Origin of the sequence: Nonomuraea sp. NPDC049750 (assembly GCF_040659625.1) — a bacterium.
Lineage (GTDB): Bacteria > Actinomycetota > Actinomycetes > Streptosporangiales > Streptosporangiaceae > Nonomuraea.
The window spans coordinates 1-748545 of sequence record NZ_JBFANB010000003.1 but is presented as its reverse complement, the minus strand read 5'-3'; the positions used below and the strand labels follow the sequence as shown (position 1 = coordinate 748545).

The 748545-nt window shown below is 69.8% G+C and carries 627 protein-coding genes, 1 tRNA gene, 5 pseudogenes and 1 riboswitch; of the genes and pseudogenes, 309 read left to right on the top strand and 324 right to left on the bottom strand.

Features of this window, described 5'->3' with window-relative positions:
• Window positions 1-1282, bottom strand: a 1282-nt coding sequence (locus AB0J16_RS11950) for a nitrate- and nitrite sensing domain-containing protein (RefSeq protein WP_358537547.1), incomplete at its 3' end; no start/stop codon positions are given.
• A 559-nt stretch (window positions 1283-1841) separates the two neighbouring features.
• Between AB0J16_RS11950 and AB0J16_RS11945 the strand changes: the two genes are divergently transcribed.
• From AB0J16_RS11945 to AB0J16_RS11925, 5 genes are read left to right on the top strand one after another with little or no spacing between them, the layout of a single operon-like run.
• On the top strand, window positions 1842-2831 hold the full coding sequence (locus tag AB0J16_RS11945) for an ABC transporter substrate-binding protein (protein ID WP_358537545.1): 990 nt from the start codon (window positions 1842-1844) through the stop codon (window positions 2829-2831).
• On the top strand, window positions 2828-3637 hold the full coding sequence (locus AB0J16_RS11940; protein ID WP_358537543.1) for an ABC transporter permease subunit: 810 nt from the start codon (window positions 2828-2830) through the stop codon (window positions 3635-3637). The genes AB0J16_RS11945 and AB0J16_RS11940 overlap by 4 nt, the downstream gene beginning before the upstream one ends.
• Window positions 3634-4410 carry an ABC transporter permease gene (locus AB0J16_RS11935; protein WP_357942928.1) on the top strand — a complete coding sequence of 259 codons (777 nt, stop codon included), beginning with the start codon at window positions 3634-3636 and terminating at the stop codon, window positions 4408-4410. Before AB0J16_RS11940 ends, AB0J16_RS11935 begins: the two co-directional genes overlap by 4 nt.
• 9 nt (window positions 4411-4419) lie before the next feature.
• Entirely contained in the window at window positions 4420-5877 is a 1458-nt protein-coding gene (locus tag AB0J16_RS11930) for a dihydroorotase family protein (protein ID WP_358537540.1), read from the top strand.
• 11 nt (window positions 5878-5888) lie between these two features.
• The gene (locus AB0J16_RS11925) at window positions 5889-6656 is read left to right on the top strand and encodes an ABC transporter ATP-binding protein (protein ID WP_357942924.1); all 768 of its coding nucleotides are present in this window, start codon (window positions 5889-5891) and stop codon (window positions 6654-6656) included.
• Window positions 6657-6792: 136 nt separating this feature from the next.
• On the opposite strand, the gene AB0J16_RS11920 is transcribed toward AB0J16_RS11925, so the two are convergent.
• The 6 genes from AB0J16_RS11920 to AB0J16_RS11895 form a co-directional block, all read right to left on the bottom strand.
• A complete protein-coding gene (locus tag AB0J16_RS11920; protein ID WP_357646440.1) occupies window positions 6793-7371 on the bottom strand; it encodes an ATP/GTP-binding protein in 579 nt (192 codons plus the stop codon).
• A complete protein-coding gene (locus AB0J16_RS11915) occupies window positions 7352-7753 on the bottom strand; it encodes a DUF742 domain-containing protein (RefSeq protein ID WP_225290601.1) in 402 nt (133 codons plus the stop codon). The genes AB0J16_RS11920 and AB0J16_RS11915 overlap by 20 nt, the downstream gene beginning before the upstream one ends.
• Before the next feature lie 26 nt (window positions 7754-7779).
• Window positions 7780-8193 (bottom strand): roadblock/LC7 domain-containing protein, encoded by a 414-nt coding sequence (locus AB0J16_RS11910; protein ID WP_214641718.1) that lies wholly within the window; start codon window positions 8191-8193, stop codon window positions 7780-7782.
• Window positions 8194-8198: 5 nt separating this feature from the next.
• Window positions 8199-11495 carry a nitrate- and nitrite sensing domain-containing protein gene (locus AB0J16_RS11905; RefSeq protein ID WP_358537537.1) on the bottom strand — a complete coding sequence of 1099 codons (3297 nt, stop codon included), beginning with the start codon at window positions 11493-11495 and terminating at the stop codon, window positions 8199-8201.
• A 173-nt stretch (window positions 11496-11668) separates the two neighbouring features.
• The gene (locus AB0J16_RS11900) at window positions 11669-13066 is read right to left on the bottom strand and encodes an aminobutyraldehyde dehydrogenase (protein WP_358537535.1); all 1398 of its coding nucleotides are present in this window, start codon (window positions 13064-13066) and stop codon (window positions 11669-11671) included.
• A complete protein-coding gene (locus tag AB0J16_RS11895) occupies window positions 13059-14342 on the bottom strand; it encodes a glycosyltransferase (protein WP_358537534.1) in 1284 nt (427 codons plus the stop codon). Before AB0J16_RS11895 ends, AB0J16_RS11900 begins: the two co-directional genes overlap by 8 nt.
• A 119-nt stretch (window positions 14343-14461) precedes the next feature.
• On the opposite strand from AB0J16_RS11895, the gene AB0J16_RS11890 reads away from it, so the two are divergent.
• Window positions 14462-15067, top strand: a complete 606-nt coding sequence (locus AB0J16_RS11890) for a helix-turn-helix domain-containing protein (RefSeq protein ID WP_358427410.1) — start codon at window positions 14462-14464, stop codon at window positions 15065-15067.
• Between the two features lie 20 nt (window positions 15068-15087).
• On the opposite strand, the gene AB0J16_RS11885 is transcribed toward AB0J16_RS11890, so the two are convergent.
• From AB0J16_RS11885 to AB0J16_RS11870, 4 genes are read right to left on the bottom strand one after another with little or no spacing between them, the layout of a single operon-like run.
• The gene (locus AB0J16_RS11885; protein WP_358537532.1) at window positions 15088-16149 is read right to left on the bottom strand and encodes an ABC transporter ATP-binding protein; all 1062 of its coding nucleotides are present in this window, start codon (window positions 16147-16149) and stop codon (window positions 15088-15090) included.
• On the bottom strand, window positions 16136-16915 hold the full coding sequence (locus tag AB0J16_RS11880; protein WP_358537529.1) for an ABC transporter permease: 780 nt from the start codon (window positions 16913-16915) through the stop codon (window positions 16136-16138). The genes AB0J16_RS11885 and AB0J16_RS11880 overlap by 14 nt, the downstream gene beginning before the upstream one ends.
• The gene (locus AB0J16_RS11875) at window positions 16908-17747 is read right to left on the bottom strand and encodes an ABC transporter permease (RefSeq protein ID WP_357942911.1); all 840 of its coding nucleotides are present in this window, start codon (window positions 17745-17747) and stop codon (window positions 16908-16910) included. Before AB0J16_RS11875 ends, AB0J16_RS11880 begins: the two co-directional genes overlap by 8 nt.
• A 32-nt stretch (window positions 17748-17779) precedes the next feature.
• A complete protein-coding gene (locus tag AB0J16_RS11870) occupies window positions 17780-18898 on the bottom strand; it encodes a spermidine/putrescine ABC transporter substrate-binding protein (protein ID WP_358537526.1) in 1119 nt (372 codons plus the stop codon).
• 169 nt (window positions 18899-19067) lie between these two features.
• Here AB0J16_RS11870 and AB0J16_RS11865 point away from each other — a divergent pair, with 169 nt between their 5' ends.
• Together AB0J16_RS11865 and AB0J16_RS11860 are read left to right on the top strand one after the other, a co-directional pair.
• Complete coding sequence (locus AB0J16_RS11865) at window positions 19068-20213, top strand: hypothetical protein (protein ID WP_358537523.1); 1146 nt, start codon at window positions 19068-19070, stop codon at window positions 20211-20213.
• 40 nt (window positions 20214-20253) lie between these two features.
• On the top strand, window positions 20254-21246 hold the full coding sequence (locus AB0J16_RS11860) for an SIS domain-containing protein (RefSeq protein WP_358537520.1): 993 nt from the start codon (window positions 20254-20256) through the stop codon (window positions 21244-21246).
• A gap of 57 nt (window positions 21247-21303) precedes the next feature.
• Here AB0J16_RS11860 and AB0J16_RS11855 read toward each other — a convergent pair whose 3' ends face one another.
• From AB0J16_RS11855 to AB0J16_RS11840, 4 genes are all read right to left on the bottom strand, one after another.
• Window positions 21304-21882, bottom strand: a complete 579-nt coding sequence (locus tag AB0J16_RS11855; protein WP_358537518.1) for an ATP/GTP-binding protein — start codon at window positions 21880-21882, stop codon at window positions 21304-21306.
• Window positions 21863-22177 carry a DUF742 domain-containing protein gene (locus AB0J16_RS11850; protein ID WP_358537562.1) on the bottom strand — a complete coding sequence of 105 codons (315 nt, stop codon included), beginning with the start codon at window positions 22175-22177 and terminating at the stop codon, window positions 21863-21865. The genes AB0J16_RS11855 and AB0J16_RS11850 overlap by 20 nt, the downstream gene beginning before the upstream one ends.
• Before the next feature lie 67 nt (window positions 22178-22244).
• A complete protein-coding gene (locus AB0J16_RS11845) occupies window positions 22245-22667 on the bottom strand; it encodes a roadblock/LC7 domain-containing protein (RefSeq protein WP_225290600.1) in 423 nt (140 codons plus the stop codon).
• A 2-nt stretch (window positions 22668-22669) separates the two neighbouring features.
• On the bottom strand, window positions 22670-25153 hold the full coding sequence (locus AB0J16_RS11840) for a nitrate- and nitrite sensing domain-containing protein (RefSeq protein WP_358537515.1): 2484 nt from the start codon (window positions 25151-25153) through the stop codon (window positions 22670-22672).
• 347 nt (window positions 25154-25500) lie between these two features.
• Between AB0J16_RS11840 and AB0J16_RS11835 the strand changes: the two genes are divergently transcribed.
• From AB0J16_RS11835 to AB0J16_RS11815, 5 genes and pseudogenes are all read left to right on the top strand, one after another.
• Window positions 25501-26562: a glycine betaine/L-proline ABC transporter ATP-binding protein gene (locus AB0J16_RS11835; protein WP_358537512.1), complete on the top strand. Its 1062-nt coding sequence runs from the start codon at window positions 25501-25503 to the stop codon at window positions 26560-26562.
• Entirely contained in the window at window positions 26559-28472 is a 1914-nt protein-coding gene (locus AB0J16_RS11830) for an ABC transporter permease subunit (RefSeq protein ID WP_358537509.1), read from the top strand. The genes AB0J16_RS11835 and AB0J16_RS11830 overlap by 4 nt, the downstream gene beginning before the upstream one ends.
• A complete protein-coding gene (locus AB0J16_RS11825; protein ID WP_358537506.1) occupies window positions 28469-29437 on the top strand; it encodes an ABC transporter substrate-binding protein in 969 nt (322 codons plus the stop codon). The genes AB0J16_RS11830 and AB0J16_RS11825 overlap by 4 nt, the downstream gene beginning before the upstream one ends.
• 56 nt (window positions 29438-29493) lie before the next feature.
• Entirely contained in the window at window positions 29494-30447 is a 954-nt protein-coding gene (locus tag AB0J16_RS11820; protein ID WP_358537503.1) for an ABC transporter substrate-binding protein, read from the top strand.
• Window positions 30444-30557, top strand: a pseudogene (locus tag AB0J16_RS11815) (NAD(P)-binding protein); the annotation flags it as partial. The gene AB0J16_RS11820 and the pseudogene AB0J16_RS11815, both read left to right, overlap by 4 nt.
• A gap of 17 nt (window positions 30558-30574) precedes the next feature.
• On the opposite strand, the gene AB0J16_RS11810 reads toward AB0J16_RS11815, so the two are convergent.
• Window positions 30575-31411 carry an ABC transporter permease gene (locus AB0J16_RS11810; RefSeq protein ID WP_358537500.1) on the bottom strand — a complete coding sequence of 279 codons (837 nt, stop codon included), beginning with the start codon at window positions 31409-31411 and terminating at the stop codon, window positions 30575-30577.
• 87 nt (window positions 31412-31498) lie between these two features.
• Window positions 31499-32422: an ATP-binding cassette domain-containing protein gene (locus AB0J16_RS11805; protein ID WP_358537497.1), complete on the bottom strand. Its 924-nt coding sequence runs from the start codon at window positions 32420-32422 to the stop codon at window positions 31499-31501.
• 79 nt (window positions 32423-32501) lie between these two features.
• Here AB0J16_RS11805 and AB0J16_RS11800 point away from each other — a divergent pair, with 79 nt between their 5' ends.
• On the top strand, window positions 32502-33302 hold the full coding sequence (locus AB0J16_RS11800) for a TetR/AcrR family transcriptional regulator (RefSeq protein WP_358537494.1): 801 nt from the start codon (window positions 32502-32504) through the stop codon (window positions 33300-33302).
• Window positions 33303-33437: 135 nt separating this feature from the next.
• Here AB0J16_RS11800 and AB0J16_RS11795 read toward each other — a convergent pair whose 3' ends face one another.
• Entirely contained in the window at window positions 33438-33902 is a 465-nt protein-coding gene (locus tag AB0J16_RS11795; RefSeq protein ID WP_358537491.1) for an ATP-binding protein, read from the bottom strand.
• A 194-nt stretch (window positions 33903-34096) separates the two neighbouring features.
• Between AB0J16_RS11795 and AB0J16_RS11790 the strand changes: the two genes are divergently transcribed.
• Entirely contained in the window at window positions 34097-34951 is an 855-nt protein-coding gene (locus AB0J16_RS11790) for a helix-turn-helix transcriptional regulator (RefSeq protein ID WP_358537488.1), read from the top strand.
• Between the two features lie 23 nt (window positions 34952-34974).
• Complete coding sequence (locus tag AB0J16_RS11785) at window positions 34975-35172, top strand: DUF397 domain-containing protein (protein WP_358537485.1); 198 nt, start codon at window positions 34975-34977, stop codon at window positions 35170-35172.
• Window positions 35173-35195: 23 nt separating this feature from the next.
• Here the strand turns inward: AB0J16_RS11785 and AB0J16_RS11780 are convergent, their stop codons facing one another.
• From AB0J16_RS11780 to AB0J16_RS11745, 8 genes are all read right to left on the bottom strand, one after another.
• Window positions 35196-35987, bottom strand: coding sequence for a hypothetical protein (locus AB0J16_RS11780; protein WP_358537482.1), 792 nt, complete (start codon window positions 35985-35987; stop codon window positions 35196-35198).
• Window positions 35988-35995: 8 nt separating this feature from the next.
• Window positions 35996-36574 carry an ATP/GTP-binding protein gene (locus AB0J16_RS11775; RefSeq protein WP_358537479.1) on the bottom strand — a complete coding sequence of 193 codons (579 nt, stop codon included), beginning with the start codon at window positions 36572-36574 and terminating at the stop codon, window positions 35996-35998.
• Window positions 36555-36917: a DUF742 domain-containing protein gene (locus AB0J16_RS11770; protein ID WP_357942881.1), complete on the bottom strand. Its 363-nt coding sequence runs from the start codon at window positions 36915-36917 to the stop codon at window positions 36555-36557. Before AB0J16_RS11770 ends, AB0J16_RS11775 begins: the two co-directional genes overlap by 20 nt.
• A gap of 26 nt (window positions 36918-36943) precedes the next feature.
• Complete coding sequence (locus AB0J16_RS11765; RefSeq protein WP_214641598.1) at window positions 36944-37366, bottom strand: roadblock/LC7 domain-containing protein; 423 nt, start codon at window positions 37364-37366, stop codon at window positions 36944-36946.
• Between the two features lie 25 nt (window positions 37367-37391).
• Window positions 37392-40304 carry a nitrate- and nitrite sensing domain-containing protein gene (locus AB0J16_RS11760; protein WP_358537476.1) on the bottom strand — a complete coding sequence of 971 codons (2913 nt, stop codon included), beginning with the start codon at window positions 40302-40304 and terminating at the stop codon, window positions 37392-37394.
• Window positions 40305-40435: 131 nt separating this feature from the next.
• Window positions 40436-42661 carry a [protein-PII] uridylyltransferase gene (locus tag AB0J16_RS11755; protein ID WP_358537473.1) on the bottom strand — a complete coding sequence of 742 codons (2226 nt, stop codon included), beginning with the start codon at window positions 42659-42661 and terminating at the stop codon, window positions 40436-40438.
• Window positions 42658-42996, bottom strand: coding sequence for a P-II family nitrogen regulator (locus AB0J16_RS11750; protein ID WP_184756141.1), 339 nt, complete (start codon window positions 42994-42996; stop codon window positions 42658-42660). The genes AB0J16_RS11755 and AB0J16_RS11750 overlap by 4 nt, the downstream gene beginning before the upstream one ends.
• Window positions 42993-44303, bottom strand: coding sequence for an ammonium transporter (locus AB0J16_RS11745; protein WP_358537470.1), 1311 nt, complete (start codon window positions 44301-44303; stop codon window positions 42993-42995). The genes AB0J16_RS11750 and AB0J16_RS11745 overlap by 4 nt, the downstream gene beginning before the upstream one ends.
• Window positions 44304-44492: 189 nt before the next feature.
• Between AB0J16_RS11745 and AB0J16_RS11740 the strand changes: the two genes are divergently transcribed.
• Window positions 44493-45407, top strand: a complete 915-nt coding sequence (locus AB0J16_RS11740) for an iron-siderophore ABC transporter substrate-binding protein (protein ID WP_358537467.1) — start codon at window positions 44493-44495, stop codon at window positions 45405-45407.
• A gap of 51 nt (window positions 45408-45458) precedes the next feature.
• Here AB0J16_RS11740 and AB0J16_RS11735 read toward each other — a convergent pair whose 3' ends face one another.
• Window positions 45459-46256, bottom strand: a complete 798-nt coding sequence (locus AB0J16_RS11735) for an alpha/beta hydrolase (RefSeq protein ID WP_358537464.1) — start codon at window positions 46254-46256, stop codon at window positions 45459-45461.
• 113 nt (window positions 46257-46369) lie between these two features.
• On the opposite strand from AB0J16_RS11735, the gene AB0J16_RS11730 reads away from it, so the two are divergent.
• Window positions 46370-46939, top strand: coding sequence for a TetR/AcrR family transcriptional regulator (locus AB0J16_RS11730; protein WP_358537461.1), 570 nt, complete (start codon window positions 46370-46372; stop codon window positions 46937-46939).
• Between the two features lie 187 nt (window positions 46940-47126).
• On the opposite strand, the gene AB0J16_RS11725 is transcribed toward AB0J16_RS11730, so the two are convergent.
• The 4 genes from AB0J16_RS11725 to AB0J16_RS11710 form a co-directional block, all read right to left on the bottom strand.
• A complete protein-coding gene (locus tag AB0J16_RS11725; RefSeq protein WP_358537458.1) occupies window positions 47127-48068 on the bottom strand; it encodes a sigma-70 family RNA polymerase sigma factor in 942 nt (313 codons plus the stop codon).
• A 105-nt stretch (window positions 48069-48173) separates the two neighbouring features.
• Window positions 48174-49337, bottom strand: a complete 1164-nt coding sequence (gene hutI, locus AB0J16_RS11720; protein ID WP_358537455.1) for an imidazolonepropionase — start codon at window positions 49335-49337, stop codon at window positions 48174-48176.
• Window positions 49334-50680, bottom strand: coding sequence for a formimidoylglutamate deiminase (locus AB0J16_RS11715; RefSeq protein ID WP_358537452.1), 1347 nt, complete (start codon window positions 50678-50680; stop codon window positions 49334-49336). Before AB0J16_RS11715 ends, hutI begins: the two co-directional genes overlap by 4 nt.
• 132 nt (window positions 50681-50812) lie before the next feature.
• Window positions 50813-51499 carry an SDR family oxidoreductase gene (locus AB0J16_RS11710; RefSeq protein WP_358537449.1) on the bottom strand — a complete coding sequence of 229 codons (687 nt, stop codon included), beginning with the start codon at window positions 51497-51499 and terminating at the stop codon, window positions 50813-50815.
• A gap of 53 nt (window positions 51500-51552) precedes the next feature.
• On the opposite strand from AB0J16_RS11710, the gene AB0J16_RS11705 reads away from it, so the two are divergent.
• The 3 genes from AB0J16_RS11705 to AB0J16_RS11695 are packed head-to-tail and all read left to right on the top strand — an operon-like array spanning window position 51553 to window position 53793.
• On the top strand, window positions 51553-52086 hold the full coding sequence (locus AB0J16_RS11705; protein ID WP_358537446.1) for a PadR family transcriptional regulator: 534 nt from the start codon (window positions 51553-51555) through the stop codon (window positions 52084-52086).
• A 10-nt stretch (window positions 52087-52096) separates the two neighbouring features.
• Window positions 52097-53050: an ATP-binding cassette domain-containing protein gene (locus AB0J16_RS11700; RefSeq protein WP_358537443.1), complete on the top strand. Its 954-nt coding sequence runs from the start codon at window positions 52097-52099 to the stop codon at window positions 53048-53050.
• Entirely contained in the window at window positions 53047-53793 is a 747-nt protein-coding gene (locus AB0J16_RS11695) for an ABC transporter permease (RefSeq protein WP_358537440.1), read from the top strand. The genes AB0J16_RS11700 and AB0J16_RS11695 overlap by 4 nt, the downstream gene beginning before the upstream one ends.
• 30 nt (window positions 53794-53823) lie before the next feature.
• Here AB0J16_RS11695 and AB0J16_RS11690 read toward each other — a convergent pair whose 3' ends face one another.
• Window positions 53824-54117, bottom strand: a complete 294-nt coding sequence (locus tag AB0J16_RS11690) for a hypothetical protein (protein WP_358537437.1) — start codon at window positions 54115-54117, stop codon at window positions 53824-53826.
• A 239-nt stretch (window positions 54118-54356) separates the two neighbouring features.
• A complete protein-coding gene (locus AB0J16_RS11685) occupies window positions 54357-54842 on the bottom strand; it encodes a helix-turn-helix domain-containing protein (protein ID WP_358537434.1) in 486 nt (161 codons plus the stop codon).
• Between the two features lie 328 nt (window positions 54843-55170).
• Here AB0J16_RS11685 and AB0J16_RS11680 point away from each other — a divergent pair.
• Window positions 55171-55752: pseudogene (locus AB0J16_RS11680) on the top strand (transposase family protein); the annotation flags it as partial.
• Between the two features lie 22 nt (window positions 55753-55774).
• Here AB0J16_RS11680 and AB0J16_RS11675 read toward each other — a convergent pair.
• Entirely contained in the window at window positions 55775-57418 is a 1644-nt protein-coding gene (locus tag AB0J16_RS11675; protein ID WP_358537431.1) for an IS1182 family transposase, read from the bottom strand.
• Window positions 57419-57615: 197 nt separating this feature from the next.
• On the opposite strand from AB0J16_RS11675, the pseudogene AB0J16_RS11670 reads away from it, so the two are divergent.
• Window positions 57616-57792: pseudogene (locus tag AB0J16_RS11670) on the top strand (transposase family protein); the annotation flags it as partial.
• Window positions 57793-58297: 505 nt separating this feature from the next.
• Here AB0J16_RS11670 and AB0J16_RS11665 read toward each other — a convergent pair.
• Entirely contained in the window at window positions 58298-58759 is a 462-nt protein-coding gene (locus AB0J16_RS11665; protein WP_358537428.1) for a hypothetical protein, read from the bottom strand.
• Window positions 58760-59288: 529 nt separating this feature from the next.
• On the opposite strand from AB0J16_RS11665, the gene AB0J16_RS11660 reads away from it, so the two are divergent.
• Window positions 59289-59831 (top strand): winged helix-turn-helix domain-containing protein, encoded by a 543-nt coding sequence (locus tag AB0J16_RS11660; protein WP_358537425.1) that lies wholly within the window; start codon window positions 59289-59291, stop codon window positions 59829-59831.
• Window positions 59832-59945: 114 nt separating this feature from the next.
• Window positions 59946-60251 carry a transposase gene (locus tag AB0J16_RS11655; protein WP_358537422.1) on the top strand — a complete coding sequence of 102 codons (306 nt, stop codon included), beginning with the start codon at window positions 59946-59948 and terminating at the stop codon, window positions 60249-60251.
• Here the strand turns inward: AB0J16_RS11655 and AB0J16_RS11650 are convergent.
• Complete coding sequence (locus AB0J16_RS11650) at window positions 60200-61429, bottom strand: transcriptional regulator (protein ID WP_358537419.1); 1230 nt, start codon at window positions 61427-61429, stop codon at window positions 60200-60202. The two genes, AB0J16_RS11655 and AB0J16_RS11650, sit on opposite strands and share 52 nt — an antisense overlap.
• Window positions 61430-61676: 247 nt before the next feature.
• Here AB0J16_RS11650 and AB0J16_RS11645 point away from each other — a divergent pair, with 247 nt between their 5' ends.
• Both AB0J16_RS11645 and AB0J16_RS11640 read left to right on the top strand, forming a co-directional pair.
• Window positions 61677-62006 carry a hypothetical protein gene (locus AB0J16_RS11645; protein ID WP_358537416.1) on the top strand — a complete coding sequence of 110 codons (330 nt, stop codon included), beginning with the start codon at window positions 61677-61679 and terminating at the stop codon, window positions 62004-62006.
• 20 nt (window positions 62007-62026) lie between these two features.
• Window positions 62027-62245: a hypothetical protein gene (locus AB0J16_RS11640; RefSeq protein WP_358537413.1), complete on the top strand. Its 219-nt coding sequence runs from the start codon at window positions 62027-62029 to the stop codon at window positions 62243-62245.
• A 119-nt stretch (window positions 62246-62364) separates the two neighbouring features.
• Here AB0J16_RS11640 and AB0J16_RS11635 read toward each other — a convergent pair whose 3' ends face one another.
• Both AB0J16_RS11635 and AB0J16_RS11630 read right to left on the bottom strand, forming a co-directional pair.
• Window positions 62365-63198, bottom strand: coding sequence for a MurR/RpiR family transcriptional regulator (locus AB0J16_RS11635; protein WP_358537410.1), 834 nt, complete (start codon window positions 63196-63198; stop codon window positions 62365-62367).
• Between the two features lie 400 nt (window positions 63199-63598).
• On the bottom strand, window positions 63599-65314 hold the full coding sequence (locus AB0J16_RS11630) for an ABC transporter ATP-binding protein (RefSeq protein ID WP_358537407.1): 1716 nt from the start codon (window positions 65312-65314) through the stop codon (window positions 63599-63601).
• A gap of 219 nt (window positions 65315-65533) precedes the next feature.
• On the opposite strand from AB0J16_RS11630, the gene AB0J16_RS11625 reads away from it, so the two are divergent.
• The 3 genes from AB0J16_RS11625 to AB0J16_RS11615 all read left to right on the top strand — a co-directional run bounded on the left by AB0J16_RS11625 (window position 65534) and on the right by AB0J16_RS11615 (window position 69781).
• Window positions 65534-66910, top strand: coding sequence for a DUF4331 domain-containing protein (locus AB0J16_RS11625; protein ID WP_358537404.1), 1377 nt, complete (start codon window positions 65534-65536; stop codon window positions 66908-66910).
• Between the two features lie 163 nt (window positions 66911-67073).
• Complete coding sequence (locus tag AB0J16_RS11620) at window positions 67074-68279, top strand: tetratricopeptide repeat protein (RefSeq protein WP_358537401.1); 1206 nt, start codon at window positions 67074-67076, stop codon at window positions 68277-68279.
• Window positions 68276-69781 (top strand): High-affinity nickel-transporter, encoded by a 1506-nt coding sequence (locus AB0J16_RS11615; RefSeq protein ID WP_358537398.1) that lies wholly within the window; start codon window positions 68276-68278, stop codon window positions 69779-69781. The genes AB0J16_RS11620 and AB0J16_RS11615 overlap by 4 nt, the downstream gene beginning before the upstream one ends.
• Window positions 69782-69870: 89 nt before the next feature.
• On the opposite strand, the gene AB0J16_RS11610 is transcribed toward AB0J16_RS11615, so the two are convergent.
• Together AB0J16_RS11610 and AB0J16_RS11605 are read right to left on the bottom strand one after the other, a co-directional pair.
• On the bottom strand, window positions 69871-70431 hold the full coding sequence (locus AB0J16_RS11610; RefSeq protein ID WP_358537395.1) for a GNAT family N-acetyltransferase: 561 nt from the start codon (window positions 70429-70431) through the stop codon (window positions 69871-69873).
• Entirely contained in the window at window positions 70409-71821 is a 1413-nt protein-coding gene (locus tag AB0J16_RS11605; protein WP_358537392.1) for a helix-turn-helix transcriptional regulator, read from the bottom strand. The genes AB0J16_RS11610 and AB0J16_RS11605 overlap by 23 nt, the downstream gene beginning before the upstream one ends.
• Window positions 71822-71994: 173 nt before the next feature.
• Between AB0J16_RS11605 and AB0J16_RS11600 the strand changes: the two genes are divergently transcribed.
• The 6 genes from AB0J16_RS11600 to AB0J16_RS11575 all read left to right on the top strand — a co-directional run bounded on the left by AB0J16_RS11600 (window position 71995) and on the right by AB0J16_RS11575 (window position 78559).
• Window positions 71995-72591: a hypothetical protein gene (locus AB0J16_RS11600; protein ID WP_358537389.1), complete on the top strand. Its 597-nt coding sequence runs from the start codon at window positions 71995-71997 to the stop codon at window positions 72589-72591.
• A gap of 521 nt (window positions 72592-73112) precedes the next feature.
• Window positions 73113-73514 (top strand): hypothetical protein, encoded by a 402-nt coding sequence (locus AB0J16_RS11595; RefSeq protein WP_358537386.1) that lies wholly within the window; start codon window positions 73113-73115, stop codon window positions 73512-73514.
• Window positions 73498-74736 (top strand): methyltransferase, FxLD system, encoded by a 1239-nt coding sequence (fxlM, locus tag AB0J16_RS11590; protein WP_358537383.1) that lies wholly within the window; start codon window positions 73498-73500, stop codon window positions 74734-74736. The genes AB0J16_RS11595 and fxlM overlap by 17 nt, the downstream gene beginning before the upstream one ends.
• 30 nt (window positions 74737-74766) lie before the next feature.
• The gene (fxlA, locus tag AB0J16_RS11585; protein WP_358537380.1) at window positions 74767-74901 is read left to right on the top strand and encodes an FxLD family lanthipeptide; all 135 of its coding nucleotides are present in this window, start codon (window positions 74767-74769) and stop codon (window positions 74899-74901) included.
• A gap of 68 nt (window positions 74902-74969) precedes the next feature.
• Window positions 74970-77828: a lantibiotic dehydratase gene (locus AB0J16_RS11580; protein WP_358537377.1), complete on the top strand. Its 2859-nt coding sequence runs from the start codon at window positions 74970-74972 to the stop codon at window positions 77826-77828.
• Window positions 77825-78559, top strand: coding sequence for a thiopeptide-type bacteriocin biosynthesis protein (locus AB0J16_RS11575; RefSeq protein ID WP_358537374.1), 735 nt, complete (start codon window positions 77825-77827; stop codon window positions 78557-78559). Before AB0J16_RS11580 ends, AB0J16_RS11575 begins: the two co-directional genes overlap by 4 nt.
• A gap of 144 nt (window positions 78560-78703) precedes the next feature.
• Here the strand turns inward: AB0J16_RS11575 and AB0J16_RS11570 are convergent, their stop codons facing one another.
• On the bottom strand, window positions 78704-79453 hold the full coding sequence (locus AB0J16_RS11570) for a TetR/AcrR family transcriptional regulator (RefSeq protein ID WP_358537371.1): 750 nt from the start codon (window positions 79451-79453) through the stop codon (window positions 78704-78706).
• Between the two features lie 120 nt (window positions 79454-79573).
• On the opposite strand from AB0J16_RS11570, the gene AB0J16_RS11565 reads away from it, so the two are divergent.
• Together AB0J16_RS11565 and AB0J16_RS11560 are read left to right on the top strand one after the other, a co-directional pair.
• The gene (locus tag AB0J16_RS11565; RefSeq protein WP_358537368.1) at window positions 79574-79810 is read left to right on the top strand and encodes an NAD(P)-binding protein; all 237 of its coding nucleotides are present in this window, start codon (window positions 79574-79576) and stop codon (window positions 79808-79810) included.
• Between the two features lie 113 nt (window positions 79811-79923).
• Window positions 79924-80775 carry an FAD-dependent monooxygenase gene (locus AB0J16_RS11560; protein WP_358537365.1) on the top strand — a complete coding sequence of 284 codons (852 nt, stop codon included), beginning with the start codon at window positions 79924-79926 and terminating at the stop codon, window positions 80773-80775.
• Here the strand turns inward: AB0J16_RS11560 and AB0J16_RS11555 are convergent.
• A complete protein-coding gene (locus tag AB0J16_RS11555) occupies window positions 80772-81527 on the bottom strand; it encodes a hypothetical protein (protein WP_358537362.1) in 756 nt (251 codons plus the stop codon). The genes AB0J16_RS11560 and AB0J16_RS11555 overlap by 4 nt on opposite strands.
• Before the next feature lie 64 nt (window positions 81528-81591).
• Window positions 81592-82296: an FCD domain-containing protein gene (locus AB0J16_RS11550; protein WP_357943110.1), complete on the bottom strand. Its 705-nt coding sequence runs from the start codon at window positions 82294-82296 to the stop codon at window positions 81592-81594.
• 108 nt (window positions 82297-82404) lie between these two features.
• Here AB0J16_RS11550 and AB0J16_RS11545 point away from each other — a divergent pair, with 108 nt between their 5' ends.
• The 9 genes from AB0J16_RS11545 to AB0J16_RS11505 all read left to right on the top strand — a co-directional run bounded on the left by AB0J16_RS11545 (window position 82405) and on the right by AB0J16_RS11505 (window position 91402).
• A complete protein-coding gene (locus tag AB0J16_RS11545; RefSeq protein ID WP_358537360.1) occupies window positions 82405-83781 on the top strand; it encodes a glutamine synthetase family protein in 1377 nt (458 codons plus the stop codon).
• Between the two features lie 5 nt (window positions 83782-83786).
• Window positions 83787-85130 (top strand): aldehyde dehydrogenase family protein, encoded by a 1344-nt coding sequence (locus AB0J16_RS11540; RefSeq protein WP_358537358.1) that lies wholly within the window; start codon window positions 83787-83789, stop codon window positions 85128-85130.
• A 5-nt stretch (window positions 85131-85135) separates the two neighbouring features.
• Window positions 85136-85900 carry a 3-oxoacyl-ACP reductase gene (locus AB0J16_RS11535; RefSeq protein WP_358537355.1) on the top strand — a complete coding sequence of 255 codons (765 nt, stop codon included), beginning with the start codon at window positions 85136-85138 and terminating at the stop codon, window positions 85898-85900.
• Window positions 85901-85960: 60 nt separating this feature from the next.
• On the top strand, window positions 85961-86650 hold the full coding sequence (locus tag AB0J16_RS11530; protein ID WP_358537353.1) for a gamma-glutamyl-gamma-aminobutyrate hydrolase family protein: 690 nt from the start codon (window positions 85961-85963) through the stop codon (window positions 86648-86650).
• 92 nt (window positions 86651-86742) lie between these two features.
• A riboswitch (glycine riboswitch) is annotated at window positions 86743-86840 on the top strand.
• 130 nt (window positions 86841-86970) lie between these two features.
• Entirely contained in the window at window positions 86971-88071 is a 1101-nt protein-coding gene (gene gcvT, locus AB0J16_RS11525; protein ID WP_358537351.1) for a glycine cleavage system aminomethyltransferase GcvT, read from the top strand.
• On the top strand, window positions 88068-88457 hold the full coding sequence (gene gcvH, locus AB0J16_RS11520) for a glycine cleavage system protein GcvH (RefSeq protein WP_358537349.1): 390 nt from the start codon (window positions 88068-88070) through the stop codon (window positions 88455-88457). The genes gcvT and gcvH overlap by 4 nt, the downstream gene beginning before the upstream one ends.
• A 52-nt stretch (window positions 88458-88509) precedes the next feature.
• Complete coding sequence (locus tag AB0J16_RS11515) at window positions 88510-89886, top strand: L-serine ammonia-lyase (protein WP_358537347.1); 1377 nt, start codon at window positions 88510-88512, stop codon at window positions 89884-89886.
• Window positions 89887-89982: 96 nt separating this feature from the next.
• A complete protein-coding gene (locus tag AB0J16_RS11510) occupies window positions 89983-90855 on the top strand; it encodes an SDR family NAD(P)-dependent oxidoreductase (protein WP_358537345.1) in 873 nt (290 codons plus the stop codon).
• 10 nt (window positions 90856-90865) lie between these two features.
• On the top strand, window positions 90866-91402 hold the full coding sequence (locus AB0J16_RS11505; RefSeq protein WP_358537343.1) for a MerR family transcriptional regulator: 537 nt from the start codon (window positions 90866-90868) through the stop codon (window positions 91400-91402).
• Here AB0J16_RS11505 and AB0J16_RS11500 read toward each other — a convergent pair.
• Together AB0J16_RS11500 and AB0J16_RS11495 are read right to left on the bottom strand one after the other, a co-directional pair.
• Window positions 91388-91906 carry a hypothetical protein gene (locus AB0J16_RS11500; RefSeq protein ID WP_358537341.1) on the bottom strand — a complete coding sequence of 173 codons (519 nt, stop codon included), beginning with the start codon at window positions 91904-91906 and terminating at the stop codon, window positions 91388-91390. The two genes, AB0J16_RS11505 and AB0J16_RS11500, sit on opposite strands and share 15 nt — an antisense overlap.
• Before the next feature lie 58 nt (window positions 91907-91964).
• Complete coding sequence (locus AB0J16_RS11495; protein ID WP_358537338.1) at window positions 91965-92564, bottom strand: DUF6286 domain-containing protein; 600 nt, start codon at window positions 92562-92564, stop codon at window positions 91965-91967.
• Between the two features lie 134 nt (window positions 92565-92698).
• Here AB0J16_RS11495 and AB0J16_RS11490 point away from each other — a divergent pair, with 134 nt between their 5' ends.
• Window positions 92699-93892, top strand: coding sequence for an amino acid deaminase/aldolase (locus AB0J16_RS11490; protein WP_358537335.1), 1194 nt, complete (start codon window positions 92699-92701; stop codon window positions 93890-93892).
• A 208-nt stretch (window positions 93893-94100) separates the two neighbouring features.
• Here the strand turns inward: AB0J16_RS11490 and AB0J16_RS11485 are convergent, their stop codons facing one another.
• On the bottom strand, window positions 94101-94433 hold the full coding sequence (locus AB0J16_RS11485; protein ID WP_357942799.1) for a DUF3618 domain-containing protein: 333 nt from the start codon (window positions 94431-94433) through the stop codon (window positions 94101-94103).
• A 143-nt stretch (window positions 94434-94576) separates the two neighbouring features.
• Between AB0J16_RS11485 and bcp the strand changes: the two genes are divergently transcribed.
• Together bcp and AB0J16_RS11475 are read left to right on the top strand one after the other, a co-directional pair.
• A complete protein-coding gene (bcp, locus tag AB0J16_RS11480; RefSeq protein WP_358537333.1) occupies window positions 94577-95050 on the top strand; it encodes a thioredoxin-dependent thiol peroxidase in 474 nt (157 codons plus the stop codon).
• A gap of 90 nt (window positions 95051-95140) precedes the next feature.
• Window positions 95141-95223, top strand: a tRNA-Leu gene (locus AB0J16_RS11475).
• 21 nt (window positions 95224-95244) lie between these two features.
• Here the strand turns inward: AB0J16_RS11475 and AB0J16_RS11470 are convergent.
• Entirely contained in the window at window positions 95245-99060 is a 3816-nt protein-coding gene (locus AB0J16_RS11470; RefSeq protein ID WP_358537331.1) for a S8 family serine peptidase, read from the bottom strand.
• Between the two features lie 154 nt (window positions 99061-99214).
• Between AB0J16_RS11470 and AB0J16_RS11465 the strand changes: the two genes are divergently transcribed.
• Window positions 99215-100237 carry a helix-turn-helix domain-containing protein gene (locus tag AB0J16_RS11465; protein WP_358537329.1) on the top strand — a complete coding sequence of 341 codons (1023 nt, stop codon included), beginning with the start codon at window positions 99215-99217 and terminating at the stop codon, window positions 100235-100237.
• On the opposite strand, the gene AB0J16_RS11460 is transcribed toward AB0J16_RS11465, so the two are convergent.
• A complete protein-coding gene (locus AB0J16_RS11460; protein ID WP_358537326.1) occupies window positions 100234-100377 on the bottom strand; it encodes a hypothetical protein in 144 nt (47 codons plus the stop codon). The two genes, AB0J16_RS11465 and AB0J16_RS11460, sit on opposite strands and share 4 nt — an antisense overlap.
• 146 nt (window positions 100378-100523) lie before the next feature.
• Here AB0J16_RS11460 and AB0J16_RS11455 point away from each other — a divergent pair, with 146 nt between their 5' ends.
• The 4 genes from AB0J16_RS11455 to AB0J16_RS11440 all read left to right on the top strand — a co-directional run bounded on the left by AB0J16_RS11455 (window position 100524) and on the right by AB0J16_RS11440 (window position 105707).
• Window positions 100524-101705, top strand: coding sequence for a sensor histidine kinase (locus AB0J16_RS11455; protein ID WP_358537324.1), 1182 nt, complete (start codon window positions 100524-100526; stop codon window positions 101703-101705).
• Window positions 101705-102355, top strand: coding sequence for a response regulator transcription factor (locus AB0J16_RS11450; protein WP_358537321.1), 651 nt, complete (start codon window positions 101705-101707; stop codon window positions 102353-102355). The genes AB0J16_RS11455 and AB0J16_RS11450 overlap by 1 nt, the downstream gene beginning before the upstream one ends.
• 105 nt (window positions 102356-102460) lie before the next feature.
• Window positions 102461-103213: an ABC transporter ATP-binding protein gene (locus AB0J16_RS11445; RefSeq protein WP_358537319.1), complete on the top strand. Its 753-nt coding sequence runs from the start codon at window positions 102461-102463 to the stop codon at window positions 103211-103213.
• A 1-nt stretch (window position 103214) separates the two neighbouring features.
• Window positions 103215-105707 carry an FtsX-like permease family protein gene (locus AB0J16_RS11440; RefSeq protein ID WP_358537317.1) on the top strand — a complete coding sequence of 831 codons (2493 nt, stop codon included), beginning with the start codon at window positions 103215-103217 and terminating at the stop codon, window positions 105705-105707.
• A 184-nt stretch (window positions 105708-105891) separates the two neighbouring features.
• Here AB0J16_RS11440 and AB0J16_RS11435 read toward each other — a convergent pair whose 3' ends face one another.
• From AB0J16_RS11435 to rph, 5 genes are all read right to left on the bottom strand, one after another.
• Complete coding sequence (locus AB0J16_RS11435; protein WP_357942781.1) at window positions 105892-106161, bottom strand: hypothetical protein; 270 nt, start codon at window positions 106159-106161, stop codon at window positions 105892-105894.
• On the bottom strand, window positions 106158-106685 hold the full coding sequence (locus AB0J16_RS11430) for a toxin glutamine deamidase domain-containing protein (protein WP_358537314.1): 528 nt from the start codon (window positions 106683-106685) through the stop codon (window positions 106158-106160). The genes AB0J16_RS11435 and AB0J16_RS11430 overlap by 4 nt, the downstream gene beginning before the upstream one ends.
• Before the next feature lie 1376 nt (window positions 106686-108061).
• A complete protein-coding gene (locus tag AB0J16_RS11425; protein WP_358537312.1) occupies window positions 108062-109807 on the bottom strand; it encodes a molybdopterin-dependent oxidoreductase in 1746 nt (581 codons plus the stop codon).
• 103 nt (window positions 109808-109910) lie between these two features.
• The gene (gene rdgB, locus AB0J16_RS11420; RefSeq protein ID WP_358537310.1) at window positions 109911-110501 is read right to left on the bottom strand and encodes an RdgB/HAM1 family non-canonical purine NTP pyrophosphatase; all 591 of its coding nucleotides are present in this window, start codon (window positions 110499-110501) and stop codon (window positions 109911-109913) included.
• Window positions 110498-111217 (bottom strand): ribonuclease PH, encoded by a 720-nt coding sequence (rph, locus tag AB0J16_RS11415; protein ID WP_225290424.1) that lies wholly within the window; start codon window positions 111215-111217, stop codon window positions 110498-110500. Before rph ends, rdgB begins: the two co-directional genes overlap by 4 nt.
• Before the next feature lie 53 nt (window positions 111218-111270).
• Here rph and AB0J16_RS11410 point away from each other — a divergent pair, with 53 nt between their 5' ends.
• A complete protein-coding gene (locus tag AB0J16_RS11410) occupies window positions 111271-112524 on the top strand; it encodes an MFS transporter (protein WP_358537307.1) in 1254 nt (417 codons plus the stop codon).
• 7 nt (window positions 112525-112531) lie between these two features.
• On the opposite strand, the gene AB0J16_RS11405 is transcribed toward AB0J16_RS11410, so the two are convergent.
• The 3 genes from AB0J16_RS11405 to AB0J16_RS11395 are packed head-to-tail and all read right to left on the bottom strand — an operon-like array spanning window position 112532 to window position 114957.
• Window positions 112532-113284 carry an MBL fold metallo-hydrolase gene (locus AB0J16_RS11405; protein WP_358537304.1) on the bottom strand — a complete coding sequence of 251 codons (753 nt, stop codon included), beginning with the start codon at window positions 113282-113284 and terminating at the stop codon, window positions 112532-112534.
• Window positions 113281-114105: a glutamate racemase gene (gene murI, locus AB0J16_RS11400; protein ID WP_225290421.1), complete on the bottom strand. Its 825-nt coding sequence runs from the start codon at window positions 114103-114105 to the stop codon at window positions 113281-113283. The genes AB0J16_RS11405 and murI overlap by 4 nt, the downstream gene beginning before the upstream one ends.
• 60 nt (window positions 114106-114165) lie before the next feature.
• The gene (locus AB0J16_RS11395; RefSeq protein WP_358537302.1) at window positions 114166-114957 is read right to left on the bottom strand and encodes a thioesterase family protein; all 792 of its coding nucleotides are present in this window, start codon (window positions 114955-114957) and stop codon (window positions 114166-114168) included.
• Window positions 114958-115082: 125 nt separating this feature from the next.
• Between AB0J16_RS11395 and AB0J16_RS11390 the strand changes: the two genes are divergently transcribed.
• Together AB0J16_RS11390 and AB0J16_RS11385 are read left to right on the top strand one after the other, a co-directional pair.
• Window positions 115083-115406 carry a hypothetical protein gene (locus AB0J16_RS11390; RefSeq protein ID WP_358537300.1) on the top strand — a complete coding sequence of 108 codons (324 nt, stop codon included), beginning with the start codon at window positions 115083-115085 and terminating at the stop codon, window positions 115404-115406.
• A 167-nt stretch (window positions 115407-115573) separates the two neighbouring features.
• Entirely contained in the window at window positions 115574-117403 is a 1830-nt protein-coding gene (locus AB0J16_RS11385) for a DUF3352 domain-containing protein (RefSeq protein ID WP_358537298.1), read from the top strand.
• Between the two features lie 71 nt (window positions 117404-117474).
• Here the strand turns inward: AB0J16_RS11385 and AB0J16_RS11380 are convergent, their stop codons facing one another.
• The 5 genes from AB0J16_RS11380 to clpS all read right to left on the bottom strand — a co-directional run bounded on the left by AB0J16_RS11380 (window position 117475) and on the right by clpS (window position 120092).
• A complete protein-coding gene (locus AB0J16_RS11380; RefSeq protein WP_358537296.1) occupies window positions 117475-118422 on the bottom strand; it encodes a cysteine synthase in 948 nt (315 codons plus the stop codon).
• A gap of 1 nt (window position 118423) precedes the next feature.
• Complete coding sequence (locus tag AB0J16_RS11375) at window positions 118424-118696, bottom strand: MoaD/ThiS family protein (protein WP_225290416.1); 273 nt, start codon at window positions 118694-118696, stop codon at window positions 118424-118426.
• Window positions 118697-118836: 140 nt separating this feature from the next.
• Window positions 118837-119238, bottom strand: a complete 402-nt coding sequence (locus AB0J16_RS11370; protein ID WP_358537294.1) for a M67 family metallopeptidase — start codon at window positions 119236-119238, stop codon at window positions 118837-118839.
• Window positions 119239-119248: 10 nt separating this feature from the next.
• A complete protein-coding gene (locus AB0J16_RS11365) occupies window positions 119249-119779 on the bottom strand; it encodes a DUF2017 domain-containing protein (RefSeq protein WP_358537292.1) in 531 nt (176 codons plus the stop codon).
• 10 nt (window positions 119780-119789) lie between these two features.
• Window positions 119790-120092, bottom strand: a complete 303-nt coding sequence (clpS, locus tag AB0J16_RS11360) for an ATP-dependent Clp protease adapter ClpS (protein ID WP_219526749.1) — start codon at window positions 120090-120092, stop codon at window positions 119790-119792.
• A gap of 37 nt (window positions 120093-120129) precedes the next feature.
• On the opposite strand from clpS, the gene AB0J16_RS11355 reads away from it, so the two are divergent.
• The 3 genes from AB0J16_RS11355 to AB0J16_RS11345 all read left to right on the top strand — a co-directional run bounded on the left by AB0J16_RS11355 (window position 120130) and on the right by AB0J16_RS11345 (window position 123011).
• Window positions 120130-121413: a nicotinate phosphoribosyltransferase gene (locus AB0J16_RS11355; protein ID WP_358537290.1), complete on the top strand. Its 1284-nt coding sequence runs from the start codon at window positions 120130-120132 to the stop codon at window positions 121411-121413.
• Window positions 121414-121428: 15 nt separating this feature from the next.
• Entirely contained in the window at window positions 121429-122013 is a 585-nt protein-coding gene (locus AB0J16_RS11350) for an isochorismatase family protein (RefSeq protein WP_358537288.1), read from the top strand.
• Window positions 122014-122327: 314 nt separating this feature from the next.
• On the top strand, window positions 122328-123011 hold the full coding sequence (locus tag AB0J16_RS11345) for a hypothetical protein (protein ID WP_358537286.1): 684 nt from the start codon (window positions 122328-122330) through the stop codon (window positions 123009-123011).
• On the opposite strand, the gene AB0J16_RS11340 is transcribed toward AB0J16_RS11345, so the two are convergent.
• The 7 genes from AB0J16_RS11340 to AB0J16_RS11310 all read right to left on the bottom strand — a co-directional run bounded on the left by AB0J16_RS11340 (window position 123001) and on the right by AB0J16_RS11310 (window position 131761).
• Complete coding sequence (locus tag AB0J16_RS11340; protein ID WP_358537283.1) at window positions 123001-123378, bottom strand: anti-sigma factor antagonist; 378 nt, start codon at window positions 123376-123378, stop codon at window positions 123001-123003. The genes AB0J16_RS11345 and AB0J16_RS11340 overlap by 11 nt on opposite strands.
• Before the next feature lie 264 nt (window positions 123379-123642).
• Window positions 123643-125391 carry a DEAD/DEAH box helicase gene (locus AB0J16_RS11335; RefSeq protein WP_357942745.1) on the bottom strand — a complete coding sequence of 583 codons (1749 nt, stop codon included), beginning with the start codon at window positions 125389-125391 and terminating at the stop codon, window positions 123643-123645.
• A 133-nt stretch (window positions 125392-125524) separates the two neighbouring features.
• Window positions 125525-126190: a hypothetical protein gene (locus AB0J16_RS11330; protein WP_358537281.1), complete on the bottom strand. Its 666-nt coding sequence runs from the start codon at window positions 126188-126190 to the stop codon at window positions 125525-125527.
• Window positions 126191-127010: 820 nt separating this feature from the next.
• On the bottom strand, window positions 127011-128645 hold the full coding sequence (locus AB0J16_RS11325; protein WP_358537279.1) for an MFS transporter: 1635 nt from the start codon (window positions 128643-128645) through the stop codon (window positions 127011-127013).
• 76 nt (window positions 128646-128721) lie between these two features.
• Complete coding sequence (locus AB0J16_RS11320) at window positions 128722-129702, bottom strand: zinc metalloprotease (RefSeq protein ID WP_358537277.1); 981 nt, start codon at window positions 129700-129702, stop codon at window positions 128722-128724.
• Window positions 129703-129779: 77 nt separating this feature from the next.
• A complete protein-coding gene (locus AB0J16_RS11315) occupies window positions 129780-130031 on the bottom strand; it encodes a DUF3039 domain-containing protein (RefSeq protein WP_358537274.1) in 252 nt (83 codons plus the stop codon).
• Window positions 130032-130150: 119 nt separating this feature from the next.
• Entirely contained in the window at window positions 130151-131761 is a 1611-nt protein-coding gene (locus AB0J16_RS11310) for an MFS transporter (RefSeq protein ID WP_358537272.1), read from the bottom strand.
• A gap of 153 nt (window positions 131762-131914) precedes the next feature.
• On the opposite strand from AB0J16_RS11310, the gene AB0J16_RS11305 reads away from it, so the two are divergent.
• The gene (locus AB0J16_RS11305) at window positions 131915-132526 is read left to right on the top strand and encodes a TetR family transcriptional regulator (RefSeq protein WP_358537270.1); all 612 of its coding nucleotides are present in this window, start codon (window positions 131915-131917) and stop codon (window positions 132524-132526) included.
• Here the strand turns inward: AB0J16_RS11305 and AB0J16_RS11300 are convergent, their stop codons facing one another.
• Entirely contained in the window at window positions 132527-133105 is a 579-nt protein-coding gene (locus AB0J16_RS11300) for a YqgE/AlgH family protein (protein ID WP_225290402.1), read from the bottom strand.
• Between the two features lie 121 nt (window positions 133106-133226).
• Here AB0J16_RS11300 and AB0J16_RS11295 point away from each other — a divergent pair, with 121 nt between their 5' ends.
• Entirely contained in the window at window positions 133227-133754 is a 528-nt protein-coding gene (locus AB0J16_RS11295) for a hypothetical protein (RefSeq protein ID WP_358537268.1), read from the top strand.
• A 142-nt stretch (window positions 133755-133896) separates the two neighbouring features.
• Here the strand turns inward: AB0J16_RS11295 and AB0J16_RS11290 are convergent, their stop codons facing one another.
• From AB0J16_RS11290 to AB0J16_RS11280, 3 genes are all read right to left on the bottom strand, one after another.
• The gene (locus tag AB0J16_RS11290; RefSeq protein WP_358537266.1) at window positions 133897-134463 is read right to left on the bottom strand and encodes a hypothetical protein; all 567 of its coding nucleotides are present in this window, start codon (window positions 134461-134463) and stop codon (window positions 133897-133899) included.
• A gap of 181 nt (window positions 134464-134644) precedes the next feature.
• Window positions 134645-135100, bottom strand: coding sequence for a transcriptional regulator (locus tag AB0J16_RS11285; protein ID WP_358537264.1), 456 nt, complete (start codon window positions 135098-135100; stop codon window positions 134645-134647).
• A 225-nt stretch (window positions 135101-135325) separates the two neighbouring features.
• Complete coding sequence (locus AB0J16_RS11280) at window positions 135326-135937, bottom strand: TetR/AcrR family transcriptional regulator (protein WP_358537262.1); 612 nt, start codon at window positions 135935-135937, stop codon at window positions 135326-135328.
• Between the two features lie 66 nt (window positions 135938-136003).
• On the opposite strand from AB0J16_RS11280, the gene AB0J16_RS11275 reads away from it, so the two are divergent.
• Entirely contained in the window at window positions 136004-137410 is a 1407-nt protein-coding gene (locus AB0J16_RS11275; RefSeq protein ID WP_358537260.1) for an MFS transporter, read from the top strand.
• A 333-nt stretch (window positions 137411-137743) separates the two neighbouring features.
• Here the strand turns inward: AB0J16_RS11275 and AB0J16_RS11270 are convergent, their stop codons facing one another.
• From AB0J16_RS11270 to AB0J16_RS11255, 4 genes are read right to left on the bottom strand one after another with little or no spacing between them, the layout of a single operon-like run.
• Complete coding sequence (locus AB0J16_RS11270; RefSeq protein WP_357942727.1) at window positions 137744-139153, bottom strand: NAD-dependent malic enzyme; 1410 nt, start codon at window positions 139151-139153, stop codon at window positions 137744-137746.
• A gap of 56 nt (window positions 139154-139209) precedes the next feature.
• Window positions 139210-139839: a cytidylate kinase-like family protein gene (locus AB0J16_RS11265; RefSeq protein WP_358537258.1), complete on the bottom strand. Its 630-nt coding sequence runs from the start codon at window positions 139837-139839 to the stop codon at window positions 139210-139212.
• 9 nt (window positions 139840-139848) lie between these two features.
• Window positions 139849-140787 (bottom strand): tetratricopeptide repeat protein, encoded by a 939-nt coding sequence (locus AB0J16_RS11260; RefSeq protein ID WP_358537255.1) that lies wholly within the window; start codon window positions 140785-140787, stop codon window positions 139849-139851.
• Window positions 140771-141322 carry a MarR family transcriptional regulator gene (locus AB0J16_RS11255; RefSeq protein WP_358537253.1) on the bottom strand — a complete coding sequence of 184 codons (552 nt, stop codon included), beginning with the start codon at window positions 141320-141322 and terminating at the stop codon, window positions 140771-140773. Before AB0J16_RS11255 ends, AB0J16_RS11260 begins: the two co-directional genes overlap by 17 nt.
• Before the next feature lie 232 nt (window positions 141323-141554).
• Between AB0J16_RS11255 and AB0J16_RS11250 the strand changes: the two genes are divergently transcribed.
• The 3 genes from AB0J16_RS11250 (at window position 141555) to AB0J16_RS11240 (ending at window position 143919) form a co-directional block, all read left to right on the top strand.
• Entirely contained in the window at window positions 141555-142916 is a 1362-nt protein-coding gene (locus AB0J16_RS11250) for a hypothetical protein (RefSeq protein ID WP_358537251.1), read from the top strand.
• Between the two features lie 27 nt (window positions 142917-142943).
• The gene (locus tag AB0J16_RS11245) at window positions 142944-143615 is read left to right on the top strand and encodes a DUF4230 domain-containing protein (protein ID WP_358537249.1); all 672 of its coding nucleotides are present in this window, start codon (window positions 142944-142946) and stop codon (window positions 143613-143615) included.
• Window positions 143616-143766: 151 nt separating this feature from the next.
• Entirely contained in the window at window positions 143767-143919 is a 153-nt protein-coding gene (locus tag AB0J16_RS11240) for a hypothetical protein (RefSeq protein WP_357646632.1), read from the top strand.
• A gap of 108 nt (window positions 143920-144027) precedes the next feature.
• Here the strand turns inward: AB0J16_RS11240 and AB0J16_RS11235 are convergent, their stop codons facing one another.
• The gene (locus AB0J16_RS11235) at window positions 144028-145212 is read right to left on the bottom strand and encodes an acetyl-CoA C-acetyltransferase (protein WP_358537246.1); all 1185 of its coding nucleotides are present in this window, start codon (window positions 145210-145212) and stop codon (window positions 144028-144030) included.
• Window positions 145213-145296: 84 nt separating this feature from the next.
• Between AB0J16_RS11235 and mce the strand changes: the two genes are divergently transcribed.
• The 3 genes from mce to AB0J16_RS11220 all read left to right on the top strand — a co-directional run bounded on the left by mce (window position 145297) and on the right by AB0J16_RS11220 (window position 148422).
• On the top strand, window positions 145297-145746 hold the full coding sequence (mce, locus tag AB0J16_RS11230; protein ID WP_358537244.1) for a methylmalonyl-CoA epimerase: 450 nt from the start codon (window positions 145297-145299) through the stop codon (window positions 145744-145746).
• A 166-nt stretch (window positions 145747-145912) separates the two neighbouring features.
• Window positions 145913-147205, top strand: a complete 1293-nt coding sequence (locus AB0J16_RS11225) for a DivIVA domain-containing protein (protein WP_358537241.1) — start codon at window positions 145913-145915, stop codon at window positions 147203-147205.
• A gap of 131 nt (window positions 147206-147336) precedes the next feature.
• Window positions 147337-148422: an AI-2E family transporter gene (locus tag AB0J16_RS11220; RefSeq protein WP_358537239.1), complete on the top strand. Its 1086-nt coding sequence runs from the start codon at window positions 147337-147339 to the stop codon at window positions 148420-148422.
• A gap of 217 nt (window positions 148423-148639) precedes the next feature.
• Here the strand turns inward: AB0J16_RS11220 and AB0J16_RS11215 are convergent, their stop codons facing one another.
• The 6 genes from AB0J16_RS11215 to AB0J16_RS11190 form a co-directional block, all read right to left on the bottom strand.
• A complete protein-coding gene (locus AB0J16_RS11215; protein ID WP_358537237.1) occupies window positions 148640-149431 on the bottom strand; it encodes an alpha/beta fold hydrolase in 792 nt (263 codons plus the stop codon).
• A 213-nt stretch (window positions 149432-149644) separates the two neighbouring features.
• Entirely contained in the window at window positions 149645-150406 is a 762-nt protein-coding gene (locus AB0J16_RS11210; RefSeq protein WP_358537234.1) for an SDR family NAD(P)-dependent oxidoreductase, read from the bottom strand.
• A gap of 114 nt (window positions 150407-150520) precedes the next feature.
• Entirely contained in the window at window positions 150521-156658 is a 6138-nt protein-coding gene (locus tag AB0J16_RS11205) for an RHS repeat-associated core domain-containing protein (RefSeq protein ID WP_358537231.1), read from the bottom strand.
• A gap of 165 nt (window positions 156659-156823) precedes the next feature.
• Window positions 156824-159931 (bottom strand): LamG-like jellyroll fold domain-containing protein, encoded by a 3108-nt coding sequence (locus tag AB0J16_RS11200; RefSeq protein ID WP_358537229.1) that lies wholly within the window; start codon window positions 159929-159931, stop codon window positions 156824-156826.
• A 369-nt stretch (window positions 159932-160300) separates the two neighbouring features.
• Window positions 160301-161005, bottom strand: coding sequence for an alpha/beta fold hydrolase (locus AB0J16_RS11195; RefSeq protein ID WP_358537226.1), 705 nt, complete (start codon window positions 161003-161005; stop codon window positions 160301-160303).
• A gap of 64 nt (window positions 161006-161069) precedes the next feature.
• Window positions 161070-161360 carry an ATP/GTP-binding protein gene (locus tag AB0J16_RS11190; protein WP_358537223.1) on the bottom strand — a complete coding sequence of 97 codons (291 nt, stop codon included), beginning with the start codon at window positions 161358-161360 and terminating at the stop codon, window positions 161070-161072.
• A 170-nt stretch (window positions 161361-161530) separates the two neighbouring features.
• On the opposite strand from AB0J16_RS11190, the gene nucS reads away from it, so the two are divergent.
• From nucS to AB0J16_RS11165, 5 genes are all read left to right on the top strand, one after another.
• Window positions 161531-162193: an endonuclease NucS gene (gene nucS / locus AB0J16_RS11185; RefSeq protein ID WP_358537218.1), complete on the top strand. Its 663-nt coding sequence runs from the start codon at window positions 161531-161533 to the stop codon at window positions 162191-162193.
• A gap of 74 nt (window positions 162194-162267) precedes the next feature.
• Window positions 162268-163572: a carotenoid oxygenase family protein gene (locus AB0J16_RS11180; RefSeq protein ID WP_358537216.1), complete on the top strand. Its 1305-nt coding sequence runs from the start codon at window positions 162268-162270 to the stop codon at window positions 163570-163572.
• Between the two features lie 3 nt (window positions 163573-163575).
• On the top strand, window positions 163576-164136 hold the full coding sequence (locus tag AB0J16_RS11175) for a GNAT family N-acetyltransferase (protein ID WP_358537213.1): 561 nt from the start codon (window positions 163576-163578) through the stop codon (window positions 164134-164136).
• 37 nt (window positions 164137-164173) lie between these two features.
• Window positions 164174-165646, top strand: a complete 1473-nt coding sequence (locus AB0J16_RS11170; RefSeq protein WP_358537210.1) for an aldehyde dehydrogenase family protein — start codon at window positions 164174-164176, stop codon at window positions 165644-165646.
• Window positions 165647-165709: 63 nt separating this feature from the next.
• The gene (locus AB0J16_RS11165) at window positions 165710-166333 is read left to right on the top strand and encodes a TetR/AcrR family transcriptional regulator (protein WP_358537207.1); all 624 of its coding nucleotides are present in this window, start codon (window positions 165710-165712) and stop codon (window positions 166331-166333) included.
• A gap of 201 nt (window positions 166334-166534) precedes the next feature.
• On the opposite strand, the gene AB0J16_RS11160 is transcribed toward AB0J16_RS11165, so the two are convergent.
• From AB0J16_RS11160 to AB0J16_RS11145, 4 genes are all read right to left on the bottom strand, one after another.
• Window positions 166535-166852 carry an STAS domain-containing protein gene (locus AB0J16_RS11160; RefSeq protein WP_358537204.1) on the bottom strand — a complete coding sequence of 106 codons (318 nt, stop codon included), beginning with the start codon at window positions 166850-166852 and terminating at the stop codon, window positions 166535-166537.
• 89 nt (window positions 166853-166941) lie between these two features.
• Window positions 166942-168111, bottom strand: coding sequence for a histidine kinase (locus tag AB0J16_RS11155; RefSeq protein ID WP_358537202.1), 1170 nt, complete (start codon window positions 168109-168111; stop codon window positions 166942-166944).
• 35 nt (window positions 168112-168146) lie between these two features.
• Complete coding sequence (locus AB0J16_RS11150) at window positions 168147-169256, bottom strand: ABC transporter permease (RefSeq protein WP_358537199.1); 1110 nt, start codon at window positions 169254-169256, stop codon at window positions 168147-168149.
• Window positions 169253-170149: an ATP-binding cassette domain-containing protein gene (locus AB0J16_RS11145; RefSeq protein ID WP_357942680.1), complete on the bottom strand. Its 897-nt coding sequence runs from the start codon at window positions 170147-170149 to the stop codon at window positions 169253-169255. Before AB0J16_RS11145 ends, AB0J16_RS11150 begins: the two co-directional genes overlap by 4 nt.
• A 127-nt stretch (window positions 170150-170276) precedes the next feature.
• Between AB0J16_RS11145 and AB0J16_RS11140 the strand changes: the two genes are divergently transcribed.
• Window positions 170277-170867: a cob(I)yrinic acid a,c-diamide adenosyltransferase gene (locus AB0J16_RS11140; protein WP_358537196.1), complete on the top strand. Its 591-nt coding sequence runs from the start codon at window positions 170277-170279 to the stop codon at window positions 170865-170867.
• Between the two features lie 15 nt (window positions 170868-170882).
• Here the strand turns inward: AB0J16_RS11140 and AB0J16_RS11135 are convergent, their stop codons facing one another.
• The 19 genes from AB0J16_RS11135 to rpmE all read right to left on the bottom strand — a co-directional run bounded on the left by AB0J16_RS11135 (window position 170883) and on the right by rpmE (window position 188419).
• On the bottom strand, window positions 170883-171263 hold the full coding sequence (locus AB0J16_RS11135) for a DUF2550 domain-containing protein (protein ID WP_357942676.1): 381 nt from the start codon (window positions 171261-171263) through the stop codon (window positions 170883-170885).
• A gap of 63 nt (window positions 171264-171326) precedes the next feature.
• Window positions 171327-171728, bottom strand: coding sequence for a F0F1 ATP synthase subunit epsilon (locus tag AB0J16_RS11130; protein WP_225290371.1), 402 nt, complete (start codon window positions 171726-171728; stop codon window positions 171327-171329).
• A gap of 61 nt (window positions 171729-171789) precedes the next feature.
• Window positions 171790-173235: a F0F1 ATP synthase subunit beta gene (gene atpD / locus AB0J16_RS11125; protein ID WP_357942674.1), complete on the bottom strand. Its 1446-nt coding sequence runs from the start codon at window positions 173233-173235 to the stop codon at window positions 171790-171792.
• A gap of 1 nt (window position 173236) precedes the next feature.
• On the bottom strand, window positions 173237-174139 hold the full coding sequence (locus AB0J16_RS11120) for a F0F1 ATP synthase subunit gamma (RefSeq protein ID WP_358537194.1): 903 nt from the start codon (window positions 174137-174139) through the stop codon (window positions 173237-173239).
• 3 nt (window positions 174140-174142) lie between these two features.
• Window positions 174143-175792: a F0F1 ATP synthase subunit alpha gene (gene atpA, locus AB0J16_RS11115; RefSeq protein WP_358427038.1), complete on the bottom strand. Its 1650-nt coding sequence runs from the start codon at window positions 175790-175792 to the stop codon at window positions 174143-174145.
• Between the two features lie 24 nt (window positions 175793-175816).
• Window positions 175817-176638 (bottom strand): F0F1 ATP synthase subunit delta, encoded by an 822-nt coding sequence (locus AB0J16_RS11110; protein ID WP_358537191.1) that lies wholly within the window; start codon window positions 176636-176638, stop codon window positions 175817-175819.
• Window positions 176635-177186 carry a F0F1 ATP synthase subunit B gene (locus tag AB0J16_RS11105; protein ID WP_358537189.1) on the bottom strand — a complete coding sequence of 184 codons (552 nt, stop codon included), beginning with the start codon at window positions 177184-177186 and terminating at the stop codon, window positions 176635-176637. The genes AB0J16_RS11110 and AB0J16_RS11105 overlap by 4 nt, the downstream gene beginning before the upstream one ends.
• Window positions 177187-177220: 34 nt before the next feature.
• Complete coding sequence (atpE, locus tag AB0J16_RS11100) at window positions 177221-177451, bottom strand: ATP synthase F0 subunit C (RefSeq protein WP_225290366.1); 231 nt, start codon at window positions 177449-177451, stop codon at window positions 177221-177223.
• Between the two features lie 73 nt (window positions 177452-177524).
• Window positions 177525-178316 carry a F0F1 ATP synthase subunit A gene (atpB, locus tag AB0J16_RS11095; protein WP_358537187.1) on the bottom strand — a complete coding sequence of 264 codons (792 nt, stop codon included), beginning with the start codon at window positions 178314-178316 and terminating at the stop codon, window positions 177525-177527.
• Between the two features lie 67 nt (window positions 178317-178383).
• Window positions 178384-178599 carry an AtpZ/AtpI family protein gene (locus AB0J16_RS11090; protein ID WP_214641702.1) on the bottom strand — a complete coding sequence of 72 codons (216 nt, stop codon included), beginning with the start codon at window positions 178597-178599 and terminating at the stop codon, window positions 178384-178386.
• Between the two features lie 65 nt (window positions 178600-178664).
• Entirely contained in the window at window positions 178665-179087 is a 423-nt protein-coding gene (locus tag AB0J16_RS11085; protein WP_358537185.1) for a hypothetical protein, read from the bottom strand.
• Between the two features lie 131 nt (window positions 179088-179218).
• Complete coding sequence (locus AB0J16_RS11080) at window positions 179219-180508, bottom strand: MraY family glycosyltransferase (RefSeq protein WP_358537182.1); 1290 nt, start codon at window positions 180506-180508, stop codon at window positions 179219-179221.
• A gap of 70 nt (window positions 180509-180578) precedes the next feature.
• Window positions 180579-181844, bottom strand: coding sequence for a serine hydroxymethyltransferase (gene glyA, locus AB0J16_RS11075; protein WP_358537179.1), 1266 nt, complete (start codon window positions 181842-181844; stop codon window positions 180579-180581).
• A 676-nt stretch (window positions 181845-182520) separates the two neighbouring features.
• Window positions 182521-182898: a hypothetical protein gene (locus tag AB0J16_RS11070; RefSeq protein WP_225290361.1), complete on the bottom strand. Its 378-nt coding sequence runs from the start codon at window positions 182896-182898 to the stop codon at window positions 182521-182523.
• Window positions 182898-184961: a hypothetical protein gene (locus AB0J16_RS11065; protein WP_358537176.1), complete on the bottom strand. Its 2064-nt coding sequence runs from the start codon at window positions 184959-184961 to the stop codon at window positions 182898-182900. Before AB0J16_RS11065 ends, AB0J16_RS11070 begins: the two co-directional genes overlap by 1 nt.
• 465 nt (window positions 184962-185426) lie before the next feature.
• The gene (locus AB0J16_RS11060) at window positions 185427-186074 is read right to left on the bottom strand and encodes an L-threonylcarbamoyladenylate synthase (protein WP_358537174.1); all 648 of its coding nucleotides are present in this window, start codon (window positions 186072-186074) and stop codon (window positions 185427-185429) included.
• A 133-nt stretch (window positions 186075-186207) separates the two neighbouring features.
• Entirely contained in the window at window positions 186208-187062 is an 855-nt protein-coding gene (prmC, locus tag AB0J16_RS11055) for a peptide chain release factor N(5)-glutamine methyltransferase (protein WP_357942650.1), read from the bottom strand.
• On the bottom strand, window positions 187059-188111 hold the full coding sequence (prfA, locus tag AB0J16_RS11050) for a peptide chain release factor 1 (RefSeq protein ID WP_358537171.1): 1053 nt from the start codon (window positions 188109-188111) through the stop codon (window positions 187059-187061). Before prfA ends, prmC begins: the two co-directional genes overlap by 4 nt.
• A gap of 89 nt (window positions 188112-188200) precedes the next feature.
• On the bottom strand, window positions 188201-188419 hold the full coding sequence (rpmE, locus tag AB0J16_RS11045) for a 50S ribosomal protein L31 (RefSeq protein WP_225290356.1): 219 nt from the start codon (window positions 188417-188419) through the stop codon (window positions 188201-188203).
• A 277-nt stretch (window positions 188420-188696) separates the two neighbouring features.
• On the opposite strand from rpmE, the gene AB0J16_RS11040 reads away from it, so the two are divergent.
• A complete protein-coding gene (locus tag AB0J16_RS11040; protein WP_358537168.1) occupies window positions 188697-189671 on the top strand; it encodes a hypothetical protein in 975 nt (324 codons plus the stop codon).
• Here the strand turns inward: AB0J16_RS11040 and AB0J16_RS11035 are convergent, their stop codons facing one another.
• The 5 genes from AB0J16_RS11035 to thrC form a co-directional block, all read right to left on the bottom strand.
• A complete protein-coding gene (locus tag AB0J16_RS11035; protein WP_358537165.1) occupies window positions 189672-190307 on the bottom strand; it encodes a response regulator transcription factor in 636 nt (211 codons plus the stop codon).
• 9 nt (window positions 190308-190316) lie between these two features.
• The gene (locus AB0J16_RS11030) at window positions 190317-191528 is read right to left on the bottom strand and encodes a sensor domain-containing protein (RefSeq protein ID WP_358537163.1); all 1212 of its coding nucleotides are present in this window, start codon (window positions 191526-191528) and stop codon (window positions 190317-190319) included.
• 651 nt (window positions 191529-192179) lie between these two features.
• Window positions 192180-194294 (bottom strand): transcription termination factor Rho, encoded by a 2115-nt coding sequence (rho, locus tag AB0J16_RS11025; protein ID WP_358537161.1) that lies wholly within the window; start codon window positions 194292-194294, stop codon window positions 192180-192182.
• A 456-nt stretch (window positions 194295-194750) separates the two neighbouring features.
• Entirely contained in the window at window positions 194751-195722 is a 972-nt protein-coding gene (locus tag AB0J16_RS11020; RefSeq protein WP_358537159.1) for a homoserine kinase, read from the bottom strand.
• Window positions 195723-195898: 176 nt separating this feature from the next.
• Window positions 195899-196957 carry a threonine synthase gene (gene thrC, locus AB0J16_RS11015; RefSeq protein ID WP_358537157.1) on the bottom strand — a complete coding sequence of 353 codons (1059 nt, stop codon included), beginning with the start codon at window positions 196955-196957 and terminating at the stop codon, window positions 195899-195901.
• Window positions 196958-197115: 158 nt separating this feature from the next.
• On the opposite strand from thrC, the gene AB0J16_RS11010 reads away from it, so the two are divergent.
• On the top strand, window positions 197116-198630 hold the full coding sequence (locus AB0J16_RS11010; RefSeq protein ID WP_358537154.1) for a glycosyltransferase: 1515 nt from the start codon (window positions 197116-197118) through the stop codon (window positions 198628-198630).
• 55 nt (window positions 198631-198685) lie between these two features.
• Here AB0J16_RS11010 and AB0J16_RS11005 read toward each other — a convergent pair whose 3' ends face one another.
• Together AB0J16_RS11005 and AB0J16_RS11000 are read right to left on the bottom strand one after the other, a co-directional pair.
• A complete protein-coding gene (locus AB0J16_RS11005) occupies window positions 198686-200335 on the bottom strand; it encodes a glycosyltransferase (protein WP_358537152.1) in 1650 nt (549 codons plus the stop codon).
• Entirely contained in the window at window positions 200332-201441 is a 1110-nt protein-coding gene (locus AB0J16_RS11000) for a glycosyltransferase (protein WP_358537149.1), read from the bottom strand. The genes AB0J16_RS11005 and AB0J16_RS11000 overlap by 4 nt, the downstream gene beginning before the upstream one ends.
• A 236-nt stretch (window positions 201442-201677) precedes the next feature.
• Between AB0J16_RS11000 and AB0J16_RS10995 the strand changes: the two genes are divergently transcribed.
• From AB0J16_RS10995 to AB0J16_RS10975, 5 genes are all read left to right on the top strand, one after another.
• On the top strand, window positions 201678-202115 hold the full coding sequence (locus tag AB0J16_RS10995) for a hypothetical protein (RefSeq protein ID WP_358537146.1): 438 nt from the start codon (window positions 201678-201680) through the stop codon (window positions 202113-202115).
• Window positions 202112-203608, top strand: a complete 1497-nt coding sequence (locus AB0J16_RS10990) for a glycosyltransferase family 2 protein (RefSeq protein ID WP_358537144.1) — start codon at window positions 202112-202114, stop codon at window positions 203606-203608. The genes AB0J16_RS10995 and AB0J16_RS10990 overlap by 4 nt, the downstream gene beginning before the upstream one ends.
• The gene (locus AB0J16_RS10985; RefSeq protein ID WP_358537142.1) at window positions 203605-205563 is read left to right on the top strand and encodes a glycosyltransferase; all 1959 of its coding nucleotides are present in this window, start codon (window positions 203605-203607) and stop codon (window positions 205561-205563) included. Before AB0J16_RS10990 ends, AB0J16_RS10985 begins: the two co-directional genes overlap by 4 nt.
• The gene (locus AB0J16_RS10980) at window positions 205560-207230 is read left to right on the top strand and encodes a glycosyltransferase (protein WP_358537140.1); all 1671 of its coding nucleotides are present in this window, start codon (window positions 205560-205562) and stop codon (window positions 207228-207230) included. The genes AB0J16_RS10985 and AB0J16_RS10980 overlap by 4 nt, the downstream gene beginning before the upstream one ends.
• A gap of 222 nt (window positions 207231-207452) precedes the next feature.
• A complete protein-coding gene (locus AB0J16_RS10975) occupies window positions 207453-207668 on the top strand; it encodes a hypothetical protein (RefSeq protein WP_358537137.1) in 216 nt (71 codons plus the stop codon).
• Between the two features lie 209 nt (window positions 207669-207877).
• On the opposite strand, the gene AB0J16_RS10970 is transcribed toward AB0J16_RS10975, so the two are convergent.
• Entirely contained in the window at window positions 207878-208273 is a 396-nt protein-coding gene (locus tag AB0J16_RS10970; RefSeq protein ID WP_358537134.1) for a RidA family protein, read from the bottom strand.
• Window positions 208274-208399: 126 nt separating this feature from the next.
• On the opposite strand from AB0J16_RS10970, the gene AB0J16_RS10965 reads away from it, so the two are divergent.
• Together AB0J16_RS10965 and AB0J16_RS10960 are read left to right on the top strand one after the other, a co-directional pair.
• Entirely contained in the window at window positions 208400-209374 is a 975-nt protein-coding gene (locus AB0J16_RS10965) for a WYL domain-containing protein (RefSeq protein WP_358537130.1), read from the top strand.
• Window positions 209375-209474: 100 nt separating this feature from the next.
• Entirely contained in the window at window positions 209475-211724 is a 2250-nt protein-coding gene (locus AB0J16_RS10960) for a hypothetical protein (RefSeq protein WP_358537127.1), read from the top strand.
• 147 nt (window positions 211725-211871) lie between these two features.
• Here AB0J16_RS10960 and AB0J16_RS10955 read toward each other — a convergent pair whose 3' ends face one another.
• Window positions 211872-212309, bottom strand: a complete 438-nt coding sequence (locus AB0J16_RS10955) for a nitroreductase family deazaflavin-dependent oxidoreductase (protein WP_358537124.1) — start codon at window positions 212307-212309, stop codon at window positions 211872-211874.
• A gap of 80 nt (window positions 212310-212389) precedes the next feature.
• On the opposite strand from AB0J16_RS10955, the gene AB0J16_RS10950 reads away from it, so the two are divergent.
• Window positions 212390-215758, top strand: coding sequence for a WD40 repeat domain-containing serine/threonine protein kinase (locus AB0J16_RS10950; protein ID WP_358537122.1), 3369 nt, complete (start codon window positions 212390-212392; stop codon window positions 215756-215758).
• Here AB0J16_RS10950 and AB0J16_RS10945 read toward each other — a convergent pair.
• Window positions 215755-215967, bottom strand: a complete 213-nt coding sequence (locus tag AB0J16_RS10945) for a DUF397 domain-containing protein (RefSeq protein ID WP_357942597.1) — start codon at window positions 215965-215967, stop codon at window positions 215755-215757. The two genes, AB0J16_RS10950 and AB0J16_RS10945, sit on opposite strands and share 4 nt — an antisense overlap.
• Window positions 215958-216779 carry a helix-turn-helix transcriptional regulator gene (locus AB0J16_RS10940; RefSeq protein WP_358537119.1) on the bottom strand — a complete coding sequence of 274 codons (822 nt, stop codon included), beginning with the start codon at window positions 216777-216779 and terminating at the stop codon, window positions 215958-215960. The genes AB0J16_RS10945 and AB0J16_RS10940 overlap by 10 nt, the downstream gene beginning before the upstream one ends.
• A 233-nt stretch (window positions 216780-217012) precedes the next feature.
• Here AB0J16_RS10940 and AB0J16_RS10935 point away from each other — a divergent pair, with 233 nt between their 5' ends.
• Window positions 217013-217429: an ATP-binding protein gene (locus AB0J16_RS10935; protein WP_358537117.1), complete on the top strand. Its 417-nt coding sequence runs from the start codon at window positions 217013-217015 to the stop codon at window positions 217427-217429.
• A 105-nt stretch (window positions 217430-217534) separates the two neighbouring features.
• Entirely contained in the window at window positions 217535-218347 is an 813-nt protein-coding gene (locus AB0J16_RS10930; protein ID WP_358537114.1) for a CPBP family intramembrane glutamic endopeptidase, read from the top strand.
• On the opposite strand, the gene AB0J16_RS10925 is transcribed toward AB0J16_RS10930, so the two are convergent.
• The 4 genes from AB0J16_RS10925 to AB0J16_RS10910 form a co-directional block, all read right to left on the bottom strand.
• The gene (locus AB0J16_RS10925) at window positions 218295-219053 is read right to left on the bottom strand and encodes a response regulator transcription factor (RefSeq protein ID WP_358537112.1); all 759 of its coding nucleotides are present in this window, start codon (window positions 219051-219053) and stop codon (window positions 218295-218297) included. The two genes, AB0J16_RS10930 and AB0J16_RS10925, sit on opposite strands and share 53 nt — an antisense overlap.
• Entirely contained in the window at window positions 219053-220381 is a 1329-nt protein-coding gene (locus AB0J16_RS10920; protein WP_358537110.1) for a histidine kinase, read from the bottom strand. Before AB0J16_RS10920 ends, AB0J16_RS10925 begins: the two co-directional genes overlap by 1 nt.
• 102 nt (window positions 220382-220483) lie before the next feature.
• Window positions 220484-221005, bottom strand: coding sequence for a hypothetical protein (locus AB0J16_RS10915; RefSeq protein ID WP_358537107.1), 522 nt, complete (start codon window positions 221003-221005; stop codon window positions 220484-220486).
• 191 nt (window positions 221006-221196) lie between these two features.
• Window positions 221197-222147, bottom strand: coding sequence for an NADP-dependent oxidoreductase (locus tag AB0J16_RS10910; RefSeq protein WP_358537105.1), 951 nt, complete (start codon window positions 222145-222147; stop codon window positions 221197-221199).
• A 48-nt stretch (window positions 222148-222195) separates the two neighbouring features.
• On the opposite strand from AB0J16_RS10910, the gene AB0J16_RS10905 reads away from it, so the two are divergent.
• Together AB0J16_RS10905 and AB0J16_RS10900 are read left to right on the top strand one after the other, a co-directional pair.
• Window positions 222196-222816 carry a helix-turn-helix domain-containing protein gene (locus AB0J16_RS10905; RefSeq protein WP_358537102.1) on the top strand — a complete coding sequence of 207 codons (621 nt, stop codon included), beginning with the start codon at window positions 222196-222198 and terminating at the stop codon, window positions 222814-222816.
• A 99-nt stretch (window positions 222817-222915) separates the two neighbouring features.
• A complete protein-coding gene (locus AB0J16_RS10900) occupies window positions 222916-223275 on the top strand; it encodes a nuclear transport factor 2 family protein (RefSeq protein WP_358537099.1) in 360 nt (119 codons plus the stop codon).
• Window positions 223276-223323: 48 nt separating this feature from the next.
• Here the strand turns inward: AB0J16_RS10900 and AB0J16_RS10895 are convergent, their stop codons facing one another.
• The gene (locus tag AB0J16_RS10895) at window positions 223324-223617 is read right to left on the bottom strand and encodes a MarR family transcriptional regulator (protein WP_358537559.1); all 294 of its coding nucleotides are present in this window, start codon (window positions 223615-223617) and stop codon (window positions 223324-223326) included.
• Between the two features lie 67 nt (window positions 223618-223684).
• Window positions 223685-224257, bottom strand: a complete 573-nt coding sequence (locus AB0J16_RS10890) for a helix-turn-helix domain-containing protein (RefSeq protein ID WP_358537097.1) — start codon at window positions 224255-224257, stop codon at window positions 223685-223687.
• Between the two features lie 103 nt (window positions 224258-224360).
• On the opposite strand from AB0J16_RS10890, the gene AB0J16_RS10885 reads away from it, so the two are divergent.
• Window positions 224361-225296, top strand: a complete 936-nt coding sequence (locus tag AB0J16_RS10885; RefSeq protein WP_358537094.1) for an SDR family oxidoreductase — start codon at window positions 224361-224363, stop codon at window positions 225294-225296.
• Window positions 225297-225385: 89 nt separating this feature from the next.
• Here AB0J16_RS10885 and AB0J16_RS10880 read toward each other — a convergent pair whose 3' ends face one another.
• From AB0J16_RS10880 to AB0J16_RS10850, 7 genes are all read right to left on the bottom strand, one after another.
• Window positions 225386-226159: a TIGR03084 family metal-binding protein gene (locus tag AB0J16_RS10880; RefSeq protein ID WP_358537091.1), complete on the bottom strand. Its 774-nt coding sequence runs from the start codon at window positions 226157-226159 to the stop codon at window positions 225386-225388.
• A gap of 257 nt (window positions 226160-226416) precedes the next feature.
• Window positions 226417-227019, bottom strand: coding sequence for a hypothetical protein (locus AB0J16_RS10875; protein WP_358537088.1), 603 nt, complete (start codon window positions 227017-227019; stop codon window positions 226417-226419).
• A gap of 170 nt (window positions 227020-227189) precedes the next feature.
• Window positions 227190-227651 carry a hypothetical protein gene (locus tag AB0J16_RS10870; RefSeq protein WP_358537086.1) on the bottom strand — a complete coding sequence of 154 codons (462 nt, stop codon included), beginning with the start codon at window positions 227649-227651 and terminating at the stop codon, window positions 227190-227192.
• Window positions 227652-227899: 248 nt separating this feature from the next.
• Window positions 227900-229189, bottom strand: a complete 1290-nt coding sequence (locus AB0J16_RS10865) for a homoserine dehydrogenase (RefSeq protein ID WP_358537083.1) — start codon at window positions 229187-229189, stop codon at window positions 227900-227902.
• Window positions 229186-230568 carry a diaminopimelate decarboxylase gene (lysA, locus tag AB0J16_RS10860; RefSeq protein WP_358537081.1) on the bottom strand — a complete coding sequence of 461 codons (1383 nt, stop codon included), beginning with the start codon at window positions 230566-230568 and terminating at the stop codon, window positions 229186-229188. The genes AB0J16_RS10865 and lysA overlap by 4 nt, the downstream gene beginning before the upstream one ends.
• Window positions 230569-230689: 121 nt before the next feature.
• The gene (locus tag AB0J16_RS10855) at window positions 230690-231292 is read right to left on the bottom strand and encodes an anticodon-binding protein (protein ID WP_358537079.1); all 603 of its coding nucleotides are present in this window, start codon (window positions 231290-231292) and stop codon (window positions 230690-230692) included.
• A 16-nt stretch (window positions 231293-231308) separates the two neighbouring features.
• Complete coding sequence (locus AB0J16_RS10850) at window positions 231309-233156, bottom strand: hypothetical protein (protein WP_358537076.1); 1848 nt, start codon at window positions 233154-233156, stop codon at window positions 231309-231311.
• Between the two features lie 70 nt (window positions 233157-233226).
• Between AB0J16_RS10850 and AB0J16_RS10845 the strand changes: the two genes are divergently transcribed.
• Window positions 233227-234861 carry an asparagine synthetase B family protein gene (locus AB0J16_RS10845; RefSeq protein WP_358537074.1) on the top strand — a complete coding sequence of 545 codons (1635 nt, stop codon included), beginning with the start codon at window positions 233227-233229 and terminating at the stop codon, window positions 234859-234861.
• Window positions 234862-235122: 261 nt separating this feature from the next.
• A complete protein-coding gene (gene treS, locus AB0J16_RS10840) occupies window positions 235123-236838 on the top strand; it encodes a maltose alpha-D-glucosyltransferase (RefSeq protein WP_358537071.1) in 1716 nt (571 codons plus the stop codon).
• On the opposite strand, the gene AB0J16_RS10835 is transcribed toward treS, so the two are convergent.
• The 3 genes from AB0J16_RS10835 to AB0J16_RS10825 are packed head-to-tail and all read right to left on the bottom strand — an operon-like array spanning window position 236830 to window position 240350.
• On the bottom strand, window positions 236830-239097 hold the full coding sequence (locus AB0J16_RS10835; RefSeq protein WP_358537069.1) for an FtsX-like permease family protein: 2268 nt from the start codon (window positions 239095-239097) through the stop codon (window positions 236830-236832). The two genes, treS and AB0J16_RS10835, sit on opposite strands and share 9 nt — an antisense overlap.
• A gap of 24 nt (window positions 239098-239121) precedes the next feature.
• Window positions 239122-239847, bottom strand: a complete 726-nt coding sequence (locus AB0J16_RS10830) for an ABC transporter ATP-binding protein (RefSeq protein ID WP_358537066.1) — start codon at window positions 239845-239847, stop codon at window positions 239122-239124.
• The gene (locus AB0J16_RS10825; RefSeq protein ID WP_358177959.1) at window positions 239844-240350 is read right to left on the bottom strand and encodes a PadR family transcriptional regulator; all 507 of its coding nucleotides are present in this window, start codon (window positions 240348-240350) and stop codon (window positions 239844-239846) included. Before AB0J16_RS10825 ends, AB0J16_RS10830 begins: the two co-directional genes overlap by 4 nt.
• A 128-nt stretch (window positions 240351-240478) precedes the next feature.
• On the opposite strand from AB0J16_RS10825, the gene AB0J16_RS10820 reads away from it, so the two are divergent.
• The 8 genes from AB0J16_RS10820 (at window position 240479) to AB0J16_RS10785 (ending at window position 248301) form a co-directional block, all read left to right on the top strand.
• Entirely contained in the window at window positions 240479-241726 is a 1248-nt protein-coding gene (locus AB0J16_RS10820) for an ABC transporter substrate-binding protein (protein ID WP_358537064.1), read from the top strand.
• Between the two features lie 7 nt (window positions 241727-241733).
• Window positions 241734-243059, top strand: a complete 1326-nt coding sequence (locus AB0J16_RS10815) for an ABC transporter substrate-binding protein (protein ID WP_358537062.1) — start codon at window positions 241734-241736, stop codon at window positions 243057-243059.
• An 11-nt stretch (window positions 243060-243070) separates the two neighbouring features.
• Window positions 243071-244450 carry an ABC transporter permease subunit gene (locus AB0J16_RS10810; RefSeq protein WP_358537060.1) on the top strand — a complete coding sequence of 460 codons (1380 nt, stop codon included), beginning with the start codon at window positions 243071-243073 and terminating at the stop codon, window positions 244448-244450.
• Window positions 244447-245346, top strand: a complete 900-nt coding sequence (locus AB0J16_RS10805; protein WP_358537057.1) for a carbohydrate ABC transporter permease — start codon at window positions 244447-244449, stop codon at window positions 245344-245346. The genes AB0J16_RS10810 and AB0J16_RS10805 overlap by 4 nt, the downstream gene beginning before the upstream one ends.
• Window positions 245347-245447: 101 nt before the next feature.
• A complete protein-coding gene (locus AB0J16_RS10800; RefSeq protein WP_358537055.1) occupies window positions 245448-246836 on the top strand; it encodes a M1 family metallopeptidase in 1389 nt (462 codons plus the stop codon).
• A 69-nt stretch (window positions 246837-246905) separates the two neighbouring features.
• Complete coding sequence (locus AB0J16_RS10795; RefSeq protein ID WP_225290308.1) at window positions 246906-247583, top strand: uracil-DNA glycosylase; 678 nt, start codon at window positions 246906-246908, stop codon at window positions 247581-247583.
• Between the two features lie 10 nt (window positions 247584-247593).
• Window positions 247594-247917, top strand: a complete 324-nt coding sequence (locus AB0J16_RS10790) for a hypothetical protein (protein ID WP_357646772.1) — start codon at window positions 247594-247596, stop codon at window positions 247915-247917.
• Window positions 247918-248010: 93 nt separating this feature from the next.
• Window positions 248011-248301: an MTH1187 family thiamine-binding protein gene (locus AB0J16_RS10785; protein WP_358537053.1), complete on the top strand. Its 291-nt coding sequence runs from the start codon at window positions 248011-248013 to the stop codon at window positions 248299-248301.
• Between the two features lie 35 nt (window positions 248302-248336).
• Here the strand turns inward: AB0J16_RS10785 and AB0J16_RS10780 are convergent, their stop codons facing one another.
• Complete coding sequence (locus AB0J16_RS10780) at window positions 248337-249023, bottom strand: helix-turn-helix domain-containing protein (protein ID WP_358537050.1); 687 nt, start codon at window positions 249021-249023, stop codon at window positions 248337-248339.
• A gap of 187 nt (window positions 249024-249210) precedes the next feature.
• Between AB0J16_RS10780 and AB0J16_RS10775 the strand changes: the two genes are divergently transcribed.
• From AB0J16_RS10775 to AB0J16_RS10765, 3 genes are all read left to right on the top strand, one after another.
• Window positions 249211-250392, top strand: coding sequence for a cytochrome P450 (locus tag AB0J16_RS10775; RefSeq protein WP_358537048.1), 1182 nt, complete (start codon window positions 249211-249213; stop codon window positions 250390-250392).
• Window positions 250393-250395: 3 nt separating this feature from the next.
• Window positions 250396-251217: an oxidoreductase gene (locus AB0J16_RS10770; protein ID WP_358537045.1), complete on the top strand. Its 822-nt coding sequence runs from the start codon at window positions 250396-250398 to the stop codon at window positions 251215-251217.
• Window positions 251218-251617: 400 nt separating this feature from the next.
• Complete coding sequence (locus tag AB0J16_RS10765; RefSeq protein ID WP_358537043.1) at window positions 251618-253213, top strand: FAD-dependent monooxygenase; 1596 nt, start codon at window positions 251618-251620, stop codon at window positions 253211-253213.
• A gap of 15 nt (window positions 253214-253228) precedes the next feature.
• Here the strand turns inward: AB0J16_RS10765 and AB0J16_RS10760 are convergent, their stop codons facing one another.
• From AB0J16_RS10760 to AB0J16_RS10750, 3 genes are all read right to left on the bottom strand, one after another.
• Window positions 253229-254050 carry an ABC transporter permease gene (locus AB0J16_RS10760; protein WP_358537040.1) on the bottom strand — a complete coding sequence of 274 codons (822 nt, stop codon included), beginning with the start codon at window positions 254048-254050 and terminating at the stop codon, window positions 253229-253231.
• A gap of 202 nt (window positions 254051-254252) precedes the next feature.
• Complete coding sequence (locus tag AB0J16_RS10755; protein ID WP_358537037.1) at window positions 254253-255182, bottom strand: ABC transporter ATP-binding protein; 930 nt, start codon at window positions 255180-255182, stop codon at window positions 254253-254255.
• Entirely contained in the window at window positions 255182-255979 is a 798-nt protein-coding gene (locus AB0J16_RS10750; protein WP_358537034.1) for an ABC transporter permease, read from the bottom strand. Before AB0J16_RS10750 ends, AB0J16_RS10755 begins: the two co-directional genes overlap by 1 nt.
• A gap of 62 nt (window positions 255980-256041) precedes the next feature.
• Here AB0J16_RS10750 and AB0J16_RS10745 point away from each other — a divergent pair, with 62 nt between their 5' ends.
• Window positions 256042-257208 carry a winged helix-turn-helix transcriptional regulator gene (locus AB0J16_RS10745; protein WP_358537031.1) on the top strand — a complete coding sequence of 389 codons (1167 nt, stop codon included), beginning with the start codon at window positions 256042-256044 and terminating at the stop codon, window positions 257206-257208.
• Window positions 257209-257432: 224 nt separating this feature from the next.
• On the opposite strand, the gene AB0J16_RS10740 is transcribed toward AB0J16_RS10745, so the two are convergent.
• The 5 genes from AB0J16_RS10740 to glgX form a co-directional block, all read right to left on the bottom strand.
• A complete protein-coding gene (locus tag AB0J16_RS10740; RefSeq protein WP_358537029.1) occupies window positions 257433-258383 on the bottom strand; it encodes a hypothetical protein in 951 nt (316 codons plus the stop codon).
• Window positions 258384-258630: 247 nt separating this feature from the next.
• Window positions 258631-259956 carry a hypothetical protein gene (locus AB0J16_RS10735; protein WP_358537026.1) on the bottom strand — a complete coding sequence of 442 codons (1326 nt, stop codon included), beginning with the start codon at window positions 259954-259956 and terminating at the stop codon, window positions 258631-258633.
• A gap of 189 nt (window positions 259957-260145) precedes the next feature.
• Window positions 260146-261885, bottom strand: coding sequence for a malto-oligosyltrehalose trehalohydrolase (gene treZ / locus AB0J16_RS10730; protein ID WP_358537023.1), 1740 nt, complete (start codon window positions 261883-261885; stop codon window positions 260146-260148).
• A 1-nt stretch (window position 261886) separates the two neighbouring features.
• On the bottom strand, window positions 261887-264109 hold the full coding sequence (gene treY, locus AB0J16_RS10725) for a malto-oligosyltrehalose synthase (RefSeq protein WP_358537021.1): 2223 nt from the start codon (window positions 264107-264109) through the stop codon (window positions 261887-261889).
• The gene (gene glgX / locus AB0J16_RS10720; protein ID WP_358537019.1) at window positions 264102-266195 is read right to left on the bottom strand and encodes a glycogen debranching protein GlgX; all 2094 of its coding nucleotides are present in this window, start codon (window positions 266193-266195) and stop codon (window positions 264102-264104) included. The genes treY and glgX overlap by 8 nt, the downstream gene beginning before the upstream one ends.
• A 224-nt stretch (window positions 266196-266419) precedes the next feature.
• On the opposite strand from glgX, the gene mscL reads away from it, so the two are divergent.
• On the top strand, window positions 266420-266839 hold the full coding sequence (gene mscL, locus AB0J16_RS10715) for a large conductance mechanosensitive channel protein MscL (RefSeq protein WP_358537017.1): 420 nt from the start codon (window positions 266420-266422) through the stop codon (window positions 266837-266839).
• A gap of 80 nt (window positions 266840-266919) precedes the next feature.
• Window positions 266920-267495 (top strand): hypothetical protein, encoded by a 576-nt coding sequence (locus tag AB0J16_RS10710; protein ID WP_358537015.1) that lies wholly within the window; start codon window positions 266920-266922, stop codon window positions 267493-267495.
• 13 nt (window positions 267496-267508) lie between these two features.
• Here AB0J16_RS10710 and AB0J16_RS10705 read toward each other — a convergent pair whose 3' ends face one another.
• Entirely contained in the window at window positions 267509-268420 is a 912-nt protein-coding gene (locus tag AB0J16_RS10705; protein ID WP_358537012.1) for a threonine/serine dehydratase, read from the bottom strand.
• 88 nt (window positions 268421-268508) lie between these two features.
• Between AB0J16_RS10705 and pip the strand changes: the two genes are divergently transcribed.
• Entirely contained in the window at window positions 268509-269480 is a 972-nt protein-coding gene (gene pip, locus AB0J16_RS10700) for a prolyl aminopeptidase (RefSeq protein WP_358537010.1), read from the top strand.
• Here pip and AB0J16_RS10695 read toward each other — a convergent pair.
• Window positions 269425-269982 carry a phosphatase PAP2 family protein gene (locus AB0J16_RS10695; RefSeq protein ID WP_358537008.1) on the bottom strand — a complete coding sequence of 186 codons (558 nt, stop codon included), beginning with the start codon at window positions 269980-269982 and terminating at the stop codon, window positions 269425-269427. The genes pip and AB0J16_RS10695 overlap by 56 nt on opposite strands.
• Before the next feature lie 162 nt (window positions 269983-270144).
• On the opposite strand from AB0J16_RS10695, the gene AB0J16_RS10690 reads away from it, so the two are divergent.
• Window positions 270145-270939 (top strand): universal stress protein, encoded by a 795-nt coding sequence (locus tag AB0J16_RS10690; protein WP_358537006.1) that lies wholly within the window; start codon window positions 270145-270147, stop codon window positions 270937-270939.
• Here AB0J16_RS10690 and AB0J16_RS10685 read toward each other — a convergent pair.
• Window positions 270911-272041, bottom strand: coding sequence for a glycosyltransferase (locus AB0J16_RS10685; RefSeq protein WP_358537004.1), 1131 nt, complete (start codon window positions 272039-272041; stop codon window positions 270911-270913). The two genes, AB0J16_RS10690 and AB0J16_RS10685, sit on opposite strands and share 29 nt — an antisense overlap.
• Window positions 272038-273009 (bottom strand): glucosyl-3-phosphoglycerate synthase, encoded by a 972-nt coding sequence (locus tag AB0J16_RS10680; RefSeq protein WP_358537002.1) that lies wholly within the window; start codon window positions 273007-273009, stop codon window positions 272038-272040. The genes AB0J16_RS10685 and AB0J16_RS10680 overlap by 4 nt, the downstream gene beginning before the upstream one ends.
• Window positions 273010-273114: 105 nt before the next feature.
• Between AB0J16_RS10680 and AB0J16_RS10675 the strand changes: the two genes are divergently transcribed.
• Complete coding sequence (locus AB0J16_RS10675; protein WP_358537000.1) at window positions 273115-274068, top strand: Gfo/Idh/MocA family oxidoreductase; 954 nt, start codon at window positions 273115-273117, stop codon at window positions 274066-274068.
• Window positions 274061-275164 (top strand): zinc-binding alcohol dehydrogenase, encoded by a 1104-nt coding sequence (locus AB0J16_RS10670; RefSeq protein WP_358536998.1) that lies wholly within the window; start codon window positions 274061-274063, stop codon window positions 275162-275164. The genes AB0J16_RS10675 and AB0J16_RS10670 overlap by 8 nt, the downstream gene beginning before the upstream one ends.
• Window positions 275165-276348: 1184 nt before the next feature.
• On the opposite strand, the gene AB0J16_RS10665 is transcribed toward AB0J16_RS10670, so the two are convergent.
• Both AB0J16_RS10665 and AB0J16_RS10660 read right to left on the bottom strand, forming a co-directional pair.
• On the bottom strand, window positions 276349-277134 hold the full coding sequence (locus AB0J16_RS10665) for a sugar phosphate isomerase/epimerase family protein (protein ID WP_358177923.1): 786 nt from the start codon (window positions 277132-277134) through the stop codon (window positions 276349-276351).
• On the bottom strand, window positions 277131-278138 hold the full coding sequence (locus AB0J16_RS10660) for a zinc-binding alcohol dehydrogenase (protein WP_358536996.1): 1008 nt from the start codon (window positions 278136-278138) through the stop codon (window positions 277131-277133). Before AB0J16_RS10660 ends, AB0J16_RS10665 begins: the two co-directional genes overlap by 4 nt.
• Window positions 278139-278535: 397 nt before the next feature.
• Here AB0J16_RS10660 and AB0J16_RS10655 point away from each other — a divergent pair, with 397 nt between their 5' ends.
• From AB0J16_RS10655 to AB0J16_RS10640, 4 genes are read left to right on the top strand one after another with little or no spacing between them, the layout of a single operon-like run.
• A complete protein-coding gene (locus AB0J16_RS10655; RefSeq protein ID WP_358536994.1) occupies window positions 278536-279897 on the top strand; it encodes an extracellular solute-binding protein in 1362 nt (453 codons plus the stop codon).
• Window positions 279894-280808, top strand: a complete 915-nt coding sequence (locus AB0J16_RS10650; protein WP_358536992.1) for a sugar ABC transporter permease — start codon at window positions 279894-279896, stop codon at window positions 280806-280808. The genes AB0J16_RS10655 and AB0J16_RS10650 overlap by 4 nt, the downstream gene beginning before the upstream one ends.
• Window positions 280808-281653: a carbohydrate ABC transporter permease gene (locus AB0J16_RS10645; RefSeq protein WP_358536990.1), complete on the top strand. Its 846-nt coding sequence runs from the start codon at window positions 280808-280810 to the stop codon at window positions 281651-281653. The genes AB0J16_RS10650 and AB0J16_RS10645 overlap by 1 nt, the downstream gene beginning before the upstream one ends.
• 3 nt (window positions 281654-281656) lie before the next feature.
• Complete coding sequence (locus AB0J16_RS10640) at window positions 281657-282817, top strand: ROK family transcriptional regulator (RefSeq protein ID WP_358536988.1); 1161 nt, start codon at window positions 281657-281659, stop codon at window positions 282815-282817.
• A gap of 160 nt (window positions 282818-282977) precedes the next feature.
• On the opposite strand, the gene AB0J16_RS10635 is transcribed toward AB0J16_RS10640, so the two are convergent.
• Window positions 282978-283706, bottom strand: a complete 729-nt coding sequence (locus AB0J16_RS10635; RefSeq protein ID WP_358537557.1) for a helical backbone metal receptor — start codon at window positions 283704-283706, stop codon at window positions 282978-282980.
• Between the two features lie 165 nt (window positions 283707-283871).
• On the opposite strand from AB0J16_RS10635, the gene AB0J16_RS10630 reads away from it, so the two are divergent.
• The gene (locus AB0J16_RS10630; RefSeq protein WP_357942462.1) at window positions 283872-284675 is read left to right on the top strand and encodes an SAM-dependent methyltransferase; all 804 of its coding nucleotides are present in this window, start codon (window positions 283872-283874) and stop codon (window positions 284673-284675) included.
• 102 nt (window positions 284676-284777) lie between these two features.
• On the opposite strand, the gene tpx is transcribed toward AB0J16_RS10630, so the two are convergent.
• A complete protein-coding gene (gene tpx, locus AB0J16_RS10625) occupies window positions 284778-285278 on the bottom strand; it encodes a thiol peroxidase (RefSeq protein ID WP_358536986.1) in 501 nt (166 codons plus the stop codon).
• A gap of 137 nt (window positions 285279-285415) precedes the next feature.
• Here tpx and AB0J16_RS10620 point away from each other — a divergent pair, with 137 nt between their 5' ends.
• Window positions 285416-285727, top strand: coding sequence for a hypothetical protein (locus tag AB0J16_RS10620; RefSeq protein WP_358536983.1), 312 nt, complete (start codon window positions 285416-285418; stop codon window positions 285725-285727).
• Window positions 285728-285782: 55 nt separating this feature from the next.
• On the opposite strand, the gene icmF is transcribed toward AB0J16_RS10620, so the two are convergent.
• The 3 genes from icmF to AB0J16_RS10605 all read right to left on the bottom strand — a co-directional run bounded on the left by icmF (window position 285783) and on the right by AB0J16_RS10605 (window position 291058).
• Window positions 285783-289079 (bottom strand): fused isobutyryl-CoA mutase/GTPase IcmF, encoded by a 3297-nt coding sequence (gene icmF, locus AB0J16_RS10615; RefSeq protein ID WP_358536980.1) that lies wholly within the window; start codon window positions 289077-289079, stop codon window positions 285783-285785.
• A 141-nt stretch (window positions 289080-289220) separates the two neighbouring features.
• On the bottom strand, window positions 289221-290096 hold the full coding sequence (locus AB0J16_RS10610; protein ID WP_358536978.1) for a CHAP domain-containing protein: 876 nt from the start codon (window positions 290094-290096) through the stop codon (window positions 289221-289223).
• Between the two features lie 191 nt (window positions 290097-290287).
• Entirely contained in the window at window positions 290288-291058 is a 771-nt protein-coding gene (locus tag AB0J16_RS10605; RefSeq protein ID WP_225290266.1) for a protein phosphatase 2C domain-containing protein, read from the bottom strand.
• Between the two features lie 76 nt (window positions 291059-291134).
• Between AB0J16_RS10605 and AB0J16_RS10600 the strand changes: the two genes are divergently transcribed.
• The 5 genes and pseudogenes from AB0J16_RS10600 to AB0J16_RS10580 all read left to right on the top strand — a co-directional run bounded on the left by AB0J16_RS10600 (window position 291135) and on the right by AB0J16_RS10580 (window position 298610).
• Window positions 291135-292883 (top strand): N-6 DNA methylase, encoded by a 1749-nt coding sequence (locus AB0J16_RS10600; RefSeq protein ID WP_358536976.1) that lies wholly within the window; start codon window positions 291135-291137, stop codon window positions 292881-292883.
• A 43-nt stretch (window positions 292884-292926) separates the two neighbouring features.
• Complete coding sequence (locus AB0J16_RS10595; RefSeq protein ID WP_358536974.1) at window positions 292927-293817, top strand: serine/threonine-protein kinase; 891 nt, start codon at window positions 292927-292929, stop codon at window positions 293815-293817.
• 87 nt (window positions 293818-293904) lie between these two features.
• Window positions 293905-296760 carry a BTAD domain-containing putative transcriptional regulator gene (locus AB0J16_RS10590; RefSeq protein ID WP_358536972.1) on the top strand — a complete coding sequence of 952 codons (2856 nt, stop codon included), beginning with the start codon at window positions 293905-293907 and terminating at the stop codon, window positions 296758-296760.
• Between the two features lie 328 nt (window positions 296761-297088).
• Window positions 297089-297427, top strand: a pseudogene (gene tnpA, locus AB0J16_RS10585) (IS200/IS605 family transposase); the annotation flags it as partial.
• Between the two features lie 187 nt (window positions 297428-297614).
• The gene (locus AB0J16_RS10580) at window positions 297615-298610 is read left to right on the top strand and encodes a LacI family DNA-binding transcriptional regulator (protein WP_358536970.1); all 996 of its coding nucleotides are present in this window, start codon (window positions 297615-297617) and stop codon (window positions 298608-298610) included.
• A gap of 238 nt (window positions 298611-298848) precedes the next feature.
• Here AB0J16_RS10580 and AB0J16_RS10575 read toward each other — a convergent pair whose 3' ends face one another.
• From AB0J16_RS10575 to AB0J16_RS10565, 3 genes are all read right to left on the bottom strand, one after another.
• A complete protein-coding gene (locus tag AB0J16_RS10575) occupies window positions 298849-299334 on the bottom strand; it encodes a MerR family transcriptional regulator (protein WP_358536968.1) in 486 nt (161 codons plus the stop codon).
• A gap of 80 nt (window positions 299335-299414) precedes the next feature.
• On the bottom strand, window positions 299415-299768 hold the full coding sequence (locus AB0J16_RS10570; RefSeq protein WP_358536966.1) for a hypothetical protein: 354 nt from the start codon (window positions 299766-299768) through the stop codon (window positions 299415-299417).
• Between the two features lie 47 nt (window positions 299769-299815).
• Entirely contained in the window at window positions 299816-300415 is a 600-nt protein-coding gene (locus tag AB0J16_RS10565) for a dihydrofolate reductase family protein (protein ID WP_358536964.1), read from the bottom strand.
• 166 nt (window positions 300416-300581) lie between these two features.
• On the opposite strand from AB0J16_RS10565, the gene sigJ reads away from it, so the two are divergent.
• Entirely contained in the window at window positions 300582-301475 is an 894-nt protein-coding gene (sigJ, locus tag AB0J16_RS10560) for an RNA polymerase sigma factor SigJ (RefSeq protein ID WP_358536962.1), read from the top strand.
• A complete protein-coding gene (locus tag AB0J16_RS10555) occupies window positions 301472-302290 on the top strand; it encodes an NAD(P)H-binding protein (protein ID WP_358536959.1) in 819 nt (272 codons plus the stop codon). The genes sigJ and AB0J16_RS10555 overlap by 4 nt, the downstream gene beginning before the upstream one ends.
• Before the next feature lie 6 nt (window positions 302291-302296).
• On the opposite strand, the gene AB0J16_RS10550 is transcribed toward AB0J16_RS10555, so the two are convergent.
• The 3 genes from AB0J16_RS10550 to AB0J16_RS10540 all read right to left on the bottom strand — a co-directional run bounded on the left by AB0J16_RS10550 (window position 302297) and on the right by AB0J16_RS10540 (window position 305742).
• Window positions 302297-303058, bottom strand: coding sequence for a hypothetical protein (locus AB0J16_RS10550; protein WP_358536957.1), 762 nt, complete (start codon window positions 303056-303058; stop codon window positions 302297-302299).
• Window positions 303059-303534: 476 nt separating this feature from the next.
• Window positions 303535-304728 carry a right-handed parallel beta-helix repeat-containing protein gene (locus AB0J16_RS10545; protein ID WP_358536954.1) on the bottom strand — a complete coding sequence of 398 codons (1194 nt, stop codon included), beginning with the start codon at window positions 304726-304728 and terminating at the stop codon, window positions 303535-303537.
• 255 nt (window positions 304729-304983) lie between these two features.
• Window positions 304984-305742: an alpha/beta hydrolase gene (locus AB0J16_RS10540; RefSeq protein ID WP_358536952.1), complete on the bottom strand. Its 759-nt coding sequence runs from the start codon at window positions 305740-305742 to the stop codon at window positions 304984-304986.
• Between the two features lie 59 nt (window positions 305743-305801).
• On the opposite strand from AB0J16_RS10540, the gene AB0J16_RS10535 reads away from it, so the two are divergent.
• Window positions 305802-306326 (top strand): PadR family transcriptional regulator, encoded by a 525-nt coding sequence (locus tag AB0J16_RS10535; RefSeq protein ID WP_358536950.1) that lies wholly within the window; start codon window positions 305802-305804, stop codon window positions 306324-306326.
• Window positions 306327-306595: 269 nt separating this feature from the next.
• Here AB0J16_RS10535 and AB0J16_RS10530 read toward each other — a convergent pair whose 3' ends face one another.
• Window positions 306596-306961 (bottom strand): hypothetical protein, encoded by a 366-nt coding sequence (locus AB0J16_RS10530; protein WP_358536948.1) that lies wholly within the window; start codon window positions 306959-306961, stop codon window positions 306596-306598.
• Window positions 306962-307172: 211 nt separating this feature from the next.
• Here AB0J16_RS10530 and AB0J16_RS10525 point away from each other — a divergent pair, with 211 nt between their 5' ends.
• Window positions 307173-309185 carry a hypothetical protein gene (locus AB0J16_RS10525; protein ID WP_358536946.1) on the top strand — a complete coding sequence of 671 codons (2013 nt, stop codon included), beginning with the start codon at window positions 307173-307175 and terminating at the stop codon, window positions 309183-309185.
• Between the two features lie 31 nt (window positions 309186-309216).
• Here AB0J16_RS10525 and AB0J16_RS10520 read toward each other — a convergent pair whose 3' ends face one another.
• The 7 genes from AB0J16_RS10520 to AB0J16_RS10490 all read right to left on the bottom strand — a co-directional run bounded on the left by AB0J16_RS10520 (window position 309217) and on the right by AB0J16_RS10490 (window position 315918).
• On the bottom strand, window positions 309217-309600 hold the full coding sequence (locus AB0J16_RS10520) for a hypothetical protein (RefSeq protein WP_358536944.1): 384 nt from the start codon (window positions 309598-309600) through the stop codon (window positions 309217-309219).
• Window positions 309601-309648: 48 nt separating this feature from the next.
• The gene (locus AB0J16_RS10515; protein ID WP_358536942.1) at window positions 309649-310176 is read right to left on the bottom strand and encodes a carboxymuconolactone decarboxylase family protein; all 528 of its coding nucleotides are present in this window, start codon (window positions 310174-310176) and stop codon (window positions 309649-309651) included.
• A complete protein-coding gene (locus AB0J16_RS10510; RefSeq protein ID WP_358536940.1) occupies window positions 310173-311687 on the bottom strand; it encodes a glycoside hydrolase family 13 protein in 1515 nt (504 codons plus the stop codon). The genes AB0J16_RS10515 and AB0J16_RS10510 overlap by 4 nt, the downstream gene beginning before the upstream one ends.
• 3 nt (window positions 311688-311690) lie before the next feature.
• A complete protein-coding gene (locus AB0J16_RS10505; protein ID WP_358536938.1) occupies window positions 311691-312620 on the bottom strand; it encodes a carbohydrate ABC transporter permease in 930 nt (309 codons plus the stop codon).
• A complete protein-coding gene (locus AB0J16_RS10500) occupies window positions 312617-313483 on the bottom strand; it encodes a sugar ABC transporter permease (RefSeq protein WP_357646875.1) in 867 nt (288 codons plus the stop codon). Before AB0J16_RS10500 ends, AB0J16_RS10505 begins: the two co-directional genes overlap by 4 nt.
• 5 nt (window positions 313484-313488) lie before the next feature.
• Complete coding sequence (locus AB0J16_RS10495) at window positions 313489-314838, bottom strand: extracellular solute-binding protein (protein ID WP_358536936.1); 1350 nt, start codon at window positions 314836-314838, stop codon at window positions 313489-313491.
• Between the two features lie 93 nt (window positions 314839-314931).
• Complete coding sequence (locus AB0J16_RS10490) at window positions 314932-315918, bottom strand: LacI family DNA-binding transcriptional regulator (RefSeq protein WP_358536934.1); 987 nt, start codon at window positions 315916-315918, stop codon at window positions 314932-314934.
• A 237-nt stretch (window positions 315919-316155) separates the two neighbouring features.
• Between AB0J16_RS10490 and AB0J16_RS10485 the strand changes: the two genes are divergently transcribed.
• Complete coding sequence (locus AB0J16_RS10485) at window positions 316156-319419, top strand: discoidin domain-containing protein (RefSeq protein ID WP_358536932.1); 3264 nt, start codon at window positions 316156-316158, stop codon at window positions 319417-319419.
• A gap of 161 nt (window positions 319420-319580) precedes the next feature.
• On the opposite strand, the gene AB0J16_RS10480 is transcribed toward AB0J16_RS10485, so the two are convergent.
• Window positions 319581-320453 carry a sugar kinase gene (locus AB0J16_RS10480; RefSeq protein WP_358536929.1) on the bottom strand — a complete coding sequence of 291 codons (873 nt, stop codon included), beginning with the start codon at window positions 320451-320453 and terminating at the stop codon, window positions 319581-319583.
• Between the two features lie 324 nt (window positions 320454-320777).
• On the opposite strand from AB0J16_RS10480, the gene AB0J16_RS10475 reads away from it, so the two are divergent.
• Together AB0J16_RS10475 and AB0J16_RS10470 are read left to right on the top strand one after the other, a co-directional pair.
• Window positions 320778-321383 carry a hypothetical protein gene (locus tag AB0J16_RS10475; protein ID WP_358536927.1) on the top strand — a complete coding sequence of 202 codons (606 nt, stop codon included), beginning with the start codon at window positions 320778-320780 and terminating at the stop codon, window positions 321381-321383.
• A gap of 153 nt (window positions 321384-321536) precedes the next feature.
• Complete coding sequence (locus tag AB0J16_RS10470; RefSeq protein ID WP_358536925.1) at window positions 321537-322244, top strand: maleylpyruvate isomerase family mycothiol-dependent enzyme; 708 nt, start codon at window positions 321537-321539, stop codon at window positions 322242-322244.
• 18 nt (window positions 322245-322262) lie between these two features.
• On the opposite strand, the gene AB0J16_RS10465 is transcribed toward AB0J16_RS10470, so the two are convergent.
• From AB0J16_RS10465 to AB0J16_RS10455, 3 genes are all read right to left on the bottom strand, one after another.
• Complete coding sequence (locus AB0J16_RS10465; protein ID WP_358536923.1) at window positions 322263-322496, bottom strand: DUF3040 domain-containing protein; 234 nt, start codon at window positions 322494-322496, stop codon at window positions 322263-322265.
• 85 nt (window positions 322497-322581) lie between these two features.
• Window positions 322582-322827: a type B 50S ribosomal protein L31 gene (locus tag AB0J16_RS10460; protein ID WP_219526926.1), complete on the bottom strand. Its 246-nt coding sequence runs from the start codon at window positions 322825-322827 to the stop codon at window positions 322582-322584.
• 28 nt (window positions 322828-322855) lie between these two features.
• Entirely contained in the window at window positions 322856-323617 is a 762-nt protein-coding gene (locus AB0J16_RS10455; protein ID WP_358536920.1) for an SDR family NAD(P)-dependent oxidoreductase, read from the bottom strand.
• Window positions 323618-323680: 63 nt separating this feature from the next.
• Here AB0J16_RS10455 and AB0J16_RS10450 point away from each other — a divergent pair, with 63 nt between their 5' ends.
• From AB0J16_RS10450 to AB0J16_RS10440, 3 genes are all read left to right on the top strand, one after another.
• On the top strand, window positions 323681-324853 hold the full coding sequence (locus tag AB0J16_RS10450; protein ID WP_358536918.1) for an MFS transporter: 1173 nt from the start codon (window positions 323681-323683) through the stop codon (window positions 324851-324853).
• Between the two features lie 4 nt (window positions 324854-324857).
• Window positions 324858-326666: a DNA helicase RecQ gene (gene recQ / locus AB0J16_RS10445; protein ID WP_358536915.1), complete on the top strand. Its 1809-nt coding sequence runs from the start codon at window positions 324858-324860 to the stop codon at window positions 326664-326666.
• Window positions 326667-326790: 124 nt separating this feature from the next.
• The gene (locus tag AB0J16_RS10440) at window positions 326791-326997 is read left to right on the top strand and encodes a hypothetical protein (protein WP_358536913.1); all 207 of its coding nucleotides are present in this window, start codon (window positions 326791-326793) and stop codon (window positions 326995-326997) included.
• 8 nt (window positions 326998-327005) lie between these two features.
• Here the strand turns inward: AB0J16_RS10440 and AB0J16_RS10435 are convergent, their stop codons facing one another.
• Together AB0J16_RS10435 and AB0J16_RS10430 are read right to left on the bottom strand one after the other, a co-directional pair.
• A complete protein-coding gene (locus AB0J16_RS10435) occupies window positions 327006-327602 on the bottom strand; it encodes a helix-turn-helix domain-containing protein (protein ID WP_357942381.1) in 597 nt (198 codons plus the stop codon).
• A 36-nt stretch (window positions 327603-327638) separates the two neighbouring features.
• Window positions 327639-328403: a maleylpyruvate isomerase N-terminal domain-containing protein gene (locus AB0J16_RS10430; RefSeq protein WP_358536911.1), complete on the bottom strand. Its 765-nt coding sequence runs from the start codon at window positions 328401-328403 to the stop codon at window positions 327639-327641.
• Between the two features lie 224 nt (window positions 328404-328627).
• Here AB0J16_RS10430 and AB0J16_RS10425 point away from each other — a divergent pair, with 224 nt between their 5' ends.
• The 5 genes from AB0J16_RS10425 to AB0J16_RS10405 all read left to right on the top strand — a co-directional run bounded on the left by AB0J16_RS10425 (window position 328628) and on the right by AB0J16_RS10405 (window position 332363).
• Entirely contained in the window at window positions 328628-330256 is a 1629-nt protein-coding gene (locus AB0J16_RS10425; protein ID WP_358536909.1) for a CocE/NonD family hydrolase, read from the top strand.
• A 69-nt stretch (window positions 330257-330325) separates the two neighbouring features.
• Window positions 330326-330472 carry a hypothetical protein gene (locus AB0J16_RS10420; RefSeq protein WP_358536907.1) on the top strand — a complete coding sequence of 49 codons (147 nt, stop codon included), beginning with the start codon at window positions 330326-330328 and terminating at the stop codon, window positions 330470-330472.
• A 250-nt stretch (window positions 330473-330722) separates the two neighbouring features.
• Window positions 330723-331205 (top strand): hypothetical protein, encoded by a 483-nt coding sequence (locus AB0J16_RS10415; RefSeq protein ID WP_358536905.1) that lies wholly within the window; start codon window positions 330723-330725, stop codon window positions 331203-331205.
• A 126-nt stretch (window positions 331206-331331) separates the two neighbouring features.
• On the top strand, window positions 331332-331661 hold the full coding sequence (locus AB0J16_RS10410) for a hypothetical protein (RefSeq protein ID WP_358536903.1): 330 nt from the start codon (window positions 331332-331334) through the stop codon (window positions 331659-331661).
• Between the two features lie 195 nt (window positions 331662-331856).
• Window positions 331857-332363, top strand: a complete 507-nt coding sequence (locus AB0J16_RS10405; protein WP_358536901.1) for a hypothetical protein — start codon at window positions 331857-331859, stop codon at window positions 332361-332363.
• Between the two features lie 30 nt (window positions 332364-332393).
• Here the strand turns inward: AB0J16_RS10405 and AB0J16_RS10400 are convergent, their stop codons facing one another.
• On the bottom strand, window positions 332394-333203 hold the full coding sequence (locus tag AB0J16_RS10400; RefSeq protein WP_358536898.1) for a lysophospholipase: 810 nt from the start codon (window positions 333201-333203) through the stop codon (window positions 332394-332396).
• A 75-nt stretch (window positions 333204-333278) separates the two neighbouring features.
• On the opposite strand from AB0J16_RS10400, the gene AB0J16_RS10395 reads away from it, so the two are divergent.
• Together AB0J16_RS10395 and AB0J16_RS10390 are read left to right on the top strand one after the other, a co-directional pair.
• The gene (locus tag AB0J16_RS10395) at window positions 333279-334415 is read left to right on the top strand and encodes an NAD-dependent epimerase/dehydratase family protein (protein WP_358536896.1); all 1137 of its coding nucleotides are present in this window, start codon (window positions 333279-333281) and stop codon (window positions 334413-334415) included.
• Window positions 334402-335106, top strand: coding sequence for a PIG-L family deacetylase (locus tag AB0J16_RS10390; RefSeq protein ID WP_358536893.1), 705 nt, complete (start codon window positions 334402-334404; stop codon window positions 335104-335106). Before AB0J16_RS10395 ends, AB0J16_RS10390 begins: the two co-directional genes overlap by 14 nt.
• On the opposite strand, the gene AB0J16_RS10385 is transcribed toward AB0J16_RS10390, so the two are convergent.
• Entirely contained in the window at window positions 335089-336318 is a 1230-nt protein-coding gene (locus AB0J16_RS10385; protein WP_358536891.1) for a transposase, read from the bottom strand. The two genes, AB0J16_RS10390 and AB0J16_RS10385, sit on opposite strands and share 18 nt — an antisense overlap.
• Window positions 336319-336455: 137 nt before the next feature.
• Here AB0J16_RS10385 and AB0J16_RS10380 point away from each other — a divergent pair, with 137 nt between their 5' ends.
• From AB0J16_RS10380 to AB0J16_RS10370, 3 genes are all read left to right on the top strand, one after another.
• On the top strand, window positions 336456-337388 hold the full coding sequence (locus AB0J16_RS10380) for a methionyl-tRNA formyltransferase (RefSeq protein ID WP_358536889.1): 933 nt from the start codon (window positions 336456-336458) through the stop codon (window positions 337386-337388).
• Window positions 337389-337426: 38 nt separating this feature from the next.
• On the top strand, window positions 337427-339334 hold the full coding sequence (locus AB0J16_RS10375) for an NAD-dependent epimerase/dehydratase family protein (protein ID WP_358536887.1): 1908 nt from the start codon (window positions 337427-337429) through the stop codon (window positions 339332-339334).
• A gap of 208 nt (window positions 339335-339542) precedes the next feature.
• Window positions 339543-339950: an ester cyclase gene (locus AB0J16_RS10370; RefSeq protein WP_358536884.1), complete on the top strand. Its 408-nt coding sequence runs from the start codon at window positions 339543-339545 to the stop codon at window positions 339948-339950.
• 8 nt (window positions 339951-339958) lie between these two features.
• On the opposite strand, the gene AB0J16_RS10365 is transcribed toward AB0J16_RS10370, so the two are convergent.
• From AB0J16_RS10365 to AB0J16_RS10355, 3 genes are read right to left on the bottom strand one after another with little or no spacing between them, the layout of a single operon-like run.
• Complete coding sequence (locus AB0J16_RS10365; protein ID WP_358536882.1) at window positions 339959-341839, bottom strand: N,N-dimethylformamidase beta subunit family domain-containing protein; 1881 nt, start codon at window positions 341837-341839, stop codon at window positions 339959-339961.
• A complete protein-coding gene (locus AB0J16_RS10360) occupies window positions 341836-343080 on the bottom strand; it encodes a condensation domain-containing protein (RefSeq protein ID WP_358536881.1) in 1245 nt (414 codons plus the stop codon). The genes AB0J16_RS10365 and AB0J16_RS10360 overlap by 4 nt, the downstream gene beginning before the upstream one ends.
• Window positions 343073-343312, bottom strand: a complete 240-nt coding sequence (locus AB0J16_RS10355) for an acyl carrier protein (RefSeq protein WP_358536879.1) — start codon at window positions 343310-343312, stop codon at window positions 343073-343075. Before AB0J16_RS10355 ends, AB0J16_RS10360 begins: the two co-directional genes overlap by 8 nt.
• A gap of 145 nt (window positions 343313-343457) precedes the next feature.
• Between AB0J16_RS10355 and AB0J16_RS10350 the strand changes: the two genes are divergently transcribed.
• Genes AB0J16_RS10350 through AB0J16_RS10335 form a run of 4 tightly spaced genes read left to right on the top strand, consistent with a single transcriptional unit; the run spans window position 343458 to window position 358214 of the window.
• A complete protein-coding gene (locus AB0J16_RS10350) occupies window positions 343458-344885 on the top strand; it encodes an AMP-binding protein (RefSeq protein WP_358536878.1) in 1428 nt (475 codons plus the stop codon).
• A gap of 2 nt (window positions 344886-344887) precedes the next feature.
• Window positions 344888-346372 carry a condensation domain-containing protein gene (locus AB0J16_RS10345; RefSeq protein WP_358536876.1) on the top strand — a complete coding sequence of 495 codons (1485 nt, stop codon included), beginning with the start codon at window positions 344888-344890 and terminating at the stop codon, window positions 346370-346372.
• A complete protein-coding gene (locus AB0J16_RS10340) occupies window positions 346369-352722 on the top strand; it encodes an amino acid adenylation domain-containing protein (RefSeq protein ID WP_358536874.1) in 6354 nt (2117 codons plus the stop codon). Before AB0J16_RS10345 ends, AB0J16_RS10340 begins: the two co-directional genes overlap by 4 nt.
• The gene (locus tag AB0J16_RS10335) at window positions 352719-358214 is read left to right on the top strand and encodes an amino acid adenylation domain-containing protein (protein ID WP_358536872.1); all 5496 of its coding nucleotides are present in this window, start codon (window positions 352719-352721) and stop codon (window positions 358212-358214) included. Before AB0J16_RS10340 ends, AB0J16_RS10335 begins: the two co-directional genes overlap by 4 nt.
• On the opposite strand, the gene AB0J16_RS10330 is transcribed toward AB0J16_RS10335, so the two are convergent.
• The 4 genes from AB0J16_RS10330 to AB0J16_RS10315 form a co-directional block, all read right to left on the bottom strand.
• Window positions 358188-359330 (bottom strand): 2-oxo acid dehydrogenase subunit E2, encoded by a 1143-nt coding sequence (locus tag AB0J16_RS10330; RefSeq protein WP_358536870.1) that lies wholly within the window; start codon window positions 359328-359330, stop codon window positions 358188-358190. The genes AB0J16_RS10335 and AB0J16_RS10330 overlap by 27 nt on opposite strands.
• Window positions 359323-360303, bottom strand: coding sequence for a transketolase C-terminal domain-containing protein (locus tag AB0J16_RS10325; RefSeq protein ID WP_358536868.1), 981 nt, complete (start codon window positions 360301-360303; stop codon window positions 359323-359325). Before AB0J16_RS10325 ends, AB0J16_RS10330 begins: the two co-directional genes overlap by 8 nt.
• Entirely contained in the window at window positions 360300-361223 is a 924-nt protein-coding gene (locus tag AB0J16_RS10320) for a thiamine pyrophosphate-dependent dehydrogenase E1 component subunit alpha (RefSeq protein WP_358536866.1), read from the bottom strand. The genes AB0J16_RS10325 and AB0J16_RS10320 overlap by 4 nt, the downstream gene beginning before the upstream one ends.
• 170 nt (window positions 361224-361393) lie before the next feature.
• On the bottom strand, window positions 361394-362563 hold the full coding sequence (locus tag AB0J16_RS10315; RefSeq protein ID WP_358536864.1) for an FAD-dependent monooxygenase: 1170 nt from the start codon (window positions 362561-362563) through the stop codon (window positions 361394-361396).
• Window positions 362564-362631: 68 nt separating this feature from the next.
• Here AB0J16_RS10315 and AB0J16_RS10310 point away from each other — a divergent pair, with 68 nt between their 5' ends.
• A complete protein-coding gene (locus tag AB0J16_RS10310) occupies window positions 362632-363195 on the top strand; it encodes a TetR/AcrR family transcriptional regulator (RefSeq protein ID WP_358536862.1) in 564 nt (187 codons plus the stop codon).
• Between the two features lie 11 nt (window positions 363196-363206).
• Here the strand turns inward: AB0J16_RS10310 and AB0J16_RS10305 are convergent, their stop codons facing one another.
• Complete coding sequence (locus tag AB0J16_RS10305) at window positions 363207-363608, bottom strand: hypothetical protein (RefSeq protein ID WP_358536859.1); 402 nt, start codon at window positions 363606-363608, stop codon at window positions 363207-363209.
• A 106-nt stretch (window positions 363609-363714) separates the two neighbouring features.
• Here AB0J16_RS10305 and AB0J16_RS10300 point away from each other — a divergent pair, with 106 nt between their 5' ends.
• Genes AB0J16_RS10300 through AB0J16_RS10285 form a run of 4 tightly spaced genes read left to right on the top strand, consistent with a single transcriptional unit; the run spans window position 363715 to window position 366351 of the window.
• Window positions 363715-364188 carry a methylated-DNA--[protein]-cysteine S-methyltransferase gene (locus AB0J16_RS10300; RefSeq protein ID WP_358536857.1) on the top strand — a complete coding sequence of 158 codons (474 nt, stop codon included), beginning with the start codon at window positions 363715-363717 and terminating at the stop codon, window positions 364186-364188.
• 2 nt (window positions 364189-364190) lie between these two features.
• A complete protein-coding gene (locus AB0J16_RS10295; protein WP_358536855.1) occupies window positions 364191-364889 on the top strand; it encodes a 2OG-Fe(II) oxygenase in 699 nt (232 codons plus the stop codon).
• A complete protein-coding gene (locus AB0J16_RS10290; protein WP_358536852.1) occupies window positions 364886-365716 on the top strand; it encodes a hypothetical protein in 831 nt (276 codons plus the stop codon). The genes AB0J16_RS10295 and AB0J16_RS10290 overlap by 4 nt, the downstream gene beginning before the upstream one ends.
• A complete protein-coding gene (locus tag AB0J16_RS10285) occupies window positions 365713-366351 on the top strand; it encodes an alpha-ketoglutarate-dependent dioxygenase AlkB (protein WP_358536850.1) in 639 nt (212 codons plus the stop codon). The genes AB0J16_RS10290 and AB0J16_RS10285 overlap by 4 nt, the downstream gene beginning before the upstream one ends.
• 33 nt (window positions 366352-366384) lie before the next feature.
• Here the strand turns inward: AB0J16_RS10285 and AB0J16_RS10280 are convergent, their stop codons facing one another.
• A complete protein-coding gene (locus AB0J16_RS10280) occupies window positions 366385-366855 on the bottom strand; it encodes a hypothetical protein (protein ID WP_358536848.1) in 471 nt (156 codons plus the stop codon).
• Window positions 366856-367085: 230 nt separating this feature from the next.
• Here AB0J16_RS10280 and AB0J16_RS10275 point away from each other — a divergent pair, with 230 nt between their 5' ends.
• Window positions 367086-368546 carry an Ig-like domain-containing protein gene (locus tag AB0J16_RS10275; RefSeq protein ID WP_358536846.1) on the top strand — a complete coding sequence of 487 codons (1461 nt, stop codon included), beginning with the start codon at window positions 367086-367088 and terminating at the stop codon, window positions 368544-368546.
• A gap of 332 nt (window positions 368547-368878) precedes the next feature.
• On the top strand, window positions 368879-369997 hold the full coding sequence (locus AB0J16_RS10270) for a methyltransferase domain-containing protein (protein ID WP_358536843.1): 1119 nt from the start codon (window positions 368879-368881) through the stop codon (window positions 369995-369997).
• Here AB0J16_RS10270 and AB0J16_RS10265 read toward each other — a convergent pair.
• From AB0J16_RS10265 to AB0J16_RS10250, 4 genes are all read right to left on the bottom strand, one after another.
• Entirely contained in the window at window positions 369949-370893 is a 945-nt protein-coding gene (locus AB0J16_RS10265) for a LysR family transcriptional regulator (protein ID WP_358536841.1), read from the bottom strand. The genes AB0J16_RS10270 and AB0J16_RS10265 overlap by 49 nt on opposite strands.
• 58 nt (window positions 370894-370951) lie before the next feature.
• On the bottom strand, window positions 370952-371854 hold the full coding sequence (locus AB0J16_RS10260; RefSeq protein ID WP_358536838.1) for a CAP domain-containing protein: 903 nt from the start codon (window positions 371852-371854) through the stop codon (window positions 370952-370954).
• A gap of 131 nt (window positions 371855-371985) precedes the next feature.
• Complete coding sequence (locus tag AB0J16_RS10255; RefSeq protein WP_358536835.1) at window positions 371986-372783, bottom strand: M56 family metallopeptidase; 798 nt, start codon at window positions 372781-372783, stop codon at window positions 371986-371988.
• Window positions 372780-373166: a BlaI/MecI/CopY family transcriptional regulator gene (locus AB0J16_RS10250; protein ID WP_358536832.1), complete on the bottom strand. Its 387-nt coding sequence runs from the start codon at window positions 373164-373166 to the stop codon at window positions 372780-372782. Before AB0J16_RS10250 ends, AB0J16_RS10255 begins: the two co-directional genes overlap by 4 nt.
• A 68-nt stretch (window positions 373167-373234) precedes the next feature.
• Here AB0J16_RS10250 and AB0J16_RS10245 point away from each other — a divergent pair, with 68 nt between their 5' ends.
• The 6 genes from AB0J16_RS10245 to AB0J16_RS10220 all read left to right on the top strand — a co-directional run bounded on the left by AB0J16_RS10245 (window position 373235) and on the right by AB0J16_RS10220 (window position 378587).
• The gene (locus AB0J16_RS10245; protein WP_358536829.1) at window positions 373235-374098 is read left to right on the top strand and encodes a methyltransferase domain-containing protein; all 864 of its coding nucleotides are present in this window, start codon (window positions 373235-373237) and stop codon (window positions 374096-374098) included.
• 35 nt (window positions 374099-374133) lie between these two features.
• Window positions 374134-374763, top strand: coding sequence for a methyltransferase domain-containing protein (locus tag AB0J16_RS10240; RefSeq protein WP_358536826.1), 630 nt, complete (start codon window positions 374134-374136; stop codon window positions 374761-374763).
• Between the two features lie 250 nt (window positions 374764-375013).
• Window positions 375014-375850 (top strand): transporter substrate-binding domain-containing protein, encoded by an 837-nt coding sequence (locus AB0J16_RS10235; protein WP_358536824.1) that lies wholly within the window; start codon window positions 375014-375016, stop codon window positions 375848-375850.
• Between the two features lie 15 nt (window positions 375851-375865).
• Window positions 375866-376513: an amino acid ABC transporter permease gene (locus AB0J16_RS10230; RefSeq protein ID WP_358536821.1), complete on the top strand. Its 648-nt coding sequence runs from the start codon at window positions 375866-375868 to the stop codon at window positions 376511-376513.
• Between the two features lie 14 nt (window positions 376514-376527).
• Window positions 376528-377322 (top strand): amino acid ABC transporter ATP-binding protein, encoded by a 795-nt coding sequence (locus AB0J16_RS10225; RefSeq protein ID WP_358537554.1) that lies wholly within the window; start codon window positions 376528-376530, stop codon window positions 377320-377322.
• A gap of 122 nt (window positions 377323-377444) precedes the next feature.
• Window positions 377445-378587, top strand: a complete 1143-nt coding sequence (locus tag AB0J16_RS10220; RefSeq protein WP_358536818.1) for a HoxN/HupN/NixA family nickel/cobalt transporter — start codon at window positions 377445-377447, stop codon at window positions 378585-378587.
• Here AB0J16_RS10220 and AB0J16_RS10215 read toward each other — a convergent pair.
• Together AB0J16_RS10215 and AB0J16_RS10210 are read right to left on the bottom strand one after the other, a co-directional pair.
• Window positions 378549-379961: a hypothetical protein gene (locus AB0J16_RS10215; RefSeq protein WP_358536816.1), complete on the bottom strand. Its 1413-nt coding sequence runs from the start codon at window positions 379959-379961 to the stop codon at window positions 378549-378551. The two genes, AB0J16_RS10220 and AB0J16_RS10215, sit on opposite strands and share 39 nt — an antisense overlap.
• A gap of 54 nt (window positions 379962-380015) precedes the next feature.
• Window positions 380016-380705: a helix-turn-helix transcriptional regulator gene (locus AB0J16_RS10210; RefSeq protein WP_358536814.1), complete on the bottom strand. Its 690-nt coding sequence runs from the start codon at window positions 380703-380705 to the stop codon at window positions 380016-380018.
• 254 nt (window positions 380706-380959) lie between these two features.
• Between AB0J16_RS10210 and AB0J16_RS10205 the strand changes: the two genes are divergently transcribed.
• Entirely contained in the window at window positions 380960-381082 is a 123-nt protein-coding gene (locus tag AB0J16_RS10205) for a hypothetical protein (protein ID WP_358536811.1), read from the top strand.
• 155 nt (window positions 381083-381237) lie between these two features.
• On the opposite strand, the gene AB0J16_RS10200 is transcribed toward AB0J16_RS10205, so the two are convergent.
• A complete protein-coding gene (locus AB0J16_RS10200) occupies window positions 381238-381378 on the bottom strand; it encodes a hypothetical protein (RefSeq protein ID WP_358536809.1) in 141 nt (46 codons plus the stop codon).
• 254 nt (window positions 381379-381632) lie between these two features.
• On the opposite strand from AB0J16_RS10200, the gene AB0J16_RS10195 reads away from it, so the two are divergent.
• On the top strand, window positions 381633-382010 hold the full coding sequence (locus AB0J16_RS10195; protein ID WP_358536807.1) for a hypothetical protein: 378 nt from the start codon (window positions 381633-381635) through the stop codon (window positions 382008-382010).
• A 76-nt stretch (window positions 382011-382086) separates the two neighbouring features.
• Here AB0J16_RS10195 and AB0J16_RS10190 read toward each other — a convergent pair whose 3' ends face one another.
• On the bottom strand, window positions 382087-382287 hold the full coding sequence (locus tag AB0J16_RS10190; protein ID WP_358536805.1) for a heavy metal-associated domain-containing protein: 201 nt from the start codon (window positions 382285-382287) through the stop codon (window positions 382087-382089).
• 77 nt (window positions 382288-382364) lie between these two features.
• Between AB0J16_RS10190 and AB0J16_RS10185 the strand changes: the two genes are divergently transcribed.
• The 11 genes from AB0J16_RS10185 (at window position 382365) to AB0J16_RS10135 (ending at window position 396072) form a co-directional block, all read left to right on the top strand.
• The gene (locus AB0J16_RS10185; protein WP_358536803.1) at window positions 382365-383537 is read left to right on the top strand and encodes an FAD-dependent oxidoreductase; all 1173 of its coding nucleotides are present in this window, start codon (window positions 382365-382367) and stop codon (window positions 383535-383537) included.
• Between the two features lie 42 nt (window positions 383538-383579).
• Window positions 383580-384452: a F510_1955 family glycosylhydrolase gene (locus tag AB0J16_RS10180; RefSeq protein WP_358536801.1), complete on the top strand. Its 873-nt coding sequence runs from the start codon at window positions 383580-383582 to the stop codon at window positions 384450-384452.
• Between the two features lie 195 nt (window positions 384453-384647).
• Window positions 384648-386021, top strand: coding sequence for an MFS transporter (locus AB0J16_RS10175; protein ID WP_358536798.1), 1374 nt, complete (start codon window positions 384648-384650; stop codon window positions 386019-386021).
• Between the two features lie 147 nt (window positions 386022-386168).
• Window positions 386169-387887 (top strand): VanW family protein, encoded by a 1719-nt coding sequence (locus AB0J16_RS10170; protein ID WP_358536796.1) that lies wholly within the window; start codon window positions 386169-386171, stop codon window positions 387885-387887.
• A 32-nt stretch (window positions 387888-387919) separates the two neighbouring features.
• Window positions 387920-388279 carry a hypothetical protein gene (locus tag AB0J16_RS10165; RefSeq protein WP_358536793.1) on the top strand — a complete coding sequence of 120 codons (360 nt, stop codon included), beginning with the start codon at window positions 387920-387922 and terminating at the stop codon, window positions 388277-388279.
• 60 nt (window positions 388280-388339) lie between these two features.
• The gene (locus tag AB0J16_RS10160) at window positions 388340-389857 is read left to right on the top strand and encodes a multicopper oxidase family protein (protein WP_358536792.1); all 1518 of its coding nucleotides are present in this window, start codon (window positions 388340-388342) and stop codon (window positions 389855-389857) included.
• A gap of 320 nt (window positions 389858-390177) precedes the next feature.
• Complete coding sequence (locus AB0J16_RS10155; protein WP_358536789.1) at window positions 390178-391755, top strand: ABC transporter substrate-binding protein; 1578 nt, start codon at window positions 390178-390180, stop codon at window positions 391753-391755.
• Entirely contained in the window at window positions 391752-392711 is a 960-nt protein-coding gene (locus AB0J16_RS10150) for an ABC transporter permease (protein ID WP_358536786.1), read from the top strand. Before AB0J16_RS10155 ends, AB0J16_RS10150 begins: the two co-directional genes overlap by 4 nt.
• Window positions 392708-393559 carry an ABC transporter permease gene (locus AB0J16_RS10145; RefSeq protein ID WP_358536783.1) on the top strand — a complete coding sequence of 284 codons (852 nt, stop codon included), beginning with the start codon at window positions 392708-392710 and terminating at the stop codon, window positions 393557-393559. The genes AB0J16_RS10150 and AB0J16_RS10145 overlap by 4 nt, the downstream gene beginning before the upstream one ends.
• Entirely contained in the window at window positions 393556-395283 is a 1728-nt protein-coding gene (locus tag AB0J16_RS10140) for an ABC transporter ATP-binding protein (RefSeq protein ID WP_358536781.1), read from the top strand. Before AB0J16_RS10145 ends, AB0J16_RS10140 begins: the two co-directional genes overlap by 4 nt.
• A 33-nt stretch (window positions 395284-395316) precedes the next feature.
• On the top strand, window positions 395317-396072 hold the full coding sequence (locus tag AB0J16_RS10135) for a (2Fe-2S)-binding protein (RefSeq protein WP_358536778.1): 756 nt from the start codon (window positions 395317-395319) through the stop codon (window positions 396070-396072).
• 6 nt (window positions 396073-396078) lie between these two features.
• Here AB0J16_RS10135 and AB0J16_RS10130 read toward each other — a convergent pair whose 3' ends face one another.
• The gene (locus AB0J16_RS10130) at window positions 396079-397185 is read right to left on the bottom strand and encodes a serine hydrolase domain-containing protein (RefSeq protein ID WP_358536776.1); all 1107 of its coding nucleotides are present in this window, start codon (window positions 397183-397185) and stop codon (window positions 396079-396081) included.
• A gap of 166 nt (window positions 397186-397351) precedes the next feature.
• Window positions 397352-398044, bottom strand: coding sequence for a helix-turn-helix domain-containing protein (locus tag AB0J16_RS10125; protein ID WP_358536773.1), 693 nt, complete (start codon window positions 398042-398044; stop codon window positions 397352-397354).
• Between the two features lie 623 nt (window positions 398045-398667).
• Between AB0J16_RS10125 and AB0J16_RS10120 the strand changes: the two genes are divergently transcribed.
• The 3 genes from AB0J16_RS10120 (at window position 398668) to AB0J16_RS10110 (ending at window position 403113) form a co-directional block, all read left to right on the top strand.
• The gene (locus AB0J16_RS10120) at window positions 398668-400704 is read left to right on the top strand and encodes a transposase (protein WP_358536770.1); all 2037 of its coding nucleotides are present in this window, start codon (window positions 398668-398670) and stop codon (window positions 400702-400704) included.
• Window positions 400705-400805: 101 nt separating this feature from the next.
• Window positions 400806-401840, top strand: coding sequence for an alpha/beta hydrolase-fold protein (locus tag AB0J16_RS10115; protein WP_358536768.1), 1035 nt, complete (start codon window positions 400806-400808; stop codon window positions 401838-401840).
• A 91-nt stretch (window positions 401841-401931) separates the two neighbouring features.
• Window positions 401932-403113, top strand: coding sequence for a histidine kinase (locus AB0J16_RS10110; protein ID WP_358536765.1), 1182 nt, complete (start codon window positions 401932-401934; stop codon window positions 403111-403113).
• 111 nt (window positions 403114-403224) lie between these two features.
• Here AB0J16_RS10110 and AB0J16_RS10105 read toward each other — a convergent pair whose 3' ends face one another.
• Window positions 403225-406530 carry a BTAD domain-containing putative transcriptional regulator gene (locus AB0J16_RS10105; RefSeq protein ID WP_358536763.1) on the bottom strand — a complete coding sequence of 1102 codons (3306 nt, stop codon included), beginning with the start codon at window positions 406528-406530 and terminating at the stop codon, window positions 403225-403227.
• Window positions 406531-406589: 59 nt separating this feature from the next.
• Between AB0J16_RS10105 and AB0J16_RS10100 the strand changes: the two genes are divergently transcribed.
• On the top strand, window positions 406590-408107 hold the full coding sequence (locus tag AB0J16_RS10100; RefSeq protein ID WP_358536760.1) for an MFS transporter: 1518 nt from the start codon (window positions 406590-406592) through the stop codon (window positions 408105-408107).
• Window positions 408108-408112: 5 nt separating this feature from the next.
• Here AB0J16_RS10100 and AB0J16_RS10095 read toward each other — a convergent pair whose 3' ends face one another.
• The 3 genes from AB0J16_RS10095 to AB0J16_RS10085 all read right to left on the bottom strand — a co-directional run bounded on the left by AB0J16_RS10095 (window position 408113) and on the right by AB0J16_RS10085 (window position 412908).
• Window positions 408113-409339 carry a DUF6596 domain-containing protein gene (locus tag AB0J16_RS10095; protein WP_358536757.1) on the bottom strand — a complete coding sequence of 409 codons (1227 nt, stop codon included), beginning with the start codon at window positions 409337-409339 and terminating at the stop codon, window positions 408113-408115.
• Between the two features lie 43 nt (window positions 409340-409382).
• Entirely contained in the window at window positions 409383-409754 is a 372-nt protein-coding gene (locus AB0J16_RS10090) for a YciI family protein (RefSeq protein ID WP_358536755.1), read from the bottom strand.
• A 265-nt stretch (window positions 409755-410019) separates the two neighbouring features.
• Window positions 410020-412908 carry an AAA family ATPase gene (locus tag AB0J16_RS10085; protein WP_358536753.1) on the bottom strand — a complete coding sequence of 963 codons (2889 nt, stop codon included), beginning with the start codon at window positions 412906-412908 and terminating at the stop codon, window positions 410020-410022.
• Between the two features lie 109 nt (window positions 412909-413017).
• On the opposite strand from AB0J16_RS10085, the gene AB0J16_RS10080 reads away from it, so the two are divergent.
• On the top strand, window positions 413018-413482 hold the full coding sequence (locus AB0J16_RS10080; protein WP_358536751.1) for an SAM-dependent methyltransferase: 465 nt from the start codon (window positions 413018-413020) through the stop codon (window positions 413480-413482).
• A 14-nt stretch (window positions 413483-413496) separates the two neighbouring features.
• A complete protein-coding gene (locus AB0J16_RS10075; RefSeq protein WP_358536749.1) occupies window positions 413497-414666 on the top strand; it encodes an FAD-dependent monooxygenase in 1170 nt (389 codons plus the stop codon).
• 2 nt (window positions 414667-414668) lie between these two features.
• Here AB0J16_RS10075 and AB0J16_RS10070 read toward each other — a convergent pair whose 3' ends face one another.
• Window positions 414669-415091, bottom strand: coding sequence for a hypothetical protein (locus AB0J16_RS10070; protein ID WP_358536747.1), 423 nt, complete (start codon window positions 415089-415091; stop codon window positions 414669-414671).
• A gap of 75 nt (window positions 415092-415166) precedes the next feature.
• Here AB0J16_RS10070 and AB0J16_RS10065 point away from each other — a divergent pair, with 75 nt between their 5' ends.
• Entirely contained in the window at window positions 415167-415784 is a 618-nt protein-coding gene (locus tag AB0J16_RS10065) for a TetR/AcrR family transcriptional regulator (protein ID WP_358536744.1), read from the top strand.
• 19 nt (window positions 415785-415803) lie between these two features.
• Here the strand turns inward: AB0J16_RS10065 and AB0J16_RS10060 are convergent, their stop codons facing one another.
• Both AB0J16_RS10060 and AB0J16_RS10055 read right to left on the bottom strand, forming a co-directional pair.
• A complete protein-coding gene (locus tag AB0J16_RS10060) occupies window positions 415804-416169 on the bottom strand; it encodes a nucleotide pyrophosphohydrolase (RefSeq protein ID WP_358537552.1) in 366 nt (121 codons plus the stop codon).
• 70 nt (window positions 416170-416239) lie between these two features.
• Window positions 416240-417142: an alpha/beta hydrolase gene (locus tag AB0J16_RS10055; protein ID WP_358536742.1), complete on the bottom strand. Its 903-nt coding sequence runs from the start codon at window positions 417140-417142 to the stop codon at window positions 416240-416242.
• A 72-nt stretch (window positions 417143-417214) separates the two neighbouring features.
• Here AB0J16_RS10055 and AB0J16_RS10050 point away from each other — a divergent pair, with 72 nt between their 5' ends.
• Window positions 417215-417775, top strand: coding sequence for a helix-turn-helix domain-containing protein (locus tag AB0J16_RS10050; RefSeq protein WP_358536740.1), 561 nt, complete (start codon window positions 417215-417217; stop codon window positions 417773-417775).
• A gap of 8 nt (window positions 417776-417783) precedes the next feature.
• Here the strand turns inward: AB0J16_RS10050 and AB0J16_RS10045 are convergent, their stop codons facing one another.
• The 6 genes from AB0J16_RS10045 to AB0J16_RS10020 all read right to left on the bottom strand — a co-directional run bounded on the left by AB0J16_RS10045 (window position 417784) and on the right by AB0J16_RS10020 (window position 423169).
• On the bottom strand, window positions 417784-418389 hold the full coding sequence (locus AB0J16_RS10045; protein ID WP_358536738.1) for a response regulator transcription factor: 606 nt from the start codon (window positions 418387-418389) through the stop codon (window positions 417784-417786).
• Window positions 418386-419564: a histidine kinase gene (locus AB0J16_RS10040; protein ID WP_358536735.1), complete on the bottom strand. Its 1179-nt coding sequence runs from the start codon at window positions 419562-419564 to the stop codon at window positions 418386-418388. Before AB0J16_RS10040 ends, AB0J16_RS10045 begins: the two co-directional genes overlap by 4 nt.
• Window positions 419561-420700: a hypothetical protein gene (locus AB0J16_RS10035; RefSeq protein ID WP_358536732.1), complete on the bottom strand. Its 1140-nt coding sequence runs from the start codon at window positions 420698-420700 to the stop codon at window positions 419561-419563. The genes AB0J16_RS10040 and AB0J16_RS10035 overlap by 4 nt, the downstream gene beginning before the upstream one ends.
• A 13-nt stretch (window positions 420701-420713) precedes the next feature.
• A complete protein-coding gene (locus tag AB0J16_RS10030; RefSeq protein ID WP_358536730.1) occupies window positions 420714-421223 on the bottom strand; it encodes an SRPBCC domain-containing protein in 510 nt (169 codons plus the stop codon).
• Window positions 421224-421349: 126 nt separating this feature from the next.
• Complete coding sequence (locus tag AB0J16_RS10025; protein ID WP_357942226.1) at window positions 421350-421994, bottom strand: response regulator transcription factor; 645 nt, start codon at window positions 421992-421994, stop codon at window positions 421350-421352.
• Window positions 421991-423169: a histidine kinase gene (locus AB0J16_RS10020; protein ID WP_358536728.1), complete on the bottom strand. Its 1179-nt coding sequence runs from the start codon at window positions 423167-423169 to the stop codon at window positions 421991-421993. The genes AB0J16_RS10025 and AB0J16_RS10020 overlap by 4 nt, the downstream gene beginning before the upstream one ends.
• Window positions 423170-423302: 133 nt before the next feature.
• Between AB0J16_RS10020 and AB0J16_RS10015 the strand changes: the two genes are divergently transcribed.
• Entirely contained in the window at window positions 423303-424427 is a 1125-nt protein-coding gene (locus AB0J16_RS10015) for a dienelactone hydrolase family protein (RefSeq protein WP_358536725.1), read from the top strand.
• A gap of 39 nt (window positions 424428-424466) precedes the next feature.
• Here the strand turns inward: AB0J16_RS10015 and AB0J16_RS10010 are convergent, their stop codons facing one another.
• Window positions 424467-425768 carry a glutamate-1-semialdehyde 2,1-aminomutase gene (locus AB0J16_RS10010; RefSeq protein ID WP_358536723.1) on the bottom strand — a complete coding sequence of 434 codons (1302 nt, stop codon included), beginning with the start codon at window positions 425766-425768 and terminating at the stop codon, window positions 424467-424469.
• A gap of 163 nt (window positions 425769-425931) precedes the next feature.
• Here AB0J16_RS10010 and AB0J16_RS10005 point away from each other — a divergent pair, with 163 nt between their 5' ends.
• Genes AB0J16_RS10005 through AB0J16_RS09985 form a run of 5 tightly spaced genes read left to right on the top strand, consistent with a single transcriptional unit; the run spans window position 425932 to window position 430706 of the window.
• Window positions 425932-426735: a fumarylacetoacetate hydrolase family protein gene (locus AB0J16_RS10005; RefSeq protein ID WP_358536721.1), complete on the top strand. Its 804-nt coding sequence runs from the start codon at window positions 425932-425934 to the stop codon at window positions 426733-426735.
• Window positions 426736-426744: 9 nt separating this feature from the next.
• Window positions 426745-427821, top strand: a complete 1077-nt coding sequence (locus AB0J16_RS10000) for an AraC family transcriptional regulator (RefSeq protein WP_358536717.1) — start codon at window positions 426745-426747, stop codon at window positions 427819-427821.
• A gap of 19 nt (window positions 427822-427840) precedes the next feature.
• Complete coding sequence (locus tag AB0J16_RS09995; RefSeq protein ID WP_358536714.1) at window positions 427841-428740, top strand: BadF/BadG/BcrA/BcrD ATPase family protein; 900 nt, start codon at window positions 427841-427843, stop codon at window positions 428738-428740.
• A complete protein-coding gene (locus tag AB0J16_RS09990; protein WP_358536712.1) occupies window positions 428737-429969 on the top strand; it encodes a hypothetical protein in 1233 nt (410 codons plus the stop codon). The genes AB0J16_RS09995 and AB0J16_RS09990 overlap by 4 nt, the downstream gene beginning before the upstream one ends.
• The gene (locus tag AB0J16_RS09985; RefSeq protein WP_358536710.1) at window positions 429966-430706 is read left to right on the top strand and encodes an SIS domain-containing protein; all 741 of its coding nucleotides are present in this window, start codon (window positions 429966-429968) and stop codon (window positions 430704-430706) included. Before AB0J16_RS09990 ends, AB0J16_RS09985 begins: the two co-directional genes overlap by 4 nt.
• A 47-nt stretch (window positions 430707-430753) precedes the next feature.
• Here the strand turns inward: AB0J16_RS09985 and AB0J16_RS09980 are convergent, their stop codons facing one another.
• From AB0J16_RS09980 to AB0J16_RS09955, 6 genes are all read right to left on the bottom strand, one after another.
• Window positions 430754-432100 carry a transcriptional regulator gene (locus AB0J16_RS09980; protein WP_358536708.1) on the bottom strand — a complete coding sequence of 449 codons (1347 nt, stop codon included), beginning with the start codon at window positions 432098-432100 and terminating at the stop codon, window positions 430754-430756.
• A complete protein-coding gene (locus tag AB0J16_RS09975; protein ID WP_358536706.1) occupies window positions 432079-432885 on the bottom strand; it encodes an amidohydrolase family protein in 807 nt (268 codons plus the stop codon). The genes AB0J16_RS09980 and AB0J16_RS09975 overlap by 22 nt, the downstream gene beginning before the upstream one ends.
• 68 nt (window positions 432886-432953) lie before the next feature.
• Window positions 432954-433691 carry an amidohydrolase family protein gene (locus AB0J16_RS09970; protein WP_358536704.1) on the bottom strand — a complete coding sequence of 246 codons (738 nt, stop codon included), beginning with the start codon at window positions 433689-433691 and terminating at the stop codon, window positions 432954-432956.
• Complete coding sequence (locus AB0J16_RS09965) at window positions 433675-435357, bottom strand: heparinase II/III family protein (RefSeq protein ID WP_358536702.1); 1683 nt, start codon at window positions 435355-435357, stop codon at window positions 433675-433677. Before AB0J16_RS09965 ends, AB0J16_RS09970 begins: the two co-directional genes overlap by 17 nt.
• Window positions 435357-436355, bottom strand: a complete 999-nt coding sequence (locus tag AB0J16_RS09960) for a Gfo/Idh/MocA family oxidoreductase (RefSeq protein ID WP_358536700.1) — start codon at window positions 436353-436355, stop codon at window positions 435357-435359. Before AB0J16_RS09960 ends, AB0J16_RS09965 begins: the two co-directional genes overlap by 1 nt.
• Window positions 436339-437628 (bottom strand): sugar ABC transporter substrate-binding protein, encoded by a 1290-nt coding sequence (locus AB0J16_RS09955; protein WP_358536698.1) that lies wholly within the window; start codon window positions 437626-437628, stop codon window positions 436339-436341. The genes AB0J16_RS09960 and AB0J16_RS09955 overlap by 17 nt, the downstream gene beginning before the upstream one ends.
• A 193-nt stretch (window positions 437629-437821) precedes the next feature.
• Here AB0J16_RS09955 and AB0J16_RS09950 point away from each other — a divergent pair, with 193 nt between their 5' ends.
• The 10 genes from AB0J16_RS09950 (at window position 437822) to AB0J16_RS09905 (ending at window position 449968) form a co-directional block, all read left to right on the top strand.
• Window positions 437822-438709, top strand: a complete 888-nt coding sequence (locus tag AB0J16_RS09950; RefSeq protein ID WP_358536696.1) for a sugar ABC transporter permease — start codon at window positions 437822-437824, stop codon at window positions 438707-438709.
• Complete coding sequence (locus tag AB0J16_RS09945; protein ID WP_358536694.1) at window positions 438706-439539, top strand: carbohydrate ABC transporter permease; 834 nt, start codon at window positions 438706-438708, stop codon at window positions 439537-439539. Before AB0J16_RS09950 ends, AB0J16_RS09945 begins: the two co-directional genes overlap by 4 nt.
• Window positions 439540-439573: 34 nt before the next feature.
• Complete coding sequence (locus AB0J16_RS09940) at window positions 439574-441112, top strand: hypothetical protein (RefSeq protein ID WP_358536692.1); 1539 nt, start codon at window positions 439574-439576, stop codon at window positions 441110-441112.
• Between the two features lie 336 nt (window positions 441113-441448).
• The gene (locus tag AB0J16_RS09935) at window positions 441449-441892 is read left to right on the top strand and encodes a MarR family transcriptional regulator (protein ID WP_358177505.1); all 444 of its coding nucleotides are present in this window, start codon (window positions 441449-441451) and stop codon (window positions 441890-441892) included.
• 13 nt (window positions 441893-441905) lie between these two features.
• Window positions 441906-442703 (top strand): aminotransferase class IV, encoded by a 798-nt coding sequence (locus AB0J16_RS09930; protein WP_358536689.1) that lies wholly within the window; start codon window positions 441906-441908, stop codon window positions 442701-442703.
• Between the two features lie 32 nt (window positions 442704-442735).
• Window positions 442736-443542, top strand: a complete 807-nt coding sequence (locus tag AB0J16_RS09925) for an alpha/beta hydrolase (RefSeq protein ID WP_358536687.1) — start codon at window positions 442736-442738, stop codon at window positions 443540-443542.
• 120 nt (window positions 443543-443662) lie between these two features.
• Window positions 443663-444085 carry a YbaB/EbfC family nucleoid-associated protein gene (locus tag AB0J16_RS09920; RefSeq protein ID WP_358536685.1) on the top strand — a complete coding sequence of 141 codons (423 nt, stop codon included), beginning with the start codon at window positions 443663-443665 and terminating at the stop codon, window positions 444083-444085.
• A gap of 137 nt (window positions 444086-444222) precedes the next feature.
• Window positions 444223-446352 carry a hypothetical protein gene (locus tag AB0J16_RS09915; protein ID WP_358536683.1) on the top strand — a complete coding sequence of 710 codons (2130 nt, stop codon included), beginning with the start codon at window positions 444223-444225 and terminating at the stop codon, window positions 446350-446352.
• Window positions 446349-447470 (top strand): DUF58 domain-containing protein, encoded by a 1122-nt coding sequence (locus AB0J16_RS09910; RefSeq protein WP_358536681.1) that lies wholly within the window; start codon window positions 446349-446351, stop codon window positions 447468-447470. Before AB0J16_RS09915 ends, AB0J16_RS09910 begins: the two co-directional genes overlap by 4 nt.
• A 68-nt stretch (window positions 447471-447538) precedes the next feature.
• On the top strand, window positions 447539-449968 hold the full coding sequence (locus tag AB0J16_RS09905) for a transglutaminaseTgpA domain-containing protein (protein ID WP_358536679.1): 2430 nt from the start codon (window positions 447539-447541) through the stop codon (window positions 449966-449968).
• A 316-nt stretch (window positions 449969-450284) separates the two neighbouring features.
• Here AB0J16_RS09905 and AB0J16_RS09900 read toward each other — a convergent pair whose 3' ends face one another.
• A complete protein-coding gene (locus tag AB0J16_RS09900; RefSeq protein ID WP_358536677.1) occupies window positions 450285-451376 on the bottom strand; it encodes a hypothetical protein in 1092 nt (363 codons plus the stop codon).
• 232 nt (window positions 451377-451608) lie between these two features.
• Between AB0J16_RS09900 and AB0J16_RS09895 the strand changes: the two genes are divergently transcribed.
• On the top strand, window positions 451609-452274 hold the full coding sequence (locus tag AB0J16_RS09895) for a response regulator transcription factor (RefSeq protein ID WP_358536675.1): 666 nt from the start codon (window positions 451609-451611) through the stop codon (window positions 452272-452274).
• Window positions 452275-452282: 8 nt separating this feature from the next.
• The gene (locus tag AB0J16_RS09890; protein ID WP_358536673.1) at window positions 452283-453386 is read left to right on the top strand and encodes a HAMP domain-containing sensor histidine kinase; all 1104 of its coding nucleotides are present in this window, start codon (window positions 452283-452285) and stop codon (window positions 453384-453386) included.
• A gap of 128 nt (window positions 453387-453514) precedes the next feature.
• Here the strand turns inward: AB0J16_RS09890 and AB0J16_RS09885 are convergent, their stop codons facing one another.
• Complete coding sequence (locus AB0J16_RS09885; protein ID WP_358536671.1) at window positions 453515-454228, bottom strand: TetR/AcrR family transcriptional regulator; 714 nt, start codon at window positions 454226-454228, stop codon at window positions 453515-453517.
• Here AB0J16_RS09885 and AB0J16_RS09880 point away from each other — a divergent pair.
• Window positions 454227-455783: a carboxylesterase family protein gene (locus AB0J16_RS09880; RefSeq protein ID WP_358536668.1), complete on the top strand. Its 1557-nt coding sequence runs from the start codon at window positions 454227-454229 to the stop codon at window positions 455781-455783. The genes AB0J16_RS09885 and AB0J16_RS09880 overlap by 2 nt on opposite strands.
• A gap of 317 nt (window positions 455784-456100) precedes the next feature.
• On the opposite strand, the gene AB0J16_RS09875 is transcribed toward AB0J16_RS09880, so the two are convergent.
• Complete coding sequence (locus AB0J16_RS09875; protein ID WP_358536665.1) at window positions 456101-456685, bottom strand: TetR/AcrR family transcriptional regulator; 585 nt, start codon at window positions 456683-456685, stop codon at window positions 456101-456103.
• A 101-nt stretch (window positions 456686-456786) separates the two neighbouring features.
• On the opposite strand from AB0J16_RS09875, the gene AB0J16_RS09870 reads away from it, so the two are divergent.
• From AB0J16_RS09870 to AB0J16_RS09860, 3 genes are all read left to right on the top strand, one after another.
• On the top strand, window positions 456787-457836 hold the full coding sequence (locus AB0J16_RS09870) for an aldo/keto reductase (RefSeq protein WP_358536662.1): 1050 nt from the start codon (window positions 456787-456789) through the stop codon (window positions 457834-457836).
• Window positions 457837-458095: 259 nt separating this feature from the next.
• The gene (gene ilvA, locus AB0J16_RS09865) at window positions 458096-459349 is read left to right on the top strand and encodes a threonine ammonia-lyase IlvA (RefSeq protein WP_358536659.1); all 1254 of its coding nucleotides are present in this window, start codon (window positions 458096-458098) and stop codon (window positions 459347-459349) included.
• A 124-nt stretch (window positions 459350-459473) separates the two neighbouring features.
• The gene (locus AB0J16_RS09860) at window positions 459474-460415 is read left to right on the top strand and encodes a DUF5996 family protein (RefSeq protein ID WP_358536656.1); all 942 of its coding nucleotides are present in this window, start codon (window positions 459474-459476) and stop codon (window positions 460413-460415) included.
• A gap of 193 nt (window positions 460416-460608) precedes the next feature.
• Here AB0J16_RS09860 and AB0J16_RS09855 read toward each other — a convergent pair whose 3' ends face one another.
• The gene (locus tag AB0J16_RS09855; protein ID WP_358536653.1) at window positions 460609-466002 is read right to left on the bottom strand and encodes a VWD domain-containing protein; all 5394 of its coding nucleotides are present in this window, start codon (window positions 466000-466002) and stop codon (window positions 460609-460611) included.
• A gap of 319 nt (window positions 466003-466321) precedes the next feature.
• Between AB0J16_RS09855 and AB0J16_RS09850 the strand changes: the two genes are divergently transcribed.
• Window positions 466322-467224 (top strand): hypothetical protein, encoded by a 903-nt coding sequence (locus AB0J16_RS09850; protein ID WP_358536650.1) that lies wholly within the window; start codon window positions 466322-466324, stop codon window positions 467222-467224.
• Between the two features lie 105 nt (window positions 467225-467329).
• Here AB0J16_RS09850 and AB0J16_RS09845 read toward each other — a convergent pair whose 3' ends face one another.
• From AB0J16_RS09845 to AB0J16_RS09835, 3 genes are all read right to left on the bottom strand, one after another.
• The gene (locus tag AB0J16_RS09845; protein WP_358536648.1) at window positions 467330-469087 is read right to left on the bottom strand and encodes a protein kinase; all 1758 of its coding nucleotides are present in this window, start codon (window positions 469085-469087) and stop codon (window positions 467330-467332) included.
• 124 nt (window positions 469088-469211) lie between these two features.
• Window positions 469212-470423, bottom strand: a complete 1212-nt coding sequence (locus AB0J16_RS09840; RefSeq protein ID WP_358536645.1) for a hypothetical protein — start codon at window positions 470421-470423, stop codon at window positions 469212-469214.
• Window positions 470420-471070 carry a hypothetical protein gene (locus AB0J16_RS09835; protein WP_358536642.1) on the bottom strand — a complete coding sequence of 217 codons (651 nt, stop codon included), beginning with the start codon at window positions 471068-471070 and terminating at the stop codon, window positions 470420-470422. The genes AB0J16_RS09840 and AB0J16_RS09835 overlap by 4 nt, the downstream gene beginning before the upstream one ends.
• Before the next feature lie 135 nt (window positions 471071-471205).
• On the opposite strand from AB0J16_RS09835, the gene mycP reads away from it, so the two are divergent.
• The 10 genes and pseudogenes from mycP to AB0J16_RS09785 all read left to right on the top strand — a co-directional run bounded on the left by mycP (window position 471206) and on the right by AB0J16_RS09785 (window position 477293).
• Window positions 471206-472342 (top strand): type VII secretion-associated serine protease mycosin, encoded by a 1137-nt coding sequence (mycP, locus tag AB0J16_RS09830; protein WP_358536638.1) that lies wholly within the window; start codon window positions 471206-471208, stop codon window positions 472340-472342.
• Between the two features lie 96 nt (window positions 472343-472438).
• On the top strand, window positions 472439-472765 hold the full coding sequence (locus tag AB0J16_RS09825) for a WXG100 family type VII secretion target (protein ID WP_357647091.1): 327 nt from the start codon (window positions 472439-472441) through the stop codon (window positions 472763-472765).
• 28 nt (window positions 472766-472793) lie between these two features.
• On the top strand, window positions 472794-473093 hold the full coding sequence (locus tag AB0J16_RS09820) for a WXG100 family type VII secretion target (RefSeq protein WP_357647093.1): 300 nt from the start codon (window positions 472794-472796) through the stop codon (window positions 473091-473093).
• Between the two features lie 8 nt (window positions 473094-473101).
• Complete coding sequence (locus AB0J16_RS09815; protein ID WP_358536634.1) at window positions 473102-473482, top strand: hypothetical protein; 381 nt, start codon at window positions 473102-473104, stop codon at window positions 473480-473482.
• An 8-nt stretch (window positions 473483-473490) separates the two neighbouring features.
• Complete coding sequence (locus AB0J16_RS09810; protein WP_358536632.1) at window positions 473491-474816, top strand: hypothetical protein; 1326 nt, start codon at window positions 473491-473493, stop codon at window positions 474814-474816.
• Between the two features lie 3 nt (window positions 474817-474819).
• Entirely contained in the window at window positions 474820-475146 is a 327-nt protein-coding gene (locus AB0J16_RS09805) for a hypothetical protein (RefSeq protein WP_225290145.1), read from the top strand.
• 94 nt (window positions 475147-475240) lie between these two features.
• Window positions 475241-475999 carry a hypothetical protein gene (locus AB0J16_RS09800; RefSeq protein WP_358536629.1) on the top strand — a complete coding sequence of 253 codons (759 nt, stop codon included), beginning with the start codon at window positions 475241-475243 and terminating at the stop codon, window positions 475997-475999.
• The gene (locus tag AB0J16_RS09795; protein WP_358536627.1) at window positions 475999-476430 is read left to right on the top strand and encodes a hypothetical protein; all 432 of its coding nucleotides are present in this window, start codon (window positions 475999-476001) and stop codon (window positions 476428-476430) included. Before AB0J16_RS09800 ends, AB0J16_RS09795 begins: the two co-directional genes overlap by 1 nt.
• Before the next feature lie 74 nt (window positions 476431-476504).
• Window positions 476505-476920: pseudogene (locus AB0J16_RS09790) on the top strand (RNA polymerase subunit sigma-70); the annotation flags it as partial.
• 175 nt (window positions 476921-477095) lie between these two features.
• Window positions 477096-477293: a hypothetical protein gene (locus AB0J16_RS09785; RefSeq protein WP_358537566.1), complete on the top strand. Its 198-nt coding sequence runs from the start codon at window positions 477096-477098 to the stop codon at window positions 477291-477293.
• 214 nt (window positions 477294-477507) lie between these two features.
• Here AB0J16_RS09785 and AB0J16_RS09780 read toward each other — a convergent pair whose 3' ends face one another.
• On the bottom strand, window positions 477508-478173 hold the full coding sequence (locus AB0J16_RS09780; protein WP_358536625.1) for a helix-turn-helix domain-containing protein: 666 nt from the start codon (window positions 478171-478173) through the stop codon (window positions 477508-477510).
• A gap of 141 nt (window positions 478174-478314) precedes the next feature.
• Between AB0J16_RS09780 and AB0J16_RS09775 the strand changes: the two genes are divergently transcribed.
• The 7 genes from AB0J16_RS09775 to AB0J16_RS09745 all read left to right on the top strand — a co-directional run bounded on the left by AB0J16_RS09775 (window position 478315) and on the right by AB0J16_RS09745 (window position 482405).
• Window positions 478315-479151, top strand: a complete 837-nt coding sequence (locus AB0J16_RS09775) for a maleylpyruvate isomerase N-terminal domain-containing protein (RefSeq protein ID WP_358536622.1) — start codon at window positions 478315-478317, stop codon at window positions 479149-479151.
• A gap of 130 nt (window positions 479152-479281) precedes the next feature.
• Entirely contained in the window at window positions 479282-479698 is a 417-nt protein-coding gene (locus AB0J16_RS09770; RefSeq protein WP_358536619.1) for an ArsR family transcriptional regulator, read from the top strand.
• Window positions 479699-479778: 80 nt separating this feature from the next.
• Window positions 479779-480378, top strand: a complete 600-nt coding sequence (locus AB0J16_RS09765) for a helix-turn-helix domain-containing protein (RefSeq protein WP_358536616.1) — start codon at window positions 479779-479781, stop codon at window positions 480376-480378.
• On the top strand, window positions 480378-480941 hold the full coding sequence (locus AB0J16_RS09760) for a carboxymuconolactone decarboxylase family protein (protein WP_358536613.1): 564 nt from the start codon (window positions 480378-480380) through the stop codon (window positions 480939-480941). Before AB0J16_RS09765 ends, AB0J16_RS09760 begins: the two co-directional genes overlap by 1 nt.
• 9 nt (window positions 480942-480950) lie before the next feature.
• On the top strand, window positions 480951-481517 hold the full coding sequence (locus AB0J16_RS09755) for an SDR family NAD(P)-dependent oxidoreductase (RefSeq protein WP_358536610.1): 567 nt from the start codon (window positions 480951-480953) through the stop codon (window positions 481515-481517).
• A 166-nt stretch (window positions 481518-481683) separates the two neighbouring features.
• The gene (locus tag AB0J16_RS09750) at window positions 481684-482142 is read left to right on the top strand and encodes an SRPBCC domain-containing protein (RefSeq protein WP_358536607.1); all 459 of its coding nucleotides are present in this window, start codon (window positions 481684-481686) and stop codon (window positions 482140-482142) included.
• Window positions 482143-482174: 32 nt separating this feature from the next.
• Window positions 482175-482405: a hypothetical protein gene (locus AB0J16_RS09745; protein ID WP_358536604.1), complete on the top strand. Its 231-nt coding sequence runs from the start codon at window positions 482175-482177 to the stop codon at window positions 482403-482405.
• Between the two features lie 912 nt (window positions 482406-483317).
• On the opposite strand, the gene AB0J16_RS09740 is transcribed toward AB0J16_RS09745, so the two are convergent.
• The 3 genes from AB0J16_RS09740 to eccCa form a co-directional block, all read right to left on the bottom strand.
• Window positions 483318-484760, bottom strand: coding sequence for a serine hydrolase domain-containing protein (locus tag AB0J16_RS09740; RefSeq protein ID WP_358536601.1), 1443 nt, complete (start codon window positions 484758-484760; stop codon window positions 483318-483320).
• Window positions 484761-484867: 107 nt separating this feature from the next.
• Window positions 484868-485008 (bottom strand): hypothetical protein, encoded by a 141-nt coding sequence (locus AB0J16_RS09735; protein WP_358536598.1) that lies wholly within the window; start codon window positions 485006-485008, stop codon window positions 484868-484870.
• 95 nt (window positions 485009-485103) lie between these two features.
• Window positions 485104-489102 (bottom strand): type VII secretion protein EccCa, encoded by a 3999-nt coding sequence (gene eccCa / locus AB0J16_RS09730; protein ID WP_358536595.1) that lies wholly within the window; start codon window positions 489100-489102, stop codon window positions 485104-485106.
• Between the two features lie 135 nt (window positions 489103-489237).
• On the opposite strand from eccCa, the gene eccD reads away from it, so the two are divergent.
• The gene (gene eccD / locus AB0J16_RS09725; RefSeq protein WP_358536593.1) at window positions 489238-490629 is read left to right on the top strand and encodes a type VII secretion integral membrane protein EccD; all 1392 of its coding nucleotides are present in this window, start codon (window positions 489238-489240) and stop codon (window positions 490627-490629) included.
• Window positions 490630-490720: 91 nt separating this feature from the next.
• Here the strand turns inward: eccD and AB0J16_RS09720 are convergent, their stop codons facing one another.
• Complete coding sequence (locus AB0J16_RS09720; RefSeq protein ID WP_358536590.1) at window positions 490721-491413, bottom strand: RNA ligase family protein; 693 nt, start codon at window positions 491411-491413, stop codon at window positions 490721-490723.
• A gap of 237 nt (window positions 491414-491650) precedes the next feature.
• Here AB0J16_RS09720 and AB0J16_RS09715 point away from each other — a divergent pair, with 237 nt between their 5' ends.
• Window positions 491651-493480 carry an ABC transporter ATP-binding protein gene (locus AB0J16_RS09715; protein ID WP_358536588.1) on the top strand — a complete coding sequence of 610 codons (1830 nt, stop codon included), beginning with the start codon at window positions 491651-491653 and terminating at the stop codon, window positions 493478-493480.
• Here AB0J16_RS09715 and pta read toward each other — a convergent pair.
• From pta to AB0J16_RS09690, 5 genes are all read right to left on the bottom strand, one after another.
• Entirely contained in the window at window positions 493442-495523 is a 2082-nt protein-coding gene (gene pta, locus AB0J16_RS09710) for a phosphate acetyltransferase (RefSeq protein ID WP_358536585.1), read from the bottom strand. The two genes, AB0J16_RS09715 and pta, sit on opposite strands and share 39 nt — an antisense overlap.
• Before the next feature lie 88 nt (window positions 495524-495611).
• The gene (locus AB0J16_RS09705; RefSeq protein WP_358536582.1) at window positions 495612-495824 is read right to left on the bottom strand and encodes a helix-turn-helix transcriptional regulator; all 213 of its coding nucleotides are present in this window, start codon (window positions 495822-495824) and stop codon (window positions 495612-495614) included.
• Window positions 495824-496423 carry a DUF2975 domain-containing protein gene (locus tag AB0J16_RS09700; RefSeq protein ID WP_358536579.1) on the bottom strand — a complete coding sequence of 200 codons (600 nt, stop codon included), beginning with the start codon at window positions 496421-496423 and terminating at the stop codon, window positions 495824-495826. The genes AB0J16_RS09705 and AB0J16_RS09700 overlap by 1 nt, the downstream gene beginning before the upstream one ends.
• 829 nt (window positions 496424-497252) lie before the next feature.
• Window positions 497253-497468, bottom strand: a complete 216-nt coding sequence (locus AB0J16_RS09695) for a DUF397 domain-containing protein (protein ID WP_358536576.1) — start codon at window positions 497466-497468, stop codon at window positions 497253-497255.
• The gene (locus tag AB0J16_RS09690) at window positions 497453-498292 is read right to left on the bottom strand and encodes a helix-turn-helix transcriptional regulator (protein WP_358536573.1); all 840 of its coding nucleotides are present in this window, start codon (window positions 498290-498292) and stop codon (window positions 497453-497455) included. The genes AB0J16_RS09695 and AB0J16_RS09690 overlap by 16 nt, the downstream gene beginning before the upstream one ends.
• Before the next feature lie 198 nt (window positions 498293-498490).
• Between AB0J16_RS09690 and AB0J16_RS09685 the strand changes: the two genes are divergently transcribed.
• Complete coding sequence (locus AB0J16_RS09685) at window positions 498491-498943, top strand: ATP-binding protein (protein ID WP_358536570.1); 453 nt, start codon at window positions 498491-498493, stop codon at window positions 498941-498943.
• Between the two features lie 104 nt (window positions 498944-499047).
• Here AB0J16_RS09685 and AB0J16_RS09680 read toward each other — a convergent pair whose 3' ends face one another.
• The gene (locus AB0J16_RS09680; RefSeq protein ID WP_358536568.1) at window positions 499048-501033 is read right to left on the bottom strand and encodes a leucine-rich repeat domain-containing protein; all 1986 of its coding nucleotides are present in this window, start codon (window positions 501031-501033) and stop codon (window positions 499048-499050) included.
• A gap of 618 nt (window positions 501034-501651) precedes the next feature.
• On the opposite strand from AB0J16_RS09680, the gene eccB reads away from it, so the two are divergent.
• Window positions 501652-503049 carry a type VII secretion protein EccB gene (eccB, locus tag AB0J16_RS09675; RefSeq protein WP_358536565.1) on the top strand — a complete coding sequence of 466 codons (1398 nt, stop codon included), beginning with the start codon at window positions 501652-501654 and terminating at the stop codon, window positions 503047-503049.
• Here the strand turns inward: eccB and AB0J16_RS09670 are convergent.
• From AB0J16_RS09670 to AB0J16_RS09645, 6 genes are all read right to left on the bottom strand, one after another.
• On the bottom strand, window positions 503043-504152 hold the full coding sequence (locus tag AB0J16_RS09670; RefSeq protein WP_358536563.1) for a transglycosylase SLT domain-containing protein: 1110 nt from the start codon (window positions 504150-504152) through the stop codon (window positions 503043-503045). The two genes, eccB and AB0J16_RS09670, sit on opposite strands and share 7 nt — an antisense overlap.
• Complete coding sequence (locus AB0J16_RS09665; RefSeq protein WP_358536560.1) at window positions 504149-504439, bottom strand: hypothetical protein; 291 nt, start codon at window positions 504437-504439, stop codon at window positions 504149-504151. The genes AB0J16_RS09670 and AB0J16_RS09665 overlap by 4 nt, the downstream gene beginning before the upstream one ends.
• Before the next feature lie 77 nt (window positions 504440-504516).
• The gene (locus tag AB0J16_RS09660) at window positions 504517-505515 is read right to left on the bottom strand and encodes a winged helix-turn-helix domain-containing protein (RefSeq protein ID WP_358536558.1); all 999 of its coding nucleotides are present in this window, start codon (window positions 505513-505515) and stop codon (window positions 504517-504519) included.
• Between the two features lie 280 nt (window positions 505516-505795).
• Entirely contained in the window at window positions 505796-507256 is a 1461-nt protein-coding gene (locus tag AB0J16_RS09655) for a lanthionine synthetase LanC family protein (protein WP_358536556.1), read from the bottom strand.
• 63 nt (window positions 507257-507319) lie between these two features.
• Window positions 507320-507799: a DUF1707 domain-containing protein gene (locus AB0J16_RS09650; protein WP_358536554.1), complete on the bottom strand. Its 480-nt coding sequence runs from the start codon at window positions 507797-507799 to the stop codon at window positions 507320-507322.
• Window positions 507796-508512 carry a phosphotransferase gene (locus AB0J16_RS09645; protein WP_358536552.1) on the bottom strand — a complete coding sequence of 239 codons (717 nt, stop codon included), beginning with the start codon at window positions 508510-508512 and terminating at the stop codon, window positions 507796-507798. Before AB0J16_RS09645 ends, AB0J16_RS09650 begins: the two co-directional genes overlap by 4 nt.
• Window positions 508513-508807: 295 nt before the next feature.
• Here AB0J16_RS09645 and AB0J16_RS09640 point away from each other — a divergent pair, with 295 nt between their 5' ends.
• The 5 genes from AB0J16_RS09640 (at window position 508808) to AB0J16_RS09620 (ending at window position 520236) form a co-directional block, all read left to right on the top strand.
• Window positions 508808-509644: an ABC transporter ATP-binding protein gene (locus tag AB0J16_RS09640; RefSeq protein WP_358536550.1), complete on the top strand. Its 837-nt coding sequence runs from the start codon at window positions 508808-508810 to the stop codon at window positions 509642-509644.
• Window positions 509634-510455, top strand: a complete 822-nt coding sequence (locus tag AB0J16_RS09635; RefSeq protein WP_357942111.1) for an ABC transporter permease — start codon at window positions 509634-509636, stop codon at window positions 510453-510455. Before AB0J16_RS09640 ends, AB0J16_RS09635 begins: the two co-directional genes overlap by 11 nt.
• An 84-nt stretch (window positions 510456-510539) precedes the next feature.
• A complete protein-coding gene (locus AB0J16_RS09630) occupies window positions 510540-515252 on the top strand; it encodes an SDR family NAD(P)-dependent oxidoreductase (protein ID WP_358536548.1) in 4713 nt (1570 codons plus the stop codon).
• Window positions 515249-519079, top strand: a complete 3831-nt coding sequence (locus tag AB0J16_RS09625) for an SDR family NAD(P)-dependent oxidoreductase (RefSeq protein ID WP_358536545.1) — start codon at window positions 515249-515251, stop codon at window positions 519077-519079. Before AB0J16_RS09630 ends, AB0J16_RS09625 begins: the two co-directional genes overlap by 4 nt.
• Window positions 519076-520236, top strand: coding sequence for an acyl-CoA dehydrogenase family protein (locus AB0J16_RS09620; RefSeq protein ID WP_358536542.1), 1161 nt, complete (start codon window positions 519076-519078; stop codon window positions 520234-520236). The genes AB0J16_RS09625 and AB0J16_RS09620 overlap by 4 nt, the downstream gene beginning before the upstream one ends.
• Here AB0J16_RS09620 and AB0J16_RS09615 read toward each other — a convergent pair.
• From AB0J16_RS09615 to AB0J16_RS09565, 11 genes are read right to left on the bottom strand one after another with little or no spacing between them, the layout of a single operon-like run.
• Window positions 520231-520878, bottom strand: coding sequence for a 4'-phosphopantetheinyl transferase superfamily protein (locus tag AB0J16_RS09615; protein WP_358536540.1), 648 nt, complete (start codon window positions 520876-520878; stop codon window positions 520231-520233). The two genes, AB0J16_RS09620 and AB0J16_RS09615, sit on opposite strands and share 6 nt — an antisense overlap.
• Window positions 520875-521660 carry an alpha/beta fold hydrolase gene (locus tag AB0J16_RS09610; protein WP_358536537.1) on the bottom strand — a complete coding sequence of 262 codons (786 nt, stop codon included), beginning with the start codon at window positions 521658-521660 and terminating at the stop codon, window positions 520875-520877. The genes AB0J16_RS09615 and AB0J16_RS09610 overlap by 4 nt, the downstream gene beginning before the upstream one ends.
• Window positions 521661-521666: 6 nt before the next feature.
• Entirely contained in the window at window positions 521667-522725 is a 1059-nt protein-coding gene (locus tag AB0J16_RS09605) for an HAD-IIIC family phosphatase (protein WP_358536535.1), read from the bottom strand.
• A complete protein-coding gene (locus tag AB0J16_RS09600; protein ID WP_358536533.1) occupies window positions 522722-523879 on the bottom strand; it encodes an acyl-CoA dehydrogenase family protein in 1158 nt (385 codons plus the stop codon). Before AB0J16_RS09600 ends, AB0J16_RS09605 begins: the two co-directional genes overlap by 4 nt.
• Window positions 523876-524127, bottom strand: coding sequence for an acyl carrier protein (locus tag AB0J16_RS09595; protein ID WP_358536531.1), 252 nt, complete (start codon window positions 524125-524127; stop codon window positions 523876-523878). The genes AB0J16_RS09600 and AB0J16_RS09595 overlap by 4 nt, the downstream gene beginning before the upstream one ends.
• Window positions 524128-524152: 25 nt before the next feature.
• A complete protein-coding gene (locus tag AB0J16_RS09590; RefSeq protein ID WP_358536529.1) occupies window positions 524153-524998 on the bottom strand; it encodes a 3-hydroxyacyl-CoA dehydrogenase NAD-binding domain-containing protein in 846 nt (281 codons plus the stop codon).
• Window positions 524999-525026: 28 nt separating this feature from the next.
• The gene (locus AB0J16_RS09585) at window positions 525027-534791 is read right to left on the bottom strand and encodes an SDR family NAD(P)-dependent oxidoreductase (protein WP_358536527.1); all 9765 of its coding nucleotides are present in this window, start codon (window positions 534789-534791) and stop codon (window positions 525027-525029) included.
• Window positions 534792-534832: 41 nt separating this feature from the next.
• Window positions 534833-539779, bottom strand: a complete 4947-nt coding sequence (locus AB0J16_RS09580; RefSeq protein WP_358536525.1) for an SDR family NAD(P)-dependent oxidoreductase — start codon at window positions 539777-539779, stop codon at window positions 534833-534835.
• A 32-nt stretch (window positions 539780-539811) separates the two neighbouring features.
• Window positions 539812-545346 carry an SDR family NAD(P)-dependent oxidoreductase gene (locus AB0J16_RS09575; protein WP_358536524.1) on the bottom strand — a complete coding sequence of 1845 codons (5535 nt, stop codon included), beginning with the start codon at window positions 545344-545346 and terminating at the stop codon, window positions 539812-539814.
• A gap of 27 nt (window positions 545347-545373) precedes the next feature.
• Window positions 545374-550908 (bottom strand): type I polyketide synthase, encoded by a 5535-nt coding sequence (locus AB0J16_RS09570; RefSeq protein ID WP_358536523.1) that lies wholly within the window; start codon window positions 550906-550908, stop codon window positions 545374-545376.
• The gene (locus AB0J16_RS09565; RefSeq protein WP_358536522.1) at window positions 550898-559534 is read right to left on the bottom strand and encodes an SDR family NAD(P)-dependent oxidoreductase; all 8637 of its coding nucleotides are present in this window, start codon (window positions 559532-559534) and stop codon (window positions 550898-550900) included. The genes AB0J16_RS09570 and AB0J16_RS09565 overlap by 11 nt, the downstream gene beginning before the upstream one ends.
• A gap of 444 nt (window positions 559535-559978) precedes the next feature.
• Between AB0J16_RS09565 and AB0J16_RS09560 the strand changes: the two genes are divergently transcribed.
• Window positions 559979-561352 carry a condensation domain-containing protein gene (locus tag AB0J16_RS09560; RefSeq protein ID WP_358536520.1) on the top strand — a complete coding sequence of 458 codons (1374 nt, stop codon included), beginning with the start codon at window positions 559979-559981 and terminating at the stop codon, window positions 561350-561352.
• Window positions 561353-561470: 118 nt separating this feature from the next.
• Here the strand turns inward: AB0J16_RS09560 and AB0J16_RS09555 are convergent, their stop codons facing one another.
• From AB0J16_RS09555 to AB0J16_RS09545, 3 genes are read right to left on the bottom strand one after another with little or no spacing between them, the layout of a single operon-like run.
• Window positions 561471-562694, bottom strand: a complete 1224-nt coding sequence (locus AB0J16_RS09555; RefSeq protein ID WP_358536518.1) for a pyridoxal-dependent decarboxylase, exosortase A system-associated — start codon at window positions 562692-562694, stop codon at window positions 561471-561473.
• The gene (locus tag AB0J16_RS09550) at window positions 562691-564280 is read right to left on the bottom strand and encodes an acyl-CoA ligase (AMP-forming), exosortase A system-associated (RefSeq protein WP_358536517.1); all 1590 of its coding nucleotides are present in this window, start codon (window positions 564278-564280) and stop codon (window positions 562691-562693) included. The genes AB0J16_RS09555 and AB0J16_RS09550 overlap by 4 nt, the downstream gene beginning before the upstream one ends.
• A 9-nt stretch (window positions 564281-564289) precedes the next feature.
• Window positions 564290-564529 carry a phosphopantetheine-binding protein gene (locus tag AB0J16_RS09545; protein WP_358536514.1) on the bottom strand — a complete coding sequence of 80 codons (240 nt, stop codon included), beginning with the start codon at window positions 564527-564529 and terminating at the stop codon, window positions 564290-564292.
• Window positions 564530-564802: 273 nt separating this feature from the next.
• On the opposite strand from AB0J16_RS09545, the gene AB0J16_RS09540 reads away from it, so the two are divergent.
• Genes AB0J16_RS09540 through AB0J16_RS09530 form a run of 3 tightly spaced genes read left to right on the top strand, consistent with a single transcriptional unit; the run spans window position 564803 to window position 568633 of the window.
• Window positions 564803-566533: a condensation domain-containing protein gene (locus tag AB0J16_RS09540; protein ID WP_358536513.1), complete on the top strand. Its 1731-nt coding sequence runs from the start codon at window positions 564803-564805 to the stop codon at window positions 566531-566533.
• A gap of 21 nt (window positions 566534-566554) precedes the next feature.
• Complete coding sequence (locus AB0J16_RS09535; RefSeq protein ID WP_358536510.1) at window positions 566555-567439, top strand: LPD16 domain-containing protein; 885 nt, start codon at window positions 566555-566557, stop codon at window positions 567437-567439.
• A gap of 39 nt (window positions 567440-567478) precedes the next feature.
• Window positions 567479-568633 (top strand): cysteine desulfurase family protein, encoded by a 1155-nt coding sequence (locus AB0J16_RS09530; protein WP_358536506.1) that lies wholly within the window; start codon window positions 567479-567481, stop codon window positions 568631-568633.
• Window positions 568634-568686: 53 nt separating this feature from the next.
• On the opposite strand, the gene AB0J16_RS09525 is transcribed toward AB0J16_RS09530, so the two are convergent.
• From AB0J16_RS09525 to AB0J16_RS09435, 19 genes are all read right to left on the bottom strand, one after another.
• Window positions 568687-569682, bottom strand: a complete 996-nt coding sequence (locus AB0J16_RS09525; RefSeq protein ID WP_358536504.1) for a hypothetical protein — start codon at window positions 569680-569682, stop codon at window positions 568687-568689.
• Between the two features lie 85 nt (window positions 569683-569767).
• Window positions 569768-570916: an ABC transporter permease gene (locus AB0J16_RS09520; protein ID WP_358536502.1), complete on the bottom strand. Its 1149-nt coding sequence runs from the start codon at window positions 570914-570916 to the stop codon at window positions 569768-569770.
• A complete protein-coding gene (locus AB0J16_RS09515; RefSeq protein WP_358536500.1) occupies window positions 570913-572091 on the bottom strand; it encodes an ABC transporter permease in 1179 nt (392 codons plus the stop codon). Before AB0J16_RS09515 ends, AB0J16_RS09520 begins: the two co-directional genes overlap by 4 nt.
• A gap of 2 nt (window positions 572092-572093) precedes the next feature.
• Entirely contained in the window at window positions 572094-573032 is a 939-nt protein-coding gene (locus tag AB0J16_RS09510; protein WP_358536498.1) for an ABC transporter ATP-binding protein, read from the bottom strand.
• The gene (locus AB0J16_RS09505) at window positions 573029-574024 is read right to left on the bottom strand and encodes a right-handed parallel beta-helix repeat-containing protein (protein ID WP_358536496.1); all 996 of its coding nucleotides are present in this window, start codon (window positions 574022-574024) and stop codon (window positions 573029-573031) included. The genes AB0J16_RS09510 and AB0J16_RS09505 overlap by 4 nt, the downstream gene beginning before the upstream one ends.
• Window positions 574012-574569: a hypothetical protein gene (locus tag AB0J16_RS09500; protein WP_358536493.1), complete on the bottom strand. Its 558-nt coding sequence runs from the start codon at window positions 574567-574569 to the stop codon at window positions 574012-574014. The genes AB0J16_RS09505 and AB0J16_RS09500 overlap by 13 nt, the downstream gene beginning before the upstream one ends.
• Window positions 574566-575354, bottom strand: coding sequence for an alpha/beta hydrolase (locus tag AB0J16_RS09495; RefSeq protein ID WP_358536491.1), 789 nt, complete (start codon window positions 575352-575354; stop codon window positions 574566-574568). Before AB0J16_RS09495 ends, AB0J16_RS09500 begins: the two co-directional genes overlap by 4 nt.
• An 11-nt stretch (window positions 575355-575365) precedes the next feature.
• The gene (locus AB0J16_RS09490; RefSeq protein ID WP_358536489.1) at window positions 575366-576226 is read right to left on the bottom strand and encodes a nuclear transport factor 2 family protein; all 861 of its coding nucleotides are present in this window, start codon (window positions 576224-576226) and stop codon (window positions 575366-575368) included.
• Window position 576227: 1 nt separating this feature from the next.
• Window positions 576228-576653: a phosphopantetheinyl transferase gene (locus AB0J16_RS09485; RefSeq protein ID WP_358536487.1), complete on the bottom strand. Its 426-nt coding sequence runs from the start codon at window positions 576651-576653 to the stop codon at window positions 576228-576230.
• Window positions 576650-577555 carry an ACP S-malonyltransferase gene (locus AB0J16_RS09480; protein ID WP_358536484.1) on the bottom strand — a complete coding sequence of 302 codons (906 nt, stop codon included), beginning with the start codon at window positions 577553-577555 and terminating at the stop codon, window positions 576650-576652. Before AB0J16_RS09480 ends, AB0J16_RS09485 begins: the two co-directional genes overlap by 4 nt.
• A 19-nt stretch (window positions 577556-577574) precedes the next feature.
• Window positions 577575-578441 (bottom strand): alpha/beta fold hydrolase, encoded by an 867-nt coding sequence (locus AB0J16_RS09475; RefSeq protein ID WP_358536481.1) that lies wholly within the window; start codon window positions 578439-578441, stop codon window positions 577575-577577.
• The gene (locus tag AB0J16_RS09470) at window positions 578438-579679 is read right to left on the bottom strand and encodes an FAD-dependent oxidoreductase (protein WP_358536479.1); all 1242 of its coding nucleotides are present in this window, start codon (window positions 579677-579679) and stop codon (window positions 578438-578440) included. The genes AB0J16_RS09475 and AB0J16_RS09470 overlap by 4 nt, the downstream gene beginning before the upstream one ends.
• The gene (locus tag AB0J16_RS09465; protein WP_358536476.1) at window positions 579676-580425 is read right to left on the bottom strand and encodes a nitroreductase family protein; all 750 of its coding nucleotides are present in this window, start codon (window positions 580423-580425) and stop codon (window positions 579676-579678) included. The genes AB0J16_RS09470 and AB0J16_RS09465 overlap by 4 nt, the downstream gene beginning before the upstream one ends.
• Window positions 580422-582734, bottom strand: a complete 2313-nt coding sequence (locus AB0J16_RS09460) for a beta-ketoacyl-[acyl-carrier-protein] synthase family protein (protein WP_358536473.1) — start codon at window positions 582732-582734, stop codon at window positions 580422-580424. The genes AB0J16_RS09465 and AB0J16_RS09460 overlap by 4 nt, the downstream gene beginning before the upstream one ends.
• Window positions 582735-582759: 25 nt before the next feature.
• Entirely contained in the window at window positions 582760-583824 is a 1065-nt protein-coding gene (locus AB0J16_RS09455) for a glycine cleavage T C-terminal barrel domain-containing protein (RefSeq protein WP_358536470.1), read from the bottom strand.
• A 3-nt stretch (window positions 583825-583827) separates the two neighbouring features.
• Window positions 583828-584424 carry a 3-hydroxyacyl-ACP dehydratase FabZ gene (gene fabZ, locus AB0J16_RS09450; RefSeq protein WP_358536467.1) on the bottom strand — a complete coding sequence of 199 codons (597 nt, stop codon included), beginning with the start codon at window positions 584422-584424 and terminating at the stop codon, window positions 583828-583830.
• Entirely contained in the window at window positions 584421-584711 is a 291-nt protein-coding gene (locus AB0J16_RS09445) for a phosphopantetheine-binding protein (protein ID WP_225290089.1), read from the bottom strand. The genes fabZ and AB0J16_RS09445 overlap by 4 nt, the downstream gene beginning before the upstream one ends.
• 157 nt (window positions 584712-584868) lie before the next feature.
• Entirely contained in the window at window positions 584869-585648 is a 780-nt protein-coding gene (locus AB0J16_RS09440) for a 3-oxoacyl-ACP reductase family protein (protein ID WP_357647233.1), read from the bottom strand.
• Window positions 585649-585705: 57 nt separating this feature from the next.
• Window positions 585706-585840: a hypothetical protein gene (locus AB0J16_RS09435; RefSeq protein WP_358537564.1), complete on the bottom strand. Its 135-nt coding sequence runs from the start codon at window positions 585838-585840 to the stop codon at window positions 585706-585708.
• Between AB0J16_RS09435 and AB0J16_RS09430 the strand changes: the two genes are divergently transcribed.
• Window positions 585787-587475, top strand: a complete 1689-nt coding sequence (locus AB0J16_RS09430; RefSeq protein ID WP_358537549.1) for an FAD-dependent monooxygenase — start codon at window positions 585787-585789, stop codon at window positions 587473-587475. The genes AB0J16_RS09435 and AB0J16_RS09430 overlap by 54 nt on opposite strands.
• On the opposite strand, the gene AB0J16_RS09425 is transcribed toward AB0J16_RS09430, so the two are convergent.
• The 3 genes from AB0J16_RS09425 to AB0J16_RS09415 form a co-directional block, all read right to left on the bottom strand.
• Window positions 587391-588902 (bottom strand): BTAD domain-containing putative transcriptional regulator, encoded by a 1512-nt coding sequence (locus AB0J16_RS09425; RefSeq protein ID WP_358536464.1) that lies wholly within the window; start codon window positions 588900-588902, stop codon window positions 587391-587393. The genes AB0J16_RS09430 and AB0J16_RS09425 overlap by 85 nt on opposite strands.
• Before the next feature lie 389 nt (window positions 588903-589291).
• Window positions 589292-589978 (bottom strand): 4'-phosphopantetheinyl transferase superfamily protein, encoded by a 687-nt coding sequence (locus AB0J16_RS09420; protein WP_358536462.1) that lies wholly within the window; start codon window positions 589976-589978, stop codon window positions 589292-589294.
• A gap of 2 nt (window positions 589979-589980) precedes the next feature.
• Complete coding sequence (locus tag AB0J16_RS09415; RefSeq protein WP_357942026.1) at window positions 589981-590829, bottom strand: metallophosphoesterase; 849 nt, start codon at window positions 590827-590829, stop codon at window positions 589981-589983.
• Window positions 590830-591164: 335 nt separating this feature from the next.
• On the opposite strand from AB0J16_RS09415, the gene AB0J16_RS09410 reads away from it, so the two are divergent.
• Complete coding sequence (locus AB0J16_RS09410) at window positions 591165-592130, top strand: aldo/keto reductase (protein WP_358536459.1); 966 nt, start codon at window positions 591165-591167, stop codon at window positions 592128-592130.
• 73 nt (window positions 592131-592203) lie between these two features.
• Here the strand turns inward: AB0J16_RS09410 and AB0J16_RS09405 are convergent, their stop codons facing one another.
• From AB0J16_RS09405 to AB0J16_RS09395, 3 genes are all read right to left on the bottom strand, one after another.
• Window positions 592204-592872: a response regulator transcription factor gene (locus tag AB0J16_RS09405; protein ID WP_358536456.1), complete on the bottom strand. Its 669-nt coding sequence runs from the start codon at window positions 592870-592872 to the stop codon at window positions 592204-592206.
• Window positions 592853-593575, bottom strand: coding sequence for a sensor histidine kinase (locus tag AB0J16_RS09400; protein ID WP_358536453.1), 723 nt, complete (start codon window positions 593573-593575; stop codon window positions 592853-592855). The genes AB0J16_RS09405 and AB0J16_RS09400 overlap by 20 nt, the downstream gene beginning before the upstream one ends.
• A gap of 450 nt (window positions 593576-594025) precedes the next feature.
• A complete protein-coding gene (locus AB0J16_RS09395) occupies window positions 594026-594955 on the bottom strand; it encodes a UbiA family prenyltransferase (protein ID WP_358536451.1) in 930 nt (309 codons plus the stop codon).
• A gap of 228 nt (window positions 594956-595183) precedes the next feature.
• Between AB0J16_RS09395 and AB0J16_RS09390 the strand changes: the two genes are divergently transcribed.
• From AB0J16_RS09390 to AB0J16_RS09380, 3 genes are read left to right on the top strand one after another with little or no spacing between them, the layout of a single operon-like run.
• Complete coding sequence (locus tag AB0J16_RS09390) at window positions 595184-595954, top strand: AfsR/SARP family transcriptional regulator (RefSeq protein ID WP_358536449.1); 771 nt, start codon at window positions 595184-595186, stop codon at window positions 595952-595954.
• Window positions 595955-595956: 2 nt separating this feature from the next.
• Complete coding sequence (locus AB0J16_RS09385) at window positions 595957-597780, top strand: 2-isopropylmalate synthase (protein WP_358536447.1); 1824 nt, start codon at window positions 595957-595959, stop codon at window positions 597778-597780.
• 48 nt (window positions 597781-597828) lie between these two features.
• Window positions 597829-600681 (top strand): AAA family ATPase, encoded by a 2853-nt coding sequence (locus tag AB0J16_RS09380; protein WP_358536444.1) that lies wholly within the window; start codon window positions 597829-597831, stop codon window positions 600679-600681.
• 55 nt (window positions 600682-600736) lie between these two features.
• Here AB0J16_RS09380 and AB0J16_RS09375 read toward each other — a convergent pair whose 3' ends face one another.
• Window positions 600737-602158 carry a carboxyl transferase domain-containing protein gene (locus AB0J16_RS09375; protein ID WP_358536441.1) on the bottom strand — a complete coding sequence of 474 codons (1422 nt, stop codon included), beginning with the start codon at window positions 602156-602158 and terminating at the stop codon, window positions 600737-600739.
• Window positions 602159-602390: 232 nt separating this feature from the next.
• On the opposite strand from AB0J16_RS09375, the gene AB0J16_RS09370 reads away from it, so the two are divergent.
• The 6 genes from AB0J16_RS09370 (at window position 602391) to AB0J16_RS09345 (ending at window position 611188) form a co-directional block, all read left to right on the top strand.
• Window positions 602391-605612, top strand: a complete 3222-nt coding sequence (locus AB0J16_RS09370; RefSeq protein WP_358536438.1) for a GH92 family glycosyl hydrolase — start codon at window positions 602391-602393, stop codon at window positions 605610-605612.
• Between the two features lie 127 nt (window positions 605613-605739).
• On the top strand, window positions 605740-606612 hold the full coding sequence (gene efeU, locus AB0J16_RS09365; RefSeq protein ID WP_358536435.1) for an iron uptake transporter permease EfeU: 873 nt from the start codon (window positions 605740-605742) through the stop codon (window positions 606610-606612).
• Entirely contained in the window at window positions 606605-607744 is a 1140-nt protein-coding gene (gene efeO / locus AB0J16_RS09360; protein WP_358536432.1) for an iron uptake system protein EfeO, read from the top strand. Before efeU ends, efeO begins: the two co-directional genes overlap by 8 nt.
• Window positions 607745-607757: 13 nt before the next feature.
• A complete protein-coding gene (gene efeB, locus AB0J16_RS09355) occupies window positions 607758-609011 on the top strand; it encodes an iron uptake transporter deferrochelatase/peroxidase subunit (protein WP_358536429.1) in 1254 nt (417 codons plus the stop codon).
• A 189-nt stretch (window positions 609012-609200) separates the two neighbouring features.
• On the top strand, window positions 609201-609755 hold the full coding sequence (locus tag AB0J16_RS09350; protein WP_358536427.1) for a LemA family protein: 555 nt from the start codon (window positions 609201-609203) through the stop codon (window positions 609753-609755).
• Complete coding sequence (locus tag AB0J16_RS09345) at window positions 609755-611188, top strand: hypothetical protein (protein WP_358536425.1); 1434 nt, start codon at window positions 609755-609757, stop codon at window positions 611186-611188. Before AB0J16_RS09350 ends, AB0J16_RS09345 begins: the two co-directional genes overlap by 1 nt.
• A gap of 117 nt (window positions 611189-611305) precedes the next feature.
• On the opposite strand, the gene AB0J16_RS09340 is transcribed toward AB0J16_RS09345, so the two are convergent.
• Complete coding sequence (locus AB0J16_RS09340; protein ID WP_358536423.1) at window positions 611306-611944, bottom strand: CGNR zinc finger domain-containing protein; 639 nt, start codon at window positions 611942-611944, stop codon at window positions 611306-611308.
• A 29-nt stretch (window positions 611945-611973) separates the two neighbouring features.
• Here AB0J16_RS09340 and AB0J16_RS09335 point away from each other — a divergent pair, with 29 nt between their 5' ends.
• The 11 genes from AB0J16_RS09335 to AB0J16_RS09285 all read left to right on the top strand — a co-directional run bounded on the left by AB0J16_RS09335 (window position 611974) and on the right by AB0J16_RS09285 (window position 626465).
• Window positions 611974-612873, top strand: a complete 900-nt coding sequence (locus AB0J16_RS09335) for an arginase family protein (protein ID WP_358536421.1) — start codon at window positions 611974-611976, stop codon at window positions 612871-612873.
• A gap of 123 nt (window positions 612874-612996) precedes the next feature.
• Window positions 612997-613740, top strand: coding sequence for a sugar phosphate isomerase/epimerase (locus AB0J16_RS09330; protein WP_358536419.1), 744 nt, complete (start codon window positions 612997-612999; stop codon window positions 613738-613740).
• On the top strand, window positions 613737-614840 hold the full coding sequence (locus tag AB0J16_RS09325; RefSeq protein WP_358536417.1) for a Gfo/Idh/MocA family oxidoreductase: 1104 nt from the start codon (window positions 613737-613739) through the stop codon (window positions 614838-614840). Before AB0J16_RS09330 ends, AB0J16_RS09325 begins: the two co-directional genes overlap by 4 nt.
• A gap of 147 nt (window positions 614841-614987) precedes the next feature.
• Window positions 614988-615998: an ABC transporter substrate-binding protein gene (locus AB0J16_RS09320; protein WP_358536415.1), complete on the top strand. Its 1011-nt coding sequence runs from the start codon at window positions 614988-614990 to the stop codon at window positions 615996-615998.
• A 224-nt stretch (window positions 615999-616222) separates the two neighbouring features.
• Window positions 616223-617122: a cutinase family protein gene (locus AB0J16_RS09315; protein ID WP_358536413.1), complete on the top strand. Its 900-nt coding sequence runs from the start codon at window positions 616223-616225 to the stop codon at window positions 617120-617122.
• Window positions 617119-617607 (top strand): hypothetical protein, encoded by a 489-nt coding sequence (locus AB0J16_RS09310; protein ID WP_358536411.1) that lies wholly within the window; start codon window positions 617119-617121, stop codon window positions 617605-617607. Before AB0J16_RS09315 ends, AB0J16_RS09310 begins: the two co-directional genes overlap by 4 nt.
• Window positions 617604-619181, top strand: a complete 1578-nt coding sequence (locus AB0J16_RS09305) for a hypothetical protein (RefSeq protein ID WP_358536408.1) — start codon at window positions 617604-617606, stop codon at window positions 619179-619181. The genes AB0J16_RS09310 and AB0J16_RS09305 overlap by 4 nt, the downstream gene beginning before the upstream one ends.
• Complete coding sequence (locus AB0J16_RS09300; protein ID WP_358536405.1) at window positions 619174-620124, top strand: polyprenyl synthetase family protein; 951 nt, start codon at window positions 619174-619176, stop codon at window positions 620122-620124. The genes AB0J16_RS09305 and AB0J16_RS09300 overlap by 8 nt, the downstream gene beginning before the upstream one ends.
• On the top strand, window positions 620118-622148 hold the full coding sequence (locus tag AB0J16_RS09295) for a lycopene cyclase family protein (protein WP_358536402.1): 2031 nt from the start codon (window positions 620118-620120) through the stop codon (window positions 622146-622148). The genes AB0J16_RS09300 and AB0J16_RS09295 overlap by 7 nt, the downstream gene beginning before the upstream one ends.
• Complete coding sequence (locus AB0J16_RS09290; RefSeq protein ID WP_358536399.1) at window positions 622126-623640, top strand: M4 family metallopeptidase; 1515 nt, start codon at window positions 622126-622128, stop codon at window positions 623638-623640. The genes AB0J16_RS09295 and AB0J16_RS09290 overlap by 23 nt, the downstream gene beginning before the upstream one ends.
• Window positions 623641-623726: 86 nt before the next feature.
• The gene (locus AB0J16_RS09285) at window positions 623727-626465 is read left to right on the top strand and encodes a BTAD domain-containing putative transcriptional regulator (RefSeq protein WP_358536396.1); all 2739 of its coding nucleotides are present in this window, start codon (window positions 623727-623729) and stop codon (window positions 626463-626465) included.
• Between the two features lie 63 nt (window positions 626466-626528).
• Here the strand turns inward: AB0J16_RS09285 and AB0J16_RS09280 are convergent, their stop codons facing one another.
• Entirely contained in the window at window positions 626529-627329 is an 801-nt protein-coding gene (locus tag AB0J16_RS09280; protein WP_358536393.1) for a transporter substrate-binding domain-containing protein, read from the bottom strand.
• Window positions 627326-628654, bottom strand: coding sequence for a hypothetical protein (locus tag AB0J16_RS09275; RefSeq protein WP_358536390.1), 1329 nt, complete (start codon window positions 628652-628654; stop codon window positions 627326-627328). Before AB0J16_RS09275 ends, AB0J16_RS09280 begins: the two co-directional genes overlap by 4 nt.
• A gap of 213 nt (window positions 628655-628867) precedes the next feature.
• Here AB0J16_RS09275 and AB0J16_RS09270 point away from each other — a divergent pair, with 213 nt between their 5' ends.
• On the top strand, window positions 628868-630058 hold the full coding sequence (locus AB0J16_RS09270; RefSeq protein WP_358536387.1) for an FAD-binding oxidoreductase: 1191 nt from the start codon (window positions 628868-628870) through the stop codon (window positions 630056-630058).
• Window positions 630059-630311: 253 nt separating this feature from the next.
• A complete protein-coding gene (locus tag AB0J16_RS09265; RefSeq protein ID WP_358536384.1) occupies window positions 630312-631445 on the top strand; it encodes a hypothetical protein in 1134 nt (377 codons plus the stop codon).
• 47 nt (window positions 631446-631492) lie between these two features.
• Here AB0J16_RS09265 and AB0J16_RS09260 read toward each other — a convergent pair whose 3' ends face one another.
• From AB0J16_RS09260 to AB0J16_RS09240, 5 genes are all read right to left on the bottom strand, one after another.
• Window positions 631493-633142 (bottom strand): DUF4434 domain-containing protein, encoded by a 1650-nt coding sequence (locus AB0J16_RS09260; RefSeq protein ID WP_358536381.1) that lies wholly within the window; start codon window positions 633140-633142, stop codon window positions 631493-631495.
• 135 nt (window positions 633143-633277) lie between these two features.
• Window positions 633278-635860, bottom strand: coding sequence for a glycoside hydrolase family 78 protein (locus tag AB0J16_RS09255; protein ID WP_358536378.1), 2583 nt, complete (start codon window positions 635858-635860; stop codon window positions 633278-633280).
• A 16-nt stretch (window positions 635861-635876) separates the two neighbouring features.
• Window positions 635877-636704 carry a carbohydrate ABC transporter permease gene (locus AB0J16_RS09250; RefSeq protein WP_357941970.1) on the bottom strand — a complete coding sequence of 276 codons (828 nt, stop codon included), beginning with the start codon at window positions 636702-636704 and terminating at the stop codon, window positions 635877-635879.
• Window positions 636701-637651 (bottom strand): sugar ABC transporter permease, encoded by a 951-nt coding sequence (locus AB0J16_RS09245; protein WP_358536375.1) that lies wholly within the window; start codon window positions 637649-637651, stop codon window positions 636701-636703. Before AB0J16_RS09245 ends, AB0J16_RS09250 begins: the two co-directional genes overlap by 4 nt.
• Window positions 637648-638955: an extracellular solute-binding protein gene (locus tag AB0J16_RS09240; RefSeq protein WP_358536372.1), complete on the bottom strand. Its 1308-nt coding sequence runs from the start codon at window positions 638953-638955 to the stop codon at window positions 637648-637650. Before AB0J16_RS09240 ends, AB0J16_RS09245 begins: the two co-directional genes overlap by 4 nt.
• A 265-nt stretch (window positions 638956-639220) precedes the next feature.
• On the opposite strand from AB0J16_RS09240, the gene AB0J16_RS09235 reads away from it, so the two are divergent.
• Window positions 639221-640111 carry an NAD(P)-dependent oxidoreductase gene (locus AB0J16_RS09235; protein WP_358536369.1) on the top strand — a complete coding sequence of 297 codons (891 nt, stop codon included), beginning with the start codon at window positions 639221-639223 and terminating at the stop codon, window positions 640109-640111.
• A gap of 75 nt (window positions 640112-640186) precedes the next feature.
• On the opposite strand, the gene AB0J16_RS09230 is transcribed toward AB0J16_RS09235, so the two are convergent.
• Genes AB0J16_RS09230 through AB0J16_RS09220 form a run of 3 tightly spaced genes read right to left on the bottom strand, consistent with a single transcriptional unit; the run spans window position 640187 to window position 642531 of the window.
• On the bottom strand, window positions 640187-640516 hold the full coding sequence (locus AB0J16_RS09230) for a TetR/AcrR family transcriptional regulator C-terminal ligand-binding domain-containing protein (protein ID WP_358536366.1): 330 nt from the start codon (window positions 640514-640516) through the stop codon (window positions 640187-640189).
• A gap of 15 nt (window positions 640517-640531) precedes the next feature.
• Entirely contained in the window at window positions 640532-642124 is a 1593-nt protein-coding gene (locus AB0J16_RS09225) for a multicopper oxidase family protein (RefSeq protein ID WP_358536364.1), read from the bottom strand.
• Window positions 642121-642531 (bottom strand): hypothetical protein, encoded by a 411-nt coding sequence (locus AB0J16_RS09220; RefSeq protein ID WP_358536362.1) that lies wholly within the window; start codon window positions 642529-642531, stop codon window positions 642121-642123. Before AB0J16_RS09220 ends, AB0J16_RS09225 begins: the two co-directional genes overlap by 4 nt.
• Window positions 642532-642601: 70 nt before the next feature.
• Between AB0J16_RS09220 and AB0J16_RS09215 the strand changes: the two genes are divergently transcribed.
• Window positions 642602-643042, top strand: coding sequence for a MarR family transcriptional regulator (locus tag AB0J16_RS09215; RefSeq protein ID WP_358536359.1), 441 nt, complete (start codon window positions 642602-642604; stop codon window positions 643040-643042).
• 212 nt (window positions 643043-643254) lie between these two features.
• Here the strand turns inward: AB0J16_RS09215 and AB0J16_RS09210 are convergent, their stop codons facing one another.
• On the bottom strand, window positions 643255-645222 hold the full coding sequence (locus tag AB0J16_RS09210; RefSeq protein ID WP_358536356.1) for a family 10 glycosylhydrolase: 1968 nt from the start codon (window positions 645220-645222) through the stop codon (window positions 643255-643257).
• A 190-nt stretch (window positions 645223-645412) separates the two neighbouring features.
• On the opposite strand from AB0J16_RS09210, the gene AB0J16_RS09205 reads away from it, so the two are divergent.
• From AB0J16_RS09205 to AB0J16_RS09165, 9 genes are all read left to right on the top strand, one after another.
• Window positions 645413-646921 (top strand): N-acetylmuramoyl-L-alanine amidase, encoded by a 1509-nt coding sequence (locus tag AB0J16_RS09205; protein ID WP_358536353.1) that lies wholly within the window; start codon window positions 645413-645415, stop codon window positions 646919-646921.
• 216 nt (window positions 646922-647137) lie between these two features.
• On the top strand, window positions 647138-648229 hold the full coding sequence (locus tag AB0J16_RS09200; protein WP_358536350.1) for an ABC transporter ATP-binding protein: 1092 nt from the start codon (window positions 647138-647140) through the stop codon (window positions 648227-648229).
• Window positions 648222-649376 (top strand): ABC transporter ATP-binding protein, encoded by a 1155-nt coding sequence (locus AB0J16_RS09195; protein WP_358536348.1) that lies wholly within the window; start codon window positions 648222-648224, stop codon window positions 649374-649376. Before AB0J16_RS09200 ends, AB0J16_RS09195 begins: the two co-directional genes overlap by 8 nt.
• A complete protein-coding gene (locus AB0J16_RS09190; RefSeq protein WP_357941954.1) occupies window positions 649373-650332 on the top strand; it encodes a sugar ABC transporter permease in 960 nt (319 codons plus the stop codon). The genes AB0J16_RS09195 and AB0J16_RS09190 overlap by 4 nt, the downstream gene beginning before the upstream one ends.
• 95 nt (window positions 650333-650427) lie before the next feature.
• Window positions 650428-651180, top strand: a complete 753-nt coding sequence (locus AB0J16_RS09185) for a carbohydrate ABC transporter permease (protein ID WP_357647321.1) — start codon at window positions 650428-650430, stop codon at window positions 651178-651180.
• Between the two features lie 11 nt (window positions 651181-651191).
• Window positions 651192-651455, top strand: a complete 264-nt coding sequence (locus AB0J16_RS09180; RefSeq protein WP_358316370.1) for a DUF2160 family membrane protein — start codon at window positions 651192-651194, stop codon at window positions 651453-651455.
• A 19-nt stretch (window positions 651456-651474) separates the two neighbouring features.
• On the top strand, window positions 651475-653238 hold the full coding sequence (locus tag AB0J16_RS09175; RefSeq protein ID WP_358536345.1) for an ABC transporter substrate-binding protein: 1764 nt from the start codon (window positions 651475-651477) through the stop codon (window positions 653236-653238).
• Window positions 653239-653328: 90 nt separating this feature from the next.
• Window positions 653329-655443, top strand: a complete 2115-nt coding sequence (locus tag AB0J16_RS09170) for an ATP-dependent RecD-like DNA helicase (protein ID WP_358536343.1) — start codon at window positions 653329-653331, stop codon at window positions 655441-655443.
• 86 nt (window positions 655444-655529) lie between these two features.
• Window positions 655530-656753, top strand: a complete 1224-nt coding sequence (locus tag AB0J16_RS09165; RefSeq protein ID WP_358536340.1) for an acyl-CoA dehydrogenase family protein — start codon at window positions 655530-655532, stop codon at window positions 656751-656753.
• A 125-nt stretch (window positions 656754-656878) separates the two neighbouring features.
• Here AB0J16_RS09165 and AB0J16_RS09160 read toward each other — a convergent pair whose 3' ends face one another.
• Both AB0J16_RS09160 and AB0J16_RS09155 read right to left on the bottom strand, forming a co-directional pair.
• On the bottom strand, window positions 656879-657754 hold the full coding sequence (locus AB0J16_RS09160; protein ID WP_358536338.1) for a hypothetical protein: 876 nt from the start codon (window positions 657752-657754) through the stop codon (window positions 656879-656881).
• Complete coding sequence (locus AB0J16_RS09155) at window positions 657751-658329, bottom strand: RNA polymerase sigma factor (RefSeq protein WP_358536335.1); 579 nt, start codon at window positions 658327-658329, stop codon at window positions 657751-657753. Before AB0J16_RS09155 ends, AB0J16_RS09160 begins: the two co-directional genes overlap by 4 nt.
• A gap of 185 nt (window positions 658330-658514) precedes the next feature.
• Between AB0J16_RS09155 and AB0J16_RS09150 the strand changes: the two genes are divergently transcribed.
• A complete protein-coding gene (locus tag AB0J16_RS09150) occupies window positions 658515-661706 on the top strand; it encodes a S8 family serine peptidase (protein WP_358536332.1) in 3192 nt (1063 codons plus the stop codon).
• Window positions 661707-661868: 162 nt separating this feature from the next.
• Here the strand turns inward: AB0J16_RS09150 and AB0J16_RS09145 are convergent, their stop codons facing one another.
• On the bottom strand, window positions 661869-662294 hold the full coding sequence (locus tag AB0J16_RS09145) for a hypothetical protein (protein ID WP_358536329.1): 426 nt from the start codon (window positions 662292-662294) through the stop codon (window positions 661869-661871).
• A 320-nt stretch (window positions 662295-662614) separates the two neighbouring features.
• The gene (locus tag AB0J16_RS09140; RefSeq protein WP_358536326.1) at window positions 662615-663310 is read right to left on the bottom strand and encodes an HAD family hydrolase; all 696 of its coding nucleotides are present in this window, start codon (window positions 663308-663310) and stop codon (window positions 662615-662617) included.
• A gap of 128 nt (window positions 663311-663438) precedes the next feature.
• On the opposite strand from AB0J16_RS09140, the gene AB0J16_RS09135 reads away from it, so the two are divergent.
• The 5 genes from AB0J16_RS09135 (at window position 663439) to AB0J16_RS09115 (ending at window position 666679) form a co-directional block, all read left to right on the top strand.
• On the top strand, window positions 663439-664647 hold the full coding sequence (locus AB0J16_RS09135; RefSeq protein ID WP_358536323.1) for a helix-turn-helix transcriptional regulator: 1209 nt from the start codon (window positions 663439-663441) through the stop codon (window positions 664645-664647).
• A 351-nt stretch (window positions 664648-664998) separates the two neighbouring features.
• Complete coding sequence (locus AB0J16_RS09130; protein WP_358536320.1) at window positions 664999-665184, top strand: hypothetical protein; 186 nt, start codon at window positions 664999-665001, stop codon at window positions 665182-665184.
• A gap of 112 nt (window positions 665185-665296) precedes the next feature.
• Window positions 665297-665458, top strand: coding sequence for a hypothetical protein (locus tag AB0J16_RS09125; RefSeq protein WP_358536317.1), 162 nt, complete (start codon window positions 665297-665299; stop codon window positions 665456-665458).
• Window positions 665459-666008: 550 nt separating this feature from the next.
• On the top strand, window positions 666009-666461 hold the full coding sequence (locus AB0J16_RS09120) for a hypothetical protein (protein WP_358536314.1): 453 nt from the start codon (window positions 666009-666011) through the stop codon (window positions 666459-666461).
• A 92-nt stretch (window positions 666462-666553) separates the two neighbouring features.
• On the top strand, window positions 666554-666679 hold the full coding sequence (locus tag AB0J16_RS09115) for a hypothetical protein (RefSeq protein ID WP_358536311.1): 126 nt from the start codon (window positions 666554-666556) through the stop codon (window positions 666677-666679).
• 245 nt (window positions 666680-666924) lie between these two features.
• Here the strand turns inward: AB0J16_RS09115 and AB0J16_RS09110 are convergent, their stop codons facing one another.
• The gene (locus AB0J16_RS09110) at window positions 666925-667668 is read right to left on the bottom strand and encodes a helix-turn-helix domain-containing protein (protein WP_358536308.1); all 744 of its coding nucleotides are present in this window, start codon (window positions 667666-667668) and stop codon (window positions 666925-666927) included.
• A gap of 119 nt (window positions 667669-667787) precedes the next feature.
• Here AB0J16_RS09110 and AB0J16_RS09105 point away from each other — a divergent pair, with 119 nt between their 5' ends.
• Together AB0J16_RS09105 and AB0J16_RS09100 are read left to right on the top strand one after the other, a co-directional pair.
• On the top strand, window positions 667788-668309 hold the full coding sequence (locus tag AB0J16_RS09105; RefSeq protein WP_358536305.1) for a DUF2231 domain-containing protein: 522 nt from the start codon (window positions 667788-667790) through the stop codon (window positions 668307-668309).
• Window positions 668310-668366: 57 nt separating this feature from the next.
• A complete protein-coding gene (locus AB0J16_RS09100) occupies window positions 668367-668792 on the top strand; it encodes a hypothetical protein (RefSeq protein ID WP_358536302.1) in 426 nt (141 codons plus the stop codon).
• Window positions 668793-668927: 135 nt separating this feature from the next.
• Here AB0J16_RS09100 and AB0J16_RS09095 read toward each other — a convergent pair whose 3' ends face one another.
• On the bottom strand, window positions 668928-670478 hold the full coding sequence (locus AB0J16_RS09095; protein ID WP_358536299.1) for a carboxylesterase family protein: 1551 nt from the start codon (window positions 670476-670478) through the stop codon (window positions 668928-668930).
• Window positions 670479-670883: 405 nt separating this feature from the next.
• On the opposite strand from AB0J16_RS09095, the gene AB0J16_RS09090 reads away from it, so the two are divergent.
• On the top strand, window positions 670884-671330 hold the full coding sequence (locus tag AB0J16_RS09090; RefSeq protein ID WP_225290036.1) for a DUF2690 domain-containing protein: 447 nt from the start codon (window positions 670884-670886) through the stop codon (window positions 671328-671330).
• Between the two features lie 491 nt (window positions 671331-671821).
• Here the strand turns inward: AB0J16_RS09090 and AB0J16_RS09085 are convergent, their stop codons facing one another.
• Window positions 671822-672121, bottom strand: a complete 300-nt coding sequence (locus tag AB0J16_RS09085; protein WP_358536296.1) for a hypothetical protein — start codon at window positions 672119-672121, stop codon at window positions 671822-671824.
• 319 nt (window positions 672122-672440) lie between these two features.
• Complete coding sequence (locus tag AB0J16_RS09080; RefSeq protein WP_358536294.1) at window positions 672441-672905, bottom strand: hypothetical protein; 465 nt, start codon at window positions 672903-672905, stop codon at window positions 672441-672443.
• A 332-nt stretch (window positions 672906-673237) separates the two neighbouring features.
• Between AB0J16_RS09080 and AB0J16_RS09075 the strand changes: the two genes are divergently transcribed.
• Window positions 673238-674506: a helix-turn-helix transcriptional regulator gene (locus tag AB0J16_RS09075; protein ID WP_358536291.1), complete on the top strand. Its 1269-nt coding sequence runs from the start codon at window positions 673238-673240 to the stop codon at window positions 674504-674506.
• The gene (locus AB0J16_RS09070; protein WP_358536289.1) at window positions 674503-675036 is read left to right on the top strand and encodes an NUDIX hydrolase; all 534 of its coding nucleotides are present in this window, start codon (window positions 674503-674505) and stop codon (window positions 675034-675036) included. Before AB0J16_RS09075 ends, AB0J16_RS09070 begins: the two co-directional genes overlap by 4 nt.
• A 292-nt stretch (window positions 675037-675328) precedes the next feature.
• Here AB0J16_RS09070 and AB0J16_RS09065 read toward each other — a convergent pair whose 3' ends face one another.
• The 5 genes from AB0J16_RS09065 to AB0J16_RS09045 are packed head-to-tail and all read right to left on the bottom strand — an operon-like array spanning window position 675329 to window position 679962.
• Window positions 675329-676594 (bottom strand): ABC transporter substrate-binding protein, encoded by a 1266-nt coding sequence (locus AB0J16_RS09065; protein WP_358536287.1) that lies wholly within the window; start codon window positions 676592-676594, stop codon window positions 675329-675331.
• A gap of 5 nt (window positions 676595-676599) precedes the next feature.
• Window positions 676600-677610 carry a branched-chain amino acid ABC transporter permease gene (locus AB0J16_RS09060; RefSeq protein ID WP_358536284.1) on the bottom strand — a complete coding sequence of 337 codons (1011 nt, stop codon included), beginning with the start codon at window positions 677608-677610 and terminating at the stop codon, window positions 676600-676602.
• Window positions 677607-678488, bottom strand: a complete 882-nt coding sequence (locus AB0J16_RS09055; RefSeq protein ID WP_358536282.1) for a branched-chain amino acid ABC transporter permease — start codon at window positions 678486-678488, stop codon at window positions 677607-677609. The genes AB0J16_RS09060 and AB0J16_RS09055 overlap by 4 nt, the downstream gene beginning before the upstream one ends.
• A 2-nt stretch (window positions 678489-678490) precedes the next feature.
• Window positions 678491-679207: an ABC transporter ATP-binding protein gene (locus AB0J16_RS09050; protein WP_358536280.1), complete on the bottom strand. Its 717-nt coding sequence runs from the start codon at window positions 679205-679207 to the stop codon at window positions 678491-678493.
• Window positions 679204-679962, bottom strand: coding sequence for an ABC transporter ATP-binding protein (locus AB0J16_RS09045; protein ID WP_358536278.1), 759 nt, complete (start codon window positions 679960-679962; stop codon window positions 679204-679206). Before AB0J16_RS09045 ends, AB0J16_RS09050 begins: the two co-directional genes overlap by 4 nt.
• Window positions 679963-680145: 183 nt before the next feature.
• On the opposite strand from AB0J16_RS09045, the gene AB0J16_RS09040 reads away from it, so the two are divergent.
• From AB0J16_RS09040 to AB0J16_RS09025, 4 genes are read left to right on the top strand one after another with little or no spacing between them, the layout of a single operon-like run.
• Window positions 680146-681546: a helix-turn-helix domain-containing protein gene (locus AB0J16_RS09040; protein ID WP_358536276.1), complete on the top strand. Its 1401-nt coding sequence runs from the start codon at window positions 680146-680148 to the stop codon at window positions 681544-681546.
• Window positions 681533-683014 (top strand): long-chain fatty acid--CoA ligase, encoded by a 1482-nt coding sequence (locus tag AB0J16_RS09035; protein WP_358536274.1) that lies wholly within the window; start codon window positions 681533-681535, stop codon window positions 683012-683014. Before AB0J16_RS09040 ends, AB0J16_RS09035 begins: the two co-directional genes overlap by 14 nt.
• A gap of 47 nt (window positions 683015-683061) precedes the next feature.
• Window positions 683062-683841, top strand: coding sequence for an SDR family oxidoreductase (locus AB0J16_RS09030; RefSeq protein ID WP_358536272.1), 780 nt, complete (start codon window positions 683062-683064; stop codon window positions 683839-683841).
• Window positions 683838-684677 carry a hypothetical protein gene (locus tag AB0J16_RS09025; RefSeq protein WP_358536270.1) on the top strand — a complete coding sequence of 280 codons (840 nt, stop codon included), beginning with the start codon at window positions 683838-683840 and terminating at the stop codon, window positions 684675-684677. The genes AB0J16_RS09030 and AB0J16_RS09025 overlap by 4 nt, the downstream gene beginning before the upstream one ends.
• An 87-nt stretch (window positions 684678-684764) precedes the next feature.
• Here AB0J16_RS09025 and AB0J16_RS09020 read toward each other — a convergent pair whose 3' ends face one another.
• Window positions 684765-686903, bottom strand: coding sequence for an alpha/beta hydrolase-fold protein (locus AB0J16_RS09020; protein ID WP_358536268.1), 2139 nt, complete (start codon window positions 686901-686903; stop codon window positions 684765-684767).
• A 187-nt stretch (window positions 686904-687090) separates the two neighbouring features.
• Here AB0J16_RS09020 and AB0J16_RS09015 point away from each other — a divergent pair, with 187 nt between their 5' ends.
• The 3 genes from AB0J16_RS09015 to AB0J16_RS09005 all read left to right on the top strand — a co-directional run bounded on the left by AB0J16_RS09015 (window position 687091) and on the right by AB0J16_RS09005 (window position 694701).
• Window positions 687091-687903 carry an SAM-dependent methyltransferase gene (locus AB0J16_RS09015; protein WP_357941886.1) on the top strand — a complete coding sequence of 271 codons (813 nt, stop codon included), beginning with the start codon at window positions 687091-687093 and terminating at the stop codon, window positions 687901-687903.
• Between the two features lie 123 nt (window positions 687904-688026).
• The gene (locus AB0J16_RS09010; RefSeq protein WP_358536266.1) at window positions 688027-692289 is read left to right on the top strand and encodes a HAMP domain-containing protein; all 4263 of its coding nucleotides are present in this window, start codon (window positions 688027-688029) and stop codon (window positions 692287-692289) included.
• A gap of 45 nt (window positions 692290-692334) precedes the next feature.
• Window positions 692335-694701 (top strand): SpoIIE family protein phosphatase, encoded by a 2367-nt coding sequence (locus AB0J16_RS09005; protein ID WP_358536264.1) that lies wholly within the window; start codon window positions 692335-692337, stop codon window positions 694699-694701.
• A 78-nt stretch (window positions 694702-694779) separates the two neighbouring features.
• Here the strand turns inward: AB0J16_RS09005 and AB0J16_RS09000 are convergent, their stop codons facing one another.
• Together AB0J16_RS09000 and AB0J16_RS08995 are read right to left on the bottom strand one after the other, a co-directional pair.
• Window positions 694780-695571, bottom strand: a complete 792-nt coding sequence (locus tag AB0J16_RS09000) for a SigB/SigF/SigG family RNA polymerase sigma factor (protein WP_358536262.1) — start codon at window positions 695569-695571, stop codon at window positions 694780-694782.
• Window positions 695572-695749: 178 nt separating this feature from the next.
• Window positions 695750-696526 carry a phosphotransferase gene (locus AB0J16_RS08995; RefSeq protein ID WP_358536260.1) on the bottom strand — a complete coding sequence of 259 codons (777 nt, stop codon included), beginning with the start codon at window positions 696524-696526 and terminating at the stop codon, window positions 695750-695752.
• 128 nt (window positions 696527-696654) lie between these two features.
• Between AB0J16_RS08995 and AB0J16_RS08990 the strand changes: the two genes are divergently transcribed.
• Window positions 696655-697395, top strand: a complete 741-nt coding sequence (locus AB0J16_RS08990; protein ID WP_358536258.1) for an NAD(P)H-binding protein — start codon at window positions 696655-696657, stop codon at window positions 697393-697395.
• Here the strand turns inward: AB0J16_RS08990 and AB0J16_RS08985 are convergent.
• Window positions 697392-698312, bottom strand: coding sequence for a hypothetical protein (locus AB0J16_RS08985; RefSeq protein WP_358536256.1), 921 nt, complete (start codon window positions 698310-698312; stop codon window positions 697392-697394). The genes AB0J16_RS08990 and AB0J16_RS08985 overlap by 4 nt on opposite strands.
• A 39-nt stretch (window positions 698313-698351) precedes the next feature.
• Window positions 698352-699047 (bottom strand): SDR family NAD(P)-dependent oxidoreductase, encoded by a 696-nt coding sequence (locus tag AB0J16_RS08980; protein WP_358536254.1) that lies wholly within the window; start codon window positions 699045-699047, stop codon window positions 698352-698354.
• Window positions 699048-699148: 101 nt separating this feature from the next.
• Between AB0J16_RS08980 and AB0J16_RS08975 the strand changes: the two genes are divergently transcribed.
• A complete protein-coding gene (locus tag AB0J16_RS08975; RefSeq protein ID WP_358536252.1) occupies window positions 699149-699991 on the top strand; it encodes a helix-turn-helix transcriptional regulator in 843 nt (280 codons plus the stop codon).
• 25 nt (window positions 699992-700016) lie between these two features.
• On the opposite strand, the gene AB0J16_RS08970 is transcribed toward AB0J16_RS08975, so the two are convergent.
• Together AB0J16_RS08970 and AB0J16_RS08965 are read right to left on the bottom strand one after the other, a co-directional pair.
• On the bottom strand, window positions 700017-700226 hold the full coding sequence (locus tag AB0J16_RS08970) for a DUF397 domain-containing protein (protein ID WP_358536250.1): 210 nt from the start codon (window positions 700224-700226) through the stop codon (window positions 700017-700019).
• Window positions 700216-700788, bottom strand: a complete 573-nt coding sequence (locus AB0J16_RS08965) for a DUF5753 domain-containing protein (protein ID WP_358536248.1) — start codon at window positions 700786-700788, stop codon at window positions 700216-700218. Before AB0J16_RS08965 ends, AB0J16_RS08970 begins: the two co-directional genes overlap by 11 nt.
• 1073 nt (window positions 700789-701861) lie before the next feature.
• Between AB0J16_RS08965 and AB0J16_RS08960 the strand changes: the two genes are divergently transcribed.
• From AB0J16_RS08960 to AB0J16_RS08930, 7 genes are all read left to right on the top strand, one after another.
• Entirely contained in the window at window positions 701862-702620 is a 759-nt protein-coding gene (locus AB0J16_RS08960) for an SDR family oxidoreductase (protein WP_358536246.1), read from the top strand.
• A 16-nt stretch (window positions 702621-702636) separates the two neighbouring features.
• Window positions 702637-703053: a MerR family transcriptional regulator gene (locus AB0J16_RS08955; RefSeq protein WP_358536243.1), complete on the top strand. Its 417-nt coding sequence runs from the start codon at window positions 702637-702639 to the stop codon at window positions 703051-703053.
• A 329-nt stretch (window positions 703054-703382) separates the two neighbouring features.
• On the top strand, window positions 703383-704396 hold the full coding sequence (locus AB0J16_RS08950) for a LacI family DNA-binding transcriptional regulator (protein ID WP_358536241.1): 1014 nt from the start codon (window positions 703383-703385) through the stop codon (window positions 704394-704396).
• Between the two features lie 165 nt (window positions 704397-704561).
• Window positions 704562-706685 carry a glycoside hydrolase family 36 protein gene (locus AB0J16_RS08945; protein WP_358536239.1) on the top strand — a complete coding sequence of 708 codons (2124 nt, stop codon included), beginning with the start codon at window positions 704562-704564 and terminating at the stop codon, window positions 706683-706685.
• A 50-nt stretch (window positions 706686-706735) separates the two neighbouring features.
• Window positions 706736-708061 (top strand): extracellular solute-binding protein, encoded by a 1326-nt coding sequence (locus AB0J16_RS08940; protein WP_358536237.1) that lies wholly within the window; start codon window positions 706736-706738, stop codon window positions 708059-708061.
• A 63-nt stretch (window positions 708062-708124) separates the two neighbouring features.
• A complete protein-coding gene (locus AB0J16_RS08935; protein ID WP_358536235.1) occupies window positions 708125-709030 on the top strand; it encodes a sugar ABC transporter permease in 906 nt (301 codons plus the stop codon).
• Entirely contained in the window at window positions 709027-709863 is an 837-nt protein-coding gene (locus AB0J16_RS08930; protein ID WP_358536233.1) for a carbohydrate ABC transporter permease, read from the top strand. The genes AB0J16_RS08935 and AB0J16_RS08930 overlap by 4 nt, the downstream gene beginning before the upstream one ends.
• A gap of 77 nt (window positions 709864-709940) precedes the next feature.
• On the opposite strand, the gene AB0J16_RS08925 is transcribed toward AB0J16_RS08930, so the two are convergent.
• On the bottom strand, window positions 709941-711188 hold the full coding sequence (locus AB0J16_RS08925) for a hypothetical protein (RefSeq protein ID WP_358536231.1): 1248 nt from the start codon (window positions 711186-711188) through the stop codon (window positions 709941-709943).
• Window positions 711189-711310: 122 nt separating this feature from the next.
• On the opposite strand from AB0J16_RS08925, the gene AB0J16_RS08920 reads away from it, so the two are divergent.
• Both AB0J16_RS08920 and AB0J16_RS08915 read left to right on the top strand, forming a co-directional pair.
• A complete protein-coding gene (locus AB0J16_RS08920) occupies window positions 711311-711805 on the top strand; it encodes a DUF1772 domain-containing protein (RefSeq protein WP_358536229.1) in 495 nt (164 codons plus the stop codon).
• A 78-nt stretch (window positions 711806-711883) separates the two neighbouring features.
• Window positions 711884-712825, top strand: a complete 942-nt coding sequence (locus AB0J16_RS08915) for a hypothetical protein (protein ID WP_358536227.1) — start codon at window positions 711884-711886, stop codon at window positions 712823-712825.
• A gap of 41 nt (window positions 712826-712866) precedes the next feature.
• Here the strand turns inward: AB0J16_RS08915 and AB0J16_RS08910 are convergent, their stop codons facing one another.
• Window positions 712867-714207, bottom strand: coding sequence for a 6-phospho-beta-glucosidase (locus tag AB0J16_RS08910; protein ID WP_358536225.1), 1341 nt, complete (start codon window positions 714205-714207; stop codon window positions 712867-712869).
• 46 nt (window positions 714208-714253) lie between these two features.
• Window positions 714254-715012, bottom strand: a complete 759-nt coding sequence (locus tag AB0J16_RS08905; protein WP_358536223.1) for a DeoR/GlpR family DNA-binding transcription regulator — start codon at window positions 715010-715012, stop codon at window positions 714254-714256.
• Between the two features lie 131 nt (window positions 715013-715143).
• On the opposite strand from AB0J16_RS08905, the gene AB0J16_RS08900 reads away from it, so the two are divergent.
• From AB0J16_RS08900 to AB0J16_RS08880, 5 genes are read left to right on the top strand one after another with little or no spacing between them, the layout of a single operon-like run.
• Complete coding sequence (locus tag AB0J16_RS08900; RefSeq protein WP_358536221.1) at window positions 715144-716397, top strand: PfkB family carbohydrate kinase; 1254 nt, start codon at window positions 715144-715146, stop codon at window positions 716395-716397.
• A 4-nt stretch (window positions 716398-716401) separates the two neighbouring features.
• The gene (locus tag AB0J16_RS08895) at window positions 716402-717772 is read left to right on the top strand and encodes an extracellular solute-binding protein (RefSeq protein WP_358536219.1); all 1371 of its coding nucleotides are present in this window, start codon (window positions 716402-716404) and stop codon (window positions 717770-717772) included.
• Window positions 717769-718653 (top strand): sugar ABC transporter permease, encoded by an 885-nt coding sequence (locus AB0J16_RS08890; RefSeq protein WP_358536217.1) that lies wholly within the window; start codon window positions 717769-717771, stop codon window positions 718651-718653. The genes AB0J16_RS08895 and AB0J16_RS08890 overlap by 4 nt, the downstream gene beginning before the upstream one ends.
• Window positions 718650-719477 carry a carbohydrate ABC transporter permease gene (locus AB0J16_RS08885; protein WP_357941824.1) on the top strand — a complete coding sequence of 276 codons (828 nt, stop codon included), beginning with the start codon at window positions 718650-718652 and terminating at the stop codon, window positions 719475-719477. Before AB0J16_RS08890 ends, AB0J16_RS08885 begins: the two co-directional genes overlap by 4 nt.
• A 16-nt stretch (window positions 719478-719493) precedes the next feature.
• Window positions 719494-722175 carry a sugar-binding protein gene (locus AB0J16_RS08880; protein ID WP_358536215.1) on the top strand — a complete coding sequence of 894 codons (2682 nt, stop codon included), beginning with the start codon at window positions 719494-719496 and terminating at the stop codon, window positions 722173-722175.
• 72 nt (window positions 722176-722247) lie between these two features.
• Here the strand turns inward: AB0J16_RS08880 and AB0J16_RS08875 are convergent, their stop codons facing one another.
• Complete coding sequence (locus AB0J16_RS08875) at window positions 722248-723051, bottom strand: hypothetical protein (RefSeq protein ID WP_358536213.1); 804 nt, start codon at window positions 723049-723051, stop codon at window positions 722248-722250.
• Between the two features lie 176 nt (window positions 723052-723227).
• On the opposite strand from AB0J16_RS08875, the gene AB0J16_RS08870 reads away from it, so the two are divergent.
• A complete protein-coding gene (locus tag AB0J16_RS08870) occupies window positions 723228-723806 on the top strand; it encodes a hypothetical protein (protein WP_358536211.1) in 579 nt (192 codons plus the stop codon).
• Between the two features lie 217 nt (window positions 723807-724023).
• Here the strand turns inward: AB0J16_RS08870 and AB0J16_RS08865 are convergent, their stop codons facing one another.
• Complete coding sequence (locus AB0J16_RS08865; RefSeq protein WP_358536209.1) at window positions 724024-724926, bottom strand: slipin family protein; 903 nt, start codon at window positions 724924-724926, stop codon at window positions 724024-724026.
• 536 nt (window positions 724927-725462) lie between these two features.
• On the opposite strand from AB0J16_RS08865, the gene AB0J16_RS08860 reads away from it, so the two are divergent.
• Entirely contained in the window at window positions 725463-725801 is a 339-nt protein-coding gene (locus AB0J16_RS08860) for a histidine kinase dimerization/phosphoacceptor domain-containing protein (RefSeq protein ID WP_358536207.1), read from the top strand.
• A gap of 340 nt (window positions 725802-726141) precedes the next feature.
• The gene (locus tag AB0J16_RS08855) at window positions 726142-726618 is read left to right on the top strand and encodes a pyridoxamine 5'-phosphate oxidase family protein (protein WP_358536205.1); all 477 of its coding nucleotides are present in this window, start codon (window positions 726142-726144) and stop codon (window positions 726616-726618) included.
• Window positions 726619-727108: 490 nt separating this feature from the next.
• Here AB0J16_RS08855 and AB0J16_RS08850 read toward each other — a convergent pair whose 3' ends face one another.
• Window positions 727109-727666 (bottom strand): hypothetical protein, encoded by a 558-nt coding sequence (locus tag AB0J16_RS08850; RefSeq protein WP_358536203.1) that lies wholly within the window; start codon window positions 727664-727666, stop codon window positions 727109-727111.
• 318 nt (window positions 727667-727984) lie between these two features.
• Between AB0J16_RS08850 and AB0J16_RS08845 the strand changes: the two genes are divergently transcribed.
• The gene (locus AB0J16_RS08845) at window positions 727985-730855 is read left to right on the top strand and encodes a BTAD domain-containing putative transcriptional regulator (RefSeq protein ID WP_358536201.1); all 2871 of its coding nucleotides are present in this window, start codon (window positions 727985-727987) and stop codon (window positions 730853-730855) included.
• Here AB0J16_RS08845 and AB0J16_RS08840 read toward each other — a convergent pair.
• Window positions 730844-733123: a hypothetical protein gene (locus AB0J16_RS08840; RefSeq protein ID WP_358536199.1), complete on the bottom strand. Its 2280-nt coding sequence runs from the start codon at window positions 733121-733123 to the stop codon at window positions 730844-730846. The genes AB0J16_RS08845 and AB0J16_RS08840 overlap by 12 nt on opposite strands.
• 289 nt (window positions 733124-733412) lie before the next feature.
• Between AB0J16_RS08840 and AB0J16_RS08835 the strand changes: the two genes are divergently transcribed.
• Entirely contained in the window at window positions 733413-734210 is a 798-nt protein-coding gene (locus AB0J16_RS08835) for a hypothetical protein (RefSeq protein WP_358536197.1), read from the top strand.
• A gap of 50 nt (window positions 734211-734260) precedes the next feature.
• On the opposite strand, the gene AB0J16_RS08830 is transcribed toward AB0J16_RS08835, so the two are convergent.
• The 3 genes from AB0J16_RS08830 to AB0J16_RS08820 form a co-directional block, all read right to left on the bottom strand.
• Complete coding sequence (locus AB0J16_RS08830) at window positions 734261-735874, bottom strand: AbfB domain-containing protein (RefSeq protein WP_358536195.1); 1614 nt, start codon at window positions 735872-735874, stop codon at window positions 734261-734263.
• A 70-nt stretch (window positions 735875-735944) separates the two neighbouring features.
• Window positions 735945-737753, bottom strand: coding sequence for a sigma-70 family RNA polymerase sigma factor (locus tag AB0J16_RS08825; RefSeq protein WP_358536193.1), 1809 nt, complete (start codon window positions 737751-737753; stop codon window positions 735945-735947).
• Window positions 737754-737906: 153 nt separating this feature from the next.
• Window positions 737907-738905, bottom strand: coding sequence for a hypothetical protein (locus tag AB0J16_RS08820; RefSeq protein ID WP_358536191.1), 999 nt, complete (start codon window positions 738903-738905; stop codon window positions 737907-737909).
• A gap of 736 nt (window positions 738906-739641) precedes the next feature.
• On the opposite strand from AB0J16_RS08820, the gene AB0J16_RS08815 reads away from it, so the two are divergent.
• Entirely contained in the window at window positions 739642-742983 is a 3342-nt protein-coding gene (locus tag AB0J16_RS08815; protein WP_358536189.1) for a S8 family serine peptidase, read from the top strand.
• 144 nt (window positions 742984-743127) lie between these two features.
• Here the strand turns inward: AB0J16_RS08815 and AB0J16_RS08810 are convergent, their stop codons facing one another.
• From AB0J16_RS08810 to AB0J16_RS08795, 4 genes are all read right to left on the bottom strand, one after another.
• On the bottom strand, window positions 743128-744063 hold the full coding sequence (locus AB0J16_RS08810) for a methyltransferase (RefSeq protein ID WP_358536187.1): 936 nt from the start codon (window positions 744061-744063) through the stop codon (window positions 743128-743130).
• Between the two features lie 96 nt (window positions 744064-744159).
• Entirely contained in the window at window positions 744160-744939 is a 780-nt protein-coding gene (locus AB0J16_RS08805) for an ABC transporter permease (RefSeq protein WP_358536185.1), read from the bottom strand.
• Complete coding sequence (locus AB0J16_RS08800) at window positions 744936-745709, bottom strand: ABC transporter permease subunit (RefSeq protein WP_358536183.1); 774 nt, start codon at window positions 745707-745709, stop codon at window positions 744936-744938. Before AB0J16_RS08800 ends, AB0J16_RS08805 begins: the two co-directional genes overlap by 4 nt.
• A complete protein-coding gene (locus AB0J16_RS08795; protein ID WP_358536181.1) occupies window positions 745709-746692 on the bottom strand; it encodes an ABC transporter substrate-binding protein in 984 nt (327 codons plus the stop codon). Before AB0J16_RS08795 ends, AB0J16_RS08800 begins: the two co-directional genes overlap by 1 nt.
• A 505-nt stretch (window positions 746693-747197) precedes the next feature.
• On the opposite strand from AB0J16_RS08795, the gene AB0J16_RS08790 reads away from it, so the two are divergent.
• The coding region (locus AB0J16_RS08790; RefSeq protein ID WP_358536179.1) for a nitrate- and nitrite sensing domain-containing protein at window positions 747198-748545 on the top strand (1348 nt) is incomplete at its 3' end.

The window sequence follows — 748545 nt, the reverse complement described above, 5'->3', positions numbered from 1 at the left end:
GCTCGCCCTGCTCCAGCCCGTCGATGAGGGTGATCTGCCGCTCGACCAGCGTCTGGCTTCGGCGAGACAGGTTGACGAACATCGCGTTGACGTTGCTACGGAGTCGGGACTCCTCGCCCGCCAGCCGTACCGCTTCCCGGTGTACCTCGTCGAACGCCCGCGCGACTTCACCGATCTCGTCCTGGGACATGACGCCGATCGGCTCGACCTCCATCGGGCCGCTCGCCTCGGACTCGCGCAGCTGCTGGACCGTCTCCGGCAGGCGGCGGCTGGCGATGAACAGCGCCTCCCTGCGCAGCCGGCGCAGCGGGCCGCTGAGCGAGCGCGCCATGAACGAGGTGATCACCAGCACCAGGATCAACAGGATGGCGATCGCGATCGCGATGATCATCGCACCCTGCTGCTCCTGGCCCTGCAGGGTGCGGCTGCGCAGCAGGATCGAGTCGGAGACCTGCTGTTCGATCTTGCGCATGCCGTCGATGGCCTTGCCCACGGCCTTGAGCCATTCATCGCCGTCGCGCTGGAGGCCGACCTCAGGGTCGACCAGCTGCGCCCCCGAGTCCTGCAGGAACAGGGCGCGGGCCTGGATCAGCTCGGACTTGTCGACGGCCGAACCACTGACGACGTCGTCGTACGCCTGGCGGATGTTCAGCGGCACCTGGGCCCTGAACGTCGCCAGCTCGCTGTTGCGCTGGGCGCGCGCGGCGATGAAGGAGTCGAGCTCGTCCTTGCTGAATCGCCTGGCGGCCAGCGCGGCCACCAGGAGCGCGCGCTGGGTGGAGAGGAACTGCTTGGCCCTGGACAGAGCGGCGAAGCCGGAGACGCTGTCGGCGAGCTCCTTGTCAGCGGCACCCAGGTCGATGTTGTCGTTGAGCCCGATGAAGTCGGAGATGCTCCGGTCATACAGCTCGATGACGGAGCCGACGTTCAGTTGCGAGTCCACCGCGGTCTTGCGTGACTGGTCGAGCTCGATCAGACGGTTCTTGATGCGGATGGCCTGCGCGCGCTGGGGGCTGTCAGAAGCGGCGAGCGCGTCGACCGGGCCACGTACGCTGTCGCGAAGCTTGTTGACCGTGCTGTATTGGGCGTCGACGTCGGCCTTGCCGCTGCTCCTGCGCCCGAGGGCGACGAAGCTGGCGGTGAGGTCGCGTTCGAGCTCGACCTCGTGGGCGAGCGCGGTCAGCTGGCTCGCCAGAACGGCGACCTCGTTGACCTTCTCGTACTCGGTGGCGCTGCTGATCGAGGTGGCTACGCGGAAGCCGCCCAGAACCAGGGCCGCCAAGGTGGGAATGACAACCAGAACGAGCAGCTTCGAGCGCACGCGCCAGTTGCGCAGCGCGAGGCCGCCCGTCTTCTTCGCACGCCCGGCCCGTGCTTTGGGCTTTGACTTGGCGTGAAGTGCCGCAGGAGCGGGCGCTTCAGCAGTTAAGCCGGGATCCCCACCTGCTGGGGGGAATGCGTTCCTCACTGGCCTCCGCAACCTCTCCTCTGATGGTCTGGTGCAAGAGGATCACGTCATGCATTGTGTTTGCCGTGTGACGCCGACGCACCCATGGGGCGAGAGCTTATTTGAGCACAACAACAGGAGATCGGCCAATACCGCAAAGGTCGCAGTCAACCCATCTCTTCGCAGAACATGCCAAACCCGGACAAATGCCACATCCTCCTGGTGGATGCCGGGCTGCCACCTCCTTGATTCGGACAATCATCCCAAACGTACATTGTGATCATCATTTCCGTATATATATTGGTAATTTCCAGAATCGGGGGACCATGCGCAAGAGTTAGCTGCGCTAGGGTGCGACCGTCGTCGATCACCCCCCGTTCGAAGGAGACGCGACATGAGGTTCGGTGCACTAGGGCGCACCGCCCTGATTGGACTTGTGGCCACCCTTGTCATTACGGGGTGTTCCAGCTCAGATAGCAAGACCGGAGGCGCCTCGAATGCCAACGGTCTTGAGAAGACAGAACTCCTGATCGGCGAGTACCCCGGGGCGGACGCCGCCCCGCTGTTCATCGCGATCGAGCGCGGCTTCTTCAAGGAGCAGGGCCTCAATGTCAAGACGGAGGCCATCCAGGCTCCGCAGGCCGTACTGCCCAAGCTCGCCAACGGCAGCATGGACGTGGTGCTGGGCAGCTACGCCACCATCTTGTCCATCCAGTCCCAGGGGCTGGAGAAGTTCAAGTACATCGCGGACTCCTACCAGGGAGCTGCGGGGGCCTTCGGCGTGATGGTGTCGAAGAACTCGCCCATCAAGAGCGTCGGTGACCTCAAGGGCAAGAAGATCGGCGTCAACGCGCTCGTCGGCCTGGGTGTTCTCACCATGAACCCCCACCTCAAGATCGCCGGACTCGACCCCACCAAGGACGTCAAGTACGTCGTCGTGCCGAGCACCGACTGGCTCAAGTCGCTGAAGAGCGGTGCCGTGGACGCCGTCTGGATGACCGACCCGTACGTCAGCCAGGCCAAGAACCAAGACGGCGCGACGATGCTGCTCGACACGATGTCCGGCCCCACGGACAGCCTGCCGATCACGGGCTGGGCGGCCACGGAGAAGTGGATCGGCAAGAACCCCAAGACGATGGCCGCCTTCCAGCGGGCGATGGCGAAGGCGCAGAACGTCGCCGCCACCGACCGCAGCGCCGTGACGAAGATCCTGCCGACCTTCACCCAGATCCCGGCCGCGACCGCTGCCACGATCAACCTGGGCAACTACCCGACCTCACTGAACGCCCAGCGCATTCAGCGGGTGGCTGACCTGATGGCCGAGTACGGCTTCATCAAGAACAAGATCGACGTCTCCTCGATGATCGTTACGTCGCAGGGATGACCGCTGCCACAACACTGACGCGGGGCGGGCGTACCACGCTCGCCCGCGCCAGGGTCGGAAAGCTCATCCGCCACGCCATCGGCGTGGCGGTTTTTCTGCTTGTCTGGGAGCTCGCCAGCAGGACCGGCCTGGTCGAATGGCTGCCCCCGGCCTCTACCTGCCTGGCCAGAGTGGTCGGCCTGGCGTTCGACCCCGAATATCTCGCCGACCTGAGCTCCACGATGCTCGCCGCCGTCATCGGCCTGCCGCTGGCCATCCTGCTGGCCGTCCCCGTAGGGCTGCTTCTTGGGACCGTTCCCGTCGTGGAGGAGATGACCCGGGCGATCGTCGAGTTCCTGCGTCCCATCCCCTCGGTGGCGCTGATCCCGCTGGCGTTGTTCCTGTTCCAGCCCGACATCAACGCCAAGGTCGCGCTCATCGTCTACGCCGCGTCCTGGCCGATCCTCATCAACACGCTCTACGGCGTGCGCGACGTCGACCCGCTGGCCGCGGAGACGCTGCGCTCCTTCAGCTTCGGCTCCGCGGCCGTCGTCTGGCGGGTGTCGCTGCCGAGCGCCGCGCCGTTCATCTTCACCGGCATCCGGCTGGCCGCCTCGATCACGCTCATCCTGGCCATCAGCGTGGAGTACGTCGTCGGCGGCGCCGGCGGGATCGGCGCCTTCCTCATCCAGGCGAGCACCGCCCTGGACGATTCGGCGATGGTCGACGTGATCGCCGTGCTGGTGTGGTCGGGCGCCATCGGACTGGTCGTCAACACCCTGCTGCTGCGTGCCGAGCGGCGGCTGTTCAAGTGGCGGAACGCATGATCAAAACCCTGGTCAAACGGCTCTGGCTGGTGCCGGTGGCCCTCGTCGCGTGGGAGCTGATCACCAGGGCGGTGGACGACCCCTTCATGCCCCGCCCCACGGTCATCGTGGCGCGCATGTACGAGATGTGGTTCTCCGGGCCCCTCATCCTCACCGACGAGGCGGTGGACAACTTCGTCCCCAGCATCATCAGGCTGGTCGGCTCGTGGAGCGTGGCCGTGGCCCTCGGGATAGCACTCGGTGTCGCGATCGGCAGGACCGCCTGGCTGTCCGACTACATCGACCCGCTGGTGGAGTTCGCCCGGGCCGTGCCGCCACCTGTGATGTTCCCCGTGTTCCTGGTGCTCTTCACCATGGGCACGCAGGTCCAGGTGGCGACGATCGTCTTCGGCGTCATCTGGCCGATCCTGCTGAATTCAATCGATGGCGCGCGTAACGTGGATCGTCTCCAGATTGAGACCGCAACCGTCTTCGGCGTCCCAGCGAGCCTGCGCCTGGTCCGGATCATCCTGCCCGCCGCCTCACCGAAGATCTTCGCTGGTCTGCGGCTGAGCGTCTCGCTGGCGCTGATCCTCATGATCGTCTCCGAGCTCAAAGGCGCCACCGACGGCATCGGTTACCTGCTGGCCAGCGCGAGCGACCGCTCCGACATGCCGGCCCTCTGGGGAGGAGTGGTCGTGCTCGGAGTGCTCGGTTACGTACTCAACACCCTGTTCCTCATGGTCGAACGCCGGATGCTCACGTGGCACCGTGGCGCTCGCCGTACCGCGTAGGAGGCGGATGTGACTGACCTGTTGCTGAAGAACGTGCGTATTGTTACGCACGACCGAGACGAACCGGTCGTCGCGGACATCGCCGTGACCGGCGGGCGCATCGAGCAGGTGGGGGCCGGCCTGTCCGCCGAGGGCGTCGAGGAGGTGCTCGACGGCGACGGGAAGCTGGCCTTCCCGGGCGTCGTGGACGCCCACCAGCATTGGGGCATCTACAACCCGCTGCCCGAGGACACCGCCTCGGAGAGCATGGCCAGCGCCCAGGGCGGCGTCACCACGGCGCTCACCTACATGCGGACCGGCCAGTACTACCTCAACAGAGGCGGTTCGTACGCGGAGTTCTTCCCCGAGGTGCGCAGGCAGGCCGAGGGACAGGCCTACATCGACTACGGCTTCCACCTCGCGCCCATGTCGAGCACGCACATCGGCGAGCTGCCCGACCTGGTGGAGAAGTTCGGGGTCTCGTCGTTCAAGATCTTCATGTTCTACGGCGGCCACGGGCTGCACGGGCGCTCGGCCGACCAGAGCAAGTTCCTGATGCTGCCCGAGGGCGAGCGCTACGACTACGGGCACTTCGAGTTCGTGATGCGTGGCGTGCAGGAGGCCCGCGAACGCTTCCCGCACCTGGCCGACGAGATCTCACTGTCGCTACATTGTGAGACCGCCGAGATCATGACCGCCTACACCAAGCTGGTGGAGGAGGCCGGCGACCTCAGCGGCCTGGCCGCCTACAGCGCCTCCCGGCCGCCGCACTCCGAGGGGCTGGCGGTCTTCATCGCCTCCTATCTCGCCCACGAGACCGGCCTGGCCAACATCAACCTGCTCCACCTGTCCTCGCGCAAGGCACTCGACGCGGCCGTGCGGATGGCCAAGACCTTCCCGCACATCGACTTCCGCCGCGAGGTCACGATCGGGCATCTTCTCGCCGACATCGAGACGGCCAACGGGATCGGCGCCAAGGTGAACCCGCCCATCAGGCCGCGCGAGGATGTCGAGGCGCTGTGGGAGTACGTGCTCGACGGCACCGTCGACTGGGTGGTCAGCGACCACGCCTGCTGCCGGGAGGAGCTCAAGTTCGGCGCTCAGGCCGACGACGTGTTCCTGGCCAAGGCCGGGTTCGGCGGCGCCGAATACCTGCTGCCCGGCCTGATCACCGAGGGCCGCCGCCGCGGCCTGTCCTACGGGCGCATCGCCGCCCTCACCTCCTGGAACCCCGCCCGCAGGTACGGCCTGCGGAGCAAGGGCACCATCGCGCCCGGCTTCGACGCCGACTTCTGCCTGGTCGACACCGGCAGCACGTGGACCGTCCGGGCCGCCGAGTCGGAGTCGACGCAGGAGTACACCCCATTCGAGGGCTTCGAGCTGAGCGCGAAGGTCACCGACACGTTCGTCAGAGGCAACCACGTCCTCGACGCGGGCAAGATCGTGGGTCGTCCGATGGGCCAGTACATCTCCCGGCCGCTGGGCTGAAAGGAAACCCCTTGCTTGAGATAGACAACCTCACGCACGTCTACGGCGAGGGCCCGACACGGCACCACGCCATCGACGGCCTGAACCTGAGCGTCGCCGAGGGCGAGCTGCTGTGCATCGTCGGGCCCTCCGGGTGCGGCAAGTCGACGCTCCTGCGCTCCATCGCGGGCCTGATCAAGCCCACGGGCGGCGCCATCAAGGTCCAGGGCGAGCTGGTCCGCCAGACGCCCGCCAACCTGGCCGTCGTCTTCCAGGACTACAGCCGGTCACTGTTCCCGTGGATGTCGGTGGCCGACAACGTCGCGCTGCCGCTGCGTCGCAAGGACATGACCAAGCAGCAGCGCCGCGAGGCGGCGCACGAGGCGCTGGAGTCGGTGGGGCTGGCGGAGGCCGGTCGCAAGTATCCGTTCCAGCTGTCGGGCGGCATGCAGCAGCGGGTGTCGATCGCCCGCGCGCTGGCCTACCGGCCGGCGCTGATGCTCATGGACGAGCCGTTCGGCTCGGTCGACGCGCAGACGCGTGAGGACCTCGAAGACCTCGTGCTGAAGGTACGCGGGCACCACCAGATGACGATCGTGCTCATCACGCACGACATCGACGAGAGCGTGTACGTGGGTGACCGGGTCGTCGTGCTGTCCAAGGCGCCCGCGCACGTCGTGGGCGACCTGAAGGTGGAGCTGCCCAGTCCCCGTGACCAGATCAGCTCCCGCGAGCACCCGGACTTCGTCCACCTGCGTGCCGAGGTGGGGCGTCTGGTGCGCGGCGTGGCCTCCGTCTGAGCGCGTCTCTGTACGCCCTCAGACCGAGCGCGTCTCTGTAAGACGCGTCCGTCTGAGGGCGCACCCATAACTGGAACACAGGCCGAACCACCAGTGCCGCCGGGCGTCCAGCCCGGCGGCACTGGTGCAGAGGAAGTCAGGCCGGAGTGTGGGAGTGGCGGGTCAGGGCGTGTTCGACCAGCGTGATCAGCGTGCCCTTCACCGAGTCCCTGACTCGGGCGTCCAGGCGGACGATCGGGGTGTGCGGGTTGAGTGACAACGCCTCCCGGATCTCCTCCTGCTGGTGCTGGAAGTTGCCGTCCCAGCCGTTGATGCCGATGACGAAGGGGAGTTTGGCCTCTTCGAAGTAGTCGATCGCGGGGAAGCTGTCAGCCAGCCGCCGCGTGTCCACCAGCACCACCGCGCCGATCGCACCACGCACCAGGTCATCCCACATGAACCAGAACCGGTGCTGTCCGGGCGTACCGAACAGATAGAGGATCAGGTCACGGTCGAGCGAGACCCGGCCGAAGTCCATCGCCACGGTCGTGGTCGTCTTGTTGGGCGTGAGAGAGACGTCGTCGACACCCGCCGACGCGTCCGTCATCACCGCCTCCGTGGTGAGCGGCAGAATCTCCGAGACCGCACCCACGAACGTCGTCTTGCCCACGCCGAAGCCGCCGGCCACGACGATCTTCGTCGAGGTTAGGCCGGGGCTAGAGCCTGCGAAGTCCACTGAGCACCCTTTCGAGCAAGTTGAGGTCCGGCTTTCCCGCGTCCAGCGCAGGCTGGTGCACGCGGATCAGGCCCTCCGACGCCATGTCGGCGATCAGCACCCGGACCACCCCAAGAGGCTGCCGTAAAAGGGCGGAGATCTCGGCAACCGACCTGACGTTCCGGGTTAGCTGAATGATCGCCTGATACTCCGGACTTAATAGTGAAATGTCTTTATATTCCGAGGTCACGGAGGACACGAGGGCCTCCATGGCGAACTTCATCCGTGGGGCCGTGCGGCCCCCTGTCACGGCATATGGCCGGACAAGGGAGCTCGGCTTCTGCGGACGCGGCGCCGACGGATGCGGCGGAGTGCTATCACCAGCCCAACCCTGACCTGACATCATGTTCTTCTCCTGTCACCGTCCCACTAACGCGGGCGGGACGCCTGCAGCTCGGCGCGCACGGCCGGGGTGAGCACCTGGCCCGCCCGCTCCACGAGCAGCGTCATCTGGTACGCGACCAGGCCCATGTCACAATCGGGCGCGGCGAGCACAGCGAGGCAGGAGCCATCGCTGATGGACATGATCATCAGGAGTCCGCGCTGCATCTCGATGACGGTCTGGGTGACCATACCGCCTTCGAACACACGAGCCGCGCCCTGCGTCAGGCTGATCACACCCGAGGCGACCGCGGCCAGCTGGTCGGCCCGGTCCTTGGGAAAACCCTCGGAGAAAGCCAGCGGCAAGCCGTCGGACGACACCACCACGGTGTGCGCGACTCCAGGCACGTTATTGACGAAATCGGTGATCAGCCAGCTGATGCCACGCGCTCCCTGGCTCAGTTCTCTCATTGCTCCTCCTCATTGTCTTCTCCGCGGGTGAACGCGCGGCCTTGCCGTACCCCCTGCTGGAAGCTGGACAGCCGGCTCCGCAATCGATCGGGAGAGATCTGTGGCGCCGGTGACGTCGCCTGCGGCTCGGCCAGGCTGGCCGTACCGGGAACCAGGTTGGCCTTCGGCACGCGCCGCGGCAGGCCAGAGGCCGTCGTGCCGCCCATCGCCGGCTCGGCGGCGGCCTGCGCGGCCTGCCAGCCGGTGTCGGCGGGCGAGGACCACGTCGAGCCCGCGCCGGACTGGCCCGGCACGCGTTGCGGCAGCGAGGGCTTGTCCGACGTCCCGGCGGAGGCGGCAGACGCGGCGACCGGCGGAGGCGCGGCGGGCGCGGGAGGCACGGGTAGCTGAGCGTAAGGCTGGGCATAGGGCTGCGCGGCGGGCTGCTGCGGGAGCTGGCCGATCGGCGGCACGGCCGGTATGCCCCCGATCTGCGTCTCCTCCTGCGCGGAGATCTCGGAGTACTGCTCCGGCTCCGGCTTGATCGGCTCGGGCTCCGGCTCCGGCCTGCGGAACCAGTCGGAGCCGACCGAGGAGAAGATCGGCAGGAAGTCGTCGCTCTGCTCCAGCGGCGAGTTGTTGCGCACCGCCGGGAGCGGGCCGGTCAAGTCCTTGGAGGAGTACTCGCCGGGACCGAAGGGGTTGAAGGCGCCGCGGCCGTTGTGCGTGAAGGGCTCGACGGGCGGGATCGGCGAGTCGGCGAACGACGGCCAGCGCTGCTCCTCGAACCCGTACGCCGGCCGCGGCTCGGCGTCGAACGGCTTGGGCAGCTCGACGAACGGCGACCTGGGCGGCAGCTCCTCGGCCGAGCCGAAGGACGGCCAGCGCGTCTCCTCCGAGGACGAAGGCGGGGGCGGCTCCGTGGCGAAGGACGGCCAGCGCGGCTCGTCCTGCGCCGGAGGCGGCGGCTCGGTGGCGAAGGAGGGCCAGCGCTGCTCGTCCTGCCGCGGCGCCTCCTCGGCAAAGGAGGGCCAGCGCTGCTCGCCCGGGGCGGCGGCCGCGGGCGGCTCCTCGGCGAACGACGGCCAGCGCTGCTCGTCGGGCTGCTGCCTCGGCGGCTGCTCCTCGCCGAACGGCGGCCAGTTGCCGCCACCGCCCGGCACGGGCAGCGTGCCCGGCCACTGCGTGTCGACCGGCGCGTCGTCGCGGATGTCGGGGGTGTCGATAGTGCCCTGGGGCGCGGCGTAGACGCCCGAGCCGTTCGTCGAGGACGGCTCCAGCTGGCTCGGGTCGAAGTTGGTGAAGGCTTCGTACTGGCCGCGCTGCTGGGGCACCCCGCCGGTGGCACCGCCACCGAGGAGCATGTCGGGCAGCATGACGAGCGCGGCCAGGCCGCCCGCGTCCCGCATCCCGAGCTGGACCCTGATGCCGTGGCGCAGCGCCAGGCGGCCGACCACGAACAGGCCCATGCGGCGCGAGACGGCCACGTCGACCACCGGCGGGTTGGCCAGCCGCCAGTTGGCCTCGGCCAGCTCGTCGGCCGACATGCCGATGCCCAGGTCGGTGATCGTCACCTGGACGCCGCCCTCGATGGGCGAGCTGGTGACCTGGACCTTGCTCTCGCGCGGGGAGAAGGAGATGGCGTTCTCGATCAGCTCGGCGAGCAGGTGCACGGCGTCGGTGACGGCCGGGCCGGCGACCTCGATGCCGGACGGGATCTGGATCTGGACCCGTTCGTAGTTCTCGACCTCGGACAGCGAGGCGCGGGCGATGTCGACCAGCGGCACCGGCTCGCTCCACTTGCGGGCGGCCTCCTGGCCGGCGAGGACCAGGAGGTTCTCGCTGTTGCGGCGCATGCGGGTGGCGAGGTGGTCCAGCCGGAACAGGTTCGCCAGCCGGTTCTCGTCCTCCTCACCCTGCTCCAGGCCCTCGATGAGCTGCAGCTGCCGCTCGACGAGCGTCTGGCTGCGCCGGGAGAGGTTGACGAACATCGAGTTGACGTTGGCGCGCAGCTTGGCCTCGTCACCGGCCAGCCTGATCGCCTCGCGGTGGACCTCGTCGAAGGCCCGGGCCACTTCCCCGATCTCGTCGCGGGTGTTGACGCCGACGGAGGGTACGTCGGGCACCTCGGCGCTGTCCCCGGACTCGCGCAGCAGGCGGACGGTCTCGGGCAGCCGGGTGGTGGCCACCTGGAGCGCCTCGGCGCGCAGCCGGCGCAGCGGGCGGACCAGCGAACCGGCCACCCGGGTGGTGATCACCAGGACGAGGAGCAGCAGGACCAGGATGGTCGCGCCGGAGATGATGGCGTTGCGCTGCTCGGTGTCGCTCAGGTCCCGGGTGGTGGCCACGATCCTGGTGGTCAGGCCGTCCTCGACCTTGCGCATGGCGTTGGCGGACAGCGAGGTGCTCTCGTACCAGAGCTGGAGGTCACGGCGAGTCGTGATGTCCAGGTCCCTGATGGTCTTGAACTCGCGCAGCTGGGCCAGGGCCCGCTGGCGCATCGCGTCCGCGCGGTCGATCTGCGGGCCGCGCACGCCCTTCTTGTACGCCAGGAGGTCCGCACGGGTGGCTTCCTGCTCGAAGGCGGTCAGCTGCAGTTGCTGACTGTTCCAGGAACCGAGGAAGTCGGACAGGTCGTCATAGTCCAGCCGCCGCTCGATCAGCGCCACGACGAGGATGCCCTGCTGGCGCAGCACCTGTTCCCTGGTCTGGTCGAGGGCGGCCAGCGCGGCCACGTCGCCCTGGAGGGCGTCGTCGCTGATGCCGTCGCCCAGGTCGTTCTGGAGGCGCTCGAGGACCTCGATCAGGGAGGAATAGGTGCGGATGGCGGCTCGGGGCGGCACGCTCGCCTCACCCGCGATCGACCTGCGCAGGCCATCGAGTCCGGTCAGCCACCGGCGGATCTCCACGACCTCCTGCTGGACGCGGGTGGTGTGGGTGGCGTCGATGGACGTGGTGGCGGCGAGCACGCGCTGCTTGGCCGCGTCGGACGCCTCGCGCTGGGTCTTGAGCTGGCTCAGGCGGATGGGACGCCGGCGGTCGGCCATGTACCACGCGGTGAGCGTGCGTTCCTTGGCGAGCTCGTGCGACAGCGCGGAGGCGCGCTGGACCAGCTCGGCGACCTGGGTCAGCCGGCGGTACTCGGCGCTGGTGCCGATGGCGTTCGCGAGCTGGACGCCGGCGAGGAGCACACCCACGATCGTGGGGATGAGGATCAGCGCCACCAGCCTGGAGCGCACGCGCCAGTTCGCCAGCCGGAACCGTCCGCCTGTGTACTCCCCGGACCTGGTGTGCCTGGGGTTATCCGTCCTCACTGACTCTCGCAACCTCTCGCCGTTACGTGCTCGAAAATCTGACACGCTTGGGGCGCATGGGATTTCTGCGGGCTGGGTAATTGGAACACAACCCGTACCAGACGGCCAACCGTACATATCCCATCAAATACGACCAAACGTGCCCACAAGGTCGCATTTCGCCGCGCGCGTTTTCAGGCGGGCCGAAAGGAGTCTCGCTCCACCGGCGCCGCGTGCTTGACCATCAGGTGACGGGTCACCGAATACTCCTGCACCGCCTCCTGGCTCATGTCCTTGCCGAAACCACTGCCCTTGACCCCGCCGTGCGGGGCCTCGCTGGCTATCGGCAGGTGGTCGTTGATCCAGGTCACACCCACATCGAGGCGGTGCGAGACCCGCATCGCCCTGGCAACGTCTCGTGACCACACGGACGAGGCCAGACCGTAACGCGTGTCGTTGGCCAGCGTGACCGCCTCGTCCTCGGTGTCGAACGGCAGGACCACGAGGACGGGACCGAATAGCTCTCCCTGGACGATATCGCTGTTCTGTGACACTTCGTTAACAAGTGTCGGAAGGTAGTAGAAGCCGGGTCCGTCGACCGGCGCGCCGCCGTGCACGACGCGCCCGCCGGAGCCGGCGACGAAGCCGTGCACCCGGTCGCGGTGGGCCGCCGAGATCAGCGGGCCGACGTCGGTGGCGGGGTCCCACGGGTCGCCCACGGTGATGCCGGCGAGCGTCTGCCTGATGGCCTCCACCGCGTCGTCGTAGACCGGCCGGGCCACGTAGACGCGGGTGGCGGCGGTGCAGTCCTGGCCGGTGTTGTAGGTGGCGCCCATGGCCACGCCGCGGGCCGTCTCCTCCAGGTCGGCGTCCTCGAAGACCAGCGCGGGCGCCTTGCCGCCGAGCTCCAGGTGCACCCGCTTGAGCGTCTTGGCGGCGCCGCTCATGACGGCTCGGCCGGTCTCCGTCGAGCCGGTGACGCTGACCATGTCCACGCCCGGATCGGTGACCAGCGCCTCCCCCACCTCGGCGTCGCCGGTGACCACCCGTACCAGGCCGGCCGGCGCGCCCGCCTGGGCGAACAGCTCGGCCAGGCGCAGCGTGGCGCGGGGCGTCTGCGGGGCGGGCTTGATGACCACCGCGTTGCCCGCGGCGACGGCCGGGCCGAGCTTCCACACGGCCATCACGAACGGGAAGTTCCACGGCGCGATCGAGCCCACCACGCCGACCGGGCGGCGCAGCATGACCGAGGTGTAGCCGCGGCTGAACACCCCGGCGCCCGACCCTTCGAGCGAGCGCGCGGCACCGGCGAAGAAGCGCAGGTTGTCGGCCGCGAACGGCAGCTCGCCGTCCCTGAAGACGGCCGCGGGCTTGCCCGTCTCCTCGACCTCCAGCCGGGTCAGCTCCTCGGCGTCGGCCTCGACCAGGTCGGCCAGCCGCAGCAGCACCCGGGCCCGCTCGGCCGGGGTGGCCTGCGCCCACTCCTCGAAGGCGGCGCGCGCCGCCCCCACGGCCCGCGTCACGTCCTCGACGGGGGTGTCGGGGATCTTGTCGAAGACGAGCCCCGTCGCGGGGTTGATCAGCTCACGCATCGGACGGCTGCCCCAGCTCCTCGATGAGGTCGGCGGCCTTGCGCAGCCCGTCGAGGCCGCGGATCCGCTCACCCTCGGCGGCCAGCCGGGCGCGCAGCTGCTCGTCGCCGAGCAGGCGGTCGAGGGCGCCCGTCAGCTCCTCGTCGGTGAAGGCGTAGGTCGACAGCCGGACGCCGTAGCCGAGCTCGTCCACGCGCTGGGCGTTGTCGTACTGGTCCCAGAACAGCGGCAGCAGGATCATCGGCTTGCCGAAGTGCAACGCCTCGGTGGTGGTGTTGTTGCCGCCGTGCGTGATGACCAGGTCGCAGAGCGGGATGATCTTCGTCTGCGGCAGGAACTCGGCGCCCCACATGTTGTCGGCCAGCTTGATCTCCTCGTGCAGCGGGCCCTTGGAGACGATGAACTGGTGCGGGGTGGTGGCCAGCACGTCGATCACCCGCTGCATCAGCTCCACGTCGGAGGAGCCGAGCGAGCCGAGCGAGAAGTAGACCAGCGCGTCGCCGGTGCGCTGGAAGGGCAACTGGAAGTCCTCCTCGGTCTCGCGTACCGAGGAGTCGAGGCGGTGCCAGGTGGGGCCGAGCGGGCGGGCGTCGGTGTAGTCGAGGAGCTCCGGGAACACGTAGAGGTTCAGGTCGCCCTCGTGGATGAAGTCGAGGTCGGGCAGCGGCTCGGTGCCCTGCTCGACGCACCACTCGTTGAAGGCGTTCCAGATCTCGCGGTGCGTACGGTCGTACTCGGCGCGGAAGGCGTCCCACTCCGTGCGGTGGTCGGCGGGCAGACCCGAGAACACCGGAGCGACGTCGTCGCCACGCACCTCCAGCGGGTTGCAGGACACGATGCGGACGAACTTCTTGCCGGTCGTGAGCAGCGCGGGGAAGGTGATGACGTTGTCCTCGACGATGACGTCCGGCTGGACCCGTTCGATGATCGCCTTGAGCTGCGGCTCGCAGTACTTGGCGCCCTCGATGAGGGAGTCCCAGATGGGCTTGGTCACCGTTTCGAGCTGCTCCAGCGTGCTCTTGCGGTATTCCGGGGCGGTCTCGCGGATGAAGTCCTTCCAGAACTGCCCCGCGTCCTGCTCCTCGTCGCCCTCGGCCGGCGGCGCCAGGTCGACGAGGTCCTCCTCGAAGCCGAGCGCTTCGAGCTTGCCCTTCCACGAGGCCTCGGCGGCGAAGACGACGCGGTGACCGCGGCGACGGAGAATGTCGCCGATGCCGATGCTGTTGTTCGTGGGCCCGTAGGCGCTTTCCGGCATGAACAGGATGGTGAGGGACATCACGCGCTCCGAGGTGGCATCAATTTGAAGGGGAATTCAAATACTCATCTAGCGGGCCGGTCAACTTCAAGGCACTATGGTCACGGCTTCCTGAACGGCAGACGAACAAGGCGGTGAGTGTGACCCAGCGAAAGAGCCGCAGCGACCGGCGCATCGACCTGATCGAGGCGGCCCGGCGGGCCATCATCCGTCACGGCATCGACCGCGTCCAGCTCTCGCACGTGGCCGAGGAGGCGGGGCTTACCTCGGGCGCCGTGCTGTATCACTATCCCGACCTCAGCGAGCTGCTGGTCGAGGCGCAGCACGCCGGGATGGAGCGGTTCTACGAGCAGCGGATGCGTCAGCTCTCGGCGCTCACCGACCCGGCGGAGAAGCTGGTCATGACGATCAGGTCGGGGCTGCCGACCGGCCCGCTCGACCCCGACGTCCGGCTGCTCAACGAGCTGGGCGGGGCGGCGGGGCGCAGCCGGGTCTACGGGGTGCTGCTCACGTCCCTCTATGACCGGCAGGTGTCGATGTACCAGTCGATCCTGGACACGGGGGCCGCGCTGGGCGTCTTCACGCTGAGCTCCGACTCGCTGACGATCTCGCGCAACCTGGTGGCCCTGGAGGACGCCTACGGCTATCGGATCACCGCCCGGCACCCGGTGATAGGCCCGCAGGAGGCGGCCGAGCTGATCCTGTCCTACGCGCGCACGGCGACGGGCCACGGCCTCGCTCACTGAGCCGTTCCCTGGCCCGCCGCTCACTGAGTCGTTCCCTGGTCCGCCGGGATGATGACGGCGTCGTCGTGCCGCCAGTGCAGCTTGACCTTGGCGCCCTGCTCCACGGCGCTGGCGCCCTGCACGGCCACCAGGACCGGCTTGACGCGGCCGGGCAGGTCGACCGAGACGTGGGAGACGCCGCCGTAGAAGCTGACGTCGAGCACGGTCCCCTTGAGGCCGTGCGCGGCCGTCTCCTCGCGCAGCTCGATCTTCTCGGGGCGGACGCCCAGGAGCGCCTTGGCTCCGGTCTCCAGCTCCTCCAGCGGGGTGCCGGGCAGCAGGCCGAAGTCCTCGGTCCGCAGGGCCTCGGCGCCGCCGGCCGTACCCTCGAACAGGTTGTTGGCGCCGACGAAGTCGGCCACGAAGGGGGTGCGGGGCCGCTCGTAGAGCTCGACGGGCTGGTCCACCTGGCGCACGCCGCCGCGCTCGAAGACCGCGATGCGGTCGGCGAGCGACATGGCCTCCTCCTGGTCGTGGGTGACGACCACGAAGGTGATGCCGACCTCGTGCTGCAGCCGCTTGAGCTCCAGCTGCATGTCGGCGCGGACCTTCTTGTCCAGCGCGGAGAGCGGCTCGTCGAGCAGGAGCAGACGCGGGCGCTTGACGATGGAGCGGGCGAGCGCGACGCGCTGGCGCTGACCGCCGGACAGCTGGGCGGGCTTGCGGCCGCCGAGGTCCGACAGGCCGACGGTCTCCAGCACCTCGCCGACGCGCTGCTTGATCTCCTGGCGCGGCAGCTTCTCGCGCTCCAGGCCGTAGGCTACGTTCTTGGCCACGGTCATGTGCGGGAACAGCGCGTACGACTGGAACATCAGGCTGATCGGCCGCCGGTTCGGCTGCTTGCCGAGCAGGTCCTCGCCGTCCAGCGTCACCGTGCCGCCGTCGGGCGTCTCGAATCCGGCCAGGATGCGCAGCAGCGTGGTCTTGCCACAGCCGGAGGGACCCAGCAGGGCGAAGAACTCACCCTGGCGGATCTCCAGGGAGACCCCGTCGAGCGCGGTGACGTCACCGAACCGCCGGGTGATCCCGTCAATCTTCAGCACGTGATTCCCCGATCTTGGTCATCCGCTGGCCCACGATCACCGCGGTGAAGCTCACCAGGAGCAGGATCGCGGCCAGCGCGTTGATCTTCGGGGTCACCCCGAAACGGATCATCGAATAGATGACGATCGGCAGCGTCTGCTCGTTGTTGCCGATCGTGAAGAAGGCGATGACGAACTCGTCCAGCGACAGCGTGAAGGCCAGCAGCGCGCCCGCGATGATGCCGGGCGTGAGCTGCGGCAGCGTCACCTTCATGAACGTGACGACCGGACCCGCCCCGAGGTCGCGCGAGGCCTCCTCCAGTGAGGTGTCGGTGTTCGACAGCCTCGTACGCACCACCGCGGCGACGAACGCCATCGAGAAGACGCCGTGCGCGAGGATCACCGAGTAGAGCCCCAGGGTGAGCTGGATCATCCCGTAGAAGACCAGCAGCCCGATGGCCAGCACCAGGTCGGGAAGGACGGCCGGCATCAGGGCGAGCGCGTCGAGCGTCTTCGACCGGGTGTACCTGGCCAGGCCGACGGCCAGCAGCGTGCCGAGCACGGTCGCCACGACGGTCGAGCCCGCGGCCACGATGAGCGTGTTGACCACGCCGTCCCTGATGCGCTCGTCCTGGGCCAGCTCGCCGTACCACTTGAGGCTGAAGCCCTCGTAGGTGTAGGCCGACCTGCCGGAGTTGAACGACATCACGACGAGCACGACGATCGGCGCGTACAGGAAGACGTACGTCGCCCAGAACGGGACGTGCAGCCACTTCGACCTACGCACGACGGGCCACCCAGGACTGCGCGATCAGCAGCACCACCAGGACCGCCACGAGGGCCAGCGTCAGCGCGGAGCCGAAGGGCCAGTCGCGCGCCTGCAGGAACTCGGTGCGGATCAGGTTGCCCACCATGACCGACTTGCCGCCGCCGAGCATCTCGGGGATGACGAAGTTGCCGAAGCTGGGCACGAACACGAACAGGCACCCGGTCAGCACGCCCGGCACCGTCAGCGGCAGCGTCACCTTGCGGAAGGTGCTGAACGCCGAGGCGCCCAGGTTCGCCGACGCCTCGCGCAACTGCGGGTCGAGCCGTTCGATCGCCGCGTAGAGCGGCAGCACCATCAGTGGCAGGTAGGAGTAGAGCAGCCCGAGGACAATGGCGCCCTGGTTGTAGAGCAGCTCGTACGGCCCCAGGCCGAGCGCCTTCAACCCCGAGTTCAGCAGGCCGGGACCGTTGAGCAGGATGATCCAGGCGTAGACGCGGATGATGAAGTTCGTCCAGAACGGCAGCACGACGGCGACCAGCGCGACCGTCTTCCACTTGCGCGGCAACTGCGCGATCAAGTACGCCGTCGGGTAGCCGAGCAGCAACGCGAGCAGCGTCGTGAGCCCCGCGATCTTCAGGGAGGCGCCCACCACGCTGAGGTAGAGCGGGTCGATCAGGCGGCTGAAGTTCTCGCCGGTGACCTCGTAGACGACACCGCCGAACCGGCCGCGCTGGAAGAGCGTGTAACTCAGCACCAGCACGAGCGGCACCAGCAGGAGCACGACCAGGTACGTCAGGCCGGGTGACAGGAAAACGAACGCACCCAGCCGGCGTCCTCTCGAAGGGGACACCGGCCGGGATTCAGCTTCTGACTTCACTGCTACTACGACTGCGCCTTGATCTCGGTCGCCAGGCGCGTGTACTTCACCGACGCCTGGCCCAGGTCGATGAGCGACTCACCATTGAGCAGCTCGGCCGGCTTGATGTCCAGCAGCGAGCCCTTGGCGATCTCCACCTTGTCCATGGCGGCCTTGTTGGGCACCTTGTAGTTGATGTTGACAGCGGCCCAGCTGTGGATCTCGGGGTCGAGGATGTAGTTGATCAGGGCGTGCGCCGCCTCCTTGTTCTTGGAGGACTTCATGATCACCATGGTGTCCACCCAGAGGTCGCTGCCCTCCTTCGGCACCGCGAACTTGATGTTCTGCTTCGCGTCCGTGGTCGGGCACCAGCCGTCCCACGCCTCGACCATGACCGCCTCGCCGGACTTGAGCTTGTCGCCGAAGGTCGTGTCGTCGTAGCCGAGCAGGTGCGGCTTGGCCGCGACGAGGAGGTCCTTCGCCTTGGCGATCTCGGCGTCCTTGTCGGTGTTGACCGAGTAGCCGAGCGCCTTGAGGGCGGGCAGGGCCAGCCAGCGCTCGGTGGTCATCATGGTGACCTTCTTGTCGGCCCACGACGGGGGCTGCAGGAGGTCCTTCCAGCTCGTCGGCGGCGTCTTCACCAGGTCGCTGCGGTAGCAGATGCCGGTCGTGCCCCAGGTGTAGGGCACCGAGTACTTGTTGCCCTTGTCGTAGGACAGCTGGGTCGCCTCGGGGTAGAGGTTCGACAGGTTCGGGATCAGCTCGGGGTGGATCGGCTCCAGCAGGCCCTGCTCGTTGAGCGCCTGGGCGTACTGTCCGGACACGAACGCCACGTCGATGCCGCTGTCGCCACCGGCGGTCAGCTTGGTCATCGCGGTCTCGTTGGTGTCGTGGATCGCGATCTTCAGCGGGAACTTGAGCTTGTCCTTGACCTTCTGCGGCAGCTCCTTGGGCGTGTACCCGTCCCAGACCGTCACGTTGACCGACTGCTTCGACAGGTCGGCGTTCGGGTTGAGCTGGTCGGCGGTCGCCGCCGGCGCCGCGCCTGCGTTGGTCGACTCACCGCCGCACGCCGCGGCGGCGAGCGCGAGGCCGGCCACCGCTATGGCGGCCGGAAGACGACGGGTGAACCGGGTACGGAACACGGCCGCTACTCCTTCAGGGTTCCGGTGGATGAGGGGTCGCGCGACCAACCGGGCACGGCAGACCAGACGAGGAGTGTTGCAGCAGAAATCAACATGAGCAAGACTTTTGCGGACACTGTTACCTGGATGTTTGGTATTCCTGTTGAACATGGATTCAATTTGGAGGCGGTTGCTCTCTCTCGGTGAGAAGCCCCTCACATCACGGGACCGCGGCGTCTCGGCCGCGCTCGTGACGGCGCTGGGGGGAGGGGACGACGTGCCGCCGCCGTTCGCGGTCCGCCGCTTCTCCGCGCTGCCCAGCCTCTCGTACGAGGCTGGGGATCTCGACACTGGGGTGCCGGTCGAACGGGATTTCGGCGCACATGTCGACCAGACGAACTACTCCGTGGTCGTGGCCGATCGAGTGGTCGTCAAGTGGCTGACGCCGCCGGCGGCGCTGCCGCATCCCGCTCCCGATCTGCTCGCGCACCTGGCCGGGGCCGGGTTCCGGGACACGGCTCCGCCGTACGCCGCTCTGACCCGGGTGGACGAGACGGGCGAGAGGCTACTCGCGCTGGTCACGGGCTACCTGCCGGAGGCCAGGGACGGTTGGGAGTGGTGCGCCGACGAGGCCGCTGCCGGCCGCACCGCCTTCGCGGAAGCCCTCGGCCGCCTGGCCGCCGACCTCCACCTGGCGCTCTCCACTTTCCCACCCCCTTCCATCGTCGCCACTCCCCCAGCCGTTACACCCATTTCCGGTCTGCCGGTTTCCCGTCTGGCGGAAAGGGCCGAGCGAGCGCTGACCGAGGCCCTCGCCCTGACGGACGGCGCGGACGGCGCGTGGCTGGCCGGCCGGGCCGATGCCCTCAGAGCCGAGCTGGCCCCGCTGACCAGGCCGATCACCACGCCGCTGATCCGCATTCACGGCGATCTGCACGTCGGCCAGATCCTGCGATGGCGCGACGGTTACGCCGTGATCGACTTCGACGGCAACCCCACCGTCATGGAGGCCGCGCCGTACCAGCCGGCGGCCAGGGACCTCGCCCAGCTCGCCACGAGCCTGGAGCACGTCGCCCAGGTGGCGATCGAGCGCCGTGGCACCCCGCCGGACCAGGCGCTCGGCTGGGCCGGCGAAGCCCGCGAGCGCCTGCTGGCCGCCTACCGGAACCGCTTGGCCGAGTGCGGGCGGCCGGATCTCCTGGACGAGTCGCTGCTGCGCCCGTTCGAGATCGAGCAGGAATGCCGGGAGCTGGTCTACGCCGCCCGCCACCTGCCCCGCTGGCGCTACGCCCCGATGGGCGTGCTGCGCGCCCGCTATCCCGACAAGACCCCGTGAACCCCGAGCCCTGCCAGGCAGACACTTCTGAGGAGACCCCGTGAATTCCGAGCTCTACCTGGCCGATCTGGAGGCCAAGCCCGCGGCTCTCGCCACCCTCGCGGACGCGCTGGCGGCGGGCGGCCTGTACGAGGGGCTGCCCACCGGTGTCCGGCGGGTGCTGTTCCTCGGCATGGGCAGCTCCCGCTATGCCGCCGGAGTGGCCGCGCTCCGCCTGCGCGCGGCGGGCATCGATGCCTACGCCGACTACGCCTCGGCCGCCGCGTCCTACCCGGCGGGGCCGGAGACGCTCGTGGTGCCCATCTCGGCGACGGGCACCAGCCGCGAGACGCTCGACGCGGTGGCCCGCTACGCGGGCGGCCCGTCGTTCATGGCGGCGCTCACCAACCATCCTGACTCGGCTCTCGCGAAGGCGGCCGACCTGGTCGTGCCCATGCACGCGGGCGAGGAGCGGGGCGGGGTGTCCTGCCGGACGTTCCAGCACACGCTCGCTCTCCTGCTCGCGCTGGAGGCCCATCTCACGGGCGACGGGCGCGACCTGGCCGACCTCGTACGACGCAGCGCCGAGGCGTCGGCCGACCTCCTCGACCGCAGGGAGGAGTGGCTGCCCCTGACACTGGAGCTGCTGGACGGCCCGGACGGCGTCTACACCATCGCGCCCGTGGAGCGCCTGTCGTCGGCGGAGCAGTCGGCGCTGATGTTCCGCGAGGGTCCGCGCCGACCGGCCGACGCCTGCGAGACGGGCGACTGGGCCCACGTGGACGTCTACCTCACCAAGACCCTCGACTACCGCGCGCTGCTCTTCCGCGGCTCCGGCTACGAGGACCAGGCCATGGACTGGGTGCGGCAGCGCGGCTCGACGGTCGTCACGGTCGGTGGGGACCTCATCGGCGGCGATCTGCTCGGCGGGGATCTCAAGGACGCCACGGCCGCCATCCGCTACGCGCACGACGGCGACGCGGACGTGGCACTGCTCACGGAGACGCTGGTGGCGGAGCTGGTCGCCGCCGACTGGTGGTCGGCCGTGTCCTGAAAGGTGGGCGGCGTCCTCAAAGATAGGCGGCGTCCTGAAAGAGCGTCCTGAAAGCCGTCAGCGGGCGCCGGACGCGGCGCGGGCGTTCAGCGCGTGCTCGACCAGCGCGATGAGTGTGTTCTTGACCGGCTCGCGGGCCCGCGCGTCGGTGCGCACGATCGGGATGTGCGGGGAGAGCGTGAGCGCCTCCCTGACCTCGCTCTCCACATGCGGGAACTGCCCGTCCCACCCGTTGAGCCCGACGACGAACGGCAACCCGGCGTTCTCGAAGTAGTCGATCGCGGGGAAGCTGTCGGCCAGCCGCCGGGAGTCCACCAGGACCACGGCCCCGATCGCCCCCCGCACCAGGTCGTCCCACATGAACCAGAACCGGTGCTGTCCCGGCGTACCGAACAGGTAGAGGATCAGATCACGGTCGAGCGACACACGCCCGAAGTCCATGGCCACGGTGGTGGTCGTCTTGCCCGGCGTGTGCGCGAGGTCGTCGATGCCCGCCGAGGCGTCCGTCATCACCGCCTCCGTGGTCAGCGGCATGATCTCCGACACCGCGCCGACGAAGGTGGTCTTGCCCACGCCGAACCCACCCGCGACGACGATCTTCGTCGAGGTGAGCCCGCTAGAGCCTGCGAAGTCCACTGAGTACCCTTTCGAGCAGGCCCGTGTCCGGGATTCCTGCCTCGAGCTGTGGCTGGTAGACGCGTACCAGCCCTTCCGACTCCATGTCGGCGATCAGCACCCGCGCCACTCCGAGCGGGATCCGCAGCATAGCCGACACCTCGGCCACCGAGCGGACCTGACGGCACAGCTCGCTGATCGCCCGGTACTCCCGGGTGTAGGCCATACCGAGCCGCATCGAGGTCGACGAGGAGACCAGCGCCTCCATCGCCAGGCCACCGCGTGGGGCGGTCCGGCCGCCCGTGACGGCGTACATCCGGACCAACGAGCTGCGCTCGGGCTCCGGTCCGCGGTCGTCCCACGCTGCCAACAGTCCGCTCCCATCACCAGGTTCGCGCGGCCGAGAGTTCCGCGCGGACGGCGGGCGTGAGCACTTGCCCCGCGCGCTCGACCAGAATCGTCATCTGGTAGGCCACCAGGCCCATGTCGCAATCGGGTGCGGCCAGCACCGCCAGGCACGAACCGTCACTGATGGCCATGGCCAGAAGCAGCCCGCGGTCCATCTCGATGAGGGTCTGGGTGACTCCGCCGCCTTCGAAGACGCGCGCGGCGCCCTGGGTGAGGCTGATCAGCCCCGCCGCGATGGCCGCGAGCTGGTCGGCGCGGTCTTGGGGGAATCCCCGGGAGATGGCCACCGGAAGCCCGTCGGCGGAGACCACCACCGTGTGGGCGACGCCGGGCACCTGCTCCACGAAACCGCTGACCAGCCAGTTCAGATCCCTGGCCGCCTGGCTCAGGTTCTTCATCATCATTCCTCCTCTAATTCTTCGCGGCCCTTGCGCACGCCCTGCTGGTAGCTGGCGAGCCTGCTGCGCAACCGGTCGGGCGAGACCGGCGGCGCCTGCACGGGCGTCGGCGGGGGCGTGGCGGAGCCGGGCACGAGGTTGGCCTTCGGCGTCCGCTTGGGCAGTCCGGATGTGGTCGTCCCGCTCTGCGCGGGTTCGCCGATCGCTCCCGCCGCCTGCCATCCGGTGTCGGCCGGCGAGGTCCAGGCGGGGTCGCGCTGGTCCGGCGTCGGCGTCGCCTTGGTGAACCAGCTCGACTCGAAAGAGGAGTAGAACTCGTTGTCGGCCTGCGGCGGTGGGGAGGAGGCCAGATCGGGCATCGGCACCTCCACCGAATGCGTGTGCTGTGAGCTGAACCACGACGCCGAATCGAGCGGCTGGTCGAACGCGGGGTCGTACGACGGGTGGCCGAGGCCGGGCATCGCCGGTGTGGCCTGCATCGGCACCTGGACGAACGGCGGCGGCTCCGGAGTCGCCGCCGGCCCGGGGACCGCGGTGAGCAGCATCTCAGGGATCAGCACCATGGCGGTCAGGCCGCCGGTGTCCTGGGGACGCAGCTGCACCCTGATGCTGTGCCGCAGCGCGAGCCGGCCGACCACGAACAGGCCCATCCGCCGGGAGACCGAGACGTCGACCACCGGCGGGTTGGCCAGCCGCCAGTTGGCCTGGGCCAGCTCCTCCGGCCCCATGCCGATGCCGTGGTCGGTGACCGAGACCATCAGCCCGCCGCCGTCGATGTGGCTGCTGGAGATGATGACCTTGGTGTCGCGCGGGGAGAACGAGACCGCGTTCTCGACCAGCTCGGCGAGCAGATGCACGACGTCACTGACCGCCTGGCCGGCGATGGCGGCCGCCGACTGCACCTGGACGCTGACCCGGTCGTAGCTCTCGACCTCGCCGAGCGACGCGCGTACGACGTCCATCAGCTCGACGGCCTCGCTCCACTTGCGCGCCGCCTCCTGGCCGGCCAGAACCAGCAGGTTCTCGCTGTTGCGGCGCATGCGGGTGGCCAGGTGGTCGAGCAGGAACAGGTCGCCGAGCCGGGTGTCGTCGCGCTCGCCGCGCTCCAGCCGCTCGATCAGCGTGAGCTGCCGCTCGACGAGGGTCTGGCTGCGCCGCGACAGGTTGACGAACATCGCGTTGACGTTCGAGCGCAGCCGCGCCTCGTCGCCGGCCAGTCGTACGGCCTCGCGGTGCACCTCGTCGAAGGCCCGCGCGACCTCCCCCACCTCGTCCTTGGAGAAGATGCCGATCGGCGGCACCTCGGCGTTGAGCGCGCCGTCGCGCGACTCGCGCAGGTGCTGGACGAACTCCGGCAGCCGCCGGCCGGCGATCTCCAGCGCCTCGCCGCGCAGCCGGCGCAGCGGGCGGACCAGCGATCTGGCCACCCCTGTGGTGATCAGCAGGACGGCGATGAGCAGCGCGAGCACGGCGCCCGCGATGATGAGGGCACGCTGGCGCTCGGCCGCGCCCAACGCCTCGCTGCGGGTCAGGATGCCAGCCGCCTGGCGCTGCTCGACCTTGCGGAAGGCGTCGACGACGACGTTGCCCGCGTCGTACCACTCTTTGGCGTCGTCTCCGCGGCTGGCCTGGTCGAGCCCTCTCAGCGGCAGCCCGGCCGTGGCCCGGATCAGCACCAGTTCGCGCAGGAACAGCATGCGGTCGGCGGGCCTGCCGTTGACGGTCTCGTCGAAGAAGCGGCGCTCCTCAGCGGTGGCCTCGTCGCCGAAGCTCTTGCGCTCGTTGCGCTCGCGCGACAGCTCGCCGAGGAAGCGCTTGAGCTGTTCCTGGTCGAGACTCCCCTCGACCAGGCCGGTGGTGACCAGCGCCTGCTGGAGCGAGACGCTCTCCTTGGCCTGGGCCAGCGAGTCGAGCATGCGGGTCTGCCGGAACAGCTCGTCGTCCTGGCTGCCCTTGATCAGCTCGTTGTGCACCGACAGCAGCTCATTGATCACCGTGGTGTAGAGCTCGACGCAGGCACCGGGCAGCAGCTCGGCTTCGAGTGCCTGCTCGCGCAGGCCGGCCAGGTCGTTCAGGCGGCTCAGCATGTTCTCGATCTGGTCGGCGGTACGGCCGGTGACGTCGCCCACCAACTGCTCGGCGCTGGCCCGTACCTCCTTGGTGGACTCGTCCACCTGGTCCATCTGGTTGCGCACGGCGGCCAGCCCCGTCACGGGCCGGCCCCTGGCGATGAACCACGAGGTCCTGGCGCGCTCACCGGCGACCAGGTGGGTGAGCGCGCCGACCTGCTGGGACAGCTGCGCCAGCCGGTTGGTACGGGTGTAGTCACCGGCGGCGCCTATCGAGGCGAACACCTGGAAGCCGCCGAGCAGGACGGCGGCGGCGGTCGGGATGACGATGAGGGCGACCAGCCGCGCTCGGACACGCCAGTTGCGCAGACGCCAGTTTGCCTCGTCCGCCTGCCGTTCACCCAACTGAGTACTCACCGAACGCAACCTCTCGCCCGAATCGGCGTATATGAAGGGCGCCTGAGGCCCCTGGGGAAAATCAGCAAGTGCCGGTAATTGGAACACATACCTACCAGCTCGGCCAAGCGAACATAAGGCCACAAAAGTTGAGTTGTGTGGCACATGGGACGAGAACCTGGAGCCCCATTTATGCTGACCATTGGCCGAGAAATATTCCAATAACCGAACAAGTGTCCGCTTGTGGGCGTTTGTACCGTTCCATGGCTATAACACCGGAGAGGCGCAGATGTCTCCTAAAGGTCACAGCGTTGAGATTTGCGTTATCCAAGACATAGGTTGAGCCCCGGCAAAGCGAGGAGGCGAGTGTGGCGGTTTCTCCCGACAGTGCGGCCATCGAAGTCGAGGGGCTGTGGAAGATCTTCGGCCCAAAGGCGGAAAGGGTCCTGGAGTGCGATGACAGGTATCTCGAACCCGCCGTACTGAGAGAGAAGACAGGTTGCACCGCCGCGGTCAGAGATGTCAGTTTCGAGGTACGGCCTGGCGAGGTCTTCGTCGTCATGGGCCTTTCAGGAAGCGGTAAATCCACCCTGGTCCGCTGCCTCACCAGGCTCATCGAGCCGAGCGCGGGCGAGGTCAGGATCGACGGCGAGGACATCGGCCGCGCCGCCCCCGCCCGCTTACGCGAGATCCGCCGCCACCGGGTCAGCATGGTGTTCCAGCACTTCGGCCTGCTCCCCCACCGGCGGGTGATCGACAACGTCGCCTACGGCCTGGAGGTCCAGGGCATCGCCAAGGCCGCCCGGCACGAACGGGCCGGGGAGATCCTCTCCCTCGTCGGCCTCGACGGGCACGCCGACGCCTACCCCGACCAGCTCTCCGGCGGCATGCAGCAGCGGGTCGGCCTGGCCCGCGCGCTCGCCGTCGACCCTCGGGTGATGCTCTTCGACGAGCCGTTCAGCGCGTTGGACCCGCTGATCCGCCGTGACATGCAGGCCGAGGTGATCCGCCTGCACCGCGAGGTCGGCAAGACGATGGTGTTCATCACCCACGACCTGTCCGAGGCGCTCAAGCTGGGCGAACGCATCGCGATCATGCGGGCCGGGGCGATCGTGCAGCTCGGCACGCCGGAGGAGCTGGTGGGTGCGCCGGCCGACGACTACGTGGCCGACTTCGTCCGCGACATCCCCCGGAGCCACGTGCTCACGCTGCGCTGGATCTGCCGCCCGCCCGAGCCCGGCGAGCCCCTCGACGGCCCGGTCCTGCCCGCGCACACGGTCATCAAGGACGCGATCGGCGCCATGTCGTCCTCCTCCCGGCCCATCCGGGTCGTCGACGGTGACGAGCTGGCCGGAGTCGTGGACCGGGTGGACATGCTCACCTTCCTCGCGGGGCAGGACGCGGCGAACGCCGTACAGGCGAGCGCATGAGCACCACGGCCGTCACGACTCCCTCCAGGCTGCGTGTGCCCAGGTGGGCGCTGCCGGCGGGGATCGCGGTGCTGTTCGCCGTCGCCTACCTCCTCTTCCGCGGCACGGGAACGCTCCCGCACGACAAGTCGGCGCCGCAGTTCCTGGCGCTCACCGACCTGCGCGAGTGGATCGACGACCACCGCAACTCCAACCCGCTGTTCCTGTACTTCCTGAACTACATCCGGATCTTCGTCGGCTCGGTCTACACGGCCTTCCAAGCTGGGCTGTACGCGCTCGGCTGGCCCGGACTCATCGGTGTGATGGGCGCGCTGGCCTGGCTCGCGGGCGGCTGGCGGATCGCGCTGCCGGCGGTCGCCGGAGTCGGCTCGTTCGGTGTGCTCGGGCTCTGGCAGTCGAGCGTCGACACGCTGGCCCTGGTCGCGGCCTCGGTGCTGCTGTCGCTGGCGATCGGGATCCCGCTGGGCATCTGGGCGGGGCTCTCGCCACGGGTGCGCCGGGCGATCACTCCGGTCCTGGACGTCATGCAGATCATGCCGACGTTCGCCTATCTGGCGCCGCTGGTACTGTTCTTCCACATCGGCGCGCCCGCCGGCGCCATCGCGACGATGATCTACTCGATCCCGCCGGCCATCCGCATCACCGCGCTGGCCATCGAGCAGGTCTCCCCCACTGCCGTCGAGGCGTCGTCTTCGCTGGGCGCCACGGGCCGCCAGACGCTGTTCAAGGTCTACCTGCCGCTGGCCAGGTCCACGATGGCCCTGGCGGTCAACCAGACCATCATGATGGCACTGTCGATGGTCGTCATCGCCAACCTCATCTCGGCGCCGGGCCTGGGCGGCGACATCATCCGCGGCCTGTCACGCGCCCAGGTCGGCATCATGCTCCCGGCCGGCATCGCGATCGTCGTCATGGCGGTGGTGCTGGACCGCATGCTGGTCGCGCTCGCCAGAAAAGACCCACACCGCCGAATCGGCCGAGTCCAGCTGATCATTGCCGCCGCGCTGGCCGCCGCAGGGCTGGCGCTGACGCCGCTGCTGCCCGCCGAGTGGCCCGAGGACTGGACGGTCAACTTCGTCGTCCAGGTCAACGACGCGGTGCACTGGGCCGAGACCAGCTGGTACGGCGTCACGACGTTCGTCAAGGACGTCACCACCGATCTCCTGCTCAACCCGCTGGAGGGCCTGCTCACCTCGGCGCCGTGGTGGCTGATCGCCGCCGCCGCGCTGCTGCTGGCCTGGCGGGTGAGCGGCGTACGACCGGCGCTCACGGCGCTCGGCTGCCTGCTGGCGATCGCGCTGCTCGGCATCTGGGAGCACGCCATGCAGACGCTCACCACCGTCGCGGTCGCGGTGCTCGTCACCCTGGTCATCGGCCTGCTGCTGGGTGTGGCGGCCGCACGGTCGTCCCGCTACTCAGCTGTGCAGCGCCCGATACTCGACGCCGCGCAAACCATGCCGGCCTTCGTCTACCTGCTGCCCGCGCTCGCCCTGTTCGAGACGACCAGGTTCACCGCGATCTTCGCCTCGGTCATCTACGCGGTGCCCCCGGTCGTCCGCCTGGTCGAGGACGGCATCAGGGCGGTGCCCGCGACCGTGGTGGAGGCGGCCACGGCCGCCGGGTCCACCTCGGGCCAGCTCCTGTGGAAGGTGCAGCTGCCGATGGCCCGCCGGGCGATCCTGCTGGCCGCCAACCAGGGCATCGTGATGACGCTGGCCATGGTCGTCGTGGGCGGCCTGGTCGGGGCCGGCGCCCTCGGCTACGACGTGGTCGTGGGCTTCTCCCAGCGGACCGACTTCGGGATGGGCTTCGTCGCCGGCATCGCGACGGTCCTGCTCGGGGTCATGCTCGACCGCATCACGCAGGGTGCCGACAGGCGCCCTTCCCCCCAAAGAAGGAAAACCACATGAAGATTCGCCTGCTCGCAGGCCTTCTCGCGCTCGGGCTCGCGGCTGCGGGATGCGGCGGCGCCAAGGTCGAAGAGCCGTCCAGCTCCGCCGCGCCCAAGGCCCAGGGCAGCGCTTCGAGCGCCGGGACCGTCAAGATAGCGATCAACCCGTGGGTGGGCTACGAGGCCAGCGCCAACGTGGTGGCGTACCTGCTGAAGAACGAGCTCCACTACGACGTCCAGCTCCCGGAGATCAAGGAGCAGCTCGCCTGGGAGGGCTTCGAGACCGGCGACGTGGACGTCATCATCGAGAACTGGGGTCACCCGGACCTGGCGAAGAAGTTCATCGAGGAGAAGAAGGTCGCCATGTCGGCCGGTTCGACCGGCAACAAGGGCGTCATCGGCTGGTACGTGCCCAAGTGGATGGCCGACAAGTACCCGGACATCACCGACTGGAAGAACCTGAACAAGTACGCCAGTCTGTTCAAGACGTCGGAGTCCGGCGGCAAGGGCCAGCTTCTTGACGGCGACCCCAGCTATGTCACCAATGACGAGGCCCTGGTCAAGAACCTCAAACTGGACTTCAAGGTGGTCACGGGCGGCAGCGAGGCGGCCCTGCTCAAGTCGGCGACCCAGGCGCAGGAGCAGAAGAAGGCGCTGCTGTTCTACTTCTGGACGCCGCATTGGCTGTTCGACAAGGTCGATCTCGTCCGGGTCAACCTGCCCGCCTACACCCAGGGCTGCGACAGCGATGCCAAGAAGGTCGCCTGCGACTACGCGGAGCTGGACCTCGACAAGATCGTGAGCAAGAAGTTCGCCGACACCGGCGGCAAGGCCTACGACCTGGTCAAGACCTTCAGCTGGACCAACGAGGACCAGAACGCCGTCGCCAACGACATGACCAACGCGGGCATGACCGGCGAGCAGGCCGCCAAGAAGTGGGTCGAGGCCAACACCGCCAAGTGGCAGGCGTGGATCCCCAAGTAACCGTCTTAACCCCTCTTGACCGCGGCCCCGGGCGGGCCGCGGTCGTGGAGCCTCTCATGCCTCACATGCTTCACCTGCGTACCAAGACGATCGCCGGGCCGCTGGTGGCGGCCCTGTTGCTGACGGCCTGTTCCAGCGGGGCGCCGTCGCCCGCCGCCGCGGCGAAGGGCACGGTGCGCATCGACGTGCACGGCTGGGTGGGCTACGAGGCCCAGGCCGCCGTACTGGCCTACCTGCTCGAACACGAGCTGGGATACAAGGTCCAGAAGCGCAAGATGAAAGAGGAGGACTCCTGGAAGGGCTTCGAGACCGGCCAGGTCGACGTGATCGTCGAGAATTGGGGGCACAGCGATCTTAAGAAGGAGTACATCGAGGACAAGAAGGTCGCGCTCTCCGCTGGTCTCACCGGAAACAAAGGTGTGATCGGATGGTACGTCCCCGAGTGGATGGTCAAGAAATATCCGGACATCACGAACTGGCGGAGCTTGAACAAGTATTCGAGCCTATTTCGGACCGCTAAATCCGGAAATTTCGGTCAGGTGCTCGACGGCGATCAGTCGTTCGTCACCAATGACGAGGCGCTCGTGAAGAACCTCGGCCTCGATTACCGGGTCGTCTACTCCGGCAGCGAGGACGCTCTGATCAAGGCGGCACAGGTGGCGACCAAGAATCGTACGCCGGTGCTGATGTATTTCTACGAACCCCAGTGGCTGTTCACCAAGGTCAAACTCGTCAAGATCAACCTGCCCGCCTACTCCATAGGCTGCGACGCCGCCGCCACCAAGGTCGCCTGCGACTATCCGCCGTACCTGCTCGACAAGATCGTGAGCAAGAAGTTCGCCGAGACCGGCGGCCCGGCGTACGAGCTGGTCCGCAACTTCACCTGGAGCAACGACAACCAGAACGCGGTCGCCAGTGACATGATCAACGGCAAGATGAGCGCCGACGAGGCCGCCAAGAAGTGGGTCGACGAGAACAAGATCGTGTGGAAGGACTGGATCCCCCGTTGAGGTTCGACTACGTCATCGTGGGCAGCGGGTCGGCGGGGTGCGCTCTGGCCAACCGGCTCAGCGCCGATCCCTCTGCGTCGGTGCTGGTGCTGGAGAAAACACCCAGGGAACCATGGTGGCTACCGCGCTACCGGTCCAGGCGCTGGTAGAGGCGGACCGACAGGACGAAGAAGACGGCGGTGATCGCCAGCGGCCAGACGATCGCCATCGTCACCGCGTGCTGGGCGATCCACGACTCGCCGCCCCAGCCGGGATTGCCGAACAGTTCCCTGGCCGCCGCGACGGTCGACGACAGCGGGTTCCACTCGGAGACGGCGCCCAGCCAGCCCGGCATGGTGGCCGGGGCGACGAAGGCGTTCGAGAGGAACCCGATCGGAAACTCCAACGTCTGGATGACCGTCACCGCCCCCGGGTCCTTGGTCACCAGACCGAGGTACATCCCCACCCACAGCAGGGCGAAGCGCAGCAGCAGGAGCAGTCCCACGGCCCCGAGCGCCCCGCCGAGACTCGCCGGGCGCCACCCCACCGCGAAGCCGCAGGCCAGCAGGCCCGCCAGGACCAGCACCGAGTTGAGCAGGTCGGCGAGGGCCCGGCCGATGAGGACGGCCGAGGGGGCCATCGGCATGGACCGGAACCGGTCGGTCACGCCACGGGAGAGGTCCGTGGTGATCGCGACCATGGTGGCACCGAGTCCGAACAGCATGGTCATGCCGTACATGCCGGGCATGAGGAAGGCGAAGTAGTCGGCTCCCTCGGGCACGTCCACCGCGCCGCCGAACAGATAGCCGAACGCGAGGGTGATCACCACGGGAAACGCGACCCCGAACACGATCGTCATGGGCTGGGCGATCCAGTGGATCAGGTCACGCCGCGCGACCGCCCACCCGTCGGCCAGCGCCCAGCGCAGCCGGGTGAGCGGCCCGTCCACAGCGGTCGCGGTCAGGTCGGAAGCTACTGCGGTCATGTCGGAGCTCCTAAGGTCGGTTGAGGTCCGAGGAGTTCACTCGGCGATGCGGTCCGTGGGTTCAGGCGGTGGTGGGTCCGTCAGGTTTCAGGCGGCGGTGAGGCTCAGGAAGACCTCGTCGAGGGTCGGCCTGCGCAGCGCGACGTCCTCGGCCTCGATGCCCGCGGCCGAGAACGCCGTCAGGACCGCCGTGAGCGCCTGAACCCGCTCGCTCACCGGTGCGCTCACGTGACGGGTGTCCTCGTCGATCTCGGCGGGCCCGGCGGCCACCCGGCCGACGATCCCGGCGGCCTCGGCCAGCCGCGCCGCGTCCCTGACGACCACGTCGAGCCGGTCGCCGCCGAGCTCGGACTTGAGCTCGCCCGGCGTGCCCTCGGCGACGACCCTTCCGGTGTCGATGACCGAGACGCGGTCCGCGAGCTGGTCGGCCTCCTCCAGGTATTGGGTGGTGAGCAGCACCGTGGTGCCGGTGGCGACGAGGGCGCGCACCGCCTTCCACACCTCGCCGCGGCTGCGCGGGTCGAGCCCCGTGGTGGGCTCGTCGAGGAAGAGCACGGGCGGGGAGAGGATCATGCCGGCCGCCAGATCGAGCCGGCGCCGCATGCCGCCCGAGTATTCCTTGACGGGACCCGGATGCTCCAGGCCGAACGCGTCCAGCAGTTCGGTGGCCCGCCTCCTGGCCGCGCCGGCGTCCAGGTGGTAGAGGCGGCCGAACAGCTCCAGGTTCTGTCCGCCGGTCAGCACCTCGTCCACCGCCGCGTGCTGGCCGACGAGGCCGATGCTCTGCCGTACCAGCCGGGGGCGGGCCGCCACGTCGAACCCGGCCACCTCCGCGCGGCCGCCGTCCGGGCGCAGGAGCGTGGTGAGGATCCTGACGGCCGTGGTCTTGCCCGCGCCGTTCGGGCCGAGCAGCCCGCAGACCGTGCCCTCGGCCACCTCCAGGTCGAAGCCGTCAAGGGCCGTCTTCTTGCCGTACGCCTTGCGCAGGCCCTGTGCGAGCACCGCCGCCATAACGCCTCCTTGAATTCCGTACGCCGTACCGTACAACATACGATTCAATCCCGGCAACCGTACGGTGTACCGTACGAAGGTGACCATCGAGTACTCCGGCAAGGGCGACCCGGCACGCAGCCTGGCCCTGCTCTGGCGCACCAGCGAGCGGACCAGCCGCAAGGGCAAGCCCGACCTGAGCGTCGACCGGATCGTCCGCGCCGCCATCGAAGTGGCCGACGCCGAGGGCCTCCAGGCTCTGTCGATGCGCCGCGTCGCCGAGCGGCTGGGCGTCGGCACGATGTCGCTGTACACGTACGTGCCGGGCAAACCGGAACTGCTCGACGTCATGCTCGACACCGTGTACGGCGAGACGGGGTACGGCCAGACTGGGTACGGCCAGACGGCCGGGCCGGAGGAATCGCCCGGCGACTGGCGGGCCAGGCTGACGCTCATCGCTAAGGAGAACTGGGCGCTCTACCAGCGCCACCCCTGGCTCTTGCAGGTGGCGACGAACCGCCCGGTGCTGGGACCGAACACCACGGCCAAATACGACTACGAGCTGCGCGCCGTCGACGGCATCGGGCTGACGGACGTGGAGATGGACTCGGTGATCACCCTGGTGACCGGGTTCGTGCACGGCACGGCCCGAGGAGCGGTGGAGGCCGCGCAGGCGGAGAGCCAGACCGGGCTGACGGACGAGCAGTGGTGGGCGGCGCACGCCCCGTTCCTCAGCCGAATCACTGACGCGTCGCGCTGGCCCACGGCCTCCCGCGTCGGACAGGCCGCGGCGGAGGCCCTGGGCGGCGCGTACAGCGCTGAGCATGCCTTCGAGTTCGGCCTCGAACGCGTCCTGGACGGCATCGACGCCCTGATCACCCGCCGGGCCGAATCGACCTGACGAGGTCAAGCCACCGCCTCAACCGGCACCCCGGCGCCGGTCTCCCAGACTCGCCGTCCGCATACCGGGGCGCAGGCGGAGGCGCCGCGCAATGCGGGGGATGCGGATCGGGATCGAACACCCAACTCACCGGCATCACCTGCCACCTCCGCGTACGGCTCCGCTTATCACGCACTCCCCGGCACAGACAGGCGTCTCCGGACCCGTGGACACCTCTGCCCAAGTCGCGCGCCGCCCCCCGCCCAGCACACGCACGCCCCACGTGGCCGAGTACTGATCGACCAGCAACAGCCCCCGTCCCGTGCAGCCATCGTCGTCGACCACGCGCGGCCGAGGAACAGCGCCCGCCCCGTCATCGGTGACCTCGGCCCGAGCCGTGGCGACTCCAACGGCGATGACCTCGATGGCGACCATGCCGCCACACAGCCCAGAAGCGGTGTGCAGCACAGCGTTGGCCACCAGCTCACTCACCACCAGCCGAACGTCGTCCACGTCCAGATGCCCGGCCGCCGTCAGCATCCCGCCGACGCAATGGCGAGCCACCGCCACCGAATGCGCTACCCCGGGCAACACGACCTCGCCCAAAAACCGCTCGTTCACTGCACCACCTCTCTCACCCGCGCGGCCTCATCCATGCCGTACGCGACAGGGGCCGTCACGACTACGCACTCCCACTGTCATCAATCAGCTACGGTGCGTAGCAGTGGTTTACGTTTTGGAAGTTACCTCAGCACAGCTTCCGTTGGTAGCTTCCAATGGAAGTTTCCTTTGGTAGTTTCCAAAAAGGAGCGTGGATGGCAGTAGAGACAAGCCCTACGGTGCGCAGACGCCGGCTTGCGTCTGAGCTACGACGGCTGCGGACTGAGCGCGACCTTGCCATGCAAACGGTGGCGGACCGGATGGAGATGACAGCCGCGTCACTCAGCCGCATCGAAACAGGACGCCGAGGGATCAAACCGCGCGACCTTCGAGCTCTTCTTGGCCTCTATGAGGTCCCTGAGGCGGACCAGGAAGCGCTCCTCGATCTTGCCCGGGAGGCCCGGCAAAAAGGGTGGTGGCAGCAGTACGGCAATGTCCTGAGCACCGAGTACGCGACGCTGATCGGATTGGAGGCTGAGGCGAGCACCATCCGCAACTACGAGCAGGCCCTCGTTCCCGGTCTGTTGCAGACGGAGGCCTACACGCGAGCGGTCACGACCGTCTTCCGTCCTGCCGACTCCCCCGAGGAGATAGACCGACTCGTTTCAGTCCGGCTCAAGCGTCAAGAACGACTGGATGACAGCGCGTTCGAGCTGTCCGTGATCCTGGGTGAAGCCGTGCTCCGGCAGAGCATCGGAACGCCGGCGATCATGGCTGAACAGTTGAGCCGCCTGGCTGAGGCCAGCCGAAAACCCAACGTCATGGTGCAGGTCCTTCCCTTTCGAGCAGGAGCGCACCCAGCGCTGACCGGCTCGTTCAGCCTCGTAGGCTTCCCTGCTTCCAGCGACATGGACGTCGTCTACCTGGAGAACATGACCAGCGCCGTCTACCTGGAAGAAGCTCCTGGAGTGCGGAGCTATGGGTCAGTGTTCGACTACCTGCGAGCTGCGGCCCTGAGCCCGAACGACTCAGCGACTATGCTGATGGAAGCATCGGAAGCTCTCACATGAAACGGTTACGAAGGGGGAGCGGGATGCGTGATGCGGACGGATGGCTGAAGAGTTCGTACAGCGGCGGCAACGGCAACTGCGTGGAAGTGCGTAAGCATCGCTCGATGATCGCGGTGCGCGACTCCAAAGATCCGGACGGCCCCCAACTGCACTTCACCCTTTCCGAGTGGGAGGCCTTCCGGCGTGGCCTCGCAGATGGCGAGTTCGACTCGCTTGGCTGACAGTCCCCGCTTCGCCGGTTCCGCTAGTGGTCGGCCGCTTCCTTGACGGTGGGTGCGGGGCGGCGATCAGGCAGGCCCGCGGTGGCGAGCGCGCTGCCGAGTTGCCGCTCCGTAGGCGGCACGGTCCAGGTCAGGCCGGGGCCGCCGTTGGCGATCGCGCTGGTCAGCACGCTGCGGAGCACCACCTCGTCGGGTGCCCCCGGCTGCCGGGCCCGCGACTCGTCGTACTGGTCACGGATTCGGGCCAGGTCGAGCAGCAGCGTGGTGCCAGGCCGCCCGTCGTCACCCGGTGCGGCGACGCCCTGCGCATCCAGGCCATCCCCACCCGGCACGGCGACCCCCAGCACGCCCAAGGCACCCCCACCAGGTACGGCAACCTCGGAGTGGACGATCGCGCGCACCCTGGCGGCGAAGCCGTCGCCATCCGTCCAGCCTGGGCGCACGTGCAGCACCCCTGGCTCCTCGGTGGCCAGGAAGCCGGCCAGCAGCGCGCCGACCGTGGTCTGCGGGTCGTGCATGGCCTCCTGCCCCCGGGCGGCGAAGCGGCCGGCGAGCAGGTCGAGTGAGATGAGCCGCGGCGGCTCGAACACCGTCAGGACGCCGCACTCCCCGCCGATGTCCACCGTGTTCCCCGCGTCGGCGTAGGCCCTCAGACCCTCCAGCAGCGCGGTCGCGGCTTCTTCGTCCAGCCGCGCCTCCCACCCCGCCCTGTGCCCCGCCTCGGGCACGCCGGATGATCCCGGTACAAAGACACGGCGGGCCCACCAGACGGCCACGCCGAGCACCACCGCGGCGGCGGCGAGCGCGATCCACATGATGCCCGCTAGGAGACGGGCGCCGCACGCAGGCGAACGACGTGCTCGACGAGGGAGATCAGCGTCCCCTTCACCGACTCGCGGTGCCGCGCGTCCGTACGCACGATCGGCACGTTCGACGACAGCGCCAGCGCCTCGCGCACCTCTTCCTCCGAGTGCGGGAACTGGCCCTCCCAGCCGTTTACGCCGACCACGAACGGCAGTTTGGCCTCTTCGAAGTAGTCGATCGCCGGGAAGCTGTCGGCCAGGCGCCGCGTGTCGAGCAGCACCACGGCGCCGATCGCGCCGCGCACGAGGTCGTCCCACATGAACCAGAACCGGTGCTGTCCGGGCGTGCCGAACAGGTAGAGGATCAGGTCACGGTCCAACGACACGCGCCCGAAGTCCATGGCGACGGTCGTCGTCTGCTTGTTGGGCGTCATGCCGAGGTCGTCGATGCCCGCGGACGCGTCGGTCATCACCGCTTCCGTGGTGAGCGGCAGGATCTCGGACACCGCCCCCACGAACGTCGTCTTGCCGACGCCGAACCCGCCCGCGACGACGATCTTCGTCGACGTCAGGCCGGGGCTAGAGCCTGCGTAGTCCACTGAGCACCCTTTCGAGCATATTGAGGTCTGGCTGTCCCTCGCTGAGACGTGGCTGGTGCAGGCGGACAAGTCCTTCGTCGGACATGTCCGCCACGAGCACTCGAGCCACGCCCAGCGGGACGCGGAGCAGGGCCGAGATCTCGGCGACCGACCGGAACGAGCGGCAGAGCTGCATGATGGCCTCCTGCTCGGGAGTGAGCATGGACATCTCGTCATCCGGTATGGACATCGACGAGATCAGCGTCTCCATCGCCAGGTGGTAGCGCGGCTCTGACCGGCCGCCGGTCACCGCGTACGGACGGAACAGGGGCTCATCGTCCCCGGTTCCGTCAATGCCGTACACGGCCCTCCCCCATCAGTTCCATTGCATCACCGCGTCCTGGCCGCCTGAAGCTCCGCGCGCAGGGCCGGCGTCAGCGCCTGGCCCGCCCTGTCGACGAGCAGCGTCATCTGGTACGCCACCAGTCCCATGTCGCAATCGATCCCCGCCAACACGGTGAGGACCGAGCCGTCGCTGATCGCCATCACGACGAGCAGCCCGCGCTGCATCTCGACGACGGTCTGCGACACGGAGCCGCCCTCGAACACCCGGGACGCGCCCACGGTCAGGCTCAGCAGGCCCGCGGACACCGCGGCGAGCTGGTCGGCGCGGTCCGGCGGGAAGCCCTCGGAGCTGGCCAGGCAGAGGCCGTCGGCCGAGACGACGACGGCATGCGCGACTCCGGGCGTGTTCCGCACGAAGTCGGTGATCAGCCAGTCGAACCTGTGGGCCTCATGGCTAAGGGTGGTCACTCGCCCTCCCCGGCAGGACGCTCCATCACTGTTGTTCCTCCTGTCCACGTACTTCCGCACGACCCCGGCGTACTCCCTGCTGGAAGCTCGCCAACCTGCTGCGCGACCGCTCGGCGGAGACTGGTGGCATCGGGACCTGCCGCTGCGACTGCTGCGGTTGGCCGGCCGTACCAGGAACCAGGTTCGCCTTCGGAGTGCGCTTGGGTAGCCCCGAGGACGTGGTGCCCCCAAGGCTGGGATCGCTCGCGGCGGCCGCCGCCTGCCAACCGGCGTCAGCGGGGTTTCGCCACGAATCCTCCACAGAGAGTATGGCTTGTGTGGGGGTCGACTCATCCCGGCTCGGTGAATCCGGTGCCCGCTCTTCCGTCGGCCGGCGGAACCAGGCGGATTCCACGGCGGCGAAGATCGGCAGGAACTCCTCCTGACCGGGCTCCATGGGCGAGACGTCCACCGATGGCGGGACGTCCTGCCTACGCGGCTCACCGGTGCTGTAGGGCGTCTGGAACGCGCCATCAGAGCCGGGACCGGGATAGGAGGGGAAGGCACCAGTACGTTCCTGGCTGGGGTACGACGGGGGCTGAGCCGGATACTGCGGCCCGGACGCCGGCGGCTGCACCGGATACGCGCGGCCCGGCGAGCGCCCCCCCTGGTCCGGAGTGGGATACGACGGCGGCTGGCTCGGGCTGGGGTACGACGGCGACTGGCTCGGGTACGACGGGTAGCCGCCCGTGTCGAAGGATGGCCGGTGCGCCCCGCCGTCCGTGTCGGCCGTGAAGGGGGGACGCGATGCCCCGGAGCCGGTGTCGAAGGAGTCGAAGCTGGCGAACGACCGGAACGTGCCGTTGGGCGCGGGGACCCCGTTGGACGGCGTGGCCGCAGGCGCGCCGTTCGCGGGCATGCCGTTCGCGGGCGTGGCGGCGCCGAACGCGGGCCGCTGGGGCAGCGACGGCCGGGAGCCGTCGGGGATCAGCGACGGCGGCAGCAGCACCATGGCGATCAGCCCGGTGCCTTCGCCCTTGCGCAGCTGGACCCGGATGCCGTGGCGCAGCGCCAGCCGGCCGACCACGAACAGGCCCATGCGCCGCGACACCGACACGTCCACGACCGGCGGCTCGGCCAGGCGGCGGTTGGCCTCGGCGAGCTCGTCGTCGGTCATGCTGATGCCGACGTCGTTCACCGACAGCAGCGCGCCGCCGCCTTCGATGAGGCTGCTCGACACCACGACGTTGGAGTTGTTCGGGGAGAACTGGATGGCGTTCTCGACCAGCTCGGCCACCAGGTGGACGAGGTCGTTGGCCGCGCTGCCGAGCACCGAGGTGGCTCGGTGCACCTTGACCTGGACGCGCTCGTAGCCCTCGACCTCCGACAGCGCCGCGCGGACCACGTCGACCAGCTTGGCCGGCTGGCTGCGTCGGCGGGTGGCCTCGTGCCCGGCCAGGACCAGGAGGTTCTCCGAGTTGCGCCGCATGCGGGTGGCCAGGTGGTCGAGCTTGAACAGGTCGGCCAGGCGGGCGCCGTCCTGCTCGCCCTTCTCCAGGCCGTCGATCAGTGAGATCTGCCGCTCGACCAGCGTCTGGGTGCGGCGCGAGAGGTTGACGAACATCGAGCTGATGTTGCTGCGGAGGTCGGCCTCCTCGCCCGCCAGCCGTACGGCCTGGCGGTGCACCTGGTCGAAGGCTCTGGCCACGTCGCCGATCTCGTCGTCGCCCTCGATCTCGATCGGGCGGACGTCGGCGGGGGCGTCACCGGTGACGCGGAGCTTGCGCACCACGTCGGGCAGCCGGAACCCGGCGATCTCCAGGGCCTCGGTGCGCAGGCGGCGCAGCGGCGTGACCATCGAGCGGGCGATCGCGACGGTGAACAGCAGGACGAGCAGCAGCAGCGCGACGATGAGCACACCGGCGATGATCGCGTTGCGGGTCTCGGAGTCGCGTAGCTCCTGGCTGCGCAGCGCCACCTTCTGGCTCAGGTCGCCCTCGATCGAGTGCAGGATGTCGATGGAGGTGGCGTTGTCGTCGAACCACTGGTCCGGCGCCGGCTTCTTGCGGTCGGTCTGGGCGAGCAGGTCGTCCCTGATCCTGACGCCGGGCGCCTTTCCTGCGGCGAGCGTGATGGCGCGGGCCTTGGTCAGCTCGGTGTTGTAGTACTCGGGCGCCGTCAGCGCCTTCGACAGCGCGAGGCCGACGACCGGTCCGGCCTCCTGGCCGACGGAGGCGATCTCCGCGCGCTGCCTGGCGTTGGAGGCGATGAACCGCTCGACCTCCTTGGCGTCCACGCTCGCGGAGTTGTAGTAGCCCTTGAGCAACTGGACGCGCTGCTTGGACACCTCCTCCTTCGCGCGCGCCAGCGCGCTCAGCGCGCGGAACTGGCCGATGATCTGCGAGTCGTCGCTGAGCAGGCTCAGCTCGTCGTGCAGCTTGAGCAGCGTGTCGAGCAGCGAGTCGTAGCGGGTGGTGTCCTTCTGGCCCTCGCTGCGGGTCCTGTTCAGGACGTTGAAGTCGTAGCGGGCCCGCTTGACCGCGTTGAGCACGCGGTCGCCGTAGGACTCGTCCATGACCGCCATGTCGGCCTGCACGGTCTTGACCAGCGCGTCGACCTTCGCCTTGCGCTCTTTGTACGGCTCGGTGAGCTTCTTGCGCACCCTGCTGGAGGCGGCCAGCCAGCCGCCGGTGTCACGCTCCAGCCCGAGCGCCTGTACCAGGTCACGGATGTGACCGGCCTGCTCCGCGGCGAGCGCCGTGCGGTCGTAGTCGCCGATGCTCTGAACCGAGCCCACCACGCGCGCTCCCCCGAGCACGACTCCCGCCATGGTGGGAACCAGGACCAGCGCGGTAAGGCGCCATCGCACGCGCCAGTTACGCAGCCCCAGCCGGGGCAGCAGCCGCTTTCCGCGGGCCTGCCTGGCGGTTTGGCCGCCTTCGGAGTTCCCCGTAGTCACTACTTCCGCTACCCCTCAATCATCCCGTTCCGTCGGCGGGTTGAGCCCGTCCACTAGGTAAAGCACCCGACTTTCCCGGCAAAACGGGCACGTCGCTGCAAAACATACCCGTAACTCGTGTGTGCTGTTGGTTATCGAAGTGCCGCAAGCACCTGATCGCGGACCAAGGTCCGCTGGGCGCCGTCGCTGAGGGGCCGTCCGGCACGATCGACCACGTAGAAGACGTCCACCGCCTCCGCGCCGAGAGTCTCCACGCGAGCGGCCCTCACGTCAAGACCACATTCGCCGAAAGCCCGTCCAATGCGCCACAGGAGTCCCGGTCTGTCATGGGCCCTGACTTCAACGACGGTAGCGGTCGCCGAGGCATCGTCTACCAAGGTGACACGGGGTGGAGCGACAGGAACACGAGGGGGTCTCATAGACCTCGTACGGCGAGCAAGACGCTGCTCGATGTCAAGGCGCCCAGCAAGGACCAGACGGAGATCGGCCTCCAGTGTGGCGGGGTCCGGCGGGGTGCCGTATTCGGGGATGACGGAGAACTCGATCACCGCGGTGGAGCCGGCGGCGGCGGACGAGGCGGAGCGGACGATCAAGCGATGCGCGGCCAGCACACCGGCGGCGCTCCACAGAAGCCCGGCCCGGTCGGGGGCGACGACAGTGACGGCTCCCCCATGGACGCGGATGGCGGCGCCGCCGTGCCGGGCCAGCGCGGCCTGCTCGGCCGACAGGCTGGGCGCCTTGGGCGGCGGCGCGCCGGACAGCACGGAGCGGACGCGACGCACGAGGTCGGCGACGAGCCCGGCCTTCCAGGCGTTCCAGGCGGCCGGGCCGGTGGCGTGCCCGTCGGAGACGGCCAGCGCGGCGAGCAGGTCCAGCACCTCGCGCGAGCCGACCGTGCCGGCGACCTTCTCGATCGTGACGGGGTCGTCGAGGTCCCTGCGGGTCGCGGTCTCGGGCAGCAGCAGATGGTGGCGTACGACGGTGGCCAGCGTCTCGACGTCGGCGGCGGGCAGGCCGATGCGGGTCCCGATGTCGCGGACCACGACCTCGCCGGTCACCGAGTGGTCACCGGGCCAGCCCTTGCCGATGTCGTGCAGCAGCGCCGAGATCAGCAGCAGGTCGGGGCGGGATACCTCGCGGGTGTGGCTGGCGGCGTTGGCGGCGGCCTCGATCAGGTGCCGGTCGACGGTGAAACGGTGGATCGGGTTGCGCTGCGGGCGGTGCCGTACGCGCTCCCAGTCAGGAAGCAGCCTGACCAGAATGCCCGCTTGGTCAAGCTCCTCCCAGACCGGAACGGCGGCGCGGCCCGCGCCCAGGATGGACACCAGCGCGTCACGGGCCTCCTCGGGCCACGGCACGGGCATGGGGGGCGACTGAGCGGCCAGTACGGACATGGTGGCGGGGGCGAGCGGCAGCCCCGAGTCTGCCGCCGCGGCGGCGGCGCGCAGCACCAGGACCGGGTCCTTGCGCGGGTCGACGCCACGCGCGAGGACCACTTCACCACCGTGCTCGACCACGCCGTCGGCCAGCGGTCGGCGGCCCCGTGGAGCCGGTCCCGACACCAGCCTGTCAACCGTGCGCCAGGTGGCGTCGAAGGCGTGGGAGATCGTCCGGCCCGCCTCGGCGAGCCTGCGCATCAGGGCTTCGGCGTCGAGCAGCCCGAGCAGCCCGGCGACGGCTTCCTGCTCCTGGAGCACCAGTCTGTCGGCGCCCCGCGCGGTGACAGTGTGCAGGGCGTGGCGTACGTCGAGGATGAACTCATAAGCCTCACGCGCCCGGGGACCGGGCGCGGAGGCGACCCAGGCCGCTGCCACGGCCTGCATGGCTTGGACGTCGCGAAGGCCGCCGCGGCCGTCCTTGAGGTCGGGTTCGAGAAGGAAGGCCAGCTCGCCGCTGACCTGTGCGCGCCGGTCCGCCGCCTCACGCAGCTCGCCGAGCCGGCGGCGGGAGTCGGCGCGCCATTCGGCGAGCACGGACTCCCTGGCCTTCTTCGTCAGCTCGGGATCGCCCGCTATGTGCCTGGCCTGGATGAGGCCCAGCACGGCCTTGAGATCGTCGCGGGCGACCGCCACGGCCTCGTCCACGGTTCGCACCGAGTGGTCGAGGCCGACGGCGGAGTCCCAGATCGGATACCACACGCGGTCGGCGATCCGCGCCACGTCGTCCCTGCCGTTGTGCAGGAGGACGAGGTCGAGGTCGCTGCCAGGGGCCAGCTCGCCGCGCCCCAGGCTCCCTACGGCGACCAGTGCGACGTGCTCGCCGTCACTCGCCGTACGGAAGAGGTCTTTGAGCCAGCGGTCAGTGTCCGCGGCCCGCTCCTTGCGGGCCGCGGCGTAGGTACGAGCCTCACCCCTCACAGGGCCTCTGGACCCCGCTCTCCGGTGCGGACCCGGATCACCGTGTCGACCGGGACGGACCACACCTTGCCGTCACCGATCTTGCCTGTCTGGGCCGCCTTGACGATGACGTCGATCACGTCCTCGGCGTCTTCCTCTTCGGTCAGCACCTCTAGGCGCACCTTGGGGACCAGGTCCACCTGGTATTCGGCGCCGCGGTAGACCTCGGTGTGGCCGCGCTGGCGGCCGTAGCCGCTGGCCTCGCTGACCGTCATGCCCTTGACGCCGAACTGTTCGAGGGCGGCCTTCACGTCGTCCAGCTTGAACGGTTTGATGACGGCGGTGATGAGCCTCATGCTTCCACCTTCTTGGTTACCGGGGCCAGAGGGCCGTTCGGGGAGCTCACGCCCGAGGCGTGGACCGTGCCGAGGTCGTATCCCGTCTCGGCGTGGGTGGTGACGTCGATGCCGGTGACCTCGTCCTCGACCGGGATGCGGAAGCCCATCGTCTTGTCGATGATCTTACCGACGACCCAGGTCACGATGAAGGAGTAACCGCCGACCGCGATCGGGCCGAGCACCTGGAGACCGAGCTGGGTGAAGCCGCCGCCGTAGAAGAGGCCCTTGTTCTGCTGGTCCAGGAAGGGGTACACGGCCAAGAAGCCGAGCGAGACGGCGCCGATCACGCCGCCGACCAGGTGCACGCCGACCACGTCGAGCGAGTCGTCGAAGTTGAAGCGGTACTTCAGGCCGACCGCGTAGGCGCACACCGCACCGGCGATCAGGCCGAGCAGCATCGCGGCCCAGGGGTCGATGAACCCACAGGCGGGGGTGATGGCGACCAGACCGGCGACCGCGCCGGAGGCGACACCGAGGCTGGTGGCGTGGCCGTCACGCAGCTTCTCCACCACGATCCAGGCGCCGGCCGCGACGGCGGTGGCGATCTGGGTGTTCATGAACGCCAGGCCGGCCGTGCCGTCGACCGCCAGCTCGGAGCCCGCGTTGAAACCGAACCAGCCGAACCACAGGAGGCCCACACCGAGCAGCACCAGTGTCAGGTTGTGCGGCCGCATCGGCTCCTTGCGCCAGCCCTTGCGCTTGCCCAGCACCAGGGCCAGCGCCAGCGCCGCGGCACCGGCGTTGATGTGGACGACCGTGCCTCCGGCGAAGTCCTCGATGCCCAGGGCGTTCAGCCAGCCGGTGCCCCACACCCAGTGAGCGATGGGGAAGTAGACGATGCTCGCCCAGATGAAGCTGAACAGCACCCACGCGCCGAACTTGGCCCGGTCGGCGATGGCGCCGCTGATGAGGGCGACGGTGATGATGGCGAACGTCAGCTGGAAGGCCGAGAAGACCAGGCTGGGCATGCCGGTGCCGTCGGTCTTGGTAGCCGTCTCGACCAGGCTCTGCAGCCCGAGGGCGTCGAACCCACCGACGAAGTTGTTCAGCCACGACATGCTGTTGTCGGTGAACGCCAGCGAGTGCCCGTAGAGCACCCAGGCGATGGTGACGGTGATGATGCTGACGAACGACATCATCATCATGTTCAGGACACTCTTGGCCCTGGTCATGCCCCCGTAGAAAAACGCGAGCCCTGGTGTCATGAGCAGCACCAGCGCGGTGGCCGCTAGCATCCAGGCCGTCGTGCCGCTGTCGATCTTCACGACGCGACCCTCCTTACATGTGACGTGTGGCCACAGCGTGTTCGCCCGGCGTTTCGTGGCTCGACCGGGTGTGTTTCACATTCGTGAATCTCGTCCCACTGGTGTTTCGTCCATGTTTCGGACAGCGCGTGCCGAATATTCGGGCATAGACTTAGGCTTGCCTAACCTAATCGATCAAGGGATCCCCCAATGCGTCTGGCGTTCCTGCTGCCCCTTCTCGCGCTCGCCGCCTGCGGCACCTCCACCACTGCCCAGCAGGCGGGGCCGACCAGGACGGTCACCCACGCCATGGGCCAGACGAAGGTGCCGCTGGAGCCGAAGCGGGTCGTGGTGCTCGACACCGACAAGCTCGACACGATGGTCTCGCTGGGCCTGGCCCCCGTGGGCGCGGCCCAGGCCACCGAGAGCCAGGCGTGGCCGAAGTACCTCGGCTCGGCGCTGACGGCGACCAAGGCGGTCGGCACCCTCCAGCAGCCGAACATCGAGGCCATCATGGCGCTCAAGCCGGACCTCATCCTCGGCACCAAGTTCCGGCAGGCGGCCTTCTACGACAAGCTCAGCAAGATCGCCCCGACCGTGTTCACGGAGAAGGTCGGCGTCACCTGGAAGCAGAACTTCCTGCTCGACGCCGAAGCCCTGGGCAAGAAGGACCAGGCGACCGGGCTGCTGTCGGCCTACGAGACGCGGGCCAAGCAGGTCGGCGCCAAGTACGCGAAGCTGAAGGTGAGCATCGTCCGCTTCATGCCGACGGAGATCCGGATGTACGGCCCCGAGTCCTTCAGCGGCATCGTCGTCGGCGACGCCGGCATCCCCCGCCCGGAGACGCAGATGCTGGCCACACAGCAGGACAAGCGCTTCGGCAAGCTGAGCCAGGAGAACATCGCCCAGGCCGACGCCGACGCCGTCTTCTACACCGCCTACGGCCAGGCGGCGGCCAAGAGCCAGGCGTCGGTGACCGGCGGCCCGCTCTGGAAGAACCTCGGGGCGGTCAAGTCGGGCAACGCCCACAACGTGGACGACGAGGTCTGGATGCTCGGCATCGGCGTCACGGCCGCCGGCGGGATCCTCGACGACCTGGACAAGTACCTGGCCCCGCTCGCCTGATCAACCCGCTCGCCTGATCAGCTCGCTCGCCTGATCAGCTCGCTCGCCTGATCAGCCCCAGAACCGGCGCAGGTGCGGCACCAGCTCGCCGGCCCGCTCGTCGGGGAAGAACAGCCGCCCGCCCTCGATCTCCACGATCTCCTTGACGCCCGGGATCGTGTCGCGCAGCCAGCGGGCCCAGCTCACGTCGAAGAAGACGTCGCCGGTCCCCCAGACCACCAGTGTCGGCACGGCCAGCACGGTGAGCAGCGGCTCGATCGCGACCATGTCCTTGGCGTCGATCGAGGTCAGCAGCCGTTCGAAGGCGCGCGGGCCGTCGGGCTTGTCGAGGATCGGCCGCAGGTAGTGGTCGACCAGGTCCGCCGGATCGTCGATGCGCTCGTAGCCGTCGCCGAACGCCGTCTGGGCCAGCAGCTCCGGCTGGTCCAGCAGCGCGGCGGTCAGCGGCGCGAGCTCGCCCCGGGCGGCCAGGTCGACCGTGGGCTGGAACGACTCCGGCGGCGTGTTGGTGTGGACGTCGCAGTTGGTGAGCGTGAGTGAGCGCAGCCGCTCCGGGTGGCGTACGGCGAAGACCTGCGCCACCGCGCCGCCCGTGTCGTTGGCGACCAGGTCGACCTGGTCCAGCCCGAGCTCGGCGCAGAGCTCCTCCACCGCCTCGGCCATCGCGGGGATCGACAGGTCGTCGCGCGGCGCGCTGCCACCGTGCAGGGGCAGGTCGATCGCCACGCACCGGCGCTCGTCGCGCAGCTCGGCGATGACGTTGCGCCACAGGTACGAGCTGGTGGCGACGCCGTGCACGAACAGGGCGACCGGCCCGTCGCCGACGTCCACGTAGCTGATGTCGTTCATGGTCTTGTCTCCCCATGCCTGGATTACAAACCGACTGTCGGTCTACGAAATTACAGACCGACTGTCGGTTTGTCCATGGCCGGTCGGCGGAGGTCCGCTCCTACAGTGGTTCCATGAACCTCAAGGCGGAACGCGGCGCGGCCACCCGCGACCAGCTCCTCGCGATCGCCACGCGGCTCTTCTCCGAGCACGGCTACGAGGGCACCTCGATCGAGGCGGTCCTCCAGGAGTCGGGGCTGAGCCGAGGCGCCCTCTACCACCACTACGCGGGCAAGGACGCGCTGTTCGAGGCGGTGCTGGAGGCGACGGAGGCGGGGATCGGCGTCAAGATTGTCGAGGCGGTCGCGGGCATCACCGACCCCGCCGAGGCGCTGCGGGCCGGCGTTCTGGCCTGGATCAGGCTCGCGGGCGATCCGGTGATCCAGCGCATCGTGCTGATCGACGCGCCGTCGGTGCTGGGGTGGGAGCGGTGGCGGGCGATGGAGGAGCGCTACTCCTTCGGCATGCTGAAGGCCGCGCTACGCGCCACGGACGCCATCCCCGCTGACTTCCTGGACCTGCACGCCCACATGCTGCTGGCCGCGATCAACGAGAGCGTCCTGCTGGTCGCCAGAGGCGGCGCCCGCGAAACGGCTGAGGCGGCGGTAGAGGAGTTCCTCCGGCGTATCCTGCGCAGCCCCTGAGGAGGGCTCGGGCGACCAGGGGCTCGATCCACAAGCCGGGGTCAGGGGTTCGGCCCACGGACGGGGCCAAGAATGCGCACGTCACGGCGCCCAGCCCGCTCCACCGGAGGAGCGTGCCCCTGGACAGACGGCAACCGAGCACGGTGGGTGGGGCCCACCGTGCCCTGCCGTAAAAGAAGCTGGTTGGTTACGCCGCCGCAGTGGCCATCTTGCGCAGCCGGGCCAGCGCGTCGCGCTCGATGCGGCGGGCACGGTCGCGACCGATGCCGTAGCGTTCGCCCACCTCGGTCAGGGTGTGCTCGCGACCGTCCACCAGCCCGTAGCGCCAGCGCAGCATGTCGCGGGTGTCGCCCTCAAGGTCGGTGAGCCACTGGTCGAGCCGCTCGCGCTCCAGGATGTCGATCGCCTGCTGCTCCGGATCGGCCCAGGTCTCGTCGGCGATCATGTCGCCCAGCTCGGTCTCGTCCTCGTCGCCCACACCGAGCTGCAGCGACACCGGGTCGGACGCCCAGCGGCGCAGCTCCCGGACCCGCTCGATCGGCAGCTCCAGGATCCCGGCGAGGTCCTCGTCGGTCGGCTCGACGTCGAACTCCGCCAGCATGTCCCGGCGCACCCGCATCAGCCTGGTCATCTGCTCACCCGCGTGGGTGGGCAGTCGCACCGGCCGCGCCTGCTCGTGGATGGCCCGGCCCACGGACTGCCTGATCCACCACGTGGCGTATGTCGAGAACTTGTAGCCCCGCTTGTAGTCGAACTTCTCCACCGCCCGGACCAGCCCCAGGTTCCCCTCCTGGACCAGGTCGATCAGCGGCATCCCGCGGCCCGAGTATTTGCGGGCCACCGCCACCACCAGGCGAAGGTTCGCCTGGATGAACTCGTCTTTCGCCCGCTGGCCGGAGACCGCGACGCGCTCCAGCTCCTCATCGGCCGCGTCACCGATGCGCGGCTCCGCACCCCCGCTGTCGAGCAGCTGCTCGGCGAAGAGGCCCGCCTCGATGCGCTTGGCGAGCTCCACCTCTTCCTCCGCCGTGAGCAGCGGGACCCGCCCGATCTCCGCCAGGTAGGTCCCCAGCAGATCGCGATCAGCGACGTGCTGCTCCTGCGTGCGACTCCCCGTAGGCCTTGCCATCCCCAGGCACCTCGTTCCGCAGCTACGTTCTTATCCGGCCAACGTCCGGCCAGATGCAAAGATTCCCTAAAGGGCTACGACCAGGGGACGGTTCTGGATGTCCTCCTAAAGGAGGAGACCACCGAGAAACACCTGGTGAACGAGGGGAACACCCGGCCGATAGGCGAGATGGACGTAGGAAGGAGCGTCGAGCACGACGAGGTCCGCGCGGGCTCCCGGTAGCAACCAGCCTACGTCCGTACGCCGCAGCGCGCGGGCCCCGCCACGGGTCGCGGCCCTGATCGCCTCCAGCGGCGTCATGCCCATCTCCCGTACGGCCAGCGCCACGCAGAACGCCATCGACGAGGTGTAGGAGGAGCCGGGATTGCAGTCGGTGGCCAGCGCGACGACCGCCCCCGCGTCGAGCAGCCTCCTGGCGTCGGGGTAGGGCGAGCGGGTGGAGAACTCGGCGCCGGGCAGCAGCGTCGCCACGGTGCCAGGGGCGTCCTTCGGGGCGCAGGCGGCCAGCGCGTCGACGTCGGCGGAGCTCAGGTGGGTGCAGTGGTCGGCCGAGGCGGCGCCCAGCTCGCAGGCGATCCGCACGCCCGGCCCCTCGCCGAGCTGGTTGGCGTGCACTCTGGCCTGCAGCCCCGCCTTGATCCCGGCCTCCAGCACCGCTCTGGTCTGGTCGCCGTCGAAGGCGCCACTCTCGCAGAAGGCGTCCACCCACTTGGCGTACGGCGCGCACGCCCGCAGCATCTCGCCGGTGACCAGCCGCACGTAGTCGTCGGCCCCGATGCCCGAGGGCACCACGTGCGCCCCGAGGTAGGTGGTCTCGTCGGTCAGCCCGGTGGCGATCTCCAGTGAGCGCCGTTCGTCCTCGACGGTCAGCCCGTAACCGCTCTTGATCTCCACGGTCGTGGTGCCCTGCGCCCGCATTTCGGCGACCAGGGTGGCGGCCCTCGTCGCCAGCTCCGCGTCGGAGGCGGCGCGCGTGGCGGCGACCGTGGTCCTGATGCCACCACCGGTGTAGGGCACGCCGGACATGCGCGCCTGGAACTCGTGCGTCCGGTCACCGGCGAACACCAGGTGCGCGTGACTGTCCACGAACCCCGGGATGACGGCCCGGCCCCCGGCGTCCACCCGTTCGTCGGCGTCCGGCGCCCGCTCCGCCGGGCCCACCCAGGCGACCAGGCCGTCCTCGGCGACCAGCGCCGCGTCCTCGATCTCCTCCCGCTCCGGATCCCCGGTGTAGAGCAGCTTGATCCCGTCGAACAGCACAGAGGTCATCGAACCCATCCAATCGCCTCGGTCAGCATGGCGCCCACGTCGCCCAGCGTGTGCCGCCCGTCCGACACGACGCGCCGGCCACCTGAGATCACCGAGTGCACGTCGGCCGCCGTCGCCGCGAACACCACCGCCTCCACCCCGCCCGCGCCCGCCGTACGAACCGAGTCGAGGCGTACGGAGACCAGGTCCGCCCAGGCGCCCGGCACCAGCAGCCCGGCGTCGGGGAAGCCCAGCGAGGTGTGGCCCGCGGCCGTGGCGGCGGTCAGGAGCTCCTCGGCGCGCCAGTGGCCGCGCTCGCCGGTGGCCAGCCGCTCGTCCAGCTCGACCGCCCTGGCCTCCTCGAACAGGTCGACGACGGCATGGCTGTCGGAGCCGAGCGTGATGGGCGCGCCCCGGTCGAACAGCGTCCTGGCGGGCCCGATGCCGTCGGCCAGGTCGCGTTCGGTGGTGGGGCACATGCAGATGTGCGTGCCCGACTGGGCGAGCAGTTCGATGTCGACGTCGCTCAGGTGGGTGGCGTGGACGGCGGTGGAGCGCGGTCCGAGCACGCCCCGCTCGTGCAGCACCTGCACCGGGCTGGCCGCGTACATCTCCACGCACGCGGCGTTCTCGGCCCGCTGCTCGGAGACGTGCGCGTGCAGCGGCGCCGCGTGGTGGCGGGAGAACTCGGCGACCACCGGCATCTGCTCCGCCGGCACGGCCCGCACCGAGTGGACGGCCGCGCCGATCTCCACGTCGGGCTGCCCCTTGTAGGCGGCGGCCAGCTGGTCGGCCCGGCTGGCCCACCGGTCGGCGTCCCCGTCCCCGAAGCGCACCTGCGCCCCCACCAGTCCCGTGCCGCCACCGGCCGCCGCGCCCGTGCCGATGCCGCCCGTCAGGTAGCAGGTGTCGAGCAGCGCGATGCGCAGGCCCGCGTCCCGGGCGGCCTGGATGAGCGCGTGACCCATCGCGTTCGGGTCGTCGTACGGCCGGCCGGCCGGCGCGTGGTGCAGGTAGTGAAACTCGCCCACGCAGGTGACCCCCGCCAGCGCCATCTCCGCGTAGGCGGCCCTGGCCAGCGCGAGGTAGCGGTCCGGGTCGAGCGCCGCGGCCACCTCGTACATCCGCTCGCGCCACGTCCAGAAGTCGCCCGCGCCCGCCTGCGTGATGCCGCGCAGCGCCCGGTGGAAGGCGTGGGAGTGGGCGTTGGCCAGGCCGGGCATCGTCAGGCCCGCCAGGCGTTCGGCGCCGTCAGGGTCGCCCTGAGTCACGTCGGCGATCCGGGTTCCGTCGACCCTGATGAGCACGCTTTCGTGGACGCCGTCGGGCAGCCAGGCGTGCTCGCACCAGTAGGTCACCGACACAGGTCCTCCAGAACGTTCGCGAGAGCGACGACCCCCCGCCTCGCAGTCTGCCTGCTCGGCATGCTCGTCCGGGGAGTGGGACACGCCGGTGGAACCGCGCGGGGGCGAGGACGCAGTGGTGAATGGATCTATTCAGTTGACCGGGCCCGCGCTGGGCCGCAGCGTGAGCTCGGTCAGGTGCGCGTCAGGCCCGGCGTTGACGGCGGCCAGCACCGCGCGGGCCACGGACTCGGGCTTGAGGTATTTGTCGGGCTGGTAATCGCCGCCCTCTTGCTCACGGACGCCGCGCTGCATGTCGGTGTCCACCCGGCCCGGGTAAATGGTGGTCACCCTGAGCTCGGCCTCCTCCTGGCGCAGCGCGTCGGCGAAGGCCCGCAGCGCGAACTTGCTCGCCGCGTAGGCGCCCCAGCCGGGGTTCGCCCGGAGCCCGGCGCCGGAGTTGACGCAGATCACGTGACCGCCGGCCCCTCTGAGCGCGGGCAGCAGCAGCCGGGTGAGCTCGGCGACGGCGATCACGTTGAGCTCCATCGTCCTGCGCCACACGTCGGTCTTCAGTTCCGCGACCTTGCCGAGCAGGCCGATGCCGGCGCTGTGCACCAGCAGGTCGAGCCGCTCGACGCCCGCCACGTCGGCCTCGGTGACCTCGGTCAGCTCGACCGGCCACGCTCTGGCGTCGGGCAGTTCGGCCGCCAGGGCGGCCAGCGCGTCATGGTCGCGGCCGCCGAGGATGACGTGGTGCGTGGGCCCCAGTGCCCTGGCAATCGCTTCGCCGACACCACGGGAGGCGCCGGTGACCAGCGCGATCGGTCGTTCAGTCATGCGGCTCAGTTTATGACCTTGACAGGGGTTCAAATTTGACTACAAACTTGTATATGTCTTCTTCAACCCGTGTGCTCATCCTCGGTTGCCTCCTCGACAAGCCGCTCAACGGATATCAGGTCCGCCGGCATCTGGAGGTGATGGGCGCGGAGCACTGGGCCAACGTGGCGTTCGGCTCGATCTATCACGGGCTGAGCAAGATGGCCGAAGAGGGCCTGCTTGAGGTGATCGAGAGCGGCAAGGGCGGCAAGACGGTCTACGAGATCACCGAGGCGGGCCGCAGGGAGTTCCACCGCCAGCTGCTCGAGACCTGGTACGACGTCAGGCCGATCATCGATCCCTTCCAGGTGGCGCTCACGTTCATGGACCGCCTGTCCAAGCAGGAGATCCTCGACGCGCTCGGCGGCAGGATCCGGCAGCTCAGGATGTCGATCGAGACGATGGAGAGCATCTACGGCGTCAAGCAGCGCTACGGCGCTCCCCGGCATGTCGACGAGAACCTTCGCCTGACCGTCGCCATGCTCACCGCACACCTCGACTGGGCGGAGAAGGCGGTCATCAGCGTCGAGAACGACGAACTACCGTAAGGAGCCGCAAATGATCATTGATGCGCATGGCTTACGCAAGACATTCACCACCAGAGGCAGGAAGGGCACCCAGACCGTGGAAGCGGTCCGTGGTGTCGACCTCCAAGTGGGCAAGGGCGAGATCTTCGGGGTCCTCGGCCCGAACGGCGCCGGCAAGACGACCACGATCAGAATGCTCGCCACGCTGATCACGCCCGACGCCGGCACGGCCACCGTCGCCGGGCACGACCTGCTCAAGGCCCCCGGCGCCGTCCGGCGCAACCTGGGCTACGTCAGCCAGGCCGGTGGGGTGGAAGAGAGCACCACGCCACGGGCGCAGATCATCATGGCCGCGAAGATCCACAGTGTGCCCGACCCGGCCGGGGCCACGGCCGACGTGCTCGCCAGGTTCGACCTGACGGAGATCGCCGACCGGCCCGGCCGTACGCTCTCCGGCGGCCAGAAGCGGCGGGTGGCCATCGCGCTCGGGCTGGTGCACAGCCCGCCGCTGCTCTTCCTCGACGAGCCCACCACCGGGCTCGACCCCCAGAACCGGGCGAACCTCTGGGACCGCATCAGGCAGCTGCGCGAGCTCGGCACCAGCGTGCTGCTCAGCACCCACTACCTCGACGAGGCCGACGCGCTGTGCGACCGGCTGGTGATCGTCGACCATGGCCTGGTGGTGGCCGAGGGCACACCGGGCGAGCTCAAACGCGAGGTCGCCGACGACGTCGTCACGCTCAGGCTGGACGAGCCGGACCGGGCCGCCGAGACGCTCAAGCCGTACGCCCGCGAGACGCGCGTCGACGACGACGTGCTGCGTGTGTACGTCGACGACGGCGAGCACACCCTGCCCACACTGCTGCGGGCGCTGCAGGAGCAGCGCCTCGCCCTGTCCTCGATCGCGCTCGACCGCGCCACCCTCGACGACGTCTTCCTGGCCAAGACCGGCCGATCCCTGCGCGACACCGGAGCCGCCGCATGATCCGCCACACGCTGCTTTTTCTGGCGTACGAGCTGCGCAACACGTTCAGGAACCCGATCTGGCCGCTGTTCGGCATCGTCCAGCCGGTGGTGTACCTGCTGCTGTTCGGCCCGCTGGTGGCGGGTGCCGCCGGACAGCCCATCTCCGCGCAGCTCACGAGCTTCGCGCCGGGCATGCTGGTGATCACCGCGCTGTTCGGCGCGATCGGCGTCGGCTACGGCATGATCTACGAGCTGCGCAGCGGCGTCCTGGAGCGCATCGCGGTCAGCCCCGCCTGGCGCCCGTCGATCGTGCTCGGCCGCACACTCCGCGACGGGGTCGTGCTCATGCTCCAGTCGGTCGTGGTGATCGTGATCGCGCTGGTCATGGGCATGCACGCCAGCCTGCCCGGACTCGCCATCATGGTGCTGCTCATCGCGGTGACCGGCCTGTTCTCCTCCGGCATCGCGTACGGTCTGGCGCTGTCGCTGCGGGACGAGAACGGCATGGCGCAGATCATGCAGTTCTTCGCCCTGCCCGTCATGCTGCTGTCGGGGGCCTTGCTGCCGATGACGCTGGCGCCGGAGTGGATGCGGAAGGTGGCCGTGTTCAATCCGATGTACCACCCGGTGGTGGCGGGACGGGCGCTGTTCGCGGGGAATCTGACCGACGTGTCGATCCCGATCGCGTTCGCGGTCATGCTGGCGCTGGCCGCGCTGACCGTGACCTGGTCGGTGCGATCGCTACGCCGGATCGCCGGTTAGCCCCGGTCCTACCATTAAGGCCGGAACCGGTCAGGGGAGATCGCCGGTGATGAACGTGCCGGTCTCGTCGGTCATCCGCTCGTACTCCTCCAGCCGGGCCTGGGTACGCAGCGGCGCGGCGTCGGCCATGGCATCGATCAGGGCCATGGCCAGCGTGAGCGGCGCCGCGTGGGAGTCGAACACCAGCCGATCCCCCACCGGCGCGTCGAGCACTACCTCAGCGGGGAAGTCGGCTTTGTCGCAGATGGCGGCGATCCGTAGCCCCTGCTTCTCGGCGTACTCCAGGGCGTGCATGACCTCGGCCGGATAGCGCGGCAGCACCACGGCGAGCAGCCATTCGGCTGCGGCCGTGGTAGATGAGCAGCTTGTACAGCAGATGCGGACGCTGCCCGGGCCGGTAGCAGACCACACCGGCGATGTTGACCCGACCAGCCCTCCTGTCACGCACGGTCATCACCGGGCGGGCGCCCCGCGGCGTCCACGTTCGTCCTTTGGGCGGCCTCAGCCCCTGACCTGCCTCGTCCTCGAAGCAGATGTAGGTGCCCAGGTCCGCCGCGGTGGCTTTACCACCGACCACACCTCCTGCCGCCTGGCGTCGTTGGCCCCCTCATCGCGCTCCAGAGCGCGCTGCACCGGCACCTGCACCTGCACGACCAGCCGTGCCGCCGCCGCAGCTTGCCGACCCCCTCGATGGTGTACCCGACGTGGAACAGCTTGCCGATCAGCGTCTTGATCCAGGCCAGCGTCCAGCGCTGGTCATCGCCGAACCCGTGCTCCAGCGGTCCCCGGCCCAGCTCGCTCTCCAGCCGCGCCCACTGCGCCGACGCCAGCTTCTCTCGTGACACCGGCCCCTTGGACCGCAGCGCCTCGATCCCGCCATCCCGCCATGCCTTGCGCCACCTGTCCACCGTCCGCTCGTGCACCCGCAGGTCACGGGCGATGTCCTTGGCGGACTGCCCAGTCTCTAACCACCCGGCCGCCTCCAGCCGCAACCGTCCCCGCCTCTCCTGCTCGGCGGGTGTGTACCCGCCCCTCTGCCCATACCGCATGCCTCGGTCGTACATCCGATTCAGCGGATCGTCACGGCCTCAGCCTGTGCATGCGTTGGTTTGGTGCACTATGGAGTGCATTGTGATTATGTGCCGCGCTCCGTCGGCTCTATCGCCGCATCAGCCCGCTGACCGCTCTCCCCAATCGAGGCGTCACTCAGCGCACTCAGTCGTCTCGACTTCTGTCCCAGTGAGCCGTTTTCATCCCCTGGCAGCGGCGTGGCGGTCACAGCATGATCCCGAGGTCGGTGTTCCCCTGACCGCATAGCGAAACCCCTGGTAGACGGGTTGATCACCACAATCCATCCGTCACAACCAGGGGCCTCGGATGCTTTTCTACCGTGCTGCGGTCGATTTGTCGCTCTCAACCCTGAACTACGTCGCGGGCCTGATCCGCCGGCACCGCAAGGTAATCGGGTCGGCTTGGCGGCTGCTCGACCCGGGACAGCAAGCCCTGCTGGTACTGGTCTATCTGCGCAAAGGCGAGACGTTCGCCGAGTTGGGAGCAGGTTTCGGGGTGTCGACGGTGACCGCCTGGCGGTATGTGGAAGAGACGGTCATGCTGCTGTCAGCCCGCTCGCCCAAGCTCGCGCAGGCACTGCGCAAGGCCAAGCGGGACGGGCTGCACTACCTGGTGCTTGATGGGACGCTGATCCACACCGACCGGGTCAAAGCAGACCGCCCGTACTTCTCCGGAAAGCATCGCGTGCACGGAATGAACGTCCAGGTCATCGCCTCGCCGGACGGGACGATCCTGTGGACCTCGGGCGCGCTGCCGGGCAAGGCCCATGACCTGAGCGCCGCCCGGCTCTGGGGCATCCTGCGCGCGCTGGAGCAGGCCGGAATCGTCACCCTGGCCGACAAGGCGTACCAGGGCGCCGAGGGCCCGCTCGTCACTCCGTACAAGGGCGACCCTGCTGGCTAACTTGGGTTCAGACGGCGAGGGTCTGATCGAGGCGGGCGAGGTGGCTGGTACGAGTGCTGTCGAGAGGGTGGTCGTTCCACCAGGCATCGAGCCGGGTGAGATTGAGAGCAGTAGCTGAGATGACGTGTTCGAGGTGGACTTTGCGGAGTCCGCGGTAGCGGGCTCGGCGGATGCCGGTGATGGCGATGGCTTGCCGGATAGTGCCTTCTACTCCGGCGCGGATCTTGTACTTGCGCTGCCAGTCTTGGCTGCTCTGCTGGGTGCGGGCGGCGTCGAGGGCTTGTTGCTGGGCTTGTGTGTGGCGCAGGGTGATCTGGCGTCGGCCGCTGTTACTGCTGGTGCATTCGGTCCTGGCGGGGCAGGGCGTGCAGGTCTTCGCCGAGAATCTGACCACGATGGTGTCCAGGCCGCGCTGGATGGTCGGAGTCCAGGAGATGCTGGTCTGTCCTTGGGGGCAGGTGGCCTGCTTCGCGGTCCAGTCGATGGTGAACGCGGCCCGGCCGTATCCGGTAGCGGCGCGGGCCTGGGGCGAGGAGTCGAACCGCACCGGTGCGACCAGGGCCAGCCCGTAAAGATCACGGGCTGAGACGATCAGCTCGGCTGTGGCGTATCCGGAATCGACATAGTGCTCGGCCGGAAGCAAATCCCGCCGCTGGAGTCCTTGATGGATCGAGGCGGTCATGGCCATGTCCGCGACGGTCGCGTCGGTCGTCGCCACGTTCGTGATCAGGTTCGGCGGCGAGCTCGCGTCGCCGTCCTCGTCGTTCCTGCTGGTGGCGCAGGTTTCGCTGATGTGGACCTTGTAGCCGTTCCAGAACACGTCGGCTTTGGCCGACCAGCGGGTGTCTGGATCGTAGGGCGAGGCCAGCCGGTGTCTGCCGGGCGGCAGCCCCGCTCCGCCGTCGCGCAGGGGCCGCCGCCGTTCGACCACCTCCCGCCCGCGGGCATCAACGGTCCGGACGAAGTTCTGGATCAACATCACGCGTAACGCCTGCACCGCGGGCAGTTCCCGCAGCCAGGCAGGGGAGAACGGCGCGTAGAGGGCCGCGCAGAGCGCGTACCCGTCAGCGCCGTAGGCCCGGGCGAGTTGCTCCTGCGCGGTCTCGGAGGCCGGCAGCCGCCAGGAGTCGACTCGTGCTCGATACCGATCCGCCCAGCCCGGCACCTCCAGCACCTCTTCCACCCAGCCGGGCGCGGCTGCGGCGAGAGCTTCCAAGGCGGCCCGCACGCATTCGCCGGCCAGCTCCACCCGGTTCAGGTCTCGCACCGCCGAGATCACATGCGTGGCATCGGTGCGCTGTTTCCCGCCCGCTTTCACCAGTCCCTTGGCCTGCAGCGTCTCCAGCAGCAGGTTCAGGACCCGCTCTTCGAGCCCATGGGCGATCACCCGGGACCGGAACTCACTCAGCACACTCGCGTCGAACCCCGGATCGTCCAGCTCCAGCCCCAGCGCGTACTTCCACGACAGATCCGTCCGGACCGCTTCAGCGGCCCGCCGATCGGTCAGGTTCTCCACCCGCTGCAACACCGTGATCAACGCCAGGCGGCCCGGAGACCAGCCCGGCCGCCCCTCCGTCCCGAACGCGGCCACGAACTGCTCATCGGCGAACAACTCGCCCAGCTCATCCCGCACCCGAACCGGTAACGGCATCTCCCGCCGCCCCCGATACATCGCTCGGATCGCCTCAGCCACCAACGGCGACGGCTCCGGCCACGGACATGGCTGCACAGACACCGAAACACCCCAAACGCAGCCGGGATGAGGGAATGACGGCCGCCCTTCATGATCCACCTGACCCAGCAGATCACGAACCACACCATACGCGCCGCGAGTTAGCCAGCAGGGTCAAGGGCAAGAACAAGCCCGAGTCCCAGAAACGGGCCAACCGTTCCCACGCCCGCCTTCGCGGACCCGGCGAACGCGCAAACGCCCAGCTCAAAAGCTGGCGCATCCTGCGAAAGCTACGCTGCAGCCCCAGCAAGACCGGCCACCTGTGCAAGGCCATCGCCGTCCTTCAAAACCACCGCATCACACACGCCGCGCGAGGATGGAAAAGAGTCAGTGATCATTCATCTCGAGGAGAGACTTGCGCTATCTTTCCTTCGGGCGTTGCCTATCCTCTGCCCTCTCCTCGAGGCCGCCGTCAGCGAGCCCCTCGAAGCTCCTTTCGAGATGCTCGCTATGGTCGCCATGTTCGTGAGGCCGGACGGCACGCATGATGGGGTTGCCGTCTTCGTCCAGAAGGAGCTGACCATCCCTGCCCATCACGGGAGCTTGATCCGGACTGGGGGTAAAACCCCCTGGCTTCGAGTGTTCAGATGGCCTACGTTTCTCCGGCATAACCCCTCCTTGAAGGTACGGAAGTTACCTTCCGTTCGCAAATGGGTCGTACGTTGCAGGAGTGCATCGAGAGTTCGCCAAACTTCCTTCCTCCGATGTTACCAACCGCAAAGTACCTATAAACATGAAGCTCCATGCTAGGCCGGGATGGAGTCCGCAGCCTAGCATGGGCTGGAGATGCTTATAGCGTTAGCGCAGGGTAACCCTCTCCTCGAGTTGCCCTGATTCATCCGTCCGCAGCTCACGCTGAACGTTTGCTGTATTCATGTCGCTCGATGGGCGCAGGTCAACGAGAACGGGATTTCCTTGTGCGTCCATGAGTGGTTTTCCGTCGAGTCCCGCTTTTTGGACCTTAGCTGGCATCTTGCTGAAGTCGGGCAGCGAAGGTGGAGCCGCGGCCTTCGGAGACGAGGGAGCCAGGGCGGTCGTCGGATAGTAATGGTTGTCGTCGCTCATGTAGTCGCCCCCGTACCAGGAACTGTTCTTCACCTCGAAGAAGCCTTGCGAGAGATAGTAATTATCGCCGCAAGGGGGATCGGCATACTGCTTGGAGAACGTGATTCGTGTTACGCTGGCGGTGTTGTATATCCATCCGAACGTGTCGCAGAGGTAGAAGGTCGAACCCGAGCCCGACCATACCCACATGTTCATCGAGACTCGGATGTTGCCTGAGGGTCGGATCCATGGGGTTCCGCACTGCACCCAGGTGCCGCCAGTGAACGTGCGAGTCTCCGAATAGGTTGTTGTATCGATCCAGCCTCCGGGTGCGCTGCTGCTGTGGTCCATCGAGATCCTGCCTTTAGTGCAGAGGTCGGTGGACTTGTAGAGGGTTCCGTACGTCCGGATTGCATGCGCGAGTGCTGGCCCTTCAGTCGCCACGAGCCCAACGAATATGGCGAGTGCAACCAATAAGAAGCGTCTAATGCCGCTCCACATAAAGTGCCTCCTGTCGTTTTGGGAACTGTCGTCCCTGGTGGTACAGCCGATGATCGCAATGACATCCCGCTTAGATCGCGATATCAATAGCCGCTGTTGATCCAGCGCAATCAGGAAAGATTGATGTTTAAATTCTCCGTATTGATGTGTCTACATTTTGTCCACATCCCGGAGAGCTACACAGAATGAATTCGTAGAGTCATAGAGTTGTGACTACCTGCTGTTTCTGGTGTATGCCGGAGCCATGAGGTACGAGCAGAGGGGCGGGCACACCCCCGCCGAGCAGGAACGACGTGAGCGGTTACGGCTCCGGACGGCCGAGCGGTTCGCCGAGGGGGAGTCCACCCGGGACATCGCGCGGGAGTTACGGATCAGTGAGCGGTCGGTCGGTCGCTGGCGCGCGGCCTGGCAGCGGGGCGGCATCCAGGCGCTGCCGTCGCAGGGGCCCGTCTCGCGGGAGAAGCTGAGCACCGTACAGTGGGCGCGGGTGGAAGCCGAACTGGGCCGTGGGCCATTGGCGCACGGGTTCGCCAATGACCAGCGCTGGACGCTGGCCCGGATCAAGACGCTGATCGGCAAGCTGTTCCACGTCGGGTACACCATCGAGGGGGTCGGCAAGCTGCTGCACCGGCACGGCTGGTCGGTGCAGGTGCCGGTAAAATGCGCGCTGGAGCGCGACGAAGAGGCGATCACCGCCTGGAAAGAGCAGGTGTGGCTGGCCATAAAGCCACCGCGGCGGACCTGGGCACCTACATCTGCTTCGAGGACGAGGCCGGTCAGGGGCTGAGGCCGCCCAAAGGACGAACCTGGACACCACACGGCGCCCGCCCGAGGGTGACTGTCCGAGGTAAACACACCGCGATCTGATCATCTCCACCCACATGCAGCTCGGCGCCCGCTCGTGTGGTGCTGGGACAATCTGAACATCCACCTGGCCACGGAACTGACCGAGTTCGCCCAGGCCAACGCCGACTGGGTGCGCATCTATCAGTTCCCCACCTACACCCCCGAACTGAACCCGGCAGAAGGAATCTGGCCCCTGCTCCGCCGGGCCATGGCCAACTTCGTCGTCGCCGACCTACACGGACTCGTCCGGATCAACAAACGCAAACTCAAGAAGATCCAATACCAGCCTCACCTACTCGACGGCTATGATCAGAACCCCGATGCATCCAATACTCGGCGCACTTCGGGAACGTATCGGTAGGACTCCAAACGCGCACGGACAACGTGCCCCCGCTGTGCCGTTCGATCGCTGGCGATATCGGCGGACAGCTCGAACATGCGCGCCGCTGCTCGTGCGGCTTCCTCCGGTTCGTTCGCGTCGGCGAGCCACGAAAGGTAGAGCGCGAGTTCCCGGGTATGCGTCGAGTCATAACGAGCGAGCACGTCGGTAAGAAGGGGAACGGCGCGAAGTGGGCGGTGTAGTTCCGTGTAGCAACGTGCTTCCATCACTTGCAATTCGCCGGGATCGACCCAATACAGATATCCCGCTTCGTCTTCCCCGCCATGTTGAGCAAGAGCCGTTTCAGCTTCGCCGAGTGCTCGCATGGTCGGCTGTGTTTCGTCGGCGCGAGCGTGCGCCCATGCGATCCGATCCCAAGCGAGCGCCCGGGCTCGCGCCGGTGCATACGGTCCGGCAGCATCCAAAGCCGCGCGGGCAAACGCGATCCCTTCTTGAACGTCTACCGTGTTAGAGACCTGATAAGCAAGCGAACCGATCAGATTGGATTCAAGGGTTCCGTCACCGGCCTCATGTGCCGCACTGATCCCGAGCCGGTATGTGCGGGCCGCTTGTTCGTGCTGTCCGGCGTCGCTGGCCACCCATCCGGCGATCTGAGCGAACTCGCCGATAGTCGAGAGCAAGCGACGGCCAACATCCTGCGCATAAGTACTCGTTCGGTAGACCCGTATCGCTGCGTCGAGTTCACGGAATGCGGGCTGTATCAGATCACCACCGGCGAGAACGTCGTCAGCCAGCCGCAAGCCGTGAACCCGTGCGCCGAGGTCTTCGACATTGCCGATTCCAAGACGCGATCCCGTGCGGTTGTCATTGGGACGAAGCGGTTCGGGCTCGCGCAATAGATCCCTGAGGACGTCCCCAGGGGGTCGCCCGTTTTGAACGGGTCCGTCGCCGTACAACTCAGCTTCGCTCATGTTGAGCACGCGACAGTACAGAAGACGGTACGGGTCTCGGGGTTGGTGCTTGCCGGATTCGTAGTCGCGAATCCTGCGGATAACTGACGCACGTTCTGGGAGAGTCGCACGAATATGCTTATCGGCGGCCTTCTCCAGTTCGCTGGCCATATCGTTCTGGGACCACCAACGCTTACGCCGTTCGTTGCGCAAGCGTTCAGCCCATGCCGGACGCTGCTTGGAAGCCACGTACGTACCTCTCAGTCGGCGCGGTCTGCTTCTGCCCTCCAGTGTCCTCTAGGCGCAGCATGTGTGCACGGCTTCCGAACGGTGGACTGAGTTCGCAAGGGCGAACGCGCCGAGATAGCGGGAGCCGCAAAGCGGGGGACACGCCGTACGGCTCCCTTGATCAGGAAGTGAGGTCCTGATCCATGACCAAGATTAGAACCATTCGGGCGGATCTGATCATATCTCCTAATAGTAGGAAAGTGGCCTGATGTCCCCTCAGCGTGCGGACTCGGACAAGGTGGCCGTTGAGATCAACGGCAACATGATCTATGTCCCGAAGAACATCGCGAACGTCTACCTCATCGAAGTCCATACCGACGACCAAGCACCGAAGGCCGTCACGGGCGCCATCCTGACGACCGATCTCATGTTCGCGTGGACTTGGTTGATCGAAGGTCTCGCCGATGGCGGTTGGGGCAAAGTCGTCGCATTCGATGTTCTGATCAAGAGCAATCCTCGCTGGTCTCATGATCTTGGCAGGATCGACGGCCCGACGAAACATCCGAATCAACTGAAATTCACGTCGGCAGAACCCTGAACAGAGCAATGGTGGTTCCAGTGGCTCTGACATGGACTGAGTACGACTCGCGCGGGATGGCCAGCCGAATGAAGCAATTCTTCGTGCGCGGCAATGTCGAATACGAATTATGCGCCGAAGGCGGGCAGTATGTCATTAAACGAACTGAGCGCAAGAACGGTCATGTCGTCGTGATGGAAACAGCGCGCGGCTATCGCCGCGATACCGAAGACGTGTGGAAATCGATCGCTTCCGGGTAGCGATCCGGTCGCCCGCACGAGAGAGCCACCGTTCCAAGAAGGGAAACGGCGGCTCTCTTCGGTATGTCCGTGGCGGTCGCTGTGTCGGCGTGGCTCGCGTGCTCGCGCCGGATCGCCGGTCAGGCCGGATCGGACGGATCCGCAGTGACGAACGTGCCGGTCTCGTCAGCCATCCGCTCGTATTCCTCCAGCCGGGCCTGGGTACGCAGCGGCGCCGCGTCGGCCATGGCCTCGACCAGGGCCATGGCCAGCGTGAGCGGCGCCGCGTGGGAGTCGAACACCAGCCGGTCCCCCACCGGCGCGTCGAGCACCACCTCGGCGGGGAAGTCGGCTTTGTCGCAGATGGCGGCGATCCGCAGCCCCTGCTTCTCGGCGTACTCCAGGGCGTGCATGACCTCGGCCGGATAGCGCGGCAGCACCACGGCGAGCAGCCATTCGGCGCCCGCCCGCCGCGCGGCGTGCAGCCCCTCGATCAGCTCGGAGCCGCCGTGGGTCAGCAGCCGCACTTCCGGATGGATCCGCCGCGCGTAGTAGGCGAAGGTGGTGGCCAGCCCGCAGGAGACCCGCAGCCCCAGCACCGGCAGCGGCTCGGTGGCGGCCAGCGACTCCCCCAGCTCCTTCAGGGGCAGGCCCGCCAGCCGCTCCCTGACGGCGGCCAGGTTACGGATCTCATTGTCGATGGCGCCATGGAGCAGGCTCTCCTCCGGCGGCCCGCCCAGCACCAGCGGACGCAGCGCCTGCCGCAGCTCCGGATAGCCGGCGAAGCCGAGCACCATGGCGAACCTCGTCACGGACGGCTGACTCACCCCTGACCGCTCGGCCAGCTCGACACTGGACAGGAAGATCGCCTCGTCGAGATGCTCGGACAGGTAGTGGGCGATCCGCCGCTGCACCGGAGAGAGCCGCCGCCCGTCGAGAAGCCCGGCCAGACCACTGTGGTATCCACCTGTCACAGCAGCTCCAACACCATCTGTCCGACTTCTCATCCCTCCCGCGCCAGACGGATCCACCTGGTCGGCGGCTCGTTGTCGGGGAACAGCCCCAGAATGGCCCGGTTTGTCGTGCCTCGTGGGCGTGGCTCCTGCGACCTTCTGAATGAACGTATTCACCCAGGTCGCTCGCAAATTACTAGCCAGGTTTTCCGCATGTCACTCCCGAACGACCTTCACTCCCTCCCCCACCGCACTTCGGCTGGGGTCTCTCGGGGGAGGGGGAGGGCGTCGGCGGGGGTCTCTCAGGGGCGGGAGCTGTCGGCGGACGTCCCTCAGGGGAGGCCGCCGGCCGGAGACGCCCGGGAGAGGGGCCGCCGGCGGAGGTCCTTCAGGGGAGGAAGTCGGGAGTTGGGGCGTGGTGCTAGCTCACCAGGAACTGGGTCGCGGCCAGTTCGCGGTAGAGGTCGTCCTGGCCCACCAGTTCGTCGTGGGTGCCGACCGCGCGTACCCCGCCCGCCTCCATAACCACGATGCGGTCCGCGTTGGTCACCGTGGACAGGCGGTGCGCGATGACGAGGACGGTCGTCTCGGCGGCCACCTCGGCGATGACCTCGCGCAGCCGCAGCTCGTTGACCGCGTCGAGCTGCGAGGTGGCCTCGTCGAGCAGGAGCAGCCTGGGCTTGCGCAGCAGCGCCCTGGCGATCGCCACCCGCTGCCGCTCGCCGCCCGACAGCAGCACGCCCCGATGTCCGACGGCCGTGTCGAGCCCCTCCGGCAGCCTGGCGACCAGGTCGTCCAGGCGGGTGCGGGTGATCGCGCGCCGCAGCTCCTCCTCGGTGGCGTTCTGGGCGGCGAAGAGCAGGTTCTCCTTGAGGGTGCCCGCCAGCACGGGCGCGTCCTGCTCGACATAGCCCAGCGTGGCCCGCAGCTCGGCGAGCGGCCAGTCGCGGATGTCCCGGCCGTCGACCGTGATCAATCCGTCCTGGTGCTCGTAGAACCGCTCCAGCAGGGCGAACACCGTCGACTTGCCCGCGCCCGACGGCCCGACGAGCGCGGTCAGCCCGCCCGGCGGCACCTCGAAGCTGACCCCGTCGTGCACGATCGGCCGGTCGTCCCCGTACCGGAACACCACGTCGTCGAACCGCACGCCCGCCGGCCGCGCGGCGAGGAGGGCCGCCGGAACCGTGGCGCCGACGGGCTCGGCGGGCAGGTCCTCGATCTCCTTGATCCGCTTCATCGCCGCCAGGCCCTGCTGCAGCTGCACCATACCCTCGACGATCTGCCCGATGGGCGCGACCAGGTAGAACAGGTACAGCAGGAACGCGATCAGCGACGAGACCTCCAGCACGCCCGAGGCGACCCGCGCCCCGCCGACGGCCAGCACACACAGGAAGGCGATCTGCACCGTCATCCAGGTCGCCACCCCGGCCAGCGAGGTCCATCCGGCCACCTGCAGCCCCCGGTCGCGAGCGCGCGTGGCGGCGCCGCCGACGACCGCGATCTCGCGCTCCTCCGCGCCGCTGGCCTTGACCGTCCGGTACGCCTGCAGCGCCCGGTCGAGCACGGCGCCCATCTCGCCGACGGCCTCCTGGGCCTGCTTCTGCGCCCGCTGGATCCTGGGCATCACCAGCCCGGTCAGCCCGCCGATCACCACCACCACGAGCAGCGTGACCAGCAGCAGCACGCCATCCATGGTCGCCATCATGATGATCGCGCCGGCCAGCATGAACACCGCGCCGATCGAGTTCACGACCCCGTTGGTCAGTACGGCCCGCAACAGCGTCGTGTCACCGGTCACCCGCGACAGCAGATCGCCGGGCTTGAGCCGGTCCACGTCGGCGACCTTCAGCCGGAACATCCGGTCGATGAGCCGGCGCCGCGCGCCCAGCACGATGCCCTCGCCGGTGCGCTCCATCAGGTACGTGCCCAGCGCCGACACCACCGCTCCGACCAGTACCGCCACGGTCAGCCCGACCAACGGCCCGGCCATCGACCGATCCTGCCCGAAGGCGTCCACCACGTACTTGGCCAGCAACGGCATCGCCAGGCCGGCCGCCGAGCCGACCAGGCCGAGTAACCCCCCGAGTACCAGGATCTTCCTGTGCGGGCGCATGTAGGCGAGCAGCTCTCTGATCACCGTTTCTCCTCTCGCGATATATCCCGAAAACCCAACGAACGGCGGATCGCGATCCGCACCCGTCAACCTAAATTGACGACCAAAGTATGTCAACCTTCGTTGACGTCTCATTCTCGAGGAGGAGAAGACACATCCGTTCGCGGAGTTGCGACGAATACGCCGTCGAGGAACCCGGCCGGAACCTCTCGATCTCGATCAGCACTCTCGAAAGGACCGAACATGGAGCTCCGGATCAACCGGCGCGCTCTAGTCGGACTGGGCGTCGCGGCGGCGTTGACCGCCTCCTCGTTCGCCCTGCTCCGTACCGACTCCGGCGACGCTTCCTCGCACCGCGAGGCGCCGATGATCGCGGGCGACCCGCGTAACGACAACACCGACGTGTACGCGTTCGTCAGCCCCGACAAGGCCGACACCGTGACCCTGCTGGCCAACTGGATCCCGTTCCAGGAGCCCCAGGGCGGCCCGAACTTCTACACGTTCGACACCAAGTCCCGCTACAACATCAAGATCGACAACGACGGCGACGCCAAGCCCGACATCGTCTACCAGTGGACCTTCCGCGATGAGGACCGGCGCGGCAACGCCACGTTCCTGTACAACAACGGGCCCGTCACCTCGCTCCACGACGAGAACCTGCTCTTCCGCCAGCACTACACGCTCAAGCGGATCACCGAGGACGGCAGCAGGACGCTCGTCTCGGACGGCATCGTCGCGCCGAGCAACGTCGGCCCCGCCTCGATGCCCGACTACGGCACGCTGCGCGCCCAGTCCCTCAAGAGCCTCCCGAACGGCGGCAAGGCCTACGCCGGCCAGTCCGACGAGGCGTTCTTCCTGGACCTGCGCGTCTTCGACCTGCTCTACGGCGGCAACCTGTCCGAGGTCGGCCAGGACACCACCAAGGGCTACAACGTGAGCACCCTGGCCGTCCAGGTGCCCGCCCACGACCTGGCGCTCCGGGGCGACACCCGGCGCAACCCGGTGGTCGGCATCTGGTCCACCACGGACAAGTGGCGCCCGAACGGCTACGTCCAGGTCTCGCGCCTGGGCAACCCGCTGGTCAACGAGGTCGTGATGCCGGCCGGTCTGAAGGACGCGTTCAACTCGCTGCCCCCGGTCAAGGACGCCGGCATCCCCGAGGTGGTCAAGCGCGTCACCGACCCCGAGGTGGCCAAGCTGCTGGAGGGCATCTACGGCATCAAGGCGCCGGCGACCCCGCGCGGCGACCTGGTCGAGATCTTCCTGACCGGCATCGCCAAGGGCAACGGGCCGATCAAGGCCGACCTGAACTCGCAGACCCTCAACAAGGACGCCGGCAAGCTGCGGCCCGCCGAGATGCTGCGGCTCAACATGGCGGTCCCGCCGTCCAAGGACCCCAACCGGCTCGGCGTGCTGGCCGGTGACCTGGCGGGCTTTCCGAACGGCCGCCGCCTGTCCGACGACGTGGTGGACATCTCGCTGCAGGCCGTGGCGGGCGCCGCGCTGTCCGGCAAGCTCGTCCCTGGCCTGACGGACAAGGTCGACAAGAACGACAAGCCCATCCTGGACTCGTTCCCGTACATCCCGCTGCCCAGCAACGTGGCTGTGAACCAGCGGTGAGCCCCGACCGGTCGGCCTCCTCTCCGGGCCGGCCGGTCCCCCCCGCGGCGGGCCCGTCTCCCAAACTCCCGCCGCGCCCCCGGCCGGCCGGCCTTGTCCCCCGTCAGGGCCGGCCGGCCCTCGACCCGTCCGCGCCGACCCCTTCCGATCTTCGGAGCCTTGGATGCGATCCCTCGCCCTTGCCGGTGGCCTCGTCGTGGCCGGCGCGCTGGCCGTCACGGCCTACGCCGTCTACGCCCCGCCGGCGACCTCTACTGGAACCACGCAGGCCGTGACCTTCACGGAGACGCTGCAGGCCCGTCTGAAGCGCCTGCCCGGCGACTACCGCGGCTGGGCCCAGCTCGGCCTGGAGTACGTCGACCAGGCCAGGGTCACCGGCGACCCGTCGTACTACACCAAGGCTCAAGGGGCCCTGGCCACCGCCGCCCGGCTGAACCCGGCCGATGACGCGGTCCTGACCGGCCAGGCGGCGCTCGCCGCCGGCCGCCACGAGTTCTCCGACGCGGTACGGCTGGCGCGGCGGGCCATCGGCGCCAACCCCTACAGCGCGGCGGCGCACGGGGTGCTGGCCGACGCGAAGACGCAGCTCGGCGACCTGAGCGGGGCCTCGAAGGCCGTGGACGCGATGATGGGGCTGCGTCCGGGCGTGGCGTCGTTCGCCCGCGCCTCCTACGCGGCCGAGCTGCGCGGCGACCGGACGGGGGCGCGCAAGTTCCTGGAGTACGCCCAGAACGACGCCTACGCCCCGGCGGACGTCGCCTACACCCGCTACTACCTGGGCGAACTGGCCCTGCACTCGGGCGACCTGGCCGCGGCCGGCGCCTGGTACGCCAAGGCGCTCCAGGCATACCCCGCCTACACCCCCGCGCTCGCCGGACAGGCCAGGGTCGCGGCGCTCGGCGGGCGGACGGCCGAGGCGCTCGATCTCTACCGGCGGGTGGTCGAGCGGCTGCCGCTGTCGCAGTACCTGATCGAGCAGGGCGAGACCCGGATCAAGGCGGGGCTGAAACCGGACTGGACCCTGCTGGAGGCCCAGCGGAAGCTGCTGCGGGCCGCCGGGGTGCGGGACGACCTCACCTGGGCCGAGTTCGAGGCCGATCACGGCGACCCGGCGCTGGCCGTACGGCATGCCAGGGCCGAGTACGCGCGCAATCCCAACCTCGTCGCCGCCGACGCCCTCGGCTGGGCCCTGTTCAAGGCGGGCAAGCCGCGCGAGGCCCTGCCGTACGCGAAGAAGGCCACCTCGACCGGCTGGCGCAACCCGCTGCTCGGCTACCACCGCGCCCAGATCGAGCGCGCACTCGGCAAGCCCGCGCGCGTGCCCCCGGGCTTCGATCCGTCCCTGCCCGCACTGGCGAGGTTCTCATGAGGGTGCTCCGGCTCGGCCTGCTGTCCGCCGTCGCGGGCCTGGTGTTGTCGACGTGCGCCTCGGTGCTGTTCGTGGCCGCGGCGCGGGCGGAGACGGTGGCCCGGCATCCGCTCGGGAACTTCACCGTCAACCACTACAACGGACTGCGCCTGCGGCCCGACCGGGTGGAGAACGAGGCGGTCGTGGACGCGGCGGAACTGCCGACGCTCCAGGCGAAACCAGGCGTGGACGGCTCGTACGCGGCCAGGACCTGCGCCACGCTGGCCGCCGCCCAGCGGCTCACCGTCGGGGGTACGGCGGTGCCGTGGCGGGTGTCGCGTTCGGCGTTCGCCTACGCGCCGGGGCAGGGCGGTCTGCAGACCAGCCGCCTGACCTGCGGGCTGGTCGCCGAGATCCGGGTGTCGGGCGCGGTGTCGTTCACCGACGCGTTCGAGCAGGAACGGATCGGCTGGCGCGAGATCACCGCCGTCGGCGACGGGGTACGGCTGACCCGGTCGTCCGTGCCGTCGGTCAGCGTGAGTGACGAGCTGCGCAAGTACCCGCAGGACCTGCTGACCAACCCGCTCGACCAGCGCACGGCCGCCGTCACCGTCGGCGGCGCCGCCTCCGCCCTGTCCGGCGACGGCTCCCCCGGCTCCGGCGGCACGACTTCCCGGCTCGGCACGATCAGCGTCGGTGGACCGGTCGGGGACGCGCTGGCGGCGCTGGACCGGACGTTCACCGGCCTGATCGGCGCCGACTCGCTCACGGTGCCGCTCGGGCTGCTGGCCGTGGCCCTGGCGATGCTCCTCGGGGCCGGGCACGCGCTGATCCCCGGACACGGCAAGACGATCATGGCCGCGTACCTGGCCGGGCGGCGCGGACGGCCGCGTGACGCCCTGGTCGTGGGGGCCACGGTGACGGCCACGCACACGGTCGGGGTGCTGGTGGTGGGCCTGCTGCTGAGCGCGTTCACGGCGCTGGCCGGGGAGGCGGTGCTGGGGTGGCTGGGGGTGGCCAGCGGCGTGCTGATCGCCATCATCGGCCTGCGCCTGCTCCTGTCCACCCGCCGCGCCACCGGACACGGGCACGGCCACGGACATGGCCACGGTCACGGTCACGGCCATGGGCACGGCCATGGGCACGGCCACGGGCATGCGGACGAACACGAGCACGGCCACGGGCATGGGCACGAGGGCTCGACGCGGGCCGGGCTGCTGGGGATGGGGGTGGCGGGCGGGCTGGTGCCGAGCCCGTCGGCGCTCATCGTGCTGCTGGGGGCGATCGCGCTGGGTCGTACCTGGTTCGGGGTGGCGCTGGTCACCGCGTACGGCATCGGCATGGCCGCGACACTCACCGTGACGGGCCTGCTGCTGGTCAAGCTCGTCGACCGCCTCGAACGCCGCGCCTCACGGGGACGGGGCCTCGCCGCCCGGCTGTCCACCCTGGCACCGCTGGGCACGGCCGGCATGGTGATGCTGCTGGGCGCGGGCCTGGCCCTCCGCTCGGCCATCGCGCTCTAAATCCTGGCCGACCTCCGGACCAAGATCCTTGACGGCACCTATCCGGCGGGCGAACGGGAACCACGTTCCTCAGCCGCGCGGCGGTCGTCTCACTCCAAGCGCAAATTTCTTACCATGACCGCAAACACCGGTGCTCCCGGCAACGGGTTCCGTTTCTCGCCTACCTTGTACCATCCCCATTTGCGGTACGCAGCTACGGCAGGCGTAGCCGCTGGCAGCACGGTCAAAGTGGCCCGTTTTTCCGGTCTGCTAGTCAGCAGCATGTCATGGATGGTTTCGGCCACATGCTGGCGTCGCCACGGCGCGCGTACCAACAGCTCGACCAACGCCCAGGTACGGCCGGGGCATTCGGCGGTGATCTCCTCGGGGAGCGGAGCCACCAGGTTGCGCCACCACGGCGTTGTCGGCTGCAGCGTCACACCGAAACCAAAAGCGACGAGGTGGCCGTCCTCTCTTGCCGTGATGAGCCGGTATCCCTCTTGCTGACGCTGCACTTCAAAGCGTTCCCGGAATAGCTGGGCGTGCTCCGGCCCCCACGCATACGGCGGCCCGGCGTAGACCTCGCTGTACAGCTCGGTGAGTTCGTCTAGTTGCTGGGCGGCCCGTTCGCTGCTGAGCGACTGGTAATTAATGGCGAGCAACGAGTTCACACTCCCTCGCCGGGGCGGCCCGCCGCAGGTAATCCCGCAACTGCTCGTGGAACGTGGCGACCTCGGAGCAATCGGGGTAGCGGCCCACCAGTGCGCCATCCAAGCGGATGAACCAATCCACCACCAGTGTTGAGCGTGCTTGCTGGGCCATCTGCAAGGAGGTGTGAGCTACGATCGCGGCCTCCACCGGCTCACGCTGAGCCAACCGAACCTTCGCCAGCCGGACTTCATCGAAGATGCGACTGCGCGTGTATCCCTCATCCCGGCTGGCGCGCGCACTCAGGGTGTGGCTTTCGGCCCGCGTCGCGTACTGCTGCCAACGTGCCGGCTGCGTGCTTCGCAGCGCCAACTCGGTGAAAGCGTTGGCCGCCAGACAATCCACCTCTGCCTGATTCATGTAATGGACCCAGTCCGGGCGGGTGTCAGCTTGCGCTTCTTGCCAGATTTCAACACAGGCATCGGCGCTGCGCGCGGCGTTCCCGGCTTCTCGTTCTCCCAGTTGGGCATAAGCACGGGCTTCCAACCCCAGCAGTTCGGCGCGTACCAGATCATTCGCACCGTGCGGCAGGCTGCATAGCGCGGTGCGTGTCAAGCTCAAACTGTCGCTAAATTTACCCAGCGCGGTAGACAGTTGCGTCATATCGCCGGTGATCTTTGCGCCCAGTGCCGGCGCAGCCGCTTCACGGCAGGCGTGCAGTGCCAGCAAGTAATAGCGCTGGGCCATGCCGTGGAGCCCTTGATCGTAGGCCATCCATCCGGCCAACTGTGCCAGCTCGGCAGCCACATGGAACAGCCGCCGCGTAACCTCAGGGGAGTTGTGCTCGTTCAGGCTTTCAGTGACAGCGTTCAACTGCCCGACAACGGCCTTCCGGCGCAAACCACCGGCGCCGGAGGCATCCCATCGCCGAAACAGCACTACCGCCTGTTCCAGCTCTGCTAGCGCCTCCGGGCGCGCCTCACTGCTGACAGGTATGACCGGCAAGCCGGCTACCCACTGGCGTATAGGTTGCAGCAAAGCGGAGCCGGCCAGTACCGCCAGTTGCGCGACCACCTGTCGCCGAGACGCGATGTCGTAGCCTGTAAAACTCTCCATGATCTCTACGGTGTGCTGATTTGTGAGTGAGAAATCCAGCGGCACCGACGAGTGCAAGATGTAGTCGCCTGACTTGCCCGGCAGCGTAACGATGTCGGCCAGCAGTTCCTCCAGCTCAGCCGCTGTGACCTTGAGCAGGGCGGCGATCTTGGGATGCAACCATGGCTGCGGTTCCGTCTCGGCCCGCTCCCAGCGACTGGCAGTGGAACGTTCGACACCCAGCGCGTCGGCCAACGCCTCCTGCGTCAACCCAATGGCCTTGCGCCTCTGGATGAACCGAACCCGCTTCAGTGCCACGCGCTGAGCTCCCTCCGCCACCACCAAGCGTAAAGCGCCAGCCATTCAAGTGCCCTGCTCATCGGGCATGGTGCTTCATTTCTGCCACCTCTGATGCCGCGAAACCGCTCTGGAGCTACCTCGGGCGGCTTGGTTTGCTGCTTAAGCGCGGGATGAACGGAAGGAGACGGGCCATGAGCAACGGCAACGGCAGCGGCACCCCACGGCACCGCCATGGCTCCCCACCGCCCGGAGACATCCCACGGCAGGACACGGTGTACGACGCACTCCACGGTGACATGGACAACGATCGCCACCTTTCTGTGGATACATCAGATCCCGACGAGAAGAACGACACGTCCACAACCGACTGCGAAGTCAGCACAGAACTACCCGAGGCCCCCATGACCGATGACCGCACCTCACCGCCACCCGGAGTGGATCCGAACACGCCCAGCACGGTAGTCCAGCAGCACGTCGAGGACTTCCAGCACCGCGCCAGCGAGGTGCTGAGCGACGAGAATGCCCACCTCCTGGCCGCGCAGTTGCAGGAGTCGTGGGACGGCCGCTGGCAGGTGATGTGGGAGCCGTGGGGCCGCAAGTTCAGGGCGTTCCCGGCCTACGACATGGACGTCAACGCTCCAGTCGACGGCAGAAGCCTCCGCGAACTGTGGCGCAACGTCCTCAATGTCGATCCGGAACTGCTGCTGGCCGTAGCCGAGGCCATCCCGGCGCATCCTCCCACGGTCGTCCACATTCCCCCCGGCTTCTTTCAGGAGATGGCCGGGTGAGCAAGCGAGACGTGGCCCAGCACGCTGCCCACCGAAAGGTCCGGCAGCAACTCCCCACGTCCCGGCGCGACCGGCCGGAGGGGCGAACCCCTCCACGGTCGTGCACTCCGGCGCGGGCCGACCATCCGAACTCTCCATTTCCTCGGACCCGCGCCGACTCGTCTCGCGGCCCACGTACGGGGACAAGCCCGGCTGTGGGCCGCGAGATCCACCTCTCGGTCGTCCTCTTCCCCACTGCGCGAGCCTGGCCGCTTCGCCGTGGTTGGGCGACCGGGCCGGGGAAGGCGGACACCTGGATGTGCATTCGTCCGTCTTCCCCTGGCCGCCAGGGGGCGTACAACGCCCCGGCTCCTCACGCGAAGGTCATGTCATGGACGCCGGTATCGCACTCGCCTTCCTCATCCACAACATCTGGCAGGAGGGCCAGCGACCGCCGCTCGCCAGCGACGACGCTTACAACCCTCCCATTACCGCTCTCCCCACGGCATCAGGCAGTCAGACCCGCGTGGAGAGAGCAGACGATGACCAGAGCCCGACAACCGCAGCACGAGCAAAATGAACCCGCGTTCAGGTGGGAGCCGTACAGGACGGTCGGCAGCCAGCTACGCGTCTCACACACCTCATGCTGCGGCCGGTGGGAGTGGGCGTCCGAGGGCGGCCAGTTCTTCGTGCTGCGCCGCACCGGCGACCGCTACGAGGAGACCGGCCGCGGCCTCTACCGCCAGGCCCTCGACATCTACATCGCTCTCGCCGAAGCGCACCACGCCGAGCATCTGCGCCGTGGGGAGACGCCGGAGCCCGACACCTTCCTGAAGGACGGGGACGGCGTGGCTGAGCCCGGAGGATCCCGCCAGCGGCCACGATCGACCAGTTGCCCAGCACCACCGAGAAGAGGGGATCCAACCTGTGACCACCGACAATGACGTCCAAGACGTCACAGCGCTACGCACCGCCATGATCGAGAAGATCGCCCTTCGCCACCAGGCGCTGGGCTTGGTGCTGCCGGCTGAGGTCGAGCGGGCGCTGCGGACGGTGCCTCGTAATCTGTTCACGGGCGACGTCGATCTGCAAGCCGCCTACGAGGACACCGCGGTCGTCACCAAGCGCAACGAGCGCGGCGCCTCCATGAGCTCGGTGTCGGCGCCCTGGCTGCAGGCGGTGATGCTGGGCCAGGCAAAGCTCAAGCCCGGCGACCGGGTTCTGGAAGTGGGATCCGGCGGCTACAACGCGGCCTTGATCCGAGAGGTCGTCGGGCCGACGGGTTCGGTGACCACGATCGACATCGACCCTGAGGTCACCGACCGCGCCCAGCGGTTCCTGGCGGATGCCGGGTACGGCGACGTGGAGGTGATCTGCGCGGACGCCGAGTTCGAGATCGAGCCAGGCCGCACGTTCGACGCGATCATCGTCACGGTCGGCTCGTGGGACGTTCCCCCGGCCTGGCCCTCGCAGCTCGCCAAGGGCGGCAGACTGGTCGTCCCGCTGCGCACCTGGGGCTTGACCAGGTCCTGGGTCCTGGAACATCAGGACGGCGCCCTGGTGAGCCGTGATCGTCAGGTGTGCGGCTTCGTCTCGATGCAGGGCGCGGGAGCCCACAAGGGCACCGCGACCCCGCTGCTCGACGCTGACAGAGATCACACGGTCGGGCTGTGGCGGGATGAAAAAGACACCATTGACGCGGCGGCGCTATCTGGAGTGCTGAACCTGCCGCGCGCGGAGGTGTGGACCGGCATCACGGTGGGTGCCCGGATCCGGTACAGCGACCAGGACCTATGGCTCGCCACGACCCTGCCCGGCTTCAGCTTGATCACCGCGTCACAGAAAGCGATCGACCACGGCATTGTGGCGCTGCCATGGCAGTACGGCACACCGGCGCTCGTGGACGGCCCCAACCTGGCCTACCGCCCCAAGCCCCGCCCCATCGACGGCGACGTCTTTGAATTCGGCGCGTTCGCGCACGGCCCGCAAGCCGAGCAGTCCGCGCGGCGGTTGGCCGACCAGATCGCCGCGTGGAACCTGGCCAGTCGGCCGGAACCCCGCCTGTCGGTCCACCCGGCAGACACACCGAACGGCGAACTACCAGACGGGCACGTCCTGGACAAGGAACACGCCCGTCTCGTGATCTCCTGGCCGACGGCCAGGTAGCCCCACCCTCCGATCGAAAGGATCCGGTACATGGAGCCGCACGAGTTCACCCTCGACGTCCGCTTCTTGAAGACCGCACCCGCGTCCATAGGACTCGACTCCGACGACTGCACCAGCGACGGCTGCGGCGAGACCCCCGGCAGCGCCGGCATCGCCAACGGCTAACCCCTCCCCGTGTTCCCGGCCACTCCGCATGGCCGGGAACACCCCCTCGAGAACGGAGGAACGGCCAGATGCATCGCTTCCGAGCCGTGGACGCCGCCGTCGTTCGCGTCGCCGCCTACCCGAAAGACTTGGCTCTGCCGCCATGGCCCGACCTCACCGGGAACGATGCTCGCGACGCTGCCGGCTGGATCTGCGAGGTCTGGCCGATGCCAGGGGTAGGCGACGCCGTCACAATCGCCAGCCCTGATCTGGCTCACGTCCTCACCGCGATGTGCGCGAACCCGAACGCCTTCCGGCCGCGTCAGATCCATCGCGCGGCCGAGGCGCTGATGCGTTATCTCCTGCGGTGGACGAGCCGGGCCACACCGTTCGGCCTGTTCGCCGGAATCGCCCCTGTCACCCTGGCTTCCGCTACCTCGGTCGCGTTCGGTGACCGGCATACCGCCGTACTGCGGCCGGATTCCCTGTGGCTCGCCGAGACGATCAGCGCGCTGGAAGACGATCCAGCTTTGCTGCGAGTTCTGCCGGTCCAGGCGAACAACCTGGGGTTCGCGCGCGGCGCGGACTGGGTGCTGCCCTACCAGCCCAGCGCTGAGGGGACGGTGTCGGAGGTGTCCGTGCGCTACACCGCGGCGGTCCGCATGGCCCTGGAGGAGGCGGCCACTCCGGTCGTCTTCGGCGATCTGCTGGCGAAGCTGGCCGCCGAGTCTCCGCAGGCACCGGTCACGGTCATCGAGGGCATGCTCACCGAACTGGTGCGGTTGCGGATCCTGCTCACCAGCGTGCGACCGCCGATGACCGTCACCGACCCCGTCGCTCACATCACTGCCCAACTGCAAGGCCCGGCCGCCACTTCTGCTGACCTTGATCCGGGCTCCCGGCTGGCTGTCGGTCTGCGGCTGGACTGCTCGATCAGCCTGCCTCCCCCGGTGATCGAGGAGGTCGAGGCGGCCGCCGCGATCCTGGTTCGGCTGGCCCCCAGACAGCCCGCGTGGCAGGGGTACCACACCGCGTTCGTCGACCGTTATGGTCCGGGGGCCCTGGTGGGCATCCGGGAACTTCTGGACCCTGATCGCGGGCTCGGCTATCCCGACGGGTTCCGCGGCTCGCTCACCACCCACGACCCCGCGCCGACCCGCAGAGACGCCGCGCTGGCGGCCCTTGCACACAAGGCTGCCCTGAGCGGGTACGCCGAGCTGGTCTTTACCGATGACATGGTGGCCGAGCTGGAGAAGACGGGCGGCGGGGCAGCGCCGGGCGTCCCGCACACCGAGGTGCGGGTCGCCGTCAGCGCCCCGACTCCCGCCGCGTTGGACGCCGGGAACTTCACCCTCATGGTGGTGTGCGCGTCGCGGCACGCCGGCACCTCGGTGGGCCGGTTTCTGCACCTTCTGCCCGCCGCGGACCGGGAGCGGATCATCGGCGCCTACCGTCGCCTCCCGACCAGCACGGACGGCGCGATGGCCGTGCAGTTGTCGGTCCCTCCGCTACGTGCCCGCACGGACGGCCTGGCCCGCACTCCGGATGTGCTGCCGGTGCTGTCGCTGGGAGAACATCGCCACCTGCGCGACTCGGCGGTTGATCTCGACGACTTGGCGGTCACTGCCGACGCCCGCCGCCTGATCCTGATGTCGCTCACACGCGGCCGCGCCGTGGAGCCGTTGATGTTGAACGCGACCAACCTGCACCACAGCGCCCACCCCCTGGCCCGGTTCTTGTGCGAAGTCAGCACCGCGACCTCGACACCCTGCACCACCTTCAGGTGGGGTCGTATCGCCGACCGGTTCGCCTTCCTTCCACGCGTCCGGTACGGCCGGACGGTCCTCAGCCCGGCTCGGTGGAACCTCGCCGCCCCTGACCTGCCCGCAGCGGCCGCCACCACCGGGGAATGGGCCGAGCGCTTCCAGGAGCACCGGCACTCACGCCATATCCCGGACGTGGTGCGGTTGGGCGACGATGACGTCCTGATCCGCCTGGACCTGACCGAGGGCGCACACCTGGCGCTGCTACGCCACCACCTGGACCGCACCGGCGAAGCCCGGCTGATTGAGGACGTGAGCGACGACGCCTGGCTCGGCGGGCGCCCCCACGAAATCGTCGTCCCCCTCGCCTCCACCACTCCGCCCCACCCCTGGCCGCGACCATTGCGGCGCGAGCGAACCCATCATGGTCCCGGCCACCTGCCCGGAGACTCACCGTGGCTGTACGTGAAACTGTTCGGCCACCCCGGACGACAAGCCGAACTCCTCACGACCCATCTGCCGGGGCTGCTCGCCGATTGGGAGCATGGGCCCTGCGATAACTGGTGGTTCATCCGCTACAACACTCCTGCACCGCACCTGCGGATCCGGCTGCCCCTGCATGATGGCGACCGGTATGGGCCCGCCACTCGGTCGTTCGGACAGTGGGCACGCACCGTGCACCGTGCCGGATTGCTGCGCGATCTCTGCCTGGACACCTACCGGCCGGAAATCGGCCGGTTCGGCACCGGCCCAGCCCTGGCCGCCGCCGAAGGCGTGTTCGCCGCCGACTCCGCGGTCGCGGTCGCGCAGCTACGCGCCACGGCTAACCCTCAGGCTGCGACCGCACTGATCGAACGGAGGCGTACAGCGCTGGCCACCTACCGGGCGCTTCTCGAACGACGCCTCCGCACCCTGGAGAACACATGCCTACTCAACACTCGATCCCCTCACGCCCACCCGTACCACCCAGCAAGATGGCCGATGCCGTGCTCGCGGTACTGTCCGGCACCCCTGCCGAGGTGGCCGCAGCCGCTATCAGCGCCCGCACGGAGACTCTCACCGACGCAGTCGATGCCTACCAGGCCGCCGGATACCAGGCGTTGGAAGCCCGCACGGCTGATCATGGCTGGTACAGCATCCGCGTCCAGTTCGCCGATTGGGAGAGCGCCGAGCAGGCTGCCATGACGCACCTCAGCCCACGCCTGGATCGCCTGTGCGAGCGCAAGCTGATCAGCGGATGGTGGTTCATCCGCAAGCATCCATGCTGGCGGCTCCGGCTACGCCCGCTCGATGGCCTCGTCCCCGATGTGAAGGCCGCCGTCAACGCCGTGCTGAACGACCTGACCGGGTCCGGGGTGCTCACCCGCTGGTGGCCGACCATCTACGAGCCGGAGACCGCCTCGTTCGGCGGGCCGGTCGGAACCGAGATCGCCCACGCCCTGTTCAGCACCGACAGCCGCCACATCCTCGCCTACCTGCGGCAGCCCCCGCCGGACGTCGGCCGTAAAGAAGTGTCGATGCTGCTGTGTGCCACCCTGCTGAGCGCGGCCGGACTGGATCGGTTCGAGCGCGGAGACACCTGGAACCGCATCGCGGAACTGCGCCCCCTTCCCACCGACGCTCCCTCCGCCTGTCTGGAGGACCTGGCCGAGCGGATCCGCCCCCTCGTCGCCTCCCCCACCGGCTCGATCGCCCTGGATGGGCCGTGCGCCTTCGCCGCGCCCTGGGCAGCCGTCTTTCGCGATGCCGGGCAGTCCCTCGGTGAAGCCGCGTCCGCCGGCCATCTGGACCGGGGTGTCCGGCACGTCCTCACCCACCTCGTGATCTTCCATTGGAATCGTCTTGGCTTGTCCGCCACCACGCAAGGCATCCTCAGTCGTGCCGCATGCGAAGCCCTCCTCCCTTCAGGGAAGTGATCATGCTCTTCGTCGGGCTTGAACGTAGCTGCCGCCCTGTCGCCGGAGCACTCTGCTTGCAGAGGGATGGCACCCGGCGGGACGCTCCGACAGGCTTCAGCACCACTTGGAGTGCCGTTTTTTCCTCCGCCCGGCCATCGCGCTCTAGCCCGGCCCGGGGCCGCCGCGCTGCAGGATGAGTGTGTCCACGCCGTCCAGGATCCGGGCGAGGCCGAAGGAGTAGTCGAAGCGCCGATCCGGCTCGGCGGTGTCCTCCGGATAGTCGAAGGCGCCCGCGTCGACCGCCGTACGCAGGGCCGGAAAGCGCCGCGCGTCGACGAGGTCGCCGAGCAGCGCGCTGTAGGCGGCGATCGACTCCCCCGAGGCGGCGGGGCCGAGATGCGCGCTCATCCGCGCGGTGGTGAGCATGTAGTTGGCGATCAGCAGGACCACGCCCGCCTTGTCGCTTTCGGGGAGCCCGGTGTCGCGCAGCGCATTCAGGGCGCGATCGGTCCACGTCAGCTGGTTGGGGGTGATCGGCGGTCCGGTGACGGGCAGATCCACGATCCAGGTGTGGGCGCGCAGCATCACCCACTGCGCCGCGCACCAGCGCTCCAGGCCACGCCGCCAGTCGTCGCAGGGCTCGTCGAGCTCGGCGGGCACGGCCGCGACCGTGTCCAGCATCAGCAGCAGCAGCTCATTCTTGCTCTTGACGTGCCGGTAGAGCGACATCGTGGTGAAGCCCAGCCGCTCGGCGACCCTGGCCATCGACACGGCGTCAAGGCCGCCGGCGTCGGCCAGCTCGACCGCCGCGCGGGCGATGCGCGGCGGGCTGAGCCCCTGCCTGGGCTCAGGCGCCGGCTCGTCGAGTCTTCCCCAGAGCAGGTCGAGCCCCGGCGGCAGCTTGTCGTTCATGGTCCTCACCTTCGCCCATCGCCCTCGCCTTTCGCGACGTCCGTCCGGCGCCGACGCCGACGCCGACGAGCTGGGCCGCACGCTTGCGCTCCCGCCAAGTGTATGTCATACACTCGGTGTATGACATACACAGCACTGATCATCGGTGGTGGGATAGCGGGCTCGTTATGCGCGGTCGCCCTGCGCAAGGTGGGGATCACGCCGGTCGTCTATGAGGCGTACGACCGGACCGCCGACCACACGGGCGCCTTCCTGACGCTCGCGGTGAACGCGCTCGACGCCTTGCGCGCCCTCGACGTCGACCTCGGCGACATCGGCTTCGACACGCCGCGCATCGTGTTCACCAACGGCTCCTGAAGGCGGCTCGGCGAGCTGCCGTACGGCACCACCCTGCTGGACGGCATGGTGACCGGACCGTCAAGCGGGCCGACCTCTACCGCGCCTTCCGCGACCGGGCCGTCGGATCCGGCGTGCGCGTCGAGTACGGCAAGCGGCTCGTCGACGCCGAGAGCACCGGCGACGGGGTGCTGGCGAGGTTCGCCGACGGCACCTCGGTCCGCGGCGACCTGCTCATCGGCGCGGACGGCCTGCGGTCACGTACCCGCGAGATCATCGACCCGCACGCGCCGGACGCGCGCTACGGCGGGCTGCTCAACACGGGCGGCTACGCCCGCGGCGTCTCCACCGGCTGCGAGCCGGGCACCATGAACGCGATCTTCGGCAAGCGCTGCTTCTTCACCCATACGACGCATCCGAGCGGCGAGGTGTGGTGGGCGGCGAATCCGGCCCAGGCCGCCGAGCCCGACCCCGCCGAACTGGCCGCGATCACCCCCGAACAGTGGCGGTCCCGGCTGATCGGCCTGTTCCGGCACGATCGCGGGCCCGCCGCGGACATCATCGCGGCGACCGGCGAGATCTTCGCGGGCTGGAGCACCTACGACGTGCCGACCGTGCCGAAGTGGCACAACGATCGGATGATCATCATCGGTGACGCGGCCCATGCGACCGCCCCCTCGATCGGGCAGGGCGCGGCCATGGCCATCGAGGACACCGTCGTGCTGGCCAAGTGCCTGCGGGACAGCCCGGACATCGCCACCGCGTTCGCCGCCTACCAGCGGCTACGGCGCGAGCGCGTGGAACGCGTCGTCGCGCAGGGCAATCGGACCGGCGGCTGGAAGACACTCGGTCCCGTCGCCCGGGTGCCGCGTGACCTGATCATGAGCCTGGCCATGAGACGCATGGCCCGCACCGGCGACAACCCGAGCCGGTGGATCTACGAGCACCACATCGACTGGGACGAACCCGTCTACAGCGCGGGCTAGATCTGCCGGCGTCCGCGCCGGGTGGAGGGCAGGTCGTGGCGCCCCGAGACGAACTCCTGGACCGCGATCTTGGCCCTGATCACCGGCCGGCGCCACCGTTCCTCCCGGTGCGCGGCCGTGGCCAGCTTCCGCGGGCGCCGCTTCTGGTAGAACAGGTGGGCCCATGGAGACCCGGGTCTGGCCAGCCGCACCGCGCCCACCAGCAGCAGTACGGGCACGAACAGGCCCACTATCCCGGTCCAGATCTTGCCCTTCAACAGGGTGGTCACGGCGAGCACCATGTTCGCCACGAGCAGCGCGCCTGGATTGACCGGGGTCCCGTAGTCGAACGACAGCGGCCGGAGCCCGGTGAGCAGCAGCCCCGTCATCGCGACCGCGATGAACACCGCGTCGACCGAGGTGCGGCCCTCTTCCTCCCAGTACACGTCGTGCAGGTGCAGGATCAGCGCGAACTCGTCCAGCACCAGCGCCGACCCGATCCCGAAGACGGCGGCCGCCGCGGCGTAGGCCACCTGCGACGCCGAGGACACGATCAGCCCGCTGACCCCGCCGACCAGCATGAGCACGACCCCGAACACCACGTGGTGGATGTGCATCTCGCCCACGTTGACGTTGCGGAACCAGCCGACCTTCGCCCTGATCAGCCGCACGTTGACGCGGGTGGCCACGAAGGCCCCGATGAGCGCGACGAAGAAACAGAACAGCGGCAGCCGTCCCGTGTCGACAATGCTCAGCTCGAACCAGTTCCCCATGACCTTGAAAACGATGCTACGAGGCCAATCGTCATCCCTTGACCATTTGGACCGGGAAACGAACTCAAGACAGGAACGCGCGCAGCAGCGCCGCCGTGCCCTCCAGGTGCTCCGCCACTGCTCGGCGGGCCCCTTCCGGGTCGCCCGCCAGGATGGCCGCCACGATCGCCTCGTGCTGGCGGGCGGAGTGGTCGAGGTTCACCTGGAGCATCGGGATGGCGTTGAGAAGGTCGCTGACCCGCAGGCGCGCGTCGGCGCAGGCGGTGGCCAGCAGGGCGGAGCCGGTCAGCTCGGCGATCGAGAGGTGGAAGGCCGTGTCCAGCCGCCGGTAGTCCCCGATGCCCGCCTTGTTGAGCGCCGCGAGCCGGCCGCGCAGGAGGGAGCGCTGGTCGTCGGTCAGCGTGGCCGCCGCCAGCACCGCCGCCGCACCGCATTCGACCGCCATGCGGAAGGTCAGCGCGTCGGTGAGGTCGGCCGTGCCCATGTCGGCCACGACCCTGCGCAGGTCGCCGCTCTCCGGCGGAGGCGGGGCGTAGGTGACGAACGCGCCGCCGTAGCGGCCGCGCCGTACGTCGAGGTAACCCGCGTCCTGGAGCGCCCGGATCGCCTCGCGCAGCGTCACCCGGCTGATGCCGAGCTGAACGGCCAGCTCACGCTCCGGGGGCAGTTTCCGGCCCGGCGCGACCACGCCGAGCTTGATCGCCTGGAGCAGCCGTTCTACCGTCTCCTCGAAGGCGTTTCCTGCCCTGACCGGCCGTAACACCGTCATCAACCGCGCCGAGTCGTCCAACGTGTCCTCAGGTCTTGACAAGCGATCCCTATATGCACATCAATGGTCTAAGAGTAGCCCAATTAGCGGGAAAGCGAGCGAACTTCTGTGAGCGAGCGAGGTCTTCCACAGCCCGGACCACTGTCCGTCGACGAGTTGCGTGACGAGGTGGCCGCCGGGCGGGTCGACACCGTGCTGCTCGCGCTCGCCGACATGCAGGGCAGGTTGCAGGGCAAGCGCCTGTCGGCGCGCTACTTCCTGAACGAGGTGCTGGGGCACGGCTCGGAGGGCTGCAACTACCTGCTCGCCGTGGACGTGGACATGAACACGGTCGACGGCTACGCGATGTCGTCCTGGGAGCGCGGCTACGGCGATTTCGTGATGAAGCCCGATATTTCCACGTTGCGGTGGGTGCCGTGGCAGGAGGGCACCGTCATGCTCATGGCGGACCTGACCTGGGAGAGCGGCGACGACGTGACCGCCTCGCCGCGGCAGATCCTGCGCGCGCAGCTCGCCCGCCTCGCCGACCGCGGCCTGGCCGCCTTCGTGGGCACCGAGCTGGAGTTCATCGTGTACGAGGACAGCTACGAGGACGCGTGGAAGCGCGCGTACCGCGACATGTCCCCCGCGAACCTCTACAACGTCGACTACTCCCTCCTCGGTACGGCCCGCATCGAACCCCTCCTTCGCCGGATAAGACGGGACATGGAGGGAGCTGGGCTGTACGTCGAGTCCGCCAAGGGCGAGTGCAACCTGGGCCAGCACGAGATCGCCTTCCGCTACGACGAGGCGCTGAAGACCTGCGACAACCATTCCATCTACAAGAACGGCGCCAAGGAGATCGCGGCTCAGGAGGGCAAGTCGATCACCTTCATGGCCAAGCCGAACCAGCGCGAGGGCAACTCCTGCCACATCCACATCTCGTTGCGCAGCGTGGACGGCGACCCGGTAATGGCGGGCGACGGCCCCCACGGGCTGTCCGAGCTCGGTGCCCGCTTCATCGCCGGGCAGCTGGCTCACATGCGCGAGCTCACGCTCTTCTACGCCCCGAACATCAACTCCTACAAACGCTACGTCCCCGGCAGTTTCGCCCCCACGGCCGTCAAGTGGGGCGTGGACAACCGCACCTGCTCGCTCAGGCTCGTCGGCCACGGGGAGTCGCTGCGCATCGAGAACCGGGTGCCGGGCGGCGACGTGAACCCCTACCTCGCGGTGTCGGCGCTGATCGCGGCCGGGCTGCGCGGCATCGACGAGGAGTTGCCGCTGGAGGACGCGTTCGGGGGCAATGCCTACGACTCCGGCGCCGAGACCGTGCCCCACACCTTGCGGGACGCGCTGGCGCTGTTCGAGGGGTCGAAGCTGGCGCGTGAGACGTTCGGCGACGACGTGGTGGCGCACTATGCGAACAACGCCCGGATCGAGCTGGCCGCCTTCGACGCGGCTGTCACGGACTGGGAGCTGTTCCGGGGTTTCGAGCGGATGTGAGCACGATGCAGATCATCAATCCGGCGACGGAGGAGATCCTCGCCGACGTGGAACTGGCCGACGCGGCCGAGGTCGACCGGGCCGTGGAGCGTGCCAGGCGGGCCTATCAGAGCTGGCGCGACGTGGCGCCCGGCGACCGGGCGCGGCTGCTGCGCCGCTTCGCCGACCTGGTGGACGAGCACCGGGACGAGCTGGCCCTGCTGGAGCTCACGAACTCCGGCCACCCGATCGGCAACGCCCGCTGGGAGGCGGGCGCGGTACGCGACGTGCTGCACTTCTACGCCGCCGCCCCCGAGCGCAACCACGGCAAGCAGATCCCGGTGCCCGGCGGCGTGGACATCACCTTCCAGGAGCCGCTGGGCGTGGTGGGCGTGATCGTGCCCTGGAACTTCCCGATGCTCATCATGAGCTGGGGCGTCGCCCCGGCCCTGGCCGCGGGCAACACGGTGATCGTCAAGCCCGCCGAATGGACCCCACTGACCGCGCTGAGGCTGGCCGAGCTGGCCCTCGCCGCGGGCCTCCCCGAGGGGGTGCTCCAGGTGCTGCCTGGGGCAGGGGAGGTCGCGGGGGCCCGCCTGGTCGAGCATCCGCGGGTGGCCAAGATCGTGTTCACCGGCTCGACCGAGGTGGGCAAGGAGATCGCCGCCAAGGCGGCAACCCAGGTAAAGCGGATAACCCTCGAACTAGGCGGCAAATCCGCAAATATCGTGTTTGCGGACTCTGATCTGGAAAAAGCGGCGAAAACGGCGCCGTATGCCGTCTTCGATAACTCCGGCCAGGACTGCTGCGCCCGATCCAGGATCCTGGTGCAGGCGGAGATCTACGACGCGTTCCTGGAGCTGCTGCTGCCGGCCGTACAGAACATCAGAGTCGGCGACCCGCTCGACGAGAGCACCGAGATGGGCCCGCTGATCAGCGCCGAACATCTGGAGCGGGTGCGCGGCTTCATCGACGGCCCGCCGTACCTGCAGGGCGACTGCCCGCAGGGCAAGGGGTTCTGGTTCCCGCCGACGGTCCTGACGCCGGCGCTCACCGATCGGGCGTTCACCGAGGAGATCTTCGGGCCCGTGGTGTCGGTGGTGCCGTTCGCGGACGAGGCGGAGGCGGTGCGGATCGCCAACGACACGCCGTACGGCCTGAGCGGCTCCATCTGGACCCGCGACGTCGGCCGGGCGCTGCGCGTCGCGCGGGCCGTGGAGGCGGGTGCGCTGTCGGTGAACTCGCACTCCTCGGTCCGCCACTGGACGCCGTTCGGCGGCTTCAAGGAGTCCGGCCTCGGCCGGGAGCTGGGCCCGGACGCCCTCATGGCGTTCACCGAGACCAAGAACGTCTTCATCTCAACGGAGTGACACACATGCAGCGTTTGCACAACCGCGTCGCCGTGATCACCGGCGCGGGCGGCGGCATCGGCCTGGCCACCGCGCGGCGGTTCGCCGAAGAGGGTGCCAAGGTGGTCTGCGCCGACGTCGACGAGGAGGCGGGCACCAAGGCCGCCGCCGAGGTGGGCGGGCTCTTCGTCAAGGTCGATGTGACCAGCGAGGACGACGTCGTCCGGATGTTCCGGACGGCGTTCGACACCTATGGCTCCGTCGACATCGCCTTCAACAACGCGGGCATCTCGCCGCCCGAGGACGACTCGATCCTGGAGACCGGCATCGAGGCGTGGCGGCGGGTGCAGGAGGTGAACCTGACGAGCGTCTACCTGTGCTGCAAGCACGCGATCCCGTATATGCGACGGCAGGGCAAGGGCTCGATCATCAACACCGCGTCGTTCGTGGCGGTGATGGGGTCGGCGACGTCGCAGATCTCCTACACGGCCTCGAAGGGCGGGGTGCTCGCGATGTCGCGCGAGCTCGGCGTCCAGTTCGCGCGTGAGGGGATCCGGGTGAACGCGCTGTGCCCGGGGCCGGTCAACACGCCGCTGCTGAAGGAGCTGTTCGCGAAGGACCCCGAGCGGGCCGCTCGGCGCCTGGTGCACGTGCCGGTGGGGCGCTTCGCCGAGGCGTCGGAGATCGCGGCGGCGGTGGCGTTCCTGGCCAGCGACGACGCCTCTTTCATCACGGGCTCGGAGTTCCTCGTCGACGGCGGCATCTCGGGCGCCTACGTCACGCCTCTTTAGGAGCACGTCACGCCTCTTTAGGAAGGGACCTTAAGGAAGGGACCTTAAGGAAGGGAAGTTGTGGAACGACCCGTCATCGGGATCACGTCCTATGTCGAGCCTGCCCGCTACACCGTGTGGGAGCTGCCCGTCGCCCTGCTGCCGTACATGTACGTGGAGCAGGTGGTCCGGGCCGGCGGGCAGCCGGTGATCCTGCCGCCCGCCGGGTCGCCCGCCCGACTGGTGGCGCGGTTGGACGGGTTGATCCTGGCCGGTGGTGGTGACGTCTCGCCCGAGCGGTACGGCCAGGAGCCGCACGACCAGACCGGCTACATCCGGAAATTTCGGGACACGGCGGAGTTCGCGGTGATCGAGGCGGCTCTTGAGGCCGACCTGCCCTATCTCGGGATCTGCCGGGGTATGCAGGTGCTCAACGTCGTGCTCGGCGGGACCCTGCACCAGCATCTGCCCGATGTGGTGGGACACACCGGGCACTCCCCCGCACCCGGCGAGTTCGGCCACCTGCCCGTCCGGCCCGTGGCGGGGACTCTCGTCGGCAAGGCGCTCGGCGCCGAGCCGGCGACCGTGCCGCACTACCACCACCAGGCCATCGACCGGCTCGCCCCCAGCCTGACCGTGTCCGCCGTGGCGGACGACGGCACGATCGAGGCGGTGGAGCTGGACTACAGGACGTTCGCCATGGCCGTGCAGTGGCATCCGGAGGCGGCGAAGGACTGCGCGCTGTTCGAGGCGCTCGTCGCCGCCTGCTGAACCGCCCCCGGTACAGCCCTTTTGGCCCCAAGCGGCCGGATCCGCACGCGACAACTCCCCCATAACAGCACTAGGCTTGCGGACATCACCGTCGAAACCGTGCGGGAGAGCGTCCTGGCATCCGGCCAGGTCCCCTGAAGGAGCAAGCCCTCCCCGCGAACCTCTCAAGGCAAAGGACCGCACGGACGAGGTGTCCTCTGGAAAGCAGGCCTGGCGGCCTCGCCGAAGGTGAAAGTCCGGCAAATTACGGGCGAAGCTCTCAGGCACCCATGACAGAGGGGGAGGATGTCTGGCATCCGATCCTGCCCTGAGGTGCGCATATGTCACGTCCTACACCGCTCCGAGACGTCCACGAGAGCCTCGGCGCGACATTGACCGATTTCGCCGGGTGGCTGATGCCGCTCCGCTACGGCAGCGAGTCCGCCGAGCACAACGCGGTGCGCCAGGCGGCCGGGCTGTTCGATCTCTCCCACATGGGCGAGATCTTCGTGACCGGGCCTCAGGCGGGCCAGGCGCTCGACTACGCGCTGGTGGGACACCTGTCGGCGCTCGCGCCCGGCCGGGCCCGCTACACCATGATCGTGAACGAGCATGGCGGGGTGCTGGACGACCTGATCGTCTACCGGCTCGGGGACGAGGAGTTCGGCGATGAAGAGTTCATGGTGGTGGCTAACGCCTCCAACTATGAAAAAGTCGGGGAAGAGCTGAAAAATCGCGCCAAGTCGTACAACGCGGTGGTCGAGGATCGCTCGGAGCAGTACGCGCTGATCGCCGTGCAGGGGCCGCGCGCGCAGGAGATCCTCGCCACGCTCACCGACGCCGACCTCGCCGGGCTGAAGTACTACGCGGGCCTGCCCGGTCTGGTCGACGGGCGGCAGGCGCTCATCGCGCGTACCGGCTACACGGGTGAGGACGGGTTCGAGCTGTTCGTGGCCAACCAGGACGCCGTGCCGCTCTGGCACGCGCTGACCGAGGCCGGCCGGCCGTACGGGCTGCGAGCGGCGGGTCTGTCCAGCCGTGACACGCTCAGGCTCGAAGCGGGCATGCCGCTGTACGGCAACGAGCTCGGCGTCGAGCTGACCCCGTTCGACGCGGGGCTGGGCAGAGTGGTGAAATTCGACAAGCCGGGCGACTTCGTCGGCAGGTCGGCGCTGGAGGCGGTCAAGGACACGCCGCCGCGGCGCCGGCTCGTCGGACTGGTCGCTCGGGGTCGCCGGGTGCCGCGCCACGGATACCCGGTGACCAAGGACGGCGCCGTCGTCGGCGAGGTCACCAGCGGGGCACCCTCCCAGACCCTGGGTAAGCCCATCGCCATGGCCTACGTCGACAATGGGGCCGACGCAGGTCTGGCCGTGGACATCCGGGGCAGCCATGAACCTATGGACCTCATTGAGCTGCCCTTTTACAGGAGGAACAAGTGAGCAACATCCCAGACGAGCTGAGCTACACCAAGGAGCACGAGTGGGTGGCCGGGCTCGACGACGGCATCACCGTGACCATCGGCATCACGGCCTACGCGGCCGAGGCGCTGGGTGATGTCGTCTTCGTGCAGCTTCCTGAGGTCGGCTCGACCGTCGAGGCGGGCGACTCCATCGGTGAGGTCGAGTCGACCAAGTCGGTGAGCGAGATCTACACCCCCGTCGGCGGCGAGATCGTCGAGGTCAACCAGGCCGTCGTGGACGATCCGTCGCTGGCCAACAGCGACTCCTACGGCGATGGCTGGATGTTCCGCGTGCGCGTGGAAGGCGACCCCGAGGACCTGCTCACCGCCGAGGAGTATTCGGCGCTCACCTCAGGCGAGTCCTGACCCACCCGCCGGGGTCCTGACGGGCCCCGGCCCTTCTGAAGGGCGCCCATCAATGGCGATCAGCGTCTTCGACCTGTTCAAGATCGGCATCGGCCCGTCGAGCTCGCACACCGGCGGTCCCATGGCCGCCGCGCACCGGTTCGCCCGCGGTCTGCACGACGACGACCTGCTCGCGCGTACGGCCCGCGTCGAGGCGATCCTGTACGGCTCGCTCGGCCTGACCGGCAAGGGCCACGGCAGTGACAAGGCCGTCCTGCTGGGGCTGTCGGGCGAGAAGCCCGAGCTGGTCGACGTGGACTCCATCGACGCGCGCCTGGCCGCGATGCGCGAGTCCGGCACGGTCCGGCTCTACGGCACGCGCGAGATCCCCTTCGTCGTGGGCGAGGACCTCGTCTTCGAGCGCAAGATCTCCCTGCCCGAGCACCCGAACGGCATGCGCTTCACCGCCTTCTCCGAATCGGGCGAGAAGCTGCGGGAGAAGGTCTACTTCTCGGTCGGCGGCGGCTTCGTGGTGGACGAGCAGGCCACCGGCGCCGATCGCATCAAGCCCGACGACACCGTTCTGCCCTACCCCTTCACGACCGGGGATGAGCTGCTCAAGCACTGCTCCAACACGGGCCTGTCCATCTCCGCGCTGATGCTGGAGAACGAGCAGGCGTTCGGCCGCTCCGCCGCCGAGATCCGCGCGCAGATCCTGCACCTGTGGCAGGTCATGTGCGAGTGCGTCGAACGCGGCATCGCCAAGGAGGGCGTGCTGCCGGGCGGCCTCAAGGTCAAGCGCCGCGCGAACCGCCTGCACCGCCGCCTGCAGACCGAGTCGCCGAAGACCGACCCGCTGCACGCCATGGACTGGGTGTCGCTGTTCGCGCTGGCGGTCAACGAGGAGAACGCCGCGGGCGGCCGCATCGTCACCGCCCCCACGAACGGCGCCGCGGGCATCATCCCCGCCGTCCTGACCTATTACTCCCGCTTCATCCCGCACGCCGACGACGACGGCATCGTCCGCTTCTTCCTCACCGCGGCGGCCATCGGCGTCCTGTTCAAGGAGAACGCCTCGATCTCGGGCGCCGAGGTCGGCTGCCAGGGCGAGGTCGGCTCGGCCTGCTCCATGGCCGCCGCGGGCCTCACGGAGGTCCTGGGCGGCACGCCCGAGCAGGTGGAGAACGCGGCGGAGATCGGCATCGAACACAACCTGGGCCTGACCTGCGACCCGGTCGGCGGCCTGGTCCAGATCCCGTGCATCGAGCGCAACGCGGTGGCCTCCATCAAGGCCATCGCCGCGGCCCGCATCGCCCTGCGCGGCGACGGCCAGCACTTCGTCGCCCTGGACCGGGCCATCAAGACGATGCGTGACACGGGACGGGACATGCTGGACAAGTACAAGGAGACCTCGCGCGGCGGCCTCGCGGTCAACGTCATCGAGTGCTGACCCGGGCGCGCTCTGGTTCGAGCGCGCTCGCGTTCGCGTGCTCGCGTTAAAAGCGGGTTTGCGTTCGAGTGCGCTCAAAGCCATAGCGTCGCCGACATGACGACACAGACACAGACACAGACCTGGATCATCACCGGCGCGTCCCGCGGACTCGGGCGCGCACTCGCGGAGGCGGCGCTCGCGGCGGGCGACCACGTGGTGGCGGCGGTACGCCGGCCCGAGAGCGTGGCCGACCTGAAGGCCGCGTACCCGGACGCCTGCCTGATCGCCACGTTCGACGTCCGGGACACCACCGCCGCCGCGGACCTCGTACAGAAGACCCTCGACCACTTCGGGCAGCTCGACGTGCTCGTCAACAACGCGGGCCGGGGCATGGTCGGCGCGGTCGAGGAGATCGGCGACGCGCAGTTGCGTGAGCTGATGGACTTGCACCTGTTCGGCCCGGCCGCACTCGTCCGCGCGGCGCTGCCCGCGATGCACGCGCGGGGCACCGGCACGATCGTGCAGATGAGCAGCCAGGGTGGGCGGATGTCCTTCCCCGGCGTGTCGGCGTACTCCGCGTCGAAGTTCGCCCTCGAAGGCTGGTCCGAGGCCCTGGCCGGGGAGGTCGCGCCGCTCGGGATCCGCGTGATGATCGTCGAGCCCAGCCGGTTCAGGACCGACTTCCACGCCAACGACGTGCTGGAGTTCGTCAAGGAGTCCGAGACCTACCGTGAGCTGCTCGCCAACGTCCGGGCGGACATGGCCGGGGCCGACGGCCTCCAGGAGGGCGACCCGGCGCGGGCGGCCGAGATCATCGTGTCCCTCGCGCACAGTGACGAGGTGCCGCTGCGGCTGCCGCTCGGGCGCGAGGCGGTCGAGCGCATCTCGGGCGCGTACCGGCGCGGCCTGGACGAGGTCGAGCGGTGGGCCGAGACCTCGCGCAGCGCCGACTTCGAGGGTGTCCCAGTCGCGGTACGCCCGATTTAAGCTGGTTGTCATGGCCACCGACGAACTGATGACCAGGGCGCTCGACACGCTCGGGGACGACGGCCCGCTGTCGGTCGAGGCGATCCACCGCCTCACCGACCTGGCCGACGTACCCGAGTCGATGACGATCGCCGAGCTCGCCGACCTGCTCGACATCTCGCCCCACACGCTGCGCTACTACGAGCGGGCCGGGCTGGTCGAGGTGGCCCGCGACGGCAACGGTCATCGCGTCTACGACGCCCAGGCGGTGCGGCGCCTGGTGTTCCTCACCCGGATGCGGCTGTCCGGCATGCCGATGCGCGACCTGCAGCACTACATCTCGCTCGTCGACGCCGGGCAGCACACCACACCCGAGCGGCTCGACCTGCTGATCGAGCATCGCGACACCATCCGCCGCCGGATCCGTGAGCTGACCCTCTCCCTCACGGCCGTCGAGTACAAGATCACCACATATGGGGGCTCGACCGGACCGGACGTTCAGACCTTCGACACCGACCGCGCCGCGGTGCCGTACGAGCCGCCGCGCCGGGCACTACCGGCGGACTGAGGGACACCGTCGGACGTGGACCCGGACCACGGTGCCGACCTCGTCATCGCGGACCTCTCGGCGGATCCGGCTGACGATCTCCCGGTCCAGTTTGTGGACCACCGCGCCGACGTCGGCCGAGGCGGGGCAGCAGAGCGAGATGCGCAGGCGGGCGGCGTCCCCGACCACGCGGGCGCTGACCCCGGTGAGACCCTCCACGTCCTTCAGGCCGATGCAGAGCATGGCCGTGCCCGTGCCGCTGCGGGTGCCGCGGCGGCCCCACCCGAGGCAGAGCAGCAGCCAGCGGAACGTCACCAACGCCAGCACCAGCATGACCAGCGCCACCAGCCACAAGGCCCAGGTCTGGTCGGCGATGGTCTGGGCGGTCTGGTCCGGCAGCACCTTGGCGCGCGGTGACAGGCCCGGCAGCTTGTCCTTGCCGCGCAGCCAGGCGTAGCCGCCCAGGAGCAGCAGCAGCCCGCCGACCACGGCCAGGCCGATCCGGTTGCCCGCGTACTGCCGCATCACAGCCCCCTCCGGTTGCCCACGTACCGCCGCCTCCGGTTGCCTACGTACGGCCGCATCACAGCCCTCTCCGGCGCAGCCGTACGACGACCTCGCCCGCGGCCAGGGTGCCCACGCCCGCCAACCGGTCACCGACCGCGGTGCCGACCTGTTTGAGCATCGAACCGGAGCTCTCCGGGCCGGTGATGACCACGACCTCGATCGTGCGCCTGCGCAGCCGTACCCGCGCTCGTTGCACGCCGTCGACTTCCTGGGCGACGGCCCGCAGCGTACGGCGGAGGCCGGCCCGGGTGATGCCGATGACGATCAGCGGGTCGGACGTCTCGACCGGCACGAGCCTGCACCGGCCGGGTACGGCGGCCAGCAGCAACATCACGACCCCCACGGCCATGGTCACCACGGCGGGCAGGGACAACTGCGCCCAGGCGCGATGGGCCGCGAGGTCGAGGAGGTCGGACACCGGCAGCCAGCCGAGCGGCCGGCCCAGCAGGGCGGAGACCACCTCGGCGGCGCCGAGCCACAGCCCGGCGGTCAGCGTGAGTGCCACGACGGTCCCGGCGGGCGTACGCGCCGGTCTGAGCACCCGGCCCGACCTGCGCAGCGGGCTCTCCTGCGCGACGATCCCGGCGCCGGACAGTATCTGCTGGAGGGTGGTCACAACGCCAGAGGTACACGGACCGGGCATGGCCCGGACCCTGCCCTCGCCGCCGGTTTGCAGGATCATTACGAGGGCCGCAATTAAGATGAACTGCCCTCATATTCATTCGCCCGATATGTCGTTAAGCTGCCTTTATGAACGATCTCCGCCGCTATGACAGCGCTACCAGGGCGCTCGAACCGCCGTTGGCGATCCTCGATCTCGCGGCCATGCGCGCCAACGCGGCCGATCTCGTACGGCGCGCGGCCGGCAAGCCGATCCGGGTGGCGAGCAAGTCGATCCGCTGCCGCTCGGTCATGGAACGCATCCTGGCCATGGACGGTTTCCACGGCATCATGGCCTTCACGCTGCCCGAGGCGCTCTGGCTGGTCGAGCGGGGGTTCACCGACGTACTCGTGGCCTACCCGACGGCGGACAGGCAGGCGCTCGCGACGCTGGCCGGGGACGCGCGGGCGGCCGGTGAGATCACGCTGACCATCGACGCCGCCGAGCATCTCGACTATGTCGACGACGCGGTGGCGGCGGTCCGTTCGCGGTCGGAGATCCGGTTATCGATGGACCTCGACGCGGGATATGTCGCTCTGGGCGGCAGGTTCCGGGCGGGGACCCTGCGCTCCACGATCCGCGAACCCGAGCAGGCCGCCGACCTGGCCGCCGAGATCGCCAAGCGGCCCGGCTTCCGTCTGGCGGGTCTGATGGCGTACGAGGGGCAGATCGCGGGGGTCGGCGATGATCAGCCGGGCAACGCCGCGTATGTCCGGGCCATCCGGATCATGCAGAGCCTGTCGGCCCGCGAGCTGGTCCTGCGCCGCGGCCGCCTCGTGAACGCCGTCCGGCAGGTCTGCGACCTGGAGTTCGTCAACGGCGGCGGCACCGGCTCCATCGAGCGGACCGTGCGGGAGAAGGCGATCACCGAGGTGGCGGCGGGCTCCGGGTTCTTCCATCCGCGGCTCTTCGACTTCTACCGCGCCTTCACCGGCCGGCCGGCCGCGCTGTTCGCGCTCCCGGTCGTGCGGCGGCCGGGGCCGGACGCGGTGACGGTGCTCGGGGGCGGCTATCTGGCCTCCGGGCGGCCGGGGACGAGTCTGCTGCCGCAGCCGTACCTGCCCGCTGGGCTTCGTTACACGCGGGACGAGGGCGCGGGTGAGGTGCAGACGCCGCTGCTCGGTCTGGCGGCCCGGGATCTGCGGGTGGGCGATCGGGTCTGGTTCAGGCACGCCAAGGCGGGCGAGATGTGCGAGCGCTTCAGCGAGCTGCACCTCGTCGACGGCGACACCGTCGTGGAGGCCGCGCCGACGTACCGGGGGGAGGGGCGGACGTTCCTCTGACGCCGGCTCTGGATCCCGGGGAGGTTCGTCACACGACCGTCTCGGCTCCTGTGACGGTCCGTCGTGGCTGGCGTCCCTTGGGCGGGATACCCCCTCCGGGGGAGGGAATGAAGACGGTCCGTCGTGGCTGGCGTCCCTTTGGCGAGATACCCCCTCTGGGGGAGCGGAAGAGGAAGGTCCGTCGTGCCCGGGGCCCCAGGAGGCCGCGTTAGAAGCGGCGGCGACGGCGGCGCCAGAGGGTGATGGCGGCGCCGACCACCAGCACGACCCCCACGCCGATCAGCACCGGCGCCAGGCTGGGCCGCTCCTCGGCCCACAGCTGGTCGGGGTCGTCGGCGTACTCGACGGGGCGCTGCGTCACCCCGAGCGCGTCGCCGACCGAGGTCACCAGATTGCTCGCCCGCGTCTTCACGTCGGCCACCGTGCGCTCGGCGACCCGCTTGGGGCTCACCCGGTCGGCGATGGCGTCGACCGTGTCCGCCAACTCCGCGCGCGTCCGCGCGATCCGCCGCTCCAGCTCGTCGGGATCGGTGTCAGCCATGGCTCTCCTTTCGGCCGCGCTCCGTGCGAGCTCCGCCCGGTGATCGATGAAGCGCTCTTCGCTGATCAGTCTGTCAGGTCGGCGACCCGCCCGGCACTCCGGGCAGGCCGGTAGGTTTTGCACGACGAACTCTGGAGGGCCCCATGACCGAAACCAAGCTCGCGCCCGGCGACGCCGCGCCCGAGTTCACCCTTCCCGCCGCCGACGGCGAGACCGTCTCCCTCGAGACCTACCGCGGCCGGCGGGTGATCCTCTATTTCTACCCCGCCGCGATGACGCCGGGCTGCACCAAGCAGGCGTGCGACTTCCGCGACAACCTCGGCCAGCTGACCGCCGAGGGTTTCGTGGTGCTCGGCGTGTCGAAGGACAAGCCGGCCAAGCTGGTCAAGTTCGCCGAGCGTGACTCGCTCACCTTCCCGCTCCTGTCGGACCCGGAGCTTGACGTGCACAAGGCGTACGGGGCTTACGGCACCAAGAAGCTGTACGGCAAGGAGGTCGTCGGTGTGATCCGCTCGACCTTCGTCATCGACGCCGACGGCAAGATCGAGCAAGCTCTCTACAACGTGAAGGCGACCGGCCACGTGGCGAGCCTGAAGAAGAAGCTCGGCCTGGCTTGAAAGGCCAGGGGCCCGTCCGGTCATGCGACGGGCCCCCAGCGCACTGCCGGGACGCTAAACTCGGCTCAGGCCCGCTCTGGCAGGGGCTGCGCGGGCGTGGCGAAATGGCATACGCGGCAGGTTTAGGTCCTGTTGGTGGCGACACTGTGGGGGTTCGAGTCCCCCCGCCCGCACCTCGGCTACCCACATCTGGGCTACCTCAGCGCGTACGCCCTGATCACCTCCTGTGACAGGCTCGCCCCGCGCGTGTCGGTGGCCTTGAGGCGCAACGAGACGAGTGCGGCGGACCGTGGCCGGTCCAGTGTGGCCTCGTAGGCGCCGTTCCCCTTCGAGATGAGCCGCCGGACCGCGCGCCACGAGGCGCCGTCGTCGTACGACACCTCCAGCGACACGTCCTTGATCGGGGCGGCCGCCGAGCCGTCCTGGTGGCGCAGGGTCAGGCCGAGCCGCGGCGAGGTGGCCTGGTTCTTCAGGTCCGTCGCCACGTCATAGTCGGCGAGCAGCAGCGGGATCGTCGTGCCCGACCCGGCGTCATGCTGCGACGGGAACGTCCAGGCCGTCTTCGTCCTGGTCGACAGCCGGGCCCAGGTGGCGCGGTTCTCGACGTCGTACTCCATCCGATACGTGGCGGCGGCGGCCGGCAGGAGCAGTATGCCCTGGGGGCGCCGTTCGGTCTGCGCCAGCAGCGTCTCCCCCTGGTACAGCCGCCAGCCGGTCTTCATGCCGGTCTCGAAGTTGTCGGTCTGGGCGACGCCGGTGTTCCGCCCCGCGTCGATGAGCCCCCACATGTCGACCTGGAGCAGGTCGCCCTCCCTGCGCAGCGGCCGGACCTTACCCGGGCCGGGCAGCAGCGGCTGCTTGAACCAGGTGCGGCCGATCCGCTCCCCGGCCCGGAAGGGCGCGTCGTCGGGGCCCGCGACACCGATGTGGGCCTGGTCGTGCTCCCACGTGTAGTTGTAGGGCCGCTCCGGCGTCTCCATGCTGCTGCTCCAGCGCACCCCGGGACCGGCGGTGAGGTAGTCGACCCGGTCGCGCGGCGTACGGGGGACGGGCCGGCCGGTGTCCCAGGAGGTGGTCTCCCACGGCTGCCAGCCGAAGCGGTTCTCCGAGAGCGTCACGTCGTCGGCGAGCTGGCTGAAGAAGTCCGAGTCCACCCGGGCCAGGGACTTCGTCCGCAGGGTGTGGTCGGGCCGGTCCCTGATCCTGCCCTCCTCGCTGAGGTACAGGTCGTACACGTACGGACTGGCCACGACGCCCTTGGCCAGGACCGGCACCGGCAGCCTGCGCAGCCGTCCGGCCAGCCGGGCGCCCTCCTTGCCGGTGAGCGCGACGGTCGGGACCTTCAGCTTCACCCCGCTCTCGGACACCGGCAGGTCTCCGTACACCGCGACCATCCGGGCCCCGGCCGCCGCGGCGGCGTTGGACTGGGCGGCGACCGTCAGGTCGGCCGTGCGGCGGATCAGCGCGAGCCGGCCGCGCAGGTCGCGGCCCTTGAGGTCCGCGGGCGTAGCGGTCCCGGCGTCCACGGCCGGGAGCAGCGCGGAGCCGTCGAGGCGCGGGAAGTCGGCCGACACGTCGCTGAACCAGACGGGGTCGACGTAGTCGGGGTTCAGCTCCAGCCCGGCGGTACGCAGGGTGATGGCGGGCGCCTCCAGGTGCCAGCGGGTGGCGACGGCGAACCGGCCCTTGGTGACGCGCTTCGTGGGCTGCAGGTAGTACGTCTCGTCGGCGCTCTCGTCCTGGAGGATCGTCTCGGTGAGCGGCGAGCCCTTGGCGGGCGCGCGGGTCCAGATGAGCTTGGTCGCGGTGCCCCTGTTCCGCTTGGTCACGTGGTCGGGCGTGTCGACCCGCATCTCGACCGCCTTGCGGGCGTCGAGCACGACCTTGGTGTCACCGGTGACCTTCAGCTCGGGCTCGCCGGTGAAGCTCAGGTTGAGCACGGTGCCTCGGTCCCCGTAGGCCATGCTGTCGACCGACGGGCGCAGGGTTTTGATGACACCGAGCACGGAATAGGTGCCGGGCGGCACCAGCACGCACGAGTCACCCGGGTCGCTCTCGCACCGGCGCACCGGGTCCCCTGGCATCTCGCGGCCGTCGCGGGTCCCGTCGTCCACGTTCAGCGCGGCGGCGTACGCCTGGGCGGGGCGGCCGTCCCTGGCGATCCCGCTCACCCGCAGCCGGACCCGCTTGACCTCGACGTTGCCGGTCAGCGAGGTACGGATCGGCGGCCCTTGGCGCGGCGTCGCGACGAGCTCCGCGCGCTGCCGACCCGCCTGCGCCTTGGCCGGGTCGAGGGTGAGCCGGACCGTGGCCTGCGCCCCGCCGGGCAGGGTCAGCCCGGCGGGCGAGACGCTGAACGGGCCGCCGGTGGCCAGGCCGAGGGTGACCGGGGTCTTGCCGGGATTGCGGTAGGTGACCTCGCGGGTCACCGGCTGTCCGGAGGACACTTCGGACAGACCGAAGTCGACCGAGCCCTCGGCGGTCAGCACCGGCTCCCCGAGCGCCGTGGCCACGTCCACCCGGCCGGTGCCCCGCTTGTCCACCGGGGTGTCGGGCATGGGCTTGGCCGTACCCATGAGCAGGGACTTCAGCTCCCCGGCCGAGATGCCGGGGCGTGACTGCCGCAGGAGCGCGGCGGCCCCGGCGACGTGCGGGGTGGCCATGGAGGTGCCGGACAGGCGGGTGTAGTACTCGTCCACCGGCTCGCCGAGCGAGGTGCCCTTCGCCCGCGCCGCGACGATGCCGACGCCCGGAGCGGTGATGTCGGGCTTGACCGCGCGTTCCAGCCCGACGGGTCCGAAGCTGGAGAACTCGGCCAGCCGGTCCTGGCCGTCGACCGCGCCCACGGTCAGCGCGGCGGGGGCGTCTCCGGGGCTCCCGACGCAGGCTTCGCAGCCCCTGTTGCCCGCCGCCACCACGAACAGCGTTCCGTAGCCCGCGTACAGGGCGCCCAAGGCGTCGGTGAGCGGCCCGCCGGGGCTGGGGTCGCCCAGGCTCATGTTCACGATGTCGGCGTGCTTCTCCCCCGCCGCCCATTCCATCCCGTCGATGATCCACGAGCTGAGCCCCTCGCCATTGGCGTCCAGGACCCGGCCGTTGAGCAGCTTGACGCCGGGCGCGACACCCTTGCGCGAGCCGCCGGAGGCCGCGCCGCTGCCCGCGATGATGTCGGCGACGTGCGTACCGTGCCCGAACTCGTCGGTGGCGCTGCCGCTGTCGGTGAAGTCACGCTCGTCGGCGACCTTCCCCGCCAGGTCCGGGTGCCCGGTGTCGACGCCGGTGTCCAGGACCGCGACCGTCGTGCCCGCGCCGTCGTAGCCCGCCGACCACGCGGCCGGCGCGCCGATCTGCGGCACGCTGCGGTCCAGCGCCGGCTCCACCTTGCGGTCCAGCCAGATCTTGGTGACGCCATCGAGCGGGCTCTTCGTACGGCCCGCCGCCAGCGCGGACAGCTGGCCACCGAAGCCCCGCGCCGCGCTCTTGGCCAGCCGGACGCCCGAACCGCCGATGCTCTCCAGCGTGCGGACCGCCTTCAGCGCGGGGACGGCCGGCATCGCGCTCTGTTTCCCGTACGTGACGATGAGGGAGATGGCGTCCGACCGCTCGTCGGTGTAGCCCTGCGCGGCGAGGGCGGTCACGTTGAAGAGCTCGGGGTCGAGGCGGCCGGGGACCAGCCCCTCCACGTCGCTGGGCAGCACGGTGAGCTGCCCACCGTCCTCGGTGATCCGGAAACCGGCCGGCGGCCCGTCCCCGCGCGGGGCGGCCGTGACGCTCGCCTTCTGGCGGCCGTCGGCGGCGACGGCGACGTGCACCTGGTCGCCGGTGATCAGCGTGATGTCGTAGCCGTGCTTGGCGGGGTCCGGCGCGAGAGCCGGAGCACCGTTGGCCGGAGCGCGGTCGGCCCGCGCGAGGGCTGAAGCGTCGTCGGCCCGCGCGCCCGTACCGGTGATCGTGGTGACCGCGGCCACCGCCAGGGAGGCGGCCACCGCTGTCCAACGCCTGGGCCTCATCGGCCACCTCCAGAAGGCGAGAAAAGTGCCGACCCAATTCCTAGTGATCTGGGGGCGTTCCGGTCCATAGGACTCGTCTGGCGAGATCCCGACTTGTCGTAAACCCGCCTGGGCTACGCTCGCGTTCGAGACGACAGGACAGCGGGGGGCCGGCATGGCGCAACGGCGGTTACTGGAGGGCCTCGGCGTCAGCGTCACCGAGGAGACGGCCTACCGTGCGCTGCTCCGCCACGGGCCCGCGACGCTGAGCCAGCTGGCCACCGAGACCGGCGCGTCCAACGCCGCCATCCGCCGGATGCTGCCCCGGCTGGAGGACCTCGGGCTGATCTCCCGGGTGGCCGGCCGGCCCCTGCGGCTGATCGCCACGCCGCCGAACATCGCCATCGACGTGCTGGTGGCCCGCCGCCAGGAGGAGATCACGCACAGCCGGGCCGCCGCGGCGCTGCTCGCCACCGAGGTGGCCGACCGCACCGGACCGCATCCGGAGGAGGTGCTGGAGGTGGTGACCGGCCGTTACGCCGTCGCCCGCCGCTACCTCCAGCTCGAACGCAGCGTCACGGCCGAGATGCTCGTGCTGGTGCGCCCGCCGTACGCGGTCGACATCTTAGACGATCAGGAGAACCAGCAGCGCGCCGCCCACCAGGGCCCGGTCGTCCGCGGCATCTACGGGCCGCTGGCGTTCGAGGAGCCCGGCATGCTGGAGCACACGCGGCAGGCCATCGCCGACGGCGAGCAGGCCCGGCTGGGGCAGGTGCCCGTCAAGCTGGCCATCGCCGACGGCCGCACGGCCATGCTGCCGCTGGTGTCCGACGAGGACCGGGCGGTGGAGAGCGCGCTGGTCGTCCACCCGTCGGCGTTGCTCGACGCGCTCGTCGGGCTGTTCGAGGTGCTGTGGCAGGCGGCCGTGCCACTGCGGCTGTCAGCGGACCCGGCCGCGCACATCGAGCGGGACGTATGGCCGCAGCCGGGCGACACCGAGGTGCTCGCCCTGCTGGCGGTGGGGATGAAGGACGACGCGATCGCGCGGCAGCTCGGTCTCAGCCCGCGTACGGTGCAGCGGCGGGTGCAGGAGCTGTGCGAGCGGCTGGGGGCCCGTACGCGGTTTCACGCCGGGTTCCTGGCCGCGCAGCACGATCTGCTGGTCCTGGACCGCGGGCCTGGTCTGCGGGCGCCTTAACCGGTCTTGGTGGGCATCGGCGTGGGCTTCAGCCGGAAGAAGTCGCGGAAGCCGTCAGAGCGCGGAGGGTCTCCAGGGGTCGGGTCGCGTGGCGCTTCCTCTTCGCCACGCGACCCGGCGTCACGATCATGATCCGCCATCACGATCTCCCTTTACTCGCCCCTCAGGGCGCTCCCAACGACAAGAGTGCCCTACGTCCCGTAAGGCTGGTGTAAGACCTGAGTCGTACCCAAACCTCCCCCTACAGGCTGACAAACCCACGCCGAAGCCTCCGTATCGTAATGATGTGTTCGGCAAGGTAATGGGATGGTCGGGACGCCACGGCAGGCTCATGGACGCCCTCCGGGTGGCGCCGCTGGCGGTGTTCTGCCTGTTCATGGCCGTGCCGTACGGGAAGAACGGCCCGTTCGACAACGGCAACCTGTACATCGGGGTGGCCGGTTACCTCGGGCTCTGCGCGGTGCTGATCGTCCCGCTGCTGTGGCGGCGTGACTGGCCGCTGACCGTCTTCGCGATCCTCTCACTGGCCTGTTTCGGGCAGTGGTTGGCCAAGATCGATCCGATGCCGGCCAACATCGCGGTGCTGGTGGCGCTCTACTCGGTGGCCTTCCGGTGCGGGTTCCGCTGGGCGATCGCCGCGGGCGCGGTGGCCGAGGTCGGCGTGCTGCTGGTCATGGTGCACTGGCAGGCGCCGACGTTCAGCCTCTTCTTCAGCGGCTCGATCCTCGTCGTGACGGTCTGGCTGACCGGCCTGTACGCCAAGACCCGCAGCCGCTATCTGGAGAGCCTGGAGGAGCGGGCGGAACGGGCCGAGCGCGAGCGCGACCAGCAGGCCCGGATGGCGGCCGCGGCCGAGCGCACCAGGATCGCCAGGGAGTTGCACGACGTGGTGGCTCACAACGTCAGCGTGATGGTGGTCCAGGCCGACGGCGCCGGGTACGCCATCGACAGCGACCCCGACCAGGCGCGGCAGGCCGTACACGCCATCTCCAAGACCGGGCGCGAGGCGCTCGCCGAGATGCGCAGGCTGGTCGGCGTGCTGCGGGAGGACGGGTCCGACGGGACGGACTACACGCCGCAGCCGGGCCTCGCGCAGCTGGAGGAGCTGGTGCGCGGCGCGGGCGTGCCCGCGCGGCTGCGGGTCGGCGGGCCGCCGGGCGAGCTGCCCGAGGGGCAGCAGCTCGCGGTCTACCGCATCGTGCAGGAGGCGCTGACGAACGCGCTCAAGCACGGCGGCCCCGGCGTCCGCGCGCTGGTCGAGCTGCGGTACGCCGGGCGCGAGCTGGTCGTGCGGGTGACCGACGACGGCAGGGGCGCGGCGGCACCACGCAGCCCCGACGGGCACGGGCTGGTGGGGATGCGCGAGCGGGTCGGCATGTACGGCGGCGAGGTGGCGGCCGGGCCGAGATCGGGTGGCGGGTTCGAGGTGCTGGCCAGGCTGCCGGTGCCGGGCACGAGGGCGGCCTGATGATCCGGGTGATGCTGGTCGACGACCAGGAGTTGCTGCGCGCCGGGTTCAGGATGGTGCTGGGCGCTCAGCCGGACATCGAGGTGGTCGCCGAGGCCGGTGACGGGGTACGGGCGCTGGAGGTGCTGCGCGAGGTCGAGGTGGACGTGGTGCTCATGGACGTACGCATGCCGAGGATGGACGGCGTGGAGGCCACCCGGCGCATCGACGGCCCCAAGGTGCTCATCCTGACCACCTTCGACCTCGACGAGTACGCCTTCGCGGCGGTCAAGGCGGGCGCCTCGGGTTTCCTGCTCAAGGACGTGCCGCCGGCCGACCTGCTGACCGCGATCAGGTCGGTGCACGCGGGCGACGCCGTGGTGGCGCCGAGCACGCTCAAGCGGATGCTCACCAAGTTCGCCGCGCAGTTGCCGACGCAGGAGCTCGCGGCCGCGTCGGAGCTGACGCCACGCGAGCGCGAGGTGCTGCTCATGGTGGCCCGCGGCCTGTCCAACCTGGAGATCGCCACCGAGCTGGAGGTGGCGGAGGCCACGGTGAAGACGCACCTGGGCCGGGTGCTGGCCAAGCTGGGGCTGCGGGACCGGGCCCAGGTGGTGGTCTACGCGTACGAGGCGGGCCTGGTGGTCCCGTCACGTCAGCCGAAAGGCTGACCCGGGTCATCTCAGGACCTACACGAAACCCCTCCTCGGGGCCCATATTTCCTGCATTTTCCGCTTCTAGGTTGGTCACGTTCCCGCAGACGACAAGGAGTGAACGTGACCCTCACCGATACCCGCCGACAAGCCCCCGCGGCGGTGGTGGCCAAGGCGCTGACCAAGGTGTACGGCCAAGGCGACGCGCGGGTCCACGCCCTCCGCGGCGTGGACGTCGCCTTCGCGACGGGCGCGTTCACCGCGATCATGGGCCCGTCCGGTTCCGGCAAGTCCACGCTGATGCACTGCCTGGCCGGGCTCGACACCGCGACCTCCGGCACCGTGCACATCGGCGACGTGGAGCTCACCGGGCTCAACGACAAACAGCTCACCCTGCTGCGCCGCGAGCGGATCGGCTTCATCTTCCAGGCGTTCAACCTGCTGCCGACGCTGACCGCCGAGCAGAACATCCGCCTGCCCCTGGAGATCTCCGCCCGCCAGGCGGACCGGCTGCTCTTCGACCGCGTCATCGAGACGGTCGGGCTGCGGGACCGGCTCGCCCACAAGCCGACCGAGCTGTCCGGCGGCCAGCAACAGCGCGTCGCCGTGGCCAGGGCGCTGATCAGCAAGCCACAGGTGATCTTCGCCGACGAGCCGACGGGCAACCTCGACTCGCGTAGCGGCGCCGAGGTGCTGTCGTTCCTGCGCACGTCCGTACGCGAGCTCGGCCAGACCATCGTCATGGTCACGCACGACCCGGTGGCCGCGGCGTACGCCGACCGCGTGGTGTTCCTGCGCGACGGCGAGCTGGTCAGCGAGATCAGCGCGCCCTCACCGCAGTCGGTGCTCGACACGCTGATGAAGCTGGAGGCCTGAGTTGCTGAGGACGACGCTGGCCGGGCTGCGCGCGCACAAACTGCGGCTGCTGCTCACCTCGCTGGCGATCACGCTGGGCGTCGGCTTCATCGCGGGTACGTTCGTGCTGACCGACACCATGAAAGCCGGCCTGTCGCAGCAGGCCACGGCCGAGGCGGACAAGGTCGGCCTGGCCGTACTGCCCGAGGACCGCGAGGCGGTGCTACCGGAACGCCTGCTCGACCAGGTGCGCGGCCTGCCCGGCGTGCTGGAGGCGCAAGGGCTGATCCGCGGCAGCGCGCCGTTGCTGGGCAAGGACGGCAAGGTAGTCGGGAACGCGCCGACCACGGCCGTCTCGATCGTGTCCGGCCGGCTCGACCGCACCACCATGATCAGCGGCACCGGCCCCGGATCCGACGACCAGGTGGCGGTGCTCGACCAGAACACCGCCAAGGCCCAGGGCCTCAAGCTCGGCGACACGATCACCGTGCTCGACTCCCGGCACCGCGAGCAGCGGTTCAGGCTGGTCGGCATCATGGACACCGGCCTGGACCAGGAGCTGGCCTACACCGGCGCGATCGGCTTCACCCCGGCCACGGCTCAGCGGATGACCGGCGCCAAGGGCTTCGCCGAGATCGACATCGCGGGCGACGGCGCGGGGCTCAAGCAGGCGGTCGCCGCCGCCGCCGGAGCGGGAGCGAAGGTCAGGACGGGCGCGGAGCTCGCCAAGAGCCTGGCGGCCGCGTCCGGCATCCAGATGGAGTCGCTGACCACCGGTCTGCTGCTGTTCGGCCTGGTGGCCATGCTGGTGGCCGCGCTGGTCATCTACAACACCTTCAACATCCTCGTCGCGCAGCGGGCCAGGGAGATGGCGCTGCTGCGCTGCATCGGCGCCACGCGCGGGCAGGTGTTCGGCTCGATCATCCTGGAGTCCACCGCTGTCGGCCTCCTGTCGTCCGCGCTCGGCCTGCTCGCGGGCTACGGCCTGGGCGCGGCCACGCTGGCCGTACTCGGCGCGCTCGACGCCCCGCTGCCCACGAACGCGGCCATCGCGCTGACGCCGGTCGCGATGCTCAGCGGGCTGGGCCTCGGCCTGCTGGTCACCGTGGGGGCGGCGCTGCTGCCCGCGCGGGCCGCCACCCGGGTCGCGCCGATCGCGGCGCTGCGCACGCAGGTGGAGGAGCAGACGTTCCGTACCGGCGTCGTACGCGTGCTCCTCGCCACGCTCTTCCTCGTCGCCGGGCTCGGCACGGCCGGCTACGGGGCGCTGGTGATGGAGCCGGGCCAGATGGTGCCGCTCTTCGTCGTCATGGGCGGTGGCGCGCTGACCTTCCTGGCGGTACTGGTCCTGGGACCAGTTCTGGTCAAGCCGCTGAGCGCGCTGATCGGCTGGATCCCGGCCAGGCTGTTCGGCGTACCGGGACGGCTGGCCGTGGACAACTCCGGACGCAACCCCCGCCGGGCCGCCACCACGACCGTGGCGCTGACGATCGGCGTGACGCTCATGACGCTGATCTCGGTGGTCACGGCCTCGACGCGGGTGACGATGACGGCCAAGCTCGACAACCAGTTCCCCGTCGACTACCTGGTGGCCACTCAGGAGCGCGAGGCCGCCGTCCCCCGGTCGGTGGCCGACTCGTTGCGGCGCAGTCCGGAGCTGTCCTCGGTCGTACAGATCCGCGCGGCCAAGGCCAAGATCTCCGGCTCCGGTGATTCGGTACAGGTCGGCACGTTCAACGGACCCTTCAAGCCGGAGGTACGGTCCGGTTCGATGGACCGGCTGGAGCCGGGGCAGGTCGCGGTGACCGCCCCCGCGGCCGGCCAGTTCGGGCTGCGGGTCGGCGGCACGGTCGCGGTGCGGACCGCCAAGGCCGGGACCGTCACGTTGCGGGTGGTCGCCGTTCTCGCGGGCGATGCGTCCCTGCCGATGTTCACCGTGGCCGAGCGGCCCTTCGACGAGTACTTCGGTCAGATACCCGACACGCGGTTGATGGTGAACATCAAGGACGGCGTACCCACCGCACAGGCCCGCAAGGCGGTGGACGCGGCGACGGCGGCTTACCCGATGGTCCAGGTGACGAGCGCGACGGAGGTGCGCGGGCAGTTCGACGACACGCTGGACATGTTGCTGATGATCATCACCGGGCTGCTGGGCCTGGCGATCCTGATCTCGCTGCTCGGCATCGCCAACACGCTGTCGCTGTCGGTACATGAACGGACCAGGGAGTCGGCGCTGCTGCGGGCCCTCGGGCTGACCAGGCCTCAGCTGCGGCGGATGCTCTCGGTGGAGGCGCTGGTGCTCGGGCTCATCGGGGCGGTGGTCGGGGTGGTGCTCGGCGGCGTGTTCGGGTGGGCGGCGATGCGGGCGATGATCGACGGCGCCTGGTTCGTGCTGCCGGTGGGACAGATCGTGCTGTTCGTGGTGCTGTCGGGGCTGGCCGGGGTGCTGGCCGCGGTACTGCCTGCGCGGCGGGCGGCTCGGGCGTCGATCGTGGGCTCACTAGCAACCGGATAAACCCCGACAAATCACGATAAAGACGACAATTTCCGGAAAGAGACTATGCGGGGCGGCGAGCCGCATCCCTCGCCGTCCCGCACCCCGGCCCCGGCGGATACCAGAAGCCGAGCCTCCCGACCCCGGGGACAATGCCCCACAACACGCGGACCCCGCTCACCTGGCCAATGAGAGATACGGCCGGTCAGCGAGGAGTGCGGCCGGGCCACAGCTCGGCGACCGTTTCCGGATCGAGGAGCGGCCGGGTGACCACCTCGCCGGACACCTTGTCGATCACGATGCAGCCCCCGCCGACCGTACTGGGCAGGGTCGCCGGGTCATCGAGCTCAGGCTCTCGCACCCAAGCGACGTAACCCTCATTGAACCCATGAATCCCCACCGAGACGGAGTCGTCCGCCCGCCGCACCCCGTTGAAGTACTCCTCCGCCAACGCCCTGGCCTGGTCGAGGTTCATCGTGGTTGCCCCTGCCTGTCGACGATCACGCAGAACACCCCGGTCACGGTCGTATAGGGCGGTTCGACGGCCATGTGGCCCCGCTGGGCATCGATCCAGATCACCTCGCCGCCCGAGTTGACGGCGTTCCACGCATGAGACCCGCCACCGGGCCAGCGCACCACGATCACGGCCGCCGCACCGTGCCCCGCTTCCAGCAGCCGCCGCGCCACCATCGGATAGGCGTGCCGCCCCTGTCCCAGGTACTGGAACCGCTGCCCCACCCACCGCTCGATCCGCGCAGTGCCCCCGAGCTCACCGGTGACCTGCGGCCGCCCGATCCGGTCGTACTCCGCCACCCTCGGCGCCGCCGCAGCGGGCTCGCCGTGCCAGGTGGACAGTACGGCCAGCGCACAGTCGGCGGCATTGGACGCACGAAACGGGTCATCGGCCGGACCGCCACCGTTGATCAGCCTGACCCACGTGCCGCGTGGATCGGGAAACCGCGTACCGAGCGGAATCGCCTGCGCCAGATCGTGCTCCACCTGCGCATCGGGCTTCGCCAGCCCCCCAGGCACACCGTAGGGCCGGTAACCGACCAACCTCGGCGGCCGATGCGACCGCTCGAACCAGTCCCGCTCAGCGACCGTCTGCCGCCCAGTTGTCCCGGCCCCATTCCCCTGCCACCCAGAACCTCCGGCCCCAACCTCCTGCCGACCAGGACCACTGGCCCCGGCCCCGCCTTCCCGCAGGGCGGCCGACCCGACCCCACCTCCCTGCGGCCCAAGCACCGCAGTGCCCGAGATCGTCGAAGCGCTGTCGGGTGAGAGCCCCAGAATGGCCGCCGCCGACCCCCCGAACATCCCCATCCCACCCGTCAGCCCAGCGCCCGGCCCACCCGCACCGACGCTGACCCCGCCACCGCTGACCCCGGCGCCGGTAACCCCTGCGCCCTCCACGAACGCCGAGCCACCCGCTGAGTCCGGCCCACTCCCGGAGTCCAAGCCGCCCCCGGAAACCGAGCCGCTCGCGGGCCCGGGGGCCACAGCTGATTCCCCCACTTGCGCCATGCCACCCGGCACACCATTCGACGCCGAGTGCCGGGGTGTGGCAGGCGCGCCGTGTCGCCCGACCGACGAAGCCCCCGGCGAGGCCCCCGACCGTACGGACGCAGAACTGGCCGAGGATGTGCTTGGGTGAGCACCCGATGGCGCGGCAGGCGGAGCACCAGACGGGTCGGCCCACGGCGCGACCGACTCCCCAGCCTGCGGAGTGGCCCCCCGCTCAACCGGCCTCCCAGCTCCAGCTGACCCGCCCGCCACGGGCGACGTCGCAGCTGCGGCCGACCTGCCCACCACAGCCGACATCCCACCTACGGTCGACCCGCCGACCACGGCCGATCGTTCCGGCGGGGCCGGCCATCGCGCGGCTGACCGCCCGGTCGACGGACTCGATAGCGCGGTCAGTGAGGCGCCCCACGGAGTCCCCGGCCACTCGGGTGGCGAGTCGGGCGATGAGTGGGCGGGAGAGGGTGAGGCGGGCGATACACGACCGGAAGACGACGAGCTGGGCGACAGGCTGCCCGAAGGCGAGGGCGAGCTGGGCGATACGTGGGCGGAAGATGGCGATGGGTGGGCGGAAGAGGGCGGGGCCGGGGTCGAGAGGGGGGAGGCGAGTAGGTCCGAGTCGGCGGCGCGCTCATAGTCGCGCCACCTGACCCCGTCACCCACCACAGGGTCGTAATGTCCCTCGGGAAGGACCCACCGCACGCTGGACTTGCGGTCGCGGAACACGTCCTGCCTCCTGTCATGGCTCGACGACCGATCGTAGGGCGACGAGCCATCCCGAGGAGGGGAAGTCGGCAAGTTTTGGCGGTCCCTGCTAGCCCCCGTACCTGCGCAAACAGGGAGAAGGGCCGCGCTCAGGCGACGTTGACCTGGATGGAGTGCCAGCCGCTCGCGCCGTCAGGCGCCGGCGGCGCCTGCTGCTCGGTCTGGGTACGGCCGGCCGCGTCCGTGGCCCGGACCTCGATCGTGTGCTTGCCGGCGGTGAGATCCCAGTCGAGCGACCACTGACGCCACGTGTCGGGGCCCGGCACCTGGGCCAGCTTCGCCTGCCGCCACTCGCCCCGGTCGACGCGTACCTCCACCGCGTCGATCCCGGTGTGCTGGGCCCAGGCCACCCCCGCGATCGTGGTACGGCCCGCCGTCACCGACGCGCCCGGCTTGGGCAGGTCGATGCGGGACTCCGTCTTGATGGGCCCCTTGGCGGACCAGCCGCGCGGCGTCCAGTACGCCTCGTCCCTGTCGAACCGGGTCACCTTGATGTCCACCACCCACTTGGTCGCCGAGACGTACCCGTAGAGGCCGGGCACCACCTGGCGTACCGGGAAGCCGTGCTCGACGGGCAGGGCTTCGCCGTTCATCGCGATGGCGAACAGCGCGTCGCGCCCGTCCATCACCACGTCGACCGGGGTTCCGGCGGTGAAGCCGTCGTCGGAGGTGGACAGCAGCATGTCGGCGCCGGACTGGAGGCCCGCATCGCGCAGCAGGTCGGCCATCCGGGCGCCGAGCCAGCGGGCATTGCCGATGTACTCGCCGCCGACCTCGTTGGAGACGCAGGTCAGCGTGACGTACGACTCGGTGAGAGGGCGCTTCAGCAGGTCGGCGTACGTGATCTCGACCGGCCGGTCCACCATCCCGTGGATGCGCAGCGTCCACTGCCGGGGATCGACGTGCGGCACGATGAGCGCGGTATCGACCCTATAGAAGTCCTGATTTTTCGTGACGAACGGGGAGAGGCCGCGTATACCGAAATCTGTGCCCTGGGGCAGCGGTTTGGCCGCCACCCTGGGCCTGGGCAGTGCGACCGCCACCCGGGCGGTCTCCGCCGTCTGCCGCCCGCCGAGCACCCGCCCGGCCAGCGTGGCGGCTCCCGCGACCACCACACCTCCCGCGACGCCGCCGAGCAGCCGCCGCCGGTCGAACGAGTACGGCTCCGACCCGGTCCGCATCACGGCAGGCCGCTCAGCCTCATCACCGGGCGCCCCAGGAGAAGGGTGCTCATCGGTGAAGGATTCGCCGCCGCCGCCAGGTTCAACATCCGAAGCCGACGAAGCCGTCCTCGCGCCCGAAGCCGACCGAGCCGCCGCCCTGACGCCCGAACCACCCGAAGCGCCCGAAGCGGACGAGCCCGAGACCGTCGCCCCCGCGCCCTCGTACGACTCCCGCACACCCCGCGCCAACAGCCACGTGAGCGCCCAAGCCCCGACACCGACCCCCACCACGGTCGGCACCACGTCGAGCGCTCCCGCGCCCGGCCTGGTCACCACCGCCGCGATGCCCACGACGCCGAACACCCCGAGCCCCACCAGCCCGTACGCCACCCGGTGCCGCGCCAGCACCCCGATGAGCGCCGCCACCACCGCGAGCACCACCAGCACACCCGCGATGAGCACGGTCTTGTCGTTGGAGCCGAAGTTGCTGATGGCGAACTCTTTGAGCCACGCGGGCGTGTTGTCCACGACCACGTTGCCCACGGCCACCACGGGAAAGGCCGCGGGCTTCAGCACCCCGGCGACGAGCTGCGCGACGCCGAGCGCCACGGCCCCGGCCACCACTCCCGCCAGCGCACCGGCCCAGGCCGGCATCACATCGTTCTTCTGCACAATTCTGACGCTACGCCTCTGGCGGCCGGTGGTTCTTACACGATGGTTACGTCAGCTCGCATAGTCAGCTCGCACAGTCAGCTCGCACAGTCAGCTCGCACAGTCAGCTCGCGATGAGGTCGCGCACGATCGGGGCGAGGGTGCGGAAGGCGCGGCCCCGGTGGCTGATGGCGTCCTTCTCGTCGGCGGACAGCTCGGCCGCGGTGCGGGTCTCGCCCTCGGGCACCAGGATCGGGTCGTAGCCGAACCCGTTGGTGCCGCGGGGGGTTGTGACCAGGTGGCCTGGCAGCGTGCCCTCCACCACGCGCCACTCCCCCGACGGCAGCGCCAGCGCGGCCGCGCACGCGAAGTGGGCGGCCAGCTTGTCTGCGGGCACGTCGGAGATCTGCGCCAGCAGCAGGTCGAGGTTGGCCTTGTCGTCGCCGTGGCGCCCGGACCAGCGGGCCGAGAACACCCCGGGCATGCCGTTGAGCACGTCGACGCAGAGGCCGGAGTCGTCGGCCACCGCGGGCAGCCCCGAGCCCTGAGCCACGGCGTGTGCCTTGAGCAGGGCGTTTTCCTCGAAGGTGACGCCGGTCTCGGCCACCTCACCGATCGAGGGGAACTCCTCGAGCCCCACGATGTCGAACCCCGACAGGATCCGGCGCAGCTCAGCGATCTTGCCCGCGTTGCGGGTGGCCAGGACGATCTTCATGCTCCCAGCGCCTCCTGCTGGATCAGGGTGAGCTCCTCGCAGCCGGTGACGGCCAGGTCGAGGAGCTGGTTGAGCGCGGCGCGGTCGAACGGCGCGCCCTCGGCGGTGCCCTGCACCTCGACGAAGCTGCCGGCGCCGGTCATCACCACGTTCATGTCGGTCTCGGCCGCCACGTCCTCGGTGTAGCAGAGGTCGAGCATCGGGACCGAGCCGACCACGCCGACCGAGACGGCGGCCACGGAGTCGACCAGCGGCTCGCCGGGGCACATCCGGCGCTCGCGCATCCACGCGACAGCGTCGGCCAGCGCCACGTAGGCGCCAGTGATCGCGGCGGTCCTGGTGCCGCCGTCGGCCTGCAGGACGTCGCAGTCGAGCAGGACGGAGTTCTCACCCAAAGCCTTGTAGTCGACGCAGGCCCGCAGCGAGCGGCCGATCAGCCGGGAGATCTCGTGCGTGCGCCCGCCGATCTTCCCGCGGACCGACTCGCGATCGTTGCGGGTGTTGGTGGCGCGCGGCAGCATCGCGTACTCAGCCGTGACCCAGCCCTGGCCGCTCCCCCGGCGCCAGCGCGGCACACTGTCCTGGACCGATGCGGCGCACAGGACCCGGGTGCCACCGAACTCCACCAGCACCGAACCTTCGGCATGGGTAATCCATTGCCTGGTAATGGTGATGGGGCGGAGCTGATCGGGGTTTCGGCCATCCTGTCGCGACATGCAGATCACCCTATCTCCGCGCCGCAACGCTCTTGACCGAATGTGTCCGACACATGGATCCTTACGCAATGACAACGGGGGTGTTGCGAAACCCTGACTTTCTTCGGTTCCTCAGTTCGCACGTGGCCAACGAGCTCGGAGCCAACATTTCCCGCGTGGCGCTCCCTTTGGTCGCCGTGCTGGCTCTACACGCCGGACCCCTTGAGGTCGGCGTGCTCTCGGCGTTGCAGACGGCGGCGTTCCTCGCGATCGGCCTGCCCGCGGGGGTCTGGGTCGACCGATTGCGCAGGCGCCGTGTGATGGTGACCTCCGACCTGGTCAGGTGCCTGCTGCTGGCGAGCATCCCGGTCAGCGACGCGCTCGGGTTGCTGTCGGTCGGCATGCTGTACGTGGTCGCGCTGCTGGCCGGCACCGCCCAGGTCTTCAACGACGTCGCCGACCAGACCTACCTGCCGGAGCTGGTGAGCAGAGACCGTCTGAGCGACGGCAACTCCAAGCTGGAGTTCGTCCGGTCGAGCGGCTCGCTCGCCGGTCCCAGCCTGGGCGGCGCGCTCGTACAGCTGATCGGCGCCTCGCGCACGATGCTGGCCACGGCTCTGGCCGCGTTGGGGTCCCTGGTCTTCCTGAGCGCCATCAAGACGCCCGACCAGGCGCCGGTCGCCGAGGAACGACCGCGGATGCGCCAGGGCATCGCCGAGGGGCTCGGGTTCGTCCGGCGCGACCGGCTGTTACGGGCGATCGTCGTCACGACCGCGGCGACGAACCTGAGTCTCAGCGGCGTGGTCAGCCTGTCCGTGCTGTTCCTGGCCGACGTGGTCCGGCTGCCGCCCGGCCTGATCGGCGTCATGCTCATGTCGGGCGCGGTCGGCGGGCTGCTCGGCGGTCTCACCGGGAGCCGGTTGTTCAGCAGGTACGGCACGGCGAGGATGACCTGGCTGGCCATCGCCGTCACCTCGCCCTTCGGCCTGCTGCTGCCCATGACGCAGGCCGACTGGCGGGTCGCCTTCTTCGCGATCGCCTCGATCGCGCTCTCATGGGGCGCGATCATCTACAACGTCGGCCAGCTCACCTACCGGCAGACCGTCACACCGGAGCGCATGCTGGGGCGGGTCAACGCGACGGTCAGGTTCATCGTCTGGGGCACGATGCCGCTGGGCGCGCTGCTCGGCGGCATCGTGGCTCAGCACATCGGGGTGCGAGAGGCCCTCTGGGTGTTCATGGGCGCGCGGCTGCTGTCGTTCCTGCCGCTGATGTTCTCGCCGCTGCCGCGGCTGCGGGACTTCTCGCAGATTCAGGCCAAGTCGTGAGACAGGCTCAGGCCAGGTCGTAGACGGCCCCGCTGCGGGCCAGGTCGATCGGGCCGCTGTAGCCACCCCGGCAGGCGTCGTCCAGGATCCGCTGCTGGTCGTTCCAGGGTACGAGGTGGGTGAGCACCAGCCGGCCCACCCCGGCCTTGGCGGCGTGCTCGGCGGCCTGGCGGCCCGACAGGTGCAGGTCGGTGGGCAGCTCCGGCTGGTCGAGGAACGACGACTCGCACAGCATCAGGTCGACGCCGGCGGACAGCTTCACCACTTCGGCGGACTCGCCGGTGTCGCCCGAGTAGGCCAGGCTCCGGCCCCCGTGCGTGACGCGGAAGCCGTACGCCTCGACCGGGTGGTTGACCTGACCGGCGATCACCGTGAACGGCCCGACCTCGAACGGGCCCGGTGCGAGCGGTACGAAGTCGAAGGCCGTCTCCATGCCCGGCTCCTCCGGCATGCCGTAGGCGGCGGCCAGGCGGCGCGGCGCGTCGGCGGGCGCGTGGACGGGCACCTTGGGGTACGGCGCGGCCGGCCCGTAGGTCCGGGCCACGTGGTAGGCGCACATGTCGAGGCAGTGGTCGGCGTGCAGGTGGCTCAGGCAGATGGCGTCCACGTCGTAGAGCCCGATATGGCGTTGCAGCACCCCCAGGGACCCGTTGCCGAAGTCGAGGAGCAGCCTGAACCCCTCGGCCTCGACGAGGTAGCAGGACGAGGGGCTGTCGGGGCCGGGAAAGCTCCCCGAACAGCCGATGATGGTCACCTTCATGTGGGCCTCCCGTTAGAGGTAGTACCCCCCACTGGTGTGACTTCGACCGCATCGATCTCCGGGCCGAGGAAACGTCGCCCGAGCCGGGCGAAGAGCAAGGAGTCGCCTGTGGCGCGGAAGCGATGCCGGGGGGTGGCCTCGCTTCCTGCCGCCATGTCACGGTCGTGCAGGATGCGGTAGACGTCCTTGGCCGTCTCGTCGGCGCTGGAGACGAGCGTCACCCCGTCACCGGCGACATAGGAGATCGCGCCGGTGAGCAGCGGGTAGTGGGTGCAGCCGAGGATCAGCGTGTCGCACCCGGCCGCCCTGATGGGGGCCAGGTAGTCGCGCACGACCTCGATGAGCTCCTCGCTCGCCGTCTCTCCGCGTTCGACGTACTCCACCAGGCGTGGGGCGGCCACGCCGGTGAGCTGTACGTCGGGAGCCGCAGTGAAGGCGTCGTGATAGGCCATGGACTCGATGGTCGCCCTGGTGGCGATCACACCGACCCTGCCGGTGCGGGTGGCGCGCACCGCGCGCCGGGTGGCGGGCTGGATCACCTCGACGACCGGCACGTCGTAACGCTCGCGCGCGTCGCGCAGCACGGCGGCACTGGCGCTGTTGCACGCGATCACGAGCATCTTGACGTCGTTCTCGACGAGGTGGTCCATCACCTCCAGCGCGTAGGCCCGTACCTCGGCCAGGCGTTTGGGCCCGTAGGGCTGGCGGGCCGTGTCGGCCACATAGGTGATGGATTCATGGGGCAGCTGGTCGATGATCGCCCTGGCGACCGTCAGCCCGCCAACCCCGCTGTCGAAGATCCCAATGCTCGCGTCCGGCACCTTTAGAGGGTAGGCGACCTGCGACATTCTCACTGCGTAAGAATGCTCACAGTCAGCGCGTCAGCCGCGGCCCACCCGCGCGAGCTGACGGCACTGGGCGACCAGCCTGCCCTCGGAGTCCCACGCCTCGACCTCTTCGTCGAACCAGCCGTCCGAAATGAGGCGGCCGCTGCCGATCAGCGTGAGCCAGCCGGGGGCGGGCAGCGCCCGCAGGTGCCAGGTGAGGTCCACGGTGGGCGCCCAGCCCCGCGCTCCGGCCGAGAACACCACGGGCGGCAGCGCGTCCACGGCCAGCGCGAGCACGTAGGGGTCGGGGTCCTGGGGCTCGGCCATCCTGAAGTACGCCCTGGACTCGGGCCGGCCGCTGGGCTCGCCGGTCAGCCAGCCGATCGTGGGCGGGTCGAAGAGCATCTCCATCCGGGCGTTGAGCGTCATGTTGGACTCGGGCTTAGGCTCGGGCAGTTTGGTGCATTCTTCCGGCCGCGGCATGACATAGATGGATTTATCGGCGTAAGTGGGCTCGACGTCGTGCAGCGTGGCCGTGGTGATCAGGCTCTCGATCTGCGCCACCCCGTCCTGGATGAGCGTCGCCCGGGTGAAGGCCGCCGTCCTGCCCGCCTTGAGCTGCTCGATCCGGACCCGGGCGGGGCCGGGCACGGGCGCCTTGAGGAACTGGGCGGACGTGCTCGCCGGGTGCTCGAATGGCGACGCGTCCACGACCGCGCGCAGGATCACCGCCAGCAGGTAGCCGCCGTTGAGCGGGCCACCGATCACATAGCCGGGGTCGAGGCAGACGTCGTAGGTGGTCTCGTCGACCCGGATCGCCTGCGTGGCCTCGTCGAACTTGGTCATCGGTGCCGCCCTCGAATCAATCCGGAACTATATTCTAGTAGCCACACAGTCTATTGCAGACCCAGAGCATTGGGCCATCAGCGTGCCTACCTGCGAAAACGCCCTCTCGCTGAGACAGTTCGATCATGGGAAGCGTTACCGAACTCATCGGGCAGTCGGTCTGGGACCCCAACGGGGTGTGGGTCGGCCACGTCGTCGACATCCGCGTGATCAAGCACAGGGGCGAGCTGCAACAGAGCGCCACCGTCTACGGCCTGGTGGTTTCGGCCCACCGCAGGCCCCTGCTCTGCCTGACGCGCGACTTGCACGGCCGCTGGGGCTGGTTCTCCCGGGCGCTGGCGCGGGTGCTTTATGTGGGATCCACTTTTGTGCCCTGGCCGAGCGTCACCGATCACGACGGCGGAGAGGTGCACATCAGCACTTCTCGAAAGGAACTCTCACGCGTCTAAGTACATTGCAAGCGTCCGTCTAGCAACATCAGCTACCGTCTCTGTGGTCATAAGTCCACATTGTGAGTTGAGTGATGTCTGCTAATAATCCCCCGAGTGGCCAGGATCCGAATCGGACGACGGCATACCGCTGGAACCAGGAGCAGCAGCCCGAGAACCCACCGACAATGCCATTGTCATCACAGGGCCAGCCGTATCCTCCGCAGCAGTCCTACCAGCAGCCCCAGTACGGCCAGCAAGCCCCGACAGGGCAGCAGCCGTCCTATGAGCAGCAGGCGTCTTACGGGCAGCAGGGCCCCCAGTATGGGCAGCAGCCTTCATACGGCCAGCAGCCATATGGCCAGCAACAGCCCCAATATGGGCAGCAGCCGCCTTCGTACGGTCAGCAGTCCCCCCAATACGGCCAGCAGGCCCCGACAGGACAGCAGCCGTCCTACGGGCAGCAGCAGTCTCCGCAGTACGGGCAGCAGAGCCTTGGGCAACAGGCGTTTGGCCAGCAGGAACAGTACGGCCAGGCCGGTTGGCAGCAGCAGGGCCCCGAGGGCTTCGGCCCCGCCGAGCCCGCCAAGAAGAGCCGCAAGGGCTGGATCATCGCCATCGCCTCGGCGCTGGCCGTGGTCCTGCTCGGCGGCGGCGCGGTCTGGGCGGTCGGCGCGATCGGCGGCGGCGGTACGCAGCCGCACGAGGTGCTGCCGGCCAGCTCGATCGCCTATGTACGACTCGACCTGGACCCGGCGGCCAACCAGAAGGTGGCGCTGTTCCAGATCGCCAGGAAGTTCACCGTCACCAAGGACACCTTCAAAGGTGACGACCCGCGCCAGGCGCTCTTCGACCTGACGCAGGACAGCGGTTTCTCCAAGGTCGACTTCGCCAAGGACGTCGACCCCTGGCTGGGCAGCAGGATCGGCCTGGCCATCGTCCCGTCGGGCGGCAAGGAGCCCGACTACGCCGTGGCCGTCCAGGTCAAGGACGAGGCGCAGGCCAAGGCGGGCATCACCAAGCTGATGGGCAAGGAGAAGTTCGGCCTGGCCTTCCGTGACGACTACGCGCTGGTGACCTCCAGCCAGTCGCTGGCCGACAAGTACGCGGCCGAGACCACCAGCCTCGCCGACAACGCCGAGTTCAACGACGACGTGAACGCGCTCGGTGAGCAGGGCGTGCTGTCGTACTGGGCGCACCTCGGCAAGGTCGGCGAGCTGGCGCTGACCGACAAGTCGAGCGAGCAGGCCAAGGCGCTCGAGCAGGTCAAGAACGCCAGGTTCGCCGGGGCGCTCCGCTTCGACAGCTCCTACGCCGAGCTGGCCGGTATCGTCAGCGGCGCCGAGGGCATGATCGACGGCGACCTGGAGCCCACCAAGCTGTCGACGCTCCCCGCTTCCACCGCGGGCGCGCTGTCCTACTCGGGCCTCGACCAGATCATCACCAAGAAGTGGGCCGAGATCGAGCAGTCCATAGCGGCGTCGCCGGCGGGGGCGCAGTTCAAGCAGTTCGTCGACCAGGCCAAGCAGACCTACGGCCTGCAGCTGCCCGACGACCTGGCCACGATCCTCGGCAAGAACCTGACCCTCGCGGTCGACGCCGAGGGCCTGGACAGCGACAAGATCAAGGGCGGCCTCCGCATCGCGACGGACCCGGCCAAGGCGCAGGCCGTCTACGACAAGATCCAGAAGGCCATGACGTCCAGCGGCCAGCCCGCTCCCCAGCTCGCCAAGGTCGCGGGTGACGGCACGTTCACCGTGGCGACCACCGACGAGTACGCCAAGGCACTGGGCGGGGAGGGCACGCTCGGCGAGAGCGAGACCTTCAAGACCGCGATCCCGGAGGGCGACGATGCCACCTTCGCCCTGTTCGTGGACCTCGACAAGGTCGAGAAGTACTACCTGCCGAGCATGGAGGGCGACGACAAGGCCAACGCCCAGGTCCTGAAGGCGGTCGGTATGAGCGGCAAGCAGACCGCCACCGAGGCCACCTTCTCGCTGCGGGTCCTGTTCAACTAGCACGAACACGAGTGGCCGCCCCCTACCCGGGGGGCGGCCACTGTCATGCGGTCACTGTCAGGCGGTCGCGGTCAGGCCCAGAGCTGGCCTTCGAGGCGGTGCTCGGCCTCGTCCAGGGTGCCTTCGTAGGCGCCCGTGGACAGGTACTTCCAGCCTCCGTCGGCGACCACGAAGACGACGTCGGCGCTCTCCCCCGCCTTCACCGCCTTGGCGGCCACGCCCAGAGCGGCGTGCAGCGCCGCCCCCGTGGACACCCCGGCGAAGATCCCCTCCGCGGCGAGCAGTTCGCGGGTACGGCGCAGCGCGTCGGCCGAGCCCACCGAGAACCGCGTGGTGAGCACGGACTCGTCGTAGAGCTCCGGGATGAACCCTTCGTCCACGTTCCGCAGCCCGTAGACCAGCTCGCCGTAACGCGGCTCGGCGGCCACGATCCGCACGCCGGGCACGCGCTCGCGCAGGAAGCGCCCCACCCCCATGAGCGTCCCCGTCGTACCGAGCCCGGCGACGAAGTGGGTCACAGTGGGCAGGTCCTCAAGGATCTCGGGTCCGGTCGACTCGTAGTGGGAGCGCCAGTTGGCCGGATTGCCGTACTGGTAGAGCATCACCCAGTCTGGATGCTCGGCCGCGAGCTCCTTGGCCACTCGCACGGCCTCGTTGGAGCCCCCCGCCGCGGCGGACGAGATGATCTCCGCCCCCCACATGCGCAGCAGCTGGCGGCGCTCCTCGGAGGTGTTCTCCGGCATGACGCAGATCAGCTTGTAGCCCTTGAGCTTGGCCGACATCGCCAGGGAGATGCCGGTGTTGCCGCTGGTGGGCTCCAGGATCGTGCAGCCGGGTGTGAGCAGCCCGTCCTTCTCGGCCTGCTCGACCATCCAGAGCGCGGGCCGATCCTTGATCGACCCGGTCGGGTTGCGGTCTTCGAGCTTGGCCCAGATGCGTACCTCGGCCGACGGCGAGAGCCGGGGAAGGCCGACGAGCGGCGTGCGACCGACCGAGTCGATCAACGATTCGAAGCGCATGTCACCCGCCGGCGACAGCGGGCAGCACGGTCACCGTGTCGCCGTCGGACACGGGCGTGCCGAGGCCGCCGAGGAAGCGCACGTCCTCGTCGTTGAGGTAGACGTTGACGAAGCGGCGCAGGTTGCCCTGGTCGACCAGGCGGTCCTTGATCCCGGGGTGCAGGGACTCAAGGTTGCTGATCAGCTCGTCGAGGGTGGCGCCCTCGGCGTCGACGGCTTTGGCGCCGGCGGTGTACGTACGAAGGATGGTCGGAATGCGAACCTCGATGGCCATCGCGGTCAGTCTCCTCGGGTCAGGTCGTCGTCCCATCGGCAGCAACGCCGACGGCTGAACACGGATTCCTGATCAGCGACAGTCGTAGACGACGACAGCCGGGGTATGCGCGAAGAGGTAGCTCTGCACCGGCCGGACCATCATGGTACGAACCTTACCTCTTCCTCTGTTATCGCCCCATCGAGGATCCGGTACGAGCGGAACTCCGTCTCGTCCTCGTCCCTCGTCGAGACCAGAACATAGTGGGCGTCCGGCTCTGAGGCGTAGGTCACGTCGGTGCGCGAGGGGTAGGCCTCGGTCGCCGTGTGGGAGTGGTAGATCACGACGGGCTCCTCGTCGCGGTCGTCCATCTCGCGCCAGACGCGCAGCTGCTCCAGCGAGTCGAAGCGGTAGAAGGTGGGCGAGCGCTCGGCGTTCTCCATCGGGACGAACCGCTCGGGCACCCCGCCCCGTCCCGCGATCACGCCGCACGCCTCGTCCGGGTGGTCGGCCCGCGCGTGGGCAACGATCTTGTCCACGAGTTCCTGCGAGATCGTCAGCATGTCGGGGAAATTACCAGAGGGCCCGGACCAGGGTGTCCTGCAGGTAGGTCAGCCAGTCGTAGGTGACGTAGGCCGGGTAGCGGGGGTCGTCCTCGGACATCGTGGCGATCTCGTCGTGGATCTCCTCGGTCACCTCGAGCTTGGTGCCGAGCGCCAGTCGCACGTCGTTGAGCGAGCGCAGCCACGCCTGGGCCTGCTCGGGCGTCAGCTCGCTGCGGCCCGGCCGGGCGCTGTCGAGCATGGTCTGCGCGTCGGCGCGCTTGCCGTCGCGCAGCGTCGCCTCGGTGTAGCGGCGGAACTCCGCCGCCTCCTTCTCGTCCTGGTAGGCCGAGGGAAACAGCCGGGCGAGCACCGGATCGGACGGCACCGTCCCGGCCCCGATGCCGATCCCGAGCGCCCGCTCCAGCGGGTCGTCGCCCGTCTCGCCCGGCGCCACCAGGCCGAGCACCTGGGTGACCAGCGAGCGCAGGATCGACACCTCCGCCGCCTCGAACTCCGCGATGACGCCGCCGCCGTCCCGCGTCGAGAACCCCGAGTTCACGTGTGCCGCCTCACTTGACCGAATCCGGCTGAACCGTCGCCCACAGCCCGTAGGAGTGGAGGATCTGCACGTCGCGCTCCATCTCCTCCCGGGTGCCGCTGGACACGACGGCTTTGCCTTTCTTGTGCACGTCCATCATGAGTTTTTCGGCCTTCTCCTTGGAGTAGCCGAACACCGTCTGGAAGACGTACGTCACGTAGGACATGAGGTTGACCGGGTCGTTCCAGACGATCGTCACCCATGGCAGGTCGGGCCGGACGTCCGTTGACGGACGCTCGACGGCCATTGGAGCAGTGCTACCCACATCCCCCATCCTGCCCTACCCCGGCCGTAGTCTTCGAGTCGTGGCAATGACCATGAGCACTGCGTTGCTCACAGATCACTATGAACTGACGATGCTTCAGGCGGCACTGCGGAGCGGCGCCGCCCACCGGCGGGCGGTTTTCGAGGTGTTCGCCCGGCATCTACCGGGCGGACGGCGCTACGGGGTTGTCGCCGGGACGGGACGTGTCCTGGACGAGCTGGAGAACTTCCGTTTCGGTGACGAAGAGCTGACCTATCTGCGGGAGAACGAGGTGGTCGACGAGGCGACCCTCGATTTCCTCGCCGGCTACCGGTTCTCCGGAGACGTCTACGGTTACCGCGAGGGCGACGTCTACTTCCCCGCCTCCCCGATCATGGTGGTGGAAGGAACGTTCGCGGAGGCCGTACTCCTGGAGACTTTGACCCTTTCCATCCTCAATCATGACTGCGCCATCGCCTCCGCCGCCTCCCGGATGACGAACGCGGCGGGCAAGCGCCCGATCATCGAGATGGGCTCGCGCCGTACGCACGAGTGGGCCGCCGTGGCCGCCGCCCGCGCCGCCTACATCGCCGGGTTCGCCTCCACCTCCAACCTGATGGCCGGGCGGGTCTACGGCGTCCCGACGGCCGGTACGGCGGCGCACGCGTTCACGCTGCTGCACGACTCCGAGCGGGACGCGTTCGAGGCCCAGATCGCCTCCCTCGGCCCGGAGACCACGCTGCTGGTCGACACCTACGAGGTGGCCGACGCGGTCCGCACGGCGATCGAGCTGGCCGGCGCCAAGCTGGGCGCGGTGCGGATCGACTCGGGCGACCTGGCGGCGGCCGCGCAGGAGGTGCGCGAGCAGCTCGACGCTCTCGGCGCCTTCAACACGCGCATCGTGGTCACCTCCGACCTGGACGAGTACGCCATCGCCGCCCTGGCCGCCGCCCCCGTCGACGGCTACGGCGTGGGCACCTCGCTGGTGACGGGCTCGGGCGTGCCCACCGCCGCGCTGGTCTACAAGCTGGTGGCGCGCGAGACCGCGGCGGGCGTCATGGAGCCGGTCGCCAAGCGGTCGGTCGGCAAGCCGTCGCGTGGGGGGCGCAAGGAGTCCTACCGCCTGTTCGACGAGAGCGGGCACGCCGACACCGAGCTGATCACCACGTCGGGGCCGGCGCCGGAGGGCGGTGTGCGGCTGCTGCACCAGCTCGTACGAGACGGCGAGGTCATCGGCAGGGAGCCGTTGACCGCGGCCCGCGAGCGACACGCCGAGACGATCGCGCACCTGCCCCAGGAGGCGCTGCACCTTGGCAGGGGGTATGCGGCGATCGCTACGGAGTTCGCCTGACGTAGGGTGCTTCGTATGGGGACCGCGCTGATCATCGTGGACGTGCAGAACGACTTCTGCGAGGGCGGGAGTCTGCCCGTGGCGGGCGGTTCCGAGGTGGCCGCCGCGATCACCCGCTACGTGGACGACCACGGCTACAACCACGTGGTGGCCACCCGCGACTACCACGTGGACCCGGGCGACCACTTCTCCGACGCCCCCGACTACGTGACGACCTGGCCCGCGCACTGCGTCGCGGGCACGCCTGGGGCGGACTTCCACCCGGCGTTCGACGTCTCGGCGGTGGAGGAGGTCTTCTCCAAGGGCGCCCACGCCGCCGCGTACAGCGGGTTCGAGGGCACCTCCGGTGACGACGTGTCGCTGGCCGCCTGGCTGGACGAGCACGGGGTGAGCGAGGTGGACGTGGTGGGGATCGCCACGGACCACTGCGTCCGCGCCACGGCGCTCCACGCGGTCCAGCACGGTCTGGCCGTACGCGTGCTGCTCGACCTCACGGCCGGGGTGGCACGGGAGACCACGGACCGCGCGCTGGCGGAACTGAGGGCCGCGGGCGCCGTCCTGCAGGGCACACCGTCCGTGGGCACACCGTCCGTGGGCTGACCTTCCTCCGCACGCTGACTTTCTTTCGCGCGGCGACTTTCTCTCGCGCGCCGTCCGTGTGCCGCCCATCGCAGGCCGCCCGATGCATCGGGCTTTCGCACGCCGCCCGATGCACGGCCTTTCCACGCCGCGTGGGCAGACCGTCAGCGCCCGCGTTCGAGGCCTTTCCCACGCCGCCCGCGCTCGCGAAGCATCGGCCACGAAGAGTACGCGATGCGCGACGCTGCGGTCATGTGATATCCAGAAGGCGAACGCTCTCCGCGCCCACCCCGCCACGGAGAGCGATATGACTTCTTCCTGGTGTGAGGTTCCCCATGCTCACCTTTTCCCTCGGCCTCGCCTGGCTGCTGCTCGCCCCGCTCAGCCTCTGGGTGCTCGTCCGCGGGCGCAACGGAGCCAGGGTCGGGGCGGTGATGACGCTGGCACTGCTGGAGGTGGCCACGGTCGCGATGACCGCCGAGGAGCAGGAGGCCGCGGTCGTCGCCCATGAGGCGCCGCCGAGCGTGTTCTCGATGGCGTGCGCGGCGCGTACGCCGATGCCGCAGACGGCCCGGCTGAGCGGCGCGCGCGACGATCTCACGCTGTCCTGGCCCGCCGCGCCCGACGAGTGCGCGACGGCACAGGTCACGCTCCGCCCCAAGGGACGCGGGCTGCGCGTCTGGATCCGCGAAGGGCCGACGGTGGGCGAGGGCAAGGGGGCGCGTACGGTGCCCGTACACGTCGTCGGGGGCGCCGCCTCGCTGCGAGTGCCACTCGACCCGCCCGCCCCCGCGCGGCTCAGCCCGGTCGACGGCCACACCGGCCACCGCATCCCAGCCGCGACCGACGACCGTCCTGGCACCCCGGCCGCAACCGACGACCGCCCTGATGCGCCAGCCGGGACCGATGAACGTCCTGGCACCTCAGCCGGGACCGATGAACGTCCTGGGACCCCAGCCGTGACCGACGGACGCCCCGGCGGCCCAGCCGCGACCGACAGACGACGTCCTATGAGATGACGGAGCCCTGCCGCAGCGCCTCGTCCAGATCGGCGTAGACCTCGAACGCGTGCCGCAGCCCCGTGATGAACAGCACCCGCCCCATGACCCCTTGAACCCCGCCCAGCAGCAACCGGGTCCCCCTGGCCTCGCACCGCTGCAGCACCTCGACCAGCTCGCTCATCCCCAGGGAGTCGCAGAAGGTGATCTCCCGCAGGTCCATGATCAGGACGGGCATCGCCGGGTGCGCCCAGACGCGCTCCATGTGCTCCCGGAAGAGGGGCACCGCGGAGGCGTCGAGATCGCCGTTCAGCCGGGTGACGATGGCGTTTCCCGAGAGGCCGGAAGTGACGACGAACGTCGATTTACCCGTGGCCCCAGCTGACATGGAAGAAATCCTTCTGTTCATCCCAAGGCAGCCATCGTGGGTCGTAGCCGATGCGGCTGGGCGTCCACCGAAAGGCCACCGCGGTGTGACCAACCGCGTTACTGACCTCTGGATCGGCACCCGGCACGGCCATGAGCAGGCTCTTCGCTGCCGTGTCCTAACCGTGACACTATTCGGGGCCCATGGCCACCGGATCGCGAAGATCCCTATCACGCCGTCTTGGGGTCGCCCGGCGAGGAGGGAACCCCTCGCCGGGCGGTTGCCCTAGCGTCGCTGGGTGGCCCACTGGCGGATCTTGGCGATCCGCTCCTGGATCTCGGCGGCGGTGGCCTGGGCGATGGGCGGCCCGCCGCACGCCCGGCGCAGGTCCGAGTGGATGACGCCGTGGGGTTGGCCGGTGCGGTGGTTCCAGGCGCCCACGAGGCCGTTGAGCTCCCGTCGGAGCTCGGCGATCTGCTCGTGCGGCGCCAGCGCGGGCGGTGCGCTCTCGGCCTTCTTGGCCTTGGCCGCCTGCTGGTCCGACTGCCGCTTGCGCAGCAGCGTGGCCACCTGGTCGGGCTCCAGCAGGCCGGGCAGGCCGAGGAAGTCCTCCTCCTCCGCCGAGCCGACCTCCGCCCCGGTGCCGAACTCGCCGCCGTCGTAGAGCACCCGGTCGAACGTCGCCGAGGTCTCCATCATCTCGAACGGCAGCTCGTCACCCAGGACGTCTGGATTGTCCTTTTTCCTGTTGGCCTGTTCGAGCAGGCTGTCGTCGAGCCCGTCCTCCGGCGGACGGCGGTTGAGCACGTGGTCGCGCTCCAGCTCCATCTCGTTGGCCAGGCCCATGAGGGTCGGCACCGAGGGCAGGAACACCGAGGCCATCTCACCGCGCTTGCGGGCCCGCACGAAGCGCCCGACCGCCTGGGCGAAGAACAGCGGCGTGGAGGTCGAAGTGGCGTAGACCCCGACGCACAGCCGCGGGATGTCGACGCCTTCGGACACCATCCGGACCGCCACCAGCCAGCGATCATTGGACGCGGCGAACTGCTTGATCTTGTTCGACGCCCCCGGATCGTCGGAGAGCACGACGGTGGCGCCCTCGCCGGAGATGTTGCGCAGGTGGCGGGCGTAGGCGCGGGCCGCCTCGTGGTCGGTCGCGATGACCAGGCCACCGGCGTCGGGGACGCCGCGCCGCACCTCCGTCAGCCGCCGGTCGGCCGCCTCCATGACCTGGCGGATCCAGTCGCCCTTGGGGTCGAGCGCGGCGCGCCAGGCCTGGGAGAGCTGGTCCTTGGTGAGCGGCGTGCCCAGCGTGGCGGCGAGCTCGTCGCCCGCGCGGGTGCGCCACTTCATCTCCCCGGAGTAGGCCAGGAAGATGACCGGCCGGACGACCCCGTCATCGAGGGCCGGGCCGTAGCCGTAGGAGAAGTCGGAGACGCTGCGCTTGAGCCCCTCGGTGTCCTCCTCGTAGCCGACGAACGGGATCGGGTTGTCGTCGGACCTGAACGGCGTGCCGGTCAGCTGGAGCCTGCGGGTGGCCGGCTCGAACGCCTCACGGATGCCGTCGCCCCACGACTTGGCGTCGCCCGCGTGGTGGATCTCGTCGAAGATGATGAGCGTCTTGCGGGCCTCCGTGCGCGCCCTGTGGAGGGCCGGGTGCATGGCGACCTGCGCGTAGGTCACGGCCACGCCGGTGTAGTCGCGGGAGGTGGCCCCCTGGCTGTTCTTGAACTCGGGGTCGATGCCGATGCCGACCTTGCTGGCGGCGTCGGCCCACTGGCGCTTGAGGTGCTCGGTGGGAGTGACGATGGTGATCGCCCGGATCACCCCATTGGCGAGCAGCTCGCTGGCGATGCGCAGGGCGTAGGTCGTCTTGCCCGCGCCCGGCGTCGCCACGGTGAGGAAGTCACGCGGCTCGCGCCTGAAATACAGGTCGAACGCCTCCTGCTGCCAGGCACGCAACTTGGGGGCGGTGCCCCATGCGGCGCGGTCGGGGTAGGAAGGCGAAAGGTGGGATGCGGCGAAGGTGCTCACCGCATCACCTCTGGGGTTCGTGTGCTTCGCTGTCTCACAGTGACCCAAGAGTAATCGGGCCCACCGACAAGACGTGCCGTGCACCGGGGATCCTGGCCAAGCTCATCCTTGCGTGCTAAGGGGCGTACGGGGCTTATCGCACGCTCGACATCACCGCGTCGAGCGCCTGCCTTCTGGTGGTTTCTTCGGGTTGGAGCAGGCCAACGAGCAGCACTGCCTTGCCGTCCCGGGTGAGGAGTGTGACACGTAGGTAGGCGGGTGTGTTCGCCACATCCTGGTATTGCGCTCGTAGCGCACGCGTGTGCCCTTGCGGGAGAACTTTGTCCTCCACGATGTCGACCTTGTCGCCTTTGAGCAGCAGCCTGGAGTACAGCTCCGCCGCGTCCTTTGTGGCCTTCGTCACGTCGGCCGTGGGATCGGGGACCGGCTTGGCCATGATGAGCGCGCCACCGCTCCTGGCGGCCGAAGTGAATCCGGTCACAGGCGGCACCCCGGCCTCCTGCCACCCCGCCGGCAGCGTGATCGTCACCCCCGCCCGGGAGTCGCTCAACCGCGCCGTCGCGGGCGCTGGGACGACCAGCCGCAGCACGACCATGACCAGCGCCGCGATCAGCCCGGTGGCCAGGAGCAGGGTGAGCACCGCCCCGGTAGGCCGCCGCCACCGGCGCCCCCGTACCCGCCCCGACAGGCCGGGATCGGCGGGCACCCCGTAGTGGCGGGCGGACGGGGGCAGGGACTCCCAGGGCACCTGCGGATCGCCGTCGTCCCGCTCGAGCCCCCGCCCGGCGGTCCGCCGCAACCGCGGATTCCACAGATCCTCCGGCTCGTCCCCCTCCTCGCCCTCGGGATCGCCCCTCCCGTGCCACGAATACCCCCCACCGACCTCGTCATCGTCACTTGCAGACCCCCGCCGCACCCACCCGAGCCCCCCGGACAAGGGACCTCGCCGCGCGGCCCCGCCATCGCGCCCGGGGCCCCGCCGTGAGGAACCGTCATCGTCTAGGGGGTCCCGCCGTGAAGCCTGTCCCTCGCGCAGGGGGTTCCGCGGCGCGGCCCCGCCATCGCGCTGGGGGTCGTGCGCGGCACTGTCCTCGCGCACGGGATCCCGCTGTGAGGACTCATCACCGCGCAGGGGGTCCCGCCGTGAGGGCCCGCCATCGCGTACGGGCTCCCGCCGCCCGACCCGCGGGTACGGATCCGCGCCCCTGCGCCCCGGACCCGGCGCCTCCTCGCGCCGCTGAGACGCCGTGCCGGACGACCGCTGGGCCTCCGTGCCGGTCGACCGTTGAGGCGCGGGGGCAGGTGGCCGCAGGGGTGCCGTGTCGGACAACCACCGTGACGCCGTGCCAGATGGCCGCTGGGGCTCAGGGTCAGACGGCTGCTGGGGCTGAGGGTCGGATGAGTGTTGGGGCTGGGGCTCGGACGACTGCTGGGGCTCGGCGTCGTCGGGTGGAGGTGCGGGAGGTGTGCGGCGGTGCCTGGCTCCCGAGCTCGGCGGCCAAACGCGGTGATCGTCCTCCATGACACCTCCTGCCCGCTGTCCTATCACTCCTGCCCGCGCGGGTCCGGCGTTCCGTGATCGCTGTGACAGGAGGGACAAGAATCACCCTTGAACCGGGTCAGTCGGAACGAGTGCGAGAGGCGAGAAGGGTCGCCGCGAGGGATATGGCCGACATGAGACAGCAGATGACCACGAAGCCCCGCGCGATCATTCCCGGGCTGTGCCCGATGACGTTGATCAACGCGCCCCCGAGCCCCACCGCCAGCGCGGACCCCAGCATGTCCGTCACCGAGAGCGCGGCGGAGTTGGCCCCCTGCTCGTTGACCGGCGACTGCTTGAGCGCCGTGACGCTGACCGTGGTCATTCCTATGCCCATGCCGAACCCCGCCACGATCCACGCCGGCACCGCGACCCAGCCGGTGACCCCGGGCAGGACCGACAGCAGCCCGAGCAGTACACCCGTCATGACGCAGGCGGCTCCCATTCGGATCCGCCTGTGCGGCTCGACAGTGCGCCTGCTCTGCAGGTAGGACCCGGTCGACCAGCCAAGGGCCCCGGTCGTGAGCGCGATGCCCGCAGCCGTGGGGCCGAACGATTTGACCTGCTGGAGGGCCAGGGGAATGAAGGAGTTCACGCCGAAGAAGGCGGCCGAGAACAGGCCGCGCATCATGATCGTGGTCGGCAGCCCCCGGCTGAAGCGCAGCGCGCCCGGCGGCAGCAGCTTGGCCAGGCCGTACCCGAGGCAGACCAGCCCGACCAGGACCGCGACGGCGCTCGGCACCGGCGAGACATGAAGCTTGTCCACGCCGTACAGCAGCACACCCGCCCCACCAGCTGACGCGGTGGCGGCCACGGTCATCGCGAATGGCCTGGAACGCGCCCCTTCCACCGACCCACCACCCGCACCAGACGAGCCAGATGAGCCGGGCAAGCTCGATGACCCGGACGGCCCCGACGAGCCGGACAAGTCGGCCGAGCCCGCGTCCCCAGAGGTGCGGGACACGCCCGCATGCCCGGAGGTGTGGGACACGCCCGCGTCGCCGGAGGCGCGGGACACGGCCGATTCCTCGGAGGTGTGGGACACGGCCGCTCGCCCGGATGTGTGTGGCTCGTCCGCGTCCCCGGAGGCCCGGGGCCCGTCCGGCTCGTGGGCGGGCTTGTTCAGGGCGGGAACCAGCATGACCAGAGCGGGCACGACGAGCGGGATGATCCCGAAGAACACCCACCGCCACCCCAACGTGTCCGCCACGAACCCGGCCACGGCCGGTCCGACCATGGCGGGCACCACCCACGCCGCCGACAGCCCCGCGAACACCTTGGGCCGCACGTCGGCCGGATAGACCCGGGCGATCATCACGTACACGGCGACGATCGTGCATCCGGCGCCCAGCCCCTGCACGGCCCGCGCGGCCAGGAACAACACCTTGGTCGACGCCGCGCCCGCCAGCCCCATCCCGACCACGAACAGCACCACCCCGACCAGGAACGGAATCGTGTACCCCCGCCGGTCCGACCAGAGCCCGGACACCACGTTCGCGAACAGGCTGGCGATGAGGAAGGCCGAGAAACTCAGGCCGTAGAGGTCGAGCGCGTCGAGTTGCTGGGAGATGACCGGCATGACCACGCCCACCGACATGCCCTCGAAGGCGATCAGCGTGATCACCAGCAGGATGCCGATGGTGGCCGTCCGATAGGCCGAACCGAAGATGCGAGGTTGATCGTACGGAGTGTCGAGTGCCTTCGGTGCTGTCACCCAAACATCCTAGTTGTGCCGCTATTTCAGGACGACGCACCAGTCAGCGCGACGCACATGTCAACGCGACGCCCCGTCAGAGGGCGGACAGTGAGCCGCGGCCCCGGTAGACGGCCCACATCTGGTGCATGCGTTTCGCCTGCTCAGCCGTGAACTCCCACATGCACCGGTCATGCGCGTAGTCCATGTAGTTGTGGATGGGGTCCAGACCCCGCTCCGCGCAGGTCTCCTTGGAGTCGGGGCAGCCTTCCGTGGGCCTGGCCTCGGGTGGGGTGTCGGTGATGCCGTCGCCCGGGTACGCGCAGCCGTTCTCGAAGGTGTGGAAGAGGCCGAGCCAGTGGCCGATCTCGTGTACGCCGGTGTAGCCGCGGTTGTAGTTGACCAGCGTGCCGCCGGGCAGGCTGCGCCAGTCGATGACGACGCCGTCGAGAGTAGGGCTGTCCTTGTACCAGTAGGGGTAGGTGGAGAAGCCGAGGACGAGGTCGCCCAGCTGGCCGATGTAGAGGTTCAGGGTCTCGGGGCCGCCCCGGCGCAGGGCGGACTTCATGGCGCGCTCGTTGCCGATCGGGTCGATGAACCAGGAGGCGTCCTCCTTGACCGAGATGCCGTCGAGGCGAAAGCGCACGCCGGTGGCGGCGCCGCCCAGCGCGCCGCTGTAGGCGGAGTTGAGCGCGTCGATCTGCGCCCTGACGTCCGCGTTGGAGGCCCGCCTGGCGCCGTCGGTGAGTACGTGTACCCAGGTAGGAACGATGACCTCGTCCGGGACCGTCACCCCGGCGAGCCGCTGGGCGAGCTCGTCCAGCACCTGCTCGACGTCCCGTGGCCGGGGCTGCCGCGGCCCCAAGGACCGCGGATCGTCCCCCAGCCCCCAACCCGGCCTGGGCGACCCACCCTCACGGGCCACGGCGCCATCGTGGGCAGCGCGCAGACCCACCTCGCGCGGCGAGTCCGCGGCGGCGCAGTCAGGTGCGGGGGCCCCGGAGGCGGGACGGAGCGGCGGTGTGAGCCCGGCCGCGAGCAGGCATGCCAACGAGACGGCGGTCGCGCGCCGGGCCATGCAATCCCCCGTTACGGTATGAGTAGGTCCGTATGCAGACCGTAGCCCTACCGTGGGTGATCACACGTGATCAACACTCACTCGTTGTCGTCGTCGCCGCCCGACGGCAGCCCCTCGTAGATCTCCTTGCACTCGGGGCACACCGGATATTTCTTGGGGTCGCGGCTGGGCACCCAGATCTTGCCGCACAGGGCCCGGATCGGCGTGCCGGTTACCATACTCTCGGTGATCTTGTGCTTGTCCGCGTAGTGCGCGAACCGCTCATGATCGCCGTCGCCATGCGACGTCCGCGGGGTGGTCTCCTGCTCAGGGAGGATCTTCGTGCTCACGCCACCGAGTCTATGCCCGCCTCCGAGCGCGTCTTCCCGGTCGAGATCGTTCAGCCCACCCCTTGGACACGCGTACGGCCCCCGCCATCAGGCGAGGGCCGTACAGATGAAAAGAAGGGTCAGCCCATGTGCACCGGCGCGCCCTCGGTCTTGCGGCCGCTCTTGACGAACAGCGCCAGAACCGCGGTGAGGACCGCGACGCAGGTGCTGACCAGGAAGGCCAGGTGCATGCCGTCCATGAACGCGTTGTGCACGGCCCCGCCCACCAACTGTTGGAGCTGCTGCGGGGTGCCGGCCGGGAGCCCGCCGAACGCGGCGGCCTTCTCCAGCAGCGGCAGCTGTTCCGCCGGGATCCCCTTGGCCGCCGGGCCGAGGTAGCCGGGCAGCTTGCTGGAGATCTCGGAGGCCATGACGGCGCCCAGGATCGCGGTGCCGAGCGCGCCGCCGACCTGCATGGCCGACTGCTGCAGACCGCCCGCGACACCGCTGAGCTGGATCGGGGCGTTGCCCACGATGATCTCGGTGGCGCCGACGAATACCGGCGAGAGGCCGAACGCCAGCAGCACGAACGGAATGCCGCTCTCGATGAACGAGGCGTCGATGCTCAGCTGCGACATGAGGAACATCGCGGCCGCGGTGATCAGCAGGCCGGTGGCCATCGTGATCTTCGGACCGACCCTGCCGATCATCATGCCGGCGAGCGGCGAGGCCACGATCATGCCGGCGCTCATCGGCAGCATGCGCAGGCCCGCGTCCAGCGGGCTCAGACCGTGAACGCCCTGGAAGAAGAAGCCGAGGAAGAACATCGCGCCGAACATCGCGAACGCCACCATCATCATCAGCACGGTGCCGATGGAGATGGACGGGTTCTTGAACAGCGACAACGGGACCAGCGGCTGCTTGGCCTTGCTCTGCCAGAAGACGAAGGCGGCGATGAGCACCACGAACCCGGCGATGAAGGTGAGCGTCGTGCTGTCGCCCCAGCCCCACTCGGGAGCCTTGATGATCGTCCAGACGAGCGAGAACATCGCGCCCGACAGCAGCACCACGCCGAGCCAGTCGATCCTGGCCAGCGACGGGATGCGGTTCTCCTTGATGAGGAAGATGCCCAGGATCAGCGCGATGATCCCCACCGGCGCGTTGATGAAGAAGACGGACTGCCAGCTGACGTTCTCGACCAGGACGCCGCCCACGATCGGGCCGGCCGCGCTGGACAGGCCGATGATGGCGCCCCAGGCGCCCATGGCCGCGTTCAGCTTCTCACCGGGGAAGGCACCGCGCAGCAGAGCCAGGGCGGCGGGCTGAAGCAGGGCGCCGAACAGGCCCTGCAGCACGCGCAGGCCGATCAGCGCGCCGATCGGCGACACGCCCGGGACGATGTCCGCCAGCTCCTGGCTGAGGCCGATACCGATCGAGGACAGCGCGAACCCGGCGACACCGATCAGGAAGACCCGCTTGTGTCCGAACAGGTCCCCGAGCTTGCCCGCCGTGATCAGGAACACCGCCAGCGCCAGCAGGTAACCGCTGGTCACCCACTGCAGATCGGACAGCGACGCGCCCAGATCGTGCTGGATGGACGGGTTGGCGATGCCGACCACGGTGCCGTCGAGCATCACCATGATGACGCCCAGGCAGACCGCCAGAAGCACCAGCCATGGGTTGCCGCCCCCGGTCCCCGTCTCCCTGGGGCCGGGCGACGACGGCGCGTCGACCGTCCTCGCGTGAGCCATGAAGTCCCCCTCAATGCCGCCCCATAACGGGGCATAAGTCACTTAAGCCTCAGGTAATCTATGGCAGTCCATGACAGATGACAAACGAGTTTTATTTGTCGGACTATGACTTATGGCACACTATGCCAGGAAGGTATCTAGGGAGTGACGCAAGTGGGTCTAAGGGAACGCAAGAAGGAGAAGACGCGCCTGGCAATCCTCGACGCCGCGCTCGACCTGTTCCTCGAACAAGGGTACGACTCGACCACCGTGGACCAGATAGCGGGGTCGGTCGAGATCTCCCCGCGGACGTTCTTCCGCTACTTCACCAGCAAGGACCATCTCGTGCTGTGGTACCACGACCAGGGCGAGGAGATCATGCAGGAGACTCTGCGGAGCCGCCCGGCCGATGAGCCCCCGTTCACCTCGATGATCCACGCGGTGCGCGCGGTCGCGCACGACATGGATGACTCAACACCCGAGGACACGGCGAGATTCCTGAAGTTGCGGCGGCTTCTTGACGAGAATCCGCGCCTGGTCGGCCTGTCCGTCGCCAGAGGCTCGGAGACGGAGCGGCGCCTGGCCGTCGAGATCGCGGCCCGCAGGGGCGTCGACGTTACGACCGATCAGCGTTCGCACCTTATCGTCGCGTTCGCGATGTCGATCCTCCGGGTCGGGTTCGAGTGCCCGCAGGCCGACTTGACGGACGTGCGGATCATCGTGGACCGCATGGAGGAGACCCTCGAACTCGCCCAGAACGCCTTCCGCCCCGGCTGGGACGTCTAGCTAGTTCAGTGTCGGGTCGTCCGGGCAGGTTGCCACGAAGGCCAGTTCGCCCGGCTGACGCCGGAGGACGTTGCGCCACAGGGAGCCGGGGTCGGTGTGGAAGGTGTCGCCTACCTCCGAGTCGACGACGTACCAGGCTCCTTCGGCGATCTCGCTCGCCAGCTGCCCGGACGTCCAGCCGGCGTAACCGGCGAAGATCCGCATCTGCGCGATCTCGCCCTGCAGGATCTCGGGCGGCGCGTCCAGGTCGACGGTGCCCAGGCGGGAGACGGCGGGCGTGCCCGCGTGCAGCCTGCGCCAGCCCAGCGGCTCCTCGCCGCTCGGCACCGCGGCCAGCGCCAGCGCGCTGTCGGTCTGCACCGGACCACCCTCGAACAGCACAGGTGGCCCGGTCACCAGCGGGTCCCACACCGGCAGCACCTGCGTCACCGAGATGTCGCTCGGCCTGTTCAGCACTACGCCGAGAGTGCCGCCGTCGAGGTCGTGTTCGAGGATCAGCACGACGCTACGACGGAAGTTGGGGTCGTCGAGAAGCGGCGTCGCCACCAGTAAACCGCCGACGTAGATCGCTTCCGCCATACCTCCATCATGAAGGGTCAACCCCACATCTCGCTCCCCCACCACCTGCATGTTACTTCCTGTAGTCATACGGGCACTATAGGTACCAAAGATCGCTATCCTGCGGGCTCGGGAGGAGCTAATGCGCATCGCGGACCGTCGCACGCTCGCCCTCCTGCCGCTCGGCGCGTGGCTGCTCCTCCCCGCGACGGTGGGGGCCTGGGCGAGATCGTCCGATCCCGGCGACCGTTTCACGATGTCCGCCGGGCGGACCGACTGCGGGAGCGGGCAGGCGCTGGTCACCTTGCGCAACCAGAGCCGCCAGCCGGCCCGCTTCGACCTCAAGGCCGACTCGGCCAGTGTCGCCACCGGATCCATCCCCGCCCGCGAGTCGGTGACCCGGAACGTCCACGTCCGCCGGGGCCACAGCATGAAGATCGAGGCGTTCTCGGTCACCGCCGACCACCCCGACACGCTGATCGACTCGACGCGGGTACGCAACACCTGCTCCGGACGCCAGGGTCGCCACCTCCCCCGCACGAGCCGCCACCTCCCCCGCACCGGCCCGCCGACCGACCTGCTCGCCAAACTGGCCACCGCGGGTGGACTGCTCCTCACCGGCGCGGCCTTCTGGTGGTACAGCTCCATCTGGCCACGCGGGTCCTTCTGATCCCGCACGACCCAAGCCCGCACGACCCAAGCCCGCAGAACCCAAGCCCGCAGAACCCAAGCCCGCAGAACCCAAGCCCGCAGAACCCGAGCCCGTACGACCCGTTCCCGTACGACCTAGTGGAAATCGGAAATCAAGCAGTTCAACCCAGGTCGCGATCGCGGAGGCGGATCAGGGCGGTGGCGGTGAGCAGCGCGGTCAGCGAGAGGATCAACGTCAGGGGCGCCACGGTGTACGGCTCGCCCGACACCGTGTTCGGCGTGTAGTGGAAGGGCTCGACGCGGCTCCAGCCCCACAGCCCGATCAGCGGTCCCCCCAGATCACCCACCACGATCACCACGGCCCAGACCCTCCACGACAGCGCCACCGACGCCCGCGGCAGCACCCCCACGGCGAAGGCGGCGAACGCCCCCACGAGCCAGGCGGCCGGCACGTGTTCGAGCGCGGCGAGCAGCATCCGGCCCACCGCCGGGTCGACCATGACCAGCGAATAGATCAGCCCCGTGACGAATCCGCCGAGCGCCAGCGTGCCGAGCGCTGCCACGGCTAGGTGCGCCGCCGCCCAGCGCAGCCGGCTCACCGCGGTCGACAGCAGGGCCTCGGCGTGGCCGGAGGCCTCCTCGTGGTGCAGCCGGAGCGTGGCGAGCACCGGGTAGAGCGCGACCGTGTACGCCAGCAGGAGCACGATGATCCACAGGTACGCGTCCACCGGATCCCCCGACGGGCCCCGTACCGCTTCAAGAAGACGTCGAGGACCCAGCCGGGCTGGTCGGCGAGGCGGGGCGCGACGCCGCTGAGGCCGGCGAAGAGCGTGGCCGCGGCCGCCAGCCCATGGCCCACGCGAGACGGCGGCGTGGCCCGCGTGGGGCCCGCCGCGTCCGCGCAGGGTTTTAGCCGGAGGCCTGGTCGAGCACCTTGGCGAGGTCGGCGATGGCGGTCCTGGCCGACTCGATGCGCCTGGTCTGCGCCTCGTCGGTCCAGCCGAGCCGCAGCCCTTCGGCGGCCACCTCGTCGAACGCGGTGAACGCGGCGAGCTTCCGCCGGATGACCTTGGACCAGGCGTCGTCCTCGATCTGGTAGTAGACGGTCCGCTCCCCTGGCCTGCGGAACCTGCGGATGAGTTTGATGGACGTCAGGAGCTGCATGTTCGTCGTGAGCGACGCGCGGCTCGCGCCGATGGCGTCGGCGATCTCGCCCGCGGTCTGCGCCGGCGGATCGCACGCCATGAGCCAGCCCAGGACGCGGCCGGTGATCGGGGCGAGGCCCCATTCCGCGGAGACGAACCCGGCCACCCGCTCGACCCATTCGAGCACCTGCTCGCGGTCGGGGCCGTCCTGCGTACTCATGCGGTCATCCTAACGTTCACCTTTTTGCCAGTTATTTCAGACTAGACTGAAACAACTGGCAACGGCAAGCCGGTGTTTACCTGTCGCATGATTTCTGGTCCTGGGCGCCACCGGCAGGACCGGGCGGCGCGTCGTCGGAGGCCGGGATGGAATGGACGATCCTGCAGCCGGGCGCCTTCCACAGCTCGCGCCTGATCCCGTACGGCGACGCGACCGGCAAGGCCGTCACCCGATGAAGGCCCCGTTGCGGGCCGCGACAAGAGCGCGCGTCGCCGCCCGCTCGGCCGTCGCCTTGTCCACCGGCTCCTTGGTGACCAGCAGGCGATAGTAGAGAGGGGCCGAGATCGCCCTGATGACCTCGTGGCCGTCGGTACCCTCCGGGAGTTCGCCGCGCTGGATCGCCAGGTCGATCGATTTGCCCCACTCCGCGATCCGGCGCTCGTAGAAGGTGCTCAGGGCGGCCGCCGCCTCCTTGTCGCAGGTGGCCGCCGCGATGACGGCCTGCAGCGTGGCGCCCAGGCGTTCGTCCGTGATGGCGGTCAGGACGCTCAGGGCGTTGGCGCGCAGGTCCTCCTCGATCGTGCCGGTGTCCGCGTGCGCGGCGGACTGGTCGGCCAGCTCCGTCATGAGGTCGGCCACCAAGCCCGCCGTACCGGCCCAGCGGCGGTAGACCGTGGTCTTCCCGACGCCTGCCCGGGCGGCCACCGCGTCCATGCTGAGGCCGTGGAAGCCGTGGAGCACCAGCTCATCCTGGGTGGCTTCCAGGACCGCCGCCCGGACCCGGGCCGTGCGGCCACCGGGACGCACCGTTCCAGCCAAACGGGAATCCTGTTCCATTAAGGCTCCTTAGCGTGCTAGCGTCATCCCATCTTAACGGAACTAGAGACCCATTAGGGGGATGACATGTCCGTGGCCTTGCAAGCCGTCCGGATGACGGGGCGGCAGCGGCTGGTCCTGGTGCTGTTGCTCGGCTCCCAGTTCATGCTCGCCGTCGACTTCTCCATCCTGAACGTCGCCCTGCCGGTGATCGGCGCCGGACTCGGGTTCGAGCTGGCCGACCTGCAGTGGGTGGCGACCGCGTTCGCGCTCGCGGCGGCCGGGTTCACGTTGCTGTTCGGCCGGATCGCGGACCTGTTCGGGCGACGCCGGTTGTTCCTGGGCGGGATGGCGCTGCTCGGGCTCTCCTCGCTGGCCGGCGGGCTGGTCACCTCACACGGCATGCTCCTGGTCGCCAGGGTGGCCCAGGGGCTGGCCACCGCCGCCGTCACCCCGGCCGCCCTGGCGCTGCTGACCACCTCGTTCCCCGAGGGGCCGCTGCGGGCGCGGGCGCTGGGGCTGAACGGGGCGCTCATGTCGGCCGGTTTCACCTCCGGCGCGATCCTGGGCGGGCTGCTGACCGACCTGCTGAGCTGGCGGTGGGCGTTCTTCGTGAACGTCCCGGTCGCGCTCGCCGTCCTGGCCGCCGCCCCGGCCCTGCCCGCCGAGAGCCGCCCCGCGGACCGGCCCAAGATGGACCTGCCGGGCGCGGTGACGGTGACCACGGGCCTGCTGGCCCTGGTGTACGGGCTCACCCGCGCGGGCGAACACGGCTTCGCCGACCCGGCCGGGATCGGCGGGCTGCTGGCTGGGGCGGGGCTGCTGGTCGCCTTCTGGTTCGTCGAACGGCGGGCGCAGGCACCGCTGGTGCCGGTGACGATCCTGGCCAGGGCCAGCGTGAAGTGGGGCAACCTCGCGGGGTTGGTCGCGTTCGCCACGGAGACCTCACTGGTCTTCCTCATGACCCTCTACCTGCAGAAGGTCCTCGGCTACTCGCCCCTGGCCACGGGACTGGCGTTCGGGGTGCTCGGGCTCGGCACGGTTCTCGGCGGGCTCGCGGCCCCGCGCGTGCTGTCCCGCCTCGGCAACCGCAGGACACTGGCGACCGGCTTCGCGGTGCAGGCCGCGGCGACGGCGGCGTTGGCCCTGCTCGGCCCGGAGGCAGGCTGGATCTGGCTGCTCCTGGTGGCCACCTTCGTCGGCGGCGTCGGCAACATGCTGGCGATCGTCGCCTTCATGGTGACCGCCACCTCTGGCCTGCCCGCCTCCGAACAGGGCCTGGCGACGGGCCTGGCCACCATGACGCAGCAGATCGGCATCACGATGGGCATCCCGATCATGAGCGCGATAGCGACGGCCGCCATGGGCACGATCCTGCAAGGAGTAACGACCGCGGTCCTGATCAACGCGGCCCTGGTCCTGGCCATGGCAGCCCACACCGCACTCAGAAGGGAAGACCCCCGGGCGGCCGCGCCCTCGATCGACGCTTCATGACCGCCCCTCGCCACACAAGAACGCAGCCAGCCGACCGCTGAACGTCTCCGACGAGGCGGGCGCCCAGCACCAGTTACCGACCCTGCGGGCGATAGCCACGGCCGACGCCCACCCGAGCCCTTCGGGCCGACGCCCACCCGCGCCCCCGGTCGGACTACCGCATCATCCCGCCGGTCACGAAAGAGTCGCCACCGGCCCAGAAGGCGCCGTAACGGCGCCCCGCCACCCACCGGTCAGCGGCCGTCTTCCTGGAGGCCCTCAAGCACGGTCGGCGGGTGGCGGTGGGAGCGGCTGTGCCGTAAAAAGAGGCGATTGTCTGCTTCTAAAAAGCAATCAGGCTTCTGTAAAGCCTCTCGCACGGCCCCCCGCCGAGTCGCGGACGGCGGCGGCCACGGCCGTCGCCACGTCCGGGTGGAACACGCTGGGCACGATGTAGTTGGGCCCGAGCTCCTCCGGAGACACCACGGCCGCCAGCGCGTGCGCCGCCGCCAGCAGCATCTCCTGGCTCACCTCGGTCGCCTGGGCGTCGAGCAGGCCGCGGAACACGCCCGGGAACGCCAGCACGTTGTTGATCTGGTTGGGATAGTCGGAGCGGCCGGTCGCCACCACGGCCGCGTGCTCGCGGGCGTCGTCGGGCGACACCTCGGGCTCCGGGTTGGCCAGGGCGAACACCACCGCGCCGTCGGCCATCGTGGCGATGTCGTCGCCGGTCAGGATGCCCGGCGCGGACACCCCGATGAACACGTCGGCGCCCTTGACCGCCCCGCGCAGGTCGCCCGAGTAGCCCTCGGCGTTGGTGTGGTCGGCGATCCAGTGGAGCGACTCGTCGAGGTCGTCGCGGCCCTTGTGCACGGCGCCGAGGTAGTCGCAGACGATGACGTTGCGCGCGCCCGCCGCGAGCAGCAGGCGCAGCACCGCGTTGCCCGCCGCGCCCGCGCCCGCCATGGCGATCTTGACACCCTCGATGGGCTTGCCCACCACGCGCAGCGCGTTGGTGAGCGCGGCCAGCACGCAGATGGCGGTGCCGTGCTGGTCGTCGTGGAAGACCGGGATGTCGAGCAGTTCGCGCAGCCGCCGCTCGACCTCGAAGCAGCGCGGCGCGCCGATGTCCTCGAGGTTGATGCCGCCGAAGCCCGGCGCGATGACCTGGACCGTACGGACGATCTCGTCGACATCCTGCGTGTCGAGGCAGATCGGCCAGGCGTCGATGCCGGCGAAACGTTTGAACAGGGCCGCCTTGCCCTCCATGACCGGCAGCGCCGCCTCCGGGCCGATGTTGCCCAGGCCGAGCACGGCGGAGCCGTCGGTGACGACGGCGACCGTGTTGCGCTTGATGGTCAGGCGCCGCGCGTCCTCCTTGTTGCGTGCGATGGCCATCGACACGCGCGCCACACCGGGGGTGTAGGCCATGGACAGCTCGTCGCGGTTGCGCAGCGGGACCTTCGACACCATCTCGATCTTGCCGCCGAGGTGCATGAGGAAGGTGCGGTCGGAGACCTTGTGGATGACCACGCCGTCGACGGATTCGAGCTGGTCGACGATCTCCTGCGCGTGGTCGGTGTCCCTGGCCGCGCAGGTGACGTCGATGCGCAGCTTCTCGTGACCCGCGTTGGTGACGTCGAGCGCGGTGACCACACCACCCGCCGACTCCACGGCGTGGGTGAGCTGGCTGACGGCCTTGCCGCCTGCGGGCACCTCAAGCCGCACGGTGATCGAGTACGAGACACTAGGGACGGTCGCCACGTCAATTGCTCCTTCGGGACTGACCAAGAAGTTATCCCATGGTAGGGCGGGTTCGGTCAGTCGAGTGCCTCGGCCGCCGTCGCGATCAAATCTACGCAGGTCGCTACAGGAATGCTCGTACTATCGATAACCAGGTGATACAGGGACGAATCAGACGGATCCGCCCGGTAGAAGTGGCGCACGTACGCCGTGCGCGCGCGGTCGTTGTCCTCGACGATCTTGCGCGCCTCGCGCTCGCTGAGCCCGCCCAGCGTGGCGGTCTGCCGCACCCGGCGTTTGAGCGGAGCGTCGAGCCTGACGTGCAGCGCGCCGGGATGGTCGGCCAGCACCAGGGCCCCCGCCCTGCCCAGGAAGACACCGCCCCGGTCCCGCGCAGTGTCCACGAGCAGGCGTTCGGTACGGCGGACGAACTCCTCCTGAGCGATCGGCATCGCGCCGGGGACGTACATGTCGACGCCGCCGAAGGTGACCGTCGGCAGCCGCATCGCGCCGGAGAGCAGCCGGCCGAGGCCGTGTTCGGCCCGGTCGTCGTGGGCCAGCGCCTCCTCCAGCGTGCAGCCGAGCTCCTCGGCGACGGCGCTGGGAATGGCCCGGTCGACGAAGGGCACACCCAGGCGTTCGGCCACGGCCGGACCTATGTGGCTACCGGCCGTGCCATATGTCGCCGAGATCGTGACGACCCGCATATGTCCAGGTTAGAACAACGCGCTGGACAAAGCTCTACGTGCCTTGGCCAAAGAAGGGTCTTCGGCGGGTAGCGCGTCGAACAGGCCGAGCAGGTGGCGCCGGGCCTTGTCCCGGTCGTCGCCCGAGGTGCGCTTGACCACGCCGATGATCCGGTCGAACGCCTCGTCGATCGCGCCCGACAGCATCTCCAGGTCGGCGGCGAGCAGCTGGGCGTCGATGTCGGCCGGGTCCTGCAGGCGACGCTGCACGTCGGCCGGGTCGACGTCGGCGGTCCGCTTGATCAGGCCGACCCCCGCCAGCCCCATCTTCGCGTCCTCGTTGCCCGGCGAACGGGCCAGCAGCCGCTGGTAGGCCGCCTCGGCGGCGTCGAGGTCGCCCTTGTCGACGGCCTCCTCGGCGGCCAGCACGTCGGGGTCGGCGGGCGGGCCGGTCGGCTCGTCCTGCTGCTCTCCCACGTCTGCCGGGCGGGCGTCGGGGTTGGCCTGGTAGAACTGCTCGACGGCGCCCATCAGCTCGTCGAGCCAGCGGCGCACCTCCTGCTCGGGCAGCACCTGCTGGAAGCCGGTGACGGCCTGCCCCTGGAAGATGGCCAGCACGGTCGGCACCGCCTGCACCCGCAGCGCCTGCGCGATCTGCGGGCTGCCATCGACGTTGACCTTGGCCAGGATCGCCCGGCCGCCCATGTCGCCGACCACTTTCTCCAGCACCGGACTGAGCTGGGCGCTGCCGGGAGCACGTGGCGACCACAGGTCGAGGACGACCGGCACGCTCATCGAGCGGTCGATGACCTCGGTAGTGAACGTCTCCTCGGTCACGTCGATGATCGAACCCGGCGCGGCCGCCTGGGGACCCCCGGCCTCCCGCCGGGACTGTGCCTCGAGTGCCTGCTTACGCGCGCCCAGATCAACGGCTCCGTAGAGCGACCCAGGCCTAGAGAAGTCCGCCATGCTCCTCATCTTGCCGCATGGACGCGGCGGAGAAGTCACCCGCCGCCACCCTCAGCGTGCGCAACCGGTCAAAGAGCTGCCGCAGCTCGTCCTCGCCGTACATGGTCAGACCGAAGTCCGCCGCCATCAGATCGGCCGTGGCCCGTTGCACGACATCACGTCCGGCGTCGGTGATCTCGGCGAGCACCCCGCGGCCGTCCTGCGGATTGGGCATCCGGCAGACGAATCCCGACTTCTCCAGCCGGTCGATGGTGTTGGTCACACTCGTCGGATGCACCATGAGCCGCTCGCCGATCTTCCACAGCGGAAGGGCGCCGGCCTTGCTGAAGGTCAGCAGCACCAGGGCCTCGTACCTGGCGAAGGTCAGCCCGTACGGCTTGAGGAGCGAGTCGAGTTGCGACAGCAGGATCTGGTGGGCTCTCATGATCGAGGTGACGGCGGCCATGGCGGAGGAGGCCCCGAAGTGAGCGCGCCAGGTCTCCGCGGCGCGGTCGATGGGATCGAACGGCAGATTGAGCGGCTTGGGCTGCGACACAGCGCTACCGTAGCGCGCCGCTCGTCCTGATTAGTATGGTTACGGAGAGCGATCGGACTCACGGCTTGACCAAGAATCCGGACGTCAATCATCACGCTCCGTTATGGTTCTCGCATCGATGGTGACGCGGAAGCCAAGTTCACTCGCCGTGGGGACCGGCCCGAACTGAATCGCTTCCGCCGCGCCGACACGGGGCACGGGGGGTGCTTGGTGATCTTCAATGGAAAAACGGGTGCGTGAGCACGCGGGCGTTACACGTGAGGAGTTGAAGCAGAGCGCGGCCGTCACGGTTGCCGTGCTCCTTGCGCTCGGCTTGATCGCGGCGTGGAGCGTCCTGATTCCTGGTGTAGACGCGTGGGAAAATATCGTGGCCGCGGTCATCGGTTCGCTCCGGCTGACCGGGCCCGTGGCCGCCGCCTTCGCCGCGTGGGTGGCGATGCGCAAGCGCAGGGCGCTGCGCGGCCGCTCACTGACGACCTGGCGGGCGCTGAAGGCCCCGCTGGCGATCGTCGTGGTGGTGCTGGGCTCGTTCAGCGCGACCGTGCTGGTGCTGGCCATCAAGACGGTGCTCACCGAGCAGTCGGGGCGGCTGAGCCTGGCCGGGCTCGGCGTGGGCATGGCCGGGCTGGCCCTCTACTCGGTGATCGGGTGGATCACGGGCTGGCTGCTGCCCAGGGCCTACACGCCGCCACTGGCCGGGCTGGCCTGCTACGGGCTGTTCACCTGGCTGGCCGGCGGCCGGGGCTGGGCCGACAAGCTGGCGCCCGGCACGGGCGAGCCGTACGACCTGTTCCAGGGGCTCGGCGGCACGGCGTTCCTCGACCAGACGGTCTGGCTGCTGGGCATCACGGCGGCGCTGCTGCTCGGCTGGGCGGCGGTGGTGACCAGGCAGGCCCTGGTGCTGGCGTGCGCCCTGCTGGCCGTGCTCGCCGCGGGCACGGGGGTGGCCCGGCTGCTGGGCGCGACCAAGCCCGCCGCCGCCCAGGGGATCGCCTACAGCTGCCAGGACTGGCCGATCACGGTCTGCCTGCATCCGGGCATGCGCGCGGGCCTGACCGAGCTGGGCGCGGCCTTCACCAAGATCGCCTCGCGGCTGGCGGGCACGCCCGCCGGGTTCACCCGGGTCGAACAACGGCCGCTGGAAGAGCCACTGCAGCCGTCCGCCGGGCTCGCGCAGATCCACGTGCCCGACCTGTCGGCGGGCTTCGCCGACGAGGCCGTGTACGAGTACGTCGAGTCGCTGGCCGCCAAGTGCCCCGACACGCCCGCCGGCGGCTACCGCGAGATCGTGGTGGCCTGGCTGCGCGGTGAGCCGCTGCCGGGCGGGCCACTGCCGGAGCACCAGTACGCGGCGGCCTGGTTCTCCGGGCTGAGCGAGCATCAGCGGCGTGAGTGGCTGCGCATGTTCTTCAGCGACTTCCAGGCGTGCAAGCTGTCGAGTACGCACTTCGGCGGCGGCCCGGCGGGTGCCGCGGCGGCTCCGGTGGCGGCCTCGACGGGCTCGCCACAGGTCTATCCGGTCTATCCGAATCCCAGCGACGAAGAGCGCTCTGCCGACTGGGGATCGGAGATGTCACCTAAAAGCTGGCAATGATGATCGATCGTCGGGTAGTCAACCGGCATGACGACTTCCCAAACGGCGCCCCCTGCGGTTACCCCGCAGCGGCGCCGCCGGTGGCGATATCTGGCCGGGTTCCTGGTCGTGGTGGTTCTGCTCGTGGTCGGCGGCCGCCTGGCCTGGTCCTGGCTCAATCCGTTCGGCGAGCAGACCATCGACCGCAGCCAGCCGGTGCTCCTGCAGTCCATCAAGGACCTGAGCCGGTTCGAGGCGGCGACCGGCAACTTCCAGGTCGTGGTCGACCTGGAGAAGGACGCCCGCTTCCTGCCCGACGCCATCAAGGGCAGCCGGACGCTGTTCGTGGGAGCGGGCAACGTGGACGCCTATGTCGACTTCTCCGGCATGGCGGCCAACGGCGTGACGGTCTCCAAGGACCGTAAGGAGGCCACGATCCGCCTGCCCCGCGCGCAACTGGAGAAGCCGAACCTCGACAACCGGCGTTCCTACGTCTTCGCGCAGCAGCGCGGGCTGCTGGACCGCGTACAGGGCTTCCTGTCGTCGTCTCCGAATGACCAGCGGGAGCTGTACGTCCTGGCCGAGACCAAGATCGCCGAAGCCGCGGCGTCCAGCGACCTGCGGGCCCGCGCCGACACCAACACCAAGGCCATGCTCGAAGGGATGCTCAAGTCGCTCGGGTTCGCCAAGGTGACGGTGAAGTTCGCCGACCAGCCCTAAGTGCCTTAGGTCCTCCGACCGGCGCCCTAGGTATCTCCTCATGTCGGCCTACGACCACAGATAGGGCATCCGCCCGATGTGGCGGCAGGGGCCTTAGGAGCAACCTAGAAAGTGCCAGGGAAGAGGACCGAAAGAAACCGGGAGCATTCGGATGAACGCCGAACTCGAATACGTCGTCATGAAGAACCACGCGGACGAGCTGCGCGAGGCCGCGGCCGAGCACCGCCGGGTACGCGAGGCACTGAAGGGACAGAAGGCCGAGCGTCGTCACCGCTCGGTGTTCGCCAAGTTCCTCTCCTCATGACCACCGCCAAAAAGCCCGGCCGCAACCTCCCTCGCGGCCGGGCCTACCTACCTCCGTAGGCCGAAGGGGTGAGAGCCGAGCTCTCACCCCTTCCGTCTGTGCATAGAGTTACGCGGGTACGCGGATGATGAGCGCGTCGCCCTGACCGCCACCGCCGCACAGCCCGGCCGCGCCCAGGCCGCCACCCCGGCGCTTGAGCTCATGGGCCAGCGTGAGCACGATGCGCGCGCCCGAGGCGCCGATCGGGTGGCCGAGCGCGATGCCGCCGCCGTTGACGTTGACCCGGTCGAGGGACACGCCCAGCTCCTTGGCCGACTGGAGCACCACGCTGGCGAACGCCTCGTTGATCTCCACCAGGTCGAGGTCGCCGACGCTCAGGCCCTGCTTGGCCAGGGCCTGCTTGATGGCGTTGGCGGGCTGCGACTGCAGCGAGGTGTCGGGCCCCGCGACGTTGCCGTGCCTGCCGATCTCCGCCAGCCAGGGCAGCCCCAGCTCCTCGGCCTTGGCCTTGGACATCACGACCACGGCGCAGGCGCCGTCGGAGATCTGCGAGGCCGAACCGGCGGTGATCGTGCCGTCGGCGGCGAACGCCGGCCGCAGCCCGGCCAGCGTGTCCACGGTGGTGTCGCCGCGGATGCCCTCGTCCTCCTTGACGACCACCGGCTCGCCGCGCCGCTGCGGAAGCTCCACCGGCACGATCTCGTCCTCGAAGACGCCGTTCTTGGTGGCCGCGGCGGCCAGCTGGTGGGAGCGGGCGGAGAGCGCGTCCTGCTCCTCGCGGCCGATGCCGAGGCGGGCGTTGTAGCGCTCGGTGGACTCGCCCATCGCGCACTGGTCGAACGCGCAGAACAGCCCGTCATGCGCCATCGAGTCGAGCACTTCGGCGCCGCCGTACTTGACGCCCTTGCGCATGCCCGGCAGCAGGTGCGGCGCGTTCGTCATGGACTCCATGCCGCCCGCCACCACGATGTCGAACTCGCCCGCGCGGATGAGCTGGTCGGCCAGGGCGATGGCGTCGAGCCCCGACAGGCAGACCTTGTTGATGGTGAGCGAAGGGACGGTCATGGGGATGCCCGCTTTGACCGCGGCCTGGCGGGAGGGGATCTGCCCGGCGCCCGCCTGGAGCACCTGGCCCATGATCACATATTCGACGTCCTCCGGCGACACGCCGGCGCGCTCCAGGGCGGCCTTGATGGCGATGCCCCCGAGCTCCACGGCGGGCAGCCCGGACAGAGCGCCCAGCAGTCTGCCGATCGGCGTACGAGCTCCGGCTACGATGACGGACCCAGACATGGCGACGGCCTCCTGTGCACGTGAGGGGTTCTTTGACACCATACCCACGAGTAGGTGCACGCTCGCTATGGAGGCAGGCCACACATGTTCATGCGGATCGACCACATCGGTATCGCCTGTCACGACCTTGACGCCAAGATCGCGCTATTCTCGGACACGTTCGAGCTGACCGTCGTGGCGCGCGAGGTGAATGAGGAGCAGGGGGTCCGGGAGGCCATGCTCCACATCGCCGACGGCGAGGGCGGGAGCTCCTACATTCAGTTGCTGGAGCCGTTGGCCCCCGACACGCCGGTGGGAAAGTTCCTGGCGAGACGGGGCGAGGGGGTGCATCACGTGGCGTTCGGCGTGCCGGACGTGGCCGAGGCGATGGATCGGTTGGCGGGCAAGGGTGTGCGGCTGCTCGATGAGCGCCCGCGACACGGCTCGATGGGGTCGGAGATCGCGTTTGTGCACCCCAAGGACGTGGGAGGAATGCTCACTGAGCTCGTACAGGCCACCGAGTCCCCAGCAAACCCCAAAACCGCTCGTATGTAACTAGTCACGCAGATAGTCGGACGGGGCTTCTCAGGCGGCACTGGCGGAGTACGCTGGCTTTCCACCGGACAAGGCGCCTGCCGCGAGGCACAGGCTCCTGGCTCGGCTGTCCCGAACCCCCCGTCCGGCCCGTGTAGCCGTCTCGACAACCCAGGATCGAGCCTCCATGCAGTCCGACATCGACGCCCAGCTCAACAATTTCTTCGAGGATGCCCCAGCACGCGAGTTCGACGTCGTGCTGCGTGGTTATGACCGCCACCAGGTCCACGATCATCTGAAGCAGCTCGACGGCGAGCTTCGCCAGTCCCGCGAGCAGGTGACGTCCCTGCAGCGCGATCTATCCGACTCCCAGCGCCAGTTGCAGGAGCAGGAGCGTCCGACCTACTCGGGTCTCGGCGCCCGCATCGAGCAGCTGCTGCGCCTGGCCGAAGAGCAGGCCACCGAGCTCGTCCAGGCCGCGCGGTCCGAGGCCAACGAGATCAAGGCCGCCGCCAAGGTCGAGGCCGCCGACGTACGGGCCGCCGCCGAGGCCGAGGCCGCCGACAAGCGGGCGCAGGCGACGCGTGAGAGCGACGAGATGCGCACCAGCGCCGAGCGCGACGCGGAGGAGACCCGCTCGACCGCTCGCCGCCTGGCCGACGAGCTGACCAACACCACCGAGCGCGAGGTCGCCAAGCTGCGGGCCACCGCCGACCACGAGGTGGCGGAGAAGCGCGCCGACGCCGAGCGCGAGATCGCCAAGCTGCGCACGACGACCGAGCGCGAAGTGGCGCAGCTGCGGGCCTCGACCAAGCGCGAGCGCGACGAGGTGCTGACCACCGCGAAGCGGCAGGCCGACGAGATGCGGGCGCAGGCTCAGCGGGTGCTGGAGGAGTCCGAGGCCAAGCGGGCGCAGGACGAGGCGGAGTTCGAGATCCAGCTCGCGTCGCGGCGTGAGGAGGCCGAGCGCCAGGAGGCCGAGCGCCACGCCACCGCGCAGGCCAACACGCAGAAGCTGGTCGCCGAGGCCGAGCAGCGCGCGGCCACGGCCGAGTCGCGGGCCACGAAGGCCACCCAGCAGGCCGACCAGACCAGGCGCGAGGCCGACCTGCACGCCAAGCAGCTGGTCGCCAACGCCCGCAAGAGCTCCGAGACGATCGTCGCCGAGGCCAAGTCCAGCGCCGACACGATAGTGACCGAGGCGAAGAACGACGCCGAGCGCACGCGCACCGCGATGCAGCGCCAGGTCGACGAGCTCACCCGCCAGCGCGACAGCATCACCAGCCACCTGGCGCAGCTGCGTCAGCTGCTCGGTGGCGCCGCTCTGCCGGGCATGGAGCCCGAGCCCGCCGTCACGGCGGCTCCGCCGAAGCCGGCGATCGCGGCAGCGGCCCCCGCACCGGCCGGCGACAAGCCCGCACCGGCCCCCGCCAAGGCGGAGTCCAAGGGCGAGGACGACGCGGAGTGGTGGCAGGAGTAGCCGTCACATATCCGACTACACGGGGGTGGGCTGACGGCTGAAGAGAGCCTGGTGACCTTGGGGTCGCTAGGCTCTCTTTGTTATTCCGAACGGCATGTGTCGTGGTTTGTCGCAATTCCCAGGAGACCCCCGTGTCAGCAGAAGCCGAATCCCCTGCCGTGGCGGACGTCGCCAAGGCGCCGTCGTACGCGCTGCCGCTGTCCCGGGGACCGTTCACGTTCGGGCTGATCGGCGGGCTGGGCGTGCTGACCGCGATCGCGATCGCGCAGATGGTCGTCAGCTCGTTGAGCGTGATCGTCCTGATCGTGGTGGCGATGTTCCTGGCGGTCGGGCTGAACCCGGCCGTGGAGGCGTTGCAACGGCGCGGGCTGGCCAGGCGGGGGGCGATCTCGATCGTGTTCGCCGGGGTGATCGTGGCGTTCGCGCTGTTCGGGCTGGCCGTGGTGCCGCCGGTGAGCAAGCAGCTGGCCGAGTTCATCGCGGCCGTGCCCGGCTACGTGACCGAGCTCAGCAACCATCCGACGCTCCGGCAGCTCGACGCCGACTACCAGATCCTGCCGAAGCTGGCCACGTTCGTCACCAGCGAGCTGGGACCCTCGCTGGCCAGCGGGGTCGTGGGGGCTGGGCTGGTGGTGCTGGACGGCGTGTTCACCACCGTGACGCTGCTGGTGCTCATGCTCTACTTCCTCGGCTCCCTGCACACCATCAAGTCGTACATGCTCAAGCTGGTCCCGGCCTCCCGGCGGGAGCGGACCGGTGAGATCACCGAGCAGATTCTCGACGGCATCGGCGGCTATGTCGCCGGCAACGTCCTCATCTCGGTCATCGCGGGCGTGCTGACCTGGATCTTCCTGTCGATCGTGGGCGTGAAGTACGCGCTGGCGCTGGCGCTGGTGGTCGCGCTCACGGACCTGATCCCCCTCGTCGGCGCCACCATCGGAGCGGTGCTGGTGACGGGGGTCGGGCTGCTCCAGTCGCTGCCCGTGGGGATCGCGTGCGCGGTGTTCTTCGTGATCTACCAGCAGGTCGAGAACTACCTGATCTACCCGCGCGTCATGAAGCGCTCCGTGGACGTGGCGCCGGCGGTCACGGTGATCGCCGCGCTGTTCGGCGGCGCGCTGCTCGGCATCGTGGGCGCGCTGGTGGCCATCCCGGTCGCGGCCGCCATCGCGCTGATCATCCGCGAGTTCGTCCTCCCCCGCCAAGCCCGCGCCTGACCGCCTGTCGGCCCGCTGCGGGCCGACAGGCACGGCACGAGCCGACGGACGCGGCACGAAGCCCGACGGATGCGGCACAGAGCCGCCAGACGCCGCACGAGCCGTCAGACGCGGTGCGGGCCGTCAGACGCGGTGCGGGCCGTCAGACGCGGTGCGGGTCGTCAGACGCGGTGCGGGCCGTCAGACGCGGTGCGGGTCGTCAGACGCGGTGCGGCCGTCAGCGAGGTCGGGTGGCGCCGCCGAGTTCGGTGTCGAGGAACTTCGCCACGGCCGCGTTGAACGCCTCCGGCTGCTCGACCGCCGTCAGGTGCCCGGCCTTCGGGATGATCTCCAGCCGCCCGTCGGGTACGGCCCGCGCCATCGCCTCCGCGTCGGCCACGGTCGCCAGCTCGTCCTCCTCCCCCACCACGACCAGCAGCGGCACCTTGAGCGCGGCCAGCGTGTCGAAGGAGTCGGGCCGCCGGGCCATGGCCCGCTGCGCCCACGCCACCGCACCGGGTGGAGCCGACTGCACGAGCCCCTTGACCCGGCCGAACACCATGGCGCGGCGCTCCTTGGTGGTCGGCCCGATGAGCGCGGGCAGCACCTCGGACACCAGCACCGCGCTGCCGTCGGCCAGGACCGCCTGGGCGATACGCTCCCTGTTCGCACGCGCGGGCTCGGGATCCGGGCTCGCCTTCGTGTCGGCGAGTATCACGCCCAGCACCCGGTCGGGATGGCGACGGCAGAACGCCATCGTCACGTAGCCGCCCATGGACAGGCCGCCGATGACCGCCCGGTCGATTCCCTCCGCGTCGAGCAACCTGGCGACGTCGTCGGCCATGACCTCGACCGACGGCTCTTCCTCCCCCAGGCGCGACCCCCCGAAGCCGCGCAGGTCAGGCGTGATCACACGACATGACCTGGCCAATCCTTCGCGCTGTGCCAGCCACATGGCCGACGAGAGCGGAAAGGCGTGAAGCAGTACGACCGGGAGTCCCGTACCGGCTGATCTCGTGTAAAGCTGCACGGACGATACGGTAGACCTCTTCGCCTCGACAATCACTGCACGGCTTATGCCGATATTCGCCGCTGTGCTGACCGCTTTCTGTAACACCAGTCTTTTTTACGGCCGGCAGTGGCCGGCCCCACCCGCCATACGCGGCCGGACCCCCTCCAGGGAAACGCTCCTCCGGTTCCCCGGCTGAGCGCCGTGACGTGCGCGTTCTTGACCATCCCTGCCCTATCCGATGGCCGTGGCGCCCCCATCGATGAACAGCACCTGACCCGTCATATAGGCAGCAGCCGGACTGGCCAGAAAAACCGCCGGGTGCGCCATTTCCTGCACCGTCCCCCAACGACGCATCGGGACACTGGACACCGTCGCCTCGTTCGCCGCCGCGTCTTCCCACAGGTTCCGGTTCAGCCCCGTGGCCGTCCACCCCGGGCACAGGGCGTTGACCCGCACCCCGGCCCGCGCCCATTCCACGGCCAGAGTCTTGGTCAGCGCCACGACGCCCGCCTTCGCCGCCGCATAGGAGGCGAGGAACGGCGCGCCCAGCGCCGCCACCGACGCCACGTTGATGACCGAGCCGGTGCCCCTGCCCAGCAGGTGAGGCGCCACCGCGTGACAGACCGCCATGGCCGAGTCGAGGTTGAGCCGGATGATCTTGTCCCAGCCGGACAGGCGCAGATCCTTGAACTCGACCAGGAAATTCGACCCGCCCGCGTTGTTGACGACGATGTCGAGGTGGCCGAGCCCGTCGATCGCTCCCGCCACGGCGTCCACGGCCGCGTCGCGGTCGGTGAGGTCGGCGGGCAGGACGACGGCGCGCCGGCCCAGCGCCTCGACCTCCTTGGCGACCTCGGCCAGGGCGTCGGCCGAGCGGGACACGAGCGCCACGTCGGCCCCCGCCTCGGCGTAGGCCAGCGCGATGGCCCGCCCGATCCCCTTCGACGCCCCGGTGACCAGGGCTTGCTTACCGGTGAGATCGAACGCGCCCATGGGAGCCTCCTCGCCTCGGAACCGAACAAGATTCTAGGGGCCAAGGGTCCGGGAACGCCACCGGCGCGGGGCTGCGAGAGCCCCGCGCCGGTCCATCATCGGCTGGCCAGGGTGCTAACCCAAGCCACCCAGGATGGTGTCGATCGTGTCGATGACGTTGTCCACGATCTTCTGGCTTCGGGCGCCCAGCTCGGCGATCGCGCCGGACCTCCTGGTCAACTCGATCTCCTCATTCCTCCAGAGCTGCTTCTCTCCCTGCCCGGCGCCGGCGCGCTGCGGGAGGTTCGTCGGCGGCCGACCTTCGGGGTACATCCTGCCGTTGCCGTAAACGGTGTAGGACTGGGTCGGCTGCGTGGTGCCGTCGTTGCGATAGACCTGGCTCGGTCTTGGCTGTGCCGGCTGCCGGCTCGCCCTGGGCGGCGACTGCCGCTGTACCGCCCGTTGGCTGGTCGGCCGGTGCGCCGGACGCTGCCGTGCCTGCTGGATCCCGCGCGGGAGCCGGCCGGCCCGGTGGTTTCGCGCCCTGGCCGCCGCCGCGGCCCGCCTCTTCGCCGCCGCTTCCGCGGCCTCCCTTCTGGCCTGCCGTTTCGCCGCCGCCGCGGCCCGTCGTCTCGCCGCCGCGGCAGCGGCCTTCTTGGCCTTCTCGGCCGCCTTCTTCCTTGCCGCCGCCAACGCCTTCTTCTTGGCCGCCGCCGCGGCCTTCTTCTTGGCCAGCTCCAGGGCCTTCTTCCTGGCCAGTGCCGCCGCCCTGCGTTTGGCCGCCGCGATGGCCGCGCGTCTGGCCGCCGCCCGTGCCGCCGCGAGTGCCGCCCGCCTGGCCGCCGCCTGGGCCAGCTTCCTGGCGATGATCCGGGCCGCGATCCTGGCCGCGATGCCGACGGCGATCCAGAACAGCTGCCCGTCGGGGTCGCTCATGGTGACGGGGCTGTTGTTGGCGTAGGCGTAGGCGTTGAGCTGCTGCGGGTCCTCCTCATCGATGATGGGGTCGACCGACAGGAAGCGGCCGTTCTTGGCGTCGTACTCGCGGGCGCCGAGGTGGACCAGCCCGGTCGTCGGGTCGTTGCCGCCGCCGACGAATCCGCGCTGTCCGGGCCACCAGGGTGGCGGCGACCCCCGGTCCTCGCCGAACGGCGTCATCCTCCTGATGGCCAGCTCACCGGTCCCGGCGTTGACCGCGGCCTGTCCGGTGCCCTGGTGGTCGTTGGCCAGGAAGTAGACCTGGTTGTCCGGTGTGCGGACCGCGATGGGCTGGTCGTTGATGGTGTAGTAGCGGGTCTGCTCGACCGCGTCCTTGGCGAAGTCGAAGCGCAGCTCCATGTCGTCGACGTACAGGGTGGCGTCGGTCGTGGTCTTGCGGAGCAGCCGCTCGCCGTCCGCGTCGTACACGAACGAGGTCGTCTTGCCCGCCTCCGTCACCGACTCCAGGTTGCCCTCGGCGTCCCAGACCAGGGATTGGTCGGAGTTGCCGACCTTGCGCCTGGTGGTGTTGCCCGCCTCGTCATAGGCGAACACGTCCGCCCCGACGCTCTGGAGCGCGTGCGGCTGCTTGCCGCCCGCCGCCGGGTAGGCGGAGGTGCGGACGGATTCGGCCGCGCCGCCCCAGGCGTGCTTGGTCTCCTTGGTCCGGTTGCCGGTGGCGTCGTAGGTGTAGCTGGTCGCGTAGGGGGCCACACCGCCGATCTTGTCCGACTGCGGAGTGCCGCTGGCGCAGTCGTCGGTGGCCGTCCACGCCGAGGTCATGCGGCGCAGATGGTCGTACTTGAAGCACTGCGTGTCCTGACCGCCCGCCCGCTCGGCGATCTTGGTGACGTTGCCCACGGCGTCGTAGGTGTAGTTGAGGTCGAGGTCGGTGGCGGCCGCGCTCTCCCTGTCCAGCCGCATCCTGGTCAGCCTGCGGGTGGCCTCGTCGTGGGTGTAGGTGAGCCAGGTCTTCTTCCCGCCGGTGCCCAGCTCGTACTGCAGGGTCTCGCCCAGCTTGGAGTAGCGGGTCGCGGTCACGTACGACGACAGGCCGGTGACCTTGGTCGGCTGGCTGAGCTCGTCGTAGGAGTAGACGACCGACTCCTCCGCCAGGCCGCCCGCTGCCGGGAAGCTGACGGACTGGACCTGGTCGTCGAGCGTGTAGCGGGTGTTGAGCTGGTACGAACCGGCCAGCTTGCCCTCCCGCTCGGGGACGGTGACGGTCTGGCGCAGCGAGCGGTAGCTCGTGTCGATGGCGTTGATCTCCGCCTTGTACGCCTGCCCGCCCGCGTAGCGGATGCTGGCGTTCAGGTGGCCCTTGGCCAGCGCGTCGTACTTCCACTCGGCCAGCAGCGGACCGGTCGCGGAGCCGTCACGCAGCTCCTTCTTACGGCCCAGCTCGTCGTAGCCGTACCAGAGGGTCTTGCCACGGGCGTCGGTCGTGGTGACCAGCTCGTCGGCGTCGTTGTAGGTCATCGAGGTGACGCCCTTGTCGGGGTCCTCGGTCTTGATCTCCCGTCCGCGCAGGTCGTAGTGGTGGCGCCACACGTTGCCCGCGGGGTCGGTCACGGTGGACAGCTGTCCCCCGGGGTCGTAGGTGTACTTGGTGGACTCGTACTCGCCGGTCGGGGTCGCGCCCTTGTACTGGCGCAGCTCGATGAGGCGGTCGTCGGCGTCGCCGATGCGGGTCGTCGCGGTGCCACCGGGCGGCGGCGTCACGTGGATCCGGTCGCCCTCCTGCGTGGCGCTGACCCGGTACTTCTCCACGCCCTTCGCCTTGAGGACCTGGGCGTTGACGTCGCCGGCCCCGTCGAAGGACGACACCACCTGGGTCGGCACGTCGGCGTCGGCCACCGCGAGCAGATCGGTGGACGGCGTTCCGGTGGCGAAGTAGCCGGTGTTGGACTTGGCCGCCTCGCCGAGCGAGTTGTAGACGGTGTCGGTGATCGTGCGCCCGTCACGCAGCGCGGGGTCCTGCGTCTGGTCGTCGCGGGGCGCGGGCTCCTGGGTCTGGCGCTCGCGCATCAGACCGTCGTACAGCTCGTGGCTGGTGGTGTAGCCGCCGTCCGCGCGCAGGGTCTTCGTGGTGACGACGCTGGGGCCGTCGTTGCGCATCAGGTAGGAGTACTCGGTGTTCGGCGTCTGCCCGGCCGACTTGCTCCGGTCGGGCTGCCAGACCTTGACCAGGCGGCCGAGCGCGTCGTGCTCCATGTCGACGCGCCGGTTGTTCGCGTCGATCTCGGCGACGGGCTCGCCCCAGGCCGGTTCGAGCAGGGTGCGGTCGACGTGGCCGAGCTGGTTGGTCTCCGTGATCTCCGTCGCGGGCGCGCCCGCGGTCGGGGTGTAGGTGGTCACGGACTTGGTGCCGACCGCGTCGGTCTCGCTGGTCTCGCGGCCGTAGGTGTCGTAGGTGTGGGTGCTGTCGGTGGTCGTCGTGCCGTCCCCGGTGGCGAGCTGGACGGCGGTCACGTCGCCCTTGCTCGGCGCCTGGCCGTACGCCTTGCCGTCGTACTGGACCCGCTGGTCGGAGATCACGTCACCGGCGGCCAGCGCGGACACTCCGGTGCCGCAGCCGGCGGCGACCTTCTGGATCCTGCTGGTGTAGTCGAGCATCCAGGCCGTGTCGTTGCGGGCGTAGGTGTAGCGGGTGCACTGGTCGTCGTCGGCGCTGGCCAGGTCCCCCTTCTCCTCCACCTGGGTCAGCAGGCCCTTGGCGTCGTACGCGCGCTCCTCGCCGGTACGCCGCCACTTGCCGCCGCTCAACGCGGTGCGGGTGACCATCGACTTGGGCTCGACCGCGTACGCGGTCTTGGTGACGCCGCCCTGCGTGGACTCGGCGGTCTTGAGTGACCACGGCTCCTCGGCGGTCGCGGTCAGGATGGCCCCGCCGTCGCCGTCGTAGAGGATCTCCTCCCGCTCGAACCCGGACAGCTGGTCGAGGTCGTCCAGCTTGCCGCCCTCGGTGTCCACGACCTGCGCGCTGCGCTTGGAGCCGTCGGCCTGACGGTCGCCGTCCATGCCGCGGAAGTACCTGAACTCCGTGAGCGTGCGCTTGGTGTCCTGGCCGTCGCCCTCCCGCACCCGTACCCGGCCGAACCCGCGCCAGTCCGACCAGGTGCGGTGCTCGGGCTTGACGAGGATGTTCTCGGCGTAGCGCCAGGCGCCGCCGTCCAGATACTCGTAGTCGGTGACCACGTTCGGCGAGCCCGCGACCCGGTCGGCCTCCACCGTCTGCGTCACCACGTACTTGTGGAACCAGTCGGTGACCTCGGCCTCGTTCGGCGGGGCCCAGCGCTGCGGGAAGCAGCGCCTGTTGTTCTTGTCGGCGGCCGGCAGGTCGCCCGGCTTGCAGTCGGCCGGGGCGTAGTTGACGCGCAGCTCGCCGCCGCTCTCGTTGTTCACGCCCTGGACGCGCCACTTGACCAGCGGGGCGCGGCCCTCGTTGGCGTCCACCCTGTTGGGCAGCTGGACACCGGTAAAGGTGATCTTCGGCAGCGTGATCGTGCCGCCCACGTGGCCGCTCTGCTGGATCGAGGCCAGCCACAGCGACGGGCTGAGGCCGTCACCGGTGGCGGGGAACTGGTGCGTCAGCGTCCAGGAGTCCACCGGACAGTACTGCGCGCCGCCGCACTTGGCGGTGTCGGTGTTGACCACCTGGGTGGTGACCTTGGACAGCCGCTTGCGCGTGAAGAACGTCGGCGACAGGCGGTCGGTGCACTTCACACCGGAGTCGCAGATCTGGTCGAAGGGGACATCCGGCCAGCTGCTCGCGGTCTCCTTCTTGAGCTGGTCGGCGGCGCAGGTGATCGTCCCGCTGGGCAGGCAGCGCTCGGCCACGTCGAAGACCACGCGGGCCGCGGGCGCCTTGGTGAACAGCTCGTTCTGCAGGTAGCCGTAGTCGATGCGGGTGAGGTAGCCGCTGCGCGCGTACAGGGTGCCCAGCTCGGGCTTCATGTTGCGGCCGTAGTAGTTGTTCTCCAGGGCGTACCAGTAGGTGGTGGCGTTGCCGTGGGTGTCCACCGCGTAGTCCAGGTTCCACCGGTAGGCCTGCTGGCACCAGGCGTTGGCGGGCGTGCTGTTGTAGCAGGGCTCGCCGCTGTTGTTGCCGAACACCGGCACGGTCTGGACCGACTTCGTCTCCGGCTTGCCGGTGGCCCAGCCGGGCAGGCGGTTCAGGCCGAAGGTGAACTGGGTGCCGTCGGCGGTCGTGACGCGCCAGTACTCACCGTTGTTGTCGCCGTTCACGGCTCCGGTGAGGTATTCGATCCGGGTGCCGTCGTCGCGCTTGGGGCGCCACAGCTTGGTGGTGGCGTCCTTGACCAGCTCGACGGCCGAGTTCCCGAGGGAGAGCGTCGCGTTGTCCTGGTCCCAGCACAGGTCGCCGGTCTTCTTGCCGTCGATCATGCAGGACTTGTAGCGGCGTTCGACGTAGCCGCTGGGGTTCAGCTCGAAGCCCTCACCGGCCCAGGAGGGCTGGTTGTTGGTGGAGGCGGTACGGCCGTCCACGCTCTGGGAGGAGTAGTCGATCGACAGGTCCGGCTCATCACCGCCCAGCGCGGGGGGCGCGCGCAGCTCGTAACCCCAGCTGAAGTCACCCGACTGGGCGCCGACGCTCCACTGTGCCGAAGGGGCGAGTGAGGTGGCCGCGTGATCGCCGGACGAGCCCGAAGGGGCCGCCGTCAGCGCGTACATCGCCGGCATGTCCACGTCGGCGGTCAGCGTGCCCGCCTTGGTGTCGTTGTCGCCCGGCACCGGCTGCGGCTGCGGACAGCCGGTCGCGGTGGCGGTCAGTACGCACTCGTCCAGCCGTACGAGCCGCAGCCGGGCGCCGTAGTCGCCGCCGGAGGCGTAGCGGAAGCCCGAGTAGTCGATCGCCAGGCGGGTCTTCCCGCTCTTGGCCGCCAGTCCCTGACCCGGTGAGACCCGCAGGGCCAGGCCGAGCAGGCCGGCCCGCTGGGTCTGGGCGGGGTCCAGCAGCTCGACCCGGGCGGGGGTGGGAGAGGCCGCCGCCTTGGCGGTTTTCGTGCCCGCCTTCGGGGCGGCCAGGCGGATCGGGAAGGTGTCGGCGCCGAGCGTTCTGGCCTGCGCGTCGCCGGTCGTGGTCAGCTCGACCGTCTGCGCCTTCGGCCAGGTCGTGCCTGGTGGCGCCTTCCACGCCTGTTTCTGCGCCGGATCGGCCTGCGGCGGCAGCACCGGGACCTTCTTCCCGGTTACCGGCGTCTCTTTCTGCACGTTCGGCGCGGAACGGGTCGCGGCCTGGGCGGGCATCCCCGACACCAGTGTCGAGACCATGACCACGGTCAGTGTGGCCGCCAGCCGGCGGGGCCACGACGACCGTTTCGCGGGTGTCTGTAAACGATTCCAGTAGGCTTCCGGCAGGTCTAACTCGCTCGGTTGATCCATTTCGACCTCTCCCGGTCTATGGGGGGTTACTGGGCGGCTAGGTCTATGGGGGGATTACTGGGCGGCTAGTTGGGAGATTTGCTCGGCGTTGAGGACACCGTCATAGGTGCGGACGTCGTCCACGGTCCCCGGCCAGTAGCCGGCGAAGACGCCCGCGGTCTTGGCCCGGCCGAGCTGCAGCGGGCCGGTGGCGTTCCACGCGCTTACGTGGTCGGTGATGGTGCTGGTCGACAGGCGGCCGTTGACGTAGACGCGCAGCTCGCCCTGGAGCGGGTCATAGACCCCGGCCACATGGGTCCACTCCATCGGCGCGGGTACGGCGTCGGAGCGCGTGCGCACCAGCGCGGCGGTGTCGGTGTCGGCGGCGGCCATGCCGAGCACCCACCGCCCCTGCTCCTTGTCGAAGCCGAGCTGGAAACCGCTGGCCCGGGTACCGGACTGGGAGACAGCGGCGGCGTCACGAGTCGGCAGGTAGTCGAGCTGCGTCCAGACCGCGACGGTGAACCCGGCCTTGGTGTTGACGGCGGGCGCGCCGGCCTGCGCGTGGCCGTTGACCCCGTCGAGCGCCAGGCCGCCGTCCAGCCAGCCCTCACCCCAGGTCGCGGCGCCCGCCAGTGTCGCGGCCGTGCCCTTGCCGGAGGAGTCGGCGGCGGTGGTGCCGGACTCCTCGTCCAGCTTCCAGTGCCCGACCAGCGTCGCGGCGCTGTTCACCAGGTCGGCGACCTCGTCGGCGAACATCGCCCGCCCATAGACGCGGACCTCGTCGAGGTCGCCGGGCCAGAATTCGGCCGCCGCCCCGTTGACCGTCCCCCTGCCGATGGCCAGCGCCCCGGTCGCGTCCCACGGCTGGGTGAACGGGACCGTCGACTCCAGCCGTCCGTTGACGTACAGGGACAGCTCCCTGGCCGCCGCGTCGTAGACGCCGGTGAGGTGGGTCCACTCGCCGAGCCTCGGCGCCGCCGCCGACAGCGCGCGCACGCTCTGCGCCCCATCCGCGTCCGCGACGGTACGGCTCAGCGCCCAGCGGTCGTCGGCCTTGGAGTACTGCAGCGCGAAGCCGCCGGCCCGCGTACCGCCCTGGCTGACCGCTGTCGCGGTGGCGTTCGCGCTGGTCAGCCGGGCCCAGGTGGTGACGGTGAAGTTGCCCTGGGTGGACACGGCGGGGCCGTTGGTCTGCGCCTGGCCGCTCACTCCGTCCAGCCGCAGGCCCAGCCCGGTCCTGCCGGTCGTCCAGGTGGCCTGGCCGGACAGGGTGGCGTGGTGGGCGCTCGTACGGTCGGCGGCCACGGTGCCTTGGCCCTCGTCGAGTGCCCAGTGGCCGTCGGGGCCGGTGCCCGCGTTGACGTTGAACAGGTAGGTGCGGATCGGGCCCTGCTGTCCGGCGCGGTCCTTGCTGCGTACCGACAGCACGTTGGGGCCGTCGTGCCGTGGGGTCAGCTGGATCGTCGCCGTGCCGTCCGTCTGGCCGGCCGCGACCTCCGTCTTCGGCGTGGTGTCGAGCCCGTAGACGTAGGTGGCGACGTCGGAGACGCCGTTGGAGGTGAAGGTGAAGGAGCCGGCCCGGCCGACGCCGTCGTTCCAGCCGCCCTCGGGATACTGCGACGACGTCACGCCCGGCTCCTTGCCGGGGGCGGAGGCGTCGACCGTGGCCTCGCACCAGGGGCCCCAGGCGCTGTTGGCCTTGCCGTCCTCAGCGCGGACCCGCCAACGGATCACCGAACCGTCGGCGTAGGCGCCCGCGGGAATCTGCGCGTAGAAGGCGCTGCCCGTGCTCTGCAGCCCGGTGACGTACTCGCTGACCTTCACACCGGCCTCGGTCCACCACTCGAACCGGCCCTTGACCGAGTTGTCGACGTCACGCAGCTTGGCCCACAGCTTCGGCGTCGTGCCGCCGATGACCGGCCGCGCGTCGCCGGAGACGCAGGCGCCTCCCGGGTCCGACCACATGTCGGCCGCGACGGGCGCGGACGGCAGCGAGTTGTACTCGATCACCAGGCTGGGGTTGTTCTTGAACTTCTTCCAGCCGTAGTTGTCGCCCTCGTCCGTCGCCCTGAGCCCGATGGTGATGTTGGGCCAGCTCTTCGCGGCGGCATCCACGACCTGGCTGGTGACATTGAACTCCACGCCGCCGGGCAGGCAGGACGATCCCCAGCCCTTAGCCACGTTCTGGGTGTCGAGGAGCTTGACCCACGTCGGCTGCTTGTTCCAGGTGGTGGCCTTGCTGATGGAGTTGGTGGACCAGGCTTCGACCGGCCGCTTGGTGCACGAGTAGGACCACGTCTCGTACGTCCGCAGCGTCCCCTTGATGATCTGCTTGCCGTGGATGGTCGAGCCGGTGTTCATCTGGAAGAACGACCTGTTGGTCTGCCCGGGGACGTGTCCCGCCCTGGCGACGTCGTTGGCGTTCAGGAAGTTGGAGGTGGGGTTGTTGCTCCAGACGGAGGTCCACGCGCCCCGGGCCGCCGAGAAGAACGGGTCGAGGTAGACGGGATAGCGGGTCGCCGGGTCCTCGATCATGCCGCGGTGCGGCTTGAGCAGCAGCTTCTTGCCCACGAGCCGCAGACCCATCACCTCGTGCCGGGCGTCGGCGGGTGATCCTTCCCCGGCGGCCAGTGTGCGCGCGGCCGAGGATCCGGAGGAGTCCCACATCATCGGCGGCGAGGCGGTGAAGATCGTGCCGCCGTTCGCGTCGTTGGCTTCGAGGTTGCCGCCTTCGGTGGACTTCATCGACAGGCCGGTGGTCGAGATCGGGAAGCTCAGCTCGGTCAGGGCCTTGTTCTCGGCCGCCGCCCGCGACTTGACCACCAGGAGATGCGAGAAGCCGTCGACGTCCGCCTTCACCTGGAGGTCCACGCCCGGCAGCACTTCGGCGTAGGTCGCGGTGTCACCGCTCAGCGTCGGCTTGGGCAGTTGCCCCGGCCAGTTGAGTTCCATCGCCTTGCCGCCGCGGGCCATCCGGGCGAGCGGCGCGCCGCCCCCGCCGGAGAACCGGAGATCCACCGAGGTGGCGACCGGGGCGATCGTCCCGTCCGGCTGAAACCGGAGTGCCGCGTCCGCGGCCACCCAGCCGCCCGCCTTGCGGACGCGTACCGGCCGCGCGTACTGCTCCAGGAGGAGGGTGCCGCCCGGCTGGGCGAAGACCTGGCGCGTCTCGGTGCGCATCGCCGCCACCTCGACCGGCCGGCCGTCCCGGCGGGCCAGGGCGAGAGCGGACCTCTCCCCAGGGGTTCCGTTCGTGCTCTGTTCTCGAAGGGTAGTGTCCGTGCTCTTGTGTCGCGCACTGGCGACGGCGTCCAGATGATCAAGGGGCCCTGCCACTACCGCCCCTGCCAACATCACCACGACCAGCCCACGAACTACGCGCATTCACCCTCGCCGCTGCTGAGCAAGAGACGCCACGCAGGTCAGGCCCGCCCGGCGTCTCCTCGATCTTCAATTGACGATCGGATTGTCACCCGGCACAGACGATTCGTCTAGATCTTTCGGCGGATTTCATCAAGAACTGCACGATGTCCGAAAATAATCGCCAACTCAGGCGTCGACGGGCAGCGGGGCCGCGGCCGGGTTCACCCGGCTGACGATCTGATCCAGCACGATGCGTACGTACGGCTCGCCCACCCACAGGTGCTTGGCCCCGTCGACCCCGATGACCTCGGCCTGCGGCACCCGCGCGAAGCGCCGCCTGGCCTCCTCGGGCCGCAGGTAGTCGTCGAACTCCGGCACCAGCGCCACCAGCGGCCGGCCGAATTCGGTCCACGCGTCCAGGTCCTCGTCCGTGGCCCGGTGCAGCGGCGGCGACAGGAGTATGGCGCCCTCCACGAGCGGGTCGCGGGCCCATTTCAGCGTCAGCTCGGTGCCGAACGACCAGCCGACCGCCCACACGTGCGGCAGGTCGTGGTATTCGGCGTACTCCAGCGCCGCCGCCACGTCGAACCGCTCCCCCTCCCCTCCGTCGAAGGTGCCGGAGGAGGTGCCGCGCTCGGAGGAGGTGCCGCGCGTGTTGAAGCGGAGCACGGCCAGGTCGGCCAGGGCGGGCAGGCGGTTGGCCGCCTTCTTGAAGACATGGCTGTCCATGAATCCGCCATGGGTGGGCAGCGGGTGGAAGGTGACCAGTGTCGCCACGGGGGGCCGGTCGAGGGGCAGGGCCAGCTCCCCGACCAGGGTCTGGCCGTCGGCCGTGTGCAACTCGATCGGCTCTCGCCGGGCGGGCAGCACCGTCGCCGCGCGAATCTCCAAGGTCGGTCCCTTCAGTGTGATCTTGCCCCTGGGGGCGGGGGCTGGGGGCGGGAGGTTGGGCCGCTCAGTAGCGGCTGCGGCCGGGGCCGCGATCCAGTCGCTTTCGCCAGCATGCCGGATGCCAGTGGCGGCGCTCGTCGTCGCCCCCGCTCCAGCTCGGCCAGGCCACCAGGTGCGGCTGTCCGCCGCGGATCTCCTGGTCGCAGCCGGGGCAACGGTAGTCCTTGGTCGAGGAGGAGCCGGTGAGCATGCGTACTTTCCAGTCGCCGTCCGGCCATTCCTCCACCCGCTCCATGCCTCCGGGCAGGCCGAGCGGGCGAGCAGACTCCCTGCGGCGGGCGCGGCGCGGGCTCATGGCTCCGCCCGTACGAATGGCTCCGCCCGTACGAATGGCTCCGCCCGTACAAATGGCTCCGCCCGTACGGACATCTCGCCGGCCCCCGCACCCCTTGGGCCGGGGGCGACCACTCCCACCATCGCGAACGCCATGCGTCCAGTTTTCCAGAGCCGGTAGGGTTGGCCGTCATGCGGCTGGTCATCGCGCGATGCAGCGTGGATTACATCGGACGGCTCACGGCTCACCTGCCGATGGCGCCGAGGCTCATTCTCATCAAGGCGGACGGCAGCGTGTCCATCCACGCCGACGACCGGGCTTTCAAGCCGCTCAACTGGATGAACCCGCCGTGCAAGCTCAAGGAGGACGGCCAGACCTGGACCGTCACCCACGGCAAGTCCGGCGAGAAGCTGGTCCTGACGATGGACGAGGTCCTCCACGACTCCAGTCACGAGCTCGGCGTCGACCCCGGTCTGATCAAGGACGGCGTCGAGGCGCACCTGCAGGAGTTGCTCGCCGAGCACATCACGACGCTGGGCGCCGGCTACACGCTGGTCCGCCGCGAGTACATGACGGCGATCGGCCCGGTCGACATCCTGTGCCGCGACGCGGTCGGCGCGACGGTGGCGGTCGAGATCAAGCGCCGCGGCGAGATCGACGGTGTCGAGCAGCTGACCCGCTATCTGGAGCTGCTCAACCGCGACCCGCTGCTGACCCCGGTCCGCGGCGTCTTCGCCGCCCAGGAGATCAAGCCCCAGGCCCGCGTGCTGGCCACCGACCGGGGCATTCACTGCGTCACACTCGACTACGACGCGCTGCGCGGGATCGAACCGGAGAACCCCACGCTCTTCTGATCTCAGCGACGTTCCTGTGTTGACATGTCATGACTAGACATTCTAGTTTTGACCTATCAAGATTGGAGCGTGATATGACGACGCCCTTCTACCTGAGCGGCAACCTCGCCCCCGTCTCCGCCGAGACCGAAGCCCACGACCTCCCCGTCTCCGGCGCCCTGCCCGCCGAGTTGACCGGGCGATATTTCCGTAACGGACCCAATCCAAAGCCGGGCTTCGACCCCGGCCACTGGTTCGGCGGAGCGGGGATGCTGCACGGCGTACGGATCGACCGGGGCCGGGCGGAGTGGTACCGAAACCGGTGGGTCCGCACCAAGAAGTTCACCGACGACGCGCCCTTCATCGGCGAGCGCGGCGTCGACCTGGCCGCTGTCACGGCCAACACCTCCGTGATCCGGCACGCCGACCGGATCTTCGCGCTCGTCGAGAACGGCCTGCCGTACGAGATGACGCCGGAACTGGCCACAGTCGGCCCGTGCGACTTCGGCGGGCGGCTGACCACGGCCATGACCGCGCATCCCAAGGAGGACCCGGCCACCGGCGAGCTGCACTTCTTCGGCTACGGCTACGCCCCGCCGTACGTCACCTACCACCGCCTGTCGGCGGGCGGCGAGCTGGTGGAGAGCCGGGAGATCGAGGTGCCGAAGTCGACGATGATGCACGACTTCGCCGTCACCGAGCACTACCTGGTCTGGCTGGACCTGCCCTTCGTGTTCGAGGCCGGGCGCGCGGGCGGCATGCCGTACGCCTGGGAGGACGGATACGGCGCGCGGATCGGCGTGACGCCCAGACAGGGCGGCCCGACCCAGTGGTTCGAGGTCGACCCGTGCTATGTCTTCCACGTCGGCAACGCGTGGGAGGACGCGGACGGCCGGATCGTGCTCAACGGCGCCCGCTACTCGCGGGAGTCCTTCACCCGGGTCTGGGCGCGCATCGGCAACACCGGCGACCCGGCCAGACACGCGGCCACGATCAGCGCCGCGACACTGCACCAGTGGACGCTCGACCCGGCGTCCGGCCTGGTCAAGGAGGAGGCGCGGGACGACCGGGGCATCGAGTTCCCCACGTTCGACGACTCCCTGCTCGGCCGCGCGAGCCGCTACCTCTACACGGTGAGCCGCGACTCCATCGTCAAGTACGACCATCGGACCGGCACGACCCAGGTCAGGGTGACCGGCGACGACACGGGCGAGGCGGTGTTCGTGGCAGCCGAGGGAGCACGGGCCGAGGACGAGGGCTGGCTGCTGTCGGTGGTCACCACGGGCGGCAGCTCCGAGCTGCTGGTCCTCGACGCGAGCGACCTGTCGGACGTGGCGTCGATCCGGCTGCCGCAGCGCGTTCCGGCCGGCTTCCACGGGACGTGGCTGGCGGAGGGCTGAGCCATGGACCTCGCACTCGTCGCGGACCCGGCCGTCACCGAACTGGCCGGCGAGGTGCTGGCCAGGGCCTTCCACGATGACCCGGTGGTCAGGTGGCTGCTGCCGGACGATCCGGGCACGGCGCTGATGTTCACCACGCTCGCCCGCTACAGCCACGCGATCACCGAGGCCGCCTACGACGCCGAGGGCGCGATGGCGGGGGCCGCGCTCTGGGATCCGCCGGGTCACCAGCCGGACGAGGCCGGCCTGCCCGGCTTCGTCGAGGCCATGGGCGAGCGGGTGTCGTACGGCATGGTGCTGGAGGAGGCGTTCGCCGCGCACCGGCCCGCCGAGCCGCACTGGTACCTGGCGCAGATCGGCACGCTGCCCGAAGTGCGGGGCCGCGGCGTGGGCGGGGCGCTGCTGCGAACCGGTCTGGCCCGATGCGCCGGGCTGCCCGTCTACCTGGAGTGCAGCAAGGAGTCCAACGTGTCGCTCTACGAGAAGTACGGATTCCACGTCACCGAAGAGTTCCGGCTCCCCGACGGGCCGCCCGTGTGGGGCATGTGGCGGGCGGCGTCCTGAGCTGGTAAGTGACGGCTTACCGGTCTAGGGTGACGCCATGACCACGCTGACGTTCGACTCACTGAACCCGGCGACCGGCGAGGTCGTCGGAAGTCACCCCAAGCAGTCCGCCGATGGCGTCCGCGATGCCATCGGCCGGGCCGAGCAGGCCGCGACCTGGTGGGCCGGGCTGGCCCCCGCCGAGCGCAGGCGCCGCCTGCTCGACTACAAGGCCGTGCTCACCCAGCACCTCAAGGAGCTGGCCGGGCTCGTGCACGAGGAGACGGGCAAGCCGGTCGGCGACGCCACGCTGGAGATCGTGCTGGCGATCACGCACCTCGACTGGGCGGCCCGCAACGCGGCCAAGGTCCTGGGGCGGCGCCGCGTCTCGACCGGGATGATCGGCCTCAACCTGGCCGCCACGCTCGAATACCTGCCGTTGGGCGTGGTCGGCGTGATCGGGCCGTGGAACTACCCGGTCTTCACGCCGATGGGCTCGATCGCGTACGCGCTCGCGGCCGGCAACGCGGTCGTCTTCAAGCCCAGCGAGCTCACCCCCGGCGTCGGCGTACGTCTGGCGGAGCTGTTCGCCGAGTCGGTGCCGGAGCAGCCGGTGTTCCAGACCGTGACCGGGCTCGGGGAGACGGGCGCGCTGCTGGCGAAGGACCCGCGGGTCAAGAAGGTGGCCTTCACCGGCTCGACCGCCACGGCCAAGCGGGTCATGGCGGCCTGCGCCGAGAACCTGACGCCGATCGTGGCCGAGTGCGGCGGCAAGGACGCGTTCATCGTCGACGCCGACGCCGACCTGAAGGCCGCCGCCGACGCCTGCCTGTGGGGGGCGATGTCCAACGCCGGGCAGACGTGTGTAGGTGTCGAGCGGGTGTACGTCGTGGACGCGGTCTATGAAACTTTCATGCGCGAGCTGTCGGGCCGGGTCGCCACGGTCAGAGCCGGCGCGGACTACGGGCCGATCACCATGCCGGGCCAGCTGGACATCATCCGGCGCCACATCGACGACGCCACCAAGTCCGGAAAAGTCGTGACCGGCGGCCCCGAGTCGGTGCGGGCGCCGTACGTCGACCCGGTGATCGTCGAGGACGTGCCGGAGGACTCCCCCGCGGTGCGCGAGGAGACGTTCGGCCCGACGATCACCGTGCGGCGCACCCGCGACGCGCGGGAGGCGCTGGAGCTGGCCAACGCCTCCGCATATGGGCTGGCCGGCACGGTCTTCTCCGGAAACGCGCGTCGGGCGACGGAGCTGGCCCGGCTGATGCGCACCGGGATGACGGCCGTCAACTCGGTCATCTCGTTCGCCGGAGTGCCCGCGCTGCCGTTCGGCGGAATCGGCGATTCGGGCTTCGGGCGCATCCACGGGGCCGACGGGTTGCGGGAGTTCGCCAGGCCCAAAGCGATCAGCCGCCAACGTTTCGCGATGCCCGGCATGAACCTGACTTCGTTCAGCAGAGCCCCCGCTGAGCTTGAGCGGCTGATCAGGCTTGTCACGTTCTTGCACGGCCGACGTAAGAGATAAAGTATATGCTCTTTCCCAAAACGGATCATCCGTCCATAATTGTGTGCTCTGGGGGCCACGATCATGTTGGACGGGTGGAATGTGAACCGGTCTTACCGGGGAATGTCGGCTGAGCAAAGGCTGGCGGACAGACGCGAGCGGCTGATGACAGCCGCCTACACGCTATACGCGAAGCCAGGTTTCGTGGCTACGACCATCGAAAGGCTGTGCTCGGAGGCCCGGATCTCGAACCGCGCCTTCTACGAATGTTTCGGCGGCCGTGAGGAACTTCTTCAGGCGCTGCACGAGCGGTGCGCGGAGGAAACCCTCGCAGTTGTGGCCAAGGCGTTACAAGAGGCGCCTGCGACCCTGGACGACAGGATGCAGGCCGGGATTCGCGCGTATATCGAGTTCTCCACGGCCGACTGGCGTCGCGCCCGCATCATGCACCTTGAGGTACGCAGGTCGGGCGACATTCTGACCGCTTCCCGGCAGCGGGCCGTCGACTCCTTCGCCCGGCTTGTCGAGGAGGCGGCGGCGGAATTCCCCCTGGCCGCCGAACCGAATCGGCGCCTGGTGGCGCTCGGGGTTATTGGAGCGCTACAAGAGCTGCTCATCGAATGGCTGCTGTCGGAGGAGCCGCCGTCCATCGACGAACTGGTCGGTGTGGCCGTACACATCTTCGGCAGATCCCTCCGTTCGCGGTGAGGCGCTGATTACGGTTCGTGTTTATCTGGCGATCTGGTAAGGAGATAATCACCAAGCTAAAGGGTGATATCTGAGTTCCAGAAACTACTACCGCGTGTGGGAGTATGGCCGGGGAAAAGAGGGCGAGCAGCGGCTGATCGCTGCTCGCCCCTATATATCGCGACATCCCGGCGCACCCCCGAGCACCCGCCGGGCGCCGCTTCAGGCCACCGCGACTGCCTGAACCTCTACCCGCAGGACCCGATTCAGCCGGGTCACCGCCAAGACCCGCATGATCCGCGGTGGCACCCCCCGAAGAACGAGGTGGCGTTGCACGCTGAGCGCGCGCCGATGCGTGCCCACGAGCACCCCGAGACCGGTGGCGTCGATCATCTCCAGCTTGGAGAGGTCGAGGATCAGGTCGCCCTCGCCGGAGTCGACCGCGTCGTGCAGACGTTCCCGCACCCCCGCCGACGTGCCCGCGTCGAGCCGCGCTCCGATCCGCACCACCTGGGCCTTGGGATTGCCCCGGACGCGCATGCCACCTCCTCAGTCACGCCGCACACCTCACGCGGCGTATTCATACCCTTCCGCAGGGCGTCCGCCGAGGTGAACCCGGCACCGTCCCCCTACCCACGCAGCGGAAGTGACACAACCGCCCGCAGAAGGAACTCCCCATCGCCTGTGGGACGGGCCGTCACCTTGCCGCCGATGTCCGCCAGCCGCTCCCCCATGCCCGTCAGGCCGCTGCCCAGGTCGGACACCTGATGGCGGACCACCCCGTCGTTGCGCACGCTCAGCTCCGCCTCCTCCTCGGTGAAGCGGAGCGTGATCTCGCAGAACGAGGCCGTGCTGTGCTTGAGCACGTTCGTCGCCGCCTCGCGGACCGCGTAGGCGAACACGGGCGCCACGCCGCCGGGCGGCTCGCGGTAGGGCAATCGCAGCTCGCAGCGGACGCCGGCCGCTTCGAGTACGCCTTTCACGCTATTCAGCTCAGCGCTCAGGTCAAGTTCGCGGTAGCCGCGCACCGCCTGGCGCAGCTCCCGCAGCGCCGTCCTGGTCAGTGTGTTCACCGCCACCATCTCCGCCTTCGCGGCGACGGCGTCGGCGCCCGACAGCCGCACGGCCAGCTCGGTCTTGACCGCGATGGCCGAGAGCTGGTGCCCCACGAGATCGTGCAGGTCCCTGGCGAAGCGCAGCCGCTCCTCCGCGACCGCCAGCCGGGTGTGCGCTTCCCTGCCCTCGTGGGCCTGTACGGCGAGCGTGTAGATCCACGCCCAGAACCGGTTGGACGGCGGCAACAGGGCGCACATGACCGCGTAGATGAGGCCCAGGAAGAAGACCGCCCCATTGTCGTAGGGAACGGCGATCGACAGGAGGGGCTGTCCCATGAGGAGGGAGAGGATGCCCAGCCCGGTGCCGACCACGGCCGTACCCGCCGCCAGTCCCACGGCCGCCCACGCGCGGATGCCGATCAGCGCCACCGACACCCAGGCCAGCAGCCCGAAGCCCCATCCGAACGGGTCGGCGCCCCCCAACGCCGCGGCGAGGACGGCGAGAGCACCGGCCGCCGCCACCTCTCTCATGAGGTAGCGGCGCTCCAGGGCGGCGCGGGTGATGCGCAGGAAGAGCCAGGTGAAAACGATCAAGGCGATCGTCGCGGGCACGATACGCAGCAAGGAAACCGTGCCGGTGGCGAGGCCACCGATGGTCGCCAGGGTGATGCCGATCCACGTCATCACGATCATGGAGTTCAGCACGCACAGGGAGATGCGCCGCGCTCGCTTGATCGCATCCATCTATTTCGCGCCCATCTATTTCAGGCTATTTCGCGCTATTTCGCGCGCAGCACGTCGCCGAGCTTGACCCTGGCCCCGGTCCGCAGCACCGCCCGCTCGTACACCTTCGCGCCGAAGGACAGCACGCCCACCACGGCGAGCACCATCAGCACCGTGGACAGCCCGATCTCCCAGAGCGGCACGTCGGCCGCGGCCATCCGCACCGGCATGACCATCGAGGAGAACGGCGGGACGAGCGAGGCGACCTTGGCCAGCGTCCCGGTGGGGTCGGAGGTGACATAGAAGGCCCCGAAATAGGTCACCATGATCAGCATGGTCAGGGGCGACATCACGTTGCTCACCTCCTCCTGCCGGGAGACCAGCGAACTCAGCGCGGCCGCGAGTGTGGCGAAGAAGGCGTAGCCGAGCACGAACCAGAGCAGCACTCCCGCCACGATCCCCGGCAGGCCGGGCGGGAAGTCCACCGCGATGCCTGAGGCGAGCGAGGCCGACACACCGACCACCAGGATCGTGACGAGGTTGATCAGGCCGAGCACGCCCAGGCCGATGATCTTGCCGGCGAGCAGCTGCCACGGCCGGACCGAGCTGAGCAGGATCTCCACGATCCGGCTGCCCTTCTCCTCCACCACTCCCATGGCGACCATCATGACCTGTCCGATGATCAGCATGAAGAGCACGAGGACGAGGACCACGGCGATCCCGGTCCTGGCGGCCTGGTAGCGGGTGTCGGCACCCACGGACACCATCTGGAGCGGCGGGATCGACACGCCCGCGGCGCCCAGCTTGAGCTCCCGGTTGGTGCTCTGCAGCAGCACGCCGAGCTCGGACTCGATCTCGCCGTCGGTGAGCACCTTGGCGTTGTTCACCAGCGCCGCGTCCACGTCGCCGTCGAGCACCGCCTTCCTGGCCGCCGCCTCGTCGGGGAACGCGCGCCACTCGAACTCCGCCTCCGGCAGGGCCGCCTTGAGCGGCAGTTGCTGGGAGTTCACGGTGCCGATCTTGTACGAGTCGGGGCGGTCGAAGACCTTCGGCGCGAACGCCACCGCGCCCACCAGCGCGGCGGTGATGAGCAGTCCGATGACGAAGGCTTTCGTCCGGATATGGGTGGTGATCTCGCGCCTCGCCACCAGCATCACGCTGTTCACGCCACGGCCTCCTTGAAGATCTCGGTCAGGGTCGGCTGCTCGGCGCCGAAGTGCTCGACCTGCCCGGCCTTCATGGCGCGGCGCAGGATCTCCTGGCCGTCGCCGTCGGTGGTGAGCAGCACGTGCCGGTCGCCGGTGACGGTGACGGTGCCCGGCAGGCCGTCGGCCCACCCGGGCGCCGGGTCGCGGACCACGACGCGGAGCGTACGGCTCTCCGCCGCCCGCAGATCGCCGACCGTGCCGCTGGCCACCATCCGGCCCGCCGACACGATGCCGACCGAGTCGCACAGCCGCTCCACCAGCTCCAGCTGATGGCTGGAGAAGATGACCGGTACGCCCCCGCGACACCGCTCCTGCAACACCGTGGCCAGCGCGTCCACCGCGATCGGGTCGAGCCCGGAGAACGGCTCGTCGAGCACCAGCACCTCGGGATCGTGCACCAGCGCCACCGCGAGCTGCACGCGCTGCTGGTTGCCCAGCGACAGCGCCTCGACCGCGTCACCCCGCCGCTCGGTCAGGCCCAGCCGCTCCAGCAGGTCGCCGGCCGCCGTCCTGGCCGCCGCGGCGTCCATGCCGTGCAGCCGGCCGAAGTACTCGACCTGCTCGGCGACCCGCATCTTCTGGTACAGCCCCCGCTCCTCGGGCATGTAGCCGAACCGCCGCCGGTCGTTGTACTCCAGCGGCCGGCCCTGCCAGCCGACCGAGCCTTCGTCGGGCTGCAGCACACCCATGACGATCCGCATGGTGGTCGTCTTGCCGGCACCGTTCGCGCCGACGAACCCGAACATCTCGCCCGCCCGTACGGCGAAGCTGATCCCGTCGAGGGCCACCTTGCCCTCCGGCGCGTCCGGCCCACCGGCGAAGCGCTTACGCAGCTCGCTGATCTCGAGCATCAGATCCTCTCCTTCGTCATGCAAGCAATCGTCTCGGGTGGCGACCCACGCTGGTAGTCGTGGAAATCACCGACGCCGTATGCGCCCCGCGTCCGTTCCGGGTGACTTTTGTCATTACGCTGACCTCATGACGCGTGCCGACAAGGACAAGCCGGTCGTCCTCTCCCGGATCTACACCCGCACCGGAGACGACGGCACGACCACCCTGAGCGACATGAGCCGCACCGCCAAGACCGACCTCCGCCTGGCGGCCTACGCGGACGTGGAGGAGGCGAACGCCCATCTGGGCCTGGCCATGTCGCACGGCACGCTGTCGATGGAGCTGACGGCGGTGCTGATCCGCGTCCAGAACGAGCTCTTCGACGTGGGCGCCGACCTGGCGACGCCGGTCACGGACAATCCGGAGTTCCCGCCTCTGAGGGTCGAGCAGTCCTACATCGACTGGCTGGAGGCGCGGTGCGATGAGTTCAACGAGCAGCTCAAGCCGCTGCGCAGCTTCATCCTCCCCGGCGGCGACCCGTCGATAGCCGGGCTGCACGTGGCGAGGGTCACAGTCCGGCGCGCGGAACGTACGACGTGGGCGGCGCTGGAAGCGCACGAGGACATGAACCCGCTGACGGCCAAATACCTCAACCGCCTGTCAGACCTGCTGTTCATCCTGTGCAGGGTCGCCCACGCGGGCGACGAGATCCTCTGGAAGCCAGGCGGCACCCGCTAGCCCGGTGCCGGGGATCTAGGCGACGTCCAGATAAGCGCTCGGCGGCGCCGATTCGAGCCAGGCCAGAAACCCGGTCAGCGCGTCCGCACTCATCGCCAGCGAGATGTCCCGCGTGGTGCCAGAGCAGTCCACCGCGAAGAACCCGCTGTCCAGCTCCCGCCGCGAGGAAACGACGAGGCCCCGCCTCGCGATAGCGTGGCGGGGCCTGAGTCGCAGACCTATGAGCGGGATCCAATGGAGCTCCCCGTCGGCGTAGCGGGCCACCCCGCGCTGCCAGCCGTGGTCTCCCACGCGCAGGCGGCAGGGCACACTCCCCCGGGAGCGCGCCACCAGGAGCCCGCGCAACACCACCAGGACGGCGACCAGCAGCACACAGATGAGAACCGTCGCTACCAAGCCGCCCCCTTGCATCAAACCCGCATCAAAAACTAGACCTCAAGGATCTAGACCTCAAAGGATCTAGACCTCTTCGCCGGCCGCACGCAGCCGGGCCTTGGCACGCTTGGCCTCGACGGCCGCGTCGGCGTCCGCCTGGTCGGCCTCGATCGAGGCCTGCGCCCGTTCGAGAGCGTCACGGGCCGCCGCGATGTCGACCTCCGAGCCGAGCTCGGCGACCTCGGCGAGCACGGACACCTCGTCGTCGGCCACGGAGATGAATCCGCCGTGGACCGCCGCGACCAGGTCGCCCTTGCCCTCCCGCTTCACGCGCAGCACGCCGCCCTCGACGAGGACGCCGAGCACAGGTGCGTGTTGCGGCATAATACCGATCTCGCCGTCCACGGTCTTGGCAATCACCATGTCGGCCTCGCCCGACCAGATCTCACGCTCGGGCGAGACAACGCCTACTCGTAGCTTCGCCACGTAGGCTCCTTTCCGGACAGGAGTGGGGGTACGGCTCGCGCCATACCCCCACCGCGGGCGATCAGCGCTCGAGTTCCTTGGCCTTGGCGATGGCCTGGTCGATGCCGCCCACCATGAAGAACGCCTGCTCGGGCAGGTGGTCGTACTCGCCCGCGCACAGGCCCTTGAAGGAGCGGATGGTCTCCTCCAGCGGCACGTTCTCGCCGGGCTGGCCGGTGAACGCCTCGGCGGCGTACATCGGGTGCGACAGGAACCGCTCGATACGGCGGGCCCGCTGGACGGTGACCTTGTCCTCTTCCGACAGTTCGTCGATACCGAGGATGGCGATGATGTCCTGGAGCTCGCGGTACTTCTGCAGGATCCGCTTGGTCTCCTGGGCCACCGCGTAGTGCTCCTCGCCCACGATCTGCGGGTCGAGGATGCGGGAGTTGGAGTCGAGCGGGTCCACCGCGGGGTAGATGCCCTTCTCCGAGATCGGCCGGGAGAGCACGGTCTGCGCGTCGAGGTGGGCGAACGCGTTGTGCGGGGCCGGGTCGGTGATGTCGTCGGCGGGCACGTAGATCGCCTGCATGGAGGTGATCGAGTGACCACGCGTCGAGGTGATGCGCTCCTGGAGCACACCCATCTCGTCGGCCAGCGTGGGCTGGTAACCCACGGCCGACGGCATACGGCCGAGGAGCGTGGACACCTCGGAGCCGGCCTGCGTGAAGCGGAAGATGTTGTCGATGAAGAGCAGCACGTCCTGCTTCTGCACGTCGCGGAAGTACTCCGCCATCGTCAGCGCCGACAGGGCGACCCGCAGACGGGTGCCCGGCGGCTCGTCCATCTGACCGAAGACGAGCGCGGTGTCCTTGAGGACGTCCGCCTCCTCCATCTCCAGCCAGAGGTCGTTGCCCTCACGGGTGCGCTCGCCGACGCCGGCGAACACCGAGGTGCCACCGAAGTTGCGGGCGACCCTGCGGATCATCTCCTGGATGAGGACGGTCTTGCCCACACCCGCGCCGCCGAACAGGCCGATCTTGCCACCCTGTACGTACGGCGTGAGCAGGTCGATGACCTTGATGCCCGTGACGAGCAGCTCGGTGCGCGACTCGAGCTGGTCGAACGGCGGCGACGGCCGGTGGATGCCCCACTTCTCGTTGATCTTGAGAGAAGCGGTCGGCACGTCCAGCGACTCGCCGAGCGTGTTCCACACGTGACCCTTGACGACGTCGCCGACGGGCACCGAGATCGGCAGGCCGGTGTCCGTGACGGCCGCACCCCGGACCACACCGTCGGTGGGCTGCATGGAGATGGCCCGGACGATGTTGTCACCGAGGTGCTGGGCGACCTCGAGGGTCAGCAGCTTGGTGTCCTCACCGAGGGTTACGTCGATGGTCAGCGCATTGTAGATGTCGGGCATCGCCTCGACGGGGAACTCCACGTCGACGACGGGCCCTGTGACCCGAGCCACGCGGCCGACACCGGCCGCGGGGGTCTCAACGGTCTCAACAGCCTCTGCAGTCATTTCACTCTTTCCCCGCTGCGGCGTCAGCGAGCGCGTTGGCGCCACCGACGATCTCGCTGATTTCCTGGGTGATCTCCGCCTGACGAGCCTGGTTCATCTGCATGGTGAACACGCGGATCAGCTCGTTGGCGTTGTCCGTGGCGGACTTCATCGCGCGGCGACGCGCGGCCTCCTCTGAAGCCGCCGACTCCAGCAGCGCCGTGAAGATGCGGGACTCCACGTAACGCGGCAGCAGCGACTCGAGTACGTCGGCCGCGGTGGGCTCGAACTCGAAGTAGGGCGGGATCGCGTCGCTCTCGCTCGCCTCGGTCTCCTCGACCTCCAGCGGCAGGATGCGCTTGACCACGACGTTCTGCGTGAGCATCGAGACGAACTCGGTCGAGACGATGTGGATCTCGTCGATCCCGTTCTCGTCCTTGAACGACTCGATCAGCAGCTCGGCGATCTCCTTGGCGTCACTGTAGGCGGGCTTCCTGGAGAAGCCGACCCACTGCCCGCCCATCGTCCGGTTGCGGAAGGAGTGCCAGGTGACACCCTTACGGCCGGTGACGAACGGGATGACCTCCAGGCCGCGGCTCTTCAGCAGTCCGCGCAGGGCCTCGGCCTCGCGCAGGACGTTGGCGTTGAAGCCGCCGCAGAACCCGCTGTCGCTGGTGACGACGAGCACGCCCGCCTTGGTGGGATTGTCCTTCGCCACGGTCAGCGGATGGTCGACGCTCGCCGCGTTGCTGACGACGCCGGTGACGGCGCGAGTGATCTCACGCTCGTACGGCAGCGCCGCCTGCATCCGCATCTGCGCCTTCACGATCCGCGAAGAGGCGATGAGCTCCTGAGCGCGGGTGATCTTGGCGGTCGACTTGACCGACTTGATCCGCCGCCGCAGCAGCCTTAGCTGGGCACCCATGGGCTACTTCTTCTCCGCCGAGCGGACGACCTTGCGAATCTTCTCCTGGCCGACCTCGCCCTCTTCGAGCGGTGCGACCGGCTCGTCCTTGACCAGGAGCTCGCCGGAGAAGGTGGTGAAGGACTTCTTGAACTCCGTGATGGCGTCCTTGAGGACGGTCACCGTGTCGTCCAGCAGATCGTTGGTCTCACGGATGCTGTCGAAGACACCCTTGTGCTTGCTCTGCAGGTAGTCCAGGAACTCCGACTCGAAGCGGCGGATGTCCTCGACCGGCACCTCGTCGAGCTCACCGGTGGTGCCCGCCCAGACCGACACGACCTCGCGCTCGACCGAGAACGGCGAGTATTGCGCCTGCTTGAGCAGCTCGGTCAGACGCTGACCGCGCTCCAGCTGAGCCTTGGACGCCGCGTCGAGGTCGGACGCGAAGGCCGCGAAGGCCTCCAGGTCGCGATACTGCGACAGCGACAGACGCAGCGTGCCCGCGACCTTCCGCATCGCCTTGATCTGCGCCGAGCCACCGACTCGCGAGACCGAGATACCGACGTTGATGGCGGGGCGGATACCGGCGTTGAAGTAGTCGGTCTCCAGGAAGCACTGCCCGTCGGTGATGGAGATGACGTTGGTCGGGATGAACGCCGAGACGTCGTTACCCTTCGTCTCGATGATCGGCAGACCGGTCATCGACCCCGCGCCCATGTCGTTGGAGAGCTTGGCGCAGCGCTCCAGCAGGCGGGAGTGCAAGTAGAAGACGTCGCCCGGGAAGGCCTCACGGCCCGGCGGACGGCGCAGCAGCAGCGAGACCGCGCGGTAGGCGTCGGCCTGCTTGGTCAGGTCGTCGAAGACAATGAGAACGTGCTTGCCCTGGTACATCCAGTGCTGCCCGATGGCGGAACCGGTGTAGGGCGAAATGTACTTGTAGCCCGCGGGGTCGGACGCCGGGGCGGCGACGATCGTGGTGTACTCGAGCGCGCCCGCCTCCTCGAGGCGAGCCCGCACCTGGGCGATCGTCGAGCCCTTCTGGCCGACCGCGACGTAGACGCAGCGCACCTGCTTGTCCGGGTCACCGGACGCCCAGTTGTCGCGCTGGTTGATGATGGTGTCCACGGCGATCGCGGTCTTGCCGGTGCCACGGTCACCGATGATCAGCTGACGCTGGCCACGGCCGATCGGCGTCATGGCGTCGATCGCCTTGATGCCGGTCTGCAGCGGCTGCTTCACCGGCTGCCGCTGGACGACCGACGGGGCCTGGAGTTCGAGGGCGCGCAGGCCCTCGGACTCGATGGCGCCCTTGCCGTCGAGCGGGTTGCCGAGGGGGTCGACCACGCGGCCGAGGAAGCCATCGCCGACGGGCACGGACAGGACCTCGCCCGTCCGGCGGACCGTCTGGCCCTCCTCGATGCTGCTGAAGTCGCCCAGGACCACGACACCGATCTCGCGGGTGTCGAGGTTGAGTGCCAGGCCGCGCGTGCCGTCCTCGAACTCGAGCAGCTCGTTCGCCATCGCCGAGGGAAGGCCGGAGACATGGGCGATGCCGTCGCCACAGTCGACGACGGTCCCGATCTCCTCGCGCGCGGCGCCTTCCGGTTCGTACGCCTGGACGAAGCGCTCAAGCGCGTCCCGGATCTCGTCCGGCCGGATCGTAAGCTCCGCCATCTCTTCTCTGTCTCCTCTATCGCCCTAGCCGGCCAACCGGCGGCGGACTTCTTCGATTCGTCCCACAATGGTGGTGTCGATGATCTCGTCGCCGATGCGGACCGAGAAACCACCCAGCACTCGGGGATCCACTTCGACGTTGACGTGCACGTCGCGACCGTAGGAGGTGCGCAGCCACGCCGTGAGGCGCTGCTTCTGCTCCCCGGTCAGCTCGACCGCGGTGCGCACCGTCGCGACGAGGCGCTGGCGCTGCTGCGCCACCAGCCGGCTGAACTCCTCCAGGCCTGCCTCCAGGCTACGCCCACGAGGATGCACGACCACCTGCGTGATCAGGCGCAGGGTGGTGGGGGCGACCCGGCCGCCGAGCAGGTCCTGCAGCAGCTGCCGCTTGCCCTCTTCGGGAGCGGCAGCGTCGGTGAGGGCCAGGCGGAGCTCGAGGTTGGCGGCGACGATCCGGCCGAAGCGGAAGAGCTCGTCCTCCACGTCGTCCAGCTTGCCCTGCGCCTCAGCCTCCGCGGCCGCGGCGACGACGCCGAGCCGTTCGAGCACGTCGGCCAGGTCTCCGGCGCGCGACCACTTGACCTCGACCGCGGCCTCGGCCGTGGCGAGCGCGGCCGCGCTGACCTTGCCATCGAGCAGATTCCGGATGACCTGCGCCTTCTGAGCGCCGGGCCGGGCCGGGTCCGACAGGGCCCGGCGCAGTCCGTGCTCACGGTCCAGCAGGTCCGCGATCGCGTTGAGGTCCTCGGCCAACTGGCCCAGGTCCGCCGAGCCCGCCACAGCGTTGAACCGCTCCTCGACCACGGCGAGCGAGTCCTTGCTGAGGCCCCTCATCTGGTCGCTCACCGCACCGCCTGCGCGTCCGAGCGCTCCAGCTCGTCGAGGAAGCGGTCGATGACGCGGCTCTGCCGGGCCTCGTCCTCCAGGGACTCACCGACGATGCGGCCGGCCAGGTCGGTCGACAGACGGCCGATCTCGGTACGGAGCTGGGCGAACGCCGCCTGCCGGTCCGCCTCGATCTGGGCGTGCGCCGCCTCGACGAGACGGCGGGCCTCGGCCTGCGCCTCCTCGCGGAGCTCCGCCCGGATCTCCGCTGCCTGCTCGCGGGCCTCCTCACGGAGACGAGCCGCTTCCTGCCTGGCCTCGGCCAGCTGTTCGCGGTACTGCTTCTGCAGGTTCAGGGCTTCGGCCTGAGCGTCTTCCGCTCTCTTTATGCCGCCTTCGATAGCTTCGGTCCGCTCGGCCAGCGTCTTCTGGATACGCGGGACAAGGAGCCTACCGACTACGAAAAGGACGACGAGGAACGAGAAGATACCGACGACGAGCTCGAATGTGTGCGGGATGAGAGGATTGGAGCCCTCCTCCGCGGCGAGGATCGTAGCTGCCATAGTCATGGATGCAGCCTTTCGTCAGGGATTCTTCTGGTCGTCAGATGTTCTGGAAGATGAACGGCGCGACCAGACCGAGCAGGGCGAGGGCCTCGGTGAGGACGAAGCCGAGGAGCATGTTCTGGCGGATCAGGCCGTAGGCCTCGGGCTGACGCGCGATGGCCTGCACGCCCTGACCGAAGATGATGCCGACGCCGATGCCGGGGCCGATGGCGGCGAGACCGTAACCGATGGCGGTGACGTTGCCGGAGACCTCAGCGAGAACGCTCATTGCTGTATTCCTTTACTGGACGGCCGGTGAAGCGTGTCTCCACCGGTCATGGATATTCCGGTATGGATGGTTCTCAGTGCTCTGCGTGAAGTGCTCCGCCGATGTACATCGACGCCAGCATGGCGAACAGGAACGCCTGCAGGAACTGGATGAAGATCTCGAAGCCGGTGAAGATGATGGTCATGATGACACCGATGACGCCGACGGGGGCGCCCAGCGGGGTCAGCTTCTCGAACAGGAACCAGAAGCCCACCATGCTGAAGAACGCGAGGAGCATGTGGCCGGCGAACATGTTCGCGAACAGTCGGACCGCGTGCGTGAACGGCGCGATGATCATGTTCGACAGGAACTCGATCGGCGACAGCAGCACGTAGATCGGCTTGGGCAGTCCCGGCGGGAACATCATGTTCTTGAAGTAGCCGATCGCACCCTGGTGCTTGACGCCCAGGTAGACCTTCAGCACGTAGATCGAGATCGCGAGCACGGCCGGGAAGGCGATGTGCGAGGCCACGGGGAACTGCAGCAGCGGGATGACGCCCATGATGTTCCACAGGAAGACCATGAAGAACAGCGTCAGCAGCAGGCCCATCCACCGGTCGGCGTCCTTGCCCAGGAAGGGCCGGGCGACCTGGTCGCGGACGAACATGTAGCCGTATTCGGCAACATTCTGGACGCCCCGTGGCACCACCTTCGGGTTGGCGAAGGCCGCCCAGCAGAAGCCGATCACGACGATCGAGCTGAGGATCGCGAGAAGAACCGGCTTGGTGAACCAGTCCACCCCGGGAATGATGGGGGCGAAAGTGAACAGTTCATCAGGCGACGGCGCCTTGAACTGATCGTCGGCGAGGACCGTCAGCGCACTCACGCGGCGTTCCCTTCAACGTCGTAGCGGATCACAAGGGTTTCCTCAGCGAAGTGGTCGCGCCGTGCGGCTAGCGACCGTACTTGCGGTAGACCAGGTACACGGACAGCACGATCCCCAGGACGACGCCTATAGGGAAGAACGCGGACGTGTCGAGCCAACGGTCCAGCAACCAGCCGCCGCCGCCGTAGATCGCCATCCCGGCGAGCAGGTAGCTGGGGATCGACCATGCGGCGTTGGCGAAGTCCTGACCGTCGTCTTCCGGTCGGCGTTCCTGTTCGCTCATCGCGGGGCCGACGATAGCAGGCAAGTAGAGGACTAGTCATATCGGACCCCATCCCTTTACCAGCCTCATGGGCCACCGTTCCCCGGGACCTTGGCTTCGGGGTCGACATAAAGCATTTTTGTCTTCATGAACGCCCGGACCTCGAAGGCCGTCCAGACGAGCGTGCATACCACGACGGACCAGGCGAAAGCCTTGTTGTTCCACGCCGTGGTGTCACCGAAGGCCGCCAGCATCGCCATGATGGCGATGACTTTGATGAGATAGCTCACCATGGCGACGATGGCCATGATTTGCGGGGACACTCGGGCCGCGTAGGAGACGGCCACCACGCTGATGCTGAAGAAGACACCGACGAGCGCCGCGCCGATGGCCGCGCCCAGCGCTCCCTTCGCTCCCGCCAGGAGCAGGGCCACGACCACGGCGACCACCCCAACCGCGAGGGTGGGGATCGCGGCACTCTTGAGTACGCGCACGTCGTTGGCCTGCATCGGTGCTCCAGTAAGCATGTTATCAAGCGAGCGTTTGCTACCCCCAAAGCCGGTGCATTGGGGGCCCCTGCTCGTGAAAGATATCACAAGCTCACTGAAGACCGCTTTTACCTGCCGTTTCTAGTTCGCGATCATGAACGGCCTGGAACGGCAGGAATGACCGGTTTCGCCGCGGCGTTCGCGCGCTCCTGCGACGGGCCGGGCGGCGGGCCGACAGGGGGCGGGACCTGCCGCCTGACCTCGGCTTCCGGCACGATCGGCGGCATGGGGCCGGTGGGCGGGCCGTCGTCGTCGGACCTGCCGCGGGAGTGGAGGCCGCCCCTGCCCCGCCAGCGCGGCGCGGCCATCAGGACCAGCACGCCGAGCGCGAGCAGGATGACCACCGGGAACAGCAGGACGGGCACGCCGATCGTGGACAGCGCGACGATGCCGAACGCGAACAGGAACGTCCACGCGTACATGATCAGCACGGTGCGGCGGTGGGAGTGGCCGATGTCGAGCAGGCGATGGTGCAGGTGACCGCGGTCGGGCGCGAACGGCGACATGCCGTGCGAGGTGCGCCGCACGACGGCGGTGACCAGGTCGATGAGCGGGAGCACCAGCACCGCGGCGGGCACGAGCAGCGGCAGCAGCACCGGCACCTTGTTCATGCCCTCGATGATCGACGGGTCGACCGGCGTCACGGTGACGATCGAGGAGGCGAGCACGAGCCCGATGAGCATCGCCCCGGTGTCGCCCATGAAGATCTTCGCGGGGTGGAAGTTGTGCGGCAGGAATCCCAGGCAGCAGCCGATGAGGATGGCGGCGATGGCCGCCGTGGTGGCGATGCGGTCGCCGCTGATGCTCTGTTTGAGGAAGATCGAGTAGGCCCAGGTGGCCATGCCCGCGATGCAGACGATGCCCGCCGCCAGGCCGTCGAGCCCGTCGACGAAGTTGACCGCGTTGATCGCCACCACCACGACCATGATCGTGATGACGGTGCTCAGCGTGTAGTCGAGGCTGGTGGAGCCGCCCCAGTCCTTGGGCAGCGGGATGTAGGTGAGCCGCAGGCCGAACCAGACGAGCACGCCGGCGGCCGCGATCTGGCCGGCCAGCTTGATGAAGGCGTCCATGCCCCACCAGTCGTCGAGGAACCCCGTCAACGTGATGAGGCCGCCCGAGATGATCAACGCCATCACCGGGTTGCCTTCGGCCTCGCTCAGCACCTTGCCGGTGTTGGTCAGCTCGCTGGCCACCAGCAGCCCGACGACCAGCCCGCCGTACATGGCCAGACCGCCCAGTCTCGGCGTCGGCGTGGTGTGCACGTCGCGTTCGCGGACCTCGGGCATGGCGCCGATGCGGATGGCGAAGCGGCGCACCAGCGGGACGAGCAGATACGTCACCGCTGCCGCAATGAGCGCCATGAACAGGTATTCGCGCACGGACCTAGTTTCCTGGATGCTCCGACCGGCTGTGACCGGAAATCGACACACACCAGCTTAATTTTGGCTCTTAATATTGGCTGTCATATGGCTGGAAGGCCCCCAGCAGGGCCGCGACCCGCCCCTTGACCTCGGCAGCAGCGCCCGGATGGCGTACCGCCTGCACGAGCAGGGCCCCCACTTCCTTCAACTCCTGGGGCCCCATCCCCTGAGTGGTGAGACACGGCGTGCCGACACGTATCCCGGAGGTCACGGCCGGAGGCTCCGGATCGTAGGGGATGACGTTCCGGTTGAGCGTGATCCCCGCCGCGGCGCACCGCCGCTCGGCCTCGGCGCCCGACACGCCCAGTTCGCGCAGGTCGATGAGCATCAGATGCGTCTCCGTACCGCCTGACACCGGCCGCATCCCCTCTGCCGCCAGAGAGTCGCACAGCGCTTGGGCGTTGGCGACCACCTGTTTGGCGTACTCGCCGAACTCGGGCCGCAGCGCCTCGCCGAACGCCACCGCCTTGGCCGCCACGGCGTGCATGAGGGGACCGCTCTGGATGAACGGGTACACCGCCCGGTCGATCCGCGCGGCGAGCTCCGCCGTACAGAGGATGCCACCCCCGCGCGGTCCGCGCAGCGCCTTGTGCGTGGTGTAGGTGACCACGTCCGCGTACGGGACGGCGGACGGAATGGCGCCACCGGCCATCAGCCCGATCGGATGCGCCACGTCGGCGAGCAGCCAGGCGCCCACCTCGTCCGCGATGCCACGGAAGACGGCGAAGTCGATCAGCCGGGCGTAGGAGGTGGCGCCGCAGACGATCACCTTCGGCTGGTGCCGCAGCGCCAGGTCCCGTACTTCGTCGTAGTCGATGAGTTCGGTGTCCCGTCGCACCCCGTATGACACGACGTCGAACCATCTTCCCGAGAAGTTCACCTTCGAGCCATGGGTGAGATGACCGCCGTGCAGCAGATCCATGGCCAGCATGGTGTCGCCGGGCTGCAGCAGGGCCGCGTACGCCGCGAGATTGGCGGAAGCGCCCGAGTGGGGCTGCACGTTGGCGTGCTCGGCCCCGAACAACCTCAAGGCCCGCTCGATCGCCAGCCGCTCCGCCCGGTCGACGACCTCGCAGCCGCCGTAGTAGCGATGGCCCGGGTAACCTTCGGCGTACTTGTTGGTGAGGGTGGATCCGAGGGCGGCCAGGACCGCCGGGGAAGCGAGATTCTCGCTCGCGATCAGCTGGAGACCGCCGCGGACCCGTTCCAGCTCGTCGAGCAGCACCTGAGCCAGCTCGGGGTCCTGCCGCTGGAGCCGTCCGAAGTCGGGACCGTAGTAGGGCACTACACCCATCCTCCCACTGTACGGCCATTTGTCCGGTTTTCCCATGCCCCGCCGCCGCTCCGGCAGTCCGGCGGGCGTCAGTGCGCCGCTCCACGAACGTGCGCCGGACATCCGTCCTTCCTCTGCCCGACGGGGACCCAACCACGACGGACCGCCATCTTCCACTCCCCCGACGGAGAACCCGCCCGAAGGGACCCCAGCCAGTACGATCGTCTCCCCCACTCCTCGCAGGGGGCATCCCGGCCTCAACCACGACAGGCCGCCTTCCCCCGCTCCCCCGACAGGGGGGCGCCCGAAGAGACCCCAACCACCACGGGCTGCCTCCTCCTGCCAACAGGGCCCGCGTGAAGGGATCCCGAGCCACCACGGACCATCTCCTCTGCTCGCCGCGGGGGCCGCTCGAAGCGACCCCAACCACCACGGACCGCCTTCCCCTACTCCCCGCAGGGGATATCCCTCCAAAAGACCCCAGCCAGGTCAGACCGTCACTGAGATTGAGACGGACGGGTGACAAAACACCGGGGGACCATTGGGGCCACCGCCCCCGAGGAGGCGACCAGCCGAGCAGCCGGTGTGGCGGCCAGTCGAGTGAATGGGCCCAGCAGCGGCCCAGCCGGGCGGTCAGTCGGGCGGTCAGTCGGGCGGTCACTCGGACGGTCAGGTAGGCGGTCAGTGGATCGGGCTGTCAGGAGAACGCGTGAGGGGCACCGATCGCGCTAGGCACCCAGCGAGGCGTGTCGGCGGCCTCCTCGCTGATCGACGTCAGCACAGCCTGGCGGTAGAGGGCGAGCCTGGAGCGCCACGCGCCGATGTCCTCGACGTAGCGGGTGCCGACGGGGGCATCCCACGTCTGCGGGCTCTTGGCAAGCTGGTACGCCTTGTCAAGGGCCGTTGTGAGGCTCTCTAGCAGGGGTAGGACGGTCTGCCAGGCGGTGACCAGGCGCTGGTACTCGGGATTGAACTCCCAGGCCCTTGGGTGGGCTTCCAGGGGGTTTCCGTTGCCGTTGACGGGTGGGTTCTCGCCCGGCTGGCGGGGTTGAGGGGCGGGCGGGTCCAGGTACATCACACGCTCCTCTCGTGGGTCCCCGGCTCAATCGTGCCGGGCGGCCCATCTGGCTGAACATCTCTGAGCGCCCACTCGCCCCTGCCGTACTCGTCCTGCGGCACCTGCACGCTTGGCATGTCCATGGGCTGAACGTCACGGGCGTGTTCGACCAGGGTCCTGAGCGCGTCGGTGTCCAGCGGCTTCACGTCGATGGAGACGACGTCGCCGGCCCACTTCCCGGTATCTGCCCCTTGCGCCGCGTTGACGGTCGTAGCGGTGGCCTCGCGGGTGGAGCTGTCGGCGGGCGGGGGCGTCGCGCTGTCGGTGGCAGGCGGCGGGGTGGAGCCACCCTGATCCGCCGACGGCTCGGTAGGAGGCACCACGACCGGTTCGCCGACAGTGGGCATCGAGACATCCGTGGCCCGCTGCCCCGAGGGGTTGGTCGGTGTCGTGTCACCTGCTCTGTTGTCGGGCACCTGCTGGCCTGGCGGGTTGGTCGGTGTTGTGTGACCGGCCCTGTGGTCCGGCACCTGCTGACCCGGCGGGTTGGTCGGTGTTGTGTCCCCCGCCCTCTGATCGGGCACCTGCTGACCCGGTGGATCCGTCGGTGTGACCACCGACCCGTCGCCAGTCGAGCGCGTTCCAGTGTCCGTTCCCTGGCACTCGCCGGTGTCGGTCGTGGCCGCGGGTGCGTCCGCCGTCGCGGTGGAGCCTGTGGTCGCCGTGGAGTCTGTGGTCGGGGCCGTAGGGGTGGAGTCGGCCGTCTGGGCCGTGGCGGCCGTGTCCGCTGTCGAGCCCGATATGTTGTCTATGGACGGCGTGCCGGTTGCGGAGGCTATATCCCCAGTTGATGGGGTGTGGTGGCCCGTGGATGAGGCTGTGCTGCCGGGGTCGATCGTCCCCGGCTGGCCGTCGGGGCTGATGTGCCTGGGTGCCCACTCGCCCGTGCCGTACTCGCCCGCCGGGACCTCCACTCTCGGCATCTCGGCCGGCTGGATGTCGCGCGCATGGTCCACCACCGTCGACACCGCGCCGGGGTCCAACGGCTTGGCGTCGATAGACACTACGTCGCTGCCGTCGTTGGCCCAGGCGTTGACGTCCGTGCCGTTCGTGGACGCGTCGCCGGAGACCGAGGGCATCTCGGCGGGCTGCACCTTCTCGATGTCGTCGAGCAGCGCCCGCAGCTCTTCGGCCGTGGGCGGATCAATGGGCACCTGGAGCACCTTGACACCGTCGACCACGATGACCCGCGGTTTGTGCGGGTCGGAGTCGTCGGGATGGTCCTTGGCCGGGGTGTCGATGATCCCGCTGTCGGAGTCGGCACCGCGATCTCGCCTACTGGCGATGTCGTCGTCCTTGGGATCGTCACCGGTGTCGGGCGTGATGTTGTCGACATCCGGTTTGTCGTCACCCGTCTTGGCGTCCGGCTTGTCCTCACCGGTCTTGGCATCCGGTTTGTCGTCATCGCAAGCCTTAGCATCAGGCTTGTCCTCGCCCGTCTTGGCATCCGGCTTATCGCCCGTCTTCGCATCGGGCTTGTCATCCGTCTTCGCGTCAGGCTTATCGCCCGTCTTCGCGTCAGGCTTGTCATCCGTCTTCGCGTCAGGCTTATCGCCCGTCTTCGCGTCAGGCTTATCGTCCGCCTTGGCATCAGGCTTATCGCCCGTCTTCGCATCGGGCTTGTCCTCGCCGGTTTTGGCGTCCGGCTTGTCAGCAGGGGTGCCGTCGTCCGCTCGCGGGTTCTCGTACTTGGACCGCTCATCGCCTCGGTCCTTCTTGGGCTCGTCGCCGTCCTTGGCGTCGCTGCCCACCGTCGGCGCGGCCTCCTTGGCCTGATCCCCCACCCGCGGGTGATCGGCCTTCTTCTCCAGCAGCCCAAGCCGGGCCGTCACGTCGCGGACCATCACCTCGGCGGCGTCGGCCACCTGGACTGGGCGATGGGTGGTCTGGGTGGCCAGACCCGCCCCGCTCATGACCTGCCCGACACGGCCCTCGACCGACCGCATCTGCGTGACCGCGTGCTTAACCTCGGCCAGCAGATCACGGACCAGCTTGGGATCCATGCCGTCGAACTTGCCCATGGGTCACTCCCGGACGTCTCGCCGCTCCGGACTTCACCGTAAGGGCCTGCTGGCATCACCGCAGCCGGGATAATCAGACGGTATACGTCAGGCGTCCGTCCAAGCCGTACACGCCGGCTGTACGAACGAATGCATCAACCGACCGGACGAGCAGACCAGACAAGCCGGATAGGCCCAACCGGACAGACCGGGCGACGCGGGCATGCAGGCGAGCCAGCCGGGCGGACCGGACAGGGCTGGGCTGGGCTGCCGGATAAAACAGGCGGACTGACATTCTGACGGGCCGCGCGGCCAGACCGACCAGGCAGACAGTCGGTACCGACCAAGCCGATGAGCCGGACCGACCAGGCAGACAGTCCGTACCGACCAGGCCGATGAGCCGGACCGACCAGGCGGACCGACCAGGCGGACCGACCAGGCGGACAGACGGGCCGCGTGAACGGACCAGGCCGCCAGGCCCCGCGGTCAGTCGTCCGTGGCGACGTAGCCGATGATGCCCCGTAGCTTCTCCACCGGGATCGCCCCCCGCCTGAGCATCCGCGGCACCGCCGTGGTCAGGTCCAGGATCGTGGAGGGTGTGTTGTCCGTGGTCTTGCCGCCGTCCAGGTAGACCGCGACCGACTCACCCAGCTGCTCCTCGGCCTCCGCCGCCGTCATGGCCGCCGGGGCGCCCGAGCGGTTGGCGCTGGAGACGGCCATCGGGCCGGTCTCCTTCAGCAGGTCGAGCGCGACCGGGTGGAGCGGCATGCGCAGCGCGACCGTGCCCTTGGTCTCGCCCAGGTCCCAGGACAGCGCCCGGTTGGCCTTGCAGACGAGCGTGAGCGGGCCGGGCCAGAAGGCGTCGATGAGGTCCTGACCGTACGGTCCCAGGTCGTCGACCAGGGCGTTGGCCGCCCTGACGGTGCCGACGAGGACCGGTGGCGGCATGTCGCGGCCGCGGCCCTTGGCCTCGAGCAGGGCGGTGATCGCCGCGGGGGTGAAGGCGTCGGCGCCTATCCCGTAGACCGTGTCGGTCGGCAGCACCACCAACTCGCCGCGGCGTACGGCGGAGGCGGCCTCCGTCAGGCCCTCGGCCCGCTGCTCCATGTTCGTGCAGTCAAAGCGTCTTCCCACGGTCTTATCGCCTCGCTCCGCTCGGCGGGGAGCGGCGCTCTCGAGGCTCCCCCCTCCTCATTCGGTCACTTCGCGATTCGGTCACTTCGCGACCTCTCGCCGTCAGGAGAAGGCCGCGCCGCTCGCGTGCATCCTAGTCCTGGCCAAGTCTGGCCGTGACGAAGCGGTCCCTGCGGGTCAGATCCTGCCGCAGTCGTACGTCCCGCCAGCCGTTGTCCTCAGGGAACGTCAGGTAGACGGCCCTGCCCTGCTCGTCGGCATGTTCGACGGAGACCCAGCCACCAGGCCGCAGCAGGCGGCGCGCGGTACGTTCGACGGCGCGTACCTCGCCCAGACCGTCGTCCCCGGTGCCGTAGAGGGCCCGCGAGGGGTCGTAGTCGCGCACCTCGGGGTCACGCGGAATCGCGCCAGGAGGGATGTAGGGCGGGTTGGAGATGACCAGGTCGACCTTGCCGTTGAGCTCGGGCAGGGCTTCGGCCAGGTCGTCCGGATGCAGGTGGGTGCGGCCCTGGCCGTGTTCGGAGATGTTGCGCTTGGCCCAGCCGTACGCGCCGGGGTCGACCTCGACCGCGTGCACCTCGGAGAGCGCGACCTCCTGGGCGATCGACAGCGCGATCGCGCCCGAGCCGGTGCCGAGGTCGACGACCAGGGGCGCGGCGACGTCCATCGCGCGCAGCGTCTCGATGGCCCAGCCCGCCATGACCTCGGTCTCGGGCCGGGGTACGAACACGCCGGGCCCGACCGCGAGCTCCAGGTAGCGGAAATAGGCGTGGCCGGTGATGTGCTGCAGCGGCTCGCGGGCCTCGCGTCTGGCGACGCCCTCCCAGAAGAGCGCGTCGAAGTCGGCGTCCTTGACCGTGTGCAGCTCGCTCCTGCGCACGGCGTGGACGAAGGCCGCGATCTCCTCCGCGTCCGTACGCGGTGAGGGCACACCTGCCTCGGCCAGCCGTGCGGTGGCGAGGGCGATTTCGTCCAGCAGAAATGTCATGAGTGTTGTGCGAGCTTCTCCGCCATTTCGGCGTCGATGAGGGCCTGGGTGACGGCGGTGAGCTCGCCGTCGAGAACTTGGTCGAGGTTATACGCCTTGAAGCCGACTCGGTGGTCGGAGATGCGGTTTTCCGGGAAGTTGTACGTGCGAACCCGCTCGGAACGGTCGACCGTGCGCACCTGCGACTTGCGTTCGGCCTGCGCGGCGGCCTCCGCCTGCTCCTGGGCGATGGCCAGCAGCCGGGCGCGCAGGATGCGCAGCGCCGACTCCTTGTTCTGGAGCTGGCTCTTCTCGTTCTGGCAGGAGACCACGGTGCCCGTGGGCAGGTGGGTGATCCGAACCGCCGAGTCGGTGGTGTTGACGCTCTGGCCGCCGGGGCCGCTGGAGCGGTAGACGTCGATGCGCAGCTCGTTGGGGTCGATCTGGACCTCGACGTCCTCGGCCTCGGGGTAGATGAGCACGCCCGCGGCGCTGGTGTGGATGCGGCCCTGCGACTCGGTGACGGGCACCCGCTGCACACGGTGTACGCCGCCCTCGAACTTGAGCCTGGACCACACGCCCTCGTCGCCCTTGGCCTTGATCGCGACCGTGACGTCCTTGTAGCCGCCCAGGTCGGAGTGCTGGGTGTCGATGATCTCGGTCTTCCAGCCGAGCCGCTCCGCGTAACGCAGATACATCCGGAGCAGGTCGCCGGCGAACAGCGCGGACTCCTCGCCGCCCTCACCCGCCTTGATCTCCATGATGATGTCTTTGTCATCGTTGGGGTCACGCGGGATGAGCAGGTGCTTGAGCCGCTCTTCGAGGCGCGGGATGCGCTCCTCGATCTCGGCCGCCTCCGCGGCGAAGCCCTCGTCCTCGCCCGCCAGCTCCTTGGCCGCGACCAGGTCGTCGCGGGCCGACGCCAGCTCCCGGTAGGTGCCCACGATCGGGGTCAGCTGCCGGTAACGCCTGCCGAGAGTGCGGGCCTTGTTCTGGTCGGCGTGCACGGCGGGATCGGCGAGCTGCAGCTCCAGCTCGGAATACTCCTTGAGCAACTCGTCGAGATTCACCGTGCGTCCTTCGTCTGGGGTGTAACGGTCTCTTCACCAAGAACGCCGACCCGGCGCACGTGAGTGCGTCCGGGTCGGCGTCGGTGAAGCTAGTTGCCCGAGGACTTCTTGCCGAAGCGCTTCTCGAAGCGCGCGACCCGGCCGCCGGTGTCGAGGATCTTCTGCTTGCCCGTGTAGAACGGGTGGCAGGCCGAGCACACGTCGGCGTGGATGACGCCGTTCTTGGCGGTGCTGCGGGTGGTGAACGTGTTGCCACAGGTGCAGGAGACCTGGGTCACGTTGTAGGCGGGGTGGATGTCGGGCTTCATTGCTGTCCTTTCGAGGTGCGGTCGCCGGGTCGCCAGATGTCGCGATCAAACGCGGGCGGGAGCCGGAACCGCTGCGGGTCAGCTACCAGTGTGCCAGATGCTGTAACCGTCCCAGGCCACCGGGCATTCCCGGAACCTTATAGCGGACTCACTGTCGTCACATTAGGCTCCCGCGCACAAACCATTACTTTTTTCCCATAAGGACTGCGATCAGATGAAGAAGGGGCTGCGGTCGCTACTCGCGACCGCTACGGGGGCCGCGCTTCTCCTCGGATGCGTGAACCTCTCGGCCGCGCGAGCGGCCAGTGCTGGAAGCGACTTCAACGGGGCTGCCACGTCGGACGCGTTCATCCCGGTCGACCGGGACATCGAAGTCAGCGTCACTCTCAGACTGAAGGACCCGGCGACCGTCACGGCGGCCGTCACCGGCAGCATCACTCCGCCCGGCAAGTCGGGACGGGACGTGGACTTCGACTTCCGGCCGTCTCCGACGAGCAAGGCCACTGAGACGACGATCACCGGCAGGTTCGGCATCGGCAAGGACGACCCCGCCGGCGACTGGAAGCTGAACGTCAGTGTCCCGCGTGCCTCGGGCACCGGAAACAATGCCTTCGTCCTCAATGTCGCTGGCAAACAGGGCATCACCAGCGGCGGCGTCACGCCCAACCCGGTGCGCCTGATCAAGGGCAAGGACGTCAAGGTCTCGGTGAAGGCTTCGGTGACCGACGCGGAGTCGGTCTCCGCCAAGCTCATCAGTGAGGAGTCAAACGAGTCCTACGACCTGGGCGACCTGGAGCGCGGCTCCGACGGCTATTACCGCGGCAGCACGTTCTTCAGCGACGACACGCCTCCGGGCGACTGGACGCTGGAGGTGTACGCCAACCGCGGCGGCCAGTCGCTCAAGGGCGTCAGCTCCTTCACCGTCGTCGCCCCGGTGGGCGGCGCCTCGAAGAAGGCCAAGGTCAGGATCACGATCAAGGCCCCGGCCAAGGTACGGAAGGGTGCCTCCGTCACGGTCTCCGGCAAGGTCTATCGCGGCTCCAAGGGGTATCCGAACAAGAAGCTGGAGGTCTACTTCAAGACCAAGGGCACCAAGACGTACAAGCTCCTGCGCTTCGTGAAGACGAACTCGACCGGCAAGTACGCCAAATCCTTCGCCATGAAGAAGGACGGCTACTTCCGCGTCAAGGCGCCCGGCACGAGCAGGACCCGCAGCGCGCTGTCGCCGCAGGAGTTCGTGGACGTCAGGTAGTCAACGGCCCAGATAGGTGAGTACGGCGAGCACTCGCCGATGGTCCTCGGGCGCCGGCCCGAGGGCCAGCTTGGCGAAGATCCCGGAGATGTGCTTCTCCACGGCCCCTTCGGTGACGACCAGCCGGGCGGCGATGGCCGTGTTGGAGCGGCCCTCGGCCATCAGCGCCAGCACCTCGCGCTCGCGCCGGGAGAGCGTGTCCAGCGGGGCGCCACGCCGCTGCCTGCTGAGGAGCTGCATCACCACCTCGGGGTCGATGACCGTGCCGCCCGCCGCCACCTGCCGCACGGCCTCCAGGAACTCGGCCACGTCGGCCACCCGCTCCTTCAGCAGGTAGCCGACGGCCGGGCCGATGAGCTCGCCCGCATAGCGTTCCTCGACGTATTGCGACAGCACCAGGATCGGGAAGTCCGGTCTGGCCGCCCGCACCTTCAGCGCGGCGCGCAGGCCCTCGTCGGTGTGGCTCGGCGGCATCCGGACGTCGACGATCGCCAGGTCGGGCGCGTGCTCCTTGACCGCGGTGATCAGGGACGACCCATCGGAGACCGCCGCGACGGTCTCGATGCCTCCGTCGGCGAGCAGCCGGGCCAGCCCCTCGCGGAGCAGTACGGAATCCTCGGCGATGACCACGCGCATGTGCAATGCCTACCACTCGCAGGGCAACTCCGCGCGCACGAGGGTGGGACCGCCGACGGGGCTGTGCAGGATGAGCACCCCGTCTATGGTGGCCGCCCGGTCGGCTAACCCCGCCAGGCCGCCGCCCGCGCTGACCAGGGCGCCGCCGATGCCGTTGTCCCACACGTCGACGATCACCTGCCGGTTTTCCTTGGCCACCCGTACGGACGCCTCGGTGGCGGCCGAGTGTTTGGCCATGTTGGCCAGGGCCTCGGCCACGATGAAGTAGGCGATGCTCTCCACGGCCGGGGGCGGCCGCTCGTCGGCCGTGCCGAGCTCGACCGCCACGTCCACGTGCACCGGCGCCCGCGCGGCCAGCCCGGACAGCGCCGCGTCGAGCCCCCGATCGCTCAGGATGGCCGGATGGATGCCCCTGGCCAGGTCGCGTAGCTCGGCTATCGCGGCCTTCGTGCCACTGTGCGCCTGGGCGATCAGCAGCCTGGCCTCTTCGGGGGCGTGGTCGAGCTTGGCCTGCGCCCGTCCGAGGTCCACCGCTACGGACAACAGCCGTTGCTGGGCGCCGTCGTGCAGGTCGCGTTCGATCCTGCGGCGCTCCGCCTCGGCCGCGTCGATGCCCCTGGCCCTGCTGGCCCGCAGTCGCTCCTCCTCGCTCCCGCTGAGCAACACCACGGCCAGCGTGCCGTGCAGCCAGGCCATCCCGCGTACGGCATAGGCGGTCACTGCCAGCATGCAGAAGCCCAAGATCGTACCGAGCACCGCCCCCGGCCAGCTGTCGAGGGCCAGGGCGTCGTTGAATCGCAGCACCTCACCCTGCGCGTGCCAGAAGGGCGCGGTGATCAGCGTGAGGGTCCCCACCCATGACAGAGCGGACACCACGAACTCCACCAGGCTCAGCGGAAACAGCAGTAACAGATAGCCGAGGTCCTTCCAGGTGGCCGGATCCTTGAACAACCACCCCACGTGGGCGCCGATCCCCCGCTCGGGCCGGGCGCGGTAGGGATCGGCGATCCGTACGCCCAGCGCGGCCCACAGCACCCGGCGCTCCAGCATCGCCGCTCCGCGCCACGTGAACATGGTCAGCAGCACCAGCGGGATGCCCACCCACAGGACCACCAGCATGAGGGAGAACGGCACCGCCACGGCCAGCACGGCGAACCAGCCGACCCCGAAGGCCAGACTGACCAGCATGTAGGGCACGGCCCGCCACGTGGCCGGATCCACCACAACGCCAATGGGCCCCCGGGGCCCCAACGGCACGCGCTCCCTCAACGGCACAGCAACCATGCCATCAAGGGTGCCCGTCCAACGGGCCGCTGAGAATGTGGCGGACTTCCGTCCTCAGGTGGGGTTATCCCCAGTGGCCGATCTCACCGCCTCGTCACAACAGGCTGCCCCCTGCTGCGGATCGGCGGCTGTGCCCGTGCGATGGCTCCCCGGGTGCCCCGTCACACGACCGCCTCGATCCCTGTGACGGTCCATGGGTGGCTGGGGTCCTTCGCAGGGATATCCCCTCCGGGGGGGAAGAAAGAAGGCGGTCCGTCGTGGCTGGGGTCCCTAACGAGGGATGCCCCTCAGGGGGAGGGAGCGAAGACGACCCGTCGCGGCCGGGGCCCCTAACCAGAGACACCCCTCCGGTCCGGGAGAGGAGAAGAACGACCCGTCATCGCCGGAACCCCTACGAAGGGACATCCGCCTCCGGCCGAGCAGACGAAGACGGCCCGTCCTCGCAGGCCGCCCCTGGTGGAGGCAGCGGCCGTGTCCCCAGAGGCCCCCAGACCCCCCTGAGGCCCGTGACGCATGCCGTACCAAAGAAAGAAGGCCGTACAAAGAGAAAGGGGCGGCAGAGAGAACTCTGCCGCCCTTTCACCAGCGTCAGTCGCGGTCGTTGCTCACCGTGGTCTTCTGGACCTGCAGGAGGAACTCGGCGTTGGACTTGGTCTCCTTCATCTTCTCCAGGAGCAGCTCCAGCGCCTGCTGCATGTCGAGCGCGTGGAGCACCCGGCGCAGCTTCCAGACGATCTGGAGCTCGTCCTTGGCCATGAGGATCTCTTCCTTACGGGTGCTGGACGCGTCGACGTCCACCGCGGGGAAGATGCGCTTGTCGGCCAGGGAGCGGCTGAGCTTGAGCTCCATGTTGCCGGTGCCCTTGAACTCCTCGAAGATGACCTCGTCCATCTTGGACCCGGTCTCGACCAGGGCCGTGGCGAGGATCGTCAGCGAGCCGCCGTTCTCGATGTTGCGGGCGGCGCCGAAGAAGCGCTTGGGCGGGTAGAGCGCGGTCGAGTCGACACCACCCGACAGGATGCGCCCGCTCGCGGGAGCCGCGAGGTTGTAGGCGCGCCCGAGGCGGGTGATCGAGTCGAGCAGCACGACCACGTCGTGGCCCAGCTCCACCAGGCGCTTGGCCCGCTCGATGGCGAGCTCGGCGACCGTGGTGTGGTCCTCGGCGGGACGGTCGAAGGTCGAGTGGATGACCTCGCCCTTGACCGACCGCTGCATGTCGGTGACCTCTTCAGGCCGCTCGTCCACCAGCACGACCATCAGGTGGCACTCGGTGTTGTTGCGGGTGATCGCGTTGGCGATCGCCTGGAGGACCATCGTCTTACCGGCCTTGGGCGGCGAGACGATGAGGCCGCGCTGGCCCTTGCCGATCGGCGAGACGAGGTCGATGATCCGCGTGGTGAGGATGTTCGGCTCGGTCTCGAGGCGCAGGCGGTCCTGCGGGTAGAGCGGCGTGAGCTTGTTGAAGTCGGGCCGGTTGCGGGCCTGCTCCGGGTCCATGCCGTTGACGGTGTCGAGGCGGACCAGGGCGTTGAACTTCTCGCGGCGCTCGCCGTCGCGCGGCTGCCGGACGGCGCCGGTGATGACGTCGCCCTTGCGCAGGCCGTTGCGGCGGATCTGGGCGAGCGAGACGTAGACGTCGTTGCTGCCGGGCAGGTAGCCGCTCGTCCTGACGAACGCGTAGTTGTCGAGGATGTCGAGGATGCCGGCGATCGGGATGAGCACGTCGTCGTCGCCGATCACGGGCTCGTTGCTCTCGAAGCGCTCACGGCCACGGCCGCGGTTGCGCTCCCTGAACCGGCCCCGCCTGCCACGACCGCCGCGGTCGTCGTCGTCGCCGGCACCGCGCGGATCGTTGCGCGAGTCGCCCCGCTGATCGTTGCGGGAGTCGCCGCGCTGGTCACCGCGCTGGTCGTTGCCGCCACGCGGGTCGGCGCCGCGGCCGCCGTCGGCGACGCGCTCACGCTGGTCCACGCGACCGCCGTCACGACCGCCGTCACGGCCACCATCACGACCGCTGTCACGGTTGTCACGGCCATCGCGGCTGTCACGAACATCACGGCTGTCGCGGCTGTCGCGAACATCACGGCCGTCGCGGCTGTCGCGACCGTCACGAACATCGCGGCCGCCCTCACCGCGGTCGTTGCCGGAACGGTCGCTGCCGCCACGGTCACCACGCTCACGGCGCTCGCCTCTGGTGCGCCGCTCACGGCGGCTCTCACCACGGTCGCCACGCGGGTCGAGCTGGGTGTCGGCGGGCTGTGCCTGCTCCACGACCGGCTCGGCCGGGGCGGCGGCGGCCACGGGCTCGGGGGCCGCGGCCACCGGCTCGGGAGCCTGCGCGACGGGCTCTTCAACGGTCTTGGGGCGGGAACGTTCCCGGCGTGCCCTGGTGGGCCGCTCCGCGGCGGGCGCCGCGTCGGCGGCGGCCGGGGCCTCGGCTACAGCAGCGGGCGCGCCTTCTCCGGTGCCGCCACCCTGCTTCTCCTGGATGGCCGCGATGAGCTGGCTCTTCCGCATGCGCCCGGTGCCGCTGATGCCCAGCTCAGCGGCCATTTTCTGCAGCTCGGGCAGCACCTTGGCGGACAGGCCGGTGCCGGAGCGACGCGCACGGGGCTTGGCCGCGGCGCGGGTGGGGGTGTCGCCGGACGCGGGCTGCGCAGGTGAGCCTGGTGCGTCGGAGAGGAGTTCGGTGGTGTCGCTCAACTAAAGGTCCTTCCCAGGGGTCGGGCGCCGGTTTTGTTCTGCCGGGCGTCCCGGAGGTGCTTGCGATCCGGCGGGACAGACCGGGTCGGGGTGCACGTTGCGATCTTCGGCCGCCGCTGGGGACGACCGCCACTCTTGGGGAGAGGCACGTCCAAGCGGCCACAGGACAGTGACGCGTGGATGACACCCCTCAGATTGCTGTCGCCAGCCAGATGTCGAGGTGATTCGAACGCGCAGACCCCCGTCGTCGCCGCCTCACGTTGGGCCAACCGGGTGTGGGCCAACCGGAGGCAACGGATTCCGGGGAGACAGCCGCGCCGCACACGCCTCGCGACGTGCAGCATTATGCAGCGATGTGTGGCTGACAAGCACGCACCCACCAAGGGGGCATCTGGTGCGGCTATCAGCCTAACATCACCAGCGCACACGGCTATTCCCTGAAGGTCTAAAGAGGCATCAGCGTGTCTCGGGGAACTGAACGTTCGCACCAACCGGGTCGACGTCCATAAGCTGGATGTGCCAGTCATTACCCACTTCTGGCGCGATCAAATCCTGCGAATCCGATGTCGAAAACGCAAGAACTGTGGGACCTGCTCCCGAAACGACCGCAGGCACGCCCACTGCACGGAGACGTTCTACCAGATCCGCACTGGCCCGCATCGCAGGCGCACGGTATTTCTGGTGAAGTCGGTCTTCGGTGGCGGCGAGCAGCAGCCCGCGCTCCGGCCGCTGAGTCAGCGCCGCGATCAGCAGCGCAGACCTGCCGGCGTTGAAAGAGGCGTCCTTGTGGGGCACGTCCTTCGGCAACAACCCCCGTGCGGTCTCCGTGGCCAGACGCGTCGCCGGAACGAACACGACAGGCCGGATGCGCACATCCGGGAGCAGTTTCACCATACGCGGTGATCCGGAGTGGTCGGTCCACGCAATCGTCAAGCCTCCGGCCAGGCATGGCGCGACATTGTCCGGATGCCCTTCCATCTCGGTGGCCAGGGCGAACACCTCGTCGTCGGAAAGGCCGTATCCGTCGGGGAATCCGGCCGCGCGCGGCCCCCCGTCGCCGGTTTCCGCACGCGTGGATTCGCCGGGCCGGGCCAGCGCTCGGGCGGCCAGGATGCCCGCGCAGATCGCGGCCGAGGACGAACCCAGGCCGCGGGCGTGCGGGATGCGGTTGAGGCAGTGCAGCCGGATGCCCTCTGGCTGGGCGGCCCCCATGCGGTCGAACGTCCTGCGCATGGCCTTGACGACCAGGTGTCCTTCGCCGAGGTCGAGCTCGCCTTCGCCCTGTCCTTCGATGGTGACGTGGACGCCCCGCTCGCCGGTCAGCGTGGCCCGGACCTCGTCGTACAGGCCCAAGGCCAGGCCCAGGGTGTCGAAGCCGGGGCCCAGGTTCGCCGACGTGGCAGGCACACGGATGTCAACGGTGCTCATTCGCCTGATCTTTCCCCCGCCGCCTTCAGCGGCGACGGGCCTGTTTTCCGTACGGCAAAGCATCCGTGCGGCAAAGCTTCCCGTACGGCAACGCTTCTGTATGGCAAAGCATCCGTATGGCAAGTAGAGCGCGGGCCACGGCATGCGCCCCGCACGCAGTACGAGCCCCGGCGCTTCTAGCCCAGGTTGAGGGCGGCCGCGGCGGCGTGGACGTCGATGGGGATGGTGACCGGAGCCGGCGCGCCGGCGATCGCCCAGTCAGGGTCCTTGAGGCCGTTGCCCGTGACCGTGCAGACGATGCGCTGCCCGGGCTCGATGAGCCCGCGCGCGTGCGCCTGAAGGAGACCGGCGACGCTGGCCGCCGAGGCGAGCTCGACGAAGACGCCCTCCTCCTGGGCCAGCAGTTTGTACGCGGCCGCGATCTGCCGGTCCGTGACCGACTCGATGGCGCCCCCGGACTCGTCGCGCGCCGCCGTGGCAAGCTGCCAGGAGGCGGGATTTCCGATGCGGATGGCCGTGGCGATCGTGTGCGGATGGGCGACGGGCCCGCCGTTGACGATGGGAGCCGCGCCGCTGGCCTGGAAGCCGAACATGCGCGGCGCCTTGGTGGCGATCCCGTCGGCGGCGTATTCGCGGTAGCCCATCCAGTAGGCCGAGATGTTGCCCGCGTTGCCCACCGGGATGCAGTGGATGTCGGGCGCGTCGCCGAGCGTGTCGACGATCTCGAAGGCGGCCGTCTTCTGGCCCTGCAGCCGGAACGGGTTGACCGAGTTGACCAGCGCGATCGGATAGCTGGACGACAGCTTGCGGGTCATCTCCAGGCAGTCGTCGAACGAGCCCTCGACCTGGAGCAGCGTGGCCCCGTGGACGAGCGCCTGGGCCAGCTTGCCCATCGCGATCTTGCCGCGTGGCACCAGCACGGCGCAGGTGAGCCCGGCGCGTACGGCGTAGGCGGCGGCCGAGGCCGAGGTGTTGCCGGTGGAGGCGCAGATGACCGCCTTGGCCCCCTCTTCGACGGCCTTGCTGATGGCCATCGTCATGCCACGGTCTTTGAAGCTGCCCGTCGGGTTGGCGCCCTCCACCTTGAGGTAGACGTCACACCCGGTCAGCGCGGAGACGCGGTGCGCGGGCACCAGCGGCGTGCCGCCCTCCAGCAGCGTGATGACGGGCGTCTTCGTGGTGACCGGAAGGCGCTCTCGGTACTCCTCGATGAGGCCACGCCACGACCTGCTCATATTGACTCCCTACCTGCGGTCTTGGGCACCGAGTGTACGGGGTCCCGGCGGTGTTCACGGAGTCGAGTCCCGGGCCGCCGAGCCTCAGCCGCAACAACCCATATTTCAGGAAATTCTCAGCATCTCCCGGTAAGGTCCCCGGCAGGGGGGTCACCACCATGAACGCGCGTCCTGCCATGACGCAGAACGACTATTCTCCGCTGTCGCCGCCAGAGCTCGGCACCTGGTCACCGGCCCTGTCCGTGAGCGTGGTGATACCCGCGCACGGCGGGCCCCATCTGGAGCTGACGCTGGCCGCGCTGGCCGCTCAGACGTACCCGGACCACCTCATGGAGGTCCTGGTCGTGGACGACGGCAGCGAGCCACCGATCCGGCTGCCGGAGATCCGGCCGGTCAACACCCGGATCGTCCCGGTGAAGACCGGCTGGGGCATCTCGAACGCCGTCAACACCGGCGCCAAGGCCGCCGACGGCGAGATCATCCAGCGCCTCGACGCCGACATGGTGGCCTGCCGCGAGCACATCGAGGCCCTGGCCCGCTGGCACCACGTGACCGACTATCTGGTCACGATCGGGATGAAGCGCTTCATCGAGGTGCCGACGATCACCGCCGAGCAGGTCTTCCGGGCGGGACACCTGGGAGACGTGTTCGACCTGGCGTCGGGCGTGTCGAGCTCCACCGAGGCGACGATCGCCAAGACCGACGGGCTCCGCAAGAGCCGCAATCCCTACCACGTGTGCACGGGACCGACCTTCGCCCTTCCCCGTGAGGTCTTCCACGCCGTGGGCGGTCTCGATCCGAACGTCGTACGCGGTGAGGACACCGAGTTCGCCTACCGGCTGGCCATGCACGGCGTCGTGTTCATCCCGGACATGGAAGCGCAGGCCGTACACCTCGGGCTGCCCGCTCAGCACCGTGACAGGGATCGCGCCGTGCGGGCCGTCGAGCCGTACCTGGCGCACCGGGTTCCGCTCCGCCGCGACCTGCGCAAGGATCAGGGCCGCCGCTGGCTCGTGCCGTACGTGGAGATCGTCCTGGACGTCACGGACACCTCGGAAGCGGTGGTCCGGCAGGCGGTGGCGGCGGCGCTCGACGGCAAGCTTCAGGACGTCGTGGTGACGCTGGTGGGCCCGTGGGCGCGACTGCACGACGGGCGGCGGGCCGTGCTCAGCGACCCGCTCTTCGAGATGCGGCTGATGCGCGACCTGTTCGCCCACGACGAGCGGATCCGGCTGATCGACGAGGCGGCCCCGACACCGGCGCCCGCGCCGTTCCGCTACCGGGGCCCGATCGACGTGCCGCTGCACAAGGCGACGCTGGAACGGATGATCGAGACGGTGCAGAAGGACCTGACGGGCGTGCTCGTCGTGGACCTGCCCGACGGCCGCGCGGCCCGCCTCGAACGCACTTCGGCCCTGGGCCGCGCCCTGCTGCTCGCCGCGCCGGGTGACGATCTCGACGAGATCATCCAGACCACGCACGGCGTACGGCACGAGGACCCGGACCGCTACTGGCCCCCGGCCCCGCAGCCGAAACCCACAGCCGAGAAGACCACGGCTCCGAAGACGGCGCCACAGAAGCCCGCCGCGCCGCTACCGCCGATCGTCACGGTTCCCGCCACCGAGGAACGGACCCTCCTGGGCCGCCTCAAGTCCGCGCTCCGGCCCAGCTGAGCACGCGGCCTCTCGCCCCAAGCCCGGCCAGCCGCGCTGCCTCTCCCCGAGGACGCTAGCCGCGCAGCCGCTTGCCCAGGGCGCGCTTGACCGTGGTGGCCAGCAGGACTTTCATGCTCTGCTGAGCGCGGTTGGCGGCGGCCAACTGGCGCCGCAGCGTGCTGACGTCGCGCCGCAGCTCCACCGCGCTCTTGCGCCAGCGCCCCGCCTCGTCGCGCCACTTGGTCACCTGCGCGCGCAGCCGTTCGGCCTCCTTGGTCAGCCGCGCCACGTCGGCCTCCGCCTTGAGCCTGGCCCGGTAGGCGCTGCGGCGGCCGAGCAGCTCCGCCGCCTCCTCGGCGAACCCGTACGTCTCGCCCTCCACCCAAGCGACGCCCGCCACGTCGTCCACCGCGTCGTCGAGCTCCTCCTCAGGGCGCAGGACGATCCGCGCACGGGCGAAGGAGGAGGCTCGCTCCAGCCGGGCGGCCACGACGCCGTCCTTGGACTCGTGGAGCAGGACGTTCACCAGTCCCAGCCCTTCGCCGCGGGCCAGGTCGAGCAGCCTGGCCAGGCTGTCCTCCCCCGGCACCCAGCCGGCGGGCAGCCGCAGCACGTACGGCACGCCCGGGTCGACCTCGCCGGAGACCGCGAGCCGTACCCGGCCCTCGTGCAGGTAGTGGCCGTGGACCAGCACCAGGTCGAGGTCGGGGTCCTTCAGCGGGGCCCGGCGCTCGCGCCCGAGGGAGTCCCAGGGACCGACCACGACGACGGACAGGTCCAGCATGGTGCCCGCGAGCAGGGCGTCGACCGTGGCGCGGACCTGCTCGTAGCCGGCGGTGCCGTCGACGACGATCGCGACGTACGGGACCTTCCACTGGCGGGAGGGGTGCGAGCGGAGCCACCGGTAGGCGGGGATGCGGTCGGCGACGAACGCGTAGCTCACCCGGTCGATGGGCCGCTGGTCGCGCATGCGCATGGTCGGCCCGAGATGGTAGGCGCGGGCCTTGGGCTCCGGTACGAACACCGCCCCGGCCTGGTAGAGCCGGTAGCCCATCTCCGTGTCCTGGCCGAGGATCAGCTCGTCGTCCATCGTCCCGGCGGCGGCGACCAGCCGGGCGTTGACCGAGGTCGCACCGCCGACGTGCAGGCTGAACGGGCGCTGGGTGTTGTCGGTGAGGCCGTTCGTCCGCTCGATGAGGTCGACGATCCAGGCGTGCGGCTCGGCCGGCTCGAAGGCCTTCTCCAGGTCGTCGGGCAGCTCGGCGGGAAGCGGCGCGTCGGTGAACCTGATGTAGCTGGTCACGGCCAGATAGGGCGCGGCATGGTGCCAGCGCATGTGCGCCTCGATCGAGCCGGGAGTGAGCACGACGTCGGAGTCGAGCCAGTGGATCACGTCGCCGGTGGCCTCGGCGAGCCCGGCGTTGCGCGCGCCGGCCCGGCCCGGGTCGTGGCAGACGATCAGCCGGGTGCCTTCGGGGCGTTCGGCCGGCAGCCGCAGGGGCGGGGAACTGCCGTTGTCGACGACGATGACCTCGATCAGCCCGGCGGGGTAGGTCTGCCGGGCGAGCCCGGCCAGGGCCAGGTCGAGCTTGTCCTGGCCGCCGTACGCGGGCACGACCACGCTGACCCGCAGCGTCGGCGTGTAGCTCTCCGGCGGTTCGAGCATCCGGTAGTCGTTGCCGCGAACCCTCGTGCCGCTTCCAGGAGCAGGTTCGGCCCTCATGCCGCTTCCAGGAGCAGGCTCGGGCGGAAGCCGCGCCACTGGTTCGTGGCGACCTTCAGGAAGTGGGCGAGCGGGAGTTGCCAGGTGTGCTGGTCGCTCAGCGTGCGCCGGAGCATGTAGCCGAGGCCGTGGGTGCGGTAGATGCTGGCCCCGGCCGCCTGGGCGGCCTTGAGGAAGTCTCTGTCCACCGCCCGCGGCTGAGCCGGAAATCCCCCCAGGTCCTGAAATATCGTTCTTGAGGCGAGAATCGTGCCGCCGGCCACATGATCGCTGGAGACCTCGCTCGGATAAGCGGCGCCGCTGGCGAACGTGGTGCGTCTGATCGTGGCGTGCAACGGTTCCAGGTAAAAGAATTCGGCCGTCGTGCCCACGATGTCGGCCCCCGAATAGGACGCCGCCATGATCAGGTCGGCGAGGTGGTCGGGACCGTACCAATCGTCGTCGTCCCACTTGGCCACGTAGTCACCGGCCGCCAGGGCCGCGGCCTCGTTCAGCACCTCGCCGAACTGCGTCGTGGCCGGGGCCTCGACCCAGCTCACGGGCAGGGGGCAGCTCTCGACCGCCTGCCGCACCTGCTCGAAGGGGACGCCGTGCAGGCCCAGCAGTACCTCGATGTCGGTGTCGCGCTGCCGGGCCATCTGCGCGAGCGCCCCGGCGACCAGCGCCGGGCGCCTGGTGGACATGACCACGCTGATCCGCGGCGTACGCGAGGGCGGCAGGCGGTGGGTCAGGCGGCGCAGCCGGACGCTGTGCTCCTCGCGGCGTAAGTCGGCCAGTGACCTGGGGCCGGTCCCGGTGTGAGCGAGCCAGTCGCGGTCCGTGAGCAGCGCCGCCAGCTCCGGGGGGACCCACGCGGGGGCGTCGTCGGCGGTCAGCGGCACGCCCGCCGCCGCCAGCCGGACCAGCCCGGCGAGTGGCACCTCGTGATCGGGCCACTCGATCTCCAGGCCGCGCAGCGGGCGCAGGGACGGCACGTCGGGCTCATGGCCGTCGACGGCCCATCCGGTGAAGGCCCCGGGCAGCTCGGCGGGGCGGCCCTCACTCCAATGCAGGCGGGCGAGCCCCTTCTCCGGGGTACGCGCGAAGCCGCAGGGGGTGACGGACATGGTGCTCCTCGACCGACGGGGACTCAGTCGGCGCCTACCTTACGCCGGTCTGACACCATCTGAGATGTTGAGTTCACCCTAGGGGTTGATGCCGGTGCAGACGGCGATCTGGCTGAACTAGCAGGATCCTCCCAGTTTTTGTCCAGGAAGCTATGGCACGGTAGTGGCGAATGTTTATTAAGGTGTCAATATCCCATTGCCACCAGATACGTCATGACTACGAAAGGTATGCGCGGATGTTCTCGCCCCGCCGCCTGGCAGCGACCGCCGCAATCCTCGGAGTTCTGGGTGTCGCCGTGCTCGTGCTGCTCGTCCTCACCGATCTGCTCACGCTCGGCGCCGCCGCCGCTTCGGGGGCGTTCGCCGTCACGCTGGCCGGGCTCGCCGTGCTCGTGCTGACCGTACGACGCCTCGACGGCAAGGCCCAGCGCATCGACCTGCGAGCCAAGAAGCACGAGGCCGAGCTGGCCAAGACCGCCACCGCGCTCAAGCGCATCGAGGGGCGGCTGGACCGCCTGACCGAGGCCATCGAGCAGTCGGCGACGCGGCGCGAGGAGGACCTCGGCGCGATCCTGGCCTCGCTGGGCGAGGACCGGGTCAACGCCATGACGCGGGCGCGAGAGGTGGAGGAGCTGCGCGAGGAAGTCCGCGCGCTGGCCAAGGATCCGGTATGACGCGGATCAGGCACAACGACTGGGGCACGCTGGATCCGCCGGCCATCGGCGCCTGGCAGCCCGCGCTGACCGTCTCCGTGGTGATCCCCGCCTACAACTGCGCCACGGCACTCGCCCGGACCGTGGCCGCGCTGGCGGAGCAGACCTATCCGGCCCGATTGGTGGAGGTCGTCGTCGCCGACGACGGCAGCGAGCCGCCCATCGACCTGCCCGGCGTCCGGGTCGTCCGGGTGAGCGAGGGCTGGGGGCGCGGCGCCGCCAGGGAGACCGGCCGGCTGGCCGCCACCGGCGACGTGATCCACTGGCTCGACGCGGACATGGTCCTGGCTCCTGACCACCTGGAAGCGCACATGCGCTGGCACCACCTCATCGACCACGCCGTCGTGATCGGCGACACCCGGTTCGTGGCGGCGCTGGGCGAGGAGGGCACCCGGACCGAGTACACCCGCGCCACCCTGGAGTCCACCAGGATGCTCAAGGACGCGGGTTCGAGCGCGTACCTGCTGCACACCGGCGCCTCCTCCTCCGTCCGCGCCGACCTGCTGCGCCACGCGGGCGGCGTCGACCGGACCCTGAACATGGCCGAGGACACCGAGCTGGGCTACCGGCTGGCGCAGGCCGGGGCGGTGTTCATCCCCGACGAGCAGGCGCGCGCCTGGCATGTCGGGCAGTCCACCGTGATGCGCCGCGAGAAGGACGTACACCGGCACAACTGGTCGTTCCTCGGCGATCTGATCCCCGATCTGCGCTGGCTGCGCGGCCATCCGCGACGCCGCTGGCTCGTGCCGTACATCCAGGTCGTCGTGGCGGCGACCGGCTACGAGGAGACGCGCGCGGGCGTGGACTCCGCGCTGGCGGGCACGATCGCCGACACAGCCGTTGCGATCGTCGGCCCCTGGGACAAGCTGACGGACGAGCGCCGCGACAGCCTCGACGACCCACTGCTCGACCTGCGCCTCATCCACAACCTCTACCGGAACGAGCCGCGCGTCACGTTCGTGACGGCCGCCCCCGACTCGGCCGCGCCCTCCCCCTTCCTGCTCACGCTCCCGTCCGGCTGGGTGCTGGGCGCCGACACGCTGTCCCGGCTCGTACGGCTGGCGGAACAGGACACCCTGGGACTCGTCTGCGCCGCGCTCGCCGAGGCCGAGACCGGGGTCGTGACCGCCAGGCTGGAGCGCACCGCGGCCTTCTCCCGCGCGGCCCTGTTCCATGGGGGGACCGACGACCTGGTGGACGAGATGTTCGGGTCGGTCTGGGTGAGCGGGGCCGAGTACGGCTTCGCCACGGAGGACCAGGCCGAGCCGCTGGCCGGAGACCCCGCCAAGTGGCGGGCGCTGGCCGGCAAGCGGCAGAACGAGGTGAAGGAGCTGCGCGCCGAGATCGACCGGCTGGCGGCCGAGGTGGACCGGCTGTCGGCCGACCCCGCCCCCGACACCGCCGCCACCGGACCGCTGACCTCGCTCATCAGGCACCTGCGGAGCGCCGGATGATCCGCGAGCTGCTGGCCGAGATGCCCAAGGCGCGCATCTTCCTGGCCGGGGTCGAGCACGACGTCACCGCCGTGGACCTGGACCGGGACCTGCTGGAGCCGTCGGTGGACACGGAACGGGTGCACGAGGTGCTCATGCTCGCCCGTACCCCCGCCGACCTGCGCCGGGCCGCCACGCTGCACAAGCTGCTGCCGGAGGCCCGGCGGGTGGTCGTGGCCGTACTCGACACGCCTGCCTCCCATCCGGCCCCCGTGCCCACCCCGACGCCCGCGCACCGCTGGCGCTCGCTCACGGATCTGCGGGTCTACCAGCCGAAGGACCGGGTGTGGGTGGTGGACGCGCGGTTCTCGGCGCCCACACCCGCCGGCCGTACGGTGACGGCGACGGCTCGGGCGTTCGCCGGGCACCGGCTCGACGTCATCACGGCGCCCGCGGCGGCGATCGCGGGCGTCGGCGCGGCCGCCTGGCGTCCCGGGGACCCGAACGCGACGCCCGCCGAGGTGACCGGGCCGGTGCCGGAACGGGTCGGCGCCCCGGGCAGCGACGTCGTGCTCCGCACGGTCGACGCTTCCGAAACACTCGCCACACTCGCGGCTGCCGGAACAGCTTCTGGAACGGCTTCCGGATCAGCGTCCGGATCCGAGGTGGGCGCGGACGACACGGCCGTGGCCGACTGGTCCGGGTCGCAGACGCCGATCGAGCGGCCGACCGCACGGTCCGCGAGCTGGGAGCGGCTCGGCCGTCCCGGCGGCGCCGGACTGTCCCTGGCCGACCCCGACGTGCTCGGCCAGCCGTCCATGATCCCCCCGGTCGACGAACGGCTGGTGAACCCGCAGGGCTTCGTCACCACCCCGTCCCGCGGCCTGGCCTCCCTGGTGGAGCGCGACGGCCGCTGGTCGGTCGTGCTCGACGGGAAGATGGTGACGGCGTTCGCCGAGTCGGGCGGCGTCACGGACGCCGACGTGGGCAGGCTCAGGCAGCTGCGCGGCGTGGAGATCGACTGGCACCACGCCCACAGCGGCCCTCTCGCCGCCGTCCGCGTGCTGACGGGCCTGGCCGCGGCCGGCGTGCCACTGATCGCGGACACGGTGCCGCGCTGGGCGGGCGCACTCGGCGACGAGCTCGCCCGGCTGCTGATGTCCGATCCCGACCTCTCCGACGAGCTCCGCCGCGAGGAGCACAGCATCCGGCTCCGCCGCGAGGCGCTGCGCACCCACGGCGTCGCGGCCCGCTGGGAGCAGCTCGGCGCCCCCGCCCCCGCTCCCCCGCTGACCTCGGTACTGCTGGCCACCCGGCGCACCGACATGGTCGGCTTCGCGCTCGACCAGGTCGCCCGGCAGCGCGACGCCCAGCTCGAAGTGATCCTCGCCCTGCACGGCGTGCCCCAGGGCCATCCGGACGTGGCCGCCGCCATCGCCGCCTTCGACGGCCCGCTGACCGTCCTGGAGGCCGACCACCAGGCGGTGTTCGGCCAGGTGCTCAACGACGCGGCCGCGCGGGCCTCGGGCTCGTTCCTGCTGAAGATGGACGACGACGACTGGTACGGCCCCGACTTCCTGGCCGACCTGCTGCTCGCGCACTCCTACTCGGGAGCCCAGGTGGTGGGCACCGTGCCGGAATTCGTCTACCTGTCGTCGATCGACGTCACCGTGCACCGCAAGCAGATCACCGAGCAGATCACCAGCTTCGTCGCGGGCGGCACGATCCTGGTGGAGCGCTCGGCGTTCCAGGCGGTGGGCGGTTTCCGGCCGCTGCGCCGCTCGGTCGACACCCAGTTCCAGGAGGCGCTGCAGGCGGCCGGCGGGCAGATCTACCGTACGCACGGGCTCGGCTACATCCTGCGCCGCGGCCCCGCCGCCAACCACACCTGGCAGGAGCCGATCGGCACGTTCCTGCAGCGCAACAGGAACCAGTGGCGCGGCTTCCACCCCAGCCTTCTCATGGAACTACCGTGACTCCTCGTATCCGCCGCAACGACTACGGGGTGCTCACCCCGCCCCTCCTCGGCCAGTGGACACCCGAGCTGACGGTCACCGTCGTCATCCCGGCCCACGACCGCCAGGAGACCCTCGACCTCACCCTGGCCGCGCTGTCGGCGCAGAGCTATCCGGCCGAGCTCATGGACGTCATCGTCGTGGACGACGGCAGCGCGGTGCCGGTGCGCCTACCGGACCTCGTCCCGGCGCGTACCCGCCTCATCACCAGCCCGCCCGGCGGCTGGGGCCGGGCCTGGGCCGTCCAGACCGGCGTCGACGCCGCCACCGGCGAGATCGTCTTCGTGCTGGACGCCGACATGGTGCCCCATCGCCACCACGTCGAGGCCCAGCTGCGCTGGCACCACCTGGCCCCGTACCTGGTCGTGCTGGGCTGGATCGACTTCACCGCCGGCGACGTGCTGCCCACCCCCGGCGAGGTGCGCCAGGCGCTGGAGGACGGGCACGAGGACAAGCTGTTCCCCCTCTCCCCGCACCGCCATGACTGGGCCGAGAAGATCATTCTCGACCACGACGGCCTGCGCACCGCCCCGAACTCCCTGGCCACCCGCATCCACGTCGGCGCCACCGCCTCCTACCCCGCCGCGCTGCTGCGCTCGATCGGCGGGCTGGACACCTCCCTGGTGCTGGCGGAGGACACGGAACTCGGCTACCGGCTCACGCAGGCGGGCGCCGTGTACGTACCGGACCCGGACTCGCGCGTGTGGCACATCGGGCTGCCGACGGCCATGCGTGATTTCCTGTCGTTGAAGCGGTACAACGACCCTTACGTGGCGGACCGCGTACCGTACCGGCGCTATCTACGCACGGACCCGGGCCGGCAGTGGCTCGTCCCGTACGTGGACGCGGTCGTCCCCGCGGCGGGCTACGAGGACGTCCGCGCGACGGTCGACGCCCTGCTGGCCGGCTCGCTGCCGGACGTCGCGATCACCATCACCGGCCCCTGGTCCGCGCTGGGCGACGGCCGCCGTTCCCCGCTCCGCGACCCCGACCTGGACCTCCGCCTCATCCACGCCACTTTCGAACACGACCCCCGGGTACGGCTGGCCTCGGACCCTTCTGGCGTCGTGTCACCGTTCCGCCTCCTCATGCCGCCCGGCTGGGTCCCGGCTCGCGACGCCCTTGAGCGCCTGGTCGGCCACCTGGAAGAGCACGACGGCGGCGCCCTGTGCGTCGCCCTCGACGAAACCGACCAGGGCGTCACCGTGGCCAGACTCGAACGCACCGCCGCCCTCTCCCGCGCCGCCCTGGTGGCCCGCCCCGGCGAACACCTGGACACCGTCCTGGACGAGGTCTTCGGCCTGGAATGGGTGGACGGCGACACCTGGGGCTTCACCCGCCGCCCCCCGATCTACCCACCCCGCCGCCGCCCCGTCCCCGAACTGGACCGCGTCACGGCCCAGTACGAGAAGGAACTCACCCGCCTGCGCAAGCGCACCACCCTCATGCAGGCCGAACTCGCTCAACTCCGCAGGGAGGCGGGCAAGGGCCGCAGGGACGCGGAACGGTGGCGCGAGAAGGCCGAGTCGTGGCGCCGCGAGGCGGTCCGCCTGTCCCGCGTCCAGGACCGCACGGTACTCAAACGCGCCGTCAAGCGAGTCCGCAACCTGGCCTTTCCCGACAGCTAACCCCCTAACTGCATGGCCTTCTCTAATGGGGGGCGCTTCGCGCCTTTGGAGCTCAGACTGTGTCTATTGGGGCTGCGCCCCAAACCCCATCGAGGGGCTGCCGCCCCTCGAGCTCCCCGCCCCCTGGGCCGGATCGGATGGACGGCGAAATAACCGAAGTCCGAGGCCTGACAAGCTACGTTGAGGAGCACACGCGAGTTGTCGACCATGAAAGGAGCGGCCATGAGCGTGGTCCTGTTGCCAGGCGACGTCTTGCGCGTTCCTACCGTCGACACACTGCCCGACGGGGCCAAAGTGCACGGCACTCGCGATCTGCAGCCGGGCGACCCAGGCTACGAGATGTGGCTGCCGTGGGCGGAACCCGAAGAGGAGCAGCGGGGAGAAGACCCCGACGACGCGGCGATTCTCGCGCGTTGGCGCGACGCGGCCAGCGCCTAACCAGCCACGTGCAGGCTTGCTAGCGCAGCGGCTCTGCTCACAACATCGAGTTCGGCCTGTTGGTTACCACTTCGTGCCAGCTACGCGTATGCCTAGGCGTAGGCGATGCCTCATCGCCCGCCGCACTCTCCGGCTAGGGCCGATGCCGGTTCCCACCTGCCTGCTACCCGTGCCGCCTCCGGCAGCCTGCCGGAGGCGGCGAGGTCGCATCACGCGACGGCGGTCCCCTCAAGTTCGATCATCAGACTGGGGATCGCCAGCCGTGTCACCCCGAGCATCGTGGTGGACGGTGCCACCCCGGCGGCGCCCAACCGTGACGCCAGCACGCCATAGTGCTGGAAAAGCAGATCGACGTCGGTGGTGTAGACGTTGAGCCGGACGAGGTTCGCGAGCGACATGCCGGCCTCGCCGAGCACGGCCTCCAGGTTGTCGAGGGTCAGCGCCAACTGCGCCGCCATGTCACCGTCATGCTGGGGCTTGCCGTCATCGCTCATCGCAGTCTGCCCGGAGCAGTAGAGGGTCCGGGTGTGCCCGGAGACGATCTCCCCCTGGTTGTAGCCCATCTCCACCGACCACGCCCACGGGTTGACGGCTGTTCGCTCCATTGCCATATCAGCTCCATTCGATTCGTCGAGATCATGTGCGTCGATCGGCTCGGTAGCCGCTCGCGCTCGATGAGCCTCCCAACAAATCACGACATCCTGTGTCGTGTATTTCGCTAAAGTTCTTGTATGCGCGCCGACCGGTTGGTCTCGCTGGTGCTGCTGCTGCGCCAGCACGGTCGGCTGTCCGCGGCCGCGCTTGCCCGCGAGCTGGAGGTATCCACCCGTACTGTGCTGCGCGACATTGAGGCGCTGTCCGCGGCCGGTGTCCCGGTCTACGCCGAACGCGGCCGGCACGGCGGTTTCGCGTTGTTGCCCGGCTTCCGTACCGAGCTCACCGGTCTGAACCCTGATGAGGCCCTTGCCCTGCTGGTCGCCGGATCGCGGCGCGGCGCGCAGGCGTTCGGCCTCGGCTCGGCGCTCGCTTCGGCGATGCTCAAGGTGGTGGACGCGCTGCCCGAAAGCTACCGGGACACCGCGGCCGGCGCGGCCGAGCGCTTGCTCATCGACCCGGAGACCGACCTGCTCTCGCGTCGGCTGGTCGCTGAGGAGGTGCCTGACGCCATAGCGGCCGAGGTCCTGCGCGCGGTGTTCGCCGGACACAAGCTGCGGATCCACTACGCGGCCATGGACCAGAGCCCGGAGTGGCGCACGGTGGACCCGATCGGCCTGGTGACCATACGCGACCGGGGCTATTTGCTGGCCACGAGGTCTGGCGCGGACCGTACGTACCGGCTGTCCCGGATCTTGGCCGCCGAGGAACTCGCCGAACCCGCACAGCGACCCGACCGGGTCGACCTGGACCGGGCCTGGCAGGAACGCAGCACCCGGTTTCGGGCCGGCGGCGACCAAGTCACCGTGCTGGTACGGATGAAACCGGCGCGGCGGGAGGAGTTGCTGGGCACCGCGCTGGCCGTCCGTGCCGAAGAGGCCGACCCAGATGGCTGGCTGCGGCTGGAAGTGACCTTCCAAGACGCGAGACACGCCGAATGGGCGCTGTGGCAGCTCAGCACGAGCGCGGAAGCCCTGGCCCCACAGTGGTTGCGCACCTCCCTGCGCAACCGGGCCACCGCGATCGCCACCCGCTACGAAGTCTCCTCCTGAGAGCTGTCGCCTTCCGCGGGCCCGATCACTCGGCCTGAGACAGGCGTACACCCCGGGCTCCGCCCATGCCCGCCGGGGTCGTGCTCAATAGGCTGATCACATGCTTGATGAGGCAACCTTATTCCGGGCCTGTGCGACCGGTCAGGTCCTTCGGGCGCAGGACGGCGAGGAGTTCGTCGTCCAGGGCCGTCTGCTGCGTGAGCTGTGCCGGCGGGGCAGCGCGGACATCGACCCGCGCGGGTTGGCCATCGAGGGGGCGAGGATCGCCGGCGACCTCGACCTGAGCGGCATGCAGGTGCCCTATCCCCTGCGCTTCGTGAACTGCGTGTTCGACCGTCCGCTCGCCCTGGACGGCGCCGAGTTGCACCTGCTGGTGCTGGACGGCTGCGCGGTGCCCGGCATTCTCGCTAACGGGCTGTGCGTACGCCGTGACCTGGATCTGTCCAGGTCACGGATCAGCGGCGGCCTGTGGACCTCGGCCAGTACCTCCTGCAGCGCGGCGGTGTGGCTGTGCGAGTCGGAGATCGGCGGTCGCCTGATCTGCTTGGACACCGTCATAGACGCCGACATGCGGGCCGTACAGGCCGACCGGATGCGGGTCGGCGGGACGATCCGGTTGTTGCACGGCTTCGAGGCGCGCGGCGGGATGCGGCTCCTCGGCGTCGAGCTGGCGGGCTCGCTGGACCTGACCGGCGCCCGGCTGACCCGGCCGGACCGCGGCCTGGCCCTGGATCTGGGCGACGCCCAGATAGGCGGCAGCGTCTTCCTCATCGACGACCAGACGGGCCGCCGTCCCCTGATCGACGGCCGCCTCACCATGAGCAACGCCAGGGTCGCCGGGAAGTTCCTCATCCGCAACGCCGACTTCGAACCCAGCGAAACGGTCACAGGTGCGGGCTACTCCAACCAGCGCGACGGCGGGACCTCGATCAGCGCGCCGGGCCTTTTCGTGGGCGGAGATCTCAGCGTCGAAGGCGAATGCCGGTTCGGCGGCGGCGTGGATCTGTCCATGGGGTCCTTCAGCACCATCCAGATCCGCAAGGGGTGCGAGTTCGCCGTCGCCGGCGGGCGCGCCGTCGACCTGACGAACGCCGAGCTGCGGTCAAGTCTCGTCTTCGAAGAGGGAGTGGCGGTCCAGGGCATGCTGAAGCTGTCTGGGGCCCACATCAAGGGATCCCTCATCCTCCGGGGAACCCGGTGGAGTGGGCCAGAGAACGGCTCGCTCATCTCAGCGGGGGGCGTGGTCGTCGACAGTGCGGTGGACCTGCGGGACGTGGAGACCACGGGTGGCAGGCTGCTGTTCCGCTCGGCGGCGGTCGGCGGCATCGTGGACGCCCACCGCGCGCGGCTGCACAACCCCGAGGGGGAGGCGCTCTCGCTCCAGCGGGTGGTGGTCAGAGGGTCGATACAGCTCACCGGCGGGTTCACCGCCGACGGCCGCGTGTCGCTGAACCGGTGCGTCGTGGAAGGGCGGCTCGACTGCGCCGACGGCACCTTCACCGAAGGGATCGAGGCGGTGTCGGCCACGGTCCGCGGCGGCATTCACCTGCGTTGGAGGGACGTCCCAAAGTCGATGGACCTGACGGGCGCGGTCACTACTGTGCTCGCCGACGACCCGGCCAGGTGGCCGCGGCATTCGGCGATCGCCGGATTCGTGTACGACCGGTTCGACGGCCCCTGGGACTGGCGGACGCGTCGCGACTGGCTGCGCGCCATGGTCCCGTTCGACGCGGGACCGTACGAGCAGGCGGCCAGGGTGTTCCGCCAGCACGGCCATCCCGCCGAGGCCGAGCGCCTGCTCATCGAGCAGCGCAAGCAGGCCAGGAAGGAGCAGCCACCAGGTGGCCGCTCACCACGCCGCCGGCTCCGCGACCTGCGGGATCTTCTGTATGGGGTCACCGTCGGCTACGGCTACCGTCCGGGCCGTACCTTGTGGTTGCTGGGCGCCCTGCTCGCCCTGGTCGGCGTCATGATGCTGACTCCCGCGGTCCAGCAGACGCTGCGCGCCACAGACCCCCGTGGCAATGTGTACGCGGTCGACGGCCGCCTGGTCACCGTGAGCGGGACGTCGGCGGCGACGGCGACGGACGGCACCGCGACGCCGGCCCGGCTCGCCGCACGGCCCGGACCGTGCGGCGACGGGCAGGTACGCTGCTTCGATCCCGTGTTCTACACGGTGGACACCGTCATCCCGCTCCTCACACTGGGCCAGCGCGCCACCTGGTACCCCGAGACGCGCAGCTCAGCCGGCGCCCTCACCTTTACGCTCCTGAACCTGGCCAGCATGCTGGGCTGGCTCCTGTCGACCGTCGTCGTCCTGTCCTTCGCCCGACTTGCCCGACCGGCGTAGCTCCCCGACGCGCCGGCCACCTGGAACGGCCCCTTTCATGGAGCCAAGCCGCGCCGGTGGTGGCTACGCTGGAGGTACACGAAGTTGGTTACGGCCAACTGGGCGGCCCCGCAAGGGGCCGCATTTTTATCCGACGCCTCAAGTCACCTATCTACGCTCCAGGATCACCAAGGGGATCTCTCGCTCGGCTTTCCCCTGATAGGTGTCGTAGAGCGGGAACACCGACGCCATGATCCGCCACAACGACGACCTTTCGGCACCGGTGACAGTGCGGGCTCGGGCGGGGAACACATCCGCGAGCACCTGCACCGTCACCTCGGGGTCGGCGACCAGGTTGAGATACCACGCCGGATGGCTGTCCGACCCGCCATTGGACGCCGCCAGCAGGTAACGGTCACCGTCCCGGCCGTAGATCAAGGCCGTGCGGCGCAGTTTGCCGGACTTCCGGCCGCGCGTGCTGAGCAGCAGCGTCGGCCATTCCTGGTACATGTGGCCGTCCCGGCCGTCCGTCTCCACGTATCGGCGGATGTGGTCGGCCACCCAGCCGGTCGGGCTGTCGAGCACTTCTTCGCTGTTTTCCGTCATAGCGGACAGGCTTCTCCCTGAACTGGGGTTTAAGTCAAGCCCCCCGCAACCATCTGGTCGGACCGGTAGTCCAACCGGGCATGGGAAGCACGTTGCTCGACGGGGATCCGCAGCGCCTCGGCGACTATTGGCTGGCCGCGCGGATCGGGGCGGGCGGGCAGGGCGTCGTCTACGAGGCTTACGATCCGGCGGGGGCCAGGGTCGCGGTCAAGGTGCTTCACGGTGACCCGGCCAACCAGGCTGCGCTGCGTGGTCGCATGGCCAAGGAGGCGGTCGCGACGCAGCGGGTGGCCTCGTTCTGTACGGCCAAGGTGCTCGGAGTCCATCTCGACGGGTCCAGGCCGTACATCGTCAGCGAGTACGTCGAAGGCCCGAGCCTGCGGAAGGCCGGGCGGGTGTTCCGGGGCGACGACCTGCACCGGCTGGCCACGGCGATCGCCACCGCGCTGACCGCCATCCATGACGCAGGCGTCGTACACCGTGACCTCAAACCCGACAACGTGCTGCTCGGCCCCGACGGGCCCCGGGTGATCGACTTCGGGGTGGCCCGCACGCTGGAGATGTCGCTCACCGCCTCGGGAGTGGTGGCGGGCACGCCCAATTACATGGCGCCGGAGGTGTTCTCGGGACAGCGGGCGGGGACGGCCGCAGACGTGTTCGCCTGGGGCGCGGTCATCCTGTACGCCGCCACCGGCGAGGACCCGTTCACCGCGGAGGCCCTGGGCGCGGTCATGCACCGCGTACTCTCCCACGAACCCGACCTGGACGCGCTGCCCGACTCGCTGCGCCACCTGGTACGCGCGGCGCTGGCCAAGGAACCGGCCGGCCGTCCCACCGCGCGCGAACTGCTGCTCGGCCTGGTCAACGGCGACGGCAACCTCGACACCTCGCGGCTGCTCGCCTTGGGCGCCGGCGACGGCCGGCGGGTTGGGATCACCGCCGACGGCGAGCAGGTCGGGGCCGCCGCCGACGACCCCGCGCTCGGCGTCATCGCCGAGGACGCCTACACCGCGCTCTCCCCCGCCGACAAGGAGCTGGTCCCCGAGCTGTTCCTGCGGCTGGTCACGGTGACGGCCAAGGATGAGCTGGCGCTGCGCGAACTACGCAGGTCCGAGCTCCCCGACGACATCGAGCGGGTGCTGGACGCGTTCACGTACCTGGTCTCGAAAGGGGATCCGGTACGGCTGCTGCGTCCGGCCCTCCCCCTGGCCTGGCCCCGGCTGCGCACCTGGATCGCCACGAACCGGGACGGTCTGGCCATGCACCGCCAGATCTGGACGGCCGCCGAACGCTGGCAGGAGCATGGACGCCGGGACGCCGACCTGTTCCACGGCAGCTCGCTGGACGACGCGTTGCGCTGGGCCGCGGCCGAGCGCCGGAACATCACCCTCACTCCCGGTGAACGGGACTTCCTCGCGGCGGCCGCCGCGCTCACCAGACGCCGGTCCCGCAGAACCAGGTTCTTGTCCATCTGCCTGGCCGTGCTCCTGGCACTGGCCCTGGTGGCGGGCGGTCTGGCCGTACGGCAGAGCGTCCTGCTCGCCGAGCAGCGCGACACGGCCGAGTCCGCGCGGCTGGCCGGAGTGGCCGACACCGTGAGAGGCGCGAACCCTGTGCTGGGCATGCTGCTCAGCGCCACGGCCGCGCGCCTGTCCCCCACGGCCGAGGCCCGGTCGAGCCTGTTCGCCTCGGTCGCCGACCAGGGCCGCGCCGCCTTTCGCGACCCGGACACCGGCCCCGACGTGGTCCGCGCCCTCAGCGCCGACGGCCGGTCGCTGATCAGCGTCAGCCCCGACGAGGTCAGGGTGTGGGATGTGTCATCCGGCAGGCGGACAGGCGGCTTCAGCGGGCTCGGCATGGCCAGTGCGCCCCTGCGCAAGGCCGCGGTCAGCGAGGACGGGCGACTGCTGGCCGTCGGCGACAGCAAGAGCGTCAGGCTCTGGGACCTGGCCAGCGGCAAGCCCATGGGCCTGCACGAGCCCGCCTCCGATATGGGCGACCTGGAGCTCAGCTTCAGCGGCGGCCTCCTCATCATCGACTGGGGGCAGGGGAAGACCGTCTACAACCCGCGTACCGGAAAGACGACCATGCTGCCCGCGCTCGCCAGGGCCGCGATCCACCCGGGCGGCGACTACGCCGTGGCCGGAAGCCAGCGCTGGGCGCTCCCGTCCGGCAAGGAACAGCCCGGATTTCCCGGCATCTGCTCCGACTGTCTCCCCTTCTCGGCGTTCAGCCGCGACGGACGGCTGCTCGCCGTCGGCGGCAACACCGGCCTGACCGTCTTTGACACCCGTACCCGCAAGGAGATCACCGCGATCACGGACTGGGACAGCATGGCGGTGCCGGTGTTCAGCCCGGACGGCAAGGTGCTCGCGGGGATCGGCTCGACGATCAGGCTCTATCATCTGAACGCCGACGAGCCGCTGATGCTCGAACGCGCCATAGTGGACCCGGTGTCCGCGGTCGCCTTCGGTCCGACCGGGCTGCGCTACCTGAGCGAGGACACGGTCGTCACGCTCCAGCCGTACTTCGCCGGGAAAGAGGCCCTGGACGAGATGCAGTTCAGCGTCGATGGCAAGCTCCTCGCCACCCACACGCTGGACTCCACCAAGATCACGCTGAACGGTAGGGACTTCGAGGCAGGGGCGTTCCAGAGCTACGACGCCGACCTCTCCTTCAGCCGGGACGGCGGACGGCTGGCGATCAAACGCAGCGACGACGTCACCGTCTGGGACACCGCCACCCGGCGCGAACTGGCGAAGGTCCCGACGCCCGCCGGTTCGGACGGTGCGGTGCCGGCTCCGGCCGGGCTCTGGACAGCCGACGAGAAGACCTTCACGCTCTGGCAGGTCCCCGGCGGCCGGCGCCTCAAGCAGGTGGCCAGGCCACGCCTGCTCGGCTGGACGGTCGCCGCCGACGGGCGTCTCATCGGCCTGGACGCGAGCCTGCTGCGCCTGGTCGACCTGGAGTCCGGGCGGGCGTTCGGACCGAGGCTCCTGTTCTCCGGCACGGCGGAGGAGGTCTGGTTCAGCGCCGATCTGAAGCTGGTCGCGGCGAACTTCGCCGGCAAGGTAGGCATCTGGGACACGAGCACGGGCGCGCAGGTCGGCGACTGGTTGCGGGTAGGCCAGGCGGCGTGGACCGCCGCGTTCTCCCCCGACGACCAACTGTTCGCATTCGCCTCCCAGCAGAAGTCGCTGACCGTCTGGGACGTACGGCTGGGCCGACGGACCGGGCCCGAGATCCAGCTTCCGGACGACGCACGATCGATCGCCTTCTCCGCCGACTCCGCCGAACTTGTGGCCATGGGCAGGGCGGGCCGTCTGACCAGGCTTCCAGTGGCGATCGAACCCTTGATGAAGGCGGTGTGCGCACGGGCCGGAAGATCATTGACCGAGGCCGAATGGACCCACTACCTGCCCGACCAGCCGTTTAGAAAGGTCTGCTAAAAGTCGAATTCGCCGTTTCGCCAGCCCTTGCCGAAGGCGGCCCAGACTGAACCACTGACCACCCACGGCTCCAGGTCGGGACGCTCGGTGTCCCGCATCGCGACCCGCCCACCGCTCAACGGAGCGACCTCGATGCAGTTTCCGCCGTTGTCACCGGAGAATGAGGATTTCCGCCAGGCCGCAGTCCTCAGTTCTTCGTTCAGCTCCATGCTGTCACCAGTCTCTCTTTGATCACCTTGAGCGACACATGCTGCGGAAGCGCCTCCGCGCATATCGCGTCGTATCTAACACTCAGCGCGGCGACCTCGTCTGGAGCGTCCCGCACTTGGCCTTGTCCAGCCGACTCAAGATAGGCAGCCTCCGGCATTCCGTTGACTTTCGCCAGCATGAACCCACCGAGGAGGCCAGTGGTGGACAGGGCGGAGTAGGGAAGCACTTGAATGGTGATTCGCGTGCTTTCAGCCAATACGATGAGATGTTCGAACTGGAGGCGAGTCACCGTCTCGCCTCCAACTGGACGGTACAGGATTCCTTCATCCAGAACAGCCCAAAACATAGGCGGCTTCGAGCGCGCGAGGATGGCTTGCCGCTCCATTCGAGCCGCTAGCGCCTCTTCTACCTGCTCGGGGGTTGTACCTGGCTTGCCGGTGAAAATGGCGCGCGCGTAATCGGTGGTCTGAAGCAGCCCTGGGACGATGAGCGGCTCCCATGTCCGCAAGGTCGTGGCGCCCTGCTCGATCTCCAGCCACGGGCGGAACCATTTGGGGCTTCGCTCCCGGCTTATGCTCGGCCAGCGGGCGAGAAGTTCGCCGGACAGGCCCAGCGCCTCCTCGCAACGCTCGGTGAAGTCCTTGCTCGGGTTTCTGGCGGCCCGCTCGACGCTACCGACGAGGCTCGGACTGAAACCGACCCTGTTCGCGAGTTGATCGATGGTCAGCCCTTTGTCGATACGGAATTTCCGCAGCTCGTATCCGAACCAAGCCAGCGGCCCAGCGTCCGGGTCGAATTCACCAACGCTCACCAAGCACCTCCGCTGTTCTGTCGCCACGAAACCACACAGGACGACACACACAACTTGTGCCCAATCTGTGCGGTGATTGTCCCGCCGATCACTCACTTAACGTAGCCGTTCGCTGGCACCGTGAGAGGTGACTTTCGAGAGACATCCGCGTGAATTGAGGCTGGCTCATACGCCAGAAAAGCGATCTTGTGTGCAGGCAGCAAACGTAGCAACAGGACAAACTCGGGGATTTCATGCTCATGCGAACAGAGGCGGTAACCCTCATCGGAGCGACCAGGCTACGCCGTGGCGACAAGGCTCCGAAGCAGGCCCGGGCGGCCATGACGTGCTGGCTCACGACCGGCCATGCCGTGCTGCTTGACGCGCAACAGGTCGTCAGCGAGCTGGTCACGAACGCCTGCACTCACGTGGAGGGCGGCGCGCACCGCGAATGGGTCACGGTAATCGCCAGTCGCGGCCCCGGCTTTCTTCGCATCGAGGTCACCGACCCGGGCGCGTTCGCGTCCGAACCGCACATTCCCCAATACGCCTCTCCGGAGATCGAGTCGGGGCGCGGCATTCACATTGTGCGGGAACTGTCCGACGGGAACTGGGGGACGTTCGTCAATTCAGCGGGCCATCGCGTGGTGTGGGCCGACCTGAGGTGCTAGTCCCGTGAGGGGAGGCTGGGCCGAAATTCGGACCGTGGGTGGATGGCGGCGGTGGCGCGTTCTTGAACACTTGGCCGGGCCAACTCCCCGAAGGAAGGTCTGTCCGTGTTCGAACGGCTCTCCGATCGCGCTTCGTCGATCGTTTTCATCGTCCTCGCGCTCACGATCTCGCTGGGCACCGCCAACATCGCCGATGGGCTCGTCCTCGCCTTGTCGCCCCTGCTCGTCGTGCTGGCGATGCTGCTCGTCGTCACGCGAGAGGGATACTCCAGAGACGGATGGCGCCGGCTCGGCATGGGGCGGCTCGGCCTGCGTACCTGGCCGCTCACAGTCGCCACCACCGCCGGCGTCTGCCTGCTCGCCACCGCGGGCGCCGTCGCGCTCGGCTTCGGCCGATTCACCGCGCCGCACGGCGAGTGGCCGCAGTCGGTGATCGCCGTGTCCATCACCGGGCCGATCCTGGCGTTCGCCGAAGAGATCGGATGGCGGGGCTACCTGCAGCCACGGCTCGCGTACCTGGGCGAGCGCTCAGCGATGTTCGTCGTCGGGCTTGTCTGGATCGCCTGGCATCTGCCGTACATCCTGTTCACGCCGTACTACCACACCGACGGGAACCGCGGCCTGGTGCTCTTGCTGTTCAGTGGCTCGGTGATCGCGTTCTCGTTCCTCTTCGGGTACCTGCGCGTCATGTCCGGCAGCCTGTGGCCGGTGGTGCTGGCGCACTTCGCGCACAACGCCACCTTTGCCCTGTTGCTGGAGCATGTGGTCTCGACTGAGCAACCCGTGGTGGTCCGCGAATACCTGGCCGGTGACACCGGGCTGTTCGTACTCGTCGGCACAGCGGCCTGCGCCCTCGCCATCGGGATCAGTCGGTCCGCCGCGAGTCGCCGGTCAGCCCATGCGTCTGCGCGAGGATGACCGCCTGCACACGATCGCGTAGTTCGAGCTTGCGCAGTACGGAGCCGAGATGCGTCTTGACGGTCGACTCCGCCAGTCGCAGCCGCGCGGCGATCTCCGCGTTGGTGAGTCCCAAGCCGACCGAGGCGAGGATCTCGCGTTCGCGGGAGGTGAGCCGCCCCAGCCTGGACGCGGTGACGGGCGGGCGCTCGGCGGACGCGGCGGCGGGCAGGCGCTCGGCGGGCGCGGTGGCGGGCGGATGCTCGGCGGACGCGGTCGCCGGTGGCGCGAGGACGAACGAGTCGATCAAGCGACGTACGAGCCTCGGCGCGACCGGCGCCTCCCCGGCGGCGGCCGCCCGGATCGCCGTCAATAGTTCCGCCGCCCCCGCGTCCTTGAGCAGGAAGCCGGCCGCGCCAGCTCGAAGAGCCGCGACGAGCAGCTCGTCGTCGTCGAAGGTCGTCAGCATGACGACGCGTGGCGGGTCGGGCCTGGCCAGCAGCCGCCGGGTGGTTTCCACGCCGTCGATGCCCGGCATGCGAATGTCCATCAAGACGACGTCCGCGCGGTGCTCGGGCCGCCGCAGGGCGTCGAGGGCCGTCTGCCCGTCGGCGGCCGATCCGACGACCCGCAGATCCGGGGTGGCGTCGAGGATCATCGCGAACCCGGTACGTACCAGCTCCTGATCGTCCACCAGGAAGACGCGGATGAGACGATCGGGACTCATCACGCGCCTTCCGCGCGACCCGCGGGCGACAGAACGGCTACGGGGATCGCGGCATCGACCGCGAATCCGCCGTCACGGCGTGGGCCAGCCTCCAGCACTCCACCCAGGGCGCGCAACCGCTCCCGCATCCCGTCGAGGCCATAGCCGGAACGTTCGGAAGCGTGGCCCGCGATCGTCTCGGCAGGTTCGGAAACGTGGCCCGCGATCGTGTCGGGAGGTTCGGAAACGTGGCCCGCGATCGTGTCGGCACGACGGGCACCGACACCCACACCGTCGTCCTCGACTCGAACCATGATCCCTTCCTGTGTCCTCGCGACGATCACGTGCGCTGTGGCCTGCGGGCCGGCGTGCTTCAACACGTTCGTCAGAGACTCCCGAACGACCCGGAGTATGGCAAACCGTATCGCGGTGGGCACATCGTCGAACACGGCCGGCTCGGCGTCGACGTCCACCGCGAGGCCCGCCGCCCGTACCGAGTCCACGAGCTGCCACAACTCGGCCCCACTCAGCTCGCCCGCCCCGTCGCCGTCACCGTCGCCGTCGAGGTCCGGGTCGGCGTCGCGGAGTACCTCGATGACGCCACGCACCTCGGTGAGGGCCGACCGCGCGGTACGCCCGATCGTCGCGAAGACCCTTCCCGCGTCCGCGCGGTCCCAGGGCCGTGCGTGCTCGGCGGCGTACTCGGCGCCGTCAGCCTGCACGATCACGACGGTGAGGGAGTGGGCAAGGATGTCGTGAATCTCCCGTGCCGCGACAACACGTTTCCGCTGCGCGACGTACCGCTCCCGCTGCAACCGGCTCTCCTCAAGTCGGGCACTGGCCTCACGCAGCGCGCGCATGTTGGCCTGACGACCGCGGACAAGGTTGCCGATGACCCAGATCAGTACAAACAGGATCCCCAGGAACACAGCGTTCTTGAGCACGTTCGTCAGGTATTCAGGCGGGACGCTCCACCGGAAGCCGGCGAGCACGCTGCCCACGAGCGCGGCGCCGAGGGCGAGCAGGCGGATCGGCAGGGACGCGACGTGCGCGGCGACGGTATAGACGACGATCGCCTGCGCGACGTTGGTCGGCAACGGAATCGGCACCACCGCGAGCTGAACGGCGAAGGCCGTGGCCGACCCGGCGAGGACCGCGGTCGGGAAGCGCCGCCGTACGGCGAGAGGGAGGATGGCCGCAGTGCCGACGAGAAAGGCGGGCAGCCCCGCAAGAGCACTCGACAGGCCGAGAACCAGCCACATCAAGCCGGCCAGTGTCAGATCCAGCATCCTGGGGTGCTCGCGGGACCATTGGTCGATGCGGGCGGCGAGGAAAGTCCGCTGTTTCAAGGGTCCCTCGACCTTCCGTGACCGTTCAGCCGAAACGGAGTCCCAGGATAGAGCGGACGTTCCTCTCCAATTGCCCGGCGAACGACGCGGGGGCTACGGGGGCTAGTACCTGACGCAGTCCTGCGTGGCCAGAACCAGGCTCATGTCGGCCACCTTGTTGTGCGACACATAGAACATGTAGAACGCCTTCTTGTTGCCCGGCACGGTGGCGGTCGGATACCCACCCGGGCCACGGCGCAGACCGGGGTATGCGGCCTTCAGCTGCGCGTTGCTGGAGCCGAGTCCGATGCCCTGCGGTGTCTTCAGGCCCGGCGGTGCGACGATCATGGAGACACCGCGCTTCTTGGAGACGTACACCCCCACTCGGTACTCGCCGTACGGGTTCTCCTTGAGGTCCCAACCCGTGCATCGGGCGGAGTCGCCGACCGCTTTGCGGACGATCCGCTTGGTCCTCATAGCTTCCTTGGCGTTCATACCAAGCTTCAGATTGCCGTACCCGTACGGCCCCAGTGTCGCCTTCCGCGCGGCGAGCGCCGGGGATGCGACGCCGGCCGTCACGACGCCTCCCGCCAGCGCCACCACCAGCATTGAACGGCCGATCCGCCGGGCGATCGTCTGCTTCACCAGGTTCCTCCTTGATCTTTGACTTGATCACCTTAGTGATAGTTCGGATCGGTTGTTGACTATTTGCCGGATTACGAGCAGGCGCACCGCCGCCGCCGTGGGGCTGGGTCTCGGCCCATTGAGCAGCAGCATCGGGCCCGTGACCGGTTGTCGTGAACGGCCACGGGGGCCGATCAGTTCACCAGCACGATTCAGTTCACCAGCACGATCTTTCCGCGCGCGTGGCGGCTTTCGCTCAGTTCGTGCGCGGCCGCGGCCTCGGCGAGCGGGAACGCCGCCGCGACCGGCACCCGCAGCCGGCCCTCGCCGGCAAGCCTGACCGCGATCGCGAGGCCATGCACCGCCTGCGGGTCGGCGGGGGCTCCCACGGCCGTACCTGTCTCCTCGGCCGGCGCTCCGTGCGACATGTGCACGCCGTGGGCCGCTGCGGCGAAGTCGGCGATCGTCACCACGCGCGCCGTGTCGCCGGCGATGGCGATGAGGTCTGGCAGCGCCCCTCCAGCGCAGTCGAACACCGCGTCCACCCCGGCCGGTGCCAGCGCGCGGACCCGTTCGACGAGCCCCGCCCCGTACGTCGTCGGCTCCGCGCCGAGAGAACGCAGGAAGTCGTGGTTGTGCTCGCTCGCCGTACCGATGACAGTGGCGCCGCGGGCGACCGCGAGCTGGACGGCGACGGTCCCCACCGCACCGGCCGCGCCCTGTACGAGCACGGTGTGCCCGGCATCGACCGCGAGCCGGTCGAGCACCCGGGTGGCCGTCTCGACGCTGCCCGCGGCGCCGCCCGCTTCCTCCCAGCTCCACGCGGCCGGTTTGGGCGCCCAGGCGGCCAGGACCGCGAAGTCGGCATTGACGCCGCGCGCGAGCGTGTCGGCCATGCCGAACACCTCGTCGCCGACGCTCACGCCCGTGACGCCGTCGCCGACCTCGTCGACCACGCCCGCGGCGTCGAATCCGGTCCGATACGGGAACGTCGTGGGCACCATGTCACGCAGCGCCCCGGAGCGGATGTACGTCTCCCCGGGCGAGACACCGGAGGCCCGTACGGCGATGCGGATCTCGCCCGGTCCGGCGTGCGGCGCCGCCACCTCGGCGACGTGCACAACGCTGGGCGGGCCGTACTCAGTGAATTGAATCGCTCTCATGCGCCGAACGTAACGGAGCACCCCCTCCGTTTAGCTAAAGTGAGAGCGATGACGGCCCAAGTGATAACCCATCTCCGCTCGGACGCCCGCGACAACCGCGAGCGCATCCTCGCGGTCGCTCGCGCGGCCTTCGCCACCGAGGGCCTCGACGTGCCGATCCGGGAGATCGCCCGGCGCGCCGAGGTCGGTGTCGCGACCGTCTACCGGCACTTCCAGACCAAGGAAGCGCTGATGGCCGAAGCTTTCGCCGAGCAGATGGCTTCTTGCTCGGCGATCGTGGAGGAGGGCATGGCGGCGGGCGACCCGTGGCGCGGGTTCTGTCTGGTGATCGAGAGGCTCATGGAGGTGCACGCCCTCGACCGAGGCTTCGCCCGCGCATTCACCTCGCGACTCCCCCAATCGGGCGACTTCGCCGCGGAGCACGCTCGCACGCTGCGCCGACTGCTCGAACTGGTGCGGCGCGCGAAGGAAGCAGGCCCTTTGCGGAAGGATTTCGTGCTGGAGGACATCAGCCTGGCGCTGATGGCGAACGACGGCATCCGCGCCGAGTCACCCGAGATGAGAGTGGCGGCGTCGCGCCGCTTCGCGGCCCTGATGATCCAGTCGTTCCAGGCCAACCCGGTCCCGACGCCGCTTCCGCCGCCCGTCCGGCTGCCCCTGTCCAGGTGAGAGTACCTGCCGAGAGATGTCAGGTATGGCTGGCAGCCTGAGCCGTGCAGTCCCCCACCACCACTCTGGCAGCAGGGCACAACTGGAGGAGCAGGCAAGATGAGCGAGATCGAAAAGACGCTGCTGGAAATCGAGCAGCGAATGCTGAACGCTGACGCGGCTTACGACGAGAAGTTCTTCGCGGAGTATTGTGCCGACGACTTCATAGCCATGGGCAGTTATGGCGTTGTATCCAGGCAGCAGGTGCTCCAGATGTACACCCAAGGCAGCGGAAATCCGGACCGGCACAGCCAGGCAAACGACGCCACCGTCAAGTTGCTCGGCGACTCCGGCGCCATTGTCGCCTACACACTGACCAGCACCACAGGCGAAGAGACGACCTCGTGGCACGCGACGACCGCATATCGCCACACCCCCGAAGGCTGGCGGGTCGTCCTCATCCACCAGACACCCATGTAATCGATGGCGGGCGCACGCGAAGAATAGCCATCCGCCGCAGAACAGTGGTCAGATCGGCTTCGCGCTTCGGGCCGACCGGTGGGGGCAGGGCCTCGGCGCCGCAGTGGTAGCGCTCCTGCAGCGGCTGGCCTTCGACGAGCTCGGCCTGTGGTGTTCGCGGCCCTTGGTGGTGATCTCCAGGCGGATGGATCTGCGGTCGGCCGGATCGGTGCGCCGTCGTAGCAGGCCCTCGTCTTCCAGGCCGTCCACCAGGGACGTGATCGACCTGCCCGTGACGCCGAGCCGGTCTTTGAGGTCGCCCATCCGCGGCGTGCCCGCTTCGTTGACGGCCAGCATCAGCAGAACCCGGGACGTGGACCAGCCGCGTTGCTGGTAGGGCTGCCCGGCGAACCGCCGCAGCGCATAGGGTCTAGGTGACCCCCGCGCCCGCGGTCAGTGCCTTCAGCTCGTCGAATGATTCTCGGATGAGTTGCGGGAAGTCCGGCTGGTCGGTGGCGAGCCAGCGGACGAACGCGATCTTGAAGACCGCGACCCCCGCCTCGGCGGCCAGGCTCGCGGCGATGTCCGCGACGCCGCGCAGGCGCAAGGCGTCGGCGAGCGCCGAGGCGAACGACTCCAGTTTGATCAGCTCACGCTCTCGAAGCTCCGCGTTCGCGGCGATGATGGCTTGGCGCTGCCGGGAATGTTCGCGGCGCTCCTGAAGCTGAGCGGCGGCGGCCTCAAAGGCCGCGGCGACCGCGGCGATCGGCGCCGTGGAATCAGGGGCATCTGCGACGGAGCTCACGAGGAGCTCTTGCAGCTCGCCCCCGCCCCAGAACAGCACCTCGCGCTTGTCGGCGAAGTGCCGGAAGAACGTTCGCTCCGTGAGCCCCGCCCGGCTGGCGATCTCGGCCACCGTGGTCTGTTCGTACCCGCGTTCGCCGTAGAGCTCCATTGCCGCTTGCACCAGCCGGCCGCGCGCGTTCGGCTCCCATCGCCCCATGCCCCGATCGTACCGTGATGACAGCGACTGACATTACTTGCTACTGTGATGACAGCAACTGACATCAGTCGGCCGCTCGGCCGACTTATCCGGAGGTTTTCTCATGCGTGTTTTCGTCACCGGCGCGTCCGGCTGGATCGGCTCCGCCGTCGTTCCCGAGCTCATCGGCGCGGGCCATCAGGTCACCGGGCTGGCCCGCTCGGACGCCTCGGCTGCCGCCCTCGCCGAGGCTGGGGCGCAAGTGCACCGCGGCACACTCGATGATCTCGACGGCCTGCGGAGTGCGGCCGACGCGTCGGACGGCGTGATCCACCTCGCGTTCAAGCACGACCTCGCCTTCTCTGGAAACTTCCAGAGCGCTGTCGAGGCGGACCGTCGCGCCGTCGAGGCGATGGGCGAGGCACTCGCGGGTTCTGATCGACCGTTCGTCCTCGCCTCCGGGCTGATCGGGCTGGCACCGGGGCGGATGGCGACCGAGCAGGACGGTCGTGGTCCCGCAGCGGATACGGCGCAGCCGGGCAGCGGTCCGCATGCTCGTCAGGCCACCGCGCGACTGACGCTCGCCCTCGCTTCCCGCGGCGTCCGCTCATCGGTCCTGCGGCTCCCCCCGACGGTGCACGGCGAAGGAGACTACGGCTTCATGGCGGCCATAGTCGGCATCGCCCGCGACAAGGGCGTCTCCGGCTACATCGGCGATGGGGCCAACCGCTGGCCCGCCGTGCACCGGCTCGACGCCGCCCACCTGTTCCGGCTGGCGCTGGAGCAGGCCCCGGCGGGATCGGCGCTGCACCCTATCGCCGACGAGGGTGTGCCGATCCGCGCCATCGCCGAAGTGATCGGCCGACATCTCGGTATCCCGGTGGGCGCCGTCTCACCGGAGAGCGCGGGCGAGCACTTCAGCTGGCTGGCCGGTTTCCTCTCGGCCGACAGCCCGGCCTCGAGCACGCTGACCCGCGAGCTACTGGGGTGGCAGCCGACCCAGCCCGGGCTCATCGACGACCTCGACAAGGGGCACTACTTCCGCAGTTCATCCGCTTGATCAGCTGCGGCACTCTCTAGACGAGCCTGGTAACGGACGCGCTCAGGGCAAAGATCCGCCTGCGTTCAAGAGGGCGGGCCCGAGCCTCTTCAGAGGAAGACGCGAGCGATCTCAAGCCACTTCTGCGCGTCCTCGCCGACTGCCGTGAGGTCAGTCTGGGCTCGGGACCTGCGCTGGGTGACTCGAAGGCAGAAGTCGAGGGCGCTGCCCTGAACCCGTTGTTCGGCATCTTCTGGGCCCCATACCCAGGTTTGGCCGTCGGGAGCGGCCAACTCGACACGGAACGGCTCTGCCGGAGTGGGCAATTGGGCGGCATAGAACGACAGCTCTCGCCCTATCACTCCCAACGAGGCCACATGCTGGAGCCGACCCGTGGGGCGGCGCGAGACACCCAGCGCGTCGAAAACGTCCTGCCCGTGAGCCCACGTTTCCATCAGCCGAAGCGGCACCATGAGCGCCGTGGTCAACTGCGAGCCGTACCACGGGAACCCACGGCCCAGTGGCACGTCACGTAGCGCCGCCCCCACCTCGGTTCGACCCGCGCGCCATTGTTCCAGAAGTACCGATCGCGGCTTGGCCGCTCCCGCGGCGGCGTCGAGGTCAGCGTATTGGCTGCCCGCGGCTTCCGCCTGCTTCAGCACAGTGTCGAACGCCTCCGGGGTCCGGATGGCGATGAGAACATTCGCATCGGCTGAAGCGAGGTGAGCGATCTGGTGGGCGATCGTCCACCCCGCTGCCGGCGTCGGCTTCGACCAGTCGGCCTCCGCTGATACCAGGGCGTCAAGTTCATCCCCTTCAGCCACCAAGTCGGGCAGAGCCCGGTCGAGCTCTACACCGGACAGGTCAAGGCCATAGTTCAACATCGGTGTCACCTCCACACACTGACGGATAAAGTTGATCTAGGGTGGTCAAGCTACCTGAGGTTGATCTCGGCAAGCCGAACTCGATCCCGGCCCCTGACCGGTTGGGAGCCGTGGACGCCCGGCCACGAGACCAGGCGCAGCCAGGCCGCTCCGGCACGGGCTGTCCGGCAACCGCCGGACAGCGCCCAGTGGCGGGCAGTACGGCCGTGAACCTCACGACCGGCCTGCGCGCCTGCGTCGCGGGCCAGGTCGAGTGGTCACATGATGCGCTTCGCCTTGTCCGCCGTCTTGCGGAACTGCGTGCCGTCCCACTTGTAGGTTTGGCTGACCATCAGGTCTGGACAGCACCTGGGGGCCTGGTCGCTGAGCGCCTTGCCGTGCAGCTGCACACGCCCGCCCTGGATCGCGACCTTCAGGGATTTGAAGTAGCGGTTCTTGCCGAGTTTCCCCAGCAGGCGCGGAGTCGAGGGCTTGGAGGCTGCGTCGTAGACAAAGGCGATCAAGGGATTGCTCGACGTCGAGCTCGGGCACGACGACACGACGACGGTCTCACGCTTGCCGTCACGGGTAAGGTCGCCGACGGCCGCTACGCGGGCGTGCACGACGTACCAGGCGGCACGCGGCCTCGGTTTGGGGCAGTTCAGAGCCGGCTCCACAACGGACGCCCAGTCGACCCGGTCGGCCGCATTCGCCGCGATGGCGGTGGCGGTGGCCGGTGCCGCCCCACTGTCCACGGTGGCTGCGTTGGCGATACCCCCGCCGAGGACGACCGTCAGGCAGGCGGCCAGGGAGGCGGCACTGGTCCAGGCTCCGTATCGGCGGGCTCTCGGGCGGCTCGTGCGCTCGGTAAGTGAGGTCATAGTCAGTCCGACGCGGGAAACCTCGGAGATGTTGTGGGCTATTTGTTCCTGCCGTGAGACAAATACCGGTCCCATCGTGATGCTCGAACCTCATCGGCCCTGCTTGGGGCGGGGGTCTGCGGGCTGAGCCGGGCTCGATGTCACGTCCCGGTCATCTCCGCGCTTTGGGCTCACGGTGTGAATACCTCGCCGTGCTCCTCATCGGGCAGAGGCCGACCCGTCTGTGCGGCCAAAGCCGGATCGGCCAGGATTCGGGCAGTCGCCCGCCATTCAGCCGTAATTCGATGCAACGTGGCATGCACGTCGAGATCGACGACGTCGCGAGTGGCGTCGACGATGTCACGGACGAATTCCTGACGCTCGCCAACCGAAAGATGGCGAGCCCGCGGGAAGACGACCGGCAGGGCACGTTCGACCGCCCGCGCCCCCTCATCGCTCGCGATCAGTGCGGCCAGCAGGCGAGACACGACGTCGGCCGTCTCCTCCCGCTCCCGATCATGCCGCGCCGTAGTGATGTACAGGTCTTCGCCGTCGCGGCGCTTGACATGCAATCGATGCACTCGGTCGAGCGTGTCTGCCACTCGTTTGGAGTGCTTCGAGAGGTCGGAGAAAGACACGGTCGGAGTAGCCATACCGCGACGCTACTTCGGAACAATTCCGAGGTCATGGGAACGCCCGGCTGATCAAGGCGGTCCAGATATCTGCCGGACGCGCTCAGGCCGAAGGTCCGCCTGCGTTCAGGAGGGCGAAGCCCTCCTGTGGAGGGACGCCCGAGCGCAGCGAGGACCGTGCCTTTGTGGGGGGTGGGGGGCGCCGAGCCCCCCACACAACACAGCCCGACCCTCAGAGCGCGAAGCGCTCCAAGGGAGGACCATGCTTGTCAGAGGTCGCCCTCGACCCGCATCACGCTGGCAATCGCCCGCACGATGTCGAGGTCGCGCAACCCCTCCATCGTGGCCGACAGCGCCGCGTCCGTTGCCCGGTGGGTCACGATGACGAGTTGGGCGTCGTCCCCGTGGCCCTCCTGGCGTACCGTCTGGATCGATACGTCGTGCTTGGCGAACAGGTCCGCCACCCGGGCCAGCACGCCCGGCTTGTCCGCCACGTCCAGCGCCACGTGGCACCGCGTGACGGTCTCTCCCATGGGGTGCACGGGTAGGTCGGCGTACGTCGACTCCGAGGGGCCGCGCGTGCCCGCCAGGCGGTTGCGGGCCACCGCCACCAGGTCGCCGAGCACGGCCGAGGCCGTCGGCGCGCCGCCCGCGCCCTTACCGTAGAACATGAGCTGGCCCGCCGACGCCGCCTCCACGAAGACCGCGTTGTACGCCTCGCGTACGCCGGCCAGCGGGTGCGTCCGGGGGATCATGGCCGGGTGTACGCGGACCCCGACCGAGCGGCCGTCGTCGGAGCGGGCGCAGATGGCCAGCAGCTTGATGACGTAGCCCATGGCCTTGGCCGAGGCCACGTCGGTGGCGGTGATCTCGGTGATGCCCTCGCGGTGCACCTCTTCCGCCGTCACCCGGCTGTGGAAGGCCAGGCCGGCCAGGATCGCGGCCTTGGCGGCGGCGTCGAAGCCCTCGATGTCGGCCGTGGGGTCGGCTTCGGCGTAGCCGAGCGTCTGGGCCTCCTCCAGGGCGTCGGTGAACGAGGCGCCCGTGGAGTCCATCTTGTCGAGGATGTAGTTGGTGGTGCCGTTGACGATGCCGAGGACCTGTTTGACGTGGTCGCCGGCGAGTGATTCGCGCAGCGGGCGCAGCAGCGGGATGGCTCCGGCCACGCTGGCCTCGAAGTAGAGGTCGCCGCCGCCCGTGCGGGCGGCCTCGTGCAGGGTCGCGCCGTCCTCGGCGAGCAGGGCCTTGTTGGCGGTGACGACCGACTTGCCGCTGGACAGGGCGGACACGATCAGCGAGCGGGCGGGCTCGATGCCGCCGATGACCTCGATCACGATGTCGACGTCATCGCGGGTGACCAGCGACTCGGCGTCGGTGGTCAGGAGTTCGGGGGCCACCTCGACGTCGCGCTTGCGGCCCAGCCGGCGTACGGCCACACCGGCCAGCTCCAACGGCGCCCCGATGCGGGCGGCCAGGTCGTCGCCCTGCTCGTGGATCAGCCGGATGACCTGCGAGCCCACCACCCCGCAGCCCAGCAGGGCCACTTTCAGCGGTTTCACAACTGCCCCCTCAACAGGTCGTCCTCGGTCTCGCCCCGCACGATGACACGTGCCTCGCCGTCGGTGACGGACACCACGGCGGGCTTGGGCAGATAGTTGTAGTTGCTGGCCAGCGACCGGCAGTAGGCACCGGTGGCCGCCACGGCGATCAGGTCGCCCGGCGCGAGGTCGGCGGGCAGGAAGCAGTCGCGCACGATGATGTCACCGCTCTCGCAGTGCTTGCCGACCAGGCGGCTGAGCATCGGCTCGGCGGAGCTCTCGCGGCTGGCCAGCACGGCGGTGTATTCGGCCCCGTAGAGGGCGGTGCGCACGTTGTCGCTCATGCCGCCGTCGACGCTGACGTACGTGCGCAGCCCCTCGACGTCCTTGACCGTCCCGACCTCGTAGAGGGTGATCCCGCCGGGCCCGATGATGGTGCGGCCGGGCTCCACGGTCAGCCTCGGCACCGGCAGCCCGGCGTCGGTGCAGACCTTGGTGACGATCTCGCGCAGGCCGTCGGCGATCTCCTTGATGTCGGGGGCCTCGTCACCCTCGACGTAGGCGATGCCGTAGCCGCCGCCCAGGTCGAGCTCGGGCAGCACCACGTCGTGCTCGTCCTTGATCTGCACGAGCAGCGTGGCCAGGCGGCGCGCCGCCACCTCGAACCCGGCCGTGTCGACGATCTGCGAGCCGATGTGCGAGTGGAGCCCGACGAGCTCCAGCGAGGGCAGCGCGAGAATGCGGCGTACGGCCTCGGCGGCGGCCCCGGTGTTGAGCGACAGGCCGAACTTCTGGTCGTCGTGCGCGGTCGCGATGAACTCGTGCGTGTGCGCCTCGACCCCGGTCGTCACCCGGATCATGACCTTGGGCCGCGTGCCGTGCCTCTCGGCGAGGAACCCGAGCCGGGCTATCTCCTCGTAGGAGTCGACGACGATGTGCCCGACGCCCGCCTCCAGCGCCCTGGACAGCTCGGCGGCCGACTTGTTGTTGCCGTGCAGCGTGATGCGCGCGGCCGGGAAGCCCACGCTGAGCGCCACCGCCAGCTCGCCGCCGCTGGCCACGTCGAGGCCGAGGCCCTCGTCCTTGAGCCAGCGGACGATCTCCTTGCACAGGAACGCCTTGCCGGCGTAGTGGACCTCGGAGCCTGCGAAGGCCGTGGCGTAGTCGCGCATGCGCGAGCGCACGTCGTCCTCGTCGAACACGTAGAGAGGCGTGCCGTGGTCGCGGGCCAGATCGCGGACGTCCACGCCGCCGATCGTGAGCGCGCCATCGGTCCGGCTCGACGTTCGCGGCCAGATCGAGGGATTGATCCGGTTGAGGTCGGCGGGCGCCAGCGGTGGGCGCTCGTGGGGCAGCATCTCTGCGTGCCGGTCCCCGGCGGGATGGACGAATCGACTCACCCGAACGAGGCTATCGGAACCGTCGAACCGCCCGGACCCGCTGCCCACGTATCGAGACGCGATCAAGCTCCAGGAGGGATATTTTTACGATTTTTCGCCCTTTGGCCGGATATTTTGCCAATCACAGACGCTCCGGGCCCGGCAACACCTTGAGCACCGCCCGCGCCAGCCGGACGCGCGCCGTGTGCACCGGTGCGGGTGGATCGTCTCCCATGGGTACGGCGGGGGCCAGCTCATGGGCGTCGTGGTACGCCGTCGCCAGCCGTACCAGGTAAGGCTCCCACCCCGGAGACCTGCTCAGCCGCCGCCCCGGCAGCTCGGCCAGCACGCGGAGCACGGCGCGGTCTCGCGGGTCGGCCAGCAGCTCTGGGCGGAAGGGCCCGGCCGGGACGCCCAGGTCGCGCGCCCACCGCTGGACGGCGGCCGCCCGCGCGTGGGCGTAACGGACGACGAAGCCCGGGTTCGCCCATGTGCGGGGGAAGTCCGGCCAGAGGTCCTCTGGTACGTCGAGCGGCTCCACGGAGTCCACCAGCGTCCCCGGTACGTCCACGACGATCCGCAGAAAGCCGTTGTCCAGGACCTCGCCGGAGACGCGCGCCGCCAGGGAGGCAGGGGGTACGCCGCGACGGAGGGCGGCGGCCGAGATGTAGACCGCCTCCCGCTCCCACGTCCCCTCCGGCACCGGAGGCTCCCCCAGCACCGCGGCAAGCTGCTCCGGCGTCACGGGGCGGCCCTGGACGCTAGATGAGCGCGTGTGGCTCGGCGGAGCCGTACTCGACCAGTTGGGCGGCCCCCAGCAGCCACCGGTCCTCCTCGCGTACCCGCACATAGCCGAACCGGTCGGCCGAGAACACCTTGATCCCGTCCGCCCGGCACTGCCGCATCAGCACCTCGTCCCACCCGTCCGTGAGGTCGGCGAAGCCGAGCTCACGCAGGGTGTTGCGGCGGGCCAGGAGCGTGGCGCCGGCGATCTCCGGCAGGTAGGAGTATTCGGCGTCCGGCTGCTTGAGCAGGGTCGCCTGCGGTTTGCGGAGGTGGGCGTAGAAGGCGGCCTTGCCAACAATGTCGGCCGTGCTGAACAGGAACGCCCTGCGCAGGTCGGTCAGATAGTGGGCCCCGTAGACGTCGCGCGGGTCCATGACCGCGACCAGGTCGGCCTCGCACAGGTCGAGACCGTGGTTGAGCATGGCGCCCGTGCTGGCGGCCGGGTCGAGGTCGCGGAAGACCACGTCGACGCCCGTCAGGACCTCGCGGACGCGCTGCTCGGCCCCGCGCCAGGCGAACACCACCACCTGGGTGACCCCCGACTGCCTGGCCACCTGGGCCAGCGCGTGCTCCAGCAGCGCCGAGTCGGGCACCGGCAGCAGCACCGAGACGTTGAGCGTGGCGCGTACGGCGGGCAGGCCGATGGCCTCCAGCAGTTCGTCGGTCCGCTCGGACATCGTGCCAGTGGCGTGGGCGCGGCGCAGGGCCGCGTGCGCGCGGCGCGCGTCGGGCTCGGTGCCGATCGAGGTGTTGCAGGCCGCGAGCTCGGCCAGCACCCACTGCGGGGTGCCGGGCGGGCAGTCGACGGAGGCGGGCCAGCGGTAGGAGGTCAGCACGTCGGGGTAGGTCAGGTGCTCGGGAAGCAGCTGGTCGAGCGTGAGCACCCGGTCGATGCGGCCGCCCGAGAGCGGGATCGGGTTGTGCACCCGCGGCTGCACCCCGAAGTGCAGGCGCGGCCAGCCCACGGTGAGGTCGTTGGTGAAGCGGTGCTCGAACAGCTCGGCGGCGGCCGTGTAGGGGGTTACGTCGCCCCGCGTGTGCCAGAAGACCGTGCGGATGCCCCGCTCGGCGCACCAGGCCAGCAGGGCCTTGAGCCCCTCGCCCGGCTCGCCGGTGATCTCCTCGGCCCACGGGCCCTGGGTGACCGACTCGACCACGAGCAGGTGCGGCACCTCCAGCGGCAGCACCCTGGCGAAGTCGCGCGGCGTGAAGCCGGTCGTCTGCCGCCACTCGTAGCGCAGCAGCGCCTCGGTGTGCGGGTCGGCGATCACCGCGGCGGTGATGTGCGGGCGGGTGTTGGGCCCGGTGGGCACGCGGAACGGCTTGAGCTTGAACGAGGCGCCGTTGAGCGTACGCACGGAGGTGGTGGCCTGGTAGGCGGCGCCCGGCCGCTCGTCCTTGTCCTTGGCCGCGGCGGCGACCGGCTTGCGCTTGGGCGCGGTGGGTCGTTTGACCGGTTTGGCGGCGCCCTTGAGACCTCGGGCCAGACGGACCGGGTTGCTCTTGCCGCTCCTGATCGCGTCGCCGAGCCGGTTCCAGCGGGCCACCTTGATCGAGGAGAGCTTCCAGTTGGCCACCTCGGCCTGGAAGCGCTGCTCGGCCAGCTCCTTGCGGAGCTTCTCCGCGGCGGCGCGCTCGATCTCCAGCCGCTCCTCCGCGTCGGTGAGCCGCTCGGCGAGCGCCTTGGCCTCAGCGGTGTGGTGCTCGGCCTCCACGAGCCGCGCCTGGGCCGCGTCCAGCAGCCTGGCCAGCTCGGCCGCGTGCTCGGCCTGGGCGATCGCCTCACGCAGCGCTCGCCTAGTGCTCTCCAGCTCAGTGCTCACCGAGACCTCCGATTCCTAGCCCGGCAAAGGATACTCTTTTGCGGGAAGCAGCTCGAAGGGATGAGATCCGGTGCAGTTCAACGTGCGGCCCTATGTCTGCGGCGGTCTCGGCCGGATCGACACCGTCATACTCGGCAAACTCGCCGCCGCGGGGCCTCGGGTCAGACCGGCGCTCCAGACGGCCGAGGCGGCCCTGTACAGCTCGACGCCGCTGCCGCCCTATCACCGCGCGGGGGGCTCGTTCGCGTTCTCCTGGGGTGAGCGCAGGCCCTCGGCTCTCGACGGCTGGATGTCCATCGCCGAGACGTACGAGGTGCCGGGGCTGATCGGCGACGGCCCGCGGGTCACGCTGCACGCGGGCGCGCTCGGGCTGGTCGACGTCTATTACGTACGGCACGGCGACGCGATCTATTTCTCGTCCCTGATCCAGCCGTTGCTGTCGCTGGTCCCGGTCGAGATCGACTGGTCGGCCTGGGCCTCGATCATCCAGGTGACGTTCCCGCTCGGCGAGGCGACGCCCTACCAGCGGATCAAGCGGCTGCCGGGGTCGAGCGCGCTGGTGTTCGACGGCGAGCGGCTGGCCACGGAGCGCGGGCTGCCGCGCTGGCTGCGCCGCGAGCCGTACGAGAGGTGGACCAGCGCCCACGAGATCGTCGAGCTGCTGCACGAGGTCTACAAGGACTACGACGGGCGCAAGCTGCTGGTGCCGGTCAGCGGCGGCTACGACTCGCGGCTGCTGGCCAGCGTGGCGAAAGCACGCGGCTTCGACGTGGAGTCCTGGACGACCAGCCCCGACGAGGGCACCGACACCGACATCGCCTTCGCCCGCTCGATCACCCGCGAGCTGGGCATCCCGCACCGGGTGATCACCCAGTCCGCCGACGACTACCCCGGCGACGCGGCCGGGGTGGCGCGCCGGCTCGAATACCTGACGCCGCACCACGCCTGGTACGCCCCGTTCGCCAAGGAGGTGCAGCGGGCGGGCCGGGTGCTGGTCGACGGCCTGGCCGGCGGCCCGCTGCTGAAGAACTTCATGGTGAGCGGGGCCGCGCTGGAGGCCACCTCGCAGGCCGAGCGGTCGGCCGCGGTGCTGAAGTCGCTCAGCCTGGGCGCCCCGTCGCAGCCGTTCCTGTCGGCGGCGGCCGGCGCCTGGATGGAGGAGGCGGTCCGCGAGCAGTTCGCCGCGGCGACCTCCATGCTGCACGGGCACCGGGCCGAGCTGCCGCTGTCGGTGCTGCACACCCGCACCGTGCGGGGCATCGCCCGCTCGGCGGTCAACCTGGTCGGCCCCGAGGCGTCGTTCGCGGCGCCCTTCATCCACCCCGACTTCTTCGACGCGGCGCTGTCGGTAGGGGTGGCCCGAAAAGACAAGGGTCGCTTCTATCGCGAGATCTTGCACGCCGCCAACCCGCGGGTGGCGGCCCTGCCGTCCACGAACGTGGTCAAGCAGCCGCTGCTGCGGGTCCCGCTGCGCTCCACGGCCGCTCCCGCGCGGGCGTACGCGCACCGCATGCTTGAGACGGTCGCCGCCCAGGTGCCCGAAATGCTGTCCGATGAGCTGCACATGGTCATCGCGGGCGGCCCTGACGCGCTGACCCGGTTCAGCGGGTGGAACGACCGGTTCTGGGTCCGGGGGCTGGTGCTTTTCGGGCTCTGGCTGGGCGACTTCGAGAACGATCTCAGTGATGTGTCGTCCCCTTTCTGATGAACTCTCGGTAACATCACGGTTACACAGTGATCTCATGGGTATTAACTCGAGCACAGCACAAGCGGGTTCCGGAAAGCCAACGGGCTGGTAGTGTTCGGCCCGTAAGCGCCGCACAAGCGGGCACCGGGTCACAAATCCGGTCCGTTCAGGGCATGAGGTTCGCAGGGATGACGACCTCAGGCGGCGCGGTCACCAGCTAGTTAGCGCCGGGGAAACCGGTGACTCCGTCCTGCCCACATCTCCTTCTGTGAGCGACATATGATCAACGCATCCCCAACACCGGAGCCGATTTCCGAGGCGTTCGTCTCGGAGGATCCCTCCTGGTACAAGCGGGCGGTGTTCTACGAGGTTCTTGTCCGAGGGTTCAAGGACTCCAACGGCGACGGCACCGGAGACCTGCGTGGTCTCACGGAGAAGCTCGGCTATCTGGAATGGCTGGGCGTCGACTGCCTTTGGCTGCTGCCCTTGTACGAGTCGCCGCTGCGCGATGGCGGGTATGACATTTCCGACTATATGAAGATCCTTCCGGACTTCGGGGACCTCGGGGATTTCGTCCATCTGATCGAGTCGGCGCACGAGCGCGGGCTGCGGATCATCACCGACCTGGTGATGAACCACACGAGCGACCGTCATCCCTGGTTCCAGGCGTCGCGGCACGACCCGGAAGGGCCGTACGGCGACTTCTACGTGTGGTCCGACGAGCCGACCGGCTTTCCCGACGCCCCGATCATCTTCATCGGCGCGGAGGAGTCCAACTGGACCTACGACCCGGTGCGCAAGCAGTACTACTGGCATCGCTTCTTCCACCACCAGCCGGACCTGAACTATGACAACCCGGCCGTGCAGGAGGCCATGCTGGAGGTGCTGAGGTTCTGGCTGGACCTCGGCATCGACGGCTTCCGGCTGGACGCGGTGCCCTACCTGTTCGAGCGCGAGGGCACGGCGTGCGCGGGGCTGCCCGAGACGCACGCGTACCTGAAGAAGGTCCGCGCCGAGGTCGACCGCCTCTACCCCGACCGGGTGCTGCTGGCCGAGGCGAACGGCTGGCCCGAGGACGTGGTCGAGTACTTCGGCGACCCCACCGTGGGCGGCGACGAGTGCCACATGGCCTTCCATTTCCCGCTCATGCCGCGCATCTACATGGCGGTCAAGAAGGAGACGCGCGAGCCCATCTCGGAGATCATGTCGCGCACGCCCAAGCTGCCCGACACGGCCCAGTGGGGCATCTTCCTGCGCAACCACGACGAGCTCACGCTCGAGACGGTGACCGAGGAAGAGCGCGACTACATGCACAGCGAGTACGCCAAGGACCCGCGCATGCGGGCCTACCTGGGCATCCGCCGCCGGCTCGCGCCGCTGCTGGACAACGACAGGGACCGGATCGAGCTGTTCACGGCCCTGCTGCTGAGCCTGCCGGGCTCGCCGATCATGTACTACGGCGACGAGATCGGCATGGGCGACAACATCTGGCTGGAGGACCGCGACGCGGTGCGCACGCCGATGCAGTGGAGCCCCGACCGCAACGCCGGCTTCTCCTCCGCCGACCCGGGGCGGCTCTACCTGCCCGCGGTCATGGATCCGATCTACGGCTTCCAGGCGGTCAATGTGGAGGCGCAGCAGCGCAGCGAGGGTTCGCTGCTCCACTTCACCCGCAAGATGCTGGAGATCCGCCGCAGCCACCCGGTGTTCGGCCTCGGCGCCTACACCGAAATGTGGTCCTCCAACAACAGCGTGCTCACCTACGTCCGGGAGTACGGCGACGACGTCATGCTGTGCGTGAACAACCTGTCGAAGTATCCCCAGCCGGTGGAGCTCGACCTGCGCCGCTTCACGGGCATGACGCCGGTGGAGGCGCGGGGCGGGGTGCACTTCCCGGTGATCGGCGAGCTGCCTTACCTGCTCACGCTGCCGAGCCACGGGTTCTACTGGTTCGCGCTGAAGAATCTCAAGGCCGCTGAGGTCGTCTCAGCGTGAGGTGACGGGCACCTGGGCGCGGGCCGCGCGGCGGGCCGGGATGAGCGCGACCGCGAGCGCCGCGCCCACGGCGACCAGCACGGCGACGATCAGTGTGAGGACCGAGGGCGGGCGGCCGATGCCCGCCCCGACTCCGCTGGTGTAGCCCTGGAGGTCGATCAGGCCGGTCACCACCGAGGCGCCGGCCGCCGTGCCGGCCACGATGCCCAGCACGACCAGCAGCCCGGTGCCCGTCACCAGGGTGGCCATCACCTGCCGCGGGGTCAGCCCCATCGCCTTGAGCACGGCCAGATCGAAGGCGTGGTCGCGCAGCCCCAGGGCGCTGGCCGTGAGCAGGTTGGCCAGGCCGATCAACGCCAACACCGCGATCAGCGCCACGATCACCACCCGGATGACCGACAGCCGGTCGGCCGGGTTGACCACCCGCTGCACGTCGAGGCTCTCCCCCGAGGCTGCCAGCAGCCTGTCGCGCACCTCGCCCGGATCGGTGCCCTGGCGCAGCGCGAGGGCGTAGAACTCGGGCGGCACGGAGTCCTTGGCCGCCAGGCTGTCGAGCCCCACGGACAGCACCTCGCCGTCGAGGTCCGGCTCCACGGTGCGGCCGACGATCCGTACGATCAGCGGCGAGCCGCCGACGGTCAGCCGGATCCGGTCACCGATCCTGGCGCCGAGCAGGTTGAGCAGCCCCTGCCCCGCGACGGCCTCGCCGGGCTGGCCGTACATGCGGCCTTCGACGACCGGAAACGGGTAAGGGTCGGCCGAGCTGCCGATGGCCCGCACCCTGACCGAGCGGGCCGCGCCGGGGGCCAGGGCGTTGACGTCGGTGCCCGGGTAGAGGCTCTGGACGGCCCTGTCGGACTCGGCGATGCGCTGGGCGTCGGCCGCCTCCAGCTTGCCCGGCCGGACATACAGGCTGGCGTGCTGGCCGACCTGCTCGGGGTGGCTGAGGAAGTTGTCGAGCGTGGCCCAGACGCCGAGCCCGATCGTGATCATCATCATCGGCACGGCCAGGCCGAACGCGGTCAGGAACGCCGGCAGCCGCCTGGTGAAGGCGTCGCGGGTGCCGAGAATGAGCGCGGGTGGCAGCCGTACGAGCAGGGCCAGCCTGGCCAGACGGGACAGGTGGCCGCGCGGCGGCGCCGCCGGGGCGCCGGGGATGGGCGGTGTGCGCCCGCCACGCCAGGCGGGCACTCCGACCGCGGCGAGCACGGTCAGCGCGGTGCCACCGACAATGGCCAGCACGGGCACGGGCGCGACGGAGGTCGTGCCGAGCACCGCCACCGTCGCCGCCCATCCGGCGAGCGTGCCGACGCCGACGCCGAGCAGGCCGAGTGCGCCGTGCTCGACCAGGAGCAGCAGGGCGACCTGGCCCCTGGTGAAGCCCATTGACTTGAGCGTGGCCAGGTCGCGCAGCTGGCCGAGCACCCGCCCGCCCGCCGCGTTGGCCAGCGCCAAGGCGGCGGCGACCAGCCCAACCACGCCGAAGAGCGCCAGCAGCGTGCCGAGCAGCCGGTTGTCGAGCTCCATCGCGGCGCGTACCTCGCGCCAGGTGTAGACACGCTGCAGCTGGTCCTCCAGCATGACCACGACGCGCTGGGAGACGACCTGGGTGGCGTCGGGGTCGGCCAGGCGCAGGCCGGTCACCCACTCACTGCGGCCGAGCATGGGCTCGATCCGGTCGAGCGTCGCCGGCAGCACCCAGGCCAGGCCGGGCGTCCACTCGGGGTAGAAGCCCTGCTCGGCGGAGTCGGCGATGCCGCGTACGTACAGGGTGTGGCGCTCGCCGCTCAGCGCGATGATGGAGAAGGCGTCGCCGAGCTTGAGCCGCAGCGCCCTGGCGAAGGAGCGCTCGACCACCACGCCGTCGGACTGGGCGGGGTCGAGCCAGCGGCCCTCGGCCACGACCGGGTGCGCCACCCGGGGCGGCGTGGCGGGCATCGCGCGCAGCGCCGCGGGCTCCTTCTTGCCGTTCTGGACCACGGTGACGGGCGCGGACCTGTAGGGCCCCGCGGTCTGGCTGACGCCGTCGATGCCGCCCAGCCCGGCCTGGGGGCTGTCCTTGGTGTAGAACCACACGTGGGCGCCGTCGGTCTGGGCGAACAGGCTGCGCCACGGGTTGGTGCCGTCTTCCAGCAGGGTGACGGCGGTGATCAGCGCGGCCACGATCCCGGCCACGGCGAGCACGGTGAGCAGCGCCTGGCCCCGCCTGGCTCGCAGGTCGGCCCTGATCCACCGGCTGCCCGCCCTGGCCGTACTCATTTCGTGAAGCTCATTTCGTGAAGCTCATCGGAGGTCGATCACCTCGCCGGCCGTGCCCGTACGCCTGCGGGCGATCCGGCCGTCGTCAACGATCTCGCCGTCGAACAGCGACACCAGGCGGTCCGCGAGGGCGGCCACCCGGGCGTCGTGGGTGACCATGACGATGGTCTGGCCGTCCTTGTGCACGTCGCTGAGCAGCCGGAGCACGTCACGGGTGTTGCGGCTGTCGAGGTTGCCGGTCGGCTCGTCGGCCAGCAGCACGCTCGGCTGGTTGGCCAGCGCGCGGGCCAGCGCGACCCGCTGCTGCTCGCCGCCGGAGAGCTGGCCGGGCGCGGCGTCCGCGCGTTCGGTGAGGTTGAGGGCGCCCAGGAGGCTCTCGCGGCGTTCGCGGGCGTCTTTGGGCGAGGCTCCGGCCAGCAGCGCCGGCAGCTCCACGTTGTCGGCCACGGTCATGTTGGCGACCAGGTTGAAGAACTGGAAGACGAAGCCCACCTTCTTGCGCCGCAGCAGCGCCCAGGCGCTCTCCGAGAGCGTGTCGACGCGCTTCTCGTCGAGCCAGATCTCGCCGCTGGTGCGGGCGTCCAGTCCGCCGAGCATGTGCACCAGCGTCGACTTGCCCGACCCCGACGGCCCCATGATCGCGACGAACTCGCCCGGCTCCACCCGCAGATCCACCCCGCGTACGGCCGGCACGGGGACCGCCCCATCGGAGTAGATCTTCACCAGGTTGACGGTCTTGATCACGCTCATGCCAGATCCTCCTGGCACCGGGCCAGCCAGTCCAGGTCGGCCTGCAGATGCAGCATGGCCCCCTCGATGAGCAGGACCGCCACGGTGTCGGCGGGCGCCGTGCGGGAGAGGAGGTCGTTGAGGTCGCTCATGAGCGAAAGATAGTGCCGGCGCTGCCGGTTGATGAGGGCCATCCGGTCGGCGATGCCGGTGAGCGGGGCCAGCACGAGCTTCATGAAGAACTCGTCGCGCACCCGGGGACCCTCGGTCGGCTCGTCCACCCAGGTGGTGAGCACGTCGCGGCCCTTGGCCGTCAGGTAGTAGACCTTCTTGTTCGGCCGGTTGGACTGCTCCACGTCGACGGCCCTGACCAGGCCGTCCTTCTCCAGCCTGCCGAGGGTCACATAGATCTGGCCGATGTTGGGCGAGGGATAGGCGCTGCCGAAGGTCTGCTCAAGGGCCTGTTTGAGCTCGTACCCGTGGGCAGGTTCCTTGGCCAGGAGCGCCAGCAGGTGCAACCGCAAGCCCCACCTCCCCCTTGTGTTACGGATGCGTTACGCGCTTCTCCGTTGACCGTCAGATTACATGTGTGCATAACATGAATGCATCTACCTAACACGAATGTAATCCTTCTGAACTGGGAGGTCATCGGGTGCATCGCTCGTTGCCGATCGTGCTGGCCGTCTGTCTGGCGGCCGGGTGCGCGGCGACGGGTGACGAGGTCGGCGGCGATACCGGCACGGGCGGCACCGGCCCGATCACCTTCGCCACCGGACGCGACACGACGGCGTACCTGCAACCCCTGCTGGATCGCTGGAACCAGGCCCACCCGGCCGAGAAGGTGACGCTCCTCGAACTCCCCGAGGCCGCCGACGAGCAGCGCGCGCAGATGGTGGCCAATCTCCAGGCCCGGAGCAACCGCTACGACGTGCTCGGGCTGGACGTGGTGTGGACCGCCGAGTTCGCGGAGAACGGCTGGATCATCCCCCTGGAGCGCGGGCTCTTCCCGCTCGACAGGCTCCTGCCGCCCGTCGTGGACACCGCGGTCTACAAGAACAAGCTGTGGGCGGTGCCGTACACGAGCAATGCCGGCCTCCTCTACTACCGAACCGACCTGATCAAGAAACCGCCGCGCACCTGGGCGGAGCTTCGCGAAAAAGCCCTAGAGGTCACGAAAAAGCGGGACATCGGAGGTTACGCCGGGCAGTTCCTCGCGTACGAGGGGCTGACCGTGAACTTCTCCGAGGCCGTGCAGTCGGCGGGCGGGCAGATACTCAGCCCCGACGGCACGGAGGTGACCCTCGACCCGGCCAAGGCCAGGATCGCGCTGGACTTCCTCATCCAGGGCCTGCGCGAGGGCTGGATCCCCAAGGAGTCGCTGTCGTACAAGGAGGAGGAGTCCCGCCTGGCCTTCCAGGAAGGGCGGCTGGCCTTCGCCCGCAACTGGCCGCACGCCTACGGCCCGGCGACGGCCAAGCTCGGCGGCAAGTTCGCGGTGACCAGGCTTCCCGGGCTCAACGGCCCGGGGTCGAGCACGCTCGGCGGGGTCAACCTGGCCATCAGCGCCTACTCCAAGCACCAGCACACCGCCCAGGAGTTCATCCGCTACTTCACGGGCCTGGAGAACGAGCGGCGGGTGCTCACCGACGGCTCGTTCCCGCCGGTGTGGACCGAGCTCTACGACGACCCGGCCCTGATCAAGCGCTTCCCCTACCTGCCCGTACTCAAGGAGAGCATCCTCGCCGCCAAGGCGCGGCCGGTCAGCGCGAACTACAACCAGCTCAGCCTGGTGATCGCCAGCTCGGTCGCCAAGGCGCTGAGCCCTCCCTACACCGAGTCCGCCGACGACGTCGCGGTCTCCATGAAGTCCGAACTGCAAGAGATCATCAGCACACAGTGAGGCAGCCATGCGAAAAGCCAGAGCAGCAGCGATCCTGGCCGGGCTCGCGGTAGCGGTCGCCGCCTGCGGAAACGCGCCGACGACCACCCAGCCCACAGCGTCGGGCTCGGCGCCGGCGAGCGACGGCGGGAGCAAGACACTCCAGGGCGTCAAGCTCGAGATCGCCGCCAAGTGGACCGGCGAGGAGCAGAAGAACTTCGAAAAGGTGCTCAAGGCTTTCTCCGACAAGACCGGCGCCACGGTCACCTATGCCTCCACCGGTGAGGACACCGGTGCCTACCTCGGCCCGCGCATCCAGGGCGGCAGCCCGCCCGACGTGGCCGTCCTGCCGCAGCCGGGCCTGGTGCAGCAGTACGCCAAGCAGAACGCGCTGAAGCCGCTGACCTCCGAGGTCACCAAGGAGATCGACACCAACTACACGCCGTACTGGAAGGAGCTGGGCTCCGCCGACGGCAAGCCCTACGGCGTGCTGATCAAGGCCGCGCACAAGTCGCTGGTCTGGTACCGCGCGCCGGCGTTCGAGGACGCGGGCGTGCAGCCGCCGACGAACTGGGACGAGCTGGTCAAAGCCGCCCAGACGATCGCCGACTCCGGCACGGCGCCGTTCTCCCTCTGCGGCGCCTCCGGCTGGACGCTGACCGACCTGTTCGAGAACGTCTACCTGTCGAGCGCGGGTCCGGACAACTACGACAAGCTCTCCAAGCACGAGATCCCCTGGACCGACCCCAGCGTGGCCACCGCGCTGCAGAAGATCCAGCAGATCGTGGGCAAGAAGGAGTTCGTCCTCGACGGCAGCTCCGGCGCGCTGCAGACCGACTTCCCGACCTGCGTGACCAAGGTGTTCGGCCAGAAGAAGGCGGCCATGGTCATCGAGGCCGACTTCGTCGCCACCCAGGCGACGCAGGACGGCGCCAAGGTCGGCGAGGACGCCAAGATCTTCCCGTTCCCCAAGGCCGGTGACACCGCTCCGGTCGTGCTGGGCGGCGACGTGGCGGTCGCGATGAAGGACTCCCCCGGCGCCATGGCGCTGCTGCAGTTCCTCGCCTCCAAGGAGGGCGGCGAGATCTGGGCCAAGCTGCCCGGCTACCTGTCGCCCAACAAGAACGTCTCCCCCGACAACTACCCGGACCCGCTGACCAAGCAGCTCGGGCAGACGATCATCTCCGCCGGTGACGCCGTCCGTTATGACATGTCCGACCTGGCGCCCAGCGCCTTCGGCGGCACCGACGGCAAGGGCGAGTGGAAGGTGCTGCAGGACTTCCTGCGCAACCCGAGTGACATCAAGGGCGCGCAGACCAAGCTCGAAGATGAGGCCAAGAAGGCCTGGAAGTAAGAGGTAAGGCCGTGACCGAAAAGGTGGACGGCCCGAAGGCCCCGCGCGAGGACGACACCTCGCGCGGGCCCGCCTCCGGACCGGCTGAAACCCCCCGCACGCAACGACGCCTCGGCCCTTCGCCGACGGTCGCGATCGCCTTCCTTCTCCCCGCGGCCCTGCTGCTGGGAATCTGGGTGGTCTATCCCATCGTCTATTCGATCTTCCGAAGCCTGTTCGACGCGACCGGCAGCGGATTCGTGGGCCTGGGCAACTACGCCACGATCTTCACCGACGCGAGCATGCTCACCACGATCAGGAACAACCTGATCTGGGTGGTCGTCGCCCCGATCGTGGTGACGACGCTGGGCCTGATCTTCGCGGTGCTCACCGAGCGCATCAAGTGGGCGACCGCGTTCAAGCTGATCGTCTTCATGCCGATGGCGGTCTCGCTGATGGCCGCGGGCGTGATCTTCCGGCTCGTGTACGACGAGGACCCGGGCAAGGGCGTCGCCAACGCCATCCTGACCACGGTGCACGACACGTTCTCCTCCTCCCAGGGCTACCCGGACGCGCGGCCCCGCGAGGGCGACCAGTCGGGCGTCGTGGCGGACAAGGGCGCGATCGTCACCAAGCAGCCCGTCCAGTCGGGCCAGCCGGTGCTGATCCCGATCGTCGGCATCAAGCCGAACATCATGCCGAGCGCCGCCCAGCCCGCCAAGGCCGCGCCGCCGGGCAACGCCCTGTCCGGAACGGTGTGGTTCGACTTCACCCCGGGCGGCGGCGGCAAGAACGGCGCGCCCGACGCCACCGAGAAGGGCCTGCCCGGCATGACCGTGGAGGCGGTCAAGGACGGCCAGGTGGCCGGCACCGCCACGACGGCCGACGACGGCTCCTTCCGCTTCGACGGGCTGGCCGCGGGCTCCTACGTCGTACGGCTGCCGCAGTCGAACTTCCAGGCGGCCTACCACGGCCTGACCTGGCTCGGCCCGACGCTCATCACCCCCGCGATCATCGGCGCGTTCGTCTGGGTGTGGGCCGGGTTCGCCATGGTGCTGATCGCGGCCGGGCTGGCGGCCATCCCGCGTGACTCGCTGGAGGCGGCCCGCATCGACGGCGCCACGGAGTGGCAGGTGTTCCGCCGGATCACCGTGCCGCTGCTGTCACCGGTGCTACTCGTCGTCTTCGTGACGATGATCATCAATACGCTGAAGGTGTTCGACCTGGTCTTCATCATCGCGCCGCCATCGGTCCAGCCGCAGTCGAACGTGGTCGCGCTGGAGATGTGGCGGGTCTCCTTCGGCGGTGGGAACAACCAGGGGCTGGGCAGCGCGCTCGCCATCTTCCTGCTCATCCTGGTCCTCCCCTTCATGATCATGAATATCCGCCGATTCAGAAGGGAAGACACGTGACCACGGCAACCGCCCCGGCTCCTGCCGAGGTCTACGCGGGCGCTCCCCGCCGGAGTGTGATCACGCGCGTCGTCGACCGTCTCGGCGGCGGCGCCGTCCAGTTCCTGATGGTGCTGCTGGGCCTGTTCTGGTTGGTCCCGACGCTCGGCCTGATGGTCGTCTCGCTGCGCTCCCCGGCGGTCAACGGCGCCGAGGGCTGGTGGACCATCTTCACCAAGCCCGCCGAGCTGACCATCGAGAACTACAAGAACCTCCTGGCCGGCGGTTTCACCTCCTCCTTCTGGAACACCGTGTTCATCACGGTGCCGACCACGGTCCTGGTGATCGGGATCGCCGCGATGGCCGCCTACGCGTTCGCGTGGATGGACTTCCCGGGCCGTGACCTGTCGTTCCTGGTCGTGGTCGGACTGCTCATCGTGCCGATCCAGATCGCGCTGATCCCGGTCGCCATCTTCTACGGCGGCGTCGGCATCTTCGGCACGATCCCCGGCGTGGTGCTGTTCCACGTGGCGTTCGGGTTGCCGTTCGCGATCTTCCTGCTCCGGAACTTCTTCGTCGGCATCCCGGCCTCCCTGCTGGAGGCGGCGCGGATGGACGGGGCATCGGAGCTGAAGATCTTCGTGCGGGTGGTCTTCCCGCTCGGCAAGCCGGCTATCGCGTCGCTCGGCATCTTCCAGTTCCTGTGGGTGTGGAACGACATGCTCATCGCGCTGGTCTTCGCCGACACGGACAACCAGCCGATGACCAAGCAGCTCCAGTCGCAGATGCGGCAGTTCGGGTCGAACGTCGACATCCTCTCGTCGGGCGCCTTCCTGTCGTTGATCATCCCGCTGGTCCTCTTCTTCGCCTTCCAGCGCTACTTCGTGCAGGGCATGATGGCCGGTTCGGTGAAGTAGCTCCACATGTGCCAGCCAGACGCGGGGGCATGGGCACCCGCCTGCCGAGGGGGGCAGGCGGGCGCCCGTAACGCTCTCTCTGACGGCCTCGAAGGTAAGACATGAAGCTCCTCGCGGCGGCGGTCGCCACCCTCATCGCTCTCGGCCCCGGCTCAGCCGGTGCGGGCGCCGACTCCATCGGCGTGGGCGCGGCCCCCGGCGCCGAGGGCGCGGGTGATCCGTACTTCTCCCAGCAGGGCAACGGGGGCTACGACGCCGCGCACTACGACCTCGCGCTGGGCTACGATCCGGGGTCCAATCAGCTGAGCGGCGTGGCGACGATCACCGCCCGGGCCACGCAGGAGCTGAGCCGCTTCGACCTGGATCTCGTCGACACCCTGACCGTGCGGTCCGTGGTGGTGAACGGCGCGGCGGCCTCGTTCCGGCGCAGCGGTCCGGAGCTCATCGTCACTCCGCCCGGCAGGCTGGCCTCCGGGCGCCCCTTTTCCGTTGTGGTCCGGTACGACGGCAAGCCGACGTACCTCGTCGACCCGGACGGCTCACACGACGGCTGGATCCGTACGGATGACGGGGTGTTCAACGCCAACGAGCCGCAGGGGGCCATGACCTGGTATCCCGGCAATCACCACATGACGGACAAAGCCACGTACCGCTTCACGGTGACCGTGCCGAGCACGCGGGTCGCGGTGGCCAACGGCGACCTGGTGTCGAAGACGTCCCAAGGCGGTCGCACGACGTACGTGTGGGACGAGAGGGAGCCGATGGCCAGCTACCTCTCGACCGTCACCATCGGAAAGTTCCAACTTTCCGACACCAAGATCGGAAATTTCCGGGTAATCACCGCCGTGGACCCGCGGAACGCTGCGAAAGCCGGAGACTTCGCCAAGCGCCACAAGCCCATCCTTGACTACTTCGGCTCGCTCTTCGGCCCCTACCCGTTCTCCTCGACCGGCGGCATCATCGATCGCGCGTCGGACGTCGGCTACTCGCTGGAGACGCAGACCCGCCCGATCTACCCCCAAGTACCGAGCGAGCCGCTGCTCTCCCACGAGCTCGCCCACCAGTGGTTCGGCGACGCCGTGACGCCGACACGCTGGAAGGACATCTGGCTCAACGAGGGCTTCGCCACCTACGCCGAATGGCTCTGGCAGGACAAGCTGGGCACCAAGAAGCTCCAGGACTCCTTCGACGAGGCCTACAGCCGTGCCCCGGAGGACGAGTTCTGGCAGACGCCCGCCGCCGACCCGGGCGGCGCGGCCGGGCTCTTCAAGGACGCCGTCTACTCCCGCGGCGCGATGACGCTGCACGTCCTGCGCGGCGCGGTCGGCGACCGCGCGTTCTTCACCATCCTCAGGACCTGGGTCAACGACCACAAGTACGGCAACGCCGACACCGCCGCCTTCATCGCCCTGGCCCAGCGGGTCTCGGGCCGGGATCTCGGCACGCTCTTCGACCAGTGGCTGTTCCAGCGGGGCAAGCCCACGCTGTGATCATTCTGGTACGGCCGCCCACCGGATTCGGACCGCAAGCCGTACCAGACCTGGCTAAGCTCAACAGCCATGGCCAGTCGTCCCTTGAACGAAGTCGTCGAAGCCGGATGGGCCAGTGCGCTGGAGCCCGTCTCCGAGCGCATCTCCCATATGGGCGAGTTCCTCCGCAATGAGATCGCCGAAGGCCGGCAATACCTCCCCGCGGGCGCCAACGTACTGCGCGCCTTCAACCAGCCCTTCGACGAGGTCAAGGTGCTGATCGTGGGCCAGGACCCCTACCCCACGCCCGGTCACCCCATCGGGCTGTCGTTCTCCGTCGCCGCCGACGTGCGGCCGCTGCCCGGCAGCCTGCTCAACATCTACAAGGAGATGGAGACCGACCTCGGGCTGCCGCGGCCGTCCAACGGCGACCTGACCCCGTGGGCCGACCAGGGCGTACTCCTGCTCAACAGAGTGCTCACCGTGATGCCCGGCAAACCCGCCTCCCACCGGGGCAAGGGCTGGGAAGAGGTCACCGAGCAGGCCATCCGCGCGCTGGTCGCCCGCGACAAGCCAATGGTCGCGATCTTGTGGGGCCGCGACGCGCGCAACCTGGCGCCGATGCTCGGCAGCGTGCCGCGCATCGAGTCCGCGCACCCGTCTCCGCTGTCTGCGCGCAACGGATTCTTCGGTTCCCGGCCCTTCAGCCGTGCCAACGAGCTCCTTGTTCAGCAAGGCGCCGGTCCTGTCGAGTGGAAGCTGCCCTAGCATCTTCGCCATGAGTGATAACGAGAAGTTCCTGCGCCTGACGGTCGAGCTGACCGTCGAGGTGCTCGACGTGGACGCGCTGCAGGCCGCGGCGCTGGCCGAAATCCGGCATCCCGACGCCGACCTCACCGAGGAAGAGCGGGCCGAGCAGGTGGAGCTCGTCAACTCCGACGACACCGGCGCGTCCGCCCTGCAGTGGCTGATCGAGCCGGACCACGTCCTGCAGCTCGTCGACCACATCGACGAGATCGAGCCGCGCGAGGCCGTCCTGGGCGTCGAGCCCTCCGACGGTCCCAGCGAGGAAGAGGAAGAGGACGACCACGAGCACGCCTGAGTCCAGTGCGGGCCACGAGGTCTGTTCGATCGAGCACCGATTGGCTTCGATCGGCATCGTGGCCCGCGCTGTGAGCTTTGAGAGGACATTGAGTTGATCGTCGCGTTCTCGATCACGCCGCTGGGCGTCGGCGAGGGAGTCGCCGAGCCGGTCGCGCGCGCCGTCAAGGTGGTGCGGGAGAGCGGGCTGCCCAACCGGACGGACTCCATGTTCACCACCATCGAGGGTGAGTGGGACGAGGTCATGGCGGTGGTCAAGCAGGCGGTGGACGTGGTGGCCGAGGTGGCGCCGCGGGTCAGCCTGGTGCTGAAGGCCGATCTCAGGGCCGGTGTCACCGACGGCATGACCAGCAAGATCGAGTCCCTCGAACGTCACCTGTCCTGACCGGTGCCTTTGGCTGGGGTCGGGTCAACCCTGGCCTAGTCGGCGAGGGCGTGCCGCCAGTGCTCGGCGGCTTGGGCCATGTCCTGGTGAAGGTGCTGGAAGAACCGGCTGGCGGTGTGCATGCGGGAGCCCGCCGGGTTGGTCACGCCGTAAAGCTGGGCTCCCTGCCGGGTGAAGTCCGCCCACAGGACCATGCCCTGGAGGCTGGCCAGCCAGGCCTGGTAGCAGACGTGGTCGTCGATCAGGTATCTCTCGCGCCGTCCCTGGCGTTCGCGGGCGATCAGCCCCCGCTGGTCGAGCCAGGCGACCGCCTTGGAGACCGAGGCCGGGCTCACCCGCAGCCGGGCGACGAGTTCGGCGGCGGTGGCGCCGCCGCTGTCGCTGACGAACAGGCAGACGAGGACCCTGGCCATCATGGCCGGGATCCCGGTCTGGGTCATCATCGTCGCGAAACGCTCCTCGAAATCCCGCACCGATTCCGGGTCCCACCCGGGCGCGTCCGCATGGGCGACGGGCGCGACGTGCGTGACCGACCTGTGGCGACGGGCCCGCCACCGCGCGGCCTGCTGGGCCTGGTTGGCCCGGTAACGGTGGTGTCCGCCGTTGCGGGCGACCTCGCGAATGATCGTGGACTTGGACCGTCCGAGCCGGCGGGCGATCTCGGCGTACGGAAGGCCCGCGGTCAACCCGGCCGCGACCTGCTGACGCTCCTCGAAGGTCATCCGGCCTCCTGCCATCGTCACTCCTCTCCTCCGGCCGATCACGCTTGCCGGTGCATTCAGCTACAGAGTCAACGCATCGATCGCGTCGCTTCTAGCTCGGCTTATCGCCGCGACTTGTTGTTTCTGATGGAACCACATTCCTAGCGTTTCGCTCATCGCAAACACAGCACACGACAAGGAGACCGCGATGAGCGCGACATTGCCGACCGAGCGGCGCGCGGGCCACCCGTTAGACCCGCCCACGGGATTGGCCGAGCTCCGCGAGCAGCGCCCGCTGAGCCGGCTGGCCTACCCCGACGGTCACGAAGGTTGGCTGGTCACCAGCCACGCCCTGGTGCGCGCGGTGCTGGCCGACTCGCGGTTCAGCGTCCGGGCCGAGCTACGGCACATGCCGATCTCCGGGGCCCCGGACAGCGACCAGCCCCCACCTCCAGGGATGTTCGGCGGCATGGACGCACCGGACCATACGCGCTACCGCAACCTGCTCACCGGGAAGTTCACCGTTCGCCGCATGCGCCAGTTGAGCGAGCGGGTCACGCGGATCACCGAAGCGCACCTGGCCGCGATGGAGCGGCAGATCGGCCCGGTGGACCTGGTGACGGCCCTGACGCAGCCGGTCCCCGCGCAGATGATCTGTGAACTGCTCGGCGTGCCGTACCAGGACCGGGCCCGATTCCAGCAGCACGCGCTGGACTTGTTCCGCCTGAACGCCCCACCGGAGGAACTGGCGGCGGCCTACGGAGCGGTGCACGCGTTCGTCCAGGAGCTGGTCGCGGCCAAGCGGACGACCCCCACCGACGACCTGCTCAGCGATCTGACCGAAACCGATCTCACCGACGAGGAACTGGTCAACATCGGCTTCTCGCTCCTGGGCGCCGGCATGGACACCACGGCCAACATGCTCGCGCTCGGCGTGTTCGCGCTGCTCGTCCACCCCGACCAGCTCGCCGCCCTGCGCGCGAACCCCGGCATCGCCGACCGCGCGGTCGAGGAACTGCTGCGGTACGCGAGCATCATCCCGTTCACCATCCGCACGGCCCTGACCGACGTGGAGCTGAACGGCGAGGTGATCAAGGCCGGGGAGACGGTCACCATCTCGGTACCGGCGGCCAACCGCGATCCCGCGCACTTCGCCGACCCCGACACCCTCGACCTGCTCCGCTCGACCAGCGGCCACGTGGCCTTCGGCCACGGCGTGCACCAGTGCCTCGGTCAGCAGCTCGCGCGGGTGGAACTCCAGGTCGCGCTGCCCGCCCTGGTCACCAGATTCCCGGACCTGCGTCTGGCCGTCCCGGTTCAGGACGTGGCCCTGCGCACCGACATGCTCATCTACGGCGTGCACGCGCTGCCCGTCGTCTGGGGGGTGTGACCCATGCCGAAGGTCTGTCTGGTCACCGGGGCATCGGCCGGTATCGGTCTGACGACCGCCCTGGAACTACTGCGCGCCGGCCACGTCGTGTACGGGGCCGCCCGGCGCGTACGGAAGATGGACGTCCTGCGCGAGGCCGGCGGGCACGTTCTGGAGATGGACGTGCGCCGCGACGCCGACCTTGACCGGGCGATCGCCACGATCCTGCGGGAGCAGGGCCGGATCGACGTTCTGGTCAACAACGCCGGAACGGTCCTGCACGGCGCGGTCGAGGACGTCCCCCTGGACCGGGCGCGCGACCAGTTCGAGGTCAACGTCCTGGCTCCCGCCCGATTGATCCAGCTCGTCCTGCCGCGCATGCGCGAACAGGGATCCGGGATGATCGTCAACGTATCCTCGATCGGCGGCGAGATCAGCCTGCCGCTGGGCGCCTGGTACTACGCCGCCAAACACGCCCTGGAGGCCCTCTCCGACACGCTGCGCATGGAGGTCGCGCCGTTCGGGATCAACGTCGTGATCGTTCAGCCCGGCATCATCAAGACCGAGTTCGAGGACCAGACCGCCGCGCAACTGCGCGAGCACTCCGGGCTCGGCGCCTACCGTTCGATGGCCGAGGCGATGGCCGCACGCAGCGAGAACGGGCTCGCCGAGGGCTCCGATCCCCGGGTCGTCGCCGAGACCATCCGCGCGGCAGTCGAATCCGACGCTCCGCAGACCCGCTACGCCGTCGGCTGGCTCGCCGACAAGCTCCTGGAACTCAACCGGACCCTGCCTGACCGCGAGTTCGACGCACTGGCGAGCCGCTCGATCACCCCTCCCCCGTAGGGGTCTCCCAGGGACCCCAGCCACAACAGACCGTCTCCCTCTTCTCCTCCAAGGAGGTATCCCTCCGGAAGGGCCCCAACCACCACGAACCACCTCCATCCGCTCCTCCAAAGGAGGTATCCCTCCACAAGGACCTCAGCCACCACGGGCCGTCACAGGAGATGAGGCGGTCGTGTAACGAACCACCCGGGGAACCCCACCTCATCGGGCGGTCCCTGACCGGCCCGGTGCCGAACAACCGTTGCGACCCCAGCCGACTGCTTCCGGTCCACTCCTCACGGGGTTTCCCACTACCGCCCTCTAGTACATTTCGAGATATGTCTTGACCCGCCTCGCAGACGCGACATATCGTGTCGCTCGACCAATAACGCGATACTACGCGTTCCAGGAGGTGGGTTGAGTGCACGAGCGAGTACCCGTTCTTGTCGTCGGCGGCGGTTACGCCGGGCTGAGTGCAGCAGCGCTGCTGGCGTGGCGTGGCGTGCCTGTCATGCTGGTCGAGCGGCACCCCAGTACGTCGGTCCAGCCCAAGGCGTTCGGGATAGGCCCCAGAGCCGTCGAGTTACTGCGGCCGGTGCCCGGGGTCGAGCAGTCACTGCGGGACATCTGGCAGGGCATCGGTGACGGCATGCGCATCGCGATCGCGGCGAACCTGGCCGACCCGAACCCGCACATGATCGTGACCGGCGACGAGGACGACTTCGCCTTCCTCGCCGACGTCACGCCCGCCGTCCAGGTGGGCGCCCCTCAGGCGGAGGTCGAGCGGGTGCTGCGGGCCAAGGCCGAGGAGTTGGGGGCCGACCTGCGGTTCTCCACCGAGCTGGTCTCGCTGGAGCAGGACGCCGAGGGGGTCACGGCGGTCATCCGCGCCGACGGCGTCGACAGTGTCGTACGGGCCGACTACGTGGTGGCCGCCGACGGCTTCCGCAGCCCGCTCCGCGCCCAGCTCGGCATCCCCGCTTCGGGGAAGGGCGAGCTGGGGCTGATGTGCTCGATCATGTTCGATGCCGACCTGACCGGGCTGGTACGGGAGCGCGAGGTCACGCTCTGGTACCTGCAGAACGAGGTCTTCACCGGCGTCATCGTGACCGGCACGGGCGTGGGTGCGCACGTGGTGGGCGTCAACTACGACCCCGCCAAGGGTGAGAGCGAGGCCGACTTCACCGAGGAGCGCTGCGTCGAGCTGGTACGAGTGGCGACCGGCGTGCCCGACCTCGACGTACGGGTGCTCGACAAGACCACCTTCGCCATGGCGCACGTCGTGGCCGACCGCTACCGCGACGGGCGGGTGTTCCTGGCCGGCGACGCGGCTCACACGATGCCGCCCACCGGTGGGCAGGGCGGCAGCACGGCGCTCCAGGACGGCTGCGACATCGCGTGGCGACTCTGGCTGGTGGCGACCGGACAGGCCGGGCCGGATTTCCTCGACACCTACGACGCCGAACGCCGTCCCATCGGCACGCTGACGGCCGACGCCCAGCTCGCGAACCTCGGCCATCGGATGCCTCCCGCGATGCGTACCGAGTACCCGGAACCGCTCGAAGACCCCCTGGCCGCCATGATCGGATACCGCTACCACTCGACGGCGATCCTGGAGGAGCCCGATGATGACGGGTCGATCCTGGAAGATCCGCGCGTACCGACCGGGCGTCCGGGGAGTCGCGCCCCGCACGTGCCGCTCGACTGGGACGGGCAGCTGATTTCGACCATCGACCTGTTCGGATCCGGTTTCGTGCTGATCGCCGGACCTGGGGGACAGCATTGGATGGACGCGGGGCGGCTGATCAAGGAGCGGCTGCGCATCCAGCTCACGCGCGTGCTGGTGGACGAGGAACTGATGGACGTCGAAGGCTGCTGGGCGGAGAGGTACGGCGTGGACAGGGGTGGCGCCGTGCTGATCCGGCCCGACGGCTACGTCGCCTGGCGCTCGCCGTACGCCGACCCGGACCCCGCGACCACCCTCGAACGGGTACTCCGGCAGGTGCTCAGCCGCTAGTTTCCCTCGGTCGCCTCAGAAGAGGCGCAGCTGTCCGGTCCGCTGGGCTCGTGCCTCTCCCAGCCGGAGCGCGACGACCGCCGCGAGCAGCAGGGCTCCGGACAGTACGGCCAGCCCGGTCAGCTCCCCGGCCAGGTCGCCGATGCCCTGGCCGTCGAGCAGCGCACCACGTACGACCGCCAGGCTGCCGGTGAGCGGGAGCACCGAGCCGACGGCCCGGATCCAGCCGGGCAGCGCGAACACCGGCAGCCGCACCCCGCTGGCGAACCACATCGGATCGTCCAGCAGCGTGTAGAGGAAGGCGGCGTCCCTGGAGAAGATCAGCAGGCTGTTCAGGAACGCCCCCCACGCGACCGCGGGCACCAGCATGGCCAGGAAGACCACCGCGTACATGGCCGGGTGGGCCACGTTCACCACGTCCAGCAGCGTGAACATCGCCACCGCGAAACAGGCGAACAGCCAGGCGTTCTGCACCAGCGCGCCGAACCCGTTGGCGACGACCACGACCAGCCGGTTCGCGGGTGACAAAAAGAGGAGTTCCAGCGTGCCGGTCTGACGCTCGAAGGAGAAGTGCCAGGCCGACTGCACCAGCGAGAAGAAGAACGTGAACCCGAGCGCGCCCGTGGCCAGGAAGGCGAGCAGCCGTTCCGGGTCGGCGGCGAGTGGCCAGCGCTCGGCGATGCCCGGCGTGGCGGCCAGCGGCCGGAGCGTGTAGTAGGTCTCGGCGAGCTTCAACAACGGCCAGACCAGCATCGAGAACAGGACCAGCTTGCTGCCGAAGATCTGGCGATGCTGCTTGAGCGCCTCGGCCCGCATGACCTTCATCGCGTGCCTCACGTCATCACCTGCCACCGGCTGGTGGTGCGGCTGCCGAGGGCACAGGCCGTACAGCCGGTGCCGGTCTCGGTGCGACACCACGCCGGCGTCGTACCGACCTCCGCGCGGGTCCACGGCGGAGTGATGCCCATCCGGAGGCGGCACCACGTCGATGTCACACCCAACCCCGTGCGGCACGGCGACCAGCTCGTGTGCGGCCCGATCACGCGACCACCTCCAGGGAGCGGTCGCTCAGCGCGAGGATCGCGTCCTCAAGGGACGGCTCGACGATCTCCAGCCCGCCGAGCGCGCCGCCCGCCTCGATGATCGTCGTGGTCAGCGCCCCGGTCAGGTCGTCCGGATGGTTCAGCTCGATCACCCCACCCGGTGCGAGCCGTACGCGGCTGTCGAAGGCCCGTACGGCGGCCTCGATCTGGGGCGACAGGTTCGTGACCGTGACCCGGACCGTACGATGGCAACCGGTCTGGGCCATCAGCTCGGCCGGCGAGCCTGCCGCGAGGTGGCGGCCGTCGCCGATCACGTACACGTGCTCGCAGAGCTGCTCGACCTCGGCCAGGTAGTGGCTGGTGAGGAGCACGCCCTTGCCCCGCTCGGCCAGCCCGGCCACGACCTTGCGCAGGTCACGGGCGATCGGCGCGTCGAGCCCCAGCGTGGGCTCGTCGAGCAGCAGGTAGTCGGGGTCGTTGATCAGCCCCCGGGCGATGGACAGGCGCTGGGTCATGCCGCGCGAATACTGTTCGACCCGCGTGGCGGCGGCGTCTGTCAGACCGACGAGTGCGAGCAGCTCTTCGATGCGCGGTTTGAGGACCTTTGTGGGGATGTCATAGAGCTGGCCGAAGTACCAGAGATTCTCCCGGCCGGTCATCCGTGCGTAGACCATGCGCTCGCCGCCGGCGATCAGGTTGATCCTCTTGCGTACGGCATGCGGCTGTCTGACCGGGTCGAGGCCGCCCACGCTGACGGTGCCGGACGTCTGCCGGAGCAGGGTGGCCAAGATCTTGATGGTGGTGGTCTTACCCGCGCCGTTCAGCCCGAGCAGCCCAGTGACGCGGCCGCCGGGGATCGACAGGTTCAAGCCGTCAACGGCCACCTTCGCGCCGAACTCCTTACGCAAGTTCACGGTCTCGATCATCAAAAACTCCGTTCCATGGCCCTGCGCTCCGCCCAGGGCATCGCGAGTAATCCGGCGGCGGCGTAGGCGAGACCGAGCGTGACGGCGACGGCGAAGCGGCCGGGATCCAGTCCGGTGCCGCCGGTGAAGACGCCGCGGATCACGTCCATGGCGGCCGTCACCGGCACCACCTCGCCGAGCCATCGGAACGCCTCAGGCAGGTACTCCCTCGGAAAGGTGAACCCGGACAGCAGGGCTATCGCGTGGAACACACTGTTCTGGGTGATGTGCGCCTCACCGGCGACGATCATCACGTTGCTCAGCACGGCCGACATCCCGAACACCGCCAGAGCCAGCCCCGCCACGGCCAGCACGGCGTCCACCGCCCCCGTGGGCGCCGGCCGTACTCCGAACAATGCCGCGCACCCGAACAACACGCCCACCTCGACCGCCACCGCGGTGAAGGCGAACGCCGAGAAGCCCAGCAGGTACGGCAGGCGCCGCGCCGGAGCGACTAGCAGCGCACCCATGGTGCCTTCGCGCTGCTCCTGGATCATCGCCTTGCCGGTCCAGAGGATGCCGTGGACGACGAACATGTACGCGCCGGCGCCCACGGCGATGTACCCGAGATAGTCGCCGGTGCCCGCCTTTCCGCGGAACTCCGCGGATATCTCCCCGCCCGCCACGACCCGCAGCCCCAGGTAGGCCAGCCCGATGGTGAAGACGCCCAGCAACAAGGTGCCGATGAAGTATGACCATGGGTAGGCCCGCCTGGTCACCAACCACGACCGTCTCAGGGTCGCCCATGCCACGCTCATAAGTCTCCTTTGGGAACTGACTAAGTTTCTATCAGAGACTCACTTGGCGGTAAAGTCGGGGAATGGCCAGAGAGCTGCGCTCGCAGGACGCCGACTGCTCGATCGCCCAGGCGGCCGCCGTGATGGGTGATTGGTGGAGCCTGCTCATCGTCCGCGAGGTGACCCGCGGACATCGCCGGTTCGACGACCTGCTGGGCGAGCTGGGCATTTCCCGCAAAGTCCTGACGGAACGCCTCAAGCACCTGGTGGAGCACGGGGTGCTGACGCGTGAGCCGTATCAGAGCGGGCCGGTGCGGTACGAGTACGTACTCACGGACGCGGGCTGGGCGCTGGCACCCATGCTGATCACGATGCAGGACTGGGCAGACCGCTGGCTCCTCGGCGACGGCACCCTCACGGGCGTAGCGGCCCCGCGAAGCCAGGAAGCCGCCCGCGTCCACGCCCTACTGGGCACCCACCTCCCGGACCCACTACGGCTGCCCGCCGTCATCAACCGCCCACCACTCACCACCGACCAGACCAACGGCGCCAGCTACCCACCGGCCACCACTGACCCCACCAGCACCGCCAACCGGACCGACGGAGCCAACCATCCGCCGCCCACCACCGACCCCACCAGCACCGCCAACCGTCCATCAGCCACCATCGACCCGAAAGGCCCGAATGCCACAGACGGCACGGAGGGCACAGATGGCTCGCGTGGCACGGACGGCTCGCGTGGCATCGACCGCACGGGCAACCCAGGCGACATGGTGGTCCGTCCATCGGTCGCCATGAGTCAAACGACGTCGCTCGATGTCGTGGCGGACGCGCGGGCGACGGTCCTGTTCGCGTACCCGTCGACGGGTATGCCCGCGCCGCTACCGCCCGGCTGGAATCAAGTCCCCGGAGCAGCGGGCTGCACGCTCGAGAACCGTATCTTCCGCGACAGGCACCCCGAGTTCGCCGCCCATGACATCGCCGTCCACGGAGTGAGCACGCAACGCCCCGACGAGCAGGCCGCCTTCGCCGCCGCTGAAGACATCCCGTTCCCCCTGCTCTCGGACATGGACCTGCGCCTGGCGGCGGCTCTTCGCCTCCCCACCTTCCGCGCCGGCCAGGCCTTGCGCCACAAGCGCCTGATCCTGGTCGTGGACCGTTTCCGGGTGATCCGCCACGTCATCTTCCCCGTACTGGACATCCCGGCCGCCATCACCGAGGCACTGACAGCCGCCGAAGCCATCAGCTGACACAACGCAGGCACCCGACCCAACGCAGACACCTGCCGATCCTCGTCCGGCATCCCCTCAGGCCCATCCCCCGGCCCTCGTCCAGCACCCCTCGCACCATCCCGGACCCTCCGCCAACACTCCCCTCAGGCCCGTCCGCCGCCCCCCGTCCAGCACCCCGCGCACCATCCCCGGACCCTCCGCCAACACTCCCCTCAGGCCCGTCCCCGATGCTCGCCAGAGGGTCAGTTGGCGAGTAGTTGCTCGCGCTCTGCCAGCAGCGCTCTGTGCTGGGCTTCCAGTTGCGTACTGCGACCGGCCAAGGCCTGTACGGTCTCGGTGACCCACTGGGAGATCGACGCCACCGCGTCGCGGGTCTTGTTGATGCGCTGGTGTTTGAGTGCGTCAGTGATGATGTTGTCGAAGAACGAGTCCACGAACCACCGCGTGTCCACCTTGGGCATCTGGAGGTCGCTGATCCACCCGATGTCCGCCAGTTCGCGGGAGAAGACGTCGAGCGCTCGCTGGGCGTGCCAGGCCGCCTGGTCCGCCCTCGACAGATGGCCGTGTTCGATCGCGTCGGCCAGTACACCGCCACCGAGCATGTCCCACGTCGACGCGCCGCGTGCCTTGCTCAGCAGCGTCAGGACGATGCCCAGCGCCTTGCCCGCGGCCTTGCCTGCTTGCCAAGCTTCGAGGTGTTCCCTGATGTCGGCTTGCGTGTCGGCCAGTTTCTTCGATGTCCTGAGCAGCTTCTGACCGTGTTCGTCGCCCTGCCCGATCAGGAGCCGCTCCTTGTCGGCCAGCAGTTTCTCGTACACCTGACGCGCCCCCGAGATCGAGGCCAGTTCGCGGTCGGTGACCTCCAGGTCGGCGGTCAGATCCTCGAGCCGCCTCCGCTGGCCGTGCAGCCGCTCCCAGGCGGCCTCGGCTTCGGCTCGTTCCCTGGCCAGCCTGTCCTCCCTGGAGCCCGCGACGGGGGCCGCGAGCAGGGCCAGGAAGCCGCCTAGCCGGCCTTCCAGGCGGGCGACGTCGTGCTGCTCTTTGGCCAGTTGTGTCTCCAACTGGCCGGTCAGCTCGGTGACCTCCCGGATCTGGTCGGCTGTCGCCTGCCGCCGAGTGGTCAGGTGGTCGAATCGGCGAATCTGCTCGCGTGACTCACGTAATTTACGGTCAACGTCTTCGAAAGCGTCCACATGGGTTCTACGAATGGCAACCATACGGGGTTCCTCTTGAAAGGGTGCGAACCGGTTTACGCCACCAGGGTTGGGGCCGGTTCTGTCGGCTCACTGCAAATGACGACCGATACGTCGCATGCCGGGCTTCCTCCTGAAAGGTTGTGGATGGTTTATGTCACTGAGGCTGAGGCGGGTCCATTTCGTCACTGCCGACGATGGGCGACAGATGGCAGTCCGGGCTTCCCCCTGGAAGGTGTGGGGCGGTCTACGCCGCGAGAACTTGGAATGGGTCCGCCAAGTCACAGCCGAGGACGGTCGGCATGTCGTGGGCGGTGCGGTGGGTGGCGCACAGCCAGTCGTTGAGGGAGCCGCTGAAGCCCGATGGTGGGCCCACCTTGAGGTGGGTGACCTGGCCGGTGCCCGGGGGTGGGTCGGCCCTTAGGTAGGCGACCTGGCCCGCGCCTGGAACCGGGGCGACCTTGAGCCGGCCGATGCGGCCGACGCGGCCGTGGCTGGTGGGGTCGGTGTCGTAGGGGGTGAGGTGGACGGTGAAGGGTGAGCCGTCGTGCCCGGCTGAGGTCGCTATGCGCACGTGGTCGTCGATCGAGCGCACGGTGGCGTCCGGGTGGGCCGCGAGGAAGGCCAGGTGATCGGTGACGAGGTGGTGTGCCACTCTGCGGAGCAGGCTCGTGGCGCACAGGCTGTGAGCGCAGGCTGCGCCGTCCAAGGTGATCTCGGGCAGGGCGAAGCGACGCAGTCCCCGGGAGGTGACGCGCAGGCAGTCGCAGGCGCCGGTGTCAGCCGGGTCCCACGGCGGGCAGGTGGCGTCCCCGTGCACCTGCACGTCCCAGCCCAGCCAGTCGTCGGCCAGGCGGAACACGGGCGACTCACCGATTGCCGGGAAGGCGACCGGGCCCTCTCCCCGCCGATGACCGACCGCCCCGGTCCGCGGCCCGGCGACGACCGACCCAAAAGCCGATCCGGACACCGGCCCAGACATCGGTCCGGAAAACCGCCCAGAGACCGACCCGGACTCCGGCCTAGCGACCGCCGGCCCAGAGGTCGGCCCGGGCACCGGCCTAGAAACCGCCCCGGATCCGGATCCAGAAGCTGGCCCGGCTACTCGCCTGGGCACCCGTCCAGAGGTTGGTTGGACGCCGTCGGTGCTGGGTGGTGGCGAGGGAGGGGGCGGGATGTCGGTGTGTCGATCGCAGGTGAGCAGTGTGATGCCGGTCAGCGGATCTATGACCAGCCCCTCGCACTCCTGCGCCACCGCGCGCGCCGCCGCACGGGCTACCTGGATGCTGGTGGGCAAGGCGTGCGGGGGTGCTGTCGAGGAGACCAGGACGTGCTGCTGGGCTCGGCGGAGCAGGTGGCGCTCCTCGATCGCGAGCGTGACACCGGCCGGTCTCCAGGGTGAGCGGTGATGGGTGACGGTCAGGAGCGGGCTGCCCAGGGCGGCGCTCACCGCCCGTCTGTAGGGTCTGCCGACCCGCCATGGCATGAACGACTCGATGTCGAAAGGGACATGCACGACGGGGACGACGAAGTGGGACGTCAGGCGGGCAGGCAGGGGGAGAGTGATCTTCACGAGAGCCTCCGGGGGTGCGGTGGGGCACCAGGATCGGTGATCGGGAGGTGGAGGCGTGGAGGCGAACGGCGTTCTGGGGATAAGTTTCGGCAGATGGGGCCGAGGCTGTGGACAACAGCCGGGGCTGTGGACAACAAAGGACAGGCCAAGGACATCCGTCCGTCGCGGCTCCTGCGGGGCGCCGGATGGTCAGACAGCTGATCCAGGTCCGCTCTTCTGACCGCTAGGGGACCTGAAGATCGCCATGCTCTGCCCAGGCAGCCAAACCCCGTCCTCACCACCGGTGACCGGTTCATCAGAGGCCAGCAGTGCCGCCCCCACCGACACCGGCAACGTCACCGAGTCCGCCCCGAAATTGACGGTGACGCACAGCGACCCCCGCCACATCACCAGCCACTTCCCGTCCGGGTCGAACTCCACCCGGACGCTGTCGAAATGCGGGTCCGACAGCTCGGGCAGCGCCTTACGCAGTGCGATCAGGTCGCGGTACCAGCAGAGCAGCGACCAGTGGACCTCCTGTTTCACCTCATCCCAGTCCAGCTTGGAGCGCAGGAACGTCTCCTCACGCGAGGGGTCGGGAGCGTCCCAGGCGTACCCGAAGCCGTCGAACTCCTGCTCCCTGCGCCCGCCCTCGCTCTCGCGCAACTGCGGGTCGACGTGGTCGGAGAAGAACAGGAACGGCGTACCGGCTCCCCACTCCTCCCCCATGAACAGCATCGGGGTGAACGGCGAGGTCAGCAGCAGCCCGGCGCCGAGTTTGAGAGCGGAGACGGGCAGCCGGTCGCCCAGGGGCCGGTTGCCGATCTGGTCGTGGTTCTGCAGGCAGGCGACCAGCCGGTGGCCGGGCACTCCGGCGTACGGCGCCCCATGCGTACGGCCGCGGAAGCTCGACCAGCCGCCCTCGTGTACGACACCGCGGGTCAGTGCCTTGGCCAGCGCGGACAGGTCGGTGAAGTCGGCGTAATAGCCGTGACTCTCACCGCTCACCGCGCAGTGCAGCGCGTGGTGGACGTCGTCGTCCCACTGCGCGGTCATTCCCAGCCCGCCCGCGTCGAGGGAGCGGACCATGTGCGGGTCGTTGAGGTCGGATTCGGCGATGAGCGACAGCGGCCTGCCCACCGCGCAGGACAGCGCGTCCACCTGGTCGGACAGCTCGGCCAGCAGGTGTGTGGCGCGCTTGTCGTGCAGCGCGTGCACGGCGTCGAGCCGCAGGCCGTCGATGTGGTAGTCACGCAGCCACTGCAGGGCGTTCTCGATGAAGTAGCGGCGCACCTCGTCGGACCCCGGCCCGTCGAGATTGACCGCCTCGCCCCAATAGCTCCCGCTGAATCCGGCGAAGTAGGGCCCGAAGGGGTGCAGGAAGTTGCCCGACGGCCCCAGGTGGTTGTAGACGACGTCGAGCAGGACGCCGATGCCGGCGCGATGGCAGGCGTCGACGAACGACTTGAGCCCGTCGGGGCCGCCGTACGTCTCGTTGACCGCGTACAGGTCCACCCCGTCGTAGCCCCAATTACGCCCACCGGGCACCGGGGCCACCGGCATGACCTCCACGAAGTCCACGGACAGCTCGACGAGATGCGGCAGCTTCTCGATGGCCGCCTCGAACGTGCCCGTCTGGGTGAACGTCCCGATGTGCAGCTCGTAGATCACCGAGCCGCGCAGGTCACGGCCGGTCCACTCGTGGTCGGCCCACGTGTAGCGCGCGTGGTCGTAGACGGCGCTGGGCCCGAAGACGCCATCGGGCTGGCGGCGGGAGCGGGGGTCGGGGTACGGGCCTTCGCCGTCGAGTACGTACCGGTAGCGAGTCCCATGCCCGGCCTCTGGTACGTCGGCCGCCCACCAGCCGCCCGCACCGGCGGTCATCGCGCGGCGCCCGTCGAGGACGTCGTCCAGATCGACCTCCACGGTCGTGGCATTCGGAGCCCACACCTCAAAGATCATGTCTCTCCAGCAGCGCGACGGGGTATCGGGCGAGCAGGTGAGCGAGCGGGACGCGGCCGGTGAAGACGCCGCCGGTCAGTAGTTCGCGCCAGGTTCCGGTCGGGAGGGTCAGCGTGGTACCGCCCCAGCCGAGACACATCTCCCGCTCCCCAGGCCATACATCCGCGGTCTGTGCGTCTGCGGCCTGTGAGCCCGTGGCCGGTGCACCTGCGGCCTGCGCGCGGCGGGCGAGGCGGACGGGCAGGCGCGTGGCGACCGCGACCGCGCGCGGCGGTTCGTCACCGCGCGCGAAGGCGATCGCGTGCTCCGCCGCCTCCCCTTCCGCCAGGAGCGGTGTGTACGGCGCCGCGGGGTCGAGCCGGCGCCGCAGCCGCAACGCCTGGGTCGTCACGGCGAGCTTGGCCGCGTCCCACCGCGAAACCGGCGACCGCCCGAACGTCACCGGCCGCCGATTGTCCGGGTCGACCAGCGAGAAGTCGGTCATCTCGTTGCCCTGATAGACGTCCGGCACCCCCGGCATCATCAGCTGGACGAGCTTGGCCCCGAGCGAGTTGGCCATGGCGAAGGCGTCGATGCGCTCGGTGAACTCGCCCACCGGCAGCTTCACGGCCGCCGAAGAAAAGTCGCGAAGCCGCTGTTCGTACCCCTGATCAGGATTTATCCAGGAAATGGAGGTCTTGGCCTCCCGTGCCGCCTTGAGCAGGTATTCGGCGAACCGTTCGCCGGAGATCGGCCAGGCCGCCATCAGGTTCTGCCAGGCCAGGTAGTCGAGCCGCGGATCGAAGCTCACGGCCGCCGACCATTCCGACACCGCCTCCGCCCACTCCCCGGGCAGCTCCGACAGCACGGCCAGCCGGGCGCGGACGTCTTCCGACCGCTTGGTGTCGTGCGTGGACAGCGTGGTCATCGTGTACGGCCGCAGGTCACGGCAGAAGGCGTGGAAGTCCGGCACCGAGACGCCGAACAGGTCCGGATCGCCGCCGACCTCGTTCAGACACGACAGGGGGAACCACCGGTACAGCGCCGTATCCTCGACCCCCTTGGCCATGACCGGCCCGCAGGTCTGCTGGAAACGCGTGATCACGTCGTCGGGGCCGTACAGGACCTGCTGGACGAACGGTTGCACGGCGGGTGAGCATGAGTCGGCGGCCCGCTCGACGATCTCCACCGATGCGGGCGGCGGCGGCTCGCCCGGCACCATATACGCCCGGTACACCGGCATCGCGGCGAGCAGCTCGGCGACGGCGGCCGGCGCGCAACCGGCGGCGCGGGCCAGACGGCGCACCTCGGCGCCGAAGAACAGCTCGATCACCTCGCGCTTGGCCTGCGCCACCACCGGCCGGAAATCGCCGGGCAGGCCGGTGAGCCGGGTGAACAGCTCGACCAGCGGCGCCTCACCGGCCGGGTCGACGAACAGGCCGTTGACCCGGTTCAGCACCTCGTAGCCGGTGGTACCCTCGCAGTCCCAGTCCTCGGGCAGCCGCTCGTCGCCGATCAGGATCTTCTCCACGACCGTCCAGGCGCCGCCGGACCTGGCGCGCAGGCGTTCGAGGTAGCCGCGCGGGTCGGCCAGCCCGTCCGGATGATCGACGCGCAGCCCGTCTACCAGGCCCTCGTCGAGCAGCCAGAAGATCACTTCATGCGTGGCGAAGAGCACCTCAGGGTCCTCGACCCGCAGCCCGATCAGCGTCGACACGTCGAAGAAGCGCCGGTAGCCCGGCCCCTGACGCCAGTCGACCAGCCGGTAGTGCCCGGGATGGGGGAAGACGTGCTCGTGGTAGCGCAGCACGTCGCCGTCGACCACCGGCTCGACGTCGTCGCCGAGCACCGGCAGCGCCACCTTCCCGCCGTCCCAGTCGATGTCGAACCAGGCTGCGTACGGGGAGGCAGGTCCTTCGGCGAGTACGGACCAGAACTGGGCGTTGATCGTGTTCATGTGGTTGGGCACGATGTCGAGGACGATGCCGAGATCCTGTGCCGCCAGCTGCTCGGCCATCTCGCGGAATCCCTTGGCGCCGCCGAACTCCGCCCTGATCCGGGAGTGGTCCGTGACGTCGTAGCCGTGCAGCGAGCCGGGCGTCGCCTGCAGGATCGGCGACAGGAACACGTGGCTGACCCCCAGATCCCGCAGATACGCGGCGATCTCCCCCACCTGGGCGAACCCGAAGTCGGGCGTCAGCTGGACCCGATAGGTCGAGACCGGCCTAGACACGACGGAGCACCCGTACGCTGCGACCAGGCACCGCGACCCCTTCCCCGGCTCGGCACATCCGGACGTCGAGCACGATCGGCATGGCGGTGTCGATCTCGGTCTGCCACATCTCGCCGTAGTCCTTGGGGACCGTGAACGTGATCATGTCGTGGTGGGCGTTGAACAGCAGCAGGAACGAGTCATCCCTGATCGGCCGCCCGCGCCGGTCGGGCTCGGTGATCGCCTCGCCGTTGAGGAAGACGGCCAGCGACTTGGCGTAGCCGACGTTCCAGTCGCTGTCGGTCATCTCCTCCCCCGAGGGGGTGAGCCAGGCGATGTCGTTCAGGCCGCGCACCGGTTTGCCGTAGAAGAAGCGCCTGCGCCGGAAGACCGGATGCTTCTTGCGCAGCGCGGCCAGCCGCTGCGTGAACTCCAGCAGCAGCCAGTTCTCCCTGACGTCGGACCAGTCGACCCAGGTCAGCTCGTTGTCCTGGCAGTAGCCGTTGTTGTTGCCGTGCTGGGTGCGGCCCAGCTCGTCGCCGTGGGAGAGCATCGGCACACCCTGCGACAGGAAGAGCGTGGTCAGGAAGTTGCGCTTCTGCTGCTCGCGCAGCGACTCGATGGCCAGGCCCGCCGGGCCCTCCGCGCCGCAGTTCCAGGACCGGTTGTCGTCGGTGCCGTCGCGGTTGCCCTCCTTGTTGGCCTCGTTGTGCTTGACGTCGTACGAGACCAGGTCCTGGAGGGTGAAACCGTCGTGGCAGGTGACGAAGTTGATCGAGGCGGCGGGCCGGCGGCTGTCGTCGAGGTAGAGGTCGCTGGAGCCGGTGAACCGGGAGCCGAACTCGGGCAGCGTCGCGGGCTGCCCGCGCCACAGGTCGCGGATGGTGTCGCGGTAGCGGCCGTTCCACTCCGTCCATCGTGAGGGGAAGTTGCCGACCTGGTAGCCGCCCGGCCCGAGGTCCCACGGCTCGGCGATCAGCTTGACCTGCGACAACACCGGGTCCTGCTGGACCAGGTCGAAGAAGGAGCTCAGCCGGTCGACCTCGTGCAGCTCACGGGCCAGGGTCGAGGCCAGGTCGAAGCGGAACCCGTCGACGTGCATCTCGATGACCCAGTAGCGGAGCGAGTCCATGATCATCTGAAGCGCGTGGGGCGAGCGCATGAGCAGGCTGTTGCCGGTGCCCGTGGTGTCCAGGTAGTAACGCTTGTCGCCGTCGACCAGCCGGTAGTAGTCGGGGTTGTCGATCCCCCTGAGGGACAGCGTCGGCCCGAGGTGGTTGCCCTCGGCCGTGTGGTTGTAGACGACGTCGAGGATGACCTCGATCCCCGCCTCGTGCAGCGCCCGCACCATGGCCTTGAACTCCAGCACCTGACCACCCCGCTGCCCCTGGCTGGAGTAGCGGTTGTGCGGCGCGAAGAAGCCGATCGAGTTGTAGCCCCAGTAGTTGGACAGCCCGCGCTGCTCCAGGATGTCGTCGGTGACGTACTGATGGACGGGCATCAGTTCGAGCGCCGTCACGCCGAGCTTGGTGAGGTGGTCGATGATCTCCGGGTGGCCGAGCGCGGCGTACGTGCCGCGCAGGTGCTCGGGGATCTTCGGGTTGCTGATCGTCAGGCCGCGCACGTGCGCCTCGTAGATCACGGTGTCGTGGTACGGCGTGGCGGGCGGCCGGTCATGTCCCCACCCGAAGAACGGATTTATCACGATAGAGCGGTGGACATAGGGCGCTGAGTCGGCGTCATTGCGCGCGTCGGGCTCGCCGAAAGGGTAACCGTAGACCGCCTCGTTCCAGGTGACACCACCCTCGATCGCCATCGCGTACGGGTCGAGCAGCAGCTTGGCCGGATTGCACCGCAAGCCCCGCTCCGGCTCGTAGGGCCCGTGGACGCGATAGCCGTAGCGCTGGCCCGGACCTATGCCCGGCAGGTAACCGTGCCAGATGAACCCGTCGACCTCGGTCAGCGGCACCCTGGACTCGACGTTGGCCTCGTCGAAAAAGCACAGTTCGACCTTGTCCGCGACCTCCGTATAAAGCGAGAAATTGGTGCCTGCCCCGTCATATGTCGCACCGAGAGGATAGGGGTCTCCCGGCCAGATTTCGATCATCGAGGCTCCCTTGCCGTCTTTCCCCATGTTCCGTTCCCTCGCTCCGCCGGACAAGCCCGGCCTCGAAGGAGGCGTCCGGCCCTGGCTGATCACAGGTCCTTCCCACCAGACGGCTTAACACGCTTCCCTGGATACAAGAGGCGGCCCACGAAGACGGCATGGATAGATGCTCGTAGCGGGAGGGAAGGGTTTGACCGTTGCTTGACCGGCTAATTACCGATGCCATGGGCGGTTTCAAGAAGTTCCTGCTGCGTGGCAACATCGTCGAGCTGGCGATCGCGGTGATCGTCGGAGCGACCTTCAGCGGGCTGGTTCAGGCGCTGGTCGCCGACCTGGTCACCCCGCTGATCGGGGCGGTCACCGGAGGGAGGCAGCCGAACTTCGCCGAATACTCCTTCACCGTCAACGGGAGCGAGTTCAAGTACGGCGACTTCCTCAACCACCTGCTCACCTTCCTGATCATCGCGGCGGTGGTCTACTGGCTGATCGCGCTGCCGATGAACCGGCTGATCAGCCTGTTCGACAAGAACGAGGCCGCGATGACCCGGCCGTGCCCGGAATGTCTGAGTGACATCCCCCTTGAGGCGCGCCGATGCGCTCACTGCACGGCACAGCTGGTTCCGGAGTCGGAGAAGCCGCGCTAGACGTGGTCATGAAGCCGGGCGTTCCCGCTTGTGCGGGGGTGAGTGCCACCAGCTGCTGCCCAATCCGACAAGATGAGCGGGTGAGCGTTGAGTTGATGGTCTGGGACGAGTCCGCGCCGATCAGCCGGGATCAGGCGCGGGCCGCCTACCTGGCGGTCAAGAAGACCGAACCCGTCGCGGGCGAGGTGCCGGAGGTGGCCAAGGAGCTGCCCGGCGAGGTCACGGTCTATCCGGGACATCTCCTGGTGACGATGGACCTCGACACGATGGACGAGATGTCGGCACAGGTGTTCACCGTCGCACGGGCTCATGGTCTCGTCTGCTACGACCCGCAGCGTGATCTCGTGCACAACGTGGCGCCGCTCGGTGTCTACGAGGGCATGCAGCTCCACACCGGTGACGGGATGATCGTCCACGATCCGGACCTCGGGCTGGTGCACGACGTGCTGGCCACCATGTCGCCGCAGAACCCGTTCGTCACGCTGGTGAACTTCGGGCGCCACTTCATCCAGGTCTCCCCCGGCTACGAGCTGGAGTACAAGGAGGCGGCGCTGGCGCGGACGATGGTGGTCGAGCTGGCGGAGGTGCAGCGGGCCTTCCAGGAGTACGCCACCGGTGACCGGTCGTTCCTGGCCCGCCACGAGTGGACCGCCTGAACAACTGGACGTCTTAGACCACCTCGCGCAGCAGGTCCGGGTTGACGTTGCCGCCGGACAGCACCAAGACCGTCCGGCCCTCTGGGACGCGCCCCGACAGGTAGGCCGCCGTCGTGACCGCTCCGCTCGGCTCGGCCACCAGGCGGGCCGATCGGGCCAGGTGGCCCATGGCGTGGCGGATCTCGTCCTCCGACACGGTGACGATGCCGTCGAGGTGCTCGCGCAGGTGCGCGAACGTCAGCTCCGACAGATCGGCCCGCAGCCCGTCGGCGATCGTACGGAAGGTCCGGGCCGGCTCCCAGGGGACCACGTGGCCGGCCGCCAGGCTCTCGGCCGCGTCGGCGGCGAGTTCGGGTTCGACGCCCAGCACGGTGACCTCCGGCCGCAGCGCCTTGACGGCCGCGGCGATGCCCGAGGCGAGTCCGCCGCCGCTGACCGGTACGACCACCACCTCGACGTCCGGCAGGTCCGCGACGATCTCCAGCCCGATGGTGCCCTGCCCGGCGATCACCGCCAGATGGTCGTACGGCGGGACCATGGTGAGCCCTCGCTCCTCGGCCAGCTTGAGGGCCCCGGCGATCCGCTGCTCGGGCGGTACGACGACCAGCTCGGCGCCGTGCCCCTTGATCGCCGCCGCCTTGACCTCGGGCGTCCCCTCGGGCACCACGACGACGCACGGCACCCCGAACTGCTTGGCCGCGTACGCCAGCGCCTGGCCGTGATTGCCGGAGGAGTGGGTGACGACCCCGTCGGGCCGCAGCGCCGCGACGGCGTTGTAGGCACCGCGGATCTTGAACGACCCGACCCGCTGCAGGCTCTCCGGCTTGACCCAGACCTCCCCCATGGGCACCAGCGGGGTCCGCACCGCGACCGGCTTGATGCGCTGGGCCGCGTCCCGGATGTCATCAATTGTCACCAGCTCCATACCCGCACCCTAATCTTCGGTGACCGGCACCAGGCGAGAGCAGGCCGTATCGGCTAAGTTCCGGAAAGAATCGACCACGGGAGCGCGCATGAGAAACCTGTATCCCCCCATCGAGCCCTACGACTCGGGCCTGCTCGACGTGGGCGACGGCAACCAGATCTACTGGGAGGTCTGCGGCAACCCGGACGGCAAGCCCGCGGTCATGCTCCACGGCGGCCCCGGCGGCGGCTGCAGCGCCAAGCACCGCCGTCAGTGGAACCCGGAGCTGTATCGCATCGTCCTGTTCGACCAGCGCAACTGCGGTCGCAGCCTGCCGCATGCCAGCGACCCGGGCGTCTCACTGGAGGCCAACACCACCTGGCACCTGGTCGCCGACATGGAACGGCTGCGCGAGCACCTGGGCATCGACAGATGGCAGGTGTTCGGCGGGTCGTGGGGCAGCACGCTCGCCCTGGCGTACGGGCAGACGCATCCGGACAGGACCACCGAGCTGGTGCTACGCGGCATCTTCACCCTCCGCCCCGAAGAACTGGGCTGGTTCTATCAGGAAGGCACCTCCCGTCTCTTCCCCGACGTGTGGGAGTCCTTCATCGCGCCGATCCCCGTCGAGGAGCGCGGCGATCTGATCGCCGCCTTCCGCGCCCGGCTGGAGGGGGACGATCCCGAGGCGCGGCTGGCCGCGGCCAAGGCGTGGGCGCAGTGGGAGGGCAGCACGGTCACGTTGCGGCCCGATCCCGAGCTGGTCGCCGAGTTCGGTGAGGAGAAGATGGCGCTGGCGTTCGCGCGGATCGAGAACCACTACTTCACCCATCTGGGCTGGTTCGAGCCCGAGCAGCTGATCGCGAACGTGGACCGGATCCGCCACATCCCCGCCGTCATCGTGCAGGGCCGCTACGACGTGTGCACGCCCATGGCCACCGCCTGGGACCTGCACAAGGCGTGGCCGGAGGCGCGGTTCGAGGTGGTAGACGACGCCGGGCACGCCGCCACCGAGCCGGGCATCGTCAGTCGGCTCGTTGCGGCGACAGACGGGTTCGCGCCAGTCGTACCATCGGCGTGACGGCCCCCACCAGCAGCAGCGTGAAGAGCGGGGCCAGCGCCAAGCCGATCAGGAAGCCCGCGGCGACGTCGTGCGGGTAGTGCACGCCGACGAACACCCGCGAGAACGCCATCACCGCCGCCAGCGGGAGCACCACCCAGGCCAGAGCGCGCCAGGCCAGGATGAGCGCCCCGGCGGCGCCGGCGGCGATGACGGAGTGGTTGCTCGGGAACGACCAGTCGCTCGGGGGCGGGCATTCGGCGATCGTCGGGATCCCGCCCCGGCACGGCCGGTCCTCCCTGACGAAGGTCTTGACGACCTCGCTGAGGACGTAGGCGCACACCACACCGGCGGGTCCGGCGATCGTGATGGCCAGGTCGCGCGCCGGCGCGTTCCTCTCCCGCCACCAGCACCACGCGAACAGCGCCGCGAAGAGGAACAGCCCGGCGTCGGTGCCCTTCTCGGCGAGAGTGTGCAGCCACGCGGGCGTGGAGAGGGCGAAGTCGACGATGTCGCGGTACAACAGGTGTCCAATCCGTGAACGGGCAATGGACATAAACCCTATGGAACGATCACCGCTCGCCGCCTCCCCCGAACGTCCAAAGGTGCTGAAAGTCGGCCGATCCCCCCGGAGAGGTCCGGCAGGCTCGCGTAGTCCCAGCTCAGAGCGGGTAGGGAGGCAGTCGTGATCGGAGAGCACGTGGTCGTCGGCTATACCGGCGAGTCAGGCGGACGCGACGCGCTCGCCCTGAGTGCCGCGATCACGCGGGTCACCGGTGGCGAGCTCACCGTGGCCGCCATCTACCCGCCGGGCAGCCCAGGGTTGGCGGTCGAGGCACAGGCCGGGCTGGCGCACGCGGCGGAGGAGCTCGGCGATGTGCCGGCCGAGTACATCGCGTTCGAGAGCAGGGGCGCTGGGCGTGGACTGTCGGTGCTGGCCAGCCGGATCAAGGCCGATCTGATCGTGGTCGGCTCGGCGGGCGGCGGGCAGGCCGGGCGCATCTCGATCGGGTCGACGTCCGACAGCCTGCTCCACCTGGCGTCCGAGGCGGTGATGCTGACGCCGGCCGGCCACCGGCCGCCGGCCGAGCCCTCGCGGCTCACGCTCGCCTACGTCCACCGCCCGCAGTGTGACGAGGCCGTCGAGCGGATCGCGCAGGCCGCGCTCCGGCTCGGTGTGCCGCTCCGGCTGATCACGCTCGACCTGCGTACGGACGATCCGGGCCGGCTCGGGGACGACCTGGCGCTGGCCGTACGACTGGCCTGGGAGTCGAGCGGGATCGAGGCCGAGACGGAGATCGCCGAGGGGCACGACGTGACCGCGGCGCTGGAGGCGATCGAGTGGCTGCCGGGTGAGCTGCTGGTCTGCGCGGCCAGCGAGGACGCGCAGCCGCACCGGGTGTTCCTCGGGGAGCTGGCGATGAAGGTGCTGCGGGCGTCGTCGTGTCCCGTCACCGTGCTCCCGCGCGGCTTCTCATGATTTCCGTGTACAGCTCCAGGTAGCGCTCGGCCATGACGGCCGGTGAGAAGCGGCGGCGGGCCTCCCGGCGGCACTCCTCGGGGTCGATCTCCGCCACCCGCAGCACCCACTCGGCCAGCTCCTCCTCGGTGTCGGCGAGGAACCCGGTCCGGCCGTGGTCGATGATCTCGGGCAGGCAGCCGCGGCGCAGCCCCACGGGCGGCACGCCCAGGGCGAGGGCCTCGACGACGGCGGTGCCGCCGGGCTCGTCCCACTGAATGGGGAACAGGGCGGCGCGGGCCGAGGCGTAGAGCCGGTCGCGGGCCGCGCCCCCCACGGAGCCGACCCATCTGACCAGGTCGCCGTCGAGGTAGGGGGTGACCGCGTGCACGTGGTAGCGGACGTCGGGGTGGCCGTTCAGCGGATGGTCCGGGTCCTGGACGACGGCGTCCAGCTCGGCGGGGGTGTTCAGGCCGCTCACCGGGCCCGCGAGGACCAGCGGGAGGCCGAGCTTCTGGCAGAGCCTGGCGGCCACGTGCGTGCCCTTGAGGCCGCAGACGCGGCCCATCGCGACGAAGTGCTCGCCGCGTTCGGTACGCAGGTCGCGGTCGGCGAGCGGGGTGGCCAGGTGGATGGCGCCGAGCGAGGCGGCGCGCAGCGCGTCCGGCGCGCGGGCCAGCTGGGAGTTCGAGACGCCGTTGACCGCGATCGAGCGCGGGAAGGCCCCGTAGAAGGCGGCGTGCTTGCGCAGGTCCCAGTGCAGGGTGTGCAGAACCGGCGGACCGCCCAGTGCGGACAGCACGGCCGGGCCGACCACCTCCAGGTGGTCGTGGACGAGGTCGAGGTCGTCGCGACGGCCGATTTCGCGCGCCACGCGGGCCTGGTGCGCGTGCGCGAGGCCCATCACCTGGTTGTACGGCTTCTGCAGCTCGGCGAACTGGCCGTCGTCGAAGACGCCGATCAGCTCGTCCACCTCGAGGGTGCTCGATCCCACGGAGGCCAGGACCACCCGCACCCCGCGCTCGCGCAGGGCGGGGACCAGCGTGGCCACCACGTTCTCGATCCCACCGTAACCCGGTGGCGGCACCCGCAGCCACGGTCCGGCGTTCACCAGGACGTTCATGCCACGTCCTCGACGGCGAGGGAGGCCAGCGGCGGGCGCTCGGCCACGGACATGTCCACCAGGTCGACCTGCCCGTCGAGCCCGAACTGCAGCAGCCTGCGGTCGGGGGACGTGGCGGACAGCACGCGGCCCTGGCGCTCCAGCCGGGACCAGGCGGTGAGCATGATCTGGCCGGCCATCCGGCCGAGCGCGGGCACGGCCTGGTGCCCGTGCGCCCGGACACCCAGGTCCACCTGGGCCATCGCGTCCAGCCCGACCAGCTCCAGCAGGTCCACCAGCAGCCCGAACTCCACCCCGTACTCGGTGACGAACGGGACCCGTTCCAGCACCGCGCGGCGGGCGGCGTACTCCCCGCCGAGCGGCTGGACGAAGCCGGCCAGCTCCGGCCAGAACATGTTGATCAGCGGCCTGGCGACCAGCTCGGTCACCCGCCCGCCCCCGCCGCGCCACAACACCCCGTCGGCGCCGGTGAAGGGCCGCTCGTAGGCGGCCTTGACGAACTGGATGGCGTTGTCGGCGAGCAGCGGCCCGAGCAGCCCGGAGACGAAGTGCGCGCCGAAATTGCGCAGATCGGAGTCCACGAACACGATCAGATCCCCGCTGGAGGCCGCCAGTCCCTTCCACAGCGCCTCTCCCTTGCCGCTCAGCGGCGGCAGATGCGAGAGAACGGCGCCCTGCGCCACCACGCGGGCCCCCGCCGCGGCCGCTCGGGCGGCGGTCGCGTCGGTGGAGTTCGAATCGACCACGATGATCTCGTCCACGAGCGGCGCCCGCTCGACGAGGTCGCGACGGAGCACGGTGACGATCTCGCCGACCGTCCGCTCCTCATCGCGCGCGGGCAGGATGACGCTGACCGCGGTCCTACCCTTGATCCGGAGCAGCGCCTCTATCGGCCACTCGGCTGCGACGCTCGAGTGGGGTCCGTACCAGTCCTGGACCCTGGCCAAGGCGCGCAGATCTGTCTCCATACGGTTAGCCCCGATCTCATCTGGTCAGGTTCGCGACATCTGCCCCGACGACGCATCATCGAACATGTTTGTTTCATTCTCCGTAAATGTGGGATAAGCCGGTCTGTGTTCCCCATCACTCGGATCGGCATCATCGGTGCCGGAAATGTCGCCGCTCGCCACGCGGATGTCCTGTCAGGTTTCTCCGACGTGGTGATCGCGGGAATCGCCGACACAGATCCCCGAAGGGCCGGGGCTCTGGCCGCACGGCATGGCTCTCCTGCCTACGACAGCCATGCCGACCTTCTGGATGCCGGCGGATTGGACGCGGTCTATGTCTGTGTTCCTCCTTTTGCGCACGGTAACCCGGAAAAGGATGTTCTAGCATGCAATCTGCCGATTTTTGTAGAAAAGCCGCTTTCACTTGACCTGTCGACAGCGGAAAAGATCGCCGATGAAATTGATCGCCAGGGCCTGCCTTCGGCCGTCGGACACCATTGGCGTTACCTGGACATCGTTGACCAGGCCCGCGAAGTCCTGGGCGACCGTCCAGTACGGCTGGCGCTGGGCCACTGGCTGGACAAGGTACCGCCGGTCGGTTGGTGGCTGAAGCCTGAGATGTCGGGCGGCCAGCTGGTCGAACAGGCCATCCACATCCTCGACCTGGCCAGAGTCCTGGTGGGCGAGGTGACGATGGTGCATGCCGTACCGGCGGACAACGACACGGACGGCGAGGTCGACCGGGCCACGGCGGCGGTGCTGCGGTTCGCGGGCGGCGCGGCGGGGCTGCTCGCCGCGACCAGCCTGCTCGCGCGCAAGCACCGGGCGGGGCTGGAGGTGCACGCCGAGGGCGTCTCGCTCGACCTGAGCGAGGACCGGCTGCTGGTGGACGGCGAGACCACCGTCCAGGACGGCGGGGCGGCGAAGGTGCGGGTGGATCGGACCTTCATCGACGCCGTACAGGGCAAGGAGGCCGACGTACGCGTGCCGTACCGGGAGGCGCTGAAGACCCACCGGCTCGCGCTCGCCCTGGCGCGATCCGCGGCCTCACGGAAGCCGGTGACGACGCTCGATGGATGAGGTGCTGAGCATAGAGGCGCCCGGCGAGGTCAGGCTGGTCGGGGAGAAGCTCGGCACCGTGCCGGAGGGCGGGTTCCGGGTGGTCACCACGCACAGCGGGATCTCGGCGGGCACCGAGCTCACCTACGTCAAGGGCAGCAACCCCTACCTGGCCGCGACCTGGGATTCGGCGCTCGGGCTGTTCGCCGAGGGCACCCCGTCGATCGGCTATCCGGTGCGCGGCATCGGGTACATGCAGGTGGGCCGGGTGGTCGAGACGCGCACCCGGGCGGTGCGCGAGGGCGCGCTGGTCGCGATGGCCTACGGGCACCGCACCGGCTACGTGGCCGACCCGATGAACGACCGGTTCGTGGAGCTGCCCGGCGACCTCGACCCGATACTCGGCGTCTTCGTCGCCCATATGGGGCCGATCTGCGCGAACGGGCTGCTGCACGCGGCCACCGACCTGCACGGTCCCGGTGTCGCGGACCTGGGTGACGGGGTACGCGGGCGGCGCGTGGCCGTCGTCGGCGCGGGCGTGGTCGGCCTGCTGACCGCCTCCTTCGCCCTCTCGTACGGCGCGGCGGAGGTGGTGGTCGTGGACGAGACCCCCGCCAGGCTGGACATCGCCGAGGCACTCGGCGCCGGGACCCTGGCCTTCGACGAGGATCCGGCCATCGAACTGAAGCGGCGCTGGCGGCACGCGCCCAGCGACCGCGGCGCCGACGTGGTCTTCCAGTGCCGCGGCCGGCCCCGCGCCCTCGCTCTGGCGCTGAAGCTGCTCAGGCCGCAGGGCACGGTGATCGACCTGGCCTTCTACACCGACGGCGCCGACGAGGTGCGGCTGGGCGAGGAGTTCCATCACAACGGCCTGTCGGTGCGCTGCGCCCAGATCGGCCGGGTGCCGCGCGGGCTGGCCCACGCCTGGGACCGGGAGCGGCTGTCGTACGAGACGATCGCGCTGCTCAGGCGGCGGGGCGACCTGCTACGCGAGCACCTGATCACCGATGTCGTCGGTTTCGCCGACGCCCCCCAGTTCCTGGCCGATCTCGCCGCCCGTAGGAGGCATACCGTCCAGGCCGTGCTCCGCGACCACGTCGAGGATGAGCGCGGCTGACCAGCTGAAGTCGCGGCAACCGTGGCCCTGCAGGGTGAACGGGTCGAAGTACTCCCGGAAGCCGGACTCGGTGACCGCCCTGATCATGCCGTCGGCCAGCGGGTCGGCCAGGTCAGGGCGGCGCTCCCGCAGGCCCTGCCAGACCAGCCAGGTCAGGTTGATCCAGCTCGGCCCGCGCCAGTAACGCGCCGGGTCGAACTCCGGCGCGGCGGGCGCGAAGCTGGGCAGCACGCCGTCCTTCAGCCCGAACCGGTCGAGCGCCGTGCCGATCAGCGCGTTGACGATGTCGCGCGGCAGGCCGGGCAGCATGAGCGGCACCAGCCCGGCGGCGCTGTTGGAGCGGATCGGGCAGCCGGTGAGCACGTCGCGGGCATGGAACAGGCCGTCGTCGTAGAGGTGCTCGACCATGGCCGCGGTCACCGCGGCGGCCTCGCGCAGGTGCGGCTCCGGGTCGCCGCCGCACACCTTCGCGATCTCCGCCAGCGTCAGCTCCGCCACGCCGTACGCGGCGTTGAACAGCGGGTCTTCGACGCAGAACGCGCCGGCCCGGCGGTAGCCGGTGTCGCGGTAGGCGCGGGCGAGCGCGATGTAGCGCTCGTAGTCCAGGTCGGTGGGCCGCTCATCGGCGCTGACGGTGTCCAGATCCCGGCGCGTGAACGCGACGGACCCCGCGTCGACGGCGGCCAGCGGGACGTCCCAGGCCGGGCTGTTGTCCATGCCCGACTCCCACGGGTGCACGATCGAGATCAGCCCCTCGGGAGAGCGCCGCGCGTTGCGCAGGTATTGCTGCTGCGCCACCAGCCGGGGATAGAGCCGGCGCAGGAAGGTCGGGTCCGGCTCGGCCTGGTGCACCCGCCAGACGGCCAGGGCGTGCACGGGCGGCTGCACGATGCCGGAGGTCGCCGACCCGGACGGGGCCCGTGACTGCCAGAACTCGGGGCCGGGGAAGTAGGCGCCCTCGGGCACCCTGGGGTTGAACGCGATGTGCGGCACCCTGCCGTCGCGCCACTGCGAGCCGAACAGGGCCAGCAGCTCCGACCTGGCCCGGCGCGGGGACCAGCGGGCGTTGCCGATCGCGACGAAGGCGGAGTCCCAGCTCCACTGGTGGGGGTAGAGACGCCGGGAGGGAACCGTGTAGCTGCCGTCCCAGTTGGCCACCAGCACGCGCACGGCGTCGCGGAGGATCACAGGAACTTCCTGATGAAGGCGGCCGTCTGCGGCAGGACGATCTCGGGCTCGCCGCGCAGGCGGCATTCGAGCGCGAGGTAGCCGTCATAGCCGAGGGCGTCGAGCGTGGCCAGCTGCGCGCCCCAGTCGAGATGGCCGGTCCCGGGCTCGTTCCGGTTGGACTCGCTGATCTGCATGTGCGCGAGGTAGGGGGCCGCCTCGATCAGCGAACGGCAGGGATCGTCCTCCTCGATGTTCATGTGGTAGGTGTCGCCGACGACCTTGATGGAGTCCATCGAGCAGTACGACACGGCGTCGGCGAGGGTGTTGACCATGTGGTTCTCGTAGCGGTTGAGCGGCTCCAGCATGATCAGCACGCCGTTGCGCTGCGCGTGCTCGCCGAGCACCCCCAGCGCCTCGGTGAGCACCTCACGGTCCTCCGCCGCGCTGCGCGGCGGCTCGAACGGCGGCAGCCGGCGCGAGAACTGGCCCCAGGAGGCGGGCGTCATCACCCCGACGCCGCCGAGCTCGGCGATGACCGTGAGCTGCGATCTGAGCTGCTGAATCGCGTCCGTACGCTTGGCGGGGTCGAAGTCGCCGATGAAGTGCGGCATGTCCACGCACACCGTCGGCATGACCACGCCGTCGGCCAGCGCCCGCTTGAGCTCGGTCAAGCGGTTGGCGAAGTGGAAGTCCCCCTTCCCGCGCAGCTCGATCGCGTCGAACCCGGCCTCGGTCGCGAACGCGAACTTCTCCTGCAGGGAACGGCCGGGCAGCAGCTGCTCCTGTGCCGCGAGCTTCACTGTGACTCCTCCTGTTGCGGTGGCTCTTCTCGCCAAGGCTCCTGCTTCAGCGGCTCCTCCTCGAAGCCGAAGACGAGCTGGAGCACCTCGGACGGGTGCTTGTCGAGCAGGTCGAAGGCCTCGGGAGCGCTGCCGACGGGTACGACGTGGCTGATCAGGCCGGTCACGTCGACCTCGCCCGCGTATATGAGGTCCATGAACGTGCGCTGCAGGCGTTCGACGTCCCAGCGGTGGGCCAGCCAGGAGGCGACGCCGCCGATCTGGGAGGAGACGAGCTGCACCTGGTTGTGGTGGAACTCATCGCCCAGCCGCAGCCCGATGCCTTCGCCCTGGTAGAAGCCGCCGGCCACGACCCGGCCGCCCTTGCGGACGGTCCTGATCGCCTCGTGCAGGCCCAGGTTGCTGCCGCTCAGCTCGATGGCGGTGTCGGCGCCCTCGATCCGCTTGCGGACGAACTCGGCGACGGAGCCGGACGCGATGTCGAACGTCTCGGTCGCGCCGTAACGCCTGGCGAGTTCGAGGCGGGCCGGGATCGCGTCGGCGGCCACCACCCGGGCGCCGCTCAGCACGGCGAGGCGGGTGGCCAGCAGGCCGATGACGCCCTGCCCGAAGATCGCGACCTGGTCGCCCAGGTGCACGTCGGCGGCGTGCACGGCGTTGAGCGCGATCGCGCCCACCCGGGCGAAGACACCGCTCAGCGGATCGGCGCCCGGCGGCAGCACGTGGCCGACCAGCTTCTCGGCGGGCACCACGGCCTCGGCCCGGTGGCCCCAGACGCCCCAGACCAGGTGGCCGACCGGCGGATCGGCGACATCGGGCGCCGCCTCCACCACCTCACCGACCTCCTGGTAGCCCCAGCCGGTCAGCGGGTAGGCGTGCGTCTGGCCGTCGAGGAACAGCCGCTGCTCTGTGTCCCACTTTCTGGTGAGATAAGGATTGGTGCCGCGATAGGCGGTCAGTTCGGTGCCGGCGGAGACGCCCGAGTAGATCGTGCGAACCCGCACGCAACCCGGTTCAAGCTCGGCGGGCGACTCCAGGCTGACGCGGACACGGCCTGGCTCTTCAAAGGTGATGACGCGCATTCCCCACACTTACGCTTTATGATCAATCGCAACTTAAAGGTTTAGTAGGTGTTTCTATACCATAGTTGCTCTCCCGGCACCCTTAAGTCAAATGACGGCCACCGCCGGCAACCAGCGAATTAGGGGTTTCTCTCCAACGGCCTTCCGGTAAGCGATCTTACCGACATAACCCGCCCGGAGATCGCTTTCCGTGATCGACGCGCCAGAAAGCCCGGGACGGAACACGGACGGAGTACAGACGGATCTCGGAATCGCCTACGTAGTTGCGACTTCTCGCATGGGGGTAAGTGCGGCATATCCCCGGACGTAGGAGCGCGCCATGCCGAAGAAGGTAGTCGCCGTCCTCTCCATCGCGCTGCTGGCCGCGGCCTCGACCGCCGCGTGTGGCGATGGCAGCAAGAAGGCCGCCAACGAGATCACGGTCTGGACCGAGGAGAACCTCGACGATCGCATGACCGTGCAGAACCAGATCATCGCCGACTTCACCCAGAAGACCGGCATCAAGGTCAAGCTGGTCGGCGTGGCCGAGGACCAGTTCAGCCAGGTGGTCACCGCCGCCGCGGCCGCGGGGGACCTGCCCGACGTGATCGGGGCCCTCCCCCTGGCCTCCATCAGGGAGCTGGAGGCCAACGACCTGCTCGACACGGAGACACCGGGCCAGGTCGTCGACAAGCTGGGCAGGAGCGACTTCTCCGCGCGGGCCCTGGAGCTCGACAGCGCGGGCGGGAAGCTGCTGGCCGTACCGAGTGACGCGTGGGCGCAGCTGATCCTCTACCGCAAGGACCTGTTCCAGAAGGCCGGGCTGGAGCGGCCCGACACCTACGAGGCGCTGGAGGCGGCGGCCGCGAAGCTCAACACGGGTGGGGTCGCCGGCATCACGCTGGCCATCGCGCCGAAGGACTCGTTCACGGCGCAGAGCTTCGAGCATGTGGCGCTGGCCAACGGCTGCCAACTAGTCGACAATTCCGGAAATGTCACCCTTTCCTCCCCGCAGTGCGTGAAAGCGTTCGCGTACTACGCGAAGCTGGCGAAGGACTACTCGGTCAAGGGCAAGCAGGACGTCGACTCCACCAGGGCCACCTACTTCGCCGGCAAGGCGGCGATGACCATCTGGTCGTCGTTCATCCTGGACGAGCTGGCCGGGCTGCGTAACGACGCGAAGCCCAGCTGCGCCGAGTGCGGCACCGACCCCGAGTGGCTGGCCAAGAACACCGGCGTGGTCACAGCACTGAAGGGCCCCGACGGCACACCCGCCCAGTACGGGGAGATCGTCTCCTGGGCCGTCACCCGGGACGCCGCCAAGGATGCCGCCGCGCAGTTCGTCACGTACATGATGAACGAGGGCTACGAGCGGTGGATCGGGATGGCACCCGAGGGCAAGTTCCCGATCCGGAAGAGCTTCGCGGACAAGTGGAACAAGCTGCCCGCCGGGGTCGACGCCAAGAAGCCGCTCGCGGACGTCTACCCCGCCGAGGTGCTGGACGCGCTGCGCGAGAGCCCTGACACCTTCGCCCGCTGGGGCATCCCCCAGGGGCAGGGCAAGCTGGTCGGAGCCACGATGGGCGAGTTGCCCGTGCCCAAGGCGCTGAGCGCGGTCGTGGACGGCTCGCTCACCCCGCAGGCCGCGGCGGCGCGGGCCAAGGCCGACGTGGAGACCATCAAGCGCGGGATCCGGCAGTGACGGGACGGCGTGGCGGGACACTACGGGAGCAGGAGGGCAGGGCGGGGCTGACGCTGATCTCCCCGACGCTGATCATCACGCTCGTCGTGGTGGTGCTGCCGCTGCTCTGGGCGATCATGCTGGCGTTCCAGGACGTGCGGCTGATCAACATCCGCCGGGTGGGCGTCTTCGGGCACTACACGCTGGACAACTTCGGCTACGTCATGTCCGAGCCGGGATTCTGGACGTCCCTGGTCAACACGCTCGTCTACACGGTGGCGGGCACCGCGCTGTCGATCGCGATCGGGCTGGTGGCCGCCCTGGCGCTGCGCGACCGCTTCCGGGGCCGCACGTTGGTCAGGGCCTCGATCCTGGTGCCGTACGTGGCGCCGGTGGTGGCGGTGGCCTTCCTGTGGGAGACGATGCTGAACCCCCAGTTCGGCATCGTGAACTCCTGGCTGAGCACCCCCATCGCCTTCCTCACCCAGGCCAAGGGCACCTTTCTCGGCATCCAGGTGCCGGTGGCGCTGCTCACCGTGATCGCGTTCGAGGCGTGGCGGTATTTCCCGTTCGCCTTCCTGTTCATCCTGGCCCGGCTGCAGGCGCTGCCGGCCGAACTGGACGAGGCGGCCGTGGTCGACGGCGCGACACCGACGCAGCGCTTCCGGCATGTGATCCTGCCGCAGCTCTGGCGGATCATCGCGCTGCTGTCGGTGCTGCGGTTCGTGTTCACCTTCACCAAGTTCGACGACGTCTACCTGCTCACCGGCGGCGGGGCCGGCACGGAGGTGGTGAGCGTGCGGGTCTACAACTTCCTGACCGCGCGCGACGACATCGGCGCCTCGGCCGCCCAGGCGATCGTGCTGGCGGTCGTCCTGGTCGTGTTCCTGATCCTGTATCTCCGGTTCTTCTCAGGGCGAGAGGGTGAGTGATGAGCAGGGATCGGTTCGAGCGCGCTCTGTTCCGGGTGCTGAAGCCGTTGGTGATCCTTTTTCTGTTCGTGATCACCGCTTTCCCGTTCTTCTACATGGTGACGCTGTCGCTCCGCGACATCCAGGAGCTGATCCTGGACCCCGGCTCGATCTGGCCGCGCGGTCTCACTTTCGATACCTACGCGAACGTATTGACCAAGCAGGGTTTCCTGACCTTCATGCGTAACAGCGCCATCGTGGCGGTCTCGTCGGTGGCGATCACGCTGCTGATCTCGATCCCGGGCGCGTACGCGGTGGCCAGGCTGCGGTTCTTCGGGCGGCGGCAGGTGCATTTCGTGTTCCTGGCCGTGTACCTGTTTCCGGCGATCGTGCTGGCCATTCCGCTGTTCGTGCTCTTTACGATGCTCGGACTTCGCGGGTCTCTGCTGGGTTTGATCCTCGTTTATTGCGCGCAGACGGTGCCTGTCACGGTATACATGCTCCGCAATTACTTCGAGACCGTGCCGCAGAGCGTGGAGGAGGCGGCGGCGCTCGACGGCTGCACGCGCCTGTCGACCATCTGGCGGGTGGTGCTCCCGCTGTCCAAGCCCGCGCTCATGGCCACCGGCCTCTACGCGTTCATGATCGCCTGGAACGAGTTCCTGTTCGCCCTGCTCTTCCTCGTCGAGAAACGGGAGAGCTGGACGGTCTCGCTGGGACTCTCCCAGTTGGCGGGCAGTATCGAGATCCCGACGACGGTTCTCATGGCAGGATCGGTGGTTCTGACGCTGCCGATCGTGATCGTGTTCTTCGTCGGCGAGCGGCTCCTGACCGAAGGACTCACGGCGGGAGCGGAGAAGGGATAGACCATGCTGACGGCAGGGCAGATCCTTCAGCTGATCCGCAATGGCACCTGCCGTACCCGCAAGGAACTCATCGCCTACACCGGGCTGTCCCGCTCGACGATCACCGAACGAGTGGACCGGCTGATCGAGGCCGGGTACATCCACGAGTCCGGCTTCGCCATCTCCGGGGGCGGGCGACCGCCCTCGGTGCTCGACATCGACGCGACGAAGCGCCTGGTGCTGGTGGCCGACCTGGGCGCCGGCCACGTACGGGTGGCGCTGACCGACCTCGCGGCCCGGTCGCTGGTCGAGGAGCACATCGAGCTGCGCATCGACCGCGGCCCCGAGGCCGTCCTGTCCTGGGTACGGCAGGCGTTCCAGCGCCTGCTCGACCGCTCGGGACGCGCCTCGGACCAGGTGTGCGGCATCGGCCTGGACCTGCCCGGCTCGGTCGACCACGCCTCGGGCCGGGTGATCAGGTCGTTCCTCATGCCCGGCTGGGACGACCATCCGATCGGCCCGGCGCTGCGGGAGGCGTTCGACGTGCCGATCCTGATCGAGAACGACGCCAACGCGATGGCCTTCGGCGAGTGGTGGTCCTCCTGGCGCCGGAGCCGGTCGCTGATCCTCATCAAGGTCTCCACGGGCATCGGCACCGGCATCGTCCTGGACGGCCGGATCTACCGCGGCGTCGAAGACGCGGCCGGGAGCATCGGCCACGTCCGCCTGCGCGAGAGCGACGACCGCGTCTGCACCTGCGGCTCCCGGGGCTGCGTCGCCTCGCTGGCCAGCGGCCAGGCCCTCGCCGCCGACCTCGACAGGCAGACCAGCCGCGAGGTCGTCCGCCTGGTCCAGGCCGGCGACCCGACGGCCATCGCCCTCACCCAGGAGGCCGGCCGCACGGTCGGCATCGTCCTCGCCACGGCGGTCAGCCTGCTCAACCCCTCCGTCCTGGTGCTGGCCGGCGACATGGCGGAGACCAGGGAGCACTACCTGACGGGCATCAGGGAGAGCGTGTACCGCCGCAGCCTGCCGTTCACCACCCGCAACCTGGAGATCGTGACGAGCACGCTGGGCGACCGCGCGGGGATCGTGGGAACCGCGGTGATCGTCATCGACCACGTGCTGTCCCCCGCCGCCGTGGACGCCGCCTTCGCCAGTCCCCCGACGACGAACGTCGTGTGACGCCGCGCGTCGGTCATCGTGTGACGCCGCCGGTCGGTCATCGTGTGACGCCGCCGGTCGGTCGTCGTTTGACGCCGCCGGTCGGTCGTCGTTTGACGCCGCCGGTCGGTCGTCGTTTGACGCCGCTGGTCGTCCCAGCCTTCCGTCGGTCCTGGTCCTGTCAGCCCAGACTCTGGACGAGGCGGTCGCGCGCCTGGACGAGAGAGGGGCCGTACCAGGTCAGATCGCGTCCGCTCACCAGCGCGCACCGGTGGCCGGGAAACGACTCCGGCCCGTCCTCGGCGCTGAACGCGTAAGGCTCGTCAGGCAGGACCACCAGGTCGGCGCCCTGAGCCACCAGCTCGGCCAGCGGGATCTTGGGATAGCGCTCGGCATGACCGGCGTAGAGATTGCCCACCCCGAGCCGCGCGAGCACGTCGCCGGTGAACGTGTCGCGTCCCACCACCATCCATGGCCGCCGCCAGATCGGGATGATCGCCGTCCGGCGCACCTCCACCGGCTCGGCCCACACCGACTCCGCCCGGTCGAGCCAGCCGGGCCGCCCGGTGCGGCAGGCGTACCGGAACATCCGGTCGAGCGACCGGAACGCCTCGTCCACCGTCTCGATCCTGGTGACCCACACCGCGAGGCCCGCCGCCCGCAACGCGTCGACGTCCGGCTGCCGGTTCTCCTCGGCGTTGGCGAGCACCACGTCGGGGGCGAGCCGCCGGATGGCGTCGAGATCGGGGTTCTTGGTCCCCCGCACCCTGACCACGTCCAGGTCGGCCGGGTGCGAGCACCAGTCGGTCGCGCCGACCAGCGCCCCGGGGAGGGTCGCGGCCACGGACTCGGTGAGCGAGGGCACCAGCGACACGATCCGCCGGACGTTCGAGGGAACGGGGACAGGCATACCGGTGTCGTCAAGGCTCACACTCGCACCTTAGACCGCCGCCCAAGCGACAAAAGGGACTAAAGCCAAGTAACGCCCAGCGTGCGGGAATATCGCCCCAAGGCAGGTCACAAATCCGTAGAATCCCGGGAAAAGATCGTTAACTCTCGATCGGGGGATCGCTGGGTGGAGCGAGAATCGCTGGGCTTCGACCCGAACACGCCCAACGTCGCTCGGCTGTACGACTACTACCTCGGCGGGAAGGATCATTTCCCGGCCGACCGGCGAGCCGCTGAACGGCTGCTGCGGGTGGCTCCCGAGGTCCGTACCGCCGCCCGCGCCAACCGGGCCTTCCTCGGTCGTGCCGTACGCTTCCTCGCCGGCGCCGGCGTCACCCAGTTCCTCGACATCGGTACGGGCCTGCCGACGCGGGGCAACGTGCATGAGGTGGCCAGAGCGGTCGCGCCGCAGTCGCGGGTGGTCTATGTCGACCATGACCCCGTCGTGCTGGTCCATGCCAGGGCGCTGCTGGCGGGCAGTGAAGGGATCACCGTGGTGGACGGCGATCTCCGCGATCCCCACGACCTGCTGAAAAACCCGGACGTGGTGGGGGCGTTGGACTTCGACCAGCCGGTGGGCGTCCTGCTCGTCGCGATCATGCACTTCATCGGCGAGGCCGACGACCCCCTGCGCATCATGGCCGCCATCCGCGAATCGCTGGCCCCCGGCAGCTATGTCGTCATGTCCCACGGCACGAGCGATGCCCGCGCCGCCGCCGTCAGCAAGGGCACAGAGGTCTATCGCCGGGCCAGCGCTCCCCTGACCCTGCGTACCCGCCGGCGGATCGAGGAGCTGTGGGCGGGGTTCGAGCTGGTCGAGCCGGGCCTGACCTGGCTGCCGCAGTGGCGCCCCGACGAGGCCGACCTGATCGACCTCGCGGCCGGCCCCGAGTCGTCGCTCATCCTCTGCGGAGTGGGCAGGAAGAACTGAGACCCGGGGGCGGCCCGGTGTGCGGCTTGACCGAGCACCGGGGCGGACCGGCGCACGGCCTGATCGAACGCCTGGGCGACCCGGCGCACGGCCTGGTCGGGCCTACTTGAGCGCGCTCAGCGCGCCCTCGTAGTCGGGCTCCTGGGTGATCTCGGGCACCAGCTCGGAGTAGATGACGCGGTTGTCGCCGTCGAGCACGACCACCGCGCGGGCGGCCAGCCCGGCCAGCGGCCCGCTCTCCTGCGCCACGCCGTAGTCGCGCAGGAACTCGCGACCCCGCATGAGCGACAGCATGGTCACGTTGTCCAGCCCCTCGGCGGCGCAGAACCGCTTCTGCGCGAACGGCAGGTCGGCCGAGACGCACAGCACCGCGACGCCGGGGTGCCCTGCGGCCACCTCGTTGAAGCGGCGCACCGAGGCGGCGCAGACACCCGTGTCGAGGCTCGGGAAGATGTTGAGCACCTTGGTCGCGGAGCCGAACCCGGCCAGCGTGGTGTCAGCGAGGTCTCCGCCCACCAGCTGGAACGCGGGCGCCTGGTCGCCGGGCTTCAGAAACGTCCCGCCCACGGTGACCGGATTGCCCTTGAAAGTGACGTCAGACATGAATACCTCCAGTTAGCGATAGTGCCCCGACCCGCAATCCTATCGAGGCCCACGGGACCCCACAGAACCTCAACAGATCCTCAACACCCGCGGACCTACCTTCCTCTCATCGAGCACATCGAGAGAGGAACACGGCAATGAACATCACCCTCCGCAAGTCGGTCGCCGCTCTGGTCATCGCCGGCGCCGCGTCCGCCGGCCTGGTCGTCGCCGCCCCCGCACAGGCCAGCACGCTGGGCAAGGTCCCGGCCTGCGTGAAGGTTTGGCAGCAGACGGGCACCATCCGCAAGACCGGCTACGCCTACAACGGATGCGGCCGCTGGATGAACATGAAGATCGTCTGGGCACACGCCGCCGACGGGAACTGCCAGTCCGTGGCGCCGGGAGTGACCATCAAGTCTCGCATCGGCAGGGGCCCGGCCATTTTCGACGGCGCCAAGTACTGCTGACTCAGAACGTCGCACCAGGTCAGAACGTTGCGGCGGTTCAGAACGTTGCGGCGGTTCAGACGTTGCGGCGGTACTGTCCCCCGGCCTCGAACAGCGCGTCCGTGATCTGGCCGAGCGAGCAGACGCGGGCCGCCTCCATCAACACCTCGAAGGCGTTGCCATCGGTCATGGCGGCGTCCCGCAACCGGGCCAGCGCCACGGGGGCCTCGGCCCGGTTGCGGTCATGGAAGGCGTGCAGGCGGTCGAGCTGGGACCGCTTCTCCTCCTCCGTACCCCTGGCGAGCTCCACTTTCTTCTCGTGGGGCTCGTCGCCGCGCGGGTTGCGGAAGGTGTTGACGCCGATGATGGGCAGCGAGCCGTCGTGCTTGCGCGACTCGTACAGCATCGACTCGTCCTGGATCCTGCCCCGCTGGTAGCCGGTCTCCATGGCGCCCAGCACGCCGCCCCGGTCCGACAGCCGCTCGAACTCCTGCAGCACCGCCTCCTCCACCAGGTCGGTGAGCTCGTCGATGATGAACGAGCCCTGGAGCGGGTTCTCGTTGCGGGCCAGGCCCCACTCGCGGTTGATGATGAGCTGGATCGCCATCGCCCGGCGTACCGAGTCGGCCGACGGCGTGGTCACGGCCTCGTCGAAGGCGTTGGTGTGCAGGCTGTTGCAGTTGTCGTAGATGGCGATCAGCGCCTGCAGCGTGGTGCGGATGTCGTTGAAGTCCATCTCCTGGGCGTGCAGGGACCGGCCCGAGGTCTGGATGTGGTACTTCAGCTTCTGCGAGCGCTCCGCCGCGCCGTACTTCTCCCGCATCGCGACCGCCCAGACGCGGCGGGCCACCCGCCCGAGCACGCTGTACTCGGGATCCATGCCGTTGGAGAAGAAGAACGACAGGTTCGGCGCGAAGTCGTCGATCCGCATCCCCCTCGCCAGGTACGCCTCCACATAGGTGAAGCCGTTGGCCAGGGTGAAGGCGAGCTGGCTGATCGGATTGGCCCCGGCCTCGGCGATGTGGTAGCCGGAGATCGACACCGAGTAGAAGTTGCGGACGCTGTTAAGGGTGAACCACTGCTGGATGTCGGCCATCATCCGCAGCGAGAACTCCGTGGAGAAGATGCAGGTGTTCTGGCCCTGATCCTCCTTGAGGATGTCCGCCTGCACGGTCCCCCTGACGGTGGCGAGGGTCCGCGCGCGCAGCTCGCGCTCCTCCTCCGCGGACGGCCGGCGCCCGTGTTCGGCCTCGAACCGGTCGAGGGTCTGGTCGATCGCGGCGTTGAGGAAGAAGGCGAGGATCGTCGGAGCCGGGCCGTTGATCGTCATCGACACCGAGGTGCTGGGGCTCGTCAGGTCGAACCCGTCGTAGAGCATCTTCATGTCGTCGAGCGTCGCGATGGACACGCCGGACGTGCCCACCTTGCCGTAGATGTCGGGCCGCAGGTCCGGGTCGTGGCCGTACAGGGTCACCGAGTCGAACGCGGTGGACAGCCTGGTCGCGGGCTGGCCCTCGGACAGCAGCTTGAAGCGCCTGTTGGTACGGAACGGGTCGCCCTCTCCGGCGAACATCCTGGTGGGGTCCTCGTCGTCCCGCTTGAACGCGAACACCCCGGCGGTGAACGGGAACCGGCCCGGCAGGTTCTCGCTCCGCAGGAACCTGAGCAGCTCGCCGTGGTCGGTGTAGCGGGGCAGGGCCACGCGGGGGATGCGGTTGCCCGAGAGGGTCTCGCGCCAGAGGGGGGTGTGGATCTCCCGGTCGCGTACCTTCACGACCAGTTCGTCGGCGGAGTACTGCTCCCTGGTGGCGGGCCAGTCGTCGAGCAGCGCGCGGCTCTCGTCGCTCAGCTCCCGCTCGGCCCCGGCCGCGAGCTCGGCCAGCCTGTTATCGGTCCGGCCCGGGTCGAGGCCACCGCCGCGCCTACCGTCGGCGCTGTCGCCCGTACCGGCAGCGCTGTCGCCCGTACCGGCGCCGTCGCTCAGGAGGGCCTGGACGGCCGTGAGCTGCTGGCGGCGGCGAGCCACCTCCGCCTGGGCGAGCGTCTCCGCGTGGTAGTCGCGGACGGTCTCGGCGATCTCGGCCAGGTAGCGGACGCGGGCCGGGGGGACGATCGCGGCGGCCACCTGAGACGTACGGCCGCGCACCGGTGCCAGCAGGCCCGGCCCGGCCCGCAGGCCCTTGTCGGCCAGCCGCGCCTTCAGGTGGTGATAGAGCGCCGTGACACCGGCGTCGTTGTAGCGGGCGGCGATCGTGCCGAACACCGGCATGTCGTCGGGCGCCACCCCGAAGGCCGCGCGGTTGCGCACCATCTGGCGGCGGACGTCGCGCAGGGCGTCCTCGGCGCCGCGCCGCTCGTACTTGTTGATCACGACGGCCTCGGCGAAGTCGAGCATGTCGATCTTCTCCAGCTGGGACGCCGCGCCGAACTCCGGGGTCATGACATAGATGGGCACGTCCACATGCGGCACGATCCCGGCGTCGCCCTGCCCGATGCCCGGGGTCTCCACGATGACCAGGTCATATCCGGCGGCCCGGCAGGCGGCGATCACGTCGTCGAGGCAGACGGGGACCTCGTTGGCGGCGCCCCTCGTGGCCAGCGAGCGGAAGTAGGTCTGGGGGCCGAGGCTGTTCATCCGGATGCGGTCGCCGAGCAGCGCTCCCCCGCCGCGCCTGCGGGTCGGGTCGATCGCGATGATGGCGACGCGCAGCTTGTCGTCGTTGTCCACGCGCAGGCGGTGTACGAGCTCGTCGGTGAGCGAGGACTTTCCGGAACCGCCCGTACCGGTGATGCCGAGCACGGGAGCGCGGTTGTCGCCCGAGCCGGGAGCGGCGCGCAGGCCGTCCAGGAGCTCGGCCGGGGCGCGGCCCGACTCGATCAGGGTGATCGCCCTGGCCAGGGCCGCCTGGTCGCCGGAGCCGACGGCCTCGACCGAGGGAACGCCGTCCAGCTCGACATCGCACTCCTCGATCAGCTTGTTGATCATGCCGGGCAGGCCGTACCGCTGGCCGTCCTCCGGCGAGAAGATGCGGGTGACGCCGCGGGAGTGCAGCAGGTCGATCTCGTCCTGGACGATGACGCCGCCGCCACCGCCGTAGACCTTCACGTGCCCGGCGCCGCGCTCGCGCAGCAAATCCACCAGGTAGCTGAAGAACTCCACGTGGCCGCCCTGGTAGGAGCTGATCGCCACGCCCTGGACGTCCTCCTGGACGGCGGCGGTGACGATCTCGTCCACCGATCGGTTGTGCCCGAGGTGGATGACCTCCGCCCCCTGCGACTGGAGGATCCGCCGCATGATGTTGATCGCCGCGTCATGGCCGTCGAACAGCGCCGCGGCGGTCACGAAACGGACAGGGTTCGCCGGAACGTGCACGCCTGATCACTCCTTTGTGAGGGGTCCTAATACAAGATACTAGGACGTCCTACTAAATCCCAAGGTTTCAGGCGGGTAGCGATCTGGCATGCGAACAGGGCCGGGTTCTGGTTTCGGGAGGTCCTCAGCGACCTGTGCTGGTCAGGGCCGCTCGTACGGATTGCGGCGGGTGGTGGAGCGGTGGGCGGCCACGAGAGTTCTGGCCGGAGCGGGAGTCGCGTCCAGGTCGGGCGGACCACCCACCCGGACCGGCTCGGGCGGTGCCTCCGCGTAGCTGGCGGACCTCGTCTTCTTCCCGACGGCCTTCTTCCCGGCGGCCTTCTTCGCGACGGCCTTCTCCCCGACGGCCTTCTTCGCGACGGCGGCGGCACGCGTCTCCGGCTTGCCGACGGCGGCACGCGTCTCCACCTTGGTGTGGCTGCCGCGACGGCGGCCCGCGAGCCGGAAGGAGACCACGACCGTGGTGAGCACCATCATGGTGAGCAGGGCCAGCGGGGACCCCAGGACGTCCATCGGCGATCCCTGCGACACCGGCTCCGGCTGGCGGGCCAGCGGCTGCTCGGTGGTCCGGATCTCGTTCAGCGTGGCGTTGGCCTTCACCATGCGGGGTAAGCCGTAGCCGACGACCTTGTCCGTGTCACGGGACTTGCGCTTGAGCCAGACGCGATCGACGTTGGCCTCGATCGTGTGGATCTTCTTGCCGTCGACCCGCTCGACGATCCCGACGTGGTCGATGCCCTTGTAGCTCTTGCCGCCGCCCCAGTCGAAGAAGACCAGGGCTCCGGGCTCGGGCTGCTGGGACCAGGCGCGCTGCTTCATGAACCAGGACGCGTGCGAGGGGGTCCAGGCGAACTGGCCGACGTAGTCACCGACCCCGGCCTTGTCGGCCGCCCAGGCGATGAACATGTCGCACCACGGCGCGTCCCGGTATTGCGGGTCCTTGACGCGATCCGCGTACCACTGCCCGAACTTGGTGAGCTGGCCGCCCTTCTCGCGGTAGCCGACTTCCCCACGCACCTCTTTCAGCAGATTTTCCGCGATCGGGTCCAGAGCCCACTCCTCCCAGAAAAACCGGCAGATCAGGATGGACTGTAATAGCGCCGTCCCATTTGTGCGCCGAACAATGGGAAAGTGTCAACCTATGAGCCGAAATTTCGGCTATGTGGCTGATGTGACTCCTGAGACTCCGTACTGAAGTGAGATCGTTTTCAGGCGCCCGCGCCCACCCGGAAGATCTGCTCGTCGCCCGCGCCCGGTGCCACCACGTCGGCGACGATCACGGTCACGTTGTCGGGTGAGCCGCCCTCGTTGGCCAGGTCGATCAACCGCTGGACGGCCGCTGCCGGGTCTGTCACCGTGGTCAGCACCTCGTGCAGGACCTCGGGCCCGAGCACGGTCGTCAGCCCGTCCGAACAGAGGAGGTAGCGATCATCCGGCTCGGACTCGCGCAGCGCCATGTCAGGCTCCGCCCTGCCCTCGCTGCCCAGTACGCGCAGCACCATCGACCGGCGCGGGTGCACGGCCGCTTGATCCTCTGTTATCCGCCCTTCGTCCACCATGGACTGCACAAGTGTGTGATCCTTGGTCATCTGGTAGAGAGCACCATCGCGCAGCAGGTATCCGCGGGAGTCACCAAGATGAGCAAGGGCGAACCGGTAACCGTCCCACAGCATGGCGGTCACGGTGGTCCCCATCCCCCTGCGCGCGGGGTCGATGTCGGCCAGCTCCACCAGCCTGCGGGCCGCCTCGTGCACGGCGCCCTCCAGGGCCGCCTCCAGGTCCGAGCCCGTCTCGGGAAGCGTGGCATCCAGCTCGCGCATGACCGCGATCGCGGCCGAGCTCGCCAGCTCGCCGGCCGCGTGTCCGCCCATCCCGTCGGCCACCACGAGCAATCGGCCACTCGCGTAGCCGGAATCCTCGTTCTGCTCCCTGCGGCGGCCCACGTCTGATCCGGCGGCATAGCGGATGTTGTGCTTCATACCCAGCAGTAAATCATTGGTTGAAAGACTTCACAAGCAGATGCACTGAAGACTCTTGTGAACTACTGTGGGCTCCATGACCCACGACCCGACCGTGAACGCCGGGGACATAGCCCGGCTCGCCGGTGTCGGGCGGGCCGCGGTGAGCAACTGGCGCCGCCGCCACGACGACTTCCCACTGCCCATCGGCGGCACCGCCAATCAACCGTTGTTCTCGCTGCGCCAGGTCGAGTCATGGTTGCGGCGCTATGGGAAGTCCTACCAGGTCTCGCTGGGTGATCGCGTGTGGCAACGCCTGAAAGCCGCCGGCGATTTGCGGCTGGGCGAGTTGGTCGCGCAGGCCGGTGTGCTCCTGACCACGGGCGATAGCAAGCTGGAGCCCGAGCTGGCCGGGCTGGTGTCCGAGCTGGCCGAGCAGCACGATCCGCTCACCGCCTACGAATTCCTCTGTGAGCGCTACCTGGAGGCGCACTCCAGGCAGCTGTCGGTCACGCGTGACGACGTGGCCGAGCTGATGGTCGGGCTGGTCCGCACCGACGACGCGACGATCCTCGACCCCGCCTGCGGCGTCGGCACGCTGCTGCTCAACTCCGGGGCGGTCAAGGTGCTCGGCCAGGACCTCAGCGAGACCTCGGCGGTCATCACCGCCGCGCGGCTGCGGCTGCGCGGCGCCGAGGCGGAGGTCGTGCCCGGCGACTCGATGCGCCACGACGGCTTCGCCGGCGTGAAGGCCGACGCGGTCGTCTGCGACCCGCCGTTCAACGAGCGGGCCTGGGGCTACGAGGAGCTGACCGGCGACCCACGATGGGAGTACGGCCTGCCGCCGCGCGGGGAGCCGGAGCTGGCCTGGGTCCAGCACTGCCTCACCCACGTCAGGCCCGGCGGCATGGTGGCCGTGCTGATGCCCCCGGCCGCGGCCAGCCGTAAGGCGGGGCGGCGGATCCGGGCCAACCTGCTGCGCGCCGGCGCCCTGCGCGCCGTGATCGCGCTGACCGGCTCCGACCTGTGGCTGCTGCGCCGCCCGGCCGCGGGCGAGCGCCCGCCGTCCGACGTGCTGATCGTCGATGCCACGGCCGACCTGTCCATCGTCGATCCCGCGTGGCGGGCCTATCTCGACGAGCGCTCCGACCAGACCGTACGCATCATCGACCTGCTGGCCGATGAGGTGGACATGACCCCGGCCCGCCACCAGCGGCGCGACGACCTCGGCCGGGCCTTCACCGAGGCGCGTGACCGGTTCCTGGCCGCGGCGGCCACCCCGCCCGATCTCAAGGTGCTCGACGAGCCGATCGACCAGCCGGTCACCACGGTCGGCGACCTGATCAAGGAGGGTCTGCTGACCACGCTGCAGGCGCCGCCCAAGATGGCGACCGGCGGCGGCGACCTGCCGATGCTCACCGCCGACGACGTGACAGGCGGCGGCGCCGCCTCCGGCCGGGCTCCGGCGCAGCAGGGGCTCGTCCCGATCCAGCCGGGCGACGTGGTGGCGTCCTATTCCAGCGTGCGGGTGATGACCGAGGGCGGCTGCGTGCTCGGCCCGCATCTGACGCTCTACCGGGTCGACGCGCGCCGGCTCGACCCCGATTTCCTGGCCGGCCACCTGCGGGCGGCCGGCGGGCGCGCGACCACCGGCTCCAGCCGCTTCGACGTGCGCCGCACCCGCCTGCCCCGCCTGTCGCTCAAGGACCAGAAGTCCTACGGCGAAGCCTTCCGGCAACTGGCCGTGCTCGAAGACGCCTTGCGCGAGACCTCGGCCCTCGGCCAGGCGCTGATCCGCCTCGGCCTCGACGGCCTGACCGACGGCCACCTGCGTCCGCAGTCCTGACGGTGTAGCTTTTTCCGGGAAAAGGCGGGGCTGGGAGGGGCAAATGGTCATCGGTGACCGCTATGTGCTCGACCATCTCCCGCTCGGTCAGGGCGGTATGGGCGCCGTCTACGCGGGTCATGATCGTCATCTCGATCGCCGGGTGGCGGTGAAGCTGCTCCACCTGCCGGGCGGCCCCGACGAGGAGCTCGAACGCCGCTTCATCCGCGAAGCCCGCATCCTGGCCCGGCTGGAGCATCCGGGCGCGCCGGTGCTCTACGACTTCGGCGCCCACGAACAGCGTCTCTACCAGGTAATGCAATTCATTGAGGGCGTCACGGTGGCCGACGTGGTCAGCGAGCACGGCCCGCTGCCCGTGCCGTGGGCCGCCGCCATCGCGGCCCAGGCGTGCGCGGTCCTGTCGGCCGCCCACGCCCTGTCGATCTGCCATCGCGACCTCAAGCCGACCAACCTGATGCTCTGCCCCGACGGCAGCGTCAAGGTGCTCGACTTCGGCCTGGCCCTGCTGCGCGACGCCGACGTCACCACGTTCACCAGGATCGGCCAGATACTCGGCACGCCCGCGTACATGGCTCCCGAGCAGATCCAGCACGGGGTCGCCGAGCCACGCAGCGACCTCTACGCGCTCGGCTGCGTGCTGCACGAGATGCTGACGGGGCGGCAGCTGTTCACCGGGCCGACCGACTACGTGGTCTTCGAGAAGCAGGTCAAGGAGCGGCCGCCCGCGATCCCTGGTCTGCCGGACGCGTTGGGCGCGCTCCTGGCCGGGCTGCTGGAGAAGACGCCGGGCAACCGTCCCACCGACGCCGACACGCTGTACGAGCGGCTGGAACCCTTCGCCGTCGGGCTACCGATGCTGCCCGGTTTCCTGGCCAGGTCGCCGAGTCCGGGCCGGATGTACGCGCGGATGGTCGGCCGCGTCCTTAGTGACTAGCCGAAATCCTCTGCTCGTTCATGGGAAGAAATCTGTTAAGTCCCCATACAATCGCCACAAAATGGTTACAGCAGGGAGCGGAGCCCGTTGGCTGATGCCATCTTCGGCGTCCTCGGTCCCGTTCGCGCACGTCACGCGACCGGGCGCCACATCCGTCTGAGCGGCAGGCAGCGCGCCGTGCTGGCCACCGTGCTGCTCAACGTCAACACGACCGTCTCCCGTGACCGCCTCATAGCCGCCGTCTGGGACGATCCGCCGCCGTCCGCCGTGGCCAACCTCCAGACGTACGTGGCCCAGTTACGCAGGGCGCTGCAGCCGGAGGCCCGGCTGCACACCAGCGGCGCGGGCTACCTCTTCGAGGCCGCGCCCGATGAGCTCGACCTGCTCCTGTTCGAGGACGAGGTACGGCGGGCCCGAGTCGAATCCGACCCCGCGTCGGCCGCCCGGCGGCTGGAACACGCCCTGGCCCTGTGGCGCGGCCGGCCCGCCGAGGACGCCTCGCTGGGCAACGCCATGACCCCCCGGCTGACCGAGCTGGAGGAGCGGCTGGCCGACGTCCGCGCCGACTGGGCCGACCTACGACTCCAGCTGGGCATGCACGATGAGGTGATCGGCGCGTTACGCGTGTTCGTGGCCGAGCAACCACTGCGCGAGCGGGCCTGGCAGCAGCTCATGCTGGCGCTGGCGCGCTCCGGCCGGCGGGCCGAGGCGCTGGAGACCTACCGGCAGGCCCGCGAGACGCTGGTCACCGAGCTGGGCATCGAGCCCGGACCCGAGCTGCGGCTGCTCCAGGCCGCCGTCCTGTCCGGCACGCCGTCCGCGAACAGACCGGAGCAGCGGGGCGCGATCTGCCAGCTGCCGGCCGACATCGCCGACTTCGTGGGGCGGTCCGAGGAACTGACCGCCATCACCATGCTCCTGCGCCCCGAGACCACGCCCACCGCCCTCCCGATCGTCACCGTCACGGGACCTCCGGGAGTCGGCAAGAGCACCCTGGCCGTACATGCCGCGCACCTGCTGCGCGAGGACTTCCCCGACGGCCAGCTCTACCTGCGGCTCTCCGGCGCCTCGCCGGCGCCGCAGGAGCCCGGCGCGCTGCTGGCGGAGTTGCTGCGGGCCCTGCGCGTCGAGGGCGACTCGATCCCCGACACGGTGGCCGAGCGGGCCGCGCTCTACCGGTCGCTGCTCGCCGACAAGGCCGTGCTCGTGGTGCTCGACGACGCCGCCGACGGGCTCCAGGTGGCGCCGCTGCTCCCGGGTACGCCGCGCTGCGCCGTACTGGTGACGAGCAGGGGCCCGCTCATCGCCCTGCCCGGCGCGGTCGCGGTCTCGCTGGGCGTGCCACCGGAGCGCGAGGCCCGGGAACTGCTGGAGAGCGTGGCGGGCGGCTCGCGCGTACGAGACGAACCCGACGCGGCGCGAGCCATCCTGCACGCCTGCGGGCGGCTGCCGCTGGCCGTCAGGATCGCCGGTGCCCGGCTGGCCGCCAGGCCCGCCTGGTCGCTGAAGGACCTCGCCGCGCGACTGGCCGTCACCGGGGCGCCGCTCGACGAGCTGGCGCTCGGCGGCCAGAACGTGCGGGCCCACTTCGTGGCGAGTTACGAGGTGCTGTCCGCGCCCGCGCGCCGCGCCTTCCGCCTGCTGGGGCTGGCCGGGCTGGAGAGCGCCGCGGACTGGAGCGTGGCGGCGCTGATGGGCGTACCGCGGCGCGAGGCGGAATCCGCGGTCGAGACGCTGGCGCTGGCCGGGCTGGTCACGGCGAACGAGGTGGACGAGAGCGGCCAGCCCCGTTACCGCATGCACGACCTGCTGCGCGCCTTCGCCCGCGAGCGCGCGGAGGCGGAGGAGAGCCCGGCCGGACGGGCCGCCGCGCTCCTGGGGTTCGTCGAGGAGTGCCTGGCCCGATTACGCGCGGCGGCGCTGGAGTACCCCCCGCCCATGAGGCCGCCCATGGACAGCGTGCCGCCACCCGTGGAGTCCGCGCGGGTGGACGGCGGCTGGCAGCGGGCGTGGCTGCACGCCGAGCGCAAGACGCTGGCCGACGCCGTCGCGCTGGCCGAGCCCGTCACCGCCGCCGAACTCGCCCAGCGGCTGGCGCCGTTCCTCGTGGCGCACGGCTTCTTCGCCGAGGCGATCGGCCTGCTGGAGAACGTCGCCGAACGGACCGGCGACACCCATACGACCATGCTGATCCGCCTGGTCAGAGCCGACATCCTCACCGACCGCCGCCGGACCGCGCTGGCCGAGCCCGAGCTGCGACTGCTGATCGACTACTTCGAGGGGGCGGGCGACCGGCACGCGGTCGCGTACGCGCTGGCCACGCTGGCCATCTGCGAGCTGATCTCCGGCCGGCACGAAAGCGCTCTCACGCTCGTCACCCGCTCCTTGCCGCTCTTCGAGGCGTACGGGGACACCAACGGGCTGATCAGCGCGCTGGTCACGACCTCAGGGATCCACCTCGACCGGTCCGAGTACGACCTGGCGATAGCGACCTGCCGGCGCGGCCTGGAGCTGGCGGCCGACCCGCGCTTCGCCGACTTCGCGATCAGGTTCCGCCGCGTGCTCGGCATCGCGCACTTCGAGCTGGGCGAGGTCGAGACCGCGATCGGGCACTACGAGGCGAGCATCGAGGCCAGCCGTGAGCTGGGCTGGGGCACCGGCGAGCGGATGGCGCTACGCAGGCTCGGCCAGGCGTACTCGGAGCTGGGCCGGTACGAGCTCGCCGCCACCACGCTCGACCGGTGCGCGGCCATGTTCGCCCAGGCGGGCGACGGCCATGGCCAGGGGATGACGTTCTACGCCCGAGGCGAGGTCAGCCTGAAGCAGGGCCGGCCCGACGAGGCGCTGCACTACTTCCGGCTCTGTCTCGACCAGGTCGAGGAGCCGATCTGGCGGGCGAGGGCGGCCGAGATGGTCGAGCGCCTGCGCCACGACCCGGCCTGAACGCGCGGGCTCGGCTCCCCCAAGGACAGTGCGCCGTAGTACGCGACGTCATCGGCAGGAACGGACTTTGACGTGCTCTCCGCCATAAATAGGGGAGATTCCTGTGCTGCTCACGCAGCAGCTCGCGGCGCGGGTGCGGGCGAGACTGTGGGACAGGATGCTTGACGCTTCACCGGCCCAGCACCGCGGAGTCTCCACGTCCTGTGACCGCCCGTCCGGCGGCAGAGTTGTACCGATGAAGCTGGTTTCGGGCGGCGTTGGTATCGGCGTTGCCGATCCACCCACACCGCGGGTTCTTGCACGCGAACCGGGATTGCGTCTCCCGGCATACCGGCGTGGAGTGTTCACCGACCCGATGCTGGCCCGTTGCGAGGAGATCATGCGAGACGTGTGCGCGGACTTCGAGGTCGAGCTGCGCGAGTTCAACGGCGAACACGACCACGTCCATCTCCTCATCCACTACCCGCCGAAAGTCGCCCTGTCCAAGCTGGTCAACAGCCTCAAGGGCGTCTCGGCCCGCTATTTGCGCCAGGAATACTCCACCCACGTGCGTCAATACCTGTGGGGCGGACACTTCTGGTCGGGTTCCTACTTCGCCGGATCGGTGGGCGGAGCCCCGATCTCGGTTCTGCGCCAGTACATCGAGCAGCAAAGCCGACCGGTTTAAGGCACGCTCAGGCGCTGGAGCGCCTTCCCGCGTGGGCACCCCCGGCGTAAACGCCGGAGCACTGGCCCGCATCCCGGTAGATTCCTTCCGTGCTCTCCCAGATGGCGCAAGACCAGGCCACCGCCCGCACTGAGACGGTACGGCCGAGTCTGGCCGCAGTCGCCGCCCGAGCTGAACCGGTGCGGCTGTGAGGCGGCCGACGCTGGAGGCGGTCGCCGCCCGTGCAGGGGTCTCGCGCGCCACCGCGTCCCGGGTCGTCAACGGGCAGACGACGGTGGCGCCGGACATCCGTGACGCCGTCCTGCGCGCCATCGATGAGCTGGGCTACCTGCCCAACCCGGCGGCGCGCAGCCTGGTCACCCAGCGCACCGACTCCATCGCCCTGGTCGTCTCCGAGCCGCCGACCAGGGTGTTCTCCGAGGACCCGCTGTTCGCCACGGCCATCCGCGCGGCCAGCGTCGAACTGGAGGCGGCCGACAAGCAGGTCGTCCTCATGCTGGCCTCCTCCCCCAAGAGCCATGCGCGGGTGGAGCGCTACATCGCGGGCGGCCACGTGGACGGCGTCATGCTCATCTCCATGCACGGCGCCGACCCCCTGCCCACCGCGCTGTCCCGCTTGCGCGTCCCGGTCGTCTCGTACGGCAGACCCGCCGTACCCGTCAACATCCCGTACGTCGACAACGACAACATCGGCGGCGCCGAGGCGGCGGTCCGCCACCTGGTCGAAGCGGGCAGACGCCGAATCGCCACGATCGCCGGCCCCCAGGACATGATCGGCGGCCAGGACCGCCTCACGGGCTACCGCAACATCCTGCGCGACTCCGACCGCCGCTCCATCGTCGCGGTGGGCGACTTCACCCGGCAGTCCGGCGCGGTGGCCATGCGCCAGTTGCTGGGCGACGACCCGAGTCTGGACGCCGTCTTCGTGGCGAACGACCTGATGGCCGTAGGCGCCCTACAGTCGCTCCGGCTGGCCGGCCGACGGGTGCCGGACGACGTGGCCGTGGTGGGCTTCGACGACATAGAGGCCGCCAAGTACACCGAACCCCCACTGACCACGGTGCGCCACCCGGTGCCCGAACAGGCGGCAGCCATGGTGCGATTGCTGCTGGGCCTGTTCACAGGTGGCTCCGCCGAACCCATCATCCTGCCCACCGAGCTGGTCATCCGCGAATCCGCCTGAAAGCAAGGACCTCCCAGGGTCAGGCTGTGTTGCCGGGGGCTGACGCCCCCATTTACCAGCAAGGTCCTCGCTCTTCGCTCGGGCTGCCTTCCTGGGGGCTTCGCCATTCGGCGGAGGCCTGCCGGCCCCCGCACCCCCGGCGGTTAACCGCCTCAGGAGGGACTTTGATGGCCCATGTCCCGGATGAGGCAGGCGCAGACAATGACGGTCTTCGGGCGTCAGCGGCGGGGCGGCACTGTCATGAATGGCCCTGGTCGGCGAGCTGGCCATAGGGCAGTGGGCAGTCAGGGCAGGCGCAGTGGGTCAGGCTGTCGCAGCGGGCGGCGATCACCTGGCTGAGGGCGTCGTGAATGGTATGCAAGTCGGCGATCTTGGCTTCGATCTCGGCCAGCTTGAGCTTGGCGCGCTCTTGCAGATCAGGCGCAGGGTGGCTGCGCCGCCCGGTCTCCAGCAGCTCGGAAACCTCCTCCAAGGTGAAGCCGAGCCGCTGCGCGGCTTTGATCACTCTGAGCAAGGTGACCGTCTCGGGCGGGTAGGTGCGGTGCCCGCCAGGGCTGCGCCGCGGTTCGGCGATCAGGCCGCGCCGCTCGTAGTAGCGCAGGGTCTGGATGTTGACCCCAGCTCGCTCGGCGACCTGAGCGGTGCGCAGGGTCGGGTCGTTGACCCCGGCACGCCCCGCGACCTGCCCAGTGCGCAGGAAGGGCTCCTGAATCTCATGCGACATGCGTGCCCCCGTCAGCCACCACGCTCTGGCCCGCGCTGCTGCCCTCGTAAGGGCTCTTCATGATCGGTCCGACCACCGGTTCACGCCGACGGCGCGGCCGCGTCGGCCTGCCGCTGGAGTGCGTCCAGCACGTCGACCCGCTGCTCGGGCACCCGAACCTCCAGGCCCATGGCGCCGTCGGCGATGGTGAGCGTGAAGGTGAAGAAGGAGCAGCAGCCGTTCTCCCGGGCCGCCAGCTCAGCGGCCCGGGCCGCGTTCTCCGGGGTGAAGATCAGCTCCAGCCGCAGCCGGGTAGGGTCCGGCCGCTGGATCGCTCGCACGATCTCGGCGAACAACGCGTCGAACTCGGCCACCCGCAGCGGCTGCTCAGCGGTGGGCAGTGTGCACGCCGAGGGGACCCACTGCGGGCCAAGGGCTATGTCCTGGTGTGTCATAGCTCGACGGTAAACCTGTACCTCAGTACAGGATGCAAGCCTCTCCGCTACCGGACCACGCGGTACTTCAGGTGCGTCACCAGACCGGTGCCCGACACCTCGCCAACCGGTTCAAGGTTGGTGTCCCCGACGCCGTCGAACAGCCGCTCGCCCCTGCCGAGGATCACCGGCGCGACATGCAGGCGCAGCTCGTCGATCAGACCCGCCGCCAGGTACTGGTTCACTGTCTGCGCGCCGCCCGCGATGGCCACGTCGCGATCTCCGGCGGCCTCGCGGGCCTGGGCCAGGGCCGCCTCGATCCCCTCAGTGACGAAGTTGAACACCGTGCCGCCCTTCATCGGCAACGGCTCGCGCGGGTGGTGGGTGAGGACGAAGACCGGCGCGTGGTACGGCGGCTCGTCGCCCCACCAGCCGCTCCAGTCCATGTCCCAGGCGTCCCGGCCGGGGCCGAACATGTTGCGCCCCATGATGAAGGCCCCCGCCGCGGTGATGCCCTCGATCACCTCCGCATGCACCTCGGGCTCGTCGAACATCCAGCTGTGCAGGCGCCGCTCCGCGCCCTCGCCGAGCGGGTTCTCCAAGCTCTGGTTCGGTCCCGCTACGAAGCCGTCGACGGACATCGCGATGTCACAGGTGATCTTGCTCATCTCGCTACCTCCTATGTTGGGTGCCTGTTCATGGGGAAGTCGGAGCCGCCCGCCCGTTCTCTACATGGTCCAGTGAGATGCGGGTCACATTTGCTGGGATCCAGTCACACTCCTGGGTGCGGTGCCGCTCTCAGTTGGTGACCCTGGAATGTGGGAGGAGCACACGATGAGCGAGCAGGCGACCAGCGTCTTCACCGGCCATCGCGAGCTGCTGTTCTCGATCGTCTACAACATGCTGGGCAGCGTCGCCGACACCGAGGACGTGCTGCAGGAGACCTGGCTGGCCTGGGCGCCCAGGAGCGAGGCGGGCGAGGAGATCCTCAATCCGCGCGCGTACCTGGTGCGGATCGCGGTCAACCGGGCGCTGGCCCGGCAGGAGAGCATCAGCCGTCGCCGGGAGGACTATGTCGGCCCTTGGTTGCCCGAGCCGCTCATCACCCAGCAGCCCGATGCCGTGGATCCGGCGGTGCGGGCCGAGTCGGTGTCGATGGCGTTGCTCGTGGTGCTGGAGACGCTCACCCCGCTGGAACGGGCGGTGTTCGTCCTGAACGAGGTCTTCGGGTACGCCCACACCGAGATCGCCGGAATCCTGAACCGCAGCCCGTCGTCGATCCGCCAGCTCGCTCACCGCGCCCGCGAACATGTGCACGCCCGCCGCCCGCGTTACCAGGCCGACCCGCGGATCCGCCAGGAAGTGACGGAACGGTTCATCGAGGCCGTGGCCGGCGGTGACCTCGACGCGCTCATGCGGGTCCTGGCGCCGGACGTGGTCATGTGGGCCGACGGCGGGGGCAAGGCACGAGCCGCCGGGCTGCGGCCGCTCCACGGGCGGGACAAGATCGCCCGTCTGATCGTCGGCAACGCGACCCGGCATCCTGTCGATGATCTCAACATCCGCTTCCGGACGGTCAACGGTGATCCGTCGGCGCTGCTGCTGTCCGGTGACACCACGTTCGCGGTCATCGTTCTCGACCTGGTCCCCGACGGGACTCAGGTCTGCGGCATCTACGCCGTGACCAACCCCGACAAACTCTCCCACCTGGAAAGAGGAACCGCATGATTCTGGTATCCGGAGCCACCGGCAACATCGGCCGTCCGCTCGTCGCCGAGCTGGCCGCCAAAGGCGTGAAGGTACGCGCCCTGACCCGTACCCCCGAAACGGCCCGCTTCCCCGAAGGAGTCGAGGCTTGCGACAGCGCCAAGCCCGACTTCGACGGCGTGACCGCCCTCGTCCTGAACATCTCGGGGGGCTCCGTCGCCCTGCTGGAGGCGGCCAGGACGGCAGGGGTACAGCGGGTCGTCACCGTCTCGGCCCTGGTCGTCGCCGAGGAGGAGGACCCGGAGGAGGGCAGCAACGCCGCGATCCACCGCGAACTGGAGATGGCGGTGGAGGCCGCCGTCCCGGAATGGACGCATCTGCGCCCCGGCGCCTTCGCCGCGAACTCCTTGCGCTGGACGCCCCAGCTCCAGGCCGGAGACGTGGTCCGCGGACCGTACGCCCAGGCCCGTACCTCGCCGATCCACGAGGTGGACATCGCCGCCGTCGCCGTACGGGCGCTGCTCGGCGACGAACTACTGGGCCAGGCGCCCACGCTGACCGGGCCGCAGGGGCTGTCCTTCGCCGAGCAGGTGGAGATCATCGGCTCGGTGGTGGGCCGGCCGCTGCGGTACGAGGAGATCAGCCCGGAGATGGCCGCGCAGGCGATGATGGCGCACGGGGTGCGCAAGGAGCAGGTCGACTCGCTGCTGAGCTATTTCGCGGACAGCATCGGGAAGCCGGTACCGATCACGGGCGAGGTGGAGCGGATCCTCGGCCGCCCCCCTCGCACCTACGCCGAGTGGGTCGCCGACAACGCCGACGCCTTCCGGCAGTGACCTCGGCTACCTTCCCGTCTTCGTGGACCAGAGCGGCGTCCTGCCGTCGTAGATGACGACATTGCCGTCGTCCTGCATTTCGAGTCGCGCCCCGGGGTTTTTTCCGGTCTCGGAATTCCACAGCGGCGTCTTGCCCAGGTAGACGACTAGATTTCCGTCTTTCTGCATCTGGGTGACGGCCCCGGGGTTACCTCCGGTCTTGGAGCTCCACAGGGCCCGGCGGGCGCGGTAGAGCACCAGATTGCCGTCCTCCTGCTGGACGAGCTGGTAGTCGCCGTTGCGGGAGCGGACGTACTGGTTGGGCTTGAGCGCGTAGCCCGGGGCGAGCACGCTGATCGTGGCATGGCGGTTCCACACCGGCGTCTTGCCGTCGTAGATCACCAGGTTGCCGTCGTCCTGCACCGCGAGGCGAGCGCCTGGGCTGTCTCCGGTGTTGGACGCCCACAGAGGCGTCCTCCCCCGGTAGACGACCAGGTTGCCGTCGCTCTGCATGGCGGCGAACGCGCCGGGGCTGTCGCCGGTCTGGCTGCTCCACAGCGGCGTCTTCCCCCGGCACAGCACCAGGTTGCCGTCCTCCTGCTGCTGCAGGACGTAGGCGCCGTCGGACGAGCGTACGGAGTCGCCGGCCTTCAACGTCTGCCCGGGGTTCAGCCATACGGTACGGTCGGCGCTCACCGCCGCCGTGACGCGCTTCGCCTCCGCCCAGGCCGCTGGTGAGACCGAGGCCACGGCCATCGTGCTCGCCAGCGCCAGCGCACCAATGTACATAGATGTTCTTCTCACGCGTTCCCCCTGCATATGGATGATCAAGCGAGAAGGACGCTATCCAGACATGGTCGACGATCGGCCCATTTCGAAATGCCTGGAACCTTCGCCAAGGTGGGGCGCGCATCATCTGGTCGTCAAGCCGGAGTTGTGGCGCGTAGTTGGTGTCTGTGAAGCGGCGGGCAGCGTCGGGCTCCTCATTGGACTCTCGTCGCCTTCGTGATCGTCCGCCTGACCTCCCGCCGGGCGGGACGGCCTCGTTCGCTTCGTCACAGCGCTCCGATCACCATGGCGATCAGGATCAGAGTGACGAGGGTGAGGCGGAGGGCTGCGGAGAGGGCCGGGCGCGTGCATCTCATGCGGGGCCCCGCCAGGGCATTCTTCCGGAATGTAAACGACCGGCACACGTCATGCGTCAACCATAGGTTGACACTGAGATAGCGTCAACCTCGCGTTGACGCCAGGCGGTCACTCCGGCGTCAGTAGCCGCTGGTGAGTCGTACGCCGGAGCCGATCGAGCGCGGAATGCCGACATTGTCGACCAGATTGCCGGTCGACGCGATGGACAGCGCGTTACCCCTGCCCCTCCTGAACAGCAGGCCGGTCTCTCGTCTGGTGCCGTGGCCGAGGATGGTGTTGCCCGTCACTACGGCGTGGCCGGTGCCGTAGTTCACGGCGTCGAGGGCCAGGTAGACGAAGGAGGGGTCCTGCTGCGGAGCGGGGGCCCGACCGGACTGGCGGGTGTTCGCGGGCTGGGTCACGGCTGGTCGGGGCCCGAATTTGTGGATCCGGTTGTTGGAGATCGTGGTCCCGGCTTCGCCCTGGAGGTCGCAGCGGATGCCGTAATAGGTCTGCCTAGCAGCGGCCTTGGTGCCGAAGTCCTCGATGTAGTTGTCGCGGATGGAGGTGCCGAAGCAGCGGTGGGCGTCGATGGCGTGCTTCGGCGTCGCGTACAAGTGCAGGTCACTGAACGTCCACCCGGCCGAGTTCTCCGCGTCGACGCCGCTCTCGCCGCTGAAACCGATCCACGAGCGCTGGAACGTCCAGTCGGTCACCGCGTTGCCGGGGTCGACCACCTTGAGGCCAGAGCCGCCCGCCCGCTCTATGTAGACGTCGCTGATCACGCTGTTGACCATGGTGTTGCGCAGCTTGGTGCCGTTCTTGGAGGGGTTGCTGACGCGGATGCCGTCGCTGGGTGTGCCGAGGATGTCCACGTCATAGATCCGGCTGTCCCACGAACGCAGCATCAGGCCCACGGTGCCAGTGTTGTGGTCGCGGTTGCCGTCCAGCGTCAGGCGCTCGATGCGTACGGGATCCGAGCTGTACGCCTGGTCGGTGACCCAGGACTCCGAGGCCAGCATGGCGGGCAGGTTCGCGCCGTCGGCCTGCTTGATCACTGTTCCGGCCTTGGCGTCGCCCCGGTACGTCCGGCGGCCGCGGAGAGTGATGGTCCTGTTGATCAGGCACGGGCCCTTGAGCACCACCTCGTCGCCCTCCTTGGAGGCGTCGATGGCGGCCTGGATGGTCCTGGCGTCGGCGGCCGTGTTGACGCAGGTGGCGTTCACCCTTGCGGCTACGGCCGGGGCCAGCGGCTGGATCACCACCGCGCTGCCGGAGGCGGCCAGCGTCAGGGCGATGGCCCCCGCGGTCTGGCGTGGGCGTGGTTTAGGCACGTGTAATCCCCTTCCGGGCATTCCGGAAATGACCTGAGGACCGCGGCGTGTGAACGTCCCCCGACGCCCCTGCGGTCTCCGGTGCCGAGCCTCATGGAAGGATCCCGATCCGCTCGGGAGAACTCCCTAGACCTGCCCGAAATTTGGTGCCTACCGGGATCGTTCCAGGCGGTGGCGGCCGTGCCTGCCGTAGGTTGCGGTGAATGAAGGGGGTTGTGATCGAGGGGCGGCAATTCGGCGGGCCGGTCAATCTGCTCACGATCTCGTGAGAAGGCCGCTCACCTCCCGGGTGAACACCTCCACGTTGTCGATCATGATGTTGTGGCCGGCGTCCGGGACGCCGATCAGCCGTACCCCGGCGGCCACCAGCTCGGCCGCCCCGAGGAGCTCGCCGTCCGCCTCCGGGTAAAGGTAGGCGCGCGGGATCGGCAGCCTCCGCAGCTGTTCCCGCGCGTTCGACCTCGTGAGGTGGACCGAGCTCCGGTGCAGCGCCTCCCGTCCGGCAAGCCTCATTGTGGCGGCCCAGTGTGGCCCGACCCGCGCCAGCGTCTCGTCCCAGCCGTGCCGTACGAAGTCTTCCTCGGTGTAGGTGGCGACGCCCGAACTGCCCGGCCGTAGCGCGGGTTCGATCGGGTCCAGACTGGCGTCCACCAGCACCAGCTCGGCCACCAGCTCCGGATGCCGCTCGGCCAGGTGTACCGCGATCGTCCCGCCCATGCTGTGCGCAATTACCTGCGCCGCGCGCACGTCCGCCGTCCGCAACGCGGTCGCGAGCGCGTCCGCGTGCTCCTCCATGGTGTAGCCGAACGTGGTGGGTCGATCGCTGGTCCCGAACCCCAGCAGGTCCACAAACAGGCTCCGATGCCCGGCCAGCTCCGGTCGGCTCGCGGCCTCCAGGAAGTAGGGCGCCGCTGCCGCGCCCAGCCCGTGCACATAAACCCGGACCGGCTCCCGCCCGGCCACCTCGGCCCAGCGGATGCGGCTGCCGTCCGGCAGCACTTGCGCGTCTCTCATGCCCTCTCCTCGATATATTTAGTCGTCGATATACTAAGTTGTCGAGGTATCATAGCGGCATGATTGAGCTGTCGATCCTGGGGTTCCTCTACGAGGAACCTCTCCACGGGTACGAGCTGCGCAAACGCGTCGCCGCCTTGACCGGCCATGTCCGCCCCATCGCCGACGGCACCCTCTATCCGGCGATCAAACGCCTGGAGCGCGACGGCCTGCTCGAACGCGACCTGCAGCCCGGCGTCCAGGCCGCCCCCAGACATGTGCTCACGCTCACCGACGCCGGGCGCGCCGAGCTGCGGCGGCGGCTCGCCGAACCGGCTGAGCCGTTCATCACCGATGAGAACCGCTGGTTCACGATGCTGGCGTTCCTTCGCCACCTCGATGAGCCCGCGCTCCAGGCGAGTGTGCTGCGACGCAGACTGGCCTTCCTCACCGAACCGGCCAGCTTCTTCTGGGACGGCGACCGGCCCCTGCGGGCCGCCGACTTCGACGACCCGTTCCGCAAGGGGCTGTTCACGATCGCTACCGCGACCAGCAGGACCGAGATCGGCTGGCTGCGGGAAACGTTGGCCGTGCTGGGCGCCTAGGGGCGGCGAGCGTGTGCCGCAGCCATCCGGCGGCATGGTCGCGACAAGTGCTTTGGGGGCCTTCGGCGGCATTGACGGCACGGGCGTGGCCATCGGCAATCGCTGCGGCTGATCTCGCGCCCTCGCTGCTGCCGCCTGCGGGTCAGTAGCCGCTGGTGAGTCCCCCGCGGGGGCCGGTCGTACGTGGGATGCCGACGCCATCCGGCGAATGGTTCCAGTAATTCCAGTCGTGGCCAGGCCGCGCCCGGACGATGGCCGGGCGCGGGCGGTCAGTGGGGTGAGGGTGCGAGGCGGACGGTCGCCGAGTTGTGGGTGATCGACAGCACTCGTACGGTCAGCGCGCCGACCGAGCCGTTGCCGCCCGCGCTCAGCTGCGTGGACGAAGAGGCGCCGGGCCCCGTGCCCTTGACCTCTACGGTGTAGCCGATGCGCGCGATCGACAGCGTGGTGAAGCCAAGGGTGCTGGAGAGGGGGAAGCTCACCGGCTTGGTGATGGTGATCTTGCACTTCCCGTCGAAGCAGTCGCTGACGTCGCGCGGCTTCCCCGCCGACGCCGAGGTCGCGGCCGAAGCCGCGGCGACGGGCGCGCCGGAGACGATGACGGCGGCGGCGAGCGCCAGGCAGGTTGTGGCCATCCGATGCATGGTGTCCCTTTCGGTGGTCTCCGTCAGGTCAAGCGACCTGATGTGACTGATCAGCTACCAAGGGTAGTGACGCGAAGAACGCCTAGAGGTGGAAGACACGCAGCTGGAGCGCCAGCGTGGTGTGGTAGCCGACCAGCGTGGTCAGCTCGAACACCACGGCTGCGACTCGCCGGGCACACCGGAAACGTGCTACCCGTTGGGGATGCCCAACGAAGATGATCTTTACATCGGAGCGTCGGAGGACCACGTCGATGCCGTCACCGCGGTCGCGGTCTCCCCGGACGGAAAGATGGGGGCGACCGGCGCGCGCTCCGGCGAGATCCGGCTGTGGGATCTACGCCATGGCCTGCTGACCGCCTATGTGGGAGGGCTGCAAGGCGGACCTGTGGAGAGCGCCGCGTTCATTGGCAACGCCAAGCGGCCCCAGTTATTGACCGCGGGCGGATCGGCCTCGCTGTGGACAGTGACGGCCGAGGCCCTGGAATGGCGGCAGCTCCCTTGGGACGGCGGACGGCTCCTCACGTCCTCGGACCGAGAGGCGGCGCTCAGGCAGTGTGGAGACCTTAGCTGGCTGGGCGTCTTCGGCCCCCTCTACGGCAGCATCGAGTCGGACTCCCCGCTGGCATTGGGACGCACCGCCTCCGGCCTGATCGTCGTGAGCAGTGACGAGGGCCTGATCAGGGCCTGGCGGCGGCCTTCTGGGGAGACCTACGGCGACGCCGGGCTCGTGTGGGCCTTCGGCGGCGATGCGGCGGATCAGCGGCTGACGCGCAGTTGCGACCGGTGGCGGCTCGTGGTGTCCGCGCGTCGCGGCCGGGTGGTCGTTCTCGACGCGGAGACCGGGGCGGCCGTGACCTCGTTCACCCCGCCCGCCCGGCCGACGGCGATCGCGGCGCATCCGGACCGGCCGCTGGTGGTGCTCGGCGGGAGAGACGGTTCGCTGTCGTGGTGGGATGCCCGCTCGGGGCACTGCCTCGGGCGCGTTCAGGCGCATGGCGGCCGCGTCCGGGCGTTGGCGCTCGCCACCGGCACGGACCTGGTGATGTCGGTTTCCCAGGATGGGACAGCCGCGCTCTGGCGGCTGCACGGCCGTGGACCCGCCGGCCGCTTCGTGCCGCCCACATCCTCCGGCCCCCGGGAGCTGACCCATGTGGCCGGTACGCCGGACGGGCGGTGCTGGCTGATCGGCGGGCGCGGCGGCCAGGTTCACGTTCTCCACTGGTCCGGGCATGCCGGGCTCGTGCCGCAACGCGTCGGCCGCCCCTCCTGGGTGATGGACGGTGGTGACGTGGAGACCCTGCTCGACGACATCCGCCACCACTGGGACGACGGCGCGGCGAGCGTGGCAGCGGTCCGTGAACTGGTTTCGGGTGACCTCGACGAAGCCTGGCACGGGACGGCGGCGAACGCGCTGGCGGACCTGATCGTGAACGGTGCGGATCCGGCGGCCCGGGAGGCCGCAGTGATCGCGCTGGCGGGGATCGACGAGGGCAAAGCCACCACCGCCCTCTACCAGATGTTCGCCCGTCATGACTGCGGCGGTTCTGCCGGGCGGTTGCTGGCGTATTTCACCGGCGAGGACGAGTCCTCGACGGAGGAGCTCATCGCGAGCCTGCCCGGGATCGGCAACTTCCTCGGTGTGCTGGCCTCGGCCACCTTGGGCGAACGGGGCGCTGCCGCGGTCCCGGCGGTGCATGCGGCGCTCCGCGCGTTTCCCTTCCCAGCCCGGGAAGACGCCGAGCACTGGTTCCGTGATGAGTCGACCAAGTACCGGCTGATGTACGCCCTCAGGCGGGCCGGTGCGGCCGCGGCGCCCGCGACGCCAACCCTGCTGACCGTGCTGGAGGACGATGAGATCTACCGGGACACCCGGCACCAGGCGGAGGTGACCCTGCAGGCGATTGGCCTCCGGGAGACCGCCGACACGATCGCCGCCGAGGTCCGGCGCCGGGTCGTCCTCGTCGTCCACGACGAGGACGACGAGGACGACGAGACGGAAGACTGCGGCCTCCTGCTCGAGGTGCTGCTGGGCATGCCGCCCGCGGCTCTGGCGGCCTCCCACGAGGTCGGACCGGCGCTGAAGGCGGTGCGGCGCCGCTTCGGCGACGGCATCAGGACGTACGAGGACGACGGCGAGATTCGCGAGTACACGGTCCTTGAGATTCGGCTCGCCGACTACATCGACGAGAAGATCGCCGAGGAGATCAAGAGGTGAGCGGCCCGCGGACGTGGGAAACGATCGCGGGTCAGCGTGGGGCGAGACGGATGGTCGCCGACTTCTTAGTGACTGACACCCTCACCGACAGGTTGTTGATCGTCCCCCGGCCGCCCGAGCCGAGCACCACTGTCGAGGAGACGCCGGGCCCCGTACCCCGCACCTTCACCATGCCGGAACCGACTCGCGCGATGGACAGCCGGGTGAAGCCGTACCGGCTGGAGATGCGGAATCTCACCGCCTTGGTGATCGTGATCTTGCACTTCCCGTCGAAGCACGCGCGTACGTTCGGCGGCTTCGCGACGGCGGCCGCGGCTGCGGTCGGAGCGGCGGCTGATGCCGGAGCGGCGAAGATGGGGACGGCGGTGATGGCGGCGAAAGCGAGTGTCAGGCAGGTTGTGGCCGTTCGATGCATGTTGTCCCTTTCGTTGATCTCAACATACGGCTCGGACGGCTCGACGGCCTAGACGCGGAAGACGCGCAGTTGGAGTGCCAGGGTGGTGTAGTAGCCGACCAACGTGGTCAGCTCGAACACCACACGCTCCCCCAGCCGCGCGTACTCCGCGTCGTCCAGGTCGGCCCGTGCCACCAATGCCCTGGTGACGCCGAGCACCGCGGCCTCCTCCGGATCCGGCAGGTCCAGCGGGGCGCCGGTGCGCAGCGCCGCGAGGTCGTCGTCGGTCAGGCCGAGCCCGCGCCCGATCTCCTCGTGCACGCGCTGCTCGAAGGCGCTGTCGCAGTGACCGGCCACGGCCAGGATCGCGATCTCCCTGGCGCGGGCGCTCAGCACGGAGCGGTAGCGGATCGCCGCGCCGAGCTCCTGCAGCGCGTCGCCCACCGGCGGGCTGAGCAGCATCGCGTTGAACGGGCCGATCAGTCCGCCCGCGTCGTCGAGCATCGAGGTGCCGCGTGGGCCCGCGACGATCTTCTCGTAGAGGGCCAGGGCGTCGGGGTCGAGGTGGGCCGGTGGCTTGGACGGCAGGCGTTTCACGCCAGCGATGTTAGCCAGACGGTCGTGTCGGACGGCAGGGCGCCGTCCTCCAGGGGTCCGCTGGCCAGCAGCACCCGGCCCGGCGGCAGCGGTACGGGAGCGGTGCCGAGGTTGGACACGCAGGTCAGGCCGGACTCCCGGGTGAAGGCCAGGACGTCCGGCCCCATCGTGAGCCACCTGAGCGTGCCATCGCCGAGGAGGTCGCGGCGGTGGGCGAGCGCGGTGCGGTAGAGGTTGAGCATCGAGCCGAGGTCGGCCGACTGGGCCTCGGCCGTGACCTTGCGCCAGCTCTCAGGTTGCGGCAGCCAAGTACGAAGACCGCCGAAGCCGAACGGCGGCTCATCGCCCGCCCACGGGAGCGGCACCCGGCAGCCGTCCCTGCCCCGGTTGGTGCCGCCCGAGCGGCGGTACATGGGGTCCTGGCGCTGGTCGTCGGGCAGATCCTCGACCTCCGGCAGGCCGAGCTCCTCGCCCTGGTAGACGTACACGCTGCCGGGCAGCGCCATGGCCAGCAGGGCCGCCGCCCTGGCCCGGCGGTGGCCGAGCTCCGGGTCGGAGGGCACGCCGTGCAGGCGCCCGCCGTGCGCGAACGTCGTGTCCGCCCGGCCGTACCTGGTCACCGGGCGGGTGACGTCGTGGTTGGACAGGACCCAGGTCGGCGGGGCGCCGACCGGCGCGTGCGTGGTCAGTGTGAGGTCGATGACCCGGCGCAGTTCGGCGGGCTCCCACGGGCAGGCCAGGAAGTCGAAGTTGAAGGCGGTGTGCAGCTCGTCAGGGCGCAGGTAGCGGGTGAAGCGCTCCTGGTCGGGCAGCCACACCTCGCCGATCAGCACGCGGTCGCCGTACTCGTCGGCGACCTCGCGCCAGCCCCGGTAGACCTCGTGCACCTCGTCGAGGTCCTCGTAGGAGGTGTCCGACTTGAACAGCAGGGCCGCCGAGTCGATCCGGAAGCCGTCGACGCCGCGCTCGAACCAGAAGCGCAGCACGTCCTCGAACTCGCGGTGGACCTCCGGGTTGTCCCAGTTGAAGTCCGGCTGTTCTGGAGCGAAGAGGTGCAGGTACCACTGCCCGTCGGCGACCTGTGTCCAGGCGGGTCCGCCGAAGATCGACTGCCAGTCGTTCGGCTCGTCGCGGAACCAGAACCGGTCCCTGGCCTCGCGGTCGGTCAGCGCCTCCTGGAACCAGGCGCTCGCCGTGGAGCTGTGGTTCGGCACCACGTCGATGATGACCTTGATGTCGAGCTCGTGCGCCTCCTCGATGAACGCCTCCGCCTCGGCCAGCGTGCCGAACACCGGCTCGATGCCCCGGTAGTCGGCCACGTCGTAGCCGCCGTCGGCCATCGGCGACGGGTACCACGGGTTCAGCCAGATGGCGTCGATGCCGAGATCCTTCAGGTACGGCAGGCGCGAGCGCAGCCCGGCGAGGTCGCCGATGCCGTCACCGTTGCCGTCGGCGAAGCTGCGCAGGTAGACCTGGTAGATCGCGGCCCCCCGCCACCACGTTTGCGACATGCGCTATCCCTTAATGCTCCCGGCGGTGAGGCCCGCCATGATGTGCCGTTGGAAGATGAAGAAAACGATGATCATCGGGATGCTGGAGATGACCAGGCCGCCCATGATCTGGTTCTGGCTCACCGCGCCGGCGGTCTGCGACAGGCCGACGCTGACCGTCATGTTCTCGCTGTCGGTCATGACCAGCAGCGGGAGCAGGAAGTCCTTGAAGGCGGTGACGATGGTGAAGATGGAGACCACGCCGAGGATCGGCCTGGAGATCGGCAGGATCACCGACCACAGGACCCGCAGCGGGCCGGCGCCATCGATCTGGGCCGCCTCGACCAGTTCCCGTGGGATGGAGTCGAAGAAGCGCTTGAGCAGGAAGATGTTGAAGCCGTTCGCCGCCGCGGGGAACCACAGGCCCCAGGCGTTGTTCAGCAGGTGCAGGTCGACGATCGTGACGTACAGCGGGATGATCACCACCATCGGCGGGATCATCAGCGTGGCCAGCATCGCGCCCAGCACCACGTTCCCGAACATCGGCCGCAGCTTCGACAGCGCGTACGCCGCCGCGACGTCCACGGCCATGGAGAACAGCCAGGCACCCAGCGCGTAGAACGCGGTGTTCTTCAGCAGTACGCCGATGTCGAACAGGTCCCACGCCTCGATGAAGGCGTCGAACGTGGGGTGGGCGGGGAACAGGGTCGGCGGCATCTGGGCGATCTCCTCGCCCGTCTTCATGGCGCCGGTGATCATCCAGTAGAGCGGGAAGACGAAGACCAGGGTGGAGCCGGTGACGACCGCGACCAGGACGGTCCAGTAGATGCGCCTGCCCCACCTGCTGTTGAGCTGGTGCGGCGAGACGATCGTACGAAACTGAACCTCGATCCGCTTCGGCGCTCTCCTCTCCCGCCGTCCCCTGGTAGCAGCCCGGGCACCGACGGAGATCATGCCTTGTCCTCCCGGGTGAGCCGGAGCTGGAAGGCCGCGAAAGCGAGGAGCACGATCATCAGCATCATGCCGAGCGCGCCGCCCGCGCCGTAGTCCTGGAGCGTGAACGCGAACTGGTACATCTGGAAGGCGACGGTCATCGTGGCGTCCTCCGGGCCGCCGCCGGTGAGCATGTACGGCTCGATGAACACCTGCATGGTGGCCACGACCTGCAGCATCAGCATGAGCAGCAGGATCAGCCGGGTCTGCGGGATGGTGACGTGCCTGATCCGCTTGAAGATGCCTGCCCCGTCGAGCTCGGCCGCCTCGTACAGCTCGGGCGGGATGTTCTGCAGCGCGGCCAGGTAGATCAGCGTCGCGCTGCCCATGTTCATCCAGGTCGCGACGATGACCAGGGAGATCAGCGCGGTCGATGAGGAGTCGAGCCAGGCCAGGGCCGGCAGGTGGAAGAAGTCGAGCAGCTGGTTGAACAGCCCGGGCCCGGGATCGAAGAACCACCTGAACAGCAGCACCGCGACGATCGGCGGCAGCATGACCGGCAGGTAGACCACGAACCGCAGGTAGGCCCGGGCGTGGCGCAACTCGTTGAGCACCAGTGCCATGACGAACGGCACGGCGTAGCCGCAGAGCAGGGCGAGTGCCGTGAACTCCACGGTGTTCAGCCATGCCTTGCCGAACGACGGGTTCTGGACGACGGTCAGGAAGTTGTCCAGTCCCACCCAGGTGGGCGGGTTGACCAGGGTCGTCTTCTGGAAGCTGAGGACGAACTCCCTGATCATCGGGTACCACGCGAACACCGCGAAGCACGCCAGCGCCGCGCACAGGAACCCGTAGGCCGTCAGATTGCGCCTGAGGACACGCATTCAGGTCAGCCCTTGGTCGCCAGCATCGAGTTGGCCTTGGTCTCGGCGTCGGAGAGCAGGCTGTCGATGTTGGCGTCCTGGCGGCTCAGCACGCCCGACATGGCCACGTCGAGGATGGCGTACAGCTCCTGGGCGTGCACCGGCTCGGCCTTCGGCGGGATGGTGGCGGCGGCGTCCACGTACGGCTGGTAGTTCGCGACCGGCAGCGTGGCGTTCGCCGTGCGGTCCTGCTTGATCGCCTTGCCGGTGGCCGAGTCGCCGAAGACGTCGTTGTCGGGCACGCCGACGGGGTTGCCGAGCGTCTTGCCACGGGCGAAGTCGAACCGGCCCTTGCCCGCGGTGTTGAAGCGGAAGTCGACCCACTCCAGTCCGGCCTTGGCCTCGGCGGGGGTGGCCTTCGGGTTGATCATGTACGCCTCGCCGCCGCTCAGCGACGCCTTGGCCTCGGGGAAGCCGGTGATGCCGTAGTCGGCGACGCTGCCCTTGAACTTGTTGACGACGTCGGTGACCACGTCGGGCGCGCCGAGCATCATGCCGACCTTGCCGCTGCCCATCGCCATCATCAGCGACTCCCAGCCGACCAGGAGCTTGTTGCCCATGCTGTTGTCGACCCAGCGCATGTCGTGCAGGTTCTGCAGCACGGCCTTGCCCTCGGGCGAGTTGAACGCGGCCTTCTTGCCGTCGTCGGTCACCATGCTGCCGCCCCGGCCGTAGATGGCCTGGGTGAAGTGCCAGCCGCCGGTGTTGCCGCCGGAGTACTCGCCGTAGCCGACGTAGCCGGCGCCGAGGCCGGCGATCTTCTTGGCCGCCTCGCGGACCTCGGCCCACGTCTTGGGCGGGGTGTTCGGGTCGAGCCCGGCCTTGGTGAACAGCGCGCGGTTGTAGACCAGGCCCACGCCGTAGTGCACGTTCGGCACGCCGTACACCTTGCCGTCCTTGGTGACCAGCTGCCTGACGTCGGGGCGCAGGTCGTTCCAGTTCTTGATCTCGCTGGTGTACGGGGTGATGTCCAGCGCCTGGCCCTGGCCGATCACGTCGTTGTAGTTCGTCACGGGCACCACGAAGACGGTCTCCATCTGGCCACCCGCCAGCTTGGGCCCGAACGTCTTGGGGTCGTAACACGGCTGCTGGTCCGTGCTCTTCACCGTCACGCCGGGGTGCGCCTTCATGAACGTGGCCACGTCGTCGTCCCAAGCCTGCCGCTCCTTGGGCGCGGACTTCGCCGGCTGGCAGGCCACCGTGATCGACACCGGGGCGGCTCCGCCCGCCGTCGACTTGGCGGGCTCGCCCGAACCACAGGCCGTGGCGGACAGGCCGAGAACGGTGACGACTAACAGTCCTGTGGATCTCTGCATGGGCTGACCCTTCTAATGCGAGGTGCCCACACCATAGGTTCGCCGACCGATCTCCGCAATATTGCGACTGTGGATTGCAAGATAACGACTGGATTAAGCCTTGCGGGCCGTGGACGCGCGTACGACCAGCTCCGGCTCGAACAGCAGCTCGTCGGCGGGGACCACGGCCTTGTCGATCTGGGCGACCAGCAGGTCTACGGCGGCCCGGCCCATCGCGTCGATCGGCTGGCGGACCGTGGTCAGGGGCGGGTCGGTGCAGTTCATCAGCGCCGAGTCGTCGAAACCGATGACCGACACGTCGGCCGGCACGGCCAGCCCCGCGCGCCGGGCGGCCCGGACCGTGCCGAGCGCGAGCGGATCGCTGGCGCAGATGACGCCGCTCACCCCCCGCTTGACCAGCCGCGCGGCCGCCGCATGGCCGCCTTCCAGCGAGAACATCGTGTGCTCGACCAGCTCGGGATCGCCCCCACCCGCGAGGAACGACTCCAGCTTGCGCCGCGACGGCATGTGGTCCTTCGGCCCGAGCACCATGCCGACGCGCTCGTGGCCGAGCGCCCGCAGGTGGGCCAGGGCCATCTCGGCGGCCACGATGTCGTCGCACGACACCTGTGGGAAGTCGAGATGGGCGACGGCCGCGTTGACCAGGACCGTGGGCAGCTTGCGCTCGTGCAGCAGCGCGTAATGGGCGTGCGAGGCGTCGGCCTGCGCGTAGTGGCCCCCGGCGAAGACCACGCCGCTGACCTGCTGCTGGAGCAGCAGGTCGACGTAGTCGGCCTCGGAGACGCCGCCGACCGTCCTGGTGCAGAGCACCGAGGTGAAGCCCTGCTGGGCCAGCGCGCCGCCGACCACCTCGGCGAACGCGGGAAAGATGGGGTTCTGCAGCTCGGGCAGCACCAGGCCGACCAGCCGGGCCCGGTCGCCGCGCAGCTGGGTGGGGCGCTCGTAGCCGAGGACGTCGAGCGCGGTCAGCACGGCCTCGCGGGTCGCCTCGGACACCCCGGGCTTGCCGTTGAGCACGCGGCTCACGGTCGCCTCGCTCACCCCGACCTTCTTGGCCACCTCTGCGAGTCGTCGCGTCATGCGCAAACTATAAGGCCGATCACGCAAATGCTTGCAACCGCTTACGTGGATCCGACGTCTGCTGCTTGCGGCCGGTCGCCGCCGATACTCAGCGCGCCTGGCGCTCTGACCAGCCGTTCTGGTGGGTAGGAGACCTCGGCTGTCAGTCAATTCTTTGCGAAATCTCGTCGAAATATTGCTGCTATCTGCTGGACATCTTATGGTTCGGCCATCGTCTTCCTCGAAGGGCCATCCCCCATGAGAGCTGTCCTAGCCGCCCTTGCGTTAGTCATCGGAGTCCTGGCCGCCCCCGCGTGGGCGGCCGACACCAACCTCTCCGCCGGCAAGACCGCCACCGCGAGCAGCTTCACCGACGTCTATCCCGCCCCCAACGTCACCGACGGCAACCAGGCGACCTACTGGGAGTCGGCCAACAACGCCTTCCCGCAGTGGGTGCAGGTGGACCTCGGCTCGGCCGCCACCGTGAACCAGCTGACGCTCAAGCTCCCGAGCGGCTGGCCGAGCCGTACGCAGACGCTCACCGTGCTGGGCAGCGCGAACGGGACGAGCTTCAGCACCATCAAGGACGCGGCCACCTACACCTTCAACCCCACGGCGACGATCCCCGTCAGCGCCTCCGGCACGCGCTACGTCCGCCTCCAGATCACCGCGAACAGCGCCTGGCCCGCCGGTCAGCTCTCCGAGTTCGAGGTGTACGGCGAGGCAGGCGGTGAGGATCCCGGTGACGGGACGAACCTGGCGAGCGGCAAGCCGATCACCGAGTCGTCGCACACCCACACCTACGTGGCGGCCAACGCCAACGACGGCAGCGTCCAGACGTACTGGGAAGGCGCCGCCTACCCCGGCACGCTGACCGTACGGCTCGGCGCGAACGCCGACCTCACCTCCATCGTGCTCAAGCTCAACCCCGACCCCGCCTGGGCCAGGCGTACGCAGACCATCCAGGTGCTCGGCCGCGAGCAGAGCGCCAGCGGCCTGTCGAGCCTGGTGGCGCAGGCCGTCTACACCTTCGACCCGGCCACCGGGAACTCCGTGACGATCCCGGTGACGGCCAAGGTCGCGGACGTGCAGCTCAAGATCACCGCGAACTCGGGCGCGCCCGGCGGGCAGATCGCCGAGTTCCAGGTCTTCGGCACCCCGTCGGCCAACCCCGACCTCACGGTCAGCGGGCTGACCTCGTCGCCGGCGGCCCCGATCGAGACCGACGCGGTCACGCTGTCGGCCACCGTGAAGAACTCCGGCACCGCCCCCTCCGCCGCGACCTCCGTCAACTTCTACCTGGGCACCGTCAAGGCGGGCACCGCGAACGTGGGCGCCCTGGCCGCCGGGGCCTCGGCCACCGTGTCGAGCGCCATCGGCACACGGGACGCGGGCACCTACCAGGTGAGCGCCAAGGTCGACGAGGACGGCAAGGTCGTCGAGCTGAACGAGGGCAACAACACGGCCACCGCCTCGCTGACCGTCAAACCCGTCGACACCGCCGACCTGATCGCGGCACCGGTGGCCTGGACGCCGGGCAATCCCGGCCAGGGCGACACCGTGACGTTCTCGGTAGGGATCAAGAACCAGGGCACCATGGCCTCCAGCGGTGGCTCCCACGGCATCACGCTGACCGTCGCCGACGAGTCCGGCACGGTCGTCAAGACGCTGACCGGCTCGACCAGCGGCGCGATCGCCCCGGGCGCCACCGCCGGACCGGCCGGGCTCGGCACCTGGACCGCGGCCAACGGCAAGTACACGGTCAAGGTGGTGCTGGCCGACGACGCCAACGAGCTGCCGGTCAAGCGGGCCAACAACACCAGCACGCAGCAGCTGTTCGTCGGGCGCGGCGCGCACATGCCGTACGACACCTATGAGGCGGAGGACGCGGCCATCGGCGGCGGCGCCACCCGCATCGGCCCGAACAGGACCGTCGGCGACCTGGCCGGCGAGGCGTCCGGACGCCGGGCGGTGACGCTGGGCACGAACGGCTCCTACGTCGAGTTCACCACCAGGGCGGCCACGAACACGCTGGTCACCAGGTTCTCCATCCCGGACGCGGCGGGCGGCGGCGGGAACAGCTCGACGCTGAACGTCTACGTCGACGGCACCTTCCTCAAGACGATCGATCTGACCTCCCGCTACGCCTGGCTCTACGGCCCCGAGGCGGGTCCCGGCAACTCCCCCGGTTCCGGGGCGCCGAGACACATCTACGACGAGGCCAACCTGCTGCTCGGCACCACGGTCCAGGCGGGACACAAGATCAAGCTGCAGAAGGATGCGGCCAACGGCTCGACGTACACGATCGACTTCGTCGACCTGGAGCAGGTGACGCAGATCCCGAACCCGGACCCGGCGCACTATGCCGTACCAGCCGGATTCACCCACCAGGACGTGCAGAACGCGCTCGACAAGGCGCGCCAGGACAGCACGCTCGTCGGCGTCTATCTGCCCGCCGGCGACTACCAGACGGCCAGTAAGTTCCAGGTGTACGGCAAGGCGGTCAAGGTCGTCGGGGCCGGGCCGTGGTTCACCAGGTTCCTCTCACCGGCGGGCCAGGAGAACACCGACACCGGCTTCCGCGCGGACGCCACGGCCAACGGGTCGACGTTCGCGAACTTCGCCTCCTTCGGCAACTACACCTCGCGCAACGACGGCCCCGGCAAGGTCTTCGACCTGGCCAATGTGGCGAACATGGTGATCGACAACATCTGGGTGGAGCACCAGATGTGCCTGCTCTGGGGCACCAACACCGACAACATGACGATCAAGAACTCACGCATCCGCGACACGTTCGCGGACGGCATCAACATGACCAACGGCAGCACCGGCAACCTGGTCACGAACATCGAGGCCCGCTCGACGGGCGACGACAGCTTCGCGCTGTTCTCGGCCATCGACATCAACAACGGCGAGCAGCGGGACAACGTCTTCGAGAACCTGACCTCGCTGCTCACCTGGCGGGCGGCTGGTGTGGCGGTCTATGGCGGGTACGCCAACACGTTCCGGAACATCTATGTCGCCGACACGCTGGTCTACTCGGGCGTCACGATCAGCTCGCTGGACTTCGGCATCCCGATGCTCGGGTTCGGGGCCAGCCCGCCCACGAGCTTCGAGAACATCTCGCTGGTCAGGGCCGGCGGCCACTTCTGGGGGCAGCAGACGTTCCCGGCGATGTGGGTGTTCTCCGCTTCCAAGGTGTTCCAGGGGATCAGGGTCAGCAATCTGGACATCGTCGATCCGACCTACCACGGGATCATGTTCCAGACGAACTACGTGGGCAACCAGCCGCAGAACCCGGTCAAGGACACGATCTTCACGAACGTGTCGATCAGCGGGGCTCAGAAGAGTGGTGACGCCTTCGACGCCAAGTCCGGCTTCGGGGTGTGGGCCAACGAGCTGCCAGAGCCGGGGCAGGGGCCGGCCGTGGGGTCGGTGACGTTCAACAATCTGCGGTTCGGTAACAACGCGCAGAACATCAAGAACACGACGTCTACCTTCACGATCAACGTCAACCCCTGACCACCCGGGGGGTCCGCCACGCGACCGTCTCGATCTCTGTGACGGTCGCGTGGTGGCTGGTGTCCCTTGGGAGATACCCCCTTCGGGGGAGCGGGAGAAGACGGCCCGTCGTGGCGGCGGCCCCAAGAGAGGGACGCCCTCTTCGGGGAGAGGATGCCGCGCTAGATGTCGGCCCTGATGGGGAGGCCCTGCCAGTCGCTGGCGCTGGTCACCGCGGCGGCGCTCAGTAGCGTGCCGCGGTGCAGGCGCTCCGGCGGGGTCAGGCCGTCCAGGGCAGCGCTGATGTAGCCGGCCACGAAGGCGTCGCTCGCGCCCGCGGTGTCGACGATCGGCACCTGCAGGCCGGGCGCGTCGTAGCGCATGCGGTCCGCCCGTACGCTCGCGCCCTTCAGGCCGCGGTTCACCACGACCTCGCGCTCCGGCGTGAGCGCGGGCTTGACCAGGTCGAGCTCGTCCTGGCCGAGGAAGAGCAGGTGGGAGGCGCAGGCCAGCTCGCTCAGCACCTCTTCGGCCTCGCGTACCGACGGCCAGAGCTCCGGTACGTAGTCGACGGCGAAGGAGATGGCCACCTCGGCGGTCTTGGCCGCGCTCACGGCCGTACGGACCGCCTCCAGGGTGTCCCTGCCGAGTCCCGCCGTCAGGCCGGTGACGTGCAGCATCTTCGCGGAGCCGATCCGGTCGATGGGCACGTTGCCAGGCTTCAGGCTCGTACCGGCCGATCCGGTGCGGTAGTGCGTGAGGCGCTGCTCGCGGCCCACGCGCGCCTCCCTGAGCAGCAGTCCGGTGTGCGCGCCCTCGATGACTCTGACGTCCGCCGCGTCGACGCCCTCGCCTCTCAGCACGGTGAGGACCCTGGCGCCCAGTTCGTCGTTGCCGACTTTGCCCAGGTAGGCGACCCTGTGCCCGAGCCGGGACAGGGCGATGGCGAGGTTGAGCTCCGGGCCGGTGACGTCCAACCGGGCTTCGGTCTCATGACGTACCCGGCCACTGGACACGACCCCCAGTGCCTCGCCGAGCGTGTAGACGTCGGTCATGGCGCAGACTGTAGTCGGTCAGGGAATCACAAATCGGATTTTTTGGTAACGGTCCTGGTCAAGACCGTGATCAAAGATTTTCTGTAACTTTAGCGAACTTTTTCCCCATTTTGTGCCTCAAAGTAGTAGTGGAGGTTGGCTATCCCGAGCCGGCCTCACCGAAACGGGGATACGAGAGGAATCAGCACCCTCATGAAGAACATCGCTGTAGGACTCGTCTCTGCCCTTGTGGGCGGGACGCTTCTGATTTCGGGCGCCGGGGCCGCGTCGGCTACGACGAAGGCTCCGACCGTCGATATCAGGGACATTTCACCGAACCCGGTCGTGGTCAAGGCCGGTAGCGAGACGGAGGCCTTCTTCAAGGTCGACGCCAGCTCGGACGTCGAGAAGGTCCAGCTCAGTGTGGAGCCGGTCAACCCGCGCGCCCGCACTCTGAGGGCCAAGGACGTCAACACGGTCGAGAGCTGGCGCTTCTCCGTCCCGTTCAACGAGAACGACCAGGACGGCAAGTGGAAGGCCACCGCCCAGGCGTTCGGCAAGGACGGCAAGGTCGTCGACACCGACACCGCGTTCTTCGCCGTCGAGATCCAGCAGGGCAAGGCGGAGACGCGCATCTCGCGCTTCAGCGCCGACCCGTCGAAGGTCCGCAAGGGCAGGACCATCTGGTTCTCCGGCCGTCTCCAGGTCAACGACGACGACCGCTGGAAGGGCGTCCGCGGTGAGCGGGTCAGCATCTTCTACAAGGCCAACGGCTCCAGCGGCTGGAAGTGGGTCGCCTCCGACCGTACCGGCTGGAACGGCAAGATCGAGGCCCAGACGCGCGCCTACAAGAGCGGCCTGTTCAAGGCCGTGTACGCGGGCGACGATGAGCTCGAGGGCGCCACGAGCGGCACCGACTACGTGCGGGTCGTCCCGCGCTGGTTCCGCTGAACTCACTGACTCCGCTGAGCGGAAGCTCGGCTAGTCACATCTGAGCGGAAGCCCGGTTCCCGTATGGGGGCCGGGCTTCCGTCTTGTCCGGAGCTTGACCGTTCTGCGCCGCGCCTTTCGTGAGAGAGGACAGCCGACGGGTAGCTTCGAGGTATGGCTGATGATCTGTTGAAAGAGTTCGATCCGTTCGACGGTTTCGACGCGGAGGCGGCCAGGCTCGACCGCTTCTTCGCCGGTCTCGACGACGCCGGATGGGCGCGGCCGTCGCGCTGCGAGGGATGGTCCGTCCGCGATGTCCTGGGTCATCTGGCGGGTGAGGAGTTGTACAACCACGCCTGCCTCGACGGCAACGTACAGGATCTGCTGGCCCGCCTCGCCAGGGAGGGCGTCAACGGCTTCCACGACTTCAACGAGTGGAGCGTACGACAGCGCCGGGACATGCCCGTCGAACAGGTGCTGGCCGAATGGCGGACCGAGAACGCCGACACCCGGCGCCGCATGCGCGAGCTCGGCCGGGACGCCTCGCTCGACACGATGGCCGGCCCGTACCCGGTGGGGTTGCAGGCCTTCCACTACGACTCCGAGTACGCCACGCACGCCGACGACGTCGGCGCGCCGGTGACGGAGGAGGAGGCCGAGGGCCGGACGCGCTGGCGGGTGGCGGTCGGCCGGTTCGCCCTGTCGGAGCAGGAGGCGGAGGTCCAGGTGGAACAGACGGCCGAAGAGCGGGTCGTGGTACGCACGGACGGGTTGAGCGCGACGCTGTCGCCGACGGAGTTCGTCGAGGCCACGGTGGGGCGTCTGCCTGACGGCCACGATCTCGACCCGCGGATCGCCTCGGCCCTGAGGTGCCTGGCCTGAGGTCAAATGTGTGTTCGCTCAGGCGGTGATGACAGCTAGCACGAGCAAAAGTACGGCGATCACCGCGAGCAGCGCGAGCAGCCAGATGTGCGCCCCGGCCCACGACTGCATGCGCTCGCGGTAGGCCCCCGCGTCCGACCCTGTCTCGATCTTGTTGATTGCGGCTACCCGCCGCGCCATGTCGGGGTCTTCCAGCTCAAGTGCCTGCTCGATTTCCCCGAGGATGCGGCGTTCCCTTCCAGATAGGCTCATTCTGACCACCATCACTCCACGCCGGTGAAAGCCATGTACCCACTAGTAACCGGCACATGCGGGCTTCCACCGGCGGAAGTAGCGATCAGACCTTGCCGTAGCGCTGCTTGAAGCGCTCGACGCGACCGGCGGTGTCGAGGACACGTCCGCGCCCGGTGTAGAAGGGGTGGCTCGCCGAGGAGACGTCGACGTCGACGACCGGGTAGGTGTGGCCGTCCTCCCACTCGACGGTCCTGTCACTCGTCAGGGTCGAGCGGGTGAGGAAGGCGAACCCGACGCTCGGGTCGCGGAAGACGACGGGCTGGTACGAGGGGTGCAGGTTCTTTCTCATGGCCCTTGCAACCGTACGACAATGGTTTTCATTCCCTCGATTCGGGATCGAGTCCGAGTGCCGCGCGGCCGCCGTCCACCGGGAGGGTCGCGCCCGTGACGAAGGCGGCGCCGTCCGAGAGGAGGTACGCCACCGCGTCGGCCACCTCGTCCGCCCCCGCGACCCTGCCGAGGGGGTGCAACCTGGCCATCTCCGCCTCGATTCCCGCCGCCACCTCGGGCGGCTGGGCGGCCAGGAACTCGGCGTACCTCTCCGTCGCCACCGAACCGGGCGCCACCGCGTTCACCCGGATGCCGCGCCTGCCGTACTCGACGGCTAACGCCCTGGTCAGGCCCTCGATGGCGGCCTTCGCGGTGGAGTACGGCAGGCTGCCGGGCACCGCTCTGCGCGCCTGGTGGGAGGTGATGTTGACGATGGCGCCACCCGTACCGGACTGGAGGAAGCGCCGCACGGCGGTGGCGCAGCCGACGACGGCGAGGTCCAGGTTGACGGCGATCAGGGCGCGGATCTCCGCGGTCGTGGCGGTGTGCACGGAGGCGTCCCTGAAGACGGCGGCGTTGTTCACCCAGCCGGACAGCCGGCCCGCGCCCTGGGCGAGGTCGGCGGCCCGCTCGGTGACCGTCTCGTCCGCCGCGTCGCCGACGACCGGGATCACCCGGGGGCCCGCCCAGTCCAGCGCGGCGGAATCGCGTTCGACGGCGACCACGGTGGACTCGTCCTTGAGGAGCCGTTCCACCACGGCCCGGCCGATGCCCCGGCCGCCACCTGTGACGACATAGGTGCGATTCATGTCACAGTGTCCATAGCTTGATGAACGGGAACGAAACCATTCGTGATCGCCTCGTCTGCTCGCTTGGTCGGTGCGCTGGCGATCACCCAGACCGCCGGATACGGCATCCTTTACTATGCTTTCTCGGTCTTCATCACCCCGATGGCTCGCGATATGCACGCGGGGGTCGCCGAGCTCACCGGCGCGATAACGCTGGCCGTGCTCGTGTCGGCGCTCGTGGCGCCGCCCATCGGCCGCTGGCTCGACCGGCACGGCGGGCGGGGCCTGATGACGGCGGGCTCCGCGCTCGGCGCGCTGGCCGTGCTCGCCTGGTCCCAGGTGCACACTCTGCCCCAGCTCTACCTGGTCTGCGTGGTGCTCGGCGTCGCCTCCGGAATGGTGCTGTACGAGGCCGCGTTCGCGGTGATCGTCGCCTGGTTCGACGCGGCGCGACGCTCGCGGGCCCTGCTCGCCGTGACCGTCGTGGCCGGCTTCGCCTCCAGCATCTTCCTGCCCTTGACCGGCTTCCTCGTCGATCGGTACGGCTGGCGACAAGCCCTGGTCATCCTGGCCGTCGGATACGCCTTGACGGCCGTACCCCTGCACTTCCTGGCGGTACGGAGCCGTCCCTCTTCCAAGGTCGTGGACCGGGGCGTCGTCGGGGCGGCGCTGCGGGAGCGGCCGTTCTGGCTGCTGGCGGTGGCGTTCCTGACGCAGACGGGCGCTGTGTCGGTCATGGGCGTGCTGCTGGTGACGTACCTGATCGCGCTCGGCCACTCGCCCCTCTTCGCGGCGACCGTGGCGGGCCTGCTCGGCGTGCTGTCGGTGACCGGACGGCTGGTGACCACGGGGTTGCAGGGGCGGTGGCCGGTCGCGCTGATCACCGCGACCGTGTTCGGGTTGCAGGGCGCCGCCGCGCTGCTGCTGCCGGTCGCCGGGCGAAGCGTGGCGGGCGCGATCTGCGGTGTGGTCCTGTTCGGGCTGGGGTTCGGGGTGGCGACGATCGCCCGTCCCGCGCTGCTCACCGAGCGGTACGGCACCAGCGCCTACGCGACGCTGAGCGGGGCCCTGGCCCTGCCGATCACCGTGGCCAAGGCCGTCGCCCCGCTGCTCGCGGCGGGCGTCGCGCAGCTGGCCGGGTACCCTGCGGTGATGGTGGCGCTGGCGGCGGCCTGCGGGCTCGGCGCTGTTTCCCTGGTGGCCTACGATCGCCGTGGGCGAACAGAGCGAACGGCCTCCGGCGAACACGTAAGGTAGCCGCATGGATACCCCCACCGAGGCTCTCCACCGCGTGTTCGGCTACGACTCGTTCCGGGCCGGGCAGCAGGAGATCATCGATCACGTCGTCGACGGCGGCGACGCGCTGGTGCTCATGCCGACCGGCGGCGGCAAGTCGCTGTGCTACCAGATCCCCGCGCTGGTCCGCGCCGGGGTCGGGGTGGTCATCTCGCCGCTGATCGCGCTGATGCAGGACCAGGTCGACGCGCTGACGGCGCTCGGCGTGCGCGCGGGGTTCCTCAACTCCACCCAGGACTTCGACGAGCGACAACGGGTCGAGGCGGCCTTCCTCGCCGGCGAGCTCGACCTGCTCTACCTGGCGCCGGAGCGGCTGCGGGTCGAGACGACGCTGCGGCTGCTGGCCAAGGGCGAGATCTCGCTGTTCGCCATCGACGAGGCGCACTGCGTGTCGCAGTGGGGACACGACTTCCGCCCCGACTACCTGGCGCTGTCGGAGCTGCACGAGCGCTGGCCGGAGGTGCCGCGCATCGCGCTGACCGCCACCGCCACCCCGGCCACCCACGCCGAGATCGCCTCGCGGCTCCGGCTGGAGCAGGCCCGGCACTTCGTGGCCAGCTTCGACCGGCCCAACATCCATTACCGCATCGCCACCAAGAGCGAGCCGAAGCGCCAGCTCCTCGACTTCCTGCGCACCGAGCACGAGGGCGACGCGGGCATCGTCTACTGCCTGTCGCGCTCCTCAGTCGAGAAGATCGCGGCCTTCCTGGTCGACAACGGCATCGCCGCCGTGCCCTACCACGCGGGCCTCGACAACCGCACCCGCGCCGCGCACCAGGCGCGCTTCCTGCGTGAGGACGGGCTGGTCGTGGTGGCCACGATCGCGTTCGGCATGGGCATCGACAAGCCCGACGTACGCTTCGTCGCCCATCTCGACCTGCCCAAGTCCGTCGAGGGCTACTACCAGGAGACCGGCCGAGCCGGGCGCGACGGGCTGCCCGCGTCCGCCTGGATGGCCTACGGGCTGCAGGACGTGGTCCAGCACCGGCGGCTGGCCATGGAGGGCGACGAGGCCCACCGCCGCCGCCAGGTGCTCCACCTCGACGCGATGCTGGCCCTGTGCGAGACGGTCGAGTGCCGCCGGGTGATGCTGCTCGACTACTTCGGGCAGAAGGACTCCAAGCCGTGCGGCAACTGCGACACCTGCCAGGCGCCGCCCGAGTCGTGGGACGGCACGGTCCCCGCCCAGAAGGTGCTGTCCACGGTGCTGCGGCTGCGCCGCGAGCGGGGGCAGAAGTTCGGTGTCGGGCAGATCGCCGACATCCTGCTCGGCAAGAAGACGGCCAAGGTGCTGCAGCACGGCCACGACTCGCTGAGCGTGTTCGGGGTGGGCGCCGAGTTGGGCAACACCGAGTGGCACGGGGTGGTGCGCCAGTTGCTGGCGCAGGGGCTGCTGGCCGTCGAGTCCGACTACGGCGCGCTGGTGCTCACTGACGCGAGCGCCGACGTGCTGCGCGGGCAGCGCGAGGTGCGGCTGCGCCGCGACCCCGAGCGGGCCGCGCGGGCGAAGACCGCCAAGACCTCCGGTAAGGACCGTCCCGTGGTGGAGCTGCCGGCCGATGCCGCGCCGATCTTCGAACGGCTGCGCGCGTGGCGGGCGGCGACGGCCAAGGAGCAGGGGGTGCCGGCTTACGTGATCTTCCATGACGCGACACTGCGGGAGATCGCGACGCTTTCGCCGTCGACGCTGGCGGAGCTGGGGACGGTCAACGGGGTGGGCGAGAACAAACTGGCCAAGTATGGCGAACAGGTTTTGGAAACGCTCGCGTCGTGACGGGTTCGCTCGTGGCGGGTGGCGGGTGGCGGCTTGTGGCGGGTGGCGGCTTGTGGCGGGTGGCGGTGGCGGCTTGTGACGGGCGGTTAGTGGCGGATGGCGGTCTGCTGGTGGGCGGCCGTTAGTGGGGGCGACGGCCGCACGAAGATCGGCCGTCGCCACCACGCTGCTCGCCCTGGTCTCGGCGCTGGGCTTCACCGCCGCGTCGACAGGGCCGCACATGCACTCATCGGTCTGGTACGGCCTGGGGTACAGGGCCGCCCTCGCACTCATGCGCCGCTATCCGTACCCGCATCTCGGCCGGATCATCCGTCGGCGAACCCCTGATTAACGAACAGATCACCCATCAGTGCTCTGTTTCCCCACAGATGGGTGGATAGCGATGACCAGCCGATGGGGCCGCCCACCCTCGGCCTGTTCGTCGTGATACTTGCTGACCAGCGCAGTAACCACCCCGGACAGCTCCTCGGCGAAGGCGGCACGGTCGGCGGCTGAGGCGAAGCGGACCTCGCCGTCGATGCCGAACGTCGCCACCCGCCTCTTGGCCTTCGTGGCCCCGGTGATGAGGGCGCCCACGTCGCGCACCAGCCGAGCGGCCAGGGCGAGCAGCCAGCGGGCCGAGAGCTGGTCGGGGGAACGGGACGGGTCGGGCTGGACCGCCGACAGGGCCGTCGGCGAGATGACGTAGGAGGCGGCCGATGCTTGCATGACGCGTTCGGTGCAGTTGCCCTTGCGCCGCTCTTCGACGAGTTCGACCAGACCGTGGCTTTCCAGGGCTCGGAGGTGGTAATTCACCTTCTGCCTGGCCAGACCGACCTTGGCGGCCAGCATCGTGGCCGAGCCCGGCTCGGCGAGCTCGGCCAGCAGCCGGGCGCGTACCGGATCCAGCGACGCCTCGGCGGCGGCCGGGTCCTCGATCACCGCGACTTCGTACATGGCTCCACGCTGACACCGACAATTAATGCTGTCAAGCTACTTCCTGTTGTCAGCCCAGTGGGGGTCGCGGCCCAGGTAGGCGAGCAGACGGTCCTGAGCCGGGGCTCGGGGGGCGGCGTTCAGGGGTAGGGCGAAACGGGCCGGACGGTCGGCATCTGTGACGAAGAGCCGGGCCAGCGGGAGGAGCTCGGCCGCCACGTCGTCCGGGATGGGACGGGGGTGGCCGCATGTTTGGGCCACGTCCCAGGCGTGCACGGCCACCTCGACGGCGCCGACGGCGGACACCAGCGCGGCCGTCAACGGGCAACCGCCGACGGAGACCATCGCGTCCTTGGACCCCGCCCAGGCGCGGAGAAGGCTGGCGGTGCGGTGTCGCAAGCTGTCATGGTCATCGCCGTGACCGTCGCCGCCACCGCCGTGACCGTCATGTCCGCCATGACCGTCGCGTCCACCGCCGCCGCCGTCGCTGCCATCGCGTCCATCGCCGCAGTCATGACCGTGACCGTGACCGTGGCCATGGCTGTCGCCGTGGCGGTCGTTACCGTCGTCGCTCAGCGGGGGGACGAGGGCGACGTGTCCTAAGGCTGCGGCTTCCGTCAGTGCCGCGAACGAGTCGTTCGTATGTGCCAGCAACGTCCGTAGGTCCCAGCCACGGCACGGGGTTGGACGGTCCAGATCGGCGGACGTGACGAGGCGCAGGCAGCTCAGCGCGTAGTCGGAGGCCCGACCCAGCAGGGCGACCCCGCCGAGCCAGGCGTCACCGGCGGTGTCGGCGTGGGTCGTGGGTGGGGGCTTTCGCATATACGCCTCCTTCTCTTCTGTGCAGACAAGGCGGCGAGGGGAAAGTCACCGGCCAGGACGTGACGGTTCCGGTGGCCGACTTCGTGTGTGCGCGTGCGAGCTCGCTGACCCCACTGACCGCCCGCAGGCGCCTTGGTTCCGTTCAAGCAACATCCTTCTCACCAACAGCGACCGTTCCTTCCGCCCCAGAGCTCTACTCTGGAGGTCGAGCGGGAGGACTTCTCATGAGCGTGCTCGGCAGGCTGTTCGACAGGTTCCTCGGGCTGCCGGAGGCGGTGGTCGATGATGTGGCGGTCACTCGTGATCTGCGGGTCTCGATGCCCGACGGCGTGGCGCTGCTCGCCGATCGCTACCGGCCGCGCGGCGCCGGGCCGCTGCCCGTGGTGTTGATGCGCACGCCGTACGGAAAGCACCGGATCGACGCGAAGGCGTTCGCGAGCGTGCTGGTCAGGCGCGGGATGCAGGTCGTCGTCCAGAACACCCGGGGCGTCTTCGGCTCCGGTGGCCGCTTCCACGCCTTTCACCAGGAGAAGGACGACGGCCTTGCCACGGCGGCCTGGTTACGCGCGCAGCCGTGGTGTGACGGGCGGCTGGCCATGGCGGGGGCCAGTTATCTCGGGTACACGCAGTGGGCGGTCGGGCCCTACCTGGATCCGCCGCTGGAGGCGATGGGACTCGGGATCACGACCAGCGAGTTCGTCAGCACGTTCTATCCGGGCGGCGTGATGGGCCTGCACAACACGCTGGCCTGGTCGGCGCTGATCGGCACCCAGGAGGAGGCGCCCCTCGGCGGGCTGCTGCCCGACCCCCGACAACAGCGGCGCGTACGGCGGGCCATGGCGCACGTCCCCATCGGCACGTCCGACCTGGCGGCGATCGGCAAGCCCGTACCGTTCCTGCGCGAGGTGGCCGCGCACGCCGAGCCGGGCGACGACTTCTGGGCGGCCACCGACCACCGCGCGGCGGCGGCCGAGATGACCACGCCGACGAGCATGGTGACCGGCTGGTGGGACCTGTTCCTGCCCGCGCAGCTGCGTGACTTCACCGCGCTGCGGGAGGCGGGGCGGCGCAGCCGGATCACGATCGGCCCATGGGGCCATGATTCGGGCGCGCTGCGTGCCGTGCTGATCGATCAGGTGTCGTGGCTGTCGGCGTACCTGCTCGGCGACACCGCCCAACTGCACCAGGCACCGGTACGCCTCTACCTGCAGAAGGCCAACCGCTGGCTGGACTTCGACCAGTGGCCGCCCGCGGAGTCCACGCCCACTCCGCTCTACCTGGGCCACGGCCGGGGGCTCGGCTGGGAGGTGCCGGAAAAGAGCTCTTCTGACACGTTCGTCTATGACCCGGCGCACCCCACGCGGTCACCAGGCGGTCCGATGCTGTCCGCCCAAGAGACCGGACAGCGCGACAACCGGGAGGTGGAGCGCCGTTCCGACGTGCTCGTCCACACCACCGCACCGCTCCCCCGCGATCTCGACCTGGTCGGTCCGGTCTCGGCGGTCGTGCACGTACGCACCGACACGGGGCATGCCGACCTGTTCGTACGGCTCTGCGACGTCGATCCCGCGGGCGTCTCCCGGAACGTCACGGACGGCATCGTGCGCCTGCCCCAGGACTCGCAGACTGTGACCCGGGCGGAGGTCGAACTCCACCCGACCGGCTACCGCTTCCGCAAGGGCCACCGCCTGCGGGTGCAGGTGGCAGGAGGCGCGTTCCCGAGGTTCGCGCGCAACCATGGGACCGGGGAGCCGGCGGCGGAGGCCGTACGGACACGGCGTACTCGCTTCGAGATCTTTCATGGTCAGGAATATCCCTCCGCATTGATCCTTCCCATCCTCGGAAATAGATAAATGCCACAAATGCCCCTCCCTTACAGTCATGGTCAATTATCCGAGGCGAGAGGGAAGTAGCCTCTTAGCATGGATCCAGATCGTGGTCGTCACGAATGGGGCGATCGAGGCAGAAAACGAACAGTCATCACAGGCTGCCTGATGGTCTGCGGCATCGGCGCCATTATCTGGCTCATTGCCCTGGGCGTGATCTGGTATTTCTTTTTACGATCATAAAGCTCTCCCAGGGCCTTGGGGCGGACTGGGTGAAGGGATCTTCATGCTTGCGATGGGGCAGATGTCCCCGTGGCGGACGTCACTGCCCGTTGCGCTCGTGGCACAGGGTGGCGACTGCGGGCAGTCGCACGGTCAGTACGGCGGCCCGGCGGACAAGGCGCTGGGGATGCCTCAACGATGGTGACGCGAGCGGCTCACATCTCATGCATGCGGCGTTCGTGCCGGAAAAGCACTGGTCCAGGGAGCGGCCTTGAAGCCGAAAACCTATGTCGCCGCTGGCTTAGCAGTGCTGTTCGCTGCCTCGTTAGGCCTGCTCTATCCGGCGATCGGCGAATTCACTGGCTTCTACTGCGCTCCCCGCAAGCTTCACGACATCCGGCCGCCGGCGGATAGCGCCTCTCCCGAAGACACGGTAAGGGCCTACCTGCAGGCGGTCGTGGCGAGGGACATCGACGTCGCCCGCCGCTTGTCCACCCCAGAATTCGCCGATCGTGAGGAGTCCTTCGCCGACAGTGCCTTCTGCGACTGGACCGATATCACGGCCATGACGATCTGGCCGGGGCATCCGGATTCGGATGACACAGGCAGGTACACCACGGTTATACAGGTGTCCGTGAAACTCGAGCTGCAAAAGCGGGGTCGAGAAGCGTCTGATGATTTCAGCTGGGGTTACTGGCTCGAAAGAGAGTCGCCCACGGAGAGATGGCGCATTTTTGAATCGGGAGAGGAATAGGACCTTGACCGCTTCCGCGAGACGGGGCGCCGCCGGCTCCGGGCACTGATCGCGAAGGCATCCGGTGGAACGGGATGGAACGCCTTTCAGACGTAAGCCCCAACGATCGAAGCTCGGGGAGATCCTATGAAGTACCTGACCAAAAAGCTGCTGGTCGCGCTGGCTGCGACGACGCTGGCCGGTTCCGGCATCGTCGCGGGTGCCCTCGTCGCCGCTCTGCCCGCCTCCGCCGACGCCTCCACCAGCATCAACGCCGGGATCGGCGCGCTGTTCGACGGGTTCGGCAAGGGCATCGAGGAGGACGCCGCGCTCGCCAGCGCCGAGGCCGCTGCCAGGCAGAACGCGTTGAACCACGGGTTCACGTCGTGCGAGGTGTTCGAGTCGGTGACGTCCCAGGACGCGCGTTCGCATGTGTGGTTCGCGATCGTCACGGTCCGCTGCGAGGACGCGTCGTAGGGCGCCAGCTGAATACAGGTGCCAGCCGACTACGGGTGCAGCTGAGTACGGGCGTCAGCCGAGTATGGGCACCAGCTGGGTACGGGCCTCTCGCTCCATGGGCGGGAGGCCCGTTGGCCTTCTAAACCGCCGAACCTGAACCAGGAACCTCTTGCCGCTCTCCGGAGTAGGTGTCGTGAGAGCGAAGGAGGTTCGATGAGGCGGATGACAATCGGAGCGGTGCTCATAGTGGTCGCGGGGTGCGCCACGGGCGGGACCGGGTCGCCGAGACCGACTGAGGCCGGGACGCCGACCAGGGCGGAGACACCGGCCGTGTCACAGAAGCCGACGCCCGCCGCCACCAGGGAGGCGTGCCACGGGACGCCGCTGCTCACCTATCAGGACGGGTTTCCCGAGGTACAAGGCACCTCGCGGGACGCTGAGGTGTGGGGGCTGCTGTTCGCCCCGGTTCCGTTCAACCGGGGCAAGGAGGTCAAGATCGTGTGGCGGATGACCGGTGAAGGGCCGCTGAAGGTCACGGCCGCGCTGCCCGACGGCACCCGCGCGAAGCCCACGTTCGGTCCCGAGCAGCACGGGGGCTCGTCCTGGCGGCGGCCGGGTGAGGAGTGGGGCACGGGCTTCGTCTTTCCCAAGGCCGGCTGCTACCGGGTGAACCTCACGCGGACCCGCGGATCCGGACACCTGTGGCTGCCCGTGAGATGACTCCGCCGCAGGGCATCAAGGAGCGTGGAGTCAGTGGCCGAGGACGCGGTCGATGAACGTCGTGACGTCCGTCAGAACCTCGTCCCGGTTCGTCTCGTTGAACACCTCGTGCCGGGCATCGGGATAGATCCGCTCCGTCAGGTCGTCGCCGCGGATCGTCTCGATGCCGGTACGGCTTGAGGTCAGCGGCACGAGCTGGTCGTCGGCGCCGTGGATCCAGAGCGTCGGCAGGCTGCCGAGCGAGCCGCCCTTGGCGATCGTGGCGATCGTCGTCGCGAACGCCTCCAGCGTGGGCCGCTTGAACGGTCCGTGCCAGACCAGCGGATCCTCGGCGTAGGCGACGCCCACGGCCGGGTCGCGGGAGAGCGTGGCCGGGTCGATGGGGATGTCGGGCAGTTCGTCAAGGGCGAGCAGGACGGGGATCACCTCCCATTCGCCGATCACCGGGCCCGACAGTACGAGCGCGACCAGCCCGTCGCCGTAGCGCTGGGCGTAGCGGGCGGCGATCATGCCACCCATCGAGTGGCCGATCAGCACGACCGGTACGCGCGGGTGGTCGGCTCGGGCCTGTTCCTCCACGGCGTGTACGTCGGTGACCACGTCCTCGAAGTCCACGACCAGCACCCGGTCGCCTTCCGACTTGCCGTGGCCGACATGGTCGAGCCCGTACACCGCGGCGCCGTGCCGGACCAGGCTGTCGGCCACGTACTCGTACCGGCCGATGTGCTCACCGTACCCGTGGACCAGGATGGCGACGTAGCGCGGCTGCTCGTGGGGCCACTCGCGCACCACGTTCGCGGCGCGGGTGCCGGTGAAGGTGCGTTCCCTCGACGTGGCCATGTCACTCCCTGTGCCCGAATTGCGGCGAGCGTACGCCCGATCCGGCTGATCGGTCCAGGAGGCCTGCGCCAAACCATGAAAACTTGTGCCATGCGTGACAAGCGTGGCGAAAACTGTTTTAATCCCACGCTAGGTGCCACCGGGGCGGCACAGGCCCCGAGTGACCGTTTTTCCTCGAAATCACGGCTTCGTGGGAAAGGCAGGCCCGTGGGAGCTCCAAGTGGCGAAGTCATCGTCACGGGCGGTCTCGGTTTTATCGGCTCACATCTGGTGGACGCGTATCTCGCCGCGGGCCACCGAGTAATGATCATCGACTCCAACGCGGGTGCGGTGATCGACGGCGAGGACTACGACGCCGACCCTCGCTGCACGGTCGTCCGGCAGCGGGTGGAGGACTATCTGGCGGCGGGCGGCGACTTCGCGGGGGCCGATCGCGTCATCCACGCGGCCTCGTACGTCGGCCCCGCGAGCATCCTGTCCAGGGCGGGCCGGCTCGGCCACGACATCATCGGCAGCACCGCCCCTGTCATCGACGCCTGTATCCGGGCGGACGCGCCGCTGTGCATGTTCAGCTCGGCCGAGGTGTACGGCCGCAGCGGCGTGCTCGACGAGAAGGACGACATCGTCGTACCGACGCAGTACAACACCCGCATCGAGTACGCCATCGCCAAGACGCTGGCCGAGGCGATGGTCTCCAACAGCCGCCAGCACGGGCTGCGCGGGATGGTCATCCGGCCGTTCAACGTGGCGGGGGCGCGGCAGTCGCGGGCGGGCGGGTTCGTCATGCCCACGTTCGTCCAGCAGGCGCTGGCCGAGAAACCGATCACCGTGTTCGCGGGCGGTGAGCAGGTCAGGGCGTTCATCGCGGCGAGCGACCTGACCGGGTTCCTCATCGACTACATGGACGCGGCGCTGAACTGCGATGACATCATCATCAATGTCGGCAACCCGGCGAACGCCGTCACCATCATGGAGCTGGCCCAGCGGGTGAAGGAGTTACTCGGCAGCCCGTCGCCGATCGTCAGCGTCGACGGCAGGAGCGTGCACGGGCCGTACTACGCCGAGGCCGAGTCGTTCCACAAGATCCCGGCGCTGCGGGCGGCGACCGACCTCGGCTGGCGGCCCCGGATCGCGCTCGACGAGCTGATCCTGAGCACCGCCGAGTACTATCGCGCCCGCGAAGACCGGAGGGCAGTGAATGCGCCGCTTTGACCGTGTGCTGGTGATCTCCCCGCACGCCGACGACGAGGTACTCGGCTGCGGCGGCCTGATCGCCGCGCAGGTCGAGGCGGGGGCCGAGGTCCACGTCCTGTATCTGGCGGTCGACGGCATGCGGCACTACGGCCTCGACGGTGCCACCAGCTATCGGCAACGGCTGGCGGAGATCGAGGCCGTACGGGCCACGCTGGGCTTCTCGTACGACATCGCGTACGGCGACATGGACCTGACCGAGCGGCTGGACACGCTGCCGCGCAGGGAGCTGGTCGACCTGTTCGAGCGGACGCTGAACGAGCGGCGGCCCGACCTGCTCCTGCTGCCCAGCTTCGCCGACTACGACCAGGACCATCTGGCGGTGTTCGGCGCCGGGTTCGCGGCGGCCCGGCCCATCGCCCAGCAGTTCGGCAAGTGGCTGGTGCCGACTGTGCTGCTGTACGAGATGTCGAAGATCCAGTGGGCCGCCGAACCGATGCCGCGATCGACGGCCTTCTGCGACATAAGCGCCTATATGGAACGCAAACTGGAGGCGCTGCGCGGCTACCAGAGCCAGCACCGGCCCTCCCCGCACATAAGGAGCGAGGAGTCGGTGACGGCGCTGGCGACACTGCGTGGCGCGGAGATCGGTGTCACGCACGCCGAAGCGTTCGGGGTGCTGAGGGAGGTCTTATCAACTACCACTGGCTGAATCTGGTGGTTTGCTCTCGCGGTCCCGTCTGGGTGAGGGGAGGCCGGTAGCGTGTGGCTGGTTGATGGCAGCCCAGTCCGCTATGCCGCGTGTGGTGATGTTGCGGGCTGCGATGTGGTCGGCGTGCCCAGCGGGGCCACACCCGATGCAGACGAACCGGCCTCGCGCCGGCCGGTTCGCCCTGCTGATGTGCCCGCACTCCGGACAGGTCTGCGAGGTGTAGGCGGGGTCGACCGGCACGAAGGCGATCCCGGCTCGGGCGGCCTTGTAGCGGGTGAAGGTGGTCTGCTGGGCGAATGCCCAGTTGTGCAGGGTGCGCCGCTGGAGCCGGTGAGCCCTTACCCGGCTGCGGATACCCTGAAGGTCTTCCAGGGCGACGCCGCGGCCGGTGCGTTCGGCTTCGCGCACCACGAATGTGCTGATTTGGTGGTTGAGGTCGGTCATCAGCCGGCGCTCACGCCCGGACAGGCGGCGCAGCACCCGCCGCGCCGCCGCCGTGCCCTTCTTCTGCAGGCGTCGGCGTTGACGGTGGCGCCGTTCTCGCAGGGTTCGGACGTGGCCGTTGCCGCCGATCGGCCCGGCCAGGGCGGGGCCGGGCAGCACCGCGCCATCGGAGGTGACCGCCAGGTTCGCCACCCCCTGATCCACCCCCACAAAGCCGCCGACCGGCTCACGCACCACCGGCTTCGCCAGCGTGACCGCGACCTGCAGCAGCCACACGCCGCGCCGGCAGACCAGGTCCGCCTCGCCGAGAGGCAGTGCCTCGATGGCTTTGAGGCCTTCCGGCCGGCCGGTGTAGGGGACGGTGACGCGGCCGGTGGGGGTCCACAGGGACACGGTGCGGGCGTCCCGGTTGAAGCTCATCAGCCGGGCGTCGTAGGGGACCGCGCCGTGCGGGCGGAAGATGTGGGCGCGTTTCTTGCTGGCGCGCCGGTTGGCATACGCGCCGGCGACCCGGGCGATCGCCCGTACGGCCGCTTGCGCGCCCAGCCCGGCCACCTGCCCGCGCACCTCGTAGTAGGCCAGCCGATGCAACTCCACCACCGCGAAAGTGCGGTGCTGCCAGGCCAGGCGGGAGACGACGGTGGCCGCCTGATTGCACAACAGCACCGCCCTCGCCAGCGCCTCAGCCTGGACCGGGGTAGGCGTGAGCCGCAGTTGCACGATCGTGGGCAGGCCGTGGCGTTTGGTCGCGGAGCGGCGGATCGCCATCGCGCACCTCCTGTCACAGCTTCCTCACTCACCGCACATATTACCGAACGTGACCGAGTCTTTCCATACTGTTTTCGAGAGGAGGGGTGGCGCTTCCTCCCGGCCCTGAAGGACCGGGTCTCCGCGCCACAATTCAGGTGAAGACGTTCGCGTTCGCCACGGGCATGGAGTTCGCCGCACCCGCCGTGGACGTACTGGCCGCGCAGGGCACTCCCCCGTCGCTGCTGATCGGCTACCCGCCCAAGCTGCAGCACCGCTCCGGGTACGCGCCGCTGCGGGAAGCGTCCGAGAAACACGGGATCCCGCTGCTGGAGACCGCCGACATCAACGACGGCGAGGCGTACGAGCGGGTCAAGGAGATGGACCTGTTCGTGATCGCCGGGTGGTCGCAGCTCGTACGCGAGCCGCTGCTGTCGGTCTGCCCGCTCGGGTCCATCGGCCTGCACCCCACCCGCCTGCCGGAGGGCCGAGGACGCGCCGCGCTGCCGTGGACCATCATCAAGCGGCTCACGACGAGCGCGGTGAGCCTGTTCTTCCTCGACGAGGGCGCCGACACCGGGGACCTCATCGCGCAGCGGGAGTTCACGATCAGCCGCCGCGACGACGTCACCGAGGTGTACCGCAAGGTCACCGAGATCAACATCGAGCTGCTCGCCAAGTACGTGCCGCTGCTGCTGGCGGGACAAGTGGTGGCACGACCGCAGCCCCCGGGCGGCTCGTGGTGGGACAAGCGCCGTCCGGAGGACGGGGTGATCGACTGGTCCAAGCCGGCCGACGACCTCTACGACTGGATCCGCGCGCTGGCCGCGCCGTATCCGGGGGCCTTCACCTTCGTCGGTGGCCGCAAGCTGTTCGTGCACAGCGCCGACCTGATCGAATACGGCGGCCAAGAGCCGCCCGGCAGCGTACTCGCGCCCGTCTGGTCCACCGGCGTCGCCGGAGTGCTGGTGGCGTGCGGCTCGGGGCTGCTGGTCGTCCGCGAGGTGCAGTGGGACGGCGGGAAGCGGCGCGACGCCCTTGACCTGCTGGAGTCGGGCGAGCTCGCGGTAGGCGCATGCCTGGGCACGTGAGGCCGATGCCTGGGCACGTGAAGTTGACCGGGGCTGTGATGGCGCATCCCCAGCGTAGGGAGGCGGCCGTCCGGCTGGCCGGTGGCGTCTTCGACGTCGTCACCGATCCCGATCCGGCGGGGCGTCCGTCGGCGTTCCGTACCTCGCTGCTCGCCTGGTCCAGCATCCCTTCGGACGCCACGCACCATCTGCTGCTGCATGACGACATGGTGCTTTCGAGAACGTTCTTCGAACGCGCCGAGAGTGCCGCCCGCGCCCTGCCGCACGCCGCGCTCGCCCTGTTCGCCTTCTGGAACTCGCGCAACGGCGCCGCCGTCCGGCAGGGCGCGCTCGCCGGGGCGCGGTGGGTGCCGGGGGCCGGTGAGTACACGCCGGTGGCGGCCCTGCTGCTGCCCAGACAGGTCGCGGGCGGGTACGTGGAATGGGCCCGCGACCGGGGCGACACCTGGCCCGACGACGTGCTCATGGGGCGGTACCTGCGTCAGGCGGGGGTGCCCGTGTTCGTGGCGGTGCCGAGCCTGGCCGAGCACGAGGACCTGGCGAGTCTGGTGGACAACGACTTCCAGGGGCTGCGCCGCTCTTCCTGCTTCTTTGCCGACGACCCGCAGGGCTCCTACCCCGACGACCCGCAGGGCTTCTCTCCCGACGGCTCGCAGGCGGGCCGGTCCTCCGAGGAGATGGTGCTCGGGGAGCTGCCGGTGATCCCGTTCTTCAAGCGTGGGGTGGCCCAGTGCGCCGTCCGCGTCCCTGGGACCGGGCGGTGGCGGGACATCCGCTGCGAGGACTACCTGGCGGGGCTGGGCATCGACGCCGAGTCACTGCGGACCAGGGCGGCGACCCGGCACTGGCCGCTCTGGCTCACGGCCTACACAATGGGCATCGTCCACGGCTGGACCGGTGGAGAAAGTGCCCCGGATGTCGCTGGGGACAACGCCGATCCGCGCGGTGTGGACCCGCGCGTGCTGGACCGTGGTGACATGCGTGGCGGGATGCGTGCCGACCCGCGCGTGCTGGACCGGGCGCTCGCCACGATGGGTCCTGGCGGGCTCTGCCATGAGCTCGGGGCCCGGGAGCTCGCCCGGCTCGCGCCCGAGTGGCATGAGGCGGCCCGCGCGGGCCTGGAGGCGGGCTTGGCCGACCGGCCCGGACACCGTCCCCGGGCCTTCGCTGACCGCCCTGTGGTGGCTCTGACGGGTGCCGACACGTTCGTCCGCGACCACCTGGCGGGCGCGCTCGCGGACCACGGCTACCGAACGGTCGGTCCCAAGGCGGGCGCCGCCGTGGTGGTGCACGTCTGCGCGCTCGGCTGGGACGAGGACGCCGACCCGGAGGAGGAGCTGCGCCTGGCGCGAGCGGCCTTCGCCGACGCACGCGGCGGCGTCCTGCTCAGCTCGTGCGCCGTCTACGGGGACGGAAAGCACGCCCCCTCACCCACGCTCGGGGATGCCGCTCCCTCCCCACCACTCGCCGGCGCGCCCGCTGCCACGCCGCTGGTGCGGGCCATACGGCAAGTGGAGGAGGCGGCGGTTGGCGCCGTGGTGCTGCGGTTGGGCGAGCCCTACGGGCCCGGGATGCCGCAGCGGGGCGCGGTCGCGGAGCTGGTGCTGCGGTCGTCGCTCAACCGTCCCGCGCCCGTCACGGGCCCTCCCGCGCAGTTGGTGCACGTCCAGGACGTCGCTCGCGCGGTGCTGGCGGCGCTGGTGGGGAATCCGGTGTCGCGGGTGTTCAACATCGCCAACCCGGAACGACTGAGCATGCGGGAGCTGGCCGAGGCGGTGTCAGGGGCGGTGCGGCCGCTGGACGTCGAAACGTCAGACGACCCGCCGAAGCCGCCGATCGATGTTGAGCGGGCCGCCGCCGAGCTGGGCTGGCGGGCGAGCGTGACACTGGACTACGGGCTGCACACCTGCGCCCAGTGGCTGGCCTACGAAAGCGACCGCCCGTAGAAGCGGTCTACGAAAGCCACCGCTCCCAGAAGCGGCCCTCGTGAGTGACCGTCCGTAGAAGCGGCCTCCGTGCGATCCCCGGCGACACGCCCCGTCCAAGACCCGCCCCTGCAGACGCTCGCCGCCTAACCTGCAGAAACAGAGTCGTACGAAGATTCACTGTCCGTAGGACGTGACCGGCCGTCGCCGACCAACTGTACGGAGAGACATGACCTACGAAGCCAACCTTGCCGCCCAGCAACGCTTCGCCACCGCGGTGATGAGCGGCGACTTCGCCATCTTCGACGAAGTGGTCGCGCCCGATGCCGTGGACCACGATCCCGCCCCCGGGCAAGGGCCGGGTCCCGACGGTTACAAGGCGATGTTCGGCGAGATGCGCGCCGCGTTCCCAGACCTGCGCGTCGAGGTCGAGCACCTGATCGCCACCGATGACGAGCTGGCCTTCGCCTACACCATCAGCGGCACCCACCTAGGCGACCTCATGGGACATCCGGCCACCGGCAAGAAGGTGAGTTACCGCGGCATGCAGATCAGCCGCTTCGCCGACGGCAAGCTGGTGGAACGGTGGGGCAGCAGCGACCAGCTCGGCATGCTCGGCCGGCTCGGTCTCCTCTGACCCCACTCTCACCGCCAGGAGAGGCCGGTCCCCGGTCCGGTGCCGATGAGTCGTCCGGCGGAGGCGGCGAGGACGGTGTGGCCCTCGGCCGGGCCCAGGTCCTGCCAGGCGGTCTCGTGTCGCTCAGCGGGTCTGGTCAGGATCCGGTCGGCGGAGGCGGCGAACAGGCGCCCGTTCATCGCGGTCAGGCTCACCGCGCCCCCGGCCGAGCCCGCTCGGGACCAGTCGTGGGTGTCCAGGCGCCGGATCGGGAGGTGCCACAGCTCGCCTGCCGATGTGACGGCGAACAGGCCCTCGTCCACGGCGGCCAGGCCGGTGGTGCCCTCGGGGGCCCGGCTGACGTCCTGCCAGGTGGACCTGGTCAGGACGGGGTCGCGATAGCGGATCGTGCCGTCGGGAGCCACCCCGTACAGGCCGGCGGGTGGGCCGCCGTGCGCCTCCCGAGGGGCCGCCAGAGCGATCACGTCGGTCTCGTCGATCACTCGCCATGGCAGGTTCTGGCCGGAGATGTCGCGGACGGCGAGTGTTCCGTCCGAGCAGGCGGCGAAGAGCCGGTTGTCGCAGGCGGCCAGCGCACGCGTCCCGTGGGCACCATCACGCGTGCCACCGGCACCATCACGCGTGCCGCCGACACCATCGACGCCATGAGAAGACGACTCGCGAGGAGATGGGCAGGTTGGGGCGGGGCCGATCGGGTCCCAGGTGGGTGGGTGGCTTGGGGGGTGGGACAGGCGGTCGAGGATGTTTCGGGTGATTCTGTCCAGGACAGGGTCGTGGAGGGTGTTGCCCCAGTTGATGGTGCCGGCGTTGAAGACCGTCCCCGCGCCGAGGCGGTGTACGCCCATCGTGGCCGCGCCGCCCTTCCCGTACCGGCGCCAGTGGCTCAGGTCGGCCGTGGCGAGGACGACGAACGACGGTGGCGTGCCGTCGCGGCCCGTCGCACTCGGCACCCCGTCCACCCATTCGAGGTCGGCGGCGTCCGTCTCGTAGCCGAGCGCGCCCGTGCCGAAGGCGTCGCCGTCGGCCAGCCCGGTGCCGTCGAACACCCAGTGGCCGGCGAAGCGGGCCGTGTACGACTCGTGGGCCATCACCCGTGAGTCGACCCAGCAGCCCGCGCCGTTCCGGAAGGTGAGGCCGGTCAGGGTGTTCTCCGGGCGGTTGACGGGTTCGCTGGGCCATTCGACGGTGGCCCGGCCGGGGTCGGCGGCGGCGAGGGGGTCGGCGACGGCGTCGCGGTAGCAGACCATCGTGCGGAGGTCGTCCTCGAAACGGACCTGCCACCAGCAGGTGTTGCCGGAGAATATGGCGATATTTCCACCGGCCCGCGCGAACGCCTCCACCGCGTCCCGCATCTCCCACGACCAGTACTCGTCGTGCCCGTTGATCACCAGCAGCCGGTAACGGCTCAGCAGGTCGAGACCGTCGTGCAGGTCCATCCCCGAGCAGTAGTCGACCGTATAGCCCGACGGCCCGAGCCACCGCAGCAGCCCCAGCTCCCACTCCTCGATCTGCGGCCCCGCCCCCGGCCGGTCGAAGCTGACCTTGACCGCCCGATCGGGCTGCTCGGCCTGGTAGAGCCCTTCACCGGGCACGCCGGGCCGGTTGTACGCCTCCCAGGTGGGAAAGGGAATCGCCACCATAACCGGCGAAGCGGGCACAGCCGCACGTACGACGAAATATGCGGACTCGTCGCTCAAGACGGCGCGGTAGAGCGAGCTGGGCCAGTCCGTGCCCACCTTCAGTGTCCAGGTGTCGCCCTCGGCCGTGTCCTGGAGCATGACCCGCCCCGACGGCACGTCCTCGACGGTGATCGGGCCGCCGCCCCCGAGCAGGTGGAACCGGAGCGACTCCCCCTGCACGCACGACGTGGCCGCCGCGTACAGGCTCATGCGAACGCCGCCTCGACCAGCGTCGACTCCATGTCGTACAGGAAGCGTTCGATCCCCGGCGGCGCGAGCAGCCCGGTGTCGGCGTACAGCGACACCTCCATCCGCCCCGGCTCGCCGCCGACGTGCAGCCGGAAGTCGCAGATGTTGCGGTCCATGGTGTCCGTCCAGACCAGGTCGGTGCGCTCCATCGAGGCGCGTACGGCCTGTTCGTCCAGACCTGTCGCCTCGTCGCGCTGCACCAGCCGCTGGTCGTTGAAGCAGCCGAACGACCTGATCCCCGCCCCCATGCCCGACACCGCCTCCTCCATCGCGTACGGGTCGAACTGGGCCTGCCGGTAGGCCCGTAAGGCCACCTGCCAGCCCTGCCGTACCAACTCCCCGAAGTCCGGCGTACGCAGGTCGAGCAGGACGAGTCCTTCCTGCGAGATCGTGGAGACCACGTCGCGGCGCTCGGCCGCGAACCGGTTGTTGACGATCACCCGCATGCCGCAGAACCGCTGGCCCGTGAGCCGCCCGGCGAGCCGGATCGCGGCCGTGAGCAGCACCGTCGAGGAGCTCACCCGCTCGCGGGCGGCCACGGCCTGCGCCGCCGCGGCGATGGCCGCGGAGGTCATCGTGGCCTCCCAGAAGCGGGGGCGCCGCGGGACGTCCGCCAGGGTCACGGGATCGATGCGCCGGTATTCGGCCGTCCAGAAGGCCAGAGCCTCGTCCGACGTGCGCTTGCCCTCGGCCGAGCGCTGCCACTCGGCCAGTTCGCGCGGCGTGGCGCTCTCCGGCGGTGGCAGCGAGTCGCGCAGCAGGAGCAGCCGGAAGTCCTTCACCAGGAGATCGGCCGCGTGCCCGTCGGCGGCCAGATGGCAGAGCACCAGCACGACATGCCGGACATAGTCGCCGGTCACGAGGAACGCCACCCGCAGCGGCCACTCCTCCCAGTAGTCGAACGGCTCGCCCGACAGCCGGTCGCACACCACCTGAGCGGATTCGTCCGTCACCTCGACGTACGGCCGGGCGATGGGCGAGATCCGCTGCCGGGGGCAGTCGCGCGGCCCGCTGAGCCGGGTGCGCAGCGCCTCGTGCCGGGCGACGAGGTCGTCCAGGGCCTTGACGGCGCGTTCGACGGTGACGGGCCGCTTCGGCGCGGCGAAGATCCGGCCGATGTTGAGATAGTGCTCCTGGGGCCGCGCCGCCACCACGGCCCGCCAGATGTCCTGCTGCCCCCAGGTCAGCGGCGACTCAAGCATGGAGCCGTAAGTAGTCCACCAGCTCGTCCAGGCTGTCGGCCGAGGTCATGTCGAGTTCGATGCCGAACTCCGCCTCCACCGCGTCGATCAGCCTGAGATAGCCGAGCGAGGTGACGCCGAGATCGGCCAGCCGGGTCTCCCCGGCCAGCACGTCGGCGGCCTCGACCGCGCCGTCGGTGGCCTCGGCCACCATGTCCGCGAGGCGTCCGCGTAGATCCCCGTCCGTCTGCACCTGGCGAAGCCCTCCCGTTTCCAGGGAAATCCGGGGCGAGTGTGTCACGCGGGGCCTGACGGCGGCAAGCGTCTGGCGGTAAGGGGTTGACGCAATTGTGCATTTTTTCTAGCGTCTTGCGACATCCCGATAATAATTTTGGGGGGTGGTTCAGTCGGCCCGTCCTGTCCCTGCTCTGCTGAGCTCACGAGCCGCCACCGACCCCGACCACGAGGCCCTCATCGTCGCCGGAACGGGCGGCCTGACACTCGGTGAGTGGGACGAGCGCTCTGACGCCGCCGCCCATCGCCTGCTCGACCAGGGCGTACGGCCAGGAGACCGAGTCGCGCTGGTGTTCGGCGGCCGTGACTGGCTCGACTACGCGGTGAGCTGGATGGCGGTGTTGAAGGCGGGCGCGGTCGCGGTCCCGCTGTCGGACCGCTTGGCCGAGCCGGAGCTGGCCCGCCTGATCAAGCACTGCGGGGCGACGACGATCCAAGCGGGAACAGCCGCGATCCGGAGCGGCGACGAGCTCGGCGGCCCGACCGGCCCGGTCCCGGTCAACGTCGATCCGCTCGGCTACGCCCAGATCCTCTACACCTCCGGCACCACCGGGCAGCCCAAGGGCGTGGCGGCCAGCCACGCGAACCTCACCTCTCCGCCCGTACACCCCAAACGCCGCCCGTTCGCTCACTCCAGGCATCTCGTGCACGCCTTCCCCATCGGCACGAACGCCGGCCAGGTCATGCTGCTCCACGCGCTGAGCGCCGCCCCCACCGTGGTCACGCTGCCGCTGTTCACGCCGGCCCGCTTCGCGGCGCTCATCGAGTCGTACGCGGCCGGGACCGTGTTCGTGGTGCCCGCGATGGCCATCGAACTACTCGGCGCGCGCGTCCAGGACCGTCACGACCTGTCGAGCGTGCTGCTGCTCGGCTCGGCCGCCGCCGCGCTGCCGCCGAGGGTCGCGGCCGAACTGACCGAGGCGTTCCCGAACGCGACGGTCGCGAACTACTACACCTCGACCGAGGCGGCCCCCGCCCAGACCGTCATGATCTACGACCCCGACCGGCCGGGCGCGCTCGGGCACGCCGCCGGCAGCCTGCGGATCATGAACGCCGACGGCGACCCGGCCCCGCCCGGCGAGAGCGGCGAGGTGTGGCTGCGCGCCGCCGCGCACTCCCGCTCCTACTACCGCGAGCAGCGGCAGGACACCTTCCAGGACGGCTGGGTACGCATGGGCGACCTCGGCTACCTGGACGACGACGGCTACCTGTACCTGGTCGACCGGGAGAGCGACGTCATCAAGTCGGGCGCCTTCAAGGTCTCGACGCTCCAGATCGAGGCCGCGCTGCACGAGCATCCGGCCGTCTCCGAGGCGTCGGTGTTCGGCGTGACGCATCCGGTCATGGGCATGGTGGTGGCGGCGGCGGTGGTGCCCCGCGAGCCGGTGACGCTGGCCGGCGTACGCGCCTTCCTGGCCGAACGGCTCGCCCAGCACGAGCTGCCGACCCGGCTGCTGTGCATGGACACGCTGCCCAGGAACGCCGCCGGAAAAGTGATCAAGCGAGAACTGCGCAGTATGGCAGAGGAGTGAGCATGGTCCTGGCCTCACAGGCCCAGCACGGGATGTGGATCACCGAGGTGCTGCACGGCACCGGCACGGCGTACCACATGCCGTTCGCCATGTGGTTCGACGGACCGCTGGAGCGGGAGGCGATGCTGGCGGCGTGCCGGGCGGTGCTCGCGCGGCACCCGGTGCTGGGCCACGCCTTCGAGGAGCGCGACGGCGCGCTGCACCTGGTGCCCGCCAGGGACCTCCCGCCGGTCGCGTTCGTCGTGGAGCCGGACCCGGAGGCGCTGATCGAGCGGGAGATCGCGCGACCCTTCGAGCTGTCCGCCGGGCCGCTGGCCCGGTTCACGCTGGCGGAGGTCTCGCCGTCGCGGCATCTGCTGCTGTTCGTGGCTCATCACCTGGTCTTCGATGGCATGTCCAAGGACCTGCTGGTACGGGATCTCGCCGCCGCCTACTCCGGGGCGCCGCTTCCGCCGCTGCCCATGCCGTACGGAGCGGAGGAGAAGCCGTCGCCGGAGGCGGAGGCGTACTGGCGGGCGCGCTGGCGCGAGGTGCCGCAGGTGGTGATCAACGGGGTGACACGATCGCCGCGGCTGGCCGAGCGCGGCGAGACCGTCCTGCTCACCCTGACTGATGACATGCCCGGCTTATCCGGCGTGACGAGATTCGAGGTCTTCCTGGCCGCCGTGCACGCCCTCCTTCATCGGTACGGCAACGCCGACACCCCTGTGGCCGTGGCCATGTCGACCCGGACCGCTGAGACCCGAGACGACATCGGCCTGTTCGCCACCGAACTGCCGGTGTTCGCGTCGTTCTCGGCCGAGGGCTCCTTCCGTGAGCTGGCCCTGGGCATCCGGAGCGAACTGCGCGAGCTGAACGCCTTCCGCGAGGTGCCCGTGGCCAGGGCGGTGGGCGGGATCAAGCCGAGGGTGGCGCTGGCGCCGGTGTCCATCAGCTTCCGGCGGCGCGCGCCCGAACAGGTCTTCCCCAAGCTGAAGCTGTCGGTGGAATGGAAGATGTCCAGCCATACGGTCAGGAACGCGCTCCACCTCCAGGCCGTCGACGGCGACGACGGGCTGCACCTGACGTTGCACTACAGCCCGGACGTCATTCCCCGGGAGGATGTCGAGCTGGCCGGGGACCACCTCAGGGCGGTGCTGCGGGCGGTCGCCGCTGATCCGGACGTACGGCTCGCCGATCTGCTCCCAGCTGTCCCCCAGGTCGTTCCCCAGATCGCTCTGGAGGCGCCGCAGGAAGCCGGTCCCGCGCATGACAAGGTCGACGCGGAGTTGGTCGAGCAGGTGCGGCTGATCTGGATGGAGGTCCTGCGGATGGATCACATCGCGCCGGACGAGGACCTCTACGACCTCGGCGGGCACTCGCTGACCATTACGCAGATCAGCGCGCGGATCAGGAAACGGCTCGGGGTGGAGGTGCCGTTCGACGTCTTCCTCGACGATCCGACGATCACCGGGGTGGCGGCGGCCATCGGCGGGCTGCGGCCATGATCTCCCTGGGCCAGGAGCGGCTCTGGTTCCTGCAGCGGCTCGATCCGTCGGACGCGGCCTATCGGGTGGCGGCGGTGCGCCGGTTGCGGGGGGCGCTCGACGTCGGGGCGCTGACGGGGGCGTTCGGGGATGTGATGGCTCGGCATGGGTCGTTGCGTACGAGGTTCCCCGAACAGGACGGGCTGCCGATAGCGGTGATCGACCCGCCGGGGGCGGCGGTGCCGGTGGAGTTCGTGGTCCTCGATCGGGCGGTCCCCTTCTCGGGCGCCGAGCGGGCGGCTCCGGACGAGCCCTCCGAGCGGGCGGCTCCGGACGAGTCTGAGGTCGTGCGGTTGCTGGAGGAACGGGTCAACACGCCCTTCGACCTGGCCGCCGCTCCACCCTTGCGGATCACGCTGGTCCGGCTGGCGGACGACGACCACGTGCTGTGCGTGGTGCTGCACCACATCATCGGCGACGGCTGGTCCCTGAACGTGCTGTTGAGCGACCTGGCCGCCTACTACCTCGCCCGCACAGAGGGCGAACCGGCCGCGCTGCCCGACCTGCCTGTCAGCTACGCCGAGTACGCCGGCACCCAGCGGGTCTCCCACACCGACGCCGACTACTGGACGGCCAAGCTGGCCGGGGCGACGCCCCTGGAGCTGCCCACGGACCGGCCGCGTCCCGCGCAGCGCGGCAGCGCGGGCGGCGAAGTGCACTTCGACCTGCCGCCCGAACTCGCCGGCGAGCTGTCCCGGCTGGCCAGGGCCGAGCGTTCGACGGTGTTCATGGTGCTGCTGGCCGCCTACCAGGTGCTGCTGGCCCGGCATGCCGGGCAGGACGACATCGTGGTCGGCTCGCCCACCGCCGGTCGTGACCGGCCGGAGCTGGAGCCGATGGTCGGGCTGTTCGCCTCCACGCTGGTGCTCCGGGGGGATCTGTCGGGGGATCCGCCGTTCAGCGAGCTGCTGCGCCGTACCCGCCGGACCGTGCTGGAGGCGATGGCGCACCGCGAGGTGCCGATCGAGCGGGTGCTGTCCGCGCTCGACATCGAGCGCGACCTGTCGCGTACGCCGCTGTTCCAGGCGATGCTGGCGCTGCACAACTCCGCTGTCGGGTACGCGGAGGCGGAGTCGTTCGCCGGGATGGAGAGCCTGCCGTTCCCGCACGGGGCGCCGCCGGCCATGGTGGATCTGCGGATGGATCTCTGGCCATCGGGCAGGGGCTGGCACGGGGCGCTCTTCTACGGCGCCGAGCTGTTCGGCCGGGAGACGGTGACCCGGCTCGTGGCCCGCTTCCAGACCCTGCTCGCCTCGATCGTCGCCGCTCCCGAGGCTCGTCTGTCGGAGCTGGACCTGCTGCCCGCCGCCGAACGCGAGCTGCTCGACCGGACCTGGAACAGCACCGCCCTGGACGTGCCGGACGCGACCGTGGTGGACCTGGTCATGCGGCAGGCGGAGCTGCGGCCGGACGCGACCGCCGTCTCGTGCGGCGACCGCCGCCTGTCCTACGCGGAGCTCGCCGCCCAGGCCGTGCGGGTGGCGGGTGAGCTGCGGGAGCGCGGCGCGGGTCCCGGATCCGTGGTCGCGGTCCGTGGACGGCGGTCGGTGGAGCTGCCCGGGACTCTGCTCGGTGTGTTGCTGGCGGGGGCCGCCTACCTGCCGATCGACCCGGCGCTGCCTGCCGACCGGGTGGCCTACATGCTGGCGGACTCCGGAGCCCGGTTCACGCTGGACAACTCCCGGCTTCCGACTGCCAGTAGCGACGTCGCCGCCGGGCCCGATGGCCGGTCGGCCGCCTACGTGCTCTACACCTCCGGCTCGACCGGCCGCCCGAAAGGGGTGGTCGTGCCTCACTCGGCGCTGGTGAACCTGCTGGCCGGGATGGAGCACCTGCTCGGCTCCGCGCCTGCGGACGTGTGGCTGGGCAGCACCTCGTTGTCCTTCGACATCGCGGGGCTGGAGCTGTACCTGCCGCTGGTGACCGGTGGGCGGCTGGTGCTGGCCGACGACGAGACCGTGCGGGACGGCGCCGCGCTCGCCGGGCTGATCTCCGCGTCGGGCGTCACGCACGTCCAGGCCACCCCCTCGGGCTGGAACATGCTGCTCTCCGCCGGGCTCGACACCTCCGGGCTGGTGGCGCTGGCGGGCGGCGAGGCGCTGCCCCTTGCGCTGGCCAGGCGGCTGCGGCGGCGGGTGGCGCGGTTGTTCAACATGTACGGGCCGACGGAGACCACGATCTGGTCCACCGCCTGGGAGGTCCCCGCCGAGCCCGGCCGGGTGAGCATCGGGCGGCCGATCGCCAACACCCGCGTCCACGTGCTCGACGGCTCCGGTCGGCCGACGCCGATCGGCGTACCCGGTGATCTCGCGATCGGCGGGGCCGGGCTCGCGCTCGGCTACCTGGGCCGGCCGGAAGCGACCGCCGAGCGCTTCGCGGACGGCCTCTACCGGACCGGTGACCGGGTCAGGTGGCTCGGCGACGGCACCCTGGAGTTCCTGGGCCGGGGCGATGGACAGGTGAAGCTGCGCGGGCACCGGATCGAGCTGGGCGAGATCGAGACCGCGCTGGAGTCGCATCCGGGCGTACGGCGGGCGGCCGTCGTCGTCCGCGGGGACGAACTGGTCGCCTACGTGGAGACCGCGCCGGACGTGGCGACCAAGCCGGAGGTCGAGACCAGGCCGGACGTGGCGACCAGACCGGAGGTGGAGACCACCCCGGACCACCCCACCGACCTGCTCGAACACGCGGCCAGGTGGTTGCCCGCCTACATGGTGCCGGGTGTCGTGGTGGTGCTGGACGCGCTGCCGATGACGCCCAACGGCAAGGTCGATCGGCTGTCGCTGCCCAAGCCGACCGGGCCGGTGGCGGGGCGCGGCGGCCCGCCGCGTACCGCGCGTGAGCGGCAGGTGGCCAGGATCTTCGGCGACGTGCTCAGGATCGGCGACGTCGGCGCTGACGACGACTTCTTCGCCCTGGGCGGGCACTCGCTGCTGGCCACCCAGGTCATCGCCAGGCTGGCGGCGGCGGGGACGACGGTGCCGTTGCGGACGTTGTTCGGGCAGCCGACGGTGGCCGGGTTCGCGGCGACGCTGGAGGGGTTGCCGGAGGGCCCGGGCCTCTCGCTCGCCCCGCGCCCGCCCGGCACGCTGCCTCCGCTGTCGGCGGGCCAGGAACGGCTGTGGTTCCTGCATCGGCTGGATCCGGACGACGCCTCGTACAACATGTACATCGTGCGCCGGCTCCGCGGCCCTCTCGATCCCGAGGCGCTGCGACGGGCGCTGACCGCGTTGCTCGCCCGGCACGAGTCGCTGCGCACCCGCTTTCCCGAGGTGGACGGGCGGCCGGTCGCCGTCGTCGAGCACGCCGGACGGCCCACCGACGTCGAACTGCTCGACGCGGGTGACGAGGCGGAGGCCCGCGCGCTGGTCACCGCCCGTACCAACGCTCCCCTGGACCTCGGTGCGGCACCGCCGCTCCGGATCACGCTGATCCGCCTGGGCGGGGACCACCACGTGCTGTGCGTGGTGCTACACCACATCATCGCCGACGGCTGGTCGATCACCGTCCTCCTGGACGACCTGGCCAGGCTGTACGCCGGGTCGGGGAGCCTGGCGCCGCTGGCCGTACAGCATGGGGACGTCGCGCGCTGGCAGCGGGAGCAGGACGGGAGCGCGGCACTGGAGTACTGGCGGGAACGCCTCGCCGACCCGCCCACGCTGGCGCTGCACACCGACCGCCCGCACACGCCGGGACCGGCGCGCGGCGACTTTCACTTGCTGGACATCCCCGACGACCTGGCCAAGGCGCTGGACGCGACGGCGCGGCGGCAGCGGAGCACCCTGTTCATGGTGCTGCTGGCGGCCTACCAGGTGCTGCTGGCCCGGCACACCGGGCAGACGGACATCATGGTCGGCTCGCCCACCGCCGGGCGGGATCGGGTGGAGCTGGGGCCGATCGTCGGCTACCTCAGCACCACGCTGGTGCTGCGCGGCGACCTGTCGGGCGATCCGACCCTGGAGGAGCTGCTGACCAGGACGCGGCGGACGGTGCTGGAGGCGATGGCGCATCAGGACGTGCCGTTCGAGCGGCTGCTGGCGGAGCTGGACATCGAGCGGGACATCACCAGGAAGCCGATGTTCCAGACCATGCTGACGCTGAACAGCCAGACGCCCGATGGGGAGCGGGATCGGCTCGCCGACGATCTGGAAATGTCGTACTTCGACGATGGGTATCGGCAGGCCAAGTTCGACCTGGTGGTGGAGGCGTGGCAGGCGCCGGGGCGGCTGCGGGTGGCGTTCGGGTACGACGCGGGGCTGTTCGACGCGGAGACGGTGGCGGGGCTGGCGGAACGGTTCGCGGTGCTGTTACGCGGGATCGCCGACCCGGACAACCGGCACGCCCCCGTGTCGGCCCTGCCGGTGCTCACCGCGGCCGATACGGCGCTGATCGCCTCGGTCAGCGGCGACGGTGACGAAAGGACCACCGAGCTGGCTGATGGCCGGAGCATCGAGCCCGGTGGCGAGGGGACCGGCGAGCCGCGTGGCGACGTGCCGGGTGGCGACGTGCCGGGTGGCGACGTGCCGGGTGGCGACGTGCCGGGTGGCGACGTGCCGGAGATGGTCGCGGCGGCCGTCGCCGCCCACCCCGGTGAGACGGCCGTCGTCTGCGGGTCCGAGAGCGTGACCTACGGCGAGCTGGCCGAGCGGGTGGCCCGGCTGTCCACCGAGCTGGCCGGGCGCGGCGCGGGCCCTGGCGACATAGTCGGCCTCCGTCTCGGCCGGTCGGTCGACGCGGTGGTGGCGATGCTGGCGATCTGGCGCGTGGGAGCCGCCTACCTGCCGCTCGACCCCGCCTATCCGGCCGCCCGGCTGCGTCACATGATCGCCACGAGCGGCGCCCGCCTGATCGTCCCGGACGACCTGACCAGCACGAGCGGCACCGGCCCGGTCGTCTCGGACGCCCGGAGAGCCGCGGACGACCTGGCAGCCGCATACGGCCTGACCGCCGTGGACGACCCCCGCGCCCAAGCGCCGGGCCTGGCCTACGTCATCTACACCTCCGGCTCCACCGGCACCCCCAAGGGCGTGGGGGTCGAGCACGCCGGGCTGGCCGCCCGGATCCGGTGGATGCGTGACGAGTACGGCCTAGGCCCCGGCGACCAGGTCGTCCAGCTGGCCTCCCTCAGCTTCGACACCCACGCCGAAGAGCTCTACCCCGCCCTGACCACCGGCGCCACCGTCGTACTGGTGCCCGACGGCGGCGCCACCCTCCCCGACCTGCTCGCCGAACGGCCCGACGTCACCGTCCTCGACCTGCCGACGGCGTACTTCCACCACCTCGTGGACCTGATCGACGAGATCGCCTGGCCGACGGCCCTCCGCCTGGTCGTCATCGGCGGCGAGCAGGTGCACGCCACCGCCGTGGCCCGCTGGCGGCGACGGTTCGGCGACCGGGTACGCCTGGTCAACACCTACGGCCCCACCGAGGCCACGATCGTCGCGACCGCCGCCGACCTGACCGGAGAGGACCCGCACCCGCCGATCGGCCGCCCCATCCAGGCCACCACGGTCCGGATCCTCGACCCGCACGGCACGCCCACTCCGCCCGGCGCCCCCGGCGAGCTGTACATCGGCGGCCCCGGCGTCGCCCGCGGCTATCTCGGCGCGCCCGAGCTGACGGCCCAGCGCTTCGTCCGGCTCCCCGACGGCGGCCGGTACTTCCGTACCGGAGACCGGGTGCGGCTGCGTCCCGACGGGCTGCTGGAGTTCCTCGGGCGAGTCGACGAGCAGGTCAAGGTGCGGGGCTTCCGTATCGAGCCGGGCGAGGTGGAGCACTGCCTGCGGACGCATCCGGACGTACGGCAGGCCGCGGTGGTCGCCAGGGACGGCGAGCTCGTCGCCTATGTCGTGGGCGAGACGGCCGACCTGGCCGACCACGTGGCCGGGCGGCTCCCGCCGTACATGGTCCCCACTCATTGGGTGGTGCTCGACGCGCTGCCGCTCACCGCGAACGGCAAGCTCGACCGGGGCGCGCTGCCGGATCCGGGCCGCGCAGCGGGCACCGACGCCACGCCACCGCGTTCGGACGCGGAGGAGCTGGTCGCCGACGTCTGGGCCGAGGTGCTCGGCGCGGACAAGGTCGGCGCGTTCGACGACTTCTTCGCGCTCGGCGGGCACTCGCTGCTCGCCATCAGGGTGGCGGCCCGGCTGCGGGCGATCGCGGGTGTGGAGCTGCCGATCCGTACGCTGTTCGCCCGCCGTACCGTCGCCGAGCTGGCGCGCGCCGTCGAGGAGGCGCTGGTGGCGGAGGTGGCCGGGCTGTCCGACGAACAGGCGCTCAGCATGCTCGACCCGGAGGACGCGTTGTGACCGAGCTGACCGAGGCCCAGCGGGCGCTGCTGACCCAGCGGTTACGGCGGCGCAAGAGCGTGCCGACGATTCCGGCGCTGCCGGACGGTCAGGCGCCGCCGCTGTCGTACGCGCAGGAGCGGCTGTGGTTCATGGAGCAGTACGCGCCGGGGAACCCCGCGCACACGGTCCCGTTCGTGCGGCGGCTGCGCGGCCCGCTCGTCGCCTCCCTGCTGGCCGGTGCGCTGAACCAGGTCGCCGCCCGGCACCAGGCGTTGCGGACCCGCTTCCCGGTCGGCGACGACGGACAGCCCACGGTGACGGTCGCGGCCGACGCCGCCGTCCCGCTCACCGTGGCCGCCGCCGACGACGTGGACGAGGCACGGGTTCTGGTCGACCGCTTCCTCGCCGAGCCGTTCGACCTGGTGACCGGCCAGGTGATCAGGGCTCTGCTGGTACGGCTGGCCGCCGACGACCACGTGCTGGCCATCGCCGTCCACCACATCGCCGCCGACGGCTGGTCGGCGAACATCCTGCTCCGCGAACTCCTGACCAGCTACGACCGGGAGCCCCTGCCCGACCTGCCCGTCAGCTACGGCGACTTCGCCGCCTGGCAGCGCGAGCGGCCCGGCGACGCGGCCGACGTGGCCTACTGGCGGGAACGGCTGGCCGGCCTGTCGCCGCTGGAGCTGCCCACGGACTTCCCCCGGCCGCCCGAGCTGACCTACCTCGGCGCCGCGCACGCTTTCACTATCGACCCCGCGCTGGTGGCGCGGCTGGAGCGGCTCGGGCGGGAGCACGGCGCCACACCGTACATGGTGCTGCTGACGGCCTTCGCGACGCTGCTCGGCCGGTACGCCGGGCAGGAGGACGTGGCCATCGGCTCCCCTGTGGCCGGTCGGTCGCTGCCGGAACTGGACGGGCTGATCGGCTGCTTCATCAACATGCTCGCGATGCGGGTGGATCTGTCGGGGGATCCGTCGTTCCTGGGGTTGCTGCACCGGGTGCGTGACCTGGCCATGGACGCGTACGCGCATCAGGAGCTGCCGTTCGAGCGGCTGGTGTCGGAGCTGAACGTGCCTCGGGAGGTGTCGCGGTCGCCGCTGTTCCAGGTCCTGTTCGCGATGCAGAACTACGGCGGCGAGCCGTCGTCCGGTGGGTTGACCGTGGAGGGGTTCTCGCCGGGGGTGTGGGCCACCCGGTTCGATCTGGAGCTGTACACGGATGGCGATGGTTCGTTCCTGTTCGTGTACAACGTCGCGTTGTTCGGGGCCGAGCGGATCTCGCGCATGGCCGGGCATTTCGCCGCCCTGCTAGACGGGATCGTGGCCGACCCGTCGGCCCCTGTATCCACCATCGAGCTGCTCACCGCGCCGGAGCGAGAGGAGCGGGAGCGGTGGAACGACACCGGGCTCGACCTCGGCGACCCCGGCCTCCTGCACCGCCCGTTCGAGGAGCGGGTGCCGCAGGCGCCCGACGCCGTCGCGGTGGCCCATCCCGGCGGCGAGATCACCTACGCGGAGCTGGCCCGCCGGGCCGGGCTGCTGGCGGCCGAGCTGACGTCGGCGGGCGTCGGGCGCGGGGAACTGGTCGCGGTCGTGATGGAGCGGGGGTGGGAGCAGGTCGTGGCGGTGCTGGGCATCAGCATGGCCGGGGCGGCGTACCTGCCGATCGACTGCGATCTGCCGGACCAGCGGCGATTCGAGCTGATGGCACGCGGCGGGTGCCGGGTCGCGGTGACCCAGCCGTGGCTGGACCTGAGCCGGCCGCGGCTGGGCCTGACCTGGCCCACCGACGTGACCCGCCTTTCGGTGACTCCCCTGCCTTCCCCTTCCTCAGCCCTCCTGACTCGCCCGCCTGCCCCTCTGACGCTTCCCGACTGCCCGGCCACGCCCGACGACCTCGCGTACGTGATCTTCACCTCGGGCTCGACCGGCGCCCCTAAGGGCGTGATGATCGAGCACCAGGCCGCCCTGAACACCGTCCGCGACCTCAACCACCGCTTCCACGTCGGCCCGCACGACCGGATCCTCGCCCTGTCGGCCCTCAGCTTCGACCTGTCCGTGTACGACGTCTACGGCGCCCTGGCCACCGGCGCCACCCTCGTCATGGGCGAGCCGGCGGCCGACAAGGACCCCGCCGCCTGGGCCCGCCTGGTCACCGAGCACCGTGTCACCGTCTGGAACTCGGTCCCCGCCCTCATGGAGCTCCTGGTCGACCACGCCGAGCACGAAGGCACCGACCTGAGCTCGCTGCGCCTGGTGCTGCTGTCCGGCGACTGGATCCCGCTGACCCTCCCCGACCGGATCCGCGCCCTCGCCCCGGCGGCCGAGATCATCAGTCTGGGCGGCGCCACCGAAGGCTCGATCTGGTCCATCTCCTATCCGATCGGCGAGGTGGAGCCGGGCTGGTCGTCCATCCCGTACGGCCGTCCGCTGGCCAACCAGTCCTTCCACATCCTGGACCGCGGCCGGTGTGACGTGCCCATCGGCGTACCCGGTGACCTGTACATCGGCGGCGTCGGCGTGGCCACCGGCTACTGGCGTGACCCGGAACGCACCGCCGCCGCCTTCATCAGCCACCCCCGCACCGGCGAGCGCCTGTACCGAACGGGCGACCTGGGCCGCTACACCGCGGACGGCACGATCGAGTTCCTCGGCCGCGCCGACGCGCAGGTGAAGATCCGCGGCTACCGCATCGAACTGGGTGAGATCGAGACCCACCTCGCCCGCCACCCGGACGTGGCCGAGTGCGTGGTCACCACCCATGGCTCGGGCACCCAGGCGCAGCTGGTGGCGTACGTGGTGGGCCAGGCGGATCCGACCCGCCTGCGCGGCCACCTCGCCGAGACCCTGCCCGCGTACATGATCCCCACCCGTTTCGTCCCCCTCCCCCAGCTGCCCCTGACCGCCAACGGCAAGGTGGACCGGCGCCGCCTGCCCGCCCCCACGTCATCGGCGGACGGCGCGGAACCGGGCCGGCGCCTCCCACCGGCCACGGAGGCGGAGCGCCTGGTCGCCGCGGTCTGGGCCGAGGCGCTCGACATGGCCGACTTCGGAGTGGACGACGACTTCTTCGGCTTGGGTGGGCACTCGCTGCTGGCGATCAAGGTGGTGGCCAGGCTGCGCAGGGCGCTGCCGCCCGGCGCCGCGCCGATCGCCGTGGTGGACCTGTTCAAGCATCCGACCGTCCGGGAGCTGGCCGCGCTCGTCGACGGCACCGCCACCGCCTCGCGCGGGCTCCTGCACGAGCTGACGCCACGCCGTACCTCTCCCGCCGAGCTCACCTATGTGTGCGTGCCGTACGGCGGCGGCGCGGCGGTGGTGTACCAGCCGCTCGCCGACGCCCTGTCCTCGACCTACGCCCTGTGGTCGGTGGCCATCCCCGGGCACGACGTCGGCCTGGACGAGGAGCGGCTGCCCCTGGACGAGGTGGCGGCCCGGTGCGTGAGCGAGATCCAGGAGAAGGTACGCGGGCCGGTGGCGCTGTACGGGCACTGCGGCGTGGGGTCGGCACTGATCGTCGAGATCGCGCGACGGCTGGAGGCGGCGGGCCGCGAGCTCGAAGCGGTGTACATCGGGGCGATCTTCCCCTTCGCCCGCCCTGGCAAGGGGCCCATGGCGCTGCTGTCCAAGCTGGCCAGGCGCGAGTTCCTCCGTAGTGACCGGAGCTACGCCAACTGGCTGATGTCCATGGGGCTCGACATGGGCGACCTGGAGCCGGGGCAGGCTCGGCACATCATCAGGAACATGCGGCGCGACAGCGAGGCCGCGGAGGAGTACTTCACCGGGCTGTTCGCGAGCTCGGTGGAGCGGCTGCGGGCGCCGATCGTCAGCGTGGCGGGAGAGCACGATCCGGCGACCGAGTACTTCGAGGAGCGGTACCGCGAGTGGCACTTCCTCGCGCCCACGGCCGCCGTGGTGGAGCTGGACGAGGCCGGACACTTTTTCCTGAAATATCGGGCGGCTGAGCTCGCCGAGATCGTCACCCGTACCCACGTCGCCATCGCATCAGGCGGTGCGGAGGCGGTGGCCTCAGGCGACGCGAAGGCGGTCGGCTCAGGCGAGGCGGAGGCAGCGGGCTCGGGAGATGCGGAGGCGGCGAGTTCAGGCAGCGCGGCGGCGGTGAGTGGGGCCAGTTGGCGGGTGCGGGAGGTGTCGCGGGCCGGGGTGTCGGCCATCGCCGCCGGCCCACAACCCAGCATGAAGCGGTTCACGGCCGTCGCCAGTGGTCAGCTGGTGTCCCTTCTGGGGTCGGCGCTGACCGGATTCGCCATCCCCATCTGGATCTATCTGACCACGGGCTCGCTGGCGCAGTTCGCCCTGCTGTCGGTGGTCGGGCTGGTGCCGGGGATGGTGGTGGCGCCGCTGGCGGGGGCGATCGTCGATCGCGGGAACCGGCGGGCCGTCATGCTCGGCGGTGACGCCGCCGCCGTCGGTACCCAGCTCGTCTTCGGAACGCTGCTGTGGACCGGGAACCTGCAGACCTGGCACGTCTATCCGCTCCTCGCGCTGCTGTCGGTGGCGCTGACGTTCCAGCGGCTGGCCTACACCTCGGCGGTGCCGCAGCTGGTCCCCAAGCGGTACCTCGGGCACGCCAACGGCATCGTCCAGATGGCCGGTGGCATGACGCAGTTGCTCGTCCCCCTCGCGGCCGTCGGGCTGATGGCCGTGATCGGGCTGGAGGGGATCCTGGTGCTCGACGTGGCCAGTTACGTGTTCGCGATCGGGGTGACACTGCTCGTGCGCTTCCCCGCCGCGATGGCCTGGCGCCGGAAGGAGCCGGTGCTGGCGGAGATGGCGGCCGGGTTCCGCTACTCCTGGGGCAACCTGGGCTTCCGTCAGATGCTCCTCTACTTCGCGGTGCTGAACGTCTTCCTGTCCCCCCTGTTCCTGCTGATCTCACCGCTGGTGCTCTCCTTCGGCACGCTGCAGGACGTGGGCCGGATCTCGTTCGTGTCCGGGCTGGGGGTCTTCCTCGGCGGTCTGACCATGACGGCCTGGGGCGGGCCGAGCCGGGGGCGGATGCGGGCGGTGCTGTGGTGCACGCTGGCGCTGGCGGTGTTCTGCCTGGTCACAGGGTTGCGGGCGGATCTGGTGACGATCGGGATCGGGGCGTTCGGAATGTCGCTATGGCTGACGCTGCTGAACGGTGTCTACGCCACGATCGTGCAGGTCAAGGTGCCGCAGCGGTTCCACGGCCGGGTGTTCGCGCTGAACACGCTGATCGCCTGGTCCACACTGCCGCTCGGCTTCGGGCTCGTGGCGCCGTACGGGGCGGCGGTGTTCGACCCGCTGCTCGCCCCTGACGGCCCGCTCGCCTCCACCGTCGGGGCGCTCATCGGCACCGGCGCCGGGCGCGGGGTGGGGCTGATGTACGTGCTGTTCGCCGTGGCGATGGCGGTGCTCGCGGCGGTGTCGCTGCGATCGCGGCTACCGGGCCTGCTCGACCGGAGCGCCGACGCGACCCCGGACGACCTGGTCGGGCTACAGGCCCTCGGGCGAACTCTCTAGGGTCTCCTTCAGCGCCTGCAGAAACAGAACGACGTCCCGGCCGTTGACCAGCCGATGGTCGTAGGCCAGACCGATCGCCGCCACCGTCCGTTCACCTTCCGGCTGCGGTGAGGTGAGGGCGATGGCGCAGGCCTGACCGGGGAAGACGATCGGGATGGCCATGATGATGTCGGCGTCATGATGCAGGGTGACGACGATGTTCCCGCCCGTGAGGTGCGCCTCGCTGAAACCGCCATGCTGGGCGAGCCCACGGAACTCGGCCAGCCGCTCGGCGATGTCCGGCACGGACAGGCGGTCGCGGATCACCGGCACATAGAGTCCGGTTCCCATGTCGATCGTCACCCCTATGCGGGGTTGGTCATGGACGTGGGCGGTTCTGTCATCGAGGAGTTCGGCGAAGAACATCGGGAAGTCGGCGTGCAGCCGGGCGACGGCGGCGATGAGCAGGTCGGGGAGGCCGACCAGCCTGCGGAGGCGTCTGGTCAGGGCGCGGGCGGTCGTCAGGGCGGGGGTTACGTCGACTTTTATCGCGGTGTAGCCGGCGGGGATGGTCTGGTGCGACAGGGTCACGGTCCTGCCGACCGCGCGCTGGTGGTTGGAGAGCGGGCGGGTCTGTCCGCCGTCGAGGGGTGCGGCACGCTCGGGGTTATCGGGGAGTGTGGTGCTCTCCGCGTTTTCGGGGGCCGCGCTGGCGCCGGTGGCCGCCGCGACCCGTTCCACGTCGGTACGGCGTACCACCTTGACATCCAGCCCGGCCACCAGCGCGGGGTCGAGGCCGAGTTGGTCCAGCAGCGCGCGGGCCGGCGTCGTGATGATCGGCCCGCCATCGGCGGTCGGGACTAACTTCGGAAGAACGGCCGGGACAGGCTCCGGGAGGGCGGCTGGTGGCGGGCCGATCCGGGCGATCAACTGGCCGGGGGCGCACGACGCGCCCGCGCGTACCACCTGGGTGAGCACCCCGTCCTGCTCGCTGACCAGCTCCTCCACCGCCTTGGAGGTCTCCAGCGTCGCCAGCGGGTCGTCGCACCGAACCTGCGACCCATCCTCCGCCAGCCACTCCAGCAGCATGTACTCCGAGTCGTTGTTGTTCAGTTTCGGGACCCGGATCTCACCCATCGAGCGCCTCCAGTACGGCCCTGCCGATCGTGCTGTCCTGCAGTACCACGTCACGCTCCAAGTGGGCGGCCGTGGGGATCACGCTGTCGGCCGAGCTGACCAGGCGGATCGGCCGCCGGAGCGAGCCCCACAGCCGGGTGTGCAGGTCGGCGGCGAGGTGACTGCCCCAGGTGCCGCCCGCGCTGCCGTCCTCCGCCACACAGACCAGCCCCACCTGACCAAGCAGCGGCAGCACGGCGGTGGGGTCGAACGGGTACAGGCGCGACGGGACGAGCAGCGCCCCGGCGAGGTCGTGGGAGAGCAGCAGCGTACGCATGGCGGCGATGGCCCGGTGCGCCACGCCGCCGGGGGCGATCACCGCGTAGTCGAGGTCGCCGTCGAACCGCACCACGGCCACGTCCTCGACCAGGTCCCAGGAGAACAGCTCGTCCACCTCGTACATCCGGCGGGTGTAGAGGACCTTGTCCTCGAAGAGCAGGCAGGGCTCTTCCAGGGCGAGCATGCGGTCGAGGACGGCGCGGTTGTCATGGAACGGCGACATCTCGAACAGCGAGAGGCCGGGCACGCCGATGAAGTGCTTCTGGAGGTTCTGGCTGTGTGTGGGGCCGTAGCCGCGGTTGCCACCCGAGGGGCAGCGGATGACCAGCGGCATCGGGACGCGCCGGCCGTACATGGAGCTTGATTTGGCGGCGAAGTTCACGATCTGGTCGAAGGCGAGCGCGGCGAAGTCGCCGAACATCATCTCGACGATGGCCTTCTCCCCCGCCAGCGCGAGGCCGGAGGCGGCGCCGACGATCGCGCCCTCGCTCAGCGGCGTCGTCAGGACGCGGTCGGGGAAGCGGGTGGACAGGCCACGGGTGATCTTGAAGGCGCCGCCGTAGGGGTCCAGGAGGTCCTCGCCGAGCACGTAGACGCCGGGATCGTCGCCGAGCAGGCCGTGCAGGGCCTGGTTGAGGTTCTCACCGACCCTCACGCGGAGGTCCAGACGTCCGGGGTCCCGACGGCTGAGGGCCGGGCGGTGGGATTCCAGACGGCTGGGGGCCGGGCGGCCACCTCTTCGGCGATCATGTCGACACGGGCGCGGGTCACCGCTTCGAGGCCGGCCGACTGGTCGGGGTGTTCGGCCTGGTAGGCGGCGTACCAGTCGGGGTGTACGACGTCCGGCGGGCGGGTGTCGTCGCCCTTGCTGTGCGGTCCGAGACGGTGCGTGGCGAACTCCACCACCAACGGCGCACCACCCCTGACGGTCTCCACCAAAGGCGCGAGATGCCGCCTTATTTCGGAAATATCCAAGCTAGTCACCCGGGTGTGCTCGATCCCGAAGGCCGCCGCCCGCCCCGCGATGGTCCCCGCCATCTGGAGCTCCGTCGGCGTGGACTGGGCGATGCCGTTGTGCTCTACCACCACGAGCAGCGGCAGCCGCCAGAGCCGCGCCATGTTCAGCGCCTCGTACACCGCCCCCTCGCCCCACGTCCCGTCACCGATGTAGACGCAGGCGAGCGAGCCAGGATCGCGCCGCTTCAGGTGCAGGGCGACCCCGGTGGCCACCGGCAGGCTCTGTCCCTGCACCCCGGTCGACAGGTAGCGGTCGCGGTGCAGGTGCTGACTACCTCCCACACCATCGCAAACGGCGCCCTTCCGGCCCATGATCTCGGCCAGCAGCCCTTCGGGATCCTCGAACCGGGCCAGATAGTGACCGTGACCGCGATGGTTGCTGAAGACCCAGTCACCGTCATGCAGCAGCGGGCGCAGGGAGACGGGGACGTACTCCTGCCCGAGGCAGGTGTGGGTGGTGCCGTTGAGCTCGCCCCGCTCGAAGAGCGCGAGCAGCTTCCGTTCGAAGGACCGGATCAGCAGCAGCAGCGCCAAGTCCTCGTCAGCCAGCCTGTTCATAGGCCCCTTGAGTCCCGGGAGAACCTCCAGAAAGGCTATACAACACCGACATATCACGTCTACGGCTGCTCAGTGACGAACCGAAAGGCCGCCCTGCTGTAGACGTCAAAGCGACCGCGGCGGCCGGCGCGCTCTGGGCCGCCAGGCCAGCCCGACCGCAGCCACACCACCTAGCGGGCTGGGGCGTACTCCGGCAGAGGCCGGGCGTTCCTGGCCTGCACCCGGCGCTCCACCGCGCCGATCGCCTTCATCAACGGCAGGCGGGCGACGACGTCGCGGACGCACCGGCCGCCTTCGGTCTTGGGCACCATGAGGCGGACGTTAGGACCGATCTGCTGCTTCTTGTCGACCAGCGGACGGTGGGCGAGGTCGTAGCGGGTGAAGGCGATGCGGTGGTCGCCGCCTGCGGCGGCGAGTTCTCCGGCGAGGCGGTAGGCACCGACCAGAGCCAGTTCCGCGCCCGCGCCCGAGGCGGGGGACGCGCACCAGGCGGCGTCGCCGACGAGCGTGATGCGGCCGCTGGACCAGGAGTCCATCCGCACCTGGCCCAGGGCGTCGAAGTAGAAGTCGGGGTCGGCCAGGGCCGTGTCGAGCAGTTCCCCAGCCCGCCAGGACGGGTCGTCCCCGAACGCCTCGCCGATCAGTCGCTTGTGCTCGGCGACGTCCCGGTGGTCGAACTCCAGCGGCGCGGAGCGGAAGATGAAGTACGCCTTGGCCTGAGCGTGGTTGCCGGATCGGTAGATTCCGGTCATCTTGCCTGGCGTGTTGAACATCGTCACCCAGCGGTCCTCACCGAGCGAGGCGTCGGCATTGGCGAAGGCGAAGTAGTGGTCCTTGAACCGGACGAACTGCTCTTCGGTGCCGAAGGCGAGACGGCGGACGTTGGAGTGCATGCCGTCGGCGCCGACGACCAGGTCGAAGCGGCGGGCAGGCCCGTGCTCGAAGGTGACCGTCACCCCGTCGTCGTCCTGCCGCAGGCCGAGGATGGAGTCGCCGAACAAGTACTCGGCGTCGGTCGCCTCGTGCAGCAGGGCCACCAGGTCGCCGCGCATGATCTCGACGGAGGCCGGGTCCCGGGTGTCGATCCGGGCGACGGCCCGGTCGGCGGCGTCGACGAACTTCATGCCTTGGACGTCGGTGGCGAGCTCGCGGACCCGTGGCAGGAGTCCCATCCGCTCGATCACCTCGACGGCGTTGTCGCGCACGTCCACCCCGTTGCCGCCGGGGCGCAGCGCCGGGGCGCGCTCGACCACGGTGGGCTTGAAGCCGTGCCGGGCCAGCCAGTGGGCCAGGGTCAGGCCGGCGATGCTCGCGCCGGAGATCAGGATCCGCTCGTTCATGGAGACTCCTTCGCGCTACGATAACTGAAATGGACGTTCCAGTTGATTATGTGAAATGAGCATTCCAGTTGTCAACATCCCCTGAACCCCCGCGCCGGGCCGACGCCGTTCGCAATCGCCGGCTCGCCCTGGACGCGGCCACCGCGCTACTGACCGAGCCGGGCGTAACCCTTACTGTCGAGGCCATCGCCAAGAAGGCGGGCCTGGGGGCGGCGACTGTCGTGCGCGCCTTCGGCGGCAAGGACGCACTCCTGGACGCCGCTGTGTCCCGGCTCCTTGAACCGGTGGTGCGGCACGCCCGCGACCTCCTCGCCGAGACCGCGCCCACGCAGGCCCTGCGGATCTTCCTCCGCGAGCTGATCGCCTTCCAGACCGCGCACTACGCCATCAACGACCAGCTAGGCGGCCTGGAGCTACCCGCTACCACGGCCCTGCGCGCCGACCTCGTTCGCGCCGTCGAGGAGATGGTCGACGGGGCACGCCGCGACGGCACGGTCCGCACCGACATCGACCCCGCCATCATCACGGCTCTGATCGGCCAGACCGCCCTAGCGGTCGCTCGTGCTCAGCCGCCGTCCCAGGAACTCGCCGACGCCTACCTCACCGTCCTGCTGGACGGACTCCGCCCTTGACGGCCTCACCCTCACCGTTCACGACCGCCATCATCAACAGCGCCGTGAACGCGAGCGTTTGAGACGAGCCACCGCCAGCGCGGCAGCTCCAGCACTACGGTGACCACGGCCAGCACGGAGACCAGCACGGCGGCGAACACCGGCCAGGCGATCCACGCCGCCACCACGGCGGCCACGACCTGCAGGACGACCAGCGCGATCGTCACCGCCCCCGGCACCGCGACGATCACATTCCGCTTGTCACCCGGAGTGGAGAACAGCGTCGGCAACCCGATCAGCACCACCACCGACAGCACGGCCAGCGGCACGGAATGAGCGGCCAGAGCCCACGGAGTCGCGACCCAGGCGACCAGCTCAGTGGCGAATCGGAAGGCGGATGCGACGCGGTCGTCCGGACGCGGTGTGGAGGGCACGCGCGTAACATACCGTTCCCGTCCGCGCGGCGAACAGGCGGGCATCGGTATGCCCAGAGGTCCGAAAACCGCTGACTTTCTGGCTGGTGGCGGTGTTGTAGAGAGTATGAGCATCTACACAACGATCGACAGCCCACTGGGCGAGATCCTGCTCGTAGGCGACCCCGTACTGACCCGTGTGGCTTTCGGCGGTGCCGTGCGTCCCGAGTGGCGGCGGGACCCTGGCGCGTTCGCCGAGGCCGAGCGCCAGCTCCGCGAGTACTTCGCGGGCGAGCGGACCGCCTTCGACCTGGACCACGCCTCCGGCGGCACCGCCTTCCAGGAGCGGGTCTGGGCCGCCGTGGACGCCGTCCCGTACGGGACCACCACGACGTACGGCGAGCTCGCCGCGAGCATCGGCGTGACACGCGACCGGATCCGCGCGGTCGGCGCGGCCATCGGCGCGAATCCGCTGCTCGTCATCCGCCCCTGCCACCGCGTCGTCGGCGCGAACGGCTCCCTGACCGGCTACGCGGCCGGCGTCGAACGCAAGCACGCGCTGCTCACGCTCGAAGGCGCGCTGCAGCCGCAGCTCATCTGATCATGGAGGACATCATGAAGGCCGACTGGACGGCCCTGACCGAGGAGGTCAACGCGTACGGCTGCGCGCTGACGCCGCCGGTCCTCTCTCCGGCCGACTGCAAGGAGATCGCGAACCTGTACGGCGAGGTCGGCCGGTTCCGTTCCACGATCGACATGGAGCGTTACCGGTTCGGCCGCGGGCAGTACCGCTACTTCCGCGAGCCCTTCCCACCTCTGGTGGCGGAGCTGCGGGCGGCGTTCTACCCGCACCTGCTGCCCATCGCCCGCGACTGGGCCGCCCGGCTGGGGCAGCCCGCGCCCTGGCCGGACGACTTCGCCGAGTGGCTGGACATGTGCCACGAAGCAGGGCAGACCAAACCGACGCCCATCCTGCTGCGTTACCAGGAGGGCGACTGGAACGCCCTGCACCGCGACCTGTACGGGGACCTGGTGTTCCCGCTGCAAGTGGTCATCGGGCTCGACAAGCCGGGCGACGACTACACCGGGGGCGAGTTCCTGCTGGTTGAGCAGCGTCCCCGGGCGCAGTCGCGCGGGACGGTTACGCTGCTGCCGCAGGGACACGGCCTGATCTTCACCACCCGGGACCGGCCGGTGCGGTCGTCGCGCGGATGGTCGGCGTCGCCGGTGCGGCACGGGGTCAGCACCGTCCGCTCGGGGTTGCGGCACACGCTGGGCCTCGTCTTCCACGACGCCTCGTGACGTACAGGCTGATCGGGGCCGACGGCTGGCCGTACGTCAGCGTGCTGCCCGGGACGCTGGGCGGGCACCGGCGGGCGCGGCTGTACGGGCGGCTGGACTGCCCGTCGGCCCTGCGGGCGATCTCGCGTGGGGGGTACGTGCGGGAGCGGGTGTTCTTCGCGGACGAGGTGACGGCCATCGCGGCGGGGTACCGGCCGTGCGCGGTCTGTTTGCCGCAGGCGTACCAGGTATGGAAGACCGATCAGGTGATGACCGAACGGACGGGGACCGGACAGCCGGCGGCCGAACAGGCGATGGCTGGGCATACGGCGGCCGAGCTGGCCGGACTGCTCAGCCAGCTGACCGCGGCCCGGCCGCGCGTGACGGCCATCGTGATCGGTCACGGCCGCGACGCCGCACTCTCCGCGAAGGCGTTCGCCGCCGCGTGGGAAAGCGGCCCGCAGGCGGACAGCGTGTGGGAGAGCGGCACACAGGCCGACAGCCCGTGGCAAGGCGGCGCACAAATGGACATCGCGTGGGAAGGGACCGTGCTGGCGGTTGTCGACTGGCCGGAGGAGGCGGCGTCGTGGCTTCGCCAGGCCAGGCGGTTCGTGGCGGGCCCGCCGGACGCGTGGGTGGTGGCGGGGGCGCCACTGGGCTGGGCCCGGATGAGCGAACGCCTCCGCCAGAGCACGGACTGGGACCCCGGCCGTACGTTCGGCTTCGCCTCCACCGCGCAAGCCGTCGCCCTGGCCCCGCCTGGAACACTGGAGGGCATGCGCGGAGCGGACACCGACGGCACCACCTGGCGAATCGGCCGCAACCTGATCCGCCGGGAGCCCGCATGATGCCACTGCCGATGCGAGAGGTCGCGCCAGGCGCGGTCCATGTGCCCAGCTGGCTGACGCTCGACGAACAGCGACACCTGGTACGGGCGTGCCGCGAATGGGCGGCGGGCCCGGTGCCGATCCGGCACACCGTGCTCCCCCGAGGCGGCGTCATGTCAGTGCAGACGGTGTGCGTCGGCTGGCACTGGCAGCCGTACAAGTACACGCGCGTGGCGGGCGACGTGAACGGCCTCCCGGTCGCCGGCTTTCCCGCCTGGATGGTCACCCTGGGCCGCCGCGCCTTCACAGCGGCATACGGCGAACCCGGCGACGACTACACACCCGACACGGCGTTGATCAATTTCTACGACGACCAGACCCAGATGGGCATGCACCAGGACAAGGACGAACGATCCGCCGCTCCGGTGGTGTCGTTGAGCATCGGCGACGACTGCCTGTTCCGCTTCGGCAACACGGAGACGCGCGGCAGGCCGTACACCGACGTGCGACTCGGCAGCGGCGACCTGTTCGTCTTCGGCGGCCCCTCGCGCTTCGCCTACCACGGCGTGCCCAAGGTCTACCCGGGCACCGGAGACCCCGCCACCGGCCTGACCTCGGGCCGCCTCAACATCACCATGCGCGTGACCGGTCTATGACGTAGTGCCGCCGTAACCCATGGGTGCTTTCCGTCAATGGCAGCGCATGTCGAACCCGGCTTCGTGATATCCGTCGAAGAACTCCACGATGACGCCCTTGTACCCGTCCCGCCATGATCCGCTCGGGTTGACGTACACGGTGCCGGAGAGCTCGCGACCCTCGACACCCTCGACGGCGGCGGACTCGTAGTAGCGCGCGATCTCGGCGTCCGGCTGCTTGGTGAGCAGGGACATGCGGACCAGATAGTCGCAATGATTGCTGTTGCCCGCCTGAATACCCACCGTGCCCTGCACGCTGGGATCACCTTGCTCAGTGTCCGGCGGAAGCTGGAGCATGCTCACCCGCTCCTCCAGCCGGGCCAGCTTCTCGTCGTTGCGCCACTCGGGAACCTCGAACACCACGATGTAGGCGACGATGGAGGCGAGGAGCGCCAGGCACACGAAGAACGGCCACCTGCTTCGCTGTTTCGGTAACGCCTCTGGAGCTGCCTCGATCAGCACCATGCCATCCTCCAGAACGCTCGTCGGGTGATCACCATTCAACAACCTGCACCGGTGGTTGCGCGGATGCCGCAAGGACACGGCTGCCCCGGGCGCCTACCGGAGAGCGTCAACGTGCGGGCCACGCGGAAGCCCAGGATCACCTAAAGCAATAGATCAACTACAAGGAGTAATCTCCGTTGTGAAGTCGATCTTCGAGGTCATCCCTTACGACAGAGTGGGAGCTCAGGTTGATGTCACAACGATCCAGGTCCGCGCTGGCCTGCGCCGTATCGGCGCTGCTGGCCGCGTCGGGGACGCAGGTCGCGACCGCTACCGGCGCGCACGCCGCCGCCCAAGTGCCGCAGGCTGTCACGCGAGCCGCCACCGGGCCTTGTGTCCGGCCGGGGCGGGCGACCTACCCCGTCAGCTACTACTGGAAGAACATCATCGGCGCCCGGCTGGGCAGCGGGTCGGTCTCGGTCGACACCTCCCCAGCGTTGTGGGGCGGGCAGATCGCACCGGGCAGCGTCTTCACCCTCACGCTGACGCACCGCACGGCCCAGTGGCCACTGCTGGTCACCCGCTACACCACCACCTGGGACCTGTCGTCACTGCTGGCCAACGCCGATGTCGTCAGCCAGTCGGGGACCGGCACCATCAGCGGCAACAGCCTGTCCATCACCTCAGTGGGGATCAAGACCGACCCATCCCCGAAGGTCATCGTCTTCCGGGTAAGGCAGGGCACCGTCGGCGGCAGCATGACCATCCGGCCGACCGGGATCAGCAGCGTCGTCGCGGCTCCGGGTCAGCTGGGAAACAACACGCCGGCTCCCCCGATCCAGATCGTCAACGGGCAGTCCATCTCTCCCACCAACGCCGTCGCCGACAGCGCCACCACCACGATGGGCGCGGCCGTCAGTGTGCCCGTCCTGGCCAACGACACCGCGACCGCGCCGACGATCAGCAACGTCAGCGCACCCGGCAACGGCACCGCGACGATCTCCGGCGGCAACGTGATCTACACGCCCGCCGCGGGCTTCATCGGTACCGATACCTTCACCTACACCATCACCACCGCCTGCGGGACCAGCACCGCCACGGTCACCGTCACCGTCCCCTGTCCCTGGAAACCGGTCAACTTGGTCAACGGCAGCTTCGAGACGCCGCCGGTGGCCGTAGCCGACTGGAACATCCCCGACGCCTCCACCAACCCGAGCGTCGGCTGGCACACCACGGCAACCGACAACAAGCTGGAGTTCTGGCGGGGCGGCGCGAGCGGAGTCCCCTCAGCCGACGGCCAGCAGTTCGCCGAACTCAACGCCAACCAGGTCTCCACGCTCTACCAGGACCTGCCCACCGTTCCGGGAACACCGATGACCTGGAGCCTCTATCACCGAGGCCGCCTCGGTACCGACGTGATGCGGGTGCTCATCGGCGCGCCGGGCGCGACCGTGGCGCAGATTCCCACCGGAGCCTCCTCGCCGGACATCTCTGACGACAACACCGCCTGGGGCTACTACACGGGGGTGTACGTCGTACCTCCGGGCCAGACCGTCACACGCTTTGCCTTCGCGTCGGTGTCGGCGACAGGTGGCAGCCCGGCCTTCGGCAACTTCATCGACGGCGTGACATTCAGTACGCCGCCCTGCCCGAGCCCGGCTAGAGCGCGGTTGGAGGCGGGCGGATCTCAGGGCACGCGCACGGCGCACTGATCGACGACCGCTCAGGTCCTTGACCACTACGCAACAACCCGGTCGAAGACCGCGTGGACAGCCACCAAAGCCCTGTGCGGCAGGGAATAGCCGAAATCCTGCCGCACAGGCGCGTCGCAAAATTCCGCCATTTAACACTCACGCCCGGCGTAGACTCCTCCCGAGATCCGTTCCGAATTTCTCCGATACCGCCGACGCGAAAAAATCCGGCGGAATGGAAGAAGATTCCTAAAATGGGCATGGATAAGGGGGACAAGCCACCCAAAAACAAAGCCGAGCTCGGACAGTTTCCGTCCCGATCAACCCGGCGAGCACGAGCAACTGGGGACGAAATGAACGTCGATGAACGCATCACCGCCCTCACCGATCAACTTGGGGGCCTGGACGACAAGTGGCGGGCCGCGTTTCACGCCGTGCCGCGCCATCTGTTCATCCCAGACCGGGCCTGGTGCGATCCTGACGACGGTCCCGGCTTTCTCATCGACCGTACGGCCGACCCCGAGACGTGGCTGAACATCGCATACTCCAACACGGCCATTGTCACGCAACTGGACGACGGCGCCACCGATCTTGACCAAGGGCTGGGCGACTACACGTCCTCGGCCTCCGCACCTGCCGTGGTCGCGGCAGGGCTGCGGTTGCTCGACCCGTACGACGGGGATGAGGTCCTGGAGATCGGCACGGGTACGGGATGGACGGCGGGACTGCTGGCGAGTCGCCTCGGCGACGAGAACGTGACCAGCATGGAGATCGATCGGACCCTCCTCACCACAGCCACCGAGCAGTTGAAGAGGGCCGGTCTCTTGCCCCGGCTGGTTCTGGGCGACGGCGCGAAAGGGTGGCCCGAAAGAGCCCCCTACGATCGCGTCCATGTCACCTGCGGGGTGCGCGAGGTGCCTTATGCCTGGGTGGAACAGACCCGGCCCGGCGGGGTGATCGTGACCCCTTGGATGCCCCCTTGGGAAGGCGGACATCTGGTCAAGCTGGTCGTCGTCGGAGACGGCACCGCCGTGGGAAGATTTCACAGCGGGGTGGATTTCATGATGCTGCGAGCACAGCGCCGCCGCCGTACCCAGATCGAGGATGTCTATCGAAAGTCGACGACCTATCTCGACCCCCGAAGAGTAGTGCGCTCATCCGCCGGAGCGGATGTCGCCATCGCGGGAATGCTGCCGAATGTGTACGGCACGCACGAAAACCAAGAAGGCGGGGAATTTCACCTGTCGCTGTGGTCGGATGATTCCGAGGCTCAGGTGCACTATGCCCCCGATTACAAAGGCGTAGCAGTACTACAGCGCGGACCGCGTAATCTCTGGGATGGCCTGGAGATCGCCTATCTCCGGTGGGTGTCGTGGGGCAGCCCGCACAAAGACCGGTTCGGAATGACCGTAACCCCTGACGGTCAGCATATTTGGCTCGACTCTCCGGACCACCGGATCATCCACCAGTAACTGCGTACGAGATCAAAGGGCGATGGGGCCGAGGTCACGCGCTGTCTCGGCGAAGTCCCGGACCAGGGTGGTCTCGGTGGCGGTGCGCCAGATGAGCGCCCAGCGGGCCAGGGGGCGTCGCGGATGGGCACGTAGATGTGGTCGGGCCGGGCGTGGTAGCGGATGGAGTGTGCGAAACACGGTGAGACGGCCTCGCCGTTCGAGACGAGGGGGATCATCTCGGCAGAGGAGGTGACGATGGGGCCGACCCGAATCGGACGTCCGCTGGGGGTGTGGGTGGGGACAAGCCAGTTGCGCCAGTAGTCCGGCCGGGCTCCGCCGAAGACGCTCTCGTCCCCGAAGTCTTCGTACGACACCGATTCCCGCTCGGCCAGCCGGTGGTCGGGGCCGACCACGAGCACGACCTGTTCGGTGCAGACGACGCGGCCTACGGTGAGGTCGCTCTCCCGGACGGATAACCAGGCGATCAGCAGGTCGATGTCTCCGGAGCGCAGCAGTCTGAAGGGATCGGCGAAGCCCGCGTAGCGGAGTTGGAGGTCGCATTCGGGGTTGCGGCTCTTGAAGGCGTCGAACAGTGGGCACAGGTCCTGGGGGTTTTCGTTGACCATGCCCAGGCACAGCACGTTCGACTTGCCGCGGGCGGACAGGGCGGCGCGTTCGATGCCGTCGAGCAGCCCGCGGTACATCGGCTCGAGGTCATCGAAGAGCTGCTGTCCGATGGGGGTCAGCGCCACGCGGCGGTTGTCGCGTTCGAACAGAGCGGTGCCGACGCGGCGTTCCTGCTTCTTGATCGCCTGGCTCACGCGAGCCGGCGTCACGTGCAGCCGTTCCGCCGTACGGCCGAAGTGCAGCTCTTCGCAGAGGGTCAGGAAGATCTCGATGTCGCGAAGTTCCACACCAAACTTGTCGTACGCGGTTCGACCCTCGCCGTCTGACCCTGGAAACGCCCATGCGTCAGCGGGCGAAGTCCTGCGTCCAGTAGACCTGTCCCTGCGCGTCCTTGACCGCGCCCACCCCGATGAGGGTGTACGAGCAGTTCATGATGTTCTGCCGGTGGCCGGCGCTGTTCATCCAGGTCTTGACCACCTCGGCCGCCGATCGCTGACCCATGGCGATGTTCTCGGCCCAGGCCGAGCCGGTGAAGCCGGTCGCGCGCATGCGGTCGACCATGTCGCGGCCGTCCTGAGAGTCGTGGTCGAAGTAGTCGTTCTTCGCCATGTCGGCTGAGTGCCCGAACGCGGCCTTGCGCAGCCGCGCGTCGTGCTTGAGGGGGTGGCAGCCGCCCTTGGCCCGCTCGGCGTTGGTCAGCCGGACGACGTCGTTCTCCAGTGCCGTGCCGACGGACGTGATGGACGTCTTCCCCTCAGGAACCGTCGGCGCCTTCGTCTCCCGCGTTGCGGGGGTGGGGGTGACGCACGTCAGCCGTACGGCCTTGGACCTGGCTGTGCCGCCCCGGTAGTCCGTGGCGAGCGCGTAGTACGTACCCGGCACGCAGGGCAGTTGCAGGGCGATGCGGCCCTTCCTGGTGGCGCCGCTCTTGACCACCGGATCGGCGCCGGGGACGGCGCGCTTGACTCGGATGCGCAACAGTGCCGGGTGCGCACAGCCACGGCGGGCGGCCGAGGTCCGGATCCTGAGCGCGGAGACGTCCGGCCTGACCACGCTCACGTGGCACTCGTCCGATCCAGGGGTCGGCCGGGGAGCCGGCTGTGCCCGCGTCGACGCCGGTGCCGCGCCGTCCGTGGGCGCGGTCGCCTCGGGCACCGCTCCGGCCGCTCCGCCCGGCGGCAGGTCGGCGGACGGGGTGCAGGCGGCGAGGCTGGCGACAGTGGCGAGTACCCCCAGGGGTCTCAGCATGGGTTCCTCCAGTGGCGGGGCGGCTGGTGGTCCCGCATTCTGTCGCCCCATTACAGGACTTGTCACGCAAAACTGGACATTTCACCTTGTGATTAATGTCAAGCGATTGGCCAGCGCCCGCTCCGGTGCCATCACGCCGTCAAGGCGGCCCACGCTGCCTGCCCGACGCACATGACCAGGCTGACGACCACGACGAGACCGGTCAGGGAGAAGATCACTCCGGCCCTGGACGGTTTGCGGATCGGCAGGTCGTCGCCCAGCAGTTGAGCGATCCTGGCCTCGGCTGCGCCGTGGAAAGCCGCCGCTGTCGCCAGTGCGGGGCCGGCGCCGTCCATCCGGGCCAGTGCCCGTGCCACCGCCTTGGCGCCCAGCCGGTCGATCGCGGCCCGGTCGGCTGACAGCTCGGCCCGTTCGCTCTGCCGCCCGAACCACCATCCCGCCAACGGCAGGAAGAACAGGACGTCAGCGGCGGCGCGGAGCATGAGACGGCGCAGCGGGTCACGGCGCCGCGCGTGTGCGGCCTCGTGGACGAGGATCGCGTCGAGCTCTTCGGCGGGGATCGCCTCGGCGGCCCCGGCGGTGAGGTAAAGGCGTGGCCGCAGCACTCCGGCGCAGAAGGCCGCCGGATTCGCACCGGCCAGACAGACGACACCTGGAACGCCGCTTCGCCGTATCGCGCCCTCAAGACCGGCCGGCTCGGCCGCCCGCGGGAGTGCGGCCAGGCTGCGGGCGGCGGCGACGCCGAGCCAGGTGGCGCGGGCGGCGACAGCCAGCAGGCTCGCCCCGGCCACGACGGCGATGGAGACGAGCCAGCACTGGGCCATCGTCATCCCGGCGGAAACGCTGGGGTGCCACACCAGGCGGACGCCTATCAGTCCGGCCAGCACCGCCAGGCCGACGCGGTTGTGCCGCCACAGGTAGACGATCACTCGATCAGCTCCCGCAGGCGGCGCCGCTGCTCGGGCGACAGGTCGTCGAGGTGGGCGGCGAAGGCGACCAGTGCGGCGTCGCCGTACTTGTCCACGAACCCCGCGGCGGCCCGACGGCTCGACTGGGAGAGGAACTGAGCGGGCGTGACCGCGGCCCGGTATTCATGGGCGCGGCGACCCGGCTCGGCGTGAGCCGCCAGCATTCCCTTGTCGGCCAGCCGTCGCAACGTGGTCATCACGGTGGTGTAGGCCAGCTCCGGCACCAATCCCTGCACGTCCCGGACCACGAACGGCTCGGTGACCGCTCCAGTCCACACGGCCCGCATGAGCCGCCCCTCCAGCGGGCCGAGAACGGCGACCGCCCGATCCAGTTCATCCTGCACGACGTCATACTACTATCTAATGTGAGTACTATCCGTTGATAGTAGATCGTCCGATCAGAGGAGCTTCTATGTCGCACACCGAACCTGCGTCTGTCGCCAACCCCGAGCAGGCCAAGGCGTGGAACGAGGGCGACGGCCGGCACTGGGTCGCCCATCGGGATCGCTACGACGAGATGATGAAAAGGATCAGCTCCCACCTGTTCGAGGCGGCCGCCATCGCCCCCGAGGACCACGTACTCGACATCGGGTGCGGAAGCGGCCAGACCACCTGCACGGCCGCTCGGGGCGCGCACGACGGCCAGGCACTCGGCATCGACCTGTCCGCTCCCCTCCTGGAGGAGGCCCGGCGCCGAGCCCAGGGCGAGAACCTCGTCAACACGCGCTTCGAACAGGCCGACGCACAGGTTCACCCCTTCGCCGCGGCGAGCGTCGATGTGGTGATCAGCCGTTTCGGGGTGATGTTCTTCAACGATCCCGTAACGGCCTTCACCAACATCGCACGGGCGACTCGCCCCGAGGGGCGTCTGGCGTTCCTGTGCTGGCGGAAACCGCTCGACAACGAATGGATCACCGAACTGGGCGCGGTCCTGGCCTCGTACGTCCCCCTGTCCGGTTCCTTCGACAACGACGGCCCGGGGCCCTTCTCCCTGGCGGCATCCAGTCGGATCACCGACCTCCTGCATACGGTCGGCTACACCCAGATCAGCGTGGACCCTGTGGACGAGCCCATGAGACTCGGGGACGACGTGAACGACGTGCTGGACTTCGTCTCCCAGATGGGCCCGGTCAGCAGCCTGCTCGACAAGGCCGACGAAGAGACGAGAGCCAAGATGCTCGGCGCCCTCCATGAGCGCCTCGGCTCGCACGAGACGGCGGCCGGGGTCTTCCTCAGGAGCGCGGCCTGGCTGGTCACCGCTCGACGCCCCGGATGAGCTCCCGGTATTGAGACCAGTGAGAGGTGAGATGGATGGAATCGAGGCCACGCGACGAACGGTTGCGCCGCTACTGGGACAAGCACTCCGGCTCCTACGACAAGCAGATGACCTTCCTCGACCGAAAGGTGTTCGGAGACACCCGTTCGTGGATCTGCGGGCAGGCCGGCGGCGACACTCTTGAGGTCGCCATCGGGACGGGCCTGAACCTCCCCCTCTACCCGGAGGACGTACGGCTGACCGGCATCGATTGGAGCCCTGCCATGCTGGACATCGCCCGGCGCAAGGCCGCCTCCCTGGGCCGGGAGGTGGACCTGCGTGAGGGGGATGCTCAGGCGCTCGACTTTCCGGACGAGAGCTTCGACACGATTGTCGGCACCTTTTCTCTTTGTGCGATCCCTGATGATCGGCGAGCGATCGCCGAGATGGTGCGCGTACTCCGGCCCGGCGGCGTTCTGCTGCTCGGCGACCATGTGGCCGCGTCAGCGTGGCCGGTCCGGGTGGCTCAACGCCTGATCGAACTGGTGACCGTGCCCCTGGGAGGCGAGCACTTCCTGCGCCGCCCCATCGAGCGGCTACCTGATCACGGCCTGACCGTTGAACGTCACGACCGGTTCAAGCTCGGCATCGTCGAACGGTTGGCCGCCCGGAAGCCTCCCGGGTGACCCGGGTACGGCTATGAGACGGCGGACATCGGGATGTCCGTAAATTTGGTGCCTTCGCAGGCCAACCACCACCAGAAGCCGTCAATTACCCCCTCCGATCAGGAGGTATGCAAAATTACCCCAGGGGGGTACTTGACGCTTCGGACATAATGGCCCACCGTATACGCCATGGACATGTAAGCCCCAACCTGGGGATGTCCACGGTTCACGGGGGTTTAGAGCCGGGCGACTGCTGCATGACAAGGAGCCCATGGTGGCGAAGAAGATACGTATTCAACCCCTGCTGGCGGCAGGCCTGTCCACCGCCCTAACGATCACCCTGTCGGCGTGCGGCCACAGCTCCGCGGACGCCGCCGACCTCCTGCGGCGGGTCAAGGAGTCCGGCACCCTCCGGGTGGCCCAGACGCAGGCCAATCCGCCGTGGAACTTCCTGGACGGCGGCAAGCCCGCGGGCTACGACGTCGACGTGGCCAACGAGCTCGCCAAGCGGCTCGGCATCGCCAAGGTCGAGTTCGTCGCCTCCAACTACCAGAGTTTCATCGCGGGCGTTCAGGCCGGCCGGTTCGACGCCGTCGTCGCCGGTCAGACCATCACCCCGGAACGTGCCAAGCAGGTGGACTTCTCCCGCCCGTACCAGGTCAACGGGATCTCGATCTTCGTGGCCGACGCCAATTCCGACATCACGGGACTGACCGACCTCCAGGGCAAGAAGATCGCGGTGACGGCCGGGACCACACAGGCGGCCTTCGCCAAGAAGAGCATCGCCGACGCCGACATCAAGACCTACGACAACGCCACACTCGGGCTGACCGAGGTGGCGCGGGGGCGGGCCGACGCCGTGCTGGCGTCACGCTTCCAAGGGGCGTTCCTGGCGGCGAAGAACAACCTGAAGGTCAAGGCCGCAGGGCCGCTGCTCGAATCGGAGGTCAACGGGATCTCCTTCGCGAAGGGCTCGGCGAGCTTCAAGCAGGCCGTCGACAAGGCGCTCAACGACATGATCGCTGACGGCACCCTGACCGCCATCTCCCGCAAGTGGCTGGGCGGTCTCGACATGACGCAGGAACTGGCCAAGGTTCCGGCGAGCTGAACAGGGAAGGTACTCATGGATCTACTGGTCGACTCCTTTCCCGATCTCCTCACCGGCATGGTGATCACCCTTCTCCTCGGTGTGGTCTCCTTCATCCTGGGCAGCGTCCTCGGTGCTGCGATCACGCTGGCGAAGATCTCCGGCAACCGCGTCCTCTCCGCCGTGGCGACCGCGTACGTCTCGGTCTTCCGCGGCACGCCGCTGCTGATCCAGATCATGATCATCTACTTCGGGCTGCCGCAGATCGGCCTGGAGATTCCGCCCATCCCGTCGGCGATCATCGCCTTCACCCTGTTCACCGCCGCCTACCTCAGTGAGAACTTCCGCGCAGGGATCCTCGGCGTCGACAAGGGACAGTGGGAGGCGGCGGCCTCGATGGCCATGCCGTACGGGAAGACGCTGCGTCGCGTCATCTTCCCCCAGGCCATCAGGATCGCCCTGCCACCCGTGGGCAGCCGGTTCATCGCCCTGATGAAGGACACCTCCCTGGCCTCCGCGGTCACCGTGGTGGAGCTGACCAGGGTGGCCGAGGGCATCGGCACCTCCACCTTCCGCTACATGGACGCGCTGCTGATCGTCGGACTCATGTACTGGCTGATCAACACCCTCCTGCAGGTCGGCCAGCAGGCTCTCGAACGCCGGATGAGAAAGGCCTACGCATGACCAGCTCAGAACTCATCGTGAGCGTGCGCGGGCTGACCAAGCGCTTCGGTGACAACGAGGTGCTCAAGGGCATCGACCTCGACGTGCGGCCGGGCGAGGTCGTGGTGGTCATGGGCCCGTCCGGCTCCGGCAAGACCACCCTGATCCGCTGCCTCAACCTGCTGGAAGAGCCCGACTCCGGCACCGTCCGCCTGTGCGGCAACCACGTCGACTGTGGCACGCGCCAGGGCGGGCGTCGCGCCAGGGCCGCCCGGATCCGCGAGATCCGTCGGCATTCGGCGATGGTGTTCCAGCAGTTCAATCTCTTCCCGCACCTGACGGCGCTGCAGAACGTCATGGAAGGCCCGATCTCCGTACGGAACGTGCCCCGCGCCGAGGCGACCGAGCTCGCCCGGCGGCTGCTCGCGCTGGTGGGCCTCGGCGACAAGTGCGACTGCTACCCCGCCACGCTGTCCGGCGGCCAGAAGCAACGCGTCGCCATCGCCCGGGCACTGGCGATGGAGCCGCAGGTCATCCTGTTCGACGAGCCCACCTCCGCACTGGACCCCGAATTGCACGCCGAGGTCCTGCAGGTCATCCGTGACCTGGCCGGAAACGGGATGACCATGGTCATCGTGACGCACGAGACCGCCTTCGCCCGCGATGTGGCCGACCGGGTGGTGTTCATGGACGGCGGGAACGTCATCGAAGAGGCTCCCCCGCAGCACTTCTTCACCGCGCCCGCACATCCCCGCGTACAGGCGTTCCTGCGCCTCATTGGCCCTTCGCACAACGGCCGCCCTTCACCCGAGAACGTGGAGCGAACGTAATCGACCTCGCGGTGCCCGGGGAGCTGACCCCGGGCACCGCGAGCACCGCTTCATCTGCTATGCCATCTAGTAGCAAATATTCTGCAGTTGCTAGATTTGTGCAAAAGCGATGAAGGGCTTCCATGCAGACCAGCAGCCGGCGATTCACCCGGACCGACGTCCTACGCCTGATCCCCCTGCTCGGCGTGGTCGCCGCTCTCCACGTCGCGGGGTTCGGGCTGTTCGCCTACTACAACGCCCAGCCCGCCTACCACAACCTGACCGACGGCCGCGGCCAGCTCGTCTTCGCCTCCGCCGCCGGGATCGTCTACCTGCTCGGCATGCGCCATGCCTTCGACGCCGACCACATCGCCGCCATCGACGACACCACCCGGCTCCTGCTGCAGAAGGGCCGGCCCTCGCAGGGCGTGGGGCTGTTCTTCTCGCTCGGCCACTCCACCGTCGTGCTGGCACTGTCGGTGGCGGTCGCGTTCGCCACGCAGGCGGCCGTGCGGTTCCAGAGCTCGTTCGCCGACATCGGTGGCATCATCGGCACGACCGTCTCAGGTGCCTTCCTCTACCTGGTGGCCGGGCTGAACCTGGTCATCTTCGCCGGCATCTGGAAGATGTGGCGACAGGTACGCCAAGGCGCCTACGAACCGGAGCGGCTCGAACGCCTGCTGGCCGAACGCGGCCTGCTGAACCGCCTGCTCAAAGGCCGCTACACCCGGCTGATCAGCGCCGGCTGGCACATCTACCCGGTCGGCCTGCTGTTCGGGCTCGGCTTCGACACCGCCACCCAGGTCGGCCTGATCGGCGTCTCCGCCGGAGCGGCCGCGGGCGGTCAACTCCCTCCGCTGGCCATCATCTCACTGCCGTTGATCTTCGCCGCGGGCATGTCGCTGTGGGACACCCTCGACGGCGCGTTCATGGCCCACGCCTACAACTGGGCCTTCAGCAACCCGCTCCGCAAGATCTACTACAACCTCTCCACCACCGGCCTGTCCATCTTCGTCGCCTTCGCCGTCGGCACCGTCGAACTGCTCGGCATCCTCGCCGACCAACTCGGCCTGGCCGACCGTCAGCCGTGGGCCGCTCTTGCCGCCATCGACCTCAACACGATCGGGTACGGGATCGTCGGCGTCTTCCTCCTGACCTGGCTGGGCAGTGTCGCGTACTGGAAGCTCGCCAAGCTCGAACAGCGGTACGCCCCACCGGTGACCGCCGAAGCCGACCTCCGATCAACATCACTCGCGGCTTCGTCCGGCCAGGTACACGGTCAGTGACAGCATGACCAGCCCGGCCAGATACAAGCCGGCGCCCGCCGCGATCTGCCCGCCGGTCACTACCGCCTGACCTGCTGGAAGGTAGATGTCACGTCTCTGCCGCACGACCTCGCGATCAATCGAGAGCCAGGCCTCGACCACGCCGCCCCGATAACGCATCTCCGCGTACAGGAACCACCGGCCCTCCTGGTCGACGCGTACCTGGCCACGGCATCCGCCAGGTGTCGAACCAAGCGGACCGGCGATCTCCTCTCCGGCCCGGCGAGCGACCACTCTGAGCGGCGTCATACCCCCACACCCCTCGACCGTGAGCGTCATCCCCCCGGAGCCGTCCGGGGTGCCGGTCAGCACGGCCGTAGCGATAACCTGCCCCTGTCCGGGATCGTGCGCCGAAGCAGGCGGTGGATCCAGGACGGTCAGACCGAGCGGCAGCAGCAGCGCGACGACCGCGACCGCGCCACGCATTCGGCGCTCCCCCAAGATCACAACCGCGCCGAGGGCGGCCACCACCAACGCGGGCACGAGCACGGCGTCGGGACTGACACTGCCGATGCCCAGCACGGAGGACAGGTAGGAAGTGACGGCGGCCCCCGCCGCTCCTGCCGCGTAAGCGGTCATGGGCCGCCGCCACGGCAGGTCGATCACCGCCAGACCGACGACGGCCAGCGGAAGGTCGGGGCTGGTACGTCCGAGGGCCAGCAGCAGCCCGGTGATCACCAGCCGCGCGAGCACGTAGACGCCGACCGCTCCCGCCACGAGCCGCCGGCGCGGTGCCAGCGACCGCAGCAGCACGGCCGCGTACATCGAGCCGACCAGCAGCACAGGGAAGTACAGCACCTCGGAGAACTGCGGCACGTCCGTCTCGAACTCCATCACCGACGTGACAGCGCTGCCCAGCAGCAATGCCCCGCCGGCCCACCACAGCGGTCGAGGGCTGTCCGGCCGCATGCCCGCGAGCACCCCGCCGATCAGGGCCAGTGTGCTGAACACGGTCAGCATGTGGCTCGGGCTCCACAGCACCGAATCCCGGCCGAAGGCGTCGTGCCAGAGTGCGTCGACGGGCGCGGACGCCAGCGTGGCCACGCCGCCGACAGCGGCGATGAGCAGCGGAGGTTGTCTCAGCACGGCGATCAGCGATCGCGTACGCCACAGCGTGAGCAGACCCCAGCCCGCCACTGTCAGCCCCACGACGGCCACTGCTCCATACAGCAGCAGGTGCGGCGGTATCAGCGCGTCGTCCCTGCCGATATCGGTGTGCCAGGCATCGTCCCAATACGTGGCGAACAGCGAGGTAAAGCCGGCCGCCACCACGAGGACGACCGCAGCGGGAAAAAGGCGCTGTGGCGCTCCGTCGTCCGGCATGTCATCAGTCATGCCGTCAGCCTGGCCCCGCCGCCTCCTCGATTGCTTGTACGGAGCGGCTGACCTTCACTCCCAGCTCATCCCGCGAGCCAGCACCGAGGGTGCCAGTCCGAACATGGCATGCGTCACCCGGGTCAGATGGGCGCCGTCGGTGAACCCGGCGGCGTGCGCGGCATCTGTCAGCGAGCCACCCGCGCGTACGGTGTCCATCGCCGCGCGCAGCCGCGCCCACCGTACGTACGCCGTGAACGGCAACCCCCATTGCTCACTGAACAGATGCCCCAGCCTGCTCGGCGACAGGGCCACCCGCGCCGCCAGGTCGCGCAGCCGCAAAGGACCGGCGATGCCCCGCCCGACCAGCTCCATCACCTGCCGGACCACCCGATCCGGACAGGCGGCGCGCACCTCGCTCAGCAACGCCAGCGCCGCATCGGCGAACTTCTCATCAACCGGAAGCGCCAGCAGGCCGGCCACCAGGCTCTCCCCTTCGTTCTCCAGAAGAGCCGGATCGAGATAGACGGACGCTCCGAACGCGTCCTCGGCGCGCATGGCGTGCGGGACACCGGCGGGTATCGCCACTGCCGACACGCTCCTCTCGGCTGCCCGCTCGTCGGTGAGGATGACGCGGCCGGAGCTGACGACAAGCAGTTGCACGGCGGCATGCGCGTGAGCGCGCGCGTCGCCGAGCCTGCCGATGTACACCAAAGCGCCCGGCCGCAGCCACACCGCTCCCGTCCACGACGCCGTATCAGCCATAACTACGATGATAGATAGTAGGAATGGCCAGCGCAGCAATCCCATCAAAGGGGATTGACGACCATGAGTCGGTGAATTAACACCAATTCACCGACCCCATTCTCACGCTATGGACGTCAAACCTGTGCGCCGCGAGCGGCGCGGACGACGGCGGCTGGCCACTGAGAACCCCGAGGTCCAGCGGCGGTTGCTCGCTGCCGCGGGGGAGATCTGGGGCGATCCGCCGCGACGACCCGGACCTTCTCCCGCAGGCCATGCTCGCCCTGAACCAGCACATCGCCGCCCTCTGGCTGGAGCACCCCGACTGGTACTCCCGCCGGCAGATCAAGCAGTTCCTCTCCGATTTCGTCGCCTTCGGCCTGAACGGCAACCGCTGAGCAGGCTCATACTTCCTGGCTGAAACAAGGGAGACGCACATGCGAAATCGCACCCTCGTCGTGCTGGTCAGCGTGCTCCTCCTGGTGGTGATGTCCGCGCCTGTCAGGGCCGGCGCGGCGTCGTACGAGCCCCCCGCCTGGAATCCGCCCGCCGGTCAGAACGTCACGACCGTCCGCTGGGGCCCCATCACCATTCCCGCCATGTCCGGCGGCAAGGTGGGCGAGATCAAGAACGAGATCGCGCTCGACGGCAACTGCAACCCGCTCATCGACATCATCACCAGCTGCCGCAGCATGAAGATCGCCAAGCCGTGCGAGAACTGCTACATCACCGGCATCATGCCCGACCTCGTCTTCGCCGGGACGAACACCGGCGTCAACATGGACACCGGCGGCATGCTCCACCACGCCGTCAACCGTCAACTTCAGCCGCTGGGACGCCACCTGCCCACCCGGCCTGGGAGACTCGATCAACCGGCTCGGCCTGCTCCAAGGCGGCAACGAACACTTCTTCGCGGCCGGCTACTCCGACTCCCACTGGACCACGATCGTGGCGCGCGCCGGGACCCTGGTGGCGGTCGGCGGCCACGCCCACGACCACAGCATCAGCGTGTCCCTGGAGAACGCGACCAAGAACCGCTACTTCTGCACGTCAGTCGCGGGGTACGCGCCGGAATCCATGGACGTGCCGGCGGGACCGGGAGCCGGTACGGACGAGCATCCGGCGAGCGCGAACACCGTGACCACGGATGGGCATCCCAACGCACCGCTGATGGCGTACATGGGATCGGTATCGGACTTCAGCCCCTGTGAACCGAACCTGTCCTTCTCTCTCGGCGACCGGATCCGGGTGCACACCCAGTACAACGAGCCGGCCGCCTATGACAGCGCGATGGGCATCATGGTGGCGTTCGTCCGCTGGCGGTGACCAGTTGAGACCGGCCCTGGCGCTTTGGCGCGCCCGGGCCGGTCTGCCGTTCACCAACGAGCCGAGGACGGTCCGATCAAACGGCGGTCAGTTCGTAGCCCGCCTCTTCGACGGCATCGCGAAGCAGGGCTTCTTCGGCGGTTCCGGCCACGGTGACCGTGCCGCTGGTCAGGTCCACCTCAACGTCGGTGACCCCGTCCACCTTGGAGATCTCCGACTTCACCTTGCCCGCGCATCCGCCGCAGGTCATTCCGCTCACCTTGTACGTGCTGCTCATGACATCTCCTCCTGGTTCGGTTAAGCCCCCTGGGGGTATTTTGCATCATATACCCCCTATAGGTATAGTCCGCGACCATGAGAACGCTGAACACCGTTGCCGTCGTCGGTGCCTCCCTGGCCGGCCTGCGTGCCGTGCAGACGCTCAGGCGGGAGGGCTTCGCGGGCGACATCACCCTGATCGGTGCCGAGCGCCACCTGCCCTACAACCGCCCGCCCCTGTCCAAGAGCATGCTGAGGGGCGACGAAGAGATCACCCTGCCCGGCGCCGATGAGCTCGGCGACCAGTGGCTGAAGGGCCGCCAAGCGGTGCGTCTGGACACCTCCGCCCGGCGCCTCACCTTGGACGACGACACCGAGCTCGGTTACGACGGGCTTGTCATCGCCACCGGCGCCCGCCCGCGCCGCCTGCCCGACCACCCCGACGGCGTCCGCACCCTTCGCACCATCGAAGACGCCCTGGCCCTGCGCGCCGAGCTACAGGCCGGGCACGAGCGCGTCGTGGTCATCGGCGGCGGTTTCATCGGCGGCGAGGTGGCCTCGACCGTCCGCGCCCTTGGTCTGAGCGTCACCCTCGTCGACGCCTCCCCGTACCCCATGACGAATGTCCTGGGCGCCGAAACGGCGCGCTGGCTCGCACGCCACCACCGCGACAACGGCGTCGAGCTGGTCGGCGACACGCGCGTGACCGGTTTCGAGGGCAACGGCCGGGTGACGAGCGTGCGGTTGGGCGACGGCCGGACGCTGCCCGCCGACCTGGTCATCGCGGGCATGGGCGTCACTCCGAACACCACCTGGCTGGAGGGCAGCGGCCTGACGCTGAGTGACGGCGTGGTGTGCGACGAGACCCTGTACGCCGCCGACAACGTGGTGGCGGCGGGCGACGTCGCGCGCTGGCCGCACGGCCTGTTCGGCGGCGAACTCGTACGCGTCGAGCACTGGGCGAACGCCAACGACCAGGGCGCCCTCGCCGCCCTCAACCTCCTTGCCGGCCCGGAGAACGCCAAGCCGTACGCCGACCTCCCCTCCTTCGCCACCCACATGCACGGCGCCCGCATCCAGACCGCCGGACTGCCGCACCTGGCCGACGAGAGCCGCCTGGTAACCGGGGAGCCGGACGAGAACCGATTCGCGATCGCCTTCGCCAGGAGCGGCGTGCTCGTCGGCGCCGTCGCCGTCAATGCCCCCAAGGACCTGATCCGCCTCAAGCGCGCCACCGCCGCGGGTGACCACCTGAACACTGTCGGGTGACCCAAGGACGCTATCTACGATAGCCAATAGTAGTATTCGGCCATGCAACATGTGGGTCGGCGGCTGCTTTCGGCAGCCGCACTGAGCTTCGCCTTGGTCGCGTGCGGACAGGCGGCTCCGGAGCACGGCGGAACGAGCGGGTCGCCGGACCTCGGGGTCGGCCACGTCCACGGCGTCGGCGTCGATCCGGCCGATGGCGTCCTCTACGTCGCCGGGCATTACGGGCTGTTCACGGTCACCTCCTCGACCACCGTCGCCCGCGTCGCCGACCGGGACCAGGACCACATGGGCTTCACGATCACCGGCCCCAAGACCTTCCTGGCCAGCGGCCATCCCGCCGCCGAGGACGTCTCCTCGGATCGTCCGCCGCACCTCGGACTGGTCCGCTCCACCGACGCGGGGCTCACCTGGAAGACGATCTCGCAGGACGGCTCCGCCGACTTCCACTCCCTCCAACTCGCCGGCGAGAACCTGTACGCCTTCGACAGCCAGACCTCGAAGGTCTGGCGCAGCGGAGACGGCGGCGCCACCTGGACGCAAGGCGCCGAAGACAAGATCCTCGACCTGGGCGTGAGCGCCAACGAGCCCACCCGCCTGTACGCGACCACCCCGGAAGGCCTGAAGGTGAGCGAGGACGGCGGCGTGAACTTCGTCGAGGTGACGACGGCTCCGCTGCTCAGCCATGTGGACGTCCTGGCCACCGGCCTGATCGTGGGCGCGGGGGCCGACGGCCGCATCCACACCAGCCAGGACGCCGGCAAGACCTGGACCGCCGTCGGCAAGCTACCCGGCCAGGCCACCGCGTTCACGGCCGTGGACCGTCAACGCCTGCTGGCCGCCCTTGAAGACGGCACCGTCCTGGAGTCCAAGGACGGCGGCAAAACCTTCACCACGGCCTTCGCCCCGGCGAACTGACCCATCGCCGGCTGTTTGACCGGAGCGGTCTCACGCCCCTTCCTCCTTCCCGCCGTCGGTGTCGGAGAAGAGGTTGCCGAGCTCGAATTCGTAGGTTGACATATACCCCCGCCTTGTATAGAACACTCTCGATGTTGATACCCCAGAGGGGTATATAGCTCGATGGTGACCGCGGTTGCCCGGGAGGAGACGGACATGGGATTGTTCGCGATTCGCGACTACCGGCGGCTGTTCAGCGCTCAAGTCATCGCGCTGTTCGGTACCGGTTTGGCCACCGTCGCGCTGGGGCTGCTCGCGTACGAGCTCGCAGGTCCGCGTGCCGGTGCGGTTCTCGCCACCGCACTGACGATCAAGATGGTCGCGTACGTGGTCGTCGCACCACTCGCGGCCGCGTACGTCGATCGGCTGCCCAGACGTCGATTTCTGACGATCCTCGACGCGGTGCGCGCTCTGGTGGTGATCGCGCTGCCGTTCGTCACCGAGGTGTGGCACATCTACGTCCTGATCGGGGTTCTCCAGACCGCGTCAGCGGCGTTCACCCCGACGTTTCAGGCGGTCATCCCCGACATCGTGACCAAGGAGGCCGACTACACCCGCGCCCTGTCGGCATCGCAGGTGGCCTACACCATGGAGAGCCTGTTGAGCCCCGTGCTCGCGGCTGTGGCACTCACCTTCATGTCGTTCAACCTGCTGTTCATCGGCACTTCCGTCGGGTTCGCCGTGTCCGCGCTGCTGGTCCTGTCCACGCGCATCCCCAACGCGCGACCCAGTTCACACACGAACGCCTGGGACCGGGCCGTGGCGGGGATCCGCACCTTCGCGGCCACCCCGAGCCTGCGCGGCGTCATGGCACTGAACCTCGTAGTCGCCGCCGTCGGCTCCATCGTGGTCGTCAACACCGTGAACTACGTCCGCGACGTTCTCGGCGGAGCCCAATCCGATGTGGCCTGGGTGCTCGCCGCGTCCGGAACGGGGACGCTGCTGGTGGCCCTCGTCCTCCCGCGCGTCCTGGACCGGGTGGCGGACCGGTTCGTGATGCTGATCGGTGCCGCCGTACTGATAATCGCGGTCGGCGCGGCGGTCACGATGTCCGCGGCGAGCGTAGCCGCAGCACTGCCGACCGGGGTGACCTGGGCAGCGATCGGCGGCGGGATGGCGCTGATCGTCACGCCGACCGGGCGGGTGCTTCGCCGGGCGGTCGATCCCACCGGAATTCCCGAGGTCTTCGCCGCCCAGTTCTCGCTGTCCCACCTGGCCTGGCTGGTCACCTACCCCATCGCCGGATGGGTCGCCACGCAAGCGGGCTTCACGATCACCTGGACCGTGCTGGCGGGCCTGGCGGCAGTCGGAGCTGTCACGGCCCTGGCGGTCTGGCCGCGCGACGAGAAGGTCCAGGTCGGAGAGCGTACGACAGCGGCGGTCCAGCCGCGCATCAGGAAGGCCGAGGCCGGAGGCCGCGCCGCGGCGGTGGCTGCTTCCGCCAGGACCGAAGTCGCCACGCGGGAAGTCGCGGAGGCTGCGGAGGGCACTCTCGCGGCATGCCAGTGCGCCTGCGTTCGCACCGTCTGAGTTCGCCGAGACAGGCGTCTCCAGAGCACGACGAAACGAACGGGTCGTCGAGTGGCCGGCTTCCTAACTATCTACGACTTGCGCTAGTAGGGCAGTTAGACTTCTCGCCATGTGCCATGTCGATGCACGATCTCGCAGGGCCTTGCGATGAGCCCGCGTGCCGCTCTGGCGCAGCAGGCGGCGCCCAAGAGCGGCCGCGCGGAAAAGCGCCGACGTCGCTGGATACTCGTCGCGGTCGCGGCGGTCGCCGTCATGGCTGCGGCTTATGCCGTTCCCGCGATCGCCTTGGGGGGTCAGGTGCCGTCCGGCACCAGCATCGGCGGCGTGGACGTCGGCGGCCTGCCGGAGGCGGACGCTCGCGCCCGGCTGGAGCGTGAGCTCGGCGAGCGGGCCACCCGACCGATGGCGCTGTCCGTGGCAGGCAAGACGACTCGGCTGACCCCCGCCGAGCTCGGGCTGGGGTTCGACATCCCGGCGACACTCGAGGCGGCGCTCGACGGCGCGGGCAGCCCGGCCGGAGTCGTCCGGTCGTTGTTCGGCGAAGACAGAGAGCTCCAGCCACGGATCACGGCCGACGAATCCCGCCTCACCGCCCGACTCGCCGCTCTGGCCAAGACAATCGACCGCGAGCCTCGCGAGGGCGGCGTGCGCTACCAGGGCCTCGAACCGCAGGTGATCCCCGCCAAGTCGGGCCGCGCCCTCGACCGCGACGCCGCCGCACGGCTGGTCCGCGAGGCCTTCCTGGGAAACCGCGCTACGGTCGCGCTGCCCCTCCGCACGCTACCGCCCAGGATCTCGTCGGCCGAGGTGCGTCGCGTCGCGGGCTCCCTGGCCACCGCGGCGGTCGCCAGTCCGCTGACCTTGGTCAACGGCGACAGGAAAGCCGGCCTGACCCGCGCCCAGTTGGCCGCCGGGCTTCGCTTCGTCTCCGACGGCCAAGGCAGCTTGCGCCCCTCATTCCGCAGCGGAGAACTCCTGCCTGACCTGCAGAAACAACTCGTCCCGGCAAGCCATCAGCCCCAAGACGCCTCCTTCGAGATCGTGAAGGGCAAGCCGCGCGTCCTCCCCGCCCGTCCCGGCCGGGGCATCGACGCGAAGGCTTTCGGCGGGGCCGTCTCCGCCGCCCTGGCGGCCGGCCGGCGTGAGGTGACGGTACCGGTGGCCGAGGCGCAGCCCCGGTTGACCACCGAGCAAGCCGGGAAGCTGGAGGTCAAGAAGAAGGTCAGCACCTTCACCACCCGCTACCCGTGTTGCGCGCCACGAGTGACCAATATCCACCGCATCGCCGACATTGTGGACGGCCATGTCGTCATGCCCGGCGAGACGTTCTCGCTCAACGGCCTGGTCGGCAAGCGCGACAAGGCGCGCGGCTTCGTCGAGGCGCCGATGATCCTGAACAACCGGTTCGTCAACGACGTCGGCGGCGGGGTGTCGCAGTTCGCCACCACGATGTTCAACGCCGTGTTCTTCGGCGGATTCCAGGACGTGCAGCACATGGCGCACCAGTACTACATCACCCGCTATCCAGCCGGCCGCGAGTCCACCGTCTCCTATCCGCAGCCGGACTTCCGCTGGCGCAACGACTCCCCGTACGGCGTGCTGATCAAGACCTCCTACACGAGCACGTCGATCACCGTGGACTTCTGGAGCACCAAACGCTACGACGTCACCGCCCAGAGTTCGGCCCGCTACGACGTCAAGACCGCCCCCTCCCTCACCGACTCCGGCAAGGACTGCATTCCCATGGGCGGCGCGGAGGGCTTCGCGATCGATGTCTGGCGCATCTTCAAGAAGGACGGCAAGGAAGTGCGCAGGCAGAAGTTCCACACCGTCTACGCCGCCGAGCCACGCCTGACATGCAAGTGAGGAAGCTCTCCGACGGTGCTCATTCTGGAGGCATGAGGCGAGCACATCGCATGGTCTTGCGCCTGATGTTGCTCGTGGCTTTGGCGCTCGGCGTCGTGGCGATGCACTCCCTGGGCCATCTCAGCGAACCCGGCATGTCTCTCAGCACCCACCATTCCGCCATGCAGGCCACCGGCCTCTCCCACACCGGGCAGCCTCCCGCCGACCATCACCCCACCATGGCGGGCTGGGTGTGCTTGGCGATCATCGGCATGGGTGTGCTCCTGCTCTGGCTGGAGTCGAGCCGTCGCCGCATCTCCGGCGCGCCCTCTCGTACCGGCCGCTGGTTGCGGCTCTGGTCACAGGTTCCGCGCGGCCCGCCGCCGACTCGCACGGTCGTGTTGCGGATCTAGAGCGTCCCCGGACCAGCTCTCGATCCCTTCCCTGTACGACCTTCCAAGCGAGGCATCACCATGACCATCGATCGACGCACCATGCTCAAAACCGGCCTCGGCCTGCTCGGCGGGGCCGTCCTCGCAGCCTGTGGCGGCACGAGCCGTGACCCCTCCACCTCCTTCGTCACCCCGGCCGGGCCGCAGGTGCGCGCCGCCGAGCAGGCCCGCCGCCCGGGCGCTGTCAGGGATTTCCGCCTGGTCGCCGCCGAAACCCAGGCCGACCTCGGCGGCCTGACCGTACGGACCTGGGCGTACGACGGCCGCATCCCCGCCACCCCGATCCGGGTGAACGCGGGCGAGACGGTACGCGCCCGCCTGGTCAACCAGCTTCCCGCCGACACCAGCATCCACTGGCACGGCCTGGCGCTGCGCAACGACGCCGACGGAGTTCCGGGTGTCACGCAGCAGCCGGTCAAAACGGGCACGGAGTACGTCTATGAGTTCACCGCGCCCGACCCGGGCACGTACTGGTTCCACCCGCACTCCGGCACCCAGCTCGACCGCGGCCTGTACGCACCGATGATCGTCGAGGACCCGCGCGAGCCGCTCGCCTACGACGAGGAGTGGGTCGTCGTCCTCGACGACTGGCTCGACGGCGTCACCGGAACCCCGGAGGACGTCCTGGCCGAGCTCTCCCGAGGCATGGGCGGTATGAACCACGGCGGCATGGGCGGCGATCCCTCGTCCAGCCCTTCGCCGGGCAAGGGCGGCCACATGCTGATGGGCGCGACGAGCCCGCTGCTCGGCGGCGACGCGGGCGACGTCCGCTACCCGCACTTCCTGCTCAACGGCCGCGTCCCCACCCAACCGGCGACCTTCTCCACCAAGCCCGGCACCCGGCTGCGTATCCGCCTGATCAACGCCGGCGGCGACACCGCCTTCCGCGTCGCCCTGGCCGAACACCGCCTGACCGTCACCCACACCGACGGCTTCCCCGTACGGCACACCGACACGGATGCGCTGCTCATCGGCATGGGAGAGCGCTACGACGTGCTCGTCACCCTCAAGGACGGCGTCTTCCCCCTTGTCGCGCTGGCCGAAGGCAAGAACGCCATCGCTCGCGCCCTGATCCGTACCAGCAAGCAGTCCTCGACTCCACGCGCGGACCAGCGCCCTCGCGAGCTCGACGGCACGGTGATCCGCTATGACGGCCTCCAGGCGGACGATTCCGCGCGGCTGCCGGCCAAGCAGCCGGACCGCACCGTCAAGCTGGAGCTCACCGGCAGCATGATGGCCTACGACTGGGCGATCAACGGCCGCAAGTACGACCCCAAGACCATCATGCCGATTCGGTCCGGGGAACGGGTTCGCCTGTCGTTCGTCAATCGCACCATGATGTGGCACCCCATGCACCTGCACGGCCACACCTTCGCCCTGCCGAGCGGCGCCCGCAAGGACACGGCGATCGTCCTGCCGAACAGCACCCTCGACGTCGACTTCCAGGCCGGCAACCCGGGCATCTGGATGATCCATTGCCATAACGTTTATCACGCCGAGTCCGGCATGATGACGCTGCTCGGCTACCAGCAGACCTGACCGAGCCGCTGATCGGACTCCGGGCAACTTACGACGAACCTTCGTAGTCAGCGAGCCGCTGCGCGACGGTGGACATCGATGCGGCCGCCTGGCAGGCGGCCGCATCGGCATCCGGCCCCCGATATTCGCAGGTCAGCTGACTAAGGGTGTCCCCTGCGGCGAATTACGGTGTTTACATAACTGGCACTTGTATCTACGGAAAATGCCTATAGAGTCGCTTGAAACGCCGCCCCTGACACCGAGGACGTCTCGACCTCTCATACCCCCCGGAGGTTTCTGTGCATCGCCGCTTTCTGAGTTTGATCGTTACAGCGGCAGCCTTGACGGCGCTGGCCGGCTGCGGCACCGGCAGCCAGCCGCCCCCCGGCGCAAAGGCCCCGGCAGCGGCGGAGAGCCTCACCATCGCCATCTCGTCCGACGAAGGCACCTTGACCCCGTTCACCAACCAGACCGGCTACCCGGGCAACAACCTGGTGAAGCTGATCTTCGACACGCTGGTCGTCGTCCAAGGTGACGGGGTGACGCCGCTGCTGGCCAGGGAGCTGCGGACCACCGACAACAAGGTGTTCACGATGCCGCTCCGCCAGGGCGTCACCTGGCACGACGGCAAACCGCTGACCGCCGAAGACGTCGCGTTCAGCGTCGACTTCTACAAGAAGCACATGGAGGGCGACTCGTCGATCGACCTACGCCCGGTCGAGAAGGTAACCGTGTCCGGCGACACGGTGACGATGATGCTCAAGGCGCCCGACCCGGAGTTCCCGCGGCGGATCTTGGCCGATATGGCGATCCTGCCCGAACACGTGTGGTCATCGGTGGCGAAGGTCAGCGAGGCCGGGACTGACAAGGCGATCGGCACGGGTCCGTACAAGCTGACCAAGTATGACAACGCCCGCGGCTACACCCTGACGGCCAACGCCTCCTACCCCATGGGCAAGGCGAAGGCCGACACCGTGAAGATCGTGGTCATTCCGGAGGAGTCAACGCAGTTCGCGGCCCTGCGGACCGGTGAAGTGCACATGTCCACCAAGATCGTCCCGCCGCAACAGCTCTCCGCGCTGGAGAAGCAGCCGAACATCGGCGTGGTGAAGGGCACCGAGTTCGCCTCTACGCTGCTGGCCTTCAACACCGGCCGGGCTCCGTTCGACAAGCCCGAGGTACGCCGCGCGCTGGCCAAGGCGATCGACGTGACCGACCTGGTCAAAACCGCGCTGCTGGGTCAGGGCACGCCCGGCAACCCCGGCTTCATTCACGCGGATTCGCCCGTCAAGCCCGATCAGCTCGCTCCCCTCTACGACGTCGAGGCGGCCGAACGGGAGCTCGACGCCCTGGGCGCCAAGCCGGGCGCCGACGGGATCCGGGTGCTCGGCGGCAAGCCGATGTCGTACGAGCTGCTGGTCCAGAGCACCTCCACCGACCGGCTGCGCAGCGCGGAGCTGATCCGGGACATGCTCAAGGCGGTGGGCGTCGCGGTGAAGGTGACCGCGCTCGACCCCGACTCGCTGGACGCCAAGGTGTGGCCCGACTACGACGTGAGCAAGGGCCGCAACTATGACATGTCGATGTGGGGCTGGTCCGCGCCGGTCATGCTGAGCAGCGGATCGATCGCCCAGCTTCTCGCCTCCGATCCGGAGGACGGCTCGCTCAACGTGGTCGGGTTCAAGAACGACAAGGTGGACGAGGTCATCCGGACGCTGACCTCGGCCCCCACCATGGAAGGCAGAACGGCGGCGGCCAAGCAGCTTCAGGCCCAGATCGCTGAGCAGCTGCCGTTCCTCACCCTGTACTACCGCAATGGCGCCTACGCCTTCCGCAAGGACGTCTACAGCGGCTGGACGTGGCAGAACGGCTCCGCGGCGCTCAACAAGTTCTCGCTCGTCGATTTCCAGCTCTCATGAGCTGGAGATACACCGCAGGCCGGTTCGGCGAGTACGCGGCGGTGCTCGGGGTGGCGCTCACGCTCAACTTCGCGCTGCCTCGGGCCCTGCCCGGCGGGCCGCTGAAGCTGTTCGGCAGCCCTGAGGCGCTGGCCCGGCTCACCGCCGACGAACGCGCTCAGCTCGCCACCCAGTACGGCTTCGGCAAGCCCCTGCCCGAACAGTTCCTCGACTACCTCACCGGCGTCTTCACCCTCGACCTGGGCACCTCGCTGTCCGACGGCCGCCCGGTCACCGAAGCGCTCGGTGAGGCGCTCCCCTGGACGCTGCTGCTGGTCGGCACCAGCACCGTGGTGACCGCGCTGCTCGGGGTCACCCTCGGTGTGGTGGGCGCGCTGCGCAGGCGCGAAGGCAAGGGCTCCGGCCTGCTGAGCACCGCGATCGTGCTGGATTCGCTCCCCCAGTTCTGGCTGGGCATGTTGCTCATCGTCCTGTTCGGGGTTCAGCTCCAGTGGCTGCCGACCTTCGGCGTGTCGGGAATCGAGGGTGTGACCGTCCAGGGTGTGCTGCTGCACCTGATCCTGCCGGTCAGTACGCTGACGCTGACCGGCCTCGGTTACCTGTTCCTGTACACCCGCTCTTCTCTGCTGACCGTGCTGACCAGCGAACCCATCCAGCACGCGCAGGCCCGGGGCGTACCGTACGGGCGGCTCGTCCGGCGGCACGCGCTGCGTCCGGCGCTGCTTCCCGTGCACACGATTCTCATGATGGAGATCGGCTTCCTGGCCGCGGGCTCGATCGTGGTGGAGACGGTCTTCGCCTATCCCGGGCTCGGGCGGCTGACGTTCGGCGCGATCTCGGCCCGTGACTACCCGCTGATGCAGGGCGCGTTCCTGGTACTGACGCTGCTGGTCGTGCTCATGAACGCGCTGGCCGACGCCACGTACCCGTTCCTCGACCCCCGGGCCCGCCGATGATGTTCCTACGCGCACCACGCCGCCGGCTACTCGGAGTCCAGGGCCTGATCGGAGCGGGGACCCTCACGGTCGTCCTCGGGGTCGCCCTGTTCGGGATGACCCTTCCCGACGACGCGGGCCGGGCCCGGGTCGCGGAGCCGTACGCCCCTCCCGGGGGCGGGCTGCTCCTGGGCACGGACGACCTGGGCAGGAACCTGCTCGACCAGCTCATCGTGGGCGCGGGCACCTCGTTGAGCCTGGCGTTCATCGTCGCCGCGGCCACCACACTGCTCGCCGCGCTGGTCGGCGGCGCCGCCGGGATCGGGCCACGTTGGCTGTCGGCCACGCTGATGCGCGGCACCGACATCATGCTGGTGCTGCCCGAGCTGATCCTCTACATCCTCGCGGCGGCCTTCCTCGGCCAGTCGTTCGGCATGCGGGTGGCGATCTTGGCACTGATTCTCTGGCCGGTCCCCGCCCGGGTGCTGCGCGCCGCCGTACTGACGGCGTGGTCACGAGGACATCTGGAGGTGGCCCGCGCCATGGGAGCGCCGCGCTGGTGGCTCCTCCTGCGGCACGGCTCCTACCTGATCGGCCCGCTGCTCATCCCCGTTTTCGTGCGTACGGCGATGCGGGCCGTCATCTACGACGCCACCCTGTCCTTCCTCGGGCTCGGCGACCCAACGGCGCCGAGCTGGGGCACCACGCTGTACTGGGTACAGACCAACGGCGTGTTCCTGTCGGACGCGTGGCTGTGGTGGGCGCTCCCGCCCGGCGCCGCGATCTCGCTCACCGTTCTCGCCCTCGCCCTCATCGGCACCGCCGTCGAGGAGCGTCTCAACCCCGCGCTGAGAGAGGCCGCCCGATGACCCTGGCGCTGAACGAGCTCACAGTCGGCTACGGCGGCCTGATCGCGGTGGACGGGATCAACCTCGACGTCGCGGACAGCGAGATCGTGGCGCTGGTGGGCGAGAGCGGCTGCGGCAAGACCTCGCTCGTCCGCGCGCTCCTCGGGCTGCTCCCCCGCACCGCCACGGTGACCGGCTCCGCCCTGCTCGACGGCGAGCACGAGCTGACCGGCCGCGTCGACTGGCGAGGCATACGCGGCAGCCAAGTGGCGATCGTGCCACAGGGCGCGATGACCGGTCTGAGCCCCGTCCACCGGATCGAAGCACAGCTGACCGAGATGCTCACCTTGCACGGCGGCCAGGCGCGGCCCGGTGACCTGCTCGAACGCGTCGGCCTCCAGCACGGCATGCTGCGCCGCTACCCACACGAACTGTCCGGCGGGCAGAGGCAGCGGGTCGCGATCGCTCTGGCCCTGGCCGGCGAGCCCCGCCTGCTGATCGCCGACGAGCCCACCACCGGGCTGGACGCGATCACCCAGCGGCAGGTCCTCGCGCTGTTGTCCGGGCTCGCCATCAGCACGCTGATCGTCTCGCACGACCTGGCCGGGCTCATGCCGTACGCGGACCGGGCCGCGGTGATGTACGCGGGACGGCTGGCCGAGGTCCGCTCCGCCGGCACACTGTCCCGCGAGCGTGCCCACCCGTACACCACCGGCCTGCTCACCGCCACACCGGTCGCCGACCGGCAGGTGCCGTGGGGCAGCATCCCCGGCTCGGCACCCGCGCTCGACCTGCTGCCGGACGGCTGCGGGTTCGCCCCGCGCTGCCCGCTCGCCACCGACCGCTGCACCTCAGAACAACCGCGCCTTCGTCCGTACGGCGAGGCGCAGGTCGCCTGCCATCACCCGGACGAAGCGACCTATCCGGTGGTGCCGCGGGCCGAGCATGCCCAGGGACCGCCGGTGGTGCGCGTCACCCAGGTGCGGCACGCGTACAGGACCCGTTCGAGAACGGTGGAAGCGCTGCGCGGCGTGGACCTCGACATCCACGCCGGGGAGATCGTCGGCTTGGTCGGCGAGAGCGGATCCGGCAAGAGCACCCTGGCCAGGATCATCCTCGGCCTGCTCCACCCCTCCGAGGGCCAGGTCGAGATCGCCGGCGAAGACCTGACCGCACGACGCGGCCGGGCGCTGCGCCGTCTCCAGCGGCGGATCGGCTTCGTGCACCAGGACCCATACGACGCGCTCCATCCCGGCATGCGGGTCGCGAGCCTCGTAGCCGAACCGCTGGTGCTGGCCGGCGGGAAAGTGGAGCAAGGCGTGAAAGTGGAGCAAGGCGGGAAAGTAGAGCAAAGGGTGCGGGACGCCATCACCGCTGCCGGAGTGCCCGAAACCGCCGAGTTCCTGCAGCGCTTCCCGGGTCAGCTGTCCGGCGGACAGCGGCAACGCGTTTCCATCGCGCGAGCGCTCGCCGCCGACCCCATCCTCCTCATCGCCGACGAAGCCACCTCGATGCTGGACGTCTCCACCCGAGCGGGCATCGCCACCACGCTGCGCGCTCTGGCCACGGAGCGCGGCTTGGCGGTCCTGTTCGTCACCCATGACCTCGGTGAGGCGGTGCAGTCCTGTGACCGGATCGTCGTGCTGCGCAACGGCATCGTCGTCGAGGACGGCGCCTCGGAGGACGTCTCCCGCGCCCCTTCCCACCCGTACACCGTGCGGTTGCTCGAAGCGGCTCAGACATGAAAGACGCTCAGACATGAAAGACAAGGACGGCAAGTGACAGACGTCTTCACGCGACTGGAGTCCTTCGGCGAACGTTTCCGGCTCGAACAGGGGCTCGCGCCAGGAGAGGACTGGATCGCCTGTGACCGGCTGCTGGATCCGCGGTCGGCGGAGCTGGGCCGGGTTCTCGAAGCCGAGCGCCAGGCGAGCGGCCAGATTTCCGATCACGCGACCGCGCTCACGGTCATGGCGGTGTACGCCGGCACCGTGACGGCGGCCGCGGTGCTGGCCTGGGCCGTCGAGGGCGTGGTGATCGACATGCGCCCCGGGAACGTCGCCATCCGGCTGTCTCCCCACCACGGCTTCGAGGCGGTCGGGCTGCGCGAGCCCCGTGTCGCGGAAGCCCCCGTGACCACCCTGGTGGAATGGGTCCTGGACGACCATCTTCTGCCGCTCGCGCAGGCCATGCGGGTTCGTACCCGAGCCGGACTCCGGCAGCTTCATGGCGGCGTGGCGCACGGCTGCGCGGCGGCCCTCTGCATCGCCAGCAGACGCGGCGGGGACGTCGATCAGCTGGAGAGCGCCTACAAGACCTTCTCGGCCGCGTCCACCATCGACCTCGACCGCCTGGGCAAGGTCGTCCGGCTCACGGCAGACGACCGGAAGGGACTGTTCTACCTGCGCGACACGTGCTGCCTGTACTACACCTCCGCGGAGGAGACGAAGTGCTCCAGTTGCTGCCTGGACAGCGTGGACCAGCGCATCGCCAACTATCGGCGGGTTCTGGTCGAGGGCGTCGTCCCGCACTAGGGAAGGTCAGTCCTCGCCTACCACGGTCAGGTCGTCGTCCAGCGCCGCGGCGATCGCGGCGGCGCGGGAATGATCGTCCAGCCGGCGCGTCAGGTAGGCACAGCCGTGCCCGTGCTTGAGCGACCACCACGCGGCCGAACCACCGATCCCACCCTTGGCGATCTTGCCGCGGTCTCGTACGAAGCCCAATGTCCAGGTGATCCTGGTGCCGAAGACCTCATCGAAGTCGGTGACCTGGGAAGCCAGCAGGTCGGCGTGCAACCGCGGTCCGAGCAGCGTGCGTACGGGGCCGTCCGCGCTGGTCAGCTCGGAGAAGAACCTGGCCATGGCGGTCGCCGTGGTGTGCAGGTTGACGGCGCCGAATACCGCCTGCCGCCACGGTCGCGAGTTCGCCCGCTCGACGTCCAGGGTCCCGTCGGGGATCCGCAGCCACGGCGCCGCGTGCAACTGGCGGGGCCATTCCGGGTCGGCGTACTCCAGGTCGGCGACGCGCTCCAGCGCGTCATCCGGCACCCCGAACCAGGCGTCCAGCCCCAACGCGGGCCGCACCCTCTCGTTGAACACCTCCCCCAGCGTGGTCCCGGCGCCGGCGCGCAGGATGCCGTCCACGAGATGTCCGTAGGTCAGCGCATGCTCGCCAAGCGACGTCCCGGGGACGTACTCCGGCGCCGCCCTCGCCAGGCTGTCCCGCAGCCCGGCGTCGTCCAGCAGGTCCAGGCCCGCGGCTTCGGCCGGGAACCGCGGCTGCCCCGACCGGTGCGTGAGCACCTGACGCAACGTGGTGCGCTCCTTACCGCTGACCCCGCACTCCGGCCAATACCGGGATACCGGCTCGTCCAGGGCCAACGCGCCGTCACGCACCGCCACCAGGGCGGCGAGCGTCACGAACGACTTCGACAGGGAGTACGGCTGCACCAGGGTGTCGGCCCGCCATGGACGGCCCTGAACAGCGTCGGCCCAGCCCCCGCTCAGCCGGACGACCTCGCGACCGTCCCGCCAGACCGACACTCCGGCTCCTGTCTCCCGGCCATCGCGCACCAAGTCCTGGAAGACCTCGCGCACCCTTTCGTACCCGTCCGCAACGAACCCTTCGACCGACACCGCTTCGCTCACCCCTGTACGAGTTTTCTCCCAAATATACCCATGGAGGGTATATCGAGGACAGCTAGACAGAAGAAAGCCCCCTCCACGAGGGAGGGAGCTTTCAAACTGCGGCTGTTCGGCTACGGCTGGGCGAGGCCGGAGTCAGCACGCCGGGTCGGCTCTCCAGACCACCGGATCATCCAACGGAAGAGTCGAAGCCCGTCGGGCCTACTTCGCGCTCCAAGATTCTGACGATCTTGCCGGCCTCGTCATTCTCGCCCGGGACGTAGAACGGCCTTCCGTCGCGGCCGAAAGTGATCGCCGACGGGCCACCCTCCCAGGTGCCCAGGACGTGGGAGGCCGAGTCGAAGGTCACGAACGGCTCCAGGCCCAGCGTGCGGGCATAGTCGACCGAACCGAAGACGAGATGCTGAGCCAGCTCGATCGGCGCCTCCTGCCAGCCCGCGTAGTCGCTGAAGAAGTACTCGCGGAACCTGCTGAGCTGCCGGCCGTCAATGACGTCCGGCCCGATCAGGTCCTTGACGCCCGTGCAGTAGACGTCGGCGAGGTAGCCGCAGACCGTCATCCGGTCCCACTTGTGCCGCCGGGCCACCAGCACGCACACCTTGCCGTCCAGCCCGTCGGCATCCGGCTTCTCGTCGATCCAGCCTCGGGCGGGGTCGACGGTCAGGCCGTTGCTCCAGCCGACGTTGATCCAGCAGCCGGCCACCTCGGGCTCCCCCGCCGCCGCGCTGCCCTCGGCCGCCACGGCCCGGACGAGCGGGGCCACCACCGACGGCGAAACCCCCAGCGTGCGGGCGATCTCCTTGGGAGACCTGCCTTCGGCTCGCAGCTCGCGTACCCGGTCCTTCAGTTCTGCGCTGTCCACGGAGGAAGCCTAGCGACCCCCGGCGCCCCGGACGTCCGCGCAACGGCAAAGCGGAGGTGGCAGGGTATGAACCGCTGCGCATATTCGCTAGGAAACCTGAACATCCGCCATGATCTGTCGAGGTTTCCTCTTGGTCGGCGGCGGCCGGGCCGATGATCGGTTCGCAGGGCGCGTCGTGGGTTGGCGGGGTTCTCGTCGGCTCGGTTGTCTGCGGTGTTGCTGAGTCTGCAGGCTTGCGATGCGATGGCTGCGGCTGGTTCTGGCCTGGCGGGCGGGCAGATCGGAGTGTTGTCGTTCACTTGTTCTATCCGCCAGGGCCAACCGATGGTAATCTTTCGGTTGCCGATCGTGATGTTGTGTTCCGGGGGGCGGGGGTGCAGACAGACATGGGGGCATACCAGCTCTCTTGCGATCGGGCCGCGCCGACCATGCGGTGCGGCCGTTGCCACGACCGCCACCCGGCCGTTGTCGCGACCGCCGCCCGGCCGGCGCCCTCGCCCGCACGTGGTCGCCGACTGTCGGGCAGTGCTCACTGGGCGGCCGATCCGAGCGCGGGCGTCACCGTCCGCCCACCCCGCCTTCCGCCCGTCTTGCCTTCCGCCTGCCCCGAGACGGAGCGATGCATGAGTGAACTGACCGCTACTGCCTCGTGCACCGCCTATGCGGCGGTGGTGGAGGCGAGTGGTGAGGTCGTTCCTCAGCCGCTTGTGGCGCGGCGGGTGGCCTGGCTGGCCGCTCTGGCCAGCGACCTGACCGCCCGCCTGGTGGCCGCCCGGTGGAATCCGGTTGATCTGGACGCTTTGGCGTCCGGGGTGGGGCCGGATGGGCGGGTGTTGCCGTCGAAGGGCTGGATGGCCCTGCGTCGGCTGGGCTGGGGCGTGGGTCCGCCCTCGGGCGTACATGTGTGCGATCGGGTGCTGCGGTGCGCCCAAGAGCAGGCCGCCCGTGCCTTGCGGCTGGCGCTGTACCGGCGCCGGCTGGTGGCGGCGATCGTGGCGACCTGGCCGCAGGCTACGGGTGCGCGCACCGGCGCGGAATGGGACGCGCTGCGCGCGCTGCTGCCGGACGGGGTGACGGCAGCGGACATCCGGAACCGGACCCGGCAGGTTCGCGCCTATCACGACGAGTATGGCGCGTTCCCGGCTGATCTGATCGAGTTGGAGGAGCCGCCGGACGTTGCGGCGCAGGTGGTCTTGGCGGCGGCCGACCGGCAGTTGGTGACCTTGGAGCGTTCTGGCAGTCGTAGCGCCCGACTGCGGGTGCGGCTTCCGCTGGTCGAGTTTCCCGCCTCCGGCAGGGACTGGGCGTGGCATGTGCTGCCGGTCGCGTTGCCGCCGACCGTCACGCCGGAGGCGACGTTGTTGACGCCCACTGCGCGAGTGAGCAAGGGTCGGGTGCGCGTTGACCTGCCGTTCCGGATCCCGATCGGTGTCGCGCCCGCCACGGGTCATACGGTCGGGTGCGGCTTCGACTGGGGCCTCAACACCCTCCTGGCCGGCACGGTAGGGGAGTTGGCCGATGGCCGAGTGATCAGTGATGGGCGGCCGTTCACCTACGACGCGAGCGGTGTGTCGGCCAAGTTGCACCGGTTGCGGGCCGAGCGTGAGCACCTGGCCGCCAAACACCGGCACCTGGAAAGGCTTCTGGCGGGCATCACGCCCGCCGATTCCCGCTACGCCGCGTTGCGTACGGCCTGGCAGCGCATCGGGGTTGAGCATGAGCGGTTGTGCGCCCGCTTCCGGAACCTGAACAAGGCGCTGGCCTGGTCGGCGGCACGCTGGGCGGTCGACCACGCCGTGAGCGCCGGGGCGACGATCATCTACCTGGAGGACCTGGCGACCCTGGAGGCGCGCGGGCGCCGGGGGAGCGTGAACGCGCGGCTGTCGGGGCAGATGCGCGGGAAGATCGTCGAGGCGATCCGGCACCTGGCGGCCAGACACTCCATCGCGGTGGTCACCGTCCCGGCGCGCGGCACCTCAAGGTACTGCCCCCGCTGCGGAGCCGGCACATCGATACTGAGGCATTGCCCGGCTCCGGATCGGGCCGGCGAACGGGGCTGGAGGTGGGCGTACTGCCCGGCCTGCTGCCTATCCTGTGACCGGGACTGGGCAGCGGCCGAGCGGATCCTCGCACGCGGCCTGCTCGGCCAAAACGCCACCCGCACCCACCGCTCCACCGGCGTGCGCACCATCCACGCCGTCGTGGAGGGCAACGTGGCCCGCGCCCGACCACGACGCAAACTCACCCGCGCGGCCCGGCGCGCCCGCCGCACCCGAGCAGACCTGCATCCCCGACCAGCAGCACGCGACAGAGCCAAGAACCGCCCCACCCCGAAACGACCCACCCGCACCCTCAACAACCCGATCAACAACCTGAACGACACCTCGGCCGTCCACTCAGCGAACAACCCGGCCGACCAAGCAATGACCTCCAGCCGTGTGCCCGACCGGCGCACGGTGCCCGCCCCACCGCCCACCAGCGGTGGACAGCGTCCGGCGGGCCATGCACCCAAGCCGGGACGGCACCAGCCGCACCGGACAGGGCATGTCAGGAACTCCCACCATCGGACCGGCTTCCACCACGCCAAAGCCACCCCCGTGCTCACGCTTGCCAAGCACGGGAGCGGCCCAAAGCAGGCTACGCCTGTCCGAGTTGCCTGATCCCTTCAGGGAACTAACAGGGAATTCAAGACGCTGATCTCCAAGTGCCCATCGGGGATCGACATCTCGGCCGGCTGACACCGGCCAACGAGAGGAAGCCCATGCTGCCCTGGTCCGACGAGCTGGCCGGTCGCCTCGACCACAACGTCATCGACAGCGTGCTGCTGCGCGGCAACCCCCTTGGGGATCCGCATGAGCGGCCCCTGTACGTGTACGTCCCCCCGGGGTACGACGATCACCCCGAGCGGCGTTATCCGACCATCTATGTGCTGCAGGGCTATACCGCGCATGTCGCCATGTGGTTCAACCGGACGCCGTTCCGGCGGACGTACCCGGAGCTGGCCGACGGCGTGTTCTCGGCCGGTGACGTGCCGCCCGCGATCGTCGTCTACGTCGACGCGTGGACCTCGCTGGGCGGCAGCCAGTTTCTCGACTCGCCCGCCACCGGCCGCTACCACTCCTACCTGTGCGACGAGGTCGTACCGTGGGTGGACGCCCACTACCGTACGCTGGCCGGCCGCGACCACCGCGCGGTCACCGGCAAGTCCAGTGGGGGCGGCGGGGCGATGGTCACCGCCATGCTGCGGCCGGACGTGTTCGGGGCGCTGGCCACTCATGCGGGCGACGCGCTGTTCGAGGTCAGTTTCCGGTCCGGGCTGCCGGTCGTCGCGCGGCAGCTACGCGACATGTACGGCGGTTCGTACGACAAGTTCCTGTCCGACTTCCGGAGCAGAATCGCCGGGACCAGGGACAGCGACCTCGAACTGCTGGAGATGTACGCCTACGCGGCGGCGTACTCGGCCGACGAGGACGGCACGGTCCGCCTGCCGTTCGACGACACGGGCGCCGTCATACCCGAGGTGTGGGAGCGCTGGCTGGCCCGCGACCCGGTGCTCATGGCGGCGCGGCCCGAGTACGCCGAGGCGCTGCGGTCGATGCGGGCGATCTGGGTGGATGCGGGCAACAAGGACGAGTACTTCCTGGACTTCGGCGCCACCGCGTTCCGGCGGGCGCTGGAGGTGGCGGGAGTGCCCGATGAGCGGATCTACTTCGAGCTCTTCGACGCCGGGCACGGCGCCATCGAGTATCGCTACCCGCTCGCCCTGGCCTGGCTGAGCCGCCGCCTCTCGCCCTGAGGCCCTCTGCCTCCCGTCTTGAGGTCCCCGCCTCTCGCCCTGAGGTCGGCGACAGCGTCAGGCCGGACGGGGTCCCGTTAGGCTGGCGGGCGTGTCTCGACTGGCGGCCTCTTTCCGGCTGATGGCGATGGCGGCGCCGTGGAGTCGACGGACGGATGTCGTGCTGGCGGATGTCGTGCTGGCGGGGACGTTGGCCGGGTTGTCGTTCGTGCCCGGGATCGCTCATCAGGGCGTCGATCTGGCGGACCTGCCGGACCTGCCGCTGGACGCGGTGGGAGTGCTGCTGATTCTGGCGCAGAGCCTGCCGTTGGTCATGCGGCGGCGGTGGCCCGCCGGGTGTCTGGCGGTGGTCGGCGGGGCGTTCATGGCGTTTCAGCTGCTGCGCTATCCCACGGCGTTCGCGGCGCTCGGGCTGATCGTCGCGTTGTACAGCGTGGGCGCCCACCTGCGGCGTCGGTCGTTCACCGTGGTGGCGGTGGTGGCGGTGGTGGCGTACGTGGGGCTCGCTGTCGCCCTGGACGAGTTGGGGTCGCCGGAACGTCCGCTGGACTACACGACCTTCCTGCTGTTCCTGGTGGCGTGCTGGGCCACTGGTGTCGTCGTACGGGAGCGGAGCGCCGCAGAGGCGGAGCGGGTACGGCTGGCCGAGGCGGCGGTCGTCGCGGCGGAGCGCGCGCGGATCGCGCGGGAGCTGCACGACGTGGTCACCCACCACGTGACGGCGATGGTGGTCCAGGCCGACGCGGCGCAGTTCCTGGCCGGGCAGCCCGAGCGGGTCACGACCGGCCTGGAGGCGATCAGCGAGACGGGCCGCCACGCGCTGACCGACCTGCGCTACCTGCTCGGCGCGCTGGACGGTACGCCGGACGCGGACGGAGAAGGCCGCGAGCCGTCAGTGAGCCGGCTGCCCGATCTGGTGGCGCGGACCCGGGGCGCCGGGCAGCCAGTGGAACTGGTCGAGGACGGACAGCCGGGCGCTATGGAGAAGGCCGCGGAGGTGGCCGCCTACCGGGTCGTCCAGGAGGCGCTCACCAACGCGGTGAAGCACGCTGCGGGCGAACGCACGCTGGTCCATGTGCGCCATGGCGAGGAGTGGATGGAGGTGGAGATCACCACGGACGGACCCAGCCGTCCCGGACTGGGGCGTGGTGGCGGGCGGGGGCTGGTCGGGTTACGGGAGCGCGTCAGTGTGGTCGGTGGTGAGCTGAGCGCCGGGGTACGGTCCGGCGGCGGGTTCACGGTTCGGGCCCGGATCCCGATGGGCCTGCGCTGAGCGCGATCCGGGCGCTGGGCTTGATGGCTTCGCAGGCTCCGGGCGCTGGGCTCGACGGCTTCGCAGGCTCCTGGTGCTGGGCCTGATGGCTTTCACCGGCTCTTGATGGCCTTACGGGCTCAGGTCGGCCGCGTCCTCGAGTTTCAGCCTGCCGCCTTGCTCGTACGCGATGCCGAACGCCGCCTCCCCCAACGCCTCCACGACCGCCTCGGTGACCCGCGTGATCTCGGCCGCCTCCGACGGCGCGGCGGGCGTCTGGTTGTGCTCGCGGACGCCCGCCGCCAGCCCCAGCAACCGGGCGGCCCGTTCGTGGCCGCCCCCGGCGGCCACGGCGGAGGCCAGGCCCTCCACGGCCCACGTCGCCGAGCGCGGGTCGCCGATGCGCTGCGCCGCCGTGAGCGCCTCCAGGTGCAGGTCCCTGGCGGTCGCGACGTCGCCGCGCCGCTCGATGAGGAAGCCGAGCTCGACGAGTGTGTCCGGCAGGTGCAGGGCGGGCTCGACGCCGGGACCCCTGGCGATCCCTTCGAGCAGGTGGTTCAGGCGCTGCTCCGCCAGGTCGAGGTGGCCGGCCCGGCGCTCGGCATAGGCGAGCCCCATCTCGGCCATGATCGTGGTCTCTTGATGGCCCTGCCCGGAGGCGATGTGCAGGGCCCGCCCGCACAGCTCCATGGCCCGCTCGAACTCGCCCGCCCCCAGCTCCATCCAGCCCAGCCACGCGGTGCGCCCGGCCACCTCCGGCCAGAGCCCGAGGTCCTCCGCCATCCGCAGCCCGTCGGCGAACAGCCGCCTGGCCCGTTCCGCGTCGCCCCCCATCTCGGCCAGCCCGCCGAGCCACTCCGTGGCCTGGAGCACTCCCCACCGGTCGCCGAGCTGCCGGAACAGCCGGGCGCTCTCCTCACCGTCGCGTTCGAGGGCCACGAAGTCCCGTCGCGTGAAGGCGTCCCGCGCCCGGCAGCTCAGGGCCGCGGCGATCCCCCACTCATCGCCCATGGCCCGGAACGTCGCCAGCGCGCTCGTCACCAGCTCCTGCCCGGTCACCATGTCGAGCGCCGACGAGCCGATAAACCACTCGGCCCTGGCCCGTACGCCCGGATCCGCCACCCGATCCACGGCGGACCGCCAGTCGATGTCCTCCCCCCGCATGACGGCGAACCCGGCCCGCCACGCCCCCGCCCTGGCCCGAGCCGAGCTCGACACACCGAAGTCCTGAACAGCGCCACCGTCACCAACAGCCCCCACCTCAGGAACAGCGCCGCCGTCCCCGATGGCCAGGGCTGACTCCAGGGACCGGCGCCCCTCGGCCAGCCGGCCGCGCAGCACCCAGTACCAGGCCAGCGCGTTCACCAGCGTCAGCGCACCGGCCGCGTCCCCCGCCGCCGCGGCCGCGTCGAGCGCCGCCCGCATGTTCGCGGCCTCCGCGTCCAGCCGCAGCAGCCACTCCCGCTGGGCGTGCCCGTAGAGAAACGGCTCAGCCTGTACGGCCAGCGCCGTGTAGTAGGCCGAGTGCGCCTGCCGTACCCGATCCAGCTCACCCGCCTCGGCCAGCCGCTCCAGGCAGTATTCGGCCACCGACTCCAGCAGCCGGTACCGCATGCCCCCCGTACCGTCGGCCACGACCACCAGCGAGCGGTCGACCAGCCGCGCGAGCAGGTCGAGCACGTCGAGCCCGTCCTCCGCGCAGGTCTCCTCCGCGGCCTCCAGCGTGCAGCCGTCGGCGTGGACGGCCAGGCGGCGCAGGACGGCGCGTTCGGGCTCCGTGAGCAGCTGCCAGCTCCAGTCGATCACCGCCATCAGTGTCTGCTGACGCGGCGGCGCGCCGCGCTGCCCGGAGGCGAGCAGCCGGAAGCGGTCATCGAGCCTGGCCACCACCCCGTGCACGCCGAGCGCGCGTACCCGCGTCGCGGCCAGCTCCAGAGCCAGCGGGATGCCGTCGAGCCGCCGGCAGAGCTGCGCGACCGCCCCGGCGTTGCCCTCGTCGAGCGTGAAGCCGCGGGCGGAGGCGGCGGCCCGCGCCACGAACAGCTGGGCCGCCTCGGACCGCGCCACCTCATCGGGGTCGGCGCCGGCCGGTACGTTCAACGGCGGCACGCTCCACAGCACCTCACCGGCCACCGCCAGCGGTTCCCGGCTGGTGGCCAGCACGCGCAGCCCGGGAGCGGCCCGCAGCAACCGGCCGGTCAGCTCGGCGACCCGCTCGATCACGTGCTCGCAGTTGTCGAGGACGAGCAGGAGTTTCCGGGAGCGAAGCGCGTCGGCCAGCCGGTCGACCAGGGGCGTCCCGTCGGACTCCTCCCGGATGTCCAGCGCCGCCGCGACGGTCTCCGCCACCGCCTGGACGTCGAGCGCCGCCGCCGCATTCTCCGCGACCGCCCGCCCGTCAATCGGTGCCCGCACGGCGAGGTCCGAGGGTCGCCCGTCGAGGTCCGGAGCGCGCGTCCCCCGGTCGAGGGGGGCCAGCTCGACCAGCCACGCGCCGTCCGCGTACGCGTCGGCGAGCCGGGTGGCGCTCTCCAGCGCCAGCCGGGTCTTGCCGACACCGCCGCTGCCGGTCAGGGTGACGAGCCGGTTGCTCTCCAGCAGGGTACGGACCTCCGCCAGCGCTCCGTCCCGGCCGATCAGGTCGCTGAGCGAGGCGGGCAGGTTCGTGACGGGCCGGTCGGCCGGGCTGCTCAGCGCCGGGTCCTGGCCGAGTATGGCCTGGTGCAGCGCGGCCAGCTCGGGCCCGGGGTCGAGGCCGAGCTCCTCGGCCAGCCGCTCGCGCAGGTCGGCGTAGCTGGCCAGCGCCTCGCTCTGCCGTCCCGCGCGGTACAGGGCCCGCATGTGTACGGCCCGCAGCCGCTCCCTCAGCGGATTGCGGGCCACCAGGTCACCGAGCTCGCCCACGAGCAGGCCGTGCTCGCCCAGCTCCAGCCGCGCCTCGGCCTGCTGTTCCAGGGCGGACAGCCGCTGCTCCTCCAGCCGGAGGATCGCGGACCTGGTGTACTCCTCGTCGGCGAAGTCGGCGAACGCCGGGCCGCGCCACAGCGCCAGCGCGTCGGACAGCAGCTCCGCCCTGGTCCGCGGGCTCTCGGCCGTCTCGGCGCGGGCCAGCAGGTCGGCGAACCGCGCCGCGTCGACCGTACCCTCGGCGGCCTTGAGCAGGTAGCCGGGCGCGCGCGAGACGATCAGGTTCTTGCCGCCCGGCTCGGCCTCCTCCAGCGCGCGCCGCAGCTGCGAGACCCGCACCTGGAGCGCGCCCGCGGACTTGGCCGGCGGTTCGCCCGCCCACAGGTCGTCCACGAGCCGGTCGGTCGACACCGGCCGGCCCTCCTCCACCAGCAGGTCGGCGAGTAGCGCGCGGACCTTCAGCCCGGGGATCGTGACGGGCTCCCCCTGGTCGGTCCATACGGCCAGCGGCCCGAGCACCCCAAAGCGCATAAGGGCCACCTTAAGCGGACGAGAAGTGGATCTGAAGGCCGCTCCAGCACCGTGAAGGCATGGGAAACACGATCAACAACCTCGCCGGACGACGGGAATGGCTCGGGCTGGGCGTCCTGGCCTCGGTGGCCCTGCTTCTCTCCCTTGACGGGAGCGTCCTCTACCTGGCGCTGCCGCGGCTGAGCGCCGGTCTGGGCGCGAGCGCGCCGCAGCAGCTGTGGATCCTGGACATCTATTCGTTCATGCTGGCCGGGTTCCTGGTCACGATGGGAACACTGGGCGACAGGATCGGCCGCCGCCGGCTCCTGATGATCGGCGCCGCCTGCTTCGGCGCCGCGTCCGTGCTGGCCGCCTTCTCGGTCAGCGCCGAGATGCTCATCGCCACCCGGGCCCTGCTGGGCGTCGCGGGGGCCACCCTGATGCCGTCGTCGATGGCGTTGCTGCGCAACATGTTCCGGGATCCGAAGCAGATGGGCGCCGCGATCGGGATCTGGTTCAGCTGCTTCATGGTCGGCATGGCGCTCGGCCCGCTGGTCGGCGGCCTGCTGCTGGAGCACTTCTGGTGGGGTTCGGCGTTCCTGCTCGGCGTGCCGTTCATGGTGCTGCTGCTGGCCACCGGGCGGGCGCTGCTGCCCGAGTATCGCGACCCGGCCGCCGGGCGGCTCGACCCGGCCAGCGTCGCGCTGTCGCTGACCGCCATCCTGCCGTTCATCTACGGGCTCAAGGACGTCGCCAGGAACGGCGTCAACCCGCCGGCCGTCGCCGCGCTCATGATCGGTGTGGGCGTCGGCGTGGTGTTCGTCCGCCGCCAGCGCCGTCTGGCCAGTCCGCTGCTCGACCTGCGCCTGTTCGGCAACCGCGCGTTCGCCGCCACCCTCGGGATCATGCTGCTCGGCGGCGTGGTCATGGCGGGCACCACGCTGATGTCCACGACGTACCTGCAGACGGTCGCCGGGTTGTCGCCCCTGAGCGCCGGGCTGTGGCTGGTGCCGCAGAACATCGTGATGATCGCCGCGCTGACGCTCGCCCCGGTCCTCGCCCGCCGGTTCGGGACGGCGTACGCGATGGCGGGCGGGCTGGTGGTCGGCGCCGTGGGGCTGTTCGCGCACACCCAGGTGCCCAGCGTCGGCGGTACGTGGCTGGTCGTGGCCGGCCTGATCCTCGCCTCCGCCGGGATCGCGGTGCCGATGGGCGCGGGCAACGGCCTGATCATGACGGCCGCCCCGGTGGAGAAGGCCGGATCGGCGGCGGCGCTCGGCGAGACCTCCGGTGAGTTCGGGGTGGCCGTGGGCGTGGCCGTGCTGGGCAGCCTCGGCACCGCCGTCTACCGTGGCCGGCTGCCGGACACGCTGCCGGTGGAGGGTGCCCGTGACAGCATCACCGCGGCGGTGACGGTCGCCAAGGATCTGCCCGGCGTACTGGAGGTCGCCAGGGACGCCTTCACCACCGGGCTGAACGCGGTCGCGGCGGTCGGCGTGGTGGTCTTCCTCGTCCTCGCCGCCGTCACGATCGCCGTGCTCCGCCACCACGACCGCGCCGCGCGGGCGGACAAGTCGGAGGTACTCGCCGCCGCATGACGCCCTCAGCCCAGCTCGGCCGCCTTGCGCAGCAGCACTGAGCGTTCGCCCTGGTTGGCGCACAGCCGGGCCGCCAGCTCCAGTTCGGCGCGTGCTTCCGGTTGCCGTCCGAGCCGGGCCAGCAGCTCGCCGCGTACGGTCGGGACCAAATGCGAGCCGGGGAGCCGGTCCGAGGCGATCAGCTCGTCCACGATGGCCAGGGCTCGCGCCGGGCCTGAGGCCATGGCCACGGCGACGGCCCGGTTGAGTTCGACCACCGGCGAGGGCGCGACCCGGCCGAGTGCCTCGTAGAGCACCACGATCCGGTCCCAGTCGGTCGCCTCGACCGAGGGCGCCGACGCGTGGGTGGCGGCGATCGCGGCCTGCAGGCCGTAGGGGCCGAGGCCGCGCGTCGATGCCTTGGCCAGCGCGGCCAGCCCACGGCGGATCGCCGAGAAGTCCCACAGCCGCCGATCCTGATCCTCCAGCAGGATCGGTGAACCGTCCGGGCCGGTCCGGGCCGGGAAACGCGCGGCCGTCAGCTCGCACAACGCCAGCAGGCCATGCACCTCCGGTTCGTCCGGCTGCAGCGCGGCCAGCGTGCGGGCCAGCCGGATCGCCTCGTAGGCGACGTCGGGGCGCAACAACCGGTCGCCCGACGTGGCCGTCGACCCCTCGGTGAAGATCACGTAGAGGACGCTGAGCACGCCGCCCAGCCGTTCCCGGCGCTCGGCGGCCGGCGGCAGCTCGAACGGCACCCCGGCCGCCGCGATCGTCTTCTTGCCCCGGGTGATACGGGCCTGCACGGTCGGCACGGGTACGAGGAACGCGCGGGCGATCTCCTCGCTGGACAGGCCGCCGACCACGCGCAGGGTCAGCGCCACCCGAGCCTCCGGGGAGAGCACCGGGTGACAGCTGACGAACATCAGCGCCAGCACGTCGTCATCGATCTTGTCGGGATCGATGTCGTCGTCAACCACCGAGTCGGCCGCCAGGTCGGCCGCCAGCAGGGCGTATCGGTCCTGCAGGGCGGTCCGGCGGCGGATCGCGTCGATCGCCCGCCGCCGGGCCGTGGCCATCAGCCAGCCGACCGGATTGGCCGGAGAGGCGAGCGGCCACGACACCAGCGCCTCGGCCACCGCCTCCTGGGCCGCGTCCTCGGCCAGCCCGAAATCGCCGGTGAACCGGGTCAGCGCGGCGACGATCCGCGCCGACTCGATCCGCCAGACGGCCTCGACATCAGCCGCACCCATCAGATCTGGCCGTTGCTCTCGCACCCGGCCCAGTCGTTGACGATCACTGGTCGACCTGCGGGACCTCGTCGCTCCCGGCCACCCGCCGGACCTCGATCTTGGACCCGGGGGCCGCCGGGACCCGCTTGGCCCACTCGATCGCCTCCTGCTTCGAGGCGACATCGAGCAGGAAGTAGCCCCCGAACAGTTCCTTGGTCTCTCCGTAAGGCCCGTCCGTGACCACCGGGGCCTCACCGCTGAAGTCGACCACGACGCCCCGGGCCGGATCATCCAGCCCCTCCGCCGCGAGGAGAACGCCGGCCTTGACCATCTCCTCGATGAACTGGCGGGTCGTGGCCATCATCTCGTCGATGTCGGCCATCATGGCCGCGTTCGACTCATCGGTGCCCCGCATGATCAGCATGTACTTCGACATCGCGTTCTCCTCATCCGGCGGGGCCGCCTCTCGGCCCTCACACCCACATGTCGAACGAGCTGCCCGCGGATCGACACGGTCCCGGAGAAATCTCTCGCCGCGACGTCGCCGATCCCTCCAACCCGCGTTTCGCCCATCAGATCGGCCCCTGAGCGGTGGCCGACGCGCGGACGCCATGCCGATCAGAAAGCTTAACGTCGCAGCTCTGGAAGGCGACAAATCCCGCCCTCTCCACACCGCGGAAAGGCGGCACGTGGTGTTTCCGTCAGGCGGGCCAGCCCAGGTCGATTCCCGCCAGGTCCGTGCGCGAGGAGACGCCCAGCTTCGGGTACGCCTTGTACAGGTGGAACCCCACCGTTCGCGGGCTCAGGAAGAGCTGGGCGGCGATCTGCCGGTTCGTGGCGCCCGTCGCGGCGAGCCGGACGACCTGCAGTTCCTGAGGGGTCAGCGTGTCGAGTGGTCTGGCTTGGCCGCCGGGCTCCGGCAGGTCGGCGCGGGCGCCGGTGGCGGCCAGTTCCGTACGGGCGCGTTCGGCCCAGAGGGTCGCGCCCAGCGCGGCGAACCGGTCCATCGCGGCACGCAGCCGCACTCCGGCATCGGACCGCCGGCGGCCCCGCCGCAGCCACTCGCCGTACAGCAACTCGGTCCTGGCCCGCTCGAACGGCCGCCCGCCCTGGGCGTGCCGCTGGAGCGCGGTGGTGTAGTGCGCCTCGGCCTCGCCGGGTGGGGCGAGCAGGGCCCGGCAACGGTACGCGACGGCGGCGGCCCACGGCTGGGCACTGGCCGCCGCCCAAGCGTCGAACCTGGCGAACGCCTCGGTGGCCAGTGACGGCTCGCCCAGGCGGACGCAGGCCTCGACGTAGTCGGCTATGGCGAAGGTGACGATCACAGTGTGGCCGAGCGGTCCGTCGAGGACCCGCGCCATCCGCTCGGCCACCGCTTCGTGGCGAGCGCGTACGAGGTCGAGCAGGGTCAACGCGCAGCCGCCCCAGCCGGATCCGTTGCGTTCCTGGGCGGCGCCCTCGGCCTGCTGAGCGAGCCCTACGCACCTCTCGTCATCGCCTTCTATGGCGGCGAGGCGGGCCAGGATGCCGTGCAGGTGGCGCAGCCGCCCGGCCTGCCCGGTGTCATGCGCGATCTGCCACGCCTCGGCACCTGACGCCGCCGCCTCCGCGTGCCGGCCGTGGAGGATTTGCGCCTGGGTGAGGAGTTGGAGGGCGTGCGGCAGAGCGCCGATCAGGCCCTGTTCGCGGTAGGTGTCCACCTGCGCGGCCGCCATCTCGCAGGCGGCGTCGTCGTCGCCGGTCATCAGGGCGCTGAACACGGCGTACGTCCCGATGACCCGGCCGGCGGCGGGCGTAGGAAGGCTCGCGCGTAGCGGCACGATGGCGGCGCGCAGGAGTGGGAGTCCGGCGGCCGGGTCTCCCGCGGCCACCCGTTCCATGCCGCGTACCGCTCCGGCCACCGTCGCGAGGGAGTCGTCGATCCCCGGGCCGAGAGCGGCCAGGAGCTCCGTGATCTGCCCGAGCGCGGCGCGGTCGCCCGCGAACCAGGCCTCACCGGCGGCGGTGGCGAGGAGGGAGGCCGCGTCGTCCGGCGCGTTCCCGGCGATGCCCGCCGCGGCCTCGATCAGGGTGTGCGCGGCCGGCGTCGGTCCGCCGTGTTCGGCGTCGACCGCGGCCCGTACGGCGGCCAGCCGGGCCAGCACCGCGGGATCCCCGGTCAGGCGCCGTCCCCGATCGGCGGCCGCGCCCGCGCGGGCCAGCTGCCCGGTGCCGATCGCCGCCTCGGCGGCCGCGGCCAGCCACTGAGCGCGCAGCCGCCGGTCGACGGTCAGCTGCGCGGCCCGCTCGTACGCGGTGGCGGCCGAGGCGTGGCTGCCGCGTTGCCGGGCACGGTCCCCGGTCGCGGCCAGTACGGCCGACGTCTCCTCGTCCGGCCCGACCGCGGCGGCGGACAGATGCCAGGCCCGGCGGTCGGCCTGCTCGTCGCCGTCGAGGACCCGCGCCAGCGCGTGATGGGCGGCCACCCGATGGGCGAGCGGCGCCTCGCGATACGCGGCGGTCTTGACCAGCGGGTGGCGGAACCGCAGCCGATCCTCCGAGACCCGCACCAGCTGGCGGCGCTCGGCCGGTTCCAGATCGGCCAACCCGGCCCCGAAGCCCACCGCTGCCGCGGCCCCGAAGCCAGCCGCCCGACCCCCGGAACCCTCCGCCATCCGAGGTCCAAAGCCCTCCGCCGCCCCGGCCCCGAACCCCTCCGCCGCCTCGAAGCTCTGTGCCGCCTCGAAGCTCTGTGCCGCCCGCAGGACGAGGTCCAGGTCGCCGGTGTCCTCGGCCGCGGCGATCAGGAGCAGCCGCTGGGTGCGTTCGGGGAGCAGCCGGATCGCGGCACGCAGCGACTGTTCGAGGCGGCCGGCCAGGGAGAGCCGGGGTGGTTGCAGGGGCAGCGGGCTCAGCCGGCCGGCCCGCTGCTCGGGAGTGAGGGTCCCGGCGAACTCCAGCAGCGCCAAGGGATTCCCCTCGGCCTCCTCGATCACCCGGTCCCGCGCCTCGGGCACCAGATCGGCCGCCACCTCGGCCAGCAGCGCCTCGCAGTCGGGCCGGGCGAGACCGGCGAGCCGCAGCTCGGGTACCCCGTCGACGGGCCGCTCCGTACCGTCGTCGCGAGCGGCCAGGATCATGGTGATCCGCTCGGCGCCCAGCCGGCGGGCCGCGAACACCAGCGCGTCCACCGAGGCACGGTCCAGCCACTGCACGTCGTCCACGAGGCACAGCAGGGGGCGTTCGCCGGCGAGGTCGGCGAGCAGGGTCAGCACCGCGAGGCCGACCAGGAACCGGTCCTGGGCCCCGCCCTCGCTCTGGCCGAACGCGCCGCGCAAGGCGTCCCGCTGGGCGGCCGGGAGCTCCGTGATGAGCTGCCGGGCCGGCCCCAGCAGCATGTGCAGGGCGGCGAAGGGCAGCTCGGCCTCGGCCTCGACGCCGGTGACGCGGAGCACCAGCGGGTCCCCGCCGGCTGTCCGGGCGATCTCCGCCAGCAGCGCCGATTTGCCGATTCCGGCCTGGCCGTACACCACGATGGCGTTGCCCTGGCCGGCCCCGGACTCGGCGATCATCTCCCGCAGGAGGGCGATCTCCGCATGTCGGCCGATCATGCTGCCCGACCCTACCTAACCGGCGACCGAATCCCGTGAGCCGCCCTCCCAGGTACCGGTCGCCGTGACGGATTCGGCCGGGGCGGCGCGGCCCTTACGGTCCTGAGTTATGGAACATGTGAGCCTGCAGCCGGTGGGGACCGTCGTCGGCGGGCGTACCGAGGCGTTCGACGACGACTGGAACACCGAGGAGGCCGTGATCCGGCTCGACGGGAGCCGCTTCGCGCCGGACTCCCTGGCCGGTTTGGAGGCGTTCTCGCACCTGGAGGTGGTCTTCCAGTTCCACCTCGTGGACCCGGCCTCGGTGAACACCTCGGCCCGCCGTCCCAGAGGCAACCCGGACTGGCCGCTGGTGGGCATCTTCGCCCAGCGTGGCAAGAACCGCCCGAACCGGCTGGGCGTCTCCCGCTGCCGCCTGCTCGGCGTCGACGGCCTCGACGTACGCGTACGCGGTCTGGACGCCATCGACGGCAGCCCGGTCCTCGATCTCAAGCCCTACATGGCGGAGTTCGGCCCGCAGGGCGAGGTCGTACAGCCGCACTGGTCGACCGAACTCATGCGTAACTACTACTGAGGGGACTCCACGTCATGAATGCCAAGCTTCCCGCCAGTACGGATGTCCTGATCGTCGGCGCGGGCCCGGCCGGTCTCTCCTTGGCCACGGCGCTGGCCGGGCAGGGGGTGGACGCCGTACTCGTGGACAAGGCGCCGGAAGGCGCGAACACCTCGCGGGCGGCGGTCGTGCACGCCCGCACCCTGGAGGTGCTGCGCGCGATAGACGTGAGCGACGAACTGGTGGCCGCCGGTGTCACCGTGCCCCGCTTCACCGTCCGCGACCGTGACCGGGTGCTGCTGACGGTGGGCTTCGACAAGCTGCCGACCGACTTCCCGTACACGCTGCTGGTCCCCCAGAACATCACCGAGCAGGTCCTGCTGAACCGGCTGCTCAGCCAGGGCGGCACGGTCCATCGCCCGCACGAGATCTCAATCGTCGAGCAGCAGCCCACCGGCGTCACCGCCAAGACCTCCGACGGCGAGCTGATCCGCGCCTCGTACGTCGTCGGCACCGACGGCATGCACAGCACGATCCGCGAGCAGAGCGGGATCTCCTTCACGGGCGACACCTATGCCCAGTCGTTCATCCTGGCCGACGTCCATCTCGACTGGACGGGACCGGCCGACGAGGTGGCGCTGTACTTCGCCCCGGAGGGGGTGACGGTGGTCGCGCCGCTGCCGGGCGGCCGTCACCGGATCGTCGCGACGATCGACGAGGCTCCCGAGCATCCCACTGTCGCCGACATCCAGGCGCTGCTCGACGCCCGCGGTCCCCACGCTTACCGGTCCATGGTCACCGGCCTGGTCTGGAGCTCCCGCTTCCGGGTCCACCACCGGCTGGCCGACCACTACCGGGCGGGCCGGCTCTTCCTGGCCGGAGACGCCGCCCACGTCCACAGCCCGGCCGGCGGTCAGGGCATGAACACCGGCATCCAGGACGCGCTGAACCTGGCCGGGAAGCTCACCGCGGTGCTGCGCGACGGCGCTCCGGAGACGGTCCTGGACGAGTACGAAGCGGAGCGCCGCCCGGTCGCCGAGGAAGTGGTGGCCTTCACGCACAAGATGACGAAGATCGCGACGGTGGGCAACTCGCCGCTACGGGTCCTGCGCAACACGGCCCTGCGCGCCCTGGACTGGATTCCAGCGGTCCACCACACGATGGCGATGAACCTGTCCGAGCTGGCCACGGCCGACAGGCACTGAGCTCACGCGGCCGCCGCCCGGCGCCCGCGCTGGGCGGCGAGCAGCATGCCCGCCGGAATCACCACGAGTATGAACGGCGTGGGCTCCAGCACCACGGCCGCGACCAGGCCCCACACGGCCACCCCGATCGCGATGTACGGTGGCGGCACCTGTCCGAGCCGCCCGAACCGGAGCACCAGCGCCCCCACCAGCCCGAGCGGCACGGCGAAGCTGCCCCACACCATCCAGAAGGCGCCCGCCGCCGGTGCCGGATCGCGAAGGCTGTCGAGCCCGTCCGCGCCCAGCCACAGCGCACCGCTGAACCAGTCCGGCAGGTGCTGGGCACTGATCACCCCGGTGATCAGCAGGTGTGCGGCGGCCAGGAACATGATGATCCCGCCCGCCCACACCACCCCTCTTACGGAAACATCAGTTTCGGAACTCATAGTTCCGTATAATGGATCTCCTTCCGCCTTCGCGCAAGCCTTTTCCGGAACTATGAGTTCCGTATACTCGCCGGCATGCCGGAACGAAAGCAGCCCCTGGGCCGCCCCCGGGACGACCGGGTGGACAAAGCCATCGCCACCGCCGCGCGCGAGCTGATCGCCGAGCACGGCTACGCGCAGCTGACGGTCGACACGGTCGCGACCAGGGCAGGCGTGGGCAAGGCCGCCATCTACCGGCGGTACGCCACCAAGCAGGAGATGATCTTCGCGGTGGCGCTGCACGACCTGGAGCTCGACACGCCTCCCGACGCGGGCTCACTCCGCGCCGACCTCGCCACTCTGACCCACCTCATGGTGGACCAGCTGGCCGCGCCGCCGCCCGGCGTGGTGCCCGGCCTGCTGGCCGACGTGCACGCGGATCCGGCTCTGGCGGCCAAGTTCGCCGCCACGTTCGTCGCCGCCGAACGTCGCTGCCTGGTCGAGATCCTCGACCGGGCGGTCGGGCGAGGCGAGCTGGCGCGGCGGCCCGAACCGGCGGTGGTGCACGCGCTGCTGCTCGGGCCGGTGTTCGCCTGGCTGTTCCTGCTGCTCGAAGACCGATCCGACCTGCCCGCCTTCGCCACGACCGTCGCCGACGCCACGGCATCGGCGCTCACTCGCGAGGAGGCCGGCTCTCGCGAGGAGGCCAGTTGAGGACAGGCGCGTTACCGGCTCACGCGCTGGGTGGCCGGTTGAGGGGTGGGGCTTTTCTGGCGGAGCCGCGGTAGAGGTCGGCGGCATAGCGTTGTTCGCCCTCGTCGAGCTTGGCGTTGGCGGCCGCCACCAGGTCGACGCCGAGCACGTCCGCCAGCCGTACCAGATAGAGCGTCACGTCGGCGAGCTCCGAGCGGACCCGGGCGAGCGCCTCGGGGTCGAGGTCGGCCGACTCGTCGGGGGTGAGCCATTGGAACTCCGCCAGCAACTCCCCCGCCTCCCCCGCCAGTGCCATGGCGAGGTTCTTCGGCGTGTGGAACTGCTCCCAGTCTCGCGCACGCGCGAACTCCCGCTGCCGTTCGGCGAGTGGCTCCAACTCGTTCATCACGCCTGACGACCTTAGCGGGCCGCGCGGCGCCCGCCGTCACCTGCCGAGGGGGCCATGGAGGTCGTGGTCACCTGTTGAGGAGGTCGTGGATCGCCTGGAAGACGGCATCGGGCCGGCGGAAGATGATGGAGGCGTGGCCGACATCGTCGACCAGGCGGTTCTCCCCGCGCGAAACCGAGGCGGCCAGCGCGTCATACAGTCGCCGCTTGCCGTCGATCTCCTCGCGCAGCAGCGATTCGGGAGTGCCCTGGGACACCGCTTCCTTGAAGGCGTCGATACCCGTGGCGGTGAGCACGATCAGCGGCACGTCGGGCAGCCGCCCCGCCCCGCGTACCTCGTCGTGGAGCTGGTAGCGGTTCGCCGCCTCCTGGGCGCCGATCCCTATCCATTCCGGGCTGACATGGCGTTCGACGAGCAGCTCGCGGGTGGCCGCCGGCCAGTCGGCCAGCACCTGCGTGAACAGGCCGCGGTAGAACTGAATGACCTCATCGGGCAGCTCGTCGGGAACCGCCTGGTCGGGGTCCCATTCGGCCCAGGTCTCGACCAGCTTCGGGGGCATGTACGCGTCGTAGTCCTCGTGTTCGGGTTCGACAAGGACCAGGCCCGACACCTCGCCGGGGAAGCGCTGCGCGTAGTGGCGGGCGTACAGGCCGCCGAGGGAATGGCCGACCAGCAGGTACGGCGCGGGCACCCCGGCGACCCGCAGCAGCTCGCGCAGCTCGTCGGTGACCTCGGTGGAGGTGCGCGGCAGCTCGGCCCGGTCGCTCCACCCCGTTCCGGCACGGTCGTAGAGCACGCTCGTGGTGAGCTCGGCGGCCCGCTCCTGGACGTTCAGGAAGTCCATGCCGGACGATCCGGCTCCAGGCAGGAACACCACCGCCGGACTCCCGTCGCCCGATCGATGCAGCGGCAACCGCCGCCCTCCCACCTCGTAGAACCGCCCCAATGGAAGCGTCGGTTGATCCTTCATCGCTGAACCCCTCCTGGCAATGAGTTGCTTTCCCAAGTTTGGGAACAGTACCAGATATGGGATCGTAGCCAGATGGACACGCTTGACTTGCTCCTGCACCCGGTTCGGCTGCGCATCGTGCACGCCATGTCCGGCGGACTGACCCGCACCACGTCCGACCTGTGCGCTCGCCTGCCCGACGTCCCCAAGACCACGGTGTACCGGCACGTGGGCCTGCTGGCCGAGGCGGGAGTGCTGGAGGTGGAGGGCGAGCAGCGGGTGCACGGCGCCGTCGAACGCCACTACCGGCTACGCCGAACGCGGGCGGTGATCGATCAGGACGCGGCCGCGTCGATGTCCTTGGAAGACCACCGGCACGGCTTCGCCGCGGCCATGGCGGCCCTGCTCGCGGAGTTCAACGCCTATCTCGACCGAGAGAACGCCGACCCGACGGCGGACTCGGTGTCCTACCGCCAGTTCCCGCTCTGGCTCAACCAGGACGAACGCACCGAGATGATCAGCGACATGGTCGGCGTCATCATGCCCCGGCTGCGGAACCAACCCGCACCGGACCGCAGCCACCACCTGCTGAGCACGATCTTCTTTCCGACCGAGGATCCACAGCCGGAAAGTCACCAACCTCAAGGTGAGTAGGACGGGGCTCAGAGCCAGCCGGCGTCGCGGGAGATGCGGATGGCGTCGATGCGATTGCGGGCGCCGACCTTGTTGATCGCGTTCGACAGGTAGTTGCGTACGGTGGCCTGCGACAGCGAGAGATCGGTGGCGATCTGGGCGACGCGGATGCCGGTGGCGGCGGCGCGCAGGACCTCGGTCTCGCGAGGGGTGAGCGGAGTGCTGCCGGTTTCCAGGGCGGCGGCGACGAGTTCGGGGTCGATGACGCGTTCGCCGCGGGCTATGCGGCGGATGCCGTCGGTGAGGGCGTGGGCGGGGGCGTCCTTGACGATGAAGCCCCTGACGTGGACCTTCAGAGCGCGCAGGAGGTTGCCGGGCTGGCTGAGGCCGGTGAGTACTAGGGTGCGGCAGGCGGGGAGCCGGGCGGACAGTTGTTCGGCGGCGGACAGGCCGTCCAGGCCGGGCATGTCGATGTCGAGGACCGCCACGTCGGGGTGGACGCGGAGGGCGGTGGCGAGGACCTCGTCGCCGCGTTCAATCTCGGCGACGACCTCCATGTCGTCCTCCAGGGACAGCAGGGCGACCAGGGCTGAGCGGATCATGTGCATGTCCTCGGCGATCAGCACGCGGATCACGCGACCTCCTCGGGGACTTCTACCGACAGCCGGAACAGGCCGTCGTGGGCGGTGGTGAGCCACGTGCCGGAGGCGGCGCGGGTCCGCTCGGCCAATCCGGAGAGCCCGGTGCCGGACGGGGCGAGGGGGGATGGGGTGCGGGTCAGGTCGGCTGCCCCGGAAGGAGGCTGGGCGCCGTCGTTGACGATCTCCAGTCGTACCGTGCCCTGGTGGTGGGTGAGGGTGATGGCACAGGTGCGGGCGTCACTGTGACGTAGCAGGTTGGTGGTGCCTTCGCGGATCGCCCAGGCCAGGGCGTTCTGGGCGGGGCCGGACAGGGGCGGCAGGTCGGCCACGTCCAGGCGGGTGTCGACGCCGGCGGCGCCGAGCAGGGCCGCGGCGCCGTCGATCTCGGTGCGCAGCGATACGGAGTGCTCGTCGCGGGTGATCGCGCGTACATCCCGCAGCGCGTCCCTGGCGACGCCGGTCAGGCTCTCGACCTCGGCGCGGGCGGCGGCGGTGTCCTTCGCGAGCAGGCGGAGGGCCAGGTCGCCTTTGAGAGAGATGGCCGACAGGCTCTGGCCGAGCAGGTCGTGCAGGTCGCGGGAGACGCGGACGCGTTCCTCGCCGACGGCGGTGGCGGCCAGCTCGGTGCGGGTGGCCTCCAGCTCGTTCAGCAGCCGGACCAGGCGGGCGCCGCCGACCAGCGTGCCGGCGTACAGGATGAGGCTGAACAGGGCGTACGCGCCCAGGAGAAGTGCCTGGGGGATGGTGTGGGCGTCGTCGCGCAGCATGGCGATCACCTCCTTCGCCGGGTTGTGCAGGAGCTGCGCGATCACCGCGAACAGCATCAGACGGCCGCGCAGCAGCATCACGATCGAGGCGAGGGCGAAGGTGGTGAAGGCCTGCCAGTTCGAGCCGAACCACCACAGGGGGACGTTGGCGAGGATGACGAGCGCCGCCAGGGTCCAGGGCCAGCCCGCCGCGCGTTCGCCTCTGGAGGCGGCCAGGCTGTGTCGCAGGCTCAGGCAGAGGGCCAGGGCGCAGGCGACGGTGGCGGTGACCGGGTTGCCGGGTGGGCCGTCCATGCCGAGGGTCGTGTAGACGGGGACTTGTACGGCCAGCAGGACGTGCAGGGCGATCAGCGGCCAGAGGGGGTGGCGCACGACCCACCGCGGCACGGTCGGCGGGGTCATGGGCGGGCCTCGGACGTGTGGATGTGGGGACGCACGTCGATGGTTTCGATGGTGTCGTCGGCGCGCACCTCCAGGCGTACTCCGTCGGTCAGGACGGTTGCCGTGATCGTGCAGGTGCTCACGCCGTCGGTGCGCAGCAGGCCGGTGACCGTCGCGCGCAGGGCCGCCCGGGGCCGCGGTGCGATCGTGTCGGGGATGCCCGTGCGGGGCAGCTGCAGGCGGGTCTCGATACCGGCCGCGGCGAGCAGGGTGGCGGCCGTGTCGAGTTCGGCTCGGAGGGACGGCCGGCGGTAGCCGCGTACCCGCTGCCTGGCCTCGGCGAGCGTACGCCGGGAGTCGTCGGCGAGCCCGGCCAGCTCCGCCTCCAGCTCAGCCCGCTTGTCGAGCGGGGTCGTCAGCAGGTCTGCGGCATGTGCGCCGCGGGCCGCGAGGGACTCCAGGGCGGTGCCGAGCGTACGGCGGAGGTCGTCGTCGATGCGGCGCCGCTCCTGTGCGACCGCCCGCTGGGCGAGCACCTCCCTGGCCGACCGCAGGCGGACGAGGGCGGCGGAGAGCCAGACGAGCAGGAGTACGGCCCCGCTGCCGCAGAGCTCCGAGAGAGTGAGCCACGGCGCGGCGTTCCATGGCAGGCCCAGCAGCAGGGCGGCGGGCGCCCCCGCGATCACCAGCGACAGGTACGCGACGAATGACCACGGGCCGGGAAGGACCAGGACGGCCGACACGGCGAGGCTCGCGTAGGTGCGCGGCCACATGTTCCCGGCCAGTGGAGTGACGGCGAGGATGATGACGGCCATCACCGCGAATGACCAGTGGCCGGCCGGGGGCCGGATGGCGCGTGCCGCGTACCATACGTGGCGCAGGTGCAGAGGCAGGTACACCGCGGTCGCCGCGAGGCTCCACAATCCGGTGCGGGCGTCGTTGCCCAGATAGCTGAACGACAGCGCGACCTGCAGCACGGGCAGCAGGCCGCTGCAGGTGACCGCGCCGACCGGAGCCAGCCGGACGACGCGGTCGGATCGCCAGAACTCCACCAGCCGAACCACCCCCCGTCCACGTGTCCCGGCTGACCAGGGTAGGTGGCCCGGCCGGGTGGCGGCCACCAGCGGCGGCCTGGCCGGGGAGAGGAGGAGGGTCATGGCTTGGCCACGCCTACGCGCCTGCCTCGTCGGCGTCGATCACACGGCCGAGGTTGTCGAGCTCGTTGGCGCGGCCGGCGGCCAGCCGCTGGGTCCACTCCTCGTCGTGCATCGCGTCCGCCGTCATCGTGACGCGGACGCCGCCCTCGACAGTCTCGAGCTCGACCACGGTGAGGAAGTCGTACGGGTCCACGCCGGGGATGAAGTCGGCGAGCGAGGTGTAGGAGAGCGAGGTGTAGGAGAGCCTGCCCGGCTCCGACACCTCGACGAACTTCTTGCGGGATTCGGTGCTCAGCGGCATCCCGTGGCTCTCCATGAACGCGATCTGCTCCGGCGCCGTGGCGGTCATCGTATAGCTGAGGTCGCCGCCGGGCCGCAGGTCGAGCTTGCCGACCTCGACGGTGAAGCCGTCCGGCGACCACCAGGAGGCGATGCCCTCGGGGGTGGTCCACAGCCGCCAGACGTGCTCGGGGGTGGTCGGGTAGGTGCGCGTGATACGCACGCTCTCGTTGGCCAATGTCATGGTCTGCTCCCTGGCAAGTGGGTGATGAACCCAACCCTGCACCCCCGTCGGCCAGGACAAACAGATGCAGATGTCACTTAGCGCCCCGTGTATTTTGCGTTGACGCGCAAGGACTGAAAGACAAGTTCAGAGGTCGGCGTCGTGGACGAGGATGGCGGCCTGGACGCGGTTGGTCAGGCCGAGTTTGGCCAGTACCCGGCTCACGTGCGCCTTGACCGTCGCCTCCGACAGGCGCAGGTCGCGGCCGATCTCGGCGTTCGACAGGCCGCGGGCGAGGGCTCTGATCACGTCCTCCTCGCGGCCGGTGAGCGCGGCGAGCTGCCTGCGGGCCGAGTCCGACCGCGAGGGCGCACGGTCCACGAACGCGTCGATCAGCCGCCTGGTGACCGACGGGGAGAGCATGGCCTGGCCGGCGGCCACCGTACGGACGGCGGCGGTCAGGTCTCTCGGGGGCGTGTCCTTGAGCAGGAAGCCGACCGCGCCGAGCCGCAGCGCCTCGTGGACGTACTCGTCCAGGTCGAACGTGGTCAGCATGACGATCTTGGGCGGGTCCGGGGCGGCCAGCACGCGGGCGGCGGCGGTCAGGCCGTCGGTGCCGGGCATCCGTACGTCCATGAGCACCACGTGCGGCCTGAGCCGGGCCGCCGCCCCGACGGCCTCCTCGCCGTCCCTGGCCTCGCCCACCACCACGATGTCGTCGGCCGTCTCCAGGATCATCCGCAACCCGGACCTGACCAGGGCCTCGTCGTCCACGACCAGCACCCGGATCATGCCGCGGCCCGCACGGGGATGTCGGCGGTGACGCGGTAGCCGCCCTCTTGTCTGGGGCCCGCCGCCAGCGATCCCCCGAGGAGCTCGACACGCTCACGCAACCCCGCCAGCCCCCACCCCGCCCCGGGCAGCGCCTGCCTCGCACCCGACTCGTCCGGTAGTGACCGCTCCGCGACCGGCCCGTCGGCGGTGCCTCGGTTCAGGATCTCCACCTGGAGTGTGTCGTTCAGGAAGCGCACATGTACGTCGGTGTGGGCGTCGCGGGCGTGTTTGTGCACGTTGGTGAGTGCCTCCTGAACCACCCGGTAGGCGGTCCGTTCCACCGTCGAGCCGAGTGCGCGCGGCCGGCCATGGTCGTGCCTGCGCACCGAGATGCCCAGTGCGCGCGACTGGTCGAGGAGCCGGTCGAGGTCGGCCAGCGTGGGCTGCGGGCTGAGCTCGGCGGGCTGCTGGTTCGAGCGCAGTACGCCGAGCAGCTCGCGCAGGTTGGCGAGCGCCTCCCGGCCGATGTCGCCGATCATGGACGCCGTACGGGCCGTGGGCTCGTCGGCGGCCCGCACCTCCAGGGCCCCCGCGTGCAGCACCATCAGCGAGACCCGGTGCGCGACGACGTCGTGCATCTCCCTGGCGATGCGCGCCCGTTCCTGGGCCCTGGCCTGCTCGGCCCGCATCACCTGCTCGCGTTCGAGCCGGTCGGCCCGCTCTCTGGCGGCGGCCAGCACGTCGCGCCGGGCCCGGGTCCAGAGCCCGAACACGAACGGCAGTCCCACCAGGGCCATGGCCATCAGCGCCACGTTGGCGGGGGTCGCCGTGACCATCTCCCGGCGTCCGCCGATCAGGTCGCCGATGACGACGGCCGCGCCGAGCGCCGCGGCGGTGCCGCCCAGGTAGCTCGCGATGCCGCGAGCCCCGCGCAGGGTCGTACCGGCGTAGTAGGAGGCGACCATCAGCGGCGGCCACATCACCAGCCACACGTAGAAGACGGCACCGAGCACGGCGAGCGGCCACCAAGACCGCCGCGCCCACCAGGCCGCCACGCCCGCGGCGGCCGCCGTCGTGACGAACACCGGCGACGTCAGGCCGTCGGTCTGATCGAACGGCACCGCGGACACCACGAACACGGCCGGCCCGAGCAACACCGGCAAGCCGCCCTCGATCCGTCTGCTCACCTGCATGTTCGCCAGCCTATGGCGCGACGCGGGGCCGCCGCCCGAGCCGATCGTCGATCGGGACCACTACGAAAGGAGGGGGTGCCGGTCGACTTCCCGGGCAAGCCGGGCCGGTGGGTACGGGCCCAGGCTGGGCCGCATGAAACGACACCTGATCGTGGCCCTGGGCGTGGCCCTGCTGGCGACGCCGACCGTACAGGCACAAGCACAGGCAGAAGCCGAGACCGCGGGCACCTCGTTGCCCGCGCCCACCGGGAAGTACCCCGTGGGGCTGGCCTCCCTGCATCTGGTCGACACCGATCGTCCCGATCCGTGGGTGCCGCAGGACGGGGCGCGGCAGCTCATGGTCTCCCTGTGGTACCCGGCCGCTAAGGCGGGCACGCGGGCGGCTCCCTACGTGACGCCGCAGGAGTCGGCGCTGATCGTCAAGCCTTATCCGAACGTCCCCGCCGACACGCTCGCCAAGACCCGGACGTACGCCACAGTCGACGCGAAGCCGCTCACCCGCAGCCTGCCGCTCGTGCTCGTGTCGCCGGGTTTCAGCTTTCCCCGCGCGACGATGACCTCGCTGGCGGAGGACCTGGCCAGCAAGGGGTACCTGGTCGCGGCCGTCGAGCACACCTATGAGTCGGTGGCCACCACGTTCCCCGACGGGCGGACCACGACCTGCGCCGCGTGCGCGGGTGAGAACACCGAGGAGAGAGGGGCGGCGATCGCGAAGAGCCGGGTGATCGACCTGTCGTTCGTGCTCGACCGGCTCACCGCGAAGACCGGCTGGGGACGGCTGGTCGACAGGTCGCGGATCGGCGTGGTCGGCTTCTCGGCGGGCGGCAACGCAGCCCCGCAGCTCATGGCCGCCGACAAGCGGGTGCGCGCCGGGGTGAACCTCGACGGGAGCTACAACCCGAAGCAGCCCACGGGTACGGTACGCGGGCCGCTCCTCATGATGGGCACCAAGGAGAACCACACGCCGGCCGGTGACGTGTCGTGGGTCAACTGGTGGCCGAAGGTGAACGGGTGGAAGCGCTGGCTGTCGGTCGCGGACACGGACCACGCCTCGTTCACCGACTACGCGGTGATCAGGCCGCAGGTGGGCCTGCCCGCACCGGCGCTGGACGGTGCGCGCGCCGTGTCGATCACCCGGGCGTACGTCGGCGCCTTCCTCGACCGGCACCTGCGCCGGCAGCGGGAGCCGCTGCTGGACAAGCCGTCGAAGGACTTCCCCGAAGTGACGTTCTGGCCTGAGACCGCCTCGCGGCGCTGAGGCTCACAGAATCCCGAGATCGTCGCCGAGGGCGGGGCCTCAGAGAGCCCCGAGGGCGTCGGTGAAGGCGTCGACGGTGGCGGCGATGTCCGCCTCCGTGTGTTCCGTGGACATGAACCACAGGCCACGCGGCACCATGTTGACTCCGCGTTCGAGCAGCGCCGCGTGCAGCCGGGCCATCATGGCCCGGTCGGTGGCGGCGAAGTCCCGGTAGTCGCGTACGGCACGGGCGTCGGTGAAGTACGTCTGGAAGACCGGCCCCGGCCCGGCCACGAGCATCGGCACCCCCGCCTTGTCCGCGGCCGCCCTGAGGCCCTCCATCAGCGCTTCGCCGCGTGCGAACAGGGTGCCGTAGACCTCCTCGCGCCGCTCGTCCAGGATGCGGAGCGTCGCCTCGGCCGCCGCGATGCCAACGGGTTGGGAGTTGAACGTGCCCGCGTGCGCGACCTTTCCGGCTGAGATGTGGTCCATGACGGCCGCCTTGCCGGCCAGCGCGGAGACCGGCATGCCTCCGGCCATGGCCTTGCCGAAGATCGAGAGGTCGGGGGTGATGCCGAGATACTCCTGGGCGCCGCCGGGGGCGAGCCGGAAGCCGGTGATGATCTCGTCGAAGATCAGCAGGGTGCCGTGGCGGTCGCAGAGCTCGCGTACCGCCCGCAGATAGCCGGGGTCGGGTTCGATGGCCCCGGTGTTGCAGAGCACCGGCTCGGTGATGATGGCGGCGATCTGGCCGGCGTGCTGGTCCATCAGGCGGGTGAGGGCGTCGAGGTCGTTCCACGGGCAGATGATCAGGTCGTCGGAGTGGCCGTGCTGCTGACCCGCCGTACCCGGCACGGCGACCGGCGCGGCGGCGGGACCCGCCAGGTCGACGGCGGGGTGCACGCTGTACAGGACGGGGTCCAGCCAACCGTGGTAGTGGCCCTCGAACTTGAGGATCTTGGACCTCTCGGTGTAACCACGGGCCAGCCTCAGGGCGGCGTGCACCGCCTCCGAGCCGACGGTGTTGAAGCGGACCCGCTCGGCCGAGGGCACCATGGCGCACACTCGCTCGGCCACCCGGACCTCGGCCGCGTGCTGGGCCGAGTAGACGATGCCACGAGTGACCTGCGCGGCGACCGCCTCCGCCACCGGGGCCGGGCAGTGGCCGAGCAGCGCGGGGCCCTGGCCGAGTACGTAGTCGAGATAGACGTTGCCGTCCACGTCCCAGATCCGCGCGCCGGCCGCTCGGTCGACGTAGAGGGGGACACCGGCCGTACGGCGGGCATCGCTGGAGACGCCGCCCGCGATGAAGCGCTGGGCGGTGGCGTACAGGTCGCGGCTGACGTCCAGATTCCGGGTCATGGGAATCATCAAACGGCGACATATCGCCCGGCGACAAGAAAGAGGGCAAGAAGAGGGTCGAGAGTGCAAATTTCGGTGCTTGTGGAGGTCGCGGGCGCTTGGTGGGCTTGCAGGCATGTTTCTCGGACGTATTCGACGGGCTCCATCCAGTCCGGTCGAGCTGGTGGCCCGGCGCGCCGGCGGCGAACTGCTCAGCCTCTCCGGCCTGGGCGACGACCCCGTGGTCCTGCTGGACTCTCTCGGGCTTGAGCAGCTCACCGAAGAAGTGGACCGGCGCTGGTCCTCGGGCCCGACACTCGACGAATCGGCGGTGCTCTTCGAGCCGCCGGTGGCCACCTGTACGAAGATCTGCTGTCTGGCCCTGAACTACCTCGCCCACGCGCAGGAGAGCGGCATGGAGGTGCCGCCGGAGCCGGTGCTGTTCTTCAAGCCGCCGTCCGCGCTCACCGGACACAACCAGCCGGTGGTCGCCCCGGCGCGTACCCGTCACCTGGAACACGAGGTGGAGCTGGCGGTCGTCATCGGCAAGGTGACCCGGGACCTACCGGCGGAGCGCTGGCAGGAGGCGGTCGCCGGCTACACCGTGATCAACGACATGACGGCCCGCGATCTGCAGCTGGCCAATATCTCCCGGAACGTGCCATGGGACCAGTCGAAGGGGTTCGACACCTTCGCGCCGGTGGGTCCGTACCTGGCCACGGTGGACGAGGTGCCCGATCCGCACAAACTGGAGCTGACGCTGGAGGTGGGAGGCGAGATCAGGCAGCGGGCCAACACCGGGCAGATGGTATTCGGCCTGCCCCGGCTGATCGCCGACCTGTCCGACGGCATGACGCTGCTGCCGGGCGACCTGATCGCGACCGGCACCATAGCCGGCATCGCCCCGCTCAAGGACGGTGACACCATGCGGGCGACGGTGGCCGGAGTCGGCACTCTCGTGAATACGGTCCAATTTCGGTCCGCCTAAAGTAGAGCCATGACCTATGCCGTGGCCGCGCTCGTGGATCTCGATGACTTCATGGCTGCCGAGCAGGCCCGAGGGCGGCCGTGGGCACGCCGCCAACTCGGGCATGCCGACCAGGTGGTACGGGCCGCCGCGAACGGGCGCCCGGGAGCGATGTGCCGTCCGCAACCTCCGGAGGAGTGGCTGGTCCTGCTGACCGGCGACGATCCGGACGCGCTGATGTCCGCCGCGGCCGAACTGGCCGAGGAGGTACGCGCCCGGATGGTCCGCGAGACGGTGTGGACCGCCACGGTCAGCCTGGGCGCGCCGAGCCTGGCCTCCGGAGCGGCGGAACAGGACGCCAGGCGGGTCAACGACTACAAGCTCGTCCTGGGCGGCGACCGGGTGATCCCCCCTCCCCCGCACGGTACGGCCGCCCTGACGCCTCCGGTCCGGATCGAGCAGGAACTCGCCAGGACGGTACGGGCCGGCGATCGCAACGGCGCGGCCGGGTTATTGGCCAGGTGGGTGGACAGATGCGCGAGCGAGCGTGACGTCGACCCGCGAACGCTGCGCAACTGGCTCATCGGCGAGCTGCTCTTCGTGGCGGACGTGGCCAACCGGGCCAGACTGGCCGACGGGTCGACGGACTGGGTGGAGGCCTGCGCCCGGCTGCCGATCGAGGACATCCTCATGGTCGGCGACATCCACGAACGCTCGTACCTGCACATCTGGCTGCGGGAGACCCTGGGCCGGCTGATGCCGCCGCCGTCCCGCCGGGATGTGCTGGCGCTGGCCGAGGCGTACATGGCCGAGCACTACACCGACCCCGCCCTGCGCCTGGCGACGGTGGCCGGGGCGGTGAGCGCGAGCCCGTTCTACATCTCGCACCTGTTCGCCGGGGAGCGGCGGACGACGTTCCTGCGCCACCTGACCGGGCTACGGCTGCGGCACGCGCGCAGGCTGCTGTCCACCTCCGTCCTGCCCATCGACGTGATCGCCGCGCACACCGGCTATCCGAGTACGAAGGCGCTGCGCGCCGCGTTCCGGCGGCACGTCGGCTGCTCTCCGACGGAGTATCGCCGGAACAGATTCCAGTCCGGACCGTGACCAGGGAGTGAGGCCCAAGATGGATGTGGCGATCGACGGCGGCCAGACGGGGCTGCGGCTGGGCCTGGCGGTGGCCGGACGGATCCGGGAGGTTCGGGAGGTCCCTGGCCTGTCTTACGCGGAAGGCTCACCGGTCGAGGCCGTCCTCGACCGGATCGGGGCGGGCTGGGGTGAGGTCGACACGATCTGCCTGGGGTTGACCACGATCCTGGACGATCCGGACAAGCTGGCCGCCCGCCTCCTCACGATGGCCCGGCGCGTGCTGATCACCACCGACGTGGTCACCTCGCACGCGGGCGCGTTCTCCGGCGGGCCGGGTGTGGTGCTGGCCGCGGGCACCGGCGCCATCGCCCTCGGTATGGGTCCGGGCGCGGGCGTGGGTGGCGAGATCCGGCAGGTGGATGGCTGGGGCTACCTCTACGGCGACGCGGGCAGCGGGTTCTGGATCGGTCGGCGCGGGCTCGACGCGGCCTACCGAGGGTTCGACGGCCGGTCCGCGTCGGGCCCGCTCACCGCGAGCGCCCGCGCCGTCTTCGGCGATCTCGCCGAGCTCCCCGCGAAGCTCTACCTGGCTCCGGACGCGGTGGCGCGGGTCGCGCGCTTCGCCGTACACGTCCTGGAGCTGACCGAAGACCCTACGGCCCGTGCCATCGTCGAGGAGGCGGGCCGCGAGCTGGCGAGCACGGTGGCCGCCGCCGCCCGCTGTTTCCCGGCAGGTGCCACGGTGCCCGTCGCGTGGACCGGCCGCCTGTTACGCGACCCCGTGCTGCGTGCCGGGTTCGAGGCCGAGCTGGCGCGGCGGCTGCCCCAGGCCCGCCTGTGGCCCCCCACGGGTGACAGTCTGGCGGGCGCCGCCCTGCTGGCCGCCGCCGATGACCCCGGCCGCTACAACACGATGATCAGGACGGTACGGCGATGAGAGTGGGATACGGCAGAGTCGAGTTCACCGTGCCGGACGGCACTCCGATGGGCGGCTACCTCGACCGCCCCGGGCCGTCCACCGGTCGGCTCGACCCGCTGGAGGTCAGCGCGGTCACCTGGTTCGATGGAGAGCGCCGCTTCGCGCTGGCCACCGCCGACGCCATCTGCGTCAACGAGGATCTGGCCCGGCGAGCCAGGCAGTTGGCGGGCTGCGAGCTGTGGCTCGCCGCCAGCCATACGCATGCTGGGCCCGAGACCGGCTGCGTGCCGGGCGGCGGGCCGACGCCGCAGCCGTGGCTCGACCGGATCGCCGAGGCGACCCAGGCCGCCGTACGCCAGGCGATCGACGGCGAGCGGCCGTGCGCGGGCACGGTGCACCACGGCGAGCTACGCGGCGTCGGCGCCGACCGGAGCAGGCCGTCGGCGGAGGCAGTGGTGCCGCTCGACCTGGTCGCCATCCGAGCAGATGGGCTCGCCGGAGTCCTGGTGGTGCTGCCCGTCCACCCCACCGTGCTGCCTGCGGCGAACCGTCTGACCAGCGCTGACCTGGTGGGGGCCGTACGCCGGAGCCTGCGGGAAACGCTCGGCGAGGACGTGTGGGTCGTGGTCGCCACCGGCGCGGCCGGCGACATCAGCACCCGGCACACCCGGCGGGGCCAGGACACGGCCGAGCTCGACCGGCTCGGCGCGGCCGTCGCGGATCGCTGCACCGAGCTGCTCGCCGGGCCGGCAGCCCAGGGCTGGTCGGCGGATTCGCGGATCTCCTCGGCCGAGCGGCGCCTGACGCTCCAGCCCGCCTCCGTGGCGGCCGACCCAGCGGCGCTCACCGCCGACTACGAGGCGGCGCTGGCCGCAGGCGACCCGGTCGCCACCCGCCTGGCCCGCAGCAGGCTGGAAGGCGTACGGGCACGCAGCGGGCCGGAGGGCGTGGCCGCGCCCAGCGCTCTTCCAGCCCCGATCGGTGTGACCGTGCACGCCGCTCGTCTCGGCGGGCTCGCCATGGTCGGGCTGCCCGGCGAGCCGTTCCTCGCCGTCGCCGAGAGCCTGCGCGCCCCAGATCACCGGGAGCCGGTGGTGGTCCTGGGCTACGTCAATGGCTATCCCGGCTACCTGCCCACGATCGACGCCTACCAGCGGACCGAGTATGAGGTGCTGGCCAGCCCGGTGGCCCCGGGCAGCGCCGAGTTGCTCGCCGAGACCGCACGACACCTCCTGGAGGAATCTTGATCGACCAGAACGCGTACGCCGAAACCGCACGAAACGCAGTAAACCGGGTGCTCGACGCGGAGCGGTCCGTGATCGAAGAGGCCGGTGGTCTGATCTTCGCGGCGCTGCGGGCGGGCGGAGTGCTGCAGGCCTTCGGCACTGGTCATTCGAGGTCGGTCGCGCTCGAGCTCGTGGGCCGGGCCGGTGGCCTGGTGCCGGCCAATCAGCTCGGCATCCGCGACGTCGCCTACTACGGTGACGCCTCGCCGCGGGACATCCTCGACCCGAAGATCGAGCGTGAGCCGGGTCTCGCGCTGCGCATCTGGGAGCTGGCCGACATCAGGCCGGAGGACGTCTTCGTGATCATCTCGAACTCCGGTGGCAACGCGTCCATCGTGGAGATGGCCCGCCTGGCCAGGACGCGTGGGCACCGCGTCATCGCCATCACCTCACGCGCCCACACCGCCGAGCTCTCCGTGGACGAGCGGCTGGCCGACCTGGCCGACGTGGTCATCGACAACGGCGCCCCGTACGGAGACGCGGCCCTGCCCCTGCCCGACGGCGGCGCCATCTGCCCGGTCTCGAACCTCACCGGCGTGCTGATCGCCCAGCTCCTGGTCGCCGAGGTGGCCGGCCGTTTCCTGGCTGCCGGGCAAGCCCCGCCCGTCTTCAGGTCCGCCAACACACCCGGCGGTGACGCGTACAACGACAGGCTGCTGGAGGGGTACGGCTCCCGCGTCCGCCTCGGCGACGCCTGAGCGACGACAGGCCCACACGTACAGCTGAGCGACAGGCCCGCGTACGCCTAAGCCTTGACGAGCCGGTACGGCTGGCGGGGCCGCCCGGCCTGTGTGCCCTTGACGGGTGGCATCGGCCAGGCCAGCCCCTCCTCCGCCAGACTCTGCAGCACCCGGCGGGCGCTGCGCGGCGCGATGGCCAGCACGTCGGCCACGATCTCGGCGTCGACCACCATCGCGTCGGGGCCGTCGCCGAGCCCTTCGACCAGCCGGTCCAGCAGCTTGGCCGCCTTGGTGGTGGCCACCGGACCGGTCTCGGGCTGGCGGCGCCGGCGTACCGGCAGCGAGAGCGCGGTGCCGTCCCCGCTGACCAGGTACGCCGCCGCGGCGCCGGCGTTGCGTGCCTTCTCCACCGCGACCAGCGCGTTGGCGTCGGCGTCGCGGGCGGTGCCGCCGAGGCCGATGCCGACCTCGGCCGCGACGCCGATGTCCGCGAGGATCCGGTCCATGAACGGCGCCACCCTGAACCCCTCGGTCGCCTGGCGCAGCGCGCCGAGCGTGGTGGTCACCACGTAGCTGTTCTCGTCGCGCGGCACCACGGTCGCGCCCATCAGCCGGGCGTCGGCCAGCAATGCCTGGTGCAGCGACAGCTTGAGCTCCTGCTGCCAGTAGTTGCCCGGCCCCGAATAGCTGGGCCTGGCCGAGGCGGCCAGCTCGACCACCACGATGGCGATCTGCGCGTCCTCCAGCCGGCTGCCCGTGCCGAGCAGGGCGGCGGTGTTGAGCGCGACGCGCAGCGTGTGGGACGTGGGCAGCATGCGCAGCACCGGCACCCCGGCTGCGGTCAGCTTGGTGGCCACGCTCCTGATCGTGGTCAGCGCCGCGGTGGTGGCGCCCTGCCGGTAGAGCCGTTCGTGGAATTCGATGAAGCCGCGGGCCGACTCCGGCTGGTCGTACTCCGACAGGTGGACCTCCGCCGTACTGACGCCGATCTCCCCGTAGGCCTCTTCGACGTCGGCCGCGAGCAGCGAGTCGATGCTGACCCGAGCCGGGTCGAGGCCGTGGGTGAGCACGCCGCGCAGCAGGCTCGCGTACAGGCTGGCCCCGCTCATCGGTACGAACGTCGCCGGAACGGGCAGCTCGCCCGTCTGCCTGGCCAGGTCGTGCTGGAGCGGCCCGGTGAACAGCACCACGTCGATGCTGTCGGAGATCTTCGAGAACTTCTCGTAGGTCTCGTGCTCCTCCGCGTGTGACGCGCCGACCAGCCGCCAGTCGGCGGCGGCGGGCAGCTCGGCCCCGATCATCATGATCTGCTGGACGAGATCGTTCGGCCCCACGATCCCGATCGCCACCCTGGACCGCGTCTCGGAACGCAGCCGATCCATGATCTTGATCACTCCCGTCCGGATCTCCACTGAAGCAGGCGGGTCATCGTGCCGCCGAGCACGGCGGCTCGGTCCTCCTCAGTGAGGCCACTGAAGATTACCCGTCCCAGCGACATCCGTAGATCAATGAACGGGAAGTCGGACCCGTAGACCACCCGGCCCGCTCCCACCTCTCTCACCATTCTGGCTATGTCGGAGCCGCTGTTGAAGGACCCGCACACCTCGAGCACGACGCCAGAACGTCGCTGTGCCACCTCTATCGCCGCGTCGAACCCATTCGGCGTGGCGCCGGCGTGCCCGGCGAGTATCACCACGTCGGGGTAACGGGCCGCGACCTCGTCCACCATGGGCAGGTCGTTGTACGGCGAGCCGTCATAGGTGTGCGTGAGCACCGGGCAGCCCGTGCGCTGCGCGAACTCCCACACCGGGGCGTATCGGCCACCGGTGAGCGGATAGTCGTGCAGGTCGGGGTGGAGCTTGATGCCGCCGAACCGGTGGTCGGCACCCCACATCTCCAGCTCTCCGGCGGGGTCCTGCCAGGGGTTCACGGTGAGGTAGCCGGTGAAGCGGTCCGGCGCGCGGCCGACCACCTCGGCCGTCGCCGCGTTCCCCGCCGCGGCGTCCAGCTGGATGGCCAGGTGGCTGGAGATGACCGCGTGCGACACCCCGCACCTGTCCATCACCCTGACCATGCCGTCGGATCCCGCGTCGGGGATGAAGAAGAGGCTGTACGGGCCGACGTGGGCGTGCGCGTCGACGATCCGCACGCTGGTCTGCGGACGCCGCTCCCACAGCGCGGACGTGAGCGCGTTCACCGAGCCACCAGCGTTCACCGAGCCACCGACAGCGGACGCCGAGCCGCCGGCACCGGGCATGGGCGCGTTCACCGGGCGGCCAGCGGCAGCAGTCCGTGCAGGGTGCCGGAGCCGATCGTGGCCACGGCGTCGTCGTCCAGTTCGGCCCACATCAGCCGGGTGACCGCCTCCGCCGGATCCCTGAGCGGCGCCCCGGTGCCGAAGACCACGCGGCCCGCCCCGTACCGGTCGACCAGCCATTCCAGCCCGCAGTGCGAGGAGAGGTTGGCCAGCCCGATGTAGACGTTGTCCGTACGGGCGAGCACCCCGGCGGCCTGCCTGAGCAGGCGGTAACCGAGCCCGCCGACGACGACGGGCAGGCCGGGATGCCTGGCGGCGACCGACTCCAGGGCGGGCCAGCCGAGTTGCGGCGCGTCCACGAGCAGCGGCAGCCCGGCCTCGGCGATGGCGCCGAGCATCGTGGCGGCGTCCCGCCCGGCCAGGTCGTAGCCGTGATCGGCGGGATAGGCGCGGACGGCGCGTACGCCGCCGTCCAGCGCGGCGGCCACGAACTCGGCGGCCGTGCCCGTCTCCCCGCAGGTGTCGGGGAGCATCACCCAGCACGGATGCAGCCGGGGCTCGTCCGCGACCAGGTCGAGCAGCTCCCTGTTGCCCGTCGCCGGATCGTGCAGCCACGAGAGGGTGTGGCTGACCATGGCCTCGGCGATGCCGAACCGGTCCATCCTGGCCATCGCCTCCGTGATCGAGCCCGTGCCGACATCCCTGCGCGGGTAGCGGCCGAGCATCGCGTCAGCGTCGATCAGCATGAACCATCCAATCTTCGGGGACTTTGGGGAGAGGGACTTTGGGGAGTGGGACTTTGGGGAGTGGGACTTTGGGGAGTGGGACTTTGGGGAGTGGGACTTTGGGGAGTTCGTCGCGGTAGGGGAAGATCCCGACGGTGAATCGGCCGTCATGGCGGCGCAGGCCGAGCGAGTGGATCTCGCCGTACGCCGCGGTTCTGGTGGCGGGGTCCGGGATCCGGGCGGGACCGCTGCCGTACAGGACCTCGTCCGGCGGTTCCAGCGGCACCACGAGGATGCCCGGCCCGCGTGTGCCGGCGTACCCGCCGTCGCGCTCCACCCACGGCGACAGGCCGTGCAGCTGCCAGATCGCCTCCGTGTCGATCCGGTCGGTGATCACCCAGTACGGCGACTCGCCCTTGACGAAGACGATCCGGCGGTCGTGCCGTTTGCCGTAGCCGTGGTGGTGCCCGGCGAAGACGTCCGCCTCGGGCGAGACCGAGAAGACGTCGCAGGCCGCCCGGCGGTCCTCGGTGTACTCCTCGCCGGGGACTAGCAGCGTGTTGTGCGCCCTGGTCGCCTGGTACCAGTCGTAGTAAAGAGGGTCATCGTAGGACGGCGGCCCGCCCGCCTCCCAGGCCAGCGGCACGCCCCACCCGGACAGCACGAAGTCGAGCGCCGCGTGGTGGCTGTGCGGCTCCAGTTCGTGCCCCACGTAAGGCCCGTAGTTGACCACGGTGTGGAAGCCGCCCGCCCGGAAGGTCGCGTACCCGCTGGCTTCCAGGTTGTACGACTCCTCGACCGGCCGGCCGAGCTCGGGCCAGACCACACCGCTGTCCTGCAGATGCGGCACCCAGCCGCCCGGCGTCGCCAGGACCTCCAGCCAGTGCCGCATGGCCAAATAGCGGGGATGCCGGGACAGCTCCGGCTCGACCGCCGCGGCCCTGTCGACGCTCCCCAGGCACATGTCGTGGTAGCCGGGAGATCGCTCGTGATGCCCGCCGTCGGCGCGTACGTCCTGCTCCAGGTGCTCCAGGACCCGCGCCATGGCGATCTCGGCCCAGAGCGCCGCCTCGGGCAGATCGGCGAACACCCTGGCGGTGTGGAGCAGCTCGCAGGCGGTGACGAACTGCCAGTTGCCGTGCCGGAAGGCGTCGTGTTCCTCGGCGGACCACCGGGCGCCGCCGAGCACCGTCTTCATCATCTCCAGCCAGCAGTCGTCGCTCAGCGCGGGCTCGTCGGCGAAGACGGCCAGCGCCTCGGTGACGTACATGGCGCGGGCGCGGACCCCGAGGGAGTACCAGACCACGTCGAGGCCCGGCCAGTCGCCCTGGACCAGGTCACGCGAGGCGTACCACTGGCGGAACAACCGGTCCCACTCGGCGGCGTGGCGCGGGTCGCCGGTCTCGGCGTAGGCCGTGATCAGCGGGGTCATCCACCTCAGGTAGTGGAAGCCGTACAGCTGGGAACGGCCGTGACCCTTGTCCAGGAAGTCGACCTCGATCCCGTGCAGATCGCCCGCGCCCGCCGAGCCGAGGGCCGCCGGTACCGGCCGCGGCCGGCGCCAGGGCCTGGCTGCGGCGACGCTTGGCGCCCCGAGTGCTTCGAGCAGCGCCTCGTCGGTGATGTGCTGCATCCGCACGGGATCGACGTGCGGCGCCTTCTCAACAGGCGCTTTTTCGGAAGGCATCAGAGCCTCACCGGCGATCCCGTGCGGGCGGACTCGTGCGCGGCGGCGAGTACGGCGGTCACGTGCCGCGAGCTCTCCACGCTGATCAGCGGCTCCGCGCCGGTGCGGGCGCAGTCGACGAAGTGGTGGATCGCGTCGCGGTAGGCGCCGGCCGGTACGCCGTGGACCACCCGCTGGAGCATGTTCCGCGGGTAGGTGTAGGACTTCTCGGTGGCGAGCTGGATGTTCTCCTTCTGCCGGTCGAGCTGGATGACGCCCGACTCGCCGACCACGGTGACGTAGCTGTCCACCATGGTCGGGAAGGTGTTGGGGTAGATCCAGGCCGACTCGAAGGTGGCGACCGCGCCTCGGGAGAAGCGGGCCTGGATCTGCATCGCGTCGGGGGTGTCGATGCCCAGGCCGCGCAACTTGCCGTGGCGGGCGGTGGCGTAGACCTCGGCCACCTGGTCGTCGTACAGCCAGGTGAGCAGGTCGATGTCATGGCTGGACAGGAACCAGGCGCAGGTCGTCTCATCCGCCCAGCCGATCATCTCGGTGGGCACGTAAATCGTGTCGTCCTTGCGGGCGTAGCCCACGACCGGCTCGCCGATCAGCTCCATCTGCTGCTTGGCCTGCGCGTACGCGGGCACCCAGCGGTGGTTGAACAGGCACATCGCGGTCACGCCCGCCCGCCGGATCGCGGCGACGGAGCGGTCGGCGTCCTCGACGGTCGTCGTGAACGGCTTCTCGACCAGGATGTGCACACCCGCCTCCGCGGCGGCCACCATGACGTCCGCGTGCAGGTGGTCGGGCGTGGTGATCGACACGGCGTCCACCGTGCCCGAGGCGAGCAGCTCCCGGTAGCCGGGGTAGACGGTCGCGTCCTGGGCGTGTTCCAGGGCCCGCCGGGCGACCGCCGTGATCTCGACCTCGGGATGGGCGGACAGGACCTCGGCGTGGCCCCGGCCCATGATCCCCGCTCCGACGATCCCGATTCTGAGCTTAGGCAAGCGCGTCATTCCATTCCTTCTCGGCGGCGTCGAGCGCCTCCTTGGCGCTCTTGGAGCCCTGGAGGAAGGCCCTGACCTCTTCGGCCAGCGACTCGCCCAGCTCGGTGTCCTTGGGCGTGCCGAGCGGGGTGTACTCGAGCTTCGGCAGCCCCTTGACGATCACTTGGCGGGCCAGGTCCATGGGGTCGTCACCGCCACCGCCGGCGAAGAAGGCGTCCTTCGTCGAGGAGATCGTCGAGGGATAGATGGGCACGAGCTTGCAGAAGGCGAGCTGGTTGGCCCCGTTGGTGAAGAACTTGATGAACTCGGCCGCGGCCCGCTGGTGCTTGGACGCCTTCGGGATGGCGAAGGTCTGCTGGGCCAGGAGCAGGTAACCGCCGGTCTTCGTCTGGACGGGCTCGGTGATGAGCAGGTCCTTGTAGACGTCCGGGGCGTTCTTCTGGATGTTGAGCAGCGTCGCCGCGAACGTGCTCGCGGACAGGGCGAGCTGCCCGTTGTCCAGGCTCTGCGGGAAGTTGCGTACGTCCTTGGAGACGGCTCCTGGCGCGATGCCGTGCTTGTCGTAGCTCTGCTTGAACCGGTCGAGGAGCGCCGCGACCTCCGGGGTGTTGAACGCGGCCTTCTTCTTGTCGGCCGACAGCAGCTCGACGCCGTAGTAGCGCAGCACGCTGGCGGTGTTGATGCCGGGGATGTCGTTGGTGCCGTAGACCTTGGTCTTCTCGTAGACCTTGTCGGCCAGGGCGAGCGCCTCGTCGTACGTCTTCGGCGGGGTCGTGCCGTCGAAGCCGGCCTTGGCGACGACGGACTTGCGGTAGATGCCCACCGGGGTGCCGCCGTTGTACCAGGGCACGGCGTACAGCTTGCCCGACACGCGCAGCGGCTCGACCAGGTTGGGCTGGAAGTCGGCGAGGTCGGCGGGCTTGAACGCGTCGTCGAGCGGGCTCAGCGACGGGACGAACCTGCCGATGTCGGTGGAGGCGAGGTTGACCGCGTCCGGGACGTCACCGCTGGCGACCGCCGCGAGCATCTTGGTCGCGATGTCCTGGCCCGGCACGTCGACCCAGTTGATCCGGACCTTGGGGTGGTCCTTCTGGTACTGGGCGATCAGCCCGTCGATGTAGGCGCTGTAGTTCTTCTTGAGGTTGATCGTCCAGAACTCGACCTCGCCCTCGAAGGGCTGGTCGTCGGCCACCGCGGCGGAGCCGCCCGACGTGCCGGCGACGCAGCCGGACGTCACGAGGGCCAGCGCGAGCACGCCTGTCGCTAAGGCACTTCTCTTCATCACCGCGTACCTCCGCCAGAATATGGCCGTCCTTAATACGTTCTTTCGGCACCATGCCAGTCCGAGGCGCGGACCGTCAAGACCGGGCACCTTGACGCTCTCGATGGACCGTCTATAAGCTGCGGCCAAATTCTGGCCAGCCCTTATCGATTCTTAGGTCGGCACTATTGGCAATCCAAGGGATGTGACGCCGATGACCACCAGCCGGATCCCAGGGCAGCGCTGGTACACGCCGTACCTCTTCCCGATCCCGGCCCTGGTGCTGTTCGGCGTCTTCTTCGCTTGGCCGGCGATCACCGCGCTGCAACTCTCGTTCACCGACTACGACGGGGTGACCCCGCCCGTCTTCACCGGGGTGGACAACTTCGTCAAGATCATCGGCGACGCCCGATTCTGGACGGCCCTGCGTAACTCGCTGGTGTTTCTTATCGGGCTGTTCCCGCTGCTCGTCGTGCTCCCGCTGCCGCTGGCCGTCCTGGTCAACCAGAAGCTGCCGGGCATCAGGACGTTCCGGATGCTCTACTACCTGCCGGTCGTGACCTCGATGGTCGCGGTGGCGGTGGCCTGGAACTACGTCTTCCACCAGCAGGGCGTGCTCAACTGGCTGCTCACCGGCTTCGGCGTCCTCGACGAGCCGATCCAGTACCTGCTCGACCCCGCCTGGGCGCTACCGGCGCTGATCCTCGTGGAGGGCTGGAAGAGCATGGGCGTCTACATGATGATCTACCTCGCGGGCCTCCAGACGATCCCGGCGAATCTGTACGAGGCCGCCAGGGTGGACGGCGCGAGCGCCTGGCGCCGGATGCGGAGCATCACCGTGCCGCTCATGATGCCCTACATCGCGGTCACCATCACGATGACCATGCTGGACGCGATGCAGGCCTTCACCACCGTCTTCGTCATGACCAAGGGCGGGCCGCAGGACGCCACGCTCATGCTCGGCTACTACATCTGGTCCGAGGCGTTCGAGAAGTACGACATGGGCTACGCCAGCGCCGTCGGGCTCGTCCTGTGGGCCCTGCTGATCGTCATGGCCCTCCTCAACTACCGGCTCACCAGGGGAAAGCAGGTCGGGCATTGACCCCCAGACTCGGCTGGTGGATGCGCCGGGCAGGCATGTACGTCCTGCTCAGCGCGATCGCCCTGGTGTTCGTCGGCCCGTTCCTGATCCTGCTGTCGGCGGCGCTGAAGCCGTCCGGCCAGGCCGTCTTCTCCTTCCCGCCCGACATCATCCCCCGCCCGCCGGTGCTCACCTGGGCCAAGGAGGCGTGGACGGCCATCCCGTTCCCGCGCTACCTGCTCAACTCGACGCTCCTGGTCGTCGTGATGGTGCCGGCCTACATCCTCGTGTCGGCGCTGTGCGCCTACCCGCTGGCGCTGATGAATTTCCGCGGCCGGAGCGTGATCTTCTTCGCGATCCTGGCCACCATGTTCATGCCCGGCGAGGTCATGCTGCTGCCCAGGTTCCTGGTGGTCTCCCAGATCGGGATGGCCGACAGCTACCTGGGGGTGATCCTGCCGGGGCTGCTCTCGGCCTTCGGGATCTTCCTGTTACGGCAGACGTTCGCCGGGGTGCCCCGCGAGGTGGTGGACGCCGCCAGGACCGACGGCTGCCACGAGCTGCGCATCTTCTGGCACGTGATGCTCCCCGCCGCCCGTCCCACCCTGGCCATCCTCGGCGTCTTCGGCTTCATCTCGGTCTGGAACAGTTTCATCTGGCCGATGGTCGTCCTGAAGGACTCCGCGCTCTACCCCATCGCGCTGGGGATCGCCTACCTCGCCGGCATCACCGGCACCGACGTCCGCAGCCTCGCGGCCGGCACCGTGATCTCGATCGTGCCGGTCGTCGTCTTCTTCATGATCATGCAACGTCACGTACTCGAAGGCATGAGCGGTGCGGTAAAAGGCTGACACCGCGCACCACCCCCCCGGAGGTTTTCCACCGATGTTGACACGCAGGCAGTTGACGCTGGGCGCGCTGGCCGTAGGAGCCCTGAGCGCGATGCCGGGCACGGCACGCGCGGCGGGCCACGACTACACCTCCCGCGAGACGTTCGACCTGTTCGACAAGACCTTCCACGAGAGCGGCGCCGTCGGCCAGCCGACCGACACCAACGAGGTCGGCGGCCTGGGCTGGGGCGCGTCGTACGTGCTCGCCGCCTACATCAGGATGTACGAGGCCTACCGCGACACCTACTACCTGGACCGGCTCATCCACAACGCCGACCTGGTGCTCGCCCAGCGCGACTCCGAGCGCGGCGTCACCGACTACCGAGGTCTGTCGCTGCCCGCCTGGCGCAACCTCAGCTACACGGCGGGCGGCGTTAGCCTCCTGGACGCGGCCGGGCAGCCGCTGCTCGAGGTGCGCACGGCCCTGACCAACGTGAACGACGCGGTGGCCACCGTACGGGCGGGCAGCGTCGAGGGCCGGTTCACCCTAGAGGTGGCCAACCCCAAGAAGAACCGGACGTCCACCTTCGCCGAGCTGTCGATGGACCCGACCAGCCCCGACTACGCGGTGCGGCGGATCTTCGACGCCTACCCGTCGCCGAACATGGTCACGGCCAAGGACCTGCGCCCGTCCCCGTCGGGAAGCGCGATGCCCGTGCTGGGCACGGCCAAGCCGGCCGCCGCACCGGCGATCTTCACCGTGCACACCGGCATGATCACCTATCCGCTCGCCTCGTTCGTCCGGCTCGTCCACCAGAACCCGCGCCTGCGCGCCAACCCCCGCTACCGGAGCAAGGCCGCCGAATACCTCACCGCGGTCAAGGCCGCGGCGGCGGTGCACGACCCCGAGTGGGTACGGACCGACGCCGGGCTCGGCTACTTCATCTGGCTCAAGGGCATGCCCGTCCCGTACGACGGCGTCGAGCAGCCTCACAACCAGAGCCTCGGCCTGGGCCAGACCTACGCCGAACTGGCCGCCGCCACCGGGGATCCCACCTTCCGCGACCGCACCCGCCGCCTGGCCCGCGGCTTCGCCGGCGACCTGCGTACCGACGCCGACGACGCCTACGTCTGGCCGTACTGGCCGACCTTCGGCAAGCTCTACAGCGGCTATACCAAGGCCGAGAACATCTCCGAGTGGACCCCGTCGTACGGCACGCCACCCAAGGGCGCGCAGCAGATGGAGGACCTGAGCCACGGCGGGATCGACGTCGAGTTCGCCGCCGTCGCCCACCGCTGGGGCCTCGGCTTCCAGGACCGGGACCTGGGGCGCTTCGCCCGCACGTACACCAAGAACCTGGCGACCACGGACAACGGCGTCGCCACCACCTTCGTCTTGGTGGACGGTGGCGGCGGCCTGGCCCCGGCCGGCCAGTATCTCCAGGCGCCCCGCTTCATGCCGGTGGCCCGGGGGGACAGCGCCCTGTTCCCGCACGCGCAGGCGGTGTACGTGGATCACGCCGTCGAGGCCCCCATGGGCTCTACGCTGCTCTGCGTCGCCTATCTCAACTGGTACGCCCGAGGATGCCGCTGACCACGAACACCCGCCGGCCTCCGTTCCTCCGCTCCCCCGAACGGGGGCCTTTCCAGGAACCTCTGCTCCCTTCCTCCTCTCCTTGGACGGGGGCAAGTCCCTAGGAACTCCCAGCCACGACGGACCGCCGTCTCCTTCTCCCCGAAGGGGGCCTCCCTCCCTAGGGACACCGGAGGGGGTATCCCTCCCAAGGGACGCCAGCCACAACGGACCGCTGCCTTCCTCTCCCCCGGAGGGGGTCCCTCCCAAGGGACACCAGCCACAACGGACCGTCACCTGGGACCTCGTGAGCACCGTAGATCCAGCCCGCCCCCGTTCAGCTGTATCGTGCCTGAGGTGAACGGGGTCGAGTTGTTCCTGCTCGGGCGGACGCTGATGAAGATCGGCGAGGAGGCCATGCCCACCGAGGGCATCGGCGAGCACTCCACCAGCGTCCGGACCGTCCTCATCGTGGTGAGCGACATCCGGGAGCACCCCGACACCTCCGTAGGCGAGGTGGCGGCCCGCACCGGCCTGCCGCAGAGCGCCGTCTCCGCCGCCGTCGCGCGGCTCAAGACCGTGGGCGCCCTGGAGACCATGACCGACCCCCGCGACCGGCGGCGCTCCCTGATCAGGGAGTCGCCGCAGGTTTCGGCGCGGTTGTCGGAGGTACGTGCCGCGCCGGTGGATGACGCCGTGGCCGCGGCCCTCGACACCGACGATCGGCACGACATCGCCGAGACGGTCGAGATGCTGGAGGAGCTGGCCCGGCGCCTCATCCCCAGGACGCTCAGCCGTTAGCCGTACGAGGGAGTTGATCGACATAGAACGCACCGTGATCGACGGCAGGCTCGCCGAGGCGCCGGAGGTGACGCTGGCCGTCTCGGCGAGATACGGGCACTTCACCGCGATGCAGGTCAGACAGGGCCGGGTACGCGGCCTCGACCGCCACCTCGACCGGCTCGACCGGGCCACCGAGGAGCTGTTCGGCCGCCCGCTCGACCGTGGGCTCGTGGTCGACTCCATCAGGTCGGCCCTGGGCCTGGACCAGCGGCCGGCGGCCGCGCCCGACGCGTCCGTACGGGTCTACGTGTGCGAGGTCGCCCGCCTGCACGTACTGGTGACCGCCAAGCCTCCCGTCGAGGTCGCCACCACCCCGCGCAGCCTCAAATCGGTCCGCTACCAGCGCTTTCTCCCGCACGTCAAGCACCTGGGCGGCTTCCCCCAGGGCTACCTGGGGCGAAAGGTGCAGGCCGCGGGCTTCGACGAGGCCCTGCTCACCGCGGACGACGGGGTGATCTCCGAAGGTTCGATCACCAATCTGGGCTGTTTCGACGGCACCCGGGTGATCTGGCCGGACGCGCCCATGCTGCACGGCATCACGATGCAGCTCATGGAGGCGGGGCTGACTCAGGCGGGCGTGCCGTACGAGAGCCGGGTGTTGCGGGTGGCGGATCTGCCGGACTTCGAGACGGTGTTCCTGACGAACTCGCACGGCGTCGTGGCCGTGGGGCAGGTCGACGATCTGACGCTGAAGGTGGACGAGGCGGCGATGGGCCGGCTGATCGGCTACTTCGAGGGCATGCCCTGGGAAGAAATCCATCATTCTTGATACATCTTTCTTGATGCATTAGTGTGAGTGCCATGAAAACTGGCATGTTGCGGGTGGCCGGCGCGCACCTCTACTTCGAGGTACGGGGCACCGGCCCCGTCCTGCTGATCTCGCAGAGCGGCGAGGGTGACGCCGGACGCAGCGTCGACCTCGTGGACCGGCTCGTCGCCGACCACACGGTGATCACGTACGACCGGCGCGGCCTCTCGCGCAGCACCCTGGACGACCCGGCCCGGGGCGCGACCGTCGAGGAGCACGCCGACGACGTACTGCGCCTGCTCGACCACCTGACCGGCGAGCCGGTGACGATGCTGGGCATGAGCTTCGGCGCCACCATCGGGCTGCATCTAGTGGCGAGCGGCCGGCTGAGCAGGCTGATCGCGCACGAGCCCGTGGCGCCGTGGGTGCTCCCCCCTGACGAGGGCCTCGGCCACCGGCGGGAACTGGCCGAGGGGCAGGAGATCTACCAGCGCGACGGCCTGCCCGCCCTGCTCAAGGAGATCAGCAGGACACTCGGCATCGACCTCGCCGCCAAGGACATCGAGCCGGACCTGACCCCACAGCCGATGACCGAGCAGCGGATCGCCAACTTCGGCTATTTCGTGGAGCACGACTGGACGGCGATCATCGCCGACCGGCTGGACCCGGCCACGCTGAAGGGCACCCCGATCGTGCCCGTCGCCGGTCGCGCCACGCCGCACACGGTCTTCGACTATCGATGCGCCGAGGAGTTGGCGCGGCTGCTCGGCACCGACCTCGTGCACTTCCCGGGTGGGCACAACGGCAACACCTCGCACCCCAGGGCGTACGCGGCCTCACTCCGCGAACTCCTCGCGTAACGCGGCTGCGCGAGATCCTCGCGTAGCTCTTTCGCGAAGCCGGGCCTCCGGCACCTGCCGTCGCTTCCACTTTTCCCGAAATATCGCCGCCGCAGGTGAAGTGTCGGCGATCATCCCCGCATGGACGCTGCGGAATTCCGCCCCGAAGACCTCGAACGGATCACCGCCCAGGCGGAGCAGATGCTGCTTCGCGTCGAAGAGGTCCGCAAGGAGGTCGACGTGGTCGTCGGCCAGGGCACCGGCGCGGACGGGCAGGTGCGGGTGGCCGCCGGCGCCAACGGGCGGCTCGTCGAGCTGGTCATCGCCCCGCGCGCGATGCGCCTGGACAGCCAGAAGCTCGCCGAGGAGCTGCTGCGGGCCGCCCAGCAGGCGCAGGACGAAGCCGACAGGAAGGCCAGGGAGGTCATGGCCGACACACTCGGCGAGTCGATACCGACCCAGCGGGAGCTCGACGACCGGTTCAGCCAGGTCCTCGAGTCCTTCGAATCGTCGATGGACGAGCGCATGCGGGCCATCGACGAGCGGCGCCGGGGCACGACCTGACCGACACTTCGAGGTTGTTTGAAGAGTGCCCCCAGCCGATCACGCCGCTCTAGGGTGTCGGCGGGTATGCATGTGCGCAAATGTCGCGGGATGTGAATTTGGTGGCCATTCGGTGGCAGAAGGCGGCACGGCGGAGAATGGCGGGCCTCGTCGCGCTCGCGGTCGTCGCCGCGCTCACGGGCATCGGGTTCTTCCTGGGTACGGGTGTGTCCAGCGCCCGGCCCAAGCTCGCCGACATCGGCGCGTGGCTCGCCAGCGCGCTCAACGGTGAGGTCGTCCACGCCAACGGCCTGTCCGGCCAGCTCGACGGCCGCGTGGATCTGGCCGCCGCGAAGGGCGACGAGCTCAAGGTGGTCCAGGACGGCAACAGCGTGCTGGTCGTCGACGAGTCGACCGGCCAGGTCAGCCGCATCGACCCCACCCAGCTCGAAGTCGCCCAGACCAAGAGCCTGGGCGCCGGCGGGGTACAGCTGGTCATGGGTGCGGGCAAAGCGTACGCGATCGACCCGAAGGCGGGCACCGTCCAGCAGGTGAACCCCCTGACCGTGGACACGATCGGCGCCGCGATCACGCTCAAGGGCCCGCTCGGCCAGGCGGGCATCGACAAGAACGGAACCCTCTGGGTGCCGGTTCCGGAAGAGGGCACGCTGGTCCAGATCAACGGCGCCCAGCAGGGCAAGGCCGTGACCGTGGGCGAGCCGGGTGACCCGCTCACGCTGACCATGGCGGACGGCGTACCGCTGGTCACCAACTCCGCCGCCGCGTCGGCGATGGTCATCGGCTCGACCGGTACGCGGCTCACGGTGAGCTTGCCAAGCACGGTGACCGAGGCCGGGCGCGGCGGCATGCTGATGCCCGCCGTCGCCGAGGCCACGATCGTCCCGATGCTCGCGCCCAAGCAGGGCGCGCTGGTGCTCGTGGACACCGCGAGCGGCGCGCTCAGCACCGTGTCGGTGAAGGGCGGCAAGCTCGGGGCGCCGCAGGCTCTCGGCCGCCGCGTCTACATCGCAGATGAGAGCACCGGGCGGCTCATCGTGTACGACACGGTGGCCAAGAGGTTCGACGCGGAGAAGGTGATCACCGGTAAGGCGGGGCCGCTGGAGGTGTTCGTCAAGGACGGCCTGCTCTGGGTCAACGACCAGTTCAGCGAGACCGCGCTGGTCGTGGAGCAGGACGGCCGGGCGCACCGGGTCGGCAAGTACGACGAGGCGCTCGGTCAGAAGGACACCCCGACTCCGCTGCCCGTACCCACCAGCACGCCCACCATGGCGCTCCCGACCACCGTCCCGACCCGGCAGACCACCCAGCCCACGGCACGGCCGACGGTGACGGTCACGCGTACCCCGAAACCCACCACGACGAAGCGCTCGGAGACCCCCAGCCCGCCCCCGACCAGCACCCCGACGCCTACCCCAACCCCGACACCCACCCCCACACCGACGCAGACCCCCGGACCGCCGGGCACTGTGACAGCGAACTCGGGACCCGGCTGGATGGAGATCGTGTTCACCCCGTCGAGCCAGGGCAAGGCCACCGGCTACACGCTCAAGGGCGCCCCGGACAGCGCGAACGTGACCCCGGACCGCGTGCGCTCCGACGGCCCCTTCCAGTTCCGGGTCACCGGAGGCCGCTGCGACCAGGAGTACACCTTCCGCGTCGCGGCCCAGTACGACGGCGGCGAGTCCGTCTCCGACCCCACCATCCCGGTACGCCCCTGCGTCGCCCCGGGCAGACCGGCGAGCTTCGAGGCCAAGGGCAAGAACCACGGCGCCGACCTCACCTGGTCGGCCCCCGACAACGCCAAGGACGGCGGCGTCAGCTACGTACTCGAAGGCCCCGGCCAGCACCCGGGCACACTCGACGGGACCAGCGCGGAGGTGACCGGCCTGAAGAACGGCCAGGACTACACCTGGACCCTGCGCGCCAAGAACGGCGCCGGCGAGGGCCAGGAGCGCGCCGAGGCCAAGGCCGGGCTGCAGCCGCCGTCGGCGCAGTTCCGCAACGCGCACAACGACAACAGGGACACCCTGATCCGGTCCGGCCCCTCGGCGGGGGCGGAGGCCGGCCGCATCCCCCAGGGCGTGTACATCACCATGACCGTGATCTGCCAGACCAAGGGCGCGGGCTACACCGACACCGACACCGGCATGAGCAGCGACGTCTGGAACAAGGTGGAGTCCAGCGCGGGCAGCGGCTGGCTGAACGACGTGCTGATGGACACCCCGAAGGGGGGATTCCCCGCCGCCCCCCTCTGGGAGTGCGAATGATCACCAGAGCGGGCTGGGGCACCCTGGCCGCCTCCGTGCTGCTGTACGCCGTGGCGGCACCGCTCGGCTACCAGCAGGCGGGCGCGCTGTCGGCCGGCGGGATCGCCGCCGTCGGCGCCGGTCTGCTGTGGACGCTGCGCCGGCCACGCCTGGAGGTACGCCGCGAGGTCACACCCGTCAAGGTCGCCAGGGGCGAGGCCGCCATCGCGATGCTGCGCGTCACGAACAGGGGCCGCTGGCGCCGCGACGCCCTCGAAGCCCACGACACCTGCCGGGACACCGCGATCGTGGTCGGCGTACCGCCCCTGGCCAGGAACTCCACCGGAACCGTGTCGTACCGGCTGCCCACCCGCAGGCGCGGCGAGACCCCGGTGGGCCCGCTGCGGCTCGACCGGGCCGACCCGTTCGGCCTGGCCCGGCGCACGACCTCGTACGGCCAGGCGGACCTGCTGCTGGTCCGGCCGCGCACGGTGCCGCTGGAGCCGCTGAATTCCGGCCGGCAGCGCCACCTCGACGGCTCCGCCTCCCGCTCGCCGAGCGGCACGATCACCTTCAACGGCGTCCGCGACTACGTGATCGGCGACGACCTGCGGCACATCCACTGGCGGTCCACGGCGCGTACCGGGACCCTCATGGTCAAGGAGCTCGAGGACGTCAGCCTGCCGTACACGACCACGATCCTCGACACCCGCACCGACTCCTACGGCGATGACGACGAGTTCGAGCTGGCGGTGGACGCGGCCGCGTCGGTCGCCTGGTCGGCGAGCCGCCGCCGCTTCCCGGTGCGGCTGCTGACCGGCGCCGGCGAGCTGCTGTCCGCCAAGGGCGGCGCCGAGGAGGCCGAGGAGGTGCTGGACCGGCTGGCCCTGGTCGAGCGGACGGCCGACGCGGAGACGCCGGTGGACGCGGTACGCCGCGCGGGCTCGGGTGGGGCATTGATCCTGGTCACCGGGGCACGGACCGCCCTGTCGAGCGTCGCCTCGGTGCGGCGGCGCTTTGACCAGGTGGTCTGTGTCTGGGTCGGAGCCTCCTCCGGCGACCGGCCGCCGATGGTGCCCGGTGTGACGGTCATCGAGATCGGCGAACTGGCCGAACTGGCGGCGGCATGGCCTCGCTGACCACCCCACCGGGTCGGCCGGTCGCCTCGTCCTCACCGGTCGCCCCGCCCACGCCGGACGTGCGGCCCATGCGATCGGACGTCCGGCCCGCGGTGGGACTGCGGGGGTTGTTGAGGCTGCGGGGCTCGTTGGGGCTGCGGGACGAGCCGCCGGCTGTGCAGCCTGGGGCCGCCGCCGAGGCCGCGCCGCTGCCGCCCGTGCCCGAGTGGCGGCGCGTGGCGTCGATCGTCATCGTGATCCTGCTGGCGGGTACGGCCGGGCTGGCGTTCGACGGGGTGTTCACGCTGGGCGCGCTGATCCCCGTGGTGGCTGTGGCGGCGATCGTGCCGGGCGCGGTGTCGTACGCGCTGGCCAGGATCCTGCCGTTGTGGGCATCCCTGGCCGTGAATCTCCTTGCCTGGCTGGTCGCGGTGTCGGCGACCCTGTTCAGGGCGCAGGCTCTGGCCGGGTTCCTGCCGAGTCCGGCCAGTGCGCGGGCCGCGCTGCTCGGCGTGCGTGACTCGGCAAAGGCGCTGCTCACGACCATTCTGCCGGCCGAGGGGGACGGCAGGACGATCGTGCTGGCGCACTTCCTGGTCTGGGCGGCGGCGGTGGCCGGGGCCGAGTTGGCCCTGCGCACAAGGGCGGCGGTGCTGCCTGCGGCCCCGCCCGTCCCGGTGCTGGCCGCCGCCGTCGTGCTGGGCGTGTCCGGTCCCGGTTCTCAGCTGCCGACACCGGCCGTCCTCGTCGGGCTGGCCCTAGCCCTCGCCCTGGTCCGGGCCGCCCGAGCAGCCAGGACGTTCGTGGCGGGCGTGCCGCTGCTGACCGGCCTCGTGCTGATCGCCGTCGCGGCCGGACCGGTGCTGCCGTTCGCCGCCGAGCCGTACGACGTGCGGCGGTTGGTGTCCCAGCCGCCGTCGCGCCCGCTCGCCGGGGTGAGCCCGCTCGACCAGGTGTCGGCCTGGCTCCAGAACCCCTACCGCCAGCTCTTCACCGTCAGGTCAACGACCGAGGCGAACTGGCGGCTGGCCGTACTGGACCGCTTCGACGGCGTCACGTGGACCTCCAGCGCCGGATACCTGCCGACGGGCGGCCGAGTCCCTGGTGAGGGGTCCGCAGGCTCCCTCGACGTCGTCGAGCAGCAGTTCACCCTGCAGAAGCTGGCCGGACCCTGGCTGCCCGCGGCGGACCGCCCGCAGCAGGTGAGCTTCACCGCACGAACAGCCGACCAGTCAACGGGTACCGCACGAACAGCCGACCAGGCGACCGATACCGCATCCACAACCGACCCCACGAACAGCGACACGGCCACCACCAACTCCGTGAACAGCACCAGACCGGCAACCGACTCCACGACCGGCCTGATGGCGGATCCGGCGACCGGGATGCTGGCGAGTGCTGCCACCGTCACCGCTCGCGAGGGCATCACGTACCGGGTGATCTCCGGCATCCGCCGCTACTCCGCCGCAGAACTACGCGAGGCGGTCCCCGCCGCCGACCAGGCCGCCCTGGCACTGCCCAACGGCCCCGACGGCCGTACTCCCCCACAACGAGCCCTCCTCGCCACCATCGCGCGCAAAGCCACGGCCGGTGCCACCAGCCCGATGCAGCAGGCCGTACGGCTGGCCTCCTACCTGCGCAAACACGCCGACTACGACGTCAACTCCCCGCCGGGGCACAGCTATCGCAGCATCCAGTTCTTCCTCACGGAGGCGAAGAAGGGCACGACCGAGCAGTTCGCGGCGTCGTACGCGCTGCTCGCCCGCTCGCTCGGCCTGCCCAGCCGGGTGGTCATCGGCTTCGGTCCGGGCAAGGCGGAGGGCGGCGGCGTACGGCAGGTGCTGGCGGGTGACGTACTCGCCTGGGCGGAGGTGGAGTTCAAGGGGATCGGCTGGGTGCCCTTCTATCCGACCCCGGCGCGCAGCCACGCGGGCGAGAGCGGCGACGTCGCCGAAGGCGTGTCCAAGCAGCGGCAGGAGGTCGAACAGGAGATCAGCGGCGAACACGCCGACCCCGCCGCCACCCCGCCGTCCCACCGACCCACACCACAGCCGTCACCCCGTCAGACCGGCCACGGGACGGCAACCACCTGGCTGCCGATCGCGGGCGCGGTAGCCGGAGGCCTGCTGGGCGGGTACCTGCTGGCCGTGACCGTATTGCCGCCCTTGCGCCGCCGCCGACGCCACCGGACGGGCGATCCGCGAGCGCGAGTGGCGGGCGCGTGGCGACAGACGGTGCTACGACTGCGCGCCGCCGGAGTCCCGGCCTCATCGCGCGTCCTGACCGCTCGCGAGGTGGCCACGCTCGGGGTGACGGCATTGGGCGCCGACGCGAACGAACCGCTGACCGGGCTGGCGGACCTGGCGAACCTCACCCGGTTCGGCGACGCCCCCGTGGACCAGACGGCGGCGGACACGGCCTGGCGGCACTACGCGAGCATCGAACTGCTGGTCAGACGGAAAGTCGCGCTACCGCGCCGCCTCGCCCACCGCCTGGCCCCCGGCTCGCTGCTCCGCTGAGCGGAGCGGGTCAGCCAGCTCATGAACCGGTCTCCCACCGCAGGCCAAGTCCTGCAGACGACGCCGATACCGATCATGCACCCGAGCCGACGGTGTCCCACAGCCGCGGCAGGCCACCAACTCCGAGCCCGTACGGGCCGCGATCCTGAGGCGGTCACCCAAATCCTCCACCTGGTCAAGGACCAGGCCCCTCAAGTGCGGGAACAGCATGTACAGCAGACCGACACAGCAAGTCTCGTGATCGCTGAAGGCTTGTCGTCTTCCGCTCAAGGGTCTTCCGGGCGAGCGCCCTGGGGTAAATCCGTGCTTTTCGTTGTCAGTGACCGCGGTTGGCGGCGCAGCTCACGGGAGGTGACGCGGGCAAAGTGATCGGCTGCTGCTGCCGATACTGTTCGAGGTCGATGAGGTTGCCGTTGATCGCGTTGCGCCTGTGGAGTTCCGCCCAGTACACCGGGTCGAGGAAGATCGCGGGGTTCCACAGCGGCTGCGTCAGGTCCGTCAGTTGCCCCAGGTACAGCACGGCGTCGGCCAGCCTTCCCAAGGGGAAGCCGCACAGCCGCGGTGCGTCCATGAACTGTCCCGCGTCGGTGGATTCCAGCCAGCTGCCTGAGCACGGGATCACGGTGCGCCGTGGACAGGTCACTAGGCGGGGATGGCTACCGGCCACGATCACGTAGACGTGCTGGCCGGTCTGTTCCTCGATCAGCGGGACTGCGTGGTCGGCGTTCTGTCCTGGCTCCGGCGAGTGCATCACGTGCCCGCTGCCGTAGCAGATCAGTGCCCGGCGTTTCTTGGCGAGCACTTCCCATTTCACCACTGACGCCATGTGGGCGTCACGTTGGGCGAGAAAGACATCCACTTGGTCTTGGGCGGTGATGTGGGACCAGTCGATCGGCGGATCCCCGAGCAGCACCCGGATCCTCCGCTCCGCAGGCAGCGTCCAGTTGACGGCGCGGACCGTCCGGAAGAACTGTTCACGGATCGGCTGGTCGCCGGTGGCTCCGGGCGACTGCGTGGTGTTCCGCCAGACCTGCCGCAATACTTGGTCCTCGACAGCCGCACCGGCGACGAACCGGTCAACGATCGGCTGGTACAGCGCGTTGCCGAACTCGACGACGATGTCGTCGACCACCTGCGGCAACCGCGGATCTACAAGCAGCATCTGCTGCGCGTCACCGTGTTCCTGCTGGCCGTGTGACTCACCGATCGCCACGAGCCGGTGGCGCTCGAAGGCCGCGAGCACCGCCTGGGTGAGGTCCCGTGTGGCCGCGTCGGCCCTGCCCATCGAGCTGGTCGTCAGCTGCCCGCCGGCGCTGCCCGTCGAGCTGGTCGTCAGCAGTCCGCCGGCTGCCGTACTGGCACCAGTGACGGCGAGGAACCTACGCCGCGTCAACCGTGGATCTCTCACGTCTGGTCCTTTCCGCATGGGAATCTCGCTCGTGGGACGGACACCGTGCTCACGGGTCGTGCCCGTCGTCGACGCCTTTCCGAGATGGTTGTACGGCACGGCCGGTGTCGGCCCGGTGTCAGCCGCTGACACCCAGCCGACACCGGCTCCCTGGCATCGTGAGCAGTGCGGTCGCGCCTACCGAACGCGGTGGACGGGACGGGACCACCACCGGGTGAGAAGGAGGACGGTCGTGCGAGTTCTGGTCGTCGAAGACTTCGAGGTTCTGGCGAGGACGATCGGGACGGGGTTGCGCCGCGAGGGCATGGCGGTGGACGTCGTTCTCGACGGCGACGACGCCCTGGCCCACCTGGCCGGCACCCGATACGACGTGGTGGTGCTCGACCGCGACCTGCCCGGCACACCCGGCGACGACGTGTGCCGTGACATCGCCGCCAGTGGCGCCGGGTCGCGGGTGCTGATGCTCACCGCCGCAGGCACCGTGCGAGACAGGGTCGAGGGCCTGAGTTTGGGCGCCGACGACTACCTGCCCAAACCGTTCGACTTCACCGAACTCGTGGCCCGCGTACGCGCGCTGGGGCGCCGCTCGACGCCCGCCGTGCCTCCGATCCTCAAGGCGGACGATCTGATGCTGGACCCGAGCCGGCGGGTGGCCTTTCGTGGCGGACGGCGCTTGGAGCTCACCCCGAAGGAGTTCGCCCTGCTGGAATGCCTGCTCGCTGCCGGTGACCGGGTCATGTCCACGGAGGAGTTGCTGGAACGGGTCTGGGACGAGGCCGCTGACCCGTTCACCACGACCGTCAAGACAACGGTGCGCCGGTTGCGGGCCAAACTCGGCGAACCACCGGTGATCGACACCGTTCGTGAGGGCGGCTACCGGATCGCAGGCCCGCGATGAATCCCGCATTGAACCCCACGGTGGTCGGCCATGCCGGCCGCGCCCGGCACCATCTGCGCCGGCCGTCCCTGCGCGCGCAGCTCACGACGCTGTACGCCGGCCTGGTTCTGGCCGTCGTCGTCCCGATGCTGCTGTTGGCCGGCTTCCTCTTCGGGAGAGACCAGATCCGCGTTCGGGCCGGGGACACTGTCCCTCCGCCCGACACGGCCACCCAGCAGATCGATGCCGCGCTCGCGATCACCGCGATCATCGTCGTGGTCCTCACCGTGCTGACCGCGTGGTGTTTGGCCGGGCGCTTCCTCCGCCCGCTGCGCGCCATGACCATGACCGCCCAGGAGATCTCAGCCACCAACCTCAACCGGCGGCTCGGCCTGCACGGCCCGGACGACGAGCTGACCAAGCTGGGGCGCACCCTCGACGACTTGTTCGAGCGGCTGGACTCCTCGTTCGCGGCGCAGCGCCACTTCGTGGCCAACGCCTCGCATGAACTGCGCACCCCGCTGGCCGGTCAGCGTGCCGTCCTACAGGTCGCGCTCGCCGACCCCGAGGCGAGCGAGGCCAGCCTGCGAGCCGCGTGCGAGGAAGCTCTCGGTCTCGGAGAACGACAGGAACGTTTGATCGACGCCCTGCTCACGCTGGCGAAAGGGCAGAAGGGCATCGAGCAGTGGGAAGTAGTCGACCTGGCTGATGTCACCAAGGGGGTGATGCTGTCGCGCCGTGCGGAGGCCACCCGGCGAACCATCACGGTCCAGGCATCGTTGGACCCGGCACCGATCAGCGGTGACCCTGACCTGATCGCAAGCATGATCGGCAACCTGGTCGACAACGCGCTCCGCCACAACGTTCCTGACGGACACGTCACCATCGCCACCGAACTCACGGATGGTTGCGCCCGCCTATCAGTCGGCAACACCGGCCCAACCATCCGATCGCAGGATCTACGACGGCTTTTCCAACCGTTCCAGCGACTCGGTACCCAACGAACCCACACCGCCGACGGCCACGGGCTAGGCCTGGTCATCGTGCAGGCCGTCGCCGAAGCACACGGCGCGCAGCTGACGGCCCACCCACGCACCGAGGGCGGCTTGGACGTGACAATACTGTTCGACTGATTCCACCCGGCCGACGCCTCCTGCCCCTCACGGCCGGGGGGACGACCCCGCTGCGCAGGGCGTCGACGTCCACCACAACGCTCGGCGCCTCTCAAGGCGATGAGCCGTGGTCGGTGGGGATCCGCAGGTCAAGACGTTCCGCTTGCATCGTTTTGCGGGCTGGCCGGGACCGCGAGTAGGCCTCGCAGCCCCTCGGCGTAGCTGGCTGCATCGAGCTTGAGCAGTGCTCTTTGGACGATGAACCCGTGGATGGCGCCAAGCAAGACATTGGCCAGGTGCTCCGGTGCCACTTGGCCGGAGGTGAGGCCGCGATGCCGGTGGGCTTCGACGAGCTGGACGAACCATTGCCTGACGGGGGCGATGGCCTCGGCGAAGAGCGAGGCCATCGCCGGATTTCGTAGGGCCTCCCCCCAGATCTGGATCGCGAGCCGTGGCGTGCCCTCGTGGTCGTCCAGCCGTTCGATCGCACGCAGGATCTCGGTGAGCGCCTCCAGCAAAGGGGGTGGCTCGTCAAGGAGCGTATTTTCGAACGCGCCGGTGACCTCAGCCAAGGTGGCCTCCACGATCGCGAGCACGATGGCGTCCTTGCCGGGGAAGTACCGATAGAGGTTGCCGGGCGACATCTGCGCTTCGCGCAAGATGTCCTGCATAGAGGTCGCGTGGAAGCCGTTGGCGAGGAAGCAGCGGCGCGCGGCTGCCAGGACATGCTGACGGCGCGTGTCGGCGGCTGGACTGTGTGAGACGGGCACCCCTCGAGGATGGAATGAACGTTCATTCTTGTCAACCGCGCCCGAGATGTGCTGAAGTGATGCGAACGAACGTTCCTTCGCAAGGATGGTCATGAACGATCCCCACCCCGTGGTCACCACCAAGCCGGGCGCTGTTCAGGGAAGCTGGGACGGGCGCGTCGCGTCCTTCCTCGGCGTGCCCTTCGCGGCCGCCCCCATAGGCGACCTTCGTTTCGCTGCTCCGCAGCCGCATGCCCGGTGGCAAGGCATCCGTCCGGCGACCACCTTCGGCCCTGCCGCTCCGCAGCCACCCGCCAACCCCGCCAGACCCGCGGATGCGATGCAACTGCTCACCGGCTCGCCAACGCTGGCCCAGGCCGAGAACAACTGCCTCACCTTGAACATCTGGACCCCCGGCGTCACCGGCCGGCCCCGGGCCGTCCTGGTATGGATCCACGGCTCCGGCTGGCTCAGCGGCGCCAGCGCCTGGCCCGGCTACCACGGCCGCAACCTGGCCGCCGCCGAGGACATCGTCGTCGTCACGCCGAACTACCGGCTCGGTCCGTTGGGCTTCCTGCGTGTCCCAGGTATCGCCGAAGGCAACATGGGGTTTCTGGATGCGATCTCGGCTCTGCGCTGGGTGCGGGAGAACATCGCCGACTTCGGCGGCGACCCCGACCGCGTCACCGTGGCCGGTCAGTCCGGAGGCGCGGTGACCGCCGTGGCGCTCCTGAGCTCCCCCTCAGCCACAGGCCTCTTCCATCGGATCTTCGCCCAAAGCGGCCCCCTCGGCATCGCGATGCCATCCCCGCACGAAGCCGAACAGGCCGGCGAGGACTACCTGCGTCTCCTGGGCCTGAGCATCACGACAGCCCACCGTTTGCGAGACCTTCCGGCCGAAGAGCTGATCATCGGTTACCAGCGACTCGTCGCCGACAGCGGCCGGCGACGCATCGGCGCCCCGGCCCCGCCGATGCATCCGATTGCCGGCGCCCCAGGGCTGCCCGGGCCTGTTCTGCCCGCCGTCGCCGCCGGCGTCGCCCCTGGCATCGACGTCCTGATCGGCGCCACCGCCGAGGAGATGAACCCGTTCCTGGCCATCGACCCCGCGTCCGCGGCCATTACCCGCGATGCCGTCCTGCAGCTTGTGGAACGCCTGACGCCCGACGCGGCCCCACAGGTCGTCTACGACCACTACGCGGCCCGGCGGCCGGGCGCGTCCGCGTCTCAAGTCCTGGCCGACATCACCACCGATCGCCTGGTCAGGCTACCGGCGCTCCAGGTCGCCGAGGCGCGCGCTCGTCACGGTCATCCTGGCTTCGTCTACCAGGTGGACTGGAGATCGGCCCTCGGTGCCTGCCACACCGTGGACATTCCCATGCTGTTTGACAATCTTCCAGCCTGGTCGGCCTCTCCCATGTTCCGCGATGTCGACCCCGCCGGCGTCGAACCGACCGGCCACACCTTCCGGCGGGCCGTGGCAGCCTTTATCCGCACCGGAAATCCGAACACCCCGGGCGTCCCGGCATGGGAGGCCTACACCGAGCTTCGCCGCTGCACCATGCGCTTCGACACGTTCGTCACCGCGGCGAACGACCCCGCCTACAGCGAACGCGGCCTCTTGCTTCCGTCTGCTCAACACTCGTCCGGTAGCAAAGACAACTCATGAACACCTCGCGGCCGAGCACCGAGACCGATCGTCTGGGTCCGCTCCCCGATGATCCCGATTCGACAGCCGGACCGGACCCGCCATCTCCCCAAGGTGGGGCTGGCTGTCCTCATCATCGTGCTGCCGCCATCGCGGTTCTGATCTTCAGGTTCTTCACAGGCGCCTCCGTCAGCGATATGGAGCCACATGCCATGCCGCTCGGCATCTGCACATGTCCCCTTCTCGTCACAGGCGGAGTCCTTGCCTCGGTGGAGTCGCGTGAGCAGGTTTCGCCGTTGTAGTCGCTGCGGCGAGCGGTGCGCTCAACTCGGCTGTGCTCAGATCGGCTGGGGTGCCTCTTTCAGCCCCGAAAAGACAGCGGCGATCAGGCGCCGTCCTTGGGCCACGCCGTCGTCGTTGTTCGCGACGCGCCACAGAAAGCTCATAAGCATGATGATGTCGGCGGGGTCGTGCCCGGGAGCGATGGTGCCCTCGGCCACGCAGGCCTCGACGAGCTTGGCCACCGCCGCGGTGGTCGGCGCCCACGAAGCGCTGATCACGTCCTGGGCCGCGGCGCTGTGCAACGCGTCACCGAGGCCGTGCTTGATGCGGATGTAGGCCGACAGAGTCTCGAACCACTCGATGAACGCGTCCTTCGCCGATGGATGGCGCGCCAGCGCCTCGTCGGCGGTGGTGGTCAGGCGTTCGATGTCGTGCTGGTAGGCCGCCAGGAGCAGATCCTCCCGGGTGGGGAAGTGCCGGTAGAGCGTGCCGGCGCCGACGCCGGCACGCTTGGCGACCTCGCTCAGCGGCACGAGCGGGTTGTCCCCGAACAGTTCATGGGCGGCCTCGATGATCGCCACACGGTTACGCGCGGCGGCCTTGCGCTGCGTGCCGTAGGTGCTCGGCGTCTGGTCGGTCATCACCCTATGGTGCCTCCGATGGACTTGCGGACAATCCTCCGCTAGTTTGGTGAGAACTTGCGGAGAATCGTCCGCAAGTTCAAGGCTTACAGGAGACGCCCATGCGTTATGTGAAGCTCGGCACCACCGGCCTGGACGTTTCGCCCATCGCGATCGGTGCGATGACCTACGGCGAGCCCGACCGCGGTCACCCCGTCTGGTCCCTCGGCGAGGAGGATGCGCGCCCGCTGATCAAGCACGCTCTCGACGCGGGCATCAACTTCTTCGACACCGCCAACATGTACTCCAACGGGTCCAGCGAGGAGATCCTCGGCCGCGCACTGCGCGACTTCGCGAACCGCGACGATGTAGTGATCGCGACCAAGCTGCGTCATCCCATGCGCCCCGGGCCGAACGGGAAGGGCCTGTCCCGCAAGGCGATCATGACCGAGGTCGACCACAGCCTGCGACGGTTGGGCACCGACTACATCGACCTTTACCAGGTGCACCGCAACGACCACGCGACGCCGCTGGAGGAGACCCTCGAAACGCTCAGCGATCTGGTCAGAGTCGGCAAGGTGCGCTACCTGGGCGCGTCGTCGATGTTCGCGTGGGAGTTCGCGAAGGCCCTGCACCTGCAGAAGCAGAACGGCTGGGCCCGGTTCGTGTCCATGCAGGACCACTACAACCTGCTCGCCCGCGAGGAGGAACGCGAAATGATCCCGCTGTGCCTGGACGAGGGCGTCGGCACCATCATCTGGAGCCCACTCGCGCGGGGCCGTCTGGCCCGTGGCTGGGATGAGGCGAACTCCACTGCCCGCTCCGAAACCGATGGTGCCTACGCCGACATGCTCTACTCGCCCGAGCAGGAAGCCTCGAACCACGCCATCATTGATGCGGTCGGCCAGGTCGCTGCCGCCCACGGCGTGAGCCGCGCGTCCATCGCCCTGGCCTGGCTGCATCGCCAGCCGGTCGTCACCGCTCCGCTGGTCGGTGCCGGGTCGATCAAGCAGATCGACGACGCGATCGCGTCGTTGGACGTCGAGCTCACCGATGAGGACGTACGCGCCCTCACCGCACCCTACACACCCCGGTACGACTGGCAGGGCGTCTCGGACGAGGCGGCCATGGATGCGATCCGCGCTCGTGTCCCGGGAATGGCGCTGCGGTGAGCTTGATCGTTCGCTCCGGCGCGGCAGTCCGCTAGCTGGCGAACTGAGCAAGCGTCGCAAGAATGTCGCTGGTCGGTAGCCGTCCGGCTGAGGGAGACGGGCGCTGCGGGAATCGCATGACCTGTTGGGATCGTTGTGACCAGTGTGCTCGCCTGGCGACGGGCACCGTTCCCAGCGACCCGCTGTTCGGCTGTCGTCGTCACTCACCACGCGACGCCTTGCTAACATCCCTTGATCAACCGCTGTGCCTGGAGTGTGCATGACCGACCGTCTCACCACCGCGATGATCAGCAAGGCGGCCGAACGGTTGCGGCCGGTCGTGCGTCGCACCGCGCTGGAGCCGAATCAGCGGCTGTCCGACCTGCTCGGCGGTCAGGTGCTGCTCAAGCGCGAGGACGCGCAGGTCTGCCGCTCCTACAAGGTGCGCGGAGCGTTCAACCTGATCGCCTCGCTCACGGATGAAGAGCGGCGACGTGGTGTGGTCTGCGCGAGCGCGGGCAACCATGGGCAGGGAGTCGCGTTCGCCTGCGCGCGGCTCGGGATCAGCGGGCGCGTGTACGTACCGTCCACCACACCGCGGCAGAAGCGCGAGCGCATCGCGGCGCTCGGCGGTGACCGGGTGGAGGTCGTGGTCGGCGGCGGCACCTACGACGAGGCGAGCACCGCCGCGCACGCCGACAGCGAGCGCACCGGCGCGATGTACGTGCATCCGTTCGACGACATCAGGACGATGGCCGGGCAGGGCACCGTCGGCCTGGAGATCCTGGCGCAGGCCGGGGAGGCACCGCACACCGTGGTCGTACCGGTCGGTGGCGGCGGTCTGATCAGCGGCATCGCCGTCTGGCTCCGCGAGCACTCACCCGCCACCCGCATCATCGGCGCCGAACCCGCCGGAGCGGCCAGCATGCGCGCCGCCCTCGACCACGGCGGGCCCCTCGCCCTGCCCGAGCTGGACACCTTCGTGGACGGCGCCGCCGTCGGAAGAGTGGGAGAGGCCACGTTCCCCCTGATCAAGGACTTGGTGGATGAGGTCGTCGCGGTCGATGAGGGTGCGGTGTGCACCGAGATGCTGGATCTGTACCAGACCGACGGCATCATCGCCGAGCCCGCCGGAGCCCTCGCCGGAGCGGCGGCCCGTGAGCTACTGCCGTACTCCTCCTCCGGAGGGCCGCTGGTCTGCGTGGTGTCGGGCGGCAACAACGACGTCAGCCGGTACGGCGAGGTGTTGGAGCGCTCTCTCGTACACATCGGGCTGCGGCACTACTTCCTGGTGACCTTCCCGCAGCGCCCCGGCGCCCTGCGGCACTTCCTGGACGAGGTGCTGGGCGAGGGCGAGGACATCATCGCCTTCGAGTACGTCAAGAAGAACAACCGCGAGACCGGCCCGGCGCTCGTCGGCATCGAGCTTGAGCGGGCCAGTGATCTCGACAGTCTCCTGTTCCGTATGAAGGCCAGCCCGCTCACGGTGGAGCGCGTCCCGCCTGGCTCGCCGCTATTCACCTTTCTTCTCTGAACGCCTCTTCTCTGAACGCCTCTTCTCTGAACGCCTCTTCTCTGAACGCCTGGACCCCTGGCGGCCAAGCCGGGCTCCTGGCGTCGCGTGAGTAGCGCCGCGACCGTGTGGGAACGATGGCGTCATGGAGTTGTACACCGCCCTACCGTCGGCCGAGTGGCGGGACACCAAGGCGACGCTGCACCGGTTCTGCCAGGTAGTGGGCAAGATCCGGCTCGGTTCGACGGTCCGGCGCAACCACTGGTGGAACGCGCCGTTCCATGTCACCGGGCGAGGGATCACCACCCGTCCGATGGGACAGGCCGACGGCAACCCGATCTTCACGATCGACTTCGACTTCGTCGGCCACCAGCTGCTCCTCACCACGGTGGACGGCCGGGCGGTGTCGTTCGCGCTCCCCGGCCAGTCGGTGGCGTCCTTCTACCAGCACACCATGCGGGCGCTGACGGCCCTGGACGTGCGGGTGGACATCGCCGTGCCGCGGCCGTTCGACCTGCCCGACTCCGACCGGCCGTTCGCCGACGACACCGAGCACACGCACTACGTTCCGGCCGAGGTCACCCGCTACTGGCAGGTCCTCAGCCAGGTGAACCTCCTGCTGGAGGAGTTCGCCGCGGGCTTCTCGGGCAAGATCAGCCCGGTGCACCACTTCTGGCACACCTTCGACATCGCCTGCACCCGCTTCTCCGACCGCACGATCGACCAGCCGCCCGGGGCCGACCCGGTGTCGCGGGAAGCGTACTCGCGGGAGGTGATCAGCTCCGGCTTCTGGTTCGGCGACGACGCCTTCCCGGACCCGGCCTTCTACTCCTACACCGCTCCCGAGCCCAAGGGCCTGGACAACGAACCCCTGGAGCCCGCGGCCGCGCGGTGGATCGAGCAGCGAGGTGGCCATCTGGCCGTGCTGCGCCACGCCGACGCCCTGGCCGAGGCCGATCCGCGCGCCGCCGTCCTCGCCTTCTACGACAGCGCTTACCAGGCCGGAGCCCGGCGCGCCGGATGGGACATCGCCCGGCTCGCCTGCCCCGGTGGAGTCACCGATCCGGTGCTGAGTGCTGGAACGTGATGGACCGCGCACTGGGCGGGCATCGGGTGCGGAGTATTCAGGGGAACTGATGCCGCCCAACCGCCGGTTCTTACCCGTATCTCGGCTCGACCCGAACATATCCCAACACCCGTAAACGCCACGGCGGCGTGGGTTCGGTGGTGAAAGCCACCGAGCCCACGCCGCCGTGGCGGCGTGCCGATCTAGCTCTGATCTAGCTCGCCAGCGCGAGTTTGACGGTCAGAGCGCCGGTCTTTTCGGCCTTGGGGTCGAAAAGGATGGTGTAGGTGCCCGTGGCGGGCAGAGTCGTCGCGGAGATGGTGCAGTTGCGGCCGCAATAGGCGGTGGAGCCCAATGCGGTGCCGTCGGGCTTCTTCACCGATACCTGCGCGTCGACGGAGCTGCCGAAACTGGAGTTGGTGAAGGTGAAGGTCACCTTCTGGTTGGCGGTGCCGTTGAAGGTCCAGGTTCCGTTCTGGCCCGGGGTCATGGTGGTCAGGGTCGAGGTGGCGCCACCGATGGTGATGCTCACCGGAGAGAGGTCGGCGACCGGGTAGGTCCTCAGCGTCAGCTTGCCGACCTGTTCGTCTCGCGGGTTGAATTCGACGGTGTAGGTGCCTGTGGCCGGCAGAGCCACCGGGTCGAGGAAACAGTTACGGCCACAGTAGGTGGCCGCCACCAGCACGGAGCCGTCAGGCTTCTTCACCGTCACCTGGGCGCCGGTGCTGTTGGCGAAGTTGGCGTCGGTGAAGTTGAACGAGACGGTCTGGCCCGAGGTGCCGGAGAGGGACCAGGTTCCGTTCTGGCCCGGCGCCGTCGTCGTGAGGCTGGACGCGGCGCCTCCGACCGTGACGCTGCCGGTCAGGTGAGTCACCGTGTAGAGCTGCGCGGTCAGCTTCCCGACATTCCCATCCTGCGGGTCGAATTCCACCCTGTAGGTACCCGCCACCGGAAGAGCAATCGGTTCCAGGAAGCAGTTCCGACCGCAGTAGGTGGCCGCCACCAGCACGGAGCCGTCAGGCTTCTTCACCGACACCCGAGCACCGGTCGCACCGGCGAAACTCGCTTCTGTGAAGTTGAACGAGACGAGCTGGCCCGAGGTGCCGGAGAAGGACCAGGTTCCGTTCTGGCCCGGCGTCGTCGTCGTGATGCTGGACGCGGCGCCTCCGACGATGACGCTGCCGCTCAGGTGAGTCACCGTGTAGAGCTGCAGGGCCAGCGAACCCGTCTTGGCGTTCTGCGGGTTGAGCTCGACCGTGTAAGTACCGGTCACCGGCAGCACGGTCGGCTCGAGCAGGCAGTTGACGCCGCAGCGGGTGTCGGCGACCAGGTCGGTTCCATCCGGCTTCTTGACCTTGACCTTGATGTCCGAGCTGGAGGTGAACGTCGAACCGGTGAAGTTGAACGACACCTGCTGGCCCTCGGTCCCGGCGAACGTCCACACACCGTGCTGTCCGGCGATCGTGGTCGTCAGCGTGGACGCCGGCCCGCCGACGGTGACCTGCGCCGCCACGTCCTGCGCCACGAGGTTCACCTGGGCGGAGGCCGAGCCGGTGTAGATGCCGGCCGGGTCGACCACCACCTGGTAGGTGCCGTCCGCCGGCAGTACGGTCGCATCGAAGAAACAGGAGGCGGAGCAGGACTTCTTCGGCAGGAAGACCGAGCCGTCCGGTCCGAGCACCGACGCCTGCGCGCTGCTGAACGTTCCGCCCGAGATCGTGATCGAGACCCGCTGCCCGGACTTTCCGGCCAACGACCAGGTCGGGTTCTGCCCCGGCTCGGTGGTGGTCAGCTTGACCGCGGCGCCGCCCGGCGTGAGCGTCCCGGTGACGTCGCCCGCGACGACCTGCGCGGAGATCGAGCCCACGGCCGTTCCATACGGGTCGGCGACCACCGTGTACGTTCCGGTCTCCGGCAGTGTGGAGGTGTCGAACGCGCACGACGGCTGGCAGTAGGCCGGCTTGAACAGGTCCGTTCCGTCGGGATAGCGCACCGACGCTCGGGCGTACCCGTTGTTGTCCCACGTCCCGCCCGTCAGGACGAACGCGATGCGCTGACCGGCCGTCCCGGCGAACGACCAGGTGGCTTTCTGCCCCGGCCCGGTGGTGGTCAGCTTGACCGGTGCCCCGCCGACGGTCAGGGAGCCGGTGACGTCGCCCGCGACGACCTGCGCGGAGATCGAGCCCACGGCCGCCCCGTACGGGTCGGCGACCACCGTGTAGGTCCCGGTCACCGGCAGCGTGACCGTGTCGAACGTGCACGACGCCTTGCAGTAGGTCGGCTTGAACAGGTCCGTTCCATCCGGGTTGCGCACCGAGGCGCGCGCGTACCCGTTGTTGTCCCACGTCCCGCCCGTCAGGGCGAACGCGATGCGCTGACCGGCCGTCCCGGCGAACGACCAGGTGGCGTTCTGCCCCGGCCCGGCGGTGGTCAGCTCGACCGGTGCCCCGCCGACGGTCAGGGAGCCGGTGACATCGCCCGCGATCACCCCTGCCGTCATCGGCCCCGGCCGCGCGACGGTCGGATCGACGACGATCGTGTAGGTGCCGTCCGCGGGAAGCGTGACGGTGTTGAAGGCGCAGGCCGTCGAGCAGTAGGTGGAGCCGTACAGCGGCGTTCCGTCCGGTTTGCGGACCGAGGCGTAGGCGGAGCTGGTCAGCCCGCTGACCCCGAACGCGATCCGCTGCCCGGCCTTGCCGGCGAACGACCAGTACGCGTCCTGTCCGGGAACCGTGGTCGTCAGTGTGGAGGGCGCTCCGAGCGCGACCGTCCCGGTGAGGTCGGTCACCTCGAACAGTTGCAGCGCGAGCGAGCCGGTCTTGGCGTCCTTCGGATCCCACACCACCGAGTAGGTGCCGGTGACAGGCAGGGTCTCGGTGTCGATGAAGCAGGTCTTGCCGCAGCTCTGCGACGCCAGGACGGCCCCGTCAGGTCGCTTCACCCGCACGGTGGCGTCGATGCTCGAACTCAGGGTGCCGTCGGTGAACTCGAAGGAGACCTTCTGGCCGGCTGTTCCGGCGAACGTCCAGGCGCCGTACTGGCCCGGCTGGGTGGTCGCCAGCGATACCTTCGGCCCGCCGATCGCCGCGGTCTTGACGACGTCGGGCGCGATCGTGCTCACACTGAGCTTGTAAGCGCCGAACTCGTCCTCGTGCGGTGAGACGCGTAGCCGGTACGCGCCCGCCGCGAGGCTGTCGAGGCGCTTGTCACCGCACAGAGAGTTGGTGGCGACGCTCGCGCCCGCGGCGTTGAACAGCTCCCAGTTGAGCCAGAGCCCCGGGCACTCCTGCGCGTCAACGAAGATCGAACCAGGCTGGCCCAGCGTGAACTGGTACTCGTCGCGCGCGACCTCGGTCTCCAGGTTGCCCGCTCCCGCGGCCGGGACGCCGTCCGAGGCCGTGAACGGCAGCGACACCGTGAACGTCTGTGGTGGCGTGACGTCCAGGTCGAGGTTGACGTTGTCGATTCCGAACGCCTGGTTCGAGATGCCCGCCACCCCGGTGGCCGTGGTCTTGAACTCGATCTGGCTCTTGTTGTGGGTGACCGGCATCGTGATCCGGTACTTGGCCCACGGCAGGCCGGTCGCCAGTTTCCCGGTCGCGACGGGCGTCAGCGTGTTCGGCGTGATCGTGTACGGGGTGCCGCGGTCGGTCTCGACCTGGACCGTCTCGGTGTCGGAGTCGGATGCCCAGTCGCCGACGGCCAGCAGGTCGAAGCTCAGCGTCCCGCTCTTGTGAGACGGTAGCGACTGCGCGTAGAACCGGTACGAATCCGTCCCGCTGAACGGCCCGGCGAACGTGCTCACCGCCGGATCGGTCGACACCCGCGACGGCCGCACGTTCGAGCTGAGCGCCCCCTGGAAGTCGATCGCCAGGTCCCCGTCCTCGTTGACGGCCTGCGCCGTCGGGTCGAGGATGGCTTTCGTCTGCTCGGCGGCGGCCTTCGCGAACGAAGTGTCCGCCGTGAGTGCGATGTCCAGGATGCAGTCGTTGAACTGGAGGCCCGCCGGGACGCCGTTCGCCTCACACTGAGTGGTCGCCAGCTGGACCTGCTCGGGCGTCAGGTCGGCGATCGAGACGATCTTGGCCGGGAACTGCTTGTTCGTGAAGGTCGCGGTGCTCTGGCCCGGACCGTAGGTGAACAGCGACTCGTTGTCGTCGATCCGCCAGGAGTCGGCGAAGCTGCTGTGCAGCACGGTCGGCGAGGCGTTGGCGGGCAGCTGGGTGCCGTCCCGCAGACGCAGGTCGTTCTTCGGGTTGCCGTCGGCGTTGCCGAGCAGGCCCACGAGGTCGCTGTCGGGGGTCGGCGGCATGTAGAGGCTGGCGGCGCCCCTCCTCCAGGACAGGGCAGGGCCGGCCACGCCGTCGAACATGACGGCCCACTTGTCGTCCTTGCGCAGGATGAACGCGTTCTTGCCCAGGTGGAGGAGCTTGCCGGGCTCGAGCGTGCGCTTCTGGTTGTCGATGTACAGGTCGTCCTCGTGGAACTCGACCAGGTGGTCGCCGGCCTCCATCGCGGCGTCGAACATCACCGAAACGTCCCTGCCGCCGCTGGCGGGGCTGAGCCGGCCCTGGATCTCCAGGTTCCACTTGTCGGACTGGGCGAGGATGAACTCGCCGACGGACTGCAGGTCGTAGCCCAGGTTGTCCGGGGTGGTGAAGTGCGGTTCGCCCTTCACCAGACTGCCGTGGTGGGTGAAATACCACCACAGGATGAGGCCGATCAGCGCCACCGCGCCGATCGCCAGCGCCATCTCGATCGTGGCGAAGCCGGCCTCGAGCAGGAACGCCCTGCCCGCCTGGCTGGCGAGGAACAGCTCGATCTCAGCGGTCAGCTCGGCCGCGGCGAGTTCGACGCTGCCATAGGCGCCGATGTCCTCGGCGAGCGTGGTCGGACCGACGGTCCGGATGCCCCTGATCAGCGGCAGAAGGTAGTCCGGGGGCTCCCACTTGAAGTCGTCGTCGTCCTCGTCCACGACCGGGATCTTGGCGGGCGGACTGTTGGGATCCGCCGGGTCCTTCTGTCTCTCGCACTTGCGCTCCTTCTTCACCTCCCGGATGTCCAGGAGGCCGGAGGCCGGCGAGGTGGCCCTGTAGGTGGACAGCTGGAATCCCTGGCCGCCACCGGCGAGCGGGCACGTCTTTCCCTTGCCGTAGACCTGGAACCAGTCCTCGTACCCGCCCCAGCGGTCGAGGACCGACCCGGCGCGGACGCCGTTGACGCCGTTGGCGGCGATCGCCGCGACGTACCGGCCGACCTGGCGTCCCCAGCCCTCATAGTCCGGGTTGCCCTTGACCTTGGCCTCGACCACCTCGGCGAAGCTGGTGCCGACCCGGTCGTAGTAGACGATGTCGGGCCGATCGCGGCCGTTGTTGAGGTACGTCTCCCACTGAACGTTCGGGTTGATGACCGCGCCGGGCTGCGCCGGCGGCGGGACGCCAAGGTGGTCGTTCAGGTACTTGATGGCGCGCGCCTGCCCGATGGCCTCGATGCCGCCGCCGGCGCTGCACTCGTTGGGCTGCTGGTAGATGTAGGTGCCGAGCGCGGGACGGGCGGTCAGGCAGGAGCTGTTGATGCGGCGGCGGGTGGCGTACATGCTGTTGAACACGCAGCGTTTGTCACCTCTGCCGGCGTTCGACCAGTCGTCACTGTTCGGGGGGCAGGGGGCGGCGGCTGCGGACACCGCCGCCGCTGCCGCTGCCGCCATTCTGGCCGTTAATATCTCGTGGACGGGTCCTAACAATGACGCCACGAGCACGCCCACCATGATTACGCAGAGACGCCGCACGCATTCACCTCGGATAAATGGGACATAAAGATCGCAGCGGGAACGTACACCATGAAGATCGGCTTGCGGCAGATCTGGAATCACCACGTTCCGTGATCGTTGACTATGCTGCGGCTCGGATCCGCTCTTGGGAGGTACCGTGGTCGTCCACCGGTCGTGGGAGATCGCATTCGACGCGCCGGCTGCACGGCCGGTGCGGACGGCTCGGATGGTCGTCGCGGCCCATGGCCTCGATCGGGACGCCGTGCTCGTGCTGGACGCCGACAGCGACGAGTTCGTGACCGTCCCGGGGCTCCCGGCCCACCTCTCCCGCAATACGGTGTCGCTGTCGTCCGACGGGACTCGGCTGGTGTTCCTGGCGCGGCAGGACGACGGCGCCGAACCCATGCGGGTGGTGCTGCACGCGCTCGCCACCGGAGCACGGCAGGAGTTCGTCTCGGACGGTTTCGTACGGGCGGCGCTCTCACCGGACGGCAGCCGGCTCGCCGTCCTGGCCGACCTGTCGAACGGCCCCGGAATCCCCGGCGTGGGCGACGAGATCGCGGGCATAGTGCTGATCGAGACCGCCACCGGCGCCCGGCAGCCGCTCTGGTCGGCCGAGGGCTACTGGCAGGAAGACGCCATCAGCTGGTCCCCGGACGGGCGACTCCTCGCCGCCACCTATCTGACGCTGGACGACGTCATCACCACCATCGTCCTCGACCTTTCCGGCAAGGTGATCGGCGTCCACGAGGATCGGGTCGCCCTACCCGGGGCGCACTCGGTCTGGACGTCCGACCGGGAACTCATCGTCTACCCGGAGCCCGACGACGAGAGCCCCCTCATCGCGATCGACGTCACGACCGGAAGCGAGCGCCGCTTCACCAGGCGCAACTTCAGCGGCTACCTCGCCATCGCAGGTGGCCGGGTCGTGCGTCCGGGATCTTCGCCAGAGCGGGTCGTCACGACCGACTTGAACGACAGCGACGAGCGTCCCTTCCTGACCTTCCGCCCCGCCGTATCGATCGAGGCCATCGACATCGTCCCGTCCGCCGTAAGGTGACCCGACTTACCGCCGCTTCGGCTCCAGAACGCATCGGGTACGCCCGCGCCTCCACCGTCCGCCAGTGCCTGGACACCCAGCTCGACGCGCTCCAGGCCGCCGCTTTCAGGTGGGTGGAGTGGCCAGTGGGAGGACGATGGGCGGCTGGACCTGCTCGTCCCGGCCGCCTGGGTCGGTTTCCACCGCGCCGCGGATGCACAGGGACGGGGACCACGCGACGGAGGACGGCCGGCCGAGTCTGACCACCGTGCCGACCTTGAAGCAGTAGCCCGTGGCCGCGTCCAGGCCGCCGACCGTGAACGTGGTGCTGCCGCTCCCCATCGACAGCACGCGATCACCGGGAGACTGCTGGAGCACCATGGGGAAGTCGCTCTTGCGCTGCTGTTTCCAGGACAGCGTCACGGTCGTGCCGTTGTCGGTCACCAGCCTCAGGTCCTTGGGCCGCTGCGCGTTCATCGCCGCCGCGTCCAGCGTCTTGGCGGGACGGGCGATGGAGGGGCCGGTGGAGGGCAGGGCGCTGGGTGGCGGTGTCGTGGCGGTCGAGGCGGGTCGTTTGGCGGCCGTTGTGGGGTCGGTGCCACCTGCGTCGGCGCCTCCGGTTGTGGCGGACTGGGGCTCCAGAGTGATCCGCGGTGGGGTCGACGGGCGGCCGTTCATGGCGGCGGCGACACTGGCCGCGCCGATCAGTACGGCCAGGCCGGAGGTACCGGCGATGAACAGGGGGACCTTCTTGCTCCTGCGCCTCGGCTCGGCCGGCGCCTGCGGCTGCGCCGTACCCGGCTGGTGGGAGGATGCGTAGAGCGGACGGGGTGGTCGGGGAAGCGACGCCGAGCGGTCGGGGTCGACGGTCCAGACGAGAGCGCGCGGCACCGACGTCTCAGCGGCCACCGCCGACGACGGCACCGCCGCCACTGGTGGCACCGAGGGGAACGACGGCATCGACGGCGAGCCGGGTCCGGTCTGCGATGGCGTCAGGCGGGAGCTCGGAGCGACCAGTTTGTACGTGGATGGGGCCGCTTGGTGGGCAGTGGGTGGGGCCGACTGGTCGAGGGCCGGTGGGACTGTGTGGGCGAACCGGGTGGCGAGGTCGGCGGCCGTAGGGCGGGAGTCGGGGGACTTGGCCATCGCCTGGTTGACGGCGGACACGAGGTCGGGCGGCAGTCCGGGGGACGCCAGAGGCGGCGGCTCCTCGCTCAGCACGCCGAAGACGAACCGGGCCGAGGTGTCCGGCCCGTCCAGGGCGAACGCGGGCCGCCCGGCGAGCAGTTCGTAAAGCATCGACCCGAGCGAGTAGACGTCCGACGCCGGACTGGCCGAGCGGCCTTCGAGCAGCTCGGGCGGGCTGTGGACGGACACAGACGTCCCATCGGGCAGCTCGGCCAGTGACATCAGCCCGCTCATGCCGAACCCGGTCAGTCTGGGCTCGCCGTGCTCGGGCAGAACCACGTTCTCCGGCCGTACGTCGCCGTGCACGCCGCCCGCCCCGTGCGTGGCCGCGAGCGCGGCGGCCACCGCGCGCGCGACGCGCAGCGCCTCGCCCGGCGGCGCGGGCAGGGTCCGGCCGGGCCGTTCGGCCAGCGTGCAGCCTCCGTGCAGCCCGGTCACCAGGTACGGGCGGCCGTCGGCGGTGGTGCCGATGTCGAGTACCGGGATCACGTTCGGATGGGCCGCGAGTGCGTCGGGGAAGCGAAAGCCGCGCAGCAGCGGCTTGAGCCGGCGCTTGTCCACGCGGCGGCAGGCCAGCGACCGCAGCAGCACCGAGGCGCCGTCGCGGTCGGCCGTCGCGAGGTACGCGCTCCACGGCCCGTCCTGCCCGGCCCGCTCCTGGAGCCGGTAACCACGGACCTTCTCCGTCACCGTCACGCGTTCACTTCCCGGGGCCGGCAGCCGCCAGCCCTCTCCATCACCACTTCCCGGAACATCACCGCTTCCCGGAACATCACCGCTTCCCGGAACATCACCGCTTCCCGGAACCGACACGTCGCCGTCATGCGATCACTGCGGGACCGCCCAGGTCGTCGGTCTCGAACGCCTCGTCCTCGATCATCGGGAACCGGGTCCGCTCGCGGTCCTGCTCCTGGCCTTGGCCGCCACCCCCCATACCCGGCGGGTACATGCCCATCGGCATACCGCCGGTCCCGCCCCGCGCGGCCCCGCCGGCCGTCAGGCCGCCCGCGCCCTGCGCGGCCGTCGTGGCGGTGCCGGTCCCCGAGGGGGCGAGCGGGCCGGTGGAGGGTACGCCCGTGTTCACTCTGTGGGCCAGGTCGGGCGACATGGTGTCCGGGAAGCCGGCCAGGTTCGCCTTGGTGTCGGGCAGGCTCGGGGTCTTGAGATCGCCGGGATTCTTCAGGTCCGGGGTCTGGGGACTCCGCAGGTCGGGGGTCTTCACACCAGCCTGGTCGAGGCCGGGGAGGTTCGGGTTCTGGGCGCCGTTGGGGTCCGGGAGGTTCGTGCTGGGATCGGTCGGGCGCTGGTTCGGGTCGGTCAGGCCGGACGGGTCCCCGACACCGGACGACGTGGGGTCGGTCAGGCCGGACAGGCTGGAGTACGGGCTGCCGAGGCCCGTGTACGGATCCGGGACCCCGCCACCCAGCCGGCCGTTGCCCGTGCCGCCGAGTCCCGGCATCGGGCCGGGGTTGACGCCACCGCCCTGGGGAGGGGCCGCGCGCTGCTCCATCTCGGGGGAGATGTGGTCGTAGACGTCTCCCATGAACCTGTTGAGCTGCTTCAGATGGTGGCGAGCCAGCGCGTGGGCGTTGCCATCGCTGCCGAAGGTGTCGCCTATGTCGTCATCCAGGCCCACGTCGCCGACTTGGGGGACGTTGTCGCGAAAGAACGGCAGCACCTGCTGGCCGTACCAGACGAGCGGGCGCCCGACGGTCTGGGCGCCGTAGTTGACCGCGGCCATGTCCTTCTGGAGCTCGTCGATCTTCTTGAAGATGCCCTCCAGGGTCTCCCCGCCCATGGATCCGGCGAGGCGCTGGGCCTCGTCGTGCAGGTTCTTGATCGATGTCGCGAGCGAGTCGGCGATGGTCACATAGCTGTTGCCGGCCTCCACCACCCTGCCGGGGTCGGTGTGGTTGAGGATGAGGTCGACGATGCCCTCGCTGGAATCGCTGTCGCCGCCCCCGACCGCGGCGATGTCGTCGACCAGCGGGCGGTTGGCCTCTCTGAGCTGGTAGAGGGTGTAGCCGCTCATGTCGCGGCCTTGCGCAAGTTGTCCGCCACGGTGGTGTCGGCGTCCATGGCCGTCTTCACGGTCTGGTCGAGCGTCTCCACGATGGCCTCGTAGACCGAGCAGAGCTGGGTGACGGCGCGCTGTATGTTCTGCTGCGCCTTGTCGGTGGTGGCCCGCAGATCCGCGGCCGCCTGCCAGGTGCCCAGGTGGCGATCGGTCAGCGTGGCGCGGGTGGCGAGGGCCTCCAGGCTCGGCAGGTCACCCATTCCCCGGAGCCGGTCCAGGTCGGCGCGGAGCTTCTCCACGGGCGAGTCGGGACGCGGCTTGCCGGTCTCCGGGTCCACGAAGTCGGCGATCTTGATGAACATCTCCTTCTTCACCGTGCCTGGGTCCACGCGATTCGGGGCGAGCAAGGCGTCACGCTCTTGGGCCGACGGCGCGCCGGGAGGCGCCTGGGACGGGTAGTCGCCGACGCGGTGCCACTCGATGTTCTCGTCGTGGACGTTCGGGTCCGTCGCGGGCCTGGCGAGGTAGTCGGCGTAGTAGTCCTCCGTGGAGTTCGCGTATCCGGCCTCGCCGTTGTTCTGCGGTTCGCGCTCGTCACTCGGGGTGCCGACACCGGGCATGGAGTGCCCGTCCTTGGTGCCGCCTTCATCAGGTTTCGGCATGAACCTCTCCCCCGCACGTCGGTCTGCATGTCCTCTGTATCCCGCGCGGGCCGCACCAGGGCGTCACTTCAAAATATTTTGAACGGAAGCCAGCTTTCCCTGCAAGCACCGATAAATGGTGCAAAATCCCATCCCATGCCCATGTCCTGGAGCGGCACGGCCGCCCTCGCCCTGGTGCTCGCCGTCACGCCCTTCACCGCTGCGGGGGCGAAAGCCGCCGCTCCGCCGTGCACCCCCGAAGCCGGGGTACAGGACGTCAGCGGCAAGCCCTGGCCGCAGGAGCGGCTGCGCTTCCAGCGGGTGTGGCGGCTGACCCGGGGCGAGGGCGTGACCGTCGCAGTGGTCGACAGCGGCGTGGACGCGCGGCACCCGCAGCTCGCCGGGGCGGTCACGACCTCCGAGGACCTGACGGGTACGGACCAGCGCGACTGCGTGGGCCACGGTACGGCCGTGGCGGGCATCATCGCCGGCCGCGACCTCACCTCGCGCGGCGTACCGTTCCTCGGTGTCGCGCCGGGCGCGCGGATCCTGTCGATCAAGCAGACCGAGACGCCGGACGGCGAGGTGTCGCTGCTGGCCCGGGGCATCAGGCGGGCCGCCGAGCTCGGCGCGAAGGTCATCAACGTGTCCGTGGAGGCGCACGACCAGCCGGAGCTCAAGTCGGCCGTCGCGTACGCGCAGAGCATGGACGCGGTGATCGTCGCGGCGGCCGGCAACGTGAAGCGTGAGGACGGCGAGGTGACGCCCTCCTACCCGGCCGACTACCCCGGCGTGATCGCGGTGGGCGCGGCCTCCCCCGACGGCACGAAGTCGGCGTTCTCCAACGGCACCACCAGGGTCTCCGTCACCGCCCCCGGCTCCGGGATCACCAGTACGTGGACGGGCGGCGGCTACCGTACGGACCTCGACGGCACCAGCTTCGCCGCGCCGTACGTGTCGGGGGTCGTGGCGCTGGTCAGGGCCAGGCATCCAGAGCTCGACCTGTGGCAGGTCAAGCGCCGGGTGGAGTTGACGGCCGAGGGCGGCGGCGCCACCGGGACCGGCGCGGGCCTGGTCAACCCGCTGCTCGCCGTCACCGCCGTGCTGCCCGACTCGGTGGAGAAGGCGGGCGGCGGGGTGCCGGTCGTCGTGGCCAAGGCCATCGCCCCAGACTCGCGTACGCGCGGGCTGGCCGTGGGCATCGCGGGAGGCACGGTCGCGGTGACCGGGCTGGTGATCTTCGTGGCGATCATGCTCCCCAAGGCCAGGCGGCGGGCCTGGCGCGCCGGGTGATCCAACATTTCCAGGAATGTTGAAGTCAGATCGGCCCTCCCGCGCACCGGCTTATGGTGCTCGCGTTGTCCCATGTTCGATACCGGGAGGTGAACCGTGGCGCAGCCGACCACTTATCAGCAGGGCAGTCAGCACGACGCGGCCGCTCGCGCGCTGACCGCGCACGAGCACATCACGCAGATCCACAACAGACTGCTCCAGATCCCCGAGCAGCTCGGCGGCTCGTGGAAGGGCGAGTCGGCGACCGTCTACACGCAGGTTCTCAACGAATGGAACCCGCAGTTCAAGAAGGTCATCGACGCCCTCCACCAGATCGCCGAGAACCTCAAGGGCTCGGGGATCGAGTACGAGGAGGCCAGCACCTCCACCCAGGCCGTCACGAAGAACCTCATGGCCGCGCTCAACGGCGGTGCCGTCAAATGAGCGGGATCGACGTCAGGGAAGGATCTCAATGACCGGTGGCGGAGACATCATCCTCGCCGATTTCGACGAGATGGAAGAGATCGCGGCCGAGCTCGGCCGGGCGTACGCCAACCTCGTCGGCGAGCTGACCGACCTCGAGAACGACCTGAAGATCCTGGAGACCTGGGACGGCTCCGCGAAGGGCGTCTACCTGGAGGCCAAGCGCCAGTGGAACGAGGCCGTGGTGACGATGGGTGACACCATGCAGCGCTTCGGCCCGGCCCTGCACGACGCGACCGAGATCATGCGCGACGCCGAGCAGGCGAACGTCCGGCGCTGGGGCACCTGAGCCGAACGATGGCTGAAGGCGACCACGGGATACCCGCCGAGCTGGTCATCGACCCGGCGGCGGCCGGTGACCAGGCGATGTGCCGGCCGGACGCGCTGCTGGACGTCGCCGGGGCGATGTCGAGGGATCTGCTGCCCCGGCTGGAGTCGGCCGGGCACCGGGTGCCCGACCTGTCGTTCACGGCCGTCGGGGACTGGGATGTGGCACGCGGGTACGCCGAGACCATGCAACGGGCGCGCATGGCCACGGTGGACACGATGGGGTTCGTGACCGAGCTGGTCAGCAGAGTCGTCGAGGACCTGGTCGCCACCGCGAACACCGTCAGGGACGCCGACCAGCGGGCCGGCGAGACCGCTCGCCGTACCGGATCTGCCGGATCTACCGGATAGAGGCGCGCGTGGGAGAACCGAAGCCGATCAAGGAGGGCGCGCTGCCGGCCGGCGCGCCCGAGAGCTACGGCGGGCGCGACTCGATCCGGCGGTTGATCATGAGCACGCGGCCCGAGGAGTTCGGCGGTGTCGCGGACGCCTACCAATCGGCCGGCACGCTCCTTGACCAGACGATCAAGGAGTTGTCCCAATACGCCTCACGTCTCGTCGCCGATGGAAACTGGGGCGGCGAGTCGGCGCGGGCCATGCTCGGGCGGATGGCGCGGGTGCAGTCGTATCTCGGCACGCTGCGGAGCCAGATCGGCGACATCCCGTCATCCGTCCAGCAGGCCAGCCGTGAGCTGGCCACGGCGAAGGAGCAGTTCGAGCCGGCCACCCAGGAGCAGTACGCCACGGTGGACACCGGCTCGTACATCTCCCGGGAACTGAGCAACGACCCGGACGCCGACGCCCGGCGCTTCCTCTCGGATCTGAACGGCCGCTTGAGAGACGCGCACGAGATCCTGCCCGAGCGGCTGCCGTGGGACGCCGACCTGGCCTCCAGCGCGCCGTACCTGCCTACGCCGGTCGTGCGCGACAGCACGCCGACCGGTGGCGGGATCGACTTGGAGTCCACGCGCCCGGTCGCCCGGCTGGCCAGTGTGGATCCGGCGAGGTCACCTATCTCGGCTGCGCCGCAGACCGGGCCGCTCGCCTCGGCGGTCCCTGGAACCGCCGCTCCCCCGATCCTCGGGACGACGCCGGGCCAGGTCCCCGGGCTGATCACGTCAACCGGCGGAACGCCCTCCGTGGCCCAGCTCACCGGGTATCCGCCGACGACCGGGACCCAGCCGACCACGTCCGAGCCGACACGCTCCCTGACCGGCACCCGGCCCGACACCGCACGGAACGACCCCACGCGTACCGGCCCCACGCGTACCGGCCCCACGCGTACCGGCCCCACGCGTACCGACAACCCGCGGACCGACTCCGAGCGGACCGGCGACCCGTACCGGTCCGGCCCCATGCGCTCCGCCCTTGACGTCCTGGACGAGAGCCCCATCGCCGACCAGGCCCGCAGCCCGCTCGGCGGCCTCCCGCGCGAGACCGGCCCGTCCGTACGGCCCGGCGTCGTGCCGGTCGTGGACGGGACATGGCCCGCTACGAATCCCACATCGTCCGGCGGCCCCACAGGGGCGGCCGCCGGTACCGGTGGCATGCCGTTCATGCCGATGGGCGGCGGCCCGGCCGGGTACGAGGGTGCGCCGGTCGCGCACCGGACGGCCCCGCCGCCCCCTGATGAGCCGGGCCTGTTCCGTCCCGCGTACGATCCCGGCCAACCGGTGGTGGACTGACCCATGACATCCGACAGCGACCTCAAACGCATGGAGATGAACGCCGACTCCGTCCGTGAGGTCGGCCGCAACATCGCCGGCAAGCCCATGCAGCGCCTCAACGACATGACCCGCGTCGTCGCGGGGCTCAACGTGCACTCCGGCGCGTACGGCCTGTTCGGCTTCTTCGGCTCGTCGCTGGCGGACGCGCTCGACCAGGTCAAGCTGGCTGCTCACCAGTACGTGTCGGCGACCAGGCACGAACTGGCCGAGATGGAGTCGAAGGCGTTCGACACGGCCAACACCGCCGTCCAGGGCGACGGCGCGGCCACCCGCGTCACGGCCGTCTGAGAGCCACGGTCCGAGAGCCGCTGTCCGAAAGCCGCTGTCCGAAAGCCGCAGTCCAAGAGCCGCTGTCCGAGAGCAAGTCTGAGAGCGAGGACACATGCCAACACAACCGCAGTCCGTCATCGCCGGCGCGGGCATGGCCCAGCTGGGCTCGGCACTGCTGGGCGGCGGCCGCGCGAAGTACGCGGCGATGATCATCGCCCTCACCGCCGCCGACACCCCCGAGCTGCGCCAGGCCGCGCAACAATGGGAGGAGCTGTCGGCGGGACTACGCGAGCACCCCCAGCTGGTCCAGGAGTCCGTCAAGGACGTGCACTGGATGGCGACGAGCGCCGAGCTGTTCCAGCAGACGGTCGACACGCACAGCGACGAGGTCGCCGACAAGGCCGACCTGCCGCAGGCCACGGCGGACTCCATGCGCACCTCGGCCGACGCTCTCGACTTCGCCGGGAACCTGATGTTCGACGTGGGCGCCGCCATCCTCCTGGCGGGGACGATCTACCAGCTCGGGCGGATCAACCCTTATATCCGGCCCGCCGCAGAGGTGGCGGCGACGATGTTCGGCCGCCGGGCCGACCAGCAGGCCGGTCAGGGCGCCTTGAAGCTGCAGACGTTCCTCAGGGGCTCGGAGAGCCTGGCCGGCAAGATCGCCGGCCGGTTCACCAAGGTATCGCCCGTCAAGAAGCTGATCCTCGGCGGCGCGACGGCGATAGGCGGCGGGATGGTCGCCAATTCCGCCGTGGCCGACGACCTAAGCGAGACGGCCCTCCCGAAGGGCAACCAACCGAACCCGAACCAGCGCAACCAGCCGAACCCGACGCAAGGCAACCAGCCGAATCCGACGAAGGAAGTGTGATGCCGGCTTTCGACGAAGCGGCCATCGATCGCATGATCGCCGACACCCAGCGCCCCTTGGACGGGTTCGCGGAGCTGTACGAGCAGGTCCTGGCCGTACAGGGGTTCGCCCAGGACGCGGAGAAGCTGGTGACCGTGGAGTGCTCCACCCAGGGTGTCACCGCGCTGGACATCAACCCGCGCGCACTCCGCTGGGGCTCGGACAAGCTCGCCACCACGATCCTGGAACTGATCGGCGCGTCACTGGCCGACCTGCAGGAGAAATCGAACGCGCTCATGACCGAGCGCTGGGGAGCGGCCCCGCCGGACCTCACTGAAGAGGGCAACCCAGCCGAACTGCGCCTGCAGAACGCCCAGGACACCTACGACCGGGCCATGGAGAACGCGATGACCGAACTCACCCGAATCCAGCGACGGGTGGACGGCTCCTAGACCCGTCGATGTTCCTGGTCCGGTCTCCTGTCACATTCGACGCCTTCGCGGGTTCATGTCTTTGAGCCTTGACATGGCTGACCACGGTTGTGGCTCGGGATTGCCTGCACACGCTGCGTTCCCGGCGGCAGCGGCGGGAGGAGACGCACCTGCCCGAGCCGGTCGTGATCCTGAGCAGCGACCTCGACCCCGAGCAGGAGGCGTTGCCGGCCGACTCGGTGGGGCCGGCCCTACTCGTGGTGCTCGACCGGCTCAGTCCGGCCGAGCGGTTGGCGTTCGTGCTGCACGACATGTTCGAGCTGCCGTTCGACGAGATCGCCGGGATCGTGGGCCGTACGCCGCGCGGCAGCTGGCCAGCCGGGCGCGGCGCCGGGTGAACGACGCCGCGATCCCATCGCCCGACCCCGATCTGGTGCGGCAGCGGCAGGTGGTCGACGCCTTCTACGCGGCCTCACGGGCCGGCGACTTCGACAGATTCCTCAGCCGCCTGTCACATCGCCGGCACGCGAGGGCTCATAGGGGCGACAACATTTCCCAAGCACCATGGAGGACACCGTGGGACCACGGGTCCCCGACGCCGGCACACACCTGTCCGAGATCCAGGAGTTGGCCGGCGCGATGGTTGTTCGGCGTTGGCCGGGACCGACGGTGCGGCCCAGTGTTTCTTGGTCTGGCACCAGGCGAGCCAGGAGGTGACGGCGGCGCGGTTGCGGTTCCAGGTCGCCGGCGCGCTCGCGCCCCACAGCTCGGCGAGCGCGGCGCCGATCTCGGCGTTGGCGGCTGCGGCGAGGGTGACGTGTCCGCCGCGCAGTGCGGCGATCTTCGGGGCGGCGCTCATGTCGGCCGCCGTAGGACGGCTGTAGCGATGTACCAGATAACGTGCCGGAGTCGCGCACCGCCCCGGTGAGGGGTTGTCCTGGTCAGCGCACGGCCACTATCACGTATATGTCCGAGACGGTGCGCAGGGCCGGAAGGGGTGACCGTAGGAATCGTCCACGGGACCCAAACTGTGTACATCTTCATTCGTGACCTGCACCGTTGATGCTGGGCGGCCATGACACGCCCCCACCTGACCCGCTATGACACTGGCCCGCGATCCCTTTCCGCCGCATTGCGGCCGCCTTGCTCGAAAAGGAGTCGCACGGCAGCTTCATCGCCTTCGACGTCGATAAGCCCACGGGCATCGTCAAGGGTGAGCACGCCCGCGGCCAGCCCGAGAACGATCGAGGCGTCAGCGTGCACGACGGCATCGAGATCGCCACCATCGTGCAGGGTCACCTCGATGCCTGAGCCCGTCGCCCGCACCTGGAGCAGTCGGCCGTCGACCGCGATCCCCACCCTCGACGTCTGGTGTGCGGCCGCCTTGCCGGTGAGCAAGGCGCGGAGGCCGACGATGAGCCAGTCGGTGTGGAAGCGGTCGCCGCCCGGCCCGCGCGCCATGAGCGGCGTGGACCAGCGGATGAGGCTGTTGATCGACTCCCGCAGCTCGGTGCCCCAGGGGGTGAGTACGTACACGATGGCGCCGGCCTCCTCGGCCGGCCGCCGCTCGACCACGCCGGCGGCCTGAAGGTCGCGCAGACGGTCGGTGAGCAGGTTCGTGGCCACGCCGGGCAGCCCATCGAGCAGCTCGCGGTAGCGGGCGGGAGCGATGAGGAGCTGGCGGACGATGAGCAGATTCCACCGGTCGCCCACGACATCGAGCGCCCGGGCGAGACCGCAGTACTGGCCGTAGCTCCGACTCATGGCGATCACTTTACATTCTCAAGTGCGCCTGACAATATCCAGCACATCGCCGGTGGGTGTGGTCATGGCTGACGCAGGAGGTCGATGACGGGCCTCTACTCCAGGCGAGACTCCGGCTCTGATATCCAGGGAGGTGCTGACATGGTCCCGACCGCGGCGTATGGCGGTGCACCCGACACCATGGCGCGGGCTCGTGTGGCGTTGCGGGAGGTTGTTCCCCGCCTGGTCGCACTGGTGCGGAGCGTCCCGGACCCGCACGCCATATCGGTCGGCGCGTGGACGGTGGGCGATGTCGCCGCTCACCTGGCTCATGTTTTCCGCTTCGACACTGACGCCGTCGCCGCACGCCCGGTCCCGGACGCCATGGTGACGACGGCCGGTATGGCTGAGGTCAACGCGAAGATGCTGGCCGAGGACGGCGAACGGGCCCCCTCGGTGCTCGCGGATCGTATCGCCACGCTTGCCGGCGAGTTCGACGACATCGCGGCGCGTTCGCGAGCGGCCACTGTCGCCTGGCTGCAAGGCGCCCGCCTGCCGCCTTCGGCGGTGGCGTGTCACCTGCTCGAGGAATGCCTGATCCACGGCCACGACATCGCCACAGCCACCGGGCGCTCGTGGCCGATCCAGCGCCACCACGCTCTGCTCGCGGTCGAGGGCGGCGTACTGCCGCTCATCGCGGCGCTGCCGCCCACGGCCTTGGTGAACCAGGAGAAGGCCGGATCCTTCCGAGCTCGCTTCGATGTGCGCCTACGTGGAGGCGGACGCACGTTGATGGTCTTCGACCGTGGTTCGCTGACGCTCGATGCGGGGTGCGCACGCGATGTCGACGCGCGCCTGTCCGCCGATCCCGCAGCTCTCATGCTGGTGTTCATCGGCCGGCAAGGCATAGCGAAACCGCTTCTAGGTGGAAAGCTCGCCGCTTGGGGCCCTCGGCCATGGAAGCTGGCCCGCATGCTCTCCGTCATCAGCCCCCCGTAGGGCCGTTCGTTCTGGTCGCGGATCCGAGTCCCGAGCCGACGGGCCGCTGATCGGAATGTACGACCCGGACGGGCTGGGCGCGGTGCTGGCCGACGGCCGTGAGCGGGGCTGAGGCGAGCTTCGCGCCCCCGTGGCCAAGTCGACGCTCAGCCACCATCTACGCGTGCTGCGCGACGCCGGCATCACCCGGACCCGCCAGGAAGGCACCCGCTGCTTCGTCGCCGCCGCCCTGTCTCTGGCGGTGGCCCTCGCCCGCGCCGCCGTCGTGGCCCGGCTGCGGCGGCTGCTGCCGCATGTGTCCAGGGCCAGTGGCGCCCTGCTCACCCTCGCCGGCCTGTACGTCCTGTATTACGGCTGGTACGAGCTACGCGTCTTCGCGGGCGCCGATGCCGACGACCCGATCGTGGGTGCGGCGACCGCCGTGCAGGCCACCATCGCCGGTTGGGTGGGTGGGCTCGGTCCGGGGTGGATCGCGGCCGTGCTCATCCTGCTCGCCCTGGCGGCGCTGGCGGTGCGCACGGCGCGCCGCGGCGATCGAGCTCGCTAACAGGATCCTGGGAAGAAGGTTGCCCTCGACGTCGCCATCTCCTATCTTGGAATAGTCGTTCCAAGATAGGAGATGGTGAGATGCCCGACATCAAGCACTTCGATCCCGACATGACGCTGGACCAGGTCGTACGCCTGTTCTGGCAGCGCGGGACCGAGGTCACCGGCATCGCCGACGTCGTCCAGGCGACCGGGCTCAGCCGCTCCAGCCTGTACGCGACCTTTGGTGGCAAAGCGCAGCTGCAGGCCGCCGCGCTGGGCCGCTATCTGGAGCGGCAGTCGCGGCCGGTGTTCGACGCTCTGGCCGCCGACGATCGCGGCGTGCCGGCCATCGCCGCGTTCTTCGAGCGGCTGGTGGCGGCGCGGTGTTCGGGCGAGCACGCCCGCTGGGGATGCCTGGTCACCAACACTCACGCCACCGCGAGCGGTGGCCTGCCGGAGATCCGGGAGATTTTGGACCGCCACCACGACGCGCTGCGGGCGGCGATGCGCGCCGCGCTGGAAGTCGCGCGTACGAAGGGCCAGCTCCGGGATGGCGTGGATGTGGGGGCTGCCGCGGAAGCGCTGACCCTGCAGGCGTACGCGGTCAACCTGCGCTCGCGAGCCGGCGCCGAGGCGGGCGTCCTGCTGGCGGGCGTGCACGCCGTACTTGACGGTTTCACCACTACCAAGGAGAGATGATGAGCGGTTTTCGCACCTACGACGAAAGCGACGCCCCCGAGGCCGCCCGCCCCATGCTGGAGGCGGCCAAGAAGCGGATGGGCTTCGTGACCACGCTGAACGGGGTGATGGCCGAGTCACCGGAACTGCTGGCCGGCTACAACGCGCTGGCCGAGCAGTTCGGCAAGTCGTCGCTGCCGGCGGCGGCCAAGCAGGTGGTGTTGATCACGGCCAGTGTGGAGAACGGTTGTGAGTACTGCGTGGCCGCGCACTCCACCCTGGCGCTGCGTGCCCGGGTGCCGGCCGAGGTGGTCGAGGCGCTGCGCGCGGGGCGGCCGCTCGCCGACGAGGCACTGGAGGCGGTCCGCCGCCTGACCCGTGCGGTGGTGGTGCAGCGCGGCTGGGTGGAGGAGGCCGAGATCGAGGCGTTCCTGGCCGCCCGGCACACCCGCCGCCACGTGCTAGACGTCGTGCTCGGCGTCGGCATGAAGACCCTGTCGAACTACACCAACCACATCGCCCACACCCCACTGGATCCGGCCTGGCAAGACCAGGAGTGGACCCGCGAGCAAACGGCAGTCTGACCTCTCCCCATGCCGACCTGGCGTCGCCCCTGGCCAACCCACGGGTGGCGCCGGCTGCTGGACCAGCCGCTCACCGACTTACACGCCCGGCTGGCCCTCAACGCCGTCACCCACCTGGAGTTGGTACACGCCTTGGCACCGCGCATGGTCGCCCGCGGCCACGGCGGCATCGTGCTGGTCTCCGCCCTCGGCGCGCTGCAGGGACTGCCCAACATGGCGCACGAGAGCGCCGCCAAGGCTTATGTGCTCAACCTCGGCGAGGCCCTGCACCACGAACTCGCCCCCGACAAGATCAACGTCAGCGTTCTGCTGCCCGGCAACGTCGACACCCCGATCATCGACACCTTCGGCCTCGACCGCTCGGCCCTGCCCATCCGTCCGCAACCGGCGGACAAGGCCGTCGCCGAGTTCATGACCGCCTTCCTCAAGGGCCGCACTCTGCACATCCCCGGACGCGGAATGCGCATGATGACCCGGCTGCTGCCGCGCCCCCAGGCCGTCCGCATGAACGGCCGCATGCTCGGCCAGGCAGCCCGCAACCTCGCCACCCGCAACCCGGCCGGCACCCGGACATGACCACCATCCGCTTCCACGGCGGATGCTCCAGAGCGGGTGCATCCCGCGTCTGCTGACCGCCCGGGGCATCCCCATGGGCCCACTCGCCCTTCTCGCATGCCCGCGGCGGGCGCATCGGCCTGACCCGGCGCACACCATCCCGAAACCCCGGCAGGAGTCCCCACTCATGACCATGACGGCCGCACCAGCCACGCAGACCTACCACATCTTCATCCGGGCACCCCGGCAGCGCATCTGGGACGCGATCACCCAACCCGACTACAGCGCTGGATATCTGTTCGGCGCCCTGGTCGAAACCACCGCCGAGATCGGCTCCCTGTTCCGCTATCACTCCCCGGACCGCACGCAGCTGTGGGGCGATGAGACCGTGCTGGACGCCGAGCCGCCGCATCGGCTCGTCGTGAGCTACCGCGGCTTGTACAACCCCGACCTGGCCGACGAGCCGGCCAGCCGGGTGAGCTGGCAGATCGAACCCGCCGACGACGGCACCTGCCTGCTCACCGTGGTGCACGACAACCTCGAACACGCCCCCAAGACCGCTGCCCGTGTCGCCGGCCCAGGCTGGATGCGCGTGCTGAGCGGCATGAAGACTCTGCTGGAGACCGGCTCACCGCTCAACGCCTGACCGAGCGGTCGGCTTACCTCTCCCGTCAAGGCATGACCTTCGACGACACGCTGCTCATCGACGGCAGAGGGGGCAACTGCGCAGCCTTCCAGCAGCAAGGAGGGACCGCGCTGCGATGGAAGATGGGCACCAATGACACCGCCGAGGTCGTGGACGGTCTAAACCGATGGCTGGAGGCCCTTCCGCACCTTGCGGCACCCGCAGCCTCCCCCGGCCGTAGCGGGAATGAGCGCCGGCATCAGCCTGCGACGGACGCTAAGTGACCGCCGGAGAGTGCGGTGGGCGGCTCATTGCATGGTGAAGCGCAGCGAATGGTCGAACGAGTCCGGACAGGTAAACACATAAAGCGCGTAGCCGCGGCCGATGACGATCGCCGTGGGCATGTTCGGCTCAGCCAAGGACTCGAACTCGCCGGTGGGGTAGCCGGCTCCTCGACGGGCCGCCAGCTCCCGCCGTACGGGCTCTCCCAGCGCCTTCCAGATCGGCTTGTTCCTGCTCGCTCAGCACCAGGCTCTCACCCCGTCTGGTACGACCCCAAGCCTGCGCGAGGATGCGGCGCCTCAGCCGGACACCTTCGGTCGCCACCTCCCCTTTGTGAAACGTCTCACAGGTCGGCCAGGACTCATCTGCCGGCCACAGCAGCGGCCCGCCCACCGAACTGTCCCCAGGCCCCGGGTCTCCTGGCCGTGGATGCAGGCGCGTCGCCGTACGACGGTAGGCGGCCAGCTCTGGGAACACCGCGGCGATGTCGACGGGCCGGGGTGGTGTGGTCCGGGAGGGCGTCATCCAGACAACATACTGATGGCAGGTGACACAGTTCGGCACCGCCTGAGCGTCCGGGCTGGGCCTATCCGCCCCGGCACGGTCGGAGCACTTGCCATACGGGAAGCGATCTTCTGGGTCCCTGGTTCGCCCAGGTCACGCACACTCGTGAATACCCCGAGTACGAAGGCGTTCGACACGGCCAACACCGCTGTCCAGGGCCGGCGCGGCCACCCGCGTCATGGCCGTCTGAGTCGCGGCCATCGACCGCATGATCGCCGACACCCAGCGCCCCCTGGACGGGTTCGCGGAGCTGTACGAGTAGGTCCTGGCCGTACAGGGGTTCGCCCAGGACGCAGAGAAGCTGGTGACAGTGGGGCACACCGCCGGCGTTTGACGCCCGTCACCATCACCTACGCGACGTCGGGCCGGGTCATCAGCGGCGACCGCAGATGCAACTCCAGGCTGGGGCTGGTCAGGGGCACGGTGCTCCACGTCGCCACCGCTGTCGCCGCGTCGGCGTCGAGCACCAGCCGGACCCGGTGCGGGGTGGTGATGACGTAGAGGTCGGCGACGAACGTGTCGCCCTGCCAGGCGCCGGCGGCGACGACCGGGCGGCCGAGCGGCGAGCTTTCCCGCCATTCGCCGTGCCCGACGGCGACTTTGAGGGACGACCCGAGCCGCAGGTGCCATCCGCCCTCCACCGGCTCCACGGCCACCGTGGTGCCGTCGGGCAGGGCCGAATCCTCGGCGGAGGCGTCGATCCTCGCCGCACCCGAACGGGAGGGGGCAGCCGAACCCGGCACCTGCGCGAGTGACAGCCGCCGCAGCCGATCGGCGAGGATCTCGTCGTCCCGGGCGCTTCCCCCGTCATCCAGGCCGGGCAACAGGCAGTCCCAAAAGACGCCGGGCAGTGCGTCTACCTGCTCCACGGCGGCGGTCACGACGACCACGAGATCGTGGGACGGGACGACCACGCATTGCTGGCCGAAGGCGCCGTCGCCGTGATAGCCGTGACGCGACATCCAGAACTGGTAGCCGTACCCGCGAAGAAAGTCGGGGTTGGGCGAGTCGTCATCGAGTTGCCGGGTCTCGATGTGCGTCTCGATGTGCCGTCTGGTCGCGAGCTCCACCCATTCGCGCGGGACGAGCCGGCGGTCGCCCCAGACGCCTCCGCGCAGCAGCAACTCGCCGAAAGCGGCGACGGCCTCGGTCGTGAGGTGCAGCCCGTGGAATCCGAAGGCGGCACCGCTCGCCACCCGATCCCATTCGGCGTGGTCGACGCCCATCGGCTGGAACAGGCGGTCGTCGAGCAGCTCCGGCAGGCCGCGGCCGGTGACCCGTTCCACCATCCGGGCCAGGACGAAAGTGGTCGCGTTGTCGTAGGTGTGCCGGGCTCCCTCAGGCTCGGAGAACGGTACGCGCAGGAAGCCCTTCACCAGGTCGTCGGGTTCCAGCTGCCAGGCCGCGGCGAGGCTGTCCGTGCTGTGCCCGGCCGTCATGGACAGCAGGTGGTGCACGGTGATGCGGCGTCCCTGCTCGGAGATGTCGGCCGGAACGTGGTCCGGCAACACGTCCACCACCCGGTCGTCCAGCGAGAGCAGCCCGTCGGCGATCGCCAGCCCCACCGCGATCGCGGTGAACGACTTGGTCAGCGAATAGAGCAGATGCGGGCGCCCGGCCGAGTACGGCGCCCACCAGCCTTCGGCCACGACGTGACCGTGGCGTACGACCATGATGGAATGGAGCTCGATGGATTGTGCTTCGAGCCGGTCCAGCAACGCGACGATCGAGCGGGACGAGACCCCCGAAGCCGCCGGTGTCGAGCGCGGTAGCAAGGCCGGCTGAGAACGCATGCGGGCACCGTAACAAGGCGATCTGCCCGATTCCACGGAATTTCCTACGCGACGACTGGCACCACATGTGGATTGCCTGGACGGGTAACGAGCGTGTCAGCGCACGATCACCGCCAGGAGAGCATCTGCTGGGCGTTGTCCAGGATCGGGCCCGGGGCCTCGGCGGGCGCGCCGATCCTGCGGGAGGCCACGGCCTCACCCAAGCCAGGCCCGGCCACCCGAGCTGCGAAGGCGTTGTGGCTGGTCACAGGGGATGTGGGCGCGGCCGTCGCCGTCGCGGCGACGACGGATACGGCAGCGGGCAGATCGTCGAGCCGGCATCCCCCAGAAGACAGTGATCTTTCTAGCCCGCTTCCGGTGGCGTCAGATACGCCGTCTGAATGAGCCGCGCCCCCGAACGCCGGTCCACATAGAACCCCCGCCCAGGCGGAAGCTGCTGCGGCCGCACGTTGCCGAACAGCGCCCCCTCATCCCGAGGCCCCGACAGCAGCACAGCCGGGGTGTTCATCTCCTTCAACCGCCGCACGACCGGGTCGAGCAGGCTGCGCCCCGCCCCGCCCATGGCCCGTCCCAGGATCAGGTGCAGCCCGATGTCGCGGGCCTGCGGCAGCAGGTCCCCGAGCACGGCCAGCGGATTGGCGGACGTGGCCACCAGGTCGTAGTCGTCCACGATCACGTACAGGTCCTGGCCGGTCCACCAGCTCCTGGTCCGCAGCTGCTCGGAGGTGAGGTCGGGCGGCGGCAGCCGGGTCTGCATGACCTCGTGGATGCCCTTGAGCACGGTGGCCGCGGCGGTGCTGGAGGCGGCGTACCCGATCCGGTGCTCGTTGTCGGCCGTGTCGAGCAGTGAGCGCCGGTAGTCGATGATGACGATCCGCGCCTCCAGCGGCGTGAACCTGTCGACGATGCCCTCGGCGACGACGCGCAGCAGGTTGGTCTTGCCGCTTTCGGTGTCGCCGAAGACGACGAAGTGCGCGTCGGCGTCGAAGTCGAGCGAGACGGGCGCCAGGGCGGCCTCGTCGATGCCGATCGGGATGCGCGGGCCGCTCTCGTCCGGTCCGGGCAGCGTGTGTACGGGGAACCGGTCGGGCAGCAGCCGTACGGGTGGCGCCGGTGGCTCGTGCCAGGCGTTCGCCGCGTCCGCCACCAGCGCGGCGACCCCTTCGGCCAGGTCGTCCACGGTGGCCTTGCCGTCCACGCGGGGCAGCGCGGCGAGGAAGTGCAGCGCCTCGCGGGTCAGGCCGCGGCCCGGCGCGCCCTCGGGTACGTTGGCGGCGGCCTTCCGGTCGATCTCCGACTCGAAGGAGTCGCCCAGCCTGAGCTCCAGCCTGGTGGAGAACATGTCGCGTACATTGGACCGGAACTCCGACCACTTGTTGGCGGTGCCGACGACGTGGATGCCGAAGCCGAGCCCCCGGGAGACCAACTCGCTCAGCGGCGCCTCCAGCGACTCGAACTCCTGGCGCATCGTGGCCCAGCCGTCCACGACGAGGAAGACGTCACCCCAGCCGTCGCCCTCGTACTCCCCCGCGGCCACGAGCCGGCGATAGGTGGCGATCGAGTCGATGCCCCGCTCCACGAACAGCCGCTCCCTGCGCGCCAGCAGGGCGGTCATCTCCGCCACCGTGCGCCGGACCCGGTTGGTGTCCAGCCTGGTCGCCACGCCGCCGACGTGCGGCAGCCCGGCCAGCGCCGACAGCGTGCCGCCGCCGAAGTCGAGGCAGTAGAACTGCACCTCCTTGGGCGTGTGGGTGATCGCGAGCGCGGCGATCAGCGTACGCAGCAGGGTGCTCTTGCCCGTCTGCGGCGATCCGATGATCGCGGCGTTGCCCGCCGCGCCCGACAGGTCCAGCCAGTACGGGTCGCGCCGCTGGTCGAACGGACTGTCCACGATGCCCACCACGGCGTGCAGCCGGCCGGGGCGGTTCTGGCCGGTGCCGGCGGCGGTGAGCCCGTGCGACGCGGTCGCCTGGAGCGGCGGCAGTAGCCGGTCGAGCGGGGCCGGCTCCTTGAGCGGAGGCAGCCAGATCCGGTGGGCGGCGGGTCCCTGCCCGTTCAGGCGGTCGACCACGATGTTGAGCAGGCTGTCCTGCTGCTCCCGGTCCTCGGCGGCGGGCTCGGGCTCGACGGCGGGCGGCGGCGGCAGCGGCACTCGCTCCGTGCCGTACCAGACGATCTTGCCCTGGTGGCCGGGACGGGCGGCGACCGCGCGGTTCTCCCGCTGCGCCACCTGGTAGGGACCGGACACGTAGGCGGCCTTGAACCTGGTCATCCCGGTCGTCTCGAACATCAAGTACGCGTTGCCCGGCTCGGGCGGCAGCGAGTACGCGTCGGCGACGCCCAGCACCGCCCGGCTCTCGGCCGCCGAGAACGTCCGCAGCCCGATCCGGTACGACAGGTGCGTGTCCAGCCCGCGCAGCCGCCCCGACTCCAGCCGCTGGGAGGCCAGCAGCAGGTGCACGCCGAGCGAGCGGCCGAGCCGGCCGATCATCACGAACAGCTCGATGAACTCCGGCTTGGCCGACAGCAGCTCGCTGAACTCGTCCAGCACGATGAACAGCGTCGGCAGCGGGCTCAGCCGGGCGCCCTGCTCGCGGGCCTGCTCGTAGTCGCGTACCGAGGCGTAGTTGCCGGCCGAGCGCAGCAGCTCCTGGCGGCGTACCAGCTCGCCGTGCAGCGCGTCGTGCATGCGGTCGACCAGCGGGAGCTCGTCCTCCAGGTTGGTGATGACGGCCGAGACGTGCGGCAGCGTGTCCAGGCCCAGGAACGTCGCGCCGCCCTTGAAGTCGACCAGGACGAAGTTCAGTACCTCGGAGGAGTGGGTGATCGCCAGCGCGAGCACCAGCGTACGCAGCAGTTCGCTCTTGCCGGAGCCGGTGGCGCCGACCACGAGCCCGTGCGGGCCCATGCCGCCCTGCGCGGCCTCCTTGATGTCCAGCTCGACGGGCCGGCCGTCGGCGCCGAGGCCGAGCGGCACCCGCAGGCGGTTCCTGACCGGCCGGGCCTGCCAGGTCACGGCGGCCGAGATCCGGCGGGCGTCGCCGATGCGGAGCAGGTCGGTGAGCGTGGTGTTGGTGGCGAACGCGTCGCCCTCCTCCCCGGCCCCGCCGGCCGCGCCGGCCCGCATGGGCGCGAGCTGCCTGGCCAGCGCGGCGAACGCGGGCAGGCCCAGCACGTCGGGCCGGCCGAGCGCGGTTCGGACCTGCTTGCCCATGTCGTCCTCGACGACCCGGACCACTTCGTCGGCCGTGACGTCGAGATTCAGCGAGAGCTGCGCGGGCGCCTGTCCCGCCGACCCGCTGAGGTCGATCACGGTCACGCCCTCGATGGCGTCGGTGCCGAGCTGACTGCCCGCGGGCACCCGGCCACCGTCCAGGATCACCAGGTGGTACGGCAGTACGTCCTGCGACAGGCCCCTGCTGAACCTCGGCCGGTCCTTCAGCTCGAACCCGAGCAGGTCGTCGAGCTCCCCGAGATCCCTGGTGACCAGCCTGACCGGGCCCGCGCCGTCCTCCTCCTCAGGATGGAAGGCGTGCGGCAGCCACTTGACCCACTCCCACTCGGCCGCGTGCTCGGGCCCGGTGCACACCGAGACCCGCAGGTCCTCGGGCGAGTGCAGGGCCACCGCCTGGGCCAGCGCGGCGCGGACCAGGCCGCGGACGGCCTCGGGCTCGCCCGCGAGCGTGATCCGGGCGAAGGAGTGCAGCGCCAGCGCGACCGGCAGGCCGGGGACCGTGGCGTGGGTACGGACGAAGCGGCGCAGCGCCCCGGCGGACATCGGGTCGAGGTCCTCGATCGGCCTGCTCTCCGGCGGGATGAGCGGCAGCGCGAGGCGCTGCGCGGAGGTGGCGATCCGCAGCTGGCCGAAGTCGTCGTCGCGGGGGCGCCGCTCCCACAGCCGCGAGGTCATGACCAGTGACCACAGCGTGACGGGGTCGGGATGGTTCCAGGTCATGGCCTTGCGCTGCTGCTCGGCGGCCTTGCGTACGCGCTTGCGCACCTGCTCCAGGTAGCGGTAGTAGTCGCGGCGCTGGCCGTTGATGCGGTTCTTGCGCTCGCCGGTGTTCCTGAGCATCTGGCCCATCGTCATGCCCACCATCGAGACGGCGAACAGGCCGCTGGAGACCATCATGATCGGGTTGCCCGTGCCGCCGCCGGTGAACATGAGCGCCATCGCGCCCGCCCCGGCGATCATCGGCAGGTACGTCAGTATCTGGGTCAGGCCACCGCCCGTGACCGTCTCGGGGATCTCGGGTGGCGGCTCCAGAAGTACCTCGCCGCTCGGCTGCTCCGGCGGCCTGCGCCGGTCGGGCCGACGCACCACCCATGTGTTGCCGCTCACCGCACCGCACCTCACCGAACACGCCACCGAACAACCCTCATAAAAGCCCGTCAGACCACGTATTCAGCGACATTTCAAATTTTCTCGACATATTTACGGCGGCGCGGCGGGGGCCCAGTCCATACACTCCTCCAAGTGAGCGCCACCGGAACCGACCTGTGCCGGGTCACGATCGTCACCCCTCGGGGGTCCCTCGATCTCGGCCTGCCCTCGGACATGCCGCTGGCGAGCATGCTGCCGACGCTGCTGCGCATCGCCGGCGAAGGGCTGGCGGAGGCCGGGCTGGCCCACGGCGGCTGGGTGCTCCAGCGCGTGGGCGGCCAGCCGTTCGACGTGAACGTCACGCTGTCGGACCTGGCCGTGCACGACGGGGAGCTGCTGCACCTGCGGCCCCGGGGGCACGAACTGCCCGAGACCGTCTTCGACGACGTGGCCGACGCCGTCGCGACCGGCGTACTCGAACGCACCAGCCGGTGGCAGCCCACCGTCACGAGGTCGTACGGGCTGCGGACCGCCGCGGTGGCGCTGGGCGCGGGCGCCGCCGCCCTGCTGCTGACCGGCCCGCCGTGGACGCCCACCGCCATGGTCGCGGCGGGGATCGCGCTGGTGCTGCTGCTGGCCGCGGCGGCGCTGTCGCGGGCCCTGGGCGACGCGGGCGCGGGGGCGGCGATCGGGTACGCGGCCCTGCCGTACGGGTTCGTCGCCGGGCTGCTCGGACCCGATTCCCCGACCGGCCTGACCGGGCTGGGCGCGCCGCACCTGCTGGCGGCGTTCGGGGTCACGCTGATGCTGGCCACGGCCATCGGGTTCGCCGTCGCCCAGGGGCTGCCGACGTTCCTCGGGGTGGCCTTCGCCGCGTTCTGCGGCCTGCTCGGCGCACTGGCGGTCATGGTCCTCGCCGTACCGGCGGCCGGGGTGGCCGCGCTGCTGGCCACACTGGCCGTGGGCATGACGACGGTGGTGCCGTCGGTGTCGTTCCGGCTGGCCGGACTGCCGCTGCCCGCCCTGCCGACGACCGCCGACGAACTGCGCCGCGAGGGCGGCGACCTGGACGGCCGGATGGTGATCGACCGGACGGTCGTCGCGGACGCCTTCTGCACGGGCCTGCTCGGCGGGGTGTCGCTCCTCACGCTCGGCGCCCAGATCCTCCTAGCGGTGGCGGGCACCTGGCCGGCGATCGCGATGAGCCTGTCGCTCTCGGCCGCCCTGCTGCTACGCGCCCGCGTCTTCGAAGGCCGGGCCCAGCGGCTGTGGCTGCTGACCTCGGCCCTGCTCGGCTCCGGCCTGCCGATCCTGGCCGTGGCGGTGGGGTCGGCCCGCGAGGTGGTGCTGTTCGGGGTGGTGCCCGGGCTGGTGATGCTCGCCCTGCTGGTGGCCGGGGTGGCGCTCTGGCTCTCGGCGTCGCGGCCCACTCCGTTCTGGGGGCGGCTGGCCGACATCCTCGACATCGTGCTGATGATCGCCCTGCTGCCGCTGGCGCTGGCCGTACTGGATGTGTACGAGACGATCCGCGGGCTGGTCAGCTGAAGCGCAATGCCTATTCACAGGCCCGGATTCCGGTCTCGTCACCGTCGAGACCAAGCGCCTGTGGGCTTGCCGCTGCCCGGTGCGCCTGTTCTTACTCGTGGCGCAACTCTTGGACGGCCTCTCGCAGGTGCGTGTGGAGTTCGTCTTCTTCGCCATCGCCGAGGGCGGCCATGGCGGCGGGAAAGGCGTCGGTGAGATCGACCATGACGTCGAGCACGACCTCGTCCACGAACTCACTAAAGGACGCGGGTCCTGTCTTGGACCGCGCGCTGTCCAGCCGCGGTTTGTTCACCATGCTCTGGGCGAGTCGGCGTAAGTCGCCCAAGGCAAGCCGCGCGTGCCGGTTCCAGGGCCGGCTCTCGTCGAAGCGTTGCTCATCGAACTCTTCGATCTTCATCTTGATGATCGGGCGCTGTTCCGCCGTCGCGGAGATGTCAGGACGCATGACGATCCCCTCCGCGAAGTTGCCCGGAATGTTCGGCAGGCCGTGGAGGGGTGGCACTCGAGTGGGGAACCGCGGTGGCAGGGCGTCGAGCTCGTGTCTGGGACCCCTGCCGATCAGGGGCACGACATCGAGCCCGGCAGCTGCCGCCACGGCTGCCACGTCGGCATAGGGCAGCAAGAGGCCGGCGTCGTCCGGACGGTCGTGCCGGAGCACGTCGAAGAGCGCGAACCGCAGGCTCGGGCTGTACCAAACCCCGGTCTGCACCGCGCTTACCCCGGGCACCGGGTCAACGTCGGCATGTGGATAGTGGCCGCCGTACAACTCTCCATAGATGCGCACGACCGTTCCGCCCAACGACAACGCATGGCAGAAGTCTCAGTGTCCACACGACGTTCCCGAAACTGTTTTTCGCCCCGGAAAGCCCGCCTGGATTCGGCGGGCGCGGCCTGACGGCCAGCGGGGTCGGGCCGGATGCGAGGGGGTGAGACCGATCCAGGTGGCCGGAAAATCAGTCGCCTCCGCGTACGCCCTGCGGCAGCATGGTCACGGGCGGTTGTCGGGGTTCGGGAGGGGCGGATGGCTGTGCTCGGATCGCTTCAGGGCTCCGAAGGCGTTTCATCCGGACGAAAGTCGGCGGTCCTGCTCGCGCTGCGTCACTACTGCGGTGAGCTGGTGCGCCAGTGGCGCGTCGCGGCGCCCGCGCTGACGATGCCCGCGTTCGGGAACATCTGCCTGTTCTACCTGGCGCCGCTGGCGGTGGCCGGCATTGTGGGGCGGCTGTCCGCGGGTGGCGACGGCTCCGTCGGCGCGCTCCTGCCGTACGTGCTCGGTTTCGCCGGGTTGCTGCTGGCCGGTGAGGTGCTGTGGCGGATCGGGCTGCATTTCCTGAATCGTACGGACGCCCGCGGCATCGAGCACCTCGGCGTGGTGGGCATGGACGAGTTGCTGACCAAGGACACCGCGTTCTTCCACAACAACTTCGCCGGGTCGCTGACCAAACGGGTGCTGGGGTTCTCCTCCAGATTCGAGGACTTCGTCGACACGCTGACCTTCTCCATCATGGCCAAGGTTGTGCCGATCGCCTTCGCCTCGGTGGTGCTGTGGACTTATCACCCGCTGCTGGTCTTCGTTCTGCTGGGCCTCATCGTCGTCACGGGCTGCCTCGTCGCGCCGCTCATCCGCCGCCGCCAGGCGCTGGTCGACGAGCGTGAGGCCGCCAAGGTGCGGGTCTCGGGCCACGTCGCCGACGTCCTGTCGAACATGGACACCGTACGCGCGTTCGCCGCCGAGGACCGCGAGGCCGCCGAGCATCGCGTCAGGGTCGCCGAGCTGCGGAAACTGTCGCTGCGTTCCTGGGACTACGGCAACCTGCGCGTGGACACCGTGGTCGCCCCCATCTCGATCCTCACCAGCGCCCTCGGCCTGCTGCTCGCCGTCGCGCTCCGGGGCGGTCTGGGCGTGGAGGCCGTCGTGGTGACGTTCACCTATTACTCCAACACGATCAGCGTCATGTTCGAGTTCAACCAGGTATACCGGCGCATCGAGAGCGTGCTCACCGAAGCCGCCCAGTTCACCGAGCTGCTGCTCGTACCGTCGAGTGTGGTCGATCCGGCCGACCCGCAGCCGCTGCGCCGGGCGGACGCGAGCGTCCGCTTCGACCGGGTGACGTTCGCGCACGCCGGCGGCTCGTCCCTGTTCGAGCGTCTGGACCTGGACATCCCCAGTGGCACCAAGATCGGACTGGTCGGCCAGTCCGGCGGCGGCAAGACCACGCTCACCCGGCTGTTGCTGCGCCTCATGGACGTCGACGGTGGCCGGATCCTGATCGGTGGCCAGGACATCGCCCGCCTGCGGCAGGCCGATCTGCGCAGCCTCATCGCGTACGTGCCCCAGGAGCCGGCCATGTTCCACCGGTCGGTGCGCGACAACATCGCCTTCGCCCGGCCGGGCGCCACCGACGCGGAGATCATGCGGGCCGCGCGGGCGGCGCACGTCACGGAGTTCGTCGAGTCGTTGCCGAAGGGATTCGACACGCTGGTCGGCGAGCGTGGCGTCAAGCTGTCCGGCGGCCAGCGGCAACGGGTCGCCCTCGCCCGCGCCATTCTGCGCGACGCCCCGATCCTGCTGCTGGACGAGGCGACCAGCGCCCTCGACTCGGAAAGCGAGATCCTCGTCCAGGAAGCGTTGTGGGAGCTGATGCAGGATCGCACCGCGCTCGTGGTCGCGCACCGCCTGAGCACCGTCGTCCGCATGGACCGGCTCGTCGTGCTGAACCAGGGCGAGATCGTGGAGCAGGGCACCCACGGCGAGCTGCTCGAGTCCGACGGCTCCTACGCCCGGCTCTGGCGTCACCAGTCCGGCGGCTTCCTAGTGGAGGACGACACCCCGGACGCGCTCCACCGATGAAGGGCCGTCCGCGTCGTCGTCGCGTACCTGAGCGGCGGTGATGGCCACGGTGGTGACGATGTCGGCGACGGTGGCACCGCGAGACAGGTCGTTGACGGGCTTGCGCAGTCCTTGCAGCACCGGTCCCACCGCGACGGCGCCGGCACTGCGCTGGACGGCCTTGTAAAGGTTGTTGCCGGTGTTGAGGTCGGGCACCACGAAGACAGTGGCGTGGCCGGCCACCTGGCTGCCGGGCATCTTGGTCCGCGCCACCGAGGGGTCGACCGCGGCGTCGTACTGGATCGGCCCCTCCACCATCACGTCGGGACGGCGCTCGCGGACCAGCTCGGTGGCGGTGCGGACCTTGTCGACATCGGCGCCGGCACCCGAGGCACCCGTCGAGTACGACAGCATGGCGATCTTAGGGTCGACACCGAACAGGGCGGCGGTGCGAGCCGAGGAGATCGCGATGTCGGCGAGCTGCTCGGCACTCGGATCGGGGTTGACCGCGCAGTCGCCGTAGACCAGCACCCGGTCGGCCAGGCACATGAAGAACACGCTGGAGACCAGCCCCAGGCGCAGGATCTCGAACGCCGGCCTGATGGTGTGCGCGGTGGTGTGCGCCGCACCCGAGACCATACCGTCGGCCATGCCGGTGTGGACCATCAGCGTGCCGAAGTAGGACACGTCGGTGACGGTGTCGCGGGCCAGCTCGGTGGTCATTCCCCGGTGCGCCCGGACTCTCGCGTACTCGCGGGCGAACCGCTCGCGCAGCCGCGCGTCGAACGGGCTGAGCACCCTGGCCTCGTCCAGATCCAGGCCGAGCTGGGCGGCTTGCACCCTGATCCGCTCCTCGTCGCCGAGCAGAGTGAGCTCGGCCACGCCACGGCGCAGCAGGACGTCGGCCGCGCGCAGGATGCGCGGCTCCTCGCCCTCTGGCAGCACGATGTGCCGCCGCCGGGTCCGTGCCCGATCCAGCAGCTCATACTCGAACATCAACGGCGTGACGACGTCGGTCTTGGCGATGGCCAGCCGATCGAGCAGCAGCCGGCCGTCGACGTGCTCGGCGAACAGCCGCAGCGCTGTGTCGATCTTCCCGCCGGCTTCTGGTGTGAACTGGCCCTCCACGGCCGACAGGCGGGTCGCGGTGTCGAAGGTGTCATGGTCGGTGGCGATGACCGGCAGGGGAATGGCCATGCTGCGCAGCAGCCGGTCCACCGGGGCGGGCAGATCCGTGCCACCCGTCATGATCACCGCCGAGAGGGCGGGGAAGCCCGGTGCCGCGTGTGCCGCGATCAGCCCTGGGAGTAGCGCGGCGGCCCGATCGGACGGGATGATCACCGCGGCGCCCTCGGTGTAGCGGTCCAGGATGCCGGGCAGTGACATCGCGCCCACCATCAACGCGCTCGCCTCCCGGCCCAGCCCGTCGCGCTCGCCGAGGAAAAACCTGCCGTCGCAGGCAGCCAGCAGGTCGGCGACGGTGGGCGCGCGCAGGGAGGGAGTCTCGGGCAGTACGAACACCGGCGTGGGGTGGTCGATCGCGATGCGCTCGGCAGCGGCCCGGGTGACCACGACCGCCAGTTCCTGGGCGTGGTGCTGCGCCAATTGCCGGGACGACAGCTCGACCGCGGCACCGATCTCCGAGACCGTCCTGGCTCTCCCGCTCACCACGTTCAGCACGGGCGTTCCCAGGTCCGCGGCAAGCCGGGCGTTGAACTCGAACTCGGTCGGCGCGCCCACATCGGTGTAATCGGTCCCGACCACGACCACCGCGCCGCATCGCCCCGCGAGCGCACGGTAACGAGCCACGATGTCACCGGCCGCCCGCTCGGCGTCGGCGTGCACCTCGTCGTAGGTGACACCGGCGTACGTCTCGTAGGGCAGGCTGAGCTGGAACCTGCTCCGGATGGTGTTGATCAGGTTGTCCTCACGGCCTGCCCGCACCACTGGACGGAACACGCCCACGGTCCCCACCTGCCGGGACAGCAGCTCCACCATGCCCAGGGCGACCACACCCTTGTTGCTTCCCGCCTCGCCCGCCGCGACGTACACCGCACGTGTCATGTTCACATTGTCTGTTGGCTCCTTCTCGATCTCGGCAGCGGGCTGTCGGCAACGGCCGCGCTCCTACGGCAAGCCGCCCGGGCAGCTATCAATGGTCGTAGCGGAGCAGGTCTCCCGGCTGGCAGTCGAGCGCGTCGCACAGGCGCATGAGTGTCGAGAAGCGGATCGCCTTGGCGTGTCCGTTCTTCAGAATCGACAGGTTGACCACGGTGATCTCCACGCGGTGCGACAGTTCGGTGAGCGTCATGCCCCGTTCCTGGAGCAGTTCGTTGAGGCGGACCGTGATGGCGGGCTCGCCCATCAGATGGTGGCCTCGACCTCTTCGAGCAGGGCGACGCCCCGGCGTACGATCTCTGACACGCCCAGCGCGACGAATCCCCCAAAGATGGCGACCAACTGCACGGCCGAAGGACCATAGAACGGATAGCTCTCTGTCAGCAGCATGGAGGAGAGCATGACCTCCGCGACCGTACCGATGACGGCCGACACGAGGGAGCCGACGATCAGGATGCAGCCGAACCTGCGCAGCAGCCGTGCCGTGTCGGCGGAGAACAGCGCCCGGTCGCCGGATCTCGCTCTGCGCAGTGCGCGGACCAGCGTGAACACCGCGAGCAGTCCCGTCGCCGCGCCGGGCGCCCACATCAGCAGGTAGAGCAGGCCGGCAAGCGGCGCGGGCCCCTGCGGCCTGACCATCACTTCGGCGGCCACGTTGCCGATCGTGGCGTCGCCCGCCGCCAGGCCCTCGATCGGCAGGTCGTACACGCGCAGCGGGATGCCCCCGCCGTTGGGCGTGCCGAAGAAGGCCATTCCCGCCGTCATGGCGAGCAGGCCCAGAGCACCCAGGCAGGCGATGATCAGGGCGAAGGTCAGCAGGATTTCGAGTCGGTTGAGCCACTTCATGGACATAACGATAATCGTAAATAACGAAACTCGTTATGTCTAGGGCCGCGAGGCGTCCCACGCGGCGCGATCAGCGCCAAGCCCGCGACCCGACAGCACGGTGACCGCTCGAACTCCACGCCACAACGCAAGGTTTCGATGGCGCAGGACATCCATGATCGATACAGGGCGCGGCCGTTTCGGGCTCCACCCTGAGTGATCAAGATCGGGTTCCGGTGTGATCACGGCCAGGCCGGACGGCGGGCACCCCTGGCCCGCCTGTCACCTTTTGATTCTGCTAACGGGACTTTCCGCTTGGATGCTCGAACCCCCTCACGGAATCACGAAAGCTTTCCGACAGGTCGACGACAGTACTCGTGAGTAGCTTCGACCCGCAGACGGACCGTCGCCCCAAGAGCTGGAAGAGGCTCTCTTTCCCAAGGAGGAAGCAAGGCGGCGCTCGATCGCGCTTATCACGAGCCCCGCCTCGGGGCAGAACAACTCCCCTGTCGGCTTCTGGGCGTGCAACGGCGGCGCGACCCTGCTGTGGCGGTGGCGGCTCCGACCTCTGGCTCTCATCCGAGCACACCGCTGACGCCGTCTGCCTCGACGGCTACGGCAGCAGTTGGCACGGCAACGGCAGCCCCGTGGGCCTGTGGAGCTGCAACGTCAGCAACCCCAACGCCTGGCAGCGCTGGTACTGACCGACCGCGAATGACTCCTGTCCGGCCTCGAAGGATCGGACAGGAGTCATTCGCGCGTATCGCTCGCCAAGCAGATCCGCCAACTCGGCATTTCTCCAGACCTGGCAGGCAGCCTGACCAAAAGGCCAGACCCCCTCCACCGATGTCTAGAAGTCGAACACTCCCTCTTTCACCCCACCGGCGAACGCCTTCCACTCTGGATCGGTGAACACCAGAGCAGGCCCATCGGGGTCCTTGCTGTCCCTCACCGCGACGCGTCCGGCCGACAGGGGAGCCACCTGTACGCAGTTCCCCTGAGCGTCCGAGAGGGGACTCTTTCGCCACACCGCGTTCCTGAGTTCTTCGCTCAGCGCCAGATCCATTCTTGTTTCAACCTCTCTTCGATCAGCGCCATCGAGTCTGCCTGGGACAGCGCATCCGCCCTGATCGTCTGAAACCAAGCCTTCAGCATCTCCACAGACTCGAGCCGGTCCACCATGCGGCCCCCATCAGGGGTGTCGATGAAGACGGCTTCGTCGCCATCTCCAGCCGTCCGAGCGATCACGAACCCTGCCACCAGGCCACGCGTAGACATAGCGCGTAGGGGGACGATCTGAATCACTATGTTCGGACTTCTACCCATCATGAGGAGATGTTGAAGCTGATCCCGGGTGATTTCCTCGCTTCCTACCGGGCGTAGCAGTGCGCACTGGTCGAGAACGGCATATAGGAACGGAGGGTTGTCCCGGCGCAAAATGGCTTGTCGCTGCATCCGCGCCTCTACGGCTTCTTTCACTTGCTCAGGGGTTGTACCGGGCTTACCTCGGCAGACAGCTTCCGCGTACTCCCGAGTTTGGAGCAGGCCAGGAACGATCAACCCTTCATAGGCGCACAGTTCCGTGGCCCGCTTCTCCCTGTCCAGCCACGGCAGGAAGTTGCGAAAGGTCACGTTGCTGCGAGACCTACGGGGAAGGTGCTGCACGAGATCACCTGGCGGGAGCCCCATGGCTTCCTCGCACCGGCGTGCCCTGTTCTCATCCATCCGGCGGTCGGCCCGTTCGATGTTGCCGATCTGCTGACCTGTGAGAGCGACCCGGGCCCCCAGCTGAGCCAACGTCAATCCCGCCTCTTTGCGCCGTTTACGCAATTCATAGCCATATCGCGCGTCTGGGCTTGTTTCGGGGTCTAGGTTTACCTCGATTCCCACGCCACATTCCTCCTTGCGTGCCACTGCGGCGAAACTCCGCAGCCCGGAAACTGTGTCGCTACAGACTTTGCCGACCACTGAGAAAAATATCGCTCTGATGCCATTCTGGCTAGCGGTTCACCACGCCCTCCACCTGTGGTGACACAGGCTGAAGAAATCCAGAGGCGAGCACGACACGGACAAAGTCGGTGAATAATCATGAATGCGGCGCTTCACTCCCCCACCCAATGCCGTACCTTCGAGATGAAGGATCTGGATCCCCGCGTGATCCCCGCCAGAGCGCGCGACACCATCGCGTCGTGGGTGGGAGCGGACCACCCCCGGGCGTACGACCTTCAGACGCTCGCCACGGAGTTGGTCACCAACGCCATCAGGTACGGTCTCGGGACCATGCCTGCGGCGCGGTGGGTGCGCATGAGGCTAGAGCCGGAGAAAGGCTTCATCCGCCTGGTCGTGGTCGATCCTGGGCACGCCAATACCTTCCCTCGGCTTCGACAGCCCGTGAACGACCCCGGCCCCGAGGATGAGGACGCGGCGATCGAGTTCGGCCGTGGGCTGCGCATAGTGCACGAGATCACCGACGGCTCGTGGGGTCACTACTACAACACCCGGAACGAGCGGGTCGTTTGGGCTCTGGTGCCCCGACGCTAGACATCCCCACGGTCGGCAAGACGGTGCCTCTGCCTGCCGTGGGGAGCACGCCTCCCACGGATCCCGGTTCAGCACCGCCCGACCGCGACTGAGGTGCGGCTGTACTAGTCCTGATCCTCGTCGTCGTCCCAGTCCTCATCGTCGGTCAGCCAGTCGGGCCGTGTGATGAGCGGGTTGCCGTCCACACGAAGCTCTGTGACGGTGAGATGATCCAGCCACTCGGGCAGGACAGTGATCTCGTTGTCGCTCAGGTCAAGTCCGTCGAGGGCCGTGAGGCCGCTCAGCCGTTCAGGTAGCTCGGTGAGATCGTTATCGCTCAGGTCGAGCTCGATGAGGGCGGTGAGGTTGCCCAGCGTGTCAGGCACCATGGCGAGCCGATTGCTGCCCAGCCTGAGGCCGGCGAGCTTGGTGAGGTTGCCGATGCTGTCGGGCACCGTGGTGAGCTCGTTGGCCGCCACGTTGAGCGTCATGAGATTGGTGAGGTTGCCGATGGCGTCGGGCAATACGGCGAGCTCGTTGGCCGCTACGTTGAGCGCGACAAGGTTGGTGAGGTTGCCCAATGTGTCAGGTAGTGCGGTGAGGTTGTTGTGCGGCAACTTAAGGCTGGTGAGGTTGAGGAGGTCGCCGAACGAGCCAGGCACCGTGGCAAGCTGATTGCCGTCCAGCTTGAGCGTGGTGAGGCCGGCGAGTCCGCCGAACGTATCCGGCAGGATGGTGAGCTTGTTGTGCGACAGCTCAAGCTCGGTGAGGTTGAGGAGGTCGCCGAACGAATCGGGCACCGTGCCGAGCTGATTGCCATACAAGTTGAGTGTGCTGAGGTTGGTGAGCCGGCCGAATGTATCCGGCAAGACAGTGAGTTTGTTGTGCGACAGCTCAAGCTCGGTGAGGCTGGTGAGGTCGCCGAACGAGCCAGGCACCGTGGCAAGCCGATTGCCGTCCAGCTTGAGCGTGGTGAGGCTGGTGAGCCCGCCGAACGTATTCGGCAGGATCGTCAGTTTGTTGTGCGACAGCTCAACTTGGGTGAGGTTGGCGAGCCGCCCGAATGTATCCGGCAAGGCAGTGAGTTTGTTGTGCGACAGCTCAAGCTCGGTGAGGTTGATGAGCCCGCCGAACGAATCAGGCAACATCTCCAGCTGATTGTTGTTCAGCCCTAGCTCGGTAAGGTTGGTCAGATTGCCCAGCCATTCGGGCAGGGCACTTAGCCGATTTCCGAAAAGATTGAGCTTGGTGAGATCGGTGAGCCGGGAAAACCCGCCCGGCAAGACGGAGAGGTTGTTGCGCTTAAGGTCGAGTTCGGTGAGGTTGCGCAACGTATCCGGCAGCTCGGTGAGCCGATTGCCGGAAAGGTTGAGCTTGGTGAGATTGGTAAGCCTGGACAAACCGACCGGCAAGGTAGTGAGCTCGTTGTCTTGCAGGTCGAGTTCGGTGAGGTTGCGCAACGTATCCGGTAGTGCGGTGGTCCGATTGCCGCCCAAGTACAGCTTGGTAAGATTGGCGAGGTTGCCGAACGTGCCGGGCAGGTCGGTGATCTGGTTATAGGCCAGGTACAAAGTCGTGAGGTTGGTGAGATTGCCCAACGCATCCGGCAGCTGAATCAACCGAGTGAGGCTTAAGTCGAGCTGGCTGAGGTTAGTCAGGTTGCCCAACGTGTCCGGCAACACCTTGATCGGATTGCCGCCCAGGTTGAGTGTGGTGAGATTGGTCAGCCTGCCGAATGTGTCCGGCACGGCGACAAGCCTGTTGCGCCACAGGTTGAGCTCGGCGAGGTTGGTGAGGTCGCCCAACGTGTCGGGCAGAACAGCGATGTTGTTGAAGGCCAGGTCGAGGACTGTGAGGTTGGGCAGGTCGTTCAGCCACTCGGGGACGCGGGTGATCCTGTTGTCGCGTAGCTTGAGCACAGTGAGATTGGTCAGACTACGCAGCCATTCGGGAAATTCGGTGAACCGATTACCTTTCAGGTTGAGCTTGGTAAGCCCGGTGAGGTCGCCCAGCGCCTCAGGCAAGGTATCAAGACCGAAGCCAGAAAGGTCCAATTCAGTAGCGCCGCTATCCAGCGCTGCGGCAATCCGCCCGTCAACCTCTGAAGGCACTCCAGCCCACCTCATTTCGATGTCTTGCCATCAAGTTCCATGCTTCCGATAAAGCGGCCATGGGCCGATGATCGACAGACAATACCGCGCGATCGTCCATCGAGCGCATAAGAACCGCCTCCGCCACAGGACCGCGGTCGGTGTTCAGCGGTCGGTGTTCAGCGGTCGGTGTTCCGCTGCGCCACCGCGGTTTCGCAAAGCCCCTGGGCTCGACGATTCACGGGCTTTCTGGCTTCGTCTGAAGTACCAGCAGAGTGTTTGGTTTGGTTTCGGGTGTGATGGCGCTCCGACGGTCATGTCAGGGGTGCCGGTTCCATGAGCCGATGCGGGTGTTGCTGCCAGGGGGCCTGCCAGAGTGGGTGCTCTGGCAGGGGCGGGCAGCGTCAGGATGCGCCGACGCACGATCGCCTGCACGATGTCGAACCGAGCGATGTCGAGTCGAACCAAGCGACGTCGAACCAAGCGACGTCGAGCAGGCGGCCCGCGCCGACGACCACAAACGCCTGGTGGCGGCCGAGGGTGCGCGGCGCGCATGTCCATTACAGAACTGTTGAAGTATCGCGCTCTGCCCGCTCTTATCTGGATAAATTGGGCCGGGCGAATTCCGGGGAGGTGGGCGTGCACAGCCAGCGCGACCTCTACCAGGCGTACCGGCTCACGGTCCAGCGCATCGGCCTGGCGCTGATGCGGGCCCAGCCGAACCAGCCCGAGTGGCCGCTGCGCCGCCAGAACATCGGCTTCCTGGCCGGCGCGATGGTCGCCGTGTTGCTGGGTGTCGGGTTCGCGGTCGTCGGGCTGCTCCGGCCGAGCGGCACCAAGGCGCTGCGGGACCCGGGGACACTGATCATCGAACGCGAGACCGGGGCCCGCTACGTCTACAGCCAGCCCCAGCGCAGGCTGATCCCGGTGGCCAACTACGCCTCGGCCCGGCTCGTGCTCGACTCGCCGCAGATCACCGAGCGGGTGGTCGCCAGGGAGGCGCTGAGCTCGTACGAGCGCGGCACACCGGTCGGCATCCCGGGAGCGCCCGACTCGCTGCCGGGCGCCGATCGGCTCGCCTCCGGTCCCTGGTCGGTCTGCGTTCAGGAGCGCGAGAGCGATACGGGGCGCAAGCCGTACGTGACGCTGATCGCCGGGCGGCAGGCGGGCGACCGGCCGCTCGCCGAGGACAGCGCGATGCTCGTGGACGTCGGCGGGCAGACCTGGGCGATCTGGCGTGGCGCGCGGATGCGTGTGCCCGCCGGGATCGCGCGCGGGCTGAGCGGCACCGACCCGGCGGCCGTGCCCGTGGCCTGGTTGAACGCGCTTCCGGAAGGGCCTGACCTGGCCGCGCCCGCGATCGAGGGGCGGGGGCGGCCGGTGACCGGGCCCGGTGGCGAGAAGGCCGCCGTGGGGCAGGTCTTCCGGGCCACGGCCGTCGCCGGGGGCGAGCCGCGCTGGTACGTGCAGCTGGCCGACGGCTTGGCGCCCGTCACGCGTACGCAGGCGACGCTCCTGCTGAGCGACCCGGCGGCCTACAGCGGCGGCACGACCGCCGAGGTCAAGATCGACGCGGCGACGGCCAACGCCGCCCCGCGCTCCCGCACCAAGCTCCCGGCCGACGGCCTGCCCGCGTCGATGCCGAAGATGACGGCCTACGACCCGGCGAGCCCGCTCTGCGCGGTCTACGCCGACGCCGACAAGGGCTCGGCCCGCGCCCGGCTCATGTCGGGCGGCACGCTGCCCGCGCCGCACGGCGACGCCACGGATCTCGTACGGCTGCCGCCGGGCCGGGCGATCGTCGCCGGCGTCCTGCCCGGTGACGGCCAGCTCGACGCGGTGCAGTCGTACTACCTGGTGACGGACGAGGGGCGGCGCTACGCCGTGCCGAACGCGGACGTGCTGGGCAAACTGGGGTACGACGCCAAGCGCGCCACCCCGGTGCCCGCCAACGTGCTGCAGCTCATCCCCGAGGGGCCGGTGCTCGACCCGGCACGCGCCGCCAAGCCCGTCTCCACTGCCTCAACGGCTCAGTAACCCCGGTAAGCGCTGCCGGTCTTCGTGCCGACGACGCCGGGCACGTTGGAGACCGAGCCATAGCGCTCGATGGCGTAGCGGACCCCGGCGATGATGTTGTCGACCGGGTTGTAGATGTTCTCGTGCCCCGGCAGCTTCCACCGGTTGAACGTGGGGTCGATCGTCTGCATGAGCCCCTTGGACGGCGTGCCCTTGGCGGCGTTGGAGTCCCAGTTGTTGATCGCGTTGGGGTTGCCGCCCGACTCGTGCCGGATGATGGTCCAGATGTCGTTGGCGTTCATCTTCTCGACCGGGTAGCCCTGCGCCTTGAGGACGTTGACGGCCTGCGTGATCCAGTCGGCCACCTGTCCCTGCGGGGCCGGTCCGCCGCCGGCCGGGGGCGGACCGCTCGGCCCATACCCACCAAAACCGGGCAGGCTCGGCGATTGGCCCTTCGTCCCGCTGGTCCCGTTCGTCCCGCTCGCCTCAGCGAGGGTCGTGCTGTTCTGTTGCCGCGACGGGGTCCAGTCCAGGGCCTTCCCCGGACCTGGGGCGAAGGGCTCCGTGTCCGGCTCCGGCCAGTTCTCGGTGGATCTGCCCAGGCCACCGAGCAGGCCCCGGATGCCGGCCGCGGCCGTGCCCAGAGCGGTGTTCGCGGTCGTCCGCTGCTCCGCCAGCTGCTTGCGGGCCTCGCCGGCCAGCCCCTGCACGCCCTGCAGGATCTGGTCCTGTGTGGCCTGCGGGTTCCTGGCCTGGAAGTCGCGTACGGCGGCGGCGTAGTTCTGGCAGATCCCGTTCGCCTGGGACTCGGCCGTCCGCAGGGCCTCGGCGGCACTGGCCAGGTGCGTGGCGCACTGCGACAGCACGCTCTGCAGCGTGTCGCCGACCTTTCCGGCCCGGTCCATGTACGTGACGAACGCGTCGGCGCTCGCCCCCTGCCAGGCGGCGTCCAGATCGCCGACGGCCGACCTGACCGCGGCGGTCTGGCCCCGGCCGGTGTCGGCCGCCGCCTGCCACACGCCGACGACGCGGCCCACGGCGCCGGGGTCGCCCACCAGCGTCGCGGCCAGCGTGGCCAGCTCGGCGCCGCCGGGGACGCCTCGCACGTCGTCGATGGCGCTCACCGGCGCACCGCGGCCCCGTCGGCACCCGTGAACGTCCGGTCCACGGCGTCCAGCGCCTGCTCCACCGCTTGGAGATGCCCGCCGAGCGTCCGCGCGGTGGTCCCGGCGGCCGCGGTCAGCTCGCTCACCGCCGCCGCCAGCGCTCCGGAGTTGTCGAGCCGGCCGAAGGCGGCCTGGTCGATCGCCGCGCCGGACACGGACGCGGCGACCTCGGCGTAGGCGCCGGAGGCGTTCTTCGCCGCCGTTCCGCACCCGTCGAGCGCTTCACGGTGATATTTCAGGACCACAGTAGATCTCCTCGGTCGGAACTCAGCCCTCTCGGCGTCGCAAGCGCAGCCGTCTCAGGGTCTCAAGCTCAGCCCTCTCAGCGGCGGAAGAGCGACAGCAGTTCCTCCGCCCGGTCGGTGCGGGCGATCCAGACCTCGCGTCCCCGCCGCTCCCTGCTGATCAGCCGCGCGGCGTGCAGCCGGTCGCAGTGATAGGTGATCCCGCTGGGCGCGATCTTGACGTTGGCGGCCAGCATGCTCATCGTCATGGGCTGGTCCAGCTGGCAGAGCAGCTCGGCGCGCACCGGGCCGACCAGGGCGGACAGCTCGTCCACGGCGGGCGCGACGGGCCGGCGCCACAGCGACTCGGCGCCGGGGACCGGGTAGGCGATCCACACCGCGTCGGGATGGTCCAGGCTGACGATCACGGCGTCCTTGCCCGCCAGCATCGGCACCAGGATGATCCGGCGGTTGCCCAGCTCGTACGTGCTGGCCTCGATGTCGGCGATCAGCAGGCCGCGCTCGCCGTACCGGATGCGGTCGTTCAGTGCGCCCAGCAGCAGCTCGGGCCCGCCGCGGACGGAGGTGATGCCGACGCGCTCGATCTCCCGGTCGAGCAGGGGCCGCGCCCGCTGCCACAGCGGCTCGGTGGTGTGCCAGACGTCGTTGAGCGCGGTGGCGTACCCGCGCAGCCAGCGGCCGGGCCGTTCGGCGGCGGCCCTCCAGTGCGTCGGCAGCGATCCGTCGCCGAACGCCTGCTCCAGGTCCTTGATCAAGGACTCGGGTGGAATGTCGCTCAGCGCGCTCACCTGGGCCGACACGGACATGTCGTCCATGGGGGTGATCGGCGCGACGCTGTCGGGCACGACGGAGTAGCCGGGAGCGGCGAGCGGAAGGACCGCCTCGCGTCCCAGCGGGCTCACCCTCGATTGGACCGCGCGCCGCCACAGCTCGGGCAGTCCGCGCCGGCGGCCGGCCAGCGCGTCGGCGATCATGGCGAGAGCGGTCAGGTTCGGAGAGATCGACACGGACAGCTGAGGAGCGGAGGTCACTCGTAGCTCGCTCCACACGTTCGTTCTGATTACCGGAGCCCCCACGGGTCGTACTGTAGGCAAAGCTGACGTATCTGGATGGATGCTTCAAATAAGCTGAAAAGATCCGTACATGCCGCATGAGGTGGGGGCCGGACCTGCACCTTCCGGCCCCCACCGGCTATGTGGTCACCCTCATGCTCAGGTGATGCGGACGCTCTTGGCCGTCAGTCGCATTGGATGCGCTCCGTTCAGGATGTTCCCGCCTGTGTTGTGGCAAAAGGAACGTAGGCCTCAACGCTCACATCTGACTTACAAGTCACTTACAGCACCATGCGTCGGCTTCCTATTCCGCGCCGGGACGGCTCAGACGGTGCGCGGGCACGGGGATCGAGGGGAACGGGTTGTCCGGCAGCAGGATCACCCGCCGGGCCTGGTCGCCCTGGAGGGCCGCGTCCAGGTGCAGGAGCGCGGCGCCGATGCCCGCCGCGCCGATCATGTAGCCCGTGTCCGCCGACACCTCACCGGGACGCAGCCGCCGATATGCCTGGTACCAGCGCAGCCCCCGCCCGTCGTGGTCGACCGCGCGGCCGATCAGGTGCTCGGCGAGCACACTCGCGAAGTCCAGGTACGACTTGCGCCCCGTCGCCGCCCACAACCCCACGAACAGCTCCAACAGCCCTGCCGTGCCGCAGCACTGGCAGGAGACGTTCCAGAAGCCCGGGGTACGGCGGTGGGGGACGCCGCTCTCGACGATGCCGTGCGCCAGCCGCTCGCACCAGGCCAGGTCGTCGGCCTCGCCCGTGACCCGGTACAGCTCGTAGAACAGCCGTGCCACCCCGGCCGAGCCCGAGCAGAAGCCCAGGTAGTGCAGCCCCCGGCCCTGCGGGACGTGGTGCGGCACGGCGGCGCACCTGCCGGCCACGACGCTGACCATCTGGACGAAGCCGGCGCCTCTGCGGGCCGCGTCGAGGAAGAGCGGGTCGCCGGTGACGCCGTACAGGCGGGCGAGCAGGAACGCCGTGCCCGCCGTGCCGGACAGGAAACCCGGGGTGACGGCGTCCACCGGCAGATCGGCCCGGCCACCGGCCGCGTCGCGGGCCTTTCCCGGCAGGTCGGAGCAGTCACCGGGCCAGGTCTGCCCGTCGGACAGGGTCCCATCGCCGGGCCAGGTCCGCCCGTCGGGCAGGCCGGTGGAGTGGCCGAACAGGTGGCCGGGCACGGCCAGGCGGGCGATGCGGGCGCCCGCCTCGACGGCCAGGTCCTGGTAGGCGGGCATGCCGAGCATCGAGGACGCGTGCAGCAGGCCGAGCACCACGCCGCCGTCGCCGCTCTGCGCGGGATCGCGCGACCAGCCGGGGCCGCCGTCGAGCGGGCGGGCGGAGCGGACGATCCGGTCGGCGGCGGCCACGGCGGCCGCCTCGAACTCCCCGTCCCCCAGCACCCAGCCGGCCTCGGCGAGTGCGACCACCGTGCCGGACAGACCGTGATAGAGCGACAGGCTGGTCTGGTTCGCCCAGGTCCCGGAGAGGTAGCGGGCGCCCGCGCGGGCCTCGTCGAGGTACGCCTCATGCCCTGTCGCCGCGGCCAGCTCCAGGAAGAACAGCACGATGCCCGCCGCCCCCGCGTAGAGCGAGGCCGGTTCGGCGGCGAGGGCCGACCTGCCCCGAGGGTCGGGGTTGGCCCGCCAGTGCCGGCCGCGCTCGTCGTCGACGGCCGCCGAGCGAATCCAGCGGCCGGCCATGATGGCGGCGGTCAGCGGCGTCTCAGCACGCTCGCTCGATGAGCGCGTCCGATCCAAGCTCATGCCGACCATTATCCCACACATTTGGTAGGAAATTAAGGGTTGGCGTCACCGCTTTCCGGGCAGTCAGCCGCCGTCGAGGGGCGAGGGCGTCGCGGTGGCTTCCACCGGGACGCGGCCACGGCGCATCATGGTGGTCGCGACCGACAGCCCGACCAGCGCGGCGCCCGGCGGCCCGATGATCCACATAGGCCAGAAGTACACCAGGGACGCGTCGGACACGCTGAGCATGACCCAGACCACGACATTGATCGACACCTTCACGGCCCAGATCGCCCAGAGGATCCTGAGCCATCTCGGCAGCGTCGCCAGCAGTCCGGCCGAGACCGCCGCCCCACGCGGCGCGGGCTGCGGTTTCGCCTTCGCGCGGGGCAGGTCGCCCAGGAGATCCGCCAGTTCGCCGTACGTCACCGCCTGGAAGGCCCGGCCCAGCCGGTCGTCGTACTCCTGCATGCTCAGGCGGCCCTCGGCCAGCGCGGAGCTGAGCCGTTCGGCGACCACCTCGCGATCGCCGTCCGACGCCCGGATCTTTCGCCGCTCGTTCATCGGTTCTCCTTGAGCGTGGAGTCTTTCGGCGTGAGCCGTGGGGAGGATGTCGCGGTCTCGCGGGCGAGCAGGCGGTCGATGGCGGCCCGCTCGGCGTCGTGGGTGTTGTCGTCGTCGCGGCGGCGCTCGGCCATCGCGGTCAGGTAGGGCAGCACGGCCGGGCGGTCGACGACGTCGGCGAACGCCTTCGCCATGAGGAGGCGCCCGGCCCGCCGGACCGGCCCGGACACGGGGGCGGCGGCGATGATCAGCCAGGTGCACGCCACATCGGCGGCCGGCGCGCCACGGCCGGCGTTCGCCCAGTCGATGACCCGGGGGCCGTCGCCGGTGACGAGCACGTTGCCGGGGTGCAGGTCCAGGTGGAGCAGGTTGTTGCCGGGCGCTCCCTCGGCGGCGGGCAGCCAGCCGGGCGCGCGTACGGTGGCCAGCCGCTGGAGCAACTCCATCAGGAGGCGCCCGTACGCGGGCGCCCGCCACGGCCGCCGGGTGGCATCGCGTGACACGCTGACGCCCACGACCCGCTCCATGAGGATGTCGGACCCGTCGGCGTCGAAGACCTCGGGCGCCGGAAAGCCCTGCCTGCGGGCGTGCCGCATGACCGACGCCTCGCGTTCGAGGCTGCGGCCGTCGCGGGCCCGCCGGATCACCTTGCCGGTCCCGGCCTCGTACACGTCGCAGTCCTGCCCTGCCGCGAGCAACGTTCCCACACGCATGGTGGTCAGATTATGCGGTAAAGGTGAGTCATTCTAGTTGTGCGATAGCGGGTGCGCTGGCAGCAAATTACCGTCATTTGATGACAGCGGGCCTGTAGTGCGGACTTACCAGTTATGGCGGCAAAATCCCGCAGAGGGTCAGTGGCCTACTCTTTCCTGCCACTTCCTGCCATCGGCCACTTGGGCCGGCTCCCGCTATCGTAGCCAGCAACACCCAGTTAATCGTATTCAACCGATTAATTTCCGACAAAGGGTAGACGTCGCATTCGGTGTGAATACTGGAGGAGGTGACACATTGCTGGAGGCAATCGATCTTGTCAAGTGTTATGGCCCGGTCAGAGCCCTCGACGAGTTCAGCCTGAGCGTGGCCGCGGGCGAGATCGTCGGGCTCGTGGGGCACAACGGCGCGGGCAAGACGACCTTCGTGGAGATCGTGTCGTACCTGACCCGACCGGACGGCGGCCACGTCACCATCGACGGTAAGCCACCGTCCGCCGTCAAAGGCCAGGTCGGAGTCGCACCGCAGCACATCGCGCTCTACCCGTCCGTCAGCGTCAGGGAGCACCTGGAGCTGTTCGGCAAGCTGGCCGGGCTGCGTGGCCAGGCGCTCACCACCGCCATCGACGACATCGTGGCCGCCCTGCGGCTGAGCGACTTCATCGACCGGCACGCGGCGGTCCTGTCCGGCGGCCAGCAGCGCAGGACCCAGGCGGCCACCGCGCTCATCCACCGGCCGGCGCTGCTGCTGCTCGACGAGCCGACGGCCGGCGCCGACCTGGAGACCAGGCAGGCGATGCTCGACGTGGTCAAGCAGCGCGCGGGCGAGGGCGCCGCCGTCGTCTACACCACCCACTACCTGCCCGAGCTCACCGAGCTCCAGGCCACGATCGCGGTCGTCAGGGACGGCCGGGTCATCGCCAGGGGCACCCACGAGGAGCTGGTCGACGGCCTGCCCGGCGAGGTGCAGCTCACCTTCGACAACGAAGAGGAGATCACGGTCTCGACGGCCCACCCGGCCAACACCCTGATCGACCTGCTCAGCCGTGCCGACCGCCCGATCAGCACCGTCGACGTGCGCAACCCCTCCCTCGACGACCTCTACAGATCCCTGGCGGTCAGCAATGCTCCTTGACACCCCCCACACCCAGCAGCGGATCGAACCCCCGCCGCCCGCGGGCCTGGTCGAGAACCTGCGCGGCGCCGCGTACCGCATCGGCGCGCTGGCCAAGCACAACACGCTCATCCGGCTGCGCGACCCAGGGCAGATGATCAGCTACGTCGCCATGCCGATGGTGCTCATGCTGGTGCTCAAGCCGCTGTACGTCCGGGCCGTCGAAGGCGGCGCCACGCAGGTGGCGACCGGGCTGATGGTGATGTTCTCGGTGTTCGCGATCTCCATCGCGGGCAACGCGATCCTCGTCGAGCGCACCTGGCGTACCTGGGACCGGCTGCGGGCCAGCCGCGCCCCGGCGACCGAGCTGCTGCTCGGCAAGACCATCCCGATCTTCGTGGTGATGGTCGTGCAGCAGTCGATCCTGCTGGTGTACGGCTGCCTCGTCATCGGGCTGCCGATCCCGAGGGCCCCGCAGTACGTGGTCTTCGCGATCGCGATCTGGGCCTTCGCGCTGCTGTCGATCGGCGCGGCACTCGCCACGATCGTCCGCAGTCACGGGGAGCTCAGCGTGATCTCCGATGTCGGCGCGCTGACGCTCAGCTCGCTGGGCGGCGCCCTCGTGCCGCTGAGCATCATGCCCGAGTGGGCCCAGGTCGCCGCGCACATCTCGCCCGGCTACTGGGCCCTGACGATGATGCAGGCCGCGGTCCGCGGAGACGCGGCCGGCACCCTGGCACCGGCCGGGGTGCTGCTGGCGATCGGCCTCGTCGCCGGCACGTTCGCCGTCCGCAGGCTCACGCGCGGATGGGGGCGCGGGCACCTGCTCTGAAGTGCCGACCCGCGGTCAGGGGGCCGCGGGTCGCTCGCCTTTCTATCAGTAATTCAGTGACATGTACGGAATTGAGGCATGTTGATGGATCAGCAGCATTCACCCGGCGACTCGAAACACTCGGCGGACGAGTCGAATATCGCGATCATCGGCATGGCCGGCCGATTCCCCGGGGCGGACAACGTCGAGACGTTCTGGCGCAACATCAGCACCGGCGTGGAATCGTTCACCCGATTCTCCGACGAGGAGCTGATCGACGCGGGGGTCAGTCCGGCGACCTTCCAGCAGCCGAACTATGTGAGAAGCCGGCCGATTCTCGAGAACATCCGGGGATTCGACGCCGGATTCTTTGGTTACAACCCGCGTGAGGCGACCTTGGCCGATCCGCAGCAGCGGATCTTCCTTGAGGTGGCTTGGGAGGTCCTCGAAGCCGCCGGTTACGGCTCGCCCGACGCGCGGGGCAGCGTGGGCGTGTTCGCGGGCACCAACATCAGCGGCTACCTGCTGACCCGGCTGAGGGCGTTCGAGATGGGCATCGACCCGTCCGCCCTGATGATCGGCAACGACAAGGACGCGCTCACCACGAACGTCTCCTTCCGCCTGAACCTCTCGGGCCCGAGTGTGGCCGTGCAGACGTTCTGCTCGACCTCCCTGGTCGCCGTGCACCTGGCGAGCGACGCGCTGCGCCGGGGCGACTGCGAGATCGCGCTGGCCGGCGGCGTGTCCGTACGCATCCCCGACCGGGTCGGGTACCTGTGGGAGGAGGGCGGCCAGGAGTCGCCCGACGGCCACGTGCGCACGTTCGACGCCGAGGGCAAGGGCAGCATGTTCGGCGACGGGGCCGCCGTGGTCGCGCTCAAGCGCCTCGACCGCGCGATCGCCGACCGCGACACCGTGCTCGCCGTCATCCGTGCCTCCGCGATCAACAACGACGGCGCGCTCAAGTTCAGCTACCTCGCGCCCAGCATCGACGGGCAGCGCAGGTGCGTCAGCAGGGCGATCGAGCGGGCCGGGGTCGACCCGTCGGAGATCTCGTACGTCGAGGCGCACGGCACCGCGACCGAGGTGGGCGACCCGATGGAGGTCGCCGCCCTGACCAGCGCTTTTGGCCCCACCAAGGACAAGCAATACTGCCTGCTCGGCTCCATCAAGCCGAACGTCGGCCACCTCGACCGGGCCTCGGGCGTCACCGGGCTCATCAAGGTCGTCCAATCCCTGCGCAACGAGCTCATCCCGGGCACCCTGCACTACACCTCCCCGAACCGGGAGATCGACTTCGACAGCAGCCCGTTCCGCGTCACCTCCGAGGTCACGCCGTGGCCGCGTGACGACGACCGGCCCCGGATCGCGGGCATCAGCTCGCTCGGCATGGGCGGCACGAACGCGCACGCCATCGTCACCGAGGCCCCGCGGCCCGAGGGACGCCCCGAGCGGGCCCGCCGCTGGCAGGTGCTGCCGCTGTCGGCCCGCTCCGAGTCGGCCGCCGAGAACGCCTGCGTCCGGCTCGCCGACCGGCTGGACATCGACTCCGACCTCGAACTGGGCGACGTCGCCTACACGCTGCAGGTCGGCCGCAAGGTCTTCAACCACCGCAGGGTCGTCGTGGCCGACTCGACCGGCCGCGCCGCCACTCTGCTGGCCGACCCGGCCGGGCGGCTGGGCCGTAACGACGCGACCGTGGGCCGCCGGGTCGGCTTCCTGATCGCCGGGGTCGGCGAGCAGTACCCCGGCATGGTGGCCGACCTCTACGCCGACGAGCCCGCCTTCCGCGACGACGTCGACGAGTGCCTGACCGTCCTCGGGCTCACCGAGGCCGCGCAGCTGTCCGACGTCTTCGTGGCCGCCGAGCGCCAGGACACGGGCGGCGACCTGGCCCGGCTCCTGGGCCGGACCGGCGACGCGGCGACCCCCTCCACGGTCGAGGCGCACCTGATCCAGCCCGCCGTCTTCGTGGCGGAGTACGCGCTGGCCCGCCAGCTCATCCGCTGGGGCATCGCCCCCGAGATCATGGTCGGCTACAGCCTCGGCGAGTACGTGGCCGCCTGCCTGTCCGGCGTCCTCTCGCTCCCCGACGCGCTGCGGCTGGTCGCCTACCGGGCCAAGCTGATCACCTCGCAGCCCGAGGGCGCCATGCTCGCGGTGGCCGCCGACGAGCGGCGGCTGCGCGCGGTACTCGGCGACCTGCTGACCCGCGACCTGGACGTGGCGGTGCGCACCGGCTCGCAGCTGGTCCTCGCCGGACCCGTCGCGGCGGTCGAGGCGGCCGGCGCGCTGCTGCTGGAGGCGAAGATCGGCTGCCGCCGCCTGGACACCACGCACGCCTTCCACTCCCGGATGCTGGAGCCGGTGGCCGCCGAGCTGACCGCCTGGATCAGCGACAACGTCACCCTGCACCCCCCGGTCATCCCGTACGTCAGCAACGTCACCGGCCGCCTGGCCACCGCGGACGTCGTCACCGACCCCGGCTACTGGTCCCGGCACATGTGCGAGACCGTGGAGTTCGGCGCCGGGCTCGCGCACGTGCTCGGCACCGGCGACCTCGCCCTGGTGGAGATCGGCCCCGGCCAGTCGCTCGGCGCGCTCACCCGCGGCCACCCGGAGTGCGACCGCGCCCAGTGGCCGCTGATCGTCACCACGCTGCCCGCCGCGAACGACCGCCTCGACACCCACGCCGCCACCGCCACGGCCGTCGGCAAGCTCTGGCTGGCCGGCGTCTCCGTCGACTGGGCGGCGCTGCACACCGGCTGGACGCCCGGCCGGATCCCGCTGCCGACCTACCCCTTCGAGCACCAGGACTACTGGCTGGAGATCGACCAGACCGCGGCGAGCACCGGCGCGCCCGCGATCGACGACAGCGACCCCACCAGCATCCTGAACGCCCTGCCCCGGCTGCCCGACGAGCGCTGGATCAACGTGCCGACCTGGCGGCAGACCGCGCCGCGCCCGGCACGCGAGGAGGAGGCGGCCCGCTGGCTGGTCTACACCGACGCGGGCCGGGCCGACACGCTGGCCGCCGCGCTGCGCGCGCACCTGGAGGCGGCGGGGCACCAGGTGGTGTTGGTCCGTCCCGGTGAGCGGTTCGCCGCCGGGCCCGACGGCCTGGTGGTCCGGCCCGGCTCGCCGGAGGACGCCGTCAGCGCGCTGCGGGCCCTGGCCGAGCGGGACTTCGAGCCCGAGCGCGTGGTGCACCTGTGGACCGCCGAGGAGAACCCCGACTCGACCGACGAGTGCCTGCGGCGCGGCCTGCACACCCTGGTCGCGCTCGCGCGGGCCGCGGGCGACATGGGCATCACGCGGTGGTCGCTGGACATCGTCACCATCGGCGGCCAGCGGGTACTCCCCGGCGACCGGGTCATCCCGGAACGCGGCACCCTGCTCGGCCCGACGCGCCTGATCCCGGTCGAGTACCCGCGAGTCCGCACCCGCCTGATCGACATCGACACGGCGTCGTCACCGCGCGACCTCCTGACCGAGCTGCGCGCCGAACCCGCCGACCAGGTCGTGGGGCTGCGCAGTGGCCGGCGCTGGGTCCCGGAGTACGAGGTGCTCGACGCGTCGTGCATCGACCAGGACTCCCCCAAGGCCCAGGTACGCCGGGGCGGCACATACCTCGTGACCGGCGGCCTCGGCGGCATCGGCCTGGCCATGGCCGAACGACTCGCCGAGCACTACCAGGCCCGCCTCGTCCTGATGGGCCGCACCCCCGTGCCGCCCAAGGACCAGTGGGGCCCCATCCTGGCTTCGGAGCGCACCGCCGACGAGGTACGCCGGCGGATCGAGGGGCTGCGGCGGCTGGAGGCCGCGGGCATCCAGGTCATCACGGTCGCCGGTGACGTCTCCCAGCCCGATGACGTACGGCGGGCGGTCGGCGCGGCGATCGAGACGTTCGGCGAGCTCAACGGCGTGCTGCACTGCGCCGGGGTGCCGGCCGTCGGCCTGATGCAGTTCAAGACGGCCGCCGACATCCAGCGCACGCTGGCGCCGAAGGTGGCGGGCACGCTGGCCATCGGCGAGGCGCTTCGCGATGTGCCGGTGGATTTCGTGGCGTTGTTCTCCTCCACCACGTCGGCGACCGGCGGCGGCGCGGGCCAGGTCGACTACTGCGCGGCCAACGCCTTCCTCGACGCGTACGCGCTGAGCGACCCGCTGCCCGGCGTGACCGTGACGGCGATCGACTGGTGCGAGTGGACCTGGAACGGTTGGACCGACGGCCTGGAGAACTACGACGAGGGCTCCAAGCACTACTTCACCTGGTACCGGGAGAACTTCGGCATCACCTTCGACCAGGGCTACGAGACGCTGCTGCGGGTGCTGGCCAGCGGCGAGGCCCACGTGATCACCTCGACGCAGGACTTCGCCCCGCTGGTCGCGATGAGCCGCCGCTCGTCGATCGAGAGCCATCAGGCCACGGTGAAGAAGATCCGCGACGCCTTCGGCCGCCACCCACGGCCCGAGCTGTCGACCGCCTACGTCGAGCCGCAGTCACCAGCTGAGGAGGCCATCACCGCGGTCTGGGCCGAGGCGCTCGGCCTGGAGCAGGTCGGCATCCACGACAACTTCTTCGAGCTCGGCGGCAACTCGCTGCTCGGCATGGAGATCATCGCCGAGGTCCGCAAGGCCCTCGAACTGTCCTACCTGCCCCCGCACATCCTCTACCAGTCGCCCACGGTGGCCTCGCTCGCCGAAGCCGCGACCTCGGGGGGCGAGCAGGACCAGCAGACCCTCGGGGCCCTTGACCAGCGGCGGTCCCGCATCGAACAGCGACGCAACATGCTCCGTGGGAAGGCGGCATCATGACGGACACTGAGACGGACTACGACTCGGCGGTCGCCCTGATCGGGATGTCCGGTCGCTTTCCGGGCGCGAGCAGCGTCGGCGAGCTGTGGCGCAATGTCCTGGCCGGGATCAAGGGGCTGCGCGAGATCACCGACGAGGAGCTGGCCGAGTCCGGCGTCGAGCCGGGCAAGGTGGCCGACCCGCGCTACGTCCGCGTCGGCGGCCCGATCGACGGCCTCGACCAGTTCGACGCCACGGTCTTCGGGATCAACCCGCGCGAGGCCGAGACGATGGACCCCCAGCACAAGCTCTTCCTCGAATGCTCGTGGGAGGCGCTGGAGAGCGCGGGCTACTGCCCGACCGACACGCCGGGACAGGTCGCCGTCTTCGCCGGCTGCGGCTTCCCCGACTACATCGTCCAGAACATCCAGCACCTCGCCGGTCAGCCGGGCGGCGCGCTGCTCATGGCCACCGGCAACGAGCGCGACTCGCTGGCCTCGACCGTCTCCTACAAGCTCGGGCTGCGCGGCCCGGCCGTCACCGTGCAGACCTTCTGCTCCACCTCGCTGGTGTCGGTGCACCTGGCCTGCCAGAGCCTGCTGACGTACGAGTGCGACATCGCGCTGGCGGGCGGCGCGTTCACCCCGCTCCCCCAGCCCGCCGGTTACCTGTACGAGCAGGGCGGCATCATGTCGCCCGACGGCCGGGTGCGCAGCTTCGACGCCGAGGCGGGCGGCACGGTCATGGGCAGCGGCGTCGGCACGGTCGCGCTCAAGCGCATGTCCGACGCGCTCAAGGACGGCGACGTCATTCACGCGGTCATCCTCGGCTCGGCGGCCAACAACGACGGCCGGACCCGCGCCGGCTACACCGCGCCCGGCGTCGACGGGCAGGCCGAGGTCATCGAGTCGGCGCTGGGCGTGGCCGGGGTCAAGCCCGACACCGTCGGCTACGTCGAGTGCCACGCGACCGGCACCATGCTGGGCGACTCGATCGAGCTGGCCGCGATGAACCGGGTGTTCGCCCAGCCCCGCGAGACGCCGTGCGTGCTGGGCTCGCTCAAGCCCAGCATCGGTCACCTCGACCGCGCCTCCGGTGTCACCGGGCTGATGCGCGCCGCTCTCACCCTCAAGCACGAGCTGCTGCCGGGCACCCCGCACTACGAGACGCCCAACCCGGCGCTGGCGACGGCGCGGGACCGGTTCACGGTGCTCACCGAGCACCGGGCCTGGCCCGCCGGTCCGCATCCGCGGCGGGCCGGGGTCAGCTCGTTCGGGCTCGGCGGCACCAACGCGCACGTGGTGCTGGAGCAGGCGCCGGTACGGCCGGCGCGGCCGGCCCGGCCGGGACCGCACCTGCTGACGTTCTCGGCCGCCGACGGCCAGGCGCTGTCCGACCTCACCGGTCTGCTGCGGGAGCACCTCTCCGGTGACCTGGCCGACGATCTGGCGGATGTGGCGTACACGCTCCAAGTGTCGCGCGGCGGCTTCGCGACGCGGCGGGCGATCGTGGTCCGGGACCGGGAGGACGCGGTCGCGGCGCTGGGCGATCCGGCGCGCTGGATCGACGCCAAGACGCAGCGCCGCAACCCCAAGGTCCGGCTGGTCACGCCGGGCGGCGACGTACCGGCCGAGTGGTGGGCGGACCTGCGGGCGGCGGCCGACCGGCTGACCCGCCCCGGCACCGCTGGCGTTGCCGGTACCATCGGCGCCTCCCCCGAGGACGCGGTCGCGGCGCTCGCCGAGGCGCTCACCGCGCTCGGTGTGCGCCTGCTCCACGACGCGACCTCCGACACATCCGGAGTCGAGGAGATCGTGGTGACCCCCGCCGGCGACGAGAGCGCCGCCGAGTGGCTGCTGGCCACTCTGGGCAGGCTGTGGCAGGCCGGTAGCGCCATCGACTGGGCGGTCCTGCACCAGGGCGCGGGCCTGCGGGTCGAGCTGCCCACCTACCCCTGGCAGAAGCGCCGGTTCTGGGTCAAGGCCAATCCGAGCATGATGGCCGCGCCCCCGAGCACCGGCAAGACGTTCGACCGCTCGAAGTGGACGCACCTGCCGACGTGGCGGCAGCGGCCCCTGACCCTCAACGGCCTGGACGAGCAGCTCAGGCTGGCCGGTCCCTGGCTGGTCTTCACCGACGACGACCGGGGCGAGGCCCTGGTCGAGCGGCTGACCGAGGCGGGCGCCGAGGTGACCGCGGTGCGCCGGGGCGACCGGTTCGACGAGGATGACGCCGGACATTTCACGATCCGCCCCGACAAGGCGGACGACATGGCCGAGGTGCTCTACTCGCTCGTGGTCAATCCGCGCTCGATCATTCACGCCTTCAGCCTGTCCGCCGCCGAGGCGGGGCCGGACCCGGTCGCCCACTTCGACGCCGAGCAGAGCCGCGGCTTCTACTCCGCGCTCGCGCTGGCCCGCGAGCTCGTCGACAACACCGGCTCCGCGCCGCGCGCCGAGCTGGTCCTGCTGACGTCGGGAGCGGTGGGCGTGGTCGGCTCGGACCTGCGCCACCCCGAGCACGCGACGCTCGCCGCGCTGGCGCCGAGCCTGCAGCAGGAGAACCCGCGCCTGCGCTGCCGCCACATCGACGTCGGCTCCGACATCGATCCTGAGCAGCTGGCCACACAGATCCTGGCCGCCTCCGTCGCCCCGCACGAGGGGCCGGTCGCGGTGCGCTCGGGCGAGACGTGGCTGCGGCAGTACGAGCAGTACCCCATCGACGAGCCCGGCCCGGAGGAGCGGCCGTTCCGCGACGGCGACACCGTGCTGATCACCGGCGGTCTCGGCGACGTCGGCCTCGTGCTCTCCCGCCACCTGGCCGCCCGGTACGGCTGCCGCCTGGTGCTCACCGCCCGCGCCCCGCTGCCGCCCCGCGCGGAGTGGGACGCCTTCCTGGCCTCCGTGCCGCAGGGCGGGGAGCGTACGGCACGGCACATCCGCAACATCCGCGACCTGGAGGAGCGCGGCGCGACCGTGCTCGCCCTGTCGGCCGACGTGGCCGACGAGGCCGGGATGCGGGCGGTCGTCGAGGCGGCGGTCGAGCGCTTCGGCGGCATCGACGTGGCCGTGCACGGCGCGGGCGTCCAGGACGGCGGCTACTTCAACTTCGCCCACCTCATGGACCGCGACCAGTGCGACGCGCACCTGGCCGCCAAGGTCAAGGGCTTCCACGTGCTGGAGGCCGTACTGGGAGAGCAGGCCCGCGACCGGCGCGTCACGCTGTCGTCGATCGCGGCGGTGCTCGGCGGGATGACGCTGGCGCCGTACGCGTCGGCGAACGCGGCGCTGGACGCCTACATCCGGGTGGCCCGGCTGGGCGGCGGCCGGTGGGTCACCGTCGACTGGGACACCTGGAACATCGACCCCGACCGGCTCGAAGGCCACAGCGGCGCGGTGATCGACTACGCGATGACGCCCGCGGAGGGCGTGGACGTGTTCGAGCGGGCGCTGTCGGCCGCCGACCGCGTCGGGCACCTGGTCATCTCGACCGGCTCGCTGGAGGCGCGCATCGCGCAGTGGGTCACCGGTGACATCCACGACGCCGGCGACGACGATCTCGACGACGACCGCGAGCGCCACCCGCGCCCGGACCTGAGCACCCCGTACGTCGAGCCGAACGAGGGCACCGAGGCCACGCTGTCCGGCATCTGGTCGAGGGTGCTGGGCATCGACCCGATCGGCGCCACGGACAACTTCTTCGAGCTCGGCGGCCACTCGCTGCTCGCGATCGAGCTGACCACCCGGATCCGCAAGGCCCTGAACGCCTCGGTGCCGGTCACCGGGCTGCTGGAGTGCCCGACGGTCCGCCAGCTCGCCGCTCTGCTCGATTCAAGGGAGGACGCGTGAAGCAGCCCGAGTATCTGCGCAAGATCCAAAGCTTCGCCCGGCGCGAGCTGCTCGACAAGGACGCCTACCTGGACTCGCTGGCCGAGGCACCGATGCCGCTCTACAAGCGCTTCGCCGACACCGGCCTGGCGAACTGGTGGCTGCCCAAGGAGTCGGGCGGGCTCGGGCTCGGCCTGGAGGAGAGCGTCCGCATCGTCTCCGAGCTGGCCTACGCCGACGCGGGCGTGGCGTTCACGCTGTTCATCCCGGTGCTCACGACGAGCATGGTCCAGTGGTACGGCTCCGCCGAGCTCCGGGAGCGCCACCTGGGCCGTATGGCGGCGGAGAACGGGTTCTGCGCGACGCTCGGCAGCGAACACGCGGCGGGCAGCGAGCTGGCCCGGATCTCCACCACGGCGACCCGCGACGGCGACGAGATCGTGCTCAACGGCCAGAAGGCGTTCTCCACCAACACCGACTTCGCGCAGTTCATCGTGGTGATCGCGCGGGCCCAGGACGACCCGGCGGGCTACCTCGCGGTCCTGGTGCCGCGCGACACACCCGGCATCCGGGTGGACAAGCGGTGGGACGTCATCGGGCTGCGCTCGTCGGCGACCTACCAGGTCTCGCTCACCGACTGCCGGGTGCCCGCGGCCAACGTACTGCGCGGCAACGGCCTGCGGCTGCTGGAGGTCGGGCTGAACGCCAGCCGCATCCTCATCGCCACGACCGCGCTCGGCATCGCCCGCCGGGTGCGCGACGTGTGCATGGAGTACGGCAAGTCCAAGTCGGTGAAGGGCTCGCCGCTGGCCAACAACGCGGTGTTCGCCGGCCGGCTGGGCCAGTTCGAGATGCAGATCGACGTGATGGCGAACCAGTGCCTGGCGGCGGCTCGCGCGTACGACGCGGTCGCGGCCCGGCCGGACGCCGGCGAGGAGTTCCTGCGTGTCGGGACGCTCAAGTCGGCGCTCACCGCGAAGATGTTCTGCGGGCAGACCGGGTGGCAGATCGCGTCCACGGCCTCGGAGATGTTCGGCGGGCTCGGTTACACGCACGACTCGGTCATCGGGAAACTGCTGCGGGACGTGCGCTATGTGTCGATCGTCGAGGGCGGTGACGACGTACTGCGCGACCTGGTGTTCAGCCGGTACGTGGTGCCTGTCTCTAAGCGGTCATGAGGCGGCCCCGGCGGTGACGACCGCCGCGGCGTAACCCGGCGCGACGTCCAGCCAGCGGACAGGCAGGGCGGCGCCGGGCGGCGAGAGCACGGCCCCATGGGTCGTGCTCTCTTCGCGTACCAGGACATTGCGGAGCCCGGCCAGGCCCACCCCGACGGCTTTGACGTACGCCTCCTTGGCCGTCCAGAGGCGGAAATATCCGGTACGGAGGCCGGAAGGGCCCGCCTCGCGCAGCCGGTCGACCTCCTCCGGCTGGTACATGCTGCCCGCCATCGCCAGGCAGTCGAGGTCCTCGCGGATCCACTCGACATCCACGCCGACCCTGGAGCCCGGCGGCGCCACCGCCACCAGGGCCCACTCCTCGGAGTGGGACAGGTTGAAATCGGGCGCTCCCCGGCCGTGGGACCGAGTTACGTACGGGCGACCACTCTCCTCCGTGCCGAAGGCCAGACGCGCGGCGCGCACGCCGCAGACCTCGCCGAGGATGGCGCGGAGCGCGGCGTGCGCGACCATGAACCGGTGCCGCTCCCGGGCCGAGCCGAGCCGTCGGGCCCGCTCGCGCTCGGCGTCGGAGAGCGACCGCCACCCGCCCGGCGCCAACGGCCGGTCGAGGTGGATCTTCCACACCCTGGGCTGCGTCATACCCACGCGCGCAGCGCCTCCGAGACGTGCTTGTAGGTCAGCTTCGCCTGCTCGAAGACGGCGAAGTGCCCGCCGACGTAGGTGTGCAGGTCGAACCGCCCGGTCGTCTGCTCCCGCCACGCGGCCACCAGCTCCCGGCCGGCCCGCGGGTCGTCGGTGCTCGGCAGCGCGGTGATCGGGACGTTCAGCGGGGGCTCGGGGTAGTACGCGTAGGTCTCCTTGACGCTGAAGTCGGCCTGCATGGCGGGCAGGATCATCTCCAGCACGGACGGGTCGTTCAGCAGCCAGTCAGGGGTCCCGCCGAGCTTGCGCAGCAGCTCCACCAGCTCGGCGCTGCTCATGCCGCGCACCGGCGGCCCGTCGTCGAACGACCGGTGCGGGGCGACGCAGCCGGAGACGAACAGGTGCACCGGCTCAGGGCCGCCCCGGCGGCGGATCTCCCTCAGCAGTTCGAAGGAGACCAGCGCGCCCAGGCTGTGTCCATAGACGGCGTACCGGCGACCTCCGCTCACCTCGGCCAGGATGACGTCGGCCAGGTCGGACACCAACGGGGCCATCCGTTCGTACGGAGGTTCGCGCAGCCGGTTCTCCCGGCCGGCCGGCTGGACCGGCAGCACCGCCACACCCGGCAACCGGTGCTGCCACGCCCGATAGGCGGAGGCTCCGCCCCCGGCGTGCGGCAGGCAGAACAGCGCGAGCGCGTCGTCCGCCGCGCCGGTCTGGGCCTTGAACGGCAGCCACCGCTGGATCGCGTCTTCGCTGGTCACATCATTGACGGTCATCGTGCCTCAATCCAGGATCTCTAGCTTCACGTACGGCGGAGGCGGCTGCACGTTCGTCAGATCGGCCTCCAGCACCACGTGGGCGCCGTTCCGCTCCACCTCCCTGAAGCCCGCGAACGCGTAGGTGACCTGCATCATCCGGTTGCGTCCCGTCTCCACGAAGTCGGCCCGCACCGAGACACCGGCCTCCTTCGCCAGCCGCATGACGTGGTTGAGCATGACCATTCCGACACCGCGCGACATCACCCGGCACGACATCAGCATCATGCGGAGCCGCCAGACCGTCTCCTCCTTCTCCACCAGCGCGAGCCCGATCTTGCCGTAGCTGCCGAACCGGTCGGTCAGCGAGGCCACCAGCAGCAGGTGGTCCGGAGACTCGCGCAGCTCGTCCAGCTCCTCGTAGGAGTAGGTGCGGCCGGTCGAGTTGAGCTGGTTGGTGCGTACCGTCAGCTCCTCGGCCCGCTGGAGGTCCTCCCGCTGGGCGGGCGCGATGGTGAAGGCCATCTTCAGCCCGGCCAGGAACTCCTCGTTGGTGCCGACGAACTCGCTCTCCAGCTCGTCCCTGGCGATCTGTCCCTGGTACATGCCGCGCCGCTGCGCCGACTCGTCGGTGACGAAGCGGGGGGTGAACTCCGGCCGTACCAGCGCCTCGTCCACGTCGGCGACGTCGACGCAGGTCACCTCCGGCACCTCGTGCGCCACCTCGGCGCGCTCGAACTCCTGGTCGTCCACGAACGCGAACGCGTCGAGCCCGAGATTGAGCGCCTTGGAGATCTGGCGGATGGAGTCGGACTTGGCGTTCCAGTTGATCCGCGGGTAGAGGAACAGGTCGTCGAGGCCGAGCTCGCGCAGCTTGCCGAACGCCGCCTCGTGGTCGTTCTTGCTGGCCACCGAGTGCAGCACGCCCATGCGGTCCAGCCGCCTGATGTGCTCGACGACCGCCGGGCGTACCTTGACGTTCTCGTCCTCCAGCAGCACGCCGTCCCACAGCGTGTTGTCGAGGTCCCACACGACGCACTTGATGCGGCCCTGCTTGGGCTTCTCGTGGAGTACGGCCACACTCACGACGTCACCTCCCGGTCCGCCTGGCCGGCGATCGTGATCCGCTGGATCTCGTTGCTACCCTCGATGATCTCCATGACCTTGGCGTCCCGGTAGAAGCGGGCCACGGGGTAGTCGGGGCTGCAGCCGTTGGCGCCGTGGATCTGGACCGCCTCCGACGCGTGCCTGGCGGCCGCGGTGGACGCGAAGTACTTCGCCACCCAGGTCGCCATGATCGTGGACGCCTCACCGGCGTCCTTGAGCCGCCCCGCCTCCGCCAGCAGCAGCCGGGCCGCCCGCGCGTCGGTGACCATGTCGGACAGCTTGGCCTGGATCAGCGGCAGGTCCCGCAGCACCGAGCCGCCGACCTCGCGGGCCGAGGTGTAGGTCGCCGACGCCTCCAGGCACGCCTGGATGATGCCGACCGACCCGGCCGCCACGCTGTAGCGGCCGAGGTCGAGCGTGCCGGTGAGCACCATGCCCGCGGTGAACCCGCTGGGCCCGAGCAGCGCGTCGGCGTCGAGGCGTACGTCGTCGAACGTCACCTCCGCCAGCATCGACGCGCGGGTGCCCAGCATGTCGTCGATCGGGCGCACCTCGACCCCGGGACTCTCCCTGGGCACCAGGAACGCGCCGATGCTCGACGCGGTGCGGGCGAACACCAGGTACAGGTCCGCCCGCTGGCCGCCGGTGATCCACTTCTTGCCGCCGTTGAGCACCCAGCCCGTACCGGACTGGACGGCGGTCGTGGTGATGCCCGAGGTGTCGCTGCCCGCGCCCGGCTCCGACAGGCAGAACGCGCCCAGGACCGCGCCCTTGGCCAGGGCCGGAGCCCACTTCTGCCGCTGCGCCGCGCTGCCCCACCGCTGCACCGCCCACGACACCATGGTGTGGACCGTGAGCAGGCTGCGTACCGACGAGCAGCCGCGGCCCACCTCCTCGTGGACCTCGCCGAGGGTGACCAGGTCCATTCCGGCGCCGCCCACCTCCTCGGGCAGGAAGGGGGCCCACAGACCCGCCTCGGCCATCCGGTCCAGCAGTTCCTCGGGGATGTAGCCGGCCTGGTCGTACGCCTCGGCGTACGGAACGATGAAGGTGTCCACGAACGCGCGGGCGCTGGCCCGGTCGGTGACCGGGAGCGTCTTTTGCGCGACCGGTGCCTGGGTGACGATCGTCACGCGGCCAGCTCCTCCGACAGCCGGCCCACCAGCTCGGCCATCGAGCCGGCGGTCCGGAAGTTGTCGATGCGCAGCTCCTCGTTCGGGATGGTGACCTCGAAGGTCTTCTCCACGAACATCACCAGCTCCATCGCGAACAGCGAGTTGACGAAGCCCAGGGAGAAGATGTCCTGGTCTGCGGTGATCTCGGCCTGCGGGTAGCGGCTGCGGACGAAGGCGAGGATCTGCGCCTCAGCGGTGTTCGACATAGCTGAGCTCCTTTTCGGTGGTTACTTAGTTGGCGTAGGTGAAGAAGCCGCGGCCGGACTTGCGTCCGTGCAGACCGGCGTCGGTCATCTGCTTGAGCAGCGGGCACGGCCGGTACTTGCTGTCGGCGTAGTGCTCGTACAGCACCTCGACGCTGTAGAGGATGGTGTCGACGCCGATCAGGTCGGCGGTCTCCAGCGGCCCCATGGGGTGGCCGAAGCAGCTGCGGAACACCTCGTCGACGGACTCGGCCGTGGCCACGCCCTCGTGGACGAGGTAGGCGGCCTCGTTGACGGTGAGCATGAGCACCCGGTTGGAGATGAAGCCGCACGAGTCCTTGACGTCGACGGCCCGCTTGCCCATCGCGGCCAGCAGGTTCCTGGTCCGCTCGATGGTGTCGGGGGTGGTGTGGAAGCCGGGGATCAGCTCGACGGCCGGCTTGGCGGGCACCGGGTTCATGAAATGTACGCCGATGACCTTGTCGGGACGGCCCGTCACGGCGCCCACCTTGGTGATCGGGATGGCCGAGGTGTTGACGACGAACACGGTGTCGGGGCCGCAGGCCGCGTCGAGCGCCTCGTAGACCTCCCGCTTGACGTCCCAGTTCTCGGTCACGTTCTCGATGACGATCTCCGCCTTGGCCAGGGCGTCGGCGCCGATGGCCGTGGTGATCCTGGCGAGGATCGCGTCCGCGTCCAGGGCCGGGCCGCCCATCAGGCGACTCATCCGGCTGTTGCGCTCGATGTTCGCGAGCGCCTGCTTGAGGATCTGCTCGTCCTTGTCGACCAGGACCACGTCGTGGCCGGTCTGGGCCAGGTTCTGGGCCACTCCCACGCCCATCACACCGGCGCCCACTACGCCGATCACTGTCATGACTCTGCTCCATTCATTGGGTTGTGTCTCACCGGCCGCGTCTGCGGGCGGCGGAGGCTTCGAGTCCCGATCGGCGCAGCTGGGCACGTACGTGGCTGCCGCCGTCGGCGCCGGTCCCGAGCGCGTGGCCCGCGCCCGAGGACATGGCCTCGATGGTCTGGCCGAGTGCCGACACGGTCGGCGCCTCGTAGAGGATGTGCGGCGGCAGCTCGTCCAGCTCGAACGCCCGGCGCATCGCGGCCACGATGCTGACGCCGAGCAGCGAGTTGCCGCCGAGCTCGAAGAAGTTGTCCAGGACGCCGACCCGGTCGAGCTTGAGCGAATCACACCAGATGCCGGCGATCTGCTCCTCGGCCGACCCCGACGGCTCCTGGTAGGGGGTGACCAACTCGGGACGGGGGTGCCGCTCACCGCTCACGCCACCCACAGCGGGCGAGGTGACCGCCTCCAGGTTGAAGCGCGAACTGCCGAGCACCACCGTCGGGAAGTCCTGCGTGGACACCACGACCCGGGGCTCACCGCTGGCCAGGGCGCGCAGCAGCGCCCGCCAGCCGTCCTCGAAGTCGATGCCGACACGGGCCCGGTTGTCGCGGAAGAACTGCTGCAACGCGCCGTCGTACCCGGCCAGACCCTCCTCCCAGGCGTTCCAGGTCCACTCGCCCCAGTCGATGGCCAGGACCCGCCTGCCGGTGTCGGCGAGCTGGTGGGCGTACCCGTCGAGGAAGGCGTTGGCGGCGCAGTAGTCCACCTGCCCCGGCCCGCCGCCGGTCGCCGAGGTGATGGAGGCGAACAGCACCAGGAAGTCCAGCTCGACCTCGTCGGGCCGGCCGATGCGCAGCGCCTCGGCGATGGCCAGGGTGCCGCCGATCTTCGGGGCGAGCACCTGGTCCAGCTCGTCGGACCGCTTGAACTGCATCAACCCCATACCGGGGACGCCCGCGGCGTGGAGGACACCGTGGAGGGCACTGAACCGCTCGACCGCCGTGTCCACGGCCCGGCGGACGTCCTCGGGCTTACTGACGTCGCCGGTGACGATCTCGACGCGGCCACCGAGTTTCTCGATCTCGAGCACTTGGACGATCCGCCGCCGGGTCGCCTCCTCGGCCGCGCCCGCCAGGATGCGGGACCACTCCGAGCGGGGTGGCAGGCCGCGGCGGGCGAGCAGGACGAGGTTGGCGTGGCAGTCGCGGGCCAGCCGTTCGGCCAGGCCGAGGGCGATGCCGCCGAGCCCGCCCGTGATCAGGTAGACACCGCCTTCGCGGAGCGTCTCCAGGTCCGGGTCGACCGCCATGGTCTCGTAGCCGGGCACCCAGCGTCGGCCGTTGCGCAGCGCCACGATCCGGTCGGCCTGCGGCCTCCGCAACTCGGCCACCAACCCACCGGCCACCGAACCGCCCCTGCCGCTGGTTGCCAGGTCGATGAGGCGGGTGGCGACCTTCGGGTATTCCAGGGGGATCACCAGGCAGGGACCGATCAGCGTCGCGCCGTCCGGGTTGGACACGTCGTCGCCCAGCACCTGCTGCGTGCCGGTGACGGCGACGTCCAGGGACCAGTCGTCGGTGCCGGACTCCGCCGCCGCCCTGGCCAGCGCGACGAGCGTGTGCAGGCCGTACCGGATGGTGGTGTCGCCGGTGGCGGCGTCCAGCGTCCAGAGGTGGACGACCCGCTCCAGCGGTCGACCAGCGGCGCGCAGGTCGCGCAGCAGCGAGAGCGTGTCGCCCACGCTGCCGGGCCGCACCGTGTAGCCGTCGGCGGTGGTGGCGTACGCGTCGCCGGGGCGTACCAGCGTGACCGTGGCACCAGCCGTCCGCCGCAGCTCGGCGGCGACCTGGTCGGCGAGCCCGTCGCGGGTGTAGACCAGCCACGAGCCCGGCTGCTCACCCGGCGCGGGCGCGGCGGTCTGTCGCCATACGGGCAGGTACATCCACTGGTCTTCCGGCAGCCTGGGCAGGTTCGTGATCGCCTCGAACAGGTTGTCCGGGTCGAGCGCCGGCAACGCGCCGACCGGCTGCCGCCGCGCACCGGTCGCGGGTGGGTCGATCCAGTAGCGCTGGCGCTGGAAGGGGTACGTCGGCAGCGGAATCCGCCCCGGCAACCCGGCACTGGACGCATCAGCCGCCCCCGCGGCGAGCCCGGCATCGGACCCAGTGGCGAGCCCGGTGTTGTGGTGTCTGCCGTGGTGGGCGGCCCAGTCGAGGTCGGCGCCGAGCAGCCACAGCCGGGCCAGGCAGCCCGCGAGCACCTCGTCGTCCGGGCGGCTGTCGCTGCCGCCCGGCAGCGCGTTGAGGATGAGCGGCCACCGCTGCGGCGGGCACCCGGCGGCGCGCACCAGGGCGCCGAGCGACTGTCCCGGGCCGATCTCGACCACGGCCAGCTCCGGGTCGGCGAGCAGCGCGTCGACCCCGTCCGCGAACCGTACGGTCCCGCACATGTGCCGGGCCCAGTAGCCCGGGTCGCACACCAGGTCCGCGCCGGCGATCCCGCCGGTCACGTTCGAGATGTACGGCAGGGCGGGCGGGTTGAGCTGGACGTTCTCCTCGACCCAGGCGGTCAGCTCGTCACTCAGCCGGGCCAGCATCCTGGAGTGGAAGGCGTGGGTGGTCTGCAGCGGGCGGCACGGGATCTCGGCCCGCCGCAGGTCGGCGAGGAGCCCGTCCATCGCCTCGACCGGACCGGCAACGACCGTCACCTGCGGGCCGTTGACGGCGGCCAGATCCAGCCCCCGCTCATCGAGCCTGAACCGGCGGCGCAGCTCGTTCGCGGGCAGCGACACGGCGACCATCGAGCCGGGCGGCACACCGTCGATCAGCTTCGCCCGGTACGCCACCAGCGCGATGGCGTCCGGCAGTGACAGGACTCCGGCCAGGCAGGCGGCGACGTACTCGCCGAGGCTGTAGCCCAGCATGATCCGCGGCTGTACGCCCCAGGTCATGAGTGTGCGCGCCAGGGCGTACTCGACGGCGAACAGGGCCGGCTGGACGATCTCCGTACGCTCCAGCACGCCGACCCGCTCGTCCCCACCTGAGCCAACGGAACCGCCCGCGCCCGCAGACCCGTTCGAGCTTGCGGAGCTGTTCGAGCCCGTGCGGCCCAGCAGGGCGGCGAGGTCCGGTGCGCTGCCGCGGCCGCCCGCGAGCAGGTCCGCGAGGTCCACCTCGCCCAGCGGTCCGCGCAGGAGCTCCAGGCATTCGTCGAGCGCCGCGCGGAACTCCGGCTCGCGCCGGTACAGCTCGGTGACCAGACCGGGATACTGCTCCCCCGCCCCGGCGAACAGGAACGCCACCGGACGACCCTGAACCGTGTCGACCCGGCTCAGCACCCCAGGCGTCGCCGACCGCGCACCGGGGTTCGGCGACCCCCCACTCAGCACTCCGGGGTTCAGTGACTCCCCACCCAGCACAGCGGCGGCCGACTCAAGGCTGTCCACGACCGCGACGCGCCGATGCTCGAATGTCTTGCGTCCCACCTGGAGGGTGAACGCCACATCCGCCAATCGGATACCGGGCGAGGCGGCCAGGTGCCGCCCAAGGCGCTCGCCCGCCTGGTCGGCCGCGGTGGCGTTGCGCGCGGACACGGGCAGCACCTGGTACCTGCGGGAGGACTCGGGCGAAACCGGCGGCGCCGGGGGCCGGACGGGAGCCTCCTCGACGACCATGTGCACGTTGGTGCCGCCCATGCCGAGCGAGTTGATGCCCGCGATGCGCGGCCGTCCGTCGCGGGTCCGCCATGGGGAGAGCTCGGCGTTGACGTAGAAGGGGCTGTTCTCGAAGTCGATCTCCGGGTTGGGGCTGGTGTAGTGCAGGCTGGCCGGGATCACCCGTTCGCGCAGCGCGAGCGAGGTCTTGATCAGTCCGCTCGCGCCCGCGGCGCGGTCCAGGTGCCCGATGTTGGTCTTCACCGAGCCGATCGGGCAGTACTGCGTCTGCTCGGTGTCGCCGAACGCCCGCGTCAGGGCTGCCAGCTCGATCGGGTCGCCGAGCTCGGTGGCGGTGCCGTGCGCCTCGATGTAGCTGATGTCCTCGCCGGTCACCCCGGCGTCGGCCATCGCGTCGGCGATCACCCTGGCCTGGCCGACCACGCTCGGCGCGGTGAAGCCGACCTTGAGGGCGCCGTCGTTGTTCATCGCCGAGCCGCGGATCACGGCCCAGATGTGGTCGCCGTCGCGTACCGCGTCCGACAGCCGCTTGAGCAGCACCACCGCGGCCCCGTCACCGAACATGCTGCCCCGAGCCTGGGCGTCGAACGTCCGGACGTGACCGTCGGGCGACTCCTGCCCCCCGGGCCCGAACTTGTGCCCGATCCGGTCGGGCACCCGGATCGACACGCCGCCGGCCAGTGCCAGCTCGCATTCGCCGTTGCGCAGGCTCTGCACCGCCAGGTGCGCCGCGACCAGCGAGGTCGAGCAGAACGTCTGCACCGCGACACTCGGCCCGTACAGGTCGAACAGGTAGGAGACCGTCGTGGTGAGCGCGTCCTTGTCGTTGCCCATGATGATCTCGTAGTGGCTGACCTCCTCCTCGTCGTTCAGGAGGTGCTCGCCCATGCGGAGCAGGTACGTGCTGATGTTGCTGCCGCCGAACACGCCGACCCGGCCCCTGCTGTCGGGCACCGCGTACCCGGCCTGCTCCAGCGCCTCCCAGCACACCTCGATGAACGCCCGCTGCTGTGGGTCCGTGATGGCCGCCATCCGGGGGCTCAGACCGAAGAACGCGGCGTCGAATCCACTGACGTCGTCGAGCACGGGGCGGGCGGGGACGTACGACGGGTCGTGGATGAGGTCGGGGGCCACTCCGGCGGCCAGCAGCTCCTCCTCGGAGAAGAAGCTGATGGACTCGACGCCTTCGCGCAGGTTGTTCCAGAACGCACCCACGTCGGTGGCGCCCGGGAAGTGGCCAGCCATGCCGACGATGGCGATCCGCCGGTCGTCGTCCATGTCGCTGCCGGGGCCGATGCCGGAGCGGTCGGCAGGTCCGGCGGTGCCTTCCACGGCTTTCTGGGCGACCCGCTTGGCCACCGTCGCGGTGCGGGCACTCGTCTTCCCGGTACGGCCGGCGCCCTTCTCGTCGAGGATTCCGGCGAGCGTGTGCACCGTAGGCGCCTCGAACAGCATCACCGTCGGCACCGCGATCCCGAACCGCTTCTTCACCAGGGCCAGCATCTGCAGCGCGACGAGCGAGTTGCCGCCGAGGTCGAAGAAGTTGTCCCTGGTCCCGACCGGCTCGATCCCGAGCACGTCGGACCACAGCTCGGCCAGCGCCCGCTCGGTCGCGGTCAGCGGCGGGCTGTACGGCTGGGGCAGCTCGGGACGGGGGAACCTGGTCCCGCCCGCCCCCGGCTCCGGTCCGCTCACCGCCCGGGGCAGCCGGTCGTCGAGACCACCCGCCGCCACCACGAGGCTCGGCCGGTTGTCGGCCACCAGCCGGTCGAACGCCGCCAGCCCCTCCTCGGTGCTCATGGCGTGCGCGGCCATCGCGGCGCCGATGCCGCCTTCCATGCCTTCGAGCGTCCGCGACCACGTGTCCCAGCTCGCGGCCACCCACCGGGTTGGCGAGGCGGCGGTGTCGTGGGCGACCGCCGTGAGCGCGGCGTTCGCCGCCGCGTAGCTGCCGAAGGTGATGCCGCCCAGCAGCGACGACGTCGAGGAGAACAGCAGGCAGAAGCCGGGCGCCCGCTCGGCGGGAAGCTCGGCGAGCACTTCACGCAGGACCAGCGCGCCTGTCACCTTCGCGCCGAAGTGTCTCGCGACGGCTTCCTGGTCGAGGTCGCGCATCGACAGGAACGTGTCCCGGCCGGTCTCGGCGGCGGCATGAATCACCCCGTCGAGCCGCCCGCCCTCCCGCAGCACCTCACCTGACGTCCCGCTTCGCGTGTCGCCGAGCACCTCGGCTGACGTCTCGGCTGGCGCGTCGCCGAGCACCTCGGCCAGCAGGGCGCGCATCGCGTCGGCGTCTGTCACGTCGGCCTGCGGTGTCAGCACCTCGGCCCCGAGCGCTCGCAACCGCTGGACGCCCTCGTGGCGCGGGTCACCGGCCGTGGCGGGCACGCCGCTGCGGCTGGTGAGGATCAGCCGGGCGGCTCCGGCCCGCACCAGGTGCTCGGCCACCAGCAGCCCGACGTCCCCGAGACCACCGGTCATCAGGTACGTCCCACCGGGCCGCACCCCCAGACCGGCCGTCAGGTTTCCGCCCGACCCGACCACCGAGCCCGGCGCCTGCGCCGCTTCCGAGCCGACCGTGTGCGCTCCGTCCGGAACGGCGGTCGGCCCGACCGTCTGTGTCCCGTCCGGGTCGGCGGGGATGTAGTCGCGGGTGTGGCGGCGTCCGTCGCGGATAGCCACCAAAGCGTCGGTCGACGGATCGCGGAGCTCGGCCATCAGGTCCCGGGCCGTCGCGGCGACGTCGGTTCCCACCTCGACGTCCACGCAGCGGCAGTCGAGGTTGAGGTACTCCTGGTTGGCGACCAGCGGCAGCGTGGCGGCGGCGGCGTGGCCGGGGTCCTGCCCCTCGCCGTCGAGGACCGCCTGGCCGCCTCGGGTGGCCACGATGATCCTGGTGCTGTCGCCACCCTCACTGCCCCAGGCGTCCAGCATTCGGGAGAGCGGGAGCACCACCTGGCGCCCGTCACCACCGGAGTCGGCGTGGTCGAGCAGCCGCAGGTCGAGCAGGACCGTCGGGGTCTCGCTCGCCAGGCTCCTGGCCAGGGCGGCGTGATCGGCCGCCGATTCGGGGTCGATCGTGTAGCCGCCGGTCACCTCGGCGAACGCGCCGCCCGGCCGTACCAGCACGATCTGGGTGCCGTCAGACGCCAGCGACTCGACGACCGCGTCAGCGACCCCGCCGGTGTCGGCGAGCACCACCCAGCGCCCGGCCGCGCCCGAACCGGTCGCAGTAGGTACGTCAGTCGCGATCCAGCGCGGCACCATGAGCCGGACGTGCGGAGCCGCCTCCTCGATGGCGGGAGCCGGAGCTATGGCGGTCAGTGCGGGCTGGGCCTGGTGGCGGGGCGGGTCGATCCAGTAGCGCTCCCGCTGGAACGGGTAGCTGGGCAGCCCCACCTTGCGTACGGGACGATCCTGCCGGTACCCGGCCCAGTCGACCGGCACGCCCGCCAGCCACAACCGCCCCAGACCCTCGGCCAGCACGGTGCCGGCCGGGCGGGGGTCGGCGGCGGCGGGGAGCGTGGAGACCACCAGCGGCCAGCGGTCCCGGGGGCAGTCGCGGTGACCGCGGGCCATCGCCCCGAGCGACTGTCCGGGGCCGATCTCCAGCAGCGCCAGCTCCCCCTGCTGGAGCAGCGTGCCGAGCACGGCGTCGAACAGCACCGGCCCGCACATGTGCCGCGCCCAGTAGCCGGGGTCGGTCGCCTCGGAGGCGGTGATGAGGGCGCCGGTGACGTTCGAGACGTACGGGATGCGCGGCTCTTCGAGCGCGATGTGGGTGGCGATCCAGCGGGTCAGCTCGTCGCGTACCGGCTCCATCATGCGCGAGTGGAACGCGTGGCTGGTGGCCAGCGGCCGGCACGGCACCGACTCGCCCGCCAGGAATTCCCTGGCCGCCTCCATCGCGGCGGGCGGACCGGCGAGCACGGTGAGTTCGGGGCCGTTGACCGCGGCCACGTCCACGTCGGCGATGCCCGCCCGCTCCAGCCGGGTTCGCAGGTCGTCGGCGGCCAGCGGCACGGCGCTCATCGCGCCGGCCGGGAGCGCGTCGATCAGCCGCGCCCGGTGGGCGACCAGCGCCAGGGCCGAGTCCAGGGTGAGGACGCCCGCCAGGCAGGCGGCCACGTACTCGCCGAGGCTGTAGCCGGCCAGCAGTGCCGGTTCGATGCCCCAGGAGCGTACGAGCTGGGCCAGGGCGTACTCGACCGCGAACAGTGCGGGCTGCAACACCGCCGTGGGCATGGTGTCGACCGGCGCCGCCTCCCGCCCGAGCAGCCGGTCGAGCCCGGCGGCCTGGCCGGGCTGCCTGGGGAGCAGCAGTTCGGCGAGCGGGTCGACTCCGCCGAGGTGGTCGCGGAGCGTGGCCCGGCACTCGTCGAGCGTCTGCCTGAAGACCGGCTCGGTCTCGTACAGCTCGGCGGCCAGGCCCGGGTACTGCTCACCGGTGCCCGCGATGAGGAACGCGACGGGCCGGTCGGCGCGGCTGTCCGCGCGGGCCAGCACGCCGGCGTCGCGCAGCCCGGCGACGGCCTCGTCCACGGTGGCGGCGACCAGCATCCGGCGGTGTCCGAAGACCTGCCGCCCGGCCTGGAGCGTGTGGGCGACGTCGGGCAGGTGCGGGGTGTCGGGGTCGACCACAAGAGGGTCGGTCGTCGCGCTGGCCGTAGCGGACGTGAGGTGGTCGGCGAGGCGTTCGGTCATGGCGTCGGCCGCGGCGGCGGACCGCGCGGACCACACCAGCAGCTCCGGCCGCGACGCCGCGGCCGGAACCGGGCGCGCATCAGCCGACACCGCGACAGCGAGCTCCGGAACGGCGGGCACGGGAACGGGGGGCGCCTCTTCCAGCACCACGTGCGCGTTGGTCCCGCCGATGCCGAACGCGCTCACCCCCGCCCGCCGGGTCCGGCCGGGCCGGCGCGGCCAGGCGATGAGTCTGGTGACCACCTCCAGCTCGGCCTCACCGGCGCTGAGCTGCGGGTTGGGCTCGGTGAGGTTGCGGGTGGGCGGGATCTCGTCGTGGCGCAGGGCGAGGGCGGTCTTGATGAGGCTGGTGACGCCGGCCGCCCGGTCGAGGTGGCCGAGGTTCGTCTTGACGGAGCCGATCAGGCACGACTCGTCGTGGAAGACCTGCTGCAACGCCGCCAGCTCGGCCGCGTCGCCGAGCGCGGTGCCGGTGCCGTGCGCCTCGACGTAGTCGATGTCGGCGGGCATCAGCCCGGCGCTGGCCAGCGCCTCGGCCATGACGGCGGCCTGACCCTGTACGCCGGGAGCGGTGAAGCCCACCTTCCTGCCCGCGTCGTTGTTGACGGCCCAGCCCCGGATGACGGCGTAGATCTGGTCCCCGGCGGCCAGCGCGTCCTCCAGCCGGCGCAGCGCCACCACGCCGACGCCGCTGCCGAGCGGGCTGCCCAGACCGCCCGCGTCGAAGGCCCGGCACTCGCCGTCGGGCGGCGCGATGCCGCCCTGCTGGTACAGGTAGCCGACCCGGTGCGGCACGTTGACCGCGACGCCGCCCGCCAACGCCAGGTCGCACTCGAACCCGGCCAGGCTGGAGGCCGCCGCGCAGACCGCGACGAGCGACGTGGAGCAGTAGCTCTGCACCGCGTAGCTCGGGCCCGACAGGCCCAGCGTGTGGGCCACGCGCAGGGTCAGCGAGTCCTTGTCGTTGGCCAGGCCGAGGGCCAGCTCGCCCATGGTGGCGGCGATGTCGTTCGGCATGAGGTTGTGCTGCAGGTACGAGCTCCAGCCGGACCCGCCGAAGACTCCGATCGAGCCGTCGAAGCGGGTGGGGTCGCACCCGGCGTCCTCCAGTGCCTCCCAGCTGTGCTCCAGGAACAACCGGTGCTGCGGGTCGAGGATCTGCGCCTCCTTCGGGCTGAACCCGAAGAAACCCGCGTCGAACAGCTCGACGCCGTCGATCACCGCCCCGGCCTTCACGTACCCGGGATCGGCCAACAGGTCCTCGGGCACTCCGGCGGCCCGCAACTCGTCATCGGTGAACCGGGTGATGCCGGAACGGCCATCACGGATGTTCGCCCACAATCCGGCCACATCGGCGGCGCCGGGGAACCGCCCCGACATCCCGACTATCGCAATGTCATTGCCAGAGACCTCGCCGGCCAGCTCATCAGTCACGTCAACGGTCCTTATCTCGGGACTCAAGCTCAAGTCGGGCTTCATTTCCGTCCGCCCCCGGAACGGGCCCGGCGCCGTCGCTGCCCCCGAGCCGAGCTGGTGGTGAGTGCCTGTCGTGCGGAGCCGTCGTCCGACCGCTCCAGCGCGGTCGCGAACTCCGCGACCGTCGGGTGCTCGAACAGCACCGCGGGCGCGATGGCCACGCCGAGCTCCTTCTCGATGGCCAGCACCATGGCCATGCCGACCAGGGAGTTGCCTCCGAGGTCGAAGAACGGGTCGTGCACGCCGACCTGCTCGATGCCCAGGTAGGCGCCCCAAACATCGGCGATCTTGGTCTCGGTCTCGGTTCTGGGCGCCACGTACTCGGTCCGCAGCAGCGGCCGCGGGAACCGCTCCCCGCGAGGCGCCGCCGCCGCGCCGACCAGGGCGTCGAGGTCGGTCATGGCCGACCAGTCACGCAGGACGTCCCGCAGTGGCTGGCGCGCGGCCAGGACGCTGCCGTGGCCGCCGGTCACGATCCGGTCGAGGAACGCGCAGCCCGCCTCCTCGGCGAACCCGTACCTCTCCCGGTAGGCGGTCACCCGCTGGGCGAGGCTGGAGGCGCCCTTGAGGGAGTCGGCCTGCCAGTCGTCGTGCTGCCACGGGCCCCAGGCGACCGACACCACCCTGGTGGACGGCGCGGTGGCCGCCAGAGCCTCGCCGTACGCGTCGAGCACGGTGTTGGCGGCGCAGTAGTCGCTCTCGCCGATGCCACCGAACGCGGTCACGGCGGAGGAGTACAGGACCAGCAGTTCGGGCCGCTCCCCGGCAGGGGTGCCCGGGCCGACCAGCTCGGCGAGGGGTCCCATCGCCAGGACCTTGGGCGCGAGCACCGCCCCCGCCTCGGCCACGGTCCGCCGCTGCACCATCCCACCCGCCGGTACGCCGGCCGCGTGGACCACACCGGTGAGCGTGCCGAAGTGCTCCCGGCACCGGCGCAGCGCCCGCCGCAGCTCGTCCGGGACACCGGCGTCGGCGGTGAGCAACAACACCTCGGCCCCGGCCGCCTCAAGCTCGGCAACGTCTGCCAGACTCCGCGCCACCTTCCCGCCCGACTCGGGCAGGGCGGCTTCCAGTGGGGTACGGCCTACCAGGGCGAGCCGCCGTACTCCGGCGCGCACCAGGTGCTTGGCCAGCCCCATGCCGAGTCCCCGGGCACCACCGGTGATCAGGTAGACGCCGTCGGCCCGCCACGGCCTCCCGGCCGGTTCGCCCTGGTCCGGGACCTCGCCCCAGCTCTTCACCCAGCGACGGCCGCGCCGCCAGCCGGTCAGCCGGTCGTGCGCCTCGTCGGGCACTCTGAGCAGCTCGTGGACGAGCTGCCCGGCCGCCTGCGCGTCGTCCTCGGGGTCGAGGTCGACACCGCTCCAGGTCAGTCCGGTGTACTCGTGGTGCGCCGCCCGCCCGAGCCCGTGCGTCACGGCCCGGTACGGCGCGAGGGCGTCGCCGCCCAGGATCTCGGCGGCCCCTTGGGTGGCCGTCAGCAGCCGCACCCCCTGGCGCGCGGGCAGCTCACCCAGCGCCTGTACGGCCAGCAGCAGGCTGTCGAACCCGTGCCCGATGGCCGCCCGCAGCTCCTCGTCGCTGGCGTACACCTGGGTTGCGGCCGTGGCGAGCCGACTCCACAGATGGACCACATGCACCGGCCCCGGTTCGGTGACGGCGGCGAACACCTGGGCGTAGTGCTCGGGCACAGCGGGATCGATGACGATGCGGCGACCGTCCTGCCGCAGCCCGCTCCCGGCGACGACCTCGATCACCTGGGTCCCTGCTGCGGCGACCGACTCGGCGAGCGCCGCACCGACCCCCGCCGAGTCGGCAAACACCACCAACGGCCCACTGAGCTGTACGGCAGGTGCGACGTCCCCTGAACGGCCGTCGCGGGAGGCGAGGTGCGTCGGGGTGGGGCGGGTGGGGTCCTGCTGCCAGATCGGGGCGAAGGCGAAGTCAGCCGGTTTGGCGGGCCGGTCGGTTCGGGGGACGTCCCGGCCCTGGTCCGGCCAGAAGCGGGTGCGCTGGAACGGGTAGGCGGGCAGGTCGACGAGGCGGGCACCGGTGGGGCGGGTGGGCGCCCAGTTCAGCGTGACGCCCAGCTCCCACAGCCGCCCGCACGCCTCCAGCAGCTCGGACCGCGCGTCCCGCCGTTGCCCCGCCGTCCAGAGCGGCGGCAGGGTGCCGAGTACGGTGGCCGGCCGGTCGGACAGGTTCTGCCGAACCAGCCCACCGAGGGTCTGACCGGGGCCGAGCTCGACGAAGACATCCACCTCCTGCGAGACGCAGTGCCGTACGGCGTCGGCGAACCGGACCGGGCTGACCAGCTGATCGGCCCAGTACTGGGAGCTGGTGGCCTGCTCGGCCGTCAGCGCGACGCCGGTGAGGTTGGACACGATGGTGATGGCCGGGGCCTGGCGCGGCACGGAGTCGAGCAGCGCGGCCAGCTTCTCGCGGGCCGGCTGGAGCAGCGACGAGTGGAACGCGTGCGCGGACCGCAGCGGCCGACAGGCGACACCCTCGGCGGTGAGGCGCCGGGTCACGGCCTCGATGTCCTCGGGCCGCCCACTGAGCACGGTCATCGAGGGCCCGTTGAGCGCCGCGACATCCACCTCGGCCTCAGCGCCGACGAGCAGTCCCTGTACGCGGTCCTCGTCTGCGGCGACGGCGACCATGCGGCCCGCCGGCGCGGCGGCGATCAGGCGGGCTCGTTCGGCCACCACGTACAGGGCGTCTTCCAGGGTGAAGACGCCGCCGAGGCAGGCCGCCACGTACTCGCCGAGGCTGTAGCCGATGAGCAGGTCCGGGGTGACGCCCCAGTGGGGCAGGAGCCGGGCGAGCGCGTACTCGACGGTGAAGAGGAACGGGTGGGCGACCTCGGCGTGGCTGAGCGGGTCGTCGGCCCGGTCCTGCCCAGAACCGTCACGACCCAGCAGCGCCGCGAGGTCCCCGTCCGAGGGCCGCGCCCGGTCCACTCCCGAGGGTCGTGCCTGGTCGGCGGCGGGCTTCTCGTCGTCGCTCTGGTCGTCCGCGGGGCCGAACAAGGCGCGTAGGTCTACGCCGCACCGATCGGCGGCCAGCTCGACGCAGCGGTCTACCGCCTCGGCGTAGACGGGCTCGGTGCGGTACAGCTCCCTGCCGAGGTCCGCGTACTGGTCGCCGACGCCGGGCAGCAGGAACGCGACCCGGGGACGGCCCTTCACCCGGTGCACGCCGCCCTCGGTGGCGACGCGGCCCAGCAGACGTATGGCGTCCGGGAGGTCGGCACAGACCAGGGCGCGCCGGTGATCGTGCTCGGCGCGACCGGCCTGCAGCGTGCGAGCCACGTCGGCCAGGGCCGCTGCCGACCGGGCCGAGTCCGACCGGGCCGAATCCGACCGGGCCGAATCCGACCGGGCCGAATCCGACCGCGCCGCCAACACCGTGGCCAGGCGCCCGGCGTGCTCCCGGAGGGCCGCGTCGCTGGCCGCCGACACGGGCAGCACCAGCGCCCGAGCCACGCCGACCGTACCGTGCCCGGCGACGGAGGGTTCTGGCAGGTCGTCGGCCGACCTCCCCGCATCACCAGGCTCGGGAGCGGATTCCAGGATGACGTGGGCGTTCGTGCCTGACCAGCCGAACGAGCTCACCCCCGCCAGCCGCGGCCCCGCCCCCGTGAACGCCTGTGGCGTCCCGGCCATCGGCACTACCGTCCCGTCCTCCGGGATCGCCGCAGCCGGTTCCGACAGGTGCAGGTTCGGTGGGATCAGTTCGTTCTCCAGCACCAGGACCGTCTTGATCAGTCCGGCCACCCCGGCCGCCGCCTGGGTGTGGCCGATGTTGGTCTTCACCGCGCCGACCCGTAGCGGTCGGGCGCCGGGGCGCTGGCCGAAGACGTCGTGCAGGGCCGACAGCTCGATGGCGTCGCCCAGGTGGGTGCCCGAGCCGTGCGCCTCCACGTACGAGATGTCCTCGGGGGCGACCCGCGCGGCGGCCAGGGCCCGGCCGATCACGTCGGCCTGGGCGCCGCGACTGGGTGCGGTGAGACCGTTGCTGCGGCCGTCCTGGTTGACGGCCGAGCCGCGGATCACCGCGCGGATGCGCCGGCCGTTCTGGATCGCCTTGGACAGCGGCTCCAGCACCACGACGCCGCCACCCTCGCCCATGACGTAGCCGTCGGCGCTCGCGTCGAACGTCTTGCACTTCCCGTCCGCGCACAGCATCGACGCCGCGCACGCCTGGATGAAGGTGCTCGGATGGAACGTCATCGACGCCCCGGCGGCGATCGCGAGGTCGCATTCGCCGCGCCGCAGCGCCTCCGCCGCGAGATGGACCGCGATCAGCGAGGACGAGCACGCCGTGTCGATGGCCATGGTGGGGCCGCACAGGTTGAGCAGGTACGCGATGCGCCCGGCCGCGACGCTCATGGACGAGCCCTGGCCCAGGTACGGGTCCGCGAGCGCCTCCGCGCCGTGCCGTTCGAGCTGGAGCCTGCCGTACTGGAGGCTGTCCATGTAGCCGACCATCACGCCGGTACGGCTGCCCGACAGGCGCGACGGTGGCGCGCCCGCGTCCTCCAGTCCCTCCCAGGCCAGTTCGAGCAGGAGGCGCTGCGTCGGGTCCATCCGCAGGGCCTCGCGCGGCGAAAGGCCGAAGAACTCGGCGTCCCAGCCGGCGATGTCCGGCAGGAAGGAGCCGTACCTGGTGTACATGCCGCCGGGCGTACGCGGGTCGGGGTCGTAGTAGTCGTCGATGTCCCAGCGGGAGGACGGCACCTCGGTGACCGCGCTGCCGCCGTCGCGCAGCAGGTTCCAGAAACCCTCGACCGTGTCACCGCCGCCGGGGTAGCGGCACGCCATCCCGATGATCGCGATGGGCTCGTGCTGACGATCTTCGGCCTCGGCGAGGCGGCGGCGCGTCTGGGTCAGTTCGACGGTGACGCGCTTGAGATAGTCGCGAAGTTTGTCCTCGGTCGCCATCGGACGAGCCTTTCCGGTAACGAGAGTCATGGTCAGAAGTCGTTGTCGATGAGCGCGAAGATCTCTTCATCGGTCGCGGAGTCGATCTTCTCCGCCGCGCCGTTCATGCCGTCGGGATCGGCTCCGAGCCTGGTCAGGGCACTCTGCAGAATCGGGATGAGCTTGCCGCGGATACGCTCGGCGTCACCGTTGGCGCGGGCGAGTATCGAGTCGACGCGTTCCAGCGCGCCGCGCAGCGTGTCCTCCGCCGAGGGGGCCGCCGGGGCGAGCTTCCTGAACAGGTAGTCGGCCAGCGTGGTGACGGTCGGGTGGTCGAAGACCAGGGTCGCGGGCAGCCGCAGCCCCGTATCGGCGTTGAGCCGGTTGCGCAGCTCGACGGCGGTCAGCGAGTCGAAGCCGAGCGTGTTGAACGCGCTGCCGACGTCGACCGCGTCCACGCTGTCGTGCGCGAGTACGGCGGCGACGTGCGCGCGGATGACGTCGGTGATCAGCCTGCGGGCGTCGGTCTCGGACAGGCTGGGCAGCCGGGCCGCCAGCCCGGCGTTGCCCGCGTGCTGCCCGGATCCGGTACGGCGCGGCGCGCGCACCAGTCCGCGCAGCAGGGGCGGCAGGTCACCCGCCGCGGCCCTGGCCCGCAGCCCGGGAGCGTCCCAGCCGGAGGCGACGACAAGCGCCTCGTCACCGTCGAGCGCCGCGTCGAACAGCTCCAGCCCCTCCGCCACACTCAGCGGCGCGACGCCCGCACGGGCCAGGCGGGCGGTGTCGGCCGCCGTCAGCGCACCGGTCATGTCCGAGCCGGTGTCCCACAGCCCCCAGGCCACGGACACCGCGGGCAGGCCCAGTCCGCGCCGGTGCGCGGCCAGCACGTCGAGGAAGGCGTTCGCGGCGGCGTAGTTGCCCTGCCCGGCATTGCCGAGCACGCCCGCCAGCGACGAGAACACCACGAACGAGGTCAGCGGCAGGCCACGGGTCAGCTCGTGCAGGTGCCAGGCCGCGTCCGCCTTCGGCGCGAACACCGCCTCCAGCTTCCGCTCCGACAGCCCCTCCAGGGTGGCGTCGTCCAGGACTCCGGCGGTGTGCACCACGCTGGTGAGTGGCCGGTCCTCGGGGATCGAGGCCAGCAGTACGGCCAGAGCGTCGCGGTCGGACACGTCGCAGGCGGTCACCGTGACCCGCGCCCCAAGCTCTTCCAAGCTCGACACCAGCTCGCCTGCCCCCGGCGCCTCGGGCCCGCGCCGCGAGACCAGCAGCAGGTCCCGGACCCCGTGCCGCTCCACCAGCCGCCGCGCGACCAGAGCGCCCAGCCCACCGGTCCCGCCGGTCACCAGCGTTGTGCCCGCCCCCTGGGGGGAAGCCGTGGTCGCGCCCTGGAGCGTGCTCACGCCCTGAGGAGAGGCCACACCCGCGCCGTGGCCTGTGTCCGCGCCAGCGGCCATGTCCGTGCCGTGGGCAGAGGATGCGGCTGGGCAGCGGGTCAGGCGGGGCGCCAGCGGCACTCCGTCGCGTATCGCCAGCTGCGGCTCACCGGCGTCGATCGCCGCCGCCACCAGGTCCCAGTCCGCGACACCCTCTTCCGCGTCCACCAGCGCGAACCGCCCTGGCTGTTCGGCCTGCGCCGACCGGACGAGGCCCCAGACGACCCCGGCGGCCACGGCCGCGGCGTCGACACGGTCCGTGGCCAGGACTCCCTGGGTGACGAACACGAGCCGGGCCCGCGCGTCGGCCGGCCAGCTCCGCAGCAGATCCAGCACCCGGCCGAACAGCTCCCGCGCCCCGGCGGTCACACTCGTGGCGGCAACCGAGCAGCGCACCGCGACGAAGTCCGCCTCCGAAGCCGCCAGCGCGCCGGACCTGCCCAATCCGTCTGATGCCGCCGAGAGGTCGTCCTCGTCCAGCCAGACCCAGCGCGAGCCACCGTCCTTCGATGAAGGGCCGCCGAGTTCCGCGGGCACCTTCGCCCAGTCGAGCCCCTGCGGGACCGCGCCCGTCGAGGCCGACGGCTCGACCGGTACGGCCCTGGCCCGCAGCGACTCGATCGACAGCACCGCCCGGCCCGAGACGTCGGCCGCCTCCACCACGGCGTCGTCACCCGCCCATGCCAGCCGTACCCGCAGCACCGAGGCCCCCGGCACACCCAGCCGCACTCCCCGGAACACGAACGGCAGCCGCAGCCCCCCGGAGCCGGAACCGGAGCCCGCGAGCAGCAACGGGTGGAACGCCGCGTCGAGCACCGCCGGGTGCATCCCGTACCCGTCGAGCTCCACCCCGTCGGGCGCCACGACCTCCGCGAACAGCTCCTCGTCCCGCCGCCACACCGCTCGCACGCCCTGGAACGCCGGGCCGTACTCGTAACCGGAGTCCGCCAGCCGCTCGTACCCGCCGTCGACGTTCACCGGCGACCCGCCCGCGGGCGGCCAGGTCGTGGCCCAGCCGAACTCTCCAGCGGAAACGCACGTTTCGAGGAGCGTGCCCGACGCATGACGTACCCACTCGGCATCCGGCGAGGCGGAGAAGACGGTCAGCGCACGCCGCCCGGCGGCGTCGGACGGGCTCACCGTGATCTGCAGCCCGACCTCACCCGTCGCGGGCAGGACCAGCGGCGCCTCCAGCGTGAGCTCCTCCAGCAGGTCACAGCCCGCGACCGCGGCGCCCTCCAGCGCCAGCTCGACGAACGCGGCCCCGGGCAGCAGCACGCTCCCGGAGACCGAGTGGTCGGCGAGCCACGGCAGCGCGGCCGCCGACAGCCGGCCGGTGAGCAGGTACCCGTCGTCGGCCACCGGGACGACTGCGGTCAGCAGCGGATGCCGCGAGCCGCCGATCCCCGCGCCGCCCGCCTGCTGCGCACGCCGCTCGGCGGTCTTGAGCCAGTACGTACGCCGATCGAAGGCATAGGTCGGCACGTCCACCTGCCGGTACGGCACGTCGGCCAGCACCGCCCGCCAGTCGACCTCGGCCCCGAGCACCCACGCCTGGGCCAGGGCGGCCAGGAACCGGCGCCAGTCACCGGCACCGCGACGCAGCGACCCGCATACCCCAGCGGTAATGCCCGCTTCATGGCAGATGTCCTCGATGTCGCCGCCCAGCACGGGATGCGGGCTGACCTCGACGAACAGCGGCGTCCCGAACGACGCGAACGCCCCAATCGACTCGCGGAAGAGGACGGGGTTGCGCAGATTGTCGTACCAGTAGGCGGCGTCCAGCCCGGTCGGCTCGACGAAGGTGCCGGCCATGGACGAGCAGAAGGCCACGTCCGTCGCCTGCGGCGCGATCCCGGCCAGCGTGGCGAGCAACTCCTCGCGCAGCACTTCCACGTGCGGGGTGTGTGAGGCGTAGTCGACGGCGATCCTGCGCACCCGGACCGTCTCGCCCCACGCCGCCGCGAACTCGTCGAGCGCGTCCACATCCCCTGCCACGACCGTGCCGGCGGGCCCGCTGTGCACGGCTATCCACAGGCGGTCCGCCCACGGCTCCAGCCGTACCTCTTCGGCGGGCAGCGCGACCGCGAGCATCCCGCCTGTGGCGGCCAGCCCGCGCACCACGGTCTGGCTGCGCAGCGCCACGATCCTGGCCGCGTCGTCGAGTGTCAGCGCCCCGGCGACACAGGCCGCCGCGATCTCCCCCTGCGAGTGCCCCACCACCGCCGCCGGATCCACACCCAGCGACCGCCACACCTCCGCCAGCGACACCATCACCGCGAACAACGCCGGCTGAATGACCTCCGAACCCAACAGCTCACCCGCACGCAAAGCCCCCACCACAGACCAGCCCGTGTACGGGGCAAGCGCGGCATCACACCGGCTCATCCACTCCCGGAACACCTCACTGGACTCCAGGAGATCAACCGCCATGCCCGTCCACTGCGAGCCCTGACCCGGGAACACGAACACCGGCCGCACATCAGCCGGCGCCGCACCACTGCTCACCGCCGCGTGCGACTCACCCGCCGCCAACGCCGCCAAGCCCGCCACCAGCTCGTCCCGGTCCGCGGCCACCACCACCGCGCGGTACGCGAACCGCGCCCGCCGAGCGAGTACGGCTCCCGCGACGGCCAGATCCTCATCTGCCGCGGTGGCCGCGTACGTCCGCAAACGGCCCGCCTGCGCATGTAGCGACATTTCCGTCTTGGCGGACAACACCCACACCAGCGGGCCATCCACCGTCACGGGTTCGGGCACCACCTCCGGCGCCTGCTCCAAGATCACATGAGCGTTGGTCCCGCTGATGCCGAACCCCGAGACCGCGGCCCGCATCGGCCGGTCCGAGACCGGCCAGGCCACAGCCTCCGTCAACAGTTCCACGGCCCCGGCCGACCAGTCCGCGTGCGGCGTCGGCTCGTCCACGTGCAGGGTGGCCGGCAGGGTCCGGTGTTCCAGCGCCTTCACCATCTTGATCACCCCGGCGACCCCGGCGGCGGCCTGGGTGTGGCCGATGTTCGACTTCACCGAGCCGAGCCGCAGCGGGCGGTCCGCCGGCCGGTCCTGCCCGTAGGCGGCGATGATCGACTCGGCCTCGATCGGGTCGCCGAGCCGGGTGCCGGTGCCGTGGGCCTCCACGGCGTCCACGTCGCGGGGTTCGAGGCGAGCGTCGGCCAGCGCCTGCCGGTACACCTCCCGCTGCGCCGGACCGCTCGGCGCCGTCAGGCCGTTGCTGGCGCCGTCCTGGTTGACGGCCGAGCCGCGGATCACCGCGAGGATCCGGCGGCCGTCGCGCTGCGCGTCCGACAGCCGTTCCAGCAGGATCACGCCCGCGCCCTCGGCCCAGGCGGCGCCATCGGCGGCGGCCGAGAACGCCTTGCACCGGCCGTCGGGCGACAGGGCCTGCTGTCGCGAGAACTCCACGAACGGGTCCGGCGCCGCCATCACCGTCACGCCACCGGCCAGCGCCAGCGCGCATTCGCCGCGCCTCAGGGCCTGGACCGCCAGGTGCACGGTGACCAGCGACGACGAGCACGCGGTGTCCAGGGTGACGGCCGGGCCCTCCAGCCCGAAGGTGTACGCCACCCGGCCCGACAGGACGCTCGGCGTGCTGGAGGTGAGCAGCGTACCCTCGACGGACTCGGGGATGGCCCCGAGGTAGCGGTCGGCGTAGTACTCGTACATGGTCCCCGCGTAGACCCCGGTCCTGCTGCCGCGCAGCGTGTCCGGGTCGAGGCCGGCCCGCTCGAACGCCTCCCAGCTCACCTCCAGGAACAACCGGTGCTGCGGGTCCGTGGCCAGCGCGCCGCGCGGGCTCATCCCGAAGAACGGCGCGTCGAAGTCGCCGGCGTCGTACAAGAAGCCGCCGTGCCGCGTGTACGACTTGCCGAACGCGTCGGGGGCCGGGTCGTACAGGCCGTCGAGGTCCCAGCCACGGTCGGCGGGGAACTCACCGATCGCGTCCACGCCCGAGGACACCACCTCCCACAGATCCTCGGGTCCGGCCACGCCGCCGGGGTAGCGGCAGGCCATCCCGATGATCGCGATGGGCTCGTGGCTACGGTCTTCGATCTCGGCGAGGCGGCGGCGTGTCTGGGTAAGTTCGACGGTCACGCGCTTGAGGTAGTCGCGCAGCTTGTCCTCGGTCGACATCTGTCGCCTTTCGCAGGTACCGGTGATCTAGAGTGCGTTGTCGATCAGTGCGAAGATCTCTTCGTCGGAGGCGGAGTCGATCTTCTCCACCACGCCGTCACCGCCGTTCGGACCGGCGCCGAGCCTGGTCAGGGCGCTCTGCAGGATGGTGACGAGCTTGCCGCGGATGGCCTCGGCTTCGCCGTTGGCGCTTGTGAGCATGCTCTCGACGCGTTCGAGCGCGTCGCGCAGCGTGTCCTCGGGCGACGGCGCGGCGGGGGCGAGGGTCTTGTAGAGGTGTTCGGCCAGCGAGGTGACTGTGGGGTGGTCGAACACCAGGGTCGCGGGCAGCCGCAGCCCGGTGTCGGCGTTGAGCCGGTTGCGCAGCTCGACGGCGGTCAGCGAGTCGAAGCCGAGCTCGTTGAAGGCCCGGTCCACGTCGACGGCGTCCGCGCTGCCGTGCGCCAGGACGGCGGCCACGTGCCCGCGTACCAGGTCGGTGACCTGCCGCCGGGCGTTGGCCTCGGTCAGCCCGGCCAGCCGCTCCGTCAGCCCGCCCGCTCCGCCCGTCCCGCCCGATGCGGCGCCGGCCGTCCTGCGTGGCGCGCGGACCAGGCCGCGCAGCATGGACGGCAGGTCGCCCGCCTCGGCCCTGGCACGGAGCCCGGCCGCCTCCCATCTGGTCGCGACGACCAGCGGCTCGGACGCGTCGAGCGCCCCGTCGAACAGCTCCAGCCCCTGCTCGACACTCAGCGGCGCGATGCCGGAGCGGGCCAGCCTGGCCGTGTCGGCCGCGGAGAGCGTGCCGCCCATGCCCGAGCCGGTGTCCCACAGCCCCCAGGCCACGGACACGGCGGGCAGTCCGAGCCCGCGCCGGTGCGCCGCCAGGGCGTCCAGGAACACGTTCGCCGACGCGTAGTTGGCCTGCCCGGCGTTGCCCAGCACACCCGCCAGCGACGAGAACAGCACGAACGAGGTCAGCGGGACGTCCCTGGTCAGCTCGTGCAGGTGCCACGCCGCGTCCGCTTTCGGGGCGAACACCGTCTCCAGCTTCCGCTCCGACAGCCCCTCGACCGTCGCGTCGTCCAGCACGCCCGCGGTGTGTACGACGCCGGTCAGCGGGCGGTCCTCGGGGATCGAGGCCAGCAGTACGGCCAGAGCGTCGCGATCCGACACGTCACACGCGGCCACGGCGACCCGCGCTCCGAGGCCCGTCAGGCTCGACACCAACTCGCTCGTCCCTGGCGCCTCGGGTCCGCGCCGCGAGACCAGCAGCAGGTCCGTCACGCGGTGCCGCTCCACCAACCGCCGCGCGACCAGCGCACCGAGACCGCCCGTCCCCCCGGTAACTAGCACCGTCCCCTGGGAAAGGCCCGTGTCCGGGGCGGCGGAGCCGGGCTCCCTGCGCGCCAGGCGCGGGACGAGCACCTTCCCCTCGCGTACGGCCAGCTGCGACTCACCCGCCGCGACGGCGGCGGCCACCAGCTTCCAGGCGGAGAAGCCCGCCTCCACGTCCGCCAGTACGAACCGGTCCGGATGCTCGGCCTGCGCCGACCGCACCAGCCCCCAAGTCGCCGCGGCCACCACACTCCCGGCCCCACCACCGGCGGGGTCGAAGACGCTGTGGGTCGCGAACACCAGCCTGCTGCCGGCGAACCGCTCCTCGGTCACCCACTGCCGCACCAGCCCGAGCACCCGCCCGGTCAGCTCACGCACCGCGACGGGCACCGGCGCTCCGGGAGCCGCCGCGAGGGAGACGACCACGACATCCGGCACCGGCTCCCCGCCACCGAACCCGTCCTGCCCGGCACCGGCCCCGTCCTGCCCAGCACGGGCCTGCCCGGCACCGAACGCGCCGAGATCCGGGTACGCGTCCAGCCCCGGCACCGGTTCCCCGGTCGAGACCCACCGGGCGCCGTCATTGACCGGCTCGACCGTGACCTCGGTCCAGTCGACGCCGTGCGGCACGGGGTCCGTGCGGCTACCGGTCGTACCGGACAGCGCCGCCGCCGGCACCGTACGGACCCGCAGCGACTCCATCGAGAAGACCGGCCGGCCCGCGGCGTCGGCGGCCTCGATGGCCGGGCCGGACCGCGACAGGCGCAGCCGGAGCGCCCTGGCCCCGGCGGCGGGCAGCCGCACGCCCCGGAACTCGAACGGCAGCCGCAGCTCGTCACTCGGGTCGGCGATCAGCATCGGGTGGAACATCGCGTCGAAGAGCGCGGGGTGCAGGCCGAACCCGGCCACGTCCACGTCATCGGCCAGCGCCACCTCGGCGAACAACTCATCGCCCTGGCGCCACACCGCCCGTACGCCCTGGAAGGCGGGCCCGTAGTCGTAGCCCGCGTCGGCCAGCCGCTCATAGGCGCCCTCGACCGCGACCGCCGAGGCGCCCGCAGGCGGCCAGGCCGTCGCCCAGGCGAGCACGCTCGCGCCGGGGGCGGTGTCCGCGCCGAGCACGCCCGACGCGTGGCAGGTCCACGCGCCCTCCGGCTCATCAGCCGGACGCGAGTAAATCCGCACAGACCGGGAATCGCCGCCCTCGGGCCGCCCCACGACGACCTGTACCGCCACGCCGCCCCGCTCAGGCAGCACCAGCGGCGCCTCGAACATCAGCTCCTCAACCAGGTCGCACCCGAGCTGTCCGCCCGCCTCCAGCACCAGGTCAACGAGCGCGGCGCCGGGCAGCACGGCCGCCCCGAGCATCACGTGATCGGCCAGCCAGGGCGCGTCGGCCACCGACAGCCGCCCGGTGAGCACCATCGCCCCGTCGTCGGCCACGTCGACCGCCGCCCCCAGCAGCGGGTGACCGACCTGGCGCAACCCGGCCGACGAGACGTCGGCGGCGCGCGCGGGCGGGGCGAGCCAGTACCGCTCCCGGTCGAACGCGTACGTCGGCAGGTCCACCCGCGCCCCGCCGCCGAACAGCGCGGACCAGTCGACCGCCACCCCCGCCACCCACGCCCGCGCCAGGCAACCGATCAGCGCGTCCGGCTCGGCGAGCCGCTTGCCGTGCAGGGCGAGGATCGGGGTGTCCGCCTCGGTGACGCACTCGTGCGCCATGGCCGAGAGCACCGAGGCCGGGCCGACCTCCAGGTAGGTGTCCACACCGTCCGCTTCGAGCCGGCCGATCGTGGCCTGGAACATGACGGCCCGCCGGATCTGCTCCACCCAGTAGCCGGGCTCGGCCCAGGAGCCGTCGGGAAGGTTGGGGGCGTACGGGATGCGCGGCTCGTGGAACTCCACGCCCGCCAGTTCGGTGGCGAAGTCCGCCAGCATCGGCTCCATCAGCGGCGAGTGGAAGGCGTGGCTGACCGCCAGCCGCCTGGTCCGACGGCCGAGTTCGCGCCAGTGTTCGGCGACCGCCAGGCACGGCTCCTCAGCGCCGGACACGACGACGCTGGCCGGTCCGTTGATGGCGGCGACGGACACCAGGTGTTCCTGTCCGGCCAGCGTCGGCGCCACCTCCTCGGCGGTCGCCTCGATCGCGACCATCGCGCCCGGCGCGTCCAGCTCCTGCATCAGGCGGGCGCGCGCGGTGATGAGCCGGGCGGCGTCGGCCGAGGACCAGACCCCGGCGACGTACGCGGCCGCGTATTCGCCCACCGAGTGCCCTGCGACGTGGTCGGGCGTCACGCCGAGCGCCGCGAGCAGCCGGAAGGCGGCCACCTCGAAGGCGAACAGCGCCGGCTGGGTGTAGCGGGTCTCGTTCAGCAGGTCGGCCTCGGGCGTGCCGGGCTCGGCCCACACGATCTCGCGCAGCGGCCGGTCCAGGTGCTCGTCGAGCTCCGCCCACACCTCGGCGAGCGCTTCGGCGAAGACCGGTGACGCGGCGGCCAGCTCGCGGCCCATGCCGATCCGCTGCCCGCCCTGGCCGGTGAACAGGTAGGCGAGCTTGGGCTTCTCCCTGGCGGCTCCCTCGACCACCTCGGCCACCGGGTGGCCGGCCAGGAAGTCGCCGAGCCGGGCGGCCAAGGCGTCCCGGTCCTCGCCGACCACGACGACGCGGTGCTCGAACAGCGACCTGCCGGTGACCAGCGACCGAGCCACATCCACCGTCTCGGGGGCGTCGGCCGAGGTGACGAGCTCATGCAGCCGGGCGGCCTGCGCGCGCAGCGACCGGCCGCCGCGGGCGCTGATCACCCAGGCGAGCGGGCCGTTGACGACGGGCGGCTCCTGGTCCGTACGCGGGCTCTCCTCGGCCTCCTCGATGACGAGGTGCGCGTTCGTACCGCTGATGCCGAAGGACGAGACGCCGAACCGGCGCGGATGCTCGCCGCGTACCCACTCCCTGGCCTCGGTCAGCAGCTCCACACCGCCGGCCGACCAGTCGACGTGCGGGGTCGGCTCGTCCACGTGCAGGGTGGGCGGCAGCACGCCGTGCCGCATCGCCATCACCATCTTGATCACACCGGCGACGCCGGCGGCGGCCTGGGTGTGGCCGATGTTCGACTTGACCGAGCCGAGCCAGAGCGGGCGGTCGGCCGCGCGGTTGCGGCCGTACGTGGACAGCAGCGCCTGGGCCTCGATGGGGTCGCCGAGCCGGGTGCCGGTGCCGTGCGCCTCGACGGCGTCGACGTCCCGCGTGTCCAGCCGGGCGTCGGCCAGTGCCTGCTGGACGACGCGTTCCTGGGAGGGGCCGTTCGGGGCGGTGAGGCCGTTGCTGGCGCCGTCCTGGTTGACGGCCGAGCCGCGGATCAGCGCGAGGATCCGGCGGCCGTTGCGCCGCGCGTCCGACAGCCGCTCCAGCACCAGCACGCCGGCGCCCTCCGACCAGGCGGCGCCGTCCGCCGATGAGGAGAACGACTTGCACCGGCCGTCCGGCGACAGCGCGCGCTGCCGCGAGAACTCGATGAACGGGTCCGCCGTGGCCATCACGGTCACGCCGCCCGCCAGGGCCAGCGCGCACTCGCCGCGCCGCAGCGCCTGGACCGCCAGGTGCATCGCGACCAGCGACGACGAGCAGGCCGTGTCGACCGAGATCGCCGGGCCCTCCAGGCCGAAGGTGTACGAGACCCGGCCGGACAGCACGCTGGAGGCGCTGGAGACCATCAGGACGCCCTCGACCGACTCCGGCACGGCACCGCCGGTGTAGCGCAGGGAGTAGTCGTTGTACATGTTGCCCGCGTACACGCCGGTCTGGGTGCCGCGCAGCGTGGCCGGGTCGATCCCCGCCCGCTCGAACGCCTCCCAGCAGGTCTGCAGGAACAACCGGTGCTGCGGGTCGGTGGCCAGCGCGCCGCGCGGGCTCATCCCGAAGAACGGCGCGTCGAAGTCGCCGGCGTCGGGCAGGAAGCCGCCTTGCCGGGTGTACGACTTGCCGAGCGCCTCCGGGTCGGGGTCATAGAGGTTCTCGTCCCAGCCCCGGTCCGTGGGGAGGTCACCTATCGCGTCCACACCGGAGGCCACCAGCTCCCACAGGTCCTCGGGCCCCGCCACCCCGCCGGGGAACCGGCACCCCATCCCGACGATCGCTATGGGCTCGTGGCGACGGTCTTCCACCCCGGTGAGGCGCTGCCGAGTCTCCGTGAGCTCGACGGTCACCCTCTTCAGGTAATTGCGCAGCTGTTCCTCAGTCGCCATGGTCGGGCCTTTCCAGAGAGGACCTCAGAGGAGACGTCATTGTTTGGTCGTCGATCAACGCGAAGATCTCCTCGTCCGAGGCGGAATCGATCTTCTCCGCGGCACCGTTGGACCCGGCGCCGAACCTGGTCATCAGCCCGGCACCGAACCTGGTGACGGCGCTCTGCGCGATGGCGACGAGCTTGCCGCGGATGGCCTCGGCGTCGCCGTGCGCGCTGGTCAGCATCGACTCGACCCGCTCGACCGCACCGCGCAGCGTGTCCTCGGGCGACGGCGCGGCGGGGGCGAGGGTACGGAAGAGGTACTCGGCCAGCGCCGTGACCGTGGGGTGGTCGAAGACCAGGGTCGCGGGCAGCCGGAGCCCGGTGTCGCTGTTCAGCCGGTTGCGCAGCTCGACCGCGGTCAGCGAGTCGAAGCCGAGCTCGTTGAAGGCCCGGTCCATGTCCACGTTGACCGCGCTGCCATGCGCCAGGACGGCCGCGACGTGCGAGCGGACCATGTCCGCCAGGTGGACGCGGGCCTCGGCCTCCGCCATCTTCGCCAGGCGCTCGGCCATGCCGGCCGCTCCCGCCCGTGTGGGGGCGCTCGTGGCGTTCGCGGCGGCTGCCGTCCGGCGGGCCGTACGGACCAGGCCGCGCAGTACGGGCGGCAGCTCGCCCGCCTCGGCCCTGGCGCGCAGCCCGGCGGTGTCCCACCTGGCGGCGACGACCAGCTCGGCCGGGGCGGTGATCGCGCTGTCGAAGAGCTCCAGCCCCTGCTCGACGGTCAGCGGCGCGATGCCCGACCGGGCCAGCCTGGCCGTGTCGGCCGCCGACAGCGCTCCGGTCATACCGCTGTCCGCGGTCTCCCACAGGCCCCAGGCCACCGACACGGAGGGCAGGCCGAGGCCGCGCCGGTGTGCCGCGAGCACGTCGAGGAAGACGTTGGCGGCGGCGTAGTTGGCCTGGCCGGAGTTGCCGATCACGCCCGCCACGGAGGAGAACGTCACCAGCGGGACCTCCGGGGCCAGCTCGTGCAGGTACCAGGCGGCGTCGGACTTCGGGGCGAACACCGAGTCGAGCCGCTGCGCCGACAGCCCTTCCACCGTGGCGTCGTCGAGTACGCCCGCCGCGTGCACCACGGCCACCAGCGGCCGCTCGGCCGGGAGTCCGGACAGGAGCCCGGCGAGCGAGTCGCGGTCCGACACGTCGCACGCCGCCACGGTGACCCGCGCGCCGAGCGCCTCCAGCCGGGCCACCAGATCGCCGCTCACCTCAGGGCCGCGACGGGAGACCAGCAGGAGGTCCTTGGCGCCGTGCCGCTCCACCAGGCGGTGCGCCACCAAGGCGCCGAGACTGCCGGTGCCACCGGTCACCAGGACGGTGCCCGTACCGGCGTCGAACAGCTCGGGGGCGTCGGCCGTACGACGGATCAGGCGCGGGACGAGAACCTTCCCATCCCGTGCGACCAGCTGTGACTCGCCCGCCGCGACCGCCGCCGCCACCAGTCCCCAGTCGACGGTGGCCGCGTCGACGTCCACCAGCACGAACCGCCCGGGATGCTCGGCCTGCGCCGACCGCACCAGCCCCCACACCGGCCCGGCCACCACGCCCGCCACATCCGCTCCCCCGGGCCGGAAGACGCCCTTGGTCACGAACACCATCCGGCAGCCGGCGAACCGCTCATCCCCCACCCAGCCCTGCACCAGGTCGAGCGCCTGATAGATGCCGTCGCGCACGCCGTAGGGCACGTCGTCGGCGTCGGCCTCGGGCAGGTACGGCACCAGGACGGTGCTCGGCATCTCCCCGACGGTCATCTCGGTCAGGGACGCGAGGTCGTAGTAACGCGGCGCGTCCACGGCCGCGCCGATCTCGTCGGCGAACTCGTCGTACCCCACCACGGCCCAGCGCTGCTCGGCCGGGTCCATCGCGGACACCGCGAGGTCGATCCAGTCGAGCGTGTACGAGGCCGCGTCGGACGGGCCGCGCGTGACGGCCCCGTGCCGCGGCACCGGGCGCAGGGTCAGCGCGTCCACCCCTGCGATGCGGTCGCCCGCGCTGTCATGGATGTCGAGCGAGACCCGGTCGCCGTCCCCGGCCGCGATCCGTACCCGCAACACCTCGGCGCCGAGCGCGGACACCCGCACCCCGCTCCACGCGAACGGCAGCAGCAGCGCCCCGCTGTCCTCGGCCGACTCCAGCACCAGCAGGTGGAGCGCCGCGTCCAGCAGGGCCGGGTGGAGCGTGAACAGGCCCGCGTCCGTGCGGACCGGCTCCGGCAGCGCCACCTCGACGTACGCGTCACCGTCCACGCGCCAGGCCCCGCGCAGCCCTTGGAAGGCGGGGCCGTACTCGTAGCCGCGCTCCGCGAGCCGCTCGTAAGCGTCGCCCAGGTCGATCTCGACACCGTCCACGGGCGGCCAGTCGGCGAGCCGCTCACCGGCGCCAACCGCGCCTGCGGTCAGGGTGCCGCTGGCGTGGCGGGTCCATCGGGCCTCGTCGTCGTCCGCCGTCCTGCCGTACACGGTGAGGTCGCGACGGCCCTCGGCGTCGGCGCCACCGACCGCGAGCTGCACCTGGACCGCGCCCGTCTCGGGCAGCGGCAGCGGCGCCTCCAGCGTCAGGTCCTCGATCTCGTCGCACCCGGCCGTCGCGGCGGCCTCCAGGGCCAGCTCGACGAACGCGGTGCCAGGCAGCAGTACGCCGCCGTCCACGGCGTGGTCGGCCAGCCACGGCAGCGCGCCGCGCGACAGCCGCCCGGTGAGCAGGAACCCGTCGTCACCCGCCACGGGCACGACCGCGTCGAGCATCGGGTGCCGCGGCCCACCGGCCCGAGGGCTCTCGTTGATCCAGTACCTGGTGTGCTCGAAGGGGTAGGTCGGCAGGTCCACGTGATGGCGTGGGAGGTCCAGTACGAGTCCGGCCCGCGTGGCGGCGGCAAGATCGACGGCCGCCCAGTCCACGTCGGCGCCCGACACGTACGCCTGGGCCGCCGCCAGCAGCAGGCGCCGCCAGCCGCCGTCGTCGCGGCGGAGCGTCCCGGTGGCGCCTCCGGGGGCACCCGTGACCGACAGGGTGTCCTGGATGTGGCCGGTCAGCACGGGATGCGGGCTGACCTCGATGAACAGCGGGGCACCGTCTCCGGCGAATGCCTTGATCGCCTGCTCGAAACGTACGGGATTGCGAAGACTGCGGAACCAGTAGTCGGCGTCCAGCCCGGTCGGCTCGACGAAGTCGGCGGCCATGGACGAGCAGAAGGCCACGTCGGTCGGCCGCGGCGCGACCTCGGCCAGGCTGGCGAGCAGTTCGTCGCGCAGCACCTCGACGTGCGGGGTGTGCGAGGCGTAGTCGATGCCGATCTTCCGCACGCGAACCGTCTCACCGCACGCCGCCGCGAACTCGTCCAGCGCGTCCAGGTCCCCGGCGACCACCGTGCTGGCCGGCCCGCTCCGCACGGCCACCCACAGGCGGTCCGCCCACGGCTCCAACCGGACCTCATCGGCGGGCAGCGCGACGGCGAGCATGCCGCCGGTGCCGCCCAGCTTGACGAGCGCCTGGCTGCGGAGCACGACCACCTTCGCCGCGTCGTCGAGCGTCAGCGCCCCGGCGACACAGGCCGCCGCGATCTCCCCCTGCGAGTGCCCCACCACCGCCGCCGGATCCACACCCAGCGACCGCCACACCTCCGCCAGCGACACCATCACCGCGAACAACGCCGGCTGAATGACCTCCGAGCCCACCAACTCACCCGCACGCAGAGCCGCCACCACAGACCAGCCCGTGTACGGGGCAAGCGCGGCATCGCAGCGGGTCATCCACTCGCGGAACACCTCACTGGAGTCCAGGAGATCGACCGCCATGCCCGTCCACTGCGAGCCCTGTCCGGGGAAGACGAACACCGGCCGGACGTCCGGCAGCGCCGTGCCGCTGGTCACCGCCGCGTGCGACTCACTCGCGGCCAACGCCGCCAGGGCCGCCACCAGCTCGTCCCGGTCCGCGGCCACCACCACCGCGCGGTGCGCGAACCAGGCCCGGCGGGCCAGCAGGTGTCCGGCGGCGGCCAGGTCGTCTTGGGGAGCGTCGGTGGCGTAGTCGCGCAGGCGCGCGGCGTGCGCTTTGAGCGCGGCGGCCGATTTCGCGGACAACGCCCACACCAGCGGCGCCTCAGCCGTCTCGGCTTGCGCGCGCGCCGTCTCAGGGGCCGCGTATGCCGTCTCGGGGGTCGCACGCCCGGTTTCGGGGGCCGCATGCGCCGTCTCGGGGACCGCGTACCCCGTCTTGGGGGCCTGCTCCAGGATCAGGTGGGCGTTCGTGCCGCTGATTCCGAAGCTGGAGACCGCGGCCCGGGTCGGCCGGTCGTCGGGCAGTTCGACGGGCTCGGTGAGGAGGCGTACCGCGCCACCGGTCCAGTCCACGTGCGGGGTGGCCTCGTCGGCGTGCAGCGTGCGCGGCAGCGTCCCGTGCCGCATCGCCATCACCATCTTGATGACGCCGCCGACTCCGGCCGCGGCCTGCGTGTGGCCGATGTTCGACTTGAGGGAGCCCAGCCAGACGGGCCGTCCGGGGTCGCGGTCCGCGCCGTACGCGGCGATGATCGACTCGGCCTCGATCGGGTCGCCGAGCCGGGTGCCGGTGCCGTGCGCCTCCACAGCGTCCACCTCGGCGGCGGCGAGCCCGGCGTCGGCCAGCGCCTGCCGGATCACCTCTTGCTGGGCCTGGCCGTTCGGTGCGGTGAGGCCGTTGCTGGCGCCGTCCTGGTTCACCGCGCCGCCCCGGATCACGGCGAGCACCGGGTGTCCCAGGCGACGCGCGTCGGACAGCCGCTCCAGCAGCAGCATCCCGGCGCCCTCGCCCCAGCCCGTACCGTCCGCGCCCGCCGCGAACGCCTTGCACCGGCCGTCGGGAGCCAGCCCCGACTGGCGGCTGAACTCGACGAAGATCCCCGGGCTGGACATCACGGTCGCACCGCCGGCCAAGGCCAGCGAGCACTCACCGCGCCGCAGCGCCTGCATCGCCAGGAAGATCGCCACCAGCGACGAGGAGCAGGCCGTGTCGGCGGTGATGGCGGGCCCGCGCAGGCCCAGCGCGTACGCGATCCGCCCGGACGCGACACTGAGCGCGGTGCCCGTCAGCAGGTGCCCATCGACCGTCCCGGTGGCCTGGTGCAGCCGGGGACCATAGTCGGAGGCCATGGCGCCCACGAACACACCGGTGGCCGACCCGCGCAGCCCCGCCGGGTCGAGCCCGGCCCGCTCAACGGCCTCCCAGCTGACCTCCATGAGCAGCCGCTGCTGGGGGTCCATGGCGGTGGCCTCACGCGGGCTGATGCCGAAGAACGCGGCGTCGAACCGGTCGGCGTCGTGCAGGAAACCGCCGTACCTGGTGTCGCTGGTGCCCGACCGGTCGGACCCGGCCGCGAACAACGCGTCCAGGTCCCAGCCTCGGTTGACGGGGAACTCGGTGATCGCGTCGGTGCCGGTGCTGACGAGCCGCCACAGCTCCTCGGGCGAGTCGGCTCCACCGGGGTACCGGCATCCCATGGCCACGATGGCGATCGCGTCGGGGTCGTCGGCAGGCATGAGATTGGCGGGGTCGCTCTGGTGGGCGGCGGCCGACGCTGCGGATCCGCCGTCGTCGAGGAGCGTCCGCAGGTGGGCGATCAGCAGATCGGGGGTCGGGTGGTCGAACAGCAGGCTGGTCGGCAGCCGGAGCCCGGTCGCGTTCCGCAGCCGGTGCCTGAGGTCCTCCGCCGTGGCCGATTCGAGCCCGAGGTCCTTGAACGTCCTGCCCGGCTCCACACCGGCCGCGTCCTCGTACCCGAGCAGCCCGGCCAGGAGGGTCAGCACCAGCTCACGCACCTCACGCCGCGAAAGCCCGCCACCCACCGACCCGGGGCCGTGACCGTTAGCGCCGCCAACCGCAGCTGGTTCATGGCCGCTGGCGCCGCCGACCGCAGCGGCACCCCCGCCAACCCCGCCGTCTGCGGGGACCGTCTGCGCCGTCGAGCGCCGGGCGGCGGGGAACGACGGCCAGTGGCGTTCGCGCTGGAACGCGTACGTCGGCAGCGCTACCAGCTCCGCCCCCGCCACCGATTCGGGTCCGGTCCAGTCGACCTCGGCCCCTCGCGTGTACGCCTCGGCGAGCGAGCGCCGGAACCGCGTCAGCCCGCCCTCACCCCGCCGCAGCGTCCCGATGACCGCGGCCTCACGGTCCGTTTCCTCGGCCGTCTCCTCGATCCCGGCCCCCAGCACCGGATGCGGGCTGCACTCCACGAACAGGCCGCCCTGGTGGTCGAGCGCCCGCCGGGTCGCCTGCGCGAACCTGACCGGCTGCCGGAGACTGCGATACCAGTAGCCGGCGTCGAGTTCGGCCGTGTCGATCGGCTCGCCGGTGAGCGTCGAGATGAACAGGGTCCCGGCGCTCACCGGTCGTACGGGTGCCAGCGCCGCCAGCACCTCGTCGCGGATCTCCTCGACCTCGGCCGAGTGTGAGGCGTAGTCGACCGGGATGATCCTGGTGCGGTAGCCGTCGTCGGTGAGCCGCCGCCCCAGGTCGTCGAGCGCCTCAAGCCGCCCGGAGACGACCACGGATCGGGGCCCGTTGTAGGCGGCGATGGACACGTCCCCCGTCAGCGAGCGGATCGCCGACTCGACCACGTCCAAGGGGGCGGCGATCGACATCATCCCGCCGCGTCCGGCGATCCCGGCGATGGCACGGCTGCGCAGGGCCACGACCCTGGCCGCGTCGGGCATGGACAGCGCGCCGACGACGGTGGCGGCCGCGATCTCGCCCTGCGAGTGGCCGATCACCATCTCGGGTTCGACGCCGTACGAGCGCCACAGGCCGGCGAGCGACACCATGACGGCCCACAGCGCGGGTTGCACCACGTCGACCCGGTCGAGACCGGGCGCGCCCGGTGTTCCGCGCAGCACGTCGAGCAGCGCGTAGTCGACGAACGGTTCGAGCGCTCCCGCGCACGCTTCGGCATGCGCGGCGAACACCGGCGAACCGGCGAGCAGGTCACGAGCCATTTCCGGCCACTGCGACCCCTGCCCCGGAAAAACGAACACCCGGCGACCACCAGACACGGACCCGGTGACCACCGACCCCGTGACCACGGACTCGTCCGGTCGCCCGGCCGCCAGCGCTGCCAACCCCGCCTGCCGGTCGGCGCCCAGAAGCACCGCCCGGTGCTCGAACACGGTCCGGCTCCGCAACAACGCCAGCGCCACAACCCCAGGCTCGGCACCGGCATGGAGGCCGACGTGCGAGTCGGCATGCGAGCCGACCGGCGGGCCGACGTGGGCGAGCAGCCGCTCGGCCTGGGCGCTGAGGGCTCGGGCTGAGCGTGCCGACAGCACCCAAGGCGTGTCCTCGCTCGCCGACCGGACGCCGTACTCGCTCCGCGGTGCCTCCCCGAGCACCAGGTGGCAGTTCGTGCCGCCCATGCCGAACGAGCTGACGCCCGCGACGAGCGGCCGGTCGGCGCGCGGCCAGGGACGGGTGTCGCGTACGACCTCCAGCCCCAGCTCGTCCAGCGGAATGTCCGGGTTGGCCGTCTCGAAGTTCAGGCTGGGCGGCAGTTCGCGCTGCTCCAGGCTCAGTACGACCTTGACCAGTCCGGCGATCCCGGCGGCGCCTTCGAGGTGGCCGATGTTGGTCTTCACCGACCCGACCAGCAGCGGCGACTCCCCATCCGCATGGTCGGGGCCGTAGGCGGCGCCGAGGGCGGCGGCCTCGATCGGGTCGCCGACCTTCGTGCCGGTGCCGTGCAGCTCGACGTACTGGACGTCGCCCGGCTCGACGCCGGCGCGCTCGCAGGCCAGCCGGATGACTTCCTCCTGCGCCCGCCGGCTCGGCACGGTGAGCCCGTCGCCGCCGCCGTCGTTGTTGACGGCGCCGCCGAGGATCACGCACCGGATGGGGTCGCCGTCGGCGAGCGCCGCGGACAGCGGCTTGAGTACGACGAGCGCCCCGCCCTCTCCGCGTACGTAGCCGTTGGCCCGGCCGTCGAAGACGTAGCAGCGGCCGTCCGGCGACAGCGCGCCGAAGTTGCCGATGGCGGCGGTGGTCTCGGCCAGCAGGTTGAGGTTCACGCCGCCCGCGAGTGCCAGCCCGGTCTCGCCGCGCCGCAGGCTCTCGCAGGCCATCTGTACGGCCAGCAGCGACGAGGACTGCCCGGCGTCGAGCGTCAGGCTGGGCCCCCGCAGACCGAGGAAGTAGGAGACGCGGTTGGCGATGATCGCGCGGTTCGCCCCGGTGTAGGCGTGTCGCCCGAGGCCATCGGCCCCCACCCGGTCCTGCAGCGCGGCGTAGTCGTTGGAGATCGCCCCCAGGAACACCCCGGCGCCGCTCCCGCTCAGCCGGGACGGCACCACGCGCGCGCTCTCCAGCGCCTCCCAGGCTAGCTCCAGCACGAGGCGCTGCTGGGGGTCCATGGCGGCGGCCTCGTTCGGCGAGATCCCGAAGAAGGCGGCGTCGAAGCGGTCCACGTCGGAGAGGAAGCCACCACGCCGGTACAAGGCGTCCGACCCGTCCGGCCACCGGCCCTCGGGCACGGCCGTCACGGCGTCCACGCCATCGCGCAGCAATTGCCAGAACCGTCCGGGATCGGCGGCCTGAGGAAGCCGGCAGGAAACACCGACCACGGCGACAGGCTCCACGGCGGACGAAACACGACCGGTCCGCGACCGGCCGGTGTCCCCGGCCGTCATGCCGTTTGGCTGAATCGACTCACCAACCATCAATGCGCCACCTCAAGCTTCGGGCATCACCAACAAGACAGTGCCGGTTTCCATAAAGACGATCGCTTTGAATAGTTGCTGTGACCCTAATCGCCGCGCCCTTTCCGAACCACGGTCGCGGGCTGGCACATTGTTTCCGGCAGAAGCTGTCAGCGCGGGCGCGTTGACATAGGTGTAGGCGGTTCGCATCCTGTGTGGGACAGGTAGCGACATTGGCCTGAGAGTTCTGCCGAGCCAAATTTGATAAAGGCTTTTACGGAGCGCGTTCCAGGGGCCCGGTGCGATGGAGGGCCGTCAGCGGGGCCACTGTCAGCGGTCCGCCCGCCGAACAGCTCACGAGGAGACCACATGCCCGTCGACGCCCCCCTGAGCAATGGCCAGCTATGGAGCTGGCGAGAAGTGGAGCGCTACCCCGAGGACTGGATGCGGGACGCCAACCTGCCCACGACCTGGGACCTGCGCGGCCTTCCCCTGGACCGGGTCACGACGGCGTTGCGGCGGCTCGTCGACCGGCACGAATGCCTGCGCACCACCTACCACGTACGAGACGGGCAACCCGTGCAGCGCGTCCACCGAACGGTGACGCCGCCGGTCGAGCACGTGGACCGCGCGGTCACCGACCGCGGCGACCCTGAGCGGACGAAGGAGCAGCTGGCCACGGTCCCGTTCCCGATGACCGACGCGCTGCCCTGGCGCGGTGTGCTCGTCACGACCGACGGAGCCCCGGTCTTCCTCGCGCTGTCGTTCTCCCATCTGATCGTGGACGTGTGGTCGATCCATCATCTGCAGGACCAGTTCCGCGCCCTGGTGGTCGATCCGGACGCCGACGCGCAGATGGGTCCCACCCTGCGCGAGCTGGCCCAGCAGCAGCGCGACGAGTCGTGGCGCGGCCAGCAGGAGAGCTCCGAACGCTACTGGCGGCGAGTGCTCACCGACGGCCTGATGGACGAGCTGCCCACGCTCCCCGCCCGCGCCGAGCGGAACCGGATCGAGGCCACGCTGCACTCACGCCGCCTGAGCGGGCTCGCCGCCGAGGCCGCCAAGCGCCACGGCGTGACACCGCCCGCGGTGCTGATGGCCTTCATCGCCGCCGGCCTGGCCCGGCACACCGACACCGACCGGGTCACGATGAGCCTGATGGCCTCCAACCGGTTCGCCGAGGAGCACCAGCACGTCGTCGGCACCATGAACCAGCTCATCCCGGTCAGCGCCACCGTCGATCCGGGCGCCACGCTGGCCGAGCACGTCAAGCGCTGGCACTGGGCGAGCGCTCGCACGTACCGCTACTCCTGCTACGACTTCGACCGCGTCGCCGCGCTGGCCGCCGACGCGGCCACGCACAGCGGGCAGGAGCCGGGGCACGACTGCTGGTTCAACCACCTGTTCCGCAGCTGGTTCAACTACATGCAGATCGACCGCGCCCCGCTGAACCCCGCCGACCCGACCCCCGCCGAGCTGGTCTGGACGCCCTTGGCTCAGCAGTACGGCCAGGCGTTCCGGGTGCGGGTGGCGGTCCAGGGCGGTCTCACCAGTGTCATGCTGCTGGCGGATCCGACGATCATCCCGCCCGAGGCCGCGACCGACATCCTGCGGGCGATGGCGCTCGGCGTACAGCTCGCGGCGACCGACCCGGACACGTGCCTGAAGGACCTGTGGAGCGCCAGGAGCGAGGGCCTGCCGCCGTCACTGTTCCCCTCTGAGGTACCGGCGCCACCGCACTAGAACGTCCGTGGGCCGGCGCGACAGCCCCCGCCGCGCCGGCCCACGGATCCGCCCGCAGCGACAAAGCATCCGCGAAAAGGCCCGCAGTAGGCACTGCGGGCCTGCCTTCATTCCGGGTTCAGACCAGCACCTCGACCGGCGCCGGGTGGCTCAGGAACGCGGTGGGGCTCGCTGTCAGCCCGTACGCACCGGCCTGGAACAGCACGATCAGATCCCCCACCCCCACCTTCGGCAGCGAGACGTCGTCCCCCAGCAGATCGAGCGGGGTGCACAGGCAGCCGACCACCGTCACGGGCTCCTCGGGCGGGTCGTCCATCCGGTTCCCCACCGCGATCGGATAGTTGCGCCTAATGACCTGGCCAAAGTTGCCCGAGGCGGCGAGCTGGTGGTGCAGGCCGCCGTCCACGACGACGAACACCTTGCCGCGCGACTCCTTGCGATCCACCACGCGCGTGACGTACACGCCCGCCTCGCCGACCAGATAGCGCCCTAGCTCGACGACGAGCCGCGCCTGCGGCAGCCGGGGCCGGACCAGCTCGTCGACCAGCCGCGCCAGGTTGTCGCCGATCGGGCCGAGGTCGAGGGGCCGGTCGCGCAGCGCGTACGGGATGCCGAAGCCGCCGCCGATGTTGACATAGCGCACGGGCCCGGGCGCCGCGTCCGCGAACCCGAGAATCAGCTCGACGGTACGGCGCTGCGCCTCGCAGATGTTGTCGACCCGCAGGTTCTGCGACCCGGCGAACACGTGGAAGCCCTGGAAATCGAGGTCGTCGCCGGTCAGCCCGGCCAGGACGGCGGGGATCCGCTCCGCGTCGATGCCGAACTGCTGCGGCCCCCCACCCAGCCGCAGGCCGGACCCGCGGATCGCGAAGTCGGGGTTGACGCGCAACGCGACCCGCGCGGGCACGCCCACGGCGGCACTCGCCGACCGGACCCGTTCCACCTCCAGCTCGGACTCCAGCTCGACGGTGACGCCGGCGGCGACCGCCTGCGTCAGCTCGGCCATGGACTTGCCGGGCCCGGCGAAGCCGATCCGCGAGCCGGGCGTCGGAGTGTCGAGGGCGTGCCGCATCTCCTGCGCGGAGGCCACGTCGAAGCCGTCGACCAGGCCGCTCATGTGCTGGAGCAGGGCCGGCATCGGATTGGCCTTGACCGCGTAGCTGAGCTCGACATCCTCGGGCAGGGCCGCACGCACCGAGGCCACCCGCCGGTTGACCAGCTCCCGGTCATAGGCGAAGAACGGCGTGCTCCCCACGCGGGCGGCCAGCCGCTCCACAGGGATACCGCCCACGGTGAGCTGGCTGTCGTACCTGCCGTACCAGCCGCTCGGGATGGCGGTCACCAGGTCACCGACCTGCGCAGCTCCGTACGGTCGAACTTGCCGTTGCCCGATCTCGGCAGCCGGTCGCGCACCACCACCCGGCGCGGGACCATGTAGCGCGGCAGGTCGCGTTCGAGCGCCTTGACCAGCGTCTCGGTGTCGCACGACGCGCCGCTCGGCCCGCTGACGACGAGCACCACCTGCTGGCCGAGCGTGTCGTCGGCGACGCCGAACGCCACCGCCTCGCCCACCAGCCCGGTGGCGTAGGCCGCCTCCTCGATCTCGCTGGGGCTGACCCGGTATCCGGAAGTCTTGATCATCTCGTCGGTACGTCCCACGAAGTAGATGAATCCCTCGTCGTCGCGGTAGGCGACGTCGCCCGACCAGACCGCGAGCTCGCTCCCCCACGGGCTGCCGCCCGGCGGGTAGGGGCGGAACCGTTCGGCGGTGCGTTCGGGGTCGTTCCAGTAGCCGAGCGCCACGAGCGCGCCACGGTGCACGATCTCCCCCTTCTCGCCGGGCTCGCACACGGCGCCGTCCGGGCGTACGACGAGGATCTCCGCGTTGGGAATCGCCTTCCCGATCGAGTCGGGCCTGCGGTCGACCTGCTCGGGGTCGAGGTAGGTGGAGCGGAACGCCTCCGTCAGCCCGTACATGAGGTACGGCCTGGCCTGCGGGAACGTCGCCCGCAGCGAGTCCAGCGCGGGCTTGGGCAGGCGCCCGCCGGTGTTGGCGAAGTAGCGCAGGCGCCGAGTGGCCGCCTCCGGCCAGGTCTGCGCGGCGAGCTGCAGCCACAGCGGCGGTACGCAGGTCAGCCCGGTGACGCCGTGCCGCGCGCACAGGCGGACGACCGCGCCGGGCACCAGGTAGTTCATCAGTACGACGTGCGCGCCCGCGATGAAGGAGGTGGTGAGCTGGCTGAAGCCGGTGTCGAAGCTCAGGGGGAGCACGCCGAGCACCACGTCGTCGCGGGTGTGGCCGAGGTAGTGGGCGACGCTGCGGGCGCCGGCGAGCAGGTTGCGGTGCGACAGGACGACGCCCTTGGGGTTGCCGGTGCTGCCCGAGGTGTAGAGGATCGCCGCCACGTCGGCGTCGATCGCCTCCTCAGGAGCCGGTCCCTCTTCAGCGGCGCCCGCCCGCTCCGGAGCCGGTACCTCGTCGTCGGAGGCGCACAGCTGGGACCAGGTCGTGATCGGGCGCGGCTCCGGGACGCGCGGCCGGTCGCCAATGAGGATCAGGTGGCGCAGCGACTCCACCTCCTGGAGCCGGGCGCCGACCAAGCGGTGCCGCTCGACCGAGGTGACCACCGCGACCGCCCCGCAGTCGGCGGCCACGTAGCCCACCTGCTGCGGCTTGAACAGCGGATTGACCGGGACGAACACCCCGCCGGCCGCGGACACGGCGAGCATGGCGACGACGGTCTCGATCCGCTTCTCCAGGTAGACGACGACCCGCTCACCCCGGCGCAGCCCGAGGCGGCGCAGCCCGCTCGCGGCGCGGCCGACGCGGTGGGCCAGCTCGCCGTAGCTGAGCGTTTCGTCCTGGTACGTCACGGCGGGGCGGTCAGGGTCGCCGCACCGCACCACGTCGTCGACTCGCGTCAGCATCGGCGATCCTCACACTCGTAACGGCGCTCGCTCGTCACCGACGGTTCCTTGGGGGTTAATCAGCGCGAATAGGGCCTGCCACAGCGAGCCGACGGTGTCGAACGTCTCCTCGTTGAGGAGGTCGTCGGGCAGCTCGATGTCGTAGCGGTCCTCGATGTCGGCCAGCAACCGCACGACGCCCATCGAGTCGAGCCCGAGGCCCGCCAGCTCGTCGGACGCGGAGAAGTCGCCCGCGTCCGCGTACGGCAAATGCGAACGCAGAATATTCTGAAACTCGGGTGGTATTTCCAACATAGTCACCGCGCCACCTCAGGCCGAAAGCCGAGCCGCTCCATGCTGTTCGCTCCGAGCTTGGCCGAATGCGCGACGACGCGTCAAGACCGCCATTCTCGAAAAGCGGCCAGAGCCATTGGCAGGTAATCGCCTTCCGGAGCCGGTCATCGGCGCCCGGTTGTCGCACCCCTGACCGGCGCAGATTATGAAGCACATTAACCGGCTACCGGCGCACATGGGGAGGCTGAGTTGTCCGCCGCGAAGAACGCGAATCTGTGCTGGGGCCAGCGTTACATGTGGCTGAAATACCACCGGCTGCCGCCGGGCGAACGGCATGACACGCACATCGTGCTGCGGCTCGCCATCCCGCACGACGTCACGGTGGCGAACTGCCGCGCGGCGATCAACTACCTGACGCGCCGCCACGAGTCGCTGCGGACCACGTACCACCTCGATCCCGGGCCGGAGCCGCGCCAGCAGGTGCACCCGCCGGCCGCGCTGCCGATCCTCCTGGTGACCACCGAACGCGATGGCACCCCTGGCCCCGCCGAGATCGTCGAACGGCTCGGCACCACCGACTTCCGTCTCGACGCCGACTGGCCGATCCGCGCCTGCGTCATCACCATGGGCGGCACTCCCAAGCAGATCGTCCTGGTGCTCAACCATCTGGCCGTGGACGCGTGGACAGTACGGGAGATCAAGCGCGAGCTCACCGTCCAGTGCGCCGGCTTCAGCTCCCGGCGACCGGCCGCACTGGAACCGGTCCGCAACCAGCCGTCGGACCTGGCCCGGCACGAGTCGTCGGCCGAGGCCACCGCCGTGGCGGCCCGCTCCCTGGCGTACTGGGGCACGGAGATCGCCCGCCTCCCAGCCGACCCGTTCGCCGCCCGACGCGCCCCGACGCCCCCCGACCGCGAGCCGGTCGCGCTCGACGGCAGACCGATAACGCCCAACGGCACGCCCCTGACGTCCGGCCGCGAGCCGCTGACGTCCGAGCCGGTGGCCAGGAGTGCGACGTTGACGTCTCCTTCGCTGCTCGACGCCGTGCGGCGGATCGCCGCCGCGGACCAGGTGTGGCCGTCGCTGGTCCACGTGACCGCGTACACCGTCATGATGGCCGCCTACACCGGCCTCGGGACGGTCGCGCACCTGTCGTTCTCCGGCAACCGCGAGCCCGGCCCGTACGCGGGCGTGATGACGTGCATGTTCGCGCCGATGCTGGTGACCGTCGACTGCCACGACGACCCGACGTTCGCGGAACTGCTGCGCCGGGTGGCCGAGCGTTTCGAGCTCGCCCGGACGCACTCGTCCGCGCCCTACGACGAGGTCGTGGAGCTGGTGTCGCGCGAGGGATCGCGGCGTGGCCGGCCGGTATGCCTCGGGTCGGAGGTCAACTTCATCAAGCAGCGCTCCAGCGAGGCGCGGGCGCGGCGCACCACGTTCGCGTGGAAGACGGTGCCGACGGCCTGGGCGTACGAGGAGATGGACACGTACTTCAGGATCGACGAGTGGCGTGACGCGGTCGTCGTCGGCTTCCACGCCCGGTCCTCGATCATGGGAGCCGGTGACATGGAACGCTTCCTGCGCGGCTACGAGACCGTCCTGCTCACCGGAGGCGATCTTCGGATCAGCGACGTTACGCGCCTCGCCGATTTCAGCGCACCGGCGCCCCACAGCACAACCGCTCCCGAACGCCGACCGACGTTCGCCCCTGAGGCCGAGCAGGCGCTCGCCGAGGTGGTCCGGCAGGTGAATGGGCTCGGCGAGGTGGACCTGTCCGACAGCTACACGCTCGCCGGCGGCCGGGCCCTGCGGATCCCGCGGGTCCTGGCCCTGCTGGCGGCCCACGGATGGGCGGGCGCCTCCGTCCACCACCTGACCGGCCCCCAGTCGCTGCGGGCGCTGGCCCGCAAGCTGACCCCCGAGATCACCCCGGAAGCCGTCATCGAGTCTCCGAGGCACGTACTCACCCAGCCCTGACCCACCCTGGAGTGGTCCACCATGACAGACGCGCTCGCCGCCCGAGTATCCAAGAGCCACCAGCTCGTCGGCTCCGAAGAGGAGCTGCGCCGGCTGATAGACCGTGAGCTGGCCGCCTCCGACATAGAGAACCTGGTCGTCATGGGCGGCCATTTCATGCTTTTCGAGGACGAGGGAAAGCTCGTTCCCGGCGTCATCGGGGCGCAGGAGTCCGAGGTGATGCGGCGCCGGATCGCCGGCCGGGTGGGGATCTTCCCGGAGTACAGCTGGCGGCTGTCGGCAGACCTCCTCAAGTCGTACGCGCCGACCTGCGCCGACGCGCGGCTGCTCCTGCTGGTCAACGACTGGCAGTACGTCCCCACGTCGGGCCGCCCGGCGAGCGAGCTGCGGGCGGAGTTCTTCGAGCGCTTCACCGGGCTGCCCGCGGAGTATGAGCGGATCCTGGGCGAGGCCGGGTTCGGCCCTGACCGCGTGCTGGCGAGCCGCAAGCACCCGCTGGCCTTCCCCGAGACCTGGCTCAAGTACCGCTTCCAGAAGGCCGCCGACCGGTTCGTCAAGCAGGGGCGGCTGGAGAAGCGCTACCTCGAGTCGGGCACGAAGGACACCGAGGTGGCCTTCCTCGACGACGAGGGCAACTACCGCACGCTGATCAGCTGCGGCATCACCGGATGCGCCGGCGAGATCACCGAGATGATCTCGGAGGTGCACAACGCCGGGTACCGGGCGATCGTCATCTTCGCGCCTGGCGAGTGTCTCGCACCCGTCCAGACGGGCGTCGACATCGCCCTGGAGCTCTACCGCCTGTCGGACATGCTGGTGATCATCGCCGACCCCGGCGGGAGCGGGGAGATGTCCACGGACGAGATCTACTCGAAGCTCGTGACGGTCAGCACGTTCAGGAGCTGACGCGGCGCGAGACGGACCACCGAAAGTGACGGGCCGCCCATGAAGATCATTTATCTGGACAACTGCGCCACCACCCGCGTGGACGACGAAGTGGTCGACGCGATGCTGCCGTACCTGAGAGAGGACTTCGGCAACCCGTCCTCGCCGCACGTCCTCGGCAAGCGGGCCCGCCGCGCGGTGGACCTCGCCGCCGTGTCCGTGGCCGAGCTCCTGGGCGCCGACCCGCGCGGCATCGTCTTCACCTCCGGCGCGACCGAGAGCAACAACATCGCGCTGCTGGGCATGTTCGCCCATGAGGAGCGCGCGCCCGTCAACGCGCTGTTCTGCCCGACCGACCACAAGTCCGCGCTGTCCATCGGCCGGGCACTGGCCGGGCGGGGCATCGAGACCCGCACGATGGCGGTACGCCAGGACGGGCTGATCGACCTGACCCGAATGGCCGAGCAGCTCGACGTCCGCTCCCGCGTCGCCACCGCCGCCCTGGTCAACAGCGAGATCGGCACCATCCAGCCGATGTCGGAGCTGGCCGCGCTCTGCCACGAGGTCGGCTGCCTGCTGCACGTGGACGCCGCCCAGGCGGCCGGCCGGATCCCGATCGACGTGGTCGAGGCCGGGGTGGACACGCTGTCGATCTCCGGGCACAAGGTACGCGGCCCGAAGGGCATCGGCGCGCTGTACGTGCGGCCCGGCGTACGCCTGCGGCCGATCACGTACGGCGGCGGCCAGTACGAGCTGCGCAGCGGGACCATCCCGACGCACCTCGTGGTCGGGCTGGGCAAGGCGTGCGAGCTGGCGCTGCGGCGGCTGGACGACGACTGGATGCGGGCCGTACGACTGCGCGAGGCGGCCCTCGAACTGCTCACCACCCGGCTCCCGGGTGTACGGATCAACGGCGATCCGCTCAACGGAGTGCCTCATGTGCTCAACCTGGTGCTGCCCGGGGTCCGGGGGGAGAGCCTGGTCTCCAGCCTGCGTACCGTGGCCGTGTCCACCGGGTCCGCGTGCAACTCCGACTCCCAGGAGCCGTCACACGTCCTGACGGCGATCGGGGTGAGCGCCGAGGACGCGAACAGCTCCATCCGGATGTGCCTCGACCCGCGCATGGCGTTCGACGAGCTGCTGCGGGGTGTCGAGTTGGTCTGCGAGCGGGCCCTGGACCTGGCCGAGGTGTCGGTCGCGATGCAGGCCACATGACGTACGGCAGCGGGCCCGCCGGGGGCGGGCCCGCACAGACGACCGAACACTTGTCACGCGCCGTTGGGCAGGAACTTCCTGGCCGCCTGCACCCCGGCCTGGAATCGGCTGGTCGCGTCGAGGTCGCGCATCAGCGTGGCGATGTGCCGGCGGCAGCTGCGTACCGACATGCCCAGCTTGCGCGCCACGACCTCGTCGGTGTAGCCCTTGGCCATCAGCGCCGCGATGGCCTGCTGGAGATCGTCGGCCACGTCGGCGTACCCGGCCTCGACGCCCTCCAGCGGCGTGGCCGTCTCCCACAGGTGGTTGAACAGGTCCAGCAGGAACTGCGCGACCCCGTGGTTGTGCACCCGCGCCACGTTGGTCTCCCCGTCCGACAGCCCGAACAGCACCACCAGCGACCGGTCGAACACCACGGCCGAGCGCGGAATGTGGCTGACGGTGCACACCGAGGCCCCCGCGTCGGTCAGCTTCTTCATCCGCATCCGGGTGGCGAGATCGGCCCGGTTGCGGTGCTGGCAGATGATGCGCACGGTGATCCCCCGCCCGAGCAGCGGTGAGTACGCCTGCGACAGCTCATCCGCGTCCGTCAAGCTCGACTGGAGCACCAGCACCTCGTCCCGGCACGAGTCGCCGGCCGTCTTGAGGAAGCCCCGGACCTCCATCGACCCCACCAGATACTCGATCGCGCTGGGCGCCGAGGTCCTGCCGGTGTAGTCCTGCCGGAACACGTTGATCCGCTCGCGGATCTGGTCGATCAGCTCCCGGCGCTGGTAGATCTCCCGTTCGACGGAGGAGACCAGCGAAGCCGCGGCCACCTCGGGATCCACGGGGACGAACCGGCGGCCCGCCCTGTCCTCCATCATGAGCAGGCGGTTCTCCACCAGGTGGGCCACCGCCTCGTGCATCTCATGCAGGCCAATGCCGAGATCGGCGGCGGCCACCTCAAGCGCCTCGATCGCTCCCTTGCGGGCCGCGTAACGGTAAACGTCGGTGGCGTGGTCGCCGCCCACGGGGGTCATCCCCGGAAAGAACGGAATAGTCGTCATCACGATCTCCCATCAACTCAACGGAACTCTCAGGTGACCAGAACTCTCAGGTGAAGGTTGGGAAGCGGCGGTTGAAACGGAACGCTCAGGTGAAGGTTCGAGTGCGGCGGTTGAACAGGAACAGCGACAGGCCGAGCAGCGCCGCCGCCATCCCGGAGAGCACGGCGACCTCGGGGAGCACCGTGCCGATGCCCGTGCCCGGCTTGGTCAGCGCCAGCAGCGCGTCCATGCCCCAGGCGTGCGGGAACAGGTAACCGAGCGAGTTGAGGAAGTCCCCCGCCGACTCCCTGGGCCACAGGCAGCCGCCCAGCATGCCGAGCACGATGCCCAGCGGCGGGCCGATGGCGGGCGCCTGGGCGGGCGAGCGTACGAGGCTGCCGACCAGGATCGCGGCACCGGTGGCCACCAGGGAGAACGAGCCGACCACCGCGGCGACGCCCAGCGGGTCGCCCCACGACACGCCGAACACCAGCGAGCTGACCACCATGATCAACAACGACTGCGCGACGGCCACGGCGAACCTGCTCAGCGCCTCCCCCGCGAGCACCGACCGGCGCCTGACGGGGGCGGTGAGCGCGCGCTGGATCATCCCGAGCCGCCTGCTCTCGGCGAGCGCGGCGGCCACGGCCATGGAATTGATGAAGGTGAACAGCAGCAGGTTGGCCGGGGCCGTGTAGGCGAAGCCCCTGGGGGTGGCGCCGGGCGTACCGGAGCCGACGACCGCGACGCGGCCCGAGTCGGCCTGTGCCTCGCGCACGCGCGCGGCGGCCTGCGCGGGCGTGGCGCCCGCGGCCTCGACGGCCCTGGTGGCCTCAAGTACGGCGGCCACCCGGCCGACCGCGACATCGACGGCGCTGCGGGCCGCCATGCCGCTGCCGTTCATCTGGGTCATGACGAGTTCGAGCTTGGTGGAGCCGGCCGGGATCACCAGCCCGGCGGCGAGGGACCCTTCGCGTACGCCCGACTGGAGGTCCTGCTTGGTCGCCACGGTCGTGATGGCGAGGTCGGGGTGCGCGCGCAGCTCCTTGAGTACGGCGGCCGTGACGGGGTCGGAGCCGGTGGCCACGACGCCGACGGGCAGCTTGGCGGCCCCCACGGCACCCCCGCCGAGCGCCATGCCGACGAACACGATGTTGACGAACGGCATGATCACCATGAAGAACAGGCCGACCTTGTCGCGGGATAGCCGCCGCAGGTTCGCCGCCACCAGCGCCAAAATAGGACGTGGCCTCATCCGAGGAGCCCCTTCCTGAAGCCGGCCGCGGCCAGGCCGCCCGCCACCAGCGCGATCGCGCACAGCACGCCGATCGGGACGATCACCGTGGTCAGTCCCCCGCCGGAGCCCGCGAGCCGGATCAGCCCGGTCGACGTCCAGCCGTTCGGGGTGAGCAGCGCCACCTTCTGCAGGAAGCCGGGCAGGTTGTACAGCGGCACCAGGCTGCCGCCGAAGAACGCCATCACGAACGAGACGACCATGGTCACCCCGTCGGCCTGGGCGTCGGTCTTGGCCCGGCTGGCCACCAGCATGGTGATCGCGGCGGCCGCGAGCACGTGCGCGACCAGCAGCGCGAAGACCGCCACCGGGTCACCCCAGCTGGTGCCGAAGATGAGCGAGGAGGACGCCCAGGTGGCGACAACGCTGACCACGCCCAGCCCGAACCCCACCAGGGCCTTGCCGGCGATCGGCGTCCACTGCGGGATGGGCCCGGCCCGCATCCGGTCGAGCGTGCCCTGCCGCCGCTCGGTGAGCAGGCTCCTGAACGAGGCGCCCACCACGAAGAAGGCGAACAGGGCGGCCATGCCGGAGCCGTAGTACACCGACAGGTCGATCTTGCCGCCCTCCATGGGGTCGTCGGCCAGGCTCAGTCCGGGCCCGGCGGCGCCGTTGCGCTCCACCAGCTCCTTCACCCGGTCGCCGGGCACGCCGTACGCGAGGGAGGCGCGGACCGCGAGCGTGCGGGCGTCCACCACCGAGGAGATGCGGTCGACGATGGCGTTCGCCACCACGCCGGCCAGCGGCGACTCGGCGGAGGTGAGCACCGCGACCTGTCCGCCCGAACCCGCGCCGACGCTCTTGGTGAACCCCTGCGGGAACACGATGGCCGACCCGATGTCGCCGGCGTCGAGCGAGCGCTGCGCCTCCTGCCTGCTGGGCAGGTCGCGCAAAGTCAGCGTGCCCTTGAGCTGTTCGTTGGACATGACCTCCCGCCGCACGCTGGCGGAGAACTCGCCGCGGTCGAGGTCGACGAAGCCGATCGTGGCCCGCAGCGGCGGGTCGTCCCCGCCCAGGGCGAGGCCGAACAGGGTGGCCAGCGCGATGGGCACGATCAGGGCGACCACCAGGGCGGTTCCATCGCGTACCCGGGTACGCAGTTCCAGCGCGGCGACGGACATCAGGGGTCTCAGCATGATCAGTCCCGCAGCTTGCTGCCGGTGAGGTGGAGGAAGGTGGCCTCCAGGTCGGGTTCGATGACCTCGACGGCGGTCACGGTGGCGCGGCCGTCCACGGCGGTGATGATCGCGGGCAGCACGTAGCGGCCGCCTTCCGCGAGCAGCCGCACCGAACCGGTGCCGGTCCTGACCGCCTCGACGACGCCTTCCAGCGCCTGGAGCTTGTCGAACGCGCCGTCCACGTCGCCGTCGAGCATCAGCTCGATCTTGTCGGCGCTGCCGACCATGGCGACGAGCTCGTGGCGGGTGCCCTCGGCGACGATCCGGCCGTGGTCGATGATCCCGACCCGGTGGCAGACCCGCTCGACCTCCTCCATGTAGTGCGAGGTGTAGAGCAGGGCCATGCCGTCGGCCACCAGCCGCTCCACGCCGTCGAGGATGGCCTTGCGGCTCTGCGGGTCGACGCCGACGGTCGGCTCGTCCAGGATGAGCACCTCGGGCCGGTGCAGCAGGGCCGCGCCGATGTTGATCCGCCGCTTCATACCGCCTGAGTACGTACCGAGCTTGCCGTCGGCCCGATCGGACAGTCCGACCAAGTCGAGCACCTCGCTGATGCGCGCCGCCAGCTCCCGTCGCGGCAGACCGAACAGCCGGCCGAAGAAGCGCAGGTTCTCCCGCCCGGTCAGCTCCGGGTAGAGCGCGATCTCCTGCGGCACGTAGCCGATCTTCGCCTTGGCGGCCAGCGGCTCGGCGGCGAGGTCCGTGCCGCACACCGTCACGTTCCCGGTGCCGGGCTTGAGCAGGCCGACGAGCATGGAGATCGTGGTCGTCTTGCCCGCGCCGTTCGGCCCGAGCAGTCCGTACGCCTCGCCGGGGGCGATGGCGAACCCCACATCCTGTACGGCGAGCACGTCGCCGAACCTCTTGCTCAGGCCGGTACAGGCCAGAGTCGCGGTCATCGGCCCCACCCGTCCGGCTCGCCCTTGTCGCTGGTGTTGCCCGCGCAGACCTGGCGTTCCAGGTCGACGCCGAGCTGGTGGTCGAGCGGGCTGTTGCCGGTCACCCGGTTCCACAGGATGTGGTTGTCCACGGCGTCGTCGCCTCCCCAGTCCTTGGACGAGCCCATGACGAACGCGGCGCCCATGACCGACTCGCCGCTGGGATGGTTGTCGTGGATCCGGTTGTCCACGACGCTGACCCGGTGCGTCCCGATCAGCGCCAGGCCCACGCCGGAGATCGGCGGGCCCGCGGCGCCCAGCGCGTCGGGGGCGTCGCCGCCCGCGGCCAGGCCGTTGCCGTACAGGTCGTTGCCCGAGACGAGGCAGTCGCGCACGCCGCCGTCGGGCTCGCCTTCGTAGGTCTGGTTGAGCATCAGCAGCCCGGCGGCGTTGCCGTGGCAGGAGTTGCGTAGCACCCGGACGCGGGAGGAGTTGTCGACGAAGATGCCGAAGGCGTTGGCGAAGCTCTCGTTGTCGGCCACCAGCCCATCGGCCTCGGGGCAGAAGCTGACCGCGATGCCGCCGTACTGGCTGCCCGACGTGGTGCAGCCGGTCACCTCGCACCGGCTCGACTCGCGCACGTAGACGCCCCAGACGGCGTTGCCGGCCGTCTCGACATCCCGCACGGTCAGGCCGGTCACGGTGTGGGCGTAGATCCCCGCGCCGGTCGAGCCGCGCACGCTCAGCCCGGCTATCGTGACGTCGCCGACGCCGTGCAGGCTGATGCCGCTGACGACGTCCGCCGCCGCGTCGTGCAGCTTCGGGATCCCCGCCGGTACGGAGTCTCCCGGGACCAGCACCGTACGGCCCGCCCCGGCGCCGGTCAGTGTCACGCCGTTGTGCCTGATCCAGACGTTCTCCGCGTACGTGCCCGCCGCCAGCTCGATCGTCGCTCCGGCGCCCGCCTCGTCCAGCGCCCGCTGGATCGACTCACCGGGCTTCACCTGGGACATCCTGGGTCTCCCTCCCCGTCGCCGTACACGATCGCCAGGGAGACGAGCAGTCCCGCGCCCATCCCCCACCGGGCCTCCCCGGCCACCCGGCCCCGGCGCGGCGCCAGCCGTACCAGGGCCGCCTGCTCGCTCGCGCCCCGGACGGCGTAGGACGAGCCGCCCGTCAGCGCGAGCCCGGTCGAGGCGGTCAGCTCCGCGGCCGCCTCGTCGAGCAGCCGCCGCGCCCAGGCGGCGGGCCGTCCGGCACGGGCCTCGAAGTCGTGCCAGGTGAAGCCGGGCGGACGCCCGCCCACCGCCTTGATGAAGCTCTCCTTGACGGAGAAGGCCACCTCCTCCGCGCCCAGCTCGCGCTCGGCGGGCGTGGTGAGGTGCTCGGTGAACACGGCACCGCCGCGCCCGGCCGCCCTGGCGAGCCGCTCCGCGTCCACAATGTCCACTCCGACCAGCACGGGAGGAGACACGGGCGGGGCGACCGGCCGGACGACCGGCAGCACGGCCGTCCACGCGTCCGACCGCATGACCTGCTGCCCGCCAGACAACGTCATGCCGCGACCTTGGCGCAGCGGGCCACGAACGGTTCGAGGACCGCGTTGTACTCGTCCGGCCGCTCGATCATCGGGATGTGCCCACTCTCCTCGACCACCACCACGTCGTTCTCCGGGTAGTCGGCCAGCAGCTCCAGCCACGGGCCGACCGGCGTCATCCGGTCGTGCCTGCCCCAGACGTACAGGGACGGGCAGCGGACCCTGTCCAGCGCCGGCTTGACCTGGTAGCGGCGGGTGGCCTTGAGGCTGCGGGCCATGCTGACCATGGACTCCGGCTGCCGGAGCATGGTGCCGACCTCGTCCATCTGCGCCCGCGTGAAGTACGGCTCCGTACCGTGGAAGAGCGCGGACACCATGCGGACGCCGAAGTCGTCACCGAACGGCTGCACGCTGGCCCGGCGGTCGAAGCTCAGGCCAACGTCGGGGTCGGGGGTCAGTCCGGGGGCGCCGCTCACCACGATGCCCTTGATCCGCTCGGGGCGGCGGCCGGCCAGGTCGATGGCGACCAGGCCGCCGAGTGAGTTGGCGCAGAGGACCAGGTCCTCGACGCCGGCCTCGTCGCAGGCGGCCAGCAGCGCGTCGCCGAGCCGCTCGATCGAGCCGGCCACCCGGCGGTCGAGCGCGCAGATCGCCTCATGCGTACGCAGCACCGGCACGCCGGCCTCCGCCAGGTAGCGGTAGGGGTGCTCCCAGATCCAGCCGCCGGCGAACAGCGCGGACATGAAGACCACGGCGGGCCCGCCCTCGCGGTCGCCGAGCCGGTGCTCGGTGGTGAAGTCGGACATGAAGGCTCCAGTCACAGTAGGGAGGCGTCGCCCGGGACCCACCCGCAGCCGCAGGCGGCGTCCGGTCCGACCCGGACGACGGTGTCGCAGTCGGGGCAGCGGGCGTACTCGCGGATGTCGGAGGGGATCCAGACGCTGGTGAGCACCCGGGTGCACAGGCCGCCCTTGAAGAAGCGGCGCATGCTCCGCTGGTGCGGCCGGGCGTGCACCGCGCGGACGGACTCGGGGCGGTCGAAGGCGGTCACGGTGAACTTGCGGTCGCCGACGTCGAACGTCGCCAGGCCGAGGAAGCCCTTGGAGGCCCGCAGCGACTTGACGACCTCCACGCTGAGCAGGTCCACGTCCGCCGCCTCCGCGTCGTCGCGGACCTCCAGCCAGGTCAGGGTCAGTACGCCCGGCGGCTCGGTACGCCCGGAGGGAACGCGCGCGCTGACGCCGAACTGCCTGATCCCGCCCGTCTCCGCATCGGCCGCCGGCACGAACCGGGCCGAGTAGCCGAGCGCCTCCGCGACCGCCAGCCGGTCGAAGCGGCGCCGCACACGCGGACCGTCCGGGCCGAGGGTCACCAGGTCGCTCCCCTGGACGCCGACGGTCCCGCCGACGGCGGGCATGCCCAGGTAGGGGGCGCGGTGGTCGGCCTGGAGCGTCCACCAGAGCGTGACGGCCTCGCCGTCGCCGACGACCTCGTCCACGACGAATTTCGGCCGCTGGAAGCGGGCCAGCGCGGCGGCGGCGTGGGCGGCCAGCGCGGCCCCGCTCAGCTCGCCGCCGGAGTCTGGGTCGCTGTAGGAGGCGGCGGTGGCGGCCACGGCCTCGGGGTCACCGGCCTGCCACGCCTCAAGGTGCCGCTCGGCGGCCTTCCTGGCGTCCATGTCATGCCTCGTCTTCGTCTTCAGGCAGGCGCGCGGAGGCGACGGCCACCGCGAGCACCTTGCCGTCGGTGTGGCTGAGCGAGAGCCGGATCTGCTGGCCGGACCCGGCTGCCGCGCGCAGCGCCCCGGCGAGCCGGACGGCCGGCGGGTGCCCGGTGTGGCAGACGGCGGTCTTCGCGCAGTTGGCGGTGGGCCTGGGCAGCACCTCCGCCTGGCCGAGGTGCTCGGCCGTGGGAGCGACACCGAGGAGGCGGAGCACCGCGTACTTGCCTGCCAGCCGCCCGGCCCAGTGCTGGAGCGTGCGGCCGTACCCCGACCTGAGGCGCTCGGCCGCCGTGTACACCTCTTCGAGGCGCATGTCGCCGACCAGCTCCTGAGGCCGGGAGAGCCCGGCGAAGCCGACCATCGCGCTGCCCCACCGGTTCATGCCGCGATCTCCCTGGACAATCGCCGGAGGGTGGCGGGCTCGGCCAGGCTCAGGCAGCGCGCGCCCGCCCGGCGCGACAGGCCCGCCAGTACCTTGCTGTCGCCCACCTCGACACCGGGGGCGAACTCCTCCACCGCGTTCACCGTGTCCGTCCACCGGACCCGCCCGGTGAGCTGGGCGACCAGCGCGTCCCTGAGCGTGGCGAGGTCGGTGGTGGGCTCGCCGGTCACGTTCGGGACCACGGGTACGAGGGGCTCGCTCATCGGCGCGGCTCGCACCGCCTCGGCCCAGGCGGGGACGGCCGCCGCCATCAGCGGTGAGTGGAAGGCGTTGCCCACCCGCAGCGGCACGATCTTGCTGGCCCGGGTGGCGAGCTTGCCCAGCCGGTCCAGGGCCGACAGCGCGCCGGAGACCACCACGTGGCCCGGCGCGTTCTCCAGGCCCACGACCAGCGGCTCGTCCACGGAGCCTGCCTCGGCGGCCAGCGCCTCGACCTCCTCGACCGGCAGCCCCATCACCGCGTGCATCCCACCCGTGTCACCGACCTCGGCCATCAGCCGGGACCTGAGCTCGACCAGCCGTACGGTGTCGGCGAATGTAAGCACGCCTGCCGCGTGCAGCGCGCTCAGCTCGCCGACGCTGTGCCCGGCGACCACGAGCGGCTCGAATCCCTCCTCCAGCAGCACGGCCAGCGCCGCCAGGTTGCACGCGGTCACCGCGACCTGCGCGTGCTCGGTCGCCACCAGCCGCTCCAGCGGCCCGCGAGCGCACAGCGGGGTGATGGGCTGTGCGAGCAGCGCGTCAACCTCGTCGAGCCGCGCTCGCGCCACGGGTCTGCGACGCAGCCACGCACCCATACCGACACGGACCGTGCCTTGTCCTGGGAAGAGAAATCCAAGCATTGCGCAGCACTCCTTTCGCCTACAGCCGCCTGCGCGGTCGCCTCTCCTCATGAGCGGCCTGCTCGGTGCCGAGGAAGCCGAGGAGCAGCTTGTTCACCTCATCGGGGGCGTCGAGCGGGAGCCAGTGGCCCGCGTCCTCGACGCGCTCGTAGCGCCAGGGCCCCTTCACGTACTTGCCGGAGGCCGACATGCCCTCCTCCAGCAGCGCCTTGTCCCCCGCTCCCCAGATGCCGAGCGTGGGCGCCAGCACGGGCGGGAAGGGGCGGGCCGGCCGCAGCTCGGCCTCGGGCGAGCGGTTGGCGCGGTACCAGTTCAGGCCCGCCGTCAGGGCGCCGGGCCGGGCCAGGTCGCGCAGGTAGCGGTCGTAGTCGCCGTCGCGGCCCATGATCTCCTTGAACAGCCGCCACCCGTTGCGCCGCAGCAGCTCCTCGCTCACACCGGGGAACTGGTAGAAGAGCATGTACCAGGAGGCCATCCGCTGCTCCAGCGAAGGAGTGGCGAAGACGCCCGGGTGCCCGACCGACAGCACCGCCAGGTGGTCGAGCCTGCGGGGCATCAGGAAGGCGTACATCCAGGCGATGGCCGCACCCCAGTCGTGGCCGACGATGTGCGGCCGGCGGATGCCGAGCTTCATGGTCAGGGCGACGACGTCGTTGACGATCGTCTGCATCCCGTACGCCTCGATCTCCTGCGGCTTGCCGGAGTCGCCGAACCCGCGCAGATCCGGCGCGATCACCCGGAAGCCGCCCTCGACCAGGGCCGGGATCTGGTGCCGCCACAGGTAGGAGGAGTCGGGGAAGCCGTGCAGCAGGACTACGGGATCGCCTTCGCCCTCGTCCACGTAGGCGAGCTCGACGTCGTTGACCTGGATCCTCTTCTTGTTCATGCCGTCTCCCTGAACAACCGCTCGGCGAAGAACTCGCTGAAACCGAACTCCGGCACGTCCTCGGGGGCGACCATGTTGAGCAGCCCGGTCACCTGCGCGGCGAAGTTCTTGGCCATGAGCTTGCGGACCCGGCGCCGCCGCTCCGTGGCCGCGGGCCCGAACTCCACGTGCAGCCTGCTGATGATCGACGCGCCGAAGTCGAGACGCTCCAGGCGGAAGTCCCGCTCCTCCAGGTACGGCGCGAACGCCGCGGGCGACCAGTCGTCGCCGCCGAGCAGGATGTCGCAGACGGTACGGGAGTCGCGCAGGGCGCAGGAGAGCCCGGTGCCGAGCACGGTGTCGGCGTTGCCGGCCTCGTCGCCGATCAGCACCACGCCCTCGGTCAGCGGCGGCCCCTCGGGGACGCTGGACACCGACGGCCACACCGACAGCGGCCCCGCCGGTACGGCCTCGGTCACCGCCTTGCCCCTGTCGGGCAGGCAGTCGAGCTCGAAGGCGGCCAGGAAACGCTCGACGCCGCCGGGGCCGCGGTAGCGGAGCTTGTTGACCGTGGGGAAGTTCAGGTAGAGGCGGGCCCGGCCATAGCCCTGGGGGAAGACCATGAACATGACGTCACCTTCGGTGCCCATGGCCTGGACGTCGGCGGGCCAGCCGTCCATGCCCTCGACCATCATGCCGCCGCCCCAGTGGTGCATGGAGTTGCGCATCCGGACGCCGATCTGACGGCCGACGGTGTTGCCCCGGCCCGTGGCGCCGAGCACCATCCTGGCCCGGATCTCCCGCGGGCCCTCTTCGGTCTGGTAGGTCACCACCGGCTCGCGACCCGGCGTGACGGTGACCCGGGCCGCGTCCAGCACCAGCCGGGCACCACTGTCCACGGCCTGCGCCGCCATCAGCTCGCACACCTGGTAGTGCGGGAACGACATCGGCCCGCCGATGCCGGGGATGAAGCGGGTCATGTCCACCGCTTCGACCTCGTCCTCGGTGACGGCCTCGTCCCAGGTCATCCACTCCCGGATCTCCCAGCCGCCGCCCGCCCCGAAGCAGTCGTAGACGCCCAGCCGCTGCGCCTCCCTGATCCCCCAGGGGGCCAGCCACTCGCCGCGGACCAGGTCCCGGTACTCCTCCTGCTTCTCCAGCAGCACGACGGACAGCCCGCCGGCGGCCAGCTTGCAGGCCGCCGAGGCGCCCGCGATGCCGCCTCCGGCAATGACGACGTCGGCGTAGTCGACGGTCATGCCTCCCACCTCTCCCAGTACGTACGTTCGTGGGCCCCGTACCGATCCGCCGGCCGGAACTCGGTGCCGAGCGTGTAGGCGACCGGGATCAGGCACACCTGGGTGACCCCGGTCGGGATGCCGAGCAGCTCGCCCACCTGACGCTCGTGGGGGACGTGCATGCAGGTGATCGTGCTGCCGAGGCCCCGGCTGCGCAGTGCCAGCTGGAACGACCAGATCGCCGGGAAGATGGAGCCGTAGAAGATGCTCGCCCGCATCGGGCCGTGCTGGACCAGGTGTCCCGGGTCCTCGGGGACCTTGTCGGCCATCCGCCGGTCCCAGGCCGTGTTGATGGCCTCGATGTCCGGCGGGCGGCCCAGGACGCAGGGCATGACCAGGACGGGCACCCGCCCGATGGTCTCGACCAGCGCCTCGGCCGAGTCGTAGTTCTTGCGGGCCTGCCGGTTGTTACGGCGTCTGCCCGCGTTCGTCCACATGTCGTTGCGGTGGAACGTCCAGGAGGTCGAGATCATCTCGGCGATCCGCTCCTTGACCGCCGGGTCGGTGATGACCAGCCAGCGCCAGTTCTGGTGGTTGTTGGCGGTCGGGGCCTGGACGGCGACCTGGAGGGCCTCCTGTACGACCTCGCGGGGCACGGGCCGCTCCAGGTCGAGCCGCCGCCGCACCGACCGGGTGGTGGTCAGCAGCCGGTCCGTCTCGGCCACGTCGAAGGGCGGTGCCTGCGCGGGGCCCAGGGTCACGGTCATGGCGCCCCCAGCAGTACAGCGCCGCGCACCGAGCCGGGCGCGGCGGTCAGCACCAGCGCCTGGCCGATCGGGTCGGGCAGGTCCGGCTTGGTCACGTACGAGGCCGGCTCGCCCGCGTGCGGCTCGACGAGCCCGATGAGGGCGGGGGCGATCCCGTCGCGGATCGCCAGGGCGGCCATGGCGATGTTCATGGCGCCGGTGGCGGCCTGGCAGTCGCCGGTGAGTCCCGCCGACGTGGTGAGCACCGCGCCGGGCAGAGCCGTCAACACGGCGGCCGACTCCTCGGCGTCGCCAGGAACCCCGGTGCCCGCGCCGACCACCAGCTCGGGCCGGGCTTCGGGCAGCCGGGCGAGCACCCGCGCGACCAGATCCCGACCGCCCGCGTGGCCCGTCGTGGTCGGGTCCGCGCCGCTCGCCTGGCCCGTCGTGGTCGGGTTCCCGCCGCTCGCGTGGCCGGTCCCCATGACCCGCGCGTACGGGCGCCCGCCACGTCTCGTGCAGTGCTCGGCGGACTCCACCAGGAAGGCCACCGCCGCCGACCCGGGAACCGTGCCGGAGTGCCGCCGGTCGTACGGCGACACCACGGCGTCGCCGACAGCCGTGGCGACCGTCTCGTCGGCCGCGACCACCAGCACCACGTCCGCCTTGCCCGCCCTGATCATCTCCAGCGCGCAGTCCAGGGCGATCGAGGCCGAGGCGCCGCCGTTGCAGATCGTGGTGGTGGGCCCGCGCAGGCCGAGCGTCTGGCAGACGGCGCCGCCGGTGGCGTTCAGCACGACGTTGGAGAAGCTCAGCACGGCCGGCTTGTTCGGGTTCGCGGCGATGCTCTCGTCGAACCCGCCGGTGCTCTCCGCCGACCCGGCGCCCGTGGCGAACACCAGCCCGACGTCGTCGAGCTCCTTCCTGGGCAACTGCAGCCCGGCGTCCTCCCAGGCCAGCCGGGAGGCGGCGATCGCCATCCTGGACAGGTGGTTCATGTGCCGCCACAGCGAGCGCGGCGCGAACGTCCGCCCGTCGAGCGACGGCGCCTGCCCGGCCGCCTGGCGCCCAGTGACGATAGCCTCGGCCACCTCGCCGATGCCGGTGCCCAGCCCGGTCACTGGTCCGAGCCCGGTGATCACGGCCGCCGCGTCCGGCAGCTCGTCGTACTCCCGCGCGGCCCGCGGCGTCGTCAGCACGAGCGAGACGTTGTTGCCGCCGAAGGCGTAGTTGTTCGACACCACGGTGTCGATCGGCAGCTCCCGTGCCACGTTGGGCACGAAGTCCAGGTCACCCGGTACGGCGTCGTCGGCGAAGCCGATGGTGGGCGGCGCGGTGCCGTGCCGCAGGGCCAGCACGCTCGCGACGGCCTCCACCGCGCCCGCGGCGCCCAGCGTGTGGCCGACGAACGACTTGATGCTGCTGGTGGGCACCCGTCCGGCCCGCTCGCCGAACACCACCCGCATGACCTTGGCCTCCATGGCGTCGTTGGCCGGAGTGCCGGTGCCGTGGCCGCTCACGTAGCCCACGTCGTCCGTGGTCAGGCCCGCGTCAGCGAGCGCCCGCCGTACCGCGCTCGCCCCTCCCCGCCCCGTGGGGTCGGGCGCGGTGGCGTGGTAGGCGTCGGCCGACAGGCCGTAGCCGGCGACCTCCGCCAGTGGCGTGGCGCCTCTCGCGAGCGCCCGGTCCAGCGGCTCCAGCAGCAGGAACGCCGCTCCCTCGCCGAGGTTGAGCCCGTCGGAGTGGCTGTACGGGCGGCACGGGCCGGTGCTGAGCGCCTTGAGCCCGGCGAAGCCCGCGTACGTGCCGAAGAGCAGCGGATCCACGCCCCCGGCCAGGACGACGTCGGCCTCGCCGGTGAGGATCTTGTCCTTGGCGAGCCCGACCGCGTTGCCGCCCGCCGCGCAGGCGGTGGACACCAGGATGCGCGGGCCGCGCATGCCGAGCCGGTCCGCGACCACGTCCTCGGTGCGGTGCATGGGCTGGTAGCGGCCCACGGCGTCGGGGGTCGCCTGGCATTTGCCGAGGATGATGCCGAACCGGTCGGGGTCCGCGCCGGTCAGGCCCGCCTGCTCGATCGCCTGGCGGGCGGCGATCAGCGCGAGCCGGGCGGTACGGTCCAGGCCGGCGTCGGATTCCGGTAGCCCTCCGTCGATCCACTCGTCGGGAACCTGGCCCGCGTGCCGCGCCTCGAACACCGCGAAGTTCTCGTCCAGGACCGGCGTGAGACCGCCGGTGCCCGACACGAGCCGCTGCCAGAACTCCGCGGGATCGCGGCCGATCGCACAGATGATGCCCAGGCCGGTGACGACGACAGGCCGCAGCGCCATGCTTGTCTCCTTCTCAGAAGCCCGATCAGATGATCGGGATGCTCCAGCTCTTGGGCACGATGTACGGGCTGGTCAGCGTGGTCACCTCGACGCCGTCCACGGTGAAGTCCAGACCGGCGGCGGCCAGCTCCGCGTCGACCCTGGCCAGGCCGAGCGTGGCGCCCAGACCGGCGCTGCGCACCGCGTGCACCACCTCGCCGATGTCCTGGCCGCCCGCCAGCACCCTGGCGCCCGCCTCGGGGATGGCGTCGCCGCCGGTGAAACCGACCGTGCGGCGGCCCTGGCCCGACTCGAACGCCGCCAGCACCGCCTCCCTGCCGACGAACTCGTCCTTGGTGACGTCGACCAGCCAGTTGGCGCCGATCTCGATCACGCTCGCCCCGGCCGTCGCCTCATGGCGCGGGATCGGCTGGCGTACCTCCAGCATGGCCAGCTCGAGGGCCTCCTGGCCGGCCGCTCCCGCGTGCTCAAGCGCCTGGCACCACAGCTCGGCCGCGGACTCGATGGGCACGATCATCTGGTAGCCGTACTCGCCGGTAAAACCGGTCCGGGCGAAGATGATCTCGGTGCCGTTCCACTCGGTCTCCACCACCGACTCGAACGGCAGCGAGGCCAGCTCGCCGTCGATCAGCCGCCCCACCACGCCCCAGGCGTAGGGCCCCTCCAGGGCCAGGACCGTGAGGTCGGCCGACCGGTCGGTGATCACCACGCCCTCGTCGTTGTGCTCCTCCAGGTGCTCCAGCAGGCGCGTACCGGCGCCGCAGGAGCTCTCCAGCAGGATCCCGTTCTCCCGGCCGAAGGCCAGCACCTGGTCGACGACCTGCCCGGACTCGTCCAGGACCAGGCTCATCATGCAGCGCTCCGAAGTGAGGTACTCCACGTCGCGGGCGAGCAGCCGCTGCGCGAAGTCCACGGCCGCGGGCCCGGTGATCTCGATGAGGCGGTTCCCGCCCAGGTCGAGGACGGCGGCGCGCTCCCTGAGCACCCGATACTCATCGGCCGACTCGGAGAAGCGCAGCGGGACCGAGCTGTCACCCACCTCGCCGTAGACGGTGCCCTCCGGATGCAGGTTCGCGAGGACGGTAGCCATGCTTCACACCTTTCGTACGGAACGTTGACCCGCCGGATCGGCGATCGTGAGGTTTCCTTCGGCGGCGACCTGGCCGTCCACCCGCGCCGACACCCGGTACTCGGCGAACCCGGCGCCGCCCCCGGTCCGCTCGGCCGACAGGGTCAGCTGGTCGCCGGGGACGACGGGACGGCGGAACCGCATCGACCTGACGCCGGCCAGGTAGCTGATCTCGCTCGCGCCCGCCAGGGCGAAGACCACCCCGGCGAGCTGGGCCAGCGCTTCGATGATCACGATGCCGGGCAGCACGGCCGCGGTCGGGAAGTGGCCCTGGAACCAGAGTTCGGTCCCGGCGACGTTCTTGGTCGCGGTGCCCTTGACGCCCGGCTCCACCCTGCTGACCCGGTCGAGCAGGAGCATCGGCCAGCGGTGCGGGAGCACCTGCCTGATCTGGTCATGGTTCAGCCCGGTCGCCGTGGCCGCCGACCTGACCGCCTGCGCCGTCGTGGCGGCTTTCGCCGCGGCCGTGCCCGTCGCCGTAGCCGCTGCCGAGGCCGCGACTGTGGCCGAGGCCGTGGCCGCCGCTGTGGCCGAGGCGAGCTGGGTGGCGCCGATCGTCATGGCGTCGCCCGCAGAGCGGGGTTGACCTCGTCCGCCAGCCGCGACACCGAGCCGAAGACGGCCATCTCGCTGTCGTACAGCGCCACGCCGAACTCGGCCTCGATGGCGACGTACAACTCCAGGACGTCGAGGCTGTCGAGTTCGAGGCCGCGCCCGAAGAGCGGCTGGTCGTCGGTGATCCAGTCCGGCTCGATCTCCAGGTCGAGCCGGGACACGATCATCTTCTTGATCTGGGTGCACGTCTGCCGGCGCTCGGCGGCCTTCGCGCGGAGCTGGTCGAGGGTCATCCATCCTCCATGTGCCTCGTGACGGGGGCTTGCGGTCGGGGACTGGTTCACGGTTCGTGCCGAGATCGGCTCACAGCGGGTGGGCTCAGCAAGTGGGGACTCAGCGGGTGGGGCTCAGCGGGTGGTTTCGCGGCGGGTGGACTCGCGACGCGGCGGGTCAGCCGAGGCCGCCGCCGTGGGCGACCACCACCGCGCCGGACATGTACGACGCCTTGTCGGAGGCGAGGAAGCTCACGATCGTCGCGATCTCCTCCGGCCGGCCCATGCGGCCCAGCCGGATGCGCGTCTCGTAGTCCTTCCTGATCTTGGCGGGCACCTTGCGCGTCATGTCGGTGGTCACGAACCCGGGCGCCACCACGTTGGCCCGGATCCCGTGCGGGGCCGCCTCGTTCGACAGCGCCTGGGTGAAGGCGATGATCGCGCCCTTGGAGGCCACGTAGTTCGTCTGGCCGGGGAAGCCGCCGTCCAGCCCGCTGGTCGAGGACACGGTCACGATCGCGCCCCGCCGCTGGTGCTGCATGATGCGCAGCGCCTCCCGGCAGGTCAGGAAGGTGCCGGTGACGTTGGTGTCGATGGGCCCGCGGAACTGTTCCAGGCTCATGGCGACGAGATAGCGGTCCAGCGTGATGCCGGCGCTCGTCACCAGCACGTCCAGGCGGCCGTGATCGGCTCGTACGCCCTGGAACATCCGCCGTACCTCGGCCTCGTCCGTTACATCGGCGCGCACGGCCGTCGCGCTGCCGCCCTCTTTCCCGATCAGGGCGACGACCTCCTCGGCGTCCGCCTCCGAACGGGCGTAGTTGACCACGACGTGGGCACCCTCCCGGGCCAGGTCGAGCGCGACCGCCCGGCCGATGCCGCGCGACCCGCCCGTAACCAGGGCCACGGAGCCTTCGGCAAAGAGCATCATCGTCTCCAGGGGTTTGACAATGCGCATACCAAACAATTGGTACCTGCACCGATAAAGCTACTAAAGGCGGATATCACGCCTGTATCATCCGGTTATCCATGCATTGACGGCGATAAGCAGATATACGACGCTAACAACATGCACGAGGTCGATGTTGAGGTTCTTATCGTCGGTGGCGGGCCGGTCGGCCTGGCGGCATCCATCGAGCTCTCCCGGCACGGAATATCCTCCCTTCTCGTGGAGAGACACCCGGGGACCGCGATTTTCCCGAAAGCGCGCCTCATTTCCACCAGAACCATGGAAATCTTCCGGTCCTGGGGAATCGCCGAGGAGGTGGAGGGCGCGGGAATGCCCCGCGAGGACGTGCTGGCGGTCGGCGTCGGCACCTCGCTGGCCTCCGATGACTTCGTACGGGCAGCGGCGGCGATCGACCGCGACGCACCGCAGAGCCCCACGTACACCTACCTCTGCTCGCAGGACATCCTCGAAGTGATCCTGCGCAGGGTCGCCGAGTCTCACCCACGGTCCGACGTCCGCTTCGCGACCGCCATGACGGACCTCCGCGTCACCGCCGACGGCGTGGAGGCGACCATCGAGCCCACGGCCGCATCCACCACCGGACCAGCGGCTGGGCCCAGGACCGGGCAGGCTCCCGACCCCATGACCGAGCCCGAGAGCTGGAACGGGGACGGGGACGGGCCGATGCTCGTGCGGGCGCGTTATCTTGTGGCAGCCGACGGGAGCCGCAGCGGGATCCGGGACCGGCTCGGGATCGAGGTCGTGGGGCCGCCGCCGCTGGGGCACATGGTCAGCGTCATGTTCGACGCCGACCTCGGCGAGCTGCCCGCCGACCGCCGGGTGGCGCTGTCGTTCCTGCGCAGCGACCCGCCGTGCGCGGTGGAGGCGGTCGACAACAAGCGGCGCTGGATGATCCAGACCGGCTACGACCCGAGCACCGGCGGCAGCGCGGCCGACTTCACCGAAAAGGCGTGCGTCGCGGCGGTACGCTCGGCCGTCGGCCTGCCCAACCTGCCCGTCACCGTCGTCGGGGTCATGCCATGGCTGCAGCAGGCGGTGGTGGCGACCGGGTTCCGCAGCGGTCCGGTCTTCCTGGCCGGCGACGCCGCGCACGCGACCACTCCGCAGGGCGGGTTCGGGATGAACTGCGGCATCCAGGACGCGCACAATCTGGCCTGGAAGCTGGCCGCCGTCCTTAACGGGACGGCCGGTGCGGAGCTGCTGGCCACATACGACGCCGAGCGCCGCCCCATAGCCGCCAGGACAGTGGACGAGAGCCTGACCAACGCCCTGATCACCCTGCGCATGATGCAAGGGCAGCTGTCGATGGACCAGGCGATCGAGCAGCAGGCCGAGCGCCGCAGCTCCGAGGGCCTGATCCTGGGCTTCCGCTACGAGTCGGCCGCGGTGGTGCCCGACGGCACGCCGGACCCGGCACCGGCGGATCCCTACCGGACCTACGTCCCGACGGCCCGCCCCGGCCACCGCGCCCCCCACGTCTGGCTGGCCTCCCGGGAGGGCAGGGTGTCGACGCTCGACCTGCTGGGCCCGGCCTTCACCCTCATGACCCCGACCGGCAGCGGGTGGGTCCAGCCCGCCAAGGAGGCGGCGCACCGGCTCGGCGTCACGCTGTCCGTCGTCGAGATCTCCCGTGCGGGCGAGAGCGAGCCCGACGCGCCGCTCACCTCCCCGACCTGGGCGGAGGAGTACGGCGTCGGCGACACCGGGGCCGTGCTGGTCCGCCCTGACGGTCATGTCGGCTGGCGTTCGCCCGGCGGGGCGGCGTCGCAGGCCGCGCTGGCCGGCGCGTTGGGCGCCATCCTGGCCAGGTCGTGATGGTGGCGGGCCCGCGTACGCATCTGCGCGGCCCCGAGGCGTACGGACAGGGGGTTGCCTGACGACGTGGCGACCAGGTCGGTGACGGCCTGGGCCACGGTCGGCGTGTAGGGCGCGCCGACGAGCATGTCGGCGAGCTCCCGCGCCGCCTCGGCCGGGAGCGGGCGGACGAACTCGCGGTGCGCGCCCTGCCTGGCCACCAGGTCGTCGAGCGGGTCGGCGCTGGTGACGATGACCCGGCAGTTGGCGCCGCCGGGGAGCAGCGGCAGCACCTGGGCGCTGTCCTTGACGTCGTCCAGCACCACGAGCAGTCGTCTGCGCGCCGTACAGCTGCGGTAGAGCGCCAGCTTCTCGGCGGGGTCGAGGGGGATGTCCTGGGCGGGCACGCCGAGCGCCCGCAGGAACCGGTCGACCACCGCGCCGGCGGACACGCCGCGCATGTCGGCGTACAGCTGCCCGTCGGGGAACCAGTCGATCCTGGCGTGCGCCCAGCGCAGGGCCAGCGCCGACTTGCCCACCCCACGCGGGCCGCTCAGGACCATCGTCCCCGGCATCGCCACCTCGGGCTCGGGCCGCAGCGCCGCGTCCAGCGCGGCGAGCTCGCCCGTGCGGCCGACGTACGGCAGCACCTGCGGAGGCAGCTGCGACGGTACGACCGGTCCCGCGCCGGACGGCCGGTGGGCGGCGGGCCGCATGAGCCCGGACTCGTCGCGGAGCACCTGGTCGTGCAGCCGCCGCAGCGCCGGGCCCGGTTCGAGGCCGATCTGCTCCAGCAGGTAGCGGCGCGTCTCCTGGTAGGTGCGCAACGCCTCGGCCCGCCGGCCGGCCCGGTACTGCGCCAGCATGAGCTGGGCCCGGACCCGCTCCCGGAACGGGCATTCCGCCACGAGGGCCAGCAGTTCGGGGATCACCCGGTGGTGGTGCCCCAGGTCGATCTCCAGCTCAAGGCACGCCTCCAGGGCCTCAAGGCGGGACTCCTCCATCCGCGCGACGTCGTACCGCAGACCGCGAATGTCCTCGAACGGGTTGCCCCGCCACAGCGCGAGCGCCTCCCGCAGCAGCAGGACGGCGTCCTCGCGGGCCCCGCCCGCCGCCTGGCCGCGCGCCCGCGCCACCAGCGCCCCGAACCGGAGCCAGTCGATGTCCTCGGCCGAGACCCGCAGCAGGTAGCCGGGGCTGGAGGTCTCGATCGCCGCGGCCCCTAGGGTCCTGCGCAGCCGCGACACGCAGATGGCGATCTGCCGCCCCGCGCTCTGCGGCGCCGAGCCGGCCCAGACGGTCTCGATCAGCCGGTCGACGCTGACGACCCGGTTGGCGTTCAGGACCAGGCTGGCCAGGATCGCCAGCTCCCTGTTCGCGCAGATCTGTAGCTCTTCGCCGTCGTCGAACACCCGGAGCGGGCCGAGGACGTGGAATTCGAGTGCCATCAGCGTTCCGTCCCGGCCTGATAAAGATATTGTCGCGCCATGTGGGAATCTCTCCCGCCGATAACTCGGGATATGCACTACTCACAAAGCTAGTAACGGCTCCCTGGCCGAGTCACCCCTAAGCGGCCCCTGACGGGAGGCCGAACCCACTCGATAGGGGTGCCGCAGAATCCGCACCCCATGGCCGTCTCCAGGGGTCACCTAGGGGTCGGAAACCTATTCCGGCGGTCCTAGGATTCAACTCAGACGGATTGACCGGTACTTTGTCCGCTCGGGAGGCGATGCACAGTTCTCCGCCGTTGCACCCCCGGAACGCGAGAGGCCATCACACCATTCGGTGTGATGGCCTTCCGCATTGTGCTCAGCGCGAGAAGCTCACCGGGGAAAGTTCACCGGGCCGGGCCGCTGCTCTGGACGGCCGGCTGCGGGGCCAGGACGGCGATGGCCGTCACGATCAGGCCGTTGCCGGTCATCCACCGGCCGGTGAAGCCGCCCAGACGTTGCCCCTGCCAGCGGGGCCCGAGAACCAGGAGGCGCGCGGTGAACGTCCGCCGCACCGGATCCACCGTGATCGCCGCGTCCTGGAAGTCGAGCCACCGCTTCGCCAGCGGGAACCACGCCTTGTACACCGACTCCTTGGCGCAGAACAGCAGCCGGTCCCAGCTCATCCCCGGGTGCTCGGCGGCCAGAGCGCGAAGCATGTCACGCTCCTGCGGCAGCGAGATGGCCTCCACGACGCCTTCGGCCAGCGGCTTGTCGGGCTCGGCGTCGATGCCGATCGTCCCGGCCGCCTGGGCGAGCGCGGCGGCCCGGTAGCCGGCGCAGTGGGTGATGCTCCCGATGACGCCCAGCGGCCACAGCGGCTCGCCGCGCAGCCCCGACAGCACGGGCACCGGCGCCACGCCGAGCCGTTCCATCGCCTTGCGCGCGCACAGCCGCGCCGTCGTGAACTCCTTGCGCCGCTTGTCCACGGCCCGCTGGATCAGCCGTTCCTCCTCCGGGAAGAGCATCGTCCCGGGCGGGTCGTCGAAGGTGTCGTACGCCTTGACCGTCGCGGGCAGGATGTGCTCGATCATCTTCACTCCGGAGCTGGAAGTACGGTCCTGAGCGGGCCGCCGGTGCGCCCGCGCGGGACCCACTCGCGCGGATAGCCCAGAGAGACCTCTTCGAAGCGCACCCCGTCGTGGAACGTCGTGCGAGGGATGTGCAGATGCCCGTAGACGACCGCGACCGCGTCATAGTGCAGGGGCCAGGTGGCGGTCCGCTCGGTCCCGCACCACAGGGCGAACTCCGGGTGCCGCAGGATCCGGGTCGGCTCGCGGACGAGCGGATAGTGGTTGACCAGCACGGTGGGCAGGCGCGGATCCCGCTCGCCGAGGCGGCGCCGGGTCTCCGCGAGCCGCGCCCGGCACCAGGCGTCGCGGGTCGGGTAGGGGTCCGGATGCAGCAGATATTCGTCGGTGCAGACGACGCCCGCCTCGTGCGCGCGCTCCAGTGCCAGGCGCTTGCCCGCGCCGTTCGCGCCGAAGGTGTAGTCGTAGAGCAGGAACAGCGGGGCGACGGTCACCGGACCGCCGAGCCCCGTCCAGACCGGATAGGGATCCTCCGGCGTCAGCACGCCGAGGCCCCGGCACATCTCCACCAGGGCGAGGTAGCGGTGCTCGCCCCGTAACTGGATCGGATCGTCGCGCGGTGTCCACAACTCGTGGTTTCCGGGCGTCCAGACGACCGTGGAGAAACGGCTCTTGAGAAGGGTCAGCGCCCATTCGATGTCGGCGAACCGCTCGGCGACATCTCCGGCGATCAGCAGCCAGTCGTCGGCCGAATACGGAAAGACGTTCTGGACGACGGTCCTGTTCTCGGAGAAGGCCACATGGAGGTCGCTGACCGCCAGCAACCTCCCGCCACCCGACCCTCCAACGACCACCAGCACAGCTTATACAGCAGCATATCTCTGCGAAAGCCGACTTAACTACTTTATGGGGCGTCATCCTCGGAAGTAGGGGGGACGCCTAGGGGTTGTCGCAGGTCAGGGCGGCCCCTGAAGGAGTTCCCAGGTCAGCGGGTACGGGCAGAACTCGTGCCATCCAGGGGGCCCCGCAAAACGTATATATAAGAGGATAAATACCTAGCTTCCACCTCAGCGCAAAGCCGATCCGAACCGCTGGATCGGACTTTGACCGGTCTTTGACCGCACTTTGAGTGATGCTAGGTATCAATAGAAATGCAGCAGTCTGCGATTGGCACACTAAGGCGGTCCAATTGCGTTACACGAGGCTGGGACGGGATGGACCGGACATCTCGAACATCGGACTCGGCTCACTGGCCCTCAGCGGCGCCTATGGCCCCATCGATGGCGATGAGGCGCTCGGGCTGATTCGCCGGGCCTTGGACGGTGGCGTGACGCTCCTGGACACCGCCGGCTTCTACGCCGCCGGAGAGGTGGAACGCCTCGTGGGCCGCGCCATCGCCGGGCGGCGCGACGAGGTGGTGGTCTCGACGCGCGGCGGCGTGCGCCGCGGCGGCGCCGGCGAGCCGATCGAGTTCGACGCGAGCCCCGACCATCTGGCGCGGGCCTGCGAGGCGTCGCTGCAACGCCTCGGTGTCGACTGCGTCGACCTGTACTACCTGTACTGCCAGGACGACCGCACCCCGGTGGAGGAGGCTGTGTCCCGGCTGTCGGAGCTCGTGCGGGCGGGCAAGATCCGCCATCTCGGACTGACCAACGCCACGGTCGACCAGGTACGGCGGGCGCATGCCGTGCATCCCGTCACCGCGCTCGCCCTGGAGTACTCGCTCTGGGGCCCGCACGCCTCGCCGGAGCTCCTCGACGAGGCGCGGCGGCTCGGCCTCGGCGTGGTCGCCGCCCGCCCGCTCGGCCGCGGCTTCCTCACCGGCCGGATCAGGTCACCGCTCCAGCTCGGCACCGGTGACTGGCGGCACGAGGACCCCCGCTTCCAGCAGGAACACCTGCGGCTGAGCACGCCTCCGCTGCGGCAGATCGAGGCCGCGGCGGCCCAGCTCGACCTGGGCGCCGGCCGGCTGGCGCTGGCCTGGCTGCTCTCCCACGGCGATCACGTCGTGCCCGTGCCGAGCACCCGCGACCCGGTGCACCTGGAGATGAACCTGGCCGCCTCCGGTGTCCGCCTGACGCCAGAAACCCGCGACCGGCTGGCCGGCATCCTCCCGGCCGGCGGCGCGAACCAGTCGGGCTCACTCCTGCTCTGACCCCGCACCCAGCCGAGCCCAGTGCTCAAACCTCAGGGCCCGATTGGGCTCAGGGCGCGGGGGTCAAGGCGGCTCAGTCGGGATCGTTCCGGCTTTGGGGCGAGATCAGGGACGCGGCGAGCGCCTTGTTGACGGCGTCGATCCTGGAGACGGCGTTGAGCTTGACGAAGATGTTGCGCATGTGCCGCTTCACCGTCGCCTCGGCGAGCCCGAGCCGGCGGGCGATCTGCCCGTTGCTCAGCGCCTGCGCGGCCAGTTGGAGCACCTCCTGCTCCTTCTGCGACAGTACGCCGGGCGCCGGCCCCTCCACATGCGCGAGGCTGTGGCGCGACACCGCGAGCACCACCCGCGCCGGGTCCTCGTACACGCTCCTGATCGCCGCGATCAGCTCGTGCCGGTGGACGCTCTTGAGCAGGTAACCGCGGATGCCCGCGGCCAGCAGCCTGGTGAGCAGCTGCGGCCCGTCGTACATGCTCAGGATGATGATCTGCGTCTCCGGGGACAGGCACCGGATCCGGGTGACCGTCTCGGTCACCTCGTCGCCGGGGATCTCCACGTCGAGCAGGACCACGTCGGGCCGGGTCTCGAGGACGACGGCCAGCGCGGTCGCGGAGTCGCCGGCCTCGCCGACGATGCTCATCTCGCCGGAGGCCTCGAGGATCTCACGCAGGCCCTCGCGGAAGAGGGCATGGTCGTCCACGATGGCGACGCTGATCTTGGTGTTACGGTCGGTCCGGTTCATGGGGCTGTCTCTTGAGAGGGATGAGGAGCTCGACGAGACAGCCGTTGCCCGGGACGCTGGAGATGGCCACATTGCCCCCGAGTAACTCGGCGCGCTCCCGCATGGATGTCAGGCCCACGCCGCCACGCTCGCGGGCGCACGACGGGTCGAAGCCCTGCCCGTTGTCCTGGACGGTCGCGCTGAGCTCGTGCGGCGCGATGTCCACCCGCATGAGGATCACCGAGGGCCCGGCATGGCTGAGCGCGTTGCGGGCGGCCTCCCGGATGATGAGGAACGCCTCGTCGAGGACCCTCGGCTCCGCCCATGACTCGTCACCGTTCACATCTAGGCCGACGGACACGACATCGTCCTCGACCGCCTCCAGGAAACCGAGCAGTGCCTTCTCCAGACTCCTCACGGGGACCTGGGGATGCAGCTCGGAGGTTATCTGCCGCAGGTTCTCCATCGTCTCCTGGATGGCCTGCTGAGCGACCCCGACCTTGACCTCCGCCCGCGCCGGGTCGCTGGCCCGGTGCACCTCCGACAGAGCGAGCTGCTGATGCGCGACGCTGATCCCATGGCCGATGCGATCGTGCAGCTCACGGGCGATGCGGCGGCGCTCCTCCCCCTGGGCCTCCTGCACCTGGTTGAGCAGGAAGCGGTGATAGCTCTCGGCGGACTCGCGGATTCGCCGGGAGAGGCTCTCCTCCATTCCGGTGGCCACGAGTGTGAATGCTTCGGCCGGCGAGTCGGCCTCGACGGCTATTCGCCGCGCGAGGTGACTCAGAGCAACCCGGAAAAAAAGTGAGCCCGCCTCAAGAGAGGCTTTCGGATGAACTCCGCTCGAGGCGCGAGTAGTGCCGACTTCCCATGCGTGGAACTTATAGAGCTCGTTGACCTGCACTTTTCCGGCACGGAGCGTGGCCGCCACATCGTCGAGGACGAACTCGGCGGTCATTACGGCTTGGTGCGTGGCGCGCGGATCCGCGGAGAGCGCGTTGCCGGTGGCCTGGAGCTGCGACTCGAATTCCCTGAGGATTTCTTCTCGACAAGCATCAACGAATCTCGCAGGGTCGTTCTCAGCATCGTATGCCGCATCCAAGGAGCCCCCTTGGCCATGGGACGCGCGTGCCCCAACTATCTCGCAGGTGCCTCACCAAAGCAACATATAAGGTCAGATATTAGAGATCAGCGCGGTAATGTGAACTAGGTGCTGCGTCACCATGAACGCCCTGTAAGGCCGGCGTTGTTGATCACTTCCGCCCTTGGCGGCTGATTGGCCCGCCGCGATCACCGCGACCGTGCCCGCCGCCATGGCGAGGCAGACACCGGCGAGCGGCACGCGGAAGAACACGACGGCCACGCCGAGCGCGGCGGCCAGCGTGAGCGCGGCGACGTACATGCAATGACGTGACTTCCGCTCTCCGCAGGTCACCGCGATGGTCCGCCGGCCCGCCGCGGCGTCTCCCTCGATGTCGGACAGATCCTTGGCGGGTACGCCCACGAAGGCCATCCAGCAGGTGGCGGCGACCGCGAACACGATCAGGCCCTTCGGCGTGGACAGGCTCTCGCCGCCGGTGATGGCGGTCAGCCCGCCCCAGTACGACAGCAGCCCCGACGTGCACAGCACCACGACCGTGCCGGTCGAGCCGCTCTTGAGGTGGAACGGCGGCGCCGAGTAGAGGTAGCCGAGGACCAGGTTGAGCCCGACGATCCAGGTCAGCGCCGGGGGCAGTCCGGCGGTCGCGGCGATCGAGAGAACGGCCGCGACGGCGGCCACCACGGCCGCGGTCCGCGGGGCGAGATCACCGCGGGCGATCGGCCGGCCGGACCCGTTGACCCGGTCCTCCGTGACGTCGGTGACGCCGTTGAGCAGGTAGATGGCGAAGATCGACAGAACCCAGGCCGCGGCCCCCTGCAGCACTTTCGCCGGTTCCGGCACTGGCGAGACCGGGAGGGCGAGCACGGCTCCGGTCATGAATCGAAGGGTGGACACGGCGAGTACGGCAGGACGGGCCTCGACGAAGCACAGCCGGAGCACCCGCGCACTGGATCGCAGGGCGGTGACACCTGGCGCTTGATTGGACACCGATAAGCTGACCATGACCGGATTGTGGCCCTCGGTAAGGGATCCGGTAAGGGCGGCATCCGAAAGTTGTAGTCGGCATTGGTACTTTAGATACCCCCCGTACAACTCTCGGCGCGCCACCCCGAACTCCTGGGGATCCGCCTTGTCCGGTCACCGCCACCCCTATAGCTTGAGGTCGTCGGTCGGGGCACGGAATCACATTCCCGCCTCACCGAACTGAGAATCCTCACGTTAGGGAATCTGATGCCGGATTTCAAGTTACTGGGGCCGATGGAGATGGTCGACGACCGCGGCCAGTCCCATATCCCGGTGGGGCCGAAGGTCCGGCAGGTCCTCGCGTTACTCACGCTCAACGCGGGAAAGGTCGTCGACGTCGATCTCCTTATCCATGAATTGTGGAGCGAGAACGAGCCGAAAGACGCCGTCAAGACCCTTCAGACGCACATTTATCACCTCCGCCGAATTCTGCTGAGAATGGGCCCGGTCGTGGCCCAGCTGGTCGTCACCCGAGCGCCCGGCTACCTGCTGCGCGCCGACCCGGAACGGGTGGACGCCCTCGTCTTCCCCCGGCTGGTCGAGCGGGCCGCCGGCCACCACCGCGCGGGCGACCACGAGGCCGCCGACCTGGTCCTTCGGAAAGCGCTGTCCATGTGGTCCGGCCCCCCGCTGGCCGACGTGCCGAGGGGCGCGGTGCTCGGCCCGCGCGCCACCGCGCTCGACGAGCAGCGGCTGCGGGCGGTGGAGATGCACTTGGAGACCAGGATCCGGCTGGGCCTGCACGGCGAACTCATCGACGAACTCCGCGTGCTCGTGGCCGCCTATCCCTTGAACGAGAACTTCCATACCCAGCTCATCACGGCACTCGGCCGCGCGGGCCGGCGCGCCGACGCCTGGCGCGCCTATGAAGGGCTGCGCGCGCTGCTGGAAGCCGAGCTGGGCGTGGAGCCCGCCTTCGACATCCAAAACCTCCATTTGACCGCTCCCACGGGAAGTCATTCAGGAAAGGACGTCTGACGATGAAAGGCTTTGAGCGTTACGCTGGATTCACGCCCGTAGACCTGACCGACCGCACTTGGCCGAGCAATCGGATAGTGGCGGCGCCCCGCTGGTTATCGACCGATCTACGTGACGGCAACCAGTCGCTGGCCAACCCGATGACACCTGAGCGCAAGCTCAAGATGTTCGACCTCCTGGTGGAAATCGGCTACAAGGAGATCGAGGTCGGCTTTCCCGTCGCCAGCCAGAACGACTACGACTTCGTCCGCCTGCTGATCGAGCGGGACCGGATCCCCGACGATGTGCGGATCACCGTGCTCACGCAGGCCCGCGACGAGCTGATCGAGCGGACCGTGGAGTGCCTCGAAGGGGCGCCCCGGGCCATGATCCACGTGTACAACGCCACGTCGCCGCTCTTCAGGCGGGTGGTCTTCGACATGAGCCGCGCCGAGTGCAAGGACCTGGCCGTCCAGGGCACGCGCCTGATGATGAAGTACGCCGAGCGGACGCTGCGCGACTGCGACCTGGGCTACCAGTACTCCCCCGAGCTCTTCAACGAGACCGAGCTCGACTTCTCCCTTGAGGTGTGCGAGGCCGTCATGGACGTCTGGCAGCCGGAGCGGGGACGCGGCATCATCCTCAACTTCCCGACGACGGTCGAGCGGTCGCTGCCCAACGTGTTCGCCGACCAGATCGAATGGCTCGACCGCAACCTGTCGCGCCGCGAGCACGTCTGCCTGTCCATCCACCCGCACAACGACCGCGGCACCGGGGTGGCCGCCGCCGAGCTGGCCCTGCTGGCCGGCGCCGAGCGGATCGAGGGCTGCCTGTTCGGCAACGGCGAGCGCGCCGGCAACGTCTGCCTGGTGACGCTGGGCATGAACATGTACGCCCACGGGATCGACCCGGGCATCGACTTCTCCGACATCAACGCGATCCGGCGCACGGTCGAGCTCTGCAACGAGCTGCCGGTGCATCCCCGGCACCCCTACGGCGGCGACCTCGTCTACACCGCCTTCTCCGGCTCGCACCAGGACGCCATCAAGAAGGGCTTCGACGACCTGGAGCGGACGGCCGACGAGCGCGGCGCCGACGTCGCCGAGCTGCCGTGGCGTATGCCGTACCTGCCCGTCGACCCCAAGGACGTGGGCCGTACGTACGAGGCGGTCGTGCGGGTCAACAGCCAGTCCGGCAAGGGCGGCGTCGCCTACGTGATGAGCGCCTGGCACGGGCTCAACCTGCCGCGCGGCATGCAGGCCGACCTGTCGGCCAAGGTCCAGGCGCAGGCCGACGCGGTGGGCGGCGAGCTGTCGCCGAGCCGGATCGGGGCCATCTTCCGCGCCGAGTACCTCTTCCACGGCGACCCGTCGGAGCCCCTGCCCGTGGGGCGGGAGCCGGTGACGGCGGCGCTGTACATCGACGGGCGCTTCGACGTCGGCGGCGACCGGGCCGACGCCTGCCGCGCGCTCGGCTCGGTGCTGGCGCCCTGGGGCATCCAGGTCCACGTCGTGCACCGTACCGGCCGCCCACTCGACCACGAGCAGCCGAGCGGGCCCGGCGACCGCTCGAACGACGAGACGGTGATCTACGCCGAGTGCCGGATGGGCGGCGCCGTCACCTGGGGCGCCGGCATCGACGCGGACATCGCCACGGCCGCCTACTCGGCCGTCCGCGCCGCCCGCGCCCGCCTCACCCCCGACGCACGACCCACCGAGGAGAAGGAGACCCGTGATGCCGAAGAGAATCCACCGGCAGCGCCCGCGCGGCCCCCGTACCCGAGGCCGTCTGGACCTGCGCACGCCGTCCGGCCGCAGGCTGCCCTTCTGACACCCAGCCGACTCTGACATCCAGCCGACTCTGACAGCCGACGAACGAAAAAGGGGAGGCCGATCATGGCCATGGACGAACGACGGGAGGGCCTGACCTCCCTGGAGGAACTGCTGCGCGAGACGGTGGCCGGCAAGGGCAGGATCGCCATGGTGACCGGCGCCATCGCGACCGGCAAGAGCGAGCTCCTGTACGCGTTCGCGGAACAGGCCTTCGAGCACGGCGCGTTACCGCTCACCGCCACGGGATCCCTGGCGGAGAGTGGCCTACCGCTCGGCGTGCTGGCCCAGCTGCTGCACAACGCGCCCCTGACGGAGGAGCAGCGGGCCGCGACCATGGACCTGCTGCACGAGGGCATGAGCTCGCAGCTGTCGAGCGATCCGCAGGCCGAGGCCATCGACCACATGGACGTGCAGATCGTCGACGCGCTCTGCGCGGCCCTGCTCGAACTGTCCGAGCGCTGCCCGCTGGTGATCGTCGTGGACGACGTCCACCAGGCCGACCGGGCCTCGCAGCTCTGCCTGGCCTATCTGGCGCGGCGGGTCAAGTTCGCCCAGGTCATGCTGGTCTTCAGCGCGCCGGACCACAGCGCGCACGTCCAGACGCTCTTCCACACCGAGGTGCTGCGGCAGCCGCACTGCCGGCCCATCCGGCTCACCCACCTGTCCGCCGATGAGGTGGCGCGCTGGGTGACCGTCCGGGCGGGCGCCGCGGCCGCCGGCGGGTTCGCGGCCGACTGCTACGCCCTGAGCGGCGGCAACCGGCTGCTGGTGACCGCGCTCGTGGAGGACTTCCAGGCCACCGGCGCCCCCGGCGCGAGGTATGGCGAGGGCACGGTGGCCTGCCTGCGCCGCGCCGACCGCCGGATGACGGTGGTCGCCAGGGCGCTGGCCGTACTGGGCGAACCCGCCTCGATCGGCCCGCTGCTCGGCGGCGGCGAGAGCGCCGTCATCAAGCTGCTGAGCAGCGGCGACCTGCCGGGCAGCCGGTCTCCGGGCGGCGAGACGGCGACCGACCGGCTGCTGGACGAGGGCGAGGCGGCGGTCGCCAAGGCGATCCAGGCGCTGACCGGCGCCGGCGTGCTGGAGCACGGCCACTTCCGCCACCCGGCGGCCAGGGCGGCCGTGCTCGCCGACCTCGACGCCGCCGAGCGGATCGACCTGCACCGCCGGGCCGCCGAGCTGACGTACGAGAGCGGCGCCCCGGCGGCCGTCGTCGCCGAGCACCTGCTGCAGGCCAGCCACGCCGGTGACCCCTGGGCCATCTCGGTCCTTGAGGAGGCGGCGCGGCAGGCGCTCCGCGACGACGGCGTGGAGTCGGCCATCGAATACCTCAAGCTCGCCTGGCGGGCCTGCGTGGACGAGCGGCGGCGGGCCAGGATCACCACCACGCTCGTACGGGCGGAGTGGCGGATCAACCCGAGCGCCCCCGCCACGCACCTGGCCGAGCTGACCGACGCCCTGCACAAGGGCTACCTGGGCGGCGGTGACACGGTGGTGCTGGCCAAGGCGCTGCTGTGGCACGGGCACGTGGCGGACGCGAAGGACGTCCTGGCCCACCTCAACGAGCTGGCCGAGCTGGACCAGGAGACCGTGGCCGAGCTGGCCGCGGCCCGCCCGTGGTTCCGCAGCCTGTACCCCTCGTTCCTGCCGCACCTGCCGGAGGTCAGCGGTGAGCAGGCGAGCAGCGCCGCCTCGTCCGTCGTCGTCGGCCGCCGGATGGAGTCGGCCGGCGTGCTGGCCAGCGTCCTGACCCAGGGTCCCCGTGAGGAGACCGTGGCGACGGCCGAGCGCATCCTGCGCGGCTCCCGGCTGGACGAGATGACAATGGACACGGTGGAGACCGCGCTGCTGGCGCTGACGTACACGGACCGGCCGGGCAAGGCGGCGCCCTGGTGCGACGCGTTCATCGACGAGGCGGCCTCGCGGCGCGCCCCGAGCAGGCAGGCCCGGCTGTCCGCCATCCGGGCGGAGATCGGCCTGCGCAGGGGCGACCTGGCGGCGGCGGCCTACGACGCGCAGCGGGCCCTGGAGATCATCCCGGCCACCAGCTGGGGTGTGGCCGTCGGCGGGCCGCTGGGCAGCCTGCTGCAGGCGGGCGCGGCGATGGGCCGGCTGGACGACCACGTGCGGCAGTTCAACCAGCCGGTGCCCGAGGCGATGCTGGAGACCAGATTCGGTCTGCAGTACCTGCACGGCAAGGGCCGCTTCAACCTCATGGCGGGCCAGCCGCACCAGGCGCTGCGCGACTTCCAGCTCTGCGGCGAGCTCATGCGCAGGTGGGAGCTGGACGTGCCGGGGTTCATCGCGTGGCGTACGGACGCGGCCGAGGCGCTGATCCGCCTGGGCGACCACGAGGAGGCGCGCCGCCTGATCGACGAGCAGCTCGCCCGGTGCGGGCAGCAGTCCAGGCGCGTGCAGGGCATCGCGATGCGCCTGCTGGCGGCGGTGAGCGAGACGCGGCACCGCCCGATGCTGCTGCGCAAGTCGGCGGATCTGCTGCAGTCGGGCGGCGACCGGTACGAGCTGGCCAGGACGCTGTTCGACCTGACGGCGGCCTACCACGCCAACGGCGAGTATCGGCGGGCGGGCATGTTCGGCAGGCGCGCCCGGCTGCTCGCGGTGGAATGCCAGGCCGAGCCGCTGACCCTGGCGCTCAACCGGGGCGGCAAGGGCGACCGGAGCGCCGCGAACTCCGCCGGTGTGACGGGGATCCTCAGCGACGCCGAGCGGCGGGTGGCGGCGCTGGCGGCCGAGGGCTACACCAACAGGGAGATCTCCGCCAAGCTGTTCATCACGGTGAGCACGGTGGAGCAGCACCTGACGCGGATCTACCGCAAGCTCAACGTCACCCGGCGCACCGAGCTGCCGGCCAGCCTCACGGGCGAGGAGTCCATGCGGGCGCAGGTGTTCAGCTGACGCGAAAGCCCCGAAAAGGCGCCTCGCGCGCCTTTTCGGGGTCGTCCACGGAGCTTCACAGAGGGATGTTGGAATGCCGTCCTCTCGTGTGCGGTGCGCGGGCGAGGGCCTCGGCGAGCCGGAAGCGCGTGGTCGCGGGCGCGATGACCTCGTCGACCACGCCGAGCGACATCGCCCGTTCGACCCCACCGGAGATCCGCTGGTGCTCCTCGACCAGCCGGGCCAGCAGCTCGGGCCGCTCGGCCTCGGTGGCCGCGGCGAGTGCCTTCCTGTGCAGGACGCCGACCGCCGCCTCGGCGCCCATCACCGCCACCTCGGCGTCGGGCCAGGCGAAGACCGTCGTGGCGCCGAGGGAGCGGGAGTTCATGGCGATGTAGGCGCCGCCGTACGACTTGCGGGTGATCAGCGTGACCCTGGGCACGACCGACTCTGCGAAAGCGTGCAGCAGCTTGGCGCCCCGCCGGACGACCCCGCCCCATTCCTGCCCGACCCCCGGCAGGTAGCCGGGCACGTCCACCAGGACGACGATCGGGACGCCCAGCGCGTCGCACATGCGGACGAAGCGCGAGCTCTTCTCGGCCGACAGCGAGTCGAGGCAGCCGCCCTTGCGCAGGGGATTGTTCGCGAGCAGGCCGACGGTCCGGCCGCCGAGACGGCCGAGGCCGACCAGCATGTTCGGCGCCCAGCGGGGCTGCAACTCCTCGAACACCGGCCCGTGCTCGTCTCGGTCCATGACGCCGCGCACCAGGGGCCGCACGTCGTAGGCGCGGCGCGGCGATTCGGGCAGCAGCGCGCCCAGGTCCTCCCAGTCGTCCTGCAGCAGGTCGAGGTCGAAGCCGCCGGGGCGGGCGAAGAATCCGGCGAGGCGGCGGGCCCGCTCATATGCCTCGTCCTCGTTTCCGACGACGATGTGGGCGACCCCGGATTTACCGCCGTGCGCTTCCGGGCCGCCGAGTCCGGCCATGTCGATTTTCTCGCCGGTGACGCTCCGCACGATATCGGGACCGGTCACGAAGACGCGCCCCGCGTCGGCCATGATGACGATATCGGTGAGCGCCGGGCCATAAGCCGCGGCGCCCGCGGCGGGCCCGAGAATGACGGAGATCTGCGGAACGACACCGGACGCCTTCGTCATGGCGGCGAACATCCGGCCCACGCCGTCCATGGATTCCACACCGTCCGCGAGCCGGGCCCCGCCCGAATGCCACAACCCGATCACCGGGCAGTCGAGCCGTACGGCGGCCTCGATGGCGGCCACGATGTGGCGGGCGCCCGGCGCGCCCAGGGCGCCGCCCATCCGCGTGGCGTCGGTGCAGTAGGCGACGATGGGCGAGCCGCCGACCAGGCCGGACACGGCCTGGACACCGCTGTCGTCGGCGGCGTGGAGCGGTATGAGAGAGCCGGGATCCGCCAGCCGCGCGAGGCGCACGGACGGCGATCGGGTGTCTGCGGATTGCTCGACCAGAACAGTGGACATGGGCCATTTCCCTGCTGCCGTGAATCGATCAGAAGTCGTGAATCGACCAGGAGTAACGCCGAATTTGTCAAGGGCGCCGTTATCAGCCAACCCCTAGTAACTCCGCCGGTGGCCGTCAGGCCGGTGGCAACTTGTGGCCGGAACTTCTGCGCGTTGACGCGCGCGGGCGATTCACGCTGCCATGAAATGATCTCAACCCTGGAGGACGACCTTGTCTCTGTGGTCTTTACCGATGGTCGCCGCCCTTGTGGCCGCGACGGCGATCCCGGCCGGCGCTGTTACCGCCGCTCCGGGGACCGCCCCAGAACCGTATCCGGTCGCGTTGGTCAACACTTTCCTCGGCACTCAGGAGGCGGGTCCCGACTTCGGTCACGGCGGTGGGGCCGGGATGAACTTCCCCGGCGCCGTCCTGCCGTTCGGGATGATGCAGTGGAGCCCCGACACGGTGGCGAACGCCGGAGGTGGCTACAAGTGGGAGGACAACCGCTTACGCGGCTTCTCCATGACCCACATCAACGGCCCCGGCTGCACTGGGGCGCAGGACTTCCCCGTGATGCCGATCTCCGGAAAAATCGATAAATCGCCTGCTACGCATGGCATGGACTACGTCCAGACGTACAAGCATGACAACGAGAAGTCCACGCCTGGCTCCTACACCACCACCCTCGACACCGGGGTGAAGGCGGAGCTGGCCGCGACCCAGCGGGCCGGCGTCGGGCGGTTCACCTTCCCCGCCGGCAAGCCGGGCACGCTGCTGCTCAACACCAGCGGCTCGATCAACGGCGTGGACGACGGCGAGACCAAGATCAGTGGCAACACCGTCCAGGGCTGGGTGCAGACCGGTGGCTTCTGCGGCACGCCGATGCGCTACAAGGTCTACTTCCACGCCACCTTCGACCAGCCGATCACGTCCTACGGCACCTGGAAGGACGACCTCGTCCAGCCGGGCGCCCCATCGGTCAAGAACGCCTCGGCCGCCAAGGTCGCCGAGGCGGAGGCCGTGACGGCCGGCGACGTCGTCGTGAACGGGCCCGGCTCAGGCGCCTACCTGGAGTTCGACGGCACCAAGCCGGTGCAGATGCGGGTCGGCCTGTCGTACGTGAGCGTGGACGGCGCGAAGAAGAACCTCGACGCGGAGGTCGGCACCACCGGGTACGACTCGGTCGCCCTGAACGGGGCCTCCGTCTGGAACGACCGGCTCAGCCAGGTGCTGGTCTCCGGCGGCACCGCCGACCAGCGGCGCACCTTCTACAGCAACCTCTACCACGCGCTGCTGCAGCCGCACGTAGCCGAGGACGCCGACGGCACCTACACCGGCTCGGACGGCAAGCTCCACACCGTCGCCGCCGGCCGCCACCACTACGCGACGTTCTCCGGCTGGGACGTCTACCGCAGCGAGGTACAGCTCCTGGCCCTGCTCGACCCGGCCGTGGGCAGCGACATCGCCCAGACCATGTACGAGAACGCGCACCTGCTCGGCGACGTCTGGGACCGCTGGTCGCTGCAGAACGAGATCACCGGCGTCATGGTCGGCGACCCGTACCACTCGATCGTCTCCAGCCTGTACGCCTTCGGCGCCCGGAACTTCCCGGCCGCCGACGCGATGAAGTCGATGGTCACGGCGGCCCAGCGGGTCGGCGGGATGGACATCGGCCACCCGCAGATCAAGTACGACGAGCGGCCGGGCAACGCCGCCTTCATGAACAAGGGCTATGTCGTCTCGGACCCGTCCATGACGCTGGAGTACGGCATCGCCGACTTCGGCATCGCCCAGCTGGCCTCCCGGCTCGGCTACCGCGACGTATCCGCCACCTTCATGAAGCGCTCGCAGTCCTGGCAGAACACCTACAACCCGGCCAACTCCTGGATCCAGCCCAAGATGGCGGACGGGTCGTTCACCTCGCCCTTCGACCCCGCGAGCCCCGACTCCTACATCGAGGGCAACGGCGCCCAGTACCACTGGATGGTCCAGCACAACCCGCGCGGGCTGTTCGACGCGATGGGCGGCAACGCCAAGGCCATCCCCCGGCTGGACAACTACTTCAAGGCGCTCAACGCCGGGCCGAACGAGCCCTACGCCTACCTCGGTAACGAGCCCGCGCTGCCGTCGCCGTGGCTGTACGCGTGGGCCGGGCAGCCGTACAAGACCCAGGATCTGGTGCGACGGGTACAGCAGGAGCTGTTCAAACCCGGGCCTGACGGACTGGTCGGCAACGACGACCTGGGCGCGATGGCGTCCTGGTACGTCTGGTCGGCGATGGGCCTGTTCCCGGCGATTCCCGGCCGGGCCGAGCTACTGGTCAACACCCCGCTGTTCGACAAGATCAACATCAAGCGGCCGCAGGGCAACATCGACATCTACTCCCCCGGCTCCACCAACCGCTACATCCAGACGCTCAAGGTCAACGGCACGACGTCCGGCAAGGCGTGGCTGCCCGAATCGTTCGCCCTCCAGGGCGGCCGGCTCGACTTCACGCTCGGGTCCTCGCCGAACACCACGTTCGGCACCGGCACGACGAACGCGCCGCCGAGCTTCAACGAGGGCGCCAAGACCTACCTCGCCGGGTTCAATCCGGGCAGCGGGCCCGTCGAGCCGGGCGGGACCTTCGCTGCCACGCTCGCGGTGCAGTCCACGGGCGCCGCGGGCACCGTCAAGTGGCAGGCCAAGCCGCCGGCCGGGATCACCGTGACCCCGGCGAGCGGCACGCTGACCGTCCCGGCGCTGGGCAAGGCCACCCAGGCGGTCCAGGTCTCGGTGGCGTCGGGCACCGCGCTCGGCTTCGTCACCGTGCCGATCTCCGTCACCGCGCCGACCTACTCCAGCGGCGCCACGACCGCCGGCGACCTCACGACCAGCGTGCGGCTGAACGTGGCCACCCGCGGCACGCCCGAGTGGTCGCACAACCTCGCGGGCATCGGCGACGACGCCGAGTCGGGGCTGGCCAACCTCGACGCGGCGGCCTTCAGCTACTCGGGGCAGGCCCTGGCCGCGGCCGGGCTCAAGCCGGGCGGCAAGGTCTCATGGAACGGCTTCGAGTTCACCTGGCCGAACCGCAAGCCCGGCGAATGGGACAACGTCAAGGTGGGGACCCAGCCGATCGAGGTGGCCGCGCCCGCCGGGGCCACGAAGATCGCCTTCCTGGGCTCGACCACCAACGGCTGGTCGGAGGTGACCGCGACGATCACCTACACCGACGGCTCCACCGGCACCGGCAAGCTCGGGCTCAGTGACTGGATGCTGGACTTCGGCGGCGGCCAGCCCCGATACGGCAACCAGGTCGTGGCCTCGACGCCGTATCAGCTCTACAACGGTTCGTGGATGATGCGGCCGCTCGGCTCGTACGTCTTCGCGGCGCAGCCGATCGCGCTCGACCCGGCCAAGAGGGTGAAGAGCATCACCTTCTCGCCGGTCCAGGAGGGGGCGATGCACGTCTTCACCTGGGCCTTTGCCTGATTTTTAGCCGCGGCTCCCCCTGCCTGGCACGGGGGAGCCGCTCTTTTGTGCGACAGCGCGCTTGCATTATGTAGGCTCCACCTGCCCTAATTTAGGTAAGCCTTTCCTACAGCGCGCGGGAGTGTCGGTGTTCGCCAGCTACCTCATAGGACTGCGAGAAGGACTGGAGGCGACGCTCGTCGTCTCCGTCCTGATCGCCTTCCTGGTCAAAAGTGACCGAAAGGACAAGCTGCCACACGTCTGGGTCGGCGTCGTGGCCGCCCTCGCGCTGGCCGTCGGTTTCGGCGCGCTGCTGACCTTCACAGCGGCCAACCTCGGTCACACGGGGCAGGAGCTCTTCGACGCGATCACTTCGCTGCTGGCCGTGGTGTTCGTCACCTGGATGATCTTCTGGATGCGCCGCATGGCCCGCGCGCTCTCCAAGGAGCTGCGCGGCAAGCTCACGGAGGCGCTCGAGATGGGCTCCCTCGCCGTGGTCGTGATGGCCTTCCTGGCCGTGGCCCGTGAAGGGCTGGAGACGGCGCTGCTGTTCTTCGCCTCCGTCCAGAGCTTCACCGCATCCGCCGGGGGCGTCAACAACCCCGCGGATCCGCTCATCGGCATCAGCCTGGGCCTGCTCACCTCGGTGGCGATCGGGTGGGGCATCTACCGCAGCGCCCTGAAGATCAACCTCACCAAGTTCTTCACCTGGACGGGCCTGCTGCTGATCCTGGTGGCCGCCGGCATCTTCAAGTACGGCGTGCACGACCTGCAGGAGGCCAACATCCTGCCGGGCCTGACCACCTACGCCTTCGACATCAGCGCGATCCTGCCCGCCGACTCCTGGTACGGCGCGCTGCTGGCCGGAATGCTCAACATCACTCCCCAGCCGAGCGTGCTGGAGGCCCTGGCCTGGGTCCTCTATCTCGTGCCGACCCTCATCCTCTTCCTGCGCCGCCCCCAGTCGACCTCTGCCCCGGCGAAGTCCACCGCCGCGCCCGAACAGGAGCGTCATGCTTAACTCCACCGCCCGCGGCCTCGCCCTGATGGTCGGCGCGTTCACCCTGGCCGCCTGCGGCTCAGGGACGCCGGCCACGACCGGCTCCGCCGCACCCGCCAAGCCGGGGAAGATCAGCGTCGCCGCCTCCGACACCGAGTGCAAGGTCGCCACCGCCGAGGTGCCCGCGGGCACCAGCACGTTCACGATCACCAACGGCGGCACCAAGGTCACCGAGTTCTACGTGTACGCGCCGGGTGACCGCGTCATGGCCGAGGTGGAGAACATCGTGCCGGGCCTGACCCGCGAGGTCATCGCCGAACTGCCCGCCGGGGCGTACGAGACGGCCTGCAAGCCCGGCATGGTGGGCAAGGGCCTGCGCAACGCGCTCAAGGTGACCGGTGAGCACAAGCCGCTCACCGACAACGCCAAGCTGGCCGAGGCCACCGCCAGCTACAAGCGCTACATCAAGACGCAGAGCGACACGCTGCTGATCAAGACGCAGGAGTTCGTCGACGCGGTCAAGGCGGGCGACATCGCCAAGGGCAAGGAGCTCTTCCCGGTCGCGCGTACGTACTGGGAGCGCATCGAGCCGGTCGCGGAGATCTTCGGTGACCTGGACCCGGCGATCGACGCCCGCGAGGCCGACCTGGCGGCCGGCGAGAAGTGGACCGGCTTCCACAAGATCGAGAAGGATCTCTGGATCACCAAGGACATCAGCAAGGACGGCCCGGTGGCCGACAAGCTGATCGCCGACGTCAAGACCATCGTGGCCAAGTCCAACTCCGCCGAGCTGACCCCGCTCAACCTGGCCAACGGCGCCAAGGAGTTGCTCGACGAGGTCGCCACCGGCAAGATCACCGGCGAGGAGGACACCTGGTCGCACACCGACCTGTGGGACTTCGACGCCAACGTTCAGGGCTCCAAGGCCGCCGTGCAGGCGCTCCGCCCAGTGCTGGACGAGCGCGCGCCCGACCTGGTCAAGACGCTGGACGAGAAGTTCGCCGCGGCCGAGGCCGCCTTGGGTAAGCACCAGAAGGGCGATGGCTGGCAGCTGCACAACGAGCTGTCCAAGGCCGAGCTGAAGGCGCTGTCGGACGCGATCAACGCGCTGGCCGAGCCGATCAGCAAGATCGCCCCGATCGTGACGAAGTAGGAGAGGCAGGACCATGAGCGAGCGCATGAGCCGCAGGAAGCTGTTCGGCATGGGCGCGGCGGGGGCGGCGGCCGTCGGCGTCGGCGCCGTGGCCACGCGCTCGCTGCTCGAAGAGCCGCCGGTCGCGCACGCGGCCTCGATCTCCGACCCCGTCTCCTTCTACGGCGAGCACCAGGCGGGCATCGTCACGCCCGCCCAGGACCGGCTGCACTTCGTCTCCTTCGACGTGACCACCGACAAGCGGGCCGAGCTGGTCGAGCTGCTGCAGGAGTGGACGGCCGCGGCCGCCAGAATGGCGCAGGGCAAGGAGGCGGGCACGTTCGGCACGCTCGGCGGGGTCCCCGAGGCGGCGCCCGACGACACGGGCGAGGCGCTCGGCCTGCCCGCCTCCGGGCTGACGCTGACGATCGGCTTCGGGCCGTCGCTCTTCGACAAGCGGTTCGGCCTGGCGGACAAGCGCCCCGCCGCCCTCGCCGACCTCCCGAAATTTCCTGGTGAGGCGCTCATTCCGGAAATATCCGGTGGCGACATCTGCGTGCAGGCGTGCGCGCACGACCCCCAGGTCGCCGTGCACGCCATCCGCAACCTGGCCAGGATCGGCTTCGGCAAGGTGTCGGTCCGCTGGTCCCAGCTCGGCTTCGGCCGTACGTCCTCCACCTCGCGCGCCCAGGCGACGCCGCGCAACCTGATGGGCTTCAAGGACGGCACGAACAACCTCAAACTGGAGGACGCCGAGCTGCTGCGCCGCCAGCTGTGGGTGGACGCCCAGGACGGCCCCGCCTGGATGACCGGCGGCAGCTACATGGTCACCCGGAAGATCCGCATGATGGTCGAGACCTGGGACCGTACCTCGCTGGCCGAGCAGGAGGCCATCTTCGGCCGGGACAAGGGCGCCGGCGCGCCGCTGGGCAAGAAGGCGGAGTTCGACCCGCTGGACTTCGCGGCCAAGGGCGCCGACGGCGGGGCGCTCATCAAGAACGACGCCCACGTCCGGCTGGCCCATCCCAGCACCAACGGCGACGCCCACCTGCTGCGCAGGGGCTACAACTTCGTGGACGGCTCCGACGGGCTCGGCCGCCTCGACGCCGGGCTGTTCTTCATCGCCTATCAGCGGGATCCGCGCAAGCAGTTCGTGCCGGTACAGATGCGGCTGGCCAAGAGCGACGCGCTCAACGAGTACATCAAGCACATCTCCAGCGGGCTGTGGGCCTGCCCTCCCGGGATGCGGGACGCGGGTGACTACTGGGGACGCGCGCTCTTCGCGTGACTGGGGACGCGCGCTCCTTGCCTGACTGGGGACGCGCGCTTCTCGCCTGGCTGGGGGCGCGCGCTTCACCTGACTGGGGGCGCGCTCTTCGCTTGACGTAGAGCCGATCTACTTCGCCTGATGTACAGCCGGTTGCAAGCCTGACCTGTTCACATGAAGCAAGCGCAGTGACACGTCAGGGAGGCCGTTGTGATCATTGCTGTTGGGGCCTTCGCCTTACTCCTTCTGCTGATCGCCGTCCTCATCGTCGTGATCTACAACGGGCTGGTCCGCAAGCGCAACGCCGTCGAGAACGCCTGGGCACAGGTCGACGTGCAGCTCAAACGCCGCCACGATCTGGTCCCCAACCTGGTGGAGGTCGTACGCGGCTACGCCGGCCACGAGCGGCAGACGCTCACCGCCGTCACGGCCGCCCGCGCGCAGGCCCTCGGCGCGCACAGCCTCGCCGAGCAGGCCGGCGCCGAGAACGCGCTGACCGGCGCCCTGAAGACCCTGTTCGCGGTCGCCGAGTCCTACCCCGACCTCAAGGCCAGCCAGAACTTCGCCGAACTCCAGGAGGAACTGGCCACCACCGAGAACCGCATCGCCTACTCCCGCCAGTACTACAACGACGCCGTCCTCACCTACAGCAACGCGATCCAGACCGTCCCGGCCAACATCGTCGCGGGCATGGGCGGATTCACCGCCCGCGAATACTTCCAGGCGCCCGGCGAGGAGCGCGGGCCCGTACAGGTGCGGTTCTGATGACCGCCTGGTTCGCCGCGGCGGCCGTCGCCACCGCCTTATGGGCGCTGCTCCTGCTGGCCCTCGCGCTCGCGACCCGCACCCCGGACGTCACCCCCGGCCCGCCCGGCGGCGCGCCTACGGACGAATCACCCGCCGTGGTCGACCTCATCACCGGCGGCTGGCGCCTGTGCGACGAGGCCGCCTCGGCCACCCTGCTCGACCTCGCCGCGCGGGGCGCCGTCCAGATCGAGGAGGTCGGACCGGAGCTGTCCCTGGTACGGCTGCGCAAGGCCGAGGGGCTGAACCCGTACGAGCAGCTTGTTTATGAGCACGTACGCTCACTCGCGCGCGACGGCGTCGTGGCGACCGGCGCGCTGGCAGAGGGCTCGCGCAACCTGGGCCGCTGGTGGAAGAGCTTCCGCAAGAAGGTCATCGCCGACGCCCGGCGGCGGGGACTGTCGCGGGCGCGCTGGAGCCGGGCGCACGCGACGCTGCTGTTCGCGGCGGCGCTCGTACCCGCCGCGCTGGTGGCCGTCGCGGTCACCCTGGCCGACGCCTCGGCCGACTCCGACCGCGACGGCGGCATCGGCGCGGGCGTCCTCGCCTACGCCGCGCTGGTCTACCTGGCCGGTCGGCTGAACGGCGAACGCGGCACCGACCTGGGCATCCAGGCGGCGGGGCACTGGCTGGCCGTACGCGAGAGCCTGTCGAACTCCCGTTTCGCCGACAAGCCCGCGGCGAGCGTGACCATCTGGGGCCGTCCCCTGGCGTACGCGGCCGCTCTCGGGCTCGCGCCGCGCGCGGTGCGCAGCCTGCCGGTGAGCGTGCCGGCCGACGACCGCCGCGCCTGGTCCGACTACGGCGGCATGTGGCACGCGGTGGACGTACGCTACCCGTCACGGCTCATCTGGGGCAGGCCGCCGCTGCACGCCATCGGCCGCGGCCTGGCGGCGGGGTTCTTCGTCGGCTTCTGGACGTGGATCGTGCTGATCGTCCTGTCCGCGTTCGAGCTGTGGCCGCAGGCTCTGGCCCAGCCTGGCGGCTTCGCCGTCGGCCTCGCGATCGCCGCCGTGCCCGCCGTGCGCGCCCTCCTGGACTTCACCGGCCAGACCTGGATCGAAGGCCAGATCGTCCGCCTGCGCAGACGCCGGTCGGGAGGCAACGAGAACCGGCCGAAGTACGTCTACTGGTGCGCGATCGACGAGGGCCGGGGCCGCGAGCTCAAGGCGTACGGCGTGGCCGAGGACCGGTGGAGCCGCTTGTCGGAGGGCGATGTGGTCCGCGCCAGGGCCGGGTGGCGGGTCGGCTGGATCGGCGAGATCGAGGTGCTACGGAACACCGCCCACCGGGGCCACTACGCCGACACCCAGGACCACCTGATCGACGCCCCACGCAACCTCGGCGAGATCCGGCCGGGGTGGGGAGGGCAGGACGGCGGCATGCGTTCCTGACCGCGCCGTCGGCCTCGGGGTTGATACCCGATCGGCTCCGTGTGCGCGAAGGACCGGTCACGTGCGGTGGCGGGCCGAAGCGGGGCGGTGGCGGGCCGAACCCGGCGAGGGGGCCGGTCAGGTGTGGTGGCGGGCGCGGGAGGCGGCGGCGTGGGCGCGGTTGGCGCAGCGGGTCGAGCAGAACTGCCGCCGCCCCGGCCGGCTCCGGTCGATGAAGGCGTCCCGGCACGGCGAGGCCGCGCACAACCGCAGCCGTGCCCAATCCCCTGCGGCAGCCACGTCGAGGAGCTCGCGCACCGCGCGCACCGCCAGCCGGTCCGCCGTCCCCGCGCCGTCGGGCGCCGCGAGCCGCAGCACCGGCACCCCGTCCACGTCCTCCACGGCCACGCGCGTCGGCAGCCCGGCCGCGAACCGGGCCAGCGCCCGCGTCCGCTCCGGCGGCTCGCAGGCCAGCACCGCCCGCAACCGCCCGCGCATCTCCCGAACAGCGGCCAGCTCAGGCTGCTCGCCAGGCGACTCGGGCTCTTCACCAGGCGATTCACCAAACTCCTTCTCGCCGAACTCCTCCTCACCAAACTCCTCCTCACCAAACTCCTCCTCACCAAACTCCTCCTCGCCGAACTCCTCCTCGCCGAACTCCGCGCAGAACTGCCGCAGCGCCGCAGGGTCCGGCAGCCGCTCCGGCTCGTCCAGATACTCGTCCCACGTGTTGGCGAGGTCCAACGCCACCAACCCCGTATCGACGTACTGGCGCATCTCGTTTTCCTCCTGCTACCGTCAGGACTATGAGCACTATAACCCCTGACACGAGATTCGCCATCCTCGATGCCCCCTCGAACCTCGGCCTGCGCCCGCCCGCCCCGGACGCGGTTCCCGGCTGCTACAAGGCCCCGTGGGCGCTGCGTGACGCCGGGCTGCGGGAGCGGATCGGCGCGGAGGACGCGGGCGCGGTGGTTCCGCCGCGCTATGTGGCCACCTGGCAGCCGGGCGACGGGGTCCGCAACGGCCCGGCCATCGCCGCGTACGCCAGGAAGCTGGCCGATCGCGTCGCCGCCATCCGCGAGTCGGGGGCCTTCCCGATCGTCCTCGGCGGCGACTGCTCGATCCTGCTGGGCCCGGCCCTCGCGCTGCGCGAGAGGGGACGCTACGGCCTGGCGTACCTGGACGCTCATGCCGACTTCCGCAACCTGGGCAATTCCCCGTACGTGAGCTCGGCGGGTGGAGAGAGCCTCGCCCTGGTGACCGGCCGTGGAGACGACTACCTGACGGACATCGGCGGTCTGCGCCCGTACGTGGCCGACGAGGACGTGATCGTGCTCGGCGTCCGCGACGAGGAGGACCTGCGGGACGTCAAAGAGTCCGGTCTCGCGTACGTGCCCGCCGCCGACCTCGGACCCGGCACCCTCGACGTCGCCAGGAAGGTGCTGGTCCGCGACGACCTCGACGGCTTCTGGATCCACGTCGACGCCGACGTGCTCGATTCCGCGATACTGCCCGCGGTCGACTCCCCCACGCCCGGCGGGCCCGACTCGGACGGCCTGGCGGGGCTGCTTCGTGGCCTGCTCAGCCTCCCGGGAGCCGCCGGACTGGAGCTCACCATCTTCGACCCCGACCTCGACCAGGACGGCAGCCAGGCCGCCCTCCTCGTGGACGTCCTAGCGACGGCGCTCGCCACCGACCAGTGAGGCTTACCCCTCAGGCGAGGGTGTCCCGACTGATGGGACGACGGGCCGTACTCCCTTGACGATGCCTGATCCACCTCGGAGGATTATGTACAGATTGTGGACTAAAGCAGTCAGGGAGCCGAAGTGACCAAGCCGCTCAGCGTGCAGCTCTACTCCGTAAGGGATCAACTGGCCGCCGACCGTAACGACGTGCTGCGCCGGATAGCCGGAATCGGTTACGGGGCCGTCGAGCCCTTCGACCCGACCGGCGATCCCAAGGGCTTCCGGCAGGTGGCCGACGATCTCGGACTGACCGTTTCGAGCACGCACGCCTACGCGCTGCTCAGCAAGGAGCCGGCCGAGGTCTTCGACGCCATCGCCACCGTGGGCACCGACTTGGTGATCATCCCGGGTGGCATCGCGCACGAGGAGTTCACCACGCGCGACGGCCTGTCCAGGACCGCCGACCTGCTGAACGGCCTGGCCGAGCAGGCGGCCGCGTACGACATGCGGATCGGCTACCACAACCACTGGTGGGAGATCGAGCCGCGGATCGACGGCCGCCACGCCCTGGAGGCCCTCGCCGACCTGCTGGCTCCGGAGGTGTTCCTGGAGATCGACACCTACTGGGCCGCCGTGGGCGGCGCCGACGTGCCCGCCCTGCTGCGCGGTCTTTCCTCCCGGATCCTGGCACTGCACGTCAAGGACGGCCCGGGCGTCAAGGAGGAGCCGCACGTGGCCGTGGGGCAGGGCGTCATGCCGGTGCCGGAGATCCTCGCGGCCAGCCCGGACACCTGGCGGATCGTGGAGCTCGACAGCTGCGCGGGCGACATCTTCGAGGCGCTCGCCGGCAGCCACGACTACCTCACCGAGCTGAGCGCTTCATGAGCTCCGGACCCGTAGGCGTCGCCATCGTCGGCGCCGGTGTGATCAGCGGCACCTATCTCCGTCAGCTGTCCTCCTTCCCCGACGTTCGCGTGCTCGGGATCGCCGACCTCGACACGGCCAGGGCCGCCACCGCCGCGCGCGAGCACCAAGTGCCGGTCTCCGGCACCGTCGAGACCGTACTGGCGCTGCCGGAGGTGGAGATCGTCGTCAACCTGACGATCCCGGCCGCGCACGCCGCCGTGGCGCTCGCGGCGCTGCGCGCGGGCAAGCACGTGTACAGCGAGAAGCCGCTGGCCCTGGACATGGACGAGGCGGCCAAGGTCACCGCGGAGGCGGCGAACCTCGACCTGCTCGTCGGCAACGCCCCCGACACCTTCCTCGGCGCGGGGCTCCAGTCGGCGGCCAAGGCGCTCGCTTCCGGCCTCATCGGCACCCCGGTGGGCGTCACGGCCGCCTTCCAGAGCCTCGGCCCCGAGTCATGGCACCCCAATCCCGAGTTCCTGTACCAGCGTGGCGCCGGTCCCCTGTTCGACCTGGGCCCCTACTACCTGACCGCTCTCGTCGCCCTGCTCGGCCCGGCGGCCCGCGTCACGGCCAGCACCCGGCGGGCCCGCGACCACCGGGTGATCGGCTCGGGGCCGAAGGCGGGCACGGCGTTCGCGGTGGAGGTTCCCACGCACGTCAACGCGCTGATCGACTTCGTGGGCAGCGCCAGCGCGACCGCGACGTTCAGCTTCGATTCAGCCATCCGCCGGCAGACGATCGAGATCATCGGCACCGAGGGGGCGCTGTCGCTGCCCGACCCGAATAACTTCGACGGGCAGCTGCTGGCCCGCGGTCCGCATGACGCCGAGTGGCGGGAACTGCCCGTCACGGGTACGACGGCCGGACGCGGCCTGGGCGTCCTGGACATGGCCAGGTCGTTGCGTACCGGGACCCCGCACCGGGCTTCGGGCGCGCTCGCCCAGCACGTACTGGAGATCATGACCGCCATCGGCGAGGCCGGAGAGGACGGCGAGGCGCGCCGCCTGCACACCACGTCACCCACCCCGCCGCCACTGCCCGACGGCTGGGACCCGCACGCCGCCACGCTGACGTAGACGTGGCAGACCGGCCCGTTCACGCTTGGTCAGCCGAGCGTGAGCGGGTCGGCCTTAAAGGGGAGATCGGTTGCGTGACTCTCGTGGCGGAGTGTCGAATGGGATCGGCACGTGGGCGCGACGTCGACGAACCCCCCGGGAGTGGCTATGAGGCCGTTGGCCATCGCATTGATCGCGATCCTGCTGGCCACGGGCTGTTCGACGCCGAGGCGGGACAAGATCACGGTCGCGTGCGGCGCGAGCGAGCGATGGTGCGCGATGATGGTCAAGAGGTTCTCCGACTCCACCGGCGTGGAGGCCGAATTCGTCCGGCTGTCGAGTGGTGAGGCGCTGGAGCGGATCAAGGCGGCCAGGGCGCGGCAGGAGTTCGACGTCTGGCATGGTGGTCCGGCCGACTCCTACGTGGCCGCCAAGAGTCAGGGGCTGCTGGCGCCGTATAAATCCGACAAAGCCGGTGAAATCCGGCGCGGGTGGACTGACCCGGAGTATGCCTGGAGCGGGATCTACGCCGGCGTGCTGGCCTTCTGCAACAACACCAAGGAGCTGGCCAAGCGCGGCATGCAGCCGATCCACTCCTGGCGGGAGCTGCTGGACGAGCGACTGCGCGGCAGCGTCGCCATCGCCCACCCGGCCACCTCCGGAACCGCCTACACAGCCCTGTGGACACAGGTGGAGCTCAACGGCCGCGACCAGGACAAGGCACTCGACTACATGCGCGGCCTTCACCCGAACGTGCTGAGATACAACTCCTCCGGCAGCGCGGCCGCCTTGCAGGCCGCCAAGGAGGAGGCGGCGGTCGGCGTCGTCTTCTCCCACGACTGCGTCGCCGCCCAGGAGCAGGGCTATCCGAACCTGCAAGTGACCTTCCCGCAGGAGGGCACGGGTTACGAGCTCGGCGGCCTGGCCGTACTGGCCGGGGCCCACAACCCCGACAGCGCACGCAAGTACGTCGACTGGGCGCTGAGCGGAGAATCCCAGCGGCTGGGGCCGCTGGTGAACTTCTACGCCCTACCTACCAACACCACGGTGCCGGCGCACTCCAAGGCGGCCGACCCGGCGACGGTCAAGCTGGTCTCCTACGACGTGGCGGTCGCCGGCCGCGCCAAACAGACACTCGTCGACAGGTTCAGCGCGGAGATCGCCCGGCCGCCCGTCTAGGTCTCTTCCCGAGGCGTCCCTTCCCTTTCAGCCTCGCGAGACGGCCGCCCCTGCGCCCGGGGACGAAGTCCTCGATCCAGGTGCCGTTGATCCCGGATCGATTTCATCGCGCTGACATCGGTGGAGGGCGACGCCTGCCCGATGAAAGCGATAAGTCAGCGCGCTCTGTCATCGTCCTCAACATAGCCACGAGGAGGACCCATATGCGGCGGATCCTGCCGATAGTGACTTTGCTGATCCTGGCGCTGGTCCCGGCGCCGAACGCGGTGGCCACCAAGGGCGCGCGGTCCGGGCTGCAGTGCGCCCCGTACTTCATCATCGGGCTGCGCGGCTCCGCGCAGGCCATGAGCGATCCGCTGGGCATGTCCGGGGTGACGGGGGTGTACGCCCAGGAAGCGCTGACCGTCCTGCCGGCGGACCAGACCAAGACGTACTCCCTGCCCTATCCCGCGGGCGACGTCAGCCTGAAGGCGTTCCCGCCGTCGCTGATCGACGGGAAGTGGATCCTGACGATCGCCGTACGCCGGTTGGTACGCATGTGCCCGGGGATGAACATCGGCCTGATCGGATTCTCGCAGGGCGCGATGGTGATCAACCAGGCGCTCCCCATGCTGGACGCCGAGGAGCGCAAGGCCATCCGGGCAGTGCTGATGATCTCCGACCCCCAGAGCGGCGGGGACACCTCCTACGACGCGACCGTCGGGGCCGACAACGGCCTGCCCAACGCGCGCGTGGGCGGCGGCATCCTGGGCAAGAAGGTCCTGCCCGCCGACATCCAGGACAGGACCACCGACTTCTGCATCGTCGGCGATCCGATCTGCGACGCGCCCGAGGAGAAGACCCTCGACTGGGCCCTCACGGCGGGTCTGTTCCTGTGGCAGATCCACACCCAGGACTATCCGGTCTGCTGCCAGGAACTGCTCGTCTACAGGGCGATGGCGGTCGCCTTCGCCAGGCGGCTGCTCCAGTCGCCCTCGTCCCCACCCGTGCTCAAGCCGATGCCGCCGTTGCCCGAGGGATTCTGCCCGTCGCTGCAGTCCGGCGTACGTCAGGCGGGCACTCCCACAGCCCTGGCCGGCTGCGACGGCAGGCCCGCTCCCGACGTCAAGGAGGCCCAGGCGTGAACCACCTCACGCGCCGCTATGTCCTGCGCGCCGCCGGTGTGACGATCCTGGCGGGGGTGACCGGGGCCGCGACTCCCCCGAAACAGACGCTGACCGGCCAGGAGATCGAGATGGTCCTCCAGGTCGCGCGATTAGGCGCGGTCTATCCCGTGCCGTTCCCCGACGAGCACGGGGTGTCGCAGGCCACCGCCGAGCGCTTGCGGGTCCGCCTGCCGGAGCTCGCCCCCGCACGCTTCCAGCTCGTCCGCGACGCGGTACGCGACCTCGCGGCGGCCGGTCTGACCGGCGCCTCCCGCGACCGGCTGCTCGACGGCCTGGCCCGTAAGGCCGCCGACAACGGCGGCGACGCGCTGACGGCGCTGACAGCGCTGGCCGTGGCGACGGTGTCCACGGACTTCAGCCCCAATGACGACACCGCGGCCGTGTTCTGGCTCGGTGGGCTGCGACAACGCCATCTCCGGCTGAAGGGGGACCGACGTTCATGAGACTTCTTCCTGAGCACGAGGAGGCGCTGAAGCGCGGGAAGGAGGCCGTGCTCGGGGCGTTCGCCGCCGTCCCCGGCACCACCGCGTTCGGCTACGGGTTCCGGCGGCGCGGTGGCGAGCTGACCGACGAGCCCGTGGTCGTCGCGTCGGTGGCCAAAAAGCGCCCGCAGGGGTACGTGGCGCGCAGCCGCCTGCTGCCCAGGACGGTCGAGGTGGACGGCCGCAAATGGGGCGTCGACGTCATCCAGGCCGGCCCGTACACGTTCGGCCGGGAGGGCGGCCGCCAGGGCGGCCGCGAGGGCGGCCGGCGGAGCCCGGCGGCCCAGAACGCCACGCTGCGGAAAACCGCGAACCAGGGCGTCGGAATCGGCAACGAGCGGACAGATGACTGGGGCACGTTCGGCTGCCTCGTTCGCGATCTGTCCAACGGCGGGGCCCCGTCCATCCTGACCGCCGGGCACGCGGTCGGATCGACGCACGGCGCCGTGCCGGGCGATGTCATCGTGCAGGGGACCTGGGCGGGTGGGACCGGCCCTGCCATCGGCGAGCTGACCCGGTTCACCAGGCTGCGCAAGGACGGCCGCAACCTGGTCGACGCGGCGGTCGTCAAGATCACCGACATGGACAACTTCGACGAGTTCACCACCAGCGAGAACAAGGAGATGCCACGTATAGGCGTCCGCCATCCGCTGATCGGCATGCTCGTCGGCATGGCCTCCGACTACTCGGGGCTGTGCACCCGGATCGGGCCCATCCTGGCCGAGATGAACGTCCGGCCGTACCAGGACCTGGGCGACCCCGACTTCCCCGTCACCTGCGACGTGATCGACTTCGACATGAAGGTGGACAAGGCAGGCGCCGGTAGCTGGTACACCTCCAGCATCGTCGTCGGCATCGGCGTGACCCCGGTGGACCTCGGTTTCTTCACGAACCACGACTTCTACATGTTCGACGACATGGTGCAGGTCGACACCGGGTTCTGCCTGCACGACGGCGACGCCGGCGCGGCCGTGTGCCTGGGCGGTGACGGCAGGACCCGGATCGACTGGACCCAGGTGAACTGCTCGTTCCTGGAAGGGGCCGGCGAGATGTACGACCTGCCGCTGGTGGGGGACGAGAAACTCGCCGACCGGTTCCGCGACGACTTCCTGCTGCGCAGCCGGGTGGGCCGGATGCTGGTCCGCCTGTTCTACGTCAACTTCCAGGCGCTCGTCGACCGCGTGAAGGGCAGAGAGGCCAGTGCCCTGGAGAAGGACTACGCCAAGCATCTGTACGAAACGTACCGATCGGTCCTGGAGACCGTCCTGACCACACCCGACACCCCTGACCGGGTGATCACCGCACAGCACGTGAGCGACGCCGCCAAGGTGGTGGACGGTCTGCGCCCGCGGCTCTCGGCCCAGGAATACACCGCCGCCAAGCAGATCCACGCGCTCTTCGCCCAGACCGTGGGCATGAACCGGCAGCAGCTCCTCACGATGATGAACGGCGACGACCTCTACCAGAAGATGCACACCATCCTCAGCCGGGTGCCGACCGTCCAGTACCTCGGCCCGGTCGGGGCGGATGCCTGAGACCACGGCCGTCACGGCCTACTCGGCCCGGGTCCAGGACAGGCTGCGCGGGCTGATGGCCGGGCTCCCCCGGCCGGCCCGCGACCTGGTGACCGGCTTCGTCGACCGGCCCGGCAAGCGCCTGCGCTCGAGGCTGCTCGGCGCCGCCGCGCGGTGCGGCCCGCACGACCCGGAGCGGGTCGTGCGGCTCGGCGCCGTGGTGGAGCTGCTGCACCTGGCCTCGCTGGTGCACGACGACGTGATCGACCGGGCGCCGACCCGCCGCGGCGCCCCGACCGCGCACCTGGTCGCGGGGCCGGAACCGGCGGTGCTGGCCGGACTCTCCTGCCTGGCCCTGGCCGGTACGGAGGCCGCCGACCTGGGCACCGGCCCGAACCGGCTGATCAGCGCGGCCGTCGCCCAGCTGGCCCGGGGCGAGCTGCTGGACGTGGAACGCGCCTTCGACACCACGTACACGCTCGCGGACTACGACGAGCTCGTCGAGCGCAAGACCGGCGCGTTGTTCCGGCTGTGCTGCGTGCTCGGCGCGGCGGAGGCGCGGCTGGGATCGGCGCGGTCCGAGGCGCTGGCCGCCTTCGGTCTCCATCTGGGGGTGGCCTTCCAGATCCTGGACGACTGCCTCGACCTGGCCGGACCGAGCACCGATTCCGGCAAACCTGCCGGAACCGATCATCTGCTCGGCCTGTTCGGCGCCCCGACGCTGTGCGCGCTGCGTGACGCGCCGTCGGGCGAACTGGCCGCGCTCCTGCTCGACCCGGCGCTCACCGCGGCGGACCTGCCGCGCGTACGTACGCTCGTCATCGCCTACGGCGGCATCAGCGCCGCCCACGATCTGGCGCGCGCCGCCCACGACGAGGCGCTCGCCGCCCTCGGCGACGGCGGCGCGGGCCGCCAGGCACTGCTCCAGGTCGCCACTTCGCTGTGGCGGGAGACCCCGTGCTGACCCGCCGCACGGACGTGCTGGTGGTCGGGGCGGGACCGGCGGGCGGCGCGACGGCCGCGGCGCTGGCCCGGCACGGGCTGCGCACCCTGCTGGTGGACGGCGGCGAACCGGGGGCGACCCACGACGTCGCGCTCAGCGCCTCCGCCATGGACGCCCTGCGCGCCCTCGGAGTCGCGGCCTTCGACGGAGCATGGCCGGTGGACGGGGTGGATGTCCGGTTCGGCGACGGTCCGGCCCGTCCGCTCCCCGGCGTGGGCGCCGCCGTCTGCGATCGTGAGTGGCTGCGTACGCGGTTGCGCGAGCTCGCCACCGATCTCGGCGCGGCCATGCTGCCGGGGCGGATGACCGACTGCGAGCCGCACCCCGACGGGCACCGGGCGGTGATCGCCACAGGCGGTGGCCAGGTGGCGGTCCTGGCCCGGCATGTCGTCCTCGGGACGGGCTCGCTGCCCGGCAGACGGCCGCACGGCGAGGGCATGGCCGTCGTCCAGCGGTTCGCGCTGCCGGAGCGGGGCTCCCGGCTGCTGCTCCATCTGGTGCCCCCCTCCCCCGCCGATCCGCACGACCGCCCGGCCGGGATCTGGATCATGCCCGCGGGACCAGGGACGTGCGCCGTCGGCGCCGTCCGCGTCGGAGACCGGCAAGAGAGCGCGGCCGATCTGCTGGCCTCGGCGATCGAGCGGCTCGCCGGGGCCGACCCCGTGTTCGCGACGGCCCGGCCCCTCGGTGAGCTCGTGTCCGGGCCGGTCAGCACCGGGTTCGCCCCCGCGCTCGCCGGGCACGAGGGCCGGTTGCTGGTCGGGGACGCCGCCGGGCTGGTCAACCCGTTCACCGGCGAAGGGCTCGGCTACGCGGTGCAGAGCGCGCTGCTAGCGGCCGACGCGATCGCCGCGCATCCAGACGATCCCGGCGCCGCGCGCGAGGCGTACGCACGGCGGCTGGCCCGTGCGTACGTCGGCCACTTCGAGACCGCCCGCCACGCGGCCCGCCGCTACCATCTGGCCTGGCGCGTCCTGGCCGCCACCGCGCACAGCGACCAGCCGATCTTCGCGCTGGCCCGGCGGGGCATGCTGTCGGCCGGGGAAGCGGCCGAGCCGGTCGAGCTGAACCCGGACGACCGCCTGTACCTGAGCCCGTTCCTGGCCGCCTGCGCCGAGACGGCCGTGTCCGCGGTGCGCGAGGAGTGGCCCTTCATCGCGCGACTGCTCACCGCAGGGGCGGGGCTTCGCCCGGCGTCGCTGCTGCTGGCCGGGGTTGTCGCGGCCGGAGCGCATCCCCAGGCCGAGCTGGCGGGGGCCGGCGCGGCGATGGACCTGGCCGCGCTCGGCGCCCTGTCCCTGATCGGCGCGCCGGAAGCGGGTGTGCCGGTGCGGGGGCAGGCGCGCGGGGTCGACTGGGAGTCCGCCGTCACCGTGCTGGCCTGCGACTTCCTGCTGTCGCAGGCGGCACGCCTGGTCGCGGAGTCGGCTCCGGAGGCGTCCTGGGCGTTCGCGGACTGGCTGGCCGAGCTCACCAGGATCAGGGCCGAGAGGATCGCCGACCCGGGCACGACCGACGCCGGCGACCTGTTCGCCGCGCTCTTCGAGTTCCCCATACGGATCGGGGCGCAGCTCGGCGGCGCCGGCACGGCGGTCATGGAGGCGCTCAGGGAGTTCGGCGGGCACTGCGGACGGGCGTTCCTGCTGGCCGAGGACGTTCTCGCGCTACGCGGGGGGCCGACCCGCCTGGCCACCACCACCCGGGCGATGCTCGCGGCGCGGACCTCGACGCTCCCCCAGCTCCTGGGCATGCCCGGCCTCACCGGCACGGACAACCCGCACGTGCGGGCGGCCGCGCTGGCCGTGGCGTCCCGTGCCTGCCGCGGCGAGATCGACCTCGCCCTGCGTGCCGCCGGCCGCGTCCCGGTCGCGCGCGCGGCGCGCATCCTGCGCGCGCACGTTCTGACGATCAGAGCCTCGATCGATGCCCCGTCCGCGGAAGTCACCGAAAGGATCACCCCCGATGAGACGTGCGACTGTCCTTAAGGTGGCGATGGCGGCGGTGCTGACCGTTCCGCCCTACGTCGCCGTACCACCGCCCGACCCCTCGGCCCTGGCCGCCTCCGCCGCCGACCGCCTCGTCGCCGACCGGCCAGAGCTGATCCACCGCTCCGGCCAGGACGTTCTCGTGCGGGGCCGCGTGGTGTCCGGGGCTCACGGGCTGCGCTATGTCCCGTACGAGCGTACGTACGCGGGCCTGCCCGTACGCGGCGGGGACTTCGTCGTGGTCACCGACGCGGACGGACGCGTGCTCAGCACCTCCATCAACCAGGAGCAGGCCTTGTCGGTGGAGACCCGGCCGGAGGTGTCCGCGCAGGACGCGGGGACGGCGGCCCGCCGCGAGGTCGGCACGGGAACCGACATGACGCCGCCCACGCTGACGGTCCTGGCCCGGGGCGGCGGCGTGCTGGCGTACGAAACGGTGATCACCGGCGTCAAGGGCACGCGCCCGAGCCGGCTGCACGTCTTCGTCGACGCCCGCACCGGCAAGGTGATCGACTCCTGGGACGAGGTGGCCGACGGCGTGGGGAGCAGCTACTACCACGGCCGGATCCCCTTCGACACCACCCGATCGTCCACCCTGTACGGGATGTCCGACCCCGTACGGTCGGGAGTGCGCTGCGGCGGCCTGGACGGCCGCACTTACACCGATCCCGACGACGACTGGGGCAACGGCACCGGCACCGACCTGGTCACCGCCTGCGTGGACGCCATGCACGCGGCGCAAGGGGGCTGGGACATGCTGGATCGGTGGCTGAGCAAGCCCGGCGGGTTCGACGGCTACGGCCGCAGCTTCCCGATGCGCGTCGGGTACGACGACGCGAACGCGTACTACGACACGTTCAAAACGGTTTTCGGCCACAACCTCAGCCGGACCCGGCAGGCGACGTCGACCGACGTCGTCATGCACGAGCTCGGGCACGCCATTTTCGACTTCACGCCCGGCGGCGCGCAGGGCACGCGCGAGAAGGGCGGCCTCAACGAGTCGACCGGCGACATCTTCGGGACGGTGACCGAGTGGTACCTGAACGAGCAGGCCGACCCGCCGGACTACCTGATAGGCGAGCAGGTCGACCTGGTCGGCACGGGGCCCATCCGGAACATGTACGACCCGTCAAAGGTCGGCGACCCCAAGTGCTTCAGCGAGGCCGTGCGCGACATGGAGGTGCACGCCGCCGCCGGCGTGCAGAACCACTGGTTCTACCTGCTGGCCGAGGGGTCCGCCCCCGTCGACGCCGCCCGGCCGGGCAGCCCCACCTGCAACGGTTCGGTCGTGCATGGCATCGGCGTCCGCCAGGCGGCCATGGTCTATATGGAGACCCTCAACCGCAAGGTGTACGAATGGAGCCACGAGGAGGCCCGCCGCGCCTCGATGGAGGCGGGGCTGCAGCTGTTCGGCTGTGAGGGACTGCGCGCCGTACGCGACGCGTGGAACGCCGTCAGCGTCCCCGCTCACCCCAACGAGCCCAATTGCTGATAGACGCAGGTTCTTTGAAGTTTTTGAAACCGGGTGTCTGCGGCCCTTAGGCTCAGCCGAATGCACAGGGGTTTAAGGCGGAGCACTTGATCCACTTCAGCGTCCTGGGCCCGCTGCGGGTGAGGAGCGCCGCGGCGGAGATCTCGTTGTCCGGGCCCAAGCAGCGCATCGCGCTCGCGACGTTGCTGCTGCACGCCAACGAGCGCGTCTCCGCCGACCGGCTGATCGCCCGGATGTGGGACGGCGACGAGTCGTCGAACGCGCGCGCGGCCCTGCAGACGCATCTGACCCGCCTGCGTCGTGCCCTGGGCGATCCGGGCCTCATCCAGACCTTCGACGGCGGTTACACCATCAGCGTCACCGCCGACAGCCTCGACCTGCTGCGGTACCGGGAGATCATCAGACGCTCCCAGAGGAGCGGGCCGGCCGAGGAACTGGCCGCGCTGACCGAAGCGATGGCGCTGTGCGGCGAGCCGCTGCTGGCCAACGTCCCCTCGGAGACGCTCCATCGCGAGGAGGTCTCCCTGGTCGTCGAGGAGCAGGTGCGCACCCTGGAACGATGGTCGGAGCTGCACCTCGAATGGGGCAGGCCGGAGCAGGGGATCGCCGTGCTGCGCTCGGCCATCGCCAGGCATCCCTACAGGGAGCGCCTGTGGGCCAACCTGATCCTCGCGCTGCACCGCTCGGGGCGGCAGGCGGAGGCCATGGAGACCTACCAGAGCGTCACCCACCGGCTCCTCGAGGACCTGGGCGTCGGCCCCGGGGAGCCGCTGCGCCGGGCCCACCGTTCGATCCTGGTCGCCGACGAGTACGAGGTGGCCGACGCGCCGATGACGCCGCAGCAGCTGCCGTCCGGCATCGCGCACTTCACCGGGCGCCTGGCCGAGCTGGCCCGGCTGGACCGGCTGGTGGCCGACCTGCCGGGGCGCAGCGAGATCGTGGTGATCGGCGGCCCGGGCGGCGCGGGCAAGTCCGCGCTGGCGGTCCACTGGGCGCATCAGGTGATCGACCGCTTCCCCGGCGGGCAGCTGTACCTGAACCTGCGCGGGTTCGGCCCCGGCGGGCCCATGGACCCGAAGGTGGCGATCGAGACGCTGCTGCGCGCGATGGGCGTGTCCGCCACGAGCCTGTCGGCCGACCTGGACGCGCGCGCGGCGATGCTGCGCAGCACGCTGGCGGGCCGGCGCATGCTGCTGCTCCTGGACAACGCCCGTGACAGCGCGCAGGTACGTCCTCTGCTCCCGGGGGCCAACTCGCTGGTGCTGGTGACCAGCCGCAACCAGCTGCGCGGGCTGGCCGCCAGGGACGGCGCCCGCCGGCTCAGCCTCGACCCGCTCACCCCGCCCGAATCCCTCGAACTGTTGGAGAAGGTGATCGGCGCACGGCAGGTCGCCGACGAGCGCGACGCGGCCGTACGCCTGGTGAAGCTGTGCGACGGCCTGCCGCTGGCGCTGTCGGTCATCGCCGAGCGGGCCCACCGCGGCGGCGGCCTGGCCAGGATCGTCAGCGCGCTGGAGGACGAGAAGGCCAGGCTGGAGCAGTTCGGGATCGGCGAGGACGACCCCATGGCCGACCTCAACACCGCGCTGCTGTGGTCGTACCGGGCGCTGACGGCACCGGTGGCCAGGATGTTCCGCCTGCTCGGCCTGCACCCGGCCGGAGATCTCTCGCTGGAGGCGGCGGCCGCGCTGGCCGGCGTGGCGCCACAGGAGGCCGGCGCGCTGCTCGACCATCTCGTCGCGGCCCACCTCGTCAAGCAGGTCCAGCCGGACCGCTTCGAGCTGCACGACCTGGTGCACCTGTACGCCACCGGCCGGGCCGTGGAGGAGGAGACGGCCGGTGAGCGCGACGCCGCGGTGGACCGGCTGCTGGACTGGTACCTCTACACCGTCGTGGAGGCCGACAGGCAGATGCTGCCGCACCGCGTACGGGACTTCGTCGAGCCCCACACCAGCCAGATCTCGCCACTGACGTTCGACGATCACCGGCAGGCGCGCAACTGGCTGGAGCGGGAGTACCACTGCCTGCGCTCGGTCATCGCCTGGGCGGCGGCCAACGGCCGGGCCGGGCACGCGTGGCGTATCTCGATCGGCATGACCACCTTCTTCGACCGGTACATCCCCTGGCACGACGGCCTGGAGTTCACCCGGTCGGCGCTGCGGGCGGCCGAGATCGCCGCGGAGCCCGCCGGGCAGGGCTTCACGCTCAACTCCCTCGGCTGCGTCCACTTCGACATGGGTGAGCATGAAATCGCCCTGTCCCGCTTCAAGCAGTCGCTGTCCCGCTTCCGGCAGGCCGGACATGCCAGGGGCGAGGCGATGCTGCTGGGCAACCTCGGCCTGGTCCACGGCGAGCTCGGCGACACCGCAGAGGGCAGGCGCTGCCTGGAACGCGCACTGACGCTGTACGAAAGCCTCGGCGGCCAGTACGGGATCGCCCACCTTCTCGACAATCTGGGCATCGTCAGCCATCTGGCGGGCGACCATGAGCTCGCGGTCGAGTACTACCGCCGGGCCCTCACGGCCACCGCCTCCAACGGCAACACCGATGTGCGCGGCGACATCTGGCGCAACCTCGGGCGCGCGTACGTGGCCCTACGGGACTGGCGCAGGGCGCTGCGCTGCTTCCGCGAGGCGGTGGCCCTGTACGAGGGCAAGGGCAACCGCCGCTGGCTGGCCATGTGCCTGATCGACCTGGGCCGGGCCCTGGCCGACGCCGGGCGCCGCGAACCGGCCAGAGGCGTCCTGCTGTCGGCGCTGGCCGAGCTGAAGGCCATGGACGACCCGCGCGTGGGCGAGGTCGCGACGATCCTGGAGACTCTCTAGTGCCGTGAACCGCGGGCTGATGCCGGAAACCCGCCAACCCGACCCGCCCGCTTCAGGACACTCCTAGGAGCAGCCCTCGAACTGCGGGACCGAGACCACCGACAGGTCGATGCCCGACTTGCCGAACCATTTGTCCAGCAGCATGTTCGCCGTGCCGTCCTGGTACATCTCGGTGATGGCCCGGTTGAGCTCCTCGCAGCCGTCCACATCACCCTTACGAATGCCGATCGCCGTCCGTTGCTCGTTGAAGGTCGCACCGACCAGGTGCAGATCGACGCCCGGCTTGGTGAGCAGCCCCGCCAGGATCTGGCTGTTGGTGGAGATGGCGTCGATCCTGCCGTCCTTGATCATCTGCAGGCATACGTTGTAGTCGGGCGCGGGGACGGCGATCGCCTTGACCCGGCGCTCGTCGATGATCCGCTGGGCGATGTTCGTACCACGCACCCAGCAGATCTTGCGGCCCGCCAGGTCGCGGACGTCGCGGATGACGTCCTTGTCGGCCGGCCGCACCGCGATGTCCTGGAAGTCGACGTGGTAGGGCCCGGCGAAGTCGATCACCTTCTTCCGCTCCGGGGTGACCGACATGTGGGCGAAGACCAGGTCAGCCCGCCCTTGTGTGAGCACGGTGAGCTGGTCTCCGGCGGTGATCTCCAGCCAGCGGATCTGCTTGTGCAGCCGGGAGATGAGATATTTCGCCACGTCGATGTTAAAGCCGTAGTACACGCCGCCCTGCCCCTTGAAACTGATCAGCGGGACGTCGGAGCGGATGGCGACGATCAACTTGTCCTTGTCCACGATGGATTCCGGCCGCGCAGCGCCGCAGGCGGTGAGCAGCAGCGTCAGGCAGATCAGCAGCTTTCTCACCGGTACTCCCTGAGCCGTGGCCAGATCCCGACCAGGATGAGCAGGGCGCCGGCGGCCAGCCCGGCGGGGATCAGCCGCCACAGCGTCTCCAGGGCTCCATCGCCGCTGTCGATGGCGCGCTCGAAGTCGGACTCGTGCCGCCGGACCAGCTCCTCCAGCATCTTGTCGTAGCTTTCGTAGGTCTGGGTGAGCTCGCCGTCCCAGTACTTGATCGCCGCTTCGGCCGTCATGGTCCGCATCCGCGCGTCCGCCTGCTGGAACTTCTGGTACACGGCGAAGAGGCGTTCCCGGTCCTGGCCCGTCAAGCTGCCGAGCAAGCCCTGGAAGTCGGCCCGCAACTTGCTCTGGTAGTCGGGCAGGCTGGTGGAGTCGACAGCCGCGATCGTCTGTGACTTGTCCAGGAAGCTGTGTTCGTAGGTGTCCTTGCGGAAGCGGTCGAGCAGGTAGCGATTCTGGTCTCCGTGCATGCTGTTGCTGATAGCCCGCGCCCTGGTCAAGGTGAGCACCGCGTCGAAACCGCCGCGCTTGGCCTCGTCCAGCGCCTGGCCCTGCCGGTTGAGCAGGACCGTGCCCGTCACCAGACCGGCCACGGTGAGCACGGTGGCGACCACCAGGGCCGGCGCGAAGACCCGGCGGAACCTGCGGGTCAGGTACATCTGCAGACCCACCAGGCAGGCCAGCGCGAGCAGCCCGGTGACGATGACGGCGAAGCGGGCCAACGAGGTGGCCGAGCGCTCGGCCACATGCGCGCGCCGGACGATCGTCCCGGTTTCCAGGGTCAGGTTGTAGGCCTGGGGAAGCAGTTCGCGATGCATGAGGTCGGTGGCCTTCTGATAGGCCTGGACCACATTGTCAGGCGGCTGTCCCGCGGTGTGCTTGGACTGCACGTCCAGCAGCCGGGCCTGGGTCGCCAGCCGTTCGTAGCGGCCCAGGCCCTCGATCAGCGACTCGACCGTGCGTTGCTCGGCGGGATTGTCCAGGGCCAGCCGGTACGCCTTGAGCAGGCTCTCGGAGATCTCCAGCCGACGCTGGTCATAGTTGGTCAGATCGGCCTGCTGCTGGGGGCCATACTCGCTGCCCAGCAGCAGGGTCTCGGCCACCAGCGCGTCCATCTCCGACATCTGCCGATACAGGCCCGTGGTGGCGAGGACCTGCGGCCCGGCGTCATGTCCGATGGTGCGTAAGCCGGAGCCCGTGCTCGCCGCTCCGGCCAGGATCGCGGCCAGCAGGAGCGCCAGCGTCAGGAGGGACAGCCCGGCCAGCGTACGCACCCGCCCGGAGACCGACTTCTCGCGCCTGATCGAAGGCGTCGCCGTCACTGTCATGGGCCGCTCCGAAGGGAGACGCCGGGATCGTTGGTGTACACCGCGCCCCCCGAGATCGACTCGTGCTCAGAAATTCGAGCATGGCCGCGAAAGTGACAGATCCGCAAGAGGATTCGGTTACCTTCGCTCGGCCGGCAGGCCCGTGCCGGGATCGTGGCTGGCGGCCGCCGGAAGCTAACGTGCCCATACCCGCTCTATGACGTCAGGAGCCACATGTCAGACCACACCGCGGCCCGGCGCGTCGTCGTCCTCGGGGGCGGCATTCTCGGCGTGTCCACCGCCGTGCACCTCGTACGCGGCGGCGCCGAGGTCGTCCTGGTCACCGAATCGGAGCTCGCCAGCGGCGCGTCGGGACGTTCGTTGTCCTGGCTCAACTCGGCGGGCATGCGGTCCAGCTCCTACCATCTCCTGCGCCTCCTCGGCATCGACCGCTACCGCACCCTGTTCGCCGCCGACCCTGGCCGGGATTGGCTGCGCTTCGACGGCGCCCTGTGGTGGACCACCCCCGACGGGGCCGAGGCGACTCGCGCACGGCACGCGCACGAGGTCGCGAACGGGTATGAGTCGCACCTCGTCGACGGGCGCGGCTCCGAGTCGCCTCCCATCAGCCGCGCGGACGCCGACGGCGGAGTCCCGGCGGGCGGGGACGTGGGCCAGCGGGTCAGCGGGGTCCGGGTGGGCATGGGTGAGCGGCTCGCGATCCACAATCCTGGCGACGGCTGGGTCTCCCTCCCCCACCTGATCCGCGAGCTCGCGGACGAGCTGGTCCGCCGCGGAGGCCGGCTCGTCACCGGCGCGGGACACTGCTCGGTGATCGTGGAGGACGGCCGGGCACGGGGAGTGCGCGGCGCCGACGGCACGTCGTGGCGTGGCGACGCCGTCGTGACCGCCTGCGGCGCGCAGACCCCGGCGGTGCTCGCGGAACTCGGCGTGGACCTGCCGGACGCGTCCCCGCTGTCCATGCTCGTCATCACCGAGCCGGTCGAGACCGAGGTCGTGACCGTGCTGAACACGCCGCGCGCGGCGATGCGCCCCAACCCCGGATCGACCTTCGCGATCGACCACAGCTGGTACGAGGAGCACATCACCGAGCACGAGGACGGCTCCTGCTCGATCGACGAGAAGTACGTCAAGGAGCTCGTCGCCGAGGCGTCCGCCCTGCTCCAGGGTGATGTCACCCTCCGGGCGGCGTCGTGGCGGCTCGGCCGCAAACCCATACCGGCGGACGGTGAGCCGGTCTTCGGCGAGCTGGAGTCGGTGCCCGGCTGCCATGTGGCGTTCACCCACTCGGGTGCGACGCTGGGGCTCATCGCTGGGGAGCTCACCGCGTACGAGGTGCTCACGGGCACCAGGCATCCGCTCTTGGAGGACTTCCGCCCGGGGCGCTTCTCCCGAACGGGGTGACCCCGGGCGCCCGCGAAACCGCGAAACTAAATGGTCTTGGTGCTGCAATTCGCTACTAATCGTGTATCAAGCGACAGGCGTTCAAATTGCCGGGACATTTGCGCTCAGATCGCGAGAGGAAGAAGTGGTGTCAGTAAACAAGCAACGACCCGACGACCAGCCTGCGTTATCCGACGGCGGCAGACGATTCCCAGCGGACGTCGTCGTCCCAGAGCTCTCTCGCAGAACCTTTCTGGGGAGCAGCCTCGGAGCCATGGCTGTGGCCTCGCTGCCCTGGGCCGGCGCCCCCATCCCGACGTCATGGCACTGGGCCCTCCTCGGCAAGCCCGGCCCTGAGGTGACCTACGGGATCGGTGCGGTGGCGGTCCAGGATAGAAAAGTCTCGACGGCCTCCCGTCCTTTCGTATTCGTGCGAGGGGATGACAGTCATCTGTACATTCTCTGGGAAACCCCCACCGGCAGCTGGGAATGGGTCGACCAAGGGGGAAAGGTCGACCGACCCGTTGGTGTCATCGCCCTCGACGACCACCCGAATGGGAATCGACCCTACGCGTTCGTCGTGCGAGACAGACATCTCTGGGTGCGCTGGTGGAACGGCGTAGATTGGATCTGGTCCGATCAGGGGCAGCCGGCGAGCGTCGACGTTCTCAATGGCCTCGGCGCGGTGACGGTCGCGCTGAAGCCGACGCTAGAGCTCGCCCCCTTCGCCGTCGTAACCGGCAGCGACGGCAATGCGTGGGTGAACTGGTGGAACGTGACATCCTGGCTCTGGCACAACATGGGCTCGCCCGGCGTCGCGATCGGCTCCTCCATGGGAGTTCTCGCCGTCCCGGACGAGAGAACCGGCGAGCAGAGCCTGCAAGTTCATGTGTGGGGCGGCGACGGACAACTGTGGCTCGGTGTCACGGACACGGTGTCCACACGATGGACCGCCCTTGGTAGTCCTCCCTACCCTGCGGTGATCAGTGGCTCGGCCGGTGCGGCGATCATCAAGAGCGGCCCGGGTCAGCCCTCGCGGCCCTGCTGCTTCGTCCTGAGCGGACCAACCGGCGACCTCTGGGCCTGCCAGGACGGCACCTGGCTCGCGATGGGCGCACCACCGAGTGACCACTACGCCAATATCGGTTTGGGGGCGATAAGCGTCCTGGACGTGAACAACGGCTCCCAGTACGCACTGGTCTTCGTGACCGACGGCAACAACTCCGTCTGGGCCTGTCGGTGGGACGGCACCAAGCCGGTCTGGGAAGATCACGGGAATCCGACTGGCCACATCATCGACGCGGGCATCGGCATCACCAACACACAGACCTCGCCTGCGGCAGCTCAGATGCCCCATGCCTTCATGCGAACCTCAGACGGGCTCGTATGCGAGAACTGGCAGCAATAGGGCCCATCAGCGATGGCTGTCTGCCACAGGAGACTGGGGCGCGTCCGCTACGAGGGGATGACGTACGCGTTGGTGCTGGACCGGCCGGTGCCGTTCACGGCGGTGATGTAGAGGAACGGGCGGCGGGGGTCGACGTCCGTGGGGGTGGCGAAGGGGACCCAGGCGGCACCCGCCTCGTCCGGTCCCTGGGCGACGGTCACCGTCTTCATCCCCGCCCCGGCGCGGGCATACTGGACCTTGATCGTCCCGCCCGCGAGGTTGCGGCCGGTGATCGCGATCCCGGCCGCGTTCCTGGTCGCGCCGAGGATGAGCGGCGCGTTCCACGAGGCGTGGAGGTCGTCGCTCAACGACGGGGTCATCCAGTTGAGGCGGCAGGTCAGGAACGGGTCCCAGCCGTAGGAGATCACCTTGGTCACGGCCGCGCCGGCCGCCATGACCTGGGCGTCGAGCCGTTTCTTCGTCGTCCGGCCGCGTAGCGGCAGCGGGTCGGCCCGGCCGCACTCGCCGGTCACCGGGGCGGGCTCGAAGGCCTCCGCGTTCATCCACAGCTCCACCCCCGGCGGCCGGGACCGCGCCGCCGCCTGGAGGTAGTCGTAGGTCGAGCCGTAGTACGCCTGCCGGTTGGTGACGTCGCCCACCATCGGCACCAGCCGACGATCGACCTTGGCGTCCACCTCGTCACGGCCGTACACGGGCACCTTGCCCGTCCCGCGCCCGTCCTGCACGGCGACGATCATGGGCGCGCCGTGCGCGGTGGCGGCGATGGCGAGCAGCCCTGGCCCCACCCGCTCGGGCGGGAAGCCCTTGTCCCTGCGCGCGTCGAAGTAGGGACTGACCAGGATCTTCTTACCCGGCAGCGTGGCGGCCACCACGGCGTGCTGGGCCTGGTACAGGTCGATGGTCGGATCGACGCTGGGCCGCGACTTCACCGCCAGCTCGAACGACTGGTACACCCCGGCGAACGCCGCCGACGCCCCGTACCTGCCCCGATAGTCCGTCACCACCCGCTCGGTGAACGCGGTCACGGCGCCGAGGTGCGTGAGGTCGGGCAGCCACGGCCGCTTGACGTCCTGCGGCGCGGCGGGCAGCCCGGGGAACACCTTCATCCCGTACGCGGCCGCCTCCGTCATCAGGTTGCCCAGCCCGTCGCCGTCGGTGGCGATCAGCACGAGGTCGTACGGGCCGCGTGAGCAGGATCTGCCCAGCAGCAGCCGGTAGTAGACCCGCTCGCCGCTCTCGATCCGCCGGTCCAGGCCCGGACACCGCAGCAGACCGTCGCCGAACAGCTCGTTCGCCGCGTAGCCGTAGACCCGGCGGATGCGCGGAACCGCCTCCCGAGCGGCCCGGTAGCACGTCTTCCCGTTCTCGACGCAGCCGGTGAAGTCGGGGTCGGGACCGCCTTCCTTCAGCAGCCGCCCCGTCCGGTCGACCCGGCTGGGCACCAGACGCGGGCCGAACGTGATGAGCGTGTCGCCGCCGACCCCGTGGATCGCCTCCACGGTTCGCCGCGTGACGCACGGGTCCGAGCGGGGCACCAGCCAGTAACCAGTGATCGCGTACGGCGCGTCGACGCGCGTATCCCGAGCCGGACAGTCCACGTCGACAGGTGTTGTGGCCTCGGCCCGCGTCCCAGGAGCGACGGTGGCCGCCAGCACCACCACGGCCGCGAACCCGCGCAGGATCCACCCGGATACCACATGACCTCCTCGCGCGAGTGTCCGCTCGCGGCCAGAACGGTCGTACCCGTTAGATCACCCGATGCACCTTATCGTGGCCCGGCCGAACCCCCGGGGCGGCGCGACGAACCCGCCGCCCCAGAGGCACGAGACCGCTCAGGCCACCGGGTCGTCCGCCGGATCGCGGTACGGCGTGGTGAAGGTGTGCATCCCCGACCCGACCTCCACCAGCTCCCCGGACGGCAGGTCGACCTCGGCCGTCGTCCCCGACGGCACGGAGACGGTGACCGTGAGGTTGCCGCCCGTCCGGGACCAGGCCACCGCCGCCGGGCCGTACGGCGTCTCGTGCTCGGCGGAGGCGTGGGTGAGGCCGGCGCCGGGTCGCGGCGCGACGCGGATGCGGCGGTAGCCGGGCGCGGCGGGGGCCAGGCCGGCGAGCGTGCCGTGCAGGAAGTCGGCGACCGCGCCCAGCGCGTAGTGGTTGAACGAGGTCATCTCGCCGGGGTTGACCGAGCCGTCGGGCAGCATGCTGTCCCAGCGCTCCCAGATCGTGGTCGCGCCCATGGTCACCGGGTACAGCCACGAGGGGCATTCGCGCTGCGTCAGCAGCCGGTAGGCCGTGTCGTGCTCCCCCGCCGCGGCCAGGGCGGCGCAGACCAGCGGCGTGCCGACGAAGCCGGTGCCGATGCGGTAGTCGTCCTGGTCCACCAGCTCGGCCAGCCGCTTGCCGGCCCGCGCCCGCTGCTCCGGCGTCTCCGCCAGGCCGAGGTGCAGGGACAGCGCGTAGGCGGTCTGGGTGTCGCTGACCAGGCGGCCCGACGGCGAGAGGTATTCGCGGCGGAAGGCCGCCCGGACCTTGGCCGCCAGCTCGCCGTACTTCTTCGCGTCCTCGCCCCGGCCCAGCAGCTCGGCGGTGTCGGCCACGAGTTGCGCGGTCCAGGCGTGGTAGGCGGTGGCGATGAGGTACGGGTCGGTCCTGGCCTTGCCGGGCCGGTCCGGCGGCGCGGCGGGGTCGAGCCAGTCGCCGAACTGGAAGCCCTCATCCCACAGGTGGTCGTCCCCGGCGATGCCGGCGATGTGGTCGACCCAGCCCTTCATGCTGTCGTACTGCGTCTCCAGCACCCCGAGGTCCCCGAAGCGCTCATAGAGCACCCAGGGCACGATGACCGCCGCGTCGCCCCACGCCGCCGCCGGCATGGCGGGGAACTCGAGGCCGACCCACGGGATGTAGTAGGGCACCATGCCCGACTCGTCCTGTTCGGCGGCCAGGTCGGCGAGCCAGGAGCCGAGCGTGCCCGCGCAGTCGTACAGGAAGGCCGCGGTGGGGGCGAAGACCTGGATGTCGCCGGTCCAGCCGAGGCGCTCGTCGCGCTGGGGGCAGTCGGTCGGCAGGTCGACGAAGTTGCCGCGCATGCTCCACACCACGTTGTCGTGCAGACGCTGGAGCTGCGGGTCCGAGCAGGTGAACCAGCCAGTACGGCGCATGTCAGTGTGGCAGACGACGGCCTGGACGCTGTCGGGGCCCAGCTCGCCCGGCCAGTCAATCACCTCGGCGTAGCGGAAGCCGTGCATGGTGAAGCGCGGCTCCCACTCCTCCTCCGCGCCGCCGGCCAGGGTGTACTCATCCTGGGCGGCCGCGTTGCGCAGCGGGCGGCGTGACAGGGCGCCGTTCTCCAGGACCTCGGCGTGCAGGAGGGTGACGGTGTGGCCCGCCGGTCCCTGGACGCGGATGCGCAGGCGGCCGGAGATGTTCTGGCCGAAGTCGAGGATCGTCTCGCCGGCCGGGCCTTCGATGACCTCGACGGGGCGCAGTGTCTCGAAGCGGCGGACCGGCGGGCCGGTGGGGGCGACGAGCAGGCCGCGGTCGTGGTCCACGACATCGGCGGGCAGCCAGGCGCCGTCGTCGAAGCCGGGTGCGGACCAGCCGGCGGGCAGCAGGCGGGCGTCGTACTTCTCGCCGTCGTACAGGCTCGCCGCGAGGACTGGGCCGCGCGCGCAGCGCCAGGAGCCGTCGGTGGTCACGACGTCGGTCGATCCGTCGGTGTAGACGACTTCGAGCTGGGCGATGAGCGCGGTGCGCGAGCCGTACGTCTCGACCCGGCCGTCCTTGAAACCGACGCGGCCGCGGTACCACCCGTCGGCGAGCATCGCGCCGATGGCGTTGTCACCCTCCGACAGCAGCGCGGTGACGTCATGCGTGCGGTAGCGCAGACGGTGGTCGTAGCTCGACCAGCCCGGCGCGAGCACGTCATCGCCGACGACCTGCCCGTTGATCTCCACCTCGTACAGGCCGTGGCCGGTCACGTACAGGCGGGCCCGCTCGACCGGTCCGCGCAGGGCGAAGCCGCGCCTGAGCATGGTCGCGGGCCCGTCCGGCGCGCCGAGCAGTTCGGCGGGCGGCGCCGCCGCCTCCGCGTGCCACTCCTCCGCCTCCAGCAGGCCGGCCTCGACAGAGGTCCACTCGCTCCACTCACTCGCCTCGCCGTCCTGACCGCGGACCCGCACGCGTACGGCCCGGCGTTCCCGCGAGCGCAGGTCATCACCCGGCCACGGGACCAGCACGGAGTCGGAGCGCCCGGTCGTGGAGACCACCTTGCCCTCCGAGTCGCGGATCTCGACGTCGTAGCCGTGCTGTTGCCAGCCTGGACGGTCATTGCGGACCGTCCAGGACAGCCGTGGCCTGGGTTCGCCGATGCCGAGCGGCTCTCGGTGGTGCTCGAAACGCAGGTCGATGGTCATGCGGCTCCTCTGAGCGTCAGCCCTTGATCGCGCCGGCGGTCATCCCCGCCACGATCTTGCGGTTGAAGAAGATGAAAGCGAGCAGTGGCGGGATCGTGATGAGCACGATGTCCATGAACAGCAGGTTCCACTGCGTGCTGTATTGGCTTTGGAAGTTGTACAAGGTGAGCTGGACGGTGGCGTTCTCGTCACCGGGCAGGAAGTAGAGCGGGTTGACGAAGTCGTTGAAGACGGCAACCGAGGTCGTCAGGATGACCGTGATCGTCACCGGCCGGAGCAGCGGGAAGATCACCTTGAAGAACAGCCGGAACCCGGTGCACCCGTCGATCATCGCCGCCTCGTCCAGCTCGCGCGGCACCGCCGCCACAAAAGCGCGATAAAGCAGGACCGAGTACGACATGTGGAAGGCGACTTCGACGAAGATGAGCCCCGGCAGCGTCTTGAACAGGCCGAGAGTCTGGAGCACCCAGATGGTCGGCACGATCGCCGGCGGGATGATCAGCCCGGACAGCACCAGGAAGTTGACCACCGACCGCATGCGGCCCGCCCGGCGCTGCAGCACGAACCCGGCCATCGAGCAGAAGACGACCAGCAGGGTGACCGCCACGACCGTGAGGATCGTGCTGTTGAGGAAGGCGCGCAGCAGCACGTAGTCGCGCGCCTCGATCACCTCGACGAAGTTCTGGACTATGGGCCAGCTCGTCGGCCAGCCGAAGTCCAGCTCCGCCGACTGGACCTCGTCCTTGACCGCCGTGAGCACCATGAACGAGAACGGCACGACGAAGATGACGACGGCCAGGAGGACCACGATGAGTTCGGGCCCGGATCTGCGCAGCGCCCTCATGCGGCGACCTCCCTGGCGCTCAGGAAGCGGGTGAGCGGCACGACCAGCGCGGTGACCACGATGAACAGGATCACGTTCCCGGCGGTCGACAGGCCGAAGAACCCCGCCTGATACTGCTTGTAGATGATCGAGGCGATGACGTCGCTGGTGAAGCCGGGTCCGCCGCGGGTCATCGTCCAGATGAGGTCGAAGGACCGCAGCCCGCCGATGAAGGACAGGATGATCACCGAGTTGGTGGCGGGCCAGCTCAGCGGCAGCGTCACGAACCTGAACCGGTGCCAGGCGCCGCCGCCGTCGACCGCGACCGCCTGGTAGTAGTCACGCGGGATCGACATCATGCCGGCGATGTAGATGACGGTGGCCAGGCCGACGCCCTTCCAGACGTCCACGAGCGCCACCGACAGCAGCGCGGTGTTGGCGTCGCCGAGCCAGTCGGGGCCCGAGATGCCCACCAGGGCCAGCGCCTTGTTCACCAGCCCGGTGTCGGGCTTGAGCAGCACGCTGAACGTGATGCCGACCGCTACCGTGCTCACCAGCACCGGGAAGAACACCACCGAACGCAGGAAACCGCGCAGCTTGATCCGCGAAGTGAGCAGCACGCCGAGCGCCATCCCCAGCACGACCTTCAGCCCGCTGGTGGTGACCGCGTAGATCAGCGTGTTCTGGAAGCCGATCCGCAGGTTCTGCTCGGCGAAGAAGTCGGTGAAGTTCTCCAGCCCCACGAAGGTGCTGTCGAACAGCGTCCACCTGGTCATCGAGAAGTAGAAGGCCATGATCGTCGGAACCAGGAAGACGATCGTGTAGACGAGCCCCGCGGGCACATAGAACAGGTAGGGGTACGGGTTGCCGCCGCGCCCACCCTTCCCCTTGCGCGCGCGGGCACGCCGCCCGGCCGCCGCGGTGGGCGGCTCGGGCGACGTGGCCGTGCTCGGCCTCGACGAGGTCACCACCCCGCGAGCCCCAGTTGCTTGGCCTGCTTCTCCACGTCCTTGTCGTACTGGGCCGCCCCTTCGGCCGCCGTGGTCAGGCCGGAGCCGACCGCGACGGTGATCTGCTCAAGGGACGGGCCCTTGACCGGGGAGACGAACTCCAGCGCGGGCGCGGACGCCTTGTTGTCGAGGTAGACCTGCAGGTCCTTCGCCACCTGGACCGCGTCGTCCGGCAGCTTGGCCCCCTTGATCCGGTACGGTCCGGCCGGCGGGGTGCCCTTGCCAAGCGCGGCCGCACCCTCCGGGGAGGCGATGAAGGCCAGGAACTTCTTGGCGGCGTCGAGGTGCTTGCTCGTCTTGGGGATGTAGGCCGCACTCGGCTCCCAGACCGTGGCGCCGTTCTTCGCGGCGTCGTCACCGGGGAGGGCGAAGTAGCCGACATCGGTGCCCACCTGCGGGAACTTCTTGATGAAGCCGGGCACCACCCCGGTGAGCAGGGGATAGTGCACGCCCTGGCCCTCGGCCAGCAGCTTGACCCCGGCGTCGAGGTTGGCCGAGCCGAACCCCTTGTTGAGGTACCCCTTGGCGTGCACCTCTTCCAGACGCTTGAAGCCGGTCAGCGCGGCCGGGGTGGTGGCGTACTTGGCCTTGTTGGCCGTGTAGTCCTGCGCGAAGGTCGGCGAGGCGGCCTGCACGTTGAAGAAGTCCGCGAGCACGAACAGCTGCGAGGTCCAGGTGTCCTTGAACGTGGAGATCACCGGCGTCAGCCCGGCGGCCTTGATCTTGTCGTTGTTGGCCGTGAACTCGGCCCAGCTCTTGGGCACCTGCAGCCCGAGCTTCTCGTAGACCTTGCGGTTGTAGAGGATGCCGCCACCGGTGGCGGTCCCCGTCGGCACGCCGTACGCCTTCCCGCCCTGGGTGACAACGGGCAGGTACGACTCCTCCACGTTCTTCATGACCGGGTCGCCGGTGAGGTCGATGAGGGTCTGACCGGGGTTCAGGGCCTGGAGCAGGGACCCGGAGTTGTACCAGAAGACGTCGCTCATCTCGCCCGTGGACAGCCGGGTCTTGATGATGTTGTCGCCCTCGGTGCCCGCTGGGCGGGTCTCCGACTCGATCTTGATCTTCGGGTTGGCCGCCTCGAAAGCTTGGACGACTGCTTTGGCCCCGTTGACCGTGGCTTCGTTGTTGTCGTAGAGGAAGGAGATCGTGACGCTGCCGTCGGCGGCCGTCGTGCTGCCGGACGAGCCGCATGCCGCCAGGGAAAGGAGGGGGAGGGCGGCGGAGAAGGCCACCCCGAGTCTGTGAAGCGTGGTCTTCATAACACCCCTTGGGGCTCGAAGCTTAAATCGTTTCAATGGCCTCGTTAGGGCGTTAACATAGGCTTTACGTTCCGGGGCCGTCAAGGCTCTCCTGCGGTAACGAAACGGAAACGTATCAGCGGCTCCAGGCGTGCCATCCGCCCAGATACCCGCAAACTTCCGCTCTGAAGCGAAACGATTCAAGCCTTCAGCGCCGACCGCCCCTCCCCTTATCCTGGACGTCCCATCCCTGAACGTCTCGACCCCTGGCGCCTAAGGAGCTCCCATGCACGTCGTCGTCACCGGTGCCCACGGAAAGGTCGGACGTGCTGCCACCCAGGCGCTGCTCGACGCCGGTCACGAGGTGACGGCCGTCGACCTCACCCGCCCGACCTGGGAGCGGGCGGAGCCCGGCGCCCCCCGCTACCAGCAGGCCGACCTGACCGACGCCGGGGCGGCGTACGCGGTGGTCCGCGGCGCCGACGCGGTCGTCCACGCCGCCGCCATCCCCGAGCCCAGCACCAACCCGCCGCACGTGGTCTTCCAGAACAACCTGATGTCCACCTTCAACATGCTGGAGGCGGCGATCAGGTTCGGCGTGACCCGCTTCGTGAACATCTCCAGCGAGACCGTGCCCGGCTTCTTCTTCCCCGAGCGGCCCTTCCTGCCCGACTACGCGCCCGTGGACGAAGAGCACCCGATCCGGCCGCAGGACCCCTACGCCACCGCCAAGCACTTCGGCGAGCAGCTCATGGACGCGGCCGTGCGCCGGTCAGACATCCGATGCGTCTCCATCCGGCCGAGCTGGGTGCAGCACGAGGGCAACTACGAGCGCAATCTGGGCCCGCAGCTCCGCGACGGACAGCCCGGCGCCGGGCTGTGGAGCTACATCGACGTCTACGACCTGGCCGACGCCATCGTGCTGGCCACCGAGTCCGACCTGCCGGGACACGAGGTGTTCTACATCGCCTCGCCCGACAACGTCGGTGGCCACGACTTCGCGACGGCCCTGCGGGAGCACTACGGCGACGCCATCGCGCTGCGGCCGCTCAGCCGTCCGGACGCCTCCGGCATCTCCTGCGCGAAGGCGATGCGCCTGCTCGGCTGGACGCCCAAGCGCTCGTGGCGCGACTACCTGGACGAGGACGGGCGGGCGCTCAAGAAGGCTTCCCGCTAGGGTCCGCGCCACCATCTACCGGGCCGCGGTCAGGTTTGACGGATGAGGAGGTGGAGGATCTCGTCGGCCACGGTGTCATCGATGGATCGGTTCCGCGGTGAGCAGGCGATACCAGACGGTGCCGAGGATGACATCGGTCATGACGCCCGGATCGCGCTCGGTCGAAAGGGCGTCGTGTTCCTGAGCTCGGGACAGTAGTTCCAGGCAGGTGTCGCGTCGGTGATCGGTGAAGGTTCGCAACGCCGCGGCGGCGGTGGGGTTGGTCTGGGCGTCGGCCATGAGCAGCCGGAGGGCGGCGGCTGCCTGGGGGGGCGTGGGCTTGGCGGTAGACGGATCTGATGTATGACCTGAGCGCCGCGGCGCACGAACGAGTGTGGGGTTGGGGCGAGGATGGTCCGGCCGCACCGGAGGCTTCCTCGGTCATCGGGTGATGAAGTTGGCCATCATCGCCATGTCCTCGTGTTCCAGATTGTGGCAGTGGAAGACGTACTTGCCGGGATAACCGGTGAATCTGATCGCGATTGCCGCCTCTTCCGAAGCCCGCAGGTCGATGGTGTCCTTCCATCCGGCGTCGAATGCCCCGGGGCCGCCGATACCTCGGGAGAGCACCTGGAAGGGACTGAGATGGAGGTGCACGGGGTGATGGAAGTCCGCGATGAGCCGCCAGACCTCGACGGTGCCGAGCTTCGGCGCGGCGGCGATGTCGTCGGCGCTGAATGGCCGCCCGTCGATGAGCCAGCCCTTCATGTGGTTGACGTCTCCAGATTTGAAGCGGAAGGTGCGGGTCGTGATGGCCTGGGCCGCGGTGAGCGATTCGACTGTGGAGAGCTTGTCGGGGACGGTGAACGGCTCTTCGGCTTTCTCACCGACGATGAAGCGCATGATCTGGGACATGTTCCCGTCACCGAAGTCGTTGAGCAGCGTCACCGCGGTTCCGGGTCGGTAGCTGGAGAAGTCGACGATGGCGTCGAGACGTTGCGCAGGGGCGAGCTCGACATGTTCATGACGAATGGGTGCGGCAAGGAGCCCGCCGTCCGTGCCGATCTGTGTCAGGAGGCCATCAGGTTGCGGGTCGAGACGCAGGTCGAGGCGTCTGGCATTGCAGGCGTTGATGATGCGCAGGCGATATGTGGCACCGTCGACTCTCGCAACCGGCCAGGGGGTGCCGTTGACGAGCATGACGTCTCCAAGGACGCCGGCGACGAATGAGCCGGTGACGCCGGGCGTTCTCATCAGGCTCCCGTCGATGCTCGGGTAGGACAGAGAGCCGTCCGCGGCGAAGCTGCGATCGGTGATCATGACAGGGAGCTCGCGGGGGCCGGAGGGCAGGCCGAGAGCGTCTTCTTCGTCGTCTCGCACGAAGTGGAGGCCGGCGAGTCCGCGCCAGACGCTCGGGCCGGTGAAGTCCATCCGGTGGTCGTGGTACCAGAGCATCGCCGCGCGCTGGTCGAGTGGATAAGTGTAGGAGCGGTGGCCTTCAGTGGTGTCTCCGACCATCGAGCCGCCCATGTTCATGTGGTCCATGTTCATGTGCTGGTTCATGTAGGACCTGTCGACGGGGTAGACGAAGTCGATCGGGTATCCGTCGCTGTCGGGCGGGGTACTCCCGCCATGCAGGTGCACCACCGTGGGAACGGGAAGGTTGTTGGTGTGCCTCACCACGGTCGTGCGGGCACGTCGGCTGACAATGGTGGGGCCGGGAAAGATCCCGTTGTAGCCCCAGATCACCGTCTTCACCCCCGGCAGGATCGAGGCCGTCGCCGCGGTCTGAGTGATCTCGTAGTAGTCGGTATCGGCGTCACTGCGCACCGGCTTCAGTACGGGCGGGGTCTGGAAGGGCATCGTGAACGGCTGCGGGAGCGGCAATCGGCTGCGGAGCAGATTGCCGGTCGAGGTGGATCCGGCCGCGCCGAGTGAGAACGGGATCCCCACTCCCAGGCCGATGCCGGCGACAAGGCCGGCGCCGATGAACGCCCGGCGGCTCAACGTGATCCGGTGGTTCTCCTCGGTCATCGGCGTCTCCAGGCCCAAACAGCGAGAGCGGTGGCGAGGAGGATGATCGCCACACCGAGCGGGATATGCAGGCTGATCGCTCGCGAGAAACCGAGAACGATCTGCAGCCCGATCAGGCCGAAGAGGCCGAGGCAGGCCAGGATGGGCCACCAGGGTCCGCGTCCGGGCCACCGCTGAAGTACGGCCGCGATGGCGGAGATGAGGACCGAGATGCCGGCGAAGGTCGCGTTCTCGCGATGAACGTGCAGTGAGTCGTAGCTGCCGGAGAGGAACTGACCGGCGAAGACCGCCTGATCGAACAGCATGATCACCGCGACTGTGCTCGTGATGCGGAACACCCAGCACGGCCAGCGCGGCGCGTGCCTGCGCACCACGGCGGCATCCCCCGTTGATTGTGTCGTCGTCACACGCCGTCCTCGTCTCGCCCAATAGATTCACTTGAATCCGATCCAAGTGAATCTAACATAGGATGGGACCATGCCGAAGCCGCGCGGAGTCGACCTTCAACTGGGCCTGTTGCTGCGCCAGTCGCACCAACGAGCCGCCGGGGCGCTGAACAACGCCCTCTCCTCACTCGGCCTGACTGGCCGCCACTTCGGCGTGATGATGCTCCTGCGCCGCGACGGCGTCTCGACCCAACGCGACCTGATCCGACAGACCGGCAGCGACAAGGCGGGCATGGTCCGTACCGTCGAAGACCTCGAAACCCTCGGATACCTCTCCCGCGCCCGGTCCTCCACCGACAAACGGGTGGGCAATCTCAGCCTGACCGACAAGGGCATCGACGCTCTCGACACCGCCCAGCGCCTCGCGGCCGGCGCCGCGGAAGATCTGTTCGGATCATTCACCGACGCCGAACTCGAAACCCTCCAAGCCCTCCTGACCAGGTTCGTCGCCCCGACAGAACGCGACACATGACTCGCCTGACACGTCGTGCCACACCGGCAGGCCGGGTGAGTGCGTTGGTCAGGAAGGGGCAAGGCTTGTCACGAGTTGGCGACCGCGACACCGGTGACCCAACTGCGGTTGATCCATGTTGACGGTGGTGTGGAACTCTCCCCCGGCGCCTGCCCGATCCCGCTGATCGACGACGTCCGAATGTCGTTACGGTCGACGCCCACGCGCAGCATTCACGAAGTGACCTTGGTGACGCGCACGGCGTCCGCGATGACGTACCCGGTCGTGGAGGTCCAGCGGCTCACCCCGACCACGTTGTAGGTGCCCGCGTCGAGGGTGTAGGTGCCGAGGATCCGCCACTGCCCGCCACCCGAGCGCTGGTCCACGACCACGGTCTGGTTCCCGCCCGACGCCGCCACGAGATACGGCGTGGCGCTGTTGTAGCCCGCGTTGGCGGCGTACCAGACCTCCACCCGGTAACTCCCGGCACTCGGGATGGCCGCCTTGAACCACGCCGGGTCGCTGGCCGCGACGGGGTCGGCGAAGCGGTAGTCGGCGCCGTAGAGCTGCGCCGAGAACGACGAGGTGCCCCAGGAGGAGCTCGCGGCGAACCCGGCGCCTGCGTTGTCGACCACGACGCTGAAGGCCGCCGTGCCCGTCACCACCGCGCCCGCGCTCGGCGCGCTCTCCTGGTGCGTCCGGTTCAGCGCGGTGACGTAGTAGGTGTAGCCGCCGGTGGCCGTCGCCGTGGCGTCGGTGAAGGTGGTCTTCCTGGTCGTGCCGAGCAGGTTGCGGGCGTCGGCGTACGCGCACGGATCGGCCGCCGGTTGGGAGCCGTCGACCCGGTAGATCGCGTAGGCCGTGGCGCCGCCGCCCTGCCACGAGAGCGCCACGCCGCCCGAGCCCCTGGTCGCCGCCGCGCTGGTGGGGGCCGCCGGTGCGGCGGCGGTGCCGCGGGCGGGCAGCAGGGCGGGCTTGGCGTAGTGGGCGTTGATCAGCGCGGCGATGGCGCCGATCCGGTTCGCCTTGACGTCCTTGGCGCTGAAGTAGATGTCGCCGGCCACCTCGGGGTGCTTCCTGTTGTCGTAGAGGTGGTCGCTGAGCTCGGCGGGATCCTGCCAGGCCGCGTCCTGGCCGCTGGCGCCCGCGCGGTAGGCGGCCTGGCCGACGACCAGCTGGACGCCGGTGCCCTTCACGACACCCGACCACCAGGCGGTCAGCTTCGCGTAGTCGGCGGCGCTGTTTCCGATGTGCCAGTAGATCTGCGGCGCGAGGTAGTCGACCCAGCCCTGCTTGACCCAGAGCCTGCTGTCGGCGTAGATCGCGTCGTAGGACTGCAGGCCCGAGGTGCTCGACCCGAGCGGGTCGGTGGCGGCGTTGCGCCAGATGCCGAACGGGCTGATGCCGAAGGCGACCCAGGACTTGGCGGCGTGGATGCGCTGGTCCAGCTCACGCACCAGCAGGTTGACGTTGTCGCGCCGCCAGTCGGCGATGTTGCTGAACCCGCCGCCGTACTGGGCGTACGTCGCGGCGTCCGGGATGCTCTGGCCGCTGACCGGATAGGGGTAGAAGTAGTCGTCGAGATGCACGCCGTCGAGGTCGTAGCGGGTGACGGCGTCCATGATGGCGTCCTCGATGAAGTCGCGGACCTCCGGGATGCCGGGGTTGTAGAGGAGCTTGCCGCCATAGGCGAATCGCCAGCTTGGATGCTGACGTGCCGGATGGGTGGCGACCAGCTTGCTCGGGTCGTCGTCGTTGGAGATCCGGTACGGGTTGAACCAGGCGTGGAACTCCAGGTTGCGGGCGTGCGCCTCGGCGACCATGAAGGCCATCGGGTCGTAGCCCGGATCCTTGCCCTGGGTGCCGGTGAGCCACTGTGACCACGGCTCGTACGACGAGGGCCAGAACGCGTCCGCCGTCGGCCTGACCTGCACGAACACGGCGTTCATCCGCTTGGACACGGCCAGGTCCAGCCACGCCCTGAACTCCGCCTGCTGGGCCGCCACGCTCAGCCCCGCGCTGCTCGGCCAGTCGATGTTGGCGACCGAGGAGACCCACATGCCCCGTATCTGCCGCTTGGGCGTCGCGGGATCGGTCACGCACGCCGCCGCCGAGACGGCGGGGGCCGTGGAGGGGACGACGAGAGCGGTGAGCACAAGGGTGATCGTGGCCAGGATGGTGCGCAGGGGGTGCGTGGTCACGAAAAGAAGTTTCATCTTCTCCCGAACCGAGCGCAATAGTCTTCAGCCAATCGGGGGGCCCAACTTTCGCGCTCCGGACGAAACAGGCGCGGGCGGAAAGTTTCTTCTAACTCCTCAGTAATGTCAATTATCGACATCTGTCAGGAACCGGCTTACTGTGCAGCCGTCGACCCTTAACGAGGGAGCTCCCATGTCACTCTCCCCCAAGCGATTAACGGCTCTCGTCTCCACGGTCCTCGCCGCTCTCCTGGTCTTCGCCGGCCAGCCCGCTGTCGCGGCCAAGAACACGCCGCTTTCGGACGCCTTCGCCCGCGCCGCCGCGGCCCAGGACGTCCCGCGCGACCTGCTCGTGGCGCTCGCCTACGCCGAGACCCACCTCGACGGCCACAACGGCGAGCCCAGCGCCAGCGGTGGATACGGCGTGATGCACCTGGTCAGCAACCCCACCACGAAGGCGCTGGAGAAGGCGTCCGGGCTCACGGGGCTGCCGGTCAAGAAGCTGCGGTCCGACACCGCGGCCAACATCCTCGGCGGCGCCGCGCTGCTGCGCGCCAACGCCGACGAGCTCGGCCTCGACGAGGCCGCCAGGAAGGACCCCGGCCGCTGGTACGAGGCCGTGGCGAAGTACGGCAACACCGCCTCGCCCCAGCTCGCCCGCCTCTACGCCGACGCCGTCTACGAGCTGCTCGGTCTCGGGATCCAGGCCAAGGACGTACGCGTGGCGCCGCAGGAGGTGACGGCCGACCGCGGTCAGTACGCCGAGACGCGCTCGTTCGGCGCCGCCGAGGCGGCCAGCCCCGACTACCCGGACGCCACCTGGGCGGCCGCCAGCTCCAGCAACTACACCGCTTCCAGCCGCGAGTCGAGTTACGCCATCGACCGGGTGATCATCCACGTGACGCAGGGCTCCTACGCCGGGACGATCTCCTGGTTCCAGAACCCCAGCGCCCAGGTCTCGGCCCACTACGTGGTCAAGTCGTCCAACGGCGCGATCACCCAGATGGTCCGGGACAAGGACATCGCCTGGCACGCCGGCAACTGGACGTACAACACCAGGTCCATCGGCATCGAGCACGAGGGCTACGTCAGTGAGGCCTCGTGGTTCACCGACGCGATGTACCGGTCCTCGGCCGCGCTGACCAAGTACATCTGCGACAAGTACGGCATCCCGAAGGACCGCAGCCACATCATCGGCCACGTCGAGGTGCCCGGCTCCGACCACACCGACCCGGGGCCGTACTGGAACTGGACCACGTACATGAGCTACGTGACCGGTGGCGGCACCCCGACGTGGACCACCACGGTCGACAACACCACCTCCGGCCAGTTCACCGCCAGCGCGAACTGGGGCACCTCCACCTACTCCACCCAGCGCTACGGCGCTGACTACCGGTTCGCCGACCCCGTGGCCGCCAGCGACCCGGCCTGGTACCAGGCGACCATCCCCAGCGCGGGCACCTACCGCGTCGAGGTCTGGTATCCGGACGATCCCGGCTACAACAGCTCCGCGCCGTACATCGTGGCCGCTTCCGGCGGCAACCAGACGGTGTACGTGGACCAACGCTCCGGCGGCGGCAGCTGGAAGAGCCTGGGCACCTTCTCCCTCGCGGCGGGCACCGCCAACGTCGTGGGAGTCAGCCGGTGGACCTCCGGCACCGGCCTGGTGATCGCGGACGCCGTCCGCATCAGCAAGGTCTGACATCTGGTACGGCCCGTGCCCGATCGCGCGGGCCGTACTTGTTCACCGCGGCCAAATAAACATCGATAAATATATGCCCATTCGCTAATAAGTGGACCGATGGAAACTTCCCCCTTTGCACGTCCTGGCAAAGGATGTTAGATGGAGGGGTCTTGACCGACCACGCTTCGGGGCGGCGCGGCAGTCGATCGCACTCCGGCAAGGAGGCTCGTGCACATGGCGCTGGTTCTTGACGGCGTCCGCGTACGGCAGCGCGGGGAAACCTGGCTGCACGACATCCACCTGGAATTATCCAATGGAATGACCACGCTCGTCGGGCCGATGGCAGCGGGGAAGACGACGCTGATGCGGGTCGTCGGAGGGCTGCTTCCACCCGACGCGGGGCGGGTCGTGGTGAACGGAAAAGACGTAACGGCTATTTCCGTGCGCAAACGCTCGGTCGCCTTCGTCTATCAGCAATTCATCAATTATCCCTCGCTCTCGGTCTACGAGAACATCGCCTCACCACTGCGCATGGCGCGCTCCTTTCCCAAGAAAGACATGGATCGGCGGGTGCGCGAGGTCGCCGAAATCATGGGCATCGGCGACCTGCTCGACCGCAGGCCCGCCGAGCTGTCCGGCGGCCAGCAGCAGCGCACCGCGATCGCCCGCGCGCTGGCCCGGCCGGTCGACGTGCTGCTGCTCGACGAGCCGCTGGCCAACCTCGACTTCAAGCTCCGCGAGCAGTTGCGGGGCGATCTGAAGAACATGTTCCTCGACTCGCCGAGTGTGGTCCTCTATTCGACGGCCGACCCGGCGGAGGCGCTGACCTTCGCCTCGCCGACGGTGGTCCTGGGCGAGGGCCGGGTGCTGGACGTGGGCGACGTGGCGGACATGTACGCCCAGCCGCCGACGCTGTCCGTCGCCGCGACGCTCAGCGATCCGCCGGTCAACCTGCTGCCCGGCGTCGTACGCGAGGGCCGGATCGAGTGCCTGGGCAGCTCGTTCCCCTCCCCCGGCGCGCACGCCTCGGGGCGGAACGTGGTGCTCGCGGTACGCCCCCACCAGGTGACGATCGAACGGAGTGGAGCCGGCGTGCTGGAGTTCCCGGCGGAGATCAGGCTCGCGGAGGTGACGGGCAGCTCGACCTTCCTGCACCTGCAGCTGGTCGACGGGCGGCACCTGGTCGCCCAGCTACCGGGCCCCCAGCTCTTCACCCCCGGCGAGCGGGCCATGGCCTACGTGGACCCGGCGCACATCTTCGTCTTCGACGAGGCCGGCGGGCGCCTGCTCGCCACCTCCGCCGCGGAGGTCGACCTGCATGGCTGACATCCGGCTCGAAGGCGTGGGACACAGCTACGACGGCGGCCGGACCTGGGCGCTGCGGCCGATGACGTGGACCTGGCGGAGCTCACGGGCGTACGCGCTGCTCGGCCCGAGCGGGTGCGGCAAGACGACGCTGCTGAACATCATCTCGGGGCTGCTCTCCCCCACCGTGGGGCGGATCTTCTTCGACGACCGCGAGGTGACCGACGTGCCGACGGCGGGCCGCAACATCGCGCAGGTCTTCCAGTTCCCGGTGCTGTACGAGGAGATGTCGGTCTACGACAACCTGGCCTTCCCGCTGCGCAACCGGAAGTATCCCAAGGCGGAGATCGACCAGCGGGTACGCCGGGTCTCGCAGCTCCTCGGCCTGGACGACCACCTCAAGCGCCGGTCGCGGCGGCTGGACCCGGGCCGGCAGCAGATCGTCAGCCTGGGGCGCGGGCTGGTCCGCTCCGAGGTGGCCGCCGTACTCCTCGATGAGCCGCTCACCGTCGTGGACCCCGCGCTCAAGTGGACGCTGCGCAGCAAGCTCAAGGAGATCCACCGCGACACCGGCCACACGCTCATCTACGTCACCCACGACCAGACCGAGGCGCTGACCTTCGCCGACGAGGTGGTGGTGCTCAACGAGGGCGCGATCGTGCAGGCGGGCGAGCCGACGGAGCTGTTCCTGTCGCCCGCCCACGAGTTCGTCGGCCACTTCATCGGCTCGCCCGGCATGAACGTCGTGCCCGCCGAGATCGCCGACGGAGTGGTCAGGGTGGCGGAGACGGACGTCGGGCAGGCGGTCGGCGACCAGGAGGGCGAGCTGGCGCCGGGGCCGGTGCGCATCGGGGTGCGGCCGGAGTTCGCCCGGCTCGGCGGCGAAGAGTCCTCGCCCGGACTGCCCGTACGGGTGACGGGGGTGGACCGGATGGGCGCCTACAACCTCGTGCACGTCGAGGCCGGTGGCCACCCGGTGATCGCCAAGACGGAGGCGGACGCCCGGTTCGCGCCGGACACCGTGCAGTTCCTGCACTTGGCGCCGGACCGCGCGTTCCTGTTCAGGGACTCGGTCAGGTGCGGGTCCATCGCACCACTCGACGGGCTCGATGGAAAGGGCGCACCGCTCGACGGGCTCGACGAACTCGACGGAGAGGGCGCATCGTGACCGAGCAGAGCGTCACCGTCGCGGGCAGCCAGGTGGGCGGCGAGATCGTCACCGGTGCCGCCCCACAGGACGGCACGCCCGACACCCGGGTGAGCCTCAAGCCGAAGAACAACCGCGCCTGGCTCCTCGTGCTGCCGGTCGTCGTGTCGGTGGCCTTCACCGCCGTGATCCCGCTGATGACCGTCGTCAACTTCTCCGTCCAGGACATCTTCAGCCCCGACGACCGGATCTTCGTGGGGCTGGAGTGGTTCAGATCCGTCGCCCGCGACCCCGAGATCCGCGCCGCGTTCGTCCGGACCCTGCTGTTCTCGGCCCAGGTGCTGCTGCTGGAGATCCCGCTCGGGGTGGCGCTCGCGGTGGCGATGCCGCGCCGCGGGGTCTGGGTGTCGGTGGCCCTGGTCATCGTCGCGCTGCCGCTGCTCATCCCGTGGAACGTGGTGGGCACCATCTGGCAGATCTTCGCCCGCGCCGACATCGGGCTGGGCGGCTGGACGATCAACAACGTCCTGGGCATCGACTTCAACTACACGCTGGACTCCACCGACGCCTGGATCACGGTCCTGATCATGGACGTCTGGCACTGGACCCCGCTGGTGGCGCTGCTGGCCTACGCCGGGCTGCGGTCGATCCCCGACCCCTACTTCCAGGCCGCGCAGATCGACGGCGCCTCGGCCTGGGCGACCTTCCGCCACATCCAGCTGCCGCGCCTGCGCGGGGTGCTGACGATCGCGATCCTGCTCCGGTTCATGGACAGCTTCATGATCTACACCGAGCCGTTCGTGGTGACGGGCGGCGGGCCGGGCAACGCCACCTCGTTCCTGAGCATCCTGCTGTCGAAGGTCGCCGTCGGGCAGTTCGACCTCGGGCCGGCGGGCGCCTTCTCGCTGCTGTACTTCCTCGTCGTACAGATCGTCTCGTACGTCTTCTTCACCGTGCTGACCAGGTCAGGGAGGTGACCGCGATGGCCGAGGGACAGGTCGCCGTGGCGCGGCGGGCCGGGCGGCAGCTGCCATGGGCGCGGGCGGTGTTCTGGCTCTACGCCGCCACCCTGATGCTGCCGCTGCTGTGGATGTTCGGCATGTCCATCCGCCCGAACGAGGACATTCTCGGCAGTTTCTCGCTCATTCCGCAGCGGACCACGCTCGACAATTACCGGACCTTCTTCACCGACCCGGTCTGGTATTCGAGCTATCTGAACTCCATCATCTACACGTCGCTGAACGCGGTGATGTCGCTCATCGTGGCGCTGCCGGCCGCCTATGCCTTCTCCCGGTTCAGGTTCGCCGGGGACAAGCATCTGTTCTTCTGGTTGTTGACGAATCGCATGGCGCCGCCGGCGGTCTTCCTGCTGCCCTTTTTCCAGATTTATCAGAGCGTGGGGTTGTTCGATACGCACCTGGGCGTGGCCATCGCGCACATGCTGTTCAACGTCCCGCTCGCCGTCTGGATCCTCGAAGGATTCATGTCGGGGATACCGCGCGAGATAGACGAGACGGCGGCGATCGACGGCTATTCCCTGCCGCGATTCTTCCTGCGCATCTTCCTGCCGATGATCCGCTCCGCGGTGGGCGTCACCGCTTTCTTCTGCTTCATGTTCAGCTGGGTCGAACTGCTCATCGCCAGGACCATCACCTCGGTCAACGCCAAGCCGATCGCCGCCACGATGACGCGGACGGTGAGCGCGGCCGGCGTGGACTGGGGCCTCCTGGCCACGGCGGGCGTGCTGACCATCATCCCCGGAGCCATCGTCATCTGGTTCGTCAGGAACTACGTGGCTAAGGGCTTCGCTCTTGGAAGGGTCTGACGATGCAGTGGATGGTGTGGACCCTCCCCACGGCCCTGGTCTTCATCGGTCTGGCGCTGCTGCTGTGCGGCATGGCGATCTGGGGCCACTTCTCGCCCCCGGTGGCCCGGCGCGGCTTCCTGCGCATCGAGACCGACCGTGGCGACCGCTTGTACATCGGCCTGATCAGCGCGGCCGTCGTACTCGCCGGCTGGATCGCCGTCACCGACCTGTCCATGTGGCTGGCTCTGGCGTGCGCGCTCCTGGTGACCATCGTGATCGGGATTTGGGGCTGACCGAAGGAGGCATGAGGCGATGAGACGTCCAAGAGGCAGGACCACGGCCGTTGGCCTGGCCGTACTCGTCCTACTGGGGGCCGGGTGCTCAGCGGGCGAGCAGAAGCCCAAGAGCGATTTCACCGAGGCCCAGGGGAAGGCGGCGGCACAGAAGTGGGTGTCGAGCGAGTTCACGCCGAGCACCCTGTCCAAGGATCAGCAGCTCGCGGAGATGGACTGGTTCACCAAGGCCGCTGCGCCGTACCGCGGCATGGAGATCAACGTCGTCTCCGAGACGATCACCACCCACGAGTACGAGTCGCAGAAGCTCGCCAAGGCGTTCACCGACATCACCGGGATCAAGGTCAAGCACGACCTGATCCAGGAAGGTGACGTGATCGAGAAGCTGCAGACGCAGATCCAGGGCAACCAGAACATCTACGACGCCTACGTCAACGACTCCGACCTCATCGGCACTCACTCCCGGGGCAACTACGTCTTCCCGCTCTCCGACTACATGGCGGGCGAGGGCAAGGCGATCACCTCGCCCACCCTCGACCTGAACGACTTCATCGGCACCAGCTTCACCACCGGGCCGGACAAGAAGCTGTACCAGCTCCCCGACCAGCAGTTCGCCAACCTCTACTGGTTCCGCTACGACTGGTTCACCAACCCGACGATCAAGAAGCAGTTCAAGGACGCCTACGGCTACGACCTGGGCGTGCCCGTCAACTGGGCGGCCTACGAGGACATCGCCGACTTCTTCACCAACAAGGTCAACGGCAACGGGACCATCGACGGCAAGAAGGTCTACGGCCACATGGACTACGGCCGCAAGGACCCCTCACTCGGCTGGCGCTTCACCGACGCGTGGCTGTCCATGGCCGGCAACGGCGACCCGGGCATCCCCAACGGCCTGCCGGTGGACGAGTGGGGCATCAGGGTGGAGAACTGCCGCCCCGTCGGCTCCTCGATGACCCGCGGCGGCGACACCAACGGGCCCGCCTCGGTGTACGCGCTGACCAAGTACGTCGACTGGCTGAAGAAGTACGCGCCGAAGGAGGCGGCCGGCATGAACTTCAGCGAGGCCGGCCCGGTCCCGGCGCAGGGCAACATCGCCCAGCAGGTCTTCTGGTACACCACGTTCACCGCCGACATGACCAAGCCGGGTCTCCCGGTGGTCAACGCCGACGGGACGCCGAAGTGGCGCATCGCGCCCAGCCCGCATGGCGTCTATTGGAAGGAAGGCAACAAGCTGGGCTACCAGGACGCCGGCTCCTGGACCCTGCTCAAGAACACGCCCAAGGAGCGCCGGGCGGCGGCCTGGCTGTACGCCCAGTTCGTCACCTCGAAGACGGTCTCGCTGAAGAAGTCGATCACCGGCCTGACCTTCATCCGCGACTCCGACATCAAGAGCGACTACTTCAAGGACAACTCCGCGAAGTACGGCGGCCTGATCGAGTTCTACAACTCCCCCGCCCGCAAGCAGTGGACGCCGACCGGGACCAACGTCCCCGACTACCCGAAGCTCGCCCAGCTCTGGTGGCAGAACGTCGCCACCGCCGTCACCGGTGAGACCACCGCCCAGCAGTCGATGGACAACCTGGCCAAGCAGCAGGACGACATCCTGTCCCGGCTGGAGCGCCGCGGCGGCAACTGCGCGCCCAAGCTGAACCCGGAGCGCGACGCCCAATACTGGCTGGACCAGCCCGGCGCCCCCGCGCCGAAGCTGGCCGACGAGCGCGGCAAGCCGGCGACGCTGGACTACGACAAGCTCATCGCCCAGTGGAAGTCCGGAGGCTGATCAGTCGCGGCGGGACCGGCGGGTAATCTGTCGGTCCCCTCACTTAGTGTGCCTACGCGGCCAGTAAGCGCGAATGATTGGATCAGTGCCGTGGAGGCCTCTGTCGAGCAGCTCGTGTACGTCCGTGAGGACGAATACACGGTTGCCCGGATGACCGCCGAGACCACGCCCAACTTCGTCGCCGCTGGCCGGGCGCTGGCGGGCGTACAGCCGGGCGAGACGCTCGCGCTCACCGGCGAGTGGGGCGAGCACCCCCGCCACGGCAGGCGCTTCACGGTGACGGCGTGCGAGCGGATCGTGCCGTCCACCACCCGGGCCATCCAGCTCTACCTGGGCTCCGGCCTGATCCGCGGCATCGGCCCGCGGCTCGCCCAGGCCATCGTCGGCCACTTCGGCGAGGCGACACTGACCGTCATCGACACCGAGCCCGATCGGCTCAGGGAGGTCATCAACATCGGCCCCGCCCGGCAGGGCCAGATCCTGGAGGCGTGGCGGGAGCAGAAGGAGATCGCCGCGCTGATGGTGGTCCTGCAAGGTTTCGGGGTCAGCCCGCTGCTCGCGGCCAAGATCTTCCAGGTCTTCGGCCGCGACTCGGCCGAGCTCGTCACCTCCGACCCCTACCAGCTCATCGGCCGGGTGCGGGGCATCGCGTTCGGTACGGCCGACAAGATCGCCCTCCAGTCGGGGGTGCCCGAGCACAGCCCGCAGCGGATCAAGGCGGCGCTGCTCGACCGGCTGGAGACGGCCGCCGCCAGGGGCGGCCACTGCTACCTGTCGCTCACCGCCCTGCTCACCCAGACCGCCGAGCTCGTCGAGCAGGATCAGGACATGGTGCGGCCGATGATCGACGCCCTCACCGCCGAGCGGCGGGTGGTCGTCGAGGCGACTGCCGACCAGATCGTGGTCTACGGCAAGGAGCTGCACAGCCGCGAGCTCAAGCTGGCCGAGCACCTGGGCAGGCTCTGGCAGGCCCGCTCGACGCTGCCCATGCGCGGCTTCCAGGAGGACCCGGAGCTGCACGACGACCAGCGGGCGGCCGTGACCATGGCGCTGACCAGCACCGTCTCCGTCCTCACCGGCGGTCCGGGTTGCGGCAAGAGCCACACGGTGCGGGTCATCGCGGCCACCGCGCGGGCGATGGGCGGCCGGGTGACACTCGCCGCGCCCACCGGGAAGGCGGCCAAGCGCCTGTCGGAGCTCACCGGGCTGCCGGCCATGACCGTCCACCGGATGCTGGCCTACGAGCCCGACCCCGACGCGCTGTTCGACCAGACGCCCGCGCAGGCTGACCTGATCGTGGTCGACGAGGCGTCCATGCTGGACCTGCACCTGGCCACCCGGCTCACCTCGGCCATCCCGTCGGGCAGCCACCTGCTGCTCGTCGGCGACAGCGATCAGCTGCCCAGCATCGGGCCCGGCAGCGTGCTGGCCGACCTGCTGCGGGTCGAGGAGATCCCGCGCGTACGGCTCACGCATGTCTTCCGCCAGGCCGACGGCAGCGGCATCATCCACAACGCCCACCGCATCCGGGCCGGGCAGTTGCCCGGGATCCCGGGTGGCGGCGGCTTCTGGTTCGAGGAGCTCGACGACCCCGAGGCCGTCGCCGAGCGGGTCGTCCACCTGGCGACGGTGGCGATCCCCCGCAAGCAGGGCGTCGAGCCGGGCCAGGTGCAGGTGCTGTGCCCGATGCGCAAGGGCGCGGCGGGCACCGCCGAGCTCGGCCGCCGGCTCCAGGAGCGGCTCAACCCCGCCCAGGAAGGACGGGCCGAGCACTGGTCGGGCGCCTCGGCCTTCCGGGTCGGCGACCGGGTCATGCCGATCCGCAACAACTACGACAAGGGCGTCTTCAACGGCGAGACGGGCACGATCACCGGCATCGTCCAGGAGCAGCGGCTCGTGGAGATCGCCATCGACGACGGCGAGACGGTGACCTACGGCTTCGACGAGCTCGACGACCTGACCCACGCCTACGCGATCAGCGTGCACCGCTCACAGGGCAGCGAATACCCGTTCGTGGTCGCGCCCCTCGTCGCCGAGTCCGGCGGCATCATGCTGCGCCGCCGGCTCCTCTACACCCTGGTCACGCGGGCCCGGTCGTGGGTGGTGCTGGTCGGCGAGCGCAAGGCCCTGGAGCTGGCGGTCGCCCGGCTCGGCGACCGCCGCAACACCGGCCTCACTCGGCGTCTGACCCATCTGCTGGCCTGACACCACCCGGTGTCCGGCCATCCGCTGGCCGGGCACCACCCGGCGTCCGGCCCATCCGCCGGCCGGACATCCCCCGAAGGAGCACCATGGCCATCGACTTCACCCTCGCCCCCGAGCACGAGAAGATCCGCGACCGGGTCCGGGCCTTCATCCAGGGCACGGTCATCCCGGCCGTCGAGGAGGTGCCGGAGAGCGACCGCGACGCCTACCTCCGGACGATCTTCCGGCTGCGCGAGAAGGCCAAGGCCGAAGGGCTGTGGCTGCCGCACATGCCGAAGGAGTGGGGCGGCATGGGGCTCGGCCACGTCGAGCTGGCCATGGTGCAGTCGGAGGCGGCCAAGACCCGGCTCGGGCCGTGGGTGCTCAACTGCATGGCGCCCGACGAGGGCAACATGCACACGCTGCTGCACTGGGCGAGCGACGCGCAGAAGGAGAAATACCTGCGTCCCCTGCTTGAGGGGAGCAAGATGTCGTGCTTCGCGATGACCGAGCCGGAGGTCGCCGGCTCCGACCCCACGCTCATCCGCACCCGGGCGGTCAAGGACGGCGACGAGTGGGTGATCAACGGCCACAAGTGGTTCATCTCCAACGCCCGCCGGGCGGGCTTCGCCATCCTCATCGCCAGGACCGAACTCGACCTGCCCGAAGGGGCGCGGGGCGCCAACACGGCCTTCCTCGTCGACCTGCCCTCGCCGGGCTGGAACGACATCCGCGAGGTCGAGACCATGCACGGCTCGACGGGCCACAGCGAGATCGTCGTCACCGACCTGCGGGTGCCCGACGACCAGGTGCTCGGCGGGCGGGGCAACGGCCACCGCCTCGGCCAATACCGCCTGGGCCCGGCGCGGCTGGCCCACTGCATGCGCTGGATCTCGCAGGCGGAGACGGCGCTCGACATGATGGTCGGCCGCGCGCTCAACAGATACAGCCACGGCTCCGTGCTCGCCGACAAGCAGGGGGTGCAGTGGCTCATCGCCGATTCGGCCATGGAGCTTTATCAGTGCAAGCTGATGGTGCTGCACGCCGCGTACAAGATCGACAAGGGCGAGGACTTCCGTACGGAGGTGTCGATGGCCAAGCACTTTGTCGCCAACAGCCTCAACCGCATCATCGACCGGGCGATCCAGGTGCACGGCGCACTCGGCTACTCAACCGACACCCCGTTGGCCAGCATGTTCCAGCACGCCCGCTGGGCCAGGTTCGCCGACGGGGCCGACGAGATCCACCAGATGCGCATCGCCGAACGGACCATCGCCGCCTACCGCGACACAGGCTCCACCGCCGCGGCCACCGGCGGCCTCCCCCTCTGACCCACTGTCAGGGGCAGCCGGCGCGAAACCGCCACATCGCCTCGGGCGATGGGAAGAGGGCTGCTGCCCGGCGCCCGTGCGGGCGGCAGCCCTCGTACCCCCGGTTCGGGCGGCGGCTCGCGGGCCTACGAGGTCGGGCAGTTCTCGCCCCGGCTGCCTCCTGGCTCCTGCGGCTCGGACCCCTCGTACACGCTCAGGGTCGCCTTGCCCGGCTCTGTCATGGAGCCGTTCTCCACCAGCCACGAGTCCGGCACCGACTGCTTCGTTCCGCCGGTTATGGGGTCCATGTCCTCGAAATTCTGGATGGTCACGCCGCGCTCCTGCAGCATGCCGCGCACCTCGGCCACGGTCCGTCCGATGTAGGGCAGGCAGTGCAGCGGCTCGCCCAGGCCGTCGATCGTGGTGCCGTTCTCGAACGGCTCGCCGGGCCGGGCCTCGCGCCCGAGCGTGATCTCGGCGGGTCCCTGGAAGTTCTCCGGGATCTTCACCCCGATGGGGCAGCCGCCCATCTTGTCGCAGGTCCCCGGCTGGTCGATGGTCTTGATCTCGTCGAGGTACCGGTGATCGGTGAGCGAGGTGGGGAAGATGGAGCCCACCCACGACGGCGTCGAGGGGATGACCCTGAGGGTCACGTTCAGCCCGGCGTCACGGAGCTGCGCCTGGTACGTGCCGGCGTCGGCGTACAGGTCCTTGATCTCGATGACGTAGTAGCCGTCCTCCTTCTTGATGTCCAGCGCCGCGGCCGTCCCGGGCCCGAGGCCGAGCCCGGTGGGCAAGAGCCAGCTCAGAGCGAGGAACGCGGCGGCCAGCAGGGCCACGCCCGGCACCGCGGCGCGCAGGACCAGCGGCCGGCGCGCGCGCCGCCCTGCCGGTGCGACGGCCCTGGCTGTGGCGGGCTCGGCGGCCATGATGTCGCGCATGAGCTCGTGGGCCGCCTCGGTCATGCCGGGCCCGGCGCCAGGAGACAGGTGGGCGACCACGCGGTCCACGCTGTTCTTCATGATTTTCCCTCCGCGAGTGCGACGGCGCGCAGGCCGTAGGTGGTCAGGTCGAGGTCGGCGGCCGCCAGTTCCTTGGCCAGCCGCTGGCGGGCGCGGTGCAGGCGCAGCCGCGCCGCTCCGCGCGAGCAGCCGAGCACCTTGGCGATCTCGGCGCTGCTCAGCCCTTCCCAGCCGACCAGGGCGAGCAGTTCCCGGTCGTCGGGCGACAGGCGCATGAACACCTGGCGGGTGGCCTCGCCGTACCGCTCGGCCACCGGCCTGGACCAGGTGGACAGCTCCTCGCGCAGCCGCGCGGCCAGCGCCGATCGACGCTCCTCGGCGCGGAAGTGGTTGGCGAGGACCCGCCGGGCGACGGCGTACAGCCACAGCCGGGCCTCGTCCCCCGCGGGAATGTCGTCCAGCCGGCGCCAGGCGGTCGTGAACGTCTCGGCGATCACGTCGGCGATGTCGTCCGTGGACTCGGTACGTCGCGCCACATAGGCGGCGATGGCGGGATAGTGCGCCAGGTAGAGCTGCTCGAAGCGTTGCTCCGGCGCCGGGGGCCCGATGTCGCCTTCTCTCCGTTGTTTGGACACACCTCAGCAAATGTCCGGCTTAACGGCCCTGTTTCACAACAAAGCCTATTTTCCCGAAAGGCTCAGTTTTCACCCGAGACTCGGTAACACCCTGCCGTATCCGGACATTTGCTCATGCGTTGCCGCTGGACGTACCTGAGCGTCGTCGGCGGCGATCGGTCATGCAGCCGATGGAGAGGAAACGCATGAGGTTAGGCAAGGGCCTGCTGGCCGCCATCCTGGCGGTAACGGCCGGCGTCACGACCGCCCCGGCACCCGCCGCCGCGACGCCGGCCCCGACCCCGGGAGTCGCGAGGCAAGAAGGCGCGACGAACCGGCCGACCGGCACGGTGACGCTGATCACCGGCGACCGTGTCGTCGTCACCGCCGCCGGGCATCGGGTGGAGCCGGGAGCGGGCAGGCAGGCGCACTACAGCAGCCAGTACCGCGACGGCCATCTGTACGTCTACCCGTCCGACGCCCATCCGCTGGTGGCCAAGGGCGTTCTGGACGAGCGGCTGTTCGACGTCACGCAGCTCCTGGCCTGGGGGTACGGCGACGCGAAGCGGAGCGACATCCCGCTGATCACGCAGTCGACCAAGGGGGATGTGCCCGCGCTCCGGAGCGCTCGCCAGGACCGGCGGCTGTCCTCCCTCGGCATGTCCGCCGAGGAGGTGCCCAAGAAGAGCGCCGCCGAGACGTGGAAGGGCATAACGGACGGCGTCCAGACTCTGACCGCCGGCCGGACGAAGATCTGGCTGGACGGCCACCGCTCCTTCACCCTCGACCAGAGCGTCAAGCAGATCGGCGCCACCGAGGCGTGGAAGCAGGGCTTCACCGGCGAGGGCGTCACGGTCGCCGTGCTCGACAGCGGCTACGACCCCACACATCCCGACCTGAAGGACGTCGTCACGCAGGCACGCGACTTCACCGGTCGCGATGACATCCGCGACAGGAACGGGCACGGCACGCACGTCGCGTCGATCGTCGCGGGAGCGGGAGAGAAACAGCGCGGTGTGGCGCCCGGCGCGAAACTCGTCATCGGCAAGGTCGGCGACTTCGTGATGCGGGAGTCCGACATCGTCGCCGGCATGGAGTGGGCCGCGGCCGAGGTCAAGGCCAAGGTCATCAACATGAGCATCGGCGGCCCGGACACGATCGACGTGGACCCGGTCGAGCAGGCGGTCAACACGCTGTCGGAGCGTACCGGCGCGCTCTTCGTCGTGGCCGCGGGCAACGACGCCAAGCCCGGTTCGGTCTTGAGCCCCGGCAGCGCGGACGCCGCCCTCACGGTCGGCGCCGTCGGCCGGGACGACAAGGTGGCCGACTTCTCCAGCAAGGGCCCCCGGCTCAACGACCACGCCATCAAGCCGGACCTCACCGCCCCCGGCGTCGCCATCAAGGCCGCCAACGCCAATGGCGGTGCCGACGCCCCGTACGTCGCCATGAGCGGTACCTCGATGGCCGCACCCCACGTGGCGGGAGCCGCCGCGATCCTCGCCCAGCGCCATCCCGACTGGAGCGGACAGCGGCTCAAGGCGGCCCTCATCGGCAGCGCCGCCCCCAACGGGAGCGCCAAAATCTATGAGGAGGGCGCCGGACGCGTGGACGTGGCCCGTGCGGTCTCCCAGCAGGTGGCCGCGACGACCGGCAACGTCTGGGCCTCCTTCCCCTGGAACGGCACCGGCGAGCGCGTGGCGACCAAGACGCTCACGTACGCCAACTCCGGCAACACCCCGCTCAGCCTGGACCTCGCCGCGGACGGCGAAGGGCTGGAGCTGGGTTCCAAGCGGCTGGAGGTGCCCGCCAAGGGCGAGGCGTCGGTCGAGCTGACGATCCGCGCGGAGGGCAAGGCGCCCGGGGACTATCCCGGCATCGTCACCGCCAAGTCGGGCGACACCGTCGTGCGCACGCTCGCGGGCGCGTACGTGGAGCCCGAGACCCACACCCTGACCGTCAAGACCATCGAGAGGGACGGCCAGACACCCCGCTCCGCCATGGGTTATCTCTACCAGCTCGAGACCGATACCCAGAACACGCTCTCGTTCGACGACCAAGGCGTCGCAAGAGTACGGGTACCCAAGGGCGAGTGGAACCTCTACGTCAACGTGTTCAACTCGGACCAATCCACGACCGCGCATCGGCCCGTGACCATCGACGGCGCGGACCAGGAAGTGACGGTGGACGCGCGCCAGGGGAAGGAGATCACGTTCACGGTGGACGAGCCGACCGCCGTCCAGGACGGCAGTGAGGAGATCACCCTGGCCAACGGCTGGTTCGGTCAAGGCTGGTCCAGCTTCGGTGACGACGTCTACGCTGTGCCGGTGCGCCAGCCCGGCCTGAAGTACCTGGCCGGGAGCACCTGGCACAAGAAGGACGCCGCGCCGAGCCCGTACCGCTACGACCTGGTCGACTACCGCACCGGCGGAATTCCGGACGACCTGTCGTACACGGCGCGCACACGTGACCTGGTGAAGGTGAGCGCGACGTACCGGGCGCCCGGTGTGCCCGGCACGGCCGACGTGATGGCGGGGCCGCTAATCCCCGGCGGGTCCTGGGCAGGGGGCGCCTGGCTGTCCGGGAGCCCGAGCCTGAATCTGCCGGCCACTATGACGCACTACCGCACTCCCGGCTTCGCCTGGGCAACCAACATCACGACGGGCACCCACTGGGTGTCGGGCGTGAGCCAGGTGCTTGGCCGCCAGCCCGTCACCGAGCTGTGGAACGCCGCCGTGACCGGTCCCGCCTTCGGCACGTCCGCGGGCAGCCGCGACGGCGACTGGCTGAACTTCAACGTCGACGGCATCCTCGCCGACGGGCGGGCCGGACTGATGGGTGGCGACTACGACATCACCGGCACCATCGCCCTGGCCCGCGGCGAGGAGAAACTGGCCGAGACCGATCTGGCGACCTGCGAACCCGGATTCACGGAAAGTTGCCGGCTGGACGTCCGCCTGCCCGCCGAGCCGGCGACCTACACGCTGACCGCGTCGGCGCGGCGGCCGTCGGCGCTGTCCACGAAGGTCGAGTCGACCTGGACATTCCAGTCGCAGCGGACGGCCGAACCCCGGCCGCTGCCCCTGACCGCCGTCCGCTACGCCCCCGAGGGCCTGGACGACCACAACCGCGCCAAGCCCGGGTCCACGACCGTCGTCCCGGTGAGCCTCCACCGCAACCTCGGCGCCCCCGCGCCACGCGCCACATCGATCACGCTTGAGGCGTCCTTCGACGACGGGGCGAACTGGCGGCCGGTCCGGCTGACCCACGCCGGCTCAGGATGGACGGCCCGGATCACGAACCCGGCCGCACCCGGGTTCGTCTCACTGCGCGCCAAGGTCACGGACGCGGCGGGTGACCGCGTGACACAGACCATCACCCGGGCGTACGCCATCGGGTGACGGATCCGCACTCCGGCCGCGCGGGCGCAAGTCTCCCGCGCGGCCGGCCGCGGCCCGGCGGTGAATGACCGGCACCGCCCCGTCACCGAGCGGGTCCTGCCCGAGGCCGGCGGCCTGGGCGCGGAGAAGGTCACCTTCTCCTACACCGACCTCGGCTTCGTCTTAGAAGGTGCGAGTGGTGACCCAGTTCGCCTGACTCGACGGATTATTCAGGTCGAACGTGGTCCCGGACAGGCGCCTGTCCGAGCCCAGCGAGCCGGTGTATCGGCCCCTGGCCCCGTTCGACCACCCAACGGTGAAGAAGATGTTCCGGCCTTCCACCGCGCCTTCTTCGATCGTCCCCACGGCGCCGGACCAGGAGGCGGTCCCGAAGAGCCTCCCGCTGCTGTCCTGTGTCACGTTCATCGTCACTGTGATCCCGCCGCTCTGAGTGAACTGCCACCTGCCATTGACGGAGAACTCGGGCGCCGCGACGGTCGCCGTCCGCGAAGCGGAGGACACGCCGGCGGCGCCGGCGGCAGGGGCCAGAGCGAGACCAACGCCGCCCAGAACAAGGGCGAGGCCGGCCGTGGCAAGCTTGGTGCGCATGGGAGATCCCTTCGTTGATGTTCGATCGATCCGCTGAGCGGACCTGAGCGCTCCTCGGCGTCTTTTCTCGGTCGGGTGGCCTGACGCCTCGTGAGGGCACATCTGATGGTGCGCTGATGGCCAGCGCACCCGGCATCCCATGTTTTCGGGGGTTGACCTGGGCAATCGTCGCCGACTGCACTGGTATGGGCTGGTTGAGGTGCCCCGAACCTTCTGGACATTGGACCAACCAACCTGGCACCTCTGTGCCGCTTCGTAGCCACGATCGGCTCGATGGTGAATTCACCAGGCCAAGTGGATCGATCAGCAGGAAGGCCCGCTCACCCCGTGACGGTCCAGATGAGCGCGGCGCTGTCGGTGAGGTCGGGAAAGACGACGTCCGCGCCCGCCGCCTTGAGGTCGGCAGTGCTGCTCTCGCCTGATGCGATGGCGATCACGCGCGCTCCGCCGTCCCTCCCCGCGATGACGTCTTGAGGCGTGTCCCCGATCAGCACAGTGAGGTCAGGACTGTAGGTGAGCCCGTTCTTGCCGCGGGCGCGATCCTGTGCGACGGGGACAAGGCGGGCGCGCACGGGATCATCCTCCCCGTAGGCGCCTATCTCCAGATCAAGGAGTCGGTTCAACCCGAAGATCCTCAGCTTGGCTTCTGCTGACGCCTTCGTGTTCCCCGTCAGGACGGACTGAGTGATGCCAGGTACGCGGCTCAGCGCCTGTAGCGCATCGAGTGCGCCTGGCAGGACGCGGCCCCGCAGGCGCATCTCATGCGCACGCTCCTCGTATCCCTGCGCCTGAAGGTCGATGAACCTCTCGAAGTAGTCGTCCGAGTGCGGGATTCCGTGCATGTCGAGCGTCTCGCCGAAGATGACCAGTTCGGTTCTTCCGCTGACCTCGGCCATGTCTTTCATGGGTGTGCCGGTCACCTCGGCGAAGGCGGAAGCAAAGACCTCCCGTCCTACCCCGCCCGTTTCGATCAAGGTGTGATCGATGTCCCAGAGAACGAGTCGGCTCGTGACCACGCGGACCGTCCTTCCCGCTCATGGAGACTACGCACGCCAAGACTCTCACGTGGGCAGCCGTTCCGGCTTACCGTGGGGAGCGGTGGTTCGGAACGCGCTGGTCCCGGATGTACGAGAGGCCAAATGCCATGGGTTCGGCTGAGATCTCCATCGGTGAGCGGATCCGTTTCTATCGGACGGCGTCGAAGAAGACTCAGTCGGTGGTCGCCGGTCTGGCGGGCATGAGCGAGGACTATCTGGGTCAGATCGAACGCGGCCTGCGCACGCCGACCATCGACAAGCTGCATCAGCTTGCCCGCGTGTTGGGTGTTCCTGTCGCGGTGTTGATCGGGGAACCGTCTTTCAAGGATGACAGTGTGCTGCATCCCGTGGCCGCCACCCTGCAAAAGGTCCTGACCGCCTACGAGACGCCCAGCGAGGAGAAGCCCGACCTATCCGGGCTCAGGGCGCGGGTAGATAGTGCCTGGGGCCTGTGGCAGGGATCTACCAACCGCTTCACCGAGGTGAGCACCCTGGCCCCTGACCTCACCCGCGAGGTTCAGGGTGCCGTTCGTGCGCTGCGGACCTCGACGGACGTGCAAGCGCGATGCCAGGCCCAGCAGATCGCCACCGACTTGTACTTCTTGCTGCGGACCTTCACCAAGCGCATGGGGCGGATGGACCTGTCCCTCATGGTCGCCGACCGAGCGGTCATGGCGGCCGAAGCGGCGGACGACCCCCTGAGGATCGCCGCCGCGAAGTGGAACCTTGGTCAGATCCTGTTGTCACAGGGAGAGGCCGACGGAGCGGAAGACGTAGCGCTCAGATCGATCGAGGATCTTCGCCAGGAGCTACCGGAACGCACGCCGGATCGGGCATCTCTCGAAGGTGCGTTGTGGCTGGTCGCGGCCATCGCATCAGGTCGCCGACATGACCACTGGACCGCGAGGGAACGCGTTCAGGGACCAGCCGCGGAAGCATCACGGGTATCGGGCGAAGGCAACGTCTTCTGGACCGTGTTCGGCCCTCTAAATGTCGGGCTCCATACGGTCAGCGTCGAGATGCAGGCGGGAGAGGTCTCCGAGGCGCTCTATGTCGCCGACCATCTCGATGTGAACCAGTCGCCGTCACTGGAACGCCGCATGACGTTCGCCCTGGAGGTGGCGCGCTGCTATGACCAGCGGCAAGAGGACGCGGCGGTCATCCTGCACCTGATGAACGCCGAGGCGAGCGGCCCCGAGGACATGCGCTACAACACCCTCGCGCGTGACCTGGTGAGATCGCTGCTGAAGCGTGCCCGCCCGACGTTCCAGCCCCAGGTGCAGTCCATCGCCAGGCGGATTGGTCTGCTGGAGTGATCCGTGCTGAGGGCTGACCCGCGCTCAGAGCGCGGGTAGCCGCCCCCGTCCCGCCCTACTGTCGGAACGCACTCGACACAAGAGCGAAGGGAAGGGGGCAAGATCGCATGAGACGCACTGACTCGCAGCCTTCGGCAGCGCCGGCCGACCTGAGGTGCTGCCTCTTCCTGCTTCCGCTTGCTCCCGAAGCATGTGTCTCCGCGCGGCAGCGCGTCCGTGGGGTGCTGACCGTGTGGCGGTTGCCCGACCTGGTCGAAATTGAGACCTGCAAGGCCGTGTGGTGCGAGGTCGACCAGCACGGACATCCTCCCTTCGCCCGCTGCCGTTCGGTGGCGGAAAGGAGGGGTTCCCATGAGTGAGCTGCGCAGCCCCGGATGGGTGGTGATGCGGTCCGTGTGGCGTCGTAGGTTCTCCGCCTTCGGCTGCTGGACCTCTGCGCGGAGCGTGATCATCGACGCGGTCGCCGCCGAGAAGCTGATCCGCGAAATGCGGTCGATCATGATGGAGCGCTGGCATCGAGGCGAACGACACGCATGAGTCTTTACAACATCCCACGGTGTCTCAGCCCGCACGTCCCCTGGCCAGTAGATCAATGCGAGCGACTGGCACGGGAAGCAGCCCGCGCGCGGGAACGCGTTCGCGTCGTCGCGTGGACCTGCGACTGCACATCACCGGTCTACGCACTGTGCGCCTCTGGCGTCAGTGGTTCATCAGACGAACGGCAGGCGTCGTCAAGGAAAGCCGCCAGTGGCCGCTGTGGCACGAAGCGCAAGCGATGTGGTCGGCGCTGTTGACGGGGCAGGTGCGCTGAAAGATCGGTCCTCGAAACTGGGCGCATGGCGACACATCCTCTCCTAGCGCAGGGGAAAGGAGTCTCGCGACATGCGCCCGTGTGGGCGAACGTGGTCGCGCGGTTGACTGTTGCGGTTCTCCGGATGGTCGCAGCAATGAAGGTCCCGCGCGATCACGTCCGCCCGCTGGGGCAGGCCGGGTTCCCGCCGCCCGCCTGCCCCTCCCCCTCCCCCGTCCCGTCCCGTCCCGTCCCCGAACGGTCGGCCATCGTGATCGCCCCGATAGTTGGCTGTCCCGCGTGATGGAAGTCGCTGTGGCCCACCTCACTCAGGAGGTGGAACGGCTCAGTGCGAATACGACAGCGCGCCGTCCGTCTCGCTGCTCGCTGGCGCTGCTCAGGCCCACGGTCAGGTGATGCTGCTGCTCTCACATGCGCCGAACGCGCGGATACGCCGAGAGTGTCCTGTCGCAGCGTAGGTTGAGCATTCTCACTGAAGGTTGAGTGACTGACGGGCAGCGAGGCCGAAATGCCGGCGCCCCAGGCTGGGGCACGCTGGCAAGATCTCAGCATGTCTACCGACGTCAGCGGGATGATCGAGTGCCGACCGGGTGCCCGCCTTTGGGGCCCGGATGACGAGGACTCTGTGTGGCAGGCCGCCATCGATCTCTTCCTGCTCAACCGCGGCAACGCTTACGACGGACTCTCCTGTCTCTTCGGGATTCGCAACACCTTCGGCTTTCGCCCTGTGGCTGAAGATCGTGGCTTTCCCCGCGACGCCTCGGAGAGGCTGACCAGTAAGTTCGCCGTCTATGGTGGACCCGCCGACGTATTCGGGACGACGTGGCTCACTTGGGCTGAGGTCGCCTCTGTCGACTGGACGGAGACGGACAGTTCCGGCAGGCGAAGCCGCGGCATGGTCGCAGGCGACGAGAGCGACTGGGGCCGGGTGTGGAGTGTGATGCGCACGCTCAGCGAAGTGCACGGCGCGCAGAATGTACGGCTCGTCGTCTGGTTCTACTGATCACACGGGCTGGTCAGCCACGGCGCCGAGTCACAACTGGGCCTTGCGGGGGCGGTGGAGCCTCTATCCCAGCGTAGACAAACGTCGCCGGGATGAGCTCGGAGAAGTACTTCAACGTGTCGGCGACCTCTGCTCCCGACCTGGTCGTCAGCGAGTGGCGTCATAAATCCTGGGTTCAGGAGATCAGCGATCGCCTGTTCGGGCTGATGACGACGTGATGCACCTGGGGCATGCGATGCCGACACCGACATCCCAGTGGATGTCCCTGATCGTCTCGGGCTCGCTCCGGTTATGTGGCCGCTTGCGTTTGGAAGGCGCCCGAGCGATTAGCGAGGACCATGCTTTTGTGGGGGTGTGGGGGGCGCTGCCCCCCACTAGGCGCAGCCCGAAGCCCATTGCGCGAAAGCGCCCCAAAGCGGAGGCCCATGCTTGTTCAGCCGGTCAGCGGTCTGAACTCCTTGTGTCAGCCGGTCTTGGGCGGGTCCTGTGACTGCGCGTGCTGCAGTTGGACGCAGCATTCACCGGGGTGTGGGGCCAGGACCGCCTGAACGGCCGTGGCTTGCAGTCCTTGCAGGTACCCGGTGAGGAAGGCGTGGTTCATGCCGCAGACGAGGTCGGGGGCCTGGGCGGAGAGGGGGTGAAAGGGGCAGTTGCGCAGCCGTAGCCGGTCGGGGGCCTGCCGGGTGGGTTCGAAACCGTGCTGGTCGAGCATGTGCTCGCACAGGGTCAGGCCGCGTTCGGCGCCGAGCCGGCCGGGGCGCAGGCGTGCGCGATCCTGCCCGCCGAGTTCGTGGCCGTGCTGCCTGGCGGTGCGTACGGCGGCGGTCGCGGCGCTCTCGTCGTCGCCTTCGGTCAGGACGGCTTGGAGGAGGAGGCCGGCCAGCAGTTCGTGGCGGCGTTCGGGGATGCTGACCTGGATGGGGCTGTCGGTCGGCTCGTAGACCTTGGGCTGCCGGCCGACCTTGCGCCCTCCGGCGGGGGACACGTACCGAGTGCGGAGCAGGCCGACGTCGACCAGCTTGTCCAGGTGGAACGCGGCGAGTTTGCGGGAGATGCCAACGCCGGCGGCTGCCTCCTCGCGTGTGACGGGCTGGCGGGCACGGCGGATGAAGGCGAAGATCTGCCGCCGGGTGCCCTCGCCGAGCACGCTGAGGGAATCGAGCGCGGCATCCGCCGGAGACGCCGGCTGGCTCATGTCGGAGGTCACGCGTTCATGGTAACGCCAGCATGCATTGCCAGACGATGGGTAGCAGCCTATTGAACGGCCCTACTTGACCGCCATCCCTAATAAGACCAAAATCCATTGGTGAAAAGGAGGTGGCCGTGATGACCCAGCCGCATCAAGCCAAGCAGCCGGTCAGCGCCGCGCTCGCCGGCCCGTACGGGCACCCGTTCCATCCCATGCTGGTCACGATCCCGATCGGCGCCTGGGCGGCCAGCCTGGTCTTCGACATCGCCTCACAGCTCGTGGCGGACCCACGCTTCCTGTCCCAGGGGGCGATGTGGCTGATCGCGGTCGGCGTGATCGGCGCTCTGGGCGCGGCCATGGCAGGATTCCTGGACCTGTTCGCCATCCCCGCGGGCACGCGCGCGTTCCGGCTGGCGCTCACCCACATGACCCTGAACCTGCTGGTGACCGCCGCCTACCTCGGCAATTTCCTGTGGCGGCACTCCGAGACCGTCACCGGCAGCATCCCCGCCGGGCCGCTCACGCTCAACGCCGCCGCCTTCCTGACCTTGGCCGTGTCGGGATGGCTGGGCGGCAAGCTCTCCTACCGCTACGGCGTCCGCGTGGCCGACGAGACGACGCAGGCCGAAGGGTTCATATCCGCCGGCCGTACCCACTGACACTCCGCACCGGCTGCCGCACCGTCCCGGTGCGGCCATGATCAATCTGGAGTTCCCATGAACATCGCCGCACTGATCACCTGGGTGATCACCGCTCTTGGCGGTTTCTACATGCTCGGCACCTGGCTCTCGCGCGGCGGCGCCCGCGGCGGCAGCCACCTCCCGGTCCCGGTGATCTTCGGCCATTTCGCGCTGGCCGCCGTCGGCCTCGTCGTCTGGATCGTCTACCTCATCGCCGACCTGGATGCGCTGGCCTGGATCGCCTTCGTCCTGCTGGTGCCCGTCGCCCTGCTCGGGTTCGTCATGCTGAGCCGGTGGATCCCGGTACACCGTGCCCGCGCCACCACCGCACCAGCGGCAGGCGAGCACACCGCCCCCGCCGAGCGGCACTTCCCGGTCGCCGTGGTCGGCGCACACGGGCTGTTCGCTGTCGTGACCGTAGTCCTGGTCCTGCTCTCCGCCCTGGGCGTCGGCGGCAGCTGACATTCCCCAGCGTTCCACCGCCTTTCCCCAGCCGACACCGTCGGCCTCGCGGGAGGTATCGTGCCGCTGCCCACATCACACCCGCACGCCTCCGGCGCGCACCGCGCACGCCGGAGGCCGGGGCCGTGCTGACGGTCAGCTCGGGTTGAGATCGTTCTTCCAGATTTCCCGCTCGTCGCGGCGCGGGTCGTGGACGATGACGTTGTCCGGCATGTTGTCGCGGTAGAAGGTCATCACCGGGCGTTCGGTGGTGTTGTAGGGGGCCCACTGGCCGAGGTCGCCGGTCTTGACGAACTCGACCCAGCGTCCGTGCAGGGCGTCCGCCAGTTCCTGGGGCGGGTTCGGACCGGTGAACTCCGCGCTGTGGGGATTGTCGAGCGTGTCCCACACGAAGGGGAGCGGAAGGCTGTGGCAGGCGCCGAGCTTGACGCGGAGGGTGTTGGGCGTGGTGGGTGACCGCCAGCCGAACTCGAAGACGTGGGTGGTGGCAGGCGCGTCGCCGCGAGCCTCGGCGATGCGGTAGGTGGGGATGCGGAACATGCGGTCGGTCAGCGTCGCGCAGGCGATGCCGGAGGGGGCGTTGCGCGCGTACGGCTCGACGCTGGTATCGGCGTAGCGGTCGTAGAAGCCGGCCGGGGCACCGTAGACCTCGGTCCTGGTCCTGAACGGCGCCGCACCGGGCCAGCCCACCATGGCGGTGGGAACGACGAAGGCCCTGAACTCCTCGATCGTGGTGCCGATCAGCAGCGGCACGTCACCGCCACAGCCGTCGGCGATGGCGTCGATCGGCAGTCGCGGAACCACCTCGCCGTCGACCACCGGCATGAACGACATGCCGCACGAGGCGATGGTGCTCGCCCCGTACCGCGCGGGGTCGGCGCCGGAAGTGACGTCATCGCTCACCTCGGCCTGCGCCGTTATCAAGGCGGCGGTGTCCACTGCGGCGAGCGCCTGGGCGGTCGGCGCCACACCCAGCCGGGTGGCGACGGCGGCGGTGACAAGGGCGGCGTCCTGGAGGGTCTGGCCGATGTGCGCGGTGCCGCTTTCGACAATGGCCTGGTGGAACAGCTCCCGGTCGAGGGAGAGCAGGGTCAGCACGCTCATCGCGCCGGCGGACTCGCCTGCCACGGTGACGTTGCCCGGGTCGCCGCCGAAGCCGGCGATGTTGTCCCGCACCCACTCCAACGCGAAGATCTGGTCGAGCAGGCCGCGGTTGGCCGGGACGGCAGCGTCTTCGATGTAGGCGAAGCCGTCCATCCCGAGGCGGTAGTTGATGGTGACGCAGACGACGCCGTCGCGGGCGAAGGTGGCGCCGTCGTAGGTCGTCACCGCGGAGGAGCCGGTGGTGAACGCGCCGCCGTGGATCCACACCAGCACCGGCATCGCGGCATCGGAGCCGGCGGCGCTGGTCCACACGTTCAGGTTGAGGTAACCGTCCCCGGGGATGACCGGGTTGTGGAACAGCTCGCCGAGCTTGCCCTTGAGCGGCGGCTGCGGCGGGGTCGGTCCGAACTCGTGAGCGGGCAACGGCGCACTCCACGTATCGGGCGGCACGGGCGCGCCGAACCTGTTCGGCCCGACGGGAGCGGCGGCATAGGGGATCCCGCGGAAGGACGTGATCCCGTTTTCGATCAGCCCCGATACCGGGCCATAGGCGGTCGAGACCTCAACGGTGGTGGGTGACATGACACTCCTCGGCCGGGACAAGGCGGTGCACACTCACACAGGGCCGGCCGTCCCCCGGAGCACCGTCCAGGCCGCCAGCTGCAGCCCGTCACCTTATCGTTACCCAAAGTGATGTCCCTTCATCTCATTGCCGGGTGACGGAGACCTCGTCGCTGCGGGCGGCGCCCTGTGGCCACCCCCCATCGGCCTGGGCTATTTGTCCAAACCGGACGTCTGGACAATGTTTGGACGGCTATCCGGCGGATGTCCGTTGCCGCCGTTCGAGGCGCCCGGCATAGTCAGAGCTGCTCTCGCCTCCCCCGCCTATCGGGAAGTCTCCCTCCTTCCAGAGATCATCTCTCGCGGAGAGATAAGGGCGAGAAATTGAGTTCACACCCCGGGCCTCTCACAAAGGAGTCGACCAATATGAAGATCCACGTAGCAGCGGCTGCGGTGTCCGTAGCGACGATTGGCACGCTCTTGCTGACCACGGGCCCAGCGAGTGCCCACACGTACGACGGAAAGGACCCCTACAGAAGCGGGTGCGCCAACAGCAAGGTCTACACCGGGAAGAAGGCCTCGCTGAGCAACGAGATCGATGACACCCTGGGCACGATCCGGCTGTATTACTCCCGTCGTTGCGGCACCAACTGGGGCGAGGTGACGGTGCCCAAGAACGCGACCGGCCATATCACCGTCTTCACCAGCCGCAAGAACATCTCCTTCACCTACCGCGCCGGGAACGGCGGGCACCACTGGGGCGACATGGTCTACGCGCCAAGCGGCGTCTGCGCCCAGGCCACGGGCAGCGTGACGGCCGGAATCGGCCGCGTCAACAAGGGCAGCGGCACCACTGCGAAGGCCTGCGGCTGATTTGTGATCGCCCCATCAGCCGCCTGCACCCTGGCGCAACGGCCGAGCTTGGGCAGCTTGGCGTCCTACTCCCGAGCCGCGGCCAGGGTCGCTTGGTCCCGTCACCGCCCCACTCGCGCTCCATCGTGCCGCATGCCGCTCAGCACCTGACCACTTCCGCGCCGCCCAACGCCAACGACGCTGACCAGCAACTCCGTCCCGGTGTTCGTCGGTGCGGAGAGACGAACCTAGTAAAACCTCCGCTTTCGGTGGGGGGGTTATGCGGCGTGGCATGGGCACGCATCGGCGCTGGGATCGGGGCGCGGCGTGAGATGGTCAGAACCGCCAGGTTGCGCCAGCCCGGCAGGTGAGTGATCGTCTGCGCCTATCTCGGCCCACATGACCTTCCCGCCACACGGGGAGGGGTAGGTGCCCCAGCGGCGCGCCAGGGCGCCTACGGCGCTCATGTGGGGGTCCGGTGGGGTGGTGTCTGGCGGGGTGGGGTCGGTGTCTCACACGTCGATGATCAGGGCGTCTGCGCGGCGGTGGACCCGGATACTCACGGCGGCGATGGTGGCGCAGTCGATGTCGGAGTATCGGGGATTGGGGTCGGGGTGGCCGGTGTTCTCGACGGCGCGGGCGAGCAGGTGGCCAGCGGTCCGTTCGGCAGGGCGTTCGAGGTAGGGCAGGCCCCACACTCGGGCGCTGATGCGGGCGACTTGCGCGCCGAGGGTGATCGCGGTGTGCAGCGCCAACAGGGTGACCTCGGAGGCGCGCACGGTGGGCGGCACGGGCGCGAACCGGTCGCTCATGAGGCCCCGTGATCCTCGGTGGGCAATAGGAACGGTTCGGCGTCGCGGAGGTAGTGCGCGAGCGTCGGTTGGACAGTGCAGACTCGCCGCGCCCCCCGGGGCCACCATCGCCGCAGGAATCCGGGGCGGCACAACCGGCACCTCCCGCGCGGGTCGACGCGGTGCCGGGCGTTGATCCCCAGCAAGGCACCGGCCAGCCGTAGGAGCCACCGTTCGGCGGTGGCTTGGTCCACAACGATCGCGGGAACCTCCGCCGCGATCACCTGACCGAGCAACTCTTTCAGCCGCCGGTCATGGACCTCATGGACAGGTGCCGGGGTCATTGCGTGGCCTCGGTGGTGTGGGACATCACCAAGACATCAGCGCCGGTCTCTATCTCGATCAGGGCGCGCATGGCCTGATAGATGCCGTCGAACTCCGACAGATGCTCCGGAGCGGGGATCACCACGGTGCTGATGTCGGGGCGGCACAGCGCTTGGAGAAGCTCACCAAACGCCGATCGCCGGTAGGGGTGCGGGTGCTCGGTGTAGATGTCGACCAGGTCCAGCCCTGACCGCGCCGCGAACCCTCGCAGGCGCGCGGTGATCTGCTCGCTGGCGGCGGTGTCGGTGTCGGGTCGAAGCCGCACGTACCCCACCGCCCGGCGTCGTGCTGTTGGTGGGAGGGCCGATCCGGGCAGCGGTCCCGGATGCGTGACCGGACCGGCCCAGACGATGGGGCGGCCCGAGGCCGCCAGGTAGTTCCAGCCGATCACCGGCTCTGGTGCTGCGTGTTGTGTGGTCACGGTGTGCCTTTCGCTGGTCGGCTGGAGGTGCTCCCACAGTGACCAGCAACCCGCACATGCGGCCATGACCAATAACGCATATGGATATGCGCCCCAGCGAATACCTGGATTCGCAACGTGATCGCGTGGTTACATTCGGGGTGCAGGGATCTCCGATGTGGCGGTGAGTCCAGATGACCGACACGCAGGCGCGGCGCTGCCGCTGCGGGACACGCCTAGCGCGCGACAACACCAGCGGCCGGTGCGCGGCATGCACCACGGGCGCACGTGAGGCGACTGGTACGCCCGCCGGGCCGCCGAGGGCGCCGCCGGAGTTCTGGACCCATCCCAGCATGCGCTCAGCGCTCGACCAGTGGCACATGGGCAAGGTCATCGCGGCCTATCGCGCCCACCCGCACCACGACCGCCCCCTACGACAGGAAACGGTGGCAGCGTGGGTGGGCATCACCCAACCCCAGCTGTCCAGGATTGAGAACGGCCCGCCGATAACCGACTTGGGCAGGCTCACACAGTGGGCGCGACTGCTGCACATCCCGGCTGACCGGTTGTGGTTTCAGGTACCGCAGCAGCGCGCAGCGCGCCCACCAGCGCATGCCTCAGCCCCGGCCGCGGAACCGCCCCCGGTCCCTGTTCCGGTTTCGGCGCGGGCCACCGTCTCGGGGCCCGGTGAGGATGCGGCGGCGGCAGTGGCGGCGTGGCGGGCGGTGGACGCCCAAATTGGCGGCGCTCACCTGTACGCGACCGTCACCACCTACCTACGCGACCACCTCAGTCCCCGCATGTTCGGCGGTGAGGGGACGCAGGTGTTCACCGCGGCCGCAGCACTCACAGAAATGGCCGGGTGGATGGCGCATGACGCCGGAGACGACGACCGCGCCGGGCGGCATTTCGCGCGGGCGCGAGACCTGTCCGGCGTGGGCGACGACCCCCATTTGAGGGTTCACGTGCTCGCGAGCCTGGCCCACCTCGCGCACCATCGCGCCCACCCCGATGACGCAATCGGCTACGCCGCTCAGGGACAGCGCGAGTTGACGGCGGGGCCGGCTCACCCCGAACTGGCGGCGCGGCTGTGGGCGTTGCAGGCTCGCGGGCACGCCGCCGCAGGACGATCACGGGAAACGCGCGCACTGTTGGGCCGCGCTGAGACCGCCCTGCAGGGCAGCCACAGCGCGGCCCCGTCGCCCTGGGTGTCACCGTTTGATGCTGCGTCCCTCGCCGGAGACGCGGCCCGGTGCATGCGGCAGCTCGGCGACCTACTCGCAGCCCAGCGCCACGCCCAGCGAGTTCTAGAGCTGCGGCCGGCCGGCCGCACCCGCTCCCGCGCGTTCGGGCACCTCACCCTGGCCGGTGTGCTCATCGAACGCGGCGCGTTGGACCAGGCGTGTGCAGTCGCGACCGATGTTCTTCATACCACCGGGTCGCTAGGCTCGTATCTGGTGATTCAGCAACTACGCGATCTGCGCGACCAGCTTCAGCCGCATCGCGCCACCGCATGCGCGCGGGGCTTCCTCGACCACCTGGCCGAGGCGCTGCGGCAGCGTGAATGGCTCTACCAGCTCACCACCGACACCACACAGCCAAGGACCAGCCCAACCCCATGACCGAGCCCGACACCCGGCCGCTCTACGAACGCGATCCCGCCGCCTACCGCGCGCATCTGACCGAGGGCAACGCCCGCCAGGCCCGCAAGCGCGTGGGGGTAGATGCCCTCATTTGTGATGATCATGGCCGTGTGCTGCTCGTCGACCCCACCTACAAACCCAATTGGGATCTCCCCGGTGGCATGGCCGAAGCCAACGAACCACCGCTTGATGCCCTCCGCCGAGAACTGACCGAAGAACTCAGCCTCCACCTCCCGGAGGACATGGCGTTGGTGTGTGTTGACTGGGTGCCACCACACGGCCCATGGGACGACTCGGTGATGTTCATCTTCAACGCCGGAATCCTCACCGCCGGCCAAACCGCCGCGCTACGCCTTGCCGATACCGAGTTGGGCGCGTTCGAGTTCTGCACTCCCGACCAAGCGCGGAAGCGGCTCCGGCCGTACGTGTGGGCACGCCTACAGGCCGCGATCACCGCCGCTGACGCTGACACTGTCGCGTACCTGCACAACGGCCGCCCCGTCAGCTAGTCTGCGCAGCGCTTGGCGGTATTGAAGGGAACCTACGCCCGCCGTCTCACTTGCACCCGTCTCTGGACGCGACCTTGTTGTCAGCTTTGGCGCGGCTTCTTTGATGCTGAGCGATCGCCTGTGGAAGCTGGGTGGGCTCGCTCCGGTCAGGGGGCCGCTTGCGTTTGGAAGGCGCCCGAGCGATTAGCGAGGACCATGCTTTTGTGGGGGTGTGGGGGGCGTTGCCCCCCACTGGACGCAGCCCGAAGCCGGCAGCGCGACAGCGCCCCCCGAAAGCGAAGGCCCATGCTTGTCAGCCGGTCAGCGGTCCGAACTCCTTGCGGGTGTCGATGACGTTCCCGAACAGCTCCCACCGTTCGCCCTTGAACTTCATCAGCTGCATCGACTCGATCGGGAAGCCGTCATCGGCGGCGGTGTTCATCGTCACCCCGGGCAGCAGCATGTTGATCTGCACGTTGCTCAGGCTGCGCATCGCGTCGCGCAGCCCCTCGCGGGTCGGGCACTTCGCGGCCGACATCGTCTTGTTGAAGGAGTCGGCCACCGCCCAGCCGAAGGTGAAGAACGGCACGTTCGGGTCGGTGCCCGGCGCGTACTGCGCCATCTTCGCCTTGTAGAGCTTCATCTCCGCGTCGTCGTTCCACGTCGCGTCCCTGGGGTCCTTGTAGTAGGTGGAGGACACGACGCCCTGGACGTTCTCGAAGCCGACGGGCTTGAGCACAGTGATCGAGGCGGAGACGTTGTTGAGGATGTGCAGCGGGTTCCAGGTGGTGTTCTTGGCGTCGGCGGCCAGCGCCTGCGAGCCGAACTTTGGTGTGGTGATGTTGAGGAACACATCAGCCTTGGATCCGGCGAGGTTGCGCATCTGCGGGTCGACGCTCGGGTCGGTGACCTCGTAGCTCTGCTCGCCGACGACGGTGATCCCGCTGCCCTCGATGGCCCGCTTGAAGCCGCCGAACAGGTCCTTGCCGAAGTCGTCGTTCTGGTAGAGCACCGCGACCTTGGCGTTGGACTTCTCCTTCTTGAGGTATTGGGCGTAGACGCGAGCCTCGGAGATGTAGTTGGGCTGCCAGCCGATGGTCCACGGGTGCTTGGTGTCGGTGCCCCACTTCGAGGCGCCGGTCGCGACGAAGATCTGCGGCACCTTCTGCTGGTTGGTGTAGTCCCAGGTCGCCGTCGTCGAGGGGGTGCCCAGCGTCTGGAACAGCGCGAACACCTGCTCCTGCTCGACGAGCCGGCGGGCCTCCTCGACCGCCTTGGGCGGCTGGTAGCCGTCGTCCCGGACCACGAACTCGACCTTGCGCCCGCCGATGCCGTTCTTCTCGGCGTTGGTGTAGTCGAAGTACGCCTTGATGCCCTTGGGGATGTCACCGTAGGCGGAGGCGGGTCCCGACAGCGGGTAGATGCCGCCGAGTTTGATGCTCTTGTCGGTGATGCCGGTCGTCTGCTGGCCCTGGCACGGCCCCGACGCCGTGGTGCCCGGCTCGGTCCCGCCCCGCCCCCCGCAGGCCGCCACCGCGGCCAGGAGCATCGCCGTACAGCCGATAACGGATACGCGCATGCCTGTTACTCCTTCCGGAGGGTCTTCTTGATCGAGTACGCCGCGCGGCCCGCCAGCCCGGCCAGGCCGGTCGGGGCGACGTACATCACCGCGATGATCAGCAGGCCGAAGACGACGCCGGGCGCGGCGTCGTTCACGCTCTGGGAGATGCTCGGTACGAACATGACGAACAGCCCGCCCAGCAGCGGCCCCCAGTACGAGCCGAGGCCGCCCACGACGAGGCCGGCCAGCAGCGTGATCGAGAGCGTGACGACGAACGAGTCCGGCGAGACGTACCCGATCACCCATGTGTAGAGGCAGCCCGCGATCCCGGCGAGCATCGCGCTCCAGGCGAAGGAGAGCGTCTTGTAGAACGACAGTCGCACGCCCATGACCTCGGCCGCCGACTCGTTGTCGCGGATGGCGTGCAGCGCCCGGCCGACCCGCGAGCGCAGCACGCTGCGGGTCACCAGGAACGCCACGACGGCCACCGCCAGCGTGAGGAAGTACAGCCATTGGTCCTCGGCCAGTCCCGTCCACGCGGGCGGCGCCGGCTTGGCCAGTGTCAGCCCCATGGAGCCGCCGGTTACCGACTCGAACCGCTTGAGCAGCGGTACCAGGAAGATCGCGATGGCCAGGGTCACCAGGGCCAGGTAGAGGCCGCGCAGCCGGACGGCGGGCACGCCGAGCGCCAGTCCCAGCGCGAACGCCACCACGGCGGCGGCGGGCAGCGTGGCCGGGTAGGGCACGTCCCAGCTGTGCAGCAGGATGGCCGCGGTGTAGGCGCCGACGGCGAAGAAGGCGCCGTGCCCGAGCGAGATCTGGCCCGCGTGCCCGACGAGCAGGTTCAGCCCGAGCAGCGCCACCGCGTAGATCAGCACCATGGTGAACTGGAAGACCCGGAACGGCACCAGCTGGAAGGGCGCGTAGCAAGCCAGTACGAGCAGCAGAGCCACGGCGATCCAGCGCCAGTTCGTGGGCACCCGCCACCGCCCCTTCGCGACCGGCGAACCGGTCGCCTCCGCCGACTCGCTCATACCCGCTCCACCACCGCTCGCCCGAACAGCCCTTGAGGCCGCAGCAGCAGGACGCCGAGGATGATGACCAGCGGCACCCCGATCTTGAGATCCGATCCGATGAAGCCGACGTACGCCCCGGCCAGCGTCTCGGCCACGCCGACGATCAGGCCGCCCACGACCGCGCCCAGCGGGCTGTCGAACCCGCCGAGCGTCGCCGCCGCGAAGGCGTAGATGAGCACCCCGCCCATCAGGTTGGGGTCCAGGAAGAGCAGCGGCGCCACCAGCACGCCCGACACCGCGCCGACCGTGGCGGCCAGGCCCCAGCCGAGCGCGAGCGTCCAGCCCACCCGGATGCCGACGAGCCGGGCGGACTGCGGGCCGGCGGCCACCGCGCGCATGCCCAGGCCGATCTTGGTGTGCTGGAAGAGCAGGTACAGCAGGCCCATCACCACGGCGACGACGCCGAGGATGCCCAGCGTCGAGTACCCCACGCTGACGCTCCCTGCCGTGAGCGCGCCCTCAGGGAACGGGTTGGGGAAGTCCTTGATGGTGAAGGACCAGATCCACCCGGCGGCGGCGTTCACGAAGATGAACAGCCCCACGGTGACGATCACCACGGTCAGCTCGGGAGCGCCTTCGACCGGGCGGATGATCACTCGCTCGATGAGCATCCCGCCCGCGAACGACACCACGAGCGTGATGACCAGCGCCAGCCAGAACGGCAGCCCGGCGGCGGTGAACTGCCAGGCCAGGTAGGTGGAGAACATCGCCAGCTCGCCCTGGGCGAAGTTGACGATGCCGGTGAACTGGTAGATCAGCACCAGGGCCAGCGCGAGGCTGGCATAGATGGCACCCGCGCCGAGCCCCTCGACGACCTGCTGCAGGAAGCCGGCCATGGCTAGACCCGGTATCCGAGGTAGGACTGGGCGACCTGCTCGTCCGCCCTGATCTGCTCCGCCGTGCCCGACAGCACGATCCGGCCGGTCTCCAGGACATGCGCCTGCTGGGCGATGTCGAGGGCGAGATGGGCGTTCTGCTCGACGACGACCACGGTGGTCCGCTCCTGTTCGTTGATCGCCCGCACGATGCGGAACAGCTCCCGGGTGACCAGCGGCGCCAGGCCCAGTGACGGCTCGTCCAGCAGGAGCAGCCGGGGCCGCAGCATGAGCGCGCGGCCGATGGCCAGCATCTGCTGCTCGCCGCCGCTGAGGCTGCCCGCCGTCTGCCGCAATCTGGGCTTCAGCGCCGGGAAGTAGGTGTAGATGCGGTCGAGGTCGGCGTCCACGCCGGTTCTGCCCCGGCGTACGTAGGCGCCCAAGCGCAGGTTCTCCTCGACGGTGAGCGGCATGAACGTGCCGCGCCCCTCGGGCACGTGGGCGACACCGCGCCGGGCTATGGCGTCCGGGGAGCGGCCGGTCAGCTCCGTCCCGCCGAGCCGGACGCTGCCGCGCCCCCGGACCATGCCGGACAGCGCCCTCAGCAAGGTTGTCTTGCCGGCGCCGTTCGGCCCGAGTATCGCGCAGATCTCCCCCGCGCCGACCGCCAGGCTCAGCCCGTGCAGCACCTTCGCGTCGCCGTATCCGGCGACCAGGTCCGTCACCACCAGTTCGCTCATACGGCGGTCCCCAGGTACGCCTCGATGACCCCGGGATCGCGCTGGACCTCCGCCGGAGCTCCTTCGGCGATCTTGCGGCCGAAGTCCAGGCAGACGATCCGGTCGCAGATTCCCATGACGAAGCCCATGTGGTGCTCGACCACGACCATGGTCAGGTCGTACTCGTCGCGGATGGCGCGCAGGACGCCGGCGAACTCCTCGACCTCCGCCGAGCTCAGCCCGTTCACCGGCTCGTCGAGCAGCAGCAGTTCGGGGCGGCCGACCAGCGCCCTGGCCAGCTCCACCCGCTTGAGCGTGCCGAACGGGAGCCCGGCGGCCGGATGGTCGGCGACCTCGCTCAGCGCCAGCCGCTCGAGCACCGCGTCGGCCTCGGCGCGCAGCCCGGCCTCCTCGCGGCCCACGCCGGGCAGGCGCAGGCCCGCCGTGAGGAAGCCGGCCCGGCCTCGGTGGTGCGCGCCGACCAGCGTGTTGTCGCGGACCGACATGCGCGGGAACAGGCCGAGGTTCTGGAAGGTCCGGGCGATGCCCAAAGCCGCGATCGCGTGCGGAGGTACGGCGAGCAGGTCCCGCCCCTCGTACGCGACCCGGCCCGCGTCGGCGTCGTGGCGGCGGGTCAGGCAGTTGAACAGCGTGGTCTTGCCCGCGCCGTTCGGCCCGATGAGCCCGACCATCTCGCCGCGCCGCACCGAGAAGCCCACGCCGTCGAGCGCCGTGATGCCACCGAATCGGACCGTGAGCTCGCTTACCTCCAGCACTCCGGCCTCCCGCTGACGGTGAGCGGCGAACAACGTGCTGAAAGCGTAGAAGTCACCCGTCCGGCACCACATTGGGCACGGTCACCCAAGATGCGTGCCGACTGTTGTCCGCCGGGCACAGGGTCTGTCTCGGACCGGTTACGACCTGTTGACCGCCTGGCAAAGTGCATGGATCATCCCGGCATGTCCGGTGGTTTCAGCACGGAAACGCTCACCGGTTCGGCGATGGTCCGCGTCCAACGCACGCGCATCCTCTCCGAGCTCCTCGATCATCTAGCCGACCTCGCCGACACAGCCGTACAGACGATGCGGGCCGAGATCCCCGCCTACGCGGCTCAGGACGAGAACTTCTTCGCCGACGTACGCGACCAAGTGGTCCGTCACTACCGCAGCAAGCTGGCCGTGATGCTCGAAGACCGCACGGCCACAGTCGACGACATCGCCTTCGCACGCCGGGCCGCCATGCGGCGGGCCAGGGCCGGGGTCGCCCTGGCCGACTACATCAACGCCTTCCGCGTCGGCCAGCGGGTCTTCTGGGGGTCGGTGCTGGAGCGGGCCGGCCACTCGGCCGCCGGCCACGAGGCCGCGCTCTCCCTGGCGGCCCCGATCATGCGTTACTGCGACTTCGCCAGTACGCACGCGGCCAACGCGTACATGGAGTTCCAGCGCTACGCGGCGGCGGAGGCCGTACACGAGAGCAGGGACCTGCTGGAGACCCTGCTGGCCGGCGGCGCGCCCACGCGCGGCGGGCAACTGGCCGCAGCCCAGGCGTACGGTCTGGGGTCCGAGACCCGCACGCCCCTGGTCGTGGTGATCGCGGTCCTGCTCGGGCCGCGCGCGCTCGTGACCAGCGGGAACCCGGTCGCCACGGGACCCGACCGCGGTGCGGACGCGCGGCACGCGGCCTGCGCGGCCATCTCCAGGGCCGGGGCGAACGGCACGCGGACGCTGTCGGTCGTACGGCAGTCGGAGATCGTCGCCATCCCCGCGCTCGGCCCCGGCGGCGACCCGGAGGAGCTGTGCGAGCGACTGCAGGCCGTGCGCGAGAGCCTCATGGGCGAGGGGATCGTGCTGGCGATGGGCATCAGCACGGTCGTCGCCGGGACGGCCGGGATCCCGCAGGCGTATGACGAGGCCCGTACCGTGCTGGAGTTCCTGCCGGAGGACGGCGGTGTGGCCGCGCTGCCGCGGCTGTCGCCGTTCCAGTACCTGGCGCTGAGGGCCGACGACACCGCCCGCCACCTGGTGGATCCGCGGATCACCGCGCTCCTGTCCGAGGACCGGGCGCGCGGCGGCGTGCTCACCGCCACGATCCGCGCCTTCGCCGCCGCCGACCTCAACCTGCGCGCCTCGGCCGAGCGGCTGCAGATCCACCCCAATACCGCTCAATACCGCCTGCGCCGCATCCAGGAGCGCACCGGTCGCAGCCTGCGCCGGATCAGCGACCTGCTCGACCTGCTCGTGGCGATCGCCCTGCACGACTCTCTGCCGCCCACCACCAACCTCGGGCGGCAAAGACTGGCCACCGTGACCGATGAGCGACGTGGGAGCGGGGACGTACGGTCGTTCCATGAATCTCGCTGACCGGCTCCACACCGTCGCCGATCGGCTCGGCGGGAGGACGGTTGTCACGCTCGACGACGAGGCGCTCACCTATGGCGCGCTCGACCTGATGAGCGCCCGCGTCGCCGCACTGCTGCGGCTGCGCGGGATCGGCGCGGGCGACCGGGTGGCGATCATGCTGCCGAACGTCCCGGAGTTCGCCGTCGTCTACTACGGGGTGCTGCGGATCGGGGCGGTCGTCGTCCCGCTGGATCCGCTGCTGCGCAGGCGGGAGATCGCCGCGTACGTCGGTGACTGCGGGGCCTGCCTGCTCATCGCCTGGCACGCCTTCGCGGAGACCGCCGAGGCGGGCACCGCCGGCACCCCGACCGACTGCTTCTTCGTCGTGCCGGGCGAGTTCCAGCGGCTGCTGCGCGGCCTGGCGGCCGAGCACGACGTCACCCCGCGCGCGGACGGCGAGACGGCGGTCATCCACTACACCTCCGGCACGACCGGCCGGGCCAAGGGCGTCGAGCTGACCCACGGCAACCTCGGCGGCAACGCCGCGGCCGTCGCCCGCATGCACGCGCTCGGGGTGGACGACGTCGTGCTCGGGGCGCTGCCGCTCTATCACTCCTTCGGGCAGACCTGCTCGCTCAACGCCACCGTCCAGGCCGGGGCGCGCCTCACGCTGCTGCGGCGTTTCGCGGCGGGCCGGGCGCTGGAGGTCATCCGGCGGGACGGCGTCACGGTCTTCCAGGGCGTGCCGACCATGTACATCGCGCTGCTCGACCATCCGGGCGCCTCCGACATGTCGCTGCTGCGCATCCTGGTCTCCGGCGGGGCGGCGCTGCCGCTGGACGTGCTGCGGGCGTACGAGCGGCGGTTCGGCTGCTCGATCGTGGAGGGCTACGGGCTCAGCGAGACCTCGCCCGTCGCCTCGTCCAACCGGGGCCGCAACGGCACCCGGCCGGGGTCGATCGGCCGCCCGATCAAGGACGTCCAGATGAAGGTGGTCGACGAGGACGGCGGCGAGGTGCCGACCGGCCACATCGGCGAGATCGTCGTCCGGGGTCCCAACGTGATGAAGGGTTACTGGAACAATCCGGCCGCCACCGCCGAGGCGATCCGCGACGGCTGGTTCCACACCGGCGACCTCGGCCGGGTCGACGAGGACGGGTTCTTCTTCCTGGTCGACCGCCGCCGCGACGTGATCATCCGGGGCGGCTACACCGTCTACCCGCGCGAGGTGGAGGAGGTCCTGTACGAGCATCCCGCCGTACGGCAGGCGGCGGTCATCGGGGTCCCCCACCCGGAGCTCGGCGAGGAGATCGCGGCCGTGGTGACGCTGCGCGCGCCGGTCGAGGCCGACGAGCTGCGGGCCTTCGTCAGGGAGCGGGTGGCGGCCTACAAGTACCCCCGGCACGTCACGTTCGCCGACGAACTGCCCATGAGCCCCACCGGCAAGATCCTCAAGCGCGCCATCGAGACGTTGACTCGCCACCGGTAATAGAACTACGTTCTGGATACCGGGCGGTCGGTTAGGAAGGTGGCTTCATGCGGGTGCGGGACAAGGTCGTCGTCGTCACGGGGGCGGCGAGCGGGATCGGCCGGGCCATGGCGCTCAGGTTCGCCACGGAGGGGGCGGCCGGAGTGGTGGTCGCCGACCTCGACGAGGCGGGCGCGGGCGCGGTGGCCAAGGAGATCGGCGACCGGGCCGTGGCCATACGGACCGACGTGTCGGTGGAGGCCGAGGTGGCCGCGCTGGCGGAGACGCCCTTCGGCCCGCCCGATCTGTTCTGCTCCAACGCGGGCATCATCGCCGGGCACGGGCTGGACGCCACCGACCAGGAGTGGGACAGCCTGTGGTCGGTCAACCTGCGGGCCCACGTGTACGCCGCGCGGGCGGTCGTGCCCGGCATGGTCGAGCGGGGCGGCGGCTACCTGCTCAACACCTGCTCGGCGGCCGGACTGATCAGCTGCCCCGGCGACGCCCCCTACGCGGTGACCAAGGCGGCGGCCATCTCCTTCGCCGAGTGGGTCTCGATCCACTACGCGACCAAGGGCGTCAAGGTCAGCGTGCTGTGCCCGCAGGGCGTACGGACCGCCATGCTGGAGCGCGGCGTCGCGGAGGACCACCTGACGGCGCGCGCGGTCGGCGCGTCCGGGGCGATCCTCGACCCGGCCGACGTGGCAGGCACAGTGGTCGAAGGGCTGGCGGCGGAGCGCTTCCACATCTTTCCGCACCCTGAGGTGGCCGACTTCGCCCGCCGCAAAGCCGACGATCCCGACCGGTGGCTGGCCGGGATGGCGCGGTTCGTGGAGTCATTGTCATGAAGGGGGACGTGGACATGAAGGCGGCACGACAGGCTTGGCGGCGGCTGGAGCCGGTGCACGGGATGATCTACTTCGTCCCCGAGGGCCGGAAGCGGTACGCCGCGCTGGGGCTGAACGTCCGCTCCGGTTACTTCGCCTCGCGCGGGGCGGCGCTCGGCCGGGCCTCCGCCGAGCTGGTCATCGCGACCTTCTACAACTTCCACCCCGACCTCGTACGGAAGGCGCTGCCCGCCGCCTGGGACCTGGCGACGCCCGAGCAGGTGCTGGCCGCGCGGTACGAGGCGGCCGACGAGGCCCTGCGCCGGGCGGGCATCCACGAGCAGCCCGAGCTGGACACGGTCCTCGCGCTGGCCCGGCGCGCCGCCGAGGCCGCCTGCGAGCATCCGCAGGGCCGCCCGCTGTTCGCCGCGCACGCCGCGCTGGCCTGGCCGGACGACCCGCTGCTCCAGCTGTGGCACGCGCAGACGCTGCTGCGCGAGTTCCGTGGTGACGGGCACATCAGCACGCTGGTCACCGAGGGCGTCGGGCCGCTGGACGCGCTCGTGCTGCACGCCGCCAGCGGGGAGGTCCCGGTGGACTTCCTCAAGCTGAGCCGGGCCTGGCCGGAGCCGGAGTGGGCGGCCGCCGGGGAGAGCCTGCGCGAACGCGGGCTCCTCGACGGCCACACGCTCAGCGCCGAGGGCAAGACACTGCGCCAGCACATCGAGGCCCGCACCGACGCGCTGGCCCTGCCCGCCTACTCGGCACTGGGCGAGGAGGGCTGCGAACGCCTCGCCGAGCTGGCCCGCCCCTTCGGCCGGGCCATCGTCGACGCGGGCCTCCTCACCCCGGGCTGACGCCAGCGCCCCTCCGAAGGCGCCCTTCCCCAAGCGGCCTCTTCGAGCCGGGCGGGCCGGGCGCCCAGCAGGCTGGGCGCCCGGCGCTCACCCCTTGGCGGTGGGCAGGCCGGTGGCCGGGTCGATCGTGGTGGTGAAGACGTCGCCGTTGCCCGGCGCCTGGCCGCCGGTCGGTGTGCCGTAGGTCAGGCCGGAGACGGCCACCTGGCCCGACGGGGTGGCGGCGGCGTACAGGTTGACCTCGGAGAACGGGTCGACCCCGTCGTCACGGGCGGTGCCGAGCTGGGCGGCGGCCTGCTGCTTCCCCTTGCCGTCGAGCCGGACCGTCAGGATGTCGGCCGCGCCCGCCACCACGCCCACCCGGCCTCGGGTGTACCCGGCCAGGGCGACCGCACCACCGGTCAGCGGCACCACGGCGGCGCCCTCGTCGGCGGCCGGGGTGGCGACGGTGGCCTGCCAGCGCGGCTTGCCCGCGCCCGTGTACGCCGCCGCGACCAGATCACCGCCGATGCCCCCGGTGGCGACCGCGAGGCCCGCCGTGGTGACGGTCACCGCGTTCAGCCGGTCGTCACCGGTGCCGCCCACCGTGGTGGCCCACTTCCGGGCCCCGGTGACGTCGTAGGCGGCGAGCCAGCCGTCGAGCCCGCCGAGCGCGGTCGTCCCCGGCAGTGCCGAGGTCGCGCTGCCGGTCACGTAGAGGTTCGTCCCGTCCGAGGCCACTCCATACGCCTTGTCCTCCCCCACCCCGCCGTACTGGCGGACCCAGGAGACCGCGCCGTCGGCGGACAGGCGGGCGACCAGCGCGTCCTTGTCCCCGCTGTTGGCCCCGTCGAGGGCGCCCTTGGTGTAGCCGGCCACGTAGGCGCCGCCGTCAGGGGCGGCGGCCAGGCCGTAGAGGCGGTCGGCCACGCCCGGCGCGCCGAACTGGGTGAGCCAGCGGACCGCGCCCTTCGCGTCGAGCCGGACCACGAACGCGTCGTCCGTGGTGTTGCCCGCGTGGTGGCCGTCCAGGTCGCCCTTGGTGTAGCCGGCCGCGAGGACGCCGCCGTCGGGCAGCGCCGCGACGCCGTACAACCGCTCGTCGGCGGCGGTGCCGAGCTGCCTGGTCCAGCCGTTCGCTCCGCCGCGGACCAGCACCGCGTCGAGGCGGCCCGCGTACGGCTGACCGCCGACGGGTCCGCTCGCCGCGAACCCGGTGGTCAGCGAGCCGTCGGCGTGGGCCGCGACACCACCGGCCCAGTCCTGGGCGGCCGTGCCGTACAGCGGGGCGGGCAGCCCGGCCGGCGGCGTGACGCTCAGCCCCGGGCCGAGCTCGGCCATCGCCTGCTCGAACGCGGGTGCCCAGACGCTCCAGTCGTGGCCGCCGTCGAGCACGCGCAGCTGCGCCGAGATCGCGGGCGAGCGCCGGGCCGCGTTGTAGAGCGCGGCGGACTCGAAGTCGAGGTCGTGCTGGGCGTCGGCGGGATCGGGGTTGGCGTACTCGTCGTCGCCGACGGCCACGAACAGCCGTACGGGCAGGTCCTGGTCGAGCTTGGGGAGCAGGGCGGGGTAGTTCGACTCCTCATACACCTTGTCAGCGAACTTCTCGCCGCCTTGACCGTAGGCGCCGTAGTCGCGCGTGGAGGAGTCACCCGGCGGCAGCGGCGTGTAGACGGCCGGGCTGAGCACGATGGCGCTGCCGAACAGGTCCTGGTGGGCCAGCGCGAAGCGCAGCGCGCCCGAGCCGCCCATGGAGTAGCCGCCGACCATGCGGGCCTGGCGGATCGGCGCCGTGCGGTACGTCGCGTCCACATGGGCGACCAGGTCGCGGGTCAGCGCGGTCTCGACCGGCCGTCCTGGCAGGTCGGAGCCGGTGTAGCGGGAGTCCACGTACCAGCTGCCGCGCTCGCTCCACGGCGCGTCGGGCATGACGGCGATGAGCGGCGGTATCCGCCGGGTCCGGATCATCGCGTCGAGCGTGTCCTTGACCCGGGTCCACGCCTGCATCGTGTCGCCGCGGCCGTGCAGCAGGTACAGCACCGGGTAGCGATCGGTGCCTTTGGCGTAGCCGTACGGCAGGTAGAGGTTGTAGGCGATGTTCTCCCCCAGCGCAGCCGAGGGCGCGGCGGCCGTGGTGATCGTCCCGGTGCGGCCGGCTCGTACGCGTGCCTCTCCCGGTACGGCCAGCAGGACGACGAGGGCGAGGGCTATGAGCGCACCGACACCGCTCCATCGAGATAAGGGCATCGGTCGCTCCCTGTAAACGTTTACCGAACAATCTGTCCGGTGGTGCAGGAGAGTTTCCTGGTGCCCTTTGATCCATGTCAAGTATTCAAATGATCACATGTCGTGATTCTTGCGATTTGCCAGTGAAATGACCTCTAGGCTGAGCCGAGATAAGCCCTCCTTTAGCGCGACGACCTGGGGACCCCTGATGACCGAGGACGCGAACGACGACGTCATGGAGCAGCTCAGCCGCATAGACACCTCGGTGGCTCATCCGGCGCGCGTCTTCGACTACTGGCTGGGCGGCAAGGACCACTACGCCGCCGACCGCGAGACGGGCGAGCAGATCCTCCAGGTCATGCCGGAGCTGGCCATCATCGCCCGCGCCGAGCGGGAGTTCCTGGCCCGCGTGGTGCGGCACCTGGTCGTGGAGGAAGGGGTGCGTCAGTTCCTCGACATCGGCACCGGCATCCCGTCGGCCGACAACACCCACGAGGTGGCCCAGGCCGCCGCGCCCGAGGCGCGCATCGTGTACGTCGACAACGACCCGATCGTCCTGGCCCACGCCCGCGCGCTGCTGCGCGGCACCGACGAGGGCCTGACCACGTACATCGACGCCGACCTGCGCGACCCGGAGACGATCCTGGAACACGCGGCCAAGGCGCTGGACTTCACCCAGCCGGTCGGGCTGATGCTGCTGGGCGTGGTGGAGTTCGTGCCGGACGACGAGCAGGCGTACACGGTCGTCGCCGAGCTGATGCGGGCGCTCCCTTCGGGCAGCTATCTGACCATCGCCTCCAGCGTGAGCAGCCCGGCCATGGACCGCGCCGCGGCCATCTGGAACGACAGCGGCGCCACACCCATCACGATCCGGACGACCGAGCAGCTCATGGAGTTCTACAAGGGGATGGAACTGGTCGAGCCGGGCATGGTGTCGCTGCCGAAGTGGCGCCCCGAGCCCACCACCCAATATCGCGGCCAGGAAGTGTCGCAATATGGCGCTGTCGGCCGCAAATCCTGACCATCTACCAGGGCATTAAGCCAGTTGCTTGACCGCTACTCGACGATGAGCACGATGTACTCGCCCGCTTGACTATTCTCCTGGTGAAGCTTTGACAATTGCAGGATCGAACCAGGGGTGAACATGAGTGACGCAGCGGGGGCCTCACGTTCGTCCGGACGTCCCAAGCGGACACGTGACGTCGGCGAGGTCGGCGAGCCGGAGCTCCGACAGCTGCTGGCCGGCCTGACCGCGGTCCGCGACGGCGACTTCGGCACCCGGCTGCCGGACGACGCCGACGGGCTGCTCGGGGAGATCGCCTCCGTCTTCAACGGCATGGTCGACCAGCTCTCGCTGTTCACCTCCGAGGTGACCCGCGTCTCCCGCGAGGTCGGTACCGAAGGGCGGCTCGGCGGTCAGGCCGAGGTGCCGGCCGTGTCCGGCACCTGGAAGGACCTCACCGAGTCCGTCAACGCCATGGCCGGCAACCTCACCGACCAGGTACGCAGCATCGCCCAGGTGACCACGGCCGTGGCCCGGGGCGACCTGTCGCAGAAGATCACCGTCGCCGCCCGCGGCGAGATCCTGGAGCTCAAGAACACCGTCAACACCATGGTCGACCAGCTGTCCTCCTTCGCCGACGAGGTCACCAGGGTGGCCCGCGAGGTCGGCACCGAGGGCGAGCTGGGCGGCCAGGCCGACGTCAAGGGCGTGGCGGGCACCTGGCGGGACCTGACCGACTCGGTGAACTTCATGGCCGGCAACCTGACCGCCCAGGTACGCAACATCTCGCAGGTGGCCACCGCCGTGGCGCGCGGCGACCTGTCGCAGAAGATCACCGTCGCCGCCCGCGGCGAGATCCTGGAGCTCAAGAACACCCTCAACACCATGGTCGACCAGCTGTCCTCCTTCGCCGACGAGGTCACCAGGGTGGCCCGCGAGGTCGGCACCGACGGACGGCTCGGCGGCCAGGCCGACGTCAAGGGTGTCTCCGGCACCTGGAAGGACCTCACGGAGTCGGTCAACGTCATGGCCGACAACCTCACCGCCCAGGTACGCAGCATCGCCGAGGTCACCACCGCCGTGGCCAAGGGCGACCTGTCGCAGAAGATCCGGGTGGACGCCCGAGGCGAGATCCTGGAGCTGAAGGAGACCATCAACACGATGGTCGACCAGCTCTCGGCGTTCGCCGACGAGGTCACCAGGGTGGCCCGCGAGGTCGGCACCGAGGGCAACCTGGGCGGCCAGGGCACGGTGCGCGGCGTGTCGGGCACCTGGAAGGACCTGACCGACAACGTCAACGTCATGGCCTCCAACCTGACCAGCCAGGTACGCAGCATCGCCCAGGTCGCCACCGCGGTGGCCAAGGGCGACCTGTCGCAGAAGATCACCGTCGAGGCCAAGGGCGAGGTCGCCGCGCTCGCCGAGACCATCAACACGATGGTCGACACCCTGTCCGCCTTCGCCGACGAGGTCACCCGAGTCGCCCGCGAGGTCGGCACCGAAGGCCAGCTCGGCGGCCAGGCCCGGGTCCCGAACGTGGCCGGCACCTGGAAGAACCTCACCGACAACGTCAACTCGATGGCCGACAACCTGACCAACCAGGTACGCAGCATCGCCCAGGTGACCACGGCGGTGGCCAAGGGCGACCTGACCCGCAAGATCGATGTCGACGCGCGCGGCGAGATCCTGGAGCTCAAGACCACCATCAACACGATGGTCGACCAGCTGTCCTCCTTCGCCGCGGAGGTCACCAGGGTGGCCCGCGAGGTCGGCAGCGAAGGGCGGCTGGGCGGCCAGGCCGAGGTCGAAGGGGTCTCCGGCACCTGGAAGCGGCTGACGGAGAACGTCAACGAGCTGGCCGGCAACCTCACCCGCCAGGTCCGCGCCATCGCCGCGGTGACCAGCGCGGTCACCTCGGGCGACCTGACGCGCTCCATCACCGTGGACGCGGAAGGAGAGCTCGCCGACCTCAAGGACAACATCAACTCGATGGTGGAGTCGCTGCGCGAGACCACGCGGGCCAATGAGGAGCAGGACTGGCTCAAGTCCAACCTGGCCCGCATGTCGGGGCTGATGCAGGGCCATCGCGACCTGGCCACGGTCGCCGAGCTGGTGATGGACGAGCTGGCACCGCTGGTCTCGGCCCAGTACGGGGCCTTCTTCCTGGCCGAGGAGACCGAGCTGCAGCTCATCAGCGCGTACGGATTCGCCGCCGACCCCGAGCGGCCGATCCGGTTCCGCATCGGCGAGGCGCTGGTCGGCCAGGCGGCGCGCACCCACAAGACCATCGCCATGACCGACATCCCGGCCGACTACATCACCGTCTCCTCCGGGCTCGGGCGCACGGCCCCCGTCTCGGTGGTCGTGCTGCCGATCGTGGCCGAGGAGCAGGTGCTCGGCGTCATCGAGCTGGCCTCGGTCTACGCCTTCACCCCGGTCCACCGGGCGTTCCTCGACCAGCTGATGGAGACCATCGGCGTCAACCTCAACACCATCGTGGCCAACGCCCGCACCGACGAACTGCTCGTGGAGTCGCAGCGGCTCACCGTCGAGCTGCAGACCCGCTCGGCGGAGCTGCAGAACCAGCAGGAGGAGCTCCAGCGCTCCAACGCCGAGCTGGAGGAGAAGGCGACGCTGCTGGCCACCCAGAACCGCGACATCGAGACCAAGAACCTGGAGATCGAGCAGGCCAGGCAGGAGCTGGAGGAGCGGGCCCAGCAGCTCTCGCTGGCCTCCAAGTACAAGAGTGAGTTCCTGGCCAACATGAGCCACGAGCTGCGCACCCCGCTCAACTCCCTGCTCATCCTGGCCCAGCTGCTCTCCCAGAACCACACCCGCAACCTCACGGCCAAGCAGGTCGAATACGCGGGCATCATTCATTCGGCCGGCTCCGACCTGCTGCAGCTGATCAACGACATCCTCGACCTGTCCAAGGTCGAGGCCGGCAAGATGGACATCAACCCCGAACGCGTGTCGCTGCGCCAGCTGCTCGACTACGTCGAGGCCACCTTCCGGCCGATGACCACGCAGAAGAGCCTGGACTTCCTGATCACCACCATGCCGGGCGTGCCGACCGAGCTGCTCACCGACGACTCGCGGCTGCGCCAGGTGCTGCGCAACCTGCTCTCCAACGCGGTGAAGTTCACCGAGACGGGCCGCGTCGAGCTACGGATCGAACCGGCCGGCCCGGCCGAGCTGCCCGTTCAGGCGCGTCCGCACGGCGCGGCCGTGGCCCTGCGGGTCATCGACACCGGCATCGGCATCCCCGAGCAGCAGCTGGAGGTGATCTTCGGCGCGTTCCAGCAGGCCGACGGCACCACCAGCCGCAAGTACGGCGGCACCGGGCTGGGCCTGTCGATCAGCCGCGAGATCGCCTACCTGCTCGGCGGCGGCATCACCGCGCAGAGCACCCCGGGACAGGGCAGCGTCTTCACGCTCTACCTGCCGATCGCGCGCCCCGACTTCGAGGACTACTCCGCCCCCGAGACCAAGCCGCTGCCGTCCGCCGCCAGGCAGAGCCTGCCCGCCGCGCCCGTGGTGCCGCAGCAACGGCGGCTCCTGATCATCGAGGAGCGGCAGCGCGGGCTGCTGTCCCTGGTCGCCGAGAGCGTCGTGACCGACCTGGCCAATACCCGCGACCTGGCCCACCTCCACGGGAGCGTCGAGGTGGTCACCGCCGCGGGTGCGGAGGAGGCCGCCGCCACGCTCGCCGCCGAGGCGTGCCACTGCATCGTCCTCGACATCGACATGCCCGATATGGCGGCGTACGGCCTGCTGGAGGCCATGGACGGCGACCCCGCGCTCCAGCAGGTGCCGGTCCTGGCCTACAACAACTGGCGCACCAACCCGCAGCAGGAGGCGACGCTTCAGGCCCGCGCCAGCAACCGGCCGCTGGAGCTGCTGTCCAGCCTCGACGAGCTGCGCGAGCGCATCGCCCTGCACCTGACCGCCGACCAGCCGAGCGACGTGCTCCCCCTGGTCCGGCCGGCCAACGTGGGCGTGCCCGCCGGACGGGAGGTCGACAACACGCTGGCCGGGCGTACGGTGCTGGTGGTCGACGACGACGCCAGGAACCTGTTCGCGCTCACCAGCATGCTGGAGATCCACGGCATGAACGTGCTGCACGCGGAGAACGGCCGCAAGGGCATCGACACGCTCATCGCCCACCCGGAGACCGACCTCATCCTGATGGACGTGATGATGCCGGAGATGGATGGCTATGCCGCCACGGAGGCGATCCGGGCCATGCCTCAGTACAACGGTCTGCCCATCATCACGGTGACGGCCAAGGCCATGCCGGGCGACCAGGAGAAGTCACTCGCGGCGGGAGCGAGCGACTACGTCACCAAACCGGTCGACTCCGACCATCTCATCGAGGTGATCCAGCGCTGGATGAGCTCCTAGCGCAGTCCGCCGGGCAAGCACGTGTCCATCCCCAGGAGTCCCACCTTGCAACCAGCACAGCAGCCTGGCACCGCCCGTGCGGAGGCTTCGGCCGATGACGCGAACGTAGGGCGGCTGGCCGCCACGATCGAACGGCTGCGCAAGGAGATCCAGGACGCCCACCTGGCCGCCGACGGGCGCGCCCTGATCGAGCTGGCCAAGGGCGTCCTGGTCGAGCGGCTGCGCTGCGGCCCCGCCGAAGCCGCCCGCCAGCTCACCACGCTCGCCGAGCAGGCCGGGATGTCGCAGCTGGAGCTGGCCTCGGTCATCATCGACCAGGCGGCGCAGGACCGCATCAGCGAGACGGCCGGTGAGTTCCTGCGCTTGGCGGCGGCGGACCACCACCGTGCGCGCCACTCCGTCTCCCTGCGGCTGCGCGCCGCCGAGAGCGGCGCGCTCGACGCGACCGACACCCAGGCGGTCGCCGAGTCGCTCCTGGAGCACGCGCTGGCGCCGCTCGGCGCGACGACGGTCGCCGTGTGGGCCGCCGGTCCCGACGCCTCGCTCAGCCTGGCCGGTTACGCGGGGCTCAGCGCCGAGGAGGCCATGCGGTGGCGGTACGTCCCTCCCGGCGTGGCCACCCCGGCTCGCCAGGCTCTCACTGAGCGCCGGACCGTCTGGTTCCCGGCCCTGCGCGAGGCCGGCCTGCCCACCATCGGGCACCGGCAGGCGGCCGAGGGCGGGCGGGTGACGGTGCCCGCCGGTACGGGCGGCCGCATCCTGGGCGTTCTGGAGATCGGCTGGCCGCACGACCTGGAGCCGCAGCCGCCGCAGATAGAGCGGCAGATCGAGGCGCTGGCGGACCTGTGCGCCCACACGCTGGACACGTTCGCGCCGGGCGGGCCCGCGTCGCCCGACCCGGCCTTCTCCGAGCTCGTCGACCTGGCCGACGGGCTGCACGATCCCGCCCTGGTGCTCTGTCCGCATCTCGACAGCGGCGGCCGGCTGACCGATTTCCGCATCGTGCACGCCAACGGCCGGTTCGCCGACCCGGCCGGGCGTCCGCGCCACCGGGTGACCGGGGCGCTGCTGCTGGAGGCGTACCCGCTGGCGGCCGAGAACGGCGGGCTGTTCGCCAGGGTCGAGCACGTACACGCGACCGGCGAGCCGTTCCGCACCGACCGCATGACCCTCGACACCCTGGTGGACCAGGTACGGCTGAGCACCGAGGCCGGCGTCAGCGCCACCCGCCACGGTGACTGCGTGCTGCTCATCTGGCGGCCGCAGGACGAACGGGCGCGGCTGGCCGGCATCCTGCAGCACGCCCAGCGTCTGGGCCGCATCGGCGGCTTCGAGGAGAACGCGCTCACCGGCCGGGTCACCTGGAACGACCAGCTCTTCGCCCTGTACGGCCTGTCTCCCGGCGACGAGCCGATCCCCCTCGAACGGCTGCGCGAGCACGCCCATCCCGACGACGAGACCGGCATCGGCCGGTTCCTGCGCACCGTGCTGCACCATCGGCGCTCGGCTTCGACGGCGTTCCGGCTCCAGCGGCCCGACGGGATCGCCCGGCACATCCGCGTGGTGGCGGAGCCGGTTTTCGGGGCCGATGACCGGTTGCTGGCCGTACGCGGTGCCTATCAGGACATTTCATCTCAGCACTGGACCGAGGTGGCGCTCGCCGCGACCCGCGACCAGCTCGCCCACAGCGAGCAGCAGACCGCCGAGAGCAACCGCCTGGCCCTGCAGCTGCAGCGGGCCATCATGCCGTCGACGCACGAGACGACGGACGCCTTCGGGCTGCGGATCGCCGTCCGCTACCGGCCCGCCGAGGAGGAGCACCTGGTCGGCGGCGATTGGTATGACGCCGTCGTACTGCCGTCCAAGCACGTGCTCCTGTCCGTGGGCGACGTGGCCGGACACGGCATCCAGGCGGCCACGGGCATGGTCGTGTTGCGCAATGCCCTGCGCGGGCTGGCCGCCACCGGCGCGGGGCCCGGCCAGCTGCTGACCTGGCTCAACCTCGTCGCCCACCATCTCACCGACAGCGTGACCGCGACCGCGATCTGCGGCCTGTACGACCCGCGGACCAAGGTCCTGCGCTGGGCCCGCGCCGGGCACCTGCCGCCGCTCCTGGTCCGGGGGACGAACGCGGCGGAGCTGCCGATGGTCCAGGGGCTGCTGCTCGGCGCGGTGTCGGAGGCGGCGTACGAGGAGGGGCAGCTGCAGCTCGAAGCCGGCGACACCCTGATGATGTACACGGACGGGCTCATCGAACGCCGGGACCGCGCCCTGCAGCACGCCCAGAAGCATCTGCTGGTCATCGCCGGACAGCCGGCTCGGTCTCTCGACCTGCGGCTGGACCACCTGCTGACGCACTGCAACTCCGACACCGACGACGACACGTGCCTGATCGGTGTCGAGCTGCAGTGACGCCTGCTGTGGCGCCTGTGGTGACGCCGCTTCGGCCGGCGCGGTGTGGCGTCGGCCGAAGCGGCGTGACCGGGGACCTCAGTCCGACAGGCCCTTGCGCAGGTCGTCGAGGACCTTGCGCAGGATGCGCGAGACGTGCATCTGCGAGATCCCGAACTCCGCGGCGATCTCGGCCTGCGTCATGTTGCCGTAGAAGCGCAGCAACAGGATCTTCTTCTCCCGTACCGGCAGCGCGTCGATGAGCGGCTTGACGGCGTGCTTGTCGACCAGGGAGTCGAGCGATTCGTCGTGTTCGGGGATGACGTCGCCGAGGGAGGCGGAGTCGTCGTCGACACCCGTCGGGGCGTCGAGCGAGAGCGTGCTGTAGGCCGCCGAGGCGTCCATCGTGAGCAGCACATCCTCCTGGGAGATCTTCATCTTCTCGGCCAGCTCGGCGACCGTGGGGGCGCGCCCGAGGGTCTGGCTGAGGTCGGAGACGAGCTTGTTGAGCTCGGAGCGGCGCTCCTGGTAGACGCGCGGCACCCGGATGGCCCAGGTACGGTCCCGGAAGTGGCGCTTGACCTCGCCGGTCATGGTGACGACGGCGTAGCCCCTGAAGTCGTGGCCGAGCTCGGCGTCGAAGCCGTTGATCGCCTTCATGAGGCCGACGTAGGCGGCCTGGCGCAGGTCTTCGATGGGCTCGCCGCGGTAGCGGTAGCGGCGGGTGATGTCGTTGGCCAGCCACTCGTGCATTGCTACGAGACGCTCGCGGATCCGTACCTTGTCGAGCTCGGAGGTCTCCGGCTTGACCATTTCGACCAGGAGTTGTTCGGCGGTCATCTCGCTGAGCACGAGTGCCTGAGGCTGAGCGTGAGCCTGCTGGACGGTCATTCCTGCTCCTCATATCTACTGCAGGCGGTCCCGTCCAAAGACAAAAGCCCAGACAGAGACACGCCTCGATAACACGAGACGAAGCCCTCTGCTGGACTTCGCTTTCATTATCTCCTATTTTCCGGAGATGTCACGCCCGCAGGATCACAAAAAGGTCACGCATCTCGCGGGCGGCCCCTCAGCCGCGCTCCCAGAAGGCCCCCGGCAGCGCCTCGATCTCGACCACGGCCTGTTCGAGGTTCGCGGCGAACGGCAACAGCGCCTGATAGACCGGCTCACCACCCTCGGCGAGCCGGCGGATGACCTCGGCGTTCATCCGCGCCCGGTCGATCACCTCGGAGCGGAACGCCGTACGGTCGCCCTCGTAGCCGTAGGCGTCGAGCAGCAGGTGCAGCCGCCGGGAGCGATCCTCGAACGCCGTGAACCCCTGCTCCGTGACGACCCGCCGAGCGTGCAGCGGAACCCACGTCAACGCGCTGTAGGCCAGATCGCGCTCTCGCGAGGACGGCCCGGCGGTGTCCCAGTCGACGAACCCGACCAGGTCGTCCTCCTGCCACACCGCGTTGTAAGGAGAGGCGTCGTGGTGCCCGATGACCAGCCCCGGCCGCCAGGGACGCCCGGTGAACCAGACCGCGTCCGGCTCGGGCACGAACGTCGCCGTCGCGTCGTGCAGCCGCCGCATCCAGGCCCCGACCTGCTTGAGCGCGCTGTCCGACCAGGGCCAGGCGGGCCAGGGAGCCTGCTCCCCGATCGTGTCGCCCTGGAGGTAGGTCAGCACCTCGCGCCCTCGCTCGTCGAACCCGAGGACCCGCGGCGCCCCCTCGAACCCGGCCGCCTCCAGATGGGCCAGCACGGTGTGGACGGTGCGCGTCCACGGGTTGGCGGGCCGATGGACGGTATCGCCGATGCGTACGCCGCCGACATGCCTGCCACCCGGCAGGGGCTGCTCATCCATGAGGCCGTTTCTACGCCTGGGCCACCGCTCACCGCACCTGGTTTTCGTCGGCCGCCCCTGTGTCCACGCCGTCCTCGGCAGGCAGCGCGATACCGTTTCGCACGTCAGTCAGTGAAGGAGAGATCATCATGCGGATCGCGATCGCCGGTGCGACCGGGAACATCGGGGCCCTCACCGTCACCGCCCTCGAACGCGGCGGGCACGAGGTCGTGCGGATCAGCCGCTCGCTCGGCGTGGACCTGTTGACCGGTGACGGGCTCGACGACGCGCTGGCCGGTGTCGAGGCGGTCGTCGACGCCACCAACGGACCGGCGACCGACCCGGCCGAGACGGTGGCCTACTTCGGCACCGCCACGCGCAATCTGCTCGCCGCCGAGGAACGAGCCGGTGTCCGTCACCATGTGCTGCTCTCGATCGTCGGGATCCATGGCATCGAGGGCAACGCTCACTACGCCGGCAAGCGGGAACAGGAGCGCCTCGTGTCCGAGGGAGCGGTGCCGTGGACGATCGTCCCGGCCACGCAGTTCCACGACTTCGCCGCGCTGATGGCGAGCTGGACCGAGCAGGACGGGGTCGCGACGATCCCGCCGCTGCTCGTACAGCCAATCGCGCCCGCGGACGTGGCCGACATCCTCGCCGAGATCGCGGTGGGCGAGCCGCGGGGACGTTACGTCGACGTCGCCGGGCCCGACCCACAGGACCTGGTGGACATGGCCCGGCGCACCAACGAGGCGCGCGGCCGTACGGTGAAGCTCGTGCCGACGTGGTCGGCGTTCGACCCGGCGGCGGCCGGCAACGCGCTGCTGCCCGGCGAGGACGCCCGCATCGCGCCGACCACCTTCGACGATGGGCTCGCGCAACAGCGCTAGCCCGGCGGGGCAAGACGGATGATCTGGTCGCGGAGGGCATCGTCCAGAGCCGCATTGAGAAACCCGTTGTCGATGCCACGATCACAGCCCACCACGATCGAGACCCGGACAGGTGGCCCTTCCGCGTATCCGAACAGGAGATCGAACCAGTCGGCCGGGTCGCAGCTGATCTCGTTCAGGATCTCCTTCCCCCCAGCGTCCAGGGCGTTCAGCGTCTCCGCCAGAGGTCCTGCCGTCCGGCGGTCGTGCTCACGGCGCGGATCCCGCTCACCAGCCCTGGTCGCACGCCTGCACACCAGGACGGAGATGGGCTCGTCGGGCACCATCCGCCCGTCCTGGCCCCGGCGTTCGCCGGGCATCTGGCAGGGGTCGTCGGGGTGTACGAGCCGCCATGTTCCGGTCCGGTAGGCGGCGGTGAGGCTCCGGCCTACGTAGGAGTGGGATTGGACCGTGCCGTTCGTGGTCCGGACGCAGCCGTTGACCTCCTCGGCGCTGCCCACCCAGAGCCCTCCGCCGCCGGGGTAGGCGAACCGGATGAGGTAGTTGGTCATCGGGCCGCCCATCAGCGTGCACATGACCTCGCGTTCCTCCGTGCCGACCGGAAGGTAGCCGAGGTCGCGGGCCATGGCCCCGGCGTCGCCGGTCAGGGTCCGTGATCCGGCCAGCCGCTCGCCGCCCTTGCGGGTGTTGTCGCCCGGGTACGCGCAGATCATCGCGGTGACCGGCCTGCCGGGCACGAGGTAGTCGCCGACCCCGTCGATCTGCCCGGCGGCAGGCACCCAGCCACCGGCATGGCGGCCTCCCCACTGTTGCGGGCACGACGCCAGGACGGTTGGCGGGCTGTTCGCCGAGGATGAGGTCAGGACGGTGGCCGCGCAGATCGCGGTGACGACGACGGCTACGTGACGGAGATTCACAAAGGTGAGACGTCACCCGCCCGCCGACCGGTTCAGGCGTTACCAGGGTGCTACGCCGGCGGGGTCGAAGAACGCCCCGGTGGGCCCGTCTGCGCCCAACAACGCCGCTCGTACGATCGGGGCCGCGCCCTCCTCGACGGTCTGGGTCCCGCTGAAGCCGTTGAGATCGGTGGCGGTGTAGCCGGGGTCGACCACGTTGACCCGCAGTTCGGGGCAGAGCCTCGCGTACTGGACGGTCAGCATGGCGAGCGCGGCCTTCGAGGCGGTGTAGGCCAGGGCGGGCACGTGGAACTCGATGCGGTCGGGGTCGTGGACCCGGGCGAACGACCCAAGGCCGCTGCCGACGTTGACCACGACTCCATGCTTGCTGCGCCGCAGCAGCGGCAGGAACGCGTGGGTCACCCGGACGACGCCCACGACATTGGTGTTCAGGACGGTCTCCAAGTCCGCCCCGGTGAACTCGCTCGCCGAAGGCGCGCCACCGGCGATCCCCGCGTTGTTGACCAGGACGTCCAGGCCGCCCTGCTCCTTGTCCACGAGTTCCGCGGCCGCCTGGACCGACGCCTCGTCGGTGACGTCGATGAGCAGCGGCAACGCGCCCAGCTCCTTGGCCGCCCGTCGGGCGTTGTCCTCGTTGCGTGCGCCGATGTAGACGGTATGGCCCGCTGCGACGAGTTGGCGGGCGGTCTCGAAGCCGAGGCCCTTGTTCGCTCCGGTGATCACTGTCGTTGTCATGCCTCCAGCCTCACCCCGCCGTCGCACCTCGTACCAGCGAAGACTCTTCCTGGGAACACCCGTACCAGGCACGGACGGCGGGGTGGTGCGACGATGGGGAGGTGAGCGGCAACGGCGAACTGGCGACGATCCTGCGGGTCTGGCGCGAGCGACTGCTCCCCAGACAGGCGGGCCTGCCCACCAATGGGCTGCGGCGCACGCGGGGCTTGCGGCGCGAGGAGCTCGCGATGCTGGCGGGCGTGTCGGCCGACTACATCGTCCGCCTGGAACAGGGCCGCGCCTCGACACCGTCGGCCCAGGTGTGCGCCGCACTGGCCCGGGCGCTGCAACTGGACGACGCCGAACAGACCCATCTCTTCCTGCTGGCCGGCCACGCGGTCGGCAGCGGGCGGATCGGCCAGTGGGTCCCGGCGAGCGTACGCAGGCTGCTGAACCGGCTCGATGATCACCCGATCGCCGTGCACGACGCGATGTGGACGCTCATCCTCTGGAACCGGCCCTGGGCGGCGCTGATGGGCGACCCATCGGCCCTCGACGAGGAGGAGCGCCACATGCTCTGGCGCGCCTACACCGGCCAACCGCACCGGATCATCATGACACTCGACGAGTGGACGGCCTTCGAGCGCTCAATGGTCGCCGACCTCCGGCGGACCGCCGCCCGCTACCCCGACGACCCGCGACTGCACGCGTTCGTCCAGCAACTCCGCGAACTCAGCGACTCCTTCCGCACGCTGTGGGACGCCCACCTGGTCTCCGACCACCATCAGGCGACCAAAAGCGTCAACCACCCTGAGGTGGGCAGAATCGACCTGGACTGCGACATCCTCACCACCCAGCACGGCGACCTCCGGATCGTGATCTACACGGCGCAGCCGGGCAGCGAATCAGAGACCAAACTCGCCCTGCTCGACACCATCGGCACCCAGACCATGACCCCCGGCTAAGCCGGACTGTCCCCTGCCGGTCTGGCTAGAAGTCGAACTCTCCCCTGGACATCCCATCCCGGAAGGCATCCCACTCAGCCTGCGTGTAAACCAGGACAGGCCCCTCCGGATACCGACTGTGCCGCACCCCTACGCGTCCACCGCTCAGGGGGGCGACCTCGACGCAGTTGCCTCCGTTACCGCCACTGGCCGTCGCCTTTCGCCAGGCAGCGGTGACCAACTCCCTATCGGTCATGACTTTCCATCACCCTCTGAATGATCTTCTCGGTCTCGTAGATGGGTTGCGCAAGAGCGGACAGCACCTCCCATCGCTCGCCTAGCTTCCGGAGCATTTCTGTCTGGTGCGTGACCTCGCCGCTCTCGACGCTGTCGATGTAGCCAGTCTGCGTACCGTCGTCAGTGTCGGCTATCGCGAATGCGCTGACTAATCCAGCCGTAGCCCCCGATGCCAGGGGAATCACCCGAACCGTAATGCATGGACGGGCCATCAGAGCAAGCAGATTTGCCAGCTGCGCTCTCATCACCTCACGTCCGCCGACCTCCCGCCGCAAGACGCTCTCATCCAGGATGACGGAGAGGGTAGGCGGAGTGACCCGAGACAAGATCGCCTGACGTTGGAGCCGAATCTTGACCTCCTCTTCTACCTCGGCGGGTAGTGCCCCCGGTTCGCCCTGAAAGATCGCCCTGGCGTAGTCGGCGGTCTGGAGGAGCCCAGGGATCAACGCCAGTTCGTAGACCCGGATGAATCGCGCCGCTTGCTCGGCTGCCGGCCATTTCCTGAACCACTTCTGGCCCAAGCCCCTGATCGGGGGCAGCAGCTCCAGCAGCTCGCCATGCAGCCCCAGCGCCTTTTCGAGCTGCCGGGTGAACGGTTCGGTGGGCAGCCGGGTGCCTCGCTCAACCGCGCCTATCAGGCTCTCGCTGCAGGGAAGAGCGGTGCGAGACGGGCGTGAGTGAGATCCTTTGCTGTTCGATACTTCAGCATTCGGGCCCGGTATTCCTCGCTGGCGTTTCTCGCAGCTTTATTCCCATCTTCCGACATATCACACCCTTTCTCCGCTGCATGCACACCCGTACGCACAAAGACAACCACAGGTTGTGAAGCTTTTGGAGGGGGATTCCGAAAGACATCCGCATTGACCATGGCCATGCCTGGGACCTGTAACCGCACAATCGCAAGAGATCTGTACGTTCCGAGGTGGCCATGCGAGCAGCTGTGTCTAACCCCCCGTACGCAGGTGTCAAGGTATGGACGGCGGGCGAGACGGAATCCCACCGGATTCCCTCGCTGGCCCGCCGAGAACTCGTGAAATGGATGGCCCGAACCATCCCACCCTTCCCGACCTTCAGGAAATATCCTCAGAACTACTCACCAACGCCATCATTCACGCCAACGCCATATGGGTCCGAATGCACCTGATCCCCGAACCGATGGTTTGGCGATTGACCATCACCGACCCCGGAAACTCCAGCGAAACTCCACGCGCGCGCCAGCCTCGACCGAACGAGACGGGAGGGCGCGGGCTCCTGGTTGTAGACGCCCTCACCAACGGCCAGTGGGATACCCACCGCAGCCCGGTTGGCGAGCGCGTCGTGTGGGCGCTGCTGCCTCGCTAGACATCCCCACGGTCGGTACGACGGTGCCTCTACCTGCCGTGGGGTGCAGACCTCCCTTGACCCCCCAGGGAGGAGAAGGCCCCCAGACGCGCATCCGCCGCAGCGTTCCGTCTGGGGGCCTTTCCCAGCCGCCGCGTCGTACTGGCTTTCCGGCCGCCGCGTCGCAACCCGGGGACGAGCCGCCATTTTGACCTTGACCCCCAGGTCAGCCTTTAGCGTCGCGGTCACTCACCTGTGGACAGAGAGGACACTCATGGACGGCCTGGCAGGCAAGGGCGTGGTCATCACCGGAGGTGGCACGGGGATCGGCCGTGCCACGGCTCATCAGTTCGCCGCCGAGGGCGCGCGGGTGCTCGTGATCGGTCGTACCGCCGCGCGTCTGGAGGAGACCGCTGCCGCGTACCCCTCGATCAGTACCTTCGCCGCGGACGGCGCGGCAGCCGATGGGCCCGAGCGCATCGTCGAGGCGGCGGTACAGCGGCTGGGGCGGATCGATGTCCTGGTCAACAATGCCGCGATCACTCGGCCCGCCGCGCTCGGGACGATCGATCGCCGTACCGCCGAAGAGCAGATCGCCACGAACCTCCTCGCTCCCCTTTTCCTGGCCCAGGCCGCCCTGCCGCACCTGGCCGCCGCGAAGGGGACGATCGTGAATGTGTCCTCAAACCCGCCCTCGTACGGCTGGCCGGACAACTCCGTCTACGGGTCCACCAAGGTCGCGCTCGACTTCCTGACGGCCACCTGGGCGGTCGAGCTCGCGCCCAAGGGTGTGCGGGTCGTGTCCGTGGCGCCGGGCATCACCGCCACACCCGTGCTGGCGCACGCCGGATTCACCCAGGAGCAGATCGCCGCCGCGGGCGAAGGACTTGTCGGACGCATTCCGCTTGGTCGCATCGCTCAGCCCGGCGAGATCGCCTGGTGGATCGTGAACGTGACGCGGCCCGAGGCCGGGTACCTCACCGGCACGGTGGTTCGCGTGGACGGCGGCCTCTCCGTGGCGGCGGGGGTATAGGGCATAAACTGCGGCAGTGCTGATCGGGGAGCTGGCGCGCGCGAGCGGCGTCACCGTCCGGGCCCTGCGCTACTACGAGCAGCAGGGCCTGCTTGAGCCGGAACGGGCCGGCAACGGCTATCGGCATTACGACGGCAGCGCGGTGGCCAAGGTCCGCAACATTCAGCTCCTGTTGTCGAACGGCTTCACCGCCCAGGACGTACGCGGCTTCCTGCCCTGCCTGGACGATGGCGAGGTCTCGCTGGGACTTGCCTGCCCACCCGGTGTGGAAGCGGTGAGCAGAAAGGTCGCGGCCCTGGAGGAGCGGATCGCCGAGCTGAGCGCCGTACGAGATCGGCTCGTTGCGGCTCTGACCGGCAACGCGACCCCACGGCAACCCGAACCCGGCATCATCGCTCGCCACCCCGCCTACACCCGCCGCACTTACGATTAGCGGTCACACCAGCTGGGTGATGGGCGGTCGGCCCGATCATCGGCGCCTTGGCCGCAATAGCAGCACTGGCCTCGGCGGCGTAGGTGGTAGGCGAGGGCCGCGGCGGCCAGCGCTCGTGGTGCAGACCCACAGCGTGCAGGCGGTGCGGGCGGCGGTGGAGCAGGCCGGGAGTACGCCGACTGGAGCGCCCACCTGCTGCCCTGGGCAGAATGCCAGCCGAAACTGGCGGCCTTCTGCGAGAAGGTCGGACTGCCTGACACCCCCGCCGCCGTCCGGCCGCAGGAGCTGCCCGTCCAAGCCGTCACCTCCTGGTATGTACGCTTACCGGTGTGACCCGCCGCCCGCACACCCGCGCTCCCGTCCTCGCGGACGTGGCGAGGGTCGCCGGCGTGTCCGTCCCCACGGTGTCTCGGGTGCTGAGCGGGTCCGCGCCGGTGAGCGCCGATAAGCGCAGGCAGGTCCTGCGCGCGATCCAGGAGCTGGGATACCGCCCTAACGCCGCGGCGCGCGCCCTGGTGACTGGCCGGCGCTCCATCATCAGCGTGCTGACCAGCGACACCACCCGGTACGGTTATGCCAGCACGATACGGGGGATTGAGGAGGCCGCCCGCGCGGTCGGCCTGGTGGTCGCCCTGACGATGCTGGACGGCGGCGACGAGGAGTCGGCGCGGGTAGCCGTGGACCTCGCGCTCGACCAGCCGCTCGCCGGGATGATCGTGCTCGAGTTCGATATCCAGGGCAGCCGGGCGCTGGCGGCATTGCCCGACACGCTCCCCGTGGCGGCAGTGTCCTCCGCCGGGCAGGGCAGGAGCGTCCCGCGGGCCCTGTTCGACGACCACGCCGGCGCGCGGGATGCGACGAACTACCTGCTCGGACTGGGCCATCGCACCGTGCACCACGTGGGGATACCGGCCTCCGGCCGGCCGAGCGGGCGGCTGCTGGGCTGGCGGGAGGCGCTGGAGGCGGCGAGAGCCCCGGTTCCGGAGATCGTGGAGAGTGACGGGACCCCGCGCTCGGGCCTCCAGGCCGGCGCGCGCCTGGCCAGGCGCGGCGACGTGACCGCGGTGCTGTGCGGCAACGACGAGGTCGCCTTCGGCGTGATCAAGGCCTTGCAGGACGAGGGTTCGAGGGTCCCCGAGGACGTCAGCGTCGTCGGCTTCGACGACCACCCGCTGGCCGAGATCTGGACTCCTTCCCTGACCACGATGAGCCAGGACTTCGCCGAACTGGGGCGCATGGCGGTCGACTTCCTGCTCGGCAGCCTGGCAGGCGTGCCGGTCTCGGCGGCGCCGTCGACCCCGCGCCTGGTCGTGCGCAAGAGCACCGCTCCACCCGCCGGCTGACCTCGGCCCAGGAACCCTGGAACCACGCGAACGCGTGGTCACGTTCCTTCATGAACATCTCGTGTTGAAAGCGTTATCAGCACATTTCCCGTGGCCCCCTTGCCACATCGCTTGATAAACGTTTTCATAGCTGAACCGCACCGTTTGTCCGGCTTAAGGAACGTGATGACGAGCAGAACCCTCCAGTGGCGTCCCGGCTCTCTCGACCTGGTACTCGAGCGGCCCGAAGACGCTCCGGCCCGCATCGCGAGGCTCGGGACCGCGTCGCCCGCACCGAGCCCGGTGGACCCGTTCCGGGTGCAGCCGCTGGTCGAGCTGATGGTTCTGGGGGAGGGCCGGGGGCTGTCCAACACCCGGTTCACTGACACCGCCGCCGGATCGCGGCTCCGGTTCGTGGACGCCGTCGAGCAGGCGGACGGCGACTGGCGCGAGCTGCGGGTGAGGCAGCGTGACGAGGTGACCGGGCTGGAGGCGACCAGTTTCTTTCGCGCCAGGACGGACGTCCCGGCCCTGCAGACCTGGACCGAGGTCACGAACACCGGGCCGGCGCCCCGGGTTCTGCAGATGGTGTCGTCCTTCGCCTCCGGCGCGCTGGCCGAGACGGCGGACGACGGCGACCTGGTCATGTGGCGGGCGCGCGCCGACTGGTGCGCCGAGGGCAGGTGGGCGGCCATCCCGCTGTCCGGGCCGGACGGGCTGGCGGACATCAACAGCGAACTGCACCAGCACGACGGCCGGGGCGCGCTCGTCACGGTGAGCAAGAGCACCTGGTCCTCGGGCGAGTACCTGCCGACCGGCGTCCTGGCGAGCGCCCGCACCGGCCGGGCCTGGGGCTGGCAGATCGAGCACAACGGCGCCTGGCGCTGGGAGGTGGACCGCCGCCGCGACGGGGCGAACGCCGTCTGCCTGGTGCTGAGCGGACCCACCGACCTCGACCACCAGTGGAGCACCCGGCTGCTCCCGGGGGAGAGCTTCGTCGCTGTTACCGTGTCCGTCGCCGTGTCCGACGAGGGCTGCCAGGGAGCGCTGGCCGCCCTCACCCGGCAGCGGAGGGCGATCCGCCGCGCGCATCCCACAGACGACGCGCTGCCGGTCATCTTCAACGACTACATGAACACCCTCATGGGCGACCCGACCACCGAGCGCCTGCTGCCTCTCATCGACGCCGCCGCGGAGACCGGCGCCGAGTACTTCTGCGTCGACGCGGGCTGGTACGACGACGGCGGGAACTGGTGGGACAGCGTCGGCGAGTGGCGCCCCTCGACCGGCCGCTTCCCGGACGGCGGGCTCGCCCGGGTCTTCGACCACATCATGGCCAGGGGCATGCGCCCCGGCCTGTGGCTGGAGCCGGAGGTCGTCGGGGTGCGCAGCCCTGTCGCCGCGATGCTGCCTGACGAGGCGTTCCTGAGTCGCAACGGCGCGCGGGTCGTGGAGCACGGCCGGTACTTCCTCGACCTGCGCCACCCCTTGGCCAGGAAGCATCTCGACGAGGTGGTCTATCGCCTCGTGCACGAGTACGGCACCGGATTCTTCAAGCTCGACTACAACGTCACCCCGGGGCCGGGCACCGACCGGGACGCGCTCCAACCGGGAGAGGGACTGCTCGAGCACAACCGGGCCCACCTGGAGTGGCTGGACGACCTGCTCGACCGCCACCCGGAGGTGATCTTCGAGAACTGCGCCTCGGGAGCCATGCGAGCCGACTACGCAATGCTCTCCCGCCTCCAGCTCCAGTCCACCTCGGACCAGCAGGACTGGCGCCTCTACGCCGCCATCGCGGCGTCCGCGCCCGCCACGATGCTCCCCGAGCAGGCAGGCAACTGGGCTTACCCGCAGCCGGGGATGCCCCCGGAGGCTCTGGCCTTCACCATGATCAACGGTCTGGCCGGACGGCTCTACCTGTCGGGGCATCTCGACGAGATGAGCCGGGCCGAGCGGGAGCTCGTCGCGGACGGGGTGGCCGTGCACAAGCGGATCAGGGCCGAGGTCGCCACGGCCGAGCCGTTCTGGCCGCTGGGGCTGCCCGCCTGGTCCGACCCTGTCGTCGCGCTGGGCCTGCGCACCGGTGACACGGTGCGCCTGGCCGTATGGCAACGCGACGGCGGGCCGCACGACATCCAGCTGGACCTGCCCGGCCTGCGCGGCCGCCGCCTGCGGGTGGAGACCGAGTATCCGGCGACGCTACCCGGCTGGCAGCACCGGTGGGACGCCTCCACCGCGCGGCTCACGGTCCGTCCTGCCGTACCCGGACCGTCCGCACGCCTGCTCCGCCTGCGGCCGGAGAACTGATCCCTTTGAGCGTGGCAGCCCTCACCTCCCACCACACACCAGGAGAATCCGTGAAGACACGAGGCATTTCCCGCGCGGCAGCCGCCGCCACATGCGGGGCGCTGCTGCTGGCCGGCTGCTCGGCGGGCAACCCCGGAACGTCCTCAGCCACCGCCCCGCCGGTCCCCACGACCTGGCCTGACCCGGGCGTCGGCCTGCAGGGGGTGACCCTCACCCTGTGGATGTCGACGCAGACCGCCGCGATGGCCGACAACGTCATCAAGTCGTTCGAGGCCAAAACCGGAGCGAAGATCAACAAGGTCGTCATTCCCGACGTCTACGAGACCAACGCGCCGACCAAGCTGGCCACGGGCGCCAAACCGGACCTCGCCACCTGGCAGCCGACAGGCAGCATGCTCGCGCTGCTCAAGCCGTCCACCGACTTGCAGAGCCTGGACGGCGCGCCGTGGCTGGCCAAGCAGACGCCGGCCATCCAGAAGCTGGGTCTGGTGAACGGGCATCACTACGCGGCCTTCGTCAACGTCCCCTCCGTTCTCGGTGTCTTCTACAACAAGTCGGTGTTCCAGAAGGCGGGGATCACGAGCACGCCCAAGAACTTCAACGAGTTGCTTGCCGACGCCCAGAAGATCAAGGCGAAGGGGGTGGCGCCGTTCTTCGGCGCCGCCGGCGACCAGTGGCCCACCCAGTGGTGGCCGCAGGTCCTCCTGGCCGAGGCGTCGAAGAAGGGCCTGTGGGAGCGGGTCAGCCAGAACAAGGAGAAGTTCACCGATCCGGAGATCCTCGGCGCCGTCCGGCAGTTCCAAGACATGGTGAAGCAGGGGCTGTTCAACAAGGACGACAAGACCTCCAAGTACACCGAGTCCGGCCCGGCCCTGCTCAAGGGCGAGGCGGCGATGGTGCTGCAGCTCACCTCGTTCGCGTCGCTGATGCAGTCGACAGCGGACACGGCGACCATAGACCGCGAGATCGGCTGGTTCCCCATCTCCAAGGACGGCAACATCGCCACGTCGGTGCCCGGCGGCGACAACGCCCTGGTCGCCTTCAAGACCGGAGATCCGAAGCGGGAGTCCGGCGCCCGGCAGTTCCTGCGGTTCTGGCTGGAGAGCTACTACCCCGACTACGTGAAGTCTGCCGGCACCGTGTCGATCGACCCCGCCGTACCGGCTCCCACCGGGGTGCCGGAGGTGGTGAAGCAGGCCTCGGCCGCGCTGGACGACGCGGCCGGCTCGATGCAGCAGAACGCCGCGGTGAACCCGGACTTCTACGTGAACCTGGCGAACATGGTCAACGGGACCATGACCCCCGAACAGGTGACCTCCACTACACAGTCGCAGTTCGCCCAGCTCGCCCAGGCACTCGGGATCCAGGGCTTCTGACAGCGGCGGGGGCACGGGCCCCTCCCGCCCCCGCCACCACACTGAAAGGTGTGCAGGATCGCCATGATCTCTTCTCTTTCGGCCGCTTCCGGTCGCTCGCCGCGGCGACCGGTGTTGTACCCGAGCTCGTTCCTCGCTCCGGCGTTCGCCGTGCTGGCCGTGTTCTTCTTCCTACCGACCGTCTTCAACTTCGTCTACGCCTTCACGGACTGGTCGGCCTTCCATGACGACATCCGCCCCGTGGGGTTGGCGAACGTCAAGGCGGTGCTGTCCAACGGCGCCCTGCTGTCGTCACTGCGGATCACCATCGTGTACGCGGTCCTGGTGGCGATCATGCAGACGGGGTTCGGGCTGGGGCTCGCCCTGCTCCTGGAGCGCGACACTCGGATCAACCGGTTCGCCAGGGTCGTCTTCTTCATCCCGGTGCTGATGTCCGCCTTGGCAGTGGGGTACACCTTCCAGGCGCTCCTCAAGCCCGACGGTCCGCTCAACGGGCTCATCGGCGCTCTCACCGGCCAGCACGTGACGATCCCCTGGCTCGGCAGCACTACGTGGACGGTGGTGACGGTGGCCTTGGTGAACTCCTGGAAGTGGATGGGGCTGGCGATGGTGATCTTCCTCGCCGGTCTCAAGACGATCCCGGCCGACGTGCTGGAGGCGGCCAGGATCGACGGCGCCGGCAGGTGGAGGACCTTCCGATCGATCCGGTTCCCGCTGATCGCCCCCGCGGTGACCTTCAACGTCGCGACCGCGCTGCTGGGCTCCTTCAACGGATTCGACACGATCCTGGCGACCACGGGGGGAGGGCCCGCACAGCAGACCGAGGTGCTCGACATTTACATCTTCCGCGTCTACGGCAACGGCCTGTTCGCCCAGGCGACCACGATGAGCCTCGCCCTCCTTCTCCTGGTCGCTCTGCTGGCCTTCCCTGTCATCGGCTACCTGCGCAAGAGGGAGCGTGTCCTGTGAGGATCTCCGCCCGGGGCTGGTCCCGCCTCGTTCACCCGGCCGTCGTCATCATCCTGACCGCCGTCGTCATCGGAATCCCGTTGTGGCTGGCCCTGGTGACCTCCGCCAAGTCGCAAGGCGAGGCGAACCTGCCCGACCTGTCTCTACCACGGGTGTGGCACCTGTGGGACAACTACTCCCAGGCGTTCACCCAGGGCCGCGTGCTGTGGGCGCTGTTCGGCAGTCTGCTGGTCATGGTGCCGTCCGTCGCCGGGGTGCTGATCTTCGGCTCGCTGGCTTCATGGGTGCTGGCTCGGCGTGCAGGGCGCGTCATGGCTGTGCTCTACTCGGCCGCGATCAGCGGGATCATCCTGCCCCCGGCCGTCGTCACGATCGTGCTGCTGCTCCGGCAACTCCACCTGGCCAGCACGCCGATCGGCATGGTGCTGGTCTACATGGGCATGTACATGTCCCTGGTGATCTTCTTCGTCACCGGTTTCGTGCGGACCATACCGGTCGAGGTGGAGGAAGCGGCCCGCATGGACGGCGCACGGCCGCTCGGGATCTTCATCAAGGTCGTCCTGCCGCTGCTGCGCCCGGTCATCGCGACCGCCACGATCCTCATCTGCCTCTACATCTGGAATGACGTCTTCTACGCCTTCTTCGTGCTCGGCGGAGGGACGTACTCGACACTTCCCCTGAACCTGTACTCGGTGGCGAGCAGCAACCTGTATCAGAACAACTGGAACCTCGTTTTCGCCTACGTCGTGCTCATGAGCCTGCCGCTGGTCGTCGTCTTCGTTGTCGCCCAAAGACGGATCATCTCCGGCATCACCGGAGGAGCCGTCAAGTGAACGGTGGTCCACTGCTGGTCGGGCTGCCCGTGGGGTTGTCGTTGCCATGCGACCAGCCTGCTGGCCGGGGCCGCAGCTCAGCGGCGGTCTCGGCGCATTTCGTGGCGTTGCCGCAGATAGAGGCCGAGCAGCAGCCCCACCCCGACCCCCACCACGGCCACCGTCAAGCCGTAGATCCCCCAGTACCGCCCGGCGAACATCGACACCCGCGCATCCACCTCATGCGCGTTCACCCCGAAAAAGGTGAGCACCAAGGTCACCGGTATCGCCACCGTGGACACGAACCCGACCGCCACCGTCCACCGCAGCCGCCGGTCCTCATCCGCCCGCCGCTCCAGGCTCTCGATCGAGGTCAGCTCGGCCCTGATCGCCCGGGCGAGCCGTTCGAGCATGCGCGCCACGTTCTCCGCCTTGCCCACCAGCCCCATCGTCCCGTACAGGGCGTCGTGGTAGCCCGCCACCCGCAACGACGGCACCATCATCCCGAGGTCCGCCGTCGCCTCGACGCTGTAGCTGAGGTCCAGCTCCAGGTCGCCGAGCTGGTCGGTCAGTGACTCCAGGCTCCGCCGCCGCTCCCGCGTGTCCTGCCAGCCCCGGTCGCGGCCACGGAACGCCTCGACCGCCTGGTAGGCCACCGACCGGATCTCGCGCAGCCGCGCCGCGCTCGCCACGCCCTGCACGGCCGAGAGGAAGATGCCGTCCTCCACGTACTTCGGCTGACCGCAGAGCACGCTGACGTATGGGCCCACGGCGGCGGTCGTCTGCGGGCGGCGGTTCAGCTCGCTCGGGTACGTGATCGTGCTGAACTCTTCGCGCTCCGGGAGATCGCCACGGTAGATCACCCGCTTGACCAGGTCGTCGGACGTCTCGGGCGGCAGCTGGGAGCTGAAGGCGAGCTGGTGGCGTTCGGGGAAGAACCCGCCGGTGCCGCCCGCGAGCTCCGCGGCCACCTCCTCCAGCGAGCGGCCGTCGATCTTCAGGTCGGCGTAGAAGCAGTCCTCCAGCAGATCGACCGTGTCGGCCAGCTCGTCCTCGACGTCCAGGCTCAGCACGGCCACGATCTGCGTGGACGGCACCGCGAACAACCACAACCGGGCACTCGCGAGCGGCCGGTCCCAGCTCTCGAATTCGATCTTGTGATGGTCGAGAGCCAGCTTGTGCAAGACCTGAGGGGTCGCCGAGCCGGTGAAGTAGGTTTCCGGCCGCCCGAGCCGTGGCCGCTCGCCCGCCGACGCCGCCTCTCCGCCGTCCGTCACATGCCAGGGTGTGGCGAAGATATTGGTGAGTCGTACGCCCTGCTCTGAACGGATGCCGAACAACGTCACGACCTCGAGGGTATCGCGGGGTTCAGCGGCCCCCCACGACAGCCGCGCGAAAGGGTCACGACAGAGGCCCCTTGTTATCCTCAACGAGCCACGAACCCCCCCGTCTCCCCAGGAGTAGCACCATGGACGTGTTGCGGGTTGTCTCGCTGATGGCCGCCACGATGACGATGGGGCTGGTGGCCGGTGTCTTCGGCCTTTACGCGCACACCGTCATGCCCGGCCTGGCCAAGACCGACGACCGCACCTTCATCGGCGCGTTCCAGGCCATGGATCGGGCCATCATCAACCCGTGGTTCATGGGCGGCGGCTTCCTGGGCGCGCTGATCTTCACCCTCGTCGCCACGATCGCCCATATCGGGCGGCCCGAGCTGCCGTGGGTCGCGGTCGCGCTCGTCCTCTACATCGTCGCGTTCGTCATCACGATCGCGATCAACGTGCCGCTCAACGACGCGCTCAAGGCGGCCGGCGACCCCGATTCCATCGCCGACCTCGCCGCGGTCCGCGCGCGCTTCGACGAGGCCCGGTGGGTGGGCTGGAACCTCGTCCGCGTCCTCGCCTCCACGACCGCCTTCGGCCTGCTGGCCTGGGCGCTCGTCGTACACGGCAAGTCGGGCTGATCAAAGCGGAATCCGCCCTGAGCGGCGGTGCCCGAGAGTAATCTTCCGGCAACAGCCAGTTGCCAGGAGGCCCCCACCGTGTACTCCTCCCCCGCCCGGCGGCCGTTGACCGACGAGTCGATCGATCGGCTTCTTGAGGGCGTGGCCGAGATCGCCGAGCACGCCGTGTCCGACCACGCCACCGCGGAAAAGCACTATCGCGACTCCTACGCCCTCGCCGAACGGGTGCGCCAGCAGGACTCCTCGTCCGGCCGGGTGGTCGGCGGGACGAGGCTCGAGCCGCTGGTGTCGCTCATCGTCCAACGGGTGCTCCTCGCCGAGAGCATGGTCGACGAGCACGAGGAGGCCGCCCAGAAGTTCATCGCCTGGTGGGTCGACCTCGCAGTCTGCGCGGTGATGGCGCTGCTCACCGGCGTTCCGCTGACCCGGGGACGCGCGGCGGCCGGCGATCCGAGCTCGTGCATGTGCCCGGCCGAACTCGCCTGCCTGCCCCCCATACCCGAAGACGACCGCAAACTGGCCGAGCTCGCCGGCAGCATGGATCAGTGCTGGACGCCGGAGGGCATCCCGGTCGGCGGCAAGGCGTTCGCGGCGGAGCTCGGACTGATCCTCCAGCGTGACGCCGAGGGAAATCCGATGCTCGTCGAGGACGGGACGCCGGAGGGGCGGCGGCAGCGCCTGTGGGGCGAGATGTGGCGCAAGCACCGGATGCCGCTCCTGCCGGAGACCGACGACCTCGTCCAGGCCCTGACCGCGGCCGGTGTCGCTCCGCCCATGGTGGACAACGTCCGCTTCGCCTCCGGGGCCGTGGAGATCGCCGTCGCGGCCAAGGAACGCGCCTGGGAGCTGTCCGATGAATGGGACGGTGCGCAATCGGAAGAAGAGAGCGACCTCGTCGACTCCCTGTGGAAGCAGGCCGATGAGCTGCCCCATCTGCTCGCCGCCTACGCCCGCGTCCTGACCGCGCTCCTGCCCACGCTCCGGGCGCTCGGAAACGCGCCCGAAGAGCGCCACGACTGACCGAAGAAGGGGCGAGTGTCTGAAGAAGGGGCGAGCGAGTGCTACGTGGGAAGGACGGCGGCCAGCTCCGGGATGCGGGCCCGGTAGCCGTCGAGCAGCTTGCGCGCGGTGCCCACCGAGTCGACCAGGGGGTGCAGGGCGAACGCCTCGACGGCCAGGCGGGACGAGCCCGACAGAGCGGCCTCGATGGTCGTCTGCTCGACCGCCTTCACCTGCTGTACGAGCCCGAGGAAGCGGCCGGGCAGCGGGCGGGTGGCCAGGGGCCGGACTCCGGAGCCGTCCACCGCGCAGGGGATCTCGACGACCGCCTCCTCGGGCAGACCGGCCACCGCCCCGCCGTTGCGGACATTGAGGATCATGGTGGACGGCTCGCCACGCGCGATGGCGCCCACCAGGGCGAGCGCGATGCCTTCGTAGCCGCCCGCTTCCAGGTCGACGGCGTCGCGCTCACCGGCGTCGGTGATCTCCCGCGTATCGGCCATGTACGACTCGTCGCGCTCCTTGCGTGTCCTGCCCCACTCGGCGAGGGCCTGCTCAGGACGTGCGCGTACGGCCTCGTAGAACCGATCCTGCTGCCCGAGCAGAGACTCGCCACGGGTCTGCCCGGACATGGCGGCGACGGACTCGCGGGTGAAGTAGTAGTAGTACAGATACTCGTTGGGCAGCGCCCCCAAGGTCCGCACCCAGTCGCCGCCGAAGATCCGGGCCTCCTCGACCCGCCCCAGCGCCGCGTCGTCGGCGAGCAGCTCTGGCAGCACGTCGCGGCCCTGGTAGGTGAGCCCGCGCAGCCAGCCGAGGTGGTTCAGCCCCACGTAGTCGGGCGACACGCGGGACGGGTCGAGCCCGAGGGCGGCGGCGGCCCGGCGGACCAGCCCGATGGGCGAGTCGCAGATGCCGATCACGCGGTCGCCGAGCACGCTCCGCATGGCCTCGGTGATCATGCCAGCCGGATTGGTGAAGTTGATCACCCACGCCTGGGGCGCGAGGGCGGCCACCCGTTCGGCCACCCGTACGGCGACCGGGATCGTGCGCAGGCCGTAGGCGATGCCACCGGGCCCGGTCGTCTCCTGGCCGAGCAGGCCCAGCTCCAGGGCCACCCGCTCATCGGCGGTGCGGCCGGCCAGCCCGCCGACGCGCATCGCCGAGAAGACGAAGGTGGAATCGCGCAGCGCGGTGTCCAGGTCTGTCGTGGTCAGCACCTCGGGCGGGTCGTCGTGCCCGGCGGCGAGCTGCTGGAGCACGTGCCGGATGGCCGCCAGGCGGTCGGCCGACACGTCGTACAGCATCACCTGCTCCACGCGCGGCTTCGCGGTGTCGCGCAGCAGCGCGCCGTAGACCAGCGGGACCCGGAAGCCGCCACCACCGAGCACGGTCAGTCTCATCGCCACCCCTTCATCGCCACCGCTGTCACACGAATCGCCACCGCTGTCACACGACCTGCACTTCGGCACCCGCGGCCGCGCAGTTGCGCAGCGTCGTCTCGTCGGCGCCCGAGTTCGTGACCAGCACGTCGATGTCCTCCGGACCGCACACCCGCAGCGCGCCCGTGCCGGGGAACTTGTGCCGGTCCACGAGTAATACCACCTGCCCCGCCGCCGCGATCATGGCGCGCTTCAGCGGCACCTCGGCGAGCGTGGTGTCGACGAGCTGGCCGTCCGGCCGTACGCCGCTCACGCCCAGGAACACCCGGTCGGCGCACACCTGGCGCAGCGCCTCCTCGGTCAGCACGCCGACCAGCGAGTGGTACGGCCGGCGGACCATGCCGCCGAGCAGCAGCAGCTCGACCGCCGGGTCGGCGCGGAGCACGTCGAGGACGGCGAGGCTGGAGGTGACCACGGTGACGCGGCGGCCACGCAGCCGGCGGGCCAGTTGCATGGTCGTCGTCCCGATGTCGAGCAGGACCACGTCGCCGTCGCGGACGAGCTGCGCGGCGCGGCCGGCCACCGCCTCCTTGTCCTGCTCGTCGACCACCGCCACCTCGGCGAAGGGCCGGTCGGCGTCGGCGTCGACCTCGGCGAGAGCGCCGCCGCGCACCCGCCGCAGCGTGCCGTCGCGGTCGAGCACCTCAAGGTCGCGGCGGATGGTCGACGGGCTCACGCCGAGCTGGCTGGCCAGATCGCTCACGCTCGTGGCGCCTGAGAGGCGGACCCGGCGCATGATCTCGGCATGCCTGAGGCGCTGAAGCACGCGGGAATCGTATCAGTCATATCTGTTCATGTGTGAGCATCTTTGACCAAAACCTCGCGCGAAACACTTGAAGTACGCGAGCAAACATGCAAGATTGCGCACATCTCGCACTGTCGAGGAGGACTTGTTCTGTGTCTGCCCAGGCGTATGACCCTCTAGCCGATCAGCGAACCCCGGAGGGGCCGCAGTTCGACGTCTTCTTAGCGGGCACGGTCTTCCTCGACATCGTGTTCACCGGCCTGCCCGCGATGCCCGCGGCCGGCACGGAGATCTGGGCCGACGGCATGGGCTCGTGTCCGGGCGGCATCGCCAACCTGGCCATCGCGACCAGCCGGCTGGGCCTGCGCACCTCGCTGGCCGCCGCGTTCGGGGACGACGACTACGCCGACTTCTGCTGGCGTACGCTCGCGGAGCAGGAGTCGGTCGACCTGTCCAGGTCCCGGCGTTTCGAGAACTGGCACTCGCCGGTGACGGTCTCCATGGCCGTCGACCGCGACCGCAGCATGGTCACCCACGGCCACTCCGCTCCCCTGACCGCCTCGGACATGATCGGCGCCCCGCCCCGCTCCAGGGCGGCGATCGTGACGCTGTCGGCCGAGGAGCCGCTCGGCATGCCCGGCAAGTGCAACTGGGCCGAGAAGGCGCAGCTCGACGGTGCCCTCATCTTCGCCGACGTGGGCTGGGATCCGTCCGGCGCCTGGCCGGCCGCCCTGCTGGAGCAGCTGTCGGTCTGTCACGCGTTCATGCCCAACGCGGTCGAGGCCATGGCCTACACCCACACCGACAGCCCGCGTGACGCCCTGTACGCGATCGCCGACCGGGTCCCCCTCGCCGTGGTCACCGACGGGGCGAACGGCGCCATGGCCATCGACTCCCTGACGGGCGAGGAGGCATTCGTCCCGGCTCCACGGGTGACCGCCCTGGACCCGACCGGCGCGGGGGACGTCTTCGGCGCGGGCCTCGTGCTCGGCACCCTGTGCGGCTGGCCGCTGGCCGATCGGCTGGCGTTCGCCGGGGTCTGCTCGGCGCTGGCCGTACAGCAGTTCGGCGGCTCGCTGGCCGCGCCCGGCTGGGGGGACATCGCCGACTGGTGGCACGAGGTACGCGCGGCGGCCGGCCACAGCGGCGCCTACGGCGACTCGCTGGCCCGCCGCTACGGCTTCCTCGACAAGCTGGTGCCCACCGATCCCGTGGGCGCCGTGCGCCGGGCGGCCGCCACCATCGCCCGGCAGGCCGACGTGGGAATGGCGCCCCTGACGCCGGGTAAGCCACCGGCCAGGACCGCCGTCGAGGCGTCCGGCGGGCCCGAGGGCGCCACGGCCGACGGTCCACCCGACGAGCCCGAGGGTCCGAGCACGTCCCGCGTGCCTGCGCAAAAGGAGTAACGCCATGATCCCCCCGACGCCTCGCACGCGTGCCGTACTCGCCGCCACCGCCGTGGCCCTCGCCGCGAGCGCGTGCGCGCCCGGCTCCTCGGCTCCACCACCGGCCGCCTCGTCGGCGGCGCCCAGCGCGGTGCGCACCGACGCCGCGGCCCTCGGGAACGTGACGCTCACCATCTGGGACCAGGAGGTACGCGGGGGGCAGGCGGCCCAGATGAAGCAGCTCAACGCGGCCTTCGAGGCGAAATACCCCAACATCAAGCTCAAGCGGGTCTCCCGCTCCTTCGACGACCTCAACACCACCCTGCGCCTGGCGCTGAGCGGCAACGAACCGCCGGACGTGGTGGAGGCCAACAACGGCCGGTCCTCGATGGGCGCGTTCGTGAAGGCCGGCCAGCTCCGCCCGCTGAACGCCTACGCCGAGGCGTACGGCTGGAAGAAGCGCTATCCGGACTCCGTCCTGCGCTATTCGAGCTACAGCGCCGACGGCAAGGTGTTCGGCGAGGGCAACCTGTACGGCCTGCCGCAGGTCGGCGAGGTCGTCGGCATCTTCTACAACGCCGCCAAGCTGACCAGCCTGGGCCTGCAGCCGCCGAAGACCTGGGAGGAGTTCCAGGCCGCGCTGGCCAAGGCGAAGAGCGCCGGCGAGGTGCCCATGCAGCTGGGCAACCTCGACAAGTGGCCGGCCATCCACGTGTTCGGCACCGTGCAGGGCCGTAACGTTCCGGCCGCCCAGATCGGCACGCTGGCCTTCGGCCGCAAGGGCGCCTCCTGGAACACCCCCGAGAACACCAAGGCCGCCCAGCAACTCGTCGACTGGGTCGACAAGGGCTACTTCAACAAGGGCTTCAACGGCCAGGGTTACGACCCGGCGTGGCAGGCGTTCAGCAAGGGGACGGGCGTCTTCCTGATCGGCGGCACCTGGCTGATGGCCGACATGGAGAAGGTCCTGGGCAAGAACCTCGGCTTCATCCTGCCGCCCGGCGCCACGCCCGACGCGCCGCCCGTCGCGACCGGCGGCACGGGCCTGCCGTTCGCCATCACCGCCAAGAGCCCCAACCCCGACGCGGCCGCCGCGTACATCGACTTCATCACCAACGCCGACGCCATGAAGGTGCTCACCACCACCGGCAACCTGCCGGTCGCCGACACCGACCAGCAGACCGTGCCGGCGGGCGCGCAGCAGGACGTCTTCAAGGCGTTCGGCACCGCGACCAAGAACGACGGCCTGGTGCCCTACCTCGACTACGCGACGCCGACCTTCGCCGACACGCTGGGCGCGGCGCTGCAGGACCTGCTGGCCAAGAAGGCGACGCCGCAGGAGTTCCTGGCCACGCTGGAGAAGGACTACAAGACCTTCGCGGAGAGCAACGGGTGAGCGTGGCCCGACCTCCCGGCGAGCCCCGGCGCGTCGCCTACCTCTACATACTTCCGGCATTCGTCATCTACGCGGCGTTCCTCCTTTATCCGATCGGCCGGGCGGTGCAGCTGTCGCTGTACAACTGGGACGGGCTGTCGGTCGGCACGTGGGCGGGGCTGTCCAACTACGCGGCGATCGTCGCGGACGAAGGGCTGCGCGACGCCTTCGTCCACGCCCTGGTCCTCGTCGCCTTCTACGCGCTGGCGCCGCTGGCCATCGGGCTGATGCTGGCCGCGATACTCAACCACGCCAAGGTGCGCGGGCTCGGGTTCTTCCGGACGGTGGTGTTCCTGCCGCAGGTGGTCGCCATGGTCGTGGTGGCCGTCGCCTGGCGGCGCGTGTACGCCCCGGACGGCACCCTCAACGGCCTGCTCGGCGCGCTCGGGCTCGACTCGCTCACCAGGGGCTGGCTCGGCGACTACACCTTCGCGCTGCCGGCGGTCGGCGTGGTCGGCACGTGGTTCGAGACCGGCCTGGTGACCGTGCTGCTGCTGGCCGGGATGAGCCGCATCCCTTCGGAACTGTACGAGGCGGCGCGGCTCGACGGGGCCGGAGCGGTCAAGGAGTTCTTCGCGGTCACGCTGCCCTCAGTACGCGGGGAGATCGCGGTCGCGCTGACGCTGACCGTGATCGCCGCGCTGCGGACCTTCGACCTGGTCTACATCACCACGCGTGGCGGTCCCGGCAACTCGACGTCGGTGCCGTCGTACGAGGTCTACCACCGGGCCTTCGGGCTCAGCCAGATCGGCTCGGCGGCGGCGATCGGGGTCACCCTGACAGTCGCCATCTTCGCGATCTCGTTCATGATCAACCGCTTCGCGGACAGGGGGGCCTCGTGATCTCGCGCGGGGAGCGGCTGGCCAACTACGTCATCCTGTCGGCGTTCGCCGCGTTCGCGCTCTTCCCCATCCTGTCGATCCTGTTCGCCGCGCTCGGCCCCGACGACAGCGCCGACGCCACCGGGCAGGGGCTCAGCGTGGCAGGACTGCACGTGGGCAACTTCTCGGCGGCGTGGGAGATCGGGCGGTTCGGCACCTACCTGCGTACCAGCCTGATGGTGTCGGCGTTCGTCGTGGTCGTCAGCGTGGTGCTGTCCATCATGAGCGGGTACGCCTTCGGCACCATGCGCTTCCGTGGCCAGTCGGTGCTGTTCTACCTGTTCATGCTCGGGATCATGATGCCGAGCGAGGCCATCGCGGTCCCGCTCTACTTCGACCTGCGTTCCCTCGGCCTCATCGACACCTTCTGGTCGGTCGCGCTGCCGCAGGTCGCGCTGTCGGTGGCGTTCGGCACGTTCTGGATGCGGGCCTACTTCCGCGCCAGCAGCCGGGCGATCGTCGAGGCCGCCCGCATCGACGGCGCCTCGACCTGGCGCATCCTGTGGCAGGTGCTGGTGCCCCCGGCCCGGCCCGCCGTCGTCACCCTGACCGTCCTGGTCTTCATGTGGACGTGGAACGAGTTCCTCATCCCGTTGATCATGGTGACCAGCGAGTCGCTGCGGACCGCGCCCCTGGGGCTGGCCTTCTTCCAGGGCCAGTACACCTCCGGCTTCACCCTCCTCGCCGCCGGATCGGTCATCGTCGCGACCCCGGTCGTGATCTTCTACCTGTTCCTCCAGCGTCACTTCGTCCGCGGGCTGCTCCAGGGGGCGGTCCGCGAATAACCCCCCGGAGGTTCCCTTGAAGAGGTCGCTCTACGCGCTGGTAGCGGTGGCCGCCGCGCTGGCTTTCGTACCGGCGGCGCCCGCGCTGGCCGAACATGCCCCCGCTCCCCCGATTGACCTCGACGCGCTGTTCGTCGGCGCCCATCCCGACGACGAGGCGTTCAGCCTGTCCACGCTCGGCCAGTGGAACGAGGACCACAAGATCCGCGCCGGCGTCGTCACCGTCACCCGGGGCGAGGGCGGCGGCAACGCCGTCGGGCCGGAGGAAGGCCCGGCGCTCGGCCTGCTGCGGGAGGCCGAGGAGCGGACCGCGGTCGGCAAGGCCGGTGTGCGGGAGGTGTTCAACCTCGACGACGTCGACTTCTACTACACGGTCAGCGCCCCGCTGACCGACCAGATCTGGGGGGACGACACCCTGGAGAAGGTCGTACGGGTCGTTCGCCAGACCCGGCCCGAGGTCATGCTGACCATGGACCCGGCCCCCTCCCCCGGCAACCACGGCAACCACCAGCAGGCCGCCCGGCTGGCCGTCGAGGCGTTCTACGCGGCGGCCGACCCGAAGGCGTTCCCCGAGCAGCTCACCCGTGAGGGACTGCGGCCCTTCGCACCCGCCCGCCTGTTCCTCGGCGGCGGGCGCGGCACCTCCCAGGTCGGTCCGACCTGCGCCGCGACGTTCCGTCCCACGAACCCGGCGCAGAACGTGTACGGCGTGTGGAGCGGACGCCCCTCCCAGAGCCAGGGCGGCAAGACCTGGGCCACCATCGAACGCGAGGCCCAGCGCTCGTACGCCTCCCAGGGCTGGGCCGTCTTCCCCGACGTGCCGTCCGACCCGGCCCAGCTGGGCTGCGACTTCTTCACCCAGGTGGACTCGCGGGTGCCCTTCCCCGAGCCGGGCAGCGCGGCGGCGACCGCGCCGACGGCGATCCTGGACGGCGCGCTGACCCGCGCGGCCGGCACCGTGCCGCTCGGCACCCTGCTCGACCTGCGGCCCAGTACGTTCGACGTCCGCCCGCGAACCGCCTTCACCGTCAAGGTCACCGCGACCGCCCCGTCCGGCGAACCGCTCGGCCGATCGTCCGCCGTGCTGCGCGCCCCCCAGGGCTGGGTGGTCAGCGGCTCCGGTGACCTCGGCAGAATCGCCCAGGGGCGTACGGGATCCGCGACCTTCACGGTGACCCCGCCCCAGGGCGCGAGCGCCGGTGACCGGGCTCGCCTGGCGGCCACGCTGACCACCGAGCGCGGACGCGGCTACACCGACCGGCAGGTCGAGGTCAGCCCGGCCGTACGAGGTGGGCAGCAGCTGCTCCCCCAGGTCGCCCAGTACGAGAAGTGGACCGCCGAACTCGGCGTGCCGCAGCTGCGCGGCCTGGTCACGCCCGTGCTCACCCTCCCGTCCGGCGGCTCCCGCCAGGTGGGAGTCGTGGTCACCAACGTGAGCGGCGCCACCCAGTCCGGCACCGTACGCCTGGACCTGCCCGCGGGCTTCACCGCCGACCGCGCCGAGGCGCCCTACAGCGGCCTGGCGGCCGGGGCCTCGACGACGGTGCCGTTCACCGTCACCAACTCCGACCCCTCGCTCAAGACCTCGAACCAGGGCGGCGACTACGCCTACACCATCACCACCACCAGCGCGGACGGCTCGTCGGTGAGCAAGCCCGCGCTCGAACTGGTCCCGGCGACAGCTATCCCGCAGGCAGCGGCGGCGCCGGCCGTCGACGGCGTGGAGGGCGACGGCGAATACGCCGGACCCGCCCTCGACATCTCCCGCCTGTGGGAGGGCACCGCGTGCTCGTCGGCGGCGGACTGCTCCGGCACGGCCAAGGTGAGCTGGCGGGACGACACGCTGTTCCTGATGGTCCACGTGAAGGACGACGTCGTCGGCACCCGCCTGCCCGCCTCCGACTGCAAGCGGCACTGGCGTACCGACTCGGTGGAGGTGACCCTCGACCCGCGCGGCACGTCGGAGAACACCTCCACGACGTTCAAGGCCGCTGTGCTGCCGGTGACGGCCGAGGGGCCGCCCTGCGCGCTGCGCGACGCCGACAACCACCAGGGACCCGCCACCGGCATGCGGGTGGCCTCGAAGGTCTCCGCCGGGGCGTACGACGTGGAGATGGCCATCCCGATGGAGACCCTGCCGGGAGCGGTCGATCCCGCGCATCTCGGGCTCAACATCCTGGTGTACGACTCCGACACCCAGGACAAGACCGGCCAGACCCGGATCGGCTGGTCGACCTGGGGCGGCGTCCAGGGTGACCCGTACCGGTGGGGCGTCGCGACGCTGCCGGGCTACCAGCCGCCGGCCGATCGGCCGACCACCCCGCCCGACCCGGTGATCCCCGACACCGGGCTGTCCAGCCTGGACTCGCCGCAGTCGCTGGAGCAGGCGGTCCGCGTCCACCTCCCGCTCGCCGGCGGTCCCGCGGCGAAGGAGTCGGAGAGCGGCCGGGTGGTCTCCGCCACGAATGGACGGAACGCCGTGAAAGTGACACTGCGCGCCAACGCCGCCGGTAAGGCGCACCTGTTCGTCCGCGACGACCAGGGCACGGCGGGCAGCCGCGTCGTCACCGTCTCCGGTAAGGGCACCACGACCGTGACCGTACCCCTGACCCGTGCGACGGGCGGCCACCCGACAGTGGTGGCGGGATGGCAGGCCACGAGCGGCGGCACGCTGGCCTCCCAGGTCCGCGTGCGCTGACGGCTCCGGCGTCCGCATCGTCAACCCCTCGTCTCGACGATGCGGGCGCCGGGCTTCGGGAGCTCAGCCCCTTTAGATGTCGTCGGCCTTCCAGTGGGTCAGGCCGTAGGTCTCCGCGATGGGGCGCCACGCCTCGACGAATCGGGCCTTCGCCGTCTGGGCGTCGCCCGATTTGTCGAGTCCGCGCTGGTAGTCGGGATCCTGGGCGATGGGTCCGGTGCAGCCCTTAGCCAGGTGGCGCCGTCCCCAGGTGAGGAAGGCGGCGTCGGCGGAGTAGGAGGCGTGGAGCGCGGCCACGAGGGACTCCTTGAGCTCCGGTCCCTCCGGCAGGGCGGTCAGGTCGAGCGCCTGGGCCAGGGTCAGCTGGTCGCGCCGGTTGACGGTGATGTTCTGGATGGCGTTCACGCCGCTCCGCTCGCATTTGCTCGCGCGGGCGATGGCCCCCGACAGGCTGGCGCGGGTCGAGTGGCTGTTGGTCAGCAGATCATCCAGACCGGTGGCCTGCCGGGCGGCCTGGTCGGTGTCGGCCGCCGGCGCTCCGGTGTCGGTCGCCGGTGCTGAGGTCGCGCCGGTGGCATCGGTGGCATCGGTGAGCACGGGCACCTCGTCCTGCCGCGCCTGGGTGTCTCCTTCACCGGAGGGCCAGGGGAGACCGGAGGCGAGCCACCAGACCAGCCCGAGGGCGAGCGCCGGCAGGATCAGGCCGAGGAAGACCAGCGACGTCCAGGGGCGCGGCCGATCCCAGGGGTCCCATTCCCCACCGTCCGCCCGCGCCGGTGGCTCCGCGAGGGCCGCTCCACACCTCGGACACCGGTCGAGGTTCCCGGCGTCGGCCCCGCATCGCCCACAAAGGCGGCCGGAGCCCGATTCATCCACCAATGCACCTCTCCCTAATTAATCACGAAAAACCAGGACAAATGCTTTATTGCTGATTCGTCGTGTCGACGGCCGCTCGCATTACCGAAAGAAGACTATTTGATAACGAGCCACTCTTGAGATATTCGCCCACTATAGGCTCACCGCCACGCACGAATGAGCGGGAGGCGGCCACGATGCTCAACAGCTCCGGAACGGATTCCCTGCACACGCTGACCTCGAATGCGAGAACGTCTCGCATGGGCAATGTGACCCGTTACCTTTGCGGCGCTGCCTACCTGGACAGCGGCTTCCGCGTGCGGGCGCTGATCTGGCTCTGGGCCGGGTACTCGGCCTTCTCGCTGCTCTTTCTGGCGATCTTCAGTGCACTCTTCTCTGCGGCTACGGGCTTGCTCACCTCACGCCGCTCATCATTTCCCGATATATACGGAATTGAGCCTGCCGCTCCGGATCTCGTGAGCGACAGCACCGGCTCCCTGTTGCAAGCGCCCATGGTTCCGGCCGTCACGCTCGGCGTCGCGCTCGTGTACCGGATCGCGATCTACCTGACCCTCGTCGGGAGCCTCAAGCCGGGCGCGCCGGAGCCCATCATCAGAACCCCAAACTGGCCCGCCGCCTCGACTACATTTGCGGCGCGCAATGGGGAAACATCACCATGTACGCGAACGAGGACGCCTTCCTCGGCGCCGGGACCATCCAGCGGAACTGGTCCATCGCCGTCGAACTCGACCGAAGGCGCGGCGGGACGCGGCTGATGTGCGGCGGGAGTTGGCCGAGGCGGAGCCGCGAGCTCTTCTCCTAGGATCCCCGGCTGTCTCGTCACACGACCGTCTCGATCTCTGCGACGGTCCGGCATACATGCGTCGACCAGCGCGTTCAGTGACGCGGTGTTGAGACACTGGTAGTGCCACCGCAGGCCGTGCGAACTCATGCCGCGGAGTCGACAGCCGCAGTGCGTTCATCCGCCCCCGCTCAGGCGATCTCTACGATGCCGTTGCCCGCAGGAACCTCGACCGGTACGACGGCGTCCTTTGCGGGGACGGGTTGGGCGGCGGCCTTCTGCTCACGGGCAAGGAAGGCGCCGAGTTCGGCGATGGTGGTCATCAGCGGGGCGGGGAAGACGACGGTGCTGTTCTTGTCCACGCCGATCTCGACCAGGCTCTGCAGGTTGCGCAACTGCAACGCCAGCGGGTGGGCCATCATGATGTCGGAGGCCTCGCCCAGCGCGGCGGCGGCCAGATGCTCGCCCTCCGCGTTGATGATCTTGGCGCGCTTCTCCCGCTCGGCCTCGGCCTGGCGGGCCATGGCGCGCTTCATGCTGTCGGGGAGCTGGATGTCCTTCAGCTCCACCAAGGTCACCTCCACCCCCCATTCGACAGTGGTGACATCGAGGATCTGGCGGATGTCCAGGTTGATCCGGTCGGTCTCCGACAGCGTCTCATCCAGGGTGTGCTGGCCGACGACCTTACGCAGCGTGGTCTGGGCGATCTGGTCGATGGCCGCGCGGACGTTCTCGATCGCCACGACCGACTTGATCGCATCGACCACCTTGAAGTAGGCGACCGCGGACACATCGACACTAACGTTGTCGCGGGTGATGATGCCCTGGGACTGGATCGGCATCGTGACGATCCGCATCGACACCCGGCGCAGCACATCCACGATTGGGATGATCAACCGTAGGCCTGGTTCGCGTACTCCTTGCACCCGGCCCAGGCGGAAAAGCACGCCCTGCTCGTACTGCTTGACGATCCGCACCGCCAGCGCCAACACCAGCAGCAGCACGGCCACGATGATCGCAGGGATGGTCCAGCCGTTCATGGTCAGCTCCGTTCGCTCTCCAGCGGAGATCGCCGGGTCCGGCAGGATCGACAAGACATCCTCGTCAACCCGGCTGGTGGACGCCCTGTGGGCGATCCCCTTACCGGAAGCCTCCAGCCGGGCGCGCCTGGCCGCCAGAGGCGAAAGACCTCAGCCGGCACGACCGCGAGGGGCGTTCGGCGGCGCGGGGTGGGACCCTCTGCCCTGTCGCGAGAAGGCAGGCGCTTCGCTCCTCGCCCGTGAGCCACCATCAGGTTGCACCGCCCAGCGCGTGCTTTTGGGACCGCAAGGGGCGTAGGGTCAGATCAGGAGGAGCACGACACACCAGCCGGGCCGCCTTCTGCCGGGTCCGGGACCAGGCGTTGCCCCAACCCCCGGCGGCATCCACCAGTCCACGGCAGTGCAGGCCATCCCATCGTCGTCCCCGACGGCCGGGGCGTGTGGAGTCCACGGCGGACGACGGGCACCGTCGCGGTCATGGTTATCGCTTCACGATCGCCCACCAGCGTCGGCGACCACTGGACCGGCCGCCCGGAAACCTTTCCGGTCGGCGGGACGGCGAGCCGGTTGGCGCAGCGAGGAACGCCGCCATGCACGGCAACGATTTCGGTCAGACCCATCTGCGTGAAACCGGCCTTGCCGGCCACGTGAACGCCCACGTTCAGGCACCGCAGAACCCTGTCGAAGACGACCACCGCATCGCCTCCGACCTGCACGACATCATGGTCAATCAGATCTTCATCGTCAGCCTGGACCTGCACGCCGCCCTCACCCTGACCGACGATGCCCAGGCCAGAACGCGAATCACTCGCGCCATCGGCGGGCTGGATCACGCCGTCGTCGACCTCAGACGCACCCTCTTCGACCTTGGCAGACGCAGTTCTCTCACCGAGGAGGGCCCGACCCCGGACGTGGCCACGATCGACTAGAAAGCACTCTTGCCTGCCCAACATGGGCATGCTCACAGACAACCAAGGTCGTTGGCTGGGTCCTCGCCCGCATCAACGATCCTGACAACGCGTGGCTTTTCGATCGGCGCTGGGGTGCCGACATAGCGCTTCCCGCAGCGACCCCGCTGATGTCCCTGTTCGAGGAGGCCTCCGGCACCACCGACACCATCGGCCCTCTGCGGCTCGCGGCCGCATGCGCGGCAGTCTCTTCACTTCCCCATCGCACAAATGACGCCCACCACGCGCAACCCCTCCGAAGTGCCCGGAGGAGCGGCGAAGCCTGACGTGCGGCTGACGAGTCACGTGAGAGGCTGCGTGCATGGAGCAGCAGGACAAGCGATCGCAAGCCACCGGCCACATCCAGGTCCTGGACCGTGATGCCTGCCTGGCGCTGCTGTCAACGGTCGCCGTCGGGCGTATCGCCTGGACGGCACCCGGCACCGATGCCCTGGAGATCGTGCCCGTCAATTTCGTGCTGGACGACGACGGCATCGCGTTCAGAACCGAGAAGGGCGGCAAGCTGGATGCCATCGAACACGGTGTGCCGCTCATCTTCGAAGCCGACGACACGGAGTCGGCCTTGCACGTGGGCTGGAGCGTCGTACTGACTGGCCGGGCCGAAGTGGTCACCGACCCTGGACAGGTCCGTCGTCTGGAGCGCATCGTCGGAGCGCCCTGGGTCGCGATGGCCGAACCGGTGTTCGTACGGCTGTCCCTGAACGAGATCAGCGGTCGCCGCCTTCCCCTGCACCCAGGTGGTGTCATTGCCCCCTCGGCCGAGGATCGGGGCTTTTGAGTTTCCCCCTTCGGAGCAGACATCTCCTGACAATAGATCTTGTTTGCCACGCAAACGATGACCTGCGCACCGCGCGGGCCATCGTCGCAATGTGGGGCTTCGGCCCGTGGCTCATCCGGTTGCGGGCTGGAGAAGTTCGATCTCGATGGCCAGCACGCCGAGCGACTCCTTCTCGGGGCCGTAGATGCGGCAGATGTTGTCGTAGTCGACGAATCCTGTCCCGCTGAATCCGGCATGGTTGGACTCGATTAGGAAGGTTAACTAACGAGTAGTCTGGAGCGTAGATCGGAGGTCTTCCGGCGAGCAAGACCCAAATCTGACCGCCCCAGTCAGACTCGGGTCTTGCTCGCCGAGGACCGCGTGCGGTGTCCCCGTCCAGGGCCGCCGCCGAGGCCCCTGCGGCGCGGCCAACGAGGGCCGCACCGACTCAGCCGCCGAGGACCGCGTCCTGGCCGATGGGTGCGATGCGGTGGCCAGGACGCGGTCCCTGTCACCAGGGGGCGGTGCAGATGGCCCGGCTACCGGGCACGCCCCTCGGTGCCCCGCAGGCGCGGAACTGCAGGTTCGGGTCGCTCGAGGTGCGCGCGGCGGGAGTGATCACGATGTCCCCGTCCCAACGGGCCTCGAACGGACCGCAGTAGCCCCAGGTACGGCCCCCGTCGCTGGTCACGTCAAGGGTGACCCAGTCGCCCTGCTTGGCGCCGGACAGCTGGGCCCAGCCGTGCTGGATGCCCTGGATCTTGCCGTACATGAGATTGAACTGCGGGCGTCCGTTGGTGCCGCCCCAGCGGACCATACGGGCGGACTTCGGGTCGTTGCCCGTGAAGTGCCACCATCCGCCGCAGTCAATGGGATCGGCCGCGGCCACCGCCGGACGCGCCGCCGTCCCAGCCACCGCCGGACGGGCCGCCGCCGCTGCCACCGCTGCGGCCCCCGCCGGACGTGCCGTCGCGGGCGCGGGCGCCGCCGACGCGCTCGGCGCGGACACAACGGCACCGGCGAGTAGAATGGCCGACACCGCAGCCACCCCGAGATGTCTTTTCTGCATGTTTCTCCCCCTGGTCTAAGCGAAATTCCTGACCCCTTGTCGTCATCACGCTAAACAGCGGCCCTGTCAAAAGGCTGACGTCATCCTTTCGGCAACCTGTCGCCCCAGCGCGCGGCCGCCGTATTAAGGATGGCTAGGAAGTAGAACTCCGGACAGGATGTATTCCGGTACGCGCGGAAAGCGTCCTTCCTTGCTGCATGGTGGAGAGTGCGAACAGGTGATCGTGTCATTGGGGATGGCGCGCACACCGACGGGAGATCGCGGAAAGGTCCACGGATGGAAACGGGTACGGGGATCCGGTTCAGTGTGCTGGGACCATTGGAGATAACACGGGGCGGCCGGCCGGTGCGACTCTCGGCGGCCAAGCAGCGCATCGCGCTGGCGACGCTACTGGTGAACGCCAACCACCACGTACCGCCCGACAAACTCATCGAGTACGTGTGGGGCGACGACGTGCCCAGGCAGGCGCGCGCAGCCCTGCACACCCAGATGACCAGGCTGCGCCGGGCACTGGACGACGGCGCCGACGGGCGGCCGCTGATCGAGACCATGGGGGCTGGATACCTCCTGCGGGCCGACGCCGACACCCTCGACGTCGAGCGGTTCCGCGAGCTCGCCGGACAGGCGACGCGGGCGGCCACGGCGGGCGACCAGGCGGAAGAGTCCGGTCTGCTGCGCGAGGCGCTCGGGTTGTGGCGGGGCCCGGTGCTGGTCGACGTGGCGTCGGAGTCGCTGCACCGCGATGAGGTGCCCCGGCTGGGAGAGGAGCGGATGCGGCTGCTGGAGCGCTGGTTCGACCTCGGGCTGCGGACCGGCCGCCACGAGGAGATCATCGCGGACCTCAAGGCCGCCACCGCCGAGCACCCGCTGCGCGAGCGGCTGTGGGAACAACTGGTGCTGGCCCTCCATCTCGCCGAGCGCCGGGCCGAGGCGCTTGAGGTCTACCGCCACGTCGCCGCCCTGCTGCGCGAGGAGCTAGGCATCGATCCGGGCAGCGAGCTGCGGCGTCTCCAGCAGGCCGTGCTGAACGGCCTTCCCCTGACGACGACGGAGCCGGCGCCCGCCGAGCCCGCGACCTATCCCCCGGCCCCGGTGCCGCGTCAGCTGCCGTCCGACCTCGCCCGGTTCACCGGCCGCCACACGGACCTGGCGAGGCTGTACGACTTACTTCCGGAAGAGGGAGAGCACCGGCCCATCGTCATCGCGGCGATCGGTGGCGCGGGCGGGGTCGGCAAGACCGCGCTGGCCGTGCACTGGGCCCATCAGGTGCGGGAGCGCTTCCCCGACGGGCAGCTGCACATCGACCTGCGCGGGTTCGGCCCCGGCGAGCCGATGGCGCCCGCCACCGCACTGGAGATGATGCTGCGGTCCCTGAACGTACCCGCCGACCAGATCCCCACGGCGGTCGAGGCCCGCTCCGCGCTGCTGCGCAGCACGCTGGCCGGGCGGCGGGTGCTGGTGCTGCTGGACAATGCCCGCGACACCGCCCAGGTACGGCCTCTGCTGCCCGGGTCTGACTGCCTGGTGCTGGTGACCAGCCGCACCCGCCTGGCCGGGCTGGCCGTACACGATGACGCGCGGCACGTCTTCCTGCGCAGGTTGCCTGAGGCGGAGTCGCACACGCTCCTGGGCAAGATCCTCGGCGCCGGGCGGGTGGCCGCCGAGGCTGAGGCCGCGGCCGAGCTGGCCCGGCTGTGCGCCCACCTTCCGCTGGCGCTGGCGATCAGCGCCGAGCACGTGACCCGGCGGTCCGGCGCGCGGCTGGCGGACCTGGTCGCCCAGTTGCGCGACGAGCGGTCCCGCCTCGACCTGCTCGACGTGGACGACGATCCGCAGATGAGCCTGCGGGCGGTGTTCTCGTGGTCGTACCAGGCGCTCGATCCGCGGGCCGCGCGGGCGTTCCGGCTGCTCGGGCTGCACAGCGGGACGGAGTTCGGGGTCGGCGCCGCCGCGGCGCTGATCGGGGTCCCGCCCGCCGAGGCACGGCGGCTGGCCGAGATCCTGACCGACCGGTGCCTGCTGGAGACGGCCGGCGTCGAGCGGTATCGCATGCACGACCTGATGCGCGTCTACGCCGGCGAACGGGTCGAGGCCGAGGAGTCCGACGCCGACCGGCTGGCCGCGGTCAAGCGCCTGCTGTCGTGGTACCTCCATACCGTCGACCAGGCCGACCAGGTGCTCAACCCCCAGCATCAGGGCCTGCCGCTCCCGCCGCTGGAGCCGTCGTGCGAGCCGTACACCTTCTCCGGCTACGACGCCGCGCTGTGCTGGCTCCAGACCGAGCACGCCAACCTCATGGCCGCCGTACGGCGGGCCTTCACGCTCGGCCAGTACGGCGTGGCATGGCAGCTGCCGTGCGCGCTGTGGAGCTTCTTCAACCTGCGCAAGCACTGGGACTCCTGGATCTCCAGCAACGAGATCGGCCTGGAGGCCGCGCTGCTGCTGGGCGACGCGCACGCCGAAGCCACGATCCGCACCAGCCTCGCGCTGGCTCACTGGGACCGCCGGCAGTTCAAGGACGCGCTCCCGCACGCCGAGATCGCGCTGGCGCTCCAGCGTGATCTCGGCGACCGGTGGGGCCAGGGCAACGCGCTGAACACGCTCGGCCTGGTGCACCGGGACCTGGACGCGGCGGAGGCGGCCGTCGTGTGCCACCGGGAGGCGCTGGCCATCTTCACCGACCTCGGCTATCACTGGGGGCAGGCCATCGCCTCGGCCGGGCTCGGCCGGGCGCTGCTGGCTCTCGGCCAGCCGCGTACGGCGCTCCAACACCATCTGTCCGCGCTCGCCGCCTTCCGCGCGATCGACAATCTCTGGGGCGAGGGCATCGCGCTGACCGACATGTGCATCACGTACGCCGCGCTGGGCGACCACGAGGAGACGATCCGCTGGTGCTTCCGCTCGCTCGACCGCAGCCGTGAGATCGGCGACTGCAACACCGAGGCCCGCACCCTGCACATCCTCGGCCAGGCCCTGGCGGCGACCGGCTGCCCGGTGCTGGCCGTCGAGACCTGGCGGCGGTCCCTGACCATCTTCGACCACCTGGCCGACAGCGAGGCGGCGCAGGTGCGGGCCAACATCGCCGAGGTGGAGGCGGAGACCGGCTTGTCCGCGGAATCCATGCTCGAACCGGAGAAGGCCTGGCTCTCGGACATCGTCGCCTCATCCCGCGTCATCTCATCCCGCTGAGTCCCGCGGGCTCCACCGGCTCAGCACGGATCGCGCGAAGCCGGTGAGGAGATGAGTCTCGCCATAGATCCGGGCCACGTCCTCGGCCACTCGCGCGCAGCGCCGCACCGCGGCCTCGGGGTCGCCGAGCCTGCCGAGCTGGTGCGCGAGGATGACCTCACCCGCGAGGACATGCGCGTCACCGGCGCCGAACACGCTCCGGCCCACCTCCAGGGCCCATTCGGCGATCTCTCTGGCCCGCTCATGGTCTCCCGCCCCGTCCATCCGGCCGCCCACCCACCAGGCCAGATTGGTGAACAGCGCCATGGCGCCCCAGCCAGCCAGCGTCCCCTCCTGGAGCCCACGCTCACCCAGCTCATCGAGCCAGGCGACGGCATCCGCGTCGAGCCTCGGGTCGCCGATCTCCTCAAGGGTGGCCTCGATGTTGTCCAGGCTGTCGGCGATCTCGCCGTCACCGATCGCGACCTTGTCGGCGGCGAGCTCCTGCCAGAGCTCGACCGCCCGGCGGGGGTTCCCGCCCCACCGGGTCCAGACCGCGACCTCGAAGCGCCCACCGTGCACGATGCCGCTGTCGGCCCCGTGCACCCGCGTACCGACCTCGACGAGCTCCTCCGCCAGCGCGAGCGCCTCTTCCGTACGGCCCACCGCGCCGACCTGGCGGGCCAGCGTCAGACGGCACGCCAACGTCTGCGCGTGTTCCGCGCCCAGGAGGCGTTCGCTCTCTTCCACCGCCGCCCGCGCGAGGTCGAGCGCCCGGGCGGGATCTCCGCTCGCGTGATAGCGCGCCCCGACCCACCAGGCCACCTGACGTCGGAGTTCGATCACCTCCTCCGGCGGGGCTCCGCTCTCGGACGCCCTGGCCAGGGCCTGTTCCAGGCAGCTCACCACGTCCTCGTCGCGGCCGGCTGAACTCATCATGTGGGAGAAGTCCAGCGCGGCCTCGAGAAGCCCCGCGTCGAACGCCTGGTGAAGGGCGCGCTCGGCGATATCCGTACGGTTCCGGAAATATGCCGACCAGCCGACCTCCACAACATCACTCGCGGTGACGAAGGAGACGACCGTCTCCCAGGTCTGCCCCGGCACCCCGGTCAGGCCTTGGGCCTCGTCCAGGGCGTCGGCCAGATAGTCGAACGCCACATACTGCTCATCCTCGGCCGGAACCAGCAGGCTGCTGGTCGAGTGCAGCGGTTGGGTCGCCCAGTCCAGCGCCTGCTCCCACGATTCCGGGCGAACACCGGGCCGCAGGTAGCCCTCGTGTAACTCGCGCAGCAACGACAGCGGCACCGGCCGTTGCACCCCAGCCCGCCGTACATCGACCGCCGCGCTCACCAGCGCGGCACCGCGCGGGCGGCCCTCCGGCCAGGAGCCCTGAGCATCCAGCCATTCCTGGAACAGCTGCGGGCCGGCGGCCAGATACTGGCTCACGCCGTACTGTTCGCCATGCTCGAGCGCCTGGCGGATCCGGTGATCGTCGACGTCGGCCGCCGCCCGCCGCTCGTCCGGCGACCACAGGCGCTCGATCCGGATCTCCAGCGCCTGCTTCAGCACGGCTCCCGCCAACCGATGCGCCTGCCGGTCGCTGTCGCTCAGACCCGAGCTCGCCCGAGGGCTGTAGCGAGCCCGCTCGTGCGATCTCATCGTGGCCAGGACCACGCAATGACGGTCCGGCGCGGCGATCAGTGGGCTGATCATCTCCGCCATCAGGCCGTCCACGCCCAGGTACAGGTCCAGGTCGTCCAGCCAGATGACGCTCTTGCTCCGGCGCCGCGCCAGGTCCAGGGCCTGCGGCAGGTCCGGCTTGCCCACCGGGCGGATGAACGTATGGTCCGGCAGGCACGCGCGCATCGCCTCGTAGGCGGCTCTGGACTTGCCGGCCGTCGACTCGCCCACGACCAGGACGAACCTACTCACGGCCAGCGCCCGCTCCAGGTCGTCGCTCCGGTCGCGGCGGGTGTACGGCGGGCATCGGTCGATCGTGCCGTCGGGCCCGGTCAGTGGGGGCGCCAGGTGGACCCCGATACTGAGCGGGTCTTCGATGTCGCGCACCAGGGGCGGCTTTCGGCGTTCGCCGGTGTAGAGCTGCGGCCGCGTGGCCGCGTTCCGGTCGATCGCGCGCTCGGCTCGTACGGTGAGGACCGCGGCCCCGCCGCTGACCGCCCCCACCAGCACGGAGCCGACCAGCGCGGGCATGGACGAAGCCAGGAGGGAGACGACCGCGCTCGCCGTCGCCGCGATCACCAGAAGCCACCAGCCGCGCAGCCGCCTCATGTATCCGCCGCCCTCCGTCGCCCCATATGCAGCAGAGTATGACTCAAATGCACATGATCTTGCATGGGAATCGGCGCGATATTCGACGGCGAACGCCTCCCGGTTACGGCGTTCCATTCCGTTCCATTCAGTTCCATCGTCGGGACGAATATCCACCGCGCGGCTCCGCCACCAGGCGATATGCATAATGATCCGCGCCATAAAGAATATGCGCCCTTTTACCTGTCCCGAGACGGCACGCATACCCTCTAATTGCGGCACATCCCCTTCAGAGAGGTGTGCACCACACATGAGAAAGATTCTGTCCATCCTGGCGTTGGTCGCGACCCTGGCCGGTGTCCAAGCGGCCTTCGCCTTACCGTCCCGCGCGGACACCTTGGCGGCCCTCTTCGGCAACAACCTCCAAGTGGTGGCGGCCCAGGGCAAGGTGAACAACATCACCGTCTCCACCGACGCCTCCGGCAACGTACTGGTCTCCGACACCGGCGACGTGGTCCGCGCCGACGGCGGCGCCTGCGCGCAGGTCACGGCCAGCCAGGTACGGTGCCAGGGCGTCATCGTCGTCCGGATCTTCGCCGGCGACCTGGACGACACCATCACCAACAACTCCGCGGTGACCACGCAGCAGTTCGGCGAGGCCGGCCGGGACACCCTCAGGGGCGGCAGCGCCGGCGACACCCTCTCCGGCGGCCTGGGCGACGACACCGCGTTCGGCAACGGCGGTGACGACATCTACCAGGCCGACGGGATCGACGGCCGGGACAGCTTCTCCGGCGGTCCCGGATCGGACCTGGCGGCCTACAACAACCGGGGCGCCGCCCAGACCATCACCCTGGACGGGGTGGCCAACGACGGCACGGCCGGCGAGGGCGACAACGTCGGCGGCGACGTGGAGCGGGTGTTCGGCGGCGCGGGCGCCGACCGGATCACCGGCAACGCCGCGGCCAACGAGATCCGGGGCGGCAACGGCGACGACGTCATCAACACCGTCGACGGGATCGGCGGCAACGACACCATCAGCGCCGACGGCGGCACCGACACGTGCGACTCCGACAGAGGCGACACCGAGCTCAACTGCGAGATCTGACGAAAGGTGCCCGGGCGGCGCGCTCACACCGCCGCCGCCCGGCACTCGGGTCAGGCGGTCGGCTTGAAGGAGCTGTCTCCGCGGAACAGCGTCGTGTCCTCTGCCTTGTCCAAGCGGAGGACGTCGTCGCGGTGGCGGACGAACCGACCGGGGTAGTTGGCCGACTCCAGCCGCACCGACCCGTCCACCGTGCCCTGGCGAGCGTGGAAGGTCGCGTCGCGCTTGAACAGCGCGGTGCCGTCGTTGGTGTCGAATCGGACCAGGAAGTCCTTGTGCCGCAGGTATCGGCCCTCGGAGTCGACGAAGGAGTATCCCTTGGCGTCGGACAGGCCGGGCACGATGCGCAGCGCGAGCGCGGTCGCCCCGATGCGGCCCACGGCGCCCGCGGCCTGGATGTACGCCTTCGGATGATTGACCGACTGGAAGGCCCGCGAGACGCCCGTCGGCAGCAACCCGCCCCCGCCCGCGGCCGTGGCCCGGGTGAAGGTCAGCGTGCCGAAGCCGAGGTTGTCCCACTTGCTGCCGCCGTAGTCCCCGCCTCCCCCTTCGGGGGCGAGCCGCTTGACGTACGCCTCGATGTGGGGCACCGGCAGCCCGCGGCGGACCCCGTAGTGGTTGTAGAGCAGCGCCCAGACCGGGTCGTTCATGCCGCGTCCCGCCGCGGAGACCTCCGTCTGCTCACGGGGTGCGCAGTTCCGTCCGGTCCCCCACTTGTACGTGGTGAATGGCACGCTCTCGCCGAGGTTGTACTTGGCGACATACTGGGCGCCCTTCATGAACCGGTCGTCGGCGTAGCCGTACAGGTCGATGCCCTGGTTCCAGGCCATCTCGCACAGCACGCCCATCAGCCCGATGCCAAAGCTGGCATGGCCCTGGTCGCGGCCGCTCTCCTGCCACTGGCCGAGGCCGCCGGCGTGGAGGAACGGCACCGCGTTCATGATGGCGCCGTTGCCCTTGCCGTGCTTGAAGTACTCCACGGCCTGGTCGACCTTGGCCTGGTCGTCGCAGAGAATGCCGATGGCCAGGATGGAGGCCATGGCGCACAGGTCCCAGTTGGCCCAGTAGTTGGTGATGCAGGCGTCGTTGTGCCCCCGCAGGAACCGGTCGTTCAGCGGGTAGAAGACGGTGAGCATCATCTTCTTGAAGCGGTCGAGGTCGAAACCCGGGTAGCCGCGCATGATCTCGCCGACGTTGGCCAGTTGCCAGCCCTGGATGCCCGCCGCGAGGAAACGGTCGGCGTTGCCCGTCACCGCCTTCAGCGCGGCCGACCAGGCGTTGAGGATGTCGCGGGCGGCGTCGCCGTGGGCCTTGTCGCCGCTGATCTTCCAGCGCAGCGCGTTCTGGTAGGCGGCGGCCACGTCGATGGCGAGCTGCACGTGGTTCGCCCCCGTGCCACCTCTGACGACCGTCTCCACCGGGCGAGCCTTCCAGGTGCTCTTGGAGCGGCTGTTGGCCACCAGCTTGTCCCAGCCCGCCTTCCACGGCTGGGCTCCGGCGTTCACCTGGGCCCGCATCCGGTCGAAATCCGGCTGCGTGTGCAGCATGCCGGGGTGCCTGAGCGCCGTGGCCGAGGCGCCGGCGGGCAGGGCGGGGAGTACGGCGGCGCCCGCGCCCACGGTCACGGCCGCCTTCAGCAGGCTCCGGCGGGAGGGCTGCGTGGTCATGGAAGTCCTTTCCCAGGGGTCACTCTTGTCACAGGAGACGGAGCCGCCTGTCCGGTGATAACAGAAATTTTCAGAGTGAGACCCGGCTGCGCTGAGGGACCGTCGCGGGGTTGGCGGGCCGCGCCCTGGTGACGTACTGCGGGACGGGGGCGCGGTCGTCACCGGTGTCGCGGGTCAGGCCGTAACGGACGATTCCCCTGGCGGGGTCGAGCCCGGTGGAGATGTCCCGCCAGACCTCGCTCCAGGTCCGGGGCGCCACGTTGAGGTCGACGTCCGTGCCGCTCTCGTTGTTGTGGATGGTGACCTGGCCGTCCAGGTAGTAGAACTCGTTCTGCCACATCTGCTGCTGACCGGAGGGCAGCCGTACGAAGCCGGTCTCGGGAGCGCCCATCCAGGTGACGCCCGGCGCCTGCTCGTCGTCCATCCGCCGCCCACCGCCAGACGCGACGTGGAACAGTCTGCCCTTCAGCCCGGTCCAGGTGGCGGCCCGGAAGTCGCCGATCCGGCTGCGGTAGAGGATGCCCCAGCGGACCTCAACGTAGCCTTTGCCGGTGATGGTGATGTAGTCACCCCGGTGCGTCATCTGGGGGGCGCCGCCATACCTTGAGTAGCCGTGTTTCCCACCGATGGCCAGCGTGCCCGCGGCGCGCCGGGGCAGCGGGGCGGGACGCCGGGCCTTGGGCGGCGCCTGGTCCACCGTGTCGACGGTGCGCCCGTACAGGCCCGCCGGACGGCTCCGCGTCGGCGTCGGCGTCGGCTTCGGCGTCGGCTTCGGCGTCGGCTTCGGCGTCGGCTTCCGCAAGGGGCGCGGGGAGGAGGCGGAGACAGAGGTGGCGATCACCGGCGCGGCCTGCCCGCGCGGCGGCGGCTCGGGCTGGAGGTTCTGGACGATCACCGCACCACCGGCGATCAGCGCGGTGCTGACCGCCGCGATCACGACGGGCTTGGCCGCCAGCGAGGAACCCGCCGCGCCCGCCGCCACCTTGCCCTTGAGTGGGCCCATGGCTGGGCCCATGGCTGGGCCCATGGCTGGGCCCATGGCGAGCAGGCCGCCCTTCAGCGCCGGTACGGCTGCCGTCCGCGCCATCTCCAGCAGACCCACCGCGAACCCCGCCGGGACGGCCACCAGGCCCAGCCCCGCCAGCAGCCGGTCGGCCGGAACCAGGTCTGACAGACGATCCGCGCAGGTCCGGCACTCGCGTACGTGCCGCGACAGCCGCTTGCGCCACAGGGGTGACGGCGTGCCCGTCCAGCCATCGGCCACGTACGCCAGCCCAACGCAAAGGGGACGGGCCGAGAGGGCCCGCACCACCGCGCGGGCCGACTCCAGCCGCCGCTTGACCCGCTGCACGCGGACGGCCGCGTGTCTCTCCTTCAGGTCCAGGCCGGCGGCCAACTCCGCCCGGGTGAGCTCCTTCGCGGCCTCCAGCCACCACAGCGCGAGCACCTCGCGGTCGTCGGCGTCGAGCCAGCGACTGGCCTCCACCGTCTCCTTGCGCTGCCCGGACAGGCCGAGCCGGGTGACGGTGAGACCGGCGAAGTCGGCACTGGCGTCCGCCAGGCCCAGCGCCTCGTCGAGGGCGGCGGTGTTGGTGGTGGCGGCAGTGGTGGCCCGCCGCCACTCCCGCACCTGGTTCAAGGCGATGGCGACCAGCCAAGATCGGAAGCTCCTGGGGTCGCGCAGCCCGGACACCCCGGTCACGACTCTGGCCATCGTCTCCTGCACGACGTCGTCCACGTCCGGGTGGCCGTTCATGGCACGGCCGACGATGTTGTACACGAGCCGCAGATGGCTCCTGACCAGCTCGTCGACCGCGCCGCGATCGCCCGCCCCGGCCGCCAGCACCGTTTCGACCTCGTACGTCGACCGCGCGTACATCCATCACCCCGATCCGGAACTCCGATGCTCCGACCAGGAGACGGGAACATCACCACTGAAATAACACAAAACAGTGATTGTTCCAGTTTGTCGCTTATGTGGACATCACGGATGATGTGTCACTGAAGGCTCCCGACCTCCGGGCGTGTCGCGCTAATCCGTCAGGACGCTCACGCTCGAGTCCCACGCCCGAATACCGGACAGTTTGGAGTACATGCTGTAGCACACACCGTTCGAGCGGGGACCACCGGCGCTGATGATGCCCATCGCGACCACCTTGCCGCCGGCCATGGATCGGTAGACGGCGCCGCCGGAATCGCCCTGCTCGGCGCCGGCGCAGTCGTAGGTGCCGTCTCCGTTCTGGTCGGAGTTGGTGATCGCCCAATGATTGACGAACACGAAGTAGTCGTTCTCGCCCATCCATCCGGCGTAGGAGCCGTCGGTCACGTACTGCCGGCATGTCTGGCCTGACATGACTCCACTGGTGCAGACGGCGGTGCCGTTGGGTGGGGTGCCGTAGTCGGCCGCGCCGACCACCAGCGAGGTGCAGGGGTCGGCGTTCTTGGCGCAGTTGTACACGCGGGGGAGGTAGCCGCCGCCTCCCTGCAGCAGGCTGAAGTCGCCGTACTGGTCCTGGGTCCCATCGGTTATATAGCCGGGGATGCCGCGTATCGTGGTGGTGACCATGGCGCCGTGGTAATAGGTGGTGTCGGGCGCCGGCCAGAGGAAGGACGACGCCCAGGCCCTGGGGTAGTCGGTCTCCGACGGGAAGCAGTGCGCGGCCGTCAGCATGTGGGTGACCCCCTGCTTGGCGACTGCGAAGGCGGTCGAGCAGACGCCGATGGCGGCGCTGCGGGCCTCGTTGAACATGCGGATCCCCGCACCGCCATAGTGCGGGGCCGTGTCCCGCGAACGGGTGTTGGGTCGCGTGACCGCGTCCTGGCGGCGGAAGGTGATCGCGTCGCCGAAGCGCTGTTTGAGTTCGGTCCTGGCAGTGTCGGAGTCTCCTGAGGCGTAGACCACGGCGGTCGCCTTGATCGGGTCGATACCCACTCCGAATACCTGGTTCTTGTAGGCGCCGGCCGTGATCAGCTCGACGATCTGCGCCTTGGTGGCCTCCACGTCGGCCAGGCTGCGGGGGACCTGTTCCACCGATACGGATACGGTCTCGCCCGATACTGATCGCGTTCGGCTGCGCAGGGTATCGGCGCGCTGCTTGAAATCAGCGCCGGACGGCAGCGTGACGGTCACGGCATTTTGCCCCACGACCCGCACGCCGGTGTAGGAACCCGGCGAGGCCTCCACGAGCTTCGCTAACTCGTCGGCCGCATTCTGGGCGTCCAGCGAGATCGAGTCGCCGGGGGGAGGAGGGAGGGGATCGAATGCGGGTGATTTCAGACCAGCCGAAGCCGGCTGGAGAGGGGCGAACGGGACTACGAATGCCACCAGCGAAAGGGCGGCAATCATCATCTTGCGAGACCGCACAGGTCCTCCGATGCGAGGAAGGGGGTAACGACATAGAGATTTCGGTCTGTGCCGATATCTCTGACGATCTTCGCATCAGAACGGGGCCGAAGCTAGAGGCAGGAAGAAAACACGGGTACGTGATCCCTGACATGGCCGCCACCGACGTAGCGAAGATCGATCAGCCGGCCAAGCCGTACGAATAGCCAAATTGCCCGCCGGATTATGGCAACTCGGTGGGGTTCTCGGCCGCGTGATCGCTGGTTACACTCCGGTCGGTACCGAGCCGCCCCACCGGGCGGCTCATACGGCTTGTCACCCACCGGGGAGGGTTCAGTGATCTCTCCGGTGTGCCTCGACGCGGGGTGACCTGACACCTCCTTGGCGCGTGGTGAGTCCATGCAGCCTCGACGAGGAGGATCTTGTGTTATCCAGTCCCCGCTTATCCCGTGCGCGGCGGCTCGCGTCGGTGGTCATCGGCCTGAGCATGGTGGCGGTGATGAGCCCGGCAGCGGCGCGGGCCACCCCCACACCCTCTCCCGCGAACGGGAAGTGGCAGGCCACCCCCGTCACCGGCGCCCAGCTGGTCGAGGGCGCCAAGTCCCCGACGGGCAAGCTCGCCAAGAGTGACCAGGCGCTGTTGCGGACCACTTCGCCCGCGCCGATCAACATCATGGTCAAGCTGGACTACGACTCGCTCGCCGCCTATCGGGGCGGGCTGCCCGGTCTGCCGGGCACCAGTCCCGCCGTCACCGGCAAGGCGCTCGACACCAGGAGCGCCGAGGTCAAGAAGTACGGCCAGCACATCGAGAGCGTGGAGAAGGCGTTCCTGGACCAGCTGGCCGGCAAGGTTCCGGGGGCCGTGGTGGGCCAGCGGGTCAGGACCGTCTATGGCGGCATCGCGCTCCGGATTCCGGGTAACAAGGCGGCCGAGGTGCTGAAGCTACCCGGCGCGGTCGCCGTACAGGAGGACAAGCCCCAGCAGCTCCTCACCGACTCCAGCCCGGAGTTCATCGGCGCCAACACCATCTACAACCAGCTCGGCGGCAGCAACTCCTCGGGCAAGGGCGTGATCGTGGGCGTGCTGGACTCCGGCGCCTGGCCCGAGCACCCCCAGTTCGCCGCCCCGACCGGCCTGCCCGCGCCGGGTCCGACCAAGGACGGCACGCCCCGGGTCTGCGACTTCGGCGACAACCCGCTGACCCCGGCCAACGACCCCTTCACCTGCAACAACAAGCTGATCGGCGGGCAGCCGTTCCTGGAGACCTACAACGCGGTCTTCGGTGGCGAGGTCTACCCCGACAGCGCCCGTGACTCCAACGGGCACGGCACCCACACCGCCACCACGTCGGCCGGCGGCCCGGTGGCCGACGCGAACCCGCTGGGGATCAGCCGCGGCCCGATCCACGGCATCGCACCCGCCGCCGAGGTCTCGGTCTACAAGGTGTGCGGCGCGGAGGGCTGCTTCCCGTCCGACTCGGCGCAGGCGGTGGCACGTGCCATCCTGGACGGCGTCCGGGTCATCAACTTCTCGATCTCCGGTGGCTCCGACCCCTACAGCGACCCGGTCGAGCTGGCCTTCCTCGACGCGTACGCGGCGGGCGTGCTGGTCTCGGCGTCGGCGGGCAACTCGGGGCCCGACGCCAACACCACCGACCACCGCAGCCCGTGGGTGACCACGGTGGCCGCGTCCACGCAGACCAGAACGTTCCAGTCCACGATCACGCTGTCCGGCGGTGGCGCGACGGCCACGATCAAGGGCGCGTCCGTCACCTCGGGGCTCGCCTCGCCGCTTCCGGTGGTGCTGGCGTCCGCTCCGCCGTACTCCAACTCCTTGTGTGACACCCCGGCGCCCGCCGGGATCTTCACCGGGAAGATCGTCGCCTGCGAGCGCGGCCCGAACCGGGTGCTGAAGAGCTTCAACGTCAGGCAGGGCGGCGCCGCGGGGATGATCCTCTACAACGCCTTCCCGTTCGACGTCTTCACCGACGCCCACTGGGTCCCGTCGGTGCACGTCAACAAGCCCGAGACCGACGTACTCATGAGCTTCCTGTCCGCGCATCCTGGCGCGACGGCGTCGTTCACCCAGGGGGTCAAGGCCAGCTGGCAGGGCGACGTGATGACCTACTTCTCCTCGCGTGGTCCCGGCGGGGACTTCCTCAAGCCCGACGTCACCGGGCCCGGCCTGCACATCCTGGCGGGCATGACCCCGACTCCCGAGTCACCGCTGGAAGGGCCGCCCGGCAACCTGTACCAGGTCATCCAGGGCACGTCCATGTCGGCGCCGCACGTGACCGGCTCGGCCGCCCTCGTGTTCGCCCTGCACCCGACCTGGACACCGGGACAGGTGAAGTCGGCCCTGGAGACCACGGCCAAGACCGCGGTCACCAAGCAGGACCGCGTCACCCCCGCGGACCCGTTCGACATGGGCGGCGGGCGCATCGACCTGACCAAGGCCGGCGACCCCGGACTGACCCTGGACGAGAGCGCGGCCAACTTCATCGCCTCGGCCACCGACCCGCTCAACCGGATCGACCTCAACCTGCCCTCGGTGAACGCGCCGACCATGCCCGGCCTCATCACCGCCAAGCGCACGGTCACGAACACCACCAGCAAGTCGCTCACCTTCTCCGCCTCGGCCACGACCGTCAGCGGCGCCAACATCACGGTGCTGCCGGCGCGCTTCACCGTCGCACCGGGCAAGAGCACGAAGCTGACGGTGGTCATCACCGCGCCGGACCTGCCCGACGGGCAGTACTTCGGTCAGGTGAACCTCAAGCAGGTCGGCGGCTCGCGGGCGCTGCACCTGCCGGTGGCCTTCTTCCGTCAGGAAGGCATCGTGCCGGTCGACCAGACCTGCGCGCCGGCCACCATCCCGAGGAACACCGGTGAGTCCACCTGCACGGTCACCGTGCAGAACAACAGCCTGTCCAGCGCCGAGGTGACCGCGCTGAGCACACTCGACGCGCGCCTGCGGCTGAACAGCGTGACCGGGGCCACCAAGATCGGCACCCAGATCGCGACGGCCAAGGCGACACTGGCCGGCCGCCAGCCCGACAAGCCGACCATCGCGCCGGGTGCGGGTCCTGCCGGATATCTTCCGTTGGACGCCTTCGGCATCACACCGACGCCGATCGGGGACGAGCAGGCGCTGAACTTCACGGTGCCCGCCTTCACCTTCGCCGGTAAGACCTACACCAGGATCGGCGTGGTCTCCAACGGCTACAGCGTCGCCGGCGGCACCAACGGCGCCGACGACATCGCCTTCCTCCCGCAGACGCTGCCCGACCCGGCGCGGCCGAACGCCGTGCTCGCCTCCTACTGGACCGACCTCGACGGCACCGGCGCCCCCGGCGTCTTCGCCGGGACGCTGACCGACGGCGTCAGCCGCTGGCTGGTGCTGGAATGGCGGGTCCACACCTTCGGTACGAGCAGCCTCAAGGTGTTCCAGCAGTGGATCGGGCTCAACGGCGTGGAGGACATCAGCTACGCCTACGACCCGGGCAACCTGCCGGGCGACGCCCCCGCGGGCGCGGGACTGACCGTGGGCGCGGAGAACGATGAGGGTACGGCGGGCGACCAGATCTCCGGGCCGCCCACCCAGGACCTCGTGGTCACGAGCACACCCGGCGCGCCCGGGGGTGCCCTGACCTACTCGATGAAGATCAAGGGGGTCAGCCCGGGCGTCGGCAACGTGACCACGGCCACATCAACCCCGCAGGTCAAGGGGGTCACCGTCGAAGTGGACAAGATCACCGTCCAGTGATCCGGTAGCGCCGCGGGCGGCTCGCCCGCCCGCGGCGTCACCACCCCAGGCGTTACCGCCCTCGGCGTCACCGCCCGATGGTCATATCGGGCGGCTGGTCATATCTGACGGCGAACGACCGCGGATCCGCTCAGGACGTCTGCCTCAGACGGGCCTGGCCTCAAGGAGGCTCGCTCCCGCGCCCAGCTCGACGACCTCCGCCAGCTCCAGGCCGGCCTGCTCGAACAGCGTCGCGTACTCCTCCCGGCTACGCTCGAGGCCGCCGTTGAAGATGGCCAGCATGCGTAGGTCGAGATCCTTGCCCAGATGCGGCGCCTCGTCGTCGGGCAGTGCCACCTCCAGCACCAGCACCCGGCCGCCGGGGTTCATCGCGCGGCGGACATTGCGCAGAATCCTTAGGGCATCGCCGTCGTCCCAGTTGTGCAGGATGCTCGCCAGTAGATAGGCGTCCGCGCCCGCCGGAACCGAGGCGAAGAAGTCGCCGGCCACGACCTCGTAGCGATCGGCCAGGCCCTCGGTGGCCAGCAGGTCCCTGGCCCGGGCCACCACCTGGTCGAGATCGAAGAGGATGCCGCGCATGCCCGGATTGGCGTGCAGGACCGTGGCCATGATGTGGCCCCTGCCCCCGGCGACGTCCACCATGGTCTCGACGCCCATGAAATCGTATTGCTTGACCAGACCGTCCGTGAGCGTGATCGCCCTGGCGGCCATGTAGTCGTCGAATATGCGGCCCGCATCAGGATTTTTCGCCAGATAATCGTACACATGCCCATACTTTGCGACGAATGCTGAGCTGCCCTCGCGGACCGTGTCCGGCAGCTTGCCCATCGCGTACCAGAAGCCTTCCTCGCCAATCGCGCGGATCGAGGAGCGGATCGAGCCGGGGACGTCGGAACGGAGCGCGGTGCCCGTGTCGGTCAGGTCGTAGCCGTCAGCACCGACCGTGCGGATGACCCCTATGCTCGCCAGCTCACGCAGGACCCGGCGGAGCGAGGGGGCGTGCGCCCCGCACCTCTTGGCCAGTTCCTCGGTGTCGAGCGGCCCGTCCGCCAGCTGGTCGGCGATGCCCAGCTCCGCCATGGTCAGCAAAGCTGAGAACCGCGAAATTTCGGAAACGGATCTCCAGAGGAGGCTGTCAGAGTGTGACATGTGTCCTTCCAAAAGGTTCCAGAGAGGTCATGGCGTTTGGGTGGCCTGCCTGTGCCAGACCAGCAGCCGGCGCTCCGCGACCACGAAAAGCGCGTTCACGATGAAGCCGAGCACCCCCAGCAGGGCGATCGTCGCCCACACCGCGGGTGTGTCGAAGCTGCGCTGTGCCTGCAGCAGTTGGTAGCCGATGCCGTCCGTGCTGCCGAACAGTTCAGAGATCACCATGAGGATCAGCGCGAGCGACAGGCTCAACCGCAGGCCCGCGAAGATCTTGGGCGAGGCGGCGGGGATGACGATCCGGCCCAGGCGCTGCGCCCTCGACAGCCCGAAGACCGTGGCGGTCTCGGTGTAGGTCCGGTCCACCGACCTGGCCCCGTCCATCGAGTTGAGCAGCACCGGCCAGATCACACCGGACACGATCGCGGCGAGCTGCATCTGCAGGCCCGTCTGGAACAACACGAGGAACAGCGGCAGCAGCAACGGTGGCGGAATGGCGCGGCCGAACTCGATCAGCGCGTTCACGTAGTCGGCCGCCACCCGCGAGCGCCCCAGGAGCACTCCCAGCACCACTCCGATGAGCGAGGCCAGGATCCACCCGGAGAACATGCGTCCCAGGCTGGGCAGGATGTTGGCCAACGCGTCGTCTGTGAGGAACAGTCGTGCGGCCGGGCCGGAGAACCACAGCTCGTACATGCGGGAGACGATCGTTGTGGGCGGCGGGAAGTCCGTGTCCTCGAGCCGCCGCGCGACGAGCTCCCAGAAGACGATGACGACGAGGATCACCCAGGACCTGGCGAGCGCCTTCACGACAGCGCCCCCGTCCGCACCCGGTGCCAGCGGAACAGGCGGCGCTCCGCCGCCTGTAACGCCACGTTGGCCAGCAGGCCGAATGCGCCAGCCCAGAATGTAGCCGCCATGATGAGGTCGGTCCTGTTCCCGCTTCCCGCCTGGATCACGAAGACTCCCAGGCCCGCGGCGCCTCCGGCGAGCACCTCGGCACTGACGGCGATGATCAGCGCGATCCCGGCGGCGATCCGGATGCCGGTGGCGACGAAGGGCGCGGCGCTGGGCAGGCTCACCCTGCCGAGCACGGCCAGCCTCCCGAATCCGAAGCTGCGCAGCGATTCCTTGGCCAGCGGGTCGACGTCGTGCATGCCGTACAACGTGTTGATCAGTATCGGCCAGACGGACGCGTACACGATGACGGAGACTTTCATCAGCTCGTCCACCGGGATCAGCAGGATCGCCAGCGGGATGATCGCGACGGAGGGGATGGGCCGCAGGAATTCGAGCAGCGGCCGCACAGCGCGCTCCATCGGGGTCAGCGCGCCGAGCAGGACGCCCGCCGGGACGGCCACCACCACCGCGATGAGCAGGCCGATCGCCCAATTCGTGAGCGTCGTGAGCGCTCCCAGCAGGAAGTCTCCGTCGGCCAGGAGGAGCATCGCCTCGTACAGAATGGCCGAGGGCGGCGGGAAGACCAGGTCGCGGCTCAGCCCGAACCGGATGACCAGCTCTCCGACGGCGAAAAAGCCCGCGGCGCCCACGACGCCGCGGAGCAGCCGTGCAGGGGTCATCAGCTCGATGATGCCACGATGATCGACTTCACGTCGAAAGGACTGGTGAGGTACTTGTAGTCGAGCATGAGATCGGCCACTTTTTGCAGCCGGGTGGCGCTCAGCTCGCTCGGATAGGTGCCCAAGGTGATGACCGAAGCGGTCTTCGCGTCGATCTTCGTGTACTTGGGCAGCATCGCTTCGATTTCCTTGCGGTTACTCGATGCGAGACTCTGAGCCTTGGCGATCGCCCGTTGGAAGGCGGCCAGCGTCTTCGGGTTCTTCTGCACCCACCCGTCGGTGGCCATCCAGCCCGCGATCGGCAGGTTCTCCATCTCGCCCGTCATGGTGTCGGCCAGCTTGCGGAAGCCCAGCTTGCTCTGATTGGCGGTGATGAACGGCTCGGTGCTCAAGCAGGCGTCACCCTGGCCGCTGGTGAGCGCGTTGCCCATGTCGGGGAGCGGCTTCTCGGCGAACTTGACGTCGTCCTCGGTCAGGCCGGCTACCTTTAACTGCGTCGTCACGGCCAGTGTGGAAATGTTCTTGAGAGTGTTGACCAGGACGGTCTTTCCCTTTAGGTCAGCGACCGTTTTGAGCGGCGAATCCTTCGGAACCATGATGTTGAAGGTGTTCGGACCGGCCTGGTAACTGTCCGCGACCAGTTTGAGCTGGTCACCCTTGCTGGCGGCCAAGAACGTCGAGACATAGTTGGTCATAGAGATGTCCAGCTGACCGCTCTTGACCTGCGGGATGGCCAGCGCGCCGCCGGCGATGGCGATCGGCTGGACCGTCAGGCCCTCTTCCTTGAAAAAGCCCTTGGCGTTGGCGATATAGAGCGATACAGCATCGGGAACCGGCAACGCGCCGACCTTGATGACGGACTTCTCCAAGCCCTTGCTGTTGGCCGACGCGCCAGGAGAGTCGCTGTTCCCACCACAGGCGGTAAGGGTGAGAGCGACTGCGGCGCCGAGAGTGAGGGCGCGACAGCGCAGTGTGCGGGTCATCGGGGGCTACTCCTACCAGGGGATTCAGCGTCTAGAGCGCCAGCATCGGAGGCAACGAGCGTGAAGCGTACCGGAGGGAAGATCAAATCTGAAGCGCCATGCCACGTATATCCGATTTCTTCAACGAAACACAATAAATGGGGAGATAGAGGTTCGATGCGCTTAGAGTGCAGTTGATGGCCCAATGACCGAATTGTCATGATTTTCGGATGCATGCACCGTACTTGAAGGATCAATGGAAAAAAAGTCAGATCGCACCGGTCGAAAACTTCTGAGCGTTTGTCCAACTCCTGATGTTCGTGATCAAATAGGCCCCCAACTCGCCTGCAATCACTCGACAGTGTGACGAATTCCGTGACGAATTCCCTGTAGCAGGCCACGCGAGAGGTTGCCATTAGTGAGGACAACGACGACCAAACACGGTCGTGCCGGGGCCCCCGCTCTGCCGGGAAAGTCAGCGGCTCACGAGAAGTCCGCCGAGTCGGTGCCCGCACCCGGTAGCGCGATGGCCCTGCGCAATTGGCGGGTGCGGACCCGCCTCATTTCTCTCATCGCCATTCCGACTCTGGTGGCTGTGATGCTGGGCGGGCTACGCGTCTCCACCTCGATCAGCAGCGCACAGCAGTATCAGCACATCAGCAACGTGAGTTCCCTCGTCGCGCAACTCGGCGAGCTGTCCCGCGAGATGGCCCTCGAGCGTGACCTCTCGGCGCAGTTCGTCGCCTCCAACAGGGCATCGGCCGAGAAGGAGCAGCTCGCGGCCCAGCAGGGGATCGTGAACGCCAGCGTGGCGCGCACGAACGCGGCCGCCACGACGGCCGAGGACTCGCTGTCCGATCTCGGCCGCAAGAAGCTGGCCACCATACGCACCAGGCTGACCCAGCTCGCCTCGCTGCGAGCCACCGTGGCCGGCACACTGCTGCCGCCGCTCCCGACGATGGAGAAGTATTCCGAGGCCATCGCCGAGATGCTGCAGCTCTACGACGAGGTCACACAGGGCTCGACAGACGAGCAGCTCATCTCCACGACCGCGGCCCTGCGAGCCATCGCCCGCTATGAGGAGGAGACCTCCAAACTGCGGGGTCTGCTGATGATCGCGCTGGTCAGGGGGTCGTTCGAAGAACCCGAGTACAAGGCGTTCCTCGACGCCCGCTCCAGGCGTGAGAGCGAACGCACCTCCTTCCGCACCGTGGCCACCCTCGCCCAGCGGCAGTTCTACGACAACACGGTCGCCAGCGTGAAGGTCGGGCGGGGCGAGTTCTACATGAACAGGGCCGTGTTCCTCACCAACACGGGCCTGTCCCTGCGGCGGCTCGACACCTCGACGAGCGACGACGTCGCCCGCTGGGTCGAGTCCATCAGCGACACCGTCGACAGCGCGCACACCGTGCAGAAGGCGATGTCGCAGCAGGTCGCCACCATCAGCGCCGACGTCCAGGGCAGCGACCAGTACGTGGCCGGGCTCAACATCGCCCTCGTCATCACCCTGATCATCCTGGTCCTCGCCGTCACCGCCGTCATGGCCCGCTCACTCGTCCGGCCGCTCAGGCGGTTGCGCGGAGACGCGCTCAAGGTCGCCGGCCAAACACTGCCTGAGCTCGTGCGGCAGCTCCGCACCAGCGAGGTCAGCGCGGACGATGTGCAGGTGCCACCGATCGCCATCTCGTCGAAGGACGAGATCGGGGAGGTGGCGCGGGCCTTCGACGAAGTACACCGGGAAGCGGTACGGCTGGCGGGCGAGGAGTCCAAGCTCCGTACCAACGTCAACGCGATGTTCGTCAACCTGTCTCGCCGAAGCCAGACGCTGGTCGAGCGGCAGATCACCCTCATCGACGGGCTGGAGCAGGGCGAGC

What these genes read in the sequence shown, in the direction of transcription:
- AB0J16_RS10600 (WP_358536976.1), top strand. Translation starts at nt 291,135, where the DNA reads ATGACCCACGACCCGACCGTGAACGCCGGGGACATAGCCCGGCTCGCC.
- AB0J16_RS10540 (WP_358536952.1), bottom strand. Translation starts at nt 305,742, where the DNA reads ATGAGAGACGCGCAAGTGCTGCCGGACGGCAGCCGCATCCGCTGGGCC.
- efeO (WP_358536432.1), top strand. Translation starts at nt 606,605, where the DNA reads ATGCTTAACTCCACCGCCCGCGGCCTCGCCCTGATGGTCGGCGCGTTC.
- AB0J16_RS08970 (WP_358536250.1), bottom strand. Translation starts at nt 700,226, where the DNA reads ATGACCGATAGGGAGTTGGTCACCGCTGCCTGGCGAAAGGCGACGGCC.
- AB0J16_RS09395 (WP_358536451.1), bottom strand. Translation starts at nt 594,955, where the DNA reads ATGGTCAGCTTATCGGTGTCCAATCAAGCGCCAGGTGTCACCGCCCTG.
- AB0J16_RS11725 (WP_358537458.1), bottom strand. Translation starts at nt 48,068, where the DNA reads ATGGCAAGGCCTACGGGGAGTCGCACGCAGGAGCAGCACGTCGCTGAT.
- AB0J16_RS10460 (WP_219526926.1), bottom strand. Translation starts at nt 322,827, where the DNA reads ATGAGAAAGAACCTGCACCCCTCGTACCAGCCCGTCGTCTTCCGCGAC.
- AB0J16_RS10620 (WP_358536983.1), top strand. Translation starts at nt 285,416, where the DNA reads ATGAACATCACCCTCCGCAAGTCGGTCGCCGCTCTGGTCATCGCCGGC.
- AB0J16_RS11035 (WP_358537165.1), bottom strand. Translation starts at nt 190,307, where the DNA reads ATGCGCGTGGTCATCGCCGAGGATTCCGTACTGCTCCGCGAGGGGCTG.
- AB0J16_RS11460 (WP_358537326.1), bottom strand. Translation starts at nt 100,377, where the DNA reads ATGGCGGATCATGATCGTGACGCCGGGTCGCGTGGCGAAGAGGAAGCG.
- AB0J16_RS11580 (WP_358537377.1), top strand. Translation starts at nt 74,970, where the DNA reads ATGCATCGCTTCCGAGCCGTGGACGCCGCCGTCGTTCGCGTCGCCGCC.
- AB0J16_RS09835 (WP_358536642.1), bottom strand. Translation starts at nt 471,070, where the DNA reads ATGCCGAAACCTGATGAAGGCGGCACCAAGGACGGGCACTCCATGCCC.
- AB0J16_RS10990 (WP_358537144.1), top strand. Translation starts at nt 202,112, where the DNA reads ATGACGCGGATCAGGCACAACGACTGGGGCACGCTGGATCCGCCGGCC.
- AB0J16_RS11065 (WP_358537176.1), bottom strand. Translation starts at nt 184,961, where the DNA reads ATGGGCAAGTTCGACGGCATGGATCCCAAGCTGGTCCGTGATCTGCTG.
- AB0J16_RS09050 (WP_358536280.1), bottom strand. Translation starts at nt 679,207, where the DNA reads ATGAGCGAACTGGTGGTGACGGACCTGGTCGCCGGATACGGCGACGCG.
- AB0J16_RS11155 (WP_358537202.1), bottom strand. Translation starts at nt 168,111, where the DNA reads ATGGATGCGATCAAGCGAGCGCGGCGCATCTCCCTGTGCGTGCTGAAC.
- AB0J16_RS11735 (WP_358537464.1), bottom strand. Translation starts at nt 46,256, where the DNA reads ATGAACGACATCAGCTACGTGGACGTCGGCGACGGGCCGGTCGCCCTG.
- AB0J16_RS09145 (WP_358536329.1), bottom strand. Translation starts at nt 662,294, where the DNA reads ATGCGCACCAAGCTTGCCACGGCCGGCCTCGCCCTTGTTCTGGGCGGC.
- rpmE (WP_225290356.1), bottom strand. Translation starts at nt 188,419, where the DNA reads ATGAAGCCCGACATCCACCCCGCCTACAACGTGACCCAGGTCTCCTGC.
- AB0J16_RS10145 (WP_358536783.1), top strand. Translation starts at nt 392,708, where the DNA reads ATGATGTTCCTACGCGCACCACGCCGCCGGCTACTCGGAGTCCAGGGC.
- AB0J16_RS09580 (WP_358536525.1), bottom strand. Translation starts at nt 539,779, where the DNA reads ATGGCGACCGAGGACAAACTTCGCGACTATCTCAAGCGCGTCACCGTC.
- efeB (WP_358536429.1), top strand. Translation starts at nt 607,758, where the DNA reads ATGAGCGAGCGCATGAGCCGCAGGAAGCTGTTCGGCATGGGCGCGGCG.
- AB0J16_RS11435 (WP_357942781.1), bottom strand. Translation starts at nt 106,161, where the DNA reads ATGAACCTCGACCAGGCCAGGGCGTTGGCGGAGGAGTACTTCAACGGG.
- AB0J16_RS10640 (WP_358536988.1), top strand. Translation starts at nt 281,657, where the DNA reads ATGCTGACGGCAGGGCAGATCCTTCAGCTGATCCGCAATGGCACCTGC.
- AB0J16_RS11850 (WP_358537562.1), bottom strand. Translation starts at nt 22,177, where the DNA reads ATGTACGCCGTCACGGGCGGCCGGACCGCCCCACGCGGTGGCCTGGCG.
- AB0J16_RS11320 (WP_358537277.1), bottom strand. Translation starts at nt 129,702, where the DNA reads ATGGCCCGGCGCGCGACCGCCGTCTCGTTGGCATGCCTGCTCGCGGCC.
- clpS (WP_219526749.1), bottom strand. Translation starts at nt 120,092, where the DNA reads ATGGGGGATGTGGGTAGCACTGCTCCAATGGCCGTCGAGCGTCCGTCA.
- AB0J16_RS09795 (WP_358536627.1), top strand. Translation starts at nt 475,999, where the DNA reads ATGCCGGCTTTCGACGAAGCGGCCATCGATCGCATGATCGCCGACACC.
- AB0J16_RS10090 (WP_358536755.1), bottom strand. Translation starts at nt 409,754, where the DNA reads ATGTCGAAGTACATGCTGATCATGCGGGGCACCGATGAGTCGAACGCG.
- AB0J16_RS10485 (WP_358536932.1), top strand. Translation starts at nt 316,156, where the DNA reads ATGAGAGCTGTCCTAGCCGCCCTTGCGTTAGTCATCGGAGTCCTGGCC.
- AB0J16_RS10340 (WP_358536874.1), top strand. Translation starts at nt 346,369, where the DNA reads ATGATCTCCCTGGGCCAGGAGCGGCTCTGGTTCCTGCAGCGGCTCGAT.
- AB0J16_RS10015 (WP_358536725.1), top strand. Translation starts at nt 423,303, where the DNA reads ATGAAACGACACCTGATCGTGGCCCTGGGCGTGGCCCTGCTGGCGACG.
- AB0J16_RS09060 (WP_358536284.1), bottom strand. Translation starts at nt 677,610, where the DNA reads ATGAGCGAGTCGGCGGAGGCGACCGGTTCGCCGGTCGCGAAGGGGCGG.
- atpD (WP_357942674.1), bottom strand. Translation starts at nt 173,235, where the DNA reads ATGACTGCAGAGGCTGTTGAGACCGTTGAGACCCCCGCGGCCGGTGTC.
- AB0J16_RS10240 (WP_358536826.1), top strand. Translation starts at nt 374,134, where the DNA reads ATGGAATCGAGGCCACGCGACGAACGGTTGCGCCGCTACTGGGACAAG.
- AB0J16_RS10360 (WP_358536881.1), bottom strand. Translation starts at nt 343,080, where the DNA reads ATGCTTGAGTCGCCGCTGACCTGGGGGCAGCAGGACATCTGGCGGGCC.
- AB0J16_RS11700 (WP_358537443.1), top strand. Translation starts at nt 52,097, where the DNA reads ATGATCATTGATGCGCATGGCTTACGCAAGACATTCACCACCAGAGGC.
- AB0J16_RS11235 (WP_358537246.1), bottom strand. Translation starts at nt 145,212, where the DNA reads ATGTCTGGGTCCGTCATCGTAGCCGGAGCTCGTACGCCGATCGGCAGA.
- AB0J16_RS09120 (WP_358536314.1), top strand. Translation starts at nt 666,009, where the DNA reads ATGTCTACCGACGTCAGCGGGATGATCGAGTGCCGACCGGGTGCCCGC.
- AB0J16_RS10965 (WP_358537130.1), top strand. Translation starts at nt 208,400, where the DNA reads ATGCGCGCCGACCGGTTGGTCTCGCTGGTGCTGCTGCTGCGCCAGCAC.
- AB0J16_RS11665 (WP_358537428.1), bottom strand. Translation starts at nt 58,759, where the DNA reads ATGAACATGTGGGTATGGTCGGGCTCGGGTTCGACCTTCTACCTCTGC.
- AB0J16_RS11010 (WP_358537154.1), top strand. Translation starts at nt 197,116, where the DNA reads ATGAACGCGCGTCCTGCCATGACGCAGAACGACTATTCTCCGCTGTCG.
- atpE (WP_225290366.1), bottom strand. Translation starts at nt 177,451, where the DNA reads ATGAGCGTTCTCGCTGAGGTCTCCGGCAACGTCACCGCCATCGGTTAC.
- AB0J16_RS11470 (WP_358537331.1), bottom strand. Translation starts at nt 99,060, where the DNA reads ATGAGGCCCAGGCGTTGGACAGCGGTGGCCGCCTCCCTGGCGGTGGCC.
- AB0J16_RS10750 (WP_358537034.1), bottom strand. Translation starts at nt 255,979, where the DNA reads ATGAGCGTGGCATGGGCGACCCTGAGACGGTCGTGGTTGGTGACCAGG.
- AB0J16_RS11210 (WP_358537234.1), bottom strand. Translation starts at nt 150,406, where the DNA reads ATGGGCGCGTTCGATCTCACCGGTAAGCAAGCCCTGGTCACCGGGGCG.
- AB0J16_RS11120 (WP_358537194.1), bottom strand. Translation starts at nt 174,139, where the DNA reads ATGGGTGCCCAGCTAAGGCTGCTGCGGCGGCGGATCAAGTCGGTCAAG.
- AB0J16_RS10295 (WP_358536855.1), top strand. Translation starts at nt 364,191, where the DNA reads ATGGAGGACATCATGAAGGCCGACTGGACGGCCCTGACCGAGGAGGTC.
- AB0J16_RS09185 (WP_357647321.1), top strand. Translation starts at nt 650,428, where the DNA reads ATGCTGCCGCTGCTGTGGATGTTCGGCATGTCCATCCGCCCGAACGAG.
- AB0J16_RS10570 (WP_358536966.1), bottom strand. Translation starts at nt 299,768, where the DNA reads ATGACACACCAGGACATAGCCCTTGGCCCGCAGTGGGTCCCCTCGGCG.
- AB0J16_RS11005 (WP_358537152.1), bottom strand. Translation starts at nt 200,335, where the DNA reads ATGAGGGCCGAACCTGCTCCTGGAAGCGGCACGAGGGTTCGCGGCAAC.
- AB0J16_RS10070 (WP_358536747.1), bottom strand. Translation starts at nt 415,091, where the DNA reads ATGAGTTCCGAAACTGATGTTTCCGTAAGAGGGGTGGTGTGGGCGGGC.
- AB0J16_RS10880 (WP_358537091.1), bottom strand. Translation starts at nt 226,159, where the DNA reads ATGTTGAACTATGGCCTTGACCTGTCCGGTGTAGAGCTCGACCGGGCT.
- AB0J16_RS09385 (WP_358536447.1), top strand. Translation starts at nt 595,957, where the DNA reads ATGAAAGGCTTTGAGCGTTACGCTGGATTCACGCCCGTAGACCTGACC.
- AB0J16_RS10490 (WP_358536934.1), bottom strand. Translation starts at nt 315,918, where the DNA reads ATGACGCGACGACTCGCAGAGGTGGCCAAGAAGGTCGGGGTGAGCGAG.
- AB0J16_RS09880 (WP_358536668.1), top strand. Translation starts at nt 454,227, where the DNA reads ATGAACGATCCCCACCCCGTGGTCACCACCAAGCCGGGCGCTGTTCAG.
- AB0J16_RS09340 (WP_358536423.1), bottom strand. Translation starts at nt 611,944, where the DNA reads ATGCGCCAGTACGTCGATACGGGGTTGGTGGCGTTGGACCTCGCCAAC.
- AB0J16_RS08995 (WP_358536260.1), bottom strand. Translation starts at nt 696,526, where the DNA reads ATGGATGAGCAGCCCCTGCCGGGTGGCAGGCATGTCGGCGGCGTACGC.
- AB0J16_RS10000 (WP_358536717.1), top strand. Translation starts at nt 426,745, where the DNA reads ATGACCTATGCCGTGGCCGCGCTCGTGGATCTCGATGACTTCATGGCT.
- AB0J16_RS09995 (WP_358536714.1), top strand. Translation starts at nt 427,841, where the DNA reads ATGGATGTGGCGATCGACGGCGGCCAGACGGGGCTGCGGCTGGGCCTG.
- AB0J16_RS10080 (WP_358536751.1), top strand. Translation starts at nt 413,018, where the DNA reads ATGGAACATGTGAGCCTGCAGCCGGTGGGGACCGTCGTCGGCGGGCGT.
- AB0J16_RS10300 (WP_358536857.1), top strand. Translation starts at nt 363,715, where the DNA reads ATGAGCATCTACACAACGATCGACAGCCCACTGGGCGAGATCCTGCTC.
- AB0J16_RS11090 (WP_214641702.1), bottom strand. Translation starts at nt 178,599, where the DNA reads ATGAGCGAACAGGAACGCCGACCGGAAGACGACGGTCAGGACTTCGCC.
- AB0J16_RS09955 (WP_358536698.1), bottom strand. Translation starts at nt 437,628, where the DNA reads ATGAAGAGAAGTGCCTTAGCGACAGGCGTGCTCGCGCTGGCCCTCGTG.
- AB0J16_RS09520 (WP_358536502.1), bottom strand. Translation starts at nt 570,916, where the DNA reads ATGAGGCCACGTCCTATTTTGGCGCTGGTGGCGGCGAACCTGCGGCGG.
- AB0J16_RS10800 (WP_358537055.1), top strand. Translation starts at nt 245,448, where the DNA reads ATGAAGCTCCTCGCGGCGGCGGTCGCCACCCTCATCGCTCTCGGCCCC.
- AB0J16_RS11105 (WP_358537189.1), bottom strand. Translation starts at nt 177,186, where the DNA reads ATGACTATGGCAGCTACGATCCTCGCCGCGGAGGAGGGCTCCAATCCT.
- AB0J16_RS11500 (WP_358537341.1), bottom strand. Translation starts at nt 91,906, where the DNA reads ATGCGGCAGTACGCGGGCAACCGGATCGGCCTGGCCGTGGTCGGCGGG.
- AB0J16_RS09840 (WP_358536645.1), bottom strand. Translation starts at nt 470,423, where the DNA reads ATGAGCGGCTACACCCTCTACCAGCTCAGAGAGGCCAACCGCCCGCTG.
- AB0J16_RS09615 (WP_358536540.1), bottom strand. Translation starts at nt 520,878, where the DNA reads ATGACGCAGCCCAGGGTGTGGAAGATCCACCTCGACCGGCCGTTGGCG.
- AB0J16_RS11535 (WP_358537355.1), top strand. Translation starts at nt 85,136, where the DNA reads ATGCAGCGTTTGCACAACCGCGTCGCCGTGATCACCGGCGCGGGCGGC.
- AB0J16_RS10705 (WP_358537012.1), bottom strand. Translation starts at nt 268,420, where the DNA reads ATGGAGCTGGTGACAATTGATGACATCCGGGACGCGGCCCAGCGCATC.
- prmC (WP_357942650.1), bottom strand. Translation starts at nt 187,062, where the DNA reads ATGACATTTCTGCTGGACGAAATCGCCCTCGCCACCGCACGGCTGGCC.
- AB0J16_RS10875 (WP_358537088.1), bottom strand. Translation starts at nt 227,019, where the DNA reads ATGACCTCACTTACCGAGCGCACGAGCCGCCCGAGAGCCCGCCGATAC.
- atpA (WP_358427038.1), bottom strand. Translation starts at nt 175,792, where the DNA reads ATGGCGGAGCTTACGATCCGGCCGGACGAGATCCGGGACGCGCTTGAG.
- AB0J16_RS09965 (WP_358536702.1), bottom strand. Translation starts at nt 435,357, where the DNA reads ATGCCTTCCGAAAAAGCGCCTGTTGAGAAGGCGCCGCACGTCGATCCC.
- fabZ (WP_358536467.1), bottom strand. Translation starts at nt 584,424, where the DNA reads ATGACGATCGGCGCCACCCAGCTCGCCTCGGCCACAGCGGCGGCCACG.
- AB0J16_RS11485 (WP_357942799.1), bottom strand. Translation starts at nt 94,433, where the DNA reads ATGGCTGACACCGATCCCGACGAGCTGGAGCGGCGGATCGCGCGGACG.
- AB0J16_RS09635 (WP_357942111.1), top strand. Translation starts at nt 509,634, where the DNA reads ATGCTCCTTGACACCCCCCACACCCAGCAGCGGATCGAACCCCCGCCG.
- AB0J16_RS09405 (WP_358536456.1), bottom strand. Translation starts at nt 592,872, where the DNA reads ATGAACCGGACCGACCGTAACACCAAGATCAGCGTCGCCATCGTGGAC.
- AB0J16_RS10945 (WP_357942597.1), bottom strand. Translation starts at nt 215,967, where the DNA reads ATGGAGCTGAACGAAGAACTGAGGACTGCGGCCTGGCGGAAATCCTCA.
- AB0J16_RS10910 (WP_358537105.1), bottom strand. Translation starts at nt 222,147, where the DNA reads ATGAGAGCGATTCAATTCACTGAGTACGGCCCGCCCAGCGTTGTGCAC.
- AB0J16_RS11820 (WP_358537503.1), top strand. Translation starts at nt 29,494, where the DNA reads ATGCCTCACATGCTTCACCTGCGTACCAAGACGATCGCCGGGCCGCTG.
- AB0J16_RS10100 (WP_358536760.1), top strand. Translation starts at nt 406,590, where the DNA reads ATGGGAAACACGATCAACAACCTCGCCGGACGACGGGAATGGCTCGGG.
- AB0J16_RS11245 (WP_358537249.1), top strand. Translation starts at nt 142,944, where the DNA reads ATGACGACTTCCCAAACGGCGCCCCCTGCGGTTACCCCGCAGCGGCGC.
- AB0J16_RS11570 (WP_358537371.1), bottom strand. Translation starts at nt 79,453, where the DNA reads ATGAACGACAAGCTGCCGCCGGGGCTCGACCTGCTCTGGGGAAGACTC.
- recQ (WP_358536915.1), top strand. Translation starts at nt 324,858, where the DNA reads ATGGATACCCCCACCGAGGCTCTCCACCGCGTGTTCGGCTACGACTCG.
- AB0J16_RS10955 (WP_358537124.1), bottom strand. Translation starts at nt 212,309, where the DNA reads ATGACGGAAAACAGCGAAGAAGTGCTCGACAGCCCGACCGGCTGGGTG.
- AB0J16_RS11260 (WP_358537255.1), bottom strand. Translation starts at nt 140,787, where the DNA reads ATGGCGGACTTCTCTAGGCCTGGGTCGCTCTACGGAGCCGTTGATCTG.
- AB0J16_RS10280 (WP_358536848.1), bottom strand. Translation starts at nt 366,855, where the DNA reads ATGGTGCTGATCGAGGCAGCTCCAGAGGCGTTACCGAAACAGCGAAGC.
- AB0J16_RS08800 (WP_358536183.1), bottom strand. Translation starts at nt 745,709, where the DNA reads ATGACCCCTGCACGGCTGCTCCGCGGCGTCGTGGGCGCCGCGGGCTTT.
- AB0J16_RS10870 (WP_358537086.1), bottom strand. Translation starts at nt 227,651, where the DNA reads ATGGCTACTCCGACCGTGTCTTTCTCCGACCTCTCGAAGCACTCCAAA.
- mscL (WP_358537017.1), top strand. Translation starts at nt 266,420, where the DNA reads ATGGGCGGTTTCAAGAAGTTCCTGCTGCGTGGCAACATCGTCGAGCTG.
- AB0J16_RS10535 (WP_358536950.1), top strand. Translation starts at nt 305,802, where the DNA reads ATGATTGAGCTGTCGATCCTGGGGTTCCTCTACGAGGAACCTCTCCAC.
- AB0J16_RS10410 (WP_358536903.1), top strand. Translation starts at nt 331,332, where the DNA reads ATGAAGTACCTGACCAAAAAGCTGCTGGTCGCGCTGGCTGCGACGACG.
- AB0J16_RS11240 (WP_357646632.1), top strand. Translation starts at nt 143,767, where the DNA reads ATGAACGCCGAACTCGAATACGTCGTCATGAAGAACCACGCGGACGAG.
- AB0J16_RS09910 (WP_358536681.1), top strand. Translation starts at nt 446,349, where the DNA reads ATGATCACCAGAGCGGGCTGGGGCACCCTGGCCGCCTCCGTGCTGCTG.
- AB0J16_RS09460 (WP_358536473.1), bottom strand. Translation starts at nt 582,734, where the DNA reads ATGGCGCTGCGGCCTGTCGTCGTCACCGGCCTGGGCATCATCTGTGCG.
- AB0J16_RS11190 (WP_358537223.1), bottom strand. Translation starts at nt 161,360, where the DNA reads ATGAGCCCGCGCCGCGCCCGCCGCAGGGAGTCTGCTCGCCCGCTCGGC.
- AB0J16_RS11295 (WP_358537268.1), top strand. Translation starts at nt 133,227, where the DNA reads ATGCGCATCGCGGACCGTCGCACGCTCGCCCTCCTGCCGCTCGGCGCG.
- mycP (WP_358536638.1), top strand. Translation starts at nt 471,206, where the DNA reads ATGCCCATGTCCTGGAGCGGCACGGCCGCCCTCGCCCTGGTGCTCGCC.
- AB0J16_RS08920 (WP_358536229.1), top strand. Translation starts at nt 711,311, where the DNA reads ATGGACGTGTTGCGGGTTGTCTCGCTGATGGCCGCCACGATGACGATG.
- AB0J16_RS09765 (WP_358536616.1), top strand. Translation starts at nt 479,779, where the DNA reads ATGCCCGACATCAAGCACTTCGATCCCGACATGACGCTGGACCAGGTC.
- AB0J16_RS09740 (WP_358536601.1), bottom strand. Translation starts at nt 484,760, where the DNA reads ATGCGTTCTCAGCCGGCCTTGCTACCGCGCTCGACACCGGCGGCTTCG.
- AB0J16_RS11595 (WP_358537386.1), top strand. Translation starts at nt 73,113, where the DNA reads ATGACCAGAGCCCGACAACCGCAGCACGAGCAAAATGAACCCGCGTTC.
- AB0J16_RS09075 (WP_358536291.1), top strand. Translation starts at nt 673,238, where the DNA reads ATGCGCTCAGCGCTCGACCAGTGGCACATGGGCAAGGTCATCGCGGCC.
- AB0J16_RS10925 (WP_358537112.1), bottom strand. Translation starts at nt 219,053, where the DNA reads ATGAGTCCCGATCGTCTCATCCGCGTCTTCCTGGTGGACGATCAGGAG.
- AB0J16_RS09320 (WP_358536415.1), top strand. Translation starts at nt 614,988, where the DNA reads ATGAGGCCGTTGGCCATCGCATTGATCGCGATCCTGCTGGCCACGGGC.
- AB0J16_RS09025 (WP_358536270.1), top strand. Translation starts at nt 683,838, where the DNA reads ATGAAGGGGGACGTGGACATGAAGGCGGCACGACAGGCTTGGCGGCGG.
- AB0J16_RS10425 (WP_358536909.1), top strand. Translation starts at nt 328,628, where the DNA reads ATGAGCGTGCTCGGCAGGCTGTTCGACAGGTTCCTCGGGCTGCCGGAG.
- AB0J16_RS11505 (WP_358537343.1), top strand. Translation starts at nt 90,866, where the DNA reads ATGGCCACCGACGAACTGATGACCAGGGCGCTCGACACGCTCGGGGAC.
- AB0J16_RS10680 (WP_358537002.1), bottom strand. Translation starts at nt 273,009, where the DNA reads ATGGAGACAGATCTGCGCGCCTTGGCCAGGGTCCAGGACTGGTACGGA.
- AB0J16_RS09205 (WP_358536353.1), top strand. Translation starts at nt 645,413, where the DNA reads ATGTCACTCTCCCCCAAGCGATTAACGGCTCTCGTCTCCACGGTCCTC.
- AB0J16_RS10165 (WP_358536793.1), top strand. Translation starts at nt 387,920, where the DNA reads ATGAGGCGAGCACATCGCATGGTCTTGCGCCTGATGTTGCTCGTGGCT.
- mce (WP_358537244.1), top strand. Translation starts at nt 145,297, where the DNA reads ATGTTCATGCGGATCGACCACATCGGTATCGCCTGTCACGACCTTGAC.
- AB0J16_RS11510 (WP_358537345.1), top strand. Translation starts at nt 89,983, where the DNA reads ATGACGACACAGACACAGACACAGACCTGGATCATCACCGGCGCGTCC.
- AB0J16_RS10025 (WP_357942226.1), bottom strand. Translation starts at nt 421,994, where the DNA reads ATGATCCGGGTGCTGGTCGTGGACGACGAGGCCCTGGTCAGGTCCGGG.
- AB0J16_RS09090 (WP_225290036.1), top strand. Translation starts at nt 670,884, where the DNA reads ATGAAGATCCACGTAGCAGCGGCTGCGGTGTCCGTAGCGACGATTGGC.
- AB0J16_RS08960 (WP_358536246.1), top strand. Translation starts at nt 701,862, where the DNA reads ATGGACGGCCTGGCAGGCAAGGGCGTGGTCATCACCGGAGGTGGCACG.
- AB0J16_RS09015 (WP_357941886.1), top strand. Translation starts at nt 687,091, where the DNA reads ATGACCGAGGACGCGAACGACGACGTCATGGAGCAGCTCAGCCGCATA.
- AB0J16_RS10505 (WP_358536938.1), bottom strand. Translation starts at nt 312,620, where the DNA reads ATGATCTCCGTCGGTGCCCGGGCTGCTACCAGGGGACGGCGGGAGAGG.
- AB0J16_RS09655 (WP_358536556.1), bottom strand. Translation starts at nt 507,256, where the DNA reads ATGAGCTTGGATCGGACGCGCTCATCGAGCGAGCGTGCTGAGACGCCG.
- AB0J16_RS09685 (WP_358536570.1), top strand. Translation starts at nt 498,491, where the DNA reads ATGAATGCGGCGCTTCACTCCCCCACCCAATGCCGTACCTTCGAGATG.
- AB0J16_RS11615 (WP_358537398.1), top strand. Translation starts at nt 68,276, where the DNA reads ATGAGGGTGCTCCGGCTCGGCCTGCTGTCCGCCGTCGCGGGCCTGGTG.
- AB0J16_RS09950 (WP_358536696.1), top strand. Translation starts at nt 437,822, where the DNA reads ATGACCACCAGCCGGATCCCAGGGCAGCGCTGGTACACGCCGTACCTC.
- AB0J16_RS09815 (WP_358536634.1), top strand. Translation starts at nt 473,102, where the DNA reads ATGGCTGAAGGCGACCACGGGATACCCGCCGAGCTGGTCATCGACCCG.
- AB0J16_RS09115 (WP_358536311.1), top strand. Translation starts at nt 666,554, where the DNA reads ATGAGCTCGGAGAAGTACTTCAACGTGTCGGCGACCTCTGCTCCCGAC.
- AB0J16_RS10975 (WP_358537137.1), top strand. Translation starts at nt 207,453, where the DNA reads ATGAGCGTGGTCCTGTTGCCAGGCGACGTCTTGCGCGTTCCTACCGTC.
- AB0J16_RS10435 (WP_357942381.1), bottom strand. Translation starts at nt 327,602, where the DNA reads ATGTACGAAGTCGCGGTGATCGAGGACCCGGCCGCCGCCGAGGCGTCG.
- AB0J16_RS09485 (WP_358536487.1), bottom strand. Translation starts at nt 576,653, where the DNA reads ATGAACCGGTGGGGCAGCGCGATGGTCGGCTTCGCCGGGCTCTCCCGG.
- AB0J16_RS09745 (WP_358536604.1), top strand. Translation starts at nt 482,175, where the DNA reads ATGACCTTCGACGACACGCTGCTCATCGACGGCAGAGGGGGCAACTGC.
- AB0J16_RS10520 (WP_358536944.1), bottom strand. Translation starts at nt 309,600, where the DNA reads ATGCATCGAACGGCCACAACCTGCCTGACACTCGCTTTCGCCGCCATC.
- AB0J16_RS08935 (WP_358536235.1), top strand. Translation starts at nt 708,125, where the DNA reads ATGATCTCTTCTCTTTCGGCCGCTTCCGGTCGCTCGCCGCGGCGACCG.
- AB0J16_RS10230 (WP_358536821.1), top strand. Translation starts at nt 375,866, where the DNA reads ATGGATCTACTGGTCGACTCCTTTCCCGATCTCCTCACCGGCATGGTG.
- AB0J16_RS09915 (WP_358536683.1), top strand. Translation starts at nt 444,223, where the DNA reads ATGGCGGGCCTCGTCGCGCTCGCGGTCGTCGCCGCGCTCACGGGCATC.
- AB0J16_RS09305 (WP_358536408.1), top strand. Translation starts at nt 617,604, where the DNA reads ATGAGACTTCTTCCTGAGCACGAGGAGGCGCTGAAGCGCGGGAAGGAG.
- AB0J16_RS10480 (WP_358536929.1), bottom strand. Translation starts at nt 320,453, where the DNA reads ATGACCGACGTCTACACGCTCGGCGAGGCACTGGGGGTCGTGTCCAGT.
- AB0J16_RS11705 (WP_358537446.1), top strand. Translation starts at nt 51,553, where the DNA reads ATGTCTTCTTCAACCCGTGTGCTCATCCTCGGTTGCCTCCTCGACAAG.
- AB0J16_RS11280 (WP_358537262.1), bottom strand. Translation starts at nt 135,937, where the DNA reads ATGGAACAGGATTCCCGTTTGGCTGGAACGGTGCGTCCCGGTGGCCGC.
- AB0J16_RS10595 (WP_358536974.1), top strand. Translation starts at nt 292,927, where the DNA reads ATGGTCATCGGTGACCGCTATGTGCTCGACCATCTCCCGCTCGGTCAG.
- AB0J16_RS09030 (WP_358536272.1), top strand. Translation starts at nt 683,062, where the DNA reads ATGCGGGTGCGGGACAAGGTCGTCGTCGTCACGGGGGCGGCGAGCGGG.
- AB0J16_RS09250 (WP_357941970.1), bottom strand. Translation starts at nt 636,704, where the DNA reads ATGAGGGCGCTGCGCAGATCCGGGCCCGAACTCATCGTGGTCCTCCTG.
- AB0J16_RS11390 (WP_358537300.1), top strand. Translation starts at nt 115,083, where the DNA reads ATGGGAAGCGTTACCGAACTCATCGGGCAGTCGGTCTGGGACCCCAAC.
- AB0J16_RS11565 (WP_358537368.1), top strand. Translation starts at nt 79,574, where the DNA reads ATGACATACACAGCACTGATCATCGGTGGTGGGATAGCGGGCTCGTTA.
- glyA (WP_358537179.1), bottom strand. Translation starts at nt 181,844, where the DNA reads ATGGGTGTAGTGCCCTACTACGGTCCCGACTTCGGACGGCTCCAGCGG.
- AB0J16_RS11685 (WP_358537434.1), bottom strand. Translation starts at nt 54,842, where the DNA reads ATGCGGTATGGGCAGAGGGGCGGGTACACACCCGCCGAGCAGGAGAGG.
- AB0J16_RS11675 (WP_358537431.1), bottom strand. Translation starts at nt 57,418, where the DNA reads ATGCCGTTACCGGTTCGGGTGCGGGATGAGCTGGGCGAGTTGTTCGCC.
- AB0J16_RS09000 (WP_358536262.1), bottom strand. Translation starts at nt 695,571, where the DNA reads ATGACCGTCCAGCAGGCTCACGCTCAGCCTCAGGCACTCGTGCTCAGC.
- AB0J16_RS10745 (WP_358537031.1), top strand. Translation starts at nt 256,042, where the DNA reads ATGGCCAGAGAGCTGCGCTCGCAGGACGCCGACTGCTCGATCGCCCAG.
- AB0J16_RS09905 (WP_358536679.1), top strand. Translation starts at nt 447,539, where the DNA reads ATGCGATCGGACGTCCGGCCCGCGGTGGGACTGCGGGGGTTGTTGAGG.
- AB0J16_RS10960 (WP_358537127.1), top strand. Translation starts at nt 209,475, where the DNA reads ATGCTTGATGAGGCAACCTTATTCCGGGCCTGTGCGACCGGTCAGGTC.
- AB0J16_RS10275 (WP_358536846.1), top strand. Translation starts at nt 367,086, where the DNA reads ATGTCACAACGATCCAGGTCCGCGCTGGCCTGCGCCGTATCGGCGCTG.
- AB0J16_RS09530 (WP_358536506.1), top strand. Translation starts at nt 567,479, where the DNA reads ATGAAGATCATTTATCTGGACAACTGCGCCACCACCCGCGTGGACGAC.
- AB0J16_RS11600 (WP_358537389.1), top strand. Translation starts at nt 71,995, where the DNA reads ATGAGCAACGGCAACGGCAGCGGCACCCCACGGCACCGCCATGGCTCC.
- AB0J16_RS09760 (WP_358536613.1), top strand. Translation starts at nt 480,378, where the DNA reads ATGAGCGGTTTTCGCACCTACGACGAAAGCGACGCCCCCGAGGCCGCC.
- AB0J16_RS09885 (WP_358536671.1), bottom strand. Translation starts at nt 454,228, where the DNA reads ATGACCATCCTTGCGAAGGAACGTTCGTTCGCATCACTTCAGCACATC.
- AB0J16_RS10370 (WP_358536884.1), top strand. Translation starts at nt 339,543, where the DNA reads ATGACCTACGAAGCCAACCTTGCCGCCCAGCAACGCTTCGCCACCGCG.
- AB0J16_RS09495 (WP_358536491.1), bottom strand. Translation starts at nt 575,354, where the DNA reads ATGTCCGACTTCACCACCGAGCACCGGCTCGGCGACCGCGAGGGCGGG.
- rph (WP_225290424.1), bottom strand. Translation starts at nt 111,217, where the DNA reads ATGTCGCGACAGGATGGCCGAAACCCCGATCAGCTCCGCCCCATCACC.
- AB0J16_RS09235 (WP_358536369.1), top strand. Translation starts at nt 639,221, where the DNA reads ATGCACGTCGTCGTCACCGGTGCCCACGGAAAGGTCGGACGTGCTGCC.
- AB0J16_RS11660 (WP_358537425.1), top strand. Translation starts at nt 59,289, where the DNA reads ATGAGGTACGAGCAGAGGGGCGGGCACACCCCCGCCGAGCAGGAACGA.
- AB0J16_RS09590 (WP_358536529.1), bottom strand. Translation starts at nt 524,998, where the DNA reads ATGACAGTGATCGGCGTAGTGGGCGCCGGTGTGATGGGCGTGGGAGTG.
- nucS (WP_358537218.1), top strand. Translation starts at nt 161,531, where the DNA reads ATGCGGCTGGTCATCGCGCGATGCAGCGTGGATTACATCGGACGGCTC.
- AB0J16_RS11085 (WP_358537185.1), bottom strand. Translation starts at nt 179,087, where the DNA reads ATGCAGGCCAACGACGTGCGCGTACTCAAGAGTGCCGCGATCCCCACC.
- AB0J16_RS09490 (WP_358536489.1), bottom strand. Translation starts at nt 576,226, where the DNA reads ATGGACGCCAGGAAGGCCGCCGAGCGGCACCTTGAGGCGTGGCAGGCC.
- thrC (WP_358537157.1), bottom strand. Translation starts at nt 196,957, where the DNA reads ATGAGCAGGTCGTGGCGTGGCCTCATCGAGGAGTACCGAGAGCGCCTT.
- AB0J16_RS10390 (WP_358536893.1), top strand. Translation starts at nt 334,402, where the DNA reads ATGCGCCGCTTTGACCGTGTGCTGGTGATCTCCCCGCACGCCGACGAC.
- AB0J16_RS10935 (WP_358537117.1), top strand. Translation starts at nt 217,013, where the DNA reads ATGCTCATGCGAACAGAGGCGGTAACCCTCATCGGAGCGACCAGGCTA.
- AB0J16_RS09595 (WP_358536531.1), bottom strand. Translation starts at nt 524,127, where the DNA reads ATGTCGAACACCGCTGAGGCGCAGATCCTCGCCTTCGTCCGCAGCCGC.
- AB0J16_RS10115 (WP_358536768.1), top strand. Translation starts at nt 400,806, where the DNA reads ATGCTGCCCTGGTCCGACGAGCTGGCCGGTCGCCTCGACCACAACGTC.
- AB0J16_RS09705 (WP_358536582.1), bottom strand. Translation starts at nt 495,824, where the DNA reads ATGGGCGAGCCCGCCATCACGGTCCGCCTCAACGAACTGCTCCAGGAA.
- AB0J16_RS10200 (WP_358536809.1), bottom strand. Translation starts at nt 381,378, where the DNA reads ATGCTGCGGCAGCTGGTGATGATGTCGATGAGCGGGTTGCAGTTGCCG.
- AB0J16_RS09425 (WP_358536464.1), bottom strand. Translation starts at nt 588,902, where the DNA reads ATGGCACTCGAATTCCACGTCCTCGGCCCGCTCCGGGTGTTCGACGAC.
- AB0J16_RS09100 (WP_358536302.1), top strand. Translation starts at nt 668,367, where the DNA reads ATGAACATCGCCGCACTGATCACCTGGGTGATCACCGCTCTTGGCGGT.
- AB0J16_RS09715 (WP_358536588.1), top strand. Translation starts at nt 491,651, where the DNA reads ATGGCTGTGCTCGGATCGCTTCAGGGCTCCGAAGGCGTTTCATCCGGA.
- AB0J16_RS09525 (WP_358536504.1), bottom strand. Translation starts at nt 569,682, where the DNA reads ATGACGACTATTCCGTTCTTTCCGGGGATGACCCCCGTGGGCGGCGAC.
- AB0J16_RS10530 (WP_358536948.1), bottom strand. Translation starts at nt 306,961, where the DNA reads ATGGCCACAACCTGCCTGGCGCTCGCCGCCGCCGTCATCGTCTCCGGC.
- AB0J16_RS08910 (WP_358536225.1), bottom strand. Translation starts at nt 714,207, where the DNA reads ATGAGACTGACCGTGCTCGGTGGTGGCGGCTTCCGGGTCCCGCTGGTC.
- AB0J16_RS09010 (WP_358536266.1), top strand. Translation starts at nt 688,027, where the DNA reads ATGAGTGACGCAGCGGGGGCCTCACGTTCGTCCGGACGTCCCAAGCGG.
- AB0J16_RS10375 (WP_358536887.1), top strand. Translation starts at nt 337,427, where the DNA reads ATGGCGCATCCCCAGCGTAGGGAGGCGGCCGTCCGGCTGGCCGGTGGC.
- AB0J16_RS11350 (WP_358537288.1), top strand. Translation starts at nt 121,429, where the DNA reads ATGGGGACCGCGCTGATCATCGTGGACGTGCAGAACGACTTCTGCGAG.
- AB0J16_RS10905 (WP_358537102.1), top strand. Translation starts at nt 222,196, where the DNA reads ATGACGGCCCAAGTGATAACCCATCTCCGCTCGGACGCCCGCGACAAC.
- AB0J16_RS10205 (WP_358536811.1), top strand. Translation starts at nt 380,960, where the DNA reads ATGCTCGCCCTGAACCAGCACATCGCCGCCCTCTGGCTGGAGCACCCC.
- AB0J16_RS11285 (WP_358537264.1), bottom strand. Translation starts at nt 135,100, where the DNA reads ATGAGTACGCAGGACGGCCCCGACCGCGAGCAGGTGCTCGAATGGGTC.
- AB0J16_RS09875 (WP_358536665.1), bottom strand. Translation starts at nt 456,685, where the DNA reads ATGACCGACCAGACGCCGAGCACCTACGGCACGCAGCGCAAGGCCGCC.
- AB0J16_RS10950 (WP_358537122.1), top strand. Translation starts at nt 212,390, where the DNA reads ATGGGAAGCACGTTGCTCGACGGGGATCCGCAGCGCCTCGGCGACTAT.
- AB0J16_RS09275 (WP_358536390.1), bottom strand. Translation starts at nt 628,654, where the DNA reads ATGACAGTGACGGCGACGCCTTCGATCAGGCGCGAGAAGTCGGTCTCC.
- AB0J16_RS09200 (WP_358536350.1), top strand. Translation starts at nt 647,138, where the DNA reads ATGGCGCTGGTTCTTGACGGCGTCCGCGTACGGCAGCGCGGGGAAACC.
- AB0J16_RS10215 (WP_358536816.1), bottom strand. Translation starts at nt 379,961, where the DNA reads ATGACTGATGACATGCCGGACGACGGAGCGCCACAGCGCCTTTTTCCC.
- AB0J16_RS11175 (WP_358537213.1), top strand. Translation starts at nt 163,576, where the DNA reads ATGGACCTCGCACTCGTCGCGGACCCGGCCGTCACCGAACTGGCCGGC.
- AB0J16_RS08830 (WP_358536195.1), bottom strand. Translation starts at nt 735,874, where the DNA reads ATGACCACGCAGCCCTCCCGCCGGAGCCTGCTGAAGGCGGCCGTGACC.
- AB0J16_RS09175 (WP_358536345.1), top strand. Translation starts at nt 651,475, where the DNA reads ATGAGACGTCCAAGAGGCAGGACCACGGCCGTTGGCCTGGCCGTACTC.
- AB0J16_RS10780 (WP_358537050.1), bottom strand. Translation starts at nt 249,023, where the DNA reads ATGACCTTCGAGGAGCGTCAGCAGGTCGCGGCCGGGTTGACCGCGGGC.
- AB0J16_RS10605 (WP_225290266.1), bottom strand. Translation starts at nt 291,058, where the DNA reads ATGAAGCACAACATCCGCTATGCCGCCGGATCAGACGTGGGCCGCCGC.
- AB0J16_RS09940 (WP_358536692.1), top strand. Translation starts at nt 439,574, where the DNA reads ATGTTGACACGCAGGCAGTTGACGCTGGGCGCGCTGGCCGTAGGAGCC.
- AB0J16_RS10220 (WP_358536818.1), top strand. Translation starts at nt 377,445, where the DNA reads ATGCAGACCAGCAGCCGGCGATTCACCCGGACCGACGTCCTACGCCTG.
- AB0J16_RS10260 (WP_358536838.1), bottom strand. Translation starts at nt 371,854, where the DNA reads ATGCTGAGACCCCTGGGGGTACTCGCCACTGTCGCCAGCCTCGCCGCC.
- AB0J16_RS10430 (WP_358536911.1), bottom strand. Translation starts at nt 328,403, where the DNA reads ATGCGAAAGCCCCCACCCACGACCCACGCCGACACCGCCGGTGACGCC.
- AB0J16_RS08795 (WP_358536181.1), bottom strand. Translation starts at nt 746,692, where the DNA reads ATGACCCGCACACTGCGCTGTCGCGCCCTCACTCTCGGCGCCGCAGTC.
- AB0J16_RS11940 (WP_358537543.1), top strand. Translation starts at nt 2,828, where the DNA reads ATGACCGCTGCCACAACACTGACGCGGGGCGGGCGTACCACGCTCGCC.
- AB0J16_RS09215 (WP_358536359.1), top strand. Translation starts at nt 642,602, where the DNA reads ATGCCGAAGCCGCGCGGAGTCGACCTTCAACTGGGCCTGTTGCTGCGC.
- hutI (WP_358537455.1), bottom strand. Translation starts at nt 49,337, where the DNA reads ATGACCTCTGTGCTGTTCGACGGGATCAAGCTGCTCTACACCGGGGAT.
- AB0J16_RS11550 (WP_357943110.1), bottom strand. Translation starts at nt 82,296, where the DNA reads ATGACGGTGTTACGGCCGGTCAGGGCAGGAAACGCCTTCGAGGAGACG.
- AB0J16_RS09370 (WP_358536438.1), top strand. Translation starts at nt 602,391, where the DNA reads ATGGTCGCCGCCCTTGTGGCCGCGACGGCGATCCCGGCCGGCGCTGTT.
- AB0J16_RS09255 (WP_358536378.1), bottom strand. Translation starts at nt 635,860, where the DNA reads ATGACCATCGACCTGCGTTTCGAGCACCACCGAGAGCCGCTCGGCATC.
- AB0J16_RS11845 (WP_225290600.1), bottom strand. Translation starts at nt 22,667, where the DNA reads ATGAAGAACCTGAGCCAGGCGGCCAGGGATCTGAACTGGCTGGTCAGC.
- AB0J16_RS11170 (WP_358537210.1), top strand. Translation starts at nt 164,174, where the DNA reads ATGACCACGCTGACGTTCGACTCACTGAACCCGGCGACCGGCGAGGTC.
- AB0J16_RS08980 (WP_358536254.1), bottom strand. Translation starts at nt 699,047, where the DNA reads ATGACAACGACAGTGATCACCGGAGCGAACAAGGGCCTCGGCTTCGAG.
- AB0J16_RS09695 (WP_358536576.1), bottom strand. Translation starts at nt 497,468, where the DNA reads ATGGATCTGGCGCTGAGCGAAGAACTCAGGAACGCGGTGTGGCGAAAG.
- AB0J16_RS09325 (WP_358536417.1), top strand. Translation starts at nt 613,737, where the DNA reads ATGAGCTCCGGACCCGTAGGCGTCGCCATCGTCGGCGCCGGTGTGATC.
- AB0J16_RS09420 (WP_358536462.1), bottom strand. Translation starts at nt 589,978, where the DNA reads ATGATCGAGCACATCCTGCCCGCGACGGTCAAGGCGTACGACACCTTC.
- AB0J16_RS11020 (WP_358537159.1), bottom strand. Translation starts at nt 195,722, where the DNA reads ATGAGCACCGTTGACATCCGTGTGCCTGCCACGTCGGCGAACCTGGGC.
- AB0J16_RS11355 (WP_358537290.1), top strand. Translation starts at nt 120,130, where the DNA reads ATGACCATGAGCACTGCGTTGCTCACAGATCACTATGAACTGACGATG.
- AB0J16_RS09990 (WP_358536712.1), top strand. Translation starts at nt 428,737, where the DNA reads ATGAGAGTGGGATACGGCAGAGTCGAGTTCACCGTGCCGGACGGCACT.
- AB0J16_RS09775 (WP_358536622.1), top strand. Translation starts at nt 478,315, where the DNA reads ATGGTCCCGACCGCGGCGTATGGCGGTGCACCCGACACCATGGCGCGG.
- AB0J16_RS08855 (WP_358536205.1), top strand. Translation starts at nt 726,142, where the DNA reads ATGGAGCAGCAGGACAAGCGATCGCAAGCCACCGGCCACATCCAGGTC.
- AB0J16_RS11935 (WP_357942928.1), top strand. Translation starts at nt 3,634, where the DNA reads ATGATCAAAACCCTGGTCAAACGGCTCTGGCTGGTGCCGGTGGCCCTC.
- AB0J16_RS10095 (WP_358536757.1), bottom strand. Translation starts at nt 409,339, where the DNA reads ATGGGTGCGGCTGATGTCGAGGCCGTCTGGCGGATCGAGTCGGCGCGG.
- AB0J16_RS10315 (WP_358536864.1), bottom strand. Translation starts at nt 362,563, where the DNA reads ATGAACGAGCGGATCCTGATCTCCGGCGCGAGCATCGCCGGCCTGACC.
- AB0J16_RS11395 (WP_358537302.1), bottom strand. Translation starts at nt 114,957, where the DNA reads ATGACCAAGTTCGACGAGGCCACGCAGGCGATCCGGGTCGACGAGACC.
- AB0J16_RS09750 (WP_358536607.1), top strand. Translation starts at nt 481,684, where the DNA reads ATGACCATGACGGCCGCACCAGCCACGCAGACCTACCACATCTTCATC.
- AB0J16_RS10555 (WP_358536959.1), top strand. Translation starts at nt 301,472, where the DNA reads ATGATTCTGGTATCCGGAGCCACCGGCAACATCGGCCGTCCGCTCGTC.
- AB0J16_RS08945 (WP_358536239.1), top strand. Translation starts at nt 704,562, where the DNA reads ATGACGAGCAGAACCCTCCAGTGGCGTCCCGGCTCTCTCGACCTGGTA.
- AB0J16_RS10795 (WP_225290308.1), top strand. Translation starts at nt 246,906, where the DNA reads ATGGCCAGTCGTCCCTTGAACGAAGTCGTCGAAGCCGGATGGGCCAGT.
- AB0J16_RS10985 (WP_358537142.1), top strand. Translation starts at nt 203,605, where the DNA reads ATGATCCGCGAGCTGCTGGCCGAGATGCCCAAGGCGCGCATCTTCCTG.
- AB0J16_RS10055 (WP_358536742.1), bottom strand. Translation starts at nt 417,142, where the DNA reads ATGAAGGATCAACCGACGCTTCCATTGGGGCGGTTCTACGAGGTGGGA.
- fxlA (WP_358537380.1), top strand. Translation starts at nt 74,767, where the DNA reads ATGGAGCCGCACGAGTTCACCCTCGACGTCCGCTTCTTGAAGACCGCA.
- AB0J16_RS08860 (WP_358536207.1), top strand. Translation starts at nt 725,463, where the DNA reads ATGCACGGCAACGATTTCGGTCAGACCCATCTGCGTGAAACCGGCCTT.
- AB0J16_RS10525 (WP_358536946.1), top strand. Translation starts at nt 307,173, where the DNA reads ATGCCCAACGAAGATGATCTTTACATCGGAGCGTCGGAGGACCACGTC.
- AB0J16_RS11070 (WP_225290361.1), bottom strand. Translation starts at nt 182,898, where the DNA reads ATGTACCTGGACCCGCCCGCCCCTCAACCCCGCCAGCCGGGCGAGAAC.
- AB0J16_RS10060 (WP_358537552.1), bottom strand. Translation starts at nt 416,169, where the DNA reads ATGAACGAGTTGGAGCCACTCGCCGAACGGCAGCGGGAGTTCGCGCGT.
- AB0J16_RS10285 (WP_358536850.1), top strand. Translation starts at nt 365,713, where the DNA reads ATGATGCCACTGCCGATGCGAGAGGTCGCGCCAGGCGCGGTCCATGTG.
- AB0J16_RS11750 (WP_184756141.1), bottom strand. Translation starts at nt 42,996, where the DNA reads ATGAGGCTCATCACCGCCGTCATCAAACCGTTCAAGCTGGACGACGTG.
- tpx (WP_358536986.1), bottom strand. Translation starts at nt 285,278, where the DNA reads ATGTCTGACGTCACTTTCAAGGGCAATCCGGTCACCGTGGGCGGGACG.
- AB0J16_RS09500 (WP_358536493.1), bottom strand. Translation starts at nt 574,569, where the DNA reads ATGACGTTGTCTGGCGGGCAGCAGGTCATGCGGTCGGACGCGTGGACG.
- AB0J16_RS11275 (WP_358537260.1), top strand. Translation starts at nt 136,004, where the DNA reads ATGTCCGTGGCCTTGCAAGCCGTCCGGATGACGGGGCGGCAGCGGCTG.
- AB0J16_RS10140 (WP_358536781.1), top strand. Translation starts at nt 393,556, where the DNA reads ATGACCCTGGCGCTGAACGAGCTCACAGTCGGCTACGGCGGCCTGATC.
- AB0J16_RS10495 (WP_358536936.1), bottom strand. Translation starts at nt 314,838, where the DNA reads ATGCAGAGATCCACAGGACTGTTAGTCGTCACCGTTCTCGGCCTGTCC.
- AB0J16_RS10815 (WP_358537062.1), top strand. Translation starts at nt 241,734, where the DNA reads ATGCGAAAAGCCAGAGCAGCAGCGATCCTGGCCGGGCTCGCGGTAGCG.
- AB0J16_RS11410 (WP_358537307.1), top strand. Translation starts at nt 111,271, where the DNA reads ATGGATCCTTACGCAATGACAACGGGGGTGTTGCGAAACCCTGACTTT.
- AB0J16_RS11555 (WP_358537362.1), bottom strand. Translation starts at nt 81,527, where the DNA reads ATGGGGAACTGGTTCGAGCTGAGCATTGTCGACACGGGACGGCTGCCG.
- AB0J16_RS10685 (WP_358537004.1), bottom strand. Translation starts at nt 272,041, where the DNA reads ATGAACGTCCTGGTGAACGCCGGACCGTGGCTGCGGGTGCCGCCACCG.
- AB0J16_RS10405 (WP_358536901.1), top strand. Translation starts at nt 331,857, where the DNA reads ATGAGGCGGATGACAATCGGAGCGGTGCTCATAGTGGTCGCGGGGTGC.
- AB0J16_RS10395 (WP_358536896.1), top strand. Translation starts at nt 333,279, where the DNA reads ATGAAAACTTGTGCCATGCGTGACAAGCGTGGCGAAAACTGTTTTAAT.
- AB0J16_RS11385 (WP_358537298.1), top strand. Translation starts at nt 115,574, where the DNA reads ATGCCATTGTCATCACAGGGCCAGCCGTATCCTCCGCAGCAGTCCTAC.
- AB0J16_RS09135 (WP_358536323.1), top strand. Translation starts at nt 663,439, where the DNA reads ATGGGTTCGGCTGAGATCTCCATCGGTGAGCGGATCCGTTTCTATCGG.
- AB0J16_RS11790 (WP_358537488.1), top strand. Translation starts at nt 34,097, where the DNA reads ATGGCAGTAGAGACAAGCCCTACGGTGCGCAGACGCCGGCTTGCGTCT.
- AB0J16_RS09805 (WP_225290145.1), top strand. Translation starts at nt 474,820, where the DNA reads ATGACATCCGACAGCGACCTCAAACGCATGGAGATGAACGCCGACTCC.
- AB0J16_RS10170 (WP_358536796.1), top strand. Translation starts at nt 386,169, where the DNA reads ATGAGCCCGCGTGCCGCTCTGGCGCAGCAGGCGGCGCCCAAGAGCGGC.
- pip (WP_358537010.1), top strand. Translation starts at nt 268,509, where the DNA reads ATGAGAAACCTGTATCCCCCCATCGAGCCCTACGACTCGGGCCTGCTC.
- AB0J16_RS11300 (WP_225290402.1), bottom strand. Translation starts at nt 133,105, where the DNA reads ATGGCGGAAGCGATCTACGTCGGCGGTTTACTGGTGGCGACGCCGCTT.
- AB0J16_RS10040 (WP_358536735.1), bottom strand. Translation starts at nt 419,564, where the DNA reads ATGACCCCGCCGACCGTGCCGCGGTGGGTCGTGCGCCACCCCCTCTGG.
- AB0J16_RS09195 (WP_358536348.1), top strand. Translation starts at nt 648,222, where the DNA reads ATGGCTGACATCCGGCTCGAAGGCGTGGGACACAGCTACGACGGCGGC.
- AB0J16_RS11540 (WP_358537358.1), top strand. Translation starts at nt 83,787, where the DNA reads ATGCAGATCATCAATCCGGCGACGGAGGAGATCCTCGCCGACGTGGAA.
- AB0J16_RS11180 (WP_358537216.1), top strand. Translation starts at nt 162,268, where the DNA reads ATGACGACGCCCTTCTACCTGAGCGGCAACCTCGCCCCCGTCTCCGCC.
- AB0J16_RS10755 (WP_358537037.1), bottom strand. Translation starts at nt 255,182, where the DNA reads ATGATCGAGACCGTGAACTTGCGTAAGGAGTTCGGCGCGAAGGTGGCC.
- AB0J16_RS10970 (WP_358537134.1), bottom strand. Translation starts at nt 208,273, where the DNA reads ATGGAGCGAACAGCCGTCAACCCGTGGGCGTGGTCGGTGGAGATGGGC.
- AB0J16_RS09475 (WP_358536481.1), bottom strand. Translation starts at nt 578,441, where the DNA reads ATGAACAAGAAGAGGATCCAGGTCAACGACGTCGAGCTCGCCTACGTG.
- AB0J16_RS11145 (WP_357942680.1), bottom strand. Translation starts at nt 170,149, where the DNA reads ATGCTCGAGATCAGCGAGCTGCGTAAGCGCTTCGCCGGTGGGCCGGAC.
- rdgB (WP_358537310.1), bottom strand. Translation starts at nt 110,501, where the DNA reads ATGAAGATCGTCCTGGCCACCCGCAACGCGGGCAAGATCGCTGAGCTG.
- AB0J16_RS08990 (WP_358536258.1), top strand. Translation starts at nt 696,655, where the DNA reads ATGCGGATCGCGATCGCCGGTGCGACCGGGAACATCGGGGCCCTCACC.
- AB0J16_RS09165 (WP_358536340.1), top strand. Translation starts at nt 655,530, where the DNA reads ATGGCCATCGACTTCACCCTCGCCCCCGAGCACGAGAAGATCCGCGAC.
- AB0J16_RS11945 (WP_358537545.1), top strand. Translation starts at nt 1,842, where the DNA reads ATGAGGTTCGGTGCACTAGGGCGCACCGCCCTGATTGGACTTGTGGCC.
- AB0J16_RS11000 (WP_358537149.1), bottom strand. Translation starts at nt 201,441, where the DNA reads ATGTCCGTCACCCCCTGCGGCTTCGCGCGTACCCCGGAGAAGGGGCTC.
- AB0J16_RS11810 (WP_358537500.1), bottom strand. Translation starts at nt 31,411, where the DNA reads ATGACCGCAGTAGCTTCCGACCTGACCGCGACCGCTGTGGACGGGCCG.
- AB0J16_RS09630 (WP_358536548.1), top strand. Translation starts at nt 510,540, where the DNA reads ATGGATCAGCAGCATTCACCCGGCGACTCGAAACACTCGGCGGACGAG.
- AB0J16_RS08810 (WP_358536187.1), bottom strand. Translation starts at nt 744,063, where the DNA reads ATGGCGGAGCTGGGCATCGCCGACCAGCTGGCGGACGGGCCGCTCGAC.
- AB0J16_RS11310 (WP_358537272.1), bottom strand. Translation starts at nt 131,761, where the DNA reads ATGGCTCACGCGAGGACGGTCGACGCGCCGTCGTCGCCCGGCCCCAGG.
- AB0J16_RS08895 (WP_358536219.1), top strand. Translation starts at nt 716,402, where the DNA reads ATGATCCCCCCGACGCCTCGCACGCGTGCCGTACTCGCCGCCACCGCC.
- AB0J16_RS09335 (WP_358536421.1), top strand. Translation starts at nt 611,974, where the DNA reads ATGAGCACTATAACCCCTGACACGAGATTCGCCATCCTCGATGCCCCC.
- AB0J16_RS09860 (WP_358536656.1), top strand. Translation starts at nt 459,474, where the DNA reads ATGGAGTTGTACACCGCCCTACCGTCGGCCGAGTGGCGGGACACCAAG.
- AB0J16_RS11465 (WP_358537329.1), top strand. Translation starts at nt 99,215, where the DNA reads ATGGCGCAACGGCGGTTACTGGAGGGCCTCGGCGTCAGCGTCACCGAG.
- AB0J16_RS10160 (WP_358536792.1), top strand. Translation starts at nt 388,340, where the DNA reads ATGACCATCGATCGACGCACCATGCTCAAAACCGGCCTCGGCCTGCTC.
- AB0J16_RS09150 (WP_358536332.1), top strand. Translation starts at nt 658,515, where the DNA reads ATGAGGTTAGGCAAGGGCCTGCTGGCCGCCATCCTGGCGGTAACGGCC.
- AB0J16_RS10655 (WP_358536994.1), top strand. Translation starts at nt 278,536, where the DNA reads ATGCCGAAGAAGGTAGTCGCCGTCCTCTCCATCGCGCTGCTGGCCGCG.
- AB0J16_RS11785 (WP_358537485.1), top strand. Translation starts at nt 34,975, where the DNA reads ATGCGTGATGCGGACGGATGGCTGAAGAGTTCGTACAGCGGCGGCAAC.
- AB0J16_RS10085 (WP_358536753.1), bottom strand. Translation starts at nt 412,908, where the DNA reads ATGATCGGCCGACATGCGGAGATCGCCCTCCTGCGGGAGATGATCGCC.
- AB0J16_RS09375 (WP_358536441.1), bottom strand. Translation starts at nt 602,158, where the DNA reads ATGTCCACTGTTCTGGTCGAGCAATCCGCAGACACCCGATCGCCGTCC.
- AB0J16_RS10890 (WP_358537097.1), bottom strand. Translation starts at nt 224,257, where the DNA reads ATGGGGCGATGGGAGCCGAACGCGCGCGGCCGGCTGGTGCAAGCGGCA.
- AB0J16_RS09560 (WP_358536520.1), top strand. Translation starts at nt 559,979, where the DNA reads ATGCCCGTCGACGCCCCCCTGAGCAATGGCCAGCTATGGAGCTGGCGA.
- AB0J16_RS11900 (WP_358537535.1), bottom strand. Translation starts at nt 13,066, where the DNA reads ATGCGTGAGCTGATCAACCCCGCGACGGGGCTCGTCTTCGACAAGATC.
- AB0J16_RS09610 (WP_358536537.1), bottom strand. Translation starts at nt 521,660, where the DNA reads ATGACCGTCAATGATGTGACCAGCGAAGACGCGATCCAGCGGTGGCTG.
- AB0J16_RS09920 (WP_358536685.1), top strand. Translation starts at nt 443,663, where the DNA reads ATGGACGCTGCGGAATTCCGCCCCGAAGACCTCGAACGGATCACCGCC.
- AB0J16_RS10835 (WP_358537069.1), bottom strand. Translation starts at nt 239,097, where the DNA reads ATGAGTACGGCCAGGGCGGGCAGCCGGTGGATCAGGGCCGACCTGCGA.
- AB0J16_RS09065 (WP_358536287.1), bottom strand. Translation starts at nt 676,594, where the DNA reads ATGCGCGTATCCGTTATCGGCTGTACGGCGATGCTCCTGGCCGCGGTG.
- AB0J16_RS08870 (WP_358536211.1), top strand. Translation starts at nt 723,228, where the DNA reads ATGCTCAACAGCTCCGGAACGGATTCCCTGCACACGCTGACCTCGAAT.
- AB0J16_RS11140 (WP_358537196.1), top strand. Translation starts at nt 170,277, where the DNA reads ATGACGCGTGCCGACAAGGACAAGCCGGTCGTCCTCTCCCGGATCTAC.
- AB0J16_RS09160 (WP_358536338.1), bottom strand. Translation starts at nt 657,754, where the DNA reads ATGAAGAACAGCGTGGACCGCGTGGTCGCCCACCTGTCTCCTGGCGCC.
- AB0J16_RS11620 (WP_358537401.1), top strand. Translation starts at nt 67,074, where the DNA reads ATGCGATCCCTCGCCCTTGCCGGTGGCCTCGTCGTGGCCGGCGCGCTG.
- AB0J16_RS11165 (WP_358537207.1), top strand. Translation starts at nt 165,710, where the DNA reads ATGTTGGACGGGTGGAATGTGAACCGGTCTTACCGGGGAATGTCGGCT.
- AB0J16_RS10635 (WP_358537557.1), bottom strand. Translation starts at nt 283,706, where the DNA reads ATGCCTGTCCCCGTTCCCTCGAACGTCCGGCGGATCGTGTCGCTGGTG.
- AB0J16_RS11780 (WP_358537482.1), bottom strand. Translation starts at nt 35,987, where the DNA reads ATGTGGATCGCGCTCGCCGCCGCCGCGGTGGTGCTCGGCGTGGCCGTC.
- AB0J16_RS10400 (WP_358536898.1), bottom strand. Translation starts at nt 333,203, where the DNA reads ATGGCCACGTCGAGGGAACGCACCTTCACCGGCACCCGCGCCGCGAAC.
- AB0J16_RS09780 (WP_358536625.1), bottom strand. Translation starts at nt 478,173, where the DNA reads ATGAGTCGGAGCTACGGCCAGTACTGCGGTCTCGCCCGGGCGCTCGAT.
- AB0J16_RS09970 (WP_358536704.1), bottom strand. Translation starts at nt 433,691, where the DNA reads ATGCTGATCGACGCTGACGCGATGCTCGGCCGCTACCCGCGCAGGGAT.
- AB0J16_RS09645 (WP_358536552.1), bottom strand. Translation starts at nt 508,512, where the DNA reads ATGCGTGTGGGAACGTTGCTCGCGGCAGGGCAGGACTGCGACGTGTAC.
- AB0J16_RS09130 (WP_358536320.1), top strand. Translation starts at nt 664,999, where the DNA reads ATGAGTGAGCTGCGCAGCCCCGGATGGGTGGTGATGCGGTCCGTGTGG.
- AB0J16_RS09510 (WP_358536498.1), bottom strand. Translation starts at nt 573,032, where the DNA reads ATGACCGCGACTCTGGCCTGTACCGGCCTGAGCAAGAGGTTCGGCGAC.
- AB0J16_RS11730 (WP_358537461.1), top strand. Translation starts at nt 46,370, where the DNA reads ATGAACCTCAAGGCGGAACGCGGCGCGGCCACCCGCGACCAGCTCCTC.
- AB0J16_RS10065 (WP_358536744.1), top strand. Translation starts at nt 415,167, where the DNA reads ATGCCGGAACGAAAGCAGCCCCTGGGCCGCCCCCGGGACGACCGGGTG.
- AB0J16_RS09465 (WP_358536476.1), bottom strand. Translation starts at nt 580,425, where the DNA reads ATGACCGTGACCCTGGGCCCCGCGCAGGCACCGCCCTTCGACGTGGCC.
- AB0J16_RS09445 (WP_225290089.1), bottom strand. Translation starts at nt 584,711, where the DNA reads ATGACCCTCGACCAGCTCCGCGCGAAGGCCGCCGAGCGCCGGCAGACG.
- AB0J16_RS08840 (WP_358536199.1), bottom strand. Translation starts at nt 733,123, where the DNA reads ATGAGGCGGCTGCGCGGCTGGTGGCTTCTGGTGATCGCGGCGACGGCG.
- AB0J16_RS11205 (WP_358537231.1), bottom strand. Translation starts at nt 156,658, where the DNA reads ATGGTCTCGACACTGGTGTCGGGGATGCCCGCCCAGGCCGCGACCCGT.
- AB0J16_RS09535 (WP_358536510.1), top strand. Translation starts at nt 566,555, where the DNA reads ATGACAGACGCGCTCGCCGCCCGAGTATCCAAGAGCCACCAGCTCGTC.
- AB0J16_RS09085 (WP_358536296.1), bottom strand. Translation starts at nt 672,121, where the DNA reads ATGAGCGACCGGTTCGCGCCCGTGCCGCCCACCGTGCGCGCCTCCGAG.
- AB0J16_RS10565 (WP_358536964.1), bottom strand. Translation starts at nt 300,415, where the DNA reads ATGAGCAAGATCACCTGTGACATCGCGATGTCCGTCGACGGCTTCGTA.
- AB0J16_RS10180 (WP_358536801.1), top strand. Translation starts at nt 383,580, where the DNA reads ATGCAACATGTGGGTCGGCGGCTGCTTTCGGCAGCCGCACTGAGCTTC.
- AB0J16_RS09240 (WP_358536372.1), bottom strand. Translation starts at nt 638,955, where the DNA reads ATGAAGACCACGCTTCACAGACTCGGGGTGGCCTTCTCCGCCGCCCTC.
- AB0J16_RS11380 (WP_358537296.1), bottom strand. Translation starts at nt 118,422, where the DNA reads ATGCGCTTCGAATCGTTGATCGACTCGGTCGGTCGCACGCCGCTCGTC.
- AB0J16_RS09570 (WP_358536523.1), bottom strand. Translation starts at nt 550,908, where the DNA reads ATGGCGACTGAGGAACAGCTGCGCAATTACCTGAAGAGGGTGACCGTC.
- AB0J16_RS09020 (WP_358536268.1), bottom strand. Translation starts at nt 686,903, where the DNA reads ATGCCCTTATCTCGATGGAGCGGTGTCGGTGCGCTCATAGCCCTCGCC.
- AB0J16_RS10075 (WP_358536749.1), top strand. Translation starts at nt 413,497, where the DNA reads ATGAATGCCAAGCTTCCCGCCAGTACGGATGTCCTGATCGTCGGCGCG.
- AB0J16_RS09180 (WP_358316370.1), top strand. Translation starts at nt 651,192, where the DNA reads ATGGTGTGGACCCTCCCCACGGCCCTGGTCTTCATCGGTCTGGCGCTG.
- AB0J16_RS10270 (WP_358536843.1), top strand. Translation starts at nt 368,879, where the DNA reads ATGAACGTCGATGAACGCATCACCGCCCTCACCGATCAACTTGGGGGC.
- AB0J16_RS11710 (WP_358537449.1), bottom strand. Translation starts at nt 51,499, where the DNA reads ATGACTGAACGACCGATCGCGCTGGTCACCGGCGCCTCCCGTGGTGTC.
- AB0J16_RS09505 (WP_358536496.1), bottom strand. Translation starts at nt 574,024, where the DNA reads ATGTCCCAGGTGAAGCCCGGTGAGTCGATCCAGCGGGCGCTGGACGAG.
- AB0J16_RS09105 (WP_358536305.1), top strand. Translation starts at nt 667,788, where the DNA reads ATGACCCAGCCGCATCAAGCCAAGCAGCCGGTCAGCGCCGCGCTCGCC.
- gcvT (WP_358537351.1), top strand. Translation starts at nt 86,971, where the DNA reads ATGTCACGTCCTACACCGCTCCGAGACGTCCACGAGAGCCTCGGCGCG.
- AB0J16_RS11375 (WP_225290416.1), bottom strand. Translation starts at nt 118,696, where the DNA reads ATGGCCATCGAGGTTCGCATTCCGACCATCCTTCGTACGTACACCGCC.
- AB0J16_RS10470 (WP_358536925.1), top strand. Translation starts at nt 321,537, where the DNA reads ATGGCTGATGATCTGTTGAAAGAGTTCGATCCGTTCGACGGTTTCGAC.
- AB0J16_RS09480 (WP_358536484.1), bottom strand. Translation starts at nt 577,555, where the DNA reads ATGCTTGGATTTCTCTTCCCAGGACAAGGCACGGTCCGTGTCGGTATG.
- AB0J16_RS11825 (WP_358537506.1), top strand. Translation starts at nt 28,469, where the DNA reads ATGAAGATTCGCCTGCTCGCAGGCCTTCTCGCGCTCGGGCTCGCGGCT.
- AB0J16_RS10790 (WP_357646772.1), top strand. Translation starts at nt 247,594, where the DNA reads ATGAGTGATAACGAGAAGTTCCTGCGCCTGACGGTCGAGCTGACCGTC.
- AB0J16_RS11915 (WP_225290601.1), bottom strand. Translation starts at nt 7,753, where the DNA reads ATGTCAGGTCAGGGTTGGGCTGGTGATAGCACTCCGCCGCATCCGTCG.
- AB0J16_RS09870 (WP_358536662.1), top strand. Translation starts at nt 456,787, where the DNA reads ATGCGTTATGTGAAGCTCGGCACCACCGGCCTGGACGTTTCGCCCATC.
- AB0J16_RS11645 (WP_358537416.1), top strand. Translation starts at nt 61,677, where the DNA reads ATGTCCCCTCAGCGTGCGGACTCGGACAAGGTGGCCGTTGAGATCAAC.
- AB0J16_RS09470 (WP_358536479.1), bottom strand. Translation starts at nt 579,679, where the DNA reads ATGACCGTCGACTACGCCGACGTCGTCATTGCCGGAGGCGGCATCGCG.
- AB0J16_RS10030 (WP_358536730.1), bottom strand. Translation starts at nt 421,223, where the DNA reads ATGACATTGGCCAACGAGAGCGTGCGTATCACGCGCACCTACCCGACC.
- AB0J16_RS10320 (WP_358536866.1), bottom strand. Translation starts at nt 361,223, where the DNA reads ATGAACAGGCTGGCTGACGAGGACTTGGCGCTGCTGCTGCTGATCCGG.
- AB0J16_RS09095 (WP_358536299.1), bottom strand. Translation starts at nt 670,478, where the DNA reads ATGTCACCCACCACCGTTGAGGTCTCGACCGCCTATGGCCCGGTATCG.
- AB0J16_RS10020 (WP_358536728.1), bottom strand. Translation starts at nt 423,169, where the DNA reads ATGCAGGTGAGCAGACGGATCGAGGGCGGCTTGCCGGTGTTGCTCGGG.
- AB0J16_RS10995 (WP_358537146.1), top strand. Translation starts at nt 201,678, where the DNA reads ATGTTCTCGCCCCGCCGCCTGGCAGCGACCGCCGCAATCCTCGGAGTT.
- AB0J16_RS11370 (WP_358537294.1), bottom strand. Translation starts at nt 119,238, where the DNA reads ATGCTGACGATCTCGCAGGAACTCGTGGACAAGATCGTTGCCCACGCG.
- AB0J16_RS10175 (WP_358536798.1), top strand. Translation starts at nt 384,648, where the DNA reads ATGGGATTGTTCGCGATTCGCGACTACCGGCGGCTGTTCAGCGCTCAA.
- AB0J16_RS09700 (WP_358536579.1), bottom strand. Translation starts at nt 496,423, where the DNA reads ATGAAGTGGCTCAACCGACTCGAAATCCTGCTGACCTTCGCCCTGATC.
- AB0J16_RS10645 (WP_358536990.1), top strand. Translation starts at nt 280,808, where the DNA reads ATGAGCAGGGATCGGTTCGAGCGCGCTCTGTTCCGGGTGCTGAAGCCG.
- AB0J16_RS11740 (WP_358537467.1), top strand. Translation starts at nt 44,493, where the DNA reads ATGCGTCTGGCGTTCCTGCTGCCCCTTCTCGCGCTCGCCGCCTGCGGC.
- AB0J16_RS11515 (WP_358537347.1), top strand. Translation starts at nt 88,510, where the DNA reads ATGGCGATCAGCGTCTTCGACCTGTTCAAGATCGGCATCGGCCCGTCG.
- AB0J16_RS10770 (WP_358537045.1), top strand. Translation starts at nt 250,396, where the DNA reads ATGCCGAAGGTCTGTCTGGTCACCGGGGCATCGGCCGGTATCGGTCTG.
- AB0J16_RS09345 (WP_358536425.1), top strand. Translation starts at nt 609,755, where the DNA reads ATGACCGCCTGGTTCGCCGCGGCGGCCGTCGCCACCGCCTTATGGGCG.
- AB0J16_RS10510 (WP_358536940.1), bottom strand. Translation starts at nt 311,687, where the DNA reads ATGTCGCAAACGTGGTGGCGGGGGGCCGCGATCTACCAGGTCTACCTG.
- AB0J16_RS11345 (WP_358537286.1), top strand. Translation starts at nt 122,328, where the DNA reads ATGCTCACCTTTTCCCTCGGCCTCGCCTGGCTGCTGCTCGCCCCGCTC.
- AB0J16_RS10885 (WP_358537094.1), top strand. Translation starts at nt 224,361, where the DNA reads ATGCGTGTTTTCGTCACCGGCGCGTCCGGCTGGATCGGCTCCGCCGTC.
- AB0J16_RS08835 (WP_358536197.1), top strand. Translation starts at nt 733,413, where the DNA reads ATGAGAAAGATTCTGTCCATCCTGGCGTTGGTCGCGACCCTGGCCGGT.
- AB0J16_RS09515 (WP_358536500.1), bottom strand. Translation starts at nt 572,091, where the DNA reads ATGCTGAGACCCCTGATGTCCGTCGCCGCGCTGGAACTGCGTACCCGG.
- AB0J16_RS11160 (WP_358537204.1), bottom strand. Translation starts at nt 166,852, where the DNA reads ATGCGCGTCCGGGGCAATCCCAAGGCCCAGGTGGTGCGGATCGGAGCG.
- treS (WP_358537071.1), top strand. Translation starts at nt 235,123, where the DNA reads ATGATCAACGCATCCCCAACACCGGAGCCGATTTCCGAGGCGTTCGTC.
- AB0J16_RS10050 (WP_358536740.1), top strand. Translation starts at nt 417,215, where the DNA reads ATGGACACGCTTGACTTGCTCCTGCACCCGGTTCGGCTGCGCATCGTG.
- AB0J16_RS09575 (WP_358536524.1), bottom strand. Translation starts at nt 545,346, where the DNA reads ATGTCGACCGAGGACAAGCTGCGCGACTACCTCAAGCGCGTGACCGTC.
- AB0J16_RS11340 (WP_358537283.1), bottom strand. Translation starts at nt 123,378, where the DNA reads ATGTCAGCTGGGGCCACGGGTAAATCGACGTTCGTCGTCACTTCCGGC.
- AB0J16_RS09650 (WP_358536554.1), bottom strand. Translation starts at nt 507,799, where the DNA reads ATGAACGAGCGGCGAAAGATCCGGGCGTCGGACGGCGATCGCGAGGTG.
- AB0J16_RS09040 (WP_358536276.1), top strand. Translation starts at nt 680,146, where the DNA reads ATGTCCGGTGGTTTCAGCACGGAAACGCTCACCGGTTCGGCGATGGTC.
- AB0J16_RS10670 (WP_358536998.1), top strand. Translation starts at nt 274,061, where the DNA reads ATGGATGAGGTGCTGAGCATAGAGGCGCCCGGCGAGGTCAGGCTGGTC.
- AB0J16_RS10385 (WP_358536891.1), bottom strand. Translation starts at nt 336,318, where the DNA reads ATGGCGATCCGCCGCTCCGCGACCAAACGCCACGGCCTGCCCACGATC.
- AB0J16_RS09225 (WP_358536364.1), bottom strand. Translation starts at nt 642,124, where the DNA reads ATGACCGAGGAGAACCACCGGATCACGTTGAGCCGCCGGGCGTTCATC.
- AB0J16_RS09440 (WP_357647233.1), bottom strand. Translation starts at nt 585,648, where the DNA reads ATGCGCATTGTCAAACCCCTGGAGACGATGATGCTCTTTGCCGAAGGC.
- AB0J16_RS09455 (WP_358536470.1), bottom strand. Translation starts at nt 583,824, where the DNA reads ATGGCTACCGTCCTCGCGAACCTGCATCCGGAGGGCACCGTCTACGGC.
- AB0J16_RS11200 (WP_358537229.1), bottom strand. Translation starts at nt 159,931, where the DNA reads ATGCGCACCGAGACGCGCCAGGTCTTCGCCCAGCCGGGCGGCACCCTC.
- AB0J16_RS11895 (WP_358537534.1), bottom strand. Translation starts at nt 14,342, where the DNA reads ATGTCCCTCACCATCCTGTTCATGCCGGAAAGCGCCTACGGGCCCACG.
- AB0J16_RS11405 (WP_358537304.1), bottom strand. Translation starts at nt 113,284, where the DNA reads ATGAAGGTGACCATCATCGGCTGTTCGGGGAGCTTTCCCGGCCCCGAC.
- AB0J16_RS10345 (WP_358536876.1), top strand. Translation starts at nt 344,888, where the DNA reads ATGGTCCTGGCCTCACAGGCCCAGCACGGGATGTGGATCACCGAGGTG.
- AB0J16_RS11805 (WP_358537497.1), bottom strand. Translation starts at nt 32,422, where the DNA reads ATGGCGGCGGTGCTCGCACAGGGCCTGCGCAAGGCGTACGGCAAGAAG.
- AB0J16_RS11695 (WP_358537440.1), top strand. Translation starts at nt 53,047, where the DNA reads ATGATCCGCCACACGCTGCTTTTTCTGGCGTACGAGCTGCGCAACACG.
- AB0J16_RS10190 (WP_358536805.1), bottom strand. Translation starts at nt 382,287, where the DNA reads ATGAGCAGCACGTACAAGGTGAGCGGAATGACCTGCGGCGGATGCGCG.
- AB0J16_RS11625 (WP_358537404.1), top strand. Translation starts at nt 65,534, where the DNA reads ATGGAGCTCCGGATCAACCGGCGCGCTCTAGTCGGACTGGGCGTCGCG.
- AB0J16_RS08850 (WP_358536203.1), bottom strand. Translation starts at nt 727,666, where the DNA reads ATGCAGAAAAGACATCTCGGGGTGGCTGCGGTGTCGGCCATTCTACTC.
- AB0J16_RS10575 (WP_358536968.1), bottom strand. Translation starts at nt 299,334, where the DNA reads ATGTCGCATGAGATTCAGGAGCCCTTCCTGCGCACTGGGCAGGTCGCG.
- AB0J16_RS10900 (WP_358537099.1), top strand. Translation starts at nt 222,916, where the DNA reads ATGAGCGAGATCGAAAAGACGCTGCTGGAAATCGAGCAGCGAATGCTG.
- AB0J16_RS10210 (WP_358536814.1), bottom strand. Translation starts at nt 380,705, where the DNA reads ATGGCTGATACGGCGTCGTGGACGGGAGCGGTGTGGCTGCGGCCGGGC.
- AB0J16_RS11450 (WP_358537321.1), top strand. Translation starts at nt 101,705, where the DNA reads ATGATCCGGGTGATGCTGGTCGACGACCAGGAGTTGCTGCGCGCCGGG.
- AB0J16_RS09625 (WP_358536545.1), top strand. Translation starts at nt 515,249, where the DNA reads ATGACGGACACTGAGACGGACTACGACTCGGCGGTCGCCCTGATCGGG.
- AB0J16_RS10830 (WP_358537066.1), bottom strand. Translation starts at nt 239,847, where the DNA reads ATGAGCGTGATCAAGACCGTCAACCTGGTGAAGATCTACTCCGATGGG.
- AB0J16_RS10330 (WP_358536870.1), bottom strand. Translation starts at nt 359,330, where the DNA reads ATGGGTGAGATCCGGGTCCCGAAACTGAACAACAACGACTCGGAGTAC.
- AB0J16_RS09300 (WP_358536405.1), top strand. Translation starts at nt 619,174, where the DNA reads ATGCCTGAGACCACGGCCGTCACGGCCTACTCGGCCCGGGTCCAGGAC.
- AB0J16_RS10150 (WP_358536786.1), top strand. Translation starts at nt 391,752, where the DNA reads ATGAGCTGGAGATACACCGCAGGCCGGTTCGGCGAGTACGCGGCGGTG.
- sigJ (WP_358536962.1), top strand. Translation starts at nt 300,582, where the DNA reads ATGAGCGAGCAGGCGACCAGCGTCTTCACCGGCCATCGCGAGCTGCTG.
- AB0J16_RS08825 (WP_358536193.1), bottom strand. Translation starts at nt 737,753, where the DNA reads ATGTACGCGCGGTCGACGTACGAGGTCGAAACGGTGCTGGCGGCCGGG.
- AB0J16_RS10420 (WP_358536907.1), top strand. Translation starts at nt 330,326, where the DNA reads ATGGATCCAGATCGTGGTCGTCACGAATGGGGCGATCGAGGCAGAAAA.
- ilvA (WP_358536659.1), top strand. Translation starts at nt 458,096, where the DNA reads ATGACCGACCGTCTCACCACCGCGATGATCAGCAAGGCGGCCGAACGG.
- AB0J16_RS10035 (WP_358536732.1), bottom strand. Translation starts at nt 420,700, where the DNA reads ATGACCCTCCTCCTCTCCCCGGCCAGGCCGCCGCTGGTGGCCGCCACC.
- AB0J16_RS09960 (WP_358536700.1), bottom strand. Translation starts at nt 436,355, where the DNA reads ATGACGCGCTTGCCTAAGCTCAGAATCGGGATCGTCGGAGCGGGGATC.
- AB0J16_RS09390 (WP_358536449.1), top strand. Translation starts at nt 595,184, where the DNA reads ATGCCGGATTTCAAGTTACTGGGGCCGATGGAGATGGTCGACGACCGC.
- AB0J16_RS09925 (WP_358536687.1), top strand. Translation starts at nt 442,736, where the DNA reads ATGAAAACTGGCATGTTGCGGGTGGCCGGCGCGCACCTCTACTTCGAG.
- AB0J16_RS11265 (WP_358537258.1), bottom strand. Translation starts at nt 139,839, where the DNA reads ATGCGGGTCGTCACGATCTCGGCGACATATGGCACGGCCGGTAGCCAC.
- AB0J16_RS10365 (WP_358536882.1), bottom strand. Translation starts at nt 341,839, where the DNA reads ATGAGCCTGTACGCGGCGGCCACGTCGTGCGTGCAGGGGGAGTCGCTC.
- AB0J16_RS09070 (WP_358536289.1), top strand. Translation starts at nt 674,503, where the DNA reads ATGACCGAGCCCGACACCCGGCCGCTCTACGAACGCGATCCCGCCGCC.
- AB0J16_RS10500 (WP_357646875.1), bottom strand. Translation starts at nt 313,483, where the DNA reads ATGCGTGTCCTCAGGCGCAATCTGACGGCCTACGGGTTCCTGTGCGCG.
- AB0J16_RS11225 (WP_358537241.1), top strand. Translation starts at nt 145,913, where the DNA reads ATGCAGTCCGACATCGACGCCCAGCTCAACAATTTCTTCGAGGATGCC.
- AB0J16_RS10550 (WP_358536957.1), bottom strand. Translation starts at nt 303,058, where the DNA reads ATGTACATTGGTGCGCTGGCGCTGGCGAGCACGATGGCCGTGGCCTCG.
- AB0J16_RS09820 (WP_357647093.1), top strand. Translation starts at nt 472,794, where the DNA reads ATGACCGGTGGCGGAGACATCATCCTCGCCGATTTCGACGAGATGGAA.
- AB0J16_RS09265 (WP_358536384.1), top strand. Translation starts at nt 630,312, where the DNA reads ATGGCTGTGGCCTCGCTGCCCTGGGCCGGCGCCCCCATCCCGACGTCA.
- AB0J16_RS09035 (WP_358536274.1), top strand. Translation starts at nt 681,533, where the DNA reads ATGAATCTCGCTGACCGGCTCCACACCGTCGCCGATCGGCTCGGCGGG.
- bcp (WP_358537333.1), top strand. Translation starts at nt 94,577, where the DNA reads ATGACCGAAACCAAGCTCGCGCCCGGCGACGCCGCGCCCGAGTTCACC.
- AB0J16_RS10775 (WP_358537048.1), top strand. Translation starts at nt 249,211, where the DNA reads ATGAGCGCGACATTGCCGACCGAGCGGCGCGCGGGCCACCCGTTAGAC.
- AB0J16_RS09055 (WP_358536282.1), bottom strand. Translation starts at nt 678,488, where the DNA reads ATGGCCGGCTTCCTGCAGCAGGTCGTCGAGGGGCTCGGCGCGGGTGCC.
- AB0J16_RS09800 (WP_358536629.1), top strand. Translation starts at nt 475,241, where the DNA reads ATGCCAACACAACCGCAGTCCGTCATCGCCGGCGCGGGCATGGCCCAG.
- AB0J16_RS10105 (WP_358536763.1), bottom strand. Translation starts at nt 406,530, where the DNA reads ATGCGCTTTGGGGTGCTCGGGCCGCTGGCCGTATGGACCGACCAGGGG.
- AB0J16_RS11575 (WP_358537374.1), top strand. Translation starts at nt 77,825, where the DNA reads ATGACGCACCTCAGCCCACGCCTGGATCGCCTGTGCGAGCGCAAGCTG.
- AB0J16_RS10465 (WP_358536923.1), bottom strand. Translation starts at nt 322,496, where the DNA reads ATGAGCCTATCTGGAAGGGAACGCCGCATCCTCGGGGAAATCGAGCAG.
- AB0J16_RS09270 (WP_358536387.1), top strand. Translation starts at nt 628,868, where the DNA reads ATGTCAGACCACACCGCGGCCCGGCGCGTCGTCGTCCTCGGGGGCGGC.
- pta (WP_358536585.1), bottom strand. Translation starts at nt 495,523, where the DNA reads ATGACACGTGCGGTGTACGTCGCGGCGGGCGAGGCGGGAAGCAACAAG.
- AB0J16_RS10185 (WP_358536803.1), top strand. Translation starts at nt 382,365, where the DNA reads ATGAGAACGCTGAACACCGTTGCCGTCGTCGGTGCCTCCCTGGCCGGC.
- AB0J16_RS11490 (WP_358537335.1), top strand. Translation starts at nt 92,699, where the DNA reads ATGAACGATCTCCGCCGCTATGACAGCGCTACCAGGGCGCTCGAACCG.
- AB0J16_RS09290 (WP_358536399.1), top strand. Translation starts at nt 622,126, where the DNA reads ATGAGACGTGCGACTGTCCTTAAGGTGGCGATGGCGGCGGTGCTGACC.
- glgX (WP_358537019.1), bottom strand. Translation starts at nt 266,195, where the DNA reads ATGATCGAAATCTGGCCGGGAGACCCCTATCCTCTCGGTGCGACATAT.
- AB0J16_RS11830 (WP_358537509.1), top strand. Translation starts at nt 26,559, where the DNA reads ATGAGCACCACGGCCGTCACGACTCCCTCCAGGCTGCGTGTGCCCAGG.
- AB0J16_RS09755 (WP_358536610.1), top strand. Translation starts at nt 480,951, where the DNA reads ATGCCGACCTGGCGTCGCCCCTGGCCAACCCACGGGTGGCGCCGGCTG.
- AB0J16_RS09380 (WP_358536444.1), top strand. Translation starts at nt 597,829, where the DNA reads ATGGCCATGGACGAACGACGGGAGGGCCTGACCTCCCTGGAGGAACTG.
- AB0J16_RS09550 (WP_358536517.1), bottom strand. Translation starts at nt 564,280, where the DNA reads ATGCTGACGCGAGTCGACGACGTGGTGCGGTGCGGCGACCCTGACCGC.
- AB0J16_RS10120 (WP_358536770.1), top strand. Translation starts at nt 398,668, where the DNA reads ATGAGTGAACTGACCGCTACTGCCTCGTGCACCGCCTATGCGGCGGTG.
- AB0J16_RS10245 (WP_358536829.1), top strand. Translation starts at nt 373,235, where the DNA reads ATGTCGCACACCGAACCTGCGTCTGTCGCCAACCCCGAGCAGGCCAAG.
- AB0J16_RS10010 (WP_358536723.1), bottom strand. Translation starts at nt 425,768, where the DNA reads ATGACCCGGAATCTGGACGTCAGCCGCGACCTGTACGCCACCGCCCAG.
- AB0J16_RS10235 (WP_358536824.1), top strand. Translation starts at nt 375,014, where the DNA reads ATGGTGGCGAAGAAGATACGTATTCAACCCCTGCTGGCGGCAGGCCTG.
- AB0J16_RS10455 (WP_358536920.1), bottom strand. Translation starts at nt 323,617, where the DNA reads ATGAATCGCACCTATGTCGTCACAGGTGGCGGCCGGGGCATCGGCCGG.